This window comes from Clavibacter vidaverae (genome assembly GCF_047529985.1).
Classification (GTDB): Bacteria; Actinomycetota; Actinomycetes; order Actinomycetales; family Microbacteriaceae; genus Clavibacter; species Clavibacter nebraskensis_A.
The window spans coordinates 1697589-2577982 of sequence record NZ_JBLJAM010000001.1; the positions used below are offsets into that span (position 1 = coordinate 1697589).

General features: G+C 73.1%; 898 protein-coding genes, 9 tRNA genes, 6 pseudogenes and 1 riboswitch (2 of these 914 cut by a window edge). Of the genes and pseudogenes, 483 read left to right on the forward strand and 430 right to left on the reverse strand.

Going from position 1 to position 880394, the window contains the following annotated elements; translation table 11 throughout:
* From ACMT9T_RS07885 to ACMT9T_RS07905, 5 genes are all read right to left on the reverse strand, one after another.
* Positions 1-184 carry the start of an alpha-E domain-containing protein gene (locus ACMT9T_RS07885; RefSeq protein WP_116054572.1) on the reverse strand. 746 nt of this gene lie to the left of the window's left edge, so 184 of the gene's 930 nt are visible here — the first part of the coding sequence; the start codon lies at positions 182-184; its stop codon lies off the left edge, out of view.
* Positions 185-189: 5 nt separating this feature from the next.
* A complete protein-coding gene (locus ACMT9T_RS07890) occupies positions 190-1911 on the reverse strand; it encodes a circularly permuted type 2 ATP-grasp protein (protein WP_414745019.1) in 1722 nt (573 codons plus the stop codon).
* 69 nt (positions 1912-1980) lie between these two features.
* A complete protein-coding gene (locus ACMT9T_RS07895; RefSeq protein ID WP_012297729.1) occupies positions 1981-2154 on the reverse strand; it encodes a hypothetical protein in 174 nt (57 codons plus the stop codon).
* A 117-nt stretch (positions 2155-2271) separates the two neighbouring features.
* Positions 2272-3597 carry a nucleotide disphospho-sugar-binding domain-containing protein gene (locus ACMT9T_RS07900; RefSeq protein WP_414745020.1) on the reverse strand — a complete coding sequence of 442 codons (1326 nt, stop codon included), beginning with the start codon at positions 3595-3597 and terminating at the stop codon, positions 2272-2274.
* Positions 3594-5873, reverse strand: a complete 2280-nt coding sequence (locus tag ACMT9T_RS07905) for a glycosyltransferase (protein ID WP_414745021.1) — start codon at positions 5871-5873, stop codon at positions 3594-3596. The genes ACMT9T_RS07900 and ACMT9T_RS07905 overlap by 4 nt, the downstream gene beginning before the upstream one ends.
* Positions 5874-5994: 121 nt before the next feature.
* Between ACMT9T_RS07905 and ACMT9T_RS07910 the strand changes: the two genes are divergently transcribed.
* Both ACMT9T_RS07910 and ACMT9T_RS07915 read left to right on the forward strand, forming a co-directional pair.
* Positions 5995-7089: a Gfo/Idh/MocA family protein gene (locus tag ACMT9T_RS07910; RefSeq protein ID WP_414745022.1), complete on the forward strand. Its 1095-nt coding sequence runs from the start codon at positions 5995-5997 to the stop codon at positions 7087-7089.
* A 39-nt stretch (positions 7090-7128) separates the two neighbouring features.
* Positions 7129-7923, forward strand: a complete 795-nt coding sequence (locus ACMT9T_RS07915) for an SDR family NAD(P)-dependent oxidoreductase (protein WP_414745023.1) — start codon at positions 7129-7131, stop codon at positions 7921-7923.
* 29 nt (positions 7924-7952) lie between these two features.
* On the opposite strand, the gene ACMT9T_RS07920 is transcribed toward ACMT9T_RS07915, so the two are convergent.
* The gene (locus tag ACMT9T_RS07920) at positions 7953-9188 is read right to left on the reverse strand and encodes a kynureninase (RefSeq protein WP_414745024.1); all 1236 of its coding nucleotides are present in this window, start codon (positions 9186-9188) and stop codon (positions 7953-7955) included.
* Positions 9189-9249: 61 nt separating this feature from the next.
* Positions 9250-10470, reverse strand: a complete 1221-nt coding sequence (locus tag ACMT9T_RS07925; protein WP_414745025.1) for a DUF4190 domain-containing protein — start codon at positions 10468-10470, stop codon at positions 9250-9252.
* A 147-nt stretch (positions 10471-10617) separates the two neighbouring features.
* Here ACMT9T_RS07925 and ACMT9T_RS07930 point away from each other — a divergent pair, with 147 nt between their 5' ends.
* A complete protein-coding gene (locus ACMT9T_RS07930) occupies positions 10618-11790 on the forward strand; it encodes a DNA-methyltransferase (protein ID WP_414745026.1) in 1173 nt (390 codons plus the stop codon).
* A gap of 15 nt (positions 11791-11805) precedes the next feature.
* Here ACMT9T_RS07930 and ACMT9T_RS07935 read toward each other — a convergent pair whose 3' ends face one another.
* Together ACMT9T_RS07935 and ACMT9T_RS07940 are read right to left on the reverse strand one after the other, a co-directional pair.
* Positions 11806-13980 carry a RecQ family ATP-dependent DNA helicase gene (locus tag ACMT9T_RS07935; protein ID WP_414745027.1) on the reverse strand — a complete coding sequence of 725 codons (2175 nt, stop codon included), beginning with the start codon at positions 13978-13980 and terminating at the stop codon, positions 11806-11808.
* A gap of 87 nt (positions 13981-14067) precedes the next feature.
* Positions 14068-14487 carry a PLD nuclease N-terminal domain-containing protein gene (locus ACMT9T_RS07940; protein WP_414745028.1) on the reverse strand — a complete coding sequence of 140 codons (420 nt, stop codon included), beginning with the start codon at positions 14485-14487 and terminating at the stop codon, positions 14068-14070.
* Positions 14488-14670: 183 nt separating this feature from the next.
* On the opposite strand from ACMT9T_RS07940, the gene ACMT9T_RS07945 reads away from it, so the two are divergent.
* The gene (locus ACMT9T_RS07945) at positions 14671-14841 is read left to right on the forward strand and encodes a CsbD family protein (RefSeq protein ID WP_116053354.1); all 171 of its coding nucleotides are present in this window, start codon (positions 14671-14673) and stop codon (positions 14839-14841) included.
* 93 nt (positions 14842-14934) lie between these two features.
* Here the strand turns inward: ACMT9T_RS07945 and ACMT9T_RS07950 are convergent, their stop codons facing one another.
* Complete coding sequence (locus tag ACMT9T_RS07950; RefSeq protein WP_414745029.1) at positions 14935-15840, reverse strand: metallophosphoesterase; 906 nt, start codon at positions 15838-15840, stop codon at positions 14935-14937.
* A 129-nt stretch (positions 15841-15969) separates the two neighbouring features.
* On the opposite strand from ACMT9T_RS07950, the gene ACMT9T_RS07955 reads away from it, so the two are divergent.
* Positions 15970-16767: an HAD-IIA family hydrolase gene (locus ACMT9T_RS07955; protein WP_011931704.1), complete on the forward strand. Its 798-nt coding sequence runs from the start codon at positions 15970-15972 to the stop codon at positions 16765-16767.
* On the opposite strand, the gene ACMT9T_RS07960 is transcribed toward ACMT9T_RS07955, so the two are convergent.
* From ACMT9T_RS07960 to ACMT9T_RS07980, 5 genes are all read right to left on the reverse strand, one after another.
* Positions 16768-18033 (reverse strand): MFS transporter, encoded by a 1266-nt coding sequence (locus ACMT9T_RS07960; RefSeq protein WP_414745030.1) that lies wholly within the window; start codon positions 18031-18033, stop codon positions 16768-16770.
* Positions 18034-18168: 135 nt separating this feature from the next.
* Positions 18169-20325: a septum formation family protein gene (locus tag ACMT9T_RS07965; protein ID WP_414745031.1), complete on the reverse strand. Its 2157-nt coding sequence runs from the start codon at positions 20323-20325 to the stop codon at positions 18169-18171.
* The gene (gene pyrE, locus ACMT9T_RS07970) at positions 20325-20879 is read right to left on the reverse strand and encodes an orotate phosphoribosyltransferase (protein ID WP_015489215.1); all 555 of its coding nucleotides are present in this window, start codon (positions 20877-20879) and stop codon (positions 20325-20327) included. Before pyrE ends, ACMT9T_RS07965 begins: the two co-directional genes overlap by 1 nt.
* Before the next feature lie 66 nt (positions 20880-20945).
* On the reverse strand, positions 20946-21869 hold the full coding sequence (locus tag ACMT9T_RS07975; protein WP_414745032.1) for an NAD(P)-dependent oxidoreductase: 924 nt from the start codon (positions 21867-21869) through the stop codon (positions 20946-20948).
* Positions 21870-21984: 115 nt separating this feature from the next.
* Positions 21985-22449, reverse strand: coding sequence for an Asp23/Gls24 family envelope stress response protein (locus ACMT9T_RS07980; RefSeq protein WP_116053360.1), 465 nt, complete (start codon positions 22447-22449; stop codon positions 21985-21987).
* Between the two features lie 122 nt (positions 22450-22571).
* On the opposite strand from ACMT9T_RS07980, the gene ACMT9T_RS07985 reads away from it, so the two are divergent.
* The 6 genes from ACMT9T_RS07985 (at position 22572) to ACMT9T_RS08010 (ending at position 26598) form a co-directional block, all read left to right on the forward strand.
* Positions 22572-23126, forward strand: a complete 555-nt coding sequence (locus ACMT9T_RS07985; RefSeq protein WP_414745033.1) for an RNA polymerase sigma factor — start codon at positions 22572-22574, stop codon at positions 23124-23126.
* Positions 23123-23746, forward strand: coding sequence for an Asp23/Gls24 family envelope stress response protein (locus ACMT9T_RS07990; RefSeq protein WP_414745034.1), 624 nt, complete (start codon positions 23123-23125; stop codon positions 23744-23746). The genes ACMT9T_RS07985 and ACMT9T_RS07990 overlap by 4 nt, the downstream gene beginning before the upstream one ends.
* Positions 23730-24128, forward strand: coding sequence for a hypothetical protein (locus tag ACMT9T_RS07995; RefSeq protein ID WP_414745035.1), 399 nt, complete (start codon positions 23730-23732; stop codon positions 24126-24128). The genes ACMT9T_RS07990 and ACMT9T_RS07995 overlap by 17 nt, the downstream gene beginning before the upstream one ends.
* Positions 24129-24159: 31 nt before the next feature.
* Positions 24160-24996: an exodeoxyribonuclease III gene (locus tag ACMT9T_RS08000; protein WP_414745036.1), complete on the forward strand. Its 837-nt coding sequence runs from the start codon at positions 24160-24162 to the stop codon at positions 24994-24996.
* Between the two features lie 76 nt (positions 24997-25072).
* Positions 25073-25606, forward strand: coding sequence for a DUF6264 family protein (locus tag ACMT9T_RS08005; RefSeq protein WP_414745037.1), 534 nt, complete (start codon positions 25073-25075; stop codon positions 25604-25606).
* Between the two features lie 131 nt (positions 25607-25737).
* On the forward strand, positions 25738-26598 hold the full coding sequence (locus tag ACMT9T_RS08010; RefSeq protein WP_414745038.1) for a response regulator transcription factor: 861 nt from the start codon (positions 25738-25740) through the stop codon (positions 26596-26598).
* A gap of 216 nt (positions 26599-26814) precedes the next feature.
* Here the strand turns inward: ACMT9T_RS08010 and ACMT9T_RS08015 are convergent, their stop codons facing one another.
* Both ACMT9T_RS08015 and ACMT9T_RS08020 read right to left on the reverse strand, forming a co-directional pair.
* Positions 26815-27498, reverse strand: coding sequence for an Hpt domain-containing protein (locus tag ACMT9T_RS08015; protein ID WP_414745039.1), 684 nt, complete (start codon positions 27496-27498; stop codon positions 26815-26817).
* Positions 27499-27770: 272 nt separating this feature from the next.
* The gene (locus ACMT9T_RS08020) at positions 27771-29477 is read right to left on the reverse strand and encodes a sensor histidine kinase (protein ID WP_414745040.1); all 1707 of its coding nucleotides are present in this window, start codon (positions 29475-29477) and stop codon (positions 27771-27773) included.
* Positions 29478-29587: 110 nt separating this feature from the next.
* Here ACMT9T_RS08020 and ACMT9T_RS08025 point away from each other — a divergent pair, with 110 nt between their 5' ends.
* Entirely contained in the window at positions 29588-30154 is a 567-nt protein-coding gene (locus ACMT9T_RS08025; RefSeq protein ID WP_414745041.1) for an MOSC domain-containing protein, read from the forward strand.
* Between the two features lie 31 nt (positions 30155-30185).
* Here ACMT9T_RS08025 and ACMT9T_RS08030 read toward each other — a convergent pair whose 3' ends face one another.
* Positions 30186-31094, reverse strand: coding sequence for an SDR family oxidoreductase (locus tag ACMT9T_RS08030; RefSeq protein ID WP_414745042.1), 909 nt, complete (start codon positions 31092-31094; stop codon positions 30186-30188).
* A 122-nt stretch (positions 31095-31216) separates the two neighbouring features.
* On the opposite strand from ACMT9T_RS08030, the gene ACMT9T_RS08035 reads away from it, so the two are divergent.
* Genes ACMT9T_RS08035 through ACMT9T_RS08045 form a run of 3 tightly spaced genes read left to right on the forward strand, consistent with a single transcriptional unit; the run spans position 31217 to position 33277 of the window.
* Complete coding sequence (locus ACMT9T_RS08035; RefSeq protein WP_414745043.1) at positions 31217-31633, forward strand: ASCH domain-containing protein; 417 nt, start codon at positions 31217-31219, stop codon at positions 31631-31633.
* Between the two features lie 48 nt (positions 31634-31681).
* Positions 31682-32542: an endo alpha-1,4 polygalactosaminidase gene (locus tag ACMT9T_RS08040; RefSeq protein WP_414745044.1), complete on the forward strand. Its 861-nt coding sequence runs from the start codon at positions 31682-31684 to the stop codon at positions 32540-32542.
* A 33-nt stretch (positions 32543-32575) separates the two neighbouring features.
* Positions 32576-33277 carry a hypothetical protein gene (locus ACMT9T_RS08045; protein ID WP_414745045.1) on the forward strand — a complete coding sequence of 234 codons (702 nt, stop codon included), beginning with the start codon at positions 32576-32578 and terminating at the stop codon, positions 33275-33277.
* A gap of 185 nt (positions 33278-33462) precedes the next feature.
* Here the strand turns inward: ACMT9T_RS08045 and ACMT9T_RS08050 are convergent, their stop codons facing one another.
* Positions 33463-33633: a cytidine/deoxycytidylate deaminase family protein gene (locus ACMT9T_RS08050; RefSeq protein ID WP_414745046.1), complete on the reverse strand. Its 171-nt coding sequence runs from the start codon at positions 33631-33633 to the stop codon at positions 33463-33465.
* Positions 33630-34157: a GrpB family protein gene (locus ACMT9T_RS08055; RefSeq protein WP_414745047.1), complete on the reverse strand. Its 528-nt coding sequence runs from the start codon at positions 34155-34157 to the stop codon at positions 33630-33632. The genes ACMT9T_RS08050 and ACMT9T_RS08055 overlap by 4 nt, the downstream gene beginning before the upstream one ends.
* A gap of 49 nt (positions 34158-34206) precedes the next feature.
* Between ACMT9T_RS08055 and ACMT9T_RS08060 the strand changes: the two genes are divergently transcribed.
* Positions 34207-35166: an NAD-dependent epimerase/dehydratase family protein gene (locus ACMT9T_RS08060; protein WP_414745048.1), complete on the forward strand. Its 960-nt coding sequence runs from the start codon at positions 34207-34209 to the stop codon at positions 35164-35166.
* Between the two features lie 138 nt (positions 35167-35304).
* Positions 35305-35463, forward strand: a complete 159-nt coding sequence (locus ACMT9T_RS08065; RefSeq protein WP_199409290.1) for a hypothetical protein — start codon at positions 35305-35307, stop codon at positions 35461-35463.
* Between the two features lie 39 nt (positions 35464-35502).
* On the opposite strand, the gene ACMT9T_RS08070 is transcribed toward ACMT9T_RS08065, so the two are convergent.
* The gene (locus ACMT9T_RS08070) at positions 35503-36432 is read right to left on the reverse strand and encodes an AEC family transporter (protein WP_414745049.1); all 930 of its coding nucleotides are present in this window, start codon (positions 36430-36432) and stop codon (positions 35503-35505) included.
* Positions 36433-36651: 219 nt separating this feature from the next.
* Here ACMT9T_RS08070 and ACMT9T_RS08075 point away from each other — a divergent pair, with 219 nt between their 5' ends.
* On the forward strand, positions 36652-38286 hold the full coding sequence (locus ACMT9T_RS08075) for a histidine-type phosphatase (protein ID WP_414745050.1): 1635 nt from the start codon (positions 36652-36654) through the stop codon (positions 38284-38286).
* An 83-nt stretch (positions 38287-38369) separates the two neighbouring features.
* Here ACMT9T_RS08075 and ACMT9T_RS08080 read toward each other — a convergent pair whose 3' ends face one another.
* From ACMT9T_RS08080 to ACMT9T_RS08100, 5 genes are all read right to left on the reverse strand, one after another.
* Positions 38370-39683, reverse strand: coding sequence for a HipA domain-containing protein (locus ACMT9T_RS08080; protein WP_414745051.1), 1314 nt, complete (start codon positions 39681-39683; stop codon positions 38370-38372).
* A complete protein-coding gene (locus tag ACMT9T_RS08085) occupies positions 39680-40204 on the reverse strand; it encodes a helix-turn-helix transcriptional regulator (protein ID WP_414745052.1) in 525 nt (174 codons plus the stop codon). Before ACMT9T_RS08085 ends, ACMT9T_RS08080 begins: the two co-directional genes overlap by 4 nt.
* A 114-nt stretch (positions 40205-40318) precedes the next feature.
* Positions 40319-40762 (reverse strand): SRPBCC family protein, encoded by a 444-nt coding sequence (locus tag ACMT9T_RS08090; protein ID WP_414745053.1) that lies wholly within the window; start codon positions 40760-40762, stop codon positions 40319-40321.
* 125 nt (positions 40763-40887) lie between these two features.
* On the reverse strand, positions 40888-42588 hold the full coding sequence (locus tag ACMT9T_RS08095; RefSeq protein ID WP_414745054.1) for an MDR family MFS transporter: 1701 nt from the start codon (positions 42586-42588) through the stop codon (positions 40888-40890).
* Entirely contained in the window at positions 42585-43232 is a 648-nt protein-coding gene (locus ACMT9T_RS08100; RefSeq protein ID WP_414745055.1) for a TetR/AcrR family transcriptional regulator, read from the reverse strand. The genes ACMT9T_RS08095 and ACMT9T_RS08100 overlap by 4 nt, the downstream gene beginning before the upstream one ends.
* A 321-nt stretch (positions 43233-43553) precedes the next feature.
* On the opposite strand from ACMT9T_RS08100, the gene ACMT9T_RS08105 reads away from it, so the two are divergent.
* Positions 43554-44345: a hypothetical protein gene (locus ACMT9T_RS08105; protein WP_414745056.1), complete on the forward strand. Its 792-nt coding sequence runs from the start codon at positions 43554-43556 to the stop codon at positions 44343-44345.
* Positions 44346-44357: 12 nt separating this feature from the next.
* Entirely contained in the window at positions 44358-44561 is a 204-nt protein-coding gene (locus tag ACMT9T_RS08110; protein ID WP_414745057.1) for a hypothetical protein, read from the forward strand.
* A 117-nt stretch (positions 44562-44678) separates the two neighbouring features.
* Here ACMT9T_RS08110 and ACMT9T_RS08115 read toward each other — a convergent pair whose 3' ends face one another.
* The 5 genes from ACMT9T_RS08115 to ACMT9T_RS08135 form a co-directional block, all read right to left on the reverse strand.
* A complete protein-coding gene (locus ACMT9T_RS08115; RefSeq protein WP_414745058.1) occupies positions 44679-45248 on the reverse strand; it encodes a TetR/AcrR family transcriptional regulator in 570 nt (189 codons plus the stop codon).
* Entirely contained in the window at positions 45241-46077 is an 837-nt protein-coding gene (locus ACMT9T_RS08120) for an alpha/beta fold hydrolase (protein WP_414745059.1), read from the reverse strand. The genes ACMT9T_RS08115 and ACMT9T_RS08120 overlap by 8 nt, the downstream gene beginning before the upstream one ends.
* A 65-nt stretch (positions 46078-46142) precedes the next feature.
* A complete protein-coding gene (locus ACMT9T_RS08125) occupies positions 46143-46853 on the reverse strand; it encodes a DUF3349 domain-containing protein (RefSeq protein ID WP_414745060.1) in 711 nt (236 codons plus the stop codon).
* Positions 46854-46855: 2 nt separating this feature from the next.
* Complete coding sequence (locus ACMT9T_RS08130; protein ID WP_414745061.1) at positions 46856-47167, reverse strand: hypothetical protein; 312 nt, start codon at positions 47165-47167, stop codon at positions 46856-46858.
* Positions 47168-47178: 11 nt separating this feature from the next.
* The gene (locus ACMT9T_RS08135) at positions 47179-48396 is read right to left on the reverse strand and encodes an inorganic phosphate transporter (RefSeq protein WP_414745062.1); all 1218 of its coding nucleotides are present in this window, start codon (positions 48394-48396) and stop codon (positions 47179-47181) included.
* A 110-nt stretch (positions 48397-48506) separates the two neighbouring features.
* Between ACMT9T_RS08135 and ACMT9T_RS08140 the strand changes: the two genes are divergently transcribed.
* From ACMT9T_RS08140 to ACMT9T_RS08160, 5 genes are all read left to right on the forward strand, one after another.
* Positions 48507-49052: a GNAT family N-acetyltransferase gene (locus ACMT9T_RS08140; protein WP_414745063.1), complete on the forward strand. Its 546-nt coding sequence runs from the start codon at positions 48507-48509 to the stop codon at positions 49050-49052.
* A complete protein-coding gene (locus ACMT9T_RS08145; protein WP_414745064.1) occupies positions 49049-49603 on the forward strand; it encodes a GNAT family N-acetyltransferase in 555 nt (184 codons plus the stop codon). The genes ACMT9T_RS08140 and ACMT9T_RS08145 overlap by 4 nt, the downstream gene beginning before the upstream one ends.
* A 136-nt stretch (positions 49604-49739) precedes the next feature.
* Positions 49740-51161: a DUF6421 family protein gene (locus tag ACMT9T_RS08150; protein WP_414745065.1), complete on the forward strand. Its 1422-nt coding sequence runs from the start codon at positions 49740-49742 to the stop codon at positions 51159-51161.
* A complete protein-coding gene (locus ACMT9T_RS08155) occupies positions 51158-51787 on the forward strand; it encodes an SDR family oxidoreductase (RefSeq protein WP_414745066.1) in 630 nt (209 codons plus the stop codon). Before ACMT9T_RS08150 ends, ACMT9T_RS08155 begins: the two co-directional genes overlap by 4 nt.
* A gap of 91 nt (positions 51788-51878) precedes the next feature.
* Positions 51879-52781 carry a hypothetical protein gene (locus ACMT9T_RS08160; protein WP_414745067.1) on the forward strand — a complete coding sequence of 301 codons (903 nt, stop codon included), beginning with the start codon at positions 51879-51881 and terminating at the stop codon, positions 52779-52781.
* Between the two features lie 120 nt (positions 52782-52901).
* On the opposite strand, the gene ACMT9T_RS08165 is transcribed toward ACMT9T_RS08160, so the two are convergent.
* The 3 genes from ACMT9T_RS08165 to ACMT9T_RS08175 all read right to left on the reverse strand — a co-directional run bounded on the left by ACMT9T_RS08165 (position 52902) and on the right by ACMT9T_RS08175 (position 55849).
* Positions 52902-53897 carry a DUF418 domain-containing protein gene (locus ACMT9T_RS08165; RefSeq protein WP_414745068.1) on the reverse strand — a complete coding sequence of 332 codons (996 nt, stop codon included), beginning with the start codon at positions 53895-53897 and terminating at the stop codon, positions 52902-52904.
* 63 nt (positions 53898-53960) lie between these two features.
* A complete protein-coding gene (locus ACMT9T_RS08170; RefSeq protein ID WP_414745069.1) occupies positions 53961-54692 on the reverse strand; it encodes a response regulator in 732 nt (243 codons plus the stop codon).
* Positions 54689-55849 carry a sensor histidine kinase gene (locus ACMT9T_RS08175; protein ID WP_414745070.1) on the reverse strand — a complete coding sequence of 387 codons (1161 nt, stop codon included), beginning with the start codon at positions 55847-55849 and terminating at the stop codon, positions 54689-54691. The genes ACMT9T_RS08170 and ACMT9T_RS08175 overlap by 4 nt, the downstream gene beginning before the upstream one ends.
* A gap of 106 nt (positions 55850-55955) precedes the next feature.
* On the opposite strand from ACMT9T_RS08175, the gene ACMT9T_RS08180 reads away from it, so the two are divergent.
* From ACMT9T_RS08180 to ACMT9T_RS08190, 3 genes are read left to right on the forward strand one after another with little or no spacing between them, the layout of a single operon-like run.
* A complete protein-coding gene (locus ACMT9T_RS08180; RefSeq protein ID WP_414745071.1) occupies positions 55956-56498 on the forward strand; it encodes an adenylyl-sulfate kinase in 543 nt (180 codons plus the stop codon).
* 22 nt (positions 56499-56520) lie between these two features.
* A complete protein-coding gene (locus tag ACMT9T_RS08185) occupies positions 56521-56826 on the forward strand; it encodes a DUF1905 domain-containing protein (RefSeq protein ID WP_414745072.1) in 306 nt (101 codons plus the stop codon).
* A 39-nt stretch (positions 56827-56865) separates the two neighbouring features.
* A complete protein-coding gene (locus tag ACMT9T_RS08190) occupies positions 56866-57876 on the forward strand; it encodes a hypothetical protein (RefSeq protein ID WP_414745073.1) in 1011 nt (336 codons plus the stop codon).
* Between the two features lie 148 nt (positions 57877-58024).
* On the opposite strand, the gene ACMT9T_RS08195 is transcribed toward ACMT9T_RS08190, so the two are convergent.
* Positions 58025-58384, reverse strand: a complete 360-nt coding sequence (locus ACMT9T_RS08195) for a VOC family protein (RefSeq protein WP_414745074.1) — start codon at positions 58382-58384, stop codon at positions 58025-58027.
* Positions 58385-58550: 166 nt separating this feature from the next.
* On the opposite strand from ACMT9T_RS08195, the gene ACMT9T_RS08200 reads away from it, so the two are divergent.
* Entirely contained in the window at positions 58551-60308 is a 1758-nt protein-coding gene (locus ACMT9T_RS08200; RefSeq protein WP_414745075.1) for an MDR family MFS transporter, read from the forward strand.
* Positions 60305-60904: a MarR family winged helix-turn-helix transcriptional regulator gene (locus tag ACMT9T_RS08205; RefSeq protein WP_414745076.1), complete on the forward strand. Its 600-nt coding sequence runs from the start codon at positions 60305-60307 to the stop codon at positions 60902-60904. The genes ACMT9T_RS08200 and ACMT9T_RS08205 overlap by 4 nt, the downstream gene beginning before the upstream one ends.
* Before the next feature lie 27 nt (positions 60905-60931).
* Here ACMT9T_RS08205 and ACMT9T_RS08210 read toward each other — a convergent pair whose 3' ends face one another.
* Positions 60932-61492, reverse strand: a complete 561-nt coding sequence (locus ACMT9T_RS08210) for a MarR family winged helix-turn-helix transcriptional regulator (RefSeq protein WP_414745077.1) — start codon at positions 61490-61492, stop codon at positions 60932-60934.
* A 62-nt stretch (positions 61493-61554) separates the two neighbouring features.
* Here ACMT9T_RS08210 and ACMT9T_RS08215 point away from each other — a divergent pair, with 62 nt between their 5' ends.
* From ACMT9T_RS08215 to ACMT9T_RS08225, 3 genes are read left to right on the forward strand one after another with little or no spacing between them, the layout of a single operon-like run.
* Positions 61555-62085: a phenolic acid decarboxylase gene (locus tag ACMT9T_RS08215; protein WP_414745078.1), complete on the forward strand. Its 531-nt coding sequence runs from the start codon at positions 61555-61557 to the stop codon at positions 62083-62085.
* Entirely contained in the window at positions 62085-62879 is a 795-nt protein-coding gene (locus ACMT9T_RS08220) for an alpha/beta hydrolase (RefSeq protein ID WP_414745079.1), read from the forward strand. The genes ACMT9T_RS08215 and ACMT9T_RS08220 overlap by 1 nt, the downstream gene beginning before the upstream one ends.
* A 32-nt stretch (positions 62880-62911) precedes the next feature.
* Positions 62912-63433: a GNAT family N-acetyltransferase gene (locus ACMT9T_RS08225; protein ID WP_414745080.1), complete on the forward strand. Its 522-nt coding sequence runs from the start codon at positions 62912-62914 to the stop codon at positions 63431-63433.
* A gap of 5 nt (positions 63434-63438) precedes the next feature.
* Here the strand turns inward: ACMT9T_RS08225 and ACMT9T_RS08230 are convergent, their stop codons facing one another.
* The gene (locus ACMT9T_RS08230) at positions 63439-64101 is read right to left on the reverse strand and encodes a pentapeptide repeat-containing protein (protein WP_414745081.1); all 663 of its coding nucleotides are present in this window, start codon (positions 64099-64101) and stop codon (positions 63439-63441) included.
* Between the two features lie 122 nt (positions 64102-64223).
* On the opposite strand from ACMT9T_RS08230, the gene ACMT9T_RS08235 reads away from it, so the two are divergent.
* Positions 64224-64577 carry a VOC family protein gene (locus tag ACMT9T_RS08235; RefSeq protein WP_414745082.1) on the forward strand — a complete coding sequence of 118 codons (354 nt, stop codon included), beginning with the start codon at positions 64224-64226 and terminating at the stop codon, positions 64575-64577.
* On the opposite strand, the gene ACMT9T_RS08240 is transcribed toward ACMT9T_RS08235, so the two are convergent.
* Positions 64574-65029, reverse strand: coding sequence for a nuclear transport factor 2 family protein (locus ACMT9T_RS08240; RefSeq protein WP_414745083.1), 456 nt, complete (start codon positions 65027-65029; stop codon positions 64574-64576). The two genes, ACMT9T_RS08235 and ACMT9T_RS08240, sit on opposite strands and share 4 nt — an antisense overlap.
* Before the next feature lie 29 nt (positions 65030-65058).
* Positions 65059-67497, reverse strand: coding sequence for a phosphoketolase family protein (locus tag ACMT9T_RS08245; RefSeq protein WP_414745084.1), 2439 nt, complete (start codon positions 67495-67497; stop codon positions 65059-65061).
* Positions 67498-67705: 208 nt separating this feature from the next.
* Between ACMT9T_RS08245 and ACMT9T_RS08250 the strand changes: the two genes are divergently transcribed.
* Positions 67706-68542 carry an alpha/beta hydrolase gene (locus ACMT9T_RS08250; protein WP_414745085.1) on the forward strand — a complete coding sequence of 279 codons (837 nt, stop codon included), beginning with the start codon at positions 67706-67708 and terminating at the stop codon, positions 68540-68542.
* A gap of 61 nt (positions 68543-68603) precedes the next feature.
* On the opposite strand, the gene ACMT9T_RS08255 is transcribed toward ACMT9T_RS08250, so the two are convergent.
* Positions 68604-69791 carry a hypothetical protein gene (locus ACMT9T_RS08255; RefSeq protein WP_414745086.1) on the reverse strand — a complete coding sequence of 396 codons (1188 nt, stop codon included), beginning with the start codon at positions 69789-69791 and terminating at the stop codon, positions 68604-68606.
* A gap of 281 nt (positions 69792-70072) precedes the next feature.
* Positions 70073-71029 (reverse strand): manganese catalase family protein, encoded by a 957-nt coding sequence (locus tag ACMT9T_RS08260; protein ID WP_414745087.1) that lies wholly within the window; start codon positions 71027-71029, stop codon positions 70073-70075.
* A 254-nt stretch (positions 71030-71283) separates the two neighbouring features.
* On the opposite strand from ACMT9T_RS08260, the gene ACMT9T_RS08265 reads away from it, so the two are divergent.
* The 7 genes from ACMT9T_RS08265 to ACMT9T_RS08295 all read left to right on the forward strand — a co-directional run bounded on the left by ACMT9T_RS08265 (position 71284) and on the right by ACMT9T_RS08295 (position 80262).
* Positions 71284-72306, forward strand: a complete 1023-nt coding sequence (locus tag ACMT9T_RS08265) for a LacI family DNA-binding transcriptional regulator (RefSeq protein ID WP_414745088.1) — start codon at positions 71284-71286, stop codon at positions 72304-72306.
* Positions 72307-72430: 124 nt separating this feature from the next.
* Positions 72431-74098 (forward strand): sugar ABC transporter ATP-binding protein, encoded by a 1668-nt coding sequence (locus ACMT9T_RS08270; RefSeq protein ID WP_414745089.1) that lies wholly within the window; start codon positions 72431-72433, stop codon positions 74096-74098.
* Positions 74099-74248: 150 nt separating this feature from the next.
* Entirely contained in the window at positions 74249-75253 is a 1005-nt protein-coding gene (locus ACMT9T_RS08275) for an ABC transporter substrate-binding protein (protein WP_414745090.1), read from the forward strand.
* 94 nt (positions 75254-75347) lie between these two features.
* Positions 75348-76922 (forward strand): sugar ABC transporter ATP-binding protein, encoded by a 1575-nt coding sequence (locus tag ACMT9T_RS08280; RefSeq protein WP_414745091.1) that lies wholly within the window; start codon positions 75348-75350, stop codon positions 76920-76922.
* Positions 76919-78007 carry an ABC transporter permease gene (locus ACMT9T_RS08285; RefSeq protein WP_414745092.1) on the forward strand — a complete coding sequence of 363 codons (1089 nt, stop codon included), beginning with the start codon at positions 76919-76921 and terminating at the stop codon, positions 78005-78007. Before ACMT9T_RS08280 ends, ACMT9T_RS08285 begins: the two co-directional genes overlap by 4 nt.
* Positions 78004-79062, forward strand: coding sequence for an ABC transporter permease (locus ACMT9T_RS08290; protein ID WP_414745093.1), 1059 nt, complete (start codon positions 78004-78006; stop codon positions 79060-79062). The genes ACMT9T_RS08285 and ACMT9T_RS08290 overlap by 4 nt, the downstream gene beginning before the upstream one ends.
* A 69-nt stretch (positions 79063-79131) precedes the next feature.
* A complete protein-coding gene (locus tag ACMT9T_RS08295; RefSeq protein ID WP_414745094.1) occupies positions 79132-80262 on the forward strand; it encodes an epoxide hydrolase family protein in 1131 nt (376 codons plus the stop codon).
* Here the strand turns inward: ACMT9T_RS08295 and ACMT9T_RS08300 are convergent.
* Positions 80259-80687, reverse strand: coding sequence for a VOC family protein (locus tag ACMT9T_RS08300; RefSeq protein ID WP_414745095.1), 429 nt, complete (start codon positions 80685-80687; stop codon positions 80259-80261). The two genes, ACMT9T_RS08295 and ACMT9T_RS08300, sit on opposite strands and share 4 nt — an antisense overlap.
* A 189-nt stretch (positions 80688-80876) precedes the next feature.
* Here ACMT9T_RS08300 and ACMT9T_RS08305 point away from each other — a divergent pair, with 189 nt between their 5' ends.
* The gene (locus ACMT9T_RS08305) at positions 80877-81488 is read left to right on the forward strand and encodes a hypothetical protein (protein ID WP_414745096.1); all 612 of its coding nucleotides are present in this window, start codon (positions 80877-80879) and stop codon (positions 81486-81488) included.
* On the forward strand, positions 81485-82105 hold the full coding sequence (locus ACMT9T_RS08310; protein WP_414745097.1) for an RES family NAD+ phosphorylase: 621 nt from the start codon (positions 81485-81487) through the stop codon (positions 82103-82105). Before ACMT9T_RS08305 ends, ACMT9T_RS08310 begins: the two co-directional genes overlap by 4 nt.
* A 76-nt stretch (positions 82106-82181) precedes the next feature.
* On the opposite strand, the gene ACMT9T_RS08315 is transcribed toward ACMT9T_RS08310, so the two are convergent.
* The 3 genes from ACMT9T_RS08315 to ACMT9T_RS08325 form a co-directional block, all read right to left on the reverse strand.
* Positions 82182-82592, reverse strand: coding sequence for a DoxX family protein (locus tag ACMT9T_RS08315; protein WP_414745098.1), 411 nt, complete (start codon positions 82590-82592; stop codon positions 82182-82184).
* The gene (locus ACMT9T_RS08320; RefSeq protein ID WP_011931635.1) at positions 82592-83014 is read right to left on the reverse strand and encodes an organic hydroperoxide resistance protein; all 423 of its coding nucleotides are present in this window, start codon (positions 83012-83014) and stop codon (positions 82592-82594) included. The genes ACMT9T_RS08315 and ACMT9T_RS08320 overlap by 1 nt, the downstream gene beginning before the upstream one ends.
* 61 nt (positions 83015-83075) lie before the next feature.
* The gene (locus ACMT9T_RS08325) at positions 83076-83609 is read right to left on the reverse strand and encodes a MarR family winged helix-turn-helix transcriptional regulator (protein WP_414745099.1); all 534 of its coding nucleotides are present in this window, start codon (positions 83607-83609) and stop codon (positions 83076-83078) included.
* 88 nt (positions 83610-83697) lie between these two features.
* Between ACMT9T_RS08325 and ACMT9T_RS08330 the strand changes: the two genes are divergently transcribed.
* On the forward strand, positions 83698-84060 hold the full coding sequence (locus tag ACMT9T_RS08330; RefSeq protein ID WP_063070407.1) for a hypothetical protein: 363 nt from the start codon (positions 83698-83700) through the stop codon (positions 84058-84060).
* A gap of 105 nt (positions 84061-84165) precedes the next feature.
* Here ACMT9T_RS08330 and ACMT9T_RS08335 read toward each other — a convergent pair whose 3' ends face one another.
* From ACMT9T_RS08335 to ACMT9T_RS08345, 3 genes are all read right to left on the reverse strand, one after another.
* Positions 84166-84345, reverse strand: a complete 180-nt coding sequence (locus ACMT9T_RS08335) for a hypothetical protein (protein ID WP_414745100.1) — start codon at positions 84343-84345, stop codon at positions 84166-84168.
* 58 nt (positions 84346-84403) lie between these two features.
* A complete protein-coding gene (locus tag ACMT9T_RS08340) occupies positions 84404-84829 on the reverse strand; it encodes a hypothetical protein (RefSeq protein ID WP_414745101.1) in 426 nt (141 codons plus the stop codon).
* Positions 84830-84930: 101 nt separating this feature from the next.
* Complete coding sequence (locus ACMT9T_RS08345) at positions 84931-85350, reverse strand: MerR family transcriptional regulator (RefSeq protein WP_414745102.1); 420 nt, start codon at positions 85348-85350, stop codon at positions 84931-84933.
* A gap of 134 nt (positions 85351-85484) precedes the next feature.
* Between ACMT9T_RS08345 and ACMT9T_RS08350 the strand changes: the two genes are divergently transcribed.
* The gene (locus tag ACMT9T_RS08350) at positions 85485-86198 is read left to right on the forward strand and encodes an SDR family oxidoreductase (RefSeq protein ID WP_414745103.1); all 714 of its coding nucleotides are present in this window, start codon (positions 85485-85487) and stop codon (positions 86196-86198) included.
* A 39-nt stretch (positions 86199-86237) separates the two neighbouring features.
* Here ACMT9T_RS08350 and ACMT9T_RS08355 read toward each other — a convergent pair whose 3' ends face one another.
* Entirely contained in the window at positions 86238-87434 is a 1197-nt protein-coding gene (locus tag ACMT9T_RS08355) for a glycosyltransferase (RefSeq protein WP_414745104.1), read from the reverse strand.
* A gap of 64 nt (positions 87435-87498) precedes the next feature.
* Between ACMT9T_RS08355 and ACMT9T_RS08360 the strand changes: the two genes are divergently transcribed.
* Both ACMT9T_RS08360 and ACMT9T_RS08365 read left to right on the forward strand, forming a co-directional pair.
* Positions 87499-88395 carry a UbiA family prenyltransferase gene (locus tag ACMT9T_RS08360; RefSeq protein ID WP_414745105.1) on the forward strand — a complete coding sequence of 299 codons (897 nt, stop codon included), beginning with the start codon at positions 87499-87501 and terminating at the stop codon, positions 88393-88395.
* Positions 88392-89816: a phytoene desaturase family protein gene (locus ACMT9T_RS08365; RefSeq protein ID WP_414745106.1), complete on the forward strand. Its 1425-nt coding sequence runs from the start codon at positions 88392-88394 to the stop codon at positions 89814-89816. The genes ACMT9T_RS08360 and ACMT9T_RS08365 overlap by 4 nt, the downstream gene beginning before the upstream one ends.
* A 50-nt stretch (positions 89817-89866) precedes the next feature.
* Here ACMT9T_RS08365 and ACMT9T_RS08370 read toward each other — a convergent pair whose 3' ends face one another.
* Positions 89867-90640: a hypothetical protein gene (locus tag ACMT9T_RS08370; RefSeq protein ID WP_414745107.1), complete on the reverse strand. Its 774-nt coding sequence runs from the start codon at positions 90638-90640 to the stop codon at positions 89867-89869.
* Between the two features lie 74 nt (positions 90641-90714).
* On the opposite strand from ACMT9T_RS08370, the gene ACMT9T_RS08375 reads away from it, so the two are divergent.
* Positions 90715-91572, forward strand: coding sequence for an alpha/beta fold hydrolase (locus ACMT9T_RS08375; RefSeq protein ID WP_414745108.1), 858 nt, complete (start codon positions 90715-90717; stop codon positions 91570-91572).
* A 78-nt stretch (positions 91573-91650) separates the two neighbouring features.
* Here the strand turns inward: ACMT9T_RS08375 and ACMT9T_RS08380 are convergent, their stop codons facing one another.
* On the reverse strand, positions 91651-93234 hold the full coding sequence (locus ACMT9T_RS08380; protein ID WP_414745109.1) for an MFS transporter: 1584 nt from the start codon (positions 93232-93234) through the stop codon (positions 91651-91653).
* Between the two features lie 317 nt (positions 93235-93551).
* Between ACMT9T_RS08380 and ACMT9T_RS08385 the strand changes: the two genes are divergently transcribed.
* Complete coding sequence (locus tag ACMT9T_RS08385; RefSeq protein WP_414745110.1) at positions 93552-95006, forward strand: sensor histidine kinase; 1455 nt, start codon at positions 93552-93554, stop codon at positions 95004-95006.
* Complete coding sequence (locus tag ACMT9T_RS08390; protein ID WP_414745111.1) at positions 95003-95728, forward strand: response regulator; 726 nt, start codon at positions 95003-95005, stop codon at positions 95726-95728. Before ACMT9T_RS08385 ends, ACMT9T_RS08390 begins: the two co-directional genes overlap by 4 nt.
* A gap of 20 nt (positions 95729-95748) precedes the next feature.
* On the opposite strand, the gene ACMT9T_RS08395 is transcribed toward ACMT9T_RS08390, so the two are convergent.
* Positions 95749-96414, reverse strand: coding sequence for an SDR family NAD(P)-dependent oxidoreductase (locus tag ACMT9T_RS08395; RefSeq protein WP_414745112.1), 666 nt, complete (start codon positions 96412-96414; stop codon positions 95749-95751).
* Positions 96415-96524: 110 nt separating this feature from the next.
* On the opposite strand from ACMT9T_RS08395, the gene ACMT9T_RS08400 reads away from it, so the two are divergent.
* Both ACMT9T_RS08400 and ACMT9T_RS08405 read left to right on the forward strand, forming a co-directional pair.
* Positions 96525-97094: a TetR/AcrR family transcriptional regulator gene (locus tag ACMT9T_RS08400; RefSeq protein WP_414745113.1), complete on the forward strand. Its 570-nt coding sequence runs from the start codon at positions 96525-96527 to the stop codon at positions 97092-97094.
* 57 nt (positions 97095-97151) lie between these two features.
* Positions 97152-97973 (forward strand): DUF3885 domain-containing protein, encoded by an 822-nt coding sequence (locus ACMT9T_RS08405; RefSeq protein WP_414745114.1) that lies wholly within the window; start codon positions 97152-97154, stop codon positions 97971-97973.
* A gap of 26 nt (positions 97974-97999) precedes the next feature.
* Here ACMT9T_RS08405 and ACMT9T_RS08410 read toward each other — a convergent pair whose 3' ends face one another.
* On the reverse strand, positions 98000-98764 hold the full coding sequence (locus ACMT9T_RS08410) for an SDR family oxidoreductase (protein WP_414745115.1): 765 nt from the start codon (positions 98762-98764) through the stop codon (positions 98000-98002).
* A 62-nt stretch (positions 98765-98826) separates the two neighbouring features.
* Between ACMT9T_RS08410 and ACMT9T_RS08415 the strand changes: the two genes are divergently transcribed.
* Entirely contained in the window at positions 98827-99621 is a 795-nt protein-coding gene (locus ACMT9T_RS08415) for an SDR family NAD(P)-dependent oxidoreductase (RefSeq protein WP_414745116.1), read from the forward strand.
* On the forward strand, positions 99618-100508 hold the full coding sequence (locus tag ACMT9T_RS08420) for an SMP-30/gluconolactonase/LRE family protein (protein ID WP_414745117.1): 891 nt from the start codon (positions 99618-99620) through the stop codon (positions 100506-100508). Before ACMT9T_RS08415 ends, ACMT9T_RS08420 begins: the two co-directional genes overlap by 4 nt.
* Here ACMT9T_RS08420 and ACMT9T_RS08425 read toward each other — a convergent pair.
* Positions 100499-100921 (reverse strand): hypothetical protein, encoded by a 423-nt coding sequence (locus ACMT9T_RS08425; protein WP_414745118.1) that lies wholly within the window; start codon positions 100919-100921, stop codon positions 100499-100501. The two genes, ACMT9T_RS08420 and ACMT9T_RS08425, sit on opposite strands and share 10 nt — an antisense overlap.
* 189 nt (positions 100922-101110) lie before the next feature.
* Here ACMT9T_RS08425 and ACMT9T_RS08430 point away from each other — a divergent pair, with 189 nt between their 5' ends.
* From ACMT9T_RS08430 to ACMT9T_RS08465, 8 genes are all read left to right on the forward strand, one after another.
* Positions 101111-101992, forward strand: a complete 882-nt coding sequence (locus ACMT9T_RS08430; RefSeq protein WP_414745119.1) for an ABC transporter ATP-binding protein — start codon at positions 101111-101113, stop codon at positions 101990-101992.
* A gap of 56 nt (positions 101993-102048) precedes the next feature.
* The gene (locus tag ACMT9T_RS08435; protein ID WP_414745867.1) at positions 102049-103116 is read left to right on the forward strand and encodes an ABC transporter permease; all 1068 of its coding nucleotides are present in this window, start codon (positions 102049-102051) and stop codon (positions 103114-103116) included.
* Complete coding sequence (locus tag ACMT9T_RS08440; RefSeq protein ID WP_414745120.1) at positions 103113-103580, forward strand: hypothetical protein; 468 nt, start codon at positions 103113-103115, stop codon at positions 103578-103580. Before ACMT9T_RS08435 ends, ACMT9T_RS08440 begins: the two co-directional genes overlap by 4 nt.
* Positions 103581-103674: 94 nt before the next feature.
* On the forward strand, positions 103675-104118 hold the full coding sequence (locus tag ACMT9T_RS08445; RefSeq protein ID WP_414745121.1) for a DUF805 domain-containing protein: 444 nt from the start codon (positions 103675-103677) through the stop codon (positions 104116-104118).
* Positions 104119-104205: 87 nt separating this feature from the next.
* Positions 104206-104754, forward strand: a complete 549-nt coding sequence (locus ACMT9T_RS08450; RefSeq protein WP_414745122.1) for a septum formation family protein — start codon at positions 104206-104208, stop codon at positions 104752-104754.
* Positions 104755-104800: 46 nt separating this feature from the next.
* The gene (locus ACMT9T_RS08455; protein WP_414745123.1) at positions 104801-106069 is read left to right on the forward strand and encodes an NAD(P)/FAD-dependent oxidoreductase; all 1269 of its coding nucleotides are present in this window, start codon (positions 104801-104803) and stop codon (positions 106067-106069) included.
* Positions 106070-106142: 73 nt separating this feature from the next.
* Positions 106143-106799, forward strand: coding sequence for an NUDIX domain-containing protein (locus tag ACMT9T_RS08460; RefSeq protein WP_414745124.1), 657 nt, complete (start codon positions 106143-106145; stop codon positions 106797-106799).
* Between the two features lie 36 nt (positions 106800-106835).
* A complete protein-coding gene (locus tag ACMT9T_RS08465; RefSeq protein ID WP_414745125.1) occupies positions 106836-107936 on the forward strand; it encodes a threonine aldolase family protein in 1101 nt (366 codons plus the stop codon).
* A gap of 76 nt (positions 107937-108012) precedes the next feature.
* On the opposite strand, the gene ACMT9T_RS08470 is transcribed toward ACMT9T_RS08465, so the two are convergent.
* From ACMT9T_RS08470 to ACMT9T_RS08495, 6 genes are all read right to left on the reverse strand, one after another.
* Positions 108013-110745: a phosphoenolpyruvate carboxylase gene (locus ACMT9T_RS08470; protein WP_414745126.1), complete on the reverse strand. Its 2733-nt coding sequence runs from the start codon at positions 110743-110745 to the stop codon at positions 108013-108015.
* A gap of 104 nt (positions 110746-110849) precedes the next feature.
* On the reverse strand, positions 110850-112121 hold the full coding sequence (locus ACMT9T_RS08475; protein WP_414745127.1) for an MFS transporter: 1272 nt from the start codon (positions 112119-112121) through the stop codon (positions 110850-110852).
* 55 nt (positions 112122-112176) lie between these two features.
* Positions 112177-112977: an NAD-dependent epimerase/dehydratase family protein gene (locus ACMT9T_RS08480; RefSeq protein ID WP_414745128.1), complete on the reverse strand. Its 801-nt coding sequence runs from the start codon at positions 112975-112977 to the stop codon at positions 112177-112179.
* Between the two features lie 86 nt (positions 112978-113063).
* Positions 113064-114011 (reverse strand): carbohydrate ABC transporter permease, encoded by a 948-nt coding sequence (locus tag ACMT9T_RS08485; RefSeq protein WP_414745129.1) that lies wholly within the window; start codon positions 114009-114011, stop codon positions 113064-113066.
* 1 nt (position 114012) lies between these two features.
* Positions 114013-114957, reverse strand: coding sequence for a carbohydrate ABC transporter permease (locus ACMT9T_RS08490; protein WP_414745130.1), 945 nt, complete (start codon positions 114955-114957; stop codon positions 114013-114015).
* A 6-nt stretch (positions 114958-114963) separates the two neighbouring features.
* Entirely contained in the window at positions 114964-116220 is a 1257-nt protein-coding gene (locus ACMT9T_RS08495) for an ABC transporter substrate-binding protein (protein ID WP_414745131.1), read from the reverse strand.
* Between the two features lie 258 nt (positions 116221-116478).
* Between ACMT9T_RS08495 and ACMT9T_RS08500 the strand changes: the two genes are divergently transcribed.
* Together ACMT9T_RS08500 and ACMT9T_RS08505 are read left to right on the forward strand one after the other, a co-directional pair.
* Positions 116479-117756, forward strand: a complete 1278-nt coding sequence (locus ACMT9T_RS08500) for a Gfo/Idh/MocA family protein (RefSeq protein WP_414745132.1) — start codon at positions 116479-116481, stop codon at positions 117754-117756.
* 53 nt (positions 117757-117809) lie between these two features.
* The gene (locus ACMT9T_RS08505) at positions 117810-118865 is read left to right on the forward strand and encodes a LacI family DNA-binding transcriptional regulator (protein WP_414745133.1); all 1056 of its coding nucleotides are present in this window, start codon (positions 117810-117812) and stop codon (positions 118863-118865) included.
* On the opposite strand, the gene ACMT9T_RS08510 is transcribed toward ACMT9T_RS08505, so the two are convergent.
* The 4 genes from ACMT9T_RS08510 to ACMT9T_RS08525 all read right to left on the reverse strand — a co-directional run bounded on the left by ACMT9T_RS08510 (position 118862) and on the right by ACMT9T_RS08525 (position 128790).
* Positions 118862-119554, reverse strand: coding sequence for a hypothetical protein (locus ACMT9T_RS08510; RefSeq protein ID WP_414745134.1), 693 nt, complete (start codon positions 119552-119554; stop codon positions 118862-118864). The genes ACMT9T_RS08505 and ACMT9T_RS08510 overlap by 4 nt on opposite strands.
* A 60-nt stretch (positions 119555-119614) precedes the next feature.
* Entirely contained in the window at positions 119615-120313 is a 699-nt protein-coding gene (locus ACMT9T_RS08515) for a hypothetical protein (RefSeq protein ID WP_414745135.1), read from the reverse strand.
* Positions 120314-120322: 9 nt separating this feature from the next.
* Positions 120323-127051 (reverse strand): RHS repeat-associated core domain-containing protein, encoded by a 6729-nt coding sequence (locus ACMT9T_RS08520; protein WP_414745136.1) that lies wholly within the window; start codon positions 127049-127051, stop codon positions 120323-120325.
* A gap of 1244 nt (positions 127052-128295) precedes the next feature.
* A complete protein-coding gene (locus ACMT9T_RS08525; RefSeq protein WP_414745868.1) occupies positions 128296-128790 on the reverse strand; it encodes a septum formation family protein in 495 nt (164 codons plus the stop codon).
* Between the two features lie 466 nt (positions 128791-129256).
* Here ACMT9T_RS08525 and ACMT9T_RS08530 point away from each other — a divergent pair.
* Positions 129257-129552, forward strand: a pseudogene (locus ACMT9T_RS08530) (leucine zipper domain-containing protein); the annotation flags it as partial.
* Between the two features lie 89 nt (positions 129553-129641).
* On the opposite strand, the gene ACMT9T_RS08535 reads toward ACMT9T_RS08530, so the two are convergent.
* The 9 genes from ACMT9T_RS08535 to ACMT9T_RS08575 form a co-directional block, all read right to left on the reverse strand.
* Positions 129642-130412 (reverse strand): ABC transporter ATP-binding protein, encoded by a 771-nt coding sequence (locus ACMT9T_RS08535; protein WP_414745137.1) that lies wholly within the window; start codon positions 130410-130412, stop codon positions 129642-129644.
* Positions 130409-131509, reverse strand: a complete 1101-nt coding sequence (locus tag ACMT9T_RS08540; RefSeq protein ID WP_414745869.1) for a FecCD family ABC transporter permease — start codon at positions 131507-131509, stop codon at positions 130409-130411. The genes ACMT9T_RS08535 and ACMT9T_RS08540 overlap by 4 nt, the downstream gene beginning before the upstream one ends.
* On the reverse strand, positions 131482-132537 hold the full coding sequence (locus ACMT9T_RS08545; protein ID WP_414745138.1) for an ABC transporter substrate-binding protein: 1056 nt from the start codon (positions 132535-132537) through the stop codon (positions 131482-131484). The genes ACMT9T_RS08540 and ACMT9T_RS08545 overlap by 28 nt, the downstream gene beginning before the upstream one ends.
* A gap of 187 nt (positions 132538-132724) precedes the next feature.
* Positions 132725-132892: a hypothetical protein gene (locus ACMT9T_RS08550; RefSeq protein WP_414745139.1), complete on the reverse strand. Its 168-nt coding sequence runs from the start codon at positions 132890-132892 to the stop codon at positions 132725-132727.
* 20 nt (positions 132893-132912) lie between these two features.
* Positions 132913-133254, reverse strand: coding sequence for a hypothetical protein (locus ACMT9T_RS08555; protein WP_414745140.1), 342 nt, complete (start codon positions 133252-133254; stop codon positions 132913-132915).
* Between the two features lie 194 nt (positions 133255-133448).
* Positions 133449-134468 carry a LacI family DNA-binding transcriptional regulator gene (locus tag ACMT9T_RS08560; RefSeq protein WP_414745141.1) on the reverse strand — a complete coding sequence of 340 codons (1020 nt, stop codon included), beginning with the start codon at positions 134466-134468 and terminating at the stop codon, positions 133449-133451.
* Positions 134469-134545: 77 nt separating this feature from the next.
* On the reverse strand, positions 134546-135454 hold the full coding sequence (locus tag ACMT9T_RS08565; protein WP_414745142.1) for a carbohydrate ABC transporter permease: 909 nt from the start codon (positions 135452-135454) through the stop codon (positions 134546-134548).
* Positions 135451-136401 (reverse strand): carbohydrate ABC transporter permease, encoded by a 951-nt coding sequence (locus ACMT9T_RS08570; protein ID WP_414745143.1) that lies wholly within the window; start codon positions 136399-136401, stop codon positions 135451-135453. The genes ACMT9T_RS08565 and ACMT9T_RS08570 overlap by 4 nt, the downstream gene beginning before the upstream one ends.
* Positions 136398-137684 (reverse strand): ABC transporter substrate-binding protein, encoded by a 1287-nt coding sequence (locus tag ACMT9T_RS08575; protein WP_414745144.1) that lies wholly within the window; start codon positions 137682-137684, stop codon positions 136398-136400. Before ACMT9T_RS08575 ends, ACMT9T_RS08570 begins: the two co-directional genes overlap by 4 nt.
* A 204-nt stretch (positions 137685-137888) precedes the next feature.
* Here ACMT9T_RS08575 and ACMT9T_RS08580 point away from each other — a divergent pair, with 204 nt between their 5' ends.
* On the forward strand, positions 137889-140237 hold the full coding sequence (locus ACMT9T_RS08580) for a beta-L-arabinofuranosidase domain-containing protein (protein ID WP_414745145.1): 2349 nt from the start codon (positions 137889-137891) through the stop codon (positions 140235-140237).
* Between the two features lie 68 nt (positions 140238-140305).
* On the opposite strand, the gene ACMT9T_RS08585 is transcribed toward ACMT9T_RS08580, so the two are convergent.
* From ACMT9T_RS08585 to ACMT9T_RS08620, 8 genes and pseudogenes are all read right to left on the reverse strand, one after another.
* Positions 140306-140878: an NADPH-dependent FMN reductase gene (locus ACMT9T_RS08585; RefSeq protein WP_414745146.1), complete on the reverse strand. Its 573-nt coding sequence runs from the start codon at positions 140876-140878 to the stop codon at positions 140306-140308.
* A gap of 79 nt (positions 140879-140957) precedes the next feature.
* On the reverse strand, positions 140958-141620 hold the full coding sequence (locus ACMT9T_RS08590; protein WP_414745147.1) for a PDDEXK nuclease domain-containing protein: 663 nt from the start codon (positions 141618-141620) through the stop codon (positions 140958-140960).
* A 25-nt stretch (positions 141621-141645) separates the two neighbouring features.
* Positions 141646-141990: pseudogene (locus ACMT9T_RS08595) on the reverse strand (DUF1016 N-terminal domain-containing protein); the annotation flags it as partial.
* A 68-nt stretch (positions 141991-142058) separates the two neighbouring features.
* On the reverse strand, positions 142059-142841 hold the full coding sequence (locus tag ACMT9T_RS08600; protein WP_414745148.1) for a glucosamine-6-phosphate deaminase: 783 nt from the start codon (positions 142839-142841) through the stop codon (positions 142059-142061).
* Complete coding sequence (locus tag ACMT9T_RS08605) at positions 142838-143689, reverse strand: carbohydrate ABC transporter permease (RefSeq protein ID WP_414745149.1); 852 nt, start codon at positions 143687-143689, stop codon at positions 142838-142840. The genes ACMT9T_RS08600 and ACMT9T_RS08605 overlap by 4 nt, the downstream gene beginning before the upstream one ends.
* The gene (locus ACMT9T_RS08610; RefSeq protein ID WP_414745150.1) at positions 143686-144684 is read right to left on the reverse strand and encodes a carbohydrate ABC transporter permease; all 999 of its coding nucleotides are present in this window, start codon (positions 144682-144684) and stop codon (positions 143686-143688) included. The genes ACMT9T_RS08605 and ACMT9T_RS08610 overlap by 4 nt, the downstream gene beginning before the upstream one ends.
* Positions 144681-145967 (reverse strand): ABC transporter substrate-binding protein, encoded by a 1287-nt coding sequence (locus tag ACMT9T_RS08615; protein ID WP_414745151.1) that lies wholly within the window; start codon positions 145965-145967, stop codon positions 144681-144683. The genes ACMT9T_RS08610 and ACMT9T_RS08615 overlap by 4 nt, the downstream gene beginning before the upstream one ends.
* Positions 145968-146026: 59 nt before the next feature.
* Positions 146027-147034, reverse strand: coding sequence for a carbohydrate kinase family protein (locus ACMT9T_RS08620; RefSeq protein WP_414745152.1), 1008 nt, complete (start codon positions 147032-147034; stop codon positions 146027-146029).
* 205 nt (positions 147035-147239) lie between these two features.
* Here ACMT9T_RS08620 and ACMT9T_RS08625 point away from each other — a divergent pair, with 205 nt between their 5' ends.
* The 3 genes from ACMT9T_RS08625 to ACMT9T_RS08635 all read left to right on the forward strand — a co-directional run bounded on the left by ACMT9T_RS08625 (position 147240) and on the right by ACMT9T_RS08635 (position 152580).
* Complete coding sequence (locus tag ACMT9T_RS08625; protein ID WP_414745153.1) at positions 147240-147986, forward strand: DeoR/GlpR family DNA-binding transcription regulator; 747 nt, start codon at positions 147240-147242, stop codon at positions 147984-147986.
* Positions 147983-149326 (forward strand): 6-phospho-beta-glucosidase, encoded by a 1344-nt coding sequence (locus tag ACMT9T_RS08630; RefSeq protein ID WP_414745154.1) that lies wholly within the window; start codon positions 147983-147985, stop codon positions 149324-149326. The genes ACMT9T_RS08625 and ACMT9T_RS08630 overlap by 4 nt, the downstream gene beginning before the upstream one ends.
* 62 nt (positions 149327-149388) lie before the next feature.
* The gene (locus tag ACMT9T_RS08635) at positions 149389-152580 is read left to right on the forward strand and encodes an alpha-mannosidase (protein ID WP_414745155.1); all 3192 of its coding nucleotides are present in this window, start codon (positions 149389-149391) and stop codon (positions 152578-152580) included.
* Between the two features lie 42 nt (positions 152581-152622).
* Here ACMT9T_RS08635 and nagA read toward each other — a convergent pair whose 3' ends face one another.
* The 4 genes from nagA to ACMT9T_RS08655 form a co-directional block, all read right to left on the reverse strand.
* The gene (gene nagA / locus ACMT9T_RS08640) at positions 152623-153780 is read right to left on the reverse strand and encodes an N-acetylglucosamine-6-phosphate deacetylase (RefSeq protein WP_414745156.1); all 1158 of its coding nucleotides are present in this window, start codon (positions 153778-153780) and stop codon (positions 152623-152625) included.
* Positions 153780-154565 (reverse strand): glucosamine-6-phosphate deaminase, encoded by a 786-nt coding sequence (nagB, locus tag ACMT9T_RS08645; protein ID WP_414745157.1) that lies wholly within the window; start codon positions 154563-154565, stop codon positions 153780-153782. Before nagB ends, nagA begins: the two co-directional genes overlap by 1 nt.
* The gene (locus ACMT9T_RS08650) at positions 154565-156115 is read right to left on the reverse strand and encodes a PTS transporter subunit EIIC (protein ID WP_414745158.1); all 1551 of its coding nucleotides are present in this window, start codon (positions 156113-156115) and stop codon (positions 154565-154567) included. The genes nagB and ACMT9T_RS08650 overlap by 1 nt, the downstream gene beginning before the upstream one ends.
* An 82-nt stretch (positions 156116-156197) precedes the next feature.
* On the reverse strand, positions 156198-156647 hold the full coding sequence (locus ACMT9T_RS08655) for a PTS sugar transporter subunit IIA (protein WP_414745159.1): 450 nt from the start codon (positions 156645-156647) through the stop codon (positions 156198-156200).
* Positions 156648-156812: 165 nt separating this feature from the next.
* Between ACMT9T_RS08655 and ACMT9T_RS08660 the strand changes: the two genes are divergently transcribed.
* Positions 156813-157562, forward strand: coding sequence for a GntR family transcriptional regulator (locus ACMT9T_RS08660; protein ID WP_414745160.1), 750 nt, complete (start codon positions 156813-156815; stop codon positions 157560-157562).
* Positions 157563-157600: 38 nt separating this feature from the next.
* Here the strand turns inward: ACMT9T_RS08660 and ACMT9T_RS08665 are convergent, their stop codons facing one another.
* On the reverse strand, positions 157601-158035 hold the full coding sequence (locus ACMT9T_RS08665; RefSeq protein WP_414745161.1) for a hypothetical protein: 435 nt from the start codon (positions 158033-158035) through the stop codon (positions 157601-157603).
* A 210-nt stretch (positions 158036-158245) separates the two neighbouring features.
* Between ACMT9T_RS08665 and ACMT9T_RS08670 the strand changes: the two genes are divergently transcribed.
* Positions 158246-158788 carry a hypothetical protein gene (locus ACMT9T_RS08670; protein ID WP_414745162.1) on the forward strand — a complete coding sequence of 181 codons (543 nt, stop codon included), beginning with the start codon at positions 158246-158248 and terminating at the stop codon, positions 158786-158788.
* A gap of 63 nt (positions 158789-158851) precedes the next feature.
* Here ACMT9T_RS08670 and ACMT9T_RS08675 read toward each other — a convergent pair whose 3' ends face one another.
* Positions 158852-159580: an SDR family oxidoreductase gene (locus ACMT9T_RS08675; RefSeq protein WP_414745163.1), complete on the reverse strand. Its 729-nt coding sequence runs from the start codon at positions 159578-159580 to the stop codon at positions 158852-158854.
* A gap of 59 nt (positions 159581-159639) precedes the next feature.
* On the opposite strand from ACMT9T_RS08675, the gene ACMT9T_RS08680 reads away from it, so the two are divergent.
* On the forward strand, positions 159640-160194 hold the full coding sequence (locus tag ACMT9T_RS08680) for a TetR/AcrR family transcriptional regulator (protein ID WP_414745164.1): 555 nt from the start codon (positions 159640-159642) through the stop codon (positions 160192-160194).
* An 18-nt stretch (positions 160195-160212) separates the two neighbouring features.
* Here the strand turns inward: ACMT9T_RS08680 and ACMT9T_RS08685 are convergent, their stop codons facing one another.
* Both ACMT9T_RS08685 and ACMT9T_RS08690 read right to left on the reverse strand, forming a co-directional pair.
* Positions 160213-161307: a spore photoproduct lyase family protein gene (locus ACMT9T_RS08685; protein WP_414745165.1), complete on the reverse strand. Its 1095-nt coding sequence runs from the start codon at positions 161305-161307 to the stop codon at positions 160213-160215.
* A gap of 65 nt (positions 161308-161372) precedes the next feature.
* On the reverse strand, positions 161373-162218 hold the full coding sequence (locus ACMT9T_RS08690) for a poly(ethylene terephthalate) hydrolase family protein (protein WP_414745166.1): 846 nt from the start codon (positions 162216-162218) through the stop codon (positions 161373-161375).
* Positions 162219-162425: 207 nt separating this feature from the next.
* Between ACMT9T_RS08690 and ACMT9T_RS08695 the strand changes: the two genes are divergently transcribed.
* The 13 genes from ACMT9T_RS08695 to ACMT9T_RS08755 all read left to right on the forward strand — a co-directional run bounded on the left by ACMT9T_RS08695 (position 162426) and on the right by ACMT9T_RS08755 (position 173524).
* The gene (locus tag ACMT9T_RS08695; protein ID WP_414745167.1) at positions 162426-163004 is read left to right on the forward strand and encodes a TetR/AcrR family transcriptional regulator; all 579 of its coding nucleotides are present in this window, start codon (positions 162426-162428) and stop codon (positions 163002-163004) included.
* Positions 163005-163181: 177 nt separating this feature from the next.
* The gene (locus ACMT9T_RS08700; protein ID WP_414745168.1) at positions 163182-164123 is read left to right on the forward strand and encodes a ferritin-like domain-containing protein; all 942 of its coding nucleotides are present in this window, start codon (positions 163182-163184) and stop codon (positions 164121-164123) included.
* A gap of 164 nt (positions 164124-164287) precedes the next feature.
* Complete coding sequence (locus tag ACMT9T_RS08705) at positions 164288-165394, forward strand: helix-turn-helix transcriptional regulator (protein WP_414745169.1); 1107 nt, start codon at positions 164288-164290, stop codon at positions 165392-165394.
* Between the two features lie 193 nt (positions 165395-165587).
* Positions 165588-166031, forward strand: a complete 444-nt coding sequence (locus ACMT9T_RS08710) for an Asp23/Gls24 family envelope stress response protein (protein WP_414745170.1) — start codon at positions 165588-165590, stop codon at positions 166029-166031.
* Positions 166028-166216, forward strand: coding sequence for a DUF2273 domain-containing protein (locus ACMT9T_RS08715; protein ID WP_043675393.1), 189 nt, complete (start codon positions 166028-166030; stop codon positions 166214-166216). The genes ACMT9T_RS08710 and ACMT9T_RS08715 overlap by 4 nt, the downstream gene beginning before the upstream one ends.
* The gene (locus ACMT9T_RS08720; RefSeq protein ID WP_414745171.1) at positions 166213-166587 is read left to right on the forward strand and encodes a hypothetical protein; all 375 of its coding nucleotides are present in this window, start codon (positions 166213-166215) and stop codon (positions 166585-166587) included. Before ACMT9T_RS08715 ends, ACMT9T_RS08720 begins: the two co-directional genes overlap by 4 nt.
* Positions 166584-167159: an Asp23/Gls24 family envelope stress response protein gene (locus tag ACMT9T_RS08725; protein ID WP_414745172.1), complete on the forward strand. Its 576-nt coding sequence runs from the start codon at positions 166584-166586 to the stop codon at positions 167157-167159. The genes ACMT9T_RS08720 and ACMT9T_RS08725 overlap by 4 nt, the downstream gene beginning before the upstream one ends.
* Positions 167159-167764: a hypothetical protein gene (locus ACMT9T_RS08730; RefSeq protein ID WP_414745173.1), complete on the forward strand. Its 606-nt coding sequence runs from the start codon at positions 167159-167161 to the stop codon at positions 167762-167764. Before ACMT9T_RS08725 ends, ACMT9T_RS08730 begins: the two co-directional genes overlap by 1 nt.
* A gap of 105 nt (positions 167765-167869) precedes the next feature.
* The gene (locus ACMT9T_RS08735; protein WP_414745174.1) at positions 167870-168322 is read left to right on the forward strand and encodes a phage holin family protein; all 453 of its coding nucleotides are present in this window, start codon (positions 167870-167872) and stop codon (positions 168320-168322) included.
* A 212-nt stretch (positions 168323-168534) separates the two neighbouring features.
* Positions 168535-169779: a glycoside hydrolase domain-containing protein gene (locus tag ACMT9T_RS08740; RefSeq protein ID WP_414745175.1), complete on the forward strand. Its 1245-nt coding sequence runs from the start codon at positions 168535-168537 to the stop codon at positions 169777-169779.
* A gap of 147 nt (positions 169780-169926) precedes the next feature.
* Complete coding sequence (locus ACMT9T_RS08745; RefSeq protein WP_414745176.1) at positions 169927-171297, forward strand: serine hydrolase; 1371 nt, start codon at positions 169927-169929, stop codon at positions 171295-171297.
* A gap of 36 nt (positions 171298-171333) precedes the next feature.
* Entirely contained in the window at positions 171334-171744 is a 411-nt protein-coding gene (locus ACMT9T_RS08750; protein WP_414745177.1) for a hypothetical protein, read from the forward strand.
* A complete protein-coding gene (locus ACMT9T_RS08755) occupies positions 171737-173524 on the forward strand; it encodes a DUF2207 family protein (protein ID WP_414745178.1) in 1788 nt (595 codons plus the stop codon). Before ACMT9T_RS08750 ends, ACMT9T_RS08755 begins: the two co-directional genes overlap by 8 nt.
* A gap of 23 nt (positions 173525-173547) precedes the next feature.
* On the opposite strand, the gene ACMT9T_RS08760 is transcribed toward ACMT9T_RS08755, so the two are convergent.
* Genes ACMT9T_RS08760 through ACMT9T_RS08770 form a run of 3 tightly spaced genes read right to left on the reverse strand, consistent with a single transcriptional unit; the run spans position 173548 to position 176578 of the window.
* Positions 173548-174324: a GNAT family N-acetyltransferase gene (locus ACMT9T_RS08760; RefSeq protein WP_414745179.1), complete on the reverse strand. Its 777-nt coding sequence runs from the start codon at positions 174322-174324 to the stop codon at positions 173548-173550.
* A 35-nt stretch (positions 174325-174359) separates the two neighbouring features.
* Entirely contained in the window at positions 174360-175568 is a 1209-nt protein-coding gene (locus ACMT9T_RS08765; RefSeq protein ID WP_414745180.1) for a dipeptidase, read from the reverse strand.
* Between the two features lie 5 nt (positions 175569-175573).
* Positions 175574-176578 carry an aldo/keto reductase gene (locus tag ACMT9T_RS08770; RefSeq protein ID WP_414745181.1) on the reverse strand — a complete coding sequence of 335 codons (1005 nt, stop codon included), beginning with the start codon at positions 176576-176578 and terminating at the stop codon, positions 175574-175576.
* Positions 176579-176686: 108 nt separating this feature from the next.
* Between ACMT9T_RS08770 and ACMT9T_RS08775 the strand changes: the two genes are divergently transcribed.
* Together ACMT9T_RS08775 and ACMT9T_RS08780 are read left to right on the forward strand one after the other, a co-directional pair.
* Entirely contained in the window at positions 176687-177040 is a 354-nt protein-coding gene (locus ACMT9T_RS08775; protein WP_414745182.1) for a hypothetical protein, read from the forward strand.
* 105 nt (positions 177041-177145) lie between these two features.
* A complete protein-coding gene (locus tag ACMT9T_RS08780; RefSeq protein WP_414745183.1) occupies positions 177146-179329 on the forward strand; it encodes an alpha-galactosidase in 2184 nt (727 codons plus the stop codon).
* 69 nt (positions 179330-179398) lie between these two features.
* Here ACMT9T_RS08780 and ACMT9T_RS08785 read toward each other — a convergent pair whose 3' ends face one another.
* From ACMT9T_RS08785 to aztB, 7 genes are all read right to left on the reverse strand, one after another.
* The gene (locus ACMT9T_RS08785; protein ID WP_414745184.1) at positions 179399-181588 is read right to left on the reverse strand and encodes an ATP-dependent Clp protease ATP-binding subunit; all 2190 of its coding nucleotides are present in this window, start codon (positions 181586-181588) and stop codon (positions 179399-179401) included.
* 66 nt (positions 181589-181654) lie between these two features.
* Positions 181655-182680, reverse strand: a complete 1026-nt coding sequence (locus tag ACMT9T_RS08790; RefSeq protein WP_414745185.1) for an NAD(P)/FAD-dependent oxidoreductase — start codon at positions 182678-182680, stop codon at positions 181655-181657.
* 133 nt (positions 182681-182813) lie between these two features.
* On the reverse strand, positions 182814-184007 hold the full coding sequence (locus tag ACMT9T_RS08795; protein ID WP_414745186.1) for a glycosyltransferase: 1194 nt from the start codon (positions 184005-184007) through the stop codon (positions 182814-182816).
* Positions 184008-184243: 236 nt separating this feature from the next.
* Complete coding sequence (aztD, locus tag ACMT9T_RS08800) at positions 184244-185455, reverse strand: zinc metallochaperone AztD (RefSeq protein WP_414745187.1); 1212 nt, start codon at positions 185453-185455, stop codon at positions 184244-184246.
* Positions 185456-185490: 35 nt separating this feature from the next.
* Positions 185491-186417 carry a zinc ABC transporter substrate-binding protein AztC gene (gene aztC, locus ACMT9T_RS08805; protein ID WP_414745188.1) on the reverse strand — a complete coding sequence of 309 codons (927 nt, stop codon included), beginning with the start codon at positions 186415-186417 and terminating at the stop codon, positions 185491-185493.
* A complete protein-coding gene (locus ACMT9T_RS08810) occupies positions 186414-187649 on the reverse strand; it encodes an ABC transporter (RefSeq protein ID WP_414745189.1) in 1236 nt (411 codons plus the stop codon). Before ACMT9T_RS08810 ends, aztC begins: the two co-directional genes overlap by 4 nt.
* Positions 187650-187708: 59 nt before the next feature.
* Complete coding sequence (gene aztB / locus ACMT9T_RS08815) at positions 187709-188656, reverse strand: zinc ABC transporter permease AztB (protein ID WP_414745190.1); 948 nt, start codon at positions 188654-188656, stop codon at positions 187709-187711.
* Between the two features lie 56 nt (positions 188657-188712).
* Between aztB and aztA the strand changes: the two genes are divergently transcribed.
* Positions 188713-189366 carry a zinc ABC transporter ATP-binding protein AztA gene (gene aztA, locus ACMT9T_RS08820; RefSeq protein ID WP_414745191.1) on the forward strand — a complete coding sequence of 218 codons (654 nt, stop codon included), beginning with the start codon at positions 188713-188715 and terminating at the stop codon, positions 189364-189366.
* 12 nt (positions 189367-189378) lie between these two features.
* Here aztA and ACMT9T_RS08825 read toward each other — a convergent pair whose 3' ends face one another.
* The gene (locus ACMT9T_RS08825; RefSeq protein ID WP_414745192.1) at positions 189379-190470 is read right to left on the reverse strand and encodes a CobW C-terminal domain-containing protein; all 1092 of its coding nucleotides are present in this window, start codon (positions 190468-190470) and stop codon (positions 189379-189381) included.
* A gap of 97 nt (positions 190471-190567) precedes the next feature.
* Between ACMT9T_RS08825 and ACMT9T_RS08830 the strand changes: the two genes are divergently transcribed.
* The 3 genes from ACMT9T_RS08830 to ACMT9T_RS08840 all read left to right on the forward strand — a co-directional run bounded on the left by ACMT9T_RS08830 (position 190568) and on the right by ACMT9T_RS08840 (position 192811).
* The gene (locus ACMT9T_RS08830; RefSeq protein WP_414745193.1) at positions 190568-190915 is read left to right on the forward strand and encodes an Lsr2 dimerization domain-containing protein; all 348 of its coding nucleotides are present in this window, start codon (positions 190568-190570) and stop codon (positions 190913-190915) included.
* A 31-nt stretch (positions 190916-190946) separates the two neighbouring features.
* Positions 190947-191537, forward strand: coding sequence for a GNAT family N-acetyltransferase (locus ACMT9T_RS08835; RefSeq protein ID WP_414745194.1), 591 nt, complete (start codon positions 190947-190949; stop codon positions 191535-191537).
* Between the two features lie 170 nt (positions 191538-191707).
* Positions 191708-192811, forward strand: coding sequence for a fatty acid desaturase family protein (locus tag ACMT9T_RS08840; protein WP_414745195.1), 1104 nt, complete (start codon positions 191708-191710; stop codon positions 192809-192811).
* A 101-nt stretch (positions 192812-192912) separates the two neighbouring features.
* On the opposite strand, the gene ACMT9T_RS08845 is transcribed toward ACMT9T_RS08840, so the two are convergent.
* On the reverse strand, positions 192913-193923 hold the full coding sequence (locus tag ACMT9T_RS08845; RefSeq protein WP_414745196.1) for a helix-turn-helix transcriptional regulator: 1011 nt from the start codon (positions 193921-193923) through the stop codon (positions 192913-192915).
* Positions 193924-194021: 98 nt separating this feature from the next.
* On the opposite strand from ACMT9T_RS08845, the gene ACMT9T_RS08850 reads away from it, so the two are divergent.
* Positions 194022-194474, forward strand: a complete 453-nt coding sequence (locus ACMT9T_RS08850) for a VOC family protein (RefSeq protein WP_414745197.1) — start codon at positions 194022-194024, stop codon at positions 194472-194474.
* A 31-nt stretch (positions 194475-194505) separates the two neighbouring features.
* On the opposite strand, the gene ACMT9T_RS08855 is transcribed toward ACMT9T_RS08850, so the two are convergent.
* Both ACMT9T_RS08855 and arfA read right to left on the reverse strand, forming a co-directional pair.
* Positions 194506-195054 (reverse strand): GNAT family N-acetyltransferase, encoded by a 549-nt coding sequence (locus ACMT9T_RS08855; RefSeq protein ID WP_414745198.1) that lies wholly within the window; start codon positions 195052-195054, stop codon positions 194506-194508.
* A gap of 138 nt (positions 195055-195192) precedes the next feature.
* Entirely contained in the window at positions 195193-196716 is a 1524-nt protein-coding gene (arfA, locus tag ACMT9T_RS08860; RefSeq protein WP_414745199.1) for an arabinosylfuranosidase ArfA, read from the reverse strand.
* 174 nt (positions 196717-196890) lie between these two features.
* On the opposite strand from arfA, the gene ACMT9T_RS08865 reads away from it, so the two are divergent.
* Positions 196891-197424 carry a DEAD/DEAH box helicase family protein gene (locus tag ACMT9T_RS08865; RefSeq protein ID WP_414745200.1) on the forward strand — a complete coding sequence of 178 codons (534 nt, stop codon included), beginning with the start codon at positions 196891-196893 and terminating at the stop codon, positions 197422-197424.
* A gap of 4 nt (positions 197425-197428) precedes the next feature.
* Here ACMT9T_RS08865 and ACMT9T_RS08870 read toward each other — a convergent pair whose 3' ends face one another.
* Both ACMT9T_RS08870 and ACMT9T_RS08875 read right to left on the reverse strand, forming a co-directional pair.
* Complete coding sequence (locus ACMT9T_RS08870) at positions 197429-198670, reverse strand: AAA family ATPase (RefSeq protein ID WP_414745201.1); 1242 nt, start codon at positions 198668-198670, stop codon at positions 197429-197431.
* 133 nt (positions 198671-198803) lie between these two features.
* Positions 198804-199262: an Lrp/AsnC family transcriptional regulator gene (locus ACMT9T_RS08875; RefSeq protein ID WP_414745202.1), complete on the reverse strand. Its 459-nt coding sequence runs from the start codon at positions 199260-199262 to the stop codon at positions 198804-198806.
* A 94-nt stretch (positions 199263-199356) separates the two neighbouring features.
* On the opposite strand from ACMT9T_RS08875, the gene ACMT9T_RS08880 reads away from it, so the two are divergent.
* The gene (locus ACMT9T_RS08880) at positions 199357-199776 is read left to right on the forward strand and encodes a rhodanese-like domain-containing protein (RefSeq protein WP_414745203.1); all 420 of its coding nucleotides are present in this window, start codon (positions 199357-199359) and stop codon (positions 199774-199776) included.
* A 9-nt stretch (positions 199777-199785) separates the two neighbouring features.
* Here ACMT9T_RS08880 and ACMT9T_RS08885 read toward each other — a convergent pair whose 3' ends face one another.
* Positions 199786-200679 carry a serine hydrolase domain-containing protein gene (locus tag ACMT9T_RS08885; RefSeq protein WP_414745204.1) on the reverse strand — a complete coding sequence of 298 codons (894 nt, stop codon included), beginning with the start codon at positions 200677-200679 and terminating at the stop codon, positions 199786-199788.
* Between the two features lie 102 nt (positions 200680-200781).
* On the opposite strand from ACMT9T_RS08885, the gene ACMT9T_RS08890 reads away from it, so the two are divergent.
* On the forward strand, positions 200782-201078 hold the full coding sequence (locus ACMT9T_RS08890) for a hypothetical protein (protein WP_414745205.1): 297 nt from the start codon (positions 200782-200784) through the stop codon (positions 201076-201078).
* Here the strand turns inward: ACMT9T_RS08890 and ACMT9T_RS08895 are convergent.
* The 3 genes from ACMT9T_RS08895 to ACMT9T_RS08905 all read right to left on the reverse strand — a co-directional run bounded on the left by ACMT9T_RS08895 (position 201044) and on the right by ACMT9T_RS08905 (position 202803).
* The gene (locus ACMT9T_RS08895; protein WP_414745206.1) at positions 201044-201610 is read right to left on the reverse strand and encodes a GNAT family N-acetyltransferase; all 567 of its coding nucleotides are present in this window, start codon (positions 201608-201610) and stop codon (positions 201044-201046) included. The two genes, ACMT9T_RS08890 and ACMT9T_RS08895, sit on opposite strands and share 35 nt — an antisense overlap.
* A gap of 34 nt (positions 201611-201644) precedes the next feature.
* Complete coding sequence (locus ACMT9T_RS08900) at positions 201645-202043, reverse strand: SRPBCC family protein (RefSeq protein ID WP_414745207.1); 399 nt, start codon at positions 202041-202043, stop codon at positions 201645-201647.
* Positions 202044-202122: 79 nt separating this feature from the next.
* Positions 202123-202803 (reverse strand): SDR family NAD(P)-dependent oxidoreductase, encoded by a 681-nt coding sequence (locus ACMT9T_RS08905; protein ID WP_414745208.1) that lies wholly within the window; start codon positions 202801-202803, stop codon positions 202123-202125.
* A 101-nt stretch (positions 202804-202904) separates the two neighbouring features.
* On the opposite strand from ACMT9T_RS08905, the gene ACMT9T_RS08910 reads away from it, so the two are divergent.
* Positions 202905-203762, forward strand: coding sequence for a helix-turn-helix transcriptional regulator (locus ACMT9T_RS08910; protein ID WP_414745209.1), 858 nt, complete (start codon positions 202905-202907; stop codon positions 203760-203762).
* A gap of 72 nt (positions 203763-203834) precedes the next feature.
* Here ACMT9T_RS08910 and ACMT9T_RS08915 read toward each other — a convergent pair whose 3' ends face one another.
* Genes ACMT9T_RS08915 through ACMT9T_RS08930 form a run of 4 tightly spaced genes read right to left on the reverse strand, consistent with a single transcriptional unit; the run spans position 203835 to position 209419 of the window.
* The gene (locus ACMT9T_RS08915) at positions 203835-206189 is read right to left on the reverse strand and encodes a beta-xylosidase/alpha-l-arabinosidase (RefSeq protein WP_489672270.1); all 2355 of its coding nucleotides are present in this window, start codon (positions 206187-206189) and stop codon (positions 203835-203837) included.
* Positions 206186-207091: a carbohydrate ABC transporter permease gene (locus tag ACMT9T_RS08920; RefSeq protein ID WP_414745210.1), complete on the reverse strand. Its 906-nt coding sequence runs from the start codon at positions 207089-207091 to the stop codon at positions 206186-206188. The genes ACMT9T_RS08915 and ACMT9T_RS08920 overlap by 4 nt, the downstream gene beginning before the upstream one ends.
* The gene (locus ACMT9T_RS08925; RefSeq protein WP_414745211.1) at positions 207088-208116 is read right to left on the reverse strand and encodes a carbohydrate ABC transporter permease; all 1029 of its coding nucleotides are present in this window, start codon (positions 208114-208116) and stop codon (positions 207088-207090) included. Before ACMT9T_RS08925 ends, ACMT9T_RS08920 begins: the two co-directional genes overlap by 4 nt.
* 10 nt (positions 208117-208126) lie before the next feature.
* Positions 208127-209419 (reverse strand): extracellular solute-binding protein, encoded by a 1293-nt coding sequence (locus ACMT9T_RS08930; RefSeq protein ID WP_414745212.1) that lies wholly within the window; start codon positions 209417-209419, stop codon positions 208127-208129.
* 226 nt (positions 209420-209645) lie between these two features.
* On the opposite strand from ACMT9T_RS08930, the gene ACMT9T_RS08935 reads away from it, so the two are divergent.
* Both ACMT9T_RS08935 and ACMT9T_RS08940 read left to right on the forward strand, forming a co-directional pair.
* On the forward strand, positions 209646-210668 hold the full coding sequence (locus tag ACMT9T_RS08935; protein WP_414745213.1) for a LacI family DNA-binding transcriptional regulator: 1023 nt from the start codon (positions 209646-209648) through the stop codon (positions 210666-210668).
* A 20-nt stretch (positions 210669-210688) separates the two neighbouring features.
* Positions 210689-211201 carry a tetratricopeptide repeat protein gene (locus tag ACMT9T_RS08940; protein WP_414745214.1) on the forward strand — a complete coding sequence of 171 codons (513 nt, stop codon included), beginning with the start codon at positions 210689-210691 and terminating at the stop codon, positions 211199-211201.
* Here the strand turns inward: ACMT9T_RS08940 and ACMT9T_RS08945 are convergent.
* The 5 genes from ACMT9T_RS08945 to ACMT9T_RS08965 all read right to left on the reverse strand — a co-directional run bounded on the left by ACMT9T_RS08945 (position 211198) and on the right by ACMT9T_RS08965 (position 215137).
* Positions 211198-212574, reverse strand: coding sequence for an MFS transporter (locus tag ACMT9T_RS08945; RefSeq protein ID WP_414745215.1), 1377 nt, complete (start codon positions 212572-212574; stop codon positions 211198-211200). The genes ACMT9T_RS08940 and ACMT9T_RS08945 overlap by 4 nt on opposite strands.
* Before the next feature lie 94 nt (positions 212575-212668).
* Positions 212669-213235 carry a hypothetical protein gene (locus ACMT9T_RS08950; RefSeq protein ID WP_414745216.1) on the reverse strand — a complete coding sequence of 189 codons (567 nt, stop codon included), beginning with the start codon at positions 213233-213235 and terminating at the stop codon, positions 212669-212671.
* Positions 213235-213810 carry a helix-turn-helix domain-containing protein gene (locus ACMT9T_RS08955; protein WP_414745217.1) on the reverse strand — a complete coding sequence of 192 codons (576 nt, stop codon included), beginning with the start codon at positions 213808-213810 and terminating at the stop codon, positions 213235-213237. The genes ACMT9T_RS08950 and ACMT9T_RS08955 overlap by 1 nt, the downstream gene beginning before the upstream one ends.
* 41 nt (positions 213811-213851) lie before the next feature.
* The gene (locus tag ACMT9T_RS08960) at positions 213852-214634 is read right to left on the reverse strand and encodes an anti-sigma factor family protein (protein ID WP_414745218.1); all 783 of its coding nucleotides are present in this window, start codon (positions 214632-214634) and stop codon (positions 213852-213854) included.
* A complete protein-coding gene (locus ACMT9T_RS08965; RefSeq protein WP_012298279.1) occupies positions 214631-215137 on the reverse strand; it encodes a sigma-70 family RNA polymerase sigma factor in 507 nt (168 codons plus the stop codon). Before ACMT9T_RS08965 ends, ACMT9T_RS08960 begins: the two co-directional genes overlap by 4 nt.
* Before the next feature lie 273 nt (positions 215138-215410).
* On the opposite strand from ACMT9T_RS08965, the gene ACMT9T_RS08970 reads away from it, so the two are divergent.
* The 3 genes from ACMT9T_RS08970 (at position 215411) to ACMT9T_RS08980 (ending at position 225706) form a co-directional block, all read left to right on the forward strand.
* Positions 215411-223615, forward strand: a complete 8205-nt coding sequence (locus tag ACMT9T_RS08970) for a pectinesterase family protein (RefSeq protein ID WP_414745219.1) — start codon at positions 215411-215413, stop codon at positions 223613-223615.
* A gap of 217 nt (positions 223616-223832) precedes the next feature.
* Positions 223833-224525, forward strand: a complete 693-nt coding sequence (locus tag ACMT9T_RS08975) for a YceI family protein (protein ID WP_414745220.1) — start codon at positions 223833-223835, stop codon at positions 224523-224525.
* A gap of 272 nt (positions 224526-224797) precedes the next feature.
* The gene (locus ACMT9T_RS08980) at positions 224798-225706 is read left to right on the forward strand and encodes an alpha/beta hydrolase (RefSeq protein ID WP_414745221.1); all 909 of its coding nucleotides are present in this window, start codon (positions 224798-224800) and stop codon (positions 225704-225706) included.
* Positions 225707-225788: 82 nt separating this feature from the next.
* Here ACMT9T_RS08980 and ACMT9T_RS08985 read toward each other — a convergent pair whose 3' ends face one another.
* The 3 genes from ACMT9T_RS08985 to ACMT9T_RS08995 form a co-directional block, all read right to left on the reverse strand.
* Positions 225789-226151 carry an AraC family transcriptional regulator gene (locus ACMT9T_RS08985; protein WP_414745222.1) on the reverse strand — a complete coding sequence of 121 codons (363 nt, stop codon included), beginning with the start codon at positions 226149-226151 and terminating at the stop codon, positions 225789-225791.
* A gap of 156 nt (positions 226152-226307) precedes the next feature.
* The gene (locus ACMT9T_RS08990) at positions 226308-226682 is read right to left on the reverse strand and encodes a PH domain-containing protein (RefSeq protein ID WP_414745223.1); all 375 of its coding nucleotides are present in this window, start codon (positions 226680-226682) and stop codon (positions 226308-226310) included.
* 151 nt (positions 226683-226833) lie between these two features.
* Positions 226834-227466: a TetR/AcrR family transcriptional regulator gene (locus ACMT9T_RS08995; protein WP_414745224.1), complete on the reverse strand. Its 633-nt coding sequence runs from the start codon at positions 227464-227466 to the stop codon at positions 226834-226836.
* A 33-nt stretch (positions 227467-227499) separates the two neighbouring features.
* Here ACMT9T_RS08995 and ACMT9T_RS09000 point away from each other — a divergent pair, with 33 nt between their 5' ends.
* Together ACMT9T_RS09000 and ACMT9T_RS09005 are read left to right on the forward strand one after the other, a co-directional pair.
* Positions 227500-228489 carry a DMT family transporter gene (locus tag ACMT9T_RS09000; protein WP_414745225.1) on the forward strand — a complete coding sequence of 330 codons (990 nt, stop codon included), beginning with the start codon at positions 227500-227502 and terminating at the stop codon, positions 228487-228489.
* A gap of 17 nt (positions 228490-228506) precedes the next feature.
* Complete coding sequence (locus ACMT9T_RS09005) at positions 228507-229097, forward strand: hypothetical protein (RefSeq protein ID WP_414745226.1); 591 nt, start codon at positions 228507-228509, stop codon at positions 229095-229097.
* Here the strand turns inward: ACMT9T_RS09005 and ACMT9T_RS09010 are convergent.
* A complete protein-coding gene (locus tag ACMT9T_RS09010; protein WP_414745227.1) occupies positions 229040-229654 on the reverse strand; it encodes a P-loop NTPase family protein in 615 nt (204 codons plus the stop codon). The genes ACMT9T_RS09005 and ACMT9T_RS09010 overlap by 58 nt on opposite strands.
* A 158-nt stretch (positions 229655-229812) precedes the next feature.
* On the opposite strand from ACMT9T_RS09010, the gene ACMT9T_RS09015 reads away from it, so the two are divergent.
* The 3 genes from ACMT9T_RS09015 to ACMT9T_RS09025 all read left to right on the forward strand — a co-directional run bounded on the left by ACMT9T_RS09015 (position 229813) and on the right by ACMT9T_RS09025 (position 235065).
* Positions 229813-232194: a glycosyl hydrolase family 95 catalytic domain-containing protein gene (locus tag ACMT9T_RS09015; RefSeq protein WP_414745228.1), complete on the forward strand. Its 2382-nt coding sequence runs from the start codon at positions 229813-229815 to the stop codon at positions 232192-232194.
* 73 nt (positions 232195-232267) lie between these two features.
* On the forward strand, positions 232268-233785 hold the full coding sequence (locus ACMT9T_RS09020) for an alpha-N-arabinofuranosidase (RefSeq protein ID WP_414745229.1): 1518 nt from the start codon (positions 232268-232270) through the stop codon (positions 233783-233785).
* Between the two features lie 29 nt (positions 233786-233814).
* A complete protein-coding gene (locus ACMT9T_RS09025; protein ID WP_414745230.1) occupies positions 233815-235065 on the forward strand; it encodes a glycoside hydrolase family 27 protein in 1251 nt (416 codons plus the stop codon).
* Between the two features lie 103 nt (positions 235066-235168).
* Here ACMT9T_RS09025 and ACMT9T_RS09030 read toward each other — a convergent pair whose 3' ends face one another.
* The 3 genes from ACMT9T_RS09030 to ACMT9T_RS09040 form a co-directional block, all read right to left on the reverse strand.
* A complete protein-coding gene (locus tag ACMT9T_RS09030) occupies positions 235169-236074 on the reverse strand; it encodes a carbohydrate ABC transporter permease (RefSeq protein WP_414745231.1) in 906 nt (301 codons plus the stop codon).
* Entirely contained in the window at positions 236074-237063 is a 990-nt protein-coding gene (locus ACMT9T_RS09035; RefSeq protein WP_414745232.1) for a carbohydrate ABC transporter permease, read from the reverse strand. Before ACMT9T_RS09035 ends, ACMT9T_RS09030 begins: the two co-directional genes overlap by 1 nt.
* Before the next feature lie 68 nt (positions 237064-237131).
* The gene (locus ACMT9T_RS09040) at positions 237132-238403 is read right to left on the reverse strand and encodes an ABC transporter substrate-binding protein (protein WP_414745233.1); all 1272 of its coding nucleotides are present in this window, start codon (positions 238401-238403) and stop codon (positions 237132-237134) included.
* A gap of 230 nt (positions 238404-238633) precedes the next feature.
* Between ACMT9T_RS09040 and ACMT9T_RS09045 the strand changes: the two genes are divergently transcribed.
* Positions 238634-239635 carry a LacI family DNA-binding transcriptional regulator gene (locus tag ACMT9T_RS09045; RefSeq protein ID WP_414745234.1) on the forward strand — a complete coding sequence of 334 codons (1002 nt, stop codon included), beginning with the start codon at positions 238634-238636 and terminating at the stop codon, positions 239633-239635.
* Positions 239636-239703: 68 nt separating this feature from the next.
* Here ACMT9T_RS09045 and ACMT9T_RS09050 read toward each other — a convergent pair whose 3' ends face one another.
* A complete protein-coding gene (locus ACMT9T_RS09050; RefSeq protein ID WP_414745235.1) occupies positions 239704-240744 on the reverse strand; it encodes a LacI family DNA-binding transcriptional regulator in 1041 nt (346 codons plus the stop codon).
* 205 nt (positions 240745-240949) lie between these two features.
* On the opposite strand from ACMT9T_RS09050, the gene ACMT9T_RS09055 reads away from it, so the two are divergent.
* The 5 genes from ACMT9T_RS09055 (at position 240950) to ACMT9T_RS09075 (ending at position 245114) form a co-directional block, all read left to right on the forward strand.
* Positions 240950-242638 (forward strand): hypothetical protein, encoded by a 1689-nt coding sequence (locus tag ACMT9T_RS09055; RefSeq protein ID WP_414745236.1) that lies wholly within the window; start codon positions 240950-240952, stop codon positions 242636-242638.
* A 55-nt stretch (positions 242639-242693) separates the two neighbouring features.
* Positions 242694-243497, forward strand: a complete 804-nt coding sequence (locus ACMT9T_RS09060; RefSeq protein ID WP_414745237.1) for a GNAT family N-acetyltransferase — start codon at positions 242694-242696, stop codon at positions 243495-243497.
* Between the two features lie 44 nt (positions 243498-243541).
* Positions 243542-243991, forward strand: a complete 450-nt coding sequence (locus ACMT9T_RS09065; RefSeq protein WP_116053618.1) for an MSMEG_6728 family protein — start codon at positions 243542-243544, stop codon at positions 243989-243991.
* Between the two features lie 238 nt (positions 243992-244229).
* Complete coding sequence (locus ACMT9T_RS09070; RefSeq protein WP_414745238.1) at positions 244230-244721, forward strand: FBP domain-containing protein; 492 nt, start codon at positions 244230-244232, stop codon at positions 244719-244721.
* A 54-nt stretch (positions 244722-244775) separates the two neighbouring features.
* Positions 244776-245114: a YnfA family protein gene (locus tag ACMT9T_RS09075; RefSeq protein WP_414745239.1), complete on the forward strand. Its 339-nt coding sequence runs from the start codon at positions 244776-244778 to the stop codon at positions 245112-245114.
* Between the two features lie 110 nt (positions 245115-245224).
* Here the strand turns inward: ACMT9T_RS09075 and aroQ are convergent, their stop codons facing one another.
* From aroQ to ACMT9T_RS09100, 5 genes are all read right to left on the reverse strand, one after another.
* Positions 245225-245815, reverse strand: coding sequence for a gamma subclass chorismate mutase AroQ (aroQ, locus tag ACMT9T_RS09080; protein ID WP_414745240.1), 591 nt, complete (start codon positions 245813-245815; stop codon positions 245225-245227).
* Positions 245816-245901: 86 nt separating this feature from the next.
* Positions 245902-246576, reverse strand: coding sequence for a response regulator transcription factor (locus ACMT9T_RS09085; protein WP_414745241.1), 675 nt, complete (start codon positions 246574-246576; stop codon positions 245902-245904).
* Positions 246573-247940 (reverse strand): sensor histidine kinase, encoded by a 1368-nt coding sequence (locus tag ACMT9T_RS09090; protein WP_414745242.1) that lies wholly within the window; start codon positions 247938-247940, stop codon positions 246573-246575. The genes ACMT9T_RS09085 and ACMT9T_RS09090 overlap by 4 nt, the downstream gene beginning before the upstream one ends.
* A gap of 70 nt (positions 247941-248010) precedes the next feature.
* Entirely contained in the window at positions 248011-248844 is an 834-nt protein-coding gene (locus ACMT9T_RS09095; protein WP_414745243.1) for an ABC transporter permease, read from the reverse strand.
* Entirely contained in the window at positions 248841-249788 is a 948-nt protein-coding gene (locus ACMT9T_RS09100) for an ATP-binding cassette domain-containing protein (protein ID WP_414745244.1), read from the reverse strand. Before ACMT9T_RS09100 ends, ACMT9T_RS09095 begins: the two co-directional genes overlap by 4 nt.
* A 186-nt stretch (positions 249789-249974) precedes the next feature.
* Between ACMT9T_RS09100 and ACMT9T_RS09105 the strand changes: the two genes are divergently transcribed.
* The gene (locus ACMT9T_RS09105) at positions 249975-250970 is read left to right on the forward strand and encodes a hypothetical protein (protein ID WP_414745245.1); all 996 of its coding nucleotides are present in this window, start codon (positions 249975-249977) and stop codon (positions 250968-250970) included.
* 55 nt (positions 250971-251025) lie between these two features.
* Here ACMT9T_RS09105 and ACMT9T_RS09110 read toward each other — a convergent pair whose 3' ends face one another.
* The 8 genes from ACMT9T_RS09110 to ACMT9T_RS09145 all read right to left on the reverse strand — a co-directional run bounded on the left by ACMT9T_RS09110 (position 251026) and on the right by ACMT9T_RS09145 (position 258580).
* The gene (locus tag ACMT9T_RS09110; RefSeq protein WP_414745246.1) at positions 251026-251319 is read right to left on the reverse strand and encodes a hypothetical protein; all 294 of its coding nucleotides are present in this window, start codon (positions 251317-251319) and stop codon (positions 251026-251028) included.
* A 72-nt stretch (positions 251320-251391) separates the two neighbouring features.
* A complete protein-coding gene (locus ACMT9T_RS09115) occupies positions 251392-252048 on the reverse strand; it encodes an HAD family hydrolase (protein WP_414745247.1) in 657 nt (218 codons plus the stop codon).
* A complete protein-coding gene (locus ACMT9T_RS09120; RefSeq protein ID WP_414745248.1) occupies positions 252045-253388 on the reverse strand; it encodes an ROK family protein in 1344 nt (447 codons plus the stop codon). Before ACMT9T_RS09120 ends, ACMT9T_RS09115 begins: the two co-directional genes overlap by 4 nt.
* Positions 253389-253408: 20 nt before the next feature.
* Positions 253409-254629, reverse strand: coding sequence for a Gfo/Idh/MocA family protein (locus ACMT9T_RS09125; protein WP_414745249.1), 1221 nt, complete (start codon positions 254627-254629; stop codon positions 253409-253411).
* The gene (locus ACMT9T_RS09130; protein WP_414745250.1) at positions 254626-255396 is read right to left on the reverse strand and encodes a ThuA domain-containing protein; all 771 of its coding nucleotides are present in this window, start codon (positions 255394-255396) and stop codon (positions 254626-254628) included. The genes ACMT9T_RS09125 and ACMT9T_RS09130 overlap by 4 nt, the downstream gene beginning before the upstream one ends.
* Before the next feature lie 79 nt (positions 255397-255475).
* Positions 255476-256357, reverse strand: coding sequence for a carbohydrate ABC transporter permease (locus ACMT9T_RS09135; RefSeq protein ID WP_414745251.1), 882 nt, complete (start codon positions 256355-256357; stop codon positions 255476-255478).
* A complete protein-coding gene (locus ACMT9T_RS09140; RefSeq protein WP_116053632.1) occupies positions 256350-257339 on the reverse strand; it encodes a carbohydrate ABC transporter permease in 990 nt (329 codons plus the stop codon). Before ACMT9T_RS09140 ends, ACMT9T_RS09135 begins: the two co-directional genes overlap by 8 nt.
* Positions 257339-258580: a sugar ABC transporter substrate-binding protein gene (locus ACMT9T_RS09145; protein WP_414745252.1), complete on the reverse strand. Its 1242-nt coding sequence runs from the start codon at positions 258578-258580 to the stop codon at positions 257339-257341. The genes ACMT9T_RS09140 and ACMT9T_RS09145 overlap by 1 nt, the downstream gene beginning before the upstream one ends.
* A gap of 231 nt (positions 258581-258811) precedes the next feature.
* Between ACMT9T_RS09145 and ACMT9T_RS09150 the strand changes: the two genes are divergently transcribed.
* From ACMT9T_RS09150 to ACMT9T_RS09170, 5 genes are all read left to right on the forward strand, one after another.
* Positions 258812-259357 (forward strand): dihydrofolate reductase family protein, encoded by a 546-nt coding sequence (locus ACMT9T_RS09150; protein ID WP_414745253.1) that lies wholly within the window; start codon positions 258812-258814, stop codon positions 259355-259357.
* 8 nt (positions 259358-259365) lie between these two features.
* A complete protein-coding gene (locus ACMT9T_RS09155; RefSeq protein WP_414745254.1) occupies positions 259366-259803 on the forward strand; it encodes a DoxX-related protein in 438 nt (145 codons plus the stop codon).
* A gap of 91 nt (positions 259804-259894) precedes the next feature.
* Positions 259895-261100 carry a sensor histidine kinase gene (locus tag ACMT9T_RS09160; protein ID WP_414745255.1) on the forward strand — a complete coding sequence of 402 codons (1206 nt, stop codon included), beginning with the start codon at positions 259895-259897 and terminating at the stop codon, positions 261098-261100.
* A complete protein-coding gene (locus ACMT9T_RS09165) occupies positions 261088-261750 on the forward strand; it encodes a response regulator (RefSeq protein ID WP_414745256.1) in 663 nt (220 codons plus the stop codon). Before ACMT9T_RS09160 ends, ACMT9T_RS09165 begins: the two co-directional genes overlap by 13 nt.
* Before the next feature lie 57 nt (positions 261751-261807).
* Positions 261808-262647, forward strand: coding sequence for a DUF4097 family beta strand repeat-containing protein (locus ACMT9T_RS09170; RefSeq protein WP_414745257.1), 840 nt, complete (start codon positions 261808-261810; stop codon positions 262645-262647).
* Between the two features lie 28 nt (positions 262648-262675).
* On the opposite strand, the gene ACMT9T_RS09175 is transcribed toward ACMT9T_RS09170, so the two are convergent.
* The 6 genes from ACMT9T_RS09175 to ACMT9T_RS09200 all read right to left on the reverse strand — a co-directional run bounded on the left by ACMT9T_RS09175 (position 262676) and on the right by ACMT9T_RS09200 (position 265739).
* Positions 262676-263260 carry an NUDIX hydrolase gene (locus tag ACMT9T_RS09175; RefSeq protein WP_414745258.1) on the reverse strand — a complete coding sequence of 195 codons (585 nt, stop codon included), beginning with the start codon at positions 263258-263260 and terminating at the stop codon, positions 262676-262678.
* Between the two features lie 9 nt (positions 263261-263269).
* Positions 263270-263902, reverse strand: a complete 633-nt coding sequence (locus tag ACMT9T_RS09180; RefSeq protein ID WP_414745259.1) for a class I SAM-dependent methyltransferase — start codon at positions 263900-263902, stop codon at positions 263270-263272.
* Positions 263899-264345 carry a GNAT family N-acetyltransferase gene (locus ACMT9T_RS09185; protein WP_414745260.1) on the reverse strand — a complete coding sequence of 149 codons (447 nt, stop codon included), beginning with the start codon at positions 264343-264345 and terminating at the stop codon, positions 263899-263901. The genes ACMT9T_RS09180 and ACMT9T_RS09185 overlap by 4 nt, the downstream gene beginning before the upstream one ends.
* A 14-nt stretch (positions 264346-264359) precedes the next feature.
* Positions 264360-264740, reverse strand: coding sequence for a fluoride efflux transporter FluC (locus ACMT9T_RS09190; RefSeq protein ID WP_414745261.1), 381 nt, complete (start codon positions 264738-264740; stop codon positions 264360-264362).
* The gene (locus ACMT9T_RS09195) at positions 264737-265276 is read right to left on the reverse strand and encodes a fluoride efflux transporter FluC (protein WP_414745262.1); all 540 of its coding nucleotides are present in this window, start codon (positions 265274-265276) and stop codon (positions 264737-264739) included. The genes ACMT9T_RS09190 and ACMT9T_RS09195 overlap by 4 nt, the downstream gene beginning before the upstream one ends.
* A gap of 190 nt (positions 265277-265466) precedes the next feature.
* Complete coding sequence (locus ACMT9T_RS09200; RefSeq protein ID WP_414745263.1) at positions 265467-265739, reverse strand: hypothetical protein; 273 nt, start codon at positions 265737-265739, stop codon at positions 265467-265469.
* A 176-nt stretch (positions 265740-265915) separates the two neighbouring features.
* Between ACMT9T_RS09200 and ACMT9T_RS09205 the strand changes: the two genes are divergently transcribed.
* The 5 genes from ACMT9T_RS09205 (at position 265916) to ACMT9T_RS09225 (ending at position 269981) form a co-directional block, all read left to right on the forward strand.
* Positions 265916-266167, forward strand: coding sequence for a DUF4287 domain-containing protein (locus tag ACMT9T_RS09205; protein ID WP_414745264.1), 252 nt, complete (start codon positions 265916-265918; stop codon positions 266165-266167).
* Between the two features lie 41 nt (positions 266168-266208).
* Positions 266209-266814, forward strand: a complete 606-nt coding sequence (locus ACMT9T_RS09210; RefSeq protein ID WP_414745265.1) for a YdcF family protein — start codon at positions 266209-266211, stop codon at positions 266812-266814.
* Between the two features lie 95 nt (positions 266815-266909).
* Positions 266910-268109 (forward strand): glycosyltransferase family 4 protein, encoded by a 1200-nt coding sequence (locus tag ACMT9T_RS09215; RefSeq protein ID WP_414745266.1) that lies wholly within the window; start codon positions 266910-266912, stop codon positions 268107-268109.
* 98 nt (positions 268110-268207) lie between these two features.
* Positions 268208-268915 (forward strand): Pr6Pr family membrane protein, encoded by a 708-nt coding sequence (locus ACMT9T_RS09220; protein WP_414745267.1) that lies wholly within the window; start codon positions 268208-268210, stop codon positions 268913-268915.
* A 52-nt stretch (positions 268916-268967) separates the two neighbouring features.
* Complete coding sequence (locus tag ACMT9T_RS09225; RefSeq protein ID WP_414745268.1) at positions 268968-269981, forward strand: LacI family DNA-binding transcriptional regulator; 1014 nt, start codon at positions 268968-268970, stop codon at positions 269979-269981.
* Positions 269982-270027: 46 nt separating this feature from the next.
* Here the strand turns inward: ACMT9T_RS09225 and ACMT9T_RS09230 are convergent, their stop codons facing one another.
* From ACMT9T_RS09230 to ACMT9T_RS09255, 6 genes are all read right to left on the reverse strand, one after another.
* On the reverse strand, positions 270028-271485 hold the full coding sequence (locus ACMT9T_RS09230) for a PepSY-associated TM helix domain-containing protein (RefSeq protein WP_414745269.1): 1458 nt from the start codon (positions 271483-271485) through the stop codon (positions 270028-270030).
* The gene (locus ACMT9T_RS09235; protein WP_414745270.1) at positions 271482-272204 is read right to left on the reverse strand and encodes a YcnI family protein; all 723 of its coding nucleotides are present in this window, start codon (positions 272202-272204) and stop codon (positions 271482-271484) included. Before ACMT9T_RS09235 ends, ACMT9T_RS09230 begins: the two co-directional genes overlap by 4 nt.
* A gap of 172 nt (positions 272205-272376) precedes the next feature.
* A complete protein-coding gene (locus tag ACMT9T_RS09240) occupies positions 272377-273069 on the reverse strand; it encodes a hypothetical protein (protein ID WP_414745271.1) in 693 nt (230 codons plus the stop codon).
* A gap of 50 nt (positions 273070-273119) precedes the next feature.
* Positions 273120-274334, reverse strand: coding sequence for a Gfo/Idh/MocA family protein (locus ACMT9T_RS09245; RefSeq protein ID WP_414745272.1), 1215 nt, complete (start codon positions 274332-274334; stop codon positions 273120-273122).
* A gap of 196 nt (positions 274335-274530) precedes the next feature.
* Complete coding sequence (locus ACMT9T_RS09250; protein ID WP_414745273.1) at positions 274531-275829, reverse strand: sortase; 1299 nt, start codon at positions 275827-275829, stop codon at positions 274531-274533.
* Between the two features lie 259 nt (positions 275830-276088).
* Positions 276089-276826: a response regulator transcription factor gene (locus tag ACMT9T_RS09255; protein WP_414745274.1), complete on the reverse strand. Its 738-nt coding sequence runs from the start codon at positions 276824-276826 to the stop codon at positions 276089-276091.
* 376 nt (positions 276827-277202) lie between these two features.
* On the opposite strand from ACMT9T_RS09255, the gene ACMT9T_RS09260 reads away from it, so the two are divergent.
* The 7 genes from ACMT9T_RS09260 (at position 277203) to ACMT9T_RS09290 (ending at position 283404) form a co-directional block, all read left to right on the forward strand.
* Positions 277203-277757: an RNA polymerase sigma factor gene (locus ACMT9T_RS09260; RefSeq protein ID WP_414745871.1), complete on the forward strand. Its 555-nt coding sequence runs from the start codon at positions 277203-277205 to the stop codon at positions 277755-277757.
* Positions 277754-278404, forward strand: coding sequence for a methylated-DNA--[protein]-cysteine S-methyltransferase (locus ACMT9T_RS09265; RefSeq protein WP_414745275.1), 651 nt, complete (start codon positions 277754-277756; stop codon positions 278402-278404). Before ACMT9T_RS09260 ends, ACMT9T_RS09265 begins: the two co-directional genes overlap by 4 nt.
* A 237-nt stretch (positions 278405-278641) precedes the next feature.
* Positions 278642-279673 (forward strand): hypothetical protein, encoded by a 1032-nt coding sequence (locus tag ACMT9T_RS09270; RefSeq protein WP_414745276.1) that lies wholly within the window; start codon positions 278642-278644, stop codon positions 279671-279673.
* Between the two features lie 96 nt (positions 279674-279769).
* On the forward strand, positions 279770-282112 hold the full coding sequence (locus ACMT9T_RS09275; RefSeq protein WP_414745277.1) for a glycoside hydrolase domain-containing protein: 2343 nt from the start codon (positions 279770-279772) through the stop codon (positions 282110-282112).
* Entirely contained in the window at positions 282064-282669 is a 606-nt protein-coding gene (locus ACMT9T_RS09280; RefSeq protein WP_414745278.1) for a hypothetical protein, read from the forward strand. The genes ACMT9T_RS09275 and ACMT9T_RS09280 overlap by 49 nt, the downstream gene beginning before the upstream one ends.
* Before the next feature lie 184 nt (positions 282670-282853).
* On the forward strand, positions 282854-283069 hold the full coding sequence (locus ACMT9T_RS09285) for a hypothetical protein (RefSeq protein ID WP_414745279.1): 216 nt from the start codon (positions 282854-282856) through the stop codon (positions 283067-283069).
* Positions 283070-283137: 68 nt separating this feature from the next.
* Entirely contained in the window at positions 283138-283404 is a 267-nt protein-coding gene (locus ACMT9T_RS09290; RefSeq protein WP_414745280.1) for a hypothetical protein, read from the forward strand.
* Here the strand turns inward: ACMT9T_RS09290 and ACMT9T_RS09295 are convergent.
* Both ACMT9T_RS09295 and ACMT9T_RS09300 read right to left on the reverse strand, forming a co-directional pair.
* Positions 283401-283934 (reverse strand): isochorismatase family protein, encoded by a 534-nt coding sequence (locus ACMT9T_RS09295; protein ID WP_414745281.1) that lies wholly within the window; start codon positions 283932-283934, stop codon positions 283401-283403. The two genes, ACMT9T_RS09290 and ACMT9T_RS09295, sit on opposite strands and share 4 nt — an antisense overlap.
* A 20-nt stretch (positions 283935-283954) precedes the next feature.
* Positions 283955-284785 (reverse strand): oxidoreductase, encoded by an 831-nt coding sequence (locus ACMT9T_RS09300; RefSeq protein ID WP_414745282.1) that lies wholly within the window; start codon positions 284783-284785, stop codon positions 283955-283957.
* A 230-nt stretch (positions 284786-285015) separates the two neighbouring features.
* On the opposite strand from ACMT9T_RS09300, the gene ACMT9T_RS09305 reads away from it, so the two are divergent.
* Together ACMT9T_RS09305 and ACMT9T_RS09310 are read left to right on the forward strand one after the other, a co-directional pair.
* The gene (locus tag ACMT9T_RS09305; RefSeq protein WP_414745283.1) at positions 285016-285840 is read left to right on the forward strand and encodes a hypothetical protein; all 825 of its coding nucleotides are present in this window, start codon (positions 285016-285018) and stop codon (positions 285838-285840) included.
* A gap of 4 nt (positions 285841-285844) precedes the next feature.
* The gene (locus tag ACMT9T_RS09310) at positions 285845-286078 is read left to right on the forward strand and encodes a DUF2283 domain-containing protein (RefSeq protein WP_414745284.1); all 234 of its coding nucleotides are present in this window, start codon (positions 285845-285847) and stop codon (positions 286076-286078) included.
* A 141-nt stretch (positions 286079-286219) separates the two neighbouring features.
* Here the strand turns inward: ACMT9T_RS09310 and ACMT9T_RS09315 are convergent, their stop codons facing one another.
* The 3 genes from ACMT9T_RS09315 to ACMT9T_RS09325 are packed head-to-tail and all read right to left on the reverse strand — an operon-like array spanning position 286220 to position 292205.
* A complete protein-coding gene (locus tag ACMT9T_RS09315; protein WP_414745285.1) occupies positions 286220-289600 on the reverse strand; it encodes a DEAD/DEAH box helicase family protein in 3381 nt (1126 codons plus the stop codon).
* On the reverse strand, positions 289597-290748 hold the full coding sequence (locus tag ACMT9T_RS09320) for a restriction endonuclease subunit S (RefSeq protein WP_414745286.1): 1152 nt from the start codon (positions 290746-290748) through the stop codon (positions 289597-289599). The genes ACMT9T_RS09315 and ACMT9T_RS09320 overlap by 4 nt, the downstream gene beginning before the upstream one ends.
* A complete protein-coding gene (locus ACMT9T_RS09325) occupies positions 290745-292205 on the reverse strand; it encodes a type I restriction-modification system subunit M (protein ID WP_414745287.1) in 1461 nt (486 codons plus the stop codon). The genes ACMT9T_RS09320 and ACMT9T_RS09325 overlap by 4 nt, the downstream gene beginning before the upstream one ends.
* A 96-nt stretch (positions 292206-292301) precedes the next feature.
* Between ACMT9T_RS09325 and ACMT9T_RS09330 the strand changes: the two genes are divergently transcribed.
* A complete protein-coding gene (locus tag ACMT9T_RS09330; RefSeq protein WP_414745288.1) occupies positions 292302-293531 on the forward strand; it encodes a multidrug effflux MFS transporter in 1230 nt (409 codons plus the stop codon).
* Between the two features lie 167 nt (positions 293532-293698).
* On the opposite strand, the gene ACMT9T_RS09335 is transcribed toward ACMT9T_RS09330, so the two are convergent.
* Positions 293699-293923 (reverse strand): hypothetical protein, encoded by a 225-nt coding sequence (locus ACMT9T_RS09335; protein WP_414745289.1) that lies wholly within the window; start codon positions 293921-293923, stop codon positions 293699-293701.
* A 397-nt stretch (positions 293924-294320) separates the two neighbouring features.
* On the opposite strand from ACMT9T_RS09335, the gene ACMT9T_RS09340 reads away from it, so the two are divergent.
* From ACMT9T_RS09340 to ACMT9T_RS09350, 3 genes are all read left to right on the forward strand, one after another.
* Positions 294321-296309 (forward strand): APC family permease, encoded by a 1989-nt coding sequence (locus tag ACMT9T_RS09340; RefSeq protein ID WP_414745290.1) that lies wholly within the window; start codon positions 294321-294323, stop codon positions 296307-296309.
* A 128-nt stretch (positions 296310-296437) separates the two neighbouring features.
* Positions 296438-297295, forward strand: coding sequence for a hypothetical protein (locus ACMT9T_RS09345; RefSeq protein WP_414745291.1), 858 nt, complete (start codon positions 296438-296440; stop codon positions 297293-297295).
* Positions 297296-297775: 480 nt separating this feature from the next.
* Positions 297776-298351, forward strand: coding sequence for a hypothetical protein (locus ACMT9T_RS09350; RefSeq protein ID WP_414745292.1), 576 nt, complete (start codon positions 297776-297778; stop codon positions 298349-298351).
* A gap of 25 nt (positions 298352-298376) precedes the next feature.
* On the opposite strand, the gene ACMT9T_RS09355 is transcribed toward ACMT9T_RS09350, so the two are convergent.
* A complete protein-coding gene (locus tag ACMT9T_RS09355; protein WP_414745293.1) occupies positions 298377-299123 on the reverse strand; it encodes a S1 family peptidase in 747 nt (248 codons plus the stop codon).
* Between the two features lie 307 nt (positions 299124-299430).
* Here ACMT9T_RS09355 and ACMT9T_RS09360 point away from each other — a divergent pair, with 307 nt between their 5' ends.
* From ACMT9T_RS09360 to ACMT9T_RS09395, 8 genes are all read left to right on the forward strand, one after another.
* Positions 299431-301068, forward strand: coding sequence for an ABC transporter substrate-binding protein (locus ACMT9T_RS09360; protein ID WP_414745294.1), 1638 nt, complete (start codon positions 299431-299433; stop codon positions 301066-301068).
* Positions 301065-302081 carry an ABC transporter permease gene (locus tag ACMT9T_RS09365; RefSeq protein ID WP_414745295.1) on the forward strand — a complete coding sequence of 339 codons (1017 nt, stop codon included), beginning with the start codon at positions 301065-301067 and terminating at the stop codon, positions 302079-302081. The genes ACMT9T_RS09360 and ACMT9T_RS09365 overlap by 4 nt, the downstream gene beginning before the upstream one ends.
* Positions 302078-302959 carry an ABC transporter permease gene (locus ACMT9T_RS09370; RefSeq protein ID WP_414745296.1) on the forward strand — a complete coding sequence of 294 codons (882 nt, stop codon included), beginning with the start codon at positions 302078-302080 and terminating at the stop codon, positions 302957-302959. The genes ACMT9T_RS09365 and ACMT9T_RS09370 overlap by 4 nt, the downstream gene beginning before the upstream one ends.
* Positions 302956-304731, forward strand: a complete 1776-nt coding sequence (locus ACMT9T_RS09375; protein ID WP_414745297.1) for a dipeptide ABC transporter ATP-binding protein — start codon at positions 302956-302958, stop codon at positions 304729-304731. Before ACMT9T_RS09370 ends, ACMT9T_RS09375 begins: the two co-directional genes overlap by 4 nt.
* Positions 304728-306770, forward strand: coding sequence for a CocE/NonD family hydrolase (locus tag ACMT9T_RS09380; protein WP_414745298.1), 2043 nt, complete (start codon positions 304728-304730; stop codon positions 306768-306770). The genes ACMT9T_RS09375 and ACMT9T_RS09380 overlap by 4 nt, the downstream gene beginning before the upstream one ends.
* On the forward strand, positions 306767-307438 hold the full coding sequence (locus tag ACMT9T_RS09385; protein WP_414745299.1) for a TetR/AcrR family transcriptional regulator: 672 nt from the start codon (positions 306767-306769) through the stop codon (positions 307436-307438). Before ACMT9T_RS09380 ends, ACMT9T_RS09385 begins: the two co-directional genes overlap by 4 nt.
* A gap of 110 nt (positions 307439-307548) precedes the next feature.
* Positions 307549-308508, forward strand: a complete 960-nt coding sequence (locus ACMT9T_RS09390; RefSeq protein ID WP_414745300.1) for an acetylxylan esterase — start codon at positions 307549-307551, stop codon at positions 308506-308508.
* Positions 308509-308618: 110 nt separating this feature from the next.
* Entirely contained in the window at positions 308619-309296 is a 678-nt protein-coding gene (locus tag ACMT9T_RS09395; RefSeq protein ID WP_414745301.1) for a hypothetical protein, read from the forward strand.
* A 51-nt stretch (positions 309297-309347) separates the two neighbouring features.
* Here ACMT9T_RS09395 and ACMT9T_RS09400 read toward each other — a convergent pair whose 3' ends face one another.
* The 3 genes from ACMT9T_RS09400 to ACMT9T_RS09410 form a co-directional block, all read right to left on the reverse strand.
* Complete coding sequence (locus tag ACMT9T_RS09400; protein ID WP_414745302.1) at positions 309348-310493, reverse strand: FAD-dependent oxidoreductase; 1146 nt, start codon at positions 310491-310493, stop codon at positions 309348-309350.
* Between the two features lie 91 nt (positions 310494-310584).
* A complete protein-coding gene (locus ACMT9T_RS09405; protein WP_414745303.1) occupies positions 310585-310779 on the reverse strand; it encodes a hypothetical protein in 195 nt (64 codons plus the stop codon).
* Positions 310772-311017: a hypothetical protein gene (locus ACMT9T_RS09410; protein WP_414745304.1), complete on the reverse strand. Its 246-nt coding sequence runs from the start codon at positions 311015-311017 to the stop codon at positions 310772-310774. The genes ACMT9T_RS09405 and ACMT9T_RS09410 overlap by 8 nt, the downstream gene beginning before the upstream one ends.
* 95 nt (positions 311018-311112) lie before the next feature.
* Between ACMT9T_RS09410 and ACMT9T_RS09415 the strand changes: the two genes are divergently transcribed.
* Genes ACMT9T_RS09415 through ACMT9T_RS09430 form a run of 4 tightly spaced genes read left to right on the forward strand, consistent with a single transcriptional unit; the run spans position 311113 to position 313094 of the window.
* Complete coding sequence (locus ACMT9T_RS09415) at positions 311113-311790, forward strand: HAD-IA family hydrolase (protein WP_414745305.1); 678 nt, start codon at positions 311113-311115, stop codon at positions 311788-311790.
* Positions 311787-312155, forward strand: a complete 369-nt coding sequence (locus tag ACMT9T_RS09420) for a DMT family transporter (protein ID WP_414745306.1) — start codon at positions 311787-311789, stop codon at positions 312153-312155. The genes ACMT9T_RS09415 and ACMT9T_RS09420 overlap by 4 nt, the downstream gene beginning before the upstream one ends.
* Positions 312155-312469, forward strand: a complete 315-nt coding sequence (locus ACMT9T_RS09425; RefSeq protein WP_414745307.1) for a DMT family transporter — start codon at positions 312155-312157, stop codon at positions 312467-312469. The genes ACMT9T_RS09420 and ACMT9T_RS09425 overlap by 1 nt, the downstream gene beginning before the upstream one ends.
* Positions 312470-312509: 40 nt before the next feature.
* Positions 312510-313094 carry a GNAT family N-acetyltransferase gene (locus ACMT9T_RS09430; protein WP_414745308.1) on the forward strand — a complete coding sequence of 195 codons (585 nt, stop codon included), beginning with the start codon at positions 312510-312512 and terminating at the stop codon, positions 313092-313094.
* 12 nt (positions 313095-313106) lie between these two features.
* On the opposite strand, the gene ACMT9T_RS09435 is transcribed toward ACMT9T_RS09430, so the two are convergent.
* Positions 313107-313700, reverse strand: coding sequence for a YdeI/OmpD-associated family protein (locus ACMT9T_RS09435; RefSeq protein ID WP_414745309.1), 594 nt, complete (start codon positions 313698-313700; stop codon positions 313107-313109).
* Positions 313697-314389: a response regulator gene (locus ACMT9T_RS09440; protein WP_414745310.1), complete on the reverse strand. Its 693-nt coding sequence runs from the start codon at positions 314387-314389 to the stop codon at positions 313697-313699. Before ACMT9T_RS09440 ends, ACMT9T_RS09435 begins: the two co-directional genes overlap by 4 nt.
* Before the next feature lie 247 nt (positions 314390-314636).
* On the opposite strand from ACMT9T_RS09440, the gene ACMT9T_RS09445 reads away from it, so the two are divergent.
* The 4 genes from ACMT9T_RS09445 to ACMT9T_RS09460 all read left to right on the forward strand — a co-directional run bounded on the left by ACMT9T_RS09445 (position 314637) and on the right by ACMT9T_RS09460 (position 317280).
* Positions 314637-315830 carry a sensor histidine kinase gene (locus ACMT9T_RS09445; RefSeq protein ID WP_414745311.1) on the forward strand — a complete coding sequence of 398 codons (1194 nt, stop codon included), beginning with the start codon at positions 314637-314639 and terminating at the stop codon, positions 315828-315830.
* A 102-nt stretch (positions 315831-315932) separates the two neighbouring features.
* On the forward strand, positions 315933-316586 hold the full coding sequence (locus ACMT9T_RS09450) for a hypothetical protein (protein ID WP_414745312.1): 654 nt from the start codon (positions 315933-315935) through the stop codon (positions 316584-316586).
* Positions 316583-316966 carry a hypothetical protein gene (locus ACMT9T_RS09455; protein WP_414745313.1) on the forward strand — a complete coding sequence of 128 codons (384 nt, stop codon included), beginning with the start codon at positions 316583-316585 and terminating at the stop codon, positions 316964-316966. The genes ACMT9T_RS09450 and ACMT9T_RS09455 overlap by 4 nt, the downstream gene beginning before the upstream one ends.
* Positions 316967-317043: 77 nt before the next feature.
* Complete coding sequence (locus ACMT9T_RS09460; protein ID WP_414745314.1) at positions 317044-317280, forward strand: hypothetical protein; 237 nt, start codon at positions 317044-317046, stop codon at positions 317278-317280.
* On the opposite strand, the gene ACMT9T_RS09465 is transcribed toward ACMT9T_RS09460, so the two are convergent.
* Positions 317277-318392, reverse strand: a complete 1116-nt coding sequence (locus tag ACMT9T_RS09465; protein WP_414745315.1) for a zinc-binding alcohol dehydrogenase family protein — start codon at positions 318390-318392, stop codon at positions 317277-317279. The two genes, ACMT9T_RS09460 and ACMT9T_RS09465, sit on opposite strands and share 4 nt — an antisense overlap.
* Before the next feature lie 95 nt (positions 318393-318487).
* Here ACMT9T_RS09465 and ACMT9T_RS09470 point away from each other — a divergent pair, with 95 nt between their 5' ends.
* Both ACMT9T_RS09470 and ACMT9T_RS09475 read left to right on the forward strand, forming a co-directional pair.
* On the forward strand, positions 318488-319063 hold the full coding sequence (locus ACMT9T_RS09470; RefSeq protein WP_414745316.1) for a TetR/AcrR family transcriptional regulator: 576 nt from the start codon (positions 318488-318490) through the stop codon (positions 319061-319063).
* Entirely contained in the window at positions 319063-319290 is a 228-nt protein-coding gene (locus ACMT9T_RS09475) for a DUF2283 domain-containing protein (RefSeq protein WP_414745872.1), read from the forward strand. Before ACMT9T_RS09470 ends, ACMT9T_RS09475 begins: the two co-directional genes overlap by 1 nt.
* Here ACMT9T_RS09475 and ACMT9T_RS09480 read toward each other — a convergent pair.
* The gene (locus ACMT9T_RS09480; RefSeq protein WP_414745317.1) at positions 319287-319631 is read right to left on the reverse strand and encodes a DUF2200 domain-containing protein; all 345 of its coding nucleotides are present in this window, start codon (positions 319629-319631) and stop codon (positions 319287-319289) included. The two genes, ACMT9T_RS09475 and ACMT9T_RS09480, sit on opposite strands and share 4 nt — an antisense overlap.
* Positions 319632-319701: 70 nt before the next feature.
* Between ACMT9T_RS09480 and ACMT9T_RS09485 the strand changes: the two genes are divergently transcribed.
* Together ACMT9T_RS09485 and ACMT9T_RS09490 are read left to right on the forward strand one after the other, a co-directional pair.
* A complete protein-coding gene (locus ACMT9T_RS09485) occupies positions 319702-319857 on the forward strand; it encodes a type II toxin-antitoxin system Phd/YefM family antitoxin (RefSeq protein WP_414745318.1) in 156 nt (51 codons plus the stop codon).
* An 80-nt stretch (positions 319858-319937) separates the two neighbouring features.
* The gene (locus tag ACMT9T_RS09490; protein ID WP_414745319.1) at positions 319938-320987 is read left to right on the forward strand and encodes an LLM class flavin-dependent oxidoreductase; all 1050 of its coding nucleotides are present in this window, start codon (positions 319938-319940) and stop codon (positions 320985-320987) included.
* Positions 320988-321002: 15 nt separating this feature from the next.
* Here ACMT9T_RS09490 and arfB read toward each other — a convergent pair whose 3' ends face one another.
* Together arfB and ACMT9T_RS09500 are read right to left on the reverse strand one after the other, a co-directional pair.
* Positions 321003-321425 carry an alternative ribosome rescue aminoacyl-tRNA hydrolase ArfB gene (arfB, locus tag ACMT9T_RS09495; protein ID WP_414745320.1) on the reverse strand — a complete coding sequence of 141 codons (423 nt, stop codon included), beginning with the start codon at positions 321423-321425 and terminating at the stop codon, positions 321003-321005.
* 39 nt (positions 321426-321464) lie between these two features.
* Entirely contained in the window at positions 321465-321704 is a 240-nt protein-coding gene (locus tag ACMT9T_RS09500; RefSeq protein ID WP_414745321.1) for a hypothetical protein, read from the reverse strand.
* Between the two features lie 381 nt (positions 321705-322085).
* Between ACMT9T_RS09500 and ACMT9T_RS09505 the strand changes: the two genes are divergently transcribed.
* Positions 322086-322472, forward strand: a complete 387-nt coding sequence (locus tag ACMT9T_RS09505; protein WP_414745322.1) for a hypothetical protein — start codon at positions 322086-322088, stop codon at positions 322470-322472.
* Between the two features lie 95 nt (positions 322473-322567).
* On the opposite strand, the gene ACMT9T_RS09510 is transcribed toward ACMT9T_RS09505, so the two are convergent.
* Positions 322568-323413, reverse strand: coding sequence for a phosphatase PAP2 family protein (locus ACMT9T_RS09510; protein ID WP_414745323.1), 846 nt, complete (start codon positions 323411-323413; stop codon positions 322568-322570).
* Between the two features lie 202 nt (positions 323414-323615).
* Here ACMT9T_RS09510 and ACMT9T_RS09515 point away from each other — a divergent pair, with 202 nt between their 5' ends.
* The 3 genes from ACMT9T_RS09515 to ACMT9T_RS09525 all read left to right on the forward strand — a co-directional run bounded on the left by ACMT9T_RS09515 (position 323616) and on the right by ACMT9T_RS09525 (position 326071).
* Positions 323616-324473: a 3-hydroxyacyl-CoA dehydrogenase gene (locus ACMT9T_RS09515; protein WP_414745324.1), complete on the forward strand. Its 858-nt coding sequence runs from the start codon at positions 323616-323618 to the stop codon at positions 324471-324473.
* 55 nt (positions 324474-324528) lie between these two features.
* A complete protein-coding gene (locus tag ACMT9T_RS09520) occupies positions 324529-325299 on the forward strand; it encodes a hypothetical protein (protein WP_414745325.1) in 771 nt (256 codons plus the stop codon).
* 133 nt (positions 325300-325432) lie between these two features.
* The gene (locus ACMT9T_RS09525) at positions 325433-326071 is read left to right on the forward strand and encodes a LysE family translocator (protein ID WP_414745326.1); all 639 of its coding nucleotides are present in this window, start codon (positions 325433-325435) and stop codon (positions 326069-326071) included.
* Positions 326072-326097: 26 nt separating this feature from the next.
* Here the strand turns inward: ACMT9T_RS09525 and ACMT9T_RS09530 are convergent, their stop codons facing one another.
* Both ACMT9T_RS09530 and ACMT9T_RS09535 read right to left on the reverse strand, forming a co-directional pair.
* Complete coding sequence (locus tag ACMT9T_RS09530) at positions 326098-327297, reverse strand: MFS transporter (protein WP_414745327.1); 1200 nt, start codon at positions 327295-327297, stop codon at positions 326098-326100.
* A 119-nt stretch (positions 327298-327416) separates the two neighbouring features.
* The gene (locus tag ACMT9T_RS09535) at positions 327417-328349 is read right to left on the reverse strand and encodes a LysR family transcriptional regulator (protein ID WP_414745328.1); all 933 of its coding nucleotides are present in this window, start codon (positions 328347-328349) and stop codon (positions 327417-327419) included.
* A 102-nt stretch (positions 328350-328451) separates the two neighbouring features.
* Here ACMT9T_RS09535 and ACMT9T_RS09540 point away from each other — a divergent pair, with 102 nt between their 5' ends.
* Genes ACMT9T_RS09540 through ACMT9T_RS09550 form a run of 3 tightly spaced genes read left to right on the forward strand, consistent with a single transcriptional unit; the run spans position 328452 to position 331886 of the window.
* Positions 328452-329558 carry a PrpF domain-containing protein gene (locus tag ACMT9T_RS09540; protein WP_414745329.1) on the forward strand — a complete coding sequence of 369 codons (1107 nt, stop codon included), beginning with the start codon at positions 328452-328454 and terminating at the stop codon, positions 329556-329558.
* Between the two features lie 34 nt (positions 329559-329592).
* A complete protein-coding gene (locus ACMT9T_RS09545) occupies positions 329593-330876 on the forward strand; it encodes an SLC13 family permease (protein ID WP_414745330.1) in 1284 nt (427 codons plus the stop codon).
* 50 nt (positions 330877-330926) lie between these two features.
* Entirely contained in the window at positions 330927-331886 is a 960-nt protein-coding gene (locus tag ACMT9T_RS09550; protein WP_414745331.1) for a D-2-hydroxyacid dehydrogenase family protein, read from the forward strand.
* On the opposite strand, the gene ACMT9T_RS09555 is transcribed toward ACMT9T_RS09550, so the two are convergent.
* Positions 331887-332486, reverse strand: coding sequence for a TetR/AcrR family transcriptional regulator (locus ACMT9T_RS09555; RefSeq protein WP_414745332.1), 600 nt, complete (start codon positions 332484-332486; stop codon positions 331887-331889).
* Positions 332487-332553: 67 nt separating this feature from the next.
* Here ACMT9T_RS09555 and ACMT9T_RS09560 point away from each other — a divergent pair, with 67 nt between their 5' ends.
* From ACMT9T_RS09560 to ACMT9T_RS09580, 5 genes are all read left to right on the forward strand, one after another.
* Positions 332554-335223 (forward strand): MMPL family transporter, encoded by a 2670-nt coding sequence (locus ACMT9T_RS09560; protein ID WP_414745333.1) that lies wholly within the window; start codon positions 332554-332556, stop codon positions 335221-335223.
* Positions 335224-335321: 98 nt separating this feature from the next.
* Entirely contained in the window at positions 335322-337160 is a 1839-nt protein-coding gene (locus ACMT9T_RS09565) for a glycoside hydrolase family 2 protein (RefSeq protein WP_414745334.1), read from the forward strand.
* 44 nt (positions 337161-337204) lie between these two features.
* Entirely contained in the window at positions 337205-337663 is a 459-nt protein-coding gene (locus ACMT9T_RS09570; RefSeq protein ID WP_414745335.1) for a prevent-host-death protein, read from the forward strand.
* Between the two features lie 95 nt (positions 337664-337758).
* Complete coding sequence (locus ACMT9T_RS09575; protein WP_414745873.1) at positions 337759-338010, forward strand: hypothetical protein; 252 nt, start codon at positions 337759-337761, stop codon at positions 338008-338010.
* A 155-nt stretch (positions 338011-338165) separates the two neighbouring features.
* Positions 338166-339134, forward strand: a complete 969-nt coding sequence (locus ACMT9T_RS09580; protein WP_414745336.1) for a CPBP family intramembrane glutamic endopeptidase — start codon at positions 338166-338168, stop codon at positions 339132-339134.
* Between the two features lie 102 nt (positions 339135-339236).
* Here the strand turns inward: ACMT9T_RS09580 and ACMT9T_RS09585 are convergent, their stop codons facing one another.
* Genes ACMT9T_RS09585 through ACMT9T_RS09605 form a run of 5 tightly spaced genes read right to left on the reverse strand, consistent with a single transcriptional unit; the run spans position 339237 to position 344407 of the window.
* Positions 339237-340118, reverse strand: coding sequence for a carbohydrate ABC transporter permease (locus ACMT9T_RS09585; RefSeq protein ID WP_116053766.1), 882 nt, complete (start codon positions 340116-340118; stop codon positions 339237-339239).
* A complete protein-coding gene (locus ACMT9T_RS09590; RefSeq protein ID WP_414745337.1) occupies positions 340115-341101 on the reverse strand; it encodes a carbohydrate ABC transporter permease in 987 nt (328 codons plus the stop codon). The genes ACMT9T_RS09585 and ACMT9T_RS09590 overlap by 4 nt, the downstream gene beginning before the upstream one ends.
* 42 nt (positions 341102-341143) lie before the next feature.
* Positions 341144-342466 (reverse strand): extracellular solute-binding protein, encoded by a 1323-nt coding sequence (locus ACMT9T_RS09595; RefSeq protein ID WP_414745338.1) that lies wholly within the window; start codon positions 342464-342466, stop codon positions 341144-341146.
* 58 nt (positions 342467-342524) lie between these two features.
* A complete protein-coding gene (locus ACMT9T_RS09600; protein WP_414745339.1) occupies positions 342525-343343 on the reverse strand; it encodes a hypothetical protein in 819 nt (272 codons plus the stop codon).
* A complete protein-coding gene (locus tag ACMT9T_RS09605) occupies positions 343340-344407 on the reverse strand; it encodes a Gfo/Idh/MocA family protein (RefSeq protein WP_414745340.1) in 1068 nt (355 codons plus the stop codon). Before ACMT9T_RS09605 ends, ACMT9T_RS09600 begins: the two co-directional genes overlap by 4 nt.
* A 259-nt stretch (positions 344408-344666) precedes the next feature.
* Here ACMT9T_RS09605 and ACMT9T_RS09610 point away from each other — a divergent pair, with 259 nt between their 5' ends.
* Positions 344667-345269 (forward strand): TetR/AcrR family transcriptional regulator, encoded by a 603-nt coding sequence (locus ACMT9T_RS09610; protein WP_414745341.1) that lies wholly within the window; start codon positions 344667-344669, stop codon positions 345267-345269.
* A 1-nt stretch (position 345270) separates the two neighbouring features.
* Complete coding sequence (locus tag ACMT9T_RS09615; protein ID WP_414745342.1) at positions 345271-345549, forward strand: hypothetical protein; 279 nt, start codon at positions 345271-345273, stop codon at positions 345547-345549.
* On the opposite strand, the gene ACMT9T_RS09620 is transcribed toward ACMT9T_RS09615, so the two are convergent.
* Positions 345546-347087, reverse strand: a complete 1542-nt coding sequence (locus tag ACMT9T_RS09620; protein ID WP_414745343.1) for a DHA2 family efflux MFS transporter permease subunit — start codon at positions 347085-347087, stop codon at positions 345546-345548. The two genes, ACMT9T_RS09615 and ACMT9T_RS09620, sit on opposite strands and share 4 nt — an antisense overlap.
* An 80-nt stretch (positions 347088-347167) precedes the next feature.
* Between ACMT9T_RS09620 and ACMT9T_RS09625 the strand changes: the two genes are divergently transcribed.
* Positions 347168-347911: a TetR/AcrR family transcriptional regulator gene (locus ACMT9T_RS09625; RefSeq protein ID WP_414745344.1), complete on the forward strand. Its 744-nt coding sequence runs from the start codon at positions 347168-347170 to the stop codon at positions 347909-347911.
* A gap of 61 nt (positions 347912-347972) precedes the next feature.
* Here the strand turns inward: ACMT9T_RS09625 and ACMT9T_RS09630 are convergent, their stop codons facing one another.
* Positions 347973-349157: a cobalamin-independent methionine synthase II family protein gene (locus ACMT9T_RS09630; protein ID WP_414745345.1), complete on the reverse strand. Its 1185-nt coding sequence runs from the start codon at positions 349155-349157 to the stop codon at positions 347973-347975.
* 322 nt (positions 349158-349479) lie between these two features.
* Here ACMT9T_RS09630 and ACMT9T_RS09635 point away from each other — a divergent pair, with 322 nt between their 5' ends.
* Together ACMT9T_RS09635 and ACMT9T_RS09640 are read left to right on the forward strand one after the other, a co-directional pair.
* Complete coding sequence (locus ACMT9T_RS09635; RefSeq protein ID WP_414745346.1) at positions 349480-349653, forward strand: hypothetical protein; 174 nt, start codon at positions 349480-349482, stop codon at positions 349651-349653.
* Between the two features lie 106 nt (positions 349654-349759).
* Positions 349760-351100 carry a glycosyltransferase gene (locus ACMT9T_RS09640; protein WP_414745347.1) on the forward strand — a complete coding sequence of 447 codons (1341 nt, stop codon included), beginning with the start codon at positions 349760-349762 and terminating at the stop codon, positions 351098-351100.
* A gap of 39 nt (positions 351101-351139) precedes the next feature.
* Here ACMT9T_RS09640 and ACMT9T_RS09645 read toward each other — a convergent pair whose 3' ends face one another.
* Positions 351140-351496, reverse strand: coding sequence for a hypothetical protein (locus tag ACMT9T_RS09645; protein ID WP_414745348.1), 357 nt, complete (start codon positions 351494-351496; stop codon positions 351140-351142).
* 83 nt (positions 351497-351579) lie between these two features.
* Positions 351580-352959: an NAD-dependent succinate-semialdehyde dehydrogenase gene (locus ACMT9T_RS09650; RefSeq protein ID WP_414745349.1), complete on the reverse strand. Its 1380-nt coding sequence runs from the start codon at positions 352957-352959 to the stop codon at positions 351580-351582.
* Between the two features lie 115 nt (positions 352960-353074).
* Here ACMT9T_RS09650 and ACMT9T_RS09655 point away from each other — a divergent pair, with 115 nt between their 5' ends.
* The 3 genes from ACMT9T_RS09655 (at position 353075) to ACMT9T_RS09665 (ending at position 355098) form a co-directional block, all read left to right on the forward strand.
* Positions 353075-353266 carry an antitoxin VbhA family protein gene (locus ACMT9T_RS09655; RefSeq protein WP_414745350.1) on the forward strand — a complete coding sequence of 64 codons (192 nt, stop codon included), beginning with the start codon at positions 353075-353077 and terminating at the stop codon, positions 353264-353266.
* A gap of 10 nt (positions 353267-353276) precedes the next feature.
* Positions 353277-353960, forward strand: a complete 684-nt coding sequence (locus tag ACMT9T_RS09660) for a Fic/DOC family protein (protein WP_414745351.1) — start codon at positions 353277-353279, stop codon at positions 353958-353960.
* A 292-nt stretch (positions 353961-354252) separates the two neighbouring features.
* Entirely contained in the window at positions 354253-355098 is an 846-nt protein-coding gene (locus tag ACMT9T_RS09665; RefSeq protein ID WP_414745352.1) for a helix-turn-helix transcriptional regulator, read from the forward strand.
* A gap of 6 nt (positions 355099-355104) precedes the next feature.
* On the opposite strand, the gene ACMT9T_RS09670 is transcribed toward ACMT9T_RS09665, so the two are convergent.
* Entirely contained in the window at positions 355105-355614 is a 510-nt protein-coding gene (locus ACMT9T_RS09670; protein WP_414745353.1) for a hypothetical protein, read from the reverse strand.
* Between the two features lie 145 nt (positions 355615-355759).
* Between ACMT9T_RS09670 and ACMT9T_RS09675 the strand changes: the two genes are divergently transcribed.
* Genes ACMT9T_RS09675 through ACMT9T_RS09685 form a run of 3 tightly spaced genes read left to right on the forward strand, consistent with a single transcriptional unit; the run spans position 355760 to position 357604 of the window.
* Complete coding sequence (locus tag ACMT9T_RS09675; protein ID WP_414745354.1) at positions 355760-355918, forward strand: hypothetical protein; 159 nt, start codon at positions 355760-355762, stop codon at positions 355916-355918.
* A 40-nt stretch (positions 355919-355958) separates the two neighbouring features.
* A complete protein-coding gene (locus tag ACMT9T_RS09680; RefSeq protein ID WP_414745355.1) occupies positions 355959-357044 on the forward strand; it encodes a phosphotransferase family protein in 1086 nt (361 codons plus the stop codon).
* Positions 357045-357091: 47 nt separating this feature from the next.
* Positions 357092-357604: a GNAT family N-acetyltransferase gene (locus ACMT9T_RS09685; RefSeq protein WP_414745356.1), complete on the forward strand. Its 513-nt coding sequence runs from the start codon at positions 357092-357094 to the stop codon at positions 357602-357604.
* Between the two features lie 19 nt (positions 357605-357623).
* Here the strand turns inward: ACMT9T_RS09685 and ACMT9T_RS09690 are convergent, their stop codons facing one another.
* Entirely contained in the window at positions 357624-358007 is a 384-nt protein-coding gene (locus ACMT9T_RS09690; RefSeq protein ID WP_414745357.1) for a cupin domain-containing protein, read from the reverse strand.
* A gap of 98 nt (positions 358008-358105) precedes the next feature.
* Here ACMT9T_RS09690 and ACMT9T_RS09695 point away from each other — a divergent pair, with 98 nt between their 5' ends.
* The 4 genes from ACMT9T_RS09695 (at position 358106) to ACMT9T_RS09710 (ending at position 360193) form a co-directional block, all read left to right on the forward strand.
* Positions 358106-358522 (forward strand): putative immunity protein, encoded by a 417-nt coding sequence (locus ACMT9T_RS09695; protein WP_414745358.1) that lies wholly within the window; start codon positions 358106-358108, stop codon positions 358520-358522.
* Positions 358523-358667: 145 nt separating this feature from the next.
* Positions 358668-359243 (forward strand): GNAT family N-acetyltransferase, encoded by a 576-nt coding sequence (locus tag ACMT9T_RS09700; RefSeq protein WP_414745359.1) that lies wholly within the window; start codon positions 358668-358670, stop codon positions 359241-359243.
* Positions 359244-359315: 72 nt separating this feature from the next.
* A complete protein-coding gene (locus ACMT9T_RS09705; protein ID WP_414745360.1) occupies positions 359316-359813 on the forward strand; it encodes a universal stress protein in 498 nt (165 codons plus the stop codon).
* Positions 359810-360193, forward strand: a complete 384-nt coding sequence (locus tag ACMT9T_RS09710; protein WP_414745361.1) for a hypothetical protein — start codon at positions 359810-359812, stop codon at positions 360191-360193. Before ACMT9T_RS09705 ends, ACMT9T_RS09710 begins: the two co-directional genes overlap by 4 nt.
* A gap of 38 nt (positions 360194-360231) precedes the next feature.
* Here the strand turns inward: ACMT9T_RS09710 and ACMT9T_RS09715 are convergent, their stop codons facing one another.
* The 5 genes from ACMT9T_RS09715 to ACMT9T_RS09735 form a co-directional block, all read right to left on the reverse strand.
* Positions 360232-361008 (reverse strand): universal stress protein, encoded by a 777-nt coding sequence (locus ACMT9T_RS09715; protein WP_414745362.1) that lies wholly within the window; start codon positions 361006-361008, stop codon positions 360232-360234.
* Positions 361009-361113: 105 nt separating this feature from the next.
* Positions 361114-361677, reverse strand: a complete 564-nt coding sequence (locus ACMT9T_RS09720) for a universal stress protein (RefSeq protein ID WP_414745363.1) — start codon at positions 361675-361677, stop codon at positions 361114-361116.
* Positions 361678-361788: 111 nt separating this feature from the next.
* Complete coding sequence (locus ACMT9T_RS09725) at positions 361789-363492, reverse strand: L-lactate permease (protein WP_414745364.1); 1704 nt, start codon at positions 363490-363492, stop codon at positions 361789-361791.
* A 5-nt stretch (positions 363493-363497) separates the two neighbouring features.
* Positions 363498-364451 carry an L-lactate dehydrogenase gene (locus ACMT9T_RS09730; protein WP_414745365.1) on the reverse strand — a complete coding sequence of 318 codons (954 nt, stop codon included), beginning with the start codon at positions 364449-364451 and terminating at the stop codon, positions 363498-363500.
* Positions 364452-364453: 2 nt separating this feature from the next.
* Positions 364454-365335 carry a universal stress protein gene (locus ACMT9T_RS09735; RefSeq protein ID WP_414745366.1) on the reverse strand — a complete coding sequence of 294 codons (882 nt, stop codon included), beginning with the start codon at positions 365333-365335 and terminating at the stop codon, positions 364454-364456.
* A gap of 110 nt (positions 365336-365445) precedes the next feature.
* Here ACMT9T_RS09735 and ACMT9T_RS09740 point away from each other — a divergent pair, with 110 nt between their 5' ends.
* Positions 365446-367146 (forward strand): GAF domain-containing sensor histidine kinase, encoded by a 1701-nt coding sequence (locus tag ACMT9T_RS09740; protein ID WP_414745367.1) that lies wholly within the window; start codon positions 365446-365448, stop codon positions 367144-367146.
* A complete protein-coding gene (locus ACMT9T_RS09745) occupies positions 367143-367781 on the forward strand; it encodes a response regulator transcription factor (RefSeq protein ID WP_414745368.1) in 639 nt (212 codons plus the stop codon). The genes ACMT9T_RS09740 and ACMT9T_RS09745 overlap by 4 nt, the downstream gene beginning before the upstream one ends.
* A 12-nt stretch (positions 367782-367793) precedes the next feature.
* On the opposite strand, the gene ACMT9T_RS09750 is transcribed toward ACMT9T_RS09745, so the two are convergent.
* A complete protein-coding gene (locus ACMT9T_RS09750; RefSeq protein ID WP_414745369.1) occupies positions 367794-368444 on the reverse strand; it encodes an FMN-dependent NADH-azoreductase in 651 nt (216 codons plus the stop codon).
* Positions 368445-368547: 103 nt separating this feature from the next.
* Between ACMT9T_RS09750 and ACMT9T_RS09755 the strand changes: the two genes are divergently transcribed.
* The gene (locus tag ACMT9T_RS09755; RefSeq protein WP_414745370.1) at positions 368548-368988 is read left to right on the forward strand and encodes a winged helix-turn-helix transcriptional regulator; all 441 of its coding nucleotides are present in this window, start codon (positions 368548-368550) and stop codon (positions 368986-368988) included.
* A 321-nt stretch (positions 368989-369309) separates the two neighbouring features.
* Here the strand turns inward: ACMT9T_RS09755 and ACMT9T_RS09760 are convergent, their stop codons facing one another.
* On the reverse strand, positions 369310-369732 hold the full coding sequence (locus tag ACMT9T_RS09760; protein ID WP_414745371.1) for a winged helix-turn-helix transcriptional regulator: 423 nt from the start codon (positions 369730-369732) through the stop codon (positions 369310-369312).
* A gap of 190 nt (positions 369733-369922) precedes the next feature.
* Between ACMT9T_RS09760 and ACMT9T_RS09765 the strand changes: the two are divergent.
* The 3 genes and pseudogenes from ACMT9T_RS09765 (at position 369923) to ACMT9T_RS09775 (ending at position 371489) form a co-directional block, all read left to right on the forward strand.
* Positions 369923-370716: pseudogene (locus tag ACMT9T_RS09765) on the forward strand (oxidoreductase).
* 172 nt (positions 370717-370888) lie between these two features.
* On the forward strand, positions 370889-371122 hold the full coding sequence (locus tag ACMT9T_RS09770; RefSeq protein WP_414745372.1) for a hypothetical protein: 234 nt from the start codon (positions 370889-370891) through the stop codon (positions 371120-371122).
* Between the two features lie 172 nt (positions 371123-371294).
* Complete coding sequence (locus tag ACMT9T_RS09775) at positions 371295-371489, forward strand: hypothetical protein (RefSeq protein ID WP_414745373.1); 195 nt, start codon at positions 371295-371297, stop codon at positions 371487-371489.
* Between the two features lie 113 nt (positions 371490-371602).
* On the opposite strand, the gene ACMT9T_RS09780 is transcribed toward ACMT9T_RS09775, so the two are convergent.
* Positions 371603-371770: a hypothetical protein gene (locus tag ACMT9T_RS09780; RefSeq protein ID WP_414745374.1), complete on the reverse strand. Its 168-nt coding sequence runs from the start codon at positions 371768-371770 to the stop codon at positions 371603-371605.
* 153 nt (positions 371771-371923) lie between these two features.
* Between ACMT9T_RS09780 and ACMT9T_RS09785 the strand changes: the two genes are divergently transcribed.
* A complete protein-coding gene (locus ACMT9T_RS09785) occupies positions 371924-373159 on the forward strand; it encodes an MFS transporter (RefSeq protein ID WP_414745375.1) in 1236 nt (411 codons plus the stop codon).
* 43 nt (positions 373160-373202) lie between these two features.
* Here the strand turns inward: ACMT9T_RS09785 and ACMT9T_RS09790 are convergent, their stop codons facing one another.
* Complete coding sequence (locus ACMT9T_RS09790) at positions 373203-373430, reverse strand: hypothetical protein (RefSeq protein ID WP_414745376.1); 228 nt, start codon at positions 373428-373430, stop codon at positions 373203-373205.
* Positions 373431-373633: 203 nt separating this feature from the next.
* Between ACMT9T_RS09790 and ACMT9T_RS09795 the strand changes: the two genes are divergently transcribed.
* Together ACMT9T_RS09795 and ACMT9T_RS09800 are read left to right on the forward strand one after the other, a co-directional pair.
* Positions 373634-373951, forward strand: coding sequence for a hypothetical protein (locus ACMT9T_RS09795; protein ID WP_414745377.1), 318 nt, complete (start codon positions 373634-373636; stop codon positions 373949-373951).
* A 115-nt stretch (positions 373952-374066) separates the two neighbouring features.
* Complete coding sequence (locus ACMT9T_RS09800; protein ID WP_414745378.1) at positions 374067-374507, forward strand: NUDIX domain-containing protein; 441 nt, start codon at positions 374067-374069, stop codon at positions 374505-374507.
* 40 nt (positions 374508-374547) lie between these two features.
* On the opposite strand, the gene ACMT9T_RS09805 is transcribed toward ACMT9T_RS09800, so the two are convergent.
* Positions 374548-374775, reverse strand: coding sequence for a hypothetical protein (locus tag ACMT9T_RS09805; protein ID WP_414745379.1), 228 nt, complete (start codon positions 374773-374775; stop codon positions 374548-374550).
* Between the two features lie 139 nt (positions 374776-374914).
* Positions 374915-375163: a hypothetical protein gene (locus ACMT9T_RS09810; RefSeq protein WP_414745380.1), complete on the reverse strand. Its 249-nt coding sequence runs from the start codon at positions 375161-375163 to the stop codon at positions 374915-374917.
* Positions 375164-375362: 199 nt separating this feature from the next.
* Between ACMT9T_RS09810 and ACMT9T_RS09815 the strand changes: the two genes are divergently transcribed.
* The 3 genes from ACMT9T_RS09815 (at position 375363) to ACMT9T_RS09825 (ending at position 377292) form a co-directional block, all read left to right on the forward strand.
* Positions 375363-375671, forward strand: coding sequence for a hypothetical protein (locus ACMT9T_RS09815; RefSeq protein ID WP_414745381.1), 309 nt, complete (start codon positions 375363-375365; stop codon positions 375669-375671).
* Positions 375672-376012: 341 nt separating this feature from the next.
* On the forward strand, positions 376013-376642 hold the full coding sequence (locus ACMT9T_RS09820; RefSeq protein ID WP_414745382.1) for a TetR/AcrR family transcriptional regulator: 630 nt from the start codon (positions 376013-376015) through the stop codon (positions 376640-376642).
* Entirely contained in the window at positions 376639-377292 is a 654-nt protein-coding gene (locus ACMT9T_RS09825; protein ID WP_414745383.1) for a CPBP family intramembrane glutamic endopeptidase, read from the forward strand. The genes ACMT9T_RS09820 and ACMT9T_RS09825 overlap by 4 nt, the downstream gene beginning before the upstream one ends.
* A 530-nt stretch (positions 377293-377822) precedes the next feature.
* On the opposite strand, the gene ACMT9T_RS09830 is transcribed toward ACMT9T_RS09825, so the two are convergent.
* From ACMT9T_RS09830 to ACMT9T_RS09855, 6 genes are all read right to left on the reverse strand, one after another.
* Entirely contained in the window at positions 377823-378545 is a 723-nt protein-coding gene (locus tag ACMT9T_RS09830) for a VIT1/CCC1 transporter family protein (protein ID WP_414745384.1), read from the reverse strand.
* Entirely contained in the window at positions 378542-379075 is a 534-nt protein-coding gene (locus tag ACMT9T_RS09835; protein WP_414745385.1) for a universal stress protein, read from the reverse strand. Before ACMT9T_RS09835 ends, ACMT9T_RS09830 begins: the two co-directional genes overlap by 4 nt.
* Before the next feature lie 367 nt (positions 379076-379442).
* Complete coding sequence (locus ACMT9T_RS09840; protein WP_414745386.1) at positions 379443-379862, reverse strand: cupin domain-containing protein; 420 nt, start codon at positions 379860-379862, stop codon at positions 379443-379445.
* Between the two features lie 235 nt (positions 379863-380097).
* Complete coding sequence (locus ACMT9T_RS09845) at positions 380098-380505, reverse strand: pyridoxamine 5'-phosphate oxidase family protein (RefSeq protein ID WP_414745387.1); 408 nt, start codon at positions 380503-380505, stop codon at positions 380098-380100.
* A complete protein-coding gene (locus ACMT9T_RS09850) occupies positions 380502-381434 on the reverse strand; it encodes a universal stress protein (protein WP_414745388.1) in 933 nt (310 codons plus the stop codon). Before ACMT9T_RS09850 ends, ACMT9T_RS09845 begins: the two co-directional genes overlap by 4 nt.
* A gap of 433 nt (positions 381435-381867) precedes the next feature.
* Positions 381868-382467, reverse strand: coding sequence for a DoxX family protein (locus ACMT9T_RS09855; RefSeq protein ID WP_414745389.1), 600 nt, complete (start codon positions 382465-382467; stop codon positions 381868-381870).
* A 167-nt stretch (positions 382468-382634) separates the two neighbouring features.
* Between ACMT9T_RS09855 and ACMT9T_RS09860 the strand changes: the two genes are divergently transcribed.
* On the forward strand, positions 382635-383801 hold the full coding sequence (locus ACMT9T_RS09860) for an acetate/propionate family kinase (protein ID WP_414745390.1): 1167 nt from the start codon (positions 382635-382637) through the stop codon (positions 383799-383801).
* Positions 383802-383814: 13 nt separating this feature from the next.
* Here the strand turns inward: ACMT9T_RS09860 and ACMT9T_RS09865 are convergent, their stop codons facing one another.
* Entirely contained in the window at positions 383815-384000 is a 186-nt protein-coding gene (locus tag ACMT9T_RS09865; protein WP_414745391.1) for a hypothetical protein, read from the reverse strand.
* Positions 384001-384158: 158 nt separating this feature from the next.
* On the opposite strand from ACMT9T_RS09865, the gene ACMT9T_RS09870 reads away from it, so the two are divergent.
* Entirely contained in the window at positions 384159-386678 is a 2520-nt protein-coding gene (locus ACMT9T_RS09870; protein ID WP_414745392.1) for a phosphoketolase family protein, read from the forward strand.
* A gap of 24 nt (positions 386679-386702) precedes the next feature.
* Here the strand turns inward: ACMT9T_RS09870 and ACMT9T_RS09875 are convergent, their stop codons facing one another.
* From ACMT9T_RS09875 to ACMT9T_RS09910, 8 genes are all read right to left on the reverse strand, one after another.
* The gene (locus tag ACMT9T_RS09875; protein ID WP_414745393.1) at positions 386703-386891 is read right to left on the reverse strand and encodes a hypothetical protein; all 189 of its coding nucleotides are present in this window, start codon (positions 386889-386891) and stop codon (positions 386703-386705) included.
* A gap of 26 nt (positions 386892-386917) precedes the next feature.
* Complete coding sequence (locus tag ACMT9T_RS09880; RefSeq protein WP_414745394.1) at positions 386918-387562, reverse strand: uracil-DNA glycosylase; 645 nt, start codon at positions 387560-387562, stop codon at positions 386918-386920.
* Between the two features lie 28 nt (positions 387563-387590).
* On the reverse strand, positions 387591-389732 hold the full coding sequence (locus ACMT9T_RS09885) for an iron ABC transporter permease (protein WP_414745395.1): 2142 nt from the start codon (positions 389730-389732) through the stop codon (positions 387591-387593).
* A 22-nt stretch (positions 389733-389754) separates the two neighbouring features.
* Entirely contained in the window at positions 389755-390744 is a 990-nt protein-coding gene (locus tag ACMT9T_RS09890) for an ABC transporter substrate-binding protein (protein ID WP_414745396.1), read from the reverse strand.
* The gene (locus ACMT9T_RS09895; RefSeq protein ID WP_414745397.1) at positions 390741-391700 is read right to left on the reverse strand and encodes an ABC transporter ATP-binding protein; all 960 of its coding nucleotides are present in this window, start codon (positions 391698-391700) and stop codon (positions 390741-390743) included. Before ACMT9T_RS09895 ends, ACMT9T_RS09890 begins: the two co-directional genes overlap by 4 nt.
* 79 nt (positions 391701-391779) lie before the next feature.
* Entirely contained in the window at positions 391780-392520 is a 741-nt protein-coding gene (locus tag ACMT9T_RS09900; protein WP_414745398.1) for an SGNH/GDSL hydrolase family protein, read from the reverse strand.
* 216 nt (positions 392521-392736) lie between these two features.
* Positions 392737-393759, reverse strand: a complete 1023-nt coding sequence (locus ACMT9T_RS09905; protein ID WP_414745399.1) for a hydrolase — start codon at positions 393757-393759, stop codon at positions 392737-392739.
* Complete coding sequence (locus ACMT9T_RS09910; RefSeq protein WP_414745400.1) at positions 393756-394832, reverse strand: glycosyl hydrolase family 18 protein; 1077 nt, start codon at positions 394830-394832, stop codon at positions 393756-393758. The genes ACMT9T_RS09905 and ACMT9T_RS09910 overlap by 4 nt, the downstream gene beginning before the upstream one ends.
* Before the next feature lie 255 nt (positions 394833-395087).
* On the opposite strand from ACMT9T_RS09910, the gene ACMT9T_RS09915 reads away from it, so the two are divergent.
* From ACMT9T_RS09915 to ACMT9T_RS09945, 7 genes are all read left to right on the forward strand, one after another.
* Entirely contained in the window at positions 395088-395345 is a 258-nt protein-coding gene (locus ACMT9T_RS09915; RefSeq protein ID WP_414745401.1) for a hypothetical protein, read from the forward strand.
* Positions 395346-395463: 118 nt separating this feature from the next.
* Positions 395464-396492, forward strand: coding sequence for a LacI family DNA-binding transcriptional regulator (locus ACMT9T_RS09920; protein WP_414745402.1), 1029 nt, complete (start codon positions 395464-395466; stop codon positions 396490-396492).
* A 159-nt stretch (positions 396493-396651) separates the two neighbouring features.
* Positions 396652-397386, forward strand: a complete 735-nt coding sequence (locus tag ACMT9T_RS09925; RefSeq protein WP_414745403.1) for a heme utilization protein — start codon at positions 396652-396654, stop codon at positions 397384-397386.
* 299 nt (positions 397387-397685) lie between these two features.
* Positions 397686-399206 (forward strand): SulP family inorganic anion transporter, encoded by a 1521-nt coding sequence (locus ACMT9T_RS09930; protein ID WP_414745404.1) that lies wholly within the window; start codon positions 397686-397688, stop codon positions 399204-399206.
* 484 nt (positions 399207-399690) lie between these two features.
* Positions 399691-400110, forward strand: a complete 420-nt coding sequence (locus ACMT9T_RS09935) for a BLUF domain-containing protein (protein WP_414745405.1) — start codon at positions 399691-399693, stop codon at positions 400108-400110.
* A gap of 80 nt (positions 400111-400190) precedes the next feature.
* Positions 400191-400829: a hypothetical protein gene (locus ACMT9T_RS09940; RefSeq protein WP_414745406.1), complete on the forward strand. Its 639-nt coding sequence runs from the start codon at positions 400191-400193 to the stop codon at positions 400827-400829.
* Positions 400829-401071, forward strand: a complete 243-nt coding sequence (locus ACMT9T_RS09945) for a helix-turn-helix domain-containing protein (protein ID WP_043676086.1) — start codon at positions 400829-400831, stop codon at positions 401069-401071. The genes ACMT9T_RS09940 and ACMT9T_RS09945 overlap by 1 nt, the downstream gene beginning before the upstream one ends.
* Here the strand turns inward: ACMT9T_RS09945 and ACMT9T_RS09950 are convergent.
* From ACMT9T_RS09950 to dnaK, 5 genes are all read right to left on the reverse strand, one after another.
* Entirely contained in the window at positions 401068-402303 is a 1236-nt protein-coding gene (locus ACMT9T_RS09950) for a class I SAM-dependent methyltransferase (RefSeq protein ID WP_414745407.1), read from the reverse strand. The two genes, ACMT9T_RS09945 and ACMT9T_RS09950, sit on opposite strands and share 4 nt — an antisense overlap.
* On the reverse strand, positions 402300-402755 hold the full coding sequence (locus ACMT9T_RS09955; protein ID WP_199409332.1) for a heat shock protein transcriptional repressor HspR: 456 nt from the start codon (positions 402753-402755) through the stop codon (positions 402300-402302). The genes ACMT9T_RS09950 and ACMT9T_RS09955 overlap by 4 nt, the downstream gene beginning before the upstream one ends.
* 19 nt (positions 402756-402774) lie before the next feature.
* Positions 402775-403791 (reverse strand): DnaJ C-terminal domain-containing protein, encoded by a 1017-nt coding sequence (locus ACMT9T_RS09960; protein WP_414745408.1) that lies wholly within the window; start codon positions 403789-403791, stop codon positions 402775-402777.
* 120 nt (positions 403792-403911) lie between these two features.
* The gene (locus tag ACMT9T_RS09965; RefSeq protein WP_414745409.1) at positions 403912-404565 is read right to left on the reverse strand and encodes a nucleotide exchange factor GrpE; all 654 of its coding nucleotides are present in this window, start codon (positions 404563-404565) and stop codon (positions 403912-403914) included.
* Positions 404562-406433, reverse strand: coding sequence for a molecular chaperone DnaK (gene dnaK, locus ACMT9T_RS09970; RefSeq protein ID WP_119401795.1), 1872 nt, complete (start codon positions 406431-406433; stop codon positions 404562-404564). The genes ACMT9T_RS09965 and dnaK overlap by 4 nt, the downstream gene beginning before the upstream one ends.
* 411 nt (positions 406434-406844) lie before the next feature.
* On the opposite strand from dnaK, the gene ACMT9T_RS09975 reads away from it, so the two are divergent.
* From ACMT9T_RS09975 to ACMT9T_RS10005, 7 genes are all read left to right on the forward strand, one after another.
* Positions 406845-410246: a DUF7507 domain-containing protein gene (locus ACMT9T_RS09975; protein ID WP_414745410.1), complete on the forward strand. Its 3402-nt coding sequence runs from the start codon at positions 406845-406847 to the stop codon at positions 410244-410246.
* 170 nt (positions 410247-410416) lie between these two features.
* A complete protein-coding gene (locus ACMT9T_RS09980) occupies positions 410417-411115 on the forward strand; it encodes a TasA family protein (RefSeq protein ID WP_414745411.1) in 699 nt (232 codons plus the stop codon).
* Positions 411116-411227: 112 nt separating this feature from the next.
* Positions 411228-411983: a sortase gene (locus tag ACMT9T_RS09985; protein WP_414745412.1), complete on the forward strand. Its 756-nt coding sequence runs from the start codon at positions 411228-411230 to the stop codon at positions 411981-411983.
* Positions 411980-412645 carry a signal peptidase I gene (locus tag ACMT9T_RS09990; protein WP_414745413.1) on the forward strand — a complete coding sequence of 222 codons (666 nt, stop codon included), beginning with the start codon at positions 411980-411982 and terminating at the stop codon, positions 412643-412645. The genes ACMT9T_RS09985 and ACMT9T_RS09990 overlap by 4 nt, the downstream gene beginning before the upstream one ends.
* Entirely contained in the window at positions 412645-413289 is a 645-nt protein-coding gene (locus ACMT9T_RS09995) for a peptidase (RefSeq protein WP_414745414.1), read from the forward strand. The genes ACMT9T_RS09990 and ACMT9T_RS09995 overlap by 1 nt, the downstream gene beginning before the upstream one ends.
* Positions 413290-413417: 128 nt before the next feature.
* Entirely contained in the window at positions 413418-414107 is a 690-nt protein-coding gene (locus ACMT9T_RS10000) for a hypothetical protein (RefSeq protein WP_414745415.1), read from the forward strand.
* A gap of 342 nt (positions 414108-414449) precedes the next feature.
* Positions 414450-415421 (forward strand): nuclear transport factor 2 family protein, encoded by a 972-nt coding sequence (locus tag ACMT9T_RS10005; protein WP_414745416.1) that lies wholly within the window; start codon positions 414450-414452, stop codon positions 415419-415421.
* Between the two features lie 56 nt (positions 415422-415477).
* Here the strand turns inward: ACMT9T_RS10005 and ACMT9T_RS10010 are convergent, their stop codons facing one another.
* The 3 genes from ACMT9T_RS10010 to ACMT9T_RS10020 form a co-directional block, all read right to left on the reverse strand.
* Entirely contained in the window at positions 415478-416374 is an 897-nt protein-coding gene (locus ACMT9T_RS10010) for a LamG domain-containing protein (protein WP_414745417.1), read from the reverse strand.
* Positions 416371-417408 carry a signal peptidase I gene (locus ACMT9T_RS10015; RefSeq protein WP_414745418.1) on the reverse strand — a complete coding sequence of 346 codons (1038 nt, stop codon included), beginning with the start codon at positions 417406-417408 and terminating at the stop codon, positions 416371-416373. The genes ACMT9T_RS10010 and ACMT9T_RS10015 overlap by 4 nt, the downstream gene beginning before the upstream one ends.
* Before the next feature lie 79 nt (positions 417409-417487).
* On the reverse strand, positions 417488-418156 hold the full coding sequence (locus ACMT9T_RS10020; RefSeq protein WP_414745419.1) for a hypothetical protein: 669 nt from the start codon (positions 418154-418156) through the stop codon (positions 417488-417490).
* A 227-nt stretch (positions 418157-418383) separates the two neighbouring features.
* On the opposite strand from ACMT9T_RS10020, the gene ACMT9T_RS10025 reads away from it, so the two are divergent.
* Both ACMT9T_RS10025 and ACMT9T_RS10030 read left to right on the forward strand, forming a co-directional pair.
* On the forward strand, positions 418384-418878 hold the full coding sequence (locus tag ACMT9T_RS10025) for a MarR family transcriptional regulator (RefSeq protein WP_414745420.1): 495 nt from the start codon (positions 418384-418386) through the stop codon (positions 418876-418878).
* Positions 418875-419294: an NUDIX hydrolase gene (locus tag ACMT9T_RS10030; RefSeq protein WP_414745421.1), complete on the forward strand. Its 420-nt coding sequence runs from the start codon at positions 418875-418877 to the stop codon at positions 419292-419294. The genes ACMT9T_RS10025 and ACMT9T_RS10030 overlap by 4 nt, the downstream gene beginning before the upstream one ends.
* 13 nt (positions 419295-419307) lie before the next feature.
* Here ACMT9T_RS10030 and ACMT9T_RS10035 read toward each other — a convergent pair whose 3' ends face one another.
* Positions 419308-420081 (reverse strand): phosphotransferase, encoded by a 774-nt coding sequence (locus ACMT9T_RS10035; RefSeq protein ID WP_414745422.1) that lies wholly within the window; start codon positions 420079-420081, stop codon positions 419308-419310.
* 38 nt (positions 420082-420119) lie between these two features.
* Here ACMT9T_RS10035 and ACMT9T_RS10040 point away from each other — a divergent pair, with 38 nt between their 5' ends.
* Positions 420120-421511, forward strand: coding sequence for an MFS transporter (locus tag ACMT9T_RS10040; RefSeq protein ID WP_414745423.1), 1392 nt, complete (start codon positions 420120-420122; stop codon positions 421509-421511).
* 12 nt (positions 421512-421523) lie between these two features.
* On the opposite strand, the gene pcp is transcribed toward ACMT9T_RS10040, so the two are convergent.
* On the reverse strand, positions 421524-422165 hold the full coding sequence (gene pcp, locus ACMT9T_RS10045; protein ID WP_414745424.1) for a pyroglutamyl-peptidase I: 642 nt from the start codon (positions 422163-422165) through the stop codon (positions 421524-421526).
* 156 nt (positions 422166-422321) lie between these two features.
* Here pcp and ACMT9T_RS10050 point away from each other — a divergent pair, with 156 nt between their 5' ends.
* The 4 genes from ACMT9T_RS10050 (at position 422322) to ACMT9T_RS10065 (ending at position 425625) form a co-directional block, all read left to right on the forward strand.
* The gene (locus ACMT9T_RS10050; protein WP_414745425.1) at positions 422322-423578 is read left to right on the forward strand and encodes a hypothetical protein; all 1257 of its coding nucleotides are present in this window, start codon (positions 422322-422324) and stop codon (positions 423576-423578) included.
* Between the two features lie 126 nt (positions 423579-423704).
* The gene (locus ACMT9T_RS10055; protein WP_414745426.1) at positions 423705-424976 is read left to right on the forward strand and encodes a hypothetical protein; all 1272 of its coding nucleotides are present in this window, start codon (positions 423705-423707) and stop codon (positions 424974-424976) included.
* A gap of 116 nt (positions 424977-425092) precedes the next feature.
* Positions 425093-425356: a hypothetical protein gene (locus tag ACMT9T_RS10060; RefSeq protein ID WP_414745427.1), complete on the forward strand. Its 264-nt coding sequence runs from the start codon at positions 425093-425095 to the stop codon at positions 425354-425356.
* 2 nt (positions 425357-425358) lie between these two features.
* A complete protein-coding gene (locus ACMT9T_RS10065; protein WP_414745428.1) occupies positions 425359-425625 on the forward strand; it encodes a hypothetical protein in 267 nt (88 codons plus the stop codon).
* 17 nt (positions 425626-425642) lie between these two features.
* On the opposite strand, the gene ACMT9T_RS10070 is transcribed toward ACMT9T_RS10065, so the two are convergent.
* Both ACMT9T_RS10070 and ACMT9T_RS10075 read right to left on the reverse strand, forming a co-directional pair.
* A complete protein-coding gene (locus ACMT9T_RS10070) occupies positions 425643-426116 on the reverse strand; it encodes a class F sortase (protein ID WP_414745429.1) in 474 nt (157 codons plus the stop codon).
* Between the two features lie 182 nt (positions 426117-426298).
* On the reverse strand, positions 426299-427009 hold the full coding sequence (locus ACMT9T_RS10075; RefSeq protein WP_414745430.1) for a CHRD domain-containing protein: 711 nt from the start codon (positions 427007-427009) through the stop codon (positions 426299-426301).
* A gap of 263 nt (positions 427010-427272) precedes the next feature.
* On the opposite strand from ACMT9T_RS10075, the gene ACMT9T_RS10080 reads away from it, so the two are divergent.
* From ACMT9T_RS10080 to ACMT9T_RS10090, 3 genes are all read left to right on the forward strand, one after another.
* Positions 427273-427776: a sigma-70 family RNA polymerase sigma factor gene (locus ACMT9T_RS10080; protein ID WP_244961673.1), complete on the forward strand. Its 504-nt coding sequence runs from the start codon at positions 427273-427275 to the stop codon at positions 427774-427776.
* On the forward strand, positions 427773-428582 hold the full coding sequence (locus ACMT9T_RS10085; protein ID WP_414745431.1) for a hypothetical protein: 810 nt from the start codon (positions 427773-427775) through the stop codon (positions 428580-428582). Before ACMT9T_RS10080 ends, ACMT9T_RS10085 begins: the two co-directional genes overlap by 4 nt.
* 487 nt (positions 428583-429069) lie before the next feature.
* Entirely contained in the window at positions 429070-429888 is an 819-nt protein-coding gene (locus ACMT9T_RS10090; protein WP_414745432.1) for a hypothetical protein, read from the forward strand.
* 726 nt (positions 429889-430614) lie between these two features.
* Here the strand turns inward: ACMT9T_RS10090 and budC are convergent.
* The gene (gene budC / locus ACMT9T_RS10095; protein ID WP_414745433.1) at positions 430615-431382 is read right to left on the reverse strand and encodes a meso-2,3-butanediol dehydrogenase; all 768 of its coding nucleotides are present in this window, start codon (positions 431380-431382) and stop codon (positions 430615-430617) included.
* A gap of 227 nt (positions 431383-431609) precedes the next feature.
* Between budC and ACMT9T_RS10100 the strand changes: the two genes are divergently transcribed.
* From ACMT9T_RS10100 to ACMT9T_RS10130, 7 genes are all read left to right on the forward strand, one after another.
* Complete coding sequence (locus ACMT9T_RS10100) at positions 431610-432275, forward strand: 4'-phosphopantetheinyl transferase family protein (RefSeq protein WP_414745434.1); 666 nt, start codon at positions 431610-431612, stop codon at positions 432273-432275.
* A gap of 48 nt (positions 432276-432323) precedes the next feature.
* On the forward strand, positions 432324-435710 hold the full coding sequence (car, locus tag ACMT9T_RS10105) for a carboxylic acid reductase (RefSeq protein ID WP_414745435.1): 3387 nt from the start codon (positions 432324-432326) through the stop codon (positions 435708-435710).
* A 267-nt stretch (positions 435711-435977) separates the two neighbouring features.
* Complete coding sequence (locus tag ACMT9T_RS10110; RefSeq protein ID WP_414745436.1) at positions 435978-437606, forward strand: APC family permease; 1629 nt, start codon at positions 435978-435980, stop codon at positions 437604-437606.
* A complete protein-coding gene (locus ACMT9T_RS10115) occupies positions 437603-438445 on the forward strand; it encodes an urea amidolyase associated protein UAAP1 (RefSeq protein ID WP_414745437.1) in 843 nt (280 codons plus the stop codon). The genes ACMT9T_RS10110 and ACMT9T_RS10115 overlap by 4 nt, the downstream gene beginning before the upstream one ends.
* Entirely contained in the window at positions 438442-439134 is a 693-nt protein-coding gene (locus ACMT9T_RS10120; protein WP_414745438.1) for an urea amidolyase associated protein UAAP2, read from the forward strand. The genes ACMT9T_RS10115 and ACMT9T_RS10120 overlap by 4 nt, the downstream gene beginning before the upstream one ends.
* Positions 439131-442784 (forward strand): urea carboxylase, encoded by a 3654-nt coding sequence (uca, locus tag ACMT9T_RS10125; protein ID WP_414745439.1) that lies wholly within the window; start codon positions 439131-439133, stop codon positions 442782-442784. The genes ACMT9T_RS10120 and uca overlap by 4 nt, the downstream gene beginning before the upstream one ends.
* Positions 442785-442824: 40 nt before the next feature.
* A complete protein-coding gene (locus ACMT9T_RS10130; protein ID WP_414745440.1) occupies positions 442825-443514 on the forward strand; it encodes a TetR/AcrR family transcriptional regulator in 690 nt (229 codons plus the stop codon).
* Between the two features lie 31 nt (positions 443515-443545).
* Here the strand turns inward: ACMT9T_RS10130 and ACMT9T_RS10135 are convergent, their stop codons facing one another.
* From ACMT9T_RS10135 to ACMT9T_RS10155, 5 genes are all read right to left on the reverse strand, one after another.
* Complete coding sequence (locus tag ACMT9T_RS10135; protein ID WP_414745441.1) at positions 443546-444136, reverse strand: dienelactone hydrolase family protein; 591 nt, start codon at positions 444134-444136, stop codon at positions 443546-443548.
* An 88-nt stretch (positions 444137-444224) separates the two neighbouring features.
* A complete protein-coding gene (locus ACMT9T_RS10140) occupies positions 444225-444974 on the reverse strand; it encodes a HEAT repeat domain-containing protein (protein ID WP_414745442.1) in 750 nt (249 codons plus the stop codon).
* Complete coding sequence (locus tag ACMT9T_RS10145; protein WP_414745443.1) at positions 444971-445702, reverse strand: alpha/beta hydrolase; 732 nt, start codon at positions 445700-445702, stop codon at positions 444971-444973. The genes ACMT9T_RS10140 and ACMT9T_RS10145 overlap by 4 nt, the downstream gene beginning before the upstream one ends.
* Positions 445703-445798: 96 nt before the next feature.
* A complete protein-coding gene (locus ACMT9T_RS10150) occupies positions 445799-446908 on the reverse strand; it encodes a Gfo/Idh/MocA family protein (protein ID WP_414745444.1) in 1110 nt (369 codons plus the stop codon).
* The gene (locus ACMT9T_RS10155) at positions 446905-447711 is read right to left on the reverse strand and encodes a sugar phosphate isomerase/epimerase family protein (protein ID WP_414745445.1); all 807 of its coding nucleotides are present in this window, start codon (positions 447709-447711) and stop codon (positions 446905-446907) included. Before ACMT9T_RS10155 ends, ACMT9T_RS10150 begins: the two co-directional genes overlap by 4 nt.
* Before the next feature lie 238 nt (positions 447712-447949).
* Between ACMT9T_RS10155 and ACMT9T_RS10160 the strand changes: the two genes are divergently transcribed.
* Together ACMT9T_RS10160 and ACMT9T_RS10165 are read left to right on the forward strand one after the other, a co-directional pair.
* Complete coding sequence (locus ACMT9T_RS10160) at positions 447950-448327, forward strand: VOC family protein (RefSeq protein ID WP_414745446.1); 378 nt, start codon at positions 447950-447952, stop codon at positions 448325-448327.
* Positions 448328-448698: 371 nt separating this feature from the next.
* Positions 448699-449145 carry a hypothetical protein gene (locus ACMT9T_RS10165; protein ID WP_414745447.1) on the forward strand — a complete coding sequence of 149 codons (447 nt, stop codon included), beginning with the start codon at positions 448699-448701 and terminating at the stop codon, positions 449143-449145.
* 134 nt (positions 449146-449279) lie between these two features.
* On the opposite strand, the gene ACMT9T_RS10170 is transcribed toward ACMT9T_RS10165, so the two are convergent.
* Both ACMT9T_RS10170 and ACMT9T_RS10175 read right to left on the reverse strand, forming a co-directional pair.
* Positions 449280-450599: a hypothetical protein gene (locus tag ACMT9T_RS10170; RefSeq protein WP_414745448.1), complete on the reverse strand. Its 1320-nt coding sequence runs from the start codon at positions 450597-450599 to the stop codon at positions 449280-449282.
* Positions 450596-450958, reverse strand: coding sequence for a PadR family transcriptional regulator (locus tag ACMT9T_RS10175; RefSeq protein ID WP_414745449.1), 363 nt, complete (start codon positions 450956-450958; stop codon positions 450596-450598). Before ACMT9T_RS10175 ends, ACMT9T_RS10170 begins: the two co-directional genes overlap by 4 nt.
* A 123-nt stretch (positions 450959-451081) precedes the next feature.
* On the opposite strand from ACMT9T_RS10175, the gene ACMT9T_RS10180 reads away from it, so the two are divergent.
* Complete coding sequence (locus ACMT9T_RS10180) at positions 451082-452155, forward strand: alpha/beta fold hydrolase (RefSeq protein WP_414745450.1); 1074 nt, start codon at positions 451082-451084, stop codon at positions 452153-452155.
* Here ACMT9T_RS10180 and ACMT9T_RS10185 read toward each other — a convergent pair.
* The 5 genes from ACMT9T_RS10185 to ACMT9T_RS10205 all read right to left on the reverse strand — a co-directional run bounded on the left by ACMT9T_RS10185 (position 452152) and on the right by ACMT9T_RS10205 (position 457117).
* A complete protein-coding gene (locus ACMT9T_RS10185; protein ID WP_414745451.1) occupies positions 452152-452331 on the reverse strand; it encodes a hypothetical protein in 180 nt (59 codons plus the stop codon). The two genes, ACMT9T_RS10180 and ACMT9T_RS10185, sit on opposite strands and share 4 nt — an antisense overlap.
* A gap of 256 nt (positions 452332-452587) precedes the next feature.
* Positions 452588-453553 carry a glutaminase A gene (gene glsA / locus ACMT9T_RS10190; protein ID WP_414745452.1) on the reverse strand — a complete coding sequence of 322 codons (966 nt, stop codon included), beginning with the start codon at positions 453551-453553 and terminating at the stop codon, positions 452588-452590.
* 256 nt (positions 453554-453809) lie between these two features.
* Complete coding sequence (locus ACMT9T_RS10195) at positions 453810-454025, reverse strand: hypothetical protein (RefSeq protein WP_414745453.1); 216 nt, start codon at positions 454023-454025, stop codon at positions 453810-453812.
* 94 nt (positions 454026-454119) lie between these two features.
* Positions 454120-455946, reverse strand: a complete 1827-nt coding sequence (locus ACMT9T_RS10200) for a RecQ family ATP-dependent DNA helicase (protein ID WP_414745454.1) — start codon at positions 455944-455946, stop codon at positions 454120-454122.
* A 100-nt stretch (positions 455947-456046) separates the two neighbouring features.
* Positions 456047-457117 (reverse strand): GTP-binding protein, encoded by a 1071-nt coding sequence (locus tag ACMT9T_RS10205; protein WP_414745455.1) that lies wholly within the window; start codon positions 457115-457117, stop codon positions 456047-456049.
* Between the two features lie 44 nt (positions 457118-457161).
* On the opposite strand from ACMT9T_RS10205, the gene ykgO reads away from it, so the two are divergent.
* A complete protein-coding gene (gene ykgO / locus ACMT9T_RS10210; RefSeq protein ID WP_043667673.1) occupies positions 457162-457284 on the forward strand; it encodes a type B 50S ribosomal protein L36 in 123 nt (40 codons plus the stop codon).
* Between the two features lie 42 nt (positions 457285-457326).
* Here the strand turns inward: ykgO and ACMT9T_RS10215 are convergent, their stop codons facing one another.
* From ACMT9T_RS10215 to ACMT9T_RS10225, 3 genes are read right to left on the reverse strand one after another with little or no spacing between them, the layout of a single operon-like run.
* Positions 457327-458517, reverse strand: coding sequence for a sensor histidine kinase (locus ACMT9T_RS10215; protein WP_414745456.1), 1191 nt, complete (start codon positions 458515-458517; stop codon positions 457327-457329).
* Positions 458518-458521: 4 nt separating this feature from the next.
* On the reverse strand, positions 458522-459211 hold the full coding sequence (locus tag ACMT9T_RS10220; RefSeq protein WP_414745457.1) for a response regulator: 690 nt from the start codon (positions 459209-459211) through the stop codon (positions 458522-458524).
* Positions 459208-461484 (reverse strand): bifunctional lysylphosphatidylglycerol flippase/synthetase MprF, encoded by a 2277-nt coding sequence (locus ACMT9T_RS10225; RefSeq protein ID WP_414745458.1) that lies wholly within the window; start codon positions 461482-461484, stop codon positions 459208-459210. Before ACMT9T_RS10225 ends, ACMT9T_RS10220 begins: the two co-directional genes overlap by 4 nt.
* Positions 461485-461668: 184 nt before the next feature.
* Here ACMT9T_RS10225 and ACMT9T_RS10230 point away from each other — a divergent pair, with 184 nt between their 5' ends.
* Positions 461669-463720, forward strand: coding sequence for an acyltransferase family protein (locus tag ACMT9T_RS10230; RefSeq protein WP_414745459.1), 2052 nt, complete (start codon positions 461669-461671; stop codon positions 463718-463720).
* 61 nt (positions 463721-463781) lie between these two features.
* On the opposite strand, the gene ACMT9T_RS10235 is transcribed toward ACMT9T_RS10230, so the two are convergent.
* Positions 463782-463868: transfer RNA gene (locus ACMT9T_RS10235), tRNA-Leu, on the reverse strand.
* A gap of 197 nt (positions 463869-464065) precedes the next feature.
* Between ACMT9T_RS10235 and ACMT9T_RS10240 the strand changes: the two genes are divergently transcribed.
* From ACMT9T_RS10240 to pknB, 7 genes are all read left to right on the forward strand, one after another.
* Entirely contained in the window at positions 464066-464797 is a 732-nt protein-coding gene (locus tag ACMT9T_RS10240; RefSeq protein WP_414745460.1) for an FHA domain-containing protein, read from the forward strand.
* Complete coding sequence (locus tag ACMT9T_RS10245; RefSeq protein WP_414745461.1) at positions 464794-465378, forward strand: FHA domain-containing protein FhaB/FipA; 585 nt, start codon at positions 464794-464796, stop codon at positions 465376-465378. The genes ACMT9T_RS10240 and ACMT9T_RS10245 overlap by 4 nt, the downstream gene beginning before the upstream one ends.
* Positions 465379-465382: 4 nt before the next feature.
* Complete coding sequence (locus ACMT9T_RS10250; RefSeq protein ID WP_414745462.1) at positions 465383-466645, forward strand: PP2C family protein-serine/threonine phosphatase; 1263 nt, start codon at positions 465383-465385, stop codon at positions 466643-466645.
* Positions 466638-468035: an FtsW/RodA/SpoVE family cell cycle protein gene (locus ACMT9T_RS10255; RefSeq protein ID WP_414745463.1), complete on the forward strand. Its 1398-nt coding sequence runs from the start codon at positions 466638-466640 to the stop codon at positions 468033-468035. The genes ACMT9T_RS10250 and ACMT9T_RS10255 overlap by 8 nt, the downstream gene beginning before the upstream one ends.
* The gene (locus tag ACMT9T_RS10260) at positions 468032-469483 is read left to right on the forward strand and encodes a peptidoglycan D,D-transpeptidase FtsI family protein (protein ID WP_414745464.1); all 1452 of its coding nucleotides are present in this window, start codon (positions 468032-468034) and stop codon (positions 469481-469483) included. The genes ACMT9T_RS10255 and ACMT9T_RS10260 overlap by 4 nt, the downstream gene beginning before the upstream one ends.
* Positions 469480-471396 (forward strand): protein kinase domain-containing protein, encoded by a 1917-nt coding sequence (locus ACMT9T_RS10265; RefSeq protein ID WP_414745465.1) that lies wholly within the window; start codon positions 469480-469482, stop codon positions 471394-471396. The genes ACMT9T_RS10260 and ACMT9T_RS10265 overlap by 4 nt, the downstream gene beginning before the upstream one ends.
* Before the next feature lie 134 nt (positions 471397-471530).
* Positions 471531-473279 carry a Stk1 family PASTA domain-containing Ser/Thr kinase gene (gene pknB, locus ACMT9T_RS10270; RefSeq protein WP_414745466.1) on the forward strand — a complete coding sequence of 583 codons (1749 nt, stop codon included), beginning with the start codon at positions 471531-471533 and terminating at the stop codon, positions 473277-473279.
* A 164-nt stretch (positions 473280-473443) separates the two neighbouring features.
* Here pknB and ACMT9T_RS10275 read toward each other — a convergent pair whose 3' ends face one another.
* Positions 473444-474082 carry an anthranilate synthase component II gene (locus ACMT9T_RS10275; RefSeq protein WP_414745467.1) on the reverse strand — a complete coding sequence of 213 codons (639 nt, stop codon included), beginning with the start codon at positions 474080-474082 and terminating at the stop codon, positions 473444-473446.
* Positions 474083-474239: 157 nt separating this feature from the next.
* Entirely contained in the window at positions 474240-475058 is an 819-nt protein-coding gene (locus tag ACMT9T_RS10280) for a class E sortase (RefSeq protein ID WP_414745468.1), read from the reverse strand.
* Between the two features lie 105 nt (positions 475059-475163).
* Here ACMT9T_RS10280 and ACMT9T_RS10285 point away from each other — a divergent pair, with 105 nt between their 5' ends.
* Positions 475164-475403 (forward strand): cell division protein CrgA, encoded by a 240-nt coding sequence (locus ACMT9T_RS10285; protein WP_015488825.1) that lies wholly within the window; start codon positions 475164-475166, stop codon positions 475401-475403.
* 406 nt (positions 475404-475809) lie between these two features.
* Here ACMT9T_RS10285 and ACMT9T_RS10290 read toward each other — a convergent pair whose 3' ends face one another.
* Both ACMT9T_RS10290 and ACMT9T_RS10295 read right to left on the reverse strand, forming a co-directional pair.
* Positions 475810-476673, reverse strand: coding sequence for a rhomboid family intramembrane serine protease (locus ACMT9T_RS10290; protein WP_414745469.1), 864 nt, complete (start codon positions 476671-476673; stop codon positions 475810-475812).
* Positions 476673-477212 carry a peptidylprolyl isomerase gene (locus ACMT9T_RS10295; RefSeq protein ID WP_414745470.1) on the reverse strand — a complete coding sequence of 180 codons (540 nt, stop codon included), beginning with the start codon at positions 477210-477212 and terminating at the stop codon, positions 476673-476675. Before ACMT9T_RS10295 ends, ACMT9T_RS10290 begins: the two co-directional genes overlap by 1 nt.
* A 121-nt stretch (positions 477213-477333) precedes the next feature.
* On the opposite strand from ACMT9T_RS10295, the gene ACMT9T_RS10300 reads away from it, so the two are divergent.
* Positions 477334-477960 (forward strand): hypothetical protein, encoded by a 627-nt coding sequence (locus ACMT9T_RS10300; protein ID WP_414745471.1) that lies wholly within the window; start codon positions 477334-477336, stop codon positions 477958-477960.
* Positions 477961-478151: 191 nt separating this feature from the next.
* Here the strand turns inward: ACMT9T_RS10300 and ACMT9T_RS10305 are convergent.
* The 10 genes from ACMT9T_RS10305 to dnaA form a co-directional block, all read right to left on the reverse strand.
* Positions 478152-478224: transfer RNA gene (locus tag ACMT9T_RS10305), tRNA-Ala, on the reverse strand.
* A gap of 80 nt (positions 478225-478304) precedes the next feature.
* Positions 478305-478381 (reverse strand) — tRNA-Ile (locus ACMT9T_RS10310).
* Between the two features lie 48 nt (positions 478382-478429).
* Positions 478430-478837 (reverse strand): DUF3566 domain-containing protein, encoded by a 408-nt coding sequence (locus tag ACMT9T_RS10315; RefSeq protein WP_414745472.1) that lies wholly within the window; start codon positions 478835-478837, stop codon positions 478430-478432.
* Complete coding sequence (gene gyrA, locus ACMT9T_RS10320) at positions 478830-481517, reverse strand: DNA gyrase subunit A (RefSeq protein ID WP_414745473.1); 2688 nt, start codon at positions 481515-481517, stop codon at positions 478830-478832. The genes ACMT9T_RS10315 and gyrA overlap by 8 nt, the downstream gene beginning before the upstream one ends.
* Before the next feature lie 82 nt (positions 481518-481599).
* Positions 481600-483645: a DNA topoisomerase (ATP-hydrolyzing) subunit B gene (gene gyrB, locus ACMT9T_RS10325; protein ID WP_414745474.1), complete on the reverse strand. Its 2046-nt coding sequence runs from the start codon at positions 483643-483645 to the stop codon at positions 481600-481602.
* Positions 483646-483833: 188 nt separating this feature from the next.
* Positions 483834-484346 (reverse strand): DciA family protein, encoded by a 513-nt coding sequence (locus ACMT9T_RS10330; RefSeq protein ID WP_063070915.1) that lies wholly within the window; start codon positions 484344-484346, stop codon positions 483834-483836.
* On the reverse strand, positions 484343-485554 hold the full coding sequence (gene recF / locus ACMT9T_RS10335; RefSeq protein ID WP_414745475.1) for a DNA replication/repair protein RecF: 1212 nt from the start codon (positions 485552-485554) through the stop codon (positions 484343-484345). The genes ACMT9T_RS10330 and recF overlap by 4 nt, the downstream gene beginning before the upstream one ends.
* A 7-nt stretch (positions 485555-485561) precedes the next feature.
* Positions 485562-486449: a phosphogluconate dehydrogenase (NAD(+)-dependent, decarboxylating) gene (gnd, locus tag ACMT9T_RS10340; RefSeq protein ID WP_414745476.1), complete on the reverse strand. Its 888-nt coding sequence runs from the start codon at positions 486447-486449 to the stop codon at positions 485562-485564.
* Between the two features lie 20 nt (positions 486450-486469).
* Positions 486470-487621, reverse strand: coding sequence for a DNA polymerase III subunit beta (dnaN, locus tag ACMT9T_RS10345; RefSeq protein ID WP_116053922.1), 1152 nt, complete (start codon positions 487619-487621; stop codon positions 486470-486472).
* A gap of 596 nt (positions 487622-488217) precedes the next feature.
* Positions 488218-489651, reverse strand: coding sequence for a chromosomal replication initiator protein DnaA (dnaA, locus tag ACMT9T_RS10350; RefSeq protein ID WP_053773242.1), 1434 nt, complete (start codon positions 489649-489651; stop codon positions 488218-488220).
* 479 nt (positions 489652-490130) lie between these two features.
* Here dnaA and rpmH point away from each other — a divergent pair, with 479 nt between their 5' ends.
* Genes rpmH through ACMT9T_RS10375 form a run of 5 tightly spaced genes read left to right on the forward strand, consistent with a single transcriptional unit; the run spans position 490131 to position 492439 of the window.
* On the forward strand, positions 490131-490268 hold the full coding sequence (gene rpmH, locus ACMT9T_RS10355) for a 50S ribosomal protein L34 (RefSeq protein ID WP_012039665.1): 138 nt from the start codon (positions 490131-490133) through the stop codon (positions 490266-490268).
* A gap of 3 nt (positions 490269-490271) precedes the next feature.
* Positions 490272-490613, forward strand: a complete 342-nt coding sequence (gene rnpA, locus ACMT9T_RS10360) for a ribonuclease P protein component (protein ID WP_414745477.1) — start codon at positions 490272-490274, stop codon at positions 490611-490613.
* Positions 490610-490921 (forward strand): membrane protein insertion efficiency factor YidD, encoded by a 312-nt coding sequence (yidD, locus tag ACMT9T_RS10365; RefSeq protein WP_116053925.1) that lies wholly within the window; start codon positions 490610-490612, stop codon positions 490919-490921. The genes rnpA and yidD overlap by 4 nt, the downstream gene beginning before the upstream one ends.
* 10 nt (positions 490922-490931) lie before the next feature.
* Positions 490932-491894 (forward strand): membrane protein insertase YidC, encoded by a 963-nt coding sequence (yidC, locus tag ACMT9T_RS10370; protein ID WP_414745478.1) that lies wholly within the window; start codon positions 490932-490934, stop codon positions 491892-491894.
* A complete protein-coding gene (locus ACMT9T_RS10375; protein ID WP_414745479.1) occupies positions 491891-492439 on the forward strand; it encodes a Jag family protein in 549 nt (182 codons plus the stop codon). The genes yidC and ACMT9T_RS10375 overlap by 4 nt, the downstream gene beginning before the upstream one ends.
* A 275-nt stretch (positions 492440-492714) precedes the next feature.
* Here the strand turns inward: ACMT9T_RS10375 and ACMT9T_RS10380 are convergent, their stop codons facing one another.
* A complete protein-coding gene (locus tag ACMT9T_RS10380) occupies positions 492715-492942 on the reverse strand; it encodes a transcriptional repressor (protein WP_414745874.1) in 228 nt (75 codons plus the stop codon).
* A gap of 287 nt (positions 492943-493229) precedes the next feature.
* Here ACMT9T_RS10380 and rsmG point away from each other — a divergent pair, with 287 nt between their 5' ends.
* The 3 genes from rsmG (at position 493230) to ACMT9T_RS10395 (ending at position 495886) form a co-directional block, all read left to right on the forward strand.
* Complete coding sequence (rsmG, locus tag ACMT9T_RS10385) at positions 493230-493865, forward strand: 16S rRNA (guanine(527)-N(7))-methyltransferase RsmG (protein ID WP_414745480.1); 636 nt, start codon at positions 493230-493232, stop codon at positions 493863-493865.
* A gap of 135 nt (positions 493866-494000) precedes the next feature.
* Positions 494001-494882: a ParA family protein gene (locus ACMT9T_RS10390; protein ID WP_414745481.1), complete on the forward strand. Its 882-nt coding sequence runs from the start codon at positions 494001-494003 to the stop codon at positions 494880-494882.
* Positions 494882-495886 carry a ParB/RepB/Spo0J family partition protein gene (locus ACMT9T_RS10395; protein WP_414745482.1) on the forward strand — a complete coding sequence of 335 codons (1005 nt, stop codon included), beginning with the start codon at positions 494882-494884 and terminating at the stop codon, positions 495884-495886. Before ACMT9T_RS10390 ends, ACMT9T_RS10395 begins: the two co-directional genes overlap by 1 nt.
* A gap of 53 nt (positions 495887-495939) precedes the next feature.
* Here the strand turns inward: ACMT9T_RS10395 and ACMT9T_RS10400 are convergent, their stop codons facing one another.
* From ACMT9T_RS10400 to ACMT9T_RS10425, 6 genes are all read right to left on the reverse strand, one after another.
* Positions 495940-496905, reverse strand: coding sequence for a D-alanine--D-alanine ligase family protein (locus tag ACMT9T_RS10400; protein WP_414745483.1), 966 nt, complete (start codon positions 496903-496905; stop codon positions 495940-495942).
* 35 nt (positions 496906-496940) lie between these two features.
* A complete protein-coding gene (locus ACMT9T_RS10405; protein WP_414745484.1) occupies positions 496941-498263 on the reverse strand; it encodes an aminotransferase-like domain-containing protein in 1323 nt (440 codons plus the stop codon).
* A 172-nt stretch (positions 498264-498435) separates the two neighbouring features.
* Positions 498436-498759, reverse strand: a complete 324-nt coding sequence (gene trxA / locus ACMT9T_RS10410) for a thioredoxin (protein WP_043667755.1) — start codon at positions 498757-498759, stop codon at positions 498436-498438.
* A gap of 79 nt (positions 498760-498838) precedes the next feature.
* Complete coding sequence (gene trxB / locus ACMT9T_RS10415) at positions 498839-499876, reverse strand: thioredoxin-disulfide reductase (RefSeq protein ID WP_414745485.1); 1038 nt, start codon at positions 499874-499876, stop codon at positions 498839-498841.
* Positions 499877-500031: 155 nt separating this feature from the next.
* Complete coding sequence (murJ, locus tag ACMT9T_RS10420; RefSeq protein WP_414745486.1) at positions 500032-501660, reverse strand: murein biosynthesis integral membrane protein MurJ; 1629 nt, start codon at positions 501658-501660, stop codon at positions 500032-500034.
* Between the two features lie 36 nt (positions 501661-501696).
* Positions 501697-503991 carry a DUF6049 family protein gene (locus ACMT9T_RS10425; RefSeq protein ID WP_414745487.1) on the reverse strand — a complete coding sequence of 765 codons (2295 nt, stop codon included), beginning with the start codon at positions 503989-503991 and terminating at the stop codon, positions 501697-501699.
* Between the two features lie 92 nt (positions 503992-504083).
* Between ACMT9T_RS10425 and ACMT9T_RS10430 the strand changes: the two genes are divergently transcribed.
* From ACMT9T_RS10430 to dnaB, 6 genes and pseudogenes are all read left to right on the forward strand, one after another.
* Positions 504084-505514, forward strand: coding sequence for a CCA tRNA nucleotidyltransferase (locus ACMT9T_RS10430; protein WP_414745488.1), 1431 nt, complete (start codon positions 504084-504086; stop codon positions 505512-505514).
* 184 nt (positions 505515-505698) lie between these two features.
* Positions 505699-506043 (forward strand): annotated as a pseudogene (gene rpsF, locus ACMT9T_RS10435) (30S ribosomal protein S6); the annotation flags it as partial.
* A gap of 102 nt (positions 506044-506145) precedes the next feature.
* On the forward strand, positions 506146-506700 hold the full coding sequence (locus ACMT9T_RS10440; RefSeq protein ID WP_043583663.1) for a single-stranded DNA-binding protein: 555 nt from the start codon (positions 506146-506148) through the stop codon (positions 506698-506700).
* Between the two features lie 36 nt (positions 506701-506736).
* The gene (gene rpsR / locus ACMT9T_RS10445; protein WP_012039648.1) at positions 506737-507000 is read left to right on the forward strand and encodes a 30S ribosomal protein S18; all 264 of its coding nucleotides are present in this window, start codon (positions 506737-506739) and stop codon (positions 506998-507000) included.
* Between the two features lie 11 nt (positions 507001-507011).
* Positions 507012-507464: a 50S ribosomal protein L9 gene (gene rplI / locus ACMT9T_RS10450; RefSeq protein ID WP_012300302.1), complete on the forward strand. Its 453-nt coding sequence runs from the start codon at positions 507012-507014 to the stop codon at positions 507462-507464.
* A gap of 456 nt (positions 507465-507920) precedes the next feature.
* Complete coding sequence (gene dnaB / locus ACMT9T_RS10455; RefSeq protein ID WP_012039646.1) at positions 507921-509300, forward strand: replicative DNA helicase; 1380 nt, start codon at positions 507921-507923, stop codon at positions 509298-509300.
* 108 nt (positions 509301-509408) lie between these two features.
* On the opposite strand, the gene ACMT9T_RS10460 is transcribed toward dnaB, so the two are convergent.
* The 3 genes from ACMT9T_RS10460 to ACMT9T_RS10470 form a co-directional block, all read right to left on the reverse strand.
* Positions 509409-509801 (reverse strand): CHY zinc finger protein, encoded by a 393-nt coding sequence (locus tag ACMT9T_RS10460; protein ID WP_414745489.1) that lies wholly within the window; start codon positions 509799-509801, stop codon positions 509409-509411.
* 121 nt (positions 509802-509922) lie between these two features.
* The gene (locus ACMT9T_RS10465; RefSeq protein WP_414745490.1) at positions 509923-511548 is read right to left on the reverse strand and encodes a peptide chain release factor 3; all 1626 of its coding nucleotides are present in this window, start codon (positions 511546-511548) and stop codon (positions 509923-509925) included.
* Between the two features lie 64 nt (positions 511549-511612).
* A complete protein-coding gene (locus ACMT9T_RS10470) occupies positions 511613-512002 on the reverse strand; it encodes a MerR family transcriptional regulator (RefSeq protein ID WP_116053947.1) in 390 nt (129 codons plus the stop codon).
* Between the two features lie 318 nt (positions 512003-512320).
* On the opposite strand from ACMT9T_RS10470, the gene ACMT9T_RS10475 reads away from it, so the two are divergent.
* Together ACMT9T_RS10475 and ACMT9T_RS10480 are read left to right on the forward strand one after the other, a co-directional pair.
* Complete coding sequence (locus ACMT9T_RS10475; RefSeq protein ID WP_414745875.1) at positions 512321-513790, forward strand: SulP family inorganic anion transporter; 1470 nt, start codon at positions 512321-512323, stop codon at positions 513788-513790.
* Between the two features lie 26 nt (positions 513791-513816).
* Complete coding sequence (locus tag ACMT9T_RS10480; RefSeq protein WP_414745491.1) at positions 513817-515010, forward strand: glycosyltransferase; 1194 nt, start codon at positions 513817-513819, stop codon at positions 515008-515010.
* 35 nt (positions 515011-515045) lie between these two features.
* Here ACMT9T_RS10480 and ACMT9T_RS10485 read toward each other — a convergent pair whose 3' ends face one another.
* Both ACMT9T_RS10485 and ppgK read right to left on the reverse strand, forming a co-directional pair.
* Positions 515046-516164, reverse strand: a complete 1119-nt coding sequence (locus ACMT9T_RS10485; RefSeq protein WP_414745492.1) for a glycerate kinase — start codon at positions 516162-516164, stop codon at positions 515046-515048.
* Between the two features lie 93 nt (positions 516165-516257).
* The gene (gene ppgK / locus ACMT9T_RS10490; protein ID WP_414745493.1) at positions 516258-517142 is read right to left on the reverse strand and encodes a polyphosphate--glucose phosphotransferase; all 885 of its coding nucleotides are present in this window, start codon (positions 517140-517142) and stop codon (positions 516258-516260) included.
* Positions 517143-517499: 357 nt separating this feature from the next.
* On the opposite strand from ppgK, the gene ACMT9T_RS10495 reads away from it, so the two are divergent.
* Positions 517500-518186, forward strand: coding sequence for an HdeD family acid-resistance protein (locus ACMT9T_RS10495; RefSeq protein ID WP_414745494.1), 687 nt, complete (start codon positions 517500-517502; stop codon positions 518184-518186).
* Entirely contained in the window at positions 518176-518445 is a 270-nt protein-coding gene (locus tag ACMT9T_RS10500) for a hypothetical protein (RefSeq protein ID WP_043668444.1), read from the forward strand. Before ACMT9T_RS10495 ends, ACMT9T_RS10500 begins: the two co-directional genes overlap by 11 nt.
* A gap of 98 nt (positions 518446-518543) precedes the next feature.
* Here the strand turns inward: ACMT9T_RS10500 and purB are convergent, their stop codons facing one another.
* A complete protein-coding gene (purB, locus tag ACMT9T_RS10505) occupies positions 518544-519926 on the reverse strand; it encodes an adenylosuccinate lyase (protein WP_414745495.1) in 1383 nt (460 codons plus the stop codon).
* Positions 519927-519939: 13 nt separating this feature from the next.
* A complete protein-coding gene (locus tag ACMT9T_RS10510; RefSeq protein WP_414745496.1) occupies positions 519940-520467 on the reverse strand; it encodes a low molecular weight protein-tyrosine-phosphatase in 528 nt (175 codons plus the stop codon).
* Between the two features lie 133 nt (positions 520468-520600).
* Here ACMT9T_RS10510 and ACMT9T_RS10515 point away from each other — a divergent pair, with 133 nt between their 5' ends.
* Positions 520601-520921: a hypothetical protein gene (locus ACMT9T_RS10515; protein WP_414745497.1), complete on the forward strand. Its 321-nt coding sequence runs from the start codon at positions 520601-520603 to the stop codon at positions 520919-520921.
* Positions 520900-522282, forward strand: coding sequence for a hypothetical protein (locus tag ACMT9T_RS10520; RefSeq protein WP_414745498.1), 1383 nt, complete (start codon positions 520900-520902; stop codon positions 522280-522282). Before ACMT9T_RS10515 ends, ACMT9T_RS10520 begins: the two co-directional genes overlap by 22 nt.
* A 17-nt stretch (positions 522283-522299) precedes the next feature.
* On the opposite strand, the gene ACMT9T_RS10525 is transcribed toward ACMT9T_RS10520, so the two are convergent.
* Positions 522300-522695, reverse strand: a complete 396-nt coding sequence (locus tag ACMT9T_RS10525; RefSeq protein WP_414745499.1) for a phage holin family protein — start codon at positions 522693-522695, stop codon at positions 522300-522302.
* A gap of 70 nt (positions 522696-522765) precedes the next feature.
* Between ACMT9T_RS10525 and ACMT9T_RS10530 the strand changes: the two genes are divergently transcribed.
* The 13 genes from ACMT9T_RS10530 (at position 522766) to ACMT9T_RS10590 (ending at position 534214) form a co-directional block, all read left to right on the forward strand.
* Positions 522766-523881, forward strand: coding sequence for a pyridoxal phosphate-dependent aminotransferase (locus ACMT9T_RS10530; RefSeq protein ID WP_414745500.1), 1116 nt, complete (start codon positions 522766-522768; stop codon positions 523879-523881).
* A gap of 9 nt (positions 523882-523890) precedes the next feature.
* Positions 523891-525003 carry a thiamine pyrophosphate-dependent dehydrogenase E1 component subunit alpha gene (locus tag ACMT9T_RS10535; RefSeq protein WP_414745501.1) on the forward strand — a complete coding sequence of 371 codons (1113 nt, stop codon included), beginning with the start codon at positions 523891-523893 and terminating at the stop codon, positions 525001-525003.
* A gap of 74 nt (positions 525004-525077) precedes the next feature.
* On the forward strand, positions 525078-526043 hold the full coding sequence (locus ACMT9T_RS10540; RefSeq protein WP_414745876.1) for an alpha-ketoacid dehydrogenase subunit beta: 966 nt from the start codon (positions 525078-525080) through the stop codon (positions 526041-526043).
* 42 nt (positions 526044-526085) lie between these two features.
* The gene (locus ACMT9T_RS10545) at positions 526086-527489 is read left to right on the forward strand and encodes a dihydrolipoamide acetyltransferase family protein (protein ID WP_414745502.1); all 1404 of its coding nucleotides are present in this window, start codon (positions 526086-526088) and stop codon (positions 527487-527489) included.
* Between the two features lie 70 nt (positions 527490-527559).
* Positions 527560-528513, forward strand: a complete 954-nt coding sequence (locus ACMT9T_RS10550) for a metal ABC transporter substrate-binding protein (RefSeq protein WP_414745503.1) — start codon at positions 527560-527562, stop codon at positions 528511-528513.
* Positions 528510-529409 carry a metal ABC transporter ATP-binding protein gene (locus ACMT9T_RS10555; protein WP_414745504.1) on the forward strand — a complete coding sequence of 300 codons (900 nt, stop codon included), beginning with the start codon at positions 528510-528512 and terminating at the stop codon, positions 529407-529409. The genes ACMT9T_RS10550 and ACMT9T_RS10555 overlap by 4 nt, the downstream gene beginning before the upstream one ends.
* On the forward strand, positions 529406-530332 hold the full coding sequence (locus ACMT9T_RS10560; protein ID WP_414745505.1) for a metal ABC transporter permease: 927 nt from the start codon (positions 529406-529408) through the stop codon (positions 530330-530332). Before ACMT9T_RS10555 ends, ACMT9T_RS10560 begins: the two co-directional genes overlap by 4 nt.
* Positions 530329-530775, forward strand: coding sequence for a Fur family transcriptional regulator (locus ACMT9T_RS10565; RefSeq protein WP_414745506.1), 447 nt, complete (start codon positions 530329-530331; stop codon positions 530773-530775). The genes ACMT9T_RS10560 and ACMT9T_RS10565 overlap by 4 nt, the downstream gene beginning before the upstream one ends.
* Positions 530776-530970: 195 nt before the next feature.
* Complete coding sequence (gene rpmB / locus ACMT9T_RS10570) at positions 530971-531207, forward strand: 50S ribosomal protein L28 (RefSeq protein ID WP_015491494.1); 237 nt, start codon at positions 530971-530973, stop codon at positions 531205-531207.
* Entirely contained in the window at positions 531207-531374 is a 168-nt protein-coding gene (rpmG, locus tag ACMT9T_RS10575; RefSeq protein WP_011187086.1) for a 50S ribosomal protein L33, read from the forward strand. The genes rpmB and rpmG overlap by 1 nt, the downstream gene beginning before the upstream one ends.
* Before the next feature lie 2 nt (positions 531375-531376).
* Positions 531377-531682: a 30S ribosomal protein S14 gene (gene rpsN / locus ACMT9T_RS10580; RefSeq protein ID WP_015491493.1), complete on the forward strand. Its 306-nt coding sequence runs from the start codon at positions 531377-531379 to the stop codon at positions 531680-531682.
* 131 nt (positions 531683-531813) lie between these two features.
* A complete protein-coding gene (locus ACMT9T_RS10585; protein WP_012039622.1) occupies positions 531814-532101 on the forward strand; it encodes an HU family DNA-binding protein in 288 nt (95 codons plus the stop codon).
* Positions 532102-532234: 133 nt separating this feature from the next.
* Positions 532235-534214 (forward strand): bifunctional copper resistance protein CopD/cytochrome c oxidase assembly protein, encoded by a 1980-nt coding sequence (locus ACMT9T_RS10590; RefSeq protein ID WP_414745507.1) that lies wholly within the window; start codon positions 532235-532237, stop codon positions 534212-534214.
* Here the strand turns inward: ACMT9T_RS10590 and ACMT9T_RS10595 are convergent.
* The gene (locus ACMT9T_RS10595) at positions 534211-534876 is read right to left on the reverse strand and encodes a DUF998 domain-containing protein (protein ID WP_414745508.1); all 666 of its coding nucleotides are present in this window, start codon (positions 534874-534876) and stop codon (positions 534211-534213) included. The two genes, ACMT9T_RS10590 and ACMT9T_RS10595, sit on opposite strands and share 4 nt — an antisense overlap.
* Positions 534861-535199, reverse strand: coding sequence for a hypothetical protein (locus ACMT9T_RS10600; RefSeq protein WP_414745509.1), 339 nt, complete (start codon positions 535197-535199; stop codon positions 534861-534863). Before ACMT9T_RS10600 ends, ACMT9T_RS10595 begins: the two co-directional genes overlap by 16 nt.
* 405 nt (positions 535200-535604) lie before the next feature.
* On the opposite strand from ACMT9T_RS10600, the gene ACMT9T_RS10605 reads away from it, so the two are divergent.
* Together ACMT9T_RS10605 and ACMT9T_RS10610 are read left to right on the forward strand one after the other, a co-directional pair.
* The gene (locus tag ACMT9T_RS10605) at positions 535605-536288 is read left to right on the forward strand and encodes a hypothetical protein (RefSeq protein ID WP_414745510.1); all 684 of its coding nucleotides are present in this window, start codon (positions 535605-535607) and stop codon (positions 536286-536288) included.
* The gene (locus ACMT9T_RS10610) at positions 536281-536571 is read left to right on the forward strand and encodes a transcriptional regulator (protein ID WP_116053977.1); all 291 of its coding nucleotides are present in this window, start codon (positions 536281-536283) and stop codon (positions 536569-536571) included. Before ACMT9T_RS10605 ends, ACMT9T_RS10610 begins: the two co-directional genes overlap by 8 nt.
* A 64-nt stretch (positions 536572-536635) precedes the next feature.
* Here the strand turns inward: ACMT9T_RS10610 and ACMT9T_RS10615 are convergent, their stop codons facing one another.
* Positions 536636-537640, reverse strand: coding sequence for an iron-siderophore ABC transporter substrate-binding protein (locus ACMT9T_RS10615; protein WP_414745511.1), 1005 nt, complete (start codon positions 537638-537640; stop codon positions 536636-536638).
* A 94-nt stretch (positions 537641-537734) separates the two neighbouring features.
* Between ACMT9T_RS10615 and ACMT9T_RS10620 the strand changes: the two genes are divergently transcribed.
* The 3 genes from ACMT9T_RS10620 to ACMT9T_RS10630 are packed head-to-tail and all read left to right on the forward strand — an operon-like array spanning position 537735 to position 540695.
* Complete coding sequence (locus ACMT9T_RS10620) at positions 537735-538793, forward strand: FecCD family ABC transporter permease (protein WP_414745512.1); 1059 nt, start codon at positions 537735-537737, stop codon at positions 538791-538793.
* Positions 538790-539815 (forward strand): FecCD family ABC transporter permease, encoded by a 1026-nt coding sequence (locus ACMT9T_RS10625; RefSeq protein ID WP_414745513.1) that lies wholly within the window; start codon positions 538790-538792, stop codon positions 539813-539815. The genes ACMT9T_RS10620 and ACMT9T_RS10625 overlap by 4 nt, the downstream gene beginning before the upstream one ends.
* 19 nt (positions 539816-539834) lie before the next feature.
* Positions 539835-540695: an ABC transporter ATP-binding protein gene (locus ACMT9T_RS10630; protein ID WP_414745877.1), complete on the forward strand. Its 861-nt coding sequence runs from the start codon at positions 539835-539837 to the stop codon at positions 540693-540695.
* A gap of 43 nt (positions 540696-540738) precedes the next feature.
* Here ACMT9T_RS10630 and ACMT9T_RS10635 read toward each other — a convergent pair whose 3' ends face one another.
* Positions 540739-541161: a VOC family protein gene (locus ACMT9T_RS10635; RefSeq protein WP_414745514.1), complete on the reverse strand. Its 423-nt coding sequence runs from the start codon at positions 541159-541161 to the stop codon at positions 540739-540741.
* Between the two features lie 112 nt (positions 541162-541273).
* Positions 541274-542293, reverse strand: coding sequence for a hypothetical protein (locus ACMT9T_RS10640; RefSeq protein ID WP_414745515.1), 1020 nt, complete (start codon positions 542291-542293; stop codon positions 541274-541276).
* 130 nt (positions 542294-542423) lie between these two features.
* Here ACMT9T_RS10640 and ACMT9T_RS10645 point away from each other — a divergent pair, with 130 nt between their 5' ends.
* On the forward strand, positions 542424-543725 hold the full coding sequence (locus ACMT9T_RS10645; protein ID WP_116054662.1) for an ATP-dependent DNA helicase: 1302 nt from the start codon (positions 542424-542426) through the stop codon (positions 543723-543725).
* A 31-nt stretch (positions 543726-543756) separates the two neighbouring features.
* Here the strand turns inward: ACMT9T_RS10645 and ACMT9T_RS10650 are convergent, their stop codons facing one another.
* From ACMT9T_RS10650 to ACMT9T_RS10660, 3 genes are all read right to left on the reverse strand, one after another.
* Positions 543757-544452, reverse strand: coding sequence for a hypothetical protein (locus ACMT9T_RS10650; RefSeq protein WP_414745516.1), 696 nt, complete (start codon positions 544450-544452; stop codon positions 543757-543759).
* Positions 544453-544569: 117 nt separating this feature from the next.
* Positions 544570-544989: a DUF4383 domain-containing protein gene (locus tag ACMT9T_RS10655; protein ID WP_414745517.1), complete on the reverse strand. Its 420-nt coding sequence runs from the start codon at positions 544987-544989 to the stop codon at positions 544570-544572.
* 97 nt (positions 544990-545086) lie between these two features.
* On the reverse strand, positions 545087-545740 hold the full coding sequence (locus tag ACMT9T_RS10660; protein ID WP_414745518.1) for a dienelactone hydrolase family protein: 654 nt from the start codon (positions 545738-545740) through the stop codon (positions 545087-545089).
* Positions 545741-545795: 55 nt separating this feature from the next.
* On the opposite strand from ACMT9T_RS10660, the gene ACMT9T_RS10665 reads away from it, so the two are divergent.
* Positions 545796-546512 carry a DUF305 domain-containing protein gene (locus ACMT9T_RS10665; RefSeq protein ID WP_414745519.1) on the forward strand — a complete coding sequence of 239 codons (717 nt, stop codon included), beginning with the start codon at positions 545796-545798 and terminating at the stop codon, positions 546510-546512.
* A gap of 115 nt (positions 546513-546627) precedes the next feature.
* On the opposite strand, the gene ACMT9T_RS10670 is transcribed toward ACMT9T_RS10665, so the two are convergent.
* Positions 546628-547920: a M18 family aminopeptidase gene (locus ACMT9T_RS10670; RefSeq protein ID WP_414745520.1), complete on the reverse strand. Its 1293-nt coding sequence runs from the start codon at positions 547918-547920 to the stop codon at positions 546628-546630.
* Positions 547920-548642 (reverse strand): deoxyribose-phosphate aldolase, encoded by a 723-nt coding sequence (gene deoC / locus ACMT9T_RS10675; RefSeq protein WP_104293187.1) that lies wholly within the window; start codon positions 548640-548642, stop codon positions 547920-547922. Before deoC ends, ACMT9T_RS10670 begins: the two co-directional genes overlap by 1 nt.
* A gap of 142 nt (positions 548643-548784) precedes the next feature.
* On the opposite strand from deoC, the gene ACMT9T_RS10680 reads away from it, so the two are divergent.
* Complete coding sequence (locus ACMT9T_RS10680) at positions 548785-548991, forward strand: hypothetical protein (protein WP_414745521.1); 207 nt, start codon at positions 548785-548787, stop codon at positions 548989-548991.
* A 21-nt stretch (positions 548992-549012) separates the two neighbouring features.
* Here ACMT9T_RS10680 and ACMT9T_RS10685 read toward each other — a convergent pair whose 3' ends face one another.
* The 5 genes from ACMT9T_RS10685 to ACMT9T_RS10705 all read right to left on the reverse strand — a co-directional run bounded on the left by ACMT9T_RS10685 (position 549013) and on the right by ACMT9T_RS10705 (position 552672).
* A complete protein-coding gene (locus tag ACMT9T_RS10685) occupies positions 549013-549216 on the reverse strand; it encodes a hypothetical protein (RefSeq protein ID WP_414745522.1) in 204 nt (67 codons plus the stop codon).
* 92 nt (positions 549217-549308) lie between these two features.
* Complete coding sequence (locus tag ACMT9T_RS10690; protein ID WP_414745523.1) at positions 549309-550202, reverse strand: NAD(P)H-hydrate dehydratase; 894 nt, start codon at positions 550200-550202, stop codon at positions 549309-549311.
* Complete coding sequence (locus tag ACMT9T_RS10695; protein ID WP_414745524.1) at positions 550186-550923, reverse strand: histidine phosphatase family protein; 738 nt, start codon at positions 550921-550923, stop codon at positions 550186-550188. The genes ACMT9T_RS10690 and ACMT9T_RS10695 overlap by 17 nt, the downstream gene beginning before the upstream one ends.
* Positions 550920-551699, reverse strand: coding sequence for an MBL fold metallo-hydrolase (locus tag ACMT9T_RS10700; RefSeq protein ID WP_414745525.1), 780 nt, complete (start codon positions 551697-551699; stop codon positions 550920-550922). The genes ACMT9T_RS10695 and ACMT9T_RS10700 overlap by 4 nt, the downstream gene beginning before the upstream one ends.
* An 88-nt stretch (positions 551700-551787) precedes the next feature.
* Complete coding sequence (locus tag ACMT9T_RS10705; RefSeq protein ID WP_414745526.1) at positions 551788-552672, reverse strand: manganese catalase; 885 nt, start codon at positions 552670-552672, stop codon at positions 551788-551790.
* 344 nt (positions 552673-553016) lie between these two features.
* On the opposite strand from ACMT9T_RS10705, the gene ACMT9T_RS10710 reads away from it, so the two are divergent.
* From ACMT9T_RS10710 to ACMT9T_RS10720, 3 genes are all read left to right on the forward strand, one after another.
* A complete protein-coding gene (locus tag ACMT9T_RS10710; RefSeq protein ID WP_012039605.1) occupies positions 553017-553340 on the forward strand; it encodes a DUF7882 family protein in 324 nt (107 codons plus the stop codon).
* A gap of 155 nt (positions 553341-553495) precedes the next feature.
* On the forward strand, positions 553496-553822 hold the full coding sequence (locus tag ACMT9T_RS10715) for a hypothetical protein (protein WP_414745527.1): 327 nt from the start codon (positions 553496-553498) through the stop codon (positions 553820-553822).
* A 363-nt stretch (positions 553823-554185) separates the two neighbouring features.
* Positions 554186-555361, forward strand: coding sequence for a zinc-dependent alcohol dehydrogenase (locus tag ACMT9T_RS10720; protein ID WP_414745528.1), 1176 nt, complete (start codon positions 554186-554188; stop codon positions 555359-555361).
* An 89-nt stretch (positions 555362-555450) separates the two neighbouring features.
* Here the strand turns inward: ACMT9T_RS10720 and ACMT9T_RS10725 are convergent, their stop codons facing one another.
* Both ACMT9T_RS10725 and ACMT9T_RS10730 read right to left on the reverse strand, forming a co-directional pair.
* On the reverse strand, positions 555451-556002 hold the full coding sequence (locus ACMT9T_RS10725) for an NAD(P)H-dependent oxidoreductase (RefSeq protein ID WP_414745529.1): 552 nt from the start codon (positions 556000-556002) through the stop codon (positions 555451-555453).
* Positions 556003-556129: 127 nt separating this feature from the next.
* Complete coding sequence (locus tag ACMT9T_RS10730) at positions 556130-557140, reverse strand: Gfo/Idh/MocA family protein (RefSeq protein ID WP_414745530.1); 1011 nt, start codon at positions 557138-557140, stop codon at positions 556130-556132.
* A gap of 152 nt (positions 557141-557292) precedes the next feature.
* On the opposite strand from ACMT9T_RS10730, the gene ACMT9T_RS10735 reads away from it, so the two are divergent.
* The 4 genes from ACMT9T_RS10735 (at position 557293) to ACMT9T_RS10750 (ending at position 561815) form a co-directional block, all read left to right on the forward strand.
* Positions 557293-558618 (forward strand): ABC transporter substrate-binding protein, encoded by a 1326-nt coding sequence (locus tag ACMT9T_RS10735; protein ID WP_414745531.1) that lies wholly within the window; start codon positions 557293-557295, stop codon positions 558616-558618.
* A gap of 90 nt (positions 558619-558708) precedes the next feature.
* The gene (locus tag ACMT9T_RS10740) at positions 558709-559842 is read left to right on the forward strand and encodes a carbohydrate ABC transporter permease (protein WP_414745532.1); all 1134 of its coding nucleotides are present in this window, start codon (positions 558709-558711) and stop codon (positions 559840-559842) included.
* Entirely contained in the window at positions 559839-560750 is a 912-nt protein-coding gene (locus ACMT9T_RS10745) for a carbohydrate ABC transporter permease (protein WP_191147692.1), read from the forward strand. The genes ACMT9T_RS10740 and ACMT9T_RS10745 overlap by 4 nt, the downstream gene beginning before the upstream one ends.
* 87 nt (positions 560751-560837) lie before the next feature.
* Positions 560838-561815 carry a LacI family DNA-binding transcriptional regulator gene (locus tag ACMT9T_RS10750; protein WP_191149211.1) on the forward strand — a complete coding sequence of 326 codons (978 nt, stop codon included), beginning with the start codon at positions 560838-560840 and terminating at the stop codon, positions 561813-561815.
* A 25-nt stretch (positions 561816-561840) separates the two neighbouring features.
* On the opposite strand, the gene ACMT9T_RS10755 is transcribed toward ACMT9T_RS10750, so the two are convergent.
* Entirely contained in the window at positions 561841-562602 is a 762-nt protein-coding gene (locus ACMT9T_RS10755) for an SDR family oxidoreductase (RefSeq protein WP_414745533.1), read from the reverse strand.
* Positions 562603-562844: 242 nt separating this feature from the next.
* Here ACMT9T_RS10755 and ACMT9T_RS10760 point away from each other — a divergent pair, with 242 nt between their 5' ends.
* The 4 genes from ACMT9T_RS10760 (at position 562845) to ACMT9T_RS10775 (ending at position 566646) form a co-directional block, all read left to right on the forward strand.
* Complete coding sequence (locus ACMT9T_RS10760) at positions 562845-563528, forward strand: hypothetical protein (RefSeq protein ID WP_414745534.1); 684 nt, start codon at positions 562845-562847, stop codon at positions 563526-563528.
* A 76-nt stretch (positions 563529-563604) separates the two neighbouring features.
* Positions 563605-564681, forward strand: a complete 1077-nt coding sequence (locus ACMT9T_RS10765) for a hypothetical protein (RefSeq protein ID WP_414745535.1) — start codon at positions 563605-563607, stop codon at positions 564679-564681.
* On the forward strand, positions 564681-565763 hold the full coding sequence (locus ACMT9T_RS10770; RefSeq protein ID WP_414745536.1) for a hypothetical protein: 1083 nt from the start codon (positions 564681-564683) through the stop codon (positions 565761-565763). Before ACMT9T_RS10765 ends, ACMT9T_RS10770 begins: the two co-directional genes overlap by 1 nt.
* A gap of 52 nt (positions 565764-565815) precedes the next feature.
* Positions 565816-566646, forward strand: a complete 831-nt coding sequence (locus ACMT9T_RS10775) for a DNA-formamidopyrimidine glycosylase family protein (protein WP_414745537.1) — start codon at positions 565816-565818, stop codon at positions 566644-566646.
* Between the two features lie 75 nt (positions 566647-566721).
* Here ACMT9T_RS10775 and ACMT9T_RS10780 read toward each other — a convergent pair whose 3' ends face one another.
* Positions 566722-567033, reverse strand: a complete 312-nt coding sequence (locus tag ACMT9T_RS10780) for a DUF6355 family natural product biosynthesis protein (protein ID WP_414745878.1) — start codon at positions 567031-567033, stop codon at positions 566722-566724.
* A gap of 14 nt (positions 567034-567047) precedes the next feature.
* A complete protein-coding gene (locus tag ACMT9T_RS10785; protein ID WP_414745538.1) occupies positions 567048-567398 on the reverse strand; it encodes a DUF6355 family natural product biosynthesis protein in 351 nt (116 codons plus the stop codon).
* Between the two features lie 197 nt (positions 567399-567595).
* On the opposite strand from ACMT9T_RS10785, the gene ACMT9T_RS10790 reads away from it, so the two are divergent.
* The gene (locus tag ACMT9T_RS10790; RefSeq protein ID WP_414745539.1) at positions 567596-567832 is read left to right on the forward strand and encodes a hypothetical protein; all 237 of its coding nucleotides are present in this window, start codon (positions 567596-567598) and stop codon (positions 567830-567832) included.
* 55 nt (positions 567833-567887) lie between these two features.
* Positions 567888-568463, forward strand: coding sequence for a pyridoxamine 5'-phosphate oxidase family protein (locus tag ACMT9T_RS10795; protein WP_414745540.1), 576 nt, complete (start codon positions 567888-567890; stop codon positions 568461-568463).
* Here ACMT9T_RS10795 and ACMT9T_RS10800 read toward each other — a convergent pair.
* Together ACMT9T_RS10800 and ACMT9T_RS10805 are read right to left on the reverse strand one after the other, a co-directional pair.
* The gene (locus ACMT9T_RS10800) at positions 568460-569860 is read right to left on the reverse strand and encodes a GntP family permease (protein WP_414745541.1); all 1401 of its coding nucleotides are present in this window, start codon (positions 569858-569860) and stop codon (positions 568460-568462) included. The two genes, ACMT9T_RS10795 and ACMT9T_RS10800, sit on opposite strands and share 4 nt — an antisense overlap.
* A 63-nt stretch (positions 569861-569923) precedes the next feature.
* Entirely contained in the window at positions 569924-570442 is a 519-nt protein-coding gene (locus ACMT9T_RS10805; RefSeq protein WP_414745542.1) for a gluconokinase, read from the reverse strand.
* Between the two features lie 153 nt (positions 570443-570595).
* On the opposite strand from ACMT9T_RS10805, the gene ACMT9T_RS10810 reads away from it, so the two are divergent.
* Together ACMT9T_RS10810 and ACMT9T_RS10815 are read left to right on the forward strand one after the other, a co-directional pair.
* A complete protein-coding gene (locus ACMT9T_RS10810; protein WP_414745543.1) occupies positions 570596-571351 on the forward strand; it encodes a FadR/GntR family transcriptional regulator in 756 nt (251 codons plus the stop codon).
* A gap of 674 nt (positions 571352-572025) precedes the next feature.
* Positions 572026-573111 carry an ImmA/IrrE family metallo-endopeptidase gene (locus tag ACMT9T_RS10815; protein WP_414745544.1) on the forward strand — a complete coding sequence of 362 codons (1086 nt, stop codon included), beginning with the start codon at positions 572026-572028 and terminating at the stop codon, positions 573109-573111.
* On the opposite strand, the gene ACMT9T_RS10820 is transcribed toward ACMT9T_RS10815, so the two are convergent.
* The 3 genes and pseudogenes from ACMT9T_RS10820 to ACMT9T_RS10830 all read right to left on the reverse strand — a co-directional run bounded on the left by ACMT9T_RS10820 (position 573086) and on the right by ACMT9T_RS10830 (position 575736).
* Positions 573086-574213, reverse strand: a complete 1128-nt coding sequence (locus ACMT9T_RS10820; protein ID WP_414745545.1) for an alpha-glutamyl/putrescinyl thymine pyrophosphorylase clade 3 protein — start codon at positions 574211-574213, stop codon at positions 573086-573088. The two genes, ACMT9T_RS10815 and ACMT9T_RS10820, sit on opposite strands and share 26 nt — an antisense overlap.
* Positions 574214-574316: 103 nt before the next feature.
* A pseudogene (locus ACMT9T_RS10825) lies at positions 574317-574823 on the reverse strand (thymidylate synthase); the annotation flags it as partial.
* A gap of 839 nt (positions 574824-575662) precedes the next feature.
* A tRNA-Gly gene (locus ACMT9T_RS10830) sits at positions 575663-575736 on the reverse strand.
* An 81-nt stretch (positions 575737-575817) separates the two neighbouring features.
* On the opposite strand from ACMT9T_RS10830, the gene dcd reads away from it, so the two are divergent.
* Positions 575818-576423: a dCTP deaminase gene (dcd, locus tag ACMT9T_RS10835; RefSeq protein WP_043583745.1), complete on the forward strand. Its 606-nt coding sequence runs from the start codon at positions 575818-575820 to the stop codon at positions 576421-576423.
* Positions 576424-576438: 15 nt separating this feature from the next.
* Here the strand turns inward: dcd and ACMT9T_RS10840 are convergent, their stop codons facing one another.
* Complete coding sequence (locus ACMT9T_RS10840; protein ID WP_414745546.1) at positions 576439-576699, reverse strand: Clp protease/crotonase-like domain-containing protein; 261 nt, start codon at positions 576697-576699, stop codon at positions 576439-576441.
* A 130-nt stretch (positions 576700-576829) separates the two neighbouring features.
* Positions 576830-577324, reverse strand: coding sequence for an Lrp/AsnC family transcriptional regulator (locus ACMT9T_RS10845; RefSeq protein ID WP_414745547.1), 495 nt, complete (start codon positions 577322-577324; stop codon positions 576830-576832).
* A 164-nt stretch (positions 577325-577488) separates the two neighbouring features.
* Here ACMT9T_RS10845 and ald point away from each other — a divergent pair, with 164 nt between their 5' ends.
* Positions 577489-578607, forward strand: coding sequence for an alanine dehydrogenase (gene ald, locus ACMT9T_RS10850; protein ID WP_414745548.1), 1119 nt, complete (start codon positions 577489-577491; stop codon positions 578605-578607).
* A 75-nt stretch (positions 578608-578682) separates the two neighbouring features.
* Positions 578683-579378 carry a DUF4190 domain-containing protein gene (locus ACMT9T_RS10855; protein WP_414745549.1) on the forward strand — a complete coding sequence of 232 codons (696 nt, stop codon included), beginning with the start codon at positions 578683-578685 and terminating at the stop codon, positions 579376-579378.
* A 34-nt stretch (positions 579379-579412) separates the two neighbouring features.
* Here ACMT9T_RS10855 and ACMT9T_RS10860 read toward each other — a convergent pair whose 3' ends face one another.
* The 3 genes from ACMT9T_RS10860 to ACMT9T_RS10870 form a co-directional block, all read right to left on the reverse strand.
* A complete protein-coding gene (locus tag ACMT9T_RS10860; RefSeq protein WP_414745550.1) occupies positions 579413-580048 on the reverse strand; it encodes an isochorismatase family protein in 636 nt (211 codons plus the stop codon).
* Positions 580049-580307: 259 nt separating this feature from the next.
* Positions 580308-580814 carry a DIP1984 family protein gene (locus ACMT9T_RS10865; protein WP_414745551.1) on the reverse strand — a complete coding sequence of 169 codons (507 nt, stop codon included), beginning with the start codon at positions 580812-580814 and terminating at the stop codon, positions 580308-580310.
* Entirely contained in the window at positions 580811-582886 is a 2076-nt protein-coding gene (locus ACMT9T_RS10870) for an MMPL family transporter (RefSeq protein WP_414745552.1), read from the reverse strand. Before ACMT9T_RS10870 ends, ACMT9T_RS10865 begins: the two co-directional genes overlap by 4 nt.
* A gap of 77 nt (positions 582887-582963) precedes the next feature.
* Between ACMT9T_RS10870 and ACMT9T_RS10875 the strand changes: the two genes are divergently transcribed.
* Both ACMT9T_RS10875 and ACMT9T_RS10880 read left to right on the forward strand, forming a co-directional pair.
* Positions 582964-583518, forward strand: a complete 555-nt coding sequence (locus ACMT9T_RS10875; RefSeq protein ID WP_414745553.1) for a MarR family transcriptional regulator — start codon at positions 582964-582966, stop codon at positions 583516-583518.
* Between the two features lie 133 nt (positions 583519-583651).
* Positions 583652-584530, forward strand: coding sequence for a patatin-like phospholipase family protein (locus ACMT9T_RS10880; RefSeq protein ID WP_414745554.1), 879 nt, complete (start codon positions 583652-583654; stop codon positions 584528-584530).
* Between the two features lie 70 nt (positions 584531-584600).
* On the opposite strand, the gene idi is transcribed toward ACMT9T_RS10880, so the two are convergent.
* A complete protein-coding gene (gene idi, locus ACMT9T_RS10885) occupies positions 584601-585173 on the reverse strand; it encodes an isopentenyl-diphosphate Delta-isomerase (RefSeq protein ID WP_414745555.1) in 573 nt (190 codons plus the stop codon).
* A 44-nt stretch (positions 585174-585217) separates the two neighbouring features.
* Between idi and ACMT9T_RS10890 the strand changes: the two genes are divergently transcribed.
* Genes ACMT9T_RS10890 through ACMT9T_RS10910 form a run of 5 tightly spaced genes read left to right on the forward strand, consistent with a single transcriptional unit; the run spans position 585218 to position 590510 of the window.
* Positions 585218-586288: a polyprenyl synthetase family protein gene (locus ACMT9T_RS10890; protein ID WP_414745556.1), complete on the forward strand. Its 1071-nt coding sequence runs from the start codon at positions 585218-585220 to the stop codon at positions 586286-586288.
* A complete protein-coding gene (gene crtI, locus ACMT9T_RS10895; protein ID WP_414745557.1) occupies positions 586285-588912 on the forward strand; it encodes a phytoene desaturase family protein in 2628 nt (875 codons plus the stop codon). The genes ACMT9T_RS10890 and crtI overlap by 4 nt, the downstream gene beginning before the upstream one ends.
* Positions 588912-589256: a lycopene cyclase domain-containing protein gene (locus ACMT9T_RS10900; RefSeq protein WP_414745558.1), complete on the forward strand. Its 345-nt coding sequence runs from the start codon at positions 588912-588914 to the stop codon at positions 589254-589256. Before crtI ends, ACMT9T_RS10900 begins: the two co-directional genes overlap by 1 nt.
* Positions 589253-589621, forward strand: a complete 369-nt coding sequence (locus ACMT9T_RS10905; RefSeq protein ID WP_414745559.1) for a lycopene cyclase domain-containing protein — start codon at positions 589253-589255, stop codon at positions 589619-589621. Before ACMT9T_RS10900 ends, ACMT9T_RS10905 begins: the two co-directional genes overlap by 4 nt.
* Positions 589614-590510 (forward strand): prenyltransferase, encoded by an 897-nt coding sequence (locus ACMT9T_RS10910; RefSeq protein WP_414745560.1) that lies wholly within the window; start codon positions 589614-589616, stop codon positions 590508-590510. The genes ACMT9T_RS10905 and ACMT9T_RS10910 overlap by 8 nt, the downstream gene beginning before the upstream one ends.
* A gap of 34 nt (positions 590511-590544) precedes the next feature.
* Here the strand turns inward: ACMT9T_RS10910 and ACMT9T_RS10915 are convergent, their stop codons facing one another.
* Complete coding sequence (locus tag ACMT9T_RS10915) at positions 590545-590901, reverse strand: hypothetical protein (protein WP_414745561.1); 357 nt, start codon at positions 590899-590901, stop codon at positions 590545-590547.
* A gap of 93 nt (positions 590902-590994) precedes the next feature.
* Here ACMT9T_RS10915 and ACMT9T_RS10920 point away from each other — a divergent pair, with 93 nt between their 5' ends.
* On the forward strand, positions 590995-591726 hold the full coding sequence (locus tag ACMT9T_RS10920; protein WP_414745562.1) for an SGNH/GDSL hydrolase family protein: 732 nt from the start codon (positions 590995-590997) through the stop codon (positions 591724-591726).
* 49 nt (positions 591727-591775) lie between these two features.
* On the opposite strand, the gene ACMT9T_RS10925 is transcribed toward ACMT9T_RS10920, so the two are convergent.
* Complete coding sequence (locus ACMT9T_RS10925) at positions 591776-592798, reverse strand: LysR substrate-binding domain-containing protein (RefSeq protein WP_414745563.1); 1023 nt, start codon at positions 592796-592798, stop codon at positions 591776-591778.
* A 103-nt stretch (positions 592799-592901) separates the two neighbouring features.
* Here ACMT9T_RS10925 and ACMT9T_RS10930 point away from each other — a divergent pair, with 103 nt between their 5' ends.
* Together ACMT9T_RS10930 and ACMT9T_RS10935 are read left to right on the forward strand one after the other, a co-directional pair.
* Positions 592902-593333 (forward strand): DUF5997 family protein, encoded by a 432-nt coding sequence (locus tag ACMT9T_RS10930; protein WP_116054074.1) that lies wholly within the window; start codon positions 592902-592904, stop codon positions 593331-593333.
* An 84-nt stretch (positions 593334-593417) separates the two neighbouring features.
* Positions 593418-594878, forward strand: a complete 1461-nt coding sequence (locus tag ACMT9T_RS10935; RefSeq protein WP_414745564.1) for a DUF2079 domain-containing protein — start codon at positions 593418-593420, stop codon at positions 594876-594878.
* A gap of 82 nt (positions 594879-594960) precedes the next feature.
* On the opposite strand, the gene ACMT9T_RS10940 is transcribed toward ACMT9T_RS10935, so the two are convergent.
* On the reverse strand, positions 594961-596385 hold the full coding sequence (locus ACMT9T_RS10940) for a CitMHS family transporter (protein ID WP_414745879.1): 1425 nt from the start codon (positions 596383-596385) through the stop codon (positions 594961-594963).
* 159 nt (positions 596386-596544) lie between these two features.
* Here ACMT9T_RS10940 and ACMT9T_RS10945 point away from each other — a divergent pair, with 159 nt between their 5' ends.
* From ACMT9T_RS10945 to ACMT9T_RS10960, 4 genes are read left to right on the forward strand one after another with little or no spacing between them, the layout of a single operon-like run.
* Positions 596545-598404, forward strand: coding sequence for a sensor histidine kinase (locus ACMT9T_RS10945; RefSeq protein ID WP_414745565.1), 1860 nt, complete (start codon positions 596545-596547; stop codon positions 598402-598404).
* On the forward strand, positions 598401-599063 hold the full coding sequence (locus tag ACMT9T_RS10950; protein ID WP_414745566.1) for a response regulator transcription factor: 663 nt from the start codon (positions 598401-598403) through the stop codon (positions 599061-599063). The genes ACMT9T_RS10945 and ACMT9T_RS10950 overlap by 4 nt, the downstream gene beginning before the upstream one ends.
* Positions 599064-599091: 28 nt before the next feature.
* Positions 599092-599559: a YybH family protein gene (locus tag ACMT9T_RS10955; protein ID WP_414745567.1), complete on the forward strand. Its 468-nt coding sequence runs from the start codon at positions 599092-599094 to the stop codon at positions 599557-599559.
* 39 nt (positions 599560-599598) lie between these two features.
* Positions 599599-599946 carry an ASCH domain-containing protein gene (locus ACMT9T_RS10960; protein WP_414745568.1) on the forward strand — a complete coding sequence of 116 codons (348 nt, stop codon included), beginning with the start codon at positions 599599-599601 and terminating at the stop codon, positions 599944-599946.
* Positions 599947-599997: 51 nt separating this feature from the next.
* On the opposite strand, the gene ACMT9T_RS10965 is transcribed toward ACMT9T_RS10960, so the two are convergent.
* Together ACMT9T_RS10965 and ectB are read right to left on the reverse strand one after the other, a co-directional pair.
* A complete protein-coding gene (locus ACMT9T_RS10965) occupies positions 599998-601191 on the reverse strand; it encodes a Fic family protein (protein WP_414745569.1) in 1194 nt (397 codons plus the stop codon).
* Between the two features lie 101 nt (positions 601192-601292).
* Positions 601293-602627 carry a diaminobutyrate--2-oxoglutarate transaminase gene (gene ectB / locus ACMT9T_RS10970; RefSeq protein WP_414745570.1) on the reverse strand — a complete coding sequence of 445 codons (1335 nt, stop codon included), beginning with the start codon at positions 602625-602627 and terminating at the stop codon, positions 601293-601295.
* 147 nt (positions 602628-602774) lie between these two features.
* On the opposite strand from ectB, the gene ACMT9T_RS10975 reads away from it, so the two are divergent.
* Positions 602775-603677, forward strand: coding sequence for an alpha/beta fold hydrolase (locus ACMT9T_RS10975; RefSeq protein ID WP_414745571.1), 903 nt, complete (start codon positions 602775-602777; stop codon positions 603675-603677).
* Here the strand turns inward: ACMT9T_RS10975 and ACMT9T_RS10980 are convergent.
* The 8 genes from ACMT9T_RS10980 to ACMT9T_RS11015 form a co-directional block, all read right to left on the reverse strand.
* A complete protein-coding gene (locus ACMT9T_RS10980; RefSeq protein WP_414745572.1) occupies positions 603674-604324 on the reverse strand; it encodes a HEAT repeat domain-containing protein in 651 nt (216 codons plus the stop codon). The two genes, ACMT9T_RS10975 and ACMT9T_RS10980, sit on opposite strands and share 4 nt — an antisense overlap.
* Positions 604325-604386: 62 nt before the next feature.
* Entirely contained in the window at positions 604387-605496 is a 1110-nt protein-coding gene (locus ACMT9T_RS10985) for a VIT1/CCC1 transporter family protein (RefSeq protein ID WP_116054087.1), read from the reverse strand.
* Between the two features lie 261 nt (positions 605497-605757).
* Positions 605758-606615, reverse strand: a complete 858-nt coding sequence (locus tag ACMT9T_RS10990) for a M56 family metallopeptidase (RefSeq protein ID WP_414745573.1) — start codon at positions 606613-606615, stop codon at positions 605758-605760.
* A gap of 78 nt (positions 606616-606693) precedes the next feature.
* Entirely contained in the window at positions 606694-607155 is a 462-nt protein-coding gene (locus ACMT9T_RS10995; RefSeq protein ID WP_414745574.1) for a MarR family winged helix-turn-helix transcriptional regulator, read from the reverse strand.
* A gap of 113 nt (positions 607156-607268) precedes the next feature.
* Positions 607269-607985 carry an HAD family hydrolase gene (locus ACMT9T_RS11000; RefSeq protein ID WP_414745575.1) on the reverse strand — a complete coding sequence of 239 codons (717 nt, stop codon included), beginning with the start codon at positions 607983-607985 and terminating at the stop codon, positions 607269-607271.
* A 55-nt stretch (positions 607986-608040) separates the two neighbouring features.
* On the reverse strand, positions 608041-608736 hold the full coding sequence (nucS, locus tag ACMT9T_RS11005) for an endonuclease NucS (protein WP_414745576.1): 696 nt from the start codon (positions 608734-608736) through the stop codon (positions 608041-608043).
* Positions 608737-608745: 9 nt separating this feature from the next.
* Positions 608746-609660 carry a DMT family transporter gene (locus ACMT9T_RS11010; protein WP_414745880.1) on the reverse strand — a complete coding sequence of 305 codons (915 nt, stop codon included), beginning with the start codon at positions 609658-609660 and terminating at the stop codon, positions 608746-608748.
* 147 nt (positions 609661-609807) lie between these two features.
* The gene (locus ACMT9T_RS11015) at positions 609808-610188 is read right to left on the reverse strand and encodes an HIT family protein (protein WP_414745577.1); all 381 of its coding nucleotides are present in this window, start codon (positions 610186-610188) and stop codon (positions 609808-609810) included.
* 36 nt (positions 610189-610224) lie between these two features.
* Here ACMT9T_RS11015 and ACMT9T_RS11020 point away from each other — a divergent pair, with 36 nt between their 5' ends.
* Positions 610225-610743, forward strand: coding sequence for a GNAT family N-acetyltransferase (locus ACMT9T_RS11020; RefSeq protein WP_414745578.1), 519 nt, complete (start codon positions 610225-610227; stop codon positions 610741-610743).
* On the opposite strand, the gene ACMT9T_RS11025 is transcribed toward ACMT9T_RS11020, so the two are convergent.
* Positions 610740-611300, reverse strand: a complete 561-nt coding sequence (locus ACMT9T_RS11025) for a GNAT family N-acetyltransferase (RefSeq protein ID WP_414745579.1) — start codon at positions 611298-611300, stop codon at positions 610740-610742. The two genes, ACMT9T_RS11020 and ACMT9T_RS11025, sit on opposite strands and share 4 nt — an antisense overlap.
* 127 nt (positions 611301-611427) lie before the next feature.
* On the opposite strand from ACMT9T_RS11025, the gene ACMT9T_RS11030 reads away from it, so the two are divergent.
* From ACMT9T_RS11030 to ACMT9T_RS11045, 4 genes are all read left to right on the forward strand, one after another.
* Positions 611428-612147, forward strand: coding sequence for a class I SAM-dependent methyltransferase (locus tag ACMT9T_RS11030; protein WP_414745580.1), 720 nt, complete (start codon positions 611428-611430; stop codon positions 612145-612147).
* Positions 612148-612188: 41 nt separating this feature from the next.
* Positions 612189-612716 (forward strand): ASCH domain-containing protein, encoded by a 528-nt coding sequence (locus tag ACMT9T_RS11035; RefSeq protein WP_414745581.1) that lies wholly within the window; start codon positions 612189-612191, stop codon positions 612714-612716.
* A gap of 98 nt (positions 612717-612814) precedes the next feature.
* The gene (locus tag ACMT9T_RS11040; RefSeq protein WP_414745582.1) at positions 612815-613255 is read left to right on the forward strand and encodes a hypothetical protein; all 441 of its coding nucleotides are present in this window, start codon (positions 612815-612817) and stop codon (positions 613253-613255) included.
* Between the two features lie 53 nt (positions 613256-613308).
* Complete coding sequence (locus ACMT9T_RS11045; protein WP_414745583.1) at positions 613309-614160, forward strand: aldo/keto reductase; 852 nt, start codon at positions 613309-613311, stop codon at positions 614158-614160.
* Between the two features lie 7 nt (positions 614161-614167).
* Here ACMT9T_RS11045 and ACMT9T_RS11050 read toward each other — a convergent pair whose 3' ends face one another.
* Positions 614168-615535 (reverse strand): MATE family efflux transporter, encoded by a 1368-nt coding sequence (locus ACMT9T_RS11050; protein ID WP_414745881.1) that lies wholly within the window; start codon positions 615533-615535, stop codon positions 614168-614170.
* A gap of 41 nt (positions 615536-615576) precedes the next feature.
* Positions 615577-617379, reverse strand: coding sequence for a MinD/ParA family ATP-binding protein (locus ACMT9T_RS11055; RefSeq protein WP_414745584.1), 1803 nt, complete (start codon positions 617377-617379; stop codon positions 615577-615579).
* Positions 617380-617561: 182 nt separating this feature from the next.
* Between ACMT9T_RS11055 and ACMT9T_RS11060 the strand changes: the two genes are divergently transcribed.
* On the forward strand, positions 617562-618050 hold the full coding sequence (locus tag ACMT9T_RS11060; protein WP_414745585.1) for a MarR family winged helix-turn-helix transcriptional regulator: 489 nt from the start codon (positions 617562-617564) through the stop codon (positions 618048-618050).
* 51 nt (positions 618051-618101) lie between these two features.
* On the opposite strand, the gene ACMT9T_RS11065 is transcribed toward ACMT9T_RS11060, so the two are convergent.
* From ACMT9T_RS11065 to ACMT9T_RS11080, 4 genes are all read right to left on the reverse strand, one after another.
* Positions 618102-618839 (reverse strand): ZIP family metal transporter, encoded by a 738-nt coding sequence (locus ACMT9T_RS11065; RefSeq protein WP_414745586.1) that lies wholly within the window; start codon positions 618837-618839, stop codon positions 618102-618104.
* 55 nt (positions 618840-618894) lie between these two features.
* Positions 618895-619500 (reverse strand): hypothetical protein, encoded by a 606-nt coding sequence (locus ACMT9T_RS11070; RefSeq protein WP_414745587.1) that lies wholly within the window; start codon positions 619498-619500, stop codon positions 618895-618897.
* A gap of 44 nt (positions 619501-619544) precedes the next feature.
* Entirely contained in the window at positions 619545-619898 is a 354-nt protein-coding gene (locus tag ACMT9T_RS11075; protein ID WP_414745588.1) for a biopolymer transporter Tol, read from the reverse strand.
* Positions 619899-620030: 132 nt separating this feature from the next.
* The gene (locus ACMT9T_RS11080; protein ID WP_414745589.1) at positions 620031-622106 is read right to left on the reverse strand and encodes a PhoX family protein; all 2076 of its coding nucleotides are present in this window, start codon (positions 622104-622106) and stop codon (positions 620031-620033) included.
* A gap of 194 nt (positions 622107-622300) precedes the next feature.
* On the opposite strand from ACMT9T_RS11080, the gene ACMT9T_RS11085 reads away from it, so the two are divergent.
* Positions 622301-623053, forward strand: coding sequence for an SDR family NAD(P)-dependent oxidoreductase (locus ACMT9T_RS11085; RefSeq protein ID WP_414745590.1), 753 nt, complete (start codon positions 622301-622303; stop codon positions 623051-623053).
* A gap of 81 nt (positions 623054-623134) precedes the next feature.
* Here the strand turns inward: ACMT9T_RS11085 and ACMT9T_RS11090 are convergent, their stop codons facing one another.
* Genes ACMT9T_RS11090 through ACMT9T_RS11105 form a run of 4 tightly spaced genes read right to left on the reverse strand, consistent with a single transcriptional unit; the run spans position 623135 to position 626359 of the window.
* A complete protein-coding gene (locus ACMT9T_RS11090) occupies positions 623135-623428 on the reverse strand; it encodes a putative quinol monooxygenase (protein ID WP_414745591.1) in 294 nt (97 codons plus the stop codon).
* A complete protein-coding gene (locus ACMT9T_RS11095) occupies positions 623425-624222 on the reverse strand; it encodes an ATP-binding cassette domain-containing protein (RefSeq protein ID WP_116054126.1) in 798 nt (265 codons plus the stop codon). Before ACMT9T_RS11095 ends, ACMT9T_RS11090 begins: the two co-directional genes overlap by 4 nt.
* On the reverse strand, positions 624219-625265 hold the full coding sequence (locus tag ACMT9T_RS11100) for an ABC transporter permease (RefSeq protein WP_043668492.1): 1047 nt from the start codon (positions 625263-625265) through the stop codon (positions 624219-624221). The genes ACMT9T_RS11095 and ACMT9T_RS11100 overlap by 4 nt, the downstream gene beginning before the upstream one ends.
* Before the next feature lie 2 nt (positions 625266-625267).
* The gene (locus ACMT9T_RS11105) at positions 625268-626359 is read right to left on the reverse strand and encodes a substrate-binding domain-containing protein (protein ID WP_414745592.1); all 1092 of its coding nucleotides are present in this window, start codon (positions 626357-626359) and stop codon (positions 625268-625270) included.
* 113 nt (positions 626360-626472) lie between these two features.
* Between ACMT9T_RS11105 and ACMT9T_RS11110 the strand changes: the two genes are divergently transcribed.
* Both ACMT9T_RS11110 and ACMT9T_RS11115 read left to right on the forward strand, forming a co-directional pair.
* Positions 626473-627525: a LacI family DNA-binding transcriptional regulator gene (locus tag ACMT9T_RS11110; RefSeq protein ID WP_414745593.1), complete on the forward strand. Its 1053-nt coding sequence runs from the start codon at positions 626473-626475 to the stop codon at positions 627523-627525.
* A complete protein-coding gene (locus tag ACMT9T_RS11115; RefSeq protein WP_414745594.1) occupies positions 627518-628408 on the forward strand; it encodes a carbohydrate kinase family protein in 891 nt (296 codons plus the stop codon). The genes ACMT9T_RS11110 and ACMT9T_RS11115 overlap by 8 nt, the downstream gene beginning before the upstream one ends.
* Before the next feature lie 49 nt (positions 628409-628457).
* On the opposite strand, the gene ACMT9T_RS11120 is transcribed toward ACMT9T_RS11115, so the two are convergent.
* The 3 genes from ACMT9T_RS11120 to ACMT9T_RS11130 are packed head-to-tail and all read right to left on the reverse strand — an operon-like array spanning position 628458 to position 630177.
* A complete protein-coding gene (locus tag ACMT9T_RS11120) occupies positions 628458-628838 on the reverse strand; it encodes a DUF202 domain-containing protein (RefSeq protein ID WP_414745595.1) in 381 nt (126 codons plus the stop codon).
* Positions 628835-629203 carry a YidH family protein gene (locus ACMT9T_RS11125; protein ID WP_414745596.1) on the reverse strand — a complete coding sequence of 123 codons (369 nt, stop codon included), beginning with the start codon at positions 629201-629203 and terminating at the stop codon, positions 628835-628837. Before ACMT9T_RS11125 ends, ACMT9T_RS11120 begins: the two co-directional genes overlap by 4 nt.
* Positions 629200-630177 (reverse strand): DMT family transporter, encoded by a 978-nt coding sequence (locus tag ACMT9T_RS11130; RefSeq protein ID WP_414745597.1) that lies wholly within the window; start codon positions 630175-630177, stop codon positions 629200-629202. Before ACMT9T_RS11130 ends, ACMT9T_RS11125 begins: the two co-directional genes overlap by 4 nt.
* Positions 630178-630248: 71 nt before the next feature.
* On the opposite strand from ACMT9T_RS11130, the gene ACMT9T_RS11135 reads away from it, so the two are divergent.
* The gene (locus ACMT9T_RS11135) at positions 630249-631190 is read left to right on the forward strand and encodes a LysR family transcriptional regulator (protein WP_414745598.1); all 942 of its coding nucleotides are present in this window, start codon (positions 630249-630251) and stop codon (positions 631188-631190) included.
* 83 nt (positions 631191-631273) lie between these two features.
* Here ACMT9T_RS11135 and ACMT9T_RS11140 read toward each other — a convergent pair whose 3' ends face one another.
* The 3 genes from ACMT9T_RS11140 to ACMT9T_RS11150 all read right to left on the reverse strand — a co-directional run bounded on the left by ACMT9T_RS11140 (position 631274) and on the right by ACMT9T_RS11150 (position 634006).
* Complete coding sequence (locus tag ACMT9T_RS11140) at positions 631274-632140, reverse strand: aldo/keto reductase family oxidoreductase (protein WP_414745599.1); 867 nt, start codon at positions 632138-632140, stop codon at positions 631274-631276.
* Between the two features lie 114 nt (positions 632141-632254).
* Positions 632255-633553: an MFS transporter gene (locus tag ACMT9T_RS11145; protein ID WP_414745600.1), complete on the reverse strand. Its 1299-nt coding sequence runs from the start codon at positions 633551-633553 to the stop codon at positions 632255-632257.
* 51 nt (positions 633554-633604) lie between these two features.
* A complete protein-coding gene (locus tag ACMT9T_RS11150) occupies positions 633605-634006 on the reverse strand; it encodes a winged helix-turn-helix transcriptional regulator (RefSeq protein ID WP_414745882.1) in 402 nt (133 codons plus the stop codon).
* Positions 634007-634118: 112 nt separating this feature from the next.
* On the opposite strand from ACMT9T_RS11150, the gene ACMT9T_RS11155 reads away from it, so the two are divergent.
* A complete protein-coding gene (locus ACMT9T_RS11155) occupies positions 634119-634982 on the forward strand; it encodes an SDR family oxidoreductase (RefSeq protein ID WP_414745601.1) in 864 nt (287 codons plus the stop codon).
* An 89-nt stretch (positions 634983-635071) separates the two neighbouring features.
* Here ACMT9T_RS11155 and mmuM read toward each other — a convergent pair whose 3' ends face one another.
* Positions 635072-635971: a homocysteine S-methyltransferase gene (mmuM, locus tag ACMT9T_RS11160; protein ID WP_414745602.1), complete on the reverse strand. Its 900-nt coding sequence runs from the start codon at positions 635969-635971 to the stop codon at positions 635072-635074.
* A gap of 132 nt (positions 635972-636103) precedes the next feature.
* On the opposite strand from mmuM, the gene ACMT9T_RS11165 reads away from it, so the two are divergent.
* Both ACMT9T_RS11165 and ACMT9T_RS11170 read left to right on the forward strand, forming a co-directional pair.
* Positions 636104-636613, forward strand: a complete 510-nt coding sequence (locus ACMT9T_RS11165; protein ID WP_116054671.1) for a MarR family winged helix-turn-helix transcriptional regulator — start codon at positions 636104-636106, stop codon at positions 636611-636613.
* Positions 636614-636663: 50 nt separating this feature from the next.
* Positions 636664-637362 carry an HAD family hydrolase gene (locus ACMT9T_RS11170; RefSeq protein ID WP_414745603.1) on the forward strand — a complete coding sequence of 233 codons (699 nt, stop codon included), beginning with the start codon at positions 636664-636666 and terminating at the stop codon, positions 637360-637362.
* 4 nt (positions 637363-637366) lie between these two features.
* Here ACMT9T_RS11170 and ACMT9T_RS11175 read toward each other — a convergent pair whose 3' ends face one another.
* Positions 637367-638053: a GntR family transcriptional regulator gene (locus ACMT9T_RS11175; protein ID WP_414745604.1), complete on the reverse strand. Its 687-nt coding sequence runs from the start codon at positions 638051-638053 to the stop codon at positions 637367-637369.
* Between the two features lie 149 nt (positions 638054-638202).
* Between ACMT9T_RS11175 and ACMT9T_RS11180 the strand changes: the two genes are divergently transcribed.
* The 3 genes from ACMT9T_RS11180 to atzF are packed head-to-tail and all read left to right on the forward strand — an operon-like array spanning position 638203 to position 642097.
* A complete protein-coding gene (locus ACMT9T_RS11180; protein WP_414745605.1) occupies positions 638203-639579 on the forward strand; it encodes a purine-cytosine permease family protein in 1377 nt (458 codons plus the stop codon).
* Positions 639576-640331: a biuret amidohydrolase gene (biuH, locus tag ACMT9T_RS11185; protein WP_414745606.1), complete on the forward strand. Its 756-nt coding sequence runs from the start codon at positions 639576-639578 to the stop codon at positions 640329-640331. The genes ACMT9T_RS11180 and biuH overlap by 4 nt, the downstream gene beginning before the upstream one ends.
* Positions 640328-642097, forward strand: a complete 1770-nt coding sequence (gene atzF / locus ACMT9T_RS11190; protein WP_414745607.1) for an allophanate hydrolase — start codon at positions 640328-640330, stop codon at positions 642095-642097. Before biuH ends, atzF begins: the two co-directional genes overlap by 4 nt.
* 25 nt (positions 642098-642122) lie before the next feature.
* Here the strand turns inward: atzF and ACMT9T_RS11195 are convergent, their stop codons facing one another.
* From ACMT9T_RS11195 to ACMT9T_RS11210, 4 genes are all read right to left on the reverse strand, one after another.
* The gene (locus tag ACMT9T_RS11195) at positions 642123-643454 is read right to left on the reverse strand and encodes a glycosyltransferase 87 family protein (protein ID WP_414745608.1); all 1332 of its coding nucleotides are present in this window, start codon (positions 643452-643454) and stop codon (positions 642123-642125) included.
* A 205-nt stretch (positions 643455-643659) separates the two neighbouring features.
* A complete protein-coding gene (locus ACMT9T_RS11200) occupies positions 643660-644943 on the reverse strand; it encodes a uracil-xanthine permease family protein (protein ID WP_414745609.1) in 1284 nt (427 codons plus the stop codon).
* 110 nt (positions 644944-645053) lie between these two features.
* Entirely contained in the window at positions 645054-645455 is a 402-nt protein-coding gene (locus ACMT9T_RS11205; RefSeq protein WP_414745610.1) for a hypothetical protein, read from the reverse strand.
* Positions 645439-645636 carry a helix-turn-helix transcriptional regulator gene (locus ACMT9T_RS11210; protein ID WP_414745611.1) on the reverse strand — a complete coding sequence of 66 codons (198 nt, stop codon included), beginning with the start codon at positions 645634-645636 and terminating at the stop codon, positions 645439-645441. Before ACMT9T_RS11210 ends, ACMT9T_RS11205 begins: the two co-directional genes overlap by 17 nt.
* Before the next feature lie 104 nt (positions 645637-645740).
* On the opposite strand from ACMT9T_RS11210, the gene ACMT9T_RS11215 reads away from it, so the two are divergent.
* From ACMT9T_RS11215 to ACMT9T_RS11235, 5 genes are all read left to right on the forward strand, one after another.
* A complete protein-coding gene (locus ACMT9T_RS11215; protein ID WP_414745612.1) occupies positions 645741-647723 on the forward strand; it encodes a M13 family metallopeptidase in 1983 nt (660 codons plus the stop codon).
* Positions 647724-647868: 145 nt separating this feature from the next.
* Positions 647869-648642: a serine hydrolase gene (locus ACMT9T_RS11220; RefSeq protein ID WP_414745613.1), complete on the forward strand. Its 774-nt coding sequence runs from the start codon at positions 647869-647871 to the stop codon at positions 648640-648642.
* 105 nt (positions 648643-648747) lie between these two features.
* Positions 648748-649491, forward strand: a complete 744-nt coding sequence (locus ACMT9T_RS11225; RefSeq protein ID WP_414745614.1) for a histidine phosphatase family protein — start codon at positions 648748-648750, stop codon at positions 649489-649491.
* Between the two features lie 67 nt (positions 649492-649558).
* Positions 649559-650542 carry a 1,4-dihydroxy-2-naphthoate polyprenyltransferase gene (locus ACMT9T_RS11230; RefSeq protein ID WP_414745615.1) on the forward strand — a complete coding sequence of 328 codons (984 nt, stop codon included), beginning with the start codon at positions 649559-649561 and terminating at the stop codon, positions 650540-650542.
* Between the two features lie 5 nt (positions 650543-650547).
* The gene (locus ACMT9T_RS11235; protein ID WP_414745616.1) at positions 650548-650925 is read left to right on the forward strand and encodes a hypothetical protein; all 378 of its coding nucleotides are present in this window, start codon (positions 650548-650550) and stop codon (positions 650923-650925) included.
* Between the two features lie 29 nt (positions 650926-650954).
* On the opposite strand, the gene ACMT9T_RS11240 is transcribed toward ACMT9T_RS11235, so the two are convergent.
* Positions 650955-651236, reverse strand: a complete 282-nt coding sequence (locus ACMT9T_RS11240; protein ID WP_414745617.1) for a DUF1905 domain-containing protein — start codon at positions 651234-651236, stop codon at positions 650955-650957.
* A gap of 97 nt (positions 651237-651333) precedes the next feature.
* Entirely contained in the window at positions 651334-651708 is a 375-nt protein-coding gene (locus tag ACMT9T_RS11245; protein ID WP_414745618.1) for a DUF4229 domain-containing protein, read from the reverse strand.
* 137 nt (positions 651709-651845) lie between these two features.
* Here ACMT9T_RS11245 and ACMT9T_RS11250 point away from each other — a divergent pair, with 137 nt between their 5' ends.
* From ACMT9T_RS11250 to ACMT9T_RS11260, 3 genes are all read left to right on the forward strand, one after another.
* Positions 651846-652268 (forward strand): PLD nuclease N-terminal domain-containing protein, encoded by a 423-nt coding sequence (locus ACMT9T_RS11250; RefSeq protein ID WP_116054170.1) that lies wholly within the window; start codon positions 651846-651848, stop codon positions 652266-652268.
* 6 nt (positions 652269-652274) lie between these two features.
* A complete protein-coding gene (gene menD / locus ACMT9T_RS11255) occupies positions 652275-654032 on the forward strand; it encodes a 2-succinyl-5-enolpyruvyl-6-hydroxy-3-cyclohexene-1-carboxylic-acid synthase (protein ID WP_414745619.1) in 1758 nt (585 codons plus the stop codon).
* Between the two features lie 68 nt (positions 654033-654100).
* Positions 654101-654955: an EamA family transporter gene (locus ACMT9T_RS11260; protein WP_414745620.1), complete on the forward strand. Its 855-nt coding sequence runs from the start codon at positions 654101-654103 to the stop codon at positions 654953-654955.
* 30 nt (positions 654956-654985) lie between these two features.
* Here the strand turns inward: ACMT9T_RS11260 and ACMT9T_RS11265 are convergent, their stop codons facing one another.
* A complete protein-coding gene (locus ACMT9T_RS11265; RefSeq protein WP_414745621.1) occupies positions 654986-655729 on the reverse strand; it encodes a tyrosine-protein phosphatase in 744 nt (247 codons plus the stop codon).
* A gap of 97 nt (positions 655730-655826) precedes the next feature.
* On the opposite strand from ACMT9T_RS11265, the gene ACMT9T_RS11270 reads away from it, so the two are divergent.
* Positions 655827-656387: an ArsR/SmtB family transcription factor gene (locus ACMT9T_RS11270; protein WP_414745622.1), complete on the forward strand. Its 561-nt coding sequence runs from the start codon at positions 655827-655829 to the stop codon at positions 656385-656387.
* Positions 656384-657709, forward strand: a complete 1326-nt coding sequence (locus tag ACMT9T_RS11275; protein ID WP_414745623.1) for an MFS transporter — start codon at positions 656384-656386, stop codon at positions 657707-657709. The genes ACMT9T_RS11270 and ACMT9T_RS11275 overlap by 4 nt, the downstream gene beginning before the upstream one ends.
* Here ACMT9T_RS11275 and ACMT9T_RS11280 read toward each other — a convergent pair.
* Complete coding sequence (locus tag ACMT9T_RS11280; protein ID WP_414745624.1) at positions 657706-658980, reverse strand: isochorismate synthase; 1275 nt, start codon at positions 658978-658980, stop codon at positions 657706-657708. The two genes, ACMT9T_RS11275 and ACMT9T_RS11280, sit on opposite strands and share 4 nt — an antisense overlap.
* Before the next feature lie 149 nt (positions 658981-659129).
* Here ACMT9T_RS11280 and ubiE point away from each other — a divergent pair, with 149 nt between their 5' ends.
* From ubiE to ACMT9T_RS11305, 5 genes are all read left to right on the forward strand, one after another.
* Entirely contained in the window at positions 659130-659864 is a 735-nt protein-coding gene (gene ubiE / locus ACMT9T_RS11285; RefSeq protein WP_414745883.1) for a bifunctional demethylmenaquinone methyltransferase/2-methoxy-6-polyprenyl-1,4-benzoquinol methylase UbiE, read from the forward strand.
* Positions 659865-659899: 35 nt separating this feature from the next.
* Positions 659900-660973 carry a polyprenyl synthetase family protein gene (locus ACMT9T_RS11290; RefSeq protein ID WP_414745625.1) on the forward strand — a complete coding sequence of 358 codons (1074 nt, stop codon included), beginning with the start codon at positions 659900-659902 and terminating at the stop codon, positions 660971-660973.
* Positions 660974-661063: 90 nt separating this feature from the next.
* On the forward strand, positions 661064-662434 hold the full coding sequence (locus ACMT9T_RS11295; protein WP_414745626.1) for an FAD-dependent oxidoreductase: 1371 nt from the start codon (positions 661064-661066) through the stop codon (positions 662432-662434).
* Between the two features lie 137 nt (positions 662435-662571).
* Positions 662572-663255 (forward strand): prepilin peptidase, encoded by a 684-nt coding sequence (locus ACMT9T_RS11300; RefSeq protein ID WP_414745627.1) that lies wholly within the window; start codon positions 662572-662574, stop codon positions 663253-663255.
* 122 nt (positions 663256-663377) lie between these two features.
* The gene (locus ACMT9T_RS11305) at positions 663378-663872 is read left to right on the forward strand and encodes a MarR family winged helix-turn-helix transcriptional regulator (RefSeq protein WP_414745628.1); all 495 of its coding nucleotides are present in this window, start codon (positions 663378-663380) and stop codon (positions 663870-663872) included.
* A gap of 57 nt (positions 663873-663929) precedes the next feature.
* On the opposite strand, the gene cls is transcribed toward ACMT9T_RS11305, so the two are convergent.
* Together cls and ACMT9T_RS11315 are read right to left on the reverse strand one after the other, a co-directional pair.
* On the reverse strand, positions 663930-665399 hold the full coding sequence (cls, locus tag ACMT9T_RS11310; protein WP_414745629.1) for a cardiolipin synthase: 1470 nt from the start codon (positions 665397-665399) through the stop codon (positions 663930-663932).
* Positions 665400-665492: 93 nt separating this feature from the next.
* Positions 665493-665981 carry a YajQ family cyclic di-GMP-binding protein gene (locus ACMT9T_RS11315; RefSeq protein ID WP_414745630.1) on the reverse strand — a complete coding sequence of 163 codons (489 nt, stop codon included), beginning with the start codon at positions 665979-665981 and terminating at the stop codon, positions 665493-665495.
* 140 nt (positions 665982-666121) lie between these two features.
* Here ACMT9T_RS11315 and ACMT9T_RS11320 point away from each other — a divergent pair.
* From ACMT9T_RS11320 to ACMT9T_RS11345, 6 genes are all read left to right on the forward strand, one after another.
* Positions 666122-666203 (forward strand) — tRNA-Tyr (locus ACMT9T_RS11320).
* Between the two features lie 115 nt (positions 666204-666318).
* Complete coding sequence (locus ACMT9T_RS11325) at positions 666319-667305, forward strand: aldo/keto reductase (RefSeq protein ID WP_414745631.1); 987 nt, start codon at positions 666319-666321, stop codon at positions 667303-667305.
* A gap of 69 nt (positions 667306-667374) precedes the next feature.
* The gene (locus ACMT9T_RS11330; protein WP_414745632.1) at positions 667375-668085 is read left to right on the forward strand and encodes a YoaK family protein; all 711 of its coding nucleotides are present in this window, start codon (positions 667375-667377) and stop codon (positions 668083-668085) included.
* A 61-nt stretch (positions 668086-668146) separates the two neighbouring features.
* Positions 668147-668893: a YoaK family protein gene (locus tag ACMT9T_RS11335; protein ID WP_414745633.1), complete on the forward strand. Its 747-nt coding sequence runs from the start codon at positions 668147-668149 to the stop codon at positions 668891-668893.
* A 45-nt stretch (positions 668894-668938) separates the two neighbouring features.
* Entirely contained in the window at positions 668939-669748 is an 810-nt protein-coding gene (locus tag ACMT9T_RS11340) for an inositol monophosphatase family protein (protein WP_414745634.1), read from the forward strand.
* Positions 669749-669975: 227 nt separating this feature from the next.
* Complete coding sequence (locus ACMT9T_RS11345; RefSeq protein ID WP_414745635.1) at positions 669976-671181, forward strand: peptidoglycan DD-metalloendopeptidase family protein; 1206 nt, start codon at positions 669976-669978, stop codon at positions 671179-671181.
* Between the two features lie 75 nt (positions 671182-671256).
* Here ACMT9T_RS11345 and ACMT9T_RS11350 read toward each other — a convergent pair whose 3' ends face one another.
* Complete coding sequence (locus ACMT9T_RS11350) at positions 671257-672996, reverse strand: glycoside hydrolase family 13 protein (RefSeq protein ID WP_414745636.1); 1740 nt, start codon at positions 672994-672996, stop codon at positions 671257-671259.
* A gap of 127 nt (positions 672997-673123) precedes the next feature.
* Here ACMT9T_RS11350 and ACMT9T_RS11355 point away from each other — a divergent pair, with 127 nt between their 5' ends.
* From ACMT9T_RS11355 to ACMT9T_RS11385, 7 genes are all read left to right on the forward strand, one after another.
* Complete coding sequence (locus tag ACMT9T_RS11355) at positions 673124-674062, forward strand: aldo/keto reductase (protein WP_414745637.1); 939 nt, start codon at positions 673124-673126, stop codon at positions 674060-674062.
* 109 nt (positions 674063-674171) lie between these two features.
* A tRNA-Thr gene (locus ACMT9T_RS11360) sits at positions 674172-674243 on the forward strand.
* Positions 674244-674281: 38 nt separating this feature from the next.
* A tRNA-Met gene (locus ACMT9T_RS11365) sits at positions 674282-674355 on the forward strand.
* Positions 674356-674540: 185 nt separating this feature from the next.
* Positions 674541-674738 carry a hypothetical protein gene (locus tag ACMT9T_RS11370; protein WP_414745638.1) on the forward strand — a complete coding sequence of 66 codons (198 nt, stop codon included), beginning with the start codon at positions 674541-674543 and terminating at the stop codon, positions 674736-674738.
* Positions 674739-675375: 637 nt separating this feature from the next.
* Entirely contained in the window at positions 675376-675825 is a 450-nt protein-coding gene (locus tag ACMT9T_RS11375) for an FAS1-like dehydratase domain-containing protein (protein ID WP_414745639.1), read from the forward strand.
* Positions 675822-676256, forward strand: a complete 435-nt coding sequence (locus tag ACMT9T_RS11380) for a MaoC/PaaZ C-terminal domain-containing protein (protein WP_414745640.1) — start codon at positions 675822-675824, stop codon at positions 676254-676256. Before ACMT9T_RS11375 ends, ACMT9T_RS11380 begins: the two co-directional genes overlap by 4 nt.
* A gap of 7 nt (positions 676257-676263) precedes the next feature.
* Positions 676264-677418 (forward strand): UDP-N-acetylmuramate dehydrogenase, encoded by a 1155-nt coding sequence (locus tag ACMT9T_RS11385; RefSeq protein WP_414745641.1) that lies wholly within the window; start codon positions 676264-676266, stop codon positions 677416-677418.
* Between the two features lie 33 nt (positions 677419-677451).
* Here the strand turns inward: ACMT9T_RS11385 and ACMT9T_RS11390 are convergent, their stop codons facing one another.
* Complete coding sequence (locus tag ACMT9T_RS11390; protein ID WP_414745642.1) at positions 677452-678669, reverse strand: pyridoxal phosphate-dependent aminotransferase; 1218 nt, start codon at positions 678667-678669, stop codon at positions 677452-677454.
* 189 nt (positions 678670-678858) lie between these two features.
* Here ACMT9T_RS11390 and ACMT9T_RS11395 point away from each other — a divergent pair.
* From ACMT9T_RS11395 to ACMT9T_RS11420, 6 genes are all read left to right on the forward strand, one after another.
* Positions 678859-678931, forward strand: a tRNA-Trp gene (locus ACMT9T_RS11395).
* An 86-nt stretch (positions 678932-679017) separates the two neighbouring features.
* Positions 679018-679290, forward strand: coding sequence for a preprotein translocase subunit SecE (gene secE, locus ACMT9T_RS11400; protein WP_053775399.1), 273 nt, complete (start codon positions 679018-679020; stop codon positions 679288-679290).
* 195 nt (positions 679291-679485) lie between these two features.
* Positions 679486-680523, forward strand: coding sequence for a transcription termination/antitermination protein NusG (nusG, locus tag ACMT9T_RS11405; RefSeq protein ID WP_414745643.1), 1038 nt, complete (start codon positions 679486-679488; stop codon positions 680521-680523).
* A 53-nt stretch (positions 680524-680576) separates the two neighbouring features.
* The gene (gene rplK / locus ACMT9T_RS11410) at positions 680577-681008 is read left to right on the forward strand and encodes a 50S ribosomal protein L11 (protein WP_012039476.1); all 432 of its coding nucleotides are present in this window, start codon (positions 680577-680579) and stop codon (positions 681006-681008) included.
* 99 nt (positions 681009-681107) lie between these two features.
* Entirely contained in the window at positions 681108-681794 is a 687-nt protein-coding gene (rplA, locus tag ACMT9T_RS11415) for a 50S ribosomal protein L1 (RefSeq protein WP_012299879.1), read from the forward strand.
* 103 nt (positions 681795-681897) lie between these two features.
* Positions 681898-682485, forward strand: coding sequence for a GNAT family N-acetyltransferase (locus tag ACMT9T_RS11420; protein WP_414745644.1), 588 nt, complete (start codon positions 681898-681900; stop codon positions 682483-682485).
* Positions 682486-682500: 15 nt separating this feature from the next.
* Here ACMT9T_RS11420 and ACMT9T_RS11425 read toward each other — a convergent pair whose 3' ends face one another.
* A complete protein-coding gene (locus ACMT9T_RS11425) occupies positions 682501-683457 on the reverse strand; it encodes an NADP-dependent oxidoreductase (RefSeq protein WP_414745884.1) in 957 nt (318 codons plus the stop codon).
* A 246-nt stretch (positions 683458-683703) separates the two neighbouring features.
* Here ACMT9T_RS11425 and ACMT9T_RS11430 point away from each other — a divergent pair, with 246 nt between their 5' ends.
* Positions 683704-684285 (forward strand): AAA family ATPase, encoded by a 582-nt coding sequence (locus ACMT9T_RS11430; protein WP_414745645.1) that lies wholly within the window; start codon positions 683704-683706, stop codon positions 684283-684285.
* Positions 684286-684315: 30 nt separating this feature from the next.
* Here ACMT9T_RS11430 and ACMT9T_RS11435 read toward each other — a convergent pair whose 3' ends face one another.
* Positions 684316-684978, reverse strand: coding sequence for a YqaJ viral recombinase family protein (locus ACMT9T_RS11435; protein WP_012039466.1), 663 nt, complete (start codon positions 684976-684978; stop codon positions 684316-684318).
* Between the two features lie 172 nt (positions 684979-685150).
* On the opposite strand from ACMT9T_RS11435, the gene ACMT9T_RS11440 reads away from it, so the two are divergent.
* The 17 genes from ACMT9T_RS11440 (at position 685151) to ACMT9T_RS11520 (ending at position 699322) form a co-directional block, all read left to right on the forward strand.
* Positions 685151-685372: a hypothetical protein gene (locus tag ACMT9T_RS11440; protein ID WP_086527481.1), complete on the forward strand. Its 222-nt coding sequence runs from the start codon at positions 685151-685153 to the stop codon at positions 685370-685372.
* A gap of 10 nt (positions 685373-685382) precedes the next feature.
* Positions 685383-686297, forward strand: coding sequence for a TOMM precursor leader peptide-binding protein (locus tag ACMT9T_RS11445; RefSeq protein WP_414745646.1), 915 nt, complete (start codon positions 685383-685385; stop codon positions 686295-686297).
* A complete protein-coding gene (locus ACMT9T_RS11450) occupies positions 686294-687556 on the forward strand; it encodes a YcaO-like family protein (protein ID WP_414745885.1) in 1263 nt (420 codons plus the stop codon). Before ACMT9T_RS11445 ends, ACMT9T_RS11450 begins: the two co-directional genes overlap by 4 nt.
* Positions 687557-687608: 52 nt before the next feature.
* Positions 687609-688580, forward strand: a complete 972-nt coding sequence (locus ACMT9T_RS11455; RefSeq protein ID WP_414745647.1) for a SagB/ThcOx family dehydrogenase — start codon at positions 687609-687611, stop codon at positions 688578-688580.
* Complete coding sequence (locus ACMT9T_RS11460) at positions 688573-689553, forward strand: ABC transporter ATP-binding protein (RefSeq protein ID WP_414745648.1); 981 nt, start codon at positions 688573-688575, stop codon at positions 689551-689553. The genes ACMT9T_RS11455 and ACMT9T_RS11460 overlap by 8 nt, the downstream gene beginning before the upstream one ends.
* Positions 689550-690380, forward strand: coding sequence for an ABC transporter permease (locus ACMT9T_RS11465; RefSeq protein WP_414745649.1), 831 nt, complete (start codon positions 689550-689552; stop codon positions 690378-690380). Before ACMT9T_RS11460 ends, ACMT9T_RS11465 begins: the two co-directional genes overlap by 4 nt.
* Before the next feature lie 101 nt (positions 690381-690481).
* Positions 690482-691549 (forward strand): sugar phosphate isomerase/epimerase family protein, encoded by a 1068-nt coding sequence (locus ACMT9T_RS11470; protein ID WP_414745650.1) that lies wholly within the window; start codon positions 690482-690484, stop codon positions 691547-691549.
* Complete coding sequence (locus tag ACMT9T_RS11475; RefSeq protein ID WP_414745651.1) at positions 691546-692484, forward strand: TolB-like translocation protein; 939 nt, start codon at positions 691546-691548, stop codon at positions 692482-692484. Before ACMT9T_RS11470 ends, ACMT9T_RS11475 begins: the two co-directional genes overlap by 4 nt.
* A 165-nt stretch (positions 692485-692649) precedes the next feature.
* A complete protein-coding gene (locus ACMT9T_RS11480; protein WP_414745652.1) occupies positions 692650-693678 on the forward strand; it encodes a TerC family protein in 1029 nt (342 codons plus the stop codon).
* 133 nt (positions 693679-693811) lie between these two features.
* Positions 693812-694609, forward strand: a complete 798-nt coding sequence (locus tag ACMT9T_RS11485) for a tetratricopeptide repeat protein (protein WP_414745653.1) — start codon at positions 693812-693814, stop codon at positions 694607-694609.
* Between the two features lie 59 nt (positions 694610-694668).
* Positions 694669-695442, forward strand: coding sequence for a response regulator transcription factor (locus ACMT9T_RS11490; RefSeq protein WP_414745654.1), 774 nt, complete (start codon positions 694669-694671; stop codon positions 695440-695442).
* 53 nt (positions 695443-695495) lie between these two features.
* Positions 695496-697070, forward strand: coding sequence for a sensor histidine kinase (locus ACMT9T_RS11495; RefSeq protein WP_414745886.1), 1575 nt, complete (start codon positions 695496-695498; stop codon positions 697068-697070).
* 1 nt (position 697071) lies between these two features.
* Positions 697072-697329, forward strand: coding sequence for a hypothetical protein (locus tag ACMT9T_RS11500; protein WP_414745887.1), 258 nt, complete (start codon positions 697072-697074; stop codon positions 697327-697329).
* 51 nt (positions 697330-697380) lie between these two features.
* On the forward strand, positions 697381-697923 hold the full coding sequence (locus ACMT9T_RS11505) for an amino-acid N-acetyltransferase (RefSeq protein ID WP_414745655.1): 543 nt from the start codon (positions 697381-697383) through the stop codon (positions 697921-697923).
* Positions 697924-697975: 52 nt separating this feature from the next.
* On the forward strand, positions 697976-698644 hold the full coding sequence (locus ACMT9T_RS11510) for a hypothetical protein (protein WP_414745656.1): 669 nt from the start codon (positions 697976-697978) through the stop codon (positions 698642-698644).
* A gap of 105 nt (positions 698645-698749) precedes the next feature.
* A complete protein-coding gene (locus ACMT9T_RS11515; protein WP_043668269.1) occupies positions 698750-698908 on the forward strand; it encodes a hypothetical protein in 159 nt (52 codons plus the stop codon).
* Between the two features lie 99 nt (positions 698909-699007).
* A complete protein-coding gene (locus tag ACMT9T_RS11520; RefSeq protein WP_414745657.1) occupies positions 699008-699322 on the forward strand; it encodes an ArsR/SmtB family transcription factor in 315 nt (104 codons plus the stop codon).
* Positions 699323-699376: 54 nt separating this feature from the next.
* Here the strand turns inward: ACMT9T_RS11520 and radA are convergent, their stop codons facing one another.
* The 11 genes from radA to ACMT9T_RS11575 form a co-directional block, all read right to left on the reverse strand.
* Positions 699377-700738: a DNA repair protein RadA gene (radA, locus tag ACMT9T_RS11525; RefSeq protein ID WP_045529847.1), complete on the reverse strand. Its 1362-nt coding sequence runs from the start codon at positions 700736-700738 to the stop codon at positions 699377-699379.
* Between the two features lie 47 nt (positions 700739-700785).
* On the reverse strand, positions 700786-701622 hold the full coding sequence (locus ACMT9T_RS11530) for an ABC transporter permease subunit (RefSeq protein WP_414745658.1): 837 nt from the start codon (positions 701620-701622) through the stop codon (positions 700786-700788).
* A gap of 167 nt (positions 701623-701789) precedes the next feature.
* Positions 701790-702149 carry a hypothetical protein gene (locus ACMT9T_RS11535; protein ID WP_414745659.1) on the reverse strand — a complete coding sequence of 120 codons (360 nt, stop codon included), beginning with the start codon at positions 702147-702149 and terminating at the stop codon, positions 701790-701792.
* A 41-nt stretch (positions 702150-702190) separates the two neighbouring features.
* Positions 702191-702967, reverse strand: a complete 777-nt coding sequence (locus tag ACMT9T_RS11540; protein ID WP_414745660.1) for an SGNH/GDSL hydrolase family protein — start codon at positions 702965-702967, stop codon at positions 702191-702193.
* A gap of 55 nt (positions 702968-703022) precedes the next feature.
* Positions 703023-703727: a response regulator gene (locus tag ACMT9T_RS11545; protein WP_414745661.1), complete on the reverse strand. Its 705-nt coding sequence runs from the start codon at positions 703725-703727 to the stop codon at positions 703023-703025.
* On the reverse strand, positions 703724-706270 hold the full coding sequence (locus tag ACMT9T_RS11550; protein ID WP_414745662.1) for a DUF4118 domain-containing protein: 2547 nt from the start codon (positions 706268-706270) through the stop codon (positions 703724-703726). The genes ACMT9T_RS11545 and ACMT9T_RS11550 overlap by 4 nt, the downstream gene beginning before the upstream one ends.
* A gap of 32 nt (positions 706271-706302) precedes the next feature.
* Complete coding sequence (gene kdpC / locus ACMT9T_RS11555; protein ID WP_414745663.1) at positions 706303-706911, reverse strand: potassium-transporting ATPase subunit KdpC; 609 nt, start codon at positions 706909-706911, stop codon at positions 706303-706305.
* A gap of 41 nt (positions 706912-706952) precedes the next feature.
* Positions 706953-709121, reverse strand: a complete 2169-nt coding sequence (kdpB, locus tag ACMT9T_RS11560; protein ID WP_414745664.1) for a potassium-transporting ATPase subunit KdpB — start codon at positions 709119-709121, stop codon at positions 706953-706955.
* Positions 709118-710794 (reverse strand): potassium-transporting ATPase subunit KdpA, encoded by a 1677-nt coding sequence (gene kdpA / locus ACMT9T_RS11565; RefSeq protein WP_414745665.1) that lies wholly within the window; start codon positions 710792-710794, stop codon positions 709118-709120. Before kdpA ends, kdpB begins: the two co-directional genes overlap by 4 nt.
* Positions 710794-710898 carry a K(+)-transporting ATPase subunit F gene (gene kdpF / locus ACMT9T_RS11570; protein WP_043668301.1) on the reverse strand — a complete coding sequence of 35 codons (105 nt, stop codon included), beginning with the start codon at positions 710896-710898 and terminating at the stop codon, positions 710794-710796. Before kdpF ends, kdpA begins: the two co-directional genes overlap by 1 nt.
* Positions 710895-711074 carry a hypothetical protein gene (locus tag ACMT9T_RS11575; protein WP_414745666.1) on the reverse strand — a complete coding sequence of 60 codons (180 nt, stop codon included), beginning with the start codon at positions 711072-711074 and terminating at the stop codon, positions 710895-710897. Before ACMT9T_RS11575 ends, kdpF begins: the two co-directional genes overlap by 4 nt.
* Before the next feature lie 301 nt (positions 711075-711375).
* Between ACMT9T_RS11575 and ACMT9T_RS11580 the strand changes: the two genes are divergently transcribed.
* On the forward strand, positions 711376-712128 hold the full coding sequence (locus tag ACMT9T_RS11580; RefSeq protein ID WP_414745667.1) for a hypothetical protein: 753 nt from the start codon (positions 711376-711378) through the stop codon (positions 712126-712128).
* A 243-nt stretch (positions 712129-712371) separates the two neighbouring features.
* A complete protein-coding gene (locus ACMT9T_RS11585; protein ID WP_414745668.1) occupies positions 712372-714105 on the forward strand; it encodes a DUF2326 domain-containing protein in 1734 nt (577 codons plus the stop codon).
* Positions 714106-714216: 111 nt separating this feature from the next.
* Here the strand turns inward: ACMT9T_RS11585 and ACMT9T_RS11590 are convergent, their stop codons facing one another.
* Both ACMT9T_RS11590 and ACMT9T_RS11595 read right to left on the reverse strand, forming a co-directional pair.
* Entirely contained in the window at positions 714217-715014 is a 798-nt protein-coding gene (locus ACMT9T_RS11590; RefSeq protein ID WP_414745669.1) for a sulfite exporter TauE/SafE family protein, read from the reverse strand.
* 10 nt (positions 715015-715024) lie between these two features.
* The gene (locus ACMT9T_RS11595) at positions 715025-715750 is read right to left on the reverse strand and encodes an NADPH-dependent F420 reductase (RefSeq protein WP_414745670.1); all 726 of its coding nucleotides are present in this window, start codon (positions 715748-715750) and stop codon (positions 715025-715027) included.
* Between the two features lie 184 nt (positions 715751-715934).
* On the opposite strand from ACMT9T_RS11595, the gene ACMT9T_RS11600 reads away from it, so the two are divergent.
* Positions 715935-716624, forward strand: a complete 690-nt coding sequence (locus ACMT9T_RS11600; protein WP_414745671.1) for a GAF and ANTAR domain-containing protein — start codon at positions 715935-715937, stop codon at positions 716622-716624.
* Between the two features lie 62 nt (positions 716625-716686).
* A complete protein-coding gene (locus tag ACMT9T_RS11605) occupies positions 716687-717415 on the forward strand; it encodes an ANTAR domain-containing protein (protein WP_414745672.1) in 729 nt (242 codons plus the stop codon).
* Positions 717416-717470: 55 nt separating this feature from the next.
* Here ACMT9T_RS11605 and ACMT9T_RS11610 read toward each other — a convergent pair whose 3' ends face one another.
* Positions 717471-718112, reverse strand: a complete 642-nt coding sequence (locus tag ACMT9T_RS11610) for an HAD family hydrolase (RefSeq protein WP_414745673.1) — start codon at positions 718110-718112, stop codon at positions 717471-717473.
* 169 nt (positions 718113-718281) lie between these two features.
* On the opposite strand from ACMT9T_RS11610, the gene ACMT9T_RS11615 reads away from it, so the two are divergent.
* Positions 718282-718863 (forward strand): hypothetical protein, encoded by a 582-nt coding sequence (locus ACMT9T_RS11615; protein WP_414745674.1) that lies wholly within the window; start codon positions 718282-718284, stop codon positions 718861-718863.
* Between the two features lie 56 nt (positions 718864-718919).
* Positions 718920-719009, forward strand: a tRNA-Ser gene (locus tag ACMT9T_RS11620).
* Between the two features lie 96 nt (positions 719010-719105).
* Here the strand turns inward: ACMT9T_RS11620 and ACMT9T_RS11625 are convergent.
* Both ACMT9T_RS11625 and ACMT9T_RS11630 read right to left on the reverse strand, forming a co-directional pair.
* On the reverse strand, positions 719106-719726 hold the full coding sequence (locus tag ACMT9T_RS11625) for a response regulator (RefSeq protein WP_414745675.1): 621 nt from the start codon (positions 719724-719726) through the stop codon (positions 719106-719108).
* Positions 719723-720904, reverse strand: a complete 1182-nt coding sequence (locus tag ACMT9T_RS11630) for a sensor histidine kinase (RefSeq protein ID WP_414745676.1) — start codon at positions 720902-720904, stop codon at positions 719723-719725. The genes ACMT9T_RS11625 and ACMT9T_RS11630 overlap by 4 nt, the downstream gene beginning before the upstream one ends.
* Before the next feature lie 148 nt (positions 720905-721052).
* Between ACMT9T_RS11630 and ACMT9T_RS11635 the strand changes: the two genes are divergently transcribed.
* From ACMT9T_RS11635 to ACMT9T_RS11660, 6 genes are all read left to right on the forward strand, one after another.
* Complete coding sequence (locus tag ACMT9T_RS11635) at positions 721053-722138, forward strand: ABC transporter permease (RefSeq protein WP_414745677.1); 1086 nt, start codon at positions 721053-721055, stop codon at positions 722136-722138.
* Positions 722135-722854 carry an ABC transporter ATP-binding protein gene (locus ACMT9T_RS11640; RefSeq protein ID WP_414745678.1) on the forward strand — a complete coding sequence of 240 codons (720 nt, stop codon included), beginning with the start codon at positions 722135-722137 and terminating at the stop codon, positions 722852-722854. Before ACMT9T_RS11635 ends, ACMT9T_RS11640 begins: the two co-directional genes overlap by 4 nt.
* Before the next feature lie 72 nt (positions 722855-722926).
* The gene (locus ACMT9T_RS11645; RefSeq protein WP_414745679.1) at positions 722927-723337 is read left to right on the forward strand and encodes a BlaI/MecI/CopY family transcriptional regulator; all 411 of its coding nucleotides are present in this window, start codon (positions 722927-722929) and stop codon (positions 723335-723337) included.
* Between the two features lie 36 nt (positions 723338-723373).
* Positions 723374-724270 carry a M56 family metallopeptidase gene (locus ACMT9T_RS11650; RefSeq protein WP_414745680.1) on the forward strand — a complete coding sequence of 299 codons (897 nt, stop codon included), beginning with the start codon at positions 723374-723376 and terminating at the stop codon, positions 724268-724270.
* A 66-nt stretch (positions 724271-724336) separates the two neighbouring features.
* On the forward strand, positions 724337-725092 hold the full coding sequence (locus tag ACMT9T_RS11655; protein WP_414745681.1) for an ABC transporter ATP-binding protein: 756 nt from the start codon (positions 724337-724339) through the stop codon (positions 725090-725092).
* A gap of 179 nt (positions 725093-725271) precedes the next feature.
* Positions 725272-726597 carry a hypothetical protein gene (locus tag ACMT9T_RS11660; RefSeq protein ID WP_414745682.1) on the forward strand — a complete coding sequence of 442 codons (1326 nt, stop codon included), beginning with the start codon at positions 725272-725274 and terminating at the stop codon, positions 726595-726597.
* 123 nt (positions 726598-726720) lie between these two features.
* On the opposite strand, the gene ACMT9T_RS11665 is transcribed toward ACMT9T_RS11660, so the two are convergent.
* Genes ACMT9T_RS11665 through ACMT9T_RS11680 form a run of 4 tightly spaced genes read right to left on the reverse strand, consistent with a single transcriptional unit; the run spans position 726721 to position 730543 of the window.
* Positions 726721-727536: a class I SAM-dependent methyltransferase gene (locus tag ACMT9T_RS11665; protein ID WP_414745683.1), complete on the reverse strand. Its 816-nt coding sequence runs from the start codon at positions 727534-727536 to the stop codon at positions 726721-726723.
* Positions 727533-728342, reverse strand: coding sequence for an ABC transporter ATP-binding protein (locus ACMT9T_RS11670; protein ID WP_414745684.1), 810 nt, complete (start codon positions 728340-728342; stop codon positions 727533-727535). Before ACMT9T_RS11670 ends, ACMT9T_RS11665 begins: the two co-directional genes overlap by 4 nt.
* A complete protein-coding gene (locus ACMT9T_RS11675) occupies positions 728339-729361 on the reverse strand; it encodes an ABC transporter substrate-binding protein (RefSeq protein WP_414745685.1) in 1023 nt (340 codons plus the stop codon). The genes ACMT9T_RS11670 and ACMT9T_RS11675 overlap by 4 nt, the downstream gene beginning before the upstream one ends.
* A gap of 60 nt (positions 729362-729421) precedes the next feature.
* A complete protein-coding gene (locus tag ACMT9T_RS11680) occupies positions 729422-730543 on the reverse strand; it encodes a FecCD family ABC transporter permease (protein ID WP_414745686.1) in 1122 nt (373 codons plus the stop codon).
* A gap of 223 nt (positions 730544-730766) precedes the next feature.
* Here ACMT9T_RS11680 and ACMT9T_RS11685 point away from each other — a divergent pair, with 223 nt between their 5' ends.
* The 8 genes from ACMT9T_RS11685 (at position 730767) to ACMT9T_RS11720 (ending at position 737412) form a co-directional block, all read left to right on the forward strand.
* Complete coding sequence (locus ACMT9T_RS11685; protein ID WP_414745687.1) at positions 730767-731903, forward strand: AI-2E family transporter; 1137 nt, start codon at positions 730767-730769, stop codon at positions 731901-731903.
* A 61-nt stretch (positions 731904-731964) separates the two neighbouring features.
* Positions 731965-732951 (forward strand): class II fructose-bisphosphatase, encoded by a 987-nt coding sequence (gene glpX, locus ACMT9T_RS11690; protein WP_414745688.1) that lies wholly within the window; start codon positions 731965-731967, stop codon positions 732949-732951.
* 22 nt (positions 732952-732973) lie between these two features.
* Positions 732974-733879 carry an alpha/beta hydrolase fold domain-containing protein gene (locus tag ACMT9T_RS11695; RefSeq protein ID WP_414745689.1) on the forward strand — a complete coding sequence of 302 codons (906 nt, stop codon included), beginning with the start codon at positions 732974-732976 and terminating at the stop codon, positions 733877-733879.
* A gap of 109 nt (positions 733880-733988) precedes the next feature.
* Positions 733989-735347, forward strand: coding sequence for an ABC transporter substrate-binding protein (locus tag ACMT9T_RS11700; RefSeq protein WP_414745690.1), 1359 nt, complete (start codon positions 733989-733991; stop codon positions 735345-735347).
* A 51-nt stretch (positions 735348-735398) separates the two neighbouring features.
* A riboswitch (guanidine-III (ykkC-III) riboswitch) is annotated at positions 735399-735463 on the forward strand.
* A gap of 10 nt (positions 735464-735473) precedes the next feature.
* Positions 735474-735797 (forward strand): DMT family transporter, encoded by a 324-nt coding sequence (locus ACMT9T_RS11705; RefSeq protein ID WP_086515469.1) that lies wholly within the window; start codon positions 735474-735476, stop codon positions 735795-735797.
* Between the two features lie 99 nt (positions 735798-735896).
* Positions 735897-736145, forward strand: coding sequence for a helix-turn-helix domain-containing protein (locus tag ACMT9T_RS11710; protein WP_414745691.1), 249 nt, complete (start codon positions 735897-735899; stop codon positions 736143-736145).
* Positions 736138-736314, forward strand: a complete 177-nt coding sequence (locus tag ACMT9T_RS11715) for a hypothetical protein (protein WP_414745692.1) — start codon at positions 736138-736140, stop codon at positions 736312-736314. The genes ACMT9T_RS11710 and ACMT9T_RS11715 overlap by 8 nt, the downstream gene beginning before the upstream one ends.
* Before the next feature lie 258 nt (positions 736315-736572).
* Positions 736573-737412: a type II toxin-antitoxin system HipA family toxin gene (locus ACMT9T_RS11720; protein WP_414745693.1), complete on the forward strand. Its 840-nt coding sequence runs from the start codon at positions 736573-736575 to the stop codon at positions 737410-737412.
* 1 nt (position 737413) lies between these two features.
* Here ACMT9T_RS11720 and ACMT9T_RS11725 read toward each other — a convergent pair whose 3' ends face one another.
* The 3 genes from ACMT9T_RS11725 to ACMT9T_RS11735 form a co-directional block, all read right to left on the reverse strand.
* Entirely contained in the window at positions 737414-738397 is a 984-nt protein-coding gene (locus ACMT9T_RS11725) for a carbohydrate ABC transporter permease (protein WP_414745694.1), read from the reverse strand.
* The gene (locus tag ACMT9T_RS11730) at positions 738397-739362 is read right to left on the reverse strand and encodes a carbohydrate ABC transporter permease (RefSeq protein WP_414745695.1); all 966 of its coding nucleotides are present in this window, start codon (positions 739360-739362) and stop codon (positions 738397-738399) included. Before ACMT9T_RS11730 ends, ACMT9T_RS11725 begins: the two co-directional genes overlap by 1 nt.
* A 174-nt stretch (positions 739363-739536) precedes the next feature.
* Positions 739537-740646, reverse strand: coding sequence for an ice-binding family protein (locus ACMT9T_RS11735; RefSeq protein ID WP_414745696.1), 1110 nt, complete (start codon positions 740644-740646; stop codon positions 739537-739539).
* A gap of 99 nt (positions 740647-740745) precedes the next feature.
* Here ACMT9T_RS11735 and ACMT9T_RS11740 point away from each other — a divergent pair, with 99 nt between their 5' ends.
* Positions 740746-741168, forward strand: a complete 423-nt coding sequence (locus ACMT9T_RS11740; protein ID WP_414745697.1) for a GNAT family N-acetyltransferase — start codon at positions 740746-740748, stop codon at positions 741166-741168.
* A 6-nt stretch (positions 741169-741174) separates the two neighbouring features.
* On the opposite strand, the gene ACMT9T_RS11745 is transcribed toward ACMT9T_RS11740, so the two are convergent.
* From ACMT9T_RS11745 to ACMT9T_RS11765, 5 genes are all read right to left on the reverse strand, one after another.
* Positions 741175-742746: an ABC-F family ATP-binding cassette domain-containing protein gene (locus tag ACMT9T_RS11745; protein WP_414745698.1), complete on the reverse strand. Its 1572-nt coding sequence runs from the start codon at positions 742744-742746 to the stop codon at positions 741175-741177.
* A gap of 303 nt (positions 742747-743049) precedes the next feature.
* Positions 743050-743688, reverse strand: a complete 639-nt coding sequence (locus ACMT9T_RS11750; protein WP_414745699.1) for a hypothetical protein — start codon at positions 743686-743688, stop codon at positions 743050-743052.
* 3 nt (positions 743689-743691) lie between these two features.
* Positions 743692-744660, reverse strand: coding sequence for a hypothetical protein (locus tag ACMT9T_RS11755; protein ID WP_414745700.1), 969 nt, complete (start codon positions 744658-744660; stop codon positions 743692-743694).
* An 86-nt stretch (positions 744661-744746) separates the two neighbouring features.
* A complete protein-coding gene (locus ACMT9T_RS11760; RefSeq protein ID WP_414745701.1) occupies positions 744747-745550 on the reverse strand; it encodes a nitroreductase family protein in 804 nt (267 codons plus the stop codon).
* Positions 745484-745927 (reverse strand): hypothetical protein, encoded by a 444-nt coding sequence (locus ACMT9T_RS11765; RefSeq protein ID WP_414745702.1) that lies wholly within the window; start codon positions 745925-745927, stop codon positions 745484-745486. Before ACMT9T_RS11765 ends, ACMT9T_RS11760 begins: the two co-directional genes overlap by 67 nt.
* An 88-nt stretch (positions 745928-746015) precedes the next feature.
* Between ACMT9T_RS11765 and ACMT9T_RS11770 the strand changes: the two genes are divergently transcribed.
* Positions 746016-746633, forward strand: a complete 618-nt coding sequence (locus tag ACMT9T_RS11770) for a histidine phosphatase family protein (RefSeq protein ID WP_414745703.1) — start codon at positions 746016-746018, stop codon at positions 746631-746633.
* 25 nt (positions 746634-746658) lie between these two features.
* On the opposite strand, the gene ACMT9T_RS11775 is transcribed toward ACMT9T_RS11770, so the two are convergent.
* The gene (locus ACMT9T_RS11775; protein ID WP_414745704.1) at positions 746659-747027 is read right to left on the reverse strand and encodes a hypothetical protein; all 369 of its coding nucleotides are present in this window, start codon (positions 747025-747027) and stop codon (positions 746659-746661) included.
* Between the two features lie 178 nt (positions 747028-747205).
* Between ACMT9T_RS11775 and opgC the strand changes: the two genes are divergently transcribed.
* The 5 genes from opgC to ACMT9T_RS11800 all read left to right on the forward strand — a co-directional run bounded on the left by opgC (position 747206) and on the right by ACMT9T_RS11800 (position 753411).
* The gene (gene opgC, locus ACMT9T_RS11780) at positions 747206-749740 is read left to right on the forward strand and encodes an OpgC domain-containing protein (protein WP_414745705.1); all 2535 of its coding nucleotides are present in this window, start codon (positions 747206-747208) and stop codon (positions 749738-749740) included.
* A 184-nt stretch (positions 749741-749924) separates the two neighbouring features.
* A complete protein-coding gene (locus tag ACMT9T_RS11785) occupies positions 749925-750260 on the forward strand; it encodes an STAS domain-containing protein (RefSeq protein WP_414745706.1) in 336 nt (111 codons plus the stop codon).
* Positions 750253-750675 carry an ATP-binding protein gene (locus ACMT9T_RS11790; protein WP_414745707.1) on the forward strand — a complete coding sequence of 141 codons (423 nt, stop codon included), beginning with the start codon at positions 750253-750255 and terminating at the stop codon, positions 750673-750675. The genes ACMT9T_RS11785 and ACMT9T_RS11790 overlap by 8 nt, the downstream gene beginning before the upstream one ends.
* Entirely contained in the window at positions 750675-752003 is a 1329-nt protein-coding gene (locus tag ACMT9T_RS11795; protein ID WP_414745708.1) for a PP2C family protein-serine/threonine phosphatase, read from the forward strand. Before ACMT9T_RS11790 ends, ACMT9T_RS11795 begins: the two co-directional genes overlap by 1 nt.
* A gap of 154 nt (positions 752004-752157) precedes the next feature.
* Entirely contained in the window at positions 752158-753411 is a 1254-nt protein-coding gene (locus ACMT9T_RS11800; RefSeq protein ID WP_414745709.1) for a PP2C family protein-serine/threonine phosphatase, read from the forward strand.
* 13 nt (positions 753412-753424) lie between these two features.
* On the opposite strand, the gene ACMT9T_RS11805 is transcribed toward ACMT9T_RS11800, so the two are convergent.
* From ACMT9T_RS11805 to ACMT9T_RS11850, 10 genes are all read right to left on the reverse strand, one after another.
* On the reverse strand, positions 753425-754276 hold the full coding sequence (locus ACMT9T_RS11805) for a hypothetical protein (protein ID WP_414745710.1): 852 nt from the start codon (positions 754274-754276) through the stop codon (positions 753425-753427).
* A complete protein-coding gene (locus ACMT9T_RS11810; RefSeq protein WP_414745711.1) occupies positions 754273-754677 on the reverse strand; it encodes a DUF4913 domain-containing protein in 405 nt (134 codons plus the stop codon). Before ACMT9T_RS11810 ends, ACMT9T_RS11805 begins: the two co-directional genes overlap by 4 nt.
* Positions 754674-756428 (reverse strand): type IV secretory system conjugative DNA transfer family protein, encoded by a 1755-nt coding sequence (locus tag ACMT9T_RS11815; protein ID WP_414745712.1) that lies wholly within the window; start codon positions 756426-756428, stop codon positions 754674-754676. The genes ACMT9T_RS11810 and ACMT9T_RS11815 overlap by 4 nt, the downstream gene beginning before the upstream one ends.
* Positions 756425-758110 carry an ATP/GTP-binding protein gene (locus tag ACMT9T_RS11820; protein WP_414745713.1) on the reverse strand — a complete coding sequence of 562 codons (1686 nt, stop codon included), beginning with the start codon at positions 758108-758110 and terminating at the stop codon, positions 756425-756427. The genes ACMT9T_RS11815 and ACMT9T_RS11820 overlap by 4 nt, the downstream gene beginning before the upstream one ends.
* A gap of 69 nt (positions 758111-758179) precedes the next feature.
* Entirely contained in the window at positions 758180-759688 is a 1509-nt protein-coding gene (locus ACMT9T_RS11825) for an SCO6880 family protein (protein WP_414745714.1), read from the reverse strand.
* Positions 759689-759700: 12 nt separating this feature from the next.
* Positions 759701-761254: a TrbL/VirB6 family protein gene (locus tag ACMT9T_RS11830; protein ID WP_414745715.1), complete on the reverse strand. Its 1554-nt coding sequence runs from the start codon at positions 761252-761254 to the stop codon at positions 759701-759703.
* A 1-nt stretch (position 761255) separates the two neighbouring features.
* Positions 761256-762011: a DUF8175 domain-containg protein gene (locus ACMT9T_RS11835; protein WP_414745716.1), complete on the reverse strand. Its 756-nt coding sequence runs from the start codon at positions 762009-762011 to the stop codon at positions 761256-761258.
* An 81-nt stretch (positions 762012-762092) separates the two neighbouring features.
* A complete protein-coding gene (locus ACMT9T_RS11840) occupies positions 762093-762854 on the reverse strand; it encodes a DUF8175 domain-containg protein (protein ID WP_414745717.1) in 762 nt (253 codons plus the stop codon).
* Between the two features lie 45 nt (positions 762855-762899).
* Positions 762900-763223: a hypothetical protein gene (locus tag ACMT9T_RS11845; RefSeq protein WP_053775336.1), complete on the reverse strand. Its 324-nt coding sequence runs from the start codon at positions 763221-763223 to the stop codon at positions 762900-762902.
* Positions 763224-763249: 26 nt separating this feature from the next.
* Positions 763250-763864: a DUF6668 family protein gene (locus ACMT9T_RS11850; RefSeq protein WP_414745718.1), complete on the reverse strand. Its 615-nt coding sequence runs from the start codon at positions 763862-763864 to the stop codon at positions 763250-763252.
* Between the two features lie 264 nt (positions 763865-764128).
* Here ACMT9T_RS11850 and ACMT9T_RS11855 point away from each other — a divergent pair, with 264 nt between their 5' ends.
* The 8 genes from ACMT9T_RS11855 (at position 764129) to ACMT9T_RS11890 (ending at position 771054) form a co-directional block, all read left to right on the forward strand.
* Positions 764129-765574 carry a MinD/ParA family ATP-binding protein gene (locus ACMT9T_RS11855; RefSeq protein ID WP_414745719.1) on the forward strand — a complete coding sequence of 482 codons (1446 nt, stop codon included), beginning with the start codon at positions 764129-764131 and terminating at the stop codon, positions 765572-765574.
* Positions 765574-766197 carry a hypothetical protein gene (locus ACMT9T_RS11860; RefSeq protein ID WP_414745720.1) on the forward strand — a complete coding sequence of 208 codons (624 nt, stop codon included), beginning with the start codon at positions 765574-765576 and terminating at the stop codon, positions 766195-766197. Before ACMT9T_RS11855 ends, ACMT9T_RS11860 begins: the two co-directional genes overlap by 1 nt.
* Positions 766194-767369, forward strand: a complete 1176-nt coding sequence (locus tag ACMT9T_RS11865; RefSeq protein WP_414745721.1) for a M23 family metallopeptidase — start codon at positions 766194-766196, stop codon at positions 767367-767369. The genes ACMT9T_RS11860 and ACMT9T_RS11865 overlap by 4 nt, the downstream gene beginning before the upstream one ends.
* A gap of 101 nt (positions 767370-767470) precedes the next feature.
* Positions 767471-767917 (forward strand): helix-turn-helix domain-containing protein, encoded by a 447-nt coding sequence (locus ACMT9T_RS11870; RefSeq protein ID WP_414745722.1) that lies wholly within the window; start codon positions 767471-767473, stop codon positions 767915-767917.
* 148 nt (positions 767918-768065) lie between these two features.
* Complete coding sequence (locus ACMT9T_RS11875; protein WP_414745723.1) at positions 768066-768524, forward strand: hypothetical protein; 459 nt, start codon at positions 768066-768068, stop codon at positions 768522-768524.
* A gap of 3 nt (positions 768525-768527) precedes the next feature.
* Positions 768528-769541: a zeta toxin family protein gene (locus ACMT9T_RS11880; protein ID WP_414745724.1), complete on the forward strand. Its 1014-nt coding sequence runs from the start codon at positions 768528-768530 to the stop codon at positions 769539-769541.
* 19 nt (positions 769542-769560) lie between these two features.
* Positions 769561-770016, forward strand: coding sequence for a hypothetical protein (locus tag ACMT9T_RS11885; RefSeq protein WP_414745725.1), 456 nt, complete (start codon positions 769561-769563; stop codon positions 770014-770016).
* A gap of 3 nt (positions 770017-770019) precedes the next feature.
* On the forward strand, positions 770020-771054 hold the full coding sequence (locus tag ACMT9T_RS11890) for a zeta toxin family protein (RefSeq protein WP_414745726.1): 1035 nt from the start codon (positions 770020-770022) through the stop codon (positions 771052-771054).
* On the opposite strand, the gene ACMT9T_RS11895 is transcribed toward ACMT9T_RS11890, so the two are convergent.
* A complete protein-coding gene (locus tag ACMT9T_RS11895) occupies positions 771051-771644 on the reverse strand; it encodes a DUF2087 domain-containing protein (RefSeq protein WP_414745727.1) in 594 nt (197 codons plus the stop codon). The two genes, ACMT9T_RS11890 and ACMT9T_RS11895, sit on opposite strands and share 4 nt — an antisense overlap.
* 104 nt (positions 771645-771748) lie before the next feature.
* Here ACMT9T_RS11895 and ACMT9T_RS11900 point away from each other — a divergent pair, with 104 nt between their 5' ends.
* Both ACMT9T_RS11900 and ACMT9T_RS11905 read left to right on the forward strand, forming a co-directional pair.
* Positions 771749-771925, forward strand: a complete 177-nt coding sequence (locus ACMT9T_RS11900) for an antitoxin (protein WP_414745728.1) — start codon at positions 771749-771751, stop codon at positions 771923-771925.
* Between the two features lie 136 nt (positions 771926-772061).
* Entirely contained in the window at positions 772062-772202 is a 141-nt protein-coding gene (locus ACMT9T_RS11905; protein WP_414745729.1) for a hypothetical protein, read from the forward strand.
* Between the two features lie 160 nt (positions 772203-772362).
* On the opposite strand, the gene ACMT9T_RS11910 is transcribed toward ACMT9T_RS11905, so the two are convergent.
* From ACMT9T_RS11910 to ACMT9T_RS11925, 4 genes are read right to left on the reverse strand one after another with little or no spacing between them, the layout of a single operon-like run.
* Positions 772363-772554 carry a DUF2795 domain-containing protein gene (locus ACMT9T_RS11910; protein WP_086517260.1) on the reverse strand — a complete coding sequence of 64 codons (192 nt, stop codon included), beginning with the start codon at positions 772552-772554 and terminating at the stop codon, positions 772363-772365.
* Positions 772555-772575: 21 nt separating this feature from the next.
* On the reverse strand, positions 772576-773550 hold the full coding sequence (locus ACMT9T_RS11915) for a glycosyltransferase family 2 protein (RefSeq protein ID WP_414745730.1): 975 nt from the start codon (positions 773548-773550) through the stop codon (positions 772576-772578).
* Positions 773547-775133, reverse strand: a complete 1587-nt coding sequence (rfaE2, locus tag ACMT9T_RS11920; protein WP_414745731.1) for a D-glycero-beta-D-manno-heptose 1-phosphate adenylyltransferase — start codon at positions 775131-775133, stop codon at positions 773547-773549. The genes ACMT9T_RS11915 and rfaE2 overlap by 4 nt, the downstream gene beginning before the upstream one ends.
* Positions 775130-776632 carry an aldehyde dehydrogenase family protein gene (locus ACMT9T_RS11925; protein ID WP_414745732.1) on the reverse strand — a complete coding sequence of 501 codons (1503 nt, stop codon included), beginning with the start codon at positions 776630-776632 and terminating at the stop codon, positions 775130-775132. Before ACMT9T_RS11925 ends, rfaE2 begins: the two co-directional genes overlap by 4 nt.
* Positions 776633-776943: 311 nt before the next feature.
* Between ACMT9T_RS11925 and ACMT9T_RS11930 the strand changes: the two genes are divergently transcribed.
* Positions 776944-777114, forward strand: coding sequence for a hypothetical protein (locus ACMT9T_RS11930; RefSeq protein ID WP_414745733.1), 171 nt, complete (start codon positions 776944-776946; stop codon positions 777112-777114).
* On the forward strand, positions 777095-777478 hold the full coding sequence (locus ACMT9T_RS11935; protein ID WP_414745734.1) for a hypothetical protein: 384 nt from the start codon (positions 777095-777097) through the stop codon (positions 777476-777478). Before ACMT9T_RS11930 ends, ACMT9T_RS11935 begins: the two co-directional genes overlap by 20 nt.
* Positions 777479-777496: 18 nt before the next feature.
* On the opposite strand, the gene ACMT9T_RS11940 is transcribed toward ACMT9T_RS11935, so the two are convergent.
* The 4 genes from ACMT9T_RS11940 to ACMT9T_RS11955 form a co-directional block, all read right to left on the reverse strand.
* Positions 777497-779302 (reverse strand): glycoside hydrolase family 35 protein, encoded by a 1806-nt coding sequence (locus tag ACMT9T_RS11940; RefSeq protein ID WP_414745735.1) that lies wholly within the window; start codon positions 779300-779302, stop codon positions 777497-777499.
* An 85-nt stretch (positions 779303-779387) separates the two neighbouring features.
* Positions 779388-780740, reverse strand: coding sequence for an ABC transporter substrate-binding protein (locus ACMT9T_RS11945; protein ID WP_414745736.1), 1353 nt, complete (start codon positions 780738-780740; stop codon positions 779388-779390).
* A gap of 55 nt (positions 780741-780795) precedes the next feature.
* Entirely contained in the window at positions 780796-781746 is a 951-nt protein-coding gene (locus tag ACMT9T_RS11950) for a carbohydrate ABC transporter permease (RefSeq protein WP_414745737.1), read from the reverse strand.
* A 2-nt stretch (positions 781747-781748) separates the two neighbouring features.
* On the reverse strand, positions 781749-782690 hold the full coding sequence (locus tag ACMT9T_RS11955) for a carbohydrate ABC transporter permease (protein WP_414745738.1): 942 nt from the start codon (positions 782688-782690) through the stop codon (positions 781749-781751).
* A 109-nt stretch (positions 782691-782799) separates the two neighbouring features.
* Here ACMT9T_RS11955 and ACMT9T_RS11960 point away from each other — a divergent pair, with 109 nt between their 5' ends.
* Together ACMT9T_RS11960 and ACMT9T_RS11965 are read left to right on the forward strand one after the other, a co-directional pair.
* Positions 782800-783849 carry a LacI family DNA-binding transcriptional regulator gene (locus tag ACMT9T_RS11960; RefSeq protein ID WP_414745739.1) on the forward strand — a complete coding sequence of 350 codons (1050 nt, stop codon included), beginning with the start codon at positions 782800-782802 and terminating at the stop codon, positions 783847-783849.
* 85 nt (positions 783850-783934) lie between these two features.
* Positions 783935-785071 (forward strand): glycosyltransferase family 9 protein, encoded by a 1137-nt coding sequence (locus ACMT9T_RS11965; RefSeq protein WP_414745740.1) that lies wholly within the window; start codon positions 783935-783937, stop codon positions 785069-785071.
* A 107-nt stretch (positions 785072-785178) separates the two neighbouring features.
* Here the strand turns inward: ACMT9T_RS11965 and ACMT9T_RS11970 are convergent, their stop codons facing one another.
* The 5 genes from ACMT9T_RS11970 to ACMT9T_RS11990 form a co-directional block, all read right to left on the reverse strand.
* Positions 785179-786888, reverse strand: a complete 1710-nt coding sequence (locus ACMT9T_RS11970) for an AAA family ATPase (RefSeq protein WP_414745741.1) — start codon at positions 786886-786888, stop codon at positions 785179-785181.
* A gap of 214 nt (positions 786889-787102) precedes the next feature.
* On the reverse strand, positions 787103-788416 hold the full coding sequence (locus tag ACMT9T_RS11975; RefSeq protein WP_414745742.1) for an alpha/beta hydrolase: 1314 nt from the start codon (positions 788414-788416) through the stop codon (positions 787103-787105).
* Positions 788417-788548: 132 nt separating this feature from the next.
* The gene (locus ACMT9T_RS11980) at positions 788549-789973 is read right to left on the reverse strand and encodes a glycoside hydrolase family 26 protein (protein ID WP_414745743.1); all 1425 of its coding nucleotides are present in this window, start codon (positions 789971-789973) and stop codon (positions 788549-788551) included.
* A 111-nt stretch (positions 789974-790084) separates the two neighbouring features.
* Entirely contained in the window at positions 790085-791092 is a 1008-nt protein-coding gene (locus tag ACMT9T_RS11985; RefSeq protein ID WP_414745744.1) for a glycoside hydrolase family 26 protein, read from the reverse strand.
* Positions 791093-791180: 88 nt separating this feature from the next.
* Positions 791181-791678: a luciferase domain-containing protein gene (locus ACMT9T_RS11990; protein WP_414745745.1), complete on the reverse strand. Its 498-nt coding sequence runs from the start codon at positions 791676-791678 to the stop codon at positions 791181-791183.
* A gap of 105 nt (positions 791679-791783) precedes the next feature.
* On the opposite strand from ACMT9T_RS11990, the gene ACMT9T_RS11995 reads away from it, so the two are divergent.
* Complete coding sequence (locus tag ACMT9T_RS11995) at positions 791784-792395, forward strand: hypothetical protein (protein WP_414745746.1); 612 nt, start codon at positions 791784-791786, stop codon at positions 792393-792395.
* Positions 792396-792499: 104 nt separating this feature from the next.
* Complete coding sequence (locus tag ACMT9T_RS12000) at positions 792500-792880, forward strand: hypothetical protein (protein ID WP_414745747.1); 381 nt, start codon at positions 792500-792502, stop codon at positions 792878-792880.
* Positions 792881-792968: 88 nt separating this feature from the next.
* Here ACMT9T_RS12000 and ACMT9T_RS12005 read toward each other — a convergent pair whose 3' ends face one another.
* The 8 genes and pseudogenes from ACMT9T_RS12005 to ACMT9T_RS12040 form a co-directional block, all read right to left on the reverse strand.
* Positions 792969-793673, reverse strand: coding sequence for an SDR family oxidoreductase (locus ACMT9T_RS12005; RefSeq protein ID WP_053775311.1), 705 nt, complete (start codon positions 793671-793673; stop codon positions 792969-792971).
* A gap of 49 nt (positions 793674-793722) precedes the next feature.
* Complete coding sequence (locus ACMT9T_RS12010) at positions 793723-795105, reverse strand: PfkB family carbohydrate kinase (protein ID WP_414745748.1); 1383 nt, start codon at positions 795103-795105, stop codon at positions 793723-793725.
* Positions 795102-797051 (reverse strand): glycosyltransferase, encoded by a 1950-nt coding sequence (locus ACMT9T_RS12015; protein ID WP_414745749.1) that lies wholly within the window; start codon positions 797049-797051, stop codon positions 795102-795104. Before ACMT9T_RS12015 ends, ACMT9T_RS12010 begins: the two co-directional genes overlap by 4 nt.
* On the reverse strand, positions 797048-798100 hold the full coding sequence (locus ACMT9T_RS12020) for a glycosyltransferase (RefSeq protein ID WP_414745750.1): 1053 nt from the start codon (positions 798098-798100) through the stop codon (positions 797048-797050). The genes ACMT9T_RS12015 and ACMT9T_RS12020 overlap by 4 nt, the downstream gene beginning before the upstream one ends.
* Positions 798097-799191 carry a glycosyltransferase family 9 protein gene (locus ACMT9T_RS12025; RefSeq protein WP_414745888.1) on the reverse strand — a complete coding sequence of 365 codons (1095 nt, stop codon included), beginning with the start codon at positions 799189-799191 and terminating at the stop codon, positions 798097-798099. Before ACMT9T_RS12025 ends, ACMT9T_RS12020 begins: the two co-directional genes overlap by 4 nt.
* Positions 799192-799221: 30 nt before the next feature.
* Positions 799222-799710, reverse strand: a pseudogene (locus tag ACMT9T_RS12030) (D-glycero-alpha-D-manno-heptose-1,7-bisphosphate 7-phosphatase); the annotation flags it as partial.
* A 168-nt stretch (positions 799711-799878) separates the two neighbouring features.
* The gene (locus ACMT9T_RS12035; protein WP_414745751.1) at positions 799879-800538 is read right to left on the reverse strand and encodes a DUF2238 domain-containing protein; all 660 of its coding nucleotides are present in this window, start codon (positions 800536-800538) and stop codon (positions 799879-799881) included.
* Positions 800532-801377, reverse strand: a complete 846-nt coding sequence (locus ACMT9T_RS12040; RefSeq protein ID WP_414745752.1) for an endonuclease/exonuclease/phosphatase family protein — start codon at positions 801375-801377, stop codon at positions 800532-800534. The genes ACMT9T_RS12035 and ACMT9T_RS12040 overlap by 7 nt, the downstream gene beginning before the upstream one ends.
* A 380-nt stretch (positions 801378-801757) precedes the next feature.
* On the opposite strand from ACMT9T_RS12040, the gene ACMT9T_RS12045 reads away from it, so the two are divergent.
* Entirely contained in the window at positions 801758-802603 is an 846-nt protein-coding gene (locus ACMT9T_RS12045) for a type II toxin-antitoxin system death-on-curing family toxin (RefSeq protein ID WP_414745753.1), read from the forward strand.
* 70 nt (positions 802604-802673) lie between these two features.
* On the opposite strand, the gene ACMT9T_RS12050 is transcribed toward ACMT9T_RS12045, so the two are convergent.
* Genes ACMT9T_RS12050 through ACMT9T_RS12060 form a run of 3 tightly spaced genes read right to left on the reverse strand, consistent with a single transcriptional unit; the run spans position 802674 to position 804589 of the window.
* Positions 802674-803717 carry a DMT family transporter gene (locus ACMT9T_RS12050; protein ID WP_414745754.1) on the reverse strand — a complete coding sequence of 348 codons (1044 nt, stop codon included), beginning with the start codon at positions 803715-803717 and terminating at the stop codon, positions 802674-802676.
* A complete protein-coding gene (locus ACMT9T_RS12055; RefSeq protein WP_414745755.1) occupies positions 803698-804069 on the reverse strand; it encodes an ArsR/SmtB family transcription factor in 372 nt (123 codons plus the stop codon). The genes ACMT9T_RS12050 and ACMT9T_RS12055 overlap by 20 nt, the downstream gene beginning before the upstream one ends.
* Positions 804070-804118: 49 nt before the next feature.
* A complete protein-coding gene (locus ACMT9T_RS12060; protein ID WP_414745756.1) occupies positions 804119-804589 on the reverse strand; it encodes a MarR family winged helix-turn-helix transcriptional regulator in 471 nt (156 codons plus the stop codon).
* Positions 804590-804634: 45 nt separating this feature from the next.
* Between ACMT9T_RS12060 and ACMT9T_RS12065 the strand changes: the two genes are divergently transcribed.
* Complete coding sequence (locus tag ACMT9T_RS12065) at positions 804635-804871, forward strand: hypothetical protein (RefSeq protein ID WP_414745757.1); 237 nt, start codon at positions 804635-804637, stop codon at positions 804869-804871.
* Between the two features lie 24 nt (positions 804872-804895).
* On the opposite strand, the gene ACMT9T_RS12070 is transcribed toward ACMT9T_RS12065, so the two are convergent.
* Positions 804896-805528 carry a GNAT family N-acetyltransferase gene (locus ACMT9T_RS12070; RefSeq protein WP_414745758.1) on the reverse strand — a complete coding sequence of 211 codons (633 nt, stop codon included), beginning with the start codon at positions 805526-805528 and terminating at the stop codon, positions 804896-804898.
* 65 nt (positions 805529-805593) lie between these two features.
* Here ACMT9T_RS12070 and ACMT9T_RS12075 point away from each other — a divergent pair, with 65 nt between their 5' ends.
* From ACMT9T_RS12075 to ACMT9T_RS12085, 3 genes are all read left to right on the forward strand, one after another.
* Positions 805594-806217, forward strand: a complete 624-nt coding sequence (locus tag ACMT9T_RS12075; protein WP_414745759.1) for a TetR/AcrR family transcriptional regulator — start codon at positions 805594-805596, stop codon at positions 806215-806217.
* A 215-nt stretch (positions 806218-806432) separates the two neighbouring features.
* Positions 806433-807098: a DedA family protein gene (locus tag ACMT9T_RS12080; protein WP_414745760.1), complete on the forward strand. Its 666-nt coding sequence runs from the start codon at positions 806433-806435 to the stop codon at positions 807096-807098.
* 65 nt (positions 807099-807163) lie between these two features.
* A complete protein-coding gene (locus ACMT9T_RS12085; protein WP_414745761.1) occupies positions 807164-808195 on the forward strand; it encodes a glycosyltransferase family 9 protein in 1032 nt (343 codons plus the stop codon).
* Positions 808196-808235: 40 nt separating this feature from the next.
* Here ACMT9T_RS12085 and ACMT9T_RS12090 read toward each other — a convergent pair whose 3' ends face one another.
* Both ACMT9T_RS12090 and ACMT9T_RS12095 read right to left on the reverse strand, forming a co-directional pair.
* Positions 808236-809300, reverse strand: a complete 1065-nt coding sequence (locus ACMT9T_RS12090; RefSeq protein ID WP_414745762.1) for a S66 family peptidase — start codon at positions 809298-809300, stop codon at positions 808236-808238.
* 35 nt (positions 809301-809335) lie between these two features.
* Positions 809336-810004 (reverse strand): response regulator transcription factor, encoded by a 669-nt coding sequence (locus tag ACMT9T_RS12095; protein ID WP_414745763.1) that lies wholly within the window; start codon positions 810002-810004, stop codon positions 809336-809338.
* A 124-nt stretch (positions 810005-810128) separates the two neighbouring features.
* On the opposite strand from ACMT9T_RS12095, the gene ACMT9T_RS12100 reads away from it, so the two are divergent.
* The gene (locus tag ACMT9T_RS12100) at positions 810129-810410 is read left to right on the forward strand and encodes a GlsB/YeaQ/YmgE family stress response membrane protein (protein WP_414745764.1); all 282 of its coding nucleotides are present in this window, start codon (positions 810129-810131) and stop codon (positions 810408-810410) included.
* Positions 810411-810524: 114 nt separating this feature from the next.
* Here ACMT9T_RS12100 and ACMT9T_RS12105 read toward each other — a convergent pair whose 3' ends face one another.
* Positions 810525-811358, reverse strand: coding sequence for a ferritin-like domain-containing protein (locus ACMT9T_RS12105; protein WP_414745765.1), 834 nt, complete (start codon positions 811356-811358; stop codon positions 810525-810527).
* 258 nt (positions 811359-811616) lie between these two features.
* Here ACMT9T_RS12105 and ACMT9T_RS12110 point away from each other — a divergent pair, with 258 nt between their 5' ends.
* Complete coding sequence (locus ACMT9T_RS12110; RefSeq protein ID WP_414745766.1) at positions 811617-813512, forward strand: ABC transporter ATP-binding protein; 1896 nt, start codon at positions 811617-811619, stop codon at positions 813510-813512.
* A gap of 38 nt (positions 813513-813550) precedes the next feature.
* Here ACMT9T_RS12110 and ACMT9T_RS12115 read toward each other — a convergent pair whose 3' ends face one another.
* Positions 813551-814387, reverse strand: a complete 837-nt coding sequence (locus ACMT9T_RS12115; RefSeq protein WP_414745767.1) for a sugar phosphate isomerase/epimerase family protein — start codon at positions 814385-814387, stop codon at positions 813551-813553.
* Between the two features lie 177 nt (positions 814388-814564).
* Here ACMT9T_RS12115 and ACMT9T_RS12120 point away from each other — a divergent pair, with 177 nt between their 5' ends.
* The 6 genes from ACMT9T_RS12120 to ACMT9T_RS12145 all read left to right on the forward strand — a co-directional run bounded on the left by ACMT9T_RS12120 (position 814565) and on the right by ACMT9T_RS12145 (position 822636).
* Positions 814565-815296, forward strand: coding sequence for a ThuA domain-containing protein (locus tag ACMT9T_RS12120; RefSeq protein ID WP_414745768.1), 732 nt, complete (start codon positions 814565-814567; stop codon positions 815294-815296).
* The gene (locus ACMT9T_RS12125; protein WP_414745769.1) at positions 815293-816390 is read left to right on the forward strand and encodes a Gfo/Idh/MocA family protein; all 1098 of its coding nucleotides are present in this window, start codon (positions 815293-815295) and stop codon (positions 816388-816390) included. The genes ACMT9T_RS12120 and ACMT9T_RS12125 overlap by 4 nt, the downstream gene beginning before the upstream one ends.
* 121 nt (positions 816391-816511) lie before the next feature.
* A complete protein-coding gene (locus ACMT9T_RS12130; protein WP_414745770.1) occupies positions 816512-817117 on the forward strand; it encodes a nitroreductase family protein in 606 nt (201 codons plus the stop codon).
* A 193-nt stretch (positions 817118-817310) separates the two neighbouring features.
* A complete protein-coding gene (locus ACMT9T_RS12135) occupies positions 817311-818693 on the forward strand; it encodes a serine hydrolase domain-containing protein (protein WP_414745771.1) in 1383 nt (460 codons plus the stop codon).
* A 70-nt stretch (positions 818694-818763) separates the two neighbouring features.
* A complete protein-coding gene (locus tag ACMT9T_RS12140; protein ID WP_414745772.1) occupies positions 818764-820041 on the forward strand; it encodes an acid phosphatase in 1278 nt (425 codons plus the stop codon).
* 333 nt (positions 820042-820374) lie between these two features.
* A complete protein-coding gene (locus tag ACMT9T_RS12145; protein ID WP_414745773.1) occupies positions 820375-822636 on the forward strand; it encodes a S8 family serine peptidase in 2262 nt (753 codons plus the stop codon).
* A gap of 101 nt (positions 822637-822737) precedes the next feature.
* On the opposite strand, the gene ACMT9T_RS12150 is transcribed toward ACMT9T_RS12145, so the two are convergent.
* From ACMT9T_RS12150 to ACMT9T_RS12160, 3 genes are all read right to left on the reverse strand, one after another.
* The gene (locus tag ACMT9T_RS12150; RefSeq protein ID WP_414745774.1) at positions 822738-824402 is read right to left on the reverse strand and encodes a catalase; all 1665 of its coding nucleotides are present in this window, start codon (positions 824400-824402) and stop codon (positions 822738-822740) included.
* An 81-nt stretch (positions 824403-824483) separates the two neighbouring features.
* Positions 824484-826379 (reverse strand): amidase, encoded by a 1896-nt coding sequence (locus ACMT9T_RS12155; RefSeq protein WP_414745775.1) that lies wholly within the window; start codon positions 826377-826379, stop codon positions 824484-824486.
* A gap of 130 nt (positions 826380-826509) precedes the next feature.
* Positions 826510-826692 carry a PspC domain-containing protein gene (locus tag ACMT9T_RS12160; protein ID WP_414745776.1) on the reverse strand — a complete coding sequence of 61 codons (183 nt, stop codon included), beginning with the start codon at positions 826690-826692 and terminating at the stop codon, positions 826510-826512.
* A 231-nt stretch (positions 826693-826923) separates the two neighbouring features.
* Between ACMT9T_RS12160 and ACMT9T_RS12165 the strand changes: the two genes are divergently transcribed.
* Entirely contained in the window at positions 826924-827526 is a 603-nt protein-coding gene (locus tag ACMT9T_RS12165; RefSeq protein WP_414745777.1) for an ANTAR domain-containing protein, read from the forward strand.
* Between the two features lie 17 nt (positions 827527-827543).
* On the opposite strand, the gene ACMT9T_RS12170 is transcribed toward ACMT9T_RS12165, so the two are convergent.
* Complete coding sequence (locus tag ACMT9T_RS12170; RefSeq protein ID WP_414745778.1) at positions 827544-828578, reverse strand: sigma-70 family RNA polymerase sigma factor; 1035 nt, start codon at positions 828576-828578, stop codon at positions 827544-827546.
* A gap of 253 nt (positions 828579-828831) precedes the next feature.
* Between ACMT9T_RS12170 and ACMT9T_RS12175 the strand changes: the two genes are divergently transcribed.
* Positions 828832-830364 (forward strand): amino acid permease, encoded by a 1533-nt coding sequence (locus ACMT9T_RS12175; RefSeq protein WP_414745779.1) that lies wholly within the window; start codon positions 828832-828834, stop codon positions 830362-830364.
* Positions 830365-830475: 111 nt separating this feature from the next.
* On the opposite strand, the gene ACMT9T_RS12180 is transcribed toward ACMT9T_RS12175, so the two are convergent.
* From ACMT9T_RS12180 to ACMT9T_RS12190, 3 genes are all read right to left on the reverse strand, one after another.
* Positions 830476-831279 carry a DNA-formamidopyrimidine glycosylase family protein gene (locus ACMT9T_RS12180; protein ID WP_414745780.1) on the reverse strand — a complete coding sequence of 268 codons (804 nt, stop codon included), beginning with the start codon at positions 831277-831279 and terminating at the stop codon, positions 830476-830478.
* A 27-nt stretch (positions 831280-831306) separates the two neighbouring features.
* Positions 831307-836109, reverse strand: a complete 4803-nt coding sequence (locus ACMT9T_RS12185) for an Lhr family ATP-dependent helicase (protein ID WP_414745781.1) — start codon at positions 836107-836109, stop codon at positions 831307-831309.
* 69 nt (positions 836110-836178) lie between these two features.
* The gene (locus ACMT9T_RS12190; RefSeq protein ID WP_414745782.1) at positions 836179-836820 is read right to left on the reverse strand and encodes an alpha/beta hydrolase; all 642 of its coding nucleotides are present in this window, start codon (positions 836818-836820) and stop codon (positions 836179-836181) included.
* Positions 836821-836953: 133 nt separating this feature from the next.
* Here ACMT9T_RS12190 and ACMT9T_RS12195 point away from each other — a divergent pair, with 133 nt between their 5' ends.
* Positions 836954-837508 (forward strand): NUDIX hydrolase family protein, encoded by a 555-nt coding sequence (locus tag ACMT9T_RS12195; RefSeq protein WP_012297862.1) that lies wholly within the window; start codon positions 836954-836956, stop codon positions 837506-837508.
* A 47-nt stretch (positions 837509-837555) separates the two neighbouring features.
* Here ACMT9T_RS12195 and ACMT9T_RS12200 read toward each other — a convergent pair whose 3' ends face one another.
* The 4 genes from ACMT9T_RS12200 to ACMT9T_RS12215 form a co-directional block, all read right to left on the reverse strand.
* Entirely contained in the window at positions 837556-838179 is a 624-nt protein-coding gene (locus tag ACMT9T_RS12200; protein ID WP_414745783.1) for a TetR/AcrR family transcriptional regulator, read from the reverse strand.
* Between the two features lie 179 nt (positions 838180-838358).
* Complete coding sequence (locus ACMT9T_RS12205) at positions 838359-839903, reverse strand: DEAD/DEAH box helicase (protein ID WP_414745784.1); 1545 nt, start codon at positions 839901-839903, stop codon at positions 838359-838361.
* 235 nt (positions 839904-840138) lie between these two features.
* A complete protein-coding gene (locus tag ACMT9T_RS12210; RefSeq protein ID WP_414745785.1) occupies positions 840139-840786 on the reverse strand; it encodes a DUF1684 domain-containing protein in 648 nt (215 codons plus the stop codon).
* Positions 840787-840819: 33 nt separating this feature from the next.
* On the reverse strand, positions 840820-841392 hold the full coding sequence (locus ACMT9T_RS12215; RefSeq protein ID WP_414745786.1) for a hypothetical protein: 573 nt from the start codon (positions 841390-841392) through the stop codon (positions 840820-840822).
* A 69-nt stretch (positions 841393-841461) separates the two neighbouring features.
* On the opposite strand from ACMT9T_RS12215, the gene ACMT9T_RS12220 reads away from it, so the two are divergent.
* From ACMT9T_RS12220 to ACMT9T_RS12230, 3 genes are read left to right on the forward strand one after another with little or no spacing between them, the layout of a single operon-like run.
* Positions 841462-841962, forward strand: a complete 501-nt coding sequence (locus tag ACMT9T_RS12220) for an EVE domain-containing protein (protein WP_094127706.1) — start codon at positions 841462-841464, stop codon at positions 841960-841962.
* Complete coding sequence (locus ACMT9T_RS12225) at positions 841946-842536, forward strand: 2-phosphosulfolactate phosphatase (RefSeq protein ID WP_116054395.1); 591 nt, start codon at positions 841946-841948, stop codon at positions 842534-842536. Before ACMT9T_RS12220 ends, ACMT9T_RS12225 begins: the two co-directional genes overlap by 17 nt.
* A gap of 44 nt (positions 842537-842580) precedes the next feature.
* Positions 842581-842973, forward strand: coding sequence for a DUF427 domain-containing protein (locus ACMT9T_RS12230; protein WP_489672273.1), 393 nt, complete (start codon positions 842581-842583; stop codon positions 842971-842973).
* A 28-nt stretch (positions 842974-843001) separates the two neighbouring features.
* On the opposite strand, the gene ACMT9T_RS12235 is transcribed toward ACMT9T_RS12230, so the two are convergent.
* From ACMT9T_RS12235 to ACMT9T_RS12260, 6 genes are read right to left on the reverse strand one after another with little or no spacing between them, the layout of a single operon-like run.
* Positions 843002-843691, reverse strand: coding sequence for a CGNR zinc finger domain-containing protein (locus tag ACMT9T_RS12235; protein ID WP_414745788.1), 690 nt, complete (start codon positions 843689-843691; stop codon positions 843002-843004).
* On the reverse strand, positions 843688-844191 hold the full coding sequence (locus ACMT9T_RS12240; RefSeq protein ID WP_414745789.1) for a SprT-like domain-containing protein: 504 nt from the start codon (positions 844189-844191) through the stop codon (positions 843688-843690). The genes ACMT9T_RS12235 and ACMT9T_RS12240 overlap by 4 nt, the downstream gene beginning before the upstream one ends.
* Positions 844192-844227: 36 nt before the next feature.
* On the reverse strand, positions 844228-844758 hold the full coding sequence (locus ACMT9T_RS12245; RefSeq protein WP_043561078.1) for a hypothetical protein: 531 nt from the start codon (positions 844756-844758) through the stop codon (positions 844228-844230).
* 10 nt (positions 844759-844768) lie between these two features.
* Entirely contained in the window at positions 844769-845953 is a 1185-nt protein-coding gene (locus ACMT9T_RS12250; protein ID WP_414745790.1) for a PQQ-dependent sugar dehydrogenase, read from the reverse strand.
* Between the two features lie 46 nt (positions 845954-845999).
* A complete protein-coding gene (locus ACMT9T_RS12255) occupies positions 846000-846857 on the reverse strand; it encodes a spermidine synthase (protein WP_414745791.1) in 858 nt (285 codons plus the stop codon).
* A 53-nt stretch (positions 846858-846910) separates the two neighbouring features.
* Complete coding sequence (locus ACMT9T_RS12260) at positions 846911-847579, reverse strand: MBL fold metallo-hydrolase (RefSeq protein ID WP_414745792.1); 669 nt, start codon at positions 847577-847579, stop codon at positions 846911-846913.
* A 306-nt stretch (positions 847580-847885) separates the two neighbouring features.
* On the opposite strand from ACMT9T_RS12260, the gene rpoB reads away from it, so the two are divergent.
* The 36 genes from rpoB to map all read left to right on the forward strand — a co-directional run bounded on the left by rpoB (position 847886) and on the right by map (position 878681).
* The gene (rpoB, locus tag ACMT9T_RS12265; RefSeq protein ID WP_414745793.1) at positions 847886-851374 is read left to right on the forward strand and encodes a DNA-directed RNA polymerase subunit beta; all 3489 of its coding nucleotides are present in this window, start codon (positions 847886-847888) and stop codon (positions 851372-851374) included.
* Between the two features lie 48 nt (positions 851375-851422).
* Entirely contained in the window at positions 851423-855322 is a 3900-nt protein-coding gene (locus tag ACMT9T_RS12270) for a DNA-directed RNA polymerase subunit beta' (protein ID WP_414745794.1), read from the forward strand.
* Between the two features lie 143 nt (positions 855323-855465).
* Complete coding sequence (locus ACMT9T_RS12275; protein ID WP_414745889.1) at positions 855466-855945, forward strand: hypothetical protein; 480 nt, start codon at positions 855466-855468, stop codon at positions 855943-855945.
* Positions 855946-856135: 190 nt separating this feature from the next.
* A complete protein-coding gene (locus ACMT9T_RS12280) occupies positions 856136-856984 on the forward strand; it encodes an amino acid ABC transporter substrate-binding protein (protein ID WP_414745890.1) in 849 nt (282 codons plus the stop codon).
* Between the two features lie 44 nt (positions 856985-857028).
* Positions 857029-857694: an amino acid ABC transporter permease gene (locus tag ACMT9T_RS12285; RefSeq protein WP_116054413.1), complete on the forward strand. Its 666-nt coding sequence runs from the start codon at positions 857029-857031 to the stop codon at positions 857692-857694.
* On the forward strand, positions 857681-858526 hold the full coding sequence (locus tag ACMT9T_RS12290; RefSeq protein ID WP_414745795.1) for an amino acid ABC transporter ATP-binding protein: 846 nt from the start codon (positions 857681-857683) through the stop codon (positions 858524-858526). The genes ACMT9T_RS12285 and ACMT9T_RS12290 overlap by 14 nt, the downstream gene beginning before the upstream one ends.
* A 73-nt stretch (positions 858527-858599) precedes the next feature.
* Positions 858600-859592, forward strand: coding sequence for a hypothetical protein (locus ACMT9T_RS12295; protein WP_414745796.1), 993 nt, complete (start codon positions 858600-858602; stop codon positions 859590-859592).
* 19 nt (positions 859593-859611) lie between these two features.
* On the forward strand, positions 859612-860037 hold the full coding sequence (locus ACMT9T_RS12300; protein WP_414745797.1) for a DUF6121 family protein: 426 nt from the start codon (positions 859612-859614) through the stop codon (positions 860035-860037).
* A 265-nt stretch (positions 860038-860302) separates the two neighbouring features.
* Positions 860303-860677 carry a 30S ribosomal protein S12 gene (gene rpsL, locus ACMT9T_RS12305; RefSeq protein ID WP_012039312.1) on the forward strand — a complete coding sequence of 125 codons (375 nt, stop codon included), beginning with the start codon at positions 860303-860305 and terminating at the stop codon, positions 860675-860677.
* Complete coding sequence (gene rpsG / locus ACMT9T_RS12310; RefSeq protein ID WP_012039311.1) at positions 860677-861147, forward strand: 30S ribosomal protein S7; 471 nt, start codon at positions 860677-860679, stop codon at positions 861145-861147. The genes rpsL and rpsG overlap by 1 nt, the downstream gene beginning before the upstream one ends.
* Before the next feature lie 47 nt (positions 861148-861194).
* Positions 861195-863309: an elongation factor G gene (fusA, locus tag ACMT9T_RS12315; RefSeq protein ID WP_414745798.1), complete on the forward strand. Its 2115-nt coding sequence runs from the start codon at positions 861195-861197 to the stop codon at positions 863307-863309.
* Between the two features lie 114 nt (positions 863310-863423).
* The gene (gene tuf / locus ACMT9T_RS12320) at positions 863424-864617 is read left to right on the forward strand and encodes an elongation factor Tu (protein ID WP_012039309.1); all 1194 of its coding nucleotides are present in this window, start codon (positions 863424-863426) and stop codon (positions 864615-864617) included.
* A 158-nt stretch (positions 864618-864775) separates the two neighbouring features.
* Entirely contained in the window at positions 864776-865744 is a 969-nt protein-coding gene (locus ACMT9T_RS12325) for a DNA topoisomerase IB (protein WP_414745799.1), read from the forward strand.
* 438 nt (positions 865745-866182) lie between these two features.
* The gene (gene rpsJ / locus ACMT9T_RS12330; protein ID WP_012039307.1) at positions 866183-866491 is read left to right on the forward strand and encodes a 30S ribosomal protein S10; all 309 of its coding nucleotides are present in this window, start codon (positions 866183-866185) and stop codon (positions 866489-866491) included.
* A gap of 8 nt (positions 866492-866499) precedes the next feature.
* Positions 866500-867153 carry a 50S ribosomal protein L3 gene (gene rplC, locus ACMT9T_RS12335; RefSeq protein WP_116054422.1) on the forward strand — a complete coding sequence of 218 codons (654 nt, stop codon included), beginning with the start codon at positions 866500-866502 and terminating at the stop codon, positions 867151-867153.
* Between the two features lie 2 nt (positions 867154-867155).
* A complete protein-coding gene (rplD, locus tag ACMT9T_RS12340; protein WP_414745800.1) occupies positions 867156-867812 on the forward strand; it encodes a 50S ribosomal protein L4 in 657 nt (218 codons plus the stop codon).
* On the forward strand, positions 867809-868108 hold the full coding sequence (gene rplW / locus ACMT9T_RS12345; RefSeq protein WP_012039304.1) for a 50S ribosomal protein L23: 300 nt from the start codon (positions 867809-867811) through the stop codon (positions 868106-868108). Before rplD ends, rplW begins: the two co-directional genes overlap by 4 nt.
* 22 nt (positions 868109-868130) lie before the next feature.
* Positions 868131-868970, forward strand: coding sequence for a 50S ribosomal protein L2 (gene rplB, locus ACMT9T_RS12350; RefSeq protein WP_307506231.1), 840 nt, complete (start codon positions 868131-868133; stop codon positions 868968-868970).
* A gap of 12 nt (positions 868971-868982) precedes the next feature.
* Positions 868983-869264: a 30S ribosomal protein S19 gene (rpsS, locus tag ACMT9T_RS12355; RefSeq protein WP_043668801.1), complete on the forward strand. Its 282-nt coding sequence runs from the start codon at positions 868983-868985 to the stop codon at positions 869262-869264.
* A gap of 25 nt (positions 869265-869289) precedes the next feature.
* Positions 869290-869682 carry a 50S ribosomal protein L22 gene (gene rplV / locus ACMT9T_RS12360; RefSeq protein ID WP_116054425.1) on the forward strand — a complete coding sequence of 131 codons (393 nt, stop codon included), beginning with the start codon at positions 869290-869292 and terminating at the stop codon, positions 869680-869682.
* Positions 869682-870479, forward strand: a complete 798-nt coding sequence (gene rpsC / locus ACMT9T_RS12365) for a 30S ribosomal protein S3 (RefSeq protein WP_012039300.1) — start codon at positions 869682-869684, stop codon at positions 870477-870479. Before rplV ends, rpsC begins: the two co-directional genes overlap by 1 nt.
* Before the next feature lie 2 nt (positions 870480-870481).
* Positions 870482-870901, forward strand: a complete 420-nt coding sequence (gene rplP / locus ACMT9T_RS12370; RefSeq protein WP_191147459.1) for a 50S ribosomal protein L16 — start codon at positions 870482-870484, stop codon at positions 870899-870901.
* Complete coding sequence (gene rpmC, locus ACMT9T_RS12375) at positions 870901-871227, forward strand: 50S ribosomal protein L29 (protein ID WP_063070794.1); 327 nt, start codon at positions 870901-870903, stop codon at positions 871225-871227. Before rplP ends, rpmC begins: the two co-directional genes overlap by 1 nt.
* Positions 871228-871229: 2 nt before the next feature.
* Positions 871230-871526: a 30S ribosomal protein S17 gene (gene rpsQ / locus ACMT9T_RS12380; RefSeq protein ID WP_012039297.1), complete on the forward strand. Its 297-nt coding sequence runs from the start codon at positions 871230-871232 to the stop codon at positions 871524-871526.
* A gap of 29 nt (positions 871527-871555) precedes the next feature.
* The gene (rplN, locus tag ACMT9T_RS12385) at positions 871556-871924 is read left to right on the forward strand and encodes a 50S ribosomal protein L14 (protein ID WP_012039296.1); all 369 of its coding nucleotides are present in this window, start codon (positions 871556-871558) and stop codon (positions 871922-871924) included.
* A gap of 2 nt (positions 871925-871926) precedes the next feature.
* Positions 871927-872286: a 50S ribosomal protein L24 gene (rplX, locus tag ACMT9T_RS12390; protein WP_063070796.1), complete on the forward strand. Its 360-nt coding sequence runs from the start codon at positions 871927-871929 to the stop codon at positions 872284-872286.
* A 2-nt stretch (positions 872287-872288) separates the two neighbouring features.
* Positions 872289-872885 (forward strand): 50S ribosomal protein L5, encoded by a 597-nt coding sequence (rplE, locus tag ACMT9T_RS12395; protein ID WP_116054427.1) that lies wholly within the window; start codon positions 872289-872291, stop codon positions 872883-872885.
* 138 nt (positions 872886-873023) lie between these two features.
* Positions 873024-873422: a 30S ribosomal protein S8 gene (rpsH, locus tag ACMT9T_RS12400; protein ID WP_116054428.1), complete on the forward strand. Its 399-nt coding sequence runs from the start codon at positions 873024-873026 to the stop codon at positions 873420-873422.
* Between the two features lie 4 nt (positions 873423-873426).
* On the forward strand, positions 873427-873963 hold the full coding sequence (gene rplF, locus ACMT9T_RS12405; RefSeq protein WP_116054430.1) for a 50S ribosomal protein L6: 537 nt from the start codon (positions 873427-873429) through the stop codon (positions 873961-873963).
* Positions 873964-873965: 2 nt separating this feature from the next.
* A complete protein-coding gene (gene rplR, locus ACMT9T_RS12410) occupies positions 873966-874337 on the forward strand; it encodes a 50S ribosomal protein L18 (RefSeq protein ID WP_012039291.1) in 372 nt (123 codons plus the stop codon).
* Positions 874338-874372: 35 nt separating this feature from the next.
* Positions 874373-875038: a 30S ribosomal protein S5 gene (gene rpsE, locus ACMT9T_RS12415; RefSeq protein ID WP_012039290.1), complete on the forward strand. Its 666-nt coding sequence runs from the start codon at positions 874373-874375 to the stop codon at positions 875036-875038.
* Complete coding sequence (gene rpmD / locus ACMT9T_RS12420; RefSeq protein ID WP_012039289.1) at positions 875038-875220, forward strand: 50S ribosomal protein L30; 183 nt, start codon at positions 875038-875040, stop codon at positions 875218-875220. The genes rpsE and rpmD overlap by 1 nt, the downstream gene beginning before the upstream one ends.
* Entirely contained in the window at positions 875220-875795 is a 576-nt protein-coding gene (rplO, locus tag ACMT9T_RS12425; protein WP_414745801.1) for a 50S ribosomal protein L15, read from the forward strand. Before rpmD ends, rplO begins: the two co-directional genes overlap by 1 nt.
* A gap of 124 nt (positions 875796-875919) precedes the next feature.
* On the forward strand, positions 875920-877242 hold the full coding sequence (gene secY, locus ACMT9T_RS12430; RefSeq protein WP_043584314.1) for a preprotein translocase subunit SecY: 1323 nt from the start codon (positions 875920-875922) through the stop codon (positions 877240-877242).
* Positions 877239-877841 carry an adenylate kinase gene (locus tag ACMT9T_RS12435; RefSeq protein ID WP_414745802.1) on the forward strand — a complete coding sequence of 201 codons (603 nt, stop codon included), beginning with the start codon at positions 877239-877241 and terminating at the stop codon, positions 877839-877841. The genes secY and ACMT9T_RS12435 overlap by 4 nt, the downstream gene beginning before the upstream one ends.
* A 3-nt stretch (positions 877842-877844) precedes the next feature.
* Entirely contained in the window at positions 877845-878681 is an 837-nt protein-coding gene (gene map / locus ACMT9T_RS12440) for a type I methionyl aminopeptidase (protein WP_414745803.1), read from the forward strand.
* 40 nt (positions 878682-878721) lie between these two features.
* Here the strand turns inward: map and ACMT9T_RS12445 are convergent, their stop codons facing one another.
* On the reverse strand, positions 878722-880394 hold the 3' portion of the coding sequence (locus tag ACMT9T_RS12445) for a BglG family transcription antiterminator (RefSeq protein WP_414745804.1). It continues 304 nt past the right edge of the window; only the last 1673 of its 1977 coding nucleotides appear in the window; its start codon lies off the right edge, out of view; it ends in the stop codon at positions 878722-878724.

Below are 880394 nucleotides of genomic sequence, written 5' to 3' on the forward strand. Positions count from 1 at the left end.
GCACGTCCTCGGAGGGCACGTCGCTGCCCATCACGCTGAGGAGGGAGCGGCAGGCGGTGTCCTCGTCGATCCACGGGTCCTCGAGCAGGAGCTGGAGGTGCACGTCGAGGATGCGGGCGGTGCCGTCCGACCGCTCGATGTAGCGGCCGATCCAGAACAGCGACTCGGCGATGCGCGACAGCATGGGCATCAGCGGTCCCCCTCGGCGGTGGTGGCGGTGCGGGTGGACGCGGCGGGCTCGGCGGGCGCGGCGGCGGCGCGGGCGGATCCGGCCTGCTGCTGCTGCTCGTGCTGGTCGCGGTTGCGCGGGGCGTCGTGCGGCGACTGGTCGGGCGCCTTGTCGCCATCGACGATCGGGATCGACGTGGTCACCGCGGCCTGGTCGGCGACGAGCGTCTGCACGCTGCGCTCGCGCGTGGCCGCCGGGAAGCCGGCGTCGCCGACGACCCAGGTGTCCTTGGATCCGCCGCCCTGGCTGCTGTTGACCACGAGCTGGCCCTCGGGGAGCGCCACGCGCGTGAGCCCGCCCGGCAGCACCCAGATGTCGCGGCCGTCGTTGACGGCGAACGGTCGGAGGTCGGCGTGGCGGGGCCGCATGCCGTCCTCCACGAGCGTGGGGATGGTGGACAGCTGCACGACGGGCTGCGCGATCCAGCCGCGCGGGTCCTTGAGGAGCCGGGCGCGGAGCTCGGCGAGCTCGCCCGCGCTGGCGGCGGGGCCGACCACGAGGCCCTTGCCGCCGGATCCGTCGACGGGCTTGACGACGAGCTCCGGCAGCCGGTCGAGCACCTCCTCGAGCGAGTCGGGCTCCTCGAGCCGCCAGGTGTCGACGTTCGGGATGATCGCGTCCTCGGCCAGGTAGTAGCGGATGAGGTCGGGCAGGTACGTGTAGACGAGCTTGTCGTCGGCGACCCCGTTGCCGACCGCGTTCGCGATGGTGACGTTGCCGAGGCGCGCGGCGAGCATGAGGCCGGGCGAGCCGAGCATGGAGTCGGCGCGGAACTGCAGCGGATCCAGGAACTCGTCGTCGACGCGGCGGTAGATGACGTCGACGCGCATGGGGCCGCCCGTGGTGCGCATCCAGACGCGGCCGCCGGAGCAGAACAGGTCGCGGCCCTCGACGAGCTCGACGCCCATGAGCCGCGCGAGCAGCGTGTGCTCGAAGTAGGCGCTGTTGTAGACGCCGGGCGTGAGGACGACCACGTTCGGGTCCTCGACGCCGTCGGGCGCGCTCGCGCGGAGGGCCTGCAGGAGCTTGTTCGGGTAGTCGCCGACGGGCCGGACCCGCATCGAGACGAAGAGCTCGGGGAGGGTCTGCGCCATGACGCGGCGGTTGGAGATGACGTAGCTGACGCCGGAGGGGACGCGCACGTTGTCCTCGAGCACGCGCATCTCGCCGGCCTCGTCGCGTACCAGGTCGATGCCGGAGACCTGGATGCGGACGCCGTTGGCCGGGTCGATGCCGGCGGCCTGGCGGTGGAAGTGGCTGGACGAGCTGATGAGACGCGCGGGGATGACGCCGTCGCGGATCGCGCGCTGCGGCCCGTACACGTCGGCGAGGAACGCCTCGAGCGCCCGCACCCGCTGCGCGACGCCCTTCTCGAGCCGGCTCCACTCGGCCTGCTCGATGACGCGCGGCACGGCGTCGAGCGGGAACGGCCGCTCCTCGCCCGCGAAGTCGAAGGTGACGCCCTGCGCGAGGTAGCTGGTGGCGAGCGCGTCGGTGCGGTCCTTCAGCTCCTCCTTGGTCATGCGGGAGAGCGCGGCGTGGATCTCCCGGTAGGCCGCCCGGGTGACGGCGGGCTCCCCGTCGGCCGGCGGATCCCGGAACATCTCGTCGAACGGCATCGCACCGCCTGTGGCACGTCTGGCGGCCGCGAGCGTGCCGTATCCCTCGAACAGATCACCCATGGCCGCAGACTAACGGCGGCGTGTGTCGGGGGTGTTTCCGGGCCGCGGCGGCGCCGCGGGACCCGCGGATCAGGCGTCGGTGCGCTTGAGGATGTGCGCCGGGATCGCGATGGACGCCGAGACGAGCAGGATGCCGGCGAAGAAGCTCAGCAGCTCGAAGCCCTCGATGTAGAACGCGAACGCGAACAGCGCCATGCCGCCCAGGAAGAGGGCGAACGCGATGATGAAAGCGACGATGTTCACGAGGGCACCTGGATCCGTTGACGAGACTGGGGGCGACCGCCGCGCCGGGGCGCGGGACGCGGTCACCTCCGAGTCTACGAGATCGACGGACGGGTGTCGCCCGCGCGGCCGCACGGGTCAGCGCGCGGCCTGCTCCGGGCGGATCCCGCCGGCGAGCGCCTGGAACGCGCGCTGCGGACCGGGCGAGCGGGTGAGCGACGACGCGACGGCGTCGAGCATGGCGCGCTGGCCGCCCGACGGGTTGAGCAGGAGCTTCGCCGCCTGCCGCAGCTCGGTGACGGTCGCGACGTTCGGCGCGAGCGCGAGGCCGAGCCCCGCGTCCTCGAGGGCGGCAGCGCCCGCGAACTGGTCGGTCGAGAGCGGCAGCACGAGCATCGGGACGCCCGCGGTCGCGGCCTCGGTGACGGAGTTGTTGCCGCCGTGCGTGACCGCGAGGTCGGCGTGGCCGAGCAGCGTCACCTGCGGGAGGAACGGGCGCACGAGCCAGTCCGACGGGACGTCGCCGAGCTCCGCCGGGTCAGTGGACCCGGTCGCGAGCGCCACGCGCACGTCGAGGTCGCGGAGGGCCGCCGCGATGCGCGCGAGCACGTCGCCGCGGACCGACAGGAAGCTGCCGAGCGAGACGTAGACGATCGGGTCGCCGCCCTGGTCGATCCAGTCCTGCACGTCGGCGTCGGGGGCCTCGCGGCGCACGGCCGAGCCGATGAAGGCGTGCGGCGGCAGGAGCTCGGAGCGGTCGGGGTCGTGCAGCTCCTCGGGGTAGTTGAGGAGGAGCACGTCGCCGGCCTCCGCGAACGCGTCGCGGCTCGGGCGCATGGACGGCGCGAGGATCGCGAGGGCGTCGTTCCACTGTGCGGTGAAGCGGTCGCGCACGCGCTCGCACAGCGCGCGCAGCTCGTCGAGGTCGTCCTCCTCGGGCTCGAACGCGGCGGGCCACGCGGGCGGGAAACCGTAGACCTCGTCGCCCACGGGGAGGGCGCTGGGGTGGCCGAGCACGACGTCCGCGTGGCGCGTGCCGGAGGCGAGCAGGGCGAGGCGGGCGCTGAAGGCGAGGTGGTCGACGATCACGTGGTCGGGGCGCACCTCGTCGAGGATCCGCTGCACGGCGCGCGCGGTCTCGACCGGCTTCCACAGCAGGTCGTCGCTGCGCGCCTCGGCCTGGAAGCGCAGGGTCTCGACCATGCCGCGGCGCGTGGCGGCGAAGAAGCCGCGGAGGGCGTCGTCCTCGCCCGTCGGCTGCTCCTCGGCCTTGATGGTGCCGGGGTTGGATCCGCGGCCGAGGCGGAGGTCGACCCGCTCGAAGCCGGACGCCTCGACGATGCCGGCGGTCGCGGATCCGGTCGCCACGACCACGCGCTCGCCCGCCTGCTGCCAGGCCGACGCGAGTGTGAGGAGGGGGAAGAGGTGGGACGCGTAGTCCGGGCTGATGACGAGCAGGGTCATGAGGCGCTGAGCTCCCAGAGGGTTCGGTCGTCGGCTGCGGCGACGTCGCGGTAGACGCGGGACAGGGTGCCCGCCATGGCCTGGATGGTGAAGGTGCGGGCGACCATGTCGCGGGCGCGGTCGGCGGCGGCGTCCGCGTCGGGGCCGGCCGCGATGTCGAGGGCGCGGGCGATGCCGGAGCCGAGCGCGGCGGGATCCGTGGTGTCGACGAGGAGGCCCGTCACGCCGTCCTCCACGTAGGTCGCGGGGCCGCCGGACGCGGGCGCGACGACGGGCAGGCCCATCGACATCGCCTCGAGGAGCGCGACGCCGAACTCCTCCTTGATGCTCGCGCACGCGTACGCGCCGCCCGCCGCGGTGAGCCCGGGGCGGCCGTAGCGGACGGCGGCGAGCCAGCGCGTGACGGTGTCGTTGCCGCGGTGGCCGGCGAGGAGCAGGCCGTGGCGCGCGGCCTCCGCGGGGCCGTCCGCGTCGGGCACGGCCTCGAGGATCAGCGCCAGCTGCTCGCGCTCCTCCGGCGTCGGCGCGTCGAGGTCGCCGCCCACGACGAGGAGGTTCGCGCGGGCCCGGAGCGCCGGATCCGCCGCCCAGACGTGCGCGAGCGAGGCCATGCCCTTGACGCGCGCGAGGCGGCCGACGCTGATGACGAGGGGCAGGCCGCGGCGCTCCGCGGGGAGGCCGGCGAGCAGGGCGTCGAGCTCGACGAAGGCGCGGGCCGGGGATCCGTCGGCGTCGGCGCCGAGCATGGCGTCGTCGCGCGAGCGCTCGATGGCGGCCACGTCGATGCCCTCGGCGACGACGCTGTGGCGCTCGGGATGCGCGTCCACGTCGATGCCGACGAGCCGGCGCATGTCGCGCTTCAGCTCCGGCCGCGGGAAGAGGACGGTGTGCGCGGCGTCGGCGGCCAGGCGCTGCACGAGGCGCACGCGGAACCAGTAGTGCTCGCGCGCGTCGACCGCGCCGAAGCCGTCGCGCGTGAGGGCGCCGGAGCGGTCGAGGGCGTCGACGACGCCGTGCGGATCCGGCGCGACCGTGAAGACGACGGGGATCCCGAGCCGGCGCGCGACGCTCGAGGCGGCGAGCGTGCCGACGTCGGCCATGCGGAGGTGCACGGCGTCGACGCGGCCGGCGGCGCGGAGCACGCGGCGGATCCCCCGCTCGGCCTCCACGCGGTGCGGCCACGCCTCGGGCAGCGAGCGCAGGCCGCCGAGCATCGGGATGTGCGCGAAGACGTGGCCGTCGTCGCCGGCGGAGACGCGCGCGAGGGAGGCGAGCGCCTGGTCGGGGGTGCCGCGGGAGAGCGTGACGACGCGGTCGACCGGACGATCGGCGACGGTCGGCGCACCGGCGGTCGGCTCGCCGGGGGTCGCGGCCGTGGGATCCACGAGCGCGTCGCCGAGGCGCACGAGCAGCGTCGCGATGCCGCCGTTGTCGCCCGCGCCCACGTGCGTGAGCCCGGCGTCGATGTCGGCGTGCAGGAAGAGCTGGACGACCGTGAGGCCGGGCCGCTCGGGCCCCGCCGGGTGGTCGCCGTGCTGCCGCGCGATGTCGAGCACGGCCAGGCGCGCGACCGCGGCCACCTCGTCGTCGCCGCGCGCGATGTCGGAGACGATCCCGAGGGTCGCCTCCCCCGCCGGCCGGTCGCCGAGCGCGGCCACGGCGGCGGCCCGGGTGAGCGGGCCCTCGTGCGCGTCCTGCGCGGTGCGGAGGAGTACGCGCTCGGGGATCCGGCCGTGCACGAGCCCGATCGTCTCGACGAGCCGTGAGCGGGCGCCGTCGCCGCGCACCCCGAGGAGCGCGTTCTCGAGCGCGAGGGAGAGGTGGTCGGGCGTCGACGCGGCCCACTGCTCGAGGGTGCGCTGCGCGAGCATGCCGGGGAAGCCGCCCTCGACGACCATCGCGACGAGGCCCGACACCGCGTCGAAGCGCGGCAGGCGGGTGCCGAACGCCCAGGCGGCGTGCTCGCGGATCCACCGGACGTCGTGGTCGAGGAGCGCGACGAGCGCGAGGTCGGCGGCCTCGTCGAAGACCTGGGCGAGCGCGTGGATGGCGGCGACCGCGGTGAGCTGGTCGGCGGGATCCGCGGCGGCGCGGGCGAGGAGCCGCACCGCGCGTCCGCCGCCGTCGCGGCTGGCGGCGACCGTGAGCTCGTCGGCCTCCTGCATCACGTCGAGGATGCGCGCGGCCTGCGCGACCTGGTCGAGGCTCGTCTGGATCCCCATGCTCGTCTCCCCTCGGGTCGCGTACTCCTGCGACGGAGCCGTGTGGCGCCTCACGCGGGAGCGTTCGCTCCCGGGACAGCCTCGCAGCGCTCCCGAGCATTCCCCAACCAGCTGCGAGATCCCCGGCGAACCGTCACGAGCGGACGCATCCGGCCCCGCGCGTACGCTGGCGAGCATGCCCCGCCCCGCGCCGCCCGCCCCGCAGATCCGCTTCGGCATCGTGGGGAGCGGCTGGCGCAGCGCCTTCTTCCTGCGCATCGCGCGGGCCCTCCCGGACCGGTTCGCGGTCACGGGGCTCGTGACCCGCAGCGCCGACACCGGCCGGGCGCTCGAGGAGGAGTGGGGGATCCGCACCTTCCGCACCGCGGCCGAGCTGCTCGCCGCGGAGGCCCCGTCGTTCGTGGTCGTGTCCGTGCCGCGGACGGCCGCGCCCGACGTCATCGCCGACCTCGTCGACCGCGGCGTCGCGGTGCTCACCGAGACGCCGCCCGGGGAGACCGTCGAGGACCTCGAGCGGCTCGACGCGCTCGTGAAGCAGGGCGCGCGGATCGAGGTGGCCGAGCAGTACCCGCTCTCGCCGCTTCTCGCCGCGCAGCTCGCCATCGCCGCCTCGGGCCGGCTCGGGCGGATCAGCCAGGCGACCGTCGCGCAGTGCCACGACTACCACGGAGTCCGCGTGATGCGCCGGGCCCTCGGCATCGGCTTCGAGGACGCGACCATCACGGCGTCGCGGTTCTCGTCGCCGATCGTCGCCGGGCCCGACCGCGACGGCGACCCCGTGCGCGAGGAGGTCGTGACCGCCGAGCAGACCACGGCGCGCTTCGACTTCGGCGACCGCCTCGGCGTCTACGACTTCTCCGACCGGCAGTACTTCTCCTGGATCCGGCGCAACCGGCTCCTCGTCCGCGGCGAGCGCGGCGAGATCGTCGACGAGCACGTGAGCTGGCTGCTCGACGCGACGACGCCCACGTGGGCCGACATCACGCGCGTCGAGACCGGGCAGGGCGGCAACCTCGAGGGGCTGCACCTGCGCGGGCTGCTGCTCGGATCCGAGTGGGTGTTCCAGAACCCGTTCGCGCCCGGCCGGCTCGCGGACGACGAGATCGCGATCGCGCAGTGCCTCGTCGAGATGCACGCGCACGCGGCCGGCGGACCCTCCACGAACTCGCTCGCGGAGGCGTCGCAGGACCACCACCTCGCGCTCCTCATGCACGAGGCCGCGACCACCGGCAAGCCCGTCCGCAGCACGCGGCGGGCCTGGGCCGACTGAGCCGGTCCCGCTCCCCCGCTCCATCAGGAAGGCACTCGAATGCGCATCGACCTCACGGGATCCACCGCCCTCGTCACGGGCTCCACGCAGGGCATCGGCTATGCCATCGCGGAGGGGCTGCTCGACGCGGGCGCCCGCGTGATCGTCAACGGCCGGGGCGAGGAGGGCACGGCCGCCGCGCGCGACCGGCTGCTCGCCGCGCATCCGGGCGCCCAGGTCGAGGCGCTCGCCGCCGACGTCGCGACCGAGGAGGGCGCTGCCCGCGCGGTCGAGGCGTTCCCCGAGGTCGACGTGCTCGTCAACAACCTCGGGATCTTCGGCTCGTCCGATCCCTTCGCCATCACCGACGACGAGTGGCGCCGCTACCTCGAGGTCAACGTGCTCGCGGGCGTGCGCCTCACCCGCGCCTACCTGCCCGGCATGATGGCGCGCGGCTGGGGCCGCGTGCAGTACATCGCGAGCGACTCGGCCGTCGTGACGCCGGCCGAGATGATCCACTACGGGGTCTCGAAGACCGCGCTCCTCGGCGTCTCGCGCGGCTTCGCCAAGGCGGCGGCCGGATCCGGCGTCACGGTCAACTGCGTCATGGCCGGCCCCACGCACACCGGCGGCGTCGAGGCGTTCGCGCGCGAGCTCGTCGGCGACGACCTGCCGTGGGAGGAGGCGCAGCGCGAGTTCATGCGGGAGCACCGGCCGCAGTCGCTCATCCAGCGGCTGATCGAGCCCGAGGAGATCGCCAACATGTGCGTGTACCTCGCCTCGAAGCAGGCGTCCGCGACGACCGGCGGCGCGCTGCGGGTCGACGGCGGGTACGTGGACGCGATCCTGCCGTAGCGGGCTTCGCGGCGGGCGGCCGCTCGGCCTCAGCTCGCCAGGTGCCGCCGGATCGCCTCGACGCCGACCTCGACCTCGCGGAACGAGGTCGTCAGCGGGCTGAGCCCGAGGCGGAGGCCGGACGGCGCGCGGAAGTCGGGGATCACGCCCGCCTCCCACAGCGCGCCCACGATCTCGCGGAAGCGCGGGTGGTCGACGCTCACGTGGCTACCGCGGCGGTCCTCCTCGCGGGGGCTCGCGACGCGCGCGCCGAGCGGCACGAGGTCGCGGTCGACGAGGTCGAGCGCGAAGCCCGTGAGGGCGAGCGACTTGGCGCGGATCGCGTCCATGCCCGCCTCCTCGATGAGCGCGAGCATGTCCTGCATCGCGAGCATGCCGACGATGGGCGGCGTGCCGCTGAGGAAGCGGCGGATCCCGTCGGCCGGCACGTACTCGGGCCCCATCGCGAACACGTCCTGCGCGCCCATCCAGCCCTGGATCGGCTGGCGCAGCTCCCGCTGCAGGTCGCTCCGCACGTAGCCGTGCGCGGGCGCGCCCGGCCCGCCGTCGAGGTACTTGTAGCTGCAGCCGACCGCGAGGTCGACGCCCCATGCGTCGAGCTCGGTGGGCACGACGCCGACCGAGTGGCAGGTGTCCCAGAGCACGAGCGCGCCCGCGTCGTGCACGATGCGCGTGATCCCCGGCACGTCCGCGAGGAACCCGGACCGGTACGCGACCTGGCTGAGCACGACGAGCGCGGTCCGCTCCCCCACCGCGTCGGCCACGAGCTCGGGCGTGACGCCGGCGTCGGGCTGCACGTCGATCCACCGGATCGTCATGCCGCACTCCTCCGCGACGCCCTCGAGCACGAAGCGGTCGGTCGGGAAGTTGTCGGTGTCGATCACGAGCTCGTCGCGGCCGGGGCGCGCGCGGACGGCGGCGCGCACGAGCTTGTAGAGGATCACCGTGGTCGAGTCGCCGACGAACGTCTGGCCGGCCGCGGCCCCGTAGACGACGCGGCCGAGGTCGTCGCCGATGCGCGTCGGCATCTCGAGCCAGTCCTCGTCCCAGCCGCGGATGAGGCGGCCGCCCCACTGATCACGCACGAAGTCGGCGATGCGGTCGACGCTCGCGACGGTCGGCCGCCCGAGCGAGTTGCCGTCGAGGTAGGCGACCACGTCGTCGGCCTGCACGAAGAGCTCGCGGAACCGCGCGAGCGGGTCGCGGGCGTCGAGGTCGGCGGCGGACGGGATCGGGGAGGATGCGGCGGGCGCGTCGGGTGTCACCTCCGCAGCCTACGTTCCGCCCGGCATGGCGGCCCGGTCGGCGGGCGCCGACGGCATCCGGCTAGCCGGCTCGGAAGTAGTACGCTTCCGCGAGGGTGCCCGGCGCGGTCGCCCAGAGGCCGTCCGCGGCACCCTCGATCGGGATCTCGATGACGACGTTCCCGGTCGCGGTGCCCTGCGACTCCAGCAGCTCCTCGTTGTCGGTGAACGCCGGCGCCGGGGCGATCGCGAAGCTGTCGGCGGCCGCGTACTGGGATCCGTCGGCGGCCAGGAACCCGAGCGCGAGCTCGGACAGCGGATCGCCCTCGGTCGCGCCGAGGTACGTCACGGTGACCGGCACGACCGCGTACTGCATGCCCTCGGCGGGCGCCTGGTTGGTCGGATCCGCGGCGAGCACCGCCGCCGTCGCGTCGAGGATCGGCTGGCCGAGCGTGACCTGCCACTCGGGTCCGTCGATCCCGTCGCCCGTGACGGGGGTGCCGATCGGCAGCGGATCGTCGGGGCTCGTGCCCGGAAGCGCGGCCGCGTCGTCGTCCTCGCCGGGGGCCGGCTCGGGGCTCGCGAATCCGGAGTCGACGCCGGAGGACTCGACGGCCTCGGACAGCGACGCCACGAACGCGAACGTGTAGACGATCGCGAGCACGATGCTGAGCACGAAGCCGACCGCGCCGAGGATGAGGCCCGTGAGCGCCAGCGGCTTGCCGTCCATGCGCCGCGCGAGCGAGATGATCCCGAGCACCACGGCGACCAGCGCGGGCACGGCCGTCACGTAGTTCAGGAACGGGATGAAGGAGCCGAGGAACCCGACGATGCCGACGACGAGAGCGGCGATCGCGAGGCCCTTGCCGCCGCGGGGGCGGGAAGGCCCGCCCGAGCCGACGGGCGGCGCGTCGGCGGGAGCGGCGTAGCCGCCGGGAGCGGGCGGTGCGTAGGCGCCGGGAGCTGGCGGCGCGTAGGCGCCGGGAGCTGGCGGCGCGTAGGCGCCGGGAGCTGGCGGCGCGTAGCCGCCGGGCGCGGCGTACGCGGCGGCGGCCGCGGCCGCGGCCGGAGCGGCGTGCGCGGCGGCCGGGCCGGCCGCGCCCTGTCCGTCGGGACCGGCTGCGTCGTACCCTGCCGGCGGCAGGGGCGGAGCGTCCGGAGCACCCTGGGCGTCACCGGCCGTCGCCGCGTCGGCGACGCCGACGGCGTCCTCGCTCGTCCCCGCGTCGGCGTCCGCCGGACCGTAGGGGCTGACGCGTCGCGGCTCGTCGGGATCCGTGCCGGGGTCGCGCTCATCGCTCATGCCTCGTTCCTAGTGCAGGGGACGGCCCGGACGACAGCGATGCGGACGAAGCGCCCCGAAGTGGGGGCCCGCGGGCGGCCGGATCCCCGCGGGGTCCGCGCCCGGCGGCGGCCCTCGCCCGCCCGGCGGGTCCATTAACCTCGGGGCGTGCCCCTGCCCGCGTGGACCCCCGACGGTCCCGACCTCGTGATCCACGCGGAGAACCTCGAGGCGGTGCGCGCCCTCCCGGACGGCGCCTTCCAGCTCATCTACCTGGATCCGCCGTTCAACACCGGCCGCACGCAGGAGCGGCAGAACCTCACGGTGACGCGCACGCTGGATGCGGAACCGGAACCCGCGTCCGAGGCCGCGCCCGCCGACCCGGCCGCCGCTCCCGATGCCGCCGAGCCCGGTGCGGGGGCCGACGCCGCGGCCGTCACCGACGACCCGCCCGCGCCCGCGCCCGCCCTCGCCCCCGCGGGCACCGCCACCCCCGAACCGGTCCGTCCGCCCGGTGCGCGCCTCGGGTTCCACGGCCGCAGCTACGACTCCGTGAAGGGGATGCTCTACGGCTTCGACGACTCGTTCGCCGACTACTGGGACTTCCTCGAGCCGCGCCTCATCGAGGCGTGGCGCCTGCTGGATCCCACCGGCACCCTCTACCTGCACCTCGACTACCGCGAGGTGCACTACGCGAAGGTCGTGCTCGACGCGCTGTTCGGCCGCCGGTCGTTCCTCAACGAGATCGTGTGGGCGTACGACTACGGCGCGAAGTCCCGCCGGCGCTGGCCGGCGAAGCACGACACGATCCTCGTCTACGTGAAGGACCCGCTCCGCTACCGCTTCGACTCCGAGGGCGTCGACCGCGAGCCCTACATGGCGCCCGGCCTCGTGACCCCGGAGAAGCGCGAGCGCGGCAAGCTGCCGACGGACGTCTGGTGGCACACGATCGTCTCCCCCACCGGCCGCGAGAAGACCGGCTACGCGACCCAGAAGCCGCTCGGTGTGCTGCGCCGCATCGTGCAGGCGTCGAGCCGGCCGGGCGACTGGGTGCTCGACTTCTTCGCCGGATCCGGCACCACGGGCGCCGCCGCGCGCGAGCTCGGCCGCCGCTTCGTGCTGGTGGACGAGAACCCGCAGGCCCTCGAGGTGATGCGGGCGCGGCTCGCGGGCGGCGGCACGGTCTTCGCGTCGGCGGACGCGGATCCGACAGGGCCGACGGCCAAGGCCCCCGCGAAGGCGAAGGCGAAGGCGAAGGCGAAGGCCGTCGCGAAGCCGAAGCCAGCCCCGAAGCCCAAGCCCGTCGCGAAGCCGAAGCCCGCTCCCCCGCCCGCCGGCTGACCCGCACCCGCCCCGCTATCCCTGCTGCGCCAGCGCGAACGGCAGCACGCGGGTGGCGCCCGCCTTGCGCAGCAGGCGGCCCGCGACCGTGAGGGTCCACCGGGTGTCGACCAGGTCGTCCACGAGGAGCACCGGACGCGGATCCGCCGCGAGGTCGTCCGCGAGGTGCGCCGGTACCTGGAACCGCGGGTGCACGCGCCCGAGGCGGTAGACGCTGTTGCCGCGCGCGGCGCCGGGCGCCCCCGGATCCACCAGGTCGAGCGACCCGAGGAACGGCAGCCGCCCCACCTCGGCGATGCGCTGGGCGAGGCTGCCGACCAGCTGCGGCCGGCTCGCCGAGGGCACGTGCACGACCGCGCGCGGCCGCTCGGCCCAGCCCCACTCGGCGAGCACGCGGACGCAGGCGGCGACGAGCGCGTCGTCCACCGGCGCGTCCTCGGCGCCGGCCGCGAAGACCGTGCGGAGCCGCCCGCCCCAGCCGAGGTCGGTGAGGCGCGCGAGCGCTCGGCCCTCGTCGACCTGCTCGCCCGCCGCGATGGCGCCGCTCAGCGGCACGCCGACGCTCGACGCGCCCGTGGGCCAGCGCAGCCGCGGCTCGACGGGCAGCCCGACCTTGTCGAGCGCCTGGGACGCGGTGGCCGACGCCTGCTGGTCCAGCGACGCCGGGTACCACGCGCCCGCGCACCGGTCGCAGCGCCCGCAGGGCGCCGCGGTGTCGTCGTCGAGCTGGCGCTGGAGGAACTCCATCCGGCAGCCGAGCGTGGTCTCGTAGTCGAGCATCGCCTGCTGCTCGCGCACGCGCGCCGCGGCGACCTGCTCGTAGCGGGCCCGATCGTAGACCCACGGGACGCCCGTGGCCGACCAGCCCGAGGTGTCGCGCCGGACGGCGCCGTCGACGTCGAGCACCTTGAGCAGGAGGTCGAGCCGGCTGCGCGAGAGGCTGACCCGCGACTCGAGCGCCGGCACCGACAGCGGCCGGTCGCTCTCGCCGAGCGCCTGGATGACGGACGCCGCCTGCTGCTCGTCGGGCATGGACGCCGTGGCGAAGTACTGCCAGATGTCCGGATCCTCGCGGCCGGGCAGGAGCAGCACGTCCGCGTCGGCGGACCCGCGGCCCGCACGCCCGACCTGCTGGTAGTAGGAGACGGGCGACGACGGCGCCCCGAGGTGCACCACGAACCCGAGGTCGGGCTTGTCGAAGCCCATGCCGAGCGCGCTGGTGGCGACGAGGGCCTTGACCTCGTTGCGCTGCAGCTCGCCCTCGGCCTGCTCGCGGTCGGCCGGGTCGTCGCGGCCCGTGTACGCCTTCACCGCGTGGCCGGCGTCGCGCAGCAGCCGCGCGGTGTCCTGCGCGGCGGAGACGGTGAGCGCGTAGATGATGCCGCTGCCGGGCAGCTCGTCGAGGTGGCTGAGGAGCCAGCCGAGCCGGTCGCGGCTGTTCTCGAGCCGGAGCACGCCGAGCCGCAGCGACCGTCGGGCGAGCGGCCCGCGGATGGTGACCACGGGCACGCGGTCGGTCTCGACGCCCCCGCCCCCGGTGGATCCGACGCTCAGCTGCTCCTCCACGTCGGCGACCACGCGCGAGTTCGCGGTGGCGGTGGTGGCGAGCACGGGCACGCGCTCGTCGACGGAGGAGATGAGGTCGCGCAGGCGCCGGTAGTCGGGCCGGAAGTCGTGGCCCCAGTCGGAGATGCAGTGCGCCTCGTCGACCACGAGGAGGCCGAGCCGGGCCCGGAGCGCGGGCAGCTGCTCGTCGCGGAAGCGCGGGTTGTTGAGGCGCTCGGGCGAGACGAGCAGGAGGTCGACCTCATCGGCGTCGAGCGCGCGCAGGAGGTCGTCCCACTCGTGGGCGTTGCTGGAGTTCATGGCGACGGCGCGGACCCCGGCGCGACGGGCGGCGGCGACCTGGTCGCGCATGAGGGCGAGCAGCGGCGAGACGAGGAGCGTGGGCCCGAGGCCCTGCTGGCGGAGGAGCAGGGTGGCGACGAAGTAGACGGCCGACTTGCCCCATCCGGTGCGCTGCACGACGAGGGCGCGCGAGCGGTCCTGGACGAGCGCCTCGATGGCCTCGAACTGCCCGTCGTGGAAGTCGGCGCCCGCGACGCCCACCAGCCGGGAGAGGTGCTCGCGGGCGGCGGACCGGAGGTCGGCGGGCGCGGCGGAGGAGGGCGGAGCGGCGGTGTCGGGCATGGGGCCATGCTCCCATCCGCCCCCGACCCCGCCCGCCCAGGGCGGCCCCGCCGGGGAGTCGACGACGGCGGCCGGCCTGGGGAGGGGCTATCGCTCGCGCGGGGATCCGGGCTCGATGGCGCGCGACGGACGCGCCGGACCCGCGGCGCGCGCGGCCTGCACCGCCTGCTCGGCCTGGAGCTGCCGCATCCGCGCGATCCGCGCGTAGTGCCGCTCCTCCTCCTCGAGGTCGGCGATCTGCTGCTCCGTGCTCCGGACCCGCTGGTCGACCGCCACGGCCGCGCGCTCGTAGGCGGCGCTCCGGTCCGGCGGGCCGACGGGCTCGCGCCGCGCGTCCCAGTCGTGGCCGACGCAGAACCACACGATGCTGCCGATGAGCGGCAGGAAGACGATGAGCAGGATCCAGACGAGCTTCGGCAGGTGCTTCACCTGGTCGTCCGGTCGGGTGATGAGGTCGACGAGCGCGCACACGGCGACGAGGAGGGGGAGCAGCCCGAAGAGGATCACGGTCAGGGAGCCTAGGGGCGGCACGGGGCCGCGCGGAAGGCCCTTGCACGTCCCCGGCCGACGGTGCACGATGCGGCGCTTCGCTCAGAGGACACGCACCCCGCGTCTGCCAGGCACCCAGGAGCCGTCCGTCCTACAGTCCGATCGAGGGCCGCACCCGGCGGCCCCGGTGAGGAGGAGACCATGGGTCTCGACGACAAGATCAAGAACGCCGCCCAGGACATCGCGGGCAAGGCCAAGGAGGCGCTCGGCGACCACAAGGGCGACCAGGACCTCAAGGCCGAGGGCCAGAAGGACCAGACCGCCGCGTCCGCCAAGAAGGCCGGCGAGAACGTCAAGGACGTCTTCAAGTAGGTCCGCGCAGCACGAGGAGAGGCGGCGACCCCCGGGTCGCCGCCTCTCCTCATGTCCGGGCCGTCGGGGCCGTCGCGGCCGCGCGACCCGTGGTCACGGCAGCGCGGGAGCGCCCGCCTCCGCGATGATCCGGTCCACTATCCCCGCGTCGAGCACCGCGACCTCCTCGCCGTCGTGGGGAGCGTGCGCGCGCACCACGACCGAGACCACGCCGCCGATCGGGTCGACGTCGACCACGAGGAACCCGGATCCGCGCACGATGCGCTCCGTGCCCGGCGTCGCCGCGACGTCCGTCTCGTTCGCGACGCCCGGCGCGACCAGCACGGGCACGCCCGCCAGCGACCCCACGATGTGGTGGTGGTAGTGGCCCGAGAGGATCACCCGCACGTCGCTGCCGCGCACGACCTCCGCCAGCCGCTCCGGACCCTGCAGTGCGAGCGACTCGTGCAGCGTCGTGGGCGCGGGCACCGGCGGGTGGTGCAGCACGAGCACGGTGCCGCGCTCGGACGGGGTCGCGAGCAGCTCGCGGAGCGCGTCGAGCTGCTGCTCGCGGAGCGCGCCGTAGCCCTTGCCGGGCACGGAGGTGTCGAGCGTGACGACGCGCCAGCCGTCCACGATGGTCACGCCGTCGATGGGCGGCACCGCCGCGGGATCCCGGCCGTCGTCCGTGCCGGGGCCGCCGTGCCCGTCGCCGAGCACGAGCCGGAAGCCCGAGCGCACGTCGTGGTTGCCGGGGGCGAGCACGACGGCGGCGCCGCGACGGGCGGCCCACGGATCCAGCCGCTCGCGCAGGAGCGCGTACGACTCCGGCGTGCCGTCCTCCGAGAGGTCGCCCGAGCCGACGAGGAGCCGCACATCGGGCACGCGGTCGGCCTCGGCGAGGACGCGGTCGAGGGCGGCGCCCGTGTCGACGACGCCCTGGTGCAGGCCGCCGTCGCGGAGGAGGTGGGTGTCGCTGAGGTGGACGAGGCGCAGGGATCCGGGAGGCAGTGCGTGCATGCGCCGACCCTACGGCGCTCGGCCGACACCGCGGCGGACGGCGGGCGGACATCCGGTGACGCCGCCCCGCGGGCCCTGCTCCCGCGCATCCCCCGGCGGTAGCCTCGTCCCACGACGAGAGGGAACCCCATGGCGACGCGCGACGAGATGGACTGCTGGCTCACCGACATGGACGGCGTGCTGGTGCACGAGAACCAGGCCCTGCCCGGTGCGGCGGCCCTCATCCAGCAGTGGCAGGACCAGGGCAAGCCCTTCCTCGTGCTCACCAACAACAGCATCTTCACGCCGCGCGACCTCTCCGCCCGGCTCCGCGCGTCCGGCCTGCACGTGCCCGAGGAGTCGATCTGGACCTCCGCGCTCGCGACCGCGGCGTTCCTCGAGCAGCAGATGCCCGGCGGATCCGCGTTCGTCATCGGCGAGGCCGGCCTCACCACCGCGCTGCACGAGGCGGGCTTCATCATGACCGACACGAAGCCCGACTTCGTGGTCATCGGCGAGACGCGCAACTACTCGTTCGAGGCGATCACGCGGGCCATCCGCCTCATCAACGGCGGCGCGCGCTACATCGCGACGAACCCCGACGCGACGGGCCCGAGCGCCGAGGGCGTGCTGCCCGCGACGGGCGCGGTGCTCGCGCTCATCTCGAAGGCCACGGGCAAGGAGCCGTACATCGTCGGCAAGCCCAACCCGATGATGTTCCGCTCCGCGCTCAACAAGATCGGCGCCCACTCCGAGAGCACCGGGATGATCGGCGACCGCATGGACACCGACATCATCGCGGGCATCGAGGCGGGCCTGCACACCGTGCTCGTGCTCACGGGTATCAGCGACCGCGCCGAGATCGAGCGCTACCCGTTCCGCCCCGACGAGGTGCTGTCGGGCGTCACCGAGCTGCTGGATCCGGAGCCGGTCGAGTCCGAGCTCTGATCAGCGGAGGGCCGGGTCGCGGGCCGGCGGGGCGAGCAGGGCGCGGATCCCGCGCGAGCGCAGCATCGCGACGCCGACGAGCGCCTCGCCCAGCCCGCCCGCGATGACCACGACGCGCAGCGCGGTCTCCTGGCCGAGCGGATGCAGGGTCGCCGTGAGCGCGCCGCCGAGGAGCACCGCGGGCGGGTAGAGGCCCTGGCCGAGCAGCTTCTTCGCGCCGAGGATCGCGCCCTGGCGCTCGGGCGGCGTGCGCTCCTGCCAGACCGCCGTCAGCGGCGCACCCTGCACCTGGAGCGCCACGTTGCGGACGACGGCCGCGGCGATCCAGACGGCGAGGAGCGCGGTCGTCGCGAGCGCGACGCGGCCCACGAGGCCGAGCACGACGGCCGCGCCCGCGATGGCCGCGAGGCGCGGGATGCGGTCGCCCCGCGCGGCGACGAGGGCGGCGCCCGCGAGGAGCCCGGCGGATCCGGCGATGCTGAACGCGGCGAGGCTCGCGCCGGAGCCGACACCGCCCGCCCCGAGGAGCAGCACGTAGGCGGTCGTGGCCGACGCGCCGATCCCGTTGGCGAGGTTGAGGGCGCCGAAGCCGAGCTGGAGGCGGCGGAGGCCCGGGTGTCGCAGGATCCACGCGATGCCGTCGCGTGCACCCCGGAACGGGTTCGCGACGCGGCGGTCGGGCGGGGCGTCCCAGCGGACGACGAGCAGCGCGGCGACGCAGCCCAGCGAGGTGATGGCGTCGACCAGGAACACGGCCGACGGCGCGACCGCGGTGGAGAGCGCCGCGCCGAGGACGGGGGCGAGGAGGACCGGCCCGTCCTGCAGCAGGGACGTGACGCCGTTGATCCGCGTGAGGTCGGCCTCGGCGCGCATCCGCCGGACGCTCGCCGTGAGGGTGAGCGCGAGGGTCGACGACGCCAGGGCCGAGACGAGCGTCAACGGGTAGACGACCACGAGCAGGCGGCCAGGGCCCGCCGCGGAGACTGCGGCCATGGCGAGGGAGGCGACCGCGAGCACGCCGTTGCTCGCGAGGGCCGCGCGGCGGTGGCCGATCCGGTCGGCGACCCAGCCGGTGATCGGCGCGCAGTAGACGGACGCGACCGTCGCGACGACGGTGAGGGCGGAGAGGGCCAGGGCGCTCCCGGTCTCGCCGTACACCTGCAGCGTGAGCGCGAACGACGCGGCGCTCGCGCCGAGGGACGAGACGGCCTGCGCGCCCCAGAGGAGGAGGAACGCGCGGCTGCCGGGGCGCACGGGTGATGTCATCCGTTCCCCCGCTCGTCGCTCCGCGGCACGGCGGTCGGCGCGCGCGGGATCCCCGAGGGTAGGGCGGGTGCGGCACGCGGCGCGGGTGGGATCCCCAGCCGCGCGGATCCGTCGGGCCGCCGGGTCGCGGGCGCGCTAGGGGACGACGGGCGGCTGCGGGACGCCGATGCTGCCCGTGAAGGTGCCGCCGCCGGCGCGCGAGACGAAGCAGTAGGCGTCGCGGTCGCCCGCGGTCCACTCCTCCTGGGTGATGGGGTACGCGGACTGGTACTGCACGTCGTCGTAGGCGCGGGCGGCCCCGTAGTCGATCACCGTGTCGGCGATGCAGAGCTCGTCGGCGGAGTCGCGCACGGCGTCCTCGCCGGGGAACTCGTCGCCCGTCTGGGGCAGCGCGACGCGCGCGACCATCTGCGCGTGGTGCTCGGTGCCGCAGTCGACGACCGCGAACTCCTCCTCCCACGGCGACGTGTACGGGTCGATGCACTCGCCGCCGAGCAGCGCGTCCCACGCCTGCGTGCCGGCAGCGGCCGGGCCCTGCACGGGATCCGTCGGGGTGGGCGACGGGGTCGGACTGGCCTCGGGGGTCGCGGTCGCGACGGGCGCGGCATCCGGTGCGGCGGAGGATCCCAGGCGCTGGCCCAGGTAGAAGAGGCCGACGAGCAGGAGCACGAGGAGGATCGCGCCGCCGACCCAGAGGCCGGTGCGTCGCGGGCCTCGGGGGTCGCGGGGTCCGCGCGGCGGGGCGGGGACGGCGGCGGGAGCGCTCGGGGAGTCGAGGACGGGCGCGGGCGGACGGGGCGCCGGCGGGGCCGCGTACGGCGGCGGGACCGGGGCCGGGCGTGCGGCCGGATCCGGGCGCCCGGCGGCGGGGACGGCCGCCGTAGGAGCGTCGCGGTCGGGGGACGGCGCGGCGGATGCGGCGGCAGCAGCCCCTGCTGCGGCGGCGGTCGCGGTCGCTGCCGGGAGGACGCGCGTGCGGTCGTCGTCGGGTGCGTCGTCGTCGGGACGCCCGGAGTCGGGGGTCCGGTCGTCCGCGACGTCGCCGAAGAGCAGGTCGATGGCGTCGACCGGCTCGTCGGCGTGCGCGGCATCCGGCGTGGATCCGGCCGCGTCGTCGGCCTCGGGCTCCTCGGCCCGCGCCGGGACGGTGGCCGGCGCGGTCTCGGGATCCGTGGCGGGCTCGGGCGCCGTCGTCGACAGGACCGCGGTCTCGGGCGCGGCCGACGGCTCGTCGATCTCGGCGGACCGGTCCGCGGGCTCGTCCGCGTCCCGCGTCTCGTCGGGCGAGGGCGCAGGCGGAGCGGCAGGCGCAGGCACGGCGGCGGGAGCAGCGGCGACCGACGCGGATCCCGCAGCCCACGCCATGGCCGCCGCACGCGCGGCCGCCGCGGCAGGGGCGAGCGGCGCGGCAGCGGCGTCCTCGTCCGCATCGCCGTCGACCTCGGCGCGGGAGTCGTCGGAGCCGTCGGCGGCGTCGACGTCGTCGGGCACCGCCTCGTCCTCCGCCGGCATCTCCAGCTCGGCGGGGGCGTCGGATTCGGGAGCGTCGGCCGGCGCGACGAGATCGTCCACGACCCCCGCGTCCTCGTCCAGCTCGTCGTCGTGCAGGGGCGTCAGCTGCACCTCGTCCACGGCGGGGACCTCGGGCGCGACCTCCTCGGCCGGCTCCTCGACGAGCTCGGCGTCGACCACGGGTCCGTCGGCGTCCGCGTCCGGCAGGCGCACGTCGTCGTCCACGCCGTCGGCGGGCTCGAGCACCAGCTCGGCGGTCGCGTCGTCCACGGGCTCGGGGTCGGCCTCGACCTCGCCCGTCAGCACCTCGCCGGTCGCCTCGCCGGGCGCGTCGTACGCGGGCGCCGGCACGTGGCCGGGGTCGGGCTCGTCGGCGAACTCCACGTCGCCCGCGTCCACCGGCGCCGCCGCGATCTCGGGCTCGGGCGCCGGGGCGTCCGCGGCGTCCGCGTCACCGGCCTCCGCGTCGGGATCCGCCTGGTCGAGCGGGGCCACGCGGTCCTGGTCCTCGGTCGGGTCGAGCGGGACGATCCCCGCCAGGATGTCGCCGCCGGGGGCGGGCGTCGGGTCGGCGGGTGCGGGATCCACGCCCTCGTCCTCGGGCGCGGCCGGCTCGCCGTCGGCGGGCACGACCTCGCGATCCGCGGCGCGGCCCCAGCCGATGGGCGCGAGCGGCTGGAAGGGGCGCTCGCGGTCGGCGTCGGTCGCGGGTCGGACCGCGAACGGGTCGTCGTCGTCGCGACCGGATCCGGATCCGCCGCCGGGCGCCTGCCCGCTCACTACGCGAGCCCCAGGTCCTCGAGGCCGATCGCGTACAGGTAGCGGTGGCCCGCGGCCTCGATCACCTCGCGGGCGTCGGTCGAGCGGTCGACGACCACGGCGACCGCGGCGATCTCCGCGCCCACCTTCTCGAGCGCCTCGATGGCCTTCAGCGGGGATCCGCCGGTGGTGGAGGTGTCCTCGACGACGATGACGCGCTTGCCCTGGAGGTCGGGCCCCTCGACCTGGCGGCCGCGGCCGTGGTCCTTGGGCTCCTTGCGGACGACGAAGGCGTCGTAGCCGCGGCCGACCGCGGCGCCCTGGTGCAGGATCGCGGCGGCGATGGGATCCGCGCCCATCGTGAGCCCGCCGACCGCGGCGACGTCGGGCACGTCGGCGATGAGGTCGAGCATGACCTGGCCGATGAGCGGCGCGACGCGGTGGTCGAGGCTCACTCGGCGGAGGTCGACGTAGTAGCTGGCCTTCTTGCCGCTCGTCAGCGTGAAGTCGCCGTGGAAGACGGCGTCCCGCTTGATGTGGTCGATGAGCTGCTGGCGCGCGTCGGAGGTCGTCACGCAGCCGATCCTACGGGCGGGGGCCCGCGCCGACCGGTGCGACGGGCGGGCGGGACGCCACGCGGATCAGGCGTCGGATCCGGCGGGCAGGCCGAACACGGTGCCGACCGCGGCCACGTCGTCGCCGCCGTGACCGGCCGCGGACGCCTCCGCGTACGTCTCGCGGAGCGCCTCGAGCATCGCGGTGTCGAAGTCGTGCGCGTCGGCGCCGTCGAGCGCGGCGAGCATGAGCGTCACGTCCTTCAGCAGGCCGTCGAGCGCGAACGAGGGCGCGAGCTCGCCGGCGAGCATCGCGCCGCCCTTGAGGTGCGCGTACGGGGTGTCGGCCGCGCCGCCCGCGATCGCGTCGAGGAAGAGGCGCGGCTCGACGCCGAGCAGCTGCGCGAGGCCGAGCGACTGGCCGGTCGCGGCGGTGATGGACGCGATCCACGCGTTGCAGGCGAGCTTGAGGGCGGATCCGGGACCCGCGGTCGAGCCCGCGACCACGGTGCGCGAGCCGGTCGCCTCGAGGACCGGGCGGGCGGCGGCGAGGTCGGCCTCGGATCCGGAGACGAGGTGCACGAGGAGGCCCTGCTCGGCGGGGCCGCGCGTGCCGAGGACGGGGGCGTCCACGAGGCGGAGGCCGTGCTCGGCGGCGAGCGCGGCGATCCGGCGGGTGCCCTCGACGCCGACGGTGGAGGACTGGAGGACGACGGCGTCGGGGCGGACGGCGGGCGCGACCTCGGCGAGGACCTCGAGGACGGCGTCCGCGTCGAACAGCATCACGACCACGACGTCGGCGTCGCGCACGGCGTCGGCCGCGCCGTCGGCGACCGTCGCGCCGTCGTCGGCGAGGGGCGCGGCCTTCTCGGCGCTGCGGTTCCAGACGGTGAGCGGCAGGCCCGCGCGGAGGATCGAGCGGCTCATGCCGGAGCCCATGACGCCGGTGCCGAGCAGCGCGACACGGGGCGGCGCGTCGGAGGCGGGTGCGGCTGCTGTCTCGTCGGTCATCCCCCGACGGTACGCCCGCGAGGTGCGAGGACCCGGCAGGGGCGCGGTCACGGCGACGGGCCGCCGATCGCGAGGATCGGCGGCCCGTCGGGTCGTGCGGGTGCGGCGGGGCGGATCAGACCGCGGGCGCCTCGGCGGCCGCGTCGTCGTCGGATCCCTCGCCGGGCATGACGATGTCGGCGACCGTCACGTCGACGCGCGTCACCGTGCGGCCGACGAGCTCGGTCACGGCGTCGGAGATGGCGGCGCGCACGTCGGCGGCCACGTCCTGGAGCGGCACGCCGTACTCGGCGACGAGGGTCACCTGGAAGGAGACGCCCTCCTCCTGCGCGTCGACGGCGATGCCCTGCGTGAGGTCGGTCTGGCCGATGCGGTCGCGCAGCTGGCCGATGACGCGGGCCGCGCCGCCGCCGAGCGAGTGCACGCCCGGGATGTCGCGGACGGCGAGGCCCGCGACCTTGGCGATGACGCCGTCGGTGACCGTGGTGTCGCCGTCGGCGAGGACGCCGCCGGTGACGCCGGTGGATGCGGGCGCGACGCGGGTGACGTCGGCGGGGGTGGGGGTGCTCTGGTCGCTCATGCGGTTCCTCCTCGTGGGTGCCCGTCGGCCGGGCGTCTGCTGTGGTACTCATGGAGGGGACGGGTGGACGGCGGTGTCCGTCACGGATCCACCTCGTCTCACAGCGCACACGGAGGTACGGCATGGCCCTCTCCTCCTCCCTGCAGGACGCCGGCGACGGGATCCTCGCCGAGCGCGCCGCCGACGGGGACGCCCGGGCGTTCGAGGTGCTCGTCCGCCGGCACGCCTCCTACATGCGGGCGTTCGCGATCCGGCTCACCGGATCCCGCGCCGACGCCGACGACGCCGTGCAGGAGGCGCTCATCACCGCGTGGGACCGGCTGCCCACCCTCGAGAAGCCGGACCGGGTGAAGAGCTGGCTGCTGCAGATCGTGAGCCGGAAGTCCATCGACCGGATCCGCGCCCGCCGCCCCGTCGACGACATCGACGACCACGAGATCGCCGACCGCCTCACGTCCCCCGAGCGCGACGCCGAGACGTCGTCGCAGATGCGCGCGCTCGCCGTCGTCCTCGACGCCCTGCCGCGCGAGCAGCGCGAGGTGTGGATGCTGCGCGAGGTGGGAGGCTTCTCCTACGAGGAGATCGCCGAGAGGCTGGGCGCGACGCCCTCGACCATCCGCGGCCGGCTGTCCCGGGCGCGCACCACGGTGATGACGAGCATGGAGGCGTGGCGATGAGCGGCACGGGACCGGACGAGGGACCCGCCCTCGACGCCGACGGCGCGCCCCTCGACATGGCCGCCCTCGCCGACTACCTCGACCGCGGGCGCACGCCGCGCATCGCGGCCTACGAGGACGACCCCGAGACCCGCAACGCCCTCCGCGCCCTCGAGCGCATGCGCGACCTCGGCCGCGAGCTCGTGCAGGTCGAGGCGGAGGAGCAGGAGGCGCCGGGCGACGACTTCTTCCGCGGCGTGCTCTCCCACATCAGCCGCGAGTCGCGCGCCGGGCGCGACATCCCGCTCTCCCACCCGGATCCGGCCGTCCGCCTCGCGCTCACCGAGGGCGCCGTGCGCACGCTCGTGCGGCAGGCGGGCGACGAGGTGCCCGGCGTGCTCGTCGGCCGCTGCACGCTCGACGGCGACGTGACCCGCGCCGGCGAGCCCGTGCGGGTGGCGCTCACCATGAGCGTCGTGTGGGGGGATCCGCTGCCCGAGCTCGCGCAGCGCGTGCGCGAGCGGGTCCACGCGGCCCTGCTGCGCCACACCGAGCTGCGCGTCGAGGCGATCGACGTGACCGTGGTGGACGTGCAGGCGCGTCCCGTGCAGGAGGAGGCCGGCGATGACCCTCGACGATGACGCGTCGGCGACGGCGCCCGCCCCGGTGCCCGCCCCGCTCCCCGCGCCCGGCGACCTCTCGCGCGACCTGACCGCCGCCCTCCGCGCCGTCGCGGGCGTGGCCGACGTCTACGCGCCGCGCTCCCCCGTGCTGCTCGTCGCGCAGCAGGTGGTCGAGGGCGTGGTGTCCGGCGGATCCGAGCGGCTCGACCAGCTCGTCGCGGTCGAGACCGGCGAGGGCGCCGTCGTCGTGCAGGCGTCCATCGCGGTGGACGCGTCGAGCCGCGCGAGCGACACCGCGCGCGCCGCCGTGGACGCGATCCGCGCCCGGCTGTCCGACGCGGTCGGCGCCGAGGCCGCCGCGCTCGCCTCCGTCACGGTCCGCGTCGGCAGCATCGGCTGAGGCCCCCGCGCGCTCCCGGTACCGTGGGGGCATGCGCGTCGCCACCTGGAACGTCAACTCCATCCGCACCCGCGTGGGCCGCGTCGTCGACTGGCTCGTGCGCGAGGACGTCGACGTGCTGGCCATGCAGGAGATCAAGTGCAAGCCCGAGCAGTTCCCGATGCAGGCGTTCGAGGAGGCCGGGTACGAGGTCGCCGTGCACGGCCTCAGCCAGTGGAACGGCGTCGCGATCGCGAGCCGCCTGCCGCTCGAGGACGTCGTCACGACGTTCGAGGGGATGCCCCGCTTCGGCAAGCCCGACGCGTCCGGCCAGCCGCCGCTCGAGGCGCGCGCCATGGGCGCGACGGTCGCGGGCATCCGCCTCTGGAGCCTGTACGTGCCCAACGGCCGCGCGCTGGATGACCCGCACTACGCCTACAAGCTCGAGTGGCTCGAGGCCCTCGCGGCCGACACGCGGGCCTGGCTCGCGGCGGATCCGGAGACCCCGCTCGCGCTCATGGGCGATTGGAACGTGGCGCCGCTCGACACCGACGTGTGGGATCCGCGCCTGTTCGAGGGCAAGACGCACACGTCCGAGCCCGAGCGCGCCGCCTTCGCCGCGTTCCTCGACGCGGGCCTCGCCGACGTCGTCCGGCCCTCGATCCCCGACGGGTACACGTACTGGGACTACCAGCAGCTGCGGTTCCCCCGCGACGAGGGCATGCGCATCGACTTCATCCTCGGCAGCGCCCGGTTCGCCGAGCTGGTGGACGCCCCGCGGATCCACCGCGACGAGCGCAAGGGCGACGGCCCGAGCGACCACGTGCCGGTGGCCGTGGACCTCGACGTGGAGACCGAGCTCGACGACGACCGGCCGATGATCTTCTGATCCGCCGTCCGTCCGCGAGACGTCCGGCGCTCCCGCCGATTCCGGTCCCGCGGCACGTGCCCCGTAGTCTCGTGGCGTGACCCCCGACGACGACGCGACCCCCGAGCGCGGACGCCGCGCCGCCCGCGGACGCCGCTCCGCCGCCGCGCCGGCAGCCGCACCCCGCCGCCCGCGCGCCGCCCGCACCCGGGACCGCGACCGCGCCGACGACCGCCCGGAGGATCCCCCGGGCCCCGCCTGGGTGCCGCGCTGGGTCCGCCGGGTCGACCGCCGGATCCTCGTCACCACGCTGGTAGGCATGCTCGTCGCCGCGGTCGTCGGCGGCGCCGTCGCGGCCTTCGGCCTCGGCCTCATCTTCGTCACCGACAGCTGCGACGTGGACGCCTACGTCTGCCGCGACTCGCTCTTCACCATCGGCTACGGGATCGCCGTCGCCGGTCCGCTGGTGCTCACGGGGATCGCGCTGATCGTCGCGCTCGTCGGCATGATCCGCGGCCGCACCCGGCCCTGGCTGGTGCTGCTGATCGGGGTGGGCGCGTCGCTCGCGGCCTACATCCTCGGCGCCGTGCTCGTGCTGGTCGCGGTGCCCGGATCCTCCCCCGTCACCTGATCCCGGTGTTCCGCGGCACGCTCCCGGAGCGGCGGGGGCGGCGACCCGGCGGTCCGCTAGCGTGGGAGGTCCGGCGCGCCTGACGCGGAACCGGGGGACCGGCCGCGCATGCGGCATGCGAGGGGGCGGTAGTGGACAGCGGACGTGTGGCTCTGGTCATCGAGGACGACGGCGACATCCGCCAGCTGCTCGAGGTGGTCCTGCGCCAGGGCGGCTTCGAGGTGCACTCCGCCGCGACCGCGACGGAGGGCGTCCGGCTCGCCGCCGAGATCGCGCCCGACGTCATCACGCTCGACGTGGGCCTGCCCGACTTCGACGGCTTCGAGGCCGCGCGCCGGATCCGCCTGGGGAGCGACGCCTACATCGTCATGCTCACGGCGCAGGGCGAGGAGGTCGACACCCTGCTCGGCCTCGAGGCCGGCGCCGACGACTACATCGTGAAGCCGTTCCGCCCGCGGGAGCTCCGCGCGCGCATCTCCGCGATGATGCGGCGACCGCGCGGCGGCGAGGCGCAGACCGCGCCCGCGACGCCCGCCGCCGGCACCCCGGCACCCGTCGCGGCCGACGCCGAGGAGCCCGTGCAGCCGGCCGCCTTCGCGACCACCACCGTCGTCTCGCCCGCGCTGCCGTCCGAGGCCGCGCCGGCCGACGACGACCGCGACGCCGACGTCCTCCGCCACAACGGCCTCGAGCTCGACGAGGGCACGCGCCACGTCACGGTCGACGGCGAGCCCGTCGACCTCACGCGCACCGAGTTCGACCTGCTCGCGTCGATCCTCGCGAGCGGCGGCCGGGTGCGCACCAAGGGCGACCTCGTGCGCGACATCCGCAGCGGCTCGTACGCCGTCGCGTCCTCCACCGAGCCGGAGGAGCGCGCGGTCGAGGTGCACCTCGGGAACCTGCGTCGGAAGCTGCACGACGACCCGCGCCAGGCGCGGTGGATCCAGACGGTGCGCGGCGTCGGCTACCGGCTCGCGCCGCCGCGCGACTGAGCACCTGAGCACCTGCGCACCTGCGCACCTGCGCACCTGCGCACCTGCGCACCTGCGCACCTGCGGGAGGCTGCCGCGGAGCCCGGAGGCCCCGCGGCAGCTGCGCCGTGGATCGGGGTCCCCTCGGGTGGGATCCCGCTCCGTCCATCCGACCGGCCTGTCGCGGGAGCCGGTCGGGCGTGCGCGTCGGCCGTGGGGCCGGCCGCGCGCACGGGTCTAGTCGGGAGGCGCCCCGGCCTCCGCGCGGATCCAGGAGCGCATCGCGTCCATGCTCCGCTCGCCGACCTCGCGGAGGTCGGACAGGAGGGCGCGCGAGCCGTCCTGGTCGGCGGCGCGGATGGCCCCCTCGAGGTGGCTCGCGATGCCGCTGAGGCGGAGCGCGCCGACCATGGCCGCCGAGCTCTTCACGCTCAGGCAGGCGTCGAGCGCGGCCGCGCGGTCGCCGGCGCGGACCGCCGCGTCCAAGCGTTCCCAGCGGCTCGGCCACAGGTCGACGAAGAAGCGCAGGAAGTCGATGCAGGCGTGCTGCCCGTCCGTGAGGGCGCGGGGGCGCCCGGAGCCGGACGCGGACGGCGACGGGGAGGGGGCGCCGACTGGACGGGGGGATCCGGTCGGCGCCTGGCCGCGCCCGGGTGCGGGGGCACCTCGGGGCGCGAGCCGGTCGTCCGGATGGGGGGATCCGGACGACGGCGTCCCGCGGCGCGGCTCGGGGAGGCCGCGCGGCGGGGTCACGCCGCCCGGCGCGGGGGCACCGGGCGGCGGAGCGGGGGCGTCCGTCGCGGGGACGACGGACAGGCGGGCGGGGCCGGGCTCGTCCGACAGCTCGACCAGCAGCTGCTCCAGGACGCGGACGTCGAGGAGCGGGGGGACCTGCGGGGCGGGGACGGCACGGGCGGTCACGCCCGGCCGCCGGCGAGGGTCGTAGGGCCGGGGAGGCTGCCGTCGGGTACCGGCAGCGCATCCATAGACCCGGTACGGCACCCGGTGCGGGCGGCTCGGGTGCCGCTCGCGGGGTGGTCGTGGGGGGTCATCCGGTCCTTCGATCGCTCGTGTCGGACGGGTCGACCCCGTCGCAGGCCGAGCCTGACACCGCAGCATGCGGGATCGGATCAAGTTGTTGACAAGATCCGCTCAAGTCGGCCCCGCCGTGGCATCGGCGAGTCGGCCGCGGGTCAGGCGCGCGTCGCGGGCCGGGCATCCGGCGCGACGCGGAGCGGCAGCCGCACGCGCATGGTGGTGCCGGTGCCGACCGCGCTCTCCACCTCGATCGTGCCGTCGTGCGCGTCGACGATCGAGCGGGTGATGCTGAGGCCGAGCCCCACGCCCGCGACCGTGCTGGCGCGGGCCGAGCTGGTGCGGAAGAAGCGCGTGAACAGCTGCGCGGTGTCGTCGGGCGACATGCCCACGCCGTCGTCGGAGACGCAGAGGCGGAAGTGGTCGCCGTCCACGTGGACCTCGGTGGTGACCGTGCCGCCCTCGGGCGTGTACTTGACGGCGTTGCTGAGCAGGTTGTCGAGCACCTGGCCGATGCGCACGGCGTCGACCTCCGCCACCAGCTCCTCGTAGTCCGGCTCGACGAGCTCGACGCCGCTGGCATGGGCGTGCGGCCGGATCACGTCGAGCGCGTTCTCGACGATCTCGCCCACGTCGACCAGGTTGCGGTTGACCGCCAGGCGGTGCTGCGCGGCCGTGAGGAGGTCGCCGATGAGGCCGAGGAGGCGCTGCGCGTTGCGCTCCACGATCGCGAGGCGGGCGGCGGTGATCCGGTCGTCGAGGTCGTCCTCCACGAGGTCGTCGGCGATGAGCTCGACGTAGCCGAGGATCGAGGTGAGCGGCGTCTTCAGCTCGTGCGAGACGCTCGCCACGAACTCCTCGCGCTCGGTGACGGCGAGCGCGAGCGCCGTGACGTCGGTGCTGACCACGACCGTGCCGAACGTGCGCCCCGCGGCGTCGACGAGCGGGGAGACCGACACGAGCACGGCCTTCTGCGCGCCGCCGTCGCCCACCCACAGCACCTCGCGGGCCACCTCCTCGCCGGTGCGGGCGCGGGCCACGGGCTGCCGATCCGGCGGGACGACCGTGGTGCGGTCCTCCTCGTAGACGAGGCGGCCGAGGATCGGGTCGTCCGGGTCGACGGGGTCGGCGAGCGCCATGAGGTCGGCGGCCGCGCGGTTGCGCAGCATGATGCGGCCGTGGGCGTCGAGCACGATCACCGTGTCGTCGATGGCGTCGAGCACCCCGTCGATGATCGAGTTGCGCTCCTGCAGGTCGACGAGCGTGCCCGTCAGCTCCTGCTGCATCTCCTCCAGCCGCGCGTGCTGGCGGAACAGCTGCTGCGCGAGCAGGTTCACGGCCACGGCCACCAGCAGCATCACGACGGGCAGCACGACGAGGTGCGACCAGCCGGTCGTGCCCTCCGGCGCCGTCCCGGCGCGGAGGTAGGGCAGCGCCAGCACGGATGCCGTGCCGAGGGCGCCGAGCCACAGCACGTGCAGGGCGAACGCGTACGCCAGCCAGATCACGGGGAAGACGAGGAGGAACGCGGTCGACGGCACCTGGTCGGCGATCGCGTCGTGGCAGAGGGCGAGCGCCGCGAAGTCGAGCATGGGCAGCACGGCCACCCAGTCGGGGTCGATCCGCTGCCAGGGGATGACGGCGGCGGCGATGGTGACGAGCGCGGCGATGACGGTGCCGGCGACGAAGCCGGGCTGCGACACCGCGTCGAGGTCGCCCACGCCCGCGACGACGCCGACCACCGCGAGGCTCACGATGAAGGGCAGCTGCGCGTGCAGCGGCTTCGAGAGCGACATGCTCCGGAGGGCGGCCTGGAGGCGGCCGACCGGATCCCGCCGCAGGGTGGAGGGAGGATGCTCGACCACGTGACCCCCCGGTTGCGGTCATCCCCGTGCCGCTCGTCGATCCTAACCGCGAGTGGAGCATCCGCCCCGGGCTCGCGTACCCCGTGATATGGGACGCGTACGCTTCCGGGGTGACCGACCTCCCCCACGAGCTCCGCGTGGAGATCGCGCATCTCGTCGCGTCGCCCGTGCACCGGCTCGAGGGACGCCCCGCCGACGGGCCGCGCGACGAGCCGGGCGAGCCGCCGTCGCGCGCGTCCGTGCGGGTGCGCGCGCACCTCGGGATCGTCGGCGACCGCTACTTCGGGCAGCGCGCGCACCGCACGGCCGCCGTCACGGTGATGGCCGTCGAGTCGGTGGAGCGCGTGGCGCGCGACCTCGGGCTGGAGGCGGGGCTGGATCCCGTCGACACCCGCCGCAACGTGCTGCTGCGCGGCGTCGACGCCGACCGGCTGCGCGGCATGCGCTTCAGCCTCGACTCGGGCGACGGACCCGTGGAGTTCCAGGGCCACCGCCCGGCGAACCCGTGCGCGTGGATGGACGTGATGCTCGCGCCCGGCGCCTTCCGCGCGCTCCGCGGTCGCGGCGGCGTGCGCTGCGAGCCGCTCGGCGACGGGATCCTCACGGTCGGCCCGGCCGTGCTCCGCACCGAGCGCCCGCTCGACGACGGGGACGACGGCGGGGCGCGCCTGTTCTGACGCGCCCCGCCGCGGATCCGCCGCCACCCGGTCAGTGGACGGGCGTGCCGCCCGTGACCGCGATGGTCTCGCCGCTCGTGAAGCTCGACTCCTGGCTCGCGAGGAACACGTAGGTCGCGGCGATCTCCGCCGGCTGGCCGGGGCGGCCGTAGACCGACTGGGATCCGAACTCCTCGACGTCCGACGCCGACTGGCCCACGGGCTGCAGCACCGTCCAGAACGGGCCGGGCGCGACGGAGTTGACGCGGATCCCCTTCGGCGCGAGCTGCTGCGCGAGCCCCTGCGTGAAGTTGCGGATCGCGCCCTTGGACACCGCGTAGTCGATCTTGTCGGGGCTCGGCTGGTACGCCTGCGAGGAGCTCGTCGTGATGATGCTGCCGCCCTTGGGCAGGTGCGGGATCACGGCCTTGCTCAGCCAGAACAGCGAGTACACGTTGGTCTTCATCGTGCGGTCGAGCTGCTCGGAGTCGAGGTCGAGGATGTCGTCCTCGTTGCGCTGGTAGCCGGCCACCATCACGAGGCAGTCGAGCCCGCCGAGCGCCGCGACGGACGCCTGGACGATGTCCTGGCACGCGGTCTCGTCCGAGATGTCGCCGGGGACGAGCGCGGCCGTCCGGCCGTCGGCCTCGATGGTGGACGCCGTGTCGCGCGCGTCCTCCAGCTCCTCGTCGAGGAAGTTGAGCGCGATGTCGGCGCCCTCGCGCGCGAACGCGATGGCGACGGCCTTGCCGATGCCGGAGTCGGCGCCCGTGATGAGGACCTTGCGGCCCTTCAGGCGGCCGAAGCCGAGGTAGCTGTCCTGGCCGTGGTCGGGCGTCGGCTCGAACTTCTTCTCGTCGCCGGGGCCCGACTGCTCCTGCTGCGGGAACGGAGGGGACGGGTACTGCGCGATCGGGTCCTGGATCTCGTACTGGTTGCCGCCGTTGCGGATCTCGCTCATGCGATGCGCCTTCCTTCGTCGGTCGTGGGGTCCCTTCCAGCCTGGCCCGGCGGGCGCGCGGCGTCCGGGGACGGGAGGGGGTTGACGGGAGGCGTCCGCGTCCGGGCTCCTACGATCGACGCATGACGACGCCCGACGCCGACCTCCCGCCCGTCGAGTTCGCGTTCCAGGGGCCCCTGCGCGACCGGCTCGTGGCGGCGATCGTCGCGGGCGAGAAGACCTCGACGAGCTCGCTGCTGATCCAGTACGCGGCCGACGACGAGGAGCTGCCGGTCGTGGGATCCCGCGGTGCGGTCATCGACTCCGCGGGGCGGCCGGTGCTCGTGGTCGAGACGACGGCCGTGGGGATCGCGCGCCTCGCCGACGTGCCGCTCGCGCACGCGGTCGACGAGGGCGAGGGCTTCACGACGGTCGCCGAGTGGCGCGCGGGGCACGAGGACTTCTGGACCTCGCCCGAGGTGCGGGCGGACCTGCCGGCCGGGTTCCGCCTCGACGACGACACCGAGATCCTGATGGAGCGCTTCCGCGTCGTGCGCTGAACGGGGGCGCGGCCGGCGCCGGGGCGTCGACGCGCCTAGGGTCGGAGCATGCGCTCCCTCCTCGCCGCGGCCCTCGTCGTCGCCACCCTCGCCGTCGCCGGCTGCAGCTCGCCCGCGGATCCGCAGGGCGCCGAGGCCGCCGCGGCTCCGGCCGTCGGCGCGGTGGCCGTCGCCGCGTCGACCGTCGCCCTCCCGCCGACCGGCACGCGCTTCGACTACCAGCTCGGCGGCGCCTCGAAGGTGCCGTCGGGCGTCGGCATCGTCGTCCGCGACAGCACGGACGCTCCCGCGCCCGGCGTCTACGGCGTCTGCTACGTCAACGGGTTCCAGACGCAGCCGGGCGCCGCGTGGCCCGACGCCCTCCTCGTGCGGGGCACCGACGGGAAGCCGATCGTGGATCCGGGCTGGCCCGACGAGCGCATCCTCGACATCTCCACGGCCGCGGCCCGCACCGCGAACGCCGCCCGGATCGCGCCCGTGATCGACGGGTGCGCGGCATCCGGGTACCGCGCCGTGGAGTTCGACAACCTCGACTCGTGGACCCGCTCCGCCGGCGCCCTCGACGAGGACGACGCGCTCGCCTTCGCCACGCTGCTCGTCGCCCGCGCGCACGACCGCGGCCTCGCCGCGGCGCAGAAGAACGCGACCGACCTCGGATCCCGCGGACGCGACGAGGCGCGCTTCGACTTCGCGATCGCCGAGGAGTGCGACCGCTGGAAGGAGTGCGCCGCGTACACGGACGTCTACGGCGCCCGGGTGCTCGACGTCGAGTACACGGACGACCTGCGCGACTCCGCGACCGGCGCGTGCCGCCGCATCCGCGCGCTGGATCCGGCGCCGGCGGCCATCGTGCGCGACCGGGATCTGGTGCCCGCCGGGACGCGGGGGTACGCGTACCGCGCCTGCTGAGCGCGGCCGCCCGCCGCGTGACACGATGCGGGGATGGACGACGACGACCGGCGCGCGGAGGTCGCGGAGCTGCGCCGCCGCGTCTTCGGGCCGGGTGCCGATCCGGCCGATGCGGTCGCGCGGGAGCGGCTGCGGGAGCTGGAGGGGCGCGCTCCGGCGGCAGCGGAGGCGTCGCGCCGCGAGCCCGGTGACGCGCGCGACGGGGACGCCCTCGACGCCGAGCCCGCGGCCGCACCCCGCCGACGCGGCCGTCGCGCTCCCCGGATCCGCCGCCGCGTCGCCGCCGCGTGGGCCGCGTCCGTCCTCGTCGCCGCGATCGCGGGCGCCGGCGCGACCGCCTGGTGGCTCGGCGACGAGCGCGGCACGGTCGCCGTCCTCGCGCTCGAGCCGCCGCCCGTCCCCGACAACGCGACCTACCTCTCGGTCGACACCGGATCCATCGCGCCGGGCTCGCTGTTCGCCGCGTTCCACGGGATCTCGATCGCCCGGATCCCCGTGCCCGACGCCACCACGGGCGTCGAGGAGACGTGCTTGGTCGCCGGGCCCGCGGAGCAGGACGGGTCGGTCGCCGGCCAGCCGGGCTGCGCGACCGGCAGCGTCCCCGCCCGCACCGCCCTCGTCGTCACGGCCGACCAGCCGCAGGAGCTGCGCGACGCCTTCCCCCTCGGCACGACGCTGTCGTTCGAGCTGGAGGAGGGCGGCGAGGCGGTCCGGGTCCGCGTCGTCGGCGGCTGACCCGGCATCCCGGGCCGCGCCCCCGTTCCTGAGGCCGCAGGATCCGCCCGGCCCGATGCGGTATGTTCTCCTCGTTCGGGGAGCGCACCTATCGGGGTGCCTCGTCTGGTTCGATTTCCGGAGCTCTCCACCACTCGCCGCCTCCGCGGCACGTTCGCTCGCCCGCCTCCGGCGACGCCCCTCGACTACGCGTCGGGTCGGGCGTACGAGACCGGCAGCAGGTCGCGGATCGCGACCATCTCCGGCCCGTCGGCACCGGGGACCGCAACGCGGATCCCCGGCTGGAGGTCCAGCATCACCTGCCGGCACCGGCCGCACGGCGGCACGACGCCGCGCCCGCCGTCGCGCGCGCTCACTTGTCCCACACGCGGATCGGCGGCAGCCCGCGGTCCGCGCGCTCGGCGTTCACGAGCTCCTCCACCAGTCCCTGCTTCGCGGCCGTGTAGGCGCGGCCGTCGGCGGCCGTCTCCGCGAGCGCCGCCTTGAGCGCGTCGTAGCGACGTCGCGCGTCCGGATCCCGGAGGAGCCGGTCGCGGAAGAGGCGCTGCGGGCAGGTGTCCCACGCGTCGGCCGCGAACACGTGGAGGATGTGCGTCCGCGCGCCGTCCGCCGACCGCACGTGCACCCCGTGGTTCCGCGGACCCGTGCGGTGCTGCGCGTAGCCCAGCGGCCGGAGCGTCGCGTCGAGCCCGAGCGGGTCGATCCCCGGCGCCGCCCGCGCGGCGAGGTCGAGGATCGGCTTCGCGCGGAGGCCCGGCACGGCGGTGCTGCCGATGTGCTCGACGGTCGTGAGCGCGTCGCCCGCCGCCCGTCGGATCCGTTCGGCCTCGGCACGGAACGCCTCCGCCCACTCGGCTCGGTGCTCCTCGAGGCGGATCATCGCGGCCACCCTACCGAGCCCGCCGCCGCTCCCCCTAGGCTCGACGACCATGCCCTCCTCCTCTGCGCGTCGCGCCCTCGTCCTCGGCGGCACCGGCGCGATCGGCGGGGCGACGGCCGAGCGGCTGGCGCGCGACGGGTGGTCGGTCGACGTGACCGGCCGGGATCCGCGCCTCATGCCCGCCGCCCTCGCGGACCTCGGGGTCCGCTTCCACGCGCTCGACCGGGCCGACGCCCGCGGGATCGAGCGGCTGGTCGGCGACGGCGTCGACCTCCTGGTGGACCTCGTCGCGTTCACGGCGGCCGACGTCGACGCGCTCCTCCCGACGATGCGGGCGAGCGGATCCGTGGTCGTCGCGTCCTCCCGCGCCGTCTACGTCGACGACGCGGGCCGGCACGTCAACGGCGACGAGCCGCCGCGCCTCCCCGTCCCCGTCCCGGAGGAGAACCCGACGCTCCCGCCCGCGGCGCCCGGCACCGACCCGTTCACGCGCGAGGGCTACGCGCCGTCGAAGGTCGCGGTCGAGCGGGCGGCGCTCGACAGCGGGCTGCCCGTCACGGTGATCCGTCCCTCGAAGGTCCACGGCCGCTGGGCCCGGAACGCCCGCACGCGCGGCATCGTCGAGCGGATGCTCGCGGGCGCGGAGAGCATCGAGCTCGCCGACCGCGGCGCCTCCGTCGACCACCTGACCGCGGCGGCGAACGCGGCGGCGCTCGTCGCGCGGGTCGCCGACGTGCCGGGCGCGCGGATCCTCAACGCGGCCGACCCGGATCCGCTCACGGCCGTCGAGATCGTGCGGGCCATCGCCGACGAGCTCGGCTGGACCGGCCGCATCGTGCCGCTCGAGCCGGGCGTCGCGGGCGGCACGCACCCGTGGGCCGCGCAGCACCCGATCGTCCTCGACACGCGCGCGTCCCTCGCGCTCGGGTACGCGCCGGTCCGCCCGGGCGCCGAGCTGCTGCGCGCCGAGGTCGCGTGGATCCGCGACGGGGAGCGCCCGCCCGCCTGACGTCCGCCCCCGCGGACCACCCGCCCCCTCCTGGCCGCCGGGCGCCGCATCCGCCCGGAAGCCGGTCATGCGGCCCCGACCCTGGCAGGGTCGAAGGGCGGGCTCCCACCGGATCCCGCAGAGCACCCGAGGAGCACCATGCCGCTGATCCGTTTCCTGTTCGTCGCCGTCCCCGTCATCCGCCGGTTCCTGCGGAGCCGCCAGGGCAAGGCCGCCATCGCCAAGGGCAAGGCGCAGATGGCCAAGCGCTCGCAGAAGCGCGCCGCCCAGCGCACCGCCGCGACCCGCCGCCGCTAGCCCGCGGGCCTCGGGCCGCGGGCCGCGGGCCACGGGCCGCTAGGTCCCCGGGGCCAGCAGCGCCGCGATCACCAGCAGCACCGGGATCGACGCGACGGTCGTGATCAGCACGGTGTCGCGCGCGAGCACGACGCCGCGCTCGTAGCGCGACGCGAAGTTGAAGATGTTCTGCGCCGTCGGCAGCCCCGCGATCACGGTCGCCGCGAAGGTCTGGTCGGCGTCGAGGTGGAACGCGAAGCGCGCGAGCAGGAACGCGGCGAGCGGCATCACGACCGTCTTGATCACCGAGGCCACCACGATCTCGCCGCGACCGGATCCGGGCGCGAGCGGCTTCCGCCCCACGAGCGACATGCCGAACGCCATCAGCACGATGGGGATCGCCGCGCCGCCGATGAGGCGGAACGGCTCGTAGACCGCGTCCGGGATCCGCAGCCCGGTGATCGCGATGAGGATGCCGAGCATCGACGCGATGATCATCGGGTTCCGCAGCGGCTGGGTGAGGATCCCGACGACCGACGCGGACCCGCGGCTCGAGATGTCGAGCACCGTGAGCGTCGTCGGCGCGAGCACCAGCAGCTGGAGGAGCAGCACGGGCGCGACGAGCTGCGCGTCGCCGAGCACGTAGATCGCGACCGGCAGGCCGATGTTGTTGGCGTTGACGTAGCTCGCCGAGGCCGCGCCGATGGTGGTCTCCGCGACCGGGCGGCGGAACAGGATCCGCGCCACGACCAGGTAGAGCGCCGCCGCCACCGCGACGGCCGCCGCGGACGTGAGCAGGAACGCCGAGAACACGACGTGCAGGTCGGCCTTCGCGAGCACCGTGAACAGCAGCGCGGGCGTCGCGACGAAGAACGCGACCCGGTTGAGCGAGTGCTGGGCGCCGGGACCCGCGATCCCGGACCGGCCGACGGCGTAGCCCACGGCGATGATGAAGCCGATGATGGCGAACCCGGTCAGCACCCCGATCATCCGACTCCCCTCGTCGCCCGTCCTCCCACCCTACGGGCGGCGCCGGGCCCGCCCGGCGCTGAACGGGCGGGGCGCGGCCGGCGCCCCGCCCGCGCCCCGCCCGTTCAGCGCCGGGACACCGCCGCGTCACGCGATCCGCCTAGCGTCGGCCGCGTCGCGCCCGCGACCGACCCGCACCGCCGCGCGCATCCCGCGCCGCGCCCGCTCCGCCAGGAACCCATGCGCCTCCGCACCCGCCGCCGCCTGTCCGCCTCCGTCGCGCTCGCGCTGGCCCTCGGGATCGCCGCCGGTGGATCCGCCCTCCCGGCGCTCGCGGCGACCGGCACCGGCAGCGGCACGGGCACCCCGGCCGGATCCGCCGACCGCCCGTACTACAGCAGCAAGACCCCGTACGCACCGCAGGGCACCCCGGCCGACCTCGCACCCGCGCCCGCCGGCTTCGCGCCGGTCTACACGGAGTCGGTCGCGCGCCACGGGTCCCGCGCCCTGTCGAGCTTCAAGTACGACTCGCTCACCACGCAGGTGTGGGAGCAGGCGCGCTCCGAGGGCGCGCTCACGGCGCTCGGCGAGACGCTCGGCCCGGAGGTCCAGAAGCTCACCGCCGCGAACCGGAAGCTCGGCTACGGCAACCTCACCGGGCAGGGCGCGGACCAGCACCGCGGCATCGGCGCGCGCGTCGTCGAGCGGCTGCCCTCCCTCTTCGCGGGGATCGACGCCGGATCCGACCGGATCGCGCTCGAGAGCTCCGGCGAGGCGCGCGCCACCGCCTCGGGGAAGGCGTTCGCGGAGGGGCTGAGGCGGGCGGATCCGCTCCTCGCCTCGCACCTGCCGACGGACATCCAGAAGGACCCCGACACCCTCTACTTCCACAAGTCCGACGCGAACGCCGACTACCAGGCCTACGAGGACGGCCCCGCGGTGACGGCCGCGGTGGATGCGATCACCGACCAGCCGCGCAGCCACCAGGCCGCGCGCCACCTGCTCGAGCGGCTCTACTCCCCCGCGTTCGTGGATCGCCTCGCCGCGGGGGCGTACCACTTCGTCGACGGGGGCGACGGGAAGACCACGGTCGACGACGAGGTCGACGCCGCGATGATGCTCTACAACCTCTACATCATCGCGCCCGACATGACGGAGGAGGTCCGCGTCGACTTCGACCGGTACCTCCAGGGCGCGGACGCCGAGTGGTTCGCGTACCTGCTCGACGCCGAGGACTTCTACTCGAAGGGCCCGGCGTTCCAGGGCAGCGACATCACGTACCGGATGGCGAGGCCGCTCCTCGACGACTTCCTCGACTCGATGGACGCGCGGCTCGCCGGCTCCTCCACCGCCGCGACCTTCCGCTTCGCGCACGCGGAGACGATCATCCCGTTCGCGGCGCTGATCGGCTTGCCGGGATCGACCCAGCAGGTGACCCCGGAGCAGCCGTACGCGTACGCGACGAACGCCTGGCGCGGCGAGACCGTCACGCCCATGGCGGCGAACGTGCAGTGGGACGTCTACCGCGACGCCAGCGGCCGGGCCATCGTGCGCATGCTCGACGACGAGCGGGCGATCCCGTTCCGCGCGGGCTGCACGCCCATCGCCGCGGGATCCCTCTTCTACGACGCGGGCGAGGTGCGGCGCTGCCTCACGGGAGCGGCCGCGCCGGCGCCCGCCGCCTCCGGCGCTCCCGCCGATCCCGCCTCCGCCTCCGGGCTCGCCCCGGCTGGATCCACCGCGGCACACGGCGCGGAGCTCCCCGCCACCGGCATGTCGGCCGACGAGCTGCCGTTCCTCGCGGTGCTGGCCCTCGCGCTGGCCGCGGCGGGGATCACCGCGGTCGGCATGGTGCGGCGGCCGCGGCAGGACTGATCCGGCGCGCCGCGGGCGCTGGTCGCGCTACGCGCTCGGCGCGACCCGCCCCTCCATCACGTCATCTTCCACTGCTCGTGACCTCAGACGCGGATCTCCCGGTCCAGGATGCGCAGCACCTGCTCGGAGCGGATCTCCAATCGATCGAGCAGCAGCTCCACGGTCGACGTCCGATGCGACTCGCTCAGTCCCTCCGCGACGATGCGGAACACGGCGGGAGCGAGGGCGACGAAGTCCTTCGCCCACCGGATGAACGCGTCGCCCGCGAGGCCCGCCTCTCGCGCGACGGCAGCCCACTCGAAGGCACCCATCGACTCCGCCTCGTACCGCCCGGCGATGGCCATCGACATCCGCGTCGCTCCGAAGGCGCGGAGCAGGTCCTTCCGCTCGTCCCCCCGGGGGCGCACGTAGGGCAGCAGCGACGAGAAGTCGTACATCTCCGTCAGGTCGGATGCGGGCGCAGCGTGCCGGAGCGAGAAGTTCTTGCCGTGGGCGTCGGTGTTCAGCAGGAACCACGACGCGAAGAGCGCCTCGACGAAGCGCGACTTCGCCAGCTCGGCGATCTCGCGATCGGGGATGCGGTCGAGCTGGCCGAGGACGTCGCGATATCCGGGGCCGCCATCCCTCTGGTACTTCTTCAGCCGGGGTGTGCCGGTCGCTTGGACGAGATCCTCTTGATGGAATCGCGTCAGGCCGCCATCCGCCGCGGCTTGTCGATCGAAGCGGGTGACTACGAGGGACCTCTCAACGCCGAAGTCCAGCATCTCGGTCCGGGCAGCGGGAATGCCGAGCAACGGGAGCGCCGTCATCGTCACGTGCTCGATGATCTCCCCATCAGCCAGGCCTACGACCTTGGGCTTGAAGATGTGGGTCGACGGGTGCACGCCGGCCGGCGCGAACCACTTCCCGTCGCGAAGAGCCAGGGCGAACTTGCCTTGCGCGCCGCCCAGAGAGAAGCGTCCGGCCTCGCCGTCCACGAGCGCCGGGTCAGGCAGATCGTCGCGAATGGCCCGGATGCGCTCCGCGATGGATTCATCGCTGAGCGCGTGGAGGCGTCCCGTGGAGCGGGATTCGACTCCTGTCGGGTAGAACTCCAGGGCGCCAGCCACGTCAGCTCCGTGCACGGCGAGGAGCTGGAACGGCTCCGTGTCGTCGAGACCCGCTTCCCTCGCCCATGCATCGCGAACGGGGCCGCTGTCCGGCAGCAGGTTGTCGATGAAGTTGAACACCACCGCCCCTTCATGCCGCCGCTGTTCGACCGGAAGGGACAGGGAGACGGGCGGACCCTCCGCATCGCTCCATTCCTGGGTGTAGTCGAGGACGTAATGACGCGGCCGGGTCTGCTCCACCGTGGCGACGAGCGCGCCATAGAGGTGCACATCCAGGACGCGGGTCACTTCAGATCCTCACGATCTTCCGCCGAGGCGGGCCCAGAACCCGAGGGGAGCTGCCCCCGGGCGCGCATCTGCTGCTGAGAGCGCGAGAGTTGCTCCAGCGCCCCCGCCATCTCGGCCTGCATTGCGGCCAGAACGGATGAGAGTGCCTTCTCGTCAGGCTCCTTCACCCGCGAAGCAGCGCGGGAGAGCTGCTCCAGGGCGGAGAGGAGATGGGACGTGTCCACGCGGATGGGCTTGTAGACGGGAACTGTCACCCGAGGCCGCACGGACGCCGCACGCTCCTCAGGCGTCACATCGAGGTACAGCCTGAGTTCTCGCAGGACGCGCAGCACCTTCGAGAGGGAGGGATCTCCCTTGCCGGTTTCGAAACGAGTCAGCCATTGACGGGTCACCTCCGCCTTGGAGGCCAGCTCCTCCTGCGACCACTCCAGGTCCACGCGTCGTTGACGCGCGATACGACCGAGATCCGCCGGCCATGATCCGCGCATGCCCACCCTCCCCTCGACCTTGATGTAACGCAAGTGTCCCACGAGGTCAATGGAATCTCTATGTGACATCCGCCATACGGAACACGGACGTGTCATCGGTAGGGCGAACGGTGCGAAGCACGCGCGACGGATCGCGAACGGTGCGCGTCACGCGGTCGGCGCCACCAGCCCCTCCATCACGTCGAGGAACGAGCTCCAGCCCTGGATCGTCATCTCGCGCTGCTCGGGCGTGAACTCGCCCGCGACCTGCGTCATGGTCATGCGCGTGGCGCCGCCGGCGACCTCCTCGAGGTCCACCGTGAGCGGCTCGCCCGCGGGCTCGTCGGGCCGGTCCGTCAACGTCATCACGAGGCGCGACGGCCGGTCGATCTGCACGTACTCCCCCGCCCAGTCGATCGCGTTCCCGTCGGGCAGCCGCATCACCGCGCTCCAGGCGCCGCCCTCGCGCACGTCCATGAGGAGCGTGTCGAGCGGCACCTCGATCTCGGCCGTGCCGAACCAGGCGGAGAAGTCGGCCGGCGTGGTCCACGCGTCGAAGACGCGCTCCCGCGGCGCCGCGAACGTGCGGGTGATGACGATGGGCTCGCTCACGGCGACCTCCGGTGGGACGGGGCGGACGGGGAAGGGCCGCCGCCCCCGCGAGGAGACGACGGCCCTCCGGCGATCCCACCAGCCGCGCCCGGCCCTGTCAACGGGTCGGGCGCCGGCCGGTCGGGTCAGCCGCCGGATCCGTCCCGCGCGTCGCTCGACGGCACCGCGATCCGCGACGCGTCGTCGGCTGCGTCCGGTCCGGTCGCCTGCGCCGGGCTCGTGCCGGGGCGGGCGCCGGCACGCTGCTCCGCCTCGAGCCGCTCGGCCTCCTCGCCGCCCACCGCCTCGCCGCGGGCGACGAGCCCGGCGACGTCCGACAGCGGGATCTGCTTGAGCACGAGCGAGAGCACGAACGCGATCGCGATGAACGGCACGAGGTACCAGAACACGGGCGCCAGCGCGTCGGCGTACGCGTCGACGATCCCGTCGCGCACCGCATCCGGCAGCCCGTTCAGCGTCTGCGGGTCGATGCTGCTGGCCGACGCCGCCGCGTCGCCCGGGGCCGCACCGGCACCGGCGAAGACGCCCGTGAGGTTCTCGGTGAGGCGGGTCGTGAACAGCGTGCCGAACACGGCCGTGCCGAGCGCGGCGCCCACCTCGCGGAAGTAGTTGTTCGTGCTGGTCGCGGTGCCGATCTGCGCGGCGGGCACCGCGTTCTGCACCACGAGCACGACCACCTGCATGATGAGGCCGAGCCCCAGCCCGAAGATGAAGAGGAACACGCAGATCAGCCACACGGGCGTCTGCGCGGTGAGCGAGGTCATCAGCACGAGCGCCAGCATCGTGAGGAGCGTCCCGACGATCGGGAAGATCCGGTAGCGACCCGTGCGGGTGATCAGGATGCCCGACGTGATCGACATGCCGATGAGGCCCACCATCATCGGCAGGAGCAGCAGCCCCGAGACCGCCGCCGAGGTGCCGGTGGACATCTGCAGGAACGTGGGCACGAAGCCGATGGCGGCGAACATCCCGATGCCGAGCGCGAGGCCGATGGCCGTGGCGTTCACGAAGACGGGGTTGCGGAAGAGGCTCAGCGGGATCACCGGGTCGTCCGCCCGCGCCTCCGTGAACACGAAGAGCGAGGCAGCGACGACGAGCCCGAGGCCCCAGCCCCACGTGGCGAGCGATCCCCAGCCGTAGGCCTTGTCGCCGCCGAAGTCCGTGAAGAAGATGAGGCACGTCGTCGCGATGGAGAGGAGCACCACGCCCGCCACGTCGATGCGCTTGGTCGCCTTCTTGCTCGGCAGCGTCAGCGTGACGAACGCGATGGCGAACGCCGCGATCCCGACCGGGATGTTGATGTAGAACGCCCACTGCCACGTGAGGTGGTCGACGAAGAAGCCGCCGAGGAGCGGGCCGCCCACGGCGGAGAGGCCGAAGATGCCGCCGAGCGGGCCGAGGTACTTGCCGCGCTGGTTGGCCGGCACGATGTCGGCGATGATCGACTGCGACAGGATCATGAGCCCGCCGCCGCCGAGGCCCTGCGCGGCGCGGAACACCACGAACGACCAGAAGTCGCCCGCGAACGCGCAGCCCACCGAGGCGAGCGTGAAGATCGCGATGGCGGCGAGGAACAGGTTCCGCCGGCCGAGCACGTCGCCGAACTTGCCGTAGATGGGCATGACGATCGTGGTCGCGAGCAGGTAGGCCGTGGTGATCCAGACCTGGTGGTCGACGCCGCCGAGCTCGCCGACGATGGTCGGCATCGCGGTGGAGACGATGGTCTGGTCGAGGCTCGACAGGAGCATGCCGGCGATGAGCGCCGAGAAGATGATCCAGATGCGCCGCTGCGTGAGCAGCAGGGGCGCGGGGGCGGTGGCGGTCATGGGGTCCGTTCGGGGTGGCGGGCGGGGCGGGGGATGAGCGCCTCGCGCAGGGCGTCGAGGCGGCGTCGGAGGAGGAGCTCGATGGGGTCGGCGTTGCCGGGGGCGAGGAACTCGCGGGCGCTCGCGCGGCCGAGCGCGGCCATCGTCTGCACCACGACGGACGCGCGCAGGTCGCCCTCGGCGAGGCCCTCGCGGCGCTCGACCAGCCGCACGTCGCTCGCCTCGTCCTCGACGGACGCGTCGAGCGCGCGCACGAGGAGGCCGGGCTCACGGCGGAAGGCGGCGTGCATGTCCTTCATCGAGGTGCCATCGGTGTCGAGGCGCGACCACCGCCCGAGGCACAGCTCGGCGAGGTCAGCGAGGAGGTCGGGCGAGATGCCCTCGCGGGACGGATCCCCGGCGGCCACGAACGCCTCCTCGAGGTCGGCGGTGTCGAGGCGCGCGGGACGCCCGAACACCGCGTCCTCCTTGGAGGCGAAGTAGTTGAAGAACGTGCGGCGCGCGACGCCGGCCTGCTCGCAGAGCTCCTCGACCGTGAAGCCCGCGAGGCCGTGCTCGGCGGTGAGGCGGCGCGCGAGGGTCGTGAGCGTGGCCGAGGTCTCCGCCCGGCGCCGCTCGCGGAGCCCTGTTGCACCATCCGTCATGGAGTGCATCTTTGCACTCACTGCCCGTTAGTGCAATGCGGCCGACGAGGGCGACAGCTGCTCGCCGCGCGGCGAGCCACGGTCGGGGGCACTGACGTTGACTTCGCCGCCGATCAGGTGGATGGTTCCCAGCACGTCGGCATCGGCTCGTCGCATTCGACACGGGCAGCCATGCAGGGGCGCACCACCGGTCCGACACCAGCGCCGTCCCGACGAGAGGAGTCGCGGCGCACATCCACGGACCGGCTCCGACGGACCTCGTCACCCCGGATGGCTCCAAGCCACCGGAAGGCAGGCCGTCCACGCAGGAAGGCGAGGACGATGACGTCCGATGCACATGCGAGAAGGAACCACACCGGCGGTCTGCTGACCGTCGCCGCCGCGGTCGTCGCGGTGATCATGACCGCGGGCCCGGCCTCCGCGGCCACGGCACCGGCACCCGCCGCACCGGACGCCGGACGGTCCGCCGCCGTGACGGAGTGCGCCGCCGGGACCGGCGACGCCGCCGCTCCGACCACCGGGCCCGAGATGGTCCGGCTCGAGGGGCCGGCATCCGACGACATGGCCGCGACAGCGACCGTGCTGGCCGAGGATGCGGGCGCGACGCAGCACTCCCCGGCCGCATCGCTCGATCGCGAGGGCGTGAAGGTCTACGCCATCGACGTCGAGGGCGCGAAGGCCACGTCCGTGACCTTCCCCCTCACGGGCGACGGACTCGTGCAGCCCAGCAACCTGACCTACGTCGTGGACGAGGGCGGCGAGTTGGCGCAGTACTCCGAGTCGACGGTGATCGAGGGTGAGGACGGAAGCCTGGAGGTGACCACGTATCGCGACGGAGCGCTCGTGCATTCCGCCTCACTGGATGCGGCTGCGCAGCCGACCGGGCTCCTGGCCGACGCATCGGCCAGCGCATCCGCGGCCGACCCCACGACGTGCCTCGCGGCGGTCCTCGGCGTGAGCGCCGTCGTCGCCGGCGTCATCCTGGTCCTCTGCGGCGGCTCGTGCTCCGTCCCGTTCACGCCGCCGACGGCAGTCGTCTGCGCCGCCTGCATCGGGGGGTTCGCCGTCGTGGGCGGCGCCTCGATCGCCGCGGTCATGGGCTGCTTCGACTAGGGCGGCGCCGCGATGAGACGCACGATGGGACGGTTCCTCGCCTCGTTCATCCTCATGGTCGCATCAGGTGCCGCCCTGATCTGGATCATCCCGTCCGCCCTCGGGGAGGACCCCGGGATCGCCAGCTGGATCCCGGTCACCCTCGGTGCCCTGTTCGCCGCGAGCGCCTTCATGGCGTTCCAGGTCCGCCCCAGGGAGGGCCCACGGCTCCGGTGAGAGGAGCAGCGATCAGCCGCCCGTGACGGATCACGACCGGACCCGATGCGCGCCCGCCCACGCTCGTGGGACGGGCGCGCATCCGCGCGCCGGGGTGCACGCACGTGGAGCTGGAGGTCAACCGCGCGGCCACGCCTCCAGCGCCGCCCCGACGCTCGCGACCAGGCGGTCCCAGCTGCGTCCCGTGTCGGCGGGCAGCGCGAACGCCCCGCCGGTCTCGAGAGCGACGAAGCCGTGCAGGGCCGAGCGGAGGAAGCGGGTCGCGTCCACGGCGTCGTCGCCGGCGAGCCCGTAGCCCGCGAGCACGTCGTAGACCACGCCCGCGAGGTCGTCCGCGGCGGCTCGGTCCTCGTCGTCGCCCGGCGCGGGGGCCCGCATCGCGAGCGCGTACCGGGCCGGATGCGCGACCGCCCACGCGCGGTAGGCGTGCGCGAGCCGGGTCACGGCCTCGGCGCCCGCGGATCCGCCGATCGCCTCCCGCAGCGCGTGCGCCATCTCGCCGCGGCCGTGGACCGTGACGTCGCGCGTGAGCCCGGGCATCCCGTCCACGTGCTTGTAGAGCGACGGCACGCGCACGCCCAGGCTCTCGGCGAGCGCCTGGAGCTGCAGCGGCGCGGATCCGGCCTCATCCATCATCCGGGCGGCGCGCTCGACGACCGCCTCCCGGCTGAGCCCCGCCCTAGGCACGGACCCGCCCGACGAACGCGACGATGCCGGCGGCGACCGCGGCGGGCTCCTGCACATGGGGGTAGTGGCCGGCGCCCGGCACCATCTGCACGCGGCCCGCGCCGTCGGGCAGCGCGGCGACGATCGCGCGCGCCTCCGCCTCGGGGTCGACCCAGTCGGGGTCGGCGGATCCCTGCACCACGAGCACGGGGACGCGCACGCGGGCGAGCGCCGGGTCGGACTCGGCCGTGCCGGAGACGCCCATGCGCTTCAGCGCCGTCATGCGGCCGGGCTCGCGAAGCATCGCGTCGATGCGGGCGAGGCGCGCGTCCCATCCGGCGGGGCGGCGGCCGGGCGTCGCGGCCTCGAGGTAGCGGCGCCACGAGCGGCGGCTGCCGAGCACCACGGCGCCGAGGAGGTGGATCGCGCCGCGGCGGTACGAGGCGACGCCGAGGTCGCGGATCCCCACGGACTGCTTGCGCGTGAACGGCGCGACCTCCACGAGCGCGGAGACGAGGCCCGGCTCGCGCGCGGCGGCGATGGTGGCCGCGCCGCCCGCGATCGAGTGGCCGACGAGCACGGCCGGGCCGCCCAGGTGCCGGAGGAGGGCGATCAGGTCGCCCGCGATGTCGCCCTGCCCGTACGCCGGCCACGCCGCGCTCGACTCGCCGCAGCCGCGCAGGTCGACCGCGACCACGCGGTGCCCGGCGGCGACGAGCTCGGGGATCACGGCGTCCCACGCGCGGCGGTCGTCGCCCATGCCGTGCGCGAGGACGACGAGCGGGCCGTCCGACCCGTGGATCTCGTGGGCGAGCGTGCCGCCGTCGACGGCGAGGTGCGTGGTGGTCATCGGAGCCCCTTCGGCTAAGCCAGTTAGCCATAACGCTAACCCACTTAGCCGAAGGAGTCCAGCCGCTAGATGCGGAAGCCCTCCGGCCAGCCGTGCGCCTCGAGGTACGCGCGGACGCGCTCGACGTCCTCGTCGGACGGCATCTCCGAGGTGACGCCCGCGATGGCATCGGCGACGTCGAGGCGGCTGGCGGGCAGCCCGCCCTCGGACGCGAGGCGCGCGCTCACCTCCTGCACCTCCTCGTCGCTGAGCCGGCGGCGCAGCAGCGCGAGGAGCGGCACGAAGTCCTGCTCGGGGAGGCCCGCCGGGTAGCCGGCGCGGAGCCACGTCACGATGCGGGAGACGAGACCCGTGCGCTCGGTCGCGCGCGCGTCGTCCGCGTCGGGCTCGTGCAGGTCGTCGGGGGATCCGAGCGGCCAGCCCGCCGCGGCCAGCCGGGCCGAGACGCGCACGAGGTCCTCGGGGAGCGCGGGGCCGAGGAGCAGCTCCTCGACGCGCTCGCGGAGCTGGCGCCGGCCGATCTCCTCGCCCGCCGCGTCGGCCGCGGTCGCATCGTCGACGAGCTGGTCGACCACCTGCTCGAGCTCCTCGGCGGTGAGGCTGCGGCGGAGGATCCCGAGCAGCGGCACGTAGTCCTGGTCCGGCACGCCGGTGGGGTAGCCGGCGCGGAGCCAGCCCACCACGCGCTGGACGATGCCGCGGTCGGGACGCTCGGGGACGACGACGTCGGTCGGGCCGTCGACGGGCCCGTCGCCCGCGGATGCGCTGCCGGTCACGATCAGCCCTTCGAGGTGAAGGTCGGGATGACGTGCTCGAAGCTCACGGTCTGGCCGAGGCCCGTCGCGATGATGAGCGTGAGCCCCGCGACGACCGCGAGCACCACGACCGCGAAGCAGAGCGCGCCGACCGCCTGGAGGACGGGCGCGGGGAGGCGGACAGCGCCGTCGGACGCGGCGCTGCGGCCGCTCGTGTCGGGGCTGGCGAGCGCGAACGACCGCACGCCGAGCGCGAAGAGGGCGGGCAGGCCCGCACCGAGGACGAGGGCGACGACGGCGACCTGGCCGACGGCGGAGAGGAAGAGGGGCAGCATGGCGGGATCCTTCAGACGTCGGCGGGCTGGGGGGCGGGGCGGGCGGCCGTGTCGTCGGACCACTCGTCGTTCACGTTGTGCGCGCCGACGTCGTCCTTGCGCGAGCGCACGTAGACCGTGATCGAGACGGCCAGGAGCACGACGGTCATCGCGATGCCGCCGGCGGCCCCGCCGATGAGGTGGCCGAGCCACCACATGACCGCGCCGACGAGGGCGGCGGCCGGGAGGGTGATGATCCACGCCACGACCATGCGGAGCGCCACCTTCCAGCGCACCTGCGCGCCGGGGCGACCGAGGCCGGAGCCGAGGATGGATCCGGTGGCCACGTGCGTGGTGGAGAGCGCGAAGCCGAGGTGGCTGGAGGCGAGGATGACCGCGGCCGACGAGCTCTCGGCCGCCATGCCCTGGTGGGTGTCGATCTCGACGAGGCCCTTGCCGACCGTGCGGATGATGCGCCAGCCGCCGATGTAGGTGCCGAGCGAGATGGCGAGCGCGCAGCTGATCTTCACCCAGAACGGCACCGACTCCGTGTCGGTCCAGCCGCCCGCCGCGATGAGCGCGAGCGTGATGACGCCCATCGTCTTCTGGGCGTCGTTGGTGCCGTGCGCGAGCGAGACGAGCGAGGCGCTGCCGATCTGGCCGATGCGGAAGGTGCGGTCGAGCCCGCGTCCGGCGAGGTTCCCGACGATCCGGAACACCAGCCAGGTGCCGACGGCGGCCACCGCCCCCGCGAGGATCGGCGACATGAGCGCCGGGAGGATCACCTTGCCGACGACGCCGTCGAGCTTGGATCCGTCACCCGCCCAGTTCACGCCGTTGACGCCGAGGCCCGCGAGCGTGGATCCGATGAGGCCGCCGAACAGCGCGTGCGACGAGCTCGAGGGGAGGCCGAGCAGCCAGGTGAGGAGGTTCCAGACGATGCCGCCGATGAGGCCGGCCAGCACGATGAGCAGCAGCGCGGATCCGCCGCCCTCGAGCAGCGCCGGGTCGGGCGCGCCCGTCTTGTCCTGGATCTTCACGACCGCGTTCGTGACCGTGAGCGCCACCTCGATGCTGAGGAAGGCGCCCACCAGGTTGAGCACGGCGGAGAGCGTGACCGCGACCTTGGGCTTCAACGCGCCGGTCGCGATGGACGTGGCCATCGCGTTCGCCGTGTCGTGGAAGCCGTTGGTGAAGTCGAAGGCGAGCGCCGTGATGACGACGAGCACGAGGAGAATGAAGGGATCCACGGCGATGATCCTGCGCCCTGCTCGACTGTCCCCTCTACGGGGGACCGCCGGGTTCATCCGCTGTTCACCCCGGCCTGTGGAGAATGACGAGGGCGGGCGACGACGCCCGCGTGACCCCGAGGACCGACGTGATCACCGAGCTGCACCCCTCCTCCGCGCTCTCGCCCGCGGATCGCGCCGCGACCGCGGCGCTCACGGACGAGGCCTTCGCGCCGGCGCCGGACGATCCGGCGGGCGACATGGCCTGGGCCACGTCGGACGAGACGGCGATCGCGCGCGACCCCGCGGGGCGCGTGGCCGCCGTGGTGGGCATCGTCCACCGGGACGGCCTGCTCGACGGCGCGCCCGTGCGGCTGGCCGGCATCGGCGGCGTGGCCACCGCGACCGCGCTCCGACGTCGGGGCTACGCGCGGGCCGCCCTCGACCGGGCGCTCGCCGCGGTCGACGCGCGGGACCCCGACCTCACGGTGCTCATCTGCGACCCGGCGAGGATGCCCTTCTACGCCCGCGTGGGCTTCGCGCCCTTCGCCGGGACCACGTGGATGGAGCAGGGCGGCGAGCGCGTGGTGCTCGACCTGGAGCCGACCATGATCCGGCCCGGCCGGATGCCCGCGCCCGCCGACGGCGACCTCGACCTGTGCGGCACGCCGTGGTGAGCGCCGATCCCGAGGTCCGCCTCGTGCGGGTCGACGTGGACGCCGACGCCGACGCCCTCCGCGCCTTCCTCACGTCGAACGCGTTCCCCTTCCACGTGCGGTCGCAGCCGACCGTCGCGGACGTCGACGCGCGCATCGCCGACGGCGACTTCGCGGGGCCCGAGCACGAGGCGCTGTGGGTGGAGGTCGCCGGATCCGGGCGCGTGGGCCTCGTGGTGCTCGACGACCTCGAGGATCCGGGCGTGCTGTTCGACCTGCGCCTCGCGGAGTCGGCGCGCGGGCGCGGCCTCGGCGTGCCCGTGGTGCGCGCGATGACGGAGCACGTCTTCCGCACGTACCCGCACGTCACGCGGTTCGAGGCGCAGACCCGCGACGACAACCGGCCGATGCGCCGGGTGCTCGTGCGCGCGGGCTTCGTGAAGGAGGCGCACTACCGCGACGGCTGGCCCGTCGTGGGCGGCGAGCCCCGGGCATCCGTCGGCTACGCGGTGCTGCGCCGCGACCACGAGTCGGGCACGACCACGCCCGTACCGGAGGACGACGAGGCGTGACCGCCGGCGCTCGCGCAGGGAAGCTGCGCGGGCACCCGGATCCACGCGCGGATCCCGCTCGCGGGACACGATCTCGCGTCGAACCCGCCGTTACGGTGGAGGCACCGCACGCACCCGCACGATCGGAGGTCGATCCATGTCCAGCGCCGCAGCCCCCGCAGCCGTCATCGGCGAGCCCGAGGTCGTCGAGGACGTCGCCCGCGTCGCCTCCTCCCCCGCCTGGCTCGCGCTCAAGGACGCCGCCGTCGCGCTCCAGCCGATGCAGGTGAAGGACGGGTCGATCCCGGACGCCGCGCACCACGCGGAGGCCGCCCGCCTCATCACGGTGATCCGCGACTCCGTGCGCGCGCTCGCCCCGCTGTTCCCGCACGACGCCGCCTACCTCGCGGCGCTCGACGTGGACTTCGCGCGCTGGGTCGACCAGGGCCTCGGCGTCCCCGACTTCCTCGACGCGCTGACCGCGTTCCAGCCGCAGCGCGACCGCGTCGACGGGATCCGCCACCTCGTCGTCTTCCCGATGACCACGCAGAACGGCAGCGCGAGCCGCCTCGTCGAGGCCGTGCTCATCGAGGTCGTCTGGCCCGAGTTCGTCGCGGAGCTGGAGGCGGGCGACTACGGCAACGCGCTGTTCGTCCCCATCCGCTTCGTGGACTTCACGCCCGGCTACGACACCAACTCGGCCGTGCTGTTCCCCGAGACCGTCGCCATGCGCGAGGTGCCGACCTTCACGTGGGGCGCGATCTTCGCCGACCGTGAGGCCGCGCGCTTCCGCCGCGTGGTGCGCCACGCGGCCGAGGTCACGAAGCTCGAGCTGCCGGAGGACGCGCGCCGCCTGCTGGACGACCAGCGGCTCGCGGAGGAGACCTTCGTGATGTGGGACCTGATCCACGACCGCACGCACATGCGCGGCGACCTGCCGTTCGACCCGTTCATGATCAAGCAGCGGATGCCCTTCTTCCTCTACTCGATCGAGGAGCTGCGCTGCGACCTCACGGCGTTCCGCGAGGCCGTCCGCATCCAGCGCCGCCTCGCCGCGGTGGATCCCGCCGAGCGCACCGCCGCCGACGCCGCCCTGCTGGAGCGCGCCGGCATGGTGCAGCACGCGGTGATCTTCGACCGGATCTTCCGCTTCGCCATCACCGGATCCCGCGTCCGCAACTACGACGGCCTCGGCGGCCAGCTGCTGTTCGCGTGGCTGCACCAGCACCACGTGCTGCACTGGACGGACACGCGCCTCACGATCGACTGGGACGACGTCGCCGACGTGGTCGTCGCGCTCGCCGACCGGGTGAACGACCTCTACTGGCGCTCCATCGACCGGCCGAAGACCGCGCACTGGCTGGCCGCGTACGCGATGGTGACCGAGACGGTCACGCCGCACCCCGCGTCCACGTGGGCGAAGGGGCCGGACGCGCTGCCGCTCGACGGGCCGCCGAAGGGCCTCACCGACCTCGTGCTCGACGACGAGTTCCCGCTCAGCATGTTCTTCGAGGCGCTGGAGAAGAAGATGCGCGACGTCATCGGATCCACGGCCGGGATCACGGGGCAGGCGGCGTGAGCGTGGACGGCCGCGTGGTCGTGGTGGCGGGCGCGTCGAGCGCCGCGGGCCGCGCGGTCTGCTCCGAGCTGACGGCGGCGGGCGCGCGCGTCGTCGCGGTCGGCACGGACGCCGGACGGCTCGACGACGTGGACGCGTCCCGTCGCGAGGTGTGCGACCTCGCCGACCACGCGGCCGTCGGGGAGCTGGCCGCCCGGATCCGCGCGGACCTCGGCGGCGTCGACGGCCTCATCCACCTGGTCGGCGGCTGGCGCGGCGGCAACGGCCTCGCGGGCCAGACCGACGACGACTGGGACTTCCTGCACGAGCGGCTCGTCACGACGCTCCGCAACACCACGCGCGCGTTCGACGCCGACCTGCAGGCGTCGGAGGCGGGCCGCCTCGCGATCGTCTCCTCCACCGCCGTGCAGCGTCCCTACCCCGGCGGCGCGAACTACTCGACCGCGAAGGTCGCCGCGGAGACGTGGGTGCGCGCGGTCGACCGAGGGTTCTCGAAGGCCGGATCCCCCGCCCGCACCACGATCTTCGTGGTCAAGGCGCTCGGCGGGCTCGAGCGGGCGCTCGCGCGCCGGGTCGTGAAGCTGTGGACGGCCGTGCCGCCGGAGCGCGACCTGATCGAGGGCTGACGCAGCAGGTCCCGTAGCACACGGGCGATCGCCCCGGAGAGGGGGCGCTCCCCCCTGTCCCGGGCGCCGACGCGCGGTATACGTTCGCGGGGTGACACCACCCGCCAGGACCGCCGAGCACGACGCCTTCGGTCCGTGGATCGACACGGTCCGCACGATCGACGAGGTGCCCCGGCTCTTCCGCCCGCACGGCGTCGACCCGTTCGCGGCCCGCCTGGTGCTCAAGGTGCCGCGCGACATCCCGCGCCGCGACACGGATCCGAGCATGGACCTGTACGAGCACCTCCTCGTGGTGGGCGACCGCGAGCTGGAGGTGCTGTCGCGCGACGGATCCGGGTACGGGGTCCGGCGCATCCCGTTCGCCGACCTGGTGGCCGTGCGTGACCGCGTCGACCTGCTCGACGGCCTGCTCACGGTGCACGCGGCCGATGGCTCCGAGGTCCGGATCCCGTTCAACGGGGCGTCGGCGGACGTGGTGGTCGAGCTGACCGAGCTGCTGGTCGGGCTCGCGGGCGCGGCCGGCGGGATCCCCGACGGACCACCCGCGCGCGCCGAGCGCGTCGCGCCGCGCGTCGACCTCGGGGCGGATGAGGCCGGCATCGCGTCGGCGTACTTCGACCTCGCCGCCCGGGATCCGCAGCTGCGCTACCTCTCGTCGCGGCCGCGCACGCCGCTCGTGTCGACGGCCACGGGCGCCGCCGGCCTGCTGCGCCGCCTGCGCCCCATGAGCCTGGCCGGCGCCGTCGCCGCGTGCACGCCCCGCGAGCTGCTGATCCTCACCCGCCGCGACGCCGTCCTCCGCCGCCGCACCGCCACGCTCTCGATCGACCGGCTCCGGATCCTCCGCCACGCCATCTCGTCCACCACCGCGGAGCCGCACCCGCGCTGGGTCGGCATGTCGATCGTGACGATCCGCGCCGGCGAGGCCTCCTTCGAGCTCGTCGCGGCCTCCGCGCACGGCCTCGAGGGCGACCTCGTCACGGGCGGCAGCTGAGCCGGCGGGCGCTACGGCTGGGTGCCCGCCTGGGTCCAGGCGGCCATCCTGGTGATCGGCGGCCTGGGGTTCGAGTACCTCGCCGTCACGAACCTCCGCAAGCTGCGCCGCGGCCGCTAGCTAGGCGACGGCGCGCCGCAGCGGCTGCCAGCTCCCCCACGTCGCCGAGCGCCAGAGCCACTCGAGCGGGCCCTGCCGGAAGCGGCGGAGCCAGAGCGCGCTGAGGATCGCCTGCACCACGAGGATCCCGACGCCCGCGCCGAGCAGGAGTCCCCACGAGCGGCTGTGCGGGAGGTCGAGCAGCAGCCCGAGCCCGACCATGACGGGCGTCGCGAGCACGTACCCCGTCAGCGCCATGCGGCCGAGCGGCGAGAACACGGCGTGCAGCAGCGGGGCGGCCGGCGTGCGGAGGGCGAGGAGCAGCCCGGTCACGTAGACCCCGGCGAGGCACAGCCCGGCGACGGCGGACGACGTGGTGAAGCCGGATCCCGTGATGTCCTGCAGCTGCCAGACGAGGGCGGCCGCGCTCGCGAGGGCGAAGAGGGCGAGGAGCACGGCGGGTCCGCGGACGGCCGTCGGGAACCGCGCGACGACCCCGTACCGCACCAGGGCGGATCCGAGGAGGAAGACGCCGGGGATCAGCGTGATGCCGCCGCCCGCGACGACGAGCGCGACGCCGATCAGCACCGCGGCGAGCGCGGCGACCGCCCAGCGGGGCAGGAACGAGGCGGGCAGCAGGATCGCGAGGCCGCAGATCGCGTAGAGCAGGAGCGCCTCCCCCGGGTGCAGGAGCTGGTGCAGGGCTCCGAGCGGCAGCAGCACGAGCAGCCGGCGCGCGAGGAGCAGGCGCGGACGCGGGTGCCGGCGCGCGGCGGAGGCGAGGAAGAGCGAGAAGCCGATGCCGAAGAGCAGCGAGAAGATCGGGAAGAAGCGCTGCTGCACCAGGAGCTGGAGCCAGCCGCTCGCGTCGCCGAGGTTCGCGGGCGGGTGGGGAACCTCGTAGGAGAAGTGCGTGACGGGGCCGATGTTCACGAGGAGGATGCCGCAGAGCGCGACCCCCCGGATCACGTCGAGGGCGTCGATGCGGGCGGGCGGAGGGGCGGGGTTCGCGGTCATGTCCCCACGATCGCGGGGCGGCGTGCGCCGGGCATCGGCCGTTCGGCCGCGGTCAGCGGGCGATCACGGCCGATCGGCCGGATCCGCGGGGCGCGCGGGATCCGCGCCCGCAGCGCCCGCAGCGCCCGCCGGCCCCGCCGCGTCCATGAGCCCGTGCTCCCACATCCACGCGGCGATCTCCACGCGGTTGCGGGCCTCCAGCCGCGCCTGGATCCCCGCGAGGTGCGCCTTCACGGTGCCGAGCGACAGGAACAGCTCCTGCGCGATCTCCGCGTTGGTCGCCCCGCGCGCGACGAGCCGCGAGACGTCGAGCTCGCGTGCCGTGAGCCGCTCCGCCGCCTGGCGGGCCGCATCCCGGCGCGTCGTCCCCGCGCCGCCCGAGGCCGCGAGCTCGGCGAGGAGCCGCACGGTGATCGACGGGCTGATGAGCGACCCGCCGTCGGCCGCGGCGCGCACCGCCTCCACCAGGAGGGCCGGCCCGGCGGTCTTCAGCAGGAAGCCCGCGGCGCCGTGGCGCAGGGCCGCATGCACGTACTCGTCGAGGTCGAAGGTGGTCACGACCACGACCTGCACGGGGTCGGCCGCGAGCGCGCGGGCGACGTCGAGCCCGCTCATGCGCGGCATGCGGATATCGAGGAGCGCGACGTCGGGTCGCAGCCGGCGCACCGCCTCGAGCGCCTCCACGCCGTCGGCCGCCTCCGCGACGACCTCGATGCCGTCCTGCGCGTCGAGGATCATGCGGAAGCCCGCGCGCACCATCGCCTGGTCGTCGGCGATCACCACCCGGATCGTCATGCGCGGCCCGCCGGGAGGTCGGCGCGCACGGCCCAGCCGTCGCCGTCGGGCCCGGCGTCGAGGGTGCCGCCGAGCGCGCGGGCGCGCTCCTCCATGCCCACGATGCCGAAGCCGCCCGAGCCGGGCGCGCGGGGTGCGGGGTCGGATCCGCGCCCGCCGTCGTCGCGGACCTCCACGTGGATCCGGCCGCCGTCGAGCACCACGGCCACGCGCACGGACCGGGCGTCCGGCGCGTGCTTGCGCACGTTCGTCAGGCCCTCCTGCACGATCCGGTAGACGCTCGCCTGCACCTCGTCCGGCACCGCGCGCGCGGCGGGGTCGTCGAGCGCGGGCAGCCGCGCCTCGACCACGGCGGGGGCGGCGTCCTCGAAGCGCGCGACCAGCGCGGGGAGGTCGGCGAGGGTCGCGACGGGGGCGACCGGGGCGGATCCGGCGGCGTCCGTGCGCAGCACCCCCACGAGCTGCTGCATCGCCTCGAGCGCCCGCTCCCCCGCGCCCTCGATCTCCGCGAGCATGCGGGCCGCGCCCGTCGGGTCGAGGGGCACCGCGCGCGCCGCCTGCGCGACCACGACGATGCCGGTCACGTGGTGCGCGACCACGTCGTGCAGCTCGCGCGCGATGGCCTCGCGCTCCCCGCGCCGCGCGACCTCCACGCGCTCGCGGGCCGCGTGGTCGCCGGCGCGCAGGGATCCGCCGACCGCGACGCCGCCGACCACCACGAGCGCGAGGACGATCACGTAGACGGGCGAGTCCGGGCTGAGCACCCGGACCGGCAGCGCGAGCACCGCCAGCGCGACGGCCGCCGCGGCGACCACGCGGGACCGGCCCACCGCCTCACGCACGACCGTGATGAGCAGGATGAGGAGCCCCGCGAGCTCCCCCAGCCCGAACGAGCCGACGCCGAGCGGATGCGCGACCGCCATCGTCGCGGTGAGGAGCAGGGACGCGGCCGCGGGGATCCACGCGGGGAGCCGGTGCCGGTGGGCGAGGACCGCGAGCACGGCGACGGCGGCGTAGGCGGCCGCCCATCCGGGCGTCGACACCAGGAGGTCGAACAGCGCGAGCGCGGCCAGCACGGCGACGCCGGCGAGGTCGGTGGGCGAGAGGCGGGCACGGCCGGGGCGCGCACGGCCGCCGCTCCCCCGTGTGCTCGGCATGCGACCAGTGTCGCACCCGCCTCGGCCGGCCGGCGGCGGGGGGTCGGCGGCGGGCGGGTGGGCGCGGCGCTCGGCCGTCCCGCCCGGCGCTCCCTAGCGTGGGGGCATGGATCCCGTCGCCGCCCGCCCGTCCGCCGACGCCGTGATCCTCACCGGCACGGTCGGCGCCGGCAAGACGACGACGCTGCACGCGCTCGGCGCGCTCCTCGCCGCGCGCGGGGTCCCGCACGCGCTGGTCGACGCGGACGCCGTGCGCCTCCTCCATCCGGCACCGGCCGACGACCCGTTCCAGCAGGAGGTCGAGCTCCGCAACCTCCGCGACCTGTCCCGCAACTACCGCGAGGCGGGCGCGCGGGTGGTGCTCGTGGCGGCCGTGATCGAACGGGCGGCCGACCTGCCGCGCTACGCCGAGGCGCTCGGCTCCCGCGCGCCGCTCCTCGTGCGGCTCTCCGCGGATCCGGCCGCCGTCCTGTCCCGCCTCGACGCCCGCCACGCGGACGACGCCGCCGCGCTCGCGTGGCACCGCGCCCGCGCGCCGGAGCTGGCCGGGATCATCGACGCGGCCGGTCTCGCCGGCCTGTCCGTCGACACCGCGTCCCGCACCCCCGCCGAGGTCGCGGCGCTCGTCGCCGACCGCGCCGGCTGGTGAGCCCGGGCCCTAGGGTCGAAGGGTGACCGACGACCTCCCCCTCGACTTCACCGCGCCGCTTTGGGCGTGGGAGGCGCGGCGCGAGCTCTGGACCTTCGTGTCGCTGCCGGTCGAGCTCACCCCGATGCTGCGGGAGCTCGGCGAGGCCGGCCGCCGCGGGTTCGGATCCGTGCCGGTGCGCGTCCGCGTCGGCACGACGACCTGGCGCACGTCCGTCTTCCCGCAGGGCGACGGCACGTGGGTGCTGCCCGTCAAGCGCGCGATCCGCGACGCCCACGGGCTCGAGGTCGGCGACGACGTGCACGTCGACCTCGAGCCCCTCCCGTGAGACTCACGCGCACACCACCTTTTCAAAGAGGAGCAACATATGCCTGAAGATGGACAGACCACACCTTCCGCGCCGTATTTACCTTATGACCCATCGCCAGACGCTTCGTTCAACTTCAATACTATTGAGATCTGGGAAAAAGAGCCACTCGAAGCTTTATACCACTACACAAGCGCCATGGGCGCGCTAGGCATCCTCAGCAGCAATTCCCTTAGAGCCACTTCGGTCGCCATGCTCAATGACACGGGAGAATTTAGCCACGGCGCAGCCTTCATAGCTTCTCGTTGGGAGCAGGTCAAAGACGACCCCGCCTTCAACGGATGGCAAGATGCCATGAGCGAGTTCTTGCTCTATATCGCCCAGACAACGGTAAGTGTCGGCAACTACTACGTCTGCTGTGCGTCCACCGAGAAAAATAGCCTATCTCAATTCCAGCTGTACGGATCATACGTCCTGCACCTAGACGCGGCGCCGTTCCTTCGCCCCAGACGAGTCGCCGAGGAGTCGCAAATAAAGCACACGAACAGGAGCGAGGTGAGCGATTTAGCGGCCCGTGAACAACTATTCCATTGGCGGCGAGTGCGCTACTCGCAACGTGACCAGACCCACCTCGCCGACATCACCATTCACCGCATTTACAATGTCCTGGAGATGTTTAAGGGGTCGGCCGACGCAGAAGTGGACTTCGCATCATTGCAGCCGACGCCCTTGTCGATGGCACGAGATGCCTATGCGGAGGGTGCGTGCTTCATGAAACATGAGTCTTTCAAGGATGAAAACGAAGCCCGGTACGTTGTCGAGCTCGAGATAACGGATCCGGCAGTGCACATTCGGGACGGTCGATATGGACTTACTCCGTATGTGGAACTCGTTGCCGATTGCGACGCAAACGATGCCAACCACAAGCCGACTGCCATGCTGACAGGCGCCGGATTAGGACCTGGTAACCAAGTTAATGATAGGCGTGCGGCTCGGTTTGGGCTAAAGGCCGTCATCACGCGGTCAGACCTGGACTTTGAAGTCGAAGATGTTGATTACCCGCTCCGATAGCAAATCCTTGGCCTGGAGAGCCCCCGTATAGACGAATGTCGCGGATAAGCTCGGCGACCCAAGTGGCCACCTGTGGTCACGGCGGGTAAGACCGTTGGCGGCCCGGCCTTGGCGAGGCTTACGCGGCGCCAGGGCCGGCCCGGACGGGTCAGCCGCCGACGGGCGGCGTGTACAGCTGCAGGTCGTTGCCCTCGCTGTCCTGGAACGGCAGGATCCGGCCCCAGTCGTGGTCGCTGATCTCGCCCGTGATCTCGGCGCCGCGGGACTTGATCCGCTCCAGCTCGTCCTCGATGGATCCCTCGGGCGTGAACGAGATGACCGCTCCGCCGCCCTTCGAGCCGCCCGCCTCCTCGCGCGCGTTCAGCCCGATCATCAGGCCGTCCGCGTCGATCTCGCTCCAGTCCGCGTCCTCGCTCGTCACCGTGAGACCGAGCGTGTCGCGGTAGAACGCCACCGCGCGCGTCATGTCCTGCACGGGCAGCCAGACCGTCGCCACCGAATCGACCATGGGGTTCCTCCTCGTCTCGAGGCCGGTCGGTCGACCGGCTCTCCCCTCCGGTCTACTCCCGCGACGGCGCGACCTCGGCCGGGTGGAGCGGATCCTCGGGAGCGAGATGGTTGACAACAGTCCACCACCGACATATGGTTGCGGGTAGTCAACTATCCGGAGGAATATGTCCCAGCACCCCCCGGCCGCCGCCGCTCCGGCCAAGGCCCCCCGCCGCACCGTCTCCGCCGACGGATCCATGTCGAAGCGCCAGGTCCTCGAGTCCCTCTCGGGCCTCCTGCTCGGCATGTTCGTCTCGATCCTCGCCGGCACCGTCGTCTCCACCTCGCTGCCGATCATCATCAGCGACCTCAAGGGCGACCAGTCCGGCTACACCTGGGTCGTCACCGCGACGCTGCTCGCGACCACCGTGAGCACGCCGCTCTGGGGCAAGTTCGCCGACCTCTTCAATCGCAAGCTGCTCATCCAGCTCGCCCTCGGCACGTTCGTGCTGGGATCCGCGCTCGCCGGCTTCTCGCAGAACACCGAGACGCTCATCGCCTTCCGCGTGCTCCAGGGCCTCGGCGCCGGCGGCCTCGCGGCGCTGAGCCAGATCATCATGGCCGACATCATCAGCCCGCGTGACCGCGGTCGCTACGCCGGCCTCTTCGGCGCCGTCATGGCCGTCGGCACCGTCGGCGGCCCGCTCCTCGGCGGCGTCGTGACCGACGCGTTCGGCTGGCGCTGGAACTTCTTCATCGCGCTGCCGATCGCCATCATCGCGATCATCCTGCTGCAGGTCACCCTCCACCTGCCCGCGCACCCGAAGCGCAAGGTGCACGTCGACTACCTCGGTGCCGTCTTCATCGCGAGCGGCGTCTCGCTCCTGCTCATCTGGGTCTCGCAGGCCGGCAAGCAGTTCGAGTGGGCCTCGGGCACCTCGTACCTCATGGCGGGCGGCGCGGTCGTGCTGCTGATCGCCGCGGTGATCACCGAGCTCAAGGTCGCCGAGCCGATCATCCCGCTCACCATGTTCCGCAACCGCACCTTCACGCTCTCGGTCGTCGCGAGCCTCGCGGTCGGCATCTCGCTGTTCGGCACCTCGGTGTTCCTCGCGCAGTACATGCAGCTGTCGCGCGGCGCCACGCCCACCCAGTCGGGCCTGCTCACGATCCCGCTCATGGCCGGACTGCTCATCTCCTCGACCGTGTTCGGCAGCCTGATCAGCCGTCACGGCAAGTGGAAGACGATCATGATCTCGGGCGCCGTCCTCATCGTCGCCGGCACGGGCCTGCTGTCCACGCTCCGCTACGACACCGACTTCGTGCTCGTCGGGATCTACATGTTCGTGCTCGGCGCGGGCCTCGGAATGCTCATGCAGAACCTCGTCCTCGTCGTGCAGAACGCCATCGAGGTCAAGAACCTCGGCGTCGCCACCAGCGCGGTCACGTTCTTCCGCAGCCTCGGCGGCACCGTCGGCGTCTCGGTGCTGGGCTCGATCCTCGGCACGATCATCGCGTCGGAGATCACCGCGGGGATCATGAAGCTGGCCCCCGCCGACCAGGCCGTCGCCGCGCAGGCGCTCGGCTCCGGCGTGATCCCGCAGGTCAACTCGCTCACCCCCGCGGTGCGCACCGTGGTCGAGAGCGCCTACGGCGTGGGCATCGGCGACGTGTTCCTCTACAGCGTGCCGCTCGCGATCGTGTCGCTCGTGGCCGTGATCTTCCTGCCCAACGCGCAGCTCGGCAGCAAGAACGCCGTGCAGCTGAAGAGCGACAAGGCCGCCACGGCCGACGCGCGCGAGGTGCACCGCACCGACGCCGAGGACGCGCTCATCGGCGCCTCGGCCGGGGCCGTCGCCCTCACGCCCGCCGGCGAGGCGAACCCGACCGGATCCATCCGCCTCCCCGAGGCCGAGGACGCCGGGGTCGACTCCCGCCGATGACGGACGACGACCGCTCCACCGGGGGCGACGCCGCGGGTGACCCTGCCGGTGTCGCCCCCGGGATCGCCGACGGCGTCGCCGCGGGCATCGCCGAGGTGGAGGAGCAGATGACCGCCCTCGCCGCCAGGATCCGGGCGACGACCCGGGAGGCCGCCGCGGCGATCCACCCGGAGCTCCCGCCCATCGGCTACAAGATGCTCCGCGTGATCCGCCGCTGCGGCAGCGCCCACGCGAGCGCCGTCGCCGACCAGCTCGGGGTGGACCGCAGCGTCGTCAGCCGCCAGCTCCGCCAGCTCCAGGAGCTGGGGCTGGTGGAGGTGCGGACCGACGCGCAGGACGGCCGGGTGCGCGTCGTCGCGCTCACGGCCGCGGGCCGCGACGGGATCGACGCCGACGACGCGCAGGGCAGCCGCCTCGTCCGCGTGCTCGGCCGGTGGGAGCGCGCCGACCTCGAGGCGTTCGCCGGCTACCTCGCGCGGCTCAACGTGGCGGCGGAGACCGATGCCGGGCCCGCGACGGGTGCGGCCGGCTGCGAGGCGGATCCCACGGGCGCCGCCGCCTCCGAGGCGCCGCGCGCACCCGTGCACGCGGCCTGAGGCCGAGCGGGGCGACCGCTCAGACGATCACGACGCGCCGTCGGACGGGGACGAGATCCCCGACCGGCGGCGCGTCGTCGCGTCCGCGGGAGGAGCGGATGCGACGGGCGCTGCTGCAAGCCCCGGCGTGCCGCCGATCGCCGCGTGCAGGGCCTCCAACGCCGGCAGCGCGCGGGCGATGTCGTGGCGCTCGGCCGCCGTGAGTCGGCGGAGGGCGCCCACGAGCACGCCCTCGGCCGAGCGGTCGAAGGTGCGGAGCAGGTCCCGCGCCCGATCGGTGAGCCCCACCTCGCTGCTGCGGCCGTCGCCCTCCACGAGGCGCCGGTCGACGAGCCCGTCGCGCTCCATGGCGAGGACGAGGTTGCTGACGGTGGAGCGCGCGAGTCCGAGCGAGCGGCCGAGACCCGTGGGCGTGGCCCAGCCGATGGACTCGAGCCGGCGGAGGACCTCGACCTGCGCATCGGGGAGGTCGGGCAGGTCGGCCGCGCTCCGCGACGCGTTCATCAGGCGGCGGCGGAACGGCCCGAGCTCCGAGCCCAGGCGCCGGGCGACGGCCCGCAGCTCCTGGTCGGACGCGTCGGCGGGCATGCACCGAGGATACCCAGGAAACTGCGCTTGTGACAAACGCATATCGGTGTCAGGCTCTCCGCATGACAACGATCACCACGAGCGTCGAGCACCCCGTGCCCGCTCAGGACCTCAGCCCCCTCGTCGGACACCGCCTCATCTACACGTACGCCAACGGCTGGCAGTACGAAATGTACGTGAAGAACGCCACGACCATCGACTACCGCATCCACTCGGGCATGGTCGGCGGCCGCTGGGTCAAGGACCAGACGGTCGACCTGGTCGCCCTGGCCGAGGGCGTCTTCAAGGTCTCGTGGAACGAGCCCACCGGCACGAGCGTCGTCGTGAACATCGTCCCGGCGGCCCGCGTGCTGCACGGCACGATCTTCTTCCCGCGCTGGGTGGAGGAGGACGGATCCAAGACCGTGCTCTTCCAGAACGACCACCTCGACCAGATGCGCGCCTACCGCGACGAGGGCCCCACGTACCCCATCTACGTCGTGCCGGAGTTCGCGCACATCACCCTGTACGAGTTCGTGGGCGCCGACGACGAGACCGTCGTCGATACCGCCCCCGCCGACCTCCCGGCCGGGTTCGCCGACCGCCGCAACTGATGGGCGCGGCCCCGGCGCCGCGCGTCGCCCCGCTCGCGCTCGACCACGGCGGGCGCACCATCCGCGGCTGGGAGCACGGGACCGTGCGCCCCGGCGCACCCGCCGCGCTCCTCGTGCACGGGTTCAGCGACTCGGGCACCGGCGGCCACGGCCTGTGGGTCGCCGTCGCCCGGGCCCTGGCCGCCTCGGGCACGGCGGCGCGCGCGTACGACCGGCTCGGGCACGGCGTGAGCGACGGCGACTTCGCCGACGTGCGCCTGCTCGACGAGGTCGACCAGGTGTCCGCGATGATCCGCACCCTCGCGCGGGAAGCGGACGGGCCCGTCCACGTGGTCGCCCACAGCCTCGGCGGCGTCGAGTCGGCGCTGGCCGCGGCCCGCGCGCCGGAGCTCGTGGCGAGCCTCACCCTGTGGTCGCCGGCCGGCGTGGTCGTCGACGACATCACGGCGAACGACCGCGTGATGAGCGTGCCGCTGGCGGCGGCCCGGGATCGCGGCGTCGTCGACGTCGCCGGCATGGGCCTCGGCCTCGGGTTCCCGGACGAGGTGCTCGCGGGCGTGGACGTCTACGGGCCGGTCGCGGCGTACGCCGGCCCCGCCGAGGTGCTGCACGGCACGGCCGACGAGGTCGTGCCGGTCGCCTACGGCGCCAGGTACGGCGAGCTCCTTCCGGGCGCGACCTTCACGGCCGTGGAGGGCGCGGATCACGGCTGGTCGTCGGTGGACCTCCGCCGGATGCTGATCGAGCGGCTGCTCGCGCACGTGGCGCGCGCGTCCGGCTCCGCGTCGGCCTAGCCCGACCGGCGCGCGGCGGGGAGGATGGGGGCGTGCTCGCACCCCTCGTCCTCCCCGTCCCGCTTCCGGCGCGCGTCGATGGCGTGGTCCTCCGCCGCGCGACGTCCGCCGACCTCGATCCGTTGACGGCCCTGCTCGCGGACGATCCCGTGAGCGCCTCGCGCGGCGACCGCGCGGATCCGGCCGACACGGGCCTCTACCGCGACGCGCTCGTGCGGATCCTCGCCGATCCCGCCAACGACCTGCTCGTCTCCACAGACGCGGTCGGCGCCCTCGTCGGCACGCTCCAGCTCACCCTGATCCCCGGCATGGCCCGCCGCGGCAGCTCCCGCCTCCAGGTCGAAGCCGTCCGCGTGCGGAGCGACATGCGCTCCTCCGGCATCGGCGGCGCGATGATGCGCTGGGTCGCGGACGCCGCCGCGCCCGCCCTCGACGCGTCCCTCGTCCAGCTGACGAGCGACGCCGCCCGCGTCGACGCGCACCGCTTCTACGAGCGGCTCGGCTACGCGCGCTCGCACGTGGGCTTCAAGCTGCGGGTCCCGCCGGCCGGCTGATCGCCTCAGTCCTCGACGCGCACGCGGAAGTGCCGCGCGAAGACCGGGCCGAGCGCCATGAGCTGATTCGAGTCGAGCACGGCGCCGCGGAGGCCGTCGGGGGTGTCGAGGTCGTGGATCTCGGCGCCGCGGAGATCCAGGTGCGTGAGGCTCGAGTCGGCCAGGTCGAGCGTGCCGATGGTGGTGCGCGCGAAGGCGACGCGCATGCCGGACGTGCCGCGGAGGTCCAGCTCCTCGATGGCGCAGTCGGTGATGAGCAGGTCGGTGATCTTCGAGCCGCGCAGGTTCACGAACCCGAGGCGGCAGTCGACGATGTGCATGGAGGAGAGGGACGCGTCGTAGAGCTCGGCGGATCCGACCCGCGAGCCCTCGAGACGCACGTCGCGCACCCGGATCCGGGGCGCCTTCAGCACGGGCGCGTCGAGGCGGGACGCGAGCACGTCGACGAGGCTCGCGGCCGTGAGGTCGGCCTCGTGCAGGCGGATCCGCTCCAGCGCGCACTCCTCGAACCCGATGTCGACGAGGTCGGCGTCCGAGAGGTCGGCGTCGGCGAAGCGCAGCCGCTCGAAGGACGCGTGCGCGTCGAGGTCGGACGGGTCGCCGTCGGCGAGGCCGTCGAGCCGCGGGTCGCTGATCCGGGGCGGGAGGATGCGGGTCGATGCGGCCATGCGGAGCCTCCGGGCGGGTCGGTGCGGGTGCGGTCGCCGTCGGCCGGCGGTCCTCACCACGGTACGGGAGACCCCCGCGTCTGCCCCTTGACGCGATTTCCCCACTCGCAGGATCATGGCGCATGGCCGCTGTCGAGCACTTCGAGATCCCCGCCGACGACATGGCGCGCGCGAGCGCGTTCTACTCCGCCGTCTTCGGCTTCCGCTACGAGCCGTGGGGGGAGGACGCGGGCATGATCCTCACCGGCTCGGACGACGGGATCAACGGCGACCTCCACCGGCGCGCGGACGTGCCGCACCCCACCATCGTCGTCACGGTCGACTCCATCGAGGAGACGGTCGCGCAGGTCGAGGCGCACGGCGGATCCGCGATGGGCGGCATCCAGATGCTCAACGACACCGACCGCTGGGCCTACGTGCGCGACAGCGAGGGCAACGCCATCGGTCTGTTCGACCACGGGCCCGGAGCCGACTAGTCCACGATCGGGGCCGCCGCCGCCTCGGCCTTGCCGCTGGCCGCGACCACGGCGAGCGCACGCGTGAGCACCTGGAGGTCCTCGACCGTCTCCACGTCGGTGACCTTGCCCCACCTCACGGTCATGAACTGGAAGAGGGTGTTGCGGTAGACCTCGCCGTTCGGGAGCGGGCCCTGGATGCCGGCGCGCACCGCGACGCGCGTGCGCCAGGGGCCACCGCGGACGATGACCTCGTGGATGGTGAACCGCGCTCCCGGCAGCAGCCGGTGCACCCGCTCCCACCAGCGGATCATCGCATCGCGCGACGTCCGCCGACCGCCGAGCGCGTGGTCGCCGTGGAATAGGTAGGTGAAGCGCTCCCCCAGCCCGTCGACCATCTGCATGTGGTCGCCGGCGTTCAACCGGTCGAACACCGAGCGGACACGGGCCTCGACGATGCGCGCGTGGATCATGGTGCCGTCCTCATCACGTCCGCGAGCCCCTACGCGTTGTCGTCGCCCGTGTCGATCGCCGTCTGCCGGTTCGGGTCCGCGAACGGCAGCCCCTCCGCGCCCGACACGTCGGCCATGTCCTCGCCGAACTGGCGCGTGTGCACCCGGTGCGCGATCCGCTCGTCGTCCATCCGCTGCGACAGTGCCGCGTAGGTGGTCTCGAGGTGCGGCACGCGGCGGATCACGTCCATGACGAGCCGGAACCGGTCGAGGTCGTTGAGCATCAGCATGTCGAACGGGGTGGTCGTGCCGCCCTGCTCGACGAAGCCGCGCACGTGGAAGTTCTCGTGCCCGTTGCGCTTGTAGGTGAGGCGGTGGATCAGCGACGGGTAGCCGTGGAACGCGAAGACCACGGGCTTGTCGCGCGTGAAGAGCGCGTCGAAGGATCCGTCGTCGAGGCCGTGCGGGTGCTGCGTCGCGTCCTGCAGCCGCATCAGGTCGACCACGTTGATGAAGCGCACGCGCAGCTGCGGGATCTCCTCCTTGAGGATCTGCACCGCCGCCATCGCCTCGACGGTGGGGATGTCGCCCGCGCACGCGACGACCACGTCGGGCTCGAGACCCGGCACCTCGGTGCCCGCCCACTCCCACACGCCCACGCCGCGCGCCCCGTGCGCCCGCGCCTCCTCGAGCGACAGCAGGCTCGCGGTCGGCTGCTTGCCCGCGATGACCACGTTGATGAGGTCGGTGCCGCGGAGGCAGTGGTCCATGGTCACGAGCAGCGAGTTCGCGTCGAACGGCAGGTACACGCGCACGATCTCGGCCCGCTTGTTCACGACGTGGTCGAGGAAGCCGGGGTCCTGGTGCGAGAAGCCGTTGTGGTCCTGCCGCCACACGTGCGAGGAGAGGAGGTACGTGAACGACGCGACCGGGCGCCGCCACTCCACCTTCGAGCTCGACTCGAGCCACTTCGCGTACTGGTTGAACATCGAGTCGACCACGTGGATGAACGCCTCGTACGACGTGAAGAGCCCGTGCCGGCCGGTGAGCAGGTACGCCTCGAGCAGCCCCTGCGTGAGGTTCTCGTTGAGGATCTCGATGACCCGGCCCTCGTGCGCCAGGTGCTCGTCGACCGGCGTCACCTCGCCCTGCCAGGCCTTGGCCGTCACCTCGTAGACGTCGTCGAGGCGGTTGCTGGCGGTCTCGTCGGGGCCGAAGATCCGGAAGTCGAGCGGGTTGCGGGCGATCACGTCGCGCAGCCAGCCGCCGAGCACGCGCGTCGGCTCGGCGATGACGCCGCGGCCGTCGCTGAGGTCGACCGCGTTCACCTCGAGCGGCGGCAGCGTCAGGTCGCGGCGCAGGAGGCCGCCGTTCGCGTTCGGGTTGGCGCTCATCCGCCGGGCGCCCTCGGGCCGGTTCGGCTGGAGCGCGGGCGTCGGCCGGCCGTCGCGGTCGAACAGCTCGTGCGGGCGGTAGCTCTCGAGCCACTCCTGCAGCTGACGGAGGTGGTCGTCGTCGTCGCGGACGCCGGAGAGCGGCACCTGGTGCGCGCGCCACGTGCCCTCGACCTGCTTGCCGTCGACCTCGCGCGGTCCCGTCCAGCCCTTCGGCGTGCGGAGGATCAGCATGGGCCAGGCCGGGCGCTCCTCGCTGCCGCCGGTGCGAGCGGCCAGCTGGATCCGGCTGATCTCGTCGAGCGCGTCGGCCAGCGCGAGCGCGAACCGCTCGTGCACGGCGAAGTGGTCCTCGCCGTCGAAGCCGCCCGAGACGATCCGCGGCGAGTAGCCGTAGCCCGTGAACAGGGCGAGCAGCTCCTCCTCGGGGATGCGCGCGAGCACGGTCGGGTTCGCGATCTTCCAGCCGTTGAGGTTGAGGATCGGCAGCACGGCGCCGTCCGACTCGGGGTTGAGGAACTTGTTCAGGTGCCAGCTGGAGGCGAGGGTCGCGGTCTCCGCCTCGCCGTCGCCGATGACGCACGAGACGACCAGGTCGGGGTTGTCGAGCGCCGCGCCGTACGCGTGCACGAGCGAGTAGCCGAGCTCGCCGCCCTCGTTGATGGATCCGGGCGTCTCCGGCGCCGCGTGCGACGGGACGCCGCCCGGGAACGAGAACTGGCGGAAGAGGTGCCGCATCCCGTCGCGGTCGGGCGTCGCCGCCGAGAACAGCTCCGAGTAGGTGCCGTCGAGGTAGGCGTTCGCGACCATGCCGGGGCCGCCGTGGCCGGGGCCGGCGATGTAGATCATGTCGAGGTCGCGCTCGATGATGACCCGGTTGAGGTGCGCGTAGACGAAGTTCAGCAGCGGCGTCGTGCCCCAGTGCCCGAGGAGGCGCGGCTTGATGTCGTCGCGCGTGAGCGGGCGCTCGAGCAGCGGGTCGTCCAGCAGGTAGATCTGCCCGACGGAGAGGTAGTTGGCGGCGCGCCACCAGCCGTCGACGACGTCGAGGTAGAGGGGCGCTGCGGGGTCTCGGGGTGCGGTGTCGGAGGCCATGAGTCAGCCTACGGCGGGGGCTCCGCGGCTGACCCGGGTGGACCGGATCCGATCAGGAGGCTCGCAGGGGCGGGCGGCGATTCTCCCCAGCCCCGGGCACCGCGTGGTCGCTGAGGAGGACCGGCCCGCGCGCCGCCCGTGACCCCCTACGGTCTCCACGATCCGACCGGGATGGACCGCGCGGACGACCGAGATGCCCGGAGGCACCGTGACCCCCCTGCTCCCCCGACGCCGCACCCGCTCCACCGCCCTCACCAGCGCCTTCGTCCTGGCGTTCGCCTGCGCCGCGGCGCTGGCCGGACCCGTCACCGCCCACGCGGACGACGCCGGCGGGGTGGACGAGATCACCGTCCCACGCAACGACGTCTCCGGCTTCGGCGGCGGCACGATCTTCGCCCCGAAGGTGCCCGCCGGCACGAAGCTCGGCGCCGTCATCGTCACCCCCGGCTACAGCGACACCCAGGCCGACATGCGCTGGTACGGCACCGACCTCGCCGCCGCCGGCTTCGTCGTGTTCACCATCGACACGAACGGCACGCAGGATCCGCCGCAGGCCCGGGCCGACGAGATGCTCGCGGCCTCCGACTACCTCACCGGGTCGAGCGCCGCGGCCGGCGAGGTCGACCCCGACCGCGTCGCGGAGCTCGGCTACTCCATGGCCGGCGGCGGCGTGCTGGCGGCGGCCGAGGCGCGGCACACGCTGAAGGCCGTGATCGCCCTGATGCCGTTCGACGTGCGCGTCGACTACCGAGCGGTCACCACGCCGTCGCTCATCATCACCGGCCAGTCCGACCACGTGGCCTTCCCGTTCCTCATGGGCAAGCGCATGTACCGGTCCCTCCCCGGGTCCACGCCGCGGCAGTACCTCGAGCTCCGGGGAGCCGGTCACGGCGCGGGCGAGCGGATCCCGAACGACACCATCCGCTCGACCGTCACGACGTTCCTCGACCGCTACCTGAACGACGACGAGTCGGCCGCCGCGCGCATCTGCCCGGCGCCCGCGGCCACCGGGCCGATCAGCGCGTCGCTGAGCTACTGCGGCTGACGCACGTCTGACGCACGGCGGCGTCGACGCGGTCATCCGTCCGCGTCGGCGCCGTCCGGGGTCAGCGCACGCAGACCGAGTCGGCCGAGAGGCTGAGGCCATCGGCGGTGCCGCGGATGCTCGCCGACGCGACCTGGTCGCCCCGCCCGTCGCCTGCGGTCCAGTAGTCGCGGCCCATCGCCCGACCCGTCGGCAGGAACCCCGCGTCCGTCCACGACCGGGTGATCGCGTCGAACGGGACCTGCGGGTCGTCCACCGCGGTGAAGATCGGGATGAGCACGCTGCCGGTGGCCTGGGTCGCCGCGGAGCCGTCCGCGCACGTCGTGGCATCCGTGGTCACCTCGGCGGGCACGCCGGTGGTCGCGGCGGCGGCCTCGAGGAAGGCGCGCACCGCGGCCTCCTGGTCGGCGACGTCCACGAGGACGGGAGGCGGCGCGGGCGACGGCGGATCGGCCGGGGATGCGGGCGCGGGCAGCTCCGGGAGGTCGCCGGGCGGGGGTGAGCCGAGCGGGAGGCCGAGCCATCCCTCTCGGTCGGCGGCCGCGGCGGCCTCGGGACCCGACGGGTAGGGGGCTCGGACGACGAAGGCCGTCCGCGGCGCGGCGCCCGCGTCCGCCGGATCGTCGGGTGTCGCGGCGATGACCGCGGCCACGCCGGCGGGATCCTCGGCCTCGGCCGCGATCGTCCCGCGCTCCTGCGCCGACCCGAGCGAGACGTGCAGGTACGAGATGTCCGGCCGCGCCTCGAGGAGGTCGACCAGGCCGAGGACGGCGGGAGCGGGTGCGGTGGCCGAGACGTCGACGCTCGTCGTGCCGCGCTGGACGCTCATCGTGCTGGCGCCCAGGGCCGGCCGGAGGAGGTCCGCCTCCGCCGCGAACGTCGCGCCTTCCCGGAGCTCGACGGAGCGTCCACCGCCCCCGAGGCGCACCGCCGCGACACCCGGGATCCGCCGCCACCGCTCCCCGAGGTCCACGACGGTCGGATCCAGCGGGTCGAGCGTCACGGACGCCGTCCCGTCCCCCGCGGGGAGCTCGAGCGCCAGGTCGAGCTCCGCCTGCGTGACCCCGTCGCCCAGGGCGTCCCGCACGTCCGCGGCGACGGTCGCATCGGAGGTGCCGGCGGTGGCGCGCACCTGCGCGGTCCACCCCTCCACGGCGAACCCGGGGCCCCTCGGGCTCAGTCCCGTCGTCACCTCCGCGATCCCGTCGACCGCCGCGAGCCGCACCCGCAGCGCCTCCACGGACGACACCGCGACCTCGGGCGGCGACGGGTAGAGCCACGAGCACCCCCGCTCAGCAGGGTGGCGAGGATCGCGACCGCCGCGAGGGCCGATGCCGCTCGCCATCGTGCCCGGATCCCCATCACCTCACCGTAGGGAGGGCGGTCGGGCGGCGGCGTCCCTCGGAGGGATCACCGGCATGGCCCGAGCGGATGGCGTGCTGACCGGGTCACGCGCGGATGGGCCGCGCACGACGACGGCGCCGCCCCCAGCAAGGAGACGGCGCCGCAGCGTGGAGCGGGTGACGCGGATCAGGCCTTCGCGGTCGGCCCGTAGAACGCCTCGATGTCGGCGAGCTCGCGCTCCGCCGTCTCCTGCACGAGGGCCAGCAGGTCCTTGTCGAGACCCGGCGCGAACTCCTCGAGACGCTCCGGCGCGATGAAGGAGGGGAAGCCCTCGGGCGCCTGCTCCGTCGCGGTGAGATCGGTGCCGTCGTTCGAGGGCGACGCGCCCTGGAAGATCCGGCCGGCCTCGCTCTTGCCGTCGAGGTCGAAGCTGTACTGCTTGCTCTGGAGGCCGAGGTCCACGAGCTTCTTCACCTCGGGGAACTGCTCGGCGTTGGTCTTCGGGATCGGCAGGAGCTTGCCCCAGTCGACGCCGAGCGTCTCGAGCGCCTTCGCGTACGCGTTCTCGTGCGCCTGGTCGCGGACGATGAGGTACGCGATGGTGGCGCGGGCGACGGGGTTGTCGGTCATCTCGTAGATGCGGCACTTCTGCAGGCGGCCGGTCGACTCGAGCATGACGTTGTAGAGGAGGTCGAGCGGGAGGTTGCCCGAGTTGTAGACGTAGCTGCCGCTCCACGGGTTGCCGGCCGAGTCGACGGGCAGCGCGCCCTGGGCGCCCACGAGGTAGTGGTGGATGTTGCTGGTGTCGAGCGCGATGTTGAGGGGCGTCTTGCCGCCCTTGCCCGGGGTGTCCAGCGGGTCGGTGAGCTTGCCGGTGTACTCGGGCGAGCCGTCGAGCAGGCGGGAGATGGTGGTGCCGATGAGCTCGACGTGGCTGATCTCCTCGGTGCCGACGCCCTGGATCAGGTCGCGGTACGGCTTCGCCGACGCCCCGCGGAAGTTCATCGCCTGGAAGAGGTACTGCATCATCGTGCGCATCTCGCCGAACTGGCCGCCGAGGCCCTCCTGCAGCGCGTTCGCGGCGGCGGGGTCGGGCTCGCCGTCGGCGATCTCGTTGATCCAGGTCTGTGCGTGGAAGTACATAGGTGCTCCTATTTCTCCGTGCAGCGAAACCGCCGCTCCTCCACCCTGCTCCGCACGCCGACGAGCGTCCGGGAGCACGGAGGGGGTTGCCAGGGAAGGGTCGATCGCATACGGCGGGGGCCGGCCGGGGTCGCGCCCGGGCTCGCGCGGATCCGCCCCGGTAGGGTGTGCGCAGCCATGGGAGATCCGACCAGCCCGCGTCCCGGCGGGCGCGACGTCCGTCGCCGTCTCGGACGATGCCGGATGGAGTGCGGGTGAGCGTCAGGAGCGGCGGCGAGCGGCTCGGCCTCCGCGAGGTCGCGGAGCGGGCGGGCGTCTCGCACATGACCGTGTCGCGCGTGCTCAACGGGCACCCGCAGGTCAAGGAGTCGACCCGGCAGCGCGTGCTCGAGGTCGTCGCCGAGCTCGACTTCCGGCCAAACAGCGCGGCCCGGCAGCTCGTCACGCAGCAGGCGCTCCGCATCGGCGTGCTCATCGAGAGCGCCGTGGAGTTCGGGCCGTCGAGCATCCTGCGGGCCATCGAGCGGTCGGCGCGCGACGGCGGCTACTCGGTCGCGTCGTTCGCGCTGCGCGACGACGAGGACGCGACGCCCGAGGAGGCCGTGCGGCACCTCACCGGGCAGGGGATCGACGCGCTGTGCGTGGTGGCGCCGCGCTCGTCGTCGGTCGCCGTGCTCCGCACCATCACCACCGGGCTGCCGACGCTCGTGGTGAAGGCCGAGAAGGATCCGGCGTTCCTCACGGTCTCGGTCGACCAGTCCGCGGGCACGCGCCTCGCGGTCGACCACCTCGCGAGCCTCGGCCACCGCGACGTGCTGCACGTCTCCGGCCCGCTCGACTGGCTCGACGCGCGCGCCCGCGAGCGCGCCTTCCACGCGCGCACCCGGGCGTGGGGCATGCGCGAACGGCCCATCGTGATCGGCGACTGGTCGAGCGACTTCGGCTACGACTTCGCGAAGGGGCTCACGGCGGTGCCCGAGTACACGGCCGTGTTCGTCGCGAACGACGAGATGGCGCTCGGCGTCATCCACGGGCTGCACGACCGCGGGATCCGCGTTCCGCACGACCTCAGCGTCGTCGGCTTCGACGACCTGCCCGTCTCGCGCCACTTCCTCCCGCCGCTCACCACGGTGCGGCAGGACTTCCCCGCGCTCGGCTCGCTCGTGGTCGACGTGCTCATCGCGGCGATCGAGGGCCGCGAGATCCCGCAGGCGAGCCGCCTGCCTGCCGAGCTCGTGGTGCGCGCCTCGAGCGCCGCCGCCCGCCGCGTCGACTGAATCCCGCACCCGGGGGATCCGGCGCCGCCGCCCCTCGCCGGGCCGCGCACCGGCCGCTACAGTCGAGCACGTCGGGCACCGCCCGGCTCGCGGCCGCCACGGCCCGGAACCCGAGGAGCACCAGGTGCGTCACGCACGGGGATCGACGACGATCCGCCCGACCGGCCCGACCGCCGCTCCCGCGCGCGCCCCGGCCGCCGACTCCGCCCCGACCGTGCGGATGCGGGGCATCACCGTCGCGTTCCCGAACGGCGTCGCGCTCGACGGCGTGGACCTCGACCTGCACCCCGGCGAGGTGCACGCGCTCCTCGGCGAGAACGGCGCCGGCAAGTCGACGCTCATCAAGGCGCTGCTCGGCGTGCACCGCATCGAGGCGGGCGAGATCCTCGTCGACGGCGAGCCCGTGCGGCTCGGCGGGCCGGCGGACGCGCGCGCCCTCGGGATCCAGGCCGCGTTCCAGGAGTCGCACCTGGTCGAGAACCTCAGCGTCGGCGAGAACGTGATGCTCGGCCACGAGGTGCGCGGCCGCCTCGGCATCTCCTGGCGCGCCACCCACGCGCGCGCCGCCGCCATGCTCGCGGAGCTCGGCCTCGCGGAGCTGGACCCCCGCGACCGCCTCGCCGACCTCTCCCCCGCGAGCCGCCAGCTCGTCTCCATCGCCCGCGCCATGGTCGACCGGCCGCGCGTGCTGGTGCTCGACGAGCCCACCTCCAGCCTCGACGCCGACGACGTGGCGCGGCTCTTCCGGGTGATCCGCGGCTTGCGCGACCAGGGCGTCGCGATCCTGTTCGTCTCCCACTTCCTCGAGCAGGTGCTGGCCCTCAGCGACCGGATGACCGTCCTCCGCGGCGGCGTGAAGGAGGGCGACCACCTGCCCCACGAGCTCGACCGCGCCGAGCTCGTCGCGCGCATGATCGGCCGGGACGTGGCGCACCTCAAGCGCATCGGGTCGGAGCGGCGGGCGCACCGGGTGGATCCGGTCGGGCCGCCGCTCTACCGCGCCGCCGGCGTCGGCCGCCGCGGGATGCTGCGCCCGGTGGACCTCGAGCTGCACCCGGGCGAGGTGGTGGGCATCGCCGGGCTCCGCGGATCCGGCCGCACCGAGCTCGCCCGCCTGCTCGCGGGCGCCGACCGGTCCGACGGCGGCGTGGTGACGCTCGGCGGACGCGACGTGGTGATCGACCGGCCAGCCGACGCGCTGCGGAACCGCGTCGCGCTCTCCGCGGAGGACCGCGGCGCCGAGGGACTCATCGGCGAGCTGAGCGTGCGGGAGAACATCGTGCTCGCGCTGCAGGCGCTGCGCGGCTGGGCGCATCCGCTGTCGCGGGCGGAGCGCGAGGACCTCGTGGAGCGGCACATCGAGCACTTCCGCATCACGCCGGTGGATCCCGCGACGCCCGCGGGGCGGCTCTCCGGCGGCAACCAGCAGAAGGTGCTGCTCGCGCGCTGGCTCGCGATCCGGCCGCGCGTGCTGATCCTCGACGAGCCGACGCGCGGCGTCGACATCCGGGCGAAGGTCGACATCCAGACGCACATCGCGCAGCTCGCGCTCGAGGGCGTCGCCGTCGTGTTCATCTCCAGCGCGTTCGACGAGCTGGTGCGCGTGAGCGACCGGATCGTGGTGCTGAAGGACCGGGAGAAGATCGGCGAGCTGAGCAACGGCCCGGGCGTCACGGTCGACACCATCGTCGAGCTCATCGCAGCACCCGCCGACGAGGACGACGAGGCCGCCTTCCCGCTGCCGGACCTGCCGCTGCCGGAGCTGCCGCAGCCGGAGCTGCCGCAGCCGTAGCGGCCCTCTGGTCGACGCGATCCTTGTGCCGCCGCGACTGTTACCGGTAACATCCCGAGCACGCGGCAGCACCCCGCGCACCGCAGCACGACCCGGTCCCCGAGGACCGGCCTGGGACGGAGCCGTCCCGACATCTCAAGGAGGAGATACATGTCCACGAAGAGGCGCATCGCCACCATCGCCGCGGCCGGGGTCATCGCCCTCGGCCTCACGGCCTGCAACAGCAACTCCGGCACCGGATCCACGGCGGGCGGCGCCGCGGACAGCGGCGGCGAGACGGCCACCGTCGGCTTCGTCGCGGTCGGCCCCGAGGGCGCGTGGCGCCAGGCCAACGAGAAGGACATCCAGGACACCTTCACGAAGGAGGCCGGGTTCGACCTCAAGTACGCGCCCGCCACCAACAACGACCAGAAGTCGCAGATCGACGCGTTCACGTCGTTCGTCGACGAGGGCGTCGACGTGATCCTGCTCTCGGCCACCGAGGGCTCCGGCTGGGAGGACTCGCTCGAGCGCGCCAAGGAGGCCGAGATCCCCGTGGTCCTCATCGACCGCGGCATCGAGCCCGACGACGACTCGCTCTACGCGACCCGCATCGCGCCCGACAACATCGCCGTGAGCGAGTCGGTCGCGAACTGGGCCAAGACCGCGCTGCCCGACGGCGGCAAGTACTTCACGCTCGAGGGCCCCGCGGGCGTCTCCGTCGTCAACGAGCGCAACGAGGGCTGGAACGACGTCATCGGCGCCGAGGGATCCTTCCAGAAGGTCGGCGCGCAGACGGCGAACTGGTCGACCGAGGAGGCCAAGAGCGTCTTCGAGACCGTGCTCAAGTCGAACGGGAACGACGTGCAGATGGTCTTCGCGCAGAACGACGAGATGGGCCTCGGCGCCGTCCAGGCGGTCGAGGAGGCGGGCCTCACGCCCGGCGAGGACGTGAAGATCGCGACGATCGACGGCACCAAGGGCGCGCTCCAGGCCCTGGCCGACGGCAAGCTCAGCTACGTCGCCGAGTACAACCCGCTGTTCGGCGCCACGGCGCTCGAGGCCGTGCAGAAGCTGCTCGACGGCGGCAGCGTCGAGTCGTCGATCGTCGTCCCGTCGGACACCTTCGACTCGCCCGAGAAGGCCGCCACCGCGCTGCCCGACCGGAAGTTCTGACCCGCCCGCACGGACACCCGCGGCGGGGCGGACCATCCGCCCCGCCGCACCACCCGCCCGGCAGCGCTGCCGGCGGAGGAACGGAGCACGCGCCATGCAGGCATCCAGCCCGATCGTCGAGATGCAGGGCATCACCATCTCCTTCCCCGGCGTCAAGGCGCTCGACGGGGTGGACCTCCGCCTGTTCCCCGGCGAGGTCCACACGCTCATGGGCGAGAACGGCGCCGGGAAGTCGACGCTCATCAAGGCGCTCACGGGCGTCTACGGGATCGACTCCGGCCGCGTCGTCGTCGACGGCGCCGAGCGCCGCCTCTCCGGCACCGCCGACGCGCAGGCCGCCGGGATCTCCACGGTCTACCAGGAGGTCAACCTCTGCGGGAACCTCACGATCGGCGAGAACGTCATGCTCGGCCACGAGCGCCGCGGGCGATTCGGCATCGACTGGAAGGGCACGCACGCCGCCGCCTCCGAGGTGCTGGCGCGCGTGGGGCTCGGCCACCTGGATCCGCGCACCCCGCTCTCCTCGCTGAGCCTCGCGCTGCAGCAGCTCGTCGCCATCAGCCGGGCGACCGTCATCGACGCCAAGGTGCTGATCCTCGACGAGCCGACCTCCAGCCTCGACGCCGACGAGGTCGAGGGCCTCTTCCGCGTGATGCGGCGCCTCCGCGACGAGGGCGTCGCCATCCTCTTCGTCTCCCACTTCCTCGACCAGGTCTTCGCGATCAGCGACCGGCTCACCGTGCTGCGGAACGGGAAGCGCGTGAGCGAGCATCTGACGCGCGACATCGATCGCGCCGGCCTCATCGCGGAGATGATCGGCAAGGACCTGCAGAGCCTCCGCTCGCTCGACCGCGAGCGCGCCTCCCGGCAGGTCGCCGACGGCGAGCCCGTCTACCGGGCCACCGGGATCGGCCGGAAGGGCTCGCTCGACGCGACCGACGTGGAGCTCCGCCGCGGCGAGGTCGTCGGCCTCGCCGGGCTCCTCGGCTCCGGCCGCACCGAGCTCGCGCGCCTCCTCTACGGCGTCGACCGGCCCGACACCGGATCCGTGACCATGGACGGCGCACCCGTCGCCATCTCCTCCCCCGCCAAGGCGCTCAAGCACCGCATCGCGTTCTCGAGCGAGAACCGGCGCGACGAGGGGATCATCCGCGACCTCAGCGTGCGGGAGAACCTCGTGCTCGCCGTGCAGGCGAAGCGCGGCTGGGCACGTCCCCTGCCGCGCAAGGAGAAGGACCGGATCGTCGCCAAGTACCTCACCGAGCTCAACGTGCGGCCCGCGGATCCCGACCGGCCCATCCGCAACCTGTCCGGCGGCAACCAGCAGAAGGTGCTGCTCGGGCGGTGGCTCGCGACCGAGCCGGAGCTGCTGATCCTCGACGAGCCGACCCGCGGGATCGACGTGGGCGCCAAGGCCGAGATCCAGGAGCAGGTCGCGGCCCTCGCCGACACGGGCGTGGCCGTCGTGTTCATCTCCTCGGAGCTGGAGGAGGTCGTGCGGCTCAGCGACCGGATCCTCGTGCTCAAGGACCACCGCAAGATCGCCGAGCTCGAGGCCGGGCCCGACGTGACGGCCCAGTCGATCGTCGCCGCCATCGCGGAGGAGGGCGCCTCCGACATCGCGCTCGAGACCGTGCCCGACACCGCGCCCGAGGAGGCCGCACGATGAGCGACACGACCACCGCGAGCCGGCGCCCGAGCGCGCGCGGCCTCGCCGACGTGCTGCACCGGCCCTGGTTCTGGGGCACGGTCGCGATCGTCCTGCTCCTCGCGATCAACGTCGCCAAGGATCCCGGCTACCTCGCCCTCTCGGTGAACCCCGACACCGGGAACCTCGTGGGCAACCTCGTCGACATCCTCCGCGCCGCGGCGCCCGTGCTCATGATCGCCGTGGGCATGTGCCTCGTGGTCGCCACGGGCGGCATCGACCTGAGCGTCGGCTCGATCATGGTGGTCGCCGGCGCCGTCTCGATGGAGTTCCTGAAGGCGGCCGGATCCGACTCGCTGGGCGTCGCGCTCGGCGCCATGGGCCTCGCGCTCCTCATCGCCGGGATCCTCGGCGCGGTCAACGGCATGCTCGTCTCCGTAGTGGGGCTGCAGCCCTTCATCAGCACGCTCGTGATCATGCTGGCCGGCCGCGGACTCGCGAAGGTCATCACGGCGGGCCAGAACACGGCCGCCTCGAACGAGCCGTTCCGCTGGGTCGCGAACGGGTACCTCGTGGGGCTGCCGGTGGTGTTCCTGCTGGCCGTGCTGATCACCGTCGCCGTGGCCGTGCTCGTGCGGCGCAGCGCCCTCGGGCTCATGATCGAGGCGATCGGCATGGACCCGCAGGCCGCGCGCCTCGCGGGCCTCGACCGCCGGGCACTCCTGTTCACGGCGTACATCGCGAGCGGCCTGCTGGCGGGCGTCGCGGGGATCTTCGCGACCGCCAGCGTCATGACGGTCGACGTCTCGCGCACCGGCTACCAGCTGGAGCTCGACGCGATCCTCGCGGTCGTCATCGGCGGCACCTCGCTCGCGGGCGGCAAGTTCCACCTGCTCGGGGCCGCCGTCGGCGCGCTCCTCATCGCGACCCTCGACAAGACGGTCGTGTTCCTCGGAATCTCGTCGTCGGCCACGCCCGCCTTCAAGGCGTTCGTGATCGTGGCGATCGTGCTCCTGCAGTCCCGGCGCGTCCGCGCGCTCTTCACGAGGCGTCGCCCCGCGGCGCCCGCCGCCGTGCCGACCGAGAAGGAGGCCGTGCCCGCATGAGCGCCACGACGATCCAGCCGCCCCTGACCCCGACGCCCGCGCCGGGCCCGGGCACCGCGCCCCGGCCGCCGCGCCGCCGCATGCGCCTCCGCCTCGACTCGCTGCCGACGGTCGCCGCCCTGGTGATCCTGCTCGGCATGCTGGCCTACGGCGAGATCGCGTACGGCCGGATCCTGCAGGCCAACACGCTGTCGAACCTGCTCATCAACAACGCGCACGTCATCGTGCTCGCGGTGGGCCTCACGTTCGTGATCCTCACGGGCGGCATCGACCTGTCCGTCGGCGCCATCGTCGCCGTCAGCAGCGTCGCCGGCGTGCTGCTCGCGAACGCGGGGTGGGATCCGTGGGTGGTGATGGTGCTGATGATCCTCATCGGCACGGCCTCCGGGGTGGTCTCCGGGGTGCTGATCCAGTTCTTCGACGTGCAGCCGTTCATCGCGACGCTCGCGATGATGTTCCTCGGCCGCGGCCTCGCCTCCATCCTCAGCACCGTGCCCGAGCGCCTCGACGACGAGTCGCCGCTGCGCTCGCTCGCCACCAACATGAAGGTGGTCGACGGCCCGAAGGTGAACGACGTCGTGACGACGCCGGGCGTGCTCATCGCGCTCGTGGTCGTGGCGGTCGCGTTCTTCGTGCTGCACCGCACGCGCCTCGGCCGCACCGTATACGCGACGGGCGGATCCGAGCAGTCGGCCGCGCTCATGGGCCTGCCCGTGCGCCGCACGAAGCTCGCCGTCTACGTGATCAGCGGCACGCTCGCCGGCCTCGCCTCGGTGATCTACACGGCCCGCCTCGGCAGCGCGCAGAACATCACCGGCATCGGCTGGGAGCTCGACGCGATCGCCGCGACCGTGATCGGCGGCACCCTCCTCACGGGCGGCGTCGGCTTCGTGCTCGGCTCGGTCGTGGGCGCCCTCGTGCTGGGCCTGATGAACGTGCTCATCACGCGCGACGGCGGGATCCCGCCCGAGGCGACCACCATCATCACGGGCGGGATCCTGCTGGTCTTCGTGCTGCTGCAGCGCGCGGTGATGGCGAGGCGGCGGCGGACGTAGGCGCTTTACTGGCTTCGGTGCGCTTCATCTCGATCGGATGAAGGGAGCAAGCCGGATGACGGGACGACGATGACAGACCAGCTGCGACTCCCCCTGCACGTCACCGACGCCGACCTCGACGACCTGCGCGACCGGATCCGCCGCACCCGCTGGACGCCGGAGTGGCCGGTCGAGCCGTGGGAGGCCGGCACCGACCAGGCCCTGCTGCGGCGCCTCGCCGCGGTCTGGGCCGACGGGTTCGACTGGCGGGCGCGCGAGCGGGAGATCCGCGCGCTGCCGTGGGCGGTCGCCGACCTCGACGGCACGCCGATCTCCTACCTCCGCTTCGAGGCCGAGCGCGCCGGCGGGCTCCCGATCGTCCTCACCAACGGCTGGCCGAGCTCCGCGCTCGAGCTGGTGTCGCTCGCCGAGCGGCTGTCGCAGCCGTCCCGGTTCGGCGGCGACCCGGCCGACGCCGTCACCGTCATCGTGCCCGCCCTGCCCGGCTTCCCGTTCTCGCCGCCGCGGCCACGGATGGACGAGCGGACGCACGAGCTCTGGCACCGGCTGATGACGGAGGAGCTCGGCTTCCCGCGGTACGCGGCGCACGGCGGCGACCTCGGCGCGGGGATCACGTCGCGGCTGGCGGAGGCGCACCCGGAGGCGGTGGCGGGGATCCACCTGATGGCGGTCCAGGCACCACGGGACCTCGACGAGGCGACGCTCACGGAGGAGGAGCGCGCGCACCGGGACGAGGTGCGCGCGTGGGAGTCGGCCGAGGGCGGCTACGAGCACCAGCAGCAGACGCGTCCGCTGACGCTCGCGCCCGCGCTGCAGGACTCGCCCGTCGGGCTGCTGTCGTGGATCCTCGAGAAGCACCGCGCCTGGAGCGACTGCGACGGCGACGTCGCCCGCGTCTTCAGCGACGACCACCTGCTGACGCTCGCGTCGCTCTACTGGTTCACCGGATCCATCGGCACCTCGCTCCGCCCGTACTTCGCCTACGGCTCCGGACGCACCGCGCCGGTGGAGCGCGTGCGCGTCCCGACGGCGGTCGCGGTGTTCCCGCACGACCTCGTGCACCCGCCGCGCAGCTGGGCCGAGCGCACCTACGACGTCGTGCGGTACACGGCCATGCCCCGCGGCGGCCACTTCGCGCCGCATGAGGAGCCGGACCTGCTGGCCGACGACATCCGCGCGCTCCTGCGGATGCTGCGCTAGCGGTCGACCGGCTCCTCCGGCCCACCGCCCGCCGGGATCGGATCCATGTGCCCCAGCTCGAGCACGTTCCCGTCCGGGTCACGCAGCTGCCGCTGGTACATGAAGCCGAGGTCGACGGCCGGACGGGCCTCGGATCCTCCGGCGGCGAGGCCGGCGGTCGCGCGCGCGTCCACGTCCTCGCGGCTGTCGAGCATGACCGCGGTGATCGCCGCGGCGCTCGTGGACGGGTCGCCCACCGGCAGGTCGAGGAACGACTGGAAGAAGTCGCGGGTGAGCAGCATGAAGGCGCTGCGGTCGGCCTCCACGACGAGGCACGCGGCCTTCTCGTCGCTGAAGTCGGGGTTCACGGTGCAGCCGACCGCCTCGTAGAAGGCGATCGCCCGGGGCAGGTCGGTGACGGGCAGGTTGACGAAGATCATGGGCACGGGTCTCTCCTTCGAGACGCAGGGGCCGCGGGTGGTGCGGATGCGCCCATGCTGGCGACGCGTCGGCGAGAGGTCAAGGGCACGGGTGCCGGCGCCCGGGACCCGCGCGAGGATCGTGGGCATCAGGATGGATCCTGGCTGGGGAGACGATCCTGACGGTAGACTCCCGTCGTCAGGATCGGAGCACCCATGTCACACGCTCAGCCGCATCACGAGCACCCGACCGCAGCCCTGGCCGCCCTGAGCGCCGACCAACGCCGGACGCTCGAGGCCTACAGCCGCTCCGTCAGCCCGGGCGCATCGTCCGACTTCGAGCGCTTCATCGCGCGGCAGACCGCCATCTACGCGGAGACCGCCGCCCTCTCCGACACCCTCTCCCGGCAGGCCGAGCAGCTGCCGACCGGCATCGTCAGCAGCCTCAACGACACGGAGCTCTTCTGGCGCTCCATCGAGGCCGAGTTCGGGTTCCTCTCGAGCCTCGACGTGTCGGCGGTGCTGGGCGCACGACCGACTCGCGCCTACGCCAGCGAGCTGCGGACGGCAGGCCGACTGCTGGGGCTGCGGCGCACGAACAGGTACCTCTACCCGGGCTTCCAATTCCACGCGCAGACCATCCGACCGGTCATCCCCGAGCTCATCTCGCTCGGACGCGAGCACGATGTGGAGTCGAGGGACGTCGTGGCCTGGCTCTGCCGTCCGACCACCTACCTCCGCGGGGACGCACGACGGCCGGTGGACCACCTCGACGAGCCCGAGCTGGTCCTCGCCGCTGCCGCGCGAGCCTGGGACGTCGTCTGGTGAGCGTCCCCGCGCCGCCCTCGCCGTTCAGCGCCATCGCCGAGGTCGTCGATGCCGGGTCGCGCATCCACCGCGTCCACTCCTCCCGCTTCGGACCGTCCGAGTTCAACCCGGGCATGGGCGCCCCGACCCGGTTCGCGTTCTTCGGCGACCCGGTCGTCCCGGTCCTGTACGCGGGCGACACCGAGGACGCCGCCATCTGCGAGACCGTCCTCCACGACGTCCCGCTCGCGGGCGGTGTCGTGGGCGGCATGGACGTCACGGGGCGTCGCTGCTCGCGGCTGGTCGTGGGACGCGATCTCCGACTGGCCTCGCTCGTGGGAGGAGGACCTCGGGCGCTGCGCGTGCGCGCGGACTCCGTCTGCGCGACCGACGCGGCCGACTACCCGCAGACCGTCGCCTGGGCCGAGGCCGCACATACGGCGGGCTTCGACGGCCTGGCCTACCCGTCGCGGCAGGTAGCAGGACGACGCGCGATGGTCCTCTTCGGCGACCGCGTGGACGCCGGCGACCTCGAGCCCGACCCGGCGTACCGCTGGTGGTTCGACGACGCCGACGGGTTCGCGAAGCTCTACGAGATGTGTCGGCCCCTCGGCGTCACGGTGCTGCGCCTGACCTGACACCGCTGCGGACGCAGGACGGCGGGACGCCCCTCGATGAGGAGCGTCCCGCCGTCGTCGTGCGAGCCGAATCGGGTCAGCGCTTCCTCAGCGCCCCCGTCGACCAGAGCGCCAGCCCGATCAGCACGGGCTGGAAGAACAGGCGGCGGAACCGCTTGGCGTCGGTGTCGAGGCCGAAGGCGTCGCGCTTGTGCACGTACTGCGCGATGTTGCCCGGGAAGATCGCCGTGAAGAACGCGGCGGCGGCCCAGCCCGCGAGGCCGCGGCGCGAGCGCGCGAACAGCAGGGCCGAGCCGAGCGTGATCTCGACGATGCCGGATCCGACGACGGTCACGTCCTCGGGCACCGGCAGCGACTTCGGGACCTGCGCGCGGAACTCCTCGCGCGCGACCGTCAGGTGCGTGACGCCGGCGAACGCGAGGAACGAGCCGAGCACGACACGTGCGGCGGTGCGCGGGAAGGACGTGCGGTGGGCGAGGCCGGCCATCAGTCGTCCGAGACCGTGACGACGACCTCGATGTTGCCGCGGGTCGCGTTCGAGTACGGGCAGACCTGGTGCGCCTGGTCGGCGAGCTCCTGCGCGAGATCGTGCTCGACCCCGGGGATGACGACCTCGAGGTGCACGGCGAGCTGGTAGCCGCCCTGCCCGTTGGATCCGATGCTCACGCGGCTGCCGACGCTCGAGTCGGCGATCTTCACCTTGCGCGCGCGGGCGACGCCCTGCAGCGCGGAGTGGAAGCACGCGGCGTAGCCGGCGGCGAAGAGCTGCTCGGGGTTCGCGCCCTCGCCGGATCCGCCCATGGCCTTGGGGATGGAGAGGTCGAGCGCGAGGTCGCTGTCGCTGACAGCCACGCGGCCGTCGCGGCCGGCTCCCGTGGCGAGGGCCTCCGCGGTGTAGAGGGCGTCCATGTCGGTTCCTTCCGTTCGTGGCCGCGCGGGGCGGCCGGGTTCCAGTGGTGGGTGGTGCGGATCAGGGGGTGCGGGCCGACGCCTCGGCGGGCCGCGTGCTCGGCTGCGCGAGCGCCTCGGCCGTCGTCTCCTGCATGCCCGCGGTCAGCAGGTGCAGGGTCGCGAGGAGCTGGCGGGCGCGCTCGAGGTCGAGGCCCATGCCGCGGATGATCGCCGCGGGCACGTGCGCGAGCTCGGCCCGCACGGTGCGGCCGCGCTCGGCGAGCGAGACGGTGACGACGCGCTGGTCCGCGGAGATCCGGCGGCGGGCGATGAAGCCGGCCTCCTCCATCCGCGCGAGCAGCGGCGACAGCGTGCCCGAGTCGAGGTCGAGCTGCTGCCCGAGCTCGGTGACGGTTCGGTCGTCGCCCGACCACAGCAGCACCAGCACGAGGTACTGCGGGTAGGTGAGGCCCCACGGCGCGAGGAGCGCGCGGTACGCCTGGGTGGTGGAACGCGACGCCGTGTAGAGCGAGAAGCAGACCAGCTCATCGGCGATGCGCGCGGGCACTGCCTCGAGGTCGTCGGCGGTCGGGCAGGGGTCGCGATCGGGCATGGCTCGACCCTGCCACGGAACAAGATTGTGCGCAATCCATCCCGGGGGATGCTCAGGCGAGGAGCGCCGCCGCGTACCCTGGACCGACATGATCACGAGACGAGAGGCCGCGCTGCGGCTGGGCATCCCGCTGGAGATGGCCACGCGCCACGGCATCCCGGGGCGCGTCCCGGAGTCCGAGATCGCCGCGATGGACCAGGATCCGCCCGCCTGGCTCGCGCAGTCCCGCGCCAACGCGACCGGCAAGCGGCCCGTCTGGGTGCAGCTGACGTGCGAGGTCTGCGGCTTCACCGAGGCCGTGCGCCCGAAGAAGTGGTGGCCGGAGTTCTCCTACCTCTCCTGCGAGCGGCACTCCCCCGACGAGCTGCCCGAGCCGGCGCTGGGTCTCGCGCGCCGCGAGGTCGACGGGATCGGCAGCCGGTTCGTGGGCGTGGTGGACGAGCGGCCGTAGAGGGCGTCCCGAAGCCGGGTGCAGCAGGTCAGGACGACTGTCGGACGCCACACGAAGAAGAGGGACCCAGCCGTTCGGCGGGGTCCCTCTCGTGCAGCGGATCGGCTACGCGCTCTTCGCGAGCTTCTTGATCCAGTCCTCGGTCTTGCGGCCGCGCTTCTTGTCGACGATGATCCGGATCCTGGCGGCCGATGCGCGTTCTGCGTCGCTGATGGGGTCGGCCTCACCAGCCTGGATGCGCTTCTCGAGTGCGCTCGGGCTCGGGTTCCTCTGATCCAGAGTCATGGAAGTACCTCCTGAATACATTGTCGGCCGGTGGTGGATGGCTGTCTACCACGGGCGACTAGGCCCGCGATCCGACGGCCTCGTCGCTCTGACGCTGCTCGTCCAGGCGCGATGAGGACGTCACAGCGTCGATCATCTCCGCCTCGGTCTTCGTAGCGTCCGGCACGAGCACTTCGATGGCGGCGAGACCGACCTCTCGGTCGGCCTCATCCGAGGACATCACCAGGTCGAGAGCCCACTTCGCCCGATCCCACCACTCCTGGCGCTCCGCAGAGCGTCGCGAGACCCGCGCGGCGACCGTCGCGGCACCGTAGGCGAGGCCGGCTCCGATGAGCGCGAAGATCCCGGCGGCAGGAGGCCCCGTCCAGAAGTCCCGCACGAACGACTCGTCCACCAGACCGCGGGTGACGAGCCCGACCACCACCCCCGCCAGGGCACCGCAGACGACGGCCACAGCCGCAACCGCTCCGAGTCGCTTGATCACCGGCACCCCTCCACGCCACGTCCCATCGGCGGTCGAACCGGGGAGAATTTCCCGCAGACCCTAGGCGATCGTCACGTCCACGTCCAGACCGCGCCGCCGGGTCAGGCCGCGACGCCCTCCTCGCGCGCTCCCTCGTACGCCGCCCCGCCCTCACGCAGCGCCGGGCAGTGCTCGGGCGTCGGGTGCAGGCAGATGTCGATGACGCGGGTGAGCTCCTCGCGGGCGCGCTCGAGCTCGGCAATGGCCGCGGTGATCCGGTCCCGCTCGGAGCGCAGGAGCGCGAGGGACTCGGGCGCGGCGACGCCGCTGTCGACGCTCGGCAGCAGCTGGCGGATCGTGCGGCTCGGGAGCCCCGCGGCGAACAGCTGCTGGATCAGCTGCACGCGCTCGACCGCGGCCTCCGGGTAGACGCGCTGGCCGCTCGTGGCGCGCTCGGCCGGCAGCAGGCCCTGCTCCTCGTAGTACCGGAGCGCCCGGGTGCTCACGCCCGCTCGCCCCGCCACGTCGCCGATCCGCAGCATGCCGCCCTCTTCCCTCGTGATCCGTCGGAGACGTCGATCTCGCGGGCGGACTTGCCCTTCACGTCGACGTCAACTCCTAGCGTAGGCCGCGCCGCACCCCGCGAACGACGCGGGCGGCAGGAGGAAGAGCACGCATGGACATCCAGGATCAGGTCGCCCTCGTCACCGGCGCCAACCGCGGCATCGGTCGCACCTTCGTCGAGGAGCTGCTCGCGCGCGGCGCCCGCAAGGTCTACGCGACCGCGCGCCGCCCCGAGGCGATCGACATCCCCGGCGTCGAGGTGCTGCGCCTCGACCTCACCGACGAGGCGTCGGTGGCCGCCGCCGCGGAGGCCGCGCAGGACGTGACGCTCCTCGTCAACAACGCGGGCATCTCGACGGGCGCGACGCTCATCGCAGGCGACATGGCGGAGATCCGCCGCGAGATGGACACCCACTTCTACGGGACGCTCGGCGTGATCCGCGCCTTCGCGCCCGTGCTCGCGGCGAACGGGGGCGGCGGGATCGTCAACATCCTGTCCGCGCTGTCGTGGTTCTCGACCTCCGGCAACGGCGGGTACGCGGCGGCGAAGGCGGCCGAGTGGAACATGACGAACTCGGTGCGGCTGGAGCTCGCCGGGCAGGGGACCCTCGTGCAGGGCGTGCACCTCGGCGCCGCGGACACCGACATCATGGCCGGCTACGACGGGCCCATGATCGCCCCGCGCGACGTGGCGCGCGCGGCGCTCGACGGCGTGGCCGCGGGAGCCGTCGAGGTCGTCGTCGACGACTGGAGCCGCATGGTGAAGGACTCGCTGGCCGGCGACCCCGCCCCGTTCTACGAGAGGATGCGCGCGATCCTCGGCTGACCGACGCCGAGCGGGCGTGGGCCCGCTACCGGGCGCGAGTTAGAGCGACTCGAGCACGTCGAGCGCCTGCCGCACCCCGCGGTCCCGCCGCATGAGCCCGCCCGCCTCGGCCGCCCGCGCGCGCCGGGACAGGGCGTCGGCCATCGCGGGCACGAGGGCGTCGACCGACAGGCGGCGCAGCGGGATCGGGGCGGCGGCCAGCCCCTGCCGGTGCAGCTGGGCGCCCCAGAACGGCTGGTCGGCCATGAAGGGCACGACGACCGCGGGCACGCCCGCCCGGGCGACGGCGTGCGAGGTGCCGGCCCCGCCGTGGTGCACGGCGAGGGCCGCGCCGGGCAGCACCTGGTCGAACGGCGCCGACCGCACGGCCAGCACGTCGGGGCCGCGGCACTCCGCCGGCAGCGCGAGCCCGCCCCACCCGGTGAGGACCAGCACCCGCAGGCCGTGGGCGCGGGCGGCCGTGACGATCGCGCGGCCCCGGGCCGACGCGTCGCCCTTCGCCATGGATCCGAACGAGGCGACGAGGTAGGGCCCGGCAGCGATGAACTCGGCGACGACCGGATCCAGGGACGCCGCCGACCCCTCCTCGTGCCAGGCGCCCGTCTGGTGCACCCGCTCCGGCCAGTCGTCGGGGCGCGGCAGCAGCTGGGGGCTCACGGCCATGAGCGTCGCGACCGACGGCGAACGGAAGGCCGGACGACGACCGCCCGGCAGCTCGGCCGCGGCGCGCGCCACGTCGCCGTCGAAGAGGCGCCCGATGGCGCGCGGCACCGCGTAGGTGGACCGGTTGCGCGCACCGAGGTCGCGGGTGGCCGTGGGACCGCCGGCGGCGGGGAAGCGCGCGCTGGAGGTGGCCACCGGCGCGAACTCCACCACCACGCGGGGCACGTCGAGCGCGTCCGCCACCATGGGCGCGCTGAGGATCAGGGGGTGGTGGACCACCACGTCGGGGGCGAAGGCGACCGTCTCGCGGACCGCCGCGACGATCGTCCGCCGCATCGCGGGCCGGACCTCCGTCCGCAGGTGGTGCGCGAGGGCCCAGGGCGTGCGACCGGCCGGGCTGAGCACCCGCTGCACGTCCACGCCGAGACGCACGGAGTCCACGCCCTCGGGCGCGACCGCGTCGTCGGGCAGGGCCAGCTGCACCTCGTGACCGCGGGATGCGGCGTGTCGCGCCAGGGCCGCGAAGGGCTCCACGTCGCCACGGGTACCGGCGGTGAGCAGCATCAGACGCATCCGCCCAGTCTGGGCCCGGAAGCCGTAAGGCCCACGCCCGCGTCCACCGCGTACGCTCGTGCGAGTGACCGACGGCAGCGAGACGATGTCCCGTGGCGCGACGTCGGAGATCGTCGTGGCCGTGCGCCGCCTCGTGCTCATCTCGCGACCGGTGCTGTGGATCAACACCATCGGGTCCGGTCTCGTCGCCGTGTGGCTCACCGGCGCGCTGTTCGACCTGCGGGCCCTGCCGATCATCCTGTGGCTCACCCTGCCGTTCAACCTGCTCATCTACGGCGTCAACGACATCTACGACCAGGACACGGATGCGGCGAATCCCCGCAAGGGCTCGATCGAGGGCGCCCGGATCCGGCAGTCCGAGGTGCGGCTCATCGCGTGGGCCGTCGCCGTGGTCAACGTGCCGTTCCTGGTCTACTTCCTGCTCGCGCTGCCGCCGCTCGCGAACGCCGCGATCCTGCTCTACGCGGGCGTGTTCGTCTTCTACTCCGCGCCCCCGCTGCGCTTCAAGGCCCGCCCCTTCCTCGACTCGCTGAGCAACGCCGCCTACGCGCTGCCGCTGGTGATCGTGCCGGCGGCCCTCGAGGTGGCGCCGGCCTGGCCCGCCGCCCTCGGGCTGATGGCGTGGAGCGTCGCCAAGCACGCCTTCGACGCGGTGCAGGACATCGTGGAGGACCGCGAGGCGGGCATCACGACCACCGCGGTGCTGCTCGGTCCGCGCGGCACCGCCCTGTGGAGCGGCGCCTGGTGGATCGTCTCCACGGCGCTGTTCGCCGCCGTGAGCGTGCCCGTCGCGGCCGTCAACCTGCTCATCGCCGGGATCCTCGTGGTGCGCCTGCTGCGCGACCCGACGCCGGAGACCGGTCACCGCCTCTACCGCCTGTCGGTCGCCTTCCCGTACATCGCGGGGACGCTGGCCGGGGTGCTGCTCATGGTCGCGATCGTGCTGGTGGGTTACCCGTGAGCCGCGTCGTCGTGGTCGGCGGCGGGATGGGCGGGCTCACCGCCGCCGCGCTGCTCGCGCACGCGGGCCACCGCGTCACCCTGCTCGAGGCGTCCCCCGAGCTCGGCGGCAAGAGCCGTCGGATCCTGCTGGGCGAGGACCGCATCGACACCGGGCCGTCGCTGGTGACGTTCCCGGCGGTGTGGGACGAGCTGCTGCGGCGCCTCGGCGACGGCGACCCTGACCGCACGCGCGATGGAGGACTCGACCTGGTGCGGATGCCCGAGGTCGGCCGCTACTACTACGACGGCGAGGAGACCGCGCTGCCGGTGGCGCCCGACCACCCCTGGTATCCCGCCTGGCGACGGTTCTCCGAGATCCACGCGCCCCTCGCCGACGACGTGACCGAGCTGCTGCTCGCCGACCCCCTCGACCGAACCGCCCTCCCGGCGCTGCGCCGGCTGCTCGACGTCTACGGCTCGCGCCTCACCACGCGCGCCTACCTCGACAGCCTGCCGTGGCTGCCCGACGGGCTGCGCGAGATCATCGCGATCCACACCCTCAACGCGGGCGTCTCGCCGTCGCGCACCCCGGCGCTGTACGCGAGCATGCCGGCGATCATGGCGGAGACCGGCGCCTGGGTCCCGCGCGGCGGCGTGTACGAGATCGTGCTCGCGCTGGGCCGGCTGGCCGAGGCTGCCGGGGTCGAGGTGCGCACCGGCGAGGCCGTCACCCGCATCGAGCGCGGATCGGTCACCACCGCCGTCGGGCGCTACCCCGCCGACCTCGTCGTCAGCGCGCTGGACGCCGACCGGCTGGCCGCGCTGACCGGCCCGTCGCGGATCCCGACGCTCCCCCGCCTACGCCCCCGCACGCTCTCCTGCTCGGCCGTCGCGGTCTACGGCGTGCTGCGCGAGGAGCTGCCGGCCCGGATCGCGACGCACAGCGTGGTGCTGCCGACGAAGCCCGCCGCGCTGCACCGCAGCCTCGAGGCGGGCGACGAGCCGGCGGACACCATGGTGTTCGTCAACCAGTACCGCGCCGGCGAGGTGTACCCGAACCCGCGCAGCACCCTCGGGATCCTGCTCACCGCGCCCGCCGACGGCGGCCGCTACACGGTCGAGCACCCCTTCGTGCGGCGCGAGGTCGACCGCGTCTCGGCGGCGATGGGGCTCGACCGGCCCCTCACCGACCTCCTCGAGGAGCAGACGGTGCTCGACCCGCGGTACTACGGCGAGGGCGGCGAGCCGCACGGTGCGCTGTACGGGGCGGCGCGTCCGCCGTGGCTGAGCGGGCCGTTCCACCGCCCCTCGTACAACGACCCCTGGAAGCCCTGGCTGTGGCGGGTCGGCGCGTCCGTGCACCCGGGCGGCGGCATCCCGGCGGTGGTGGGCGGCGCGATGATCGCGGTGACCCGGCTGCTGAGGTCGAACCCGGCCTGACGCCTAGGCGTCGAGGACGACGCTGCGGCGCGTGGCCCTCGCCTCTCGGCCTAGGTCGGCGGACGCGTCGGCGACGGGACGCGGACGGAGTCGTCGACGCGCACGTGCACGGCGTCGCCGCGGAGGTCGAAGAGCAGGGCCGTGCCCACGGGGTACACCTCGCGCAGCTCCTCGGGCGCGCCGACGTTGACCACGAACTGGGCGGACGCCCCGAACGCGCCCGCCGCGCATCCGCCGCCCTCGGTCGAGCTCAGGGCCGCGCGGGCGGGCTGGATCGCGAGGCACTCCCCCCGGATCCGCGGGGAGGCGGAGCGGTCGCCCTCGAGACGCACGAGCGTGAGGCCGTGGAAGCGGGCGGACCCTGTCTCCGCGCCGCCGAAGTAGTCGCGCATGTACACGGGGAGGTCCTGGTCCGGGTCGAAGCGCACCACGGCGACCTCGCGCCCGGGAGGCGCCGAGACGGCGGACACGACGACCGCGGTGAGCGCGACGGCCCCGACGAGGGAGGCGGCCCAGAGGACGGCGAGGCGGCGGCGCGGGCGGGATGACGCGGGGTCGGGGTGCACCGGGGCCTCGTCGACGTGGTCCACGGCATCAGGGGACGCGGGGTCCACCGGGGCCGGCTCGACCGCGGGCGGCGCCGGCGTGACCGGCCGAGCCGTCGCGCGCCCCTCGAGGACGCGCAGCCGCTTGAGGTCCGCGGGATCCGCGTCGCGTCCGGGCCCGTAGGCCCGCCGGCGCAGCTCGGCGAGCTCCGCCCGGGCCGGATCCACGGAGCCCGCACCCGGGTCCGCGCCCGGGTCCGCGCGCTCGTGGGGGTCCATGTCCCGATCCTGTCACCGCCGCCGCCCGGCGTCCGGGCCTGGTCGCCCGCCGACCGCGCGCCTACGCTCGCCCCATGCTCACCGAGACCGAGACGGACCTGCGGCTCCCCGACGGCCGCACGCTGCACTGCTACGACACGGGATCCGGCGACGGCGCCGACCTCGTGGTCGTCTACCACCACGGCACCCCGAACGTCGGCCCGCCGCCCGCGCCGCTCGTCGAGGCGCCCGAGGGCCGCGGCATCCGGTGGATCTCGTACGACCGGCCGGGCTACGGCGGATCCACCCGGCACCCCGGCCGCTCCGTCGCGACCACCGTCGCCGACGACCTCGCCGTCGCGGACGCGCTCGGCGTCGACCGCTTCGCCGCGTCCGGCCACTCGAGCGGCGCCGTGCTCGCGCTGGCCGCCGCGGCCTCGCTCGGCGACCGCGTGCTCGGCGCCCTGTGCGGAGCGGCGCTCGCACCGCTGACCGCGGAGGGCATCGACTGGTTCGCCGGCATGCACGCGGGCGGCGAGCGCGAGCTGCGCGCCGCCGTCACGGGACGCGAGGCGCTCGAGGCGGAGCTCGCCCGCTCCGCGTTCGACCCCGCGATGTTCACCGACGGCGACCTGCGCGCGCTCGAGACCGACTGGGCGTGGCTGAACGGGGTCGCGTCGCACGGCCTGGACGCGGGCCCCGGCGGCATGGTCGACGACGACCTCGCGCTCGTCGCCGACTGGGGCGTCGACCTCGCGGACGTGACCGCGCCGGTGGTCCTGCTGCACGGCGACGCCGACCGGATCGCACCCGTCGCCCACGCGCGCTGGCTCGCCGACCGGGTGCCGGGCGCCGAGCTCGTGATCCGGCCGGGCGACGGCCACATCTCCGTGCTGCGCGGCGCGGCCGACGCGCTCGCCCGGCTGCGGGAGCGGATCCGCGCCGCCGCATAGAAGAGGTACGCCCCCTCAGACGACTCTCGCCGACCCGGACGGATCCGGATCGGCGAGAGAGAGGTGGAGCGACGCGCGTCAGTGCCCGCGCGACACCCGCCGCGGCAGGGCGAACACGAGCGCGAAGGCGACGACCGCGAAGATCGCGCTGACGCCCATGGCCGAGGCCGAGGCGTCGGTGAACGCCTGCGGCACCATCTGGGGCCCGCGGATCCCGGCGCCGGCCACGCCCGCGAAGAGCACGCTGCCGATGACCGCGATGCCGACGGCCGAGCCGACGCGCTGGACGGTGCCGATGACGCCGGACGCGGCGCCCGCCTCGGCGGGGTCGACCGTCGCGACGATGAACTGCGCGTTCGGGGCGATGAAGAGGCCGTTGCCGATGCCGGCGAGCAGCAGCGGGACGAGGAGCATCCAGCTGTTCAGGTCGGCCGCGGCCGTGTTCAGCAGCACGAGCCAGAGCCAGATGAGGCCGACGCTGACGAGCGCGGTGCCGATCACGAGCACGGTGCGGCCGAGGCGGTTCGTGAGGCGGTTGCTCTGCGAGGAGCCGACGATGCTGCCGATGGCGAACGGGATCGAGACGAGACCCGACGCGAGCGCGGAGTTGCCGAGGCCCGACTGCCAGAGGATCGAGATGGTGAAGAAGATGCTCGTGAAGGCCGCGAAGTAGACCATCGCGAGGATCACGCCGCCCGTGAACGCGGGGTGCGTGAACAGGTGCGGCGGCACGAGGACGCTCTTCGAGCGGCGGGTCTGCAGGACCTCCCACGCGCCGAAGAGCGCGAGGAGCACGACGCCGCCGGCGAGGGAGAGGTAGGTCCAGAGCGGCCAGCCCTGGTCCTGGCCGTCGATGAGCGGCACGAGCAGGGCGACGAGGCCGGCGCTCACGAGGACGATGCCGACGAGGTCGACGCCCGTGGCCGCGGGGGCCTTCGCCTTCGCCGGGGCGCCGGATCCCTGCTGGCCGGACTGCGCGCGCACGTCGCCCGCGACCTGCTCGGCGACCTGGCGGCTGGGGAGCAGGAAGATCGCGGCGATCACGGTGGCGAGGCCGACGGGCAGGTTCACGAAGAAGACCAGGCGCCAGCCCGACTCCTCCCCAGCCGCCTGGATGATCAGGCCGCCCACGATCGGGCCGAGCGCGGACGAGACGCCGATGACGGCGCCCATGATGGCGAACGCCTTGCCGCGCGCCTGCGGCGGGAACAGCAGCTGGATGAAGGCGGTCACCGCGGGCACGAACAGGCCGCCGGCGAGCCCCTGCACCACGCGCGCGATCACGAGCTGGAGGTCGTCCTGAGCCACACCGCACGCGAGGCTGGCGAGCGTGAAGAGCGCGATGCCGGACACGAACACCCACTTGTGCCCGTAGCGGTCGCCGAGGCGGCCCGCGGGGATCAGCGCGAGGCCGAACGCGAGCGCGTAGCCGGAGATGATCCAGCTCAGCGTCGACTCGGAGGCGTCGAGGCTCGTGCGGATGGTCGGCAGCGCCACGTTCACGATGGTCGTATCGAGCAGCGCGATGAACATGCCGGCGAGCAGCACGATGAGCGCCTGCCAGGCGCGGCGGGAGACGACGGGGGCAGCGGAGGATCCGGATGCGCCGGGCGCGCCGGAGCCGCCGGACGCCGGGCGGGCGGATGCGGTGGTGTCGGACATGGGGTCCTTTCGTGCCGGCGGGGTCGTCGGCGGTGGTGCGAGCGGATCCGGCCGGCGAGCGCGGCAGCGGGCGACGAGGGCCGCGGACGGGAGGTCGCGCGGGACTCGTGCTGGCGGGTGGCGCGCACGGAGGAGGATCCGCGACGGTGCGGGAGAGACGGCCGGGCGGATGCGCCCGTCCCGCCAGTCTGGCACCGGTTGACCTATGCGGCCTATCCGGATGTCCGGCCACAGGCTCCCGTCACCCGCGGCCGGTTCCGTTCCGTTCCGTCATCCGGCGGATGCGGCGCGCGCTGCCCCGTCGATACCGTGGGCGCATGACCGCCGCACCCGCCCCCGACAGCGTCGACCGGTTCTGGGTGCGGCCGCGGCCGGATCGCGCGGGCCTGCGATACGACGCGCTGCTGGCCGTGGTCATGCTCGTGCTCACCACGTTCAGCGTCATGCAGTACTACGCGCTGGGCATGTACCCCTCGCGGCCCGCCATCTGGATCATCGGCGCCTGGATCCTGCTGATGTGCGTGCCGCTCGCCTTCCGCCGCCTGCAGCCCGAGGCCGTGACGCTCGTGATCGGCGCGACGTTCATCATCGGCGCGTACCAGTTCGTGCCGGAGCTGATGTTCTCCAACATCGCCATGTTCATCGCCATGTACTCACTCGGCGCCTGGGGCAGGAACCGCCTCAGGGCGAACATCGTGCGGGGCGTCATCGTGGTCGGCATGTTCGCGTGGCTGTTCAGCTCGCTGCTGCAGACCTCGGGGTTCTACTCGCTCTCCGGCTCGACGTTCGAGAACGCACCGGATGACGCCTGGATCCCGGCGCCCGTGGCCGCGGGCCTCATCTCCATCATCACGAACCTCCTCTACTTCGGCGGCGCCTGGTACTTCGGCGACCGCGCGTGGGCATCGGCGCGCGACCGCTGCGCGCTCGAGACGCGCACGGCCGAGCTCGCGACGGAGCGGGAGCGGGTCGCGGAGCAGGCCGTCACGCTCGAGCGCGTGCGCATCGCCCGGGAGCTGCACGACGTCGTCGCGCACCACGTCTCGGTGATGGGCGTGCACGCGGGCGCGGCCCGACGGGTCCTCGGGCGCGACGCCGACAAGGCCGCGACCTCGCTCGGCATCGTCGAGGAGAACGCGCGCAGCGCCATCGAGGAGCTGCACCGCATGCTCGTCGCGCTGCGGCAGGAGGAGGACGGCACGGGCTCCGCGGGCGACGGCGGCGGATCCGACCCCAGCCTCACCGCGTCCACCCGCGGCGTCGACCAGCTGCACGAGCTCGTGGCGGACGCGTGCGGCGCGGGCCTCCAGGTCGGGTTCGACGTCGTCGGCACGGCCCGGCCGCTCACGCCCACGGTCGACCTCATCGTGTACCGGGTCGCGCAGGAGTCGCTCACGAACGTGCGGAAGCACGCGGGCACCGGTGCGCGCGTCGACCTGCGCCTGCGCTACCTGGCCGACCGGGTCGAGGTGGAGGTGAGCGACGGCGGGCCCGCGGGAGCTGCGGCGTCCGCGGCCGCGGGTCCCGTGCGGAACGGCCCCGGCGGCCTCGGCCAGCGCGGCATGCGGGAGCGCGTGGCGGCGGTCGGCGGATCCATCGAGATCGGCCCGAAGGCACGCGGCGGGTACCTCGTGCGGGCGTCGCTGCCGACGGGGCCGACGCCCGTCGTGCCGCCCGTGCCGAGGCCCGTACCCGTCTCCGCTAGCGTCCCCGCTCCCGAGCCCGCGTCCGTCCCCGAGCCCGCTTCCGTCCCCGAGGAGACCCGCGCATGAGCGCCGACCCGACCCGCATCCGCGTCCTGCTCGTCGACGACCAGGCGCTCGTGCGCGCCGGGATCCGCGTGATCCTCGAGAGCGAGGACGGCATCGAGGTGGTCGGCGAGGCCGCCGACGGCGAGGAGGGCGTGCGCCTGGCCGCCGCGCTCGCGCCCGACGTGATCTGCATGGACGTGCAGATGCCGCGCGTCGACGGGCTCGAGGCCACGCGCCGCATCGTCGCCGACCCGGCCCTCACCGCGGGCGTCCTCATGCTCACCACGTTCGACCGCGAGGACTACCTCTTCACCGCGCTCGATGCGGGCGCGAGCGGCTTCGTGCTGAAGAGCGCGTCGCCGGAGTCGCTCGTGGAGGCCGTGCACGTCATCGCCCGCGGGAACGCGCTGCTCTCGCCCGACGTCACGCGGCGGGTCATCGAGCGCTTCGGCCGCGGATCCGGCACGGCCGGCGACGACGCCGACGCCGCACCGGCCGCCGCCGCGACGCCGACGATACCGACCGACCCGCGCGTGCAGACCCTCACCGACCGCGAGCTCGAGGTGCTGCGTCTCCTCGCCGAGGGCCTCGCGAACGCCGAGATCGCCGAGCGCCTCTACCTCGGCGAGGCGACCGTGAAGACCCACGTCTCGCGCCTGCTCCTCAAGCTCGGCGTGCGCGACCGCGTGCAGGCCGTCGTGTTCGCGTACGAGCGCGGGATCGTGGTGCCGGGGGCGAGCTGAGCCGGCGGATCCTCCGGGAGCTACCCGTCGTAGGCGACGTGGTGCAGCTCGGCGTCGGTCCGCTCCGCGTGGAGCCGCGTGTACGCCTGCGCGATGACGCCCGGCTCCGCGTCCGGGTGGCCGCCGCCGATCAGCGCCGTGATCCCCACGTGCGCGACGTAGACGCCCTTCGGCGCGAGCGCGGCGTGCAGGTTCAGCGTCCAGTTGCGGAGGCCCGCGGCCGCGATGTTGACGTTGCCGAGGAACGGCAGGGGCGAGATGGAGCCGCCGCCGGTGGTGACGAGCACGGTCCCGCGCCCGGCCTCGATCATGGCGGGCAGGACGTGGCCGACCGCGGTGAGGGCGCCGCCGAGGTAGAAGTCGATCTGCGGCTGCAGGTTCGCCGGGGTGACCTCGAGGACGTCGACGGACGCGAGGGAGGGGTCGGCCGGCGAGAACTCGAGCACGTCGATCGGCCCGAGGGCGGTGACGACCGCGTCGAGGGCGCCGGTGACGGTCGCGGCGTCGCGGATGTCGGCCGCGAAGCCCTGGGCCGTGATGCCCTCGGAGCCGAGGGTGGCGGCCAGGGCGTCGAGCTTCGCCTGGTCGCGCGAGACGAGCGCGACGTCGAAGCCCTGGCGGCCGAACGCGCGCGCGATCTCGAGGCCGAGTCCGGCACCTGCGCCGATGATCGTGATGAGGGGCATGGGGATCCTTCGTCCGGGCCGGCCGGGGCCGGGATGAGCGGTAAGTTGAGGGCAACCTCAATCACGAGTGTACGCACAACTTGAGGCACACCTCAACAACAAGGAGACTGATGGCCGAGCAGCGGAGCATGCGGCGCGACGCCCGCGCGAACGTCGAGAAGCTGCACGCGGCCGCCCTGGCGACGTTCGCGGAACGCGGTCTCGGCGCTCCCCTGGAGGACATCGCACGCGCGGCCGGGGTCAGCATCGGCACGCTCTACAACCGCGTGGGATCCCGGGAGGCGCTCATCGACGCCGTGATCCCGACCATCGCGGGCGAGAAGCTGCTCGCCCTCAAGGCGTCCGTCGACGCGCAGCCCACCCCGCGCGCACGGCTGGAGCGCTTCGTCCACGGCATGGTGGACCTGCAGCTCGAGGATCGCGCCCTCAACGACGCGATGCTCCGCCGCTTCCCCGAGGCGACCGCCCTCATCAGCACGTGCGACCGCTCCCTCGCGCTCGGGCACCAGCTCGTCGAGGACGCGCACGGCGACGGATCCCTGTCGCCCGACTTCACCTACGACGACCTCATGGCGATCCTGTGGCTGGCCGGCACCGCCAGCCGGGACGCGGCGGCACCGGAGGCCTGGCGCCGGGTCATCGACCGCAGCCTGGCCGCGGCCTGGCGCGACCCGGGCTGACGCGCGGGGCTGGGGTCCGTCCGCGCGCGGGCGAGGCCATGCGTGCCATCCTCCGACGTGCCCGACTCCCCCACCCACGCGCCCGATCCCGATCTCGACCCCGCCCAGGCTCCTGCGGACGTCCCCTTCGCGGTGCCCGAGCCGCGGGTGTCCGACGCCCCGGATGCGCAGCCGGACGCGGCGCGGCTGCTCGGCCTGTGGCGGGAGCGGTGGCCGGAGCCCTACCCGCAGTACAGCGGCTGGAACATGCCGGGCGTCCGCTTCCACACGCTGCCGTGGAGCACCCAGGAGGCCCGCCAGGCTCGGGACCGTCGGAGCGCCCGCCGGCGCTACTCGAGCATCGTCAGCGGCCTCGAGGCACTGTCCGGCTCGCCCGGCACGATGGTCCTGGAGCTGTGGCGCGGGGGCCTCGGCGAGTCCGACACGGTGCTGCCCGACCTCCTGCCGTGGGCGACATTCACGGAGCCGAGCGCGACGGACGAGCAGGACGTCGAGGACTGGACGAGGACGCTGCGCATGCGCGTCGGCCGACCATCGCTCGAGGACCTCTGCGACCTCGGCCACCGAGAGGAGGGCCGGTACCTGCTCATCGCCGAGGACATGACGTGGACCGTCCGCTGCTACGCCGGCGGCATCGACGTGTCGATGCTCGACGCATCCATCGAGCGGCATCTGGCGGAGACGTACCAGCGTTGGCTCCCGCCGGAGTCGTGGGTCGTGGGGCACGACTGGATGCGCCTGGCGACGCCGGGGGATCTGCGCCGCAAGGCCAAGTCCGACCGCCAGCTCGAGATCTGGAACGCCCGCTGGCGGAAGCGGAGGGCGCGCGAGGAGGAGCTCGGACTCGGGGACGACGTCGACGACGACCTCGAGGACTGAGCGGGGCGAGCGCGGGGAGCCGCCCCTCAGAACCCGCCGCGCTGCGACATCGGGGAGATCACCAGCTCGTCGATCCGCACGTGCGGCGGCGAGGCGAGCACGAACATCGCGGCGCGCGCCACGTCGTCGGGCGTGAGCATCGCCGCACGCTCGGCGGCGTCGGGGACGGTCGGCCGGAGCGCGAGGAAGTCGCTGTCGATCGTGCCCGGGCAGAGGTGCGTGGCGCGGATCCCGCTGCCCGCCTCCTGCGCGTTGAGGTCGCGCACGAGCGTCGCGAGGGCGGTCTTCGAGGCGCTGTAGGCGACCCCGGCGCCCGGCGAGTGGGTCCACGCGGCGTACGAGGAGACGAGCACGACGGTGCCGCCGGACGCCCGCAGCAGCGGGAGAGCGGCGGCGACCTGGTGCGCAGGCCCGGTGAGGTTGGTCGCGACGATGCGGTCGAAGTCGGCGAGGTCCTGGTCGGCCCACGAGCGGCGCGGGGCGTTGAGGCCGGCGGCGACCACCACGCCGTCGAGCCGGTCGAGGCCCGCGACGACGGCGGCGAGCGCGGCGTCGTCGGTGACGTCGAGCGGGGCGACGACGGCGGTGGATCCCGCCTCCTCCACGAGCGCGCGGGTCCCCTCGAGCGCCTCCCGGCGGCGGCCGGAGAGCACGACACGCCAGCCGTCGCGGGCGGCGGCCACGGCGGTCGCGCGGCCCACGCCGGATCCCGCGCCGCTCACCCAGAGGGTCCGCGCCCCCTCCCCCGGCAGGTCGCCGTCGTGGTCGTCGTGCGTCCGTGCTCCGGACATGGCGGTCTCCCTCGGTCACCCCTACGTTGAGGGAAACGCTATTCGGACTGTGGGGAACACGCATGCTCATCGACCTCCGCGACAGGGTCGTCGTCGTGTCCGGTGCCGCCCAGGGCATCGGCCGGGCGATCGCCGGGCGCTTCCTCGCGGAGGGGTGCCGGGTCTTCGGCCTCGACCTCCGCTTCCGCGACGCGCTGCCGGAGGGGATCACCGCGATCGTCGCCGACGTCACCGACCCGGCGTCCGTGCAGGCCGCCGTCGCGCGGGTGCTGGAGGAGGCCGGCCGCGTCGACGTGCTCGTGAACAACGCGGGGATCAACGTCGAGGGGTCGGTCGAGACGCTCGAGCCCGCGCGCTTCCAGGCCGCGTTCGACGTGAACGTGGGCGGGGTGTTCCTGCTCTCGCAGGCCGTCATCCCGGCCATGAAGGCGGCGGGAGGCGGGCGGATCATCAACGCGGCGTCGTTCGCGGCCGTCATCCCGAGCGTCGGGGCGGCCGCGTACGGTGCGTCGAAGGCGGCGGTCGTGCAGTTCACGCGCGTGCTCGCGAGCGAGCTCGGGCCCTGGGGCATCACGGTCAACGCCTACGCGCCCGGCATGATCCCCACGGCCATGAACGGCTTCGCCGAGATGCCCGAGCGCGCGCAGGACCGCCTGCTCGACACCCTCAGCATCCGGCGATGGGAGCGGTCCGACGACGTGGCCGACCTGCTGGTCTTCCTCGCGAGCGACCGCGCCGGCTACATCACGGGCACGCTCATCGACGTGAGCGGCGGCAAGCTCGCGACGCAGATGCCACAGCGAGCGTACGAGGGCGAGGGCGCACCGGAGCGCGGCCCGCGGGACGGCATCCGATGAGCGTCACGACGTGGGATGCCGTGCCCCTCGACACCGTCCGCTCCGAGCACGCCGAGGCGCCGCTCTGGGACACCGCGCGCGGCACCCTCCTCTGGGCCGACCAGTACGTCGGCATCGTGCGCGAGGCCACGCTGGATCCGGTCACGCTCGCGGTCGGGCCCGTCACGGAGACGCACGTCGGCGGCCCGGTCGGCGCGGTCGTCCGGCACGCGGACGGCGGACACGTGCTCGCCGCGCGCGACGGCTTCGTCCGCCTCACGGGCGACGGCGAGCTGATCCCGATGGCCGACGTGCTCCCGGCCGACGGCATCCGGCGCCGCATGAACGACGGCGAGGTGGATCCGCGGGGTCGCCTCTGGGCCGGATCCATGGCCTTCGACAAGACGCCCGGCGCCGGCGCGCTGTACCTCCTCGACCGGGGCGTGGCGACGACCGTGCTCGAGGGCGTCACCATCTCCAACGGCACCGCGTTCTCGGCCGACGGTACGCAGATGCTCTACATCGACACCCCCACGCAGCAGGTGCGCCGCTTCCGGGTGACGGAGAGCGGGGGCCTCGCGGATCCCGAGGTGGTGGTCGAGATCGACCCCGCCGACGGCCACCCCGACGGCATGTGCGTCGACGACGCGGGGTTCCTCTGGGTCGCCCTATGGGGCGGCAGCGAGGTGCGGCGGTACTCCCCCGCGGGCGAGCACGTGGGATCCGTGCGCGTCGACGCGCCGCAGGTCTCCAGCTGCGCCTTCGCCGGGCCAGATCGCGACATCCTCGTGATCACGACCTCGCAGGAGGGCTACTCCGCGGAGGACTCGGCCCGGCATCCGCGCGCGGGCATGCTGTTCGCCGTGCGGCCGGGGGTCACGGGCCCGGCGGCGAGCGCCTACGCGTAGGCGGTGATCGAGGCGGAGTCGACGAACCCGGACCCGCGACCCGCGAGACGCGCGGCCCCGCCTGCGAGCGCCGCCGACGCGATGGCGACCACGGTGCCGGCGAGCACGGCCGCCGCCGCGGGTCCCGTGGACGAGTGCGCGAGCACCAGAGCCGCGACGAAGGCGACGACCTGCACGAGCCAGAGCGCGTGGATCCACCACCGCCACGCCCCGCGGCGTGCCGCCACGCGCTCGAGCCCGCGACGCACCTGGACGAGCGCGGCCACCCGGATGAGCACGGACAGCGTCACCAGCGCGAGCCCGCTCAGGGCCAGCGGCGCGGTGCCGATGTCGGTGAGGATCAGCGCGAACAGCACGAACCCCGCGGCGGAGGCGCCGTCGGCGACGGCCTGGACGACGGTGGCGATGCGCATGATCCGACCCTAGGAGGGCCGATCCCGCCGGACCATCCGCGGCGGCGCCCCAGATCAGGGGTCGACGCCCCCCCCCCCCCCCGATCCTCCCGTCCCCCTCCGGGTTCCCCCTCACGGCGGACTCCGCCGCGCACCCCCGCACCTAGCGTGAGCAGCACGGATCACCCACGCCCACCGAGGAGGCCCTCCGTGCTCGAAGTCCACAACGTCACGCGATCGTTCGGGGACCGCCGCGTCCTCGACGACGTGTCCTTCGCCGTCAGGCCGGGGAGGCTGACCGGCTTCGTCGGCGGCAACGGCGCCGGCAAGACCACCACCATGCGGATCATGCTCGGCGTGCTCACGCCCGACTCCGGCACCGTCTCGCTCGACGGCGCCGACCTCGGCACCTCCAGCCGCCGCACGTTCGGCTACATGCCGGAGGAGCGCGGGCTGTACCCGAAGATGAAGCTGCAGGAGCAGATCGTCTACCTCGGCCGCCTGCACGGCATGTCCGCGTCCGACGCGACCACGAGCACCGAGCGCCTGCTCGACCGGCTCGGCCTCGGCGAGCGCCGGAACGACCCCATCGAGTCGCTGTCGCTCGGCAACCAGCAGCGCGCGCAGATCGCCGCGAGCCTCGTGCACGACCCCGAGGTGCTCGTGCTCGACGAGCCGTTCTCGGGCCTCGACCCGATCGCCGTCGAGAACGTGCTCGGCGTCCTCACCGAGCGGGCCGCGCAGGGCGTGCCCGTGCTGTTCTCCTCGCACCAGCTCGACATCGTGGAGCGCCTCTGCGATGACGTGGTCGTCATCGCCGAGGGCCGGATCCGCGCATCGGGCGACCGCGAGCAGCTGCGCGACGAGCACAGCCGCCCCCTCACGGAGCTGCAGATCGACGGCGACGGCGGATGGGTGCGCGACGTGCCCGGCGTCGAGGTCGTCGAGTTCGACGGCGGCTACGTGCTCTTCGAGGCCGACGACGAGGCCCGCCAGCGCGTGCTCGCCGAGGCCGTCTCCCGCGGATGCGTCACGAGCTTCACCCGCCGCCGCCCCACCCTCAGCGAGATCTTCCAGGAGGTCGTCCAGTGAGCACCACCACCGCCGCCAGCCGGCAGAGCACGGCCCCGTCCTTCGCCCAGTCCACGATGCTCGTGACCGGCCGCGAGGTGCGCATGCGCCTGCGCAGCAAGTCGTTCCTCATCAGCACGGCGATCCTGCTGCTCGGGATCCTCGCCTCGATCGTCGTCACCGGCTTCCTCGCCGCGAACGACTCCGGGGACGACCGGACGCGCGTCGCCGTGGTCGGCACGGCTCAGCAGGCCGTCTCCGCCGCCGGGTCGCTCGAGGGCGTGCCCGCGGACAGCGTCGAGGACGCCCGCGCGATGGTGCGCGACGGCGACGTGGACGCGGCGGTCGTCCCCGACGACCAGGCCGCCGCCGAGGGGAGGGTCGTCGTGATCGGCGACGACTCCGCCCCCGACGGCGTCGTCAGCGCCCTCACCGAGACGCCCCGCGTGGAGCTCCTGCAGGAGTCCGCGACCAACCCCGCCATCGCCTACATCGTGGCGCTCGCGTTCGGGCTCGTCTTCTTCATGTCCGCGCTGACGTTCGGCATGATCATCGCCCAGAGCGTGGTGGAGGAGAAGCAGACCCGCGTGGTGGAGCTGCTCATGTCCACGATCCCGGTGCGGGCGCTGCTGGCGGGCAAGGTGCTCGGCAACAGCATCCTGGCGTTCGCGCAGATCGCGCTCATCGCGCTGATGGCGGGCCTCGGCCTCCTGGTGACCGGCCAGACGGAGCTGTTCGCCGTCGTCGGACCCGCGGTGCTCTGGTTCGTCGTGTTCTTCCTGTTCGGCTTCGTGCTGCTGGCCTCGCTCTACGCGGCGACCGCGGCGCTCGTCTCCCGCCAGGAGGACGTGGGCGCGGTGACCGCGCCCGTGACGTACCTCGTGATGATCCCGTACTTCGCGGTCATCTTCTTCAACGACAACCCCGTGGTGCTCGCCGTGATGTCGTACGTGCCGTTCGCCGCTCCCGTGGGCATGCCGATGCGCCTGTTCCTCGGATCCGCCCAGTGGTGGGAGCCCGTCGTCTCGCTCCTCGTCCTCCTCGTGACGACCGCGGCGGTGGTGGCCCTCGGATCCCGCATCTACAGCAACTCGCTGCTCCGCACCGGATCCCGCGTGAAGCTGCGTGAGGCGCTGAAGGGATGATCGACGCGCTGCAGGACTTCACGAACGGCCTGCCGGAGGTGCTCCGGTGGTTCGGGATCATGGTGACCGCGATGATCCCGTTCCTCGAGGTCGAGCTCGCGGCCGTGCTCGGCGTGATCAGCGGCCAGCACGTGGCGATCGCGGTGCTCGCGGCCGTGGTCGGCAACACCGCCGTCGTCGCGCTGATCGTGCTGGTCGCCTCCCGCACGCGCTCGCGGCTCACCCGCGACAGCGCGAAGGAGGAGACGCCGAGGCGGGCCAAGGTCCGCCGCACCTTCGACCGCTACGGCGTGCCGGGCGTCAGCCTCCTCGGCCCGCTGCTGCTGCCGACGCACTTCACGTCGGCCGCGATGGTCTCCTTCGGGGCCCGCGCCCGCTCGGTGCTGCTCTGGGAGACGATCGCGATCGTCGTCTGGGGTGTCGGGTTCGGGGCGCTCGCGGTGCTGGGGCTCGCGGCGGTCTGATGCGCATACGCCGCTCGCTGCCCGCGCCGCGGCCGACCGGCTGGCCGGATCCGCTCCCCCTGCGGATCCGGCCGGGCACCGATACGGTCGACGCATGACCGCCGCGATGACGCCCGGATCCCCGCCGCCGCTTGAGCTGCCCCTCTACGGCGCGTCCTGGGCCGAGGCGATGCGGCGGTTCTTCCTCAAGTACGCGACGTTCCGCGGGCGGGCGAGCCGCAGCGAGTTCTGGTGGTGGGCGCTGACGGCGTTCGTCGCCTTCAACGCGCTCGACGTCCTGAGCGGCCTCGCCACGGGCGGACGCGATCCGATGGACGTCGTCGACCGCTTCGCCGTCGTGGACGTCTGGAGCGGGATCTCCGCCGTGCTCCAGCTGGCCGTGTTCGTCCCGTCGCTCGCCGTCTCGTGGCGCCGGCTGCACGACGTCGACCGCAGCGGCACGTGGACGCTCATCAACTTCATCCCGATCCTCGGGACGATCGTCTACGTGATCATGACCGCGGGTCGGTCGCGTCCCGGCGGCGCGCGCTTCGACTGACGCCGCGCCCCCACCCGCAACTCGCGCGAGCACGCGAGCCGCACCGCTACGGTGAGCGCGTTCCGCTCCCCGAACCCGAGGATCCCCATGGCCGTCGCCGCCCGCCGCATCCTGCCCTCCGCGCTCGCGGCCGTCCTCGTCGTCGCGGCGCTCAGCGCGTGCTCGCTGCAGCAGATCGCCGACCTGCTCCCGCACGACGCTCCGCGCGACGACGAAGGCGCCATCACCGCGAGCGGCAGGACCGGCGTGTTCGACCTGCGCCAGGGCGACTGCATCGAGGACCAGACCCTCGTCGACAGCCTGTCGGGCGAGACCGGGGACGGGGTCTCCCAGGAGGTGACCGCGGTGCGCACGGTCCCGTGCTCCGATCCGCACGACTTCGAGGCGTACCGGGAGGTGACCCTCACGGGCGGCTCCGACTACCCCGGCTCGGATCCGGTCGACGCGCAGGCCGACGACGAGTGCGGCAAGGCCTTCGACTCCTTCATCGACTTCGACTACAAGGACTCGATCTACGAGTACACCTACTACCAGCCGACGGCCGAGGGCTGGATGACCGGCGATCGCACCGTGACATGCCTCATCGGGGATCCCGCGGGCAAGACGGTCGGCTCGCTCGCCGGCATCGGGCGGTAGCGCCGCCGCCCGGCCGTGCGTAACACCCCCGGCCTAGGGTGAGCCCATGACCGCTGCCCCCGGCACGACCCCGCATCACGACGTCCTCGTCATCGGCGGGGGGAACGCGGGGCTCTCGGTCGCGGGTCGCCTCCGGCGGTACGGCGTCGACGACGTCGCGGTCATCGAGCCGCGCGACACGCACTACTACCAGCCGATCTTCTCCCACGTCGCCGGCGGCACCGCGCGGGCGTCGCAGGCCACGCGGCCGCAGGGGTCCGTCACGCCGAAGGGCGTCACGTGGATCCGGGACCGCGTCGCCGGCATCGACCCGGTGGCGAAGACCGTGACGCTCGCCTCGGGACGGAGCGTCGGCTACGGCCAGCTCATCGTGTGCCCGGGCATCCAGAAGGACTGGGACGCGGTGCCCGGCCTCGTCGACGCCATGGCGTCGCCCGTCGGCATCTCGAACTACGAGCACCACTACGCGGCCAAGGCGTCGAAGGTGCTGCGCGACGTGCGCTCCGGCACGGTCGTCTTCACGCAGCCCGACGGCCCCGGCACCTGCTCGGGCGCGTCGCAGAAGCCGATGTACCTCGCGTGCGACCACTGGCGCGCGATCGGCGTGCTCGACGACATCCGCGTCGTCCTCGTCGTGCCGACCCCCACCATGTTCGGCATGCCGCTCATCGACGCCGAGCTCGAGCGCAAGGTCGCCGAGTACGGCATCGAGGTGCGGTACGGGCGGGAGCTCGTGGCGGTGGATCCGGGCGCCCGCACCGTCGAGATCGCCGGCGTCACCCGCTCCCGCGCGCTCCTCGGCCCGGACCACGCGGCGCAGCAAGGCCTCGGCGACGCGGAGCGCGAGACCATCGCCTACGACGTCCTCCACGCCGTCCCGCCGCAGTCCGCGCCCGACTGGCTCGCCGACACCGGCCTCGCGGCGCCGGGCGACGCGAGCGGCTTCGTCGAGGTGGATCCGCTGACCCTCCGCCACCCGCGCTTCCCCGACGTGTGGGCGCTCGGCGATGCCGCGGCCACCACGAACTCGAAGTCCGGCGGCGCGCTCCGCCAGCAGACCACCACGGTCGCGAAGAACCTCGTCGCAGCGCTGAAGGGCAAGCCGCTGCGGCAGACCTACAACGGCTACTCGGTGTGCCCGTTCGTCGTCTCGCGCTCGACCGTCGTGTTCGCCGAGTTCGACGACCGCTACCGCCCGAAGCCCACCATCCCGGGCTGGAAGGGCCTCGCGAAGGAGCGCCGCATGACGTTCCTCGCCGACCGGTACGTGCTGCCGTGGGTGTACTGGAACCTGATCCTGCAGGGGCGCGCCTGATCCACGCCGTCCGCCGCGCGGATCCGCCGTCGGACGGACGCGCCGCCGCCGGGCACCCCGCGAAGATGGCCCCATGACGCGCCCCGGTGAGACCGCCCCTGACTCCCGCGGCCGCACCGGCCTCCACCTCCGCGGGGCGGACCTCGACCGCAACCCCGACGTGGTCGTGAGGCGCGTCGAGGTCACCTCCGACGGCTGGCATGTGCTCCGCCGGACGACGCTCGACCTGCGGCTGCGCGACGGATCCTGGCAGGAGCAGCAGCGTGAGACCTACGACCGGGGCGACGGCGCCACCGTCCTGCTCTACGCGGCCGACACGCACCGGATCCTCCTCACCCGCCAGTTCCGCTACCCCGCCTACGTCAACGGCCACCCCGACGGCATGCTGATCGAGGCGGCGGCCGGCCTCCTCGACGAGGACTCCCCCGAGGACGCGATCCGCCGCGAGGCCCGGGAGGAGCTGGGCGTGGAGATCGTCGCGCTCACGCACCTGTTCGACCTCTTCATGAGCCCCGGATCCGTCACCGAGCGCGTCCACCACTACCTCGCCGCGTACGCGCCGGAGGACGTGGTGAGCGCGGGCGGCGGCGTGGCCGACGAGGGCGAGGACATCGAGCGGATCGAGGTGACGCTCGAGGAGGCCCTCGCGATGGTCGCCGACGGTCGGATCGCCGACGGCAAGACGGTGATCCTGCTCCAGCACGTCGCGCTCCACGGCTTCCCGGCCTAGGCGGGCGGCACCCGTCGGGTAGGCGAGGATGGATCCGTGACCGACGCCACCGCCGCCTCCCCCGTCTCCCCCCTCCAGCTCCACGACACCGCCGCCCGCGGGTTCGCCTCCGACAACTACTCCGGGATCCACCCCGAGGTGCTCGAGGCCATCGCGGCCGCGAACGGCGGGCACCAGGTCGCGTACGGCGGCGACGCCTACACGGCCCGCCTCCAGGAGGTCGTCGGCGAGCACTTCGGCCGCGGCGCTGAGGCGTTCCCCGTCTTCAACGGCACGGGCGCGAACGTCACCGGCCTGCTCTCGATGCTGCCGCGCTGGGGCGCCGTGGTCTGCGCGACCACCGCGCACATCAACACCGACGAGGGCGGCGCCCCCGAGCGCGTCGCCGGCATCAAGCTGCTCCAGGTGCCCACCGAGGACGGCAAGCTCACGCCCGAGCTGATCGACCGCGAGGCGTGGGGCTGGGGCGACGAGCACCGCGCGCAGCCGCTCGCCGTGAGCATCACGCAGACCACCGAGCTCGGCACCGTCTACACGCCGGCCGAGGTGCGGGCGATCGCCGACCACGCGCACGAGCGCGGCATGCGCCTGCACATGGACGGCGCCCGCCTGTCGAACGCGGCCGCGACGCTGGACGCGCCGTTCCGCGCGTTCACGTCGGACGCGGGCGTCGACGTCGTCAGCTTCGGCGGCACCAAGAACGGCCTGCTCTACGGCGAGGCGATCGTCGTGCTCGACCCCGAGGCGTCCGAGGGGCTCACCTACCTCCGCAAGCTCAACATGCAGCTCGCCTCGAAGATGCGGTTCGTGAGCGCGCAGCTGCTGGCGCTGCTCGGATCCGAGGTCGACGGCGTGCCGCTCTACCTCCGCTCCGCGCGCCACGCGAACGGCATGGCCGCGCGACTCCGGTCGGCGCTCGACGGCGTGGACGGCGTCGAGTTCACGCAGGAGACGCAGGCGAACGGCCTGTTCGCGATCCTGCCCGAGGGCGTCGCCGACCGCCTCCGCGGCGAGTTCCGCTTCTACGACTGGGATCCGGCCCGCCGCGAGGTGCGCTGGATGTGCTCCTTCGACACCACCGAGGACGACATCGACCGGTTCGCGGCGGCGATCCGCCGGGAGGTCGGGGCGGCGTAGCGCGCCCACCCCACGACGCACGACGGCGGCCGGCCCCCTCGGGGACCGGCCGCCGTCGCGTCGGTGCGGGCGCGGATCAGCCCGTGTTCTGCAGCCCCGCCGCGATGCCGTTGACCGTGAGCAGCAGGAGCCGGTGGTCCGGATCCGTCGGGTCGGCCTGGCCGGGAGCGCCCTGTCCCGCCGCGTCGGAAGCCGACGTGCGCAGCGCGCGGAGGGCCCGCAGCTGCAGCAGCGAGAGCGCGTCGACGTACGGGCTGCGCAGGCGCACGGCCCGGCGGAGCACCGGCCGGCCCTCGAGGATCTCGCCGCGGCCGGTGGCCTTCCGCACCCACTCGCGCGTGAGCTCCATCTCCTCGGTGACGAGCGCCGCGAGATCCGGCCGGTCGCCGAGCGCGAGGTAGCGCTCCGCGAGGCGGCCGTCGGTCTTGGCGAGCGACATCTCGACGTTGTCGATCATCGACGTGAAGAGCGGCCACTCGTCGTAGGCCTTGCGGAGCACGGCCTCGTCGCCGACGGCGGCCAGCGCGGATCCGAGGCCGAACCAGCCGGTGAGGTTGATGCGCGCCTGCGTCCACGCGAACACCCACGGGATCGCCCGCAGGTCCTCGAGCGACTCGACCGACAGGCCGCGGCGGGCGGGCCGCGAGCCGAGCGCCAGCAGCCCGATCTCCTCCATCGGCGTGACCTGCGCGAACCACGGCGCGAAGCCGGGCGCCTTCACGAGCTCGAAGAAGCGGGCGCGCGAGGCCTCGTCCATCGTGCGGACCATCTCGGCGGACCCCTGCGCGGCCACCGCGTTGCGCTCCTCGTTCGAGGGCGCGGAGGCCAGCAGGGTCGCCGCGGCCATCTGCTCGATGTGCCGGGCGGCGATGCGCTTGTCGCCGTAGTGGGCGAAGATCACCTCGCCCTGCTCGGTGAGCTTGAAGCGGCCGTCGACGGATCCCGGCGGCTGGGCCCGCACGGCGCGGTCGGCCGGCCCGCCGCCCCGGCCCAGAGCGCCGCCGCGGCCGTGGAAGAGCGTCAGCTCGATGTCGTTCTCGCGCGCCCACGCGGCGATGCGCGCCTGCGCGTCGAACAGCGCGAACGTCGCGGAGACGGGCCCGACGTCCTTCGACGAGTCGGAGTAGCCGAGCATGACCTCGAGCTTCCGGCCCGTGGCGGCGAGGCGCGCCGCGACCTGCGGCAGCCGGATCATCGCGTCGAGGATCTCGGTGCTCGCGTCGAGGTCGGCGAACGTCTCGAACAGCGGGATGACGTCGAGGACGGGCGCCTCCTCGGCCGAGCCGAGCGCGAGCGCGGCCAGCTCATGCACCGTGCGGATGTCATCGGCCGACTGCGTGAACGAGACGATGAAGCGCGAGAACGGCGCGACGCCGTGCCGCTCCTGGAGGCGGGCGAGCGTGCGGAACACGTCGAGCACCTCGACCGTCATGGGCGCGAGCTCGGGGCTGGCGTCGCCGGACGCGTCCGCCGAGGCCACGGCGAGCACCTCCCGCAGCGCCTCGCGGTGCACCTGCGAGTGCTGGCGCACCTCCATCTCGGCGAGGTGGAAGCCGAAGGTCTCGGCCTGCCAGATGAGGCCCTGCAGCTCGCCGCTCGCGATGCGGTGCGCGCCCGCGCTGCGGAGCGAGGCCTGCAGCACGCGCAGGTCGGCGAGCAGCTCGGCCGCCGAGGGGTAGGCGATGGGATCGTCGTGGCGCTCGCGCGTGGCGGCGAGGCGGTCGGCGATCACGAGGAGCACGCGGCGGTGCAGCTCGGCGGGCGCGCGCGTGCCGATGCGGGCGGTGAGGTGCGGCGCGAGCGCGTCCTGCGCGGCGGCGAGCTCGCGCAGCTCGGGGCTCGGCGGGGTGTCGGCGTCGCCCAGGGTGAGCGAGCGGCCGACGCGGAGGGCGACGCGCTCGAGGCCCAGCAGGATGTGCTCGCTGGCGATCCCCGCGGCCTCCTCGGTGACCGCCGCGGTCACGTACGGGTTGCCGTCGCGATCCGCGGCGATCCAGTTGCCGAGCCGGAAGAAGGCGGGCGCCACCGCGTCGCGCACGCCAGCCTCCTCGCCGAGCAGCCAGTCGTCGAGCAGGCGGTAGACGCGCGGCACGACCTCGAACAGCGTCTGGTCGAACACGCCCATGGCGGTGCGCACCTCGTCGAGCGGCGTGGGCCGGGTGGTGCGGAGCGGCGACGTGCGCCACAGGCCGTCGATCTCCTCGAGCAGCCGGCGGTCGACGTCCTGCCCGGTGAGCGTGCCGGCCATGGCGCCGTCGCGCTCGGTGAGCAGGTCGCCGATGCGGCGGATCCCCGTGGCCACGGCCCGACGCCGCGCCTCGGTGGGGTGCGCCGTGAGCACCGGGTGGAAGCGCATCTCGCCGAGGCGGCGCATGGCCTCCTCGCGGCCGAGCTCCTCGGTGAGCTTGCCGACGGCATCCGGGATGGAGTCGGGCACGAAGCCGGACGCGGCCTCGCGCTCGCGGAGGACGCGCACGCGGTGGTGCTCCTCGGCGAGGTTCGCGAGGTGGAAGTAGCAGGTGAACGCGCGGGCGACCTGCTCCGCGCGCTCGGGCGTGAAGGTGGCGACGAGGCGCTCGGCGTCGTCGATGGAGGCGTCGCGCGCGCTCTCGTACGCGTCGATCACGAGCTCGCGGAGACGCTCCACGTCGCGGAGCAGATCCTCCCCGCCGGACTCGCGGAGCACCTGGCCGAGCAGGCCGCCCAGGTGGCTGACGTCGGAGCGGAGAGCGGGCTCCACGGCGTCGCGGGTGCCGTCGCGGGTGGAGTCGTGCTCGAGGGGAAGCGGCTTCTTCGGGGGAGTCGTCACGGTGACGAGGATACGGAAGGCAGGGGGTGGATCCTGCGCATGACGTCCGAGGACGACCGCGGCGGCCACCGATCCCGCTGTGGAGGAGGGCCGCCGGAACGGGATCAGGCGGCGGGCGCGGCCGTCCGGTGCTCCCGCGGCATGCGCAGCAGCGCGTATGCGGAGGCGGCGAGCAGCAGCACGGCGCCCGTCGCGAAGGCCACGGGGAACGACACGGCGTCGGCGAGGTAGCCCGCGACGAGCGGCCCGACGATCGCGCCGAGGTCGGAGACCATCGAGAAGACGGCGACGGGACGGCCGCTGCGTCCACCCGCGGCATCGCCCACCGCGGCGCCCGGCGCCGTGCCCATGAACGCGGCGGCGGCGCCGAAGACGCAGAGCAGGATCGTGAGCACGAGCACGTTCGGCGCGAACGGGATCGCGACCATCAGCACGCCGGCGACGGCGAACGACCCGACGATCGCGGGCCGGCGCCCGACCGTGTCGACGAAGCGGGCGGCGGGCGCGAGCGCGAGGGCCTGCACGACGGCGGCGCACGCGAACGCGATGCCGGTGGACGCGGCCGGCGCGCGGATCACCTCGACCACGAGCAACGGGATCAGCGAGCTGCGGACGCCCATCGACGCCCACCCGTTGCCGAGGTTCGCGAGCAGCGCGCCGCGGTAGCGGGTGTCGCGGAGGACCTCGCCGAAGGCGCGCGGCGGCTCGGCCGGCCCGGAGGCGGCGGCCGGGCCCGTGCGCTTCGACAGCAGCAGGAGCCCGATCACGCTCGCGACCGCGAGGGTCGCCGCGTAGAAGAAGAAGGGAGCGGTGAGCGAGACGGTCGCGAGCACGGCGCCGAGCGCGGGCCCCGCCATGCCGCCGATGAGGAAGCCGCCCTGGTAGAAGCCGATAGCGCGGGCGCGGCGGGTGGGATCCGTCGAGCCGAGCAGCAGCGTCATGGCCGCCACCGAGAACATCGCCGAGCCGATGCCGCCCGCGCCGCGGAGGAGCAGGAGCTGCAGGTAGTCCTGCGCGAGGCCCGCGAGCCCGGAGGACAGGGCCACGATCGCGAGGCCGATGGCGAGCACGGTGCGCTCGCCCGTCCAGTCCATGATCCGCGCGACGAACGGGCTCATCACGAGCCGCATGAGCGCGAACGCGGAGATCACCGCGCCGATCTCGAAGCTGCCGACCCCGAAGCTGCGCGCGTAGACGGGCAGCACGGGCACGACCACGCCGAAGCCGACCATCACGAAGAAGGCGATGATCCCGAGGACGAGCACGTCGCGCGGCAGCTTCCCGCGGGCGGCGCGGGCGGGGCCGCGGGTGTCGGGCATCGAGCCGTCGCCGGGCTCGGGGGTGCGTGCGGATCCCGCACGTCGGAAGCTCCGCATGCGTTCAGCGTACGGCCGCCCGGCGGCTCCCCCGACCGCTCGCGGGCCGCCTGCCTCACCCCATGTCGGAGCCCAGCTCCACCTCCGTGAAGATCGACCCGATGCGCACGCCCGCGGGCGGCGAGGTGTCCGCGCCGAGCTCCGGGAAGCGGTGCGCGAACATCTCGGCGTCGTCCTGCGGGGAGTAGCCGATCGCCTCGCCCGCCGCGAGCGACACCCAGCGGCGGGTGTTGCGGGAGACGCCCCACACGATCCGGTGGCCGGGCTCGTCGAGGCGGAGCACGGCCTCCACCAGCCGGGCCGCGTCGCCCGCCGAGAGCCAGGTCGAGATGCTGCGGGCCTGCGACGGCTCGGGCTCGGCCGTCATGATCCGCACGCTCACCACGACGTGCCCGTGCCGGTCGGCGTAGAGGCTGCCGAGCCCCTCCAGCAGCACCTTGCTGAGGCCGTAGAAGGTGTCGGGGCGGGGCGCGGGGACGTCCTCGCGCGCAGCCTCGGTCGCGAGCAGGAAGCCGACGGCGTGGATGGAGCTGGCCGCGAGGATCCGCGGCACCCCCGCCCGCACGACCGCCTCGTGCACGGCGTGCGCGCCGTCGTTGTTGACCCGCTGGATCGCCTCCCACGGCCGCTCGGCCGCGTGCGCCGCGAGGTGCACCACGAGGTCGGATCCGCGGAACGCCTCCGTGCACGCGTCGACGTCGGTCGTGTCGACGATCGCGCTGGTCTCGCCGTCCGCGAGCGGCGTGGGCGGCGCCACCACGTCGAGCAGCCGCAGCTCGTGCCCGGCGGCGAGGAGCAGGGGGCGGATGCTCGTGGCGATGCGCCCGGATCCTCCCGTGATCGTGATCGTGCCCATGCGGATCCCCTCGTCGTCGAAGCGCCGCGCTCCCGCGGCCGTCCTCCCATCCTGGCGGGAGGCCGGCCGCGCGAGGAGGGTCGGAGTCACTTCTCGGCGCCGGCCACCATCCCCTTGATGAAGAACCGCTGCAGGAAGAGGTACGCCACGAGCACGGGCACCACGGCCATGAGCGACGCCGCGGCGGCCGCCCCGAGGTCGCTGCTCTGCTGCCCGAAGAACGCGGCGATCGCGGGCGCGATGGTCCGCACGCCCGGATCCGTGAGCAGGTACCCGGAGAGCGCGAACTCGTTCCAGACGGCGACGCTCGTGAGGATCACCACGGTCGCCGTCACGGGCTTCAGCAGCGGCAGCACCACCTGCAGGAACACCTGCATGGTGGAGGCCCCGTCGAGCGCGGCGGCCTCCTCGAGCGACTCCGGGATCGATCGGATGAAGGCGCTGTAGAGGAAGATCGCGAGCGGCAGCTGCGTGGTGACCATCACGAGGATCACGCCCCAGTACGTGTTCGTCGCCCCGAGCTGCGTGAGGAACGAGTACAGCGGCACGAGGATGCTCAGCGGCGGCACCATGATGAGCGCCACGATGCAGGCGAACACCAGCCGGTTGAGCCGGGTCGCCCGTCGGGCCAGCGGGTAGGCGGCGAGCGCGCCGAGCACGCACGTGATCGCCGTGGCCGCGACGGTCACGATGGCGCTGTTCCCGATGGCGCGGAGGATCCCCCCGTCGAGCGCCGCCGCCCGGAAGTTGTCCGCCGTGAGCCGGGTGAACGGGAGCGCGAACTGGATGGCCGGGTCGCCGGGCGAGCGGAGCGCCGTGGTCACGGCGATCCAGAACGGCAGCAGCTGCACGGCGCACATGAGCGCGAGCGCCGTGCCGAGCGCGATCCGGCCGACGCGCTGGCCGGGCGTCCGCGTGCCGGCGGGACGCGAGCGGTCGAGGTCGCGGGGCGCGTCCGGCGCTCCGCCCGCGCCCGCCTCCTGCTCCCCCGCGTCGACCGCGGCGTCCGGCCGGGTGGTGTCGAGTGCGGTCATGTCATGCCTCCAGTCGGCGGCGGTTGAGGACGGTGTTGAGCACCAGCGTGAACACGACGATGACGACGAACAGGGCGACGCCCATGGCCGACGCGTATCCGGCGCTCTGGTTGTCGAAGTACGCCTTGCCGATGAGGGTCGACACCGAGTTGGTGGAGTAGCCGGGCCCGCCGCCGGTGAGTACCTGGATCACGTCGAAGAGCTTCAGCCCGCCGATGAGGTTGAGCACGATGCTCGTCGCGAACGCGGGCTGCAGCAGCGGCAGCGTGACGTGCACGAACCGCTTCCACCCGCCGGCACCGTCGAGCATCGCGGCCTCGTGGTACATCGCCGGGATCGACTGGAGGCCCGCGAGGTAGATGATCATCGAGATCCCCGCGAACTGCAGCGAGTTGACGAGCACCACCACCGCGATCGAGGTGGTCGCGTCCGCCAGCCAGGCCTGACGCTCGCCGCCGAGGGCGATGACGACGTCGTTCAGGGTGCCCTCGTTGTACTGGAAGAGCAGGTAGTACATCGTGCCCATGATCACGGGCGAGACGAGCACGGGCAGGTAGATGATCGCGCGCATCGCCATGCGCCCGCGGATGGCCTGGTCGAGCGCCAGCGCCAGCCCGAGGCCCAGCACCTGCTGCACGATCGTGGATCCGAATCCGTAGACGAAGGTGTTGAGGAGCGAGCTCCGGAACACGTCGTCGGTGAGGAGCCGGACGTAGTTGTCGAGGCCCGTGAACGTCATGGTCGGCGAGTAGCCGTCCCAGTTCTGGAACGACAGCATGACGCCGCGGACGAGCGGGTAGGCGGTGAAGGCGCCGAGCAGCAGGACCGCGGGGAGGTACAGGACGTTGACGCCCGGCCTCGTGGCAGCCCCGCCGGCGCGGCGCCTGCGCACCTGGCCGGGGGGACGGCGCCGCCCGAGCGGGGGCGCGACGGGGGTGCTGGCCATCGGCCGCTACTTCCCCTGGCCGTGGAGGCTGGTGAAGTCCTGCTCCACCTGCGACACGGCCTTCGCGACGTCGGACTGGCCCGTGATGACGGAGTCGGTCGTGGTCACCAGGGTGTTCCACATGCCGTTCGGCAGGTGCACGCGGTCGAAGTAGGGGACGAGGGGCGTCTTCGCGCCGGTGACCCAGGTGTCGTAGCTGCCCTGGAGCGGGCCGAGGTCGGAGGCGGCGTCGGTGAGCCCGGGCGCGGATCCACCCGCCGCCGCGAGCTTCGCGTCGTTCGCGGGCTCGGCCAGGTACGCGAGGAAGGCCTTCGCCTGGTCGAGGTGCCCGCTGGTCTTCGAGACACCGAACGCGTTCATCTCGCCGCCGATCAGGTACGGGTCGCCCGTGGAGCTCGGCACCGGCATGAAGCCGAGGGACGCATCCGGGCTGGTGGTGAGCGCGTTGTTCGCGACCGAGTTCTGCTGGAAGACGAACGCCGCCTGGCCGGCGCCGAGCGCCTTGGACATGTCGTCCTGCGTGGCGGAGGAGTAGTCGGGATTCACGTAGCCGGCGTCGACCCAGCCGGCGATCCGGTCGAGCACCTTCGCGTACGCGTCCCCGTCGAACGTCCCGGAGGAGAGGGACTCGAGCTGGGCGTCGGTGTACTGGCCGGGCGCGATCCAGTCGACGAGGTTGCCGGCCGGGCCGTTGGCCTTGCCGCTCACCTGCACCACGGTGATGCCCTTCGCGTGGATCTTCGCGGCCGCCGCGTCGAACGCGTCCCACGTCGTGAGCGATGCCGGGTCGACCCCCGCATCGGCCAGCACGTCGGCGTTGTAGAGGACGCCCGCGATGTCGGTGTCGATCGGCAGCGCGTAGATCGCGCCGGACCCGTCGCGCATGGCGGCGTCGAGCTGCGGGTTCACCTTCGCGGCCCACGGCTCGTCCTGCAGCGGCGCGAGGAACTGGGCGTAGCGGTCGCGCGACCAGCCGTGCGTCATCCAGATGTCGGGCACGTCGCGGGAGGCGAGCTTCACCTTGAGGTCCTGCTCGTACTGCGTGCTCGAGGGGATCAGGTCGATCTTCACCTCGGGGTTCGCCTGCTCGTACGCCTCGGTCAGGGTCGTGAGGGTCTTCAGCTGGTCGGTGCCCTGGGCGAAGCCGGTCTGCATCTGGATGGCGCCGTCGGATCCCGCGCCCCCCGCGCATCCGGTGAGCACGGCGGCGGAGGCGACCACCGTGGTGAGGAGTGCGCCGTAGCGCAGGATTCGTGACTTCATCGTCGGCCCTTCGTGGCTGCTGACCGAGGGCGCGAGGGGAGCGGCTCGTCGGTGAGCCGCGGCGTCGCCGGTCGGTGGGCGCGAATCTACACGTGTAGCTATCGGAGGGCAAGGTTTCGCGATCTGCTCTGTCTGCCTCGGTGTCCGGGCCGTCGACCTGGGTTGTCACGAGTAGATCGCGCGTGCCAGACTTCCCGGCACAACGCCGTCGACGATGCCCCGGCTTCGTCGCGACGGCGCTGCCGCACCCGCTGAGCGATGACGCTCACCATCGAAAGGCCTGCCATGTTCTCCCTCGGGATCGTCGGCGCCGGACAGTTCGCCGGCCAGTTCGCCGCCCTCTTCAAGATCCACCCCGACGTCGACCGGGTCCTCGTCACGGACCTGCTCCCCGAGCGCGCGGAGGAGCTCGTCGCCCGCGAGGGGCTCGACGGCGCCGTCGACTCCTTCGACGCGCTCCTCGAGACCGACGTCGACGCGGTCGCGCTCTTCACGCAGCGCTGGACGCACGGGCCGCTCGTCGTCCGCGCCCTCCGCGCCGGCAAGCACGTCTACTCGGCCGTGCCCATGGCGATCTCGGAGGAGGAGATCGCCGCGATCATCGAGGCCGTCCGCGAGACGGGCCTCACCTACATGATGGGCGAGACGAGCTACTACAACCCCGCCACCGTCTTCGCGCGGAAGAAGGTCGCCGAGGGCGCGTTCGGCCGGATCTTCTACGCCGAGGGCGACTACGTCCACGACATGGACCTCGGCTTCTACGCCGCGTACCAGTACAGCGGCGGCGACGACTGGAAGCGCACCGCCAGCTACCCGCCCATGCACTACCCGACGCACTCCATCGGCGGCGTCCTCGGCGCGATCCCCGGCCACGCCGTCAGCGTCAGCTGCATCGGCGTGCGCGACGACCGCGGCGACGGCGTCTTCGACCGCGAGGTCAGCCAGTTCGACAACGACTTCTCGAACGCGACGGCGCTGTTCGAGCTCGACAACGGCGGGGTGATGCGGATCAACGAGATGCGCCGCGTGGGCTACCCGTCGCAGATCCGCGAGTCCCGCTTCCGCTACTTCGGCACGGAGGCGAGCCTCGAGCAGATCGCGACCGTGAGCGTCTGGCAGGACAAGCACGACGTGACCGACATCTCCGAGGAGCTCACGACGCAGCCGAGCATGTCGCTCGACGATCCCTCGCTCGCGCACGTGGCGCCCGAGCTCCGGGAGGCGTTCGTCTCCGGGTACGCGCCCGTGCACGACAAGGACCGGCTGCCGGAGGTGTTCCACGGCGTCCCGAGCGGGCACGAGGGCAGCCACCACTTCCTCGTGGACGACTTCGTCCGCGCGGTCGTCGACGGCACCCTGCCGCCGGTCAACGCGTGGGTCGCGGCCCGGTACACGATGCCCGGCATCGTCGCCCACCGCTCCGCGCTGCAGGGCGGCGAGCGCCTCGACGTGCACGACTTCGGCGACGCCCCCGCCGACCTGCCGATCACGGCCCCGGCCGGCTCCGCGGATAGGATCGCAGCAGGATCCCGCTGACCGGCGCGACGTCGGGTCGCCGGGACCCGGTCGGGCAGGGAGGAGCGAGGCGCATGGCGACCTCCGCCCCCCTCCCGCGAGACGCGGTCCGCCCGCGCGGCCAGGTCACCCGATCCGACGTCGCCCGGTACGCCGGGGTCTCCACCGCGGTCGTCAGCTACGTCGTCAACAGCGGGCCCCGGCCTGTCGCCGAGGCCACGGCCGAGCGCGTGCGCGACGCGATCCGCGTGCTCGGCTACCGCCCGAACGCGAGCGCCCGCGCCCTCCGCACCGGCAGCACGCAGATGCTCGGCCTCGTCGTGCCCGAGATCGGCAACCCGCTGTTCGCCGAGATGGCGATCGCCGTGGAGCAGTGCGCGGCCCGGCGCGGCCACGCGGTGCTGCTCGTGAACAGCGAGAGCGACCCGCAGGTCGAGCGCACCCTGATCCGCTCGCTCACCGCGCGGCAGGTCGACGGGATCATCATCAGCACCGTGCAGCACGGCAGCGCGGTGGTCGACCTGCCGACGCTCGGCGTGCCCGTGGTGCTGCTCAACACCTTCTCCGCGCAGGACGGCGTCGAGACGGTCGGCGTCGACGCCCGGGAGGGCGCGCGGCTCGGGGTCGAGCACCTGATCGGGCACGGCCACCGGCGCATCGGTCTCATCATCGGCGGCGGCGAGGTGGAGGCGCGTGAGCACGGCTGGCAGGACGCCACCCGCGCCGCGGGGCTGCCGGACGGCCCGCTCGCCCGCGAGCCGTTCACGCGCGAGGGCGGCTACCGGGGCGCGCTCCGGCTCTTCGGCGGATCCGATCGGCCGACCGCGCTCTTCGCGAGCTCGGACATGCAGGCGGTCGGCGCCCTCCGCGCGCTCGGGGAGCTCGGCCTTCGGGTGCCCGAGGACGTCGCCGTGCTGTCCTTCGACGGCACCGACGAGGCCGAGTACGCGGCGCCGCGGCTCACGGTCGTGCGGCAGCCGGTGGAGGAGATGGCCGAGGAGGCCGTGGCGCGCCTCATCGCGCCGGATCCCGAGCGGGCACCGCACCACGCGTCGTTCACGCCGACGCTCGTGATCGGCCGGTCGTGCGGGTGCGCGGCGGCGCCCGCCCACGGCTCCCCCACCGCCTAGCGCGCGCTCCTGCCGGTGTCGGCGATGCCGTCGGCTCGGAGTCGGGCGATCGCTGCGAGCTGGGCGTCGAAGTACTTCGACTCGGGGTAAGCGCAGAGCAGGGCGTCTTCGTCGCCGCGCTCCATGAGTGTCGCGATGGAGATGTCGAAGGTGGTCTGCTCGCCACGGAGCCAGGTGATGTCGCGGCCGATGACGTCCTCGAGTCGGACGACGGCGTGGAGCTCGGGGTTGAGGATCATCCTCGATGCTCGGTAGCCGCGGACTTCGAAGTCGCCGCGGGCTCGTGAGATGTCGATGGAGTAGTGCGGGCTGGTGCGGTCGTGTTCCAGCACAGCGGCTCGATAGATGCGGCTGAGTTCGCCGCCGAGCAACAGCGATGGTTCGAGGATCGTGGAGCCGCAATCGCCGGTGAAGGTGACCCGGTCATAGGTGCATCCGGTGAAGAACATCGAGGAGTCGTCCTTGCGGAGTCCGTGCACCGCGACGTCGGTGATGATGCTCGCCTTCGTAGGACTCCATTCCAGTTTGACGTCCGTGAAGGTCAGCCGTTCCAGTCTCGGGCGGAGGGCGAGATCGGCGGATCGTCGTGTGTGGCACTGCCGGAACGTGGTGCGCGTCCACTCGCGGTCGCTGATCACGGTGCCGGGTTCGAGCCAGATGTCCTGGATGACAGTCCGTGGAGAGGGCATGACTCGCATTCATCTAACGAAGACATCCCGCAAGAGCGGGCGCGGCACAGCGGCCGGCGCTCATGCGCGACTGGTGGGTGCGACCGTATCCGCTATGCCCTCCGCGCGAAGACGAGCGATCGCCGCCAGCTGCGCATCGAAGAACTTCGATTTCCTATAGGCGCACAGTAGCGCATCCTCGTAGCCACGCTTCTTCATGTCCGAGATGGTGATATCGAAAGTAGTTTGCAGGCCTTGTAGCCAACTCAGATCCCGCCCAATGGCATCCTCAAGGCGGACAATGGCATGCAGCTCTGGATTGAGAATCATCCTAGATGCTCGGTAGCCGCGGAACCAGAATGCTCCGCTCGCACGAGAGATGTCGATAGAATAATTCGAGCTGACGCGATCATGGGCGAGCACCGCCTGCCGGTAAACCTCATTCAAATCACCACCGATCAACAGCGACGGGTCGAAGACGGTCGAACCGCAGTCCCCGGTGAAGACCACCCGATCATACGTGCAACCCGTGAAGAATTTGGAAGAGTCGTCTTTTCGGATTCCATGCACCGTCACGTCGCTGATAACGCTGGCATTCGCGGGGCTCCACTCAAGTTTGACGTCAGTGAGCTCTAGGCGTTCAAGCCTTGGGCGGAGAGCAAGATCCGCCGAATTTCGCGCTCGACATTGCCGGAATGTCGTTCGCGTCCACTCCCGGTCGGCGATGACCGTACCAGGTTCCAGAGTGATGTTTTCTATGACAGATCGAGGGGTGCCCATGCTTCGATCCTACCCACCAAAGAGTTGCGTCAGGTAGCGTGCGAACTGACGCATGGAGTACGTCGCGATTCGGGTCTCATCCACCTCAGGCCGGGCCAAGTGCCGTGCCAGAGTACTTGGGGTGTCCGTCGTCATCTCGTACCCCAGCCCGTCGGGCTTGCCGACGAAGTCCACGGGTGAGTTCCCACCAACGTGCTCGAAATACGTATTAACATCGTCATCTCTTTGCACTATCCGCTCTAGCGCTTTGCCGATGTTGGGCCTTGCCAGGAATGGTCGCGTCGCCTCCGCCGCCTGCTCATCGGGGGAGATGAGATCACGAAGTGCGTCGGTGTTGTTGCTGAGCCGGTCGGCTTCGCGAGTCACCACGCGCTGCAGGATCTGGGATAGCGTCTCGCAGCCGACGGAGGTGGATACCTGCCCCGGCTCACAGCCCCCGTTGCCTGCCGCGCTAGTGCTCCCACTCGTTGCTGGTGCCTGCGACTGTGCCTGACTGGCGTTCTGGACCACGGTGGTGTTCTGTCGCGCGGCGGGAAGGACCGCCGTGGTGAGGCTGGGAATCGCGGCGGCGGGAGAGCAGGACGTGAGCCCGCTGCTACCGATTCCCGCGCAGCTTCCGTATACAGCTGCCCCTACTGGGACGACGCCGGTGCGCACCCAGGCGGGGGTCCCCATCTCGAGATTCGCTTCGAAGGCGTTGAGCTGCGCTAAGGATTGATTCAGCGCATCCAGCGACTTCTGGAACTGTGACATGGACGCATCGAAACCGGCGAATGTTGCCGCCAACCCCGACAGATCGATGTTGATGTTGATGGGGCCGATCTTGGGGATGTTGAGCGGGCCGATCTTGGGGATGCTGAGCGGGCCGATTCGCGGAAAGCTGCCTGAGTGAACAGCTGAATTCGATGCCGATCGCCAGGAGTCCATATAAGAGTTCGGAACGCTCCCGTGCGTACCCACCGCATGCCCTTGCCCACTATCCGACTGCGCGCCGTATAGGCACTCTTCTGTCGTGGCGCAACGAAGACCCACGCCCAGCAGAAGCCCGCCCACGGCGACACCGAGCACACCGCCGACCACCGTACCGAGGCCCGGTTCGCCGAAAGATCCCATCTCCGCGCCTTCGACTGCTCCCGCGCAGACGATCGCGACAGGGCCGACGCAATTTCCCTCGGGATCCGCATTCGTCGTCGGGTTTCCCGCGCCATAGCTGTAACGCGACTGCTGGTTCAACGGCAGCGCACCGCGGTCGCGGGACAGGAAGGAGCCCGATCCAGCGTCGTACCACCGGGATCCCATATGCGTCAGCCCGTCGGAGGTGACTTGAGACTGGAATCCGAGGGTACTGGCCATGCTGCCGCCACTCGCGATGCGGGCACCGAAGGGGTCGTAGTCGGTGCTCCCGGTCAGGGACGCTCCAGAGAGCTCTGCGGTCAGGTCACCGTGGGCGTTCTGAACCACCTGGGCGCCGTCAACCCGAGTGAGCGTTCCGTCGGCCGAGCGCTGCAACTTGGTCGAGCCGATTGTGGCCGGCTCCGATGTCAGTCCGGCGTACGTGAGACCTTGATCACCGCTCTTCGTCAGACGACCCACGGCATCGTAGGAATAGGAGTTCACGCCGTCACCGCTCAGCTGACCGAAGGGGTCGTAGGTGTAGGTGGTCGTTGACGGGCCGTCACTCACCGAAGCCAGTGATCCGGCGGCGGAGTAGTTGTACGTGCGGCTGCCTGCCGTGAGGAGCTCGCCCTGCTGGTTGTATGTTCTCTTTTCTGCGCCGACCTGCGTCGCCCGCTTCGCTCCATCCCACGTGATCTGCTCCTGTGTCTTCCCGGGAGCCGTCCACGAGCTCAGCTGCTCGTCGGCGTCGTAGGTGTACCCGGTCGTTCCGCTTCCGGCTGCGGTGCTGGGGCTGATCACGGTGGAGGTGAGATTGCCATTCGCGTCCCACGTGTTGACCTGCCCGTACAAGTTCGCTCCGGATGCGTCTTTGACGGTGTCCGCCAGGACATCACCGACCGCATCGTGACTGATGGTGCGTTGCGTGGAGCCGCCCGAGGTGATCGTGCGCACACGGCCGGCATTGTCGTAGACGTAGCTCAGCTTCTCGCTGGCTCCGTCCGTTGCCAGGACCTTCAGCCGCCCAGCCGGGGTGTAGGTGCTGGTGGATCTCCCGGCGGCATCAGTGCGCGAGGTCTCCTTGCCATCAGCGTCGTATTCGAAGGTCGCGTTGCCGTCTGGGCCGTTCGCTGACGTGATGGCGTCGGAGTCGTCGTAGGTGAGGGACTCGAGTCCGCCGCTGGTGCTGAACGTGATCAGCCGGTTCGCGGCGTCGTATCCGAAGGTTCGGGTGGCTGTCGACCCGGCCGCGGTGGCCGTCTGTCCGGTGACGTTTCCGGCCGTGTCGAACGTGTTCGTCACCTTCGAGCCGTCAGGCGCGGTGGCGCTCGTCCTGTGCCCGACCGCGTCATAGGAGTAGGTGCGGGTTCGAAGGGCTGCGTCTTGCTGGCTAGCCGTTGCAGGCGCTGTCAGCGTCGCGAGATCGCCAGCCGGCGTATACGTCGCCGTCGTGCTCGCGCCAGTCGGATCGGTGTATCCGGTCTGTCTCCCTTTCAGATCGTATGTCGCGGTAGCTGCTGCTTGGCCAGGGGCGGTGATGCTCGTGAGATGGCCAGCCGCGTCGACTCCCAGGGCAGTGATATTGCCACGGGGGTCGGTTGCAGATATCTGGTTGCCCGCTGCGTCGTATCGCAACGCCTCCGAGCGCACGACCTTGCCGTCGGCTCCTGACACGGACGATGCGGTGGCTCTTCCACGTGGGTCGTAGCCCACCGTCTGGGTCGTGCCGACGCCATCGATGGTGGTCGTCCTATCACCCAACAGGTCATAGCCGTAACGCGTCGTCACCTTGTCCGGGTCTGAGACGGATACCAGTTGACCGAACGCGTCGTTGAGTTCGGTAGTGGTGCCACCGCCCGGGGTCGTGGTCGTGCGACCGTAGCCGGAGTCGATGTAGTCGAAGCTCGTGGTGCGGTCGTCCGTCCCGAGTGGAACGCGTAGGTGCAGGGTGCTGCTGGTCAGGCGGCGCAGCCCGTCATAGGTGGCGGTGGTGTTCGCGCCCGAAGGGGTCGTGCTGCTGGTGACGTTGCCGGCCGCATCGTAGGAGCTGGTGGATACGCGGCTCGCACCGCCAGCACTCGACGCCGGCGAGGTCGTGCGCACCCGGTTCCCCGCCGAGTCGTAATCGAAATTCGTCGTCGCTCCGTTGGCATCGGTCACGGAGAGGACGTCACCGGCCGCATCGTATGTCGCGTTCGTGGTGGCCGATTTGCCGCCCTTCGAGTGCGACGGATCGGCTTCGGTCACGATGTTGCCGTTCTTGTCGAACGTCACCGTGGTGACCGCGCCCGTCGCGTCTCGGATGGTGTTCTGCCGCCCGAATTCGTCATAACCGAGAGTCGTCACCGCGGTCCCGGCAGAAGTCGGGGGTGCGGTCCGCGTGGTCGGCAGGTCGTCGGCGGCGTACCCGAACCTGGTCGTGTGCGCCGGGTCGCCCGCCTCGGAGCCGTCGGGGTCGGTGACGCTCATGAGGCGTCCTGCAGGGTCGTGCTGGTACCACGTCGTGGTCGCGTCCTTGCTCGACGCGCTGGTCCGTATCGTGTCGCTGGCCATGGCGCCGGCGGGATCGTAGGTGAGCTGCTCAGTGCGGAGTGCCGTGCCGTCTGCGGCGAGATCACTCGCGCTCAACTGGTCCCCGAGCGCGTCGTAGGTGTACCTCGTATCCCGCGTGACCGCGTCGGCTCCACGTGGCTGAGAGGTGTCCTTGATCTCCGTCGGCTCTTGGAACTGGTCGTAGGTGACCGTCACCACGTGCTTCGCATCGTTCGTGGACGCCTGCGTGATCTGGCCGTAGGCGTCATATGCGTACGCGGCGACGGAGAGATCCTCATGAGTCCCGTCACCGGCAGGAACGCCCTTCGCAGTGATCGTGGCGACCAGGGCGTCCGTACGGTACGTGTAGACGTAGGTCTGGCCGCTCGCGTCGGTGCGGGTCGCCAGTTGACCGGAGGGCGCATACGTGTCGGTCTCGAGGGTGCGGGAATTCGTTCCACCGCTGTTGGGCGTCCGGTAATCCACCGCGCTGGTGAGCCGATTGCCTGCTTCGTCGTACGTGTACCGGGTGGTGCTACCGCGGGCGTCGGTGTCGGTGCTGAGGTTGCCCGAGGCGTCGTAGGTGAATGCATGGAGCTTGTCGCCGCTGGGTTCGGATTCTGTGAGCCGACGACCGAATGTGTCGTATGTGTAATTGTGGGTTCGGGCGTCGTTCGATGCTGCGGAATCGGTGCTGCTCAGGACATTGCCGTTGTCATCGTAGGTGTAGAGCCGCGTCACCTGGCGCTTTGCGCCCGAGATGCTGTCGATGGACGAGGAGCCTGTGCTGGACGCGAGTCGCCCATCGGAGCCATAGCTGTAGGCAGTGCCCTGATACGCGCCGCTCCCGTGCGGCATGGCCAAGGTCGTCCTGGTGAGATCACCGAGCGAGTCGTAGGCGAATGCACGTGTCAGACCGCGCACGTCCACTTCCATTGCCAGCTGCCCGTACTTGTCGTACTCGAACGACTCGGTGGTGCCCGCCGCATTCGTGGTGCTGCTGACGAGCCCGGCGGGCACGGATCCGCCGCCGACAGCGCTCTCAGCACCGCTGGTATAGGCGTATGTCGTGGAGCGCTGCGTAGCTCCGCCCGGGCCATTGAGGATGGCGACGACGCGCCCAGCCGAGTCGTACTGATACGACTGAGCGACAGTATCGATGCTGTAGTCACCGCGCACAGAAGCGGTAGCCAGCTTTCCTGCCCCATCACCCGATTTGACGTAGGTGTATTTCTGCGTACCGAGTGAGTCAGAGTGCTGGATCAGATGTCCCGCTACGTCATATACGGCCGCGAGGAACGTGGAGTCGGAATTCATAGCCGTCATGCGACCCGCGATATCGTACGTCCAGTTCGTCGCGGCTCCAAGGCGAGTACGAAGCCCTACAGGCTCGCCGAATATGTTCGTGGTGTACGTCTCGACCGCGCCACTCTGCTTGGTGACGACGATCGTGTCGCCTCGCTCTCCGGGGCTTGCGGAGAACTTGGTCGTCCCCGATGCGTCGGTGATGCCCGTGGTGGCACCGTCGGTATAGCTGATCTGCGTCTGCGGGTTACCGGCGCTGTCGCCCATCGCCCTCAGGAGAGGCGTGCTGTCGGCGGTATAGCCAAAGCTGTGACAGCCTCCATGCGTTCCCGAACGGCACACTTTCGTGAGAGTGGTACCCGAGTAGGTATAGGTCCAAGATGCCGCAGGGGAGGTGATGGGCGGAACGGCCGCAGGTGGTGCTGTGATCGGTGTGGCACTGGTGTATGCGGTCGCTATCTGCGATCCGCTCCACACGAACCCGATTGAGCGACCCGATGTGCGATCTGTCAAGGCGAAGACCTGACCGGATGAGCGCAGGACATCGGTTATCAGTCCCTGTCCGTTGGTCATCGACGTCAGCGTGTTCGAGGTGAAGGAGTATGAGTTCCCCCCGGCGTCCGTGAGCACGAAATTGCCATTCGAACCCGTCAAGGCCATCCCGGCGTTCCGAGAGTCGACGCTGTAGCTGCCGTCGGGGTTCAATCCGAACGCGACTTCGTGTCCGTCGCCCATCCGGACGGTCTCGCCGATGCTGTTGTCGCTTATCAACATGTCCAACACGCTCGACCAGCCGACCCCAAAGGATGACGCGTTGGGGTTGGTGGAACTGTATGTCCTGCTCAGTGCGAGGTTGCCGCCGGCCGACGATGCATTCGCGTCAGTCGACGTGGTGCTGTAGTGGCGGTCGCCGAGGTCGACGCCTGCAACCGCGGTAGCGATAGACGATGAACCGTAGTACGTCCCGGTCGGGAGCGGCACTATTTCACCGAAGGACCAGTTCTGATTTCCTACCTGGTAGACGTACGGGTTGTCGCGGACATTAAGTGACCACACGTAGTTTGCTGATCTGTACAGCACGCCGTCGGGTATCGTGTAGTTGCCGTCGGTCAACCACCCGGAATCAGCAACCTGAAGCCCCTTTTGGCAGGACGTCGCAGAAAGGCATGTGAAGACCTGGAAGTCGTATTGATAAGGGTCGGCGCCTGCCATGGTCGTGTGTCCCGAAAGGGCCGGTGTCAGCGATGTCGTCGTGGATCCGTTGGCCGGGGAACTGAGTTGCGACCAGGCGGAACCTTTACCCGGGTCCTGAAGAGCAGCACCGGTTGCCATGGAATAGGCGACGCTTCCTGATGAGAAGAAGAACGGGTTTGATTCCTCCTTGACGCCTACGGTCCATGTATACGTGGTGTCCGGCGCCAGTTGGCCATCGGGGACCTGCCAACTCGATGCGTCGGTCCAGCCGGAGTCGACGGCCGTCCCGCTTGTGCAGGCAAATCCGTACTGGTTGATCTTATAGGCGGGGCAGATCAGAAACCGGTACTGCGGCTTCTTGAAATCATCTATGCCGGACGCCGAGGCGGTGAGGACCGGTGTGGTTCCGACGTTGACCGCCCCATCGCCGGGCGAAGCCGGGACCGCTTCCGAATTGGTCGGGACCATGTTGGCCTGAGCCGACTCCATCACCGTCTTCGATGAACCCTCCGCATTCACCACCATCGGGGCGTCCGCTATCGCCATGCGCCCATCGCGCTTCTCCGGTGCCGCCATCTTCTGCGTAGACAAGCGTCGAGTCGCGGGGTGGGCGCCTGGGGACGCGTCCGCCGCCACAGGGACGACCCCCTGCTCAGGTGCGGGCAAGTCAACATGCTGCTGCTCTTGCACAGGTGAAGGGGTGAGCTTCGGCCCATGACCTGCCGTGCGGTCCGCAGCGGGAGGAGGGGGTGTCGAAGGTGAGGAAGCCAACGTGGACGCCGACGTCCCGTGCATGGATGCTGCCGCCTCAGTGAGTGCGCTCGGGGTCGGGACGTTCGGCGTGATGGCGGGCAGCTCAGGCGCCGTAGCTGTTGGCAGGCTGGTGCCACTGAGCGAGGCTGGTGCGGCACTGACCTGCGAGGCGGAAAGCAGCTCCCCCTCGTGAGTCGACGCGGAGGCAGGAGCGACGAGGCAGTTCGCGGACAGGGCAACGGCGGTGGCCAGGGCCACGAAGTGCCCGTAGGTGTGACGGCGCATCGGGTCTCTCTCATAGGAACCTCACACGTCCTATGAGGGTGATCTGGAAGCTAACACCCGAGCAGTGTTGCGCTTCGGGCTTCTCCCCACCCTGCTGGCGGGGCCCCTCCCGGCGCCCCATGTCGTCGGATCACTCCTTCAGGTGGGCGACCGCCCTCCTCCTTGCTATGGCCAGTGGGCGCGGTGACGCGGGTCAGACGAGTCGCCCTGCGTGCTGGTGCTCGTGCGGGCGGGATGTTCAGGTCCTGGTTCGACCGAGGAACGTGTTCGCCCTCGACGTGGCGCGGGCCGAGCGCACGCGGCGGGCGCAGGCTGGCCACGTCGAGAGAGTTGGAGTGCGTCAGCAGGTCATATGGATGACATCATGCGCGAGTGGGCCGATCTCCTGCGTCCTCCTCCGTCGAGGTCCATTCGTACGTCTTGGAGGGCCCACGCGAGGGATGTAGATGGCAAGCGCCTCGGGCGCGTCATGAGTGGGACGACGATCACGACGCTTACATTCGCACTTCCTCAGGGCCCAGCCGTCGTGACACGACCGTCTGCCCGATGAGCCGCTTCATCGCGGCCCATCAGCTCAGGACTTCATGCTGAACTCGGCCTGACGATTCCGAGTCGCCGGCGCGGACGTTCTTCGTGCCGCGCGGAGAAGGGTCATATCCTGACGTCGAAGACCATCCGGGACATGAATCGAGTGAGCACTCCAACGGTGGAGGCGGCCGCCCTGGTCGCCAGTGTCACAGAACATTCCACTCTGCGGAGCGACGTGATCACGACGCCGACGAGGAGCCGCTGGGCGACTATGCCCCAGAATCCCGCATGGACTTGGTGAGCGGAGCACTTGCATGGTTGACGAGATAACAGACAGCTTCGTGGTCCCCCAGAGGCCATGCGTCGACCGAGGGATACACGTACGAGTACCCCAGGTCAGAGTCGTCGAATTTTCGGCCGACATAAGGCTCGAATGCATCCAGGCACTTTTGAGACGCGGAAGCCTGTAGGTGGTCGTCGTCGGGTCGAGCAGCATCGTCTCCGAGGGTCATACGCGCGTAGACCTCGTCCTCATGTTCAGAAGAGCAGTCCCGCTGCACGCGGTCGGCCGACGGAACCGCAAGGTCGCTCGTGTCGAAGCAGTCGCCCACCTGGAGCTGGCGGGCAGCGGCCTCCGTGTTGAGTACCGGAATGCTCGGCGCGGGCGCCGGCTCCGGAGTCGGATCAGAGGTGCACCCTGCGAATCCGACGACAGCCGCCAACAGCACTAGCGAGAGAGACGGCCCTGCAGCCCGAACTTGCATGTCCACCCATCGGATCGGAGAAGGCTCGGACGATACCACGTCCCGAGGACTCGCGGGGGGCGCTCTAGGAGGGTGGAGTGGGCACGTCGTCCGGTTCCTGCCCAGGACGCGACACCGGTGCTCATGCGGATCATGCCGGCCCCGATACGGCACGATGACCGCTCATGGCCTTTAGGGCCCGTCTGCTTCGCGCTCAAGCCCCATTGAGCGTCGTCGTCATCTCATCGGCAAGACCTTCTGGCGAAGAAGGGGCACCGGGTCTCCGAGTTGCAACCGGAAGGGGCTGTCCGGAAGAGCTCTCGCCGCCTAGGGCGCGTGAGTCCTGCGCTCGCGAGCCGGTCTGCTGTCCGGAGATGCGGGTTGCAACCCCTTGGGCTATGCGCCCGGAGAAAGGCCACGCATCACCGCGTCGAGATCCGCCTGTCCGCCGCGACTCCGTTCCGATTCTGCAGCTCGTGAGGGCGTGATGGAACTGTCAGATCCGACCATCGCCAGGGGGCCTCGATGTCCCATCGGTGGTGCTCGTCTGACTGTTCTCGGTCGACGTCTGCTCGTTGTGCGCGTCGTGCATGATCGCCGTCCCCTCTCGTACGTCGCGCGGGAGCTCGGTGTCTCGCGTCGGCGCGCGCCTCGATGGGTGCTTCGGTTCGGGGCTGGAGCGGAGTAGGGCTGTCAGATCCGTCGTCGCGGCCCTGGTCAGCCCCGAGGCGTCCGAGGCCGGAGCGGGAACGGAACGTGCTGGAGGCGACGTCCTCGACCCGGGATCCGGGACGACGACGCTGACCTGATCAGCTCGAGCCACGTGCTGATGCCCGCGGCCCTCGGGTCACCGACGTCATGACCCGGTGCAGCTAGAGCGGCGCCGCGTCGAACAGCACGCGCGAGCAGCCGACCGCCTGGTCGTGCGTGACGACGGCGCGCACCCCGTAGACGTCGGCGATGAGCTCGGGCGTGAGCACCTCGCGCGGATGACCGCCCGCCACCACGCGCCCCTCGCGCAGCACCAGCACGCTGTCGCAGAACATCGCCGCGAGGTTGAGGTCGTGCAGCGCGACCACGGTGGTCACGGGCAGGTCGCGCACGAGCGCCAGCAGCTCCAGCTGGTGGCGGATGTCGAGGTGGTTGGTCGGCTCGTCGAGCAGCAGCTCGCGCGGCTCCTGCGCGAGGGCGCGCGCGATGTGGGCCCGCTGCCGCTCGCCGCCGGAGAGCGTGCGCCAGGCGCGGTCGGCCTTCGCCTCGAGCCCGACGTGCGCGATCGCGCGGTCGATGGCCGCCTGGTCCTCCGCGGTGTCGCCGCCGAGGAGCGTCCGGTACGGCGTGCGGCCGAGGCGCACGACGTCGCGCACCACGATGTCGACCTCGGTCTCGCCGTGCTGCGTCACGGTCGCCACGCGCCGAGCGACCTCGCGCCGACGGAGCCCCGCGAGGTCGGCGCCGTCGAGCGTCACGCGGCCGGAGTCCGGCGACGCCGCGCCCTGCAGCAGCTTCAGCAGCGACGACTTGCCCGAGCCGTTCGGCCCGAGCAGCCCCACGGTGGATCCGGGTGCCGGCTCCAGCGTGACGTCGTCCACCACGATCCGCCCGCCCCGCGACCAGCTGACGCCCCGCGCCTCGAGCGTCATGCGCGCCCCCGGTTGCGCATCAGCAGCAGCATGAACACGGGCACGCCGACGAGCGCCGTGCCGACGCCGACCGGCAGCGGCGTGGGCGCGAACGCGAGCCGCGAGAACGCGTCGACCCACACCATGAAGACGGCGCCCAGCACGATGGTGGCGGGCACGACGCGCGAATGGCGCTGGCCGAACAGCAGGCGCGCGGCGTGCGGCAGCACCAGGCCGACGAACCCGATGGCGCCCGCGATGCTCACGAGCGTCGCCGTGAGGAGCGCGGTGACGACCAGGAGGATCGTGCGGGTGCGGCCCACGTGGATCCCGAGCGACGACGCCACCTCCTCGCCGAACGCGAAGGCGTCGAGCGAGCGGGCGTAGGCGAGGCAGACGACCGCGCCCACGGCGACCACGGAGACGCTCAGGCCGACCTCGTCCCAGCGCATGCCCTCGAGGGATCCGAGGAGCCAGAACATGATGCCGCGCGTCTCGTCCGAGTCGGCGAACGCGAAGACGACCAGCGAGGTGAGCGCGGAGAAGAGCTGCGTGCTGGCGACGCCCGCGAGGATCACGCCGGCCGTGCCGCCCGAGGAGAACCGGGCGAGCAGGAGCACGAAGCCGAAGGCCACGAGCGCGCCGATGAAGGCGCCGCCCGACATGCCGAGCGCGCCGCCGCCGAGGCCGAGCACGCCGATGAGCACGGCGCCGGTGGAGGCGCCGGAGGAGACGCCGAGCACGAACGGGTCCGCGAGCGGGTTCCGCAGCAGCGACTGGAGCACGACGCCGCAGATGCCGAGGCCGGCCCCGCAGGCCGCTGCGACGAGCGCGCGCGGCAGGCGCTCCTGCCAGACGATGGCGTCCTCGGAGACGCGCACGGGGATCCGCGTGAGCCCGGCGTGGTTGAGGAGGATGTCGCGCACGTTGACGAGCGACACGTCGGCCGGGCCGAGCGTGACGGCGACGCCCACCGAGAGCGCGACCGCGACGATCCCGAGCGCGACCAGCACCGCGACGCGCACGGCGTGCGGCAGGCCCCTGACCCGCGCGGCGACCGTCGCGAACGGAGCGCGCGGGGCGGCGGCGCTCAGAGCCGGCCCCCGCGCGCGTCCCACCACGCCCGGATCTTCTCGAGCCCGTCCACGAAGCGGATCGACGGGTTCATCTCGGCGCCGTGCAGCGCCACCATCCGGTCCTCCTTCACGGCCGTGAGGTCGCGCGTGAGCGGATCGCTCTTCAGGAAGTCGACCTTGTCCTGCAGCTTGTCGCCGGGGAACCGGTTCCGCTGGAGGTCGCCGAGCACGAGGATGTCCGGATCCCGGTCGACGACGTCCTCCCAGCCCGTGGCGATGAAGTCGTCGCGCACCTCGGGGAACGCGTCCGTGAGGCCGACCTGGCGGGACAGGAGCGCGGTGGCGCCGAATCCCCCGCCCATGTACGGCGTCTTCGTGTCGGCAAACCAGTACATGACCTTCGCCCCGCCGAGGTCCATGCCGTCGGTGGCCGCGGCCGCGCGCTGCTGGAGCGAGGAGACGAGCGCCTCACCGCGGTCCTTCACGTCGAAGACCTCGGCCATCTCGCGGATCTCCTGGTACAGCGCGTCGACCGTGAGCGGCGTGGTGCGCTGGCCGCCGCCGTTGATGCTGACGTCGGAGTCGCAGTCGGTGGGCGACAGGTAGGAGGGGATGCCCGTCTCGGCGAGCCGGTCGCGCGTGACCACGCCGCCCGTGCCGTAGTGACGGCCGAAGGACGCGGTGACGAAGTCGGGATCCGCGCCCATGAGCACCTCGTAGGTGGGCGCGTTGTCGGCGAGGCGCGGCACCTGGCCGTTCGCGTCGGCGAGCGAGTCGAGCACGGGATCCGTCCACGACGCCGTGCCGACCATGCGGTCCTGCAGGCCGAGGGACAGCAGGATCTCGGTGGAGTCCTGGTCGAGCGACACCACGCGCGAGGGCGCCCGGTCGATCGTCACGTCGTGGCCGCAGTTCGACAGCGTCAGCGGGTAGGTCGTGGACCCCTGGCCCGCGTCCGCGACGGACGCGGTCGGCACCTCCTCGGACGCGCCGCATCCGGTGAGGGCGACGAGCACGAGGCCCGTCACGGCGGTGGCGGTGAGGCGGGCGAGGGCGCGAGCGCGGGGCATGGGTCTCCTGGGGTCGAGGCCGGCATCGGCCCGGCGGGGAGCCCGGGCCGCGGGTAAGCATAGCCTTACCTCACTGGGCGGTTCGACCTTCGTCCCCGTCCTTGATCGCGGCGCCCTCGCTACCGCTCGATGGAGGAGGCAAACCGAGGGGTGTCTCGCGGGAGCCGTGACACCCCTGGGTGACGGACTACCTGCTCGCTCTCGAAGACGAAGCCCGATAGATCAACGCGATGCCGAAGACCAGCACGCCGTAGACCACGATCGCCCAGCCTGATGGGATCAGGGAGAAGCAGATCGCGGCGAGGAGGAATGCGACCAGAGCCGCGATCCAGGTTGGAATGTTCTTTCGATCCATCGACGTCATGCGAGACGACATTAGAGGAACGACCCGAGGCAACCGGTCGCACCCGCGGCGAGGTACTTGCGCGCGATGTCCGCCGCGAGCTCCTCGCCGATGCCGTCACCGACGGCGAGACCTGCGATGGTGATCCCCGCGGCAGCGAGGCACTTCAGCTCCGGCTCCGTGATGTTCTGCCCCTGCTCCGCGAGGAACTGGCACGAGTCGAAGTCATGGTCGTAATGGCACTCGGCATAGGCCAAGTCCGATGCCGTGTCCTGAGCATGAGCCGGACCAGCCGGCACGGTCACGAGCGCAGCGCCACTGACCATCGCGCCCGTGAGCGCCAGTCCGAGCAACTTGAATGGCAGCTTCTTCATCGTCTTCCTCTCGGTCGGTTGTCCAGGACTTCGAACCTGGGCACGCACTCGTGGACGCGCGTCAACCAATCCACAAGCGCAAGGAGACGTTCGTCCTAGTTTGCATCGGGTGCCTCCCTGCCAGGTCGGCGGCTGCGGGATGGCTCATCAGCATCGAGGTCGTGCCGAAGCACCCGCGGCGAGCGTGCCCCGGATCAGCGCCCGCGCGCCACCGTCGACCCGCGCACGATGAGCTCGAAGCCCATCGTCTCGGAGCGGAAGGCGCCCGCGTCCGCACCGTGCTCGATCCGCTCGGCCAGCATCTCCACCGCCCGGCGCGCGATGGCGCGGCGGCCGGGCGACACCGTGGTGAGCGGCGGCTGCGCGAAGCGGGAGTCCTCGGTGTCGTCGAGGCCCGCGACCGCCACGTCCTCGGGCACGCGGATGCCGCGCTCCTGGAGCGTCCACTGGGCGCCGAGCGCGAGCGAGTCGTTGAAGCCGAACACGGCGTCGAGCTCGACCCCGTCGTCGAGGAGGCGGGCCATCGCGGCGGCGCCGGCCTCACGGCGCCAGGGGCCGGGATCCACCCGGAGCCGCGGGTCGAGCGGGATGCCGGCGGCGGCGAGCGCCTCCTCGGCGCCGCGCTGCCGGAGCGCCGCGCCCGTCGGCTCGTCCGCCTCCCGCACGCCGACGAGCGCGATGCGGCGCCGGCCGGTCTCGACGAGGTGCGCGACGGCGGCGTGCGCGGCGTCCCGGTCGGCGATGAGCACCTGGTCGGCGAGGCCCTCGAGGAAGCGCTGGCCGATCATCACGAGCGGCACGTTCAGGTCGATGAGGCCCGCGTCCTCCTGGTGCAGGGCGAGCGGCTCGTAGATCACGCCGTCGAGCACCTGCCGGTGGAGGCCCGAGAGCGCGCCGATCTCGCGGTCGCGGCGCCCCGCCGTGGTCTCGACGAGCACGCTGAGGCCGAGCTCGTCGGCCGCGTCGATCACGTCCTGCGCGAGCGGCGCGAGGTACGCGCTGTCGAGCTCGGGGATCACGAGCGCGATCATGCGCGACCGGCCGGAGCGCAGGTTCCGGGCCGACACGTTCATCCGGTAGCCGAGCTCGGCGACGGCCGCCTCGATCCGCGCCCGCGTCCCCTCGCGCATGTACGGGTAGCCGTTGAAGTAGTTGCTGACGGTCTTGATGGAGACGCCCGCGGCGCGCGCGACGTCGCTCATGGTCGCCGCCATGCGCTCCCCCTCGTGTCCGTGCGCGGTCCGGGTCGCCGCGCGCGGCCCCAGCCTCGCACGCGGGTCGGGCGTCGGCCCTACTTCACCGCGCCGCTGATGAGGCCGGCCACGTAGTACCGCTGCAGCAGCAGGTACAGCACGACGCACGGGAGCACCGTCACGGCGACGCCCGTCTGCATCAGCCCCCAGTCGACCGTGTTGTTCTGGCCGGCCGAGAGGATGTTGAGGCTCACCGGCAGCGTGTACAGGCTCTGGTCGGTGATGAGGATGAGCGTCGCGAAGAAGTCGTTCCACGCCGAGAAGAAGGTGAGGAGCGCGGTCGAGACGACGCCGGGGATCGCGATGGGCAGCATCACGCGCCGCATGGCCTGCAGCGGCGTGTTGCCGTCGATGAGCGCGGCCTCCTCCAGACTCGCGGGCACGGCCGCGAACGAGTTCCGCATGAGGAAGATCCCGAACGGCAGGTTGAAGGTGGCGAGCACGAGCGAGAGGCCCACGAGGCTGTTGTCGAGGTCGAGCTCGATGAGCGTCAGGAACAGCGGCGTGATGATCGCCTGGAACGGGATCATGAACGTGATCAGCACGACGAAGAACACGACGTCGCTCCCCCGGAACGGCAGCCGCGCGAACGCGTAGCCCGCCAGCGTCGAGACCACGATCGTGATCGCCGTCACCAGCAGCGACACGAAGACGCTGTTGCGGAGGCTCGTCACGAGGTCGAGCCCGCCCGTGGGCGTCAGCAGCCGCTGCAGGTTGCCGAGCCCGACCGAGCCGTCCTGCGCGGTGAGCGCCGTGCCGAGCATGATCCCGAGCGGGTAGAGGAAGAGGAGCGCGACGCAGCCGCACGCCACGTACCAGGCGAGGCGCGGCATCGAGGCGCGGACGGCGCCGAGTCCGCGGGCGTCGCGGCCGCGGGCATCGCGGTGCGGGGACGCGCCCTCGGCGGGGACGGAGGAGGCGGGGCGGGCGGGGGCGGAGGTGCTCATGAGTTGTCCGAGTTCCGGAGGAGCAGCATCTGGGCTGCGCTGACGAGGCCGAGGACGACCATGAGGATGATGGAGAGCGCGGCCCCGTAGCCGAGGTCGAGCCGGATGAACGAGGAGCGGTAGATCTCGTAGACCGCCGTGATGGTGCCGTTGTCCGGCCCGCCCGCGGTCATGATGTAGAACTGGTCGAACGCCAGCAGCGACCCGGCCACGCTGAACACCAGCACGAGCGCGAGGGTCGGCCGCAGCAGCGGCAGCGTGATGTAGAGGAACCGCTGCCAGCGCGTGGACCCGTCCATCTCGGCCGCCTCGTTCACCTCCTGCGGGATCGACTGGAAGCCCGAGAGCAGGAGCAGCATCTGCAGCCCCGCGGACTTCCACGCGACCATGCTCACGACCACGAGGAACGCGGTCACGGATCCGCCGAACATGTTGGTCGACACGTCCAGCAGCCCGACCCCGGCGAGCGCCTTCATGGTCGGCCCGATCACCGGCTGCCACATGAAGAGGAAGAGGTAGCTCGCGGAGGCGAGGCCCACGACCACCGGCAGGAAGAAGATCGACTGGAAGATCCGGGCGCTGCGCGTGCGGCGCTGGATGAGCAGCACCAGCGCGAACCCGATCACGAGGAGCACCGGGGTCACGACCGCCGTGTAGACGAGCGTGAAGCCGACGGCCTTGAGGAACGCGGCGTCCTGGAACGCCTCGACGTAGTTGGCGAGGCCGGTGAAGGCGCGGTTGCCGAGCAGCGGCCACGTGTACGTCGACATCGCGATGGTGCGCATCAGCGGCCAGATGAAGAAGGTGAGGAGCATCACGAGGGCCGGCAGCACCAGCAGGATCCCGGTGCGGCGCCGCCTCCTCGCCATGCCGCCGCGGTCGCGCACCGCGCTGCGGGCCGGGGACGCGACGGCGCCCTCCAGCCGGGTGATCACGGGTGCGGTCACTTCCCGTCCTCCTCGACGTAGACGACGGAGTCGAGGATGCGCTGCGCCTCGGCCTGGGCCTCGCGCTGCGCGTCCGGGATCCCGCCGCCGAACACGGACTGCGAGATCAGGTTGACCCAGACCCCGTTGTTGTCGTTGAACAGCTCGTTCTCGACCGGGCTGAACGGCACGTGGCCGACCCGGAGGGCGTCCGCGAACACGGCGTAGCGCGGATCCTGGGGCACGTAGACCTCGTCGAGCAGGTCGGTGCGGATGGGCACGACCGACTGCTCGGCGAGGATGGTCTGCGCCTCCTCGCCCGTCGCCCACTCCACGAACTCCCACGCGGCGTCGACGTTCCTCGACCCCTTCAGGATGGTGAGGGTGTCGCCGCCGCCGAAGGACGCGGATCCGCCGTCCTTCCCGGGCAGCGGGGTGACGCCGAAGTCGACCTTCCCTCCGGCGACGAGCGAGCCCATGGTCGCGGTGCCGTCGGCGATCATGCCGACCGTGCCCTGCTGGAACGCGGTCGCGGTGTTCGGGCCGGCGTCGGTGCGGGCGAGCGACGGCATGCTGCCGTCGGTCCACATCCCGCGCAGGAGCTCGAGGCCCTCCGTGACCTCCGGGCTGTCGAGCGTCGCGGTGCGGCCGTCGGCGGAGAGCACGTCGCCGCCGCCGCCCCAGATGAGCGGGGTGAAGCCGAAGATCAGGCAGCCGCCGCACGCGCCGGGGATCGAGTAGCCGTAGGTGCTGCCCCCGAGGCCGCGGATGGCCTTCGCGGCCGCGCGGATCTCGGCGTGCGTCGTCGGCGGGCGCTCGGGATCCAGCCCCGCCTCGGCGAAGAGCGTCTTGTTGTAGAAGAGCACCGACGCGTCGCCCGTGAACGGCACGGCGTAGGTGCGGTCGTCGAACGACGAGACGGACGCGTGCGCGGGGCTGAAGTCGTCGGCGTAGTCGAGCGCGGCGACCCGGTCGGTGATGTCGACCAGCGCGCCGGCCTGCGCGAAGTACGGCGTGAAGACGAGGTCGAGCGCGGCCACGTCCGGCGGGTCGCCGCCCGCGATGGAGGTCGCGAGCTTCTGCACGTAGCTCGGCGACGGCACGAGCGTGATCTCGACCTGCGTCTCGTGCGTGGCGTTGTAGGCCTCGGCGAGCGGCTCGACGAGCGCCTTCTCGTAGTCGCGGATCCAGAGCTTCACCGTGCCGTCGCCCGCGCCGCCGGATCCGGCGGAGCAGCCGCTGAGCGCGAGGCCCGTGATCATGAGGGTCGCCGCGGCGACCAGCCTCGTCGTGGTCCGCTTCATCGCGCTCCTCGTGTCCGTGACGTGTCGGCCCGGTGGGGCTCGGCCGCGTGGCCGCACGCACCGCCCTGGTGCCTTCTACATCGTTGTACTAGATTATGTGCATCGATGTACTGCTCGTCAAGGGCGGGTCGATGCGCCCGGATCGCGTCCGGGAACCGCCCGCGGCACCGTCGCCGCGGCCGCCGCCGACAGCTGAGGATCCCGATGACCGTCGCCCCCGCCACCCCGCCGCGCCCCGCCGCCGACCTCCCGTCCGCCGCCCGCTCGTTCCCGCTCTCCGCCGTGCGGCTCGGCGACGGACCGCTCCGGCACGCGCAGCTGACCGACGTCGAGTACGTGCTGCGCCTGGATCCCGACCGGCTGCTCGCGCCCTTCCTCCGCGAGGCCGGGCTCGACTCCCCCGTGCCGAGCTACGGCAGCTGGGAGGAGATCGGCCTCGACGGGCACATCGGCGGCCACTACCTGTCGGCGCTCGCGCAGCTGCACGCCGCGACGGGCGACCCGCGCCTCCTCCCCCGCCTCGAGCACATGCTCGACGTGCTCGAGCGGTGCCAGGAGGCGGCCGGTGACGGTTGGCTCGGCGGCGTGCCCGACGGGCGGGAGTTCGGCCGCACCATCGCGGAGGGCCGGATCGAGGCTGACACCTTCGACCTCGAGGGCCGGTGGGTGCCGCTCTACAACCTGCACAAGACGCTCGGCGGGCTGCTCGACGCGCACGAGCACACCGGATCCGCCCGGGCCCTGCGCATGGCCGAGGGCATGGCCGGCTGGTGGCTCGGCATCTCCGCGCACCTCGACGACGACGCGTTCGAGGGCATGCTCGCGACCGAGCACGGCGGCATGTGCGACGCCTTCGCGACGCTCGCGGGGATCACCGGCCGGGACGACCTGCTCGCCGAGGCGCGGCGGTTCGCCCAGCGCGCCCTCGTGGATCCGCTCGTCGCCGGCCGCGACGAGCTCGACGGGCTGCACGCCAACACGCAGATCCCCAAGGTCATCGGGATCGAGCGGCTCGGCCGGATGACGGGCGACGCGCGCCTGCTCGCCGCCTCCGACGCGTTCTGGGACTCGGTCGTGCACCGGCGGAGCGTGGTGATCGGCGGCAACAGCGTGCGCGAGCACTTCCACCCGTCGCGCGACTTCGCGCCCATGGTGCTCGACGAGCAGGGGCCCGAGACCTGCAACAGCTACAACATGCTGGAGCTCGCGCGGCTGCGGTTCGAGCGCACGGCCGACCCGGCGATCCTCGACCAGGTCGAGCGCACGACGCTCAACCACATCCTCTCCACCCAGCACCCGGAGCACGGCGGGCTCGTGTACTTCACGCCGCTGCGGCCGGCCCACCCCCGCGTCCACTCCGTCGCCGAGGAGTCGATGTGGTGCTGCGTCGGCACCGGCATGGAGAACCACGCGCGCTACGGCGAGCAGGTGTTCGCGCACGCGGGCGACGCGCTGCTCGTGGACCTGTACGTGCCGGCCGAGCTGGATTGGGCCGAGCGCGGGATCCGGGCGCGCATCGACGGGGACGTGGTGCGCGACGGGCGGGTGACGGTGACCGTCTCGGCGGATGCCCCTGCCGACGTCGAGCTGCGGCTCCGGCGGCCCGGGTGGGCGACGTCGATGGCGGTGCGCGTCGGCGACGCGCCCGCGACCGTGGCCGCGTTGCCCGGTGCCGCCGCCGTGCCGATCCGACGCACCTGGTCGGGCACGACGGTCGTGACCGTGGTGCTCGGGATGGAGGTGCGCGCGGAGCGGCTGCCCGACGGATCCGCGTGGACGTCGTTCACGTACGGCCCGCTGGCGCTCGCCTCGCGCGACGGCCGGGACGGGATCGCGACCTCGCTCGCGGAGGACACGCGCATGGGCCACGTCACGCCCGCGCCGAAGGTGCCGCTCGAGCGGACGCCGGTCGTCACCTCGGCCGACCCCGCCGACGCCGTGACGCTCGTGGACCGGGCCGCGCTCGCGTTCCGGCTCGACGCGTGGCGCGGCGACGAGCTGATGGCGGTCGCGCTCGAGCCGTTCGCGGGGATCCACGACGAGCGGACGACGCTGGTCTGGCCCACCGGCGCCGACCCGGACGCGCGGGCGGCCGAGCTGCGCGCGCTGGACGCCGCGGGCACCGACGGCGACGTGGTCGACGAGGTGGTCGCCGGCGAGCAGCAGCCCGAGGTGGACCACGGCTTCCGCGGCGAGGGCACGCGCGCGGGCGGCGCCGACGGCCGGCACTGGCGGAGCGCGACCGGCTGGTTCTCCTACGAGCTGCGGGATCCCGCGGGCACGGCGATCGTCGTCCGCGTGCTGCTGCGACGCGAGGCGCCGGAGGGCGCGGGCGGTGCCGCTGCCGTCGGCCAGGCGATCCACGTCGGCGGCGTGGAGGCGCGCGCCGCGGATCCGGTCGAGCTCGGCGGCGAGGTGGGCGACGACGCGCTCGACGTGACGATCACCGACGAGATGCGCGCCGGATCCCCCGCCGGCGCCGTGACGGTGTCGGTGCACGCGGTGCCCGGCGGGCGCACGTGGGACGTGCTCGGGATCCAGCTGCGGCGCTGACCCGCCGCGCACGACGAGGGGCCCGGACGATCCGCCCGGGCCCCTCGTCGTGCTTCGCGTCGCGTCCGCTACGCGGAGACGGTCGTGAGGTTCTTCTCGATGTGCGCGCGGAACGCCTGCAGCCAGGTGAGGAGGAACTCCTCGGTGCCGGCGTTCGAGATCGCGCCCTCGGGCGAGATGAGGCCCTCGGTGGTCTGGATGTACGCCTCGGGCTGCGAGAGCTCGGGCGACGCGAGGAACGACAGGATGCTGCGGAGGTGCTGCTGCGCGACGGCCGTGCCGACGGAGCCGATGGACGTGCCGATGACCGCGCTGGGCTTGCCCTGGAACGCGTTCTCGCCGTACGGGCGGCTCGCGAAGTCGAGCGCGTTCTTGAGGACGCCGGGGATCGAGCGGTTGTACTCGGGCGTGACGATCATGATCGCGTCGGCGTCCGCGATGGCGGCCTTGAAGCTGTTCGCGACCTCGGGGTAGTCGCCGTCCATGTCGGCGCTGTAGAAGGGCAGCGGCTGGATCGGGATCTCGGTGAGCTCGAGGCCGGCCTGGGCGCCGAGGCGCTTCAGCGCGAGCGACAGGGCCCGGTTGATGGAGGTGGACGACAGGCTGCCGACGAGGTAGCCGACGCGGTACGTGCTGCTCATGGTGCGTTCCTTCCCGCACGGATCAGTTCCATGCGCGCGCATGGAGCATAGCCCGGGGAGGTGGACGCGGCCCGGACGGTCACGTTCGCCGCGGATCCCGGACGGCCCGGGCCAGCACCTCCTCGGACGGGAGCGCGGCACGCTCCGCGTCCGGCAGCAGGTCGTAGCTCGACACGGCGACCGGGGCGCGCTGCCCGGCCAGCGAATAGCGCACCACCGCATCGGCCTTGCCCGCCACGAGCAGCAGACCGACGGTCTCGGCGTGATGCGGGCGGCGAAGTCGTCCATCGACCAGGGCCACGTAGAACCCCAGCTGGCCGAGCTGCTCGGGGCGGAAGCGGCCCGTCTTCAGCTCGATGACGACGTAGCGGAGCTGCTCGACGTGGAAGAAGAGCAGGTCCACGAAGAAGTCCTCGCCCTCGACGTCGAAATGGACCTGACGGCCGACGAACGCGAAGCCCTCGCCGAGCTCCCGGAGCGTGTCGATGATGCGGTCGACGAGCGCCTGCTCCAGCTCACGCTCCCGGGCATCGCCGTCGACCGCGAGGAAGTCGAGGACGTAGGGGTCCTTGGTGAGCTGCCGGGCGAGATCCGACTGATCGGGCTCCAGTGCCCGGTCGAAGTTCGTCGCCGCGCTCTCCGACCTCTCGTGGAGCCGCGTGCGGATGTGGTGCTCGAGGACGTTCCGGGACCAGCCGTGCGCCAGGCTGCGCGACGTACCAGTCGCGCAGGGCAGCGTCATCGAGGCGCTCGACGAGGGTGACGACGTGGCCCCACGGCAGGAGTGCAACGGTCCGTTGCACTTCCGCCTCCTCGGGCCACGCGCGTGCCAGCGCACGCATGTAGAAGAGGTTCCTGGTCGAGAAGCCCTTGATGTCGGGGAACTCACGACGCAGGTCCTCCGCCATGCGGGTCATCACCGCGCTGCCCCACCGATGCCGCTCCACATGTGCGTTCAGCGTCATCCCGATCCGCCAGTACAGCTGCACGAGCTCCACGTTGACCCGGCGTTGGGCGACGATTCGGGCCCTGCGGACGCTCCCCTTGAGGTCGCGGAGGGCGTCGTCGTAGCCGACGACGGTGAGAGGAGGTCCTGCGTGATGCGCGTCCATGTGCGGAGTGAAGCGGTCACCACCGACATGGCCGGCGAGCGACGAGCGCGCACCCCTCGGGCCGCCGATCAGGCGAGCGCCGCCAGGTCGACGCGGCCGTGGAGGGCGGCGAGCGCGGCGCGATCCGCGACGACGGTGACCCGCCGGTGCCGCTGCAGGACGGAGGCGGGGACGGCCGTCGTCACCGGCCCGGCCATCGCCGCGGCGAGCGCGTCGGCCTTGTGCGCGCCCGAGGCGACCAGCAGGATCCGCGCGGCCGACATGATCGTCGCGATGCCCTGCGTGACCGCGTGCGTCGGCACGCGCGCGGGATCGCCGCCGAAGTACCGCGCGTTGGCGCGCCGGGTGGCGTCCGCGAGCTCGACGACCCGCGTGATGCCGGCGAACGGCGACCCGGGCTCGTTGAAGCCGAGGTGCCCGTTGGCGCCGATGCCCACGATCTGGAGGCCCGCGCCGCCGAGCCGCCGGATCCGCCGCTCGTGCTCGGCCGCCGCGTGGTGCGGATCCGCCGCCGACCCGTCGGGCACGACGACGCGCGCGTCCGGCACCCCGAGCGGCTGTGCGATGCGGTGCCGCACGAAGGAGAGGTACGACTCGGGGTGGCCGGGCGGCAGCCCCACGTACTCGTCGAGCGCGACGAGCGACAGGCCGTCGGTCACGAGCGCGCGCTCCCGGCGCCGCCGGGTGAGCTCGGCGTAGAGCGGCTCGGGGGTGGATCCGGTGGCCACGCCGAGCACGCCCGCCGGATCCTCCCCGAGGAACGTCTGCACGACGTCGGCCGCCGCGGATCCCAGGCCGACCGGGTCGTCGACCGCCCTGACCACGGGCCACCTGGGCGACGGAGCCGTCACTTCAGCGCGCCCTTCGCGATGTCGCCGATGAACTGCTTGGCACCCACGAGGAACACGAGGATGAGCGGGATCACCGCGAGCAGCGCGCCCGCCATGACCATGCCGTAGTCCTTGCCGTGCGCGCTGTTGAGCTGGCTCATCGCGACCTGCAGCGTGAGCGTGCCCGGGTCGTTGAGCACGATGAGCGGCCAGAGGTAGTCGTTCCACGCGGCGATGAAGGTGAAGATCCCGAGGAACCCGAGGCCCGGCCGGATGAGCGGCAGGCACACCGTGAGGTACTGCCGGAAGAACCCGGCGCCGTCGATGCGGGCGGCGTCGATGAGCTCGTCGGGCACGCTCGAGACGATGAACTGCCGCAGCCAGAAGATGCCGAACGCGTTGGCCGCCGCCGGCACGATGAGCGCCTGCAGCTGGCCGACCCAGCCGAGGTGGATCATCGTCACGAACTGCGGGATCACCGACAGCTGCGCGGGCAGCATGAAGGTCACGAGCAGCAGGGCGAACAGCGCGCGGCGGCCGGGGAACTCGTACTTCGCGAACGCGAACGCCGCGATCGAGTCGAAGAACAGCACCATCACCGTCACGGAGACCGCGACGATCACGGTGTTCACGAGCGACCCGCCGAAGTCGATCGTGCGGAACACCGCCTGGATGTTGTCCCACAGGTACGGCCCCGGCACGAGCACGGGCGGCGACTTGTAGATGTCGCTCGTGGTGTTGCTCGCCATCACGACGAGCCAGTAGAGCGGGAACAGGCTCACGATGGATCCGGCGAAGAGGATCCCGTGCAGGATCACCCGGCCGGGCGGCAGCTGCCGGCGACCCGCGGCGTGGACGGTCGTGCTCATGCGCGCTGTCCCTTCCTCGCGCCGGGCGCCCGCGCGGGCTTCTCCTTCCGCTCCGCGCCCAGGCGGAAGCTGATGATGGAGAAGATCACCACGAGCAGGAACACGCCCCACGCGATGGCGGCGCCGTAGCCGAAGCGGTTGTAGTTGAAGGCCTGCTGGTAGAAGTACAGGACGGTCGTGAGGCCGGCCTGGCCCGCACCGCCCGAGTTCGGGTTGGTGATGCTGGAGGAGGCCGTGAGCACCTGCGCCTCGGTGAAGCTCTGCAGCCCGGTGATGGTCGAGACCACGAGCACGAAGAGGATCGTGGGACGCAGGAGCGGCAGCGTGACCGACCAGAAGGTGCGGATGGCGCCCGCGCCGTCGAGCCTCGCGGCCTCGTAGACCTCCGTGCCGATCGACTGCATGCCCGCGAGGAAGATGATCGCGTTGTAGCCGGTCCACTGGTACGTGATGAGGACCGCGATGGTCACCTGGATCGCCCACGGCGTCGAGAGCCACGCCACCCCGTCGAGCCCGATGGCGCGGAGCCCCGAGTTCACGAGCCCGAAGCTGTCGCCGAAGATGGATCCGAAGAGCACCGCCATCGCGACGACGCTCGTGACGTTCGGGACGAAGTAGCTGATCTTGTAGAAGGTGCTGAGGCGCTTGGCCGAGTTGAGCATGGCCGCGACGATCACGGCGATCACCATCATCGGGAACGTCGAGAGCGCGAAGATCACGAGCGTGTTGCGGATCGACAGCCAGAAGGTGGCGTCGGTCGCGAGGGCCTGGAAGTTGGCGAGCCCCACCCACTTCGCCGTGCCGAGGCCGTTCCAGTCCTGGAACGAGAGCACGAGCGAGTAGAGCGCGGGGAACAGGCCGAAGATCGCGAACAGCACGAAGAACGGCGCGATGGCGACGTAGTACGGCCACGTGCGGCGGATCCCGCGGGTGCCCGCGCCCGCCCGGGTCGGCGCGGGCGGACGCCCTCCCGGGCGGACGGCGACGGGGATCACTGCTTCGCGGTCTTCAGCGCGGTCTCGCCGGCGGCGACGGCGTCGCTCCAGGCCTGGTCCGGGTCCTTGCCGAGCGACGTCACGTTCTGCAGCTCGGTGACGAACGCGGCCTGCACCTGGTTGTCGTAGGGGCTCGTGTACGCCGTGGGCATCTTCGACGCGGCGTCGGCGAAGACCCCGACGGTCGACTGCCCGCCGAAGAACGGGTCGCCCTTCTGCAGCTCCGGGGAGTCGTAGGCAGCGGTGGCCGACGGGAAGATGCCCTTGTCGGCGTACGCGGTGACCTGGTCGTCCTCGCTCAGCACGTCCGTGATCACCGCGAACGCGGCCTGGGGGTCCTTCGTGCCGGCGGGGATGGAGAGGAACGAACCGCCGATGTTGGCCGGGCCGCCGGGCATGGGCGCCACGCGCCAGTCGCCCGAGGTGTCGGCCGTCGCGCTCTTGAGGTCGGCCTGGTACCAGGAGGCGCCGAGGAGCGCGGGCAGGGATCCGTTGGAGATGGCCGAGGCCCAGTCGGGGCTGCCGTCGGTGACGTTCGCGGTGAGGCCCTCCTGGTACGCGAGCACCGCGCGATCCCACGCGGCCTTCACCGTGGGGCTGTCGCCCGTGTAGTCACCGTCCTCGTCGACGAAGCGGGTGGTGCCCTGGCCGAGCGACTTGGTGAACACGTCGGACGCGTCCACGAAGATCGCGCCGCCGGTGGCCGCCTTGAGCTTCTTCCCGAAGGCGAGGTAGTCGTCCCACGTCGCCGTGGCCGCGGCGACGTCGGCCGGCTCGCTCGGGAGGCCCGCCTTCTGGAAGACGTCCGCGCGGTAGTAGAGGGCGGTGGGGCCGATGTCGATGGGGAGGCCGATGAGCTGGCCGTCCTTCGTCGTCGCCTCCTTCAGCTTCCACGCCGGGAACCGGTCGGCGATGTCCTTCGCGCCCAGCTGGTCGAGGTCCTCGAACAGGCCGTCCTCGCTGAGGAAGTACGGCATGTCCTCGCCCTTGACGCCCGTGATGGACGGCAGGCCGGAGCGGCCGGTGAACGTGGTGACGAGCTTCTGCTTGAAGTCGCCGCCGATGGTGGAGACGTTCAGCGTCGTGCCCGGCACGTCCTGCGGCACCTCGTCGAGCACCGTCTGGCTGAGGCCGTCCGGCCAGATCCACAGGTCGAGCTGGCCGCCCGCCGATGATCCCGACGACGAGGAGCAGGAGGCGAGCACCGGCGCGAGGAGCGCGAGGGCGGCGACTCCCGTGATGACGCGCCGGGCGCGGGAGCGGCGGGCGGGGTGAGAGGACATGGCGGTTCTCGATTCGGTGGGGAGGGAAGGAGGGAGGGACGGGTCGGGAGCGGGACGGGTCAGGCGAGCAGGTGCGCGGCGTCGGGGCCGGCGAGGGCGTCGACGAGGAAGTCGTAGCGGCCGGGCTCGGCGGCCTCGGGATGCGCGCGCAGCCACGGCACGAGCTCGTCCAGCCGCGGGGCGCCGGACGCGCCGCCGGGGCGCGTGACCGTGATCCCCGCGACCAGGCATGCGAAGTCCACGCGCTCCGTGAGGCTCCACGGCGCCCGGGCGGACGCGGCGAGCGCGGCGCCGAACACGTCGCCGGCGCCCGTGGCGTCGACGGCGCGCACCGCGAGCGGCGGGCGCACGACCTCCTCGCCGCCGGCCGAGTCGACCGCGACGACGCCGCGGGATCCGGACGTGACGACGCTGAGCGGCACGCGCTCCGCGAGCGCCCGGGCCGCCGGGACGGCCGAGTCCGTGCCCGTGTAGGCGGCGGCCTCGAGCTCGTTGGGGACGAACGCGTGGCACTCGTCGAGCTGGTCGAGGATCGCGGGGTCCCAGCGCTCGGACGGGTCCCAGCCGACGTCCGCGTAGACGTCGGTGCCCGCGGCGGCCGCGCGGCCGATCCACGCGCTGCGGTGCGGATCCAGGTGCACGAGCGCCGCGGCGGCCGCCGGCACCTCGCCCGGCACGAGCTCGTCGGAGCCGAGCGGGCAGGGCACGCCGCCGGTGACGAGCGCGCGGTCGTCGTCGTAGCCGAGCGACGCCGTGACGGGCAGCGCCCAGCCGTCGAGGGTCACGAGGTGGTCGAGCGCCACGCCCTCGGCGGCGAGCGCGGCGCGCACGAGGCGGGAGAACGGATCCGTGCCGATGGCCGCCGCGATGGCGGTCGGCACCCCGAGGCGCGCGCCGGCGACGGCGAAGTTCGCGATGCCGCCGGGGCCGTGCCCGAACGACGACGTCCAGATCTCGTGGCCGGGCCGCGGCTCGCTCGGCAGGTCGCCGAACACGACGTCCGCGAACAGCTGGCCGACGACCAGCAGCCCCGCGGGGGCCTGGTCGGGTCGCGATGCAGCGGGCACGTGGACCCCTTCCTCCGGGTGAGCCGCCGCGCCCGACGGGCGACGAGCGGTGCGGGTCCGCCGACGGCGACGCTGCCGGCGGGACGAGGTCGACGGGTGCCCGCCGACCGGTAGTGACGTTTCTAGCCCATGTGAGCACATGGATGGAAGACCTTGTCCATTACGAGATTGTTTCTGCTCGTTCCTGCGCGCTAATGTTCACTTCATGAGAGACGCCCGGGAGTTCGTGATCCTCGACCGGCTGCGCGCCACCCGCAGCGCCACGGTCGCCGAGCTCGCCGAGGCCGCGGGCACGAGCGACGCGACCATCCGCCGTGACCTGGCCCGGCTCGACGAGCAGGGCGTGCTCCGGCGCACCCACGGCGGCGCGGTCCTCGTCGAGGTCGACGCCCCGTTCGCCGAGGTCGAGCAGGTCAACCGCGAGGCCAAGGAGCGCATCGCGCGGGCCGCGGCAGCGCAGATCCAGGACGGCCAGTCGGTCGTGCTCGACATCGGCACGACGACGCTGCACCTCGCCGAGCAGCTGCGCGGCAGGTCCCTGACGGTGATCACGGCGAACGTCGCCGCGTTCGACGTGCTGCGCGACGACCGGGCGGTGCGGCTCATCCTGCTGCCGGGCGACTGGGATCCGGTCTACCGCTCGGTGTCCGGCCCGCTCACCGCCGAGAGCCTGCGCATGCTGCACGCCGACCACGCGTTCGTGGGCGTGAGCGGCATCGCCGACAACGGCGACCTGCGCGACACGACGATGGCCCAGGTGCCCATCAAGCGCGCGATGGCCGAGATGAGCGACCGGGTCACGGTGCTCGCCGACTCCTCCAAGTTCCCGGGCACCGGCGCCGGCCGCGTCGCCCCCACCGCGTCGCTGACGCAGCTGATCACCGAGGCCGCCCCGCACGAGCGGGTGTCGCAAGGCCTCGCGGACAAGGGAGTGTCGGTGACCGTCGCATGAGGCTCACGATCCTGGGCGGGGGCGGGTTCCGCGTCCCGCTCGTCTACTCCGCGCTGCTGCGCGACCACGAGGCCGGCCGGGTCGACCACGTGGCCCTCTACGACACCGACGAGGTGCGCCTCACGGCCGTCGCGCGCGTGCTCGCGGAGCAGGCCGCCGCGTACCCGGACGCGCCCCGGATCACGCTGCACACCGACCTCGACGAGGCGCTCGCGGGCGCCGCGTTCGTGTTCTCGGCGATCCGCGTGGGCGGCATGGCCGGGCGGTCCTGCGACGAGCGGCTCGGCATGGCGCACGGCGTGATCGGCCAGGAGACCGTCGGGTACGGCGGCATCTCGTACGCGCTGCGGACGCTGCCGGTCGTCATGGACCTGGCCGAGCGGATCCGCGTCAAGGCCCCCGAAGCGTGGGTCATCAACTTCACGAACCCCGCCGGCGTCGTCACCGAGGCCATGTCGCGCGTGCTCGGCGACCGCGTCATCGGGATCTGCGACTCCCCCATCGGCCTCGCCCGCCGCGTGCTCGGGGCGCTCGGTGTCCAGGGCGACGACGTGGTCATCGACTACGCGGGCCTCAACCACCTCGGCTGGCTGCGCGGCCTCCGGGTCGACGGCCGCGACGTGCTGCCGGACCTGATGGCCCGCCCCGACCTCATCGGCACGTTCGAGGAGGGCCGGCTCTTCGGCGCCGAGTGGGTCACGGAGCTCGGCGCCGTGCCGAACGAGTACCTGCACTACTACTACTTCCGCCGCGAGGTGCGGCACGCCGACCAGCTGGCCGCCCAGACCCGCGGCGCGTTCCTCGTGGAGCAGCAGGGCCGGTTCTACGAGCAGCTCGAGCACCGGCACGACGTGTCCGCGCTCGCGCTGTGGGAGCGCACGCGCCTCGACCGCGAGACCACCTACATGGCCACGAACCGGCAGTCGGCCGGCATGGGCGACCGCGACGAGGACGACCTCGTCTCGGGCGGCTACGAGGACGTCGCGATCGCGCTCATGCGCGGCATCGCGTACGACCAGAGCGCCCGGCTGATCCTCAACGTGCGGAACCGCGGCACGCTCGCGGCGCTCGACGCCGACGCGGTGGTCGAGGTGCCGTGCGTGGTCGACGCCTCGGGAGCGCATCCGGTCTCCGGCACCGAGCTGCCCGACTTCGGCGTGGGCCTCGTCACGAACGCGAAGTACGTGGAGCGGCAGACCATCGAGGCCGGTCTCGGCGGATCCCGCGCCGCGGCCGTCCGCGCGCTCGCCCACCACCCGCTCGTCGACTCCGTCACGGTCGCGCGCTCCCTGCTGGAGGACGCGATGCACGCGTTCCCGGCGCTCTCCTACCTGCGCTGACGCGCCGCCCCGGCCCTCGTGCCCACCCGCCTGCCTGCATCCCGACCTCCCGGAGGACTCCCATGCACCAGAACCAGAAGCTCGTCCAGGAGCGGATCCTCCGCGCGCTGACCGAGCGGATCACCCCCGCCGTGTACTCCGCGAGGACGCCCGTGAGCCTCCGCGCGTGGATGGCGCCCGACGAGCCCGTGCCCGTCGCCGAGGCGATGCGGCAGGAGTACGCGCCGTTCGCGCTCGGCCAGCCGTGGGGCCGCGCGTGGTCCACGTGGTGGTTCGAGGTGACGGGCGCGGTGCCCGCCGAGTGGGCCGGCCGCACGGTCGAGCTGCTGCTGGATCCCGGGTTCATCGGCGACTGGCCGGGCAACCAGGCCGAGTGCCTCGTGCACACGATGGACGGGGTGCCGGTCAAGGGGATCCACCCGCGCAACACCTACGTGCGCCTCGCCGACGAGGCCGCGGGCGGCGAGCAGGTGCGCTTCCTCGTGGAGGCCGCGGGCAACCCGGACATCCTGGTGGACGAGTTCGTGCCGACCCCCTACGGCGACAAGGCGACCGCGCCCGCCGAGCCCATCTACCGCTTCCGCCAGGCCGAGCTCGCCGTGTTCGAGCCCGAGGTGTGGGCGCTGCGCTTCGACGTCGAGGTGCTGTACCAGCTGCTGATGGAGCTGCCCGAGACCGAGCCGCGCCGCCACGAGGTGCTGCGCGCGATCGAGCGCGCGCTCGACGTGCTCGCCATGGACGACATCGTCGGCACCGCGGCCGCCGCCCGCGCCGAGCTCGCCGACGTGCTCTCCCGACCCGCCGTGCCGAGCGCCCACACGCTGAGCAGCGTCGGCCACGCCCACATCGACAGCGCCTGGCTCTGGCCCATCCGCGAGACCAAGCGGAAGACCGCGCGCACCTTCTCCAACGTGCTGCGGCTCGCCGAGCAGTACCCCGACTTCCGCTTCGCGTGCTCGCAGGCGCAGCAGTACGTCTGGGTGAAGGAGAACTACCCGACCGTGTTCGCGGGGATCAAGCAGGCCATCGCGGACGGCACCTGGTACCCGGTCGGATCCATGTGGATCGAGCCCGACGGCAACCTGCCCGGCGGCGAGGCGATGATCCGCCAGCTCACCCACGGCATGCGCTTCTTCCGGGAGGAGCTCGGCGTCGAGACCCACGGCGTGTGGCTGCCCGACTCGTTCGGCTACACGGCGTCGTTCCCGCAGATCGCCAAGCTCGCGGGCCTCGACTGGTTCCTCACGCAGAAGCTGTCCTGGAACCAGACCAACACGTTCCCGCACCACACCTTCTACTGGGAGGGCATCGACGGGTCGCGGATCTTCACGCACTTCCCGCCCATCGACACCTACAACTCCACGCTCGAGGCGGAGGAGACGCACCACGCCGTGCGGCAGTTCCGCGAGAAGGGCCGGGCCACGATGTCGCTCGCGCCGTTCGGCTACGGCGACGGAGGCGGCGGGCCCACGCGCGACATGATGGAGCGCCAGCGGCGCACGGCCGACCTCGAGGGGTCGCCGAAGGTCGTCGTCGAGCACCCGGACGAGTTCTTCCGCAAGGCCGAGGCCGAGTACCCGGACGCGCCCGTGTGGGTCGGCGAGCTGTACCTCGAGCTCCACCGCGGCACGTTCACGTCGCACGCGCGCGAGAAGCGCGGCAACCGCCAGGCCGAGCACCGGCTCCGCGAGGCCGAGCTGTGGTGGACGATCGCGGCCGTCCGCACGGGCGCCGACTACCCGTACGAGGCGCTCGACCGGCTCTGGAAGCAGACGCTGCTGCAGCAGTTCCACGACATCCTCCCCGGCTCCTCCATCACGTGGGTGCACCGGGAGAACGAGGAGGACTACGCCCGCAGCCTCGCCGAGCTCGACGCGCTCGTGGCCGACGCCATCGCGCGGGTCACGGCGCAGGCGGTCGCGGACGGCGAGGGCGACGGATCCGGCGCGTTCGCGGTGAACTCGACCGGCCACGCGCGCACGGCGCTCGTGGAGGCGCCCGACGGATGCGCGCTCGCGCTCGTCGCGGTCCCCGGCAGCGGCATCGCGCCGCTCGTCGCGGTGGATCCGGCCTCCCCCGTCGTCACGACCCGCGGCGCCGACGGCACCGTGCTCGACAACGGACTGCTCCGCGTGACGCTCGACGCGCGCGGCCTCATCACCTCGATCGTCGACCTGCGGCACGCCGACCGCGAGCTCGTGCCCGCCGGCCGCGCCGCGAACCTGCTGCAGCTGCACGAGGACATCCCCACCGCGTGGGACGCCTGGGACGTCGACGCGCACTACCGGGCGAGCCGCACCGACCTCGTCGACGCCGCGTCCGTCGAGCTCGTCGAGGACTCGCCGCTGCGCGCGACCGTCGAGGTCGTCCGGCAGTTCGGGCGCTCGCGCGTCGTGCAGCGGGTGTCGCTGCACGCCGACGACGCGCGGATCCACGCCACGGCCGACCTCGACTGGCTCGAGGACGAGAAGCTCCTCAAGGTCACCTTCCCGCTGTCGGTCCACGCGCAGCACCACAGCGCGGAGATCCAGTTCGGGCACGTCCGGCGCCCCACGCACACGAACACGTCGTGGGACGAGGCGCGCTTCGAGGTCATGGCGCACCGCTTCGTGCACGTGGAGGAGCCCGGCTACGGCGTCGCCCTCACGAACGCGGGCAGCTACGGGCACGACATCACGCGCTCGGTGGGTGCGACGGGCGAGGTCGAGACCGAGGTGCGGATCAGCCTGGTGCGGGCGGCGCGCTCCCCCGACCCCGTGCAGGACATCGGCCACCACCGGTTCGAGTACGCGCTCGTGCCGGGCGTGGGCATCGAGGGCGCGGTGGACGCGGGGCTCGAGCAGAACCTGCCGGTGCGGGTGGTGCGGCCCAGCGAAGGGTCGGAGGCGGGGCCCGCGGTCGCGCCAGCCGCCGCCGCTCTCGCCGAGGCCGCGGTCGTCCCGTCGTCGCTGCCCACCGCGTCCGGCCTCGTGTCGATCCACGGCGGCACGGTGCGGATCGAGGCGCTGAAGCTCGCGGACGACGGCTCGGGCGACGTGATCGTGCGGCTCTACGAGTCCACCGGCGCGCGCACCGCGACCCGGCTCGAGGCGCACCTCGACGCCGACCGCTTCACCGAGGTGGACGTGCTCGAGCGCCCGCTCGGCGACGGCTTCCCGCGGTCGCTCGCGTTCGAGCCCGAGGAGGACGGCCGCGGGGTGCGGCTCGTGCTGCGGGCGTTCCAGGTGATCACGGTGCGGATCCACCGGGCCTGACCCGACGGGCGACGACACCCGCCCTCCCGCCGGCCGCCCGGCTCAGCCGACGGGAGGGCGGATCGCCTCTCCCGCGATCCACACCGCCGACGGCTGCCACGCGGCGTCCCACCACACCAGGTCGGCGGCCGCTCCCGCGGCGACGTGGCCGATGTCGGCGCGCCCGAGCGAGCGCGCGGCGTTCTCGGTGCACGCGGCGAGGACGCGCGCCGGATCCAGTCCCGCGGCGATCATGCGCCGCACCCCCTCGTCGAGCACCACGCCCGCTCCGGCGATCGTGCCGTCGGGCCGGCGGCCCAGGCCGGAGGCGTCGTTGGCGACGGGCTGACCGCCGAACTCGTGCCACTCCCCGGGCTCCTGCCCTGCGGTCACGATGGCGTCGGTCACCGCGACCATGCGCGAGCCGGCCGCGCTCATCACGAGCGACACGACGCGGGGGTCGAGGTGCTGGCCGTCGATGATCGTCCCGACGAAGAAGCGCTCGTCGGTGAGGACCGCGCCCGGCACGCCGGGTTCCCGGTGCTTCAGGGGGCGCTGGGCGTTGAACACGTGCGTGGTCATCGTCGCGCCGGCGTCGCCGGCCGCGCGCACCTGCGCCGCGGTGGCGTCGCTGTGGCCGACGGAGACGACGCAGCCCTCCGCGACCAGCCGCCTCGTCGCCTCCTCCGCGCCCGGCAGCTCGGGGGCGAGCGTCACCGTCCGCAGCGCTGAGCGAGCCGCCGGATCGGCCAGCAGCGCGTCGAGGTGGGCGGGGGTCGGGAGGAGCATGCACTCCACGCGGTGCGCGCCCTTGCGCGCGGGCGAGATGAACGGCCCCTCGAGGTGGGCGCCGAGGATCCGGGCCACCGGCTCGTCGGCGTACTCGCCCCTGGCCCGTCCGACGCGGGCGAGGGCGCTCGCGATCTCGGGCAGCGGCGCGGTGATCACGGTCGGCTCGACCCCCGTGACGCCACGGGAGGCGAGCCCGGCGAGGAGGGTCCGCCACCCCGCGGTGTCGGCCGACGCGACGTCGACGCCGAACGAGCCGTTGACCTGCAGGTCCAGAAGGCCGGCGCTGAGCGTCCCGTCGACGAGGTCGTGGTCGACGACCTCGGATCCCGTCGCCGGGTGGACGCCCGTGATCCGCCCCGCTGCGACGTCGACGACCACCGGTCCCGTGAACGCGCCGTCGACGAGCGCCCGGGCGGCGCGCAGCCGCATCAGAGGCCCTGCCCGGCCGGCTTGCCCGCGAAGGTCTCGCGGTAGTACGGGACGAACTCGAGCTCGGCCGCGGCCTCCTCGTCGACGACCACCGTGGCGTGCGGGTGCAGCTGCAGCACCGACGCGGGCCAGCGCGCCGACAGCGCGCCCTCGACGGCGGCACGCACCGCCTGCGCCTTGGCCCGGCCGACGCCGAGCATGATCGCGTGCCGGCTGTCGAGGATCGTCGCCAGCCCCTGCGTGAGGCAGTGCGTGGGCACGCGATCGAGGTCGCCGCCGAAGAAGCGCGCGTTGTCCCGCCGTGTCCGGGGCGTGAGGGTCTTGAGGCGCGTGCGGCTGCCGAGGCTCGACATCGGCATGTTGAAGGCCAGGTGCCCATCCGTGCCGATGCCGAGGATCTGCAGGTCGATGCCGCCGGCCTCCCGGATGGCGCGCTCGTAGGCGGGGCCGGCCTCCAGAGGATCGGATGCGACGTCGCCCGGACCGAGGATCGCGTCGGGGGCGAAGTCGACGTGGCGCTCGAGCTCCTCCGCGATGAACGCGCGGTACCGCTCGGGATGCCCGGCGGGCAGCCCCACGTACTCGTCGAGGAGGAAGGCCCGCGCCCGCGCGAAGCTCAGCCCCTCCTCCCGGTGGCGCCGGATGAGCTCCCGGTACAGCGGCAGCGGCGTCGAGCCGGTCGCGAGGCCCAGCACGGCATCCGGCCGGCGCTCGAGCAGCGCGCGGTAGGCGTCGGCGACGAGCCGGGCGGCGTCCTCCGCGGTCGGGACGACGACGACCTCCATCAGAGCACCTCGCGCATCGCGTCCTTCAGCGACTCCGCGCGCGGGCCGAAGACCGCCTGGACGTTGTCGCCCACCTCCATCACCCCGGCGGCGCCCAGCTCCTTGAGGCGCGCGTGGTCGACGAGCGCCCGGTCCGCGACCTCGACGCGCAGGCGCGTGATGCACGCGTCGACGAGGACGAGGTTGTCGCGCCCGCCGAAGGCCTGGATCAGCCGCTCGGCGGTGGGGGCCGACGCGTCGACGACGGGGGCGGAGGCCGGAGCCGCCGGGGCCGCGACCCCCGACTGCGCACCCGCATCCGCGCGGGAGGCCTCGTCGACGGGCGCCGCCACGTCCTCACGGCCGGGCGTGCGCAGGTTCCATCTCGTGATCACGACGCGGAAGAGCAGGTAGTAGACGGCGAAGTAGACGACGCCCATGATCACGAGCAGCCCGATGTTCTCGGCCGCGGGGGCGGTGCCGTAGAGCAGCAGGTCGAACAGGCCCGCCGAGAACGAGAAGCCGAGGTGGATGTCGAGCAGGTTCGCGATGGCGAGCGAGAGCCCGGTGAGCAGGGCGTGGACGACGTACAGCGGGAAGGCCGCGAACATGAACGCGAACTCCAGGGGCTCGGTGACGCCGGTGAGGAAAGCCGTGAGGCCCGCCGCGCCGAGGATGCCGATGGCCGCCTTGCGCTGCGCCGGGTTCGACAGGTGGATCATCGCCAGCGCCGCGGCGGGGAGCCCGAACATGAGCACCGGGTAGAAGCCCGAGGTGAGCGTGCCCGCCGTCGCATCGCCCGCGGCGAAGCGCGTGAGCTCGCCCGTGACGACGCTGCCGTCGGCCTTCGTGTAGGAGCCCTGGAGGAACCACACGTAGGAGTTGAGGATGTGGTGCAGGCCCACGGGGATCAGCATCCGGTTCGTGAAGCCGTAGACGAACGCGCCGAGCGCACCCGTGCCGCCGATGAAGGCGCCGAGACCCGCGAGGCCCAGGTCGAAGACCGGGTACGCGTAGCTCAGCCCGAACCCGATGACGAGGCTCACGAGCGAGACGACGATCGGCACGAACCGGCGGCCGCCGAAGAAGCCCAGGTAGGAGGGCAGCTGGATGGTGTGGTACCGGTCGAACAGCCAGGCGGTGACGAGGCCCACGACGATCCCGCCGAAGACGCTGTAGTCGATTTCCACCTGCGCGCCGGCGACCGTGGTCTGACCGGCGAGCACCACCGGCGACATGGCCGTGAACACGTTCGAGAGCACGAGGTAGCCGACCACGGCCGAGAGCGCGGTCGAACCGTCGGCCTTCTTGGCGAACCCGATCGCGACGCCCACGGCGAAGAGGAGCGCCAGGTTGTCGAACAGCGCGCCGCCGGCGGCGCTCATGGCCTGGAAGAACGGGCCGATGACGGGCAGGTCGATGCGGCCGAGCAGGTCGGGCTGCCCGACCCGGAGCAGGATCCCCGCGGCGGGCAGCACCGCGATGGGGAGCATCAGGCTCTTCCCGAGGCGCTGCATCTGGGCGAAGCCCGGGACGGTGCGGCGGCGACGCGGCGTTGCGGTGGCGGTCATGGGTCCTCTTTCGCGGGGGCTCCGGTGATGGGTGGGACAGCGGATCTTCGGGCCGACCGGGCGGGCGGCCGTCTCGGACGGGTCAGACGGAGAGCAGGGGCGAGCCGGGGAGCAGGGCGGCCCCCTCCTCCACGAGCACGCGGACGTCCTCCGGTGAGCGCTCGAGCACGATGACGGGGACGACGCTGGAGTGGCCGGCGGCGAGGATCGCGGGGACGTCGTAGGCGATGACAGGGGCGCCCGCGGCGACGCGATCCCCCTTGGCGGCGAACGCCGTGAAGCCCGCGCCCGCGAGGTCGACGGTGTCGATGCCGAGATGCACGAGCACGGCCAGGCCGTCGTCGGCCACGACGACGAAGGCATGCGGGAAGACCTGCAGCAGCGTCCCGTCGATGGGCGCGACCACGTCCACGATCTCGGCGGGCGGCGTGATCCCCACCCCGGGCCCCATCGCCCCCGCGGCGAAGAGCGCATCGGGCACGGACAGCAGGGGAACGGCGACCCCCACGAGCGGGGACAGCACATGGACCACGGGGACTCCTCGGCGGGGACGATTCACTGGTATGCACCAGTGCCGTGCATCTAGAGTCGATGCGACGAATATCGCCCACATGACGGGATGCACTGCTCGAACTGGTACGTACCGGTGAAGGTACGTGGCGCCACCCCGTCGTGTCAACGCCGAGAGACGCGCTCCATGCCCCGACCCCACGACGCCGACGCCCGGACCGCCACCTTCGCCCCCGGCCCGGTCCCCAAGCACGCCCAGCTGCGGGCGATCCTCCTCGCCGACATCGGCAGCGCGTGGCCCGCGCACGCCGCCATCCCGTCGGAGCGGGACCTCGCGATGACCCACGACGTGAGCCGCGCGACCGTGCGGCAGGCCGTGCGGCAGCTCGTCGAGGAGCAGCGGCTGTACACGGTGCAGGGCAAGGGGACGTTCGTGGCCGGGGAGCGGATCCAGTCGCAGCTGCACCTCGCCTCCTTCACCGAGGACATGCGGCGGCGCGGGATGGTGGCGACCACCCTGGTGCGGCGTGCCGGGACCGGTGCTCCGCCGCTCGAGGCGCGCGCGGCGCTGGGCCTCGACGAGGGCGAGCGCGCGTGGGCCGTCGAGCGGCTGCGGCTGGCCGACGGCACCCCCATGGCGCTCGAGATCGGCTGGTACTCCGCGCGCGTGGCGGCGGACCTGGGCGACCACGACCTCACCGCCTCGCTCTACGGCGTGCTCGCCGAGCGGTACGGGGTGCACATCGACAGCGCCGAGCAGACGGTGTGGGCCGAGGCCGCGGATCCCGACACCGCCGAGGCGCTGGAGGTGACCGCCGGATCCTCGACCCTGGTGTTCCGCCGCAGCTCCCGCGCCGGGGGCATCCCCGTCGAGTACGTGACGTCGTGGTACCGCGGCGACCGCTACCAGGTGCACATGGCGCTCACCGCCGACTGACCCGTGGCCGTGCGGACGACGAGGACGGGGGGTGTCCGCTAGTTGAGCGGCTTGCCGCCGGTCGTCAGCGGCTCGACCGAGCTGGGGGTGAGCGCGAGGGCGAGGCCCGAGAGGCCGAGTCCGAAGAAGAGGAAGTCGTCGACGATCGTGAAGCCGGTGGGCGTGAGGCCGCCGAGCTCGTTGTCGAGGACGCTGAGGATCCCCATGAGCGTGAACAGGCCGCCGAACGCGGCGAGCGTGGCGCGGATCGCGCCCGGCCCGATCTGCCGCGTGCCGGCGACGAGCAGCGCGATCGCGCTCAGCAGGTAGAGGACGTCGACGAAGAAGTCGACGTTGAGGACCCCGAGCAGGTGCGACCCCTCGATGAAGAGCCCCACGAACCCGTGGCCGCCGAGCACCGCCGCGACCATCACCATCCACGCCTTGCCCATGGCATCCGTCCCCTCGACTCCGGTCCCGCCGTCGTCGGGCACCACGTCCAGCGAACCGGGCCGGAGGGGGAGCGCCAAGGTGTCGACCGGTGACTCCCAGCCTCCGTTGAGGACTCCTGGCCGCCGCCCTCGTCGGGTGGATCCTGGACATCCGCCGACCGCCGACACACTGCTCGATCCCGGGCGTAGCGTCCAGCTCACAGGACACCGGCCGCCTCGCGGGCGGCCACGGACGACGACTCGGAGAAGCACATGTCAGAACGCAACACCGTCATCAGGAGCATGCACGACCTCGGCCTCGCGGCCTGGTTCGGCGGATCCCTCATGGGCGCGGTCGGCCTGAACGGCGCCGCCGCCAAGGCGAAGCAGCCGCAGGAGCGCCTGCGCCTGTCCTCCATCGGCTGGGCCCGCTGGGCGCCCGTGCAGCTCGCCGCCCTCGGCGCGCACGCCGTCGGCGGCCTCGGCCTCATCTACGCCAACAAGGGACGCCTCGCGTCGCAGGGCGAGGCCCGCTCGAACACGAACGTGAAGGCCGTGCTGACCATCGTCGCCGCCGGCACGACGCTGTACTCGGCGCTCGTCGGATCGAAGATGGCCAAGCACGCGGACGAGGGCGCCGAGGGCACCACGGAGCCCGGCGCCGGTGCGTCGAAGGAGCTCGCGGGCGCGCAGAAGCAGCAGAAGGCGCTCCAGTGGGCGATCCCCGCGCTGACCTCGGTGCTCGTGGTCCTCGCCGCCCAGCAGGGCGAGCAGCAGCGCCCGGTCGCCGGCTGGATCGACCGCTTCAAGAGCTAGACCCGATCGACCGCGACGGCGGGGTGCCCTCCCGGGTGCCCCGCCGTCGTGCTGCCCGTCGGCTCAGCGCACGGCGCGGTCGGCGAAGCGCGGTCCGACGACCTCGACGGCGGGTCCGGGCAGCAGCGCGCCCCCGGCGAACGCCCGGCCGAGCCGCCCGGGGATCGGCAGCGGCACCGGCCGCGCGCCGCGGTCGCCGAGCGCGCGCGTCATCTCCCAGAGCGTCATGACGTCCGGTCCGGCGACCTCGACGACCGGCCCGGGACGGATGCCCATCGCGACGTCGGCGACGACCGCCGCCACGGCGTCGAGCGCGACCGGCTGGATCCGCATGCCGGGCACCAGCGCGATGGGCCCGAACCGCATGCGGGCCAGGTTCTGGCGCGCGAACTCGAACCACTGCGTGGACCGGACGATCGTGAGCTCCGCGCCCGTCGTCCGCGCCGCCTCCTCCTGCGCCGTCTTGCCGGCGAAGTAGCCGTATCCCTGCACCTCGGGAAGCGTGCAGCCGACGATGGACAGCAGCACGTGCCGCGCACCCGACGCGTGCGCGGCGCCGCCCACGGCCCGGGTCGATCCCGTGAAGAACCGCGTCGCCCGCCGGGCGCTCGTCGTGAAGAGCCCCGTCGCCTCCACCACCGCGTCCGCCCCGTCGATCGCCGCACGGGCGTCGTCGCGGAGCACGTCGAATCCCGTCGACCGCGACAGCAGCCGCGCCTCGCCGCCCCGCTCCTCCACCGCGCGGACGATCGCCGCCCCGGACATGCCGCCACCGACCACTGCCACCTGCATGCTCGCTCCATCCTCTACGTATGTAGAGGACACTACGCTCGTAGAGGATCGAGGTGGGCATGGGACGACGCGAGGAGCTCGCCGACGCGGGCGTGCGGCTGGTGGCGCGGAGCGGCATGCGGTCGCTGACCCACCGCGCGGTCGACGTCGAGGCCGGCGTGCCCGCGGGATCCACGACCTACTACGCGCGCAGCCGCCGGGAGCTGACCGGGCTCGTCGTCGCGCGGATCACCGAGCAGCTCGAGGAGGACCTGCGCGACCTCGCCGTCCCCGCGGTCCTCGACGATGCGGCCGCCGTGGCGGTCGCGCGCACGATGCTCGACCGGCTCGCCGCGCGCGCCGACGCGCAGGCCGTGCGGCTCGCGCTCCTGTCCGAGCTGCGGGACGATCCCGACCTCCGCGCCCCGCTCACCTCCGCCGCTCCCGTGCGGGCCGCGCTCGTCGACACGGCCACGGGGATCCTCCGGGCGATCGGCGTGCGGCAGCCGGCCACGCACGCGGTGGATCTCGTGGGCCTGGTCGACGCGTTGCTCCTCTACGACGTGGCCGACGCGGCGCCGCTCGACGCGTCGCGTGTGCTCACCGCCTACCTCGCGGGGCTGCCGCGGCGCTGAAGCGGCCGGCGACGGCCCTCAGAACGCGTAGCGGATGCGGCAGTACGGCATGATCCGGCGCACGAGCGCCGTGAACTCCGCCACCGCGTCGCCCTTGAGGCCGCGGCGGTAGCGGACGTTGATCGCGCCGTTCTCGCTGACCTTGCGCTCCTGCATGCCCGGCTGCCAGATGAGCTCCTCGGCCTTCGGGTGCCAGCCCATGTTGACCTCGTGGAGCTGCTCGTTGTGCGTGAGCATGATGACCTCGGCGGCGAGCTGCGCCTTGGTGGCGGGCGCCAGGGTGTCGTCGAGCGTGCGGAGCAGCTGCTCCCACTCTCCGCGCCAGCCCGGCGTGAGGATGACGGGCGAGAAGTTGAGGTGCACCTCGTAGCCGGCCTCCACGAAGTCGTCGATGGCGGCGATGCGCTCCGGGATGGGCGAGGTGCGGATGTCGGTGACGCGCGCGATGGCCTCCGGCATGAGCGAGAAGCGCACGCGGGTGTGGCCCATCGGATCCCACTGGAGCATCTCGCGGTTGACGTGCTTGGTGGCGAAGGACGCCTTGGCCGTGGGCGACATGCGGAACAGCTCGACGAGGTCGCGCACGTTCTCGCTCACGCGCGCGTCGGCCGAGCAGTCGCTGTTCTCGCCGATGTCGTAGACCCACGCCTCCGGGTCGCACTGGTTCGGCTCGACCTTGGGCCCCTGCTTCGCGATGTGCCGGGCGACGTGGCGCTGGATCTGCTCGATGTTGGCGAACACCGTGATGGGGTTGCTGTACCCCTTGCGCCGGGGCACGTAGCAGTAGGCGCACGCCATGGCGCAGCCGTTGGCCGTGGACGGCGCGATGAAGTCGGCCGAGCGCCCGTTGGGCCGCGTGACGAGCGACTTCTTGACGCCCACGACGAGCGCCTCCGTCTTGATGCGCACCCAGCGGGCGACGTTCGCCTCGTCGCCGTGCACCTCCGGGATCTGCCAGTGCGAGGCCACCTCGACGATGGTCGCGTCCGGCCAGGCGCCCACGATCTCCTGCCCGCGCGGCAGCTCGAGGGCGGCCGGCTCCGCGTAGATGCGGGTGATGTCGAGGAGCGCGCGTCGTGGCCGCGGGTCGGCGACGGGGGCGGGGGTGGTCACGGATCCGTTCTACCGGCCACCCCCGACACCGCCGCCCGGCCGACGCCGACCGGGCGGTCGCCGGCTCAGCAAGTGCTGCGGTACTCGCTGATCCGGAGGCTCACCGCGGGCGCCGGGCAGATGAACCGCTCGTACCGGAGGTCGCCGTCGACGTGGCGCTTGAGCCACGCGACGCTGGCGCTCGCGATGGTGGTGTTCGAGATGTTCGGGGCGAAGTGGCTCGCGCCGCGCAGCTCCAGGTAGGCCTTCTCCGACGCCTGCGTCTGCGACTCGTAGAAGGGCTCCGCGTGGCGGGCGACGGGGGCGACGCTGTCGTCCTCCGCGCCGATGACCAGCGTGGGCGCGACGACCTCGGGCCACGTCTTGTCGAGGTTGTACGGCGTCATGGGGATGACCGCGCGGATCGACGGGTCGTCCTTGGCGGCCTGCAGGGATCCGCCTCCGCCCATGGAGTGGCCCATGACCGCGAGCCGCGAGCCGTCGACGCGGCCGCGCACCGGGCTCTCGTCCACGACGTACGCGAGCGCCGCGCGGAGCTGGTCGCCGCGCGAGCTCGGCTGGTCGGAGGTGGTGATCGTGTCGATGGTGAACACGACGAAGCCCTGCGACGCGAGGCGCGGTCCGAGCCAGGCGATGCTCGACTCGCGCGCCGTGTAGCCGGGCGCGATGGCGACCACCCCGAACGTCCCCGCGCTCGTGGTGGTCGGGTAGTGGATCGTGCCGCCGCCGAAGCCGCGGGCCGTCAGCCGCGACACCGACGTCTCCGCGACCGCGAAGGAGCCCCGCGTGGCCTCGATGCTCGCGGTGCTGGGTTCGGGCCCGCGCTCGTACGGGTTGACCGCGGCCGCCTGCGCGGGAACGGCGAGGCCGAGGGCGGCCCCCGCCGCCACCAGCATCGTCGCCGTGGTCATGAGCAGGCCCCTCCGGCCGCTCCTCGTCGTCATGGTCGTCGTCATCGCGTCCCCCCGGACAGCTCATGCGCCCGCCCGATCCCCGGGAACACGCTCCCGGGCCCCGCGGGCGCGTCGTGCCGAGGACGCTACATTTGCTCTACCGGTTGGTCAAGCAAACATCTCGGCGGCGCCCCCGCGACCGCCGGAAGGGGGGGCACGAGCGGCATGGGCGACGACGCGATCGACGGACGGCGGCTGCGGTACGCGCACCGTCGCGGCGAGCTGCTGCGGGCGGCGACGGAGCACGTCCTCGACCACGGCCTCGACGACCTGACCCTCCGCGGCATCGCCGAGGGCGTGGGCGTGAGCCACGCCACCCTCGTGCACCACTTCGCGACCCGCGACGCGCTCATCACCGAGATCGTCGAGATCGTGCTGGCCGAGACCTTCTCGTCGCCCGACCTGGTCGACGGGGCGGACGACCCGCTGCGCGCGCTGTGGGCGCGGGCCACGGATCCCGAGGGCCGCCGGCACGTCCGGCTCTTCGTCGAGATCACGGGCCGCAGCCTCCACGGCGACCCGCCCTTCGCGAGCGCGGTGGCGCGCTCGGTCAGGGATCGCACGGCCCTCATCGCCCGGGCGCTCGAGGCCGCGGGACGCCCGCCCGCGGAGGCGCAGGCCGCGGCCACGGTGATCCTCGGGACGATGCGCGGCCTCATGGTCGACCTGCTCCTCACCGGCGACCGCGAGCGCGTCGAGGCGGCCTTCGCCGCGTTCGCAGCGGGGCAGGCGCGCGCGGGCTGATCCCCGCCGCACCGCCCCCGGACACGGGGGGCCACCCGGATACCGGTAGCCCCAGAACGAATCCCCGTAGGCGCGGGGGTGCGAAGGCATTGTGCACACGAGGACACCAGCGGATCGTGAGCCGAGCGGATGCTCATGGACGAGCCATGCCCACCGCTGAGACCTCCGGAGCGTCACATGTTCGACAGGAAGTTCATCACCCAGGCCATCGACAAGAGCGCGCAGTCGCCGCTCGACCGTCGCCGCTTCTTCAGCGCGGCCGGCGTCGCCGGCCTCGGGGTCGGCGCCGCCGCTCTCATCCCCGCGACGGGCGCCCAGGCGGCCGACGCGCAGGCCGAGGCCGACGCGGGTGCCGTCACCGACGCCGCCGTCCTCAACTTCGCCCTCAACCTCGAGTACCTCGAGGCCGAGTTCTACCTCCGCGCCGTCACCGGCAACGGCCTCGTGCCGAACGACATCTCCGGCGTCGGCACCCCCGGCAACGTCACCGGCGGCCGCGCCGTCCAGTTCCAGGACTACGCGATCCGCCAGTACGCGTACGAGATCGCGCAGGACGAGAAGGCGCACGTGAAGTTCCTGCGCGCAGCTCTCGGCTCGGCGAAGGTCGCGCGTCCCGCGATCGACCTCGACGCCGCGTTCTCCGCCGCCGCCACCGCGGCCGGGCTGATCAAGCCGGGCCAGCGCTTCGACGCGTTCGCCAACCAGGAGAACTTCCTGCTGGCCTCGTTCATCTTCGAGGACGTGGGAGTCACGGCGTACAAGGGCGCCGCGCCCCTCATCACCAACAAGACGTACCTCGAGGCGGCCGCCGGCATCCTCGCGGTCGAGGCGTACCACGCGGGCATCATCCGCTCGCAGCTGTTCGCCCGCGGCCTGGCGGAGCCCGCCAACGCGATCTCCAACGCGCGCGACTCGCTCGACGGCCCGACCGACCTCGACCAGGGCATCACGGTCTCCGGCGGCGCGAACCTCGTGCCGACCGACGCCAACGCGATCGCCTTCAGCCGCACCCCCGGCCAGGTCCTCAACATCGTGTACCTCAACAACAAGGCCGTCACCAAGGGCGGGTTCTACCCGAACGGCGTCAACGGCTCGGTCAACACCAGCGCGGCGAACTAGCGGCGGCCGGTCGGGGCGCCACCCGCGCGCCCCGACCGTCGTGCCCGTCGCGCGCGGCCCGGAGCCGGATCACCGGCCTCGGGCCGCGGCGTGACGAACGCCCCTCCGCGCACGTCCGCTCCATGACACGCGATCGGATCCCGGTCGCGCAGGACGGAGGATCCATGAGCACCGCTCCCGCGCCCGACGCGCGCCGCCGCGACGCGACCCCGCTGCACGCGCTCCCCGCGCTCCCCGCGACCGACGGCGGATCCGCGCCCGGCGATGCCACCGTCGACACGATCGCCCCCGGCGCGACCCCGACGACCGCCCCCGGTGACGCCGCCGCCCCCGCCCTCCGCCGCGGCCACATGGCCGGCACCGACCTCGACGAGGCCGTCGCGCGCTACGCCGCGCTCTACCCGGGTACTGACTTCCACGCCGCCCCGGGCCCCGGCGACTTCTCGTACCGCTACTCCTTCGTGGGCGACGCGAACGTGACGCTCCGCTCCTCCGCCTTCCTGGCCGAGCACTGGGGCCGCATGCCCGCGCTGCCGGACTACGTCGTCGTCTGGTGGCGCGAGGGATCCGGCGCGGTCGACAGCGGGTCGCACGAGGTGCGCTCGAGCGGATCCCGCCCCTTCCTCCTGCCCTCCGGCCGCGCATTCGACTTCCGCTTCCAGGCGGGGGTGCAGAACCTCGTGCAGATCCACGCGGCGTTCCTCGAGGAGACCGCCGCGGAGGCGCACGGCGGCCGCTCCCGCCCGCTCGTGTTCGACCACACCCGCCCGCCGACGCCCGAGCGGTCCTCGGCCTGGCGGCGCGCCGTCGGCGAGGCCAGCCCGGTGCTGCAGGACGCCGCGTCGAGCCCCCTGCTCCGGATGCAGGCGGGCCTCCTCGTCGCGCGCGCCACGCTCGAGCTGTTCCCCTGGCACGACGTGCCCTTCAGCGCCGAGATGCGCGCGCCCCGCATGAGCGCCGTCCGCACCGCCATCGAGTACATGCACCACCACGCCGACCGGCCCATCACGCCGGCGGACGCGGCCCGCGCCGCGGGGATCAGCACGCGCGTGCTCCAGCTCGCCGTCCGCCGCCACGAGGACACGACGCCGAGCGCGCTGCTCCGCGGGATCCGGCTCGACCGCGTCCACGCCGAGCTGCGCGACTCCTCGCCCGCCACGACCACCGTGCGGGCCGTCGCCGAGCAGTGGGGCTTCGGCCACCTCGGGCGCTTCGCCGCGTCCTACGCGGAGCGCTTCGGCGAGCTGCCCAGCGCGACGCTGCGCCGCTGACGCGGCCGGGACCCTGTCCGCTCCCGCCCCGCGTCGTGTCCGACAGGCGAAGGGACGACCGGCCATCCTGGGATTCGCCTGAACGGCGTGCCGAACCGCTCCGCCTATGCGTCTCATGGACGAAGGCGGTTCGGGAGGCACCCTCCGACCCGCACCACGCAGCACCGCCCGTCCATCACGAGAGAGAGATCCCATGTCGAGCATCACCCCCACGTCCGCGTCCACCGGCGTCACCGGCACCAGCACCAGCACCGCGGGCGGCAAGAACACCATCGCCGACGGCGTCATCGAGAAGGTCGCCGGCATCGCGGCCCGCCAGGTCCCCGGCGTCCACGACCTCGGCAACGGCGCCGCGCGTGCCGTCGGCGCGATCCGCAACGTCATCGGCCAGCAGGACCGCGGCCAGGGCATCTCCGTCGAGGTCGGCGAGACCCAGGTCGCCGTCGACGTCACGCTCATCGCGGAGTACCCCGTCGACCTGCAGCAGGTCGCCGACGACGTGCGCCAGGCCATCACCGACGCCATCGACCAGGTCGTCGGCATGGAGGTCACCGAGGTCAACGTCACCATCACCGACGTGAACCTGCCGTCCGAGAAGCCGGCGGACGACGACGCGGCCGAGAAGCGCGTCCAGTGACCCCCACGACCACGGGCCTCCTCGTCGGGGCGGTCCTCGCGCTCTCCGGGCTCGCCTTCGGCTTCGGCGGCTTCCTCCTCGTCCTGATCTTCATGGCGGTCGGGTTCGGCGTCGGCCGCGTGCTCGAGGGCAAGCTGGACATCCGCGGCCTCGCCGACGCCCTCCGCGGGCGTCGGTCGTCGTGACCTCGCAGGTGTCGGCCCCCGGGAGGACCGGGAACGCATCCGGATCCGCCCGGGGCCGCACCACGATCACGTCGCGCGCGGTGCGCCGGGTCGTCTCCGCCGTCACCGCGGACGCCCTCGAGGTGCCCGCGCACGACGTCGCCGTCACGCTGTCCGACGATCACGGGAAGCTGGCCGTCGAGGCGCGCACCCCCATCCGCATCCCCGCGCTCGCGGCACGCCCCGACGCGGGCGGCACGCTCGTGGAGCGGCTCGTCGCCGCGCAGACCGAGGTGCGCGACCGCGTGCTCGACCTCACGGGATCCACCGTGGGCCGGGTCGACCTGCGCATCACGGGCGCGCGCATCCAGGAACGCAGGAGGGTCTCATGAGCACCGAGAGCACGTACCGCCGCCTCGTGCGACGCGAGACGCACTCGTCGCGCTCGGGCATCGCGATCACGCTGGCCGTGATCCTGATCCTGGTGCTCGCCTGGCTCGGCACGGAGGCGGTCCTCGCGGCCGTCGGCGCCGCCCCGCTCCTGGTCGCGCCCGCCGACGCCGTCGCGGCATCGCTCGACGCGGTGTCCGCTCCGGCCGGCTGGCTCGTCGCCGCGGGCGTCGTGACCGCGCTCGTGGGCCTCCTGCTCGTGATCGTGGGCCTCGCGCCCGGCCGTCGCGGCCGCCGAGGTGCCTCCTCCGCACGCACCGCCGCGGTGGTCGACGACCGGGTCATCGCCCGGTCGCTCGCCCGCACCGCGAGCTACGCGGGCGGGGTGTCGCCCGAGCAGGTCGACGTCTCCGTCGCCCACCGCACCGCGCTCGTCCGCCTCACGCCCACCTCGGGCCGCACGACGGACGTCCACGCGGTCGAGGAGGCCGTGCGGGCCGAGCTCGCCGGATACGACTACGCGCCCGCGCTCACCGCCAAGGTGTCGCTCGCCGAGGAAGGGAAGGTCGGCTGATGACCAGCACCAACCGCGCTCTCAACCGCCTGCTCGTGATCCTGGTCGGGCTCGTCCTGCTCGTGGCCGGCGCCGCCGTCGCGATGGGAGCCGCCCTCCCGGACGTGCAGTCCACCGTGTCGGGTGCCGCCTCCGACGCCCGCGGGCCCGCCGATGACGCGCTCTCGGGCGGCCAGCCGTGGATCCTCTGGGTCGTCGCGGCCGCCGCGCTCGTCCTGATCCTGGTGCTGGCGTGGTTCGCGCTCCGCCAGGGCCACGGCCGCACCGGCACGCTGCTGCGCCGCGCACCCGGCGACGGCCAGGACTCGCCCACCGGCGGATCGCTCGTCGTCGACGCGAAGGTCGCCGAGCAGATGCTGGAGGAGGCCCTCGGGCACGACCCCTCCATCGTCTCGATCGACGTCAGCGCGTTCGAGGTCAAGCGCTCCACGGTGCTCCGGATCACGGCGGTCGCCCGCCGCGGCGTCTCGCCGATGCAGGTCCGCCGCACGGTCGACGAGGCCGTGGCGCGCTGGGACGCGGTGCTCGGCACCGAGGTCCCCGTCGTGATCCAGATCACCGGCGGCCTCCGCTCGAGCATGTCGAGCGGCACCCGGCTGGCCTGATCGACCCGACCGCCCGGCCGGATCCCCGCGATCCGGCCGGGCGGTCGTCCGCCCACCCGCTCGACCGCCCACCCGCTCGACCGCCCACGAGAGAAGAGACGCACCATGACCGACGACGACACCTCCTCCCGCGGCAGCTGGTTCGGCGGATCCTTCGCCCAGAAGGCCGTCGACCCCCTGCTCCGCGCGGTGCGCGCCGAGATCGACTCGGCCAAGCGCGAGATCGGCGAGCGCGCCCGGTCCGCCCGCTCGGGCGTGATCCTGCTGGGCGCCGGCGTCGCGCTCGCGCTCGTGTCGCTCGGGCTCCTGGCCGCGCTGATCGTGGCGCTGCTGCTGCTCGCGCTGCCGCTCTGGGCCGCGACGCTCATCACGCTGGCGCTGTTCGGCATCGCGACCGCGGTGGTCGTGCGGATGGGGCTCGCCCGGCTCTCGCGCGGCGTGCCGCCCGTGCCGTCGGACACCCTGCACCACGCCCGCGACCGGATCCGGCCGGGCGAGCGCGGCGCGGACCGCGACGGATCCGCCGGGCCCGCGGGATCCGTCCCCACCGCCGGCTGAGGCCCGCCCGACCCGCGGACGCCCGGCGCCCCTGTGGACGCCCAGCGTCCGCGCACCCAGGTCTCCCCTATGGTGACCGTTCACGCCCGCTCGGCCCGGCGGCACCACGCGTCGCCATCAGGCCCACGGACAACCGCAGACCGCCGTCCCCCGGACGACCGTGCCGCCCTGCGGACCGGTCCGCCCGGATGACCGGCATGGGAGGCACACCGATGAACCTGTCCCGACGCTCCGTCCTGTCCCGACGCTCCGTCCTGGGCGGCGCCCTCGCCGCCGTCCCCGTGGCCCTGGTCGCCGCAGGGCCCGCGCACGCCGACGAGGCCGCGCCCACCGCTCCCCCCGCGACCGGCGCCGCGCTCGCGTCCAACGGCCGCGCCGTCGTCCGCGACATCCAGCAGAAGCTGGCCGCGCGCTACGGCACCCGCGCCGGATTCCCCGCCGTCACCACCGACGGCGTGTGGACCAGCGACTCGCACAAGGCGCTCATCCACGGGCTCCAGCTCGAGATGGGCATCGCCGAGGAGACCGCCAACGGCACCTTCGGCCCGCTCACGCGCTCCACCCTCCAGAAGCAGCCGAGCCTCGTCGTCGGATCCGCCGACACCACCGGCTACCTCGGTCACCTGCTCCAGGCGTCGCTCGTGGTCATGAGCACGTGGGACGGCCCCGTCGACGGCCGCTTCTCCTCCGAGCAGGCCAAGCGCCTCTCGCAGTTCCAGCGCACGGTCGCCCTGCCCGAGACGGGCGTCGGCGACTACCGCACCTGGGCGGCGCTGCTCGCGAGCAACGGCGACCCGACGCGTCCCGGCGCGGCCGTCGACGGCATCACCGTCATCAACGCGGCTCGCGCGAAGACGCTCCGCGACGCCGGCTACACGGTCGTGGGGCGCTACCTCACGAACTCCGACCGGCCGGACGCGCTCGAGAAGCGCATCCAGGACGGCGAGCTGCAGGCCATCTTCGCGGGCGGCCTCAAGGTCTTCCCGATCTTCCAGGAGGGCGGCACCGACACCACGTACTTCTCGTACGACCTCGGGGTGCGCGCCGCCGGTCGCGCGGACGACGCCGCACGTCGCCTCGGCTTCCTGCCGGGCACGCCCATCTACTACGCGATCGACTTCGACGCCACGCCCACCGAGGTCGAGACGTACCTCCAGCCGTACTTCCGCGGCATCCACGCCGAGCTGAAGCGCCGCGGCAGCGCGTACCGGGTGGGCGTCTACGCCGGCCGCCGCATCTGCGCCAACCTCGCGGCGGCGCATCTCACCGAGCTCAGCTACGTGGCCGACATGTCCACGGGCTGGGGCGCCAACCTCGGCGCGAAGATCCCGGAGAACTGGGCCTTCGACCAGATCCTCGAGCACAGCGTGGGCGAGGGCGACCAGGCCTTCGACGTGGACACCAACGTGGTGTCCGGCCGCGACCCGGGCCAGAGCCGGGTCGAGCCGCGCGGCTGATCCCGCCGCTCCACGGCACGCTCGACGGGGCCGCCCGGACGATTCCCCCTCCTGGGGGACGCCCGGGCGGCCCCGTTCCGCTTGTGTGGGGGCATGGCCCCGTCCCCGCACCGAGCGACCCGTCCATCCCGTCCCGCGCGCGCCGCGATGGCCCTCGCGGTCGCCGCCGTGACCGCCCTCGCGGCGGCGTGCTCCGCGTCGCCGGCGGATCCCACGGGGCCCGCCAGCGCACCCGCCGCGGAGCCGGTCGCGCTGCCGTCGTCGCCCGTGGGCCAGCAGGCGCAGTGGCTGCTCGACACGGTGAACGCGAAGGACGCCGTGCCCGTGCAGGAGACCGGCGAGCGCCTGGCGCAGGTGATGCTCGACGCGGCGCCCGCGGAGGACCTCGCGGCCGTCCTGGAGCAGGTGCGCGCCGGCCGCCCGTGGACCGCGACCGCGCACGAGGAGCAGGGCGCGCAGTCGGTGACGACGATCGAGAGCGCGGAGGCCGGCACCTTCGACATGCAGGTCGCCGTCCACGACGCGGGCCTCATCACGGGCCTGTTCTTCGGCGAGCCGGAGGGCGACCGGGAGCCCGCGACCAGCTGGACGGAGCTCGAGGAGCAGGCCGCGGCGCTCGGCGGCGACGTGTCGCTCACGGTCACGCGGGTCCGGGCCGGGGAGCTCGGCGAGCGGGTCCTCGAGGTGCTGCCCGACGGCGTGGCCGCGACCGAGGCGCGGCCCATCGGATCCATCGTGAAGCTCTACGTGCTCGGCGCGCTCGTGCGGGCGGTGGAGGAGGGGCGGATCGGCTGGGACGACCCGCTCACCGTCACCGACGACGTGCGCAGCCTCCCCTCCGGCGAGCTGCAGGACGCCCCGACCGGCACCGTCGTGAGCGTGCGCGAGGCCGCGGGGAAGATGATCTCCATCAGCGACAACACGGCCACCGACATGGTCATCCGCGCGGTCGGGCGGGAGGCCGTCGAGGCGGCGCTCGCGGACCTCGGCCACTCGGATCCGCCGCGCAACGTGCCGCTGGCGACGACGCGCGACCTCTTCCGCGTCGGCTGGCAGGACGACGGCGCCCTCCGCGCCCGGTGGGCCGACGCCGACGCGGGCGAGCGCCGCGCGCTCCTCGACGCGCTGCCGGGCGGCGAGCTCGACCTGCCCGTGTCCGCCGTCTCAGACGTGGTGTGGACGGACGGCGTCGACTGGTTCGCGACGCCCGACGACATCGCCCGCGCGCACGTGCGCCTGGCCGAGCTCGCGGCGACGCCCGCCGGGGAGCCCGTGCGCGGGATCCTGTCGGCGAACCCCGGCCTGCCCGAGCCCGGGCGCTTCGACCACGTCGCGTTCAAGGGCGGCAGCTCGGTGGGCACGCTCGCGCTCGCGTACCTCGTCGAGGACGGGGACGACGCGTGGACCGTCGTGGTGCAGGCGGCGGCGCGCGAGGCCTCCGGGCTCGAGCGGCAGTCGGCGTACGCGGGCCTCGCCGCCGACGCGGCGACGCTGCTGGCGGATCCCCCGCGTGGTTGACTCCGTACGCGACGGGGGTCGCGCGAGGGGAGCACGATGACGAGCGACGCCGCACGCGACGGGGACGACCGGGACGACCAGGACGACCGGCACGACGCCGACGGCCCGGCCGTCGCCGCGGAGGTCCTCGAGGCGCACCTGGAACCCGGGCCGCGTCGGCCCGTGCGGCGCGCGGTGCGGGCGATCGGCAGCATCGCGCTCGCGGTCGTGGGCGGCGACGTGCTCGACCTCGGACGGGAGTCGCAGCTCGTCGTCCGGCGGATCGACACGGGCCGCGAGGTGCTGCGCACGGACGCCGGCGACCTGGCTGAGGCGGACCAGCTGCTCCAGCGCGTGCGGCTCGACCTCGAGACCCGGAGCGTCCGCGAGTTCGTGGCCGACTGGCGGCTCGTCGACGCGGAGCCGGACGCGGGCACGGGCACCGGCGCGGGTGCGACCGATGCGTGAGCGCCCGCGGATCCGCCTGGCCGCCGTCGCCGCCCTGCTCACGGCGCTCGCCATCCCCCTCGGCCTCGCCGCCCCGGCGCACGCCGACGTGGACGACTTCTCCTTCCGCTCCTTCGACGCTGTGTACCGGCTGTCGGCCGACGAGGAGGGCCGCTCGGTCCTCCGCACCACCGAGACGCTCGTGGCCGAGTTCCCCGACCGGGACCAGAACCGCGGGATCCGCCGCGAGCTCGTGGCCGACCACGACGGCCACCCGACGGGCCTCCGCGTGATCTCCGTGACGGACGGCGCGGGCGCGCCGCGCGCGTACGAGTCGGAGTCCGACGACGGCCAGAGGGTCCTCACGATCGCCGACGAGGATGCGTACGTGCGCGGCGAGCAGACCTACGTCATCGAGTACGAGCAGCGCGACGTGACCCGCGCCTACGCGGACACGCAGGCCGACGAGTTCTACTGGGACGCCAACGGGCTCGGCTGGGCGCAGCCGTTCGCGCGCGTCTCGGCGACCGTCGAGATCGCGCCGGATCTCCTCCCCCGGCTCACGGGCGGCGCCGACGCGGCCGCGGGTCCCGACGGTGCGGACGGCCCGGCGGAGATCACCCGCACCGCCACCGGCTTCACGGCGAGCGCGACCGACCTCGGCCCGCACGAGAACCTCAGCATCTCGCTCGGCTTCGAGCCGGGCACCTTCACGCCGCGCGACTCGTCGTTCCTCGCGGCGCCGTGGCCGTCGCTGTCGCTCGCGGGCGCGCTCCTCGCGCTGGCCGCCGCCGCGGGCGCGCTCGTCCTCCGCCGCCGACGCCTCGCGGATGCGCCCGGCCGCGGCACGATCGTCGCGCAGTACGAGCCGCCTGCGGGCGTGGGCGTGCTGGTCTCCGCCGTCATCTCGGGGAACGCCGCGCGCGCGACCACCGCGCTCCTGCTCGACCTCGCGGTGCGCGGCGCCGTGCGGATCCTGGAACGGGACGGCGGCCGGAAGCCCGCCTTCGCGCTCGAGCTGGTGGATCCGTCGCGCGTCACCGACCCGGACGAGCGCCGCTTCGTCGCCGCGGTCTTCGGCGACGCCGCGGGAGCCGGCGCCGTGAAGGAGCTGACGAGCAGCGACGCGAAGGCCGCCACGCGGATCCAGCAGGTCATGGCGGGGGTGCGCAAGCGCACCGTGACGGACGGCCTGCGGAAGCCGCTCCCCGTGGGACCGATCGTGCTGCTGCTCGTGGCGGCGACGCTCGGCATGGCCGCCGCGATCGTGTTCGCGGTGCTGTCGCTCGTGGAGGCGTACGGCGGGCCGATCGTGATCGCCTTCCTCGTGGCGGGCGTGCTCGCGCTGGCCGTGACGATCCTCGCGGTCGTGAAGCACCCGCTCACCGAGCGCGGCGTTGCGCTGCGCGACCACCTGGCGGGGCTCGAGGAGTTCATCCGGCTGGCCGAGGCCGACCGGATCCGCATGCTGCAGTCGCCCGAGGGCGCCGAGCGCCGCGACCTGCCGCTCGACGACCGCGACGCGCTGCGCCTCACCGAGGAGCTGCTGCCGTACGCCGCCATGTCCGGCCAGGAGCGCGAGTGGGGCGACGAGCTCGGCCGCCGCTACGAGCACCAGCGGAGCCGGCCGGGCTGGTACGCCGGGCAGACCCCGTTCGCGCCCGCCGTGTTCGCCAGCGGCCTCGGGTCGGTGTCGTCGAGCATGCACGGCACCTACTCCGGGTCGAGCACGAGCGGCGGATCCACGGGAGGCACGACCTCCGGCGGCGGCGGTGGAGGAGGCGGGGGCGGCGGGGTCTGACGTCCGCGCGACACCTTCGCGCGTCAGGCGTCGGCCGGGCGCGTCCAGTACTCGTAGCGGGACGCGGGCGCGAAGCCGAGGCCCGCGTAGAGCGCGCGGGCGCCGGCGTTCTCCTCGACCACCTGGAGCCAGAGCGCGGTGATCCTGCGCTCGCGCCCGGCGTGGACCGCGGCCGCCATCGCCGCGCGGGACAGCCCGCGGCGCCGCACCTCGGGCCGGGTCGCGACCGCGAACAGGCCGCCCCAGCCATCGACGAGCGCGAGGCGGGCGGTGGCGAGCACGCGGTCGCCGTCGCGGACCGCGGCGTACACGGCGGGGCCGCCCGCGAGGATCCGGCGCGCGACCGCCAGCTCCGCGGATCCGCCCCGGCCGTCGACGCTCCACCACGCGTCGAGCCAGGCGTCGTCGGGCGCGTCGGCGACCGTGACCTCGAGCGCGGGATCCGCGACCCGCGCGTCCCCCAGGCGCCGTGCGACGGCGTCCGCGTCGGCCACCTGCACCAGCGTCCGCGCGTCGGCGACGTAGCCGCGCGCCGCCAGCAGCGCCGCGAGGTCGGCGGGCTCCGACGCCGGCGACACCTGCACGCACGCGGGCATCCCGCGCTCGCGCGCGAAGGCCTCGACCGCGTCGAGCGCGCCCTCGGCATCGTCGACGGGTCCCGCGGGCAGCGCCGAGTTCGCGCGCTTGGTCACTCCGCCGGCCGCGCGCAGGATCCAGCCGCCGTGGCGCTCCCGGTGCTCCGCGGGCCAGCCGCGGTCGGCCAGCCGATCGAGCAGGGCGGCCGCAGCGCGCGGATCCATGCGGAGGACAGCCGCCGAGGACGCGGTGGGCCCGCTCACGCGAGCGCCCCGGCGTCCGCCTCCCCGCGCGACACGTCGTCGTCCGCGTCGGCCGCCCGCAGCACGCGCAGCGCGTTGCCGCCCGCGAGCCCGCGGAGGTCGTCGTCCGACCAGCCGCGCTCGGCGAGCGTGGCGATGAGCGCCGGGTAGCACGACACGTCCTCGAGCCCGTCGGGCGTGCGGTCGACGCCGTCGTAGTCGCCGCCGAGTCCCACGTGCCGGGGGCCGGCGACCTCGCGGATCCGCTCCACGTGCCGCACGACGTCGGCGAGCGTCGCGCGCGGCCGCTCCCCGGGCCGCCGGGCGGCGACGGCCTGCACGCCCTCGTGGTCACGGGGATCCACGCCCTCCGCCACGGCGAGCGCGAGCGTCTCGTCGTGCCACTCGGCCACCGCGGGCGACACGAACTGCGGCACGAAGGTCGCCATGCAGACGCCGTCGTTCGCGGGCAGCGACGCGAGCACGTCGTCGGGCACGTTCCGCGGCACGTCGCACGCGGCGCGCGCCCCGGAGTGGCTGAACAGCACCGGCCGCCGGGCGATCCGCAGCGCGTGCCGCATCACGTCGGCCGACACGTGCGAGAGGTCGACGAGCATGCCGATCCGCTCCATCTCCGCCACGACGCGCTCGCCCGCTGGGCTCAGCCCGTGCAGCACGGGCGCGTCGGTCGCCGAGTCGGCCCAGGCCACGTTCGCGTTGTGGGTGAGCGTCATGTAGCGGACGCCGAGCGCGCGCATCGTCCGGAGCGCGCCGAGGGATCCGCCGATCGAGTGGCCGCCCTCCATGCCGAGCAGCGACGCGACGCGGCCGGACGCGACCACGCGGTCGACGTCGTCGGCGGACACGGCGAGCGCGAGCCGATCGGGGTGCGCGGCGACGATGCGGTGCACGACGTCGATCTGCTCGATGGTCGAGCGCACGGGGTCGATGCCCGGCAGGTCCGGCACCCACACCGACCAGAACTGCGCCGCCACCCGCCCGCGCGCGAGGCGCGGGAGATCCGTGTGCAAGCCCGGCACGGCGTCCTCGGTCGCGAGGCGCGCGATCACGTCGTCGCCGACGGACGCGCTCGGCCCGCCCTCCCGCACCGCGCGCTCGCGGAGCGCCCAGGCGAGGTCGTCGTGGCCGTCGACCACGCCCTGCGCGTCGAGCAGGCGCGCGACGCGGTCGGCGAGGGCGGGAGAGGGGACGGGCGCGCCGGTCACGCGGATCAGCGCCCGGTGCCGTCGACCGCGAGCGGCTCGATCGCGGCGAGCTCGTCGTCGGTCAGCGCCGGGGCGCCGGCCGCGGCCACGTTCTGCTCCAGCTGCTCCACGCTCGACGCGCCGATGAGCGCGCTCGTGATCCCCGGGTGCCGCAGCACCCACGTGAGCGCGAGCTGCGCGAGCGTCTGCCCGCGCCCCTCGGCGACGGCCTGCAGGCCGCGCGCCCGCTCGAGGTACACGGACGAGACCGCGGACTCGTCGAGGAACCCGCTCGTGGCGGCGCGCGAGTCGGCGGGGATGGATCCCGACAGGTACCGGTCGGTGAGCAGGCCCTGCGCGAGCGGCGAGAACACGATGCAGCCGGATCCCGCCTCCTCGAGCACGGGCAGCAGCCCGCCCTCGACGTGCCGGTTGAACATCGAGTAGCTCGGCTGGTGGATGGTCAGCGGCACCTTGTGCTCGGCGAGCGCCGCCACCGCGCGCTCGGTCTGCTCGGGCGAGTAGTTGCTGATGCCGGCGTAGAGCGCCTTGCCCTGGTGCACCGCGGTCGCGAGCGCGCCCATGGTCTCCTCGATGGGCGTCTCCGGATCCGGCCGGTGCGAGTAGAAGACGTCGACGTAATCGAGGCCCATGCGCCCGAGGCTCTGGTCGAGCGACGCGAGCATCGACTTGCGGGAGCCCCACTCGCCGTAGGGGCCGTCCCACATGAGGTAGCCGGCCTTGGAGGAGATGACGATCTCGTCGCGGTACGGGCGGAGGTCCTCGGCGAGGATCCGGCCGAACGCGGTCTCGGCGCTGCCGGGAGGAGGGCCGTAGTTGTTCGCGAGGTCGAAGTGCGTGACGCCGAGGTCGAACGCGCGGCGCACGATGGCGCGCTGGGTGTCGATCGGGCGGCCGGTGCCGAAGTTGTGCCAGAGGCCGAGGGACAGCTCGGGGAGCTTGAGTCCCGAGCGGCCGGAGCGGCGGTACGGCATGGACGAGTAGCGATCGGGATGAGCGACGTAGGTCATCCGCCGAGCGTACCGAGGGCCCGCGCGACGGCCGCCCCTGCCCAGCATGGGAGCACGCCCGAGTCAAGCCCCCTAGGCGACCTCGGTCGGAGGGCATTCACTGGAGGGGTGCACATCATCCACTACGCCGACGGGCGGTACCTGACGGGCGACGAGGTCGCGGCGGCGGTCGTCGAGTACGCCGAGGCGCTCGCGCGCGAGGGGACCGCCGCGGCGACCGTGGTGATCCCGGTGCGTGTCGATGACGGATCCGTGGAGCGCATCGAGCTCCTCATCGGCCCGGCCAGCCAGATCGTCATCGAGGCCGGCGAGCCCTCCGACGACGAGCTGCTGGATCCCGAGCTCGTCGCCCGGATCCGCGCCGCCACCGTGCGCGCCCGCTCCTCGCAGGCCGGCACGCGCGTCTCCGCCGAGCACCAGGACGGCGCGTCCGTGCCGGGCTTCGAGGACCTCGACAGGTAGGCCGCGCCCGGCCCGCGGCAGCGCGCGCCCGTGTCGCGCGCCCGCGGCCGACCGCTCGGCACGGGAGGATGGACCCGTCCCCTTCCGCATCGAAGCAGGAGCAGCATGCCCGACACCGTCGTCCCCTCCGCCCTCCTCCACCTCCGCGCGTCCCGCGTCTCGCTCGTGCTCGACCTCACGGAGGGCCGCCTGCCGGCCGTCGTGCACTGGGGCGCCGACCTCGGCGACACCGTGCCCGCGGACCTCGCGACGCTGGCCCTCGCCGCCGTCGAACCCGTCGCCGGCAGCACCGCCGACCGGCCCGTCCGCCTCGCGATCCTCCCGGAGGCGCACACGTCGTGGACCGGCAAGCCCGGCCTGGAGGGCCACCGCGACGGCGCGGACTGGTCGCCGCTGTTCCGCGTGACCTCCGCGACCGTCGACGGGGATCCGCTCCCCGCAGGCGCCGACGGCCGCCCCGGATCCGCGTCCGCCGGCCCCGCGCTCGTGCACGTCGACGCGGTCGACGAGCACGCCGGCCTCGCCCTCGCCCTGGACGTCGAGCTGCTGCCGTCCGGCCTCGTCCGCACGCGCGCCGAGGTCACGAACCTGGGCGACACGACCTACTCCGTCGGCGGGATCACGCTCGCGCTGCCGCTGCCGGCCGAGGCCCGCGAGATCCTCGACTTCGCCGGACGCTGGGGCCTCGAGCGCACGCCGCAGCGCCGGGAGCTCGTGGTCGGGATCCACGAGCGCGAGGGCCGCAAGGGCCGCACCGGCCCCGACGCCGCGACCCTGCTCTCCGTCGGCACGCCCGGCTTCGGCTTCCGGCACGGCGACGTGCGCGGCGTGCACGTCGCCTTCAGCGGCAACCACCGCCACTACGCCGAGCGCCTGTCCTCCGGCCGCCAGGTGATCGGCGGCGGCGAGCTGCTCCTGCCCGGCGAGGTGCGGCTCGCGCAGGGCGAGGCGTACGCGAGCCCGTGGGTCTACGCCGCGTTCGGCCACGGCCTCGACGACCAGGCCGCCCGCTTCCACCGGTTCCTCCGCGCCCGGGAGTCCCACCCGCGTCGCGAGCGGCCCATGACGATCAACGTGTGGGAGGCCGTGTACTTCGACCACGACCTGGCGCGCCTGACGGACCTCGCCGATCGCGCCGCGGCCCTCGGCGTCGAGCGCTACGTGCTCGACGACGGCTGGTTCCGCCACCGTCGCGACGACCACGCGGGGCTCGGCGACTGGTACGTCGACGAGGACGTCTGGCCCGACGGGCTCGACCCGATCGTCGACCACGTCACGGGCCTCGGCATGGAGTTCGGCCTCTGGTTCGAGCCCGAGATGGTGAACGAGGACTCCGACCTGGCGCGGGCGCACCCCGAGTGGATCATGGCCACCGGCGGCCGCCTCCCCGTGCGCGCCCGCGACCAGCAGGTGCTCGACCTCGCGATCCCCGAGGCGTACGCGTACGTGCTCGAGCGGATGACCGCGATCCTCACCGCCCACGACATCTCCTACATCAAGTGGGACCACAACCGCGACCTCGTCGACGCGGGGATCCACCCGCGCGGCGAGGCGGGCGTGCACCTGCAGACGCTCGCCGCGTACCGCCTCATGGACGAGCTGCGCGCGCGCTTCCCCGGCCTCGAGATCGAGTCGTGCTCGTCGGGCGGATCCCGCGTCGACCTCGGCGTGCTCGAGCGCACCGACCGCGTGTGGGTCTCCGACTGCATCGACCCGCTCGACCGCCAGCAGATGATGCGCTGGACCATGCAGCTCCTCCCGCCGGAGCTCCTCGGCTCCCACATCGCCTCGGGCGTCAGCCACACCACGGGCCGCGCGCACCGCCTCGCGTTCCGCGCGGGCTCGGCGCTCTACGGCCACCTCGGGATCGAGTGGGACCTCGCGCAGGCGACCGACGAGGAGAACGCCGACCTCGCCGCGTGGATCGCCCTCTACAAGGAGGAGCGCGCGCTGATGCACACGGGCACCGTCGTCCGCGCCGACGAGAGCGACCCGACCCTGCTGGTGCACGGCGCCGTCGCCGCCTCCGCGGACTCCGCGCTGTTCTTCCTCGCGTCGATCGGCCGCTCCGAGGTCTCGCCGCGCGGCCGCGTCCTGCTGCCGGGCCTGGATCCCGCGCGCCGCTACCGCGTGGAGCCCGTGCGCGTCGGGACCCCCGAGCCCGGCTTCACGGCGCCGGCCTGGTGGGACGGCGTCGAGCTGACCGGCCAGGCGCTCGCGGCCTCCGGCCTGCAGGCGCCGCTGATGCTGCCCGAGTCGATCGCGATCCTGCGGGTGACGGCGGTCTGATCCGCGCCGGGCACGGCGACGGCCCGCCGCGCGTCCTCGGACGGGAGCGCGCGACGGGCCGGTCGTCGATCAGAGGTCGGCCGCGTCGCCCGGCTCGTCGCTCCACGCGCGGCTGACCGTGAGGCCGTCGCCGTCCGGCGCGAGGTCGACCCGCACCGCATCGCCGTCGCGCACGTCGCCCGCGAGCAGCTCGCGCGCCAGGCGGTCGTCGATCTCGCGCTGCATGAGGCGGCGCAGCGGCCGGGCCCCGTACAGCGGGTCGTGGCCGCGCTCGGCGAGCCAGCGGCGCGCGTCCGGCGTGACGCCGAGCGTGAGCCGGCGGTCCGAGAGCCGCACGCCGAGCCGGTCGATGTACAGCTCCACGATCTGCGCGAGGTCGTCCATCGACAGCGTCTGGAACACGACGATGTCATCGAGCCGGTTCACGAACTCCGGCTTGAACGTCTGGCGCACGAGCTGCTGCACGGCCTGCTCGCGCTGGTCGAGCGGCAGCGTGGCGTCGCTGATGAACTGCGAGCCGAGGTTGCTGGTGAGCACGAGGATCACGTTGCGGAAGTCGACCGTGCGGCCCTGGCCGTCGGTGAGCCGGCCGTCGTCGAGCACCTGGAGCAGCACGTCGAACACCTCGGGGTGCGCCTTCTCGACCTCGTCGAGCAGCACCACCGAGTACGGACGGCGCCGCACGGCCTCGGTGAGCTGGCCGCCCTGCTCGTACCCGACGTAGCCGGGAGGAGCTCCGACGAGACGCGAGACGGCGTGCTTCTCGCCGTACTCGCTCATGTCGATGCGGACCATCGCCTTCTCGTCGTCGAACAGGAACTCGGCGAGCGCCTTCGCGAGCTCCGTCTTGCCGACGCCCGTGGGGCCGAGGAAGAGGAAGGACCCGGTGGGCCGGTCGGGATCCGAGATGCCGGCCCGCGTGCGGCGCACCGCGTCCGCGACGGCCCGCACGGCCTGCTTCTGCCCGATGAGCCGCTTGCCGAGCTCCTGCTCGAGGTGCAGCAGCTTCTCGGTCTCGCCCTGGAGCAGCCGGCCGACGGGGATCCCCGTCCAGGCCGCCACGACCGCCGCGATGTCCTCAGCCGTGACCTGCTCGTTCACGAGCCGCTCCTCGGCCGACGGCACCGACTCGGCGGCCTCGGCCTGCGCGACCTCGCGCTCGATCACGGGGATCTCGCCGTAGAGCAGGCGCGACGCCTTCTCCAGGTTGCCCTCGCGCTGGGCCCGCTCGGCGCGGATCCGCAGCTCGTTCAGCTCGTCCTTCAGCTTGCCGACGCGGTTGACGCTCGCGCGTTCCGCCTCCCACCTCCGCTGGAGCCCGCCGAGGGTCTCCTCGCGGACGGCGATGTCCTCGCGCAGCTTCTCCAGCCGCGCCTTCGACGCCTCGTCCTTCTCGCGCTTGAGGGCGAGCTCCTCGAGGCGCATCCGGTCGACCGCGCGCCGCAGCTCGTCGATCTCGACGGGCGACGAGTCGATCTCCATCCGCAGCCGCGACGCGGCCTCGTCGATGAGGTCGATGGCCTTGTCGGGCAGCTGGCGGGCCGGGATGTAGCGGTTCGAGAGCGACGCGGCCGCGACGAGCGCCGCGTCCGTGATGGGCACCTGGTGGTGCGCCTCGTAGCGGCCCTTGAGCCCACGGAGGATCGCGACGGTGTCCTCGACGCTCGGCTCGCCGACGTAGACCTGCTGGAAGCGGCGCTCGAGCGCGGCGTCCTTCTCGACGTACTGGCGGTACTCGTCGAGCGTGGTGGCGCCGATGAGGCGGAGCTCGCCGCGCGCGAGCATGGGCTTCAGCATGTTGGACGCCGCGACGGATCCCTCGCCGCCGCCCGCGCCCATGAGCGTGTGCAGCTCGTCGACGAACGTGATGACCTCGCCGTCGGCGTCGTCGATCTCCTTGAGCACCGCCTTCAGCCGCTCCTCGAACTCGCCGCGGTACTTGGCACCCGCCACGAGCGCCGCGAGGTCGAGCGAGACGAGCTGCTTGCCCTTGAGCGAGTCGGCCACGTCGCCCGCGACGATGCGCTGGGCGAGGCCCTCGACCACCGCGGTCTTGCCGACGCCGGGCTCGCCGATGAGCACCGGGTTGTTCTTGGTGCGCCGCGTGAGCACCTGGCTGATGCGCCGGATCTCCGCGTCGCGTCCGATGACCGGGTCGAGCTTGCCGCTCTTCGCGATCTCGGTCAGGTTCACCCCGTACTGCTCGAGCGCGGTCTTCGCGTTCTCGTCGGTGGCGGGTGCGCCCTGCATGTTGGCCACTGCGTTCCTCTCTCGGTTCTACTTGAGTCGTGTGGACTCAAGTTTACGCGGGGAACGCGCGGACCGCTACCGGCCGGCGGCGACGGGGGCGGACGCGGCGGCCACCGCGATCGCGACGTCCTCCGTCACCATCCCGGCGTTCGCCATCGCGCCCGCCATGGTGCCCGCGGCCATGGCCACCGGCACGTTCGCGGATCCGCTCGACGCGTTGCCCGCGATGAGGAGGCCCGGGACGCTCGTCTGGCCTATGGGATCCGCCGTCACGAACGGACCCCACGGGGTGTCCTCGGTCGCGGCGCCGAGCGCGCGGGCGAACGCGTCGCGGGGCGCGACGCCCGGCATGGCGAAGAGCGAGTCGAGCGGGAGGATCCGGCCGTCGGCGAGCTCCACGCCCTCCAGCGCGCCGCGCTCGCCGAGCACGCGGACGACCGCCGCCTCCTCCACGCGGATCCCGCGGGCGTCGATCCCGGCGCGCGTCGCGTCGTCGATCGCCAGCGGGGCGCCGTCAGCCGTGCCGCCCGCGACGAGGAACGTGATGTCGGACGACCACTGGCGCAGCATCTGCACGTGGTGGAGGCTGCCGGGTCCGGTGGCGAGCACGCCGATGCGGCGGTCGCGCACCTCGTATCCGTCGCAGTAGGGGCAGACGACGACGCCCGCGCCCCAGTGCGCGGCGAGGCCGGGGACCTCGGGCAGGACGTCGGCGAGGCCGGTCGCGAGGATCACGCGGCGGGCGCGCACCTCGGCGCCGCCGTCGAGGCTCACGCGGAAGCGCGGGCCGGCGGGATCCTCGACCGCCTCGACCGCCTCGACCGCCTCGATCCCCTCGACCCGCCCGTCGAGCACGACGCCGCCGTAGCCCTCGATCTCGCGCCGCCCCTCGGCGACGAGCTGCCGCGGCGGCTTCCCGTCGTGGCCGAGCACACCGTGCATGTGCGCGGCGACCGCGTTGCGCGGCTGGCCCGCATCCACGACGAGCACGCTCCGCCGAGCGCGCGCCAGCATGAGCGCGGCGCTCGATCCCGCGACGCCGCCGCCGATGACGACCGCGTCCCACTCCTGCTGGCCTTCGATGCGCTGTGTGATGTCCATGCGTCGAGTCTCGCGGGCTCTGTCGCGCGGCGCACGGATCCTTGCGGGATCGGCAAGGCGGTCGTGCATGCCGCGCCTGATCGCGGTGCACGCCGCCGGCGCCGTCCCCTCTCCGGAGGCGGCGCTGGCTGCGTCAGCGCACGAGCGCCTCGATCCGCCGCACCACGTCCGCGGGCGACGGCAGGGCGCGCATCTCCTCGGCCACGGCCGCGGCGCCCGCGCGCGGGGACGGATCCGCGAGCACGACCCGGATCCGCGCCGCGATCTCGTCCGACGTCGCCCGCGCGTCGATCATCGTCCCCGCGCCCAGGTCCCGCACCCGCTCGCCGTTGGGCAGCTGATCGGCCCCGAGCGGCAGCACGAGCAGGGGCACGCCGTGCGCGAGGGACTGCGTCATGGTGCCGGATCCGCCGTGCGCCACCACGAGGTCGACCACGTCGAGCACGCCGCCCTGCGGCACGTACGGCTCGAGGCGCACGCGCGGGCCGGGCGCGGGGAACCCGGCCGTGTCGATGTCGGGACCGGTAGTGACGAGGGCGCGCACGGGGAGCGACCCGAGCGCCCGGATGATGCGCGGGAGCAGGTCGCCCGACGCCCGGTTGAAGACGGTGCCGAGCGTCGCGTAGACGCGGTGCTCTTCGCCGCCCGCCGCGAGCCAGGCGACGGCAGGGTGGTCGCGGTCGGGCTGCGGTGCCTCGGACCGCATCCGCGTGACGGGCGCGCGGCGCTCGCGGAGGGCGCGGAACGACGCGGGGAACGGGATCACGGAGAGCTGGCCCTGGATGCCGTGCAGCTCCGGGTCGGGCGCGAGGTCCACCTCGGCCCGGAAGTCCTGCATGGGGGCGCGGATCCGCTCGATCCACGCGTCGGGCGCGGTCGCGAACACCTCGACGACGACGCACGGGATGCCGAGGCGCTCCGCCGCGACCATGGCCCCGAAGTCCTGCCCGTCGCAGACGACGACGTCGGCCGACCACGCCGCGGCGATCCCGAGGACGGCGGCGCGTGCCTCGCGCGCGCTGTCGCCGAGGAAGTACGACGCGACGTTCCGCAGGAGCCCGGACGAGGAGACGGGGGTCAAGACGCCGGTGCCGTCCTCCCGCCAGGTCCGCTGCGCGGTCGACGGCATGGTCGACACCTCGCGCGGGTGGAGGTGGTCGAAGCCGGTCTGGTCGAGCACGACGGACCGCGCTCCGCAGAGGGCCGTCTCGTGGCCCGCCGCCGCAGCCGCGCGGGCGAGGGGCATCAGGGGGTCGAGATGGCCGCGGCCGCGGGCGAACGAGAAGAGGATGCGCGCGGCGCGGGGCGCTCCGGTCACGGTCGTCATGCGGGCGGCGCTCCTCCGGGTCGGCACCGCGGGGGCGGGCGTCGGGGCGGGTGGGGATCCCGGCGGAGGACGGCGACGCGCGCCGCGGAGCAGGAGCCAGGACCTTCCCACGCGACGGCGCCGGCCCGCGGTGGATCCTCCACAGCGGCCGCCGCCGGAGCGCCCGACGGGGGCGGGCGCCACGACGACGCGGGGCGCGGAGCATCCGCCCCGCGCCCCGCGCCTGCCGCTGCGGATCAGCCCGCGGCGACCGCCATCTCGTTCGGCGTGACCTCGAGGGTCGTGCTCGAGAGCACCTCGCCCGTCGTGAGGTCGACCGCGTGGACCTGCTTCGACGCCGGCTCCGTGACGTACCCGACGCCGTCGGCGACGACGATCACGGGGTGCGGGTCTTGCCACTCGACCGGGCTCTCCCACGGCTCGACGACGGGGAAGGAGTCGGTCAGCTCGCCCGTCGCGGGGTCGAGCACGTGGATCGCGCCGTCGGATCCGAGGATGTACGCCTTGTCGTCCGGGCCGCGCGCGACGTCGCGGAAGGTGTAGCCGACGCCCTCGGGCAGGTCGACGACGCGGAGGGTCTTCGCCTCGGTGTCGATCAGCGTGACGGCCTCGAGCAGGTAGCCCTCGGCGTCCGGGTCGGACTTGTAGTCGCCCACGACGATCGGGCTGGTCTCGCTCACGTAGGCGTTGCCCATGCGACCGTACGGCTGGTCGGGCGCGGTGAGCTTGGTGATCTCGCCGTCCGAGTACAGGATCGCGCCGTCCTCGCAGCCGAAGACGACGGCCTCGCCGGCCGCGGTGCCCTCGCCGTGCACGCCGGGGCACTGGTCGCTCTGCGCGACGACCGCGCCGGACGCGTCCTTGACCTCGATGCCGTTGCGGCCGTCCGCGTTGCCGACCGTGGTGAGGAAGGTGCCGTCCTCGAGCACGATCGAGACCCCGTGGTGCGCCTCGACGCCCGGGATCGTCTCGGTCTCGGGCGTGCCCTCCGTGGACGCGAGCTCGGCGGTGTCGAAGACCGTCGTGTCGCTCGTGCCGTCGGCGTAGAGGATCGTCTTGCCCGCGTGGCGGACGACGTGGCCGGGGGTGTCCGCGGGGAACACGGTGTCGGTGAGCTCCGCCTGGTCGGCGCTGCCGGCCGCCGTGTCGAGCACCTGGAAGCCCTCGCTCATCGTGACCATGACGTGCCGGTCGTCACCCGCGGGGTTGAGGCGGGTGAACTCCTCGGAGTCGAGGTCGGCGACCGTGTCGAGCGTCTTCCCGTCGAGGACGAGGATGCCGCCCTCGTACGCGACGGCGACGCGGGATCCGGCTGCCTCGCCGGATCCGGCCTGGCCGTCGGAGGACGGGGAGCCCTCGGGAGCCGGGGTGGAGCAGGCCGCGAGCGTCGCGGCGAGGCCCAGGGTGACGGCGGCGATGCCGGTCCGTCGGAGGCGGGGGGTGCGCATGGTGGTTCCTTCTGTGTGGGATGGATCGCGGGCGCTCAGGGGGAGAGCCCGGTGGCGATGCGCTGCGTGTTGACGCGCATCATGGAGAGGTAGTCGGGGGCGCCGCCCTCGGGCCCGGTGAGGGACTCCGTGAACAGCTCGACCACCTCCACGCGGATGCCGGCCTCGCTCGCGAGCGCCTGCACGAGGCGGTCGGGCGAGGAGGACTCCGCGAAGATCGTGGGGACGCCGGTCTCCTCGACAGCCGACACGAGGTCGGCGAGGTCGCTGGCGGAGGGCGCGGCGAGGGTGGTGCCGCCGGGGATCACGGCGCCGACGACGTCGAAGCCGAAGCGGTCGGCGAGGTACCCGAACACGTGGTGGTTGGTGACGAGGGCGCGGCGCTCGGCGGGGATCGCGGCGAACGCGGCCGTCATCTCGGCGTCGAGCGCCTCCAGCTCGCCGCGGTAGGCGGCCGTGGAGGCGGCGATCGCGGCCGGATCCACGCCGTCGAGGCCCGCGAGCACGGGCTCGAGCGCGTCGACGACGTCGACCATGCGCGCGGGGTCCGTCCAGAGGTGCGAGTCCGGCGAGCCCTCCGCGTCGCCCTCGGCGTAGTCGAGGACCTCGATGGCGTCGCCCGCGACGAACTGCGGCACGTCGTCGGCGGCCGCCGCGTCGAGGTGCTGCTGCAGCCCCTCCTCGAGGCCGAGGCCGTTGGAGACCACGAGGTCCGCCGCGCGGAGTCGTGCGGCCTCCTGCGCGGAGATCTCGAACGAGTGCGGATCCGCGTTGGGCTTCATGAGCGTGACGACCTGCGCCTCGTCGCCCACGAGCTCCTCCACGACGTCGCCGAGGATGTTGGTGGAGACGTACACGGTCGGCCGGTCGTCGCCCGCGGTGGCGCAGCCGGTGAGGGCGAGGGCGGTCGCGGCGGCGGCGACGGCGCCCGCGAACGCGGTGCCGATCCGACGGGCGCTCATCGGCCGGTCTCCGCCGTGAAGGCGGGCTCGGTCGGGGTGTCGAAGGTGCGCGAGACGCGGGCGCCGTCGGCGAAGTCGATCTCGTGCAGCCGGCGCTCGACCGGGCCCGCGAGGTAGGCGCGCTGCTGGTCGGCGACGAGGGTGGGGATCCGGCCGGCGGCGACCGAGTCGGCGACGAGCGGACCGGTGTCGGAGAGCACCGCGCCGTCCTCCGCGGAGAGCACGAGCACGCGGCCGTCGCGGGTGAGCGCGAGCAGGTGCTCGTCGGCGTCGTCGACCGCGGTGACGTGCACGAGCGGCGCGGGCGCCGGGAGCAGCTGCCAGGAGCGCTCGCGGGTGTCGAGCAGCCAGACGCCCTGGTCGCCGGCGAGGGCGGCGACCGTCGGGCGACCCTCGCGGTTGTCGAAGGACGTGGCGGCGGGGGCGGTCGTGCCGTCGGGGTACGGGATCCGCTCCACGCTCAGCTCGTTGCCGTCGAGGGAGGCGAGCAGGGCGCCGTCGCCGCAGCCGATGACCGCGCCGACGCGCGTCGTGATGGTGCCGGCCGGATCCGGGCACGCCTCGACGAGGCCGGTGCGCTCGCCGTCGGCCGTGTAGCCGGCCACCGCCGCGTCGGCGCCCGTGCCCTCGGTCACGAGCGCGAGGGATCCGACGGGCACGACCATGCCGGGCCCGGGCTCGCCGTCGAGGCGGAACCGCTCGGTGATCTCGCCCTTCGAGAGCGCCTCGGTGTCGAGCAGCACGGCCTCGCCCGAGTCGGGGAAGAAGAGGCCCGTGCCGCCCGTGGTGGAGAGGTTGGTGGTCGCGACCGTCGCGGTGCCGCCGCCCTCGATGGCGCCGAGGAGGCGCGGATCCGCCCGGTAGTAGTGGAAGTGGTCGACGTGGTCCCAGGTCCAGACGCCACTGTCGACGACCTCGACGCCCGCGTCGGTCTGCGCGAAGAGGTAGCGGCCGTCGGTGTCCACGGCCGTCGGGGCCCCGATGCGACCGAGGTCGGCGACCGACTCGTCGAGGAGGTCGAGGTGGGAGACGGCGCCGGCCGGGTCGATCGAGGTGAGGCCGAGGCGCGGCTCGGAGAGCTCGGCGGCGCCCGCGACGGCGCCGTGGCCCTCGCCCTGCTCGTCGGAGGCGGCGGGATCCTCGGTCGTCTCGGCCGCGGGGCCGGTGGCGCACGCGGTCAGGGCGAGCGCGAGGCCGGCCAGCAGGGGGATGGCGGGGATGCGGGAGCGCACGGGGTCCTCTCGTCGGGGTGGGGCGGGGGTGGGATCGCGACGGGTGTCCGTCGCGGAGGTCAGGCGGCGGGCACGCCGGATGCGGTGCGGGGGCGGGCGGGCGCGTCGGCGGCGGGGCGCTCGCGGTCGCGCTCGCGGGACGCGTCATCGTCGCGATCCGGCCCCGGCCGTCGCGACCGCAGCGCGGAGAGCCCGGCGTGAGCCGCGCCGGAGAGCACCGCGACCGCGATCGCGGTGGCCGCTACGGACGCGCCCGCCGCGGTCGCCGCGTGCCACGACACGAGGAGCCCGACGAACACGGACGCGATGCCGAGCGCCGCGGCGAGCGCCATCCGGGTCGGGATCCGCGTGGTCCAGTGCCCGGCGGCCACGGCGGGCGCGAGCAGCAGGCCGACGACCAGCAGGGATCCGACGGCCTGGTACGACGCGACGACCGCGAGGGTCACGAGCCCCACGAGCGCGGCCTGCGCCGAGCGGGGGCCGAGGCGCAGCACGGCGGCGATGCGGGGATCCAGTGCGAGCGCCACGAGCGGCCGGTGGAACGCCCACGCGACGCCGAGCCCCACGACGACCGCGCCGGCGAGCAGCGCCACGTCGACGGACGTGATGGCGAGGATGTCGCCGAAGAGGATGGACGTGGCGTCGGTGGCGAAGCTGCCCGAGTGCGAGATCACGACGACGCCGAGCGCGAGCATCGCGACGAAGAGCATGCCGATGCTCGTGTCGTAGGAGAGCCGGCCGCGGCGCTGCAGGGCCGCGATCCCGAGGCTCATCGCGACGGCGCTCAGCGCCCCGCCGACGAGCACGGGCAGCCCGAGCACGGTCGCCAGCGCGACGCCGGGCAGCATGCCGTGGGCGAGCGCCTCGCCGAGGAACGCCATGCCGCGGATGACGACCCAGGTGCCCACGACGCCGCAGAGGATCGCGACGAGCGCCCCGCCGACGAGGGCGCGCTGGAGGAAGTCGAGGGCGAACGGCTCGAGGATCCCGGAGGTGATGGAGGGCACGATCCCCGACCGTAGCCGAGAATGAGAACGCTTATCAAATGCGTAGGATTGGGCTCATGCTCTCTCCGCCGCCCCGTGATCCCGCCGCGGTCCTCCTCGCCGTGCACGTGGCGTTCGGCGACCGACGCGCCCTCGACGGCGTCGACCTGCGCCTGGATCCCGGCACCCTCACGGTGATCGCCGGGCCGAACGGCGCCGGCAAGTCGACGCTCCTGGAGGTCGTCGCGGGCACCCGGATCCCGACCTCCGGCACGCGCACCGCGGTCGCCGACGCGGCCTTCGTGCCGCAGCGCGCCGCCGTGCCCGACCACCTGCCCGTCACCGTGCGCGACGTCGTGACCGTCGGCGCGTGGGGCCGCTCCGGCCGCTGGCGCCGCCTCGACGCGGACGCCCGCGCCGCGGTCGACGACGCCATGGACCGCCTCGGCGTCGCGTCCCTCGCGGCGCAGCCCCTCGGCGCGCTCTCCGGCGGGCAGCGCCAGCGCACGCTCCTCGCGCAGGGACTCGCCCGCGGCGCCCGACTGCTGCTCCTCGACGAGCCGACCACGGGGCTCGACGCGGCCAGCGGCGAGCGGATCCGCGCGATCCTCCGCTCGGAGGCCGACCGCGGCGTGTCCGTCGCGTGCGTCTCGCACGACCCGGCCGTGCTGGCCTGCGCCGACCGCGTCGTCCGGCTCGAGGACGGCCGGGTGGTCCCGGACGCGGCCTGAGCCGCGCCCGCCTCAGTGCCGGTGCTCGGTGTCCCAGGCGGGGAACGGATCCGCGTAGCCGTGCCAGGCGTCCGGTCCCGCCACGAGCTCGCCGGGCTCGAGGAGGCAGGCGCCGAGGATCTCGTCGAGCAGCGACCCGTCGAGCCGCTCCCCCACGAACGCGATCTCCTGGCCGGCCGGCGACTCCGGATCCCAGCTGGCCATGGCCGTCGGGTCGAGCCGCAGCACGTCGCCCGCGGTCGCCCACGAGCCCACCGTCGCCGGCCGGGACGCGAGGCGCGCGAGGCCGCGGGAGCGCACGATCCGGCCGACCGGCCCGGGTACGAGCTCGCGCGCGACGGCCGCGTGCAGCCGCGCCGGGTGGAACGGCCGCGGGTCGCGGAAGACGTGCACGCCCAGCCCCTCCGACGACGCGAGCGACGACACCGACGCGGCCGGCATGACGCCGGCCAGAGCCTGCTGCCAGCCCATCCCCGCGGCGAGGCGCCGGGCGCGCTGCCGGCCGATCCGCAGCGGCGCGGACGCGAGCGACGCCCGGTCCCCGACCGGCACGACGCGCGCGGCCGGGGCGAGGAGCGCGAGCAGGGCGACGACGTGACGCGCGTCCGGCGACGACCAGGCCGGATCCCACCCGTCGAGCACCACGACGCTCGCGCACTCGAGGCGCCCGGCCAGCCGCTCGGCGTCGTCGAGCGACGTGCCGGCGTCGTCGCGCGGCTCGAGCAGCACGTCGCGGATCTCCGCCACGGACGCGACGGCGACCACGTCGAGGATCCCGATGGGCGTCGCCCCGGGGTGCCGCGCCTCGACCACGTGCTCCAGCACCAGCGCGACCTCGAGCGGATCCGCGGCCGGCTCCAGCGCGACGACCGCGAGCCCGGTGCGCCCGTCGTCCGCGTCCGCGATGAGGCCGTCGGCGATGTCCGCGCCGAGGTCGCCGCTGTCGCCGTCCGGCGCCTCGACCACGGCGGGCGGCTCGGCCTCGGAGGCGCCGACGGCGGCGGCCGCGACGCGCGAGGCGGAGCGGAGGTCGCTCGCGGAGACGAGGGTCACGGCCAGCCCGCCGCGGACGACGGGGCGCGGGGCGTTCGCGTGGGGATCCATGCCCCCAGCCTAGAAGAGAACCGTTCTCATCTAGCGCACGAGCGCGTCGGTGGGGCGACCTAGGCTGCCGGAGGGGGACGAGGACGAGGGAGACGGCATGGCCGAGCACGTGGGACCGCGGGACGACGCGACCGAGGCGGTGCGCTTCGGCCTCGACGGGACCATCCACGAGATCGACCTCGACCCCGCGGGAGCCCGGGCCCTGCGCGCCGCGCTCGCGCCCTACGTCGCCGCCGGCCGGCGCACGACCGTGACGATCACGCCGATCCGCGACGAGCCCGCGCGCACCGCCGCCTCCGGTCCCGCCGCCCCCGCCGGTGCCGCCCCGACCGGCGAGCGCGCCGCCGCCCGCGCCTGGCTCGAGGCGAACGGCCACCGGCTCGGCCCCGGCGGCCGCATCTCCGCGACGCTCATGACGCTCTACCGGAGCCGCGACGGCCGCTGACGGCCGCGCGTCACCACGGCACGATGGATCCATGACCGCCGAGCCCCGCCTGTTCCCCGACGTCCCGCACCTCGAGGGCGAGCGCGTGGTCCTCCGCCCCTTCTCCCCGGCGGACGTCGACGCGATGGGGCCGGTGCTCGCCGACCCCGACGTCATCCGCCTCACCGGATCCGCCCACTCCGCCGCCGAGGTCGCCGAGATGTCCGCGCGCCCTGAGCTCGACGACCGCACGCGCACCTGGTACGCGACGCGCGCCGCGCAGACCGACCGCCTCGACCTCGCCCTCGTCGACCGCGCGACCGACGCGTGCGTGGGCGAGGCCGTGATCAACGACTGGAGCCCCGAGGACCGCAGCGCGAACCTCCGCATCCTCATCGGCCCCGCCGGCCGCGACCGCGGCCTCGGCTCGGAGGCCGTCCGCCTGCTCGTCGACCACGCGTTCGCCGTGACCGCCCTCGAGCGGATCTCCCTGGAGGTCATGGACTTCAACCCCCGCGCCCGCCGCGTCTACGAGCGCGCCGGGTTCGTCGAGGAGGGCCGCCTCCGCGGCGCCTTCCGCTTCGACGACGAGCCGGTCGACGTGATCGTCATGGCGCTGCTGCGCGCGGATCCGCGCGGCTGAGCCGCCGGGCGGCGGAGCCGCGTGGCCGACCGGACCTGCACCCCACCTGGGAAGACGGTCGCGCCCCCGCCCTCGACGAGGGCGCGGCGACGAACCGGAGTAGAACTGGACCAGGTGCCCCGGACCCCGGTTCCCCCGACCGACAGCCATCCGAGACGAGCGAGAACGTCATGAGCACCGAGATCCAGACCCCCGCACCCCGCGTGATCCTCACCCGGGCGAGACGCGGCGGCGGGGCGAACCCCACCACCGAGTACTCGGGCCTCCTGCACGCCGTCCGCGACGCCGGGCTGCTCGAGCGCCGGCTCGGCTTCTACGTGGTCGCGTTCGCGGCCATCACGGTCGCGCTGGCCGGCCTCGGCGCGGCGTTCGTGCTCCTCGGCGACAGCTGGTTCCAGCTGCTCATCGCCGCCGGGCTCGGCATCGTCTTCACGCAGTTCGCCTTCCTCGCGCACGAGGCGTCGCACCGCCAGGTGTTCACCTCGGGCAGGGCCAACGACGTCGCGGGCCGCACGCTCGCGAACCTCTTCGTCGGCATCAGCTACTCGTGGTGGATGACGAAGCACTCGCGCCACCACGCGAACCCGAACGTGGTCGCGAAGGACCCCGACATCGCGCCCGGCGTGCTGGTGTTCCGCCCGGAGGACGCGAAGGGCGCCCGCGGGTTCGCCGGCGCGATCATCCGCCGACAGGGCTGGCTCTTCTTCCCCCTGCTGACGCTCGAGGGGCTGAACCTGCACGTCACGTCGATGCGCACGGTCTTCGGCCGGGGCAAGGTCGACAAGCGCTGGCTCGAGATCTCGATGCTCTCCACCCGCATCATCGCCTACCTCGCCGTCGTGTTCTTCTTCCTCCCCCTCGGCATGGCCTTCGCCTTCGTCGGCGTCCAGCTCGCCGTCTTCGGCGTGTACATGGGCGCCTCGTTCGCCCCCAACCACAAGGGCATGCCCGTGCTGCCCAAGGACTCCAAGGTCGACTTCCTCCGCCGCCAGGTCCTCACCAGCCGCAACATCAAGAGCACCTGGCTCACCGACATCTACATGGGCGGCCTCAACTACCAGATCGAGCACCACCTCTTCCCCAACATGCCCCGCCCCGCGCTCAAGAAGGCCCAGGTCATCGCGAAGGAGTACTGCGCGACCCACAACATCCCGTACACCGAGACCACCCTCCTAGCCTCCTACGGCATCGTCGTCGCCTACCTCAACCGCGTCGGCCTCTCCGCCGGCGGCGACCCCTTCGACTGCCCCGCATCCGCCGCCTTCGGACGCTGACACCGAGACGGGCACCGACGAGGAGGACAAGCCGGTCGAGAACCTCTCCGGCTGACCGGGACCGGATCCCGGCACCGTCGACCGACGGGGCCGCCGCGCGATCAGTCGACGCGCGCCGGGCCGCTCTCGCTCGTCCGCGCGAACCGCTCCGCGAGCGTCGCGAACGCGGAGGCGAGCTCGGGAGGATCTACGACCTCCATCGGCACCTCGAACCTCCCGAAGGACGCGGCGAGCGCTCCCCAGGACCACGAGCCCGCCTCCAGCGTGCAGCTGCGCTCGTCCACGGCGGTGACCGTCCCGTCCCCGGCGAAGGGGAGGACGTCGCGGGCGGGGACGTGCAGGAGGACGGTGCCGCGACACGGCCACGCATCGACGTTGGATCCCGTGAAGCGGGCGGAGACGAACGCGGCGACGTCGCCGCCGGGCACGGTGCGCGGGGTGAAGCGCGGGCCGTTGGGCGTGCGCGGTCGGATGCGGTCGATGCGGTGGACGCGCCAGTCCTCGCGATCGAGATCCCATCCCACGAGGTACCACCGCCCGTGGGAGGCGACCAGGTGGTGCGGCTCCACGCGGCGGGGCGGGAGGAGCGGCTGCCCGTCGGCGCCGGCAGCGTCGACGCCGCCATCGCGGGCCGCGTAGTCGAAGCGGAGGGTCTCCCGGTCGCGGATGGCGTTCGCGAGCGTGACGAGAACGTCGAGGGAGACGTCGACCGGCGCGGCGTCACCGGCGCGGCCGATCGCGGTGACCTCGAGGGCGTCGAGCCGGTGCCGCAGCCGCGACGGCATCACCTGGCGGATGGTGCCGAGGGCGCGGGCCGCGGCCTCGTGGATCCCCGCGCCGACGGCGGGGGACGCCTGCAGCGCGACGGCCACGGCGACGGCCTGGTCGTCGTCGAAGAGGAGCGGCGGGAGCTCGCTGCCGGCGTCGAGGCGGTACCCGCCGACCGGGCCCATGGTCGCCTGGATGCTGTAGCCCATCTCCCGCAGGCGGTCGATGTCCCGGCGGACCGTGCGGTCGCTGATCTCCAGACGCGATGCCAGGACCGATCCCGGCCAGTCCCGGCGGGTCTGCAGCAGCGACAGCAGGTCGAGCAGCCGGGAGGTCGTCGTCATGCGCCCAGATTAGATCCGGTCTAGGACAGGAACAGACCTACACGGACGGGAGGGTGGATCCATCGGGCCGATCGGGCCCATCCACCCAAGGAGCGAACATGTCCATCCAGACGACCACCCACCTCAACTTCCGCGGCGACGCGCGCCAGGCGCTCGAGTTCTACGGGTCCGTGTTCGGCGGCCACGCCGTGATCACCACCTACGCGGACCTCGGCATGCCGGCCGACGTCCCCGGCGCCGACAAGGTCGTCTTCGGCCTCGTCGCCGCGGAGGACGGCTTCCGGCTGATGGGCTACGACATCCCCGGCCGGACCGAGAGCTTGATCGCGGGCGGTGGCTCGACGCGTCGCGAGGAGGGCGTCACGATCACCGACCAGGCGCTCTTCGTGTCCATCTCGGCCGCCACCCTCGACGAGCTCCAGGGCCGCTGGGACGCGCTGGCGGTCGACGCCGTGATCGTCGAGCCGCTGGCCGCTTCCGCGTGGAGCGCGGGCTTCGGGATGCTCACCGACCGCTTCGGCGTCACCTGGAGCGTCACCGTCTCCGCCTAGGCGCGCATCCGGGTGTGCGCGGGATCGCGCGTCATCCCGCCCGAGCGGGCGTCGGCATCGCCTTCTCGAACCGGAACATGCGGTCCGGGCCGGGATGGTCGGCCGCGCCGCCGCGCTCGGGGCGATGCCCGGGGTGGAAGAACTCGACGATGTGGAAGCCGCAGCGGTTGACGTAGAAGTGGATGTTGCGCTGCTCGAAGTACGGCGTCTCGGTCTCCCAGGTCGCCGTGTCCGGATAGCGGGCCTCGATGGCACGCCAGGCGGCCACGCCGATCCCGCCGCCGTGGTGGCCGGCGTCGATGAAGAACAGCTCGAGGCCGCGACGGCCCTCCCGCTCGGCGGTGACCGCGGCTCCGCCGATGACGTCGCCGTCGAGCACGACCTGGAGGGCCTCCGTCCCCGGCTCCTCGAGGACCTCCCGCGTGTCCTCGACGCCCGGGATCTCCTCGTCGCCCGGCTGGAGCCCGGCGTCGCGCACGCCCGCGGCGAACGCGGTCCGGAGGCGATCGATCCAGGCGGCGCGATCCCCCTCCTGCAGCTCGACGAGGCGGATGGCGGGGGCGGTCGCGTGCGGGGTCATGCGCCCATCCTCCGACGAGGAGCTGGAGGTCCGGCTCGGCGCGGAGCCGGCCGCTCCCGACCGTCCGGACCGCGCCCCACGCACGACGCCCGCCGGCCGCGGGTGCGGCGCGACGGGCGCGTGGTGGAGCGGGAGCGACTAGCCGAGCGACACGGCCGTCCACGACACGGGCGGCAGCGTGATCGTGAGGGTGCCGTCCGTCAGCGATGCCGAGGCGTTCGGCGTGAGGCCCACGCGCTCGCGGTCCTCGAAGGTGTTCTTCGCGTAGACGTCCTCGTCGTGGATCCCGACCGCCTCCAGCACCTCGGAGACGGCGAGGCCGGCGACGTCGACCTCGATCGTGAGCGCGTCCGACAGGCTGCGGTTCACGAGGAAGACCGCGGCGCGGCCGGTGGCCTCGTCGAAGGTCGCGACGGAGTCGACGAGCGGCGCGGTGCCGTGCACCTCGGTCTCGTACGTGCCCACGTCGATGCGCGGACGCAGCACCTCGCCCTGCGCGAGCCGGCTCGTGACCGAGAACGGGAAGAACGTGGTCTGGCGCCAGGCGCCGCCGCCGGTCTCCGTCATGATCGGCGCGATCACGTTCACGAGCTGCGCGAGGCTGGCCGACGTGACGCGGTCGCTGTGCTTGAGCAGCGTGATCATGAGGTTGCCGAGCACGACCGCGTCGGCGACCGAGTAGACGTCCTCGAGCAGGTGCGGCGCGTAGGGCCAGCCCTCGGTGATGACGCCCGACTCCTGGTGCTCGTCGAGGTACCAGACGTTCCACTCGTCGAACGAGATGTTGACCGTCTTGTCGCTCTTCAGGCGGTGCTTCACGTGGTCGGCCGTGGAGACGACCGTCGCGATGAAGTACTCCATGTCGAGCGACGAGGCGAGGAAGCTGCCGAGGTCGCCCTTGCGCTCCTGGTAGTAGGCGTGGGCGGAGATGAAGTCGACCGAGTCGTAGGTCTTCTCCAGCACGATCCGCTCCCACTCGCCGAACGTGGCCATGCCGGATCCGCTGCTGCCGCACGCGACGAGCTCGAGCGTCGGGTCGACCATCTTCATGGCGCGGGCGGTGCGGCCGGCGAGCGTGCCGTAGTCCTCGGCGGTCATGTTGCCGACCTGCCAGTCGCCGTCCATCTCGTTGCCGAGGCACCACATCTTGACGTTGTGCGGCTCGGGCGATCCGTTGGCGATGCGCAGGTCGGAGAGCGCGGTGCCGGAGGGGTGGTTCGCGTACTCGAGGATGTCGAGGGCCTCGAGCACGCCGCGCGTGCCGAGGTTGACGGCCATCATCAGCTCGCTGCCGGTGAGCTCGCACCAGCGGGCGAACTCGTCGAGGCCCACCTCGTTGGTCTCGAGCGAGTGCCAGGCGAGGTCGAGGCGCTTCGGGCGCTCGGCGCGCGGGCCGACGCCGTCCTCCCAGCGGTAGCCGGAGACGAAGTTGCCGCCGGGGTAGCGGATGGTGCTCGTGCCGAGCTCCTTGACGAGGTCGACGACGTCGCCGCGGAAGCCGTCGGCGTTCGCCGTGGGGTGGCCGGGCTCGTAGATCCCGTCGTAGACGCAGCGGCCGAGGTGCTCGACGAACGAGCCGAAGGTGCGGCGGTTGACGGGGGCGACGACCGAGGTGCGGTCGATGGCGATGCGGGCGTCGGGTGCGGGGCGGGCGTCGGTCATGGAGTGGTCCTTCACTTCATCGGGAGCGGGGCCGATCGACGCCGGGGGTGCCGGGTGGATCCGAGCCGTTACAACGTTGTAAGAGCAACGCGGATCCATTCTCGCGGGGGCGTCGGGGCGGTGTCAACGCGACGCGGGCCCCGCGGCCGCGCACGCGCATGGGACCCTGGCCGGATGGACCCGGGATCCCCCACGCAGGCGCTCTTCCTCGGCGGGCGCTCGGGCGTCGGCAAGTCGACGGTGGCGCTGGAGGCGTCGCGGATCCTCGCGGCGGCGGACGTCGCGCACGCGCTCATCGAGGGCGACGGGCTCGACCAGGCGCACCCGGAGCCGTGGCAGCGGGGGATCCCGCTGGCCGAGCGGAACCTCGCCGCCCTGTGGCGGAACTACCGCGAGGCCGGCTGGACGCGCGTGATCTACACGAACACCGTCAGCGTGCTCGAGCTGCCGGGGCTCACGGCCGCGCTCGGCGGCGAGGTGGATGCGGTCGGCGTGCTGCTCACGGCCGACGACGCGACGGCGGCCTCGCGGCTGGCGGGGCGTGAGATCGGATCCGGGCTGGCGGAGTCGATCGCCCGGAGCGCGGCCGCGGCGCCGCGGCTCGAGGCGGAGGCGGCGGATGCGGTGCACCGCGTGGCGACCGACGGCCGGACCGTCGCGGACGTGGCGGCGGAGGTGGTGGCGCTCAGCGGGTGGTTCCCGGACTGATGTCTCACCCGATCCGCGGCCAGGCGCTGGTGAGGTGCGCCTCGATGGCCCGGTGCCGGAAGCCGTAGGCCGTGCCCCGGTCGATGATGCCGCGCACGGTGTCGAGGCGCTGCGCCGTGGTGCCGACCTCCGCCGCCCTCGACCGGCCCATCTCCTTCGCGATGCGGGTGAGCGTGCGCTCCTCGGCGGGCAGCGCGGCCATCGCCTCGATGAAGGCGCGCTCCCGCGGGGGCAGCCGCTCGAGGATCCGCTCGACGTGCGCGGCCGCCTCGCGCTCCGCCCCGCGCCAGCCCGCGCGCACCTCGTCCCGGGTGATCGTCGGACCGGATCCCGCGTACCACGCGCGCTCCCCCGCCAGTTGGAAGAGGAACGGCTCGCCGCGGCACAGGTCCACGATCGCCGCGGCGGCGTCCTGCTCCATGCGGATCCGACGGGTGCGGCCGGAGCCGTCCGCGACCTCCCAGCCCGGCACGACGAAGTCCTGCAGCGCGGCGCGGATGTCGTCGTCGTCGATCGCGGTCAGGACCGTGGTGCGGAAGCGCCGCGCGAAGGTCGCGCCCTTGTGGGCGCCGGCCCGGTCCTCGAAGTCCGGCAGGCCGGTGAGGTACACGGCGATCGGCAGGGACCGGCGGACACGGGCACCGCCCGGGACGGCGACCTCCTCCTCGTGCGTGATCGCGTCACCGAGCGCGATCAGCAGCTGGGACAGCGTCCGCTCGTCCGTGATGTTCTGGACCTCGTCGATGTGCACCAGGGCGACCCGCTCGTGCCGCATCGCCGCGCGGCCCACCTCGACCAGCAGCGCGGTCAGCGCCGTGTACGGCTCCGGGCCGCTCTGCTCGGACCCCCCGCGCACGGTGAGCGAGAGCCCGGCTGCCGCGACCGTCTCCACCCGCGCGATGGCGTCCTCGATGCGCTTCTCGCGCACCGCGGGCAGACCGGCGGCGCGCGCGAGCTCCAGCACCGCGGCCGCGACGGGCTTCAGCGGATCGGCGCCGAGGGGGATGCGGAGCTGCGGCGTGACCCAGTCCCCCTCCCGCGCGGCGGTCTGCGCGATGCGCCGCACGAGGGAGGACTTGCCGAGCCCCGGTTCGCCGAGCACGGTGCGCCCGCGCTCGGGGAGCCCTCGGAGGAGGCGGGGGCGGACCACGTCGCGCCAGTCGCTGAGCTGCTCGGTGCGGCCGGCCCAGATCTCCGGGACGGTGTCGGAGCCGGGGCTGAAGGGGTTGTCGGTCGCGTCGCGCACGTTGGTAATGTTACCAAGCCCGGAAGGGATTGGTAATGTTACCAAGACCCGTCGCGCTCGACCCGACGTGCCACTCCGGCGCAGGAGCACGAGACCGCGACGGGACGGGGACGTCGGACGCCCGGGGCGTGGATCACGCCGGCCCGACGTGCCGCCCCGGGACCGGGCTCGAGTACACGACGTGGGTCGTGATCCCGCCGAGGGCGGCGAGGCGTCCCGTGATGCGTTCGAGGTCGCGCATCGAGCGGGCGTGCACCTTGACGATGAAGCAGTCGGCGCCCGTCACGTGGTGCGCCTCGACGATCTCCGGCAGCTCGGCGACCAGCGCGTGGAACGGCCGGTAGTCGCCGGACGGGTAGGCCAGCCGGACGAAGGCGGTGACGGCCCAGCCGAGCGCCTCGGGATCCACCGTGATGGAGTACCCCGTGATGATGCCGCCCTCCGTGAGCCGGCGCACCCGCTCGGCGGTCGCGCTGGCGGAGAGGGAGACCGCGCGACCGAGCTGCGCGACGCTCATCCGGCCGTCGCCCTGGAGCTCGGCGATGATCGCGTGATCGGTGGCGTCGAGGGTCAGCGGCGGATTCGTGGGCATGCGGCCGAACCTACCGGGCGATCCGCGGCGCGACGGCCGCGATGCCGCGCGACGGCCCTTCCTCGCAGTCGGGCGTGACCGCTTCGATGGAGGCATGCAGACGAGCCTCTCCGCGACCGACTTCTTCGCCGCCAAGCTGACCTACGAGACCGACCCCGCCGACCTCGCCGCCGACCGCGCGAGCGGCGCCGCGCCCCTCGTGGTCGACGTGCGCTCGGACGCGTCGTGGGCGCAGGGGCGGATCCCCGGAGCCGTCCACATCCCCGGCCCGGAGCTGGCCGCGCGCGCCGCCGACGAGCTGCCCGACCGGGATGCCCGCGTCGTCGTCTACTGCTGGGGACCCGGCTGCAACGGCAGCACGCGCGCCGCACTCACCCTCGCGACGCTCGGCTACACGCGCGTGCAGGAGCTGATCGGCGGGTTCGAGTACTGGGCGCGCGAGGGCTTCGCGGTGGTGAGCGACGCGGGGCGGACGCGCCGGGAGCCGGATCCGCTGGCGGCGCCGGTCGGCTGACGCGGGAGCTCAGGCGAGGGCGGGCACCGCGTCCGCGACCGCCGCCACCGCGAGCTCGGCGAGCCGGTGGTCGCGCTCCTCCTCGTGGGCCGTGATGGTGACGACCGCGTCGCGGGATCCGTCGACCAGCACGTACTGGCCGTAGCGTCCGTCGAGGCGCCAGGCCTCGCCGGGGCCGTCCCAGGTCGCGAGGCCGTAGCGGGCGAAGGGGGACTGAGGGTCGGCGCCGGTGTCGATCCAGCTGCCGTGCATCCGATCGATCCACTCCGCGCTCACGAGCTGGCGGCCCTCCCACGCGCCGCGGTCGCGGAGCAGCCGGCCGATCCGCGCGAGCTCGCCCGTGCGGAGCTCCAGGCCGCTGCCGCCCACGACGAAGCCGAGCGGGCAGCGGTGCCACTGCGGGTTCTCGATGCCGAGCGGCTGGAAGAGGCGCGGGAGGAGCCAGTCGCGCACGTCGCCGACTGCGGCGGCGAGCATCCGCATGACGACGTAGGGGCTGGCGTCGCTGTACTGGAAGACACGGCCGCGGCTCGGCAGGCCGAGCATCGCCTGGGCGAGGTCGGGGCCGGGCACCGGTTCGTCGCCGAACCAGGCGAAGTCGATGCCGCTCGTCATGGTGAGGAGGTGCTCGACGGTGACGGTCTCGACGCCGGGGCCCAGCTCGATGTCGGGCAGCAGCTCGGGGACGCGGCTGTCGAGCGAGAGGATCCCCTCGCCCACGGCGATGCCGACGGCGAGCGCGCACACGCCCTTGGACACCGAGTAGAGGTTCTCGCGGTCGTCGCTGCGCCAGCGGTGCGCGACCTCGTCGTCGCCGATCCGCACGACGGCGCCGTACGCGCCGAGCCGCTCGCGGTCGATGCCCTCGACGAGGCGGGCGAGGGCGTCGACGGCGGTGCTCATGGATCCAGTGTGGCGGCGACGCCGGTTCGCGGGGGCACGGCCCTTCCCCGGGTGGGGGAACCGTGCGAGGGTGGCGGCTCGGCACACGGCAGGGGGGACGGCATGCGGCTCGCGACGCGGATCACCATCGGGGTGCTGGCGGCGGAGCTGGTCGCGATGGCGGTGCTGCTGCTCCTGGCCGACCGGTGGGAGGACATGGGCTGGCCCGCGCCCGGCATGGACCACTGGGTCGTCGGCGTGGGCTTCGCGCTGCCGCCGCTCATCGTGCTGACCGCGGTCGTGCTCGTGCTGCTGGTGGGGACGCGGATCGTCATGGCGGAGGTCGGGGCGTGGCGAGCCCGTCGCGCGCCGGTCGCGGATGGGATCAGTGCATCGTCGCGTTCCGCTGCGCGTCGCTGAGCGCGCGGTCGGCGTAGACGAGACGCATGACGCCGGGATCAGAGTTACCGGGATCCGGACCGCGGTGCACGAGCGCAAGACCCGCCTTCTCCGCCACGGCCGCCGACGCGCGGTTGTGCTCGACGAGGTAGGCCACCACGGGCAGGTCGGGCCGGTGAGCCCGCGCACGCTCGATCGCCTGCAGCGCCACCTCGGTCGCGTATCCGCGCCCCTGCACGGCCGGCGAGAAGCGGTAGCCGAGGTTCCAGAAGGCGTCGTGCGCGATGCCGCAGCCGCCGAATCCGATGACCGCGTCGGCGTCGCGCTCGCGCACGATCCAGGTGCCGAGGCCGTCGCGGTCCCAGCCCTCGGTCCGCGTGCGGAGGAAGCGGTAGGTCCGCGCCGGATCCGTGACGCGGAGCGACGGGTAGTGGGTCCAGACGGCGGGGTCGGAGAGGATCGCGTGCACCTCGTCGGCGTCGTCGGGCGAGGGGCGGTGCAGGTCGAGCCGCGCGGTGCGGTCCTCGGGGACGGCGAGGTGGGCGGGCGGCATGGGTCGACGGTAGCGGGACGGCCGAGCGAGCGGATCAGCCGCGGGCGACCAGATCCGCGAGCCGGTCGAGGTCCGCCGCGACGAGCGCCGCGTCCTCCGCGAAGGTGACGTCGGTCATGCCCGGCCGGCGGAAGAGGGTGAAGACGACCTCGCTGCCGTCGTCGTTGGGCAGGACGCGCAGCGGGTTGCGGACCACGGTGCCGTCGGGGAGCGTCACGTCGTGGTCGAGGATCCCGAGCTCGCGCGGGCCCGTGAACGCGATCTCGATGGCGCCCATCGGCGAGTCCGACAGCCACCGCCCGCCCTCGAGCCGGATCCCTGAACTGACGCCCGCCGCCCACTCGGGCAGCCGCGCCGGATCCCCCGCGACGGCGACGACGGACGCCACGTCGGCGTCGACGGAACGGGTGATGTGCAGCGCGGGCCAGGTCACGCCTCGACGCTACCGGGCAGCGGCGCGACGGCGGGCGCCGAATCCGTCGCGAGCCGAAGCCCGGTCGGTCCGCGCGACCTCAGTACTCGATGCGCCCGTGCCGGCTGTGGAACTCGCCGGTCGGCCCGTCGGGTCCGACGAGCGCCATGGCGACGGTCGCGTCGGTGCCCTCGGTCACGGTCTGGTGGCCGGTGTTGCCGTTGAAGTCGGTCGCCGTGTAGCCGGGGTCGGTCGCGTTGATCCGGAAGCCCGGCAGGTTCTTGGCGTACTGCACGGTCGCAATGATGAGGGCGGCCTTCGAGGTCGCGTAGGGCACGGTCATCACGTGGCTCTCGTCGGTGTCGGCGCCGCGGAGGGCGCGCGGCCAGCCGACGCCCGAGGCGACGTTGACGATCACCGGGGCCGAGGATGCCCGCAGCAGCGGCAGCGCCGCCTGAGTCACGCGCACCACGGCGACCACATTCGTCTGCAGCACCGCCAGCATCGCCTCGGGCGTGAGGTCGTCGACGCCCTGAGACGAGCCGAGGATCCCGGCGTTGTTGACGAGCACGTCGAGCTCCGGCAGCGACGCGATGGCGCGGTCGACGCTCGCCTGGTCGTCGACGTCGAGCTGCACGGGGTGGGCGCCGAGGGCGCGGGCGGCGTCGCCGTCGGCGGTGTCGCGCATGCCGGCGTAGACGGTGTGGCCGGCCTCGAGGAGGCGGCGGGCGGTCTCGAGTCCGAGGCTGCGGTTGGATCCGGTGATCAGTGTGGTGGTCATGGGTCGAGCCTGCGCCCCGCCCGCCGCATCGCCCAGGCACCGGTCGACGGGAGGACCGGCGGTACCAGGCTGATCCGCCTCCCAGCGCGGAGGATGGGGGCATGACCGAATTCGCGAGCGTCCTCCGCTCCTGGCGCGAGCGCGTGCAGCCGGCGGACGTGGGCCTGCCCGCGGGACCGCACCGGCGCACCGCAGGCCTCCGCCGCGAGGAGCTCGCCGCGCTCGCGGGCGTCAGCGTCGACTACGTCGTGCGGCTCGAGCAGGGCCGGTCGGTGAACCCGTCGCCGCAGATGCTCGGCGCGCTCGCCCGCGCGCTCCGCCTCACCGAGGACGAGCGCGACCACCTCCACCGGGTCGCGGGCGTCGCCCCGCCCGGCCGCGGCGAGGTGCCGCGGCACATCACGCCGGGCGTGCACCGGATCGTCGACCGGCTGGGCGACGTGCCCATCGCGGTGTTCACGGCGACCCACGACATGCTGCTGTGGAACCCGCTCTGGGCGGCGCTCAACGGGGATCCGTCGACGCGCACCGGCTGGGACCGCAACCTCGTCTGGACCTACTTCACCCAGGGCCACGGGGGCACCGACTTCGACGCCGTGCACGAGGAGGAGTTCGCGCGCGACCTCGCGGCCGACCTCCGCACAGCCGTCGGGCGCTACCCCGCGGATCGCGCGCTCGCTCGCCTCGTGGCTCGGCTGCGCGCCGAGGTGCCCGAGTTCGAGCGCCGCTGGAGCGAGGCGCGCGTCGCCGAGCACCGGTCGAGCCGCAAGACCGTGACGAGCACGCCCGTCGGCCCCATCACGATCGACTGCGACACCCTCTCGGTGCCGGGCAGCGACCTCCGCATCGTCGTCTACACGGCGGAGCCGGGCAGCACGGACGAGGCGCGGCTGGACCTGCTGCGGGTCACGGGCCTGCAGGCGCTGACGACGGCGCCGGTGGAGGTGGCGGGGGCCTGATCCCGCGCACGACGGAGCCCCGGCCGCCGCGTCTCGAGGACGCGGCGCCGGGGCTCCGTCGTTCGGGCGGGATCAGCTCGGCTCGAGCACCCGCTCCGATGCCGCGACGGCCTCCACGGACGTGCCGACGTACCGCTCGTCCGCGATGGTGACGTGGTGCGCGGATCCGGTGATCTCGATCGCCGCCTCCGTCTCCTTCACGGCGCTCGACGGCCCGACCCACAGCTCGACCGCGCCCGGCTCGACGATGCGGTGGTACCGCAGGTCGGTGAGCGCGAGGCGAGTGGTGGGCACGCGGAACGTGACGCGCGCGGACTCGCCGGCGGCCAGATCCAGCCGCAGGTAGCCGAGCAGCTGCGCGACGGGCCGCGTGACGCTGCCCTGCACGTCGCGCGCGTAGAGCTGCACGACGTCGGTGCCGTCGCGGTCGCCCGTGTTGCGGACCACGACCGTCGCCGTGAACGCCTCCCCCGCCCGCACCTCGGCCGACTCCACGGACAGGTCGCTGCGCGAGAAGGTCGTGTACGACAGGCCGTGCCCGAACGGGAGGACGGGCGTGGGATCCGCGCTCGTCACCTCCGACGGGCCCCCGAGGATCGGGTGCAGGTACGAGAACGGCTGCGCGCCCGCCGACCGCGGGAGCGACACGGGCAGGCGGCCCGACGGCGACACCCGGCCGGAGAGGAGACCTGCGATCGCGGATCCGCCCTCCTCGCCCGGGAAGAACGCCTGGAGCACGGCGGCCGGAGCCGCCTCGCCCTCGAGAGCCCACGCCACCGCGTACGGCCGGCCGGTGAGCAGCACCACGACCACGGGGGTCCCGGTGGCGCGAACGGCCTCGACCAGCTCGCGCTGCACGCCCGGCAGCTCGAGGCTCTCGACGTCGTTGCCCTCGCCGACCGTGCCGCGGCCGAACAGGCCCGCCCGGTCGCCGACGACCACGACCGCGAGGTCGGATCCGCGCGCGGCGTCGAGGGCGGCGTCGAAGCCGGAGCGGTCGTCGCCCTCGACGTCGGCGCCGTGCGCGAGCACGAGCTCGGCGTCGGGCAGCTCCGTGCGGAGCGCCTCGGCGACCGTCGGGATCGCGAACCCGAGCGGCGTGCCCGGGTGGTGCGCGAGCACATGGTTCGCGAACGAGTAGCAGCCCATGAGCGCCTCGGCACTGTCGGCGTTGGGGCCGATGAGCGCGATGCGCGCGGGCGCCGTGCGGTCGCCGCCCGCGAGCGGCAGCGTGCCGTCGTTGGCGAGCAGCACCACGGACTCCTCCGCGAGCCGGCGCGCGACGTCCCGGTGGGCCGGGGTGTCGAGGTCGATCTCGGTGGGCGGCGCGTCGAAGGTCGCGTCGAGGAGCCCCAGCTCCTCCTTCTCGTCGAGCACGCGGAGCACCGCGCGGTCGACGAGCGACTCGTCGGCGAGCCCGGCACGGATCCGCTCGGCCAGCGGCGCGAGGTACGCGTCGCCGGTGGGCAGCTCCACGTCGATGCCGGCGGCGAGCGCGAGCTCGGCCGCCTCGCCGCGGTCGCCCGCGACGGCGTGCATCACCTGGAGGAACGCGACCGAGAAGTAGTCGGAGACCACGACGCCGTCGAAGCCCCAGCGCCCGCGGAGCACGTCGGTGAGGTACTCCGGGGTGGCGCCGACGGGCGCGCCGTCGATCTCCGCGTACGAGTTCATGACCGAGCGCACCCCGCCGTCGAGCACCGCCATCTCGAAGGGCGGCAGCAGCACGTCCTCCACGAAGCGCGGGCCCACGTGCGCGGGCGCGTGGTTGCGGCCGGACTGCGAGACCGAGTAGCCGACGAAGTGCTTGAGCGTGGCGTGGATCCCCGCCGACTGCAGCCCCTTCACGTACGCCGTGCCGATGGTGCCGACCACGTACGGGTCCTCGGCGATGCACTCGTCGACGCGGCCCCAGCGGGCGTCGCGGATCACGTCGAGCACGGGCGCGAGGCCCTGGTGCACGCCGAGCTCCTTCATCGAGCCGCCGATGAGAGCGGCCATCTCCTCCACGAGACCGGGGTCGAACGACGCGCCCCACGCGAGCGGCGTGGGGAAGGTCGCGGCCTGCCACGCGGCGAGCCCGGTGAGGCACTCCTCGTGCACGAGCGCCGGGATCCCGAGCCGCGTCTCCGTCTGGAGCCGCCTCTGCTCGGCCCACAGCCAGGACGCGCGCTCGACGGGATCCACGGGACGCGTGCCGTAGACGCGCGTCAGGTGCCCGAGGCCGTGCTCGGTCGCCTCCTCGTAGCGGCCGGTCGTGGCCATCTCGCCCTGCATGGGCGCGACGACCTCGCCGCCCTGGTCGACCCAGTAGCCGACGATCTGCGCGAGCTTCTCCTCGAGGGTCATCCGCGCGTGCAGCGCGCGGACGCGCTCCGACACCTCGGGCAGCTCCACGGCGCCCGCGGTCGTCTCCGCCCCGGTCACCCCTTCACCGCGCCCGTGAGGCCGCCGACGATGCGGCGCTCGAAGATCGAGAAGAAGATGAGCGCGGGGATCATCGACAGCGACGTGAACGCGAGCACCTTGGCCGTGTCCACCGAGTACTGCGACGAGAACGACTGCACGCCGAGCGGCAGCGTGTAGATCGACGGGTCGCTCAGGAGGAACAGCGGCAGCAGGTAGGAGTTCCAGCTGCCGATGAACGCGAGGATCCCGACGGTGATGACGCCGGGCATCGACAGCCGCACGACCATGCGGAAGAAGAACCCGAGGCGGCTGCACCCGTCGATGAACGCGGCCTCCTGGATCTCGTCCGGGATGGCCCGCAGGAACGGCACCAGGATGATGATCGTCGTCGGGAGCGCGAACGCGATCTGCGGGAGGATGATCCCCGGCAGCGAGTTCGTGAGCCCGAGCGAGCGGATCACGATGTACAGCGGCGTGATCGCCACCGTGATGGGGAACATGAGCCCCGACGCGAAGAGCGCGTAGAGCGCCCCGCGGCCGAAGAACGTGTACCGGGCCAGCACGTAGCTCGCCATGAGGCCCAGCACGACCGCGCCGACCGTGGTGCCGACCGCCGCGATGAGCGAGTTGCCCACCTGCCGCCAGAACATCGAGCCCGTGAGGACGTCGACGTAGTTCTGGATCTGCCACGGCGACGGGAAGCCCGCCGGGTCGGTCGTGATCTGCGCGTTCGTGCGGAACCCGCCGATGATGATGTACGCCACCGGCGTCAGCATCAGGGCGATGAGCACGACCGCGACGAGATAGGGAACAGGGTTGTTGCCCTGGCCGGGCACCTTCGCCCGCTTCGGCTTCGGCGTCTTCGCCGAGTAGGTGGGATCCAGGTCCGCGTTGCGCGGAGCTGCGGTGGCGACGGTCACTTCTTCGCCTTCCTTCCTGCACCCGTGAGGGCGCCGGCGGTGTCGCGGTTGAGCACGAACCGCTGGTAGACGAGCGCGACGACCAGGGAGATGAGGAACAGCACGACGGCGACGGCGTTGCCGTACCCGTAGTTGCCGGATCCCCGCCCGTTCGCCACGAGGTACGTGGCCATGGTCGAGGTGCCCGCGGTGGCCGAGATGTACTGGCCCCAGATGATGTAGACGAGGTCGAACAGCTGCAGCGAGCCGATGATCGACAGGAACGCCCAGATGCGCAGCGTCGGCGCGAGCAGCGGCAGCGTGATGCGGCGCTGGATCTGCCAGTACGACGCGCCGTCGATGGCGGCCGCCTCGCTGAGCTCCTCGGGGATGCCCTGCAGGCCGGCGAGGAAGAGGATCACCGCGAAGCCGATGTACTTCCACGTGATGATCGTCATGAGCGACCAGATCGCGATGTCGGGGTTCGCGAGCCAGTCCTGCTGGAGGTCCGCCAGGCCGACGTTCGCGAGGAAGCCGTTGAGCGCGCCCGAGCCCTGGAGCATGAGGCTCCAGCCGGTGCCGACGACGACCTCGGAGATCACGTACGGCACGAAGATCAGCACGCGGATGATCGACTGGCCGCGCAGCTTCCGGTTGAGCAGGAGCGCCACCATGATCGCGACCGGGCCCTGGAGCACGAGCGAGAGGACCACGATGACGGCGTTGTGCATCAGCGCCTCGTGGAACGTGGGGTCCTGGAGGATCGTGATGTAGTTCCGGAAGCCCACGAAGATCGTGGGCGGGCCGAAGCCCTGCCAGCTGAAGAAGCCGTAGTAGGCCGCCATCACCACGGGGTAGATGACGAAGCCCAGGAAGAAGAGGAGGGCCGGGCCGACGAGGATCAGGACCTCGAGGCGACCGGTCCAGCCGAGGCCGCGGCGTCGCGCACGAACCGCCGAGGGCGGCGTCGTCGCGACGCCGCCCTCGGGGTGTGCAGGATCAGCCGCGGGGCGCTGCTCGTCGAGCGAGCTCTCGCGGATGGCCATGTCGGTGCGCCTAGGCCTTCTTGGCCGCGTCGCCGACGGTCTGGATGAGCTTCTCCGGGCTGCCGTCGCCCGCCATGAGGTCGACCACGCCGACGTTCATCGCGTTGCCGACGTTCAGGCCGTAGACCGTGTCGAGCCACTGGGAGACGTAGGGCGCGTCGTTGTACGCCTTCAGGATCTCCTGCAGGTACGGCTCCGTGACCGCCTCCTGCGACTTCGTGTTCACGGGCGGGGCGTTGAAGGCGACGTAGTACTCCTTCTGCACGTCGGCGGTGCCGATGTAGTTGAGGAAGTCGACGCACGCCTTCGGGGCCTGCGCGGAGCAGGAGTACCCGTCGATGCCGCCCATGATGGAGCCGGGCTCGCCCTTGCCGCCGGAGATCTCCGGGAAGGGGAACCAGGACAGGTCGGCCAGCGGCTTCTGGTCCGGCGTCAGGCCCGCGATGACTCCCGGGTCCCAGGCGCCCATGAGCTCCATGGCCGCCTTCTTGTTGGCGATGAGGCCGGCGGAGCTGCCCGCGCCCTGCTGGGCCGCGGTGGTGAGGAAGCCGTCGTTGAACGGGTTCGTGCCGACGAGGTCCTCGACGTCCTGGCCCGCCTTGACCCAGCAGTCGTCGCTGAAGTCCTTGTCCTTGGCGGCCTTCTCGAGGGTGTCGGAGCCGCACTCGCGGAGCGCGAAGTTGAAGTACCAGTGCGCGGCGGGCCACGCGTCCTTCGCGCCGAGCGCGATGGGGGCGACGCCCGTGGCCTTGAGCTTCTCGACGGCCGAGTCCAGCTCGTCCATCGTCTTCGGCGTCTCGGTGATGCCGGCCGCCGTGAAGAGGTCCTGGCTGTAGAAGATGCCGCTGGGGAGCACGGCGACGGGCATGGCGTAGGCCTTGCCGTCGATCGAGTTCGCGTCGAACGCGCCCTTCGAGATCTCGGACTTCGCGTCGGCGGAGATGCCGTCGGTGATGTCCATGATCTGTCCGGCGGCGACTGTGGCGGCGAGCTTGCCGCCACCGCGCTGCAGGAAGATGTCGGGCGCGTCGCCCGAGTTGAGGGCCGTCTGGAGCTTGCCGTCGAGGTCCTCGTTCTGGACCGACGTGGGCGTGACCGTGACGCCGGGGTTCGCGGCGTTGAAGTCCGCCGTCGTCTTGTCCCAGAACGCCTTGCCGGGGCCGGTGGTGGAGTTGTGCCACAGCGTCATCTCGACGGGGCCGCCGTCGTCGCCGCTGCCGGAGCCGCCGCCGCTGCAGCCGGTGAGGGCGAGAGCCCCCACGAGCAGGGCCGCGGATCCCGTGAGGATCTTCCGTGCCTTCATGTCGTTCTACCTGTCTCTTCTTTGAGCGCACCCTGGTGGGTGTCGGGGGTGGACGTGCACGAACCGCGTGCCTGGTGCTGTGGGGTGCGGCTCTGTCCGGCCCTGCTGTCGCGTCGTCGCGTCGTCGCTCCATCGTGACGGGGGGGCCGGTCGGGCCAGTCTCGGTCGCCCAATCCGCTTCGTCAAACGTTTTCGAAATCCTTTTCCCCGGGCGTAGGGTCAGCCCATGTCCCGCCGCGCCACCATCCACGACGTCGCCGCCGCCGCCGGCGTCTCGGTGTCGACCGTGTCCAAGGCGGTGAACGGGCGCTACGGGATCTCGGCCGAGACCTCGCGCCGCGTGATGGAGGTCGTCGAGCGCCTCGGCTACGAGTCCAGCCTCGTCGCGAGCAGCATGCGCTCCCACCGCACGGGGGTGATCGGCGTGCTCGTGGCGGACTTCGAGCCGTTCAGCGCCGAGATCCTCAAGGGCGTGGGCGCGGCCCTGCGGAAGTCGCGCTACGACCTGCTCGCGTACAGCGGGTCGCGGCAGGTGGACGGCACGGGGTGGGAGCGCCGGTCGCTCAGCCGCCTGAGCGGCACCCTCATCGACGGCGCGATCATGGTCACCCCCACCGTCGTGCACGCGCAGACCGAGATCCCCGTCGTCTCCATCGACCCGCACACCGGGCCCGCCGACCTGCCGAGCGTCGAGTCCGACAGCCTCGGCGGCGCCCTCCAGGCGACCCGGCACCTCCTCGAGCTCGGGCACCGGCGGATCGGGTTCCTCGCCGGCCGCCCGGACCTCCGCTCCGCGAGCCTGCGCGAGGCCGGCTACCGGCGCGCGCTGCAGGACGCGGGCATCGCGTTCGACCCCGCGCTCGTGCGCTCCGGGTTCTTCCTCACGGCGCTCGCCCGGGAGCCGGCGCGCGCGTTGCTGTCGATGTCCGACCGGCCGACCGCGATCTTCGCCGCCAACGACCTCTCCGGCATCGCGATCCTGCAGGTGGCGGCCGAGCTCGGGATCCGCGTGCCCGAGGACCTCTCCGTCATCGGCTTCGACGACATCCCCGAGGCGTCGCAGATGACGCCGCCGCTCACCACCATCCGCCAGCCGATGCAGCGCCTCGGCACGACCGCGGTGGACCTGCTCATGTCGCTGATGGGCGGCACCGAGCCGGAGGCGGAGGCGATGCGCGTGCAGCTGCCGACGCGGCTCGTGCGCCGGGCGACGACGGGGCCGCCGCCGGCGCGGTCGCGGTCGCGCTGAGCGCCTGCCAGGCTGGCGGGATGGACCACGACGACTGGGACGCCCGGGTCGCCGCCTTCTGGGCGACCGCCGACGACGAGCGCGCCGACGAGACGGTCGCCGCGATGCGCGCGCTGGTCGCCGAGCGGCCCGACGGGGATCCGCGCGCCCTCTTCGAGCTGGCCTGTGCGCACGACTTCGTGGGCCGCGAGGCCGAGGCGGTGCCGCTGTACCGGGCCGCGCTCGACGGCGGGTTGGACCCCAAGCACCGGCCGCTCGCGGTGATCCAGCTGGCGAGCTCCCTGCGCAACGTCGGCGAGCCCGCGGAGGCCGTCGCGCTGCTCGAGGCCCTGCCCGACGACGCCGACGCGGCCGGGCGCGACGCGTTCCTCGCGCTCGCGCTGCACGACGCGGGTCGCCCGACGGAGGCGCTGGCCGTCGCGCTCCGCCGTCTCGCGCCGACGCTGCCCGGGTACGGCCGGGCGGTCGCGGCGTACGCCGAGGAGCTCGCCGACCGCGCGCGGGCCGACGCGGCGGATCCCGCGGAGGGCTAGGCGCCGGGCGTCGTGCGCGTCGGGTCGACCGCGGCGGGCGCGGATCCCGTCTCCGGAGCGGCGGCATCCGCGTCCGCATCCACCGCATCCGCCTCCGCCTTCTTCTCGCGGGCGATGCGGATCGCGGCGCGGCCCGACGGGAGCGAGATGGCGACCGCGATCACGACGACCGTGATGATCCCGGCCGCCACGAGCAGCGTCTGCACGCTGAACACGTCGGCGAGCGGGCCGAAGGCGACCGCGCCGATCGGGGTGGCGAGCGCCATCACGATGCTGACGTAGCTGAAGACGCGACCGTGCATCTCGGGCGCGACCGTCTCCTGCACGAGCGTCATGAACGGCGCCGAGAACAGCGGCACGAACAGGCCGATCGCGAACATGAACCCGTAGAAGACCCAGAGGTTGGGGCTGAGGCCGAGGCCCGCGGTGAAGATCGCGAAGCCGAAGCAGCTCACGAGGATCAGCGTCATGCGGTCGGACTTCGCGAACAGCGTCGACACCAGCGCGCCGCCGCCGAGCATGCCGACGCTGAAGGCGATCTCGAGCACCGTCACCATCCACACCTCCGTGCCGTAGGTGCGCGCGACGAGCAGCGGCGTGATGAAGGACGGCGCCACCGTGAGCAGGAAGATGATCGCGAAGACCACGAGCAGCCAGCGCACGACGGGGTTGCCGCCGATGTAGCGGATCCCCTCGACGAGGTCCTCGCGGTACGTCGAGGTCTTGTCGGCGATGGACGCGAGCGTCGGCACGGCGACCGACAGCAGGAACGCGATGCCGATCGCGGCCGTGATCGCGTCCACGAAGAACAGGGGCACGAGGCCGTAGGCGGCGAAGATCGCGCCCGCGGCGGCCGGCGCGAGCAGGGCCATGGCGGACTGGATGGTGCCGAAGATCCCGTTGACGCGCAGCAGCTGCTCGGGCGGCACGATCTGCGGGATCATCGCCTGCACCGCGGGCGTCTGGAACCCCGCGCCGACGGAGCGCACGGCGACCGCGAGCAGGATGATCCAGAGGTCGGTGACCCCGTTCATCATGAGCAGGGCGAGCGCCAGGGTCACGATCGCGATGGTGCTGTCGGAGACGATGACGAGCACCCGGCGGTTCATGCGGTCGGCGAGCGTGCCGCCGAAGATCGAGACGATGCCCTGCGGCAGGAAGGCCGCGACCGCGTAGAGCGCGATCGCGAAGCCCGAGCGGGTCTCGAACGTGACGTACCACATGACCGCGTACTGGACGAGCATCGAGCCGAACAGCGAGACCGTCTGGCCGCTGAGGAACAGGGTCGCGTTGCGCTTCCAGCGGGCGGCGACGACGGCGTGGTCTGCCGCGCTCATCTCGGGCACGTCGGCCGGGATCGCCGGGTCGCTCATCGGGTCCTCGCCTGCTCGCGTTTCCTCGGGTGTGGGACGCCAGGTTACGGCCCAGTGCGGGCGGCGCGCCAGGGGTGGGGCGGGTGATCCGCCGTCAGCCGACCACCGGTGGCGGCGGGGTGTCGGGGCGCTCGGGGAGTCCGACGTCGAGGATCCTCGTGATGAGCTTCTCCGCCTGCGCCGACAGGTCGTCTCCCGGGTAGTAGGCCTCATGCAGGTCCTCCAGCTCGGACAGGGACGAGAGCCCGCATATGACCATGAGGCGGGAGATGTCCCGGCCGTCTCGGCCCGGCCGCCCGGCGTGGAGCTTCATCGCGAGCAGGGCCTCGGCCGAAGCGATCTCGACCACCAGGCCGTCCCCCACGAAGATCTCGATCCACTCCACGTCGCGGCCGTACGCCGGGATGAAGAACGCCCCGTCGTCGTTCAGCCAGTCCGAGCCCCAGCCGCGCCTCTCCGCGATGAGGGCGACGGACTCCTGCACGTCGGCATCGAACCTCAGGCGCGCATCGATGTCGACCGTCGTCCCACGGTCGAAGTGGCACAGCGCGAGTGCCGCGCCCCCGAAGATCTGCATCCGACCGGTGATGCCCCGGAGTCGCAGCGCGGCGACGAGCTCGGACAGCGAGGCCATCAGCGCGTTCCGGTCGAGTGCGTGCATCAGACGCTCGCGAGGGTCGCGGGATCGAGGAGCACCCCATGACGGCGGAACGCCGGGACCGCGCGCTCCGGGTCGACCGGCAGGTCGTAGACGCCGTCTCCGAAGATCCAGCTCCTCCGCAGCCGGCGATCGTCCGAGCTGACCCAGGACGGGAGGGGAAGGCCCTCCTCCTCGAGCCGGTGCTCGACGAGGCCCGCGACAGCCGCGTCCCAGCGCTTCTCGCCCGTTCGGGCCGGCTCCGCGATGGTCAGCGCGAAGCGGACCTCGTGGTGTACAGCAGCCAGGTCGTCCGCGAGCTGGATGAAGTGGCGGACGGCGAGCTCCCGTTCCCCTTCTGCCAGTCGCGAGGCGATCTCCGCCGTCGCGCTGGCTGCCGTGTGCCGCCGGGTCGGGATCGAGATGAGCTGATGACCGGTCGCGAGCAAGAGCCGATCGACGGTCTCGGCACTGGGGCTGCGCCGCCCGGACTCGAGGTCCGACAGCGTCGACTGCGCGACCCCGGAGCGCCCGCTCAACTGGCGCTGCGTGTATCCGCGGCTCCGCCGTGCGGCATGGACCAGATCACCGATCGACATGATGGACCTCCTTGATAGCCAGAATGCTATCAGGAGACGCCTCAGAGGTCCCGGCTCGCCAGCACCACGTCGGAGTCGGACGGCGTGATCTGCACGGAGCGGATCCGCTCGATCGGCATGCTCGAGGTGGCCGCGAGCTGCCGCGACTCCGACTGGCCCGCGCCCCACGTGGCGACGACCGTGCGGGAGCCCGCGTCGTCGATCGCGACGAGGTCGTAGGCACCCTGGCCGACGCCGCCGCCCGCGTAGGCGCAGCTCCAGTCGAAGCGCGTGCCGTACGGCTTGGGGGTGACGGCGAGCTGCGCGGTGACGCCGTCGGAGAGCTCGGAGCGCATGCTCACGGCGTCGGCGGGCAGGCCCTCGGCCAGCGGCGAGGAGGCGGCGGGGGACGGGTCCGCGACCGGCGCGCTCACGCCGGCGCGGAGAGCGGACCCGAGGCCGGCGCCGCCCACGAGGAGCACGACGGCGGCGGCCGCGAGGATCCACCCGCCCGCACGACGGGACAGCGCCGGTCGGCCGGGCACGGACGGCGTGCGGCGACGGCGGCGCGGGACCCGGTGCGCGGCAGCGGGGGCCGGCCGGTCGCGCGGCTCGGGCGCGGGCTGCGGCACGGTGGGGGACTCGGGCTCGTCCATGAGGGCGAGCGCGTCCTCGACGGGCAGCATGCGCAGCACCCCGGGCAGCCCGGAGAGCTCGGCGAGGGAGCGCATGCACGCGTCGCAGCCCTCGAGGTGGGACTCGAAGAGCGCGCGGTCGGTGGCGCTCAGGCTGCCGAGCACGTATGCGGCATCCCACTCGTGGATGTCGTCGGCGCGGTCGTTCATCGGGTGACTCCTCGTTCCTGCAGTGCGAGCCGGAGCGCCTTGAGCGCGTAGTGGAGGCGGGACTTGATGGTGCCGGGCGGGACGCCCTCGCGTTCGGCGGTCTCCGCGACGGAGCGGCCCAGGTGGTAGCAGCTGACGACCGCACGGCGGTGCTCGGCGGAGAGCGAGGCGAGCGCCTCGGCGACGAGCAGGCGGTCGATGATCGCGTCGGACGCGTCGGCGACGGGATCCTCGGGCAGGGTGTCCGTCGGCGTCTCGCGGCCGCGCCAGGCGCTGCGGCGGTCGTCGATCACGAGGTTCCGCACGACGGTGAAGAGCCAGCGGCGGGCCGACTCGTCGTCCTCCGCGAGGATGGCGGGCGAGCGCCAGGCCCGCAGCAGCGCCTCCTGCACGACGTCCTCGGCGAGCGCCGGATCCCCCGTCAGCCGCAGCGCGTACCGCTGCAGCGCGGGTGCGTGCGCATCGTGCAGCGCCCTCATGCGGGCCGTGCTCTCCGTGGTCATCCGTGCCTCCTCCCTCCACGACGAGATGGACGGCCGGAAGGTTCACCGTTCAGGGGAATCATCTCAGGGGGATCCGCACCCCCCGTCCGGGGCCGGGTTTTCGAGAACGGCCTCCCGGCATTGCGGAATGCACATGCGTGTGCATGATTGACCTCGGCCGTCCATTACCCGATCGGCGGCCGTCTCCCGCGCTCACCCCGATCCGAGCTGTGCCACGTCCCCGCGTGCCAGCTCGAGCGTGCGGTCGCGCCTCACCCGAAGGCCCACCACCCGATGCTCCGCTCCTCCTCCGAGCCCTCCCCTGCCCTCCTCACCCCCGGCTCCGACGCCTCCGTCGCGGCCACCCCGTCGCGCGCGCGCCTGCGCATCGCGGCGGTCCTCGTGTCCGGCGCCGTCATCGCCGGCACGGTCCTGCCCGCCGACCCCGCGCTCGCGGCCGACACCAGCGCGCCCTCGACGCCCGGCAGCCTCTCCGCCGAGTACTCGGGCGGCGTCGGCACCGTCGTCGCGTGGGGCAAGGTCTCCGCCTCCGACCTCGCGGGCTACCGCGTGTACCGGAGCGCGACCAAGACCGTGACGGCGGACGCCGCCTCCCGCGTCGCGACCACGACCTCGCTCACGGCGACCGACGCGGCCATCGCGGGCGGATCCACCGGCTACTACGCCGTGACCGCCTACGACAGGACGGGCAACGAGTCGAAGCCGTCGAGCGTGAAGCAGGTCCAGGCGAAGGACACGCGCGCGCCCGACGCCCCGTCGAGCGTGAAGGCGACCGCCTCCGCCTCGGGCGTCGCGCTCGACTGGGCCGACTCGGACGAGGTCGACCTCCGCGGCTACGTCGTCGCGCGCTCGACCTCGTCGAGCGGCACCTACACGACCCTCACCGCCTCCCCCGTCACGGCCTCCGCCTTCACCGACGCGCAGGCGCCCGGCGGCATCGCGTCGTACTACCGGATCACCGCGGTCGACCTCACGGGCAACGCCTCCTCCGCCGCCACCGCGTCGGCGAAGCGTCCCGCGGGCGCGCCCACCGCTCCCGCCGCGCCCGGCTCGCTCACGGCGAAGCTCGGCAGCACGGGCGGCGTCGCCCTCTCCTGGAGCGCCTCGACCGGCGCCACGAGCTACGTGGTCGCGCGCGGCACGAGCGCGTCCGGGCCGTTCACCCGCGTGAACGGCTCCACCCTCACCGCCACCACGTACACGGACGTGCCGCCCGCCGGCGCGACCGCGTACTACCAGGTGACCGCGGTCAACGCGGTCGGATCCTCGGCCGCCGCCACCGCGTCCGTCGCCATCCCCGTCGACAAGACGGCCCCGCGGACGCCGTCGAGCCCGCAGGCCGCCATCGTCCCGAACGCGGGCGGCATGACGATCACGTGGAAGGCCAACACGGAGGCCGACCTCGCCGGGTACGTCGTGCTCAAGCGCGGATCCGACGACGTCTACCGCCAGCTCCTCCCGGCCGCCGGCACCCCCGCGTACACGACCACGCGCTTCACCGATCCCGCGGCGACCGAAGGCAGCACGAGCTACTACCGGATCCGGGCGGTGGACACCGCGGGCAACCTCTCCGCGTACGTCGCCGTCACGGGCAACAACCCGAACGTCGCGCCCGCAGCGCCGTCGAGCCTCACCGTGAAGCCGAGCGCCACCGCGGGCCTCGATCTCGCGTGGGCCGCGCCGAAGGACACCGACGTCGCGGGCTACACCGTCTCGCGCAGCACCACGAGCAGCGGCACCTTCGTGCAGCTGGCGACCATCACGACCGCGGCCGCCGGATCCCCGCCCCGCTTCACCGACACGAGCGCGCCCCAGGGCGTCCCCGTCTTCTACCGCGTGACCGCGCGCGACCTCGTGGGCAACGTCTCCAAGGTCTCGAGCACGGTCTCCGGCACCTCCACGACCGCGCCCGTCGCGATCCCCGTCGAGTACACGGTGCTCACGGTCGGCGCCGGCAAGCAGTTCCCGACCATCGCGGCGGCCGTCGCGTCGATCCCCAAGACCGCGCTCGCGAACCACCGCATCGACATCGACCCGGGCACCTACCGCGAGTCGTTCTCCCTCGACCGCTCGAACGTCATGCTGCACGGCCTCGGCGCCGACCCGTCGAAGGTCGTGATCTCCGCGGCGCAGGCCTCCGGATCCGCCGACCCCGACGAGCCCGAGGAGACCCTCGGCACGGCGGGCAGCGCGGTCATCCGCGTGACCGGCACCGACGTCACGCTCGACAACCTGACCGTCGAGAACGCGTTCGACGAGAAGGCCCACCCCGAGATCACGAGCGCGCAGGCCGTGGCCCTCCGCGTCGAGGGCGACCGGTTCGTCGCCCGCGGCGTCCGCCTCCTCGGCAACCAGGACACGCTGCTCGCCGACACCCCGAAGCCCACGACCCGCATCCGCCAGTACTACGTGGACAGCTACATCGAGGGCGACGTGGACTATCTGTTCGGCGCCGCGACCGCGGTGTTCGACCGGGTGACCTTCCGCTCGCTCGACCGCGGCAAGGCGAACAACGGCTACCTCACGGCGGCCAGCACCGACGAGGGCAGCAAGTACGGCTTCCTCATCACGGGCAGCAAGATCGTGAGCGACGCGGCCGACGGCACCGTCAACCTCGGTCGCCCGTGGCACCCGAGCGCGGATCCGAAGGCCCTCGGCTCGGTCGTCATCAAGGACACCTGGCTCCCCTCCGCCATCGACACGGCCGCTCCGTGGGACGACATGTCCTCCACGAACTCCTCCGGCGTGAAGGTGCCCTTCGCCTGGCAGGACGCGCGCTTCTCCGAGTCGCAGAACATCGGCCCGGGCGCGACCGTCAACGCGAACCGCCCGCAGATGGCCGCGAAGGACGCCGCCAACGCGACGCCCGAGCGGTACCTCGCGGGCAAGGACGGCTGGAACCCGGTCGTCCCCGCGTCCGCCGCCGTGCCGGCCGTGCCCGCGGGCCTGGTCGCCGCCGCCGACTCGAGCGTCGTGCACCTCACCTGGGCCGACGACGCCTCGGCGAGCGTGACCGGCTGGACCGTCTACCGCGCGGACGCCACGGGTGCCTTCGCGAAGGTCGCCTCCACCGACTCGCCCTCCTACAGCGACACCACCGTCGTGAACGGCGCGAGCTACCGCTACGCGATCACGGCCGACTCCCGCACGGGCGTCTCCTCCGCGCCGAGCGACGCCGTCGAGGTGACCGTGCAGGCCGCGGCCATCGTGGTCGACATCACGGTGGATCCGCGGGCCACGGCGAACGGCACCACCGTCTTCCCGACGCTGACCGCCGCCCTCGCCGCCGCGCCCGCCGGCACCGCGACCGACCCCACGGTCATCTCGCTCGCCGCCGGCCGCTACGCCGAGTACGCCACCGTCGCGAAGCCGTACACGATCCTCGTGGGCGCCACCGGCACCGCGCAGGACGTGGTGATCACCGGGAACCGCGCCGCGGGCACGCCCACCGGCACCACGACGGACGGGGTCGCCGACACGTACGGCACCTCGGGCAGCGCGACCCTCGTGATCACGGGGAGCAACGTCTCGCTCCGCGACCTCACGGTCGAGAACGCCTACGTCGAGGGCACCTACGCCAACGGCCAGGCCGTCGCGCTCCGCACCACGGGCGACCGGCTCGTCTACGACGGCGTGCGCCTCCTCGGCAACCAGGACACGCTCTACGCCAACAGCCCGAGCGCCGCCGTCCCGGCGCGCTCCTACTTCCACGACAGCTGGATCGAGGGCGACGTCGACTTCGTCTTCGGCCGCGGCACCGTGGTCATCGACCGCAGCACGCTCAACGCGCTCGACCACGGCACCACCCCGAACGGCGCGGTCACCGCGGCGAGCACCGACCGGAGCAACCCGTACGGCTTCCTCATCACGGGCAGCCGGATCATCGGCACCGCGCCCGACGGCTCGCAGAACCTCGGCCGCCCCTGGCAGCCGGGCAAGAAGCAGGCCGACGGCACCTCCATCGCCGACCCGGACGCCAACGCGCAGGTCGTCGTGCGCGACACCTGGCTCGGCCCGGTCGTGAGCCGCACGGCGTGGACCGACATGGTCAACAGCGGCGTGACGACGAAGTGGCAGTCCGCGCGCTTCGCCGAGCACGCGAACACCGGCCCGGGCGCGAGCACGGGCGCCGACCGCGCGCAGCTGACGGACGCGCAGGCGGCCGCGAGCACCTCGTACGCCTACCTCGCGGGATCCGACGGCTGGAACCCCGTCGCCCCGCTCGCCGAGGACGCCGCCCCCGCGGCCGTCGCCGGCCTCGTCGCGACGTCCGCGGAGAAGCAGGTCGGCCTCTCCTGGTCGACCGGCGCGGAGAGCGACGTCGTGGGGTACCGCGTGTACCGCGCGACCGGATCCGACGCCCTCGTCGCCGACGCCGCGCACCTCGTGGCCGAGGTCGCGAAGCCCGTGCTCCTCGACCGCGGCCTCGCGAACGGTACCGCCTACCGCTACCTCGTGGTGGCGGTCGACCGGGCCGGGAACGCCTCCGCGCCGTCCGACGTCGTGACCGGCACGCCCGCGGTGAAGCCGCTCGTGGCCGACATCACGGTCGCGGCCGACGGATCCGGCGACGTCACCACCCTGCAGGCCGCCCTCCAGGCGATCCCGGCCGGCACCTCCGCGGCGCCGAAGGTGATCCTGGTGAAGCCCGGCACGTACCGCGAGGTCGTGTCGTCGAACAAGGCGAACATCGTCATCGCGGGCACCACCGGCGACCCGCGCGACGTCGTCATCACCTACGACAACGCGAACGGCACCGGCAAGGGCGCCACCACGTGCCCGGCCGTCGTGGCCGCCACGTGCGGCACCGCCGGCAGCGCGACCGCGACCCTGTCCGGATCCGGCATCGAGGTGCGCGACCTCACGATCGAGAACGCGTTCTCGAGCGCAGCGCACCCCGAGATCGGCCCGAACAACACGCAGGCCGTCGCGCTCCGCGCGCTCGGCGACCGCCAGACGTACCGCCATGTGCGCCTCCTCGGCACGCAGGACACGTTGAACGCGGACGCCTCGGGCAACATCACCGCCGACGGCACGGGCTACCCGCGCCAGTACTACGTGGACAGCTACATCGCCGGCAACGTCGACTTCGTCTTCGGACGGGCCGCCGCGGTCTTCGACCGGGTCACGATCCACGCCACCACCCGCAACGGCGGCACCGTCTTCGCCCCGAGCACCGCGTCCAAGAGCCGCGGCTACCTCGTGGTCGACAGCCGCATCACCGCGGACAACGACGCGCCCACCATGGCGCTCGGGCGTCCGTGGCGCGGCTGGGGCGACGGCACGCAGGCCGACACCTCGCGCGGCCAGACCGTGATCCGGGACAGCTGGCTGGACGGCGGCATCGCCGTCGCGCAGCCCTGGACCGACTTCGCCCCGAACGTGTGGACCGACGGCCGCCTGGCCGAGTTCCGCAACACCGGCCCCGCGGCGACGGTCAACGACAAGCGCCCGCAGCTGAGCGCATCCGACGCCCTCGCCCAGACCCCGGCCGCCTACCTCGGCGGCACGGACGGCTGGGACCCGACCGGCGCACCGGCCCAGGACGCGGCTCCCGTCGCGCCCGCCGGCCTCGTCGCCGCGCCGGGTGCCGCGCAGGTCTCGCTCGACTGGTCCGAGAGCACCGAGTCCGACGTGCGCGCCTACCGCGTGTACCGGGACGGGCAGCTCGTCGCCACGACGGCCACCTCCTCGGCCACGATCACGGGCCTCGCCGACGGCACCGCGTACGCCTTCACGGTGCGCGCGGTGGATGCGGCCGGTCAGGAGTCGCCCGCCTCGGCGAGCGCCTCGGCGACGCCGGCCCTCAAGGTCGACGCCACCGTGCACGCGGACGGCAGCGGCGACTACCCGACGCTGCAGAAGGCCGTGGACGCGGCGACCGGGAACGGCGAGTGGGTCGTGAGCGTGGATCCCGGCACCTACGCGGGCACCACGTCGGTCGCGCGATCGAACGTCACGATCGTCGGATCCGGGGCCGCCCCGGCCGACACGGTGCTCACGAACGGCACCGCGACCGCGACGCTGACCGTCTCCGGATCCGCCGTCACCGTGCGGAACCTGTCGATCGCGAACACCACGGCGACGGGCAACGCGCCCGCCGTCGCGATGACGGGCGACAAGGTCCTGCTCGCCGGCACCGCGCTCTCGAGCGCCGCCGGCCGCACGGTCTTCGCCGACACGTCGACCTACACGGTCGCCGCGCGGCAGATGATCACCGGATCCACCATCGCCGGCGGCAACGACGTGCTCCTCGGCCGCGGATCCCTCGTGGTCCACGACACGGCGATCTCCGTCCGCACCAACGGCACCGTCCTCACCCCGAGCACGGCCGAGAACGCCAAGGGCTTCCTGCTCATCGGCAGCCGGGTCGACACGACCGGCGCGACGAACGTGCAGCTCGGCCGCCCGTACCGCGCGTGGGGCGACACGTTCACGCCGCGCTCGGTCGGCCAGGCCGTCGTGCGCGACACGGTGCTCGGATCCGGCGTCAAGGCGAGCCAGCCCTGGGGCACCGGCCCGTCCGGCGAGCCGTGGACCCTCGGCCGCTTCGCCGAGTACGCGAGCACCGGCGCGGGAGCCGCGCAGGACGCGACCCGTCCGCAGCTCTCCCCCGCGGAGTCGCTCGGCGCGACCGTGTCGCAGTGGCTCGGCGCGCCCACGTGGTACCCGGCGGTCGCGGATCCTGCGGCCCCGGCCGACGTGACCGCCCCCGGCGTGCCCGCCGACCTGGTCGTCACGGCCGGCGACGCCTCGGCCTCGCTCGCCTGGACCGCGTCGACGGCCGACGACATCGCCGGCTACCGCGTCTACCGCTCCACCGCGGACAGGGTCGCGATCACGGCGGCGAACCTCGTCGGCACGGTCGGCACCACGCCGGCCTTCGCCGACGCCGGGCTCGCCAACCGCACGACCTACCGGTACGCGGTCGTCGCGGTGGATGCGGCGGGCAACGCCTCCGCACCCGCCACGGCCGAGGCGCGCCCCGTCGACACGGCGCCGCCCGCGGCACCCGTCGGCGTGGTCGCCACCGGCGCCGACGGCAAGGTCCTCCTCTCCTGGACCGCGAACGCCGACGCCGACATCGCCGGCTACGACGTCTACCGCGACGGCGAGAAGCTGACGGGCACCCCGCTCACGGCTCCCGCCTTCACCGACACGGGCCTCGTCAACGACACCGCGTACGCCTACACGGTGACCGCGATCGACGACACCGGCCTCGTCTCGGCGGCGTCCGCGGTCGCCACCGGCACCCCGCGCGCCGGCGACGCCGTGGCCCCGGCTGTGCCCGCGAAGGTCACGACCGAGCTCGGCCGCGGATCCGTCACCGTGCGCTGGACCGCATCGCCCGACGACGACGTGACGCGCTACGACGTGCTCCGCTCCACGGGCGGCGGCGCATCCGGCGTCGTCGGCACCGTCGGACCCGGCGAGGCCCGCTGGACCGACACCGCGGCGGCCATCGGCACGGCGTACGCGTACTCCGTCGTCGCGACCGACGGCTCGGCCAACTCCTCCGCGGCCTCCGCCGTGGCGAAGGCGACGCCGATCAAGGTCGACATCGTGGTGGCAGCCGACGGCTCGGGCGACGCCACGAGCCTCGCGCAGGTGCTCGGATCCACCGACCCCGCCACCGGCTCGCTGTCGAACAACGCCGACTACACGGCGCAGGGCTACCGGACGATCCTCGTGAAGCCCGGCACCTACGCGGGCGGCGTGGTCTCCGGCAACCGCTACGGCGTGAACGTGGTCGGCGCGACCGGCGACCCGGCGGACGTCGTGCTCACCGCACCCGGCGGCGCCGTCGCGACGCTCACCATCTCGGCCCCGCAGTGGACCCTCCGCGACGTGTCCGTGCAGAGCGTCGCGACCGCGGTCGGCGCGCAGGCGACGGCCGTGCAGGTGAAGTCCGGCGACAAGCAGGTGCTCGACCACGTGCGCCTGCTCGGCGACAAGCAGACCCTGCTCGTCTCCACCGCCAACGTCACCACCTACAGCCGGGTGTACGTCACCGGCTCGTACCTCGAGGGCGGCGCCGACCTGATCCTGGGCCGCGCCGTGACCGTGGTCGACCGCAGCACGATCCACGTGCTCGACCGCCCGGGCGCCTCGCTCACCGACTCGTCCATCGCGGCGGGCTCGGCGTACGGGTTCCTCATCGCGGACAGCCGCATCGTGACGGACGGCGCCGCCGGATCCATCGCGCTCGGCCGCCCGTACTCCACGACCGGCAAGGCCCAGGTCGTCGTGCGCGACACCGAGCTCGCCGAGGGGATCAGCACGGCCCAGCCGTGGAAGGACTGGGACGCCGCGACGCCCTGGACCGCCGGCCGCTTCTCCGAGCACCGCAACACCGGTGCCGGGGCCGCGATCGTGGATCCCGCCAAGCGCCCGCAGCTGACGGACGCGGACGCCGCGGCCTTCACCGCGCAGCGCTACCTCGCGGGCGCGGACGGCTGGAACCCCACCGGCCGCTGATCCGCAGCGCACCGCACGCACGACCGGGACCGCCCGCCGACGCTCGTCGGCGGGCGGTCCTGCGCCTGCGGGGGCACCCGTCGATGCCCGGGTCGGGATCGCGAACCTGGCAGACCCCTGAGCGCGTGAACGTTATCCCGGGCTGGCCCGTCGTCCTCCATGTCGGCGCAACATCCCGCGGCGGACGAAGACGCACCACCCGGATCAGGAGACCCCCATGCAGAAGAAGACCAAGATCATCCTCGGCACGAGCGCAGCGGTCGTCGTCGTGCTCGGTGTCAGCGCCGCCGCGTTCGGCCCGGCGTTCTACCGCGACAACATCGTCGGCGCCCCCGCCGCCGCCCCGTCGGTGTCGGCCGCCCCCGCCGACTCCTCGCTCGACACGAGCAACCTGTCGGGCGACTGGAAGATCGGCGCCGGCAGCACCGCCGGCTACCGCGTCGCCGAGGTGCTCAACGGCACCGACGTGACCGTCGTCGGCAAGACCGAGGACGTGTCCGGCACCATCACGGTCGACGGATCCACGCTGAAGGACGCGACCGTCAAGGTCGACGTCGGCTCCATCGCCACCGACCAGGCGGCGCGCGACGACTACTTCCACAGCACCGCCATGGAGGTCTCGAAGTACCCCGACGCCACCTTCCAGCTGACCCAGCCGGTCGACGCGGCCGTGCCCGCGAGCGGCCAGGTCGCGACCGTCCAGGCGACCGGCGAGCTCACCATGCACGGCGTGAAGCAGACCGTCACCGTGCCGCTGCAGGCCGCGCTGACCGCCGACGGCGTGCAGGTGAGCGGATCCATCCCCGTCACCTTCTCGGACTACGGCGTCGAGGCCCCGAGCCTCGGCTTCGTGAGCGTCCAGGACAAGGGCACCGTCGAGTTCCTGGTGAAGGCGACGCCCGCGAAGTAGTCGCGGATCGGCCCTCGGGGCCGCCCCAGACGAAGGGGAGGAGGAGCGCGTTCGGGACGCTCCTCCTCCCCTTCTGCGTGCCCGGGGCGCGTGACGCCAGGCGCCCGCATGCACCTCCGCGGATCCCGCGCGCCGTCTGTCCACGGGTGGCGGCGTCTGGGGACGGCCGGGGGCTTCCCCAGGATCGCCGCCCCTAGGGTCATCGCGGTCCGGCGAGGGTCTTCCCGCCGTGACGTGAATATCACTGCCCATGACAGAGAGATGACACGACCATGTCCGTCACCCGCTCCGCGTTCCGAACCCGCCCCGTGGCCGTCGCCGCGCTCGCGACGCTCGCCCTCCTCGGCGTCCCGACCGCCGCCCAGGCCGCCACTCCTGCTCACGCCGCCGTCGTGGACCACGCGTCCGCGCACCACCACGCTCCGTTCCCCCTCAGCCAGTACACGATCCCCGCCACGGACGGCAGCGGCTTCGGCGACGCCACCCTCTACGCCCCGCAGGACACCGGCAAGAAGACCCTCGGCGCGATCGTCGTCGCCCCGGGCCTCAAGGGCGACCAGTCCGACCTGGCCTGGCTCGCCAAGGACCTCGCTGGCGAGGGCTTCATCGTGCTGAACATGAACACCCTGGGCGGCTACGACCTCCCGCAGCAGCGCTCCTACGAGATGCTCGCCGCGGCCAAGTACCTCGCCACGGCCAGCCCGGTCAAGGACCAGGTGGACCCCGCCGACATCGGCGTGGTCGGCTACTCGCTCGCCGGCGGCGGCGCCCTGAACGCCGCCGTGGAGCAGCACGGCCTCAAGGCCGCCGTCGCGCTCATGCCGTACGACTTCCCGGCCGGCACGACCGACCCGTACAAGCCCACCCAGTCGCCGACGTACCCCAGCATCACCACCCCGACGCTGGTCATCACCGGCCAGACCGACACGACCGCCCCGGCGTCGTTCATGGGCAAGCCCGCCTACGAGTCCATCCCCGCATCCACCCCCAAGCAGTACCTGGAGCTCCGCGGAGCGGACCACCTCGCGTTCCGGAACAAGGAGAACGGCACCGTCCGCGACGCCGTGACCAACTTCCTGAAGACCTACCTCGACGGCAACAGCGCCTACAAGAAGTACGTCTGCCCGGCCCAGCCGGTGTCGGCCGCCATCAGCGACTCCGCCAGCTCCTGCCCCCAGTAGGACCGATCCACGGCCTCCGGGCCCCATGAGAGCGGCGTGCGACCTCGGGTCGCACGCCGCTCTCGGCGTCTGTGCGCGCTGGCTAGCCCGCCGAGCGGATCGGCACGAGGCAGTCGATCTCGCCCGCCCGGCGGTAGTGCTCGATGTGCGGACGGTCCGGATCATGGTCGGCGATGTCGAACAGGGCCTCGAACGCGGGCTCGATGAGCTCGTAGACGCCGGGAGCCTCGCCGCGCAGGCGCAGCCGGAGATAGGCACCGCCCGGGATGACCGTCTCGTCCATGCCGACGGGGGTGGCGCCGTCGCGCTCGAGCCGGACGGATGCCATGCGATACACGCGGTCCGCGGGGCGCACGAGCCCCATCATCCGTCGCCCCTGGAGCGAGTCGAACGCGGCCTCGAAGGCGGGCCAGGCCTCCTGCACCGCCGCGATGTCGAGCGGCACGTCACGACTCAGGGCGGGAGCGTCATCGAGCTCGACGACGTCGATCCGGCCGAGGTCGTGCGTCAGGGGGGGGGTTCGTCATGATCCCTCTCTGGTGGGATGCCGGGCGGACGGGCACGGGACCGGTGATCGGGGCGCCCCTCCTCCGCTGTGCGATCAGTGCGCGTGCAGCACAGCCCACGCGATGAGGCCGTCGATGCGCCGGATGTCGGCGCCCTTGCCGAGCTTCACCTTGATGTGCCCGGCGCGCGTCCAGAGCTCCAGCTCCGCGTTGAGGTCGAACGTGCCCGCGTTCTCCGTCGACCACATGTGGATCGAGCTGTAGGGCAGCGAGTACAGCTCGACCTTCTTGCCGGTGATCCCCTGCGCGTCGCGCACGATCAGCCGCTTGGTCGTGAAGGTGGCCGAGTCGCGGAAGGTGCGGAACGAGGCGACCGCCTGCTCCCCCTCCACGAGCAGCTCGTGCACGTCGGCGGGCACGGGGATCTCGGCGGCGAGGGTCCAGGTCAGGAGGGGTCCGGTGGCGTCCATCCTCCGAGCGTGGCAGCCGGGCGCGCGTCGCGCAGGCCCCCGTCCGGGCCGCTCGTGGACCACCGGATCCGCGCGCGGACGGCGGGTCAGGCGGCGAGCGCGCCGCGCAGGAGCTGCGCGAAGGGCCGTCGCTCGTCCGGCGCCGCGGCGTTCACCGCGCCGTTCCCGTCGGCGCCGGCAGCGACGCCCCGAGCAGCGCGCGGGCCGCGTCGCGCGCATCCGCCAGCGGGCGCGCGAAGGTGCCCATGCCGAGCGTCACGAGACCGCCCTCGTAGAGGAGCATGAGCGCGCGGGAGACGGCGGCCGGATCCGGCGCCCCGGCCTCGCGGCACAGGTCGCGCAGCAGCTCGAGCATCCACGCCTTCTGTCGCATCACCTCGGGGAGCACGTCGTGGCCGTCGTCGTCATCGGCCAGGTCGCCGGCGCCGAGCTCCGCGCGCGCGTTGATCGCGCTGCAGCCCTTGGGCGTGTTCGCCTCCGCCCAGGTGATCGCCGCGTCGAACACCGCGAGCAGGCGGTCGATCCCCGGCTCGGGCGTTCGCGCCAGCCGCGCCGCGAGGTGCTCGCGCCAACGTGCGTCGCGGTGCTGCAGGTACGCGACCACCAGCTGCTCCTTGGAGCCGAAGCGGTCGTAGATCGTCTTCTTGGTGACGCCCGCGGCGGCGGCGATCGCGTCGACGCCGACCACGTGGATCCCCCGCGCGTAGAACAGCGCGGACGCCGCGTCGAGCACGCGGCGGGCACCGGGGGTGAGCGGGGCGAGGTCGGGGACGGCGGTCTTCACACCATGACTATACAGATCTGTATAGTCAGCCCCATGACCAGTAGACAGATCGGTATACCGCGACGGCTCGTGACCGTCGCCGCCGCGGCCGGGTTCGTGCTCGCGTGGAGCTCCGGCTTCCTCATCGCGGCCGTCGGCACGGTCGAGGTGCCCGCCACCACGCTGCTGCTCTGGCGGTTCGCGCCGCTCGCCGTGGTGCTGGTGGCGCTCGTCGTCGCGACGGGCGCGGCGCGCGGGATCGCCCCGCGGACGCTCGGGCGGCAGGCCCTCATCGGCGCGTGCGCGCAGCTCGGCTACTGCGCGTTCGTGTACGCGGCGATCGGCGCGGGCATCGCGACCGGGACGACCGCGCTCATCGACGCGGTGCAGCCGCTCGTGGTCGCGACGCTCGTCGGGCCGCTGCTCGGGCTCCGCGTGCGCGGCGCGCAGTGTGGCGGGCTCGCGCTCGGCGCCGTCGGCGTGGTGCTCGTGGTGCGGTCGCAGGCGGGGGCGGTGGATGCGGATCCGATCGCGTACCTCCTGCCCGCCGCCGCGATGGCGTGCCTGGTCGCGGGCACGTTCCTCGAGCGCCGGTCGACGGGGCGTCCGCCCGTGCTCGTGACGCTGACCGTGCACGTCGTGGTCACCGCCGCCGCGCTGCTGGTGGCCGCGATCGCGACCGGCACGCTCGCGCCGCCCGCGGATCCGGAGTTCTGGATCACCACCGCCCTCGCCGCGCTCGTGCCGACGCTCGGCGCCTACGGGCTCTACTGGTGGCTGCTCGAGCGGGTCGGGATCACGGCGCTCAACGCGCTGCTGTTCCTGGTCGCGCCGACGACCGCGGCGGCGGGTGCGCTCCTGCTCGGGGAGCGGATCACCCTGGTGACGTTCGCGGGCTTCGCGCTGTGCGGGGCGGGGGTCGCGGTGGTGCTGGCGACGGAGGCCCGCCGCGACGCCGCGGCATCCGAGCGCGCGACCGGGCGACCCGCGGACCACCCCAGTCCGGGTGCGGATCGCCGCGAGCCCGCCGGCCGGGCGGCGTGACCCCCTAGCGTCGGGGCATGCGCGCATCGCGGACCAGCCTCGCCCGGGCGGGCCTCTGCGCCGCCGCCCTCCTCACGATGAGCGGGTGCGCGACGCCCGGCGGAGCGGGCGGGCTCGTGCGGGAGGAGCCGCCGATCATCCTGCCGACGTCCTCGCCGACGCCGACGGCCGACCCGGACGCGGGCGGCTTCACGGAGTGCGCGGACGCCTCCCCCGCCGCGGTCGCGGCCGTGAACGCGAGCATCGCCGCCGACCCCGGGCCGTACCCCGGCCTCCAGCTCGACGGGCTCGAGACCGTGTGGGACGCGGACGAGGAGGTCTGGACGCTCGCCGGCATGGTCGGCCCGGTGGGCGAGCCCATGAGCTCCACGTCGGGGCACATGGTGGCGCTGTGGGCGACGGACCAGGACCCGACCCGGGCGGACTTCACGGGCACGCTCTGGTCGGCCGTGAACGGTTCCGAGATGGTCTCCGCCGCCCCGCATCTCGACTCGTTCCAGCCGCTGACGATGGACGGCCCCGACCCGGCCGGGCTCTGGTGCAGCGACCTCTACCCGGAGGCGGAGGCGGAGGCGGAGGCGGAGGCGGACGGCGGCACCGGCGGCTGACCCGCGCACGGCAGCCCCCGCAGCCACAGGTCGACCTCGCGGGTCGACCGCAGGCGCACGATCCTGAGGTGCGGGTGCTCGATGGCCGCGAGCACCACGCGCTTCCGCACCTTCGCGCGCCCCCTCCATCCCCACCGCACGATGTGGTCCGGGTCGGTGAACACGGTGCGCATCGGGGGCTCGCGGTTGTCGTGCCAGAGCGGCTCGCGGCGCCAGCGGCGGAGCACCGTGCGGCGGATCAGGCGCCCCATCTGCACCTGCACGGGCAGGTCGAGCCACACCAGCGTGTCGGCGCGCGACGGCAGGAGCTGCCCGAGCTGCGTCGTGTACTGCCACTCGGTGACCCAGGCGTCGCGCGACGAGAAGGCCTCGACGTCGTCGCGGAAGGTGGGCAGCTCGGTCCAGCCGGGGCCGTGGAAGAGGGAGTCCATCTCGGTGTGCAGCAGGCCCGTGCGGTCCTGGATGCGCCGGGCCAGCGTGGTCTTGCCAGCCCCCGAGGGCGCGCCGATGAGGAGGCGCCGGGCGGGCGGATCCAGGCGCTGGAGGGGTCCGAGCATCCGGCGATCCTAGGGGGAACGCCTGCCACCGCGTCGGGATCCGTCCCGACCTTCCCGACGCGCGCCCCCGCCGGTAGTTTTGGTGCCGCCCGCAACGAATCGACGACGACCGGAAGGGGCCGATCATCCGATCGCTCTCGCGCGACGATGCGCACCACGTGGACTCCCCCCTCCTCGCCACCGCGACCGCGGCGCCGACCTGGGAGGAGGGGCTCGTCGTCGGCAGCGGGCGGATCGGCGCGGTGGCGCACGGCCCAGCGGATGCGATCACCGCCTCCCTCGCGCACGAGCGCTGGTTCCCGCCCGTGAACCCGCGGCCGAAGGCGCCCGACCTGCGGCCCCGCCTCGACGCGATCCGCCGGGCGCTGCTCGCGGGCGACGCGGACGCGGCGAGCGCCGAGCTCGTGGCCGGTGCGCGGGACAGCGGCTACGACGACGGCCTCGTCTGGACCGACCCGCTGGGCATCTGCGCGACGCTCGTGATCCGCACCCCCGGTGGCGTCGCGCGCACGCGGCGGACCATGGACCCGGCGGGCGGCGAGTCGGCGGTCGAGTGGACCGACGAGGCGGGCGGGCGACACGCGCTGCGGCTCCTCGCGCCGCGCGACGGCGCGGCGTGCTGGCTCGCGCTCGAGTCCGACCGGGAGTCCGCGACGACCGTCGAGCTGGGCCTCGGCGCCGGCGACGCGACCTCGTTCGACACGGGCGTGCCCGACGCGTCCGCCGCGGTGCGCGCGTCCGTGGCGGGCGGCGAGCGCGGGATCCTCACGGTCGAGGCCGGCACGGACGGCGACGCGGTGCGGGCCGTCACGGCGGTCGACGCGGGCGGCGCGTGGGAGGTCGACGGCGGATCCGCGCGCACCACCGTGCGCACCGGTCCCGACGCGCCGCGGCTGATCCGGCTCGCGGGCGCGACGGGCCCCGCCGCCGCCGCGCCCGCGCCGTCCGCACCCGCCGATCCCGCACCCGCGTGGGAGGACCTGCGCGCCGCCCAGCGCGCGACCCACGGCCGGCTCGTCGCCGCCTCCGCGCTCGACCTCGACGGCACCGCCGCAGCCGCACACGCCACGACCGAGGACCTCTGGGCGGCGGCCCGCGCGGGCGACCCCGCCGCCCGCCGCCGCGTCGTGGAGGTCGCGTACCTCAGCGGCCGCGCGGCCATCGTCTCCTCCACCGGCGAGCTGCCGCCCACGCTGCAGGGCGTGTGGCAGGGCACCTGGCGCCCGGCCTGGTCGGCCGACTACACGCTCAACGGCAACGTCCAGGACGGCGCCATGGCGGGCATGATCCCGACCGGCACGCCCGAGCTCGCCCTCAGCGTCCTCGCGCTCGTGCTCCCCCACCTCGACGACTTCCGCGACAACGCGCGCCGGGTCTTCGGCGCCGAGGGGATGCTGCTGCCCGCCCGCATGTCGACGCACGGCCGCGCCGACCACCTCTCGGCCAACTACCCGCACCCGTTCTGGATCGGCTGCGGCGGCTGGATCCTGCGCATCGCCGCCGACGCCGTCTCCGCCACCGGCGACCGCGGCATCGTCGACGACCGGCTGTGGGAGCTCGCCGAGGGCGTGCTGCGGTTCGCCGAGACCGCGACCGTGATGGTCGACGGGGTCCGCCGCCTCGTCCCCTCCTACTCGCCCGAGAACACCCCGCGGGGCGAGCGCGTGCCGGCGGCGACCGACGCGACCATGGACGTCGCGATCCTCCGCGACGCCGCCCGCGCCACCGCCCTGCTCGGCCGGGCCCGCGGCGGCTCCTCGCTCGACGCACGCTGGGACGCGGTCGTCCGCGACCTGCCGCCGTACCGGGTGGCGGACGACGGCACGCTCGCCGAGTGGCTGGATCCGCGCTGGCCGGAGGAGGTCGCGCACCGCCACGCGTCGCAGCTGCACCCGGTCGGCACCGGCACCGACCCCGCGTTCCTCGGCGACGGGGAGGAGGCCGTGCGGCTCCGGGCAGCGGCCGCGCGCACGGTGGCGGCGAAGATCGCGTGGCGCGCCGAGGACCCGACCGCGCCGCCCGGGCGCATGGAGATGGCGTTCGGCCTGGTGCAGGTGGGCCGCGCGGCGGCCGCGCTGGGCGACGCGGAGGCCGCCCTCACGTGCGCCGAGTGGCTCGCGGTCGACCACTGGAGCCCGACGCTCACGACCCGCCACGACGCCGGCCGGATCTTCAACCTCGACGCGAGCGGCGGCCTGCCGGGCCTCGTCGCGGCGATGCTGCTCGGATCCGACGAGGGATCGCTCGCGGTGCTGCCCGCGCTGCCCGCGGCCTGGGCGCGCGGATCCGTCACCGGGCTCCGCGCGCGCGGCGGCCTCGTGGTCGACCGGCTCGACTGGGATCCGGAGGGCGCGGCGCTCGTCGTGCGGCGCGTGCCCGGCGCAGGCTGGCTGGCGCCGGCGGGCGGCACGGAGCTGCGGCTGCCGCGGGCGGCGTCCGTGCGCGTGGACGGCCGGGCGCACGCCGCCGACGCGCGCCTCGACATCGGCGGGGAACCCGTGCGCGTCGAGGTCGCGTGGGCTCCGCGGCGCGTACTGTGAGATCGATCTCTCACATCGGGGCCCCGGCCCCCGACCCGCAGCGGCACCGTCGCCGCCCCCAGGAGGAGCACCCGTGACCACCACCATCACCGTCGACCTCGACCGCCCCGGCGCCACCATCAGCCGCCACCTCTATGGGCACTTCGCGGAGCACCTCGGCCGCTGCATCTACGACGGTTTCTTCGTGGGCGAGGACTCGCCCGTGCCGAACGCCGGCGGGATCCGCCTGGACGTGGTCGAGGCACTGCGGGCCCTCGACGTCCCGAACCTCCGCTGGCCCGGCGGCTGCTTCGCGGATCGCTACCACTGGCGCCAGGGCGTCGGCCCGCGCGAGCAGCGGCCGAAGCTCGTCAACACGCACTGGGGCGGCGCGGTCGAGGACAACTCGTTCGGCACGCACGAGTTCATGGCGCTCTGCGAGCTGCTGGGCGCCGACGCCTACGTCTCCGGCAACATCGGCTCGGGCACGGTGCAGGAGATGTCGGACTGGGTCGAGTACCTCACGGGCGCCGGGCAGACCCCCATGGCCGAGCTCCGCCGTGCGAACGGCCGCGACGAGCCGTGGACCGTGCCGTTCTGGGGCCTCGGCAACGAGGCGTGGGGCTGCGGCGGCAACATGCGGTCCGTCACCTACGCCGACCTCGCCCGCCAGTTCGGCACGTTCTGCGAGAGCGGCGGCGACACCCCGCTGCACCGCATCGCGGCCGGCGCCGACACCATGGACACCGAGTGGACCGAGACGCTCATGCGCGTGATCCCGGAGATGGACAAGCACCCGTTCTCGTCCGTGCCGTGGGAGTCGATCTCCGTGCACTACTACACGATCGGCGGCAGCTGGACGGCGAAGGGCAGCGCCACGGACTTCGACCAGGAGGCGTACTGGTCGACCATCGTGGCGGCCCAGGGGATCGAGCCGCTGCTCCGCGCGCACGCCGCCGTGATGGACGTGCACGACCCCGACAAGGTCTACGGCATGGTGCTCGACGAGTGGGGCACCTGGTGGGACGTGGAGCCGGGCACGAACCCGGGCTTCCTGTTCCAGCAGAACACCATCCGCGACGCCATGGTCGCCGCCCTGCACTTCGACGTCTTCCACGCGTTCGCCGACCGGCTGCGGATGGCGAACATCGCGCAGACGGTGAACGTGCTGCAGGCGATGCTGCTCACGGATCCCGACGGCGGCGAGATGGTGCGCACGCCCACGTACCACGTGTTCGAGATGAACCGCGGGCACCACGACGCGACCTCGCTGCCCGCGGTGGTGGCCGGTCCCGCGCGCGCGGTCGACGGCCGGGAGATCCCGCTGGCCTCCGCCTCGGCGAGCGCCAAGGACGGCCGCGTGCTCGTCTCCGTGTCGAACGTGGACCTCGAGGGGCCGCTCGAGATCGAGCTCGCGTTCCGCGGCGGCGCGGTCGACGACGTCGTGGGCCGCATCCTCACGGCCGACCGGCCCGACGCCCACAACCGCCCGGGCGACGCGGACGCCGTGAGCCCCGTCCCGTTCGACGCGTACGAGCGCACCGCGGGCGGCCTCCGCCTCACCCTGCCGCCGCACTCGTTCGCGACGCTCTCGCTGCGGATCGCCGAGTGATCCCCGCGGCCGGGCCCGCTGCCGGAACCGTGCCCGCAGCCCGCCCGCCCATGGGCTGGAACAGCTGGGACTGCTTCGGCGCCTCCGTGACCGAGGAGGAGGTGCTCGCGAACGCGCGGTACCTCGCCGAGCGCCTGCTGCCGCACGGCTGGGACACGGTCGTCGTCGACATCCAGTGGTACGAGCCGGACCCCGGCATGGACGATTACCAGGAGGTGTCCGCGCCCGTGCTCGACGCGTGGGGCCGGCCGCAGCCCGCGGTCGGCCGGTTCCCGTCGTCGGCGGGCGGGCGCGGGTTCACGGACCTGGCCGCGCGGATCCACGAGATGGGCCTCCGCTTCGGCGTGCACCTCATGCGCGGCGTGCCGCGGCGCGCGGCCGAGGAGCGGCTGCCGATCCTCGGATCCGACGCCACGTGCGCCGACATCGCCGACCCCGCGAACCCCTGCCCGTGGAACCCGGACGACTTCGGCGTCGACATGACCCGGCCGGGCGCGCAGGAGTACTACGACTCCGTCCTCGCGATGCTCGCGGGCTGGGGCGTCGACTACGTGAAGCTCGACGACGTGCTGTACCCGCCGATCCAGGCGGCCGAGATCCGGGCGATCTCGCGGGCGATCGCCGCGTCGGGCCGCCCGATGACGCTGAGCCTCTCCCCCGGCAAGCAGCTGTCCCTCGAGAACCTCGACCTGCTGCGGGAGACCGCGCAGGCGTGGCGCATCTCGGACGACTTCTGGGACGACTGGGACCACCTCCGCGAGCAGTTCCAGCGCGCGGCCAGGTGGGCGCCGCACCAGCGCCCGGGCGGCTGGGCCGACGCCGACATGCTGCCGCTCGGCCGCATCGGGATCCGCGCCCACGTCGGCGACGACCGGCAGAGCCGCTTCACCCCGGCCGAGCGGCGCACCCTCGTCTCGCTCTGGTGCCTGCTGCGCTCGCCCCTGATGTTCGGCGGGCACCTGCCCGACACGGACCAGGCGACCCTCGCGCTCCTCACGAACGACGCCGTGCTGGAGCTCCTCGGGAGCGACGCGAGCCGCGAGATCGTGCGCGACGGCGACCTCGTGGTGTGGGCGGCCGAGCGCGGATCCACCCGCTGGCGCGCGGTCTTCCAGCTGGGCGACGCACCCCGAACCGTGACGGCGCACCTCGCCGACCTCGGCTGCCCGGACGCGACGCGGGCCACCGACCTCTGGACCGGCGAGGAGCTGGCCGTGGTCGACGGCGGGATCCCGCTCGAGGTCGAGGCGCACGGCGTGCGGCTCCTCCGCCTCGCCTGAGACGACGCCGCGCCCCGCGCCTCGCGCACGGACGACGCCGGCCGCCCGGATCCCAGGGGGGGGAGGGATCCGGACGGCCGGCGTCGACGCGCGTGCCCGCGCGTCAGCCCTTGAACGCGCCGTCCATGATCCCGGTGATCATCCGCCGTCCGACGAAGAAGAACAGGATCAAGAGTGGCAGCGTCGCCATGAACGACCCGCCCATGGCGAGCGCCACGTCGATCGAGCGGTTGGCCTGCAGCTGCTTCAGCGCGATCTGCACCGTGAACAGCTCCGGCGACTTCAGCACGATGAACGGCCACATGAAGTCGTTCCACACGCCCGTGAAGGTGATGAGGCCGAGCACGAACGCCGCCGGCCGCACCACCGGGAACGCGACGCCCCAGAACAGCTGCCACGAGTTCGCGCCGTCGAGCCGCGCCGCCTGGATGAGCTCGTCGCTCACCGTGGTGGACATGTGCTGCCGCATCCAGAAGATGCCGAACGCGCTCGCGAGGCCCGGCACGATGATCGCCTGGAGCGTGTCGACCCAGCCGAGCTGGCTGATGATCAGGTACTGCGGGATCACGCTGAGCTGCGCGGGCACCGTCATGGTGAGCAGCACGATGAGGAACAGCAGGTTCCGCCCCGGGAACGTGAGCTTCGCGAACGCGAACCCGGCCATCGCGCAGAGCACCGCCGACAGCACCGCGACGGTCGTCGAGACCAGCACGCTGTTGAGCAGCGACAGCATGAACGGCACCGTGTCGAACACCTTCCCCGCCACCGTGAAGAAGTTCGTGCCGGGGAACAGGCGCGGCGGGATCGAGGTGACGGCGGTCGCCCCCACCGAGGCCACGACGAGCATGTAGTAGAGCGGGAACACCGAGACGAGCACGGCGATGCTCAGGAACACGTAGACGATCGGGCTGACCCCGCCGCCCTTGCCCCGGCGCTTCGGCAGGGCCGACCGCTTCGTGACGGGCGCGGCGACGACAGGGGACACGGTCTGGTCGATCACGTCGGACATCAGCTCGCCTTCCTCGTGCGGGTGGACAGGTAGAAGTTGAGGAGCGCGACGACCACGACGATCACGAACAGCACGACGCCGATGGCGGATCCGTAGCCGAACTTGAACTGGCCGAAGCCCTGCTCGTAGAGGAACAGCGCGAGCGTCTGGCACTGCCGGCCGGCGCCGCAGGTGAGGCCCGACTCGGGCGCCGCGAGCAGCGGCTCCGTGAAGATCTGGAGTCCGCCGATGGTCGACATGATCACCGTGAAGATGATGATCGGGCGGAGCGCCGGGATCGTGAGGTGCCGGAACTGCTGCCAGCTGGACGCGCCGTCGACGGCCGCCGCCTCGAACATCTCCCGCGGGAGCGCCTGGAGGCCGGCGAGGTAGAGCAGCGTGTTGTAGCCGAACCAGCGCCACATGACCATGGCCGAGATGAGGATCCACGAGCCGTGGTTGGTCGCCATGAAGTTGATCGACGGCAGCCCGAACAGGCTCAGCACCCAGTTGATGAGGCCGAAGTTCCGGTCGAAGATCTGCGCGAACACGATCGCGGTCGCGGCGACCGAGGTGATGTACGGCACCAGCAGCGCCATGCGGAAGAAGTTCGCCCACTTGAGCCGGGCGTGGTTCAGCAGGTGCGCGAGGAACAGCGCGAACAGCAGCTGCGGGATCGTCGAGATGAGGAAGATCGCGAACGTGTTGACGAGCGCGTTCCAGAACCGATCGTCGGCGAAGAGCTGCTGGAAGTTCGCGAGCCCCACGAAGGTCTGCTTGCCGATGGGGTTCCAGTCGAACAGCGAGACCCAGAACGTGAACACCAGGGGGAACAGGCCGAACACGATGAAGATGATGAAGAAGGGCGCGACGTACGCGTACGGCGCGATGCGCTCGGAGAGCGAGTGCTTGATCTGCCGGGTCGTGGAGACCGTCGGCGCCTTGCCGCGGCGGGGCCGCGAGGGCGGGGGTGGCTCGGTGCTCGTGCGGGGTGATGTCGCCGTCGACATGGGGTACCTCCGTCTGAGGGGCGGCCCGGCGCATCGCGCGCCGGGCCGCCCGGGTGGGTGGGACGGGATCAGCCGCCGATGGCGGTCTTCGCCGAGGCGAGCGCCTGGGACCAGGCCTTGTCGGAGGTGACGTTGCCCGACTCCAGCTCGACGAGCGTGTTGAGGAGGGCCGCGTTGATGGGCGACGTGTCGGGTCCGTTGTAGAAGGACGGGAACTTGGTCACCGACTCGGACATGACCTGGCCGATCTTCGAGTCGCCGTAGAAGTCGTCCTGGTAGGCCAGCACGTCCTCGCTCTCGACTGCGTCCGCCGCGGCCGGGAAGGTGCCGGACCGGGTGAAGTGCTCCCGCTGGGCCTCGCTGGACATCATCGTCTCGATGTACTGCCAGGCCGCCTGCGGGTTCTCGGCGCGCGCCGGGATGGCGATGACGCTGCCGCCCCAGTTGCCGCCTACGCCGGGGACGCTCGCGACGCGCCAGTTCCCCGCGGTGTCGGGGGCGTCCGTCTTGATGCCCTTGAGGATCCACGACGGGGCGACGGTGACGGCGAACGCCCCGTTGGCGCGGCCCGGCGCCCAGCCGGACGAGAACGCGGCGATGCCCGCGCTGATGCCCGCGTCGTGCGTGTCGACCGCGACCTGGAAGGCGTCCTCCACCTGCGGGTTCTTGTCGTAGACGAGCTCACCGTCCGGCGAGTAGTACTTCTCGCTCACCTGGTTGACGGTGGAGAAGAAGACGCTCGTCTCGATGTTGTCGACGAACGGCTTGCCCGTCGCCTTCGTGTACTGCTCGCCCATCGCGATGAACGAGGGCCAGTCCTTCCACATGGCCGCGACCTCGTCGGGCTCGGTGGGGAGGCCGGCCTCGGCGAAGAGGTCCGCGCGGTAGGCGAAGCCGAGGCCGCCGACGTCCGTCGGGATCCCGACGACCGAGCCGTCCTCCGCGGTGGCGGCGGATGCAGCCCACGGCAGGTAGTCGTCCGCGATGTCGTCGCCGCCGAGCGTGCGGAGGTCGAGGAAGTTCGCGCTGTTCTCGACGAACTGGGGCAGGTCGTCGTTCTGGATCATGACGAGATCGGGGACCTTGCCGCCGGCCAGCGCCGCGGTGAGCGCGGTGGCCGTCTCGGTGGTGGAGCCGACCTCGGTCAGCTTGATCTTCGCGTCCGGCTTCTTCTCCTGGTACTCGGCGACGCCGTCCTTGGCGGCGATGCCCGTGAAGGACCAGAAGGACGCCTCCGCGTTCGGGTCGTCCGATGCGCCGCCCCCTCCGCCGGAGGAGCATCCGGTCAGGGCGACGGCGACTGCTGCTGCGGCGGCCACGGCCGTCAAGCTTCTTCTCACGATGTTTCCTCTTCGTCGGGGATCCGTGCGGCGTGATCGGAGCGTCAGCGCTCCGGCCGAGAGAACGATCTCTTGGCGTCACCGTAGCTCGCGTGCCACCATCGTGCAAGCGCCGCTGCTCACCGAGACCGAGCCGTGGGACATCGATCTCCACCTAGGATCAGGAGGGCTTCGCGACCGTGACGACGCCCGCCCGGGAGGGGACCCATGCAGACCAGGGCGAGCGCCCGATGACCCGGCCCACGCTGGTCGACGTCGCCAAGGCCGCGGGCGTCTCCCGCGCCACGGCCGCGCGCGTGCTCTCCGGGGGCACCCGGGTCGACGCGCGCATGGCGGCGGCCGTCGAGCACGCGGCGAAGCAGCTCGGCTACGAGGCGAACAGCGCGGCCCGCATGCTGCGCGGCGGACGCTCCGGCGCGATCGCGCTCATCATCGCCTTCAACGAGCTCGACAGCCTCACGGGCACCTTCTTCACGTCCGTGCTGAAGGGCGCGGCGAAGGGGCTGCACGCGGCGGAGATCCAGCCGGTGCTGCTGCCGGCCGACCAGGACGACGCCGACCGGATCCCCCGCTTCCTCCGCTCGCGCGCGGTCGACGGCGCCGTCGTGATCCTCCAGCACGAGATCACGCACCTCGCCCAGACGCTCGCCGACTCCCCCGTGCCCGTGGCGTGGGTGGGGCGGCCGCGCGGCGACCTCGCGGACGACGCGATCATCGTCGATTCCGACAACCACGGGGGCGGGCGGCTCGCGGCGCGCGCGCTGGCGGACGCCGGGCGACGGACGCTCGGGATCATCGCCGGCCCGCACGACATGGAGCCGGCGCGCGACCGGATCCGCGGCTGGCGCGACGAGCTGACCGCGCAGGGCATCGACCACGGCGCCATCGTGCACGCCGAGTTCACGCTCGAGAGCGGCGCGGCCGCCATGGCCCGGCTGCTCCAGCGGCACCCGGCCATCGACGGCGTGTTCGCCTCCTCCGACCTCATGGCCGCCGGCGCGATCCGCATGCTGCAGGCCTCGGGCCGGCGAGTGCCGACCGACGTCTCGGTCATCGGCTTCGACGACGTGATCATCGCGACCACCTCGGATCCGCCGCTCACCACCATCCGCCAGCCTCTCGAGGAGATGGGGCGCGTGGCCGCCGAGACGGTGATCGCGACCATCGAGGGCCGCGAGGTCGACCGGCAGCCGGTGCTCGCGACGAGCCTCGTGCAGCGCGAGTCGGCGTGAGCGTCTGACGCCCGTCGCTCGTCTCCGACACGCGAGATCGATCTCGCGCGGTGCCGATCCCGGCCGCGTCAGGCGCGCGGCGCCGCCACGGATCCGCGCCGCACGAGCTCGGTCTCGAGCTCCATGCGCGACCCGGCGGGGCCGCCCGCACGCGCCCGGCCGGAGCGGTCCGCCTGCTGCAGCATGTGGAACGCGGTCGCGCCCATCTCGGCGATGGGCTGGCGGACGGTGGTCATGGGCGGCATGGCCCACGCGGACTCCTGCACGCCGTCGAAGCCGACGACGCTGAGGTCGTCCGGGATCCGGAGCCCCGCGTCGTCCGCGGCCTCGTAGACGCCGAGGCCCATCACGTCGGAGCACGCGAAGATCGCGGTGGGCCGGTCGGGTGCGGCGAGCAGGGCGCCGGCGGCCGTGCGGGCACGCTCCCGATCCCAGTCGCAGTACACGACGCGCTCGTCGGGCACGGCGATGCCGGCCGAGCGGAGCGCCGTCCGCAGGCCGTCGATGCGCGCGCTGCCGAACAGGTGCGCCTCCACCCCGCCCATCACGCCGATCCGCGTGTGCCCCTCGGCGATGAGCAGCTCGGCGGCGATGCGCCCGCCGTCCCAGTTCGTGGCCCCGACGCTCGCCACCTCGGCGGGCGGCCGCGTGCTCGGGTCGATGGCGACCACCGGCACGCCGGCCGTCGTGAGCGCGTGCAGGCCGGCGGGGGTCGCGTCGACGAGCACGAGGATCGCGCCGATGGAGGGGCGGCGGAGCAGGCGGCTGATCCACTCCCCGTCGGGCCGGGCGCGCGTGAGCACGAGGTCGACGCCCGCGGCGGACGCCTCCTCCTCGATCGCGCTGAGGACCGGGCCGACCCAGCTGCCCTCGATGTGCCCGACCACGACGTCGACGACGCGGGCGGCGCGCGGATCCCGGTCGGCCGGCCTGGCGCGGGGCCGCCGCCGGTAGTCGAGCGCGTGCGCCGCGGCCATCACGCGCGCGCGGGTCGCCTCGGACACGTCGGTGCCGCCGTTGAGGACCTTCGAGACGGTCGGGACGGTGGTGCCGGCGCGCTCGGCGATCTGGGCCATCGTCGGGCGCGGTGCCGCTCTCGTGCTGTCCATGAGGCGGAGCCTAGTGGAGCGCCGCCACCACGAGTTGCGCAACTCCTGACGCTGTCGTGACCGCATCGAGACCCGCTTCCCCCTTGCCGCCCGCCCGAGCACCGGGGATGATGAGCGGACACCGCGCGCCACTCGCCGACGAGTTGCGCAAGGTCTGTTCGATGGCGAACCGCGGAGCGATCCGCCCGGCACACGGAGGACGACGATGACCCCCACCCCGCTCGTCGAGTCGCGGTCGCGGACCGCACCCTCCGCCGGCGCCGCTCCTGCCACCGGCACCGCCACCGCCGAGGCCCGCGCCGGGGATCGCCGCCGCGCACCCGGTCGCCGCGTCGCGCCCACCGACCGCCCCGTCGCCGGCAGCCGCGCGCGGGCCGGCGCCGACGCCGCCCGCGTCGCCGGGCCGGGTCGGGCGCCCGACGGCCGCCGCGACGAGATCGTGTGGCGGAGCGGCCGCCTGGAGCTGCGCTTCCGCCGCTCCCCCGACCGTCCGGTGATGCTGACGCGCCTCGTCGCCGGATCCGTGGAGACGCACTTCGCGCACCCGGTGCCGCTCGTGGAGGTGCTCGTCGCGGGCGACACGGGAGCGGGCGACCCGGGCGCGGGATCCCCCGGCCGGCTCGCGGGCAGCGTCGTCGGCGCGGAGCTCCGCTACGTCACCCACTCCGTGTCCGCGGACGGCGCGCGCCTCGAGATCGTCGCGGCGACGCCCGACGGGATCCGCGCCGCCGTCACCCTCGAGGGCCGCGACGGCGCGTTCCGGAGCAGCGCGGTCGTCACGAACGGCACCGCGTCGCCCGTGGACGTCGTCGCCGTCTCGAGCTGGGCCGCGCCCCTCGGCGTGCGGCTCGACAAGGGCCAGGCGGCGGATCTGGCGGCCGACTGGGAGCTGCTCGAGGGCCGGGTCGCGGGCGGGCGCGCGGCCGGCTGGTCGGCGCGGGCGCTGCGGGGGCCGGATCTGCTCGCGGAGCCGTCCCGGGGATCCGTGGTGCGCGCGGCCGCCGATGGCCCGGCCGCCGACGGCCCGCTGCCCGTCGCCGCGCTCCGCTCCGACCGGCAGGAGGTCGCGTGGCTGTGGGAGGCGGCGCCCGCGGGAGCCTGGCGCTGGGAGGTCGGCGAGCACGGCGGCGACGGCCACCTGGTGGTGTCCGGATCCTGGGCCGGACCCGCTGCGGCGCCGCTCGCCCCCGGGGCGTCGCGCGCGTCGGCGCCCGCGCTCGTCGCCGTGGGGACCGACCTCGAGGACGCCGCCGCGGCGATGACGCGGGCCCGGCGATCCCTGCGCGCGGCGCACGCCGGCGACGCGTCAGCCGCACCCGCGACCCCGGCGCCCGCCCGCGCCTCCGCGGATCCCGACGCGGACGACCTCCTCCTCCCGCTCGCCGCCGCCACGGCGCCCTTGACCGCGCTCCCCGAGTCCGCCGCCCCCGTCCCGCGTCCGCGGCCGGGTGCCACGCCGGAGCGCGCCGCGTCCGTGCTGGTCGCCGCCCTCGCGGGAGGCGCGGCGCCGGCCGACGACGACCGGCTGGATCCGGCGCAGCGCGACCTCGTCGCCGAGGCCCAGCGCACGGCGGCCGACCTCCGCGACGGCCTCGCCCGCTCGGTGCCGCTCTGGCCGCTCGGCCTGCCCGCGCCCGACGACCGCTGGGTGGCCGTCGCGCACGACGCCGGCGACGCCGTGCGCGTCGCGATCTGGGACCGCGGCGACGACGCCGGCGCCGCGACCCTGTCCCTCCCGTCCCTGCTCGGCCGCCGGCTCGACGTGTCGACCGCCTTCCCGCGCGCCCTCGCCGAGTGGGATGTCCAGTGGGACGCCGGCCGCGGGATCCTCACGGTCGGCTCTACCCCGGGCGGCCCCTCCGCGCGCGTGCTGGAGCTGCGCCGTCGCTCGTGAGCCGCGCGCTCCCCGCGGCGGCCCTCCGCCCGGCCCCATGCGGGAGGATCGCCGGGTGACCCCCGACGCCGCGCCCCCCGCCGCCCGCCTCCTCGCCGCCTACGACGCCCAGCTGCGCACCGACGCCGAGACGACCGACGCGCTCGACGTGCGACGGCTCGGGCCGCTGCTGCTCGCCGCGTTCCCCGGCGGCCGCGGCTTCATCACCTACGCCGACCTCGGCGGGCTGGACGAGGACGCGCTCCGCGAGCTGGTGCCTCAGGCGCTCGCGCGCTTCCGGGACGACCCGGCGATCCACGCGGTCGAGTGGAAGACGCGCGGCCACGACCGGGCGCCCGGGCTCGACGGGATCCTCCGTGCGAACGGCCTCGAGCCCGAGGAGCGCGAGACGATCATGCTCGGCGAGGCGCGCGCCCTCGCCGTCGACGTGCCGCTGCCCGACGGCGTGACGCTCCGCCGCGTGACCGCCGAGGCCGACGTGCGCGCCATGAGCGCCCTCCAGGACGAGGTCTTCGGCGGGCAGGTCTCGGCCGACCACGCCGACGCGATCCTCCGCCGCGTCGAGGTCGACCCCGCGATGGAGCTGTGGATCGCCGAGGCCGCGGGCGTCGTCGTCTCGGCGGGGCGGCTGCAGCCCGTCGCCGGATCCGACTTCGCCGGGATCTGGGGCGGCGCCACCCGCCCGGGCTGGCGCGGCCGGGGCATCTACCGCGCGCTCACCGCGGCCCGCGCCCGCTCGGCCCTGGCGGCCGGTCGCACCCTGATCCACAGCGACTCGACCGACCTCTCCCGCCCGATCCTCGAGCGCTCCGGCCTCGTCGCCTGCTCGACGACCACGCCGTACGCCTGGTCGCGCTGACCCGACGCCGGCCGCCCCCGCTCCCACCGGAGTTGACTGGCCGGATGCAGACGTTCCTCCCCTATCCCGACCTCGCGGAGAGCATGGCCGTGCTCGACGACAAGCGGCTCGGGAAGCAGCGCGTCGAGACGCTGCAGGTGATGAAGGCCGTGACCGTCGCCGGCTACGGCTGGCAGAGCCACCCCGTCACGCGCATGTGGCGCGGCTACCGGCCGGCGCTCATGGAGTACCAGGAGGCGACCTGCGCCGAGTGGATGCGCCGCGGATTCGCCGACACCTGCTTCGAGAAGACGCTCGCGATCATCGCCGAGGTGCCCGAGGACATCGCCGCCTACACGGAGGGCCGCATCACGCGGCCGCCGTGGTGGGGGCGCCCGGAGCTGCACCTCTCCCACCGCTCGAAGCTGCTGGCGAAGGCGCCGGAGCTGTACCGGCCGGCCTTCCCGGAGGATCCCGACGACCTCGACTACGTCTGGCCGGTCGCGAGCGCGTGAGGCGTTCCCCCACCCGGGGTACCGTAGCCCCGTGAGCATCACCAGCAGCGCGACGCCCTCGGGGCGTGGGGAGGTCGTCGGCGGCACGTCCGTCGGCACCAGGTAGTCACCGGATCCGTCGCCGCGTCCCGCGAGGGCCGGCCGCAGCAGGCGTGCCGTCGATCCACGAGGATCCGGCCGCCGACCCCCTGACACCCGTTCCCGCGGCACCGCCGCGACCCCGCACGAAGGGCACACCATGTTCCCCCTGACCGAATCCGCCATCCGCTCCTCGCTCGTCAACGCGTCCCAGCGCGAGGCGCGCGACATCCGCCTCCCCGAGGGCTTCGCCGACCTCCGCTGGGACCGCCTCGACTTCCTCGGCTGGCGCGACCCCAAGTCGCCGCAGCGCGGGATCGTCGTCGTCCCCGCGGGCGACGAGCTGATCGGCGTGCTGCTCCAGCAGGCCGGCGCCGCCCCGCGGTCGCGCGCCCAGTGCACGTGGTGCCAGGACGTGCGGCTGCCCGCGCCCGTCGGCTTCTACGCCGCGCGCCGGGCCGGCGCCGCGGGTCGCAACGGCAACACCATCGGCACGCTCGTCTGCACCGACTTCGAGTGCAGCGCCAACGTGCGGAAGCCGCGCCCGATCCCGTACCTCGGGTTCGACCCCGCGGCGGCGACCGCGCAGCTCATCGAGGACCTGCGGACCCGGGTGGCGGCGTTCGCGGCCGACGTGGCGTCGACGGCCTGACCCGCGGGCACGCGACGCCCTGACCCGCGGGCCCGCGTCGGCCATGCTCGGAGCATGCTGCTGCGCACCGTGATCCTGTTCGCCCTCGCCGCGGTCGCCGAGATCGGCGGCGCGTGGCTCGTCTGGCAGGCGGTGCGCGAGGGCCGGCCGTGGTGGTGGGCCGGGCTCGGCGTGATGGCGCTCGGCGCGTACGGGTTCATCGCGACCCTGCAGCCCGACGCGAGCTTCGGGCGGATACTCGCGGCCTACGGCGGCGTGTTCGTCGCGGGGTCGCTCGCGTGGGGCGCGATCGTCGACGGCTACCGGCCGGACCGGTGGGACGTGGTCGGCGCGGTGATCTGCCTGCTGGGCGTGGCCGTGATCATGGCCGGGCCGCGCGGGCAGGGCGCCTGACGCGGATCCCGCGCACGGGCGCGCGCCGGATCCCCCGCCGGGCCCACCCGCGGGTGGGTCGGCCGGGCCCGCGCATCGGGGCAGCGGACCCGACCGGGTCGGGGGGCCGGTCAGGACTCCGGCGTGCAGACGGTCGCGAGGGCCGTGCGGAAGGCCTTGCGGTGCGCGTCGTCGAGGCCCTGGCCGAGCTCGCCGCGCGCGTCCTTCACGAGGTGGCCGCACGCCTGGTCGTCGAGGGCGTCGTGCGCGGCGCCGATGGCGGGGACGAGCCGGGCGTCGACCGCGTTGATGCGCGGGCGGACGCTCGTGGTGAGGTCGGGCGCGGTGGTGGGCGCCTCGTCGGGGTGCGCGTGCCAGCGGGCGATGAGCGCGTACTGCACCTGCTTGCTCGCCTCGATCTGCGCCCGCATGATGCGCTCGGCCGCGACCGGGTCGGCCCCGTCGGCCTTCGCGGCCGCGATGGTGGCGTCGACGACGGCCTGCTCGCGCGCGGGATCCGCGACGGCCTTGCCCGACAGCCACTTCGACGCGGCCACGTCGTCGGCGATCTCGAGGCGGTCGAGCGCGGCGGACGCGACCGCGGTGACCGCCTGCTGCTCCGCCGGGTCGCGCGGGCACGCCTGCGCGGGCGCGGCGGCACCGAGGAGGGCGGCGAGGGTGACGGCGAACGCGGACGTGGCGACGAGGGCGCGGTGGGGCATGGCGGATCCGTTCGGGGTTCGGGTGGGCGGGTCGCCGTGAGCATAGGCAGGCCGGCCCTGCGGACGGCCCGCCGCCTCCACAGGGCTCATTCCGTCCCGGCGCGCACCAGACCCGTCTCGTAGGCGAGGACGACGGCCTGCACCCGGTCGCGCACGGCGAGCTTGGCGAGGATCCGACCGACGTGCGTCTTCACGGTCGCCTCCGCGAGGAACAGGTCGCCCGCGATCTCGGCGTTCGAGCGGCCCTCCGCGACGCGGCGCAGGACCTCCGTCTCGCGGGGCGTGAGGGCGGCGAGCCGGGGGTGCACGCCCGTGGCGGCGGGCGCGGATCCCACGGGCAGCACGTCGGCGAACATCTCGAGCATCCGCCGCGTCACGCGCGGCGCGACCACCGAGTCGCCGGACGCCACGACCCGCACGGCGGAGGCCAGCTCGGCGGGCGTCGCGTCCTTGAGCAGGAACCCGCTCGCGCCCGCGCGCAGGGCGGCGAAGGCGTGCTCGTCCACGTCGAAGGTCGTGAGGATGAGGACGCGCACCGCCGGGTGCTCGGCCACGATCCGCCGGGTCGCCTCGATGCCGTCGACGCCCGGCATCCGCACGTCCATCAGCACCACGTCCGGGCGGAGCGCGACGACCTGGTCGACCGCGGTGCGCCCGTCGGCCGCCTCGCCGACGACCTCGAGGTCGGGGGCGCTCTCCAGCACGAGCCGGAAGCCCATGCGCACCAGCGACTGGTCGTCCACCAGCAGGATCCGCGTCATCGTCCGTCCTCCTCGTCGTCGTCCCACGGGAGCTCGGCGCGCACGCGCCAGCCCCGGCCGTGCGGCCCGGCGTCCACGGTGCCGCCGAACGCGGCCGCCCGCTCGCGCATGCCGAGCACGCCGCGACCGGATCCGAGGGCCGGCTCCACGGCGACGCCCGCGCCCTGGTCGGTGACGACGACCTCCATCCGGCCGGGGAGCAGGCGGATCGCCACCTCGACCCCGGCCGTGCCCGGCGCGTGCCGCAGCGCGTTCGTCAGCGCCTCCTGCACGATGCGGTGCACCGCGAGCTGGAGCGTGGCGTCCGCCTCCGCGAGGCGCGGGTCGGCGAGGCCGGACGCACGCACGGGCAGCCCGGCGAGGCGGAACCGGTCGAGGAGCGGGTCGAGGTCGTGGATCCCGGGCAGCGGCGCGACCGACGGCTCCGCGGCGACGTCGGCGGGCGCGTCGGCCGGCGGCGCGTCGTGCAGCACCCCGAGGACGCGGCGCATGTCCGCGAGGGCCGTCCGGCCGGTCCCCACCAGCTCGTCGAGGGCGAGGCGGGCGCGATCGGGCGCCCAGTCGAGGGCCATCGACGCACCGCCGCCGAGCGCCACCATCACGGAGATGCTGTGCGCCACGACGTCGTGCATCTCCCGGGCGATGCGCGCGCGCTCGGCCGCCTCCGCGAGCCGGGTGCGCTGCTCCGCCTCGCGGGCCACCGCCTCGGCGGCCTCCACGATCCCGGCCAGGTGCAGCCGCCGGCTACGGACGCTGGCGCCCACGGCCACGGCCAGGAGCGCGAGCACGAGGACGGGGAGGGCGATCGGCTGCCAGCCGCCGAGGAACGGGTCGGGGCCGGTCGGGGAGTCCGGCGAGAGGCCGCTCATCACGGCGCCGACCTGGAGCGGCAGGGGCAGGATCCGCGCGGCGACGAGCATCGCCCCCACCGCGGGGACGCAGACGGCCCAGGTGACGAGGGGCCGGCGGGAGGCGGCGACCGCGTGGAGGGCGAGCGCGAGCCCGAGGTCGAACCCCGAGGACGCGCCGGTCAGCGCCAGCGCCGCGAGGCCGAGGACCGCCATGCCCGCCGTGACGACGACGGGCCTCCTCCGCCGCGCCACGAGGAGCGCGCACCCGGCCGCCGTCAGCACGAGGGATGCGGCCTGCATCCGGAGCAGATGCCCGTCGTTGAAGAAGACGTGCAGCGCGTACATGGAGTCGGCCCCCGCGCCGGTGACGAGCGCCCAGACGGCGAAGCAGCCGATGAGGACGGCGTCCCCGACGGCCGGGCGCCGCGCGAGGAACCGGCCGACGGGGCCGAGGCGCCGCGCCCGCAGCTCGGCGAGGTCGGGGGCGGACGCGGGCGCCGGCCCCGACCTCACGCCCGCTCCTGGATCATCGGTCCCACTCTGGCAGGTCACCACCCCGCCGCGGGGCACGAGCGCCGCGGCATCAGGCATCCCGGCGCCGCAGCAGCACGACCGCGACGGCGAGGACGCCGACGACCCAGACGAGCATCACGCCGTACCCGCCCCACGGCGTGAGCTCCGAGCTGTTCGAGACGGTGATCACCGAGCCGACCGCGTCCGAGCGGAGCAGGCGGCTGCCCGCGCTCGACGGCAGGTGCGCGGCGAGGGACTGCACGGGCGCCCACGGGATCGCGGCGAGCAGGTTCTCGATGACGAGCAGCAGGCCGACCACGATCGAGATGCCGGCCGCGGGGCTGCGCACGAGCATCCCGATCCCGAAGGCGAGCGCCGTCACGGCGCCGAGGTAGAGGGGCGTGCCGAGGACGAGCCGCGCGTCCTCCGCGCGCAGCAGGTCGATCGACATGCCGGTCGGGCCGAACCAGGGCGCGCACGCGGCCCACGCCGCGAGCACCGCCACGGTCGACGCGGCCGCGACGACGAGCACCACCACGAGCAGCTTGGCGAGGAGCGCCCGCACCCGGGTGGGCGTGACGGTGAGCGTGGTGCGGATCTGGCCGGATCCGTACTCGCCCGCCACGACCATCACCCCGAGGACGGCGAAGGCCAGCTGCGCGAGCGCGACGCCGCCCGTGGCGTAGGCCGCGCCGACCATGCCCTCCGACCCCACGGCCTCCGGGACGCGGGCGATGCTGATGACGCGGGAGACCGCGAAGGCCGGCACGACGGCGGTGCCGAGCGCGAGGATCCACCAGGTGGAGCGCAGCGAGCGGAGCTTGATCCACTCGCCGGCGACGAGGCGCCGGAACGTGGCGGGCTGGACGGCCGTGCGGTGCACGGCCGGGGTGGCGGCGGTCATGCGCGTCCTCCGGTGGTGTCGATGCGGGTGTCGGCGGATGCGGCGGAGCGGTGCTCCACCTCCCCGGCGGTCAGCTGCAGGTAGGCCTCCTCGAGGGAGACGTGGACGGGCGCGAGCCCGTGGAGGACGATGCCCGCGGACGCGGCGAGCGCGGCGATCGCCGGGGCGTCGATGCCGGTCGCGTCGAGCACGTCGTGCTCCACGGCCACCGCACCGACGCCGGGCCGCCGGGCGAGCTCCCGCTCGAGCTCGTGCCGCATGGGCGTGCGCACGCGGACGGTGAGGGTCTGCGCGCGCTCGACGACCTCGCGGGTGGGGGCGTCGACGATCACGCGGCCGCGGCCGAGGATCAGCAGGTGGTCGGCCGTGAGGGCCATCTCGCTCATCAGGTGCGACGACAGGAGCACGGTGCGGCCCTCGGCGGCGAGGCCGCGCAGGAGGGTGCGGATCCAGTGCACGCCCTCCGGGTCGAGCCCGTTGACCGGCTCGTCGAGGATCAGGGTGCGCGGGTCGCCGAGCAGCGCGGCGGCGATGCCGAGGCGCTGGCCCATCCCGAGGGAGAAGGTGCCGACGCGGCGGCGGGCGACGCTCGCGAGGCCCGTCATGTCGAGCACCTCGTCGACGCGGCGGGGGTGGATCCCGTGCGTGGCCGCCAGCGAGAGCAGGTGCGCCCGGGCCGACCGGCCGGAGTGGACGGCCTTCGCGTCGAGCAGCGCGCCCACCTCCCCGAGCGGCGCCCGGTGCTCGGCGTACGGCCTCCCGTTCACGGTGACGCGGCCGGACGTGGGCCGGTCGAGGCCCACGATCATGCGCATCGTCGTGGACTTCCCGGCGCCGTTCGGCCCCAGGAAGCCGGTGACGACGCCGGGTCGGACGGTGAAGTCGACGTGGTCGACCGCGCGTCCCCCCGGGTGGTCCTTGGTCAGGCCGGATGCCTCGATCATGTGCCCTCCTCTGTTCGGCACCTCGAGCCTGACGACGGGCTCCGCGCGCCGGGACGACCGGGAGGACCAGATCGGCCCCGCGGGCCCCTACGCCGCAGGGATGACGCGGTGCCCCCGGCGGCGCGGGTGCGGGCCGGCCCGATCGGGGGCGGGCGGGCGGTGCCGACGCGTCGATAGCGTGGACGGATGACGACCTCCGGTCTCGCCGCCGTGCCCGCGCCCGCGTCCTCGCCCGGCGTGATCCCCGGCGTCCGCGGCGCGCTCCTCGCCCTGGCCGCGGGCGTCGTCGCGGCCGTGCTCGGGCTGCTGCCCTGGATCGTGGCGGGCCTCCGGCTGCCGCCGCAGAACCTGTGGGCGGAGGACGTCGCCTCGGCCGCCGACATGCCGATCGCGCTGCTGCCGTTCAACCAGTACACGGCCGGGCTGCTGGCCGCGGTGATCCTGGTGGGCGGCGGCATCGCCGGCGCCGCGGCCCGCGCGCTGCGGTCGCGGCTGCCCCGGCACGGATCCTGGCTGGTGGTCGCCGGGCTGCTCCTCGTGCAGGTCGTCGCGCTCGTCCAGACGTCCGCGGTCACGGCCGACGGGCTCGGCATGGACGACGTCGCGGCGGCGGGGACCCGCACGGGAGCCTCGATCAGCGAAGCGCAGGTGTACCTCGTGGCGTTCGTCGGCGGCACCGCGGCGATGGTGCTGCTCGCGGGCCTCGTCGCGGCGCTGGTGGCCCGCGCGCCCGCGGGCGTCGCCGTCGCGGCGTCGGCCGTCCCGGTCGTGCTGCTCGGCAGCTGGCTCGGCGGGCTCGTGTCCCGCGGCGCGACCGGGATGCTGAGCGAGACGGCGTACGCGATCCTGCCGGTGATCTCGTGGGTGCCGCCCGTCGTGCTGGGCGTCGCGATCGCGCTCACCGGGCTGCGCTCGGTCGGCCGCGTGGTCGGATCCGTCGTGGCGGTGCTGCTGCTCTGGCTCGGGACGGCCGTCGTGGTCGGCGTCACCTACGCCCTCGGCAACCGCACCCTGCTGCGCTACCCGCTCGAGCTCCTCGATGCGGGCGGCATGGTGGGCGGGGCGGTGCTGCGCGGCGAGGGCGGCGTGCTCGGGCAGCTCGCGGTGGCGGTGGCGGTCGGGATCCTCGGCGCGCTCGTGCTGCGGGTGGTGCGTCGGCGCCGCACGGTGGGCGCGGGCTGAACGGTCGCGTGCCGCGAGCGGCACGCTGCGGCTCCCAGCGCGGACCAGGAGGCGCTCACGCGTCCCGCCGCTCCTCCGGGTCCGGGCTGGCGGCCCGGAGCGTGCCGTCGCGGTCGCCCGCCGGATCCGAGCGCCGGACGGCCCGGCGTATGCAGAGCGCCGCGAGCGACGCGCAGACGACGGCCGTCAGGATCGCCCCGGGCCAGCCGAGGCTGGGTCGCGCCCAGCACTCGCCCGGCATGTCCGCGTAGTCGGTGCAGCCGCCCGACCAGACGCCGATCGCGAGCACGGCGAGCGTGAGCAGGAGCGCGGCGGCCGCGGTCCAGACCGGGCGCGGGGTGGAGGTCATGGCCTCGACGCTAGGGGCCCGGGCGTCGCCGCGCGCGCCCCAGCTCGGGGCACCGGGCGGCACCGGGCGCGGTCAGCCCGCGAGCTCGCGCAGCAGCCGCGGCAGGTCGCGCATGTCGTCGAAGACGGTGGCGCCGGCGTCGCGCAGGCGGGCGGCCGGGGTGAGCCCGCCCGCGTAGCCGAGCGCGCGCATGCCCGCGGCCGAGGCGCCCTGCACGCCGTAGGGGCTGTCCTCCACGACGACGCAGCGCGCCGGATCCACGCCCATGCGCGACGCCGCCAGCAGGAACAGGTCGGGCGCGGGCTTGCCGTGCGCGACCTCCGTGGCGCTGGAGATCCGCCCGTCGAAGCGCCCGAGCAGGCCGGTGAGCGCGAGGTTCGCGCGGATCTTCGGGTGCCCGCCGCTGGACGCCACGCACGTCGGCGTCGTGATGCGGTCGAGCGCGTCCGCGATCCCGTCGACCGGCCGCAGGTGCGCCTCGAACGCCTCCCTGTACCAGTGCGCGTAGGGCGCATCCCAGTCGTCGGCGAGCTCGAGGCCGAGGTGCGCGGCGACCTCGGCGGTGAAGGTCGCGTGCGACTTGCCCACGAAGCGCTCGACGACCTCCTCGGTCGTGATCTCCCAGCCGAGCTCGGCCAGGATCCGCCGGTCGACCTCCACGGCGAGCACCTCGCTGTCGACGAGCACGCCGTCGCAGTCGAGGATCACGAGGTCGACGGGCGCGCTCACGCCGTGGTGCACTCCGCGTCGGCGGCCGTCGCGCGGGCGACGCCGGACGGATCCACGAGCACGCCCGCGAAGGCCAGCTCGGCCGCGCCGATCATCAGCCGGTCGGGGCCGAGGGCCGCGCGCCGGATCCGCAGCGCCTCGCGCGCGCCGGGGAGCGCCTGGGCGGTGGCGCGGGCGAGGATCCGGCCGGGATCCGCCGCGTGCAGCGACCCGAGGAACCCGCCGAGCACCACGAGCGACGGGTTGAAGATGTTGACGACGTTCCGCAGCGCGACCGCGAGGTTGTCGATCTGCCGCTCGACCTCGCGCGTGACGCGCGCGTCGCCCGCCGCGAGGGCGGCGGCGAGCACCTCGCCGAGCTCGTCGGCGCGGGCGCGGGGCAGGCCCGTGACCTCGAGCAGCGCGTCCTGGCCGACCGTGGTCTCCAGGCAGCCGACCGCGCCGCAGTGGCAGAGCTCGCCGCCGGAGTCGACGAGCGTGTGGCCGAGCTCGCCGCCGTAGCCCTCCGCGCCGCCGAAGGGGCGCCGGCCGATGAGCACGCCGCCGCCGACGCCCGACGCGCCGCCGTTGAGGTACACGAGGTCGTCGACGTCGCGGCCGGATCCGAAGCGCCCCTCCGCGACGGCCGCGAGGCTCGCGTCGTTGGCGGCGAGCGCCGGCAGTCCGGTCGCCTCGGCGAGGAGCGCCGCGAACGGCTCGTCGACCCAGCCGAGGTGCGGCGCGAGGCGCACGAGCCCGCCGTCGAAGCGGACGAGGCCGGGGACCGCGACGCCGATGCCGAGCACGCGCGCGTCGGGCCGGGTGGCGCGGAGGTCGGCGCGCAGCTCGGCGATGATGCCGCTGGCGAGCTCCGCGGCGACGGCGGCCGTGGGGATCCCGTCGGTGTCACGCCGGACCCGCTCCTGCACGACCCCGTCGAGGCCGACGAGGCCCACGGTGACGGCGTCGATCTCGGGGTTCACGGCGAAGACGACCACGCGCGGATCCGCGGAGACGATGGGGCTCGGCCGGCCCACGCGGTTCGTGCCGGGCGGCTCCGACTCGACCACGAGCCCGAGCTCCTGCAGCTCGCCCACGAGCGCGGCGATGGTGGAGCGGTTGAGGCCCGTCTCGCGCGTCAGCTCGGAGCGGGACGCGGGGCCGGTCTCGTGCACGATCTGCAGCACGGTCGCGAGGTTGGAGCGGCGGACGTGGTCGGGCGTGGTGCCGCGGGAGCGGGCGTCGCCGGCGGGCGGGATCTCGCGGGCCCGGGGATCCGGCGCGAGCGGCACCGCCCGGGTGGGGCCCGCGACCGGCGCGAGGGGCGCGCGCTCGGCGTCGCCCGTCTCCTGCCCGGTCACTGGATCCCCACCCGACGAGGCTACCCGGCGGCGGCCGGGCGGGCGACGGCCGCGACGCCCGCGGACGCCCCCGCGGACGCGGTGCCGACCGGTCCCTGCAGCGCGCGCCGGACGCCGTCGCCGCTCCACGCCGCGAGCCGCTCCCGCACGTCGTCGCGCCGCTCGTCGGCGAGCGCGGTGGCGTGCGCGCGCTCGAGCACGTCGTCGATGGCGACCCGCGCGCCCGTGTCCTTCGACTCGATCGCCGCCTCCACCATCGCGAGGCTCATCACGTTGCCGTGCACCTCGCCGTGCGGCCGCTCGCCGGTGCGGAGCGCGCGCACGAAGGCGCGCAGCGACCCGGCGATCTCCACGCCCACCGACTCCGCGGGCGCGGGCGCGGGCTCCGCGGGCGGACCGTCGGGCGCGTCCGTGATGTCGCTCGTCGGCTCGTGGTCGCCGTCCCAGCGGGCGGTGCCGTGCGCGCCGCTGACCCGCCAGGATCCGTTCCACGAGGTCTCGTCGCCCGGGCTGCACCAGCTGCCCGTGTAGACGTACCGCACGCCGCCCTCGAACGCGAAGACCGCGGTGGCCGCCGCGTCGCCGCGGTACCAGCTCCACTCGGGGTTGTACGACTCGCAGTAGACGCCCACGGGATCCGCGTCGAGCAGGTACCGCACGGCGTCGAACTGGTGCACGGCCATGTCGAGTAGGAGCACGTCGTCCATCTCCTCGCGGAACCCGCCGAAGTGCGGCGCCTTGAAGAACTCGGTGGTGACGATCCCGACGCCGCCGAGGTCGGCCGTCCGCCGCTTGAGCGCCACGAGGTGGTCGTTGTAGCGGCGCGACTGGCTGACCATGAACAGCTCGCCCGTGATCTCGGCGGCCGCCGCGAGCGACAGCCCCTCCGCGACCGTGAGCGCGACGGGCTTCTCGCCGAGCACCGGGATCCCCGCGAAGAGCGCCTGCGTGGTGACGGGGTGGTGCGCGCGCGGGATCGTGACGTCGATCACCGCGTCGGGCCGCACCCGCTCGATCAGCTCGCCGAGGTCGGTGGACGCCTCGGCCGAGGCGCCGTGGGCCGCGGCCCCGGCGCGCGCGGCCTGCTCGTCGAGGTCGACGACGCCCACGAGCTCGACGTCGGGATCCGCCGCGATGGTCGCGAGCCACGCCTGGCCCATGCCGCCCGCGCCGACCTGCACGACCCGGAGGCGCGCGCCGTCGGCCGGCGCGACGATCCGGTGCGCTGGCGTCGCCGTCATCGCTCGAGCGCCCCGGCGTAGTCGGTGCCGTCGTAGTACTCGCCGAGCTCGTAGCGCAGCAGCGTCGGCGTCTCACGCCGGTCGGGCCGCGCCCACTCGCACGCGTTCGCGATCACGCGGCGGACGTCCCGGTGGTGGTACACGGGGAAGTCCTGGTCGCCGGGCGAGAAGAAGAAGATCCGGCCGAAGCCGCGGCGGTACGTCATGCCGCTGCGGAACACCTCGCCGCCCGTGAAGCCCGAGATGAAGACCAGCTCGTCGGGCGTCGGCACGTCGAAGTACTCGCCGTACATCTCCTGCTCGTCGATGACGATGGGGTTCGGCACGCCGCGGGTGATGGGGTGCTGCGGGTTCACGGTCCACACCAGCTCGCGGTCGTGCTCGCTGCGCCAGCGGAGGGTGCACGTGGTGCCCATCAGCTTCGTGAAGATCTTCGACCAGTGCCCCGAGTGCAGCACGATGAGGCCCATCCCGTCGAGCACGTGGCGGTGCACGCGCGCGACGATCTCGTCGTCCACCTCGGCGTGGGCCGCGTGGCCCCACCAGGTGAGGACGTCCGTGCGGGCGAGCAGCTCCTCCGTGAGGCCGTGCTCGGGCTGGTCCATGGTCGCGATCTCGACGTGCGCCTCGGGCAGGTTCTCCTGGATCCCCTCGGCCACGGCGCCGTGCATGCCGGTCGGGTAGCGGTCGCGGACGTGCTGCTCGATCTGCTCGTGGCGGTTCTCGCCCCAGACGGTGACGCGCAGCGGGGTGGGGGTGTCGGTCATGGTCTTCCTCCTGATGGGGTGGTGCGGGTGTCGGGGGCGGCGGGAGGGCCGTCGGGGGCGCGGGCGCGCGGCAGGCGGATCACTTGACCGCGCCGCCGGTCGCGCCCGCCGCGATGAAGCGCTGCGCCGCGAGGAGCAGCACGATCGCGGGCAGCGACGCGAGCACGGCCGTCGCCATCACCGTGCTCCAGTCCGCGGTGTACGTCCCGATGTACTGGTAGATCCCGAGGGTGATGGGGCGCACGTCGTCGGTGGTCGTGAGCGTCAGCGCGAACAGGAAGTCGCTCCAGGTGAAGAGGAACGTGAAGAGCCCGGCCGTGATGACGGCGTTGAGGCTCACCGGCAGGACGATCGAGCGGAAGGCCCGGAAGTTCCCGGCGCCGTCCACCTTCGCGGCCTCGATGATCGACGGCGGGATGTTCGCCATGAACGCCCGCATGATCAGGATCGCGAACGGGATGCCCGCCGTGGAGTCCGCGAGGATCAGGCCGGGGATCGAGTTGAGCAGCCCCACGTCGTTGTACGCGGCGTAGAGCGCGTTCGCGACGACGATGCCGGGGATCATCTGCGAGATGAGGATCCCGAACAGCACGGCGTTGATCCACTTGAACTTGAACTGCGCCAGCGCGTACGCCGCCGGGGTCGCGACGGCGAGGCTGAGCACCACGCTGCCGAGCGCGATCACGAGGCTCGTGCCGAGCGCCTGCCCCTGCTCGCTGAGCGCGGTCGCGTAGCCCTGGAACTGCGCCTCGAACGGGAACCAGGCGGCCTGGATCGCCGGGCCCGCGGGCTGCAGCGAGATGTTGACCATCCAGTAGACGGGGAACAGCATCACGGCGAGGATCGCGATCCCGATGACCGTGGAGATCCAGCTGCGGTCCGCGCGCGGCCGGCGGGATCCGACGGGGCGGGGAATGCGGCGCGGCGCCGGTGCGGCGACGCGGGCGGCGGTGTCAGTCATCGACGGCCTTCCTGTTCGCGCGGAGGTAGACCACCGCGAACACCGCCGAGATGGCGATGAGGATGTTGCTGAGGGCGGCGCCCGACCCGAAGTCGAACTGCTGGAACGAGAGCGTGTACGACTGCGTCGCGATGGTCTGCGTCGAGTTCGCGGGCCCGCCGTTCGTGAGGCCGAGGATGATGTCGAGCACCTTGATCGTGTAGACGACGCCGAGCACGAGCACCACGCCGACCACCGGTCGGAGCAGGGGCCACGTGATGTACCGGAACCCGCGCCAGCCGGTCGCCCCGTCGAGGGAGCCGGCCTCGTACAGCTCCGGCGGGATGTCCTGCAGGCCGCCGTAGAGGATGGTCGTGTTGAACGGGATCCCGATCCACACGTTCACCGCGATCACCGTGATGAGCGCGAACGCCGGGCTCGTGAGCCACGGCACCGGGTCCTGCACCGCGCCCGTGCCCAGCAGGAACTGGTTGAGCACGCCCGAGTCCTGGTCGAGGATCCACTTCCACACCGCGCTCGAGACGATGAGCGGCAGCAGCCACGGCAACAGCAGCAGCGCCCGCAGCAGCCCGTTGAGCGGGAAGGACCGGCGGAAGAACAGCGCCAGCACGAGCCCGATCACGAACTGGCCGAGGATCGACCCCGCGGTGAAGAGGAACGTGTTGAGCAGCGCCGTCGAGAAGATCGACGACGAGATGACGGACGCGTAGTTCGCGAACCCGACCCACGGCGCCTCGCCCGTGTAGAACGTCGTCGTCGTGTACTCCTGGAAGCTCATGACGATGTTCTTCACGACGGGGAAGCCGAAGAAGAGCACGAGGTAGACGACCGCCGGCACCAGGAACATCGCCTGGAAGAAGCGCTCCCACCGGAAGCGGGGGCGGCGGCGCACGGGACCCCGGGCGACGGCCGGATCCGCGGAGCCCCGGGCCCGCCCGGCCGCCTGCGCGGTCGGACGGGCGGGGACGGCGGTCGTCGCCATCAGCCCTGCTCGGCGTTCTTCAGCGCGTCCTCCGGGGAGGCCTGACCGGTGAGCGCCGACTGCACGGCCGTGTAGATCTTCGTGGCGGCCTTCGGCCACCCCTCGCCGAGCTCGCCGGTGCGGGCACGGGCGTCGGCGACGAGGTCGACGAACACCTGCTCCGCGGGCACCTGCTGGCCGAACGCGGTGGCGACGGCGGTCTTCGACGGGATCGTGAAGCGCTTGGTGGCCATCTCCAGCTGGTTCTCGTCGGAGTTGAGGCACTCGACGACCTTCGCGGCGGTCGCCTGCTTCTCCTTGTTCCCCGTCTGCGGCACGGTCCACACCTCGCCGCCGAGCGGGGCGACGGCGGTGCCGCCGGCCTCGGGCGCGGGGAGCTTCGCGATGCCGTAGTCGACGCCCGACTCGGTGAGCGCGGGGATCTGCCACGGGCCGTTGATCATCATCGCCGTCTTGCCGGCCATGAACTGGTCGTTGACGTCGGACTGGGTCCAGTTCACGACGCTCTGCGACGCCGAGCCGTCCTTCACGAGGTCGGTCCAGAGCTGCAGCGCCTCCGCCGTCTCGGGGGTGGCGATGTCCTTCTCGTCGCCGCCGTTCGACCACATGAAGGGCAGGAACTGCCAGGTGCCCTCGTAGGTGGCGTTGGCGTCCATCGCGATGCCGTAGCGGTCGCCGTCCTTGAGCGCGGCGGCCGCGGTCTTCAGCTCGTCCCACGTGGTGGGCGGCTGGATCCCCTTGTCGGCCAGCATCTGCTTGTTGTAGAACAGCGCGATCGTGTTCACGGTGGGCGCGAGGCCGTACGTCTTGCCCTCGTAGGTGCCGGCGTCCACGACGCCCTTGGCGTAGCCGTCGGTGGAGATGCCGAAGTCCTCGAGCGGGGCGAGCGCGCCGGTCGCGGCGATCTGCTGCAGGTCGGGGTTGTCGAGCATGAGCACGTCGGGCAGCGTCTTCGAGGACGCCTGCTGCAGCACCTTCTGGATGAGGCTCGAGCCCGGGATCGACGTGCGCTTGATGGTGACGCCGAGCGACTCGCCGCACTTGGTGAGGGTGTCGCCGATGACGGTGTCGTCGTTGCCCTCGTTGTAGTAGTCGGTGACGGTGACCGTCTTCGGATCCCCGCCGGACGAGGATCCGCCTCCGCCGCCGCCGGAGCAGCCGGCGAGCACGAGGGGGACGGTGGCCGCGAAGGCGGCGGCGCCGATGAGTCGGCGGCGGCGGGCGGTGGATCGAGGGGACATCGCGTGGTCTCTTCCTTGAGGTGGCGGTCGGTCCGGGCCTCGACGACACCGTGATCCGCCAGCTCCGCGGCGATCCGGGAGGCGTCGTCGCGGACCCGATGGCGGCGACGCTAACACCGGATCGGTGGTCGTGTAAAGCGGTTAACCAGAAACGTTTCCGCACCGGACGTAGACGCGCGTCCCCGGGGCGCCGGATCATGGCGAGCACACCCGCAGCTCGAGGAGGAGCCCATGCGCACGCTGACCGCCGGCCTGTTCGCGTCCGTCGACGGCGTCGTGGAGGCGCCGCACCTGTTGCAGCACGACTCGTTCGATCCCGAGCTCGGCGCGGGCCTCGGCCGCATGATCTCGTCGGTCACCACCGCCGTCATGGGCCGTCGCGGCTTCCAGGACTGGTCGGCGCACTGGCCGGCCGCGCCCGCCGACGACCCGTTCGCGGCCTTCGTGAACCCGCTCGAGAAGCTCGTCGCCACCCGCACCCTCGCGGGCGACCTCGGCTGGAACGCCACGCGCATCGAGGGCGACGCGCTCGAGGCGATCGCCCGGCTCAAGGAGACCGAGGGCGGCGAGATCGCCGTGCTGTCGAGCATCTCGCTCACGCGCCAGCTGCTGTTCGCGGGCCTCCTCGACGAGCTGACCCTGATGGTCCACCCGGTCGTCGCGGGCGCCGGCCGCCGCCTGTTCGAACCGGGCGACCCGATGACGCGGCTGGAGCTGCGCCGGTCGGAGGTCACGAGCAGGGGCAACGCCGTGCTGACGTACGCGCGGCGCGGCTGAGGGACGGCGTGATCCCGTTCGCGGCCGCGGTGGTCGTCGCCCTCGCGATGCGGCTCCTCGGCCTGGCGGTGCCGGCGCTCGACGCATGGCCCCCGGCCGTCGCGGTCGGCCTGGCCGCGGGGTTCGCCCTCGCGGCGAGCGCGCACTTCGTGGAGCCCCGGCGCAGCGGGCTGGTCGCGATCGTGCCGCCCCGCCTGCCCCGACCCGACCTCGTCGTGACCGCCTCGGGCGCGCTGGAGGTCGCGGGCGCGATCGGCCTGCTGATCCCGCCGCTCCGCACCGCGGCCGCGATCGGCCTCGCGCTCCTGCTCCTCGCCGTGTTCCCCGCGAACGTGCGCGCGGCACGCGGGGTGCGGCACCCGGCGGCGCCGACGACGCCGCTCCCCCTGCGCGCCGCGATCCAGGCGGGCTTCCTGCTGGGCTGCGCGGTGGTCGTGCTCGGCTGACCGGGCGCACGCGACGGGTGGGGCTATCCCCCACCAGGTCGGGCGGCCACCTCCGTCGCCTGGGGAAATCGATCCCCATACGGTGAGTCACGTGAACATCGTGACCGTCATCTGGACCTCCGCCGTCGACCTGCTGATCGACGCCGTGCTCGGCCTCGCCTGGGTCGTGATCCTCGTCACGCTGCTCTCGACGGGCGTCGGGACCCTGCCCGCCGCCGGCCTCGGCGTCCTCGTGCTCGCCGCCACCGCCGTGCTGATCCGCGGGATCGGCGTGGTCGAGCGGGCCCGGACCGCGGCGGTGCACGACATCGTCATCACCCCGCCCGTGCGGAAGCGCACGACGGTCACGGGCGCCTGGCGCCACCTGGCCCAGCCGCTCCTCGACCTCGTCGACCCGGTGACCTGGCGGCAGCTGCTGCACCACGCGCTGAGCATGGTGCTCGGCCTCGTCTTCCTCACCCTCCTCGCCGCCGTGCCGCAGCTCGCGGCCGCGGTCGGCGCGGGCGATCTGCCGGGCCTCCCCGAGGGCCAGCTGGCGGCGACGATCGTGGCCGTGCTCGTCGCCGCCGTCCTGCTCCTCTACGTGTGGGGCGCCGGATCCCTCGACCGCGCCGTCTCCCCCGCCCTCCTCGGCACCAGCCGCACGGCGGCCCTCGAGAGCCGGGTCGACACGCTCACGGACGCGCGGCAGGGCGCGGTGGACGCCGCGTCGACCGAGCGGCTGCGGATCGAGCGGGATCTGCACGACGGGGTCCAGCCCCGGCTCGTGGCGCTCGCGATGACGCTCGGCATGGCCCGCTCGCGCATGGACTCCGATCCGGCCGCCGCGCGCGAGCTCCTCGACCAGGCGCACCGCGACGCCAAGGACTCCATCACGGAGCTGCGGCAGCTGGCCCGCGGGATCCACCCGGCCGTGCTCACCGACCGCGGCCTCGACGCCGCCCTCTCCGCCGTCGCCTCCCGCAACGCCGTGCCCACGACCGTCCGGGTGGACCTCTCCGCCCGGCCCCGCCCGGAGGTGGAGGCGGTGCTGTACTTCGCGGTCGCCGAGGCCCTCACCAACGTCGCGAAGCACTCGGGCGCCAGGCGCTGCTCGGTGGCGGTCGACGAGGTGCCGGGCGGGATCCGCGCCGTGATCACCGACGACGGCCGCGGCGGGGCGACCCGCGACGGCAACCCCGGCGGCGGCCTCGGCGGCATGCACGACCGGGTGCGCGCCGCCGGCGGCACCCTGACCACCTCGAGCCCCGCTGGCGGCCCGACCGACGTGACCGTGGAGGTCCCGTGCGCATTGTGATCGCCGAGGACTCCGTCCTCCTCCGAGCGGGCCTCGAGCGCCTCCTCACCGACGCGGGGCACGAGATCGTGGCCGCCGTCGCCGACGCGACCGCGCTGCTCGCGGCCGTCGACCGGGAGCGCCCCGACCTCGCCATCGTCGACGTGCGCATGCCGCCGACCTTCACCGACGAGGGGATCCGCGCCGCGGTCCTCATCCGCGCGCAGGACCGCCACGCGGCCGTGCTCGTGCTCTCCCAGTACGTGGAGGAGCGCTACGCCGCGGACCTCATCGCCGCGAACTCCGCGGGCCTCGGCTACCTGCTCAAGGACCGCGTCGCGGAGGTGGACGAGTTCCTCGCCGCCGTGGCCGAGGTCGGGGCGGGCGGCACGGTCTTCGACCCGGAGGTCGTGGCGCAGATCGTGGTGCGCTCCCGCCGCTCGGACGGGGTCGACGCCCTGTCGCCGCGCGAGGCCGAGGTCCTCCAGCTCATGGCGGAAGGGCGCTCGAACAGCGCGATCGCCGCCGCCCTCCACGTCTCGGAGAGCTCGGTCGAGAAGCACGTCTCGGCGATCTTCACGAAGCTCGACCTCCCGCCCGAGAGCACCGGCAACCGCCGCGTGCTCGCCGTCCTGCGGTTCCTGGCGCGCGTCGCCGACCCGCGCGGCTGATCCGCCGCGCTCCGTCCCCTCCTCTTCTCCCCGCTCCTCCTCCGACAGAAGGCCGTCATGACCACCACCGCCCCCGCGGGCACGCCCGCCCCGCCCGCACCCCGCCGCCCGCGTCCGCTCCGCACCGCGCTCCTCGTGATCGGATCCGTCGCGCTCCTCGCCCTCCTGGCGCTCCTCGTGCTGCAGGTCGTCGCGTCCCTCGACCGCGGCGACCGCTCCCGCACCAGCACGGTGTCGGAGCCCTTCGACCGGGTGTCGATCGACGCATCCGCCGGCGACGTGCGGGTCGAGCAGGCGGACGTCGACGCCGCGCGCGTCGTCTTCCGCGCGGGCGACACGGCTCTCCGGGAGACCCACGTCGTGCGCGACGGCCGGCTGCACGTCGAGCTGCGGAACCCCGGCTGGGGCCTCCTCGACGTGCGGGTGGGCCCGTCGTCCGGCGCCGAGCTCGTCATCCAGCTGCCCGCCGCGTCGGCCGGTCCCGACCTCGCCCTCGACGTGTCGTCGGCGGCGGGCGGGATCGACGTGGCCGGGGCGTTCGGCGACGTCGACCTGCGCTCCGGGGCCGGCGAGGTGCGCCTCTCCGGCAGCGTCGCGGACCTCGCGGTCGAGAGCGGCGCGGGCGATCTCACGGCCGACGCACTCGAGGTGACCGGCGAGGTCCGCACGACCAGCGCCGCGGGCGACACGGAGCTGGACCTCGTCACGGCGCCCAGCACCATGCGCGTGGAGACGACGGCGGGCGAGCAGCGGATCCTGCTGCCTGCGGGCTCCTACGCCATCACGACCGAGACGGTGATGGGCGAGGTGTCGAACGCGCTCGGCAGCGATGTGGACGCGCCGCGCCGGTACGTGCTGTCGGCGACCCTGGGCGACATCGCGGTCGCGGAGCGCTGACCGGCGCGGTGGATCCGCACGGCCCGGATCAGCGCGGCGAGACCGGCGGCAGCAGCCCCTGCTCCGCGGCGGCCGCGCGGGCGATCAGCAGGGTCGGGTCCTCGATCCCACCCGCGGCGATGAGCACGTCCAGCTCCGCGACCGGCATGCGGACGAGGCGCACCTGCTCGGACGGATCGCTGCGGTCGGCGGTGCCCGCGGTGGTCGGGGTCGAGCAGGCGAAGACGTGCACGAGCCAGGACGCGCGACCCGGGTTCACGGCGTAGGTGCGCAGGTGCCGGATCTCCGGCGCGACGAGGCCCAGCTCCTCCTCGAGCTCGCGGCGGGCGGCGTCGGCGGGCTCCTCGGAGGCGTCGCCCGCGCCGCCCGGGAGGTCGAGGATCCACCGCTCGAGCGGGTGCCGGTACTGGCGCGACAGCAGCACGGCGTCGCCGTCGATGACCAGGGTCGCGACCGCGAACGGCACGCTCTCGTCGACCTCGTAGCTTGAGGCTGATCCGTCCGGCAGCAGCACGTCGTGCTCGACGAGCACCACGCGCCCGCGGTGCAGGTCACGTCGTCCGCTCGTGGTCCAGAGGCGCTCGGGGTCGGGGTGCGGGTCCGCGCTCGTCATCCGCCGAGCCTAGGGCGCGTCCGCGGCGCGACGGTGCGCGGTGATCGCGAGGTGCGGGCGGTGTCCCGGACCGGTGCGCACGTGCGTCTCGACCACGTCGAAGCCGGCCGCGGTGAGCGCGCCCGCGAGGTCGTCGACGGACCAGCGCCACGCCCGCGTCACGGCGTGGTCGAAGGGCTCGGTGGCGGGACCGGCGAACGCGCCGACGAGGAGGCCGCCGCCCGGCCGGATCCCCCGCGCGAGCTCCGCCAGCGGCACGGCGACCTCGGCCGGCGCGTGGTGGATGAGCGAGTACCAGGCGAGCGCGCCGCCGAGCGCGGCGGTCGGCACGTCGAGCGCGTCGATGCTGCCGGCCGCGAAGGGGATCCCCGGATGCGTGCGCCGGGCGTGGGCGACGAACGCGGGGACGAGGTCGACGCCGCGCGCCTCGACGCCCCGCCCGGCGAGGAACGCCGTCCAGTGGCCGGGACCGCAGCCGGCGTCGAGCACCGGGCCCGTGATCCCGTCGGCCCAGTCCGCCACGAGCGCGCGGTCGGCGGGATGCGTGGCGGCGAGGGTACCGAGGTGCTCCGCGTACTCGGCGGCCCGGGCGTCGTAGGCGTCGCGCACCGCCGACGGGACGGGATCCGACGCGGCCCTCACCCGCCGTCCCCCAGCGCCCGGGACCACGCGACCTCGCGGGCGAGCTGGCCGCTCTCCCGGAACGCGACGACCTGGCGGGCGCCCGGCAGGGCCGCGGCGAGCGCGTCGCGGTCCGCCTCCGCGAAGCCGAGGCCGCGCCAGAACGGGCCGGACCTCCGCGAGAACAGCCACGCGCGCTCCGCCCCGGCCGCGGCCGCCTCGGTGAGGGCGTGCCGGGCGAGGGCCGAGCCGAGCCCGGCCGACCGGAGGGCGGGATCCACCGCCACGCTGCGGACGAGCGCGTGCCGCCCGTCGTCGCTGAGCTCGAAGCCCGTGCTGCCGGTGATGCGGCCGGACGCGTCGCGCCGGATCCACAGCCGCACGGCCGGGTCGTCGAGCCCCGCGACGGTGAGGTCCGCGGCCGCGAGGAACGCGCGCAGGGCCGGGACGTCGCTGTCGCGCACCCGCGACGGGACGCTCACAGCCCCGCGCCCACCACGATCCCGAGGCCCGCCGCCGCGACGCAGACCACGAGCATGCCCACGCCGTTCGCGAGCGCCGCCCCGATCCGGCCCGCCTGCGCGAGCCGCACCGTCTCGAGGCTCGCCGTGCTGAAGGTCGTGTAGCCGCCCATGAGGCCGCCGCCGAGGATGAGCAGGAGGTCGTGCGGGAGACCGGCCTGCGCGGCAGCGCCCGTGAGGAGGCCGAGCCCGAAGGATCCGGTGACGTTGATGACGGTCGTGCCCACGGGGTAGGCCGCGCCGGACCGGCCGCGGATCGCGCCGTCGACGAGGAGGCGGAGGGCGGATCCGACGCCGCCCGCGAGGCAGATGAGCGCGAACACGAGGGGGCCGGTCACGACGCCGCCCCCGTCCCGCGACCGGCGGCCGAACGGCGGTGCAGCGCGGCCCCCGTCGCGATGCCCGCGACGGACGCGGCCGCGCCGACCACGAGCGTGAGCCCGGCGTACGCGAGCGCCGTGCCGAGCGCGGATCCGGTGAGCGACGCCGCGTCGGTCGCGAGCGCGCTGTAGGTGGTGAAGCCGCCGAGCACGCCCGTGCCGACCAGCAGCCGGATCCCGCGGCGCCGCCCCTCGTCGGGCCCGCGGCGGGCGAGCCCCTCGAGCAGCGCGCCGAGCACGAAGGCGCCGACCACGTTGATGAGGAGGATCGTCACCGGCAGGCCGCCGGGCGGCGCGGGCCACGTGAGCGCGAGCGCCTCGCGGGCCGCCGTGCCGAGCGCGCCGCCGAGCGCGACCAGGCCGAGGGACGACCAGCGCAGGTGCACGGGCCGGCCGGGATCGCCGCCCACCCCGGAGCCGGTGTCGCGGGGCGCGGGATCGCGGGGCGCGGGATCGCGGGGCGCGGGATCGAGGGGCGTGCGGTCGTCGGTCATGGGGTCTCCCATCTCGGATGGCATGGCGGTGCCGTGAGACAGGGACCGTCGTCGACGAGCTTGTCGAGGTTCGGGTACGGCGAGCCCCACCGCCGTTCCTCCCGCGGGAGGCCGGACCATTGAACCACGACCCGCGGGATCCGGGCCGGGAGCGTCCGGGGCCGCGCCGCCGTCCGCCCGCCCGTCGCGCTCAGTCGAACGCGTACAGGTCGATGTCCGTGGACAGCGGAGCGTCACCCGGGTCGGCCGGATCCTCCTCCTCGCGCTCGCGCACCTCGAACCGCACCGCCGAGAGGGGCGTGACGAGCACGGACACGTCCAGGTGCCCGCTCGTGGTGAAGTCGACGAACCGGCAGCGGCCCGTCACGGCCTCGACGATGCGCCCCTTGAGACCCGCGACGTCCTCCTCGTCGGCGAGCTGGTAGCGCTGGCCGTCGATGCGGATGCTGGTGGTGGTGTGCATGTGGCCCTCGTGTCGTGCCGCGCGGGGAAGGCCCGGCGTCCTGACGACGCTCCACAGGGGTCCGGGTGGGGACGTCGATGGCCCGACACTATTCCGCGGGCGAGGAACGGTCTGCCCCCTTGACATCCCGCGCCGCCGCCCTGGTCGCGGGCGCGTGCCGCGCGTACGGTCGCAGCATGAACGCGCACGGCATCGTCGCCCCGCCCCCGCCGCCCGAGGGGCAGAAGGCGAAGGGGCCCGCCTCCTACTTCCCGGGCATCGAGAAGGCGTACGGGCAGCCGGTCCAGCGCTGGATCGACCTCGCCGACGCCCGGCTCGACGCGGAGCCGCACATGCAGGTCGTCGCCTGGCTGAAGGCCGAGCACGGCCTCGGGCACGGGCACGCCAACGCGGTCGTCGCCTTCGTGAAAGCCGCCCGCGCCGCGTGAGCGGCACCGCCGCCGCCGGCCGGCGCCCGTAGCCTGGGCGCATGCGCACCCGCCGGATCCTCGTCGTCCCGGCCGCGCTCCTCGCCGCCGGCGCCGCCGTGCTCCTGGTGAGCGAGGGGATCCACCGGCTCGCCAGCACCCGCGGCCTCGGCGACGCCCCCGGCCGCGCCGACGGCAGCCCCGGCCGCGAGGCGGTCGTCGTGCTCGGGTTCGGCAACGCCGCCCCGCGGGCCAACCGGATCAACCGGTACCGCGTGCGCGCCGCCCTCCGCTCGATGGACCCGCGGGCCGCGTCGACCGCGCTCGTGCTCTGCGGCGGATCCGTGATGGGCGACGAGCCCGAGGCCCGGATCCTCGCGCGGTACGCCCGCGAGCTCGGCTACCGGGGCGAGGTGGTCCTCGAGGAGGCCAGCCGCAGCACGCGCGAGAACGTCGCGAACGCGATCCCGCTCGTCGAGGACGCCGACACGATCCGCATCGTCTCCGACCCCGTGCACGCGGAGGAGGCGCGCGGCTACCTGCGCGCCGACCGCCCCGACCTGGCCGCACGGCTCGCGCGCGCCGACGACTACCGCTTCGGCGAGATGACGTGGATGAAGCCCCTCGCGATCGTCGTCGCGGCGCTGCGCCGCGCACGGTCGGGCTAGCCCCTCAGGGCCCGCACCTCCCCGTCCCTGTGCGGTGCGCCCCAGTCTCCCCAGCCCCCAGCGGCGGCGCCCCCGGACCGTTAGCGTCAGCAGGGATGAACACCCGCCACCCCCTCCTCGTGATGGACTACGCCTTCTCCTACCTCGGTGGAGCCCAGACGGCCGTCGTCCAGCAGGCGCTCGCGCTCGCGCGGGCGGGGCACGCGGTGACCATCGCGGCGCCCGACGCCTCCTCCGTCCGCGAGCTGCAGGGCACGGGCGTGGCCCTGCACGACGTGGCTCCCTCCTTCCCCGTCCCGTTCCTCGGCCTGCCGCTCATCCGGGCCGACGCCGCCACCCGGCACGACCTCAACGCGCTCATGGACGCCGCGGGCACCGACCTGGTCCTCACGCACTCCGAGCACGGGCTGGCCGCGACCGCCCTGCGGCTCGGGCGCGAGAGGGGGATCCCGACGCTCCACACCGTCCACACCTTCTTCCTGCGCGGCCCGGCCTGGGGCGGGCTCCTCGCGCCCGTCGTCACCGCCATGCACCGCGCGATGACCGGCCTGCCGGATCCGAGGGTCCGCCTCGCCCCGCGCCGGCTCGACAGCGCGCTGCGCGGCACGACGCTCGCCGCCTGCCGCGAGGCCGACCTCGTCCTCTCCCCGTCCGCGCACCAGGCCGTCGCGCTGCGGCAGGCCGGGCTGCCCGCCGTCGAGGTCCTCTCCAACACGAGCTGCGCGGCGCGCGGCGAGCCCGCCCCCTTCCCGACCGGCGGCCAGCTCCGCCTGGTGTGGGCGGCGCGGTTCGCCCCCGAGAAGCGCCTCGACGTGATGCTCCGGGCGATGGCGCTGGTCGCCGAGCGCTCCGCCCCCGGCGCCGTGCACCTCGACCTCGCGGGCGGCGAGCCGCGCACGCCCGCCCCGCCCGGCGTCACGGTGCACGGGCGCGTGCCCACCGCCGCCGTCACGGCCCTGCTGCGCGGCGCGCACGCGGCGGTCATCACCTCGCACGGCTTCGACAACCAGCCGATGATCGCGATGGAGGCATTTGCGGAGGGCCGCGCGGCGATCGTCAGCGATCCCGTGCTCGCGGCCGAGTTCGACGGCGCCGCGCTGCTCGCGGACGGCACCGACGCGGAGGGGCTGGCCGAGACGATCCTGCGCCTGGCCGTCGACCGCCGTCCCCTCGACGATGCCGCCCGCGTGGCCGAGCGGCTCGCCGCGTCCGTCGCCCCCGAAGCGCACGCGCGGAGCATCGAGGAGGCGTGCGACCGCGTCATCCGCGCGCGCCGCGGATCCGCCGCCGCCTGACCCGCGGCCCGACCCGATCCGCCTGACCCGGCCGGCGCCCGGCTATCCCCTCGTGGACAGTCGGCGACCCCGCGGAGGCGACCGTGACAAGGTCTCCCGTGCCCAGATTCCTCTCCTTCGTCCGCTTCGCCACCGCGGCCGCCGCCGTGGTCGGCGTCACCGCCCAGTACCACGTCAACCTCGCCTACTGGCAGGGGCTCGGCGTCACCGGCATCGCGGGCAAGTCCCTCGACTTCGCGCTGTTCTTCACGGAGGACTCCAACGTCCTCGCCATCATCGTCCTGGTCGTGGGCGGGGTGCGCCTCGCGCGCGGCCGCATCGCGGATCCGGGCGTCGGCTGGGTCACGCTGCGCCTGGCCTCCACGGTGTACCTCGTGATCACGGGCCTCGTGTGGAACCTGCTGCTCCGCGGCCAGCCCGAGCCGCCCGCGCTGCAGCTCGACTGGGCCGACCAGATCGTGCACGTGGCCGTGCCCGCCATCGTGCTCCTCGACTGGCTCATCGCCCCCGACCGCATCCCGCTGCGCATGGGCGCCATCGGCCGCGTCATCCTGTTCCCGCTCACGTGGATCACCGTCACGCTGCTCCGCGGTCCGTTCACCGGCGACCAGGTCACCGGCTCGGCCACCTACTACCCGTACGGCTTCCTCGACCCGGCCTCCTCGCCCGGCGGCTACCTCACGGTCGCCGAGTACGTGGTGGGCCTCACGCTCGCGGTCTGCACGATCACCGCCGGGCTCATCGCGGTGTCGCGCCTGCGCTCCCCCACGGCGCCGCGTTCCGCGGCGATCCCCGCTATACGCTGAGCACGCGTCTGACCGACGCGCCGCCCGACCGCGAGGAGCCGCCATCCCGACCATGCGAGAGGTCGCCGCGCGCGCGGGGGTCTCGATCGCCACGGTCTCCTTCGTCGTCAACGGCACCAAGGCCGTCTCGGAGCCCACGCGGCGCGCGGTCACCGAGGCCATGCGGGAGCTCGGCTACCGCAACAACGTCGTGGCCCGGGCGCTCGCCAGCAAGCGCACGCGGATCATCGCGCTGCTGTTCCCGGGCGACGTGCAGCGCCTCAGCCGCATCGCCCTCGAGATCTTCATGAGCGCCGCGACCCGGGCCGCCGAGCTCGGCTACCACCTCGTGCTCTGGCCCACGGGGGTCGCGCCCGACGAGGTGGCCGACCTCGTGAGCGGCCGGCTCGTCGACGGCGTCATCGTCATGGAGGTGCGCATGGACGACGCGCGCATCCGGGAGCTCGCGGCCCTCGACGTGCCGTTCGTCTCGATCGGCCGCACCGCCGACACCCATGACCTGCCGTTCGTCGACATGGACTTCGAGGGCACGGTCGCGGGCGGCCTCGACCACCTGCAGGGCCTCGGCCACCGCCGGTTCGGGCTCGTGGTCGAGGACCTCGAGGGCGGGCCCCTCCGCGGATACGGACCCACCACGCGCACCGAGCGGGCGTTCCGCGAGGAGACGGCGGCGCGCGGGCCGGCGGGCGCGGTCGTCCGGTGCGCGCCCACGCCCACCGGGGGACGCGCGGCGGCGGGCGAGCTGCTGGCGGCGGATCCGGGGATCACGGCGGTCATGATCCTCAACGACCAGGCGGCGCGCGGGCTCCTCTCGGGCTTGGACGCCGCCGGGCGGAGCGTGCCCGACGACGTCTCGATCCTGTCGCTCGCCTCCTCCACCGAGGTGGGCGCGCTCGTCGAGCCCGCCCTCAGCACCATGGACGCGCCGGGCCCGGAGCTCGGCCGCCTCGCCGTGGAGACCCTGCTCGCCCGGCTCGACGGCACGGCCGCCGAGCTGCCGCACGCGCTCCTGCCGTGCCGGCTGCACGAGGCCGCGTCGACCGGCCCGGCGCCGGCCGCCCGCTGACGCGCGGACGACCGGCGACCCGGCACCCGGCAGGCCGGATCCCGGATCAGCCCGCGGCCGCACCCCCGCGGTGCGTGCGCGCGGCCGTGATCAGCGCGTCGAGCAGCACGAAGCCCACGAGCGGGATCCCGACGAGCGGCAGGAACAGGCCCACCCCGACGCCGACCGCGACGACCGCCGCGATGCCCCACCACGGCGCCCGCACGAGCGCGCCCGACGGGGCCGGACGACCGGGACGCGCGACGCCCGGCCGGCGCTTCCACCACATCAGGTAGCCGAAGACCACCATCGCGGCGATGCCGAGCGCGGTCACCGCCAGGAGGATCTGGTTCGGCAGGCCGAACATCGTCCCCTGGTGCGTGTCGATCCCCCAGCGCGCGAGCTTCGCGGGCAACGGGTAGTCGGCGAAGTCGGTGCGGCCCACCACCTGGAGGGTGCTGCCGTCAACGGCCACCTGGTCGACCTGCGTCGGGAAGCTCCGCTGGATCTCGCTCACGGTCCACGCCGTCCCCGCCTGCTTCGGCGGCGTGATCTCCACCAGGCCCGTGTCGACGTTCACCCCCTGCGCGACGCGGAGGACCTCGTCGAAGGTCGCGGGATCCACGGTGGGCGCGTTCGCGGGCGCGGCGGACGCGTGGTGGCCGGCGTGCGGATCCGCCGCGGATGCCCCCGCGCCGGTGCCCGGCAGCGCGGTCGTGAGGGCGGGCGTCTGCCAGCTGAGCGCTGCGCGCAGGTCGGTCACGTTCTGCCCGCCGAACTGCGACCACGTGATCCCCGTGGCCGACAGGAACAGCGCCCCCGCGGCCAGCCACACGCCGGTCGACGCGTGCCAGGAGAGGATCCGCCGGTACCCGGTCGCCTTCCCGTCGGGCCGCACGAGGTCCCGGCGGCGCGGCGACCGGCGCCAGCGCGCGACCCAGAGGCCGAGGCCCGCCACCGTCACGATGCCGAGCCAGCTGGCCGCGAGCTCGCTGTAGAGGCGGCCGGGGTCGCCGAGGCCGAGCGTGCGGTGGAAGTGGCTGATCGCGGTGCGCAGCGGCAGGGCGCCGCTCGTGCCGTAGACGGGCAGGTCGCCGCGGATGGACGCGTCGGCCGGGTCCACGAAGATCGCGCGGGTCTGGCTCGGGATGAGGCCGTCGCCCGTGAACATGACGCGCGTGGTGTCGCCGGGCGCGGGGGCCGGGCGGACGGCGACCAGGGTGCCGGATCCGCCGACCACCGCCTCGGCCGCCTCCACCTGCGCGGCGAGCGGCACGGTCGTGCCCGTCGCCGGCGCGTGCAGCTCGTCGGCGTAGACGACCTGCTCGACCGACGGCGCGAGCGCGTACGCGGCGCCGCTGAGCGCGGCGACGAGGATGAACGGGCCCACCAGGATCCCCGCGAGGAAGTGCAGGCGGAGCAGCAGCGGGAGGAACCAGCCGCGCTCCGGGCGCGTGACCGTGGCGGCGGGCGCGGACGGCGCGGGCGCCTCCGCCTCCCCGGGCCGGTCGTCGACGGCGGTCATCGGCGGCCGCCCTGCTGCGGGCGGCGCATGCCGATCGTGAGGAGCATGACGGCGACGACGCCCACCACGAGGCTGCCGAGGCCGAGGAGGCGCGCGACCGGATCGACGGGCGCGGCCGCGGGGGTCGCGGCGGCGGCCTCGGTCGTGCCGGCGGCGGATCCGGTGCTCGCGCCGGTGGCCGACGCAGCGTCCGTGAGCGTGATCGCGGGCGCCGGGTGGTCGGGCTCCGTGCCCGCTGCGGGCGTCTCCGCCCAGTCGGTGGATCCCTGGACGCACGTCTGCAGCGTCGGGAACGCGACCACGTCCCCGGCCGCGCCGTCGACGGGCAGGAGCGCCTCGACCTGCACGGTCGCGCGCAGGGCGTCAGGCAGCGGGGTGTCGGCCGTGTAGGTGACGGTCGTGCCGTCGGCGGCCTCCTGCTCGGCGACGGACCAGCCGGGCGCGAGCGTGGGCTTCACGGCCTGCACGTCCGCGGGGAAGCGGATCGCGAGGGCCGTCGTGGCGGATCCCTCGCAGCCGTGCCCGACCGCGAAGGTCAGGACGCTGAGGGAGGCGGGGGCGGTGGTGGAGGCGTCGAGCTCGACGTGCGCGGACGCGGCGAGCGGTGCCGACACGGCGAGCGCGAGGCCGAGGGCGGCGCCGGCGGCGACGCGGATCCGGCGGGCGCGGGCGCGACCTCCGGGGCGGACGGCGGCGGGCAGGCGGGTGGTGCGGGGCATGGTGGTCCTTCGGTGGCGGCACGGGCGTGGCCGTGCGGATGTCCGGGCGTGCGGGTGGCGCGGCGACGCGACGGCGACCGGTCCGGCGGCGCCGAGGCGCGGCGGATCGGGTCGGGCGGGCGACGACGCGGGACCGCACCCGGGCACCCCGAGGGGACGCGGCGGACGCGGATCAGGCGGCGAGCGCGACGAGCGGCGGGCCGCGGCGGCCCTGGATGCGCGCGGACAGCAGCGCGACGAGGCGGCGCGGGCGGGCGTCCGCGGGGATCCGGCGGGGCCGCGGCGCGACGAGGGGCTCGGCGAGCGCGGCGGCCACGGCGACGGCGGCCGCCACGAGCGCGCCCGCGGCACCGGAGATCGCGCCGCCGACGCGCAGCGCGAGAGCCCGCGCGACCCGGCGGGCGGCGTCGGCCCCGACGCGCAGGGAGCAGATGCTGACGAGCCCGGCGATCACGTGCGCGAGCAGCATGGCGCCGTCGTGGTCGGCGGGCATCGCCATCGCGGAGGAGGGGCCGGCGGCGAGGGCGCGGGCGGCGTCGGCCGCGGCGTGCGCGTGGACGTGGGCCGGGGATCCGGCGGTCGGCATCGCCATGCCGGAGCCGCTGGCGCCGACGCCGCTCCCGCCGAACGTGAACGCCGCGTGCAGCACCCCCTGCGTGGCGCCGATGGCGAGGACGAGGTGCGCGAGCGTCACCCGGCGCCCGCCGAGCGCGAAGCACAGCGCGACGCCCGCGACGAGCGCGAGGCCGAGGACGAGCGGATGCGGGATCCCGCCGCCGGCCGCCGCGTGCGCGGTCGCCGTGACGAGCGTGCAGACCAGCGCGGACAGCGTGGCGCGCAGCGTCCGCTCCTGCCGTGCCTGCACCCGTCCGCCTCCCGGTCGTCCCGACCAGGGTACGCGAGCGCCCGCGGGGGTCAGCTCGCGGCGGGATCCACCGTCTTCCACGCGCTGCCGTCGGCCGAACTGCGCTCCACCGCGTCGAGCACGCGCTGCACGCGGAGCCCGTCGGCGAAGGAGGGCTGCGGCTCGCGGCCCTCGGCGATGTCGTGCACGAGGTCGCGCACCTGGTGCGTGAACGCGTGCTCGTAGCCGAGGCCGTGGCCGGTGGGCCACCAGGCCGCCGTGTAGGGGTGCTCGGGCTCGGTGACGAGGATCCGCCGGAAGCCCAGCTTGTCGGCCGGCGCGGTCGCGTCGTACAGCTCGATCTCGTTGAGGCGCTCGAGGTCGAAGGAGATGGCGCCGTCGGATCCGCTGAACTCCAGCCGCAACGCGTTCTTGCGGCCGGTGGCCATGCGGGTCGCCTCGAAGCTGGCGAGCGCACCGCCCGCGAGCTTCCCGGTGAAGTAGGCCGCGTCGTCGACCGTGACCTTCCCGCGCTCGCTCGAGGCGACGCCGCCGAGGCCGCGCGTCTCGGCGAGCAGCGGGCGCTCCTCGACGAAGGTGCGGAGCAGGCCGCTGACCGCGTCGAGCGTCTCGCCCGTGATGAACTGCACCGCGTCGACGATGTGCGCGCCGATGTCGCCGAGCGCGCCGGATCCCGCCGCGTCCTTGTCGAGGCGCCACGTCATGGGGCCCTCGGCGTCGGTCAGCCAGTCCTGCAGGTAGAGCGCCCGCACCTGGCGGAGCTCGCCGATCGCGCCCTGGGCGACGAGGTCGCGGGCGAAGGTGATGGCGGGCACGCGGCGGTAGCTGAAGCCGACCATCGCGCGGATCCCCTTGGCGGCGGCCTTCTCGGCGGCGGCCGCCATGATCTCGGCCTCCTCGACCGTGTTCGCGAGCGGCTTCTCGCACAGCACGTGCTTGCCGGCCTCGAGCGCGGCGACCGCGACCTCCACGTGGGTGCTGCCGGGCGAGCAGATGTCGACGACGTCGATGTCGTCGCGCTCGATCGCGGCGCGCCAGTCGGTCTCCGCGCGCTCCCAGCCCCAGCGGTCCGCGGACTCCTGCGTGCGCGCCTGGTCGCGGCCGACGACCGACACCATGCGCGGCGCGAGCGGAAGGTCGAAGAACGCGGGGGCGACGCGCCAGGCCTGCGAGTGGGCGGCGCCCATGAAGCCGTGGCCGATCATCGCGACGCCGAGGGCGCCTCCGGTCTGCGGGGCGGAGGCTGAGGGCTGCGTGTCGGACATGGGACTCCTTCGTCTCATTCGTGGGGTGGATCGGCGTGCGGGCGGATCCGCGTGCGGGGATTCGTTGCGGCTCGCGTCAAATGTACGGGGCGGCCGCGGCGCGGGACAAGGCGCGCGCCGCGTCCGCACGCGACGACGGCCGGATCCCCTCGGGGATCCGGCCGTCGTCGTGCGTGGTGCGGGTGGTGCCGTGGTGCTACTCCGCGGAGCGCAGGCGACGGCGGGCGACGAGCGCGCCCGCGCCGACGAGCGCGAGCAGCGCGCCCACGCCGCCGAGTCCGAGGGCCGCGGCGCCGTCGGTGCCCGTGACGGGGAGGGTGTCATCGTGGTGCGCGGCCGGCTTGGTGATCGGCTTCGGGGCGGTGCCCGCGGGGTCGATCGAGGGCGCGGTCGGCGCCGGGGTGGGCGTGCCGGGCAGCGTCGGCAGGCCGGGGATGGCCGGTCCGCCCGCGTCGGCCGCGGTCAGCTCGACGGTGCCGCCCTGCGTGAGGCCCGACTCGAGGCCCGCGACGGACACCTGGTAGGTGCCCGGCTGGACGTCGCCGAACAGGATGACGGGCTGCGCGAAGGTGCCGTCGACGTCGGCGCGCACGAGGTCCTTGAGCGACCGCGTGCCGACGCCCACGCCGCCGTTGGCGTCGCTGAGCTGGATCACGCGGCCGTCGGGCGCGGTGACCGTGACCTCGACGGCCTCGTAGCGGAGGTAGCCGGTCGCGGTGACCTTCAGGCCGCCGAGGAGGCTGGTGGCCTCGGTGACGGAGATCGGCGAGATGGTCGAGAACGACGCGTCGGCGCGCACGAACGGGCCGACGGGCGCCTCGGCGAAGCGCACCAGGCCGCGGATCTCGCCCTTGACGGTGAGGTCGAGGCCGACCTGCGTGAGGGTGACGCTCGCGGTCTTGGATCCCTCGAGCAGCTCGGTGAAGCTCGCGGGGAACGCGTACGTGCCGTCCGCGCCGACGATGCCGATGCCGGCGATGGACTTGACGCCCACGGCGTTGAAGTAGCTGGCGGTGACGATGCTGCCCGCGGTGCCGGTGCCGGCGAACGGCACGGCCTCGTTGATCGGGAGGGCGACGCCGCGGTCGGGCGTGGTCCAGGTGAAGGGCAGCTCGACGACGGGCGCGGTCGGCTCGAGCGTCGGGAGGCCCGTGCTCGGCGTGCCGGGGGTCGGGACGGCGGGGGCCGGGGTCTCGACGGGGGCGTCGGCGACGGGGGCCGTCTCCTCGGCGGGCGCGGGCGTCGGGGCCGCGTCCTCGGCGGGGGCCTCGACCGCGGGGGTCGGGGTGGCGACGGGCGCCTCGACGGCGGGGGTCGGCTCCGCTGCGGCGGGCGCCTCGACCGCGACGGGCGCGGAGTCGACGGGGACGGTCTCGGCGTGGGCGGCGGGCGCCATCGCGAGGGGCAGGATCACGAGCGACGCCGAGAGGCAGGCGCCGGCCGCCGCACGGCGGAACGACCTGCCGCGACCTGCGGCGGGGGTGGGACGGGTCATGGCATCTCCAGTGGTGCAGGACCGCCTGCCCGCGCCATTGCTGTGCCGCGGCCGTGCGGTGGAAGGGGACGCGCTCCGGAGTCTCGGGAACGCGGCGGGGAGGATCTGCTCCCCACCGCCGACTGTAGGGACTTCCTTTCCCCACCTGGGGAGAATCTTGGCGCAGTGTGACGCGTGTGACTCATGATCCCCGGAGTTGCGGGGGTGACTCGCCGGACCATCCCCCGGATTGGGGTGCCGGGGGCGGGCGGATCCGGCGTCAGACGACGGGCGCGAGCACGAGGTCGTCGCCCGCGACGCCCACCAGCACGACCTGCTCGCCGCCCGCCCGGCGACCCGTCACGACCGGCAGGTCGAGCAGGGCGCGCGGCGCGATTGCGTCGCCCCCGCCCTCGGCCAGCCGGTGCGCGAGCTCGCAGCGGGAGAGCCGGCGCGTCGGCTCCTCGGCGAGCGCGCGCACCACGGCGAGCTCGGTCGGATCCAGCTCCAGCGGCACGCCCGCGAGCCACGCCTCGCCGGTCGCCGGGTCGAGCACGAGGTCGCCCGCCGTGACCATGGCCGGCGCCAGGCCGCGGCGCCGGAAGAGCTCGCGCAGCGTCTGGACGACCTCCTCGAGGCCGAAGGGCTTCGTCACGTAGTCGTCGGCGCCCGCGCCGAACGCGGCCAGCCGGTCCTCGAGCGAGTCGCGGCCGGTGAGGAAGAGGACGGGGGTGGCGACGCCCGCGCGGCGCAGCTCGGCGACGACCTCCACGCCGGAGATGTCGGGCAGCATCATGTCGAGCAGGATCGCGTCGGGCGCGTCCCCGACGGCGGCCTCGATCGCGGCCCGGCCGGTGTCGACGACGCGCACGTCCCAGCCCTCCATCCGCAGCGCGAGCGACAGCAGCTGCGTGATGGGCGCCTCCTCGTCGACCACGAGGACGCGCAGCGCCCGGGGCGCGGGGCCGGGGCCGGTCGCCTCGTCGTCGCGGGCGGCGGGACAGGCGATGCCGGTCATGGGGATCCTCTTCGGTCGGACGTGCACCGCCGCCGACCCGAGGGGGGGGACGGGCCGGCGGCGGATGCTCCTCGCGGAGCGTGCTCCTCGCGGAGCGTGCTCCTCGCGGAGCGTGCGGCGGGGGTGGGCCGCTCCTCCATCCTCGGGGCCGCGGGGCGCCGGGTCGTCATCCGCGAGGACCGTCACGGGTGGTCCCCACGGACTGCACGGGCGCCGGATCGGCGATGCCGAGGAAGCGCACGGCGCGTCCCAAGGCGGGCGCGTGGCGGGTGGTCCGCGCGGGCGCCCTACCGACCGGGCGGCGGGATCCGCGAGACTGATCCGCACGCCGACCTCACGGATCACCCCGCCCCGGCGTCTACCCGGTGTGGAGATGATGCAGCCGTTCGACAGGGTCGTGACCGAGCACTGCGCCGTGGTGCTCCGCGTGTGCCGGGCGGTGCTCGGCGGGCACGCGGACGCCGAGGACGCCTGGTCGGAGACGTTCCTGTCGGCGCTCGTGGCGTACCCCCGGCTCGGCCCGCGCGCCGACGTGCGGGCGTGGCTCGTCACCATCGCGCACCGCAAGGCCCTCGACGCGATCCGCGCCCGCGGCCGCCGCGCGCTCCCCGTCGACGAGGTGCCCGAGGGCGTCTCCGACCTCGGCGTGCCCGGATCCGACGACCCGGACCTCTGGCGCGCGGTCGCCGCCCTGCCCGAGCGGCAGCGGCTCGCGGTCGCGTACCGGTACCTCGGCGGGCTGCCGTACGCGGAGGTCGCGGAGATCGTGGGCGGCTCCGCGGAGGCGGTGCGGCGCGCGGCGGCGGACGGGGTGGCGAGCCTGCGGCGGTCGATGGGGGCGGATCCGCCGGGCGGGGCCCGCGCGGCCGCCGCCGCTCCCGCACCCGCACCCGCACCCGCACCCGCACCCGCCCGAGGAGGACGACCGTGACCGACCCCGCCGACCCCGCCGACGACGCCACGCACCTCGACGCCCCCTTCCTCGACGCCGACGCCCTCGACCGCGCCGACCCGACCGCCCCCGCCCTCGACGCCCTCCGCCTGCGCCTCGCCGACCGGGCCGAGGCCGACGGCGCGCTCGACGCCGGCTTCACCACGATCGACTCCCCCGTCGGCCCGCTGCTGCTCGTCGCCACCGAGCGCGGGCTGATCCGCGTCGCCTACTCCCGCGAGGACCACGACACCGTGCTCGACGACCTCGCCCGCACGCTCGGCCCGCGGATCCTGCGCGCCCCGAAGCGCCTCGACCAGGCCGCCCGCGAGCTCGACGAGTACTTCGCCGGCCGCCGCCGCTCCTTCGACCTGCCGCTCGACCGCCGTCTCTCCACCGGCTTCCGCGACCGGGTGCAGCGGCTGCTGCCGGAGATCCCGTACGGATCCACCCGCACCTACCGCGAGGTCGCCGAGACCGCGGGCAGCCCGGCCGCCACGCGCGCGGTCGGCACGGCGTGCTCGACGAACCCGTTGCCCGTCGTGATCCCCTGCCACCGCGTCCTCCGCTCCGACGGCACGCTCGGCGGCTACATCGGCGGGCTCGCGGCGAAGACGACGCTGCTGGAGCTGGAGGGGCGGATCTAGCGAGTAGGAGGCCTCCGGGGAAAGAGCGCGATCCCCTGGCGGGCTGCGCCCGAGGGACGCGGCGCCCTGTGGAGCCGATGCACCGAGCACGCCCGGGACAGCTAGCGTCCAGACATTCGCGCATGCCGCGGGTCGGAGCTCCTCGACCTTCGTGAGCGCCCGCGTCCTCTGCTCCGCGCATCACACCCCCGAAGTCGCTCATGCGTTACCACGACGCTCCATGAAGGTCGAGGACCAGTGACCCGAGCCCGTGTCACCCGCAGAAGCCTGCTGCTCGGTTCAGCAGCCGTCATCACCGTCGCATTGGTCGACGATCTCGGCTCTCGCTCCTCCGCCGAGGCGGCGACCGAGCCGTCCGCAGTCGACGTCCAGCTCAGGACATCAGCGAGCACTGTGTTCGGTGAGGACTTCCTGACGGCCATCCCCATCACGAAGCTGCTGGGATTCACGGCCGACGGGTTGAGGAGCGGGTCCCGACCCATCGGCGTCACCGTGGACTACGACACACGATCCCAGAGGTGGACGGGGGGACCCGTCATCTGGAGGGCAGCGGTCGCCAGCGGAGAAGCCGCGGTCCATGCCACGGGCACCGACCCGCGCGGCCGCATGACCTTCGAGTTGCCTGCGGGCGCCGGCTCAGGCGACTCGATCGAAGTCGCACTGCCGCTCGCCGATGTCTGGCTGTACCCGCACGACAACACGGGTGCGTTGGCGACACCCGTGCTGTCGGCATCGACCCACGACGGACTGCCCGCTCTCACCAGGACCGCCCCCCGCGGGCTGTCCGTGGCGCAGGACATCGCGTGGGGTGTGGAGATCGAGGTGGGATGGGGACGGTTGCCCCTCCCCGGCGGAGCAGACGGGGACACGTACGTGTTCCCCCAGGTCGTCCTCGTCCACAGCACAGGGCCCGGTGCTGTGCCGTCGGGCTCCGTCCTGCATCTCGTCGCCGACCACGGGTTGGTGAGCCGGATGGATCTCGACGCCACCCATGAGGACTCGCTCTGCGTCGCTCGTCGCCCGCCGGGCGACGATGACGACGAGACGTCCTGGACCCTGGCCCGCGACCTCGCCCCCGGGAACCGGCTGGCCCTCGTGTTCACAGCACGAGCCGTCACGGGTGCCGGGCTCCGAGACGACATCACCTACGGGCGAGCCTGGCTCACCGCTCCCACTCACGCGCGGGCCGCGCAGCGCGACACCCATCGCGAATCGGCAGTACCGTCCTCCAGCCCCAGGCGACCTGCTGCAGACCAGCTCGCGGACTAGACCACCGGCAGCACGCCCCGGCGACGGGGACCATCTGTTCGCCGTCCGCTCCGCATCCCGCAAGGCTCATGCTCACGCAACGGAAGAGGATCCGCGATGGACAACAACTGGGTGCTGAACTCACAACGCTGGCTCAACGCGCAGTACACGGGCGTCGCTGGCTACTCCCCGATCGAGGAGGACGGGTCGGCCGGCTGGCAGACCATGTACGCGCTCACGAGGGCACTGCAACACGAGCTCGGAATAGCTTCGCTGTCGGACAACTTCGGGTCCGCCACTTCCGCATCCTTCGTCACCAAGTTGGGCTCCGTCTCCGTCCTGACCACCATTCCGAACGTGATCGGGATCGTGCAGTGCGCGATCTGGTGCAAGGGGGTCTTCGGCGACACCCAGTTCGGTAGGTGGTCCGATGCTGTCTCCTTGGCCGTGGTCAAGCTCCGAGATGGACTCGGGTTGCCGTCGACGGCCTCGGTCGACGTCAAGCTCATGCGATGGCTGCTGACCATGGACACCAATGCGCTCACCGCGGGCGGCTCCGGCGCGGTGAGGGCGGGGCAGCAGTGGTTGAACTCCCGGTACTCGAACCGTTCCGGATTCTCCCTGCTCGCGTGCGACGGGCACTACACGCGTGATGTCCAACGCGGTCTGCTCCTCGCGATCCAATACGAGATCCCGATGGACGACGCCACGGCGAACGGCAACTTCGGGCCGGGTACGCAAAGCGGGCTCCGCACGCAGGCGTCATCGGCGTTCGGAGACAAGGACGGAGCCAAGAGCTTCATCTCGCTGTTCCAGCTCGCGCTGGCCTTCAACGGCTACGACATCACACGGAACGGCACGTTCGACTCCGCCACCCGGTCAGCCACGACGGCCTTCCAGCAGTTCCTCGAGATCACGGTCTCCGGTGCCGCGGACTTCGGCACGTGGGCGGCGCTGCTCGTCAGCACCGGCGACCCGTCGAGGCCGACGACCATGATCGACTCCACGACGGAGTTCACCGTCGAGCGCGCCACGTCGTTCCACTCTCAGGGCTATCGCACCGCCGGCAGGTACCTGACCGTCGCCGGCAAGTCCATCGGTCGGGGGGAGATCAGCCTCCTCTTCGACGCGGGATTCTCGATCGTCCCGCTCTTCCAGGAGTACAACAACGGACCGCAGTACTTCACCGGCGCCATAGGGCAGGACCAAGGAACCCGAGCCGCGCTGCGCGCACGCCAGCTCGGCTTCAAGAGCGGAACGGTCATCTTCTTCGCGGTGGACTACGACGCATTCGCGTCGGAGATCGACACGCTCTTGAAGCCGTACTTCGAGGGCGTCAATCGCGGCATCGACACCTCTGTGACGGTGGACTACAAGGTCGGCATCTACTCCACGCGCAATGCCTGCTCGAGGATCTCGGAGATGGATCTCGCTGACGCGGTCTGGGTGAGCGGCATGTCGTCGGGCTACTCGGGGAATCTGGGGTTCCCCATGCCGAAGGGCTGGTGGTACAACCAGATCCAAGAGGTGAAGCCCGTGAACATCGACCGGAACGCGGTCTCCGTCCGCGCACGACCGACCACGCGGGACATGGTGATCCGCACACCTGATGCCACGGTTCGAAGTCGGTCCTTGCACTGGAGCATCGTCAATCAGGAGGTGCTGGCGGAGCGCGCCATGGCGGCGCACATGACCGCCACGCCTCGAGGGGCGAGCACCCTGGTCCTCTTCTACCTCATGAGGACCAAGTACGCGTATGGTCCTTTCCTGAAGTACACGCCGTACTCGGAGTTCCTCGACTACTCGTCACCGACTATGCAGGCCCTCTACGCCGCCGCGCGCTCGGATTACTTCGCCGCTTCGGGTCTCCCGGCGACCATCGTCGGTGACTACGACGGCGACCTCGAGCACCTGGCAGTGGTCGCGCAGGGGGTCAACTACTGGGGCGCGTGCGCCGGGGATGGTGCGATCGGCATCGGAGACCTCGGCGGTTGGGCTCTGGACGTCGTGCAGCTGTGGGCCAACTACAGGAAGTTCGCCGGTGGGCTGTCCATCGGCGACTTCGTCTCCGCGAATCTGGGCGGGAGCGATGGCGAGACTTCGGAGTGGCAGCTACCCGATCTCATCTCGGACGCTGACGGGTGGCTCGTCGGGCGCGATGTCCTGGGCGGCATCTCCATGTCGGAATCGATGGCCCATCGGTTCGGGTCGAGGCCCGACCCCGTCGACAGGATCGCGGACTTCCTCCGCGCCAGATTCGCGCGGCCCGGCGTGGGTCTCGCAGATGCCATCGGCCAGAACATCGAGTCCATATTCGCGGGCGGGTGGCCATGGCCGTCGTACGCGCGCAACGCGTTCGGCGAAGGGCAGGACGATCCCACGAAGGACGAGCTGCCTCTGTTCGTGAACGCATGCACCACAACCCTCTTGTCGCGCGCGCGACTGCCGGCGACATCGTGAGCAGGCTCGGGCGGCTCCTTCTTCCGCATCTCGTGGCGGCGGTCGTCACGGTCACAGCGGTCGCCGGTGCGCTCCTGGCGGGACGAGCGTCCTTCGCCTCCGCGAATGCCCTGCGGGCCGCGGACGCCTCCGGCCTGCTCGCCGCTTCCGCTCAGTACGGCATCATCACCGTCGTCGCGGCATCCGCGTCCGCGATCCTCGCCGCCCTGAGGCACCCGCGGGATGGCCGGAGGCTCTGCGCTGTCTGGGGCCCCGCCCTCGGGTTGGCCTGCCTCGGCTCCATCGCCCTCATCGTGCTCTGGTTCTTCGCACTGGGCGAGGGCCTGGACCATGGCACGGGAGAGGCCCGCCAGCTGGCGGTCATCGTCGTGTTCGCTCTCCCCTCCGTCACCCTGGTGATGATCGCGGCCGCGCTGGTATGGGGGCTCCTCGCGCCGAGGGCGCCGATGGACCTGCGGCGATCCGCTCGCCGGTGCGCTGGCACGGTCGCCGCCTTCGCCACCCCCGGCGCGGCGGTCGCCATCTGGCTCGCGTGCCAGGCGGATCGGCTCTCGTGACATCCGGCGCATTCACGCGCACGACGACCGCGCCGCCCTCCGCCCCTCCGCCACGAGGCGGATGCGATCGCATGTCGGCGTGATCGCGTCGAGGACGACGCTGCTGGAGCTGGAGGGGCGGCTCTGACCGGGCTCCGCCATCCGGCGGACGCGGCGGGCGCGGGCCCGCGCCTAGCGTGAGGGCATGCACGATGCGACGACACCCGGCGAGCGCGGGGCGACGGGCAGCGGCGGCCGACTGCGCGACACCGGGCTCGCCGTGCTCTTCGCGATCGGCGTCGTGATGGCGCTCACGCGCGACGACCTGCGGCCGCTCGGCCTGCTGCTGATGGTCGTGAGCGCCGTCGTGTTCCTGGCGGCCTCGGTCGTCCGGTGGCGTCGGCGGGGCGCGTCGCGCTGACCGTCGCTCGCGCCCGCGTCCCCCACGAGGCGGACGCGCCCGGCCGGCCCGGTGCCTAGCGTGAGGTCATGAGCGAACCGACGACGCCCGCGGATCCCGCCGACCCGCCCGCGGAGGACGACGACGACTCGACGAGCACGAACGCGTCGCTCGGCATCGTGTTCGGGATGCTCGGCCTCGTGCTCATGCTCACGCTCGACGACACCCGCGTCGCCGGGCTGCCGTTCTTGGTCCTCGGCATCACCTTCTTCGTGATGGGGGTCCGCCCCAAGAAGAAGGCGAGCGGCGACGGTCTGCCCGCCGCACCCGCACCTCCTGAGGGCGACCCGCGCTAGAGCTCCACGCGATCGTGCGGCTCCACGGTCGAGACGATCCCCGGGTGGCGGTAGGTCGCGAAGTACAGGTCGGTGTGGGCCACGATCTGCGCCGCGCCGATCGCGATGCCCTCATGCAGCGCGTCCGCCGTCGTGTGGGCGTCGCCGACGAGCGTCACGTCGAACCCCCGTGCCGCGGCGCTCTGCAGGGTGGTGCGCACGCAGTAGTCGGTCTGCGCGCCCGCAACGACGACGCGCGTGGTGCCGAGCCGGGCGAGCACCTCCGCGAGGTCGGTGTCGGCGAAGGAGTCGCGATGCGCCTTCCGCACCAGCGGCTCGTCGGCCGCCCGCGCGAGCGGCGGCACGAGCGCCCAGTCGGGGTCGCCCTCCGCGAAGCCGTGGTGGTCCTGGATCCACACCACCGGCGTCCCGTCCGTGCGGGCGCGTTCGACCAGGGACGCCGTGCGCGCCACCACTCCGCCGGCGTCGAGGCAGCCGGGCAGGACCCCGGCCTGGAGGTCGATCACGAGGAGGGCGGTGGATGAGGGCATGCGGCGATCCTCCGGCATCCTCAGCTCGCGTCGTATCCCGTCGCCCGGCTGCGCTCCGCCCACGCGTCGACGTCGGCGCGCAGGTCGTCGAGCGCGCCCGTGACGATCTCGACGGCGTCGCCGCCGAGCAGCAGGTAGTAGGGAGCACCCTGCTCGACCGCGTCCACGAGCAGCTCCGCGCCGCGGGCCGGGTCGCCCGGCTGCGTGCCGTCGGTGGTGTCGTTCTCCTTGCGGCGCTTGCCGGCGGTCTCGGCGTAGTCGTCGATCACGGTGGCCGACTGCGTGAGCGAGCGGCCCGAGAAGTCGGTGCGGAAGGATCCGGGCGCGACCACCGTCGCGACGATCCCGAGCGGCGCGAGCTCCGTGCGCAGCGCCATGGTCATCTGCTCGATCGCGGCCTTCACGGCGCCGTAGTAGCCGGATCCGGCACCCGTGCGCGCGGCGCCGATGGACGAGAGGTTGACGATGGTGCCGCTGCGGCGCTGGCGCATGCCGGGCAGCACCGCCTTGATCATGCGGACGCTGCCGTGGAACTGGGTGTCGAACAGGCGCACGACGTCGGCCTCGTCACCCTCCTCGACGGCCGCGCGGTAGCCGTAGCCCGCGTTGTTGACGAGCACGTCGACGCCGCCGAAGCGGGCGGTCGCCTCGTCGACGGCGAGCGACACCTGCGCCTGGTCGGTCACGTCGAGGTCGAGCGCGAGGGCGTGCTCGGGGTAGCGGTCGGCGAGGTCCTGCACGTTCGCGGCGTCGCGCGCCGTGACGACGACGTCGTTCCCACGCGCCAGCGCCTCCTCCGCGAACGCGCGCCCCAGCCCCGTGGAGCATCCCGTGATCAGCCAGGTCGTCATGCGCGTTCCTCTTCCTCGTGGATGCGGGTGGGGGCGGCGGTGCGGCGCGCCCCTTGTCGAGGCTAGGCGCATCCCGCCGAGGCGGTCAGGCGCAGCGACGCCATGCCAGAGGTGCATGGCGATCCCGACGGGCAGAAGTAGTTGCGATTGTCAATCATCCGTCTGGCGGAAGCCGAGGCCGACGGCCGACTGCCACGGTGGGATGACTCGATTTCACCAAAGGGGGAACCATGAAGATCGGATACTCAGCACTCGGCATCGTCGCCACAGGCGCTCTCGTACTGGCGGGGGTCGGCCCGGCGAACGCAGCAGAGGACACCACGCTCGACAACATCAGAGGCGCAGTGGAGACGAGGGCAGTGTTGCCGTCGACCGCTACGACCGCCGAGTCCATCGACCTCTCGGACGGGCTCGTCTCGGCTCCAGGATCCGGCGGATCCGACGTGCAGCTTCGCCTCCCCGGCGCACCGCGCGCCGCCGCACAGAGCGACGAGCTGTCGCTGAACGTCACCGGTGGCGCCGACTACACGACCGCGATCCAAGACACGGGTGATGGCACCTTCCGTGCGCTCATGCACATCGAATCGGCAGCGGCGCCCCGCGAGTACAGGTTCGAGCTCGGCGAGGGCGTCGAGCTCGTCCCTCTCGAGGATGGCGGAGTCACGGCGCGCGATGCGGCAGGAGAGATCCTCGGCACATTCGAGCCCGCGTGGGCGCTGGACGCGAACGGCTCGGCCGTTCCCACGTCCTACCGGATCGACGGTTCCGCCCTCGTGCAGTCCGTGACGCTCACCTCGGCGACGGCGTTCCCGGTGGTGGCCGACCCCTTCTGGATCCCGGCGCTGCTGGTCGTGGCCAGGTTCACCGCGCATGCCGCATCTCAGGCAGCCGCGCGGGGTGTCAGCCAGGCTGTGATCAAGCAGGTGGTGCAGAACGGCGTCAAGTCGGCCGGCAACAAGGGCACGTCCGTCTTCACCCAGGGCTCCGGCAAGAACAGGATCCGCGTCATCGTGGACAACAAGTCGGGCAACATCATCACCGTCACGAAGGGTTAGCAGAGTGAAGATCACCTATGACGCAGAGGCCGACGCGGCCTACATCCAAGTCGTCTCCGCCATCGCGCCAGGCCAGGCCGCTGAGCAGGTCCACTCGATAGCCACTCCCGGCGACAAGGGCGAGATCAACTTGGACTTCGACTCGGATGGTCGACTCCTCGGTGTCGAAGTGCTCCACGCGGGAGACGTACTCCCCGCAGAGGTGCTGGCTGCCGCAGAGAGCCCCTCTGGCGCTTAGACCGCTGCCCGACGAGCGCGCCCCATCGGTGACGATGGGGCGCGCTCGTCTTCGCCTTCGATCCACATCGATCGCGGGCGAATGCGCTTGTCGGGCCGAGCCGTATTCCGAGCCGGGGACGGGACTCCGAATCGGCCGGGGTCAGGCCACGTCCTCCGGCCGGACGTGCGCCTTGACGTCGTCCAGGATCTTGACGATGGCGGTCACGTCGGACTCGTCGAACAGGTAGTCGATGCCGCTCGGGGCGCGGTCGGTGTAGGGCGATTCGTAGAGGCGCCCCGCGTCCATCACGCCGTTCGCCGTCAGCTCGTCGGCGATCAGGTGGATGAACCGGATCTGGTCGACCGAGAAGCGCGACCCGTCGAGGAAGCGCGCGAAGGACGCGAGCGCCGCCTCCCGATCCAGGCCGACGAGCGAGCGGATGAACGGCCCGAGCCCCTGCGCCTGCTCGGCCGCCAGGTCGATGTCCGCCTTCGATCCTGCCCCGCTGGCGAGCAGCATCGTCTCGAGCGCGTTCAGGTCGTCCGGCGTCAGCTGCCGGTTGCGCCTCAGGCGTTGAAGCGCCAGGTGGTCCTCGTGCTGCCGCAGGTACACGGTCGCCTTCGCACGGAATCGTTCGATGTCGGTGCCCAGCGTCGGCTGGTGGAGCACGATCTCGGTGATTTCGCCGAGCTCGTCGATGAAGTCCGTGTAGACGCGGGGGCGGGTCACGTTCGGCACGAACCGTACGAGCGCGCGGATGCGGATCCGCACGACCTCGAGCATGGTGAGGGTCACGTCGACCCACCAGTCGTCCCCGGCGATCTCCTCCAGCAGCACGAGCTGTTCCGCGACCGATGGGATCGCCGACTTGGACAGCAGCGCCGTCGCGATCGCCTGCACCTGCTGGCGGATGCGCTCGCAGGCGACCAGGTCGCCGTCGAGCTGCGCGAGCTGTCGCCGCAGGATCAGCAGGTCGAAGCGCTTGGCGTCGACATCGTCGTCGGCGACGCTCGACGGCAGGCCGGCCAGATGCGTGAGCACCTCGGCCGCGTCCTCGAGCGTCAGCTCATCCCAGGCCGACGCCTCGGCGAACCGCTCGACCCAGCGCCGTGCCGGGCGCACGAGGAAGTTGTCGAGGTTCATTCCCGCGACGATCCGGTGGAGGGTGTCGGCGGTCGAAGAACGCAGCTCCCGATCGAGCTGTGCCCGGTCGAGCCCGGTGATCAGCCCGAGGCGGGCCTCGAACAGCCGCTGCGTGAGGGACTTCTGGATGGAGCCCTCGCTCCCGGGCAGATCCTGGTTGAAGAACTCGAGGTTGCCGCAGAAGTCGAAGACGAGGAAGTCCTGCTTGTCCTGGCCGTCGCCGAACAGATCCGGGCGCAGCCGGGTGCCGCGGCCGATCATCTGCCAGAACTTCGACTTGGATCGCACCGGCTTGAAGAACACGAGGTTGACGATCTCGGGCACGTCGATGCCGGTGTCGAGCATGTCGACCGAGATCGCGATGTGCGGGGCACGATCTGCGACCGAGAAGTCGTCGATCAGGCTCTGCGCATACGGCGTGCTGTGGGTGATGGTCCGCGCGAAGTGCCCCGCGTGCTCGGGGTACTGCTCGTCGAAGCGGCGCTGGATGAATTCGGCGTGCGCCTGGTTCTTGGCGAACACGATGGTCTTGCCGAGTCGGTCGCCGCCCGCGACCTTGTACCCGCGCGTCATGAGGGTGGCCAGCGCCTTGTCGACGGTGTCCTCGTTGAAGAGGAACCGGTTCAGCTCGTCTGCCTCGACCGCGGTCGGCGTGCCGTCCTCGCCCCAGTCGAGCGCATCCCAGTCCTCCTTCTCCGCTGGGCTGAGCTCGTCGTACCGGATGCCCTGACGCAGGAATCGGGTGCCGACCGACACCCCGCGTGGCGGCACGAGGAATCCTTCGTCGACCGCTTCGTCGAGCCCGTAGGAGTCGGTCGGCACACCGTCCTCGAGGTGGAACAGCCGATAGGTGTTGTGGTCGACCTCGTCCTTCGGCGTCGCCGTCAACCCGACCAGGAGTGCGTCGAACCACTCGAAGATGGCCCCGTACTTCTGGTAGACCGATCGGTGCGCCTCGTCGATCACGATGAGGTCGAAGGATCCTGGTCCGAATCGACGCGTCGCCCCACCGTCGCCGTCAGAGGTCTCATGGATCAGGTTCATCATCGTGGGATACGTCGACACGTAGACGCGTCCCTCGGTGTTCCGTTCGGTGACCAGGTTCACCGTCGTTGATCCCGGCAGATGTGCTGTGAACGCGTTCGCCGCCTGCTTCACCAGCGCGGTGCGATCGGCGAGGAACAGGATGCGCTTCGCCCAGTTGGCCTTCGTGAGCTGATCGGCCAGCGCGATGACCGTCCGCGTCTTGCCCGACCCGGTCGCCATGACCAGCAGCGCCTGCCGCTGCTTGCGGTCGAACGAGTCCCCCACCGCTCGGATCGCCCGTGCCTGATAGTGACGACCCGCGATGTCACTGCTCACCGCAGCCCCGGAGAGCGGCACGCGGGTCGAGCGGCGCTGGATCATCAGCTCGAGCTCGCCGCGCGTGTAGAACCCGGCGACCTGCCGCGGCGGATAACCCGCCTCGTCGTCCCACAGCCAGTGCTCGTACCCGTTCGTGAAGAACACGACAGGCCGTCGCCCGTAGGTCGCCTCCAGGCTGTCGGCGTAGAGCTTCGCCTGCTGCTGCCCGACCTGCGCGCTCGTGGTCGTGCGCTTCGCCTCGACGACGGCCAGCGGCAGACCGTCATCGCCCCACAGCACGTAGTCGGCAAATCCGATTCCCGGCCCATTCGGCATGCCGGTGACCTGGAACTCGCGATCACGCGCGTCAGTGAGCGGCCAGCCGGCCTCCGCCAGCAGCATGTCGATGAAGCGGTCCCGGGTCTCGGCCTCGGAGTAGTCGTGGTCGTCAGATCCCTGGTTCGACGCCTGAGCCGCTGCGATCTGCTCGCGCAGCTGCTCGATCTCCTCTGCTTGCTCGGCCGCCAACTCGTCGCGGTCGGCGAGAGCCTTGGCATGGGCTTGGTCCTGCGCGGCGAATCTGGCTGCGAGCCGCTGCACGTCGTCCCGGGTCAGCGGCGCCGCACGGGCCGCGAGCTGCGGATCGAACTGCACGCCCGTCGGCACGCCCTCTGGGTGCGCCGAGTGCCGGAACGTCGCCCACACCAGCACGTGGTGCAGCTCCCGCAGCGCCGCGAGCGCGACGTCGGGCCGGATCGGCTGCTGCGCATGCACCGCCTGGTTGCCGAGCTTGCGGATCAGGTTGAGCTTCTGCCCGATCCCCACCCCCGTGACCTGCGCGAAGCCCGCGTCGTTGATGCGCGCGGCGAGGTCGTCCTGGTACGGGACAGGCAGGTCGAGCACGTCGTAGAGGTGACCGACGAGCTGCTCTACCGCGCGGCGGCTGTAGAAGCACGCCGACCGGGGGTCGCTGGAGAGGTAGGACTCTGCGCGGGATGCGTCCTCGAACACGTCCGGCCACGCGGCGCGCGCGAAGGCGAAGTTGGCGGTCACAGCTCGCCTCGAAAGGCTTGGTACTGAAGCGCGGCAAACAGTTCATCACCTGCAGTCATCGCGATTTGGGCATCGTGGCGTCTGAAATTGATTTCTTCCAGCTGTCTCGCAAACTCAATCTGCGTATTTCGCCCCATGACCGGCACTTCAAGACGCCCCAACCGAGCGAGACTGAGGTTCGCGACTGTTGCCGTGACTGAAAAGTTTGCAATTTGCCGGACTGCGTCTGGTGATCGTAGCCAAGCCGCGACCCATGGACCTATTTCTGTATCTTCGAGTCGCACGATGGCAATTGCCTGATTGCAGTTCATCTCCCCGGCATCTTTCGGCACAACTGCGACACGACCTATTGTGCCAGCGATAGTGATAAGTATGTCTCCTCCTCGAACGATGGAGCGCTTCAGTTCCGCATGTGCAGCCGCGTCTATAAACAACGCATCGGAACCGACTTTGACCGTCCCACCCTGTAAGCTTTGTGCACGAAGAAAAGGGACGCCTTCCGGCGCGAGCCCCAGGCCCATTGACGACGGAGTAGTTCCCTTGGTTATTAAGACCGCCAACTCACTCAGAGGGATACGGGCCGTGCTAGCCGAAGGCAAATCAACCTTTTGAGCAAAAAGAGCTTGAGCGAGACTGTCAAGATGAGCAAGTACCCGACGAAGTCTTACTCGAAGCTCGTCGGCGCGTTCGAGGACCGCAGCAATCCGACGCTGCTCGTCGAGCGACGGCAGCGGAACTTGCAAAGTTCCCAATGTGTCTAACGAAATGCTCCGGCGCCGATGAACGGAACCCTTTGCGAGCCGGCCGTACTGAACCAACGCTACTGGGCTCTTAAGGAAGCGAATCAAATATTCGGGCACCACCTGGGTGGTGTCGGCGGCGAAGACTGTATACATTGGACTTATCAGCCCGTCAACAGGTGCGATGCCTACAGAACCCTCGTCGAGGTGAATCGTGGAGTACGCAAAATCCCCTGGCTGAACTCGTTTATATCCGCCGAGCTCGCGGCTATGGACCCGTTTTTTAAAATACTCTTCACTGCGAACAAATCCGGAATGTTTTGTGACGGAAAAGACCGGGTGATTGATATCGACACCCGCCTGACTTCCTGACGGTTTGACAATTTCACTCAGTGGGACTGTGCTCACGTGAGCATCGCCTTCAGCTCTGCCAACCCGTTCGCGATCTCGGCCTCAAGGGCCTCAATGTCGGCGATGATCTCCAGAGGCGGCCGATGCTCGACCTCGTCGTGGACGACCTCCTTGTAGCGGTTGAGCGACAGGTCGTAGCCCTGCGCGACGATGTCCGCCTTGGGCACCGTGAAGGACTGGTCGGTGCGGGCCCTGTCGCGTTCCGTCGTGCATCGGTCTGCCCAGCGAGCGAGCGCATCCGGCAGGTCGTTCGCCTCGATCGGGTTGCGCTTGTCATCGAGGGAGAAGCCGTCGGCACGCACGTCGTAGAACCAGACGTCGTCGGTGCCGCCGGAGTCCGTCTTCGTGAAGAACAGGATCGCGGTCGAGACACCGGCGTACGGGCGGAAGACGCCGGAGGGCAGCTTGACGACCGCGTCGAGCTTCTGGTCCTCCACGAGCATGCGCCGCAGCGCCTTGTGCGCCGTCGACGAACCGAACAGCACGCCGTCCGGCACGATCACGGCCGCGCGGCCGCCCGCCTTCAGCAGCTTCAGGAACAGGGCCATGAAGAGCAGCTCGGTCTTCTTCGTCTTCACGACGCGCTGCAGGTCCTTCGACGTCGACTCGTAGTCGAGCGATCCAGCGAACGGCGGGTTCGCCAGGATCAGGGAGTAGCGCTCCGAGTCGGCACTCACGCCCTCGGAGAGCGAATCGCGGTAGCGGATGTCCGGCGATTCGACACCGTGGAGCAGCATGTTCATGCTGCCGATGCGCAGCATCGTCGAGTCGAAGTCGAACCCGTGGAACATGCTCGAGTGGAAGTGCGAGCGTTGCGCTGCGTTCGTCATCACCCCGGGGTGCTCGCGCCGCACGTACTCCGACGCGGCGACGAGGAATCCGGCCGTGCCGCACGCGGGATCGCAGATCTCATCCTCCGGCTGCGGTGCCGTCATGGCCACCATCAGCTCGATGATGTGCCGGGGCGTGCGGAACTGCCCGTTCACGCCCGCCGAGGCGATCTTCGACAGCAGGTACTCGTACAGGTCGCCGTTGGTATCGCGCTCGGCCATGGGGATGTCGTCGAGCATGTCGACCACCCGCGACAGCAACGCCGGGGTCGGAATCGTGAAGCGGGCGTCGCGCATGTGCTCGCCGTACGTCGAGCCGTCACCGCCGAGGTCCTGGAGGAAGGGGAAGACCTCGTCGCGCACGACTTCGAACATGACCTCGGCGTCGTTGTTCTTGAAGCGGCTCCACCTCAGCTCCCTCTGGCGTGGCAGGTAGATCGGCCGCTCGATGGCATCGCCGGTGGTACGGGCCCTCTTCTCGGCGAGCGTCTGCAGGTCATCGAGCCGCCGCACGAACAGCAGGTAGGTGATCTGCTCGATCACCTCAAGCGGGTTCGAGATCCCCCCTGACCAGAACGCGTCCCAGACCCGGTCGATCTTGCTCTTGAGCTCTCCAGTGATCACGCTCTGACGATATCCGCACCGTGGCCGCTGGACGTGGTGCCGCACGCTGCTGCGACCGACACCTGCCGGGGGGCGACCGGTCTACTGTCGGGCCTGATGAGCGACGACGCCCGACACCCGGACCCCGACCCCGACCCGCGCACGTCGTGGACGGCGCGCCGCGGACCGCTCCTCACCGTCGCCCTCATCGTCGGCATCTCGCCGTTCGCGACCGACCTCTACATCCCCGGCCTGCCGGCCATCGCCACCGACCTCGACGCCTCCACGGCATCGGTGCAGCTGACGTTGACCGCCTTCCTCGTCGCGTTCGCGGTCGGCCAGCTGGTGATCGGGCCGATCAGCGACGGCGTGGGTCGGCGCCGCATCCTCCTCGCCGGGACCGCGCTCTTCACGCTCGCCAGCATCGTCTGCGCGATCGCGCCCGACGTGGGGCTCCTGATCCTGGCCCGCGTCGTGCAGGGCCTGGGCGGTGCGGCCGCCGCGGTCTCGGCCCGCGCCATGGTGGGCGACGCCTCCACCGGCACCCTCCGCAGCCGCCTCTTCGCGACGCTCGCGGTCGTCAACTCCGTCGGCCCGGTCGTCGCCCCGCTCGTCGGCGGCCTCGTGCTGTCGCTCTCGTCGTGGCGCGCCACGTTCGTCGTGCTGGCCGCGCTCGGCCTGGCCCTCACCGTCGCGGCGGCGCGCCTGCTGCCGGAGACGCTCGTCCGCACCGGCGCGGGCGGCACCTCCCCGCGCGCCGTGCTCGGCCGCATGGCGGAGCTGCTGCGGATCCCCCGCTTCCGCTGGTACCTCGTCACCGGCTGCACCGCGACCATCGGGTTCTTCTCCTACATCGCCACCTCGTCCTTCGTGTTCCAGGAGCAGTACGGCTTCGGCGAGGGCCTCTACACGCTGGTGTTCGCCTCCAACGCGTCCTGCATGATCGCGTCGACGCTCGTGTTCCGCCGCCTCATCGGGCGCTTCGACGAGGACCGCCTCTTCACGATCGGCCTCGCCACCTGCGCGATCGGCTCGATCCTCGTGCTCGTCGGAGCGCTCGGCGGGACGGGCCCGGCGCTGGTCTGGCCGGCCCTCGCCCTCGTCACGGCGGGCTGGGGGTGGGTGATCCCCGGATCCATCACCCTCACGCAGGCGCTCGGCCACCGCCACCCCGGCACGGCCTCGGCGCTCGTCGGCGGCCTGCAGTTCGGCCTCGGCGGCCTGGCGACGCCGCTCGCGGGCGCCCTCGGCGGCACCGCGACCGCGATGGGCGCGCTGATGTGCGGCTTCATCGTGGTCGGGCTCGCCGCGCAGCTCTGGGCCTCGCGAGCGCGCGCCGGCGGATGACCCGGGCCGGGCAGGACGACTCCCGGCGGCCTCGCCCGGACGACGGCGGTCTCCGTCCGCGTCGCCGCACGCACGACAGCGGGCTCCGTCGCCCCCTCCGATCGGAGGAGTGACGACGGAGCCCGCTGCTGCTCGGGGATCGGACCCGAGGTGCGGAGCTCCCGCGGCTACCCGTGGCTCCGGCAGATGGGCGGGTTCGGCTGGCCCAGGGGCTCGCCGATGCAGCCGATGTACGGGTCCCTGACGTGCGCCGCCGACGCCGGAGCGGTGGCCGACGCGGCGTGGAAGGCGATGGGACCGGCGACGAGGCCGGCCACGATCGCGGTGAGCGCTCCGAGCGCCAGGGCCGGACGTGCGATCGCGGGTGCGCGACGCGTGGTGCGGTGCTGCATGGTGATCTCCTTCGGTGGATGGCCATCGGACGGTCTCCGGCAGACGACGGACTCCGGCGGCGACGGCCGCGGATGGGGCGTCCGATGGTAGGAGCGGGAGCGGATCCCGCCGCCTGCCCCGTGCACAGCGACGCCGGCAGCCGCGGTCCCGTCGGCGGGCGACGCCGGATCTCCCACGTCCGACCCATCCGCCCAGCACCCGCCGGGCTGACCGCACCCTGCACGCGCACCCCGCTCCCGTCGGGAGGTGGCACGATGGGCCGACGATGATGCCGGGCCCGACCGTCGCATCCGCGAGACGGGGTCCCGGCGCCGCCTCAGGAGGATCACCGGTGCGCTGCCCGACTCACGGCTGCCCGACGTCCGAGCCCCACCCCACCCGACCGGGAGCGTCCACGTGAGCGGCCCCAAGCTCCTGCGCGTGCCCGAGCAGCGGCGCACCCGCGCCGGGATCACCGCCTGGCTCCTCGACGGCCTGCCCGGCGCATCCGGCGCCCACCCCGGCCCGCACGCCGAGACCGTCGGGAAGACGCACTCGTGGTGGCGCGTCATGTGCCTCACCGGCGTCGACTACTTCTCCACGCTCGGCTACCAGCCCGCCATCGCGGCCGTCGCGGCCGGACTGCTGTCGCCGCTCGCGACGCTCGTCCTCATCCTCCTGACGCTCCTCGGCGCCCTGCCCGTCTACCGGCGCGTGGCGCGCGAGAGCCCCCGCGGCGAGGGATCCATCGCCATGCTCGAGCGGCTCCTCCCCTGGTGGGGCGGCAAGCTCTTCGTGCTCGTGCTGCTCGGATTCGCGGCGACGGACTTCCTCATCACCATCACGCTGTCGGCCGCCGACGCGACCGCGCACGCCGTCGAGAACCCGTTCGCGCCGTCCTGGTTCGCGGGCAACGAGGTGCTGCTGACGCTGGTGCTGCTGGCCGCGCTCGCCTTCGTGTTCCTCCGCGGGTTCAAGGAGGCGATCTCCATCGCCGTCGTGCTCGTGGCCGTGTTCCTCACGCTCAACGCCGTCGTGATCGTCGTCTCCCTCTTCCACGTCGCCGGGAACCTGCAGGTCATCGACGACTGGTGGCTCGCGCTCACGGCGCAGCACGGCAACCCGCTCGTGATGGTGGGCATCGCGCTCATCGTCTTCCCGAAGCTCGCGCTCGGCCTCTCCGGCTTCGAGACGGGCGTCGCCGTGATGCCGCAGGTGCGCGGCGAGGACGATGCCGACGGGGTGCCGCGCACGCGGATCCACGGCACGAAGCGGCTGCTCGCGACGGCCGCGCTCATCATGAGCGCGTTCCTCATCACGTCGAGCTTCGTGACCACGCTGCTGATCCCGCAGGCCGAGTTCCAGGAGGGCGGCAAGGCCAGCGGCCGCGCGCTCGCGTACCTCGCGCACCAGTTCCTCGGCGACGGCTTCGGCACGCTCTACGACATCAGCACGATCTGCATCCTCTGGTTCGCGGGCGCCTCCGCGATGGCCGGGCTCCTCAACATCGTGCCGCGCTACCTGCCGCGCTACGGCATGGCGCCGCACTGGGCCGCGGCCGTACGCCCGCTCGTACTCGTCTTCACGGCCATCGCCGTGCTCGTCACGCTCGTGTTCCAGGCCGACGTCGACCAGCAGGCCGGCGCCTACGCGACGGGCGTGCTCGTGCTCATCACCTCGGCCTCGGTCGCGGTGACGCTGTCGGCGAAGAAGGCGGGACAGCGCAAGCGCACCGTCGGCTTCGCGGCCATCGCGACGGTGTTCGCGTACACGACGGTCGTCAACGTGATCGAGCGACCGGACGGCGTGCGCATCGCGGCGCTGTTCATCCTCGGGATCCTGGCGGTGTCGATCGTCAGCCGGATCCAGCGCTCGTTCCAGCTGCGCGCGACCTCGCTCACGATGGACGAGCGGGCGCGCGCCTTCGTCATCGAGGACGCGGAGGACTACGGCGCGGTGAGCATCATCGCCCACGAGCCGGACGAGCCCGACGAGGCCCTGACGGAGGAGGAGCGCATCGCCGAGTACCGCCGCAAGGCGAGCGACGAGCGGCGCGACAGCGGGATCCCGGCCCGGGCCCCCGTGATCTTCCTCGAGGTGACCCCGGGCGACTCCTCCGAGTTCGAGGAGGACCTCGTGGTGCGCGGCATCGTGCGCTGCGGGTTCCGCGTGCTCCAGGTCACGAGCGGCAACGTCCCCAACACGATCGCGGCCGTGCTCCTCGCGGTGCGCGACCTCACGGGCGTGAAGCCCGGCGTCTACTTCGAGTGGACGGAGGGGTCGCCCGTGGGCAACCTGCTCCGCTTCCTCGTGACGGGCACGGGCGAGGTCGCCCCGGTCACCCGCGAGGTGCTGCGGCGGGCCGAGCCCGTGCGGTCGCGGCGGCCGGACGTGCACGTGAGCTGAGGGGGCCTGTGCAGTAGTACCACGCGCGGGGCCGTCGCGGCCTACGGTCAGCGCGACGTCGATCGGCGTCGCGAATCGAACGGGATCCCGTGCGCATACACGCTCGGGGAGCGACGATGCTCCTCGCTTTGGCGGTCACCATCTCCCTCAACGGCCTCATGGCCGGAGCCGCATCCGCCGCAGAGAGCGCGGGCGACATGTCGACACCTGCTCTCGTGGACCGGGCGCTCGTCGCAGTCGGCCAGGGCGACCGCACCGATCTCGGATGGACCGCTCCAGATGATCCGACCGCTCCTCCCGGACTCTCCACGACGTCCGGCACCGTCAGCGTCATGCCTGTCTCGTCGGAGAACTCCCTTGTCCAGGTGAGCGCAGGCGAAGTCCAGGCGGTCACGGTCCTCCGCGACGGAGCCGACACCACGGCCTTCTCCCTCGATCTCCCTGATGGCTTCCAGGCAGTGCCCCGTGGAACCGGCTTCGACATCGTCGCGCTCGCACCGGATGCCGGGAGCATCACAGCCGGGCACATCGACGCTCCGTGGGCCGTCGACGCGCACGGCCGTACGATCCCGACGCGGTTCTCGATCGACGGGCATACGCTCACGCAGACCATCGATCCTCGAGAAGCAGCGTTTCCCGTCGTCGTGGACCCGCTCGTGACCTTCGGGCTCGGCAACGCCGCTCAGGGCATCGGGTTCTACGTGAACCTCCTCGGCTCCCAGATGCGCGCGATCGCCGCAGCGGCTGCGTTCCTCGGCGCGGCAGGAGCAGCGACCCTGTGCGCTGGGTCATCGAAGATCCCCAGCGGGGTGAGGTGGTTCATCATCGCGGGATGCGCAGCGTTCGGCGCTCCGCGACTGGGGGACATCATCAGCTTCGTGAGCCGCGCCTACAAGGCCGGCAGCTACGGCTTCTCCACCTGCCACCAGACTCGCGTAGAAGGCGATAGGCCCTGGGTCCGGACTGATCATGCGAACTGCGAGTAAGTCGAAGATGGCCAGGATGAAGCGCTTCAGGCCTTCGGACATCCTCTATCTGGCGATCTTGGTTGGAGTCGGCACGCTCAGCATCGTGCTCCCACAGGACCGCGCTCTCGTGCAGGGGATCGCGATCGGTGCGACAGCGGTCCTCTTGGTCGTCGGGTTCCTCGAACACCGGGCCCGACGACGACGCGAGTCGCCGCTGGAGGCTTCGCCTGACGGTGGCGGAGATGACCGGGCCGACACACCCCCTGCGACGTGATGGCGCGGCCAGGGTGTCGCCGGTCGACGCCATGCCCAGGTCTCGTCGCAGAGGAGTCAGACCGCGCGAGGTGCTGCGGCGGGCCGAGCCCGTGCGGGCGCGGCGGCCGGACGTGCACGTGAGCTGAGGGGGGGCGCGCGGAGCGGGGCGGCGGCCTTGACCGGGTCCCGCCGGTGACGGGAGGCTCGAGGGACGACCGACCCCGACGGCCCATGAGGAGCACCGTGACCGCTCACCACCACCCGCGCGTTCCCGCGATCGCAGGCGCCGTGGTCGCGGGGCTCCTGGCCCTGTCCGGATGCACCGGCGCCGGGCCCTCGGCCGAGGAGGATCCGACCCCCGCCGAGGAGACGCCGACCGCCACGGCCGCACCGGGGGCCGCGCCGACGGACGCGCAGCGGTTCGCGTCCCTCGAGGACCTCGCCTCGCGGGGCCACCCGTCGTGGCAGCCGACGGGGCGCTTCTCCGGCACGTCCGAGGGGCTCGAGGAGGTGGCGCAGGAGGGGACGGCGCCGGCCGACGTCGCGCCCGGGAGCGCGGGCACGATCGACATCACCCTCCCCGCGCCCCAGGATCCGAGCCTGGACTCGGTCGTGATGACCGCCGACTGCACGGGGACCGAGACCTACTGGATCCGCGTCGTGCAGGAGGACCCGAACCGGGTCGGCGCGACGTGCGGCCCGGACGGCCGGGGCGCCATGAGCGTGCCGCTCGACGACCCGACCGCGCCGACCACGCTGGAGGTCACCATCCCCGACGGCAGCCGGATCTGGCTGTCCACCTCCTACGGGAGGAGGTGACGCGAGAGGCAGAGCGCCCGCTGCCCTACCGACCGTCGCCGCGCACTCCCGTCGTGCTGCGGATCCAGGCCGCGTCCTGCGACAGGAGCGCGTAGGTGGAGGCGGCGTGCGGGTCGTCGTCGGTGTCGCTGAGGCCCTGGGAGCAGAGGCCGCGGACACGGCCCTGGACCAGGAGCGGACCGCCGGAGTCGCCGTGGTTCGCCGCGCCGCTGATGCCCGTGACCTCCTGTGCCGCGCCGTCGAATCCATCGACCTGGGCGCCGGTGAGGCGGACGGTGGCCGCGTAGAGCCGCGTCGCCTGCTTGCCGTGCGCGCGCGAGCCGTAGCCCTCGATGGTGCCCGTGCCGGACGCGGACGCCCCGGACCTCAGGTCGAGGGGCGCGTAGGCCGAGAGGGGCGCGGGAGCGGCGAGGTGCAGCAGCGCGATGTCGCCCTTCGGGGCGACCACCACGCGGTCCACGGGCGTCGGGTCGCCCGAGTGCGTCACGGAGTTCGACTGGTAGATGTCGATGTCGTCGGTGTCCCCCGTGCAGTGCCGCGCGGTGAGCACCCAGGAGGCGTCGACCTGCACGCCCGTGCAGTCCTCCTCCAGCCCCGCGCCGACGGTCCCGCCGGTCTCGACGATCTGGACGGCCCACGGGGTGGCCGGGGCGACGCGGCCGGCGACGATCTTCGACTCCCCCGGTCCGGGATCCGAGGTGGTCGCCGTCGGCGAGCCGCCCGTCAGTCCCACGGCGATGGTCAGGCCGGCCACGAGCAGGTGCGTGAGCATCCGGTGTCTCCTTCTTCCTCGGATCACGCGCGGATCGAGATCCGGCGGACGATGCGCGGGAGCGGAGCCCCGCATCGGATGCGGGGACGCAGGCGTCGTGCGCCGCCCAGGGGCACGAGCCCGTCCATCCGCGAGGACAGGATGGTCGACATCGGCGGGTGCCGCCGGGGGCGTCCACACCCACGGCCATGCGGGAGGCGAGCCCAGGAGACGGTGCCGACGATCGCCTCGCATCCGGTCAGCATTCGCCAGGGGCCCGCATCTCCCCTATCGTTCACCTGAACGATAACGAGGAGGGCCCGTCCCGATGCCATCGATCGTCACCACCCGCACCATGCTCGCCGGCGCGAGCGCGCCCAGGCTGCGCATCGCCGACCGGCCGAGCGCGCCCAGCCGCCGGGCCGTCCTCGCGGGCACCGCCGGGATCGCCGGCCTCGGCCTGCTCGCCCTCACCGGCTGCTCCACCGGCGCCCGCAGCACCACGATCCCCGAGGCCGCCGCCACCGGCACGGCCGTCGCCGGCGGCCGCCTCCGCGTCGCGCGGCCGGCCGCATCCGCCGCCGAGACCCTCGACTCCGCCAGCTCGCTCTCCGCGTACGAGTACCTCGGCGCCCTCTACAACCGGCTCGTGAGGCTCGACGAGAAGGGCGAGACGATCCCGGACCTCGCCGAGGAGTGGACGGCGTCGCCCGACGGCATCACCTGGACCTTCCGCCTCCGCCGCGACGTGCGGTTCCACGACGGCACGCGCTTCACGGCGGCCGACGCGATCGCCTCCATCCAGCACATCCTGGATCCCGCGACGGCCTCCCCGCAGGGCGGCGTGCTCGGCGACATGCTCGACGCGGGCAGCATGTCGGCGCCCGACCCCCACACGCTCGTCTTCCAGCTGAAGAACCCCAACGCCGAGTTCCCGTCGCTGCTCACGGCCTACCAGTGCTACATCGTGCCGGCCGACGCCATCGGCACGATCGGCCGCACCGGCATCGGCACGGGGCCGTTCCGCCTCTCGTCGTTCCAGCCCGCGGGATCCGGCAGCGTCGAGGCGTTCGAGGACCACTTCGCCGGGCGGCCGGTGCTCGACGGCATCGACTTCTCCTCCATCCAGGACACGACGGCGCGCGTGAACGCCCTGCTCGCGGGGCAGATCGACCTCATCTCGCAGACCAACCTCGACTTCGCGACGGCCCGGGTCGTCTCCGCGTCGAGCCGGGCCACGGTCGCGCGCGTGGAGAACGCGCAGTGGTACACGATCCCGATGCTCGCCACGAGCGCCGAGTTCCAGGATCCGCTCGTGCGCCAGGCCATGAAGCTCGCCTACGACCCGGAGCAGATCGTCGCGACCGCGCTCCAGGGCACGGGCACGGCCGCCTGGGACAACCCCGTGCCGCCGTCGCTCGCCGCGTTCGTCGACGTCGACCGCGCGTACGACCCCGACCAGGCGAAGGCGCTGCTCGCGAAGGCGGGCGTGCCCGGGCTCCGGACCACGATCCACACCTCCTCCTACGAGTCGGTGTTCACACCCATGGCGGTGGCGTACCGCGACCAGGTGAAGGCCGCGGGCATCGACCTCACGGTGAAGAACAGCTCGTCCGACTCCTACTACACGGAGATCTGGATGAAGCAGCCGCTCATGGTGAGCTACTGGTTCACCGGCCGGCCCATCGACCAGATGCTGAACCAGATCTTCCGCACCGGCTCCTCCTACAACGAGAGCGCGTGGTCGAACCCGACCTTCGACGCGCTCCTCGACGACGCCCGCGCCACGATGGACGACGACAGGCGGCGGATGCTCTACCAGGACGCCCAGCGCATCGTGGTGGAGGACAGCGCCGACATGACGCCCATGTTCGGCGACCGGCTCGTCGGCATCTCGCGCGACGTCGTGAACTACCGGGAGTACGGCTTCGAGTTCGACCACCTCGCGATCGGATTCCGTCGATGAACGTCACCGTGCACGTCCTCCGCCGCCTCGGCACCGCGCTCCTCACGATCGTGCTCGCGTCGCTGTTCGTGTTCCTCGCGATCCAGCTGCTGCCGGGCGACGTGGCGCAGCAGCTCCTCGGCCAGGACGCCACCCCCGAGGCCGTCGCCACCCTGCGCGACTCGCTCGGGCTCGACCGGAACGTCTGGCTGCGCTACGGCGACTGGCTGCTCGGCGCCGCACACGGCGACTTCGGCACCTCGCTCGTGAGCGGGGATCCGGTCGCGCCGACGCTCCTCGTCGCCTTCCGCAACAGCATGCTCATCGCGGTGCCGGCGATGCTCGTCGGCGTCACCCTGTCGCTCACGCTGGGCGTCATCGCGGGCGTCCGCCGGGGACGCGCGAGCGACTCGATCATCAGCGTCGTGAGCCTCGTCGTGATGAGCGTCCCCGAGTTCATGGTCGCCACCGTGCTCGTGCTGCTCTTCGCCATCACGATCCCGGTGTTCCCCGCCGTGGTCCTCCGCGGCAGCGACGCCACGGTCGCCGAGCTGCTGCCCTCGGTGGCGCTGCCGGTGATCGTGCTGACGCTGGCGATGGCGGCCTACATCGTGCGCACCATGCGCTCGGCGACCATCGACGTGATGGCGTCCGAGTTCGTCACCACGGCCGAGCTCAAGGGCCTCACCACGCGGCAGGTGGTGTGGCGGCACGCGGTGCCGAGCGCGCTGCTGCCGACCCTCAACGTCGTGGCGCTCAACGTCGCGTGGCTGCTGGGCGGCGTCGTCGTGGTCGAGAACGTCTTCAACTACCCGGGCATGGGCAAGCTCATGCTCGAGTCCGTCTTCACGCGCGACCTGCCGACGATCCAGGCCATCGCGCTGCTGAGCGCCGGCGTGTACGTGGTCTGCAACCTGGCGGCCGACCTCGTCGCCCTCGCGCTGGATCCGCGGCTCCGCACCAGGCAGAGCACCCGCCGCACCCGGTCCGCCCGCACCGCCCGACCCACCACCCGACGGAAGGCCCGCGCATGACCGCGACGCCCCTGCCCACCCGCCGAGGCGGCCGCCTGCGCGGGTGGACCAGCCCGCTCCGGGCGTCGACGGCGCTGTCCGTCGGGCTCGCGCTCATCGGGATCCACGTCGTCCTCGCGCTGCTCGCGCCGTGGATCGCCGGGCACGATCCCGTCGCGACCGACTCGGCCGACGTGCTGTCCGGCACGACGTGGACCCACTGGCTCGGCACCGACCAGTACGGCCGCGACGTGCTCTCCCGCACCCTCAACGGCGGCCGCTACGCGCTCGTCGTCACGTTCCTCGCGACCACGATCGCCGTCGCGGTCGGCACGGTCGTCGGCTGCGTCACCGCGTACGCCGAGGGCTGGCTGGACGAGGTCGTGATGCGCGTCGTCGACGCGCTGCTGAGCATCCCGTCGGTGCTCGCCCTGCTCGTGGTGGTGACCGTGTTCGGATCCGGCCTCTGGGTGATCGTGCTCGCCGTGACCGTCGTGTACGCGCCCGCCGTGACGCGGGTGGTGCGCGGGGCGGCGCGGACCGTGATCACGCAGGACTACGTCACCGCGGCGCGCGCCCGGGGCGAGGGGCCGCTGAGCATCGTGTTCCGCGAGATCCTGCCCAACGTGCTCGACGTCGTGCTCGTGGAGTACGCGATGCGGGCCTCGTGGATCGTGCTGCTCATCTCGACGCTCTCGTTCCTCGGCTTCGGCGCGAACCCGCCGACGCCCGACTGGGGGCTCATGGTGCAGGAGAACCGCACCGCCCTGACGGTCGTGCCGCTCGGCACGCTCGCGCCGATCGTGGCGCTCGCGACCCTCGTCGTGGGCCTCAACCTCAGCGGCGACGGGCTCAGCAAGGCGCTCGGCGTCGACCGCGCGCAGAGGGGGATGGCATGATCCCCGGCGGCTTCATGGACACCCTCACCGGTCAGGCGCGGCTCGGCACGGTCGTGCGCGTCGCCGACCTCGCCATCTCGTACGCGGCCGGGCGCACCGACGTGCCCGTGGTCCGCGGCGTCAGCTTCGAGATCCGCGCCGGGCGCGCGCTCGGGCTCGTGGGCGAGTCGGGCAGCGGCAAGTCGACGGTCGCCCGCACGCTCCTCGCGCACCTGCGCCGCGGATCCCGCATCGTGGGCGGATCCGTCGAGGTCGGCGGCGACGACGTGTTCGCCCTCTCGCCCGCGGACACGCGGCAGCTCCGCGGCGGGACGGCCGCGGTCGTCGCGCAGAACGCCGGCCAGGCGCTCACGCCGTCGATGCGCGTGGGCCGCCAGCTCCGCGAGGCCCTCGAGAGCCACGGGCTGCCGAGCGACGACGAGCGGGTGCTGGAGCTGATGCGCCTCGTGCGCCTGCCCGACCCCGCCACCATCGTGCGGCGCTACCCGCACCAGCTCTCGGGCGGGCAGCAGCAGCGCATCGCGATCGCCATGGCCGTCGCCGCGCGCCCCCGCCTGCTCGTGCTCGACGAGCCGACGACGGCGCTCGACGTGGTCACCCAGGCGGCGGTGCTGACCCTGATCCGCGACCTCGCCCGCGAGCTCGGCATGGCCGTGCTGCTCGTCAGCCACGACCTCGGCGTCGTCTCGACGATGGTCGACGAGATCGCCGTGATGCGCGACGGCGTCATCGTGGAGCAGCGGCCGACGGCGGACCTCTTCGCGTCGCCCGAGCACCCGTACACGCGCGAGCTGCTGGCGGCGATCCCGGGCGGCGGCAGCGGCGGGCCCGTGGCCGGCGCGGACGCGGTGGCACCGGCGCCGGCGCCCGGGTCCGACGCCGCACCCGACGCGGCGCCCCCGATGGTCGTCGCCGACGGCCTCGTCGTCCGGTACGCGCGCCACCTGCCGCCCGCGGTCGCGGACGTGTCCTTCACGATCGCGCCGCGCGAGACGCTCGCCGTGGTCGGCGAGTCCGGCAGCGGCAAGACCACCCTCGCGACCGCCCTGGCCGGCCTCGTGCCCACCGAGTCGGGCACCTTCCGCTTCGCCGGCGACGGCGTGACGGGCGACCTGACCTCCGCGGTCGCCGGCCGCTCTCCCGCGCTCCGGCGCGCGGTGCAGCTCGTGTTCCAGAACGCGGACACCTCGCTCAACCCGCGGCGCACCGTCGGCGCTGCCATCGCGCGGCCGCTGAAGCTGTTCACCGGCAGCTCCTCCCCGGAGCGCGTGGGCGAGATCCTCGCCGAGGTGGGGCTGTCGCCGGACTTCGCGGCCCGGCTCCCGAGCCAGCTCTCCGGCGGCCAGCGACAGCGCGTCGGCATCGCCCGCGCGCTCGCGGCCGGACCGCAGCTGGTGATCGCCGACGAGATCACGACCGCCCTCGACGTGCGCGTGCAGGCCGAGATCCTGGCGCTGCTCGCGGACCTCCAGCGCGACAAGGGCCTCAGCTGCCTCTTCATCAGCCACGACCTCGCGGTGGTGCGCGGCGTGGCCGACCGCGTGGCGGTGATGACCGGCGGGCGGATCGTGGAGATCGGCCCGACCGAGCGCGTGTTCCAGGGGCCGAACCACCCCTACACACGACAGCTGCTCGCGGCGACCCTCGAGCCGGGCGCCACCGAGCTGCCCGACGTCGAGGGCGTGACGGCCACGTGGCGCGACGCCGCGGACGGAGGGTGGCGGGAGCTCGGCGACGGGCACCGGATCCGGGACTGGGAGGACGCACGATGACCGACGACGCACGCGAGACGACCGAGGCCGACGCCGCCGTGACGACGCGCGACGTCTGGATCCCGATGCCCGACGGGATCCGCCTGCACGCGCGCATCTGGGCGCCGGCCGGCGACGCGCCCGTCCCCGCGCTCCTCGAGTACCTCCCCTACCGGCTCGACGACTGGACCGGCCCGCGCGACAGCGAGCGGCACCCCTGGTACGCGGCGCACGGCTACGCGTCCATCCGCGTCGACATCCGCGGCACCGGATCCTCCGACGGCCTCTTCGTCGACGAGTACTCCGCGCAGGAGCTCGACGACGGCGTCGCGGTGATCGAGTGGATCGCCGCGCAGGACTGGTGCACGGGCGCCGTCGGCATCTTCGGGATCTCGTGGGGCGGCTTCAACGGCCTGCAGCTCGCGGCCCGCGCGCCGGAGGCCCTGAAGGCCGTCGTGACGGTGTGCTCCACCGACGACCGGTATGACAATGACGTGCACTACATGGGCGGCGCGGTGCTCGGCATCGACATGGCCGCCTGGGGCGCCACGATGTTCGCGTTCAACTCGCGCCCACCGCGGCCCGAGGTCGTGGGCGACGGCTGGGTGGAGCGCTGGCGCGAGCGCCTCGAGGCCAACCGGCCGATGACGCCCACCTGGCTCGCGCACCAGGAGCGCGACGACTACTGGCGGCACGGCAGCGTGTGCGAGGACTACTCGGCCATCGACGCGGCCGTGCTCGCGGTCGGCGGGTGGGCGGATCCGTACCGCGACGCCGTCCTGCGCCTCGTCGAGCACCTGCCCGGCCCGGCCAAGGGCATCGTCGGCCCGTGGTCGCATCAGTACCCGGACCGCGGCCTCGCGCCCGGCCCGTCGATCGGCTTCCTGCAGGAGACCCTGCGCTGGTGGGACCGCTGGCTGAAGGGCGTCGACACCGGCGTGGAGGCGGATCCCGCGCTCCGCGCCTTCCTCAGCGACTCCGAACCGCCCGCCACGAGCTACCCCGTGCGCACCGGCCGCTGGGTCGGCGCCGCGTCGTGGCCGCCGCCGGCATCCGTCGCGGCCTCGCCCGTCCTGCCGCTGACCGTGTTCCACGGGCCGGCCGCCGAGGGCGACGCCGTCGTGGTCCGCTCGCCGCAGCGCACGGGCCTCGACGCCGGCCGCTTCTTCCCCTTCGGCAACGCCACCGACCTCCCGCCCGACCAGCGCGCCGAGGACGGCCTCTCCGTCTGCTTCGACCTGCTGCTCGACGAGCGCCTCGACGTGCTCGGCAACGTGCTCGTCGACCTCGCCGTCACGAGCGACCTGCCCGACGCGAACCTCGTGGTGCGGCTCTGCGACGTGGCGCCCGACGGGTCGTCCACCCTCGTGACGCGCGGCGCGCTCAACCTGAACAAGCGGATCGACCGCGCCCGGATCGACCCGATGGTCCCGGGCGAGGAGTCGCTCGTGCGCGTGCCGCTCGTCGCCACGGGCCACGCGTTCCCGGCCGGGCACCGCCTGCGCATCGCGGTGTCGTCGGCGTACTGGCCGTGGATCTGGCCGCACGCCCGCGAGGCGACCCTCGGCCTCGCGCCCTCCCGCAGCCTCGTGACCCTCCCGGTCTGGACGCGCGACGCGGACGACGGCGTGCGCTTCGAGGAGGCCGTGCGGTCGACGCCGATGGCGATCCAGCGGATCCCCGACGAGTCCGGCCTGCCCGAGCGCAGCGTCTCGCACGACGTGGCCACCGGCGAGTGGACGCTCGACGTCGACCCCGGCTACGGCGGATCCCGCGTCTACCCCGACGGCCTCGTCTTCACCGAGTCGAGCCGCGAGACGTACCGGATCACCGAGGGCGACCCGACGTCGGCCGTCGCCGAGTCGCGCTGGGCCATCGGCCTCGAGCAGCCCGGCTGGCGCGCGCGCCTGGAGACGACCTCGCGCGTGACCGCCGACGCGGACGCCTTCCGCGTCGTCAACACGCTCCGGGCCTGGGCGCGCGACGGCGGACCCGGCACCCCCGAGGTGCTCGTCGCCGACCGCGTATTCGACGACCTCGTGCCGCGGACCTCCGCGTGACCGCGGGCACGACCGCGGGCACGACGGCGCGCACGACCGCGCCCGCCGGCCGTCGCGGAGGCAAGCGCGAGAAGCCCGAGGTGCGGCGCGCGATGATCGTCGAGGCCGCGCGCGCGGTGATCCTCCGCAAGGGCCTCACCGCCACCGGCCTCCGCGACATCGCCGCCGAGGGCGACGTGTCGGTCGGCACGGTGACGTACCACTTCGCGAGCGTGGCCGAGATCCTCGACGAGGTCGTCGTGCTCGAGACCGACCGGTTCTACGCGTCGATCGTGGAGGAGGTGGACGCCGACCCGGATCCCGTGCACGGCGTGCGCCTGCTGGTCGAGCCGCTCTTCACGGGCACCGACGAGGCCGAGGCGCACTGGCGGCTCTGGTCGGACTACTGGACCGCCGTCGGCCGCAAGCCCGCGATCAGCGCCGACCGCCTCGAGCGGATCCGCGTATGGGAGGCGTGCCTCGTCCGCACGATCCACCGCGGCGTCGACGGCGGCGCGTTCCGGGCGGTGGACGCGGCCGAGGTCGCGCTCAAGCTCGCGGCCTACAGCGACGGGATCGCGACGCAGCTCTCCCAGAAGGTGCCGGGCCTCGACCGCACGCGCGCGCTCGACTGGATCTGGACCTTCCTCGACGCCGAGCTCGGCGACGGGACACCGCTCTTCCGCTGACGCGCGGCGTGCGATCCGCCGCGACCGCGAGCATGATGAGCGAGGCGACGCGGCCCACCGGGCTCGCGGGACGCCGACCGCCCATCCACCGCCGAACGCCCGGAGAACCCATGCTCATCGAACCCGTCGACGCCGCCCGCGCACACGTCAGCAGCCACGTCGACCCGGACGACTTCGACGCCTTCTGGGCCGACACGCTCGCCGAGGCCGGGCAGCACGACCTCGACGTGCGGCTCGCACCGGTGGAGACCGACCTCGCGCTGGTCGACGTGCAGGACGTGACCTTCGCCGGATCCGGCGGCACCGACGTGCGCGCCTGGCTCCGCACGCCCGCGGGCGCGACCGGCCCGCTGCCCACCGTGGTCTCGTACGTCGGCTACGGCGGCGGGCGCGGACGCGCCGAGGAGACGCTGATCTACGCGGCCGCCGGCTTCGCGCACCTCCAGATGGACACGCGCGGCCAGGGCTCCTACTGGAGCGCCGGCGCGACCGCCGACCACGGCGAGGCCGGACCCGCGATCCCCGGCTTCACGACGCGCGGCATCGCCTCGCGCGAGTCCTACTACTACCGGCGCCTCTTCACCGACGCGGTGCGCGCGGTCGACGTGGCGCGGTCGCTCGACGTCGTGGATCCGTCGCGCATCGCCGTGCAGGGCGGCAGCCAGGGCGGCGGCATGGCGCTCGCGGTCGCCGGCCTCCGCGACGACCTCGCCGCCGTCTCCGCGTACGTGCCGTTCCTCTGCGACATCGAGCGGGCCACCCACATCACCGACGCCTACCCGTACCACGAGGTCGTCGACTACCTGAAGACGCACCGGGGCCGCGGCGAGGACGTGCACGCCGTGCTGCGCTACTTCGACGGCGTCGCGTTCTCCCGTCGCGCCAGCGCGCCCGCCCGCTTCTCGGTGGGGCTGATGGACGCGACCTGCCCGCCGTCCACCGTCTACGGCGCCTTCAACGCCTACGCGGGCGAGAAGGAGATCGTCGAGTGGGAGTACAACGGCCACGACGGCGGCGGCATCGACGACGAGCTCGGCACGCTCGCGTTCCTGCGGCGGCGGATGGGCTGAGCGCGGGCGCGGATCCGCTCCCGGATGGGGGCGCGACCCGCCCGGACGTCGGCCGTTCCGCGTAGCCTGGGATCACCTCGCCGGTGGAGCGAGCGGAGCGGGAGGACGTCATGCCCCGGCCCCGCATCCGCCCCGAGAAGTCCACCAAGCCCGGGCCTCCGCCGCCCTCCGTGGCCGCCCGAGTCGCGGCGGATCCGGCCCAGCGCGAGGTGCTCGTGGAGGAGGCGCTGCTGCTGGTCGGCGTCGCGCTCCGGCTCCAGATGGAGAACCTGATCATCCTGCGCACGCTGCGGGAGCGGCGTGCATACGACGAGGAGTCGCTCATCGAGGCGCTCCGCGGTGAGCTGGCCGAGCTCATCGGCGAGAAGCGCGGCGAGGCCGAGCGGCTGCGCATGGCCTGCGAGCGCGCGGCGCTGCGCGACGGCAAGGGACGCCGGCCCGACGACTACCGCGAGGGCGACGTGCCGGGCCTCCGCCTGCGCGCCGAGATCGCCGAGGAGATCGTGGAGCGGCTCGGCGCCCTCTCGCGGGATCCGGAGGCGCTCCGCGAGGTGCTCGTGATCGCGCGCGACTCGGCGCTCGAGCAGATCGTGCGCGCCCGGCTCGCGCCGCAGCTGCTCCCGGGCGCGTTCCCCGAGGAGGGGCGCGACGACCGCGTCGACGGGCTGCGCGAGGAGCTCGCGCGCCTGGCCGCGGATCGGGAACGGGCGGCCGAGCGCGCCGAGGCGAAGGCGGCGGGCCGCAGCCGCGTCCGCACCGGTGGGCGGGGCAGCCCGCAGAAGGTCTGAGCGGTCGGCGGATCCGAGCGGTCGCCTGAGCGGTCGCCCGGGCGCGCGACCTCAGGGCGCGAGCGCGAACCGGGGCTCGACGCGCTCGCCCGTCGCCGCATCAGCCGCGAGGCTCCCGATCAGCGGCGCGAACTTGGCGCCGTGGCCGGAGCAGGGCGAGACGAGCGTGATCCCGTCGACCCGGTCGATCACGAAGTCCTCCGTGGGCGTGCTCGTGAACAGGCACGTCGCCTCGGCGTACGGCACCGGCTCGACGCCCGGCAGGTTGCGGCGCACCCAGTCGACGACGCGGGCGCGGTTCGCCGGATCCACGACGCCGTCCTGGTGCGCGGCCGACGGGATCACGCGCCCGCCGTCGAACTCCGCGACCTTGTGGCCGCGGTGGCCCGCGTCGCGCCCGCCGGGCAGCGCGTAGACCTGCATGCGCTCGTCCATGTGGATGGAGGTCGGCACCGGCCGCGACGGCGGCCCGTCCATGTAGGCGAAGTGGAACACCTGCTCCTGCCGCACGCGCAGCGGCGGGATGCGGTCGAGGGCCGCGCGCGGCAGGGGCAGCGCGCCGCCGAGCAGGTCGGGCAGCCAGGCGCCCGCGCCCACCACGACGCTGTCGCCGTCGACGCGGCGGCCGTCGTCGGAGGTCACGGCGAAGCCCGCGCCGACCCGCTCGACGGATGCGGCCGTCCACCCCTCGTGCACCACGGCGCCGTGCGCGACGGCCAGGTCGAGCATCGTGCGCACGGCGGTCTCCGCGTCGATCACGCCGGCCGCCGGGTGGAAGAGCACGTCGGAGTCGAACGCCATCTCCGGCCAGCGCCCCTCGGCCTCGCGCGCGGACATCAGCTCGTGCTCGACGCCGACGCGCTCCAGCACGCGCGCGAGCTCGGCGGGGCGGCGCACGAGGCCGGAGTCGAGGGATCCGGTCGGCGTCACGAGCCGCGCGCCCGTGGTGCGCTCGAGGCGGTCCCAGAGCACGCGCGCGTCGCGCATGAGGCGCACGTAGAAGGGGTCGTCGTAGGCGTAGCGGAGGATGCGGGCGGATCCGTGCGAGCTGCCGAGCATGCTCGCCGGCCGGTCGCGCTCCAGCACCGTGACCGCGTGCCCGCGGCTCGCGAGCTGCCATGCGGTCGCCGCCCCCGCGAGACCTGCGCCGATGACGACGTGGTGCGATGCGCGCCCGCGCCCGGTGGATCCCGCCATGCGTCCAGGCTACGTGGGGGCCGCGGCGGGCGGCCGGGCCCGGCGGGAGCCGTAAGCCGGGCGTCGCGGAGCGGGCGGAGGTCCCGCCGCGTCAGTCGGTGATGATCTGCGCGATCAGCGCGATGATCCCGACCAGGCCGAACACCGCCCCGGTCAGGTACATCGACTTCGGCGCGGGCTCGTTCGTCCGCGATGTGTGGTTCAGGGTCCGGAACGACGAGACGCCCATGCCGATCAGGCAGACGATGATCACGACCTTCAGCACCACGTCCAGCGCGTCACCCACGGGATCGCCGCCGCAGCCGCATCGCCCGCACGGCCGCCCAGCCGAGGCCCGCGAGGCCGAACAGCACGAAGATGCCGACGTACAGCCAGCCGGGCGCGCTCCAGCGGAACCCGCCCTCGGCGGACAGGTCGGGCGCGAGCGCCACGATCAGCAGCCCGAGCATGAGCGTGAAGGCCGCGATGCCGGTCAGCGTTCGCACCTTGCCGCCCTCGACCTCGTCCGTGTCTCCCGCGCCCATGCCGACCCCGCTCTCCCTGGCCGGATCCCCGACATCCCCTCCATCGTGGCCGACCGGCGGGCTGCCGCCTGCCACCCGTCCGGGAGGATGGACGCATGTCCTCCCCCGTCACGCTCACCGCCCGCGCGCTCCTGCTCGACATGGACGGGACGCTCGTCGACTCGACGGCGCTCGTGGAGGAGATCTGGACGATGCTCGCGAAGCGGTTCGGTCACGATCCGGCGGACCTCATCCGACGGATCCACGGCGTGCGCGCCGCCGACAGCATCGCCCGGTTCGCCCCCGTCGGCACCGACGTGCCCGCCCTCCTCGCCGAGCTCGACCGGCTCGAGCTCGACGGCAGCCCCGCGACGGTCGAGATCCCCGGCGCCCGCGACCTCGTGGCCGCGCTGCCCGCCGGATCCCACGCCCTCGTCACGAGCGCCGGCCTCGAGCTCGCGCGCGCCCGGCTCGCCGGCGCCGGGGTCCGCGTGCCGGACGTCGTGGTCACCGCCGAGGACGTCCAGAACGGCAAGCCGCACCCCGACGGCTACCTGCTCGCGGCATCGCGCCTGGGCATCGACCCCGCGGACGCGATCGTCTACGAGGACGCCGAGGCCGGCATCCGCGCGGGTCTCGCCGCGGGCATGCGCGTGGTCGTCGTGGGCGACCACGAGAGCGACGCCACGGTCGACCTCCCCCGCGTGCGCGACCACCGCGGCACGACCGTCGAGGTTCGCGACGGGATCCTCACGCTGACGCTGCCCGGCGCCGCCCCCACGACCGCCCCATGAGGTGGATCCTCCTCGGCGGCGCCATCGCCACCGAGGTGACCGCGTCCCTCGCGCTGCAGGCCGCCGTCCAGGCGCCCGGCTGGTACGCGCTCGTCGTCGCGGGCTACCTCGCCGCGTTCGGGTTCCTCACGCGCGTGCTCAAGGCGGGCATGGCGGTCGGCGTCGCCTACGGGATCTGGGGCGCCACGGGCGTCGCGCTCACCGCCGTGGGCGCCGCCGTGCTGTTCGACCAGCCGCTCACCGGCCCGATGATCGTCGGCCTCGTGCTCATCGTCGCCGGCGTGCTGCTCGTCGAGCTCGGGTCGCAGCGCGCGCACGCCGCCCGCGCGGCCGCCGCCACCGCGGCAGCCGGCGAGGCCCGCTGATGGCCTGGCTGCTGCTGTCCGTCGCGATCGTCACCGAGGTCGCCGCGACCATCTCCCTCAAGCTCGCGACCGACGGTCGGCGCCGCTGGTACGCGGTCGTCGCGGTCGGCTACGTCACCGCGTTCTCGATGCTGGCCGGCGCCCTCGCGCTCGGCCTGCCGATCGGCGTCGCCTACGGCATCTGGGCCGCGACGGGCGTGGCCCTCACCGCGGTCCTCGGCCGCGTGCTCTTCCGCGACCCCCTCACCCGCACGATGCTCGCGGGCATCGTCCTCATCATCGGCGGCGTGCTGCTGATCGAGCTCGGCCACTGACGTCCGACGCGCGCCCGCTCGCGGATGGCACGATGACCGCATGACATGGACGGACGCGGGCGACCCGCAGCGGTACGGGGCGGGCATCCTCCAGGGCGAGCGGATCCGCCTGCGCGCCCTCGAGGACGCCGACCTGCCCGACCTCGTGCGGTGGTGGCGGGATCCGGAGTGGGCGGTGCTGCAGCAACTGACGGTGCGCCCGCGACCCGAGGCCGACGTCGCGGAGCAGTTCCGGAAGTGGAGCGACAACGAACCGGCGGGCTCCGTGGGCTTCAGCGTCGTCGACCGGATCTCCGGCCGCCTCGTCGGCCACGTCACCCTCTACGGCGCCGGGCTCCTGACGCGCGCGGCGACGCTGACGGTGATGATCGGATCCGAGCACGTCGACTCCGGCTACGGCACCGACGCCGTGCGCACGCTCGTCGGCTACGGGTTCCGCGAGATGGGGCTGAACCGGATCCACCTGCGCGTGTTCGCCCACAACGCGCGGGCGCGGGCCACCTACCGGAAGGTCGGCTTCGTGGAGGAGGGCGTCCAGCGGGAGACGGTGTTCCACGACGGCGCGTTCCACGACGAGGTCGTCATGTCGATCCTCGCGCGGGAGTGGTTCGCGTCCGGCACCTGATCGCCGGCCCGCTCACTGCGGGTGCGGCGTCTCCCCGCGCTCGAGCATCGCGACGAGCCTGGCGAGCCGGTTCGCGCGGACGGTCGCGTTCGGCGCGGTCGTGACCCGGTGGATCACGGCGTAGCGGTTGACCTTGGTGAGGGTCGCGAACGTCGCGGCCGCGGCAGGTGACGCGGCGAGCGCGGCCAGCAGGTCCTCGGGCTCGGCGGCGGACGCCTGACCCGCGTACGCGCGCTCCCACCGGCCGTCGGCCTGCGCGCGCTCCACCTCCATCACGCCGCGCGGCCGCATCCGCCCCTCCGCGGTGAGCGTCGCGACGAGGCCGATGTTGCGCTCCGACCACAGCGACGCCTTCCGCCGAGGGGTGAAGCGGCGGCGGAACACGCGCTCGTCGATGCTCGCGGTCTGGCCGTCGATCCACCCGCTGCACAGCGCCTCGTCGAGGGCCTCCGCGTAGGTGAGCGTGGTCGGATCCGTCGTGCCCTTCTTCGCGAGCACCAGCCACACGCCGTCGGAGGCGTCCTCGTTCGCGTCGAGCCAGGCGCGCCACGCGGCGCGGTCGGGGACGGCGAGGAGGTCGTCGGCCTTCCCGCCGGCGGGGGTCATCGCGCGCGGCCCGACGACTCGACCTCGTAGTGGGAGAGGTCGACGACGCCGTGGCGGACGGCGTGGATGAGCACCTGCACGCGGTCCCGCACGTCCCATTTCCCCATCACCCGGCTGAGGTTGGCCTTGATGGTCGGCTCGGAGAGGTGCAGCTCGCGGGCGATCTCCGCGTTCGACATGCCCCGCCCGATGAGGCGGACGATCGTGTACTCGCGCGTCGTCAGCGGCGCGTGGGACGAGGCCTCCGCCTGGCCGGTCTCCGGATCGTCGCGGAGGGAGAGGATCAGGTCGCGCGTGATCCGCGGCGACATGACGGACCGCCCCGCCCGCACCTCGCGGATGGCGTGCAGGATGTCGTCCGGCTCGCTGTCCTTGACGAGGTAGCCGGACGCGCCGGCGCGGAGCGCGGGCACCACGTGGCGCTCCGAGGAGAAGGTGGTGACGGCGAGCACGCGCGTGTCGGGCAGCGCGGCCGTGATCCGCCGGGTCGCCTCCATCCCGCCCATGCGCGGCATCTGCAGGTCCATCAGGACGACGTCCGGCCGCAGCTCCTCGGCCGCGCGCACCGCGAGCACGCCGTCGCCGGCCTCGCCGACGACCGTCATGCCGGGATCCGTCGACACGAAGATGCGGAGCGCGTGGCGCACCAGCGCCTCGTCATCGGCGATGAGGACGCGGATGGGATCCATGTCGCGAGCCTACGGGGCGACCCGCGGGCGATGACCATACGGAAGTCGCGCCGGACGCTACTTCCGTATGCATCGCCGACGGGGTCCGCGCCGGGAGTGTTCTCCCGACGCACCGATCAAGGAGACGAACATGCAGGCACTGCTCACGCTGATGGCGATGGTCCGCCCGACCGGCTTCTGGAACGAGGCGTGCAAGCTCCTCAAGATCTGCAAGTGAGGGGCCACGGCGACCCCTCATGATGGACGGGTGACGAGAGCCGGACGCCTCCGCCGATGGTCTACCGCCCTGCCCGGCGCGTGGCGCGGACGCGACGCCGGCTTCACGGACCTCCCCGGGCGTGCGCGGATCGCGCTCCTGGTGCTGGTCGCGCTCGTGCTGGCCTTCGACATCGTGGGCTTCATCGCGGATCCGGCGTCGTCGTGGCGGGAGCTCGTGGCGCAGGAGGCGCCGACGGCGGCGTTGGCCCTGTTCGCGTGGTCGCCCTCCGCCGCCGCCATCTCCCTGCTCCTCGCGGCCCTGCTGGAGACGGCCGGGGGCGAGGGCGGCGGGCTCTCCGTCTACCTCGTCGTCGCGGTCGGGCTGGTCGTCTACACGAGCCCGCTGTGGTTCACCGCGCTCTACGCGGCGGGGATGACGGCCGTCGTGCTGCTGCACTGGTCGACCGCGGAGGACCTCACGTCGTCGGCGCTGCCCGTCGTGCTCCTCATGGGGGCGCTCGCGGGCCTCGTGGGCTGGAGCCTGCGGTCATCGCTCCGACGCGAGCGGGGGCTCTCGGTCGACCTCCTGGCCCTGGAGCGGGCGCGTGACGCGGAGCTCGAGTCGGAGCGGCAGCGCATCGCCGACGAGCTGCACGACATCATCGCCCACGACGTGACGCTCGTGGCCATGCACGTGCGCGTGCTGGAGCGGGTCGACGATCCCACGCTGCGGGCCCAGTCCATCACCGCGATCCGCGACAGCGCCGACCAGGCGCTCGCGGACATCCGGCGCGTGCTGCGGGTGGTGCGGGACGACCGGAGCGCGACCGTGGGCGACCGGGACGAGGACGGCGACGGGGACACCATCGCCGGCGCCGTCGGCTCGATCCGCCGCGATCTCGAGGCCCTCGGGGCGCACGTCGTCGTGGGGCCGCTGGACGGCGTGGAGGTGTCGAGCGCCATCGAGCGCACCATCGTCCGCCTGCTCCGCGAGGCGGCCACCAACGTCGCGAAGCACGCGGCGTCGCGGCCGGACGTGAGCGTCGACTTCACCCCGGGCCGCGACGACGTGACCGTGACGGTCTCCAGCACCATGCCGCCCGCGTCCGCCGCCAGCCCCATCCCCTCCTCCGGGTACGGGGTGCACCGGATGCGCGAGCGCGTCACCCTCCTGGGCGGCAGCCTCGAGGCGCAGGAGGTCGAGGGATCCTGGGTGCTGAGCGCCCGTCTGCCGCGGCAGTGACGCGGCCGGTGGGATCCGGCGCGCGGCTCGCACGGACGTCCCGGGCCGCTGACCACAATCATTCGCCCACCCGCATGATTCTGGTCACGAGCAGGAGGCGTCATGACGGAGATGAGCGCGGCCGAGTACGCGGACGAACACGGCGTCTCCGCCCGGCGGGTGCAGGCGGCAGCGGCCGCGGGCTCGCTGCCTGCGCGGAAGCTGGCGGGTAGGTGGGTCATCGAGTCGACCGCCGCCCACCATCACGGGCCCGGCAGACCTCTCTCTCCGCGCTCCTCGCACGCACTGCTGGCACGCATCTCGGGACACGAGGACTGGCGCGCCGGCCTGTCCGCGAGCGAGGCCGCCCGGGTGTCCGCGCGACTCTCGAGGCTCCAGGCGGATCCTGATGCGGTGTCGCTGCTCGCCGCGTGGATACGCAGCTCCCGGTCGGTGCCGCGGCCGTATCGCGTCGCGCTCGCCGGCCTGGAGGATCTCCGAGCGGATCCCCGTCTCGTCGCGGGAGGGATCAGCGACCCCCGCTCCGGCATGTCGGATGCGGGGGAGCTCGAGGCGCACGTCACGGCCGAGGATCTCGACCCGCTCGTCCACGAGTACCTGCTCGTCCCGGGCGAGCGCCCGAACGTCCTGCTGCACCCGCACGCCCGGCCCGTCGAACGCCCCCTCCCGCTCGGGGAGCTGATCGCCGATCTCGCCCAGCACCGGGGCCCGCGTGAACGCGCGGCCGCCACGCTCCTCCTCGGAGGCATCGCGTGACCGTCGTCGCACCGCCCCTCCGGCGCGCGCGGGCGGACGCCTGGCATGCGTTGTTCGAGATCCACGACCGCGTCCCGGTGGGCTGCACCCTGGTCGGCGGGCAGATGATCCAGGCGCTCTGCTGGGAACGGGAGGCACCGGCGAACCGGCCGACCGTGGATGCGGACACCGCCCTCGACATCCGTGCGCACCCGCGCATGCTGATGACCTTAACGACCGCCCTCCGCGACATCGGTTTCGCACCGGACGGCACGAGCTTCGAAGGCCACCAGCACCGATGGATCCGAGGACAGGCGAGCATCGACGTGCTGATCCCGCGCTTCCTCGTGGAGGAGCGCGAGGGGATCGTCCGGCGGCCCACTCCGCAGGGGCGATCCTGACCAAGGCCGCGGCTCTGGAGATCCCCGGGGACGACAGCACGCGCCATTTCATCGACATCGCCACCCTCGCCGCGCTCGTGACCCGACGGGACCGGGTCGGCGAGGGCATCAGCGCGATCGAGCGCATGCGCGCCCTGGCGGCGGCGGCGCTCCTCCGGCGCGACCCGACGTACGCGCGTCTCGCAGGGGTGGATCCGTCGGTCGCCGAGCGCCTGCGCCTCGCCTTCACGGCCCCCGCACAGCCCGAGGCCAGCGCCCGACGGGGATCGGGCGCCCGTCGCGACCCCGGCGTCTCCCCGGACCGCGGCCGCTAGAGCGTGACCACGAGCTTCCGCGCCGAGACGCCCTGGCGCAGGCGGTCCATCGCGGGCTGGATCGCCTGGAGCCCGGTGCCGACGACCTCCGCCTCGGGCATCGCGACGTAGCGGCCCTCGGCGAGCGCGGCCGGCAGGAAGCGCTCCCACAGCATCGGGCCGACCTCGTCGTGCATGAGCGCGCTGCCCCAGATGAAGGTCGCGCGGATCCCGCGGACGCGCGCCCGCAGCATCAGCGCCGGGGTGGCAGTGCCCATGCGGAGGCCGAGGCGCACCAGCGGCAGGCCGATGCGGCCGCCGCGCGGGAGGGTGTCGAACGACACGGGCGGGCTCGCCATGCTGACCCGCTTCGCGCCCGTGGCGACGGCTATGTCGACGGCCGGCGCGCCGGATCCGGTGCCGATCGCGAGCACGCCCGCGACCCGGCGCCCGGCCAGGTGCCGCGTGATCTCCTGCACGGCCGCCGCGCTGCGGTAGTCGAACGCCCGGCTCGCGCCGAGGCCGGTCACGAGCTCGTGGTTGCGCGGCGACGCGGTGGTCACGACGTCGTACCCGGCGGCGACCGCGAGCTGGATCGCGTTCATGCCGACGCTCGTGGATCCGCCCCACACCACCACGGTCTCCCCCGTCGGCGGCGTGGTCGCGCCGGGCATGCGCAGGCCGAGCTGGCCGGCGCCGAACAGGCCGGACGCGGCGGTGGAGATGCCGAGCGGGAGGACGGCGGCGTCCGCGAAGCCGAGGGAGTCCGGGATCGGCGCGGCCAGGTCGGTGCGCACGATGACGCGCGACTGGAACCCGCCCTCCGGCGCGTGCCGGCGCCCCTTCTCCATGCCGACCGCGTACGCGACGACCCGGTCGCCGACCGCGAAGCGCGTGACGCCCGGGCCGACCTCCTCCACCTCGCCCGCGACGTCCTCGCCGAGCACCGCGGGGTGCGGCAGCCAGCGGTACATGAGGTCGCCCATGTGCTGCTTCATGGTGTCGAGCGGGTTGATGGCGACGGCGCGCACGCGGATCGCGACCTCGCCGGCCCCGGGTGCGGTGCGGGGCGCCGGGCCCACGGTGAGGTCGGCGGCGGACGAGGCGAGCCAGGCGGCGGATTCGGTGGGCACGGCGGATCTCCGATCTCGGGTCGCGCTGCCCGATGACATCGCGTGTCATCAGTATGCACTGTCATGGCGCGTAGTGTCATCACTAGGATCGACGCATGAGCAGATGGCAGCCGGACACGCGCGAGCGCCTGGCCGCCGCCGCCCTCGAGCTGTTCCAGAGCCAAGGCTTCGCGGAGACGACCGTGCCCGAGATCACCGCCCGCGCCGGCCTCACGACCCGCACGTTCTTCCGCCACTTCGCCGACAAGCGCGAGGTGCTGTTCGCGGAGGAGGACGACCTGCCCGCCCTCGTGACGCGGATCATCCGCGAGGCGTCACCCGACCGCTCGCCGCTCCAGGTGGTCGAGGACGGCTTCCCCGAGGTCGTCGCGTCGCAGTTCACGGAGGGGCGCGACACCCTCCTCGCCCGCAAGCGCATCATCCGCACCGACCCCGGGCTGCAGGAGCGCGAGATGCGCAAGGTCCAGGCGATGCAGGAGGCGGTGCGTGCGGGCTTCGTGGAGCGCGGGTCGGATCCGCTCACCGCCGTGCTCGTGGCCCATGCCACCGCGACCGTGTTCGGCGTCTCCATCGGCCGCTGGCTCTCCGAGGGCGGAGCCGAGACCGACCTCGCCGACGTGCTGCGCGAGACGCTCGACGCGTTCCGCCGGGTGATGGCGGCGGGCGCGTGATGCGGGTCACGTACGACGCGGCCGCAGACGCCGCGTACATCTACCTGGCCGGGACCATCGCGGACGGGGAGTCGGCCACGCAGATCCACTCGATCATGACGCCCGGCGACCGCGGCGAGGTCGCGCTCGACTTCGACGCGGACGGCCGCCTCCTCGGCATCGAGGTGCTGCACGCGAGCGCGGTGCTGCCGGCGGTGGTGCTGGCCGGGGCGGTGCGGATCGGCTAGCTGCCGCGCAGCACCTTCGCCATCGGTCGCCCGCGGGCGATCTCGTCGACGAGCTTGTCGAGGATCCGGATCTCCTTCATCAGCGGGTCCTCGATCTCCTCGATGCGCACGCCGCAGATCACGCCGCAGACCTCGTCGGCGAGGGGGTTCAGGCGCGCCGCCGCGAAGAAGTCCTGGAACGTCGTCTCGGCGTCGAGGTGGTGCTGGAGCTCGGCCTGGTCGAAGCCGGTGAGCCAGGTGATCACCTGGTCGATCTCCGCCTGCGTGCGCCCCTTGCGCTCGACCTTCTTCACGTAGAGCGGGTAGACCGCGGCGAACGGCGTCGTGAAGATGCGGTGCATGACGGGAGCGTAGGCCGATGCGGTCGGGGGCACCAGGTACCGTCGCGACACCCCGCGACGAAAGGCGCCCATGTCCGAGAACGACGAGACCTCCTATCTCCTCCGGAATCCCGCTGGTGCGAAGAGACTGCTGGACGCGCTCGAGCGAGCGCGTCGTGCGGAGTTCGTCGAACGCGAGCTGATCGCGCCGGCGGACGAAGTGGAGCCCCACGCCCCGCGGGAATAGCCGGGCGGGCGCACGTGGTTCACTTCCATGCAGACGCATCCACCCGGATGCCGCCGCCGTCGAGCACCGAGGAGCGCCCCATGGCCACCAAGATCGGCTTCCTGTCGTTCAACCACTGGCAGGACGTGCGCGGGTCCCGCGTGCGCACCGCCCAGGACTCCCTGCTCCAGTCGATCGACCTCGCGGTCGCGGCCGAGGAGATCGGCATCGACGGTGCGTACTTCCGCGTGCACCACTTCGCGCCGCAGCAGGCGTCGCCGTTCCCGCTGCTGGCCGCCATCGCGAGCCGCACCAGCCGCATCGAGATCGGCACCGGCGTCGTCGACATGCGCTACGAGAACCCCCTCTACATGGCGGAGGAGGCGGCCATGACCGACCTCATCTCCAACCGCCGGGTGCAGCTCGGCATCAGCCGCGGTTCGCCCGAGCAGGTCGAGGCCGGTTACGAGTCGTTCGGCTACGTGCCGCGCGACGGCGAGACCGACGCCGACATGGCCCGCCGCCACACCGGCCTCTTCCTCCGCGCGCTCGAGGGCGAGGAGCTCGCGACCGCCGCCCCGCAGCGCGGCATCATCGCCGGCGGCGTCGCCGTCACGCCGCAGTCGCCGGGCCTCCGCGAGCGGATCTGGTGGGGCGCCGGCACACGCGCGACCGGCCAGTGGGCGGCCGAGCAGGGCATGAACCTCATGTCGTCGACGCTCCTCTCGGAGGACACCGGCGTGCCGCTCGACGTGCTCCAGGCGGAGCAGATCCAGCTGTTCCGCGACGGCTGGGCAGCCGCCGGGCACGCGTGGGAGCCGCGCGTGAGCGTCAGCCGCAGCATCATCCCCATCGTCGACGACGAGTCGGAGATGTACTTCGGCGTCCGCTCGCAGATCGAGGGCCAGGACCAGGTCGGCCAGGTCGGCGGCGAGAAGTGGCGCTTCGGCCGCTCCTACATCGGCACCCCGGAGCGCCTCATCGACGAGCTCGGCAAGGACCAGGCGATCGCCGCAGCCGACACCCTCCTCGTCACGATCCCCAACCAGCTCGGGGTCGACTTCAACCTGCGCTCGCTCGCGGCGATCAAGCAGATCGGGGAGGCGTTGGGGTGGGACCGGGCTGACGTCTCCGTGGGGGCGTCCGCCTGATCCGCTGCCCCGTCGTCAGTCGCCGGTCGGCCGCTTGCGCTGCTGCTTCGTCGCGGAGCGTTGCGTCTTGGCCGCGAGGCGGCGGCGCTGCGAGCCCTTCGTGGGGCGCGTCAGTCGACGCGGGGCAGCGTCGGGCGCGAGCGCATCCGCGACGATCTCGCGGAGCGCATCGAGCGCGGCCACCCGGTTCCGCAGCTGCGACCGCTGCTCCGAGACCGTCACCGTGATCGCGCCGCCGACCAGTCGCCGGCCGAGCCGCTCGAGGATCCGCTCCCGCTGCTGGTCAGTGAGCACCAGGGACTCGGCCGGGCTCCACGTGAGCTGCACCCGACTGTCGGACGTGTTGACGTGCTGCCCGCCGGGACCGGACGACCGCGAGAATCTCCACCGCAGCTCGGCCGCGGGGATCGTCAGCGCGGGGCCGACCTCGAGATCCATGCGGCAAGGGTCGCACGGAGCGGCCCTGACGCGTGCGGGCTAGCGGTGCCGGCGGAGGTTGCTGCGGCGGATGACGACCCGGCCGATCAGCATGAGCACCAGCATCACGACCACCATCACGACGATCCGCATGACGAACTCGAGCTCGACGAAGGCCAGGGCGGACGCGGACATGAACGCGGTCACCGCGATCAGCACGAGGATCTGACGAGCCGACGGCTCACCCGTCAGACGCTGGTGTGCCGCGGAGTCGTGCTCGAAGCTGCGCCTGTCGTCCATGGATCCACCGTCCCACATGCCGGTCAGGTCAGCGGACCGACCCCGCCTTCGGCGCATCCGGTCGACGAACCTTCAGGTATAGCCGGTGCGCCGTGATCACCAGCGCGAGCCACGTTCCGTTGAGGAAGAAGGACACGCCGTATGTGGCAAAAATCGCCTTGGTGGTCTTTCTACCAAGGAGAACAAGAAAAATGCGCTCAGAACTGAAACCCGCAAGAAGATGCGCCAGAAAGTTTCCTCCAACAAGAGCTCTTAAATGAGTTGCCGCATTGCAGCCGCTGTTGAGACTCGCGGCCGCGGCGACTTCCAGAAGCGACTGAGCCCGAGCGCACGCACAAGTCCAATACAGTTGACTCGAACGCAGATGCAGAGGGGGACTAGATGAGCAATCTCGGCCTGTACAAGGACATGGTCGTCCTTGCCAAGAAGGTTGGTGGCCCGCTGGCCCTCGGAGGGATCGTAGCCGTCGGTGGCTGGGTCGTTGGGCGCGGGGGCGAAGCAGGCGGCAAGGGCGCGGCCAAGGCCTTCAAGAAGTTGAAGCGCCGCAAGGCAGAGTCCCCAGCGCCAAAGCGGATCTTCGTTGTCGCTACCGCGGCAGAGTACGACGATGGACTTAATTTTCAGCCGGGCGATCGCTTTCGGGTCCTTGAACCTGTCGAGGATGGCTTGCTCATTGAACGCCTGGACGACGATCAGAGCCCGTACGTTGTCACTAAGCAACTCCTAGTCAGCATCTCCGACCTCGAAGACGAAGACTTGCCCGAGTAGCCACACGTAAGCACCAGCAGGGGCCAGCGCAAGCCTCTACGCCGGCAGCGCGAGGGCGGCCAGCGGCGCCCGCAAGAGTCGCCGCGGGGGGGGGGCTAAGACCCCGCGACATCCGGCCGCCGCGCCGTCAGGTACAGCCGATGCGCCGTGATCACCAGCGCCAGCCACGCGCCGCTGAGGAAGAACGCCGCGAGCACGTCCGTGAACCAGTGGTGGCCGAGGTACACGCGGGAGGCGCCGATGGTGACGGCGAAGACCACGGCCACCGTGATCGAGAGCACGCGGGTCGCGCGGCGGTGCTGGCGGAGGAGGAGCAGGTAGGCGAGGATCCCGGCGATCGCGACCGCGTTCAGCGTGTGGCCGCTCGGGAACGACGGCGAGGTCTCGTAGGGCGGCACCGCGTCGGCGAGGTCGGGGCGGGCGCGGCCGATGAGGTCCTTGCCCGCGATGGTGAGCAGCAGGGATCCGCCGCCGGCCGCGAGCACCAGGATGATCGGCGTCCACGAGCGGCGCCGGATGGCCAGGAACAGCATCGTGGCCACCGCGATGATCGGCATGATCACGACGCCCGCGACGTCCGTGTACGCGGTGGCCGCCTCGTTCAGCCATGGCGTGCGGATGCCGACCATGAACGCGAGGAGCGGCTTGTCGAGCCCGGCGACCCCGTCGGCGTCGGTCACGTTGTCGTAGACCTGCGCGGCGATCGCGGAGAGACCCACGGCGAGCACGAGGCCCACCAGCAGAGTGATCACGAGGGCGGCGTGCGGGCCGAGCACCCGCATGATCCGCTGCACGACGCGGGCGAGGATCCGGCCGACCGGCGTCACCCAGCGCGTGAGGTCGCGGTCGCCGAGGAAGCGGTCGCGGCGGAGCTCGCCTTCGACGCCCCGGTCGGCGGGGTCGAGGGGGGCGAGGGGCCTGTGCCCGGGGGTGTCGTTCATCGGGGATCCTCCACACTCGGCGGGGAGTCCCGCCCGTCGAACCTACCGACGCGGATCGGGAGATGACCCGCCGGTGCCGGCACGCGGCTGTCCGCTGGCCGCACGGACCCGACCGCCCGCGGCGCTCGGTGGTTCGCTGGCGATGACGCCCGCGCGGGACCCGCCCGTCGCCCCGACGCGTCCGCCGACGAAGGAGTCCGCCATGCCCGCCATCACCCAGGTCACCGTCCTCGGCGCGGGGGTGCTCGGCGCCCAGATCGCGTTCCAGGCCGCGAACCACGGCAAGACCGTCACGAGCTACGACGTGGACGACGCGGCGCTCGAGGCCGCGCGCGGTCGGCTCGACGCGATCGTCGCGCAGTTCGTGTCCGAGTCGGGCGAGGAGACGCGGGTGTCGGCGACCGCCGCGGCGGCCGGCATCGTGCTCACGAGCGATCTCGCCGCCTCCGTCGCCGACGCCGACCTCGTGATCGAGGCGGTCCCCGAGCGCCTCGATCTCAAGCAGGACGTCTACCGCCGCATCGCCGAGGCCGCCCCCGAGCGCACGGTCTTCGCCACCAACTCGTCGACGCTCCTCCCGAGCGCCATCGCCGACTCCACCGGCCGCCCCGACCGCTTCCTCGCGCTGCACTTCGCGAACCACGTCTGGCGACAGAACACGGCCGAGGTGATGGGCACCGAGCGCACGTCGCCCGAGGTCTACGACCGGGTCGTGGCGTTCGCGGAGGAGATCGGCATGGTCCCGATCCCGCTCAAGAAGGAGCAGCCGGGCTACGTGCTGAACTCGCTCCTCGTACCGCTGCTCGACGCGGCCGCGGGCCTCCTGCTGAAGGGCGTCGCGGATCCGCAGACCATCGACACCACCTGGCGCATCGCCACCGGCGCGCCCCTCGGCCCGTTCCAGATCTACGACGTCGTCGGCCTCCGCACCGTCCACGCCATCGCCGCGGCGAGCGACGACCCGGGCGCGCAGGCGTGGGCGGCGCACCTGAAGAGCGAGTACATCGACCAGGGCAAGCTCGGCGTGGAGTCGGGCGAGGGGTTCTACGCGTATCGGTGACACGGCGAGGCCCTTTCTGGGGGCTGATCGACATGCTGACGAGGAATAGCTTCGGATGATCATGCCCACAGAAACCCACGTCGAATCGCCCGAATCTCATTTCTCGACCGCACTCGTCACGGCGGCCCGTCTGCCCGGTGTCCGCATCGACAGGGCGGCGTACCTCAGGAGCACCCTCAAGCGCGTCTGCTCCGAGGAGCAGATCCTCGCGGCCATCGCCGAGACACCCGCGAAGGCTGGCATCCCGGCCGCAGTGCTCGACAAGGCGGCGAACGACTCGATCCGCTTCGAGACGACGAAGGTCACCGCCCTGTCCGCGGTGAGCGGGATCCCAGGAGGGCTAGCGATGCTCGGCACCGTGCCGGCCGACCTCGCGCAGACCATGGCGCACATGATCCGCATCGCGCAGAAGCTCGCCTATCTCTACGGCTGGCCCGATCTCTTCTCGGACGACGGTGAGGAACCGGACGACGCGACGAAGTCCATGCTGATCCTGTTCATCGGCGTGATGTTCGGGACGGGCGCCGCCGCCGAGGGCGTCAGGAAGGTCGCGGATGCCATGGCGAAGCAAGCGCTGCGCAAGCTCCCGCAGCAGGCGCTCACGAAGGGGATCATCTACCCGATCGTGAAGAGGGTCGCGACGATGGTGGGCGCCAAGATGACCAAGGACGTGTTCGCGAAAGGCGTGGCGAAGTTCGTGCCCGTGGTCGGCGGAGTCGCCTCAGGAAGCCTGACGTTCGCGACGTTCTACCCGATGTCCAAGAAGCTGAAGGCGACCCTCTCGGATTCGCCGCTGGCCGCAGAGGAAGCCGTCGAGATCGCGTGATCTGATTCGCACGATCACGGCCTCGGAAAGCCGCGGCGACGGCTCGCATGCGGCCCCGCCCCGCTCTGCCCATGCGCCAAGCTGGTCCCCACGGCGCGGTCCACCCGCCGGCGACCCGCGAGGAGGACACCGCATGATCACCCTGGCCGCCGCATCCGCCATGGCCCTCGTCGCCCTCGGCATGGTCCTCACGCCGGGCCCGAACATGATGTACCTGGTGTCGCGGAGCATCAGCCAGGGCCGTCGCGCGGGACTGGTCTCGCTGGCCGGCACCGGCGTGGGCTTCGTCGTCTACATGACCATGGCCAACGTCGGGCTCGCCGCGGTCTTCGTCGTGGTGCCGTGGCTCTACACGGGTCTCAAGCTGGCCGGGGCGGCGTACCTGCTGTGGCTCGCCTACTCGACGTTGCGCCCGGGCGGCGCCTCCGTCTTCGACACGCGCGACCTGCCCCGGGACTCCACCGCGAAGCTCTTCCGCATGGGGCTCGTCACGAACCTGCTCAATCCGAAGGCCGCGATCATGTACCTCGCGCTCATCCCGCAGTTCGTCGACCGGGCCGCGGGCGACGTCGTCGCGCAGGGCTTCCAGCTCGGGGCCGTGCAGATCCTGGTGAGCCTCGCGGTGAACGCGGGCATCGTCCTCGCGGCCGGTTCCATCGCCGTGTTCCTGCGCGGCCGACCCCGGTGGATGCGCTGGCAGCGCTGGACCACCGGCGGGCTGCTCGGCGCGGTCGGCGTGAAGCTCGCGGTGGAGGCGCCGGCGCCGGCCTAGGTCGGTTGCGATCGCCCGCGGTCGCCTCAGGCGATCGCCGTCCCACCGCGCCGGGACCGGAACGCGGGCGCCAGCAGCGCCCCCACGAGGAACAGCACGGCGACCGGCCAGAGCGCGGGCAGGATCCCGAACCCCTGGGCCAGCAGGCCGATGAGCGGGGGCCCGACGAAGCCGGCGACGTACCCGACGCTCGCGACGAGGGTCACGCGCGCGGTCGGGTCGTCGCCCTCGGCCGCGGCGGACATCCCGAGCGGGAAGCCCATCGAGACGCCGACGGACCAGAGGACCACGCCGATCACGAGGGGCACCGTGCCGAGGTCGAGGATGAAGAGGACGACGCCCGCGAGGCCGAGGGCGGAGGTCCAGCGGATCATCGCGACGCGGCCGAGGCGGTCGACGAGCGGCCCGGCGGCGACCCGCGCGACCACCTGGGCCGCCGCGTAGATCGCGATGGCCGCGGCGGCGAAGGCCTCGGGACGGCCCATCGCGTCGCGGACGGCGACGCTGATCCAGCCGTTGGCCGCACCCTCGCCGAACTCGGCCCCGAGCATCACGACGCCGATCGCGAGCAGGCGGGCGTCGACGTGCGGCGCCCGCCGGGCACGTGCCTCCCCGCGCCGTCGCCGCGCGCGACGCGTCCCCCGGCTCCCCGACGGCACCGCCCGGACCAGCACCAGCCCGGCGATCGCGATGACCACGGCCTGCGCGATGAGCTGCACCTCGGCCGTGATCCCGAGCGCCGCGCATCCGGCGCCCACGCCCGCCCCGACCACCGCACCCGCGGGCCACGCCGCGTGCATCAGCGGCATGAGCGTGCGCCGCGAGAGCCGCTCGATGACCGCTCCGTCGATGTTGATGAGCACGTCCAGCGCTCCGAGGCCGACACCCGCGATCGCGAAGCCCGCGAGGAGGACGCCGACGCTGCCGACCGCGGCCCCGGCCCCCACCGTCCCGACGCCCGCGGCCATCGCGAGCGCCGCCACGGCCAGCGCCCGGCGCGCGCCTCCCCCCGCGAGCAGCAGGCGGGAGGCGAGGAGCCCCGCGCCGGATCCCGCGGTCGTCGCCAACAGCACGAAGCCGAGCTCCGCGTCGCCGAGCTCGAGGGCCGCACGGATGGAGGGCAGCCGCGCCGCCCAGCTCGACAGCGTGAAGCCGCCGAGGGCGAAGCCGCCGAGGATGGCGAGGAGCCACCGTCGCCGGGCGTGCGCGGGATCGAGCCGATGCATGGTGCCTCCGATTACAACGTTGTAATCAGAGCCTAGGGGCGTCCCCCGACGTGCGCCGCATCGGAGCCGCGAGGAGGGGACGCGCACGCGATGCCCCGCTCCGGCCGCCCGCCCGGCCCCTACCGCGGATCCGCCGCCCCGCTGGCCGCGAACGACCGCGCCGCGCGCGTGACCGCCTCCGACAGCGCGCGCATCGCCGGCGTCTCCACGCGGCGGGCGAGGGTGGCGAGGTAGATGGTGCGAGCGGGGATCCGGTCGGCCGGCCGGAACGACACCGCCCGCACGTCGTCCCGGTGAGACGCCAACGCCAGCCGCGGCGCCATCGCGATGCCGACGCCCGCCGCCACCATCGCCTGCACCTCCTGGTAGTCGTACGCCTCGTACGCGACCTCCGGAGAGATGCCCGCGGCCGTGCAGCTGCGGTAGAGCACGTCGGCCGCCGGGTGCCCGCCGTTGCGCGTGATCCACGACTCCTTCCGCAGCGACTTGAGTGCCACCCCGTCCTGGATCGGGCTGTCGGCCGCGACCAGCAGCATCGTCTCGTCCTCCACCAGCTTCCGCAGCGCGAGGTGCTTCTCGGCCTCCTCGGTCCACGCGTAGCTCCACAGCAGCGCCATCTCGACCTCGCCGGAGCTGAGCTTGTCGATGAGCTCGGGCCGCAGCGCCGACTGCACGCGGATCTCGATGCCCGGCCACGCCGCGTGCGCGTCCTTGAGCGCGTCGGCCAGCAGCGATGCGCTCACGGTGGGGAAGGACCCGAGCCGCACGGTGCCGTGCTCGAGGCCGCGGATCGCCTCGAGCTCGCCCTCGGCGGCCCGCAGCTCGCGACGCACGGCGCGCGCCTTCGTGGCGAGGACCTGCCCCGCCTCGGTGAGCCGCATGCCGCGCGGGAGGCGGTCGAGCACGGGTTGGCCGATGAGCTGCTCGAGCTTCGCGATGCGCTGCGACGCCGCCGAGGTGGTCATCCGGGAGCGGGCCGCGCCGCCCGTCAGCGTGCCGGAGTCGACGACGTCGAGCAGCAGATCCAGCGTCACGAGATCGAAGGAGGCCATGGGCTGACTTTAGCTGAGCTGAACGGGCACGTAGGAGATCGAGCTTCTGCTTGACCCTTCGCGTTCGTAGCGTGAGGACATCGACGACGACCTGGAGGCCTCGTGAGCATCCCCGCCACCCTCATGCGCGGAGGGACCAGCAAGTGCTGGCTCTTCGACCGCGACGCCGTCCCGGCCGACCGGGACGACCTCGCCGAGCTCCTCATCGAGCTGTTCGGCGCCGACGACCCGCGCCAGCTCGACGGCGTCGGCGGCGGCACCTCGGTCACGTCGAAGGCCGTGATCGTCGGCCGGAGCGAGGAGCCCGGCATCGACGTCGACTACCTCTTCGCGCAGGTCGCCATCGGCGCGCACGTCGTGGAGTGGGGCAGCAACTGCGGCAACTGCGCCACGGCCGTCGCGCAGTGGTCGGTCGAGCGCTTCGGGCTCGCAGTCGCGGGCGACGCCCCCACCACCGTGCGGATGCGCAACCTCAACACGTCCGCCGAGGTCGTCGCGCAGGTCGCGGGCGCCCGAGCCGGCGAGGTCTCGGTGCCCGGCGTCCGCGGATCCGGCACCGCCGTCGACCTCGCGTTCGTCGACCCGGCCGGATCCACCACGGGCTCGCTCTTCCCCACCGGATCCGTGCGCGAGGACCTCCTCGTCGACGGCGCCGCCTACGAGGTCACGATGGCGGACGCGGGCGCGCCCGTCGTGCTGCTCGCCGCGGCCGACATCGGGCTGCCCGACGCCGCGACCGAGGTCGAGATCCTCGCCGCCGTGCCGCTGCTGCGCCGGATCCGCGCGCACGCCGCCGTCGCGATGGGCATCGCCCCGAGCGTCGAGGCCGCGGGCGACGCGGTGCCCAAGGTCGGCGTCGTCGGCCCGGCCGTCGACCATGTGACCACTCTCGGCCAGGAGGTGCGCGCGGCCGACCACGACGTCTCCGTGCGCATGCTCTCGATGAACGCCGCCCATCCCACCATCGGCCTCACGAGCGCCGTGGCCCTGGCCCTCGCGGCCCGCGAGCCCGGCACCGTGCTCGAGCGCGTGGGCGTGGATCCGGCCACCGCGCCCCTGCGCCTCGGCACCCTCGGCGGCCCGCTGCGCGCCGGCGTCGAGGTCGACGCCTCCGGCACCCGGGTGCTCCTCCAGCGGGCGGCCCGCCGCCTCGCGGACTCGGAGCTCCTCACCCACCACGAACCCATCCCGCTCGCCCCCACCCGCTGACGCGTCCCGCGTCGGCGATCACCAGGAGAAGACAGTGTCGTCTATCGAGATCATCCCCCTCATCGGCCTCGTCGTGATGTTCGTCATCGCGACGGTGTTCCCGATCAACATCGGCTTCCTCGGCTTCATCGGGGCCTTCCTCGTCGGAGCCATCGCGTTCGGCTACGACGACAAGGAGATCCTCGAGGTCTTCCCGTCGTCGATCGTGCTCACGATCATCGGCGTGACCTACTTCTTCGGCATGGCCAAGCAGAACGGCACCATCGACCTGATGGTGAGCGCCTGCATCCGGGCCGTGCGCGGGAAGCTGTACCTCATCCCGTGGGTCTTCTTCCTGGTGGCCGCGTTCCTCACCTCGCTCGGCACGTTCAGCCCGGCAGCGGTCGCGCTCATCGCCCCGGCGGCGATGAGCTTCGCGGGCCGTACGCGCATGAGCCCGCTCGTGATGGGGATCATGACCATCAACGGCGCGCACGCCGGCGCCTTCTCGCCCATCTCCGTCTCCGGCGTGCTCGTGCGCGACATCGTCGAGGGCAACGGCCTGACGCTCGACCCGTGGCAGCTGTTCTTCTCCAGCTTCGGCATCAACACGCTCCTGTCGGTGCTGACGGTCGCCGCCTACGCCATCACGAGCCGCGTGAAGACGCTCGAGTACACCGCGACCGGCAGCGTCATGACCATCGAGGACGACACCGTCGACGCCGACCACGTGCCGCTCACCCGGGTGCGCATGCTGACGCTCGCGCTCATCGCCGCGATCCTCGTGATCGTGCTCGTCGGGCACCAGCCGATCAGCTTCGTGGCCATCGCCGCGGGCGTGATCCTCTCCTTCACCGACCTCAAGAACACGAGCCGCTCGATCGCCGGCATCAGCTGGCCGACCGTGCTGCTCGTGGGCGGCATGGTCACCTACATCGCGATGCTCGAGGAGCTCGGCACCATCGACGACCTCGCCGACATGGCCCTGCTCATCGGCGCCCCCGTGGTCGTCGCGCTCGTGCTCTGCTACGTGATCGGCGTCTCCTCGGCCTTCGCGTCGTCCACCGCGCTGCTCGCGGCGATCATCCCGCTGTCCCTGCCGCTGCTGCAGCTCGGCGAGCTGCCCGTGGTGGGCGTGGTCGCGGCGCTCTCCATCGCCGCGACGGTCGTCGACGTCTCGCCGTTCTCCACCAACGGCGCGCTGGTGCTCGCCAACGCGCAGGGCATCGACCGGAACGTCTTCTACCGGCAGCTGCTGCTCAACGCGGGAGCGGTGGTCGCCATCGCCCCGCTCATCTGCTGGGTGCTGCTCGTGGTGATCCCGAACGCCTTCGCCTGATCCGACCGCACGCGCCTCCCGCCTGCGCGCGGGAGGAGGGAGAGTGGAGCATGACCGCACCGATCCGCATCGCCGTCCTCGACGACCACCAGGGCGTCTCCGACGGGCTCGCTGACTGGGGATCCATCCCCGGCGCGACCGCCACCGCGTTCCGGGAGCACCTCGGATCCGCCGAGGAGGTGATCGCGGCGCTCCAGCCCTTCGACGTGGTCGTGGCCATGCGCGAGCGCACCCGCTTCGACGAGGCCGTGCTCTCCTCCCTCCCCGCGCTCCGGCTGCTCGTGACCACCGGGCGCGCGAACGCCGCCATCGACCTGGCGGCGGCGGCGCGCGCCGGGATCCTCGTGTCGGGCGGGGCGACCGGCGGTACCTCGGGCGCGGCCGAGATCACCTGGGCGCTCATCCTCGCCGCGCTGCGGCACGTGCCCGAGGAGGACCGCCGCGTGCGCGACGGCCTCTGGCAGGGCACGGTCGGCGGCGACCTCGCCGGCCGGCGGCTCGGGATCGTCGGGCTCGGCGCGATCGGCTCCCGCGTCGCGCGGGTCGCGCTCGCGTTCGACATGGAGGTCGCGGCGTGGAGCCGGCACCTGGATCCGGAGCGGGCGCGCGGCCTCGGCGTGATCCCGGTGGAGAAGGACGAGCTGGTCGCGACCTCGGACGTGCTCAGCGTGCACGCCAAGCTCGACGCCACGTCCCGGGGGCTCATCGGGGAGAGCGACATCGCCGCGATGAAGCCCACGGCGATCCTGGTGAACACCGCGCGCGGACCGCTCGTCGACGAGGCCGCGCTGCTCGCCGCCCTGCACGCCGGTCGGATCCGCGGCGCCGCGCTCGACGTCTTCGACCGCGAGCCCCTGCCGGCCGACTCGCCCTGGCGACAGGCGCCGCGCACGGTGCTCACGCCGCACCTCGGCTACGTGACGGAGGACACCTACCGTCGGTTCTTCGCCGAGGCGCACGAGAGCGTGGCCGCGTGGGTCGCGGGCGCGCCGATCCGGCTGCTCAGCTGATCAGCCCCGGCGGGGCTTCCCCGTCGCGCCGCCGGATCCCAGCACGAACCGCACCAGCCGCGTCACGCTCTCCGCGTGGTCGGCCTTCCGCCCGAGCACGCGCAGCACGATGACGCCGAGGATCGCCTGGCCGAGCTCCTCGACGGGCGCGTCGGCGGGCAGCTGGCCCGCGCGGATCCCCGAGGCGAGCCGCTCGGACAGGTCGCGGTCCACGCCGAGGCTCGAGCCGAGGTGGTCGCCCACGGCCTCGTCCTCGGCGGCGGCCGCCACGAGCGAGCGGACGAGCGGTCCGCCGGCCGGGGCGTCGAGCACGGCCAGCACGTCGGTGAGCCAGCGCTCGATGTCCGCGAGGAGGTCGCCCGTGTCGGGCACGGCGAACTCCACCGGGATCAGGCGCCCCTCGGTCATGCACTCGGCGATGAGGGCGCCGCGCGACGGCCACCACCGGTAGATCGTCTGCTTGCCGACGCCCGCCTCCTTGGCGACGCCCTCGATCGTGAGGTGGTCGTAGCCGACGGCGTGGATGAGGCGCACGGTCGCGCCGAGGATCGCCTCGCGGGCCGCCTCGCTGCGGACCCGCCCGGTTCGGTGCTCGTTCACCTGCACAGGGTAGCCGCAGAAACTAGACGAGACGTAGCGTATCGTCGAAGCGTCTGAGGGAGATGACATGGCGCCAGTGCTGTACCGGCTCGGTTCGATGGCCGCGCGTCGCGCGTGGCTCGTGATCGTCTCGTGGGTGGTGATCCTCGGGATCGGCGTGGGCTCGTTCCTCGCGTTCGCGGGCACCCTCGGCAACAGCTTCGACATCCCCGGCACCGCGTCCGGCGCCGTCACCGACGAGCTCGCCGAGACGCTCCCCGACACCGCGGGCGGCACCGGCACGGTCGTCTACACGACGACGGACGGCTCGCCCTTCACCGATCAGCAGAAGCAGGACATCTCCGCCCTCGCCACGAGCGCGGGCGACCTGCCGGGCGTCGCGCGCGTGGTGGATCCCTTCGCCGTCACCCAGCAGCGCGCCGACCAGGCCGCGCAGCTCACGAGCGGCGACGAGCAGATCACCGCGGGCCGCACGCAGCTCGACCAGGCGCAGCAGCAGCTCGACGCCGGGAAGGCCCAGCTCGACGCGGGCCAGCAGCAGCTGACCGCCGCGCGCCAGCAGGCCGAGGCGGCCGGCGCGCAGGCCGCGCAGCTCGCGCCCCTCGACGCGCAGCAGGCCCAGCTCGACCAGCAGACCCAGGCCCTCCAGCAGCAGCAGGCCACCGTCGACTCCTCGCGCGCACAGCTCGACGCGGGCGCCGAGCAGGCCGAGCTCGGCCGCACGCTCCTCGGCCTCACCGACGGCATCGGCGTCGTCTCGGACGACGGCTCGACGGCCATCGTCAACGTCTCCTTCACGGATCCGCGCCTCGAGCTCTCCGAGGAGACCAAGCAGGAGGCCATCGCCCACTTCCGGGACGCGCCCGTCGACGGCACGAGCGTCGACTTCGCGACCGACCTGGCGCAGGGCGTGCCCGAGATCTTCGGCATCGGCGAGGTCGTCGGCCTCGTGTTCGCGGCCATCGTCCTCATCGTGATGCTCGGCACGCTCATCGCCGCGGCCCTCCCCATCGTCACCGCGGTGGTCGGCGTGGGCGTCGGCGTCACGGCGTCGCTCGCGTTCTCCGGGATCGTCGACATGGCGTCGGTGACCCCGGTGCTCGGCGTGATGCTCGGCCTCGCGGTCGGCATCGACTACTCCCTCTTCATCGTCAACCGGCATCGCAAGCAGATGCTCGCGGGCACCGGCGTGCGCGAGTCGATCGGGCTCGCCAACGGCACCTCGGGCACGGCGGTCGTGTTCGCGGGATCCACCGTGATCGTCGCGCTCCTCGCCCTCAACATCACGGGCGTGCCGTTCCTCGCGCTGATGGGCACGGTCGGCGCGGTCTGCGTGCTCGTGGCCGTGCTGGTCGCGATCACGCTGACGCCCGCAGTCCTCGGCCTCGCCGGAACGCGCGTGCTGCGGAAGCGCGACCGCGCGGCGGCGAGCGCGGCTGGCCGGGCGGCGAGCGCAGCGGGCCAGGCGGCGCACCCGGCCGAGGCCGCGAAGGCGCTGAAGCCCATGTCGACCGTGCGCGCGGTGCTCACGGTGGTGGGCACGGTCGTCGCCCTGCTCGTGGTCGCGATCCCGAGCCTCTCCATGCGCCTCGGCCTGCCGGACGGATCCAGCGAGCCCGCCGGATCCACCAGCCAGAAGGCGTTCTCCACGGTCGCCGCCGAGTTCGGCGAGGGCGCGAACGGCCCGCTGCTCGTGGTCGCCGACGTGCCCGCGGGCCTCGCCGACGACGACCTCCTCGCGACCCAGGTCGACGTCGCGCAGACCCTGCACGACCTCGACGACGTGGTCGCCGTCGCCCCCGTCGCCAACACGGACGACAACACCGTGCTCGCGTTCCAGGTGCTGCCGCAGGAGGGCCCGAACAGCGAGTCGACCGAGAAGCTGGTGCAGGACATCCGCGCGCTCCCCGAGCTCGACGGCGGGATCACGCTCGGCGTCGCCGGCCAGGCCGCCACCAACATCGACATCTCCGAGGCGCTGGCCGCGGTGCTGCCGCTCTACCTGCTCGTGGTGGTGGGGCTGTCGCTGCTGATCCTGATCGTGGTGTTCCGCTCGATCCTCCTGCCCCTCATCGCCACGGGCGGGTTCGTGCTGTCGCTGTTCGCGACCTACGGGCTCATCGTCGCGGTGTTCCAGTTCGGCTGGGGCGCGAGCCTCATCGGGCTGGAGAACAGCGGGCCGATCCTGAGCTTCCTGCCGGTGATCCTCGTCGGGATCCTGTTCGGCCTCGCCATGGACTACCAGCTGTTCCTCGCGAGCGGCATGCGGGAGGCGTACGTGCACGGCGCCGAGGCGCGGCTCGCGGTGGTGCAGGGCTTCCGGGCCGGGCGCGCGGTCGTCACGGCGGCGGCGCTGATCATGGTGTCGGTGTTCGGCGGGTTCGTCTTCTCGGAGTCGACCATCATCCGGTCGATCGGCTTCGGCCTCGCGTTCGGCGTGCTCCTCGACGCCTTCGTGGTGCGGATGCTGCTCATGCCCGCGCTCATGCACCTGCTCGGTCGCTCGGCCTGGTGGCTGCCGCGCTGGCTCGACCGGATCCTCCCGGACGTCGACATCGAGGGCGCCGGTCTCGAGCGCACGCACCCGCACGCGTCGGCTGCTGCGGCCTCCGGCGCGGGCGCGACCCCCGACCTCCCCGCGGGCCTCCCGGCCGACGGCGGCCACGGCGCGCACGCGGCGCCGCCCACGACCTCGACCATCGAGGCCGAGACGGCCGCCGCCCCGCCGCGCGACTGACCCGGCGGGCGCGGCGCCCCTCCCGGGCCCGTCCCACCCGGCTGGGCCACAGTGGGTCGTGAGCACGCTCGCCCGCCGCCGAGACGGAAGGACCCGCCATGTCCGAGGACACCGCCCGCATCCCCAAGCCCGAGCACCCGCGCCCGCAGACCACGCGACCCGACTGGCTGAACCTCAACGGGCCGTGGCGGTTCGAGCGCGACCGCGGCGACTCGGGCCTCGAGCGCGGGCTGCTCGAGCGGGACCTCGCCGAGGAGATCCTCGTGCCGTTCGCGCCGGAGTCCACCGCGTCGGGCATCGGCGACGTCGACTTCCTCACGGCGGTCTGGTACCGCCGCACCGTGCGGATCCCCGCGGGCTGGAGCGGCCGCCGCGTCCTCCTCCACTTCGGCGCGGTCGACCACGACGCGACCGTGTGGGTGGGCGGCGAGGAGGTCGCGCGGCACCGCGGCGGCTTCACGTCGTTCACGGCGGATCTCGGCGTGCGCGCCGACGAGGAGGAGCTCGTGATCACGGTCCGCGCCCGCGACACCCGCGACGAGCCGCAGGCCCGCGGCAAGCAGGCCACCTGGTACGCGAACACCGAGTGCTTCTACACGCGCACCACCGGGATCTGGCAGACGGTCTGGCTGGAGCCCGTGCCGGAGGCGCACATCCGCTCGGTGCACGTCGAACCGCAGCTCGGCGACGCGTCCTTCACGGTCACGCCCGAGCTCGCACCGCGCACGGCGGGCCTGCGATTCGAGGCCGTGCTCCGGGACGCGGCCGGCGAGGTCACGCGCGCCGCCGTGCCCGCGGGCCTCGGCGCCCGGGTCGTCCTGCGGATCCCCGCGGACCGCGTGCGCTTGTGGTCGCCCGAGGATCCGCACCTCTACGACATCACGCTGCGCCTGGTCGACGGCTCGGGCGACGACGCGCGGGTCGTCGACGAGGTCGCGTCCTACGGCGGCCTCCGCTCCATCGCGATCGACGGCCAGGACCTCCTCCTCAACGGCCGCCGGGTCTTCCAGCGCCTCGTGCTCGACCAGGGCTACTGGCCGGACACGCTCATGACCTCGCCCGACGACGCCGCGCTCGTCCGCGACATCGAGCTGTCGATGGCCGCGGGATTCACCGGCGCACGCCTGCACCAGAAGGTGTTCGAGGAGCGCTTCCTCTTCCACGCCGACCGGCTCGGCTACCTCGTGTGGGGCGAGTTCGGCGACTGGGGCGCGGGCGGCGGGCTGGGCAAGGACGCACAGCAGCCGACGGCGTCGTTCATCACCCAGTGGATCGAGGCGGTCACCCGCGACCGCTCGCACCCGTCGATCGTCGGCTGGTGCCCGCTGAACGAGACCTACCAGGCGCTGCACGACCGCATCACGCAGCTCGACGACGTGACCGCCGGCATGTACCGGGCCACGAAGGCCGCGGATCCGAGCCGTCCCGTCCTCGACGCCTCCGGCTACTCCCACCGCGTGCCCGGCGCCGACGTCTACGACTCCCACTCCTACGAGCAGGATCCGGACGCGTTCCGCCGCGAGCAGGCCGGCCTCGCCGGCGGCCGCCCGTTCGTCAACGAGCTGGACGGCCGCGCGATGTCGGTGCCCTACGCGGGCCAGCCGTTCTTCGTCTCCGAGTACGGCGGCATCTGGTGGAACCCAGAGGAGGCCGCGGTCGCGGCTGCCGCCGACGACGCCGACCCCGAGCGCGCCGTCTCCTGGGGCTACGGCGCACGCGTCGCGACCGAGGAGGAGTGGCACGCCCGGTTCCGCAGCCTCACCGAGGTGCTGCTCGAGGATCCGCGCATGTTCGGCTACTGCTACACCCAGCTCACCGACACGTTCCAGGAGCAGAACGGCATCTACGACGCCCACCGCCGGCCCAAGTTCGACATCGCCCGGATCCGGGAGGTGCAAGAGCGGCGGGCGGCGTACGAGGAGCGCGACGACGCCTGATCCGCGACGTGGACTTCCGAACACGTTCCGAATAACATGACCCCATGTCCCTCCTCCACGACGCCCGCACGACGATCCGTCGCTCGTCCGACCTGAGCAAGCACTCGGCGGACGTGTTCGCCGAGGCGGAGGAGCACCCGGTCCAGATCACTCGGCGTGACGGAGAGACCCTGGTGCTGACGTCCCAGAGCGCGACGGACGCGCAGGCGCAGCTCCTCCAGCTCGCGGCCGACCTCATCACCGTCACGCTCGATGACGAGGGCTCCCTGGCCTCGCGCATGGCGCAGCGCTTCCCGTGGATGCTCGCCCTGTCCGCCGCGGACCAGGAGAGCTGCGCGCATGAGCTCGTGGATGCCGCGCGAGCCTCCTTCTCCACCGGCCAGCCCCACCTCGCCATCGCCGAGCTCACCTCCTGGCGCGAGACCGCGACCGCCATCGCCGGCGGCCTCGCCGCCTCGCAGGTCGAGTGGCTCGACCGGCCGACGCAGGTCGAGCGCCCCTGACCGTGGCTAAGGCTCCGCAGGTCCCACGTCCCACGAAGACGTCGGAGTACACGATCCTCTTCGCCTCCGAGGGCGCGCGGAAGGGCTGACAGGACCTGGCGGCGACCATCCGTGGGCCGCTGGCGGACACGTGGGACTTCCTGACCCGGACGCCGACGGAGCGCACGCCGACGAACTACCCGCTCAAAGGCGAGGAACTCGGCATCATCACGCGCGGCGGCACGCGCCACGTGCGCTGGCAGCACAAGCCGACCGCGCGCGGAGACGCCCGCATCTGGTTCTACGTCGAGGGGCAGACGGTCTTCCTCGAGCAGGTCCACACGAAGCACCCGAACCCGACGAAGTAGCGCACCGACCCGGCCGCGTCACGGTCCTGCGAGCGGCCCGGCGAGGCTGCGCGATCCACCAGCGCTCGACGACCTCGCCGATCTCCACCCCGGGCGACGCGCGCCTCCCCCCTCGGGAGGAGGCGCCGGAGCGCGGGCGCCGGGAGGCTGGGTCCATGCCCTCCCACCCCGCGCCGCCGCTGCCCTACCACCGCCTCGCCCACCTGCGCCCGGAGACCGCCCGGTGGTGGAGGCCGCTCGCCGCGCTCGGGACGGTGCTCGGCCTGGCGCTCGCGTCGGGGCTCCTCATCATCGTCGGCATGGTGATCGCCTCATTCGCGCTGCCCGCCTGGCGCATGTCGGACACCCTCGAGGACCCGACGAACCCGGCCGACCTGCTGTTCCTCCTCGGGTCGCTCGCCGTGCTGATCCCCGTGGTCGTGCTCGGCATGCGGTGGGGCGGCGGGATGCGCGGCACCATCCACTCCGTCGTCGGACGCGTGCGCTGGCGCATGATGCTGCGCGCGGCCTCCGTCGTGATCCCCCTCTACGCCCTGGTGATCGGGATCTCGTCGGCGATCGCCCCGCCGGACGACCTCGCGACGCCGCCGCTGGACGCGCGCACCGTGACGGTCTTCGTCGTGATCCTCCTGCTCGTGCCGCTGCAGTGCGCGGCCGAGGAGTACGCATTCCGCGGCCTGCCGCAACAGCTGCTCGGCACCTGGCTGCGGTCTCCCGTGTGGGGCATCGCGCTCCCGGTCCCCCTGTTCATGGTCGGCCACGGCTACGACTGGGCCGGTCAGGTCGACCTGGCGACGTTCGCGCTGTGCGCCGGGTTCCTGGTGTGGAAGAGCGGCGGGCTGGAGCTCGCGATCGTCGTGCACGTGGCGAACAACCTGATCCTGTTCCTGCTCGCCCCCTTCAGCCCGTCGTCGCTGCACCAGGGCGCCACGGATCCCGCGGGCCTCCTGCTGACCCTCCCGCTCACGCTCCTCACGACGTGGGGCCTCACCGCGTGGGTGTCCCGGACGCACGGGCTCCGCCTGCTCGAGCCGGTGCGCTCGGCGGCGCGGCGGCAGGAGGATGCGGCGCCCGCGGCGTCCCCGGCCCCCGAGCGCGCACCCGCGACGGGCACGCGCGCCTGACGAAGACCGCCGCACACGACGAGAGCCCGCCCCCGGATCCACGTGGATCCCGGAGCGGGCTCTCGTGCGGGACGCGGCCTCACCCGCGCCCGGCCGGCCGCATCACCTCCCGGCGAGCGACCCGCCGATCCCGCCGACGCTGAAGTACTTGTTCAGCAGGGCGAAGATCAGCACGGGCGGCAGCATCATGATGACCGCGACCGCCATCACCGATCCCCAGTCGGCCGCGTTCTGCTGGAAGAACGTGTTGAGGCCGATGGGGAGGGTGTACTTCGTGAAGTCCTGCAGGAACAGGAGCGCGATCAGGTAGTCGTTCCAGGCCAGCAGGAACGAGAAGATCGCCGTGGAGAGGATGCCCGGCAGCGAGTTGCGGAGCACGACGCGGACGAACCCGCCGAACACGCTCGCGCCGTCCATCCAGGCCGCCTCCTCGAGGGTGATCGGGATGGAGTCGATGTACGCCGCCATCATCCAGATCGCGACCGACATGGTCGAGCCGATGTAGATGATCGCCACGCCCTGCAGCGTGTTGATGAGGCCCATCGCCGAGAAGGTGATGAACAGCGGGATCGCCGCCGTCACCACCGGCAGGGCCTGCACCACGAACAGCACGAGCGAGTACCCGGAGACGAGCTTCGACCGCGAGCGGCTGAGCACGTACCCGGCGGGCGCCGCGATGACGACCGAGACCAGCACGGTCACCAGCGCGACGACCAGGCTGTTGCCGAGCCAGATCATCACGTCGGTGCCGCCGAGCACGCGCTGGAAGTTCTCCATCGTGAACCCGGTCTCGGTGCTGTTCTGCCCCGGCTGGGTGGAGAGGAACAGCACCGCGAGGATCGGCGTGATCACCACGAGCGTGATGACCGCGATGAGCAGGAAGCGCCACCACTGGCCCTTCTGCTCCCGCGCCTTCGCGGTGGTGCGCTTGACGTCGCCGACGGTCGCCGAGGTGGCGCCGCCGACCGCGAGTGCCTGGCTCATTCGATGTCCGCCTTCTTGATCTGCCGGTACAGCAGGGTCGACACGAGGACGAGCACCGCCGTCATCATGAACGCCACCGCGGTCGCCGGACCGGTCTGCAGGTTCTGGAACGCCTGCTGGTACGCCAGCACGATCAGCGACGTCGTCGCGTTCACGGGACCGCCCTGCGTGAGCAGGAAGATCGTCGGGAAGTCGTTGACGCAGAAGATCGTCATCAGCACCCAGCTGATGTAGGTGGTCCTCGAGATGATCGGGAGCGTCACGCCGCGGAACGCCTGCCAGGCGCTCGCGCCGTCCATCTTCGCCGCCTCGTAGACGTTGGTGTCCACCGACGCGAGCGCCGAGGACATCATCATCAGCATGAACGGGAAGCTGATCCAGACCTTGAAGACGCAGACCACGATCTGCGCGAGCACCGGGTCGCCGAGGAAGTTGGCGTCGGGGAAGCCGAGCGTCTCGAGGATGATCGGCACCGGGCTCTGCGGCGTCGCCACGAGCCAGTTCCACGACGTCGACGAGACGACCACCGGGACGATCCACGGCAGCAGCAGCAGCACCTTGAAGAGCCCGTTGGCCGGGATCCGGGTGCGCAGCAGCAGCGCGAGGGCCAGGCCCACGAGCCACGAGCCGAAGACGCCCACGAGCGTGAACACGATCGTGAACGTCGTCGCGTTGCGGAACGACTCCGACGTGATCACGCTCGCGTAGTTCTCGAACCCGACGAACGGCGTCTCCCACGGCAGCGTCGACGGCGTGCCCTGCTGCAGCGACTGCAGGAACGAGTACACGACCGGGTAGACGTTGAGCAGGATCAGCAGGATCAGCGACGGCAGCGCGAACAGCGCCAGCGTCGCCCCGGCCCGGCCGAGCGGCGTCTTGCCGGATCCCTTGCGCGTCACGCCGGGCGGCCGGCCGGAGCCGGCGACGCCGACCCCGCGCCGGGCCATCCCGATCTTGTCGGTGACGCGCGTGTCCACCGCCATCAGCTCACCCCGTCCACGTCACGGCCTCCGGGTGGACGCGGATCACGCGCCGGCCTCCAGCTCCTTCTGCAGCTTCTCGAGGGCCTCGCGCGCGGTGACCGTGCCGCCGAGCACCGCCTGCGCGAACGAGATGGTCGGCTGCGTGCCGTCGACCTTGGTCACGTTCTGGAAGACCGTGTTCGAGCCCGGGGCGCCCCAGGTCTTCGAGATGGGCTGCCAGTCGGTGAGGATCTTCGTGGTGTTCGCGTCGTCCGCGTACGCCTCGTCGGCGATGGACTTCAGCGGCGGCAGGCCGATGCCGGTCTGCTTCGTCCAGAGCGACTTCATGTTCTGGTAGTAGTACGTGAGGAACGCCTCGCTGTTCTCCTGGCTGGGCGTCGACTTGTACATCATGATGTTGTTCGGGAAGTAGAGCGCGCCCTTCTCGCCGCCGGGGCCCACGAGCGGGTCGCCGACCACCATGTTCGCCGCGGTCTCCGGGCTCACGTTCGCCGGGGCGCCCGCGCCGTCCCAGAGCATGCCGAAGGTGCCGGCGTCCATCTGCTGATACGCGTTGTCGGAGGTGTAGGTGGCGCTGCGGGGATCCACGTAGCCGTTCTTCACCATGCCGAGCACCCACTCGACGGCCTCGATGTTCTTGTCGGTGACGACGTCGGGGTTCTGGTCGGGGTCGAACAGGCCGCCGCCGTTGTTGATCATGTGGGCGACGATCTGGTGGAAGCCGGTGAACGCGCCGGCGCCCGAGCGGGTGCCGTAGCCGTAGACGCCGATCTTCTTGAGCCCGGCGCACGCGGCCTCGTAGGAGTCCCAGTCGGTGGGCGCCTCGACGCCGGCCTTCTCGAGGAGGTCCTTGCGGTACCAGTACATGCGCATGTCGAGGTTGTACGGGACGGCCGCGTAGCCGTTGGCCGTCTTCAGGGTGTCGACGAGGCCCGGGAGGAAGTCGTCGTAGATGCCGTTGCCCTTCCACGTCTCGATGAGGTCGTCGGCGTACGCGATCTTGCCCTGCGACTCGAAGAGGAACGCCGTCGTCCCGCCTCCCGAGCTCACGGCGGGGCCGTTGTTCGCGGCGACCGCGGTGGAGAAGGTCTGCGTGAAGTTGGCCCACTGGACCTGCTGGTAGCTGACCTTGCCCATGCCGCTCGCGGGCTTGTAGGCCGCGGAGATCGCCTTGTCCTCGGTGAGGAAGGCGGGCGCGCCCCAGGGCATGTTCCAGAACTTGAGGGGCGCGCCGGCTCCGCTCGCGGCTCCCCCGCCGCCGCTGCAGGCGGCGAGGAGGCCGACTGCGGCGGCGCCGACGCCGGCGCTGAGGATGGATCGTCGGGTGACTCCGTTGCCGAAGGCGCTGGATGACTGCTGTGGCATTTCGTGCTCCGTTGGTTGTGTGTGGTGCGGGATGTGGTGGAGGGGTTGGGTTCGGGGGTCACGCCCGCTCGTCGGCCAGCACGGGCGCGGCGACGAGGAGGGAGCGGAGGTCGGCGACGTCGTCGGGGACGCATCGGCCGTGGGCGGCGTCGCGGGCGAGGCGCATCGCGGTGCGGTGGCCGGACTCGAAGACGACGGGGAGGTCCTCGCGGCCGGCGGCGTCGGTGACGCTCGCGCGACCGGGCGCCGCGGTGCCGGGCGCCGGGAGCGCGACGTGCGCCGCGCGGTCGCCGACGACGAGCCGGAAGGTCGCGCACGCGTGGCCGTGGGCCGCGACGAGCGCGCTGACGATCACGTGCACGCCCGAGGCGGTGGATCCCGTGAGCATCAGGTGGTCCGGCGTGCGCGCGAGCGCGGCGAGCTCCGTGAGCGGCGAGCCGAGGAGCACCTGCGCCGTGAGCGCGAGGGCGCGGGCCGCGCCGGCGAGGTCGTCGCCGTCCGCGAGCGTGGCGCGCGCCTCGAGCAGGGCGCCGGGGGCGGCGAGGCGGTGGATCCGCGGGGCCACCCGGCGCACGGCCTCGTCGTGCCGCCACGGCACGTCGAGCACCACGGGCGCGCCCGTCGTCGCCAGCGCGGCGAGGTCGTCGTCGGTCGCCAGCCCGGGGTCGAGCACGAGGAGGGCGCGGGCGCCCGCGCGGGCGGCGGCGGTCGCGCGGCCGGCCCAGCCAGGGGCGCCCGCGATGACGACCACGTCGCTCGCGTCGCCCGCGTCGTCCGCGCGGCGGAAGGACTCGGGCAGGGAGGCGAGGGTCGCGACGGCCGCGCCCGCGTGGGTCGGCGACGCCGCGGGGTCGATGCGGAGCGTGAGGGCGGTCATGCCGCGACCTCCGTCCGGTCGGCCACGGCAACGCCCGCCCGGATGAGCGCGGCGCTCTGCTCGGCGATGTCGATGGCGAGCGCGAGGTCGGCGAGCAGCACGGCCAGGGGCGCCGGCTCGGCCGCTCCCGTGACCACGTCGTGCACGTGCTCCCACTCGGCCAGGTAGCCGTTGTCGGGGTACGGGCCCCAGCCCGTGGTGCCGCGGGCGTCCGCGAGGGTGGCGGTGCTGGATCCGGCGTGCACGTAGGAGAGCGAGAAGTCGAGGTGGAGGGAGCGGTCGCGGGCGACGGCGTCGAGCCTCCACTCCGGATCCCACGAGGCGCCGCCGATGCCGTGCACCTCGAGCACGCTCTCGCCGACCATCGCGACGATCTCGTAGCCCCACGGCCGGAGGGCGCGCGCGCTGATCACGCGCGGGCGGGCGTCGGGCAGGAGCCGGCGCGCGAGCGGGAGGTCGTGGATCGCGAGGCCGAGCACGCCGCCGGAGACCGCGAGCGCGCGGGCCTCGACGTCCGGCTCGCCCGCCGCACGGGGTGCCGGGCGGCCGACGATCTCGGTCGCGTAGTCCTCGGAGTCGGGGTTCGGCGGGATGACGGCCGAGATGCGGACGGTGTGCGGCGCGGCGCCCGAGACGTCCCACGCGTCGATCGCGGCGATCCAGGCCGGGTCGAACGCGTGCATCGTGCCGACGACGACGGGCACGCCGTGCTCCGCGGAGGCGCGGGCGATGGCCTCGCCCTCCTCGACCGTGACGGCGAGCGGCTTCTCGCAGAGGACCGCGCGCTTGCCCGCGCGGCACGCGGCGACGACCTGCTCGGCGTGGAAGCGGTTCGGGCTGCCGATGACGACGACGTCGACGGCCGGATCCGCGATGAGCGCGTCCGCGTCGGTCGAGTGCCGGGCACCCACCCGGGCCGCGACCCGCTCGGCGACGTCGGCCTCCACGTCCATCACGTGGACGACCCGGAAGCGGTCGGCCATGCGCGCCAACGTGGGCAGGTGGATGGCCTGCCCTACCGGTCCGGCCCCGATCAGGCCCACACCGAACACCTCTTCGCCCATGAACGCCCTCGTCCGTAGCTGTGGAATCCGCACGACGAAAACTGATGCTCCGTTTACGGTTGAGTCACTGTACGTCCGGGCCCACGCAGGCACAAGGGGGAGGATCGGCATCGTGACCGAGTCGAGGAGCGCCGCCCCGAGGCCCGGGGCATCCCGCGCCCCGGCGGAGGCCCTTCCCCGCGTGCATGCGGATCCGGGAGCACAGGACGCCGGCGGAACCCATGCCGGCTCGCCATCCCGCGGCCCCTACTCGACGGGCGTGCGCCGCCGCGCGGAGATCGTCGCCGCCGCCGTACGCGTGTTCGGCGTCCGCGGCTACGGCGCCGCGACCATCAAGGAGATCGCCGACGAGGTCGGCGTCTCCCCCGCGGCCGTGCTGCGCTACTTCCGCAAGGAGGAGCTGCTCACGGAGGTGCTGCGGGAGTGGGACCGGCAGCAGCCGTTCGTCTCCGAGGCGGCGCCGGGCCTCCCCGCCCTCCGCGCCTTCGTCGACCTCATGCGGTACCACGTGGAGCACCGCGGCTTCCTCGAGCTGTACCTGACCTTCGCGACCGAGACCAGCGATGCGACGCACCCCGCCCACGAGTACATGCGCGGCCGGTACGCGCGCACCATCGCGCAGATCCGCCGCCGCATCGGGGAGGCCGTCGCCCTCGGGCAGATCCCGGAGATGGACGACGCGACGCTCGGCTACGAGGCCGCGTGCTTCCTCGCGATCCTCGACGGCCTCGAGATTCAGTGGATCCACAACCCGCGGATCGACCTGCCCGGCCTCGTGGGCGAGTACGTGGAGCAGGCGATCGCGCGGTGGCGCGGGGGCACGCGGGCGGACGTGCGGCCCGGCTCCGCGTCCTGGGACTGACGTGAGCGACACGCGCCGCCGAGACCCCGAGCGCACCCCGCGGGTGGTCCGCGCCCCCTGGATCGCGGGCTTCGGCATCGGCACCGCGACCCACGTCCTCGACCTCGCGCTCGGCATCGCCGTGATCCTCGCGGACATCGCGGTCAACTGGACGGTCATCACGACCACCGGGGGCATCCCGGTGTGGGGCGCGGTGAACCAGACGCTGTTCGCGATCCTGGTGCTGGCCACCGCGCCCGCGCTGCTCCGGTGGTGGGGCCCGGAGGCCGCGCGGGGCTAGTGCCCCGCCACGCCCTCCGGCAGCGGCTCCGCCGGGCGGCGCACGAAGAACGACGCGACGATCGCGGCGAGCGAGATGAAGCCGCCGATCATGAAGGCCGCCTGCACGCCGGCCGCGGTCGCCGTGACCTCGGACTGGCCGTCGGCGAGGCCGGCGACCGTCGTGGTGGTGAGCACCGTGACGAACAGGGCTGTGCCGGCCGCGCCCGCGAGCTGCTGCATCGTGGAGACGGTGGCGCTGCCGTGCGAGTAGAGGCGCGGCGGCAGGGACCCGAGGGCCGAGGTGAGCAGCGGCGTGAACATGAACGCGAGCCCGGCGTTGAGCACCAGGTGCACCGCGATGACCCAGCCGATGGACGTGCCCTCGTGCAGCATCGTGGTCATGCCCCAGAGGGCGATGCTCACGACGATCGCGCCGGGGATCACGAGCGGGCGCGGGCCGACGCGGTCGAAGAGGCGGCCGACGATGGGCGACAGGATCGCCATGAGCGCGCCGCCGGGGAGCAGCAGCAGGCCGGTCTCGAGCGTGCCGAGCTCCAGCACGTTCTGCAGGTAGAGCGGCAGGACGATGAGGCTGCCGAACAGCGCCATCATGCTGACGCTCACCATGATGATCGCGACCACGAACGGGCGGCTGCGGAAGGTGCGCAGGTCCATGAGGGCCCGGTCCTCGCGCTGCAGCGAGACCTGGCGGGTGATGAACGCGGCGAGCGCGAGCACGCCGACGGTGATCGGGATCCACAGCGGCAGGGGCGCGTCGCCCTCGGCGGACTCGCCCAGGCTCGAGAGGCCGAAGATCAGGCCGCCGAACGCGAGCGTGGAGAGCACGACGGAGAGGATGTCGAACGGCAGCTTCCGCGGCGTCGTGAGGTTGGTGATCTTCCAGAGGCCGAGCGTCAGCGCGACGAGCGCGATGGGCAGCACGATCCAGAACATCCAGCGCCACGAGAGCGAGCTGAGGATGAGGCCGGACACCGTCGGGCCGATCGCCGGGGCGACCGCGATCACGATGGAGATGACGCCCATGAGGCGGCCTCGGCGCGCGGCGGGCACGAGGTTGAGGACGGTCGTGAACAGCAGCGGCATCATGATCGCCGTGCCGCTGGCCTGCACGATGCGGCCGAGGAGCAGCACGCCGAAGCCGGGTGCGATCGCCGCGACGAGCGTGCCGAGCGAGAACAGCGTCATGGCGGCGCCGAAGACCCGGCGCGTGGAGAAGCGCTGCAGGATGAAGCCGGTCGCGGGGATCACGACGGCCATCGTCAGCATGAAGCCGGTCGTGAGCCACTGCGCGGTCGCGGTGGTGATCTGCAGGTCGGCCATGAGGCTCGGCAGGGCGACGCTCATGATCGTCTCGTTGAGGATCACGACGAACGCCGCGACGACGAGCAGGCCGATGACGAGCGGGGCGCCGTGCGGCAGGCGCTCGTCCTCGGGGGCGGCGGCGCGGTCGGACGCGGCGCGGTCGGTGGCGGGGATCGTCGACTCGGCGGGCGGGGTGGCGTCGCGCCGGGTGTCGGCGGAGGGCGGCGTGCTCATGGGGGTTCTCCGGGGAGTGGAAGGCGGGGCGCGCGCGACGGTGCGGGGCCGGGGAGATCCGGATGTCAGACTCGGACCATGTGGCAGTCTATGACACGAACGGCGGATCCGGCAGATCGGATCCGCGGAAGGCGGATGACGGCATGGGCACGGTGAGCGAGACGGCGGAGACGGCGGACCCGGCGAGCGCGGGCGGCGCGACGGGTGGCGCGACCGGCCTCCGCGAGCGGCGCCGCATGGCGACGACCACCGAGATCAGCGAAGCCGCGCTCTCCCTCTTCGAGCAGCGCGGCATGGCGGCCACCACGATCCACGACATCGCGCAGGCCGCGGGCGTCTCCGACCGCACGTGCTTCCGCTACTTCCCGAGCAAGGAGGAGTCGGTCCTCACGCTCCACCCCGTGTTCGACGCGCCGCTCGACGCCTGGCTCGCGGAGGTCGACCGCGGATCCGCGCCGCTCCCCCAGCTCGAGGCCGTCTACGAGCGCGTGCTCGCGACCCTCGACGGCGACCTCTCCGCCATCGCGCACCAGCAGCTCCGCGTGCGCCGCCTCATGGCCGCCGAGCCGCAGCTGCGGTCGACGGCGGTCTCGATCGACGCGACGCGCTCGTGGGAGCTGGCCGAGCGGATCACCACGGCGTTCGGCGGCCGCATCACGGCGCAGGAGGCGCGGCTCGTGACGGAGCTCGCGGGCGTCGCGGTGCGCGCAGCCTTCGACGAGTGGGCGGATGCGCGCGCGGCCGGCCTCGACGCGACCCTCGTCGCCTCGTACGCGGCGGTGCGCCGCCGCCTGCGCGACATCGCGGGCACGGGCGCGGCCTGACCCGACGACCACCGCCACGCGGTCCCATCAGCTCCAGCGGCACTGAAGCTGACGGCGCCCGTCAGCCGAACGCGCGCCGCGACGCGATCTCCGCGCCCTCGACCAGCGCCCGGAGCTTCGCCCACGCCACGTCGGTGGCGACGAACTCGTAGCTCGCGAAGGTCGAGAGGCCGCAGTCGGTGCCGGCGATCACGCGGGTCGGGTCGCCCACGGCGTCGACGACCTCGAGGATCCGGTTGGCGACCACCTGCGGGTGCTCCAGGTAGTTGGTGGTCACGTCCACGACGCCCGGGATGAGCACGGCGCCCTCCGGCAGCGGGTGGGCGCGGAACGCGGGCGCCTCGTGCTGGTGCGCGGGGTTGCCGAGCGGGATGCTGAACGCGCCCACCTTCGCCCGGTACAGGTGCGGGAGCAGCACGTCGACGGGCACGTCGTCCTGGTGCGGGCCCTGCCAGTTGCCCCAGCAGACGTGGAGGCGGACCCTCTCGCGCGGGATGTCGCGGATCGCGTGGTTGAGCGCGTCGACGTGCAGGTCGACGGCCGCGAGGAACTCCTCGAGGGTGGCGTCGCCGAACTGGATCACGCGCTCCATCGCGAGGTCGGGCGCGTCGAGCTGCAGGGTGTGGCCGCGCGCGACGATCGCGTCGTACTCGAGCTTGAGCTGGTCGGCGAGCGCGAAGACGTACGCGCGGTCGTCGCCGTAGTGCGGGTTGGCGGCGTCGAGCAGGAGCGTCGTCGAGACGATCCCGGGGGTCGCCGCGGAGAAGAACGTGCCGGCGGGGCGGAGGCCGTGGTCCGCCTGCGCGGCCAGCTCGCGGTCGAAGCCGTCGAGGTCCTCGGTGATGCCGGCGAGCGTCGGGTCGTACTCCAGCAGGCCCTGCGCGACCGGCGGATCCCAGACGCGCGCGACGTCCGCCCCCTCCACGATCTGCTTCGCCTGGAACGCGGCGTAGTCGGGGAACTTGATCGAGTCGAGCGTGGGCTTCCGGTGCCCGGCGCCGCCGAACCCGTCGATGCGCTCGAGCACGTAGGTCGAGAAGCCGACGCGCGGCACCTCGCCGTCGTTCACGATGTCGAGCCCGGTCTCGAGCTGCCGTCGCACGGTGTCGGCGACGGCGGACGCGGTGACCTCCGCCAGCTCGGCCACGTCGAACGGGCGACCCTGGTCGCGGGCGACGAGCAGGCGGGTCAGCTCCGGCGAGCGCGGCAGGCTGCCGGCGTGCGTGGTCAGGATGCGGTCGGTCATGCGGGGGCTCCTCGGGGGCGGGCGGGACGGGCGGGCGTTCCTGCGTGCGTGCGTGCGTGCGTGCGTGCGTGCGTGCGTGGAGGACGATGCGGTCGGCGGCCCTGCGGGGCATCCGGCCGTCGCGCCGCGTCCAGCCTGGCGGATGCCGCCTCCGGGTGGGCGCGGAACCCCACGGCGACCCGTCACACGGCGACATGCGCGGCCGGATCCCCCGCCCGCGCCTCCCGCGGCCGCGGGTGTGGACGGTCGGGCGCCGATCCCAGCCCGGATCCCTACCCTCCTCGGGACCGCAGCGCTCCCGCCGCGACGAGGGAGATCGAGCATGCGCCGTGCCGCCCATCCGACGGGCCTGCCCCTCACGCTCGGCGCCGTCGCCGTCGGCTCCGCGTGCGTCGCCGCCGGGGTCCTCGGGATCCTCGCGGTCGGCGTGATCCGCTTCCAGCGACTGCTCCTCGCGGATCCGGTCGGGCCGCGGGCCTGCGCCGCGCTCCCCTGACGCGCCCTCTCGGCGGCCGACCGCCAACCGCCCGCACGCCCCACGCCGCGTCCGCCCGTCCGCCCGTCCGTCCGCGCTCCTCGCGCACCCGACCGGAAGCAGCATCGTGTCCTCCTACCTGCTCTGCGCCCCGCCCATCTACGGGCACCTCGCGCCGCTCGTCACCGTCGGCCGGGGGCTGGCCGCGCGCGGACACGCGATCACCGTGCTGACGGGCGCGAAGTACCGCGACCTCGTCACGGGGGCCGGGCTCCGCTTCGCGCCCCTGCCCGCCGAGGTCGACTTCGACGACGCCGACCTCGAGGAGCTGCTCGCGACAGCGTCCGCGGCGCGGGGCGTCGCGGCGATCCGGGAGGGCATGATCGCCCTGTTCGTGCGGGTGATCCCGGCGCAGCACCGCGCGGTGCTCGCGCTCCTCGACGCCGAGCCGTTCGACGCCGTGCTCGCGGAGGGCGCCTTCACGGGCCTCACCCCCTACCTCGCCCTCCCGCCGGCGGAGCGCCTGCCGGTGCTCGGCATCGGCACCACGCCCGTGGTGCTCGCGAGCGTCGACGCGGCGCCGTTCGGGGCGGGCCTTCCTCCCGGCCGCGGATCCCTCGGACGCCTCCGGAACCGGGCGCTCGCGCTCGCCATCCGCCCCGGTCTCACCCGGCCGCTGCGAGAGGCGGCGGATGCCGTGCTCGCCGAGATCGGCTCCCCCGCCTCCCGCGCAGATCCGTTCGACTACGCCTACCGCTGCTTCGACGCGCTCTTCCAGCTGAGCGTCGCCGAGCTCGAGTACCCGCGCCGGGAACTGCCCGGCACCGTCCGCTTCGTCGGGCCGCTGCGAGATGCGGCCGGCCTCGCGGAACAGGCGGCGCTGCCGGACTGGTGGCCCGACCTCGTCGGCGGCCGGCCCGTCGTGCACGTCACCCAGGGCACGATCGACAACGTCGACCTCGGCCGCCTCATCGTCCCGACCCTGCGGGCCCTCGCCGACGAGGACGTCCTCGTCGTCGCGACCACGGGCGGCCGCCCGGTGCAGGACATGGAGCGCGCGCTCGGCGGCCCGCTCCCGGCGAACGCACGCGTGGCGGAGTTCCTCCCCTACGACCTGCTGCTGCCGCTCACCGACGCCGTCGTGACGAACGGCGGATTCGGCGGCGTGCAGCGGGTCATCGCGCACGGCCTGCCGCTGGTGGTCGCGGGATCCACGGAGGACAAGCCCGAGGTGGCGGCCCGCGTGGCCTGGGCCGGATGCGGGCGGAACCTGCGGACGGGGACGCCGCGGCCGGTCGCCGTGCGCCGCGCCGTGCGCGAGGTCCTCACGACGCCGTCGTACCGGCTTCGGAGCTTCGAGGTCGCCACGGCCATCGCCGCCCTCCCGGATCCGCTGGAGGTCATCGCGGCCGGGCTGGACGCCGCCGTGGCGGCGCGCCGGGGTCCGTCGGCGGCGTCGGGCGCCTGAGCCGACGCCCCCGGCCGGCGCGGACGGGGACGGGGGCGTCTAGTACGGGCGGTACTGCGAGAGCGCGAAGAGGATCCCGCCGATCACGAGCACGACGGCCGCGGAGGCGAGCAGCCCGAGGGAGGCCACCGCGATGCCGCCGGCGATGAGGCGCGGCCGCTCCGCCGGGTGCCGCCGCGCGTCCGCGATCCCGCGGCGGACGCCCACGATGCCGATCACGAACGTGGCGATCGACGCGGCGGCGAACAGGATCGCCCCGATGAGGAACTGCGGCTGGGGGATCAGCCGCGCGGCCGCGATCGACGCGACGACGCCCGCCGGCCCGATGAGGCTGAGCCAGCCGAGCCGCCAGGCCCGGGATCGTGGGCGGAGTGCGGTGTCGTGCGGATCCGTCATGGGTGCAGGGTATTCGCGGCCGACGCCTCACGGCCGGTCGCGCGCCCCCGTCGCGGCCCCTGCGCCGATGCCCGGCCGGCGCCTCACGCGATGCGGATCAGCTTCCGGTTCGCGAACTCGTCGACCGCGTGCCGGCCGAGCTCGCGGCCCGAACCCGAGCGCTTCACGCCGCCGAAGGGCAGCTCGGCCGCGTCGCCGAGCACGAGGTTGACCCAGACCATGCCCGCGTCGATGCCGTCGGCCACCCGCAGCGCCTGCTCCGGATCCGTCGTGTAGACGTACGAGCCGAGGCCGAACGGGGTGTCGTTCGCGAGCCGCACCGCCTCCTCTTCGTCGGCCACGCGGTAGAGCGCCGCGACCGGGCCGAAGAACTCCTCGCGGTAGGCGTCCATCTCGGGCGTCACGTCGGCGAGCACCGCGGGCGGGAACATGTTGCCGACCGGGTCGCCGCTCGCGAGGAAGGTCGCGCCCTGGGACACCGCGCGGGACAGCTGCTCCGTGAGGCGCTCGGTCGCGGCGCGCGAGGAGAGCGGGCCGAGCAGGGTGCCGTCGGCCATCGGATCCGCGGGCTGCGCCACCGTGAGCGCCGCCGTGAAGCGCGCGGCGAAGTCGTCGTAGAGGTGGTCGATCACGAGGAAGCGCTTGGCGCCGTTGCAGGACTGGCCGTTGTTGTCGAGGCGGGCGTTCACCGCGTCCTGGACGGCCGCGTCGAGGTCGTCGGTCGACAGGAGGATGAAGGGGTCGGATCCGCCGAGCTCCAGAACGACCTTCTTCAGTTGCCGGCCCGCGATCTCGGCCACGGCGGCCCCCGCCCGCTCGGATCCCGTGACGGAGACGCCCTGCACGCGCGGGTCGGCGATGACGCCCTCGATCTGCGCGTTCGTCGCGAGCACGTTGACGTACACGCCCGGATCGGCGCCCACGTCGGCGGCGGCGTCGCGGAAGATCCGCTCGAGCGCCTCGGCCGACTCCGGGCACTGCGGAGCGTGCTTCAGCAGGATCGTGTTGCCCGTGACGATGGCCGGCGCCGCGAACCGGGCCACCTGGTAGTACGGGAAGTTCCACGGCATGATCCCGAGCAGCACGCCGAGGCCCGAGCGGCGCACGAACGCGGATCCGGTGCCGTCGGCGAGCGCGATCGGCTCGTCGGCGAGGAACTCCTCGGCGTTCCGGGCGTAGTACGCGTGGATGTCGGCGGCGAAGTCGACCTCGCCGAGCGCCTGGTCGAGGGGCTTGCCCATCTCGCGCACGATGATCCGCGCGAGCTCGTCGCGGCGCTCCGTGTGCAGCTCGGCGACGCGGGCGATGAGGGCGGCGCGCTCGGCGATCGAGGTGCGGCGCGACCAGCCGCGGTAGGCGCCCTCGGCGGCGGCGATCGCCTCCTGCAGCTCCGCGTCGGTGATCTCGGGATGCTCGGCGACGGTCTCGCCGGTGGTCGGATCGGTGACGGCGTAGCTGCTCATGGGTGCTCCTCCTCGAACGCCGCGCGGGTGGCGCGGGTGGGGCCCACGATATCGAGCGGGCCCGGTTCCGCCGGGGTCGCGCCAGTACGATCGGGCATCGAGGATCGGAGTGCGGATGCCGGAGGACCGGGATGGCGCCGAGCGCGAGGAGCGCCGCCGCCGCGTGGAGGACGCCGCCCACAGCGGTGAGATGGAAGGGCTGCACCTCACGCCCGGCACCTCGGACGACGCCGGCGAGTACGTCGCTGGGCGCATCGACGCGGCGGAGCTGCGCGAGCGCGTCCGCGCCCGATACGGCATCGGCTGAGTGGCGCGCGATGGGCGGCTTCGTCGATCCGTACCTGGACCCGGCGACGGGGATCCTCCGCAACCGCGTGGGCGCACGCACGCGCGTCGAGCTGGAACGTGCGGAGGGCGACCTCTCCTTCGCCGCGATGATCGAGCTCCTGACCCGACCGCCGCGTCCCACGGGAGACCTCACGGAGCTCCGAGCGATCCACCGTGGCCTGTTCGCCGACGTATACGACTGGGCCGGGGAGATCCGCACCGTCGACATCCGCAAGGACGCGGAGGGGGCGGAGTTCTTCCTCCCTGTCTCGATGATCGACCGGGCGGCCTCCTTCACCGCGGAGGAGCTCCGCGCCGACGACATGCTCCGAGGGCTCGACCGCCCGCGGTTCGTGCGGAGGCTCGCGCATCACTACGACCAGCTCAACTACATCCATCCCTTTCGCGAGGGGAACGGGCGGACGCAACGGCTCTTCTGGGATCGTGTGGCCCGGGATGCCGGATGGGAGCTGGACTGGCGTCGCGTCTCCGGCGCGGAGAACGACCGGGCGTCGCGCATCGCCTCCGAGAGCCGTGACCTGGGTCCCCTGTGCACGATGCTCGAGAGGGCGGTCATCCCCGCCGCTCCCCGGCCTCGGGCCGCAGCCGCCGCTCGGGATCGGAGCAGGCTGGGCGTCCGCGCGCCGCGCCGGGACAGCGACCGGGGACGCTGACCCCAGAGCGCCGGGCACCGGCTCCGCCGGGCGACCCCCGAAACCTCACGCGGCGTCGGCTTTGCACGGACGGCCGGCGCCGTCAATGCCTTGAGCGACGGACCCCCGTCGTGGCACCTTCGTCGTGGGCCGGGGAGAAGCGCCCCGGGGCAGCTCGAGGAGCGGGCGGTCGGATCGGCAGCCGTCATCCGGCGGGACACGATGCGTCCACCGCTCGTATGCCCGGCCAGCACAGGATGGGGGCGCGGTGCGGACGTCCCGGGGGCGCGCACCGCGGACCCGAGGGGAGTCGATGGGCGAGGCACGGGAGACCGACCGCGGCCGGATGCTGCGGCCCGGCCAGCCGCTGGGCCTCGGGCTGGACGCGCGCGTCGACGAGTTCCTCGGGCTGCTGCTGAGCTGCCCGCTCGAGGACGTGCATCCGGCCGGCCGGGACTGGCTGCGCATGCGCTACTCGGAGGTCGTGCCCCTGGTGCTGCCGTACGCCCTCGCGTCGGTCGAGCACGCCCGGCCGCTGCCGACCGCGTGCCTCGACGCCCTCCGGGAGGACGCCGGTCGCAACGCGGCGCGGACCGACGTCGACCTCTCCGTCGCCCTCCGCGCCGCGCTCCCCGCGCTCCGGGTCTTCGCGCTCGTGATGCACGCGGCCACCGCCGACCGGCACGGCGTGCTCATCGTCGCCATGGCCCGCGCGTCGCACGTCGCCCACGAGCTCTGCACGTGCTGGGTGGAGGCGTGGATGGGGCACCGCGCACGCGAGGCGGCATCGCGCCCGGTGGTCGCGGATCCCCCGCGCGCCGACGAGGACGTCGAGCTCGACCTGGTCGCCCGCGCCCCCGACCTCGACCACGTGCAGGAGCGGATGCTCGCGCTCACGGCGCACGGGCTGTCCAACGACGAGATCGCGCGCGCCACCTGCTACAGCCGGCAGGCCGTCGCCTGGCACCTCGGCCGGCTGATGCGCACGTGGAACGCGCCCAACCGCACGGCGCTCGTGTCGGTCGCGTTCGTCCGCGGCGTGATCCGCACGCGTCGCGCCCGCCGGATCCACCGCGCCGAGCCGCCGCTCATGATCGAGGGCGGGACGACGAGCGCCCCGCCATCCCGAGGGGATGACGGGGCGCCGGCCGAGCCGTGACGGGGATCAGCCGCCGTTGATGCTGATGACGTTGCCGTCCTTGACGCTGTTGCCCAGCACGCCCCAGTTCAGGAAGCCGCCGTCGCCGTTGTTCGTGACCTTGCCTGGGCCGTTGAACCAGTAGATGACGTAGCTGCCGCCCTTGATGTTGATCGGCTTCGCGTCGACGATCGCGCCCTCCACGAAGATGTCCTGGTTCTTGTTCACCACGGCGACCGTGAGGCGGTCGGGGTTGCCGGCGTTGTAGTAGCCGACGTCGAGGGCCGCCTGGACGGCGCCGTTGCGGTCGCGCTGGTCGTTCACGGCCACGTTGATGGCGTTGACGATGGCGACCGGGTCGAGCGAGACGCTGCCGGTGATGGGGCTGGCGGCCGCGCTGGTCTTCGGATCGGCGGGGGTCGCCTGCTCCGCGGCCAGGGCGGGGGCCGCCGCGAAGCCGCCGAGCGCGGCGATCATGCCGCCGCCGAGGGCGGCGGTGGCGACGATGCGGGTGGTCGTCGTCGTGGGCTTGCTCATGGTCTGTTCCTCTTCCTGAGTGGGTATCGGATCGATCGATCGAGCGGTGCGTGTCGGTGGTGCCGACGAGGAAGAGGGTGCCGGGCGGGCGGGCGGAGCGCACGGGATCCGGGCGGTCGTTGGACGGTCGTCCAACACCTCACAGGTGGTTGGCTTCTGGGTCTTCGCGGGCAGCATCGGCGAGTCCGTGCCGCCCGTGCGGGTGGCGGCGGCCGGATCCGTGATGTCGTGGGCGGCGCGGTTCGCGGCGGCGTGCCGCTGCCCGCAGGAGGTGCGGGCGTTCGGGGACGATCCGGAGAGCTGAGGGTCAGTCGGATGCGGTGCCGCCTCGCTAGCGTCGGGGGATGGACGACGGACGGGACGCGGGGCTGCGCGACGCCGTCGCCGACCTCGTCGGGCGGCCGGTCGCGGCGCTGGAGGACGTGCGCCGGGAGCCGCTCGAGTACGCCGCGTTCCTCGCGCACCGGGCCGTGGTGCGGATCCACGGCTCGGCGGTGCTCGCGGCGGGCGGCGCGCGGGTGCCGTGGTCGGTCGTCGAGAAGCGGACGGAGGGGCCGGCGCTGGCCGTGCCGTACCTCGTCGCGAACGGCGCGCGCGAGCTGGCCGCCTACCGGTCGGGGCTGCTCGACGCGCTGCCGCCGGGGATCCGGGCGCCGCGCGCGCACGGGACGGCGCGCGACGCGGACGGCGGCGTGACCCTCTGGATCGAGGAGGTGCGGCACCGCGGACCGCGCCCGCTGGATCGGCCCGCGCTGCTCGACGCCGCCGGGGCCCTGGGCGCGCTCGCCGGGCGCTGGCTCGGGCGGCCGCCGGCGGATCCGTGGCTGTTCGACGGCTGGATCGACCGGCACGCGCAGCCCGAGGCGGCCGCGGCGGGTGCGCGCTCTCTCACGGCGCCCGGCCCGCACGCGGCGGCCCTGCTCGGCGACCGGATCCCCGCCGCGGCCTGCCTCCTCGCATCGCAGGATCGCGTGCGCGCCGTGCTCGAGGGGCTGCCGCGCACGCTCTGCCACCACGATGCGACCGGCGCCAACGTCTTCGCGGACGACGCCGGGATCGTGCTGATCGACTGGGAGTCGGTGGGGCCGGGGCCGGTGGGCGCCGACCTCGCGTCGCTGCTGTTCTCGTCCGTGCGGCGTGGTGACGCGTCGGTCGCGGACGTGACCGCCGTGCTCGACGACGCGGTGGCGGGCTACGCCGCGGGGATCCGCGCGACGGGATCCGAGGTGCCGCTCGACGTCGTGCGCCGCGGCCTCGACGCCGCCCTCGCGCTGCGGTGGAAGCTCGCGGCGGACCTCGTCGGGGCGCTCGACGCGGGATCCGCCATGCGTCGCGGCAGCCTGCCGGACGAGGCCGCGGATCACGCGCAGGCGGAGCTGACGGAACTGCTCGACGTGCTGCTCGCGGCGGCCGGGCGCGTGCTGGGCTGACCGCGGCGAGCGCCCCGGGATGGCCCGCGCCTGCGTACGATCGCGGCATGCCCACCCGGATCCGCCCCGCCGTCGCCGCCGACCTCGCCGCGCTGCAGGGGATCGAGGACCGGGCCGACCGGATCCTCGTCGAGCTGCTGCGCCCGGCCGAGTGGTGGCCCGCGCCGACGGGGGCGGAGCGGGCCGCCGAGCCCGGGTTCCTGCTGGTGGCGGAGGACGCGGATGCGGACGACGACGCGCTCGTCGGCTTCGCGCACGTCCTCGAGGTCGACGGCATCGCGCACCTCGAGCAGGTCGCGGTGCCGCCCGAGCACGGGCGCCGCGGGCACGGCGGCGCGCTCGTCGAGGCGGCGGCCGGCGAGGCCCGGCGGCGCGGGCACGGCCGCATCACGCTGCGCACCTTCGCCGACGTGCCGTGGAACGCGCCCGCCTACGCCCGCGCCGGGTTCGTCGAGGAGGAGCCGGCCACGCCGTTCCACCGGGATCTCGTGGCGACCGAGGCGCGGCTCGGACTCGACCTCGTCGGGCGGCGGCTCCAGATGGGGCGCGGGCTGGGCTGACGCCGGACGGCGGCGCGCGTCAGCGGAACCCGCCCACCTGCCGCTCGACCGGGACGGTGCCGGGCACGATCACGTCGCCGGTGTGCGCGGTGGTGACGGTCTCGATCAGGACGATCTCCACCTCCTCGTCCGCGACGGGGTTGTGCTGCACGCCCCGCGGGACCACGTGGAACTGCCCGGGTCCGAGCACGACCTCCTGGTCGTCGGGCAGCTGGATCCGGAGCCGGCCCGAGACGACGAGGAACATCTCGTCCTCCTCCTCGTGCGCGTGCCAGGTCAGCTCGCCGAGCAGCTTCGCGACCTTCACGTACTGGTCGTTCACCCGCCCCACGACCCGCGGGGTCCAGTGGTCGTGCACCTGGCGGAGCTCGGCGGCGAGGTCGGTCACGGGGAGGGACGTCATGGATCCATCCTGCGCCCGCCGCGCCGCGCCCGCGACGCGAGGGGCCGGGATCCGGGCGGACACCGCGGCAAGCGGGGCCCGTGTGGAACGCTGGACGCGTGATCGACGCCGCCGACCTGACGCTCTCCGAGGGCGAGCGTCGGCGGCTCATCGTCTGGGCGGCCGCATGCGGGGCGCGGCTCCTGCCGGTCTTCTCCGCCGAGCGCCCGGACGACGGCCGGCTGGACGACGCCATCGCCGGGGCGGCGGCGTTCGCGGACGGAGCGCTGGGCGTCGGCGCGATGCGCACCCTGGCCTTCGCGGGCCATGCCGCGGCCCGCGACGCCGTGTCCCCGGAGGCGACCGCCGTCGCGCGAGCCGTCGGCCAGGCCGCGGCCGTGGCCCACATGGCCGCCCACGGCCGCGAGATCCCGCGGTACACGCGGAAGGCGCTGACGGGCGAGGCGCTCGTAGCGGAGCTGGCCTGGCAGCGGGAGACGGTGCCCGCGGACTTCGCGTCGTACGTCTTCGGCTGAGCCACGCGGATCCGCAGCAGGCCTTGCGGGGGGATCACCCAGTCCGGCACGGTGGACGCATGTCGTCGAGATGAGCGCCCGCCCCGCTCCCCCTCCACCCGCGCCCGGCCGCTCGGCCCGGCGCGCCTCGACGACAGGACCCCGCATGCCCGCGCACCCCGCGCCCACCATCCGCGCCTACTCCCCCGCCGACGAGCCCGGCTGGATCCGCTGCCGCGCGCTCTCCTTCCTCGGCTCGCAGTACTTCGACGACGTCCTGCCCCGCCGGCCGGAACCCGCCGAGCCGCCCGTCGCGCTCGTCGCCGAGGACACCGACGGCACGATCGTCGGGATCCTCGACGCCGGCGTCGAGGGCGCCCTCGCCACGATCGAAACCGTCGCCGTCCACCCCGACCACCAGGGCCGCGGGATCGCCTCGGCGCTGCTCCGGGCCGCGCTCCCGCTCGTCGCCGCGACCGGCGCGACCGAGCTCGACGCCTGGACCCGCGAGGATCCCGCCGCGAACGCCTGGTACCGCCGGGTCGGCTTCGTCGAGGGCACCCGCTACCTGCACGTCTTCGTGAGCGACGGCGACGACACGACGGGCTTCACGACGCCCGACGGCCTCGGCCGGCCCGTGCTCGCGTTCCTGCACGCGCCGATCGAGCGCGAGGCCGAGATGCGGGCGCGGTTCCGGCGCGTGCACGTGTGCCGGCGGTACGTGATGGCGCTGGGCGGGTGATGCGGGGCCGGCGCGCACCCGTGGGGACCTTCGGCCCTGCCGCGCGCGTCGGCCGCGGGGCTACCGTCGCGCATGACCTCCCCCCTGGACACCACCGCCCCGCGCGACTCGCGCCCCCTCCTCGTCGGCTTCGACGGATCCCCCGCCGCGCTCGTGGCGCTCGACCGCGCCATCGTCATGGCCCGGGCCCTCGACGCCCCGCTGCGGCTCGTCGCCGCGTGGCAGATGCCCGTGCAGTACAGCGGCTTCGGCATCGTCGACTGGTCGCCGGAGGAGTTCGCGCGCGCCATGGTCGCCGACGCCGTCCGCGCCCGCTTCGGCGCCGACGTGCCCGCGTGGTTCACGACCGAGCTGCACGAGGGCGGCGCTGCCAGCGTGCTCATCCGCCTCAGCCGCGAGGCGCAGATGCTCGTCGTGGGCAGCCGGGGGCACGGCGGCTTCGTGGGCCTGCTGCTCGGATCCGTGAGCTCGGCCGTCGCGGAGCACGCCGCCTGCCCGGTGCTGGTGATGCACGACGAGCCCGCCGCCCCGGTCCCGGCGCCGCCCCGCGTCACGGCGGGCATCGCATGAGCGTCGCGGCGGGGGTGGTGCCGGGGGTGGAGGACGCGCCGCCGGTCGTCACCGCGCCGATCACGGGCCTCGGGGACGACCCGACGCCCGTGCCCGCCGACCCGGCCGAGGCGGGGTCCGACGGCGAGCGCGTCGTCGCGCTCTCCTCGAGCCCGCACGCGGCCGACTGGGGTCGCGCCCTGTCGCGGGCGCTGGAGCGCATCACCGTGGAGGTCGCCCTCCGGGACGGCGTCGCGGAGGCGGACGCGCTCATGGGCCGCACGGTGACGCTGCGCGTGGATCCCGCGGGGCACGGCGTGCGCATCGTCGTCGCGCTGGTGCCGGCCGCGGCCGCCGAGGCGGCGGATCCCGAGCCGGAGCTCGACCTCGGGATCGGCTGAGCGGATCCGGGCGGCGCGTCGATCGGCGCGTCGACCCGTCAGGCACCGGCCCACGCGGGCGCGTCCGACGCCCGGCTGCCGTCGCCCAGGGCCTCGGCGCCCGCGCTCACGGGATCCTCGTGCTCCACCCGCGGCGCGTGCATCACGAGCACCGGGCACTCGGCCCGCTCCGCGCACGCGGCGCTGACCGACCCGAGCAGCAGGCCCGCGAATCCGCCGTGCCCGCGGCTGCCGACGACGAGCATCTGCGCGTCGCGGCTCTCGGCGACGAGCACGCGCGCGGGGAGGCCCTCGACGGCCGCTCCGGTGATCCGCGTCGGCGGCTCGGTGCCGGAGCGCGCGGCGAGGGTGCCGTCGAGGAGCCGCCGCGCGTCGGCGCCGGGATCCCCGGAGAGCGGGAACTGCCCGGAGGACACGGGGTGGTGCCAGGCCACGACGACCCGCACGGGCACGCCCAGCGAGCCCGCGATGAGGATCGCGCGATCCAGGGCCGACTCGGACGCGGGCGATCCGTCGAAGCCGACGACGACGCGACGCGTGTCCCGCTGCTCGACCCTCGGGCGCGCCGCCTCCGCCTGCGCCCGCTCCTCGTCGAGCCGGCCGCGCACGCGGTGCACGACGAGGTTCCGCAGGTAGTCGTGGACCGTGATGCCCGGGGCGACGATCGCGTCGTACGACTCGGCGGCGAGCCGCGCCAGGTGCTCGCGGGTGCTCCTCGGGGCGTGGTGCTCGAGGGCGGTCGCCGAGGCCGAGATGACGACGGCGCGCTCGCGGTCGGGGGAGACGCGCGGCGAGGCGGGGGTGCGGGCGGACATGGGGGCTCCTCTGCGGACGGGCCGCCGGTGCGGCGACACGACCAGGCTCGCCCCCGGCGAGCCGTCGGCGTAGAGGCGGAGGTCCCGGCGGATCGGCGGTCGCGGTCACCCGCGCGGATCGCGCGTGCGCGGCACGACGAGGACCGGGCAGCGGGCGTGCCGCACGCAGCGGTCGCTCACCGAGCCGAGCAGCATCCCGGCGAAGCCGCCGAGCCCGCGTGAGCCGACCACGAGCATCCGGGCGTCGTGCGACAGGGCGATGAGCGTCTCGGCGGGCTGGCTGAGCACGCTCCGCAGGTGCACGTCGAGCTCGGGGTGGCGGCGCGCGCTCGACGCGGTGTCGGCCCGCAGCCGCTCCTCGACGGTCTCGCCGATCTCGGCGAACGACGCCGCGAAGCCGTCGTGGAACACGGCCCCGGGCGGCGCCGTGTCGATGGACCACGTCCGCACGACGACCACCGGCGCGGCGAGCGCGGCGGCCAGCTCGAGCGCCTGGTCGAGCGCGGCCTGCGCCGCGGCGGATCCGTCGTGGCCGACGACGACGCTGCCGGCGGGGATCGCGGGCTGCTGCGCGGCGGGCACGGGCTCGGCCGTGGGATCGACGACCGGGCGCACCGGGCGGGGTCCGGGGCGGGGTGCGTCGGCGGGGGACGTGGCGGGCGATGTCATGGCCCCATGCTGGATCCGCGCCCGCCGCCCGGGCAGGGCCCTTGGTCCCGCGGTCGCGGCCGGGCGGACGCGGTCGCCGCCCGCCCGGCGCCGCCCGCCCGCCCGCCCGCCTTAGCCCGGCAGCAGCTGCGAGAGCCCGAAGGTCCAGAGGCTGAGCACCACAAGGATCCCGAGGCTGTAGCCGATGGACGCCCGCAGGATCTCGCCCTCCCGGCCGGACAGGCCCACCGCGCCGGCCGCGATCGCGATCGACTGCGGCGAGATGACCTTCGCCGCCGCGCCGCCCGCGGTGCTCGCGCCGACGAGCAGCGTCGCGTCCACGCCGATCCGCCCGGCCGTCGTGGCCTGCAGCTGCGCGAACAGGGTGTTGGCGTTCACGACCGAACCGGTGAGGAAGACGCCGACCCAGCCGATCACGGGTGCGAGCAGCGGGAACCAGACGCCGGCTCCCGCGAGGGCGCCGCCGATGCCCGCGGATCCGCCCGAGAGGTTCGCGATCTGGGCGAGCACGAGGATCGCGGCGATGAGCACGAGCGCCTTCCACAGGTCGCGCCACGTGCTGCGCAGCTGCGCGAGCACCACGGGGCGGGTGAGCGCGCGGGAGGTGAGGGCGGTGATCACGACGGCCAGGAGGATCGCGGTGCCGGTCGCGCCGAGGGGCGTCCAGCTCCACGCGTTGGCGACGACCGCGCCGCCCGCGGTGGTGATCCGCCCGGTGACGCCGGGCATCGGCACCGTGACGACCGCCCAGGCGAGCGGGCCGCCGGGCGCGGAGAGCGCCTTGAACGCCGGCGTGCTCCACACGAAGACGAGCACGGTGAGCACGTAGAACGGGCTCCACGCGGCGAGCACCTCGCGGGGCGTGTGGCGGACGGGTGCGATTGCGGGCACCGTCGCGACCGGCGCGGTGAGCGTCGCGGTCGCGGTGGATCCCCCGGCCCGGCCGGCGCCTCCCCCGACGGGCGGGCTCGCGGCGACGCGCGGCTCCCCCTCGACGAAGGTGTGCCGCGGCTGCCAGACGAGCCGCAGCGCGGCGAGCGCCACCATCCCGAGGAGCCCCGGCAGGATCGCGGCGAGCTCGGGTCCGAGGAAGAGGAGCACGGCCGCCTGCGTGCCGCTGAAGACGAGGGTCACGACGAGCGTCGCCGGCCAGGTCTCGCGGAGGCCGCGGAACCCGTCGAGGATCACGACGAGCAGGAACGGGATGAGGAGCGTGACCGGCTGGAGGATGAGCGCGAGGTCGCGCGAGAGGTCCATCACGTCGATCCCGCCGACCTGCGCGCCCACGATGACGGGGATGCCGACGGCGCCGTACGCACCCGCCGCGAAGTTGGCGACCAGGCTGATCATGGCCGCGCGCACCGGCCGGAAGCCGAGCGTCACGAGCATGGCCGCGCAGATCGCGATGGGCACGCCGAACCCGGCGACGCCCTCGAGGAACGCGCCGAAGCAGAAGCTGATGAGGAGCACCTGGATCCGCTGGTCGGGCGAGATCGCGGCGATGGACGCGCGGATGACGTCGAACTTCCCGCTCGCGACCGCCAGCCGGTAGAGCCACACGGCCATGAGGATGATGTACGCGATCGGCCAGATCGCGCTGAGGAGGCCGAGGAGGCCCGCGCCCGCGAGCGCCGGGACCGGCATGCCGAACACGGCGAGCGCCACCACCGCCTCGGCCACGAGCGCGATGCCCGCGGCCTGCAGCCCGGTGAGCTTCACCACCACCAGGCAGAAGAGGAACACGAGGATCGGGATCGCGGCGACGAGCGCCGAGAGCCACGGGAGGCCGAACGGATCCGGATCCTGCGTCCACATGGCGTTCAGGCCCCCACGGTCGCGAGCACGGCGGTGAGCGCCTCGGCCGAGACGGCCAGCTTCGCGAGCTCGGCGGCCGAGAACGGCGTGTTCCGGATCGGGGTCGCGCCGTGCGCGCCGACGATCGACGGCACGGACAGCGCGATGCCGTCGATCCCGTGGAAGTCGTCGAGCACGGTGCTCACGGGCAGCACGGCCCGCTGGTCCTGGAGGATCGCCTCCGCGATGCGCGCGCTCGACAGCCCGATGGCGTGGTTCGTCGCGCCCTTGCCGCGGATCACCCGGTAGGCGGCGTCGCGCACGTCGACGGCGATCAGCTCGAGCTCGTCGACCGTCATGCGCGGGTGCCCCTCGGACTCCCACTCGAGGATCGGGACGGTGCCGATCATCGCCTCGTCCCAGAGCGCGAACTCGGTGTCGCCGTGCTCGCCGACGATGTGCGCGTGCACGCTGCTGGTGGAGACGCCGGCGCGGCGCGCGAGCTCCCAGCGGAGCCGCGAGGTGTCGAGCACGGTGCCGGAGGAGAAGACGCGCGAGCGCGGCAGGCCCGAGACGCGGGAGGCGATGACCGTCATGACGTCGCACGGGTTCGTGACGAGGAGGTAGACGGCGTCGGGCGCGACCTCGAGGAGGCCGGGCATCATCGCCTCGACGATCCCCGCGTTGACGCCCGCGAGGTCGGTGCGCGACTGGCCGGGCCGCTGCTTGGCGCCGGCCGTGATGACGACGACGTGGGATCCCTCCGCGACCCGCAGGTCGGATCCGCCGCTGATCTCGCTCGCGCCCGTGAACTGCGTGCCGTGCGCGAGGTCGAGCACCTCGGCCTCGACGCGGTCGGCGGCGATGTCGTAGAGCGCGACGTGCCGGGCGGATCCGCGGATGAGGGCCGCGTACGCGACGCTCGCGCCCACGCTCCCGGCTCCGACGACGGTCAGCTTGCTGTTCTCTCGCGTGCTCATGGTCAGGCCTCTTCGGTCTCGGTCGTGCTCGGGTCGGTCTTCGGGGTCGGGGTGCCCGGCAGGATCATCACGGGCACGTTCGCGTTGAGGAGCACCTCGTGGAGGGTGCCGCCGATGCCGGGCGACGGCGTGCGGCGCGAGCGGCCGATCACGAGGAGCGCGCGGTCGCGGGCCAGGTTGAGGATCGCCTCGGCGGGGCGGCGGGAGGTGAGGTGACGGGTGACCTCGAGGCCGGGATCCACCTCGTGCGCCACCTCGAGCGCCCGGTGCAGCACCTCGTCGCCCAGGTGGCGCGCGTCGGCGCCGCCGTCCTGCGGCACGGCGTGCACGATGCTCACGCGGGAACCGGCGGCGGACGCCTCCGCGGCGCCCGCGCGGGCGAGCGCGTCGGAGGTCGCCGTGCCGTCGAGCGCCACGACGACGCCGTCGCGGAGCCGGAGGTCGGCGGACGGCACGACCACGAGCGGGCCGGGCACGAGGGAGGCGAGCTGCACGCTGCGCACGCCGTAGAGGCGGCCGCGGGCGTAGCCGGTCTTGTCGGATCCGACGACGAGCACGTCCCGCGGGCGCGCGGCCGCGGCGAGCGCGGGGGCGACGGGACCGGTGACGAGGCGCGTGGTGACGGCGAGCCCCGGATGCGCGGCCGCCACGCGGGCGGCCGTCGACGAGAGCAGGGCGCCCAGGTCGTGCGCGCTCTGCTGCGCGTAGGCGGCGCCCATCGCGCCCGCGTCGTCGTCGACGACGCCGACCAGCTGCACCTCGTGGCCCGCGCGGATCGCCCGGGCCACGGCCCAGCCGAGCGCCGTGACGCTCGCGGTGGACCCGTCGAAGCCCACGACGCACCGGCCCCCGGGCATCGTCCGGGCTGTCGTCGTCTCGTCCACCGTGGTCCTCCTCCGCCTAGCGGGTGCTAGGTTTCGAGCGTCGCGCGGCCCGGCCGGGTGACGTAGGGCCGGAGGTCCCGTGGACCGCCGGTCCGGGGAAGAGGATGCACGTGCGCACCGACCCGCCCATGGGCTTCCCCGACCTGCCCCGCTCCGCGCTGGAGAGGTCCATCGCCGACCTCGTCGAGAAGGCGGGCGACGTCCTCCAGTCGCAGGGCCGCCTGCGGAACCTGCTCGCCGCCACGCGCGCCATCGCCGAGGACCTCGACCTCGAGGACGTGCTGCGGCGCATCGCGCAGGCCGCGGTGGACCTCGTCGGCGCGCGCTACGGCGCCCTCGGCGTCATCGGGCCGGACGGGCGGCTCGAGCAGTTCATCCACGTCGGCATCGACACCGACCTCGCCACGCGCATCGGCCACCTGCCGCGCGGGCTCGGCCTGCTCGGCGCGCTCATCGACGACCCGCAGCCGGTGCGCCGCGAGCACCTCGCCGACGACCCGCGCTCCGCCGGCTTCCCCGCGCACCACCCGCCGATGGACTCCTTCCTCGGCGTCCCGATCCGCGTGCGCGACGAGGTCTACGGCAACCTCTACCTCACCGACCGCGCCGACGGCCCGTTCAGCCCGGAGGACGAGGAGCTGCTCATGTCGCTCGCGGCCGCCGCGGGCGTGGCCATCGACAACGCGCGCCTGTTCGGCGAGTCCGAGCGGCGGCAGGGCTGGGCGCTCGCGCAGGCGGAGATCGCGTCGGCGCTGCTCGACGAGGACGGCGACGACCCGCTCGGGCTCATCGCGTCGTCCGTGATCCGCCTGACCGACGCCGCCGTGGTGGCGGTCGTCGCCCGCACGCCGTCCGGCGCGTTCGCGACCGAGGACGCCTGGGGCGAGGACGCGCGTGCCTACGTCGGCCGCGTGTTCAGCGCGGAGGAGACGCCGGCCGCCGGCGTCATCGCGTCGGGCCTGCCGGCGCTCGCGCTGGGGGTCGCGCACCCCGGATCCCCCGACGGCGAGGGCTCCACCGGCAGCGCGATCACCGTGCCGCTCGCCCGGCCCGGCGGCCTCGACGCGGCGCTCCTCGTGGCGCGCGCCCCCGGATCCGCGCGCTTTGTGGACCTCGACCTCGACCTCGTCGCCGACTTCGCCGCCCACGCCAGCGTCGCCCTCGAGCTCCGCGGCGCGCGGGCGGCCCGCGAGCGCGTCGCCCTGCTGGAGGACCGCGGGCGCATCGCCCGCGACCTGCACGACAACGTGATCCAGCGCCTGTTCGCCGCCGGCCTCTCGCTGAACGGCATGGACGTGCACGCGGTCGCGCCCTCGGTGCACGCCCGGATCGAGGCGGTGCAGACGCTGCTCGACGACGCGATCGCCGAGATCCGCACCTCCGTCTTCGCGCTGCGCGCCAGCCAGCCGCGCGTCGCCGGCGCCCGCCACCGGCTGCTCGACGTCGTGAGCGAGGTCGCGGGGTCGTTCCCGACCCCGCCGCGCATCGTGTTCCACGGGCACGTCGACGAGGTGGTCGCGGGCGACCTGCTCGACGACGTGGAGGCCGTGGTGCGCGAGGGCCTCGCCAACGCCGTGCGGCACGCCGACGCGACCTCGGTCGTGGTCGAGGTGGGCTGCGCCGCCGACGCGACGACCGTGCGGATCTCCGACGACGGCCGCGGGCCGGACGGCCGCACGCGCGCCAGCGGCATCGCGAACCTGGAGTCGCGGGCGGTGGCGCTCGGCGGATCCAGCTCGCTCGCCCCGCAGGAGGGCGGCGGCGCCGTGCTCACGTGGAGCGTGCCCGGCGCGGCAGGAGGGATCCGATGACCCGCGTGTTCCTGCTCGACGACCACGAGCTCGTGCGCCGCGGCATCGCCGACGTGATCGAGCGCGAGGCCGACCTCGAGGTGGTCGGCGAGGCCGGCACCGTGCGCGACGCGGTCGCGCGCGTGGCCGCGACCCGGCCCGACGTCGTGGTGCTCGACGTGCGGCTGCCCGACGGATCCGGCGTGGACGCCTGCCGCCGCATCCGCTCGCTCCACCCGGACCTGCCGTGCATCATGCTCACGGCGTTCGACGACGACTCCGCGCTCGAGGCCGCCGTGCTCGCCGGGGCGCAGGGCTGGCTGCTCAAGGACATCCGCGGCGCCGGCCTCGTCGACGCGATCCGCCGGGTCGCCGCGGGCGGCCAGCTCATGGACCGCGAGGTGGTGCGGCGGGCCCGCGCCCGGATCCTCGTGCCCGCCGCCCCCGCCGACGAGCCGCGCCTGACGCTCCGCGAGGGCCAGATCCTCGCGCTCATCACGGAGGGCCTCACCAACCGGCAGATCGGCGAGCGCCTCGGCCTCGCGGAGAAGACCGTGAAGAACTACGTCTCCGGGCTGCTGGAGAAGATCGGCGTCGAGCGGCGCACGCAGGCCGCGGTGTACGGGATGACGCACCCGCGGCGGCCGCCGGCCTGAGCCGGGCTCGCCTCAGCTCGCCATGCGCGTCGCGAGGCTGCGCCCGTGATCCCCGGCGCGCGTCTCGGCGAGCGTCCGGAGCTCGGCGGCGATGTCCGCGAACTGGTCCAGCGCGGGGTTCACCCCGACGAGCGTGAACTCGCGCGTGACGACCTCCACGTCGAGCTGCCAGACGTCCTCGAGGATGCGGCGCATCCAGGCGGTCGCGTGGTCCCAGCCCTCGCGCGGGGTCCCGGCCGCGTAGTTGCCGCCCTGCACGGTGACGAGCACGGCGGGTGTGCCGGCGATGGCGGAGGGCTGGCCGGGAGCCATGCGGGGGTCGGTGAGCACGAGGTCGACGTACGTCTTGAAGTGCTGGGAGACGCCGAAGTTGTAGAGCGGCACGGCGAAGAGCAGGGCGTCGGCCCCGACGAGCTCGTCGGTCAGCGTCGCAGCGAGAGCCGCGGCGGCCTGCTGCTCGGGGGTGCGCGCGTCGGCGGGCGTCATGGATCCGGCGACCGCGTCCGACCAGGACGTGGACGGGATGGGGTCGGAGCCGAGGTGGCGACGCGTGATCTCCGCGTGGGGGTGGCCGGCGCGCCACTCGCGTTCGACGATGTCGCCGAGGGCGCGGCTCGTCGAGCCGTCGATGCGGATGCTGGCGTCGAGACGGAACAGGGTCATGCTTCTCCTTCAGAGGGCTTGGTTACGTTCAGTGACTATGTACGCTGGGATCCCGTTACCTCAAGCGAGCCCCCGTTACCTCGCGGTCACCCAAGGAGCGCCGATGTCCCTCGACGCCCGCGACCGGGCCCTGCACGACAGGCTCGCGGAGTCCATGCCGCAGATGCGCGCGCTCTGCTCGGGGGAGGACCCGGAGCTCTTCCGGTCGCTGCTGTCCCGCATCGGCGACAAGTGGACGCTGCTGGTCATCGGCGTCCTCGGACCGGACCGCAAGCGCTTCACCGAGATCGCCGACATGATCCCGGGGATCTCGCGCCGCATGCTGACCGTCACCCTGCGCGCCCTCGAACGCGACGGCCTGGTGACGCGCACCGTCTACGCCGAGGTGCCGCCACGGGTCGAGTACGAGGTCACCGACCTCGGGCACTCCCTGCAGGGCGTCGCCTCCGTGGTCGGCGACTGGGTGGGCGAGCACCAGCACGTGATCGCCGACCACCGGCGGCGCTTCGACGATGCGGGTGCGCCTGCAGCTGAGTCCGCCTGAGCCTGGCGCCGCTCGTCGGCGATCGGAGGACGCTCCCCACCCCGGACAGCGGACACGGGCCGGTCCGTGCGCCGACGGACCCGCATCCCCGCGCTCGCCGCGGCGCTACGACGATGCGGCGGAGCAGGTGGGACTCCCCACACGGGCACTCGCCGAGTCCGATCGCCCGGCATCGGCCGGTCCCGCGACCCTCCTGTGGGATGAGGGCTTGGGCGACGTCATCCTCCGCCGTCAGGCATGGCTCACGGAGAACGAGGCCGCCCTTCCGGCCGCAGTGCCCGGCTGAGCCGCGTGCGCTGTGCCGTTCCGCATGGGGATCCTCTACCGGACGGTGTCGAACCGATCCTGGTGCGCTGCGACCTCATCGCGGTGCGTCTCGGACCAGAGCTTGAGCTGCCGCACCGTCTGGTGCAGGGAGAGCCCGAGCTCCGTGAGCTCGTACGTCACGGTGACGGGAACCGTCGCGGTCGCGGTGCGCGTGATCAGACCGTCCCGCTCGAGGGACCGCAGCGTCTGCGACAACATCTTCGGACTGACTCCCGCGAGGACCCGGCCGAGCTCGGAGTACCGCATGGGCCGCGGCTCCCCATCGCAGTCGGGACCGCTCCCCAGGGCCGAGAGGACGAGGGTCACCCACTTGCCGGAGACCCGGGCGAGGAGTTGCTGACTCGGGCACGCCGCCAGGAACGCGTTGTACTGCGCCTTCGCGGACGCCTTCTCTTCGGTAGCGGTCATCGTGACCATCACGACCTCCTGGGTATCTACGCACTTTAAGGTGCCTACTTCCGTTCGGATAGTGGCCCCTCCAGGGTGGAGCACGGCACCCCATCCCACAAGCCCTGAAAGGCACCTGATGAGCACCACCACTCCCGAACTGCCCGGCGGCACCTGGACCCTCGGCGACCGCACCGTGACTCGCTTGGGATACGGCGGCATGCAGCTGGCTGGCCCCTGGGTCGTCGGCCCGCCCAAGGATCACGACGCCGCCATCGCCGTCCTGCAGCACGCCGCCGCCAGCGGCATCACCCACATCGACACCGCCGAGACCTACGGGCCGCGAGTCGTCAACGAGCTCATCCGCGAACCGCTCCACCCGTACGCCGACGATCTGCTCATCGCGACCAAGGCCGGGGGGGGCGCCGCGATGCGCAGGGAGGCTGGCCGTCCGCACGGAAGCCCGACGAGCTACGCGCGCAGATCGACGACAACCTCGAGACCCTCGGCATCGACGCCCTCGACCTCGTGCACCTGCGGCTCGGCGACGCGGACGGACCGGTCCCGGAGCGGATTGCCGAAGCGTTCGAGACGCTCGTCGACCTGCAACGTCAGGGCATGATCCGGCACCTCGGCGTCAGCAACGCCACCGCCGACCAGGTCGCCGAGGCACGGTCGATCGCCCCGATCGTGTCGGTGCAGAACATGTACAACCTCGCCCACCGGGGGGACGACGCACTGATCGACCAGCTAGCAGCCGACCGAATCGCGTACATCCCGTTCTTCCCGCTCGTCGGCTTCACCCCCCTGCAGTCCGACGCGCTCTCCGCTGTCGCCACCCGGCTCGACGCGACCCCGATGTCCGTCGCGCTCGCCTGGCTGCTGCAGCGCTCCCCGAACATCCCTCTCATCCCGGGCACCTCCTCCGTGGCACACCTGCGCGAGAACATCACCGGCGCCGCACTCGCGCTCTCTCCTGAGGACGTCGCCGAACTGGACGAGATCGCAGCCTGACCCCCTGAGGGCGTTCGGCGGGCGGATTCGGACCCGCCGCACCCCGCGGAAACCGTCTCACCAGCCGATCCCCTGCCGGACACCCCAGCGAGTGGGGCGGAGCAGGCTGGCGCCTCCGTGCCGACTGCACGATCCCCTAGGTTCGGGTTAGGCGCATCGGAAGGCGGAACTCATGAAGTGGCTGTTGACGACCAACCATTGGAAATCGGCACGGCACGCCATCATCTTCTTCTCCGTTCTGCTGGTGGCCGGCATCGTGGGCATCTTCCTTCCAGGTTCGGACGAGCCGGCGCGGCGAGGGTTCGGCTTGCCAATCTGGGGAGTTGCCGTCTTCTTGGTCGTCCTTGCATCGTTCGCGCTCGTGCTCGCCGTCTTGCAGCGCCGCCGCGAGAAGCGCGGCGAGTAGGTCCGCTACGCGTCGACTGCGGGAAGAGCCGGTAACGCGGCTGCCCACGTTCTCTGTGGTCCGGGCAGGAATTCCCGTCCGGACTCCTCTGACGTCGCCAGGGGCTTCCCCTCGCGGCTCTACTGTTAGCCCCAACGCGAAGTTTTCGTGCCGCAGATCCCGAGGAGAAGACTTGCCCGTCAAGTTCCACGTCCTGTCGAGCTTCATCGGGCTACTAGTCATCACGGCTCTCATCTTCGGAAGCAACGGACGGCTGGTCATCGCCGTTCCAGCCTTCGTCCTCGCAGTCGTCTGCGGCATCATCCTCTTCCGCTGGCGACGGGCCGCCTATCCGTCGTCGGATGCGCGCGACGAAGGCCCGCAATAAGGCCGCTCGCCCCACCCCCGCCTGCTGGTCCGGCGAGCGATCCCCTACCGGACCGCAGCGATGCCCCATCTCGACTGCCGTCGTGTCTTCGCGGCCGGCGATTCCGCAGCGAATCAGCTGAGTGGCGTGCCGTCCCGGCGGCGGCGCGCACGCTCGCGTCGGAACTCGAAGACGAAGGCGGCGACGATCACCACGAGCACCACGGCCCACGTGACCCAGAGCGCGACCGTCTGCTCGCGGATGGCCGTCACGAGCAGGAGCCCGAGAGCTCCGACGCTCATCGACGAGGCGCGTCCGACACGCAGTCCTCGACGGGTGCGTCTCTGCCCTTCGGGCGTTCCGGGGTCCACGGTCATGCACTCATCCTGTCGACCTCGGGCCCGATCCTCCCGTCACGCGCGCGCAGAGGGGGCGGCTCTCGATACGGTGACGACGTGACCGCGTTGCGTCGAGTGCCCGGGTTCCGCTCGTACTGGGCCGCCGCGACGGTGTCCTCGTTCGGCACGGCGGTGAGCGCGGTGGCCGTCCCGGTGCTGGTGGTGACCGTGCTGGACGCTAATCCGTTCGAGGTCGGGCTGGTGAACGCCGCTCAGTTCCTCCCGTACGCGTTGTTCGGTCTGATCGTCGGCGCGTACGTCGACCGCTTCCCGCGCAAGCCGCTGCTGATCTGGTCGAGCGTCGGCCGTGGCGTCTGTCTCGGCGCGATCCCCGTCCTCTGGATGATGGGAGCCTTGAATCTCTGGGTGACGGCGGTGGCGCTGTTCGTGTTCGGCGTCCTGTCCGTCGTCGGCTTCGCCGCGACGCAGTCCCTCCTGCCCCGCATCGTGCCGCGCCCTCTGCTCCTGACGGCGAACGCGCGCTTGGATCAGAGCGACGCTGCCGCCCAGACAGCGGGTCCGGCTCTCGGCGGCGTCCTGGTCAGCATCGTCACCGCGCCGATCGCGATCGCGTTGGACGCGGTGAGCTACTTCGTCGACGCCGTCCTCATCGCGCGGATCCGCGTCGTCGAGCAGACCGCGGCTCGCCCCGCGGGTGCGCGGCTGCGCCGGGAGATCGCCGACGGACTGCGGTGGACGTACGGGCACGTGGCTCTCGCGCCGCTCGCGGTCTCCACGCACCTGTGGTTCCTCGCCAACGCCGCCGGGCTGACGGTGTTCGCGACCCTCGCGCTGCGCACGCTCGCGCTCCCCGCAGCCGTCTACGGAGCGATCGTCGCCGTCGGCGGCGTCGCGATGCTCGTCGGCGCGACGGCCGCGCCGCGCCTCGGCGCTCGGTTCGGTGCTGGCCGGACGATCATCGCCGCACGAGCCGCTTATCCGATCGCCTGGGCGGCGATCGCGGTCGCGACGGTCGGGGTGGATGCCGGTGCGTCGGCAGCGACGGTGGTCACGTTGTTCGTCGCGTTCGCCGTCCAGGGCGTCGCGGCCGGGAGCGAGAACGCCAATGAGATGAGCCTCCGCCAGACCATCACGCCCGACGACCTCCTCGGCCGCATGAACGGCACGATGCGCAGCGCGAACCGCACGCTCGCCGCCGCAGGAGCCGTGGGCGGTGGCGCTCTGATGTCCACCGCGGGAACTGGATCCGCGCTGCTGGCCGTGGTCCTCGGGTTCACCGCCGCGGTCATCGTCGCTGCGTGCTCTCCTCTGCGGACCCTCCCCGTCCGATAGGGGATCCATTCCCGGACGCTGCCTGCCGAGGTGAGTGGCGTACCTACTTCTTCTTCTTGACCTGCGTGACGCCCAGGTAGAGCAACCAGATGCCGCCCAAGAGCGGTGGGATTCCCAAGATCCAGATGGGAATACCAAGCAGGCCGGCGGATCCTTGGGTAGCGACTCGGTCAGACGGCACCAGGAGGATCACGACCGACAAGATAATCAGGACGATGCCAAACGCGATGCCCCCCTCGGGGCTGGTCAGCTGTGTTGCCTTGCGCGCCATCGTGCTCCTTTGATCGATGACGACTCTAGCTGCGCTAGTTTCCCGCATCTGCTGGCGCACCTCGACGCCCGAGACGGCCGCTCGGCCCTGTCCGACAGGGGATCCCTCTCCTGACCGCGCTGGGCGTGACTGCCGCCGGCACGGAGTGGGGGTACGTCAGCGTGGACGCTGCCCGTAGGGTCGAAAGCGACAGGGGAGGTCGCATGGTTGGCACGCGTCGAACGATCGTGAACCCCGGGCCGAGCGATCACCCGCTGCGCAAGTGGGCCGTGGGCGACGACGACGCCTACATGAACCTGAATCTCATCGTGGGGTCAATGCATGCTCTCCCTGCGTTGTCGCGGATACATCGTGACGAGCCGCTGGACGATCGAGATCTCGCGTTGCTGGGGATGATCAACTTCCAGGCGTACCTCATGACCTACGAGCCGATCGTCGCGCTAATGCCCGAAGTGGTTCGGCTTCATCCGGCCGTGGTGCAGCTCGTCCCAGAGGTCGCCCACGGGGCCTCCGGCTCCTAGCGATCAGCATCTTCACCGCCTGACAGGCTGTGTCCGTCCGAAGAGGGATCCCTCCCCGGACGCTCTCGCTGGGCGGATCCGCCCAGGCGGTCGACGCCCCCTCTACGGTGGTGCCATGCCCCGCGAAGTCGACAAGGTCGTCTGCTACGTGATCGAGCACGACCACCTCCTCGTGTTCACCCACGATGCGATCGCCCTCACCATCACGGGTGTCCAGGTGCCTGCCGGCAGCATCGAGGCAGACGAGACGCCCGAGGATGCAGCGCTCCGCGAGCTCGCAGAGGAGACAGGCCGCGATGGCAAGGTGGTGCGTCTGGTCGGCGTCGATCGGTACGACCTCAGACCGACGCGAGACGAGATCGCCGTCCGCCACTTCGTCGAGATGAGGATGCCCCCCGCCGACATCGCGGAGCGCTGGGGAGCTCAAGAGCTCACCCCGGCGCACTGCGGTGATCCCGTGCGCTGGACATGCTGGTGGCTCCCCCTAGACAACGTGCACGTACTGTCAGCCGGGCTCGGATCGATGCTCGGCATCACGACAGGAGCAGTCCGGTAGGGGATGGCTACCCGGACCGCTGCCCGATGTCGGTCAACGCCTAGAAGCGTGAGGCCGAGCCCTTCTTGCCCGAGTGCTTCCTACGAAGCGAGCGCGTGAGAAGAAAGCCACCGATCAGGACGAAGGCTCCGCCCGCGACAAACCGCAGAACCCGCTGGTCCGGGTGCATGGCGCCGTAGACGATGGCCACGATCCCAGCGACGAGGAAGTAGAAGTACTGGGAGCGCATGAACGATCCAGACGCATCTGCGTCCTCGGGCTTACTCATGGCACCAGCCTTGCATGCCGACTGTCCGACGATCGAAGGCAGGTACGCTCCTGCACCCCGTACGACACGGCCGTGCTCTCGCCTGGTGAGACCCCCGGAGTCGCGTCTCACCAAGGGATCCTCCCCGGACGCCGAGGTCTCAGGAGCGGTCTCGCTCCACACGCGAGTTGCGCCGGCGAATGATCGTCGCGCCGACGAGGAACACCAGCAAGAACACGAGCCCGAATAGCCCTAGTCGACCCAGGAGCTCGAAGCTCGAGAACGCCTGGACCCCAGCTGACACGACCACGGCGACTCCCATGAGGGTCATCGACTGATCGGTGGACAAGCGGCCACTTCGGCGCCGCTCATTATCGCCTTCGCGATCGATCTCCAACTCGCCAGGCATGACATGACTTTGACACACCCGGTCCGCTCCCGACAGCCCGTCCGATAGAGGACCGTGTACCGGGCGGTCGAGCGGTCCTCAGCGAAGGACTCGACCACACTGACGCTCCCCCGCGTCGACGAGCCCGCAACCGAGTGACGCAGCCGTCCCCTGGGCCAGCGCTCGCGCTGCACGGCGTCAGCAGACGAGGATGACTGCTGTGACCTTCCAAGACCAGTCCGAGCGCATCGCCGCCCTCGAGTCCGGCATCGGCGCCGCCCTCGACGCTTTGAAGGCGCGCGACGCCACGAAGGATGCGGGCGAGAAGAAGTCCCACATCGCGGAGTACCGCCAGCACCTCTACACCGTGACAGCGATCGTCGATCGGCAAGCCGACGACGATCTCGGTGAGACCTGGTACCTCCTAATCTGGAGCAACAAGAAGCGGCCGAAGGAACTTGCGACGGACCTCGGCAGACACAAGGCTGTGCAGCCGCCGCACTACCGCAAGAGCCAGCTCATGTACTGAACCGCAGCGTGCCCAGCACTCCCCCGCTGCCGAACGTGACGCTACCTGTCTCGCATCCAACCGCCGAGACACTTCTCAGCCCCGGTACCTGCAAGACATGACTGCGAGACGCACACGGCGCCACGACGCCTTCCATGGCGGGCCACGCCGGGCGGTCGCGACGAGACGTCTCGCAACCCATGCGTTACAAGCCGGAGGTGGTCGCGCCAGCATCTCCCCCTCACACTCATCGCGCTACGGGTCTCTCAGGGACGATCGCCTCTGGGACAGGACCACCCCTAGCGAGCAAGCGACCGTATCTACTAGCCTTGCCCGTACGAATGTACGGCGAAGGGGTTGGGATGCCTAAGCGTGTGGACCATGAGGAAAAGCGCGATTCCATCGGACGAGCAGTCTGGGCGGTCCTTAACGATGACGGCCTCTTGGGGCTCAGCGTCCGATCCGTCGCAGAGCGTGCGGGCATTCCCCCGTCGACGCTGCAGTATTTTTTCGCGACGCGGGAAGATCTCATTTCTCACGCTCTGCAGCTGGCGATCAAGGAACAGCAGGTCAGGATCGACACCGAAGGTCCGACAGGCACCCTCGGGGAGCAGGTCGAGGAGGCTCTGTGCAGTGTTCTGCCCTTCGACGATGCCCGACGAGTAGAAGCACACGTCTGGTTCAGCGCGCTGGTGGGCTTGCGGGGTGCACTGCATCGAAAGGTGCTCGACGACGCGGAGGACGGGCTGGACCACCTTGCTCGATGGAGCGTCGAGGTGATCACCGGGCGCGATCGCCCTGGTGAGGCGGTCAGGTTGCGTGCCTTCATCGACGGTCTCGCTCTTAACGCCCTCTCCCGTCCCGTTCTTTTCTCACCCCCTGCCTTACGCGAACACGTGCAGCTGTATCTCCGTGATTTAGGCGCACGGCATCCACTGACGGCTCGAGCCGACAGGTTGGCAGACAACGAGTCCGAGAAAGGTTCATCATGAATGACGCGATCTCACGGCGACGGACCACGCTGCTGGCGGGAGCGGTCATCGGTTCCTTCGTCGTCGGGCTGTCGGCCTGGATCCTTCCCGACCCGGCTCGGTTCGTGGAGTCAATGGGGCAGGCGTCCGCGGTCCCGGCCCTGGGTTGGGTTATAGCGATCCTCGTTGCGATCGTCTATACCGCGTACACGCTGTGGGCAGTTCCGACCGTCCGAAGCATCGCGATCGAACGATCGTGGTTCCGCCTCCTCGCGATTCCGCTTGCACTGCTCTCCGGAGTGCTGGAGGAGATGTTCTTCCGACGGGTCGTCATGGACGCCCTGGCTAGTGAAGGAGCGCCGCTTCTATTGCAGATTGTTCTGTCGGCGGCGCTCTTCGCGGTCGTCCACTGTGTGTGGGTAGTGTTCGCCAGGAGCTGGCGAATCGCGCCGCCCGTTCTTTGCTCCACCTTCGCGCTTGGCGTGCTCCTGTCTCTGGTCTACGTGGCATCAAACCGCGTGATCATCCCCGCCATCCTCACCCACATTGCGATCAACCTCGTGATCGAACCAGGCTTGCTCCACAGCGCCGCTCAAAGAGCTGTGCGACTAACCGGCGCGGGAGAGGATCAGGAGTCGGTTTGCGACAACCCACCGTCCGTAGACCAGTGACATCTAGCAACGCGAAATCGCGGCCATTTACCGATGCGGCTCACACAGCACGGTTCGCTGAGCTCGTGAGACGTCTCGCAACCCAAGGCATGCGTGACGCTGAAGTGCGATTTAGGTTGTAGCCCGCTTGAGCTGATTTACCGCCGACATGACTCGCGGATCCCGTAGGTCATCGCCCGATCATGATGTCATTCAGCACTCGGGCGACGCCCAGGCCGTAGCCTCGGCCTGCTGGCGTTCTCCATAAGAACGGACCCGCCCGGTCAGGGTCACGGTCGTACCGACAGACGTGGACGTGGACGTGGACGTGGACAGCGTCGATCGTGGCGTTGCGAACTAGCGCAGCGCGGATCTGCGCCGACGTGTGAGTGCTGGCGGGGCGCCAGCTGAGCGTGATGTCGTTCACGATTCGTCGTCGAGCTCGACGGGTTTCGAAGCGATGGCGCGACTCCAGCGTTTGTGGTCGCGGACGGCGCTGTCCTGAAGGGCGGTGGATGAAGCCGTTGATCGGCCGCGCTTTGTCCCCTGCGTCACACGATCCCGGAGGACCCGAGCAGCAGCCCGACGCCATAGGTGGCGACAAGGGCGAGGGCGCCGCCGATCACGACGCGGAGGGTGGCGCGGCCGACCGAGCTGCCGCCGATCCGTGCTGAGGCGGCGCCGGTGAGGGCGAGGGCCAGGAGCACGGCGACGAAGGTCACCGGGATCCGCCAGGCCTCGGGCGGCAAGAGGATCGCGAGCATCGGAAGGACAGCGCCCAGGGTGAATGCGGCGGCGGAGGCCGCTGCGGCGTGCCAGGGGCTGACGACGTCGTCCTCGGCGATGTGCAACTCCATGGCGAGGTGCGCGGAGAGGGCGTCGTGCGCGGTGAGCTCGACGGCGACCCGTCGGGCGGTGTCAGGACTCAGGCCCTGTGCGGCGTAGAGGTCGGTGAGCTCGTCGAGCTCTTCGTCTGGCATGTCGGCAAGCTCTCGGCGCTCCTTCTGGATGAGGGCTCGCTCGCTGTCGCTCTGGCTGCTGACGGAGACGTACTCTCCCAGCGCCATGGAGATCGCCCCGCCGACGAGTCCTGCCAGACCGGCGGTGAGGATGGGGCCGGTCGCGGTGGTCGCGCCGGCAACGCCGACGACGATGGCGGCCACTGAGACGATTCCGTCGTTGGCGCCGAGCACGCCGGCGCGCAACCAGTTGAGGCGTTGGGCGACGCCGGTGTGGTGCAGCTCGCCGGGGTGGGCTTGCACCGAAGCGGTCATACGCGGGGGTCGCGGGTGCGGGGTACGACGAGGACGGGGCAACGGGCATGACGGGCGCACCGGTCGCTGACGGACCCGAGGACCATGCCTGCGAAGCCGCCGAGTCCGCGTGTGCCGACGACGAGCATCCGCGCGTCGGCGGAGAGGTCGATGAGCACCTCGGCTGCCTCACCGAGGACGCTGCGGACCTCGCCGTCGACGTCCGAGTAGCGGGAGGTCTGCTCGGCGGTCTCCTCCTGGACCCCGATGCGGACCGTCTCGCCGATCTCGGAGAACGATGCGGCATAGCCGTCATGGAAGACGGCACCACGCGGGGCGGTGTCGAAGGACCAGGTGCGGACGATGACGACGGGAGCGAGCAGGTCCCGTCCGAGCTGGAGCGCGATCTCGAGGGCCGCCTTCGCTCCTGCGGACCCATCGTGTCCGACGACGATGCTGCCGGTGGTCGCGCGGGCGGTGCCGGACGGCAGGCCGATCGGCTGCGCGCGCGGGGAGTCGACGGGGGTCCCGGGGGTGCTGGTGGTGGTCATGACCCATGGTGCGTCCGGGCCTGGTCGTCACGGTAGGGCCGTTGGTCCTCTGACGCGCGCCGTGGATACGAGCGGTGCATTCGGTAGGCATGCTGGCGGCGCGGTCAGATTCGGCTACGCGCAGGACGCCGCGTGCCCGGTCCCGGTGAGGCATGGCGCCATGACGCGTGTCCCTTGCCGGCCGAGGAGCGTGCCGTGTGGGATGCGCGGGCGGCGAGGGGGCCCGAGGCTAGGAGTTCTGCGCGGCGCCCGACTACCTATACCCCGGGGGCTTTGCGGCCGGCGTTGCTCCAGCCCATGCCGAGGGCAAGCCCGTGGGGCTGCCGGGCGTCGGAACCCGCGTCGGTGGGTGCACCGATGCCGTCGGTCACCGGTGCTTCACGACGGTCAGCAGCACCGTGGAGTCCTCGACCGCGGTCAGGGAGTGTGGGGCATCGGGCACGATGATGAGGTCGCCTGTCCAGCCGGACCACGACTCGGCGCCTGCCGTCAGGATGACGCGGCCGTGGAGGACCTGCACGGTGGCCTCCCCGGGGTTCGCGTGCTCGGCGAGCTCCTGCCCTTCTCGCATAGCGATCAGGGTCTGGCGGAGCTGGTGTTCGTGCCCGCCGAACACGGTGCGGGCGCTGCGGCCGCTGGGTGCCTTCTGAGCCGCGTCGAGCTCGGTCCGCGCGAGCGCGGTCAGGGACGTCTTCTGCATGTTCGTTGCCTCCCGGGCGGTGAGCTTGTCGATCTCATTAGTGGTGATGGCTGAGTTCTCTGCTGTACTGGTGTCGTAGGTGCTCATGGTCGATCTGCCTGTGGTGCGGATCAGAGGATGCTGTGACGTTACTTTCCCGCCATGCCGCAGACGGGGCAGGATCGAGGTCCCGCCGGCGCGACCGTCCGTGCGTCATATGCAGCGCAGGGTGCGGTACCCGACGAAGTCATTGGCAAAGTGACCAGCATTTCCGCCCGCACCCGCGTACTGCGCCCCAGACAAAGGACCCTTCTGTCCCTCCCCGGTCGTGCCGGTTCATCCGCTAGATCATCGAGCGAGCGGGAGCCCCGAACAACCTGCCGGTCATGGTGACCGGCACGATCTCCACGCGATGGAAGCGACTGAGGTCGGTGGAGGCGGGGGCGATCCTCGGTGCGGCTGGAGCGCTGTCCGGGACACGGCGGGCCATGCCGCGGACGACGACGCTCCACGTCTCGATGGCGCCCGGATGGTCGACCTCGAAGACGACGTCCTCGGCTGTATCGAACGGGATCTGCTTCGTGCCGCCGGAGTTGCGGATGCGGATGGCGCCGTCGACCACGGCGTAGTCGACGGGGAACAGCTCGATGCGACCATCGGCGACGAAGGCGATGCGGCCGACGTGCTCCTGGCGCAGGAACTCCAGGCACTGCTCTGGCGTGAGGTATTCGGTGAAGCCGCCGCGGGTCATGAGCGCCCCGTTCGGGCCGCGGTGTCGGGGTGGACGACGACGACGGGCAGTGGCGCCATCGCGACGAGCGTCGCGCTGACGGAGCCGAGGAAGCGACGAACGAGCGCACCGTGGCTGTGGCTGCCCACGACGAGCATGCGGGCGCCCGCGCTCTCGCGGATCAGCGTCCGGTAGGGATCGCCGGAGATGGAGCGTTGCTCGACTGGGACGTCGGGTGTCTCGTCGGAGCCCTCCTGGACCGCGTCCTTGAGGAGCTCGTCGTGCTGGTGCGTGACGATGCTGCGGAGTTCGTCCGCGGGGACGTAGATCATGTCCCAGACGGCTGGTGCGACCCAGGCATGCACGGCCGCGACGCCGACCCCGTCGCGTTGCGCCTCCGCTTCACCGAAGCGGAGAGCTGCGCGCGACGACGCGGTGCCGTCGATGCCGACGACGATGCCTCCGGCGTTGCCGGGCTCCCAATCGGGCGGGATCACGGCAATAGCGACGAGGGAGCGGGCGGCGAGGCGCTCTCCGATCGGCTGGCGGCTACGGAGCCGGGAGTGGCTCGGCGGCGAACCCCCGACCACGATCAGCGCGTCGGGGGATGACCACTGGGAAAGGACGTCCTCGGCGGTGCCGCCCTGGACCTCGCCGCGGATGCGGAGGCTCGGGTGGAGCGCAGCGATCTGCGCGGCGCGCTCCTCGACGAGCCGGCGTGCCTTCGACGGCCCTGTGCTCTCGCGCGGGTGACGGTCGTCCTCACGGGCGATGTCCTTCGTGTCGTCCATCGCGGTCACGATGACGATCTGCCCACTGGCCCCGCCGTCTTCCAGCTCTCGTGCAACGGCCCAGTCGAGGGCGGCCTCGGATGCTCGGCTGGCGTTCCAGCCGACGATCCCTACCCGGACATCCGCTCGCTTACGCCGCTTGCAGCAGCAGAGCGGCATACACCCCTGCTCACACGCCTGCGGACGTGGAGAAGTGCTGGTCAGAACACCCTGTCTCAACAGACTGGTCCGGTGACGATTCCGGTGAAGGGGGGCTACGTGAGACACCCTCCGTGTCCTTCCGGCCTCTACAAGAAGAACCGCGGTCGTGACCTGACCTTCGGCGCCGGCTCGAACCTGTGCGGGCGAGCACTCCCCCGGAACCACAACGCTGGTAACAGTTCTTATGTCGCGTGCAGCGCGGGCGTAGACGATGACGCGCTCGGCCGGGATCCACTGGTGGAGCTGGTCGATGGGAGTCCCGCGCGAGCAGGCTCACGTCACCGGCTGGCCTTCCGCCACGCAGACCACGGCCTGCGATGCGAGCGAAGTCACGGACGCGCACGACGAAGGGCCGGGACCCTCGCGGATCCCGGCCCTCCCGTGACGCGGGCTAGATGAGCCAGCGCTGGTCCCGCACGATCGGCAGCCGGCGCCAGGCCCGACCGAGCCCGAAGGTGTCACCGGCCGACAGGAACGCGATCGCGACGAGGGCGAGCGCGTAGACGATGTGGTAGTCGACGAGCGGGTTGGTCGAGGCGGCGTTCGCGGCGAACGGCCACTCCGCGAGGTACATCAGGAGCATCACGCCGGAGCCGACGACGGCGCTGACGCGCAGGCCGATGCCGAGGATCACGGCGAGGCCGATGCCCAGCATCGCGAGCATGAACAGCACGTCGACGACGGGGTTCGCGAGGCCGGCGAAGAAGTCGGTGAGCGGGCCCGAGACGGCCGGGCTCGTGAGGAACCCCTGCGCGGGCTTCCCGCCGTTGATCCACGCGCGCTCCACCGGGGTGGAGAAGCCGAGACCGAACGCCTTGTCGAGGAACGCCCACAGGAAGACGAAGCCGGTCGCGATGCGGAGCACGGCGAGCGCGACGCGGCCGCGCTCCGTGGTGACGCGGGCGCGCTCGTCGACGGCGAGGACGGGTGCGGCGGTGCTCGTGGTCCGTCCCGCCCCGGGTGCGGTGGTGGTGACGGTGTGGGCGGTCATGGTCGTTCCCCTTCGGCTGGTCCGGGCGATGGTGCCCGGTGGATCCAGGCTCGTCGCGGCGGGCTCCCGTCGGCAGGGCCCTAGGTCCCGCGAGGACCGGCAGCCCGGCAGCCTCCGGGGGACGTTCGCCCCTGCCGCGGGCGCCCGCGGATCCGCAGGGTCGAGCCATGCCCTCCGCACCTGCACCCGCTCCCGCACCCGCACCCGCCGCGTCCGTCCTCGTCCTCAACGCCGGGTCCTCCTCGCTCAAGCACCGCCTCGTGGATCCCGTCACCGGCGCCGCGCGCGCGGCCGGCACCGTGGAGCGCATCGGCGAGCCAGGCGGCGACGCGCCCGACCACGAGTCCGCCGTGCGCGTCGCCCTCGACCGCGTCCAGGCCGCGCACCTGCCGCCGCCCGTGGCCGTCGGCCACCGCGTGGTGCACGGCGGATCCCTGTTCGACCGCGCCGTCGTGGTCGACGCCGACGTGGAGCGCGCCATCGACGAGCTCTCCGCCCTCGCGCCGCTGCACAACCCCGCGAACCTCGCCGGGATCCGGGCCGCCCGCGCCGTGCTGCCCGACATGCCGCACGTCGCCGTCTTCGACACGGCGTTCCACCGCACGATCCCCGAGGCCGCCTCCACGTACGCGATCGACGCCGACCTCGCCGCGCGCTTCGGGATCCGCCGCTACGGGTTCCACGGCACGTCGCACCGCTTCGTGTCGCGCGCCGCCGCCGCGTTCCTCGGGAAGCCGCTCGAGGAGACCCGCATGATCGTGCTGCACATCGGCAACGGCGCCTCCGCGTGCGCGATCGACGGCGGCCGCTCGATCGAGACCTCGATGGGCCTGACGCCGCTCGAGGGCCTCGTGATGGGCACGCGCTCGGGCGACATCGACCCGGCCGTGCTCTTCCACCTGCACCGCCAGGCCGGCCTCGGCTTCGACGAGCTGGAGGCGCTGCTCAACCGGGGCAGCGGGCTGCTCGGGCTCACCGGATCCAGCGACATGCGCGACGTGCAGGCCGCCGAGCTCGACGGCGACCCGCGCGCGGCGCTCGCGCTGGAGGTCTACCGGCACCGGATCCGCCGCTACGTCGGCGCGTACACGGCCGAGCTCGGCGGCCTCGACGCCGTCGTCTTCACCGCGGGCGTCGGCGAGCACGACTCCCTGCTGCGCCGCCGCAGCCTCGCCGGCCTCGAGCACCTGGGCATCCGCGTGGATCCCGACCGCAACGAGCTCGCCTCCACCCACGCGCGCCGCATCTCCCCGGAGGGCTCGCCCGTCGCGGTGCTGGTCGTGCCGACGGACGAGGAGTGGGAGATCGCCAGGCAGGCGGCGGAGGTCATCTGAGTCCGCTCGCGCGCTACTCCCCCGCCCGCTCCCGCTGCGCACGCGTCCGATGGGTGTCGTACTCCACGTCGTGCGCCCCCGGCGGGAGCGGGGCGATGAGCTCGCCGCGGCGGGACAGGCGCGCGCGGGTGGTGCGCTTCAGCTGATCCCAGTGGGCGGTGTCCATCGTGTGCGCGGCGTGCATGGTGCGGGCGGTCATGTCGTCCTCTGTCCTCGGTCGTGTCCGGCCAGGCAACCGCGGCCCGGCGCGCGCGGACAGGGCCTTCGGTCCCACGGGCCCCGCCGACCCGACGACGCACCGACCCCGCGGGACCTTCGCCCCTCCCCCGCTTCGCCTCGCCCAGCGAGCCTGGATCCATGACCCTCACGGCACCCCCGACCCCCACCGCGTCCCCGAGCACCGCGCCCACCGCCTTCCCCCACCGCGCGCCCGCGCCCCTCGACGCCGAGGAGCTCGCCCGCCTCGAGATGTGGTGGCGCACCGCGAACTACCTCTCCGTCGGCCAGATCTACCTGCTCGACAACCCGCTGCTGCGCCGCCCGCTCACGCGCGAGGACGTGAAGCCGCGGCTGCTCGGCCACTGGGGCACCACCCCGGGCCTCAACTTCGTCTACGCGCACCTCAACCGCGTGATCCAGCAGCGCGACCTCGACACCGTCTACGTGATCGGCCCGGGCCACGGCGGCCCCGGCATGGTCGCGAACGCGTACCTCGACGGCACGTACACCGAGGTGTACCCGCGGATCACGCAGGACGAGGAGGGCGTGCGCCGCCTGTTCCGCCAGTTCTCGTTCCCCGGCGGGATCCCCAGCCACGTCGCCCCCGAGACGCCCGGCTCCTTCCACGAGGGCGGCGAGCTCGGCTACGCGCTCTCCCACGCCTACGGCGCCGCATTCGACAACCCGGGCCTGCTGGTCGCGGCGGTCGTCGGCGACGGCGAGGCGGAGACCGGCCCGCTCGCCACGAGCTGGCACTCGAACAAGTTCCTCGACCCGCTGCATGACGGCGTCGTGCTGCCGATCCTCCACCTCAACGGCTGGAAGATCGCGAACCCGACCGTGCTCGCCCGCATCCCCGAGTCGGAGCTGCTCGACCTCATGCGCGGCTACGGCCACACGCCCTACATCGTGTCGGGCGGCTTCCACGGCGAGGATCCCGCGGCCGTCCACCGCCGCATGGCGGAGACGATGGACCTCGTGCTCGAGCAGATCGCCGACATCAAGGCGGCCGCTGCCGCCGGCACGCTCGACGGCCGCCCGGCCTGGCCCATGATCATCCTGCGCACCCCCAAGGGCTGGACCTGCCCGGCGGTCATCGACGGCCACCCGGCCGAGGACGACTGGCGCGCCCACCAGGTGCCGCTCGCCAGCGCCCGCGACACCGAGGAGCACCTGCACGTGCTCGAGGACTGGATGCGGTCGTACCGCCCCGAGGAGCTCTTCGACGAGGACGGCGCTCCCGTCGCCCTCGCCACCGCCCTCGCGCCCGCCGGCGAGCGCCGCATGAGCGCCAACCCGGTCGCCAACGGCGGCCTCCTCAAGCGCGACCTCGACCTGCCCGACTTCCGCGACTACGCGGTCGACGTGCCGACGCCCGGCGGATCCGTGCACGAGCCCACCCGCGTGCTCGGCGACTGGCTCACCGACGTCGTCGTCCGCAACCCGCGGAACTTCCGGATCTTCGGGCCCGACGAGACCGCGTCCAACCGGCTCGGCGGCGTGCTGCGCGTCACCGACAAGCAGTTCGCGGGCGAGATCCGCCCCACCGACGAGCACCTCGCGCGCGCCGGCCGCGTGATGGAGATGCTCAGCGAGCACCAGTGCCAGGGCTGGCTGGAGGGCTACCTGCTCACCGGCCGCCACGGCCTCTTCACGAGCTACGAGGCCTTCATCCACATCGTCGACTCGATGCTCAACCAGCACGCCAAGTGGCTGAAGGTCTCCAAGGGGATCCCGTGGCGGCGCCCCATCGCGTCGCTCAACTACCTGCTGTCGTCGCACGTCTGGCGCCAGGACCACAACGGCCTCTCGCACCAGGACCCGGGATTCATCGACCACGTCGTGAACAAGAAGGCCGACGTCGTGCGCGTCTACCTGCCCTTCGACGCGAACACGCTGCTCTCCACCTACGACCACTGCCTGCGCTCCGAGGACTACGTGAACGTGGTCGTCGCCGGCAAGCAGCCCACCTTCGACTGGCTGTCGATGGACGACGCCATCGCGCACATGACCCGCGGCATCGGAATCTTCGACTGGGCCGGCACCGAGGTGGCAGGCTCCGCGCCCGACGTGATCCTGGCCTGCGCGGGCGACGTGCCCACGCTCGAGACGCTGGCCGCGGTGTCGATCCTGCGCGCGGAGATCCCGACGCTGAAGATCCGCGTCGTGAACGTCGTGGACCTCATGCGCCTGCAGTCCGCGGGCGAGCACCCGCACGGCCTGTCGGAGGCGGCGTACGACGCGCTGTTCCCGGCCGGGATCCCCGTGGTCTTCGCGTACCACGGCTACCCGTGGCTCATCCACCGCCTCACCTACCGCCGCGCCAACAACGCGCAGCTGCACGTGCGCGGCTACAAGGAGGAGGGATCCACCACCACGCCGTTCGACATGGTGATGCTCAACGACATGGACCGGTACCACCTGGTGATCGACGCGATCGACCGCACCCCGGGCCTCAGCCGCACGCAGGGCCCGCTCCGCCAGCGGATGGAGGACGCCCGCCTCCGCGCCCGCCAGTACACGCGCGAGCACGGCGAGGACATCCCCGAGGTCGCGGACTGGACCTGGGCCGCGTCGGTCACGGGCAGCGTGCACGCCGCGAACGTGGGCGTCGGGCAGCTGTCGGTCGCGAGCTCCACGGGCGGGGACAACGAGTAGGGCGGACGCTCCGGCGGGTGCGCGCTAGCGCGTGCGCCGCAGGGCGACCGCGAACAGGACCGACATGGTCCCGAAGATCGCGGCGCCCACGAGGAGCGCGACGCCCAGCGCCGTGATCGCGGCGCGGCCGTCGGCGACGGAGACCGCGATCACGCCGATGACGACCTCGGCCACGGCCATGACGGCGGTCACGACGGCCAGGACCCGGGTCATGCGGCGGGACCCGCCCAGGGAGGGCTTCACGAGCGCGCCGCGTCCGCGAGGATCGCGCCGACGCGGGCGTAGGCGGCCACCTGATGCGCCTTCCGCCGCTCCCGCTCGACGGGGTCGGCGTGCACGAGCGCCCGGCGACCGGGGTGGATCGTCGCGACCACGGGGAAGCGCCTGCCGTCGGCCAGCGTCCCGTCCAGCTCGACCGCGTAGCGCCAGATGCGCTCGGCGTCGCGGCCCTGCAGCAGCACGACCTCGAGGTCCGGCAGGAGCGCCACGAGCTCCACGAGCGCCCGGGCTCCCACCCTCGCCTGCGCCGCGTCCGGCGCCGCGTTGATGTACCAGGGGTACGCGTTCCAGGGCAGCACGTCGCGGTCGCGGATCCCGTGCTCGGAGAACAGCGCGGCCTGACGCTCCGCGGTCGGGTCGTCGTTCTCGATGCTGAGGAAGCCGGATCCGACGCCCACCTGCGTCGCCGGCCCGGGATCCCGCAGGACGCTGAGGACGCGCGCATCGATGCCGCCGTGGTGCGGGGCGATGCGGGGGACGAACCCCTCGGGGTCCGGCTCCGAGATCGCGGCGACGAACGCGTTGATCGGCGCCATGTGCGGCGCGGTCTCGGCCGTGTCCTCCTGCGAGGTGCGGAAGGCGCGATCGGCCATGCGTCGGGTCATCCCCTGAACCTACGCGGCCGCCGCCCGCCTACCTCGCCCGGGCCGCCCGCCCCCGCCACAGCAGCCACACGAAGTACGGGGTGCCGACGAGCGCGGTCACGAGGCCCGCGCCGAGCTGGGCCGGGGCGATCACGGTGCGGCCGAGCAGGTCGGCGAGGGTCACGAGGGCGGCGCCCAGCAGGATCGCGACGGGCAGCACGCGCGCGTGCCGCGAGCCGACGAGCGCGCGGGCCGCGTGCGGCGCGACCAGGCCGACGAAGCCGATCACGCCCACCGCCGCGACCGCCGTCGCCGTGAGCACGACCGCGATCGACAGGGCGAGCAGGCGCGAGCGGCCGAGCGAGACGCCGAGGAGGCGCGGGGTGTCGTCGTCGAGGGCGACGAGGTCCAGCATCCGGTGCCGTGGCGCCGCGAGCGCGACGGCGAGCACGAGCGCGACCAGCACGGGCAGGGCGTCGTCGAAGCCGCGGCCGTAGGTGGATCCCGACAGCCACGTGAGCGCCTTCGCCCCGTTGAACGGGTCGGTGAGCACGATGATCATGCTGATCGCCGCGGCCGTGCCCGCCGAGACGCCGACGCCGATGAGCACGAGCCGGTTCTGCGGGAAGCCGCCGCGCGCGGCCAGGCCGAACACGACGCCCGCCGCGGCGAGCGCGCCCACGCCGGCCGCGCCCGCGATGCCCCAGCCGGAGGCGAGCGGCGCGGTGGTCACGAACAGCACCGCGCCGAGGCCCGCGCCGCCGGAGACGCCGAGGATCGCCGGATCCGCGAGCGGGTTCCGGGTCACGGCCTGCACGAGCACGCCCGCGAGCGCGAGCGCGGCCCCCGCGAGCACGGCGGCGAGCACGCGGGGCACGCGGGTGTCGAGCACGTAGCTGACGACGGGGCCGGCGGTGCCGCGGATCCCGTTGACGAGGTCGCCGAGGAGCAGCTTCGCGTCACCGAGGAGCACGGACGCGAGGAGCAGGCCGACGAGCACGACGACCAGCGCGCCGACCACGAGCGCGACGCGGCGGCGGGTGACGACGCCGTGCCGCTCGGTGGGCGCGGGCGTCGCGCTGTCGTGGGCGCGCACGGCGAGCACCACGAGCACGATCGCGCCGATGAGGGAGGTGACGAGGCCGGTCGGCACGGCGACCGACGCCTCGGCGCCGAGCACCGCGCGCAGCAGCACGTCGGCGAGCAGCACCACGGCCGCGCCCATGAGCCCGGCGACGGGGACGAAGACCCACGAGCGGCGGACGCCCGGCACGAGGCGGCGGAGCGGCCGCACGAACGCGGGCGCGTACAGGCCGACGAAGCCGATGGGCCCGGCGACCGTCACGGCCGCGGCGGCGAGCAGCACCGAGGCGAGCACGGCGATCACGCGGGTCGCGCGCACGTCGACGCCGAGGCTGCGGGCGGCGTCGTCGCCGAGCCCGAGCGCGTCGAGGCGCCGCGTGATGACGAGCAGGATCCCGAGCGCGACCACCACGACGGGCGCCATCTGCGCGACGGCGTCGAACCCGTTCTGGCCGATGCCGCCCTGGCCCCAGCGGTAGAGGCCGCTGGTCTGCTGCGGGAAGAGGAGGAGGAGCGCGCTGGTCACGGATCCGAGGCCGAGCGCGAGCGCGCTGCCGGCGAGCACGAGGCGCACGGTGCCGGATCCGAGGCCCGAGACCGCGAGCACGATCGCCGCCGCGACGAGCCCGCCGACGAACGCGACGCCCGCGCCCGCGAGCACCGGCAGCGTGAGCCCGGTGACCGCCGCGACCGCGAGGGCCGCGTACGCGCCGGCGTTCACGGCGAGGGTGTCGGGCGAGGCGAGCACGTTGCGGCTCACCGTCTGGAGCGCGGCGCCGGCGGCACCGAGGGCGAGGCCGACGAGGATCCCCGCGGCCATGCGCGGCAGCCGCGACGCGACCACGACGGACGCGTCGCCGGGCGTCGCGCGCCCGGTCAGCGCCTCCCAGACCTCGCGCGGTCCGACCGCGGCGGTGCCCTGGGTGACGTCGATCACCGCGAGCACCGCCACCACGAGCGCGAGGAGGGCGACGACCGCGATCGCCCGCACCGGGATCCGGCCGGCCCCGTCGGCACGCGCGACGGCGGCGAGCGACGGGACGGCGGCCGGGATCGACGCCGGGGAGGCGTCGGCCGCGGGCGGCGCGGTGCGGACGGGGGCGGTCATCGGATCAGCGGGGCAGGCGGGATCAGCCGGCCAGCAGGTCGGCGAGGTCCTTCGTGTACGCCGTCATCGACGCCGGGCCGCCGAACACCCAGACGCCCTCGGGCATGCGGTGCACCTCGCCGCCCTTCACGAACGGGAGCGACTGCCAGACGGCGTTGCCCGCGAGCGTGGTGGCGAACGGGTCGTCGCCCAGGGCGGCGTTCGCGTTGTAGACGAACTGCACGTCGCCGATGGTGGTGAGGCCCTCGACGTCGGTGGATCCGAGGCCGTAGGCGGGGTCGACCTCGCCCGTCCACGCGTTCTCGAGGCCGAGCTCGGTGGTCACGTCGCCGACGAGCGAGCCCTTCCCGAACGGGCGGATGGTGACCGCGCCGGCGTCCACGTACGCGTCCGCGAACAGGAACCTGGAGCCCGCGAGCCCGGCCGCGTCGAGCTTCGCCTTCGCGTCGGTGACGGCCTGGTCGTAGGCGCTGATGACCTGGGTCGCCTTGTCCTCCGTGCCCGTCGCCTTCGCGATGAGCTCGAGGTTGTCCTCGCTCTGCTGGATCTGCTTGGTGCCGTCCGCCGACTTCACCTGCAGCACGGGCGCGATGGCCTTGAGCTGCTCCACGGCGTCCGCGGGCAGGTCGTCGGTCGCGACGATGAGGTCGGGCGCGAGCGACGCGATGGTCTCCACGCTCGGCTCGCCGCGCGTGCCGATGTCGGCGGGCTCGTTCACGAGCGGCACCGCCGACGACCACGCGCTGTAGCCCGCGACGTCCGCGACGCCGACGGGATCCACGCCCAGCGACACGAGGTTCTCCACGACGTTCCACTCGGTGCCCACGACCTTGGTCGCGGGGCCGTCGAGCGTGACCTCCGCGCCGGTGCCGTCGGTGAGCGTGATCTGCTCCCCGCTCGGGGCGGATCCGGCGCCCGTGGATGCCTCCTCGGTGGTGCCGCATGCGGTCAGCGTGAGCGCTGTCGCGGCGGCGAGGGCGGTCATCGCCAGGGTTCGTCGTCTCGTGATCACGGGTGGAGCCTCTCGTTCCTGTGGTGGTGGCGGGCGACCGCGCGGGTGCGCAGGCTGCCCGTCGTCGGGTCCGCGTGGACCTCGACGGGGATGCCGTAGACCTCGGTGAGGAGGTCGGGGGTCAGCACCTCGGATGGGGTGCCGGTCTTGACGATCCGGCCGTCGCTGAGCAGCGCGACGGTGTCGGCGAGCGCGGCGGCCTGGTCGAGGTCGTGGAGGACGACGCCGACGGCGATCGATGCGTCGTCGGCGAGGTCGCGCACCAGGTCGAGGAGCTCGACCTGGTAGCGGAGGTCGAGGTACGTGGTGGGCTCGTCGAGCAGCAGCACGCCGGTCTCCTGGGCGAGGCAGCTCGCCAGCCAGACGCGCTGGAGCTGGCCGCCGGAGAGCTGGTCGACGCCGCGGTCGGCGAGCGCGACGAGGCCCGTGAGGTCGAGCGCGCGATCCACGGCCGCGCGCCCCTCGGGATCCGCCCCGCCGAAGCGGCCGCGGTGCGGATAGCGGCCGAACTCGACGACGTCGCGGACGCTGAGGCCGCCGGGCGTCGGACGGCCCTGCGTGAGGAGCGCGACGCGGCGGGCGAAGCGGCGGAGGGAGAGGTCGAGGGCGTCGGTCTCCTGACCCTCGCCGTCCGGGCCGTCCTCACGGAGGACGAGGGATCCGGAGCGCGCCGCCTGCAGCCGGGCCATCGTGCGCAGGAGCGTCGACTTGCCGCTGCCGTTCGGGCCGACGAGCACGGTGACGCAGCCCGGCCGGATCTCGAGGCCGGCGCCGTGCACGACCTCCGTGTCGCCGTACGCGACCGTGACGTCGCGGGCCTCGAGGGCGGAGGCGGCGGGCGCGGATGCGGAGGCGGCGGCGGCGGAGGAGGGGCCGGCCGGCTGCGGGGACGTCTGCCGCGGTGCGTCCGGGTCGACGGCGCGCGGGATCGGCGCGGTCGGAGCGGGGGAGGTCACGGTAGGTGAGGCTATCCTAACCTCGGCGGCGGCGACAAGCCGTCGGCCCGCCGCAGCCTTCCGATGCCGCGGCCGGCGCTCAGCCGCGTGCGTCCACGAGCGCCTCCGCGAGGTGCGCGCCCCAGGCCCGGTAGGTCCGCTGGTACCGGCTCTCCTCCGACTCCGGCACCCACAGCGAGCGCGTCAGCTCCTCGGGGAACGGGACCGCGAGCGTGGAGGGCAGGCCCTCGACCACCTCGCGCGTGCGCCGGTTGAGCTCCTGCGCGTGCGCCCCCGCGGCGAGCCGCGCCGGCCCCGAGAGGCTCCCGGCGTTGTCGAGGGGCGGGATGTCGGCCACGAGGATCCAGGCGTCCCGCGGCAGGTGCGCGCGCAGCGCCTCGAGCGCGGTGCGCATCTGCTTCGTCCACGCCCGCGCGGACGTGACGCGCAGCACGTCGGTGATCCCGGCGAGCAGCACCACCGCGTCCGCCCGCACGAGGTCGCACTCGGCGCCTGCGATCACGGCGGGCGCCTCGCGGAGGCGCGAGCCCGGCAGCGCCGCGGTGGTCCAGGCGACGCCGCGTCCGGTGCGCGTCGCGTGGTCCCGGGCGAGGAACGTGGGCAGCGCGATCTGGTGGGTGCGGACGCCGAGGCTGATCATCCCGACCTCGCCGACGACGGCGATGCGGTCGGGGTCCGGCCCCTCGACGGTGCCGTGCGCGGCGTCGTCGGGGTGGAAGTCGCCGGACGCGTCCGACCTCCGGTAGAGGAACTCCGCGACCCGGGCGGCGATGCCGGGGAGGGCGAGGACGGGCAGGAAGAAGGCGAGCAGTCGGCGCATGGTGGTCCTGGAGCATCGGGTGGATCCGCGCCGCCATGCAGGACGCCGACGGCCGACGACCCGCGCGGAGGAGCGGGGAGGGTCTCGGAGAGCGGGCTCTCCGTCGTTCGCGCGGAAGACGGATCCGTGCGGCCCGGGGTCCAGCGGCTGCCCCACCCTAGGCGCGTGCCGGGCCCGACGGCTCGGTCGCGGGCGCCCGCGGCGCGCATCCGTCGCTCAGCGGAGATCCGCCGGGCCCAGCCGGTGCGCCCCGCGCAGCCATGCGACCAGCTGCCCGGCGGTCGCGTCGCGGGCCGCCGGGAGGGGATCCGCGCTCGCCAGCGCATGCGCGATGAGGCCGGGCGCGCTGCCGAGCACCGCGCCGAGCAGAGCATCGCCGCGGAGTCCCGCCTCGCCGAGCAGCTCGACCTCGCGCGCATTCAGCCCCACGGGGAGGTCGCCGTTGCCGAGGTCGGTGCCGTACGCGACGCGACCGCCGAGGGCGATGTGGCGCCTGGCGTTGTCGAGGGCCGTCGCGAGGTCGTCGCCCTCGTGGATCGCCAGGGTCGAGATCCAGAGCACGTCGCGCGCCGCCGACTCCCGCAGCAGCGCGTCGTCCACCCGCTCGGTCCACGGCACGTGCACGAGCGCGTCGGCGCCCGCGCGGATCGCCCGCCCCGCCTGCCCCGCGCCCTCCACGTGCACGACCGCGGGCAGCCCGGCATCGTGCGCGGCGTCGACGAGGGCGGCCAGCACGTCGTCCGCGAGGAGCGGCCCGCCGTCGTGCAGCACGATCTTGACCGCGGCGGATCCCCGCGCCCGCGCCTGGGCGACGGCACCCGCGGCGTCCTCCGCGCGGGCCACCTCGCGCACGGCGCCGGACGGCGCCCACGCGCGGTCCGTGGGGTAACCCCCGACGGCGGTGTGGAACGGACCCGCGTACCGGACGGCCACACCCGCGGGCGGCCGCGCGGCGATGCACGCGATCTCCGCCGGGTCCCACCCGAGGTCGACCACCGCCGTCACGGGCGATCCGGCGAGCGCCGCGTGGTCGACGAGCCCGAGGTGGACGTGCCGGTCGACGACGCCGTCGCTCACGCTCAGGTCGAGCCGCCCGAGCACCTCGTCGGCGGGGTCGGCGAGCACGACGCGGCCCCCGTCGATGCGCACGGCGACCTCCCGGTGGACCCGCTCGAACCGCGCCTCGCGCACGCGCCAGACCCCGCCAGGCGCGGCGCCGGGCACAGCGCCGCCCGTCATCGCGTCAGCGGATCCGACAGCCCGAGCGACCACACGGCCACGCCGCCGAGCCCCAGCTGCCGGGCGAGCGCCACGCGCGCGTCGTAGGAGCGCGCGTCCGACCACCACACGACCGTGCCGTCGCGCAGCGTCGCGTGCCACTCCTGCTGCGGCACGCTCCAGACGGCCTTCCCCTTCTGCGCCGTCACGAGGTCGCGCGCGCCCTGGTCGGAGACCTGCCGCCCCTCGCCCGTGCGCGGCCAGGTGTAGCCGTACCCGGCGATCCCGAGCTGGATCCGCGCGGCCGGCACCGCCTTCCGCACCGGCGCGAGCGCGGCCTTCACCCACGGCATGCCGCCCACGGGCCCCGCGGCGGACCACGTGGGCCCGTGCTGGTCGTACGCCATGAGCACGACGTGGTCGGCGGCGCGGCCGAGCGCCGGCAGGTCGTAGCCGAGCGGGCGGTAGTCGCCCGTGGTCGCCATGAGGCAGACGGAGACGCTGCGCCCGGATCCGAGCGCGGCCTTCAGCCCCGCCACGAGCCGGGTGAGCCCCGCCGGATGCGCGCCGCTGAGGCTCTCGAGGTCGACCGTGACGCCGTCCCAGCCGCGCTTCGCGACCTCGGCGGCGAGCTGCCGGACCACGCGGTCGACGTTCGCGGTGGATCCGAGCAGCGCGTCCGAGATGCCGGGCGAGAAGTCGCCAATGGCCTCGTCGTAGTTGCCCACAAGCAGCTCGACCCGCTCGCCGCGCGCGTGCGCCTGGCCGAGGAGCCGGATGGCCTCGGGCGACGGGGCGCCGACGGCCCGGCCGTCCGTGGTGATGTTGACGCCGTCGACCACGACGGAGGTGAGGGCTGCGGCGCTCGCATCCAGCCGCGACGCCGGGGTGGATCCGCCCTCCGCGTACCCCACGACGTCGAACGGCACGGCTGCCGCGGCGGGCAGCGACCCGACGACGACGGCCAGCACGGCGGCCGTCCCGACGGCGAGCGAGACGAGGCGGCGGGTGCGCCCGCGGCGGCGACCGGGGCCGCCGTCCCGGCTGCCGTCGCGGTGGGGGGAGCGGCGGCGGTCGGGGCGCGGCGAGGTCATGGGCCGAGCGTAGGCCTGGGCGGCGACGGCACCGGCGGGGACGGGCCGTCGGGGCGAGGTCCGTCGCGGACGCGGCTTGTGCAGGACGCGCGCCGCCGGATCCGCCGCGCCCGTAGCCTCGGCCCTTCCCGTCCGCGCCGCCCGCCCCGCACCGTCCCGAGGTCCCATGCCGCACGCACCCGATCCGCGCACGCCGGCCGCCCGGCCCCGCGCGCGCCGCCTCCCGGATCCCCGGGACAGCAGGGGTCGCGGCCCGTGCTGAGCAGCCCGGACCGCGACGACGACCTCCTGCGGGAGCGGCTCCGCGAGCTCCACGACGTGTGGCCGGGCGACCCGGCCGACGACGACCCGCTGCGCGAGGCCCGCCGCACCGCGGGGATGACGGGCGCCGGCGACGAGTCCACCCCGCTCCCCCGCTCGCTGCTCCGGGCGTCGTGCCGCGCGATACTCGACCGCCTCGGCGCGAGCGCGGCCGGCCTGCCGCTGCCGCCCTCCGCGCGCGACCCCCGGTAGCGGTCCGCCCGCACGCCGGCCCTCCGCGTCGCTACCGTGGACCCGTGTCCCCCGCCGCCGCGCCGCCCGCGCCCGCCTCGCCGCCCGCGTCCGCCCCGCCGAGCCCGCGGGTCCGCGCATGAGCCGCCCCGGCGCCGCCCCCACCATCCACGACGTCGCCGCCCGCGCGGGCGTCTCGAAGTCCGTCGTCTCGCGCGCGCTCTCGGGCGCGCCGGGCGTCGCGGCCGCCACGCAGCGCACCGTCCGCGAGGCCGCCGCCGAGCTCGGCTACGTGGCCAACGCCCACGCGCGCGGCATGTCGGCGCACCGGACCCACACGCTCGGGGTGCTCGTGCGCGACGCGTCCACCCCGTTCTACGGCCACCTGCTCACGGCGCTCCAGCAGCGCGCGTCCGAGCGCGGCTACCGGGTCGTCACGGCGACCGGGTTCGGGGCCTTCGACGTCGCGGAGGAGCGCAAGGCCCTCGAGACGCTCGTCTCGCTCCAGGTCGAGGGGCTCATCGTGTGCAGCGGGGCGCTCCCGGTGGGTGACATCCTCCCGTCGGCGCAGCGCATCCCCACGGTCGTCGCGGGCCGACCCGAGGTGGACGCGTCGCTCAGCAGCGTCTACTGCGACGAGACCACGGGCGGCCACGGCCTCGCCGAGCACGTGGCGTCGCTCGGCCACCGCCGCGTCGCCGTCGTCACCCTGAGCCCCGCCCTCTCCCTCACGATCTCCGCCCGTACCTTCGCGATGCTCGACCGCCTGCGCGACCTCGGCCTCGACGTCGTGCACGTGCGCGGCGAGGAGCACGCCGAGGGGCACATCGACGGCGCGGACGACGTCGCGCAGTCGATCGTGGACGCGGGCGGCGTCACGGCGGTCATGGCACCGAGCGACATGTGGGCCCTCGCGATCCTCGACGGCCTCGGCCGCCGCGGCGTGCGCGCACCCGAGGACGTCTCCATCACGGGGTACGACGGCCTCCCGCCCTTCACGAGCGAGCTCCTCGGCTTCACCTCGTGGCGCCAGCCGATCCCCCTCATCGGCGCCCTCGCGGTGGACGCGGTGGTCGACCGCATCGACGGCACGGTCAGCGGCACCCGCCACACCGCGGTCGACGGCGAGCTGATCCGGGGCCGCACGGCCGTCCCGCTCCGCGCCTGACCCGCGGGATCCACCCGGCGCCTCGCCCCGCCCGCCGCCACCGTCCGTCCACCCGTCGTTCACATGCGGGTCGCGCCCGCTCGCCGGCGATGTGCCACGGTGGTCGTCGCATCGTAGGGAACGTTCCCTGCATCCGCCCGACGCCCTGGAGGACACCGCATGGACCACGACGACCCCGCCGCCTACGCCCTGGCCGCCCCCGACACCGCGCCCGCGTCGGCCGGCCGGATCGCCAGCCCCAGCCACCCCTCGGCGCTCCCCCGCGACGACAGCGACCCCTTCCGCTACGGCATCTACCTCCGCCCGGACGCGCGCACCTGCCGCGCCGTCACGGTCGTCACCGACCAGCTCCGCGCCCAGTACGGCATCGTCTCGGCGGGCGCCTTCCCGCCCCACGCGACCCTCATCGGCAGCCAGCCGTTCGGGCGCGACGAGGACCTCGTGATCGACGCGGTCACCGAGCTCCTCGCCGACCGCCCCGCCTTCGCGGTGCACAACGCCGGGGTCCGGGAGCTCGGCCTCGGCTACGTCTACGACGTCGACCGCCGCCCCGACGGGTCGCAGAACGCCGACCTCCTCGCGCTCGCGGCCGACATCGACCGCGTCGTCGCGCCCTTCCGCCGCACCATGCGCTCGCCCGAGCTGCACGAGTTCGACCCCGAGCGGTTCCGCGCGCACCTCTCGCTCGCCTCGCACGACCTGGCCGTGCGCCCCGACCTCCACGACGAGGTCGGCGCCTTCATCCGCGAGCTCGGCGAGCCCGTGCCCACCGGCTTCGTGGGCGACACGGTCGTGATGTACCGCACGGCCAGCCCCGACTGGTCGGGCCGCTGGTGGACCACCCTCACCTGGGAGCACGTGCGCACCTGGACCCTCGGCGGCGGGGCGCGCTGACGCCGGCGCCCCAGCACCCGCATCACCCGCGGCGCGGTCGACCCCGGTCGGCCGCGCCGCTGCCGCGCGCCCGGGATCCGCGGCGGGCGGCTCGCGGCAGCTGGCTGACGGCCCCGGCTGGACACGGACCCTCACGCGACGGTAGGGTCGGCGACGGAGGCACCCTCACGCGACGTGAGGGTCATCCCGAGCCGCTCGGCTCCCCCATCCTTCCCGCGTCCGGCCCGATGCCGCGCGCGTCCGGCGCGCCGTCGCGCCGTCCCACCGCGGGCCCCGCCCGCCCTCTCCCGAGGAGTCCCATGACCCGGACCGCCCCTGCCCCGGCACCCACGCCGGTGCGCACCAGCCCCACCGTCCTCCAGGCGCTGAAGGACCCGCGCCTGCTCACCCGCGAGACGCTCGCCGGCCTCGTCGTCGCCCTCGCGCTCATCCCCGAGGCCATCTCGTTCTCGATCATCGCGGGCGTGGATCCGCAGGTCGGCCTCTTCTCCGCCTTCGTGATGGCGGTGGTCATCTCGATCGTGGGCGGCCGCGCGGCCATGATCACGGGCGCGACGGGCGCCATCGCCCTCGTCATCGCGCCGGTGATGCGCGACCACGGCCTCGACTTCCTCATCGCCACCGTGATCCTCGGCGGCCTCATCCAGCTCGCCCTCGGCGCGCTCGGCGCGGCCAAGCTCATGCGCTTCATCCCCCGCTCGGTGATGGTCGGCTTCGTGAACGCGCTCGCGATCCTCATCTTCGCGGCCCAGCTCCCCCACCTGATCGGGGCGCCGTGGATGGTGTGGCCGATCGTCGCGGTCGGCATCGCGATCATGGCGCTGCTCCCGCGCGTCACCCGCGTGATCCCCGCGCCGCTCGTCGCGATCGTCGCGCTCACCCTCGTCACGGTGCTCGCGGCCGTCGCCGTGCCGACCGTGGGCGACGAGGGCACGCTGCCCGACAGCCTGCCGACCCTCTTCGTGCCGCAGGTGCCGCTCACGCTCGAGACGCTCGGGATCATCGCGCCCTACGCCGTCGCCATGGCCGTCGTCGGCCTGCTGGAGTCGCTCATGACCGCGAAGCTCGTCGACGAGGTCACCGACACGCGCTCCCGGAAGACCCGCGAGGCGCTCGGCCAGGGCATCGCGAACATCGCGTCCGGCTTCGCGGGCGGCATGGGCGGCTGCGCGATGATCGGCCAGACGATGATCAACGTGAAGGCGTCCGGCGCCCGCACCCGCATCTCCACCTTCCTCGCCGGCGTCTTCCTGCTCGTGCTGGTGGTGGGCCTCGGCGACGTCGTGTCGGTGATCCCCATGGCCGCGCTCGTCGCCGTGATGGTGATGGTCGCGGTCGGCACCTTCGACTGGCACAGCGTCCGGCCGTCCACGCTCCGGCGGATGCCCGTCGGCGAGACGGTCGTGATGGTCGCCACCGTCGTGGTGGTCGTCGCGACGGACAACCTGGCGATCGGGGTCCTGGTGGGCGTGATCGCCGCGATGGTGGTCTTCGCGCGCCGCGTCTCCGGCTTCACGAGCGTCACCCGCACGCTGGAGGCGGACGCGGACGGCGAGCGCGCGCTCTACGCGGTCGACGGCGAGCTGTTCTTCGCCTCGAGCGACGACCTCACCACGCGCTTCGACTACGCCGACGACCCGCACCGCGTGGTCATCGACCTGTCGCGCTCCCACGTCTGGGACGCCTCCACGGTCGCCGCGCTCGACGCCATCGAGACGCGGTACCGCGCGCGGGGCACGACGGTGGAGATCCGCGGGATGAACGAGGCGAGCCGCGCGATCCACGGCCGCCTCGCCGGCCGCCTCGGCGACGCGCACTGACGCGGACGCGGGCGCGGGCGCCGACGCCGACGCGCCCTGCGGATGTCCGCGGAGTGACGTGTCAGGAGATCCACCGGATCCGCGTCGACCGACCCCGGATCCGCATGGGCACGCGGCGCTCACCCGCTCCTCACCCACGGATCACCCCGCGTCCCGCACGAGTGGTCCCCCAAAGTGAGGACCGACGCCGTAGAGTCCTGAACAGCACAGCGGATTCCCCCGATGCCGTTGTGCGAATGGATACCCGAGGAGCGACCCGTCGCGTCCCCCCGCTCAGCGGGGCCGCTCATCAGATCCCTCCGCGCGCCGACCCGAACGGACGCGGCAGCAGCAGGGGCCCGGCGCGCACCGTACCCGCGAGCGCGCCGGGCTCTTGCCCTCTCCTGCACGCGCGCCTGTCCGACATCCGGCTTCGCGGGCCCGCCCCCTCCCGAACCGGGCTCCGACCGTCCAGGATGGGAGGACGGCCTGAGGGGGACCCATCATGCGCACGACCGTCTACACGAGCACCGCCACGCGGCACATGACCGACGACGACCTCGCCGAGCTGCTCCGCCAGTGCGTGCGGAACAACGACCGGACCGGGCTCACCGGACTGCTGCTGCACCGCGACGGCCGCTTCATGCAGGTGCTCGAGGGCCCGGACGACGCGGTCCAGGCCGTGTTCGCGGCCATCGCGGCGGACGAGCGCCACACCGACGTGCGCCTGCTGCTCGACGAGCAGATCCCCGCCCGGCAGTTCCCGGGCTGGTCCATGGGCTTCCGCACGGTCGACGACGCGACCGTCCGCGAGCTCCACGGCTACGACGACTTCCTCGACAAGCCGGCCTCCGCGGCCGCCCGCCCCGACGCCCCCTCGCGCGCCCGCTGGCTCCTGGAGTGGTTCCGCACGCACCCGGCGTGATCCGCGCGGCGCTCGACACGGGGCCCGCCCGCGTGCGAACATATCGACATTCGTTGTAACGATGAACGATAGGACGCATCATGAGCACCGCACCCCTCGCCGGAACCAGCGGCTCCGCGCGCGTCACCAGTGGCGTCCTCCGGGCCGCCCTCGCCCTCGCCGCGCTGGTCGCCCTCCTGGTCACCGCGGCTGCCGTGCTCAGCGCCGTCGAGACGATCCGCACGGGCGTCGTGCACACGTCGCTCGAGATGCGCGGGTCCCTCCCCGCCGAGGCCGACGCTGGCCCCGCCGACCTGCGCGCGGGCGCGTACCGCACGGCCGAGGTGGCGGTGGGCGAGCTGCCGGGCGGCATCGTCGTCATGCACGTGATCCGCATCGCGCTCGACGCCGCGGTCGGCGTCGCGCTCGCGGGCACCGTCGCGATCATCGCCCGGCGGCTGCTCCGGCCGGATCCCCTCGCCCGACGCCTCAGCCTCGTGGTCACCCTCGCGGGCGGCACGGTGATGATCGCGGCGCTGCTCTCCCTCGGCGTCCGTACGGGCGTGGCGTGGATGGTCGGCGAGGCGCTCAACGAGCCGACCGCGGGGGTCGACGGCTTCTGGCCGGTGGTGGCGGAGGTCGACCTGTCGACCATCGCGCTCGGCTTCGCCCTGATGATCGTGGGCCTCGTGGTCGAGCACGGCGAGCGCCTGCAGCGCGACACCCGCGGCCTCGTCTGATGGCGGGCGACGACGACGGCCCCACCGGGGTCCACTGCCGGCTCGACGAGCTGCTGGCCGCCCGGGGCATGACGCTCACGCGGCTGAGCGCGATCGTGGGGGTCAGCCAGGTGAACCTGTCGGTGCTGAAGAACGACCGGGCGCGGGCGATCCGCTACTCGACCCTCGTGGCGGTCTGCCGCGCGCTCGAGTGCGAGATCGGCGACCTGCTGGTGCTGGATCCGCCGACGCAGGCGGGCTAGGCCCGGGGGTCCGGCCGCGGATCCGGGTCCGCCTTCGTCGAGACGGCGACCGTGAACTTCGCGTTCCGCCCCGCCTCGCGCGTGGGCCCCACGATGCGCGTCAGCTGCGGCCGGTAGCCGAGCGGGCTGTTGTAGACCGTCCAGAGCTCGCCGCCGGGGCGGAGCATGCGCGCGGCCGCGGCGAACAGGCGCGGCGCGAGGCCCGCGTGCACGGTCGCGCCCGTGTGGAACGGCGGGTTGAGCAGCACGAGGTCGGCGGATCCGTCGGGCACGGTGGATCCCGCGTCGTCGCGCACCACGGTCACCCGCTCCCCGAGGCCGTTCGCCGCCACCGTCGCGCGGGTCGAGTCGACGGCCGCCCACGACTGGTCGGTCGCGATGACCCGGAGGCCCGGCCGGGCGAGCGCGACGGCCGACGCGATGACGCCCGTGCCGCAGCCGAGGTCCACCGCGACGCCAGCGTCGGGGGGCAGGTCGGGCAGGAAGGAGAGGAGGAAGCGCGTGCCGATGTCGACCTTGGATCCGGCGAAGGCGGCGCCGTGCGCGCGCACCTCGAGGCCGAGGTCGGGGTGGGACTCGCGGCGCGGGTACGCGTCGGAGGCTGCGGCGGCCTCGCGCAGGGGGCCGCGCGCCAGGAGGATCCGCGACTTCTGCCGCGCGAGCGTCGCGTGCACGTCCCCGAAGCGGCGGCGCAGCACGTCGGTCATCGCGGGGGTCATGTGCTTCACGCGCCCGCCCGCGAGCACCGTGACGTCGTCGTCCGCGGCGCGCGCGACCACGCCGGCCCACTCGTCGAGCGCGTCCAGGCTGCGCGGGAGGCGGGCCAGCACGACGCGGGCGCCGGCGGCGAGCTGGTCGTCGAGCCCGTGGTGGGCGATCTCCGCCCGCTCGCCGAGGAGCTCGGCGTTGAGGTCGAGCGCGGTCTCGGAGGCGAGGGCGTCCTGGTGCACGCGCAGGCGCAGCGCATCCACCGCCCCGGCCCGACGGAGCGCGGCGGCCGCGCCCAGCGCGAGCGCGCCGTACGAGTCGCCGATGACGACGAGCTCCTCCGGCCGGACGGGAGCGCCCGCGTCGGCGGCGGAGGCGAGCAGCGCCACCAGCTCGTCGAGGAGCAGGCGGTCGGCGGCGTCGACCGCGAAGAGGTTCTCGGCCTCGACGTCGGGCCGGCGGCGGAGCGCGCCCAGGTCGAGGAGGTCGTCGGCGATGGATGCGGTGGCGCGGGCGTCGCTCACCGGGCGCCGCGCCCGCCGCCGTCGGCGTCGCCGTCCGGCATGGTGAGCGCCGCGCGGTACAGCACGACCTCGGTCTGCCGCGACGGCCGCACGCCCGCCCGCAGCGACACCACGTCGCCGTCGCCGCGGGCCGCGAACACACGGCGGCCGGGCCGCGAGAGCAGCTCGTCGGCGAGCGCCGACTCCAGCTGGCGCACGCGCCCGCGGAGCTCGGACACCTGGTTCTCGAGCTCGAGGATCCGCGCGATGCCCTCGAGGCTCACGCCCTCCGCGCCCAGCCGGGCGACCTCCCGCAGCTGCACGATGTCGCGCATCGAGTAGCGGCGGGAGCGCCCGGCCGTGCGGGTGGGCGACACGAGGCCGAGGCGGTCGTACTGCCGGAGCGTCTGCGGGTGCATGCCCGAGAGCTCGGCCGCCACGGAGATCACGAAGACGGGGGCGTCCTCGTCCATCGTGTCGCGGGGATCCACGTCAGCCCCTGGCCCGCTCGATGAGCTCGGAGCGCGGGTCCTCGGCGGGGCCGGAGCTGGCGAACGCGTCGAGCGCCACGCGCTGCGCGTCGGTGAGGCGGGACGGCACCGCGACCTCGATGCGCGCGAGCAGGTCGCCCGTGCCCTTCGGGGTCGTGACGCCGCGGCCCTTCACGCGGAGCACCTTGCCGCTCGACGTGCCGGGCGAGACCTTCAGCCGCACCGGGTCGCCGCCGAGCGTGGGCACCTCGATGGTCGCGCCGAGCGCGGCCTCGGGGAACGTGACGGGCACGTTGACCCGGAGGTTCAGCCCGTCGCGCTCGAACACGGGGTGCGGTCGCACGTGCACGGTGAGGATGATGTCGCCGGACGCGCCGCCGTCGCCCGACGGCTCGCCCTTGCCAGCGAGGCGGATCTTCTGGCCGTCGGAGACCCCGGCCGGCACGCGCACCGTGAGGGGGCGACCGTCGGAGTCCTGCAGGCGCACGACGTCGCCCTGCACGGCGGTGAGGAAGTCGATCGTCGTGGACGCGGTGACGTCGCGGCCCTTGGTGGGCGCGCCGTACCCGCGGTAGCCGCCGGTCGACTGGCCGAAGCCGCCGTTGCCGAACATGCCGCCGAGGATGTCCTCGAACCCGCCCTGGCTGTACTGCGGCTGGCCGGATCCGAACCCGGCCGCGCGACGCCCGCGGCCGCCGGCCTGCTGGCCGAACATGCCGCCGAACACGTCCTCGAACCCGCCCGCCTGGCCGCCGCCGGCACCGGGCGCGGTGAAGCGCGCGCCGGATCCCATGGCCCGCATCTGGTCGTACTCGCGGCGCTGCTCCTTGTCGGACAGCACGGCGTTGGCCTCGCTGATCTCCTTGAAGCGCGCCTCGGCCGACGGATCCGGGTTGCTGTCCGGGTGGTACTGCCGGGCGAGCTTGCGGTAGGCCTTCTTCAGGTCGGCCTCCGAGACGTCCTTGGACACTCCGAGGACCTTGTAGAAGTCCTTGTCGAACCAGTCCTGGCTGGCCATCAGACGCCTCCCTTCTTCTTCTTCTCGTGGTGGGGGCCGCACGACCCGGTCCGGGCGCCCGCGCGTGCGGACGCCCGGACCGGGGTGGGTGCAGCCGGATCGATGCTGCGGTTGATGGCGCTACTCCGGCTTGTCGACGACGACCTTCGCGGCCCGCAGCAGCGTCTCGCCGATGTAGTAGCCACTCTCGACGACGTCCGCCACGGTGTCCACCTGGACCTCGGGGTTCGGCTTCTGGAAGATCGCCTCGTGCACCTGCGGGTCGAAGGCGTCGCCCACGGCGCCCACCTTGACCAGCCCGATGCGCTCCACGTTCGTGCGCAGCTTGGCGACGATCGCGGTGAGCGGTCCGCCCTCCGCGAGGTCGCCGTGCTTCTCGGCGCGGTCGAGGTCGTCGAGCACCGGGAGGATGCCCTTGACCACGTCGCCGACCGCGCGCTGGCGCTCGATCTCGCGGTTGGCCTCGGTGCGCTTGCGGTAGTTGGCGTACTCGGCGGTGACGCGCTTCAGGTCCGCGAGGTGCTCGGAGTCGCCCTCGACGGGCTCGTTCCGGGTCTTCTCGATGAGGTCCTGCAGCTCCTCGTCCATGGGGTCGGTCGTCTCGACGTCGGGGCCCTCGGCCTCGACGAACGCGCCGTCCTCGCCCGGGACCTCAGCCTGGTCCGCCGCCTGGTCCGCCGTGGCGTCGGGCCCGGCCGGGGACGCGGGCGCCGACTGCTCGGCTCCCTCGTCCTCGGGCGTGCGACCCTCGCCGTTCGCGGTGTCCTCGGTCATCGGTCGGTCTTCTTGTCCTCGTCGTCCTCGTCCACGACCTCGGCGTCGACGATGTCCTCGTCGTCCTTCTTCGCCTCGGACGCGCCCTCGGGGGTCTCGCCCGCGGCCTGCTCCTGCTGGCCCTGCGCGTAGATGGCCTCGCCGAGCTTGGTCTGGCTCGCGGAGAGCTTGTCGAACGCGGTCTTGACCGCGGCCTCGTCGTCGCCCGCGAGGGCGCTCTTCAGGCCGTCGACGTCGCCCTGGACCTCGGACTTGACGTCCTCGGGGAGCTTGTCGTCGTTCTCCTTGATGAGCTTGTCGATCGAGTAGGCGAGCTGCTCCGCGTTGTTGCGGACCTCGGCCTGCTCGCGGCGCGTCTTGTCCTCCGCCGCGTGCTCCTCGGCCTCGCGCACCATGCGCTCGATGTCCTCCTTGCCGAGCGAGGATCCGCCCGTGATGGTCATCGACTGCTCCTTGCCGGTGCCCTTGTCCTTGGCGGACACGTGCACGATGCCGTTGGCGTCGATGTCGAAGGTGACCTCGACCTGCGGGATCCCGCGGGGCGCCGGCGCGATGCCGGTGAGCTCGAAGGTGCCGAGGTTCTTGTTGTCGCGGGTGAACTCGCGCTCGCCCTGGAAGACCTGGATGGCCACGGACGGCTGGTTGTCGTCGGCCGTGGTGAAGGTCTCGCTGCGCTTCGTGGGGATGGCCGTGTTGCGCTCGATGAGCTTGGTCATGATGCCGCCCTTGGTCTCGATGCCGAGGCTCAGGGGGGTGACGTCGATGAGAAGGACGTCCTTGCGCTCGCCCTTCAGCACGCCGGCCTGGAGCGCGGCGCCGACGGCGACGACCTCGTCCGGGTTGACGCCCTTGTTGGGCTCCTTGCCGCCCGTGAGCTTCTTCACGAGGTCGACGACGGCGGGCATGCGGGTGGATCCGCCGACGAGGACCACGTGGGCCACGTCGCCGACCGAGACGCCGGCCTCGCGGATGACGTCCTCGAAGGGCTTGCGGGTGCGCTCGAGCAGGTCGTTCGTGAGCTCCTCGAACTTGGCGCGGGTCAGCGTCTCGTCGAGGTTGGCCGGGCCGTTCTCCGTGAGGGAGAGGTAGGGCAGCTGGATGCTCGTGCTGGTGGAGGAGCTGAGCTCCTTCTTCGCCTGCTCCGCGGCCTCCTTGAGGCGCTGCTTGGCGATCTTGTCGTTCGAGACGTCGACGCCCGTCGACTCCTTGAAGCGCTTGACGAGGTGGTCGACGATGCGCTGGTCCCAGTCGTCGCCGCCGAGGCGATTGTCGCCCGCGGTGGAGCGGACCTGGATGGTGCTGAAGTCGTCGTCCTTGCCCACCTCGAGGAGGGAGACGTCGAACGTGCCGCCGCCGAGGTCGAAGACGAGGATGAGCTCGTCCTCCTTGCCCCGGTCGAGGCCGTAGGCGAGGGCCGCCGCGGTGGGCTCGTTGATGATGCGGAGCACGTTGAGGCCCGCGATCTCGCCGGCCTCCTTCGTGGCCTGGCGCTCGGCGTCGTTGAAGTACGCGGGGACGGTGATGACCGCGTCGGTCACCGAGTCGCCCAGGTACTGTTCGGCGTCGCGCTTGAGCTTGCCGAGGATGCGGGCGGACAGCTCCTGCGACGTGTACTTCTTGTCGTCGATGCCGACGGTCCAGTCGGTGCCCATGTGGCGCTTGACCGACGAGATGGTGCGGTCGACGTTGGTGACGTTCTGGCGCTTGGCGGTCTCGCCGACCAGCACCTCGCCGTCCTTGGTGAACGCGACGACGGACGGCGTGGTGCGCGCGCCCTCGGCGTTGGCGATGACGGTGGGCTCCCCGCCCTCCAGGACCGAGACCACCGAGTTGGTGGTACCCAGGTCGATTCCTACTGCACGAGCCATGGGGTGTTCTCCTTCTGTTGCCGCGGCGCCCGGATCACGGGGGTCGCTTCGTGTGGTGACGCGGGTGTCCCGCGGAGTCTCGCTCGCGGTGCCGCTTCGTCAGCGGCGTGCTACTTGAGCCGCGATGACTCAACTCTACTCAGGGCGCGGCGAGCGTCAAGTCGCGGCGGTGGGAGTTGAGCGATGTCGGCTCAACTCACAGGATCCCCGGCGGCGACGAGCCCGCCCTCCCCCGGGTGGGGGGCCGTCCTCCCCCGGCCGGGGGGCCGCGGGGCCGGAACGGGGGCTACTGGTTCACCTAGTTCGCTACTGGCCACCTTCTGTCCGGTCGAGGGCCGACCTAGCGTTGCCGACGCGAGGCCGGGGGGCCTCGGGGCGCTCCGTGAGCGCGATCTCGAGGGGGTGGTCGACGTGGTCTCCGCGCATGCGCGTCACGCCGCCGAGCCGCGACCGGTCGAGGCCGGCGCCCGCTCCCGCCCCGGGATCCGCCGGCTCGCCGCGCTCGTCGTCGCGGCCGTCGGCGCCGCACTCCTCGTGACCCTGCCCGCGCAGACCGCGACCGCCGCGTCGCAGCTCATCGCCGAGTCGTTCACCGGCACGAGCGTCGCAGACCCCGCGTGGAAGCCGCTCGGCAGCGCCTGCCTCACGCGCGCCTCCTCGGCGCCGGGCAGCGGCAGCTCCGCCCTGGGCGTGTGCGGATCCCGGACGCAGGCGCCGCCCGCGAGCGCCACCCCGGGCGCCCTCCAGCTCACCGACAACCGCGCCAGCGCGGTCGGCGGCGTCGTCTACGACAACGCGATCCCGGCGAGCGGCGGACTCGACATCAAGTTCGACCAGTACCAGTACGGCACCTCATCCGGCGGCGCCGACGGCATCGGGTTCTTCCTCACCGACGGATCCGTGCCGCTGACCTCCGCGGGCCCGGCCGGCGGATCCCTCGGGTACGCCCAGACGACGACCTCGCCGGGCGTCGCGGGCGGCTACCTCGGCGTCGGCCTCGACGCCTACGGCAACTTCTCGAGCGGGACGGAGGGTCGCGGCGCCGGCTGCACGACCTCCGGCGTCCTCCCCAGCCCGAACACCATCGCGCTGCGCGGGCCCGGCACGGGCACGACCGGCTACTGCTACCTCACGGGCGGTGTGCCGCCGACGTCCCTCCGCGCGACGACGACGCTGATCACGCCCACCGCCGACCTCGGCCGCACGATCCGCATCACCGTCTCGACCGCGCGCTTCCCCGTGGTCACGGTCTACGCGGGCGCGACCGCCGGGGCGTCGACCGCCTCGCTCAGCCGGGTGCTGCAGTACACGATGACGACGGCCGCCCCCTCCTCCTACAAGCTCGGCTACCTCGCCTCCACGGGCTCCTTCACGGACACGCACCTGATCCGCGAGGTGAGCGTCTCGAGCATCGACGACCTCTCCCCCCTCACCCTCGTGAAGCAGATCGACCGTTCGACCGCGCAGCCGGCGGCCTACGCCGAGGGGCAGACGATCCCGTACCAGTTCGTGGTCACCAACACCGGCGGGCTCACGCTCTCGAACCTGGCCGTGAACGATCCGCAGGCCTCGTCGATCTCCTGCCCCGGCGGCCTGCTCGGGTTGGGCCTCTTCCTCAGCGGCAGGTCGATCACCTGCACGGGGATCCACGTCGTGACGCCCACGGAGGCCGTCTCCAGCACGTTCACCAACAGCGCGAGGGCGAGCGGCATCAACACGCTGCTCGCGGGCGTGACGAGCAACACGAGCGCCGTGACCGTGCCGATCGTCGCGCCCGCCCCCGCTCTCGCGCTCACGAAGACCGGCACGCTCACCGACTCCAACGGCAACGGGCGGGCGGACGTCGGGGAGCGGATCGCGTACTCGTTCGTCGCGCGCAACGCCGGGAACGTGTCGCTGCGGCAGGTGGCGGTCGCGGATCCGCGCGTCACGGGCATCAGCCCCGCATCCGTGACCCTCGCGCCGGGCGTCTCGCAGACCTTCACCTCGACCGCGTACACGGTGACCCAGGCCGACGTGGACGCCGGGACGCCGCTCGTGAACACGGCCACCGTCTCCGGCCAGACCTTCGCCGGGGTGGCCGCCCCGACCGCGACCTCGAGCACCAGCACGCCCGTCAACGGCTCGGCCGCGCTCAGCCTCACGAAGGGCGCGACGCTCTCGGGCGGCACCGGCGCGGGCGCGACCGTGACGTACGCGTTCTCCATCCGGAACACCGGGACCGTGCCGCTCACCGGGGTGGTGATCACGGATCCGCTGCCCGGGCTCTCCGCCATCGCCTACACGTGGCCGGGCACGGCGGGCGCGCTCGCCCCCGGGGCGACCGCCACCGCCACCGCGACCGCGACCGTGCGGCAGGCCGACGTCGACGCCGGGCAGGTCGCGAACACGGCCACCGTGCGCGGCGCGAGCTCCGGCGGCACGCCCGCGCAGGCCTCCGCGAGCGCGACCGTGCCCCTCACCCGCACCTCGACCTTCGCCTTCACCAAGACCGCGACGCCCGGGAACGTGCCGGCCGCGGGCGGCGTCGTGACGTACGCGTTCCGGCTGCAGAACACCGGGACGACGACGCTCACCGGCGTCTCCATCGCGGATCCGCGGGCCGGCGTCTCCGCCCTCGCGTACACGTGGACCGGGACCTCGGGCACGCTCGCGCCCGGCGAGGTCGTCACCGCGACCGCCACGTACACGGTCACGGCCGCCGACGTGCAGGCCGGATCCGTCGTGAACACCGCGACGGCCTCCGCCACCGCGGCGACCGGGGCCATCACGCGCACCGCGACCGCGACCGTGCTGGCCGTGCCGGATCCGCTCGCCGACGCCGCGACCACGCCGCAGGGCGTGCCCGTCGTGATCGACGTGCTCGCGAACGACGGACCCGCCGCGACGGGCGCGACCCTCAGCCGCGCGCAGCTCTCGGCGACGCCCGTGCTCGTGGGCGGCGCCGTGGGCCCCGTGCCCGCGTCGCCCACCTCAGGCAGCGCGACGTGCGTCGCGAGCGGCACCGAGCGGGGGCGCTGCACCTACCGGTCCGCCGCCGGGTTCACGGGCGTCGACGTCTTCGACTACGCGCTGCAGAGCGGCGCCGGCACATGGAACGTGCGGGTCACCGTCACGGTCACGGCCGTCAACCGCACGCCCGTCGCGCGGGCCGACCGCCTGGTCGCGACGGTCGGCGGGCCCGAGGTCATGATCGACCCGCGGGCGAACGACACCGACGTGGACGGCGACGCGATCGCCATCACGGTCGCCACGCCGCCCGCCGGGCTCCCCGGGACGCTCGCCTGCTCGGCCACTCTCTGCACGTACCGGCCGCCGGCCGCCGGGGCGACGGGATCCTCCGTGGTCGCGTACACGATCACCGACCGGCCGGCCGCGCCCGGGTCCGGCAGCTCCGCGTCCTCCACGCTCACGGTGTTCCTGGATCCCGCACCGCTCGCGGCCCGCGGCTTCACGCACCGCGACGACGCGTCGCTCGGCGCGGGCACCGGCACCTGGACCTCGACGACGACCGTCACCGCCGCGACCGCGAGCTGCGTCGCCGGCCGGCCCGTCACCGCCGTCGCCTGGGCCGCGGTCCCCGGCGCCACCGACCTCCTCGTCGAACGCCGGGTCGCGGGCACCACGCCGGGCGCCTGGATCCCGGTCGCCCGCCTCGGCGGATCCGCGACGGGCTTCTCGGACGACCGGCTCGGCGAGTCCCGCTCCTACCAGTGGCGCGTCCGGCCCGACCTGCAGCGCTGGGTCGGCGTCGCGAGCGCCCCCTCCTCCGCGGTCGTCCAGCCGGCCGCCGTCTCCGCGACGGGCTGCTGATGCCCGCCCCTCGACCCCCCGTCCCGCATCCGCCCCCGGATGCGGCCGCCCGCCCCGACCACCACCGCACCAGCAGCACCAGCACCAGCACCGGCACCAGCACCAGCACCAGCACCGACAGCACGACCCGCGCGCACCGCGCATCGCGACACCGATCGAGAGGAACCACCATGAGCACCACCACCGCCACCCCGCGCCGCCGCCCCTGGAAGAAGATCGTCGCCACCGGCGCGGTCCTCGCGGTCGGCACCATCGTCGCCAGCGGCGCGTTCGCCATCTTCTCCGACTCCGACACCGCGGACCTCGCGGTCGACGCCGGCCAGCTGGACATCGAGCTGGCCAGCGGCGACTACACGGTCGCGGACATCGCGCCGGGCGACACCGTCCAGCGGCAGATCCTGCTCTCGCTGCCGAACGCCACCAACGACGGCGACCTGATCCAGTCGGTGAACTTCGCCTACGCCGTCACCGGCCAGACGGTCGGCACGGACGACGCGGCGCTCCCGGGCGCCGGCGAGTCGCTCGTGACGGGCACGGACGGCCTCACCTACAGCCTCCAGACCTGCTCCGGCGCCTGGACGACCGCGGCCGCGGGCGGCGTCGGTCCGTACACGTGCAGCGGCACCACGACCGTCACGGGGACCGGCTCGCTCGCGTCCCTCACGGGCGCGGGCACGGCGTTCACGCCCGCCCAGTTCGGCCTCACGCCGACCGCCGACGGGACCTTCCCGACGGACACGGCCGACGTGGCGCTCGACACCCTCATGGTGCTGCAGCTGCCCGGCACGGCGGACAACGACTACGAGAACGCGAGCGTCGACCTCACGTTCACGGCGTCCGCCATCCAGCGCGCCGGCCTGCAGCGCTGATCGCGTCCGATCGGGTCCCGGCGCGCGCCGGGGCCCGATCGGCCCGCGCTCGACCCACAGTCCCGTACGACCCCCGCACCACCCCGCACCACCCGCCCCGGAGGACCCGACCATGCGCGCACACCGCGGACCCGGCACCGTCGCCGCCGCCGCGCTGTGCCTCGCGCTGGCCGCCGCGGGCCCCGCGACCGCCGCCCCGCGCGGCCCCGCCACGACCGCGGCCGATCCCGGCTCCCTCGAGGTCCGCGAGCTGACGGGCTCGGAGATCCCGCTCGACGACATGGCACCCGGCGACACCGTGGACTGGGCCGCCGAGGTCACCAACGTCTCCGCCGCCGGATCCCCGCTCACCGTGAGCCTCGACTCCATGGTCGACATGGAGCTCACGGGCGATGCGCTGGGCGGCGTCCAGCTCACCGTCCGCCTGTGCGAGGAGGGCTTCGCGACCCTCGCCGCGCCCATGCGCTGCCGCGGCGCCGTCGAGCCCCTCGGATCCGGCCCCGCGGCCACCCTGCGCAGCGTCGTCACGCGCACCCCGCTCGGCGCGGGCGAGACCGTCGGCATCGCCGTGCGGGTGCGCTTCCCCGCCGAGGCCGACAACCGGATGGAGAGGACCGCCGGCCTCCTGCGCGTCGGCTTCGCCCTCGGCGGCGAGGCGGGGACCGGGACGGCCCCCGGCGACGGCCCGGGCAGCGCCCCCGGGACCGCTGGATCCGCGCCCGCCGCCGGATCCGCGCGCGACCTCCTCCCCGTGACGGGCCGCGACATCGCGTCCGCCGTCGTCGGCGCCCTCGTCGCCCTCCTCGGCGGCGCGCTCCTCGTCCGCTCCTCCCGCCGACGCCGCCGCGCAGCCGGGACGGCCTCGTGAGCCGCCGCGCGAGCCGGCGCCCGGTCCGCCGCAGCCCCGTCCGCCGGATCCTCGGCGTGCTGAGCGGCCTGGCCACGGCCGTCGTCGCGGTGGCCGTCGTCGCGGTCGTCGCGCTCTCCGCCCTCGGGATCACCCGCCTCGTCCCCGTGCTGTCGAACTCCATGGCGCCCGGCATGCCGGTGGGCTCGCTCGCGATCACGGCACCCACCGCGCGCACCGACGTGGCGGTCGGCGACGTCGTCGTGTTCACCGCGCCCGTCGGCCCGCGCGTGCGCGTGATCCACCGCGTGACCCGCGTCTTCGGCGCCGAGGACGCCGCCCTCCTCGACGGCTGGTCGCCCGACCGCCTCGCCATGCAGACCAAGGGCGACAACAACCCCGCGGGCGATCCCTGGATCGTCACCATCGGCGACGACGCCGTCTGGGAGCGGACCGCGGTGGTCCCCCTGCTCGGCTGGCCGTTCGTCTGGCTCGGCGACCCGCTCGTCCGCATGATCGCGTTCGGCATCGTCGGTGCGGGCGCCATGGGCTGGGTGCTCGCCCTCATCTGGCGGCGCCCGGAGCAGCCGTCCGCCGCGGCGGGCGACGAGGCGGACACGGACACGGACACCGGGGCAGCCGTGCCCGTCAGCACGATCCCCACCGGCGGAGGATCCCGCTGATGCCGCGCCACCGCGCCGCATCGCCGGCTCCCGTCGCCCCCGCGCCGCACGGCCGCCGCGCCGACCGCCGGGCCGCGCGCCGCGCCCGCCCCCTGCTGATCCCGGCGCTCGCCCTGGTCCTCGCGCTCGCGGGCGCCGGCACCGCCGCCGCCGTGCTCGCCGACCGCTCCACCTCGCGTGCCGCCGTCGGCGCCGGCGCCGTGGAGCTCGACTGGGGCGGCGGCGGGGCCGACCAGCTCGCCGTCCCCGTGACGGGCCTCCGTCCGGGCGATTCCACCGTGCGCCTCGCGGACCTCGCGAACACCGGCACGGTCGCCGCCTCCGAGCTCGTCGTGACGCTGGGCGGCACCGCCGTGGCGAGCACGTCCGACGGCCTCCAGATCGCGCTCGACCGCTGCTCGGTCGCGTGGACGGGCGCGCCCGGCACCGCCGTGTGCCCGGGCACGACCACCCCGGTCGCCGCCGACCGGCCGGCCGCGGGGCGGATCGCGCTGCCCGGATCCCCCGCCCTCGCCGTCGGCGGCCGCGACCGCCTGCGCGTCACCGTGCGGCTCGCCGAGTCCGCGCCCCCGACGGCGCAGGGCGTCACGGGATCGGTGACCCTGCGGATCGATGGCGTCCAGCGGCCGGGCTCGCAGCGCTGATCGCGCGGCCGACGGACTCTCGAGGTCACGAAAGCATCACGGGACCCATCGGCTGGGCGAGGGGTGCCGAAGGACCTTGCGACTCCAACCGGCGACCACGTCGGCCGCCCCGAACTGAAGGAACGATCATGCGCAACCTCACCAAGTCCGTCTTCGGCCTCGCCACCGCCGGCTTCCTCGTCGTCGGCCTCGCCGCGTGCTCCACGCCCGCCGAGTCCCCCTCGTCCTCGTCCGCCGCCCCGTCGGCGTCCGCGACGACCGAGGCGAACCCCACCCCCCTCGCGACCGTCCCGACCCTCACCGGCGTCGACACCAAGGTCACCCTCGACTCCGGCTTCACCGGCGCCCTCACGACCCTGGGCCTGACCCCCGGCGTCATCGGCGGCGCGACCCTCGACGGCGCCACCGGCACCCTCGCGTTCCCCATCACCGGCGGCAACGTGAAGTACTTCGACCCCGAGCAGTCCTACCGCCCCTACGTCCAGGGCGAGATCGACCACGCCGGCTCCGGCATCAGCCTCACCGCCGGCTCCACCGTCGTGAAGCTCACCGACTTCGTCATCGACCCCGGCACCAGCCGCCTCACCGGCTCGGTCCAGGTCGGCGACGGCGAGGTCATGAAGGACGTCTACATCTTCAACCTCGACGGCACGACCCTGAAGCCCCTCGCCATGGAGGGCGACAACGCCGTCCTCGAGGGCACCACCGTCAAGGTCAGCCCCGACGCCGCCGCGCTGCTGAACAGCACCTTCGGCACCGACGCGGTCACCGACCAGCTCGTCGTCGGCATCGCCAAGATCACCGTCAACACCAAGTAGCACCCACCCGGGGCTCGACCCCCGGCGCAGCACGACACGAACGGCCCGGCCCACGACGCCGGGCCGTTCGTCGTGCGCCCGGCGCCCGTCCGCCGGCGCCCGTCCGCCGGCGCCCGTCCGCCGCACGCAGGGAAGCCCCCTCGCATGCGCGGCGAGGGGGCCCCTGCCGGGCGACTCGGGTCCCGGTGCACGGACTTCGGAACGGACCAGGGATCCGGCGGGCGGCTGTCCGCCCACGGTCCGCCCCCGTCGGCGAGGGCCCGTGCGCATAACAGGAGATCCCGATCAGCGGGCCATCCATGCACATCGGAGCTTCCCAGCCACCACCCCCATCGTGGATGCATGAGCATTCAACGAACTCCCGTATCCCTGCTCGCGCGCGGCACCGCCGCGCTCGCCGGCGTCGTCGTCCTCGCCGGCTGCCAGGCCGCCGGATCCACCGCGGCCTCCGCCGACACCCCCGCCGATGCCGCGCCCGTCGTCGCCACCACGTCCGCGGACACCGGTGGAGCCAAGGGCGATCGCGCCGACTCCGCGAAGGAGTCCGCCAACGCGGACGCCGTCTCGAAGCTGATCGCGGACGCCTTCCCCGATCCGACCAGCGAGGCAGCGCAGTCCGCCGTCATCGCGGCCGTCGCCCCCGACGCCACGTCGCACGGCTCGAAGGCCGGCCCCGGCGGCCTGCTCGACGAGTTCACCCAGGCGCACGTCCGCATCCCCGGCGCGAAGGCGGTCGTCAAGCACATCGGCGCCGACGGCGACCTCGTGGCCGTGCACTGGCAGATCACCTCGAACCCCGACGACGAGCGGAGCGGAGAGGCGGCCGTCGACGTCTTCCGCTTCGCGCCGAACGGCCAGGTGGACGAGCACTGGTCGTTCGACCAGCCGGTCGCGCAGGGGACGCCCGCCAGCGGCAACACCAACACGATGTTCAGCGACCTGTACCAGGGCTCGGCTGGCAAGCCGGCGCCCACCGAGCAGCAGGAGGAGGCGAACCGGCAGCTGGCCGTGGGCGCCTACGACACCCTGTTCAAGGACCACGACCCGAGCGTGCTCGACCGCTCGTTCGACCCGGCCTACCTCCAGCACAACACGGTGGCCGCGAACGGCACCGCCGCGCTGAAGGCGTTCTTCTCCGGCGGCGCGCAGTTCCCGGCGCAGCAGGCCGTGGTCTCGATCTCCGACGGCGACCTGGTCTGGATCCTCTCGCAGCCGGTCGGCGCGAAGGCGGACGACCCCTACCTGGCGGCGGACATCTTCCGCGTCGACGGCGGCCTCATCCGCGAGCACTGGGACGTGGTGCCCGCGAGCTGATCCGACGCACGCACGCACGCACGACGGGACGGCCTCCGGGTCGTCCCGTCGTCGCGTCAGCGGCCGGCGTCGTAGTGGTTCTTGACCTGCGTCGCGGTGAGCGCCGTCTTGTACACGGCGGCGAAGCGCATGCTGCCGACGAAGTAGTTCGATCCGGCGTTCGGCCAGCCCGACGTGTTGTCGTACCCGATCCGCCAGTAGCCGCTGTTGCTCTCCGGCGCCGTGAAGCCCGTGTTGCCGGCGACGCGGGCGCCGTCGAGGTAGAGGGTCATGCCCGTGGCGTTCGACATGGTCGCCACCACGTGGTGCCAGGCGCCGTCGGCGACGTTGGCCGAGCTCGTGATCGTCTGGTACCCGTTGCTGTACGTGCCGAAGGCCAGCTGGCCCGTGGTGGAGACGTAGGTGTGGCGGTCGTAGGCCGACGACGAGCCGGACTGCGAGTTGCCGAAGCCGATGAGCTTGCCGCCCTTGACCGTGGTCCTGAACCAGACCTCGGTGCTGAAGGTCGCCGGGCCCTGCGCCTGCAGGGAGTTGGTGACGAAGTCGCTGCCGTCGAGCACGTACGCGCCGCCCGTGTCACGGGGGCAGGCCCGCGTGCTGGTCGTCTCGCTCGTCATGCTGCCGCGGTACGTGCCGGGGTACGAGCCGCTCGCGGCGTCGACGGCGGTCGTGGATCCCGACGCCTCGTTGAGCGGGTAGGCGAACAGCGCGTTGGCCTTGTCGGCTGCGAACGCGCTCGAGCAGGTGAAGAACGCGGCGGAGGAGGCGGCCGTGTTGTTCGTGTTCCTGATGGCCGCCGTGTACGCGCCGCTCGTGCCGGGCGCGAGGAGCAGGACCGCGCCGAGGGCCGCCGCGGAGACGGAGGCGGCGAGGCCGGCGAGGCGCGAGACGCGACGCGGGGCCGCGACGCGCGCACCGGCGAGGCGGCCGAGGATCCGGCGGGCGGCGCTCATGCGCGGCGCTCGTCCCTCTCGGAGGGGAGGCCGACGACGAGCGTGTAGAGGAGGGGGACGGCGCAGAGGCCGAAGAAGAGGATCCAGCCCCAGAGCGGCAGGTCGAGCGTGGAGGACACGTCGTGGAACCGGCCGGCCTCGCCTGCGGGGGCGGTGATGGTGCCGACCTCGCCGGCGGCGAGCGTCGTGTGCGTGCCGCCCTCGGCCGCGATGCGGATGGGGAGCATGCCGGTCGACACGATGGTCGCCTGGACGTCGCTGCCACGGGTCGCCGCGTCGAGCACGACGAGGCCGACGAACGGCTTCAGCAGGAAGACGGTGAAGGCCGCGATCAGCGCGCTGCCGAGCATGCGCATGGAGGCGCGGTGCGTGGGCGACGCGATGAGGCGGGTGAGGATCGTGACGATGACGATGCCGGCGAGGAGCAGCGGCAGGCCCTTCGCGAGCCAGCCGAAGCCGGGGAGGATCGTCGTCGCCTTCCCGATGAGGTGGGCCTGGTCGGTCTTCCACGGATCGGTGGCGCCGTTGATGTCGCCGCGCGTGGTGAGCCCGTCCGCGTCGACGCCGATCACGCGGTGCGTGTAGGTCTCGTCGGGGGTGGTGGAGGGGTGGAAGCTCACGACGTCGCCGACCTGGACGTCCTCGAGGAGGACGGGGGTGGTGAGCAGCAGCGTGCCGACGGGGGCCGTGGTGCCCATCGAGGGGGTCTGGACGACGAACCAGCGGCCGCCGGAGGCCTGGAACAGGAGCGTCGCGGCGACGAGGAGCGTGAGGAGGATCGTGGCCGTCCACATCACCACGGTGCGGCGGCGGAACGAGCGGGAGGTGCGCGCGGCGCGTCGAGCCGCGCCGCGCGCAGGGAGGACGGGGGCGGTCGTGGTGAGGTGCGCGTCCTCCGCGATGACGTCCAGCTCGCGCTCGAGCTCGAGGTCCAGCTCGCGGTCGAGCTCCACCTCCAGGTCGAGGTCCAGCTCGAGGTCGAGCTCGAGCTGCTCGATCGCCGTGGCGGTCGCGCGGTCCTGGATGTCGGTCATGGTGCACCTCCCGGGTCAGGGGCCTTCGTGGGGATGGGTGCGGGGCCGCCGTGCGGCGGCCCCGCGGGTCGAGCGGTGACTAGCTGGCGAAGGACCAGGTGAGGGGCAGCGAGGCGCCGAGGCCCTGGTAGGTGTTGCCGGCGGAGGAGTCGAGCGTGACGGCGAAGGTGAAGTCGGTGCTCGCGGTCGCGGCGAGGGCGGTCAGCGTCTTGGCGGAGGAGCCGGCGAGGGCCGCGGCGGTGCCGGAGTAGACGGGGGTGGCGGAGCCTGCGGCGGTGATGACGACGTTGAGCTTGGAGCAGAAGTCGGTGGCCGAGCCGTTGACGGTGCCGTTCTTGGTCTGCGTGCAGGCGGCGCCCGGGGTCAGCGTGAAGGTCGAGGCCTTCGAGGTGCCGACGTTCTTGATGTTGACGACGCTCGTGACCGTCTGGCCGGGGATCATCGTGGTCGAGCCGCCGAACTTGTTGATGGTGGAGCAGGTGGCGGCGTTGGAGTCGACGCCCGACGTGGCGCTCGTGCTGAGGCAGGTGACGGTGGGGGTGCCGTTGGCGCCGGCCTGCGACTCCTGCATGACGAGCGAGCCGGAGGCCGCCGTGTTGGTGTCGTTGGTGATCGAGGCGACGAAGCCCGACAGCGTGCCGGACATCGAGACGGAGAGGAGGACCGCGGCGGCGACGCCGGTCGCGATGGCGAGGGGGGCGAAGCGGACGCGCTTGGTCCGGGCGGCGGGGGCGAGGTGGTTCGACATGATCTGACTCCGGGTGCGTAGGGGGAGGAAGGGGCTGGGTGAGCCCCGTGGGGAGGAAGCTCGGTGACTCGCTGTGCGAGTAACTCGAATATACAGCTACTTGGATTCCGCGCAATCCCCCCACAGCGGGGGTCAGGCTCCGCGCGCGGCCGACGGGGCGCCCGGGCGCGCGTTACAGTCGCTGGACCGCCCACGGATCCGCCCGATCCCCCGACGCAGGGACACCGATGACCCCGGACAGAACCGCTGCCCGCCGCGACGCCGACGCGGCCGTGGACGCGCTCGCGAACGCGCTGCACATGGTCGAGACGGCCCAGCGGCACCTGCGCACGCGCATCGCCCAGGACATCGGCGTGAACGTCACCGACCTGACCGTGATCAGCGTCGTCGGGGACCTCGGTCGCATGACCCCCAAGATGCTGGCCTCCGAGATATCCATGGGCACGGGCGCGGTGACCGCCGTGATCGACCGGCTCGTCGGCGCGGGCCACCTGGGTCGCGTGCCGAACCCGCGGGATCGCCGCAGCGTCTTCCTCGAGCTCACCGACGCCGGGCGGAGGACGCTCGCGCGCATGACCGAGGACTACCGGGAGGCGGCCGCCGTGGCGCTGCACGCGTCGCCCGCGCTCGGCACCGCGGAGACGGCGGAGGACATCGCGCGCGCCGCCATCGCGATGACCGCGCACACCATCGACGGGCCGGACGCGGCGGGATCCCCGTGAGCGAGGGCGCCGCGCCGGCCGAGGGCTGCCAGGTGGTGCTCGTCGACGCGGCCGGGCGGATCCTGCTGCAGCTGCGCGACGACATCCCGACCATCCCCTTCCCCGGCATGTGGGCGATCCCCGGCGGGATGCTCGAGCCGGGCGAGACGCCGCTCGCGTGCATCGTGCGGGAGGTCGAGGAGGAGCTGGGCGCGCGGATCCCGCCCGCGGAGGTCGCGCACCTCATGACGCGGACGCGCTCCTACGGGATCGAGCACACCTTCACGGCGCGGCTCGACGTGCCGGCGGAGGACATCCGGCTCACCGAGGGGCAGCGCGTGGCGTGGTTCGCGCTCGACGAGGCCGTCGCGATGGAGCTGGCCTACGAGGACGCGGACGTGCTGCGGGAGGTCGCGGGGCGGCTGCCGCGCGGGTGAGGGACGCGGCGCGTCAGCGGGCGCGCTCGGCGTCGAGGATCCCGCGGAGGACGGCGGCGTCGGCCTCGTAGAGCGCGGCCTCGTCGCGGAGGTGCGGCTTCCCGAGCTCGTCGACCTTGGCGAGCGACATGCCGGCGAGGTCGTACCGGCGGAGCATGGCGACGCGGATGACGTCGGTCCAGGTCGCATCGGATCCGTACGCGTCGAGGAGCAGGGCCACGCGACGGTGGGCGTCGTCCATGCCCGGCGCGCCGTCCGGGGTGGACCCCGTGAGCGGCACCGCGCGCGTGGCGAGGTACGCGAGGTCCCAGATGCGCGGGCCGGGCGAGCACATGTCGACGTCGATGACGCCCGCGAGGCGGCCGTCGGCGAAGACGAGGTTGTGCGGCGCGAAGTCGTTGTGGCAGATCACCTCGCTCGGCACCTTGGTGCTCGACTGCCAGACCGCGCCGTCGAGCACGAAGCCGACGCTCGCGTCGTGCAGCTCGCGGAGGCGGCGACCGGCCTGGACGAGCACGTCGTCGGCCCAGATCCAGTCGGGGAGCGGGTACACGGGCACGTCGCCGTGCAGGAACGTGAGGCGCTCGCGGCCGCCCTCGATGCCGAGCGGCTGCGGGATCCCGTCGACGCCCGCGAGCGCGAGGTGCCGCAGGTACCGGTGCACGGTCGGGGTCCACGGGCCGGCGTCGCGCAGGACGGTGCCGCCCTCGCGCTCGACGCGGTTCATGTTGCCGCCTTCGAGGGGTCCGTCCATCGGGCCAGCGTAGGGGCGGACGGGCGCCGGCACGACCCTGCCGCGACACCTCCACGCACTAGGTTGCGAGCATGAGCACCACCGCGCCCGACGCCGTCGCCGAGCCCGACCCGACCGCCCCTCCCCGCCGACGCGTCGCCGCGTGGGCGCTGTGGGACTGGGGATCCGCCGCCTTCAACGCCGTCGTCACCACCTTCGTCTTCAGCACGTACCTCGCCAGCAGCCTCTTCGTGGATCCCGCGATCGTGGCCGCCGCGGGCGACGACGACCGGAACCCGGCGCTCGTCGCCGCGAAGGCCGACACCTCCGGCGTCATCTCGCTCGCGCTCACCATCGCGGGCCTCCTCATCGCGGTGCTCGCGCCCGTGCTCGGGCAGCGCTCCGACGGATCCGGGCGCCGGCGGCTCTGGCTCGGGATCAACACCGGGATCGTCGTGCTCGCGATGCTCGGCATGGTGCTCGTCGAGCCCGTGCCCTCCTACCTGTGGCTCGGCGCCGTGCTGCTCGCCACCGGCAACGTGTTCTTCGAGTTCGCGAGCGTGAACTACAACGCGATGCTCGTGCAGGTGAGCACGCCGCGCACGGTCGGCCGCGTGTCCGGCCTCGGCTGGGGCATGGGCTACGTGGGCGGGATCGTGCTGCTCGCGCTGCTGCTCGTGCTGTTCCTCTTCGACTTCGGCACGGCGGGCGCGTCCGGCCTGCTCGGCCTGCCGTCGGGGGCCGAGGGCGGCGCGCTCGACGTGCGCATCGCGATCCTCGTGGCCGCGATCTGGTTCGCCGTGTTCGCGATCCCCGTACTGGTGGGCGTGCCCGAGATCCCCGCGACCCCGGATCGCGCCCGGCAGGGCATCCTCGCGTCGTACCGCACGCTGTTCCGCCGGATCGCCGAGCTGTGGCGCGAGTCGCCGCGCGTCATCGTGTTCCTCGTCGCGAGCGCGGTGTTCCGCGACGGGCTCGCGGCGGTGTTCACGTTCGGGGCGATCATCGCCGCCCAGGTCTTCGGCTTCTCGACCACCGAGGTGCTGCTGTTCGGCGTCGCGGCCAACGTGGTGGCGGGCATCGGGACGTTCGCGGCCGGCTGGTTCGACGACCGGTTCGGCGCGAAGCCCGTGATCGTGGTCTCGCTCGTCTGCCTCATCGTCGGCGGATCCGCGGTGCTCGCGGTCGGCGACGCCAAGGCCGGCTTCTGGGCGACGGGCCTCTTCCTCTGCCTCTTCGTCGGCCCCGTGCAGTCGTCGAGCCGGACGTTCCTCGCGCGGATCTCGCCGGCCGGCCGCGAGGGCGAGATGTTCGGGCTCTACACGACCACGGGCCGCGCGGTCTCGTTCCTCGCGCCGGGCCTGTTCGGGATCGCGGTGGCGATCACGGGCGACACGCGGTTCGGGATCATCGGGATCGTGATCGTGCTGGCGGCGGGGCTGCTGCTCATGCTGCGGGTGCGCGGGGCGGATGCGCGGGCCTGACCCCGCCGCGGATCAGTCGAGCGACCCGCCGCCCACCTTCACGTCGGTCGCGTTGGCGAGCGTCGCGCGCACCACGGCCGTGAGGGCCGTCGCGATCTGCTCCATGCGCATGTAGGGCCGGTCGGTGCCGATCGCCTCCTCCGTCGAGTACGGGATGTGGACGAAGCCGCCGCGCGTGCCCGGGCGGTCGCGCAGCTCGTGCATCAGCAGGTAGAAGACGTGGTTGCAGGTGTAGGTGCCGGCGGTCTGCGAGACGACCGCGGGGATCCCCTTCGTGCGCACGGCCGCGACCGCCGCCTTGATCGGCAGGGTGCTGAAGTAGGCCGCCGGACCGCCGTCGACGACCGGCTCGTCGATGGGCTGGAAGCCCGTGTTGTCGGGGATGCGGGCGTCGTCGACGTTGATCGCGATGCGCTCCACCTCGAGCGTCTCGATGCCGCCGGCGAGGCCCACGGAGATCACGACGTCCGGATCCACCTCGGCGAGCGCCGCCCGCAGCGCGTCGTCGACCCTCGCGAAGTCGACGGGCAGCTGCCGCACCTGGATCTCCGCGTCGCCGTCCCAGCGGTCGCGCACCTCCTGCACGGCCGTCCACGACGGGTTGCTGGTGTCGCCGTCGAAGGGCTCGAATCCGGTGAGGAGGACGGTGGGCATGCGGGGGCTCCTGACGGTGCGAGGCGGGGGGCGCGGCCTCGAGGGATGCCGCACGCATCACGCTACGCGAGCCCGGACGGGGGTGATGTGCTCAGGCGGGCCGCGGAGAAGGATGCGCCGTGAGGGTCAACGGGGCCCGGGATGGAGCGCACCACCATGATCCGCACCACACGGAGACGACGTCTCCCCTCCACCGCGCTGGGCCTCGTGCTCGTCGCCGGCGCGGTCCTCGCGGGGGCGGTGCCGGCGCAGGCGGCCGATGTCCGCTCGGGCAACGCGATCGCGCCCGCTGCGGCCGCCGCGGCAGCGCGGAACCTGCCCGCGCCGATCGTCTACTTCGAGTCCCTCGGGAAGGGCCCGGAGCCGACCATCAACGTGAACATCAAGAACGCCCCCGGCACGTCCGACACCACGCGGCTGGACTACGAGTACCAGCTCGACGGGGGACCGTGGGTGTACCTGAGCGGTGCGACCACCGACCTGCAGGAGGTCCTCATCGCCGCCCCGGCCGGGGAGCACCTCATCAGCTTCCGCATCGCCGGGAAGGTGGACGGGGTCTTCGTGGCGGGGACGGCGACGAAGCCGCAGGTCACCTCCTCCTACGGCACGACGCTGGCCTACACGCCGCAGATCGTGGTGGACGGACCCCGCGTCACCTTCAGCTGGGATCTCCGCAAGGCCCTGAACGGGCTGCCGGATCCGGTGGTCTACCACGCGGTCGGCGAGGACTACGTCGACGCGGAGCCGGTGGACTCGGTCACCTTCGACGTGGGCTACGACTCCAGCGTCGACTTCCTCCTCGTCTTCGGCACGGGCCTCGACAACTCGCGGTCCTTCCGGAGCCTCACCCGCACGGGCAGCGCCCCGGGGACGCCGGCGCTCACCTCGGTGCCCACCCCGGCCATCGTCGGCCAGGCGAAGCTCGGCACGACGCTCTCGGTGCGCACCGGGCTGTGGCAGCCGGCGCCCGTGACGCTCGACTACCAGTGGTACAGCGACGGCCAGCAGATCTTCGGCGAGACGGGCGCCACGCTCGTGGTGCCCGGGTACGTGGTGGGCACGCGGATCAGCGTGGAGGTGCGCGGGACCCGCGCGGGCTACGCGAGCGCGACGCGCATGTCGGCCGCGACGCCGCGCGTGCCGTCCCCGCTGGTCGTCCCCGGGCAGGTGACGCTCGTGGGCCAGGCGGTCGTCGGCTCCACGCTGAAGGTGTCCTCCGGACCCTGGCGTCCGGCTCCCGTGCGGCTCGAGCACCGGTGGTACCGCAGCGGCGTGGAGATCCCCGGAGCCACCGGGAGCACGTACCGGCTGACCGAGGCCGACCGGGGGAAGGACGTCAGCGTCGCCGTCACCGGGTTCCACGAGCCCTACGCGCCGGGCTACGCCTTCACCCCGCCGCGCCGCGTGTCCTGACGGCGGTCGCGCCCGCCGCGCATCACTCCCCCGTCCGAGCACGACCCGGACGGGGGGATGCGCGGCGGCCGGAGCTCGGAGGAACCTGGGAGGAGGGCCACGGAGGCCCGGATGGAAGGAACGCCGATGATCCGCACCACCGGGGGACGCCGTCTCCCGCTCACCGCCCTCGCCGTCGTGGTCGCCGCCGGCACCGCGTTCGCGGGGGTCGCGCCCGCCCAGGCCGCCGACGCACCCGCCGCCGACTCGACGAACGCCGCCGCCGCGATCCGCATCCCCGCCCCCCAGGTGCGGCCGACCTCGTACGAGTTCGGCTCCGAGCCGGTGTTCCACGGCTTCGTCACCACCGACCTGTCGGCGCTCCCCGACGGCGCCGACCGCAGCCTCCGCTACGAGTACCAGCTCGACGGCACCGGGGCCTGGCGCTCCGCCGGATCGACCAGCGTGTCCGGCCTCGCCGACGACGAGGTGTACCTCCCCGGCTCCGCCGGGACGCACCTGCTCAGCGTGCGCGTCGCCGGGACCGTGGACGGCGTCGCGGTCACCGGCGCCGCGTCCGCGCCGCAGGAGGCGCGGTTCACCGGCGGGACCCTCGAGACCACGCCCGAGGTGATCGTGGACGGGGCCTCCGTCACCTTCCGATGGGACGTCCGCGAGGCCCTCAACGGGTTCACGCCCGAGGAGAGCAGGATCTACTACCAGATCGACGACGGCGCGTTCGTCGAGGTGGGCGGCGTCGGATCCGTCACCGTCACGCCCGGCTTCAGCAAGCGCGTCGGCTTCGACCTCACCTACGGCTCCATCGCCGACACCTACCGCACCGTCCACGTCGACGGCGTCACGGCCGACTCCCCGGGCGCGAAGCGCCTGACCGCCGCGCCCCTGCCGTCGATCGTCGGCTCCGCCGACTTCGGCCAGACGCTCTCGGTGCGCACGGGCGCATGGCAGCCCGCGCCCGTGACGCTCGAGTACCAGTGGTACCGCGACGGGGAGCGGACCGGAGTCCAGACCGCCACCTACGAGGTGCGCGGCGCCGACATCGGCCACCGCATCACGGTCTCCGTGCGCGGATCCCGCGACGGCTACGTCTCGGAGACCCGCACCTCGGGCCCGACGAAGAAGGTGGCCGAGCCCGTCATCACCGCGGGCACGCCGCGCGTCACCGGCAACCCGGTCGTGGGCCGCACGCTCACCGCGCAGCCCGGCGTCTGGAAGCCGTCGACGCTGGAGCTCGGCTACCAGTGGAAGCGCGACGGCAAGGTCATCCCCGGCGCGACCGCGAAGACGTACACGCTGACGGAGGCCGACCGCGGCCACGCCGTCCACGTGGTCGTGAGCGGCGTCATCTACCTGTACGACAACCAGGCGCGCGCCAGCGCGCGCGTGACGGTGCGCTGACCCGCGCACCCACCGCCCGACGGGCCCGGCTCCTCCACGGGGCCGGGCCCGTCGGCGTCCGCCCGGTGCGTGCGCGGATCCCCCGGGGGACCGATCCCGCCCGCTAGCTTCGGGAGATGATCTCCTCCCCCGGCGCCAGCATCGGCGTCGTCCTGTACGTCCTCGCCATCCTGGCGCTCGTGGTGCTGTCGGTCGTCGCCACCGTGGTGCTCATCCGGCTCGCGCTCGCCGCGCGGCGGACGCTCGTCATCACGACCTCGCTGCAGGAGGCGCGGCTCGAGCTCATCCGCGAGCAGACGGCCCGGCTCCAGGCGGACGACGGGGACGTCCCGGACGGGCCCTCCGCGCCGGGTGCCGGTCCCGTCGGACCGGCGGCCTGATCGTGGGCGGCTCGGACGACAGCATCCTGCTGCCGACCGCGTACGACGTGTTCGGATCCGTCGCGGTGCTCGTGACGATCGCGCTCGTGGCGGTCGGCGCCGTGCTGCTCGTCCTGCTGGTGCGGGTGGCGCTGGCCGGCCGGCGCACGCTGGTCGCGACCGCGGCGCTCGACGAGGCCCGGCTCGAGCTGGTGCGCGAGCGCACGGCGCGGTTGCGCGCGGGGCTGCCGGACGTCGGGGGTCCCGGGTCGGAGGATCCGGCCGCCTGACGGGATCGCGCCGCGGATCAGCCGAGCGGCTCCGCGAACACGACGCGGTTGTCCTCGTAGTGGCCGGCGGTGCGGTCGAAGATCCCGCCGCAGGTGATGAGGCGCAGCTGATCCGTGGGCTGGGCGCCGAAGACGCGCGCGGTCGGGAAGTCGGCCTTGGCGAAGTCCGCGACCTCGGTCACGGCGTAGCGCGTGGATCCGCCGCCGACGTCCTGCACGGACACCTCGTCGCCGACGCCGAGCTCGGCGAGCCGGGCGAACGCCGCGGGCCCCACGCGCGAGTCGACGTGCGCGGCGATCACGGTGGGTCCGCGTCCGCCGGGGCGACCGCCGCCCGTGAACCAGCCGACGTCGTCGAAGTCGACGGGCACCTCCATCCGGCCGTCGGGGGCGATGCCGAGGTCGATGAGCGGCTCGTCGAGCTCGATGGCGGGGATGGCGACGCGGGTCGGGACCGCGCCGAGGCCCTGCACGACCGGCGGGTCGGTCATGGGCCGGGCGCTCGGCGCGGCGTCCGGGGGCGCGGACGCCGGAGGGGCCGCCGGAGCCGGTGCCGGATCCGCGGCCGCGCATCCCGCCAGCACGGCCAGCGGGATCAGCGCGCCCGCGAGCACCGCGGCCCGGCGGGCGCGCCGCGCGGGCGATGCGCCAGCCGGGCCGCGGTGCACGGAGATCAGGACTCCTGGGCGCGGTGGCGGCGCATCAGCACGACGCCGGCCGCGGCGAGCGCGATGGCGCCACCGCCCGCGACGAGCGGGAGGGCGGCCGAGGTGGAGGTCGCGGATCCACCGGCGCCCGTGTCGACGCCGCCGACCGGCACCTGGGTCAGCTGGCCGCGCACGGCGCCCGCGGTGAACGACGCGGTGTGGGTGTCGGCCGCGAACGCGGACGGGTCGGCCTCGATCTGCGCGACCGTGAAGCCCTCGCCGGTGTCCTTGCCGTCCGGCGCGACGCCGGTGGTGAAGGGCCCCTGCATGCAGCCGGAGCTGGTGCGGGTGCCGTTCCCGGCGTCCGCCGGGTTCGGGAACGCGATGCGGGGCGGGCCGGCCTTGCCGACGGCGGCCTGGTGGATGTGCGTGGCCGTCTTCGCGGGGCTCTGGTACTCGCCCGTGACGCCCGTGAGGGTGATGTCGTAGCAGATCGTGTTCGACGTCGAGTCGAGGCGGAGGTCGAACCGGCCGGTCGCGCCGGGCTCGCCGGGGGTCGCGACGCCGTCGGCGTTGAGGACCTGATCGGGCGTCGCCATCACGGTGAACGCGCTCGTGAAGCGGTCGGGCCCGGGGACGGTCGTCTCGGCGGACGCGGGCGTCGCGGCGAGGAGGGTGAGGGCGACCGCGGCGGCGCCCCCGATGGTCGTGTTCCGGACGAGTCTCGTGTGCGTCATCGCGTGCAGCCTCTCGTGGTGCGCGGGCCCCGGGCGGGCACCGCTCCTGACAGGGCATACGCACGGGCGGCGGCGGGCGTTCATCGGATGCCGGAATCCGATCGGAGCCGGTCGCGGCTCCTCCCGCCCCCCCCCCCCCGCGATGAACGCCGCACCCTCCCCCGACGTATCCCCCGGTGAGGGCGCGCACCCGCCGCCTAGGCTGGGGGATCACGATGGCGCTCGTCCTGACGCGTCCGGCACCTGCACCCGAGCGGAGCACGATGAGCGCATCCCCGCCCGGCCTCGACGTGCGCCGGGCGTTCGCGGAGCACGGGAGCGCGCTGCTCGGCTTCGCGGTCAACGCCCTGCAGGACCGCCAGCTCGCCGAGGACTGCGTGCAGGAGACGTTCCTCCGCGCCTGGCGCGCCCGCGACTCCTTCGACGGCGAGCGCGGCAGCGCGCGCACCTGGCTGTTCGCGATCGAGCGGCGGGTGATCCTCGACGTGCACCGCGCCCGGGCCCGCACCCCGCGGATCGTCGCCGAGGAGGAGGCGCCCGAGCAGGCGGCGCGGGAGGCGGATCCGCTCGACCGGCTGGGCATCGTCGAGGGCCTCGCGCGCCTCAGCGACGCGCACCGCGAGGCCGTCGTCGCCGTCCACCTCACCGGGCTCAGCTACCAGGAGCTCTCCACGGCCACGGGCGTCCCCGTCGCCACCCTGCGCACGCGCGTCTTCCACGCGCTCCGCGCCCTCCGCACGCATCTCGACGAAGTGGATCCCGCATGACCGACGACCGCACACCCGGATCCGACGCCGCCGGACCGGACGACCGCCGCGGCGAGCTCATCGCCGCCGCCCTCGCCGACGACCTCTCCCCCGCCGAGGCCGCGGAGCTGGAGGCGATGCGCGCCGGAGACCCGACGATCGACGACGAGATCGCGCTGCTCGGCGGGCTGCCGTCCGCGATCCGCGGGGTGGGCGCGTGGCAGGAGGCGGAGCCGAGCGCGGAGCTGGCGCGGCGGATCGGGCTGATCGCGGACGGGCGCGGGGAGGCCGCGACGACGACGTCACCGGCTGCGGCGACGGCGGATGCCGGGCTGCCGGAGATCACGGGACGGCCCGCCGACCTCGACGGGCATCGCGCGCGCCGCGGATCCCGCCCGCGCCGCACCGCGCTGCTCCTCGCCGGCGCCGCCGCGTGCCTCGCGCTCGGCGCGGCCGGCGGCGCCTTCCTCGCGACCCCGCGCGCCGACGTCGCGACCGGTCCGGCCGGCACCCTCGGCGCGCTCGAGGACGTGTCATTCGCGGGCGCGCCCGCGGGCGTCGACGTGGAGGGCGACGTCGTCGCGCACACCTGGGGCACCGAGACCCTGCTGTCGGTCGACGGCCTGCCCGTGGGCGACTCGTTCTCGGTGGTCGTGATCGACGCCGACGGCGACGAGCACGCGTCGGGCACGATGCTCGGCTCCGCCGTCCGCATCGACTGCCGCCTCAACGCCGACGTGATGCGCCGCGACGCGGCCTCCGTCGAGATCCGCGACGCCGCGGGCGAGCGGGTCGCGGTGGCCGAGCTGCCGCCCGTCCCGGCCTGACCCGAAGACTCAGGTATATGTCACCGCTCCTGCCCGCTAGAAACCCTCCCGCAATGCACGAGTTTCAACAGAGACGCGGCAGCCACAACATCCTGCCCCTTGATCCGTTTCCCTAACTTCTGCCCCCCCAGTAAAGGGGTAATTAGGCTGCATTGGCGGCCTTCTCCGCTACGTTCTTGATCAAGTATCGCTTCGGTTCGAGTCGCATGCCATGTCAAGGAGAGCCCCATTGCCCAGGACCAGTCTTACCCTGCGAACTTTGCGCGCACGACCGCGCCGTAAAGAACTTCCAGGAAGCCTAGAGGACGTGAACGGCGCTCATCTCCTATCGCACTTTGGCGCCTTTTTGCATACAAAACACGAAGGTGCTGTAATCGACCAAACTCGAGAGCGCTACCTAAAAATTAAGCGAGCCGAACCTAGAGGTCGGTCAATACTCGTAACAATGGAATCCGGGGTTTTCGGGGAGGTTGGTACCACCTATAACGTGCAGACCCACCAGCCCACGCACGAGAGGACAGCTCTGGAATCCTCTACAACTGAGACACGGATGCTGATCTGGTCTCCACCAGGCACCACCCATATAGTTTCTGCGATTGAACTAAAACAGGGAGCACTTCACGGCGGTGTGCTGATCGAGGCGTTCCGGGAGGAAATGCTTAGGCGGTTCGAAACGTTTTTCTTTCCGACGGAAACCGTCATGGAGCAGTCAGCATGGGCAGCTAGCGGAAACTTAACCGAGGTTGCAGTAGTACAACATCAACAGCATCTTGACATTTCCGTCGACACGGATACCGATCGCTCGAGTGAGTACATCCGCGGAAGTATTATCCACACAGCGGTCCCGCCAAAGGGGATGAGCGCTTGGCCTCAGCAGGTCTGGGAGAAAATCCGCAATCGCCAAGTGTCGGCTGCGGCGTTCGTCGGCCTGCGCCGATACGACGAGGAGAGCACTGATGGCCCTGAGGAGCAAGTATTCGTGACAGTTGAACGCGATGGTAGGCAAAAGAAGTTTGCTCTCGGGACAGATGGTGTCCCGTCCGTTCGTTTGGTATTAAGCGAAGATGGGCAACCGGCACTCAGTCCAAAGAAGTTTATGCAAGCCGGAGATCTTGCCGCAAAAGACTTCTACGCCGACCTGGATTTGGGATGGAAGTCGAGCTGGACACGAGGGGTCACTGCCCAACAGTGGCTCGCACATCGATGGGATACAGATGCGGATGCGGATGCGGACGCGGACGCACATGGTGAAGCGGACACAGACACAGACGCAGACGCAGACGCAGTGGCTTTAGCCGGTGCCTAAATCGTCGCAAATCGTGATTAACGTACTCTTCCCCAAACGTGGAGGCGTGCGACTCGTGTCGTGGCGATATATATTCATGCTTGTGGTAGCCCCTGTGGGGGTGGCCGCCTTTGGCCTTTGGGCATTCACGAGTGGGGCTGTATGTTTAGTGAATGTCGAGGTTGTAGCTAGCAGCTTTGGTGTTTTAGGCGGGTTGCTTTTCGCGCATGCCATATTCGTTTTTCAACTCCGCGTCACCTATGACTCAGCTAACATCGAGCCCGATGAACCCGAGGCCCAGCAGGAGGACCTGCGCGTCCGGCCATTGATTGATGAAATGTTCGCTGGAGTATTGTACTCGTCTTTAGTCGCGTTAGGACTAACGTTGCTTTGTGCCGCGGTCGCCGCCACTCAACCCGACGGCCGTGAAGTGAACGACGTCATTGCAACGCTTATTCTATTGGTCGCCACACACTTGGCCGGTTGCGTATATCACGTCGTTTCACTTACAACAACCGCATATTCAACCCTACAGAACCAGAGTCGATGATACTCATTCGTGCACATGAATATCGGGTTTTCGTGAAATGGTCTCTTCGTTTCGCGGACGTACCAACGAAACGTCACACCAGTGTAGACTGAGCGACAGGCAAGATCGATAGCGTAAACAGCACGCCTCATGTTTTAATTGGCGTTTTATGGCGCTCCCGATGGGCTACCTACTAATTCGCGTGTTTCCTTTATGCGCTACGCCTGCGAGGGCTGACCGTTGCTCGCCGTGGTGCCGCCGTCGACGGGCAGGATCGCGCCCGTGATGAACGACGCGTCGTCGCTCGCGAGGAACGCGATCGCCGCCGCCACCTCGTCGGCCTCGCCGCCGCGGCCGAGCGAGATGCGCTTCGCGAACTCGGCCTTCAGCTCCTCGTCGTCCTCCTTGCCGGCGACCAGCTCCGTCCAGATGAGGCCGGGCGCGACCGCGTTCACGCGCACGCCGTCGACGCCGTGGTCGAGCGCCGTGGCCCGCGTGAGGTTGCTCACGCCGCCCTTGGCCGCGTTGTAGGCGCTCATGTGGTGGTCGGCGGCCATGCCCGACACCGAGGAGACGTTGACGATGGATCCGCGGGTCGCGACGAGGTGCGGGAGCGCCGCGCGCGTGCCGTAGAAGACGCCGGAGAGGTCGGTGTCGATGACGCGGTGCCACTCCTCGTCGGTGATGCCCGAGATCGGGCCGGCCTGGAACGTGCCCGCGTTGTTGACGAGCACGTCGAGCCGGCCATGCGCCTCGAGCGCGGTGGCGACGGCGCGGTCGGCGTCCGCCGAGACGGCGGCGTCGGCGACGAGCGCGGTCGCGGTGCCCTCGGGCAGCGAGTCGGCGACCGCCCGGACCTTGTCCTCGACGCTGTCGGTGATCACGACCTTCGCGCCCTCGGCGACGAAGCGGCGGGCGGTGGCCTCGCCGATGCCGGATCCGGCACCCGTGATGATGACGACCTTGCCGTCGAAGCGTCCAGCCATGGTGATCCTCCTGATGGGTTCGCGGGGACGACGGGCAGCGTCGCCGCGAGGCGCGCGCACCGCCGTCGGGAGCATCCAGCCGACTCCGCGACGCCGCGACCGTCAAGGGACGTGGAGGCGATTCCGAGGAGGGCGGCGAACGCGGAGGCCCGCCCCGACCAGCCCGGCGGAGGAGTGTAGTACGCCGCCGGGGACCCGGGAACCTCGGAGGAAGCGCGCGTTTAGTTGTGTCAGTGCAACTACTGTCGCGGATCCCCTGGGAGGCCCTCCTCCCCGGATCCGTGGTCGTGGCGTCGGCGGAACACGACGTGGACGGGGTCCTCCTCGGCGACGAGCGAGACGCCGTCGTGACGGCGCTCCCGGGCCGTCGCGCGGAGTTCGTGACCGGTCGCGTGCTCGCACGTCGGGCGCTCGCCGCGCTGGGCATCCGACCCGCATCGATCCCCGTCGCCCGGAGCGGAGCGCCGGTGTGGCCGCCCGGGGTCGTCGGCAGCATCACGCACTGCGTCGGGCTCCGCGCGTGCGCCATGGGACGACGCGACCAGCACGCCGGGATCGGCATCGACGCGACACCCGCCCGCCCCCTGCCGGGAGGCGTGCTGGCGCGCGTGGCGGATCTCGGCAGCGCACCCGTCGCCGCGGGCCTCGACGCGCTCCGGGCAGCCGGGGTCGCGTGCCCGGACAGCGTGCTCTTCGCCGCCGCCGAGGCCGTCGCGAAGGCGCGGACCTCGGCGCACGGCGGGTGGTACGGCATCGACGGCGCGGAGATCGCGCTCCGCCCGGACGGCTCCTTCGCCGTCCGGGCGCGACGGGGACCGGCGTTCACCGGGAGCGGGATGTGGGCAGTGGCCGAGGGGATGGCGCTGGCGGGCATCACGCTCGACGAGGACTGAAGCCGGCGCGCAGGCGCGCGCCGGGACGAACGAGGAGAGGACGAACAGATGGGGACCGAGCACATGGGGACCGAGCACAGGGGCGACGAGCACGACGACACGTCGATCGAGGCGATGTTCGAGCAGCACGCCGGCCGCACGGCGCTACGGCAGCGGTCCGGGCCGGACATCACCGACATGAGCTTCCGGGAGCTGTGGGACCGGGCGAGCGCGCTGGCCGCGGCGCTCGGCGAGACCGTGTCCGCCGGGGACCGCATCGCGGTGCTCGGCACGGCGACCGCCGACGCCGTCACCCTCGACCTCGCCACGTGGATCCTCGGCGCGGTGGGCGTCCCCCTGCAGGCGAGCGCGCCCGTCCAGGCCCTGGACGCGATCATCGAGGAGACGGCCCCGGCCTGGATCGCGGCCACCGCCGAGCAGTCCGCGACGGCCCGGGCGGTCGCCGCGGCATCGGGCGACGGCATCCGGACGATGCTGCTCGACTCGGGATCCGGCACCGACGCTGGCACCGACACCGACCTGACGCTCGACGGGCTCGTCGCCCGCGGGGCCGGCCTGCCGCGCGTGAGCCCGTGGCATCCGGCACCCGGCGAGGATCCGCTCGCGCTCCTGCTCTACACGTCGGGCAGCACCGGCACGCCGAAGGGCGCGATGTACACGCGCTCCATGGTCGAGCGGATGTGGCACGCCCTCCGGCCCGACCCGTCCGCGGAGGGTGCAGCCCCGGCCGCCGACGCGGCCGACGGCATCGTCGGATACGCCTACCTCCCGATGAGCCACCTCACCGGCCGCTCCGCCCTGTTCGCCACGCTCGGCCGCGGCGGCACGGTCGCGCTCGCGACCTCGACCGACCTGTCGACGCTCTTCGAGGACCTCCGGGCCTTCCAGCCGACCGAGTTCGTCTTCGTGCCCCGCGTCGCGGAGATGGTCCGGCAGGAGGGCGACCGCGAGGAGCAGCGTCGGCTCGCCGCCGGCGGCACGGACCCGGATGCGGTCCGCGCCGAGGTCCAGGCCGACCTGCGCGTCCGTGCGTTCGGCGGGCGGATCAGCCAGGCGATCTGCACCAGCGCCCCGCTGACGCCCGAGCTCCGCGCGTACATCGAAGAGTGCCTCGGGATCACCCTGCACGACATGTACGGATCGACCGAGGCCGGCGGCGTCCTCCACGACGGGGTCGTCCAGCAGCCTCCCGTCACCGAGCACAAGCTCATCGACGTCCCCGAGCTCGGCTACCTCACCACCGATCTCCCCCACCCGCGCGGCGAGCTGCTCATCAAGAGCACCGCCGTCATCGCCGGGTACTTCCGCCGCCCGGACGTCACCGCCGCGGTGTTCGACGAGGACGGCTTCTACCGGACCGGCGATGTCATGGCCCGGACCGCACCCGACACCTACGAGTACCTCGACCGCCGCAACAACGTGATCAAGCTGTCGCAGGGCGAGTTCGTCGCGGTGGCATCGCTCGAGGCGACGTACGGCGGGACGCCCGAGGTGCGCCAGATCGCGCTGCACGGCGACAGCCGGCACGCGTTCCTCGTCGCGGTCGTCGTACCGGCGGATCCCGGGGCGTCGGAGCGCGACGTCCTCGCCGCCCTCCAGCGCACCGCCCGCGAGCACGGACTCGCTCCCTACGAGGTGCCCCGCGGCGTGATCGTCGAGCCGCAGCCGTTCACGGTCGATGACGGCATGCTCTCCGACGCCGGCAAGCTCCTGCGCCTGCGCCTCACGCAGCGGTACGGCGAGCGCTTCGCCGCGCTCTACGACGCGCTCGAGGAGCAGCAGACCGGCACCCTCGTGGCCGCCCTCCGCGAGCGCGCCGGCGACGAGCCGACGGTCGACACGGTGGTGCGCGCCGCCCTCCAGCTCCTCGGGGCCGAGGTGTCCCCGGCGACCGCCGCCGCGGCCAGGTTCTCGGACCTCGGCGGGGACTCGCTGTCCGCGCTGACGTTCTCCGGGATCCTCGAGGACGTGTTCGACGCCGAGGTGCCCGTCGGCGTCATCACCGACCCGACCAACGACCTCGCCGCCGTCGCCGCGTACGTGGAGCGCTCCGCCTCCGACGACCGTCCGACCGTGGCCCGCGTGCACGGCGCCGGCGCCTCCACCCTCCGCGTGGGCGACCTCCGCCTCGACCGGGTGCTCGGCGGCATCCCGACGCCGGTCCCCCGCGCCTCGGCCGCCCGGCCCGGATCCCGGACCGTCCTGCTCACCGGCGCGAACGGCTACCTCGGCCGGTTCATGGCCATCGACTGGCTCGAGCGCCTCGCCGCGGAGGGCGGCTCGCTGGTGTGCATCGTGCGCGGCGCCGACGACGCCGACGCCCGGCGCCGCCTCGACGCCGCGTTCGCCGCCGACCCCGCGTTCGCCCGGCGCTTCGCCGAGCTCTCGGGGTCGCTCGAGGTGCTGGCCGGCGACGTCAGCGAGCACCGCCTCGGCCTCGACGACGAGCGGTGGATCGACCTGGCCGCCCGGGTCGACCTCGTCGCGCACGCGGCGGCCCTGGTGAACCACGTCCTGCCGTACTCGGCCCTGTTCGGCCCTAACGTCGTCGGCACCGCCGAGGTGATCCGGCTCGCAATCGCCGCCGGCAGCGTGCCCGTCACCTTCGTCTCGAGCGTCGCGGTGGCGGGCGGCGCGCAGCCGAGCGCGGGCGCCGACGCCGAGCCGTCGGCGCCCGGCGCGCTCGACGAGGACGCCGACATCCGCGCCACGATCCCCGAGTGGGCCGTCGGCGACGAGTACGCCGACGGGTACGGCGCCAGCAAGTGGGCGAGCGAGGTCCTGCTCCGCGAGGCGCACGAGCACCACGGCGTCCCCGTGGCCGTGTTCCGCTCCGACATGATCCTGGCGCACCCGCGCTGGCGCGGCCAGGTGAACCTCCCCGACGTCTTCACCCGGCTGATCTGGAGCGTGCTCACCACCGGGCTCGCCCCGGCCTCCTTCGTGCGGCGCGGCCCCGACGGCGAGCGGCAGCGGTCCCACTACGACGGCCTGCCGGCCGACTTCACGGCAGCTGCCATCGACGAGATCGGCGCCGCGGTCACCGAGGGGCACCGCACCTTCAACGTCGTGAACCCCCACGACGACGGCGTCTCGCTCGACACCTTCGTCGACTGGCTCCGCGAGGACGGCCACGAGATCGAGCGCGTGGACGACCACGCGGAGTGGGTCGACCGGTTCCGCGAGGCGCTGGCAGCGCTCCCCGACGCCGACCGCGCCCGATCCGTCCTGCCGCTGATGCACGCGTTCGCCGCACCGGAGGAGCCGCACGCCGGCTCGGCGATCCCCGCCGACGCGTTCGCCGAGGCCGTCCGCTCGGTCCGCCCGCTCGGCGCGTCGGAGATCCCGTCGCTCGACCGCGCGCTCATCGCCAAGGTGGCGGACGACCTCGCGTTCCTGGGACTGCTCTCGCCGGCACGGGCGGCAGCCGTGTGAGAACCGCGCACGCGGAGTGATCCGGAGGGGCCGGCAGCCACGCGCTGCCGGCCCCTCCGCATGCGGCGGCGGCCCGCGTCGGGCCGGCGGCGGCGACCGGATCCGTCGCCCGCGGAGAAGATACACGCCGGAAACACGAGGGAAACGGCCGCGATACCGGGCAGAACCACACTGGATCGAAATACCTATCGCTCGATAGATACTCCGACCGGGCAACCGGATCTCCGGCGCATCCGCAGCACCGCGCCCTCGTGAGAGGCCAGAAGATTGAGCACCCCGCACCTCCCGCCGCACCCGTCGGCCCCCGTCCCCGTCATCCCGCCCGGCCACGCGCAGGACGCCGCGGCCCCCGGTCCCCTCGTCCCGCCCGGCTACGCCCAGGAGCTGCATCGCGGCGTCGGCCCGTTCTCCTCCTTCGCGGCCGGGTTCTCGTTCGTCTCGATCCTCACCACGGTGTTCCAACTCTTCGGCCTCGGCTTCGGGCTGGGCGGCGCGGCCTTCTTCTGGGCCTGGCCGATCGTCTTCGTGGGCCAGCTGCTCGTGGCGCTGAACTTCGCGCAGCTCGCCGCCTCCTGGCCCATCTCGGGCGCCATCTTCCAGTGGTCGAGCAGGCTGGCGGGCACCACGTTCGGCTGGTTCACCGGCTGGACGATGATCGTCGGCCAGATCCTCACGGTCGCCGTCGCGGCCATCGCCGTGCAGGCCGTGCTGCCGTCCATCTGGGCCGGGTTCCAGATCGTGGGCGGGCCGGACGCGGATCCGTCGGTCGCCTCCCCCACGGGATCCGCGAACGCGGTGCTGCTCGGGATCATCATGCTGGCGGTCACGACGGTCGTGAACATCCTCAGCGTGCGGCTCATGGCGCGGGTCACGACCGCGGGCGTCGCCATCGAGATGGTGGGCGTGGTCGCGCTCGTCGCCGTGCTGTTCCTGCTGCCGAAGCGGGGACCCGAGGTGGTGCTCACGACCGCGGGATCCGCGAGCGAGGAGCCGTACGTGTGGGCCTTCCTCGCGTCCTCCCTCATGGCCGCCTACGTGATGGTCGGCTTCGACTCCGCGGGCGAGCTCGCCGAGGAGACGCACAGCCCGCGGAAGACGACGCCGCGCACGATCATCCGCGCGCTCACGGTCTCGGGGCTCGGCGGCGCGCTCCTCATCGTGGGCGCGCTCGTCGCGGCGCCCAGCCTCACCGACGGGAACCTCGCGACGCAGGGCCTCGCCTGGGTGATCACGTCGGTCGCCGGCGAGGTGGGCGGACGCCTCCTCCTCTGCGCGGTCGCGGTGGCGGTGTTCGCGTGCACGCTCGCCGTGCAGACCTCGGGCACCCGCATGATCTACTCGATGGCCCGCGAGAGGGCCCTCCCGTTCCACCGCCAGCTCGCGAAGGTGTCGCCGCGCACGGGCACGCCGGTGCTCACGTCGGTCGTGGTCGGGGTCGGCGCGGTGCTCGCGCTCGCGGTCAACGCCGGCCAGTCCGCGATCTTCACGGCGCTCTCGAGCCTCTGCATCGCGATGCTGTACCTCGCCTACCTAGGAGTGACGGGCCCGCTGCTCGTCGCGCGGATCCGCGGGCGCTTCCCCGCGGGCGGCGTCGACGAGGACGGCAAGCCGCTGTTCACGCTCGGCCGCTGGGGGATCCCGATCAACCTCGTGGCCGTGCTCTTCCAGGCGGCCATGGCCGTGAACCTGATCTGGCCCCGCCCGGAGATCTACGACCTGACCGGCGAGTCGTGGTGGCTGCAGTACAGCGCGCTCCTCTTCATCGGCGCGACCCTGCTCGTGGGCTGGGGCTACCACGCGTGGCGGCACCGCTCCGACGGGCCGATCCGGCTCACGGAGGTGCCGACGACCGCGACGATCCCGGTGGTCGAGCAGGCGGGGGCGGGCATCCGATGAGGGACCTGCACACGACCGACAGCGTCACCGCGTCCCGGGAGGACGCCCGCGCGCAGGCCGACCGCCGGAGCGAGTGGATGCCGTACGTGCCCGCGGCATCGTCCCCCTTCGCGCCCCCGGGCGTCGCGCCGGAGGAGCTCACCTGGGCCGAGACGGTGGCGCCCGGCGGGTACGCGCACCGGGTGCTGGCGCGCGGATCCCACCTCCGCCTCGACGACCCCACGGGCGACGCGTGCGCGCACCTCGTGCTGTTCGACGCGGAGGCGCCGGGCGAGCGGCTCAACGTCGCCGACACCGTGAAGATCCCGTGGCAGGCGTACCTCGGCCCGGGCTCCCCGCTGCTGAGCGGCGACGGCCGGATCCTCGCGAGCGTGGTCGAGGACACCTCGGGCCACCACGACGCGCTCTGCGGCACCTCCACCGACGCGCTCAACGACCGGCGCTACGGCGGATCCGCGCCCGAGGGCCCCACGCCCAGCGGCCGGTCGCTGCTCGTGAAGGCCGCCGCGAAGCACGGGCTCACCCGCCGCGACCTGCCTCCGAGCGTCTCCTTCTTCCAGGGCGTGCGCGTGGACGAGGACGGCGGGCTGCGGCCCACCGGATCCGCGGGGCCCGGCACGCACGTGACGCTCGTCGCCGAGATGCCGCTGCTGGTGCTCCTCGTGAACGTGCCGCACCCGCTGGATCCGCGGCCCGACCACGTCGTCGGCCCGCTCCGGATCCACGCCTGGCGCGGCTCCCCCACCGGCCCCGCCGACGCCCGCTTCCACGCGACCCCCGAGCTGACCCGCGCCTACCTGAACGCCATCGACCACTGCGAAGCGAGAGGAACCCGATGACCGCTCCCGTGGCATCCACCGTCCCGACCGGCGCCGTCCACGCGCCCGACGCCGTGCTCGACTGGGGCGCCCCGCTCGTCGCGGGCCGCATCGTGCTCGACGAGCGCGTCGCGCCGCTCGCCCCGTGGTCGGCCGTCGTGCGCGCGGGCCAGGTGCTGACCATCGTCGACGTGGGCGGCAACCAGTCCGCCGACTTCCTCGTCTACGACGCGGCGGATCCGGACGAGCGCTACAGCGTGCCCGACACGCTCGTCGCACAGGGCAACGCGTACCTCCGCACCGGATCCGTGCTCATGTCGAACGAGGGCCGGCCGCTGATGACGGTGGCGGGCGACGAGGTCGACCGCCAGGACACCCTCGGCGGCGCCTGCTCGAAGGAGTCGAACACGCTCCGCTACGGGCACCACACCGCGTACCAGCACGCGTGCCGCGAGAACTTCCTCACCGAGGGGGCGCGGCACGGGCTGGGGGTGCGCGACATCGTGTCGAACGTCAACTGGTTCATGAACGTGCCGGTGGAGGCCGACGGTTCCCTCGGGATCGTCGACGGCCGGAGCGCGCCGGGCAAGCGCGTGGCCCTGCGCGCCGAGCGGGACGTGCTGGTGATCGTCTCCAACTGCCCGCAGATGAACAACCCGTGCAACGACTTCAGCTGCACGCCCCTGCGGATGATCGTGGTGGAGCCGTGAGCGGCGGCGAGCGCCGGGCGCTCGACCTCGACCTCGACACCGTCCTCGTCGCGAACCGCGGCGAGATCGCGTGCCGCGTGATCCGCACCGCGAAGGCCATGGGGATGCGCACGGTCGCGGTCTTCTCCGACGCCGACCGGGCCGCGCCGCACGTGCGCGAGGCCGACGAGGCCGTGCGGCTGGGGCCGGCCGCGCCCCGCGAGTCGTACCTGCGCATCGACGCGATCGTCGAGGCCGCCCGCGCGACGGGCGCCGGCCTCATCCACCCCGGCTACGGGTTCCTCAGCGAGAACCTGGAGTTCGCGCACGCGTGCGAGGAGGCGGGGATCCGTTTCGTCGGGCCGACCGCCGACCAGATCCTCGCGTTCGGCGCCAAGCACACCGCGCGCGAGCTCGCCGAGGCGGCCGGGGTGCCCCTGCTCGCCGGGACCGGCCTCCTCGCCGACGCCGACGAGGCCGTGCGCGAGGCCGAGCGCATCGGCCTGCCCGTGATGCTCAAGGCCACGGGCGGCGGAGGCGGCATCGGGATGCAGGCCTGCGCGACCCCGGACGAGGTGCGCGAGGCGTTCGGGCGGGTGACGCGGCTCGCGGAGTCGGCGTTCGGATCCACCGGGATCTTCCTCGAGCGGCTCGTGCGCCCGGCCCGGCATGTGGAGGTGCAGCTCGTCGGCGACGGGGAGGGCCGCGTGGCCGTCATCGGCGACCGCGACTGCTCGCTCCAGCGCCGCAACCAGAAGGTGATCGAGGAGGCGCCCGCGCCCGCCCTGCCCGACCGGGTGCGCGCCGAGCTGCACGCCTCGGCCCGCGCGCTCGCGGAGTCGGTCTCCTACCGCAGCGCCGGCACGGTCGAGTTCGTCTACGACCCGGTGCGCGAGGAGGCCGCGTTCCTCGAGGTGAACACGCGCCTGCAGGTCGAGCACCCCGTCACCGAGGAGGTGCACGGCGTCGACCTCGTCGAGCTCATGCTGCGGCTCGCGCGCGACGGCGCCGCCGGCCTCCCCGACGACCTCTTCACCCGCGAGTGGATCCCGGAGGGCCACGCCGTCGAGGCCCGCGTCTACGCGGAGGACCCGGCGAAGGGGTCCCTCCCGTCGAGCGGCCTCGTGACGCAGGCCGTGCTGCCGGCCGGCCCGGGGATCCGCGTCGACGGCTGGATCGAGACCGGCCTCGAGGTCTCCGCCTCCTACGACCCGCTGCTCGCCAAGGTCATCGCGACGGGCGAGACCCGCGACGACGCGCTCGACCTCCTCGGCGAGGCGCTCGACGGCACGCGGATCGACGGCATCGTCACGAACGCCGGCCTCCTGCGCGCGCTCGTCGACGACATCGAGCTGCGCACGGCCACGCACTCCACCTCCACGCTCGACGAGACCGACGACCCGGCGCCGCGCATCGACGTCGTCTCCCCCGGCACCATGACGACGGTGCAGGACCTGCCCGGCCGGCTCGGCCACTGGCAGGTGGGCGTGCCGCCGAGCGGCCCGTTCGATCCGGTGTCGCTCGCGGAGGCGAACCTCGCGGTGGGCAACCCCGAGGGTGCGCCCGGCCTCGAGATCACGGCGGACGGACCCGTGCTGCGCTTCTCGACCGCGTCCGTCGTGGCCGTGACGGGGGCGCCCGCGCCGGTCACGATCGACGGGTCGCCTGTCGCGATGTGGGAGCCGCTCGAGGTCGCCGCCGGGCAGACGCTCGCGATCGGCCGCGCCGACGGGCCCGGGCTCCGGCTGTTCCTGGCCGTGCGCGGCGGGATCGACGTGCCCGCGTACCTCGGGTCCGCGTCCACCTTCACGCTCGGCCGCTTCGGCGGGCACGCGGGCCGGGCGCTGCTCGCGGGCGACGTGCTGCGGCCCGGATCCCCCGACTCGGACGCCGCCCACCCCGCCTTCCCCGCAGGCGCGCGCCTCGGGATCATCGGCGGCCCGACCCCCGCGCAACGCCGGCCCGCGCTCACCTCGACGTGGGAGATCGCGGTGACGGAGGGCCCGCACGCGGCGCCCGACTTCTTCACGCGCGACGACATCGACGTGCTCTACGCCACCGACTACGGCGTGCACCACAACTCGGCGCGCACCGGGATCCGGCTCATCGGCCCCCGGCCCGGCTGGGCGCGCGAGGACGGCGGCGAGGCGGGGCTGCACCCGTCGAACATCCACGACACCCCGTACGCCGTGGGCGCGATCGACTTCACGGGCGACACCCCGATCATCCTCGGCCCCGACGGGCCCTCCCTCGGCGGCTTCGTCTGCCCGGCCGTCGTGGCGAGCGGCGAGCTGTGGAAGCTCGGCCAGCTGCGGCCCGGCGACACCGTGCGGTTCGTGCCCGTGAGGGAGGCGGACGCGGCGGGTCTCGTCGACGCGCGCGCCTCGCTCACGGTGATCCGCACGGGCGGCGACGGCGACGACGGCGTGATCGGGCGGCTCGAGCCCACCGACGCGCGGCCGGGCGTCGCGTACCGGCGCGACGGCGACGACCACGTGCTCGTCGAGTACGGCGACATGACCCTCGACATCGCGCTGCGGATGCGCGTGCACGCGCTCATGACGCGCCTGGAGGAGCACATGCCGCCGGGCGTGCTCGAGGTGACGCCGGGGATCCGCTCGCTGCAGGTGCGCACGGATCCGCGCGTGCTGAAGGCCACGGCCGTCACGCGCCTGCTCCAGGAGCTGGAGGACGAGATCCCGCCGACCGGGCAGCTCGTGGTGCCGTCGCGCAGGGTGCGGCTGCCGCTCTCCTGGGACGACCCGGCGACGCGCCTCGCGATCGAGCGCTACATGGCGGGCGTCCGCGACGACGCGCCCTGGACGCCGTGGAACATCGAGTTCATCCGCCGCATCAACGGCCTCGACTCGGTGGACGACGTGTTCCGCACGGTCTTCGACGCCAGCTACCTCGTGCTCGGCCTCGGCGACGTGTACCTGGGCGCGCCCGTGGCCACGCCGCTGGATCCGCGCCACCGCCTGGTGACCACGAAGTACAACCCGGCGCGCACCTGGACGGCGGAGAACTCCGTCGGCATCGGCGGCGCGTACCTCTGCATCTACGGGATGGAGGGGCCGGGCGGGTACCAGTTCGTCGGCCGCACCGTGCAGATCTGGAACCGCTTCCGCCGCGGCGGCCTCTTCCAGGAGGACCCGTGGGCGCTGCGCTTCTTCGACCGCATCGAGTGGTACCCGGTCGGCGCCGAGGAGCTGCTCGAGCTCCGCGCCGAGACGGACGCGGGACGCGGGCGCTACGAGACGGAGGACGGCGAGTTCTCCATCGCCGACCACCACGCGTTCCTCGCCGCGAACGACGCGTCGATCCGCGACTTCCGCGACACGCAGACGCGCGCGTTCGAGGAGGAGAAGGCGCGCTGGCGCCTGTCGGGCGAGTTCGACGTGCGCGACGAGCCGCCCGTCGTCGAGGCCGCGACCGTGCCGATCCCGCCGGGCGCGGCCGCCGTCACGGCGCCGTTCACCTCCACGGTCTGGCGCGTCGACGTGCGGCCGGGCGACCTCGTCGCCGTCGGCGACCCCGTGCTCGCGGTGGAGGCCATGAAGATGGAGTCCGTCGTGGGGGCGCCGGTCGCGGGGCGCGTGCTCGACGTCCTCGTCCGGCCCGGCGAGCAGGTCGCGCCCGGGCAGGTGCTCGCCGTGATCGAGGCCCCGTGATCCGGGGCGCCTCGTGATCGCCACCTGCGAGGATGGCGGGATGTCCCAGGACGACAAGCCGGCCCGCGTCGGCCGCCCTCGCGCGGTGCCCGACGCCGGGTCCCCGCTGAGCCCGCGTGAGCAGATCCTCGACGCCGCCGCGGCGCTGTTCGCCGAGCACGGGCTGAGCGGGACGTCGACGCGCGCGATCGCCGAGCGGGTCGGGATCCGGCAGGCCTCCCTCTACTACCACTTCGCCGGCAAGGACGACCTGCTCGTCGAGCTGCTGACGCGCTCCGTGCGCCCCAGCCTCGACGTGGTGCGCGGCATCGAGGACCTCGTCCCCGAGCGCGCCTCGGCGGCCGCCGCCCTGCACGCGCTCGTGATGGTGGACTTCCGCACGCTCGCCGACACCCCGCACAACATCGGCACGCTCTACCTGCTGCCCGAGGTGCAGGGCGAGCGCTACGACGGGTTCCGCACCCAGCGACGCGAGCTGCAGGAGGCGTACGGGCGGATCGGCACGGCCGCGGCGAGCGCCGACGTGCGCGCGGGTCTCGGGCCGGAGGCGCTGGGGGCCGTGCTGATCCAGCTGGCCGAGCTCGTGATCCAGCTCCGCCGCCGCGGCGAGCCCGACGACGCCGATCGCGACGCGATCGCGGCCACGTGCCTGCGGGCGTGCGGGCTGGGGACGGCGGATATCGCGGAGGCTCGTCGCGACGCCGAGGCGCTGCTGGCCGTCACGGCCTGAGGCCGGGCGAGCGCACGGCCGCCCCGCCGCCTCAGCCGATGCGCGCCAGCAGCTCGAGCGACCGCTCGAGCACGAGGGCGGTGGCGACGGGATCCGACGACGGCAGCGACGCGTCCGTGAACAGGTGCGCGTCGCCGTCGTAGACGAACACCTCCGCGACCTCCGGGCCCACGAGCTCGACCAGCTCGCGCGCGCCCGCGAGGTCGCCCTCGCCGGCGAAGAACGGATCCCGCGCCATGCCGTGCACCTGCACGGGCACGCCCGCGGGCCAGGGCCCGAACGCCCACTCGGCGGACAGCGACACGAACGACTCGTAGAGCAGCGCACCGCGGGCGCCCGTCCGGGTCTGCGCGAGGCGCTGGGCGATGGATCCGCCCCACGAGACGCCCGCGTAGACCAGCTCGGCGGGCAGCCCCTCGAGCGCGCGCTCGGTGCGCTCGGCGACGACGTGGTCGGCGAGGCCGGCCATCAGCGCGAGGCCCGCCTCGATCGACTCGGGCAGGGCGCCGTCGAACAGGTCGGGCGCGTGCACGACGTGGCCGCCGTCCCGCAGCGCGTCCGCGAACGCGAGGACGCCGGGCGTCCGGCCCTGCACGTGGTGGAACAGCACGATCTCGGCCATGGGCGCGCCTCTCGTCGTCCGCGCGGACGCGGCTCCGTCGGCGCGCGCGGGCGTCGCGGGCCGTCGCTGCCCACGATAGGGAGCGCGGTCAGCGCGGGGAAGGGCGGCGGCCGTCGGTCTCCGCCGCGAGGTGGCCGCCGAAGGACAGGCGGCGCGCGTCGTCCACGGCGTCCTCGAAGCGGAGGGACGGGTCGCGGAGCATCGCGAGGGTGGCGAGCGCGTGGATCCGCACCCGCGCGTCCGCCGCCTGCCGCGACCGCTCGACCACCTGCACCGACGCCTGCCCGAGCGCGACGAACGCGCGCGTGAGGCTGTGCTGCATCTCGGCGGATCCGCGCCCCAGCTGCGAGGCAAGCTCCCGCAGGAGGAACCGGGCGCCCGCCGGGTCGCGGTCGGCGTCGATCAGGCCCGACGCCGTGCGCCACGCGGTGCGCGCCACGTGCTCGTCCCGGTCGCGCAGCAGCTCACGCCCGATGGCCGGCAGCGCCCGCCGGTCGCCGATCTTGGAGAGCGTGTGCAGCGCCTGGCTGCGCGCCTGCGGGATGGGCGAGACGAGCTCCGCGACGAGCGGCGGGATCGTCCGCTCCGGGTCGTGCCGGATCAGCGCCCAGGTGAGCATCTCGCGCACGTTGAGGTCGGGCTCGACGCGGCAGCGGTGGATGAGGCCCTCGACGAGCGCGGGATCCGGCCGGGTGCCCGCGGTGAGCGCGGCCTGCAGCCGGGCGGACGGGTCGGGCGCGCGGAGGGCGGAGGCGAGGCGGGCGGCGATCTCGGCGTCGGCGGGTCGGGCGGGGCGCGCAGGATCCGGCGCGGCATCGTCGCGGGCGGGGTCCGTCACAGCACGTCCTCGACGCCAGCGAGCACCCGGTCGGGGTCCTCGAGCTGCATGTCGTGGTGGATCCCCGGAAGCCGCCGGACGTCCCACCCGGCGCCCTCGAGCTCGACGGCGTACGCATCCGGCAGCACCGAGGTCGCGTCGTCGGAGAGCACGATCGTCGACGGCACGGCGGGCGCGCTCACCGCGAGCGGGTGGAAGGCGACGTCGCGGAAGACGCCGATCGCCATGCCGCGGTCGAAGCGTCCCTGCGCCGCGTCGAGCGAGGCGCGGACGGCGGCCGGGTAGGCCGCGCGCACGCGGGCGGCGGCGCGGGCCCGCGGGATCTGCGCGGCGGCGAGCCCCACGAGCGGCGCCGCCCAGAACAGGCGGGCGCGGATCCCCGTGGTCGGCAGCGCGAGCCGGAACCCGGGGTCGAGGTAGATCGCCCGCACGGGCTGGAGGCGGGCGACCGCGCGCACCAGCACGGATCCCCCGAGCGAGTGCCCGACGACCGCGTCGAGGCCGCGCGGCAGTGACGCGGCGACGTCGTCTGCCATGTCCTCGATGCCGTAGGACGCGGCGCGGTCGCTCTCGCCGTGCCCGCGGAGGTCGACGGTCGTGACGGTGAAGCGGCCGGTCGCGACCAGCCGGTCGACGACGGGCGCCCAGGTCGCGCCGTCCGCGCCGAGGCCGTGCACGAGCCCGACATGGCGCGCGCCGGATCCGGTGGTGACGCGGTGCAGCTGCATGGCTCCAGTCTCCCCCGCGGGCAGCCGCGCGCCGAGCGCACGACGGCCCCGCCTCCGCTACCGGATGCGGGGCCGTCGTGACGACCGGTCGCGGCGCTACAGCGTCGCGGCCGCCGGGTCCCAGTCCTCGGCGAGCGGCGTCGGCTTCTCGACGCTCGACGCGACCTTCACGACCTCGCGGCTGTCGGCCGCGTCGCGGATCGCGAGCAGCACGTCGAGCACGTGCGCCGCGACCTCGCCGGATGCGCGCACCGGGTCGCCGCCGCGGATGCTGCGCGCGAGGTCCAGCACGCCGGAGCCCCGGCCGTACGTGGATCCGGCCGCCGTCAGCGTCTCGGGCTCCTGCTGCCCGAAGCGCCACAGCTGGCTGTCGCCCTCGAAGGTGTTCGGGTCGGGGAGCACGATGGTGCCCTCGCTGCCCGAGATCTCGACGAAGCCCATGCGCGGCAGCGCGTTCTGGAAGCTGAACGTGGACTGCGCCGACTGCCCGCCCGCGAACGAGATGAGCGCCGCGTGGTGCGTGGGCACCTCCACCGGGAAGTCGGTGCCCGCGCGGGGTCCGCTGCCGATGGTGCGCGTGGTGCGCGACGTCGAGGAGACCGCGCTCACCGTCTCGGCCGCGCCGAACGCGTGCACGAGCGTGGTGACGTAGTACGGGCCCATGTCGAACAGGGGTCCGGCGCCCTTCGCGAACAGGAACTCGGGGTTCGGGTGCCAGGCGTCGGGGCCGGGCACGTGGAAGAGCGTCGTCGCCGTGAGCGGCTCGCCGATGTCGCCGCGGGCGATGGCGCGCATGGCCGACTGGATCCCCGCGCCGAGCACGGTGTCGGGCGCGCACGCGACCTGCACGCCGGCCGCGCGGGCCGCCTCGAGCAGGTCCTGGCCGGACGCGTGATCCAGCGCCAGCGGCTTCTCGCTCCACACGTGCTTGCCGGCGGCGACGATGCGTCGGCCGACCTCCGCGTGCGTGGCGGGCAGCGTGAGGTTCACGACGATCTCGATCTCGTCCATGGCGAGGAGCTCCTCGACGGTGCCGTGGTGCGGCACGCCGTGCTCCTCGGCGCGCGAGCGCGCCCGGTCGAGGTCGATGTCGGCGACGAACAGGACCTCGAGGTCCGGCATCGCCGTCATGTTCTCCAGGTAGGTGCCCGAGATGACGCCCGCGCCGATGACGCCGACGCCGACGCGGCCGGTGCCGCCGGTCACTTGTCGTTCTCCGCGAGCCAGGCGAAGGACGCCGCGATGCCGTCGAAGACGTCGCCGGCGTAGTCGTCGAACTCGACGACGCGCAGCGCGTGCGGGGCGGCCGCGAGCACGGCGGCGACGTCGACGTCGCCCTGGCCGGCGGGCTCCTGCATCTTGAAGGCCTGGGCGAGCTCCTCGGGCACGACGAGCGCGGACTCGGCGCTCGGCAGCACGTTCGCGATGGCGTCGGAGATCTTGCCGTCCTTCACGTGCAGGAACTGAACGCGGTCGCCGAGCTGCTGGAGGAGGGCCGGCGTGTCCATGCCGCCGACGGTCGACCAGAAGGTGTCGAGCTCGAGCACGACGTCGGCGTTCAGGCGCTCCACGAAGAGCTCGTAGATGGGGCGGCCGTCGACCTTGTTCGCGAACTCCCACTGGTGGTTGTGGTACCCGAAGGCGAGCCCGCGCGCGGCGGCCTGCACCTGCAGATCGTTGACGCGGTCGGCGATGCGGTGCGCGTCGTCGGCGGTCTGCCAGCGCTCGCTCGGGATGAACGGGTCGATGACGGTCTGGATCCCGAGCTTCGCGGCGGCGTCGAAGGTGCGGGCGGCCTGGTCGTCGTCGCCGTCGATGACGGGCGCGTGGCCGGAGGGCGCGGTGACGCCGGACGCCGCGAAGGCGGCGGCGAACTCGTCGGCGCGCTCGACGAACGCGTACGGCTCGACCTGCGTGTAGCCGATCTCGGCGACGCGGGCGACGGCGCCCTGCAGGTCCGCGGAGACAGCGTCGCGGACCGTGTAGAGCTGGACGGAGGGGGCGGTCATGGTCGCTCCTTTCAGGAGGGTGACTGGTGGCCCGACGGCGCCGCACGCTCCTGCCGTCCGCGTGAGGACGACTGAGCCACGATGCCCGCAGGGTGTTCCGGCGCAGGAGGCGCCGCGTCGTCAAACCTACCGGTGGTCGGGGTCCGGATCCCAGGGGTAGGGCCGGCGGATCCTGGTCGGTCCGCATCCCCGGTGCCAGGCTGGCAGCACCCGCTCGACGAGGAGAGAAGGAACGCCCATGAGGATCCGGCAGACGATCGTGGTGCTCGACGCACCGGACCTGGCCGCGGAGAGCGCGTTCTGGGCCGGGCTCCTCGACGGCGAGGTGCACGAGGGCGGGGACTGGCACTACGTGTCCTTCGACGCCGGCTGGCAGATCGGGATCCAGCCCGCGCCCGACTTCGTGCCGCCCGTGTGGCCGGGCGAGGGGCCGCGCCAGCAGCAGCAGATCCACCTGGACTTCTACGTCGACGACCTCGACGAGGGCCGTGAGCGCGTGCTCGCCCTCGGCGGTCGCCTGCTCCAGCCCGCGGAGGACCCGACGGCGCCCGACCGGTTCGACGTGTACGCGGATCCGGCGGGGCACCCGTTCTGCCTGTGCGTATCTGAGGGCTGAAGCTGTACGCCAAAACCGCCGGATCCTTGCGATCCGATCTAGCCCACCGGGTCCGCACCACCAATATCTGTGATGAATAGTCGATATATAGGAGATATGTGTCAAAGTCAGCCAGCGAGATAAGACTCATGCAGACTCACCGTCTCGAGGCGTTCATATTGCGTGCTCGTCGTATATGCGAACACTCGCTTCTCAGTGATCTGCAAGCCGCGACGATGTACGGGGAGATCACTTGGAAAATGCGCTTAGCGCCAAACGGAGCTCTTCTGTCTCTATCCGCCTCAGTGCCACCCGAAGAGGCATTGGAATCACTGGCTGCCCGTGTCCGACCCCTTCTACTTCAGAAAGAAGAGGTTAGCCTTTACAAAGTAATGAAGACTGTACGATTTTTTGCAGATCAACAGCAGGATGCAGAGGCCTCAGAGCACTTGGATGCCGTGAAGAGTCGATTCGATGGCATCGCGTCTGAAAATGCCGGTCAATACCGCGTCCAGGTATACGACGAAGCAACGGGCGTCGAAGTGGCATGCACGAACCTTGAACTTGCAGAAGCTTGGCTCTACGGCGATGTTGTTCACGCCGACACGGCCAAGCACTTTGCCGCGATGAGTTTCGGCATAGGAGAACGCTATGCGGCAGCGGTCGGTGTTTACATGAATACCGCGCTTATTACAAAGGCCTTGCTCACTGTTGTGCAACAGCTTCAGCAACGCGACCCCTCGATTTGCTCAGTATCATCGATAACGTCGCCCGTGGTCGCAGACATTAAAGACGGACAACTGTACTCAATGGCGTTTTCTGACCCGAAAGCCGAGTGAGGCACGAGCCCTCGTTGCCAAACTAATCGCACGAACCGGCAGCGCCATCGAAACGACCGTCGCCCCGCAAGCGGCCGTTGGCCCGCTGCGCTCGGGCGGTGACTCGGGGTCCTAAGAGGCGCCCGCGCCTCCGACTAGGCGGGCTGCGGCCGTCGGCCCGCGCGCGAGCGACGGGACACGAGGACGGCCGTGACGACGCCGAGCACGGGGGCGACGAACGTGCCGGTGACGGCGACGATCATGCCCGCGAAGGCGGCGATCCCGATGGTGACGCCGACCGTGAGGACCACGCGCACGACCCGACCGCCGGGCAGGACGGGCAGGAGGAGCGACGTCCCCGCCAGCCCGACGAGGACCGCCGCGACCTGCAGGTATCCCTCCGGCGCAGCGTCGACGTCGGGCGCCGAGTAGGAGACCGCGTTCGTGAGGAACGCCGCGCCCAGGCAGACCGCAGCGGGGATGACGACGCGTCCCATTCGCGGCCGGAGCGCGGCCGCGCCGGCGACGACCGGGAGGATCGCGACGACCGAGCCGATCGCGATGCCGACGCGCATGGCATCCGTCGCGTCGCCGACGGCCGGCACCCACACGCTGCCGGCGAGCGCGAAGGCGGCGCACGCGAGCCCGAGGGCGGATCCGACGAGCGCCGTGGTCACGACGGTGCGTCGCCCGGGGGCGGACAGCGGGGCGTGGGCGACGGGTGCCGACGCGGATCCGGCCGCCGTCCGACTGCCATGCCCGCGCGCGCGATGCCGCGCCGACGCGATCAGCGCCGCCAACGCGAGCGCCACCGCGCCGGAGGACAGGGCGACGACGCCGACGAGGAGCGCGCCGGGCAGGGCAACGACGACCGCGACGATCCAGCGGGCGACGGCCGAGCGGATCCCCAGCAGCCCCGCCAGCACGACCGCCAGCGACGCCGCTCCGAGCAGCCAGGCGGCGAGCGCGAGCGCCCCGAAGGCCGACCCGAACGCGCCCTGCGGCACCCCGGCGTCGGCCTCGTCGAACCCGACCGACCACGCCGCCGCCGCGAACCCGCCGAGGATCCACGACGGCACGGCGAGCGCCGCCGCCGCGAGCGCCGACTCGGCCCGCAGCACGCCCGACCTGCCCACCAGCCCGAGCAGCGCGACGGTCGCGAGGAGCGCGGCGGCCCACGGCATCGCGAGGAGCACGGGCGATCCGAGGAGCGCTCCCGTGAGCATCGCGGCCGGCAGCGCCACCGCCAGGACGAGCGCGACGCCCGCGAGCACGAGGATCGCCCGCGGCGTCACCCGCTCGAGCAATCCGTGGGCGCGGAGCGACCACGCCTCGCCGCGCGTCGGCCGCGCGCGGCCCTCGGCGTCGGCGTGCTCCTCGAGGGTGTCGAGCATCACGTCGCCGTCGGCCCGGCGCCACCGCGCGGGGTACCAGCGGAGGAGCCGGGCGTACGCGGCGCGGCGGTCGGCGGTCACGCGCGAGCCGCCCTGGAGGTGGCGCGCGGGGTCGCGACCGGCTGGCGACGGGCGGGCGCGGAGGCGATGCTCGCCCGGGCGGCGGCGGCGCGCGCCTGCAGGCGGTCGGCCTCCGCCTCGAGCTCCCCGCGGCCGACGTCGGTGATCTCGTAGTAGCGGCGAGCGCGGCCGTCGACGACCTCCTCGCCCGCGGTGCGGATCCGGCCCTCGCGCACGAGCCGGTCGAGCGACGCGTAGAGCGTCGTCACCCGCAGCGTCACCTCCCCGTCGCTGAGGCGGGCGACGTCGGCGAGCACGGCGTACCCGTGGCGGCGTCCGGCGGCGAGCGCGGTGAGGATCCAGAAGGCGGTGGCGGTCATGCACGGGACTATACCCACCATGGGAACATCTGCGCCCGGTCGGCGAGCGGATGCGCTCGGCGGTCGTCCGGCGCCCGTGCCCTAGCGTGAGGGCGGCGGACGGACCGCCGCAGGAGGCACCGGATGACGCAGCACGGCCGCCCCGCCACCACGGTCCGCGTCACCCGCCTCGTGCATCGCGGCCTCACCGTGCGGATCAGCACCCTCGGCAGCGCAGGCGACCGCGCCTTCGTGCTCGTCCCCGGCATCGGCGTGAGCTCCGACTACTTCGAGCGCCTCGCGCCGCGCCTCGACGCGTACGGAACCGTGCACGCGCTCGACCTGCCGGGCTTCGCGGGCGTCGCGCACCCCGGCCGCGGGGTCGAGATCCGCGAGTACGCCGACCTCGTGGGGGCCGCGATCGAGGACCTCGGCCTCGACGACCCCGTGCTCGTCGGCCACTCCATGGGCACGCAGGTCGTGGCGGACCTCGCGGCCCGGCGTCCCGGGATCAGCACGGTGGTGCTCATCAGCCCGGTCGTCGACCCGGCCGCGCGCTCCATCCCGCGGGCCGTGACCCGCTTCCTGCGCTCCTCGGTGCGGGAGCCGAGCCGGATCCAGGTGCTCGCCGTCCGCGCGTACCTCGTCTGCGGCGTCCGCTGGTTCCTCCGGGTGCTGCCGCGGATGATGGCGTTCCCGATCGAGGCACGCCTGCCGGAGATCACCGCGAGCACGCTCGTGATCCGCGGCGAGCACGACGCCGTCGCCCCGCGCGCGTGGGTGGAGGAGATGGGACGCCTGCTGCCGCGGGCCAGGCTGTGGGAGATCCCGGGCGCCGCGCACTCGGTGATGCACGACCACGCCGACGAGGTCGCCCGCCTCTGCGTCGCCCACCTCGAGCGGCCGCCCGGCGAGGGCTCCTCCACCGAGGACGCCTCGGCCCAGCTGCGCCGCTTCCCGGAGGGCGAGGAGCGGCCCGACGAGGAGCACGCGGACTTCGCGCCCACGCTCCGCGACTCGATCCGCGCCCTCCGCGCCCAGGTCGCCGAGGGCCTCGCGATCCACCGCGACGACGACGCCGCGATCGGCCGCGCCAAGACCGCGCACGCGGAGGCGATGGCGGACGCGGCGGAGCGGGCGCGGCGGCGGCGCGCGCGGCGGCGGGCGCGCGGACGCGCGGACGCGTCACCCGCGGCTAACCCCCGGTCCGGCCGCTAGCGCGGAGCGTCGTCCGAGCGCGCGCCCGTCGTGCCGGGGCCCGACGTCGACGCGCTGCCCACCGCCCGCTCCAGGGCGGCCAGCCGCGCCTCGATGCGCTCCGTCGCGCGCCGCGTCCGCACGACGGACACCGCGATCACGACGCCGAGCACGACGCAGGCGAGGGGGAGCAACAAGGACACGATGCTGCCGAGCACGAGCCCGGCCATCGGTCCGCCGGGGCCGCCCGGGCCGCCGAACTCCTCCAGCGTGGGGGGTTCGAGGCCGGCGAGGGCGATGAGCGCGAGTGCGGTGAGCGCGAGTGCGGTGATGGGGTCCTCCAGCGGTCGACGGGCGCGTCCGGGCGACGCTACCCGCGCACCCGGGGCGGACGGAAGGGGTCACCGGGATGGCCGCGCCCATGGGAGGGGAGCGAGCGGCCGGAGACCCTCCTCACTCCCCCGCGCCGCCGAACGCGTGCAGCCCCAGCTGGTCCGCGAGCTCCCGCGCGAGCCGGGCGCCGCGCACGCTCGTGCCCTGGTCGTCGAGCGGCGGGCTGAACACGGCGGCGCCCAGCCTGCCGGGCGCGGACAGGACGATGGCGCCGGAGACGCTCGACTTCGCGGGCACGCCGACCTGCCGCATCCACCGGCCGGAGCCGTCGTAGACGCCGCACGTCGCCATCACGGAGACGACGTCGCGCGCGACCTGCGCGGAGACGACGCGTGACCCGGTCAGGGGGTTACGCCCGCCGCACGCGAGCGTCGCGCCCATCGCCGCGAGGATCTCGGGCGTCACGAGCACGGCGCACGCCCGCGCGTAGGCGGCCACCGCGTCGTCGGCCGAGACGTGCAGCGTGCCCTCCGAGCGCATGAGGTGCGCGAGCGCGTGGTTGCGGTCGCCGAGGAGCTGCTCGCACTCGGCGACGTCCTCGTCGACCTCGAGGTCCCGGCCTGCGAACGCGCTGAGGCCCGCGAGGATCCGCTCGGTCCGCTCCTCGAGGGAGGATCCGCGCACGAGGCTCGCCGTGAGGATCGCCCCCGCGTTCACCATCGGGTTCGGCGGCCGGCCGGTGCCGCTCTCGAGCTTGATCGCGTCGAACGCCTCGCCCGTCGGCTCGATGCCGACCGCGTCGAGCGCGGCCCCGTCGGTGTCGGCGAGCGCCAGGGCGAAGAGGAACGGCTTCACGGCCGACTGGATGGAGAAGGGGTGCGCGCTGTCGCCCGCCGTGTGCGTGCGGCCGTCGGGCGTGACGAGCGCGATGCCGGCGAGCGACGGATCCGTCTCCGCGAGCTGCGGGATGCTGTCGTCGACCTGGCCGCCGTCCTCCTCGGCGACGGATGCGAGGAGCCCGTCGAGGTCGAGCGCGTGGGCGGCGTCGTGCGCCGTGTCGTGCGAGGCGGATCCGGGAGGGGTCATGCCTCGAGCCTGCCAGCGCGGGCGGCGGGCGACCCGAGCGGACCGCGGCCGCGGATCCTGCCGTGACCGCGACTCCGCGGAAGGGGGTGTGGCCCGGCCTCCGTGCACGGAGGACCGGGCGGCCAGGCGTTCTCCCCCGAGACGCCGGCGCTGCGCGAGGACTGCCCACCCGAAGGGCTCGTCCCGCTGATTGACAACGTAGGCCAACGGGGACCTCCATGCATCCGCATCGACGCTATGCGGCTAGTCCGACCGGTCAGCCGACGGTGTCGCGGGGATCCGTGCCGGCGTCCCGCGCCTGCCGCGCGTCGCGCGAGACGAGCCGCTGGAACAGGACGAGGAGCACGGCGATCCCGATCGGGATCCACCCCCGCGGGTTCCCGACCACGAGCCCGGCGACGCCCGCGAGCGCGATGGCGATCGCCGTGCCGTAGGTGATCCAGCGGCTGCCGTGGAGGAAGGAGAGGTGCATGGATCCACCCTCGCAGAGACCACGACGGGCACGCAGGGCGGCCGACGCCATCCCCGCACCCGCGATCTCGGCCGAGGACGCGCCAGGAGCGCGATCACACCGGCTGCAGCAGCGCCCCCTCCTCCACGAGCTTCCGCGACAGCACGCGGTACCCCTCCTTCTCGAAGAACACGGTGATCCGGTCGTCCTCCGTGCTCATCACGGTGCCAGGCCCCCACTCCGCGTGGGTGACCTGCGACTGCGCGGGGAACATCTCGTCGGGGGCTCCCGGAGCGGAGTCGGTGTCGGCATCCGCGTCGCCCGCGTCCGCCGTCCCCATGGCCTCCTCGTGCGCGTCGTCCTCGTCGAGCCGGTCGCACACGTCGCAGTTGCCGCAGCGCTCCGGGGAGTCCTCGCCGAAGTAGCCGAGCAGGTACTGGCGGCGGCAGTGCGGCGCCTCCGCATAGCCGCGCATCATCTCGAGCCGCGAGACCTCGATCCGCTCACGCTCCTGGGCGACCTCCTTGGCACGGGCGGCGGCCTCCCGCGGATCCAGCTCCTCCCGCACGAAGGCGCCCTCGCGGTCGGATCCGAGCACGCCCGCGTCCACGAGCAGGTTCAGCACGCCGCCGACGGTGCGCGCGGACATGCCCGCGCGCTCGGCGACCGCGGCCGGACGGACGGGCCCGTCGACGCCGGCGACCGCGACCGCCGCGTACACGTCGCGCAGGCTCGCGGGCTTCGGCGTGCGCGCCGCGAAGAAGCGGCGGAGCCCGAGGTCCTCGTGGCGGTAGTGCAGGATCCCGACGGCCGGCTCCCCGTCGCGCCCCGCGCGCCCGACCTCCTGGTAGTACGCGTCGACCGACTCGGGCGGCGCCGCGTGGATCACGTACCGCACGGTCGGCTTGTCGATGCCCATGCCGAACGCGCTCGTCGCGACCACCACGTCGACGACGTCCTCGTGGAAGGCCTGCTGCACGCGCTCGCGCTCGGCCGCCGGGAGGCCCGCGTGGTACGCCGCGGTGCGCAGCCCCGCCGCCTGGATCTCCTCCGCGTACTGCTCCGCGTCCTTGCGCGTCGCCACGTAGACGAGCCCCGGCTGCGTCTGCTCGACGACGTGGGCCGCGATCGCCCGCCGCTTCTCGGCCTCCTCCGTGTGGCGGCGCACCTCGAGCCGGATGTTCGGCCGGTCGAAGCCGCTGGACAGCACGAACGGGTCGCGGAGGCCGAGGCGCTCCTCGATCTCGACGCGGATGGGCGTGGATCCGGTCGCCGTCATCGCGACGGTCGGCGGGTGCCCGAGCGCGTCGATCACGCCGCCGAGCCCCAGGTAGTCCGGCCGGAAGTCGTGGCCCCACGACGCGACGCAGTGCGCCTCGTCGACCACCACGAGCGAGACCCCGCGCGCCACGAGCCGCTCGACGACCTCGTCGCGCGCCAGCTGCTCGGGCGTGAGGAACACGATCCGGGCTCCCGGCTCCTCCACGGTCGCCCACGCCTCGTCGAGCGCCGCGCCGCGGATGGTGCTGTTGATCACGCGCGCGGGCGGCGCGGCGGGCGCGTCCTCGAGGTTCTGCACCTGGTCGGCCTGCAGCGCGATGAGCGGCGAGACGACCACGGTCAGGCCCTCCATCAGCACGGTCGCCACCTGGTAGATCGCGGACTTGCCGTAGCCCGTGGGCATCACGACGAGCGCGTCGCGGCCGCGGACGAGCGGACCGATGGTGCGCACCTGGCCGTCGTGCAGCTCGTCCCAGCCGAAGGCCTCGCGGGCGACGCGCAGCGCGTCCTCGGGCTCGGGGCCCGGCGCGGGCTCGGGCACGATGGCCGGATCCTCGGCGGCGGGCCGCTCGTCAGGCGTGCGGTCGCGGTCGGCGTCGGCGGTGCGGGTGCTGGTGCGGGTCGTGCGGGTCGTGCCCGCCGCGGTGCGGTTCTGCTTCACCTCCCCACTGAACGCCGGGGGCCGAGCAGTGACCAGGCGCGCGGATCCGCTCTCGGCGGACCGTCACCCTCCCCGGCGTCCGGGCGCGCCGCGCGGGCGCTCAGTCGGCGTCGACCCGCGGGAACGGATCCGCGTACCCCGCCCACGCGGCCGGCCCCGCCGCGAGCTCCTCGCCCGTGAGCACGGCCCGGCCGATCGCGCGCCGCAGCACCGGCGCTCGCAGCCCCACGCCGAAGAACGCGATCTCCGTGCCGCGCGGCGCGTGCTCCTGCCACGGGTCGATCCCGGTGGGCTGCAGCGTCAGCATGGATCCCACGCTCGACCACCCGCCCACCTCGCCCGGACGCGACGCCAGCGACACGAACCCCTTCGAGCGCAGCACCAGCCCCGCGCGGTCGGGCCGCAGCTCCTCCTCCACCGCGCGCGCCAGGCGCTCCGGGTGCAGCGGCCGGGGATCGCTCACGACGACCGAGCCCACGGGCCCGTCGAGCCGGTCGATCTCCGCGGGCCGCGACGCGGATCCCGCCGCCGTGATCTCCCGCATCCACCCCGCCGACGCCGCCAGCCCCTGCACGTCGCCCCACCGCGGCAGCCGCCCGAGCGCGAGCGGACGGCGCGCGTCGAGCACGGTGGCCCGCGGCGCCAGCCGGCGCACGAGCGCGAGCAGGGTGCCGCGCGACTCCACCGGCACCCGCGCCATCCCGGTCAGCACGACCACGGTCGCGTACTCCACGAGGTCGGCGAGCGTCTCGGCCTCCTCGAACGCGTCCTCGACGCGCCCGAACGCGATGGCGTGCAGCCGGTCGGCGGGCACGACGGAGACCACGTGGCGCAGCCCGAAGCCGGATCCCGGCCCGCCGACCGCGCGCTGCAGCTCGTGCTCACGGCGCAGCAGCAGGTCGAGCCCCATGCCGGTCGCCCGGGCGTCGGCGCCCGCGGGGATCCCGACGACGGCCTCCGCGCCCGGCCCGCGCTCCGCTAGGTCGTCGAGGAACCGCGCGATGGGCTCGACGGGATCCGCCTCCTCGGGCGGCAGGACGAGCAGCGTCGCCGCGACGTCCTCGACGGCGTCCCGGAGCACCGCGCGCAGCCCGGATCCCTCGCCCACCACGAGGACGACGCCCGACGGGGGCTGCGGGTACACGGGGAGGGGGACGTCGCGAGCGGGCATGGCGGTAGTCTATTGAGAACTGTTCTCACGAAAGGACCATCCCCATGAAGGTGCGCAACTCGATCAAGGCCCTGAAGAAGCTCCCCGGCGCGCAGGTCGTGCGCCGCCGCGGCCGCGTCTTCGTCATCAACAAGCTGACCCCGCGCAACAAGGCGCGCCAGGGCTGACGACCGCGGGCGCGCTTCCCGCGGCGAGCGCGGCGACCGGAGTCAGAGCGGGAAGCGCAGCCGCAGCAGGTGGGATCCGTCGGGCCGCGTCCCCGCCTCGAGGCTCCCGCCGAGCAGCTGCGCGCGCTCGCGCAGGCCGGTGAGCCCGTGGTGCCCGCTCGGCAGGTCGAGGAGCGGCAGCGTCGCGCGCCCGGCCTCGACCTCGACGACCACGTGCCCCGCCTCCAGCCGGCCGGTGACCCGCACGGCCGCGCCCGTCGCGTGCTTCCGGGCGTTCGTGAGGCCCTCCTGCACCGTGCGGTAGACCGCGCGCTGGGCGGCCGCGGGCAGGTCGTCGGGGAGGTCGACGGCGGTCTCCACGTGGATCCCGCTGGCCGCCACGAGCGCCGGCACGTCGCCGAGCGTGGGCTGCGGCGCGAGCTCGCGCCGCTCCCCGCCGGCGGCCCGCAGCAGCTCGACCATGCCGCGCAGCTCCTCGAGGGTCACCGTGCTGAGGCCGCGGATGGTGCGCGCCGCCTCCCGCGAGCGCTCGTCGGGCGCGCCCATCTGCATCGCGCCCGCCTGCACGGCGATGAGGCTGACCTGGTGCGAGACCACGTCGTGCATCTCGCGCGCGAGCACCGCGCGCTCCCGGGCGAGCGCCACCTGGGCGGCCTGCCGCTGCCCGAGGCTCTGGGCCGCCCGGAGCTCGCGCAGCTGCACGGCCGCCGTCCGTCGCTCTCGGAGGAACGCGCCGAGCAGCGCCGGCCCGACGGTGTACAGGGTCGCCTCCACGAGGGGCTCGACGAGCGACGGCAGGTCCTGCGGCGGCCAGACGGGCGCCAGGTACGCCACGGCGGCCGCGCCGCTGCCCACCGCGACCCGCCAGCGCGCCGAGCGCGACAGGCCGAGGTCGAACAGGGCGACGACCAGGGGCACGTAGGCGATGCCGAAGTAGAAGGCGGGGATCGCGGCGGCGAGGCTCAGCCAGGGCCAGCGCCTGCGGAGCAGCAGTCCGAGGCACGCGACGACGCCCGCGGCCGCGTCCCACGGCGAGGTGGCCGAGGCGATGAACGGGTACGAGGCGGTGACGGCGATCCCGACGAGCAGCAGGTCGACGAGGACCGCCCGGATGCGCTCGGCCGCGAGCCCGCGGCCCGGGCGCTCGGCGGCGGGGTCGTCCTCGCCGTGGGCGTCGCGCTCGCGATCCGCCGGGCGCGCGGCGGCGCTCGCCCGTCGGATCACGCGCATCATCCGGTCACCGTCGCGGCACGAGCCCGGCGCGGTCGGCGACCACGGCCGCCTCGACGCGCGAGCCGACGCCGAGCGCCTGCACGATCGAGCTGACCGTCTCCTTCACCGTGCCGAGCGTGAGCCCGCACTCCGCGCCGATCTCGGCGTTCGACAGCCCGCGCGCCAGCGCCTTCAGCACGGTCACCTCGCGGTCGCCGAGCCGGTCGACGCGCGCCCGCTCGCCGTCGTCCTCGAGGCTGCGGAAGAGGCGGCCCGGCCGCAGCCCCGGCGCGAGCACGATGCCGCCGGACGCGAGCGTGAGCACGTGCCGGGCGAGCTGCTCCGGATCCGTGTCCTTCAGCAGGAAGCCGGACGCGCCGCGGTGCAGCGCCTCGAGCACCTGGTCGTCGGTGTCGAACGTGGTGAGCATCGCGACCGCGGGCGGCCGGGGCTCGGCCATCAGCTCGGCGAGGATCGTGAGGCCGTCGGGCGCGGGCATCCGGATGTCGAGGAGCACCACGTCGGGCGCGTGCTCGCGGACGGTCGCGACGGCCGTGTCGCTGGAGACGGCGGCCCGCACGGCGATGCGCGGGGAGGCGCCGAGCACCATCGCGATGCCGGAGCGCACGAGCGACTCGTCGTCGACCACGACCACGCTCACGACGGGCTCCGTCGGGGCGGACGAGCCGGCGTGCGCGTCGGATCCGGTGCTCACGCGTCGCGCCTCCCGCCGCGGGATCCGCCGTCGGCGCCGTCCGCGCCGCTCCGGTCCCCCGTCTGGCCGAGGCTAGCGCCCCGTGCCGCGCGCGAGGCCGCGCGCGCCGCCCGGCGCACCTCCCGGGAGTGCGCGCGCGCCGCGCGGAGCGCGCCGGCGAGCTGGCGGATCCGCAGCGTCGGGACGTACGCGGCCGTCAGCGCGCGCCCGATCGGCGCGAGGTCGGCCGCCGTGGGGCAGGCGAGCCAGAGCGTCTCGTAGCGCGGGTCGAACTTGGCCTTGAAGCGCAGGAGGGAGGTGAAGCCGTAGGACGGCTCGAGCACGCGGCCGGTCGCGGTCAGCAGGCGCGCGACGAGGCGGTCGACGGCCCCGCGGGGACGCGCGGTGCCGACGCCGGCGAGCGGCGTGCCCGAGAGGCTGAGCGTCTCGAGCCCCTCCTCCTGGAAGGTGCGCGCGGCGGTGGCGATGAGGAACTCCATCACGCCGGGCATGGGGTCGGCGCCGCGGCGCATCACGTCGAGCGTGCGGCCCACGAGGCGGCCGTCCCGGTGGACGGGAAGCCAGCTGGTGACGCCGTGCACGCGGCCGGACGCGTCGACGGCCACGAGCATGCGCACCTCGGGGTCGTCGAGCTCGCGCAGCCCTCCGAGGGTGAAGCCCATCTCGGGCAGGGCCTTGGCGTCGGCCCAGTCGCCGCTCAGCGCGTCGACGGCGGCGCGCAGGCCGTCGGGCAGGCCGCGGTAGGTGCCCCACAGCGCGTCGACGCCGTCGCGGGCCGCGCGGTTGGTCGCGGTGCGGAGGTCCTGTCGGCGCTTGCCCGACGTCGAGAAGCCGGCGAGGTCGATCACGGCCTCCTCGGCGACCGGCGTGACGCTCCAGCCGAGCTCCGCGAAGACCGGCAGGTGGCTCGAGTGGATGCTGTAGAAGGCGGGCACGAGGCCCCGCGCGGAGCAGTGCCGGGCGAAGGCGCGGATCGTCGCGGGCGCGTCGGCGGCGGACGCCATCGGGTCCGAGACGGTGAGGGCCACCCCGTGCGCGGCGCGGTAGGCCACGGCCCCCCGAGCGGACGGGTCGTCGTCGGCCGCGAACCAGTGGCTGCTGCCCGACCACGTGCCCATGAAGCCGAGCGACCCGGCGTCGGACCGCATCAGCTGCGCGAGCACGCGGTCGCGCCCGGCCGGGCGCCCCTCGACGGCCGCGCGCTTCGTGAACGAGCGGCGGCGGGCGACGAGGACCACGAGGGCGGTCGCGGGCAGGAGCCACGTGGTGAGCACCAGCAGGGGCAGCTCGACGTCGATCCAGGAGGCGGTCGTGAACGTGAACCAGTCCTCCGCGAGCGGGATGACCGTGTTGTACCAGGCGAGGAGGCCGGTCACGAGCAGCAGCGCCGTGATCCCCAGCACGAGCCCCAGCCGACGCCCGCGGAGCAGCAGCGCGACGGACACGATGAGCACGCACAGCACGGCGACGGTGCTGCCCGGGTCGAGCAGCGTGCCCATGCTGCTCAGCACGCCGATCGCGTCGCCCGAGACCGCGGCGATCCACCAGCTGAGCGTGACGGTGCCGAGCACGGTGGCGGCGACGACGCGGGCGCTGGATGCGGCGGCGTCCTTCCACGCGGGGAGGGGGGACAGCGGCACGAGGATCCGGCCGAGGCCGAGGCCGATGAGGAGCGCGACGCCGCGCGTGAGGTCGACGCCGTGGCCGCCCGCGAGGAGTCCCGCCAGCACGGCCGCGAGCACGGCGGCGCGGAGGCCGTCGCGGTGCGCGGGCGCGAGGCCCCGGCTGGCGGCGGCCGCGACCGCGACCAGCACGACGGAGGGCGCCCACAGCCGGTCCGCCGCGTCGATCTGCGAGTAGAGGTCGCCGAGCGCGACGCCCGCCGCAAGGAGGAGGGAGGCGACGGCGACGGGTGCCAGCGAGCCGAGGGCCGCGACGAGCGCGGTGCGGAGGACGCCGATCCGGCTCTCCGACCAGGCGAGCACCGTCACGGCGACGGCCACCGCGATGGCCGTGGCGGCGGGATGGGCCAGCTCGCCGAGGCCGGCCATGGCGGCCATCCAGGCGCTGCCGGCGGGGACCGCGAGGACGGCGAGCGGGTGGCGGGCGATCGCGCGGCCGAGGATCCGGAGGGCGCTCGGCGCCGCGGCGGCCGGGGCCGATGCGGCGGACGCGGACGCGGCGGCGGATGCACCCGCCGTCGGCGGCAGGTCGTCGGGGTCGGCGGACGGGCGGGCGGCGGAGGCGGTGGGGGCGAGCGTCGGGTGCGGCACGTCCCCAGTGTGCGGAGCGGGGGTGCGCGGGCGCGTCCGCCTGAGGATCCGAGCGGCCCGCCCTTCGGCTGACCCGCTCCGCCGATCGGCTGACGCCCGCTCCGCCCCCGCCTCGCGTGGTCCGGGCCCGTCCGCCCACGCGGCATACTCGGCGTAGTCGTGGACGGGGGAGGCGATGCGGCCGATGACGGCGGGGCGGATCGGCGCGGGCGGCGACGCTCCCCCGCGCGCGTCCCCGCGACGCGCCGACATCCAGGGCCTCCGCGCCGTGGCGGTCCTCGCCGTGGTCCTGTTCCACGCCGGCCTGCCGCTCCCCGGCGGCTTCCTCGGCGTGGACGTGTTCTTCGTGATCTCCGGCTTCGTCATCACGCGGATGCTCCTGCGCGAGCACGCGGCGACGGGCCGCATCGAGCTCGGCCGGTTCTTCGGCCGGCGCTTCCGGCGGCTCGCGCCCGCCCTCGTGACCGTCCTCCTCGTCACGCTCGTGGCGTCCGACCTCATCCAGTCCCCGCTCATCGGCGAGACGACGACCCGGACGGCGCTGGGCGGGCTGGCGGGGGTCGCGAACGTCGTGATATACCGCACCACCGGCGGGTACTTCGAGCCCGCAGCGGCGTCGAACCCGCTGCTGCACATCTGGTCCCTGTCCGTCGAGGAGCAGTTCTACCTCGTCTTCCCCGTCCTCCTGCTCGCCCTGCTCCTCCTCGCCCGGAGGTCGCGCGCCCGTGCGCTCCCGGCCGCGGTGCTGCTGGGGATCACGGCCGCCTCCGCCCTCGTCGCCATGGCGGCCGCCGCCGGGATCGACCTCCCCGGTCCGCAGTTCCCCACGAGCTTCTACAGCCCGGTGACCCGCGCGTGGGAGTTCGGGGCGGGCGCGCTCGTGGCCATGGTCCCCGCCGCCCGCGTGCCGCGGTCGCCGCGGGTCGTCGTCGCGCTCCACAGCCTGGGGGCGGGGCTCCTCGCGGTCTCGCTCGTCGCGATCGACGCGTCCGTCCGGGGTCCGGGTCCCGCGACCCTCCTCCCCGTCGCCGGCACGGCCCTGCTGCTGCTCGCGGGCGCGGACGCCTCCGGTCCCGTCGCCGCGGTCCTCCGCTCCCGGCCGTCGGTCCGGATCGGCGACATCTCGTACTCGTGGTACCTCTGGCACTGGCCGGCCATCGTCCTCACGTCCGCGCTCGTGCCGGACAGCACGCCGGCGAAGGCCCTCGCGGCCGTCGCCGCCCTCGTCCCCGCCGTCCTCTCGTACCGCTGGATCGAGCAGCCCGTCCGGCAGGCCCCGGCACGCGGGAAGGCGAGGACCCTGCGGCTGGCCGCCGTGCTCCTCGTCCCCGCGGCGCTCGTCACGGGGACCGCGAGCGTCGCCTCCGACCACGGCTGGGGGATCCCGGAGGTGCAGGCGATCCGCGCGCAGCACGCGGGATGGGACACGTGCATGTCCTTCGCGACGCTGGGGGAAGGATCCGCGGCCGACCCCGACCCCGCGCGCTGCACCTGGGACGCGGAGGCGACGGGACGGCCCGTCCTCCTCGTGGGCGACTCGAACGCCAGCCACTTCAGCGAGCCGGTCATCGCGGCGTCCCGCGCGCTCGGCCGGCCCATGACGATGCGGACCGCCGCCGCCTGCCCCTTCATCGACGTGCACCGGCAGGTGGGCACCACGTACGAGGCGCCGGACCGCGCGTGCCGGCAGTACTACGAGACGACGCTCGCCTGGCTGGAGGGCGAGCCGGCCGGGACCGTCGTCATCGCGAGCACGGAGGGGTACTGGTCGGGCGGGGAGGCCGCGATCGGCTCGACGCCGCAGGACGTGAGCAGGGACGTGACGGCGAGGTCGGCCGCCCTCACCGCCGGTCTCACGAGGACGGTGGCGGCGCTGCGGGACGCGGGACACGACGTGGTCCTCGTGCAGTCCGTGCCGCACCCCGCCTTCAGCGGCCACACGGGCGTGCCCGAGAGCTGCTCCGTGCTCGCGCTGGCCACGAGGACGTGCGTGCTGTCGGTCCCGCGGGCGGAGGTCGAGGCCGTGCAGGCGCCGAGCAGGGCGACGATCGCCGAGGTCGCGGCGTCCACGGGGGCCACCGTGCTCGACCTCCGCGAGTCCTTCTGCGACGCGACCTCGTGCTCCCTGAACCGGGACGGCGAGCTGCTCTACCAGGACCCCATGCACCTCACGGTGGGGGCGAGCAGGGCGTTCACGTCGCGGTTCGCGGAGGCGCTGGCGCCGTCAGCCCCCTGACGCGAGAAGGCCCGGTGACGCGAGAAGGCCCCCGGGAGATCCCGGGGGCCTTCTGCTCTGCTGGTGCGCGAGGGGGGACTTGAACCCCCACGTCCTCACGGACACACGGACCTGAACCGTGCGCGTCTACCAATTCCGCCACTCGCGCCAACCGGACGACATTATCACGCCCAGGAGCCGGATCCGCGCGCCGCCGCCCGCTCCGCCCCACCGCGAGCGCCGCCCCGGGCCCGGTCGGCGCCGCTGCCGCACGCGCCGTGGGGCCGGTGTCCAGGGCCTCGACGCGCGAGTTGGCTAACATCGCACTATTCATCCGCGGAAGGACCGCGCGAGGACGGATCACACGTGGGAATCCTGGACAACTTCGAGAAGGGCCTCGAGCGCGCCGTCAACGGCGCCTTCGTGAAGACCTTCAAGTCCGGCCTGCAGCCCGTGGAGATCGTGGCCCAGCTGCGACGCGAGCTCGACACGCACGCCGCCATCGTCGACCGCGACCTCATCCTCGTCCCCAACTCCTTCACGCTCCGCGTCTCCCGCGCCGACCACGAGCGCATGGAGTCCATCGGCTCCACGCTCACCGACGAGCTGCGCCAGGCGGTCGAGCGGCACGCGTCCACGCAGGGCTACCAGTTCGCCGGCGTCGTGCAGGTCTCCTTCCGCCGCGACGACCAGCTGTCCGAGGGCGTGCTCGGGATCGACAGCCGCACGGTCGAGGGCAGCGTCACGTGGATCCCCGTCGTCGACGTCGCCGGCACCCGCCACCCCCTCGCCGTCGGCCGCACGGTCATCGGCCGCGGCAGCGACGCCGACATCACGGTCGACGATCCCGGCACCTCGCGCCGCCACGTGGAGATCGCGTGGGACGGCACCCGCGCCCAGGTCCGCGACCTCGGATCCACCAACGGCTCGGAGCTGAACGGCGCGCCCGTCACGAAGGCCCCGCTCCCGCCGGAGTCCGTCATCCGCATCGGCCGCACCGCCATCACGTTCCGCGTGGTCCCGCAGGCCACCGAGGAGCGCGGCGGCCGCGCTCCCCAGGGCCAGCGCCACGACGACGGGTTCTGGGGAGCCTCATGACCGAGCTGACCCTCCTCGTCCTCCGCCTCGCGTTCCTCGCGGTGCTGTGGCTGTTCATCTTCGGCATCGTCTACGCCCTCCGCTCCGACCTCTTCGGCCAGCGCGTGCGCAAGCTCCGCGAGGAGACGGGCTCGGCCGGCGGATCCCCGTTCCCGCAGTCGCCGTACGCCGCGTCCGCCGCCGCCCCGCCGCGCGCCGCCCAGCCCTCCGTGCAGCCGCCGCCCATCTCGACCATGCCGTCCGGCGCCAACTCGGGCGCCGTCCCGTCCCGCGCGAAGGCCACCACCTCCACGGCCCGCCACCTCGTCATCACCTCGGGCGCCAAGGCCGGCACCGAGATCCCGCTGGGCACCGAGCCGCTCACCATCGGCCGCTCGAGCGAGTCGGGCCTCGTGATCCGCGACGACTACACGTCCACGCACCACGCGCGCCTGCTCCTCTGGAACGACGAGTGGATGATCCAGGACCTCGACTCCACCAACGGCACCTTCCTCGACGGCAAGCGCGTGAGCGTGCCGACGCAGGTGCCGCTCGACACGCCGATCCGCATCGGCGCGACCAGCTTCGAGCTCAGGCGGTAGCGGCGTGGCGACAGTGACGCAGGCCGCTGCCGTCTCCCACGTGGGCAAGGTCCGGTCGAACAACCAGGACTCCGGCTACGCGGGGCGGCACCTCTTCGTCGTCGCCGACGGCATGGGCGGGCACGCGGGCGGCGACGTCGCCTCCGCGGTGGCCCTCACGCGGATCATCGAGGCCGACAAGCCGTACGCCTCCGCGCACGACGCCGAGTTCGCGCTCCAGGCCGGCCTCGTGGCCGCCAACCAGCTGCTCGCCGAGACCGTGTTCGAGCACTCCGAGCTCACCGGCATGGGCACCACGGTCAGCGCCCTCGCCCGCGTCGACCGCCACGTCGCGATCGCCCACATCGGCGACTCGCGCATCTACCTCTTCCGCCGCGGCGAGCTCAGCCAGATCTCCAACGACCACACCTTCGTGCAGCGCCTCGTCGACAGCGGCCGCATCACGCCCGAGGAGGCGCTCGTCCACCCGCGCCGCTCCGTCCTCATGCGCGTGCTCGGCGACGTCGACGCGGCACCCGAGGTCGACACGCAGGTGCTCGACACGCATACGGGCGACCGCTGGCTGCTCTGCTCCGACGGGCTCAGCAGCTACGTGGCCGAGGAGCGGATCACCGAGATCCTCGCCACCGCGGGCACCCCGGAGGCCATCGCCGACGCGCTCGTGAAGGAGTCGCTCGACCACGGCGCCCCCGACAACGTCACGGTGGTCGTCGTCGACGTGCTCGACGAGGACGACCGGGCCGCCGCCGAGCGCCCCGAGCCCGAGCCCGTGCTCGTGGGATCCGCCGCGCAGCCCCTCGCGTTCGGCGACGAGCCCGCGAAGCGCGCCGTCCGCATCCCGTCGCTCCTCCTGCACCCGCTGCGCGCCACCACGGCCGCGCGCGACGCGCAGTTCGAGCCGGAGTCGGACGAGTACCTCGAGGCCCTCATCGCCGAGGACCGCCGCCGCGCGCTCCGCCGCCGCGTCACGTGGCTGGTGGGCGTCGCCCTGATCCTCGTGGGCCTCGTCCTCGCCTGCGTGCTCGGCTACCGGTGGACCCAGTCGCGCTACTACGTGGGCGAGTCCGAGGGCACGGTCGCCGTCTACAACGGCGTGCAGCAGACCATCGGCCCGATCGAGCTCTCCCACGTCTACGCGCGCACCGAGGTGCGGGTGGACGACCTCCAGCCCTTCTACCGCCAGCAGGTCGAGCAGACCATCAACGCCGACTCGCTCGCGGGCGCCGAGGAGATCGTGAACCGACTCCAGGAGGCCACGGGTGGCTAGGGCCGGCGTGGCGGACGCCCCCGCCCGGCCCCGCGAGCGCGCGCCCAAGGTGCCGCGGATCCGCGTGCCCCGGCGCCTCCGGAACCTCGAGCTCGCGCTGGTCGTGCTGGCCTCCGTCATCAACGGCGGCGCGCTCTACCTCGTGCAGCTCGGCGCGCTCGGCGCCTTCGACCAGAGCTTCTTCCTCCCGGCCACGGGCCTCGCCGCCCTCGTGCTCGGCATGCACGTGGCCCTGCGCTGGCTCGCGCCCGACGCGGATCCCTTCATCCTCCCCATCGCCACGGTCCTCAACGGCCTGGGGCTCGCGGCCATCTACCGGCTCGACCTCGCCGGCGGGTACTCCGGCTGGGACAGCGTCGCCGTGCGCCAGATCGTGTGGTCGGGCCTCGCCATCGTGTGCGCCCTCGCGGTCATCGTGCTGCTGAAGAACCACCGCGTCCTGCAGCGCTACCGCTACATCGCCATGTTCGTGGGCCTCATCCTGCTGCTCCTGCCGATGCTCCCGTTCATCGGCCAGAACATCAACGGCGCCCGCGTCTGGATCCACATCGGCGGCTTCTCGTTCCAGCCCGGCGAGATCGCCAAGATCTGCCTCGCCGTCTTCTTCGCCGGCTACCTCGTCACGGCGCGCGACAGCCTCTCGATGGTGGGCGTCAAGGTGCTCGGGATGCGCTTCCCGCGCGTCCGCGACCTCGGCCCGATCCTCCTCGTCTGGGCCGTCTCGATGAGCGTCCTGGTGTTCCAGCGCGACCTCGGCACGTCGCTCCTCTACTTCGGCCTCTTCATCGTCATGACCTACGTGAGCACCGGCCGCATCGGCTGGGTCGTCCTCGGCGCCGTGCTGTTCCTCGGCGGCGCGTTCGGCGCGAGCACGCTCGGCTACGTCGGCGGCCGCGTCGACGCCTGGCTGAACCCGTTCGACCCCGCCGTCTACGACGCGCAGGGCGGCAGCTTCCAGCTGGTCACGGGCCTGTTCGGCATGGCGTCCGGCGGCCTGTTCGGACAGGGGCTCGGCAGCGGCATGCCCAACCTCACGCCGCTCGCCAACAGCGACTTCATCCTCGCGAGCCTCGGCGAGGAGCTCGGCCTCACGGGCGTCTTCGCGATCCTCGCCCTCTACCTCCTGCTCGTCTCGCGCGGCTTCCGCATCGGCTTCGCCGGCCAGGACGACTTCGGCAAGCTGCTCGGCATCGGGCTGTCGTTCGTCATCGCGCTGCAGGTCTTCATCGTCATCGGCGGCGTCACGCGCGTCATCCCGCTCACGGGCCTGACGACGCCGTTCATGGCGGCGGGCGGATCCTCGCTCCTCGCCAACTGGATCATCGCGGCCCTGCTGCTGCGCCTGTCCGACACCGTCCGCAACCAGCCCCGATTGGTGGTCGAGTCGTGAACCGCGAGCTGAAGCGCGTCTCCGTGTTCGTCCTGGCCATGTTCGTGGCCCTGTTCGTCGCGGCCTCGGTCATCCAGGTCGTCTCCGCGCCGACGCTGCAGGCGGATCCGCGGAACAGCCGCACCATCATCGCCAGCTACTCCGCGGAGCGCGGCGCGATCCTCGTCGACGGCACGCCCATCGCCTCCTCGGTCCCGGTCGACGACCGGTACAAGTTCCTCCGCACGTACTCGCAGCCCGACCTCTACAGCGCGGTCACCGGGTACTACACGCTCGGGCAGGGATCCACCGGCCTCGAGGACTCCATGAACGACGTGCTCACCGGCACGAGCGGCACGCAGTTCTTCGACAGCATCACGCGCACCTTCACCGGACAGGACCCGAAGGGCGCCTCGATCGAGCTCACGCTCGATCCGAAGGTGCAGCAGGCGGCGTACGACGCGCTCGGGAAGCTGCAGGGATCGGTCGTCGCGATCGAGCCGAAGACCGGCCGCATCCTCGCGATGGTCTCCAAGCCCGGGTACGACCCGAACGCGCTCGCGTCGCACGACCGCGCGGCCGTCAAGCAGACCTACGCGTCGCTCCTCGCCGACCCGGCGAACCCGCTGGTCGACCGCGCGGTCAAGAGCCTCAACCCGCCCGGATCCACGTTCAAGCTCATCACCGTGGCCGCGGCCCTCGAGTCCGGCCAGTACACGCCCGACTCCCTCCTCCCCAACCCGTCGACCTTCACGCTGCCGGGCACCAGCACGGTCATCACGAACGCCGGCGAGGGCGCGTGCGGACCGGAGCCCGAGGTCTCCATCGCGACCGCGCTCCGCCTCAGCTGCAACATCCCGATGGCGCAGCTCGGCATCGCGCTCGGCTCCGAGCGGATCGCGAAGATGGCCGAGGCGTTCGGCTACGGCAAGTCGATCGACGTGCCCATGTCCAGCGCGAAGAGCGTCTTCTCCCCCGACCTCGACGACGCGCAGACCGCGCAGTCCGCCTTCGGCCAGCTCGACGTGCGCGCCACGCCGCTGCAGACCGCCATGGTCACCGCCGGCATCGCCAACGGCGGCGAGGTCATGAAGCCGAGCGTCGTCGACAGCGTCCTCAACCCCGACCTCAGCGAGCTGTCCGGCTTCTCGCCGAGCAGCTTCGCCGACCCGATCTCGAAGGAGACCGCCGCCACCATGACCCGGATGATGATCGACGACGTCCAGAGCGGCGTCGCGTCGAATGCGAGAATCGGTGGCGTCGACGTGGCCGGCAAGACGGGCACCGCCCAGAACGGCGCCGACGACCCGTACACCCTGTGGTTCACCGGCTTCGCGCCGGCGGATTCGCCGAAGGTGGCGGTCGCGGTCCTGGTCGAGGACGGCGGCGGACGAGGACGATCGGGCTCGGGGAACACCCTCGCCGCCCCCGTGGCGAAGAAAGTGATTGAGGCGGTGCTGGACAGATGAGACCCACGAGCGGACTGACCTTCGGAGGGCGTTACCAGCTGGGCGATCGCATCGCCATCGGCGGCATGGGCGAGGTGTGGGAGGCCACCGACCTCGTCATCGGTCGCAAGGTCGCCATCAAGATCCTCAAGGACGAGTACCTCGGCGACCCCGGGTTCCTCGAGCGCTTCCGCGCCGAGGCCCGTCACGCCGCGCTCGTCAACCACGAGGGCATCGCGAACGTCTTCGACTACGGCGAGGAGGACGGCAGCGCGTTCCTCGTGATGGAGCTGGTGCCCGGCGAGGCGCTCTCCACCATCCTCGAGCGGGAGCGCGTGCTCTCCACCGACAAGGTGCTCGACATCATCGCCCAGACCGCGCTGGCGCTCCACGCCGCGCACCAGGCCGGGCTCGTCCACCGCGACATCAAGCCCGGGAACCTGCTCATCACGCCCGACGGCCGCGTGAAGATCACCGACTTCGGCATCGCGCGCATCGCCGACCAGGTGCCGCTCACCGCCACGGGCCAGGTCATGGGCACGGTCCAGTACCTCTCGCCCGAGCAGGCGAGCGGCCACCCCGCGTCGCCGTCCACGGACGTCTATTCGATGGGCATCGTCGCGTACGAGTGCCTGGCCGGCCGCCGTCCCTTCACGGGCGAGTCGCAGGTCGCCATCGCGATGGCGCAGATCAACGAGCAGCCGCCCGAGCTCCCCGTCACCGTCGCCGAGCCCGTGCGCAACCTCGTCATGGCGTGCATCTCGAAGAAGCCGGCCGACCGACCGCAGAGCGCCGCGCACCTCGCGCGCGCCGCGCAGGCGCTGCGTCGCGGCGACGTCGGCACCGCCACCATCGCGGTCGCGGCCGTCGCCGGGGCTGCCGCGATGGCCGACCCGGGCGCCGCCACCCAGGCCACGCAGCTCATGCCGTCCGGCCGCCGCGCCGACACGGGCGCCACCACGGTGCTCTCCTCGTCCGGCCCGCGCGCCGGTGCCGCGTCCCCCCTCGTCTTCGACGACGACGAGGACGACGAGGAGGCCGAGCAGCCGCGCGCCCGCAAGCGCGCCATCTGGATCTTCGTCGTCGTCGCGCTCCTCGTGATCGGCGCCATCGTCGCCGGGGCCATCGCCCTCACGGGGAAGAACGACTCCGCGGGCCCCGCGCCGACGCCCACCGAGACGAGCGCGTCGGCGAGCCCGAGTCCCAGCCCGACGCCCACTCCCACGCCGACGCCGACCGCGAGCACCGTCGAGGTCAACCGCGACGACTACATCGGCCGCGACCAGAAGACGGTCACGGGCGAGCTCACCACGCTCGGCCTCAAGGTCACGGTCGTCACGGGCAGCGCCGCGCCGTCGGGCGAGGAGGAGGGCCGCGTCACCGCGATCACCCCCACCGGCAGCGTCGCGAAGGGCGCCACCATCCAGATCACCGCCTACGGTCCGCAGACCCTGCCGACCGCGGCCCCGTCGACGCCCACCGTCGAGCCCACGACCGTCCGCGCCGGCCAGGCCGTGGACATCTCGTGGCCCGCGTACTCGTGCCCGGCCGGCCAGACGCTCAACGGCTACCAGATCCAGACCGACTCGGTCTCGGGAGGCGCCACCGGCACGTGGAGCGGGAGCACCAACCCGACCAACGCGCAGACCACGTCCGGCGAGATCAAGGCGGGCACGAGCCCCGGTTCGTTCACCGTCAAGTACCTCGCCATCTGCGGCACCAACGAGTCGCCGTACAGCAGCACGGTCACCGTCGCCGTCGATGCCGCCCCGGGCGGGTCCGGCACAGGTGGCGGCACGAGCGGCGGGACCGGAGGCGGCACCGGCGGCGGGACGGGCGGCGGCAGCGGCGGCACCACGGGCTCGGGACCGACCCCGGCTCCCGGCCGCACGGACGAGCGCTCGCTCGTCTCCAGCTCGCACCGGATCCCCTGACCCAGGCTCCGCGGGAGGCCGCCGACCGCGTGTCGGCGGCCGATCCCGCGCATGCCAGGACCCCGCCCGGACACCCAGCGGAGCCCCGGTAAGCTCATCCCCGTCCGAATCCCGATCCCGACGAGAGGCAGTCCGTGACCGACACGCGTGTGCTGGGCGGCCGCTACGAGGTCGGGGCGCTGCTGGGTCGCGGGGGCATGGCGGACGTGTTCGAGGGCGTGGACGCGCGCCTCGGGCGCCGCGTCGCCGTCAAGGTCCTGCGCCGCGGTCTCGCCGAGGATCCGGCCTTCCGCAGCCGCTTCCGCCAGGAGGCCCAGGCCGCCGCGCGCATGTCGCACCCCACCATCGTGCGGGTCTTCGACGCCGGCGAGGACGTGGTCACCGACCAGGACGGCGCGTCGCACACGGTCCCCTTCATCGTCATGGAGCGCGTCGAGGGCCGCCTGCTGAAGGACGTCATCACCGACGGCCCGCTCGACCCGGACGAGGCCGTCCGCATCATGCGCCAGGTCCTCACGGCCCTCGAGTACTCGCACCGCGCGGGCGTCGTGCACCGCGACATCAAGCCGGGCAACATCATGGTCACGCCCACCGGCCAGGTGAAGGTCATGGACTTCGGCATCGCGCGCGCCGTCTCCGACACCTCCGCCACCATCGCGCAGACCACGGCCATCCTCGGCACCGCACGCTACTTCTCCCCGGAGCAGGCCAAGGGCGAGTCGGTGGATGCGCGCACCGACCTCTACTCCGCCGGCGTCGTCCTCTTCGAGATGCTCACGGGTCAGGCCCCCTTCCGCGCCGACACCGCCGTCGCCGTCGCGTACCAGCACGTCAGCGAGACGCCGGTCGCGCCGAGCTCGGTCCAGGAGCACGTGTCCCCGCAGCTGGATCAGGTCGTCCTGCACGCCATGGCGAAGGACCGCTACGCGCGCTTCCAGACCGCGGGCGACTTCCGCACCGACCTCGACCTCGCCGCCGCGGGCACCCTCGCGCCGCGGGAGGCGCCGAGCCACGACGTGGGCGCCACGCTCTTCGGCGCACCGGCCGGCCCCACCTCCTCCCAGCAGGCGCTCCGCCAGCTCGGCGTTGACGACGACCGCACCGTCCGCACGCAGAGCCGTCCGCCCGTGCCCTGGATCTGGGCGGGCGTCACCGTCGTCGTCGTCATCCTCATCGCCGTGGTCATCTGGGTCACGAACCTCAGCACCATCGGCCCGCCCGACATCAGCCCGACCGTCCCGGACGTCGCGGGCTCCACCTACACCAGCGCAGCTGCCGCCCTCGAGGAGGCGGGCCTCGTCCCCCTCGAGCGGGACGAGCCGAGCACGTCCGTCGCCGAGGGCCTCGTGCTGCGCACCAACCCGGATCCGGGCCAGAACGTCGCCTCCAAGACCGAGGTCGACGTGTTCGTCTCCTCCGGTCCGCCGGAGGTCCAGGTGCCCAACGTCATGAACCTGGACGAGGGCGCGGCCACCGCCAGCCTCCAGGCGGCCGGCCTCACGGTGGGCGAGGTGGTCCGGCAGTCGTCGCCGACCGTGCCGGACGGCGTGGTCATGCAGTCGGAGCCCGCCGCCTCCCAGCAGGTCGACAAGGGGTCCGCGGTCAAGCTCATCCTGTCGAACGGCAAGGTCAGCCTGCCCGACGTCCTGGGACAGCCGCTGTCGGACGCGCAGAAGCTCCTCGAGGAGTCGCAGCTCGTCGTGACCACGCGTCGCGACCCGTCCTGCGGCCGCGCCGATGGATCTCCCGTGATCCAGCAGTCGGTGCCGCCCGGCGACGTCGCCCAGCGCTCCACCGTGGCGCTCACCTACTGCACGGGCGCGGTCCGCGGCACGCCCACGCCGGGCGCCCCGACCTCCACACCGGATCCCGCCCGAGGCTGACGGCACCGCCCGGCGACGCCCGGCGACCCGTGACGCTCTCCGATCTCACACGCAGGCCCGCGGAGCGCAGCCGGTGCCGCGTGCTCCCGGGCGCCGATGCAGGCGGCTGAGGGCCCAGCGGGACCGGCCTCCCCCGATCACCTCGAGGGATCGCGCGTCGGTCCTCAGGCGACCCGGACGAGCGGCGACAGACGCGAGGACGTGTCGCGCGCTCCGGAGAGCCCGGCCCCCTCGAGCCAGTTGCCGAGCATGCGGTAGCCGCCCTCGGTGAGCACGGACTCCGGGTGGAACTGGACGCCGACGATGGGTGCGGCCTCGTGTCGGAGGCCCATGATGACGCCGCCCTCGGTGCGCGAGGTCACAACGAGGTCGGAGGGGACCGTGCCGTCGACGACCGCGAGCGAGTGGTACCGCGTGGCCGTGAACGGCTGCGGGACGCCGAGGTAGAAGTCGCCGTCGTCGTGGGTGACGAGCGAGGTCTTGCCGTGCATGAGCTCCTCGGCGTTGGTGACCGTGGCGCCGAAGGCCTCCGCGATCGCCTGATGCCCGAGGCAGACGCCGAGCAGCGGGGTGCCGGAATCGAGCGCGGCCGTGACCGTGGGGATGGAGACGCCGGCCTCGGACGGCTTGCCCGGACCGGGCGACACCAGGACCGCGTCGTACTCCGAGATCACGCCGGCCATGTCGGCACCGGCGTGGTCGTCGTTGCGCATGACCACGGTCTCCGCGCCCAGCTGCTGCAGGTACCCGTTGAGCGTGTAGACGAAGCTGTCGTAGTTGTCGATGACGAGGACGCGCGTCACTGATGCACCGTGACTTCCTGGGTGTTGACGATGGAGTCGACCCAGGGGAACACCCAGGCGACGAGCGAGAAGAGGATGGCCGCGAGCAGCACCAGGATGATGAGGAGCCTCACCCAGACCGGCCCGGGGAGGATGCGCCAGAACGCCGCGTACACGCTCAGCCCGCCTTCGCGAACGAGGTGCCGGCGAGGGCGGCGGGAGTCGAGGCGTCGGACCGCGGCTGCCAGGACTCGAAGACGCTGTAGGCGACCACCCGCTCGGCTGCGGAGAAGAGCGGGTTGCAGCTCGTCATCGTGAGGATCCGGTCCCCCGGCTGCGCATCGGGCGCCTGGGGCACCGGGTTGAGCACGTCGACTCCGGTGGGCTTCACGTACTCGAGTGTACGGAACCGGTACGTGTACCAGCCGTCCTGCGTCTCGACGACGATGGCGTCCCCCACCCGAAGGTCCGTGATCTGGTTGAACGGCTTCCCGTACGTGGTGCGGTGCGCCGCGACCGCGAAGTTCCCCACCTGCCCGGGCATCTGGGTCTCGCGGTAGTGCCCGATCTTGCCGTGGTTGAGCACGTTCCCGAGGCCGACGCCCGTGGCGACGGGCACGACGTAGTCGGGGCCGAACCGGGGGATGTAGATGTTGCCGAAGTCGGTGGCGTCGGAACCCGGCGCCGCAGTGATCACGGGGTCCCCGGGGACGGCGGGCGTCGCGGCGGGATCCGGCGATGCGGCGGGATCCGGCGCCGTCTCCGGCGCCGGAGCCGCGGTGGCCCAGCTCCTGCTGTTCTCCAGCGCCTGGTCCCGCTGGCCGCTGCTCACCACGATGTCGTTGAACCAGAGCTGCCAGCCCAGGAACAGCATGATGAGCACGCCGGCCGTGAGGAGGAGCTCGCCGAGGACGCCGACCGTGCCGAGCAGCACGTCGTTCCGCCTGCCGCGGCGCCGCGTGGCACGGCGGGAGGGGGCAGGATCCTGTGGGCTCATGTGCCGATTGTAGGTGGCGCGCCTCGGTGCCAGGCCGGGACGGCCGCCCCGTGGACGCGGGCATCGTCCGGGCCCCGTGGAGGAGGGTACGGCTAGGATCTCGGCATGGCCCGCGACAAGACGACGAGACCCTCCCGCCAGGAACGCGTGCGCGACGAGGACGCCCCGAACCCGGTGTGGTTCAAGCCCATCATGTTCGGCTTCATGCTCGTCGGCCTCGCCTGGCTGATCGTCTACTACGTGAGCCTCAACGCCTTCCCCATCCCCGACCTCGGCGTCGGCAACATCCTCATCGGCTTCGGCCTCATCCTCGTCGGCTTCCTGATGACCACCAGGTGGCGCTGACCGCAGCGCATCGAAGAAGAGCCCGCCACCTCCCGGTGGCGGGCTCTTCTGCATCCCCGGCCGGATCCCGATCGAGCCGTTCTCCACAGCGGACCTGTGCACAAGCCTCCACACATGTGGAGAACTCCGCGGCACCCGGCGAGGCACGCGACCTGTCGCGCTGGTTACACGCCGAAGCCCTCAGCGGTCGGGATCCGCTCGACCCGCCGACCCGTGTCCGAGTCCTGCCCACCCGTCCCGCGCACCGCTAATGACACGCGTGTAACTATCCCCACTGTGGACTGGCCTGTGGATAACCCGGCTGTCGCCCGTGGGAGCGCGCATCGGCCGACACCATGCCGCCACGAAGACGACGACGCCCCGCGTGGCTCCGACGGGAGCGACGCGGGGCGGGACGACGTGCGGATCAGATGGCGACGGGGAAGACGGCCGCAGCGACCACGATCGCCGCGGCCAGAGCGCCCAGCGAGCCGATCTGCGCACCGCGCTGCCGCGCGTCCCGGGTGCGCAGGAGCACGAGCGCCACGAGCGCACCGGTGACGAGGCCGCCGACGTGCGCCTGCCAGGAGACGCCCTGCACCACGAAGCCCAGCAGGAGGTTCAGCGCGATGACGCCCAGGAGCGGACCCACGTTGCCGCCGAGCTTGCGCGCGAGCACGAAGTAGCCGCCCATGAGCCCGAAGATCGCGCCCGAGGCGCCGACGACGGCCGTGAGCGAGTCGCCCATGGCCGCGCCGATGACCTCGACGGCGAGCGAACCCCCGAGGGCCGAGATCAGGAAGAGCGCGAGGAAGCGGACGCGGCCGAGCATGGGCTCGAGGACGCGGCCGAAGACGTAGACGGACAGCATGTTGAGCACGATGTGGAAGATGCTGTCCGGGGAGTGCGTGAACGCGCTCGTGAGCATGCGCCACGGCTCGTAGTCACCGGAGGCGACGCTGCCGTAGACCGGCGCGAACCAGAGGGACGTGGTGACGTAGCCGCCCACGATGGGCAGCACCTGCAGGATCCAGACCACGGCGCAGACGGCCATGATCGCGTACGTCACTACGGGCGCGGAGCTCCGCGTCATGCGCGTGACGAACGACGCCCGGGAACGAGGAGCGGTGCGACGCTGCTCCTTCATGTCCTCCGGGCAGATCACCCCGACGGCGGCCGGCGTCTGGCACTCGGGGCAGATGGTCCGCCCGCATCGCTGGCACAGCACGAAGCTCTGCCGATCGGGGTGCCGGTAGCAGCGGTCGGCCGCCGTACGGGGTGAGTCGGTCATCAGACCTTCTCGACGGTGACGCTCTCGATCACGACGTCCTCGCGGGGACGGTCGCGGCCGTCGGTCGGGACGGCGTTGAGCGCGTCGACGACCTTCTTGGACGCGTCGTCGGCGACCTCGCCGAAGATCGTGTGCTTGCCCTGGAGCCACGTGGTGGGCGCCGTGGTGATGAAGAACTGCGAGCCGTTGGTGCCGCGGCCGCCCTGCGTGCCGGCGTTCGCCATGGCGAGGATGTAGGGCTTCGAGAAGTCCAGGTCGCGGCTGATCTCGTCATCGAACTGGTAGCCCGGGCCACCGGTGCCCTGGCCGAGCGGGTCGCCGCCCTGGAGCATGAAGTCCTTGATGATGCGGTGGAAGACGACGCCGTCGTACAGCGGGTCGGTCGACTTCTTGCCGGTCTGGGGGTGGGTCCACTCCTTCCCGCCCGTGGCGAGGCCGACGAAGTTCTCGACGGTCTGGGGCGCGTGGGACCCGAAGAGGTTGAGGACGATGGTGCCGTGGTTGGTCGTCATGGTGGCGACGTGAGTGTGCGCAGACATGGAGCAATGGTCTCACGGCGGAGCTGGGACTCGGGGGACGCACAGGCTCCGCCCTGTTTGCCCTCGGTGGCACCCGTGCCAGACTGGGGATCCTGGCGAAATCACACCGATGGAGGTCCCCTTGGGTCTGTCACGCAAGAACAAGAAGGAGTTGGCGAAGCTCCGCACCCACGCGGCCGCCGTCCTCAAGGAGCAGCGCGAGGTCCTCGACCGGGCCAACGTCGTCGTGGCCGAGGCCGCGCACACCGCCCGCAAGCTCTCCGACCAGCACGTCGTCCCCGCCGTCAAGCGCGGCGTCGACGACCACATCCGTCCGGGCTACGAGGCCGGCGCCGAGCGCGTGCGCACGGCGGCCGACTCGGCCTACAAGGGCTTCACGCACACGGTCCTCCCGGCCGTCGCCGGTGCCGCCGGATCCGCGGTCGCCGCGACCGAGGGCATCCGCAACAGCAAGCAGGTGAAGGACGCCGTCAAGAAGGCGGGCAAGGTCTCCTCGAAGGCGCAGGAGTTCGGCAAGCACTACGTCGAGAACGGCCGCTCGTACGTCGGCCGCTATGTGCCGCAGGCGGCACCCGCGAAGAAGGGCCTCGGCTTCGGCGGAGTCGCCCTCATCGCGCTCGGCGTCGTGGTGGTGGGCGGGGTCGGGTACGCGCTGTACCAGACGTTCCGCGCGGATGACGATCTCTGGATCGCCGACGACGAGCCCGAGGCCGTCGACGCGACCGCGAAGGACCAGCCCTCGAGCTGACCTCCGCACGTCGATCGCGACGCGATCGCGAGAAGGCCCGGACACCGACAGGTGCCCGGGCCTTCGTCGTACGCGGGACGTGGCAGCCCAGCACCACGACGTCGGCGACGAACGAGGACACCGAGGAGCGACCGCGTGCCGGGAGCTCGAGCCGCCGGCGGCGAGCGGGGATGGCCCACGAGGGCCGGATGTGGAGTCACGGGGAATCGAACCCCGGACCTCCTGCTTGCAAAGCAGGCGCTCTACCAATTGAGCTATGACCCCGATCGGCGAGCCTCGGACCGCCTCGCGATCTACCGACTCGTTTCCCGCCATGCCCCCGGATCACACGGATCCGGGGGTGTTGGTGGGGATACCAGGATTTGAACCTGGGACCTCTTCATTATCAGTGAAGCGCTCTAACCAACTGAGCTATATCCCCATCGGGCAGGTACACGTTACCGTACGCCTGCCCGTTTCTCCCAATCGGCTACGCGTTGGTGAAGCCGACGAGCACGCCGCCGGTGATGCGCACGCTGAGGTTGTACAGCAGCGCGGCCACCGCACCGAGCACGGTGCCGACGACGATGTTGAGCACGGCCACCACGATGGCGAAGCCGAGCACCTGACCCAGGCCGAAGACGTCCTGGAGGGAGAAGTCCGTGGATCCGGAGACCTCCTGGAAGAGCTGGTCCACCGTGCCGAACACGTTCGTGGTCTGCAGCACGACGTAGATGAGGAACGTGGCCACGACGGTGATGACGCCGAGCACCACCGAGAAGAGGAACGCGAGCTTCAGCGCCGACCAGAAGTCGACGTACACGAGCTTGAGACGCACCTGCTTGGTGGTGGTCGCTCGCGACGACTTCTTCGCGAGCTTCTCGGCGACACTACTCATCAGGTGTTTCCTTCCCAGCAGCGGTACCGTCGGACGCGTCGGGCGCAGCTTCGGGGACCACCAGGTTGCGTTCGGAGTTCTTGGCCAGTGAGATGATCCTGTCGTCGTCCGCGAATCGGGCGAACACGACACCCATGGTGTCTCTGCCCTTCGCCGGGACCTCGGCCACGGCAGAGCGTACCACCTTGCCGCTGGCGAGCACGACGAGGATCTCGTCCTCCTCGCCCACGATCAGGGCGCCGGCCAGGTCGCCGCGGGCGTCCTGGAGCTTCGCGACCTTGATGCCCATGCCGCCGCGGTTCTGCACGCGGTACTGGTCGGCCGCGGTGCGCTTGGCGAAGCCGCCCTCGGTGACGACGAAGACGAATCCCTGCTCGCCGACGACGGATGCGCTCAGCAGCGTGTCGTCCCCGCGGAAGGTCATGCCCTTCACTCCCGAGGTCGAGCGGCCCATGGGACGCAGCGCCTGGTTGTCGGCGGAGAACCGCAGCGACATGCCCTTGCGTGACACGAGCAGCAGGTCGTCGTCCTCGTCCACGAGCAGCGCCGACACGAGCGCGTCGCCGTCACGGAGATTGATCGCGATGATGCCGCCCGTGCGGTTCGTGTCGTACTCGGTGAGCGCGGTCTTCTTCATCAGGCCGTCGCGGGTGGCGAGCACGAGGTACTGCGCCACCTGGTAGTCGCGGATGTCGAGGACCTGCTGGATCTCCTCGTCCGGCTGCATGGCCAGCAGGTTGGCGACGTGCTGGCCCTTGGCGTCGCGGCCGGCCTCCTGGAGCTCGTACGCCTTCGCGCGGTAGACCCGGCCCTTGTCCGTGAGGAACAGGAGCCAGTGGTGCGTGGTCGTGACGAAGAAGTGCTCCACCACGTCGTCCGCCCGGAGCTGCGCGCCGCGGACGCCCTTGCCGCCGCGGTGCTGGCTGCGGTAGTTGTCGATGCGCGTGCGCTTGATGTACCCGCCGCGCGTGACCGTGACCACCATCTCCTCCTCGGGGATGAGGTCCTCCATGCTCATGTCGCCGTCGAAGCCGAGCATGATCTCCGTGCGCCGGTCGTCGCCGTACTTGTCGGTGATCTCCTGCAGCTCGGTGCTGATGATCTCCCGCTGCACGGACGGCGTCGCGAGGATGTGCTTGTACTCGGCGATGCGCTCCTCGAGCTCGGCCGCCTGGTCCTGGATCTTCTGGCGCTCCAGGGCCGCGAGCCGACGGAGCTGCATCTCGAGGATCGCGTTGGCCTGGAGCTCGTCGATGTCGAGCAGCTTCATCAGGCCGCTGCGCGCCACCTCCACGGTCTCGGACCGGCGGATGAGGGCGATGACGTCGTCGAGCGCGTCGAGCGCCTTGAGGTAGCCGCGCAGGATGTGGGCGCGCGCCTCGGCCTCGTTGAGCCGGTACTGCGTGCGCCGCACGATGACGTCGATCTGGTGGTCGACCCAGGCGGAGATGAAGCCGTCGAGCGCGAGGGTGCGCGGGATCCCGTCGACGATCGCGAGCATGTTCGCGCCGAAGTTCTCCTGCAGCTGCGTGTGCTTGTAGAGGTTGTTCAGCACGACCTTGGCGACCGCGTCGCGCTTCAGCACGATGACGAGGCGCTGGCCGGTGCGGCCCGAGGTCTCGTCGCGGATGTCGGCGACGCCGCCGAGCTTCCCGTCCTTCACGAGCTCGGCGATCTTGATCGCCAGGTTGTCGGGGTTCACCTGGTACGGCAGCTCGGTGACCACCAGGCAGACGCGGCCCTGGATCTCCTCGACCGCGACGACCGCGCGCATCGTGATGGACCCACGACCCGTGCGGTACGCGTCGATGATGCCCTTGGTGCCGAGCACCTGCGCGCCCGTCGGGAAGTCCGGGCCCTTGATCCGCTCGAGGAGCGCCTCGAGCAGCTCCTCCCGGTTCGCGTCGGGGTTGGCGAGCAGCCACTGCGCGCCGGCGGCGACCTCGCGGAGGTTGTGCGGCGGGATGTTGGTGGCCATGCCGACCGCGATGCCCACGGATCCGTTGACCAGCAGGTTGGGGAACCGCGACGGCAGGATCTTCGGCTCGAGCGTGCGGCCGTCGTAGTTGTCCTGGAAGTCGACCGTGTCCTCGGTGATGTCCCGGACCATCTCCATGGCGAGGGGCGCCATCTTGGTCTCGGTGTACCGGGGGGCGGCGGCGCCGTCGTTGCCGGCCGAGCCGAAGTTGCCCTGGCCGAGCGCGAGCGGGTAGCGCAGGCTCCACGGCTGGACGAGGCGCACGAGCGCGTCGTAGATGGAGGAGTCGCCGTGGGGGTGGAACTGGCCCATGACCTCGCCGACCACGCGCGCCGACTTGAAGAAGGAGCGGTCGGGACGGTAGCCGCCGTCGTACATGGCGTAGATCACGCGGCGGTGCACGGGCTTGAGGCCGTCGCGCACCTCGGGGAGCGCGCGCTGGACGATGACGCTCATCGCGTAGTCGAGGAACGACCGCTGCATCTCGAGCTGCAGATCGACCTGCTCGATGCGGTCGTGGGAGACGACGACGGTGGCGTCGGGGTCGATGATGGCGCCCGGCAGCGAGTCCGACGCGGCGGCCGCGGACGACGCCGGCGTCACGCCCTCCTGGGGCAGGGCGTCGTCGGTCGACGACGCCTGCTCGTCGTCCGGGGTCGCCCCCGTGCCCTGCTCGTCGTCCGGAGTGATGTCGTCGGCCATGGAGGTCCCGTTCAGATGTCGATGGAGCGTGGAGTCGGTGCCGGGCGGCGGCCGGGATCGGGCCGGCCGGCCGCCTGGTCGATCAGATGTCGAGGAACCTGACGTCCTTGGCGTTGCGCTGGATGAAGCTGCGGCGGGACTCGACGTCCTCGCCCATCAGCGTCGAGAAGACCTCGTCGGCACCGGCGGCGTCGTCGAGGGTGACCTGCATGAGCGTCCGCGTGGCGGGGTCCATGGTGGTCTCCCACAGCTCCTTGTAGTCCATCTCGCCCAGGCCCTTGTAGCGCTGGATGCCGTTGTCCTTGGGGATCCGCTTGCCGTTCGCCTGCCCGTGCGCGAGCAGCGCGTCGCGCTCGGCGTCCGTGTAGACGTACTGGTGGTCGGCGTTCGACCACTTCAGCCGGTACAGCGGCGGCTGCGCGAGGTACACGTAGCCGAGCTCGATGAGCGGCCGCATGTAGCGGAACAGCAGGGTGAGCAGGAGGGTCGTGATGTGCTGGCCGTCGACGTCCGCGTCGGCCATCAGCACGATCTTGTGGTACCTGACCTTCTCGGCGTTGAAGTCCTCGCCGATGCCCGCGCCGAACGCGGTGATCATCGACTGCACCTCGTTGTTCTGGAGCGCGCGGTCGAGGCGGGCCTTCTCCACGTTGAGGATCTTCCCTCGCAGCGGCAGGATCGCCTGCGTCGTGGGGTTCCGGCCCTGCACCGCGGATCCGCCGGCCGAGTCGCCCTCGACGAGGAAGACCTCGGACAGCGCCGGGTCCTTGCTCTGGCAGTCCTTGAGCTTGCCGGGCATGCCGCCGGACTCGAGCAGGCCCTTGCGCCGGGTCTGCTCGCGCGCCTTGCGGGCGGCGAGGCGAGCCTGCGATGCCTGCATGCCCTTGCGGATGATGTCCTTCGCCTGCGCCGGGTTCTTCTCCAGCCAGTCGCCGAGCTGCTGGCCGACGATGCGCTGCACGTAGGCCTTCGCCTCGGTGTTGCCGAGCTTCGTCTTGGTCTGGCCCTCGAACTGCGGCTCGCCGAGCTTCACGGAGATGACGGCGGTGAGGCCCTCGCGGACGTCGTCGCCCGTGAGGTTCTCGTCCTTCTCGCGGAGCAGCTTGTTCTCGCGCGCGTAGCGGTTCACGAGTGTAGTGAGCGCCGCGCGGAACCCCTCCTCGTGCGTGCCGCCCTCGTGGGTGTTGATGGTGTTCGCGTAGGTGTGGACGCTCTCCGTGTAGGAGGTGGTCCACTGCATCGCGACCTCGAGGCTGATCTTCTTGACCGTGTCCTCGGACTCGAACGCGATGACGTCGGCGTTGACGACCTCGGTCTTCTTCGCCTTGACGAGGTGCTCGACGTAGTCGACGAGGCCGCGCTCGTAGAGGAACTTCTCGGTGCGGTGCTCGGCACCGTCCTCCTCGCGCTCGTCGTGCAGCGTGAGGGCGAGGCCCTTGTTGAGGAACGCCATCTGCTGGAAGCGCGCGCGGAGGGTGTCGTAGTCGAACTCGACGGTCTCGAAGATCTCGCGGCTCGGCCAGAAGGTGATGGTCGTGCCGGTCTCGGTGGATCCCTCGCCCTTCTCCAGGGGCGCGTCCGGCACGCCGATGGTGAAGCTCTGGCGCCAGACGGCGCCCTGACGACGCACCTCGACGTCGAGCCGCTCGGACAGCGCGTTCACCACGGAGCTGCCGACGCCGTGCAGGCCGCCCGACACCGCGTATCCGCCGCCGCCGAACTTGCCGCCGGCGTGCAGCTTGGTGAGCACGAGCTCGACCGTGGAGATGCCCTCGACGGGGTGGATGTCGACCGGGATGCCGCGGCCGTCGTCGACGACGCGGATGCCGCCGTCCTTGCGCATGGTGACCTGGATGTCGCTGGCGTAGCCGGCGAGGGCCTCGTCGACCGAGTTGTCGACGATCTCGCTGACCAGGTGGTGCAGGCCGCGCGGGCCGGTGGACCCGATGTACATGCCGGGCCGCTTGCGCACAGCCTCGAGGCCCTCGAGCACCTGGATTTCGTTGGCGCCGTAGTCGTTGCTCACCTGCTGGCGGGTGATGTGGTCGGAGTCGTTGTGCGTCTCCTCGACCTCCACCTCGTCGGGGGTGGAGTCGTCGGGGAGGTCCTGTGAGGCATCCGATGTCATGAAGTGGTGGCTCCTGCCGCGTCGACGCGCCCCTGCCCGACGGCGGTCGAGCGCCGATCACGAGGTGATCCGCCGACCGTCGTCCCTTGGCTGCGGGCGACCCCTCATTCTATCGCAGGAGTAGGCTCCGCACCGCCTATCCGGCCCGCTGACGCCTTTTCGTGCCGGGGGTGACCTGATTCGCCTCCCTAGCCGTAGGTATCGCGCGGACCCCGCCCTGGGATCGACCTGGGACCCTTTTTCCACGACGGGGCGTTCGGCCCCTGGAAGCGGATCGACCGGATGCCCGCGTCGGGGAAGCGCTCCGCGATGCGCGTCGTGATCTCCACGCGCATCAGCCGGAGCTGCGTCGCCCACGCCGTGGACTCGCACTCGACCGTGAGGAGGCCGTCCTCGATGCCGACGGGAGAGGAGTGCACGGCGGTCTCCTCACCGGCGATCGTCGTCCACGCTGCCATGAGCTCGGCCTGCGACAACGAGGAGGTCCAGCCCATGCGCGATGTGAGCGAGTCCATGACGTTCCCGAGCGAGTCGGGGTCCCGTCCCGGCTGGAACGGCGAGCTGCCCGCCTTCTGCTCCCGGCGCTTCCGTGCGGAGGGCGAGCGCACGGAGGCGTCGCCGAACACCCGGCGGAAGCGGCGGTACACGGCGACCGCCTCGGACTCGGGCAGCGGACCGCCGTCGGCGGCGCGGGGGATCACGCCGCTCCCTCGCCACCGTCGGTCGTCGTCGGCGGAGTCGGCGCCTCGACGATCTCGCCGGCCCGGATGTGCACGGCGTTGGCCGCGAGGTGCTCGGGCACGTCCTCGAACACGGCCGCGGTGATGAGCACCTGCTCGAAGCCCGTGACCGCCTCCGCCAGACGACCGCGACGCGCCTGGTCGAGCTCCGCGAACACGTCGTCGAGGATGAGCACGGGGTCGCCCGTCTGCGAGTCGCGGCGCAGCAGCTCGGCCGAGGCGAGCTTGATCGCGAGGGCGAACGACCACGACTCCCCGTGGCTGGCGTAGCCCTTCGCCGGTAACCCGTTGAGACGGAACAGCACGTCGTCGCGATGCGGGCCCACCAGGGTGAGGCCGCGCTCGAGCTCGCGCGGGCGCATCCGCGCGATGGCGGCGGCGAACACCGGGACGACGTCCTCGGTCCTCGTGAACCGCGCACCGTCGCGCGCGCCGGACTCGTCCGCGACGTCGTCCTCCCCCGGGTCGTCGGCGAGGATGCTCAGCTCGGGACGGGCCGACGGGCCGTGGTCGGATCCCGCCACCGCTAGGTACGCGCGCGCCAGCTCGGGCTGCAGCGCCTCGACGAGCGCACCGCGCGCCGCGATGATCTGCGAGCCGATGGCCACGAGCCGCTCGTCCCAGATGTCGAGCGTGCCGAGCTGGTCGGCCTTCATCCCCCGCGCTCGAGCGGACTTCAGCAGGGTGTTCCGCTGCTTGAGCGCCCGGTCGTAGTCTGACAGCACGCCGGCGAGCCGCGGGGTCCGCAGCACGAGGAGCTGGTCGAGGAGACGGCGCCGACCCGACGGATCCCCCCGGACCAGCGCCAGGTCCTCCGGAGCGAACAGCACGCTCGAGAAGTACCGCGGCAGCTCGCGCGGCTTGGTGGGCGTGCTGTTCACCTGCGCCCGGTTCGCCCCCGAGCGGTTGATCTGCACCTCGACCCGGAGCTCCCGACCCGCATGCTGCAGGAGCGCCCGGATCACGGCGGACTCCGCGCCCTGGCGGATCAGCGCCTGGTCGGTGGAGACGCGGTGCGACCCGAGCGTGCTCAGGAAGCCCAGCGCCTCCACCAGGTTCGTCTTGCCCTGCCCGTTGCTGCCCACGAAGAGGGTGGCACCGGGCAGGAGCTCGACGTCCGCGCGGGTGTAGTTGCGGAAGTCACCCAGGGAGAGGTGACGGACGATCATCCGGTGGTCAGGACTTCTTCTGCACCGAGTGGCCGCCGAACTGGTTGCGCAGCGCCGCGACGGCCTTCATGGCCGGGGAGTCCTCCTGGCGGGAGGAGAAGCGCGCGAAGATCGACGCGCTGATCGCCGGCATGGGCACCGCGTTGTCGAGCGCCTCCTCGATCGTCCAGCGGCCCTCGCCGGAGTCCTGCACGAAGCCCTCGATGTCCGCGAAGCCCGGGTCCTCCTTGAGCGCCTTGACCAGCAGCTCGAGCAGCCAGGAGCGCACGACCGTGCCGCGCTGCCAGGCCTCGAACGTGCCGGTGACGTCCTTGATGATGTCCTTGCGCGCCGCGAGGAGCTCGTAGCCCTCGGCGAACGACTGCATCATCGCGTACTCGATGCCGTTGTGGACCATCTTCGCGTAGTGCCCGGCGCCGGAGTCGCCGACGTGGACGAAGCCCTCCTCGCGGGGGCCCTCGGGGCGGAGCGCGTCGAAGACGGGCATCGCGCGCTGGACCTGCTCCGCGGGTCCGCCGACCATGAGGCCGTATCCGTTCTCGAGTCCCCAGACGCCGCCGGAGACGCCGGCGTCGACGAAGTCGATGCCCTTGTCCTTGAGCAAGCCGGCGTGGGCGAAGTCGTCGGTGAACTTGGAGTTGCCGCCGTCGATCACCAGGTCGCCGGGCTCCAGGATGCGGGCGAGGTCGCCCACGACGTTCTGCGTGACCTTGCCGGCCGGCACCATGACCCAGACGAGGCGGGGCGCGGGCAGCGCCGCGGCGAGGTCCTCGAGCGTGGCCACGTCGGAGACCTCGGGGTTGGTGTCGTAGCCGGTCACCTCGATGCCGTTCTTCTCGAGGCGCGCGCGCATGCGAGCGCCCATCTTGCCGAGTCCGACGAGTCCGATGTGCATGTTCTCTCCTTGATCGCGGTCTAGCGCAGCAGCAGGTTCGGCTGCAGCAGGTACCGGTAGTTGTCTGCTCCAGCCTGGTCCTTGGACGACTGACTCGTGATCAGCACGGGACCGGGCTTGTTCGGGTTGTCCGTCTTCGTGAACGAGAGGCGGACGAACTCGGAGTGGACGGCACCCAGGCCGTCCAGCAGGAACTGCGGCTTGAGCGAGACGACGGTGTCCACGCCGGTGAGGAGGGCGTCGATGCTCTCCGATGCCTGCGCGTGCTCGGAGCCGATGGCCTCCAGGGTGAGGCCGTCGATGGTGAAGGTGAACCGCAGGGCCGCCTCGCGCTCCAGCACCAGCTGGACGCGACGGGTGGCCTCGATCAGGTCGGCGGTGTTGATGACCGCGTAGTTGTCGACCGTCTCGGGGAACAGGCGCTTGACCGGGGGGAAGTTGCCGCGGATGAGCAGCGACGTGACGGTCTTCCTGTCCGCGCTGAACGCGATGAGCTGGCGGTCGTCCGTGTCGGTGATCGCCACGGAGATCGTCCCGCTGTGGCCGAAGGTCTTGCCGATCTCCTGGAGAGTGCGAGCGGGAACGAGCGCCGTGCGGCTGGTGCCGTCGCTCGTGGAGTCACCGCCGTCCCAGTCGATCTCGCGCACGGCGACGCGGTAGCGGTCGGTGGCGATGAGGCCGAGGCTGGTCTCCCCCACCTCGAGCTGCACGCCGGTGATGACGGGGGTCACGTCGTCGCGGGACGCGGCGACCGCGACCTGGGACACGGCGGCGGCGAACTGCTCGGCGGGGAGGAGCCCGGACTGCTCGGAGATCTGCGGCAGCGTCGGGTACTCCTCGACGGGCATGCTCAGCAGCGTGAAGTGCGCGGATCCGCACGACACGGTGATCTTGGACTCCTCGGTCGTGAAGCGCACCGGCGCGTTCGGCAGCCGGTTGGCGATGTCGGCCAGGAGGCGGCCGGAGACCAGCACCCGCCCGGACTCCTCGATGTCCGCCTGGATCTGCGTGCGGGCCGAGACCTCGTAGTCGAACGACGACAGCGTCAGCCCGTCCTCGGTCGCCTCGATGAGCACACCGCTCAGGATCGGGAGGGTCGTGCGCTGCGGCAGGAGCTTGACGGCGAAGGACACCGCCTCGCTGAAGACGTCCCTGTTGACTTGGAACTTCACGTTGTGGACCCCTCGATGAGCGGAAGATTTGTCGGTCAATGCTAGCCGTGCCGGCGGGGGGCCCCGGGACCGTCGATCCCTCCACACCCTGAGGTTCTTGGGCGACATCCAATGAAGGGTTTAAGGATCAATAGTCTTAACCGCTGTGGAATCTGTGGACAACTCCCGGAGTCCCTGCGGTTGAGAGGGAACTACACGTCTGGAACTTGTGGGACGGGTGTGGAGCGGCCTGGGGACTCGGCGGAACGACGTCGTCGCGTCGAGGCCGGTTCCACAGGCGAGCTCCTCGAACCCACATCGCGTCCGGCGGTTCTCCACAGTTATCCACAGTCTGTGCACACTGTGGGGAACGCGGGTTCGAGCCACCGAGGACGTCCTCGAGGGCCGTCAGGGTACCTGCTCGCGCACGTCGAGGCCGTGGGCTCTGCTGCTTGCTCGGTCCGACGACACCGCACGGCACGGACGGGGCGTGCCCTCGGTCGATGCTCGCCCGCGTACGACCTCCCTGGATACGACGGAGGGGCCGGACCATCGGTCCGACCCCTCCTGTTGCTCCGCTGCTGGCGCACGTGCCCCGTGGGCTCGCGCTGTCGGCGTCACATCTTGCCGTAGCGGTGGTTCTGCTTGATCCGGCTCGTCAGCTCCGTGACCTGGTTGTAGATCGAGCGGCGCTCCTTCATGAGCTCGGTGATCTTCTTGTTCGCGTACATGACCGTCGTGTGGTCGCGGTTGCCGAACAGCTGCCCGATCTTGGGCAGCGACAGGTTCGTCAGCTCGCGGCAGAGGTACATGGCGATCTGCCGGGCGGTGGCGACGGCCTGGGACCGCGAGGAGCCGTAGAGGTCGTCGACGGTCAGCTTGAAGTAGGCCGCGGTGTGGTTGATGATGTCGACCGGCGCGATGACGTTGTCCTCGTCCAGCGTGATGAGGTCCTTCAGCACCGTCTGCACGAGTGCCAGGTCGACCGGCGTCTTGTTGAGGCTCGCGAAGGCCGTGACGCGGATGAGCGTGCCCTCGAGCTCCCGGATGTTGGACGTGACCTTCGTGGCCATGTACTCGAGGATGTCGTCCGGCACCTGCAGCTTCTCGCTCTGCGCCTTCTTGCGCAGGATCGCGATGCGGGTCTCCAGGTCGGGCGCCTGGACGTCGGTGATGAGGCCCCACTCGAAGCGCGACCGCATCCGGTCCTCGAAGCCCGTGAGGTGCTTCGGCGGGAGGTCGCTCGTGATGACCACCTGCTTGTTGTGGTCGTGCAGCGTGTTGAAGGTGTGGAAGAAGGCCTCCTGTGTGGAGTCCTTGCCCTGGAGGAACTGGATGTCGTCGATCAGCAGGATGTCGTTGTCGCGGTAGCGGGACTGGAAGAGCGACGAGCGGTTGTTCGCGATCGAGTTGATGAAGTCGTTGGTGAACTCCTCCGAGCTCACGTACCGCACGCGGATGCCGGGGTAGAGGCTGATGGCGTAGTGCCCGATCGCATGCAGCAGGTGGGTCTTGCCCAGACCCGAGTCGCCGTAGATGAAGAGCGGGTTGTACGCCTTGGCCGGCGCCTCGGCGACCGCGACGGCCGCGGCGTGCGCGAATCGGTTGGATCCGCCGATGACGAAGGTGTCGAAGCCGTACTTCGGGTTGAGGCGGGAGTCGCCGCGGGACGGCGACGCCGGCAGCCCGGGGTTGTCGGTCGGCGCGGTGATGGTCGGCGTCTCGATGTACGGCTGCTCCGCTGCGGGCTCGGGGTGCTGGGCGAAGGCGTCCTGCGCGATCTCCGGGTTGACCACGATGGCGAAGTTGCTCACGCCCGCCGCCTCGTCGAGCGAGCCGATGGCGTTGAGGAGGGGCACGCGGATCCGCTGCTCGAGCATCCCGCGAGTGAGGTCGTTCGGCACCTCGAGGTAGAGGGTGCCGGTCATCACGCCCTTCGGCTCGACGAGGCTGATGAAGCCGTGCAGCTGCGGCGTGATGCGGTCGTCCGCGGTGAGGGCGGACAGCACCTTCTGCCAGATCGCGTGCGTCGGGTCGGAGCGGTCGGACATGTTTCCCCATCTGCCGCCACCGGACTCGATCCCGCGGCTGATGCCGGGGCCGCATCACGGTGCGCGGGCTGCTGTCGGCGCCGGGAGGGCGTCGCGGTAGTTCGTGCGGCGTCCGTCCCCGGAGGCTCCGAGGGTGCGGACCATCCGAGCACCACGATGGCGGACAGCATAGTTACTCACAGGGTTATCCACCCTGTGTGCGAACGGGCCGTCATGCACCGCGCGGGCGATCCCCGGCGCGTCGCGGCCACGCCACACGCTAGCCACTGCCGGAGATCAGGACAAATCGACCCTATCGACGGCGGCATGTCAATACCGGCCGATGGGCTCCCCGTGTGGATAATCACGATCCTGCTCCCGGGTTTGACCGGAGGGCCCTCTGCCCGTAGATTTAGGCAGTTGACCCAGCCTGTCGAGGCTGCCCCATCTTCCCAGCCGCACTCGTCGGCCCCGTGGACCAACCTGAGTGGAGACTCACCGTGAGCAAGCGCACCTTCCAGCCGAACAACCGCAAGAAGGCCAAGAAGCACGGCTTCCGCCTCCGCATGCGCACCCGCGCCGGCCGCGCCATCCTCGCCGCCCGCCGTGGCAAGGGACGCACCGAGCTCTCCGCGTAGCCCGTGCTCGCACGGCAGAACCGCGTGACGAGCGGGGCGGACTACCGCACCATCGTCAGGCGGGGACGCCGTTCGACCACCGGGACGGCGATCGTCTCCGCCCTCGCCGGTCCCCCGGACGCACCGACCCGCTTCGGGTTCATCGTCTCGAAGAAGGTGGGCAACGCCGTGACGCGCAACCTCGTCCGGCGCCGCCTCAAGGCCGTGTCGGCGGGTCTCCTGCCCACGGTCCCCCCGGGCACCTCCATCGTGATCCGCGTACTGCCAGGCATGGAGCGGACACCGTGGGCTACCCTGCAGGAGGAGATGGCGTCAGCCGTGACGCGGGCCGTGAGGACGATATGAAGAGGGCACTGACCTCCGTCGTCCTGGCGCCCCGGAACGCGGCCATCGCCGTGATCAGCCTCTACCGTCGCGTGGTCTCCCCTCTCTACGGGGACGTCTGCCGGTACTACCCGTCCTGCTCCGCCTACGGCCTCGAGGCCGTCCAGGAGCACGGCCTGGTCCATGGCGGATTGCTCGCCGCATGGCGCGTGTGCCGGTGCCACCCCTGGGCGGAGGGCGGCATCGACGACGTCCCCGCTCGTCGGGTCCAGCAGTACCGACGCACGAGGCTCGGATTCGTCGTCGCACCCAGCCACGGAAAGGGCTAACGACCACCTCATGGACTTCCTCGGAACGATCCTGTGGCCGATCAAGTGGGTCATCGAACTCATCCTGGTCGGCTTCCACACCCTCTGGACCAGCCTCGGGCTCGACCCGAACAACGGCGCCACCTGGGTGCTGTCCATCGTGGGCCTCGTCCTCGTGGTGCGCGCGGCGCTCATCCCCATCTTCGTCCGGCAGATCAAGAACCAGCGCCGCATGATGGAGGTCGCGCCGCAGCTGAAGAAGATCCAGGACAAGTACAAGGGCAAGCGCGACCAGTTCTCGCGCGAGGCCATGTCTCGCGAGACCATGGCGCTCTACAAGGACACGGGCACCAACCCGCTCAGCAGCTGCCTGCCGCTCCTGCTGCAGATGCCGATCTTCTTCTCCCTTTACTCGGTGCTCCACCGAGCCGCGGTCGAGGAGCTGCCGGGCATCGGACTGCTCAACGCCGAGCTCTCCCGGTCCTTCGGCGAGTCGTCGTTCCTCGGCGCTCCCCTGCAGTCCGCCATCTCCACGGCGAACGGCAACGTCACGGTCATCGTCATCGCGACCACCATGGTCATCCTGATGAGCGCGTCGCAGTTCATCACGCAGCTGCAGATCATGGCCAAGAACATGTCCGAGGAGACCAAGGCCAGCCCGATGTTCAAGCAGCAGCGCATCCTGCTGTACATCCTCCCGCTGGTCTTCGCGGTGTCCGGCATCGCGTTCCCGCTCGGCGTCATGTTCTACTGGCTCGTCTCCAACTTCTGGACCATGGGCCAGCAGTTCCTCGTCATCCGCAACATGCCGACCCCTGGCAGCGAGGCGGCGCGCGCCCGTGAGGCGCGTCTTGCCCGCAAGGGGAAGCTGGTCGTGCCCGAGGCGTCCGGCGAGGCGTCGACCGTCGTCGTCGAGGAGCGCAAGCCGGCCCAGCGACAGCAGCCGGTCGGCAAGAACCGTGCCAAGAAGCAGTCAGGACCCAAGAGCCGATGAGCGACGTGACGAACACGACCGGCCCGGAGATCGCCGAGGGGCCCGGCGATGGGGAGATCTCGACGGAGGACGCCTCCGTACAGGACGGCCCGGATGCCGTAGACGAAGGCGACATCGCCGCCGACTACATCGAGGAGCTCCTCGACATCTGCGACCTCGACGGAGACATCGACATCGACCAGCGCGGAGGACGTGCGTACGTCTCCGTGGATGCCGCCGATTCGCAGGACCTGCGTCTGCTGTCCAACCCGGAGACGGTGACTGCGCTCCAGGAGCTCACGCGTCTCGCGGTGCAGAACAAGACTGGTGTGTTCAGCCGTCTGATCCTGGACGTCGGCGGCTCGCGTGACGCCCGCCAGGCGGAGCTCGCGCAGCTCGTGGATCGCGCCGTGGAGCGCATCTCCGCCGGCTCCGCGAGCGCTTCGCTGCCGCCGATGTCGTCCTATGAGCGGAAGCTCGTCCATGACATCGTGGCCGAGCGCGGATACACCTCCGAGTCCGAGGGCGAAGGGCGTGACCGCCACACGGTGATCACCAAGGCCTGATCCACAGGACTGCAGATCACGAGGCCCGGTCCAGTTGGACCGGGCCTCGTCTGTCTCCAACTCCCTCTGCGTCGCTGAATTAGTACGAATGTGTTAACAAACGTGTCTCCCGGAGGTGCCCCGAATAGCACGCATGGCGCACCGGCTCGATGAGACTGCCCTTCCTGATGGGGCGTCGATGGAGGGGCGACCACGCATCAGGCACGTTACGTGTTACCGCCCTCCTGGTCCGGTGCATGGGTCCGCTCGTCGCGCGTTCCGAAAATGCGTCCGATCTAGATGTCTATGGCATGGGTCGCGGGCGACGCACATGTTTCACGTGAAACGCCCGTTGTCAGCGAGTCCGCGTCGCCCTCCGCCGCGAGATCGTCGAGCGCGCGGTAGACGGTGGCCAGGCCGATGGGGGATCCGGCGTCCTGCGGGTGCGCGTGGAGCCGCTGCGCGCTCACGAAGTCGGAGGACGCGTCCATAGCCTGTCGCTCGCCCTCGCGCTCCCATGTGATTCCGCTTCATGCCCGTAGCGTCTAGCGACTGCAGAACGGGGCCGGTCCGAGAGCGTGTCCGGGAGACGGGCACCAGGACTCCATGTTTCACGTGAAACGACGTCGTGGGACATGTAGCGTCAATGCCTATCGCTGAACCTCGTCGCTGACGCCCACTGTGATCAGATCATGCACCCACGACCGCTAAACTCGCTCGAGTGCCGAACGGCGGTCGTGCTCGTCCGTGACATGCGTCGGTGGTCGACATTCGAGGTGCTCGTCACCGAGGATCACAGGATGGAAGCGCGATGCCCGAGACGATCATGATCGAGTCAGAGCCGACGATCGCGCCGCAGCTGTTCGGTAACCGGATAGAGGTAGTGCGCGAATTCGCCGCACAGCTGGGGAATCGCGGCGAAGAGCTGGGGCTCATCGGTCCGCTCGAGCCACCGCGACTGTGGACTCGACACATCGTCAATTCCGTACTCGTAGCGCCGCTGCTCAGGGCCGGAGTGGTCGGGGACATCGGCACGGGTGCCGGATTGCCTGGACTGGTCCTGGCCATTGCACGGCCCGACGTGGAGTTCGTCCTGATCGAGCCCATGGAGCGCCGCGTCGCATGGCTCGAAGAGCAGAAGGCTCACCTGAGCTTGACCAACGTCGTGGTTCGTCGAGCCCGGGCGGAAGAAGTCGCTCAGGAGTTCACGTTGGATCAGGTCACGGCACGAGCGGTGAGTGCGTTCGCGAAGCTCATCCCCCTCACCGTCCCGCTCGTCAGGACCGGCGGAGAGCTCGTCCTCATGAAGGGGGCGAATGCGGAGCGGGAAGTCGACGCTGCCAGCAAGGCGATTCGCAAGTACCACCTCGAAGACGTAGAGGTCCTCACTCTTGGAGAAGGGCAGGTCGAGGAGGTCACTCGCGTGATCCGGGCACGCGTCGCATGAACGTGTGTAAGGCCGAGGAGTTGTTTTTCCTGATCAAGTGCCGATTTCGAGTCCGTACCGAAACCAGGACGACCATGTTCCACGTGAAACATCGAACTGAGACCACAACACGCGATCCTCGATCTGGAGCTTCCCATGGATGACGACCTCAGTCCCATCGCTCGTGAGCTCTCCGAGACGAGCCGGCGTCGGAAGGCATTGGCGGGCCTGGTGCTGCCGCGTCCTACGAGCACGCGGGTGTTCACCATCGCCAATCAGAAGGGCGGGGTGGGGAAGACCACATCCACGGTCAACCTCGCGGCCGCTCTCGCTAAGTCCGGAGCCCGGACGATGGTCATCGACCTCGATCCGCAGGGCAACGCATCGACCGCCCTCGGCGCGGACCGCTCCGCCGACCTGCCGAGCGTCTACGACGTGCTGGTCGACGACGTGCCCATCTCGGATGCGCTGCAGTCGAGCCCGGAGTTCGACACGCTGTTCTGCGTGCCCGCGACGATCCACCTGGCCGGTGCCGAGATCGAGCTGGTCGCCCTCGAACAGCGCGAGCGCCGCCTGCGTCGCGCGCTGGATGCCTTCCTGGCCTCGGACCGTGGCCGCGAATTCGACTACGTCCTCATCGACTGCCCGCCGTCGTTGGGCTTGCTCACCATCAATGCGTTCAGCGCGGCGAAGGAGGTGCTCATCCCCATCCAGTGCGAGTACTACGCGCTGGAGGGGCTGAGTCAGCTGCTGTCGAACATCGAGCTCATCGCACAGCACCTCAACCCGGATCTGGCGATGTCCACCATCCTCCTGACGATGTACGACGGCAGGACGAACCTCGCGCAGCAGGTGGCGGCCGAGGTCCGGGAGCACTTCCCACAACAGACCCTCACGACTCTCATCCCGCGATCCGTGCGCATCAGCGAGGCGCCCAGCTACGGACAGAGCGTCATCAGCTACGACCCCAACTCTCCCGGCGCGCTCTCCTACCTGGAGGCCGCAGCCGAGATCGCATACCGAGGAGCCCAGAAGTAATGGCAACGAAGAGAACCGGCTTGGGGCGCGGCATCGGCGCCCTCATCCCCACGTCCGACGAGCGCAGCAGGCCCGTCGACGTCTTCTTCCCGGACAGCGTCGGCGCCGGCGCACCCAGCGGGATCCAGGGGGAGGCCCGCACGAAGAAATCCGACGGCAAGCAGGAGCCCGAGCTCGTGGCCGTTCCAGGAGCGCGCCTCGCCAATCTCGATCCCGCGGACATCACGCCCAACGCCCAGCAGCCCCGCACGGACTTCCGTCCGGACGAGCTGCAGGAGCTCGTGGTGTCGATCCGCGAGTACGGGGTGCTGCAGCCGATCGTGGTCCGCCCGCTGGGCGCCGACGCGGACGGCCGCGCGCGCTATGAGCTCGTGATGGGGGAGCGGCGCCTCCGTGCGACCAAGGAGCTCGGTCTGGACACCATCCCGGCCGTCATCAAGGACACGGCCGACGAGTCGATGCTCCGTGACGCGCTCCTGGAGAACCTGCACCGCTCGGAGCTCAACCCCCTGGAGGAAGCGAGCGCGTACCAGCAGCTCCTGGCCGATTTCGCGATCACGCAGGACGAGCTCGCCCAGCGGCTCGGACGCTCGCGGCCGCAGATCACCAACACCATCCGCCTGCTGCGCCTGCCGGAGGACGTGCAGCACCGCGTCGCCGCGGGTGTCCTGTCCGCCGGTCACGCGCGCGCGATCCTCTCGTCCGGCGACGAGGAGGCGATGCGGCACCTCGCGGACAAGATCGTGAACGAGGACCTGTCCGTGCGTGCCGCCGAGGCCGCGGCGCAGCGCGGACAGCGCACCGTCAAGCCGCGGAAGAGCCCGACGTCCGCGCGGAACGCGCACCTGGACGAGTCTGCCCAGCGCATCGGGGATCACCTGAACACGAGCGTGCGGGTGACGATGTCGGCGCAGAAGGGCCAGATCGTCATCGACTTCGCGACGCTCGGCGACCTGACGCGCATCGTGCAGGAGATGGGCGTGCCCGACGCTGACGCCGTCTGACTAAGCGGGGGAGCGGAGCCGGGCTCCTCCCCCAGCCGGCCGTGCGGAGGGCGTCAGCGAGCCCCTGCGTGGGCGAGGGCGGCCTCGGCGAGACGGCGGTACAGCTCGCCGACCTCGATGCCCGCGGCAGCCAGGCCCTGAGGCAGCAACGAGGTCTCCGTGAGACCCGGGATGACGTTCACCTCGAGGAACCACGGCTCCCCGTCGGCGTCGATGATGATGTCGACACGGGAGACCTGACCGATGCCGAGCGCACGGTGGATCCCGACTGCGGCCTCCGCGGCTGCCGAGGCGGCGGCGGCCGTGATGCGGGCCGGCGTGTAGAAGCGGGTGAGACCGGCGTTGTAGCGCGCCTCGTAGCCGTAGACGCCGGATGTCGGGGCGATCTCGGTGGCCGGCAGGGCCGCGGGTCCGTCGCCGGTGTCGAGCACGCCGATCGCCACCTCGGTGCCCTCGACGAGCTGCTCGATGAGGGCCACGTCGCCGTAGGTGTAGGCGTCGACCATGGCGCGGGGGAGCGCGTCGGCGTCGCGCACGATGGTGACGCCCTGCGCGGATCCACCACGAGCCGGCTTGACGGCGTACGGCGCCGGCATGGCCTCGGTGACGAGCCGCAGGACGGCCGCGGCGCCGAGCTCCCGGAACGTGTCCTTCGGGAGGGTCACGGATCGCGGGGTGCGGATGCCGGCCGACTCGGCCAGCGCCTTGGCCGTGGGCTTGTCCCAGGCGAGGCGTGCGCTCCGAGCGGAGGAGCCGACGTACGGGACGCCGGCGAGCTCGAGTAGCCCGAGGAGAGCGCCGTCCTCGCCGCTCGCGCCGTGGAGCACGGGCCAGACGACCGCAGGGGGCGTGTCACGCAGGAAGTCGAGGAGGGTGGCGTCCGGGTCGCGGAGGGAGGACGTCACGCCGACGCCGCGCAGGGCGTCCGCCACCCGCCGACCGCTGCGGAGCGACACGTCGCGCTCGTGGGAGATGCCGCCGGCCAGGACGACGACGGAGAGGGGCTCGTGTGCGGTCATGGTGCTCGATCCGATCGTGGTCGGTGGGGGCGGGGTCAGTCGAGGTCCGGCGGCGGGGCGGCCACGGACGTTGTGGGGCGCGACGCGAGCGGGCCCGTGCCGGAGAACGTGCTGAGGAGATCCAGCTCGTCGTCGATGACGCCGGCCATGCGGCGGACGCCCTCACGGATGCGCTCTGGGGTGGGGTAGCAGAACGACAGGCGGATGGCGTCGCGGCCGCGGCCGTCGGCGTAGAAGGCCGTGCCGGGCGTGTAGGCGACGAGAGCGGTGACGGCACGGGGCAGCATCTGCTTGGAGTCGAGCTGCTCCGGGAGCTTCAGCCAGACGTAGAAGCCGCCGTTGGGGACCGTCCAGGAGAGGCCGGGCAGGTGCTCCTGGAGGGCGGAGAGCGTCGCGTCGCGCCGCTCCCGGTAGACGCCGCGGAAGGTGTCGATCTGGCCCTTCCAGTCCGACGCGTGCAGGTACTCGGAGATGATCAGCTGGCTGAAGGAGCTGGGGGAGAGGACGGCCGACTCCTGGGCGAGGATGAGCTTCTCACGGATGGCGTGCGGCGCGAGCGCCCAGCCGACCCGGAAGCCGGGGGCGAGCGTCTTCGAGAACGAGCCGAGGTAGATGACGCCCTCGTCGTCGAGGCTGCGCATCGCATCCGGCGCGGGACGGTCGAACCAGAGCAGGCCGTAGGGGTTGTCCTCGAGCACGAGGATGTCGTTCGACCGGCAGATCTCGAGGATCTCGGGACGACGGGCGGCGGACATGGTCACACCGGCGGGGTTGTGGAAGTTGGGGACCGTGTACAGGAACTTGATCCTGCGGCCCTCGCCGCGGATCCTGGCAATGGCCTCGCGGAGCGCCTCGGGGACGAGGCCGTCGTCGTCCATCACCACGTGCTCGACCACGGCCTGGTAGCTACGGAAGACGCCGATGGCGCCGACGTAGCTGGGGGCCTCGGCGAGGATCACGTCGCCCGGGTCGATGAAGAGCTTGGTCACGAGGTCGAGCGCCTGCTGCGAGCCCGTGGTGGTGACGATGTCGTCGACGCTGCCGCGGATGCCCTCGAGCGCCATGATCTCGAGGATGTCCTCGCGGAGCTCGGGCGTCCCCTGGCCGCCGCCGTACTGCAGGGCGACCGGTCCGCGCTCGCGCATGACCTTCTCCATCGCCGTGACGATGAGCTCCTGCGGGAGGGCGGAGACGAACGGCATGCCGCCGGCGAGCGAGACCACCTCGGGGCGCGAGGCCACGGCGAAGAGGGCGCGGACCTCGGAGGCGCTGAGGCCCGAGGTCCTCTCCGCGTAGTGGGGGAACCAGGGGTCGAGGTTGGTGCCCGCGGGATCGCGGGGGCTGCCTGCAGGTGTCACGTCACGTCTCTCACATTCCGATTGCCGATCAGCCTAACGGGAGGCCGCGGGTGATCCCCGTGGTCGGCCGCGCGAGGTCGGCGCGCCACCGGTCACGGGGACGACGGAGGGCCCGGCACCTCGTGGTGCCGGGCCCTCCGGATGGTGCACGTCGCGTCGAGGCGCGAGCCGCCTACTTGAGGAAGTCGGCGAACTCCTGCTCGAGGGCCGGCTTCGGCTTCGCGCCGATGACGGTCTTGACGACCTCGCCCTTCTGGAAGACCTTCATGGCCGGGATCGAGGTGATCTTGTACTTCATGGCGACCTCGGGGTTGTCGTCCACGTCGATCTTGACGAGCTCGATGCCGGGGTTCTCGGCGGCGATCTGGTCGAGGACGGGGGAGACCGCCTTGCAGGGGCCGCACCAGGGGGCCCAGAAGTCGACGATGACGGTCTTCTCGGCGTCGAGGACGTCGGCCTGGAAGCTGGCGTCGGTGACGTCGCGGGAGTGGGACATGGGTGCTCCTTCGTGTGGTTCGTGCGGGTCCGGGCGGTTCCCGGCTCGCGAGGTGGTGCGGGCCGCGAGGGCCCGGTCGCTAGGGGCGCTCGGCGCCGACGAGCTCGCCGTCGGGATCCACCGCGCTGCCGGCCGCGGGCGCGCCGTGGCCTGCGGCTCCGTCCGGGCCGTCGGAGGCCGCGTCGAGCAGCGCGTCGGGCAGGGAGGCGAGGAAGTGCTCGGCGTCGAGGGCGGCGATCGTGCCCGACGCCGCGGCCGTGATCGCCTGACGGTAGGTGGGGTCGATCACGTCGCCGGCGGCGAACACGCCCGGCAGGTTGGTGCGAGACGAGCGGCCGTCGACGGCGATGGTGCCCTCGGTGGTGAGCTCGAGCTGCTGGTGGAAGAGGTGCGTGCGGGGATCGTTGCCGATGGCGATGAAGAGGCCGTCGAGCGCGAGCGGACGCTGCTCACCGGTGACGGTGTCCTCGAGCACGACGCCGTCGACCTTCTCGCCGCCCGTGATGTCGACCACCTGCGCGTTCCAGACGAACTCGATCTTGGGGTTCTCGAACGCGCGGTCCTGCATGATCTTCGACGCGCGCAGGCTGTCCTTGCGGTGGATCACGTAGACCTTCTCCGCGAAGCGCGTGAGGAAGGTGGCCTCCTCCATGGCGCTGTCGCCGCCGCCGACCACCGCGATGGTCTTCTGGCGGAAGAAGAAGCCGTCGCACGTGGCGCACCAGGAGACGCCGTGACCGCTGAAGCGGTCCTCCGCGGGGAGGCCGAGCTTGCGGTACGCGGATCCGGTCGCGGCGATGACCGCGAGGCCCTCGTGCACGTCGCCGTTGCCGAGCGTGACGCGCTTGACGTCGCCCTTCAGCTCCACCGACGTGACGTCGTCGAGGACGACCTCGGTGCCGAAGCGCTCGGCCTGCGCCTGCATCGCCATCATAAGGTCGGGGCCCTGGATGCCCTCGGGGAAGCCCGGGTAGTTCTCGACCTCGGTCGTGTTCATGAGCTCGCCGCCGGCCTCGACCGAGCTCGCGATGAGGAGGGGCGTGAGGTTGGCGCGCGCGGCGTAGATGGCGGCCGTGTATCCCGCGGGACCCGAACCGATGATGATGATCTGACGCACGACGGCTTCTCCTCCACTGCTCGGCGGGGCGCCTTCCCGGCGCCCGCTCACCTCTGCAACAGACCCACGGTAGCGGCTATTCCTCCGCCTCCACCGGGCGCGGGGCCGGCTGCGGACAGGCGTGCGCGCGGGCCCGGGCGCAGGCGGCGAGCGGGTCAGCGGCGGCGGATGCGGCGCATCACGGGACCCGTGAGCTGCTGCAGCTCCGAGGAGCGCATGGCGGCCAGGGCGGCGAGGTAGACGGCCGTCATGACGGCGGCCACGGCGATCCCGACGAGGAGCGCCGAGCCCTTCGACGCGACGCCGACGCCCTCGAACGGACCGCCCGAGATGAGCGCCAGGAGACCGATGCCGACGAGCGCGGAGGGGACGGCGGCGACGACGAAGCGGACGGCGCTGCGGAGGATCCGGCGTCCGTCGATGCGGCCGATGCGTCGGCGCAGGAGCACCGCCGCGAGGACGGCCTGCCCGGAGACGGTGACGGTCTGGAGGACGGCGAGCCCGACGCCGATGAGCTCGACCGGCTGCTGCGAGATGACGAGCGCACCGGCGATGAACACGACGACCTGCGCGCACTGGATGAGGAACGGCGTGCGCGTGTCCGACAGGGCGTAGAAGGCGCGCTGCAGCACGAAGAGCGTGCTGAACGCGGGCAGCCCGAGGATGAACGCGATGAGCACCACGCCGTAGCCGCGCACCTCGCCGATGTCGCCCGAGACCATCACGCGCGCCACGGGGCCGGCGAGCACCGCGATGAGCGCCGTCGAGAGCACGGTCATGAGGGCGACCGTGCGGATCGCGGAGGACAGGTCGAGGCGCATGCTGTCGTGGTCGCCCTCGCCGGCGTGCGTGCTCATGCGCGTGAAGTAGGCGGTGGCGATGGAGACCGCGAAGATCGAGTGCGGGAGCATGAAGAACAGCCACGCGTTGAGCAGGATCGTGCTCGAGGGGCTGTCCGAGGTGGCCGCGATGTTCGCCACGTTCGACTGCGCGATGCCGGCGAGCTGCGTGACGACGAGCATGCCGAAGGTCCAGCCGGCGAGGCGGCCCGCGGTGCCGAGGCCGACCCCGCGCCAGGCGAAGTCGAATCGGAAGCGGAGGCCGACGCGGCGCCAGAAGACGAACAGGATGAGCGCCTGGGCGACCACGCCGAGGGTCGCGGATCCCGCCAGCACGATGATCTTGTCGAGGCTCCAGTCGTCGACGGGGCGGCTGCCGGATCCGAACATGGCCTGGAAGAGGAGGAGCCCGGCGATGGCGACCACGTTGTTGAGGACCGGCGCCCACGTGAACGGCCCGAACGACCCCCGCGCGTTCAGCACCTCGCCGAGCACCGCGTAGAGCCCGTAGAAGAGGATCTGCGGCAGGCACCAGTACGCGAACGCGACGACGAGCGCGAAGACGTCCGGCGGCAGCGTGGCGGCGTAGAGGCGCGAGACGACGGGCGCGCCGACGGTCGCGAGGACCGTGACGCCGCCGAGCACGACGATCGCGATGGTGACGAGCTTGTTGATGTAGCCGGCGCCGCCGTCCGCGTGCTTGGCGGCGCGCACCACCTGCGGCACGAGGACCGCGTTGAGGACGCCGCCCGCGATGATCACGTAGATGTTGTTCGGCAGCTGGTTCGCGTTCGAGAACGCGTTCGAGCTGCCGAGGGTCGCGCCGATCGTCTGCAGCAGCACGATGGCCTTGACGAAGCCGAGGATGCGGGAGACGAAGGTGCCCGACGCGAGCAGGGCGGAGGCACGGCCGATGCCGCCGCGGGGGGCGGGGGCCGCGGTCACGCGCGGTCCCGTCCGGGGGCGGGCGGCGCGATCCGGTCAGTCATCGGTCTCCTCGGGCAGGCCGGCGAGCTGCCGGGCACGGGCGCGGCGGCGCTTGCGGATGCTGCGGAACAGGCCGAAGCCGAACAGGAGCGCGACGGCGACCACGAACAGGGTCGTGACGACGGCCTCGAAGCCGGCGCGGATCAGCAGCTCGACGGGTGCGCTCTCGCCGATCTGGACGGAGCCGTCCTCGGTGGTGAGGCGCGCGGTGACCACGACGTCGCCGTTGGAGATGGAGGTGATGGGCGGGCGGGCCGACGCGCTGCCGTGCGCGGGGACGGTGACGACCGCGGAGTCGTCGACGCGGATCCGGCCGCTGCCCGCGATGATCGACATCCGCACGGTGACGGGCTGGTCGAGCTCGTTGCTGACGTTGATGAGCAGGCTCGACGTGTCGCTGATGACCGTGTTCTGGCGGGTGGTGATGGCGACGGAGGACAGCACGGCGTCCGCCTGCGCGACGTAACCGTCCTGGACGGTCACGAGGCCGTCGGGGTCGTCACGCCAGCGGTTCGAGAGCGTCGAGAGCAGGAGCAGGCGCTGCTGGCCGGTGATGAGCTCGGGACGCTCCACCGCCTTCGCGAAGGCGTCCACCTGCGCCTCGAGCGACATGGCGTCGGCGACCCGGCTCACCCGACCGGGGTCCTGCGGGTGGTCGACGACCTGCAGCGGCACGCTCGCGCTGCCGAGCGCCGTGCCCAGCGGCGCGGTGTCGCTGTAGGGGAGGGCCTGGACGGCGTCGAGCAGCTGACCCAGGCGGCCGTTCGAGGCGGCCCAGCCGCGCTCGAGACCGGCGACCACGACGTGCCCGTCGGCCTCGCGGGCGTCGGCCGCGAGGGTGGCCGAGAGCTGCGCGAGGGCGATGCCGAAGGCCTCGTCCGTCTCCGCGGACAGCGCGCGGTCGACGAGGGCCGAGACCTGCGCGTCGGACACGAGCACGCGGGTGTCGCCCACGGTGCCCGTGGCGCCGACGCGCGCGGTGCCGGTGGACTGCACGTCGCCGCTCGCGAGGATCGCCGTGGTGCTGCCGCTCGCGGCCAGGACGCCGAGGTCGTCCGCGGTGACGGTGCCGGCGGCGGGCCAGGAGAACCCGGGCATCGTGTAGTCCCAGGCGGTGAGGTCGGCGACGGTCGGCACGGGGGAGGGGGACGGCGCGGTCGGCGTGGGGCTCGGCTCGGGGCTCGAGGGCGCGGGCGTCTCCGTGGGATCCAGGGACGCCGACGCGGCGCCGCTGCCGCCGGATCCACCGCGCGTGCCGCCTGCTGCGGGCGAGCCGGTGGGCTCGGGCGTCCCGCTCGGGGTGGGGGTGGGAGAGGGCGTCGTGCCGGGAGCGGCGAACCGGCTCGCCTGCACGGCGTAGGTCGTGTCGGTCGGGGCGAGCAGCGTGGTCGCGCCCGCCTGCGCCTGCACCGCGACGTCGGCGTCGGCCCACGCGAGCGCGAAGGTCTCGTTGGCCATCGTGCGGAGCCGCTGCAGCCACTCGACGGCGGACGCGGGGGCCTGGACGCCGAGGATCCGGATGGAGGCGATGATCCGCGGGTCGATCCCGACCGCCACGGGCCGGTCGACCACGGCGTCGAGCTGCCGCGTGAGCGTGCCGCTCGGGGAGGTGTACGTGGCGAGGGCCTCGGCGTCGATGAAGTCGGATCCGCTCGGCGGCACCGTGAGCGGCATGACGGCCGCGACGGGCGTGGGCGCCGGATCCGCCCCTGGGCTCCAGACGACGGCCCCGCGGCCGGTCGCCACGTCCGCGCCGCCCGCCTCGAGCTCCGCCGTGATGCCCCGCGGCCCGAACCCGCCGCGGCTGCCCTGCAGCGCGACCGTCGCGGCCGGGACGGTGAGGGGCAGGTCGACCGTGCCGCCTGCGGGCACCTCGGGGGAGTCGACGCGGCCGACGCGCGGTCCGGTGCGCGCGTTGGCGTCGGTGGACGCGGTGTCGAGCCAGCCGTCGAGCTTCGCGCGCGTGTCGAGCACGGTGCGGTTGAGGTCGAGGTCGATCCGCCCCGCGGGCACCGCGGAGTCGGTCGCGTTCACCACGGAGACGGTCACCGCGAGGTCCTGGCCGGGCGTGAGTATCCCCTCGGCCGCGGGGGTGACGGAGAGCGTCACGCCCTCGGTGGCCGCGTGCGCCGGGGTCGACGGACCCGCGACCGTCCCGGCGGCGAGCGTCCCGGCGGCGACCGTGACGCACACGAGGGTGGAGATCGTGCGTCGAGCGGATCGCCGGATCAGCCGGAGGGCTCTGTCCGTGCGGGTGGGGCCGGCGTCGTGTCGAGGCGCGGCGTGCATCTGGGCATTCTAAAGCGCACGCCCCTCGCGGCCCGTGTGCGCTCGCCGTGGACTCCGGATGTCGGACCCGGCCAGCCGTAGACTGTCCGACCATGCACAGCGTCGCACAGGCCCTCGAGCGTCTCCGCGAGCTGGCCGCATCGCCCCCGGTCGCCGTGCTCGCCCGCGCCTTCCACGAGGCCGGGCACGAGCTCGCCCTCGTCGGCGGTCCCGTGCGCGATGCCTTCCTCGGCCGCGCCGCCACCGACCTCGACCTCACCACGGACGCCCGGCCCGACCGCATCCTCGAGATCGTCAAGCCCGTCGCCGACGCCCACTGGGACATCGGCCGCGCGTTCGGCACCATCGGCGCGCGCGTGCGGGGGGAGCAGGTCGAGATCACGACCTACCGCACCGACCAGTACGACGGCGTCTCCCGCAAGCCCGAGGTCGAGTTCGGCTCCTCGCTCGAGGAGGACCTCGTACGCCGCGACTTCACCGTCAACGCGCTCGCCGTGCGGCTGCCGCAGGTGGTCCTGGTGGATCCGTCGAACGGCATCGACGACCTCCTCTCCCAGGTGCTCCGCACGCCCGTGGCCCCGGAGGTCTCGTTCGGCGACGACCCGCTGCGCATGATGCGCGCCGTCCGCTTCGCCTCCCAGCTCGGCTTCCGCCTCGACGACGCCGCGCTCGCCGCCATCCGGGACATGGCCCCGCGGATCCTCGATATCTCCGTCGAGCGCGTCAGCGACGAGCTCTCCAAGCTCCTGCGCACGCCCGAGCCGCGCGCGGGCCTCGACCTGCTCGTGGAGGGCGGACTCGCCGACCACGTGCTGCCCGAGCTGCCGGCCATGAAGCTCGAGGCCGACGAGCACCACCGCCACAAGGACGTCTACCAGCACTCGCTCCAGGTGCTCGACCAGGCCATCGACCACGAGCGCTCCCGTCACCCGGGCGAGGCGCCGGACCTCGTCCTCCGCCTGGCCGCGCTCCTCCACGACATCGGCAAGCCGTCCACGCGCCGTCTCGAGCCGGGCGGGGTCGTCACCTTCCACCATCACGACGTCGTCGGATCCAAGATGGCCAAGCGCCGCTTGCGCGCCCTCCGCTTCGACAACGACACGATCGCGTCGGTGGCCCGCCTCATCGAGCTGCACCTCCGCTTCTTCGGCTACACGGAGGGCGGCTGGACCGACTCCGCCGTGCGCCGCTACGTGCGCGACGCGGGCCCCGAGCTCGAGCGCCTGCACATGCTCACGCGCGCCGACGTCACCACGCAGAACCGCCGCAAGGCCGACCGCCTCGGATTCGCCTACGACGACCTCGAGGCCCGCATCGCCGAGCTCGCCGAGCAGGAGGAGATGGCGGCGGTCCGCCCCGACCTCGACGGCGAGGCGATCATGCGGATCCTCGACGTGCCGCCGGGCCCGGTCGTCGGCCGCGCGTACCGGTTCCTCCTCGAGCTCCGTCTCGACGAGGGCCCGCTCCCCGCGGAGGAGGCCGAGCGCCGTCTCGTCGCGTGGTGGGCGGCCGAGCAGGGCTGATCCACTCCGTCACGATCTCCGGCCTGGTGCGACTCCTCCCCATCCGGTAGTCTTGCGAGGTTGTCCGCCCGGCAACGGGATTCCCCTGCCCCGCGCGGACAGATGCACATACCCTCCTGTCGCAGATCGTCTGCGACCGTTCAAGTCCGAAGGAGGTGGGTTAGTGACGCATCAGTACGAACTCATGGTGATCCTGGATCCCGAGATCGATGAGCGCACCGTCGCTCCCAGTCTCGACAAGTTCCTCAACGTCATCCGCACGAGCGGTGGCACCGTCGACAACGTCGACGTCTGGGGCCGTCGTCGACTGGCGTACGAGATCAACAAGAAGAACGAGGGCATCTACGCCGTCGTCCAGCTCACCGCCACGAGCGAGGCCACGCAGGAGCTCGACCGCCAGCTGGGTCTGTCCGAGGCCGTCATGCGCACCAAGGTGCTGCGTGCCGAGGAGGCCATGGCCATGGTCGCCTCCGCTGCGAAGCTCGCCGACGAGAAGGCCGCCCGCAAGGCAGCCGCCACGTCCAAGGCCGCAGACGCCGCCCCCCAGGCTCCCGCCACGGACGCCGCTCCGGCGACGCCCGGCAAGCCGGCGGCGCAGGCCGCTTCCAGCGAGAAGACCGGGGAGTAGTCGATGGCCGGCGAAACCATCATCACGGTCGTGGGCAACCTCACCAGTGATCCGGAGCTGCGGTACACGCAGAACGGGCTGGCGGTAGCCAACTTCACCATCGCCTCCACGCCGAGGTCCTTCGACCGCGCGAGCAACGACTGGAAGGACGGCGACGCCCTCTTCCTCCGTGCGAGCGTGTGGCGCGAGTTCGCCGAGCACGTGGCGTCCTCGCTCACCAAGGGCTCGCGTGTCGTCGCGACCGGCCGCCTCAAGCAGCGGTCGTACGAGACGAAGGAGGGCGAGAAGCGCACCTCCATCGAGCTCGAGGTCGACGAGATCGGCCCCTCGCTCCGCTACGCGACCGCTCAGGTCACGCGCGCGGCCGGCGGCGGCGGCAACGGCGGCGGAGGCAACTCCGGCGGCGGTGGCCGTGGCCAGTTCGGCGGCGGACAGCCCCAGCAGCAGCAGGTGGCCGAGGAGCCGTGGGGCACCCCCGCGAGCTCCGGCGGCAACTCCGGCGGTGGCGACGGCGGCTGGTCCAACCCCGGCAACTTCAACGACGAGACGCCCTTCTAGGGCTCGTCGCACTACGTACGAAAGACAGGAAGAATCATGGCTGGAAAGAGCAGCGGCGACCGCCGCAAGCCTCTCCGCGGAGCCAAGGGCGGCAAGAACGCCGCCCCGGCGAAGTCCATCCGCGTCGGCGTCATCGACTACAAGGATGTCGCCACCCTCCGCAAGTTCATCTCCGAGCGGGGAAAGATCCGCGCTCGTCGCATCACCGGTGTCTCGGTGCAGGAGCAGCGCCTCATCGCGCGCGCAGTCAAGAACGCGCGTGAGATGGCACTTCTCCCCTACGCCGGCTCCGGCCGTTAAGGGGTAATGGAATGTCCAAAGTAATCCTGACGACCGAGGTCTCCGGCCTCGGTTCCCCCGGAGACGTCGTCGAGGTCAAGAACGGGTTCTCCCGCAACTACCTCGTGCCCCAGGGCTTCGCGGTCATCTGGAGCCGCGGCGGCGAGAAGCAGATCGAGCAGATCAAGGCAGCGCGTGCCGCTCGCGAGCACGCGACCATCGAGGAGGCGCAGGACCTCAAGAGCCGCCTCGAGGCCAAGATCGTCAAGCTGACCGTCAAGGCCGGCCAGGGCGGGCGCCTCTTCGGCTCCGTCAAGACGTCCGACATCGCCAAGGCGGTCGAGGAGTCCGGCATCGGCCAGGTCGACAAGCGCAAGATCGAGATCCCCAACCCCATCAAGGGCACGGGCAACCACGAGGCCACGATCCGGCTCCGTGACGACATCGTCGCCACGATCAGCCTGCAGGTCGTCGCCGCGAAGTAACGCAGCACGGGAACGATGGCGGTGGGCTCCTGGAGCCCACCGCCATCGGCGGTTAACCAGCCGGTCAGAGGGGTCTGGATCCCCACCCTCATCCACAGGCGAGCCCCTAGCAGACGAACTCTCAAGCCCTGGTGCAGACTAGTTTTCCCACACCGGTAGGGGAGAATTCCAGTCCTGGTCAGATCTGCATTCGGGTCTCAAAAAAGTCAGTAGTGCACAGGTCTGTCCCCAGGTAGTCCACACGATCCCCGGCGTTTCGCCCACTTTGTCCACAGTCTCGTCCACAGGGGCATTTGGTCCTGGCACGACCGGATCCATATCGTGGGGCAGCGCCCGTCGAACGGGTCGCGAGAGGGCCCGTCAGCGGTCCGGCCGACGCCCTCCGAGCGGTGTCGGTGGTCCGAGCTAGAACGGTCGTGCGGGCGCATCCGCCCAGCCGACCGAGGGGAGCCGCACGTGTCCATCGCCCATCTGGGTCTCGCCGGCGAACGCGACGAGCGCGACAAGCGCGCCGGTCACGAGCGCACGCCGCCGCACGACCTCCTCGCCGAGCAGAGCGCCATCGGCGGCATGCTCCTCAGCAAGGACGCCGTGGCCGACGCGGTCGAGCAGGTGCGGGCGATCGACTTCTACATCCCCAAGCACGAGATCATCTTCGACGCGATCCTGTCGCTGTACTCGCACGGCGAGCCCACCGACGTCATCGCCGTCACGGACGAGCTCACGAAGCTCGGCGAGCTCAGCCGGGCCGGCGGCGCCGACTACCTCCACACCCTCACGAGCGTCGTCCCCACGGCCGCCAACGCCGGCTTCTACGCGTCCATCGTCGCCGAGAAGGCGGTGCTGCGGCGCCTGGTCGAGGCGGGCACCCGCATCGTGCAGATGGGCTACGCCAGCGAGGGCGAGGTCGTCGACCTCGTCAACAACGCCCAGGCGGAGATCTACGGCGTCACGGGTGGTGTGGAGGCGGAGGACTACGTGCCGCTCACGGACGCGGTCACGGTCGCCATCGACGAGATCGAGGCCGCCAAGGGCAAGGACGGCCAGATGACCGGCGTGCCCACGGGCTTCGCCGACCTCGACGCTCTCACCAACGGCCTGCACCCCGGCCAGCTCATCATCGTCGCCGCGCGCCCCGCGCTCGGCAAGTCGACGCTGGCGCTCGACTTCGCACGTGCCGCCAGCATCAAGTACGACATGCCCTCCATCTTCTTCAGCCTCGAGATGGGGCGCAGCGAGATCGCGATGCGCCTCCTGTCCGCCGAGGCGTCCGTGCCCCTGCAGAGCATGCGCAAGGGCACCGTGGACGCGCGCGACTGGACGACCATCGCGCAGACGCGCGGCCGCATCAACGACGCGCCCCTCTACATCGACGACAGCCCGAACATGACGCTCGTCGAGATCCGGGCGAAGTGCCGCCGGCTCAAGCAGAAGGTCGGCCTCAAGCTCGTCGTCATCGACTACCTGCAGCTCATGACGAGCGGCAAGAAGGTCGAGTCGCGCCAGCAGGAGGTCTCGGAGTTCTCTCGCGCCCTCAAGCTCATGGCGAAGGAGCTGCAGGTGCCGGTCATCGCGCTGTCGCAGCTGAACCGAGGCCCCGAGCAGCGAGCCGACAAGATGCCGGCCATCTCCGACCTCCGCGAGTCGGGCTCGCTCGAGCAGGACGCCGACATGGTCATCCTGCTGCACCGCGAGAGCGCCTACGAGAAGGACAACCCGCGCGCGGGCGAGGCCGACTTCATCGTCGCCAAGCACCGCAACGGGCCGACGGGCACCATCACGGTCGGCTTCCACGGGCACTTCTCGCGCTTCGCGGACATGCCGGCGGGCGGCTAGCCGAGCGTCGTACCCGGGGCCGCACACCGGCGGTCCGCGCCGTCCCGGGCGTGCGAGCGGCCGCGGGCGTGGATCCGGGAACCCGGCAGAACCGCGGAGGCGCACGTGTCAGGGCGCGAAGTACACGTGCGCGTGGGCTGCGCAGCCGGGGTTGAAGGCCGCGCCGCAGCTCGGGCAGGAGTCCGCCGCGAGGTACTCGGGGACGGACATCGTGGCGCGGCAGACGCCGCAGAGGGCGGCCGGCAGATGGTGCTCGGCGCGGGGGATCACCTGGAGGGGATGATCGGCCACGGCGGCGTGGCAGAGGTGGCACGGGTACCAGGCGTCGCAGCAGGGGGCGCGGAGGGCGACGACGTCGAGTGCGGATCCGTAGTGGATGCAGCGCGTCTCGGCGTCGATCGACGGGCCGCGGACCACCACGTCGTCGATCTCTGCGGCCGGGTCTCGGCCTGCGACACCGTCGTCGGTCGCCGGGGAGCAGGCGGAGGTGACGGTGTCCATCGCCGGACCGCTGGCGGACGTGGCGTGATCGAGAGCATCGTGACCTGCCAGGGGGGTCACGGCCGCATCCCGCTCAGGAACGGGGGCACCGCGGTGACCGGCCGAGGGGGTCACGTGCGCGTCACGCGTCCGGGAGGGCCGTCGCGGCGTCGACGAGGGTGAGCTCGGGGCTGTCGCGCTCGATTGCCTTGAGGCGCCACGGGGTGGTGATGAGGGCGATGTGCGTGCCGTCGGACCGGACCAGCACCTCCACGCCGATGGTCTTGGCGAGGGCCGGCGCCGAGGCCGCGTCCGTGATCCGCGCCACCTGGTACTCGAGCGGCTCCATGCGCAGCGGGGCGCGGAACTCGTTCGTCATGCGCTCGACGACGACCTCGAACTGCATGGGGCCGACCGCGCCGAGGACGGGCGCCTGGTCGCCGCGGAGGTCAGAGCGCATCACCTGGATGACGCCCTCGTGGTCGAGCTGCTCGATGCCCTTGCGGAACTGCTTGTGCGTGCTCGTGTCCTTGGAGCGGACGACGCGGAACAGCTCGGGGGCGAACTGGGGGAGGCGCGGGAAGGTGACGGGGGAGCCGTCGAAGAGCGTGTCGCCCACGCGGATGTTGGACGCGTTGACGAGGCCGACGACGTCGCCCGGGTAGGCGTCGTCGACGGTGGAGCGCTCGCGGCCGAAGAGCTGCTGCGCGTACTTCGTGACGAAGGGGCGGCCGGTCTGGGCGTGCGTGACGGTCATGCCGCGGTGGAAGACGCCCGAGCAGATCCGCATGAAGGCGAGGCGGTCGCGGTGGGCGGTGTTCATGCCCGACTGCACCTTGAAGACGAAGCCGGAGAAGTCGTCCTCGACGGGACGCGTGCGGTCCTTCTCGTCCGGGCGGGGCTGGGCGGCCGGGGCGATGGCGTCGAGCGCGTCGAGGATGTGGGTCACGCCGAAGTTGAGCACGGCGGCCGCGAAGAGCACGGGCGTGGTGCGGCGGGCGAGGAACGACTCCTCGTCGTGGTCCTGGCCCTCCTCGTGCAGGAGCTCGCTCTCCTCGACGGCGTTCGTCCAGGCGGATCCGGCCGCGGCCAGCGCCTCGTCGGGCGACATGCGCGTCTCGGGGGCGATGCTCGCGCCGCCGGCCGTGCGGGTGAAGTGCACGCACTCGCCGGTGGAGCGGTCCACGACGCCGAAGAACGCGCCGGACTCGCCGACCGGCCAGGTGAGCGGGGTGGGGAGGAGGCCCGTGCGCTCCTTGATCTCGTCCATGAGGTCGAGGGGCTCGCGGCCCGGGCGGTCCCACTTGTTGATGACGGTGATGATCGGGATGCGGCGCTGGCGGCACACCTCGAAGAGCTTCATGGTCTGGGTCTCGAGGCCGCGGGAGGCGTCGACGAGCATGATCGCGGCGTCCACCGCGGAGAGGACCCGGTAGGTGTCCTCGGAGAAGTCGGCGTGGCCGGGGGTGTCGACGACGTTCATGACGGTGTCGCGGTGGGTGAACTGGATCGCGGCGGAGCTCACGGAGATGCCGCGTTCCTTCTCCATGTCCATCCAGTCGGAGACCGTGGACTTGCGGCCCTGCTTGCCGTGCACGGCGCCCGCGGAGCCGATGGCGTGCGCGTGCAGCAGGAGCGCCTCGGTGAGCGTGGACTTGCCCGCGTCGGGGTGGGAGATGACGGCGAAGGTGCGACGGCGGGACGCCTCGCGCAGCACGGGGGAGGCGGAGGCCGAGGCGGCTGCGCGGGGAGGGGTGATGGTCGACACCTCCCCATGGTACGAGGCCGTCACGGGAGGGTCGTCGCGGGGAGCGCGCGGGCGGCTCCGTGGATCAGCGCGCGCGGAGGCGGTCGAGGAACTCGTCGGCCATGTCGAGGTGCTCGGCGAGCCGGCGGCGGCGCTCCTCGGCGTCGGCGATGAACGCGGCGAGGGCGGCGCGGAGCGAGGCGGTGTCGTCGTCGGGTCCGGCGGCGTCGAGGGCGTCGGTGACCTCGAGCAGGCGCATCATCTCCTCGAGCGAGAAGCCGAGCGGCTTCATCCGCCGGATGAGGAGGAGCCGCTCCAGGTCCTCGGCCGTGTAGAGGCGGAAGCCGCCGTCGGAGCGGCCGGAGGGGCGGAGCAGGCCGGTCTCGTCGTAGTGGCGGAGCGTGCGGTGCGAGAGGCCGGTGCGCTCGGCGAGCTCGCCGATCTGCATGGTCGCGGGGCCGGCGGGTCGCGTCATGCGGGCCTCCAGGGGGACTCTCCCCTCACGTGAGGGAAGGGTATGATGGGCGCGGCCGGGCGACCGCTCCCGCCCATTCTCCCCGATGGCCGGGGCCTCCCCGTCTGCCCCCGAACGGGGGTGCGCCATCCTGCGGTCGGCCGCATGCCGCGCGAGCGGTGCCGCCGGCGCGTGCGCGTCGCGGAGCGCCCCGTCCGCCCATCGCCCCTGGCCTCATCCGATCGGAGCACCGTGACCGCCCTGCCCCCCGCCGCCGTCGATCCCACCCCGTCGGGCTCCGGATCCGCCGGCACCGCCGCGCCGGCGCCCTCGCCCACCGTGCTCGAGGCGCTGCGCACGCCGCGCCTCCTCACCCGCGAGGCGCTCGCCGGGCTGGTGGTGGCGCTCGCGCTCATCCCCGAGGCGATCTCGTTCTCGATCATCGCGGGCGTGGATCCGCGCGTCGGCCTCTTCTCGTCGTTCGTGATGGCCGTGACGATCGCGTTCCTCGGCGGGCGGCCGGCCATGATCTCGGCGGCCACGGGCGCCGTCGCCCTCGTCATCGCGCCGGTCGCGCGCGAGCACGGCATGGACTACTTCCTCGCCACCGTGATCCTCGCGGGGCTGCTGCAGGTGGTGCTCGCGGTGCTCGGCGTCGCGCGGCTCATGCGGTTCATCCCGCGGTCGGTGATGGTCGGGTTCGTAAACTCGCTCGCGATCCTCATCTTCACGGCGCAGATCCCCAACCTCGTCGACGTGCCGTGGCTCGTGTACCCGCTCGTGGCGGTGGGGATCGCGATCCTCGTGCTGCTGCCCCGGGTCACGCGCGTGGTGCCCGCGCCGCTCGTCGCCATCGCGCTGCTCACGGGCGCGACCGTGCTGGGCGCGCTCGCCGTGCCGACGGTCGGCGACCAGGGCGAGCTGCCGCGGAGCCTGCCGGAGCTGTTCCTGCCGCAGGTGCCGCTCACGCTCGAGACGCTGGGGATCATCGGGCCGTACGCGCTCGCGATGGCGCTCGTCGGGATCCTCGAGTCGCTGATGACCGCGAAGCTCGTCGACGACATCACCGACACGCCCTCGCACAAGACGCGGGAGACGTGGGGCCAGGGCGCCGCGAACGTGCTGTCCGGGCTCTTCGGCGGCATGGGCGGCTGCGCCATGATCGGCCAGACGATGATCAACGTGAAGGTCTCGGGCGCGCGCACGCGCATCTCGACGTTCCTCGCGGGCGTGTTCCTGCTCGTCCTCGTGGTCGTCCTCGGCGACGTCGTGGCCGTGATCCCGATGGCCGCGCTCGTGGCCGTGATGGTGATGGTGTCGGTGGGCACGTTCGACTGGCACAGCATCCGGCCGTCGACGCTCAAGCGCATGCCGCTCGGCGAGACGCTCGTGATGGTGCTGACCGTCGCCGTGGTGGTCGCGACGCACAACCTCGCGATCGGCGTCGTCGTCGGCGTGATCGCCGCGATGGTCGTCTTCGCACGGCGGGTGGCGCGCTTCGCGACCGTCGAGCGCGCGGTCGTCACGGACGCGGACGGCGAGCCGGCGGCGGAGTACCGGGTGGTGGGTGAGCTCTTCTTCGCGTCGAGCAACGACCTCACGACGCAGTTCCGGTACGCGGAGGACCCGGCGCGCGTGCGGATCGACATGAGCGGATCCCACGTGTGGGACGCCTCGACGGTGGCCGCGCTCGACGCCATCACCACCAAGTACGCGCGCCGCGGGACCGCGGTCGACATCCACGGCATGAACGACGCCAGCCTCCGCATGCACGGCCGGCTGGCGGGGCGGCTGGGCGGCGAGGGCTGATCGCGGCCGCTCGTAGGATCGGGCCCATGAGGATCGCGTTCGTCTCGCTGCACACGTCGCCGATCCAGGAGCCCAGCACCGGCGACGCCGGCGGGCTGAACGTCTACCTGCTGGAGCTCGCCCGGAGCCTCGGCCGGCAGGGGCACGAGGTGCGGCTGATCACGCGCGCCACGGATCCCGCGGACCCGCCGATGATGCGCGTCGCGGCCGGCGTCGAGCTGCTCGCGCTGCGGGCGGGGCCGGTCGGGCCGATGCGGAAGGAGGAGCTGCCGGGGATCACGGACGAGTTCGCCGCCGCGCTCGCCGCGCTGCCGCCGGCCGACGTCGTGCACAGCCACTACTGGCTGTCGGCCGTGGCCGCGCTGCCCGTCGCGCGGGCGTGGGGCGTGCCGCACGTGCTGACGCTGCACTCCGTGTCCGCCGGCAAGAACCGCCGGCTCGTGCCGGGTGACACCCCGGAGCCGGCGGCGCGGCTCGCGGACGAGGCGCGGCTCGTGCGCGCGTCCGACCTCGTGGTCGCGTCGGCGGAGTCGGAGCGGCGGCTGCTCGTGGAGGCGTACGGAGCGGATCCCTCGACCGTGCACGTCGTGGCGCCGGGCGTGGAGGAGGCGTTCCTGCGGGAGCCGTCGGGGCGCGACGGCGGCGGGCGCGTGCGGGTCGTGCTGCTCGGCCGGATCCAGCCGCTCAAGGGCCAGGACGTGGCGCTCCGGGCGCTCGCCCTGCTGGATCCCGCGACCCGTCCGCTGCTCGTGATCGCCGGCGGCGTCTCACCCGGGCGCGACGCCTACGCGGCCGGGCTGCACGCGCTCGTGCGGTCGCTCGGGCTGGAGGACGACGTCGTCTTCGCCGGCGCGCTCGACCGTCCGGCGACAGCGCGGACGCTCGCCGCGGCGCACCTGGCGCTCATGCCGTCGGCCGCGGAGACCTACGGGCTCGTGGCGCTCGAGGCGGCCGCGTGCGGGACGCCGGTCGTGGCTTCGCGGACGGAGGGGCTCGTCGACTCCGTGCGCGAGGGCGTGAGCGGGGTGTTCGTGGCGACGCGGGATCCCGCCGACTGGGCCCGCGCGATCCGCGACCTGCTCGCCGACGGGCCCGCGCTCGCGCGGCTGTCGGCGTCGGCGCGGGAGCACGCCGCCCGGCGCACCTGGGACGTCGCGGCGGCGGACGTCGCGGAGGAGTACCGCGTCCTGCGGGAGCGCGCGGGGGATCCGCGGGGCTGAGGCCCTCTGCGCCACCCGCGGCCCGTCGTCCCGGCTCAGCCGCCGTGCGTCGCCGGGTCGCGCGCCACGTCCTCGGCGGCCCGCTCGAGCCACGCGACCGCGTCCGCGCGGGCGGCGTCGGCGGATCCCGCGAGGTCCGTGAGCGAGCGCGCGGCCGCGAAGCCGTCGGTCGGCGCGGCGACGATGCCGGCCACCAGGATCGCGCGGGCGCCGTGCGCGTGGGCCAGGTCGAGGACGCGCGAGGCCACCTTGCCGGTCCGCGACTGCGCGTCGAAGCGGCCCTCGCCCGTGACCACGACGTCGGCGCCCGCGACGAGGCCCGCGAGCCCGATCGCCTCGGCGACGCCCGCGGAGCCCGACGTCGGCTCGGCGCCCCAGGCCATCAGCCCCGCGGCGGTGCCACCGGCCGCGCCGGATCCGGGGGTGGCGGGATCCACCCCGAGGAGGGTCGCGAGGTGCGCGAGGCCGGCGTCGAGCACGCGGACGTCCGCCGGCGTCGCGCCCTTCTGCGGCCCGTAGACGGCCGCGGCGCCCGCGGGACCGGTGAGCGGCGCGCGGACGTCGCCGAGGATGCGCGCGCCGCCGGTCGGGAGCGCGCGGACTCCCGCGAGGTCGAGCGCGGCGATCCCCGCCAGCGCGCCGCCGCCGTCGCCCGCCTGGGATCCGTCGGCGCGGACGGCGCGGGCCCCGAGCTCGCGCAGGGCCCCCACACCGCCGTCGGTCGACGAGCTGCCGCCGAGCGCGAGCAGGAGGCGCGGGACGCCGGCGTCGAGGGCCGCGCGGATCGCCTGGCCCAAGCCGCGGGAGTGCGCGGCGAGGGGCCGCAGCGGATCCAGCAGCGTGATCCCGCTCGTCGACGCCACCTCCACCGCCCCCGTGCCGTCGGGCAGCAGGAGCCAATGCGCGTCGACCGGCCGGTCGACGGGGCCCGTGACGCGGACGGGCACGCGTCGCGCGCCGGGCACCGCGGCGGCGAGGACATCGAGGGTGCCCTGCCCGCCGTCGGCCATGGGCGCGATCACCACGTCGTCCTCGGGACGCGCCCGGAGCCAGCCGCGGCGGAGGGCGCGCGCGGCCTCGACGGCGGTGGCGGATCCGGTGAGCGAGTCGGGCGCCAGGACGACGCGCAGCGGACGGGGAGCGGCGGTGCTCATGCCGCCAGTCTGCCGCGCCGGGAGCTCGGCGGCGCAGCGGCGCAGCGGCCCGGCGGCCCGGCGGCCGCGCGGCCCCGCGGCCGGGCATCGGGCTCAGTCCGGCGCGACGCCCGTCCGGTGCGCCAGCAGGGCGGCCCCCACGAGCCCGGCGTCGTTGCCCCGGCTCGCCGCGATGATCTCGGTGTCGAGGTGCAGGAACCCCGCGAAGCGCGCGAACTCGTGCGCCGCGGCGCCGCCCACCACGATGAGGTCCGGCGACATGATCGACTCGAGGTGCCGGTAGTACCGCTCCAGCCGCGCCGCCCAGACCTCGAACGTCAGCCCCTCGCGCCGCACCGCGGAGAACGCGGCTTGCATCTCGTAGTCGCCGCCGTCGATGTGCACGTGGCCGAGCTCGCTGTTGGGGATGAGCTTCCCGTCGTGCAGCAGCGCGGTGCCGATGCCCGTGCCGAGCGTCGTGAGGATCACGAGGCCGCCGCGGCCCTGCAGCACGCCGTACTCGAGCTCGGCCACCCCGGCGGCGTCGGCGTCGTTCACGGTGAGCACGTCGATCCCGCTGCGCTCGCGGATCGCGGTGCGCGCGTCCATGCCGAGCCAGCGGTCGGAGATGTGGGCGGAGGAGCGGACGATGCCGTCCCGCACGATGCCCGGGACGCCCACGCCGACGGGCAGGTCCTCGTCCGGCGTGAGCTCCAGCACGATCTCGGCGATCACGTCGGCGATGTCCTCCGGCTCGCCGCCGACCGGCTTGCCGACCGTCATGCGCTCGGTGAGCCGGATCCCCGTGGTCACGTCGACGATGCCGGCCTTGAGCGTCGTGCCGCCGATGTCGATGCCGAGGGCCAGCCGGTCGCGGTGGGCCAGGGCCGCGGCGGCGCCCTCGGGCGCGGCGACGACGGCGCGGTCGACGGGGATGAACCCGGCGGTGGCCCGGCCGCCCTCGGAGGCGGGCCGCGGCGCGGTCTCGGGCTGGGGCACGGCGGGGCCTCTCGGTAGCGGACGGGATGCGGCAGCCGCGGATGCTGGTGCGGCGTGCGCGGGTGCTGCGGTGGATCGCGCGCGGACGGACCGGCGGGACGGGCGGACCCGGCCCGCGCCTCCCGAACCGACGACCCCTCGGCCGCCTCGGCTCAGAACGCCCGGTGCGCGTAGACGATCCCGCAGGCCACGCCCACGGCGCAGACGACCGCGAGCCCGACGACCGCACCGGTCGCCGCGGCGACCAGACGGGGGAGGGGACTCGTCACGCACCGAGCCTAGGCCAGCCCCGAGGGGCCGTCAGCGCGGGGCCCGGCCGAGCATCCGCCCAGGAACCCACCGAGTAGGCTGGCCCGGATGGAGAGAGAGGCTGCCGTGTCCGAGGACGAGCTGACGTTCCGGGCGGCGTACTGGCCCGTGCTCCTCCTGCGCGCACTGCCCGCCCTCGCGCTCGCCGCGTTCATCACCTTCTCCAGCGACCACTCCCCGGCCCTCGGCCTCGTGGCGTTCGGCGTCTTCGCGATCCTCTCCGGCCTGGTCACCGCGGGCCTCGGCGCCCGGGCGCTCCGCGGGCCCGGCGCCCGCCTCCGCACCACCGCGCTCGCCCAGGGCGCGCTCACGGTCGTCGCCGGCGTCGCCGCGCTGCTCGCCCGCGACGGCGGCGTCCTCGTGCTCCTCTACGTCGTCAGCGTCTGGGCGGTCGTCACCGGGTTCCTCGAGCTCGTCTCCGGCCTGCGCTCGCGCGGCCGCGTGCCCGGCGCGACCGACGCGATCACCACCGGCGCGCTCACCGTCGTCCTCGCCGTCGCCTTCCTCCTGGTGCCACCGGACCTCCTCGTCCAGTACGGCGGCGTGGAGCAGCGTGAGGGCCAGCTCACGGCTCCCGTCGTGGCCGTCGGCCTGCTGGGCGCCTACGCGGCGATCGTCGGGGTCTTCCTGGTCATCGCCGCCCTGAGCATGAAGTGGGGCACCTCCACGCCCACCGCGACCTCCGCGGCGGACGCCCCCGAACGACCGAGAGCGCGAGCTGACCGTGACATCTGACATCCGCAAGGACCGCATGCGCCCCGCCGAGCTGCTCGGCATCGCGGCGGCGCTCGCCGCGTTCGTCGGCCTGATCGTGGCGCTCAGCACCCGGCCGGGCGACGCGCAGTCGTGGACGGTCGTGGTCGTCTTCACGGGCGTCGCGTTCATCGGCGCCCTCGTGATGCTCGCCATGCTCGCGCTGTCGTTCAAGCCCAACCGCGACGAGCTGCAGGACATGGACGAGCAGGACCACCCGGATCGGCCGACCCGGCACTGAGCCGCTCGGGATCGTCGCGGAATCGCCCGCCCGCCCGGCCGCGGCCGGCCCCGGGGATGCGCCCCGAGGCCCGCCTCCCGCGCGCCCCGCGTACCGCGTCAGAGGATGTGGTCGACCAGCTGCGACGCCAGCCCCGCGTACCCGGCGGGCGTCAGCTCGAGCAGCCGCGCCTTCGCCTGGTCGCCGATGTCGAGCCCGGACACGAACGCCCGCATCTCGTCGCGCCCCACGCGCTTGCCGCGCGTGAGCTCCTTGAGCACCGCGTAGGGGTCGCTGATGGAGCTGCGCCCCGCCACGATCTCCGCGCGGATGACCGTCTGGATGGCCTCGCCGAGGATCTCCCAGTTCGCGTCGAGGTCGCCCGCGAGCAGCGCCCGGTCGACGTCGATCTCGAGGAGACCGCGCCCGATGTTGTCGAGCGCGAGCAGCGAGTGCCCGAGCGCGACGCCGACGTTGCGCTGCGTCGTGGAGTCGGTGAGGTCGCGCTGCAGCCGCGACGTGACGAGCGTGGAGGCGAGCGAGTCGAGCAGCGCATCCGACAGCTCGAGGTTCGCCTCCGCGTTCTCGAACCGGATGGGGTTGATCTTGTGCGGCATGGTCGACGACCCGGTGGCCCCGGCCTGCGGGATCTGCCGGAAGTAGCCCATGGAGATGTAGGTCCACACGTCCGTGCAGAGGTTGTGCAGCACGCGGTTCACGTGCGCGATGCGCGTGTAGAGCTCGGCCTGCCAGTCGTGCGACTCGATCTGCGTGGTGAGCGGGTTCCACACCAGCCCGAGCGAGGTGACGAAGGCGCGCGACTCGGCGGGCCAGTCCACGTCGGCGTCGGCCGCGAGGTGCGCCGCGAACGTGCCCGTGGCGCCGCTGAACTTCCCGAGCACCTCGACGTCCTCCACGTCGGCGCGCAGGCGCTCGAGCCGGTGCACGAACACCGCGAGCTCCTTGCCGAGCGTGGTGGGGGTGGCGGGCTGCCCGTGCGTGCGCGACAGCATCGCGTCGTCGCGGAACAGGAGGGCCCGCTCGCGGAGCGCGCCGATGACGGAGACGAGCTTCGGCAGCCACACCTCGCGCACGGCGCGGTCGATGACGAGCGCGTAGGAGAGGTTGTTGATGTCCTCGCTCGTGCAGGCGAAGTGCGTGAGCTCCGCGACGTGGCCGAGGCCGAGCTCCGCCAGGCGGTCCCGCACGAAGTACTCCACGGCCTTCACATCGTGCCGCGTCACGGCCTCGACGCGGGCGAGCGCGTCGATCTGCTCCTGCCCGAACTCCGCGACGACCCGGCGCAGCGCGTCCTTCTGCTCGTCCGTGAAGGGCGAGGAAGAGAGGAGCGACCGGTCGGTCAGGTGGATGAGCCACTCGATCTCGACGTGGATGCGCGCCCGGTTGAGGCCCGCCTCCGAGAGGTGCTCGCCGAGCTCGGTGACGACGGGGGCGTAGCGGCCGTCGAGGGGGCTCAGCACCTGCGGGGGCAACGGGCTCATGCGGGGTGATCTCCTAGCTGGGGGGACGGATGCCGGGCTCCACCTGCGTGAGGAGGGCCCGGGCGGCTCGATCTATCATCCCAAGAACCCGGTCGAACATCGCCGCGTCGGTGTAGTACGGGTCGGGCACGTCCCGCAGGTGCGCCTGGGGAGGATCGAACGACAGCAGCAGGTGGATCTTCGCCCGGTCCGCCTCCGTCCGGGCCCACTGCCGCAGCGTGCGCTCCTGGCCGCGGTCGAACACGACGACCAGGTCGAGGTCCGGCAGCGTGTCCGGGTCGAACTGCTTGGCGCGGTGGGCGGCTCCCGACAGCCCCTGGCGCTCGAGCGCGGCGAGCGTGCGCGCATCCGCCTGCTCGCCCACGTGCCAGTCACCCGTGCCGGCGCTCGTGACCGAGACGCGGTCGGCGTGGCCGGCGCGCTGCACCAGGTCCCGGAACACGACCTCCGCCATGGGCGATCGGCAGATGTTGCCGGTGCAGACGAAGGCGATCCGGAAGACGGGTGGCGCCGTCGTGGCCGGAGAGTCGGGGGCTCCCATGCGCTCATTCTGTCGGCTGCCGTCCCTCCCCACATCCCCGGATCCGAGCTCGTCCCCCGATGCGCCGCGGCTGGCTGGCGCTCGGCGTCCTCCCCGGCACGATGCGGGTCCACGGACAGGGGAAGGGGACGCGGTGCAGGATCACGCGCACGGGGTCGGCGGGGGTTCGCTCGGGGGCGGTGCCCCGCCGGGGGAGGGCAGCACGCCCGGGCAGCTGCGCGTGGAGGAGCAGACCCGGGAGCACGCCCTGGCAGCCGTCGCGGATGCGGTGGAGGAGACCCGCCGTCGGATCGCGTCGTGCCGGGACGACCCGTCCTGGTCCGGCCGCGCGCACGACGCGTTCACGCGCTCGCTGGACGACCTCGCGGGCCGGGTGGCGCTCGCCGCGACCCTGCTCCACGACGCGCGCCCGGGACCCGGATCCGCGCCCGGATGCCCGGGGGCACGACCGTGACGGGCGCCGACGCCCCGGGCCTCGTCGTCACCACGGGCGGCGCCACGTCCGTCGTCACGGACGACCTCGCGCGCCTCGCCGCCGCCCTCGACGACGCGGGGGAGCGCCTCGACGATCACGCACGGGCGCTCGCCCTGCCGCCGCTCGTCTCCCGGGTCACGGGCGAGCACGACGGGGGCCTCGACGTGCCGCGCGGACTCCTGGCGTCGGCCGCGCACGACGCGCGGGCGCTCGCCGTCGACCTGCGCCGCGCCGCCGCCGAGTACGCCGACGGGGAGCGCGACGTCGACCGCTGCGTGCGATCCGCGTCCGGGGAAAGGGGAGGGGGTCCCGCCGCAGCGGGACCCGGCGGCCTCCTCGACGACGCCGTGCGGCTGCCCGCGGACATCCTGCGGCTCATGGGCCTCGTCGGCATGATCGCGCTGCGGCCGGACGGCCCGGTCCGGCTGGTGGTCCCGGCGGCTGTCGGCGACGCCGTCTCGGACGTCGCCGCCGTGGCCACGCGCTCCGCGCCGGACGCCGCCTCCCGCGATGAGGCGGTGCGGTCGACGACAGCCGGCCTCCTGGCCCTGCTCGGGGGCGTCGGCCTCCTGCGCGACGCCTCCGCATCGGTGCGCGTGCACCCCGACGCCCTGCGACCGGCGCCGTCCAGCCTCGCCGACCTCGCGGCCCGGATCCCCGATCCCGTACCCGGCGCCCCGCAGATGCGCGTCGAGCAGTACCGCGCCCCTGACGGCCGCCGTCGCTTCGTCGCGTACCTCGGCGGCATGGTCACCCTGGATCCGCGCACCGGGCGCGAGGACTTCGGTCCCGCCTCGGCGGCCGCGGCGCTGGCGACGGAGCGCGGTTCGGCCGTGCAGGCGGCTGAGACGGCGCTCCGCGACGCGGGTGCGACCGCGGGCGACGAGGTGTACGTCGTCGGCTACTCGATGGGCGGGATCCTCGCCCGCTCGGCGGGCGACGACCCGGCCTTCCACGTCACCCACGAGCTCACGTTCGGCTCGCCCGTCGGCGAGCTCCCGCTGCGGCAGGGGATCGACGGCGTCGCGGTGGAGCACACGGACGATCTCGTCCCCGCCCTCGGGGGCACGCGCTCGTCGGCCGGCGATGCGGGCGACGACGTCGTGGTGCGCGCCCCGGCGTTCGGCCCTACGGCACCGGCCGGGCCGCTCGACGCACACGAGCTCGACACGTACCGGGCGACGGCGGCCGAGATGGACGCCTCGCGCTCCCCGCTCCTGGTGCGGGCGCGCGACGAGCTCCACGGGTTCCTCGACGGCGCGACGCCGGTCGCCTCCCACCTCTACCGGGCGGAGCGGGTGCCCGGCGCCCCGGCCCACGCGCGGGGAGGCGGGATGTGATCCGCGGGATCCGCGGGTCAGACCCGAGAGGTCACCGGGCGCAGCACCAGCCCCACCAGCCAGCTGAAGAGCGCCATGAGGAGGGCGCCGAGCACGCCCCACCAGAAGCCCTCGACGGTGAGGCCGAAGCCGAGCGCGTCGGAGATCGCGCCGACGAGGAGGAAGAGCAGGCCGTTCACGACGAGCGCGATGAGACCGAGCGTCAGGATGTAGAGCGGGAGCGCGACGATGCGGATGGCCGTGCCGATCACGCCGTTCACCACGCCGAAGATCGCGCCCAGCAGCAGGTACGTGAGCACGGTGGCCGTGGTGTCGCCCGGTTCGTAGGCGGTCACGACCGTGCCGGAGACGATGAGCGTGGTGAGCCAGAGCGCGACGGCGTTGATGACGACGCGGACGAGGAAGCGGGACATGCTGCGATCCTCCCAGACCGCGCTCCGGGCGGCCATGGGCGCGTCGGGGCCCCGCCCCTAGAATCGCCCGGTGACCCCCGAACACGCCCCCATCGACCCCGCGGCCCCCGTCCGGCTCCGCCCCGCGATCGCGGCCATGGTCGCGTACCGCCAGGGCAAGCCCGCCGGCGAGGACGACTTCAAGCTCTCCAGCAACGAGAACCCGTTCGACCCGCTGCCCTCGGTGCTCGCCCGCGTCGACCAGGTGCGCGACGTCAACCGCTACCCGGACGCAGGGGCGACCCTGCTGCGCACCGCGCTCGCCGAGCGCTTCGGCGTCACGGTCGACCACGTGCACGCGGGCGCGGGATCCGTCGCGATCCTCTCCCAGCTCATCACCGCGGCAGCGGGCCCGGGCGACGAGGTCGTCCACGCGTGGCGCTCCTTCGAGGCGTACCCGACGCTCATCACGGTCGCCGGCGCCACGGGCGTCCCGGTGCCGAACCTGCCCGACCACTCGCACGACGTCGACGGCATGATCGCTGCCCTCACCGACCGAACGCGCGTCGTCATCGTCTGCACGCCGAACAACCCCACCGGCACGCTGGTCAGCCGGGAGGACCTCGAGCGCCTGCTCGCGGCCGTCCCCCGCGACGTGCTCGTGCTCCTCGACGAGGCGTACGGCGAGTTCGTCGCGCCAGAGCATGCCCTCGACGGCATGCGCCTGCTCGCCGACCACCCGAACCTCGTCGTCCTCCGCACCTTCTCCAAGGCCTACGGGCTCGCGGGCCTGCGGATCGGCTACGCGGTCGGGCACCCGCGCATCCTCGACGCCGCCCGCTCGGCCGCCATCCCGCTCTCGGTCACGGGCCACGCGCAGCACGCGGCGCTGGCGTCGCTCGAGCACGAGGACGAGCTGCTGGAGCGCGTCGCCGTCCTCGCCCGGGATCGCGACGAGGCCTGGCGGGCCCTCACCGAGCAGGGCTGGGTGGTGCCGCGCCCGCACGGCAACTTCGTCTGGCTGGCCACGGGCACCGCGACCGCGGAGGTCGAGGCGCAGCTGGCCGCCGCGGGGCTCGTGGTGCGCGCCTTCGCCGACGAGGGGATCCGCGTCACCATCGGCGAGCCCGCCTCTGTCCGGAAGCTACTGAACGCGTCGGCGGGAATTGTCCGGGGGCTGCCGGAGGGCCACCCGGCGCGCCGGTAGGTTGGGACGATGCCGGAAAGCGATGTGACGGTCCAGCTCCTGACCCCCGCGGGCGAGCTCGCACCGAGCGACTCCGCCGAGGAGTTCCTCCCGTACTTCGAGCGACTCACGGAGGACGACCACAGCGGCTTCCTCCGCGACATGCGCCTCACGCGGGCGTTCGACCTCGAGGCCACCAATCTGCAGCGCCAGGGCCACCTCGGCCTCTGGGCGCCGAGCACCGGCCAGGAGGCGGCGCAGGTCGGCTCCGGCCGGGCCACCCGCCCCCAGGACCACGTGTTCCCCGCGTACCGCGAGCACGGCGTGGCCCTCATCCGCGGCATCGACCCGGTCGACATCGTCCGGCTCATGCGCGGCGTCACGCACGGCGGCTGGGATCCGGCCGCGGGCAACTTCCACCTCTACACGCTGGTCATCGGCTCGCAGGCGCTGCACGCCACGGGCTACGCGATGGGCGTCGCGTTCGACGGCGACGTGGCGACCGGCGACCCCGACCGCGACACCGCGGTCATCGCCTACTACGGCGACGGCGCCACCAGCCAGGGCGACGTGAGCGAGGCGTTCGTCTTCGCCGCGAGCTTCCAGACCCCGCAGGTGTTCTTCCTGCAGAACAACCACTGGGCGATCTCGGTCCCGGTCACCACGCAGTCGCGCACCCCCCTCTACCTCCGCTCCCGCGGCTTCGGCGTGCCGAGCACGCAGGTCGACGGCAACGACGTCTTCGCGAGCTACGCCGTCACGGCCAAGCACCTCGACGACGCGCGGAACGGGCGCGGGCCGTCCTTCATCGAGGCGCTCACGTACCGCGTCGGCGCGCACACCTCGAGCGACGACCCCACGAAGTACCGCACCGACGAGGAGCTGCAGGGCTGGGTCGCGAAGGACCCCATCGCGCGCCTCGAGGCGTACCTGCGGAAGCAGGGCGCGCCGCAGTCGCTGTTCGACGGCATCGACGAGGAGGCCAAGGACCTCGCCGCCGACGTCCGCCGCCGCACGATCGAGCTGACCGGCCCGCCGCTGTCGGGCATCTTCGACCACGTCTACTCGGATCCGCACACCGTCACCGCCGAGCAGCGCGAGTGGCTCGAGCGCTACGAGGCCTCGCTGGGAGGGACCCGATGACCGACACCATCGACCGCGCGGAGGCGGCAGCAGGAGCGGGCTCCGCCGACGGAGCCCCCGCAGGCATCGAGAGCATGCCCATGGCGAAGGCCCTTAACGCCGGCCTCCGCCGTGCGCTCGAGGAGGACGACAAGGTCCTGCTCATGGGCGAGGACATCGGCCCGCTGGGCGGCGTCTTCCGCATCACCGAGCACCTGCAGCGCGACTTCGGCGACCGCCGCGTCATCGACACCCCGCTCGCCGAGTCCGGCATCGTCGGCACGGCCATCGGCCTCGCGATGCGCGGCTACCGGCCCGTGTGCGAGATCCAGTTCGACGGCTTCATCTACCCGGCCTTCGACCAGATCACGAGCCAGCTCGCCAAGATCACCAACCGGCACGAGGGCGCCATGCGCATGCCCGTCGTGATCCGCGTGCCCTACGGCGGCCACATCGGCGCCATCGAGCACCACCAGGAGAGCCCCGAGGCGTACTTCGCGCACACGCCCGGCCTCCGCGTCGTGAGCCCGAGCACGCCGCACGACGCGTACTGGATGATCCAGGACGCCATCAAGTCGGACGACCCGGTGATGTTCTTCGAGCCCAAGGCCCGCTACCGGCCGAAGGGCGAGGTCGACTTCTCGGCGCCCGGCATCGGCCTGCACGAGAGCCGGGTCGTCCGCTCCGGCACCGACGTCACGCTCGTCGGCCACGGCGCCATGGTGTCGATGCTGCTGCAGGCCGCCGAGCTCGCGGCCGAGGAGGGCACGAGCGTCGAGGTCGTCGACCTGCGCTCGCTGTCTCCCGTCGACTACGGCCCCATCCTGGAGTCGGTGCAGCGCACCGGCCGCCTGGTCGTCGCGCAGGAGGCGCCCGGCCACGTGTCCGTCGGCTCCGAGATCGCGGCCACGGTCACCGAGCGGGCGTTCTACTCGCTCGAGGCGCCGGTGATCCGCGTCTCCGGCTTCGACGCCCCGTTCCCGCCCGCGAAGCTCGAGACGCTGTACCTCCCGGATGCCGACCGCATCCTCGAGGCCGTCGACCGCTCGCTCGCCTACTAAGACGCCCCGCCGCCCCCGCGGCACGGAGAAGAGGACCGCACGATGGCTGATTCCGAGTTCACCCTGCCCGACGTCGGCGAGGGCCTCATCGACGCCGAGATCGTCTCGTGGCGCGTGCAGCCGGGCGACCAGGTGGCGCTGAACCAGGTGATCGTGGAGATCGAGACCGCGAAGTCGCTCGTGGAGCTGCCGAGCCCGTTCGAGGGCACCGTCTCCGGGCTGCTCGTGCAGGAGGGCCAGACGGTCGAGGTGGGCACGCCCATCATCGCGATCGCGCAGGGCTCGCCCGGCGTGTCCGGCCCGGCCGAGACGCCCGCGCAGATGGCGCTCCCGGGCGAGACGGTGATCGAGGACGACACCGCCATCGAGAACCGCGAGCCCGTCGCCCCGCCGGCCCCCGCCGCCGAGGAGACCTCGGGCGCCGTGCTCGTCGGGTACGGCACGGTCGGCAAGGTCGCGAGCCGACGCCGCCGACCCGAGCCGGGCGCGACCGCCCCCGCCCGACCCGCCGCCCGCCCCGGCGCGCAGGCCGGCGCCCCCGCCGCACGCGCACCGCGTCCCGCCTCGGTGCCCGCCGCCTCGGCCGCGCCCATCATCGCGAAGCCCCCCATTCGCAAGCTCGCCAAGGACCTCGAGGTCGACCTCTCCGAGGTCGAGGCCACCGGGCTCGTCGGCGAGATCACGCGCGAGGACGTCATCCGCACCGCCCAGCAGGCGAGCGTCTTCAAGAACATCGAGACGCCCGAGTGGCCGGACGCGCGCGAGGACCGGATCCCCGTCAAGGGCGTCCGCAAGGTCATCGCCGCGGCCATGGTGCAGAGCGCGTTCCAGGCGCCGCACGTGAGCCTGTTCGTCGACGTCGACGCGACCCGCACCATGGAGTTCGTCAAGCGGCTCAAGGCGTCCACCGACTTCGCGGGCGTCAAGGTCTCACCGCTGCTCATCATGGCCAAGGCGATGATCTGGGCGGTGCGCCGGAACCCCACGGTCAACTCCTCGTGGACCGACCAGGAGATCATCGTCCGCCACTACGTGAACCTCGGCGTCGCCGCGGCGACGCCCCGTGGCCTCGTCGTGCCGAACGTCAAGGAGGCGCAGGGCATGTCTCTGCTGGAGCTCGCCCGCGCGCTTGAGCAGCTGACGCTCACGGCCCGCGACGGCAAGACGAGCCCGGCGGACATGAGCCAGGGCACGATCACGCTCACCAACATCGGCGTCTTCGGCATGGACACCGGCACGCCGATCCTCAACCCGGGCGAGGTCGCCATCGTGGCGCTCGGCACGATCAAGCAGAAGCCGTGGGTGGTGGACGGCGAGGTGCGTCCGCGCTTCGTCACGACCATCGGCGCGAGCTTCGACCACCGCGTGGTCGACGGCGACGTCGCGAGCCGCTTCCTGGCCGACGTGGCCAGCATCATCGAGGAGCCGGCGCTGCTCCTGGAGTGACGCTCCGCCGAGTCCACAGCGGCACCCGAGTGGTACTGACAACCGTTATCAGTACCGTATCGTCGGATCCATGAACCGTCGCCCCCTCACCGCCCTCCTCGCCGTCTCGCTCCTCGCCGTCCCGCTCGCGGGCTGCGCCTCCGGATCCGGGTCGCCCTCGGGCGACGCCAGCGCGTCCGCTTCGGGCGGCGGCGCCCTCGAGGTCGTCGCCTCCACCGACGTCTACGGCGACATCGCGAAGCAGATCGGCGGCGACGACGTGAAGGTCACCTCCATCATCGACAGCCCGGACAAGGACCCGCACGAGTACCAGGCCACGTCGCGCGACCAGCTGGCCCTCTCCACGGCCGACGTCGTGATCCAGAACGGCGGCGGCTACGACGACTTCGTCGACACGATGATCCAGGCCCTCCCGGGCGGCAAGAGCCCCGTCCTCCTCAACGCCGCGGACATCTCCGGCTACGACCAGGAGCCCGCCGAGGGCGAGTTCAACGAGCACGTCTGGTACGACGTGCCCACGATGAAGAAGCTCGCCGAGGAGGTCGAGCAGGCGTTCTCGAAGGCCGACAGCGCCGGCGCCGCCACGTTCGAGGCCAACGAGCAGGCCTTCACGGCGAAGCTCGACCAGATCGCCTCGGCCGAGGCCGACGCGAAGGCGGCCGGCACCGGCAAGGGCGTCGCCATCACCGAGCCCGTCCCGCTCTACATGACGAGCGCCATGGGCCTGGAGAACCGCACGCCCGACGAGTTCAGCGAGGCCGTCGAGGAGGGCACCGACGTCCCCGCCGACGTGCTCAAGGAGACGCTCGCGCTCTTCTCCGAGAAGAAGGTCGCCGCGCTCGTCTACAACGCGCAGACCACGGGCGCCACGACCGACCAGGTCGTCGCCGCCGCCAGGGCCGCGGGCGTACCCGTCGTGCCGGTCACCGAGACGCTCCCCGCCGACCTGCCCGCGGGCAGCGGGTACGTTGAGTGGATGACCGAGAACGTCGACGCCGTGGCCTCCGCGATCCGGGGATCGTGACCGGCGCACCCGTCCTGAGCCTCCGGGACGCGACGCTCTCGTTCGGCGCGCGCACCCTCTGGAGCGGACTCGACCTCGACGTGGCGCCCGGCGAGTTCGTCGCGGTGCTCGGCCCGAACGGATCCGGCAAGACCAGCTTCCTGAAGTCCGTCCTCGGCGCCCAGCGCCTCACGTCGGGGGAGATGCGCTTCCTCGACCAGCCGGTGCGCCGCGGTGCTCGGCGCATCGGCTACATCCCGCAGCAGAAGCTCATCACCGCGTCCACGCCCGTGCGCGCCCGCGACCTCGTCGGCTTCGGCGTCACCGGCCACCGCTGGGGGCTGCCGATCAGCCGCCGGGCCGAGCGCGCCCGGATCGACGAGCTGCTCGACGCGGTCGGCGCCACGGCGTACGCGGACGCTCCGGTCGCGACGCTCTCCGGCGGCGAGCAGCAGCGCCTGCGGGTGGCCCAGGCCCTCGCGTCGGATCCGCGGCTCCTGCTCTGCGACGAGCCGCTCCTCAGCCTCGACCTCGGGCACCAGCGGGTGGTCAGCGAGCTCATCGACCGGCACCGCCGCGAGACGGACGCCGCCGTGGTGTTCGTCACGCACGACATCAACCCCGTGCTCGACATGGTCGACCGCGTCCTCTACCTCGTGGGCGGCCGGTTCCGCATCGGGACCCCCGACGAGGTCCTCGACTCCGAGGTGCTGAGCTCGCTCTACGGCACGCCCGTCGACGTCGTGCGCGTCCGCGGCCGCGTCGTCGTGGTGGGCGCGACCGACGACCCGCACGGCCACCACTCGCACGACGACGAGGAGCACGACGCGCACGGCGACCACGGGCCGCACGGCCTCCACGGCGCCGACGCCGGCACGGCCACGCGCGCGGGCTCGTCCGACGGGAGGGCCGCGTGATCCACCTGCTCGCGGACGCGGGCGACGTCTGGTCGCGCCTGTTCGACTTCTCCGACTACGGCGCGCTCGTCGCGCTGCTGCGGAACAGCATCATCGCGGGCGCCGTGCTCGGCGTCGTGGGCGGCCTCATCGGCGTCCTCGTGATGACCCGCGACCTCGCCTTCGCGGTCCACGGCGTGAGCGAGCTCTCGTTCGCGGGCGCCGCGGCGGCCCTGCTGCTCGGCGTGAACGTCGTCGGCGGATCCCTCGTGGGCTCCCTCATCGCCGCGATCGCCATCGGCGTCCTAGGCACGCGCGCGAAGGACCGCAACTCGATCATCGCCGTCATCATGCCGTTCGGCCTGGGCCTCGGGATCCTCTTCCTCGCGCTCTACGACGGCCGCGCGAGCAACAAGTTCGGCCTGCTCACGGGCCAGATCGTCTCGGTCGACAACCCGCAGCTCGGCTACCTCGTGGCCATCGGCGCGGTCGTCATCCTGGGGCTCGCCGTGGTCTGGCGCCCGCTGATGTTCGCGAGCGTCGACCCCGACGTCGCGGCCGCCCGCGGGATCCCCGTGCGCCTGCTCTCCATCGTGTTCATGGTGCTGCTCGGGCTCGGCACGGCGGTCTCCATCCAGATCGTCGGCGCGCTGCTCGTGCTCTCGCTGCTGGTGACGCCGGCGGCGGCGGCCATGCGCGTCTCGTCGACGCCGCGGGTCGTCGTGTCGCTCAGCGTGCTGTTCGCCCTCATGAGCATCGTCGGCGGGATCATGCTCGCGCTCGGCAGCAGCATCCCGATCAGCCCCTACGTCACCACCATCTCGTTCGCCATCTACCTGGTCTGCCGGACCGTCGACGCCGTCCGGGCGCGCACCGGGACGTCGGGCGGGGCGCGTACCCTGTCGGGGCGGGGAGGATCGCCCGCCGGGAGGGCACGGGCATGAAGCGGAACACATGGCAGCGCGAGGCCGTGCGGCAGGCGCTGGACGCGTCCTCCGACTTCGTGAGCGCGCAGCGGCTCCACGCGCGACTGCACGACGCCGGATCCCCCATCGGCCTGGCCACCGTCTACCGTGCGCTCGGCGACCTCGCGGCGGAGGGCGACGCGGACTCGCTGCAGTCGCCCGAGGGCGAGGCGCTCTACCGCACGTGCGACACGGGCGGCCACCATCACCACCTCATCTGCCGCGTCTGCGGCAAGACGGTGGAGATCGCGGCCGACGAGGTCGAGTCGTGGGCGCACGACGTGGCGGCCCGCAACGGCTTCACGGCGCCGAGCCACGTGGTCGACGTCTTCGGCCTCTGCGCGGAGTGCACCCGGCGAGCGGCCGACGCGGCTTCCGCCGAGGCCTCCACGACCGCGTCGGAGACGCCCGCATCCGCATGATCCCGGGCCTCCGGCTTGCGTCCGGGCGTGTCGTCGCGTAGCCTCGATCCTTGGCCGAGCGGCTCATCCGCTCGCATGTGCGCCCGCCGCCCCTCCTGAGGGGCGGATCCCCCTCTCTCGAGAACCGGGGACGGGCGTGCCGACAAGAAATCTTGGGTAGGGCGGTCTCGCCCTACGGTACCTACGGAGGAAACCATGGCAGCAACCTGCCAGGTGACCGGCGCCGTCCCCGGCTTCGGACACAACATCTCGCACTCGCACCGGCGCACCAAGCGCCGCTTCGACCCGAACGTGCAGAAGAAGACGTACTACGTCCCCTCGCTGCGTCGCAACGTCAAGCTCACGCTCTCCGCGAAGGGCATCAAGGTCATCGACGCCCGCGGCATCGAGTCCGTCGTCAAGGACCTCCTCGGTCGTGGGGTGAAGATCTAATGGCCAAGCAGCAGGACGTCCGTCCGATCATCAAGCTCCGCTCGACGGCCGGCACCGGGTACACGTACGTGACCCGCAAGAACCGCCGCAACAACCCCGACCGCCTCGTGCTGAAGAAGTACGACCCGGTCGTCCGCAAGCACGTCGACTTCCGCGAGGAGCGCTAACCATGGCCAAGAAGAGCAAGATCGCCCGCAACGAGCAGCGCAAGGTCATCGTCGAGCGGTACGCCGCGAAGCGCCTCGAGCTGAAGAAGGCCCTCGTGGACCCGAACGGCACCGACGAGAGCCGCGAGGCGGCCCGCGCCGGCATCCAGCGCCTCCCGCGCGACGCCTCGCCCGTCCGCGTCCGCCAGCGCGACGGCATCGACGGTCGCCCCCGCGGCAACCTGTCGAAGTTCGGCATCTCCCGCGTGCGCTTCCGTGACATGGCCCACCGCGGCGAGCTTCCGGGCATCACGAAGTCCAGCTGGTAGGTTCCAAGCGGCCGCACGGCCGAACGGACCGCTGATGGCCTCTTCGGCTCGCACGGTCCGCTGACGTAGACAGACACCATCCACCACACGGCCGCTCGAGATGAACGGCACCAGGTCCGAGGAGGACACCCATGGCTGACAAGTCACTCAACCGCACCGAGCTCGTTGCCGCCGTCGCCGCGGAGTCGGGCCAGAGCCAGGCCGCCGTCAACGGCGTCCTGGACGCGCTCTTCTCCACCGTCGCGACCAACGTCGCCGACGGCGTGAAGGTCACGATCCCGGGCTGGGTCGCGTTCGAGCAGACGGCTCGCGCCGCGCGCACGGGCCGCAACCCGCAGACGGGCGAGCCCCTCGAGATCAAGGCGTCCAAGGGCGTCAAGGTCTCCGCCGGCAGCAAGCTCAAGGCCGCCGTCAAGTAGTCCTCCTCACCACACGCCCAGCGGGGGCGCCGACTCCGGTCGGCGTCCCCGCTGTCGCGTTCCCGGGCGGTCGCGCGGAGGCCCCGCGGTGGCCAGCCGCCCGTCAGGACGGGCGAGCTAGGCTGATCCCCTCATGCCCAGACTCCTCCGCGTCGCGGGGCCCGCCGCCCTCCTCATCGTCGCGTTCCTCTCCCTGCTGGCCGCTCTCGCCATCGGCGGAGGAGCCGCACCCCAGCTCCTCGAGGACGCCGGCCCGGTGGTCCGCTACGGGCTGCCCGCCGCGAAGATGATGGTCAACATCTCGGCGGCCACGGCCATCGGCGCGCTCCTGCTCGCGGCGTTCGCGCTCTCCCGGAAGCGCCCCGAGTACGGCCGGGCGCTCGACATCGCGGCCGCGGGCGCCGCCCTCTGGACGGTCGCCTCCGCGATCACCGCGTTCTTCACCTTCCTCAGCGTCTCGGGCACGCCCTTCTCCTTCAGCTCGGAGTTCGGGACGAGCCTCGGGCTCGTGCTCACCCAGATCTCCGTGGGCCAGGCCTGGCTCGCGACCACGCTGATCGCCGCGACCGTCACGGTGCTGTGCTTCGCGGTGCGCAACCACACCGCCATCGCCTTCGTGCTCGTGATCGCCGTGGGCGGCCTCGTGCCCATGGCCCAGCAGGGCCACGCGGGCGGCACCGAGGGCCACGACGCCGCGGTCAACGCGCTCGGCCTCCACCTCGTCTTCGCGGCCGTGTGGCTGGGCGGGCTCCTCACGATGGTGCTCCTGCGGTCGACGCTCGACGGCGACCGGCTCGTGCCCGTGCTGCGGCGCTACTCGGCCGTGGCGCTCGTGTGCTTCGTGGTCGTGGCGGCGTCCGGGTACGTGAGCGCGGAGATCCGCGTCGGCTCGCTCGACCGGCTGCTCACCGCGTACGGGCTGCTCGTGCTGATCAAGGTCGCGGCGCTGCTCGCGCTCGGGCTCTTCGGCGCCGCGTACCGCCGGGTGCTCATCGGCCGGCTCGAGGAGCGCGGATCCACCGCTCGCGGGCCGTTCTGGTGGCTCGTCACGGCCGAGCTCGCGTTCATGGGCGTCGCGTCCGGCGTCGCCGCGGCCCTCGCCCGCACCGCACCGCCGGTGAGCCAGGTCGTCGCGACCCAGCTGCCGGATCCGACGCCCGCGCAGATCCTCACCGGCGAGCCCCTGCCGCCCGAGCTGACGCCCATGCGCTACCTCACCGAGTGGAACTTCGACCTGCTCTGGATCCTGCTGTGCGCCTTCGGCGTCTTCTTCTACCTCGCCGGCGTGCACCGCCTCCGCAAGCGCGGCGACGCGTGGCCCGTGCACCGCACCATCCTCTGGGTGGCCGGCATGGTGGGGCTCTTCTACATCACCAACGGCGGCGTGAACGTGTACCAGAAGTACCTCTTCAGCTCGCACATGCTGGCGCACATGGTGCTCGCGATGGTCATCCCGCTGCTGCTCGTGCCGGGCGCGCCCGTGACGCTCGCGATGCGGGCCATCCGCAAGCGCCAGGACGGCAGCCGCGGCGGCCGCGAGTGGATCCTCATGGCCGTGCACTCCCGCTTCGCGTCCTTCGTGGGCCACCCGATCATCGCGGCCGTGCTCTTCGCCGGATCGCTCATCGTCTTCTACTACTCGCCGCTGTTCAGCTGGGCCACGACCGACCACATCGGGCACCAGTGGATGATCGTGCACTTCCTCATCGTCGGGTACCTCTTCACGCAGAACCTCATCGGCGTCGATCCGATGAAGGTGCGCCTCGCGTACCCGATGCGCCTGCTGCTCCTGCTCGCGACCATGGCGTTCCATGCGTTCTTCGGCCTGTCGCTGATGACGGGCACCGGACTGCTGCTCGCCGACTGGTTCGGCGCGATGGGGCGGCCGTGGGGCGAGTCGGCGCTGGCCGACCAGCAGGCCGGCGGCGGCATCGCGTGGAGCATCGGCGAGATCCCGACCGTGGTCCTCGCGATCGTCACGGCGATCATGTGGAGCCGGAGCGACACGCGCGACTCCGTGCGGTACGACCGCAAGGCCGACCGCGACGGCGACGCCGAGCTCGAGGCGTACAACCGGAACCTCGAGGCCCTGCAGGGGGTCGAGCGGCGCTAGTCGCGACGGGCGCGACGGGCGCGGCGGGCGGCGACCAGCACCGCGACGCCCGTCAGCAGCTCCCACGCGGTGACCGTGTAGACGGATCCGCGCTCCCAGAGCCCGTCGACGTCGGATCCGCCGAGCGCCTGCAGCACGACGAGCGCGACCAGCCCGACGACGCCCAGCGCGACGCTCGCGGTGCGGAAGGCGCGCGCGGCGCCGACGCGGCCGGATCCGACGCCCGCGACGATCGAGGCGGCGTTGCCCGCGATGATCGCCATGCCGGCGCCGACCACGTGCATCCAGCCGATGCCGCTGGCCGCGCTCGAGGCGCTGCCGTGGACGAGGCCGACCACCGTGATCCCGACGGCGTGCACGACGGCGAGGGCGAGGAAGGCGCGACGCGGGCCGGCGCGGAGGGCGCGGGTCGCGATGACCGCGGCCACCAGGTAGAGGACGCCCTGGAGGACGAAGCCCGCGTTCATCACCGCGTGCAGCGGCGAGTCGATGGCGCGGCCCTGGAACTCGGCGACCTCGGGCACGCCGAGGTCGCTGATGTAGTTGGCGGAGTAGCTGTAACCGGGGAAGGCGGAAGCGGCGATCGCCTCGGTGCCGACGTAGACGACGGCCGCGGCGACCCAGACGATGCCGGCGGCTGCGGGGATCAGCGGGCGTGCCACGTCAGCTCCGCCTCCGCGACGATCGGGTAGTCGCAGGTGCCCTCGGCGGGGAAGGCGCCGCCGCCCTCCTGCAGCATCATGTGCGTGAAGATGCCGGACACGACCGAGTGGTCGTAGATGCCGCCGAGGCGGGAGACGAGTCCGCCCCCGTCCTCCGGCGTCATGTTCCCGAGGGAGAGCACCCGGGCGAAGTCGTCGGGGAGGCATCCCTCGATGGGGACGAAGTCGTCGTCGAGCAGCAGCAGGCTGAGCGAGCCCCTGGCCTCGTCGAATCCGGCGAGCCGGAACTCGACGTCGTCGCCGCCCATGTCCATGACGGTCATGCGACCCGCGGGGCGACCGTCGCCGAAGGGGCGCGTGACGTCCCCGGCCGCGAGCTCGATCCCGTCGCCGGGAAGGGGCGTGGGGGAGGAGGCCGCCGACGGTGTCGGTCGGCTGGCCTGCTGTCGCTCGACCGGAGGCGCGGGATCGCTCGACGGTGCGGATCCCGTGCAAGCGGCCAGCGCGAGCACTAGCGCCGCGGCAGCCGGTGAGGGCAGGAGCCGGCGGAGAGGGGTGGGCATCGGGCTCCTTCGGCCGGGGGTGCTGCGTCGTCGTCTCGATCATGGACGACCCGGGAGGGGAGCGCATCATCCGCGCGGATGCCATTGACAGGGCAAAGCACTTTGCGTTACAAAGTAGCAAGGGCGGGAGCCCGGCGGGCGAGGGTCGTCCGCGAAGAGGCGGAGATGGACACGACGATGCGCACGGACGAGGTCGACGACGACGGGCCCGCGCCCGACCCGCGGGAGATGCACGCGCTCATGGAGGACCAGCGGCGGGTCGCGATCGACGCGCAGACCTCGTTCGTCTGGATCATGGAGGTCGTGTGGGGCGTCGCGTGGATCCTCGGGTACATCGCCCTCTGGCTCATCGACGGGTCCGACGTGGTGCGCCTGCCGCTGCCGGTCGCCGTCGGGATGTTCGCGGGCCTCATCGGCGTCGGCGTGGTCGTGAGCATCGTGCTCGGGATCCGCGGGTCCGCGGGCCTGGAGACCACGGGCGAGGCGCGCTGGCAGGGTCGCGTCTACGGGATCAGCTGGTCGGTGGCGATGACGTCGGTCTACGTGCTCGGCATCGGGCTCGCGTTCAACGACGCCCCGAGCCGCCTGCTCTCGATCTTCTACACGTCCGGCTTCTCGTTCGTCGCCGGCATGATGCTGCTGTCGACCGCGGCGCTCTTCCACTCGCGCACGTCGCTGCTGCTCGGCTCGATCCTCGTGGTCGCCGCGCTCGCCGCCCCCTTCGCGGGCTACCCGGGCAACTACCTGGTGATGGCCGTCGTCGGCGGAGGCGCGTACCTCGTCACGGGGATCACCGTCGCCGTGATGGGCGCCCGCGCGCGCCGCTCGCTGCGAGCCCGCCTTGGCTGACCTCGACCCGGTGATCCACGCGCAGGCCCGGCTGCGGATCGTGGCGGCGCTCGCGACGCTGGACGCGGGGGAGGCGCTGTCCTTCCCGCGGCTGCAGGAGATCCTCGACATGACGGCCGGCAACCTGTCGACGCACCTGCGGAAGCTCGAGGACCCCGGCTACGTCGAGGTGCGGAAGACGCACGAGGGGCGGCAGCCGGCGACGTACCTGGCGCTCACGACGGTCGGACGCCGGGCGTTCGAGGACTACCGCCGGGCGCTCACGGCGATGCTCGACGCGTAGCCGCCCAGGACGACCGAGGCCCGCCGTGCGATGCGCGCGGCGGGCCTCGGTCGTGCGGAGCGGATCAGCTGGTGGCGCCCTCCAGCAGCGGCACGAGCTGGTCGAGCGCGTAGCCCGTGGAGAGCGTCGTGCCGATCGAGTACGCGGAGGACACGTCGCCGTCGAGGACGATCGCGTGGCCGGCCTTCACCGCGGGGATCGCCTGCCACAGCGGGTCGTCCGTGATGACGGACTTGTCGATGAAGATCGGGAACGCCACGATCGCGTCCGCGTCGAGCAGGTCGAGCTGCTCCGAGGAGATGTCGACCGAGAAGCCGCCGGCGTTGACGGGGATCCCCGCGATGGTCGGGCTCTGCGCGAAGCCGAGCTTCTCGAGGAACGCGACGCGCTCGCTGCCCTCGGCGTAGGCGCCCCAGCCCTCGCTGGTCTTGGTGGCGGCGGTGGCCGTCTTGCCCTTCCAGTCCGGGTGCGCGGCCGCGACCTGGTCGAAGCGCTCGTCGACGGCCTCGAGGAGGGCGTCGCCCTGGTCCTCGCGGCCGAGGGCCTCGGCGATCATGTCGACCTGGTCGTCCATGTCGGTGAGGTAGCTGTCGGCGCCCTCGGGCACGCCGATGGTGGGCGCGATCTGCGAGAGGCGGTCGTAGCGCGCCTGGTCGCCCGAGCTCTTGGTGTCGAGGATGAGGTCGGGCTTGAGCGCCGCGATCGCCTCGTAGGAGGGCTCGAGCGTCTCGATGAGCTGCGGCTTCTCGGTGTACATGCCCTGCGCCCACGGGCCGACGCCGTCCGCGTCGGCGCCGAAGCCGAGCCAGTCGGACGCGCCGACGGGCTGCACGCCGAGGGCGAGCGCGGTCTCCGCGTCGCCCCAGCCGAGGGCGACGACGCGCTTCGGCTCGCTGGGGACGGTGACCTCGCCGAACTTCGTGTCGACGGTGGCGGGGAAGGATCCGGTGGCGGAGCCGGACGCCGGCGGGGCGGAGGCGTCCGGGTCGGAGGCGGAGCTGCAACCGGTGAGGGCGAGCGTCGCGACGGTGAGCGCGACGAGCGCGGAGCGGGTGGTGGGGAACCTCATGGTGCGGGGCCTCTCGGGTGCGGGGTGACGGGCCGATGTGGATCCCGCCAGGCAAGGGCAGCCTAACCTAAGGGGACGATAGGCTGACCGGGCCATGTCGCTCCGGGTCCTCGCGCGCGCCTCCGCCACCGACGCCCCCGCGGGCCGGGCGCGGAGCGGCCTCCCGCGCTCGGCGGGACTGCTGCTCGCGCTGGGCGTGCTCGTGCTGGCGTGCCTCGCGAGCATCGCGATCGGATCCCGGGACATCCCGCTCGGCGCCGTCCTCGACGCGCTCGCCGGGCGGCCGCGCGACCCGGCCGAGCTCGTCGTGATCCTCGACCTCCGCGTCCCGCGCACCCTCGTCGGCCTCGCCGCGGGCCTCGCGCTGGGGGTCGCGGGCGCGCTCATCCAGGCCGTCACGCGCAACCCGCTGGCGGATCCCGGCATCCTCGGCGTCACGGCCGGCTCGGCGTTCGCGGTCGCCATCGCGACGGGCGTGCTCGGCGTGACCGCCGTGAGCGGTTACTTCTGGTTCGCCTTCGCGGGCGCGCTCGTGGCGGCCGTCGTCGTCTACGTCGTGGGATCCGCGGGGCGCGGCGGCGGGGATCCGGTGCGCCTCACGCTGGCCGGCGTCGCCCTCGGCGCGGTGCTCGCGGGCATCACCTCGGGGCTCCTGCTCGCCGACCCGCAGGGCTTCAGCGCGATGCGCGCATGGGAGTCGGGCTCGCTCCAGGACCGCGGCTGGGACGCGCTCGGCCCGGTCGCGCCGTTCCTCGCGGTGGGCGTGCTGCTGGCCGCGCTCATCGCCCGGAGCCTCGACGCGGTCGCGCTCGGCGACGACCTCGCGCGGTCGCTCGGCGCGAACGTCGTCGTGGTGCGCGCGGTGGCGGTCGTCGCGGTCACGCTGCTCGCGGGCGGGGCCACCGCGATGGCCGGGCCGATCGCGTTCGTCGGGCTGATGATCCCGCACATCGCGCGCTGGATCGTCGGGCCCGACCAGCGCTGGATCCTCGCGTACACGATCGTGCTGGCGCCCGTGCTGCTGCTCGCCGCCGACATCGTGGGCCGCGTCGTGCTGCGGCCGGCGGAGCTGCCCGCGGGGATCGTGACGGCCGTGCTGGGGGCGCCCGTGCTGATCCTGCTCGTGCGCCGGCAGAGGGCGTCGGCGCTGTGATCCCCGGATCCGTGCGCCTGCCCGTCGTCGGCACCCGGCTGCGGCGTCGCGAGCTGCTCGTGGGCGCCGCGCTCGCCGTCGCGATCGTCGCCCTCGCGCTCGTGGCGCTCGGCAGCGGCGACTTCCCGCTCACGGTGCCCGAGGTGATCCGCGCGATGGTGCTCCCCGACGGCTCCTTCGCGTCGACCATCGTGCTCGAGTGGCGCCTGCCGCGCGTGCTCGCCGCCGTGGCGTTCGGCGCGGCCCTCGGGGTCGCGGGCGCCGTCTTCCAGTCGCTCACGCGCAACCCGCTCGGCTCGCCCGACGTCATCGGGTTCTCGACGGGCTCCTACACGGGCGCGCTCATCGTGACCACGCTGGCGGGCGCGTCCTTCCTCCCCACCGCGGTCGGCGCGCTCGCGGGCGGCCTCGGCACGGCGCTCGTCGTCTACCTGCTCGCGTACCGCGGCGGGGTGCAGGGCTTCCGGCTGATCATCACGGGCATCGCGGTCACGGCCGTCCTGCACGGGGTCAACACGTTCCTGCTGCTGAAGGCCGGCACCGAGGTCGCGATGGCCGCGTCGATCTGGGGCGCCGGATCCCTCGCGCTCGTCGGCTGGGACCGCGCGCTGCCCGCGTTCGTCGCCCTCCTCGTGTTCGCGCCCGCGATCCTGCTGCTCTCCGCGCCGCTCCGGCAGCTCGAGCTCGGCGACGACGCCGCGCGCGCCCACGGCGTGCGGGCCGAGCCCACCCGGCTGGCCCTGCTGATCCTCGGGGTCGCCCTCACGGCGATCGTGACCGCGGCTGCGGGGCCGATCGCGTTCGTCGCGCTCGCGGCCCCGCAGATCGCCCGGCGGCTCACGCGCAGCGCCGGCCTGCCGCTCGTGCCCGCCGGGCTCACGGGCGGCCTCCTGCTGCTCGCCGCCGACTCCACCGCCCAGCACGCGCTGCCCGGGACGGTGCCCGTGGGCATCGTCACGGTCGTCGTGGGCGGGGCCTACCTGATCGCGCTGCTGATCCGCGAGGCGTCCCGCCGTGCCTGACGCCGCCGCCCCCGACCCGATGGGAGACCCACCCGTGGACGACACCGCCGCAGCCGCCCCAGCCGCATCCCCCGCCGCGCCCGCCGCGCCAGCGCCCGTCCGCCTCCGCGCCGAGGGCGTCACGCTCTCCTACGACCGCCGGGTGATCTCCGAGGGGCTCGACGTCGCCGTGCCCGACCGCTCCTTCACCGTGATCGTCGGCCCCAACGCGTGCGGGAAGTCGACCCTGCTCCGCGCCCTGTCGCGCCTGCTCGCGCCCACCGCGGGCGGCGTGCTCCTCGACGACCGGCCGCTCGCGTCCTACCGGGCGAAGGAGGCGGCGCGGATCGTCGGCCTCCTCCCGCAGAGCGCCATCGCGCCCGACGGGATCACGGTGGCCGACCTCGTGGCGCGCGGCCGGTTCCCGCACCAGAACCTCATCCGCCAGTGGACCTCGACCGACGAGGACGCCGTGCAGCAGGCGATGGCCGCGACGGGCGTCGCCGACCTCGCCGCCCGCCACGTCGACGAGCTCTCCGGCGGCCAGCGCCAGCGCGTATGGGTGGCGATGGCGCTCGCGCAGCAGACGCCCGTGCTGCTGCTCGACGAGCCGACGACGTTCCTCGACATCGCCCACCAGATCGAGCTGCTCGACCTCCTCGCCGACCTGCACCGCGACGGCAGCACCATCGTCGCCGTGCTGCACGACCTCGACCACGCCGCGCGCTACGCCGACCACCTCATCGTGATGAAGGACGGCCGCGTCGTCGCCGCGGGCGCCCCGGGCGAGATCGTCACCGCGGAGCTCGTCGAGGAGGTCTTCGGCCTGCCCTGCCTCGTGATCGAGGATCCCGTCTCGGGCACGCCGCTCGTCATCCCGCGCGGCGGCCGTTGGGCCTGAGCGGGCCACGGCGGCCAGGGCGGCCCGGGTCCGGGACGCGCGCTCAGGCCGCGGGCGCCGGCTGCGCGATCGACACCATCCAGTCGATCCCGTACCGGTCCGTGCACATGCCGAACCAGTCGCCCCACGGCGCCATGTCGAGCGGCAGCACGATCGTGCCGTCGGCGGTCAGCGCGTCCCACCAGCCGCGCAGCACCGCCTCCTCGTCGCCGGAGAGCGAGAGCGTGATGGCGGATCCGCTCGGCACGCCCATCGCCGCCGGGGTGTCCGAGGCCATGAGCACGAAGCCCGCGCCGGAGGTCAGCTGGCCGTGCATGACCTTGCCCGCCTCGGCCGGGTCCTGGCTCATGCCGCCCTCGCCGAAGGTGGTGGTCTCGACCTCGCCGCCGAAGATCCCCCGGTAGAAGCCGAGCGCCTCCGCCGCCTGGTCGCGGAAGGACAGGTACGGGTTCATGATCGCGGACATGGGGGCGCTCCTCGGGTGACGGATCCCCGCGGTCGCAGCGACCCTGTTGCGTCCCGATCCTGGCCCGGTCGCCCCGGGGCCGCACCGTCACGCGCGGGGAGGGTGCCCGCGGCTAGAGGCCCTGGATCCGCACGCCCGACGTCTCGTCGACGCTCACGCGCCAGCTCACGCTGAACGGCACGTCCTGGTCGAGGTCCTTCACGCTGCCGTCGTAGAGCGAGCGCACGGGCACCCGTATGTGCGCGGTCCCCACCGTCGACGGCACGACCCAGTCGAGGTCGGCCGGGTCGTCGCTCGCCGGCTGCAGGGCGATCTTCGGCATCGCCGTCATGGTCCACACGGGCGGCGCGGTGATCCGGTCGCGGATCGTCTTTCCGAACGGGCAGCCCGACGGGTACAGCACCGACTGCGTCGTGCACTGCGTGAGGTACGCCTCGACCTCCGACTGCACCGACGCCACGAGGTCGTCCGTGGGCTCGGCGTCCACGCGCGCGGGCACGACGCTGCCCGGCTCCGTGACGGCGACCTCGGCCTCCTCCGCCTCGAGGTACTCGGACGCGTGGTCGAGCGCCAGCGCGCCGGGCGCGAGCACGAGGTACGTGGATCCGGCGCCCTCGGCCGCGGCGCCGCCGGCCGTCGCGGAGACCGCCATCCCGTTGGCCGTGAACGTGGCCGCGTGCCGCAGCTCGAGGTCGACGGCCGCGACGGGGCTCGTCGCGAACTCCCACCGCGCGAACAGGCCGAGCGCCGCGGGCAGCTGGCGCACGCGGAACTCGGTGGATCCGGGGCCCGACGGCAGCGTGTACGAGTACGTGACCGCGCGCTCGCCGTCGCCTGCCGGCTTGTCGGAGACCAGCTCCACGTCGGCGAGGCCGGGCAGCGCGCGGGCGTCGAGGAGCGCTCGGCTGCCCTCGTCGGGCAGCACGACGCCGGGCGTCGCGAGCGCGTCGCGGCTGTCCTCGCGGGCGAGCGCGTCGAGGTAGGAGCGCACGAAGCCGTGCGCGCTGAAGGTGCCCTGGTTGAGCGACGCGACGGTGCCGAGGAACGCCCCGAGCAGGAGGGCCGCGAGCAGCGACCACGCGACGACCGCCCGACGCAGCTCGCCGCGCGCGTCGACGGCGGGGCTCGGCATGCGGATCATCCTACGGGCGGGGGATCGACGCCTCCCCGTCGTGGGGCCGGGGTAGATTCGAGTGCGCATCCGCGCCGCGCCGCCGCCGTCGATCCGCGTCGCATCCACCCCGACCCGCCAGGAGCCCCGCGTGAGCACGGTCCCCCTCTCCCCGGAGCAGGCCGCCGTCTTCCAGGCCATCGAGGGCACGCGCGACCACATCTTCGTCACGGGTCGCGCCGGCACCGGCAAGTCGACCCTCCTCACGCACCTGTCGTGGAACACCGAGAAGCAGATCGTGATCTGCGCGCCCACGGGCGTCGCCGCGCTCAACGTGGGCGGCCAGACCATCCACTCGCTGTTCAAGCTGCCCATCGGGGTCATCGCCGACGAGGAGATCGAGCAGACGGGCGAGCTGCGGAAGCTCCTCAACACCATCGACACGCTCGTCATCGACGAGGTGTCGATGGTCAACGCCGACCTCGTGGACGCCATCGACCGCAGCCTCCGCCAGGCGCGCCACAAGAAGGACGTGCCGTTCGGCGGCGTGCAGGTGGTGCTGTTCGGGGATCCGTACCAGCTGGCCCCCGTGCCGGGCGACGGCGACGAGCGCGCCTACTTCGCCGACCGCTACCGCTCCATGTGGTTCTTCGACGCGAAGGTGTGGGAGGAGGCGCAGCTGCGGATCTACGAGCTCACCGAGATCCACCGGCAGCACGAGGAGGCGTTCAAGGAGATGCTGAACGCCGTGCGGCACGGTCGCGTCACGGCCGAGATCGCGGGCGTGCTCAACGCGGCGGGCGCGCGCCCGGCCCCGACCGACGGCGCCATCACGCTCGCCACCCGCAACGACACCGTCAACCGGATCAACGCCGAGGCCCTCAAGCGCCTGCCCGGCCGCTCGCTCACCGCCACCGCCGACGTCACGGGCGACTTCGGCGGCCGCACCTACCCGGCCGACGAGAAGCTCGACCTCAAGATCGGCGCGCAGGTGATGTTCCTCCGCAACGACGTCGACCAGCGCTGGGTGAACGGATCCGTCGGCGTCGTCACGCGCATCGACACGAACGTGTACGTGGAGCTCGACGGCGTCGTGCACGAGGTCGAGCCGGTCACGTGGGAGAAGCACAAGTACTCGTACTCGCCCACCACCAAGCAGCTGCGGCGCGACGTGGTGGCCGACTTCACGCAGTTCCCGTTGCGGCTGGCGTGGGCGGTCACCATCCACAAGTCGCAGGGCAAGACCTACGACCGGGCGATCGTCGACCTGGGGGCGCGCGTGTTCAGCCCCGGCCAGACGTACGTGGCGCTGAGCCGGATCACCGACATCGGCGGCCTGTACCTCACGCGGCCGCTGCGCCCGGGCGACATCATCGTCGACGAGAACGTGCGGCGGTTCATGAGCGAGGCGACGCGGATCCGCGTGACGCCGGCGGTCGCGCCCGCGGGCTGACCTGCGGGCAGGCGCCCGGAGCGGCGACGGCTCAGTGGCCGGAGTGCCCGCCCTGGATGCCGTCGAGGTCGATGGAGCTGTGCTGGCCGTGCGGCACGGCGAACTCGCCCGCGCGCGTGAGCGACAGGGCGGGCGTGACGAGGCCGGCGACGACGAACGCCCCGACGAGGATGCCCGCGAGGTAGCGGCCGCCCGTGGGCTCCGGCTCGGCGGCAGCGGCGGCGGACGGCGCGGCGGCGGACGGCACGACGGCGGCCGGCGCGACGACGGTCGCGGCGGGCGTCGCGGAGAGCGCGGCGCCGGACCCGACCAGCGCCGCGTCGGCCGGGAACCCCGCCTCGACGGCCGTGCACACGGCCTGCGCGTCGGACTCGGCGCGCGAGCGGAGGTGGCGGCCGACGACCGCGGCGACCACGAGGTCGAGCAGGGTGGCGGCGAGCATGGGGATCGCAGGCAGGTCGCTCGTGATGCCGGGGGCGGACATGACGACCGCGGCCGTCACGAGGAGCGCCCAGCCGGCGACCGGCACGAGAGCGCCGACGACGGCCAGAGCAGGGAGCGGGAGGCGGTCGGATCGGAGGACCGCGACGGCCCACGCGCCCTCGGCGAGGCCGATGACGAGGAGGGCCACCATGGCCGCGGGCGGGGATCCCGCACCGACGGCCAGGTGGATGAGCGCGGCGCCCAGGGCGGCGAGGGCCAGCCAGTGGCGGATGAGCAGTGACACGTGCTGGTCCCTTCGTCGTCCCGGGCGCCGCGGTGGTGCGGTGCTGCGTGCTGTTCGTGCTGACGTGCGGTGATGCGTGACGCGCCCGGTGCAGCGGCGCGGCGGCGGTGCTGCGGGCTAGGCGGCGCGGGCGGCGCGGTTGCGGACGCCCTTCTCGGCGCCGAGGCCCACGATCAGCAGCACGACGGCGCTGCCGAGGTGCAGGAAGTGGTCCGCGGTGTTGAGCGCGAGGATGTTGAAGTCGGTGTTCACGAGGAAGAAGCCGACGATGCCGAGCGCGAGGTACGCGAATCCGACGAAGGAGTTGACGGCCTTGGCCGACGCCACGCTGGAGAGGCCGCCGATGAGGAGGGCCGCGCCGATCAGCAGGTGGGCCACGTTGTGGAACGGGTTCACCATGAAGATCCCGAGCAGCAGGCCGCCCTGGTCGGAGAAGAAGCCGCCGCTGGACGGCGGGAACAGGAAGCCGAGAAGGCCGACGAGGACGTAGACGGCGCCGAAGACGGTGCCGAGCAGGCGGTTCGGGGACGAGCTCATGATGGTGCCTCCACTGGTAGGGAAGAGCCGGGACATTCCCAGGCTCTCTACATTCGTACCGCGTACGCACCCGGTTTGGTGCGGATGCGCTACTGGATCAGGACGCGTTTCCCAGGTGCTCGGCGAGGAACGCCTCGGTGCGCCGGTAGGCGAGGGCCGCGGCGTCCGGATCGAGGCGGTCGCGGAGGCTCGCGTTGGGGAACACGGGGGACGTGCCGGGGTAGGTGTGCGAGGTGACCGGGGTGCCGTGCTCGCGCAGGCGGCCGATGAACGCCTCGGGTCGCTGGTCGTCGATCCACTCGTCGTGCTCGGCGAGGTGGAGGAGCACCGCGCACGGGATCACGCCGTGCTCCTGCGGCCCGAGGCTCGCGCAGTAGGCGACCACGGCGTCGGCGCCGCCGTCCTGCGCCTCGAGGAGGGCGAGCCAGCCGCCGGGCGCGAAGCCGACGAGGCCGACGCGCGCGGATCCGCGGGCCCGCGCCGAGTCGATGCCGTCGCGGATCGTGCCGAGGGCGAACCCCACGTCGAGCTGCGCGGCCAGGCCCTCCGCGAGGCCGTCGTCGAGGGTCGCGCGGCCGTCGTAGAGGTCGGGGACGAGCACGTGGAAGCCGGCGCGGGCGAGCGCGAGCGCGTACTGGTCGAGCCAGGGGAGGCGTCCGTGGTCGTCGTGGACGAGCACGACGACGGGGCTGCCGGGCTCGCCGAACTCGAGCGTGACGCCCGGATGCGGCAGGTCGACGATCTCGGGCATGGGGAGAACCTATCGTCGGGCCGCCGCGCGCCGCGCCGTGGAGGAGGATCGTCGCATGGGATACCGCTACCGGCTCGCCGCCGCCACGACCGCCATCGTCCTCACCGCCGGGCTCGCCGCCTGCTCGACGCCCCCGCGCACGCCCGAAGACGCCGCCAGCCCGAGCGCCGACGCGGCCGCGCCCTCGGAGACCGAGTCGGAGGGCTGGAACCGCGCCGACCTGTCCTTCGCCGAGGAGATGGGCGACCACGCCGCCGGATCCGTGGAGCTCGCCGTGGCCGCGCTGCAGGTGCGGGACCTGCCCCAGGGCGCGGAGGAGCTGGCCGTGCAGATCCGTGACGAGCAGGGCCCGCAGGCGCGCACGCTCGCGGAGCTGGCCGAGGAGTGGGGCGCCGAGGAGGGCGCGTCCGGCGCCAACGGCACCGCGGACCGCGAGGAGGCGGGCGGCGTCGCCGGCGGTGGATCCGAGTCCGGCACGGGATCCGAGGACGGCGCCGCGAGCGGCACCGGATCGCAGACGGACACCGAGCAGATGAGCGACACCGCGTTCGACTCCGAGGTGCAGGCGCTCAAGGCCGCGTCCGGCGCGGACGCCGGCCGGCTCTTCCTGCAGGGGATGATCGCCCGGCACCAGGTCGCGATCGAGCTGGCCGAGGGGGAGTCGCAGCTCGGCACCTCGACCGAGGCGCTCGACATCGCGGGCGCGATGGCGGCCGCGCAGGGCGAGCAGCTGACGAAGATGCGCGCGCTGCTGGCGTCCTTGGGCGGCTGATCCCCCTGCACGTGACGAGGGCCCGACGCGGATCGCGTCGGGCCCTCGTCATGCGCGGCCGGCGTCGCGGGCGGCTGCCGGCTCGCGGGTCGGGCTGTCGGGTCGGGCTGCCTGCTCAGGCGGCCGGGCGGAGGAACGCGGAGGCCGCGGCGGCGAGGTGCCCCGGGTCGTCGGCGCCGCACAGCTCGCGGGCCGAGTGCATCGACAGCAGCGGGATCCCGACGTCGACCGTGCGGATCCCGAGGCGCGTCGCCGTGATGGGGCCGATGGTCGAGCCGCACGGCACCGCGTTGCTGGAGACGAACTCCTGGTACGGGACGCCCGCGCGCTCGCAGGCCAGCGCCCACTCGCGCGCGCCGATGCCGTCCGTCGCGTAGCGCTGGTTCGCGTTGATCTTCAGCAGCGGGCCGCCGTTCGGCACCGGGCGGTTGGCGGGGTCGTGGCGGTCCGGGTAGTTCGGGTGGACGGCATGGCCCGCGTCGGCCGAGAGGCACCAGGAGGACGCGAACGCGCGACGGCGCTCCTCGGATCCGGCGCCGAGGCCCGAGGAGATCCGGCCGAGCACGTCCTCGAGGATGGGGCCGGCGGCGCCCGACGGGGTCGCGGATCCGACCTCCTCGTGGTCGAAGGCGGCGAGCACGGCGATGGGCGCGTCCGCGTCGTCGTCGGCGGCGGCCAGCTCCAGGAGCGCGGCGAGGCCGGCGTGCACGGAGCTGAGGTTGTCCATGCGGCCGGCGGCGAACAGCTCGCCGTCGAGGCCGAGGGATCCGGGCGCCTGCGTGTCGGCGACGCCCACGTCGTAGCCGAGCACGTCGTCCGCGGCGAGACCCGCGAGACCCGCCAGGTGGCCGAGCACGTCGGCGTCCGCGGGGGAGCCGGTGCCGAGGATCGGGGACATGTGGCGCTGCGGATCCAGCCGGAGGCCGTCGGTGTTGACGCCGCGGTCGAGGTGCACGGCGAGCTGCGGGAAGCGCAGCAGCGGGCCCGTGCGGACGAGGTGGCGGGCGCCGTCGCGCGTGACGAGGCGGCCGGCGAGCTCGAGGTCGCGGTCGAGCCAGGAGTTGAGGAGCGGGCCGCCGTAGACCTCGACGCCGGCCTGCACCCAGCCGTCGGATCCGATGGTGGGCTTCGGCTTCAGCTTGAAGCCGGGGGAGTCGGTGTGGGCGCCGAGCACGCGGAAGGGCGTGGTGGCGAGCGCGGCGGCGGGCTGGATCCACGCGAGGAGCGCGCCGTCGCGGACGATGAACCGGCGGCCGGCACCGGTGGGCCAGGCGTCGCGCTCGTCGAGGCGCGTGAAGCCCGCGCCCTCGAGCCGGCGGGCGCCCTCCTCCGCGGCGTGGAACGACGAGGGGGAGGCCTGGATGAAGCGGCCGAGGTCCGCGAGGTGCGCGCGGCGGTCCGCCGGCATCAGTACCCGCTCGATCCGAGCGCGCCGTTCTCCGGCGTCTGCACGGGGCCCGCGAGCACGACCGCGCTGCCCGAGACGCCGAGGCGGGTGGCGCCGGCCTCGATCATCTGCACGGCCGTCTCGTAGGTGCGGATGCCGCCGGACGCCTTGACGCCGGCCTTCCCGTCGACCGTGCGGCTCATCAGCTCGACCGCGTGGACGGTGGCGCCGCCGGTGGGGTGGAAGCCCGTGGACGTCTTGACGAAGTCGGCGCCCGCGGCGACGGCTGCCTGGCACACGGCGACGATCTGGTCGTCGTCGAGCGCGGCGGACTCGATGATCACCTTGAGCACGGCCGGCGCGGGGACGGCCTCGCGCACGGCGCGGATGTCGGCCTCGACGTCGGCGAAGCGGCCCTCGCGGGCGGCGCCCACGTCGATGACCATGTCGACCTCGTCGGCGCCCTGGCGGATCGAGAGCGCGGCCTCGGCGGCCTTGACCTCGCTGTGGTGCTTGCCGCTGGGGAAGCCGCAGACGACGGCGACCTTGAGGTCGGATCCCGCGGGCAGCTCGAGCGGCAGCATCGAGGGCGAGACGCACACCGAGTAGGTGCCGAGCTCGACGGCCTCGGCGACGAGCGCGGCGACCTCGTCGCGCGTGGCCTCGGGCTTCAGGAGCGTGTGGTCGATGATGCGGGCGATCGCGGCGGTGTCGGTCGCGGGCGTGGACGGGCTGGTGCTCATGCGGTATTCCTCACGTCGTGCGGGATCTCGATCCTACGGCGGAGGGACGAGGCGGCCGACGGCCTCGAGGATGCCCGCTCGCCGCCGTCCGCGCCCGAACAGGGGGACGACGGCCGCCTGCTCCGCCGGTAGCGTCCGAGCGGTGGACTCCTTCGACGCGCTCCTCTACACCGCCCTCGCCACCTTGCTGCTCGGCGGAGCGCTGCAGTGCATCGGCGCATGGAAGGGGCTCCGCCAGCACGGCGGGAAGGTCGGGCTGTTCCACCCGACCATCCGGCCGTGGACGCTCGCGTCGCTCGGCGCCATGAGCGTCAGCGTGCTGTGCTGCGTGGCGTTCCTCAACCTGTAGGGAGCGCGACGCCTCCGCGCCTCAGGAGTAGTCGGCGCCCGGGATGCCCGCGGGACGGTACACGTAGCCGTCCGCCTCCGCGTCGAGCTCCCACACGACCTCCTCCTCGCTGAGCGAGGTGGCGCGGACGAAGCTCTTCACGGGCTCGCCGTTGATGAGCTCGACCTCGGTCTCCTCCGTGCCCTCGGGGCCGACGAGCTGTGCGGTGTACGTGGAATCAGTCATGCTCCGACCCTACGACCGTCCGCGCGCGGCGACCGGGCCGGGCCGGGATCCCCAGCGGATGCCCGAGCGCGCCGAGCTGGGGAGGGGACGCGTCACGCCTCCAGCTCGACGAGCACGCGCGGCAGCTCGAGCAGCAGCTCGCTCGCGAGGTAGCCGAGCGGGCCCACCTGCACGGCGAGCCGGTCGCCCGCCGCCGCGTGCGCGTGCGTCGCCCACACGGCCGCCTGCGCGGGATCCGCGCCCCGGGCGCAGAGGCCGGCCACCGCGCCGCCGAGCACGTCACCGGATCCGGACGTGCCGAGGCCGCTGCCGCCCGCGCCGATGGTCCACGCCCGGCCGTCGGGCGCCGCGACCACGCCGCCCATCGAGACCACGGCCGCGTACTCCCGGGCGATCTCACGGGCGTCGGCCACGGCGTCGTCGCCCGCCTCGCGCCCGAGCAGCCGCTCGGCCTCCGACGAGTTGGGCGTGAGCACGAGCCGGCCGGCGAGGTGCGCGGCCGACTCGCGGCACGCGGGCAGGACCCCGAGGGCGAAGGCGTCGAGGATCACGACGGCGTCGTCGGACACGAGCGTCGCGAGCAGGCGCACCAGGCGCTCGGCCTCGTCGGCGTCGTCGAGGCCGGGGCCGGCGAGCACGGCGTCGGCGGAGGTGATGTCGTCCTCGGCCGCGCGGATCCCGGCGCCGCGGACGTGCCCATCCGCGGTCTCCTCGAGCGGCACCACCCCGCTCTCCGGCACGGCGACCGCGACGTGCGTGGCGACGGACGCGCCCACCGCGAGCGTGAGCCGGCCGGCGCCGACGCGGAGGGCGGCGAGCCCGGAGATCATCGCGGCGCCGGGGGAGCGGAGGGCCCCGCCGACGACCACGACCTGGCCGCGGCCGTACTTGGATCCGGTCGCCGCGGGCAGCGCCCAGTCGCGCAGCCCGGCCGGGGTCACGACCTCCGCGGGGGCGTCGGGCCGGGCGTCATCGTCGTCGCTCATCGGGTTCTCCTCCGTGCTCGGTGACGGGGGCGCCGTGCCCGTCGAGGTGCTCCGTGGCCGAGAAGGTCCGGAGGGTCCACGGGCCGCGCGGGGCGGACCGCTCGAGGATCGTGACGGACGCGTTGGCCACGGTGTGCTGCGTCTGGAAGGCGAGCAGCTCCGCCTCGGTGAGCCCGAGGCCGACGTAGAGGAAGAGCATCACGACGGCGTCGTGGGTGGTGATGAGCGCGCGGCCGTCGGCGGCCTCGACCTCGGGGTCCTGCAGGAAGGAGCGGATCCGCAGCGCGACGTCCGCCCACGACTCCCCGCCGGGCGGCCGGTAGGAGAGCTTCCCGAGCCAGCGGCGGCGCGCGTCCTCGTCGGGGTGGCGGGCGGCGACGCCGCGGGAGGTGAGGAGGTCGAGGATCCCGAGCTCGCGGTCGCGCAGGCGCTCGTCGGGCCGCACCTCCGCGGCGATGCCCGCCTCGGCCAGTGCGACCGCAGCCGTGCTCCTGGCCCGCAGGTAGTGCGACGAGAACACGGCCGTCGGCACGTCCGACCGGCTCGCGAACCACCGGCCGAGCGCCCGCGCCTGGGCCTTGCCGGTGTCGGACAGCGGCACGTCCGGATCCCGGTGGTCGACGCGGATCACCTCGTCGCCCTCCCGGTCGGCCCGGCTCGCGGCGACGTTCGCGGTGCTCTCGCCGTGGCGCACGAGCCACAGCTCGGTGAGGCCCGTCACGACGGCCCCACCGCGCGGGCGGCGGCGACGGCGGCCCGGATCCCGTTGGTCCAGGGGGCGCCGTGGCCCGGCAGCACGATGCGCGCGTCCGTCTCCTCCAGGGCGCCGAGCGAGCGCAGGGCCCGGCCGCTGTCGGCCGTGGCGGCGCCCGCGACGATGCGGCAGCCGGTGCGGCCCGTGTACGGGTCGAGCGTGACGAGCGCGTCGCCCGTGATGAGCGCGTCGCGGTCGGGGAGGTGCAGCGCGACGTGGCCGTCGGTGTGGCCCGGCGTGGGGATCGCGACGGGGCGGCCGGGCACGTCCAGCGGACCGGCGGCGATGTCGGTGACGGCCTCCACGCCCTCGACCCGCAGGGCGCCGGCGGCGGCCATGGCGGCGACCACGGGGATCGCGCGACCGTACCGCAGCGGGTAGGCGAACGGCGTCCGCTCGCGGCGGTACGAGTAGGGGTGGCGGGCGAGGTGGGCGTCGCCGGGGTGCACGTGCACCGGTGCGCCGAGCTCGCGGGCGGCGCGGGCGGCGGATCCGACGTGGTCCCAGTGCCCGTGGGTCAGCACGATCGCGCGCACGTCGTCGGGCGTCCGGCCGATGGCGCCGAGGGCCTGCAGCAGGTGCGGCCAGGTGTCGGGGAACGCGGTGTCGACCAGCGTGATCCCGTCGTCGCCCTCGACGAGGTACATGTTCACGTGGGCGTGCGCGAGGAGGTGGACGCCCGGCGCCACGTCGCGTGTGAGCACGGGGGACGCGGGGTGGGGTGGGGTGCCGGTGCGGATCATGCGGTCCTCTCGCTGCGGGGCCCGGTCCGTGCGGACGCGGGCCGGCGGCCGACCCGGGAGGGCCGGCCGCCGGATCAGGCGACGCGGATCACTCGGGGGTGACGGCGTCCTTGACGGCGTCGGCCGCCTTCTTCAGCATGCCCGGCTCCTTCGGCGGGATGGTGCCGTGGAGGAGCGGGTTGCCGACGGGCGGGGGCGGCATCGGCACCGACGAGGTGGGGCCGTCGTGGTACGTGAACGTGCCCTTGCCGTCGGGCGCGGGGCCGGACGCCCACGAGCCCTCGGCCGCGGCGGGCCCGTCCGAGAAGTTGAGGTACTGGTACGAGACGTCCCGGTCCTCGAGCTCGATCGGGAAGTCGCTCGGCACGGGCAGGTTCTCGGTGCCCTCGGCCTGCAGCTCCGCGATCGCCGCCGTCCACTGGTTCTGGTGCATGGTGTCGCGCGCGAGCAGGAAGGAGAGGAGGTCCTTCACGCCCTTGTCGTCGGTCATGTGGTACAGCCGCGCCACCTGGAGCCGGCCCTGCATCTCGGCGTTCGCGTTGGCCGTGAAGTCGGCGAGCAGGTTGCCGCTGCACGTGACGAAGGATCCCTGCCACGGGTTCCCGTTGCTGTCGACGGGGCGCGCGCCCGCGCCCGCGACGATCGCGTGCTGGATGTCGCTGCCGCCGATGACGGCCGCGAGGGTCGGGTCCTTCATCGCCTCCTCGGTCTCCTCGACCGGCGCGGTCTCGAGCAGCTTGGCGATCATGATCGCGAGCATCTCGACGTGGCCGAACTCCTCCGCGCCGATGCCGTAGAGCATGTCGCGGTACTTGCCGGGGAGCTTCGAGTTCCAGGACTGGAAGCCGTACTGCATGGCGACGGAGATCTCGCCGTACTGGCCGCCGAGCACCTCCTGGAGGTGACGGGCGTAGATGGGATCGGGCTTGTCGGGTGTGGCGCTGTGCTGGAGCTCCTGCTTGTGGAAGAACATCGAGGCCCTTTCGTCGTCGTCGCGGTCCGGATCGACCGCGGCTCTCCGTCCACCGTTCGCCGGGCCGCGGGGAGCGCCTACCCCCTTGACAGACGGCGGCGGGTCGCCTCGGGCGCGTCGGACGCCGCGTCCGTGTGCGCGTCGGGGGCGCCGATCCTCGCTCGCCGCTGCCACCTCCCCAGGCGCGGCCCAATACCACATGCGGATCCGCCTTCCGGACGACGCGATCCCGGGCGGCAACGCTGGCATAGTGGGGAGGCACGGCCGAAGCTCAGCGCCGCTCTCAGGCCCCCTCTCCGTCGGCGCGGGGCCCGAGAGCTCACGAGGGGGACACGGGATCGATCATGGGCACGTTCAAGTACGACTCGACGCTGACGGCGGAGTTCGACGACCGTCTGCTGGCGCACCTGCAACTCGTCATCGGCGCCAAGCTGCGTCGCGGGGAGAACTTCTACTTCTCCTGGCGCGACGACGTGGAGGTGGGCGACGGGCGCACCACCATCTGGATGCACAACTCGCTCCCGCTGGTGTTCAAGTACCACGGCAGCCGGGTGCCGCCCATCAACCGCAAGTGGGTGGACGCGCTCATGACCACGGCCAACAGCCCCGGCGGCCTGCTCATCATGCGCGAGCCCCCAGAGGACGAGCCGCGCGACGACGCGCGCTGACCCCTCCCGTACCGCCTCTCCCCGCATCACCCGCCGGTCCGATAGTCCCTGGCGGCGCTCCGAGTCAACCCCTCCTCCCCCATTGGGGCGGGAACCGCGGTGCTGGCATCGTGGTCCCCGGGTCACGCGCGCGCGTCGCCCGGGAGAGGGACGCCATGCACGACACCGGCGCCGACGATCTGGGCGACCTCGTCCAGTCGTCCGCGAGCGAATCGCTCCCCGCTCGCCGCCAGGGTCCCGCCCGCAGCGCCACCGAGCAGGCGCGCTTCGTGGCCGGCTACTTCGGCTGGTCCATCACGGGCGACGCCATCCAGGGCGCCGACGACGCCGTCGCGCTCTACATCGAGGACCTCGCCGCGGCCCTCGCCGAGCTCGGCTGGATCTCCGCCGACGCCATCCACTGGGACCGCCTCCCCTTCGCGGAGCACGAGGCGGCCGAGGCGCTGCGGGTCGTGCAGCGCGCCCACGGGTGGGACGTCTGACCCCCACGCCGTGGATCCGCCGGGAGCGGAGTCACCCCACTGTCGATTTCCCCGGCTGGGGAGGACACTGCAGGCACGAGGCCATCGCGGGCTCGGGCGCTTGAGGGTTGTCGAGAGTCCTCCTATGCAGTCCGGACCGCGGATCGAGGCCCTCCAGATCCGCCCCGGATCGGTCGTGTCGTGGACGACCGGCACCCGGGGCGGATCGTCTGCGCGGCCGCCTGCACGCCCCATCGCGCCGCGCCCGGCCGTCGCCGTTCCCTGGACGCCGCCTGTCCTTCGCTTGGCGGACCGCGCCGGAGGGCGTTGTGTGGAGGAGCGCCTGCCCCACGAGGGCACGGCGCCCGAGAGCGAAGGAGCAGCATGAAGGCACTCACCTGGCAGGGCATCCACGACGTCGAGGTCAAGGACGTGGAGGACCCCCGCATCGAGCACGACACGGACGCGGTCATCCGCATCACGTCGACCGCCATCTGCGGATCCGACCTCCACCTCTACGAGGTCTTCGGCCCGTTCCTCGACAAGGACGACGTGCTCGGCCACGAGAACATGGGCGTCGTCGAGGAGGTCGGCAGCGCCGTCACGAAGCTCAAGGTCGGCGACCGCGTCGTCGTCCCGTTCGTCATCGCCTGTCACGACTGCTTCATGTGCGACCGCGGCCTCTTCACGCAGTGCGAGACCACGCAGGTGAAGTCGCAGGGCAGCGGCGCCGCGCTCTACGGCTTCAGCGAGATGTACGGATCCATCCCCGGCGGCCAGGCCGAGCGCCTCCGCATGCCGCTCGCCGACGTCAACGCGATCGTCGTGAACTCCGAGCTCCCGGACGAGCGCTACCTCTTCCTCAGCGACATCCTCCCCACCGCCTGGCAGGGCGTGCAGTACGCGAACGTGCCCGAGGGCGGCACGCTCGGCGTCATGGGCCTCGGCCCCGTCGGCCAGTTCGCGGCCCGCATCGGCAAGCACCTGGGCTACCGCGTCATCGCGGTGGATCCCGTCCCCGAGCGCCGCGCCATGGCCGAGCGCCACGGCATCGAGACCCTCGACCTCACCGACGACGTGGCCGACAAGCTGCGCGAGATGGTCGACGGCCGCGGGCCGGACGCCATGGTCGAGGCCGTCGGCATGGAGGCGCACGGCAGCCCCGCCGCCTCGTTCGCGCAGAAGGCCGCGGGCCTCCTGCCCGACGGCATCGCCAAGAAGGTCATGGACGTCGCGAGCGTCGACCGCCTCGCGGCCCTGCACACGGCGTTCGACGCGGTCCGCCGCGGCGGCACCGTCTCCATCTCCGGCGTCTACGGCGGCGAGGCCGACCCGCTGCCCATGAAGTCGCTCTTCGACAAGCAGATCGCGATCCGCATGGGCCAGTGCAACGTCCAGTACTGGATCGAGGACCTGCTGCCCCTCGTCGAGGACCCGGCCGACCCGCTCGGCGTCATGGACCTCGTCACCCACACGGTGCCCCTCAGCGAGGCCGCGCACATGTACGAGATCTTCCAGAAGAAGGAGGACGGCTGCATCAAGGTGGTGCTCAAGCCGTAGCCTCCCGGCTCGCATGACGACGGCCGCGTCCCCTCGGGGGCGCGGCCGTCGTCGTGCGCGGGGCACTCGGCCCCGATGTTCGGCTGGGCTCAGGCGGCGGCCGCGGAGGCGTGCACGGCGTCGAGCACCTCGCGGAGCTGCTCCACGACCTCGGCGTCGTCCGTCGGGTGGCGCTCGGCGAAGCGGACGACGGACTCGGGGACGGCCATCCTCACGTCCTCGAGCACGCGCGCGCCGGCGATGCCGAGCGCCTTGCGGGCCTCGTCCTGCGCCCACACGCCGCCGTACTGGCCGAAGGCGCTGCCGATCACGGCGGTCGGCTTGCCCGCGAGGGCGGATGCGCCGAACGGGCGCGAGGCCCAATCGATCGCGTTCTTCAGCACCGCGGGCATGGTGCCGTTGTACTCGGGCGTGACCACGAGGAGCGCGTCGGCGGCGGCGATCGCGTCGCGGAAGGCCACGGCGGCGTCGGGCACGGATCCCTCGACGTCGACGTCCTCGTTGTAGAAGGGCAGGCGGTCGAGGCCGGCGTGGAGGTCGAGCGTGACGCCCTCGGGGGCGTGGCGCACCGCCGCCTCGGCGATCTGCTGGTTGGTGGAGCCTGAGCGCAGGCTCCCGACGAGCACGAGGACGTGCGTCATGGTGTTCTCCTTCGGGTCGTTCCGGGTCGGGTCGTCTCCGTCGACGTGCCGCAGGGGTGGAGGCGCGTGCCTCCTCCGCGACCCTAATCGGCCGTCTCGGACGTCTCCTCGGAGGGCGCCCCGCCCGTCAACGGGCGCCGATGTCCGCGAGGATCCCGTCCATCAAGTCGGCGAGGGCCACCGACTCCGCGTGCGGCATCCGGGCGCACTCGACGGCGCCCGCGCGGATCGCGTCCCGGGCGGCGCGGAACATGGGGACGTAGCCGCGGCCCTCGATCGCATGCTCGCGCCGCTCCGGATCTCCGTCGGCGGGCACGATCGTGAGGCCGGCGGAGGCGAGGAACAGCGGATCCACCTCGATGCGGCCAGCCGTGCCGCTGACCGTCGCGCCCGTGGGCAGCGCCGCGACGAGCGAGCAGGCGAGCGTGGCCTGGCGGCCGTCGGGCCAGCCGAGCAGGATCGCGACCTCCGTGTCGACGCCGCCCTCGACGACCGTGCCGACCGCGGCGACCGACGACGGCGTGCCGAACAGGCCGTGCGCGAACGCGAGCGGGTAGACCCCCATGTCGAGGAGCGTGCCGCCGCCGACCTCCGGGTCCCAGAGGCGCCCCTTCCCCTCCTCGGTGACGAAGCCGAAGGCCACGGAGATGGCGCGCGGATCCCCGATGCGGCCGGCGGCGATCGCCTCCTGCACCGCGAGGTAGCCGGGGGAGAAGACCATCCAGAGCGCCTCGAGGAACAGCAGGCCCTCGGCGCGGGCGATCTCGACGAGCGCGCGCGTGTCGGCGGCCGTGGTGGTCGAGGGCTTCTCGCAGACGACGTGCTTGCCGGCCCGGAGCGCGGCCTCGGCTTGCGCGCGGTGGAGCGTGTGCGGGGTGGCGACGTAGACGGCGTCCACCTCGGGGTCGGCGAGGAGCGCCTCGAGGGTGTCGTGGATCCGCGGGATGCCGCACGCCGCCGCCAGCTCCTCGGAGCTCGACCGGGAGCGCGAGTGGACGGCGACGACCTCGACGCCGGGGACCCCCTGCAGGTCGGGGACGACCGAGGTCGCGATGCCCGCGGCCCCGATCACGCCGAAGCGGAGTGGGCCGGCGTCCGGGTCCTCGTGGGCGGCGGCGGGCGGCGTCATCGTCGACATGCGGCGAGCCTACGGCGTGAGAGCGCTTCCACGGAAGTGCGGCGCAGGGTTGACACGACCGAAAAGCGCCGCATATGGTCTGCCGGACGGCGTGAGAGCGCTCTTACAGCGGGAGCACCGACGCTCGACCAGGCACAAGGGAGTGACCTTCGATGAACACAGCACGAACGCGCACGGCGGCCGGCATCGCCGGAGCCGCGGTGATCGCCCTCCTCGCGGCCGGATGCAGCGCCGGCTCCTCCGGCTCCGGCTCCGGCTCCGGGGGCGAGGACATCACGCTCACCGTCACCACGTTCAACGCCATGGGGTTCGACGACCTCTACGCCGAGTACGAGAAGACGCACCCGGGCGTCACCATCAAGGCCACCAACATCGACACGGGCGGCAACGCCCTCATCGACTGGCAGACCAAGCAGGCGTCCGGGGCGGGGCTCCCCGACGTGCAGGCGGTCGAGGAGGGCTGGCTGAGCAAGGTCATGCAGGTCTCCGACTCCTTCACCGACCTCCGCGACCACGGCATCGAGGACGTCAAGGACAGCTGGGTGCCCTGGAAGTACCAGCAGGCGACGGATCCCGAGGGCCGCGTCATCGGCTACGGCACCGACATCGGACCCGAGGGCCTCTGCTACAACGCGAAGCTGTTCGGCGAGGCGGGGCTCCCCACCGAGCGCACTGAGGTCGCCGCGCTGTTCGGCGGCGAGGACGCCACCTGGGACCAGTACTTCGAGGTCGGCAAGCAGTACCACGAGAAGACCGGCAAGGCCTTCTACGACCAGTCCGGCTTCATCTGGAACGCCATGGTGAACCAGCAGCCCGAGGGCTACTACACGGAGGACGGCAAGCTCAACGTCGAGGGCAACGCCGACCTCGAGGCCCTCTGGGGCAAGGTCGCCGACGGCGCCGAGGCCGGCCTATCCGACGCGCAGACCGCGTGGGACTGGGGCGGCGGCAAGGCCTTCACCGACGGGTCCTTCGCGACGTTCGTCTGCCCCGCGTGGATGCTCGGCGTCGTCAAGGGCCAGACCGAGTCCGCGGGCGGCGACGCCTCCACCGGCTGGGACTTCGCGGACGTCTTCCCCGGCGGCGCGGCGAACTGGGGCGGGTCGTTCCTGACCGTGCCCACCACGTCGAAGCACCCGGCCGAGGCCGCGGAGCTCGCCGCCTGGCTCACCGAGCCGGCGCAGCAGTCCTCCGCGTTCCAGGCGGCCGGGCCCTTCCCGAGCACCGTCGAGGCTCAGACCTCCGAGGGCGTGACCGGCGCGAGCGAGCTGACCGCGTTCTTCAACGAGGCCCCGCTCGGCACGATGCTCGCCGCGCGCGCCGAGGGCGTCGAGGCCCAGTTCAAGGGACCCGACGACTCGGTGATCCAGGAGCAGGTCTTCGGCCCGTCCATCCAGGCGCTCGACGCCGGCAAGGCCGACGGGAAGAAGTCCTGGGCCGACGCCATCACCCTGCTCGGCCAGCTGGTCGAGGAGTAGGAGCCGGGCGGCCCGCGAGGGTCGTCCACCCGGGAGGTGCGGGCGCACGGGTGCCCGCACCTCCTCCCCCGACGCGCGAGAGAAGGATCGATGACGACCACGCTGCGCCCCCCGGCGCCACCCCGAGCCCCGGCGGCCGAGCGCTCCCGGCGCGCCGACCCGCCCACCTGGCGCCAGCGGCTGTCCACCTGGGATTTCCGGTACTCGCCCTACCTCTACGTGGCGCCGTTCTTCATCCTGTTCGGGCTCGTCGGGCTGTTCCCGCTGGCGTACACGTTCGTCGTGTCGCTCAACGACTGGAACCTGCTCACGGGCGCCGGCGACTGGATCGGGTTCGAGAACTACACGGCCGAGCTCGCGGATCCGCTGTTCTGGAACTCCATCGCCAACACCTTCAGCATCTTCGTGCTGTCGACGATCCCGCAGCTCGCGGTGGCCGCGGCCATCGCGGCGATCCTCGACCAGAACCTCCGCGCGAAGACGTTCTGGCGGATGAGCGTGATCCTCCCGTACATCGTCACGCCGGTCGCGGTCGCGATCATCTTCAGCAGCGTGTTCGGCGAGAAGTACGGGCTCGTCAACAACGTGCTCACCGAGATCGGGCTCGACCCGATCATGTGGAAGACGGAGACGCTGCCCTCCCACCTCGCCATCGCGACGATGGTGAACTGGCGCTGGACCGGGTACAACGCGCTCATCCTGCTCGCGGCGATGCAGGCGGTGCCGCGCGACGTGCACGAGTCGGCGGCGCTCGACGGGGCGGGGGCGGTGCGCCGGTTCTTCTCCATCACGGTGCCGAGCATCCGGCCCACGCTGATCTTCGTGATCATCACCGCCACCATCGGCGGCCTGCAGATCTTCACCGAGCCGAAGCTGTTCAACGCCGCGAGCTCGACGCCCGGCGGCCCGCAGCGGCAGTACCAGACGACCGTGCTCTACCTGTGGGACCTCGCGTTCAACCGGCAGGACTTCGGCAAGGCGAGCGCGGTGGCGTGGATCCTGTTCCTCCTCATCGTCCTCATCGGCCTGCTCAACTTCTGGCTCTCGCGGCGCATCGCCGGCGCGGAGGCCCGGGGATCCGAGCGCCGCACCCGCCGGGCGCTCGCCCGGTTCCGAGCGCAGCCGGCGGCGCCGTCGCCGGGCGCGACCACGGCGCCGTCCGCGCCCCCGACCGTCCTTCCCGAGGAGCGGGCCGGCGCCCGCGATGAGGAGTCCGCATCATGACCGCCACCGCCACGCGGCCCCGCGCCGTCGCCGAGCCGCCCGCGTCCGACGGGGGCCGCGCGCCCCGGCGTCGTCCGAGCGGCGGCACCGGGCTCGACCGACGCCCCGGTTTCCTCGCCTACGGGCTGATCCTCGCCGTCTTCGTCGGCGGCGCGTACCCGCTGTGGTGGTCGGTGGTGATGGGGTCGAGCGACAAGTCGGCCCTCACCGACACCTGGCCGTCGCTGCTCCCGGGCGGCCGGTTCTGGATCAACGTCGGCGAGGTCGTCGACACGGTCCCGTTCTGGCTGGCGCTCATGAACAGCGTCATCGTGTCGGTCGTCATCAGCGTCTCCGTCATCACGTTCTCGACGCTCGCCGGGTACGCGTTCGCGAAGCTGCGGTTCCGCGGGCGCGAGGGCCTCATGGTGTTCGTCATCGCGACGCTCGCGGTGCCCACGCAGCTCGGCATCATCCCGCTGTTCATGCTCATGAAGCAGTTCGGCTGGACGGGGACGCTCGGCGCGGTCATCGTGCCGACCCTCGTGACCGCGTTCGGCGTGTTCTTCATGCGGCAGTACCTCGTGGACGTGATCCCGACCGAGCTCATCGAGGCGGCGCGCATGGACGGCGCCTCCATGATCAGCACGTTCTGGCACGTGGGCGTGCCGGCGGCGCGGCCGGCCATGGCGATCCTCGGCCTGTTCACCTTCATGACGGCGTGGACCGACTACCTGTGGCCGCTGCTCGTGGTGCCGCAGAACCCGACGCTGCAGGTGGCGCTCAGCCAGCTGCAGTCGGCGCGGTACGTCGACTACTCGATCGTGCTGGCCGGCGCCGTGCTCGCGACGCTGCCGCTGCTGGTCCTGTTCGTGCTCGCGGGGCGGCAGCTGATATCCGGGATCATGGCCGGGGCGGTGAAGGGGTAGGGGCCCGGCCATACACTCGACCCAGCCGGATCGCAGACTGGAGGGCCCGTGGCCATCAACGCCGAGCAGGGCTCGCCCACCCTCGAGATGGTCGGGAAGCTCGCGGGCGTCAGCCGGGCCACGGTGTCGCGGGTGGTGAACGGATCCGACCGCGTCGCCCCGGAGGTCGTCACCGCCGTCAACGCGGCCATCGCGCAGCTCAACTACGTGCCCAACCGCGCGGCCCGCTCGCTCGCCGGGCGCCGCACCAACGCGCTGGCGCTCGTGATGCCGGAGCAGACCGCCCGGGTGTTCGCGGACCCGTTCTTCGCGTCGCTCATCCAGGGCGCGATGACGTACCTCGCGACCACCGAGTACACCCTCACGCTCCTCATCTCCTCGCCCGCGCAGGCGGAGAAGACCCGGCGGTTCCTGCTCGGCGGCAACGTCGACGGGGTGCTCGTGGTCTCGCACCACTCGGGCGACGCCACGTTCAGCGGCCTTCGCGACCGGCTGCCCGTCGTGTTCGCCGGGCGGCCGCTCCGGCAGGACGACCGCGAGGCGCCCACCGTCGACGTCGACAACGTGGGCGCGGCGCGGGCGGCGACCGAGCACCTCATCCAGCGCGGGCGCACCCGCATCGCGGCGGTGGCGGGTCGGCAGGACATGCCCGCGGGCATCGACCGGCTGCGCGGCTTCCGCGAGGCGATGACCGCCGCGGGGCTGGATCCCACGCTCGTCGCGGTGGGCGACTTCTCGCCCGCGTCCGGCGCCGACGCGATGCGCACGCTGCTGGCGCGCGGCGAGCCCATCGACGGGGTCTTCGCGGCGAGCGACCAGATGGCCGCCGGCGTCTACTCGGAGCTCCGCGAGCACGGCCTGCGCGTGCCGCAGGACGTCGCCGTCGTGGGCTTCGACGACGACTACTTCGCGAAGTCGGCCGTGCCGCCGCTCACGACCGTGCGCCAGCCCAACCAGGAGTTCGGCCGCCGGATGGCGGAGGTGCTGGTGCGGCTCGTGGGCGGGGAGGACGTGGATCCGCTCACGCTCATGCCGACGACGCTGGTGGTGCGGCAGAGCACGTAGCGGCGGGCGGGCTGCCGCGGGCGGGCTACCGTCCGGCGGGCACGCGCCCGCTGAGGAGCGCGAGCATCTCGTCGTGGCGGCCGTCGCGCTCGGCGAAGCGGAGGCCGTGCACGTCCTGCACGAGGATCTCCTCGTCCTCCGGGCGGGCCTGCAGGATCCCCATCACCTCGTCGAGGAAGTCCTCCAGCGGCATCGCGTCGCCCGCCTCCGCCTGCCCGGGCATGAGGGCCGTCTGCACCTTGGGCGGCACCAGCTCGACGACCTCGACCGGCGACCCGGCGAGCTGCTCGCGGAGGCTCTGCGTGTACGAGTGCACGGCCGCCTTCGTGGCGTTGTAGGTGGGCGTGAGGGGGAGCGGCACGAACGCGAGGCCGGAGGAGACGGTCATCAGCGTCGCCTCGTCGCTCGCGAGGAGGCCGGGCAGGAACGCGTCGATCGTGCGGATGGTGCCGAGGAGGTTCGTGGTGACGATGGCCTCGGCCGTGGCCTGGTGCGCGGGGTCGCGGAGGTCCTCGGGCTGCATGATGCCCGCCATCGTGATCACGACGTCGAGGTCGGGGTGGCTCCGGGCGAGCTCGTCGCGCGCGGCGGTGATGGACGCGGGATCGGCGACGTCGAGCACGACCGACGCCATGCCGTCGTGCGCGGCCGTGATCTCGTCGAGCAGCTCCTGGCGGCGGCCCGCGACGACCACGCGGTTGCCCGCGGCGTGGAACCGCTCCGCGAGCCCGCGGCCGATGCCCGAGGTGCTGCCGGTGATGAGGACGGTGCGGCCGGTGATCTTCATGGTGCTCCTTCGCGCGGTGCGCGGCTGGCGGGTTCGGGATCGGTGCGCGCACCGCGCGCGTGGCGCGGGTGCGTGGGTCGAGTGTGGCCCGTCGCGCGGTCGACGGGGGCGGGCGCGCGGGGGAGCGGGGAGGATCCAGCGGACGTTCACGTGGGGAGGGGTGGCGGGGCGCCCGGTGCGTCCCGGTGCGCGCCCCGTCCTGGGGCTGCGGTGCCGGCCGGCGGCGCCGCTAGCGTCGCAGGGTGAGCCTCCTCCGCGACGACGCCGCCCCGCATGACGACGCCGCGCGTCACGCCGCGGGCCCGTCGATCCCCCTCCGCGATCGCCTCGCGCCGGACCTCGCCTGGACCGCCGCGCACGTCCGCCGCCGCGTCGCGGTGATCGTCGCCGTCGTCCTCGGGACGGCCGTCGTGGCCCGCGTGCTCCTCCTCCCGCTGCGCGACCACCTCGAGGGCGGGATCGCCGAGATCCTCGCGCTGGTGGCGCAGGCGGGGTGCACGGGCGGCGCGATCGCGTGCGCGGTCGTCGCGATCCAGCTGCAGATCGCCGCGGCGCCCCTGGTGCACGGCCTGAGCGCGGCGGACCGCACGCGCATCAGCCGCCGGATGCTCGGCGCGCGCGAACCGCTCGATCCCGAGGCCGAGTGGCGGGCGGCGCGCTTCGCGGCGTTCGCGCGCGTCTCGCATCCGTTCGGGCTGGGCGTCATCGGCCTGATGTGGCTCGCCGCGCTCCCCTTCCTCGTGCGGTCCGCCCTCGACGGGGCGGTGCTCGGCATCGCCGGGACCGCCCTGTTCGTCCTCTTCATCCCGCTCCTCGCCTGGGAGCAGCGTCGGCGGATGCGGTACGCCGAGGCCTCGCGGGACCTCGCCTGGTCGAGCGGGCCGGCGACCGACGCGCGTCGCGCGGAGGGCGCGCTCGACGGCTGAGCCGGGCGCGGGGAGGGGCGCCTCCGCCCCGTCCTGGGGAGTCGTCGGCGCGGCCGGCGGCCGATAGCGTCGATCGGTGAGCACACACGGCACGGCCCCGGTCACCCCCTCCACGCCGCTGCCGCCCCGGCGGCGCCGCGGGCTCGTCCTGCTCCTCGCGCTCCTCACCTCGGGCACCGCGGTGCTCCTCGGCGCGGGCTTCTGGAGCAGCGTCGCGGGCGGCGTCGACGATGCCGCGTTCGTCCTGATCGCCGTGCACACGACGGCGGGCCTCCTCGCCCTCAGCCTCGCGCTCTCCCTGGGCCAGCTCGAGGTGCACCGGGCGACTGGTCCGGCCGCGGGACCGCGACCGCGGCCCGTCGCGCTGATCGTCTGGACCTCCATCGCCGGCGCGTTCGCCGTCGTGGCCGCGGCGGGCGCCCTGCTCTCCGGCGTCCCGGCGTGGATCCCGGTCGGCATGCTCGCCGGGCTGGTCGGGATGGGCGGCACCAGCTGGCTGATCGGGCAGAGGACGCGCGCCGGATCCGAGGCCCGGGAGGCTCACGAGCGCGCGTTCGGCGTCGGCCCGACCCCCGACCTCGACTGGACGCCGGCGGTGATCCGGCGCAAGGTGCGGACCATCGTGCTGGCCGGCCTGCTCGGCGCGGTCGCGGGCACCGTCGTGGCGCTCCTGTTCCTCGACGACCTCGGCGGCAGCCTCGCGGAGGTGTGGCCGGCGATCGTGCAGCTGGCCGCCGCGGCCGCCGCGATCACGAGCACGGTGGTCGTCCTCCCGCTGAACGCCGTGACGGCGTCGATCCTGCGCGACCTGAGCGCGGCCGAGCGCAAGCGCGTCGGGCGCCGGACGTCGGGCAAGGGCGAGCCGCTCGCGCCGCGGCTCGAGCACCGGGCGGCGCGCCTCGCCGCGGTCTCCCGCATCTCGCAGCGCTTCCAGCTGGCGTCGTCGGCGCTCATCGTCGTCGTGTCGGTGGTCACCCTCCTCCGGGTCGACCTCGGCGGCGGCTTCGGCATCGTCGCGATCGTCCTCGGCGTCGCCTTCCTCGCGTTCGTCCCCTACATCGTGATCGACGACCGGCGCCGCAGCCGCTACGCCGCCTCCACGCGCGAGCTCGCCCGGTCGGGCGCGGTCGTGACGGCCGATACGGTCGGGTGATGAGCGCGCGCGGCACGGCCCCCGGATCCACCCCGACGACCGATGCGGCGCAGGCAGGCGGCCTCGGCAGCCGCATCGCCCTGCTGGTCGTCCTGGTCGCGCTGATCCTCGGCCTCGGCACGCTCTACGGCTTCGGGCTCTACCAGGCGGCCGTCGTCCCTGACGACGTGGACGCGGCCGCGGTCCTGCCGCAGCTGACCGCGGGTCTGCTCGCGCTCGCGTTCGCGCCGAGCCTCGGCCTGCTGGAGCTGCAGTCGCGGCGGGACCCCGAGCGCGCCGCCGGGACGGGTCGGCGTCCGGTGCGGGTGATCGTGTGGCTCGGGATCACCGCGCTCGCCGTGGTCGTGCACGCCGTCGCGTCGCTGGTCGGCGGCGTCTCGCCGCTCGTGGTGCTGGGGTTCGCGGTGGCCGCGGTCGCCACGGCCGCCGCCAGCTGGATCCTCGTGCTCCGCGCGCAGGCCGCCGCGGTGCGCCGGCTCGGCGCGCGCCTCGCCGCCGACGAGCCGACCCTCTCGATCGACCTCGACTGGACCGAGGACACCGCCCGCCGCAAGTGGCGACTCATCGGCCTGGTGTTCGTGATCGCGCTCGTGGTCAGCCTCGGCGGGACGCTGCTGCTCGACCGGTTCGAGCCGCAGGACACCGTCGACGCCGTCGCCCTCGTGGTCCAGCTCTCCCTGCTCGCGCCGGCGCTCACGTGCCTGTTCGTCTCCATCGGCGCGCAGCTGTCGGGATCCTCGATCACGGCGGGCCTGTCGACGGAGGACCGGAAGGCGGTCTCGCAGCGCGCCGTGGGCAAGGTCGAGGAGCTCGCGCCGGAGCTCGAGTGGCGCGCCGCCCGCCTCGCCGTCTTCAGCCGCACGCTGCAGCCGTTCCAGCTGGGCCAGTCGCTGCTGCTGCTGGTCGCGATCCTCGTCCCCACGCTCCTGCGCGGCGACGCCGCCGGGTGGATGCTCGTCCTCTTCCTCGCCGGCCTCGTCCTGCTCGTCGTCACGGTGCCCTTCGCGGTCGTGCAGCACCGGCGCATGTCGCGGTACGCCGCCACGGCCGGCGACCTCCCGCGCGCGCACGCGCCGGTCTGACCGGAAACGCCCCTCCCAGACCCCTGTCGGTGGTCCGGCCTACCGTCGACCCATGCCCGAGGGTGACTCCGTCTTCGTCCTCGCGGCCCGGCTCCGCGCGCAGGTCGGCGGGGCGCTCATCGCGGATGGCGAGCTGCGGTCCGGCGCGCGGGCGGGCGCTCGGGTCGGCGGCCGGCGCATCACCGGGTTCGACACGCACGGCAAGCACCTGCTCATGCGGCTCGACGACGCGACCACCCTCCACACGCACCTGCGCATGCAGGGCTCCTGGACGGTCACCGGCCCCGGCAAGCGCGTGCCCGAGCGGATCCAGCACCAGGTGCGCGTGCGCCTCCGCCTCGACGACGGCCGCACCCTCTGGGGCATCGACCTGCCGGTGGTCGAGATCATCCCCACGCGCGACGAGCGCGCGGTCATCGGCCACCTCGGCCCGGATCCGCTGCGCGACGACTGGGATCCGGCGCTCGCCGTGTCCCGCCTCGCAGCGCGGCCCGACGAGACCATCCGCGCCGCCCTCCTCGATCAGCGCCCGATGGTCGGCCTCGGCAACCTCTGGGTCAACGAGGTCGGCTTCCTGCGCGGCGTGCACCCGGCGACCCGCGTCCGCGACGTGGACCTCCCGCCGCTCGTCGACCTCGCCGCCCGCTCCCTGCGGCACTCGGCGACGGTGCCGGCGGCCTACCAGATCACGACGGGCGATCCCCGTCGCGGCCGCACGCACTGGGTGGTCGGGCGCGCCGGCCGGCCGTGCCTGCGCTGCGGGACGACGGTGATCGGGCTCGACGATCCCTGGAGTACGAGCGAGCGCGCGCGGCGGGCGTGGTGGTGCCCCAGGTGCCAGCCGGTCGTCCCCGGTGCGTCGCCCGGGGTCACACGAGAATAGGGCCGCGGCGGGATCGACATCCCGCGGCGGCCCTATTTCCTCATGCTGTGGAAATGACGTCCCGATATCCTCGGATCAGCAGTACTTCTTCGTCCAGGACGCACCCACGAGGGCCCCCAGGGAGGGATTCGCGTAGAGCACCGTCTCGCCGGGCGAGACGCAGATGGTGCGATTCGCGTAGTAATAGCGGACGGTGATCTTGGCCGGCTTCGACTTGCAGTTGTTGTAGGTGGCCTTCTCGTAACGGCCGTCCTCCCCGCCGCCGAGGCTGCCGGTGGTGATCGGGTAGAACCCGCACGGCGTGGCGGCCTGCGCGGGCGCCGCGGCGACCAGCGAGCCGCCGACCAGCATGCCGGCGAGCAGGGCCGAGGCCGCGAGCTTCCTCATCGTGCCCACGGCGCTCAGCAGGTCCCGGTCTTGGTGGCGCCGGAGACCTTGCTGCCGTTCTGGGTGAAGCCGAGGCGCGTGTCCCCGGGGGACACGCAGTAGGACTTCTTGCCCGACGCGGTCTTCACCGAGATGCGCTGCTTGCTCTTCGTGCAGTTGCCGTAGTGCGCGACCTGGCGGGTGCCGCCGAAGGGATCCACCGTGCCGACGAACGGCAGGTCGACCGACCAGAGCGACTTGTAGTCCTCGTTCTCGACGCTGTACCCGCACACGTACGCGCTCGCCGGCGCGGCGGTCGTGGTGTGCAGGACGGCCAGCCCCGTGAATGCGAGCGCGGCTGCCGCGGCGCCCGTGAAGAGCCGCATCCCACGGCTCGTCCCATTTTCCTTCATGTTCCCCCGATTCGTGATGGAATGCCGGTGCGAAATCCGCCCCCGCGCATTCCCGTCCATTCATGACCGGCGTCAGCATTCCACGATCGCGGGCGTGGAGTCAAGGCGCGGAAATGGGCGCTAGCATGGTCCGGAACGTCGATGAACTAGGGGATGATCCGATGATCGGAATGGCCACGACCAAGCAGACGTCCGTGACCGCGGTGGCGAGCATCGTGCTCCTCTTCGTGGTCCTCGGCCTCCGCCGACAGGAGATGCTCACCGACTCCGTCGCCGTCGTGCTCGCCCTCGTCCTCGCGCTCGCGTTCGCCATCGCGACGACGCTCACCGGTGTTCGCGCCGCGCGCTCGGCGCGTGAGCGGTCGGCCGCCGAGGCCTCCGGCACGGACGACCGCCGCTCCGTCTGACGGAGGCTCGGCGGACGCCGCCCGGGCATCGGGGCACCCACGCGAGGATGGGCCCATGCCCACCGACGACCTCGCCCGCTGGCTGCGCGCCCAGCCCTCGCTCACCGGATCCGCGCCGCCGCTCGACCTCGACGCGCTGCCGCCCGACCCCGAGGCCCTCTTCCGCACGTGGATCACCGCCGCCGCCGACGCGGGCGTGCCCGAGCCGCACGCCGCGACGCTCGCGACGGTCGACGCGGACGGCCTGCCCGACGCGCGCACCTTGATCCTCAAGGACGTCGGCCCGCGTGGCTGGGCCTTCGCGGGCACGCGCTCCTCGGCGAAGGGCGCGCAGCTCGCGACGGCCCCGGCCGCGGCGCTCGCGTTCTGGTGGCAGCCGATGGTGCGGGCGGTGCGGGTGCGCGGACCCGTGGAGGAGGCCACCGCGGAGGAGAGCGCCGCCGACCTGGCCGCGCGCTCGACCGCGGCCCGCGCCGACGTGGATCCGGGCGACTGGGTCCTCTGGCGCATCCGCCCCGTGCACATGGAGTTCTGGCAGGGATCGCCCGACCGGCGGCACACGCGGATCCTGTTCGACCGGTTCGGCGAGACGTGGACGCGCCGCGGAGCCGACGGCGAGGGTCGCGCCTAGACCAGCGACGCCACCCCGAACACCGCCGCCGCGATCGCGAAGCCCATCACGCCGATGGTGGTCTCCATCACGGTCCAGGTCTTGAAGGTCGTCTTGACGTCCATCTCGAAGAAGCGGCCGACGAGCCAGAAGCCGGAGTCGTTCACGTGGCTGACGACCACGGATCCCGCCGCGACCGCCACCACGAGCGCCGCCACCTGGAACGCGTTGAAGTCGCCCGCGAGGATCGCCGGGGAGACGAGGCCCGCGGCGGTCGTGAGCGCGACAGTCGCAGACCCTTGAGCGATGCGGAGGATCGCCGCGATGAGGAACCCGGCCAGGATGATCGGGATGCCGAGGTCGCCGAGCACGTCGGCGAGGGCGGCGCCGATGCCGCTGGTGCGGAGCACGCCGCCGAACATGCCGCCGGCGCCGGTGATGAGGATCACCGAGCAGACCGGGCCGAGCGCCGACTCGAGCGTCTTCTCGAGGGCGCTCTTGTCGATCCCGCGGCGCCGGCCGAGCACGAACGCCGCGAACAGCAGCGAGATCAGCAGCGCGACGGGCGTCTCGCCGATGGTGCGGAGCACCTGGTACCAGGCCTGGTCGCTCGTGCCCTCGGGGAGGATCCCGCCGGTGGAGGCCGCGTTGAGGCCGGTGTTCATGAAGATGAGGAGCAGCGGGAGCAGCAGCACGGCGAGCACGGTGCCGAACCTCGGCGGGTTCGACTCGGCGTGCTCGTCGGCCTCGCCCAGGAGCGAGGGGATCGGCAGCACGTACTTCTTGCCCACCCACAGGCCGAAGAGGTAAGCCGTGACGTACCAGGTGGGGATCGCGGCGATGAGGCCCACGATAATCACGATGCCGACGTTCGCGCCGAAGAACTCGCTGGCCGCGACGGGGCCGGGGTGCGGCGGCACGAAGATGTGCATGACCGAGAAGGCGCCGGCCGCGGGGAGGCCGTAGCGGAGCACGCCGCCGCCGAGGCGACGGGCCACCGAGAAGACGATGGGCAGCATCACGACGAGCCCGGCGTCGAAGAAGATCGGGAAGCCGAAGATCAGCGATGCCACCCCGAGCGCGAACGGGGCGCGCTTCTCGCCGAAGACGCGGATCAGGGTGTCGGCCAGCGTCTTCGCCCCGCCGCTGGTCTCGACCAGGCGGCCGAGCATCGCGCCGAGGCCCACGAGCAGCGCGACCGTGCCGAGCGTGGAGCCGAAGCTGTCGACGAGCACGGTCACGATCTGCGAGGTCGGGATCCCGGTGGCGAACGCGGTGGCGAGGCTCACGAGGATCAGCGCGACGAACGCGTGGATGCGCAGCGTGATGATCAGGATCAGCAGGACGGCGATGGCGCCCGCGGCGATCAGGAGGAGCGGACCCGCGGTGAGGGTCTGCGTCCAGTCTTCGATGGTCATGTTCTCTCCGTTGATGAACCGTGCATGGGGCTGGTGGTCGGGTGCGCGGCGGCGGCGGCGGCGCTAGCTCGCGACGAGGCCGAGCTCGTCGACGATGCGGGTCGTGACCTCGTCGGGCGTGCCCGTGTTCTCGAGCGCGAAGCCGCGCTCGCCGCTGTCGAGGGGCTCGAGCGTGCTGATCTGCGACGGCAGCAGCGAGGCCGGCATGAAGTGTCCGCTGCGGGTCTGCATCCGCTCGAGGATCAGGCCGGTGTCTGCGGACAGGTGCACGAAGCGCACGTCGCCCTCCGCGCTGTCGAGCAGGTCGCGGTAGGTGCGCTTGAGGGCGGAGCAGGTGACGACGGTGCTGCGGCCGGCGCGGGCCTCGCCGCTCATCCAGTCGCGCATGGCCTCGAGCCACGGCCAGCGGTCGTCGTCGGTGAGGGGCGTGCCGGCCGTCATCTTCGCGATGTTCGCCTCGGGGTGGAACTCGTCCGCCTCGGCGAAGGTCCAGCCGAGCCGCTCGGCGAGGGCGGCGGCGATCGTGGTCTTGCCGGATCCGGAGATCCCCATCACCACGACGTGGCGGGGCTGTGCGGACATGCTGACTCCTTCGTCGACGCGGGCGGTGCCGTCTCGTCGGCTGCCGTCCGGCCAAAGGTAACACCATTGCGGAGCGCGCCGAGGTCGGGAATGCGACCGGCGACCTATGCTCATCGAGGCGGCCGGCCGGCCGACGCGCACCGGGAGAGGACCATGACGACGCGGTCAGCCCCACCCTCGGAGCAGAGGCCGGCGCCCGCCGCCGCAGCCCCGGCCGGCGCGGTCCCCGCCGCCACGGTGATGGCCACGCGGATCATCGAGGATCTCGGCCGCGACATCGTCGACGGGCGGCTCGCCGAGGGCACCCGCCTCACCATCGAGGACCTCCAGCAGCGCTTCGGCGTCTCCCGCACGGTGGTGCGCGACTGCGTGCGCGTGCTGGAGGCGATGGCGCTCCTCGTGCCGAAGCGCCGCGTGGGCCTCGTGGTGCAGGGCCCTAGCCGCTGGAACGTCTACGACCCGCGCATCATCCGCTGGCGCCTCACCGGCCCCGGCCGCTCGGACCAGTTCCGCTCCCTCACCCAGCTGCGCCGCGCGGTCGAGCCGGTCGCGGCGTCACTGGCCGCGCGCAACGCCACCGCTGCTCAGCGCACGCGCATCGCCGAGCTCGCGGTGGATCTCCGCCGCCTCGGCGAGGCCGGCGCCCTCGTCGACTTCCTCACCGCCGACATCGAGTTCCACCACCTGATCCTCGAGGCCAGCGGCAACGACATGTTCTGCGCCCTCCGCGAGGTGATCACGGAGGTCCTCAGCGGTCGCACGCACCAGGGGCTGATGCCGCGGACTCCGCGGCCGCATGCGCTCGACACGCATGAGCAGGTGGCTTTCGCGATCCGGGATGGGGATGCGGCGACTGCGGAGGCGGGGATGGCGTCGCTGTTGGCGGAGGTCAGCAGCGCGATCCGCTGAAGCTCCGCAAAGCGCAGCTTGAACATCGCCTACTTTTTTGAAAAAGAAGCACGCGTCGCATCTGCGCGCATCCGTCCGCGTTTCCACTCCTGAGTAAGCATGCTGCACCCCCTTCGTCTCCCGGTTAGTGAGGGCCGAGGGCGGAAGTCAACGATGGAGGGTGACCCAGCCGGCCGTGAGTCTGTGCCGCACCGTACGATCCTCAAACGACGTCGTCATCATTGGCCGCACTGCCAAAGCGCGGCAAGAGTATGCTGTACCAAATAAGGAGCGCACAGGGGCGAGTGCCCAGATCGCCGACCGTTCCCCGATCACTAGCATGGGTCCAAAGATGATGGTATGGAATTAAGCTTCGAGGGGGACGATCTGAGGCAACGCATACTGAACCCCTCTGCCGGAGACTGGCCCTCCTCGGCCGCACTCGCTGATGTTCAAACCATCATCGCAGACATGCGCGCCGCTGCCACTATCACCGAAGTGCCCGTTGGTGTACCAATATTGGATGACGCTAGCGCTAGCGCTTTGCGGATAACCGTAGGAGATACGGGCGCCTTCGATTGTAGAGTCGATCATGTTACAGTGCGGCGGTTGCCTAATGGTAAACCTGACTGGGATCGCGTAAACAGACTTAAAATCGTGGCATGGGAGGCGAAAGAATTTTGACTTCGCATACAATGAGCAACTCCGAGCCCAAGTGGGCATCGGCCCCGGGCGCGACAATTCTCAAAATACTATCTTCCCGGTCGCTCACAATCGACGATCTCGCTGACGCACTACAAATCGGGGACCCGCAGACACGTCGTTTACTGGATGGTGACATCAGTGTTGATGAGACTCTTGCGATCAGATTGTCAAATTTCCTCGGGTCGACGCCCCGCTTCTGGGCGTCGCGAGAAAGCGACTACCGCACCTCACTAAGTTTGCTTGATGCGGACGCGTTGGCAGAACGTTCGCCAGTTGAGGAGATGATTAATCGCGGATGGATAGGCAATGTCGCTGGATGGGAGGATCGGGCGCAAGCTCTACTCGACTTCTACGGTGTGGCCAGTACTAATGACCTGACCAACCTATGGAAGACACGGTTTGCCGACGCAAGATTCCGAACGTCTAGTGCCTACGCGTCGGACGATCTCGCCGTTACCGCATGGCTTCGTCAAGTTGAAATAGAAGCATGTGATCAAACGATTTCTCAGTGGCGTAAATCGGATTTGCATGCAATGCTGCCAGATCTTCAACGCTTGTCGAGAATTGGTGATCCGGAGAAATTTCTCACTCCTCTGCGCGCCCTGCTAAACGGGGCTGGTGTGGCGCTGGTGGTGCTGCCTGCCACGCAGGGTAATCGACTTAGCGGGGTCGCATTTAAGGCGACTGACGGTCGTCGAATAATAGGCCTAACCGCCCGCCACCTCGCAGAAGACCATTTTTGGTTCACCTTGGTGCATGAGATAGGCCATTTAGTCCTTCATGACGGCGAAAGATCTTTTTTTGACAACTTAGACGTGGCTGACGATCTTTCTGCATCCGAAACAGAAGCAAATGAGTTTGGACAGACTGCGCTGTTACCGCGAGGGGTGGGTGAATTTAGAAGTTCGCGTGTGACCACGCGGTCCGTCATATCATACGCAGCTAGACAGAAAGTATCGCCAGGCGTAGTAGTAGGCCAACTTCATCACTCGCAAGTAATAAGACAGAACCAGTTTCGTTCTTTAATTCGAAGATTTAGATGGGATGGGGCTACGCTGAAAAGCGCACGTAGTTAGTAGGAGTCTTCTGCCAGTTGCAAATGGAATCCTCTATTACGTCGGCCGATACCTCAATGGCTCGTGCAAGTGCTGCTAGCTCGCTCTGCAGCTCCTGCGCGCTTCCCGCTCTAGGATCTCCTCGCAATAACAGCCGAGCTCCGGTAAGCGGCCCAGTGGCACCGACCAGGTACGAATGTGGCGGTCGGGCGTCTAATAGGTTGAGCTTACCAAGCATTGTCGTATAGTCGAATTTTGCGATACGTCCGAACTGAACGACATCACGTAGCGATGCATATACCGCTTGAAAAGTCTCTTCCGGTGTGTGCCCTTGAAGAGATTCAAATCTCTCTTTATGGTCCCCGCCTGCATCTAAAACCCATTTTACGTATGACTCAACTGCCGCGCCCGTGCCGCGGTCGCCAAGCGCGTCTAAGCTGACATATTTTCTATGATTACCAAAGCCCCTTGGACCTGGCGACTGCGCATAATCTTGTTGATGCTCTTCAAGCCAGAAACGAAATGACGTTGGGTCAGCCGCGATACGAGTCCATGTCCACCATCGCGACGGCTCGGAATTGAACGCGCTATAAGTGTCCCGAATGTATCGCCAGCCTGCGACTTTATGCTTTCCAAAATGTACATACAGAAAGACCAACCAGGCGGCTTCGTCCAAATCACCGGAATCGTTGTGGAGAATGGCTGCCTTTAGGGGGTCGAATCCTATAGACGAAGGGTTCGTCGCGCTAGGGTCCAGTCTTCGACTGCGCAACCGCTCTGTATAAAGTACGCGCTGTTCGCTATCGATGATTTGTTGTATGAGCGTATCTCGGAGGTCTGGTGTTGCGAGACCTGGAAGCGGCCCTGTCGTTGCCTCGTACTTCCTAATTGCAGTGTCGAGCCGAGTCCAGTCGGCGACGTAGTTTTTACGCATGTTAAAGTGCTCCCAACGCATAGCATTTCTCGAGCGTGGCTGTTCCATATACTGTCGTTGATAACATTTCATGCAGCTTTCGCAAGGTCTCTTTATCGGAATCTTTGAACGCCCGCCAAGCCCCGAGAACAAACCCGAGATTGCGCCAGTAGGATGACGGATCATCTGGATAAAGGGGTTGAAGGCCATTGCGCATGTTGGATTCCGCGTCTAGTAGTTGTTGAACCATCTCCCATGGGTCTTGTAGGGGCATGGGGGGCATGGGGTAGAGCGGAAAGGAGCCTTCATCTAGATACGCCCTCGCATCAGCTTCCCGTTCCGAGTACACGTGAAGACTGCCAACCATATGTGTGTATGTTCCTAGGTCATACCCCAGCGAACGGGCGACAAGTTCCTGAAGAAATGTGAACGCAAATACGTCCGGCATCAAGCCTAAAATTGCGTCATTCGACCGCATATACGTAATGAGGTCGACCCTGCCATTGCGCACGAAAAATTGCAGTGTGCATGTGCATGGCACATCTCTTGGGTTCCCGTGGACGTCGTCGCGATCGTAAAGCTGAACGACAGCCTTACGAGTAGATGGGCTTGACGTCAACTGAGCTATGACCCCGTGAATTTGTGCATTATTACCTAACCCAAATAGGCGCGGGCCGTAGGAGCCTCCATACTCGCCTACGGCTTCGCCATAACGTGGTAAGTAGTAAAGAATATGAGCGGGATCGCTACTTCCGTCTAAGTACCACGTTAGTTCTCCCAATGCGCTAAATAACCTGCCGCGGTTGGCACTTCTACTCATGCGGGCAAGAGGATTAGTCAATGTGAGCGACACTCCGCGCAGCTCCTTGCTTAGTCCACGGGACGATTCCACCTGGTCGCCGTCGTCCAAAAGCCTGGGAAGACACGCGGCTAAGAGGTCATCAAGGGAGTTTGCGGAATGGGTAAAGCCCACCAGTCATCCTCTTGTTTTGTTCAAAGTTCATCTTTGAAGATTGTTAGTGTAAGCATTCGATACGCCAGTATTCCGTCTCGTGCGGATTACGCGTTTTCTAACTAGCGTGCTTGCACCCTACGGGTAAATGCTGCTGACGCAACGCAGCGTCCCCCGCTTTGGGGGTCTCTTAGTGCGACGCGCCAAGCCGGTACGGTCGCCGAACGTGAAGCCCGTAACTATCATGGCGCCATGATCACTGTGCAGTCGACAACATCCCAGGCTATAGCGTTTCGAAACGACCAGAACGGACACGTATTCGACGCAAGACGAAGTGAGGACCACCGCGAGGAGTACTGGGTAGTGCGTCGACGTAGGGGCTCGCTGCGAGACGTCGACGGCGACGTCTGGGGGCGAGCGGAGCGACGAGGAGATATTTGGTTTGGTTATGCAGGAAACCTGCCTGACACAGAAGGCAGACGTTGCGCATCCCGGGATTCGGCGTTTGAATGGATCACTAACGACGGGTCTCAAGTGCCCGGATAGTGAATCTCCCTGGCAGAGGGTTGGCTTACGTTTCCTCTACAACTGATGCGCGCCGCATAGGTACTGAACCAGGGTCGGGTGCTCGCATTTGGTTGGGACAGAAGGTTGGCTGCCGTCCTGTGAAGTGCATTGAGGCGGTGGCGGTATGCATTGAAACTATCTGGAGCGAGTGACGGGAATCGAACCCGCGCTATCAGCTTGGGAAGCTGAAGTTCTACCATTGAACTACACTCGCGCGACCGGCCTCGGGCCGGGTCGAGACCACAGCCTAGCAAGACTCCGGCCGGGCGCCACTCAGCGCCGGTAGGCTCCTGCCGTGCTCCTCTCTGACCGTGACATCACCGCCGAGCTCGACGCCGGACGAGTGGCCCTCGATCCGTACGACCCCGGGATGCTGCAGCCCGCGAGCATCGACGTGCGCATCGACCGGTTCTTCCGGCTGTTCGACAACCACAAGTACCCCTACATCGACCCCGCCGAGGACCAGCCCGAGCTCACCCGCCTCATCGAGTCGAAGCCGGGGGAGCCGTTCATCCTGCACCCGGGCGAGTTCGTCCTCGGATCCACGTTCGAGCTGGTCACGCTGCCCGACGACGTCGCCGCGCGCCTCGAGGGCAAGAGCTCGCTCGGCCGCCTCGGCCTCCTCACGCACTCCACGGCCGGCTTCATCGACCCCGGGTTCTCCGGCCACGTCACGCTCGAGCTGTCGAACGTCGCGACGCTGCCCATCAAGCTGTGGCCCGGGATGAAGATCGGCCAGCTCTGCTTCTTCCGCCTCTCCTCGCCCGCCGAGAAGCCCTACGGATCCGGCGAGTACGCCTCCCGCTACCAGGGCCAGCGCGGCCCCACGGCCTCCCGCTCGCACCTCAACTTCGTGCACACCGACGTGACGGTGACGGACGCGGGGCAGTCGGGGGAGTAGCCCGACCGCTGCGGGTCAGGCCGGGTCGGTGAACGCGACCGGCTTGCCGGCAGCCCGGGCGTACGCGATCTCGCGACGCGTGGACTCGCCGACGTAGCCGCCCGGGTTCACGACGAGGACCCGATCCGCCAGGTCGATCTTGCGGAGATGGACGGCGTCGAGCGCGGCCTTCTGCGCATCGGTGACCGGCTCCGACCCGTCGCCCGGAGCCACGACGATGACGCCGCTCAGCGTCAGGTCCGCGTTCGCCGCGCGCATCTCGGCGGCGAACCGCATGGATCCGCAGATGCACACGATCTCCGGGCGGTCGGGCGCGGAGGGGTTCCCACTCTCCGGGGGATGCGGCCCGTCGTGGTCTGGTGACATTCGCCCAGTGTCGTGGTGCGAGTGCCCAGCGTCTAGCGCGCTAGTCAGCGGGGTCCGCGACCGCCGGCCCCGAATGGTGGTGGTCGAAGACCACGCTCGTGCGGGTCGACGCCACGGCCGGGTGCGCCGAGAGGTGCTTCAGGACGAAGTCGCGGAGGTGGTCGCTGTCGCGGACGGCGATGTGGACGATGAAGTCCTCGGATCCGCCGAGGAAGAAGAGCTGCACCACGTCCGCCAGCTCGCGCATCTCGGACGCGAACGCGGCCATCTCGTGGCGGGCGCCCGCGCGGATCGCGATGCTGATGAGCGCCTGCAGCCCCACGCCCACCGCGTCGGCGTCGATCGTGGCGGTGAAGCCCGTGATCACGCCGCGCTCCACGAGGCCGCGCACCCGCGTCAGGCACGTGGACGGCGCGATGCCCGCCTGCTCGGCGAGGCGGCTGTTCGGGGTCCGCGCATCGGCCCGGAGGAGGGTGACGAGCTTGCGGTCGACCGCATCGAGCGGCTCGGGCGTCCGCAGTTCCTTCGTCGGCATGATCCGCCCGCCCTCCCGCTCCGCAGGATCGCACCAGATGCACGCCCGCCGCCGAAGATCCTACGGACTTCATCTCCTCGAAATGCACGATGGCCAGCATGGGACCCGCCCTCCCGCATCGCTGCCGCCGGCCGCACCTCGCGGGGAGACGAGACGGAGCGCGCATGAAGGTCGGGATCCCCACCGAGATCAAGAACAACGAGAACCGGGTCGCCGCCACGCCCGCGGGCGTGCACGAGCTCGTGCGCCGCGGCCACGAGGTGCTCGTGCAGGAGGGCGCGGGGCTCGGATCCAGCATCACCGACGCCGACTACGTCGAGGCGGGCGCGACCATCGTCGCCACGGCCGACGAGGTGTGGGCCGCGGCGGATCTGCTGCTCAAGGTCAAGGAGCCCATCGCGGAGGAGTACCCCCGCATGCGCGCCGGCCAGACCCTCTTCACCTACCTGCACCTCGCGGCGTCCCGGCCCTGCACGGACGCGCTCGTCGCCTCCGGCACCACGGCCATCGCCTACGAGACGGTGCAGCTCCCCAACCGCCAGCTGCCGCTCCTCCAGCCGATGAGCGAGGTCGCCGGCCGGCTCTCCACCCAGGTCGGCGCGTACCACCTGATGCGCGCGGCCGGCGGGCGCGGGATCCTCCTCGGCGGCGTGCCCGGCACCCCGAAGGCGCGCGTCGTCGTGATCGGCGGCGGCGTCGCGGGCGAGCACGCGGCGGCGAACGCGCTCGGCATGGGCGCCGACGTCACGATCATCGACCTCTCCATCCCGCGCCTCCGCGAGCTCGAGAACCGCTTCGGCGGGCAGGTGCAGACGCGCGTCTCCTCCGCCTACGAGATCGCGGCGCAGCTTCGCGATGCGGATCTCGTCATCGGCTCGGTCCTCATCCCCGGCGCCCAGGCCCCGAAGCTCGTGACCGACGCGATGGTCGCGACCATGAAGAAGGGCTCCGTGCTCGTCGACATCGCCATCGACCAGGGCGGCTGCTTCGAGGGATCCCGCCCCACCACGCACGACGATCCCACCTTCGCGGTGCACGACAGCGTCTACTACTGCGTGGCCAACATGCCGGGCGCGGTGCCGGAGACCTCGACGCGCGCGCTCACGAACGCGACGCTGCCGTACGTGATCGCGCTCGCGGAGAAGGGGTGGAAGAGGGCCCTCGCGGAGGATCCGGCGTTGGCCCTCGGCCTCAACGTGCACGACGGGCACGTCACCAACTCGCACGTGGCGGCGGCGCTCGAGATGCCGCTGACGCCGGTGGCGGACGCACTCGCGGGCTGAGGCGCGCAGCCGGCCGTCGCGGGATCGTGACCCCGCGGCGGCCGGATCCGCCGGGATGCCTGCCAGGGTCGATGCATGACCTTCCGCTACGCCCCCGAGCCCGAGCCGACCGCGCCCCGTGAGCGGAGGACGTCCAACGGCGTCGGCGTCGCCGCGCTCATCGTGGGCGGGCTGTCGCTCGTCGGGTCGGTCATCCCGCTCCTCAACTACGTGTCGGGGTTCCTCGCGATCGTCGGCATCGTGCTCGGGATCATCGGGCTGCTCCTCAAGGACCGGCCGCGGGGCATGGCGCTCGGCGGCCTCGTGCTGAGCGCGATCGCGCTGGTGCTCTCGATCGTGCTCGCGATCGTCTACACGGCGGGCATCGTCACGGCCATCACGGGCGCGGTGCGGGAGTCCGAGGCGCGGTCGTCGGCGGAGGCGGCCGACGAGGTGCGGGTGACGTACCAGGTGGGCGGCACCGACGGCACGACCACCGCGGGCGTGCTCTGGACCACGACGGTCGGCGGCACGGCGGGATCCGAGCAGGCGTCCGACCAGCCGCTCCCGTTCACCCGCGAGGTCGTCATCCCGGACACCACGGCCTTCGACATGGCGATGTTCTCCGTGAGCGCGGTCGGCCACATCGACCCGGCGGTGGCGGAGACCGGCGACGTGACGTGCCGGATCCTCGTCGGCGCCGTCGTGGTGACCGAGCAGATCGCCACGGGCGACGGCGCCACGGCCACCTGCAGCGCCACCGTCGAGGAGCTGCGCGACGCGGCCGAGTGATCCGCGGGCCCGGGCCGCCGCGCGCCGAGCGGGATCAGCCGGCCGTGCGCGCCGCGCCCGCGGTCGCCGAGCTGCCGAGGTCGTCCTTCGGGAGCGGCTCGCCGGCGGCGACCGCCTCGATCCACGCGTCGGTCGTCGCGACGGCGGCGAAGTTCGAGTGCAGCAGCGCCATGAGGGTGCCGTGCACCGTCGCGGCGTCGACGGATCCGGCCGCGTTCGCGAGGGCGATCGCGCCGGTCGCGTCGGAGAGCACCTCGGCGGCGATGTCGAGTCCCTCGGCCTCCACCGACGACGCGAGGATGCAGTTGTTCGTCATGTAGCCGACCAGCGTGATCGTGTCGACGCCCTCGGCGCGCACCCACTCGACGAGGTCGGTGCCCGCGAAGACCGAGCCCTTCGACTTCGTCACGGCCTTCCACGCGTCCGTGCGGCGCGACTCGATCTCGGGGTGCAGCCGGTAGGCGTCGCTCGTCGGGTCGAAGACCGGCGCGCCGGCGCCGGAGTCGTGCTGCACGACGACGATCGGGATGCCGGCCGCGGTGGCGGCGTCGATGGCCCGGGCGATCACGCGCACGGAGCCCGCCGGATCCGGGTGGCGGATCTCGAGCGGGCCGGCGAAGTACTCCTGCTGGACGTCGACGAGGACGAGGGCGCGGCGGGGTGCGGGCATGGGGGCTCCTGAGGTGGACGGGCGGCGCCGTTCGACGCGCCCCTCGATCATCGCGCGTGGGGGCGAGGTCCCCGAACCCTCCCTCGTCGTCCGACCGGCACGTGGTGGTGAGGTGTACCCGTGCACCGTTCCCGGTGCGAGGTGCGGGGCTGACGTGTGCTCGGCTCTCGCCGGGTGCGCTGCCCTCCGCGCCACAGGGGATCAGGTTGCCCGCTGATCCATCGGGGTGTGCCCGCTCCGGACGACTACCGACTCGCCCCTACGCCTCCTGCCCGCCTGCCTCCTCGACCAGCTCCACCTCCCAGTTCGCCCGCTGGATCCGCGCGTCGAGCTCCCGGAGCTCGCGCGCCGCGTCGTCGGCCCGGTCGCGCACCTCGCGGATGGGCAGCGCCGCGATCTGCCGCAGCTCGCTCCGCATCTGCCGCGGCGCGTAGCCGGCGGACATGCCCCCGCCCGTGCGGCCGGAGGCGGCGTCGGCCGCGGCCGTGAGGATCCCGTGCCGCGTCCGCAGCGCATCGCGTCGGGCGAGCGCCGAGGTGAGCGGCGTGCCGTCGTCGAGCCGGGCGGCCGTGTTGGTGAGGTTGATCCGCGTCACGAGCGCCGCCAGCAGGTCGACCACCTCGACCGCCTCCGCGAGCAGCGCGGCCGCGTCCTCCGCGGGATCCTCGCCCTCCTGGTAGCGCGCGGTCGCCTGGATCCTGCTCCGCAACGACTCGACGCGCCTCTGCAGGTCGGACCGGTCCATCAGCGCCTCGGCGAGTCTCATGCGTCCACCGTCTCACGGTGCCGCGCGCCGCGGTGCGACGGCCACCAGAACCGGTCCCCGAGCAGGAACACGAGCGCCGGCACGAGGAGCGTCCGCACCACGAGCGTGTCGAGCAGCACGCCGATGCAGACGATGACGCCGATCTGCGTGAGCGCCACCACGGGCAGCACGCCGAGCACCGCGAAGACCGCGGCGAGCAGGATGCCCGCGCTCGTGATCACGCCGCCGGTGGACGCCAGCGCGCGCACCATGCCCTCGCGCGTGCCGTGCCGGCGCCGCTCCTCGCGGGCCCGGGTCACGAGGAAGATGTTGTAGTCGACGCCCAGCGCCACCAGGAAGAGGAACGCGAACAGCACGACGTTCGCGTCGAACGCCGGGAACCCGAGCACCTGCTGGAAGAGCACGTTGGCGGCGCCGAGGCTCGCGAAGAACGTGGCCAGCACGCTCGCGATGAGGAGCACCGGCGCCACGAGCGAGCGCAGGAGGAGGCCGAGGATCACGAACACGATGGCCAGGATGATCGGGATGATCAGCCCCTGGTCGCGCTCGGACGACGCAGCGGTGTCGGCGGCCGTGGCGTCGCTGCCGCCCACGAGCGTCTCGGACTCGGCGCCGGGCGCGGCCGCGTAGGCGTCGCGGAGGTCCTGCACCGCGGCGAAGGCCGCGGCGCTCTCGGGCTCGGCGTCGAGCTGGACGTCGATGCGGGTGCGGCCCTCCGCGGACTCGCCCGCGCGGGCGCCCGCGACGCCGGGGACGGACTCGGCCGTGGCGACCGCGTCGGCGGCCGCCGCATCCGGCGCGAGCACCACGGTCTGCGCGGTGAGCCCGGCGGAGAACGACGCGTCGACGACCTCCTGGGCCGCGACGGACTCGGGCTCGCCGAGCAGCTGGTCGGTCTGCGAGAGGCCGACGCGCGCGCCGACGAGGCCGAGCGCGAGCACGCCGACGCCGGCGAGGGCGACGACGGCCACGACCGCCGGGCGGCGCTGGACCCCGAGGCCGAGCCGGCGCCAGACGCCCGGCTTGCCGCCGTGGTCGGCGTCGGTGCCGGCGCGCGGGATGAACGGCCAGAAGAGGCCCCGCCCGCAGACCACGAGCGCGGCGGGCAGCACGAGCAGGGCCGCGGCGATCGCGATCAGCACGCCGATCGCGCACGCGAAGCCGAGCGCGCGGTTGCCGGAGAGCTCGGCGAGCAGCAGCGTGATGAGGCTCAGCGCGACCGTGCCGCCGCTCGCCGCGATGGCGGGCCCCGCGCTCGTCACCGCCGTGAGCATCGCCGCGTGGCGGTCCTCCTGGCGCGTCAGCTCCTCGCGGTAGCGCGCCACGAGCAGCAGCGCGTAGTTCGTCCCGGCGCCGAAGACGAGCACCGAGAGGATCCCGCCGATCGACGCGTCGATGGTGATCCCGAGCGGATCCGCGAGGGCCGTGACGACCACGCGCGCCAGGCCGTCGGCGGCGCCGACCACGACGAGCGGCACGATCCAGAGCACGGGGCTCCGGTACGTGACGATGAGCAGCACCGCGACCACGAGCACCGTCACGAGCAGGAGGCGGAGGTCGGCGCCCGCGAAGGCGTCCGAGATGTCGGCCTGGAAGCCGACGGGGCCGGTGAGCTGCGCGACGAGGCCGTCGGGCAGCCCGTCCGCGGCCGTGGTGCGGAGGGCCTCGGCGGTCCCGGCGACGTCGTCGGCGACCGCGGACGCGTCGAGCGGCACGGCGACGAGCGCCGCCCGCCCGTCCTCGCTGACCTGCGGCACCACGGCTCGCGGGGTGATCGAGTCGGCGGCCAGGGCCTCAGCGCGCTCGGCGACGGCGGCCCGGTCGGCCTCGGTGAGCGCGGCGCCGTCGCGGCTGAAGACGAGGATCCCCACGGTCGTGTCCGCGCTCGGGAACCGCTCGAGGAGCTCGCTCACCTGCCGCGCCTGGCTCGACTCGGGCAGGCCGGAGGGCGGGAAGGCGTCGGCCTCGCCCTTCGGCAGGAAGGCGAACAGGGCGGCCACGGCGGCCGCCGCGATGACGAGCGCCATCCAGGCGGTGCGGCGGGCGCTGACGAAGCGGGCGATGGATCTCACGGGTCCTCCAGGGGTGCGGTGATCGTCAGCCTACTGATGATCAAGCGGCTTAGCTACCGCCGCCGTACCATGAGGGCATGCCGCGCGCCCGTCCCCTCCCCGATCCGGACGCGCCCGCCACCCTCCCGGCACCCGGCACGGGCGTCCCCGCCGAGGCGGGCGAGGCCGGCGAGCTCGGCCGGATCCTCCGCGACGTGCTGGGCCTCGCCGCCCACTTCGAGCGCCGGCTCGGCGGCGTGCTCGAGGTCAACCCCACCGACATGAAGGCGATGGAGCACCTCATCCAGGAGGGATCGCTGTCGCCCACGGAGCTCGCCGGCCGCCTCGGGGTCTCGACCGCCGCCGCGACGCTCGTGGTCGACCGGCTCGTCGAGGTCGGCCACGTCGACCGCCGTCCGCACCCGCACGACCGTCGCCGCGTCGTCGTCGTCCCGCGGCCCGCCTCCGTCGGGCGGGCGATGGCCGAGCTGATGCCCATGATCGGCGGGGTCGCGCGCGCAGCCGACTCCCTGACCGCCGCGGAGCGCGCCGCCGTGACGCGGTTCCTCGGCGAGGTGCGCGAGGTCTACCGGGAGGCGGCCGCGGGTCCCGCGGCATCCGCATCCGCCGTGGAGCCGCCCGCCGCGCGCTGATCCCGGCCCCCGTCCACCGCGCGTGCACCCGACGCTCGGGCGGCGTCCACCGACGTCGGGGATGATGGAGCCGCATCGACCACCACCACCACGACGCGCACGCGGGCCTGGAGGCACGCGGAAGAGGAGGACCATGACCGGCACCGAGCGGGACACGACCACGCCGACGCGAGGGCTGGTCCTCGGCGGCGGCGGCGTCGCCGGCATCGCCTGGGAGACCGGGCTCCTGTCGGGCCTCATCGCCGCGGGCGTCGACCTCGGCGCGGCCGACACGGTCGTCGGCACCTCGGCCGGATCCGTCGTCGCGATCAACCTGCGCGCGGGCGCCATCGACGCCGCCTACGACGAGCACTTCGTCGACGTGGCCGGCATGGCGGAGCCGACCGGCAGCCGCGACCTCGCGCGCACGGTCGAGGTCATCGGCGAGGGCGTCGTGAGCACCGCGGGCGAGATCCCCACCCGCCAGAGGATCGGCGAGTTCGCGCTCGAGGAGTACGACCCCGAGGTGGACGACGCGGCGAGCGTCGAGCGCATCGCCCAGCTGCTGCCCATCCGCGACTGGCCCGAGAAGGACCTCCGCATCACCGCGGTCGACGCGGGCACCGGTCGCTTCACCGTCTTCGACAAGGCCTCCGGCGCCGACCTCGTACGCGCGTCGGCCGCGAGCTGCGCCGTGCCCGGCGTCTTCCCGCCCGTCACCATCGACGGCCGCCCCTACATGGACGGCGGCATGCGCTCCGGCACGAACGCCGACGTCGTCGCCGACCACGAGCGGATCCTCGTCATCGCGTGCGGCCCCGAGGCCCCGCAGAGCGGCATGGGCCCGACGCTGTCCGGCGTCGTGCAGCAGCTGCGCGGCCGGGCCGACGTGCTCGTGATCCAGGCCGACGAGGCCAGCACGGCCGCCTTCGGCGAGAACTCGCTCCTGCTCTCGACCCGGAAGGCCTCCGCGGAGGCGGGTCGCGCGCAGGCGGAGCGCGTCGCCGACGAGGTCCGCGCCTTCTGGGGGTGATCCCGCCCGCACCACGACGAGGGGCCCGGCCGCGCATCGCGGTCGGGCCCCTCGCCGGTGGAGCGTCGGATCAGACGGCGGGCACCGCCGCCGTGTCCGCGAGCCCGACGTGCGCCGCGTGCTCCGGGTACAGCAGCGGCAGCTGCAGCGTGAGCCACGGGCTGAAGGCCCACGGCGTGTGGGCGACCGCGGGGATGAGCTCCTCGGGATCCACCCACTGGTACTCGCCGACCTCCTCGGGTCGCGGATCCACCGGCGTGGCCGCGACGGCGCGGAACACCGGGCAGATCTCGTTCTCGACGATGCCCGCGGCGTCGGTCGCGCGGTAGCGGAAGTCCGGCAGCACGAGCTCGACGGACGCGAGCGTGAGGCCCAGCTCCTGCTCGGCGCGGCGGTGGACCGCCTCGACCATGTCCTCGTCGGGCGCGGGGTGCCCGCAGAACGAGTTCGTCCAGACGCCCGGCCAGGTGAGCTTGCCGATCGCGCGGCGCGTGACGAGGATCTGCCCCTCGGCGTCGAACACGTGGCACGAGAACGCGAGGTGCAGCGCGGTGTCGCGGGTGTGGACCGTCGCCTTGGGCGCCGTCCCGATGGTCTCGCCGTCGTCGTCCAGGAGGACGACGAGCTCGGTGTGCTGTGGCATGCGCTCCCTGCTTTCCGTTACCCCCACGATGTTAGGTTTCATCCGTGGACGCCACCAACCTCGCTGCCGTCTCCACATCGAGGCAGGCCCATGTGAACGGCGTCCTGGACGCGTTCTTCGCGAGGTCCCTCGTCCGGGCCGAGGTGATGGGCTCCGAGTACGTGAAGCTCTGGCAGACGCTCGAGTCGAACACGGCCGGCGGCAAGCGCTTCCGGCCCCGCATGGTCATGGCCGCGTACGACGGCCTCGGCGGCCAGGACGTGCAGGCCGCGGCCCACGTCGGCGCCGCGTTCGAGATGCTCCACACCGCGCTCATCGTCCACGACGACGTCATCGACCGCGACTTCACCCGGCGTGGCGGCCCCAACGTCTCCGGCGCCTACCGCGACATCGCGACCACGCAGGGCCTGCCCCAGCCGCTCGCCGAGCACCGCGGAATGTCGGCCGCCGTCATCGCGGGGGATCTGGCGCTCGTCAACGCGTACCGCCTCATCGACGCGAGCGGCGTGCGCGACCTCACGCGGTCGCACCTCATGGAGATCCTCGACGACGCCGTGTTCGCGTCGGCCGCGGGCGAGCTCATCGACGTGGAGTTCTCGCTCACCGCCGAGGTGCCCAGCGTCGACGAGATCCTCCGCATGGAGCGCCTCAAGACCGCCGTCTACTCGTTCGAGGCGCCGCTGCAGGCGGGCGCCGTGCTCGCGGGCGCGCGGCCCGAGATCGTGGCGGCGCTCGGCGACTTCGGCCGCGACATCGGCATCGCCTACCAGGTGGTCGACGACGTGCTCGGCGTCTTCGGCGACGAGCAGGAGACCGGCAAGACCAACCTCGGCGACCTGCGCGAGGGCAAGCGCACCGTGCTCATCGCCCATGCCGTGCGCTCGTCGGAGTGGGGCGAGATCAGCTCGCTCGTCGGCAAGGACGACCTCTCGCGCGGCGAGGCGGCCCTCGTCCGCTCGGTGCTCGAGAGCTCGGGCGCCCGCGCCTACGCCGAGGGCGTCGCGCGGGACCTCGCGGTCGCCGCGTGCGCGCGCCTCGACGACCCGGTCGTGCCGGAGGCGCTGCGCCGCGAGCTCGCGCCCGTCGCGGAGTCCGTGCTCGGGCGCATCCGATGACCCGCGGCCCCGGTCGACGACGACCCGCCCCCGAGCCCCCCACGGGCCTCGAGAAGTACGACCGCGTGGCGCAGGACACGGCCTCCGTCGTGATCCGCCGCTACTCCACCTCCTTCGGGCTCGCGTCGCGCCTGCTCGGCGCCGACGTCCGCCAGCACATCGAGAACGTGTACGCGCTCGTGCGCATCGCCGACGAGATCGTCGACGGCGCGGCGGCCGGCGCCGGGGTGGATCCCGCGCACGTCGAGGACCTGCTCGACGCGCTGGAGCAGGAGACCGAGGACGCGATGCTCCGCGGCTACAGCACCAACCTCGTCGTGCACGCCTTCGCGATCACCGCCCGCCGGGCCGGCTTCGGCGCCGAGCTCACCGCGCCGTTCTTCGCCTCCATGCGCATGGACCTGCGGCGCATGGAGCACACGCCCGCGTCCTTCACCGAGTACGTCTACGGATCCGCCGAGGTCGTCGGCCTCATGTGCTTGCGCGCGTTCCTCGTCGGCCACGCCACGACGCGCCCCGAGCGGATCCGGTTCGAGGAGGGCGCCAAGCGCCTCGGCGCCGCGTTCCAGAAGGTCAACTTCCTGCGCGACCTCGCGGCCGACCACGAGGCGCTCGGCCGCAGCTACTTCCCCGGCGTCGACGTCGCGAGCTTCTCGGAGGCCGACAAGGAGCGCATCCTCGACGACATCGACCACGACCTCCGCGTGTCCGGCGCCGTGATCCCCGACCTCCCCGCCTCCAGCCGCCGCGCCGTCGCGCTCGCGCAGGGCCTGTTCGCGGAGCTCGCCGTGCGCCTCCGCGACACCCCGGCCGCCGAGCTGGCGCGCACGCGCGTGCGGGTGCCGGATCTCGTCAAGGCCCGCATCGCGCTCGCCGCCGCCACGGGCGCCGAGCCCTCCGGCGTCGACGGCCGCCTCGTGCGCCGATCCCGCGGACCCCGCGCCGTTGGCGTCCGCCCGACCCCGGCCCCCCGTCCCGCCCCCACCGAGCCCGCCCCGTCCGACCCCGAGCAGCAGGAGAGCGCCATGACCGCACCCACCGCCATCGTGATCGGCGGCGGGATCGCCGGCCTCGCCTCCGCGGCGCTCCTCGCCCGCGACGGCTACCGCGTCACCCTCGTCGAGGCCCACGACGAGGTCGGCGGCCGCGCCGGATCCTGGGAGGAGGACGGCTTCCGCTTCGACCTCGGGCCCAGCTGGTACCTCATGCCCGAGGTGTTCGACCACTTCTTCAAGCTGATGGGCACGAGCGCCGCCGAGCAGCTCGACCTCGTGCGCCTGCCCGGCTACCGCGTGCTCTTCGAGGGCGATCCCGAGCCCATCGACATCCGCGACTCCCGCGAGGCGAACCTCGACCTGTTCGAGAGCGTCGAGCCCGGATCCCGCCCCGCGATGGCCCGCTACCTCGACTCCGCGAAGGAGGTCTACGAGATGGCGAAGAAGCGCTTCCTCTACACGACCTTCGCCGACTACCGGCCGCTCCTGAAGCGCGACGTCGTCACCCGCACGGGCACGCTCGGGAAGCTGCTGCTCACGCCGCTGGAGACGCACGTGGCGCGCTACGTGAAGGACCGCCGCCTCCGCCAGATCCTCGGCTACCCGGCGGTGTTCCTCGGCTCCTCGCCCAAGCTCGCGCCGAGCATGTACCACCTGATGAGCCACCTCGACCTCGAGGACGGCGTGCTCTACCCGCAGGGCGGCCTCATCACCGTCATCGACGCGATCGAGCGGGTCGCGCGGGCCGAGGGCGTCGAGATCCGCACGGGGTCGCCCGTCTCCCGCATCGTCACCGAGCCCGCGAAGGCCGGCAAGGCGAAGGCGCGCGGGGTGCAGATCACGACCGACGCCGGCACCGAGACGCTCGAGGCCGACGTGGTCGTCTCCACCGCCGACCTGCACCACACCGAGACCGAGCTCATCCCCGAGGCGTTCCGCACCTACCCGCAGTCGTACTGGGACAAGGCCACGGCCGGCCCCGGCGCGGTGCTCGTCTACCTCGGCGTGACGGGTGAGCTGCCCGAGCTGCACCACCACACGCTGCTGTTCACCGAGGACTGGGACGAGAACTTCTCCCGCATCTTCCCGCCGAAGGGCGGCACGACCTCGGTGCCGGATCCCGCGAGCATCTACGTCTGCAAGCCCAGCGCCACCGACCCCTCGGTCGCGCCCGAGGGCCACGAGAACGTCTTCATCCTCGTGCCGATCCCCGCCGACCCGACCATCGGCCGCGGCGGCGTCGACGGCGCCGGGGACGCGCGGGTCGAGGAGATCGCCGACCGCGCCATCCAGCAGATCAGCGACTGGGCCGGCATCCACGACCTCGCCGACCGCATCGTGCTCCGCCGCACCTCGGGCCCCGGCGACTTCGCCGCCGACCTGCACTCGTGGAAGGGCACCATCCTCGGGCCCGCGCACACGCTCACGCAGTCGGCCATGTTCCGCGCCGGCAACACGAGCAAGAAGGTCGACGGGCTGCACTACGCCGGCGGATCCACCATCCCCGGCATCGGCCTGCCCATGTGCCTGATCAGCGCGGAGATCCTCGTGAAGCGCCTCCGTGGTGACGTGTCGACCGGGCCGGGCGCCGAGCCGCTCGTGCCGACGGTCGGTCGCCCGGTGGTCTGATGGGCCTCGTCTACCTCGTGCTGCTGCTCGTCTCGATCGGATGCATGATGCTCCTCGACCGGCGCTGGCGCCTGTTCTTCTGGCGGGACCGCACGGCCGCGGCGCTCACGACCCTCATCGGCGTCGCGTTCTTCCTCGCGTGGGACGTCGCGGGCATCTCGCAGGGCATCTTCTTCCGCGGCGAGACGGCGTTCATGACGGGGATCCTCGTGGGCCCGGAGCTGCCGCTCGAGGAGGTCTTCTTCCTCACGCTGCTCTGCTACCTCACGATGAACCTCGTCAACGGGTTCAGCCGCCTCGCCGACCACCACGTCGCCCGGGCGAGGGAGCGCGCGAACCGATGAGCTACCTCCTGCTCGACGTGCTGTTCCTGATCCCCGTCGCGATCGTCGGCTTCCTGTTCCGCCGCCTGCTGCTGCGCGAGGCGGCCGCGGTGCCGTACGGATCCAGCCGCTTCGACTACCCCGAGTACTACTGGTACCGGCGGATGCCCGTCGCGATCCTGCTCGTGATGACGCTGATCTTCGACAACATCATGATCAAGGCCGGGCTCGTCGGCTACGACCCGGACAAGCTCGTGGGCCTCATCCTCGGCTACGCGCCCATCGAGGACTTCGCCTACGCGATCGCCGCCCTCGTGCTGCTGCCGGCCGTCTGGTACCTGCTGCGCCGCCGCCGCAGCGTCTCCGGCATCGAAGCGCATGAGTGACGTGCGCGCCCGACCGGGCAGCGCCCGGATGCTGCGCACGATCCTGCTCTCCTCCCGCCCGCTCTCCTGGGTGAACACGGCGTTCCCGTTCGCGGCCGCGTACGTCACGGTCACGGGCGAGGTCGACCTCACGGCGATCCTCGGCACCCTCTACTTCCTCATCCCGTACAACCTCGCGATGTACGGCATCAACGACGTCTTCGACTACGAGTCCGACATGCGCAACCCGCGGAAGGGCGGCGTGGAGGGCGCGGTGCTCGCGCGCGCGATGCACCGGCCGGTGCTCGTCGCGGTGCTGGTCACCAACGTGCCCTTCCTCGCCTACCTGGTGGCCGTGGGATCCGCGGCCAGCGTCGGCGTGCTCGCCGTGAGCGTCTTCGCCGTGGTCGCGTACTCGCTCAAGGGCCTGCGCTTCAAGGAGCGGCCGGTGCTCGACTCGCTCACCTCGAGCACGCACTTCACGTCCCCCGCGGTCTACGGCATCGTGCTCGCGGGCGGCGCGTTCACGCCCGCGCTGGGGGCGATCCTCGCGGCCTTCTTCCTGTGGGGGGTCGCGTCGCACGCGTTCGGCGCCGTGCAGGACATCGTGGCCGACCGCGAGGCCGGCATCTCCTCCATCGCGACCGTGCTCGGCGGGGCCGTCACCGTGCGGATCGCGGTGCTCGCCTACGCCGCGGCCGGGGTCGCGATGCTGTTCACGGGGCTGCCGGGGATCATCGCGGCCGTGCTCGTGATCCCGTACGTCCTCAGCACCGCGCCGTTCTGGTCGATCCGCGATGAGGACGCGGAGGCCGCCAACCGCGGCTGGCGCCGCTTCCTCGGCCTCAACTTCCTCTCCGGCTTCGTCGTGACGATGCTGCTCATCGCGTACTCGCTCACGAGCGCCTGACGCCGCTGCCGCGCGCGCGCCGCCGCGGCGCCCCTCAGTAGTGCGTGGGCATCATCCCCGTCGCGAGCTCGCGGCGACGGCGGGCGTGCTCGCCCGCGAAGGACAGCAGCTCCATGTCGTGCTCGCGCATCCACGCGATCGCGGCCTCCAGCGTGACCGCGGTGGAGACCCACACGCGGCGGCCCGAGTCGTCGACCGCGTCGGCGTAGACCTCGAAGACGGGGGCGGATCCGGCGACGCGTTCGGTGGGCACGACGTAGCCGAGGACGGGCTGTGACGCGACCTGCACGCGCCAGGCGCCCTGGTGGAACCGGGCGTGCGGGTGGTGGACGAGGGGCTCGGGCTGGCGGGTCATCTTCTGCTCCAGGTGGAGGGACGGGGGCGTGAGCACCCGGCCGGGCTCCTGGACGACGATAGGCTCGGCGTCCGACACGGGGGGCGTCGGCGCATGATGGACACCACGCCCTCCCGACCCCAGGAGCCCATGTCCCCGCCGATCCGCATCCTCCACCAGACCGTCCGACCCTTCGTCGCGGCCGGCCTGCGCGGAGGCATCCCCACGCCGCTGACCGCCGCCGTGCCCACCGACGCGCCCGTCGGCGTCGTGCCGGGACCGGACCCCGACCGGATCCTCGCGCTCGGCGGCATCGGCGGATCCGGCGTGGGCCTCCGCACGCACGCGGAGGGCGTCGCGGCGCAGTCGGCCCGGGCGCTCTCCGCGATCACCGGCCGGGGCGTCGAGTGGCGCACCGTCCCGCTCGCGGACCAGCACCTCACGGCCACGCAGGAGGCCGTGCGGCAAATCACCGAGCTGCACCGCTACGACGTCGTGCTCGTGATGCCCGGGGTCGCCGACGCGCTGGAGCTCGCGCGCATCACGCCGTGGGTCCACCGGCTCGAGGACCTGCTCGACCACCTCGTGGAGCAGACCGCCGACAACTCGATGGTGCTCGTCTCGGACGTGCCGCAGGTGTCGCAGTACGTGGAGGCCGGCTCGTTCGTGCGCGGACTCTTCCGCGACCACGCCATGTACCTCTCGCAGCGCAAGGCCGAGGTCTGCGCGCGCTTCTCGCAGGCCATGTCGGTGAAGCTGCCGGACGCGGGACCCGTCGACTTCGAGGGCGGCGAGTTCCGCTACGCGTCGATGTACCGGCGCTGGGGCGAGTACGTGGGCCGGGTCGTCGCCGACCTGCAGGCGGAGCGCGGGATCGCCTGAGCCGTCCCGACGGGTCGCGCGGGTCCGCGCGGATCCGCGCGGTGCCGCCCTAGCGCCCGCGCCGCTGGCCGCGCGGCGGGGGAGTGCGCTTCCCGCCCTTGGGGGTCGGCTTGGCGCCGCCCTTCGCGCCCGCGGCGCCCGGCTTCCCCGCGGCCTTCCGCGCCGTCTTCTGCGCGGCGGTGGGCTTCCGGCGGTCGCGCTCGTCGTCGTCGCGCTGCGATCGCGAGCTCGCCGCGGTGCGCCCGCGGACGATGCCCACGAGCTCCTCGATGTCGGGGGAGGCGTCGCCCTCGCGCCAGGCCACGGCGATCCGCGTCTCCGGCAGGTCGTGCACGGGCACCGCCACGACGTCCTTGCGCGCGTGCAGGCGGCCGAGCGCGTGCGGCACGACCACGAACCCGACGCCCGCGGCGACCAGCTCGACGGCTGCCGTCACGTCGTCGGGCATCGGGACGGGATCCGCGCCCGCCGTGCGCCCCGGCCAGCCCGGCACCTGGTCGGCCGGCTGCAGCAGGAGGTCGTCGGCGAGGTCGGTGATCGCGATCGCGTCGGCCCGGGCGTGCGCGTGCTCCTTGGGCAGGATCGCGACCTGCACCTCGCCGTAGAGCGGCACGATCGTGAGGCCCCGGCCGTCGACGGGGAGGCGGAGGAACGCGACGTCCGCGGATCCGTCGAGGAGGGCGGCCGCGGCGTCCGGCTCGGCGAGGGGCACGACCCGGAGCGGCACGTCGGCGATGCGCTCGTCCCACGCGCGGGTCCACTTGGCGACGGTGACGCCCGGCACGATCACGACGACGAGCCCGCGCGGCGGGGCGGCGGCCTCGGCGGCGAGGCGCGCGTCCTCCGCGGCGATCGCGGCGCGGGCCTCCGCGAGGCGCTCCTCGCCCGCGGGGCTGAGGCGCGTGGGCCCGTCGTCGCGCACGAACAGCTCGACGCGCCAGAGGGCCTCGAGGTCGAGGATCGAGCGGCTCACGGCGATGCGCGACACGTTGAGCGCCTTGGCGGCGCGGGCGAAGTGCAGCTCGTCGGCCACGGCGGCGAAGTGCCGGAGGGCGGTCGGGTCGGCGTCCACGGGAGTCCCCTCGATGGCCCGCGCGGTGGGCGGCGCGGTGAGCGGCGGCGGGTCGATCCAGGCTAGTGCAGGCCGCCCGGGGCCCCGACGGTAGCCTGGGCACATGACGAGCGACGGATCCAGCCAGACGATGAAGGCCGCGACCGCGGCGAAGAAGCTGGGCGTGCACCTGCCGGCGACCCCGGTGGAGTTCCAGGAGTCGACCCCGTCGCGCGCGGAGCTCGCCGAGATGACCGCGAACCCGCCCGAGTGGCTCGCCACCCTGCTGCGCGACGGCCCGCACCCGCGCCAGGTCATCGCCGGCAAGCTCGGCGTCTCCATCGCCGGCCTCGCCCGCGCCGGCGTCGACGAGGCGCTCACCACCGCCCAGATCAAGGAGCTCCTCCAGGCCCCGCCGCAGTGGCTGGTGCAGGAGCGCGCGACGCAGGCCGAGGTGCGCGAGGAGCAGATCCGCGTGAAGAACCGCGACGCCGGCCGCGCCGCCATGGCCGCCGAGCGCGAGCGCCAGGACGGTGCCGGCGGATCCCGCCGCTGAGCCCAGCCGCTCCCGTCCGCGCGGAGCGGATGACGCGGGGATCGCGCCCGCCCGATCCCGGCCCCGCGTGAGACCCTTGCGTCCGTGATCAGTCCGAACGCCGCCTCCCGACGCCGCCACGCCGCCGAGGCCGGGACGGATCCCGCGGGCGTCCTCCCCGCGCCGGTCACCGGATCCCGCGTGCCCGGCACCGTCGGCTCCGTGGTCGTGGCCGCGCTCGTCACGGCCGTCTACGTGGTCTACTCGGCGCTCGAGTGGCGCCGCTTCACCGTGAAGTCGTGGGACACCGGCATCTTCACGCAGCTCGCGCAGGACTACTCGCGCCTCCAGGCGCCGCTCGTCTCCATCAAGGGCGACGGCTTCAACCTCATGGGCGACCACTTCCACCCGATCCTCGTGCTGCTCGGCCCGGTCTACGCTGTGTGGCCGCACGCGTTCGCGCTCCTCGTGGTGCAGGCCGTCCTCATCGGGATCTCGGTGGTCGGCGTCGGCCGCCTGGCCGGCCGCGTCGTGGGCCGGTGGGGTGCGATCGTGGTGGCGGCCGCGTACGGGCTGAGCTGGGGGATCCAGGGCGCCGTCGCGTTCCAGTTCCACGAGATCGCGTTCGCCCTGCCGCTGCTGGCCTTCGCGCTCGACGCGGTGATCGCCCGCCGCGCGATGGCGGCCGCCGCGTGGGCCGTGCCGCTCGTGTTCGTGAAGGAGGACCTCGGCCTCACGGTCGCGGTGCTCGGCGCGATCATCGCCCTCGCGCTCGACCGCCGCGTCGGCATCGCGCTCGCCGGCTGGGGCGTCGCGTGGTTCGTGCTGGCGACCACCGTGATCCTGCCGGCCTTCAACCGCGAGGCCCGCTGGGACTACGCGTCGAAGCTCGACGCCGGCAGCGTCCTCGCGGATCCGCTCGGCACGATCGCCGGGCTCTTCGTCGCGCCGAAGGTCGAGACGGTGGCCTTCCTCCTCCTCGCGGGCGCGCTCATCGCGCTGCGCTCGCCGCTGCTGCTCCTCGTGGTGCCGACGCTCGCGTGGCGGTTCCTGTCGCCGACCGAGTCGTACTGGTCGCCCGGCTACCACTACGACGCGGTGCTCATGCCGATCGTGTTCGCCGCCGCGATCGACGGGGTCGCCCGCGCCCGGGCCGGCCGCCAGAGCTGGCTGCGGTCCGCGTCGCGCCTCGCCGTCCCGGTGATCGCGGTCGCCGCCGTCGTCCTCTTCTTCCGCTCGCCCATGGCCGAGCTCACGAAGCCGGCCATCTGGCAGCCCGCGCCGCGCGCCGCCCAGGCGCAGGCGGCCCTCGACCAGGTGCCCGCGGGCGCCTCCGTCCTCAGCGACATCGGCCTCATGTCGTACCTCGTCGACGACCACGAGGTCTTCTGGCTCGGCAACCCGGGCAACCCGGCGCCGCAGTACGTCGTGATCGACACGGTCGGCGGCGGCCTCGGCCCGGGCGCGCTCAACGCCGACCAGTACGGCGAGGCGACGCAGGCGGGCACGGCGTACGAGATCGTCTACGCCGACGCCGGGTACCAGGTGGCGCGCCGGATCCAGTAAGCCGCACGCACGGAGGCCGGGCGCTCCCCCGAGCCGCCCGGCCTCCGCATGCGCGCTCCTCCAGGAGCGCCCTCCCGACCGATCAGATCGGGATCGCCGCCGTCAGCACGCCCACCGCGAGCATCAGGAGCGAGACCAGCACGGCGCGCCACAGCACCTTGCGGTGGTGGTCGCCGAGGTTCACGTCGGCCAGCGACACGAGCAGCAGGATCGCCGGCACGAGCGGGCTCTGCAGGTGCACGGGCTGCCCGGTGATGGACGCGCGGGCCATCTCGACGGGGTCGATGCCGTAGTTCGCCGCGCTCTCCGCGAGCACCGGGAGCATGCCGTAGTAGAACGCGTCATTGCTCATGAAGAAGGTCATCGGGATGCTGAGCACGCCCGTGATGACCGCGAGGCCCGGGCCGAGCGCGTCCGGGATGATCGTGACGAGCCAGGCCGACATCGCCGACACCATGCCCGTGCCGTTGAGCACGCCGATGAGGACGCCCGCCGCGAGCACCATCGACACCACGCCGACCACGCTGGGCGCGTGCGCCGCGATGCGCTCGCCCTGGTCCTTGAGGACGCGGAAGTTGACGATGAGGGCCACGGCCGCGCCGACCATGAAGACGTAGGCGAGGGGCAGCTGGTCCATGATCAGCAGCGCGAGCACCACGAGGGTGAGCCCGAGGTTGAACCAGATGAGGCGCGGGCGCAGGGTGTCGCGGTCGGGGTCGAGCATCGTCGTCCCGAGCGTGGAGACGGCGGCCGTCTCGGCGCGGACGAGCGACGGGGCCATCGTGATGAGGCCGCCGCGCGGGGTCGCGGGGGCGCCGCGGCCGGCGCGCCACCAGCCGGAGCCGCCCGTGGATCCGCCGGAGCCGCCCGTGCCGCCGGCCGCGTCGAGTCCGCCCTCGGCCCGCGCCTCGCCGAGCGCGGCCAGGCGGCTGCGCTCGCGGAGGCCCATGGTCCAGGCGAAGATCATCACGAGCGCGATGCCCGCGAGGAGCGACGGGATCATCGGCACGAAGATGTCGGTCGGCGAGACCTTGAGCGCCGCGGCCGCGCGGACGGTCGGGCCGCCCCACGGGACGATGTTGAGCGTGCCGTTCGCGAGGCCCGCCGTGCAGGTGAGGACCACCGGGCTCATCCCGAGCTTGCGGTAGATGGGCAGCATGGCCGCCGTCGTGACGATGAAGGTCGTGGATCCGTCGCCGTCGAGGGAGACCGCGGCCGCCAGGATCGCCGTGCCGAGCACGATCTTCGCCGGGTCCCCGCCCGCGACGCGGAGGATGAGGCGCACCAGCGGGTCGAAGAGGCCGACGTCGATCATGATGCCGAAGTAGATGATGGCGAACATCAGCAGCGCGGCCGTCGGGGCCAGGTCGCCGAGCGCCTCGATGACCATGTCGCCGATGCCGAGGCCGGCGCCCGCGAAGAGCCCGAAGATGGTCGGCACGAGGATGAGGGCGACCATGGGCGTCAGCCGCTTGGTCATGATGAGCGCCATGAAGGTGAGGACCATGGCGAAGCCCAGGAATACCAGCACGTGTGACTCCTTCGTCGGTGGGCGGGACGCCCGGCTGAACACCACACGCTAGGTCGGAGTCCGCGTCGCGTCGCGCTTGTGCCGCTTGATCGCGATAGTGCACGTAGACGACGTTCTGCGCATTATGCTCACGGAGTGGATCGGGCGACGGGGCGACGGCGGGCGGGGCTCGACTTCGCGCGGCGCACCCTCGTGCTCCAGCTGCTCGTCGTGCTCGTGGTGGTGGGGATCGCGACGATCGCCTACGGCCTGCTCAGCTCCTCGGAGAACCGCGAGGAGGCGCAGGCGACGGCGCTCGCGATCGCGCGGACGGCCGCCGAGGATCCCGCGCTCCGGGCGGCCGTGACGGCCGAGACCGCGGATCCCGCGACGGCCACCGCCGCCGAGCTCGCCGACGGGCCCGTGCAGCGCACGGCCGAGGCGGTGCGCGAGCGGACAGGCGCGCTGTTCGTCGTCGTTACCGACGACCGGGGGCTGCGCCTCGCGCACCCCGACCCCGCCGAGCTCGGGGAGCGCGTGAGCACGGATCCGACGGTCGCGCTCGCGGGGCGCGAGGAGGTGACGTGGGCGACCGGCACGCTCGGGGAGTCGGCGCGGGCGAAGGTGCCGGTGCGGGCGCTGGACGACGATGCGTCCTCCGGCGCCGCCGCCGCCGCCTCCGCTGATGGCCGGGTCGTCGGCGAGGTCAGCGTCGGCTTCGCGGCGGCGACCGTCCGCGATTCCATCGGCGTCGACGTCGCGGCCATCGCGGTCGTCGCCCTGCTCGCGCTCGGCGTCGGGGCGGTGGCCAGCGGGATCCTCTCCCGCCGCCTCGCGCGCCTCACCCTCGGCCTGCAACCGTCCGAGCTCGCGGGCCTCGTGCAGGACCAGGCGGCCGTGCTGTCGGGCGTCGGCGAGGGCGTCCTCGGCATCGGCACCGACGGCCGGGTGACCGTCTGCAACCCGCGGGCCGCCGAGCTGCTCGGCCTCGAGGATCCGGTCGGCCGCACGCTCGCGGAGCTCGGCGTCGCGCCGGTGCTGCGGGACGCGGTCGTCGACGCGCGGGCCGGTGCGCCGTCCGATCCCGGCGCGGGATCCCCGTCCCTGCGCGCGGTGGTCGACGACCGGCTGCTCTTCGTCGACGTGGCCCGGGTCGACCGCGACGGCCGCGACCTCGGCACGGTGATGGTGCTGCGCGACGAGACCGACATCGAGGCGATGAGCCGCCGCCTCACCGCCGTCACCGCGATGTCCACGGCGCTCCGCGTGCAGCGGCACGAGTTCGCGAACCGCCTCCACGTCGTGCGCGGCCTCGTCGCGACCGGCCGCGTGGACGAGGCCGAGAGCTACCTCGCGGGCGTGCTCGAGCAGGGGCCGGTGGCGTTCCCGACGGTCGACGCCGGGCTCGTCGACGAGCCCTACCTGCAGGCGTTCCTCGGCGCGAAGGCGATGGAGGCGGAGGAGCGGGGCGTGGCGCTCCGGGTCGGGCCCGGCACGCTCGTGCGCGGGATCCTGGTGCGGCCCGAGGAGGTCACGACCGTGCTCGGCAACCTCGTCGACAACGCGATGCACGCGGCCGTCCGCGGATCCCGCGCCGACAGGTGGGTGGAGGTGGAGGCGCTCGACGACGGCGTCGACCTGCACCTCGCGGTATCCGACTCCGGCGACGGGCTCGCGGCATCCGACGCCGGTCGCGTGTTCCAGCGCCGGCCGGACGACGTGGGCGCGGCGGCGGAGGCCGTGGCGTCGGGCGCCGCGACCGGCGACGGCGGCGCGGACGGCCGCGGGGGAGCGGATCCCGCGCACGGCCTCGGCTTCGGCCTGCCGCTCGTGCGCGACATCGCCCGGCGCGACGGCGGCGACGTGTGGGTCGCGGATCCCGGCGGCCCGCCGCCTCGCGCGGAGTCCGGCGCCGTCTTCTGCGCGCGCCTCGCGGGCGTGGTCGAGCCGCCCGACGCGGATCCGCCCGCCTCCGCCGACGACCCCCACCACGACCCCGACGGAGACAGCCCATGACCGACGACCTGACCGTCCTCATCGTCGACGACGACTTCCGCATCGCCCGTCTGCACGAGGGCATCGTGGAGCAGGCGCCCGGCTTCCGCGCCGTCGGCACCGCGGGCAGCGTCCGGGCGGCGCTCGCGGTGCTCGACACGTCCCGCCCCGACCTCGTGCTGCTGGACGCGTACCTGCCCGACGGCAGCGGCGTCGACCTCGTGCGGCGCATCGAGCCCGACGTGATCCTCGTCACCGCCGCCGACGACCCCGCCACCGTCCGCCGTGCCCTCCGCGGCGGCGCGGTCTCCTACCTCGTGAAGCCGTTCGCGCCCGAGCTGCTCACCGCGCGGCTCGCGGCCTACTCGGCCTTCCGCGCCGGGCTCGCGAGCGACCGTCCGCTCGACCAGGCGGGCATCGACCGCGCCATCCACGCGCTGCGGCCCGGCCGGGTCTCCGCGCGCGAACGGCCGGCGACCGAGCAGGCCGTGCTCGACGCGCTGTCCGCGTCCGACGAGGAGCTCAGCGCCCCCGAGATCGCCGAGCGCGTGGGCGTCTCCCGCGCCACCGCGCAGCGCTACCTCGGCGCGCTCGCCCGCGACCGCGTGGTCGACGTGCAGCTCAACTACGGATCCACGGGGCGCCCGGAGCACCGCTACCGGATCCTGCGGCCCCGCTGACGTCGTCGGCCGGCCGTACGCTCTCCCGATGACCTCCCCGCTCGACCGCCCTGGCTGGCACACGCCTCGGTCCGTCCCCCGCGCCGACATCAGCAGGGCCGCCGTGTCCGGCTGGCTCGACGCCTACGTCGCCGCCTGGCGCTCCTACGAGCCCGCCGACATCGCGGCCCTGTGGTCGGAGGACGCGGTGTGGCACTACCCGTTCGAGATCCGCGCGACGGGCCGCGCCGCCATCGTCGCCGAGTGGATGGCCGAGCGCGACGCCTTCGTCGGCGAGCGCTTCGAGGCCGAGTACCACCCGGTGGTCGTCGAGGGGGACACCGCGGTGGCGCACGGGCGCACCGTCTTCCTCGCGTCGGACGGCGACGAGGTCGTCACGGCCTACGACAACGTCTGGATCCTCCGGTTCGACGCCGACGGCCGGTGCGCGGAGTTCCACGAGTGGTACGCCGGCCGCCCCGAGGACGAGCCGGACCGCGCCGTCCCGCGCCGCTGACCGTCCGCGAGCGGGTGACGCGCCCGTAGGCATCGACGGATGCCCGACGCAGGAGCCCAGGTCATCCGCTTCCACCGGAAGCACCACGACGCGATCGTGAGCGGCGAGAAGGTCACCACCGTGCGCTGGGAGGAGGACCTGCGGGTCGGGCCGGCGACGTTCGTCTTCGACGAGCACCCCACCGCCGTCCCCCTGGACGGACGTGTCACCTCCGTGCGGCGGCACCTCCTGGCGGATCTCACGCCGGAGGACGCGCACCAGCCGCCGGGGACAGACATGGCCCTCTTCGCCGCGCAGCTCCGGGACAACTACAACCCGACCATGCCGACGTCGGCGTCCGTCGTGGTCGCGGAGATCGAGCTCGAGGGCGTCGCGACCGTCGGCTGAGCCGGGAGCGCGCTGGGCGACGTACGGCGTCGAGGCTCGTGGCTACGTCCCTCAACCCGCCTCGCGGAGCCGGGTGATGCGGGATCGGATGCGGTCGTCGAGATCCTCGAACTCGTCGAGCACGTCTGTCACGGCGTAGACGCGATCGCGTTTGCGCTCCGTGACCTCGGTGATGATCCGGGACTCCTGGAGCTGCTCGATCGCCCGGTAGGCCGCTCGATCCCCGAGCCCGGCGCGTGCGGCCAGCTGCTCGGCCGTGAACACCGGCAGGCCGACCAGCATGTCGAGCAGCTGATCCGTCGCGCTGCCCGCGCGCATCCCGACTTCCCGCCGCCACGCGTCGGAGTACATGAGGAAGGACCGGGCTGTCCCGCGGGCCTCGCGCGCGGCGATCTCGACGCACAGCGCTACATCGGTGATGATCGCCTCCACGTCACCGGCCCGGTAGGCGGTGAGCAGTCCGAAGTAGTGGACGGTGTCGGCGGCTAGCGCCGACGCGACCGGCAGCACCGTGGTCGGCGTCATGCCCCGCCGACGGAGGACCGCCCCGATGAGGGCGCGGCCGATCCGCCCGTTCCCGTCGGTGAACGGGTGGATGCTCTCGAACTGCGCGTGCACGATCGCGGCCTGGGCGATCGGATCGACGTCGTCTCGGTTCGCGAATGACAGAAGGTCGATGAGGAGCTCCTGCACGAGCTCCGGTGGTGGCGGCACGTAGAGCGCCCCGCGCGGGGTGCGCTGCGATCCGCCGATCCAGTTCTGCACGTCCCGGACTCGCCCGGCGTGCTCGCGCTCACCGGGGTCGTCCCTCATCAGCAGCTCGTGCGCACGGAGGATCGCGTCGAGCTCGATCGCCGTCGTGGACGCGTCGATCAGGGCGGTGATGGCACGGCCGGCGGACACCATCGACATGGCGGACGGGTTCTCCCTCAGGCCGCCTAGCGCGCGGGCGAACGCGGTCGTGCTCGCGTCGACCTGTTCGATGCGCGAGGACGCGACGGACTCCATCCGGATGAGGAAGCCCGCGAGCGGCTGCAGGAGGTCGCCGGCGACCCGCTCGAGCTCCTCCGTCTCGTACCGGGCGCGCAGCAGATCCCGTGGAGGAGTCGACGGGACCGCTACGTCGCGGAGTCGAGGCGGGATCGAGACGGCCACCTCCGAGAAGACGCGATCCTCGCGCGAGCCGCGTCGCCCTGTGCTCTGCCACGGAACCGTGCGGTTCTCGTGCTGAGGCCACTCGGACATCGTCTCGCTCCTGTCAATAAGACGCGAGACACTGACACTTATCGCGTGGAAGTGACACTAGCAGTCGACGTAGCGACAGTGGAGGCGTGATCTAGTGCGAATCAGCTCCCGACGGCCACCGGCAGCGGCACGTCGTCGGCCGCGAGCTCCTCGCTCGTGGATCCGAGCACCTCGCGGACGGACGCGCGGATGATCGCGAGCCCCTCCTCGACCTGCTCGTCGGTGATGGTGAGCGCGGGCAGCACCTTCATGACCGTGCCGCCGGCGCCGCTGGTCTCCATGAGCATGCCGCGCTCGAACGCCGCCCGGCAGACCGCGCCGGCGAGGTCGCCCGAGGGGAACTCGATGCCACGCGCGAGGCCGCGGCCGCGCACCTTGAGCTGCATCCCCGGCGAGGCCTCGGCGGCGATCTCCGTGAAGACCTCGTGGATCCGCTCGCCCTTCCGGAGCGTGGACGCCTCGAGCTCGCCGTCGGCCCAGTACAGGCGGATGGCCTCGGCGCCCGTGAGGAACGCCGGCGCGATGCCGCGGAACGTGCCGTTGTGCTCGCCCGGCTTCCACTGGTCGAGCTCGGGCTTCAGCAGCGTGAGGGCCATGGGCAGGCCGTAGCCGCCGATGGACTTGGAGAGCGTCACGATGTCGGGGACGATGCCCGACTCCTCGAAGCTGAAGAAGCCGCCCGTGCGGCCGCAGCCCATCTGCACGTCGTCGACGATGAGCACGATGCCGTGGCGCGTGCACAGGTCGCGGAGGGCGCGGAGCCACTCGGGCGTCGCGACGTTGATGCCGCCCTCGCCCTGCACGGTCTCGACGATGACGCCGGCCGGCTTGTCGAAGCCCGAGCCGGAGTCGTCGAGCAGCTTCTGGAAGTACGCGAGGCTGTCGGTCTCGCCGCCGAGGTAGCCGTCGAACGGCACCGCGACCGCGTGGTGCAGCGGGTGGCCGGCGCCGCCGCGCTTGAGCGCGTTGCCGGTGACCGCGAGCGCGCCCTCGGTCATGCCGTGGAACGAGTTGGTGAAGTGCACGATCGTGGTGCGGCCGGTGACCTTGCGCGCGAGCTTCAGCGCGGCCTCGACCGCGTTGGCGCCGCCCGGGCCGGGGAACATGATGCGGTAGTCGAGCCCGCGGGGCTCGAGGATGACGTCCTGGAACGTCTGCAGGAAGTCGCGGCGGGCCTCCGTGAACATGTCGAGGGAGTGCGTGACGCCGTCGCGGAGGATGTAGTCGACGAGCTTCTGCTTGAGGGCGGGGTTGTTGTGCCCGTAGTTGAGGGCGCCGGCGCCCGCGAAGAAGTCGAGGTAGCGGTCGCCGTCGGCCGTGAACATCTCGCTGCCCACCGCGCGGTCGAACACGACCGGCCAGCCGCGGCTGTAGCTCCGGACCTCGGACTCCATCTGCTCGAAGATCGTCATGCCGTCTCGCTCCTTGATGCTCATCGGCGACCTCCATGGATCGCCGCACGTCGGGCGGGCTCGTGGCACCGGGCGACGGGGAAGGGGCTGCGATGCGCAGCCCCTCCATCGTCGCACCTCCTCCCGACATCGCAGGAATCCCCCGCGTGAGGATCTCGATAGGGTCGCGACATGGCCGCACCCGGGGACGTCGATCCGCTCGGGGCCCCGGGCACCGCGATGCTCGACGTCGGCGGCCGCGCGGTGCGGCACCGCGTGACGGGCTCCGGGGATCCGCTCCTCCTCCTGCACGGCATCGGCCGCAGCCTCGAGGACTGGGACGAGCAGCACGCGCGCCTGTCCGGCGGGCACGCGCTGCACAGCCTCGACCTGCCGGGCTTCGGCTGGTCGGATCCGGTCGCCGGCGCCACCACGCTCGAGTCGCTCGCGGACTCGCTGCCCGCCTACCTCGACGCGGCGGGCGTCACGGGTCCCGTGACCGTGGTCGGCAACTCGCTCGGCGGCGCGGTGGCGATGACCCTCGCGACCCGGCACCCGGATCGCGTGCGCGCCCTCGTGCTCGCCGACAGCGCGGGCTTCGGCCGGCAGGTCACCGTGGGCCTCCGGATGCTCGCGTTCGACCCGCTCGCGACCCTGCTCATGCGCCCGACGCCCGGCAACTCGCGGCGCTCGACCCGGACGATCTTCCACGACCCCGCGCTCACGACCGACGAGCGGGTGCGGCACGCGCAGCAGCTGTCGTCGCGGCCGACCCACGCGGCGACGATGCTCGACATCGCGCGCGACCTCGGCACGGTCCGCGGCGTGAGCGCCCGCTGGCGCCGCCCGCTCGTGGAGGGCGTGCGGTTGTCCGGCCTGCCGGTGCTCGCCGTGTGGGGCGACCGCGACCGGATCCTGCCGCCCGCGCACCTCGCGGCTGTCGCGCGCGAGCTGCCCGACGCGCGCACGCGGCTCATCCCCGACTGCGGGCACATGCCGCAGATCGAGCGGCCGGACCTGTTCGCCGGCCTCGTCGAGGACTTCCTCGCGTCGCTGCCGGCGGATCCCGCGGCGCGGCCCGAGCCGGAGGGCTAGGAGCGGTCGGCGTCCGCGTCGTCGGCGGAGTCGTCGCCGTCGTCGTCCGCATCCGCGACGGGAGCGCTCGCCTCGGCCGCGGCCTGCGCGTGCCGGCCGGCGGGGGAGAGCACCTGCTCGTGGCGGGCGGCGAGGGCCTCGAGGCCGTCGTGCGCGGCGACGCGGACGGAGGTGTCGGGATCCGTCAGCGCGCGGCGGATGACGTCCTCGTCGGCGGGGGAGCCGACGGCGCCGAGCGCGCGGAGGGCGGCGCCGCGGACGCGGGCGTTCTCGTCGGTGACGAGCACCGTGAGCGCGCGCACCAGCGGCAGCTGCCGGGTCGCGACGACCTTCGCGCACGCCTCGCGCACGCGCCAGGCGCGGTTCGTGAGGTTCTTCTCGACGACCTTCGCGGCCTCGGGGGTCCACGCGTAGAGCAGGGCGCGGGCGCCCCAGGCCTCGGGCCAGTAGAGGGGAGGCGCGCCGTTGAGGATCCCGCGGGCGTGGCGTCCGCCGACCAGCAGCAGGAAGTCGTCGCCCTCGTACAGGCCGTCCAGCAGGCCCATCGCCCGCAGGGCGACCTCCCGCTCGCTCGTGCGCGCCACCGCGTCGCTCATGCGCGTCGCGAGGGAGTCCTCGCGACGGCGGGGGTCATCTCCGTCAGCCATGGGCCCCACCGTATCGGCTGCGGCCGGGCGGTCCCGCCGCCCGGGAGCGGCGGGAGGCCGGATCAGCCGGCCTGCGTGTTGAAGAGCAGCCCCAGCAGGTAGGTGGCCCCGGCCGCGCCGAAGCCGATGAGGAGCTGCCGGCCGGCGCGACGCAGGGGCGGGCCGCCCGAGAGGAGGCCGGTGACCGCGCCCGTGATCGAGAGCGCGATCGCGACGAGCACGCACGCGATGACGAGCGCCGCGAGGCCCTGCAGGCCGAAGAGGTACGGGAGCACGGGGATCACCGCGCCGGACGCGAAGAAGCAGAAGCTCGACAGGGCCGCGCCCCACGCGGTGCCGACGCTCTCGTGCTCGTCGTCGCCCGCGGCGACGCCCGCGATGGTGACGGGGATCGGCCGGGTCTCGGCCGCGAGGTCGCGCAGCACCTCGTCGGCGTGCGCGAGCGCCTCCTCCTCGGTCATGCCGCGGGCGCGGTAGACGAGGGCGAGCTCGTTGGCGTCGACGTCGAGGTGGGGGAGGGCGTCGCGCGTGCCCGGATCCGGGGCCGACGCCTCGAGCAGCTCGCGCTGGGAGCGCACCGACACGAACTCGCCCGCGCCCATGGAGAGCGCGCCGGCGAGGAGGCCCGCGAGGCCCGTGGCGAGGATCACGGCGTTCGGCACGCCCGTGGCCGTGATGCCGAGGACGAGCGCGAGGTTGCTCACGAGCCCGTCGTTGGCGCCGAAGACCGCGGCCCGGAAGGTGCCGGACAGGCGCATGCGCCCGCGGGTGGCGAGGCCGCGCACGACCTCCTCGTGCACGCGCTCATCGGCGGCCATGGCGTCGGTGGCGTCGGCGTCGTCCGCGTACGGCGAGCGGCTCTCGGCGCGCTGCGCGAGGGCCAGCACGAAGACGGAGCCGAAGCGACGGGCGAGCAGGCCGAGGATCCGGGTGCGGATGTCGCCGCGGACGGGCTTGCCGACGCGGTCGCCGAGCAGCTCGATCCAGTGGTCGGCGTGGCGGCCCTCCGCCTCGGCGAGGGCGAGCAGGATCTCGCGCTCCTCGCCCGTGCGGCGGCCGGCGAGGTCGCGGTAGACGGCGGCCTCGGCGCGCTCGTCGGCGAGGTACTGCCGCCAGCGGCGCACCTGGGCGGGCGTCGGATCCGGCGTGCGGGCAGGGGGCATGGCTGTCATGGGTGTCCTCCGGTCGGGCGACGACCGGGACCCGCGGGGTCTCCGGCCGACGCGACGGCGCATCGTGCGCCTGTCGTTCGTCTGGCCGAAGGTCTCGTCCGCCCGCCGCGCGCGCTCCGTGGCGGGTGATGCACCGGGCCCGGGGGCCAGCATGTCGACGCATCGCCGTCCGGCCCGAGGGCCGGGGGGACTACTCCCCTTCGAGAGGAGACCCTAGCGCACGGCCCCGCGCGGCCCGTCGGGGCCCTGCGGCGCCGGCGCTCACGCGGGCGGCAGCAGCACGATGACCAGCGGCAGCACGGGGAGCGCGCACGCGACCGCGCACAGCAGCCGCAGCGCGACGCGATGGCCGCCGCGGGGGTGGCGCATGCGGTCGGCGCGGAGGGCGCTGAGGCCGCCCTCGGGATCCAGCTTGGTGAGGGCCGAGGCGACCGTGGCCGGTCCGGCGACGCGGGCCGCGTGGTCGTCGGCGATGAACTCGATGGCGATGGTCGTGGAGAGCGCGAGGCGCTGGCTCGCGGGCAGCGCCGGGAGGATCGAGCGGGAGACCTGGGCGATGCGCACCGCGAGGGCGTGCCGCTGCTCCAGGTGCGCGGTCTCGTGCTCGAGGACGGCCGCGATCTCGTCGTCGTCGAGCCGGGCGCGCGCCTCCGTGGTGAGGAGGATCACGCCGGTGGCGGGCGAGAGCGCCGCGAGCGGCACGTCGGACTCGACGATCCGCGCATCGCGCCCCGCGACCCGGTACGGCCGGGACGCGAGCAGCAGCGTCGCGACCTCGCCCGCGCGGCGCCGGGCCTCGCGCACCACGCGGCCGCCCTCGTCCACGATGCGGAACAGCAGCACACCGAGCACGCCCGCCGCGACGTACGCGAGCGGGATCGCGGCGACCGCCTCCTCCTCCGGCCGGGCGCCCGCCTGCAGCGCCATGCCCTGGTGGATGAGGAGGCCGAGCCCGGAGCCGAGGCTCAGCACCGCGGTGACGAGGAAGCCGTGCCAGGCCGCGAGCATCGCGACGGGGCGCTGCGCGACGAGCGGCAGGCGCCCGAGGAGCAGCGGCGCGAGGAGCGTGACCGTGACGTAGCACTCCAGGAGGAGCACCGCGCGGACCGTGTCGCTCACTGGTCGCGCTCCGATCGGGGGGTGCGGGGTGCGGGATGCGGGATGCGCTCGGGCGGCGCGGATGGTGCGGGCGACCGGTCAGATGGTCTCGGGCAGCGCCTTCGCGTTCTCGATGACCTGGCTCAGGACGGTCTTGAGGCCCTCGAGCTGCTCCTCCGTCATGGAGAGGCGGTCGCGGATCTGCTGCGGGATGGAGACGGCCTTCTCGCGCAGGGCGCGGCCCTGGTCGGTGAGCCCGATCTCGAGCACGCGCTCGTCGGTGGCGCGGCGCACGCGCCACACGTGCCCCATGGCCTCGAGCCGCTTGAGCAGCGGCGAGAGCGTGGCGCTGTCGAGCTGGAGCTCGTGGCTCAGGTCCTTGACCGAGCGGGGCCCGCGGGCCCAGAGCGCGAGGAGCACGAGGTACTGGGGGTGGGTGAGCCCCAGCGGGTCGAGGATGGGTCGATAGAGGGCGGTCACGCTGCGCGCGGCGACCACCAGCGAGTAGCTGACCTGCCTGTCGAGCGCGAGCGGGTCCTGCAGGTCCTGCGGTGTTGACATGGTTCCTCCGCCGGTCATTCTGTCACTCCGTGTTGCTAACCCTCGGGCTAACGGGGGTCAGCGGCCGGATCTGTGGAAAGGCTCCTGCTTGTGAGGGATTCGGAGCCGCCGGCTCAGGCGGCGGGTCGCGCGGCCTGCGGCACGAGGAGCGCCTCGAGCTCGGGCGCCGTCTCGACCACCGCGATGGTGCCCGCGGCCTCCGCCGGGCTGCCGTACCCCCAGCCCACCATGACCGTCGGGATCCCGTGCGCCGCGGCGCCGAGCACGTCGTGCTCGCGGTCCCCGACCATCACCACGTTGCCCAGGTCGACGCCCGCCTCGCGGAGCCGCCGGAGCGCCTCGTCGATGACGTCCGCCTTCGCGGATCGCACCTCGTCCTCGCTGGCGCCGCAGATCTCGGCGAAGCAGTCGGTGAGGCCGTAGTGGTCGAGCACGCGGCGGGCCTGCGACTCGGGCTTGCTCGTGGCGAGCGAGAGCGGGATGCCGGCCGCGTGGATCGCGCGGAGCACCTCGGGCACGCCGTCGTAGACCGAGCTGTCGAAGACGCCCCCGCCCGCGTAGCCCTCGCGGTAGTGGGCGAGGGCGCGCTGCTGGGCGTCGTCGTCCATGCCCGCGAGGTCGCGGAAGGACTCGAGGATGGGCGGGCCCACGTACTCGAGCAGCTGGGCGGGGCCGGGCACGGGCAGGCCCATGAAGACGAGCGTCCTCGCGAGCTGCGCCGTGATCCCCGGGGCCGAGTCGGTGATGGTGCCGTCGAGGTCGAAGAGGATGCAGCTCCAGGGCGCGGAGCCGGCCGCGTCGGGCGGCGTGGTCGTGTCGGGTGCGGTCACGCTGACACCCTACGAGCCTCGCGCGGATGCCCGCCGGGAGTGCCCCGAGGGCGCGTCAGAACAGGCGGGAGTGCCCGTCGTCCATCCCGCGCATCGCGTCGTAGTCGAGGAGCAGGCAGCGGATGCCGCGGTCCTCGGCGAGCGTGCGGGCCTGGGGCTTGATCTCCTGCGCGGCGTAGACGCCCGTGACCGGCGCGAGGTGCGGATCCCGGTTCATCAGCTCGAGGTAGCGCGTGAGCTGCTCGACGCCGTCGATGTCGCCGCGGCGCTTGAGTTCCACCGCAACGGACTTCCCGTCGGCGTCGCGGGCGAGGATGTCGACCGGCCCGATCGCCGTCATGTACTCGCGGCGCACCAGCTCGTGGCCGTCGCCCAGCAGGTGGATCTGCTCGGCCAGCAGCTTCTGCAGGTGCGCCTCCACGCCGTCCTTGACGAGGCCCGGGTCGACGCCGAGGTCGTGCGCGGAGTCGTGCAGCACCTCGTGGATCGAGACGACGAGCATGTCGGCCGTCTTCGGCTGCACGACGCGCCAGATCTCGCGGACGCCCGCGAGCGCCTGGTCGTCGTCGGGCTCGACCTCGACGATGGAGCAGGGCGGGCTCATCCAGTTGAGGGGCTTGTAGGAGCCGCCGTCCGAGTGGACGAGGAGGCTCCCGTCGGCCTTGACCATGAGGAGGCGGGTGGCGAGAGGGAGATGCGCGCTGAGGCGGCCGGCGTAGTCGACGGAGCAGCGGGCGATGACGAGACGCACCCGGCGAGCCTAGCCGGGCGTCGGAGGGGTGCGCGTCGCGGCGGGTGGGCGCGCGGCGCGGCGGCGGCCCTGCGAGAGGAGGACGCCGAGGAGCACGAGGGCGGCGCCGGCGGGCTCGTTCCAGTGCAGGGTCTCGCCGAGCACGAGGATCCCGAGCGCGACGCCGACGACGGGCGTGATGTAGGTGACGGTCGAGGTGGCCGTGGGGCCCCAGGCGAGGAGCACGTTCATGTTCCAGAGGTACGCGAGGCCCGTGCCGACCACGCCGAGCACCGCCAGGCTGAGCACCACGGGGAGGTCGAGCGCCACGGGTCCGGTCGCGAGGAACGGGGTCGCGAGGATCATCGCGGCGGCGCCCATGCCGATCTGCATGAAGGCCGTCACGACGCCGGGGATCCCGCGGTGGGTGAGGAAGCGGCGGAGGTAGCCGAACGTGATCCCGTAGCAGAGGGCCGCGCCGAGGCACGCGAGCTGACCGGCGAGCTCGAGGAGCGGCTGGCCCGACGCGGCGGCCTCGGCGCTCGGGGTGAGGCGCCACGGGCCGATGATCACGACGACGCCCGCGATGCCGAGCGCGATGCCCGCGAGCTGCCGTCGGCCCAGCTTCTCGACGCGGAAGGCGAGGGTCGCGAGGAGCGCGGTCATGATCGGCGTGGTCGCGTTGTAGATGCTCGCGACGCCCGAGGTGACGTGCTGCTCGGCCCACGCGAACAGCGAGTACGGGATGGCGGATCCGACGACGCCGACGACCGCGAAGTGCAGCCAGACGACGCGCTCCTTGGGCAGCGGCAGGCGGCGCGCGGCGACGATGAGGCCGAGCGCGATCGCGCCGAGCACCAGCCGCGTCCACGACACCTGGCCGAACGAGACGCCCTCGAGCGCGACCTTCATGAAGAGGAAGCTCGCGCCCCACACGGTGCCCATGGCGGCGAACTGCACGGCGATGCGGCGGCCGCCGGGGAGGGCTGGCGGGGAGGCGGGGAGCGCGGATGCGGAGGGCGTCGGGGCGCCGCGGGGTGTCACGTCGTCACTGTATCGGCGGGGTGGGGTGGCGGCGGGATGGGGCGGGGATCAGGCGGCGGACGGGTGGTACCCGCGGCCGGGGATCGGCCCGTGCAGGTCGCCGCCGGGCCGAGGCGAGTCGCCGTGGAAGCGCGGGATGAGGTGCACGTGCAGGTGGAAGACCGTCTGGCCGCCCGCGGCGCCGACGTTGATCCCGATGTTCCAGCCGTCCGGGTGCAGCTCGGCGTCGAGGCCGTCCTTCACCTCGGTGAGGAGCGCCGTGATCGCGGCGTGCTCCTCCGGCGTCGCCTCGAACCAGGTCGCGATCTCGCGGCGCGGGATGACGAGGCTGTGGCCGGGCGTGACCGGGTTGGCGTCGCGGATCGCGAAGGCCAGCTCGTTGGCGGCGACGTGCTCGGCGGCGGGCATGGCGGTGAAGGGACTCGGCATCGGGTCAGTGTGCCCGACGCGTAGGAGGCTCGGGCGATGACGACGACGCCCGCCCCCGTGCTCGTCACGGCGCGGTTCGCGCTCGAGCCGCTGGTGGTCGCGCACGCGCGGGAGATGGTCGAGGTGCTCGCGGATCCGGCGCTCTACCGCTTCACCGGGGGCGAGCCGCCGTCGCCCGCCGCGCTCGAGGTGCGCTTCGCACGGCAGGCCGCGGGGCGCTCGCCGGACGGATCCGCGCGGTGGCTCGTGTGGGTGCTGCGCGAGCGGGCGTCGGGGCGCGCGGCCGGGTTCGTGCAGGCGACCGTGACCGGCGACGCACCCGCGCGCGTGGCCGAGGTGGCGTGGCTGGTCGGGACCGCGGCGCAGGGATCCGGCGCGGCGGCCGAGTGCGCGGCGGCGATGGTGGCATGGCTGCGGGAGGACGGCGTCGGGGTCGTGCGGGCGAACATAAACCCGGATCACGCGGCGTCGGAGGCCGTCGCCCGGCGGCTCGGGCTCGCGCCGACGGACGCCCGCGTCGACGGCGAGGTCCGCTGGGAGCTGCGGGAGGTCTAGGCGTCGGCGGCCGACGGATCCTGGAGGTCGCACGTCATCCACACGGTGTCGCCGTCCTCGGGATCCGGCGTGACCCGGCCGCTGTCCGTGAAGCCGGCCTTCTCCAGCACGCGGGCGGACGCGGAGTTCCACCGGCGGACCGTCGACCACAGCCGGGTGCGGCCCGTCCCGCGGGCGGCCTCGACGACGGCGCACGCCGCCTCCGTCGCGTAGCCCCGCCCGTGCGTCACCCGCAGCAGCTCGAAGGCCATCTCGGGCTCCTCGACGGACGCGCTGCCGACGACGAGGCCGCAGTAGCCGATGACGCCGGGCTCGTCGCGACGCTCGATCGCGAGCAGGCCGATGCCCGTGCGGATCGACTCCTCCGCCTGCACAGTGAGGCGGTCGCGCACCTCGTCGCGCGACGGGTGCCCCTCGTCGTCGACGCGGCGGTGCGCGGGATGGCGCGGATCGCGCTCGGCCCAGAGCCGCTGCACGACGTCGACGTCCGCGGGTCCCAGCGGCCGCAGCCGGAGGCGGGCGGTCTCGAGGAGCGCGGGCAGCGAGGACGTGGTCATGGGCTCACGCTACGGCGCTCGCCGGCCGGAGCGGCGGGACCCGTCGCCGAGCGGATCAGCGGACCGGCTGCCGGATCCGCGTCCGGTACGCGAGCGGCGCCTCGCCCGTGATCGGTAGCGTCGGACCATGCCCGACCTCGATCCCCGCCTCGTCGCGCTCTACGACGGCGACAACCCGGACGGACCCGAGCATGACTTCGACCGGGCGCTCGCCGAGGAGACGGGCGCCCGGAGCATCCTCGACCTCGGCTGCGGCACGGGCATGCTCACCGTCTCGCTCCAGGCGCCCGGGCGTCGTGTCGTGGGCGTGGATCCGTCGGCCGCGATGCTCGACGTCGCCCGGCACCGGCCGGGCGGCGACGCGGTCGAGTGGATCCACGGCGACAGCCGCGCGCTGCCGTCCGGTCCGTTCGACCTCGCGTTCCTGACCGGCAACGTCGTGCAGCACATCCCCGATGCCGAGTGGATCCGCACCCTCGCCGACCTGCGCGGCGCCCTCCGCGCCGGCGGCACGCTCACCTTCGAGAGCCGGAACCCGGCCGACGGCGCGTGGGAGCGGTGGTCCGGCCCGGCGACGACCCGCGACACCGCGCACGGCCCGCTCGAGGAGTGGATGGACGTCGAGGAGACGGGGCCGGGCCGCGTCACGGCCGTCTTCCACAGCCGGTTCGTCGCGACGGGCGAGGTGGTCACCGACGTGCAGGAGTTCGCGTTCCGCGACCGCGCGACCCTCACGGCCCAGCTCGACGCGGCCGGCTTCGACGTGGACGCGGTGCACGGCGACTTCGCGCGCGGCCCGCTCACGGAGGCGTCGCGGGTGATGGTCTTCGTGGCGCGGGCGGTCTGACGGATCTGGCGGCACTCCGGCCGCATGGGAGCATCGGACCCATGAGCGACCCGACCGCGCCCGTCTCCGCGCCCGTCTCCCCGCCCGACCTCGCGGCTGCCGAGCGGATGTGGTCCGCGTACGCCGCCGCCCACCCGCAGGCGGTCGCCGCCGGGCCCGAGCACACGGTGGAGCACTTCGGGGACCACGCGCGTCTCGCCGACGAGCTGCTCGGGATCGTGCTGTCCGGCCGGAAGCGCGCCACCGCGGAGCTGGTCGCCGACTTCCTCGCGCGCGGCGACGAGGTGCCGCGCATTGGCTCGCACTGGATCGCCTGCGACAGCAGCGGGGCGCCGCGCATCGTGATCCGCAGCACCGAGCTCCGCGTGGGCCCGTTCCCGAGCGCCGACGCCGCCTTCGCGCACGACGAGGGCGAGGACGACCTCTCGCTCGAGAGCTGGCGCACGCAGCACCGCCTCTACTGGGAGCGCGTGAGCGCGGCCCGCGGCGCGGCCTGGTCGGAGGACGACGAGATCGTGTTCGAGCGCTTCTCCGTGGTCTGGCCGCCGGAGCACGCGGACCCGCGGTGACGCGCGGCTCCCGCGGCGTCCGGGATGGCGACCAGGGGCGTACGCGCGTGCACCCGCCGGGCGACGCCGGCAGCGGCGGCCGACCGTAGCGTCGGGACATGCGCTCGCTCCGCCTCCTCCTCGCCGCGGCCCTCTCGGTCGGCCTCCTCGCCGGATGCGCCTCCGTCGCCCGCCTCGTGAACGGCGCGCAGACGGTGCGCGAGGAGTCGTGGATCCGCTCCGACGGCACGGAGTGCACGACCGGGTGGACCCTCGGCGTCATCGACGGGTTCGACCAGCGGGACGGCCCCATCGAGCGGTTCGAGGAGGCCCTCCTCGAGGCGGATCCCGGGCCGGACGGCGTCGCGGCGGCGCACAGCCGCCTCGAAGGCGCCCTCCGCGACCGCGGACCGGCTCCATCGCCCGACGGACTGCTGCGCCTGGAGGCGGATGCGCGCGGCACCGCTGTCCTCGACGAGGTGACCGCGCGCCTCCGGTCCGAGGGGCTCGGCGACGACCTCCCGCGGTTCGAGATGCGGCACGCGACCGACTGCGGCTGAGCGCCCGCCGCGCCGCCCTGTCCGTCCGCCGCGGCGGAGCGCAGGATGGAGCAATGGCTGACACCGAGATCCCCACCACCACCTTCCCCGACGGCTGCAGCATGGTCGCCCTCGCGCAGGGCACCTGGAACATGGGCGACGACCGCGCCGCCCGGTCCACCGAGCTCGACGCGCTGCGCGCCGGGATCGACGCGGGCCTCACCGCGATCGACACCGCCGAGATGTACGGCAGCGGACGATCCGAGGAGCTGGTCGGCGAGGCGATCGCCGGCCGCCGCGACGAGGTGTTCCTCATCAGCAAGGTCCTGCCGTCGAACGCGTCCCGCCGCGGCACGGGCGAGGCCGCCCGCCGCAGCCTCCAACGCCTCGGCACCGACCGGCTCGACCTCTACCTGCTGCACTGGCGCGGATCCCACCCGCTCGCCGACACGGTCGCCGCGATGCAGGAGCTCGTCGAGGAGGGGCTGATCCGCGCGTGGGGCGTCAGCAACCTCGACGCCCGTGACCTCGACGAGCTGGCCGCGATCCCCGGTGGCGACGCCGCGCAGACCGACCAGGTGCTCTACAACCTCGCGCAGCGCGGGCCCGAGACCGACGTGATCCCGTGGGCGAGCGCGCGCCGCATGCCCGTCATGGCGTACTCGCCGCTCGACCAGGGTCGACTCGCGACGGATCCGACGCTCGCCGCCCTCGCCGAGCCCCTCGGTGTGAGCGCGGGCCAGCTCGCGCTCGCGTGGGTCCTCCGTCAGGCGCCGCACGTCTTCGCGACCGCCAAGGCCGCGACGCCCGCGCACGTCGCCGAGAACCGCGCGGCGCTCGACCTCGTGATCCCGGACGAGACGCTAGAGGCGCTCGACCGCGCGTTCCCGGCGCCGCGCGGCGGGGCTCCGCTGGCGATGTACTGAGGCCGGATCAGGCCCGCGCGACCCCCGTCACGATCCACCGGTCGCCGCGCGCCCGCAGGCCCAGCGTGAGCGCCCGGGCGCCGATGTAGACGAGGCCGAAGGCCGCCCACAGCGCGAGGAGGGCGGGGGTGCCGGCGACGCGGCCGGTCTCCGTGAGCCAGGCCACGAGGATCAGCGCGGGCGCGTAGATCGCGAGGTTCACGAGTCCCGCGAGGGCCAGGTACCGGGCGTCGCCGGCGCCGATGAGCACGCCGTCGAGAACGAACACGTACCCGGCGACGGGCAGGCCCACCGCGAGCACGAGGGTCACCGCGGTCAGCATGCGGTGGATCCCCGCGTCGCCCGTGAAGACCGGCCCGAGCAGCGGCGAGAGGGCCGCGAGGAGGAGGCCGAGGATCGCGCCGAGGCCCACGCCCCACTGCACGAGCCGGCGGGCGACGGCGCGGACGCGCGGCACGTCGTCGGCCCCGAGGCCGTGGCCGACGAGCGCCTGGCCGGCGATCGCGAGCGCGTCGAGCACGAACGCGACCGTGGAGAACAGGGTGAGCGCGATCTGCAGGGTCGCCAGCCCGGTCACGCCGAGGCCCGCGCCGACCGCGACCGTCGCGAGGATCGCCGCCCGCAGCGACGCCGTGCGCACGAGCAGCCAGCCGCCCGACGCCGCCGAGCGCGCGACGCCGCGGATCCCCGGCCGCAGGGTCGTGCCGGTCTCGCGGGCGGCGCGCACCGCGATCGCGACGAAGACCGCGGCCATGCCCCACTGCGCGATGACGGTGCCCCACGCGGATCCGGCGATGCCCAACCCGAGCCCGTAGATGAGGAACGCGTTGAGGGCCGCGTTCGCCGCGAAGCCGGAGACGGCGACGACGAGCGGGGTGCGCGTGTCCTGCAGCCCGCGGAGCAGGCCGGTCGCGGCGATGACGAGGAGCATCGCGGGCATCCCGGCGAGCGAGATGCCGAGGTACGTGCGGGCGGCGTCGACCACGGCGGTGGTCGCGGCCGGATCCGCGTCGGCGCCGCCCGTGTCCGCGAGGGCGCGCACGAGCGGATCCGCGACCACGAGCCCCACGACCAGCACCACCGCGCCGAGTGCGAGCGCGAGCCACAGGCCGTCGATGCCCGCGCGGATCGCGCCCGGCCGGTCACCCGCGCCGAGCCGCCGCGCGACGGTGGGCGTGGTCGCGTACGCGAGGAAGACGAGGAGGCCGACGATGGTCTGCAGGATCACGCTCGCGATGCCGAGGCCGGCGAGCGGCGCGCTGCCGAGGTGCCCGACGAGCGCGGTGTCGGTGAGCAGGAACAGCGGCTCGGCCACGAGGGCGCCGAGCGCGGGGACGGCCAGCGCGAGGATCTCGCGGTCGAGCGGGCGGCGGATCCGCGGACGGCGCCCGGTGGATCCGCCCGCGGACGCGCCCGTCAGCGGACCGCGTGCGCGAGCCGCTGCACGACGCCCGCGGTCGCGGCCGTGAAGGCGCGCGCGACCTCGGGGTCGAGCGAGGCCAGCGAGATCGGGCCGCGCTCCGCGATGTGCGCGTCGTACGGCACCGTGAAGATCTGCGCCGGGCGCGCGTCGTCGAGGATCCGGTCGATGCGCGCGACGACGGCCGGGTCCTCCGGGCGTCCGTCGTGCAGGCGGATGATGACGGCGTTGTCGGCGAGCATCGCCGCGTGGCCGCCGAGCTCGCGCAGGAAGTCGAGCAGCGCGACCGCCTCGAGCACGGCGTCGCCCGCGTTGAGCACGGGGACGACGAGCACGTCGGTGACCTCGATGGCGCCGCGGAAGGCGGAGGACGACGGCTGGTTGCCGGAGTCCATCACGCGCATCGCGTAGTACTCGTCGATGAGGCGGGAGACGCCGATCACGTCCTCGCCCGTGAGCTCGCGGCGCGGCCCGACCGACGCGACGACGGAGGCGAAGCTCGTCTGCGGCGCCGTGTACCCGGCGAGCTGGCCGGCGCTGTGGATCTCGTCGCGGTCGCGCACGAGCTCGCCGAGCCCGCGCTGCGGCTGGCCCTCGGCGCGGTAGCCGAGCGCTCCGGGATCGTCGGTGACCTCGACCACGGCGACGGATCCGCCGCGGATGGAGCCGAGCACGCCGCCCAGGATGAGGGAGGTGGGCGTCTTGCCGACGCCGCCCTTCCGGTTCGCGACCAGCACGCTGACCGCGCGCGACCAGGTGGCCTGGCGGATGACGCGCTCGTCGCCCTCGCGGCGCGCGACCTCGGCGTTCGCCGCGGCCTCCTCGGCACCCGGGCCGATCTTGAAGACGCCGCCCGTGACCGCGTTGACGAACCCGCGGAAGCCGGTGCGCGCGACGACGGGGCCGCGCGGCGGGCGCTGGCCGGTCTGCTCGGGGAAGAGGGTGAGGGCGCTGGAGGTCGCGTCGGCGCGCGGGGTGCGCATGACGTAGCGCTGCGGATCCGCGTCGGGGAACGCCGTGAGGTCGGTGCCGGGGCGGCGCGCGTCGGCGGGCTCCTCGACGTCGTCGGGCGCCGCGGGGAGCGAGGCGACCGGGGTCGGCTGCGGTGCGGCGGCGGCTGCGGGCTCGGGGAAGGCGGGCGAGGGGAGCGCGGGGGCGGGCGCGTCGTCGACGGGCTGCGCGCCGGCTGCGGCGTCCTCGGCCGGCCGCGCGTCGGCGTCCGTCGACTCCGTGCTGGGGCGCAGCGGCATGCGGAAGGGGTGCGCGTTCACGACGTGCGGCGCGGGCACGGTCCACGCGGATCCGGCCTCGGCGGAGACGACCGCGTCGAACGGGGTCGCGTGGCGGGCGTCGTCGTCCGCATCGTCGGCGGGTGCCGTGGCGTCGTGCGCGTCGTCCGGGACGCGGTCCTCGGGATCCACGTCGTCGTCCTCGGCGTCGTCGAAGAGCTCGTCGAAGGCGTGCGTGCCGACGACCTCGTCCTCGGCGTCGCCCTCGCGATCCGCGTCCTCGGCGTCCGGAGCGGCGGCCTCGTCCTCGGCCTCGTCCTCGGCGTCGGCCTCGGCCGGCACGGGTGCCGGGCTGCCGGGGCGCACGCGGTCGGGCCCGAACAGGCCGCCCTCGGAGGTGCGCGGGACGGCGGGGAACGGATCCACCCACCGGTGCGCGTCGCCCGACGCGTCGGTCGAGCGGTCCTGCTCCATCTCCTGCTGGCGGCGGCGCAGCTCGCGGCGGCTGAGGAGGGGAGGCTCCGACGCCCCACCCTCTCGGTGGCCGGTGTCGTGCGTGTCGTCGGTCATGTGGCTCGCCTTCATCGTCCCCGCCTGCGCGGACGAGGCTACCAGGGGGTGCCGCCGCACCCGGATCCCGCGGTTCGCCGCCCGTCGGGCGCCCCCGCCGCGCGCTCCGCCGTGCCCCCGCGCACTGGCCGGTCGGCATCCGCGTGGCGGGCGCGCGGATCGGGGTCGGTTAGGGTCTCCCCGTGATCCCCGGAACCGCCGACGTGCCCGCGCCCGCCGACGACCGCTCGGCCGCCGTGTCCTCCGTCGCGACCGAGCTCGGCGCTCTCCTCATGTCGATCCGCTCGCTGCGCATCGAGGAAGCGGCCGTCTTCCACCCCGGCCTCCAGCCGGGCGCCTTCGCGGTCGCGCGCTGGATCCGCACCGACGGACCCGCGTCCGCCGGCGCCGTCGCGGCGGGCCTCCTCATGGACAAGAGCTCCGTCAGCCGCCACCTCCGCGTGCTGCGCGAGGCCGGCTACGTGCAGGACGAGCCGGATCCCGAGGACCGCCGCTCCACGATCCTCACGCTCACGCCGCTCGCCGAGGAGCGCCTCGAGCAGGTGCGGGCGGGCACGCGCGAGCGCCTGCAGAACCGCCTCTCCGCCTGGGACACCGCGGAGGTCGAGCAGCTCGCGGGCCTGCTGCACCGCTTCAACGTGTCGCCGCGGGACAAGCCCGCCGACGCCTGATCCGGCGCGGCGGCTTAGCCCGACCCGGCGGCTCAGCCCCACCCCGGCCGCTCAGCCCGCCTGGTGCACCGCGTAGCTCGCCACGAAGCCGAGCACCGTGACGAGGCCCGTGAGCGCCTGCGCCTTGCGGAACGCCTCGGGGATCATGGTGTCGCAGATCATCGCCAGGATCGCGCCGGCCGCGAACGCCATCACGACCGACTGCCCGCTCTCCGGCAGGCCGCCGAGCAGCGCGTAGCCACCGAGGGACGAGAGGGCGCAGACGACGGCGATGGAGATCCAGAGGCCGAAGACGTAGCGGGCGCTCCGGCCCGACTGCTTGAGGTCGGCCGTGCTCGACATGCCCTCCGGGAAGTTCGAGATGACGACGGCGACCAGCACGCCGATGCTCAGCGCCCCGCCGCCCGTGAGGCTGAGGCCCTGCACGGCCGTCTCGGGCACGCCGTCGAGCAGGGCGCCGAGCGCGATCCCCACGCCGGTGCCGCCCCCGCCGCCCGACTTCCCGTGGTGCTTCCTGCGGAAGCCGCCGTGCTCGAGGATCTGGTCGAGCACCACGTAGACCAGCGCGCCCGCGACGAAGCCGCCGAGCGTGGGGACCACGCCACCGCTGGCCGCCGCCTCGTCGACCAGGTCGAACGACAGCGCCGAGATGAGCACCCCGGCGCCGAACGCCATGACGAGCGCCACGACCTCGCGCGGCACCTTCACGAACCAGGCGACGAGGGATCCGACGACGAGCGACAGCCCGGAGAGCAGGCCGGCGAGCCCGGCCAGGAGGAGAGGCGACATGACTCCGAGGATGCTCCCTCCGGCGGCGTCCGTCACCTCGGCTGGGCTCGCGGGATCAGTGCCCGGCCGACACCCCCGCGTCGCGCAGCGCCAGGTCGGCGAGCTGGCGCACCACGCGCGGGTCGCCCGCGCGCCATGCGGCGACCGGATCCGGGTGGGCCTTCAGCAGCGCCGCCGGCTTCCGGGACGAGAGGGCCCGCAGCGCGAGCAGCTCGGTGCCGCCGGGCGTCGCGGCGAGCGAGCGGGCGGCGGCCGCGCGGCGCACGAACGAGACGCGGCGCAGCAGCCAGTGCCGCACGATGAAGGCGATCGGCACGAGCGCCACGAGCAGCCCGAGCACGAGGGCGATGGTCCCGACGAGCGACTGCTGGTCGCGCCCGGCCTGCACGAGTCCGGATCCGATGCCGCTCGCGTCCTCGAACGGCCCGCGCGCGGCGTCGCCCACGAGCGGCAGGCGGCCGAGCGCGTCGGCGGCGTCGGTCATGGATCCGCTGAGCTGGGTGCCCGACCGCTCCATGCTGCGGCCGAGGTCGCCGAGCGGGCGGATGAGCGCGGCCACCGCGATCCCGAGCAGCACCGACACGACGATGCCCGCGAGCGCCGCGGTGTCGGCCGCGATCTGCCGGGCGCGGACGAGGGGGAGCGCGGAGTAGAGCTGCATGGGTCCAGCCTGGCCCGTGGGCGGGCGGGCGGCGGACGCGCGCGTCAGCTCGCGGGGTCGTCCAGCGCGTCCAGCTCCCGCAGCGCCTGGCGCGCCCGCTCGAGGCGCGCGTCCTCCGGCTCGTCCCACCAGCGCGGGCCGCGCTCGCCGAGGCCGTGCTTCGCGAGGCCGACCCGCTGGCGGGCGGAGGCGACCGCGTCGTCGTCGCCCCGGCGCTTCGCCGCGCCCACCCCGGATCGCCCGCGACCGAGGTGCGACTTCAGCGCCTCCACCACATCGTCGGGCAGCGACGGATCCGTGCGCGGCCACCGCCGCCCGCCCACGACGAGCCAGCGCTCGTCGTCGGTCGAGCCGTCGCCGGTGCCCGCGTCGTCGGGATCCGCGGGGTGCTCGCTCATCCCTCGACGCTAGCCCGGCCCGGCCCAGACCGCCCCCGCACGCACGAGGGCCGGGGCGCACGCACGCCCCGGCCCTCCGATCGGCCCCCCGATCAGCTCAGCGGGTCACCCCGCGAGCAGCTTCCCCGCGGATCAGCCGCGGAACACCTGGATCACCGACGGGCGCGGTCCGCGCCAGGCGCCCTTCGGCGGGGTGACGCCGGCGGGCACGTAGTCGGGGAAGAACGAGTGCTGCTCCGCGAACGTGCCGTCCTCGCCCGGGTGCTGCACCGCGACGAAGACCATGCCCTCGGTGTCGTGCACGACCGGGCCGCAGGTCTCCGCCTCGGTGGGCACGGAGAGGAACTGCTGCACGTGGCCGCGCTCGGCGCCCTCGACGGGGACCTTGAACAGGCCGTCGTTGAGGCCGATGGTGCTCGGGGCGCCGTCGGTGGAGATCCAGAGGTTGCCCTCGGAGTCGAACGCGACGTTGTCCGGGCAGCTGATGGGCGAGACCTTGTCCTTCGGGAAGCCCGCGAAGTAGGTGGACTCGTTCTTCGCCGGGTCGCCCGCGACGAGCAGCAGGTTCCAGGAGAACGTCGTGGAGCGGGCGTCGCCGCCGTCCTCGGTGATCTCCACGATGTGGCCGTCGCGGTTGGTCGTCCGCGGGTTCATCTCCGTGGCGCCCTCCTTGCCGGCCTTGCCGCGGTCGGTGTTGTTGGTGCAGGCGACGTAGACCTTGCCCGTGACGGGGCTGGGCTGCACGTCCTCGCAGCGGTCCATCTTCGTGGCGCCCGCGGCGTCGGCGACGAGGCGCGTGTGCACGAGCGCCTGCTCGGTCGTGAAGCCGGGGACCTGGCAGACGCCGTCGACGACCAGCGGGATCCACTGGCCGATGCCGTCGAACTGGCCGTCGGACGGGACCTGGCCGGTGCCGGTGATCTCCGCGACGGGTGAGTCGCCCGTGAAGCGCGCCACGTAGAGCGCGCCGCGCGTGAGGAGCTGCTTGTTCTTGCGGCGGTCCTGGCGCGAGGTGCCGACGACCATCGTGTCGTGCGAGACGAACTTGTAGAGGTAGTCGAAGCGCTCGTCGTCGCCCATGTACGCGGCGACGTGGCCGCTCTTCCCGAGGATGACGTTCGCGCCCTCGTGCTTGAAGCGGCCGAGCGCGGTGTGCTTCACGGGCGCCTCGCCGGGCTCGAACGGGTCGACCTCGACGATCCAGCCGAAGCGGTTCGGCTCGTTCTCGTAGCCCGGGGTGCGGGCGTCGAAGCGCGGGTCGATGGCCTCCCAGCCGCGGGTCGTCGCCTTGTCGGCGAGGCCGTAGCGCTTGTCGGCGGCCGCGGTGCCCGCGGTGCGGAAGTAGCCGTTGAAGTTCTCCTCGCCGGAGAGCACGGTGCCCCACGGGGTGGTGCCGCCGGCGCAGTTGCCGAGCGTGCCGAGGATGCGCGTGCCCTTCGGGTCGTCCTTGGTGCGCAGCGACGCGGATCCGGCGGCCGGGCCCGAGACGGTGAAGGGGGTGTCCGCGGTGATGCGGCGGTTGCGGTGGTGGCCGACCGTGTAGGTCCACGGCTGGCCGACCGTCTTCCGGCGGAGCGCGACGACGGACATGCCGTGCGAGGCCTTGCCGATGCGGCGCTGCTCGTCGAGCTCGGCGGCGTCCGCGGCCGGCGGGAACATGATGTTCTCGTTCGTGTACTCGTGGTTGGCGACGAGGAGCGCCTCCTTGTTCCGCGAGTTGATCGGGATGATGTCGAGGTAGTCGTTGTTGTAGCCGAACTGGCGCGCGGCGAGCTTCGCGGTCTGGTTGTCCGCGTCGAAGTCGTCGGCGTAGCTGAAGAGCGGGTCGCCCCAGCGGATGATCGGCTGCCAGCGGTACCCGGTCGGCACGGTGAACTGGTCGACGGCGGCGTCGACGGGCGTGATCGCCGTGAAGGGCAGGTTCGACGCGGCCTGCGCGGCGGCGGCCTCGGCGCCGGGGGCAGCTGCGTTCTGCGCCACGAGGATCGCGAGGGCACCGGCGCCCGCGCCGCCGAGCAGCGTGCGGCGCGAGAGGGCGCGGCCCGCGATGTCGCGGAAGTAGGAGTTGTCGGTGATGTTGGGGACGGGCTTCGTGCACGCGTCGTCGCACTTGAGGTGGCAGGTGACGGTGCTGCGCTTGCCGCGGGCGTGGGGGTCGCGCGACAGGACCGGCAGCAGCCGGTGGTGGGTCTCACGGGTGAGGGTCATGTGGGGTCTCCATCGATCTCGGGCGTCTGCTCCGGGTACCGGCGGACGCATCACGGTTGAAAGGTATTGGCGCCCCCGTGCGCGCCCCCGACGCCCGGGTGGACGCCGGGTGAACCGCGGATGACCGGATCGCGCGGGCGTACCGTCGAGGAGCGGCGCGGATCCGCGCCGCCTCTCACCCGAGGAGGATCCCCATGGCCAGGTTCGACACGAAGACCGCGCTCGTGACAGGCGGTGGCAGCGGCATCGGCGCCGCGATCTCCCGCGCGCTCGCCGCGGAGGGAGCGTCGGTCGTCGTCACCGACATCCGGCTGGAGGCGGCCGAGGGCGTCGTCGCCGAGATCGCGGCCGCGGGCGGCACGGCCGTCGCGTTCCGCCAGGACACCTCGAGGGCGGAGGAGTCGGAAGCCGCCGTCGCGCACGCGGTCGCGACCTACGGAGCCCTGCACCTCGCCGTGAACAACGCCGGCATCAGCGCGCCCGCGGCCGACATCGGCGAGTACGACGTCGCCACCTGGGACCGCGTCCGCGGCATCGACCTCGACGGCGTCTTCTACGGCCTCCGCTACGAGCTCCCCGCGATCGTGGCGGCGGGCGGCGGCGCGATCGTCAACATGAGCTCCGTGCTCGGATCCGTGGGGATCGCCCAGAACGCCGCCTACGTCGCGAGCAAGCACGCCCTCGTCGGCCTCACCAAGGTCGCGGCGCTCGAGTACACGGCGCGCGGCGTCCGCACGAACGCGGTCGGCCCCGGCTTCATCGACACCCCGCTCGTGCGCTCGTCCCTCTCGGACGACGCGCTCGCGTACCTCGAGAGCCAGCACGCGACCGGCCGCCTCGGCACCGACCGGGAGGTCGCGGCCCTCGTGCTGTTCCTCCTCAGCGACGAGGCGTCCTTCATCTCGGGCAGCTACCACCTGGTGGACGGCGGATATTCGGCGCGCTGATCCGCGGCCGGTCCCACGCACGCGGCACGGCCGCCCGGCGCGTCGAGACGCCGGGCGGCCGCGGGATCGGGGTGGCGCCGGTCAGACGGTCGCGAGGAACGTGAGCTGCGACCCGTCCTCCACGATGAGCGGTCCGAGCGCCGCGTTGAACTCGGCCCCGTACGACGCCCCGATGTGCGCCTGGAACGCGGCCTCGTCCCGGTAGACCTCGTGCACGACGAAGCGCGCCGGATCCTCCACCCGCCGGTACGGCTCGAACACGACGTTGCCCGGCTCGGCCCGCACGAGCTCCGCGAGGTCGGCGATCATCCGCGCGACCCGCTCCTCCTGACCCGGCAGCGCGGTGAACTCCGCGTACAGCACCGTGGCGGTCATGCGGTGGCCGCGCCCGTCATGATCGCGACGGCGTCGGTCATCGAGTGCGACTGCGGCGTGATGGTCGCCGCCTTCTTCCCGAGGCGCTGGATGTGGATCCGGTCGGCGACCTCGAACACCTGCGGCATGTTGTGGCTGATGAGGATCACCGGGATGCCCCGGTCGCGCAGGTTCCGCACCAGCTCCAGCACCTGGTTCGACTCGCGCACGCCGAGCGCCGCGGTGGGCTCGTCGAGCACCACGACCTTGGATCCGAACGCCGCGGCCCGCGCCACGGCGACCGCCTGCCGCTGCCCGCCCGAGAGGTTCTCGACGGGCACGGTCACGTCCTGCAGCGTCGAGATGCCGAGCTCGAGCAGCTCGTCGCGCGCCTCCTTCCGCATGCCGGCCGTGTCGAGCATGCGGAAGACCGACCCGAGGATCCCCTTCTTCCGCTTCTCCCGCCCGAGGTAGAGGTTCGAGGCCACGTCGAGCGCGGGGGAGACGGCGAGGTTCTGGTACACCGTCTCGATGCCCGCGGCCCGCGCGTCCTGCGGTCGCTTGAACGACACCGGCTTGCCGTCGAGGAACAGCTCGCCCTCGTCGGGCGTCTCCGCTCCCGTGAGGCACTTGATGAGGGTCGACTTGCCGGCGCCGTTGTCGCCGATGATGGCGAGCACCTCGCCGGCGTGCAGCTCGAGGCTCACCCCGTCGAGGCCGACGACGCGGCCGAAGGTCTTCACGAGCCGCTTCGCCTCGAGCACGGGCGTGCGGGTCGCGGCGGGACTGCTGCCCGCGGGGTCGGTGAGGGTCACTTGCGCACCTTTCGGATCCACTGGTCGACGGAGACGGCCACGATGATGAGGACGCCCACCGCGAGCGTCTGGTAGAGCACGTCCAGCCCGGCGAGCGAGAGCCCGTTGCGGAACACGCCCACGATGAGCGCGCCGAGGAGCGTGCCCCAGACGGTGCCGCGGCCGCCGAAGAGGCTTGTGCCGCCGATGACCACCGCAGTGATGGAGTCGAGGTTGAGGTCGGCGCCCGCGTTCGGGCTGGCGGCGTTGCTGCGGCCGATCTGGATCCACGCGCCGACGGCGAGGATCGCCCCGGCCGCGAGGTACACGCTCATGAGCACGCGGTTCACGCTGATGCCCGCGAGGCGCGCGGCCTCCTTGTCGTCGCCGACCGCGTACACGTGCCGGCCCCAGGCCGTCTTGCCGAGGATGAACGCGACGACCACGTAGAGCACGAGCATGAGCACCACGCCGAAGCTGATCTTCACGCCCGCGAGGTCGAACGTGCGTCCCGTCCAGGAGAGGGCGGCCGGCATGTCCACGCCGCGGACGGTGGCGCCGTTGGAGTACAGGAGCGTGAGCGCCACGAAGATGTTCAGCGTCCCGAGCGTGACGATGAACGGGGGGAGCCGCAGCCGCGTGACGAGCAGGCCGTTGAAGGCCCCCGCCGCGAGGCCCACGACGAGCCCGGCGACGAGCGCGGCCGGCGCGGGCAGGCCGTTCTGGCTCGCGGTCTGCGCGATGACCATCGACGTGAGCACCATGACCGCGCCCACCGACAGGTCGATGCCCGCGGTGAGGATGATGAGCGTCTGCGCCACCGCGAGCGTGCCGACCACGGCGACCTGCTGCGTCACGAGCGACAGGTTGGCGGGATCGAGGAACCGGTCGTTGAGCAGGCCGAACACGATGATCGCGAGGACCAGCACGACGGCCGGGCTGACGGCGGGGTAGCGGTGGAGCACGCCGCGGATGCGGTCGACGGGCGTGCGGCGGTCGAGGAACTCGTTCGCGAGGTCGAGCGACGAGGTGGGCGGGTTCGGGTCGGCTGTCCGCTGGCTCACGGTCACTCGCCCCAGCACTTCGTCGCGGCGTCGTCGGCCGTGATGCTGTCGAGGCCGTCGACGGGGGTGTCGGTGACGAGCGCGGATCCGGTGTCGAAGAAGTCGAGGCCCTCGCTCGCGGAGGGCTTGGTGCCGTCCTTCGCGAGCTGCGCGATCGCCTCGACGCCGAGCTCGGCCATCTTCACCGGGTACTGCTGGGCCGTGGCGCCGATGACGCCCTCCTTCACGTTCTTGACGCCCGCGCAGCCGCCGTCGACCGAGACGAGGACGACGTCCTTCTCCTTGCCGGCCGCCTGGAGCGCCTGGTACGCGCCGAACGCGGCGGGCTCGTTGATCGTGTAGACGACGTTGATGTCGGGATCCTTCGACAGGAGCGTCTCCATGGCCGTCCGGCCGCCGTCCTCGGCGCCCTGCGTGGCCTCGTTGCCGACGATCTCGTAGTCGCCGCCGCTGTAGTCGCCGGTCTTCGCCTCGTCGCCGTTCTTGGCCTTGTCGGCGACGTCGATGCCCATGCCGGTGAGGAAGCCCTGGTCCCGGTTGTAGTCCACCGACACGGCCTTGTCGTCGTAGAGGTCGAGGAGGGCGATGGTCGCCTTCTTCCCGCCGAGCTGGGCGGCCGCCCACTTGCCGATGGACTCGCCCGCGGCGAAGTTGTCGGTCGCGAACGTGATGTCGACGGAGTCGGCCGGGTCGGGCGCCGTGTCGAGCGCGATGACGAAGAGGCCCGCGTCGCGCGCCTTCTGGATCGCGTCGACCACCGAGGGGCCGTTCGGGGTGATGAGGATGCCCTTGTCGCCCTTCGAGATGGCGTTCTCGATGGCCTGGATCTGGGTGTCCTCGTCGCCGTCCTCCTTGCCGGCCGCGAGGGTCAGCGCGATGCCGTCCTTCGCGGCGGCGTCCTTGGCGCCGTCCTGCATGGCGACGAAGAACGGGTTGGTGGTCGTCTTCACGATGAGCGAGACGCCGACGTCGCCGGAGGAGCCGGCGCCGCCGCCCGAGCTGGAGCTCGAGCAGCCGGTGAGCCCGGCCGCGGCGATGAGGGCCGCCGAGCCGAGGGCGATGGTGCGCACGAGACGCGGGGATCGGTTCGTCATTGAGGGATCCTGTCCTTCGGGTGGGAGCGCACTCCCGACAACGTTGTCAGGGAGAGGTCTATCGGGTGTGACCCGGTATGGTCAACCCATCGCACAGAGAGCGAGACCCATTCGTGACACCGATGTCATCCCCTCCCGACTCGCCCTCCGACGCGCGCCGCCCCACGATGAAGCACGTCGCCCGGCTCGCGGGCGTGGGCATCAAGACCGTGTCGCGCGCGATCAACGGCGAGCCCAACGTGTCCGCCGCGATGACCGAGCGGGTGCGCGCCGCCGTGGCGCAGCTGCAGTACCAGCCGGATCTCCACGCCGGCAACCTGCGCAGATCCGACCGCCGCACCAACACGCTCGGCCTCCTCGTGGGCAGCGTGGCCAACCCGTTCTCGGGCGCGCTGCACCGCGCCGTGGAGGAGGTGGCGAAGGAGCGCCGGGTCGCCGTCTTCGCGTCGAGCCTCGACGACGACCCCGACCGCGAGCGCTCGTCCGTCGACGCGTTCCTCGCCCGCCGGGTCGACGGGCTCATCCTCACGACCATCGCGCCCAGCCAGTCGTACCTCGGGGTCGAGGCCGCCCGCGGCACGCCCGTCGTGTTCGTCGACCGCGTGCCCGTGGGGCTCGCGGCGGACGCGGTGGTCGTCGACAACGCCGCGGGGATCGCGCGCGCCGTGGCGCACCTCGCCGACCGGGGCCACCGGCGCATCGCGTTCCTCGGCGACCGGCCGGAGATCTTCACGGCCCGCGAGCGCGAGCGCGGCTTCCTCGAGGAGATGGCCCGGCGCGGCCTGCCCGTGCTGCCCGGCCACGTGCTCGACGGCGCGTCCGACGAGCGCGTGGCCGACGCGCTCGCCGAGCGCCTGCTCGCCCTGCCCGAGCCGCCGACCGCGATCGTCAGCGGGCAGAACCTCATCACCATCGGCGTGATCACGGCGCTGCGACGGCACGACGCCCACCGCCGCATCGCGCTCGTCGGCTTCGACGACCTGCCGATGGCCGCGCTGCTGGATCCGGCGGTCACCGTCGTCGCGCAGGATCCCTCGGCGATCGGCCACGCCGCCGCCGAGCGCGTCTTCGCCCGGCTCGACGGCGACCGGGGTCCCGCGCAGACCGTCGTCGTCCCCACCACGCTCATCGTCCGAGGCTCCGGAGAGGTCCCCCGCCATGCATGACCAGCCCATCGTCGTCGTCGGCGACGCCCTCATCGACCTGATCCGCGAGGGCGGCGAGGAGACCCCGTTCGTCGGCGGCGCGGCGCTCAACGTCGCCGTCGGCCTCGCGATCCTCGGTCACCGCGTCCAGCTCGTCGCGATGGTCGGCGACGACGCGCACGGCGCGCGCATCCGGGGCGAGCTCGACGCGCACGGGGTCGAGCTCATCGCGACCGTCGGCCCGTCCGGATCCTCCGTGGCGGTGAGCGAGCGCGTCGACGGCGAGCCGCGGTACACGTTCAACGAGGCCGCGTGGAATCGCCGCGTGCGCATCGGAGCGGCGGAGCGGGCGGCGCTGGACGCGGCATCGCTCGTCGTCGTCAGCTGCTTCCCCTACGACGACCACGCGCAGGCCGACGAGCTGCTGGCCGCCGTGCGGGGTCCCCGCGAGCGGCTCCTCGTCGACCCGAACCCGCGCGCCGGGATGCTCCACGACGCGGCCCGCTTCCGGGACGGCTTCGCGCGCGCGGCCGCGGAGTCGCTGCTCGTGAAGATCGGCGACGACGACACCGGGCTGCTCGGCCTGGGCACGCTGGCCGACGCGCGCGCGGCCCTGCACGGCGCGGGCAGCCGCATCGTGCTGGCCACCGAGGGCGCGCGCGGCGCGTCCGTGCAGCTCGAGGGCGGCGAGGTGGTCACGGCGGGCATCGCGCCGGATCCGCGGCCCATCGTCGACACCATGGGCGCCGGGGACGCGTGCCTCGCGGCGGCGGCGGACGCGATCGCCCGACGGGGAGCGCCGCGCACCGCCGAGGAGGGCGAGGCGATGCTGCGCACGTGCATGGCGATCGCCGCGGCCACGTGCCGCGAGCACGGGGCGCTGCTGCGGATGCCGACGGCCTGAGGCGCTGTCGCTGTCGCTGGCGCCGTCGCCCGCGTCGGCGCCCGCGCGGTCAGCGGGTGAGCGCGAGGGCGAGCGCGGCCAGGCCGGCGCACGCCGTGAGCGCCGCCACGAGCGCCGGGAGCGCGCCGCCGGGGAGGGCGGCGGGGCGGTCCGGGTGCGCGGGGCCCGCCGTGAGGATCCGGTGCACCCGGCGGTAGCGGCGGTGCGCGGTCGCGAGCACGGCGAGGGCGGCGACCACGCCGGCTGCGGCGACCACCACGCCGGCTGCGGCGACCACCAGGCCGGCCGTCCCGAGGAGCGCCGGGAGCACGCGCAGGCCGAGCAGGGATCCGACCACGAGCGCCAGCGCCGTGCGCCGCCACGCGAGGGCCGTGCGCTCGGGCTGCAGGCCGGGGTCCGAGGGGCGGTCGGCGGGGACGGGCGCGCTCACGCCGTCAGCACGCCCAGCAGCACGAGCACCCCGGCGGCGACCACGGCGATCCCGAGCGGCAGCGACAGACCGGCCGACGGCAGCGGGCGGTCCCGGCGCAGGGCCCGCTCGGTGCGCATCCAGCCGACCCACGCCTGCGCGGGCGCGGCGATCCCGGTGACTATCAGCACGATCGAGGCCGCGAGCCGGAACCCCGGCTGCAGCCCGAGCGCGAGCGCCTCGAGGGCGACGCCGGCGGCGAGGAGCGCGAGCGAGGTGCGGATCCACGCGAGGAAGGTGCGCTCGTTCGCGAGCGTGAACCGCACGTCGGGCTCGGCGCCCTCGCGGTAGACGCTCCGGGGGAAGCGGCGGTCGGGGGCGGTCATGCGGCGGGGTCCAGGGAGCGGGGGGCCGGGGCGCGCGAGGGCATGCCGCCATTCTGTCCATCCGGGCCGACCGCCGCGGCGATCCGCGCCCGGTGCCGCCGCTCGATCGCCTGGCCCGCGTACGACGCCGCGACGATGAGCGCGGCGCCGGCCGCGCCGATCGGCCCGATCGCCTCCCCGGCCAGCACCACGCCCACCAGCAGCGCCCACACCGGCTCGGTGCCCATGAGGATGCTCGCGCGCGACGCCGACGTCCGCCGCACGGCCCAGAGCTGCACGACGAACGCGAAGAGCGAGCACAGCACCCCGAGGAAGAGGACCCCGCCCCAGCCCCGGGCGTCGAGCGTCGCGGCCGCCGCGGGCAGGTCGGGCCCGGCGAGGGCGGAGAAGAGGGCCGCGCACACCGCCATCTGCACGAGGACCACGCCGAGGGATCCCTCGCTCCGCCCGCGCGTGAGGTGCCCGCTCGCCGTGACGTGCACGGCCCGCACGACCGCCGCGGCGATCACCAGCCCGTCGCCCGCCGTCGGCGCGCGCAGCCCGCCCTCGGAGACGAGCAGCGCGACGCCGACCACGGCCGCGACCGCCGCGACGAAGTACGACCGGGGCAGCCACGAGCGCGACGCGGCGCCCTCGAGCACGGGCGTCATCACGAGGGCCAGGCTGATCAGCAGACCCGCGTTGGTCGCGCTCGTCAGATGCACGCCCCAGGTCTCCAGCCCGATGACCGCGGCCTGCGAGCAGCCGAGCGCCGCCGCGATGAGGAGGCCGCGGCCGCGGGGCAGGCGCTCGCGCCGGGCCAGGCAGACGATCCCGGTCGCGACCGCCGCGACGAGGAAGCGCAGCGCGACGGCCGCGGGCACGCCCGTCTCCGCCGCGAGGTCCTTGGCCGCGAGGAAGCTCGCGCCCCAGACGGCCGCGACGGCCAGGAGCAGCAGGTCGACGACGTATCCGGGACGGGTGGGGGAGGCCATGCCCCCACTGTCCGGCACTCGACCCGGAAGATCGACGGGCATCGTCTTCATCGATGCGTTAGACAGTGCTCATGGATCCCGCCCGCCTCCGCCTCCTCCGCGAGCTCGGCGACCGGGGCAGCGTCGCGGCTGTCGCGGTCGCGATGCATGTGAGCGCGTCCGCCGTCTCGCAGCAGCTCGCCGCGTTGCAGGCCGGCGTCGCCGTGCCGCTGACCGTCAAGCGCGGGCGGCGGCTGGTCCTCACGGAGGCCGGGGAGGCGCTCGCCGCGGCGTCGACGCGCGTGGACGAGGCGCTCGCAGCGGCGCGGGACGCCGTCGGGTCGTTCCTCGCGCACGACGCCCGGGCCGTCCGCGTCTCCGCGTTCCACAGCGCCGGGCTCGCGCTCTTCGGGCCGCTGCTCGAGGAGCTGCGGGAGCTGCGGGAGCTCGACGGCGGCGTCGGCGTCGCGCTCGCCGACGCCGACGTGGCGCAGGGCGACTTCGCGGGCCTCACCGCGGATCACGACCTCGTCGTCGCGCACCGCCTCCCGCACGATGCGCCGTGGCCGACCGCCCGGCTCGTGGTCGTGCCGCTCCTCGTCGAGCCGCTCGACGTCGCGCTGCACGCCGGGCACCCGCTCGCGTCGTCCGCCGGCATCACGCCGGAGGAGCTGCGCGACGAGCGGTGGATCTCCACGCACGCGGGCTTCCCGCTCGCGGGCGTGCTCGACCACCTGGGCGCGCTGATCGGGCAGGCGCCGCGCATCGTCCACCGCGTCAACGAGTTCTCGGTGGCGGCGCGGATCGTGCGGGCCGGCGACGCGATCGCGGTGATGCCCCGCACGACCGGCGCCCCGCTCGCGGTCGACGGGATGGTGCTGCGGCCGGTCGTCGGCCCGCTGCTCGTGCGCCACGTCGACGTGCTCGCCCGGCCGGACGCGCTCGCCCAGGCGCCCGTGCGCGTGGTGCTGGCGGCGCTGCGGCGGGTGGCGGATGCGGCGGCGGTCGCGGCGGAGCGAGCCGCCGCGAGCTGACCCTGCGCGTGCCCGGGTGCGCGCATGCCGCATGCCGCGTGTTGCCGGCCGCCGCGACCGCCGCCGGGCGCCGCCCCTGGCCGTCAGCCGCCGATCCCCTCCAGTTCCGCGAGCGCGTCCTCGGGCAGCCGGATCCGCGCCCCCGCCACGTTCTCCCGCAGGTGCTCCACCGACGACGTGCCCGCGATGACGAGCACGTTCGGCGACCGCTGCAGGAGCCAGGCGAGCGCGACGGGCAGCGGCGCCGAGTCGAGGTCGGCGGCCACGCGCGCCAGCACCTCCGACTGCAGCGGCGAGAACCCGCCGAGCGGGAAGTACGGCACGTACGCGATGCCGTCGGCGGCCAGCTCGTCGATGAGCGCGTCGTCGTCGCGGCGCGCGAGGTTGTAGTGGTTCTGCACGGACACGATCGGCGCGATCGCGCGGGCCTCGGCCACCTGCGCGGCCGTCACGTTGCTCACGCCGAGGTGCCGGATCAGGCCCTCCCGCTGCAGCTCGGCGAGGGCCGTGAACGGCTCCTCGATGGATCCGTCGGTCGGGCTGTCGAAGGCGCCGACGCGGAGGTTCACGACGTCGAGCACGTCGAGCGTCAGGTGCGTGAGGTTGTCGTAGACGGCCTGGCGGAGCTCGGCCGCGGAGAGCGCCTGCGGCCAGCGGCCCTTCGCGTCCCGCAGGGATCCGACCTTGGTCACGATGTGGAGGCGCTCGGGGTACGGGAACAGCGCCTCCTCGATGAGGGCGTTCGTGTGCCCGGGGCCGTAGAAGTCGGCCGTGTCGATGTGCGTGATCCCCAGCGCGACGGCCTCGCGCAGCACGGCGCGGGCGGCGTCCGGATCCGCGGGCGGCCCGAACACGCGCGGCCCCGCGAGCTGCATGGCGCCGTAGCCGAAGCGCGTGACGGTGAGGTCGTGGGCGAGCGGGAAGAGCCCTCCGGGCAGGTCGGTGGACATGGCGATCCTCTCGGGTGGCGCGGCGAGTGGCAGGTGCGCCCCCACTCTCCCGCGGCGGTCGGGCGGCGCGCCCGCACTCGCAGGAGCCCGTGAGCGGATCCGCCTGCGCGCGCCCTAGGGGGAGGAGACGGCCCCCGGCGCCGCCTGCGCCGCCGGGTGCGCCCGCCGCGTCGCGAGCACGCGCGAGAACACCAGCACGAGCAGGCCGGCGGCCGGGATGAAGATCAGGCCGAAGCGCAGCGACGAGGCGTCCGCGATGGCGCCGACCACGGGCGGGGACACGAGGAAGCCGACGCGCAGCAGCCAGCCGACGATCGTGAGGCCCGTGCCGGGCTTGAATCCGGGCAGCTCGTCGGCCGCCTGCATCGCGGCGGGGATGAGGGTCGCGACGCCGAAGCCCGCGACGCCGAAGCCGATGATCGTGCCGACGATGCTCGGGAAGGCGAGCGCCGCGCCCATGCCGACGAGCACGAGCACGCCGCCGAGGCGCGCGATGGCGCGCTGGCCGAAGCGGTCCACCATGCGGTCGCCGAGCATCCGGCCGACGAACTGCATGCCCTGCAGCGAGATGAAGCCGAGGCCCGCGACGAACGCGCTGGCGCCGAGGTCGCCCGAGAGGTAGATGGCGGACCAGGAGCTGCCGGCGTCCTCGACGATGGCGCCGCCCGACGCGATGATCACGAGCGCCAGCAGCACGCCGTACTTGGCCACGAGGCCGAGCGCGCGCGGGGAGGCGGCACTCGTGACGCCGCCCTCGGGATCCGCGGCGGGCTCGTGCGCGTGCGCCGCGCCGCCCTCGCCGGGCTCCGGCTCCGGTCCCTTCAGCAGCCACGCGAGCGAGGCGACGGCCAGCGCGCTGAACAGCGCGGCCGAGACGGAGAGGTGCACGACGAGCGGCAGCCGGATCTGCGCGGCGGCCGCGCCCATGATCCCGCCCGCCACCGCGCCGATGGACCACACCGCGTGGAACGAGTTGATGATCGACCGCCCGTACAGCCGCTGCACCCGCAGCGCGTGCGAGTTCTGGGCGACGTCGGTGATCGAGTCCATGGCACCCGCGAGGAACAGGGCGCCCGCGAGCACGAGCCAGCCGGGCGCGAGGCCGGCCAGCAGGATCCCGACGGAGGCCACCACGGTCGCGGCGACGGCCACGCGCGCCGACCGGTACCGGCGGATGAGCACGCCCGCGGCGAGCCCCGCGATGAGCGCGCCGAGCGGCGACGCGGCGACCGCGGCACCGAACTCGACGTTGGCGAGCCCGAGCTCCGCCTTGATCGACGGGTAGCGCGGCAGCAGGTTCGCGAAGATCGCGCCGTTGGTGAAGAAGAGGACGCCGACGGCGACGCGCGCGCGGCGGACGTCGCGGGTCGGGGCGGGCGTGCGCGACAGCGTCGGCGCGGACGGGGAGGGCATGGGGTGTCGATCTCTCTCTGGCCTCGCCCGGCGGCGATGCAGGTGTCCAGCCTAGGGACGAGCGGCGGCTCCCGGCGACCCGCCCGCGCGCCCGGCCATGTCGGCGTCCGCCATGTCGGCGACGAGGTCCATCAGCGGCAGCAGCCGCGCCGACGCCTCGTGCCCGAGCTCGGTGAGGCGGTAGTCGACGCGCGGCGGGATGGTGGCCTGGGCCTCGCGGATCACGAACCCGTCGTCCGCGAGCGTGCGCAGCGTGGAGGCGAGCATCTTCTCGCTGATGCCCTCGATCTCGCGGCGCAGCTCGCCCCACCGCTTGGAATCCTCGCCGAGCGCGAGCAGGACGAGCACGCCCCACTTGCTCGTGACGTGGTCGAGCAGCGTCCGTGACGGGCAGTTCGCGGGGTAGCGGCCCTCGCTGACGCCGGGACGGTCGCGGGTCACGCGGAAGCTCATGTCTCGCATGGCACCCAACTTACCTGAAAGTGGGTACCTCCCTGTGGGAAGGTACTCGGCGACGGAGTCGTTGACCCCGGCGTACCGCACCTCCCGACTCGAAAGGCATCCCATGACCATCGTCGTCACCGCCGCCACCGGCCGCCTCGGATCGCGCATCGTCGCGTCCCTCCTCGCCCGCGGCTACGCCGCCTCCGACGTGCTCGCCACCGCGCGCCGCCCCGAGGCCCTCGCCGACCTCGCCGCGCAGGGCGTCCGCACCGCGCGCCTCGACTACTCCGACGCCGACAGCGTCACCGCCGCGATCCAGCCCGGCGACACCCTGGTGCTCATCTCCGGCAGCGAGGTCGGCCAGCGCGTGCCGCAGCACACCACCGTCATCGAGGCCGCGAAGGCCGCGGGCGTCGGCCGGATCCTCTACACGAGCGTCCTCCGCGCCAGCACCACCGAGCTCTTCATCGCGGGCGAGCACAAGGCCACCGAGGAGGTCCTCGCCGCCTCCGGCGTCCCCGTCACGCTCCTCCGCAACGGCTGGTACACCGAGAACTACGCCGCCACCGTCGACTCCGTCAAGCGGTCCGGCGCGCTCCTCACGAGCGCGGGCGACGGCCGCGTCGCGAGCGCCACCATCGCCGAGTTCGCCGAGGCCACCGCGGTCGCGGCCCTCGACGACTCGCTCGCCGGGCAGACGCTCGAGCTCGGGGGCGACGAGCGCTGGACGCAGGACGACCTCGCCCAGGCGATCTCCGGCATCCTCGGCCAGCCCGTCCCCGTCTCGCAGGTCTCCGCGGAGGAGCACGCGCGCATCCTCGGCGACGCCGGCCTCGACGAGGGCACGATCGGCTTCCTCGTGGGCCTCGACGCCGCCACGCGCGCCGGCCAGCTCGACGACGAGACGGGCGACCTCGCGCGCCTGCTCGGCCGTCCCACCACGTCGCTCGCCGAGGGCCTCCGCCAGGCGGTCGCGGGCGCCTGATCCGGCCGGATCCGCGCCCGAGGCGGGTCCGCACGCGACGACGGCCCGTCCCCTCCGTGGGGGCGGGCCGTCGTCATGCGCACCGCGGGTCAGGCCAGCGCGTCCCGCATCCGCCGGATCTGGTCGGGGCCCACGCGACAGCAGCCGCCCACGAGCGAGGCGCCCGCCGCGATCCAGGCGTCGACGGACGGCAGCGCCGGGTCGCCGCCCCAGCCGCGCGCGACCGCGTCCCACCGCTCGCCGGAGTTCGGGTAGACGACCACGGGTCGGTCGGTCACGCCGCGGGCGGCGGCGATGGCGGCGGGCACCTCGTCCGGGTGCGCGCAGTTGATCCCCACGGCGACGACCTCGTCGGCCTCCTCCGCGAGCCGGAACCCCTCGGCCATGGGCTCGCCCGAGCGCAGTCGGCCGCCCTGGACCGTGAACGCGAGCCACGCGGACGCGCCCGAGCCGCGCGCGAGATCCACCAGCGCGCGGCCCTCGTCGAGGCTCGGGATGGTCTCGCAGGCGAGGAGGTCGGCGCCCGCGTCGGCGAGCACGGCGAACCGGGGCGCGTGCCAGCGGCGGAGCTCGGCGCGCGTGAGGCCGCTGGATCCCGCGTACTCGGATCCGTCGCCGAGCGTCGCGCCGTAGGGGCCGACGGACGCGGCGATCCAGCGGTCGCGGGGTGCGCCGTCGTCCCGCGCGACCTCGTCCCGCGCCTCGGCCGCGAGCCGCACGCTCGCGCGCAGCAGCTCCTCGGTGTCGGCCGCGCTCAGGCCGCGCGCCGCGAACGCGTCGAAGCCCACCTGGTACGACGCCGTGATCGCCACGTCCGCCCCCGCGCGGAAGTACTCGGCGTGCGCCGCGCGGATCGCCGCGGGCTCGTCGGCGAGCACGCGCGCGCTCCACAGCGGATCCGACAGGTCGTGCCCGCGCGCCTCGAGCAGCGTGCCGAGGCCCCCGTCGAGCACCAGCGGGCGGTCGGGGAGGGGGAGCGGCCGGGTCATGCGGACATCCTGCCGGAGCCGGGCGGCGGATCCCCGGTGCGCGACGCCCCACGACGTCACCCGCCCGCCGTGCACCTCGGGTCGGCGTCGCGCCGCGGCCCGGGTACCGTGGACGCGACGGTGGGAGTCCCGATGAAGGATGACGACGACGTCGACCTGGTGATCGACGCGTGGGGCGCGGCCATGCCCGACGTCGACTTCGCGCCGCTCGACGTGGTGTCGAGGCTCCGGCGCCTGCTGCCGCAGATGCAGCGGATCCGGGAGGGCGCGTTCGCCGCGGAGGGCCTCACGACCAGCGAGTTCGAGTTCCTCTCCATCCTCCGCCAGCAGGGCGACGCGGGCCTCACGCGCGCCGGCCTCGCCGAGCGCCTCGGCACCGACACCGGCAGCCTCGTGCACCGGGTGAACCGCCTGACCGCGCGCTCCTTCATCACGCGCGAGGAGGATCCGGCGGGCGGCCGCAGCCGGCTCGTGGTGCTCACGCCGTTCGGCATCGAGCGCGTCGACCGGGCGATGCGCCGCCTCGTGGCCGACGAGGACGAGGTGCTCGCCGACCTCAGCCGCGAGCAGATCGCGACCCTCATCGACAGCCTCCGCATCATCGCCCGCACGACCGAGCGGATGCGCGCGCGCCGCAGCTGACGGGCCGGCCGTCCGGGCCGCACGGAGGTGCGCCGGAGCACGATGGATCCATGGCCGACACCTCACGCACCCCGCCCGCCGTCCTCTTCGACATCGACGAGACCCTCATCCACACGGGCGGCTCCGGCGCCCGCAGCTGGGCGATGGCGTTCCGCGACCTGCACGACGTGGAGGCCGACATCGGCGAGCACTCGTCGGCGGGGGAGACGGATCCACAGGTCGGCGCCGCGACGTTCCGCGGCGTCATGGGCCGGGATCCCGAGCCCGCCGAGCTCGCGCGCCTCTACGCCTCCTACCTCCGGCACCTCGCCGACGACATCCGCGTCTCCGAGGGCTACCGCGTGCTCGACGGCGCCGAGGCGCTGCTCGACCGGCTCGCCGACGCGGGCGTCGTGCTCGGCGTCGTCTCCGGCGCGATGGAGGGCGCGGCCCGCACGAAGATGGAGCCCGCCCGCCTCGGCCGCTTCTTCGTGTTCGGCGCCTACGGGTCCGACTCGCCCGACCGCGTCGACGTCGTGCGCCGCGCGATCGCGACCGCCGGCACCCTGCGCGGCGCCGAGCCCCGGCGCGACGAGGTGCTCGTCGTCGGCGACACCCCGAACGACATCACCTCCGCGCACGACGCGGGCGCGACCGCGGTGGGCGTCGCGAGCGGCCACTACTCGGCCGACGAGCTGCGCGGCGCGGGTGCCGACCTCGTGCTCGAGTCCCTCGAGGATCCGGCGCTGGAGCGGCTGATCGGGCTCTGACCGCCTAGCCGGCGGCCTCGGTCCCCGCCGCCTCCTCGCGCACGAGCGCCTCGAGCGCCGCGCACGCGTCGACGCGCGTGGCCTCGATGTGCCGGCGCGCGAGATCCGCCGCCCGCTCGCCCTCGCGCCGCTCCACCAGGGCGAGCAGCTCGCGGTGGTCGGCGAGCGAGTCGGGCCGGCGCGCGCTCGCGGCGGGCAGGTAGTGGAAGCGCACGCGCTTCGACATCGACTCCACCACCTGGGCCAGCGTGCTGTTGTGCGCGGCGGCCGCGAGGGCCACGTGGAAGTCGTAGTTGAGGCGGGCGAGGTCGGCCGGATCCGCGGTGCGCTCCTGCAGGCGGATCACCCGCTCGAGCTCGCGCAGGTCGTCGGCCGTGCGGCGCCCGGCGGCGAGCTCCACCGCGCGCGGCTCGACGAGGGCGCGCGCCTCGAACAGGTCGACCAGCTCGGACAGCACGCGCGGCCGCACCGACATGCCCTCGTGCGCGCGGTGGACGACCCAGCCGTCGGCCTCGAGCGCCCGCAGCGCCTCGCGCACCGGGATGTGGCTCGTGCCCATCCGCTGGGCGACCTCGTCGGCCTTCACGCGGGATCCGGGGGCGATGACGCCGCCGAGGATCTCCTCCTCGAGCAGCACCCGCACGCGCTCCGCGGCGCCGAGACGGGTGGGGACGAGGGACGCTGCCGGCATGCCCTGATTATAGGATCCGCCCGCAGGCGTCCACCCAGACGTGTTTCACATCCCGGAAACACAGGGGAAACGCCCGTGTGCGCATCGACTGCTCCTATAGGACGCGTCCGGATCCCCCGCCGGCACCGCTCGAACCCCGAGGAGAACGCATGCCGCACCCCGCCGCCCCTCCCACCGCGCGCCCCGACGCCGCCGCGGTCGCGGATCCCGCCGACCGCGCCGTCTTCTCCGAGTACGAGTCGGAGCCGGTCCCGCCGCACGCGCGCCGCCGCACCTCGTCGGTCGCCGCCGTCTGGCTCGGCTTCCCGATGATCCTCACGTGCGCCGTGTTCGGCGGCCTCGTCGTGCACTCGCTCGGCTTCTGGCCGGGCATGGGCGCCATCGCGGTCGGCACGCTCGTGCTCATGCTCTACGTGGGCGCGCTCAGCTACCTGGCCGGCCGCAGCGGCGAGAGCTTCGCGCTCATGGCCATGCGCACGTTCGGCGCGAAGGGCTACGTGGTGCCGGCGGGGTTCCTCGCCACGGTCGTCATCGGCTGGTTCGCGTTCCAGACCGGGCTCACCGGATCCACCCTGCACGGCAGCCTCGGCTGGGACCAGACGGGCACGACGCTCGTCGCGGGGATCCTGTTCGTCGCGGTCACGCTGCTCGGCATCCGCGCCCTCTCCTGGATCGGCGTGGTCGCCGCTCCCCTCTACCTCGTGCTCGGGGCGGTCGCCATCGTCATCGTCGCCACGCGCCCCGGCGGCGCGGACCTGCAGGCGGCGCCCTCCGCGGGCGCCGGCGCGCTGAGCTTCGGCGCGGCCGTCACGCTCGTCGTCGCGCTGTTCGCCGACTCGGGCACCATGACCGCCGACTTCACGCGCTGGGCGCGCTCGGGCCGGGAGGCCGTGATCGCGTCGTTGGCGGCCTTCCCGGTCGGCAACGCCGTCGCGCTCGTGGTGGGCGGCCTCATCGTCGCGCTCGGCGGCGCGACCGACCCGGGCACCGCGGGCGGCGACTTCCTCGGGATCCTCGTGGCGCAGGGCGGCGCGCTCGTGCCGCTCGCCGTGCTGTTCGTGGTGGTGAACCTCGGATCCGTGTGCGCGCACTGCCTCTACAACGGCGCCGTCGGCTGGAGCCAGCTCACCGGGATGCGCATGCGCAGCATGACGCTCGTGCTCGGCGCGGTCGGCGTGGTGCTCGCGGTGGCCGGCATCTGGTCGTACTTCGAGACGTGGCTCAACCTGCTGGGCGTGATCGTGCCGCCCATCGGGGCCGTGCTCATCGTCGACCAGCTGCTGCTCGCGCCGCGACGTGCGGCCACGTCGGAGCCCGCCGCCCGCGGTCCGTGGCGCGCGCCCGCGTTCGTCGCCTGGGTCGTCGGCGCCGTGGCCGCGCTCGTCGCGCACGCCTACGCCGACTTCCTGTCCACCGCGGTCGTCGGCCTGGTCGTCGCCGCGGTCGCGCTCGTGGTGGTCGACTCGATGGGACGCGTGCGCGCCCCGCTCGGCGCGGCCGTCGAGGCGGGGGAGGTGCGCTCGTGAGCACCGCGTCCGCTCCCGCCCTCGCGTCGGTCGCCGGCACCGCGTCGGGCACCACGCCCGTCGCCGCGGATCCGTATGCCTGGCCCTACGACGGCGCCGTCGACGCCGCCCGCACCGCCGTGGTCTGCATCGACTGGCAGGTCGACTTCTGCGGCGTCGGCGGCTACGTCGACCGCATGGGCTACGACCTCGCCCTCACCCGCGCGGGCCTCGCGCCCACCGCCCGGCTGCTGGAGCGCGTGCGCGCGCTCGGCATGACCGTGATCCACACCCGCGAGGGCCACCGCCCCGACCTCTCCGACCTGCCCGCGAACAAGCGCTGGCGGTCCGAGCGGGCGGGCGCCGAGATCGGCAGCGTCGGGCCGTGCGGGCGGATCCTCGTGCGCGGCGAACCCGGCTGGGAGATCGTCCCCGAGGTGGCCCCGCTCCCCGGCGAGCCCGTCATCGACAAGCCGGGCAAGGGTGCGTTCTACGCGACCGACCTCGACCTGGTGCTGCGGGCGCGCGGCATCGACCGGCTGATCCTCACGGGCATCACGACCGACGTGTGCGTCTCCACGACCATGCGCGAGGCGAACGACCGCGGGTACGAGTGCCTGGTGCTGTCCGACTGCACGGGGGCCACGGATCCGCGGAACCACGACGCCGCACTGCGGATGGTGACGATGCAGGGCGGCGTCTTCGGCGCCGTCGCCACGTCGGACGACGTGCTCGCGGCGCTCGCCGGAGCCGGAGCGGAGGTCCGCGCGTGAGCGCGCCCGCCCTGCCGCCCGTCGGATCCGCGTCCGTCGTCGACCGCGTCGAGGCCGCCTACGCGCGCATCGCCGAGGTCGACCGGCCCGAGGTGTGGATCACCCTGCTCGACCGCGCGGACGCCCTCGCCCGCGCCGCCGAGCTCGACCGGCGCATCGCCGCGGCGCCCGCGGGATCCCTGCCGCTCGCGGGCTGGCTCGTCGCCGTGAAGGACAACATCGACGTCGCCGGGATGCCCACGACCGCCGCCTGCCCGTCCGCCGCCACGTCTCCGGAGGCCGACGCGCCCGCCGTCGCGCGGCTGCGGGAGGCCGGCGCGCTCGTCATCGGCAAGACCAACCTCGACCAGTTCGCCACCGGCCTCGTCGGCACGCGCAGCCCGTACGGCGCCGTCCGGCACGCGACGCGGCCCGACCGCATCTCGGGCGGATCCAGCTCCGGCTCGGCGGTCGCCGTCGCGCTCGGCCTCGTCGACGTGGCGCTCGGCACCGACACCGCCGGATCCGGCCGGGTGCCGGCCGCGCTGCACGGCCTGGTGGGGATCAAGCCCACGCTCGGCCTCGTGCCGACCACGGGCGTCGTGCCCGCGTGCCGGTCCTACGACACCGTGAGCGTGCTCGCGGCCGACCTCACGACGGCGCAGCGCGCGCTCGCCGTGATGGTCGGGCCCGACGCCGCGGATCCCGCGAGCCGCGCCTGGCCGTCGACCACCCGGCTCGCCCCGCGCGGAGTGCCCGTGATCGGCGTGCCCGGCGACCACGACCTCGCGCCCCTCTCGCCCGGCGCCCGCGCGGCCTTCCACGCGGCGGTCGAGCGGATGCGCGACTCGGGCGCCGTCGTCGAGCCCGTCGACCTCGGCCCCTTCCTCCGCGCGGCGCTCCTCCTCTACGAGGGCGCCCTCGTGGCCGAGCGCTGCGAGGCGGCGGGCGCGTCGGTGCTCGCGGACGCGCCGGACCTCGATCCGACCGTCGCCGGCATCGTCCGCGCCGCGCTCGGGATCCCCGCGCACCGCCTGGTCGAGGACCGCGCCCTCCTCGAGCGCCTCCGCGTCAGCGCGTGCGCGGTCTTCGACGCTCCCGGCGACGCCCGCCGCGGGATCGACGCCCTGCTCCTGCCGACGACCACCGAGCACCCCACGCTCGCCGAGGTCGCCGCCGAGCCGGTCGCCGTGAACGCGCGCCTCGGGACGTACACGAACTTCGTGAACCTCTTCGACCTGTGCGCGCTCGCCGTGCCGGCGGGCGAGGCCGACGGATCCCCGTTCGGCGTCAGCCTCGTCGCCCCGGCCTTCGCCGACCAGGTCGTGCTGGATCTCGCGGGCCGCGTCACGGGCGACCCCGCGCGTCCGGCGCTCCTCCCGACCGACGCGGTCGACGTGGTCGTCTTCGGCGCGCACCTCGGCGGCCAGCCCCTGCACCGGCAGCTCCAGGAGCTCGGCGCGCGCTTCTCCCGCGAGGTGAGCACGAGCGCGGCCTACCGGATGGCGCACCTCCGCGGGCAGCCCGCGCGACCCGGCGTCACCCCCGCACCCGAGGGCGACGGCGTCTCCCTCGCGGGCGAGGCGTGGACCCTCACGCGCGCCGGCCTCGCCGCCTTCCTCACCGGCATGGTCCAGCCGATGGCCCTCGGCCCGGTGTCGCTCGACGACGGCACGCAGGCGATCGGCTTCCTCTGCACCGACGTCGCCGGCGCGCCCGACATCAGCGCGCACGGCGGCTGGCTGCGCTACCTCGAGGCGGTCGGCCCGGCGGTCCCCGGGCGCTGATCGGCGGGCGCCGCGCACCACGGGCTCAGCTCGCGCGCCGCGCGGCGACCGCCGTCCGCGGCCGTGCCGGCAGGCGGAGGGCACGCGTCGGCCGGGCCCGCGGGATCCCGTCGACGGCGGATCCCCGCAGCCGGGCGAGCTGCACCACCGCGACGCCCAGCAGCGCGAGCTCGCCGAGGTCGCGCAGCGTGATCACGGCGACCATGACGGGCACCGCGTCGGTCAGCAGCAGGTAGCCGTACGGGTAGACGACCTGCGTGAGCGCCGCCACGACCAGGCCGAGGCGCGCCGCGACGACGGTGCCGCGGGCGCGGCGGTCGTGCACGAGCATCACGACGATCGGCACCGCGAACCACGACACGTACTGCGGCGAGCCCACCTTGTTGGTGACGATGAGCGCGGCCACGAGCGCGAGCGACAGCGGCCCGACGAGGGCGGCGGGCGCGGTGCCGCGGCGGGCGGCGCGGATCCCGAGCGCGGTGACGACGAGGACCGCCGCCACCATCACGGGCGTCATGGCTGCCGCGACCGCGTCGACGCCCGGCCCGGCGACCTGGAACGCGATGATCCGCGGGTCGTCGTACACGCGGTACCGGTCGTCGCCGAGCGCGATCCGCCACAGGTGGTACAGCGCGGCGCTCGACTCCACCTGCAGCCCGCGTCCCGTCTGCTGGCCCACGAAGCCGAGCACGTTCGCGCCGCTGCCGAGGGCGAGGGATCCGGCCGCGACGACGGCAGTGGTGACCGCCGAGGCCGCGACGACGGCGGTGCGCGCGGCCCCGCGGCGGGCGACGAGGGCCGCGAGGAGCAACGCGGCCGGCCACACCTTCACCCACGCGCCGACGGTGAGGAGAGCGGAGGCGAGGGCCGGCCGCGTCGCGAGCAGCAGCAGGCCCGCGAGCGCGAGCGGCACCGTGACCGCGTCGATGCGGCCGAGCGAGATGGGTCCGAGCGCCGCGAGGAAGCCGAGCCACCACCCGGCTGCCGCGAGGCCGCGACCGCGACCGGCGCGCAGGAGCAGCGCGAACGCCGCGGCGTCGAGCAGCGTGATCAGCGCGAGCCAGACCGTGCCGAAGAAGGCCGTGCCGCCGAGGAGCGAGACGAGCATGGGCGCGGCCGCGAGGATCGGGTACACCCACGGCACGTCGATCCCGGCCCAGCCGTGGCCCGCGACGCCCGACTGCATCCATGTGCGGTAGATGCCGGTCACGTCGCCGAGCGCGGAGGTCGGGCCGATGAGGTTCAGCGTGATGAGCCAGAGGTGGCAGAGCGCGAAGGCCAGCCACATGCGCCGGATGCGGTCGCGGGACGGCGGAGCGGCGGCGCGCGTGTCAGGGGCGGCGGCGTCCGCGCTCACCGGCCGGCGTCCTCGCGTCGCGCAGGCGGGTGCATGTCGGGTGGATCTCCTGCGGTCGGGACGGAAGGGGACGCGGCCCGCGGGGGCCGGGGCCCGCCTCGCGGACGCCCGGCGCGCGGGCGGCGCACCCGCGATGGTAGGACACGCGCGCGGCGCCCCGCCGTGAGCGGCGGCGCCACCGGCCCCGCCCGCCCGGCCCCGCGGCCTAGTCGGTGCCGCGCAGCCGCGCGACCGTGTGCATCACGTGGTAGACGACGATGGCCGCGACGGTGCCGAGCGCGATGCCGTTGAACGAGACCGTGCCGAGCGTGAAGGTGAAGGGCGCGATGGCGACGATGAGCGCGGTCGCGGCGGTGAGCTGGTTGACGGGCTTGGAGAAGTCCACCCGGTTGTCCATCCAGATCTTCACGCCGATGATCCCGATGAGGCCGTACAGCGCGGTCGTCACGCCGCCGAGCACGCCGGCCGGGATCGTGTTGATGACGGCGCCGACCTTGGGCGAGAGGCCGAGCAGCACCGCGAACCCGCCGGCCACCCAGTAGGCGGCGGTCGAGTAGACGCGGGTGGCGGCCATCACGCCGATGTTCTCGCCGTAGGTGGTGGTGCCGGATCCGCCGCCGAGGCCCGCGAGCACGGTCGCCAGGCCGTCGGCCAGCAGCGCGCGGCCGGTCAGCTTGTTGACCGATCCGTCGGTCATCTGCGCGACCCCGCGGATGTGGCCCACGTTCTCCGCGACGAGCACCAGCACCACGGGCAGGAACGCGGGCAGCAGCGCCCAGAACTGCGGCGTGATCTCGGGCCCGTGGAACTCGGGCAGGCCGATCCACGCGGCCGACCCGACCGCGTCGAACACGATCTCGCCCCGGATCACGGCGACGACGTACCCCACGACCACGCCGAGCACGATGGAGAGCCGGCCGAGGATCCCGCGGAACAGCACGGTCGAGAGGATCACCGCGGCGAGCGTGATGGTCGCCGTCACGGGCGCCTTCACGAAGTTGTCGCGCGCGGCCGAGGCCAGGTTGAAGCCGATGAGCGCGACGATCGCGCCGGCGACCACGGGCGGCAGCAGCGCGTCGATCCAGCCGGTGCCGGTGAGCTGCACGATGCCGCCGACGACCGCCAGCATCACGCCGACCGCCACGATGCCCGCGAGCGCCGCCCCGATGCCGCCGCCGCCCGACGCCGTGGCCGCGTTGGCCGCGAGGATCGGCGCGATGAACGCGAACGACGAGCCGAGGTAGCTGGGCAGCCGGTTCCTGGTGATCAGGAGGAAGAGGATCGTGCCGATCCCGGAGAAGAACAGCGTGGTCGTGGGCGGGAAGCCCGTGAGCACGGGCACGAGGAAGGTCGCGCCGAACATCGCGACGACGTGCTGCATCCCGAGCCCGATGGTGCGCGGCCAGGTGAGGCGCTCGCCGGGGCCGACGACCGCGGAGGCGTCGACCGCCTTGCCGTCGCCGTGGAGGGTCCAGATCTGTCGGGCCATGCTCGCCTGCTTCCGCGCGGGTGTGTGGGGAGACGCCCCGATCCGCGAGCGTACCGACGCCGTGTTGCGGTGGCGTTTCGCGGTGGCGGATCGGGACGTCGCGCGACGCGTCAGCCCCGGCGGACGGCGATCCGGTTGGCGACGCCCCACACGATGAACAGCACGATCATCTGCACGGCGAGCCACCTGTCGATGCCGTCCACCAGCAGCGAGACGAGGAACGCGCCGAAGGAGAGGACGAGGGCCGCGACGCCCACCGCGGCGAACCCCTTCAGGGCCAGCTGCCGATCGCGCTCGTCGCGGTACTCGAAGCCCTCGATGCGGCTCGCGTCGCTCACCTCGGGCCGTGCCGAGGTGAAGGAGGAGATCAGCCAGACCACGGCGATGACGCCGAGCAGCACCGCTGAGTCCGGGTGCCCGGCCACGAGCGCGACGACGGCGGTCAGCGCGAACACCGCCACGATCGCGCTGTTGATGCGGGAGATCCCGCGGCGTTCAGTCGTCTTCGACATGGAAGACCTCCTCGACGGATCGGTGGAAGTGACGCGCCGTCTTCATGGCGAGGGCGAGCGACGGGTCGTAGCGGCCCGTCTCGATGGCGTTGATCGTCTGGCGGGAGACGCCGAGCGCGTCGGCGAGGGACTGCTGGGAGAGCCCGGCCGCCGTCCGGAGCTCCCTCACCTCGCTGCGCATGGATGACAAGCTAGCTTGACACCTCGGGGGTGTCAAGCGCGCTTGTCACAGCCGGCTGACGAGCTCCCGGCGACACCCGGGCGGAGGCGCCTAGGCTCGACCCCATGAGCGCCGAGACACCTCCGACCGGGATCCGCACCGACGAGCTGGATCAGGGGGTGCGCCCGCAGGACGACCTCTACCTCCACGTGAACGGGCGCTGGCTCGAGTGCACCGAGATCCCCGACGACAAGGCCCGCTGGGGCTCGTTCCACCAGCTCGCGGAGGCGGCCGAGGAGGCCGTGCGGGTGATCATCGAGGAGGCCGTGGACGCCGAGCCCGGCACCGACGAGCGCAAGGCCGGCGACCTCTTCACGAGCTTCATGGACGAGGAGCGCGTGGAGCGCCTCGGCGTCGAGCCCATCCGTGACCAGCTGGACGCGGCCGCCGCCGTCACCGACGTCCCGTCCTTCCTGCGCACGCTCGGCGCCCTCGAGCAGACGAACGTGAGCGGGATCCTCGGCCTCTTCGTCGACAACGACCCGGGCGATCCCGAGCGCTACGTCGTGCAGGTCGAGCAGGGCGGCATCGGCCTCCCCGACGAGAGCTACTACCGCGAGGAGGGCCACGCGGCCGTCCGCGACGCGTACCGCGCCTTCGTCGAGCGCATGCTCGGCCTCGCGCAGCTGGACGACCCCGCGGGCCGCGCCGACCGGATCCTCGACCTCGAGACCCGCATCGCCGCCGCCCACTGGGACAACGTGCGCACCCGCGACAGCCAGGCCACCTACAACCTCGTCACGTGGGCCGACCTCCGCGAGCTGGTCGCGACGGCCGCCGGCGCCGACCTCGACGTGTGGCGCGACGCCCTCGAGGCGCCCGCGGCCGCGCTCGACGAGGTCGTGCTGCGCGAGCCGAGCTTCGCCGAGGGCGTCGGCGCGCTGCTCACCGACGCCGAGGTCCCCGCGCTCCGCGACTGGCTCACCTGGCAGGTCATCCGCTCGAACGCGGCGCTGCTCCCGAAGGCCTTCTCGGAGGCGAGCTTCGACTTCTACGGCCGCACGCTCACGGGCGCGCCCGAGCAGCGCGTGCGCTGGAAGCGCGGCGTCTCGCTCGTCGAGGGATCCATGGGCGAGGCCATCGGCCGCGTCTACGTCGACCGCCACTTCAGCCGCACCGCGAAGGCCGAGATGGACGTGCTCGTCGGCTACCTCGTCCAGGCGTACCGCGACTCCATCTCCGGCCTCGACTGGATGACCGCGGAGACGCGCGGCCGGGCGCTGGAGAAGCTGGAGAAGTTCACCCCCAAGATCGGCTTCCCCGACAAGTGGCGCGACTACTCCGCGCTCGAGATCGACCCGACGGACCTCGTCGGCAACGTCCGCGCGACCGCCCGGTTCGAGACGCGCCGCGAGCTCGCGAAGATCGGCGCCCCGCTGGATCGCGACGAGTGGTTCATGACGCCGCAGACCATCAACGCGTACTACAACCCCGGCTTCAACGAGATCGTGTTCCCGGCCGCGATCCTGCAGTTCCCGTTCTTCGACGAGGCGCGCGACCCGGCCGCGAACTACGGCGCGATCGGCGCGGTCATCGGCCACGAGATCGGCCACGGCTTCGACGACCAGGGCTCGCGCTACGACGGCGACGGCCGCCTCACCGACTGGTGGACCCCGGCCGACCGCGCGGCGTTCGAGGAGCGCACCGCGTCGCTGATCCAGCAGTACGACGCCCTCGTGCCCGCGCAGCTGACGGCCGACGGCGCCCCCCACGTGAACGGCGCGCTCACCATCGGCGAGAACATCGGCGACCTCGGCGGCCTCTCCATCGCGTGGAAGGCGTACCTCCTCTCCCTCGAGGGCGCGGAGCCGCCGGTGGTCGACGGCCTGACGGGCGCGGAGCGCTTCTTCCTCTCCTGGGCGCAGGCCTGGCAGCAGAAGGGCCGCGACGCCGAGGTGATGCGGCTGCTCGCGATCGACCCGCACGCGCCGAACGAGTTCCGCTGCAACCAGATCGTCCGCAACATCGACGCGTTCTACGACACGTTCGACGTGCAGCTGGGCGACGGCCTCTGGCTCGACGAGGAGGCCCGCGTCACCATCTGGTGACGCGCCGCGCGATGGCTCCCGCCGGCGAGGATCCGCGCCGCCGCCCCCGGCACACCGGGGCGGTGCCGCGCGCCACGCAGGGCAGGAGCCGACCGCGTGCTTCCGCTCCGCGTTCCGCGCGCTGGGCGGCCTCGCCCTCGACGGGATGCGGGTCGCCGCTCGCGCGACCGACCTCGACTCCGGCGACGTGGTGCTCTCCGTCGACGACCACGTCGCCCTGCCCGCCGCGGGCCTCGGCCGCGTGCTGCTCCTCGTCGAGCTGTCCGCGCGCATGACCGGCGGCGACCTCTCGCCGCTGCACCTCGTGGATCGCGGCCCCCACGACGAGGGCGGCACCGCGGGCCTCTGGCGCCACCTCGTGGTGCCGTCGCTGCCCGTCACCGACCTCGCCTCGCTCGTGGGCGCCACGGGCGACGCCGCCGCGACCAACGCGCTCCTCGGCCTCGTCGGCCTCGACGCGGTGCGCACGCGCGCCGAGTCGCTCGGCCTCCGCCGCACGGCCCTCCTCGACGTGGCGCGCGGCACCCGCGGGCCGGACGACGCCCCGCAGCTCTCCGTGGGATCCGCCCGCGAGCTCGCGTCGCTCTTCGCCTCCCTCGTGCACGGCGAGGTGGTGGACGAGGAGACGAGCACGCGCGTGGTCGGCTGGCTCGCGCTCAACACCGACCGGTCGATGGTGGCCGCGTCCTTCGGCCTGGACGCGCCCGTCGGCCGCGGCGGCGAGCACGGCATGGCGCTCGTCGACTGCACGGGCGTCGACGCGGGCGTGCGGGCCGAGGCGGGCGTGCTCCGCGGTCCGCGCGGCGCGGTCGCCTACGCCGTCATGGTGCACTTCGACGACGCCGACCTCCGCGCCCGACTCGCCGTCCGCGACGCCCTGGGCGTGGTGGGGCTCGACCTGCTGGAGCACGTGCACTGAGCCCCGGGGATCCGCCGCCCACCGGCCGCGGACCCGCCCGGGAGTAGGGTCGGATGTCGCCCGCCACCCGCCCGGACGACGGAGGAGACCCCCACGATGACCGGCATGAACCCCGCCACCGCCAAGCGCCTCGCCCGCGACGACGTCGCGCCGATGTACGCGGAGGTGGATGCGGCCATCGCGCGCGCGGAGATCCCCGGCACCCCGGAGTGGCAGGAGAAGGTCCGCGGGCGCATCGTCATGGTGCGCCACGGGCAGACCGAGTGGAGCGTCAACGGACGCCACACCGGCACGACCGACATCCCCCTCACCGGGACCGGCGAGGAGCAGGCCCGTGCGGTCGGCGAGGTGCTCGCGGGCACGGAGTTCGGCCTCGTGCTCGCGAGCCCGCGGTCGCGTGCGCAGCGCACCGCGGAGCTCATCGGCTACGGCGACCAGGCCGAGGTCGACGACCGGCTCGTCGAGTTCGACTACGGCGCGTACGAGGGCCGCACCACCGCCGACATCCAGTCCGAGCGCGGCCACTGGGACCTCTGGACCGACGGCGTCCCCGCGGGCGACACCCCCGGCGAGACGTCCCAGCAGGTCCGCGACCGCGTCCTCCAGGTGCTCGAGCACGTGCTGCCCGTGCTCGAGTCCGGCCAGGACGTGCTGCTCGTCGCCCACGCCCACGTGATCCGCGCGCTCGCCGTCGCGTGGGTCGGCCTGCCCGCGGAGGCCGGCGGGATCCTCACGCTCTCCACCTCCACGCTCAGCGAGCTCGGCTTCGAGCACGGCCGCCACGCGATCATGCGCTGGAACTGCCCCGCGGACGGCTGGGCGCCGTCGCCCGTGGGCGGCAGCCGCTAGCGCTGCTGCTGGTGCGGCTGCTCCCGCGCGCGGTCGCGGGGGATGCGCCCGCGTAGGATCGCCCCTCGTGGCACAGAAGAAGAAGCGCACCCGCCCGGCCCCGTCGTCCGCAGCCCGCACCCGCCCGGGATCGCCCGCGAAGGCGCGTTCCGGCGACCCGGCGAAGGCCCCGAAGGCGACCGCGCGCGACTGGATCTCCGGCGCCCGCATCCGCACCCTCCCGCTCGCCGTCGCCCCCGTCGCGATCGGCGCGGGAGCCGCCCGCGCGATGGGCCCCGACGAGGGCGTCTCCCTCGGCCTCGCGCTCCTCTGCCTCGCCGTCGCGGTGCTGCTGCAGATCGGCGTGAACTACGCCAACGACTACTCCGACGGCGTCCGCGGCACCGACGACGTGCGCGTCGGCCCCGCCCGCCTCACCGGATCCGGCGCCGCCAAGCCCCGCACCGTGCTCACCGTGGCGCTCACGTTCTTCGGCCTCGCCGCGGTCGCGGGCCTCGCGATCGTGCTGATCACCGGCCACTGGTGGCTGCTCGCGGTCGGCGCCGTCGCCATCGTGGCGGCCTACTTCTACACGGGCGGCAAGCGCCCCTACGGCTACGCGGGCCTCGGCGACGTGGTCGTCTTCGTGTTCTTCGGCCTGGTCGCGACCGCGGGCACGCAGTTCATCCTCATCGGCATGATCACCGGCGAGGGCTGGCTGGGCGGCGTCGCGGCCGGCGGCTTCGCGTGCGCCGTGCTGATGGTCAACAACATCCGCGACATCGAGCAGGACGGCAAGGTCGGCAAGCGCACGCTCGCGGTGCGGCTCGGCCCGCGCGGCTCCCGCATCGTCTACTGCATCGAGGTCGCGATCGCCTACGGGGTCGTGGTCTTCTTCTTCCTCTTCTACCCGAAGGCGCTGCTGGTGCTGTTCACGCTCGTGCTGGCGCTGCCGGCCGCGATCATCGCGTGCACCGGCCGCACCCCGAAGGAGCTGATCCTCTCGCTGCAGCTCACGAGCATGGCCGCCCTCACGTTCGGCCTGGGCCTCGGGGCGGCGTTCGCGTTCTGAGCCCGGTGGATCCCGCCCTCGTCCAGGCGCTCGCCGCCGACCACGAGACGTGGCCGACCGACGATCCGCGGCTGCTCGCGCTGCGGCAGCGGGCGGGTTCCCGGCGCCGCGCGGTCCTCGTGGTCGACGCGGCGCTCCACGCGTGGTGGGCGGAGCGCTGGGCGGCGGATGCCGAGCGGGCGGCGGCCGCGATCGCCGCCCGGGTCGCGCGGGCGATCGACGAGGCTGGACCGGGGGAGCGGTATCTGCTCCTCGACGGCGGGCGGATCACCCCGTCGACGCGTACCCGGCTTCCCGCGGTGCGCGACACGACGCCGTCGACAGGTGCCCGCTGGGTCGCCTACGTGCCCGTGGAGCGCGACGGACCCCCGGACCCGCGCTGACGCGCGCGGCTCAGCTGCGCACGGAGCGATCAGGTCAGGCGCTCGGTGATCCGGACGTCGACCTGATCGCCCAGGTCCTTGCCCAGCTTCTTCCGGAGCTTCGCGCTGATCGACAGCATGTGCCCGCCGGCGCCGGTGGGCAGTAGGCCCGCCGTGAGCGGCTCGCCGTCGACGGTCGCGACCACCTTCACGGCTTTCCCCGTGCCGAGGAGCTCGACCGAGCCGGGCACCTCCACGCACGCCCACAGGTCGTCCTTGACGGTGACGCCGATGGTCGCCGTGAAGGCGAGGTCGAGGGGTCCGGCGCTCACGCGTGCATCCCCTCCTCGACGTCCGTGCTGATGCGGCACGAGCGTATCGGGGGAGGGGCGGGCGGCTCCAGCCCCCGGCGGGATCCTGACGCCCCGGTCAGCTGCGCTCGGCCTGGCCGTCGGCGCGTGGGGCGGCGGCCGCGGTGTCGGCCGATCCGGCGCCCGGGGCGGCCGCGGCGTCGGCGGCCCCTGCCGCGCGCGCCTGGCGCTCGGCGGCGTCGACCGCGGCGTCCTCGGAGTCGTCGTCCTCCACGGGCTTGCGGCGTCCGGCGGCGACGGCCGCGAGATCCGCCGCCATCGCCTCGCGCTGCTTGTGCAGGAAGATGTACGACCCGCAGAACGACACCACCGCGCCGATGACCGCGGCCAGCGGCCAGAAGTCGGGGCTCACCGCGACCACCAGGCCGAACGGCACGGCGAACAGGAGGATGCGGACGACGGTGTAGACGAGCCAGTAGCGACGGGAACTCACCGGGTCAGCATAGGTCGGGCGGCTGGACGGGGCCCCGACCGTCCACGCCCCGCCGTCCAGCCGGGGTCCGGCCCGCGTCCTCTTCCCGCTCGCTGAGCGCCCGGCGTCCTCCCCGGTTGCGGAGCTACCATCGGGAGATGCCCCGCCTGTTGATCGGTCTCGCCGTCGTGATCGTGTTCTTCACGGTCTTCGTCATCGTGGACACCTCCCTGACGCCGCGGACCCGCATGCGCGGCCTCCCGAAGCCCGCCTGGATCGCGGTGGTCGTCCTGGTGCCCCTCATCGGCGGCATCCTCTGGCTCACGATCGGCAAGGACCGCACCGACCTCGCCCGCGCGTCCGGCCGCCGGCTCGGCCCGGACGACGACCCCGACTTCCTCTCCGGCCTCGGCCGCACGCGCTCGGAGGAGGAGCGGATCCGCCGCCTCGAGCAGGAGCTCGCCGACCTCGACAGCGACGGCACCGGCCCCGACGACCCGCAGGCGCCCGGCACCGCGGGCGGCCCCACGCGGCCGAACCGCGACGACGACGACCGCGCGCCCGGCCGCCGGGACGCCTGACCGCCGGTGACCGCGACCGACTCCCGCCCCGCCCGCCCGTCCTCCACCTCCCCCCGCACCGGCAACCCGTCCACCGACCGCGCCGTCGCGATGCTGCTCGCGTTGGTCGGCGAGGGCGTCACCGACGTGGTGCTCTGCCCCGGATCCCGCTCCCAGGCCCTCGCGCTCGTCGCGGCCGAGCTGGAGCGCGTCGACGGCGTGCGCCTGCACGTCCGCATCGACGAGCGCGCCGCCGCGTTCCTGGCGCTCGGCCTCGGTGTCGAGTCCGGCCGGCCCGCGCCCGTCGTCACCACCTCCGGCACGGCCGTCGCGAACCTGCACCCGGCCGTCCTCGAGGCGTGGCACTCGGGCGTCCCGATGCTGCTCGTCACCGCCGACCGCCCGGCCGAGCTCCGCGGCATCGCCAGCAACCAGACCACCCGGCAGCCCGGGATGTTCGGGGACCGGGTCGTCGGCGTCGACGTGCCCGCGCCCGAGGAGACCGACGACGACCTCGCGCGCGACGCCGCCCTGGCCCGCGACGCGTACCGCCGCGCCCGCGACGAGCGCACGCCCGTGCACGTGAACGTGGCGTTCCGGGATCCGCTCTCCGTCGCCGTGCCCGACCTCGCGGACGCCGCCGCGGAGGCGCGCGCCGCCGCCGATGCCGCCGAGCCCGCGTCCGAGTCCGCGGATCCCGCCGACGTCCTCGACCTCCCGCACGGCCCGCGCACGCTCGTCGTCGCCGGGCACGCCGCGGGCGAGGCCGCCGAGGAGCTCGCGCGCGCCGGGGGCTGGCCGCTCGCCGCCGAGATCTCCAGCGGATCCCACTTCGGCCCGAACCTCGTCGTGTCCTTCCGCGAGCTGCTCGCCCGGCCCGGCTTCGGCGACCGCGTGGAGCGCGTGATCGTGTTCGGCCACCCGACCCTCACCCGCGAGGTGCCGCTGCTCGTGGGGCGCGACGACGTCGAGGCGATCGTCGTCGGATCCACCGGCGGCGAGGACTACGACCCGCGCCACCGCGTCACCGCCCACCCGGCCGCCGTGCGCGTGGTGGGCGAGCCCGCGGATCCGACCGAGGCCCGCCGCTGGCTCGGCACCTGGGTGCAGGAGAGCCGGGCGATCCTCGACGAGGCGACCGCCGCGGAGTCCGCCCCGCTCGTCCCCGCCGGCACCACGCCCGCCGAGCGCCGCGAGTTCGCGCGCGCCGAGCTCGCCGCCGTGCGCGCCGACGTCACGCGCCGCAGCCTCGTCCGCGCCGTCTGGCAGGCCACCTGGCCGCACGACCGCCTCGTGCTCGGGGCGTCGCGCCTCATCCGCGAGGCCGACCGCGCGCTCCCCGGCAAGCGCGTGCGCGTGCACGCCAACCGCGGGCTCGCCGGCATCGACGGCACGATCTCCACCGGCCTCGGCATCGCGCTCGCCTCGCAGGCGGGATCCGGCACCTCGGCCGCGGGCGTCACGCGCGTGCTCGTCGGCGACCTCACGCTCCTGCACGACGTCGGCTCGCTGCTGCTCGGCACGGGGGAGCGCGTGCCCCGGATCCAGGTCATCGTCGGCAACGACGGCGGCGGCACCATCTTCGACGGCCTCGAGGTGTCGCGCACGGCCGCGCCTGACGCCATCGACCGCGTCATGTTCACCCCGCAGCGCGTCGACCTCGCGTCCCTCGCCGCGGCCTACGGCTGGACGCACCTGCGCGCCGCGACCCATGGCGAGCTGGAGGCGGCGCTCACCACCGCGTCCGAGGCGCCGCTGCTCATCGAGGTGCCGCTGGTCCGATAGGGCCGTCCGTCCGGCTCCCGTTCGCTAGCGTCGGAGCGCGGGCCCCGACCCGCGCGATCGGGGGACGGATGCTGGGGATCGCGCTCGCGCTCGGATCCGCCGTCGCGCACACCGGCTGGAACGCGCTCAGCAAGGCGGGCGCGGCCGGCGGCACGGCGTTCGTCTGGCTCTGCACCGCGATCGGCGCGCTCGTCGTGCTCCCGGTGGCCGCCGTCGTCGTGGTCACGCAGGGGCTCGTCCCCACATGGTCGTGGCTCGGCGCGGGGGCGGTCGGCGCGGCTCTGCACGGCGGCTACAGCCTGGTGCTGCAGGCGGGCTACCGGCGCGGGGAGGTGAGCGTCGTCTACCCGGTGTCGCGCGGGCTCGCGCCCGTGCTGGTCGCCCTGCTCGGCGTGATCCTGTTCGGCCAGCGCCTCGGGATCCCCTCGGGCCTCGGCATCGCCCTCATCGCCCTCTCGGTGCTGCTGCTCCTCGGCGACGGATCCGCGGGCGGACGCGGAGGCGGCGTCGGCTGGGGCGCGCTCACGGCCGTCGTCATCGCGGGGTACTCGCTGTGGGACGCCGCCGCCGTGGTCACCTGGGGGATCCCGCCGGTGCCGTACTACGCGGTCGTGGCGGTGCTGCAGCTCGGCATGGTCACCGTCGTGGCGCGTCGCCGGATCGGCGTCGAGATGATCCGCGACCGTCGCCGCGTCCTCCTCGCGCTCGCCGTCGGCCTGCTGATCCCGCTCTCCTACGTGCTCAGCCTGCTGGCGCTCGAGCACGCGCCCGTCGCCGAGGTGTCGGCGCTGCGGAGCACGAGCATCGTCATGTCGGGGCTCGTCGCGTGGGCGGCGCTGGGCGAGCGGATCAGCGTGCGCCGGCTGGCGTCGACCGCGCTGGCGACCGGGGCCGTGCTGCTGATCGCCCTGTCCTCGACGTGAGGCCCGGGCGGTCGACGCCGCGCTCCGCGGCTACGCGACCGCGGCCGGGATCGCTCCGCGCCACGTGCGCAGCGCCTGGCGCTCGGACTCCGTGAGGTCGGCCGCGTCGAAGAGGCGGTCGAGGTCGATGCCCGCCATCGCCTCGCGGAACGCCGCCTCGCTCGTGGTGCCGCGCTCGGCCAGGAACGCCTCGATCGCGGGCTCCATGTCGGGCTGGCCGGAGTTCGCCGACCGCTCCTGCCCGAGGCGGACGCTCTCCAGGTAGTCGTCGACGATCTCGTCCGGCTCGGCGTCCACCGCGAGGAGCAGCAGCAGGGCGACGAGGCCCGTGCGGTCGCGGCCGGCGCCGCAGTGGAAGAGGACGCCGCCCGCGGGGGCGTGGGCGATCGTGCGCAGCGCGGCGCCAGCCCGCTCCGGCAGCTCGGCGAGGTGCGGCAGGTAGTAGAGGGGCGTGCCGACGAGGCCCGTGTCCCAGTAGGGGACCCAGAAGTCCGGGTGGTCGTCGAGGCCGTCGAGGTCGACGTGCGCGTCGTGGATCCAGTCGGGGCGCGGCCGGGTGTCGCGGGCCCGCTCGCCCGGCTGGCGGAGGTCGAGCACGGTGCGGTAGCCGAGCTCGCGGAGCCGCTCCCATCCGGCGTCGGTGATGAGGTCGGCGTCCTCGCTGCGCGCGAGGACGCCCGCCGGGGTGGTGCCGCCGGAGCGGAGGCGGATGCCGCCGAGGTCGCGGGCGTTCACGAGGCCGTCGATCGGGAGGGTGCGGTCGGATGCGGTCATCGCACGAGTCGAGCACGGCGTCCGGATGCGCCGCATCATCCTCGCGACCGTCAAAGAAGCGTTTGACAGTCGGTGCGCTGCCGTGGTCGGATGGCGCGTGCCCGCCGACGAGACCGACCTCCGCGACCTCCGCGTCATCGCCCACCCGCTGCGCCTGCGCCTCCTCTCGCTCTGCACGCGCGGGCCGCTCAGCGCGTCCGAGGCGGCGCGCGAGCTCGGCGAGACGCAGGCGAACGTCAGCTACCACCTGCGCCGGCTGCGCGAGGCGGGGCTCGTCGAGGACGCGGGCGTCGAGCGGATCCGCGGCGGGTCGGCCCGGCGCTACCGCCACGTGCCCGCGAGCGGCCAGCGGCTCGACGCCCTCACCGGCGGCAGCATGCCGACCCTCGCGGCCGCGCTCGCCGCCGAGCTGACGCGCCGCGCCGCCCTGCACGCCGAGGGGACGCGGCCGGTGATCACCGACGCCGAGCTCACGGTCTCCTCCGGCACGTGGATCCGCGTGCAGGAGCTCGCCCGCGAGCTCGGCACCGTGCTCCACGACGACTCCGCGCGCCGCCCGGGCGACGACGACGTGACGGTCAGCGCGACGGTGGCGCTGTTCGCGATCGCGGCGCCAGCGACCGCGACGGCCGCCGCCGCCGATCCGGCGCCCCGATGACCACGGCCCCGTCGCCCGCCCGCACCGGCTACCTCGCCGTGCTCGCGCTCCCCGGCGCGCTCCGGGCGTTCCTCCCGGCGATGCTCGGTCGCCTGTCCTTCGCGATGGTCGCGCTCGGGCTGCTCCTCCTCGTCCAGGCCCGCACCGGGTCGTTCGCGGCCGCCGGCTTCGCGACGGGCGCGTTCGGCCTCGCCAACGTCCTCGCGTCGCCGGCCCGGGCGCGGCTCGTGGACGCGCGCGGCCAGCGTCCCGTGCTCGTGGCGCTCGCGGTCGCCCACGCCCTGGGGCTCCTCGGGGTGCTGGCCGTCGTGCGGATCGGCGCGCCCGTCGGGATCGTCGTCGCGGCGTCGGCGCTCGCCGGCCTCGCGCTGCCCCCGCTCGGCGCCGCGATGCGCGTCGTCTGGGCCGCGCTCGTGCCCGACCCCGGCATGCGGACGCGCGCCTACAGCCTCGACGCCGTGGGCGAGGAGGTCGTCTTCACCGTCGGGCCGCTGATCGTCGCGGCGCTCGTGGCGGTCGCGGATCCCGAGGTCGCGGTGCTCGCCTCGGCCGCCGCGACCATGCTGGGCACGCTCGGCATGACGTCGTCGCCCCTGTCGCGGGCGCAGGGCGCGCGTCCGGTCCCGCCGCCGGGGGCGCGCGCGGCGGGGGGACGTGCGGGCGGCCGGTCCGCGGATCCGCTCCGCCAGCCGCTCGTGATCCCCCTGCTCGTGACGCTGCTCGGCGTGGGCGCGGTGCTCGGGTCCGTCGAGGTCGCCGTCGCGGCCCTGGCCGAGCGCGCGGGCGGGACGGCGCTCGCGGGTCCGCTGCTGGCCGCCTTCGCCGCGGGGAGCGCGGTCGGCGGGCTCGCGTACGGGACGCGCGCGTGGCGGGTGCCCGTGCGGATCCGCCTGGTGGCGCTGGTCGCGGCCATGCTCGTCGCGACGGCGGTCCTCGGTGCGGTCGCCGCGCGGATCCCCGCCGCGCCGGACGCGCTCGCCCTCCTCCTGCTCGGCGCCGCGCTGGTGCCGGTCGGCCTGTTCCTCGCGCCGGCGATGGTGTCGGGCTACCTCCTCGCCGACGAGCGCACCGCCCCGTCCGTGCGCACCGAGGCGTCGGCGTGGGTGAACACCGCGGTCAACACGGGCGTCGCGCTCGCGGCAGCCGCGGTCGGCGCGGTGGTGGACGCGGCGGGCCCGGTCGCGGGCATCGCGGTCGGCGGCGTCGCGGCGCTCGTCGTCGCCGGGATCGCCGCACCCCGCCTGCTGCGGCGGAGCGCGGAGCCCGCGGGGGCGGAACCCGAGCCGGAGGCCGCCGAGCCGGACCGGGCAGCCGGGCTCTAGCCCAGCGCCTCCACGACCGGCCGGAACTTCATCGCCGTCTCGGCGCGCTCGCGCTCGGGGTCGGATCCCGCGACGATGCCGGCGCCCGCGTGCGCGACGATGGCGCCCGACGGATCCACCTGGGCGCCCCGCAGCGCGATGGCCCACTCGCCGTCGCCGTCGGCCGCGACCCAGCCGACCGGCCCGGCGTAGCGTCCGCGGTCGGTGGGCTCCAGCTCGGCGATCAGCTCCAGCGAGACGGCCGTCGGGTGCCCGGCGACCGCGGCGGTCGGGTGCAGCGCGCCCACGAGGTCGAGCGACGAGGATCCGTCGCCCAGCGTGCCCGTGACGTCGCTCGCCAGGTGCCACAGGTTCGGCAGCTTGAGCGTGAAGGGCGCGTCGGTCGTGGAGAGGTCGCGGCTGTGCGGGCGGAGCGCGTCGAGGACGCTGTCGCGCGCGAACGCGTGCTCCTCGTTGTCCTTGGGGGATGCGGCGAGGCCGGCGGCCGCGGCGGCGTCGGCCTGCGCGTCGGTGCCGCGCGAGACCGTGCCGGCGAGCACGCGCGCGCCGACCCGGCCGCCGCCCACGCGCACGAGCGTCTCGGGGCTCGCGCCGATGAGGCCGTCGACCGCGTAGGTCCAGCAGTCGGGGTAGCCGAGCGCGAAGCGGCTGAGGGCGAGGCGGAGGTCGCCGCCGAGGGGGAGGCGGCCCACGAGGTCGCGCGCGAGCACGACCTTCTGCAGGTCGCCGGCCTCGATGGCGGCGACGGCGCGCGCCACGGCCTGCTCGTAGTCGTCGGGACCCATGGATCCGGGGCGCAGGTGCAGCCGGTACTCCGCGCCGGAGCGCTCGGGCACGGGGAGGGAGCCGGCGGTCAGCGCGTCGAGCGGGGAGGCGACGTCGCCGTCCTCCTGGTCGGCCAGGCGGATCCGCGTCACCCACGACACCCCGTCGCGACGCCCGACGACGATGCGCGGCACCACGAGCACGCTCGCGGCCGCGGAGTCGTCCGCGAACGCGAAGGCGCCGAACGCGATGAGGCCCGTGCCGGGGATCCCGAGCGGATCCGTCACGGTCGCGGCCGCGGCGACCTCGCGCCAGGCGGCGGCGGCGTCGCGCACGCGGTCGGGCCCGCGGAACTCGAGCCGGAGGGCCTCGCCGATGCCCCCCATCCCGGATCCGTGCCGCAGCCACACGAGCGGGTGGCGGGCGTCGAGGAGGGGGACGATCCGGGCGATGGAGTCGACGGGGGTGGTGTCGACGAGGAGCGCTCGGACGCGGGTGGCGGTCACGGACGCCAGCCTACCGCCGGGGATCCGGGCCTCCCGGGGAGGTCGGCGGCCCCGCGGATCGCCCCGCCGCCCCCGTCCTCTGATCGGCCCCTGGGCATCCGGCCCCCGCCCACCGCGAGCCCAGCGCGCCCGAATAGACTGACGGCGTGATGCGAGCAGACCTCAGCAAGAAGCCAGGCCAGGTGTCGGCCATGTTCGACGAGGTCTCGAGCGCCTACGACCGCACGAACACCTTCCTCTCGGTCGGGAACGACCAGCTCTGGCGCGTCGCCACCACGCGGGCCGTGGCGCCCGTCGCGGGCGAGCGCATCCTCGACCTGGCCGCCGGCACGGGCACCTCGAGCGCCGCGCTCGCCGCGTCCGGCGCGCACGTGGTCGCCGCCGACTTCTCCGAGGGGATGCTCGAGGTCGGCCGCCGTCGTCACGCCGGCAACCCCCGCATCGAGTTCGTGCACGCCGACGCCACCGACCTCCCCTTCGACGACGACTCCTTCGACGCCGTCACCATCTCCTTCGGCCTCCGGAACGTCGTCGAGCCGAAGAAGGGCCTCGACGAGCTGCTCCGCGTGCTCAAGCCCGGCGGCCGCATCGTCATCTGCGAGTTCAGCACCCCGCCCGTGCCGCTCGTGCGCCGCGGCTACGACCTCTACATGAGGACGGTCGCGCCCGCGCTCACCAAGCTCGTGAGCTCCAACGCCAGCGCCTACGAGTACCTCAACGAGTCGATCCAGGCCTGGCCCGACCAGGCGACGCTGAGCTCCTGGCTCCGCGAGGCCGGGTTCGCGTCGGTCGAGCACCGCGACCTCACCGCTGGGATCGTGGCGCTGCACCGCGGCGTCAAGCCCGTCGGCCGTCACGCCGCTCCCCGTCCCGCCGCGTCCTGACCGCGCCTGAACCCCGACAGACAAGGACGCCGACCATGAGTCCGAGCATCCCGCTCGCCCGCCGCGGCACCTCCGTCGCCTCCCACGCCAGCCTCACCGAGCGCCTCTTCTCGTCCTCGGGCGACCGGCGCATGGCCCGCAGCATCGACGACGGCCTCGCGCTCGTGGAGGAGCAGCTCCTCCGCGAGGTGCGCTTCGCCGACGACGTGGCCGACGTCACCACGCGCTACCTCCTCGACGCGGGCGGCAAGCGCGTGCGCCCGATGCTCGCGCTCCTCATCGCGCAGCTCGGCGAGGGCAACACCCAGCAGGTGGTCGACGCGGCGGTCGCCATCGAGATCACGCACCTCGCGTCGCTGTACCACGACGACGTCATGGACGAGGCGGACATGCGCCGCGGCGTCCCGAGCGCGCAGGCCGTGTGGGGCAACTCCATCGCGATCCTCGCGGGCGACCTCCTCTTCGCCCGCGCCAGCAAGATCGTCGCCGACCTCGGCCCGCGCGCCATCCGCCTCCAGGCCGCCACGTTCGAGCGCCTCGTGCTCGGCCAGCTGCACGAGACCATCGGCCCGCGCGAGGACCAGGACCCCATCGAGCACTACCTCGACGTCCTCGCCGACAAGACCGGCTCCCTCATCGCGTGCGCCGCGCAGATGGGCGTCATCTACTCGGGCGCGGATCCCGAGCTCGAGTCCGCCGTGCTGGCGTTCGGCGAGCGCACGGGCGTGGCCTTCCAGCTCGTCGACGACGTGCTCGACCTCGCCGACCAGCCCGAGGAGACCGGCAAGCTCGCCGGCACCGACCTCCGCGCCGGCGTCTCGACGCTGCCGCTCCTCTACCTGACGCGCCTCGCGGCCACGGACCAGGATGCGGCGACGCTGCTCGCCCGCATCCAGCGCGACGTCGAGCACGACGAGACGCCCGAGTCCGAGGCCGACCTCACCGCCGCCATCGCGGAGCTCCGCGACCACGAGGTCACGGCCCGCACGATCGCCGAGGCCCACCGCTGGGCCGCCGAGGCGGTCGACGCCCTGGCCCCCCTCCCGGAGGGCCCGGTGAAGAAGGCGCTCACGCGCTTCGCCGACACCATCGTCGAGCGCACGCGCTAGCTGCCGCTCGTCCCCGCCGGCTCTCGCGGGGATCCGCACCACCACGCCCCCGACGGCCGGACCGGGGACGACGACGAACCGGAGACACCAGTGACCAAGCTCAGGCTGGCCATCGTGGGCGCAGGGCCCGCGGGCATCTACGCGGCCGACATCATCCTGAAGGCCGAGAAGCAGTTCGACGTCTCCATCGACCTCTTCGAGCGCCTCCCCGCGCCGTACGGCCTCGTCCGCTACGGCGTCGCGCCCGACCACCCGCGCATCAAGGGCATCGTCTCGGCGCTCCGCGACGTGCTCGACCGCGGCGACATCCGCATCTTCGGCAACGTCGACTACGGCCGCGACATCACGCTGGCCGACCTGCAGAAGCACTACAACGCCGTCATCTTCTCCACGGGCGCGATCCGCGACGCCGAGCTCGACATCCCCGGCATCGACCTGCCGGGCTCGTACGGCGCGGCCGACTTCGTCAACTGGTTCGACGGCCACCCCGACTTCCCGCGCGACTGGCCGCTCGACGCCCGCGAGGTCGCCGTCATCGGCAACGGCAACGTGGCGCTCGACGTCGCGCGCATGCTCTCGAAGCACGCGGACGACCTGCTGCCCACCGAGATCCCGGACAACGTCTACGCCGGTCTCAAGCGCTCGCCCGTCACCGACGTGCACGTCTTCGGCCGACGCGGACCCGCGCAGGTGAAGTTCACGCCGCTCGAGCTCCGCGAGCTCGGCGAGGTGCCCGACGTCGACGTGGTCGTCTACGACGAGGACTTCGGCGTGGATCCCGCCGCCGAGGAGGCCGCGAAGACCAACAAGCAGGTCATGGTCATCAGCCGCGTGCTGGAGAAGTGGCGCACGCGCGAGGCCGGCACCGCGTCCCGGCGCCTGCACCTGCACTTCTACTCGCGCCCGGCCGAGGTGCTCGCGTCCGACGACGCCGAGCCCCGCGTCGCGGCCCTGCGCATCGAGCGCACGCGCCCCGACGGCCACGGAGGCGTCGAGGGCACGGGCGAGTTCCGAGACGTTCCCGTCCAGGCGATCTACCGCGCGGTCGGCTACTTCGGCTCGCCCGTCGACGGCATCCCGTTCGACGAGGTCCGCGGCGTGATCCCGAACCACGAGGGCCAGGTGCTCGACCTCGACAACACGCGCATCCCCGGCGTCTACGCCACGGGCTGGATCAAGCGCGGGCCCATCGGCCTCATCGGGCACACCAAGTCCGACGCCATGGAGACCGTCTCGCACGTGCTCAACGACCAGGGCGACTGGTGGACCCCCGAGGCGCCCGAGGAGCAGGCGATCGTCGACCTCCTCACCGAGCGCGGCATCGAGTACACCGACCTCGAGGGCTGGCACGCGCTCGACGAGCATGAGATCGCCCTGGGCCAGCCGCACGGCCGCGCCCGCGTCAAGGTGGTCGAGCGCGACGAGATGCTCGAGGCGTCGCGTCCGCGGCAGTCCGTGTGATCCGCGGGCGCTGACCCGCACCCCCTGATCGACGCCGACGGGCGCCCGCGGTCCTCCCGCGGGCGCCCGTCCGTCGTCCGTCCCCAGGTCGCGGCCCGCGCGCGCGGGTGATGCGGGCGAGCCCCTAGGGTCGCCGCGTGATCCCCGCCGCCGCTGCCGCGCTCCTCGTCGCGGCCGGCATCGCGGGCGCCGCCGTCGGCGCCGCGTCCCCGCGTCTCGTCCGCATCGCCCTCGCCGGCGGACGCCGCGCGGACGGCCTCGACGCCCGCCCGCTGGATCCGCTCCCCGGCCTCGGCCGCACCGCCGCGGTCGTCGCCGCCCTCGTCACGGGGATCCTCGCGGTCGTCGTGCTCGCCGAGACCCCGCCCGCGCGCCTCCCGCCCGCGCTGCTGCTCGTGGTCGTCGGCCCGGTGCTCGTGCTCGCCGACCTGGCCGCCCACCGCCTGCCCGATCGCGCGACGGCTCCCGCGGCGGTGGCGGCGTCGGCCCTCGCGCTGGCCGCGGGCGGATCCGGGCTCCTGCTGCGGGCGGTCGCGTGCGGAGCCGCCGCCGTCGCGGTGCTCGCGCTGCTGCAGGCCGCGACCGCCGGCGGCCTCGGCTCCGGCGACGTGAAGCTCGCGGGCGTCCTCGGCCTCGCGCTCGGGCAGGTCGGACCCGCGCAGGTCGCGCTGGGCCTCGCCGCGGGCACGCTCCTCGGCGGCGTCGCGGCGCTCGCCCTCCTGGTCGGCGGCGGGGCGCGGGCATCGACGGCCGTCCCGTTCGGCCCGTGGCTCGTGCTCGGCGCGCTCGCGGTGGCCGGCGCTCCCACTACGCTCACGTGAGCGTGCGACGACCCCGGCCGATGATCGCCTGTACGTCGATCCCCTCGCGCTCCGAGAGGCGTACGGTGGAGGAAGTGTCCAAGACCCCGGCATCGACGTACTGACGATCCAGAGGAAATGACATGGCACAGAGATCGCTCGCACTCCTGGAAGACGAGACCGGGGTGCTCCTCGCGGCCGCTTCGCGCGCGGTGGTCTCGCTGTACCGGCCGCTCCTGCAGCCGCTCAACCTCACGCATCCGCAGTACCTCGTGCTGCTGGCGCTCGACATGGAGGAGCCGCAGGCCGTCGTCGACCTCGCGGAGAAGCTCCACCTCACGCCCGGCACCCTCTCGCCGCTGCTGAAGCGCCTCGAGGTCTTCGGCTACGTCACGCGCTTCCGCGACACGACCGACGAGCGGCGCCTCTCCGTCGGCCTCACCGACGCCGGGCGCGACATGCTCCCCGTGATCTGGCGGGTCGGCGACCAGGTCCGCCGCGACATCGCGGGCGACGGCGCGGACGGCGCCTCGGGCGACTCGCAGCTGCACGCGCTGCTGCAGGCCGTGCTCGACCGCGCGATCGCGCACGAGCAGGCGGATCCGCGGGCCGACCGCACCGCGGCCGAGGACGACTGACTCGAGCACGACCGGTCCGAGCGCGTCCGACCCCGCGGGTCGCGGCGCTCCTCGCGGCTACTGCACGCCCGAGGTCAGGCGCGCCAGGTTGTCGAGCACGGTGCTGAGGCGCGTCCGCCGGCTCCACTCGTCGATGGTCAGCTCCCGGCTGCGCGCCCGGTAGCCGTCCTCGATGCGGCGCATCTCCCGCACGAACCCGGGCCCGCGCACCATCAGCGACACCTCCATGTTGAGGCTGAACGAGCGCATGTCCATGTTGCTGGATCCGATGACGGCCACGTCGTCGTCGATCGTGAAGTGCTTGCTGTGCAGGATGTAGGGCGCCCGGTACATCCAGATCCGGACGCCCGCGTTCAGCAGCTCCTCGTAGTAGGAGCGCTGCGCGTGGTAGACCACGGGCTGGTCGCCGATCTCGCTCACGAACAGCTCCACCGACAGCCCGCGCTGCACGGCGGTGGTGATCGCGTACCGCATCGAGTCGTCCGGCACGAAGTACGGCGACGTGATGACGATGCGCTCCTGCGCGTAGTAGAGGAGCGCGTTGAACAGCCGCAGGTTGTTCTCGCCGGGGAACCCGGGACCGGACGGCACGACCTGGCAGTCGAGCTCCTCGTCGTCGTCGGACGCCGCGATCTCGATGGGCTCGGTCTCGCGCACGAGCAGCTGGTCGGTCTCCGCGTACCAGTCGGTGATGAAGATCGCGTTGAGGCCGCTGACGATGGGGCCCTCGAGGCGGGTCATGAGGTCCTGCCACTTGAGGCCGCGCTTGCGGTTGACGACCTTGTTGTAGCTGCGGTGCACCATGTTCTGCGAGCCCATGAACCCCACGCGCCCGTCGACCACGAGGACCTTGCGGTGGTTGCGGAGGTCCGGCCGCTGGTAGCGCCCGCGCAGCGGCTGCACCGGGAGCATGAGCTGCCACTGGGCGCCGATCGCCGTGAGCTTGCGCGTGGTCCGCTTGTAGCCGGGCGCGCGCAGCGACGCGATGTGGTCGAGGAGCACGCGCACGGTGACGCCGCGCTGCACGGCGCGCTCGAGCGCGTCGAAGAACGGGGCGCTCGTCACGTCCCACGCGAGGATGTAGAACTCGACGTGCACGTAGCGCGTCGCCTTCTCGACCTCCGCGGTCATGGCCGCGATGGACTCGTCGTAGTGGCTGTAGAGCTTCGCCCGGTTGCCGCCGACGAGGGGCATGGATCCGAGGGTCCGGTTGAGCTCCACCACGGAGTCGAGCCACCCGGGCCACGAGTGCTCGCGCGTGACGCGCTCGATGCCCTCGGTCGACTCGATGATGAACCGGTTGATCTCCTGCTGCTTCTCCCGGCGCCGCTTCGGCAGCCGGGTCGAGCCGATGAGGAGGAACAGGAGGATGCCGAGGTACGGCAGGAAGAACACCGCCATGAGCCAGGCCACCGCGGTGGACGGCCGGCGGTTCCGCGGGATGACCAGCAGGGCCGTCACACGGACGAAGAAGTCGACGACGATCGCCAGACCCGCCAGGATCAGGGTGGTCATCGAGGGATCCATCAGCCGGAGTCTATCCGGCGGCCCGCGGGCGCCGACGGTGCCGTCGGCGGCCCGACGGGACGGGCGACGGGGCGGGCAGGCCGCCCGGCGGGATCAGCGGAAGTTGACGAACTGCAGGTCGAGGTCGACGTCCGCGCCCTTGAGCAGCGCGATGGTCTGCTGGAGGTCGTCGCGGCTCTTGCTCGAGACGCGGAGCTCGTCGCCCTCGACGCGGCTCTTGATGCTCTTCGGGCCCTCGTCGCGGATGATCTTGCCGAGCTTCTTCGCGTTCGCCTGGTCGATGCCCTGCTTGAGGGTGACCTCGATCCGGTACTCCTTGCCCGAGGCGAAGGGCTCGCCCTCCTCGAGGCTCTTCAGGCCGATGCCGCGCTTGATCATCTTCGACTGCAGCACGTCGAGGATCGCCTTCACGCGCTCCTCGCTCGAGGCCTTCATGAGGATGGTGTCGCCGCTCCACTCGATGGAGGCGCCCACGTTCTTGAAGTCGTAGCGCTGCTCCACCTCCTTCTGGGTCTGGTGGACGGCGTTGTCCGCCTCCATGCGGTCGACCTTGCTGACGACGTCGAACGAGGAATCTGCCATGCCGACCATGTTAAGGGACGCGCGGCGGCGGGGGACCGGCGGCGGAGGCGGGCGGATCCGCGCGATTTCGGTTCGCGGGCCGGCGACCGCTATCATCGACGAGCGTCTCCGGTCCGTGATCACACAGGTCGGGTGCGCATGGCGAGTTACCCTAGCGGCCAAAGGGATCTGACTGTAAATCAGACGGCTCAGCCTTCGGGGGTTCGAATCCCTCACTCGCCACCGAACGGAACGGCCCCGCGGATCGCGGGGCCGTTCGTCTGCCCCGACGCATCCGTCGGGGCCCGCCCGTGCCGGCACCGTCGCCCGCGCGCCCGACGACCTGGATCCCCGAGTGATGTTCCCCGCCGCCCCCGGCCCCTCGACGCGCGCCCTCGGCACGTCCGGCGTCGTCGTCTCCACCCTCGGCCTCGGCACGAGCGGCTTCGGCTGGACCGCCGACCGCGAGGAGGCGTGGGCGATCCTCGACGCCTACCGCGAGGCGGGCGGCACGTTCGTCGACACCGCGTCCTCCTACTCGCAGTGGGTCCCCGGCCACGAGGGCGGCGAGTCCGAGGCGATCATCGGCGGCTGGCTGGCGGCGCGCGGCTGCCGCGACGACGTGGTGGTCGGCACGAAGGTCGGCAAGAGCCGTGACGCGCCGGGCACCTCGGCCGCCTCCCTGCGCCACGGGGTCGACGCGTCGCTCCGGCGCCTCGGCACGGACCACGTCGACGTCGTGCACGCCCACCTCGACGACACCCGCACGCCGCTCGAGGAGACGGTCGCCGGGCTGTCCGACCTCGTGAAGCAGGGCAAGGCGCGGCTCGTCGGCGTCTCGGGCTTCTCGCCCGACCGGCTGGAGGAGGCGCTCGCGCTCGCCCACGGATCCGGCGCGGTGCCGGTGGGCGTGGTGCAGGAGGAGTACAGCCTGCTGTCCCGCGAGCGCACCGAGGGGCGGCTGCAGGCGGTCGTCCGGCAGGAGGGCGTCGGCCTCGTCGCGCACAGCGTGCTGGCCAAGGGGTTCCTCACGGGCAAGTACCTGCCGGGCGCTCCCGCGGTGCCGTCGGCGCGCGCGCTCGACGCGGAGCAGTACATGGCGCCCGGTGGCCACGCCACGGTGCGGGCCGCCGAGGAGGTCGCGCGGACGCGCGGCGTCACGGTCGCCGAGGTCGCCATCGCGTGGGTGCTCGGGCGGCCGGGGATCGCGAGCGCGCTGGTCGGCGCGCGGACGGCCCGGCAGATCCGGCAGCTGATGCCCGCGGGGCAGCTCGTGCTCGACGACGACGAGGTCTCCCGGCTCGCGTCGGCGGCCGCGCGCGCGGTGCGGGACGACACCGCCTGATCTCAGGGGCCGCGGAGGGACGCCCCCTAATTTGGGGCGCCGACCGTCCCGACTTCGAGGAGATCTCCCATGCCCCGAGACCGGCCGCAAGGCGCGTACGTCGCCGCCCTGCTCGTCCTCACCGCCGCCACCGGAGCGATCGACGGCGTGAGCTACCTCGCCCTCGACCGCGTGTTCACCGGCAACATGACCGGCAACGTCATCTTCATCGGCTTCGGCCTGGTGGGCGTCGCCGGCGTCCCCGTCCTCAACAACCTCGTCGCGCTGCTCGCCTTCATGGCCGGCGCCGTCCTCGCGGCCCGCATCACGTGCCGCGCCCCCACCGACCTGCGCCTGCCGAGGTCCGCCGTCTGGATCCTCGTCACGGGCACCGTGCTCACCTTCGCGCTCGCGGGCGTCTGGTTCGCGGTCGGCACGCTCGACAAGGGCGTGATGATCGTCGTCACCGGGCTCTTCTCGCTGCTGCTCGGCGCGCAGGCGGCCTCCGTGAAGAGCATCGGCCTGCCCGACCTCTCCACCGTGGTGGTGACGATGACCGCGGTGAGCCTCTCCGCGGACAGCCGCATCGCCGGCGGCTCGGGCGCCGCGTGGGCCCGCCGCTTCGGCGCCATCGCGAGCATGGCGCTCGGCGCGCTGGTCTCCGCGCTCATCACCACGCGCATCGGCGCCCCGTGGGCGCTCCTGGTGGCGGGCACGCTCATGGCGGCCGGGGTCGGCATGCTCGTGAACGCGCGCCGCATCGACCGGGAGCGCGTGCGGGCGGACGCCGCAGTCGCGTGACGTCGGCGGCGGCCGCCTAGGGTGAGGGGATCCGCCGCCCGACCGCCGAGGAGATCCGCCCGTGTCCCGTCCCTGGCCCGAGGGTTCCTACATCGCCGCCCTGCTCGTGATGACCACCGCCACCGGCGCCATCGACGGCGTGAGCTACCTCGCGCTCGACCGCGTCTTCACCGGCAACATGACCGGCAACGTGCTCTTCATCGGCTTCGGCCTGGTGGGCGTCGCCGACATCCCCGTGCTCAACAACCTCGTGGCGCTCGTGGCCTTCATGCTCGGGGCGGTGATCGCGTCGCGCATCACGCGCCGGGCGCCGACCGACGTGCACCTGCCGCGCTCCTCCGTCTGGATCCTCGTCACCGGCACCCTCCTCACCCTCGCGCTCGCCGTGGTCTGGCTCGCGGTCGGCGCGCTCGACACGGGCGTGATGATCGCGATCACCGGCTTTCTCGCGCTGCTCCTCGGCGCGCAGGCGGCGGCCGTGAAGAGCATCGGCCTGCGCGACCTCTCCACCGTGGTCGTGACGATGACGATGGTGAACCTCTCCTCCGACAGCCGCGTGGCCGGCGGGACGGGCGCCGCGTGGGCCCGCCGGATCGGCGCGATCGTCTGCATGGGGCTCGGCGCCCTGATCGCCGCGGTCATCACGACGCACGTCGGCGGGGCCTGGGCGCTGCTCGGGGCCGGCGGCCTCATGGTGCTGGGCGTCGGGCTGCTGTGGAACGCGCGCCGCGTGGAGCGGAACGGCCTGCGCGAGGGCGAGGCGGCGACCCCGGTGGTCGACGAGCGCACGGGCGCGGCCCCCGCCTGAGGCGACCGGCGACGCCGCCCGCCGGGCCTCTGGCAGGGTGGGAGCATGACCTCCCCCGGCGACGCCGCGCTCCTGACCATCGCCCGCGACATCGCCACCCGCGCGGGGGAGCTCGCGCTCCGCCGCCGCCGCGAGGGCGTCGAGGTGGCCGCGTCGAAGTCCAGCCCCGAGGACATCGTCACGCACACCGACCGCGAGACCGAGGACCTCATCCGGCAGGCGCTGCAGGACGTGCGCCCCGACGACGGCTTCCTCGGCGAGGAGTCCGAGGGCACGTCGGGCAGCTCGGGCCTCACCTGGGTCGTCGACCCCATCGACGGCACCGTCAACTTCCTCTACGGCATCCCCGCATGGGCCGTGAGCATCGCCGTGGTCGAGGGCGAGGCGGATCCGCTCACCTGGACCGCGCGCGCCGGCTGCGTCGTGAACCCCACGCTCGGCGAGGTGTACACGGCCACCGCGGGTGGCGGATCCGCGCTGGACGGACGCCCCCTCGCCGTGAACGCGGGCGTGCCGCTCTCCCTCGCGCTCGTCAGCACGGGCTTCTCCTACGGCGCGGCGAAGCGGATGGAGCAGGGCCGCGTCATCACCGACCTGCTCGGCGAGGTGCGCGACATCCGCCGCATCGGCGCCGCGTCGCTCGACCTGTGCAACGTCGCGGCCGGTCGCACGGACGCCTACTTCGAGCGCGGCCTCAAGCCCTGGGACCACGCGGCGGGCGCCCTCGTCGCGGCCGAGGCGGGCGCTCGGGTGACCGGGATCGGCGGCGGCCCCGCGTCCGCCGAGCTCCTCATCGCGGCGGATCCGGAGCTCGCGCGCGCCCTCGAGGACCGCCTGGAGCGCCCGCGCGCATAGCCCCTCCCGTCACGCGGCGCATCCCCCGGGTGGCGCGAATCCCTTCCTCCGGTTAGCCTTTACCGATCCGTTACATCGCGGCCGGGCTGGAACCGGCCGCACGCGCACGCCCCGACCCCCGTCGGCCGGCACCGCGCAGAACCTGTCCCCCGCACGAGGAGTCCTCAGATCCTGTCCGTCCTCCACGCCTCGCGTGCCCCCCAGTCCTCCGTCCGGCGGCCCTCGTGGTGACCCCCGACGAGACCGCAGGGGTCGTCTACCCGACGCGACGCGAGCGACGCGAGGCCGAGCGCCGTGCGGCCGAGGCGACGTCGGGCGGATCCGCGCCCCAGGTGATCGACGAGCAGGCGTCCGCGCACGCGGAGCCCGCCACGGACGCCGTCGAGCAGCCCGCCGCGCAGGACGCTCCGGCCGTGTCGCCCGCCCGGATCGTCTCCGTCGCGGTCGAGGCCCCCGCCGTCCCCACCACGCACCTGCCGGCCTCCGCCGAGCCCGTCGCGACGAACGCCGACGCCGTGCCGCTGTCGACCCGCGCCCGCCGTCTCCGCTCCGCTGCCGCCGCTCCCGACTCGCGCCGCTCGTCCTTCGTGCCCGCGAAGCGCGCCAGCGTCCCGGCCGCCGCCCCGCACGTCCGCGTGCGCGGTCGCCGCGTCCCCGTGTCCGCGCGCCCGCCCCTCGCGGCGCCGTCGCCCGAGGCCGCCGCCGGCCGTCGCCGCTCGAACGCGTCGCGCGGGCTCACGCTCCTCACCATGGCCTTCGTCGCCACCGTCACCATCGCCACCTCGCTGCCGTCCTCCGCGTTCCTCACCGGCCAGGACGTCGCGCAGGCGAACGTGGTCACGGACGCGCCGGCCAGCTCGGTCCCCAGCCAGAGCATCGCGCTCTCCGCCGCCCCCGAGGCCCGGGTCGTCGGCGGCACGGACGACGCCTTCACGGCCACGACGCCGCAGCAGATCATGCTCGCGCAGACGTCGAAGGGCGCGGGCGCCTTCACGAACGACATCAACGGCACGATCCAGTGGCCCTTCGCCGCGGGCGTGCCCATCAGCGGCGTGTTCGGCAAGCGCGTCGCGCCCTGCTCCAACGGCTGCTCGAGCAACCACCAGGGCGTCGACTTCGCGCCGGGCATGGGCGCGCCCATCCAGGCGATCGCCGACGGCGTCGTGCGCGAGGCCGTGAACAGCGACACGGGCCTCGGCGTCCACCTCGTCATCGACCACGTCATCGAGGGGCAGCTCGTCACGAGCGTCTACGGCCACCAGCTGCCGGGATCGCTGCGCGTCAAGGCGGGCGACCCCGTCAAGGTCGGCCAGCAGATCGGCCAGGTCGGCAACACGGGTGCGTCCACCGGCCCGCACCTCCACCTCGAGATCCGCATGGCGGACGGCACCGCGGTGGATCCCTTCGCCTGGCTCCAGGAGCACGCGAACTAGGTCCGCTCGCGCCCCGCACGACGACGCCCCCTCGCCCGAAGGCGAGGGGGCGTCGTCGCGTCCGGCGGGACCCGGCTAGTCGCGGACCATCCACACGGTCGTGTCCGACGGCACGGCGTCGCCGTCGAGCGGGCTGCTCGCGAGCAGCACGCGGCCCTCGGGCAGCGGCACGGACGCGGCGCCGAGGTTCGCGATGACCGTCAGCCCCGCGCTCTCGAACGCGATGACGTCGTCGCCTTCCGCGGTCATCCACGCGAGGTCGCCCAGCGCGAGCCCGTGCTCGCGGCGCAGCAGCAGCGCCTCCGTGTAGAGCGAGAGGGTGGACGCGGGATCCGCCTGCTCGGTGTCGCGCGCGAACCGGTCCCAGTCGTCAGGCTGCGGCAGCCAGCTGGCGTCGCCGTCGCTGAAGCCGTACGACGGCTTCCCGGCCTCCCACGGGATCGGCACGCGGCAGCCGTCGCGCCCGTAGCGCTCGCCCGCGGTGCGGTGGAACGTGGGATCCTGGCGCGCCTCGTCGGGCAGGCGGGTGTCCTCGGGCAGCCCGAGCTCCTCGCCCTGGTAGATGTACGCGCTGCCGGGCAGCGCCAGCATGAGCGCGCTGGCGGCGCGGGCCCGGCGGACGCCGAGCTCCTCGTCCACCGTCACGGTCGACCTCGGCCCGATGCCGACGCCCTGCGGGTTCTCGCCCGAGAGCGCCAGGCGGCTCGCGTGCCGCACGACATCGTGGTTCGAGAGCACCCACGTGCTCGGCGCGCCCACGGAGGAGAACGTCGCGAGCGACGCGTCGATCGTGCGGCGGAGCGCGGCCGCGTCCCACGGCGTCTCGAGGTAGCTGAAGTTGAAGGCCTGGTGCATCTCGTCCGGGCGGACCCAGTCGGCGAGCTTGGCGAGCGGCTCGACCCACGCCTCGGCGACCATGGCGCGGTCGCCGTCGTACGAGTCGAAGATCTCGCGCCACTCGCGGTAGATCTCGTGCACGCCCTCCTGCGCGAAGTACGGCGGCGGGGGAGCGGGCTGGTCGTCCACGCCGCCGGCGCCGCCCATGCTGCCCTGGCCCTCGGGCGGCGTGTAGTCGGGGAGGCCGGGCGCCTTGACCATGCCGTGCGCGACGTCGACGCGGAAGCCGTCGACGCCGCGGTCGAGCCAGAAGCGCAGGATCTCGCGGAAGCGCTCGCGCACCCACGGGTTCGTCCAGTCGAGGTCGGGCTGCGAGGAGTCGAACAGGTGCAGGTACCACTGGCCGGGCGTGCCGTCGGGCTCGGTGAGGCGCGACCAGGCCGGGCCGCCGAAGATCGACTCCCAGTTGTTCGGCGGGAGCTCGCCGTCGGCGCCCTTCCCGTCGCGGAACATGTAGCGGGCGCGCTCCTCGCTGCCGGCGGGGGAGGCGACGGCCTCCTGGAACCAGCGGTGCGCGGAGGACGTGTGGTTGGGGACGATGTCGACGATCACGCGGAGGCCGAGCTCGTGCGCGCGGCGCTGCATCCGGTCGAAGTCGTCGAGGGTGCCGAACAGCGGATCCACGTCGCAGTAGTCGGCGACGTCGTAGCCCGCGTCGTTCTGCGGGGAGAGGAAGAAGGGGGAGAGCCACACGGCGTCGACCCCGAGCTCGCGGAGCGCGGGGAGCCGCTCGGTGATGCCGGGGAGGTCGCCGATGCCGTCGCCGTCCGAGTCGGCGAACGAGCGGGGGTAGATCTGGTAGATCACGGCGGTGCGCCACCACTCGGATCCGGTGCCGTGCGCGTCGTCGCCGTCGGGGCGGGTCAGGATGTCGTCCCGGGCAGCCGGGGCGGGGGCTGTGGGGGATGCCGGAGTCATGCGTCGAGCCTAGGCGACGGGCAGGGAGCGGTCCCGACGCGGGGGAGGGACCGGAATAGGCGGACGCCCGCGGCGGCTTCACCCTGGGGCGGCCACCGCCGTCATCACCGGACGAAGGAGATCACCAATGACGAACCCCGCACGCGTGCCCCTCGGATCCAGCGGCCTGGACGTGTTCCCCCTGTCCTTCGGCGGCAACGTCTTCGGCTGGACCGCCGACGAGGCCACCTCCTTCCAGCTCCTCGACGCGTACGTCGAGGCCGGCGGCAACTTCGTCGACACCGCCGACGTCTACTCCGCGTGGAAGCCCGGCAACTCCGGCGGCGAGTCCGAGGAGATCATCGGCCGCTGGCTCGCCTCGCGCGGGCGCCCCGACGGCCTCGTCATCGCGACCAAGGTCGGCGCGCACGACGCCGCGAAGGGCACGTCGCGCGACAGCGTCCGCCGCGGCGTCGAGGCCAGCCTCCGCCGTCTGGGCGTCGACGCGATCGACCTCTACTACGCGCACGTCGACGACCAGGAGACCCCGATCGAGGAGACCGTCACCGCGCTCGCCGAGCTGGTCGCCGAGGGCAAGGTCCGCGCGATCGGCGCCTCCAACTTCACGGCCGAGCGCCTGCAGGCCGCGCTCGACGTCTCGGCCCGCGAGGGGATCGCCCGCTTCGAGGTGCTCCAGAACCGCTACAACCTCGTGGCGCGCGACGCCTACGAGGGCGAGCTCGCCGACCTGCTGATCCGCGAGGGCATCGCCTCCGCCCCGTACTCGAGCCTCGCCAGCGGCTTCCTCACGGGCAAGTACCGCGGCGCCGAGGTCGACAGCCCCCGCGCCGGAGCGGCCTCGAAGTACTACGACGACCACGGCCGCGCCCTCCTCGACGTCCTCGACCGGGTCGCCGAGGCGCACGGCGTCTCCGTCACGACGGTGTCGCTCGCCTGGCTCCGGGCCCAGCCGTCCGTCACCGCGCCCATCGCGAGCGCGCGCGACCTCACGCAGCTGCCGGACCTCCTCGCCTCCGTGGAGCTCGAGCTCACGGCCGACGAGATCCGCGACCTCTCCGCCGTCTGACCCGCGCCCTCCGGCCGTGCCCCGGTCCGGGGCCGTCACGCGTCTCGCGGGCGGTCCCGGACCTGCTATCGTCGTATGGTTCCAGCGCGTCTCCGACGCGCCCGAGCACGCCCCCATAGCTCATTGGTAGAGCACTTCCTTGGTAAGGAAGAGGTAGTGAGTTCAATCCTCACTGGGGGCTCGATCCCTCAGCTGGCCGCGGCCGGCGTCGAGGGTCATGGCGGGGTAGCTCAGGTGGTTAGAGCACACGGCTCATAATCGTGGTGTCGCGGGTTCAAGTCCCGCTCCCGCTACGGAAGCGCGGATCCTCTCGGGTCCGTCCTCCTCGATAGGCCCCGGACACCTCTCGCCAGGTTCCGGGGCCTTTCCTCTGCCCTCGAGGCCGTGCCCTCTCGGCCCTGCCCCTCGGCCGGCCGCCGCGTGTCCTCCCGCGGCCCGCGCCCTGTCGGCGGCCCCTCCGGCGGCGTAGCCTCCCGGCATGACCCACCACGAGTCCACGGACCCCACCGACCACGACCACGCCTCGGGCGCCGAGCACGACGACGTGCTCTACAAGACCCAGGGCAACCCCGTCCCCGACGCGCACGACGAGGAGCGCCGCGAGGCGCCCGCCGGCGGCGACTACACCGCCAGCGAGTCCGAGGAGGAGAAGGAGGCGCGCGAGGGCGGCGCCTGATCCGCATCCCGCGCACCGAGCGCACGAGGGCCGCCGCGACGCGATCGCGGCGGCCCTCCGCGCGTCCGGAGGGGCCTCGCCCGGCGCCCCGCGCGGCGCGACACGCCCGCCCGTCGCGGGGCCGCGCGACCGGTCCCGCGGCCGGATCCGCATGACGACGCGGAAGGCGCCGCGACACGCCGAAACACTAGATGTAGTGGAATGACAGGTCTGTAGTTCGGGTTATATAGTGGAGAACCTCACCGCCCCACCGGGTGGCCGAGCACACCGGATCCTCGCGAAGACGCGGATCCGGAGGCCATCGGGGCGAGAGCCACGAGACCTGAGGAGCCGCACCGGCGGCTCCCGACACGACACAACGGGAGGCACCCATGGACTACGACAACAACGACACCGTCGGCGGCTACGCGATCCCCGTCGACCCCATGGAGCTCCTGCAGTGCGACTCCTGCCAGTAGGCAGCTGACGCCGCACGAGCGGCATCGCGACCCGGGCCCCGGTCCCCACGAGAAGTGGGGGCCGGGGCTCTCGCGTACCCGGGAGGACCCGCGCCGGGGCTCTCGCGTACCCGGGGGACCCGCGCCGGGGCTCTCGCGTGCCCGGGAGGAGCATCCGGCCCGCCGCGTAGGATCGACCGGTGCCAGTGAATCCAGAGATCCAGGGCCGCGTGCTCCCCGCCGCCGCCCCGTACCTGGTGGGACGCGAGAAGGTGCGCGAGTTCGCCCGCGCCGTCGGCGCCACCCACCCCGTCCACCTCGACCCCGAGGCCGCGCGCGCCGCGGGCCACGCCGACGTGGTCGCGCCGAGCACGTTCCCCGTGGTCGTGCAGGAGGCGACGCTCGCGCAGCTGCTCGCCGAGCCCGACGCCGGCATCGACTTCAGCCGCGTCGTCCACGGCGAGCAGGCCTTCACCTACTCGCGGCCCGTGGTCGCGGGCGACGAGCTCACCGCGACCCTCACCGTCACGAAGGTCGCCTCGCTCGGCGGCAACGCGATGGTGACGGCCGAGTCCGCGATGGTCGACGCGTCCGGCGCGCACGTCGTCACGGCCGTCTCCACCCTCGTGGTCCGCGGGGACGACGCGTGAGCGCCGCACCCGTGCCCGTGCTGGCCGACCTCGCCGTGGGCGACGTCGTCGCCGAGCGCTCCGTGCACCTCACCCGCGACTCCCTCGTCCGCTACGCGGGCGCGTCCGGCGACTTCAACCCCATCCACTACCGCGACGACGTGGCCACGTCGGTCGGGCTGCCGGGCGTGCTCGCCCACGGCATGCTCACCATGGGCCAGGCCGTGCAGCCCGTCGCCGACTGGGCGGGGGATCCGTCGCGCATCGTGTCCTACGGCGTGCGGTTCACGCGGCCCGTGGTCGTGGATCCCGCGGACGGCCAGGACCTCGCGATCGTCGCCAAGGTCGGCGCGATCGACGCGGAGGCCGGCACCGTCCGCATCGACGTCGCCGTGTCCGTCGACGGCAAGACGGTCCTCGGCCGCGCCCAGGCGCAGGTCCGGCTGGCGTAGGGCCCCCGTGACGATCGAGACCCACCGCGACGCCCCGCTCGCCGACCTCACCACGCTGCGCGTCGGCGGTCCGGCCGAGGAGCTCGTGACCGTGAGCGAGCGCGACGAGCTCGTCGACACCCTCCTCGGCCTCTGGGCCGTGGGCGAGGACTGGATGGTCCTGGGCGGCGGATCCAACTCCCTCATCTCCGACGAGGGCGTCGAGGGCACCGTCGTCCGCATCGCGACCCGCGGCGTCGAGGTCGGCGAGGAGCGCCCCGACGGCACCGTGCTCGTGCGCGTGCAGGCGGGCGAGCCGTGGGACGCGCTCGTCGCGCGCACCGTGGTCGACGGGCTTGCGGGGCTGGAGGCGCTGTCGGGAATCCCCGGATCCACCGGCGCCTCGCCCGTGCAGAACATCGGCGCGTACGGCCAGGAGGTCGCCGACGTCCTCGAGGGCGTCGACTTCCTGGACTACGAGACGGGGGCGGTGGAGCGCCTCGGCGCCGCGGACCTCGGCCTCGGCTACCGCACGTCGTCGCTCAAGCGCGGCCGCGTCGGCGTCGTGCTGTCGGTCGACTTCGCGCTCACCCGCGGCGAGGGGCCCGAGGCGCTCGGCCTCCCCGTGGCGTACCCGCAGCTCGCGGGCGCGCTCGGCGTGGAGCTCGGCGACCGCGTGCCGGTGGCCCGCGTGCGCGAGACGGTGCTCGCCCTCCGCGGGTCCAAGGGCATGGTGCTCGACGACGCGGATCCCGACACCTGGAGCGCCGGGTCGTTCTTCACCAACCCCATCGTCAGCGCCGCGTTCGCCCGCACGCTGCCGGCCGACGCCCCGCGCTGGCCGCAGGAGGATCCGCCGCAGGACCTCGTCGTGCCGCTCGGCGACGCGTGGGAGGTCGCCGACGCGATCGAGCGGGAGGCCGCCGCGCGCCGCCGCCGCGAGCCCGCGGGCGTGAAGCTCAGCGCCGCGTGGCTCATCGAGCACTCGGGGGTGCACCGCGGGTTCCGGCTGCCGGGGTCCGGCGCGGCCGTCTCCTCCAAGCACACGCTCGCGCTCACGAACCGCGGCACCGCCACGGCCGAGGACGTCGCCGCCCTCGCGCGCTACGTGCAGGGCCGCGTGATGAGCGAGCACGGCGTGATCCTGCAGCCCGAGCCCGTGCTGGTCGGCCTGTCCCTCTAGGGGCGGGCCGGCCCGCACGGGCCGGGCGGCGGATCAGGCCAGCAGGTCGCGGATCCGGCGCACGCCCTCGAGCAGCGCCTCGTCGCCCAGGGCGTAGCTGAAGCGCAGGAATCCGCTCGGGCCGAACGCCTCGCCGGGGACCGCGGCGATCTCCGCCTTCTCGAGCAGCACGTCGGCGACCTCGAGCGAGGTGGTCGGCGTGACGCCGTCGATGTCGCGGCCGAAGAGCCCGGTCACGTCGGGGTAGACGTAGAACGCGCCCTGCGGCGTGGGCGTGACGAAGCCGGGGATGGCGTCGAGCTCGGCGACGATCGTGCGGCGGCGGCGGTCGAACGCCTCGCGCATCCGGTCGACGGTGTCGCGCGGTCCGCGCAGCGCCGCGATGGCCGCGCGCTGCGAGACGTTGGAGACGTTGGAGGAGAGGTGCGACTGCAGGTTGCCCGCGGCCTTGATGGCGTCGGCCGGGCCGACCATCCATCCCACGCGCCAGCCGGTCATCGCGTACGTCTTGGCGACGCCGTTGACGAGGATCGTGCGGTCGGCCAGCGCCGGCACCACGTCGACGATGCTCGCCGCCTCGGCGCCGTCGTAGACGAGGTCCTGGTAGATCTCGTCGCTGATGACCCAGAGGCCCTTCGAGTCCGCCCACTCGCCGATCTCGCGGGTCTGCTCCCGCGAGTAGACGGCGCCCGTGGGGTTCGAGGGCGAGACGAACAGGAGCACCTTGGTGCGCGGCGTCCACGCGGCCTCGAGCTGCTCGACGGTGACGAGGTAGCCCTGGTCGGCGCCCGCGAAGACGTCGACGGGCACGCCGCCCGCCAGGCGGATGGCCTCGGGGTAGGTGGTCCAGTACGGCGTCGGCACGAGGACCTCGTCGCCCTGGTCGAGCAGCGTCTGGAACGCCTGGTAGACGGCCTGCTTGCCGCCGTTGGTGACGATGATCCGGTCGATCCCCACGTCGAGGCCCGAGGACGTGCGCGTCTTCTCGGCGATCGCCTCGCGGAGGTCGGGGAGGCCGGCGGCCGCGGTGTAGCGGTGGTTGCGGGGATCGCGCGCCGCCTCGACCGCGGCCTCGACCACGTAGTCGGGCGTCGGGAAGTCGGGCTCGCCCGCGGCGAAGCTGATGACGGGGCGTCCGGCGGCCTGCAGGGCCTTGGCCTTGCCGTCGACCTTGAGGGTCGCGGACTCGGCGATGGATCCGATGCGGGTGGAGACGCGGCTGAGGGGGACGGTGCTCTGCGGTTCGGCCATGCCCCGAGCATAGGGATCCGCGCCGGGCGCCACGCGGGTCCGCGGGAGGCGTCCGCGACCGGCCCGACCGGGCGGGCGCGGATGCTGGTACACTCGTCCGGGTCGGTATCTCCGCCATGCTCTTCCGCGCCTTCTTCCGTCCGTGCTCGCACGGTCGTGGGGCGCAGGGGCAGGCGGGCGCCGACGCAGAGGGTGGTGGCTCAATTGGTAGAGCAGCGGTCTCCAAAACCGCAGGTTGCAGGTTCGAGTCCTGTCCGCCCTGCTAGATGGAACGGGTCCCCGGGCGCGTGACATCGCGGCTGGCCCGAGCTCCGGGCGCAGCCGAGCAATGCAGGAAGGGACCCACGCGTGGCGCGGAAGATCGTCGACGAGCCGAGCGAGGAGATCGTCGCGCACGCTCGCGAGCAGCGGGACGCACGACGCAACCCCTTCGCCCGGCTGGTGCTCTTCATCAAGCAGGTCGTGCAGGAGCTCAAGAAGGTGGTCACGCCCACCCGCAAGGAGCTGCTCACGTTCACGGGAGTGGTGCTGGCCTTCGTCATCGTCATGATGGTGATCGTCTCGCTGCTCGACCAGCTGTTCGGGTACCTCGCCATCGTGGTGTTCGGCAACGGCGCCTAGCACCAGGGCCCCCACCGGGGGCGGCACGGGCCGGACGGCGGGCTGCGCACGGGATCCACGGGTCCCGGGCGTCGCGGAGCACGGGCGGCCGAGCGCGGCGGATCCCCACGGGTCCCGCGGCCGCGCCACCCGGGCCCGGGAGCAGCACGGCACGCACACGGCAACGCACGACGAAGAACGAGGGAAGTAGATCCATTGGCTGAGAGCAAGCGCGACGACGTCGACCTCGCCCCCGCGGCGGAGCAGTCCTCCGAGGTGGACGAGGTCCAGGAGGGCCACGCCATCGAGTCCTCCGAGGAGAGCTCGGACGCGGCGGAGCACACCGCCCTGCACGTCGAGGGCGACTCGGTCGAGACCGACCTGACCGCCGCGCTCGACGCGATGGAGTCCGTCGAGGACCCCGAGGCCGACGCCATCGTCGAGGACGCCCTCGACATCGACTCGCCCGACGAGGCCGAGGCCGCCGTCGAGGCGACCGACGACGAGGCCGAGGAGGAGGCAGCCGAGGAGGCGCTCGAGCCCGCCGACGTCGCGCCCGCCAGCGCCGAGGACATCGCCCTCGCCGAGGCCGACCTGGTGCCCGACGAGGACGCGTCCGCCGAGGACGACTCCGACGTCGACCCCTACGAGGACTTCCGCAAGGAGCTCCGCTCCAAGCCGGGCAAGTGGTACGTCATCCACTCCTACGCGGGCTTCGAGCGCCGCGTGAAGAGCAACATCGAGAACCGCATGGTGTCGCTCAACATGGAGGACGACATCTACCAGATCGAGGTCCCGATGGAGGACGTCGTCGAGATCAAGAACGGCCAGCGCAAGATGGTCAACCGCGTGCGCATCCCCGGCTACGTGCTGGTGCGCATGAGCCTCAACGAGGACAGCTGGTCGGTCGTCCGCCACACCCCCGGCGTCACGGGCTTCGTGGGCAACGCCCACAACCCCACGCCCCTCCGCTTCGAGGAGGCCTTCTCCATGCTGAAGAGCCTCGTCGAGATCAAGGAGGTGGCGCAGGTCAAGGGCCAGCCCACCAAGGGCGGCCAGGCGCAGCGCGTCGTCGCCGCCGAGGTCGACTTCGAGATCGGCGAGACCATCACGATCAAGGAGGGCTCGTTCGCGGGCCTCCCCGGCTCCATCAGCGAGATCAAGCCCGAGAGCGGCAAGCTCACGGTCCTCGTCTCCCTGTTCGAGCGCGAGACCCCGGTCGAGCTCAGCTTCGACCAGGTCACCAAGCTCTAGGCGGTCGGGCCGCGCGGCCCGCTCGATCTAGCAATCAAGAAGAAGGAAGAGAAATGGCACCGAAGAAGAAGGTCACGGGTCTGATCAAGCTGCAGATCAAGGCCGGCGCCGCCAACCCCGCACCGCCCATCGGGCCGGCGCTGGGACAGCACGGCGTCAACATCATGGAGTTCTGCAAGGCGTACAACGCCCAGACCGAGGCTCAGCGCGGGAACGTCATCCCCGTCGAGATCACCGTCTACGAGGACCGGACGTTCACGTTCATCCTCAAGACGCCCCCGGCCGCGGAGCTCATCAAGAAGGCCGCCGGAGTCGCCAAGGGCTCGGGCACGCCGCACACGGTCAAGGTCGCGAAGCTCACGATGGACCAGGTCCGCGAGATCGCCGAGCAGAAGCAGGCCGACCTCAACGCCAACGACATCGACGCCGCGGCGAAGATCATCGCCGGCACCGCCCGCTCCATGGGCATCACGGTCGAGGCCTAGCCTCCACCACCCGCGGGTCCCGATCGGGATCCGCTCCAGCATCACGCGGGAGAGCCAGCCAGGCTCACATCCACCGCACTCTCGAAACAGGAGACACGAATGGCGAAGTCAAAGGCCTACCGGGCCGCAGCCGAGAAGATCGACCTGACGAAGGCGTACACCGCCTCGGAGGCCGTCGAGCTCGCGCGCGAGACCGGATCCAGCAAGTTCGACAGCACCGTCGAGGTCGCGCTCAAGCTCGGCGTCGACCCCCGCAAGGCAGACCAGATGGTCCGCGGCACCGTCATCCTTCCTCACGGTACCGGCAAGACCGCCCGCGTCATCGTCTTCGCGACGGGCCCCGCGGCCGAGGCGGCCATCGCCGCCGGAGCCGACGAGGTCGGCGGCGACGAGCTCATCGAGAAGGTGGCGGGCGGCTACACGTCGTTCGATTCCGCCGTCTCGACGCCCGAGCTCATGGGCAAGGTGGGACGCCTCGGAAAGGTCCTCGGACCGCGTGGCCTCATGCCCAACCCCAAGACCGGAACGGTCACCCCGGACGTCGCGCGCGCGGTGTCCGACATCAAGGGCGGCAAGATCGAGTTCCGCGTCGACAAGCACGCCAACGTCCACTTCGTGGTCGGCAAGGCGAGCTTCTCGCCCGAGCAGCTCTCCGAGAACGTCGGCGCCGCGCTCGAGGAGATCGTCCGCCTCAAGCCGTCCTCCTCCAAGGGCCGCTACGTGCAGAAGGCCACGGTCTCCACGACCTTCGGCCCCGGCATCCCGGTGGACGTCAACTCCATCTAGCCCCATCGCGCGGAAGCGCACGCACGACCAGCAGCACAGGAAGGGCCCGCCTCGGCGGGCCCTTCCGTCGTATCCGGGGCGTGCGGCTGCCTAGGCTCGGAGGGTGAGCATCCCGGATCCCGCCGTCGCGTCCTTCCGCGTCGCGACGCCCGCCGACGCCGACGAGGTGGCCGCCCTCGCCGCCCGCACCTTCGCGCTCGCGTGCCCGCCGACCACGACGGCCGAGGCGATCGCGGAGCACATCGACACGGTCCTGTCGCCGGCGCGCTTCCGGGCGCACCTCGCGGATCCCTCCCACCGCGTCGTGATCGCGGAGGTCGACGGGCGCGCGGTCGGCTACACGATGGTCGTCGCGGCGCCGCCGGCGGATCCGGACGTGGCGGGCGCCCTGCGTCTGCGGCCGGTCATCGAGCTGAGCAAGGTGTACGTGGAGGCGGGATCGCACGGCGTCGGGGTCGCGCGGCCGCTCATGGCGGAGACGCTGCGGATCGCGCGCGACCTGGCGGGGGAGCGGGGCCGGGACGCGGACGCGGGGATCTGGCTGGGCGTCAACGAATACAACGCGCGCGCGATCCGGTTCTACGCGCGCAGCGGGTTCCGCATCGTGGGGACGCGGTCGTTCCGGCTCGCGGACGCCGTCGAGACGGACCACGTGATGGAGCGGCCGCTCGCGCCGACCGCGGAGGGCTGAGCGCCCGCCCGTCCGTCAGCCCCGGGCCACGTTGAGCACGACCTTGCCGCGCGCGTGGCCGCTCTCCATGTGGCGGTGCGCCGCGGCCGCGTCCTCCAGGTCGAAGACCTCGTCGACGTAGACCCGGATGTCGCCCGACTCGAGCAGCCGCGAGATCACGGCGAGCGTCTGGCCCTCGGGTGCCACCTCGTAGTGCGTGGCGCGCACGCCCGCGGCGGCGGCATCCTGCACGAGGGTCGGCCAGCCGCGCGTGGGCGAGCTCACCAGGAGGCCGCCCGGGCGGAGCACCTGGAGCGAGCGGGTGCCGGTGTCGTCGGTGCAGTTGCCGACCAGGTCGATCACGACGTCGACGTCGGCGAGCACGTCCTCGAAGCGCGCCTGCGTGCGGTCGATGACCTCGTCGGCGCCGAGCTCCGCGAGCCAGTCGACGTTGCGCGGTGAGCCCGTGGCGATCACGCGGGCCCCGAAGTGCTTGGCGAACTGCACGGCGAAGTGGCCGACGCCGCCCGCCCCCGCGTGCACCAGCACGACCTGGCCCTCGTGGGCCCGGCCGATGTCCACCACCATGCCCCAGGCCGTGAGCGCGCTCACGGGCGTCGCGGCGGCCTCGACGTGCGAGAGCCGGGCGGGCTTGCGCGCGAGGCTGACGCTCGGGACGGCGATGTAGGGGGCGTAGCTGCCGGGCATCCGCGGCACCATGGCGAGGCCGAACACCTCGTCGCCCGGATGCAGCGCGTGGTCCTCGTACGGCGACTCGACGACGACGCCGCTGAAGTCGCGGCCGAGCACCGCGGGCAGGGTCCCGAGGGTCGGCCCGCCGGGATCGCCCGCGCGGAGCCGGAGGTCGATGGGGTTGACGCCCGCGGCGACGACCTTCACGAGCACCTCCGCGTCCTGGCGGCGCGGCACCGGCACGTCCGCCACGTGCAGCACGTCGGGCCCGCCCGTCTCCGTGACCACGACCGCGCGCATGGTCTCCCCGTGCGGCGCGAGCGCGACGGCCGCGGCCGCGCGATCCCGCTGGGCCTCGGCGGCGACGCCGGCTCTGGACTGGATGACCTGGCTCATCGTGCGACCCCTCCTCGGACGCGGTGACGTGGTGGATCCCACCGCGCCCCCGCTCCTCCAGTGAAGTCGGCGCGTGAGTCAGGCGTGTTTCCGCGGTGTTCCCCGGGCGAGAAGAATGCGGCGGGAGCCCGCGGCTGGCAGGCTCGCGGGGTGCTCATCTGGATCAACGGGACGTTCGGCGTCGGCAAGACCCAGGCCGCGGCGTCGCTTCGACGGCGGCTGCCCGGATCGGTCGTGGCGGACCCGGAGCAGGTGGGCTTCGGGATCCACCGGATGCAGCCGCGCGCGCTCCGCGGCGACTTCCAGGACACGCCGTGGTGGGAGCCGACCGTCACGGGGGTCCTGCTCGACGTGCTCGCCCGGCACCCGGGCGACGTGATCGTGCCGATGGCGCTCGTCGACGCGGGGCGGCACGAGCGGATCCTCGGCGCGCTCCGCGAGGCGGGCCACGACGTGCGGCACGTGACGCTGCTCGCGTCCGACGCGACGGTGCTGCGCCGCCTGCGCACGCGGCTCGAGGGGCCCGACGGCTGGGCGGCCGCGCAGCTCCCGCGGACCGCGGCACTGCGGGGGCCGCGCTTCGCCGACCACGTGGACACCGACGGGCTGACGCACGCGCAGGTGGTGGAAGCGGTCGCGCTCGTGGCGGGCGTGCGGATCGGGGCGGATCCGACGGGCCCGTGGCGGCGCGCGGCGGAGCGGATGCGGGTGCGTCTCGCGCACGTGCGCTGACGGACGCGCGGCTGCGACCGGCGGCGCCGCTCAGGCCAGGCCGCGGGCTCCCGCCGGCGCGTTCGCCATGCGCACGATGAGCGCGATGAGGTCGTTCGCACGCGCCACGAGCGCGGCGATCTCGGCCTCGTCCCGGTCGATCCACTTCCACTTCGGGATGTCGTGCACGGGCACGAAGTCGACGTGCTGCTCCCAGACGATGAGCGAGCGCTCGGCGCCGAGCACGTACTGCTGCCACCAGATCTGCCGCAGGTAGTTGCGCGGGATGCTCCGCCACGGCTTCGCGGTGGTCTTGATCTCGGCGAGCTCGAGGCGGCCGTCGGCGCGCAGGCCCACGCCGTCGGGGGTCGCGAGGTGGCGGCGCTGCCCCTCCGCGTGGAAGAGGTGCGCGCTCGGGACGATGCCGTGCTCGGCCTCGACCCAGCGGGCGATCTCGGGCTCGCGCTCCCGCCCGTGGTCGGTGTAGCGGTTGCCGCCGAAGCCGGATCCGTACAGCTTCTCGAGCGCGACGGCCTGCAGCGAGGCGTCGGTCGCGAGCCGGGCCACGTCGGTGGCGGTGATGCCGAAGCTGCGGGCGCGGAGCCAGGCGACCCGGTCCGACGAGTGGGCGACGATGCGCGTGAGGTGCGGCGGGGGAGGAGGCGGCGCGGGGGCCGCGGGGGCGAGGTCGTCCTCCCAGGGGAAGGCCAGCATCTCGTCCGTCACGGGCTCCAGGGTACGCGCCGGATCCGACGCGGGAGGCCGCGACGCGGGCGGATCATGCTGCCCGGGGACCGGCTTGTCAACAGGCAGATCGTCTTCGCCCAGGGCATGGAGGATCGTGCTAGAAAGGCGTCGTCCCACCCACCCAGAGGAAGGAACGGCAATGTCACTGCTCATGGAGACGGCGGCCCCGGCCCCGTCGCGCACCACCGCACCCGGGCTCGCACCCGGAGCCGACGACGCGTCCGACGCGCTGCTGGCGGAGGCCTTCGGCTTCACCATCACGCACCGCGGCGCGGAGGAGGAGCTCGTGATGGGCGACGTCACCCTGTGCTGCAGCACGACGTGCTCGTCGAGCGGCAGCGGCCACCAGCAGCCTCGCTGATCGCCCGCGCATGGACCCGTCGACCACGTACTCGGTGAGTCCCCGCTACGCCCTCGGGGAGGTGGAGGACACCCTCCACCTCCTCGGGGGTCGTGAGCTGGTCTCCCTGCAGCTGCCCTCCGGCGACGCCGTCTCCGCGGTGTCGCAGCTCCTCTCCCGTCCCTTCACCCGCGCCGACGTCGACCGGGCGTTCGCCGCGCACGCCGACGCCGTGGCCCGCCTGGTCGACGAGCTCGTGCTGCGCGACGTCGTGGTCGGCGCGCCGACCGACGGCTCCGCGGGATCCGTGCCCGACGAGCTCGCGCACGTCCTCGACGAGGCGCGGCGCAACGGCGGCGACCGCACCGCGCTCGGGCCCGTCCTCGATCCGGCGACGCCCGCCCGGGTCGCGCTCGTGGGCGACATGATCCCGTCGCTCCTCACGGGCCTCGCGGAGGCCCTGCCCTCGGCCGAGCTCGGCGACGAGGCCGACGCCGACCTGGTCATCGCGGCCGGATCCCGGTCCGTCCTCCGCGACGTGGGCGCGCGCATGCACGCCGCCGGGCGCGCGTGGCTCCCCGTGCACCCGTTCGACGGGCGGTTCCAGCTCGTCGGGCCGGTCGTCGTGCCTGGCGAGGGGCCGTGCCTGGAGTGCGTCGCGCTGCGCTGGGCGTCGACCACGCCGTTCGCCGCGGATCACGCCGCGGCGGCCGACGCGGTCGCCGTCGTGCCGCGCGACCCGAGCCTCGACGCCATCACGGCCGGGTTCGCGGCCCGCTACGCCGCCCGGTGGATCCACGCCCACGACTGGCTCGCCGCCAGCACCGTGCTCGTCGTCGAGCCCAAGGTCATGGAGGCGGAGGCGCACGCCGTGTTCCGGGTCGCCCGCTGCGGCACGTGCGGCCCCCGCCCCTACGCCGGGATCGTCTCGCCGTGGCGCGCATGAGCCGCGGCGGCCCGGGTGTCGTCAGCCCGTACACGGGGCTCGTCGAGCACGCGCACCCCATGGCCTTCACGCCCGACGCCATCCCCGACGCCCTCTACTCGGGCCGCTCGGCGGACACGGAGTTCCTCACCGGCACGGCGTCCGAGCGCTTCAGCATGGGGCCGGGCGGATCCCGGCTGGAGGCCCGCCGCTCCTGCATCGGCGAGGCGGTCGAGCGCATGTCCCTGGCGGGTGCGCCCGGCGGCTTCCGCGCACCGCTCGGCGCCGACGCGCGCCAGGTCGGGCCCGACGCCTTCCAGCGGTTCCACCCGACGCAGCGCGAGGATCCGTCCTTCCACTACGAGCGCGCCGCGCAGGGCGACCTCCTCACGTGGATGCCGGCCCGCTCCCTGCACCGGGGCGCCGCGGTGCACGTGCCCGCGCAGCTCGTGGTGTTCGACGACCCGCATCGCGCGGACGGGCATCAGGAGCCGCACGTCGAGCCCGCGACCTCGTCGGGCGTCGCGGCGGGCCCGCACTTCGGGTTCGCCGCCGGCCGCGCCGTGCTCGAGCTCATCGAGCGCGACGCGTTCCAGCGCACGTGGCTCCGCGGGTCCAGGCCCCCGGCCTTCGACTGGCGCGGCAGCCCGCGGCTGACCGACGCCACGCTCCGCGAGCTCGAGCGCCTCGAGGAGCTGTGCGGGCGGTTCGAGGCGTCGTTCACCGTGCGCGTGCTGGATGCGGCGGCCGATGTCCCCGTGCTGCTCGCGGTCATGCGCAGCGACCGGATCGGGGTCGCGGTGGGCTGCGCGGCCGACTTCCGGCTCGACCGGGCGATCCTCAACGCGCTCCGCGAGGCGCTGCACACGCACAACTGGTGCCTGCGCCTGCTGTCGGAGCCGATGATCGACCCGGAGGACGTGGTCGAGTTCGAGGACCACATCCGGCTGCACTGCCGCCCGTCGGCGCGCCCGCTCACGGCCGCGCTCGACGCCTCGGACGAGCGCGTCACGGCCGTCGGCGGCCCGGCCAGCTGGGCGGAGGTGGTCGCGGGGCTCGACCGCGAGGGGATCGACGTGCTGCTCGCGGACATCACCGCGCCCGAGGTGCGCGCCGCCGGGTACCACGTGGTGCGCGCGCTGAGCCCGGATCTCGTGGCGCTCGACGTGGTGCACGCCGCGCGGTTCCTGGGGCACCCGCGCCTGTACCGGGTCTGGCGCGACGGGCCCGCGCTCGACGGGCCGGACGACCTCGTCCGCACCCCGCACCCGTTCCCATGACGGCCGGCACCGCCCGTCCCGACGCCCGCGCCCGCCGCACCAGGAGGATCCCATGAGCACCATCGAGACCGAGACCGAGACCGCCGCCGACCGGGTGGACGAGCCGAGCGGGCCGCCCGCGCCGACGGATCCCGCCGCCGCGCCCGCCCGCTCCCTCGGCAGCGTGGGGCCGATCTTCAGCGTCGGCGGCGCGGTCGACCGGCCGGCGGGCGACCCCGCGGAGGACTTCCACGAGGCGTCGAAGATCACGCGGATCACGCACCCCGGCTGGACCGACGTGCGGTACGCGCACCAGATGGCGCAGGAGGCGCAGGGCGTCACGGACGCCGGACCGGGCGGCGCCACCTCCGCGCCGCGCCTGCTCCCGGCGCTGCCCCTGCCGCGCGCGCTCCCGCTACGGCACGAGCTGGGCACGACGCTGGCGGCGCGCCGCTCGGCGGAGCCGCGCACGCTCGGACGGCCGGTCGAGCTGGCCGAGCTGGCGACGGTGCTGCGGCTCGCGTACGGGCCGCGCGGCGACGGCACGCCGGGGCGGTACGTGCCCTCGGGCGGCGGGCTCTACCCGCTCGACCTGCACGTGGTCGCGCGGTCGGTGGAGGGGCTCGAGCCGGGGATCCACCAGCTCGACCCGTTGGAGGAGACGCTCGTCGACGTGTCCGGCCTCGAGCGGGCGTCGCGGCTGGCGCGCTTCCGCCGGGCGGCGCCGTCGCTCATGGCGCCGATCCCCGAGACGGCCGCGGTCACGATCGTCATCACGGGCAGCTTCGAGCGCTCGCGCTGCAAGTACGGGATGCGCGGCTACCGGCTCACGCTGCTGGAGGCCGGGCACGTGGGGCAGAACGCGCTCCTGGTCGCGACCGCGCTGGGGCTGCCGGTGCTGGGGTGGGTCGGCTTCGTCGACCACGAGCTCGACGCCGTCCTCGGGCTCGACGGGGTGACGCAGTCGTCGCTCTACGCGATCTCGTTCGGCGGCGCGGATCCGGGCGCCCGCCGGTTCGCCGAGGAGGAGGCGTCGCATGACTGACGCGGTGGAGCTCGACGGGATCACGCGCACCTTCGGCCGCACGCGCGCCCTCGACGCCGCGTCGTTCTCGCTCGCGCCGGGGCTCGTGCACGCGCTGCTCGGGCCGAACGGATCCGGCAAGACCACGGCCATCGACGTGCTCACCGCCACCCGCCGGCCGGATGCGGGTCGGGCGCGCGTGCTCGGCCACGACGTGCGTCGGGGCGGGCCGACGGCGGCGCTGGTCGCGGTGATGCCGCAGGCGCTCGCGTTCCCCGAGTACCTGACGGTGCGCGAGGTGCTGGCGCTCGCGCTGGTGCCGCACGCGGGTGCGATGAGCCCGGCCGTCGCCATCGACCGCTTCGACCTCGACCGGCTCGCGTCGCGCCAGACCGGCGGGCTCAGCGGCGGCGAGCGGCGCCGTGTCGCGCTCGCGTGCGTGGTCGGCGCGGGCACGCCCGTGGTGGTGCTCGACGAGCCCTCCGCGGCCCTCGACATCCCCGGCCGGGCGGCCGTGCGCGACGCCATCGCCGCCGTCCGCGACTCCGGGCGCACCGTCCTCCTCGCCTCGCACGACATGGAGGAGGTCGCGGCGCTCGCCGACACCGTCGTCTGCCTCGACCACGGGCGTGTCGTCGGCCACTGGACGGCGGCCGACTTCCGCGGGCTCGCGGGCGTCCGCCGCGTCGCCTTCGACGCGACCCCGCACGAGGCGCGCGCGTTCCTGTCGTCCGGCGCCCGGCCGGAGCAGGTCGCCGAGCCGCTCCCCGGCGAGCGGGTGCGCTGGATCATCGACACCGAGCGATCCGACGCCGTCGCGGGTCTGGTGCTCGCCGCCGTCGCCGAGCCCGCGCTCACGGTGACGGAGCCCGGCCTCGGCGAGATCGTCGAGCGGGTGCTCGCGGGCAGCGCGGGATCCGCCGCCCCCGATCCGACCCTCCCCGGTCCGACCGGCCCGACCGCCCCCACCGCACCCGAGGAGCCCCGCCGATGACCAGCGCCGCGCAGCACGCCGTCCCGCACCCCGCACCGCACCCCGCACCGCACCCCGCCCCTCCGGCGCCCACCTCGACGCACCGCCGGCTGGCGATCTACCGCGCCCACGTCGTCAGCGAGCTCGCCCAGAACGCGCGCATGCCCGCCTTCGTGCTCCCGCTGCTCGCCTACCCGGTGCTCATCTACGCGGTCGTCGGCCTGCCGCAGGGCGGGTCGCCGAGCGCGCGCCTCAGCGTCCTGCTCGGCTACGTGCTGTTCTCGGTGCTCGGCACGGTGACGTTCCAGTTCGGCGTGGGCGTCGCGTCGGCCCGGGAGTCGCCGTGGGAGCGGTGGCTGTTCACGGCGCCCGTGCCCGCGTGGATCCGGCTGGCCGCCAAGCTCACGGTCGCGTGCGTCTTCGGGGTGGTCTTCGTGATCCCGGTGACCCTCGTCGGCGTCACCGCGGGCGGCGTGCGGGTCGACGGGGTGACGCTCGGCGCCGTCGCGCTCGCCGTGCTGGCCGGCGCCGTGCCGATGGCGCTGCTCGGTCTCGCGATGGGCTACTGGTTCCCCGCCCGCGGCGCGCTCGGCCTGGCCAACCTCGTGTACCTCCCGCTCTCGTTCGCGGGCGGCCTGTTCACGGGCGGCGACACGAGCGGCACCCCGTGGGAGTCGCTCACGGTGCTGTTGCCGACGGGCGCGTGGAGCACGCTCACGGGCGCGGCCGCCCGGCAGGACGCCGCGGTCATGGGCCTCCCGCTCGTGATCCTCGCGGCGTGGGCGGTCCTGCTCGGCGGCATCACGCTGGCGGGCTACCAGCGCACCCAGTCGGCGAACTTTCGCTGACGCCGACTCTCGGGCGGGCGCGGCCCGGTGTGTAGCGTGGATCCCGCGCGCCGTCACCGGGCCGCCGCACCGTCACCCGTCACCGTCGACGAGAGGGAACCATGCCCCAGATCACCAACCCCGTAGCGCTCTTCACCGGCCAGTGGGCCGACCTGCCGCTCGAGGAGGTGGCGCGGCTCGCGAGCGGCTGGGGGTTCGACGCCCTCGAGATCGCCTGCTCCGCCGAGCACCTCGACGTGTGGCGCGCGGCCGAGGATCCGGCGTACCTCCGAGGCCGCCTCGAGATCCTCGAGCGCCACGGCCTGCAGGTGCACGCGCTCTCGCAGCACCTCACCGGCCAGGCCGTGTGCGACGACCCGATCGACTTCCGGCACCAGGCGATCCTCCGCTCCAAGGTGTGGGGCGACGGCCAGGCCGAGGGCGTGCGCCAGCGCGCCGCCGAGGAGCTCAAGCTCACGGCGAAGGCGGCCGCGGGCCTCGGGGTCACGCGCGTGACGGGCTTCACCGGATCCCGCATCTGGCCGTACGTCGCCATGTTCCCGCCTGTGCCCGAGTCGGTCATCGACGCCGGCTACCAGGACTTCGCCGACCGCTGGAACCCGATCATCGACGTGTTCGACGACGAGGGCGTGCGGTACGCGCTCGAGGTGCACCCGAGCGAGATCGCCTACGACTACTGGACCACCCGCCGCACGCTCGAGGCCATCGGGCACCGCCCCGGCTTCGGCCTCAACTGGGACCCGAGCCACATGATGTGGCAGGACATCGACCCCGTGAACTTCCTCCTCGACTTCGCCGACCGGATCTACCACGTGCACGCCAAGGACACGAAGGTCAGCACCTCCGACGGCCGCGGCGGCCGCCTCGGATCCCACCTCGGCTGGGGCAACCCGCGCCGCGGCTGGGACTTCGTCTCGGTCGGCCACGGCGACGTGCCCTTCGAGCGCGCGTTCCGGGCGCTCCGCAGCATCGGCTACGACGGACCCGTGTCGGTCGAGTGGGAGGATGCGGGGATGGACCGACTCCACGGCGCCCCCGACGCCCTCGCGCAGGTGCGCTCCCTCCTCTGGCCGACGCCCGACAACCTGTTCGACTCGGCGTTCGCCAACAACCGCGACGACGCGCCCAGCACCGCGCCCGCCGACGGCACCGCGGGATCCACCGCGTGACGCTGCGCGACGGCCAGCTGGCCCGTCTCCTCGTCGTCGACGTGGAGACGGGCGCCGAGCGTATGGTCGCCGAGTCGGCCGTGCTGCACATCGAGGCGCCGAACTGGACGCCCGACGGCCGCTGGCTCGTCGTGAACGCGGAGGGCGGGCTCTGGCGCCTGCCCGCGCCGTCGGCCGAGGAGCCGGACCCGGACCTCCCCGAGCCGGCTGTCGACTTCCAGGCGGTGGACCTCGGCGGCGTCCCGCCCATCAACAACGACCACGTCATGTCGCCCGACGGCGCGCACGTCTACGTCTCGGGTCGCGACGGCCACCTCTACAGCGTCCTCTGGAACGACGGCGCGGGCGGCGAGGGCCGGCGCATCACGGCCGACCGGGATCCGGCGCTCCGCTTCAAGAACTACCTGCACGGCGTCTCGCCCGACGGCTCGACGCTCAGCGTCATCGGCGGCCAGGTGGACGCGCGCGGCGAGTGGACCACCAACATCCACCTCGTGCCCGTCGACGGCGGCCCCACCACGCAGCTCACCGACGACGGCTTCCCCGACGACGGCGCCGAGTTCTCGCCCGACGGGGAGTGGCTCTACTTCAACTCGGAGCGCGGATCGGACCTGCCGGGCCACGCGCAGCTGTTCACGATGCGCACCGACGGCACCGACACGCACCAGTTCACATCCGACGAGCGCGTCAACTGGTTCCCGCACCCGTCGCCCGACGGCGAGCACATCGTCTACCTGAGCTTCCCGCCCGGCACGCTCGGGCACCCGGCCGACCGCGACGTGATCCTCCGCGTCATCGACCGGCAGAGCCACCGCACGCGCGACCTCGCGGCGTTCCCCGGCGGCCAGGGCACCATCAACGTCACGAGCTGGGCGCCGGACGCGCGCCGGTTCGCGTACGTCGCCTACCCGTTCGAGGCGCCGAGCCTGACCTGATCCGGCGGCCGCCGACGAGCAGCCGACGGCGGGCGGCACGGACGATCCGCGGAGCGTCATCGCAGGCATTTCCCCGGTGTGAGGAGATCCTGCATGGGATCATGGGGGCGTCCGCGCGCCACCTAGCCGTTCCGATTCCCGTCGGCCTCATCACCGGAGACCCCCGTGAACATCACCACGACCACCTGGCTCATCACGATCGCGGTCACCATCGCGTTCTTCGTCTACGAGTTCTTCACCCACGTGCGCAAGCCGCACGAGCCCACGATCGGCGAGTCCGCTCGCTGGTCGGCCTTCTACATCGGCCTCGCCCTGATCTTCGGCGTCGGCATCGGCTTCACCAGCGGCTGGGGCTACGGCGGCGAGTACTTCGCCGGATACCTCACCGAGAAGGCCCTGTCGATCGACAACCTGTTCGTGTTCCTGCTGATCATGACCGGGTTCGCCGTGCCGCGGAAGTACCAGCAGAAGGTGCTGATGATCGGCATCGTCATCGCGCTGATCATGCGCGCCGGCTTCATCGCGCTCGGCGCCGCGCTCATCGAGAACTTCTCCTGGGTCTTCTACATCTTCGGCGCGCTGCTGTTCGTGCTCGCGTACCAGCAGATCAAGGGCGACCACGGCGGCAACGCGGCGGACAACATGTTCGTGCGCATCGCCCGCCGGATCCTCCCCGTCCACGACGACTTCGTCGGCGACCGCTTCACCACCAAGATCGACGGCAAGCGCTTCGTCACCCCGCTGCTGCTCTGCGTCATCGCGATCGGCTTCGTCGACCTGGTGTTCGCGCTCGACTCGATCCCCGCGATCTACGGCCTCACGAACGAGGCCTACATCGTCTTCACCGCGAACGCTTTCGCGCTGATGGGCCTCCGCCAGCTGTACTTCCTCATCGGCGGCCTGCTCGAGCGCCTGGTCTACCTGTCGCAGGGCCTCGCCGTGATCCTCGCGTTCATCGGCCTCAAGCTCGTGCTGCACGCGATGCACGTGAACGAGCTGCCCTTCATCAACGGCGGCGAGCCGATGCTCTGGGCGCCCGAGATCCCGATCTGGTTCTCGCTCCTCTTCATCGGCGCGACCATCACGGTCGCCACGGTCGCGAGCCTCGCGAAGACCCGCGGCGACAAGCAGAAGGAGGACCGCGCGAGCGTCGACGGCGAGACCGTCACGCGCGCGACGGACGAGGGGCACTAGCTCCCGCACCCGCACCCGCACGACACGACGGGCCCGGCGCGCCATGCGCCGGGCCCGTCGTCGTCCGCGGGCGCCCGTGCGCCTCCCGTGCGCTGCTCGCTCGCTGAGCGCGCCGACCTGGCAGCATCACCCGGTGCCCGACGATCCCGACGCCCCGACCCGCGCCCGCCTGCTCTGGGACGACGATCGCCGCACCGACGCGCTCGCCCTCCTCAAGGATCACCTGCGCGAGGACCCCCGCGACGGCGACGCCCGACTCGCCCTCGCCGAGCTGTACCGCGAGCTCATCGCGCCCGACCAGGCCGGCCGGTGGGGCATCGGCGTCCCCGGCTGGACGACGGAGGTCGAGCGCGACCGGCTGGCCCGGATGATCGCGCACTCGGGGATCGGGGATCACGAGATCCCGGCCTTCCTGGCGCTGCCGCCGGATGCCGCGCTGCCGGAGGAACTCGCGGCGCTCGCTCCGGCGATCGCGGATCACCGCGCGCACTTCGCCGACCCCGCCAGGATGACGCGCCGCGAGCGGAAGGCCGCGCGCTACCGGCTGCCGGGGCCCCATCGGCACGTCGTCGAGGACATGGCGCGGGAGCTGTCGGTTGCGGTGGCGGAGGAGGGACTGAAGGCCGTGGGGTGGATCCTCGGGGTCGTCTTCGGCCTGGGCCTCCTGGCGGTGTGGGTGGTCGCGCTGGTGGGCGGACCGGCGGCGGCGCTCGCGCGCTGGACGGGCATCGCCGTGGTCGGGACGCTCGTGGTCATCTGCATCGGGTGCGCCTACGGGGCGCGTGCCGCACGGCGGCTCGAGCGCCGCGTGGACCCGGAGCTCGGCGACGTGGACGTGAGCTCGTGGATCATCGGCGCGATGCTGATCGCACTGGTCCTGTACGCCCTCATCGCGGAGGGCCTGCGCAGCGGGGCGCTGTTCCTGTCCTGATCCGCTACAGCGGAAGCCGGCCCATGGTCGCCTCATGGCTCGTTCATAGGAACATGCGGATGATGGACCCCGTGACCACCGCATCCACCTCCGGCTTCCAGCCCGCCGCCGCCCCGCAGCCCCGCCTCACCCGCGCCGACGGGACGCCCATCCGGGTGCTCGTCGTCGACGACGAGGCGTCCCTCACCGACCTGCTCCAGATGGCGCTGCGCTACGAGGGCTGGCAGATCCGCACGGCCGAGAACGGGCACCAGGCGCTCGCCGCCGCGCGCGAGTTCAAGCCCGACGCCGTGGTGCTCGACATCATGCTCCCCGACCTCGACGGCCTCCAGGTGCTGTCGCGGCTGCGGGCCGACGCCGAGGACATCCCCGTCCTCTTCCTCACGGCCAAGGACTCGCTCGACGACCGGCTCGCCGGCCTCACCGCGGGCGGCGACGACTACGTCACCAAGCCGTTCAGCCTGGAGGAGGTCGTCGCCCGGCTGCGCGGCCTCATCCGCCGGTCGACGCTGGTGGTCAGCGACACCGTCGACCCCGTGATCCGCGTCGGCGACCTCACGCTCGACGAGGACAGCCACGAGGTCTCCCGCGCCGGCTCCCCGATCGAGCTCACCGCCACCGAGTTCGAGCTGCTGCGCTACCTGATGCGGAACCCGCGGCGCGTGCTGAGCAAGCTGCAGATCCTCGACCGGGTGTGGAGCTACGACTTCGGCGGCAAGTCGAGCGTGGTCGAGATCTACATCTCCTACCTGCGGCGCAAGATCGACGCCGGGCGCACCCCGATGATCCACACGGTGCGCGGCAGCGGCTACATGCTCAAGGCCGCGGAGTGACCTCTCCGCTCGGCGCCCGCCTGGCCGCACGTGCTTCCGCGGCCGCGCGCGGGATGACCCTGCGCCGCCGCCTCGTCCTCAGCGTCGTGGGGCTGCTGGCGCTCGCGAGCCTCCTCATCGGGGCGGTCAGCATCCTCGCGCTGCAGGCGTCGCTCATGCGGCAGGTCGACCAGCAGCTCCAGGCCACGGCGGCGCGCTCCGAGAGCTTCGTCGACCGGGATCCGGGCGGCTACGGCAGCTTCCCCGGGGCCCCTCCCGGCGGGCTCGGCGCGTTCGGGCAGCAGGTCGGCACGATCAGCGCGACCATCATCGACGGCGTGGTCTCGGGCGGGTACATCGCCGACCGCGACGCCGCCGAGGGCGAGCCGGGCGGCGCGGGCGCGGTGGAGCTCACCCAGCGGCAGAGCCAGCAGCTGCAGAGCGTGCCGACCGACGGCGTCCCCCGCACGGTCGACCTCGGCGGCGCGCTCGGCAGCTACCGGCTCGTGGCCGGCACCTCGTCCTCGGGCGCGACCATCGTCACGGGCTTGCCGACGAAGCCCGCGGACGACGTGGTCGACCAGCTCGTCGTCGTGATCACGGTGGTCGCCGCGATCACGCTCGCGCTCGCCGCGTTCGTGGGCACGCTCATCGTGCGCCGGGCGCTCCGGCCGCTCGACCGCGTCGTCGACACGGCTACCCACGTGGCCGCCCTGGAGCTGGATCGCGGCGACGTCGCCCTCGAGGCGCGCGTGCCCGCATCCGACACCGACGAGCGCACCGAGGTCGGCCGCGTGGGCGCGGCGCTCAACGGCTTGCTCGGGCACGTCGCGGACGCGCTGTCGTCGCGGCAGGCGAGCGAGGCCAAGGTGCGGCGCTTCGTGTCGGATGCGAGCCACGAGCTGCGGACGCCGCTCGCCTCCATCCGCGGCTACGCCGAGCTGACGCGTCGCGGGCCGCACCAGCTGCCCGAGGACGTGACGCACTCGCTGTCGCGCATCGAGTCGGAGTCGGTGCGGATGACCACGATCGTCGAGGACCTCCTGCTCCTCGCGCGCCTCGACGAGGGGCGCGAGCTGGAGTCGGATCCGGTCGACCTCACGCGCATCCTCCTCGACACGGTCGGCGACGCGAGCGCGGCCGGGCCCGACCACGCCTGGGACCTCGACCTGCCCGACGACTCCGTGACCGTCCCCGGCGACGACGCCCGGCTCCGCCAGGTGGTCGTCAACCTGCTCGCGAACGCCCGCACGCACACGCCGGCCGGCACACGCGTGGTCGCGTCGCTCGCGGTCGAGGGCGCGGGTCCGGAGGCGCACGCCGTCATCCGCGTGACGGACGACGGTCCCGGCATCCCGCCCGCCTTGCAGGAGTCCCTGTTCGAGCGCTTCGTGCGCGGCGACGGATCCCGCGCCCGCTCCACCGGCGGCACGGGCCTCGGCCTCGCCATCGCGCAGGCGATCGTGTCGGCGCACCACGGCGCGGTGTGGGTCGAGTCGGAGCCGGGCCGCACGGTCTTCGGCGTGCGGCTGCCGGTGGTGCGGCGGGCGGCGGAGGCACGGGACGCGGCGGGTGCGGGATCCGACCGCTGGGCTCCGCCCTCGGGCGCGCCCGTCGCAGACCGGCCGGGACCGGACGCGCGTGGCTGACATGGATCCCGTCCGGCGCCTCATGTTCTGGCTGCGCGTGCCGTTCGTCGCGGACGCGGCGCTCGTCGTCATCGGGATCGCGCTGCTCGTCGGCGGCGACGGGGTCGGCTGGTGGGTGCTCGTGTTCGCGGGGCTGCGGGCGGTGGTCGGCGTCGTGGCGATCGTGTGGATCGCGCCGCGGATGATCGCGCGGCTCACGCCGGGAGGCGACGCGGGCGTGCCCGCCCCGCCCCGGTCGCCGGAGACGCCCCGTCGCTAGGCTGGACACCTGATCCGGGCGCCCGAGCCGCGGATCGAGAGGGTCGTCATCGTGAGCGCAGAGCCAGTCGTCGTCGAGTCAGCGGAGCCCGCGGGCGGCGTGACCGTGCGACGCGCGCGCACCGGCGACGTGCCGCGGATCCAGCAGCTCGTCGAGCCGCTCGTGATGGAGGGCATCCTCCTCGGCAAGGACCTCGTGGTGCTCTACGAGAACGTGCAGGAGTTCCGTGTCGCGGTCGACGCGTCCGGCGAGGTCGTCGGCTGCGGCGCGCTGCACGTGATGTGGGAGGACCTCGGCGAGATCCGCACCCTCGCCGCCGCCCCGCACACGCGCGGCACCGGCGTCGGCCACGCGCTGCTCGAGCGCCTCGAGGACGACGCCCGCGAGCTCGGCCTCAGCCGCCTCTTCTGCCTGACCTTCGAGGTCGGCTTCTTCACGCGCCACGGGTACCACGAGGTCGCGGAGTCGATCATCGCGCAGGAGATCTACTACGAGATGCTCCGCTCGCACGACGAGGGCATCGCCGAGTTCCTCGACCTCTCGCGCGTGAAGCCGAACACCCTCGGCAACACGCGCATGCTCAAGGCGCTCTGACCGGCGGGCGCGCCGACCCGGCCCGGCGCGCGGGCGACCGTACCCTGTCGTCATGTCCTCGACCTCGCCCGGAGGCCGCCCGTCCGCGGCCGTGTACCGCCGTCGCCGTCTGCTCGCCCTGCTCGTCGTGGTGGCCGTGATCGCGGTGGTCGTGATCATCGTCGCCAACCTCGGCCGCGGCTCGACCCCGACCGCCGACCCGAGCGCGACCCCGACCGCGGATGCGGCCGCCGACGACGGCTCGGACGACGCCGCGGCCGAGGCGACCCCCGAGCCCACGCCGAGCGCGAGCGCGGGCACCGAGACGAACGCCGACGGATCCTGCGCGGCGGGCCAGCTCACCGTCACGCCCGTCACCGACGCCCCCTCCTACAAGGCGGGCGTGCTCCCGAAGCTCTCCTTCACCGTGACGAACACGGGCATGGAGCCCTGCACCGCGAACCTCGGGACGACCACGCAGGTGTTCACCATCTCGAGCGGATCCGACGTCTACTGGAAGTCGACCGACTGCCAGACGGGCGCCGAGGACGCGCAGGTCGAGCTCGCCGCCCGCACGCCGCAGACGTCGTCCCCGTTCCAGTGGTCGCGCCAGCGCTCGTCGACCACCACGTGCCAGGAGAAGGAGCGCCCGGCCGTCCCGGCGGGCGGCGCGACCTACACGCTGTCGGTCGAGGTGGCCGGCGTGAAGAGCACGCAGTCGAAGTCGTTCCTCCTGTACTGACCCGCGGGGCCGTGCGCACATGACCACGGTTCTCGATTGGATGCATCCATTGCAATCCATGCATGCGTCTGTCATCCTGGTGCTCCACCCGCGGAAGGACGCACCATGACCGACACCACCGAGAAGCACGCCGAGCACACCGTCGCCGAGCACCAGCACGGCGCCGACTGCGGTCACGAGACCGTCACGCACGAGGACCACGTGGACTTCGTCCACGACGGCCACAAGCACGCCGAGCACGGCGACCACTACGACGAGCACTGATCCTGCGCGCGGCGACGCGCGAGGATCGAGACGGGGACCGGCCATGAGGCCCGGTCCCCGTCGTCGTCTCCGGGGATCCGTCGCCATAGGATCGATCAGGTGACGTACCCACCCGCCGGCTTCGAGCAGGCAGCCGACCTCTTCAAGGTGCTGTCGTCGTCGTCGCGTCTGGGGCTCCTGGGCCTGCTGGCCGCGCGGCAGATGACCGTGACCGAGCTCGTCGAGGAGTCGGGGATGACGCAGCCGCTCGTCTCGCAGCACCTGCGCGTCCTGCGGTCGTCGGGGCTCGTGAACGTGGAGCGCACCGGGCGGATCGCCCGCTACGAGGTGGCCGACACGCACGTGACGCACGTGGTGGACGACGCCGTGGCGCACGTGCGGGAGCACGCGGCCGGGCACGTCGACGCGAGCTGATCCCGGCGCTGGCGCTGCCGCTGCCGTTGCCGCTCCTGTTTCAGCGCGGGTCGGTCAGAACGCCTCGTCGAGCTCCTTCTCCCGCTCGCTCTTCGCGAGGGAGAACGCGCGGCCGAGCGCGGAGAAGAGCGGCCCCCACTCGGCGTCGACGATCTGCGTGAAGCCGAGCCGCCGGGCCTCCGCCGCGCGCTGCGGCGCCGACGTGACCCCGCGGATCTCGCCCGCCAGGCTGATCTCACCGAACGCCGCGAGGTCGTGCGGCATGGCCTTGCCGTTGACGGCGGAGACGAGCGCGACGGCGATGGCGAGATCCGCCGCGGGCTCGGTGAGCCGCACGCCGCCGACCGTGGAGACGTACACGTCGCGATCCGAGAGCCGCACGTTGGCGCGCTTCTCGAGCACCGCGAGGAGCATGGCGACGCGTGACGCGTCGACCCCGTTGACGACGCGGCGCGGCTGCGGCGCCTTCGTGTCGACCACGAGCGCCTGCACCTCCACGGGCAGGGCGCGGCGGCCCTCCATCGCGACGGTGACGCACGTGCCGGAGACCGAGTGGACGCCGCGCGAGAGGAACATGCCGCTCGGATCCGGGACCTCGACGATGCCGTCGCCCGCCATCTCGAAGCAGCCGACCTCGTCGGTGGGGCCGAAGCGGTTCTTGAGCGCGCGGATGAAGCGGAGCGAGGTCTGCCGGTCGCCCTCGAACTGGCAGACCACGTCGACCAGGTGCTCGAGCAGCCGCGGGCCCGCGATCGAGCCGTCCTTGGTGACGTGGCCGACGAGCAGGAGCGGCAGGTCGCGCTCCTTGCAGACGCGGATGAGGGTGACGGCGACCTCGCGCACCTGGCCGGGGTGGCCGGGCAGGCCGTCGGACGTGCTGCTGGAGACGGTCTGGACGGAGTCGACGATGAGGAGGTCGGGCGACACCTGCTCGATGTGGCCGAGGATCGTGCCGAGGTCGGTCTCGGCCGCGATCATGAGCGACTCCTGCAGCCCGCCCGTGCGCTCGGCGCGCATGCGCACCTGCGCGACGGACTCCTCGGCCGTGACGTAGAGGACCTTCGCGCCCTTCGCCGCGGCGCGCGCCGCGACCTCGAGCAGCAGCGTGGACTTGCCGACGCCGGGCTCGCCGCTCATGAGGATGGCCGCGCCCGGGACGATGCCGCCGCCGAGCACGCGGTCGAGCTCGCCCACGCCGCTCGGCATGTGGCTGGCGGACGCGGTGCCGACGTGCATGATCGACCGCGCCTGGCTGGATCCGGCGGGCGTGAGCGTGGTGACGCGGCCGGCCGCCGCGGGCGTCTGCGACACCTCGGCGACGGTGTTCCAGCTCTGGCACTCGGCGCACCGGCCGACCCACTTCGGGGTCGTCCACCCGCACTCCGAGCAGCGGTACGTGGAGTGGATGCGGGCCATGCGGGGGACTCTACCGGCGGGCACCGACACCGCCGGACGGGGCCGCCCTACGCGTCGCGGCGGCGGAACAGGAGGGCCGCGACGACCGCCGGGATCACGACCCAGACCGCGACGGCGGCGACCTCGACGAGCGTCGTCGGGGGCGGGGCGATGCCGCCGGTCGTGCCCGTGAGGATCCGGCCGGCGGTCGTGAGGAGCAGGTCGTAGGCGGTGACATCGCCGAGGTCGGGGATCAGGCCGACCAGCTGGGGGAGGACGAGCTGCACGGCGACGAGCGTGGTGATCGCCGCCACGCTGCTGCGCATCAGGGTCGCGAGCGCCAGGCCGAGGAGGGCGACCAGGGTGAGGTAGGCGCCGGATCCGAGCAGCGGGCCGAGCACGCCCCACGACGCGAGGCTGCCGTCGTAGCCGATGTCGGCGCGCGTGCCGATCGTCAGCAGGTAGGCGGCGAGGCCGGGGATCACGCCGAGCCCGAACGCGACCAGCGCGACCGCGAGCGCCTTCGCGGCCAGCGCCTCGAGGCGGTTCGGCACCGCGGCGAGCGTGGAGGCGATCGTGCCGCTCGACTGCTCGGAGCCCATGGCGAGCACCCCGAGCACGCCGACCGCGATCTGGGTGAGCTGCAGGGGCAGCGTGAGCACGGCGGCCGTGCCCGCGTCCGCCATCGACGGCGAGGAGCCGGCGGGCAGCGGGTTGGCCACGAGGGAGACCACCGCGCTCATGGCCACGCTGGCGAGGGCGACCAGCGCGACGGTCCAGCGGGTGGAGCGGAGGGTCGCGAGCTTCAGGAGCTCCGCGTGGGTCGCGCGCGGGAAGGTGACGCCGGTGCGACGGGCCGCGCGGGCGGCGCGCGGGTGGCGGATGGTGCGGGTGGTGGTGCTCATGCACCTGACGCTACGGAGCGGCGATCGGGTGCCGAGTCGGGCGGCGGTGCCGCGAGCGTGAGCCGTCGGTGCCGCGACGGGGTCACGTTCCGGCACGTGGGGATACCGGGGGACCATGCCCCCGCGGATGCGTCACGGTCGGGCGTGGCAGGCGCCGGCCCCGCCGGTCAGCCGCCGGGTGCCGGGTCGGACGCAGGCCTGGCCCGGAGGCGGACCAGCGCCCGGATGTAGAGGAGCAGGGCGGCTGCGAGGGCGACCGCGCCGACCCACGGCGGATCGAAGGTGCCCGTGATGAGGAGGGCGCCGATGATGAGCGTGACCACGAACCAGAGGGTGCCGGTCGGCGGGGGCGCGAGGGCCCGGTCCCGCCCGCGGACGCGCACGTACATGAAGACGGACAGCGCGAAGGCAGCGGCGGAGAGCCACGGCGAGACGCCCGCGCCGGTGACGAGCAGCGCGCCCGAGACGAGCCCGATGACCAGCCAGAGCGTGCCGGTGGGGCGGGCGTCCGGGGTCTCGTCGGCCATGGATCCACCCTAGGGACGCGGTCCCGGCGGACGCGAGCGCGTCAGCGCCCCGACACCTCCAGCGCGCGCACCGTCGCCGGGAGGAAGGGCAGGAACGCGCTCGCCCAGACGCGGTAGCCGCGGTCGTTCGGGTGGAAGAGGTCGCCGGCGGCCTGGGTGATGGCGAGCACCGCGGTCTGGCGACGCGTGATGCGGTGCAGGGGCGCGAGGCGGAGGCCCCGGTCGGTGGCGAGGCGGCGGACGATCTCGTTCGCGACCCGCACCTTCCGCTCGCTCGCGGGGAAGTGGAAGCACGGCAGGTCGGCGACGACGGTGGTCGGCGGGACGGCGTCGAGGATCCGGCCGAGGTCGCGCTCGAAGGCGACCGGCTCGAACGCGGGGATGTCGTTGGCGCCGATGGCGAGGGTCACCACGTCGGGCCGCAGCTTCGCGAGGCGGGGGAGCTGGTACTCGACGAGGTCGGCGACGCGGGCGCCCGAGACGCTGAGGTTGACGGTGCGGACCGAGCGGCCGCTCAAGGCGCGGATCCGGTCGGCGAGGATCCCGACGTAGCCGTTCACCGGACGGCTCGCGCCGATGCCCTGCGCGGTCGAGTCGCCGAGCGCCACGTAGAGGAGGTCGCCCTCGAGCTGCGCGTGCTCGCGCCACCAGGCGGAGTTCACGGGGAGCGTCTCGTTGAGGACCACGGCGCGCTCGCGGCGGCCGGCCTCGAACCGGCGCGGCACCACGAGGGCGGCGGCGGTGAGGCCGCCGAGCGCGGCGGTGACGGAGGCGATGAGGGCGGCGGGACGGGCGGAGCGGGTGGATCTCGTGGGCACCACGGGAGCCTACGCTCGCGGATCCGCACGTCGCCTGGTCGCCGATGCGCCGCGGCTACTCCTCGCCCGGCGCGCGCCCCGCCCCCGCCGGAACGAACCGGTACCCCATGCCGGGATCGGTGAGCAGGTGCCGCGGGTGCGACGGATCCGGCTCGAGCTTCTTGCGCAGCTGCGCCACGTAGAGGCGGAGGTAGCCGCTGTCGTTCACGTGCGTGGGGCCCCAGATCTCGGTGAGGAGGGTCTGGCGGGAGACGAGCCGGTCGGGGTTCCGCACGAGCAGCTCGAGCACCTGCCACTCGGTGGGGGTGAGGCGCACGCGCTGGTCGGCGCGCGTGACGACGCGGGCGGCGAGGTCGACCGTCACGTCGGCGAAGGCGATGACGGCCGAGCGGTCCTCGTCGGCGGCGGCGCGGCGGCCGAGGGCGCGGATCCGGGCGAGCAGCTCGTCGATGGAGAACGGCTTGGTGACGTAGTCGTCGGCGCCCGCGTCGAGCGCCTCCACCTTGTCGGCGGCGCCGGAGCGGCCGGAGACGACGAGGATCGGCGCGGTCGACCAGAGCCGGAGCGCCTGGATCACCTCGACGCCGTCGAGCCGCGGCATGCCGAGGTCGATCATGTAGAGGTCGGGCTTCTCGGCGACGGCCGCGCGGATGGCGGCGGCGCCGTCGTCCGCGGTGACGATGTCGTAGCCGAGGCTCGTGAGGGTGATGCGGAGGGCGCGCAGGATCTGCTGGTCGTCGTCGGCGATGAGGATCTTCACGCGGTCACCTCCGGAGCGGTCGCGGGGACGCCTTCGGGAGCCGGCGGATCCGCGACGGGCTCGGCACCCGCCCGGCACGCCGGCAGCGCGACCACCATCGTGAGCCCGCCGCCCGGGGTGTCCTCGGCGGTGAGCGTGCCGCCCATCCCCTCGGTGAAGCCCTTGGAGAGCGCGAGCCCGAGGCCGAGGCCGGACGCGTTGTCGGTGTCGCCGAGGCGCTGGAACGGCACGAACATGTCGTCGCGGCGCTCGGGCGAGACGCCCGGGCCGTGGTCGACGACGCGGATCTCCACGGTCTCCGCGAACGCGCTCGTGCTGAGCCGCACGGGCACGCCCGCGGGCGCGTGCCGCACGGCGTTGCTCAGCAGGTTGACGACCACGCGCTGCAGGAGGCCGGGATCCGCGACGGCGCCCGGGAGCGCGGGCGCGAGGTCGAGCACGGCGTCGGCGGGGCCGAGGTCGAGCTCGTCGAGGGCGGCGAGCACGACGTCGTCGAGGTCCACGTCCATGAGGCGGACGCCGAGCACGCCGGCCTGCACGCGGCTCACGTCGAGGAGGTCGGTGACGAGGGCGGCGAGCGTGCCGAGGCTCTCCTCGGCGGTCGCGAGCAGCTCCTCGCGGTCGCCGTCGGCCCAGGTCATGCCGGGGGAGCGGAGCGCGGAGACGGCGGCGGTCGCGGCGCTGAGCGGGCGGCGGAGGTCGTGGCTGACGGCCGAGAGGAGGGCCGTGCGCACGCGGTCGGTCTGGGCGAGCGGGCCGACCTCGCGGGCGGTGTCGGAGAGGTCGCGGTGCTCGAGCGCGGCGTCGAGCTGCGCGGCGATGACGCGGAGGAGGCGGCGGCCGGACGCCTCGAGGTCGTCGCCGTAGAGCGTGAGGACGCCGCGGGATCCCACGGCCACGTCGGTCGCGGCGGCGCCCGTGACGACGCCGTCCCACGCGATCGTCTCGCCGCGGTCCACGAGCTTCACGCCCTGCAGGCCGAACGCCTCGCGGGTGCGGCTGACGAGCGCGTGCACGGCGCCCTCGCCGCGGAGCACGGATCCGGAGACGGTCGCCAGCAGCTCCGCCTCGGCGGCCGCGCGGCGGGCGACGCGGGCGCGGCGGGCGGCCTGGTCGACGATCCAGCTGACGAGCAGCGCGATGACCACGTAGAGCACGAGCGCGAGCATGTGCATGGGCTCGTCGACCGTGATCGTGTACAGCGGGTCGATGAAGAAGTAGTCGAGCGTGAAGCCCGAGAGCACGGCCGCGAACAGGGCCGGCCAGATGCCGCCGACGAGCGCGACGAGCACCACGAGCAGCTGGTACGAGAGCACGTCGCTCGTGATGGAGTCATCCGAGCGCGTCGCCGACAGGAACCAGGTGAGCAGCGGGCCGCCGCCGAGCGCGAGCAGCGCGCCGAGGATCCGGCGTCGCATGCTGAGCGCGCCGCCCCGGATCCGCGGGAGCCGGAAGCGCCCGCCCGCGGCCGCGTGCGTGACGATGTGCACGTCGATGTCGCCGGACTCGCGGATCACGGTGGCGCCGATGCCGGGCCCGGTCGCCGCGGCGGCCAGGCGGCTGCGGCGGCTGACGCCGAGCACGAGCTGCGTGGCGTTGGAGGCGCGCGCGAACTCGACGAGCGCGCGCGGGATGTCGTCGCCGACGACCTGGTGGTAGCTGCCGCCGAGCGAGTCGACGAGCGCGCGCTGGCTGGCGAGCGCCTCGGGGCTGCCGGAGCGGAGGCCGTCCTGGCTGGAGACGTGCACCGCGAGGAGCTCGCCGCCGGCCGACCGGGCGGCGATGCGGGCGCCGCGGCGGAGCAGCGTCTCGCCCTCGGGTCCGCCGGTGAGCGCCACGACCACGCGCTCGCGGGCCTCCCACCTCGCGTCGATCCCCTTCTCGTCGCGGTAGGCGGCGAGCGCGGTGTCGACCTCGTCGGCGAGCCACAGGAGCGCGAGCTCGCGGAGCGCGGTGAGGTTGCCGAGCCGGAAGTAGTGGGAGAGGGCCGCGTCGATCCGCTCGGCCGGGTACACGCGTCCGCCGGCGAGCCGGTCGCGCAGAGCCTCGGGCGCCAGGTCGATGACCTCGATCTGGTGCGCCTCGCGGAGCACGCGGTCGGGGATCGTCTCGCGCTGCGGCACCCCGGTGATCTTCTCGACCACGTCGTTGAGGGAGGCGATGTGCTGGATGTTGACGGTGGAGATCACGTCGATGCCGGCGTCGCGGATGAGGTCCACGTCCTGCCAGCGCTTCTCGCTGCGGCCGCCCGGCGCGTTCGTGTGGGCGAGCTCGTCGACCAGCGCGATCGTGGGCCGGCGGGCGATGACGGCGTCCACGTCGAGGTCGGTGATCTCCACCCCGCGGTGCGAGACCTCGCGCCGCGGCAGGATCTCCAGCCCCTCGAGCGTCGCCGCCGTGGCGGTGCGGCCGTGGGTCTCCACGACCGCCACCACCACGTCGGCGCCCTCCTCGCGCAGCCGCTTGCCCTCCTCGAGCATCGCGTAGGTCTTGCCCACGCCGGGCGCCGCTCCCAGCAGCACCCGCAGTCGACCGCGCTTCATGTCTTCTCTTCCTTGCCCGCGTGGTGCGGGCGTCAGCCGCCGAGCCCGGCGAGCGCGATGTTCAGCTGGAGCACGTTCACGGTCGGCTCCCCGAGGTAGCCGAGGTCGCGTCCCTGCACGTGCTGGTCGACGAGGCGCGCGACCTCCTGCTCGGGGATGCCCCTCGCCTCGGCGACGCGGGCCACCTGCTCCCGAGCGTATTCCGGGCTGATGTGAGGATCGAGCCCGGAGGCCGACGCGGTGAGCGCGTCGGCCGGGATGGTGGCCGGATCCACGCCGTCGGACTCCGCGATGGCGGCCTTGCGGTCCTCGATGGAGGACACCAGGGTGTCGTTCTCGGGGCCCAGGTTGCTGCCGCTGGACGCGGACGCGTCGTAGCCGTCGCCCGCGGCCGACGGCCGGGACTGGAACCACTCGGGGAGGGCGGCGCCGTCGGAGTCCTGGAAGGACTGGCCGATGAGTGACGAGCCGACGACCTGGCCGTCGACGGTGGCGAGCGAGCCGTCCGCCTGCGCGGGGAGCGCGAGCTGGCCGATGCCCGTGACGACGGCCGTGTAGCCGACGCCGAGGACGACGGTGAGGACGGCCATCGCGCGGACGGCGACGCCGGCGGTGCGGAGGGACTGGCGGGGGGAGGACATGCGCTTCCTTCTATCGGTGACGTGAGGTGATCGGGGAGGGATCAGAAGCCGGGGATCAGGCTGACGACGAGGTCGACGAGCTTGATGCCGATGAACGGGGCGATGACGCCGCCGACCCCGTAGACGAGCAGGTTCCGGCTGAGCACCTTGGAGGCGCTGAGCGGCCGGTAGGCCACGCCCTTCAGGGCCAGCGGGATGAGCGCCACGATGATCAGCGCGTTGAAGACGATCGCCGAGAGGATCGCGGACGCGGGCGAGTGCAGCTGCATCACGTTGAGCACCGCGAGCTGCGGGAAGACGCCCGTGAACATCGCGGGGATGATCGCGAAGTACTTCGCCACGTCGTTCGCGATGGAGAACGTGGTGAGCGCGCCGCGCGTGATGAGCAGCTGCTTGCCGATCCGCACGATGTCGATGAGCTTCGTGGGATCCGAGTCGAGGTCGACCATGTTGCCGGCCTCCTTCGCGGCCGACGTGCCCGTGTTCATCGCGACGCCGACGTCGGCCTGCGCGAGCGCGGGCGCGTCGTTGGTGCCGTCGCCGGTCATGGCGACCAGGCGGCCGCCCTCCTGCTCCTTGCGAATGAGCGCGAGCTTGTCCTCGGGCGTCGCCTCGGCGAGGTGGTCGTCCACCCCGGCCTCGGCGGCGATGGCGCGGGCGGTGAGCGGGTTGTCGCCCGTGATCATCACCGTCCGGATCCCCATCGCCCGCAGCTCTGCGAAGCGCTCCTTGAGGCCGTCCTTCACGACGTCCTTGAGGTGCACGACGCCGAGCACGCGGCCGGCGCCCGCGGCGTCCTTGGTCGCGACGACGAGCGGGGTGCCGCCGCCGTTCGAGATCGCCTCGACGGCCGTGGTCAGCTCCTCGTGCAGCGTCGACGGGAGCGGACGGCCGCCCTCCTCGAGCCACGCGATGACGGCGGACGACGCGCCCTTGCGGACGACCGTGCCGTCGGGCAGGTCCACGCCCGACATGCGGGTCTGCGCGGTGAACGGCACGTCCACGCCGCGGGGCAGCGTCGAGGTGTCGAGGCCCTGCGCGACCGCGAGGTCGACGACGCTGGATCCCTCCGGCGTCGGGTCCGCGAGCGACGACATGGCCGCGGCGCGGGCGAGCTCCTCGGCGCCGACGCCGTCGACCGCGACCAGCGCGCTGGCGCGGCGGTTGCCGTACGTGATGGTGCCGGTCTTGTCGAGCAGCAGCGTCGTGACGTCGCCCGCGGCCTCGACCGCGCGGCCCGACATCGCGAGCACGTTGCGCTGCACGAGCCGGTCCATGCCGGCGATGCCGATGGCGGAGAGGAGCGCGCCGATGGTGGTCGGGATCAGGCAGACGAGCAGCGCGATGAGCACCGGGACGCTGACGGTCGCCGCGGAGTACGAGGCGATCGGGTTGAGCGTGAGCGCCACGATCACGAACACGATCGTGAGGCTCGCCAGCAGGATGTTCAGCGCGATCTCGTTCGGCGTGCGCTGGCGCGACGCGCCCTCGACGAGGCCGATCATGCGGTCGACGAAGGTCTCGCCGGGCTTCGAGGTGATGCGCACGACGATCCGGTCGCTCAGCACCCGCGTGCCGCCGGTCACCGCGCTGCGGTCGCCGCCGGACTCGCGGACCACCGGGGCGGACTCGCCCGTGATGGCCGACTCGTCGATGGAGGCGATGCCCCACACGACGTCGCCGTCGCCCGGGATCGACTCCCCGGCCACCACGACGACCATGTCGCCGAGCGTGAGGTCGGCGCTCGAGACCTCGCGGAGCTCCGCGCGCTGGGCGCCCGGGTCGCCCGCGGCGTCGTAGGACGCGACGACGTGCGCCATCGTGCTGGTGCGGGTCTTGCGCAGGCTGTCGGCCTGGGCCTTGCCGCGGCCCTCGGCCACCGACTCCGCGAGGTTCGCGAAGACGACGGTGAGCCAGAGCCACAGGGCGATCCCGGCCGTGAAGGTCGCGGGCACGGCGCTGCCGCCGGAGGAGCCGGATCCGCCCGTGAAGGGCTCGGCGATCGCGAGCACGGTGGTGAACGCGGCGCCGACCTCGACGATCAGCATCACGGGGTTCTTCCACATGAGGCGCGGGTCGAGCTTCCGGAACGCGCCGGGGAGCGCCTCGGCCAGCTGCCGGGCGTCGATGGCGCGGGCGCGCGACGGCGTCGGGCCGGATGCGGGCGATGCGGCCTCGCGCGGTTCGGCCTCGGGGGTGATGGGGGTCATGATGCGAGCCCTTCCGCCAGGGGACCCAGCGCGAGAACGGGGAAGTAGGTGAGAGCGGTCACGATGACCGTCACCCCGATGAGGAGGCCGATGAACTGCGGCCGGTGGGTGGGCAGGGTCCCCGCGGTGGTGGGGATGCGGTCCTGCGCCGCGAGGGATCCCGCGAGCGCCAGCACGAGCACGATCGGGAGGAACCGGCCGAGCAGCATCGCGACGCCGAGCGCCGTGTTGAACCACGGCGTCGAGGCGGTGAGGCCGGCGAACGCGGATCCGTTGTTGTTGGCCGCCGAGGTGAACGCGTAGACCACCTCGGACAGCCCGTGCAGCCCGCCGTTGAGGATCGAGGTGCCCTCGACGTCCTCGCGGACGGCGGGGATCGCGAAGCTCAGCGCGGTGCCGACGAGCACGAGGATCGGCGTGACGAGGATGTAGAGGCTCGCGAGCTTGATCTCGCGCGGCCCGATCTTCTTGCCGAGGTACTCGGGCGTGCGGCCGACGAGCAGGCCCGCGACGAACACCGAGATCACGGCGAGCACGAGCATGCCGTAGAGGCCGGATCCGACGCCGCCGGGGGCGACCTCGCCGAGCATCATGTTGATCATCGGCATCATGCCGCCGAGCGCCGTGTACGAGTCGTGCATCGAGTTGACCGCGCCCGTCGAGGTGAGCGTGGACGTGGATCCGAAGAGCGTCGAGGCGATGATGCCGAAGCGCTGCTCCTTGCCCTCCATCGCCGCGCCCGCCGCCATCGGGGCCGTGCCGGCGCCGTTCAGCTCGAAGAGCGTGAGCGCGGTGAAGGAGGCCAGGAAGATCGTCGCCATCACGGCCGCGATCGCGGTGCCCTGGCGGGTGTCGCCCACCATCTTGCCGAAGGTGCGGGGGAGCGAGAACGGGATCACGAGCATCAGCAGCACCTGGAACGCGCTGGTCCACGCGGTCGGGTCCTCGAACGGGTGCGCGGAGTTCGCGTTGAAGAACCCGCCGCCGTTCGTGCCGAGCATCTTGATCGCCTCCTGCGAGGCCACCGGCCCGCCCGGGATGGTCTGCGTGCCGCCCGTGAGGGTCTGGACGTCCTGGAAGCCGGCGAGGTTCTGGATCACGCCGCCGGCGATGAGGACCACCGCGGTGACGAGCGAGAGCGGGAGCAGCAGGCGGAACGACCCGCGGATGAGGTCGACCCACATGTTGCCGATGGTGCCGCTGCGCGTGCGGGCGAAGCCGCGGACGAGCGCGATGGCCACCGCGATGCCGACCGCCGCCGACACGAAGTTCTGCACGGCGAGCCCGGCGAGCTGGACCGTGTAGCCCATGGTCGCCTCGGGCGAATACGACTGCCAGTTCGTGTTGGTGACGAACGAGACGGCCGTGTTGAAGGAGATGCCCTCGAACACGGCGGGGAGGCCGAGCGAGTAGGGGAGGAGGGCCTGGAGGCGCTGCATCCCGTAGACGACGAGGACGCCGACGAGCGAGAAGGCCAGCACCGCGCGGAGGTAGGCGGGCCAGGTCTGCTCGGAGCGGGGATCCACGCCGATGAGGCGGTAGACGCCGCGCTCGACGCGCAGGTCGCGGCGCGACTCGTACATGCGCGCCATGAGGTCGCCCAGCGGGCGGTGGACGAGGACGAGGACCAGGACGACGGACGCGACCTGGAGGATTCCGGCGAGCGTGTCCATCAGAAGCGCTCGGGGCGGATCAGGGCGTACACGAGGTACACCACGGAGGCGATGCCGAGCACGGCGGCGGCGAGGCCGGCGGCGTCGGCGAACGAGGTGATCACAGCTTCTCCACCCCCCGGCCGACGAGGCCGACGAGGGCGAACAGGACGATGGCGCCTGCGATGTACACGAGGTCGAGCACGGGGGATCCTCCATGAGGGGTGCCGCGGCCGGTCGGACGCGGGTGCCCGGCGGGGCACGAGGCACCACTAGACACCTCGCGCGCGGGCGTCCTCACGCATCCATACGGTTCCCTCACGGCGGCGCGGGGAACCTCACGACACTCCTACGCGGGGGCATCTGCTTCCCCTAAGCGCGGTAGTCGCGACGCACAGGGCTGCTGCGACACTGACGCACGCCACACCAGGCCATGACCCTCAAACGCGGGGCAGCAATTAGCCCTCTGGCTATCATCAGGGCGGCTTATAGTAGGGATTGTGCCGATACGGGTATCGTCGCGATATTTCACTCACTCGATCTAGGATGCTCCCATCGCCGCGAGAATCGCCTTAAGTACGGCACAGTTAAAAGTTCTGCTCATGCGCTCCGGGCAGTTTTGCGCTTTCACAAATTGCGGCCAGCGTTTATATGAAGACGCGGTTAATCCGGCTGACGTGGATACCGTGACTTTTGAGATCGCGCACATTGCCGCGGTCAGCCCTGGCGGCGCTCGGTTTGATAAGAAAATGACTGATGCGCAGCGCGCCGATATCACAAACCTGATGCTGTTGTGCGAAAGGCATCACAAAATCGTGGACTCGCAAAGGGAGCGCTACACGGAGGAAGTGCTCATTGCCATGAAGCATGAGCACGAGCGGGAAATCACGCGGGGGCAGCTGTACGCTATGAGCGAGGTTGGTTTCGAAGAGTTGGAAGCAATTTGCGCATCTGTCCGCATGCTTCCATCGGCAAGTCGTGCCCAGATCGATGAACTGGTCTTGCCGCCTGAGGTGACGGTAAAGATGAAAAGCAACGATCTCAGTGATGCGTCCGGACGGATCATAAAAGTCGGCATATCAAAAACCACACAGGTTGCCGCTTACATCAGTTTTACGGAAGGCATCTCTCCGGGCTTTGCCAATCGAGTTCGGCAGTGGTTTCTGATGTCATATGCGCAGGGTGCATTAGGCGGCCTAGCCGGAGATGAGCTGTTCGCCTACTTATGCTCGGTGGCGTCGGAAAATGCGGGAGTAAAGCGAGGGGCTCTCCTGGAAGCCGCCGCTATTGCAGTCGTCGTGCACTTGTTCGAGATCTGCGAACTGTTTGAGGCCCCAGATGCTTCTGCCAAATAAATACATTCTCCCACAGGATTCGCTCTTGGGGCTATCAATGCGGCTCGTGGCAGCGCTACCGATTGTCAGTAATGTAGGAGAGGCCTGGTTCATATTTCGAGACCGCGTGGACGCGCATTCAGACTTTCAACGTTTCACTTTAGTTCTGGACGTACTCTTCATAATGGATCTATTGACGCTCGAAGGTAACTTACTTATCACCAAAGAGCTCGGCGGTAAAGCGATCACCAAGGAAGGGCCCTGATGCTTATCGAGCTTGGCGCAAATAAGCCCTCATTCACGCCAATCCGGTTCACCTCGGGAATGAATGTTGTCTTAGCAGATCGGACAGCGAAGGCCACCCGGACTGATAGCCGCAATGCGCGTGGTAAATCTAGCATCTTGCTGGCTATAAATTACTGTCTAGGTGGCAGTTTTCCCCAGGCATTTAAGCCTTTGGCTGATGATGACTGGAGATTCGACCTCACGATCAAGATTGGTGACTCGATCGTCACGGCGTCAAGGCGCTGCGGTGTGGAGCGTAACTTAATATCAATTGCGCTAAACGATGGGCCGCGACCCGCCTGGTTTTCATTGATGGACGAAGGTGTCTTTCGTCTCGATACTTGGAAGTCGGTGCTCGGGTGGACCTTGTTCGGCTTACCGGAGCTAGCGGCTGATGAGGATCGTGTTTTAAGCGCACGGACCTTGCTGTCTTATGTGGTCAGGACAAATGCGCCCGACGATCCAACAAAAATCATAGCTCAGCAGTCAGCGCGTCTATCAAGAATGCATACTTCGTACCTATTGGGTTTAGATTGGACGGTAAACGATCGCCTGGCGAAACTAAAAGAAGAGGAACAGGCATATAAGGCAGTTGATGCGGCTGTCGCTTCGGAGTACGTGGCTGCGGTAGTGGGAAATGAGGCAGACCTTTTGATGGAGCGACAAGAGGCTGTCATCGAGCGCGACCGGGTAGCCGAACATGCACGAAACTTCGTGCTTCTCGACGATCCAGACGACGTCATAAAGCAAGCCGACGACCTTACGGCGGACGTGAACGGGCTTCGTAACGAGATATACATGACGCGGCAGATGATGTCTCTGCATGAATCTTCCCTCGCCGAGTCGCAGCAGCCATCCGCAAATGAAACTCTTGATCAACTTCGACTAGAGCTTGCAGGAGTCATAAAAAAGAAGGCGCTTCTTCGCTTAGATCAGGTTGAGGAATTTCATGCGCGCATCTATCAAAATCGAGTTGCTTACTTAGGCGTTGAACTTGAAGAGCTGCGAGAGCGCAAGGACGACCTGGAGGGGCGTCTGAAAAAAGTTCTAGCAAAAAGGACCCGTCTTCTCGAGCAGGTGCATGCTGGTGGTGTGCTAGACGAGTTACTTGCTTTGCAGCGCTCTCATATAGAGCTCGCAGCCGTGGTCCGCGACCTCGATTTACAGCTTGACGCACTTCGGAGGTGGGCGCGCGCGAGGGAGGAAGTTAATGTCAGGAAAAGCGAAGTACGCGTTACCGCCGCAGACCTCCTGGCGGAACGCCAGTCAACACTAGATCATTTCGCTACTCGATTCGACGCCGTCATAAGGTCGCTTTATGGCAAAGGCGGGGCCCTTACTGTCAAAGTGGACGAGGATGGGTATAAAGTGGATTTGACTGTGCCTGCGTCAAGCAGCACGGGTGTGAAGAAAATGAAGCTTTTCAGTTATGACTTGACGTTGTTATGGGAAGCGAATAGGGAAGTTCACCCCGGATTCCTTATCCATGACTCTGTTGTATTTGACGGCGTTGACCCAGTGCAAACACAGACGGCTTTGGAGCAAGTGCAGGAAGCGGTGCTTTCGTCGCCGGAAGAAGAGCGCCAATATATTGTGTTACTAAACAGTAACGAGGTCCCTGACGAGCTCGCGGCGTCGGCCTGGTTCCAGACAAGCATTCGACGCCGCATCATCGAAAGTGAAATAGGTGGAGCATTCGGCATCCTATTTTGAGCACGAAGAGTTTTCACGTCGACTCGCCTACGTTGGCTCTGGTGGACTTGCATCAGCCAGTTGTTCGCGGCCCTTTGTCTGCAAACGGCTGAATGCTTTGATGGTACGCAACTACGCCCACTCCGCCACCACGTCCGACCCGACCTTCACGATGAGCACCGCGACCACCACGATGAACGCGATGCGGATGAAGCGGCTGCCGCGGGCGACGGCCATGCGGGATCCCGCGTAGCCGCCGAGCATGTTCGCGACGCCCATGCCGAGGGCGAGCGCCCAGAGCACGTGGCCCTGCGGGATGAAGAAGGCGAGCGCGCCGAGGTTCGTCGCGACGTTCACGATCTTCGCCTTGGCGCTCGCGAGCACGAAGTCGTAGCCGAGCGCGGTGATGAGCGCGATGATCAGGAACGTGCCCGTGCCGGGTCCGATGAGCCCGTCGTAGAAGCCGATCACGAGCCCGAGCAGCGCCGCGATCCCGTGGTGCTTCCGGCCGGTGTGGCGGAGCGCGGCCACGTCGCCGAGCTTCGGGCGGGCGATGGTGACGACGGCCACGATGATCAGCGCGACCACCACGAGCGGCTTGAAGACGGACGACGGCAGGAGCGCCGCGAGGCTCGCGCCGCCGTAGGCGCCGGCCAGCGCGACGGCGGCCATGGGCAGGGCGGTGCGGAGATCCGGGTGCGTGCGTCGGTACCAGGTGACCGCGCTCGTCGACGTGCCGAACAGCGACGCGAGCTTGTTGGTCGCGAGCGCCTCCACCGGCGTGATCCCCGGTACGAGCAGCAGCGCCGGCAGCTGCAGCAGGCCGCCGCCGCCCACGACCGCGTCGATCCAGCCGGCCGCGAGGGCCGCCAGGATCATCAGCAGCGCGACCGTGAGGGTGATCTCGCCGAGGGATCCGCCGATGTCCACCGGGCGCCGGCTACTCGGCGGAGCCGGCGTCGGCGCGCGCGTCCGCCGTCTCCAGCGCGACCAGGCGGCGGATCTCGTCCGCGTCCACGTTCACGCCGAAGAGCGAGCGGCCGGGCTCGAGCACGCGGCCGGCCGCGAGCGGGCCGACGTCGACGGGGTCGAAGCCGAACGCGTCCACGAGGGCCGCGACCGCGGCACGTGCTGTGTCGTCGTCGCCCGCGACCGCGATGCCCTTGCGGCCGGGCTCGCCCGCGGGCCGGGGCCCCTCGTCGAGGTCGTGGTACCCCATGTGGTTGAACGCCTTGACGACGGTGGAGTCCGAGAGGAGGTCCTGCACGAGCTCGCTCGTGGAGGAGGCGGGGTTCGCCAGGTCGTCGCGGTGGCCGTCGACCTCCCACCAGTAGTTCATGGCGTCGACGACGAGCTTGCCGCGGAGCTCGGCGACGGGCACGGAGGCGAGCTTGCCGAGGGGGAGGGCGAGGATCACGACGTCGGCGCGGGCCGCCGCGTCGGCCGAGGTGGTGGCGACGGCGCCCGGCGCGAGCACGTCGACGATGAGGGAGATGCGCGACGGATCCCCGGAGCCGGAGATGAGCACGGGGTGCCCGGCGGCGATCGCGCGGCGGGCGAGGACGGTGCCGACCTTGCCGGCGCCGAGGATCCCCACGGTGACGGATCCCGCCGCCTCCGCCGGGTCGATGTCGGGTCGGGCGGGGGCGTCGTCGTGGTGCGTCATGGGATCCATTCTCCGCCGTCCCCTGCGCCCGCGGCGGCGCGCCCCGCGACGGTAGGGTGGCGCTGCGGTCGGTACCCGGTCCCTGCGCCCCGCGTCCCATCTCGCGGACTCGACGGGCCCCTGGAGGCACTCGTGATCACAGTCATCGCCCCTCGTGCGGCGGAGCGTGCCTAGGCGCGGCCTCGTGGCCGTCGCCGACGCCGCGGAGGCGCTCGAGGACGCGACCACGGCGGGATCCGACCTGTGCGGCCCCCTCGTCGCCGCCCTCGGCGTGAGCGGCGCGGCCGTCTCCACCCTCGGGGATCCGCTCGGCAGCGAGACCGTGTGCGCGTCTGACGACCGCGCGGCGCGGCTCGACGAGATCCAGCTCGACCTCGGCGAGGGCCCGTGCTGGGAGGCGATGACCTCGCGGCGGCCCGTGCTGGAGCGCGACGTGCAGGGATCCGCCGCCACGACCTGGCCGCTCGCCCGCCACGCCATGCACGAGACCGGCCTCGGCGCGGTCTTCGCGTTCCCGCTCGTCGTCGCGGGCCTCAGCCTCGGCGCGGTGGACCTCTACTCCCGCACCGCGCGCGACATCTCCGACCAGGAGGTGGCGGACGCGACCACCCTGTCCCGGATCGTCGCGCGGCAGGTCCTCCGCCGGGCTCTCCTGGCCGCCGAGGAGCCGCAGGAGGAGGATGGGGCATGGACAGGCCGCTACTCCCGACGCGAGGTGCACCAGGCCACCGGCATGGTCGTCGCGCAGACGGGGATCCCCGCGGCGGACGCGCTCCTCGTGCTCCGCGGCCACGCCTTCGCCACGGGTCGCCCCCTGCGGGACGTGGCCGAGGACGTCGTGGCACGCGTCCTCGACTTCACCCCGGACCGCTGACGCGGACCATCTGCTCCTGACCGACCGCCCGACCGCCCGATCGACCCAGAGGAACCACGACGATGCCGGAGACCCGGGAAGAGCTGCTCGTCCACACCTTCGTGAGCCTCGCCGACTCGCTCGTGAGCGGATACGACGTGCTCGACCTGCTGCAGACGCTCGTGGACCAGGCCACCCGGCTGTTCGACGCGAGCGCGTCCGGCATCATCATCGGGCCGGACGACGAGCACCTGGAGGTCGTCGCGTCCACGAGCGAGAAGAGCCGCCTCGTCGGGCTCATGCAGCTCGAGGTGGGCGAGGGCCCGTGCGTCGAGGCCGTGACGACCGGACAGGTCGTGTCCGTCGCGGACGTGCGCGAGATCGCCGACCGCTGGCCGGCCTTCGCCGAGCAGGCCGCGGGTGCCGGGTACGTGTCGGTGCACGCGATCCCGCTCCGGCTGCGTGGCCAGGTCATCGGATCCCTCAACCTGTTCCGCGATCACGAGGGCGCCCTCAACGACGCCGACGCGACGGCCGCGCAGGCGCTCGCCGACGTGGCGACCATCAGCGTGCTGCAGGAGCGGGCCATCCGCGACAGCAGCGTCGTGCACGACCAGCTCCGCCACGCGCTCGACAGCCGCGTGGTCATCGAGCAGGCCAAGGGCGTCATCGCGCACACGCACGGCGTCGACATGGACGAGGCGTTCCGGCTGATCCGCCACGAGGCCCGCAGCACCAGCACGGCGATGCCGGAGATCGCGGCCGCGATCGTCGAGGGGCGCATGACGCTCGCGGCGGCGCAGCGGCCCTAGCCGCGGGGTGCCGCGCGCGGCTGCGACGGCTGCGGCTGCGCTGGCGTCGCCGGCGTCAGGAGAGCGTGCCGTCGAGGATCCGGTCGAGCGTGCCGAGGCCCTCCCAGACGTGCGCGTGGATGCCGGCCTCCCGAGCGGCGTCGACGTTGGCGGGCTTGTCGTCGACGAACAGGATCCGCCCGGCCGGGCTGCCGAGGCGCTCCACGGCGACGGGCCACACGTCGGCGTCGGGCTTCGCCATGCCGAGCCGCGCGCTCGTCATGACGTGGTCGAAGCGCGCGCCCCAGCCGTCGGGGTCCTCGAGCACGTCGGCGAGCTCGTGCGGCGCGTTGCTCAGCACGGCGAGCCGGTAGCCCGTCGCGATAGCGCGGTCGAGGGCGGCGAGGACCTCGTCGTCGGGGGATGCCCAGCGGCGCCGTTCGATCGCGACCAGCTCCGCGAGGCCGTCGTCGTCGGGGACGTCGGCGCCGACGTCCTCCGCGACCGCGGCCCAGAACTCCCGCGCGCTGCCGCCGCGGTCGTACGCCTGGCGGTGCGCGTCGAAGGCCTCGCGCACGCGCGCCTCGGCGTCCTCACCCGTGACGCCCTCGGGATCCAGCGCCCGGGTCAGCGCGCCGATGTCGTCCGGCCGCGTGATGAGCACGCCGCCGATGTCGAAGAGGAGCCAGGGGAGGGCGGGGTCGCGGTTCTCGGGCACGGGTCTCCTTCGGGATGCGGCGGACGGGTCCCCTCGAGCATGCCCGCTCGCGGGTGGCGGTGCGCGCGTCGACCCGCGCCGTGCGGATCCCGTGAGGGTCCAGGCCCCCGGCGCACGGCTTCCGTGAGGGCGGGCTCGCACCGCGGCCCGCGGCGGTAGACCTGCTGCCATGACCCTCACCGCGATCCTCCCGTCGCTCCGCCGCAGCATCCCGGATCCGCTCGCCGCCGCCCTCTGGCCCGCGGGCACCGTCGCCACCACGACCGACCTGCGCGTCGGCGACGTGTCGCTGGTCGCGCTCGCCGCGGAGCGCGGCACGCCCTGCGTCGTCACCGGCCCGACGGTCGAGCGCGGCAGCAGCGGTCGCGCGTCGCGCACGGCGTCGGCCTCGGCGGTCGTGCTCCGGATCCTCGCCGTCGCGCCCGCGACCGACGACGCCCCGCGCGCCCTGCTCCTCGACGCCGACATCGCGGGCCTCGCCTGCACCTGGTCGGAGCTCCGGCTGATCGGCCGCGCGTCCACCGCCGCCGCGCGCCCCGCGGTGGTCGGCGGGGCGTCCGTGCGGCTGCCCGCCGACATCGCGGCCGGCGACCTCCTCGCGGTGCCCGTGCCGGCCGCCGTCGAGGTGCGCGGGATCCGCGTGGTCGACGCGTCGACGCCCCTCGTGGCCCCGCGCGCGGCCCGCATCGCGTCCGTCCCGGTGCGCGTCGACGTGCCCGTGACGGTGCGCGCGCTCGCGTCCGCGCGCTGATCCGCCGCCGCCCAGCCCGTGCGATCCCCGCCCGGGCCTGTACTACACTTGATCCCGGTGGCGTGTCCGAGCGGCCTAAGGAGCACGCCTCGAAAGCGTGTGTGGGGGAGACTCCACCGTGGGTTCAAATCCCACCGCCACCGCCAGATGGATCCGGCGGCTCGCCTCGAGCGAAGCCCCCGATCCGCGTGAAGGGCCCCGGGAGACCGGGGCCCTTCGTCGTTCCCGGCTCCCTGCCTTCGTCAGCGCAGGATCCCCAGCTCCCTGGCCGCCGCGACCGCGGCCGTCCGCGAGCTCACGCCGAGCTTCGAGAAGACGTGCACGAGGTGGGACTTCACGGTCGCGTCGGTGATGTGGAGGCGCGCGCCCACCTCGGTGTTGGAGGCGCCGTCGGCCACGAGCCGGAGCACCTCGATCTCGCGGGCCGACAGGCTCACGCGCGGCGCCCGCATCCGGGCCAGCAGGCGGCTCGCGACCGCGGGCGCGAGGGCGCTCTCGCCGGCCGCCGCCGCGCGCACGGCGGCGAGCAGCTCGGCGGGCGGCGCGTCCTTGAGCAGATAGCCGCTCGCCCCGGCCTCGACCGCGCCGAGGATGTCGCCGTCGCTGTCGTAGTTGGTGAGCACCAGCACGTAGGGCGCCGCCTCCACTGCCCGGATCTGCCGGGTCGCGTCGGCGCCCGTGCGCTCCTGCCCGAACTGGAGGTCCATGAGCACCAGGTCCGGGTCGAGCGACGCGGCGAGCGCGACGGCCTCGTCGGGGGTGGCGGCCTCGCCGACCACCTCGATGTCGTCGGCCACGTCGAGCACGGCGCGGAGGCCCGCGCGGACGACGGGGTGGTCGTCGGCGATGACGATGCGGATCACGACGGCTCGACCTCCAGGATCGCGGTGATGGTGGTGCCCCGGCCGGGCGCGCTGTCGACGTCGAGGCGGCCGCCGAGCTGATCGACCCGCTGGGCCATGGCTCGCAGGCCGAAGGAGTCGGTCGTGCCCGCGTCCTCGCCGACGCGCGCCGGGTCGAAGCCGACGCCGTCGTCGCGCACGGTGAGCGTCGCGTGCGCGGCCGTGACCGCGACGCCGATCTCCACGGTGCGCGCGTCGGCGTGCTGCACGACGTTCGCCACGGCGCCCTGGGCGATGCGCAGGAGGGCGGTCTGCACGGCCATCGGCAGCGGCCGGTCGAGCGGCGGCACGGTCACGTCGATCCGGAGCCCCTCCCGCCGCCACTGCGCGGCCAGGCGCCCGAGCGCGGCGCCGAGCCCGGCGTCGAGCGACGGCGGCGCGAGCTCCCGGATGAAGCGGCGCGCGTCGGCCAGCCCGTCGGCCGCCGTGCTGCGGGCCAGGCGGATGTGGTCGAGGCCCGGCCGGTCGCCGTCGGCCGCCTCGGCGGCGTGCAGCAGCATCTGGATGCTCGTGAGGCCCTGCGCGACCGTGTCGTGGATCTCCCGCGCGAGCCGCGCGCGCTCCGTCAGCACCCCCTGCTCCCGCTCGGTCGCCGCGAGGAGGTCGCGGGTCGCGATGAGCTCCGCGACGAGAGCCTCCCGCTCGGCGGACTCCCGCGCGAGCGCCCGGTAGCCGAGGCCGATCAGCAGCGCGACGCCCGCGCCGACGAGCGGCCCGATCACGCCGCCGACCGTGAACCCGCCGTGCAGCCCCAGCGCCACCACGGCGACGAGGGTCGCGACGACCACCGCGACCGGCCCGACGACGCGCGGCAGCACGTGGAGGTAGAGGAAGAAGAGGGGGAAGACGAGGTAGGCCGCATCCGGCACCAGCACGAGGAGCGCCACCCACGCGGCGGTCAGCGCGGTGATCCACACGGCCCCGGCGGCGGCCCTCCGCGTCGGGCGGGCGGCGGGCACGCGCGCACCGAGGAGGTACAGGATCGCGAAGGCCACCGAGAGCGCGAGCGCCGCCGGCATCCGCGGCCCCTCGACGACGAGCACGCGCACCACCACGAGCGTGAGCAGCGACGCGGACAGCACGTGCAGCCCCGTGCGGAGTCCCACGAAGACGGGGGTGAGGGTGCTGTGGGCGGCCATGGCCCCTGAAGGCTACGGGCGCCGGGCGGGGAGCGGATCAATCGGAAGTTCGATCCGGGGACCGTACTCCTCCCCGATGGATCCGCGGCGCGCCCCGGCGAGGCTGATCCCGGCCGTCGGGAGGGACCCGGCGCCGGAAGGGTCCATCGTGTTCGTCGCGTGGCGTGATCTCCGATTCGCCCGGGGGAGGTTCGTGCTCATCGGCGCGGTCGTCGCCCTCATCACCCTGCTCGTGGGGTTCCTCGCCGGGCTCACCGGCGGGCTCGCGGAGCAGGACGTCTCCGCCGTCCTCGGCCTGCCGGGGGACCGGCTCGTGCTCGCGCAGCCGTCCTCGGGGCAGCCGTCGCTCGCGCAGTCGTCGCTCGACGACGCCACGGTCGCCGCCTGGCGGGGCACCGCGGGCGTCACGGCGGTCACGTCGGTCGGCATCGTCCAGGGTCGGGCCACCGCCGCGGGCGACGCGGCGTCCGCGGTCGCGGTCGCGCTGTTCGGGGTGCCGCACGGCGCCCCGGCGTCGACCGTCACCGACCTCGCGCCCACCGCGGACGACGCGGTCGGCCTGTCCTCGGCCGCCGCGCGCTCGCTGCACGCGACCGTCGGCGACCGGATCACCGTGGCCGGCACCGACTACCGCGTCGCGTCGATCGGCGGCGACGCCTCGTACAGCCACACGCCCGTCGTCGCGCTGACCCCGGACGCGTGGGCGGCGGCCGACCAGCGGCTCGGCGGCGACGGCGAGGCGACCGTCCTGGCCGTCTCCGGATCCCCCGACTGGGACGCCGCCGCGGCCGCCACTGGCACGTCCGCCTCCCCGGCGCTGGCGAGCCTCGGCGCGCTGGAGACCTTCAAGTCGGAGGTCGGGTCGCTCGCGCTGATGATCGCGATGCTGTTCGGCGTCTCCGCGCTCGTGGTCGGCGCCTTCTTCACCGTCTGGACCATGCAGCGGGCCGGCGACATCGCCGTGCTGAAGGCGCTCGGAGCGTCCGACGCGTCCCTCATCCGCGACGCGCTCGGGCAGGCGCTCGTCGTGCTGGTGCTCGGGATCGGCGTGGGGATCGCCGTGGTCGCCGGCCTCGGCGCCCTCGCGAGCGGCACCATCCCGTTCCTGCTCAGCCCGCTCACCACCCTCCTGCCGGCCGCCGTCATGGCCGTCCTCGGGCTCGGCGGCGCCGCCGTCGCGCTCCGCACCGTCACCCACGCCGACCCCCTCACCGCACTCGGGAGCAACCGATGATCCACCTCGACGACGTCACCCTCACCTTCCCCGACGGGGGCGCCCGTCTCACCGCGGTCGACCGCGTCTCGCTCACCGCACCCGCAGGGGTCGTCACCGGGATCACGGGGCCGTCGGGCTCCGGGAAGTCGTCGATCCTCGCGGTCGCGGCCACGCTGATCCGCCCCGACTCCGGCCGCGTGGTGATCGGCGACGTCGACGCCGCGACCCTCAGCAGGCGGGACGCGGCGGCGCTGCGGCGGGAGAGCGTCGGGATCGTGTTCCAGCAGTCGAACCTCGTGCCGTCACTGACCGCGCGCGAGCAGCTGCTCGTGATGGTGGAGCTCGGCGGCGGCGGATCCGCACGGCGGCGCGCCATCCGCGCCCGCGCCGACGAGCTCCTCGACGCCGTGGGCCTCGCCGCCCATGCCGGCAAGCGCCCCGCGCAGCTCTCCGGCGGGCAGCGTCAGCGCGTCGCGATCGCCCGCGCGCTGGTCCACGGTCCGTCCGTGCTCCTCGTGGACGAGCCCACGAGCGCCCTCGACCAGGAGCGCGGCGCGGAGATCATGGACCTCGTCGCCCGCCTCACCCACGAGCAGGGCACGGCGACCCTGCTCGTGACCCACGACCTGGTGCACCGCGCCGCGCTCGACCGGCTCGTGACGGTGGTGGACGGGCGGGTCACGGGCATCGACGCGGGCGCGCCGGCTCAGGACGCGGCGCTCACCTCGCGATGAGCCGCTGGATCTCGCCGCCAGCGCCCACGCTGATCGCGTGCTCCACCCGCACGTCCTGCTACCTTCTGTCGCATGACGTCGTCCGGAGCCCGCGGTCTCGCCGCGAGCTTCGGGCCGCTCGAGTACGAGATCCTCGAGGCGCTCTGGAGGATCGGTGAGTCCAACGTCGCGGAGTGCGTCGACGAGCTCCCGGGCCGACAGGCGTACTCCACGGTGAAGACCGTGATGGAGCGCATGGTCGACAAGGGCCACCTCACGCGCACGAAGAGCGGACGGGCGTTCCGATACTCGACGACAGCCACTCGCGAGGAGATGACGCGCCTGGCCGCGACGAGGTCGAGCCGGGACCTGCTCGCCGGCTTCGGGAGCGTCGCGGTGAGCAGCTTCGTCGATCAGATCGATCCCGCATCGCCGGAGTTCGACGAGCTCGTCGCGAGGTTGCAGGCGGTGGTCGACCGAACCGGTGGAGCGGATCGCTCGTGATCGGGAGCGGGGACTGATCGCCGCATGGAGATCGCGATGATCGGATACCCGGAGGTGGTCCTCGCCCTGTGGGGTCCGCTCCTCGTGCGGGCGGCCTGGCTCGTCTGGCGCAGGACGGGGGCGTCGCGCGCCACGCCGAGGAGCCGGGCGCATGTCGCGACCGCCGTCTCGGTGGCGCCCCTGCTCGCCTTCCTCGTCCCCTTCGATCCGAGCACGCCGCTGCGCGTCCTGGTCCCCTGGCGCATGCCGCTCGCCTACGGGATCTCCGACGCTCCGCCGTCCGACGCGCTGCATTCGCTCGCCGGGTTCCTCCTGATGCTGCTCACCGTGGTGCCCCTCGCCTCCATCGTCGCGTCCTTCGCCATCGGGGCGGTGGAGCTGCTGGTGTCGGAGCGTCGGCTCGCGCGCGCGGTGGTGGGGCGTCGCGGTCGCATCCGCGTCCTGTCCGAGCGGCACGCGACCGGACCGTGCGTCTCGGGGCTCCTGTTCCCCCGCATCCACGCGAGCGTCTCCGTCCTCGATGGTCCCGACGTCGACGTCGTGCTCGCGCATGAGGGATCCCATCAGCGACACCGTCATCCCCTCCTTCGGTTCGTGAGCTCCTGCGCCCTCCGTGCCTGGTGGTGGATCCCCGGAGGCCGCTCGATCCGGGAGGACCTCGTCGCCGCAACCGAGGAATGGGCGGATGCCGACGCGCGGCGGAGCGTCGGCGACCATCGCGTGGCCAGCGCGCTCCTGTCGGCCCTGCGGAGGAGCGGCTCCCCGACGGGTCGCGGCCCGGTCGGCGTGGCCGGGATGGTCGGGAGCGCCGGAGTGCTCGAGAGGCGCATCCAGGCGCTCGCCGATCCTGTCCGGGACGCGTCGGCGCTCCGTCAGCTGGCTGCGGGCATCGGCATCTCCGGCGTCCTCGTGGTGTTCGTGATCCTGTTCTGACCCGGGCAGCTGCTACGTTCTGTAGCAGTTGCGGGCGACCTCCGATCAGCCCGGGAAGGCGGGACCATGTCCGGTGGGATCAGTGCGAGTCAAGACGCGTCGCTCACAGGGCCGCCGCCGGATCTCGTCATCGAGACCCGCGGTCTCTCGCGGCGGTTCGGGAGGTCGACGGTGGTGCAGGGCGTGGGCCTCGCTGTCCGTCCTGGAACCGTCTACGGACTGCTCGGCCCGAACGGCGCGGGCAAGAGCACGACGATCAAGATGATCCTCGGATTGCTGAAGCCCAGCGCCGGCGGCATCGACCTCTTCGGCGAGCCCTGGAGCCGACGGTCGCTGGGACGGCTCGGTGCGAGCGTAGACGGGCCGAGCCTCTTCGAGCACCTCTCGGCCGCGCAGAACCTCCAGGTCCATGCCCACCTGCTGGGACTCGACGGCGGCGGAGTGGACACAGCACTCGACCTGGTCGGGCTGGCCTCCACGGGCCGGAAGGCGGTGCGGAACTTCTCCCTGGGGATGAAGAGCAGGCTCGCCCTCGGCATCTCGTTGTTGGGCGAACCGGAGCTCGTCATCGCCGACGAGCCGCAGAACGGCCTCGACCCCGAGGGCATCGCCGACACGCGACGGCTCCTCCGGTGCATCGCGGACTCCGGTCGGACTGTCGTCCTGTCGAGCCACGTCCTCGCCGAGGTCGCCGCCGTCGCGGACGACGTGGGTGTCATGGTGGGAGGACGGCTCGTGCACCAGGGGCCGCTCCACGAGGTGGCCCCGGATGGCGACCTCGAGCGTCAGTACTTCCGGCTCACCGCCGCCGCGGGACGATGAGCGCCGTGCTCCCGATGGCGCGGGTCCTGCGCGCCGAGAAAGCCCGCTGGCGTCGTGACGTGTCGGCGCGCATCCCGTGGGCCGGGCTCGTCGTGGGGGGAGGGCTAGGCCTTCTGTCGTCCGGAGCGTCCGTCTCCCCGGGGTGGACGGCCGTCCTCGCGTGGCTGAATCCGTGGGCGGTGTTCGTCGGTCCGATGCTGGCCGTGCTCGTGGTGGCCGTCTCCCAGTCCGGAGACCGCGCCTGCCGGGGCGGGGGCACGTGGTGGCGCCCGGTGGCCCGGTGGCAGATGGATGCGGCGAAGTCGGCCGTCTCCGCGCTCTCCATCCTCATGACGACGCTCGGTGCCGTCGTGGGGGTCCTGGCCGTCGGAGCGACGCACGAGGACATCGCCACGATCCCCTGGGTGCGGGTCGCCGCCGTGGCGGCGACCCTGTGGGCGGGCTCGGTGAGCGTCGCGGCGGTCATCGTGCGCGTTGGCCGCCGTCTCGGCCTGCTGGCGTCGCTGGGCATCGGAGCGGTGTGGTGCGTCGTCGGTGCGCTGGCCGCGGAGTCTCCCTTCGCGTTCGCCGTGCCGCCCGCGTGGGCGGTCCGGGCGACGATCCCGCTCTTCGGGACCCATTCCAACGGGATCACGCTGACACCCGGGTCGCCGCTGGCGCAGATCGACCCCGTCCCCTGGTCCCTGGCTTGCCTCGGATTCGCCGTTCTCGTCGTGACCGTCCGCCGCCGTGAGGTCAGCCTCCCGAGGGTGGATCGCCTCGCCGCCCCGGCTGCCGTCGTGCGCGCGGAGGACGAAGCTCCTCGCGTGGCGCCTTCGCTCCGCTCCGACGCCCGGCACCCGCGTCGGGCCGGGCGGGAGCCGTCCTCGCGGAGCGTCACGCGGGCGACCCTCGTCGCCCTGCGACGGACTCCGCTGTGGATCGTGCCGCTGGTCGCCACCGCGTCCATCCTCCTGATGACGCGCTGGCAGCCCCCGGCGCGCGTGCTCCAGGTGGTGCCGCTCGCCGTCGTCCCCGTGGTGGCATCGGTCGCCCCGCTGATCGTGTGGGGTCGGCTGCGACCCGCCTGGCGAGCGATCGCGACGAGGCCCGTCGCCCTCGTCCGGCCGGCGCTGGCCGCGGCCACCCTCATGGTGCTCGTCACCTCCTGCTCGGTCGTCGTGCCGCTCCTGGTCCTCGGCGCCGTCGGGGTCGACCCGGCACGTGTGCGGGTGCTCGTCGTGATGTGCGTCCTGACCGGCGTCACGTGGACATGCGTCCAGCTGGTGCTGACGATCGCCGCGGGGCGCGTCGTGGCGACGGCCGCGGGCATCATCGGGACGTTCGTCTCCCTGTTGATCGGCGGCAGCGTCCTGGCGGACCGCTTCTGGCGGTGGGATCCGTGGTCGTGGGGAGGGCTCACCGACCCATCGCGGATCGCCTTCGCCGTCCCGGTGATGATCGCGACCACGGCCCTGAGCTGCTTCGCGCTCGGTCGCGTGGTCCGGAGGGTGGCGGCGAGGTGATCGATCCGCCGATGGACATCGGGTCGACGACGACGACGGAGGCGGCGTCCTGGTCTTCCGCGCCGGCTGGCGTCGGGCGCGGGTCTCGAGTTCCTGACGGACGCGTGACCCGCGCCTGCGTGCTCAGTCCGTCCCGCGCACCGCGTACAGCACCACGTCGTCGAGGTAGCGCCAGAGCGTGCCCGTCTCCGGAAAGCCCGCGCTGCGGAGCGACTCCAGGTGGAAGCCGAGGGTGACCTTCGGGGGCGCGATGTGGAGCTCCTCGCCCCAGACCTCGTCGCGGCGGGCGAGCGCGTCGGCGTAGCGCGGGGTGTCGGCGACGGCCTGCCACCACGCGTCCCAGGTGTCGACGCCGCCGGGCGCGAAGGCCGCGTCCTGCACCTCGCGGTCGTCGGCGAGGGAGATGTGCGCGAGCGTCGGCTCCTGGTGCGCGTCGTAGGCGAGGTGGTCGCCGTTCAGCACGATGCCGCCGGGCCGCACGAGCGCAGGCAGCCGGCGGTACACGTCGACGAGCGCGGCCGGCTGCAGCCAGTGCAGGGCGGTGGAGGAGACGACCGCGTCGAAGCCGCCCCGGGCGATGAGCGGGTGATCCGCCCAGCCGTCGTGCGCGAGGTCCACCTCCGCGATCTCCAGGCGCGGCTCGCCCAGCGCGAGATCGGCGGCGATGGCGAGCAGCGCCGGGTCCTTGTCGGCGACGACGGCGGTCGCGCCCGGGATCGCGGCGAGGATCTCCAGCGCGAGGGATCCGGTGCCGCCCGCGAGGTCGAGGATCCGCGGCGCGTCGACGCCCGCGGCCACGTGCCGCACGACGCGCGCGATGGTCGCGAACCGCTCGGCCCGGTGGCGGATGTAGCCGGTCTGCTGCGCGTCCCAGCGGGCGGCGAGGGAGCGGGCGTCCGCGAGGGCGGAGTCAGCGGGCGCGGGGATGGTGTCGGTCATGGTCGGTTCCTCTCGAGGGGGATGGTCGCGCCGAGCGGGTCGCCCGGCGCGGGGAGGGCGAAGCGGAGGTGGGGGTGCCCGTCGGCGCCCGGGATCACGGTGGTGCGCACGCCGTAGACCGCGTCGAGCAGCTCGGGGCGGAGCACGTCGCTCGGGCTTCCGGCGCCGGCCACGCGCCCGCGGTCGAGCACGACGATGTGGTCGCAGCAGGCGGCGGCCACCTCGAGGTCGTGCAGCACGACGACCACGGTCGGGGCGATGCGCCGCATCAGCCCCACGACCTCGAGCCGGTGCCGGATGTCGAGGTGGTTCGTGGGCTCGTCGAGCAGCACGTGCCCCGCGCCCTGGGCGAGCGCGCGGGCGAGGGCGACGCGCTGGAGCTCGCCGCCCGAGAGGGTCGCGAGCCGGTCGGCGGCCAGGTGCGCGAGGCCGACGGCGTCGAGGGCGTCGGCGATCCGGGCGTCCCGCGGGGATCCGCCCGCCCGCAGCACGCCGTGCTCAGCGAGGCCGCCGAGCGCGACCTCGTCGGCCACGGTGAGGGACTCGTCGGGATCCTGGCGCTGGCCGACCTCCGCGATCCGGCGGGCGATCCACCGGCGCGAGCGCGTGCGCACGTCCTCGCCGTCGACCGTCACGCGGCCGCCCGCGAGCGGCACCGCGCGCACGAGCGCCCGCAGCAGCGTGGTCTTGCCGCCGCCGTTCGGGCCGACGATGCCGGTCACGGATCCGGTCGGCGCCTCGAACGAGACGTCGTCGAGCAGGACGCGCCCGCCCGCGACCACGCGCACGCGCTCGGCGCGGATCACGGCAGGGCGGCCAGGAGCCCCGCGAGCTCGGCCGGGCCCTTCACGGACAGCATGCTCGGCGGATCCGTGAACGGGAACCGCAGCGCCACCACGCGCCCGTCGCGCACGGCCGAGAGCCCCGAGACGCCGGGCGCCCCGCGGAACGCCGCGATCGCGTCCTCGGGCGAGCCGCTGGAGTAGAGGAGCACGACGGTGCGCGGATCCCGGGCGACGATGTCCTCCACGTTCGCGTCGAACACGCGCTCGTCGGAGTCGGCGTAGACGTTCTGGAGGCCGGCCGCCCGGAAGACCGGCGTCACCATGCTCGGGCCGCCGTAGGGCGAGAGCACGTTGCCGCCGGAGGAGACGTAGAGCGCGGCGGCCGTGCCGGCGTCCGGCGCGGGATCCGCGAGGCCGGCCTCCGCGTCGGCGATCGCCTGCTCCGCACGTTCACCCGCGCCGAGCACCGCGCCGAGTGAGCGCAGCTCGTCCCAGACGCGGTCGAAGGTGGCCGTGGTGCGGAGCTCGGGGGCGGGATCCGCGCAGTACGCGCTCGGCGTGTACAGCGGGATGCCGCTGGCCGCGAGGGCGGCGCGGTCGACGGCCTTCTCCGGCGCGATCACGAGGTCGGGCCGCATGCCGATGAGGCTCTCCTGCGACACCACGGATCCACCGGTCGCGTTCGTCTCGGTCGACAGCACGTCGGCCTTCGCGAGCGTGTCGTAGGTCGCCGGGTCGTAGAGGTCGGGCTGCAGGGAGCCGGTCATCGCGACGACGCGGTCGACCGCGCCGAGCGCCTCCAGGTTCGGGATCTCGTCGGCGTTCACGAGCACGATGCGCTGCGGCGGCGCCGCGAGGGTCACGGGCGAGCCGCAGTTCGTGATCGTGAGGGGGAAGGAGGTGCCGGCGGTCGGATCCTGGTCGCCGGGGGCGCTGGCGGGCGCGGGCGCGCAGGCGGCGAGCCCGGCGAGGAGCGCGGCGGAGGCGAGGGCGGCGAACGGGCGGCGGAGCGGGCGCCGGGGCGCGGGGGATCTGGTCATGGGGCTTCCTGGGTCGGGCGTCGAAGGGGGAGAGGGGTGGATGGAGGACGGATCGGCGGCTCAGGCCGCGCGTATCCCGCCGCGGCGGAGGAGGACGAGGAGGAAGGGCGCGCCGAGGATCCCGGTGACGACGCCGACCGGGATCTCCTGCGGCGCGAGGGCCGTGCGCGCGACCGTGTCGGCGCCGACGAGCAGCATCGCGCCGAGCAGGGCGGCCGCCGGGATCACGAGGCGGTGGCGCCCGCCGACGAGTCGCCGGGCGAGGTGCGGCACCACGAGGCCGACGAACCCGACGCCGCCCACGCCCGCGACGATCACGCCGACCATCGCGGAGACGCCCACCATGAGCCCGATCCGCGCGCGCTCGGGATCGAGGCCGGCGGAGCGCGCGGAGTCGTCGCCCGAGGCCAGCGCGTCCACGAGCGGCGCCACCACGACGAGCGCCGTGAGGCCGACCGCGGCCGCGACGGCCGCGCCCGCGAGGGCGAGCGGCTGCACGCTGGCGAGGGATCCGAGCAGCCAGAACAGCACGGACCGCGCGGCCTCGGGGGAGTCGCTCGAGAACACGAGGAAGCTCGTCGCGGCGTTGAGCGCGTACCCGACGGCGAGCCCGGCGAGCACCAGGCGCAGCGGACCGCGACGGTCGGCGGCGCCCGCGAGCAGGGTCACGAGCAGCACGGCGCCGATCGCGCCCGCGAGCGCCGCGCCGGAGAAGAGGAGCGCGCTGCCGCCGCCGGCCACGAGCACGACGAAGGCGACGCCCGTGGACGCGCCCGAGTTGAGGCCGAGGAGGTACGGATCCGCGAGGGCGTTCCGCACGAGCGCCTGGAGGAGGGCTCCCGCGGCCGCGAGCACGGCGCCCGCGACGACGGCCATCGCGACCCGCGGCGCCCGCGTGCCGACGACGATCTGCGCGGCCGAGTCCGACCAGTCGCCGCGCGGGAGGCCGAGCAGGCGCTCGCCGAGGATCCCCGCGACTGCGGACGGCGGCAGCGGCACGGGTCCGATCGCGAGCGCGGCGACGACGACCAGCGCGAGGAGGAGCGCCAGCACGCCGATCGTCGTGCGGCCCCGGCGGCGCGCCCGGCGGAGGGCGGCGGTGACGGCGTCAGCCGGGGCCGGGGCCGCGGTCGTGGGCGCGGCCGGCGCGGCGGTGTCGGGGCGCTCGACGAGCGGATCCATCGGGCGTCCTCCTGTTGTCGAGAATGATTCTCACATGCCGGGCGCATCCCATCCGACCCCTGGGGACGCCGCCCACGGATCCCCCACAGCGACACGGAGGATCCTCATGCACACGCATCAGGCGACGTCGCCCGCGCCTCCGTCGGGTCCGGCCATGATGGGCGCCGGGCTCACCTCGCATCGAGGGATCGTCCTCCTCGCGCATCGAGATCGGAGCACCGCCATGTCCCACGACGTCGAGCCCTCGCCGGGCACGCCCGCCGCACCCGCCCCGCACGCCGACCGCGCGGCCGCGCGCGGCGTCACCCCCGGGGTCCTGCTCGCGGCCGAGTGGTCGTGGCGCCTGGTCATCATCGGCATCGCGGTGGCCGCCGCGGTGTGGATCCTCGTCTCCCTCAAGGAGGTGGTCATCCCGTTCCTCATCGGCCTCCTCATCTGCGCGCTGCTGCAGCCGCTCGTCGCGGCCCTGCGGAAGCGCGGCTGGCCGGCGTGGGTCGCCATCACGTCCACGCTGCTCGCGACCGCGGTCGTCATCGGCGGGCTCGTGCTGCTGCTCGTCACGCAGATCCACACGGGCATCCCCACGCTGCAGCGCGAGGCCATGGCGCGCTTCGAGGACGTGCGCGACCTCCTCGCGCAGCCGCCCTTCAACGTGGTGCCGGCCGACTACGACGCGCTGCTCGCGTCCTCCGGCAAGGCGCTCGAGAACAGCCGCGAGGCCCTGCTCACCGGCGCGCTCGACGCGGGGCTCGGCGTCGGCCACCTCGTCACGGGCGCCCTGCTCGCGTTCTTCACCATCGTCATCGTGCTCATCGACGGGCGCGGCATCTGGCGCTTCGTCGTCTCCGTCTTCCCGCGGCGCGCGCGTCCGGCCATCGACGGCGCGGGCCGCGCGGGCTGGGGCACGCTCTCCGCGTTCACGCGCGTGCAGATCTTCGTGGCGGCGGGCAACGCCGTCGGCATCGGCATCGCGGCGTGGATCCTCGGGCTCCCGCTCGCGATCCCCATCGCCGTGCTCGTCTTCCTCGCGTCCTTCATCCCGGTCGTGGGCGCCATCGTGTCGGGCGCGTTCGCGGTCGTCATCGCGCTCGTGTTCGTGGGGCCGCTGCAGGCCGTCATCATGCTGGCCGCGGTCATCGGCGTGCACCTGCTCGAGTCGCACGTGCTGCAGCCGCTCGTCATGGGCGGGGCCGTGCACGTGCACCCGCTCGCGGTCGTGCTCGCGGTGGCCGCGGGATCGTACGTGGGCGGCGTCGCCGGCGCCCTGTTCGCGGTGCCCTTCGTCGCCACGCTCAACGTGATGGTGCGGTACATCGCCGGCGGCAGCTGGAAGGCCCGCACCCCCGCCGTAGGATCGTGAGCGACGCACCTGCGGAGTCGACGGAGCCGCCCGCGCACGTCTCTACCGGGAGGACCCCACCATGACCGAGGAGAACTACTCGAATCCGGATCGCAACCTCGGGATGGAGCTCGTCCGAGCCACCGAGGCCGCGGCCATCCGCTCCGCCCCCTTCATCGGCAAGGGCGACAAGAACGCCGCCGACGGCGCCGCGGTCGACGCGATGCGCAAGTTCCTCGGCACCGTCGCCTTCGACGGCCTCGTCGTCATCGGCGAGGGCGAGAAGGACGAGGCGCCGATGCTCTTCAACGGCGAGCACGTCGGCAACGGCTTCGGCCCCGCGTGCGACATCGCGGTGGATCCCATCGACGGCACGAGCCTCACCGCCGCCGGCCGCATGAACGCCCTCTCCGTCATCGCGGTGAGCGACCGCGGCAGCATGTTCGACCCGTCGGCCGTCTTCTACATGGACAAGCTCGTCACGGGCCCCGAGGGCCGCGGCGTCGTCGACCTCGACCGCCCCATCGGCGACAACATCCGCGCGCTGGCCGACGCCAAGGGCCTCGCGGTCGAGGACATGCAGGTCGCCGTGCTCGACCGGCCCCGGCACGCCGACCTCATCGCGCAGATCCGCGCGGCCGGCGCCTCCACCCGCCTCCTGCTCGACGGCGACGTCGCGGGCGGCATCAACGCGGCCCGCCCCGACTCGCGCATCGACATGTGCGTCGGCATCGGCGGCACCCCCGAGGGCATCATCACGGCGTGCGCCATCAAGGCGCTCGGCGGCGTGCTCCTCTCGCGCCTCTCCCCCAAGGACGACGCGGAGAAGCAGCGGGCCATCGACGCGGGCCACGACCTCGACCGGATCCTCGACCAGGACGACCTCGTCACGGGCGACAACGCGTACTTCGTCGCGACCGGCGTCACCGACGGCGCCCTCGTCGCGGGCGTCACGCGCCACCGCGGCATGATCCGCACCTCGAGCATCGTGCTCCGCTCGCACTCGGGCACCATCCGCCGCGTCGAGGCCGACCACCTCGTCTCCAAGTGGTACAGCCCCGTCAGCTGACCGGATCCGCTCCTCCGCCGCCATGACGCGCACCCGCCGCAGCCTCCTCTCCCGCCTCGCCCCGCCGGTGATCGGGCTGCTCGGCGGGCAGGGCGAGTTCGCGTCGCCCGCCCGCACCATGTCGCGCGCCGGGCGGCGGGTGCTCCGCCCGGGCACGTTCGCGCCGCCGCCGTTCCTCCGCGGCGTGCGCGTGACGGCCCGGGTCGAGGGCGGCTGGCACGTCTACGAGGTCGCGCCCGCGGGTCCCGCCACCCGCCGCCGCGCCCTCTACGCGCACGGCGGCGGGTGGACCCACGAGATCTCGCCCTTCCACTGGTGGCTGGTCGCCGGCCTCGCGCGTCGCACCGGCACGCGGTTCACGGTGCCCATCTACCCGCTGGTCCCGAGCGGCACGGCGGCCGACGTCGTCGCCCGCACGGCGGACCTCGCGGAGGCGCTCGTCGCGGAGGTCGGCGCGGAGGACGTGACGCTCATGGGCGACTCGGCGGGCGGCCAGATCGTGCTGTCGGCGGCCATGGCGCTCCGCGACCGCGGCGTGCCCGCGCCGCGCGACGTCGTGCTCCTCTCGCCCGCGCTCGACCTGTCGTTCACGGATCCGCTCATCGCCCGGATCCAGCCGACCGACCCGTGGCTCGCGGTCGACGGCATGCGCGCCGCCGTCGAGTCGTGGCGCGGCGACCTGCCGGTGGAGGATCCGCGCGTGAGCCCGCTGCACGGATCGCTCGCCGGGCTCGGCCGCATCACGGTGTTCACGGGCACGCACGACATCCTCTTCGCCGATGCGCGCGCCCTCGAGCGGAAGGCCGCGGCGGCGGGGCACCCCGTGCGGATCCACGTGGAGCCGAACCTCCTGCACGTGTACGCGCTCATGCCCATCCCCGAGGGCTCCCGCGCGCGCGACGCGATGGTGGGCCTGCTGCTCGCCTGACGCGCGCCGCCGGCGTCGCCGCCCCGCCCCGCGCCCCGGATCGCCGCGGGAGAAGCGGCGTACGTTCGAGGAGCGGGCGACGAGGCCCGGTGCTCTCGGAGGGATCCACATGACCAGGACACACAGGACGCTCGCGGTCGTCGCGGCGGCCGCCACGGCCACGCTGCTGGCGGGATGCGGATCCGGCGGCTCCGGCGCGGCCGACGCCTCCTTCACGACGGAGGCCACGGGCACCCTGAAGGCCTGGGCCTTCGACGGCGCGGACGACGTGGGGAAGGCCCGCCTCCAGCACGCGGCCGACGCGCTCTCCGACGTGGACGTGGAACTCGACTCCACCGCGTTCGACGCGCAGAAGTTCACGACCCGCGTCGCCAGCGGCCAGACCCCCGACGTCGTGCAGATGGACCGCCAGTTCGTGGCGACCTACGCGGCGCAGGACCTGATCCTGCCGCTCGACGAGTGCTACTCCGCGAACGACGTGGATCCCGCGGAGCGCTTCTACGAGTCCGTCACCAACGACATCCGGTACGACGACCACATCTGGGCCGTGCCGCAGTTCTTCCAGCCGCCGGCGATCCTCCTCAACGAGCGCGTGCTCGGCGCGGCCGGCGTCACGGCCGACCAGTTCGACACCTCGAAGCCCGACCAGCTGCTGGATGCGGTCGGCAAGGTCTACCGGGAGTCCGGCGGGGATCCGGCCGTGCTCGGCCTCGACGCCGTGCCCACCAGCCAGGCCGCGCTCTGGATGCTCGGCTTCGGCGGCCAGCTCGTCGACGCCGAGGGGAAGCCCACGCTCGACGACGCCTCCAACCTCTCCGGCCTCGAGTTCCTGAAGCGCCTGTCCGACGCGCAGGGCGGCTACGCCAAGGGCAAGAGCTTCACCGACGCGTTCGACACCTTCGGCGACGGCAACCAGTTCGTGAAGGACCAGGTCGGCGCGCAGATCGACGCGCAGTGGTACCTCAACGTGGTCGCGCCGTACCGGGACGCGATCGACATCTCGGCCGTGCCCTTCCGCGACAGCGCGGGCCAGCCGTTCGCCGTGGCCGGCGGATCCGCGTTCGTGATCCCCGCGGGGGCGAAGAACAAGGACGCCGCGTGCGCGTGGATGCTCGACCTCACCAGCCAGGAGTCGTGGGAGGCCGCGGGCGACGTGCGCGCCGCGACCGTGACCGAGAAGGGCGGCATCAACACGGGCCTCTTCACGGGATCCCCGGCCGCCGACCAGGCCATCCGCGACGCCCACGTGGTGCCGAGCGGCGACGACGGGATCGACCAGGCCATCGCGACGTTCTACGACGTGGTGGCGGAGGGCCGGTCGATCGGCGGGTCGCCGGCGGGGCAGCAGATCCAGAGCGAGCTGCAGAACGCGGTCGCCTCGACGCTCCTCGGCGACAAGACGCCCGAGCAGGCGCTCGCCGACGCGCAGACCGCGGCGATGCGGGCCTACGAGCAGGCGGCGCGCTGATCCGGCGCTGATCTGCACATGCCGTGACCAGGGCGCCCGGGTACGGTGAGGACCGGGCGCCCTCCCGCGCTCCCGGACGAGGGATCAGTACCCGGAACGCGACAAGACTGGCCAGCTGGAGAAGCCATGTCGTGGATCGTCCTCATCGTGTCCGGGGTGCTCGAGGCCGTCTGGGCCACCGCCCTCGGGAAGTCCGCCGGGTTCACCAAGCTCGGGCCGTCGATCGTCTTCGGCGTCGCCGTCGTGCTGAGCATGGTCGGGCTCGCGTACGCGATGCGCGAGATCAGCACGGGCACCGCGTACGCCGTGTGGGTCGGCATCGGCGCGGCGCTCACCGTGACCTACGCGATCGTCACGGGCGAGGAGCCCGCGAGCGTCGTGAAGGTCCTGCTGCTGCTCGGCCTCGTCGGCTGCGTGGTGGGCCTCAAGGTCGTGGACACCGGGAGCTGACGCGCGTCAGGCCGCCGCGTGATGTGGGGATATCCCCACATCGCGTGCATGTGAGTATTTGCTCACATCAACTCCATGTGGGGATATGCTCACATCACCATGCCGAGCCACGAGATCCGCAAGTACTCCGACCTCGGAGAGGCGATCAAGCACGTCCGCCTCGGCCGCGGGATGACCCAGTCGGACCTCGCCGAGAGGCTCGGCTTCGAGCGGTTCTACGTACGAGAGCTGGAGTCGGGCGCACGGCCTCCGCTGTTCGTCACGCGGCTCTTCCGCGTGCTGCGGGTGCTCCGGATCCGGGTCACCGTCAGCTACGAGCTCGACGAGACGGAGCGGGGCGATGGCTGAGGCGCTCGTGGTGCGACTCCACGGTGCGGACCTCGGTCGCGTGGAACGCGGCAGCCGGATCGAGCGGATCCGATTCTTCGTCAGCCCCGAGGGCGCCCCGAAGGATGTCCGTCTGACCGAGGCGTTCGCGACGCTCGCGGGTGCGGAGGTGCGGAGCGATCTGGCCTAGAGCCTCTTCGGCGGCTACACCCCCGAGGGGAACCAGCGTCGGGCGTTGGCGGAGCGGCACTCCTTCGACCCGCGTGACCTCTACGCGACGCTGGAGCAGTTCGGATCGTCCATCGCCGGTGCGGTGACCTTCCACGGGGCAGCCGAACCACGGCCCTCATCTGCGGCTTTCGAGTCCCTGAGTCCGTCTGACCTGGGCAGGTTGCTGCGGAGGGCGGTTGCGGACGGAGATCTCGCCGTGCGTGACGACAGCAGGTCCATGATCCAGGGCTTCCAACCCAAGGTCCTGCTCACCCGGTTCACCGAGGACGGGCCATGGCTGCAGCCGCACGGTGGCGCCCACTCGACGCACATCATCAAGCCGCAGCTCCCCTCCCGACCCAGCGCCATCCACGATGAGCACTACAGCCATCAGCTCACCCGAGAGCCCGGCCTGTCGAGGTTCGACAGCTCCATCGGCATGGCCGGATCCATTCCCTACCTCGCGATCGAGCGCTTCGACCGGCGCGTCTCGGGAGAGGCGATCGAGCTGCTCCATCAGGAGGACATGGCACAGGCGCTCAGCCTCGACTGGGTCGACGACCAGGCGAAGTTCCAGGATCCGCGTGAACCCGCCTCGACTCGGCGTCCGTCAGCTCTGCGCATCGCCGAGGCAGCGGCGAGCCTCGACGAGGACGCGGTCGAGCTGTGGATCCGCCAGCTGACATACCGCATCCTCATCGGCGACAACGACGGTCACGCCAAGAACATCGGCATCATCCATCTCCCCGGCAGGGACACGCTGTCCGACGTCTACGACGCGGTTCCCAACCTGTACCAGCCGGAGCGCGTCGACTGGAACCTGCCGCTCGCGGTCCATGGCCGGTTCGACCATCGGCGCATGAGCGTCGAGCGGATCGTGCGCGAGGCGGACTCGTGGCGGGTGACGAGTCGGCGACGGATAGAGGATGTCGTCCAGGACATGATCGAGCGGTTCGCGCGAGCGCTGGACGCGATCGACGCGTCGCCGGAGACGACGCCGGGCATGCGGGAAGGTCTGGAGTGGAACGTCGCACGCCTTCTCGCAGGCGACGAGATATCGGAGCCCCGTCGAAGCTGATTCAGCCCTTCCGCCCCTGCGTCGCGATGCCCTCCACGAAGTAGCGCTGGCCGAACGCGAACAGCAGCAGCATCGGCAGCGTGACGAGCAGCGCCGCGACCATCACGAGCTGGTAGTCGCCCTGCCCGCCGTTCGTGGGGCTGAACGCGGTCATCGCGTACGAGAGCCCGAGCGGCACCGTGAAGCCCTCGACGCTGCCGGCGTTCAAGTAGATGAGCGACGCCTGCAGGTTGTTCCAGCTGGCCTGGAACTCGAAGATGAAGATGATGACGAACGACGGGATCGACAGCGGCAGCGCGATCCGCCGGAACATCCCGAAGTAGCTCGCCCCGTCGAGCCGCGCCGCCTCGAAGAGCTCCCGCGGCAGGCCGAGGAAGAACTGGCGCTGCAGGAAGATGTAGAAGGCCGAGCCGAACAGGTTCATGCCGAACAGCGGGATCCACGTGCCGATGAGGCCGAGGTTCTTCCAGATGAGGAACTGCGGCACCATCGTGACGGCGCCGGGCAGCATCATCGTCGCGAGCACGAGGCCGAACAGGATCCTCCGCCCCGGGAACCGGAAGTACGCGAAGCCGAACGCCACGAGCGCGCTGGAGATCGACACGAGCGCCGCGGAGATGAGCGCGATCGCGAGGCTGTTCCCCATCCAGCCGAGGAGCGGCAGCTGCTCCCACACCTCGACGTAGTTCTGCGGCGTGAAGGTGCGCGGCCACAGCGCGTTGTCGAAGACCTCGCCGCGCGGCTTGAGGCTCGCGGCGAGCAGCCACGCGAACGGGTAGAGGAACAGGAGCGCGAAGCCGACCAGCAGCACCGTGATGAGGGCGCGGCCGATGCGGGAGCGGACCCGGCGGGTGCGGTCGGGGTCGGCGCCGCGGCGCGACTGATCCCGCGACGGCAGCGGCGTGAGGGCGGCGGCGAGGCGCGGATCCCCGGTGGCGGCGGCGGGCGTCGCCGCCGCGTCCGGCGTGCGGTCGGTGACGGCCATCAGCGGTCCCCCTCGTAGTAGACGAACCGGTTGCTGAGCTTGACCTGGATCAGCGTGATGACCAGCACGATCACGAACAGCAGCCACGCCATCGCGGCCGCGAACCCGAAGTCGAACGACCGGAACGCCTGCTGGAACAGGTAGACGCCGTAGAACAGCGACGAGTCGGGGGAGGCATTCGTCTGGTCGCGCCAGAACAGCAGGTACGCCTGGTCGAAGACCTGCAGCGCGGCGATGGTGAGCACGACGACGTTGAAGAAGATGGCGCCCGAGATCATCGGCACGGTGATGGCGAAGAACTGCCGCACGGGTCCGGCGCCGTCGAGCGCGGAGACCTCGTAGAGCTCCCGCGGCACGTCCTTGAGGGCGGCGAGGAAGATCACCATCGTGCCGCTCACGCCCCACAGCGTCATGAGCACGATCGACGGCTTCACCCAGGCGGGGTCGATGAGCCACTGCGGGCCGTCGATGCCGATCGCCTCGAGCCCCTCGTTGACCGCGCCCGTGTTGCCGTTGAGCAGCAGCAGGAAGACGCTCGCGGTGGCGACCGTCGGGGTCATCTTCGGCAGGTAGTAGAGGGTGCGGAAGATGCCGGCGGCGCGGCCGAGGCGGGCGAGGAGGATCGCGAGCAGGAGCGCGAGGCACACCTCGAACGGCACGGCGAGGATCGCGTAGAAGAGGGTGTTGCCGAGGCTGAGGGCCACGCGCGGATCCGAGAAGAGGCGCTCGTAGTTCTCCGTGCCCACCGGGGTCGCGATGTCGGTGGCGAGGTTGTAGTCGCTGAACGACACCACGAGGCTGTAGACCATCGCGCCGAGCGTGAAGACGAGGAAGCCGATGATCCACGGGCTGATGAAGAGGTAGCCGGCGACGGCCTCGCGGCGGGCCATGCGGGAGCGGCGGGGACGCGGCGGCCGCTCGGCGGTGGCGGAGGCGCTGCGCGGCGGGCGGCTCGTCGTGGTCATTCGGGTCCTCGTCGACTCGGGAGGGAGCGACGTCGCTCCTCGTGCCGACCCTACAACCGCTTCTCCTCGGCGTCCGAGGCGGGATCCGGCGCCTGTCCGGCGGGCGTCCGCGGTGCGTCCGGACGCACGGACGCCCGCGCTCGGGGAGCGCGGGCGTCCGGTCGTGCGGGGGTGTCAGCGGCGTCGGCGGCGGGTGCGGACGGCGATGACCGCGACGACGCCGGCCGCGAGGGCCGCCGCGCCGAGGGCGAGCTCGATGACGAGGCGCGCGCCGTCGCCGCCCGTGCGCGGGAGGTGTCCGCTCGGGGGCGGCACGTCGCCGGGGGGCGTGGTGGACGACGGGACGCCGGAGGTGGGCGTGGGCGACGGGGTGGGCGTGGATCCGCCGGTGCCGCCGCCGGTTCCGCCGCCGGTTCCGCCCCCGGTGCCGCCGCCGGGCGTCGGCGTCGGGGCCGGCGTGGCCGACGGCGCCGGGGTGGGCGTGACCACGGGCGTGGTGCCCGAGCCGATGGGCGACGTGCTGGCGCCGCAGGTGGAGGCGACGAACGCGTCGTCGTCGAGCGTGACGGCGCCGTTGCGGGCGAGCGCGCGGCCGTCGACCGTGGCACCCGTGCCGACGGAGATGGAGGTGAGCGCCAGGATCGTGCCGGCGAAGCCCGAGTTCGTGCCGAGGCTGGCCGAGCTCGAGACCTGCCAGAACACGTTGCAGGCCTGGGCGCCGTTGACGAGCGACACCCGGCTGCTCGAGCCCGTGGTGAGCGTGGAGGGGGCCTGGATCACGAAGACCGCTGCCGGGTCGCCCTGCGCGTCGAGCGTGACCGTGCCCGTGAGGCCGAGCGGGCCGCCAGCCGTGTAGACGCCCGGCGTGAGCGTGGCCCCGACGAGGTCCGCGGGGGCGGCCGCGGTGGTGGGGCGGCCCGCGGCGTCGACGTACGCGGTGGTGAGGTCGGACTGCGCCTGGCCGGCCGCGGCGTCGGCCGCGTGGGTGGCGCCGCCGACGACGCCGGGCGGGAAGCCGCTGACCGCGGCGTTCGGGCTCGTGCCGAGATCCGCCGCGAGGGTGCTGGGGCCGGTGTTGGTGACGCCCTGGCCGGCGAGCACCGAGTACGAGGCGGCGGTGCCGAGGCCGACCGTGGCCGTGGCGGCGAAGGCGCTGGCCGGGGCGAGGAGGGCGGCGCCGAGACCGCCGGTGGCGATGGCGGCGACGGCGAGGGAGGCGACCGCGAGGGAGCCGGATCGGGTCCGGCGGGACGAGGACGTGCGGGCATGGCGCGACTGGTGCATGGACTGCTCTCGTCGGAGGGGAGTGCGGGTGGAACCGCGACCGTATCGAGGGCCGGTCATCGCCCGTGCGCCGCGTGCACAGGCGGTTACGGTGTGGGGGTGACCCTCCTCGCCGACGAGATCCCCGCCCGCGACGAGCTGCTCGACCTCTACGGATCCGTCGGCTGGACCGTCTACACGGACGACCCGGAGCGGCTCGAGCGGGCGCTCGCCGGATCCGCCCTCGTCGCCACGGCGCGCGACGACGACGGATGGCTCGTCGGCCTCGTGCGCGCCGTGGGCGACGGCGCGACGATCTGCTACGTGCAGGACCTCCTCGTGCGCCCCGACCGGCAGCGCGGCGGCGTCGGCCGCGCCCTCCTCGAGCACGTGCGCGCGAGCCAGGCCGACGGCGTCCTGCTCGTGCTCACCACCGACGCGAGCGGCACGGAGGACGGCGACCGCTCGCACCCCTTCTACCGCTCGCTCGGCTTCGCGCCCCATGCGGAGCAGGGGCTCGCGGCGTTCTCGCGGCGGGTCTGACGGCGGTCAGGCGAGCTCGATCCGATCGTCGAGGGCGAGGCGGTCGAGCAGGCTCCCGTCGTGGCTGACGACCACGAGCGCGCCCCGGTAGGCCCGGAGCGCCTCGACGAGGCGGTCGGCGCTCGCCATGTCGAGGTCGTTGGTCGGCTCGTCGAGCACGAGGAGCTGCGGCGGCGGATCCGCCAACAGCAGCCCCGCGAGCGCCACCCGGAAGCGCTCACCGCCGGAGAGCGTCGCGGCCTCCCGGTCGACGGCGTCGCCGCGGATCAGGAAGCGCGCCAGCTTGTTGCGCAGCTCGCGCGGCGGCGCATCGGCGGCGGCCCGGCGCACGTTCTCCAGCACCGTCAGGTCGTCGTCGAGCCCGTCTCGGCCCTGCGGCAGGTAGGCGATCCGGTCCGTGAGCGCCTCGGCGCCGGTGTCGGGCAGCGGGTGCTCGCGTGCGTCGGGCACCCCGACGAGCTGCGCGAGCAGCGTCGACTTGCCCACGCCGTTCGCGCCCGTCACGGCGACGCGCTCCGGTCCCTGCACCACGCGGGTCCGGCCCCGGACCGTGATCTCGGCGACGCGACGGGATGCCGGCAGCCCGGGATCCGCCAGGTCGAGCCGCAGGGGGGTGTCCGAGCGGAGGTGCGCCTCGGCCTCAGCGACCGCGTCCTCGGCCTGCCGCTCCGCGTCGGCGTGCGCCCGGCGGAGGCGCCCCGCCGTGCCCTCCGCCTGCTTCCGACGCTCGTTCGCTGCCATCCGGGGCATCGACTCGCCCGCCCGGGCGCCGGCCTTCGCGCGCCGGGCGATGGACGTCTCCGCCTCGATCCGCTGGCGGCGCTCGGCACGGTGCGCCTGCTCGGCCGTGCGGATCCGCCGCTCGGCCGCGGCCTGCTCGCCGGCCACGCGCTCCTCGTGCGCACGGTAGGTGCCGCCGGTCACGACGATCCGGCCGTCGCGGAGCTCGGCCACCTCGTCCACGTGCTCGAGCAGCTCGCGGTCGTGGCTCACGACGACGAGGGCGCCGCGCCAGCCGTCGACGAGGTCGAGCAGGATCCCGCGCGCCCGGCCGTCGAGGCTGTTGGTCGGCTCGTCGAGGATGGCGACGGGTCGCCCGCGGAGGCGCACGCCGCTGATCGCGACGAGCACGGCCTGCCCGCCGGAGAGCGTGGCGACGGGTCGGTCGAGGTCGTCCTCGGCGAGCCCGACGTCGCGGAGCGCAGCGGCCGCGCGCGCCTCGACGTCCCACTCGTCCCCGAGCGCGTCGAAGTGCGCCGGGTCGGGGTCGCCGTCGAGGATCGCGTGGTACGCGCGGAGCCGGGCGCGCACGCCGAGGAGGTCGGCGACGGTGTCATCGGGGCCCGTGCGGAGGCGCTGCGGCAGGTGGTCGACCGGCCCGCTGGTGACGACGGATCCGGACGCGGGCGCGAGCTCGCCGACGACGAGACGGACGAGCGTGGACTTGCCGGCGCCGTTGCGACCGACGAGGCCGGTCGTGCCGGGGCCGAAGCGCGCGGAGGCGGAGTCGAGCACTACGGAGCCGTCCGGCCAGGCGAAGGTGCAGCGGTCGAGCGTGATGGATGGTGCGGTGGGCATGGGCCCTCCCCGGTGGATCGATGCGGGTGCACGACGACCACGGGATCCGCGGTCGCGGACGGCGCGGCTCGCGACGGCGGGCGGGCGCGAAGGGTCGTCAGTGCGTGAGCAGCTGCTGCGCGACGGGCGCAGTACCGGGGATGAGGCGCATCGATCCGACTTCCATGCGGGGAGCCCCCGTTCCCGCGAGCGGACGGACCGGCCGGTGTGTCGGCCGCACCGGAGGCGTCGGGTCGCGACGGGGTACGCCTGGCAACCTACGCGGTGGGGCGGCGACAGGGCAAGGGGCGTCGCGGCCCCGGGTCAGCGGAGCTGGGCGCGGGCGCGCTGCGGGTCCTCGATCAGCCGGATCGTGTCGGGGATGTCGAGGCGCCCCGGGAAGTTGAGGTGCGTGAAGCGGCCGTCGGGGTCGTAGGACGCCGTGGGCGCCTGGATGCGGGAGCCGCGGACGGCCGCGATGAGGGCCTCGGCGCGTTCGGGCGTGATGGTCGTGGTGGGGCCGATCGCGAGGACGACGCGGAAGCGCCCGCCGCCGGCGAGGTCGAGGCGGAGGGTCACGGGATCGCGGCGGGGTCGCCTGCGGGGCTTGTCGTAGCGGGACGGAGGCGTGTCCACCGCCAGCTCGGCGCGCGCGCCGACCAGGTCGGTGACGGGGCGCTCCCTCCCGCGCACGCGGATCAGGCCGCGAGACGCGTGGACGTCGAGAGCGGGCGTGAGCAGCGTGACGACGAGGAGGACGAGCGCCACGGCGAGGGCGTATCCGAGCGCGACCGTCGCGATGACCGTGATCCACCCGCCGCCGATGCCCTCCTCGAGTCGTCGGCCGAGGGTGCCGAGCGGATTCGACCCCACGTAGACCACGACGACGACCCAGATGCCGCCGATCAGCAGCCGCTGGCGGTACGTGGGCGCCGGGATCCGCACCCAGCCGTCGTCCGCCATGCGTCAGCTGCCGTCGGCGGGGCGGGCGGGCTCGGAGGGCTCGGCGTCCTCTGCGGATCCGTCGCGCTCGGCCTCCGCCCGGGCTGCGTCGGCGGCGGCGCGCTGCTCGGCCGCGCGGCGGGCGTCGCGGCGGATGATGACGATCATGATGACGCCGCCAGCCAGGAAGAAGAGGGCGAGCCCGACCACGGGGGTCTCCGTGCGCCCGAACAGCGCCGTCGGGTGCCGCGCCGCGACCACCGCGAAGAAGACGCCCATCGCGGTCACGAACCCGGCGACGGTGTACTGCGCCCGCATCGAGATCGGGTTCCGGCTGGGCGTGCCCGCGGGGCGGACGTTCCGCGCGCCCGACCCCTGCCCGCGCTGCCCGCGCGCGGCGGTCGGCTCCGCGACACCGCTGCCGTCCACGAGCGCCGTGGTGTCCTCCCGCGTCAGGTGGCCGGGGAACTCGACGTGCGCGAACTTCCCGTGCGGGTCGTCCTTCGAGCGGGGCGGCGCGATGCGGGATCCGGCGACGAGGGCCAGGAGCGCGTCGCGCTGCGCGTCGTCGACGCGCACGCCCTCGCGCGTGGAGACGACGACGCCGCAGCTCTCGCCGCCGGTCGTCGTGAGGCGCAGGATCAGGGTGTCGTCGCCCGGGCCGCCCGCGAGCTCGATGCGCGCGCCGGTGACCTCCGAGAAGCCCCACTCCTTGCGGCCGATGCGGAGGAGCTGGCGCGCGACGTCGATCGCGGGCGGCTGGGTGCGCTCGGCGACGACGAGGTAGGCGATGCCGACCACGGCCGCGACCAGGAGGATCGGCAGGCCCACGGAGATGAGCGGCGACGAGCCGACCGCCCTCTCGACGAGACGGATCACGCCGCCGACGGGCGACCAGAGCAGGATCCCGGCGAGGGCGAGCGACGCCGCGGTGAGGAGCCAGCGCTGCCGCGTGCTCGGGGACGGGATGCGCACCCACGCGCCGCTGGCCATGCTCCGACCCTACGGGCGCGGATCCGCGTCGCCGGTCCGATCGCCGCGCGCCCGCGCCCCCAGAACGAGGCGCGCGAGCGGACGGATCAGCTCGGCGCTGGCCCGTCCCACCCCTCCTGCGGGGTGTCGCACGTGCCGCGGAACACGTACTGCGACGGGCGCTTGCGCTCGCGGCTCGACCAGTCGATCGCGGGGCGGCGAGCCTCCGGCGGCAGGTAGCCGAGCCGGTACACGGCCATGAGCTGCAGCTCCGGCGGCACGCGCAGCAGCTCCTCGACGCGGGACCACTGCTCGTGGATCTCCATGGGGAACGAGATGAACTGGATCCCCATGCCGATGGCCCCCGTGGTCAGCCAGACGTTCTCCATCGCGGCGCCCATCGAGAACGTCGAGTAGAAGGACGCGAGGGACTCGGGCCGCTCCTCGGCGCGGTCGAGCATCACGCCGATGAGCAGCGGGCTGCCCGCGACGAGCTTGCGGTTCTCGCGGCCGAGCGTCTGCGGGACCCGCAGCGCGTTCATGAGGCCCTGCCCGCGCGGCGTGAACGCCTGCTTCGTGAAGGGCCGCAGCGGCGCGGGCAGCTTGTCGAAGAGCATGCCGTCGCGGCGCGCGTCCATCTCCTCCTGCGTGAAGCGGAAGTGGTGCTTGTAGCGCTCGAAGAAGGTGCCGTTCGACATCGTCTCGGTCATGCTCTCGCCGCTGATGTCGGCGATCCGCTCGATGGTGTCGCGCTCCTCGATCAGCACGAAGCGCCACGGCTGGCTGTTGAGCTGCGAGGGCGCGCGGCCGGCGACCTCCATGAGGAGCCGCTGGTGCTCCTCGCTCACGGGATCGGGGAGGAAGGCCCCGTTGGTGGTCTTCCGGGCGCGCAGGACGTCGAGGAACTCCATGGGTCTCTCCAGGTGGCGAGGGTGCCCCAGGCGTACCAGGGCGCGGCGGTCAGGGCGACGGCGGGGTGCCGCCGGGTGCGGGTGCCCGCGGCGGGGAGCGCGGCGAGCGGGATCAGGGCGGGGGCGAGCCGGAGGGCGGCGCGGCGGGCGGTGGCGCGGCCGGGCGCGGGTGCCCACAGCGCGGCGCCCAGGGCGACCGCGGTGAGGGCGCTCGTGAGCACGTACGCGCGGTGGTGGAGGCGGAGCTCGGGGCGGGGCGGCAGGATCCGGGTGGCCGCGCCGATCCCGATGGCGCAGTTCACGAGGTACGCGGCGCTCGCCGCGGCGAAGGCGATGCGCGTCGCGGGCGATCCGGCGCGGGTTCGGCTCCTGCTCATCGCTGTCGACGCTAGTCCGGGGCCCGCCGCCACGGCCGGGCACCGCGGCGGCGCACAGCCGCGGGCAAGATCCCGGTTGGATGGGGGCATGCAGACATCCCCGGCGGCTCCCGCGCGCCTGCTCCTCACCCGGCACGCGCAGACGCCCTGGAACCGGGAGTACCGCTACAACTCGCGCACCGACGTCGACGTGGGCGACGACGCGGCCGAGCAGCTCGCGCCCCTCGCGGCGCGGCTGCGCGGGGAGGGCGTGGAGCGGATCCTCGTGAGCACGCTCGTGCGCGCCCGCAGCACCGCGCGGATCCTCCAGGAGCAGGGCGTCGCGCCGGGCGTCGTGCCGGAGCCGCGCGCGGAGCTGGTGGAGCTCGACTTCGGCGGCTTCGAGGGGATCACGCGCGACGAGCTGCGCGGACCCGTGCACGGCGCGGCGTTCGCGGCCTGGCTCACGGGCGAGGACGGCGAGCCCGCGGCGCCCGGCGGCGGCGAGACGTGGGCGGAGGCGGCGGTGCGGGCGCGGGCGGTGCTCGACGACGTGGAAGCGGATCCGCGCACCACGCTCGTCGTGGCCCACGGCTACCTGCTGCGGGTGCTCTACCTCACGGCGCTCGAGCGCTCGCCCGCGCGCACGCGGTCGCTCGTGTGGGCGAACGGGCAGCTCATCGAGCTGGAGCGCGACGGATCCGGGTGGCGCGAGCGCGGCGCCTGAGGGCGCGGCGCGACGGCGCGTCCGGCTACGCGGCGGGTTCGACCGGATCCGTCGCGGACGCCGGGTAGCGGAGCTCGAACACGACCTCGTCGAGCGCGCCCGTCCAGACCATGTCGTCCCCGCAGAGCGCGAGCGGGCCGTCCGTGAGGTCGATGGAGTCGGCGAGGCCGAGCCCGGCGATCCACGACTCGACGATGTCGCGGCGCAGCTCGGGCGCGTACGCGTCGGCGTCGCCCGAGAAGTGGACGCCCTCCCACGGCCCGCCGAGCCGCCACGCCAGCGGCGGGAGCCCGCGGATGGCGCCCTCGGCGTTCCACGCGATCGCGATCGAGGTCTCGATCGCCTGGCGGGTGATCGGGCGATCCGTCGGCGTGTGCTCGGGTGCGGTCGACACGGTGGTCTCCTCGGCCAGCCGTCGGCCGCCCTGCTCGTGGTGATTCGGTGCTCGGGGAAGAGGATATCGCGGGCGTCGAGCGGCTCGCCACCCGCCGCCGGGCCGGACGCGGCGGGGGCGCGCGCGTAGGCTCGGCCGGACGCGGGGCTCGGGGGAGCGCACGCGTCGGGGGAGCGGGATGCGTGCACGGGACGGCCAGGGCCGCGGACGGGGTGCGCCCCGGATCCGCCGCGTGCTCGCCGCCGCGGGGCTCGTCGCGGCCGCGCTGCTCGCGTCCGCCGCCGCACCCGCGTCCGCCTCGGTCGGACCCGCCGTGCCCGCCGCCGCCGACGCCGCCCCGGCCCGCGACCTCCCCGCCGTCCTCGTCCCCGAGCGCGGCGCGTACCTCGGCGCCACCCTCGACTGGAGCCGCGACAGCGCCGCCGCCCAGGCCGAGCGGCTGGGCGCGCCGGCCGCCGTCTACGCGCACACCGGATCCGTGCCGATGACCGACGACGAGAGCGCCTACCTCCGCCCGTTCGCCCAGCAGGCGGCCGCCGTCGGCGCGATCCCCGTGGTCACCCTCGAGCCCGCCGTGCCCCTCGCCGAGGTCGACGACGACGTGGCCGCCGCGCTCGCCGACGACCTCCGCGCCGTCCTCGGATCCGCCGACGCCCCCGCGTACGTGCGCTTCGCCCCCGACATGAACGTCCCGTGGTCGGCGTGGGGCATGCAGCCGGACGCGTACCGGGCGGCCTTCGCGGCCGTGGCGGGCGCGGTGCACGCCGAGCTGCCCGGATCCGCGATGGTCTGGTCGCCGAGCTGGGGCGGCTCGTACCCGTTCGGGGCGGACCGGCCCGCGTCCGCCGCCGACCTCCGCGCGCTCGACACCTCGGGCGACGGCGCCCTCGACGCCGCCGACGACCCGTACGGCCCGTTCCTCCCGGCCGCGGGCGACGTCGACGCGGTCGGGCTCTCCGTCTTCCACGACGACTCCCCGGCGGGCCGCGTCGCCATGACGCTCCCCGTGGACGGCGAGCTGGCCGCGCGGCTCGGGCCCGCCGACACCCCGCCGGGCGGCGCCGCGCCGGACGACTTCGTCGCCCGCTTCTCCACGCCGGACGCCACGCCCCTCCTCCTCGAGACGGCCGCGCTGACCGTGGCGGACGCGGATCCCGGCGGCCCGGCCGCGCTCGACGTGCAGCGGGCGTGGTGGCGGCAGGTCATGGCGGCCGCCGGCGACGACGCCTACCCGACCCTCGCCGCGGTGCTCTGGGCCGACACGTCCACCACGCGCGACGGCGTGCCGATCCGCTGGGGCGTCAGCGACGAGCCGGACGTCGCCGCGGCCTTCGCCGCCGACCTCGCGGACAGCGCCCTCGTCGCCGGGCCGGTCCTCGATCCCGTCGCCCTGCCCGCGGCGGCGTCGGGGCCGGGCGTCATCCCGGCGGGCTGGAGCGTCGTCGTCGCCGTGCTCGCGCTCCTCGCCGCGGCGGGCCTGTACGTGCTCGCGACCCGGCCGCGGATCCGCGCGCGCCTCGCGTACGACGAGCCCGGCCGCCGCGACCTCCGCATCGACATGATGCGCGGCGTCGCCATCGTGTTCGTCGTCGTCAACCACGTGGGCCTCGTCTCGGCGTTCCAGACGATCACGCAGGAGGGCGTCGGCGTGGTGTCCGGCGCGGAGCTGTTCGTGCTGCTGTCGGGCGTCGTGCTCGGCCTCGTGCACCGGCCGGCGATGGAGGCGGGCGGGATCCGGGAGGTCGCCGGGCGCACGACGCGGCGCGCGGTGAAGCTCTACGTCACCGCGCTCGTCGTGGTCGTCGTCGTGCTCCTCCTCAGCCGGATCCCCGGCGTCGACGGCACGGTCGTCACCACCTTCACGGACGAGGGCACGGGCGCGGCCGGGGCGGGCGCGGCCGGCACCGTCTACGACCTCTACGCCGGCAGCGACCGGCTCCTCACCTACCCGGCGTCCGTCCCCGCGCTGTTCGACCTCCTGCTGCTGAAGGTGGGGCCGTGGCAGTTCAACATCATGGGGCTGTACGTGGTGCTCCTCGCGGTGTCGCCGCTGGTGCTGCTGCTCCTCGTCCGCCGCCTGTGGCCGGTCGCGCTCGGGATCAGCGTCGCGCTGCACGTCGTCGGCGCCCTCGCCCCCGCGCGCCTGCTGCCGTCCCAGTTCGAGGACTCGTTCCCGCTGCTGTCGTGGCAGCTGCTCTTCGTGGTCGGGATGGTCGTCGGCTACCACCGGCGGAGCATCGTGGCGTGGTGGTCGTCGCGCGCGGGCCGCGTCGCCCTGCCGGTGTGCGTGCTGCTCGCCGTGCTCCTCGCGCTCTTCGCCTGGAGCAACCCGTACCTGGCGGATCCGCTCGACGTGCGGCTCGCGCTCCTGCCCGACGCCACCTACCAGCAGGTCTACGACGCGTGGTTCCAGCGCACGCGGATCGAGCCCGGCCGCCTCCTCGACGTGCTGCTCGTGGTGGTCGTGGGCTACGCGGCGCTCACCGCGTTCTGGCGGCCGATCCACCGGGCGCTCGGCTGGTTCCTGGTGCCGCTCGGGCAGGCGACCCTCTACGTCTTCGTCATGCATGTGCTGCTCGCGCTCGTCGTCGCGAACGTCCCGGGCCTCGCATCCGGCGGCGTGGTGGTCGGCACGCTCGCCTACGTCGTGATCCTCGGGCTCCTCTGGGTGATGGTGCGCACGCGGTTCCTCTTCCGCCTCGTGCCCCGGTGATCCACCGGGCGAACGCCCCGACGCGACGCGCGATCGGGGGCTCCCCGGCATTCCCTCGCCATGGGAGACTGAGCGGGAACGGGGTGCGGGGACGCTGGCCCACGCGCGGAGGGGCGCGCGGACGGGCCCTCCCGCCGTCGGCGGCGAACCGGCCGCCCCGTCGCCGACAGGGGGAGAGCACCGGATGGACTTCACGACGACGACATCGGTAGTGGACGACACGACCGTGGTGAGACCGGAGGGCATGCTCAACATGGCCTCCGCGGACGAGCTGCGCGCGGCCGTCGAGCAGGCGATCGTCGAGGGCCCGCCCCGGATCGTCGTCGACCTCGAGGCCGTGCCCTTCATCGACTCCTCCGGCCTCGGCGCCCTCATCGGCTGCCTCAAGACCGCGCGCGACCAGGGCGGCGACCTCCGCATCGCGTCGCCGGGGACGCAGGTGACGATGGTGCTGAAGCTCTCGAACCTCGACCGCGTGCTCCTGTCCTCGCCGAGCGTCGCGGCGGCCTACCGTGACTGAGACGACGCGGACCCTGACCCTCCAGTCCCCGCCCGACGACGTGGACGCGGTCCACGAGCTCGTCGCCGGCCTCTGGTCCGACCGCCCGGACGTGGGCGAGCTCGACCGCATGGCGTTCGAGACCGCCCTGATCGAGCTGGCCTCCAACGTCATCGAGCACGCCGACCAGGGCGAGGGCGTCTCGTGCGTCGTCAGCGTCACCGTCGACGACGGCGTCATGAGCGCGCGCCTGGCCGACGGATCCGAGCCGGGCGACTTCCGCCTCGCGCCGCGGGACATGCCCGGCGCCGACGCGGAGTCGGGCCGCGGCCTCGCCATGGTGCAGATGCTCTGCGACGAGCTGACCTACGAGCGGGTCGGCGCCGAGAACGTGTGGAGCGTGCGCCGGACCCGGATCGAGCCCGAGGCGTCCTGATGAGCTCCGACGCGCGGTCGTCCCGGCTCGCCGCGCCCGCCCTGCCCGAGTGGGTGCTCCGCGCGGCCTGGATCCCCGAGTCCGTCGCCCGCGCGCAGTCCGGCGGCGCGTCCGGCCCCACCCCCATGCTCAAGCAGCTGCCGATGCTGCTGCTCTTCGTCCTCTCGGTGCTCGCGAGCCTCGCGGTGCCGACGCTCGCGATCACCTCGCCGCGCGCGCTCCTCGTCGCCTCGGTGGTCCTCGTCGTCGCGACGGTCCTCTCGGTGCTCGTCTCCCTGCGCCGCGACCTCGTGCGCTTCACCGCCGTCGTGCCCGCGCTCGACTTCGTGGCCGTCGGCGTGCTGCGGATCGCGACGGGCGAGAACACGTCCGTCTTCGGGTCGCTCGTGATCCTCCCCGTCGTCTGGTTCAGCCTCAACCCCGGCCGCTGGAACGTGCTCGTCGCCTTCGTCGGCGTCTACGTGACCCTCGGCCTCCCGCTCCTCCTCGAGCTCGGCGAGCAGAACGCGAACGAGCTGTGGCGCGGCCTCTTCAGCGCGCTGGCCTTCGGGGTCGCGGCGCTCGTCGTCAACGAGCTGTCCCGCCGCACGCGCCTCAGCCTCGAGGCGTCGCGCGCCCGCGAGCGCGTGAGCGAGGACGAGCTGACCCGCGCGTCCGTCGTGCAGCAGGCGCTCCTGCCGAAGACCTCGGCGCCGCTGCCGGGCTACCAGGTCGCGGGCGCGTGCCTGCCGTCCAAGGCCGTGGGCGGCGACTTCTTCGACTGGTACCCGGTGAAGGAGGGCCTCGCCTTCACCCTCGGCGACGTCATGGGCAAGGGCGTGGGCGCGGGGATCATCGCGGCGACCGCGCGCGCCGTCGTCCGCAGCGCCAAGAACATCCCGGATCCGGTCGCCGCCCTCGACCGCACCGCCGACTGCTTCACCGCCGAGCTCAGCGAGGCCGCGTCGTTCGCGACCGTCTTCCATGCGCGCGTGCGGGCCGAGGACCACACCGTCCTCTACGCGGACGCGGGCCACGGCCTCTCCGCGCTGGTGCGCGCGGACGGCACGTCCGAGCGGCTGGAGTCCACGGACCTGCCCGTGGGCGTCCCGGGCGGATCCGGCTGGGGCACCCACGAGGTGGTGCTCGGCCCGGGCGACCTCATCGTCACCTTCAGCGACGGCGTGCTCGACCTCTTCGACGGCACGCTCCGCGCCGTGGACCACGTGGCCGACCTGGCGCGCGCGTCGGCGTCGGCGGACGAGCTGGTGGAGCGGATCACCGCGCTCGCCGCCGACCAGACGAACCCGGACGACGTGACCGTGCTGGTGCTGCGCCGCGAGGCCTGAGCGCGGCCGGTCGGAGGCCCGCCCTATCCGGTGAGCGCTCCGAACACCTCGGCATACACTCGAAGGAGGCGCCGCGATCCGGGGGGATCGCGCGACGGGCGGGTCTCCGCCCGACGCGCACGGCGCCGGATCCACCAGGGGGCAGCACATGGTCATGCAGGAACCCGTCGCGCGACAGGGCGGCTCGGACCCCGCGGGGCGCGCCACCGTCGACGCCACCTCGCTCCGCGGTGCCGCCGAGGAGGCGCGGCTGCGCGCCGTGCACGACCTGCGGCTCGTCGGATCCACCGCGGAGGAGCGCTTCGACCGCGTCACCCGCATCGCGCGCGAGCTGTTCGACGTGCCCATCGCGGAGATCAACCTGGTCGACGACACCGAGCAGTTCACGAAGTCGCCGCAGCCCGCGGGCGTCTCGCTGCTGTCCGACCGCTCGCAGTCGTTCTGCGACATCGCCATCCGCGCTCCCGAGATCCTCGTGGTGCGCGACGCGACCCGGGACGAGCGCTTCGCCCACCGCACCACCGTCACGGGTCCGCGCCACATCCGCTTCTACGCGGGCCGCCCGCTCCTCTCCGGCGGCCAGACCGTCGGCACCCTCTGCCTCGTGGACACCGAGCCGCGCGACCTCGCGCCCGAGCAGGAGCGACTCCTCGACGAGATGGGCGCGTGGGTCGAGCGCGAGCTCCGCGACAGCCAGGACGAGGAGCTCGCGGGCGACGTGCAGCGGCGGCTCCTCCCCGTCGACCGGCCGCTCTGGCCCGACTACGACCTCGCCGGCATCAGCCGCCCGGCCCGCGGCGTGGGCGGCGACTTCTACTCCTGGGGCGAGGACGCCGACGGCCTGCACGTGACCATCGCCGACGTCATGGGCAAGGGCGCGGGCGCGGCGATCCTCGCGTCGGCCGTGCGCTCCGGCTTCCAGGCGCACCGCGGCCCGGACGCCGCGCGCACCGTGACCGCGGTGCAGGCGCAGCTCCAGGGCGACCTCGACGCGACGGAGACGTTCGCGACGTTCCTGCACTGCCGCGTCGACGGATCCACCGGCCGCTTCGCGTACGTCGACGGCGGACACGGGCTCACCGTGCTGCTGCGCGCGGACGGCACGCACGAGACGCTGCCGGCGCTCGGCCTGCCGCTCGGCGTCGTGCCCGGGGCGACCTGGGCGCCCGCGTCCGGCGAGCTGCGCCCGGGCGACCGCCTCCTCGCCTTCACCGACGGCGCGCTCGACCTCTTCGACGGATCCCTCGACTCGGTCGCCCCGCTCGTCGAGCTGGTGCGCACCGCCGGGGACGCCGCGGAGACGGTCGGCCGCATCATCGACGCGGCGGCCGCGGCCGCCGCGCGCGGCGTGCTCGGCGACGACGTGTCCGCGGTGTGCGTCCGCTACGCGGGCGGCGCCACCGCCTGACCGGTCCTGCCGTTCACGCGTCCGGCGCCACCGCCCCCAGCGGCTGCAGGCTCGGGTGGTCGCGCAGCGCGTCGAGGCCCTGCGTGCCGAGCACCGTGAGCACGGCCGCGATGGGGGCGTCGACGCCGCGCAGGCGCAGCGGCTCGACGTCCGGGAACTGGCAGACGAGGGCCCATTCGGCGACCTCGGGGTAGACCGCGGTCATGCCGGCGTACCAGAAGGCGAGCCAGCGCCCGCCGACCTGGCAGAGGAGGCGGCGGTCGGAGATCACGAGCCGGACGGGCTGCAGCTCGCGCCACTGCTCGGCAGCCTGCGCCTCGGCCGCGCTCCGCCGGGACGCGTTGCCGATGGCCGCGACCGCCATCCCGGCGACCACGAAGGCGGGGCTCCCGACGAGGAACCCGCCGGAGCGCTGGTACGTGACGTCCTGCCCGTAGTACCGCTCGTAGTCCGCCTGCACGTCGTAGAGGAACACCTCGCCGGGCTCGGCGACGACGTCCCAGACGGCGATCCCGGGCGGGGCCTCGCCGCGCAGCAGCGACGCCCGCAGGCGGCACGCCTCCGCCCAGCCGGCGGCGCTGCGGACGGCGAGGTCCTCGGCCGCGGCGGCCTCGCGGGCCGGCCGCGCGAGCTCGTGCCGGGCGCCGCGGACCATGCCCGCCAGCACGCGCGCGCCGCGGATCAGGGTCCGCACCGCCGCGACGCAGAGGGCGAGGAGCACGAGCCCCGGGACGATGGTCTCCGGCCGCGTGAACAGCTCGGGGCGCGCGATCAGCGTGAGGAGCCCGAGCAGGCCCATGCCGAGCACGAGCAGCGCCGGCCAGCAGAGCAGGAGGCGGAACCAGCCCGGCACCTCGCGCTTCACGACGCCGCTCCCGCTGACGGGCCGAGCGGATCCGGAGGGCCGCCGGGCAGCGGCGCGCACGGCAGCGGCTCCCCGGCCTCGGTGGTGGCGGAGCTGCGCGCGAACGGACCCGTCGGGCCCATGAGGACGGCGAGGTGGTAGTCGGCGTGATCCCGCCACCACACGCTCATGCCGGTCGCGCCCTCGAGGCGCAGGGCCTCCCACGCGAGCCAGAGCGCCTCGAGCCGGGCGACGGCCTCGGGGTGGCGCCACCACTCCGGATCCCACCGGCTCTCGCCGCGCGGGCTCACCTCCCGGCGGTAGGCGGGCGCGAGGAACCCGCGCACGAACGCGTCGAGGTCGGCGTGGACCGGCTCCGTGGCCGCGACGGGATCCGCGCCCCAGCTGAACCCGTCCGTCATGACGCCGCCCCCGACCCGGAGACGGCGCGCGCGTCGGCCGCGGCGAGGGACGCGCGGATCACGGGCGCCGCGGGGCCGTCCATCCACGGCACGGTCGCGATCATCGAGGCGCGCACCCCGGACGCGAGCAGGACCGCGCGGCCCCGCGGCAGCTCCGCGAGCTCGGAGGTGTCGAGGATCCGCCGCCTGCTGTTCTGCACGCTCGTGGACCGGACGCCGCGCGTCGTCGAGCTCGAGACGCTCTCGTGGTCGTAGTCGCCGATGAGCTCGGACAGCTCCCGCAGCCACTCCGCCTCCTTCACGCCGCCGAGGTACACGACCTCGTTCGCGGCGCTGAAGAGCTTGCGCATGCCCTCGCGGCCGAACACGTCGACGCCCTGCGCGTACGACTGGAAGATCGACATGACCGGGATCCCGCGGGAGCCGAGGTGCGAGTACAGGTCGGGCAGGTCCTTCCACCGGCACACGTTGGCGGCCTCGTCGAGCACGCAGAGGAGCGGCGTGCCGAGGCGCCCGCCCGGCTGGGTGCGCGCGAGGCGCTCGGCGGCCTCGACGATCGCGACGGTGAGCGCCGTGACCAGGGGAGCGGCCGTGCCCTCGCCCTCCATCGACAGCGAGTAGAGGGTGTCGGTGCCGCGCACGAAGGCGTCGGGGTCGAGGCGGGGGCGGGGATCCGCGGCCGCGTCGCCGCCCGCCGGCGTGACCCACCGGTTCACGCGGGAGCTGCGGACGCAGGCCGCCATCTTGCGGGCGGTCGCGTACACGCCGTCCCGCTGCCTCGGCGAGGTGCGCGACGCGCTCTCCACGTCGTCGGCGATGAGCGGATAGCCGCCGCGGCGGAGCACGGCCACCATCTCGCGCTCGTCCGGATCCGTGAGCCAGCGGAGCACGTCCGTGATGGGCCGGCGGTCGAGCGCCGCCGCGAGGAGCAGTCCCGTGAGGAGGTCCTTGCCCGCCGCGTCGAAGAACGCGTCGCCGCGGTCGTCGGGCTCGCGGGATCCGGCGGCGAAGTGGCCGGCGAGCTTCGCGGCGGACTGGTCGTCGACGACGGAGGAGAGCGGATCCCACCACCAGGTCGGCTCCTCGCCCGCGACCTGCTGCGGGTCGAACACCCACGTGGTGCCGACGCCCTGGCGCAGGTCGCGCGTGGCGTGCACGACGTCGGGCTTGTTCGACGTGGTGACGAGCGCGCCGGGCGCCGCGAGGATCGCGGGCACCACGAGCGAGGTGGTCTTGCCGACGCGCGGGCCGGCGATGCCGATGGACACGTCCTCCCACGAGGCGTAGAGCATGCCGCCGCCGCGGAGGTCGCGGCCGAGCGGGACGCCCGGACGGCCTGGCACGCCGAGGCGCGCGGCCGTCGCGAGGGCCGCGCGCTCGCGCAGCCCGCCGAGGTCGGACGCGGAGGCGAGGTAGCGGGCGCTGCGGTCGACGCGCGTGCGCTCGCGGCCGAGGCGGCGGAGGGCGCGGGCGACGACGACCGTCCCGGCCGCGAGCAGCGCGGCGACCGCGACGGCGATCACCACGGCGAGCGGGGTCCACGCGACCTCGCCCTTCTTCAGCGCGATGGCGACGGCGAGCGGATCCCCGGGCAGCGCCGTCCCCGCCCCCGTGAGCGCGTGCGCCGCGGCGAGTCCCGCCCACGCCGATGCGAGGAGCCCGGCGGCGATGCCGATCGCCCAGGTCGCGATGACCGTGCCCGGGTTCGCGCGCCCCGGCTCGGCTCGGCGGTTCGTCTGCTCGGCCCTCATGCGGCGCCCGCCTCCACGGCCTCGAGGGCGTCGTCGACGGCTGCGACCTGCGACTCGGGCGGCCGCGCCGTCGTCTCGTCGGGCTCGGGGAACGACTCGGTCGCGTGCCAGGCCTTGTTCGTGTCGTTGATGTGCCGCTCCTCCTCCGTGAGCTCCACGTGCACCGGGATCCCGGGGTGCCCGCCGACCTTGATGAGGAACCGCCCGCGTCCCGGCGGCTCCTGGTCGGGCGACCAGCCGGGCGGGTTCTGCCACGACATCACGAGGTCCTGCTCCGAGCGCGAGAGGGCGACCGCCTGCGTGAGCATCGACATCTCCGCGCGCGGCAGGCCGCCCGCGACCACCATGCCGGCGCGCTCGACGAAGCCGCGCGCCTTCATCCGGTCCTGCTCGTCGGCGAGCGCGAGGAGGTCGGACATGGTGTGCGTGATCATCGCGAGCCCCACGCCGCGCTGCCGGTTGAGGCGCGTGAGCGAGTCGATGCGGTCGACGATGCCCTTGCCCACGCGGAGGGCGCGCCACAGCTCGTCCATCACGATGAGGTAGTGCCGCCGCGGCTGGAGGCCCGCGTCGGCCAGCGCGGTCGCGACGTTCACGGTGCCGAAGCCCTGCGACCAGCAGGCGAGGAGCACGGCGGCCTGCAGGTCGGTGTCCGACTCGTCGATGGACGACACGTCGTAGACCACGGGCCGGTCGTGCCGCATGGCCACGTCGGTCTGCTGCGCGAAGATCTCGCCGAGCCGGCCACCGCGCGTGAGGCTGATGAGGCTGGCCTCGAGCCCGCGGGTGATCTCCTGGTAGCGCCCGAGGTCGCCGCGATCGACGGCGACGTCGCGCACGGCGGGGTGGGCGTCCTGGATCACGCGCAGCAGGTCGGCGAGCACGGGCACGCCCGGGAACTCGTCGTCGAGCACGCGCAGGGCGGCGTCGATGATCGACTCCTCCACGTCGTCGGGCGCCTGCTTGCGGAGGATCGTGAGCAGCGACGAGACCATCGTGTTGCGGCGCCCGTGGGCGTCGGCGATGAGGCGCTGCCGCTCCTGCTCGAAGCCGGCGGCCCGCAGCTGCTCGGCGGCCTCGATCGCGCCGCCCGGATCCAGCACGTTGAGGTGCCCGCGCCCGCGCCCGAGCGTGATCACCTGGCCGTCGAGCGCGTGCACCATGTCGACGTAGTCGGGCTTGAGGTCGCCGAGCACGAGCGGCAGGTAGCCCATGCCGTCGCCGCCCACGCACATGCGCCGGATGAGGGTGGACTTGCCGAGGCCGGGGAGGCCGAGGGCGAAGATCGACGGGTTCGAGATGATCCCGGACTGGAACCAGGAGATCGGGTCGGCGCACACCGTCGCGCCCGTGTCGAGGTGTAGGCCGAGCGGCACGCCGCTGATGGGGCTGCTGGATCCCACGGCGTACGGCCACAGGCCGCACACCTGCACAGTGGTGCCGCGCCACTCGGGGGCCGGCTGCACGAGCACGGTCTCGCCGCGGGCCCGGCCGAGCCAGCCGCGCGGGGAGGGGCGCCGCTCGGAGCGGGAGGCGGCGCGGAGGGCGCGGCGCTCCTCGCGGGTCGGGCGCGGCGCCGGGGGACGGGCCTCGGCCTCCGATGCCGCGCGGGCCGCGTCGGCGGCCAGCTTCCGGGTGCGGCGGGTGGCGACCTTGCGGGATCCCTGGTCAAGCGCGGGCACGGCGGCTCCTCTCGTGGCGAGTGGCGGCGGGCGACGCGGCCGGGCGGCGGGCGGCGGCCGGACGGCGGATCACAGCTGGTCCCGGATGTCGTGCGGGATGGCGAGGTGCCGCGGCAGCACCAGGCCGAGCGGCAGGCCCGCCGCGAACGCCGAGTCCTGCGAGCCGTGCACGAGGCGCAGCCGGATGCGGGCCTGCGCGGAGAGGCTGTCGACGGCGGCGCGCGCGTCCTCGATGGTGGCCGGATCCTGCACGGTGGCCGTCACGACCATGCCGAAGTTGACGAGCCCCGCGCCGCCCGACTCCTCCGACTCGTTGGCGAAGGCGGCGATGACGTCCTTGCGCGACCGGCCGGTGGGGTTCCGGGTCGACCCGACGAGGAACTCCGCGTCGCGCTTGTCGGCCTCGACGATGGCGGCGGCGCGCGCCGGGTCGATGGGCCGGTAGAGCATGGTCACGCGCTTGCGGGCGATGTGCCGGTGCGGCGCCAGCAGGCGCGACAGGATCGACTCGCCCACGTTCCCGCGCGGCGCCTGCGACATCATCCACGACACCGAGAGCGCGGAGTCGTGCCGGTACGAGTCCCACGCGGCCTGGTGCGCGGTCGGCCCGACCTCCGGCCAGTACAGCTCGGTGGCCTGCCCGGCCGAGTTGGCCTGGTCGATGAGGATCGCGGCGGCCGGGTCGTAGGCGATCCGCACCACCTCGCACAGCTCCTGCGCCGTGAGCGGCCGGGCCGCCCCCGCGCCCGTGGAGGAGAGGCCGGACGTGAGGCCGGGCAGCCGGTACGCGAGCTCGCGGCCGACCTCCTCGGCGCTGCGTCGCGCGGCGCCGGTGCGCGCGGCGCCCGCGAAGGTGATGGCGACGTACGCCTTGATGGTCGCGGCGCCCGCCGGGTAGGTGGCCACGATCTTCCGCAGCACGCTCTTGGAGAAGTCGGACCCGCGGTCGTCGATGCGGCCGAGCACCTCGGAGGCGAGCCGCGTGCCGGTGTCGGGCGCGGTCTCGAGGGTGACGGACGCGGCCACGAGGCCGGGCTCGTCCGCGAGCGCCTCGAGCCAGGAGCCCCACTCGGCCACCCAGATGTCGACCTGCTCCTGGTCGACGAGCGCGGATCCGTCGGGCTCGGCCCCGAGCACGACCGTGAAGTCGTTCGTCGACGGCACCTCGATCAGCGCGAACGGCCGGCCGTAGGAGTCCTTCCACTCGGTGAGGCGGGATCCCGCGGCGAGGCCCGGCAGCTGCGCCGTGCCCCACTCCGCGAAGCCCAGCGGCCCCGAGCGGTAGAGGTGCGCGCCGCGGTTGCGGGCGAACAGCCAGCCCGCGCGGTTCATGATCCGGATCATCCCCGACTCCCCGTGCTTGTCCTTGACCGCGACCGCGGCGAGCACGCCGGCGAACACCGCCGCCGTGATCACCCCGGCGACGAGTCCCTTGTTGGTGGCGACGATGATGACCATCACGGCCCCGGCGAACCCGAACATCGTCGGGAACATGCCGAGCCCGCCGACGCCGCGGGTGCGCGGCTTCCGCCAGTTGCCGTACGTGCGCGCGGTGGCGCGGCCCTCGATGGCGCTCATGGATCCGTGTCCCTACCTGGCCCCCGAGGGGCCCTCTCCCGCGGCGTCCTCGACGGCGCCCTTGGTGGCGTGCGCGGCCTTCTTGGCGCCCTCGGCGAGCTTCGCGACGCCGAGCGCGGCGAGCCCGACGGGTCCGGCGACCGCGGCGCCCGCGGCAGCGGCTCCGCCGGCCGCTCCGCCCGCCGCCGCGCCGCTCGCGCCGGCGCCGGCCTTGGCCCCGGCGGCCGCGCCCTTGGCAGCGGTGCCGCTGCGTGCGCCGGCGCTCGCGTTGGCGGCACCCGAGGGGCCGCCCCCCGCGCCGGCGCCGCCGCCGCCACCGCTGTTCGAGCGGCTCGCCATGGATCCGGCCTGCTTGATCGCCCCGGACGCGGCCTCGCCGGCCCCGCCCATCACGGCGCCCGCCACGGCCGCACCCGACACCCCGCCGGCCGGCGCGACCATCGGCGCGATGAACCGCATGAGCGCGGGCAGCGCGATCAGCGCAATGAGCATGAGCGCGACCCCGGTGAGCACGGCCCAGATGCCCTGCCCGTCCTTGGCGAACAGGTCGGTGCCGATGAGGCGGAACGCGGCGGCGTAGACGAGCGCGGCCGCCGGCTTGTAGAGGATGAACGCGGTGAGCCACCCCAGCGACTTCCGGAACCACTGGTTCCCGGTCGGCGTGTTCGTGAAGCTGGCGGTGAGCGGCAGGATCCCGGCGAGCAGCACCAGCATCGCCGACCGGACGATCATCATGGCGATCTGCACGTAGGAGATGAGGATCGCGATGAGGGCGAGGATCAGGACGCCGATGGTCCCCAGGGGCGACTGCGCGGTGAGCTGCATCATGAGCGCGATGTTGCTGCCGAAGCAGTTCCCGCCGACGTCCGCCACATCGCACTTGGTCGCCGCGTTCAGCACGCCGACCGCGAAGGCGTCACCGAGCCGGACGGCCAGTTGGATCACCGTGAGCCCGATGGTGGAGACCATCACGAGGGTGACCAGGGACCGGAGCAGCTCGCGGACCGGCTCCGCCCGCTGCGTCCACGCCAGCCGGATGCCCGCGAGGATCACCGACCCGACCGCCATCGCGAGGACGACGAACCAGGTGGAGTTCTGCAAGAACCCCACGGCTGTGGTGGATCCGTCCGGAGCCGTCTTCGGAATGACCCAGGCGACCAGCGACGACGCGCTGGTGATGAGGAAGACGCCGCCGAGCACCAGCCCGAGCCGCCCGAGGGCGTCCATTCCGGTCTCGGCCGAGCGGGCGCGCATGTAGAGGATCGCGAAGCCGATGATCGAGAGGACGGCGACGATGAGCCCGATCCACGCGATGTACCCGAGCAGCGTGTCGAAGTCACCCGTGACAGCCGAGTTCGGCTCGTAGCCGACGGTCGAGCCCTCGCCCTTCGTGAACTGCGGCCCCGGGATGTAGACCCACATGGTGCCGAGGGATGCGACGACCTTGCCGAAGGTCTCGAGCGCGGCGTCCATGAGCTGCTCGAGGGTGTTCTTCGCGCCTTGCTCGATGGCCGATGCGATCGCATCGGTCCCGCAGCCCACCAGATCGCCGAACCCGCAGGACATTTCAGGCCCCGGCCCACGGGATGTAGCCGCCCAAGCTCTGGATCTGCGAGGGGTCGAGCGGGAGCGTGCCGTCGTCGGCGAGCTCGATCTTCCAGTCGCCGTCCTCCCACCGCATGACGATCGGGAAGCTGACGAGGGCGCCGCCCTTGCTCGTGATCGCGGTGGCCACGTCGACGGTCGCCTCGGAGCCCGAATACGCCGAGATCTTGAAACCGGCGACCTGGAGACGTCCGTCCGAGGACGAGCTGGGGGAAGCGAGCGACTTGGCTGCTGCCGCTTTGCCAGGACCCTGGGCGGCAAGGTCGGCGATGCGCGTCCTCAGTCGTCCGTCGGTCGACTGCCCCATGTAGTTGACGACCGCGTACAGGGCGCCCTTTGCGGTGTGCGCGTAGCACGTGCGCAGCCCGCCCGAGTCGGTCCGGCCCGGGCCCGCTCCCTCGGGATCGTCCGGCACAGCGACCGTGCCGACGAGCTTCCAGGTCGTCGCGGGCGCGGTGTCCAGCGAGCTCGTCTCCTCGTATCCAGGGAGGCCGCAGACGGAGGCGGCGCCGTCCGGGAGCGCGGATGCGCTTGGCGAGGCCGGCGTCGCCGGCTCGGCGGCGGTCGCGTCGCGCGTCGGTGCCGCGGCGGGAGACCCCCCGCCCGAGAACGCGCCCGTCGCCACCGCGATGCCGCCGCCCACGAGGACGAGCGCGAGGAACGCCGCGATGGCGATCCAGAGCGGGCGCTTGTGAAAGGGCGTGGCGGGGGTGCTCATGAGGATCCTCTCGAGAGGGCGGGATGGGGCTGCTGGACGGTCACGGCGAGGGGCATGTCACTGGTGCGGTCGACCACGGCGTCACACCCCCGCGAACGGGATGTAGCCCCCGAGGCTCGTGAGCGCGGATGGCTTGATGGGCGGGCCGTCCTTGCCGAACACGATCTTCCAGTCGCCGTGCTCCCAGCGGAGGACGACCGGCATGCTGATCAGCTGCGGCTGGTTGCCTGAGTAGGAGAGCGCAAGATCGACAGTGGCTTCATCTGCGGAGTACCGGTCGACCTTGAACCCGGAGACCTGCGCGCCGGAGTCGCCCGACGAGTCCTGCGCCTCCCTGGTCGAGCCGACCGACTGCGCCACGTCCCGGGCATCTCCTTCCGCCAGGAGTTCGTAGAGGCGAGGGAAGTTGCGCGAGTCGGTGCCGACGGCGAGGAAGTTGATGCTCGCGAAGAGGGCGCCGGCCGCCGTGTGTGCGAAGCAGGTGGTGAACCTGCCGTCGTCCTCGACCTTCCCGGGCCCCGTGGTTGTGGCGTCCTGGGGGACCGCGGTGTTGCCGATGATCACCCAATGCGCCTGCGGAGCGGTGGCGAGAGAGCTCGACTCCTCGTATCCCGGGAGGCCGCACACGGAGGCGGTGCCGTCCGGGAGCGCGGTTGCGCTCGTCGAGGTGCCTGCCTCCGTTGCAGCGGCCGCGTCGCCAGTCGGGGCCGCGACCGGCACCCCGCCGCCCGAGAACGCGCCCGTCGCCACCGCGATGCCGCCGCCCACCAGGATCAGCGAGAGGAGCGCGACGATCGCGATCAGGAGCGGGCGCGTGCGTGCGGGCGTGGCGGGGGTGCTCAACGGGATCCTCTCGGGGAGCGGGTGGCGGGGGAGTCGGAGGTCGCGCTACGCGATCACGAAGCTCACGAGCGACGCGGCGCCGAGTCCGAGGAAGAGGCCGAAGCCGATCTTGATGAGGCGCTCCTGGATCTCGCCGCCCTCGTGCCGGTTGTTGCGGAAGAGCATCGCGCCGGTGGCGATGAGCGAGAGCACCGCGAGGGGGAGGAGCACCCACTTGGCGATGCCGATGATGCGGCCGAACTTCTCGGTCCAGTCGGCGGGGGCCTGGGCGTCGCCGTTGGGCACGTCGATGGCGACGGCGTCCATGGCGTGGTGGATGTGCGCGGACGCCTGGTGGACGGCGTCGAGCGCGAGGAGCGTGGGGGACATGCGGGGGACCTCTCGTGGAAGGGGGGCTAGCGGGGGGAGGAGGTGAGCTGCAGGTCGGCGAGGAGCCGCTGGTGCTCGCGGCCCATGTCGGCGGGATCCGCGGGGCCGAGGCGCCACGCGTCGATCCACGGCAGGGTCCACGCGCGGGGGTAGCCGCCGGCGACGAGCTGCTCGAGCTGGCGGAGCTCCTTGGGGCGGCGGCCAGGCGCATCCGCCACGAGCACGAGGCCGACCAGCTCGACGAGACCGGCGACCTGGCCCGAGGCCCACTCGCGGGCGACGCGCTGCGCCGCGAGGAGGCCGGAGTGGTCGGTGCGGGCGACCACGACCACGCGGGAGGCGGCGGATCCGGCGGCGGGCGCGGGCCAGGCGTGATCCGCGGCGCGGGATCCGGCGGCGAGGCGCGCGAGCGTCGTCTCGCCGGCACCGCCGTGGGCGCCGACCCACCACAGCGCGGCGGACGCGGCCTGGGCTCGCACGGGCAGCCGGTCGGAGGTCGCGGGGGCGGCGACGGTGGCGGGCTGCGGGGCGCGGGGGCCGCGGAGGCGCTCGCGTCGCGTGAGCGGCGGGGCCTCGATCGCGGGGGCGGGCTCGGTCGCGGCGGGCGCGCCGATGACCCACGGATTGCCGCTGTCGCTCATGCCTCGCCCATCCCACCCGCCGGGTCTCGTGCTCGCCTCACGCGTGATCCACCGGGTGGGGGATGTCGACAGGACGGTGCAGGGGTGATGCTGTCAAAGTGCTTGCGCGGGCGCAAGTGCTTGCTCCTGCTCGCATTTTCCACGAGACTGTCTCGCCGCCATCGACCCTGGCCGACCCCGCCGCGTCCGCGCGGCTCCTCTCCACATGGGCGGGCGGCGTCCCGCACGCACGATCCGCACGACGCCCCCTCACGAGAGCCGCAGATGACCGACGCCCCGCCCGTCCCCGCGTTCCCCCGCATCGACGCCATCATCACGCCCACCGCCGGCGGCAGGGCCACCGGGGTCCTCACCGTCAACGGCGTCGCGACGCCGTTCGCGGAGGCGGAGGAGGACGAGATCCGGCGCGGCATCCTCCTCAGCGTGCGCGGCACCGCGGAGCAGATGCAGCGGGCGGTCCGGCTGACGACGCGCGACCGCTACGGGTCGCAGGCCCTCGCGGTCGGGCCCGACGGGACGATCGAGGCGCTCAGCGAGCTCGACCGCACGGACGCGATCGCGGAGCCGGCGGGGGAGCCGGCGCCGGTCGGCGCCGCCGTGCCCGCGGGATCCGCCGCCGCTCCGGTGGCCGCGTCGGCGGTCTCCGCGGCGCCGCCCGTCACGGCGTCCGCGTCCGGGCCCGCGTCCGTCGCCCCGGGCGCGCACGCGCTCGCCCCTGCCGCGCCGCCCGCCGCGGGATCCGCCTCCGCGCCCGCTCCCGCCGCCCCCGCGGATCCGCCGCTCACCCGCCGCGCCGCCCGCCAGTCCTTCCTCACGCGCGAGGAGGTGGAGGAGCCGGCCACGCAGGGCATGCGCGGCACCCTCACGCGGCTCGGGATCCGCATGTCGCCGTCCGAGGCCGAGCGCCGCGAGCGCGAGTGGACCCGCCTCGTCAGCCAGCACTGGCCCGGTCCCCGCACCGTCGCGGTCGTCAACGGCAAGGGCGGGGTCGGCAAGACCATGTCCACCATCTGCCTCGCCTCCGTCTTCGCGCGGCACGGCGGTGCGGGCGTCCTCGCCTGGGACAACAACCAGACGCGCGGCACCCTCGGCTGGAGCACGGAGCAGGGGCCGCACGACGCGAGCATCCTCGACCTCCTGCCGCAAGTCGACCGGCTCCTCGGCACGGGCGCGCAGTCCGCCGACCTCGCGCACTTCGTGCACCACCAGACCCGCGACCGCTACGACGTGCTCCGCTCGAAGCCCGAGGTGCTCGCCACCCAGCAGCGCTTCGACGACACCACGGTCGACCTGATCCACGCGGTCGCCGCCAAGTTCTACCGGCTCGTGCTCATCGACTCGGGCAACGACGAGACCGACCCGATGTGGCTGCGCGCCATCGAGCGGGCCGACCAGATCGTGGTGCCCACCATCGGCGAGGCCAAGGCCGCGGAGTCGGCGGCCCTCCTCATCGAGGGGCTCGCCGAGCGCGGCGGGCACTTCGCCGACCTCGCGGAGCGCGCGGTCGTGGTGGTCAGCGCGCACAAGCACGACCTGGCCCCCGCCGAGCTCGCCAAGATCTCCGACGGCTTCGCGCCGCTCGCCCGCGACGTGGTCACGGTGCCCTACGACCCGGCGCTCGGCGCGGACGTCCTCAACTACGGCGCGCTCCGGGCGTCCACGCAGCGGGCCTGGCTCCGCGCGGGGGCGGCCGTGGCGCGGGGCCTCTGATGCGGGCGGGCGTCGCGCGCGGCGTCGCCCGGCGCGTCCCCGCCGCGCGCTCGTCCGCCGTCCGCGGGGCGGGTGCCGTCGCGCTCGCCGCCGCCCTCGCGCTCGGGGCCGCCGGATGCGCGAGCGTCACCGTGCACGACGACGGGAGCGCGTCGGGCGCCGCCGCGGATCCGCTCGCCTCGCCGGGCGTCGCCGGCGCCGCGGGCACGACCGGCGACGACGCGGACTCCGGCACCTCCTCCCCGGGCGCGACGGACGACGGCGCCGCGGCCGAGCCCGAGCCCACCGCCGACGCCGCCGCGCAGGCGTCCGCGCTCGCGGCGGCCGACCGGGTCATGCGCACCTACGCGCAGCCGGGCATCGCCGAGGCCGAGTGGGAGCGGCAGATGACGCCGCTCCTGTCGCAGCAGGGCGCGGTCGCGTTCGTGCCCACCATCCCGTCGCGGCTCACGGCCCACGCGGTCACCGGCACCGGCACCGGCACGGTGATGCCCGCGCCGACCGCCTATGCCCTCATCGTGCGCGTGCCCACCGACGACGGTGACTACGACGTCGCGCTCGTCCGCTCGTCGACCACGGCTCCGTGGCTGGCGGACGAGATCCAGGCCGTCCGCGACAAGTGAACGGCGCCGGCAAGGGGGGCCTGATCCTCATCGGCACGCCCGCCGCGCTGATGGGGATGATCGTCTTCCTGGTGCTCTTCGGCTTCGGCGGCGACGACGCGTCCGCGTGCACGACGCAGGGCGCGGCGTCCTCGTCGACCGGGCCGCGCACGCCCGTCGACGGCTACGCAGGCGACCAGCTCGACAACGCCGCCGCGATCATGGACGCCGCCGCCGGGCTCGGCCTGTCCCGGCAGGCGCAGGTGCTCGGGGTCATGGCGGCGATGGGGGAGTCGTCGCTCCGGGCCATCGACTACGGGGACGGCGCGGTGAACCCCGACGGCTCCATCGCCGACTCGCTCGGCCTCTTCCAGCAGCAGTCGTCATGGGGCTCGGTGCAGGAGCGCATGGATCCGACGTCGAGCGCGAAGCTGTTCCTCGCCCGCCTGCAGACCGTGAAGGGGTGGGATTCGCTCGAGCCGACCCTCGCGATCCACGAGGTGCAGATCAACAAGGACCCGTACCACTACCGGCGGTTCCAGCAGCCGGCCGAGGACGTGGTCGCGCAGCTGGCGGGCACCGCGGCCCCAGCTCCGGCGGCGACCCCTGCCGCGTCCGGCACTCCGGAACCCTCGGCCACGCCCGCGCCCGTCGGCGAGTGCTCCGCCGGCGGCACCGTGCTCCCGCTGAAGGCGCCCTTCGACCAGACCTCCGGCTACGGCCCGCGCGTCAGCCCGACGGCGGGCGCGTCCTCCTGGCACCCGGCGAACGACTACCAGACCCGGGAGAGCGGATCCGCGTCGGGCCGCTCCGGCTACTCCTGCGGCTCGCCCGTGCTCGCCGCGCAGGCCGGCAGCGTGACGACGGCGGGCGGCTACACGGTCTCCATCCGGTCGGCGGCGGGCTACACGATCAGCTACCTGCACATGTACGAGCCGGACATGGAGGTCCACGTCGGGGACGCCGTGACGCCCGGCCAGGAGATCGGCAAGGTCGGGTCGAACGGGCCCTCCACCGGGTGCCACCTCGACATCCGCATCGACGCGCGCGGATCCACCGACGCCCGGGTGAGCGCGCTGCCGCAGTCGCAGACGCAGGGGGCGCCGGTGACCGGGTACGTGGATCCGGAGGCCTTCTTCGGCGTGTTCGGCGTGACGCTCTGCGGCGGGGAGTGCCGGCATGCGACGGGCTGAGCGGATGGGGGTTGCCACTCCCGGGGGACGACCGGCGATAATTGCTCAGGCGGGTAAATTCGAGCATCCCGTCCCCGACGCGACCGGAGCAGCATCCGCCCATGGCAGACGACGACCCCTGGGACGCGCTGCCGGCGACCCTGCGGTCTGCGGACCTGCAGCGGATCCTGCAGATCGGCCAGACGACCGTGAGCCTCTGGTTCGCGAAGGGCATCATCCCCGGCTACCGCATCTCGCACTCGTGGATCGCGTTCCGCTCCGAGGTGCGCGAGTGGCTCGAGTCGACGTCGACCGTGCCGGTGCCGCCGCACGAGCCGTACCCGCATCCGCTCGACGCCTACCCCGACCACCTCACGCACCGCGACCTCATGGAGCTGTTCCAGAAGAGCCGCCCGGCGATCCTCGGTTGGCTGCGCGACGGCGTGATCCCGGCCATGCGGCCCGGCGGCCGCTGGCTGATCGAGAAGGCGGCCGTCCGGCGGCTCCTCGAGGAGACGAGCAACCAGCGCGCGGACTTCGTCCCGAAGGGCGGCCGCGCGGCGAGCTGACGCGCGCGGTGCGACCCGGCGACCGCGGTGTCGCCGGCTGCCCTAGCCTGGCTGCTTCCGGCACCCGGATCCGCTCGACGGCCGCTCGGCCGTGCGCGCGGCCCCTGCCCGACCACGTACCCGTCCACCCGCACGAGGAGGCTGCCGCATGACCGCACGCGATGTTCCCGAGGAGGTCGCGCCGGCGGCGCTGGCGCTGCTCCGTTTCCGTCTGGCCGAGCTGGACTACCTGCGGGAGGTGCGGCGGCTGCTGGATACCGGGCGTCCCGAGGAGGAGCTGGCGCGGGAGCTGCGGGTGTTCCGCCCGGAGGATCTCGCCCGGCTTCGTGGGGCGCGCGACGTGAGCATGCCGCTGGAGGGGTTCTCGGGGGCGCTGCCGTACGAGATCTGCGAGCGCTACGCGGCCGGCATGCTGGATCGGGAGCGGCTGGTGGACGAGCTGGCCCGGTACCCGTACGTGCCGGGTCCGACGCCGGATGCGCTCGACTGGATCGCGATCGAGGCGCCGGGCATCTGGGCGGAGGTGTCGGACGCGAGAAGGCGCGGACTCATCGACGACCAGGTGTACAAGGAGATCTTCGAGCTCACCCGCACGAAGCCGGAGTGACGCGTGGCATCCGCGTCCGATGAGGAGCACCTAGCATCGCTACGAGAGATGTCACGGCCGGGGGGCCCGCTCACGCTCGACTCCGCATCGGCGACGACGCGCAATCCCGAGTGGTGGACCGACGGGCGGCCCGAGTACGACCGCGAGGTGCTCCACGACCGTCTGCTGGCGGAGAAGCGGGCTGCTCGGCCGGGCGTGCGACAGAACCGCAGGGCGATCCTGATGGCTGGCCCGCCGGGAGCGGGCAAGTCGAGGGCACGGGACGAACTGTTGGGCTCCCGGGCGAACGAGTACGTCGTGATCGACCCTGACGAGTTCAAGGTCGATCTCCTCGCCCAGGCGGAGGCGGACGGCACCTACGAGCGGTGGGTGGTCCCCGACGCCGTCCGACGGCGTGAGGCCGAGGGCGAGCGCTTCTTCCCCATGGAGCTGTCGTCGCTGGTGCATGAGGAGTCGGACTACCTCGCCCGACGGCTTGAGCGCCAGTGCCTGGCTGACGGGGACGACGTCATCCTCGACACTGTGCTCTCGTCGGACGCGAAGGCCCGCGACCTCGCTCGGCGGCTGGAGGCGGCCGGGTACGACGTTCAGGTCGTGGACGTGGAGGTGCCGCGGGAGGTGTCGGAGGAGCGGATCCGGACGCGGTGGCGCGAGGGCAACGCGCTCGCGGAGAAGGGCGAGGGCCTCGGGGGTCGGTGGGTGCCGAGCGAGTTCGGGGCGTGGGTGTACGGGGAGCCGGGCGGCGGTTCGCGGCCGGAGGCGAACGCGCGGATGGTGGCGGAGGAGTCGCCGGCGGTGTCGCGGTATCGCGTCTACCGGACGACGGCGGAGCAGGCCGAGGCGGGCACGGGTCCGAGTCTCGAGACGGACATGACGCGGGCGACGCGGGGTGGGCCGTTGGTGCCGACGCGAACGGGGCCAGCGGCGGAGGTGCTGCAGGCGCGGGCGCTGCCGGGGATCCGGCGGGCGGTCGGGCCGTCGAGATCGACTGGTGCGGGCAGAGGGAGAGGGAGATGACGAGGAAGGTGATCGGTTCATGAGTGCAGGGGATGTTCCCGAGGAGGTGGCTCCGGCGGCGTCGGCGCTGCTGCGGTTCCGTCTGGCCGAGCTGGACTACCTGCGGGAGGTGCGGCGGCTGCTGGATGCCGGGCGTTCCGAGGAGGAGCTGGCGCGGGAGCTGCGGGTGTTCCGTCGGGAGGATGTCGCGCGGTTGCGTGCGGCGCGCGAGGTGAGCCTGCCGCTGGAGGGGTTCTCGGGTGCGTTGCCGATGGAGATCTGCGAGCGGTACGCGGTGGGGCTGATCGATCGGGAGCGGCTGGTGGATGAGCTGGCGCGGTATCCGTACGTGCCGCGCGATGCGACGGACCCGGGAGACGACCTCGCCGTCGAGCGGCCGGGTGCTTGGTCGGAAGTATCGCAAGCGCGGTGGGACGGATACATCGACGGGTCTGTCTACAGCGAGGTCCGGTCACGGCGACTCGGGATGAGCTGATCCGTGCTCAGTCAGGCCGAGGAGAACAGGCTGGCAGCCCTCCGAGAGCTCTCCCGTCCGGATGGTCCGCTGAGTCCGACCGGTCCCCATGCGACGATCAGCAACCCGCGGTGGTGGGATGGCGCCGGCCCGACCGAGAGTCGCGACGAGCTGCATGAACGCCTGATCTCCGACGCGCGGGCAGCTGTGCCCGATCTCCGACAAGAACGGCGCGCGATCGTGATGGCCGGACCGCCCGGCGCGGGAAAGACTTACGCGCGACGGCAGATCCTGGGCGACCGGGAGCGGCAGTTCCTCATCATCGATGCCGACGGCTTCAAGGAGGCTCTGCTGGCTGAGGCGATCCGCGATCGGAGCTACGACTCCGACATCGTTCCTCGCGCAGTACGTGATCATCCGCAGATCGGCGCCGCCCACCAACCCCTGGAGCTGGCATCGCTGGTGCATGAGGAGTCGTCGTATCTCGCCGGTCGCGCTCGCTCCGACTCGGTGAAACGTGGTGACAACGTTGTGATCGACACGGTGTTGGGGTCGGCGGACAAGGCGCGGAGCATCTCGGCGCAGTTGGAGGCCGCCGGGTACGACGTGCAGGTGGTCGATGTGGAGGTGCCGTTCGAGGTGTCCGAGGCCCGGATCCGGCAGCGGTGGCTGGACGGCAATGAGGCAGCTCGGCGAGGTGAGGGACTCGGTGGCCGGTGGGTGCCGTCCGACTTCGCGCGCAACGTGTTCGATGGGCCGGATGGTCGGTCGCGTCCGGAGGCGAACGCGCGGATGGTCGCGGAGGAGTCACCGGCGGTGTCGCGGTACCGGGTGTACCGCACGACGGCGGAGCAGGCCGAGGCGAAGGCGCCGCCGGTCCTGGAGACGGACATGTCGCGGGCGTCGCGGGGCGGGCCGCTGGTGCCGACGCGGTCGGGGCCGACGGCGAAGGTGCCGCAGGCGCGGCCGCTGCCGGGCATCACGCGGGCGGGCCGGACGACACCCACGCGGACGACACCGGGCCGGGTCGGCCCGGCGCGCGCGGACCGCGGGCGCTAGGCGGTCGCGCCCGTCGGGCTGGCCGCGTCCGCGTCCGCAGCATTCGCCTCCGCCTCTGCGTTCGCAGCGTCCGCCTCCGCGTCTGCGCCCGCCTCCGCCCGCGCGTACTCCGACCCCGAGCGCGTCCGCAGCACGAGGCCCGCGTCCACCAGGTGGCGGCGGAGCAGGGCGTGGTCGTCGGTGAGGCGCAGGAGGCGCTCGGTGAGGGCCTTCTCGTCGAGGACCTCCTCGGGGTCCAGCACCTGGGCGACGACGTGCCGGAGCAGCGCGTCGAGGTCGGCGGGGCTCGCGGGCCACTGCGCGATGCGGCCGTCGCGGAGGAAGCGCTCGACGCCCTGGGCCGGCGGCGTCGCCGGCTGCTGGGCGAGGATCGCGCGGAAGACGGCGTCGGGCGCGGTCGCGCCGCCGTCGGGGTCGACCGCCACGAGGCCGGAGCCGGTGAGCGCCGCGGACGCCTTCCGCCGGCGCGCGGGCGACAGGTGCGCGAGGGCGTCGTCGAGGGTGGATCCGAGCACGACGCGCGCGTACGCGGCGCGCATCTCGGGGTCGGCGAGGACGGCGGCGAGGCGGCGGGGGTCGATGCGCTCCATGGATCCAGCCTCCCGCATCGCGCGCACCATGACACGCGCGCCGGATCGGAGCAGGGTGGAGGGGCGCCCGGATCGCGGCGCATCCACCGATGGAGGAGGACGACATGGCGGATCTCGCCGACAAGGCCAAGGGCTTCATGGACAGCGACAAGGGCGAGCAGGTGACGGACGGCGCCATCGACAAGGGCCAGGACGCCGCCAGCCAGGCGACCGGCGGCAAGTCCGACGGCGCCGCGGAGAAGGCCGGCGACGTCGCCGACGACAAGCTCGGCGGCCGCTAGGCGCACGCTCGAACGACCCGCGGCCCCGGTCCTCCTCGCGAGGGCCGGGGCCGCGTCGCGCCCGGTCGGTGGGCCCGGCGCCCCCGTCCCGCGTCCGCCCTTCCGGCGCGCGGACCGGCTCGGATACGGTCGGGACATGACCGTCCTCCGCCTCCTCGGCCGCGCCCTCATGCGGATCCTCTACGTGCTCGGCAAGGTCCGGCTCGGCGGCAGCGGGTCGAATCCGTCGAACGACGACCCGATCGGCTTCGACAAGCCGCGGCAGTACCGGCCCTGAGGCCGGCCCGGCCGTGAGACCGGCCCGTCCCTGAGGCTGGCCCGGCCCTGAGGCTGGCCCGGCCCTGAGACCGGCCCGGCCCTGACGCCGGCCCGCCACGCACGACGGCCCCCGTCCTCACCAGGAGGACGGGGGCCGTCGCGCGTCGCGCGGGAGCGGATCAGCTCGCGTCGGAGACCGCGGAGTTGATCGCGGTGGGCGCGTCGTACTCCTTGTCCTCGATCTTCCGGAGCGCGTCGAGCGCGTCGGAGTCGGCGCCCGACTCCTCCGCCTTCTTCACGATCGCGTCCTTCGACGCCGGGTAGTCGAGGCCGCTCAAGTGCTTCTGGAGCTCGATCGGGTTGATGGCCATGGGGTGTCCTCTCGTCGGTGATCAGGAGCGGTCGGCGCGAGGGATCGCGTCGCCCACGGATCGAGTCGACTCCTCGGCGGGCGCGTCGCCTAGGTGCTCTTCCTGGGGATCCGGCGACTCCGGCGACTCCGACGCGAACACCACGTCGAAGGCGTCGACCTCGCGGACGGGCAGCGTGGTCGGCGCTTCCAGGTGCACGGCGCCGCTCGGGACGATCCCCGCGCCGCCGAAGCGCTCCATCACCCGCCACTGCGCGGCGACGTCCTCGCCCGAGTGGTCGGCGGGCAGCCGGTCCCAGAAGTCGAAGCCGCCCGTCTCCACGAGCGCGCGGCGGCGGTAGAGCACGCAGCCGCCGACCCACGCGATCCGGTAGGCGAGCCAGGTGTCGACCTCGAGGTCGAGGTCGGCCGCGATGTGGGCGAGGTTCGCGGCGTTGTGCAGGGGCCAGCGGTCGAAGCCCGGGGTGTCGCGGCGGACGCGCTCCGGCTCGACGGCGTCGCCCCACGGGGTGAAGGCGGTGGACTCGTGCGGCCGCCGGTCGTCGAGGTAGCTGAGGCCCTGGACGGCGGCGCCCACGAAGCCGATGTCGAGCGTCTCGAGGGCGTCGTGCATCCGCCGCAGCATGCCGGGCTCGAGCCAGACGTCGTCGTCGAGGAACAGCACGGCGTCGGCGGTGGCGCGCGCGAGGAGCGACGCCCGGTGCTCGGCGATCCCGCGACGCGGCAGGTGCGACACGACCTCCACCTCGCGGCCCTGCGCCCGGAGCACGCGCACCATGCCCTGGACGCTGGGCTCGGCGGCGGCGCGGGATCCGTCGGACTGGTCGCTGACGATCACGCGGAACGGCGGATCGTCCTGCCCGGCGAGGCCCGACAGCGTCACGGCGAGCTCGGCCGTGCGGCCCGCGGTGGGCACGAGCACGTCGATGGCGGGCGCGTCGGGCGCGCGGCGGGCGCCCCACTCGCCTGACCAGCGGCGGCTGCGGCCGGCGGTCACCGGGGAGCTCCCGGGGCGGGCTCCGGATCCGTCTCGGGGGCGGACGCGGAGGCGTCGGGGCCGGCGGACGGGACGCTCGGCGCGGACGTGGCCGTGCCCGCCGGCCGGGTGAACCCGGGGTCGGGGGCCGAGGCGCGGATCCGGTCCACCATCGAGCTCGTCGACTGCGACGGCACGTACCCGAGGATCGACACCTCGCCGCCGTACCCGCGCACGACCGCGGTCTCGTCGAGCATCTCGGGCGTGTAGTCGCCGCCCTTCGCGTAGACGTCGGGCTGCACCGCCTCGAGCAGCGGGATGGGGGTGTCGGTGTCGAACACGGTGATCACGTCGACGCAGGACAGCTCGGCGAGCACGCCCGCGCGGTCCTCGGCGGTGTTCACCGGCCGGTCGGATCCCTTCAGCCGCCGCACGGAGTCGTCGCTGTTGAGCGCCACCACGAGCACGTCGCCGAGCCGCTTCGCCTGCCGGAGGTAGGTGGTGTGGCCGCGGTGCAGCACGTCGAAGCAGCCGTTCGTGAAGACGATCCGGCGGCCCCTCTCGCGCTCGGTCGCCACCAGCTCGACGAGCTCGGCCTGCGAGACGGTGCGCGAGCGCGTCTCGCCGAGGTGGTCGGCGAGGGTCGCGGCGGAGCACACGGACGTGCCGGGGAGGCGCACGACCACGTCGGCCGCGGCCTGCGCGAAGTCGGCGCTCACGTGGAGCGGGAGGCCGACGGCGCGCGCGAGCGTGAGGGCGGCGACGAACGTGTCGCCCGCGCCGGACGCCTGCTTCTCGGGAACGGGGTGCGCGCGCGTGCGGTACGGCTCGCCCTCGCCGAGCACGACGGTGCCGTCGCGGTCGAGCGTGACGACGGCGGTCGCGGATCCGGATGCGGCGAGCACCGCGTCGGCGAGCCCGGCGACGACCGCGGCCCGGTCCTCGTCGCGCGCGAGCGGCCGCTCGACGAGGCGGCCGGCCTCGCCCGCGTTGGGCGTGATGAGGTCGGGGCGGAGCGGCGCCCAGATGGCGGGGTCGTGCGCGTCCACGACCGTGAGGCCGGGGCGGCGCTCGCGCGCGGCGAGCGACTCGAGCACCACGCCGTGCAGCGTGCCGGTGCCGTAGTCGGAGACGATCTCGGCGTCGACGCCCGCGGTGGCCTCGAGCGCCGCGCGGGCGAGGGCGCGCGCGTCGTCGCGGTGCACGGATCCGCGGTGCACGTCGTCGACGCGCACGATCACCTGGTCGTCGCCCACGATGCGGGTCTTGGTGGTGGTGCGCAGGCGCGGCGAGTGCACGAGGCCGGTGACGTCGACGCCCGCTGCGACGAGCAGGTCGCGCACGCGGTCGCCCGCGGCGTCCTGGCCGACGAGGCCGACCATGCGCACGGTGCCGCCGAGGCTCGCGAGGTTCACGGCGGTGTTCGCGGCGCCGCCGAGCGACTGGATCCGCTCGGTCACGTCCACCACGGGCGCCGGCGCCTCGCGGGTCATCCGGTCGCTGTGGCCGCGCCACCACTCGTCGAGGATGACGTCGCCGATGACCGTGACGGTCGGGCGTCGCTCGGCGAGGAGGCCGATGATCCCGCGCAGCTCGCTCGTCATCGCGCGTCGCCCGCGTCGGTGCTGACGGAGCCGGAGGCGTCCTCGGCCGGGGTGGTGACGGCCGGCGCGTCGCCCGCGTCGAGCACGGGGAGCCCGAGGTGCACGACGGTCGTGGTGCTCATCTCGTCGAGGAGCTCGGGGCCGTAGCCGAAGCCGGATCCGCTGCGGCCGCGGGGCTGCGCGGCGCCGCCGGGCGCGCCGCCGAAGACGCCGTTGACCTTGATCGTGCCGACGGGCAGCTCGGCCGCGGCGCGCTGCGCGTGCTCCATCGACGCGGTGAGCACGCTCGCGGCGAGGCCGTAGCGGTCGTCGGCGGCGCGGGCGAGCGCCTCGTCGAAGTCCTCGACCACGCGCACGGCCGCGACCGGGCCGAACGTCTCGGCCGTCATCACGGTCATGTCGTCGGTGCAGTCGACGAGCACGGTGGCGGGGTAGCGGGATCCGGGCCCGTCCGGCACGTGACCGCCGACGAGCGCGCGGGCGCCCTCGGTGAGCGCCTCGGACACCTGCTCGTGGACGGCGGAGCGCATGCGCTCGTCGACGAGCGGGCCGAGGCCGCCGGAGGAGTTCCAGCGCTCGGCCTCGGCGACGAGCGCGGCGGTGAAGCGGTCGGCGATGTCGCGGTGCACGTAGATCCGCTCGACCGAGGTGCAGATCTGGCCGGCGTTGGCGAAGGAGCCGAGGGCGGCCTGCGCGGCGGCCCACTCGGGGTCGATGCCCGCGTCCACGAGGAGCGGGTCGTTGCCGCCGTTCTCGCGGATGACGTGGGTGGGCGTGCCGGCGGCGCGGCGCGCGATGGCCTCGCCCGCGGCGGTGGATCCGACGTGCGCGACCACGCGCGTGTCCTCGTGCGCGACGAGCTGGTCGCCGACGTCGCCGCCGCCGACCACGGAGACGAGCACGCCCTCGGGCAGGGCCTCGGCGAGGATCCGGCCGAGCAGCTCGCCGGTGTGCGGGCAGCGCTCGCTCGGCTTGTGGATCACGGTGTTGCCCATCACGAGCGCCGCGCCGATGATCCCCGCGGCCACCGCCACCGGGTCGTTCCACGGCGTGAGCGCGACCGTGACGCCGCGGGGCCTGGGCACCGAGAAGTCGACGTTGGGGAGCGTGCCGAGCAGAGAGGTGCCGCGGTGGACCGGCCCGAGCTCGGAGTACTGCAGCAGCGTGTCGACGCCCGCGCCGACGCCGCCGAGCGCGTCGCCGTGCGGCTTGCCAGTCTCGCGCTCGTTGAGCTCCGCGAGCTCCTCCGCGTGCTCGGCGAGCGCGTGCGCGGCGCGGCGCACGGCCTGGCCGCGCTGCGCGGGCGGCATCGCGGCCCAGGCGGCGGACGCAGCGACCGAGCGGCCCACGGCGGCGTCGACCTCCTCGGGGCTCGACGCGTCGATCGCGCCGACGAGCGAGCCGTCGCGCGGATCCGTGATCCGCAGCGTCCCCGGCCCGGCCTCGACCTCCTCGGGGTCGATCAGGTCGTCGATGTCGAGTGCGGTGTCCGTGGTCACAGGTCTCCTCGTGCGGGTCGGCGGCCCGGCGGGAGGCGCGGGCGGGGGCGCTCGCGCGCCACCCGGCCCGTACCCACTTCCCCCGGCTCTCACACGGGGCGTCCGCTCCTCCCCGATGCCGGCTTCACCCCCTGGTCCCCGGATGCGCTGGTCGGCTACATTGGGCGCGCACCCGCCGACATGGTGCGGCCATGACACCGCGATGGGCGCCCTCGTCCGAGAAGCACGGCGTTCCCCATGACGACCAGGTGCACGTGCTCCTCCATCCCACGTACGTCTCTCGTCTCGGCGGGTCGACGACGGAGGGCGGGATGGTGGTCCTGTACATCGGCCACCCGCACGGGCAGACGGAGCGCGAGGTGGAGATCCTCGTCCGGCACTTCCCCGCCGGACGCGAGGCGCTGGTGTTCCACGCCATGCCGCTGGGCCCGAAGTACCGCCGTTACCGAGAGGAGCACCCGGATGACCGACATGAGGGATGACGAGCACGAGGAGCTGGCTCGGCGCCTCACCGACCCGGACGAGCCCATGCCCGAACCGGGCTGGGTGCTGACCGGCGAGGCCGCGGCCGCCTACGGCCGGGCCTTCATGCTCCGCGAGTACGGCTCGATGGAGGCCATCCAGCAGGCGATCGAGGATGCGCGGCGGTACGAGGCGGCGAAGCGCGCGGACGGGGAAGCGGATCCGGACGCGATCCCGGCCTCCGAGCCGGTCGTCCACGCCGTCATCCCCGCCGCCGACTTCGCTGCCTTCCGGGAGCTGGAGCGGCGGAGCGGGCTGGAGCAGGCGGAGCTCGTCCGTCGCGCGGTGCACGAGCTCCTCGTCGCCGAGAAGCTCGTCAGCTGAGCGCCCGCCCGCCCCGCCCTACGACTCCAGGTGCCCCAGCTCCGGCTGCGCCAGGAACGCCACGACGGGATCCGCCGCCGCGCCCGTCTCGAACACCACGAGGTCGTTGCGGCCCGCGCGGAGCTGCGCGCCCGGCACGTAGAGCGTGTGCTGCGGCCCGCGGGTCCAGTAGCGGCCGAGCGCGAAGCCGTTGACGAAGGCGACGCCCTTGCCCCACGAGCGCGTGTCGAGGAACAGGTCGGCGGGCGCGTCCACGTCGAACGACGCGTGCGCGAGCACCGGCCCGTCGAGCACGCTGACGGGCGCGTCCGACCCGGCGGCGTCCGCGGAAGCAGCCAGCGCCGTGACCGCCGCCGCCATCGCCCCGAGGTCGAGCGGCGCGCTCTCCCAGCCGGTCAGCTCCTCGCCGTCGAGCCGCGCCGGCCCGATGAGGCCCTTCGCCTCGCCGATCCGCACGCCGTAGTTCACGCGCCCCTGGTCCTCCACTAGAACCTCGAGGATCCGGCCGGGCGGCACCGCGATCGCCGTCTCGTGCTGGTCGCGCTGGATCACGCCGACGCGCACGCCGTCCACCGACACCACGGCCCGGTCGCGCACCTCGCCGAAGGACAGCACGCGCGTGCGGCCGCCCGCGGGCAGCACGACGCGGTGCAGCGCGAACCCGCGGAAGACGCCGAGCGCGTCCATCGACGGCACGGCCTCCGTCGACCGGGACGCCCCGGCGACGCCGTCCGCCACGAGCTCGGCGAGCGGCACCGCCCGGTCGAACGCCACCTGGAAGGCGGGCGCGTCGCCGCGCTGCGCGGGCACCTCGTCGGGCACCGACCGGTAACCCGAGATCACGTCGCGGAAGGCGAAGAACTTGGCCGTGGGGGATCCGGTCTCGTCCAGCGGGGCGTCGTAGTCGTACGAGGTGACGTGCGACTGGTACGTGCCCTTGTGGTTGGCGCCGTTCGTGAAGCCGAAGTTCGTGCCGCCGTGGAACATGTAGATGTTCACGGACGCGCCCGCGGCGAGCAGCGCGTCGAGCTCGGCGGCCGCGTCCGCGGCGGAGGTCGTGTGGTGGTGCTCGCCCCAGTGGTCGAACCAGCCGTCCCAGAACTCGCTGCACATGAGCGGGCCGGTCGGCTGGTGGCGGCGCAGGGTCGCGAGGCGCTCGGTGGCGCGCGAGCCGAAGGATCCGGTGCGGTGCAGCTCGTCGAGGCTGCCGCGCGAGAGCATCTCGTCGGTGGGCTGGTCGACGGTCGTGAGCGGCACGATGATGCCCGACTCCCGGGTGAGGTCGACCAGGTGGCGGAGGTACTCGGCGTCGTCGCCGTACGCGCCGTACTCGTTCTCGATCTGCACGAGGATCACGGGCCCGCCGGCATCGATCTGCCGCGGCGCCACGATCTCGTACACGCGCCGCAGGAACTCGTCGACGGCCGCGAGGTACAGCGGCTCGCTGCGGCGGACCCCGACGGCCGGATCCTCGAACAGCCAGCCGGGCAGCCCGCCGCCGTCCCACTCCGCGCAGATGTAGGGGCCGGGGCGCACGATCGCGTGCATGCCCTCGGCGTGCACCAGGTCGAGGAAGCGGCCGAGGTCGAGCCCGGCGCTCGTGTCGAACACGCCGCGCTCGGGGGAGTGCGCGTTCCAGGCGACGTACGTCTCGATGGTGTCGAGGCCCATGAGGCGCGCCTTGCGGATCCGGTCGGCCCACTGGTCGGGGTGCACGCGGAAGTAGTGGAGCGCGCCCGCGATGACGCGGTGCGGGCGGCCGTCGAGCTCGAAGTCGTCGGCGCCGATGCGGAAGCGGGTGCTGGTGGCGGGGAGGCCGGGCATGGTCGTGTCCTCAGGGGTACAGGGGGTGGCATGGGAGAGGGGAGGCGCGACTCGCGTCGCACCTCCCCTCGTCGTACGGGTCTCGCTACTTCACGTCGACGGTGAAGCCCTGCTGCTGGCCGTACTCGGCGGCCGCCTTGCCCCACGCCTCGAGGACGGGGTCGAGAGAGGTGCCGTTCGAGTACGCGGCCGAGGCCGAGTCGCTGAAGACGCTGTTCGTGTACACCTGGAACGGCAGGTACTGCCAGTCCGGGACGACCTCCTTCGAGGCCGCGCTGAGCACCTCGTTGATCTTCTGGCCGCCGAAGTACTCGGGCGTCTCGGCGAGGAACTCGGGGCTGTTCAGGTCCGCCGTGGTGGACGGGAAGCCGCCGGCGTCGAACGAGATCTGGCGACCCTGCTCGTCGGCCGTCGTGAACTTCGCGAACTCCGCCGCGACGAGCTTGTTCTCGGACTGCTGCATGACGGCGATGGAGGATCCGCCGCTCTCCGCCGTCGCGGTGTCACCCGCGGTGTACTGCGGCATGGGCGCGACGCGCCACTTGCCCGAGCCCTCGGTCGCCTGCGCGATGAGGTTTCCGGGCATCCAGGCGCCGGTGATCAGGGTCGCGATGGATCCGTCGCCGAGGCCGCGGAACCACTCGTCGGTCCAGCCGGGCGTCTGGGCGAGCGAGCCGTTGGCGACGAGCTGGTTCCACATGGCCGTGTACTTCTTGGCGCCCGCGTCCTGCATGTCGATGGTGACCTTGTCGCCGTCGACCTTGTAGGGGTGGCCGCCGGCCTGCCAGATCATGCTCGTGGTGAAGCCGGCGTCGCCGGAGTCGCTGGTGATGAACTGGTTCGGGTCGGCCGCGTGCATCTTCTCCGCGGCGGCCACGTACTCGTCCCACGTGGTGGGGACGGCGATGCCGTACTTGTCGAAGACGTCCTGGCGGTAGAACATCGCCATGGGGCCCGAGTCCTGCGGCAGCGCGTAGAGCGCGTCGCCCTCGGTGACCGCGTTCCAGGTGGACGCCGTGAACTGGTCCTTCAGATCGGAGTAGCCGTAGCCCGAGAGGTCGGCGAGGGACTTGCCGAGCGCGAACTGCGGGATCGCGAAGTACTCGATCTGCGCCACGTCGGGGGCGCCCTTGCCCGCCTTGATGGCGTTCTGGAGCTTCGTGTACTGGTCGGCGCCGGTGCCGACGTTCTGCACGTCGACCGTGATCTTCGGGTGCTCCTTCTCGAACGCCTCCGCGATCGGCTTGATCGCCGGGGCCCAGCCCCAGACGGTGATGGAGGACTGCGTGTCGAGCGCCTTCGCGAGGTCGTCGGCGGACGCGGAGTCGGCGCTGGCGCCGCCCGACCCGGACGAGCACGCCGCGAGGGAGCCCGCGAGGACGATGCCGAGACCGAGCGCGATGGCGCGCTTCGCCCTGCGGGGGAACGAGAGGGACATGGTGGTGCCTTTCACTTCTTCGTGGTGGTGAGGGGAGGTGCTGTCGTGCGGGGAGCTACGCCTTGACGCCGCCGGCCGAGAGGCCGGACTGCCAGTAGCGCTGGAGGAAGAGGAACGCGATCACGATCGGGATGATCGCGAGGAACGAGCCCGTGATGACGAGGTTGTAGATCGGCTGGCCGCCCACGGTGGTGGACTGCGCGTTCCACTGGTTGAGGCCCACCGTGAGGGGGTACCAGCGGGAGTCGCTCAGCATGATCAGGGGGAGGAAGTAGTTGTTCCACGTCGCGACGATCGAGAACAGCAGCACCGTGATGAGGCCGGGGCTGAGGAGCCGCAGGCTGATCGTGAAGAAGGTGCGGATCTCGCTCGAGCCGTCCATCCGGGCCGCCTCGAGGATCTCGGTCGGCACCGAGTCGACCGCGTAGGTCCAGATGAGGTACAGGCCGAAGGGGCTGATGAGCGACGGCAGGATGATCGCCCACGGGGTGTTCGTGAGGCCCATCTGGCTGAACAGCAGGAAGGTCGGCACCGCGAGGGCCGTGCCGGGGATCGCGACGGCGCCGAGCACCACCGCGAACACGATCTTCTTGCCCGGGAAGTCGAACTTCGCGAGGCCGTAGCCCGCGAGGGTCGCGAGCAGCGTGGCGCCGCCCGCTCCGACGACCACGTAGATCAGCGTGTTGCCGAGCCAGCGGACGAACTCGCCGTTGCCGTACGTCAGGACGCCCTGGATGTTGTCCCACAGCGCGAAGTCGCCCGAGAACCAGAGGCCGAACGAGCTGAAGAGCGCGTCCTGCGTCTTGGTCGAGTTGACCAGCAGCCAGAACAGCGGCAGCACGGAGTAGATGAGCAGCAGCGACATCACGATGGTGAGCACGATGCTGCGGCGCTCGCGCGGGGCGCCGGCGGAGCGGCGGCGCTTCGGCGTGCGCTCGGCGGGCGCGTCGCGGACGGGCGTGCCGGCGTCGGGCGCGGCGAGGGGGGTACCGGTGAGGGTCGACACGGTCAGCTGTCCTTCCGGGTGCCGACGAGCTGCACCACGTAGGCGACCACCATCGTCAGGACGCCCATGATGATCGCGATGGCGGCGGAGTAGTTGAACTGCTGTCCCGCGAAGGACAGGTTGTAGGCGTACATGTTCGGCGTGAAGAACGAGCTGATCCCGTTCGGCGCCAGCGTCTGCAGGATGTTCGGCTCGTTGAAGAGCTGGAAGCTGCCGATGATCGAGAAGATCACGCCGATGACGAGCGCGCCGCGGATGGCGGGCAGTTTGATGCCGGTGACGATGCGGAAGGGGCCGGCGCCGTCGAGCTCGGCGGCCTCGTAGAGGTCGGGCGAGATGACGCGGAGGGCCGCGTAGAACAGCAGCATGTTGTAGCCGACGAACTCCCACGTGACGATGTTGCCGATCGACGCGAGGATCCAGCTCTGCGAGAGCAGGTCGGGCAGGTCCCAGCCGGTGGCCTGCTCGATGTTGCCGACGAGGCCGAAGCGGTTGCCGTAGATGAAGCCCCACATGAGGGCCGCGACGACCGCGGGGACGGCGTAGGGCAGGAAGATCGAGATGCGGAAGAACGCCGTGAAGTGCAGGCGGGCCGAGTCGAGCGCGAGCGCCGCGAACAGCGCGATGGCCAGCATGATCGGCACCTGCACCACGAGGAAGAGCGCGACGCGGCCGAGCGCGTCCCAGAACTTCGGGTCGTTGAGGGCCTGCGTGTAGTTGGCGATGCCGACGAACGAGTTGCCGCCGATCATCCGCTCCTGGAACAGGCTGAGGTAGATCGAGTAGCCGACGGGTGCGATGAGCACGACCAGGAAGACCACGAGGAACGGGGCGACGAAGCCCAGTCCTGTCCAGCGGCGCTTGTCGCGTCGCATCGGGGCGCCGCTCGGGCGGGCCGCGTCGGGCGCCTTCGGCCGGGTGGCCGAGGGTGACATCGTCGTCATGTGCATCCACTTCGTCGGGGGATCTCCGCGCCGTCACCCCCGTCGGGAGGCCCCGCGCCCCCTTCGGGAGGATTGGGTGTTTGCGCAAACATCTGTGATGCTCGCAACCATGACATCTCCACCGTCGGCCGTCAAGTCGGGTGGCCGGCGCACGCCCGGCGGCCGCACCGTGTCGATGGCGGACGTCGCGGCGCACGCCGGGGTGTCCGCCCAGACGGTCTCCCGCGTGTCCAACGGAGCGCAGAACGTGGAGGCCACGACCCGGCAGCGCGTGGTGGACGCGATGGCCGAGCTCGGCTACCGGCCGAACAGCGCGGCCCGGGCGCTGAAGACCGGTCGGTTCCGCAGCATCGGCATCATCATGTTCACGCTCTCGACCCTCGGGAACATGCGCACGCTCGACGCGATCGTGACCGCGGCGTCCGGCGCCGGGTACACGATCACGCTCATGCCGGTGCCGCACCCCACCGAGGGCGAGGTGGCCGGCGCGTTCAGCCGGTTGCAGGAGGAAGCGGTCGACGGCGTCGTCATCATCATCGAGGCGCACATGCTCGACCGGGCCGACGTGATCATCCCCGTGGGCCTGCCCGTCGTGATCATCGACTCCGACGCGGGCGACCCGTTCGTGGTCGTCGACACCGACCAGGAGCAGGGCACCAGGCTCGTCACGCAGCACCTGCTGGATCTCGGGCACACCGCGATCGTGCACGTCGCCGGTCCCTCCACCTCCTACTCGGCGGCCCGGCGCGCGGCCGAGTGGCGCGCGACCATGGCCGACGCGGGGCTCGCGCCGGAGGATCCGGCGCAGGGCGACTGGACCACGGCGTCCGGCTACCGCATCGGGCGGGAGCTCGGGCAGCGGGCCGACATCACCGCGATCGTGGCGGCGAACGACCAGATGGCGCTCGGGATCATGCACGCGCTGCACGAGCTCGGCCGCGACGTGCCGGGCGACATCAGCGTGGTCGGCTTCGACGACACCGAGGAGTCGAGCTCGTTCTGGCCGCCGCTCACCACGGTGCACCAGGACTTCACCGAGATCGGCCGCCGCTCCATGCAGGTGCTGCTCGAGATGCTCGAGGGACGCGAGCCGTCGGGCGACCGCATCGTGCCGACGCGGCTCGTGGTGCGCGAGAGCGCGGCGGCGCCGCGGGCGTAGCGCGCTGATCCGCCGGGGCCGTTTCGACACGGCCGCCGCGGGGAACGGGGTGGGAGACCCGCCCGCCCGAACTGGAGGCCGCCCCGTGCCCGTCGTCGCCCCGCTCCACGAGACCTTCCCCGACGTCCGCTCCATCGCCGTGCTGCGCGGCGGCGGGCTCGGCGACCTGATCTTCGCGCTGCCCGCGATCGCGGCGCTGCGGGCGGCGTACCCGGGGGCGCGGATCACGCTGCTCGGCACGCCGCTGCACCGGGCGCTCCTCGGCGGGCGGCCCGGCGGACCCGACGAGATCGAGGTGCTGCCGGTCGCGCACGGCGTGCGGGACGTGCCCGGAACGGATCCCGACCCCGAGGAGATCGAGGCGTTCGCCGCCAGGATGCGCGAGCGCCGCTTCGACCTCGCCGTGCAGGTGCACGGCGGCGGCCGCAACTCCAACCCGTTCCTGCTGCGGCTCGGCGCCCGGCACACGGTGGGCACCGCGACGGACGACGCCGAGCGGCTCGAGCGCGTGATCCCCTACGTCTACTACCAGCACGAGGTGCTGCGCGGGCTCGAGGTCGCGGGGCTCGCGGGCGCGCCGATCGCCGACCTCGAGCCCGTCGTGCAGGTGACCGACGCCGAGCGGGCCGCGGCGGCCGAGCGCGTGACGGGTGCGCCGGGCGGGCTCGTCGTGATCCACCCGGGCGCCACCGACCCGCGCCGCCGCTGGCCGGTGGAGTCGTTCGCGGAGGTCGCGCGCCGGGCCGCCGCCGACGACGCCCAGGTGGTCGTCGTGGGCGACGCGACGGACGCAGCCGACGCCGACCGCATCGTCGCGCTGGGTCGCGCGGGGCTCCCGGCGGAGCAGGCGGAGCGGATCACCTCGCTCGCCGACTCCCTCACCCTCGGCGAGCTCGCGGGCCTGTTCACCCACGCCGACGTGGTGCTCGGCAACGACTCCGGCCCGCGCCACCTCGCGCAGGCCGTCGGCGCGCGCACGGTGGGGGTGTTCTGGTTCGGCAACGTGATCAACGCGGCGGCGTTCGGGCGCACGCGGCACCGGATCCACCTGGGCTGGACCACGCGCTGCCCCGTCTGCGGCATCGACGTGACGCAGGTCGGCTGGACCGCGGAGCGCTGCGAGCACGACCCGTCGCACGTCGCCGAGGTGCGCGTCGACGACGTCCACGCGGACGTCGACCAGCTGCGGCGGGCGTCGCTCGCGGAGCGCGTGTCGGCCTGAAGGCTGAGGGTCACGCGTCGAGCAAAAACCTCGCGCGCCCTCCCGACGTTTCATGGCCGCAGTATCGCTTTAATTATGTGTTCTGGAGTGGAAAGCGATTGGAGCGCCTAGTAAGCAGTGGAATTAGCTCGGTCAATAAGCGCGATCACCGCGATGACCTTATTCTTTAGGTCATATTGCCAATTACTCTCCCAATTGGACGCGACCCGCTTAGCTATGGCCACTTTGCTGGCTTGAAGTACCCCAATTCTCGACGACGCTAGTGGGTTCCCCCACTTAGATTGAGGGGCGAAGGTCTTAGGCGCACTCCTCGGGTGCGCAAATCTAATGGCCTCATCCAATAAGTCGGATTGTATATAGTTCTCGATGGTGTAACCAGCAGTGACCCAGGACATGCTAGTGTCTTTATCTTCTTCTAAAGCGCTGATGACGCGCTTCTTACTTGAATTGAGCCGCGCCTGACCGGAGCGTTTGTCGGAGTCCATCATTACGAGCATGTATCGATTGAGGCTCCTCAGCGAGATAAACTCCTCGACTTCTTCAGCATCGCGAGTGGACAGATTGCTCAAAAGTGCGCCACCGTAGAACATGATCGAGTAGTGAGTGCCTTCAATGAATCGTCCAGGAGCCAGTGCGTTGATCCAGCACTTCAAGTAGATGCGGTCTGAGGGTCCTTCCACCCAAAGGACCGCATTGGTCTGCACAAGATCTGACGGGCGATATCCCAAATCTGCACATAAGGCAGCTTTGTCCTGGGCGGAGCCAGCAAAGCGTAACTGCGAAGAGCCATCGCGATGAGTCACGTGATAGATAGAACCGATCTTTGAATCGAGCATGTGGGCGGAATGGGTGGCGATGAAATACTGGTTGTCAGTCTGCTCCGACAGGTAGCGAAGCAATTTCCTTTGAAGGATGGGATGCAGGTGAACCTCGGGCTCTTCGATGCACAGGATGGAATCCCTCATCAGCGTGGCGGCGGCGGCGAGGATAACCACTTCGTGGACACCCGTGCCCATGTTTTCGATTGGAAGAGTTTGCCCACGCTGAGAGACGAGGATCGTTGACAAGTCATGAGGAATGTCAATGGACAATGTGATGTCATCCAGGACGGCTCGCACGAAGTCGCGTATGCGATTAAACAGCTCCCTATCATCGAGCTTATCGAGTGCAGGATTCTGCAGTTCAAGCAAGCGTCGTTTAATGCTCCTCCCATCTAGGTTTGGTTCGCTGACGTCGTCGCTAGAGATGCTACGAACACCGGATACGAGGTATGCCTTTGGTGGGGCTGGCCGATAGGCGAGCGTGCGCGTTAAAACGCGGTTTACATCGTCGCCCGGCGAGCCGCCGCCCGTGTGAGTCAATGTCATGGATAGCTCACGTGCGTGATTGCTATCACCGAGCCGCACTGACATCTGCTGTAGGGCTCGGCTGTCTATGGCTGCTTTGTCGCCGATTGCAATCCACACTCCGTCGCCTCCCCAAGCGGTCTGGCGCGAGGCGCGATTAATGATGTCATCCATCGCTTGTTTGTGGTAGTCGGAAAGGCCCATCCTTTGAGTCCAACTAGTAAAGGTGGCTCGATCGAGGTATTCCAAGCGTCGGTATGTGTGTTCTGCGTCCCCCAGCGGCCGATCCAGGTGGGAAGGAGCTTCGGGATTCTCGGCGTAGGTGGCGAGGATTGCGCGTAGAATGTTTGACTTACCTGTATTGTTCTGTCCTGCTATAAGATTGATTTTCCCCAAATTAGCTAGTACGGCTGGTTCTGATGAAGCAAAGCTTCTGTAGCCGTAGAAGGCGAAGCCCTTGATGCCTGTCATGCTTTTACCTTGGCAGACATGTGCGACTATATCTACTTGCAATCCGAGGACCCGTGCACTGCGATGTCGCACTATCGGTTACTAGCTGGCGACCAGTGGCTCGCTATTCATGGCGAGCATCACGCTGCCGGTCGACGACTTGCACGCGGACGTGGAGCAGCTGCGGCGGGCGTCGCTGGGGGAGCGCGTGGGCGTCTGAGCGAGCGGATCCCGCTCAGCCCTGCTCGGTGACGAGCGGCGCCGACGCGTGCGGCGTTGTCGCGATCGACGCGTTGAGCAGGGACTCCGTGCCCGCGTCGAGGTAGCCGTACGTCTTCTCGTGCGCCCGGAACTCGGCGGCGCGCTCGGTCTTGTCGCGGATCGTGGACCAGGCGCGCGAGTCCGGGTCGTCGTTCCACGGGGAGTGCAGGACGGGCGCGTGGCCGGTGACGGGGAGGAGGCCGCGGGCCGGATCGCCGTCCACCTGGATCACGGTGGCGCCGAAGCCGGGGGCGCGCGGATCCTGTCGGGAGAGCCGGCCCCACACCGCCTCGTCGTCGTCCGTCGCCTCGCCCGCGTAGACGTGGCGGGCGTGCAGGTCGCGGGCGTCGTCGATGCCGTCCTCGACGCCGGCCGAGCCGAGCATGACGAAGGAGTAGACGCCGAGGTCGCGGGCGGCGAGGGCGTCGGCGGCCATGGTGGATCCGTACGAGTGCGCGATCACGCTCACCGCCGACAGGTCGCCGCCGCGCCTCGCCGCCTGCAGACCGGCGAGCTCGCTCGCGAACGGCGGGGCGCCGCGCTCCGCGTAGTCGCCGAGGGTCGCGTCGATGCCGGGCGGCGGCGTGCGGTACCCGATCCACGCGACCACCGCGTGCGCGGCCGGAGCGCCGACCGACGCCTGCGCGTCGTAGACGTTCTGCGCCGTCTCCGTCCAGAGCTGCATGTCGTCGGTGTAGGTGCCCATGCCGGGCACCGTGAAGGTGACCTGCCGGGCGGTGTCGAGGTCGCCCACGGCGATGGCGGCGAGCGGCGGATTCCGGTGGCTGAGCGACACGAGCGACCGCCGCGGCTCGGCGCCCGCACCCGCGCGGGGCTTCGGGTGCAGCGCCGCGCGGATCGCGGTGAGCGCGGTGAGGCGGTGGCGCGCGTCCGCGTCGCCGGGGCGGGCGGCGATCGCGGCCTGCTCCGTCCGGATCTCCGCGTGCAGCTGGCGCCGGTTGGCGGCGTCGCGCGACGCGTAGTCCACGCCGTCGAGGTTGCCGATGAGCCCGGGCGAGGTGCGGATGAGCGCGCGCTGGCGCTTGCGGTCCTTGGCGGCCCACCACGTGACGACGCGCTCGGGTGAGGCGTCCATCACCTGCAGCTCGAGCGCGGGATGCGCGGCGATCATCCGGTGCGCCTGCGCCGGGGTGAGGGCGGCGTAGCGGTCGAGCTGGGCGAACCCGCCCTCGACGCCGGAGCCGGGCGGCGCCGGCAGGATCACGAGGCCGACGAGCACGGCGGCGAGGGCGAGCGCGGTCTCGCGCCGCCGGTGGGCTCGGGTCACCGCCGCCTCCTCATGCCGCGCGCCGCCGGTCGGGTCCGGGGCGCATCAGATCGTAGGGCGCGATCCTCGGACGTCGACCGTGCGGGGGCTGGGCGCCGGCCGGGTGCGCGCGTGCGGGCCGTGGGGCGGGGATCAGCCCCGCCGGAGGGCGAGCGCGTCGCGGAGGGCGGTGGCGGAGGCGGCCGTGCTGTCGATCCGCCAGTCCGCCTCCTTCTGGAAGTCGAACCAGACGAAGCCGACCACGTCGGGCTGGGCCTGCAGGTACGCGACGAGGTCGCGGTTCCACGCGGCCTTGGATCCGCCGACCTCGCTCGAGGCCACCTCGCCGACGATGAGCGGCTTGCCGGGCGCGATCGTGCGGAGCCGGTCGATGCCGGGGCCGAAGAGCGCGGCGGGCTCGGTCCACCGCTGGCCGGGCGCGGATCCCCAGTTGTAGCCGTCGAGCGCCACCACGTCGACGGAGTCGGCGCCGGGGTAGAGGGAGGCGAGGTCGGTGGATCCCGGGTACGGCACGTTCGGGCTCCACACCCACTTCACGTTCGTGGCGCCCTGGGCGACGACGAGGTCGTGCACGTGCTTCCACGCCTGGACGTAGGAGCCGGACGCGTTGCCGTTCACGCCGTCCGACCAGGGGTACCAGTTCCCGTTCATCTCGTGGCCGAAGCGGAGGTAGACGGGCTTGCCGTACTTCGCGAGGTCGGCGCCCCACGAGCGGATGTAGGCGTCCTGGTCGCCCGCGATGATGCGCGCGTTCGCGTAGGCGGGCTGGTCGACGCCTGCGCCGCCCTTCCACGGCTCCCAGGTGATGAGGCTGTCGGCGCCGCGTGCGGCCACGCTCGCGATGCCGGAGATCGGCGCCGGGTGCGTGAAGTCGACGTGGCTCATCACGATGGAGGGGCTCTCGCCGAGGATCGCGGATGCCTCGTCGAGCTCCCCGTTGGCGGACGGGCCGCCGGGGGTCGAGAGGCCGAGGCGGAGGCGCGCGGAGCTGATGGCCGGGGCGGACGGGGCCGCCGGGGCGCTCGGCGCGGAGGTCGGGGGCGCCGGGGCGGGCGTCGGGGCCGGGGCCGGGGCCGGGGCGGGCTTCGGAGCCGGGGCCGGCGTGGGGGCGGGCTTCGGCGTCGGCTTCGGGGCGGGCGTGGGCGCCGGGGCGGTCCGCATCTCGCGCATGGCGGTGGCGGGGGTGACGCCGAAGGACGCGACGGCCATCTTCGTGCCGGCGGTCGCGGTGATCCGGATGGTGGAGAGGGAGGTGCGCGGGATCGAGATCGCGGTGGTGAGACGGCCGGTGGCGGTGGTCGTGATGCGCTTCACGGCGGATCCGGCGCTGACGACCGCGGCCTTGCGCGCGGGGAAGCCGGTGCCGGTCACGGTCACCGAGGTGCCGACCGGGCCGGAGGCGACGGAGAGGACGATGGCTGCGGGCGCCGTGGGCGTGGCCTGCACGGCAGCGGCCTGGGCCACGGCCGCGGGCGACGCGAGGACCGTGGCGGTCGCGACGACGGCGGGCGCGACGGCGGTCACGACTGCGCACTTGATGCGACGACGACTGGGCATGGCGATTGGGTCCTTCCCCCGATGGATGTATGCAAGCGTATGTTCTTCGGCGCCCTCCGTCCATCGGATGTCCGTTCAGCGACGGGATCCGACGGAAGGGGGGCGGGTGGGTCAGACGCGACGGGCGGCGAGCGCGTCGCGGAAGGCGGTGACGGACGCGGCGGAGCTGCCGATGCGCCAGTCCGCCTCCTTGTCCATGTCGAACCAGACGAACGCCTGGACGTCGGGCTGGGCCTGCAGGAACGCGACGAGGTCGCGATCCCAGTCGGCCTTGGATCCGCCGATCTCCGACGAGGCCGTCTCCGCGATGACGATGGGCTTCCCCGGCGCGATGGCGCGGAGCCGGTCGATGCCGGGGCCGAACAGGTCGGCCGGCGACACCCAGGCGAAGCCGGCGACGCCGGTGCCCCAGTTGTAGCCGTCGAGCCCGACGACGTCGACGTACGCGTCGCCCGGGTAGAGCCCTGCGAGCGCGGTGGATCCCGGGTACGGCACGTTCGGCGTCCACACCCAGCGCACGTTGGTCGCGCCGGCGCCCACGACGACGTCGTGCACGTGCTTCCACGCCGCGACGTAGGAGCCGGCGGCGTTCCCGTTGACGCCCTCGGCCCACGGGTACCAGTCGCCGTTCATCTCGTGCGCGTAGCGGAGGGAGACCGGTCCGCCCCACGCGGCCAGCTCGGATCCCCACTGGCGGAGGTACGCGTCGTGGCCGCCGGCGACGATGCTCGCGTTCGAGAAGCCCGGCTGGTCCCGTCCGGCCCCGGCGCGCCAGGGCTCCCAGGTGAGGAGGCTCTCGGCGCCCCGGGTCGCGACGGCGTCGAGGGCCTGGATGGGCGGCGCCTGCGTGAAGTCGGCGTAGGACAGCACGATGCTCGGGCTCTCGCCGACCTGCGCGGCGACCTGGTCGAGCTCGCCGCCGGCGGTCGGGCCGCCCGGCGTCGCGACGCCGAAGCGGAGGCGGGCGTCGGAGACGGTCGGTGCGGTTGATCCGGCGGATGTGCCGTCGGCGGCCTGGGCGGCGCTCGCCGGCGAGATGGTGCCGAGCGCTCCGGCGGTGAAGGCGATGCCCAGGAGGAGGGTCGTCGCGAGGCGGATGGGGTGGTGGTCGTGCTGCATGTGGTCCAGTTCCTGCGGATGCCCGCTGGTCCGAGGCTATGCGGCGGCGCTACGCCGGGACCGTCGAAGTCCGCTCAGGGCCGGACGGTCAGGCGATGGTCGGCTGGGGCTCGTGCGCCGGCTGCTCGTCCCCGGGATCGCGCGCGAAGGCGATGGCCTCCTCGACGATGCCGATCACGATGTCGACCTCGGCCGGATCCCGCGGGCCGTAGACGAGGAACTCGGTGCCGTAGTCCTCGTACTGGTGCGGAGTCGCCCAGCCGAGCGCTGTCAGCTCCTCCCCGCGGGCGACGGGCAGGCAGAGGTGCGTGGATGTGTCGTCGACGCCGTGCAGATGCACCGGCTCGAGGCGGCCCTCGGGCGCGAGCGAGGTCCACGGGACGATCGGCATCTCGAGGTCGCGGAGGAACAGGCCGCGCGACGACGCGGGCGACACCTGGCTGTGGCTCTCGCGCACCCCGGGCAGCGCGAAGGCGTCGGCGACGAGCCGGCCCCACAGCTCGGGCGTCGCGCGGTCGGTGAGCTGGCGCTGTGGTCCCTCGTCGGAGAGGGACGGCCGGGGGCCGGGGCGCGGCGTGGAGATCATGCGTCGAACGTAGCCCGGCGCCGCGTCGGGGTCGTCGGCCGCGAGAGGGACGTGCGCCCGCCGCCCGCATGCCACCCTGTGCAGGACCCGACCCGAGGAGCGCGCATGGCCACGTACCCGTACGAGTCGCAGTGGGGCGACCTCGCGTGCAACGCGGCGGTCGTCGAGCGCGGCGAGAGCCCGGCCGGGTCCTTCGACTGGCGCACCGAGGCGTACCCGTCGGAGGCCGAGTACGTGTTCTGGGCGCGGCACGTCTGCGGGCTCGCGGGGCTGCGGTCGGCGCTCAAGGCGTGGATCCCATCGGCCGGCGCCCTGCCGATGCACGAGCTGACCACGCGCGCCGTCGCGCGCGGCGCCCTCACGCGCGACGGCGACGAGGTCGGCGGGCTGTACTACCGGCCGTTCGCGGAGTGGGTGCGCGACGACTTCGGGATCGAGGCGGTCGTGCACCCGCGGATCGACCTGCCCGAGCTGCTCGCCGAGGTGGGCGAGGGGCGGGTGGTGCTCGCGTCGGTGTCGTCCGAGATCCGGTACCCGGAGCGGCCGGCGACGAGGCGCGGCGGGCACCTCGTGCTGGTGCACGCGTTCGACGGGGAGACGGCGACGTTCCACAACCCGTCGGGCATCGGATCCACAGCGGCGGACGCGCGCCTCGGGGTCGAGGAGTTCGCGCGGTTCTCCGCGGAGCGCGGCGTGACGCTGGTGCGGCCGGGCTGAGCCCACCGCGACCGGTCCGCAAGGCCCTTCCGCGCGGGACACGGGCCCGGTACCGTCGCGGACACCCGCCGACGCGCGGGCATCCGCACCTATGGGGGGACACCATGAGCCAGCAGCAGCAGACCACGCAGCGCCCGAGCCTCGCCGGACCCGTGCCGACCCGGCCGCCGTACGACGCCAGGCTCGCCATGATCCTGCTCGTGATCGAGGGGGTGCTCGCGTTCGCGGGGCTCATCGCGATGGTGGTCGCCAGCTGGTTGCCGGACCGCTGCGGCACGCCCGGCTGCGACTTCGTGCTCGGCGAGCTGGCCTCGCGGCTCTGGGTCGTGGGCACGATCGGCGTCCTCGTCCTCTCCATCGTCGCGACGGTCGTCTGCCGCACGCGCCGGGTGAACGCGTGGTGGGCGCCGGCCACGGGCATCGTGCTGATCATCGGGATCAACGTGGCGGCGCAGATCATGACGGGGATCGCGACGACGCACTGACGGACCCCCGACGGACGAGACGAGCCCGGCCCCGCGCGATGCGGGGCCGGGCTCGTCTCATGCGCGCGGGGCGTGGATCAGCCGCGACTCACGGCCAGCTGTCCTCGAGCTCGTGGGTGATGACGAGCTCGCGGATCTCGCAGCCGCGGGGCTGGCCGAGGATGAACATCACCGAGTCGGCGACGGCGGCCGGGTCGTTGAGGTTCGCGTCGGAGCCGGGCTTGTACTTCGGGTCGCGGTCGTCGAAGAAGTGGGTCTTCATGCCGGAGGGGATCAGCGTGGTCACGCCGACCTCGCCCTTCGTCTCGGCGGCCAGCGCGCGCGTGAAGCCGAGCACGCCGAACTTGGAGGCGCAGTAGGCGGTGGCATCGGAGACGGCCTTGATCGCGAGCGACGACGCGACGGTGACGACGCGGCCGTGCGACTCGGTGAGGAACGGCAGCGCCGCGCGGACGACGGCGACCGTGCCCATCAGGTTCACGCCGATCACCTTCTCCCACTCGGTGGGGGCGACGTCGACGAGGCGGCCGCAGCGGTCGATGCCCGCGGCGGTGACGACGGCATCCAGCCCGCCGTGCTTCTGCGCGATCTCGGTGACGAGCGCCTCGGTGGCGCGGGTGTCGGAGACGTCGATGCGGTGCGCCTCCATGCCGGTGACGCTCGAGGTGTCGAGGTCGAGCACGATGGGCTCGCCGCCGGCCGCGAGGACCGCCTGCGCGACCGCGGCGCCGAGCCCGGACGCGCCTCCGGTGATGAGGACGCGGCCGGTGCTGGGGCGGGGGGAGTCGGTCATGGGTGTTCCTTCCGTGGAGCGGTGAATCGGGGAATGAGGTGGTCGCGGATCAGCCGACGCGGGCGAGGGCGCCCGCGAGCTTCGTGGTGGAGCGGCCGGAGTGGTACGGGACGGTCACGGCCTGGCCGCCCCACTCGGCGATGACCGCCGACTCGGGGAGGTCCTCGGCGCGGTAGTCGCCGCCCTTGACCCAGAGGTCGGGCTTGATGGAGCGGAGCGCCTCCTCGGGGGTGTCCTCGGAGAAGAGCACCACCGCGTCGACGACGCCGAGCGACAGCAGGAGGTCCACGCGGTCCTCCTCGGTCATGATCGGGCGCTCGGGTCCCTTGAGGCGGCGCACCGAGTCGTCCGAGTTGAGGAGCACGACGAGGCAGTCACCGAGTGCGCGGGCCGCGGCCAGCGTGCGCGCGTGGCCGGCGTGCACGAGGTCGAAGCAGCCGCCCGTCGCGACGACGGTGCCGCCGGCCGCGCGGGTCGCGCGGACCACCTGGAGGGCGCTCGCCGCGTGGCCGCCGATGGGGCGCGCGGCGGGCGGGCCGACGAGGGTGGCGACGCCGCCCGCGTCCACGTACTCGGCCGCCGAGGCGACGGCGTCGCGCACGGCGTCCTCCACGGGGGTTCCGCCGGCGAGGGCCGCGAGGGCCGTGGCCGCCAGGCGGTCGCCCGCACCGCAGGGGTCGCCGGTCGCGACGAGCGGGGCGGGGACGACGACGGGCATGGATCCGCCGGCCGAGCCCGACGCGGGCGCCGACACGAGCAGCGCGCCGCGCTCGCTCATGGTGACGGCGACCGTGCGCACGCCCCACTTCTCCTGCAGGATCCGGGCGGCGTCGGCGGCCGCGGACACGTCGCGCCCGGCTAGCCCTGAGAACGCGCGCGCCTCGGCGAGGTTCGGGGTGGCGAGCGCGGTGTTCGGGACGGGCGGCTCGCCCGCGGGATGCGGATCCCACACGAGGGGGACCTCGGCGGCGCGCGCGTCGAGGGCGGCGCGGAGGCGCGGGTCGCGCGTGACGCCGCGGCCGTAGTCGGCGACCACGATGGCGTCGGCGGTGGCGATGGCGTCGAGCATCTCGTCGGTCGCGGCGGGCGTGGGCGGCGGCGCGCAGCCCTCGTCGATGCGGGCGATGGCGTGGCCGTCGGCGCGCACGCGGGTCTTGACGGGCGTGGGCGCGCCGGACGGGCCGGCGACCACCTCGATCCGGTCGAGGCACGCGCGCAGCGTCGCGGAGTGGCGGTCGTCGGAGAGCACGGTGACGAGGCGGACCTCGTGGCCGTCGCGCGCGAGCATCGTGGCGACGAGGCCGGCGCCACCGGCACGGGGCAGCGACTCCTCGACCTCGATGACGGGCACGGGCGCGTCGGGGCTCAGGCGGTGGGCGGCGCCTGTCATGTCGACGTCGAGAAGGACGTCGCCGACCACGACGATCCTCACGCGGTCACCTCCGCGGGAGCGGCGGCGGGCGCGGCGGCGTTCGCCGTGACCGGCACGGCGGCGGCGGATCCCGGCGACGCGGGCGCGGCGTCCGCGGTGGCGGAGGTGACGGCCGCGGCCCGGTCGTTGGCCTTAAGGCGGCTCTCGAACGAGCGGCAGATCGCGTGCACGGCGACGAGCTGCGCCTCCTGCACGTTGGCCGACGGGCCGTCGAGGGCGATGTGGTCGTCGCACGCCTCCACGAGCGGGTTGGGGCCGGGGCCCGTCATCGCCCAGGTGGTGGCTCCCGCGGCGCGCGCGGCGGCCGCGGCCTTCAGCAGGTTGACGCTGCGACCGCTCGTGGAGAGCAGCACGACGATGTCGCCGGAGCGCGCGTGCGCGTGCACCTGGCGGGCGAAGACCTCCTCGAAGCCGTAGTCGTTGCCGATCGCGGTCACGGCGGACGACTCGGAGTGCAGCGCGATCGCGGAGAACGGGCGGCGGTCGCCGTCGAAGCGGCCCACCAGCTCGCTCGTGAGGTGCTGGGCCTCGGCCGCGGATCCGCCGTTGCCCGCCGCGATGAGGCGCGCGCCGTGGCTGAGGCGGTCGGCCATCTCGCTGCCCCACGCGGTGAGGCGCGGCGCGTGCGTGCGGAGGGCGTCGAGCACCGGGCCGAGCGCGTCGAGGTGCGCGTCGACCACGGTGGGGTCGTCGGGCAGGTCGTCGGGCGCGGCGTCCTGGATCGCGGCGCGGTACGCCTCGGCGGTGCGCGCGGCGACCGTGGCCCAGGAGTAGCCGTGCTCCATGCGGTCGCGGCCGGCGCGGCCGAGGCGGCGTCGGCGGGCGGGATCCGCAAGCAGCTCCCCGAGCGCGTCCGCGATGGCGGCGGGGTCGCGCGGCGGCACGAGGATCCCCGTCACGCCGTCGACCACGCTGTCGGTGAGGCCGCCCACGGCGGACGCGACGACGGGCACGCCGGAGGCCATCGCCTCGAGCGGCACGATGCCGAACGGCTCGTACCAGGGCGCGCACACCACGACGTCGGCGGTGCGCATCACGGCGGGCATGTCGGCCTGGGAGACGCGGCCGTGCAGGCGCACGCGGTCGGCGACCCCGGCGGCGCGGGCGGCGTCCATGAGGCGACGGGCCTCGGCGTCCTCGGTGGCGCTCGCGGCGTCGCCGGATCCGCCCACGATCACGAGCTCGACGTCGCGCCGGCCGCGGCGGGCGAGGATCCCGAGGGCCTCGATCGCGAGGTCGACGCCCTTGCGCGGCACCAGGCGGCCGACGACCATGACGCGCATCGGGCGGTCGGGGGCGGCGTCCTCGGCCTCGTCGCCCGGCGTGAAGTGCTCGATGTCGACGCCGCACGGGATCACCGTGATGCGCGCCGCGTCGACGCCCGCGCGCACGAGCTCGGCGGCCTCGTCGGAGCAGGTCGCGATGACGGCGTCCGCGCGGCGGCCGACGCCCGGCTCGAGGTGCGTGCGCTCGGCGGGGCTCGTGTCCTCGGCGCCGAGGTGGCGGCGCTTCACGGATCCGAGCGCGTGGAAGGTGTGCAGCACGGGCGGGGCCGCGGCGGCGCCCACGGGCGAGGACGCGAGGCGCGCGGCGGCGTCGAGGGCCGCGATGCCGGACATCCAGAAGTGGCTGTGCACCACGTCGGGACGGGCGGTGCGCCAGTCGGCGAGGAGGCCGTCGGCCAGCTCGCCCATGTGCGGGAGGAGGTCGTCCTTGGGGACGGCGCGGGCGGGTCCGGCGTCGAGGTGCACGACCTCCACGCCGGGCGCGAAGGCGACGCGGGCGGGCAGCGACGCGTCGTCGCGGCGCGTGTAGACGGTGACGGTGTGGCCCTCGTCCGCGAGCGCCGCGGACAGCGCCGCGACGTGCACGTTCTGGCCGCCGGCGTCGACCCCGCCGAGGGTCGCCAGCGGGCTGGCGTGCTCGGAGATCATCGCGATCCTCATCGTGTCGTCCTCTCGTCGAGCGGGTGGTGCGGGGAGCTGGGGGCCGCGGATCCGGCGGGCGCGCGGCGGGAGCGGCGTGCGGCGGCGGCGTCCACGGCGTCGTGCAGCACGGCGTCCATGTCGTGCAGGAAGCGGGGGAGCGCGTACCGGGCGAGCGCGGCCTCGCGGGCGACGCGTCCGCGGCGGGCTGCCTCGTCGGGATCCGCCAGCAGCAGCCGCGCCTCGCGCACCAGGTCGGCCGGGTCGGAGGAGATCGCGCCCGCGTCCGGCGGCACCGCGCGCGACGCCTCGGTCGCGTCGAGCACCAGCACGGGCATCCCCATGTGCATGGCCTCGAGCAGCGACAGGCCGAGCGAGGTCCAGCGGTGCGGGTGGATGTAGGCGCGGAGCTTCGCGAGCTCGGGGTGCATGCGGGAGGTCGGCAGGTCGCCGCGGGCGACGAGCCGCTCGCCGAGCTCCGGGAAGGCGCCCGGCAGGAGATCCGTGCCCATGCCGAACACCTCTACGGGCGCCACCGCCGCGAACGCGGGCAGCAGGTCGGTGCCGGTGATGCGGCCGCGGCGCACGGGCTCGTTGATCACCGCGCCGAACGAGCGCGAGGCGCCCGTGTACAGCGCACCGGGGTCGGGCACGCCGTGCTCGACGACCGTGGTCGGCGCGATCCCGGTGTCCCACATGAGCGCGTTGAAGCGCGTGACGTGGATCACCGGGATGTCGTCGCGGTCGGCGAGCGCGTGCACGGTCTCGGTCGGGGCGCCGCGCGGGGTGTTGTGCTCGAGGAAGACGGCGGGCACGTCGGATCCGAGGCGGCGGCCGAGCAGGCGCTCCGCCTCGTCGATCTCCGCGACGCGCTGGAGCAGCACGAGGTCGACGTCCGCGTCGTGCAGGGACGACGGATCCACCTCGCGCGCGCTCGCGGGCCACGCGCGGCCGCCGCGGCCGAGGCCCCACGCGTCGCGCGCGGGCGTGGTGGGGAACAGGATCTCGTGGGATCCGAGGACGAACGAGTCGGTCCAGCCGCCGTGGACGTGCCACATCAGGATCCTCATGCGGGCACCTCCGAGGTCGATCGCGCGGCCGTGCCGCCCGTGCCGCCGGTGGTCGCGAGCAGGCGCTCGACGGCGTCGGCGACCTCCGCGGGGGAGACGCCGGCGAGGCACGGGTGGCCGGGGACCGGGCAGTCGCGGGCGCGGCTGAGCTTGCAGGCCGCGTCCTGGTCGCCGAGCAGGATCACGGGCACGCGGTAGGGCGCCCAGCGGATCGGCGGCACGACGGGCGAGAACAGGCTGACGACGGGCAGCCCCACGGCGGCGGCGAGGTGCGCCGGGCCGGTGTTGCCGCTCACGAGCACGGCCGCGCGGCGCATGAGCGCGCCCAGCCCGGCGAGGTCGGTGCGGCCGCCGAGGTCGAGGGCGGCGGATCCGGCGACGTGCGCCGTGAGGTCCCGTTCGTCGGGGCCGCCCGTGACGACCACGGGGATCCCGCGCGCGGCCAGGAGCGCGACCGCGTCCCGGTGCTGGTCGGCCGGGTACGAACGCGCGCCGACCGCGGCGCCCGGGTGCACGAGCGCGAACGGGCCGTCCGGGAGGAGGGCTTCCACATCGGACGGCAGCTCGGCCGGGACGACGGCGAGGCGCCCGTCGTCGTCCGCCGGCAGCGCGTGGCCGGCCGCGGCGGCGATCCGGAGGGCGCGCTCGGGCTCGGGCTGGTCCTCGTCGAGGTCCTCGCCGGGCTTCAGGCGCACGTCGAGGAGGGAGCCGGCGTAGTCGACGCTGGCACCGGTGATCCGCCCGACGCCCGCGAGCCGCAGCAGCAGCGCGAGCGGGAGCGGCGACTGGTGGAAGGACGTGAGGATGACGGCCTCGTCCGCGTCGACCTCGGCGAGGATCGCGTGCAGGGCGTTGACCGACGCGGCGTCGGCGGCGGGCGCGGGGGAGGAGATCCAGGGTGCGTCCCACACGTGCACCGCGTGGACGCCGGGCAGCAGCCGGCCGGCGGACGCGCCGCGCGGGCCGCAGAGCAGGTGGACCTCGACGCGGGGGTCGGCGGCGACCGCGCGCACCGCGGGTCCGGAGATGAGCACGTCGCCCACGGAGTCGAGCCGCACGACGAGCACGCGATGGGGCGCGGGGTCGTGGATGAGGAGGTGCACCGCGTCGAGGATCGTCGGGGCCACCAGCTCCGCCTCGGCCACCTCCTCCTCGCGCGTGACGGGCGTGGGCACGAGCACGCCGCGCGCGCCCGCGTTCCGGGCGGCGCCCATGTCGGCCGCGATGTCGCCCACGACCGCGACGGTCGACGGATCCACGCCCCACGTCCGGCAGGCCTCGAGCACCATGCCGGGCTGGGGCTTGCGGCAGTCGCACCCGTCGTCGGATCCGTGCGGGCACAGCAGCACGAGGTCGAACGCGCCGAGCAGCTCCTGCACGCGCGCGTTGACGGCGTCGGCCTGGTCGCGCGTGATGAGGCCGCGCGCGATGCCGGACTGGTTGGTCACCATCCCGATGCGCAGGCCCGCGGCGCGCACGGCGTCGATCGCCTCGCGGGCGCCGGGCATGAGCTCCACGAGGGCGGGATCCCCGTTGTACGGCACGTCGACGACGAGCGTCCCGTCCCGGTCGAACAGGACGGCCTGGAGGTCGTTCCCGGGCGAGCGCATGATCGGCCCGTACCCGACTGCTCCTCCACCCAAACCCGGCCCCGAGCACTTCTCCTCGAGGCGTCACACTTCTCCGCGCGGGCCCGGAGCAGCGCCCCCGGGAGGGGAGCAGCAGCGCCCTCCGACGGGGGCGCGGCGACGGGGGCGCGGGTCGCGCGGGTGCCGGCGTCAGCGTGCGGGCAGGTCCGCGATCCACCGCGACCGCGCCAGCAGCATCGGCATGAGCGGCGCGATCAGCAGTGCGCCCAGCCCGCCGACCGCCATGTCGCCGATCGTGTCCGCGTAGCCCGTGAGGATCTCCGGATCCAGCCACGCCTGCCCCGCCCACTCGCCGAGCTCCCACACCGCCGAGAGCGCGAGGCCCACGGTGAGGCTGAGGATCCCGAGGGGCAGCGGCCGCCGGTCGACCACGACGCCCGCGCGGTCGGCCAGCAGGATCACGAGCGCGGCGAGCGCCGCCGTCGTGACGAGGTGCGCGGGGATGTCCCACCACGGCAGCGTCTCGTAGAGGTCGAGCCGGTTGCTCGCGGCGGAGACGAGCGTCGTGATCCCGATCGCGAGGTCCAGCCCCGGCCGCGCGCCCAGGGAGCGCGGCGCCACGAGGCCGAGCAGCGCGAGCGCGAACATCGCCGACGTCGTGCCCGTCCAGGCGAACACGGAGAAGAGGAACGTGAGCAGCCCGATCACGCGCACGACGTCGGCGAGCACCGCCGTGACCCCGCGCGGCGGCTGCAGGAAGGTGAGCCCGGCCAGCCCGGCGAAGGCCGCGACGTCCTCGGGCGGGGCCGGCGCGTCCGGCGGCGTCGGCGCGGTCGGATCCGTCAGCACCGCACCACCGCCTGCAGCGCCTCGTGGTCGCTCGGCGCGCGGCCGCCGACGCGCGTGGTGTTGATGCCGACGCGCTCGACCTCGATGTCGGGCGTGACGAGCATCCAGTCGATCCGGCGGGTCGTGCGCTTCGGCGCCTTGTAGTTCGACCACGTGCCCCACTCGGGCGTGAGGCGCTCGCGGGCGGCGGGCCAGGCGTCCACGAGCGCGCCTGCCTCCACGAGCAGGCGGTGCGGCTCCGTGTCGACGCCCGCGTTAGTGTCGCCGGAGATGATCGTGGGCACCTGCTCCTCGGCGACGATCTCGAGCATCATGCGCGCGCTCGCCTCGCGCGACCGCCGCGAGAGGTGGTCGAAGTGCGTGTTCACGTGCCGGAGCGGCAGGCCCGTGGCGAGGTCGGTGAAGTCGGCGACCACGGCGATCCGCGGCACCATGTTGCCCCAGCTGCGGGATCCGGCGACCGCGGGAGTGTCCGACAGCGCGACCTGCCGCCAGCTCGTGAGCTCGAGCCGGCGCGTGTCGTAGAAGGTGGGGCAGCCCTCGCCGTGGCCGTCGGCGTTGCGGCCGTGCCCGATCCGCCGATAGTGCCGCCCGAGCGCGCGCGATACGGCGCGGCCCTGCGTGGGCATCGCCTCCTGCGTGCCGAGGAGCGCCGGCTGCTCGCGCTGGAGGAGCTCCGCGATGAGCGGCTCGCGGTCGGCCCAGCGGTCAGGGCTGCCCGGCCGGTAGCGGCGGAACAGGCGCCGGATGTTGTACGTCATCACGTGGAGCCCGGGGGCGTCAACCGGGCCGACGAGCGCCCGCCCGTCCTGCAGGGTGCCGTCGGCGCGGAGGGTCATGGATCCATCGTCCCCCAGCCGCCGCGCGGTGACCGCGGCTGGCGGGGAACCGTCACGTGCGGACGGCCTCTCCCCCGCCCGGAGAAGACGATCGCCCCAGGAGTCCGGCGTGGCCGAATGGTCCTGGGGCGGGCCCGGAGAACGTACCAGCGTGCGGCCCATCCACGGGTGCGGCAGCATCCATGGACCTCCCCACTCCCGTCGACTACCGTGGATGTCATGGGTGTCCGGGAGAGCGAGAAGCAGGTGGTCGGCGTCAGCCAGCCTGACTCCGCGATCGACTCTCCTCGTGATGACCGTGTCGCGTCGGTGGAGGAGACCATGAGGGTCGCTCGCATCCTCGCCAAGCGACACTCAGAGCTGCTCCGCCGCCTGGCCTGATGGTCGTCGCCCTCTCCTTCGAGGCGGTCGTCCAGATCAATGTGGAGTTCGGCGGCCGCGGCGCTGGAGTCCGCGACGCCAATGGTGTCCATGCGGCGGTCGGCCGTGCGTTCAACGGCTTCGGCGGCGTCGACCCGTTCCCGAGCGTCTTCGACAAGGCCGCCGCGCTGATGCATGGATTGGCGACCACGCAGTACTTCCACGACGGGAACAAGCGGACCGCGTTCCTCGCCGCGGTGACGTTCCTGGAGCTGAATGGTGTCGTGCTCGGGGCCGTCGAGCCGGTGGAAGCCGAGGTCTTCACCCTCGCCGTCGCCGCAGGAGCCGTGGAGACGGGGCGCGTCGCCGAGTGGTTCCGCAGCGTCCACGACCGACGCCAGCGCGGGAGCGCTGTGGATCCGCGGATCGAGTACCTCATCCTCGTCGGGCATGTGGAGGAGGGCGACGATGGATTCCTCACGGACTGGTACCGCGTCGGTGTTGCGGGCCGACTGATCGACCCGCGCGTAAACAAGCCGCCGTACATATCACCGGTCTTTGTCTGCGGGAGAATCCACTGGCGCGAGGAGGACATGGACCACGGCCATGTGCTCGCCTTGACTGTCGTTCCTCGTGACCCAAGCTCGATGGATCCGCCGCGGCGAAACAAGGCGCGTTACGACCTCTCTCCGCCGGTGCGGGGTGGCCACGAGCATCACCCCGAAGGTTTGATGCCTGCAGCGTTCACGTTCAATGTGGCCCCGCAGATCGTGGCGCCCGGCGATCTCGTGGTCGAGGTGCGGCTCGATAGCGTGCTCGTGGGCGCCCTTCCCCTGAAGATCACATTCGCGAGCATCTCCGACTGACGACCTCGGTTCTGTCATCGCCGGGGCGCGAGGGTCGACAGGGAAGGCCCACACGCACCCATGCCGCCCGTCAGTGCCCGTGCCGGTGGTGGCTGTCCGGGTAGTGCTCGTGCGTGTGGGTGAGCGGCTCGTGCGTGTGCTCGTGGCGGTGGCGCGTGCCCGCCGCGACCGGCTCGGCGTGGTCGTGCTGGTGGTGCGCGTCGTGGGTGTGCCAGTGGTCGTGGGTCACGGCCTCGTGGGTGTGCTCGTGCTCGTGCCGCTCGGTGAGGTGCAGCCAGATGCCGACGGCCATGAGGATCCCGGCGACGACCAGCGGCCACGTCACGGGCTCGCCGAGCGCGAGCGCGAGGAGCGCGCCGAAGAACGGGGCGATCGAGTAGTAGGCGCCGGCGCGCGCCGTGCCCACGTGGCGGAGGGCGACGATGAACAGCACGAGGCTCACCCCGTAGGCGAGGAAGCCGACGGACATGGCGGCGACGACGTTGCCGAGGGCGGGCAGCTGCGCGCCGAGGAGGGCGGCGAGCGCGAGGTTCACCGGTCCCGCGACACCGCCCTTCACCGCGGCGAGCCAGGTCGCGTCGTTCAGCGCGACCTTCCGCGTGAGGTTGTTGTCGATGCCCCACGACAGGCAGGCGCCGAGGATCGCGAGCGCCGGCCACGGGCTGCCGAGCTCGACGCCCTGCGGCACCGTGATCAGCACGGCGCCCGCGACGATCGCGACCATGCCGAGCACGATCCGCCGGTCGGCGTTCTCCCGGAAGACGCACCACGCGATGAGCGCCGTCGCGACGCCCTCCGCGTTGAGGAGCAGCGAGGCACCCGAAGCGGGCATGCCGGCGAGGCCGACGAGCAGGAGGAGCGGTCCGAGGATCCCGCCGAACAGGATCGCGCCGGCCAGCGGCAGGCGCTCCTCGCGAGCGAGGAGCACGCGCGGGGACCGGCGGACGAGGCGGATGAGCCCGAGCCCGATGCCGGATCCGGTGTACAGGAGGCCGGCGAGGAGCCAGGGGCTGACGGAGTCGAGCAGGAGCTTCGCCGCGGGAGTCCCGGCGCCGAAGAGGACGGCCGAGAGCAGCGCCGCCTGGACCCCGCGGCTAGCGAGCGCCGTCCGCACGCGCGGACTCCTCGTGGTGATGGGCGCCGGATCCGTCGAGCTGGTGCTCCGCCTGGAAGATCGCGTCGGTCACGAGCTGGCGCGCGTGCTCGTCGACCAGTCGGTAGAACACGCGCGTGCCCTCCTGTCGGGTCGCGACGACGCGCGACAGCCGCAGCTTCGCCAGGTGCTGCGAGACCGCGGCCGGCGACTTGCCGACGCGCTCGGCGAGGTCGTTGACGGGCAGCTCGCCGTCGCGGAGCGCGAGCACGATCCGCACGCGCGTGGCGTCGGCGAGCATCGCGAACACCTCGACGGCGAGCTCGACGTGCTGGCTGTCGGGGTGGCGGCCGCATCGCTTGTCTGCATCCATGCGCAGATTCTTGCATACGCGCCCGGAGGTGCGACGTACGCGTCCGGGGCTATGCGCCCGCGGGATCCGGGGCCGCGTCGATGCGCGCGAGGAACGCGTGCAGGTCGTCGCGGATCCGCCCGAGCTCGGCCGGGGTCATGCCGGTGCGCTCGGCGACCCGCACGGGCACCCGCTCGGCCTCACGGCGGAGCGCCCGGCCGGCGTCGGTGAGGGTGACGCGCACGACGCGCTCGTCCTCCTCGCTGCGCGACCGCTCGAGGAGCCCGGCCGCCTGGAGGCGCTTGAGCAGCGGGGTCACGGTCGCGGGCTCCAGCGCGAGCGCGCCGCCGAGGTCGGAGATCGACCGGCCGTCCCGCTCCCAGAGCGCGAGCATCACGAGGTACTGCGGATGCGTGAGCCCGAGCGGCTCGAGGATCGGCCGGTACAGCGCGACCACCGACCGCGCCGCCAGGACCGCCGCGAAGCAGACCTGGCTCTCGAGCGCCAGCGGATCCGTGCGCGTCGCGCCCTCGCGTGCCATGCCTGCTCCTCGTCGCCTGCCGAATTACCGCGTACACTGAATACTATGACACGTGGTAAAACCCCGGCGGACGGCCCGCGCCGCGAGCGCGGGTTCGGAGCGGCCGTCGAGCGGTTCAACCAGCGGCTGCGCCCGTACCTCGGAGCGCCCCCGCTCGGGCCGTACACCGACGACCCGGTGCCCGAGCCGCAGTCGCGCCTCTGCCCCATGTGCGGCAAGCCCATGCCCGACCACGACATCGACCGGTCGGGTGCCCGCACGCAGGTGCGCTGCCCCGTCTGATGCGCGTGCGGTGATCCCGCGCCCTCAGGCCACCGGCGCCTCCACGCGCGCCGTCCGCCACATGGCGACCGGACGTGACCCGGCGAGGCCCGTCAACTCGCCCAGCTCGGCGAAGCCGTTGCGAAGGTAGAGCGCGCGGTTCCGCGTGGTCGACGACTCGAGGTAGGCCGCGGATCCCGCGGCGTCGACGCGGGCGAGGCCGTGGGCGAGGAGCGCGGATCCGACGCCGAGGCCCCGCGCGGCCGCGCCCACGCCGACCTCGGCGAGGCGCCAGTGCGGGAGCCCGGGTCGCGCGCGGTCCAGGGTGCGGAGGCGGACGGCGGCCCGGAGGGCGCCCGCGACGCCGAGGGCGCGGAGGAACGTCGGCGCCTGCCGGAGGGTCCGGTGCGCCGGGATGCCGCCGGGGGCCTCCCAGACGGCCGCGCCGAGGATCCCGCCGCCGGCGTCGACCGCGACGTCGACCGTCCCGTCGGACAGGGGACCGCTGCGCAGGAGCGCGGCGAACAGCAGGGCGAGGCGCGCGAGCTTCCGCGGACCGGCGGGGACGAAGCCCGCCAGCACGGGATCCTCGGCGAAGGCCCCCGCGAGCACGCGGGCCACGTCATCGAGGTCGGCGGCTCGTGCGGTGCGGATGGTGGCGGGGCGTCCGATGCTCATGCCCCGAGGCTAGGCGCAAGATTCGGCCACTCGGCCAAATCGAACGCCCTTGGTAGCTTTCTCCCATGAAGCCCGCCTCCGAGAGCACCCGCGCCTACGGATCGCGGGACGCCCGGCGGGCCGAGCTGCTCGACGCGGCGGTGCGCGTCATGGCCGTCACGGGCGTCGCGGGGGCGAGCACGCGGGCGATCACGGCGGAGGCCGGCCTCGCGCACGGCGCCTTCCACTACTGCTTCGGCGTGCGGGAGGAGCTGCTCGGCGCGCTGCTGCGGCAGGAGGTCGACGCGGTCGTCGCGCAGCTGGAGGCCGCCGAGGATCCCGCGGGCGCGCCGCTCGGCGAGGTCGTCGCCGCGACCCTCCGCGCCGAGCTCGACCGGGTGCGCCGCGAGCCCGCCCGCCAGCGCGTGCTGCTCGACCTGGCGTCCGCCGTGCAGCGGATCCCGGCGCTCGCCGACCTGCCCGCCTGGGAGCACGGCCGCTACGTGGAGGAGACCCGCCGCCGGTTCGCCGCGGCCGGCCTCGACGACGCGCGCGCCGATCGGTGCGCGGCGCTCGCTGTCGCGGGCATGCAGGGGATCATCGGGGCCTGGCTCGCGCGCCGCGACGCGGGAGCCGACCGGGACGCCGAGCAGGCCGTCGCCGACCTGTCCCGGGCGCTCGCGCTGCTGGCGGAGGACGGCGGGCTCTGATCCTGCGGCTCGCGTCACGGCGGCGTGTCTCGGGGCGTCGGTCCGGCGGCGCTCGCCGCTCCCGTCATGGACCTGTTCAGCGGTTGTGGAAATGCGTTCCCTAGGATCACGGGTCGGGGCTCCGCCGTCCGCGCTGCCCCGCACGCCGTCCACGGCTCCGCCGTCCCCGCACCCCGCACCACGACGCCCGACCCCCCGACAGAACGAGAGGCCGCATGAGCGCCATCCAGGCAGTGACCCCCGGCGAGATCCACCCGAGCGAGGGATACGACGGCTTCGTCGGCTGGGTCCTCTCGCTCATCGAGACGCTGGGGGAGGTGGGCGTCGGCCTCGCCGTCCTCATCGAGACGTTCGTGCCGCCGATCCCGTCCGAGGCGATCCTCCCCGTCGCCGGCTTCCTCGCCTACGAGGGCCGGATGAGCGCATGGGGCGCGTGGGCCGCGGCCACCATCGGCGCGCTCGTCGGAGCGCTCATCTGGTACGCGATCGGCGCCGCGCTCGGCCGGGACCGCACGCGCCGGCTCGTCGGCCGGATCCCGCTGCTCGACCACGCCGACTTCGACAAGGCCGAGGCGTTCTTCACGCGCTGGGGCGGCACCGCCGTGCTCCTCGGGCGGTGCGTGCCGCTCGTGCGTTCGTTCATCTCCATCCCGGCGGGCATCGAGCGCATGCCGATCTGGCGGTTCTCCTTCTACACGGTCATCGGATCCGGCGCCTGGAACGCCATCTGGGTGGGCCTCGGCTTCGCGTTCGGCCCGGCGATCCGCCCGGTTCTCGAGGAGTGGAGCGGCCTGATCTCGTACGCGGCCGTCGGCGTCATCGCGCTGCTCGTCGTGTGGTTCATCGTGTCGCGGCTGATCCGGCGGGCGCGGGCGGCCTGAGGCCGGGCGGCCTGACGCGTACGGCGCCCTGACCGCCGCTCCGCTCCTCTGCCAGGCTGGAACCCATGCAGATCCCCGGCGCCAGCGCCGCTCCCGACGCCGTGTCCGCTCCCGACGCCCCCGCCGAGATCCTCGTCCTCCGCGCCATCAAGCTCGGCGACATCCTCGTGGCCGTCCCCGCGCTCCGCGCCATCCGCCGCGCGCACCCCCACGCGCGCATCTCGCTCGCCACCACCGGCTGGCTCGCGCCGGTCGTGAAGCTCCTCGGCATGGTCGACGAGCACCTCCCGCAGCAGGGCTTCGACCACCCCATCGCGCGCGAGCCCGGCACGGTCGACCTCGCGATCAACCTGCACGGAGCGGGCGTCGAGAGCCGCACCCTCCTCCACGAGCTGCGCGCGCACCGCACCCTCGGCCACGCCGCCCCCGAGCTCGACGGGATGCCCGCCGCCGACGGCCCCGCCTGGGAGGACCACGTCCTCGAGCGCTACCGCTGGGCCCGGCTCGTCTCCTGGCACGGCATGCCCGCGGATCCGGACGACGTCGGCATCCTCGTCCCCGCCGAGCCGCCCGTGGCCGAGCACGCCGTGGTGATCCACGTGGGCGCCGCGTACGGCTCCCGCCAGTGGCCCGTCGACCGCTTCGCCGCGGTCGCCCGCGCGCTCGCGGACGAGGGCCGCACGGTCGTCTTCACCGGATCCGACAAGGAGCGCGAGCGCGCCCTCGAGGTCGCCGCGCTTGCCGGCATGCCCACGGAGACCGTGCTCGCGGGCGAGCTCGCCCTCGACACGTTCGCCGGCATCATCGCGGCCGCCGACCTCGTGATCTCCGCCGACACCGGCGCCGCCCACCTCGCGACCGCCTACGGCATCCCCTCGGTCGTGATCTTCGGCCCGGCCCCGCCCGAGGAGTGGGGCCCGCCCGCGTCCGGCCCGCACGTCGTGCTGACCGACGCGTCGCAGCGCCTCGGCGACACGTTCTCCGCGATCCCGGATCCCGCGCTCCTCGCGATCACGCCGTCCCACGTCCTCGAGGCGGTGCGCTCCCTCGACGGCCACCGCGTGATCCGGCCGCTCACGGGCGAGCCGCGCGACTGATCCGGTCGGATCGGCCCGCCGCGACCGGGGCCGCCGCCCGTCAGCTGTAGTCCGCGAACACCGTCTTCGCCGCACCGTCGAGCCGCACCGTGCCGCCGTGCGGCAGGATCCACTGCGGCCGCGTGTGCCCGAACGGCACGCCCACGCACACGACGGCGCGCGGGTTGTAGCGGGCGACCTGCTCGATGACCGTGTCGCGCTGCTCCGCCCGCAGCCGCGCGCGCTCCTCAGGCGACGGGGCCGGCGCGCCCATGACGACGGTCACCGGACGGGCGACGAGCACGCCCGCGACGACGTCGAGGATCCCGCGCTCGCCGAGCCCGCGCACCCACCGGCGCACGCTGTCGGCCGACGGCACCTCCTCGCTCGTCTCGAGCAGCAGGATCCCGCCCTCGAGCTTGGCGACCTCGGGCATGCGCCCGGCCATCGCGATCTGGTCGATCACCTCGATGCAGCCGCCCCACGTCGGCCCCTCCACAATGCGCGCCGGCCCGGCCCACTTCCACGGCTCGGTCGCGTGGCGCTCGCCGAACTCGGTGAGGGCGCGAGGATCCGTCCAGTCGATCCCGAAGTCCTCCGACTCCCCGGGCTCGGTGATCTCGAGCTCCCCGCCCTCGATCAGCGCGGCCCGCAGCGAGCGCAGGTGCACGTCGTCGATGCCGGGGCCGGCGCCGAGGTGCACCTGGGTGGATCCGCCGTAGAAGCTCGGGATGCCGAGCCCCGCGAGCAGGTTGTGCAGGTTCGTGTTGTCGCTGTAGCCGAGGAACGGCTTGGGGTTCCGGGCCAGCTCCTCGATGTCGACGTGCGGGATCACCGTGACCTGGTCGTCCCCGCCGATGGTCGAGACGATCGCGCGGATGGAGTCGTCGGCGAACGCGGCCGTGATGTCGGCGGCGCGATCGCGGGCGCTGGCGCCGAGCCGCCGGGTGGTCGGGTACTCGACGGGGATCAGCCCGGTCGCCTCCTGGAGCCGCCGCATCGCCTGCTCGTGCACCTCCGGCGCCATCCCGGGGGCCGCGAACGCGGGGCTCAGCACCGCCACCCGGTCTCCCGCCTTCGCCTTGGGCACGGACTTGCGGAACCGGGAGGAGGTGGAGGGGATCATGCGCTCATGCAAGCAGGCGCGGCTGGCGTCCCGCCCTACGGCCCGCCCAGCCAGTGGTCGATCCGGTGATGATCCGGGCTGAAGCCGTGCCCCACGCCCCAGATGACCGCCTGGGTGCGGCTCTGCACCTGGATCTTCCGGTAGATCGAGCGGATGTAGCTCTTCACCGTGTTGGGGGAGAGGTACGTGAGCGCCGCGACCTCCTGATTGCTCTTGCCCTGCGTGATGAGCGCGAGGATCTCCGACTCGCGGTCCGTGATCCCCTCGCGCTTGCCCGGCCAGTCGAGCGACGGCGCGCTCGCGGCCCGCAGCGGCGCCTCGTTGAAGAGCTCCTCGCCGGAGTGGATCCGCTCGAGCGCCTCCACCAGCTCCCGCGCCGGCAGCGCCTTGGAGAGGTAGCCGTGCACGCCCTGACGGCGGGCGTCGGCGATCAGCTCGGGCTGGAAGTTCCAGGTGTAGACGACCACGTGGGTCGCGCGCGGGTTCCGCACCAGCTCCGCGATCTCGTGGTGGTCCGACTCCGGCTGCGCGAACGAGTCGTAGAGCACGATGTCGATCTCGTCGGAGAGGGCCGCGTTCGCGTCGATCTCTGCGACGACCACGCGGTCGCGGTAGTCGTCGAACATGTGGGCGAGGCCCTTCAGCACCACGTCGTAGTCGTCGACGAGCGCGATCGTGACGGGGCGGGTGCGGGTGGCGGGCATGGATCCAGGATCCCACCCCCAGGGGTGTGCTCCCACACCCCGGAGGGTGGTTGGTTGAGGTCATCGCCCCGAACGGGCACCACCGCGCGTCTTCCTGACGTGCTCGCACAGAAGAGAGATCACCATGCTCGGACTCATCATCAGCCTCATCGTCGTCGGCCTCATCGCGGGCTTCATCGCCCGCGCGGTCGTGCCCGGCCGCCAGAACCTCGGCATCCTGAAGACGATCCTGCTCGGCATCGTCGGCTCGTTCGTCGGCGGCTTCCTCGGCTTCCTGCTCTTCCAGCGCGACGCGATGGACGGCTTCTTCCAGCCCGCCGGCATCATCGGCTCGATCATCGGCGCCATCATCGTGCTGCTCGTCTACGTGAAGGTCGGCGGCAGCCGCAAGTCCGTGCGCCGCTGAACACGGCCGGGCGAACCGTGGACGCGCTGGCGCGCCCCGGAGGATCGCCGGTAGTGGAGCACGAGGAGGGGCGGGTCGCCGAGGAGGCGGCCCGCCCCTTCGGCGTACGCGGGGTCAGGCGGGGGCGGACCCGTCGGCGGCTTCCGTCGGCCCCAGCAGCGGAGCGCGCGGATCCACCAGCACCGACCTGGCAGCGTCACCGAACCCGTGCATCGCCTGCCGCCAGTACGCCCGCGGCGCGACGCCGCACGCGCGGAGCGCAGCCCGGTGGTCGACGACGACCACCGTCGCCGCGCCCGCCGCGACGACCGTCCATGCGGCACCGATGAGCGCCCGCAGGGGAGCGGGGGTGTCGCGGAAGCCCGTGCGGAGGCGGTCGATCTGGAAGCGGACGTGGTTCCGCTCGTCGTCAGCGATCCGCTGCCCGAGGGCGCGGAGCGCGGGATCCGGCGCGTGGTCGGCGAGGGCGTGGAAGTAGCCCGTGGCTACCGTCTCCGCGATGAGGAACAGGCTGATCTCCGTCCGCAGCCCGGTGAGGTGCCGCAGCCGGGTGAACGCCGCGTCCGTCCAGTGCTCGGGGAGCGCGGGCGCGTCCAGGTGGTCGAGCGCGCGGAGGAAGAGCGCCGCGTGCTTCTGCTCCTCTTGCACGAGGAGCGCGAGCGCGTGCGTGTAGGCGGGATCGCCCGCGGCGGTGGCCATCCGCAGGAGGTGCACGCCGTCGCCGCTCTCGCCCAGCGCGAACCGCTGGAACGAGCGGACGAACGCGCGGCGGGTGCGGGCGTCCATCGGCGAGGGCGCGTCATCGGGGATCAGCTCCTCGGGGCTCAGGTGCCGGTCGGCGTTGGCGTGGAAGTGGGCGATCCAGCCGGCGGCGGTCGCCATGCGGGCCGTCCCGACCGTGCTCGTGCGGGCATCCGGGAGCGTCTCTGTGCGCGTGATCGAGGTCATGTCGTCACGCTAGGAGCGGGTGCCCCGCGGCCTCGCCGGGCGCAGGGGGGACTCCGGGGGTCGCCGCGAGGGATCCCGCGGCGACACCGTGGTCCGCGAGTCGGACGCCGACTACCTCCTCCGCCCGACGGCTCTCCGGCGCGGCGACCGGCCCGCCCCTGTCCCATCCGGATGCGGATCCCGGCCGCGGCGTGGACGGCGCCGTCCGTGGCGCATGATGGGCATGCGCCCGTCTCGGGACGGACGAGAGGAACCACCATGAGCATGGAAGGCGCGGCCTGGAGCTCGCTCTACAAGATCTCGAGCGCGCGGGACGGCAGGAACGGCATCTCCCGGGAGTCCGTGCGGCGGATCCTGACCTTCGCGGTGCCGTACCGGGCGAAGCTGCTGCTCTTCATCGCGCTGTCCGTCGTCGGCGCGTTCCTCGCGGTGGCGACGCCGGTGCTCGCCGGCCGGGTCGTCGACGTCATCGTCGCCCGGGGCGAGGTCGCCACGATCGTCTGGCTCGCCGTCGTCATCGCCCTCGTGGCCGTGGCCGACGCCGCCGTGTCGCTCGTGACGCGCTGGTACTCGGCGCGCATCGGCGAGGACGTGATCCTCGACCTCCGCACCGCCGTGTTCGACCACGTCCAGAAGATGCCGATCGCCTTCTTCACCCGCACGCGCACGGGGGCGCTCGTCAGCCGCCTCAACAACGACGTGATCGGCGCGCAGCAGGCCTTCAGCGGCACGCTCTCCGGCGTGGTCACGAACCTCGTGGCGCTGGTCCTCACCCTGGTCGTCATGCTCAGCACGTCGTGGCTGGTGACGGTGCTCGCGGTGGTCATGCTCCCCGTGTTCCTCATCCCCGCGCGCCGCATGGGCGGCCGCCTCGCCGCGCTCCGCCGCGAGGCCGCCGACCACAACTCCGCCATGAGCACGCAGATGACCGAGCGCTTCTCCGCGCCCGGCGCCACCCTCGTCAAGCTCTTCGGCCGGCCCGACGAGGAGGCCGAGGAGTTCCGCGTGCGGGCCGCCCGCGTCCGCGACATCGGGGTCCGCAGCACGATGCTGCAGTTCGTCTTCTTCACCGCGCTGATGCTCGTCTCCGCGCTCGCCCTCGCCCTCGTCTACGGGCTCGGCGGCGTCCTCGCGCTCGGCGGCCAGCTGGACACCGGCGAGGTCGTCACCCTGGCGCTCCTCCTCACCCGCCTCTACGCGCCGCTGACCAGCCTCGCGAACGCGCGGGTCGAGATCATGAGCGCGGTGGTGAGCTTCGAGCGCGTCTTCGAGGTGCTGGACCTCGAGCCCCTCATCCAGGAGAAGGCCGACGCCGTCTCCGTCCCGTCAGGTCCGGTGGCCGTCGAGTTCGACGACGTGCGCTTCGCCTACCCGTCCGCGGACAAGGTGTCCCTCGCCTCCCTCGAGGAGGTCTCGACGCTCGACACCCGCGGCGGCGAGGAGGTGCTGCACGGGGTGTCCTTCCGGATCGAGCCGGGGCAGACCGTCGCGCTCGTCGGCACGTCCGGCGCCGGCAAGTCCACGATCGCGCAGCTCCTCGCGCGCCTGTACGACGTCGACGCCGGCGCCGTGCGCCTCGCGGGGACGGACGTGCGGGACGTCACCTTCGCGTCCATGCGGCACACCCTCGGCATGGTGACGCAGGACGGCCACCTGTTCCACGAGACGATCCTGTCCAACCTGCGCCTGGCGCGGCCCGAGGCGACCGAGGACGAGGTGTGGGACGCCGTCCGACGCGCGCGGCTCGAGCCGATGATCCGCTCCCTGCCGGACCAGCTCGACACCATGGTGGGGGAGCGTGGCTACCGGCTCTCCGGGGGCGAGCGCCAGCGGATGACCATCGCGCGGCTGCTGCTCGCGCGCCCGCGCGTCGTCATCCTCGACGAGGCGACGGCGGCCCTGGACTCGACGTCGGAGGCCGCGGTGCAGGCCGCGCTCAGCGAGGCGCTCGAGGGGCGGACCGCGCTGGTCATCGCCCACCGCCTCTCCACCATCCGCAGAGCGGACATGATCCTCGTGGTCGAGGACGGCGCCATCGTCGAGCGCGGCACCCACGAGGAGCTGCTGGCCGCGGGTGGTCGGTACGAGGAGCTGCACCGGACGCAGTTCGAGGTGCGGAAGGACGTCGCGGCGGAGGAGGGAGCGCTGGGCTGATCCGGCGCCGAGCCCGGCCCGCGGCCCGCGGGTTCACCTCACCCGAACACCCGCCGCACCACCTCGTGCTCCTGCTCGAGGCCGTCCCACTCGTCGGATCCGTCGGGCCGGGTCGACTCGTTGACCATCGCGAGCGCGCCCGCGAAGCCCGCGTCCTGCAGCACGCGGAGGGAGCGGGCGTAGTCGACGACGTCGAGGCGGCCGTCGTCGTGGCGGTGGGCCTTGGCGTGGCAGGTGACCGCGTGCGGCGCGATGCGGCCGAGCTGCTCGTGCTTGTCCGGCATCGTCCAGTTGCCGAGGTCGATGAGGAGGCGCACGTCGCCTGCGTCGGCCAGCAGGGCGAGCACGGCGTCCGCGTCGGGCATCATCTCGCGCCAGTTCTCGACGACCACCTGGATCCCCTGGTGCCCGTCCGCGAGCCGCGACAGCCGGCGCGCGCTCGCCGCGAGCAGCTCCGGCGTGGGCGCGCTGCGACCGGCGCCGACGCGGGCGTGGTGGGCGCCGAGGGTGACGGCATCGTCGAGCAGGTCGGAGATCCACCGCTCGTGCTGGTCGGCGTCGGTGGGGTGCACGAGGTCGCCGTCGTCGACGAGGAACGCGTCGAGCACGATGCCGGACGACTCGAGCGACGCCCGCAGATCCGCCAGGTAGGAGGCGTCGCGCGTCGGCAGCTGGAAGTGGGCGAGCTGCACGGCCCGGTACCCGCGGCGGGCGAGCTCGGCGGGCAGGTCGAGGAGGTCGAGGGCGCCCGCCGCGCGGGTCATGGATCCGGATCCGTCCGGGCCGGGAACCCGCGGATGCCCGAGCGTCCCGTCGAGCGACCAGGCGTGGACGGCCTTGTCGGTGGGGCGGGTGGTGCCGGTCGGGCCGGTCACCGGATCGCTCCGCGGTCGTCGGCGATGGCGTTCATGCGGCCTCCCGGGTCGCCCGCATCGGCGCGGGGCATGCGTACGATCGTAGGCGCGGGCATGCCGCGTCGTCACGGCCGATCTCGGGCCGGACACGTCCGGAGCGCAGCCCGATCCCCCGATCACCGCCGAGCGAGGAGCGCCATGGACATCGTCGTCTGGAACGAGAACGTGCACGAGAGCCGGGGGGACGCGACCGTCCTGTCGCACTACCCGGACGGGATCCACGCGGTCGTCGCCGACGGCCTCCGCGAGCTGCTCCGCGACGACGCGCACGTGACCACGGCGACGCTCCAGGAGGATCAGCACGGCCTCACGGAGGAGCGCCTCGCCGCCACCGACGTCCTGTACTGGTGGGGCCACGTCGCGCACGGCGAGGTGTCCGACGAGGTCGTCGAGCGCGTGATCCGCCACGTCCACGCCGGCATGGGCCTCGTCGTCCTGCACTCAGGCCACTACTCGAAGGTGTTCACGCGCCTCATGGGCACGACGTGCTCGCTCAAGTGGCGCAACGACGGCGAGCGCGAGCTGGTCTGGACCATCGCGCCGCAGCACCCGATCGCCGCTGGTGTCCCGCACCCCATCGTCATCGACCGGCAGGAGATGTACGGCGAGCAGTTCGACATCCCGCGCCCCGACGAGGAGGTGTTCCTCTCCACCTTCGCGGGCGGCGAGGTCTTCCGCTCGGGCGTCGCGTACCACCGCGGACGCGGCCGCGTCTTCTACTTCTCGCCGGGCGACCAGGAGTACCCCGTGTACCACCACCCCGACATCCGCCGCGTGCTGGCGAACGCCGCCCGCTGGGTCGCGCCCACCGAGGGCCGCGCCGACCTCACGGCCGACGAGCACCCGCGCGACTGGTTCCTCGCCCGATGAGCGCCGCGAAGGCGAAGCCCGCCACGCCCGCCGCATCCGCTGCTTCCGCCTACGACGGCCCCCGCGTCCGCGTGATCCACGTCGGCCTCGGCGGCTGGGGCGGCGACTGGGCGCGCAACGCGGTGCCTGCCGTAGCGGAGATCGAGGTCGCAGGCGTCGTGGATCCGAGCGAGCCCACCCGCGAGAGGGTCTGCGCCCTGCTCGGGCTCCCCGCCGAGGCCGCGTTCGCCTCGCTCGCCGACGCGCTCGCCGCGGTGGAGGCGGACGCCGTCATCATCACGGCGCCCGCCGTCACGCACGCGCAGCTCGCGCTGGAGGCGCTCGAGGCCGGCAAGCACGTGATCGTCGAGAAGCCGTTCGCGAACTCCACCGCGGAGGCCGCCGCCGTGGTGCGCCGCGGTGAGGAGCTGGGCCTCATCGTGCAGGTCAGCCAGAACTACCGCTGGTACCCGGCGCCGCGACGCGTGCGCGAGCTGCTCGCGGCCGACGCGCTCGGTGAGGTCGCGACCATCGAGATCGACTTCCGCCAGTGGGACAACGACGAGCCCGACGACTACCCGCACTACCGGTTCCCGCAGCCGATCATCAACGACATGGCGATCCACCACTTCGACCTGATCCGCATGGTCACCGGCCGCGAGGCCGTGCGCGTGTTCGCCCGCACCAGCCGCCCGTCGTTCAGCCACTACCGCGACCCCGCGGTCGCGAGCATGGTCATCGAGCTGGAGGGCGGCCTCGTCGTCGACTACCGCGGCAGCTGGCTGCACCGCGGACCGGTCACGCCGTGGGCGGGCGAGTGGCGCATCTCCGGCGAGGACGGCGAGCTGACCTTCACGAGCCGCGGCGAGGGCGTGTCCGCCGACCGGGTCGGGATCCGCGACGCCGACGGCTCCGAGCGCGAGCTCGACCTGGAGACCCTGCCGCTCATCGGCCGCGCCGCTGGCCTGCGCGCCTTCGCCCTCTCGATCCTCGGCGGCCCGCCGCCCGAGACGAGCGGCCGGGACAACCTCGGCAGCCTCGCGCTCATGGAGGCGGCGGGCCGCTCCGCGGAGTCGGGCCGCTTCGAGGACCTGCGCGACCCGCTGGCGGACTAGGCCCCGCCCGCGACGCACGATGCGGCCCGGCCCCGAGGAGGAATAGCCGGGCCGCATCCCGCCTTGTGGAACGCGAGGCCCGACGGCGTGCCGACCCCGACCACCCACCGAAGGATCCGACATGACCCTCACCGAGAGCAGCACCCCCGCATCCACCGTCCGCACCGCGGACACCGCCGTGCCGATCGTGCGCGAGCTCCAGGAGCGCTGGAGCCCCCGCTCCTTCGACCCCGCCGCCACCGTCTCCGACCGGCAGCTCGACGCGATCCTCGAGGCCGCGCGCTGGGCCCCCTCCGCGTCCAACACGCAGCCGCGCCGCTTCATCGTCGCCCGCCGCGGCACGCACCACTTCGACACGATCGTCGGCGCGCTCATGGGCTTCAACGCCGCCTGGGCGGGCAACGCCTCCGCCCTCATCGTCGCGATCGCCGAGACCTCCACGGTCGAGGGCGACGTGCGCCCGTACGCCGAGTACGACCTCGGCCAGGCCGTCGCGCACCTCAGCGTGCAGGCGCAGGCCGAGGGCCTGCACACGCACCAGATGGCGGGCGTCGAGTGGGAGAAGATCGGCGCCGCGTTCGACCTCGCCGAGAACCTCAAGCCGATGACGATCACGGCCGTGGGCGTCGTCGACACCGCCGACAAGCTCGTCGAGGCCCTCGCCGAGCGCGAGGTCGCGCAGCGCGACCGCCTGCCGCTCTCCGAGCTGGTGCTCGTCCGCGACTAGTCGCACCTCGCACGGCAGCGGCCGCCGACCTCCGGGTCGGCGGCCGCTCGTGCGCTGAGGGGGGATCCCCGGCCGACCCCGGCGACTCGCGTAGTGTCCGACGGGCGACCCGCGTCCCGGAGGTCGGCGTCCCGCCGCCCGTGCCGTGCGGTCGCGCATCCCGCGACCACCGACACCGAGCCGGAGCCCCGCCATGACCGACATCCTCGACTACGTCCGCACCTGGCTCGACCTCCGCGTCTGGCAGACCCGCGTCCCCGGCGCGCAGGTCGCGATCGCCCGGCACGGCGAGGTCGTGCTGTCGGAGGCGTTCGGCGTCGCGGATCCCACGACCGACGCGCCGCTCACCCCCGCGCACCTGTTCCGCGTCGCCTCGCACTCCAAGACGTTCGCCGCCACCGCGATCCTCCAGCTCGCCGAGCAGGGCGCCCTCCGCCTCGACGACCGGCTCGGCGCCCACGTGCCCGAGCTGGCCGAGGCCGGATCCGAGCTCGCCGACGTCACGATCGCCGCCCTCCTCGAGCACGGCGCGGGCGTGCTCCGCGACGGGTTCGACGGCGACCACTGGCAGCACTCCGGCCCGTTCCCCGACCGGCGGCACCTCCTCGCCATCGCGACGACGCCCGGCGTCGCCAAGGTCGCGCCCGACACCGCGTTCAACTACTCGAACGTCGGCTACGCGCTGCTCGGGCTCGTGGTGGAGGCGGCGTCCGGCCTGTCGTTCGCGGACTACCTCGCCGAGCGGATCACGGGTCCGCTCGGCCTCCGCGACACCACGGCGGAATACGACCCCGCCCGCGCGGACGAGTACGCGGCGGCCTCCACCTCGCTCCGCACCTCGCGCGAGCGCACCGTCCTCCCGCACGTCGACACGCGCGCGATGGCGGCGGCCACCGGCGTCACGAGCACCGCGTCCGAGCTCGTCTCCTTCTTCTCGGCGCTCGTGCTGCCCGACGACGAGCGGCTGCTCGCGGCCGCGTCGAAGCGCACGCAGCAGCGCCCGCGCTACGCCACGAACGCGGATCCCGCCGGCCCCCGCCGCTACGGCTACGGCCTCATCATCGAGCGCGTCGGATCCGGCGCACACGAGGCCACCGTGCTCGGCCACTCCGGCGGGTACCCCGGCCACATCACGCGCACGGCGGTGGATCCCGAGAGCGGCTGGGCCGTCTCCGTGCTCACGAACGCGATCGACGGCCCGGCGGCCGCGCTCAGCACGGGGATCCTCGAGCTGCTCCTCGCCGACTCCGCCGCGACCGACGCCGAGCGCGCCGCGGTCGACGCGCCCTTCACCGGCCGCTTCGGCAACATGTGGGGCCTGCAGGACTTCCAGGTGATCGGCGACCGCTTCCTCCGCGTCGACCCGAGCGCCGAGCACCCGCTCGAGTCGGTGGACGTGCTCGAGGCCACGGGCGACTCGTCCGCGCGCATCGTCGAGGGCGAGGGGTTCGGATCCGTCGGCGAGGAGGTCACGGCCCACCGCGCACCCGACGGCAGCGTGGACCGGATCCGCGGCGGCGGCGGCATGACGCTCGAGCCCGATACCCGCGCGTGGGTCCCGAGGTCGCGCGGCTGACCCGACCCACCGGCCGGGCGCCTCCGCCCGGCCACCTCCGCTCCACCTCTCGGAAGGATCCGCGTCACGCGTGGTCCGTACGGTGCCCGAGGCCGCCCGGCCGCCCGCCCGTCCGACGAGAGGCACGATCATCCCCAGCCCGTCCCGGCGCCCCCGCGCCCGCACCGCCACGCTCCTGTCGACCACCGCGATCCTCGGCCTGCTGCTCGCCGGCACCGGCGTCACCGCCGCGACCGCCGCCGACGCGCCCACGACGACCGCCACCGCCCCCGCCCCGGCCGTCGCCCCCTTCGACCAGGCCACGCTCGACGCGCCCTACCCGTCGAACAGCACCTACGACTTCGTGCCGATGCTCGACTCCTTCACGTCGCTCACGGCGGACCGGCCCGACATCATGAAGCTGAACGACAAGAAGACGATCACGATCAACCAGGCCGCCACGAAGGCGCAGTCGGCCCGGGCGATCATCGACCAGTACGCCGACATGTCGATCACCATGAGCGACGGCCTGGGCAAGCACCTCGGCGAGATCTACCGCACGGCCCGCGAGGCCGGGCAGCTGCCGAAGACGGACGCGCTGCTCGCCAAGGACGGCGGCCTCGTCGGCAAGTACTCCTCCACCAACCCCGTGAAGACGCACTTCGCCAACCCGCGGCCGTACGTCGCGTTCCCGCTGAAGCTGAAGTACCGCGACAAGCCGGGCGGCAACGCGTGGGCCGGCCAGGACGGCTCGTACCCGAGCGGCCACACGTCGCAGGCGTTCTGGCAGGGCACCGCGCTCGCGACGATGCTGCCGGAGCTCGCGCCGCAGATCCTCGCCCGCGCGTCCGACGCCGGCAACAACCGCATCATCATGGGCGCGCACTACCCGCTCGACGTGATGGGCGGCCGCATGATGGGCCAGAAGATCGTCGAGCGCCGCTGGTCCGACCCGGAGTTCCGCACGCTCTTCGAGCAGGCGTCGACCGAGCTGCGCACCGTGCTCGAGGCGAAGTGCGGCGCCGCGCTCGCGGTCTGCATCGCGAAGGACAAGCCGTACCTGAGCACGAAGCAGGCCCTCAAGGTCTACGAGCAGCGCATGAGCTACGGCTTCCCGCGCGTCGGCGACACGGGCCAGCCGATCACGGTCCCGGCCGGCGCCGAGTCGCTCCTCATCACCAGCCACCCCGACCTCACGCCCGAGGAGCGCCGCCAGGTGCTCGCGCTCACCGCGATCGACTCGGGCGAGCCCCTCGACGCGGGCACCGAGGGCAGCTGGCAGCGCATCGACCTCCCGGCGGCGATGGCCGCGAAGGTCGTCGTGACGGCCGACGGCACGGTCTCGCTGGTCAAGCACGGGAAGCACTGACCGGATCCGGATCCGCGCACGCGAGAGGGGCGGGCGGCCGCGTGGCCGCCCGCCCCTCTCGCGTGCCGGAAGCCGTGCGCGGAACTGAGGGCCCGGCCAGGGTCCGGTCACCCCTGGATGGGGTGATGGTGGTCGGAGCGACCGCTGGATAGCGTCTGAGCGACGGGCACCGCCCGTCTGACTATTCAGCATGCGTCCTGCCGACCCGATGGCCGGTCGCTTCGACGCAAGGTCGTACCCATGCCGTCCCTCGTTCCCGCGAGCTTCCCGACATCACCGTCCGCCCCGCTCCGCCGCGGTCCAGGTGCACGGATGCCTCGACTCATCACGGCAGTGACCGCCGTCTCGTCTCTGCTGCTGGTGGGCGTCGTGGCGGCAGGGCCTGCTGTCGCGGAGACCGCTCCTCGCACGCCACCTCCCGCCGCGTCGGCGGCGGCGTCCGAGCCGGGTCGGTACATCGTGCAGCTCTCGGATGGCGTCGAGGCCGACGATCTCTCGGGTGCGCGCATGGCGCCGATCGAGACGCTCCAGGAGTACACGTACGCGTTGAACGGCTTCGCCGCCGAGCTGGACGCCGTTCAGCTCGCGCAGCTGCGCGAGTCCTCGCGCGTCGAGAGCATCGTCCCCGATCAGATCGTGAACGCCGACGCGGAGCGCACGTCCCCTCCGTGGGGCCTCGATCGCATCGACCAGAGGCCGCGAGCCGGTGACGGCGTGTACCGGTACTCGACGACGGGAGCCGGCGTCACGGCCTTCATCATCGACTCCGGGATCCGCACCACCCATGAGGAGTTCGGCGGTCGCGCGGTGAGCGGGTACGACTTCGTCGACTATGACGACGACGCGGACGACTGCGCTGGCCACGGTACGCACGTCGCCGGGACAGTGGGCGGCACGACGCTGGGTGTCGCCAGCGAAGTGCGGCTGATCTCGCTAAGAGTCTTGGGCTGTGACAACCGCGGTTGGTCCAGCGACATCATCGCGGCGATGGACTGGGCGATCGCCAACAAGCCGTCCGGCCCCTCGGTCATCAACATGAGCCTAGGTGGGGCTTTCTACTCCCCGTACGTGGAGGCCGTCGCGCGCGTCACCGCCGCGGGCATCCCGGTGGTGGTTTCCGCAGGGAATGAGACGACCGACGCATGCACGCGCACTCCGGCGGCCGCACCCTCCGCGATCACCGTCGCGGCGACCGCGCAGGACGACTCTCGCGCGTCCTTCTCCGACTACGGTCCCTGCGTTGACGTCTTCGCACCGGGTGCTGGGGTCCTGTCCGCCTATCCGACCTCGGACACGGCCACCACGTACTTGAGCGGCACCTCGATGGCCGCGCCGCACGTCACCGGCGTCGTCGCGCGTCTGCTGCAACAGCAGCCGACGGCGTCGCCCGCCGCCATCGACGCGCTGCTTGCGGCCGATGCCACGCGCGACGCGGTCATCGACCCCGTCGGGTCGGTCAACCGGCTCCTGTACGCGCCTGCCGCAGCCGCTATCACCGCCGTCGCGCCGGTCATCTCCGGCAGTGCCACGGTCGGATCGACGCTCACGGCGGTCCCCGGAGACTGGCAGCCGAGCCCAGTTGAGTTCGCCTACAAGTGGTACTCGAACGGCGTGCCGGTCGACGGCCAGGTGGCATCCACCTACGTGGTGCGCTCCGCCGATGTCGGCAAGAAGATCACCCTCACGGTCACGGGATCGCGCACCGGGTACACGCCGCTGTCCCGGTCGAGCCAGGCGACGGTCACTGTGCCCGTACCCGCGGCAACCCCGCTCCTGCTCACGGCTACCCCGTCGCCCTCCATCAGCGGTCAGGTGGCCGTGGGGTCGACCCTGACGGCCGTGACGGGAGCGTGGGCGCCGGCTCCTGTCACCTTCGCTTACCGCTGGTTCTCCGGTGGTGTCAGCATCTCCGGGGCGACGCTATCGACATACCGGGTGTCGGCAGCAGACGCTGGCAAGAAGATCACCGTGACGGTCACCGGATCCAAGGTCAGCTACGCATCCGTCTCTCGGTCGAGCCCGGCCACGGTGACCGTGCCGGCTGCTGTCGTCACCCGGCCCCTCACTTCGACGCCGACCCCGACCATCCTCGGGACACCGACCGTCGGCCAGAAGCTCACAGCGCGGACCGGGACCTGGCAGCCGTCGCCCGTCGCCCTGTCCTACCAGTGGAATAGGGATGGAGCTGCCATCGCCGGTGCCACCGCCTCCACATACCTGATCACGGCGGCGGACTCGGGTACTCAGCTCAGTCTCTCCGTCACGGGCTCCAAGGCCGGCTACACGGCGGTGACTCGTACTAGCGCACCGCTCGCCAAGGTCGTGTCGAAGGTCGTCATCGGCACTACGCCGGCGATCACGGGATCGGGCGTCGTCGGGCAGAAGTTGACGGCTGTTCCCGGTGCCTGGACCCCCGCACCGGTGGCCTTCCGGTACGTGTGGATGCGCGATGGGGTCGCCATCGCCCGTGCCACCACGAGCGCCTACACCCCGACGGCGGCGGACCGTGGGAGGACTTTGACGGTCAGCGTGACAGGCACGAAGGCCGGGTACGTCCCCTCAACCCGGGTGAGCGCAGGAAAGTTGATCCGATAGCCCGCTCCGCGACCACGCGATGCGAATGTCACGGAAGAGGGGCGGGTGGCCGTGTGGCCCCCGCCCCTCTCGGCGTCCCGGGTGATCCGCGGGGCCGCGACCTACGCCGCGTCCACCAGGTTCCGCCGCGCGTCCGGCACGCAGTGCGTCATCACGAGGCCCGTGACGTCACGCGGCCCGTTGTGCCCGAGGTTCGCGAGGCGCGCCTGCTCCTCCTCGGACAGCGTCTGGGACTGCAGCGGCGGCAGGTCCTTCACCTCGTCCAGCGTGATCCCGAGGCCCTCGCCCACGCGGCGGCCCAGGTCGTCCTCCACGAGGTAGAAGTGCCAGAGCATGCGCTCCTGCACTTCACGCGCGGCCTGCGAGATGAGGTCGGTGAGGTTCGCGACGAGGTCGTCGCGCTCCCAGCCCTCCATGAGCAGGTAGCGCTGGCCAGCCTGCAGGTAGTCGGCGGTCAGCGGGATCCGCTTGCGCGTGAGCCGGCCCGTGATCTCCGGACCCTGGTCGTCGTGCGTCGGGTACTGGCCCTCGCGGAGCCCGCCCGTGATCGACGGCTCGTAGTTGATGTGCGGGTTCTGGCCGCCGTGATCCTGGTGGAACGTCATCTGCCCGTCGCGCTGGTTCGTCGCCACCTTCGCGTGCTGCGGCGCGTTCACCGGCAGCTGCAGGTAGTTCGGGCCCACGCGGTAGCGCTGCGCGTCCGAGTAGGAGAACGTGCGGCCGACGAGCATCTTGTCGTCGGAGAAGTCGAGGCCGTCGACGAGCACGCCGGTGCCGAACGAGAGCTGCTCGTTCTCGGCGAAGTGGTTCGTCACGTTCCGGTCGAGCACCATCTTCCCGACGGCCTTCGGCGGGAAGTCGTTCTCCGGCCACACCTTCGTGTCGTCGAGCGGGTCGAAGTCGAGCTCGGGGTGGTCGCCGTCGTCCATGAGCTGCACGCGGAGCTCCCACTCGGGGAAGTCGCCGCGCTCGATGGCCTCGTAGAGGTCCTTCGACGCGTGGCCGAGGTCGCCGCCCTGCACGACGGCCGCGTCGGCCTCGGTCATGCTGCTGACGCCGGCCTTCGGGATCCAGTGGTACTTCACGAGCTTCGTGCCGCCGTCGGCGTCCACCCACTTGTAGGTGTTGACGCCGAAGCCCTGCATGGTGCGGTAGTTCGCGGGGATGCCGCGCGGGCTGAACAGGTTCATCAGCATGTGCATCGACTCGGGCGTCTGCGACATGAAGTCGAAGATGCGCGCGGGCTCCTGGCGGAAGGTGACGGGGTCGGGCTTCAGCGAGTGGATCACGTCGGGGAACTTGATGGCGTCGCGGATGAAGAAGACGCCGAGGTTGTTGCCGACCATGTCCCAGTTGCCGTCCTCCGTGTAGAACTTCACGGCGAACCCGCGCGGGTCGCGGGCGGCTTCGGAGGAGTCGCGGCCGCCGATCACGGTGGAGAAGCGGATCGCGACGTCGGTGCGCTTGCCCGCCTCCTGGAAGAGCCCGGCGCGCGTGTACTTCGCGATCGGCTCGTCGCCCCACGTGCCGGTGGCCTCGAAGTAGCCGAACGCGACGGCGCCGCGCGCGTGCACGACGCGCTCCGGGATCCGCTCGCGGTCGAAGTGGCTGATCTTCTCGAGGAACTGGTAGTTCTCCAGCGTCGCGGGGCCGCGGGCGCCGACGGTGCGCTGGTTCTGGTTGTCGTAGACGGGGTGGCCCTGGCGGTTCGTGAGGACCTCGCGGTCGTCGCCGTCGGCGGGACCCTGGGAGGAGACGTCGGTCATGGCAGTTCCTTTCGTCGTCGTCCCTCCACCCTGCCTCCGGCGCGGCGACACGCCCAGGGCCGGGCCCCGACTCCCAGAGGATCAGCCGGGGCGCGTCCCCGAGGCCCGGCGACGGCGGAGGAGCGTGACCCCGAGCACGATCAGGCCGGACACCGCGACGGCCGCGGAGATGGCGAGGTTCTCGGCGAGGGAGTTGACCCCCACGCCGGCGGTGCGGGCCGCGCCGAGCGGGTGCGAGACGGGTGCGACGGCGGTGGCGGTGGCGGCGGCGTCGTCGGGCGCGGTCGCCGCGGGATCCGGATCCGCCGCGGCCGCCAGCTCCGGCGTCGTGCCGGGCGCGACCCGGTGCCGCGTCGCCTGCTCGTACGCGTGGGCCATGGCGAGCAGGTCGCCGTCCCGGTCCCGGGGCGCCGCGAGCTCGAGGCCCACGGGCGCGCCGGTCGAGGTGAAGCCGGCGGGGACCGAGATCGTCGGGATCCCGGTGTTCGCGCCGATGTCGCAGAACGTGGTGCCCGCCCAGGTCGGCGTCGCGCTGGTGGCGCTGGTCGGCATGGCGAGGGCGTCGAGGCCGTGCTCGACGAAGAACGCGTCCATCGCGGCCCTGCCCGCGTCCTGCTCCGCGATCGACCGGTCGTACGCGGGGTTCGGGATGTCCTCGTGGCTGAGGAAGTAGGCGATGTCGCCGTCCGTGAGCGCGCTCGGCCGGTCGGCCATCACGTCGGCGAAGGAGAGCACGTCGGCGGGCGCTGTGCGGCCGGCCACGTGCGCCGGCCAGGTGGCCGGGGTCTCGGCGAGGAAGCGGTCGATGGCCGGTCGCATGTCGCGCCAGCCGCCGCTCTGCAGCGTCCCCTCCACGAACTCGCGCGTCAGCGGCGCGTCCACGACCTCGGCGCCCTGGGCCTCGAGGTCGCGCACGGCCTGCTCGACGAGCGCGGTGGTCTCGGCGAGGCCGGGCCGCTCCGGATCCTCGTCGAACGCCCACCGCACCACGCCGACGCGCTTCCCCGCGAGCGCGTCGGGGCGGAGGCCCGCCACGTACGCGTCGGTCGCCTGCGCGTCGGCCGCCGCCGTGAGCGGATCCGCCGGGTCGCGCCCCGCGATCACCTCCGTGAGCAGCGCGGCGTCGGCGACCGTCGTGGTCAGCGGGCCGACGACGTCCTGCCGCGGCGAGAGCGGCACGACCCCGGCCGTGCTCACGAGGCCCATCGTCGGCCGGAACCCCACGAGGCTCTGGTGCGCGGCGGGCCCGAGCACGGATCCGCACGAGTCGGTGCCGAGGCCGGCCGGCGCGTACGCGGCCGCGACCGCCGCCGCCGTCCCGCCGCTGGATCCGCTCGCGCTCCACGACCGGTCGTACGGGTTCGCGGTGCGGCCGCGCGCCGAGCTCAGCGTGTAGGTGCCGTGCCAGGCGAACTCCGACATGTTCGTCTTCGCGAGGATGATCGCGCCGGCCGCCCGCAGCCGCGCGACCGCGGTGGAGTCGGCCGTCGTGCGGTAGTCGCGGAGCGCCGCGCTGCCCGCGGTGGTGGGCATGTCGGCGGTCGCGTGGTTGTCCTTCACCACGATCGGGACGCCGTGCAGCGGCCCGCGGATCGTGCCGGCCGCGCGCTCCGCGTCGAGCGCGGCGGCGGTCGCGAGCGCGTCCGGGTTCGTGGTGATGACGGCCTGGAGGCCCGGCCCGTCGGGGACCCGGTCGTCGTAGGCGTCGATGCGCGCGAGGTAGGCGCGGGTCAGCTCGACGGAGGTGGTGGATCCGGCCTCGAGGAGCGCGATCGCGTCGGCGATGCCGAGGTCGACGACGGCGGGGGCGCTCACGGGCGCGTCCGCCGCGACGCCCGCGGACGCGGACGCGGGGAGGGCGACGGCGCCGACCCCGCCCAGCGCGAGCGCCGCCGTGAGCGCGCCGGTCGCGAGGCCGCGCACGACGGGCCCGGACGCGCCGCGGATCCGCGCGCGGGGACGTCGGCGAGCGGGCATGCGGGTTCCTCCAGATGGGGGAGAGGCGTCTCCCCAGTCTGGGAACGGGGTGTTGCGGCGGCGTTTCGGGCGCGGGACGATCCCGCGTCGCGCGGTGACCGGGTCGCGAGCGGCGAGCGCACCTGCCGGATCAGCGCTGCTTGGGGAACACGAGCCAGAGGATCAGGTACAGCAGCACCTGCGGGCCCGGCAGCACGATCGAGATGACGAAGAGCAGGCGGACGAGGAAGCGGCTGACGCCGAAGCGGTCGGCGAGGGCGGCGCAGACGCCGGCGATGATCTTCCCGCGACGGGGACGCATGAGGGTGGCCATGGGTCGAGCTTGGCAGGCGCGGCTGCGATGCGGCCGGACGCGCGCCCCCGTCCCGCCCGGCGGGAGAATCCCGACGGCTTCCCGGGAGTCTCCCGCCGAGCCTTTGGGCCCTAACTCATGGTGCGATACTCGAACGGACGAGCGGGGGCTCGACGTGTCCTCGCGGAGCCGCGGGCCACGGGCGGCCCGCTCCGCGACGTCGCCGAGGCCCCCTGAGCACGGGAGGAGCCCATGGACCACGACCGATCCGCCTTGCCCGCCGTCGTCGTCGCCGGGATCCACGCCGCGCCCGACCGCACCGCGTGCCTCGACCGCGTGCTCGCCGCCCTCCTCGACGCGACGTCGGCGACGGCCGCGGCGGTCGTCCTGCCCCGCGCGGCGGGCGTCGTGGTCGCGGGGGAGACCGGGCCGGTGCTCGGCGCGCTGCTCGAGGCGGCGGATCCCCGGCCCTCCGGCGAGGCGGCCGCCGGCGTCCTGCGCGTGCCGCTGGGCGGGGACGCGGACGCCGCCGCCGCCGCTGCGCAGCCCGCGGCCGGTGCCGTGGCCCTGCACCGGGCGTCCGGTCCGCTCGACGCCGACGACCGCACCGTCGCCGAGGAGGTGGCCCTGCACGCGCGCGTCGCGCTCGCCGCGTGGGACGCGACCGAGGAGCTCGAGCGCGGGCTCGCGGCGCGGACCCTCATCGGGCAGGCGCAGGGGATCCTCATGGAGCGCTTCTCGCTCGACGCCGACCGCGCGTTCCAGGTGCTCCGCCGCTACTCGCAGGACGGCAACGTGAAGCTCGCCGAGGTCGCGCGCCGCGTGGTGCAGACGGGCGCGCTGCCCGGCGCCTGAGCGGATCCGCGATCGTCTCAGGCCGAGCGGCGGTCGGCCCCGCGGAGCCGGATCGGCGACACCGCCGCGAGCGGCGCCACCTCGGGCAGCGCGTCCTCGTCGCCGCGGGTCAGCTCCGTGCGCAGCTGGCCGAGGATCCGCGCGAGCAGTCGCGACACCTGCATCTGCGTCACGCCCAGCTCGGCCGCGATCTCGCTCTGGCTGCACTCGTCGACGAAGCGCAGGTGCAGGATCCGGCGGTCGCGGTCGCTGAGGATCCCGCGGGCCGCGTCCAGCAGCACGGTGCGTTCGGCGCGCGCGTAGCCGGGGTCGTCGTCGCCGATGGTGTCCGCGAGCGACGTGCCCTCGTCCTCGTGCACGGTGAAGTCGAGCGACGCGGGCCGGAGGCTGGAGTGCGCCGCGAGCGCCTCGGCCACCTCCTCGCGCGTGTGCCCGGTGTGGGCCGCGAGCTCGGCGTCGCTGGGCGTGCGGCCGAGGCGCTGCGTGAGCGCGGGAACGACGGCGAGCAGCGCGTGCCGCAGCTCCTGGACCTGCCGCGGCGGGCGGATCACCCAGCCGTTGTCCCGCAGGTGGCGCTTGATCTCGCCGGAGATGGTGGGGATCGCGAACGACACGAAGGGCGCGCCGAAGCCCGGGTCGTAGCGGCGCGCGGCCTTCACGAGGCCGAGGTAGCCGACCTGGCGGAGGTCGCTCCAGTCGTGGGCGCGGCCGGAGTGCTGGCGCGCGAGCTGGTCGGCGAGCTCGAGGTGGTCGAGCACGATCTGGTCGTGCAGCCGACGTCGCTCGGCGTCGCCCGCGGGATCCTCGGCCGCGGCGGCGGCGCGCACGAAGCGGTCGTGCGTCACCCGGCGCTTCTCGTCGCGGGCCGCGGCGACGCCCGTCGGCGCGGACGACGCGAGCCCGGACGTGAGCGGCAGCGGCGCCTTCGGCGAGGCCGTCGCGACGGCTCCGCGCGGGGCGGTCGACGTGATGGCGCGCCGGGTCGACGGGGCGGATCCGCGCCCGGCGATGGGGGCGGCGGCGAGAGCGCGCGTGCGCAGCGTTCCGGTCACTCAGGACCCTCCGGACGTGTGTCGGACGCGGCACGCTGCTTGACCGCTCCTCCAGAGAAGCACTGCTCCTCCTACCTGCCTAGGTCCTCCGATCACTTCTCCTCGGCGCTTCTCCCGCTTCGCCGGAGGCCGGGCGTGTCGATGCCGCCCCGATCCGCACCAGCACGGAGCAGCGCCCCCGGACGGGGGCTCGGCCCGCCCGCCGGTAGGCTCGATCCCCGTTCCCCGCGCACGCCTACCGAACGGACGCCCCATGAGCCTGTTCCGCACCAAGAGCATCGAGTCGTCGCTCGCCGACGCCGCGGGAGGCGAGAGATCCCTCACCCGGTCGCTCGGCACGTGGGACCTCATGCTGATGGGCGTGGCCGTCGCGGTCGGCGCCGGCATCTTCTCCGTCGGCGCGAAGGCCGCCGGCAACTACGCGGGGCCGTCGGTCACGCTCGCGTTCGTGCTCGCCGCCGTCACGTGCGGCCTCGCGATCATGTGCTACGCCGAGTTCGCCTCCGCCGTGCCCGTCGCGGGCAGCGCGTACACCTTCACCTACGCGACCATGGGCGAGCTGCTCGCCTGGATCATCGGCTGGGACCTCATCCTCGAGATGCTCACGGCCGCCGCCGTCATCGCGAAGTACTGGGGCATCTACCTGGAGTCGGCGCTGAAGCTGGCCGGGCTCGACATCCCCTCCACCATCACGGTCTTCGGCCTCGGCATCAGCTGGGGCGCCGTGCTCATCACCGCGATCTTCACCGTGCTGCTCGTGCTCGGCACCAAGCTCTCCAGCCGCGTCTCGAGCGTCTTCACGGTGCTGAAGGTCGCGGTCGTGCTGTTCGTGATCGTCGTGGGCGCGTTCTACGTGAAGGCCGAGAACTACTCGCCCTTCATCCCGCCGCAGCGTCCGGCCGAGGGCGCGTCCGCCGACGTGTGGACCCAGTCCCTCTTCTCCTGGGCGAGCGGCCAGGAGCCCACGCAGTACGGCCTCTACGGCCTGCTCGCCGGCGCCTCGCTCGTCTTCTTCGCGTTCATCGGCTTCGACGTCGTCGCCACGAGCGCCGAGGAGGTCAAGGACCCGCAGCGCACCCTGCCGCGCGGCATCTTCGCCGGGCTCGCGGTCGTCACCGTGCTCTACGTGCTCGTGACCCTCGTGCTCACCGGCATGGTGCCGTACACGGTGCTCGCTGATGCGGAGGACCCGTCGCTCACGACCGCGTTCACCGCGGTGGGCGCCGGATGGGCGGCGCAGGTCATCTCCATCGGCACCCTGCTCGGCCTCACGACCGTCCTCATGGTGCTGCTCCTCGGCCTCGCGCGCGTCGTCTTCGCGATGAGCCGCGACGGCCTGCTGCCGCGCGGCCTCAGCCGCACGAGCGCCAAGCGCCGCACGCCCGTGCGGGTGCAGATCATCGCGGGCGTCGTGGTCGCGGCCCTCGCCGGGTTCACCGACGTGGGCGTGCTCGAGGAGATGATCAACATCGGCACGCTCTCCGCGTTCGTGCTCGTGAGCATCGGCGTGATCGTGCTGCGGAGGAAGCGCCCGGACATCCGCGCGTCGTTCCGCGTGCCGTTCATGCCGTGGCTGCCGATCCTCTCCGCCGTGCTCTGCGTGTGGCTGATGCTCAACCTCACGACCCTCACCTGGGTGCGCTTCCTCGTCTGGCTCGTGATCGGCTTCGCGATCTACTTCCTCTACGGCCGCCGCCACTCGGTGCTCGGCAAGGAGGAGGCGCGCATCGCGGCGGGCGGCGCGCCCGCCCCGGATCTGCCGTCGGCCTCGACGCCGCGGGACTGACCCCCGCGCCTCCGCCCACGCCGCCCGCCGCGTCCGATCCGGATGCGGCGGGCGTCGTGCGTCCGGGCGCGGCGTCCCGGGTCGCTCGCGCCGTCGTCGACCGGGCGCGCGTCAGGTCTGGCAGCGCGGGCACCAGTAGGTGACCCGGTCCTGCGCGCCCATGCCGGGACGCACGGGGTCGCCGAGCTGGCCCTGCTGGATCCGGGTGCCGCACCGCAGGCACGGCTTGCCCTTGCGCCCGTAGACCCAGTCGGTGCGGCCGCGGCGGAGGTCGCCCGTGGTGGTGCGCTCGATGCGGTCGCGGTTGGCGCGCATGGTGCGGCGGGCGAGTGCGACCATCGCGGGCAGGTCGGCCACCTCGCGCACCGGCCGCGTGGGCAGGACGCCGCGCAGGAAGCAGAGCTCGGCCCGGTAGACGTTGCCGATGCCGGCGGCGTTGCGCTGGTCGAGCAGCGCCAGGCCGATGGCGCGGTCGGGCTGCGCCGCGATGCGGCGCACGACCTCCTCGGCCTGCGCGTCGTCCCAGCCGGGCCCGAGGATGTCCGGCCCCAGGTGCCCGATCACCGTGTGCTCCTGGTCGCGTGGGATCACCTCGAGCACCCCCAGCGAGAACCCCACCGTGACGCGCTCGGCCGTCTCGAGCACGACGCGCGCCTCGAACGCCGGCCGTCGCCACGCGGTGCCGTGCTGGTAGATGTGCCAGGAGCCCTCCATCTTCAGGTGGCTGTGGATCGTGAGGTCGCCGACGCGATGCAGGATGTGCTTCCCGACGCTCACCACCTCGTCGACCTCCTGGCCCGTGAGGTCGAGCGTCGCGTACTTCGGCACGCGGAAGTCGCTGCGCGTGAGCACCTGGCCGCCGATCGCCTCGTGCAGGTGCGCGGCGGTGCGGTAGACGGTGTCGCCCTCAGGCACGCGCGGCTCCCGTCGTCGCGGCGCCGCTCACGAGCGCATCCGCAGCCCGCGCGGCGTCGCCGAGAAGCCGTGCTCCTGCAGCGCCGAGCCGAGCGGCGTGCTGAGGATGAAGGCGCCGTTGACCTTCTCGATCGCGAGCTTGGCCACGCCGCCGCGCCGCACCACGCCGCCGAGCGACTCGGCCGCCGCCCGCAGCACGGCCTCGTCGTCGTCGAACTGCAGCACGGTCTTGCCGCCGCGCTCCACGTAGAGCACGAGCTCGCCGTCGACCAGCACCACGAGCGCGCCCGCCTTGCGGCCGGCGCGGTGGCCCGTGGGTCGCTCGCCGCGTGCGTCGACGCTGCCGGCGAGCGCCACGGTGCCGGTGCTCGCGCCGCCCGTCTCGGCCTCGGCCTCCGTTCCCGAGCCCGCCCCGTCGTCCCCGTCGGCCGACGACCCGTCGAGTCGCGGCCACGGCAGGGCCGCCCCGTACGCGTTCGCCGGATCCGTGGCCGCGAGCGTCAGCGCGTTGAGCGGCCGCTCGCCCGCGTCCGGGTCGCGCGTGAAGCCGCGCAGCCGATCCACCGTGCCGCCGGTGCTGAACTGCGCCGCGCCCAGGGTCTCGATGAAGTAGCCGCGGCGCGCGCGCCCCGTGTCCTCGAAGCCCGCGAGCACCTTGTAGGTGAGCGCGAAGCCGCCGGGCACGCGCTCGGTCATGACGGATCCGCGCGTGACCACGCCGTACCGCTCGAGCAGCAGCTCGGCCGTGCCCGCCGCGCGCACGGTCGCGTCGGTCTCGGCGAGCGGCACGATGGACCAGCGCCCGGCCGCGGTCGACGGGCCGGTGCGGGTGGGCATGTCGGCGCGCGGCATCCGCCCGCCCCGGTACATGCGCCCGCGCGGCGCCCGCTGCGGCGTCTTGTGCGCCGTGGATCCGCCCGCGAGCAGCGCCCGCAGCGGCGACAGCGTGTCGTTGGTGACGAGGCCGGCCCACACGAGGTCCCACAGCGCCGTGACGAGCGCCTTGTCGTCCGTGGATCCCACGGCGTCGCTCAGCTGCCGGAAGAAGTAGCCGCCGCCCGTGCCGAGCGTGGTGAGGACCTCGCGCTGCAGCTCGTCGGTGTCGTGCGCGTCGGGCTCGGGCAGCGTGAGCGCCACCTGGTCGGCGAGGTGCAGGCTGACCCACCCGTCGGCGCCCGCGAGCGTGCCGGCGCCCGACCAGATGACCTCGCCCGTGGACGTGAGCTCGTCGAGGAACGCGGGGCTGTAGTCGCGCACCCGCGCGGGCAGCACGAGCGTCTCCCATGCCGAGGCGGGCACGGGCGCGCCCGCGAGCTGCTCGATGACCTGCAGCACGCCGTCGACGCCGCGGAGCCCGCGCTCGCGATCGGCGCCCGCCACGTGCTGCCAGGCGGGCAGGAAGCGCGCGAAGGCGGCCTGCTCGACCGGCTCGACCTCGCTGCGGAGCGCCGCGAGCGAGCGGCTGCGGAGGCGTCGCAGCACCTCGACGTCGCACCACTCGCTGCCGGAGGCTCCTGGCCGGAACTCGCCCTCGACCACGCGCCGCTGGGCGCCGAGCCGGGCGAGCGTGTCGGCGATGACCGCGGATCCGAGGCCGATGGCGGTGGCCGCGTCCGCGATGGTGAAGGGGCCGTGCGTGCGCGCGTACCGGCCCACGAGGTCGCCGAGCGGATCCGCCACGGGCTCGACGAACGCCAGCGGCGTGCCGATGGGCAGCGGCACCCCGAGGGCGTCGCGGAGGCGGCTCGCGTCCTCGATGGCGGCGACGCGCGCGCGGCCGCCGAACGAGACGCGGAGCGCGCGCTTGCCGGTCACGAGCGCGTCGAGATGGCCGGCGGCGGCGGATGCCTCCTCCGGCTCCAGGCGCGCGGCGACCTCCTCCGCGTCGAGCGGGCCGAGGATCCGCAGCAGGTCGGCCACGCCCTCCAGTCCCTTCGCGCGTCGGTCCGGGGCGGTGCGCTGCAGCTCCAGCTCCGTGCGCGCGATGACCGCCGGATCCAGCAGCTCGCGCAGCTCCGCCCGGCCCAGCAGCTCGGACAGCAGCCCCGCGTCGAGCGAGAGCGCGGCGGCCCGGCGCTCGGCCAGCGGGCTGTCGCCCTCGTACATGAACGCGCCGACGTAGCTGAACAGGAGGCTGCGCGCGAACGGCGACGCGTCCTCCGTGGTGGTCTCGACGATCTTGATGCGCCGCGCCTCGATGTCCTTCGCGAGCGACGTGAGCGCGGGCAGGTCGTAGACGTCCTGCAGCACCTCGCGCACGGTCTCGAGCACGATCGGGAACGCGGGGAACTTCCGCGCCACGTCGAGCAGCTGCGACGCGCGCTGGCGCTGCTGCCAGAGCGGCGAGCGCCGGCCCGGGTTGTAGCGCGGCAGGAGGAGCGCGCGGGCGGCGCACTCCCGGAAGCGCGACGCGAACAGGGCGGATCCGCCGACCTCGCGCGTGACGATGGCGTCGAGCTCGTCGGGCTCGAACACGAAGAGGTCGGCCCCCGGCGGCTCGCCGTCGGTCTCGGGGATGCGCACGACGATGCCGTCGTCGTTGGCCATGGTCGCGCCGTCGATGCCGTACAGCTCGCTGACCCGCGCCCCGACCGCGAGCGCCCACGGCGCGTGCACCTGCATCCCGTAGGGGGAGTGCAGCACCACGCGCCAGTCGCCGAGCTCGTCGCGGAACCGCTCGACCACGAGCGTGCGGTCGTTCGGCACGTGGCCGGTGGCCTTCTTCTGGTCGTCGAGGAAGGCGAGCAGGTTGTTCACGGCGCGGTCGTCGAGGCCCACGCGGCCGGCCCGGGCCCGGGCGTCGTCCGCCGCGGATCCGGAGAGCTCCCGCACGAACGCCCCGATGGCGCGGCCGAGCTCCAGGGGCCGGCCGAGCCCGTCGCCCTTCCAGAACGGCAGCTTCCCGGGCTCGCCGAAGGCCGGCGTCACCAGCACGCGGTCGTGCGTGATCTCCTGGATCCGCCAGCTCGTGGCCCCCAGCGCGAACACGTCGCCGACGCGCGACTCGTAGACCATCTCCTCGTCGAGCTCGCCCACGCGGGACGCCTTCTCGCCGACCATGAACACGCCGAACAGGCCGCGGTCGGGGATGGTGCCGCCGGAGGTGACCGCGAGCCGCTGCGCGCCCGGCCGCCCCTCGATGGTGCCCTCGTCGCGGTCCCACACGATGCGGGGCCGCAGCTCCGCGAACTCGTCGGACGGGTAGCGGCCGCTCAGCAGATCGAGCGTGGCCTCGTACGCGGAGCGCGGCAGGGTCGCGAACGGCGCGCTCCGCCGCACGATGTCGAACCACTCCTCGACGCCCACCGATTCGAGCGCGACGGCCGCGACGGTCTGCTGCGCGAGCACGTCGAGCGGGTTCGCGGGCACGCGCAGCGACTCGATCTGCCCGCTCGCCATGCGCTCGGCGGCGACAGCCGAGTGGATGAGGTCGGCCCGGTGCTTGGGGAAGATGACGCCGCGCGAGACCTCGCCCACCTGGTGCCCGGCGCGGCCCACGCGCTGCAGCCCGCTCGCGACCGACGGCGGCGCCTCGACCTGCACCACCAGATCCACGTCGCCCATGTCGATGCCGAGCTCGAGGCTGGAGGTGGCGACCACGCAGCGCAGGCGTCCGGACTTGAGGTCGTCCTCGATGAGGGCGCGCTGCTCCTTCGAGACGGATCCGTGGTGCGCTTTCGCGAGCACGGGATCCGCCCCCTCGGTGCTCCCGGCCTGCGCCATGACCTCGGCGGGCGGGCGCGCCGGCGCCCGGCGCGTGGCGGAGAACGCGGTGGCGTCGACGGGCCGGTCGGCCGAGGAGACGGCCGCGGCCCCCGCCAGCACGGGCACGGCCGCGTCGGCCTCCGCGGATCCGCTCGCCACCGCGTTCCCCGCGGCGTCGATCCGCCCGTCCTCGATGCGGGCCGTGTAGATCTCGTTGAGCCGGGCCGTGAGCCGCTCCGCCAGCCGCCTGCTGTTCGTGAAGACGATGGACGACGTGTGCCGGAGCACGAGGTCGACGATGCCCTCCTCCACGTGCGGCCAGATGGATCCCTGCTGCGGCGCGTCCCCCTGCGCCGCCGACCCCTCGAGCGGCGCCGTGGTGCCGAGCTCGGTCATGTCGTCGACCGGCACGATGACCCGCAGGTCGAACTCCTTGGTGTTCTTGGGCGACACGATGGAGACGGGCGAGCGCCCGCCGAGGAAGCGCGCCACCTCCTCGGGCGGCCGCACGGTGGCCGACAGCCCGATGCGCTGCGCCGGCTTCTCCAGCAGCGCGTCGAGCCGCTCGAGCGAGAGCGCGAGGTGGCTGCCGCGCTTGGTGGCCGCGACCGCGTGCACCTCGTCGACGATGACCGTCTCGACGCCCGCGAGCGTCTCGCGCGCGGCGGAGGTGAGCATGAGGAACAGCGACTCGGGCGTGGTGATGAGGATGTCCGGCGGCGTCTTCGCGAGCGAGCGCCGGTCGGCCGCCGGGGTGTCGCCGGAGCGCACGCCCACCGTGACCTCGGGCGGCTCGGCCCCCAGCCGCTTCGCCGTCTGCACGATGCCCACGAGCGGCGAGCGCAGGTTGCGCTCCACGTCGACCGCGAGCGCCTTGAGCGGCGAGATGTAGAGGACGCGCGTGCGCCGCATCGGGTCCTCGGGCGCGGGCCGCGAGGCCAGCCGGTCGATGGACCACAGGAACGCCGCGAGCGTCTTGCCGGATCCGGTGGGCGCCACGACGAGCGCGTGCGACCCCTTCTGCACGGCCTCCCACGCGCCGGTCTGCGCCGCGGTGGGGCCGGGGAACGCGCCCTGGAACCACTCCCGGGTGGCCGGGGAGAAGCGCGCGAGGACGGGATCCATCTTCTCATCCTCCTCCGGACCACCGACATCGGGCCGGGCCGGGCGCTCGCCGGATCACCGGCGGCCGCGTCAGCCCGCGTGCTCCCGGATGAACGCCGACACGTCCCGGAGCTCCGGCGCGGAGACGGAGTGCGGCAGGTCCTCGTAGATGCGCTCGGTGAGGTCGGTGTGGCCGCCGATCCACGCGCTCGTCCGTGCGACGGCGGCGTCCGGGATCACCTGGTCGGCCGTGCCGCGGCCCCAGAACACCGGCGTCGGCGCGGCCGCGAGCGCCGCGTCGCCCGCGTGCTCGCCGCGCACGGAGAAGCCGCTGAGCTGCACCGCGTAGGAGAACCGCCCGGGCGCGAGCCGCAGGAGCTGGAGCGCGGTCGCGCCGCCCTGGCTGAAGCCGAGGAGGCCGACGGAGCGCGGCGGCACGGGGAGCGCGTCGAGCCAGTCGAGCACGCCCTGCGCGGCGGCGTCGGCGGCCGCGGGATCCGGGTCGCCGGTGGATCCGGGCACGATCGGGAACCACGCGTGCCCGCCCTGCAGCGCGATCGGCGCCCGCAGCGACGCGACCACCGGCCCGAGCGGCAGGTACGGCGACAGCCCGAACAGGTCGCCCTCGTGCGATCCGTAGCCGTGCAGCAGCACGAGCAGCGGCCGGTCGGCGAGCTCGGCGGTGGAGGCCGACCAGAGGACGGCGTCGGGATCCAGCGGGAGAGCGGTCACGGGGTCCTCTTCGACGGGCCGGGCGGCGGGGATGCGCGGACGCGGGGTCGACCGGCGCGCCCATCCTCGCATCCGCCCTGGACGGGATCGGGTCGGGTGGTCGGCGGGCTCCGGCCGTGGGTCACAATGGACCATGACCGTTCGCACCCCGGACCCGAACATCCCCGACCCGAACTCCGGCTGGCTGTCGGACGTGGAGCTGGCGCAGATCCGGCAGCGGCTGCCCCTCCTCTACGTGGAGGCCGTGCCCGTGCGGGTCGACGGCATGGGCCGGGTGAAGGACATCGGCGTGCTGCTGCGCGCGACGGTAACCGGGCAGATGACGCGCATGCTCGTCTCCGGCCGCGTGATGTACGGCGAGACCCTGCGCGACGCGCTCTTCCGCCACCTCGAGAAGGACCTCGGGCCGATGGCGTTCCCGCAGCTCCCCGCGAGCCCCACGCCGTTCTCGGTCGCCGAGTACTTCCCGTTCCCCGGCGCGAGCCCGTACACCGACGACCGGCAGCACGCCGTCTCGCTCGCGTACGTGGTGCCGGTCACGGGCACGTGCGATCCGCGCCAGGACGCCCTCGAGATCACGTGGATGACGCCCGAGGAGGCGGCGTCCGACGCCGTCTCGGCCGACATGGAGGGCGGCCGCGGCGCGCTCCTGCGCGCGGCCCTCGCCTCGGTGGGCGTGCTGCCCTAGCGGCGGACCCCCGGCCGGGTCGGGGCCCGGGCTCGCGCCCGAGCGGCTCAGACGGCCGCGGCCCGCTCGGCGAACTCGGGCGGCTCGAGGTAGTGGCGGCGGAGGTCCTCGAAGGCCTGGCTCGCGCCCGCCCCGACGCCGTAGCAGCGCTGCACGTGCAGGCCGTCCATGGCGGAGAGGACCACGGCGGCCGCGGCCTCCGGGTCGAGGTGCGGGTCGATGAGGCCGCGGGCCTGGTCGACGATGACGCCCGAGGTGATGCGCTCCAGCTCGCGGGCGCGGCGCTCGCGGAACAGCGCGTGCAGCGGGTGCCCGGCGGCCGACGCCTCCGAGGAGACGACCGCGATGACGCGCGTGAGGCACGCGCTCTGCTCGCCGTCGGCGATGGCCACGGCCGCGTGCTCGGCGACGCTCCGGGGCCGGTGCAGCTCGATGGCCGCGGCGAGGCGCTCCTCGCGGCGCTCCAGCACGGCGAGCAGGAGCTCCTCCTTGCCGCTGAAGTGGTGCAGCAGGCCGGCCGGCGTGATCTCGGCCCGCGACGCGATCTCGCGGAGCGAGCTGCCGCGGTAGCCCTGCTCCGCGAACACCTCGATGGCCGTGCGGATGAGGAGCTCCCTGCGCTCCAGGCCCTTGCGGTACGGGCCACGGGTGGCGAGGGCGGCGCGTGTCATCCGCACAACGTATCCGGATGCGCCTGCGAGCCCGCGCGACCGTCCCCAGGTCGTGCCTCGGCTGTGGACGGTCGGGGCACGGACGCGTCGTCGACCGCTCCCCGCGGGGACGACGGAGGGCCCCCGTCGATGACGAGGGCCCTCCGGATCACGCGGACGCGCGGTGCGCGCCGAGCGGTCTAGCGTCCGCTGGAGACGCGGCGGTGCGTGCGCGCACGACCGCCGGCCGCGGCGCCGCCGGAGGCCGCGGGGCGGTCCTGGCGGGGACGCGAGGGGGCGGCGGACGAGCCGCCGCCGAAGCCCTCGGAGGAGGTGCTGAAGGTGCGGGGCGTGCTGCCGCCGCGCTGTCCGCCCGAGGCGGCGCCGTCGCGACGACCCGACGCGGCGCCCTCGCGGCGGCCGCCGACGGGAGCCCCGTCGCGGGCCGCGCGCTTGCGCTGCGCGTTGGCGCCCTGCGAGCGTCCGCCGCCGTTCGCGCGGCCGCCCTGCGACTGGCGCTGGGTGGTCTCGCGGACCGACTTCGTCTCGCGCGGCGCGGGCTTCACGTACGCCGCGACGGCGCCCGTCAGCTCGGCCACGGCGGGGGAGGACTCGGTGACCTGCTGCGGCGTGACGTGGATGTCGGCCTTGCGCATCAGGAGCTGCACGTCCTTGCGCTGCGCCGGCAGCATGATCGTGACGACGTCGCCCGCGGAGCCCGCGCGCGCCGTGCGGCCCGAGCGGTGCAGGTACGCCTTGTGCTCGGCCGGCGGGTCGACGTGGATCACGAGCTCGATGTCGTCGACGTGCACGCCGCGCGCCGCGACGTCGGTGGCCACGAGGACCTTGACGTCGCCCGCGGAGAACGCGGCCAGGTTGCGGTCGCGGGCGACCTGCGAGAGGTTGCCGTGCAGGTCCACCGACGGGATGCCCGAGTCGGTGAGCTGCTTCGCGAGCTTCTTGGCGTGGTGCTTGGTGCGCATGAAGAGGATGCGGCGGCCGGAGCCGGACGCGAGCTTCTGCACGAGGAGGCGCTTGGCCTCGACGTCGGTCGCCTCGAACACGTGGTGCGTCATGGCCGCGACGGGCGAGTTCGCCTCGTCGACGGAGTGCAGCACCTGGTCGTGCAGGTAGCGGCGGACCAGCTTGTCCACGCCGTTGTCGAGCGTGGCGGAGAACAGCATGCGCTGGCCGGTGTTCGGGGTCTTGTCGAGGATCCGCGTGACGACGGGCAGGAAGCCCAGGTCGGCCATGTGGTCGGCCTCGTCGAGGACGGTGATCTCCACGGCGTCGAGGTTCACGAAGCCCTGCTTCATGAGGTCCTCGAGGCGGCCGGGGCAGGCCACGACCACGTCGACGCCGGCCTTGAGGGCCGCGACCTGGCGCTGCTGCGAGACGCCGCCGAAGATCGTCGTGGTGGTGAGGTTGTACGCCTCGGCCAGCGGCGCCATGGCGGCCGTGATCTGCGTGGCGAGCTCGCGGGTCGGCGCGAGGATGAGGCCGAGCGGGCGGCCCGGACGACGACGGCCGCCGGCGAGCCCGCCGCCGAGGCGCGCGATCATCGGGATGGCGAAGGCCAGCGTCTTGCCGGAGCCGGTCTTGCCGCGGCCCAGGACGTCGCGGCCGTTCAGGGTGTCGGGCAGCGTGTCCACCTGGATGGGGAACGGCGTCGTGATGCCGTTCGCCGTGAGGGCGGAGACGAGGGGTGCGGGCACGCCGAGCGCGCCGAAGGTGTCAGTGGTCATTCGGGGGAGTTGCCTTCCAGGCAGGGGTCCGCCCCGGTGTGCGTTCTCGGGATGTGCGACCACGCACGGAAGCGGAGGATGGCGAAGGCGCCGATGGGCGCATCCGTTCGCCGTAAGAAAGATGTCACTCGGCCCCGTCGGCCTGTGCGGCGATCTGATCGGGACGAGGAGGGAACGCGTTCTCTCGACGCAGGGAGCACGGAGATGTGCTCGCAAGTGCCCCCACCGTAGCAGGTCAGCTCGGGGAGAAGCCCATCTCGCCCACGGGGACCTCGAAGTCGAGCACGTTGCCGGCCGGCGCGAGGGGGCAGGCCCACTCGGGGTCGTAGGCACAGGAGGGGTTGTAGGCGAAGTTGAGGTCGACCACGATCGAGCCCGGCGCGCCCTGCCCGAGGTCGGATCCCTTCACCGTGTCGAGCAGGTAGCGGCCGCCCCCGTAGGTGCCGCCCTCGCGCCGGTGCGACGCGTCCTTGACGGGCAGGTGCAGGCCGCCGCCGTAGCTCGCGAGGCGCCAGACGTCGAGGGTCGCCTCGTCGCGGCCGGATGCTGCGGGCAGGTGCACGGATCCGAGCAGCTCGAACGGGACGACGCCGTCGGTGCCCGTCTCGACCTCGTGGCGCTGCTCGCCGCGGTCGTCGTGGATCTCCAGCTCGAACCGCCAGGCCGGGTCGTACTCCGCCACGTCGAGCCGCTCGAAGTCCGCGCGGTGCTCGGGCAGGAGCGGCGTCGCGGGGTGGCTGCGGAACATGTCGTCGCGGGTGCGGCGCCAGAGCGCGTGCGCGGCGGCGGGATCCGTCTGCGCGACCCAGCGCACCTCCGCGTAGAGCTCGTGGGTGCGGCGGCGCCAGTCGGCGACGTGGAGGGCGGTCTCGGCGGAGGGCATGGGGACACCGTACGCGTCGGGCCGCGCGGGCCGTCAGCGGCCGGTCGGCCCCGCGGCGTCCGCGGCGTCGGCGTCTGCGTCGGCGTCGGCGTCGTCCTCGGCCGCGGGCTCCCAGTCGTACGCCCACGTCGGCGCGAGCTGGCGCAGCCGGAACGCCCGCCACTGCCAGAACGCCCAGAAGGTCGGCCACATCGCGGGGCCGAGGAGCCCGGCCTCGAACTCGAGCTGGTCGCGGAAGAGGGTCTTCACGCGGCCGTCCTCGTCGGGGCCCGCGGGATCCGCGGAGACGGCCATGCTGTGCCGCATGCTCGTGGGGATCGACATGAGCCCGGAGAGCCCGTGCCCGTCGTCGCGCACGATGCGCACGCCCTCGACGCGCGGCTTCATGTCGCGGAGGCGGATGCCCTGGCGCCCCGCCGTGAAGGGCCCGGCCTGCATCGCGGCCACGTGCTCGCGGCCGTCCCAGCTGCTCGGGAAGCCGCCGTCCTCCAGCGGCACGAAGTCGACGAGCGGGCCCGCGACCTCCCGCATGACGGTGGGCGAGTGGAGCGCGCGCCAGGCGGCGTCGGGATCGCAGTCGAGGATGGTCTTCAGCAGCACGCGCATGACCCCAGCATGCTCCGCGCGGCTGGGCGTGCCCGGCGCCCGGCCGCCGTGGGACAGGATGGGACGGACATGATCAGGTACTGGGTGGGCGTCGTCTCGCGCGACCGCGTGCTCGACGGCCTGGACCTCGGCATCGCGCAGGTCAACCGCGGCGCCCGCGAGCCCGTGGAGCGGCTCGGCGAGGCCGACGGCTTCGTCTACTACTCGCCGCGCGAGTCCTACCCCGACGGGCAGCTCCTGCGCTCCTTCACCGCCATCGGCCGGGTCGCCGACGCCGCGCCGTACCAGGGCCGCGTGGGCGAGTGGCGGCCGTGGCGTCGCCGCATGGACTGGGACCTCGGCGCGGTCGACGCGCCCATCCGGCCGCTCGTGCCCGTGCTCGACTTCACGCGCGACTCGCTCGAGTGGGGCCGGAAGCTCGCCCCCGGGCTGCTGGAGATCACGCGCGACGACTTCGAGGTGATCCGCCAGGCCATGCGCCGCGGGGCGCCCGAGCCGTCGCGCCGCGTCATCCGCGGAGGGTCCGGGCCGTGGACGCCCGTAGCATCGGATCGTGACCTCCTCCGCTGACGCCGCGCACCCCGACCCGTCGACGCAGGCCCGCTACCAGGTCCGGCTCGACGGCGGCGTGGCCGGTGCCCGCCGCATCGCGACCGGCGCCGACGTCATCGTCTGGGTCGACGCCCTGCCCTCCGTCCCGCCGCCCACGGCCGCGCGCCGCGACGAGGTCCTCGCGACCATGCCCGCGCGCCCGGCCGTCGTGAGCGCCGGCCTCCGGGACGCGCCCGCCGTCGCCGCGTGGATCCTCGCCCTCCAGGAGGCGCTCGGCCGCCGCGCGTACGTGGCCGTGGTCGCCGCGGGCGCGGTCGAGGCCGACGGATCCTGGCGCGCCTGCGCCGAGGACCAGCTCGCCGCGGGCGCCGTGGTCGACGCGCTCGCCGCGCTCGGGATCGACGCGACGTCGCCCGAGGCCGCCGTGGCGTGCGCCGCCTACCAGCAGCTGCGGCCGGCCGTCGGGCACCTGCTCACGGCGAGCGTCTCGGCCCGCCGGCTCGACGCCGCCGGGCACGACGGGCTGGTCGCCGAGGCGCTCGCCGCCGGGCCCGCCGACGTCGTCGTGCACCGCATCCACCGCGACGCCTGAGGCTGGCGTGACGACCCGCCGACGCACGCGCCGGGCCGTTCCGGATCCGCGCGGAATGGGCGCCCAGGAGCGCGTGTTCCCCTGGGCATCAGGCGCCGCACCGTCACGACGCCACGGAACCGGAAGGTCATCACATGAAGGCAGTCATCAACGGCGTCACCGTCGCCGAGGCCCCGAAGGACGAGCTCATCGAGATCGAGGGCAACTGGTACTTCCCGCCCGCGAGCGTCGACATGTCGCTCCTCGCCGAGACGTCCACGCCGTACCACTGCCCGTGGAAGGGCGACACCCAGTACTTCTCCGTCAAGGACGGCGAGACCGTGCTGCAGGACCGCGCCTGGTCGTACCCGACGCCCATCCCGTCGTCGTTCGACCGCGTCGGGAAGGACTACAGCGGCTACGTCGCGTTCTGGAAGGAGGTCCGCGTCGGCGAGTGACGCGGATCGCCGATCACGGCCCGGGGGCTCAGGCTCCCGGGCCGTCGTCGTCCCCGGCGCCGGGGACGGACGCGGGCGTGGGGCGCACCGGGGCCACGCGCGCCGGGATCCCCGTCCGCCGCTCCCGGAGCTGCCGGGCGCGGTGCGCACGCACCTTCGCGCGGTTGCCGCAGCGCCGCATCGAGCACCAGCGGCGGGTGCCCGAACGGGTCGTGTCGAGGTAGAGCACGGTGCAGTCGTCGGCCGAGCAGCGGTGGATCCGCTCGGATCCCGCCCCGAACACCGCCACCGCGTCGCGCGCGGCGGACGCGAGCGCCTGCGCGGGCCGGGCGAGCGCGCGGCCGGCCTGGCGGGATCCGCCGCCGAGCGCAGGCGGCAGGTCGGGCGTCGCCGCGTAGAGGTTGAGCACGTCGACGTCGCGCGGCTCGGGCTCGCGTCCGTCGGCGAGCGCGGCGGCGATGTCGCCGATCGCCTGCCGGAGCGTGCGCGCGTCCGCGAGGTCGCGCTCGGTCGGCTCGGAGACGGGCGCGAGGTGCTCGCTCAGCCAGCCGCCGAGCGCGGCCGCGTCGGGCAGCGTCTCGCGCGGCTCCGGATCCCCGAGGGCGCCCGTGTAGGCGAGGTCGAGGCTCACGGCGCCCGTGTCGAGGAACCAGCGCAGGCCGTCGGGGTCGTCGATCCACTGGCCGGTCGGCCGCTCGGATCCGGGTGCCCGGCTCACGCGGCCCCCTCGCGACGCCCGGCCGACGACGCGGCGGCGGCACCCGACGGCACCTCGCGCTTCGTCCACGTGATGATGTGGGCGGCGTCGAACCGCTTCGAGCACAACCCGCAGGCGAGCGGCCGGGTCGGCTTCCGGTAGCGGAAGTGCGCGTGGCCGGCCGGGCACGCGCCCACCCACGGCGCGAGGTCCTCGGCGACCTGGCCGGAGTGCAGCCGCGACCCCTCGTAGCCGAGCTCGGCGGCCGTCCGCTTCCACCTCGGGCCGTGGCCCGCGCGGGATCCGGCGAGCGCGTGCGCGACCTCGTGCAGCAGCACCTGGTGGATCTCGTCGTCCTCGAACCGCCCGGCGAGGTGGCGCGAGACCGTGATCCGCCTCTCGCCGTAGTGGCAGGCGCCGGCGCGCGTGCGGGCGTGGTCGAACGCGAACGTCCACGAGGGATCCAGGTGCAGCGCGATGAGGGCCTCGGCCCAGACGCGCACGCGGGCGAGGTCAGCCACGGCCGGCCGCCGCGAGCCGGGGGAGGAGCGAGCCCATCACGCGGGCTGGGCGGCGATGCGCTCCTTGGCGACGTCGATGGCGAGCGCCGAGCTCTCGAGCTGGTCGCTCGGCAGGCCCTCGCGGGTGCGGAGCGTGTAGGCGTCCTCGAAGTCGCTGAGCGCGAGGCGGTAGTCGCCGCGGTCGAAGTGCACCTTGCCGCGGTGCTGCAGCGCGAACGCCTCCAGCGCGTACCACTCGTGGGCGCGGGCCTCGTCGACGCAGCCGCCCAGGTCCTGCAGCGCGATGTCGAGCTTGCCCTGGTACTGCTGCACCTGCGCGCGGCGGATGCGGCACGCGAGCAGCGTCTCCCGGTCGCCCGTGAAGCGCGCCTGGCGCACGGCCGCGTTCGCCATGTCCCACGCCTCGTCGAGCCGGCCGAGCATGCGCAGCAGCGCGACCTTCTCGGTGATGGCGGAGAGGCTGCGCAGGGCCTCGAGCTCGTCCAGGCGCTCGCCGGCCGCCCGCAGGTCCACCTTCTCCCGGAGGGTGTCCCTGTCGTAGCCGATGATGATCGCGGTGCCTGTCACGAGGAAGAGATTATCCCGCCTGGATCGGCATGAGCTCGACCCGGAGCAGCTTGTCGTCGCCCTCGCGCGGTGCGCCGCGGCCGTCGGTGTTGTTCGTGAGCATGCGCAGCGACCCGTCGGGCGCGGCCTGCACGTCGCGGATCCGCCCGAACTCCCGCGTGTAGAACTCGGTGACCCGGTCGTCGGGGATGGGGTCGGTGGGCACGGCGGTCGGCCGGATCACCCAGAGGCGCTGGCCGCCGAGGCCCGCCATGAAGATGGTGTCGCCCGAGATCGCGATGCCGCTCGGGCTCGCGTCGTCGGTCCGCCACTGGCGCACGGGATCGATGTACCCGTCGTCCGCCGCGTCGTCCGTCGCGCCCTCCACGACCGGCCAGCCGTAGTTCCCGCCCGGCTCGATGAGGTTCAGCTCGTCCCAGGTGTCCTGGCCGAACTCCGACGACCAGAGGTTCCCCTCCGCGTCCCACGCGATGCCCTGCGGGTTCCGGTGGCCCATCGAGTAGACGGGCGACCCGGGCGTCGGGTTGTCCGACGGGCCCTGGCCGTCGGGCGTGAGGCGCAGGATCTTGCCGGCGAGCGAGATCGGGTCCTGCGCGGCGTCGCGGAGGTTCGCGTCACCCGTGGTGGCGTAGAGCATCCCGTCGGGCCCGAACGCGATGCGGCCGCCGTTGTGGTTCGCGTCGCGCGGGATCCCCGTCACGACGTCCTCGGCCGGCCCGAGCCCGAGGGATCCCGGCTCGCCCGTCACGTCCATGCGCACGATGCGGTTGTCGACGGCGCTCGTGAGGTACGCGTACAGCTGCGTGCCGCCGTCGGCCTCGCGCAGCGCGATGCCGAGCAGCCCGCCCTCGCCGAGCGGGCCCACGCCCGCGACCGTGCCGGCGACGCGCGTCGCCCCGTCCCCGAGCACCTCCACGATGCGGGCCGTGTCGCGCTCGCTCACGAGGAGGGATCCGGATGCGTGCTCGGCGACCGACCACGGCGACACGAGTCCCGTCGTGATCGCCGTCGGCGTGCCGGACGGCGCGACGCCCGCGGGCGCGGCGTCGGTGCTGGTGGGGGAGGGCGCCGGCGGCTCGGTGGCGCGGACGTCCACCGGGGAGCCGTCGTCGGTGGTGCAGCCCGTGAGCGCCACCAGGGCGGCGAGCCCGAGCGCGGCGAGGCGCGCCGGGCGGGTGCGGGAGCGGCGGTTCATGGGGACTCCGGTGGTTCGGCGGGCCTCGGTGCCCGGGGGAGGCGGGTCAGGGCCTCGTCTGGAAGACGCTGCGGGCGGGGGAGGGCGACGGCACGGCCGTGGCGTCGGTGACGACGGAGGCGCCGGCGATGAAGTGGGCGAGCTCGCGGCCCTCGACGACCTTGGCCGGGTGAGGGCCGCCCGCGAGCAGCCGCGGCACGAAGTCGAGCGGCAGGGGCGTGGCCGACGCGGCGAACACGACGTTGCCGAACCGCCTGCCCTTCAGCACCTGCGTCTCGGCGAGCGCGGCGACGTGCGGCAGGACGTCCTGGATCGTCGCGGCCTGCCCGCGCGCGAACGCGAGGCCGTGGCCGTCGGCGACGTTGACGGTCATGATCCCGCCGGGCGCGAGGAACGCCGCCGCCTCCGCGTGGAACTCGCGGCTCGTGATGTGGGCGGGCGTGCGGGCGCCGCTGAACACGTCCGTGACGACGAGGTCGACGGATCCGCGGAGCCCCTGCGGCAGCCGGCCCATCACCTCGCGCGCGTCGCCGTACCGCACCCGGATGGAGGCCTTGCGCGACCACGGCAGGTGCTCGCGCACGAGCTCCACGAGGTCCTGCTCGAGCTCGAGGACCTGCTGGCGTGATCCGGGCCGGGTCGCCTCGACGTACCGCGGGATGGTGAGCGCGCCGGCGCCGAGGTGCAGCGCGGTGATCGCCTGCCCGGGGTCGCCGAGCAGGTCGATGACGTGGCCCATCCGCTGCACGTACTCGAAGAACAGCTCGCCCGGGTCGTCCATGTTCACGTGCGACTGGGGCGTCCCGTCGACCACGAGCTGGTACGCGCCCGGCACGAACCGGTCGGGCTCGATGACGGCCCGGTGCCCGCTCAGGGACAGGACGGTCGACGGGTGCTCGGGCATCTCCTCAGCCTAGGCGCCCGCTGCGGGCCAGGGCCCGGCCGCCGGGCGACCCGTCACCAGCCGCGCGCCCACCACTCGGCGAGCGATCCGCGCTCGGCGCCGAGCGTCGTCGAGTCGCCGTGGCCGGGGTGCACGTGCGCGTCGTCGGGGAAGCGCGCGAAGAGCCGTTCCTCCACGTCGTCCATCAGCTGCCGGAAGCGGCCCGCGTCGCCCTGCGTGTCGCCCACGCCGCCCGGGAAGAGCGAGTCGCCCGTGAAGAGATGGACGCTCCCGTCGCCCGGCTCGAGGACGAGCGCGACGCTGCCGGGCGTGTGGCCGCGGAGGGCGATGACCTCGAGCGTCACCCCGCCGAAGGTCACCCGGTCGCCGTGCGCGAGCCGTCGGTCGGCGTCGACGGGCAGGTCGCCCGCGTCGTCCGCGCCGACGGCGGCGTCCGCCTCGGTCGCGTCGAGGACGGCCGCGAGGGCGCCGTGGTGGTCGGCGTGCCCGTGGGTGGTGACGACGACGGCGAGGCGGCCGACGGGATCCGGCTCGGCGACGAGGCCGAGGAGGCGGTCGACGTCGGCCGCCGCATCGACCAGCAGGCGCTCGCCGGAGTCGAGGTCGGTGAGGAGGTAGGCGTCGTTGTCCATGGGCCCCACGGAGGCCTTCCGGATCTCGACGTCGCCCGCCCGGTGCACGTGCGAGAGGCCGCCGGGGGACACGTGCCAGGGATCGCTCATGCCCCGACGCTACGCGGGCCGAGCGGTCCGGCGAGAGGGCGACCGGACGTTATACACCGAGACACGCCGAGGATGCAAGATTCCGCTGGACATGGCGCGTCGCGACCCGTATGGTGATCCTTTGCGCTCCCACTCCCTTTTGCCTTCATATTGCGGTCGGTCATCGTGTGCGCTCGGGTCCATCCCGAGCCCCACCCGCGAGGTGTGGCGAGCAACTCCAATCAGGATCGGCACGGGTGACAACCCGGGTCGGTCTCGGCGTATCGACGACATCGGAGCCCGACGGGGCCCACGGAGGTAATTTCCTTGGCTGCTGCGCGCAACGCAACTCCCACTCCCCAGAACGGTCGCGACGCATCGCGGCTCTCGTTCGCGAAGATCACTGACACCCTCACCGTCCCCGACCTGCTCGCCCTGCAGACCGAGAGCTTCGACTGGCTCGTCGGCTCGGACGTGTGGAAGCGGCGCGTCGAGGAGGGCACCAAGCAGGGTCGCACCGACCTCGCGCTCAACTCGGGCCTCGAGGAGATCTTCGAGGAGATCTCCCCCATCGAGGACCTGGGCGAGACCATGCAGCTCGGGTTCACGAACCCGTACCTCGAGGAGCAGAAGTACTCCATCGACGAGTGCAAGGAGCGCGGCAAGACCTACTCCGCCCCCCTGTACGTCGAGGCCGAGTTCATGAACCACCTCACGGGTGAGATCAAGACCCAGACGGTCTTCATGGGCGACTTCCCCCTCATGACGGAGAAGGGCACGTTCATCATCAACGGCACCGAGCGTGTCGTCGTGTCCCAGCTCGTCCGCTCGCCCGGCGTGTACTTCGAGCGCCAGCAGGAGAAGACCTCCGACAAGGACATCTACTCCGCCCGCGTCATCCCGTCCCGCGGCGCCTGGCTCGAGTTCGAGATCGACAAGCGCGACCAGGTCGGCGTGCGCATCGACCGCAAGCGCAAGCAGTCGGTCACCGTGTTCCTGAAGGCCCTCGGCCTCACCAGCGAGCAGATCCTCGAGGAGTTCAAGGGCGTCGCGTCCATCGAGCTCACGCTCGAGAAGGACTCCATCCTCACCAAGGAGGAGGCCCTCAAGGACATCTACCGCAAGCTCCGTCCCGGCGAGCAGGTCGCCGCCGAGGCCGCGCGCGCGCTGCTCGACAACTTCTACTTCAACCCGAAGCGCTACGACCTGGCGAAGGTGGGTCGCTACAAGATCAACCGCAAGCTCGGCATCGACAAGCAGCTGACCGACTCGGTGCTCACGGTCGAGGACATCCTCGCGACCATCAAGTACCTCGTCTCGCTCCACGCGAACGAGACCAAGATGAACGGCACGCGCGACGGCAAGCCCGTCGAGCTGCGCCTCGACGTGGACGACATCGACCACTTCGGCAACCGCCGCATCCGCGCGGTCGGCGAGCTCATCCAGAACCAGGTGCGCACCGGCCTCTCCCGCATGGAGCGCGTCGTCCGCGAGCGCATGACCACGCAGGACATCGAGGCCATCACGCCCCAGACCCTGATCAACGTGCGCCCCGTCGTCGCCGCGATCAAGGAGTTCTTCGGCACGAGCCAGCTGTCGCAGTTCATGGACCAGAACAACCCGCTCGCGGGTCTCACCCACAAGCGCCGCCTCTCGGCGCTCGGCCCGGGTGGTCTGTCCCGTGAGCGCGCCGGCGTCGAGGTCCGCGACGTCCACCCGTCGCACTACGGCCGCATGTGCCCCATCGAGACCCCTGAGGGCCCGAACATCGGCCTGATCGGCTCGCTGGCGTCGTTCGCCCGCATCAACTCGTTCGGCTTCATCGAGACCCCGTACCGTCGCGTCGTCGACGGCGTGGTCACCGAGCAGATCGACTACCTCACGGCCAGCGAGGAGGACGAGTTCCTCGTCGCCCAGGCCAACGCGCCCCTCACGAAGGACTTCCGCTTCGCGGAGGACCGCGTCCTCGTCCGCCCCAAGGGCGGTGAGGTGGAGCTCGTCGCGAAGGAGAACGTCCATTACATGGACGTCTCCCCGCGCCAGATGGTGTCGGTCGCGACCTCGCTCATCCCGTTCCTCGAGCACGACGACGCGAACCGGGCCCTCATGGGCGCGAACATGCAGCGTCAGGCCGTCCCGCTGCTGCGCAGCGAGAGCCCGCTCGTCGGCACCGGCATGGAGGGCTACGCGGCGATCGACGCCGGCGACGTCCTCACGGCCGACGCCTCGGGCGTCGTGCAGGAGGTGTCGGCCGAGGTCGTCACCATCCAGCTCGACGAGGGCGGCACGCAGACCTACTACCTGCGCAAGTTCGACCGCTCCAACCAGGGCACGAGCTACAACCACCGCGTCCTGGTCTCGGCCGGCGACCGCATCGAGGCCGGCGAGGTCATCGCCGACGGCCCCGCCACGGAGAACGGCGAGCTCGCGCTCGGCAAGAACCTGCTCGTCGCGTTCATGCCGTGGGAGGGCCACAACTTCGAGGACGCGATCATCCTGAGCCAGAACCTGGTCAAGGACGACACCCTCTCCTCCATCCACATCGAGGAGTACGAGGTCGACGCGCGCGACACCAAGCTCGGCAAGGAGGAGATCACCCGTGACCTCCCCAACGTCAGCCCGGAGCTGCTCGCCGACCTCGACGAGCGCGGCATCATCCGCATCGGCGCCGAGGTCCGCCCCGGCGACATCCTCGTGGGCAAGGTCACGCCGAAGGGCGAGACCGAGCTCAGCGCCGAGGAGCGCCTGCTGCGCGCGATCTTCAACGAGAAGAGCCGCGAGGTCCGCGACACGTCCCTGAAGGTGCCCCACGGCGAGCAGGGCACGATCATCGGCGTCAAGGTCTTCGACTCGCAGGACGGCGACGACGAGCTCGGCTCGGGCGTCAACCAGCGCGTCGTGGTGTTCATCGCGCAGAAGCGCAAGATCACCGAGGGCGACAAGCTCGCCGGCCGTCACGGCAACAAGGGCGTCATCTCCAAGATCCTGCCGGTCGAGGACATGCCGTTCCTCGCCGACGGGACCCCGGTCGACGTCATCCTCAACCCGCTCGGCATCCCCGGCCGCATGAACTTCGGCCAGGTCCTGGAGACCCACCTCGGGTGGATCGCCAAGCAGGGCTGGGAGGTCGAGGGGAGCCCCAAGTGGGCCGAGCGCCTGCCGGACCACGCGCGCCAGGCCCCGGCCGGCACGAAGGTCGCCACCCCGGTGTTCGACGGAGCGCTCGAGGAGGAGATCGCCGGCCTGCTCGACTCGACGACGGTCACCCGCGACGGCGACCGCCTCATCGGGTCCAGCGGCAAGACGCGCCTGTTCGACGGCCGCTCCGGCGAGCCGTTCCCGGAGCCCGTCTCGGTCGGCTACATGTACATCCTGAAGCTGCACCACCTGGTGGACGACAAGATCCACGCGCGCTCGACGGGTCCCTACTCGATGATCACGCAGCAGCCCCTGGGCGGTAAGGCCCAGTTCGGCGGCCAGCGCTTCGGCGAGATGGAGGTGTGGGCGCTCGAGGCATACGGAGCGGCTTACGCGCTCCAGGAGCTCCTCACCATCAAGTCGGACGACATCCTCGGCCGCGTGAAGGTGTACGAGGCCATCGTCAAGGGCGAGAACATCCAGGAACCGGGTATCCCCGAGTCCTTCAAGGTCCTGATCAAGGAGATGCAGTCCCTCTGCCTGAACGTCGAGGTCCTCTCGGCGGACGGCCAGGCGGTCAGCCTGCGCGACACGGATGACGAGGTCTTCCGCGCGGCGGAGGAGCTCGGCATCAACATCTCCACCCGCTTCGAGTCGTCCAGCATCGACGACATCTAAGCCCGCTCAAGACTTTCGACTCGAAGCTTTCCAAGGAGAGAAGGAAAATTGCTCGACGTAACAACTTTCGATGAGCTGCGGATCGGCCTCGCGACGGCCGACGACATCCGCCGCTGGTCGCACGGTGAGGTCAAGAAGCCCGAGACCATCAACTACCGCACGCTGAAGCCCGAGAAGGACGGCCTCTTCGGAGAGCAGATCTTCGGACCCAGCCGCGACTGGGAGTGCTCCTGCGGCAAGTACAAGCGGGTGCGCTTCAAGGGCATCGTCTGCGAGCGCTGCGGCGTGGAGGTCACCAAGTCCGCGGTCCGCCGCGAGCGCATGGGCCACATCGAGCTCGCCGCGCCCGTCACGCACATCTGGTACTTCAAGGGCGTGCCGTCGCGCCTCGGCTACCTGCTCGACATGGCGCCGAAGGACCTCGAGAAGGTCATCTACTTCGCCGCGTACATGGTGATCAGCGTGGACGAGGACGCCCGTCACGAGGACATGCCGGGCCTCGAGAACGAGCTCCGGCTCGAGATCAAGACCCTGCAGGACCAGCGCGACAGCCAGATCGCCGAGCGTCTCGGGCGTCTCGAGACCGACCTGGCCGCGCTGGAGGCCGAGGGCGCCAAGAGCGACCAGAAGCGCCGCGCGAAGGACGGCGCCGAGAAGGAGATGGGTCAGACGCGCAAGGCGTTCGACGAGGACATCTCCCGTCTCGAGCGCGTCTGGGAGGAGTTCCGCAGCCTCAAGGTCGGCGAGCTCAAGCCCGAGGACGCCGTCTTCCACGAGCTGCAGGACCGCTTCGGCATCTACTTCGAGGCCCACATGGGCGCCGAGGCGATCCAGAAGCGCCTGGAGGCCTTCGACCTCGAGGCCGAGGGGGAGCTGCTCCGCGAGCAGATCGCCACCGGCAAGGGCCAGAAGAAGATCCGCGCCATCAAGCGCCTGCGCGTCGTCAGCTCCTTCCTCGCCACCGGCAACTCGCCGGCCGCGATGGTGCTGCAGGTCGTCCCGGTCATCCCGCCGGAGCTGCGCCCCATGGTGCAGCTCGACGGCGGCCGCTTCGCGACCAGCGACCTGAACGACCTGTACCGCCGCGTCATCAACCGCAACAACCGCCTCCGTCGTCTGCTGGATCTCGGCGCCCCCGAGATCATCGTGAACAACGAGAAGCGCATGCTGCAGGAGGCCGTCGACGCGCTGTTCGACAACGGCCGCCGCGGTCGTCCCGTCACGGGCACCGGCAACCGCGCGCTCAAGTCCCTCAGCGACATGCTGAAGGGCAAGCAGGGCCGGTTCCGCCAGAACCTGCTCGGCAAGCGCGTGGACTACTCGGGCCGCTCGGTCATCATCGTCGGGCCGCAGCTCAAGCTGCACCAGTGCGGTCTGCCCAAGCAGATGGCGCTCGAGCTGTTCAAGCCGTTCGTCATCAAGCGCCTGATCGACCTGAGCCACGCCCAGAACATCAAGGCCGCCAAGCGCATGGTCGAGCGCAGCCGCGGACAGGTCTGGGACGTGCTCGAGGAGATCATCCGCGAGCGCCCCGTGCTGCTCAACCGCGCGCCCACGCTCCACCGTCTCGGCATCCAGGCGTTCGAGCCCCAGCTCGTGGAGGGCAAGGCCATCCAGCTGCACCCGCTCGTCTGCGCCGCGTTCAACGCGGACTTCGACGGCGACCAGATGGCCGTCCACCTGCCCCTGTCGGTCGAGGCCCAGGCCGAGGCGCGCATCCTGATGCTCGCCTCGAACAACATCCTCAAGCCGTCGGACGGACGCCCGGTCACCCTGCCCACGCAGGACATGATCATCGGCCTGCACCACCTGACCACCCTCAAGGAGGGCGTCGCCGGTGAGGGTCGCGCGTTCAGCTCGGTGGCCGAGGCCATCCTGGCGAAGGACCAGCTCTCGCTGGACCTCAACGCCAAGGTGCGCATCCGCCTGCACGACCTCTACTTCGCCGAGGGCGAGACGCCCGAGGGCGTCGAGCTCGACGAGAAGGGCAAGACGGTCGGTCCCGTGCTGCTCGAGACCACCCTCGGTCGCGCGCTGTTCAACGAGACCCTGCCGGTCGACTACCCCTACATCGAGGCCGTCGCCGACAAGGGCAAGCTCTCCGAGATCGTCAACGACCTCGCCGAGCGCTACCCCAAGGTGGAGGTCGCCGCGGCGCTCGACCGGATCAAGGACGCGGGCTTCTACTGGGCCACGCGCTCCGGCGTCACGGTCGCCCTCTCCGACGTGCTGACCCCGCCCACCAAGGCGGCCATCCTGTCGGGCTACGAGAAGCAGGCCGCCAAGGTCCAGGGCCAGTTCGAGAAGGGCCTCACGACGAACGCCGAGCGTCGTCAGGAGCTCATCGAGATCTGGAACAAGGCCACGGCCGAGGTCGCGAAGGCGATGGAGGACAACCTCCCCGCCGACAACAACATCAACCGCATGGTGTCCTCCGGGGCACGAGGCAACTGGATGCAGGTCCGCCAGATCGCCGGCATGCGCGGCCTCGTGTCGAACCCGAAGGGCGAGATCATCCCCCGCCCGATCGTCCACTCGTACCGCGAGGGCCTGACGGTGGCGGAGTACTTCATCTCCACCCACGGCGCTCGCAAGGGACTGGCCGACACCGCGCTGCGCACCGCCGACTCCGGGTACCTCACCCGTCGTCTGGTGGACGTGTCGCAGGACGTCATCATCCGCGAGGACGACTGCGGCACGAGCCGCGGCCTCGACCTGCCCATCGCCACCCAGGCGGCGGACGGCTCGTCGGTCCGCGACTCCAACGTGGAGAACTCCGTGTACGCCCGCTCGCTGGCCGCCGACGCGGTCAACGAGGCCGGCGAGGTCGTCGCCCCCGCGGGCAGCGACGTCGGCGACGTCATGATCGACCACCTGATCACTGCCGGCGTGCACGAGATCAAGGTGCGCTCGGTCCTGACCTGCGAGTCCGCCGTCGGCGTGTGCGCGGCCTGCTACGGCCGCTCGCTCGCCACGGGCAAGCTCGTCGACATCGGCGAGGCCGTCGGCATCATCGCGGCCCAGTCGATCGGCGAGCCCGGCACGCAGCTCACGATGCGCACCTTCCACACCGGTGGTGTGGCATCGGCGGACGACATCACGCAGGGTCTGCCCCGCGTGCAGGAGCTCTTCGAGGCCCGCACCCCCAAGGGTGCGTCGCCCATCGCGGAGGCCGCCGGTCGCATCACGATCGAGGACACGGATCGCAGCCGCAAGGTGATCCTGACCCCGGACAACGGCGACGAGCCGCACGTCTACCCGGTGCTCAAGCGCGCGACCCTCCTCGTCGAGGACGGCCAGCACGTCGAGCTCGGGCAGCAGCTGCACGTCGGCGCCATCGACCCGAAGGAGGTCCTCCGGGTCAAGGGCGTGCGCGAGGTGCAGAAGCACCTCGTGGGCGGTGTCCAGGGCGTCTACCGCTCGCAGGGCGTCCCGATCCACGACAAGCACATCGAGGTCATCGTGCGGCAGATGCTGCGCAAGGTCACGGTCGTCGAGCACGGCGACACGGACCTCCTCCCCGGTGAGCTGGTCGACCGGGCCCGCTACAACGAGGTCAACCGCGCCACGCTGACGGAGGGCAAGAAGACCGCCTCCGCCCGCCAGGAGGTCATGGGCATCACCAAGGCCTCGCTCGCGACCGAGTCGTGGCTGTCGGCCGCGTCCTTCCAGGAGACGACCCGCGTGCTCACGCAGGCCGCCATGGAGGGCAAGTCCGACCCGCTGATGGGCCTCAAGGAGAACGTCATCATCGGCAAGCTGATCCCGGCCGGGACGGGGCTCGCGAAGTACCGCGACGTCACCGTCACCGCGACGGAGGAGGCCAAGGCCGAGCGCTACCCGAACCGCATCTTCACGGATGAGTCGGTGTTCAACGAGTCCGACCTGAGCTTCGTCGACTTCGACAGCTTCAGCTCGGACGACTACACGCCCGGCACCTACAACTAGGACAGCCGGCGCGTGAGCGCACGATGAGAAGGGCCCCGCTCCGGCGGGGCCCTTCCTCGTTCCCGGGCGCCCGTCGGCCCGGCGATACAGTGGGGGCCACCCGGCGGCCCCGCGCCGGGACCCGAGGAGGCGTCGACGTGCGGATGCTGGAGGACGTCGTCCTGGCCTGGCGCGCGCACGCGCTCCGCGACGCGACCGAGTCCGCGACGGCCCCGGGCGGCGGATCCGGTTCCTGCCCCGCCTGCGACGCGTCCTTCTTCACGGGCCACGAGGCGATCCCCCGGGACGCGCCCCACACGGCCATCCACCCGCTGATCGCCGCGCTGGAGACGGCGCGCGCGGAGGCGGCCCTCGACGCCCGCGAGCGGCTCTACCGGGAGACCCGCGGCCCCGTGTACCGCGATCACCCCTTCGGCATGCCCGCGTTCGTCGACTACGGGGAGCGGAGCGCGGAGATCCAGCACGTGGTGGACCAGGCGCTCGCCCGCGAGCTCGTGCCGCTCGCGCCCGTCATCCGCCAGGCCCTCGACCGCTTCGTGAACCTGCGGCTGCTGGAGCTCGAGGGCGAGATCGGGCCCGTGGCGGACGGCGGCGACGGCACGGATCCCGAGCCCCTGTTCTAGCCGGCGGGCGGCGCCCCTCGCGACGGCCGGCGCGTCATCGGGCGACACGGGAATACCGACGTGGCGCAGGCGTTGAGACCATGGCGGTCGGCGCTCCCGCGCATCCGGGCATCCGGCGCCGCATCACCGCACACAGCACCCGCACGAGGCGATCCCGCACCGGGGATCCGCCGTGACCGCAAGGACCCCCATGTCGCTCCGCTCCCGCATCCGTCCGTCCCTCGCCCTCACCGGCCTCGTCGCCGTGGCCGCTCTCGGCCTCGCGGGCTGCGCCTCGGGCGACGCGGGCACGGGCACCGCGGCGGGCACCTCGGGCACCCCCGCCGCCGCGTCGAGCCTCTCCGACGTGCAGGCCGCCGGGAAGCTCGTCATCGGCACCGAGGGCACGTACTCGCCCTTCTCCTTCCACGAGGGATCCGGCTCGGGCGCGCTCACGGGCTACGACGTCGACGTCGCGACCGCCGTCGCCGGGAAGCTCGGCGTGGAGCCGGTCTTCGAGGAGACGCAGTTCGACGGCATCTTCGCGGGCCTCGAGGCCGGCCGCTGGGACGTCATCGCCAACCAGATCTCCATCACGGACGAGCGCAAGACGGTCTACGACTTCTCCGAGCCGTACACCGTCTCGCCCGGCGTGATCATCGTCAAGGGCTCCGACTCGGGCATCTCCTCGTTCGCGGACCTGGCCGGCAAGACCACGGCGCAGTCGCTCACGAGCAACTGGAACGAGCTCGCCACGAAGAGCGGCGCCAGGGTCGAGGCCGTCGAGGGCTTCGCGCAGGCCGTGACGCTCCTCCAGCAGGGCCGCGTCGACGCGACGATCAACGACCGCCTCACCCTGCTCGACTACCAGAAGCAGCAGGGCGACTCCGACCTCGAGGTGGCCGCGCAGACCGACGACCCGTCGCTCAACGCGTTCGTCTTCCGCAAGGGCAGCGACGACCTCGTGACCGCGGTCGACGAGGCGCTCGCCGACCTGAAGGCCGACGGCACGATCGCGTCGATCTCCGAGAAGTACTTCGGCGCGGACGTCTCGCAGTAGTCCGCCGCGTACGCTGACGGTCGAGGACGAGACGAGGGGATCGCATGTCGAGGGAGTGGGACCTGTTCCTGTCGTCCTTCGGGCCGCTCGCGCTCGAGACGATCCGCGGCACCATCCCGCTCGCGCTCGTCACCTTCGCGCTCGGCCTCGCCATCGCGCTGGGTCTCGCGCTCATGCGCCTCTACGGCAACCGGCTCGTCTCCGGGATCGCGCGCTTCTACATCTCGGTCGTGCGGGGCACGCCGCTGCTGGTGCAGCTGTTCGTGATCTTCTACGGCCTGCCGTCCATCGGCGTCGTGCTCCCGCCCTGGCCGAGCGCGGTCATCGCCCTGTCGGTGAACGTCGGCGGGTACGCGGCCGAGATCATCCGGGCGTCGATCCTCTCCGTGCCCCGCGGGCAGTGGGAGGCCGGCCACACGATCGGCATGTCCCGCGCGATGACGCTCCGGCGGATCATCGTGCCGCAAGCCGCGCGCGTGTCCGTGCCGCCGCTGTCGAACACGTTCATCAGCCTGGTGAAGGACACCTCCCTCGCCTCGGTGATCCTCGTGACCGAGCTCTTCAAGCAGGCGCAGCTCATCGCGTCGTCCACGTTCGAGTACATGCTGCTGTACCTCGAGGCGGCGTTGATCTACTGGCTCGTCTGCCTCGTGCTGTCGTTCGCGCAGACCCGCCTCGAGAGGAGGCTCGACCGGTATGTCGCCCACTGATCCCGTCGATCCCGCGCCCGCGCCCGCACCGCACCGGAAGCCCGGCGAGCCCGTCCTCACCGTCCGCGGCCTCCGCAAGTCCTTCGGCGACAACGAGGTGCTGCGCTCCATCGACCTCGAGGTCCGCCGCGGCGGCGTGACCGCGCTCATCGGCCCGAGCGGATCCGGCAAGACCACGGTCCTGCGCTCCCTCAACGGGCTCGAGGTGCCCGAGGAGGGCGTCGTCGAGGTCGCCGCGGCCGACGCCGACTCCCGGTCCCGCACGACCGGCCCGCTCCGCGTCGACTTCGCCGCGAAGCCGCGCACCCGCGAGCTGCTGGCGCTGCGCGACCGGTCGGCGATGGTCTTCCAGCAGTACAACCTCTTCCCGCACAAGACCGTGCTGGAGAACGTCATCGAGGGTCCGGTGCAGGTCCAGCGCCGTCCCGTCGCCGAGGCGACTCGCGAGGCCGAGGAGCTGCTCGCCCGTGTCGGCCTCGCCGACAAGCGCGACCAGCATCCCTTCCAGCTCTCCGGCGGCCAGCAGCAGCGGGTCGGCATCGTGCGCGCGCTGGCGCTGCGGCCGCAGATCCTGCTGTTCGACGAGCCGACGTCGGCCCTCGACCCCGAGCTCGTGGGCGAGGTGCTCAGCGTCATCAAGGAGCTCGCCGACGAGGCGTGGACCATGGTGATCGTCACGCACGAGCTGGCGTTCGCCCGCCAGGTCGCCGACGAGATCGTGTTCATGGACGGCGGCGTGGTGGTGGAGCGCGGGCACCCCTCCCAGGTGCTGCAGCACCCCGCCGAGGAGCGCACGCGCCGGTTCCTGCAGCGCCTCCTCGAGCCGTTCTAGCCGCGCGCCGGGATCTGGCCGCTCCCCGGCACGCCGCCCGGGCGACGGGGGCGCCCCGAGGTAGGTTCGTGCCATGACCGACGACAGGCCCGCCCCGCACCGACAGCCCGACGAGGCCGACCAGCCGCAGGATCCCCGCACCCCCGACGAGCGCGCCGCCGCAGCCTTCGACGACGGTCCCGCCGACCGCACGTCCGACTCCGGCCACTCCGACACCTCGACCTTCGACCAGACGGCCTTCGCCGCCCCCGTCGACGAGGACAACGAGGCCCGCGAGCGCGAGGCCCGGGAGTCCGAGGCCCGCATCGCCGAGGCCCGCGAGCGCGACGCGCGTGAGCGCGAGGCGCGCGAGGCGGAGGCCCGCGAGGTCGAGGCCCGCGAGGCGGAGGCCCGCCAGCGCGACGTCGAGGACCGGGAGCGCCGCGAGCGCGAGGCCCGCGAGGCCGACGCCCGGGAGCGCGAGGAGCGCGACCGCCGCGCCCGCGACGAGGAGACGCAGCGCCAGTCGCAGTCGCAGCCCATCTACGTCCAGGCGCCCGTCCCGCCGCAGAAGCGCGGCAATCGCGGCTTCGGCGTGCTCATCGCCGTCGTCGCCGCCATCCTGTTCGCGCTCCTGTACTCGCTGGGCACGGCCCTGCTCGCCTCGGTGCGGAACCCCGACGCGTTCGGCGACGTCTTCGGCCGGTACCTCATGTCGCCCGTCTTCTACGTGCCCACGATCGCCTTCCTGGTCTTCTTCGTACTCCTCGCGCTCCTCGTCAACCGCGGGAAGTGGTGGGCCTTCGTCCTCGGCGGCCTGCCCGTCGCGATCCTCGTCTACGCCGCGTACGTCGGCACGCGCCTCCTGCAGGGCGGCGTCATGGACCTCGCCCCGTCGGAGCAGGCCCTCCTGCTGCAGCGCACGGTGACGTTCCCCGACGGGATCCTCGCGGGCTTCCTGGCGCGCGAGCTCGTCACCTGGCTCGGCGCCGGCATCAGCGCCCGCGGCCGCCGGGTGAAGGCCAAGAACGTCGAGGCCCGCGCCGAGTACGACCGCAAGCTGGCCGAGCAGCCGGACCACCGCTGACGCGTGTCAGGCTGGGGGAGTGATCCCCCTCCTGGCCGCCGTGCTGCACGTCGCGCTGGTCGTCTGCGTCTTCGGCTTCGTCTCGCTCCTCGGCGGTGACGACGTCATCCCGGAGCGGGACGCCGGCGTCCTCCTCGGCCCGGTCATGGTCGTCAGCGCCACCCTCGTCTTCGCCGGCGGCCTGATCCGCACCACGCGGGAGGCCGACCGCGAGCGGCGGATCCCCGTGCTGCCGGTCATCGGCTGGGGCGCGGCGGCATGGCTGGCCTACGGGATCGTGGGCGCGATCGTCCACCTCGCGGGCGGCGCGGACGTGTTCGCGAGCCTCGCCTTCGCCATCCGGCACCTGGTGGATCCGTTCGGGATCGCCGTGCTCGGCATCTCCGCCCTGCTGGGCCTCGGCGCGGTCGCGCTGGCGGCCCGCGGGCCCTCGTCCACCGTTTGACCGGCGAGTCGCGGAACTGTATCGTGGGGGGGGTGTGCGCTCAGGCGTGCGCTCGTGTCGTGCCATGAAGTCGGGACGATCGAGCGGGCCATCCGCGCACCGATCAGGGTTCGGCCATTCCGGCCGGCCCCCACGGCATACCCGCCGGCGCCTCCCACTCCCGTGGTCGGCGGACGCGCGGGTCCAGTTGAACTCGATCCCGTCCGCGGGCGTCGAATGCTGACCATCAACCCGCTGTCACCGTGCAGCATCGAGGAGTCCCGTAGTGCCAACCATCCAGCAGCTGGTCCGCAAGGGCCGCACGCCCAAGGTCGTCAAGACCAAGGCGCCCGCCCTGAAGGCCAACCCCCAGCAGCGGGGCGTCTGCACCCGCGTCTACACGACCACGCCGAAGAAGCCGAACTCGGCCCTCCGCAAGGTCGCCCGCGTCAAGCTCAGCAACGGCCAGGAGGTCACGGCCTACATCCCCGGTGAGGGCCACAACCTCCAGGAGCACTCCATGGTGCTCGTCCGCGGCGGTCGCGTGAAGGACCTCCCCGGCGTGCGCTACAAGATCGTCCGCGGCGCGCTCGACACCCAGGCCGTGAAGAACCGCAAGCAGGCTCGCAGCCGGTACGGCGCGAAGATGGAGAAGAAGTAATGCCTCGCAAGGGTCCCGCCCCCAAGCGCCCTGTCGTCGCAGATCCCGTCTACGGTGCGCCGATCGTCAGCCAGCTCGTCAACAAGATCCTGCTCGACGGCAAGAAGGGCCTCGCCGAGAAGATCGTCTACGACGCCCTCGCCGGCGTCGCCGCGAAGAACGGCCAGGACGCCGTCGTCACGCTGAAGAAGGCGCTCGACAACGTCCGCCCGGCCCTCGAGGTGCGTTCGCGCCGCGTGGGTGGATCCACCTACCAGGTGCCGATCGAGGTCAAGCCGCACCGCGCGAACACCCTCGCGCTCCGCTGGCTCACGACGTACGCCAAGTCGCGTCGCGAGAAGACCATGACCGAGCGTCTCACCAACGAGATCCTCGACGCATCCAACGGCCTCGGTGCCGCGGTCAAGCGCCGCGAGGACACCCACAAGATGGCCGAGTCGAACAAGGCGTTCGCGCACTACCGCTGGTAGTCGACCACCTCGTTCGACAGCACCACCAACCCCTTTCGGAGGAACCTGTGGCACAGGACGTGCTCACCGACCTGAACAAGGTCCGCAACATCGGCATCATGGCTCACATCGATGCCGGCAAGACCACCACCACCGAGCGCATCCTGTACTACACGGGCATCACTCACAAGATCGGCGAGGTCCACGACGGCGCCGCCACGATGGACTGGATGGCCCAGGAGCAGGAGCGCGGCATCACGATCACGTCCGCCGCGACGACGTGCTTCTGGAACAAGAACCAGATCAACATCATCGACACCCCCGGGCACGTCGACTTCACCGTCGAGGTGGAGCGTTCGCTCCGCGTCCTCGACGGCGCGGTCGCCGTGTTCGACGGCAAGGAGGGCGTCGAGCCCCAGTCCGAGACGGTGTGGCGCCAGGCCGACAAGTACGACGTGCCGCGCATCTGCTTCGTCAACAAGATGGACAAGCTCGGCGCCGACTTCTACTTCACGGTCGACACCATCGTGAACCGCCTCGGCGCGAAGCCGCTGGTCATCCAGCTGCCCATCGGCGCCGAGAGCGGCTTCGAGGGCGTCATCGACCTGGTCGAGATGCGCGCGCTCACGTGGCGCGGCGACTCCAAGGGAGACGTCGAGCTCGGTGCGAAGTACGACATCGAGGAGATCCCCGCGGACCTCAAGGACAAGGCGGACGAGTACCGCGCCAAGCTGCTCGAGACCGTCGCCGAGACCGACGACGCGCTGCTCGAGAAGTACTTCGGCGGCGAGGAGCTGACGGTGGCGGAGATCAAGGCCGCCATCCGCAAGCTCACCGTCAACAGCGAGATCTACCCCGTGCTGTGCGGCTCCGCGTTCAAGAACCGCGGCGTCCAGCCGATGCTCGACGCGGTCATCGACTACCTCCCCAGCCCGCTCGACGTGCCCCCCATGGAGGGCCACGACGTGCGCGATGAGGAGAAGATCATCATCCGCAAGCCCGACTCGACCGAGCCCTTCTCGGCGCTCGCGTTCAAGGTCGCGGTGCACCCGTTCTTCGGTCGCCTCACCTACGTGCGCGTCTACTCGGGTCACATCGCGAGCGGCTCGCAGGTCATCAACTCGACCAAGGGCAAGAAGGAGCGCATCGGGAAGATCTTCCAGATGCACTCCAACAAGGAGAACCCGGTCGACTCGGTCACCGCGGGTCACATCTACGCGGTCATCGGCCTCAAGGACACGACCACGGGCGACACGCTCTGCGACCCGCAGGACCAGATCGTCCTCGAGTCGATGACGTTCCCCGAGCCCGTCATCGAGGTCGCGATCGAGCCGAAGACGAAGGCCGACCAGGAGAAGCTGGGTGTCGCCATCCAGAAGCTCGCTGAGGAGGACCCGACCTTCCGCACCGAGCAGAACCAGGAGACCGGTCAGACGGTCATCAAGGGCATGGGCGAGCTCCACCTCGACATCCTGGTCGACCGCATGAAGCGCGAGTTCAACGTCGAGGCGAACGTCGGCAAGCCGCAGGTCGCGTACCGCGAGACCATCCGCGGCACCGTCGACAAGCACGACTTCACCCACAAGAAGCAGACGGGTGGATCGGGCCAGTTCGCCAAGATCCAGATCAAGATCGAGCCCATGGAGGTGACCGCGGAGAAGACCTACGAGTTCGACAACAAGGTCACCGGCGGTCGCGTCCCGCGGGAGTACATCCCCTCGGTCGACGCGGGCATCCAGGACGCCCTCCAGGTCGGCGTGCTCGCCGGCTACCCCATGGTGGGCGTGAAGGCGACGCTGCTCGACGGCGCCGCGCACGACGTCGACTCCTCGGAGATGGCGTTCAAGATCGCCGGCTCGATGGCGTTCAAGGAGGCCGCGCGCAAGGCGAGGCCCGTGCTGCTCGAGCCGCTCATGGCCGTCGAGGTCCGCACGCCCGAGGAGTACATGGGCGACGTCATCGGCGACCTGAACTCCCGCCGCGGCCAGATCCAGGCCATGGAGGACGCCAGCGGCGTCAAGGTCATCACGGCGAACGTCCCCCTGTCGGAGATGTTCGGCTACGTCGGCGACCTGAGGAGCAAGACCTCGGGCCGCGCGGTGTACTCGATGAGCTTCGGCAGCTACGCCGAGGTCCCGAAGGCTGTCGCCGACGAGATCGTCCAGAAGAACAAGGGCGAGTAGCCCTCCAGTTCGAGCGGCATCCGCCGTTTCAGTAACATAAGCACCATCTCCAATCCGCAGGGCGTCCGAGGAACAACCGGGCGCCCTGCCACCGAGTCCTGAGGAGGACCCACAGTGGGTAAGGCCAAGTTCGAGCGGACCAAGCCGCACGTCAACATCGGAACGATCGGTCACGTCGACCACGGCAAGACGACGCTGACGGCAGCGATCTCCAAGGTCCTGGCGGACAAGTACCCGTCGGCGACCAACGTGCAGCGCGACTTCGCGTCCATCGACTCCGCTCCCGAGGAGCGCCAGCGCGGCATCACGATCAACATCTCGCACGTCGAGTACGAGACGCCCAAGCGTCACTACGCTCACGTCGACGCCCCGGGTCACGCTGACTACATCAAGAACATGATCACGGGCGCCGCCCAGATGGACGGCGCGATCCTCGTGGTCGCCGCCACCGACGGCCCCATGGCGCAGACGCGCGAGCACGTGCTGCTCGCGAAGCAGGTCGGCGTGCCGTACCTGCTCGTCGCGCTCAACAAGTCCGACATGGTCGACGACGAGGAGATCCTCGAGCTCGTCGAGCTCGAGGTCCGCGAGCTGCTCTCCAGCCAGGACTTCGACGGCGACAACGCCCCCGTCGTCCAGGTGTCCGGCCTCAAGGCGCTCGAGGGCGACGAGAAGTGGGTCGAGCAGATCGTCAAGCTCATGGACGCGGTCGACGAGTCCATCCCGGAGCCCGTCCGCGACAAGGACAAGCCGTTCCTCATGCCCGTCGAGGACGTCTTCACGATCACCGGTCGTGGAACCGTCGTCACGGGTCGCGCCGAGCGCGGCACGCTGGCCATCAACTCGGACGTCGAGATCGTGGGCATCCGTCCCACCGTCAAGACCACCGTCACGGGCATCGAGATGTTCCACAAGCAGCTCGACGAGGCCTGGGCCGGCGAGAACTGCGGTCTCCTTCTCCGCGGCACCAAGCGCGAGGACGTCGAGCGCGGCCAGGTCATCGTCAAGCCGGGTTCGGTCACGCCGCACACGGACTTCGAGGGCACCGCGTACATCCTCTCCAAGGAGGAGGGCGGGCGTCACAACCCGTTCTACGCGAACTACCGTCCGCAGTTCTACTTCCGCACCACCGACGTCACCGGCGTCATCACGCTGCCCGAGGGCACCGAGATGGTCATGCCCGGCGACACCACCGACATGAACGTCGCGCTGATCCAGCCGATCGCCATGGAGGAGGGCCTCGGCTTCGCCATCCGCGAGGGTGGCCGCACCGTCGGCGCCGGCACGGTCACGAAGATCGTCAAGTAGCACCCAGCTCCACCAGCACCACCTCCGACAGGGTCGGGCCGTGATGGCCCGGCCCTGTCGGCCGTTAAGGACGCGGCGGACATCACGGGCTCCTGCGGAAGCGGCCAGGCGATGCGTAGTGCGCTAACGAACCCGCCGCGCGCGCGTAGGTTCGAGGGATGGTCAGACTCCGGCGCAGCGACGCCACCGGCAAGGGCTACACGCGGAAGCGCTCGGGGAAGGGCTGGACCTACCTCGACTCCGAGGGGAACCGCGTCACCGACAAGGCCCTGCGCGCGCGCATGGAGCACCTCGGGATCCCGCCCGCCTGGACCGACGTGTGGATCGCGCCCTACGAGAACGGGCACGTGCAGGCCACGGGGATGGACAGCGCCGGACGCCGGCAGTACATCTACCACCCGACCTGGCGCGAGCAGAAGGACCGGATCAAGTTCGACCGCGCGCTGCAGCTGGCCGAGTCCCTGCCGTCCGCGCGCCGGCAGGTCACCATGCACCTCCGTCAGGACGGCTACACGCGCGAGCGCGCGCTGGCCGCAGGGTTCCGCATGCTCGACACCGGCAGCCTCCGGGTGGGCAGCGAGCGCTACACGGAGTCGAACGGCAGCCACGGACTCTCGACGCTGCTGTGCTCGCACGTGACGATCCACGACGACACCGTGCACCTCGAGTTCCCCGCGAAGAGCGGGCAGGAGTGGTCGAGCGACATCCGCGACGCGGACCTGGTCGCCGCCATCGAGGGCCTGCAGCGCCGCGGCCCGAACGCCCGCCTGCTCGCCTACGAGGACGAGGGGGAGTGGCACCCCCTCGGCGCGGCCGACATCAACGACTACGTGCGCGAGCGCACGGGCGGCGAGTTCACCGCCAAGGACTTCCGCACCCTGCACGGGACGGTCGCCGCGGCGATCAGCCTGGCGAAGCACGGGCCCGAGCCGACGAAGGGCAAGCGGCAGCGCGCGCTCGCGCAGGCCTACCGCGACGCGTCCGAGGTCCTCAGCAACACCCCGACCATCGCGAAGAACAGCTACGTGGATCCGCGCCTCGTCGACGAGTACGCGCACGGCCGGACCATCGACCCGCAGCGCCTCGGCTCGGGGGAGACGGAGCTCCGGAACCTGCTCTACCGGTGACCGGCGAGGGGCAGGCGGGGCTGCATCGGCACCCGCTCCGAGCCCCGGAATCACGGGGGAGTGGGCGCGACACGCCCGGGTTGCACGCATGGCCGGACTATGACAAACTCGTCTAGTTCAACATTCCGGTGCACGCCGCCCTGCGCGCGAGACACCGGATCACTGCCAGGCAGTGCATAGCCGCCCGGAGCGCACGTCGCTCCCTGGGCAGGTTAGGCCGCGGGCAGCAGAGCACAAGCACCGACACCCACCGGATGAGCACCGCTCGTCCGCGCCCGCATGCGGGCGGGTGCACGAGCTGCCCGAGGCCGCGTCCCACGATGCGCGCCCGGGTGCACCACGGAGAGGCGCGCCACGAGGCGCGCGGATCCGAGCGAGGGACACACGCGTCCAATACGGTCCGAGGCCGCATGACGCACGAAAGAGAGAGAGTCACACATGGCGGGACAGAAGATCCGCATCCGACTTAAGTCGTACGACCACTCGGTCATCGACTCCTCGGCCCGGAAGATCGTCGACACGGTGACCCGCGCGGGCGCCACGGTCGTCGGCCCGGTGCCGCTGCCCACGGAGAAGAACGTGATCTGCGTGATCCGTTCCCCCCACAAGTACAAGGACAGCCGCGAGCACTTCGAGATGCGCACGCACAAGCGTCTGATCGACATCGTCGACCCGACGCCGAAGGCGGTCGACTCGCTCATGCGACTCGACCTCCCGGCCGACGTCAACATCGAGATCAAGCTCTAAGGGAACCCATGTCTACCGCTAACAGGACTTTCACCGGTCTGCTCGGCACGAAGCTGGGCATGACGCAGGTGTGGGACGAGAACAACAAGCTCATCCCCGTGACCGTCGTGCAGATCACCCCGAACGTCGTCACCCAGGTGCGCACGCCCGAGGTCGACGGCTACGGCGCCATCCAGATCGCCTACGGCCAGATCGACCCCCGCAAGGCCGACAAGCCGAGCACCGGCCACTTCGACAAGGCCGGCGTCACGCCGCGCCGCCACCTCACCGAGGTCCGCACGGCCGACTTCGCCGAGTACTCGCTCGGCCAGGAGATCACGGTCGGCGCCTTCGAGCCCGGCACCAAGGTCGACGTCGTCGGCACCAGCAAGGGCAAGGGCTTCGCCGGCGTCATGAAGCGCCACAACTTCAAGGGCGTCTCCGCTTCGCACGGTTCGCACCGCAACCACCGCAAGCCCGGTTCCATCGGCGCCTCCTCGACCCCCAGCCGTGTCTTCAAGGGCATGCGCATGGCCGGTCGCATGGGCGGCGAGCGCGTCACCGTGCTGAACCTCGTCGTCCACAGCGTGGACGCCGAGAAGGGCCTCCTGCTCGTCAAGGGCGCAGTGCCCGGCGCGCGTGGCCGCATCGTCTTCGTCCGCAACGCAGTGAAGGGGAAGTAGTCATGGCTACCGACACCCAGCTCGACGTCCTCGACGCGACCGGTGCAGTCACCGGCTCCGTCGACCTGCCCGCGTCGCTCTTCGACGTGCAGACCAACGTCCCGCTCATCCACCAGGTCGTCGTCGCCCAGCTCGCCGCGGCGCGCCAGGGAACGCACAAGACCAAGGGCCGCGGCGAGGTCTCCGGCGCCGGCCGCAAGCCGTTCAAGCAGAAGGGAACCGGTCGCGCTCGTCAGGGCTCGATCCGCGCCCCCCAGATGACCGGCGGTGGCATCGTCCACGGACCCACGCCCCGCAACTACTCGCAGCGCACCCCCAAGAAGATGATCGCCGCGGCTCTGCTCGGCGCCCTCTCCGACCGCGCGCGCGGCGCCCGCCTCCACGTCATCGAGAGCCTCTCCGCCGGAGACGTCCCCTCGACGAAGACCGTGGTCGCGCTGCTCGACGGCATCGCCACGAGCAAGCACGTCCTCATCGTCCTGGAGCGCACCGACGAGGTCAGCCTCCGCAGCGTGCGCAACATCCCGACGGTCCACGTGCTGTCCTACGACCAGCTCAACGCGTACGACGTGCTCGTGAGCGACGACATCGTCTTCACGAAGGGCGCGTACGACGCGTTCGTCGAGTCGAAGACGGCCAAGGAAGAGGTTGCCGCATGAGCGCCACCCAGAAGGACCCCCGCGACATCATCATCGCGCCGGTCGTCTCCGAGAAGAGCTACGGCCTGATCGACCAGGGCAAGTACACGTTCATCGTGGACCCCCGCTCGAACAAGACCGAGATCAAGCTCGCGATCGAGAAGATCTTCGGCGTGCAGGTCGCGTCGGTCAACACGCTCAACAAGCAGGGCAAGACCCGCCGGACCAAGTTCGGGATGGGCAAGCGCAAGGACACCAAGCGCGCCATCGTCTCCCTCAAGTCGGGCTCCATCGACATCTTCACGACTGTCGGCTGAGACCGGGACTAGGAAAACACCAATGGCTATTCGCAAGTACAAGCCCACGACCCCGGGTCGTCGCGGTTCGTCCGTCGCCGACTTCGTGGAGATCACGCGCTCGACGCCCGAGAAGTCGCTGCTCCGCCCGCTCTCCAAGACCGGTGGCCGCAACAACCAGGGTCGGATCACGACCCGTCACATCGGTGGTGGCCACAAGCGCCAGTACCGCGTGATCGACTTCAAGCGCAACGACAAGGACGGCGTCATCGCGACCGTCGCCCACATCGAGTACGACCCCAACCGCACGGCGCGCATCGCGCTCCTGCACTTCATCGACGGCACGAAGCGCTACATCCTCGCGCCGAACAAGCTGAAGCAGGGCGACAAGATCGAGTCGGGCGCCACGGCCGACATCAAGCCCGGCAACAACCTGCCGCTGCGCAACATCCCGACGGGTACCGTCATCCACGCCATCGAGCTCCGCCCCGGCGGCGGCGCGAAGATGGCCCGCTCCGCCGGCGCCTCCGTGCGCCTCGTGGCGAAGGACGGCCCCTACGCCCAGCTGCGCCTCCCCTCCGGCGAGATCCGCAACGTCGATGCGCGCTGCCGCGCCACCATCGGCGAGGTCGGCAACGGAGAGCAGTCGAACATCAACTGGGGCAAGGCCGGCCGCATGCGCTGGAAGGGCGTCCGCCCGACCGTCCGCGGTGTCGCCATGAACCCGGTCGACCACCCGCACGGTGGTGGTGAGGGCAAGACCTCCGGTGGTCGCCACCCGGTCAGCCCGTGGGGCCAGAAGGAAGGCCGCACGCGCCACATCAACAAGCCCAGCGACAAGCTCATCGTTCGCCGCCGCAACGCCGGCAAGAAGCGCAAGTAGGAGTTGTAGAAGATGCCACGCAGTCTGAAGAAGGGCCCCTTCGTCGACGACCACCTGCTCCGCAAGGTGATCTCGGCGAACGAGGCCAGCAGCAAGAACGTGATCACGACCTGGTCGCGCCGCTCGATGATCATCCCGGCGATGCTGGGTCACACCATCGCGGTGCACGACGGTCGCAAGCACATCCCCGTGTTCGTCACGGAGTCCATGGTCGGTCACAAGCTCGGCGAGTTCGCGCTCACGCGCACCTTCCGCGGCCACGTGAAGGACGACAAGAAGGGTCGTCGTCGCTAGCGCGGCGACGAGAAGGAGGAGAGAAATGGTGGAGTCGATCGCACGCGTGCGTCACATCCGCGTCACCCCCCAGAAGGCCCGTCGCGTCGTGGACATGATCCGCGGGAAGCAGGCCGAGGAGGCCCTGGCCATCCTGAAGTTCGCGCCGCAGGGCGCGAGCGAGCCGATCTACAAGCTGGTGGCCTCGGCCATGGCGAACGCGCGGGTCAAGGCCGACGCGTCCAACAGCTTCCTCGCGGAGCAGGACCTCTACATCGCCAAGGCGTTCGTGGACGAGGGCACCACCCTCAAGCGGTTCCAGCCGCGCGCACAGGGTCGCGCATTCCGTATCAACAAGCGCACCAGCCACATCACGGTCGTCCTCGCGACGCCGGATGAGGCGGACGTGGCGTCGACCACGAAGAAGGCGAGCAAGTAATGGGACAGAAGGTCAACCCGTACGGGTTCCGTCTCGGGATCACCACCGACCACGTGTCGCGTTGGTTCTCGGACAGCACGAAGAAGGGGCAGCGTTACAGCGACTACGTCGCCGAGGACGTGCGCATCCGCACCATGCTCAAGACGAGCCTCGACCGCGCCGGAGTGGCGCGCATCGAGATCGAGCGCACCCGTGACCGCGTCCGCGTGGACATCTACACGGCGCGTCCCGGCATCGTCATCGGCCGCCGCGGCGTCGAGGCCGAGCGCATCCGCGCCGACCTCGAGAAGCTCACCGGCAAGCAGATCCAGCTGAACATCCTCGAGGTCAAGAACCCCGAGGCCGAGGCGCAGCTGGTCGCCCAGGGCATCGCCGAGCAGCTCGCGGGTCGTGTGGCGTTCCGCCGCGCGATGCGCAAGGGCCTGCAGGGCGCGCAGCGCGCCGGCGCCAAGGGCGTCCGCATCCAGGTGTCGGGCCGCCTCGGCGGCGCCGAGATGAGCCGTTCGGAGTTCTACCGCGAGGGCCGCGTGCCGCTGCACACCCTCCGCGCGAACATCGACTACGGCTTCTACGAGGCCCGCACGTCCTTCGGCCGCATCGGCGTGAAGGTCTGGGTCTACAAGGGCGACATCACCAACAAGGATCTCGCTCGCGAGCAGGCGAACCAGAAGTCGTCGCGCCCCGAGCGCCGTAACGACCGTTCCGACGGTCGAACCGGTGATCGCCGCACCAACGCGCCGCGCACCGCGCCGGCCGCCGAGGCAGCGCCGGTCGCCGCAGCAGGAGTTGAGGCGTAACCATGCTTATCCCCCGTCGAGTCAAGCACCGCAAGCAGCACCACCCCGGCCGTACCGGCCACGCGACCGGTGGCACCACCGTGTCGTTCGGTGAGTACGGCATCCAGGCCCTCACGCCCGCCTACGTCACGAACCGGCAGATCGAGTCCGCTCGAATCGCCATGACGCGTCACGTCAAGCGCGGCGGCAAGGTGTACATCAACATCTTCCCCGACCGTCCGCTCACCAAGAAGCCCGCTGAGACCCGCATGGGTTCCGGCAAGGGCTCGGTCGAGTGGTGGGTCGCGAACGTCAAGCCGGGCCGCGTGCTCTTCGAGCTCTCCGGAGTCGACGAGGTCACGGCGCGCGAGGCGCTCACCCGGGCCATCCACAAGCTGCCCCTCAAGGCACGCATCATCAAGCGCGAGGAAGGCGACGCATAATGGCGATCGGTTCCAAGGAGCTCGCCCCCGTCGAGCTGGACACTTTCGAGGACGAGCGACTCGTCGAAGAGCTGAAGAAGGCCAAGGAGGAGCTGTTCAACCTGCGCTTCCAGTCGGCCACCGGTCAGCTCGACAGCCACGGCCGCCTCCGCGCGGTCAAGCGCGACATCGCTCGGATCTACACGGTCATCCGCGAGCGCGAGCTGGGCATCCGTCCCACGCCCGCCCCCGTCGAGGTCCCCGAGAAGCCCGAGAAGAAGAAGGCGACGAAGAAGGCCGCGAAGGCCGACGACGCCGCCGTCACCGAGAAGGCTGAGGAGGCTTGATCATGGCGAACGCCGAAGAGAAGAACACGGCTGACACCGCGACGGCCGACCGCGGCTACCGCAAGTCCCGCCGTGGCTACGTCACCAGCGACAAGATGGACAAGACCATCGTCGTCGAGGTCGAGGACCGCGTGAAGCACCCCCTGTACGGCAAGGTCATCCGCCGCACCTCCAAGGTGAAGGCGCACGACGAGGCGAACACCGCCGGCATCGGCGACCTGGTCCTGATCAACGAGACCCGTCCCCTGAGCGCCTCCAAGCGCTGGCGCCTGGTCGAGATCCTCGAGAAGGCCAAGTAGCCCCGGCTGCTTGGATAGAAGGAGCAACAGTGATTCAGCAGGAATCCCGCCTCAAGATCGCCGACAACACGGGTGCCAAGGAGATCTTGACCATCCGCGTTCTCGGTGGCTCGGGTCGCCGCTACGCCGGCCTCGGTGACGTCATCGTCGCGACCGTCAAGGACGCGATCCCCGGCGGAAACGTCAAGAAGGGCGAGGTCGTCAAGGCCGTCATCGTCCGCACCAAGAAGGAGACGCGCCGTCCCGACGGCTCGTACATCAAGTTCGACGAGAACGCCGCCGTCATCCTGAACAGCAACGGGGAGCCCCGCGGCACCCGCATCTTCGGACCGGTGGGCCGCGAGCTCCGGGACAAGAAGTTCATGAAGATCATCTCGCTGGCACCGGAGGTCATTTAGTCATGGCGAACATCAAGAAGGGTGACCTCGTGCAGGTCATCACGGGTCGCACGCAGGCCAAGGGCGGCGACCGGGGCAAGCAGGGCAAGGTCCTGTCCGTCCTGGTCGAGCGCAACCGCGTCGTCGTCGAGGGCGTGAACTTCGTCACGAAGCACGTCCGCGTCGGCCAGACGCAGCGCGGCTCCAAGACCGGCGGCATCGAGACCGTCGAGGCGCCCATCCACATCTCCAACGTCGCGCTCGTCGACCCCGAGTCCAAGAAGCCCACGCGCGTCGGCTTCCGGACCGAGACGGTCGAGAAGGACGGGGTCTCCAAGACCGTCCGCGTCCGCTACGCCAAGAAGTCAGGTAAGGACCTCTAGCAATGACCGACACCGCATCCGCTGGCACGGCCGAGAGCACGCAGCTCCCGCGCCTCAAGCAGAAGTACCGCTCCGAGATCGTCAGCCAGCTGACCGCTGATCTCGGCTTCACGAACGTGCACCAGGTGCCCGGGCTCACGAAGATCGTCGTGAACATGGGTGTCGGCGACGCGGCTCGCGACGGCAAGATCATCGACGGCGCGGTCGCCGACCTCACCAAGATCACGGGCCAGAAGCCGCAGGTCACCAAGGCCCGCAAGTCGATCGCCCAGTTCAAGCTGCGTGAGGGCCAGGCCATCGGCACCCACGTGACGCTGCGCGGCGACCGCATGTGGGAGTTCCTCGACCGCCTGCTGTCCCTCGCCCTGCCCCGCATCCGCGACTTCCGCGGGCTCAGCCCGAAGCAGTTCGACGGCAACGGCAACTACACGTTCGGCCTCAACGAGCAGTCCATGTTCCACGAGATCGACCAGGACCGCATCGACCGGGTCCGCGGCATGGACATCACGGTCGTCACGACCGCTCGGACCGACGACGAGGGACGCGCGCTGCTCAAGGCGCTCGGCTTCCCGTTCCAGACGCCCGAGAACACGCCGTAGCACGCACGACCAGCACCACCCGCACGACCAGCACCACCGCACGATCGGCGCCGGGCACCTCCGCCCGGCGCCGCCACCACCACAGGTCGTCATCCGTGTCCGGATGAACGAAACCAGGCGAGAGAGGTACCACCAGTCATGACAATGACCGACCCGGTCGCCGACATGCTGACCCGACTCCGGAACGCGAACTCCGCGCACCACGACACGGTCTCCATGCCGCACTCCAAGCTCAAGTCGCACATCGCCGACATCCTCAAGTCCGAGGGCTTCATCGCCGGCTGGACCGTCGCGGACGCCCGCGTCGGACAGACGCTGACGCTCAGCCTCAAGTTCGGACCGGACCGCGAGCGCTCCATCCGGGGCATCAAGCGCGTGTCCAAGCCCGGTCTCCGCGTCTACGCGAAGTCCGCGGAGATCCCCCAGGTCCTCGGTGGCCTCGGGGTCGCCATCCTGTCCACCTCCTCGGGGCTCCTCACGGACCGCCAGGCTGCGAAGAAGGGCGTGGGTGGGGAAGTCCTCGCCTACGTGTGGTAACGACATGTCCCGCATCGGAAGACTCCCCATCGACGTCCCCGCAGGGGTCGACGTCACCGTGGCCGGCCAGCTCGTCACGGTCAAGGGCCCCAAGGGCGAGCTGAGCCTCACCGTGGCCCAGCCCATCCGCGCCGAGGTCCAGGACGGGCAGGTGCTCGTCACCCGTCCGGACGACGAGCGCGAGTCGCGTTCGCTCCACGGCCTCACGCGCAGCCTCATCGCCAACCAGATCGTCGGCGTCACCACCGGCTACACCAAGGGCCTCGAGATCGTCGGCACGGGTTACCGCGTCGCGCTCAAGGACAAGGGCGTCGAGTTCGCGCTCGGCTTCTCTCACCCCGTGTACGTCGAGGCGCCCGCGGGCATCAGCTTCACCGTCGAGGGCGTCAACAAGATGACCGTCGTCGGCATCGACAAGCAGCTCGTCGGCGAGACGGCCGCCAACATCCGCAAGATTCGCAAGCCCGAGCCCTACAAGGGCAAGGGCGTCCGCTACGCCGGCGAGAACGTTCGCCGCAAGGCCGGAAAGAGTGGTAAGTGATCATGGCTCTCGGAGTTAGAGGAAAAAGCAAGTCCGCCGCCCGCGGTCGCAGGCACGCACGCCTGCGCAAGAAGGTGGAGGGGACCGAGCTGCGTCCGCGCCTCGTCGTCACCCGTTCGGCCCGTCACGTCTTCGTGCAGGTCGTCGATGACAGCCGTGGTCACACCGTCGCGTCCGCGTCGACCCTCGAGGCCGACATGCGCACGTTCGACGGCGACAAGACCGCCAAGTCGCGCAAGGTCGGCGAGCTCGTCGCCGAGCGCGCCAAGGCGGCCGGCGTGGAGAGCGTCGTATTCGATCGTGGTGGCAACCGCTACGCAGGACGCGTCGCGGCCATCGCCGAAGGAGCTCGAGAGGGTGGTCTGAGCCTGTGAGCGCAGCCGAGAACAACAACAAGGAGCCCGAGGTCGTGGCCGTGGCGGAGACGCCCGTCGAGACCGCGGCGTCCACCGCACCCGCGCAGAACGAGGGCCGCGAGGGCCGTCGTGGCGGACGCGACCGGAACCAGGGCGGCCGCGATAGCCGCGGTGGCCGTGATGCCGACAAGAGCCAGTTCCTGGAGCGCGTCGTCACCATCAACCGCGTGTCCAAGGTCGTCAAGGGCGGTCGTCGCTTCAGCTTCACCGCCCTCGTGATCGTCGGAGACGGCAACGGGCTGGTGGGCGTCGGCTACGGCAAGGCCCGCGAGGTCCCGACCGCCATCTCCAAGGGCGTCGAGGAGGCGAAGAAGAACTTCTTCCGCGTCCCCCGCATCGGCCTGACCATCCCGCACGCCGTGCAGGGTGAGGCCTCCGCCGGAGTCGTCCTCCTGCGCCCCGCGTCCGCGGGTACCGGCGTCATCGCCGGTGGCCCCGTCCGCGCGGTGCTCGAGTGCGCCGGCATCCACGACGTCCTGAGCAAGTCGCTCGGCTCGTCGAACACGATCAACATCGTGCACGCCACGGTCGAGGCGCTCAAGCAGCTCGAGGAGCCGCGCGCCGTCGCGGCCCGTCGTGGGCTCGAGCTCGAGCAGGTCGTCCCGGCCCGCATCCTCCGCGCCCAGCGTGCCGAGGCCGACGCGAAGGCAGGTGTCTGATGGCTCAGCTCCGAGTGACGCAGATCAAGTCCAAGATCAGCGAGAAGCAGAACCAGCGCGACACCCTGCGGAGCCTCGGGCTCCGTCGCATCGGTGCCGTGGTGGTCCGAGAGGACAACGCCCAGAACCGCGGCTACGTCAACACCGTCGCGCACCTGGTGAAGGTGGAGGAGATCGACTGATGGCTGAGAAGAACGAGTCGGCCGAGGCGCCCGTGAAGGCGCCCAAGGCCGCACCCAAGAAGACCGCGAAGGCCCCCGCCGCCGCGGCCGCATCCGTCGAGACGACCACGGTCGCCTCGACGGAGACGGTCAAGCGCGAGCAGGTCCTCAAGGTCCACCACCTCCGTCCCGCCGCCGGGGCCAAGAAGGCACGCCAGCGTGTCGGCCGCGGTGAGGGCTCGAAGGGCAAGACCGCGGGTCGTGGCACCAAGGGCACGAAGGCCCGCTACACGGTCCGCGTCGGCTTCGAGGGTGGGCAGATGCCGCTGCACATGCGCACCCCGAAGCTCCGCGGGTTCAAGAACCCGTTCCGCGTCGAGTACCAGGTCGTGAACCTGGAGAAGCTCGCCGCGCTCTACCCCGACGGCGGCGACGTCACCACGAGCGACCTGGTCGCCAAGGGTGCCGTGCGCAAGAACGAGAAGGTCAAGGTCCTCGGCGACGGCGACATCTCGGTTAAGCTGACGGTTGCTGTCGACAAGGTCTCCGGCTCCGCTGCGGAGAAGATCGTCGCAGCAGGCGGCTCCGTCAAGTAGCACTGCAGGACGCACGGGAGGGGCGGTCGGGAAACCGACCGCCCCTCCCGGCACCTGGGGCCGCATCGGGTCGGCCCGACCCCCGCCTCCCGGCGGACCTCCCACAGAAAGCAGGACACCCTCCGTGTTGAGCGCCGTCGTCAGGATCTTCCGCACCCCCGATCTGCGTCGCAAGATCGGGTTCACGCTGGGCATCATCGCCCTCTTCCGGCTGGGGTCCTTCATCCCGGCGCCGTTCGTGGACTTCGCCAACGTGCAGTCGTGCCTCGCGGCGAACCAGGGCACCTCGGGCCTCTACGAGCTCGTCAACCTCTTCAGCGGCGGCGCGCTGCTGAAGCTCTCGATCTTCGCGCTGGGGATCATGCCGTACATCACGGCGTCGATCATCGTCCAGCTGCTCCGCGTGGTCATCCCGCACTTCGACACCCTCTACAAGGAGGGCCAGTCCGGCCAGGCCAAGCTCACGCAGTACACGCGCTACCTCACGATCGCCCTCGCGGTGCTCCAGTCCACGACGCTCATCACGGTCGCGCGCAGCGGTGCGCTGTTCGGCCAGACGAACGTCAGCGCCTGCACGCAGCTCGTCACGAACGACGCCTGGTACGCGATCATGCTCATGGTCATCACGATGACCGCCGGCACCGGCCTCATCATGTGGATGGGCGAGCTCATCACCGAGCGCGGCATCGGCAACGGCATGTCGCTCCTCATCTTCACGTCGGTCGCCGCGGCGTTCCCGACCTCGCTCATCGCGATCCAGCAGAGCCGCGGCTGGGAGGTCTTCCTCCTGGTGATCCTCGTGGGGCTCCTCGTCGTCGCCGCCGTCGTGTACGTCGAGCAGTCGCAGCGCCGCATCCCCGTCCAGTACGCCAAGCGCATGGTCGGGCGCCGCACCTACGGCGGCAACAACACCTACATCCCCATCAAGGTGAACATGGCCGGCGTCGTGCCCGTCATCTTCGCGTCGTCGCTGCTGTACCTGCCCGCCCTGGTCGCGCAGTTCAACCAGCCGCCCGTCGGCCAGCCGCCGGCGCCGTGGGTGCAGTGGATCACCGACAACCTCACCACGGGCGACCACCCGCTCTACATGGCGATGTACTTCCTGCTCATCGTCGGCTTCACGTACTTCTACGTCGCCATCACCTTCAACCCGGAGGAGGTCGCCGACAACATGAAGAAGTACGGCGGCTTCATCCCCGGAATCCGCGCCGGCCGCCCGACGGCCGAGTACCTCGACTACGTGCTGACGCGCATCACGCTGCCGGGCTCGCTGTACCTCGGGCTCATCGCTCTCCTGCCGCTCATCGCCCTGTCGCTCGTCGGCGCGAACCAGAACTTCCCGTTCGGCGGCGCGAGCATCCTCATCGTGGTCGGCGTCGGCCTCGAGACGGTGAAGCAGATCGACTCGCAGCTCCAGCAGCGCCACTACGAGGGGCTGCTCAAGTGACCCGGCTCCTGATCGTCGGCCCGCCCGGCGCGGGCAAGGGCACGCAGGCGAAGCGCATCGCGCAGGAGCTCGGCGTCCCCGACATCTCCACCGGCGACATCTTCCGCCAGAACATCAAGGACGGCACCGCGCTCGGCCAGCAGGTGCAGGCCCTCGTCGATGCGGGGAACTACGTCCCCGACGAGCTCACCAACGAGCTGGTCACCTCGCGGCTCCAGGAGGAGGACGCGCAGGCGGGCTTCCTGCTGGACGGCTACCCGCGCACGCTCGACCAGGTCGCGTACCTGGAGGAGCTCCTGCAGGGCTGGGGCCACCAGCTCGACGCCGTGATCCAGCTCGTCGCGGACGAGGAGGAGGTCGTCTCCCGCCTCCAGCGTCGCGCCGAGGAGCAGGGCCGCGCGGACGACAGCGAGGACGCCATCCGGTACCGCCAGGAGGTGTACCGCCGCGAGACCGCGCCGCTCATCGCCGTGTACCGCGACCGCGGGCTGCTGCTCGAGGTCGACGGGCTGGGCGAGGTCGACGAGGTCGCGGCGCGCATCCGCACCGCCCTCGCGGGCCGCGGCGTCCGTCCCGTCTCCGACGCCGGCCGCGCGTAGCCCGTGGGAGCGCTCCGCCGCACGCCGGGGATCTACAAGACCCCGGACGAGATCCGCCGCATGGTCGCTCCCGGCCTCGCGACCGCCGCGTCGCTCGACGCCGTGCGCGAGCTCATCGCACCGGGCGTCACCACGGGCGAGCTCGACGCCGCCGCCGACGCCGCCATCCGCGCGCTCGGCGGGCACTCCAACTTCCAGCTCGTGCCGGGGTACCGCCACACCGTGTGCGTCTCCGTGAACGACGAGGTCGTGCACGGCATCCCCGGCGACCGCGTGCTGCAGCCGGGCGACATCGTCTCGGTCGACAGCGGCGCGGAGATCGACGGCTGGAACGGCGACTCGGCCATGACCGTCGTCGTGCCGGACCCCGCGCGCCCCGACGTCGTGGAGGCCCGCGAGCTGCTGTCCCGCGTCACCGAGGACTCGCTCTGGGCCGGCATCGCCCGGCTCGCGACCGCGTCGCACCTCAACGAGGTGGGCGAGGCCGTCGAGGAGAGCGTCGAGGCGGCGGGCTCCTTCGGCATCGTCATGGACTACACGGGCCACGGCATCGGCCGGAGCATGCACGAGGATCCGCCGGTGTTCAACTACCGCGTGCGCGGCAAGGGCCCCGCGGTGAAGCCGGGGCTCGTGGTCGCGATCGAGCCGATGATCACCGACGGCGAGGCGGAGACGCGCGTCCTCGACGACGACTGGACCGTCGCGACGGTCGACGGCAGCATGGCGTCGCACTGGGAGCACTCCGTCGCCGTGCACGCGGGCGGCATCTGGGTGCTCACGCTGGCGGACGGCGGCGCCTCGCGCCTCGTGCCGCTGGGCGTCACGCCCGTCGCGCCCTGACGCGCTGAACCGCTGACGCCCGGACCCGGGCGGTCTCCGCTCAGGTGTCCATGACGTGCACGAGCTCCTCGATGAAGGAGCCGTGGGATCCCGACGCCCGCATGATCGCCTGCACGTCGCGGTGGTCGGAGAAGACCTCGACGAACTGGTCGAACACGTGCTGGAAGCTCGTGCGCCCGCTCGCGCTGAAGGCGACCAGCGCGACCACGTGCACGCGGTTGCCGCCCCACCGCATCGCCTCGTCGTTGACGACGATGGCGATGGCCGTGCGGTTCGCCGTCATGGCGAGCGAGTGCGGCACGGCGAGCGTGTCGGTGAAGGCCGTGGACGACAGGCGCTCGCGCTCGATGGCGCCCTCGATGTACTCGGGCTCGATGATGCCCTGCTCGACCATCTTGCCGCCGAGCAGGCGGATCATCGCCTCCTCGTCGGGCGCGTGCAGGTCGCGGAAGAACAGCGACTCGTCGAGGAAGCGCAGCAGGTCGTGCTTCATGGAGCTGCGGCGAGCCTGCCGGCGGATGCGCGCGACGGCCCGGCGGATCGACTCGATGTCGTCGGGGGTCGGCAGCGGCTGCACGACCACCACGGCGTCGCCGGGCGGGCGGGATCCGGTGGCGTCGATCACGAGCTGCACCCCGAGCGCGTCCGCGTCGGCGTCGGTGCGCGTCACGACGGCGTCCACGCTGATGTCCGCGCCGAGCGCCTGCTCGATGCGCGAGCGCATGATCTGGTGCAGGTCGTAGTAGTTCGGGCACACGAGCGCGCACGCGACCCGGTCGTCCCGCCGGGCGACGCGCTCCCGGTGCGACCCCACATGCAGGGCGATGTAGGCGATCTCGTCGTCGTTGATCGCGATGCCGCGCCGCCGCTGCACCTCGCTGGCGATGAAGACGGCGATCTCGTAGGTCATCGGGTACGAGGTCTTGATGGAGCGCGCGAGGGGGTTGCGGGAGAACGACCGGTCGGCGGCGCGGGCGACGAGGTTGCCGAGGTGCAGCGAGAAGCGCACCGTGAAGTCCTCGTCCTCGAGGTCCACCAGGTACTCCTGCTTGACGCGGCGGACGATGGCGCGCACCACGTCGAGGTCGCTCTCGACGACGTGCTCGCGCATCACGGTGGCGAGCGACTGCTCGTTGCCGGGCGTGACGACCCGCGTGCGCACGAGGAGCGCGAGGTAGGCGACGTCGCCCGCGGGGACGGGGACGTCGAAGTGCGCGGCGAGCAGCCGGGCGAGCACGTCGCGGATGGCGAGGGCGGTGGGATCGGAGGCGGGGGAGCCCGCGTCCGCCCCCTGCTCGTGGTCGCCGGCGTCGGCGTCGGCCGGATCGGACGACGGATCCGCGTCGGCCCGCCGCGGCGCCCGCGCGAGCCGGTCGACCGCGATCGCGACGTGCAGCAGCACGTTGTCGACGCCGTACTCGTTGACGAAGAAGCCGCGCTCGGTGAGCTCGCGGATGAGGTCCGTCTTGAAGGTGCGCAGCGAGTCGGAGGCGAACTCGCGCTGCACGCTCTCGAGCGGCAGGAAGCCCTGCGCGCTCTCGTCGCGGAACATGCGCGACAGCAGGCGGCGGAAGTCGCGCTCCGATCCCTCGAGGACGACGGCGGATCCCGTGCGGCGGAGGGCGAGGCCGGCGTCCTCGACGAGCGCGCGCACCTTGCGGAGGTCCGCCTCGACCGTGGACTCGCTCACGTGCAGCTCGTTCGCCAGGTCGT

What these genes read in the sequence shown, in the direction of transcription:
- ACMT9T_RS07890 (WP_414745019.1), bottom strand. Translation starts at nt 1,911, where the DNA reads ATGGGTGATCTGTTCGAGGGATACGGCACGCTCGCGGCCGCCAGACGT.
- ACMT9T_RS07900 (WP_414745020.1), bottom strand. Translation starts at nt 3,597, where the DNA reads ATGACCCTGCTCGTCATCAGCCCGGACTACGCGTCCCACCTCTTCCCC.
- ACMT9T_RS07910 (WP_414745022.1), top strand. Translation starts at nt 5,995, where the DNA reads ATGCCCCGCCCCGCGCCGCCCGCCCCGCAGATCCGCTTCGGCATCGTG.
- ACMT9T_RS07915 (WP_414745023.1), top strand. Translation starts at nt 7,129, where the DNA reads ATGCGCATCGACCTCACGGGATCCACCGCCCTCGTCACGGGCTCCACG.
- ACMT9T_RS07925 (WP_414745025.1), bottom strand. Translation starts at nt 10,470, where the DNA reads ATGAGCGATGAGCGCGACCCCGGCACGGATCCCGACGAGCCGCGACGC.
- ACMT9T_RS07935 (WP_414745027.1), bottom strand. Translation starts at nt 13,980, where the DNA reads ATGCCCGACACCGCCGCTCCGCCCTCCTCCGCCGCGCCCGCCGACCTC.
- ACMT9T_RS07945 (WP_116053354.1), top strand. Translation starts at nt 14,671, where the DNA reads ATGGGTCTCGACGACAAGATCAAGAACGCCGCCCAGGACATCGCGGGC.
- ACMT9T_RS07950 (WP_414745029.1), bottom strand. Translation starts at nt 15,840, where the DNA reads ATGCACGCACTGCCTCCCGGATCCCTGCGCCTCGTCCACCTCAGCGAC.
- ACMT9T_RS07955 (WP_011931704.1), top strand. Translation starts at nt 15,970, where the DNA reads ATGGCGACGCGCGACGAGATGGACTGCTGGCTCACCGACATGGACGGC.
- ACMT9T_RS07960 (WP_414745030.1), bottom strand. Translation starts at nt 18,033, where the DNA reads ATGACATCACCCGTGCGCCCCGGCAGCCGCGCGTTCCTCCTCCTCTGG.
- ACMT9T_RS07975 (WP_414745032.1), bottom strand. Translation starts at nt 21,869, where the DNA reads ATGACCGACGAGACAGCAGCCGCACCCGCCTCCGACGCGCCGCCCCGT.
- ACMT9T_RS07980 (WP_116053360.1), bottom strand. Translation starts at nt 22,449, where the DNA reads ATGAGCGACCAGAGCACCCCCACCCCCGCCGACGTCACCCGCGTCGCG.
- ACMT9T_RS07985 (WP_414745033.1), top strand. Translation starts at nt 22,572, where the DNA reads ATGGCCCTCTCCTCCTCCCTGCAGGACGCCGGCGACGGGATCCTCGCC.
- ACMT9T_RS07990 (WP_414745034.1), top strand. Translation starts at nt 23,123, where the DNA reads ATGAGCGGCACGGGACCGGACGAGGGACCCGCCCTCGACGCCGACGGC.
- ACMT9T_RS07995 (WP_414745035.1), top strand. Translation starts at nt 23,730, where the DNA reads ATGACCCTCGACGATGACGCGTCGGCGACGGCGCCCGCCCCGGTGCCC.
- ACMT9T_RS08000 (WP_414745036.1), top strand. Translation starts at nt 24,160, where the DNA reads ATGCGCGTCGCCACCTGGAACGTCAACTCCATCCGCACCCGCGTGGGC.
- ACMT9T_RS08030 (WP_414745042.1), bottom strand. Translation starts at nt 31,094, where the DNA reads ATGAGCGAGATCCGCAACGGCGGCAACCAGTACGAGATCCAGGACCCG.
- ACMT9T_RS08035 (WP_414745043.1), top strand. Translation starts at nt 31,217, where the DNA reads ATGACGACGCCCGACGCCGACCTCCCGCCCGTCGAGTTCGCGTTCCAG.
- ACMT9T_RS08040 (WP_414745044.1), top strand. Translation starts at nt 31,682, where the DNA reads ATGCGCTCCCTCCTCGCCGCGGCCCTCGTCGTCGCCACCCTCGCCGTC.
- ACMT9T_RS08045 (WP_414745045.1), top strand. Translation starts at nt 32,576, where the DNA reads ATGGACGACGACGACCGGCGCGCGGAGGTCGCGGAGCTGCGCCGCCGC.
- ACMT9T_RS08055 (WP_414745047.1), bottom strand. Translation starts at nt 34,157, where the DNA reads ATGATCCGCCTCGAGGAGCACCGAGCCGAGTGGGCGGAGGCGTTCCGT.
- ACMT9T_RS08060 (WP_414745048.1), top strand. Translation starts at nt 34,207, where the DNA reads ATGCCCTCCTCCTCTGCGCGTCGCGCCCTCGTCCTCGGCGGCACCGGC.
- ACMT9T_RS08065 (WP_199409290.1), top strand. Translation starts at nt 35,305, where the DNA reads ATGCCGCTGATCCGTTTCCTGTTCGTCGCCGTCCCCGTCATCCGCCGG.
- ACMT9T_RS08070 (WP_414745049.1), bottom strand. Translation starts at nt 36,432, where the DNA reads ATGATCGGGGTGCTGACCGGGTTCGCCATCATCGGCTTCATCATCGCC.
- ACMT9T_RS08075 (WP_414745050.1), top strand. Translation starts at nt 36,652, where the DNA reads ATGCGCCTCCGCACCCGCCGCCGCCTGTCCGCCTCCGTCGCGCTCGCG.
- ACMT9T_RS08095 (WP_414745054.1), bottom strand. Translation starts at nt 42,588, where the DNA reads ATGACCGCCACCGCCCCCGCGCCCCTGCTGCTCACGCAGCGGCGCATC.
- ACMT9T_RS08100 (WP_414745055.1), bottom strand. Translation starts at nt 43,232, where the DNA reads ATGACGGATGGTGCAACAGGGCTCCGCGAGCGGCGCCGGGCGGAGACC.
- ACMT9T_RS08105 (WP_414745056.1), top strand. Translation starts at nt 43,554, where the DNA reads ATGACGTCCGATGCACATGCGAGAAGGAACCACACCGGCGGTCTGCTG.
- ACMT9T_RS08110 (WP_414745057.1), top strand. Translation starts at nt 44,358, where the DNA reads ATGAGACGCACGATGGGACGGTTCCTCGCCTCGTTCATCCTCATGGTC.
- ACMT9T_RS08120 (WP_414745059.1), bottom strand. Translation starts at nt 46,077, where the DNA reads ATGACCACCACGCACCTCGCCGTCGACGGCGGCACGCTCGCCCACGAG.
- ACMT9T_RS08130 (WP_414745061.1), bottom strand. Translation starts at nt 47,167, where the DNA reads ATGCTGCCCCTCTTCCTCTCCGCCGTCGGCCAGGTCGCCGTCGTCGCC.
- ACMT9T_RS08150 (WP_414745065.1), top strand. Translation starts at nt 49,740, where the DNA reads ATGTCCAGCGCCGCAGCCCCCGCAGCCGTCATCGGCGAGCCCGAGGTC.
- ACMT9T_RS08165 (WP_414745068.1), bottom strand. Translation starts at nt 53,897, where the DNA reads ATGACCGCGAACCCCGCCCCTCCGCCCGCCCGCATCGACGCCCTCGAC.
- ACMT9T_RS08170 (WP_414745069.1), bottom strand. Translation starts at nt 54,692, where the DNA reads ATGACGATCCGGGTGGTGATCGCCGACGACCAGGCGATGGTGCGCGCG.
- ACMT9T_RS08175 (WP_414745070.1), bottom strand. Translation starts at nt 55,849, where the DNA reads ATGCCGAGCACACGGGGGAGCGGCGGCCGTGCGCGCCCCGGCCGTGCC.
- ACMT9T_RS08180 (WP_414745071.1), top strand. Translation starts at nt 55,956, where the DNA reads ATGGATCCCGTCGCCGCCCGCCCGTCCGCCGACGCCGTGATCCTCACC.
- ACMT9T_RS08190 (WP_414745073.1), top strand. Translation starts at nt 56,866, where the DNA reads ATGCCTGAAGATGGACAGACCACACCTTCCGCGCCGTATTTACCTTAT.
- ACMT9T_RS08195 (WP_414745074.1), bottom strand. Translation starts at nt 58,384, where the DNA reads ATGGTCGATTCGGTGGCGACGGTCTGGCTGCCCGTGCAGGACATGACG.
- ACMT9T_RS08200 (WP_414745075.1), top strand. Translation starts at nt 58,551, where the DNA reads ATGTCCCAGCACCCCCCGGCCGCCGCCGCTCCGGCCAAGGCCCCCCGC.
- ACMT9T_RS08205 (WP_414745076.1), top strand. Translation starts at nt 60,305, where the DNA reads ATGACGGACGACGACCGCTCCACCGGGGGCGACGCCGCGGGTGACCCT.
- ACMT9T_RS08210 (WP_414745077.1), bottom strand. Translation starts at nt 61,492, where the DNA reads ATGCCCGCCGACGCGTCCGACCAGGAGCTGCGGGCCGTCGCCCGGCGC.
- ACMT9T_RS08215 (WP_414745078.1), top strand. Translation starts at nt 61,555, where the DNA reads ATGACAACGATCACCACGAGCGTCGAGCACCCCGTGCCCGCTCAGGAC.
- ACMT9T_RS08220 (WP_414745079.1), top strand. Translation starts at nt 62,085, where the DNA reads ATGGGCGCGGCCCCGGCGCCGCGCGTCGCCCCGCTCGCGCTCGACCAC.
- ACMT9T_RS08230 (WP_414745081.1), bottom strand. Translation starts at nt 64,101, where the DNA reads ATGGCCGCATCGACCCGCATCCTCCCGCCCCGGATCAGCGACCCGCGG.
- ACMT9T_RS08235 (WP_414745082.1), top strand. Translation starts at nt 64,224, where the DNA reads ATGGCCGCTGTCGAGCACTTCGAGATCCCCGCCGACGACATGGCGCGC.
- ACMT9T_RS08240 (WP_414745083.1), bottom strand. Translation starts at nt 65,029, where the DNA reads ATGATCCACGCGCGCATCGTCGAGGCCCGTGTCCGCTCGGTGTTCGAC.
- ACMT9T_RS08245 (WP_414745084.1), bottom strand. Translation starts at nt 67,497, where the DNA reads ATGGCCTCCGACACCGCACCCCGAGACCCCGCAGCGCCCCTCTACCTC.
- ACMT9T_RS08260 (WP_414745087.1), bottom strand. Translation starts at nt 71,029, where the DNA reads ATGTACTTCCACGCACAGACCTGGATCAACGAGATCGCCGACGGCGAG.
- ACMT9T_RS08275 (WP_414745090.1), top strand. Translation starts at nt 74,249, where the DNA reads ATGTCCACGAAGAGGCGCATCGCCACCATCGCCGCGGCCGGGGTCATC.
- ACMT9T_RS08280 (WP_414745091.1), top strand. Translation starts at nt 75,348, where the DNA reads ATGCAGGCATCCAGCCCGATCGTCGAGATGCAGGGCATCACCATCTCC.
- ACMT9T_RS08285 (WP_414745092.1), top strand. Translation starts at nt 76,919, where the DNA reads ATGAGCGACACGACCACCGCGAGCCGGCGCCCGAGCGCGCGCGGCCTC.
- ACMT9T_RS08290 (WP_414745093.1), top strand. Translation starts at nt 78,004, where the DNA reads ATGAGCGCCACGACGATCCAGCCGCCCCTGACCCCGACGCCCGCGCCG.
- ACMT9T_RS08295 (WP_414745094.1), top strand. Translation starts at nt 79,132, where the DNA reads ATGACAGACCAGCTGCGACTCCCCCTGCACGTCACCGACGCCGACCTC.
- ACMT9T_RS08305 (WP_414745096.1), top strand. Translation starts at nt 80,877, where the DNA reads ATGTCACACGCTCAGCCGCATCACGAGCACCCGACCGCAGCCCTGGCC.
- ACMT9T_RS08315 (WP_414745098.1), bottom strand. Translation starts at nt 82,592, where the DNA reads ATGGCCGGCCTCGCCCACCGCACGTCCTTCCCGCGCACCGCCGCACGT.
- ACMT9T_RS08320 (WP_011931635.1), bottom strand. Translation starts at nt 83,014, where the DNA reads ATGGACGCCCTCTACACCGCGGAGGCCCTCGCCACGGGAGCCGGCCGC.
- ACMT9T_RS08325 (WP_414745099.1), bottom strand. Translation starts at nt 83,609, where the DNA reads ATGCCCGATCGCGACCCCTGCCCGACCGCCGACGACCTCGAGGCAGTG.
- ACMT9T_RS08330 (WP_063070407.1), top strand. Translation starts at nt 83,698, where the DNA reads ATGATCACGAGACGAGAGGCCGCGCTGCGGCTGGGCATCCCGCTGGAG.
- ACMT9T_RS08335 (WP_414745100.1), bottom strand. Translation starts at nt 84,345, where the DNA reads ATGACTCTGGATCAGAGGAACCCGAGCCCGAGCGCACTCGAGAAGCGC.
- ACMT9T_RS08345 (WP_414745102.1), bottom strand. Translation starts at nt 85,350, where the DNA reads ATGCTGCGGATCGGCGACGTGGCGGGGCGAGCGGGCGTGAGCACCCGG.
- ACMT9T_RS08350 (WP_414745103.1), top strand. Translation starts at nt 85,485, where the DNA reads ATGGACATCCAGGATCAGGTCGCCCTCGTCACCGGCGCCAACCGCGGC.
- ACMT9T_RS08355 (WP_414745104.1), bottom strand. Translation starts at nt 87,434, where the DNA reads ATGCGTCTGATGCTGCTCACCGCCGGTACCCGTGGCGACGTGGAGCCC.
- ACMT9T_RS08370 (WP_414745107.1), bottom strand. Translation starts at nt 90,640, where the DNA reads ATGGACCCCCACGAGCGCGCGGACCCGGGCGCGGACCCGGGTGCGGGC.
- ACMT9T_RS08375 (WP_414745108.1), top strand. Translation starts at nt 90,715, where the DNA reads ATGCTCACCGAGACCGAGACGGACCTGCGGCTCCCCGACGGCCGCACG.
- ACMT9T_RS08380 (WP_414745109.1), bottom strand. Translation starts at nt 93,234, where the DNA reads ATGTCCGACACCACCGCATCCGCCCGCCCGGCGTCCGGCGGCTCCGGC.
- ACMT9T_RS08385 (WP_414745110.1), top strand. Translation starts at nt 93,552, where the DNA reads ATGACCGCCGCACCCGCCCCCGACAGCGTCGACCGGTTCTGGGTGCGG.
- ACMT9T_RS08390 (WP_414745111.1), top strand. Translation starts at nt 95,003, where the DNA reads ATGAGCGCCGACCCGACCCGCATCCGCGTCCTGCTCGTCGACGACCAG.
- ACMT9T_RS08395 (WP_414745112.1), bottom strand. Translation starts at nt 96,414, where the DNA reads ATGCCCCTCATCACGATCATCGGCGCAGGTGCCGGACTCGGCCTCGAG.
- ACMT9T_RS08400 (WP_414745113.1), top strand. Translation starts at nt 96,525, where the DNA reads ATGGCCGAGCAGCGGAGCATGCGGCGCGACGCCCGCGCGAACGTCGAG.
- ACMT9T_RS08410 (WP_414745115.1), bottom strand. Translation starts at nt 98,764, where the DNA reads ATGTCCGGAGCACGGACGCACGACGACCACGACGGCGACCTGCCGGGG.
- ACMT9T_RS08415 (WP_414745116.1), top strand. Translation starts at nt 98,827, where the DNA reads ATGCTCATCGACCTCCGCGACAGGGTCGTCGTCGTGTCCGGTGCCGCC.
- ACMT9T_RS08420 (WP_414745117.1), top strand. Translation starts at nt 99,618, where the DNA reads ATGAGCGTCACGACGTGGGATGCCGTGCCCCTCGACACCGTCCGCTCC.
- ACMT9T_RS08425 (WP_414745118.1), bottom strand. Translation starts at nt 100,921, where the DNA reads ATGCGCATCGCCACCGTCGTCCAGGCCGTCGCCGACGGCGCCTCCGCC.
- ACMT9T_RS08435 (WP_414745867.1), top strand. Translation starts at nt 102,049, where the DNA reads ATGCTCGTGACCGGCCGCGAGGTGCGCATGCGCCTGCGCAGCAAGTCG.
- ACMT9T_RS08440 (WP_414745120.1), top strand. Translation starts at nt 103,113, where the DNA reads ATGATCGACGCGCTGCAGGACTTCACGAACGGCCTGCCGGAGGTGCTC.
- ACMT9T_RS08445 (WP_414745121.1), top strand. Translation starts at nt 103,675, where the DNA reads ATGACCGCCGCGATGACGCCCGGATCCCCGCCGCCGCTTGAGCTGCCC.
- ACMT9T_RS08450 (WP_414745122.1), top strand. Translation starts at nt 104,206, where the DNA reads ATGGCCGTCGCCGCCCGCCGCATCCTGCCCTCCGCGCTCGCGGCCGTC.
- ACMT9T_RS08455 (WP_414745123.1), top strand. Translation starts at nt 104,801, where the DNA reads ATGACCGCTGCCCCCGGCACGACCCCGCATCACGACGTCCTCGTCATC.
- ACMT9T_RS08460 (WP_414745124.1), top strand. Translation starts at nt 106,143, where the DNA reads ATGACGCGCCCCGGTGAGACCGCCCCTGACTCCCGCGGCCGCACCGGC.
- ACMT9T_RS08475 (WP_414745127.1), bottom strand. Translation starts at nt 112,121, where the DNA reads ATGCGGAGCTTCCGACGTGCGGGATCCGCACGCACCCCCGAGCCCGGC.
- ACMT9T_RS08480 (WP_414745128.1), bottom strand. Translation starts at nt 112,977, where the DNA reads ATGGGCACGATCACGATCACGGGAGGATCCGGGCGCATCGCCACGAGC.
- ACMT9T_RS08485 (WP_414745129.1), bottom strand. Translation starts at nt 114,011, where the DNA reads ATGACCGCACTCGACACCACCCGGCCGGACGCCGCGGTCGACGCGGGG.
- ACMT9T_RS08490 (WP_414745130.1), bottom strand. Translation starts at nt 114,957, where the DNA reads ATGGCCAGCACCCCCGTCGCGCCCCCGCTCGGGCGGCGCCGTCCCCCC.
- ACMT9T_RS08495 (WP_414745131.1), bottom strand. Translation starts at nt 116,220, where the DNA reads ATGAAGTCACGAATCCTGCGCTACGGCGCACTCCTCACCACGGTGGTC.
- ACMT9T_RS08500 (WP_414745132.1), top strand. Translation starts at nt 116,479, where the DNA reads ATGACGCTCACCATCGAAAGGCCTGCCATGTTCTCCCTCGGGATCGTC.
- ACMT9T_RS08505 (WP_414745133.1), top strand. Translation starts at nt 117,810, where the DNA reads ATGGCGACCTCCGCCCCCCTCCCGCGAGACGCGGTCCGCCCGCGCGGC.
- ACMT9T_RS08510 (WP_414745134.1), bottom strand. Translation starts at nt 119,554, where the DNA reads ATGCCCTCTCCACGGACTGTCATCCAGGACATCTGGCTCGAACCCGGC.
- ACMT9T_RS08515 (WP_414745135.1), bottom strand. Translation starts at nt 120,313, where the DNA reads ATGGGCACCCCTCGATCTGTCATAGAAAACATCACTCTGGAACCTGGT.
- ACMT9T_RS08525 (WP_414745868.1), bottom strand. Translation starts at nt 128,790, where the DNA reads ATGCAAGTTCGGGCTGCAGGGCCGTCTCTCTCGCTAGTGCTGTTGGCG.
- ACMT9T_RS08535 (WP_414745137.1), bottom strand. Translation starts at nt 130,412, where the DNA reads ATGACGCTCGAGGCGCGGGGCGTCAGCTGGTCGCGGGGCGGGCGGATC.
- ACMT9T_RS08545 (WP_414745138.1), bottom strand. Translation starts at nt 132,537, where the DNA reads ATGCCCCGCGCTCGCGCCCTCGCCCGCCTCACCGCCACCGCCGTGACG.
- ACMT9T_RS08550 (WP_414745139.1), bottom strand. Translation starts at nt 132,892, where the DNA reads ATGGATCGAAAGAACATTCCAACCTGGATCGCGGCTCTGGTCGCATTC.
- ACMT9T_RS08555 (WP_414745140.1), bottom strand. Translation starts at nt 133,254, where the DNA reads ATGAAGAAGCTGCCATTCAAGTTGCTCGGACTGGCGCTCACGGGCGCG.
- ACMT9T_RS08560 (WP_414745141.1), bottom strand. Translation starts at nt 134,468, where the DNA reads ATGGCGGCGACCATGAGCGACGTCGCGCGCGCCGCGGGCGTCTCCATC.
- ACMT9T_RS08565 (WP_414745142.1), bottom strand. Translation starts at nt 135,454, where the DNA reads ATGAGCACCTCCGCCCCCGCCCGCCCCGCCTCCTCCGTCCCCGCCGAG.
- ACMT9T_RS08575 (WP_414745144.1), bottom strand. Translation starts at nt 137,684, where the DNA reads ATGAAGCGGACCACGACGAGGCTGGTCGCCGCGGCGACCCTCATGATC.
- ACMT9T_RS08580 (WP_414745145.1), top strand. Translation starts at nt 137,889, where the DNA reads ATGACCGTCGCCCCCGCCACCCCGCCGCGCCCCGCCGCCGACCTCCCG.
- ACMT9T_RS08585 (WP_414745146.1), bottom strand. Translation starts at nt 140,878, where the DNA reads ATGAGCAGCACGTACCGCGTCGGCTACCTCGTCGGCAGCCTGTCGTCC.
- ACMT9T_RS08590 (WP_414745147.1), bottom strand. Translation starts at nt 141,620, where the DNA reads ATGACGCTGCCCTGCGCGACTGGTACGTCGCGCAGCCTGGCGCACGGC.
- ACMT9T_RS08605 (WP_414745149.1), bottom strand. Translation starts at nt 143,689, where the DNA reads ATGAGCACGACCGTCCACGCCGCGGGTCGCCGGCAGCTGCCGCCCGGC.
- ACMT9T_RS08615 (WP_414745151.1), bottom strand. Translation starts at nt 145,967, where the DNA reads ATGTCCTCTCACCCCGCCCGCCGCTCCCGCGCCCGGCGCGTCATCACG.
- ACMT9T_RS08625 (WP_414745153.1), top strand. Translation starts at nt 147,240, where the DNA reads ATGAGAGACGCCCGGGAGTTCGTGATCCTCGACCGGCTGCGCGCCACC.
- ACMT9T_RS08630 (WP_414745154.1), top strand. Translation starts at nt 147,983, where the DNA reads ATGAGGCTCACGATCCTGGGCGGGGGCGGGTTCCGCGTCCCGCTCGTC.
- ACMT9T_RS08635 (WP_414745155.1), top strand. Translation starts at nt 149,389, where the DNA reads ATGCACCAGAACCAGAAGCTCGTCCAGGAGCGGATCCTCCGCGCGCTG.
- nagA (WP_414745156.1), bottom strand. Translation starts at nt 153,780, where the DNA reads ATGCGGCTGCGCGCCGCCCGGGCGCTCGTCGACGGCGCGTTCACGGGA.
- nagB (WP_414745157.1), bottom strand. Translation starts at nt 154,565, where the DNA reads ATGGAGGTCGTCGTCGTCCCGACCGCGGAGGACGCCGCCCGGCTCGTC.
- ACMT9T_RS08650 (WP_414745158.1), bottom strand. Translation starts at nt 156,115, where the DNA reads ATGACCGCCACCGCAACGCCGCGTCGCCGCCGCACCGTCCCGGGCTTC.
- ACMT9T_RS08660 (WP_414745160.1), top strand. Translation starts at nt 156,813, where the DNA reads ATGCCCCGACCCCACGACGCCGACGCCCGGACCGCCACCTTCGCCCCC.
- ACMT9T_RS08670 (WP_414745162.1), top strand. Translation starts at nt 158,246, where the DNA reads ATGTCAGAACGCAACACCGTCATCAGGAGCATGCACGACCTCGGCCTC.
- ACMT9T_RS08675 (WP_414745163.1), bottom strand. Translation starts at nt 159,580, where the DNA reads ATGCAGGTGGCAGTGGTCGGTGGCGGCATGTCCGGGGCGGCGATCGTC.
- ACMT9T_RS08680 (WP_414745164.1), top strand. Translation starts at nt 159,640, where the DNA reads ATGGGACGACGCGAGGAGCTCGCCGACGCGGGCGTGCGGCTGGTGGCG.
- ACMT9T_RS08690 (WP_414745166.1), bottom strand. Translation starts at nt 162,218, where the DNA reads ATGACCACGGCGACGATGCTGGTGGCGGCGGGGGCCGCCCTCGGCCTC.
- ACMT9T_RS08695 (WP_414745167.1), top strand. Translation starts at nt 162,426, where the DNA reads ATGGGCGACGACGCGATCGACGGACGGCGGCTGCGGTACGCGCACCGT.
- ACMT9T_RS08700 (WP_414745168.1), top strand. Translation starts at nt 163,182, where the DNA reads ATGTTCGACAGGAAGTTCATCACCCAGGCCATCGACAAGAGCGCGCAG.
- ACMT9T_RS08705 (WP_414745169.1), top strand. Translation starts at nt 164,288, where the DNA reads ATGAGCACCGCTCCCGCGCCCGACGCGCGCCGCCGCGACGCGACCCCG.
- ACMT9T_RS08710 (WP_414745170.1), top strand. Translation starts at nt 165,588, where the DNA reads ATGTCGAGCATCACCCCCACGTCCGCGTCCACCGGCGTCACCGGCACC.
- ACMT9T_RS08725 (WP_414745172.1), top strand. Translation starts at nt 166,584, where the DNA reads ATGAGCACCGAGAGCACGTACCGCCGCCTCGTGCGACGCGAGACGCAC.
- ACMT9T_RS08730 (WP_414745173.1), top strand. Translation starts at nt 167,159, where the DNA reads ATGACCAGCACCAACCGCGCTCTCAACCGCCTGCTCGTGATCCTGGTC.
- ACMT9T_RS08735 (WP_414745174.1), top strand. Translation starts at nt 167,870, where the DNA reads ATGACCGACGACGACACCTCCTCCCGCGGCAGCTGGTTCGGCGGATCC.
- ACMT9T_RS08740 (WP_414745175.1), top strand. Translation starts at nt 168,535, where the DNA reads ATGAACCTGTCCCGACGCTCCGTCCTGTCCCGACGCTCCGTCCTGGGC.
- ACMT9T_RS08745 (WP_414745176.1), top strand. Translation starts at nt 169,927, where the DNA reads ATGGCCCTCGCGGTCGCCGCCGTGACCGCCCTCGCGGCGGCGTGCTCC.
- ACMT9T_RS08750 (WP_414745177.1), top strand. Translation starts at nt 171,334, where the DNA reads ATGACGAGCGACGCCGCACGCGACGGGGACGACCGGGACGACCAGGAC.
- ACMT9T_RS08755 (WP_414745178.1), top strand. Translation starts at nt 171,737, where the DNA reads ATGCGTGAGCGCCCGCGGATCCGCCTGGCCGCCGTCGCCGCCCTGCTC.
- ACMT9T_RS08760 (WP_414745179.1), bottom strand. Translation starts at nt 174,324, where the DNA reads ATGGATCCGCGCGCTGCGGCCGCCCTGCTCGATCGGCTGGCCGACCGC.
- ACMT9T_RS08770 (WP_414745181.1), bottom strand. Translation starts at nt 176,578, where the DNA reads ATGACCTACGTCGCTCATCCCGATCGCTACTCGTCCATGCCGTACCGC.
- ACMT9T_RS08780 (WP_414745183.1), top strand. Translation starts at nt 177,146, where the DNA reads ATGCCCGACACCGTCGTCCCCTCCGCCCTCCTCCACCTCCGCGCGTCC.
- ACMT9T_RS08790 (WP_414745185.1), bottom strand. Translation starts at nt 182,680, where the DNA reads ATGGACATCACACAGCGCATCGAAGGCCAGCAGGAGTGGGACGCGGTC.
- ACMT9T_RS08795 (WP_414745186.1), bottom strand. Translation starts at nt 184,007, where the DNA reads ATGACGACCGTGACCGGAGCGCCCCGCGCCGCGCGCATCCTCTTCTCG.
- aztD (WP_414745187.1), bottom strand. Translation starts at nt 185,455, where the DNA reads ATGCGCACCCCCCGCCTCCGACGGACCGGCATCGCCGCCGTCACCCTG.
- aztC (WP_414745188.1), bottom strand. Translation starts at nt 186,417, where the DNA reads ATGAGCGCCCGTCGGATCGGCACCGCGTTCGCGGGCGCCGTCGCCGCC.
- aztA (WP_414745191.1), top strand. Translation starts at nt 188,713, where the DNA reads ATGCTCTCTCCGCCGCCCCGTGATCCCGCCGCGGTCCTCCTCGCCGTG.
- ACMT9T_RS08825 (WP_414745192.1), bottom strand. Translation starts at nt 190,470, where the DNA reads ATGGATCCCCACGCGAACGCCCCGCGCCCCGTCGTCCGCGGCGGGCTG.
- ACMT9T_RS08830 (WP_414745193.1), top strand. Translation starts at nt 190,568, where the DNA reads ATGGCCGAGCACGTGGGACCGCGGGACGACGCGACCGAGGCGGTGCGC.
- ACMT9T_RS08835 (WP_414745194.1), top strand. Translation starts at nt 190,947, where the DNA reads ATGACCGCCGAGCCCCGCCTGTTCCCCGACGTCCCGCACCTCGAGGGC.
- ACMT9T_RS08840 (WP_414745195.1), top strand. Translation starts at nt 191,708, where the DNA reads ATGAGCACCGAGATCCAGACCCCCGCACCCCGCGTGATCCTCACCCGG.
- ACMT9T_RS08845 (WP_414745196.1), bottom strand. Translation starts at nt 193,923, where the DNA reads ATGACGACGACCTCCCGGCTGCTCGACCTGCTGTCGCTGCTGCAGACC.
- ACMT9T_RS08850 (WP_414745197.1), top strand. Translation starts at nt 194,022, where the DNA reads ATGTCCATCCAGACGACCACCCACCTCAACTTCCGCGGCGACGCGCGC.
- ACMT9T_RS08855 (WP_414745198.1), bottom strand. Translation starts at nt 195,054, where the DNA reads ATGACCCCGCACGCGACCGCCCCCGCCATCCGCCTCGTCGAGCTGCAG.
- arfA (WP_414745199.1), bottom strand. Translation starts at nt 196,716, where the DNA reads ATGACCGACGCCCGCCCCGCACCCGACGCCCGCATCGCCATCGACCGC.
- ACMT9T_RS08865 (WP_414745200.1), top strand. Translation starts at nt 196,891, where the DNA reads ATGGACCCGGGATCCCCCACGCAGGCGCTCTTCCTCGGCGGGCGCTCG.
- ACMT9T_RS08875 (WP_414745202.1), bottom strand. Translation starts at nt 199,262, where the DNA reads ATGCCCACGAATCCGCCGCTGACCCTCGACGCCACCGATCACGCGATC.
- ACMT9T_RS08880 (WP_414745203.1), top strand. Translation starts at nt 199,357, where the DNA reads ATGCAGACGAGCCTCTCCGCGACCGACTTCTTCGCCGCCAAGCTGACC.
- ACMT9T_RS08885 (WP_414745204.1), bottom strand. Translation starts at nt 200,679, where the DNA reads ATGAGCACCGCCGTCGACGCCCTCGCCCGCCTCGTCGAGGGCATCGAC.
- ACMT9T_RS08890 (WP_414745205.1), top strand. Translation starts at nt 200,782, where the DNA reads ATGCGGCTCGCGACGCGGATCACCATCGGGGTGCTGGCGGCGGAGCTG.
- ACMT9T_RS08895 (WP_414745206.1), bottom strand. Translation starts at nt 201,610, where the DNA reads ATGCCGCCCGCCCACCTCGCCGTCCCCGAGGACCGCACCGCGCGGCTC.
- ACMT9T_RS08905 (WP_414745208.1), bottom strand. Translation starts at nt 202,803, where the DNA reads ATGACCACCACACTGATCACCGGATCCAACCGCAGCCTCGGACTCGAG.
- ACMT9T_RS08910 (WP_414745209.1), top strand. Translation starts at nt 202,905, where the DNA reads ATGACCGAATTCGCGAGCGTCCTCCGCTCCTGGCGCGAGCGCGTGCAG.
- ACMT9T_RS08925 (WP_414745211.1), bottom strand. Translation starts at nt 208,116, where the DNA reads ATGGCCATCCGCGAGAGCTCGCTCGACGAGCAGCGCCCCGCGGCTGAT.
- ACMT9T_RS08930 (WP_414745212.1), bottom strand. Translation starts at nt 209,419, where the DNA reads ATGAAGGCACGGAAGATCCTCACGGGATCCGCGGCCCTGCTCGTGGGG.
- ACMT9T_RS08935 (WP_414745213.1), top strand. Translation starts at nt 209,646, where the DNA reads ATGTCCCGCCGCGCCACCATCCACGACGTCGCCGCCGCCGCCGGCGTC.
- ACMT9T_RS08940 (WP_414745214.1), top strand. Translation starts at nt 210,689, where the DNA reads ATGGACCACGACGACTGGGACGCCCGGGTCGCCGCCTTCTGGGCGACC.
- ACMT9T_RS08945 (WP_414745215.1), bottom strand. Translation starts at nt 212,574, where the DNA reads ATGAGCGACCCGGCGATCCCGGCCGACGTGCCCGAGATGAGCGCGGCA.
- ACMT9T_RS08950 (WP_414745216.1), bottom strand. Translation starts at nt 213,235, where the DNA reads ATGCACGCACTCGACCGGAACGCGCTGATGGCCTCGCTGTCCGAGCTC.
- ACMT9T_RS08955 (WP_414745217.1), bottom strand. Translation starts at nt 213,810, where the DNA reads ATGTCGATCGGTGATCTGGTCCATGCCGCACGGCGGAGCCGCGGATAC.
- ACMT9T_RS08960 (WP_414745218.1), bottom strand. Translation starts at nt 214,634, where the DNA reads ATGAACGACCGCGCCGACGACATCCACGAGTGGGATGCCGCATACGTG.
- ACMT9T_RS08965 (WP_012298279.1), bottom strand. Translation starts at nt 215,137, where the DNA reads ATGACCACGGAGAGCACGGCCCGCATGAGGGCGCTGCACGATGCGCAC.
- ACMT9T_RS08970 (WP_414745219.1), top strand. Translation starts at nt 215,411, where the DNA reads ATGCTCCGCTCCTCCTCCGAGCCCTCCCCTGCCCTCCTCACCCCCGGC.
- ACMT9T_RS08975 (WP_414745220.1), top strand. Translation starts at nt 223,833, where the DNA reads ATGCAGAAGAAGACCAAGATCATCCTCGGCACGAGCGCAGCGGTCGTC.
- ACMT9T_RS08980 (WP_414745221.1), top strand. Translation starts at nt 224,798, where the DNA reads ATGTCCGTCACCCGCTCCGCGTTCCGAACCCGCCCCGTGGCCGTCGCC.
- ACMT9T_RS08990 (WP_414745223.1), bottom strand. Translation starts at nt 226,682, where the DNA reads ATGGACGCCACCGGACCCCTCCTGACCTGGACCCTCGCCGCCGAGATC.
- ACMT9T_RS09000 (WP_414745225.1), top strand. Translation starts at nt 227,500, where the DNA reads ATGACCAGTAGACAGATCGGTATACCGCGACGGCTCGTGACCGTCGCC.
- ACMT9T_RS09005 (WP_414745226.1), top strand. Translation starts at nt 228,507, where the DNA reads ATGCGCGCATCGCGGACCAGCCTCGCCCGGGCGGGCCTCTGCGCCGCC.
- ACMT9T_RS09010 (WP_414745227.1), bottom strand. Translation starts at nt 229,654, where the DNA reads ATGCTCGGACCCCTCCAGCGCCTGGATCCGCCCGCCCGGCGCCTCCTC.
- ACMT9T_RS09030 (WP_414745231.1), bottom strand. Translation starts at nt 236,074, where the DNA reads ATGTCCGACGTGATCGACCAGACCGTGTCCCCTGTCGTCGCCGCGCCC.
- ACMT9T_RS09035 (WP_414745232.1), bottom strand. Translation starts at nt 237,063, where the DNA reads ATGTCGACGGCGACATCACCCCGCACGAGCACCGAGCCACCCCCGCCC.
- ACMT9T_RS09045 (WP_414745234.1), top strand. Translation starts at nt 238,634, where the DNA reads ATGACCCGGCCCACGCTGGTCGACGTCGCCAAGGCCGCGGGCGTCTCC.
- ACMT9T_RS09050 (WP_414745235.1), bottom strand. Translation starts at nt 240,744, where the DNA reads ATGGACAGCACGAGAGCGGCACCGCGCCCGACGATGGCCCAGATCGCC.
- ACMT9T_RS09055 (WP_414745236.1), top strand. Translation starts at nt 240,950, where the DNA reads ATGACCCCCACCCCGCTCGTCGAGTCGCGGTCGCGGACCGCACCCTCC.
- ACMT9T_RS09065 (WP_116053618.1), top strand. Translation starts at nt 243,542, where the DNA reads ATGCAGACGTTCCTCCCCTATCCCGACCTCGCGGAGAGCATGGCCGTG.
- ACMT9T_RS09070 (WP_414745238.1), top strand. Translation starts at nt 244,230, where the DNA reads ATGTTCCCCCTGACCGAATCCGCCATCCGCTCCTCGCTCGTCAACGCG.
- ACMT9T_RS09075 (WP_414745239.1), top strand. Translation starts at nt 244,776, where the DNA reads ATGCTGCTGCGCACCGTGATCCTGTTCGCCCTCGCCGCGGTCGCCGAG.
- aroQ (WP_414745240.1), bottom strand. Translation starts at nt 245,815, where the DNA reads ATGCCCCACCGCGCCCTCGTCGCCACGTCCGCGTTCGCCGTCACCCTC.
- ACMT9T_RS09085 (WP_414745241.1), bottom strand. Translation starts at nt 246,576, where the DNA reads ATGACGCGGATCCTGCTGGTGGACGACCAGTCGCTGGTGCGCATGGGC.
- ACMT9T_RS09095 (WP_414745243.1), bottom strand. Translation starts at nt 248,844, where the DNA reads ATGACCGCCGCCACCCCGGCCGTGCACCGCACGGCCGTCCAGCCCGCC.
- ACMT9T_RS09100 (WP_414745244.1), bottom strand. Translation starts at nt 249,788, where the DNA reads ATGATCGAGGCATCCGGCCTGACCAAGGACCACCCGGGGGGACGCGCG.
- ACMT9T_RS09105 (WP_414745245.1), top strand. Translation starts at nt 249,975, where the DNA reads ATGACGACCTCCGGTCTCGCCGCCGTGCCCGCGCCCGCGTCCTCGCCC.
- ACMT9T_RS09110 (WP_414745246.1), bottom strand. Translation starts at nt 251,319, where the DNA reads ATGACCTCCACCCCGCGCCCGGTCTGGACCGCGGCCGCCGCGCTCCTG.
- ACMT9T_RS09125 (WP_414745249.1), bottom strand. Translation starts at nt 254,629, where the DNA reads ATGACGGCGACGCCAGCGCACCGGATCGTCGCGCCGGCCGACGGCGCG.
- ACMT9T_RS09130 (WP_414745250.1), bottom strand. Translation starts at nt 255,396, where the DNA reads ATGACCGACACCCCCACCCCGCTGCGCGTCACCGTCTGGGGCGAGAAC.
- ACMT9T_RS09135 (WP_414745251.1), bottom strand. Translation starts at nt 256,357, where the DNA reads ATGACTGACACCGCCGCCCGCGTCGCCGCACCGGCGCCGCGCCGCATT.
- ACMT9T_RS09140 (WP_116053632.1), bottom strand. Translation starts at nt 257,339, where the DNA reads ATGGCGACGACCGCCGTCCCCGCCCGTCCGACCGCGCAGGCGGCCGGG.
- ACMT9T_RS09145 (WP_414745252.1), bottom strand. Translation starts at nt 258,580, where the DNA reads ATGTCCCCTCGATCCACCGCCCGCCGCCGCCGACTCATCGGCGCCGCC.
- ACMT9T_RS09150 (WP_414745253.1), top strand. Translation starts at nt 258,812, where the DNA reads ATGCGCACGCTGACCGCCGGCCTGTTCGCGTCCGTCGACGGCGTCGTG.
- ACMT9T_RS09170 (WP_414745257.1), top strand. Translation starts at nt 261,808, where the DNA reads ATGACCACCACCGCCCCCGCGGGCACGCCCGCCCCGCCCGCACCCCGC.
- ACMT9T_RS09175 (WP_414745258.1), bottom strand. Translation starts at nt 263,260, where the DNA reads ATGACGAGCGCGGACCCGCACCCCGACCCCGAGCGCCTCTGGACCACG.
- ACMT9T_RS09195 (WP_414745262.1), bottom strand. Translation starts at nt 265,276, where the DNA reads ATGACCGACGACCGCACGCCCCTCGATCCCGCGCCCCGCGATCCCGCG.
- ACMT9T_RS09200 (WP_414745263.1), bottom strand. Translation starts at nt 265,739, where the DNA reads ATGCACACCACCACCAGCATCCGCATCGACGGCCAGCGCTACCAGCTC.
- ACMT9T_RS09205 (WP_414745264.1), top strand. Translation starts at nt 265,916, where the DNA reads ATGAACGCGCACGGCATCGTCGCCCCGCCCCCGCCGCCCGAGGGGCAG.
- ACMT9T_RS09210 (WP_414745265.1), top strand. Translation starts at nt 266,209, where the DNA reads ATGCGCACCCGCCGGATCCTCGTCGTCCCGGCCGCGCTCCTCGCCGCC.
- ACMT9T_RS09215 (WP_414745266.1), top strand. Translation starts at nt 266,910, where the DNA reads ATGAACACCCGCCACCCCCTCCTCGTGATGGACTACGCCTTCTCCTAC.
- ACMT9T_RS09225 (WP_414745268.1), top strand. Translation starts at nt 268,968, where the DNA reads ATGCGAGAGGTCGCCGCGCGCGCGGGGGTCTCGATCGCCACGGTCTCC.
- ACMT9T_RS09230 (WP_414745269.1), bottom strand. Translation starts at nt 271,485, where the DNA reads ATGACCGCCGTCGACGACCGGCCCGGGGAGGCGGAGGCGCCCGCGCCG.
- ACMT9T_RS09235 (WP_414745270.1), bottom strand. Translation starts at nt 272,204, where the DNA reads ATGCCCCGCACCACCCGCCTGCCCGCCGCCGTCCGCCCCGGAGGTCGC.
- ACMT9T_RS09245 (WP_414745272.1), bottom strand. Translation starts at nt 274,334, where the DNA reads ATGTCCGACACGCAGCCCTCAGCCTCCGCCCCGCAGACCGGAGGCGCC.
- ACMT9T_RS09250 (WP_414745273.1), bottom strand. Translation starts at nt 275,829, where the DNA reads ATGACCCGTCCCACCCCCGCCGCAGGTCGCGGCAGGTCGTTCCGCCGT.
- ACMT9T_RS09255 (WP_414745274.1), bottom strand. Translation starts at nt 276,826, where the DNA reads ATGACCGGCATCGCCTGTCCCGCCGCCCGCGACGACGAGGCGACCGGC.
- ACMT9T_RS09260 (WP_414745871.1), top strand. Translation starts at nt 277,203, where the DNA reads ATGCAGCCGTTCGACAGGGTCGTGACCGAGCACTGCGCCGTGGTGCTC.
- ACMT9T_RS09275 (WP_414745277.1), top strand. Translation starts at nt 279,770, where the DNA reads ATGGACAACAACTGGGTGCTGAACTCACAACGCTGGCTCAACGCGCAG.
- ACMT9T_RS09280 (WP_414745278.1), top strand. Translation starts at nt 282,064, where the DNA reads ATGCACCACAACCCTCTTGTCGCGCGCGCGACTGCCGGCGACATCGTG.
- ACMT9T_RS09285 (WP_414745279.1), top strand. Translation starts at nt 282,854, where the DNA reads ATGCACGATGCGACGACACCCGGCGAGCGCGGGGCGACGGGCAGCGGC.
- ACMT9T_RS09290 (WP_414745280.1), top strand. Translation starts at nt 283,138, where the DNA reads ATGAGCGAACCGACGACGCCCGCGGATCCCGCCGACCCGCCCGCGGAG.
- ACMT9T_RS09295 (WP_414745281.1), bottom strand. Translation starts at nt 283,934, where the DNA reads ATGCCCTCATCCACCGCCCTCCTCGTGATCGACCTCCAGGCCGGGGTC.
- ACMT9T_RS09300 (WP_414745282.1), bottom strand. Translation starts at nt 284,785, where the DNA reads ATGACGACCTGGCTGATCACGGGATGCTCCACGGGGCTGGGGCGCGCG.
- ACMT9T_RS09305 (WP_414745283.1), top strand. Translation starts at nt 285,016, where the DNA reads ATGAAGATCGGATACTCAGCACTCGGCATCGTCGCCACAGGCGCTCTC.
- ACMT9T_RS09330 (WP_414745288.1), top strand. Translation starts at nt 292,302, where the DNA reads ATGAGCGACGACGCCCGACACCCGGACCCCGACCCCGACCCGCGCACG.
- ACMT9T_RS09335 (WP_414745289.1), bottom strand. Translation starts at nt 293,923, where the DNA reads ATGCAGCACCGCACCACGCGTCGCGCACCCGCGATCGCACGTCCGGCC.
- ACMT9T_RS09355 (WP_414745293.1), bottom strand. Translation starts at nt 299,123, where the DNA reads ATGCTCACGCACCTGCTCGTGGCCGGCCTGACCATCGCCGTGGGACTG.
- ACMT9T_RS09360 (WP_414745294.1), top strand. Translation starts at nt 299,431, where the DNA reads ATGCCATCGATCGTCACCACCCGCACCATGCTCGCCGGCGCGAGCGCG.
- ACMT9T_RS09365 (WP_414745295.1), top strand. Translation starts at nt 301,065, where the DNA reads ATGAACGTCACCGTGCACGTCCTCCGCCGCCTCGGCACCGCGCTCCTC.
- ACMT9T_RS09370 (WP_414745296.1), top strand. Translation starts at nt 302,078, where the DNA reads ATGACCGCGACGCCCCTGCCCACCCGCCGAGGCGGCCGCCTGCGCGGG.
- ACMT9T_RS09375 (WP_414745297.1), top strand. Translation starts at nt 302,956, where the DNA reads ATGATCCCCGGCGGCTTCATGGACACCCTCACCGGTCAGGCGCGGCTC.
- ACMT9T_RS09380 (WP_414745298.1), top strand. Translation starts at nt 304,728, where the DNA reads ATGACCGACGACGCACGCGAGACGACCGAGGCCGACGCCGCCGTGACG.
- ACMT9T_RS09390 (WP_414745300.1), top strand. Translation starts at nt 307,549, where the DNA reads ATGCTCATCGAACCCGTCGACGCCGCCCGCGCACACGTCAGCAGCCAC.
- ACMT9T_RS09395 (WP_414745301.1), top strand. Translation starts at nt 308,619, where the DNA reads ATGCCCCGGCCCCGCATCCGCCCCGAGAAGTCCACCAAGCCCGGGCCT.
- ACMT9T_RS09400 (WP_414745302.1), bottom strand. Translation starts at nt 310,493, where the DNA reads ATGGCGGGATCCACCGGGCGCGGGCGCGCATCGCACCACGTCGTCATC.
- ACMT9T_RS09410 (WP_414745304.1), bottom strand. Translation starts at nt 311,017, where the DNA reads ATGGGCGCGGGAGACACGGACGAGGTCGAGGGCGGCAAGGTGCGAACG.
- ACMT9T_RS09415 (WP_414745305.1), top strand. Translation starts at nt 311,113, where the DNA reads ATGTCCTCCCCCGTCACGCTCACCGCCCGCGCGCTCCTGCTCGACATG.
- ACMT9T_RS09420 (WP_414745306.1), top strand. Translation starts at nt 311,787, where the DNA reads ATGAGGTGGATCCTCCTCGGCGGCGCCATCGCCACCGAGGTGACCGCG.
- ACMT9T_RS09425 (WP_414745307.1), top strand. Translation starts at nt 312,155, where the DNA reads ATGGCCTGGCTGCTGCTGTCCGTCGCGATCGTCACCGAGGTCGCCGCG.
- ACMT9T_RS09430 (WP_414745308.1), top strand. Translation starts at nt 312,510, where the DNA reads ATGACATGGACGGACGCGGGCGACCCGCAGCGGTACGGGGCGGGCATC.
- ACMT9T_RS09435 (WP_414745309.1), bottom strand. Translation starts at nt 313,700, where the DNA reads ATGACCCCCGCCGGCGGGAAGGCCGACGACCTCCTCGCCGTCCCCGAC.
- ACMT9T_RS09440 (WP_414745310.1), bottom strand. Translation starts at nt 314,389, where the DNA reads ATGGATCCCATCCGCGTCCTCATCGCCGATGACGAGGCGCTGGTGCGC.
- ACMT9T_RS09450 (WP_414745312.1), top strand. Translation starts at nt 315,933, where the DNA reads ATGACGGAGATGAGCGCGGCCGAGTACGCGGACGAACACGGCGTCTCC.
- ACMT9T_RS09470 (WP_414745316.1), top strand. Translation starts at nt 318,488, where the DNA reads ATGAGCAGATGGCAGCCGGACACGCGCGAGCGCCTGGCCGCCGCCGCC.
- ACMT9T_RS09475 (WP_414745872.1), top strand. Translation starts at nt 319,063, where the DNA reads ATGCGGGTCACGTACGACGCGGCCGCAGACGCCGCGTACATCTACCTG.
- ACMT9T_RS09480 (WP_414745317.1), bottom strand. Translation starts at nt 319,631, where the DNA reads ATGCACCGCATCTTCACGACGCCGTTCGCCGCGGTCTACCCGCTCTAC.
- ACMT9T_RS09485 (WP_414745318.1), top strand. Translation starts at nt 319,702, where the DNA reads ATGTCCGAGAACGACGAGACCTCCTATCTCCTCCGGAATCCCGCTGGT.
- ACMT9T_RS09490 (WP_414745319.1), top strand. Translation starts at nt 319,938, where the DNA reads ATGGCCACCAAGATCGGCTTCCTGTCGTTCAACCACTGGCAGGACGTG.
- arfB (WP_414745320.1), bottom strand. Translation starts at nt 321,425, where the DNA reads ATGGATCTCGAGGTCGGCCCCGCGCTGACGATCCCCGCGGCCGAGCTG.
- ACMT9T_RS09500 (WP_414745321.1), bottom strand. Translation starts at nt 321,704, where the DNA reads ATGGACGACAGGCGCAGCTTCGAGCACGACTCCGCGGCACACCAGCGT.
- ACMT9T_RS09505 (WP_414745322.1), top strand. Translation starts at nt 322,086, where the DNA reads ATGAGCAATCTCGGCCTGTACAAGGACATGGTCGTCCTTGCCAAGAAG.
- ACMT9T_RS09510 (WP_414745323.1), bottom strand. Translation starts at nt 323,413, where the DNA reads ATGAACGACACCCCCGGGCACAGGCCCCTCGCCCCCCTCGACCCCGCC.
- ACMT9T_RS09515 (WP_414745324.1), top strand. Translation starts at nt 323,616, where the DNA reads ATGCCCGCCATCACCCAGGTCACCGTCCTCGGCGCGGGGGTGCTCGGC.
- ACMT9T_RS09520 (WP_414745325.1), top strand. Translation starts at nt 324,529, where the DNA reads ATGATCATGCCCACAGAAACCCACGTCGAATCGCCCGAATCTCATTTC.
- ACMT9T_RS09525 (WP_414745326.1), top strand. Translation starts at nt 325,433, where the DNA reads ATGATCACCCTGGCCGCCGCATCCGCCATGGCCCTCGTCGCCCTCGGC.
- ACMT9T_RS09530 (WP_414745327.1), bottom strand. Translation starts at nt 327,297, where the DNA reads ATGCATCGGCTCGATCCCGCGCACGCCCGGCGACGGTGGCTCCTCGCC.
- ACMT9T_RS09535 (WP_414745328.1), bottom strand. Translation starts at nt 328,349, where the DNA reads ATGGCCTCCTTCGATCTCGTGACGCTGGATCTGCTGCTCGACGTCGTC.
- ACMT9T_RS09550 (WP_414745331.1), top strand. Translation starts at nt 330,927, where the DNA reads ATGACCGCACCGATCCGCATCGCCGTCCTCGACGACCACCAGGGCGTC.
- ACMT9T_RS09560 (WP_414745333.1), top strand. Translation starts at nt 332,554, where the DNA reads ATGGCGCCAGTGCTGTACCGGCTCGGTTCGATGGCCGCGCGTCGCGCG.
- ACMT9T_RS09565 (WP_414745334.1), top strand. Translation starts at nt 335,322, where the DNA reads ATGTCCGAGGACACCGCCCGCATCCCCAAGCCCGAGCACCCGCGCCCG.
- ACMT9T_RS09570 (WP_414745335.1), top strand. Translation starts at nt 337,205, where the DNA reads ATGTCCCTCCTCCACGACGCCCGCACGACGATCCGTCGCTCGTCCGAC.
- ACMT9T_RS09580 (WP_414745336.1), top strand. Translation starts at nt 338,166, where the DNA reads ATGCCCTCCCACCCCGCGCCGCCGCTGCCCTACCACCGCCTCGCCCAC.
- ACMT9T_RS09585 (WP_116053766.1), bottom strand. Translation starts at nt 340,118, where the DNA reads ATGAGCCAGGCACTCGCGGTCGGCGGCGCCACCTCGGCGACCGTCGGC.
- ACMT9T_RS09590 (WP_414745337.1), bottom strand. Translation starts at nt 341,101, where the DNA reads ATGGCGGTGGACACGCGCGTCACCGACAAGATCGGGATGGCCCGGCGC.
- ACMT9T_RS09595 (WP_414745338.1), bottom strand. Translation starts at nt 342,466, where the DNA reads ATGCCACAGCAGTCATCCAGCGCCTTCGGCAACGGAGTCACCCGACGA.
- ACMT9T_RS09600 (WP_414745339.1), bottom strand. Translation starts at nt 343,343, where the DNA reads ATGACCGCCCTCACGCTCCGCATCGACCCCGCGGCGTCGCCGACCCAC.
- ACMT9T_RS09605 (WP_414745340.1), bottom strand. Translation starts at nt 344,407, where the DNA reads ATGGGCGAAGAGGTGTTCGGTGTGGGCCTGATCGGGGCCGGACCGGTA.
- ACMT9T_RS09620 (WP_414745343.1), bottom strand. Translation starts at nt 347,087, where the DNA reads ATGAGCACGCCGCCCTCCGCCGACACCCGGCGCGACGCCACCCCGCCC.
- ACMT9T_RS09630 (WP_414745345.1), bottom strand. Translation starts at nt 349,157, where the DNA reads ATGACCGACCGCATCCTGACCACGCACGCCGGCAGCCTGCCGCGCTCG.
- ACMT9T_RS09635 (WP_414745346.1), top strand. Translation starts at nt 349,480, where the DNA reads ATGCGCCGTGCCGCCCATCCGACGGGCCTGCCCCTCACGCTCGGCGCC.
- ACMT9T_RS09645 (WP_414745348.1), bottom strand. Translation starts at nt 351,496, where the DNA reads ATGACGGATCCGCACGACACCGCACTCCGCCCACGATCCCGGGCCTGG.
- ACMT9T_RS09650 (WP_414745349.1), bottom strand. Translation starts at nt 352,959, where the DNA reads ATGAGCAGCTACGCCGTCACCGATCCGACCACCGGCGAGACCGTCGCC.
- ACMT9T_RS09655 (WP_414745350.1), top strand. Translation starts at nt 353,075, where the DNA reads ATGCCGGAGGACCGGGATGGCGCCGAGCGCGAGGAGCGCCGCCGCCGC.
- ACMT9T_RS09660 (WP_414745351.1), top strand. Translation starts at nt 353,277, where the DNA reads ATGGGCGGCTTCGTCGATCCGTACCTGGACCCGGCGACGGGGATCCTC.
- ACMT9T_RS09665 (WP_414745352.1), top strand. Translation starts at nt 354,253, where the DNA reads ATGGGCGAGGCACGGGAGACCGACCGCGGCCGGATGCTGCGGCCCGGC.
- ACMT9T_RS09670 (WP_414745353.1), bottom strand. Translation starts at nt 355,614, where the DNA reads ATGAGCAAGCCCACGACGACGACCACCCGCATCGTCGCCACCGCCGCC.
- ACMT9T_RS09680 (WP_414745355.1), top strand. Translation starts at nt 355,959, where the DNA reads ATGGACGACGGACGGGACGCGGGGCTGCGCGACGCCGTCGCCGACCTC.
- ACMT9T_RS09685 (WP_414745356.1), top strand. Translation starts at nt 357,092, where the DNA reads ATGCCCACCCGGATCCGCCCCGCCGTCGCCGCCGACCTCGCCGCGCTG.
- ACMT9T_RS09690 (WP_414745357.1), bottom strand. Translation starts at nt 358,007, where the DNA reads ATGACGTCCCTCCCCGTGACCGACCTCGCCGCCGAGCTCCGCCAGGTG.
- ACMT9T_RS09700 (WP_414745359.1), top strand. Translation starts at nt 358,668, where the DNA reads ATGCCCGCGCACCCCGCGCCCACCATCCGCGCCTACTCCCCCGCCGAC.
- ACMT9T_RS09705 (WP_414745360.1), top strand. Translation starts at nt 359,316, where the DNA reads ATGACCTCCCCCCTGGACACCACCGCCCCGCGCGACTCGCGCCCCCTC.
- ACMT9T_RS09710 (WP_414745361.1), top strand. Translation starts at nt 359,810, where the DNA reads ATGAGCGTCGCGGCGGGGGTGGTGCCGGGGGTGGAGGACGCGCCGCCG.
- ACMT9T_RS09715 (WP_414745362.1), bottom strand. Translation starts at nt 361,008, where the DNA reads ATGTCCGCCCGCACCCCCGCCTCGCCGCGCGTCTCCCCCGACCGCGAG.
- ACMT9T_RS09720 (WP_414745363.1), bottom strand. Translation starts at nt 361,677, where the DNA reads ATGACATCGCCCGCCACGTCCCCCGCCGACGCACCCCGCCCCGGACCC.
- ACMT9T_RS09725 (WP_414745364.1), bottom strand. Translation starts at nt 363,492, where the DNA reads ATGTGGACGCAGGATCCGGATCCGTTCGGCCTCCCGTGGCTCTCGGCG.
- ACMT9T_RS09730 (WP_414745365.1), bottom strand. Translation starts at nt 364,451, where the DNA reads ATGAGCACGCGAGAGAACAGCAAGCTGACCGTCGTCGGAGCCGGGAGC.
- ACMT9T_RS09745 (WP_414745368.1), top strand. Translation starts at nt 367,143, where the DNA reads ATGACCCGCGTGTTCCTGCTCGACGACCACGAGCTCGTGCGCCGCGGC.
- ACMT9T_RS09750 (WP_414745369.1), bottom strand. Translation starts at nt 368,444, where the DNA reads ATGACCCTGTTCCGTCTCGACGCCAGCATCCGCATCGACGGCTCGACG.
- ACMT9T_RS09755 (WP_414745370.1), top strand. Translation starts at nt 368,548, where the DNA reads ATGTCCCTCGACGCCCGCGACCGGGCCCTGCACGACAGGCTCGCGGAG.
- ACMT9T_RS09760 (WP_414745371.1), bottom strand. Translation starts at nt 369,732, where the DNA reads ATGGTCACGATGACCGCTACCGAAGAGAAGGCGTCCGCGAAGGCGCAG.
- ACMT9T_RS09770 (WP_414745372.1), top strand. Translation starts at nt 370,889, where the DNA reads ATGAAGTGGCTGTTGACGACCAACCATTGGAAATCGGCACGGCACGCC.
- ACMT9T_RS09780 (WP_414745374.1), bottom strand. Translation starts at nt 371,770, where the DNA reads ATGAGCGTCGGAGCTCTCGGGCTCCTGCTCGTGACGGCCATCCGCGAG.
- ACMT9T_RS09790 (WP_414745376.1), bottom strand. Translation starts at nt 373,430, where the DNA reads ATGGCGCGCAAGGCAACACAGCTGACCAGCCCCGAGGGGGGCATCGCG.
- ACMT9T_RS09795 (WP_414745377.1), top strand. Translation starts at nt 373,634, where the DNA reads ATGGTTGGCACGCGTCGAACGATCGTGAACCCCGGGCCGAGCGATCAC.
- ACMT9T_RS09800 (WP_414745378.1), top strand. Translation starts at nt 374,067, where the DNA reads ATGCCCCGCGAAGTCGACAAGGTCGTCTGCTACGTGATCGAGCACGAC.
- ACMT9T_RS09805 (WP_414745379.1), bottom strand. Translation starts at nt 374,775, where the DNA reads ATGAGTAAGCCCGAGGACGCAGATGCGTCTGGATCGTTCATGCGCTCC.
- ACMT9T_RS09810 (WP_414745380.1), bottom strand. Translation starts at nt 375,163, where the DNA reads ATGCCTGGCGAGTTGGAGATCGATCGCGAAGGCGATAATGAGCGGCGC.
- ACMT9T_RS09820 (WP_414745382.1), top strand. Translation starts at nt 376,013, where the DNA reads ATGCCTAAGCGTGTGGACCATGAGGAAAAGCGCGATTCCATCGGACGA.
- ACMT9T_RS09825 (WP_414745383.1), top strand. Translation starts at nt 376,639, where the DNA reads ATGAATGACGCGATCTCACGGCGACGGACCACGCTGCTGGCGGGAGCG.
- ACMT9T_RS09830 (WP_414745384.1), bottom strand. Translation starts at nt 378,545, where the DNA reads ATGACCGCTTCGGTGCAAGCCCACCCCGGCGAGCTGCACCACACCGGC.
- ACMT9T_RS09835 (WP_414745385.1), bottom strand. Translation starts at nt 379,075, where the DNA reads ATGACCACCACCAGCACCCCCGGGACCCCCGTCGACTCCCCGCGCGCG.
- ACMT9T_RS09840 (WP_414745386.1), bottom strand. Translation starts at nt 379,862, where the DNA reads ATGAGCACCTACGACACCAGTACAGCAGAGAACTCAGCCATCACCACT.
- ACMT9T_RS09845 (WP_414745387.1), bottom strand. Translation starts at nt 380,505, where the DNA reads ATGACCCGCGGCGGCTTCACCGAATACCTCACGCCAGAGCAGTGCCTG.
- ACMT9T_RS09850 (WP_414745388.1), bottom strand. Translation starts at nt 381,434, where the DNA reads ATGCCGCTCTGCTGCTGCAAGCGGCGTAAGCGAGCGGATGTCCGGGTA.
- ACMT9T_RS09855 (WP_414745389.1), bottom strand. Translation starts at nt 382,467, where the DNA reads ATGACCGCCCACACCGTCACCACCACCGCACCCGGGGCGGGACGGACC.
- ACMT9T_RS09860 (WP_414745390.1), top strand. Translation starts at nt 382,635, where the DNA reads ATGCCCTCCGCACCTGCACCCGCTCCCGCACCCGCACCCGCCGCGTCC.
- ACMT9T_RS09865 (WP_414745391.1), bottom strand. Translation starts at nt 384,000, where the DNA reads ATGACCGCCCGCACCATGCACGCCGCGCACACGATGGACACCGCCCAC.
- ACMT9T_RS09870 (WP_414745392.1), top strand. Translation starts at nt 384,159, where the DNA reads ATGACCCTCACGGCACCCCCGACCCCCACCGCGTCCCCGAGCACCGCG.
- ACMT9T_RS09875 (WP_414745393.1), bottom strand. Translation starts at nt 386,891, where the DNA reads ATGACCCGGGTCCTGGCCGTCGTGACCGCCGTCATGGCCGTGGCCGAG.
- ACMT9T_RS09880 (WP_414745394.1), bottom strand. Translation starts at nt 387,562, where the DNA reads ATGACCCGACGCATGGCCGATCGCGCCTTCCGCACCTCGCAGGAGGAC.
- ACMT9T_RS09885 (WP_414745395.1), bottom strand. Translation starts at nt 389,732, where the DNA reads ATGACCGCCCCCGTCCGCACCGCGCCGCCCGCGGCCGACGCCTCCCCG.
- ACMT9T_RS09900 (WP_414745398.1), bottom strand. Translation starts at nt 392,520, where the DNA reads ATGCGCCGACTGCTCGCCTTCTTCCTGCCCGTCCTCGCCCTCCCCGGC.
- ACMT9T_RS09905 (WP_414745399.1), bottom strand. Translation starts at nt 393,759, where the DNA reads ATGACGGGCGGCGCTGTGCCCGGCGCCGCGCCTGGCGGGGTCTGGCGC.
- ACMT9T_RS09910 (WP_414745400.1), bottom strand. Translation starts at nt 394,832, where the DNA reads ATGACCTCGCCGCGCCCCGACCGCCGCCGCTCCCCCCACCGCGACGGC.
- ACMT9T_RS09920 (WP_414745402.1), top strand. Translation starts at nt 395,464, where the DNA reads ATGAGCCGCCCCGGCGCCGCCCCCACCATCCACGACGTCGCCGCCCGC.
- ACMT9T_RS09925 (WP_414745403.1), top strand. Translation starts at nt 396,652, where the DNA reads ATGGACCACGACGACCCCGCCGCCTACGCCCTGGCCGCCCCCGACACC.
- ACMT9T_RS09930 (WP_414745404.1), top strand. Translation starts at nt 397,686, where the DNA reads ATGACCCGGACCGCCCCTGCCCCGGCACCCACGCCGGTGCGCACCAGC.
- ACMT9T_RS09935 (WP_414745405.1), top strand. Translation starts at nt 399,691, where the DNA reads ATGCGCACGACCGTCTACACGAGCACCGCCACGCGGCACATGACCGAC.
- ACMT9T_RS09940 (WP_414745406.1), top strand. Translation starts at nt 400,191, where the DNA reads ATGAGCACCGCACCCCTCGCCGGAACCAGCGGCTCCGCGCGCGTCACC.
- ACMT9T_RS09945 (WP_043676086.1), top strand. Translation starts at nt 400,829, where the DNA reads ATGGCGGGCGACGACGACGGCCCCACCGGGGTCCACTGCCGGCTCGAC.
- ACMT9T_RS09955 (WP_199409332.1), bottom strand. Translation starts at nt 402,755, where the DNA reads ATGGACGAGGACGCCCCCGTCTTCGTGATCTCCGTGGCGGCCGAGCTC.
- ACMT9T_RS09960 (WP_414745408.1), bottom strand. Translation starts at nt 403,791, where the DNA reads ATGGCCAGCCAGGACTGGTTCGACAAGGACTTCTACAAGGTCCTCGGA.
- ACMT9T_RS09965 (WP_414745409.1), bottom strand. Translation starts at nt 404,565, where the DNA reads ATGACCGAGGACACCGCGAACGGCGAGGGTCGCACGCCCGAGGACGAG.
- dnaK (WP_119401795.1), bottom strand. Translation starts at nt 406,433, where the DNA reads ATGGCTCGTGCAGTAGGAATCGACCTGGGTACCACCAACTCGGTGGTC.
- ACMT9T_RS09980 (WP_414745411.1), top strand. Translation starts at nt 410,417, where the DNA reads ATGAGCACCACCACCGCCACCCCGCGCCGCCGCCCCTGGAAGAAGATC.
- ACMT9T_RS09985 (WP_414745412.1), top strand. Translation starts at nt 411,228, where the DNA reads ATGCGCGCACACCGCGGACCCGGCACCGTCGCCGCCGCCGCGCTGTGC.
- ACMT9T_RS09995 (WP_414745414.1), top strand. Translation starts at nt 412,645, where the DNA reads ATGCCGCGCCACCGCGCCGCATCGCCGGCTCCCGTCGCCCCCGCGCCG.
- ACMT9T_RS10000 (WP_414745415.1), top strand. Translation starts at nt 413,418, where the DNA reads ATGCGCAACCTCACCAAGTCCGTCTTCGGCCTCGCCACCGCCGGCTTC.
- ACMT9T_RS10005 (WP_414745416.1), top strand. Translation starts at nt 414,450, where the DNA reads ATGAGCATTCAACGAACTCCCGTATCCCTGCTCGCGCGCGGCACCGCC.
- ACMT9T_RS10010 (WP_414745417.1), bottom strand. Translation starts at nt 416,374, where the DNA reads ATGAGCGCCGCCCGCCGGATCCTCGGCCGCCTCGCCGGTGCGCGCGTC.
- ACMT9T_RS10015 (WP_414745418.1), bottom strand. Translation starts at nt 417,408, where the DNA reads ATGACCGACATCCAGGACCGCGCGACCGCCACGGCGATCGAGCAGCTC.
- ACMT9T_RS10020 (WP_414745419.1), bottom strand. Translation starts at nt 418,156, where the DNA reads ATGTCGAACCACCTCGCCCCCGCCGCCCGGACCAAGCGCGTCCGCTTC.
- ACMT9T_RS10025 (WP_414745420.1), top strand. Translation starts at nt 418,384, where the DNA reads ATGACCCCGGACAGAACCGCTGCCCGCCGCGACGCCGACGCGGCCGTG.
- ACMT9T_RS10040 (WP_414745423.1), top strand. Translation starts at nt 420,120, where the DNA reads ATGAGCACCACCGCGCCCGACGCCGTCGCCGAGCCCGACCCGACCGCC.
- pcp (WP_414745424.1), bottom strand. Translation starts at nt 422,165, where the DNA reads ATGCCCACCGTCCTCCTCACCGGATTCGAGCCCTTCGACGGCGACACC.
- ACMT9T_RS10050 (WP_414745425.1), top strand. Translation starts at nt 422,322, where the DNA reads ATGATCCGCACCACACGGAGACGACGTCTCCCCTCCACCGCGCTGGGC.
- ACMT9T_RS10055 (WP_414745426.1), top strand. Translation starts at nt 423,705, where the DNA reads ATGATCCGCACCACCGGGGGACGCCGTCTCCCGCTCACCGCCCTCGCC.
- ACMT9T_RS10060 (WP_414745427.1), top strand. Translation starts at nt 425,093, where the DNA reads ATGATCTCCTCCCCCGGCGCCAGCATCGGCGTCGTCCTGTACGTCCTC.
- ACMT9T_RS10070 (WP_414745429.1), bottom strand. Translation starts at nt 426,116, where the DNA reads ATGACCGACCCGCCGGTCGTGCAGGGCCTCGGCGCGGTCCCGACCCGC.
- ACMT9T_RS10075 (WP_414745430.1), bottom strand. Translation starts at nt 427,009, where the DNA reads ATGACGCACACGAGACTCGTCCGGAACACGACCATCGGGGGCGCCGCC.
- ACMT9T_RS10080 (WP_244961673.1), top strand. Translation starts at nt 427,273, where the DNA reads ATGAGCGCATCCCCGCCCGGCCTCGACGTGCGCCGGGCGTTCGCGGAG.
- ACMT9T_RS10085 (WP_414745431.1), top strand. Translation starts at nt 427,773, where the DNA reads ATGACCGACGACCGCACACCCGGATCCGACGCCGCCGGACCGGACGAC.
- budC (WP_414745433.1), bottom strand. Translation starts at nt 431,382, where the DNA reads ATGGCTGGACGCTTCGACGGCAAGGTCGTCATCATCACGGGTGCCGGA.
- car (WP_414745435.1), top strand. Translation starts at nt 432,324, where the DNA reads ATGGGGACCGAGCACATGGGGACCGAGCACAGGGGCGACGAGCACGAC.
- ACMT9T_RS10115 (WP_414745437.1), top strand. Translation starts at nt 437,603, where the DNA reads ATGAGGGACCTGCACACGACCGACAGCGTCACCGCGTCCCGGGAGGAC.
- ACMT9T_RS10120 (WP_414745438.1), top strand. Translation starts at nt 438,442, where the DNA reads ATGACCGCTCCCGTGGCATCCACCGTCCCGACCGGCGCCGTCCACGCG.
- ACMT9T_RS10130 (WP_414745440.1), top strand. Translation starts at nt 442,825, where the DNA reads ATGTCCCAGGACGACAAGCCGGCCCGCGTCGGCCGCCCTCGCGCGGTG.
- ACMT9T_RS10135 (WP_414745441.1), bottom strand. Translation starts at nt 444,136, where the DNA reads ATGGCCGAGATCGTGCTGTTCCACCACGTGCAGGGCCGGACGCCCGGC.
- ACMT9T_RS10145 (WP_414745443.1), bottom strand. Translation starts at nt 445,702, where the DNA reads ATGCAGCTGCACCGCGTCACCACCGGATCCGGCGCGCGCCATGTCGGG.
- ACMT9T_RS10155 (WP_414745445.1), bottom strand. Translation starts at nt 447,711, where the DNA reads ATGACCGCCCCCTCCGTCCAGCTCTACACGGTCCGCGACGCTGTCTCC.
- ACMT9T_RS10160 (WP_414745446.1), top strand. Translation starts at nt 447,950, where the DNA reads ATGAGGATCCGGCAGACGATCGTGGTGCTCGACGCACCGGACCTGGCC.
- ACMT9T_RS10165 (WP_414745447.1), top strand. Translation starts at nt 448,699, where the DNA reads ATGAAGACTGTACGATTTTTTGCAGATCAACAGCAGGATGCAGAGGCC.
- ACMT9T_RS10175 (WP_414745449.1), bottom strand. Translation starts at nt 450,958, where the DNA reads ATGACCGCCACCGCCTTCTGGATCCTCACCGCGCTCGCCGCCGGACGC.
- ACMT9T_RS10180 (WP_414745450.1), top strand. Translation starts at nt 451,082, where the DNA reads ATGACGCAGCACGGCCGCCCCGCCACCACGGTCCGCGTCACCCGCCTC.
- glsA (WP_414745452.1), bottom strand. Translation starts at nt 453,553, where the DNA reads ATGACCCCTCCCGGATCCGCCTCGCACGACACGGCGCACGACGCCGCC.
- ACMT9T_RS10195 (WP_414745453.1), bottom strand. Translation starts at nt 454,025, where the DNA reads ATGCACCTCTCCTTCCTCCACGGCAGCCGCTGGATCACCTACGGCACG.
- ACMT9T_RS10205 (WP_414745455.1), bottom strand. Translation starts at nt 457,117, where the DNA reads ATGCCCGCTCGCGACGTCCCCCTCCCCGTGTACCCGCAGCCCCCGTCG.
- ykgO (WP_043667673.1), top strand. Translation starts at nt 457,162, where the DNA reads ATGAAGGTGCGCAACTCGATCAAGGCCCTGAAGAAGCTCCCCGGCGCG.
- ACMT9T_RS10215 (WP_414745456.1), bottom strand. Translation starts at nt 458,517, where the DNA reads ATGATGCGCGTGATCCGACGGGCGAGCGCCGCCGCGCGCCCGGCGGAT.
- ACMT9T_RS10230 (WP_414745459.1), top strand. Translation starts at nt 461,669, where the DNA reads ATGACGGCGGGGCGGATCGGCGCGGGCGGCGACGCTCCCCCGCGCGCG.
- ACMT9T_RS10245 (WP_414745461.1), top strand. Translation starts at nt 464,794, where the DNA reads ATGACCGAGCTGACCCTCCTCGTCCTCCGCCTCGCGTTCCTCGCGGTG.
- ACMT9T_RS10265 (WP_414745465.1), top strand. Translation starts at nt 469,480, where the DNA reads ATGAGACCCACGAGCGGACTGACCTTCGGAGGGCGTTACCAGCTGGGC.
- ACMT9T_RS10280 (WP_414745468.1), bottom strand. Translation starts at nt 475,058, where the DNA reads ATGAGCCCACAGGATCCTGCCCCCTCCCGCCGTGCCACGCGGCGCCGC.
- ACMT9T_RS10285 (WP_015488825.1), top strand. Translation starts at nt 475,164, where the DNA reads ATGGCCCGCGACAAGACGACGAGACCCTCCCGCCAGGAACGCGTGCGC.
- ACMT9T_RS10290 (WP_414745469.1), bottom strand. Translation starts at nt 476,673, where the DNA reads ATGACCGACTCACCCCGTACGGCGGCCGACCGCTGCTACCGGCACCCC.
- ACMT9T_RS10295 (WP_414745470.1), bottom strand. Translation starts at nt 477,212, where the DNA reads ATGTCTGCGCACACTCACGTCGCCACCATGACGACCAACCACGGCACC.
- ACMT9T_RS10315 (WP_414745472.1), bottom strand. Translation starts at nt 478,837, where the DNA reads ATGAGTAGTGTCGCCGAGAAGCTCGCGAAGAAGTCGTCGCGAGCGACC.
- gyrA (WP_414745473.1), bottom strand. Translation starts at nt 481,517, where the DNA reads ATGGCCGACGACATCACTCCGGACGACGAGCAGGGCACGGGGGCGACC.
- gyrB (WP_414745474.1), bottom strand. Translation starts at nt 483,645, where the DNA reads ATGACATCGGATGCCTCACAGGACCTCCCCGACGACTCCACCCCCGAC.
- recF (WP_414745475.1), bottom strand. Translation starts at nt 485,554, where the DNA reads ATGATCGTCCGTCACCTCTCCCTGGGTGACTTCCGCAACTACACCCGC.
- gnd (WP_414745476.1), bottom strand. Translation starts at nt 486,449, where the DNA reads ATGCACATCGGACTCGTCGGACTCGGCAAGATGGGCGCTCGCATGCGC.
- dnaA (WP_053773242.1), bottom strand. Translation starts at nt 489,651, where the DNA reads ATGTCCGACCGCTCCGACCCGACGCACGCGATCTGGCAGAAGGTGCTG.
- yidD (WP_116053925.1), top strand. Translation starts at nt 490,610, where the DNA reads ATGAAGAGGGCACTGACCTCCGTCGTCCTGGCGCCCCGGAACGCGGCC.
- yidC (WP_414745478.1), top strand. Translation starts at nt 490,932, where the DNA reads ATGGACTTCCTCGGAACGATCCTGTGGCCGATCAAGTGGGTCATCGAA.
- ACMT9T_RS10375 (WP_414745479.1), top strand. Translation starts at nt 491,891, where the DNA reads ATGAGCGACGTGACGAACACGACCGGCCCGGAGATCGCCGAGGGGCCC.
- rsmG (WP_414745480.1), top strand. Translation starts at nt 493,230, where the DNA reads ATGCCCGAGACGATCATGATCGAGTCAGAGCCGACGATCGCGCCGCAG.
- ACMT9T_RS10390 (WP_414745481.1), top strand. Translation starts at nt 494,001, where the DNA reads ATGGATGACGACCTCAGTCCCATCGCTCGTGAGCTCTCCGAGACGAGC.
- ACMT9T_RS10395 (WP_414745482.1), top strand. Translation starts at nt 494,882, where the DNA reads ATGGCAACGAAGAGAACCGGCTTGGGGCGCGGCATCGGCGCCCTCATC.
- ACMT9T_RS10400 (WP_414745483.1), bottom strand. Translation starts at nt 496,905, where the DNA reads ATGACCGCACACGAGCCCCTCTCCGTCGTCGTCCTGGCCGGCGGCATC.
- trxA (WP_043667755.1), bottom strand. Translation starts at nt 498,759, where the DNA reads ATGTCCCACTCCCGCGACGTCACCGACGCCAGCTTCCAGGCCGACGTC.
- ACMT9T_RS10425 (WP_414745487.1), bottom strand. Translation starts at nt 503,991, where the DNA reads ATGCACGCCGCGCCTCGACACGACGCCGGCCCCACCCGCACGGACAGA.
- ACMT9T_RS10430 (WP_414745488.1), top strand. Translation starts at nt 504,084, where the DNA reads ATGCACAGCGTCGCACAGGCCCTCGAGCGTCTCCGCGAGCTGGCCGCA.
- ACMT9T_RS10440 (WP_043583663.1), top strand. Translation starts at nt 506,146, where the DNA reads ATGGCCGGCGAAACCATCATCACGGTCGTGGGCAACCTCACCAGTGAT.
- rpsR (WP_012039648.1), top strand. Translation starts at nt 506,737, where the DNA reads ATGGCTGGAAAGAGCAGCGGCGACCGCCGCAAGCCTCTCCGCGGAGCC.
- rplI (WP_012300302.1), top strand. Translation starts at nt 507,012, where the DNA reads ATGTCCAAAGTAATCCTGACGACCGAGGTCTCCGGCCTCGGTTCCCCC.
- ACMT9T_RS10460 (WP_414745489.1), bottom strand. Translation starts at nt 509,801, where the DNA reads ATGGACACCGTCACCTCCGCCTGCTCCCCGGCGACCGACGACGGTGTC.
- ACMT9T_RS10470 (WP_116053947.1), bottom strand. Translation starts at nt 512,002, where the DNA reads ATGACGCGACCCGCCGGCCCCGCGACCATGCAGATCGGCGAGCTCGCC.
- ACMT9T_RS10480 (WP_414745491.1), top strand. Translation starts at nt 513,817, where the DNA reads ATGAGGATCGCGTTCGTCTCGCTGCACACGTCGCCGATCCAGGAGCCC.
- ACMT9T_RS10485 (WP_414745492.1), bottom strand. Translation starts at nt 516,164, where the DNA reads ATGAGCACCGCCGCTCCCCGTCCGCTGCGCGTCGTCCTGGCGCCCGAC.
- ACMT9T_RS10495 (WP_414745494.1), top strand. Translation starts at nt 517,500, where the DNA reads ATGGAGAGAGAGGCTGCCGTGTCCGAGGACGAGCTGACGTTCCGGGCG.
- purB (WP_414745495.1), bottom strand. Translation starts at nt 519,926, where the DNA reads ATGAGCCCGTTGCCCCCGCAGGTGCTGAGCCCCCTCGACGGCCGCTAC.
- ACMT9T_RS10510 (WP_414745496.1), bottom strand. Translation starts at nt 520,467, where the DNA reads ATGGGAGCCCCCGACTCTCCGGCCACGACGGCGCCACCCGTCTTCCGG.
- ACMT9T_RS10520 (WP_414745498.1), top strand. Translation starts at nt 520,900, where the DNA reads ATGCCCGGGGGCACGACCGTGACGGGCGCCGACGCCCCGGGCCTCGTC.
- ACMT9T_RS10525 (WP_414745499.1), bottom strand. Translation starts at nt 522,695, where the DNA reads ATGTCCCGCTTCCTCGTCCGCGTCGTCATCAACGCCGTCGCGCTCTGG.
- ACMT9T_RS10535 (WP_414745501.1), top strand. Translation starts at nt 523,891, where the DNA reads ATGCCGGAAAGCGATGTGACGGTCCAGCTCCTGACCCCCGCGGGCGAG.
- ACMT9T_RS10540 (WP_414745876.1), top strand. Translation starts at nt 525,078, where the DNA reads ATGCCCATGGCGAAGGCCCTTAACGCCGGCCTCCGCCGTGCGCTCGAG.
- ACMT9T_RS10545 (WP_414745502.1), top strand. Translation starts at nt 526,086, where the DNA reads ATGGCTGATTCCGAGTTCACCCTGCCCGACGTCGGCGAGGGCCTCATC.
- ACMT9T_RS10550 (WP_414745503.1), top strand. Translation starts at nt 527,560, where the DNA reads ATGAACCGTCGCCCCCTCACCGCCCTCCTCGCCGTCTCGCTCCTCGCC.
- ACMT9T_RS10565 (WP_414745506.1), top strand. Translation starts at nt 530,329, where the DNA reads ATGAAGCGGAACACATGGCAGCGCGAGGCCGTGCGGCAGGCGCTGGAC.
- rpmB (WP_015491494.1), top strand. Translation starts at nt 530,971, where the DNA reads ATGGCAGCAACCTGCCAGGTGACCGGCGCCGTCCCCGGCTTCGGACAC.
- rpmG (WP_011187086.1), top strand. Translation starts at nt 531,207, where the DNA reads ATGGCCAAGCAGCAGGACGTCCGTCCGATCATCAAGCTCCGCTCGACG.
- rpsN (WP_015491493.1), top strand. Translation starts at nt 531,377, where the DNA reads ATGGCCAAGAAGAGCAAGATCGCCCGCAACGAGCAGCGCAAGGTCATC.
- ACMT9T_RS10585 (WP_012039622.1), top strand. Translation starts at nt 531,814, where the DNA reads ATGGCTGACAAGTCACTCAACCGCACCGAGCTCGTTGCCGCCGTCGCC.
- ACMT9T_RS10590 (WP_414745507.1), top strand. Translation starts at nt 532,235, where the DNA reads ATGCCCAGACTCCTCCGCGTCGCGGGGCCCGCCGCCCTCCTCATCGTC.
- ACMT9T_RS10600 (WP_414745509.1), bottom strand. Translation starts at nt 535,199, where the DNA reads ATGACCGTCATGGACATGGGCGGCGACGACGTCGAGTTCCGGCTCGCC.
- ACMT9T_RS10605 (WP_414745510.1), top strand. Translation starts at nt 535,605, where the DNA reads ATGGACACGACGATGCGCACGGACGAGGTCGACGACGACGGGCCCGCG.
- ACMT9T_RS10615 (WP_414745511.1), bottom strand. Translation starts at nt 537,640, where the DNA reads ATGAGGTTCCCCACCACCCGCTCCGCGCTCGTCGCGCTCACCGTCGCG.
- ACMT9T_RS10620 (WP_414745512.1), top strand. Translation starts at nt 537,735, where the DNA reads ATGTCGCTCCGGGTCCTCGCGCGCGCCTCCGCCACCGACGCCCCCGCG.
- ACMT9T_RS10630 (WP_414745877.1), top strand. Translation starts at nt 539,835, where the DNA reads ATGGGAGACCCACCCGTGGACGACACCGCCGCAGCCGCCCCAGCCGCA.
- ACMT9T_RS10635 (WP_414745514.1), bottom strand. Translation starts at nt 541,161, where the DNA reads ATGTCCGCGATCATGAACCCGTACCTGTCCTTCCGCGACCAGGCGGCG.
- ACMT9T_RS10640 (WP_414745515.1), bottom strand. Translation starts at nt 542,293, where the DNA reads ATGCCGAGCCCCGCCGTCGACGCGCGCGGCGAGCTGCGTCGGGCGGTC.
- ACMT9T_RS10655 (WP_414745517.1), bottom strand. Translation starts at nt 544,989, where the DNA reads ATGAGCTCGTCCCCGAACCGCCTGCTCGGCACCGTCTTCGGCGCCGTC.
- ACMT9T_RS10660 (WP_414745518.1), bottom strand. Translation starts at nt 545,740, where the DNA reads ATGCCCGAGATCGTCGACCTGCCGCATCCGGGCGTCACGCTCGAGTTC.
- ACMT9T_RS10665 (WP_414745519.1), top strand. Translation starts at nt 545,796, where the DNA reads ATGGGATACCGCTACCGGCTCGCCGCCGCCACGACCGCCATCGTCCTC.
- ACMT9T_RS10670 (WP_414745520.1), bottom strand. Translation starts at nt 547,920, where the DNA reads ATGCCGGCGGACCGCCGCGCGCACCTCGCGGACCTCGGCCGCTTCATC.
- deoC (WP_104293187.1), bottom strand. Translation starts at nt 548,642, where the DNA reads ATGAGCACCAGCCCGTCCACGCCCGCGACCGACACCGCCGCGATCGCC.
- ACMT9T_RS10685 (WP_414745522.1), bottom strand. Translation starts at nt 549,216, where the DNA reads ATGACTGATTCCACGTACACCGCACAGCTCGTCGGCCCCGAGGGCACG.
- ACMT9T_RS10690 (WP_414745523.1), bottom strand. Translation starts at nt 550,202, where the DNA reads ATGAGCGACGACGATGACGCCCGGCCCGACGCCCCCGCGGAGGTCGTG.
- ACMT9T_RS10700 (WP_414745525.1), bottom strand. Translation starts at nt 551,699, where the DNA reads ATGATCCGCACCGGCACCCCACCCCACCCCGCGTCCCCCGTGCTCACA.
- ACMT9T_RS10705 (WP_414745526.1), bottom strand. Translation starts at nt 552,672, where the DNA reads ATGTTCTTCCACAAGCAGGAGCTCCAGCACAGCGCCACACCCGACAAG.
- ACMT9T_RS10710 (WP_012039605.1), top strand. Translation starts at nt 553,017, where the DNA reads ATGGGCACGTTCAAGTACGACTCGACGCTGACGGCGGAGTTCGACGAC.
- ACMT9T_RS10715 (WP_414745527.1), top strand. Translation starts at nt 553,496, where the DNA reads ATGCACGACACCGGCGCCGACGATCTGGGCGACCTCGTCCAGTCGTCC.
- ACMT9T_RS10720 (WP_414745528.1), top strand. Translation starts at nt 554,186, where the DNA reads ATGAAGGCACTCACCTGGCAGGGCATCCACGACGTCGAGGTCAAGGAC.
- ACMT9T_RS10725 (WP_414745529.1), bottom strand. Translation starts at nt 556,002, where the DNA reads ATGACGCACGTCCTCGTGCTCGTCGGGAGCCTGCGCTCAGGCTCCACC.
- ACMT9T_RS10730 (WP_414745530.1), bottom strand. Translation starts at nt 557,140, where the DNA reads ATGTCGACGATGACGCCGCCCGCCGCCGCCCACGAGGACCCGGACGCC.
- ACMT9T_RS10735 (WP_414745531.1), top strand. Translation starts at nt 557,293, where the DNA reads ATGAACACAGCACGAACGCGCACGGCGGCCGGCATCGCCGGAGCCGCG.
- ACMT9T_RS10740 (WP_414745532.1), top strand. Translation starts at nt 558,709, where the DNA reads ATGACGACCACGCTGCGCCCCCCGGCGCCACCCCGAGCCCCGGCGGCC.
- ACMT9T_RS10745 (WP_191147692.1), top strand. Translation starts at nt 559,839, where the DNA reads ATGACCGCCACCGCCACGCGGCCCCGCGCCGTCGCCGAGCCGCCCGCG.
- ACMT9T_RS10750 (WP_191149211.1), top strand. Translation starts at nt 560,838, where the DNA reads ATGGTCGGGAAGCTCGCGGGCGTCAGCCGGGCCACGGTGTCGCGGGTG.
- ACMT9T_RS10755 (WP_414745533.1), bottom strand. Translation starts at nt 562,602, where the DNA reads ATGAAGATCACCGGCCGCACCGTCCTCATCACCGGCAGCACCTCGGGC.
- ACMT9T_RS10770 (WP_414745536.1), top strand. Translation starts at nt 564,681, where the DNA reads ATGAGCGCGCGCGGCACGGCCCCCGGATCCACCCCGACGACCGATGCG.
- ACMT9T_RS10775 (WP_414745537.1), top strand. Translation starts at nt 565,816, where the DNA reads ATGCCCGAGGGTGACTCCGTCTTCGTCCTCGCGGCCCGGCTCCGCGCG.
- ACMT9T_RS10780 (WP_414745878.1), bottom strand. Translation starts at nt 567,033, where the DNA reads ATGAGGAAGCTCGCGGCCTCGGCCCTGCTCGCCGGCATGCTGGTCGGC.
- ACMT9T_RS10785 (WP_414745538.1), bottom strand. Translation starts at nt 567,398, where the DNA reads ATGCGGCTCTTCACGGGCGCCGCGGCAGCCGCGCTCGCATTCACGGGG.
- ACMT9T_RS10790 (WP_414745539.1), top strand. Translation starts at nt 567,596, where the DNA reads ATGGCCACGACCAAGCAGACGTCCGTGACCGCGGTGGCGAGCATCGTG.
- ACMT9T_RS10795 (WP_414745540.1), top strand. Translation starts at nt 567,888, where the DNA reads ATGCCCACCGACGACCTCGCCCGCTGGCTGCGCGCCCAGCCCTCGCTC.
- ACMT9T_RS10800 (WP_414745541.1), bottom strand. Translation starts at nt 569,860, where the DNA reads ATGACCATCGAAGACTGGACGCAGACCCTCACCGCGGGTCCGCTCCTC.
- ACMT9T_RS10805 (WP_414745542.1), bottom strand. Translation starts at nt 570,442, where the DNA reads ATGTCCGCACAGCCCCGCCACGTCGTGGTGATGGGGATCTCCGGATCC.
- ACMT9T_RS10810 (WP_414745543.1), top strand. Translation starts at nt 570,596, where the DNA reads ATGACGACGCGGTCAGCCCCACCCTCGGAGCAGAGGCCGGCGCCCGCC.
- ACMT9T_RS10815 (WP_414745544.1), top strand. Translation starts at nt 572,026, where the DNA reads ATGAGCAACTCCGAGCCCAAGTGGGCATCGGCCCCGGGCGCGACAATT.
- ACMT9T_RS10820 (WP_414745545.1), bottom strand. Translation starts at nt 574,213, where the DNA reads ATGGCCTTCAACCCCTTTATCCAGATGATCCGTCATCCTACTGGCGCA.
- ACMT9T_RS10840 (WP_414745546.1), bottom strand. Translation starts at nt 576,699, where the DNA reads ATGCGGTTCGCCGCCGAGATGCGCGCGGCGAACGCGGACCTGACGCTG.
- ACMT9T_RS10845 (WP_414745547.1), bottom strand. Translation starts at nt 577,324, where the DNA reads ATGCCGACGAAGGAACTGCGGACGCCCGAGCCGCTCGATGCGGTCGAC.
- ald (WP_414745548.1), top strand. Translation starts at nt 577,489, where the DNA reads ATGAAGGTCGGGATCCCCACCGAGATCAAGAACAACGAGAACCGGGTC.
- ACMT9T_RS10855 (WP_414745549.1), top strand. Translation starts at nt 578,683, where the DNA reads ATGACCTTCCGCTACGCCCCCGAGCCCGAGCCGACCGCGCCCCGTGAG.
- ACMT9T_RS10860 (WP_414745550.1), bottom strand. Translation starts at nt 580,048, where the DNA reads ATGCCCGCACCCCGCCGCGCCCTCGTCCTCGTCGACGTCCAGCAGGAG.
- ACMT9T_RS10865 (WP_414745551.1), bottom strand. Translation starts at nt 580,814, where the DNA reads ATGAGACTCGCCGAGGCGCTGATGGACCGGTCCGACCTGCAGAGGCGC.
- ACMT9T_RS10875 (WP_414745553.1), top strand. Translation starts at nt 582,964, where the DNA reads ATGCCGCGCGCCCGTCCCCTCCCCGATCCGGACGCGCCCGCCACCCTC.
- ACMT9T_RS10880 (WP_414745554.1), top strand. Translation starts at nt 583,652, where the DNA reads ATGACCGGCACCGAGCGGGACACGACCACGCCGACGCGAGGGCTGGTC.
- idi (WP_414745555.1), bottom strand. Translation starts at nt 585,173, where the DNA reads ATGCCACAGCACACCGAGCTCGTCGTCCTCCTGGACGACGACGGCGAG.
- crtI (WP_414745557.1), top strand. Translation starts at nt 586,285, where the DNA reads ATGACCCGCGGCCCCGGTCGACGACGACCCGCCCCCGAGCCCCCCACG.
- ACMT9T_RS10900 (WP_414745558.1), top strand. Translation starts at nt 588,912, where the DNA reads ATGGGCCTCGTCTACCTCGTGCTGCTGCTCGTCTCGATCGGATGCATG.
- ACMT9T_RS10905 (WP_414745559.1), top strand. Translation starts at nt 589,253, where the DNA reads ATGAGCTACCTCCTGCTCGACGTGCTGTTCCTGATCCCCGTCGCGATC.
- ACMT9T_RS10910 (WP_414745560.1), top strand. Translation starts at nt 589,614, where the DNA reads ATGAGTGACGTGCGCGCCCGACCGGGCAGCGCCCGGATGCTGCGCACG.
- ACMT9T_RS10920 (WP_414745562.1), top strand. Translation starts at nt 590,995, where the DNA reads ATGTCCCCGCCGATCCGCATCCTCCACCAGACCGTCCGACCCTTCGTC.
- ACMT9T_RS10930 (WP_116054074.1), top strand. Translation starts at nt 592,902, where the DNA reads ATGACGAGCGACGGATCCAGCCAGACGATGAAGGCCGCGACCGCGGCG.
- ACMT9T_RS10940 (WP_414745879.1), bottom strand. Translation starts at nt 596,385, where the DNA reads ATGGTCCTCACCTTCATGGCGCTCATCATGACCAAGCGGCTGACGCCC.
- ACMT9T_RS10950 (WP_414745566.1), top strand. Translation starts at nt 598,401, where the DNA reads ATGACCGACGACCTGACCGTCCTCATCGTCGACGACGACTTCCGCATC.
- ACMT9T_RS10955 (WP_414745567.1), top strand. Translation starts at nt 599,092, where the DNA reads ATGACCTCCCCGCTCGACCGCCCTGGCTGGCACACGCCTCGGTCCGTC.
- ACMT9T_RS10960 (WP_414745568.1), top strand. Translation starts at nt 599,599, where the DNA reads ATGCCCGACGCAGGAGCCCAGGTCATCCGCTTCCACCGGAAGCACCAC.
- ACMT9T_RS10965 (WP_414745569.1), bottom strand. Translation starts at nt 601,191, where the DNA reads ATGTCCGAGTGGCCTCAGCACGAGAACCGCACGGTTCCGTGGCAGAGC.
- ectB (WP_414745570.1), bottom strand. Translation starts at nt 602,627, where the DNA reads ATGAGCATCAAGGAGCGAGACGGCATGACGATCTTCGAGCAGATGGAG.
- ACMT9T_RS10975 (WP_414745571.1), top strand. Translation starts at nt 602,775, where the DNA reads ATGGCCGCACCCGGGGACGTCGATCCGCTCGGGGCCCCGGGCACCGCG.
- ACMT9T_RS10980 (WP_414745572.1), bottom strand. Translation starts at nt 604,324, where the DNA reads ATGGCTGACGGAGATGACCCCCGCCGTCGCGAGGACTCCCTCGCGACG.
- ACMT9T_RS10985 (WP_116054087.1), bottom strand. Translation starts at nt 605,496, where the DNA reads ATGACAGCCATGCCCCCTGCCCGCACGCCGGATCCGACGCCCGCCCAG.
- ACMT9T_RS10995 (WP_414745574.1), bottom strand. Translation starts at nt 607,155, where the DNA reads ATGTCAACACCGCAGGACCTGCAGGACCCGCTCGCGCTCGACAGGCAG.
- ACMT9T_RS11010 (WP_414745880.1), bottom strand. Translation starts at nt 609,660, where the DNA reads ATGGGCACCGTGTGGGGCGCGAGCTTCCTCTTCATGAAGGTCGCGCTC.
- ACMT9T_RS11015 (WP_414745577.1), bottom strand. Translation starts at nt 610,188, where the DNA reads ATGCCGAGTCCCTTCACCGCCATGCCCGCCGCCGAGCACGTCGCCGCC.
- ACMT9T_RS11020 (WP_414745578.1), top strand. Translation starts at nt 610,225, where the DNA reads ATGACGACGACGCCCGCCCCCGTGCTCGTCACGGCGCGGTTCGCGCTC.
- ACMT9T_RS11025 (WP_414745579.1), bottom strand. Translation starts at nt 611,300, where the DNA reads ATGACCACGTCCTCGCTGCCCGCGCTCCTCGAGACCGCCCGCCTCCGG.
- ACMT9T_RS11030 (WP_414745580.1), top strand. Translation starts at nt 611,428, where the DNA reads ATGCCCGACCTCGATCCCCGCCTCGTCGCGCTCTACGACGGCGACAAC.
- ACMT9T_RS11035 (WP_414745581.1), top strand. Translation starts at nt 612,189, where the DNA reads ATGAGCGACCCGACCGCGCCCGTCTCCGCGCCCGTCTCCCCGCCCGAC.
- ACMT9T_RS11040 (WP_414745582.1), top strand. Translation starts at nt 612,815, where the DNA reads ATGCGCTCGCTCCGCCTCCTCCTCGCCGCGGCCCTCTCGGTCGGCCTC.
- ACMT9T_RS11045 (WP_414745583.1), top strand. Translation starts at nt 613,309, where the DNA reads ATGGCTGACACCGAGATCCCCACCACCACCTTCCCCGACGGCTGCAGC.
- ACMT9T_RS11055 (WP_414745584.1), bottom strand. Translation starts at nt 617,379, where the DNA reads ATGACCGACGACACGCACGACACCGGCCACCGAGAGGGTGGGGCGTCG.
- ACMT9T_RS11065 (WP_414745586.1), bottom strand. Translation starts at nt 618,839, where the DNA reads ATGTCGCCTCTCCTCCTGGCCGGGCTCGCCGGCCTGCTCTCCGGGCTG.
- ACMT9T_RS11070 (WP_414745587.1), bottom strand. Translation starts at nt 619,500, where the DNA reads ATGCAGCTCTACTCCGCGCTCCCCCTCGTCCGCGCCCGGCAGATCGCG.
- ACMT9T_RS11075 (WP_414745588.1), bottom strand. Translation starts at nt 619,898, where the DNA reads ATGAGCGAGCACCCCGCGGATCCCGACGACGCGGGCACCGGCGACGGC.
- ACMT9T_RS11080 (WP_414745589.1), bottom strand. Translation starts at nt 622,106, where the DNA reads ATGACCCTCACCCGTGAGACCCACCACCGGCTGCTGCCGGTCCTGTCG.
- ACMT9T_RS11085 (WP_414745590.1), top strand. Translation starts at nt 622,301, where the DNA reads ATGGCCAGGTTCGACACGAAGACCGCGCTCGTGACAGGCGGTGGCAGC.
- ACMT9T_RS11090 (WP_414745591.1), bottom strand. Translation starts at nt 623,428, where the DNA reads ATGACCGCCACGGTGCTGTACGCGGAGTTCACCGCGCTGCCGGGTCAG.
- ACMT9T_RS11105 (WP_414745592.1), bottom strand. Translation starts at nt 626,359, where the DNA reads ATGACGAACCGATCCCCGCGTCTCGTGCGCACCATCGCCCTCGGCTCG.
- ACMT9T_RS11115 (WP_414745594.1), top strand. Translation starts at nt 627,518, where the DNA reads ATGCATGACCAGCCCATCGTCGTCGTCGGCGACGCCCTCATCGACCTG.
- ACMT9T_RS11125 (WP_414745596.1), bottom strand. Translation starts at nt 629,203, where the DNA reads ATGACCGCCCCCGACCGCCGCTTCCCCCGGAGCGTCTACCGCGAGGGC.
- ACMT9T_RS11130 (WP_414745597.1), bottom strand. Translation starts at nt 630,177, where the DNA reads ATGGCCTCCCCCACCCGTCCCGGATACGTCGTCGACCTGCTGCTCCTG.
- ACMT9T_RS11135 (WP_414745598.1), top strand. Translation starts at nt 630,249, where the DNA reads ATGGATCCCGCCCGCCTCCGCCTCCTCCGCGAGCTCGGCGACCGGGGC.
- ACMT9T_RS11140 (WP_414745599.1), bottom strand. Translation starts at nt 632,140, where the DNA reads ATGTCCACCGACCTGCCCGGAGGGCTCTTCCCGCTCGCCCACGACCTC.
- ACMT9T_RS11145 (WP_414745600.1), bottom strand. Translation starts at nt 633,553, where the DNA reads ATGCCCTCCCCGTCCGCGCCGACGCTGTCGCGCACGCCCGCCCCGACC.
- ACMT9T_RS11150 (WP_414745882.1), bottom strand. Translation starts at nt 634,006, where the DNA reads ATGAGCTTCCGCGTGACCCGCGACCGTCCCGGCGTCAGCGAGGGCCGC.
- ACMT9T_RS11155 (WP_414745601.1), top strand. Translation starts at nt 634,119, where the DNA reads ATGACCATCGTCGTCACCGCCGCCACCGGCCGCCTCGGATCGCGCATC.
- mmuM (WP_414745602.1), bottom strand. Translation starts at nt 635,971, where the DNA reads ATGACCCGGCCGCTCCCCCTCCCCGACCGCCCGCTGGTGCTCGACGGG.
- ACMT9T_RS11165 (WP_116054671.1), top strand. Translation starts at nt 636,104, where the DNA reads ATGAAGGATGACGACGACGTCGACCTGGTGATCGACGCGTGGGGCGCG.
- ACMT9T_RS11170 (WP_414745603.1), top strand. Translation starts at nt 636,664, where the DNA reads ATGGCCGACACCTCACGCACCCCGCCCGCCGTCCTCTTCGACATCGAC.
- ACMT9T_RS11175 (WP_414745604.1), bottom strand. Translation starts at nt 638,053, where the DNA reads ATGCCGGCAGCGTCCCTCGTCCCCACCCGTCTCGGCGCCGCGGAGCGC.
- ACMT9T_RS11180 (WP_414745605.1), top strand. Translation starts at nt 638,203, where the DNA reads ATGCCGCACCCCGCCGCCCCTCCCACCGCGCGCCCCGACGCCGCCGCG.
- ACMT9T_RS11200 (WP_414745609.1), bottom strand. Translation starts at nt 644,943, where the DNA reads ATGGCCCGACAGATCTGGACCCTCCACGGCGACGGCAAGGCGGTCGAC.
- ACMT9T_RS11205 (WP_414745610.1), bottom strand. Translation starts at nt 645,455, where the DNA reads ATGTCGAAGACGACTGAACGCCGCGGGATCTCCCGCATCAACAGCGCG.
- ACMT9T_RS11210 (WP_414745611.1), bottom strand. Translation starts at nt 645,636, where the DNA reads ATGCGCAGCGAGGTGAGGGAGCTCCGGACGGCGGCCGGGCTCTCCCAG.
- ACMT9T_RS11215 (WP_414745612.1), top strand. Translation starts at nt 645,741, where the DNA reads ATGAGCGCCGAGACACCTCCGACCGGGATCCGCACCGACGAGCTGGAT.
- ACMT9T_RS11220 (WP_414745613.1), top strand. Translation starts at nt 647,869, where the DNA reads ATGCGGGTCGCCGCTCGCGCGACCGACCTCGACTCCGGCGACGTGGTG.
- ACMT9T_RS11225 (WP_414745614.1), top strand. Translation starts at nt 648,748, where the DNA reads ATGAACCCCGCCACCGCCAAGCGCCTCGCCCGCGACGACGTCGCGCCG.
- ACMT9T_RS11250 (WP_116054170.1), top strand. Translation starts at nt 651,846, where the DNA reads ATGCCCCGCCTGTTGATCGGTCTCGCCGTCGTGATCGTGTTCTTCACG.
- ACMT9T_RS11260 (WP_414745620.1), top strand. Translation starts at nt 654,101, where the DNA reads ATGCTGGGGATCGCGCTCGCGCTCGGATCCGCCGTCGCGCACACCGGC.
- ACMT9T_RS11265 (WP_414745621.1), bottom strand. Translation starts at nt 655,729, where the DNA reads ATGACCGCATCCGACCGCACCCTCCCGATCGACGGCCTCGTGAACGCC.
- ACMT9T_RS11275 (WP_414745623.1), top strand. Translation starts at nt 656,384, where the DNA reads ATGACCACGGCCCCGTCGCCCGCCCGCACCGGCTACCTCGCCGTGCTC.
- ubiE (WP_414745883.1), top strand. Translation starts at nt 659,130, where the DNA reads ATGCGAGCAGACCTCAGCAAGAAGCCAGGCCAGGTGTCGGCCATGTTC.
- ACMT9T_RS11290 (WP_414745625.1), top strand. Translation starts at nt 659,900, where the DNA reads ATGAGTCCGAGCATCCCGCTCGCCCGCCGCGGCACCTCCGTCGCCTCC.
- ACMT9T_RS11305 (WP_414745628.1), top strand. Translation starts at nt 663,378, where the DNA reads ATGGCACAGAGATCGCTCGCACTCCTGGAAGACGAGACCGGGGTGCTC.
- cls (WP_414745629.1), bottom strand. Translation starts at nt 665,399, where the DNA reads ATGGATCCCTCGATGACCACCCTGATCCTGGCGGGTCTGGCGATCGTC.
- ACMT9T_RS11315 (WP_414745630.1), bottom strand. Translation starts at nt 665,981, where the DNA reads ATGGCAGATTCCTCGTTCGACGTCGTCAGCAAGGTCGACCGCATGGAG.
- ACMT9T_RS11325 (WP_414745631.1), top strand. Translation starts at nt 666,319, where the DNA reads ATGTTCCCCGCCGCCCCCGGCCCCTCGACGCGCGCCCTCGGCACGTCC.
- ACMT9T_RS11330 (WP_414745632.1), top strand. Translation starts at nt 667,375, where the DNA reads ATGCCCCGAGACCGGCCGCAAGGCGCGTACGTCGCCGCCCTGCTCGTC.
- ACMT9T_RS11340 (WP_414745634.1), top strand. Translation starts at nt 668,939, where the DNA reads ATGACCTCCCCCGGCGACGCCGCGCTCCTGACCATCGCCCGCGACATC.
- ACMT9T_RS11350 (WP_414745636.1), bottom strand. Translation starts at nt 672,996, where the DNA reads ATGACTCCGGCATCCCCCACAGCCCCCGCCCCGGCTGCCCGGGACGAC.
- ACMT9T_RS11355 (WP_414745637.1), top strand. Translation starts at nt 673,124, where the DNA reads ATGACGAACCCCGCACGCGTGCCCCTCGGATCCAGCGGCCTGGACGTG.
- ACMT9T_RS11370 (WP_414745638.1), top strand. Translation starts at nt 674,541, where the DNA reads ATGACCCACCACGAGTCCACGGACCCCACCGACCACGACCACGCCTCG.
- ACMT9T_RS11390 (WP_414745642.1), bottom strand. Translation starts at nt 678,669, where the DNA reads ATGGCCGAACCGCAGAGCACCGTCCCCCTCAGCCGCGTCTCCACCCGC.
- rplK (WP_012039476.1), top strand. Translation starts at nt 680,577, where the DNA reads ATGGCACCGAAGAAGAAGGTCACGGGTCTGATCAAGCTGCAGATCAAG.
- rplA (WP_012299879.1), top strand. Translation starts at nt 681,108, where the DNA reads ATGGCGAAGTCAAAGGCCTACCGGGCCGCAGCCGAGAAGATCGACCTG.
- ACMT9T_RS11425 (WP_414745884.1), bottom strand. Translation starts at nt 683,457, where the DNA reads ATGCGCGCGGTCGTGGTCACGGAGACGGGCGGGCCCGACGTGCTGCAC.
- ACMT9T_RS11435 (WP_012039466.1), bottom strand. Translation starts at nt 684,978, where the DNA reads ATGCTGGCCTTCCCCTGGGAGGACGACCTCGCCCCCGCGGCCCCCGCG.
- ACMT9T_RS11440 (WP_086527481.1), top strand. Translation starts at nt 685,151, where the DNA reads ATGTCACTGCTCATGGAGACGGCGGCCCCGGCCCCGTCGCGCACCACC.
- ACMT9T_RS11445 (WP_414745646.1), top strand. Translation starts at nt 685,383, where the DNA reads ATGGACCCGTCGACCACGTACTCGGTGAGTCCCCGCTACGCCCTCGGG.
- ACMT9T_RS11450 (WP_414745885.1), top strand. Translation starts at nt 686,294, where the DNA reads ATGAGCCGCGGCGGCCCGGGTGTCGTCAGCCCGTACACGGGGCTCGTC.
- ACMT9T_RS11455 (WP_414745647.1), top strand. Translation starts at nt 687,609, where the DNA reads ATGAGCACCATCGAGACCGAGACCGAGACCGCCGCCGACCGGGTGGAC.
- ACMT9T_RS11460 (WP_414745648.1), top strand. Translation starts at nt 688,573, where the DNA reads ATGACTGACGCGGTGGAGCTCGACGGGATCACGCGCACCTTCGGCCGC.
- ACMT9T_RS11465 (WP_414745649.1), top strand. Translation starts at nt 689,550, where the DNA reads ATGACCAGCGCCGCGCAGCACGCCGTCCCGCACCCCGCACCGCACCCC.
- ACMT9T_RS11470 (WP_414745650.1), top strand. Translation starts at nt 690,482, where the DNA reads ATGCCCCAGATCACCAACCCCGTAGCGCTCTTCACCGGCCAGTGGGCC.
- ACMT9T_RS11490 (WP_414745654.1), top strand. Translation starts at nt 694,669, where the DNA reads ATGATGGACCCCGTGACCACCGCATCCACCTCCGGCTTCCAGCCCGCC.
- ACMT9T_RS11495 (WP_414745886.1), top strand. Translation starts at nt 695,496, where the DNA reads ATGACCCTGCGCCGCCGCCTCGTCCTCAGCGTCGTGGGGCTGCTGGCG.
- ACMT9T_RS11500 (WP_414745887.1), top strand. Translation starts at nt 697,072, where the DNA reads ATGGATCCCGTCCGGCGCCTCATGTTCTGGCTGCGCGTGCCGTTCGTC.
- ACMT9T_RS11510 (WP_414745656.1), top strand. Translation starts at nt 697,976, where the DNA reads ATGTCCTCGACCTCGCCCGGAGGCCGCCCGTCCGCGGCCGTGTACCGC.
- ACMT9T_RS11515 (WP_043668269.1), top strand. Translation starts at nt 698,750, where the DNA reads ATGACCGACACCACCGAGAAGCACGCCGAGCACACCGTCGCCGAGCAC.
- radA (WP_045529847.1), bottom strand. Translation starts at nt 700,738, where the DNA reads ATGGCCCGCATCCACTCCACGTACCGCTGCTCGGAGTGCGGGTGGACG.
- ACMT9T_RS11530 (WP_414745658.1), bottom strand. Translation starts at nt 701,622, where the DNA reads ATGAGCACCACCACCCGCACCATCCGCCACCCGCGCGCCGCCCGCGCG.
- ACMT9T_RS11535 (WP_414745659.1), bottom strand. Translation starts at nt 702,149, where the DNA reads ATGGCCGACGAGACCCCGGACGCCCGCCCCACCGGCACGCTCTGGCTG.
- ACMT9T_RS11550 (WP_414745662.1), bottom strand. Translation starts at nt 706,270, where the DNA reads ATGAAGCGCGGTCGACTGCGGGTGCTGCTGGGAGCGGCGCCCGGCGTG.
- kdpC (WP_414745663.1), bottom strand. Translation starts at nt 706,911, where the DNA reads ATGTCCTCCCCCCGCCAGTCCCTCCGCACCGCCGGCGTCGCCGTCCGC.
- kdpB (WP_414745664.1), bottom strand. Translation starts at nt 709,121, where the DNA reads ATGACCCCCATCACCCCCGAGGCCGAACCGCGCGAGGCCGCATCGCCC.
- kdpA (WP_414745665.1), bottom strand. Translation starts at nt 710,794, where the DNA reads ATGGACACGCTCGCCGGAATCCTCCAGGTCGCGTCCGTCGTCCTGGTC.
- ACMT9T_RS11580 (WP_414745667.1), top strand. Translation starts at nt 711,376, where the DNA reads ATGCGCTCCGGGCAGTTTTGCGCTTTCACAAATTGCGGCCAGCGTTTA.
- ACMT9T_RS11585 (WP_414745668.1), top strand. Translation starts at nt 712,372, where the DNA reads ATGCTTATCGAGCTTGGCGCAAATAAGCCCTCATTCACGCCAATCCGG.
- ACMT9T_RS11595 (WP_414745670.1), bottom strand. Translation starts at nt 715,750, where the DNA reads ATGACGCACCACGACGACGCCCCCGCCCGACCCGACATCGACCCGGCG.
- ACMT9T_RS11605 (WP_414745672.1), top strand. Translation starts at nt 716,687, where the DNA reads ATGCCGGAGACCCGGGAAGAGCTGCTCGTCCACACCTTCGTGAGCCTC.
- ACMT9T_RS11615 (WP_414745674.1), top strand. Translation starts at nt 718,282, where the DNA reads ATGACCCTCACCGCGATCCTCCCGTCGCTCCGCCGCAGCATCCCGGAT.
- ACMT9T_RS11630 (WP_414745676.1), bottom strand. Translation starts at nt 720,904, where the DNA reads ATGGCCGCCCACAGCACCCTCACCCCCGTCTTCGTGGGACTCCGCACG.
- ACMT9T_RS11640 (WP_414745678.1), top strand. Translation starts at nt 722,135, where the DNA reads ATGATCCACCTCGACGACGTCACCCTCACCTTCCCCGACGGGGGCGCC.
- ACMT9T_RS11645 (WP_414745679.1), top strand. Translation starts at nt 722,927, where the DNA reads ATGACGTCGTCCGGAGCCCGCGGTCTCGCCGCGAGCTTCGGGCCGCTC.
- ACMT9T_RS11650 (WP_414745680.1), top strand. Translation starts at nt 723,374, where the DNA reads ATGATCGGATACCCGGAGGTGGTCCTCGCCCTGTGGGGTCCGCTCCTC.
- ACMT9T_RS11655 (WP_414745681.1), top strand. Translation starts at nt 724,337, where the DNA reads ATGTCCGGTGGGATCAGTGCGAGTCAAGACGCGTCGCTCACAGGGCCG.
- ACMT9T_RS11665 (WP_414745683.1), bottom strand. Translation starts at nt 727,536, where the DNA reads ATGACCGACACCATCCCCGCGCCCGCTGACTCCGCCCTCGCGGACGCC.
- ACMT9T_RS11675 (WP_414745685.1), bottom strand. Translation starts at nt 729,361, where the DNA reads ATGACCAGATCCCCCGCGCCCCGGCGCCCGCTCCGCCGCCCGTTCGCC.
- ACMT9T_RS11680 (WP_414745686.1), bottom strand. Translation starts at nt 730,543, where the DNA reads ATGGATCCGCTCGTCGAGCGCCCCGACACCGCCGCGCCGGCCGCGCCC.
- ACMT9T_RS11685 (WP_414745687.1), top strand. Translation starts at nt 730,767, where the DNA reads ATGTCCCACGACGTCGAGCCCTCGCCGGGCACGCCCGCCGCACCCGCC.
- glpX (WP_414745688.1), top strand. Translation starts at nt 731,965, where the DNA reads ATGACCGAGGAGAACTACTCGAATCCGGATCGCAACCTCGGGATGGAG.
- ACMT9T_RS11695 (WP_414745689.1), top strand. Translation starts at nt 732,974, where the DNA reads ATGACGCGCACCCGCCGCAGCCTCCTCTCCCGCCTCGCCCCGCCGGTG.
- ACMT9T_RS11700 (WP_414745690.1), top strand. Translation starts at nt 733,989, where the DNA reads ATGACCAGGACACACAGGACGCTCGCGGTCGTCGCGGCGGCCGCCACG.
- ACMT9T_RS11705 (WP_086515469.1), top strand. Translation starts at nt 735,474, where the DNA reads ATGTCGTGGATCGTCCTCATCGTGTCCGGGGTGCTCGAGGCCGTCTGG.
- ACMT9T_RS11710 (WP_414745691.1), top strand. Translation starts at nt 735,897, where the DNA reads ATGCCGAGCCACGAGATCCGCAAGTACTCCGACCTCGGAGAGGCGATC.
- ACMT9T_RS11715 (WP_414745692.1), top strand. Translation starts at nt 736,138, where the DNA reads ATGGCTGAGGCGCTCGTGGTGCGACTCCACGGTGCGGACCTCGGTCGC.
- ACMT9T_RS11720 (WP_414745693.1), top strand. Translation starts at nt 736,573, where the DNA reads ATGATCCAGGGCTTCCAACCCAAGGTCCTGCTCACCCGGTTCACCGAG.
- ACMT9T_RS11725 (WP_414745694.1), bottom strand. Translation starts at nt 738,397, where the DNA reads ATGGCCGTCACCGACCGCACGCCGGACGCGGCGGCGACGCCCGCCGCC.
- ACMT9T_RS11730 (WP_414745695.1), bottom strand. Translation starts at nt 739,362, where the DNA reads ATGACCACGACGAGCCGCCCGCCGCGCAGCGCCTCCGCCACCGCCGAG.
- ACMT9T_RS11735 (WP_414745696.1), bottom strand. Translation starts at nt 740,646, where the DNA reads ATGCACCAGTCGCGCCATGCCCGCACGTCCTCGTCCCGCCGGACCCGA.
- ACMT9T_RS11745 (WP_414745698.1), bottom strand. Translation starts at nt 742,746, where the DNA reads ATGCCCACCGCACCATCCATCACGCTCGACCGCTGCACCTTCGCCTGG.
- ACMT9T_RS11750 (WP_414745699.1), bottom strand. Translation starts at nt 743,688, where the DNA reads ATGGCGGACGACGGCTGGGTGCGGATCCCGGCGCCCACGTACCGCCAG.
- ACMT9T_RS11755 (WP_414745700.1), bottom strand. Translation starts at nt 744,660, where the DNA reads ATGGCCAGCGGCGCGTGGGTGCGCATCCCGTCCCCGAGCACGCGGCAG.
- ACMT9T_RS11760 (WP_414745701.1), bottom strand. Translation starts at nt 745,550, where the DNA reads ATGGAGTTCCTCGACGTCCTGCGCGCCCGGAAGACCACCAACGGGGCC.
- ACMT9T_RS11765 (WP_414745702.1), bottom strand. Translation starts at nt 745,927, where the DNA reads ATGAGCAGGAGCCGAACCCGCGCCGGATCGCCCGCGACGCGCATCGCC.
- ACMT9T_RS11770 (WP_414745703.1), top strand. Translation starts at nt 746,016, where the DNA reads ATGCAGACATCCCCGGCGGCTCCCGCGCGCCTGCTCCTCACCCGGCAC.
- opgC (WP_414745705.1), top strand. Translation starts at nt 747,206, where the DNA reads ATGCGTGCACGGGACGGCCAGGGCCGCGGACGGGGTGCGCCCCGGATC.
- ACMT9T_RS11785 (WP_414745706.1), top strand. Translation starts at nt 749,925, where the DNA reads ATGGACTTCACGACGACGACATCGGTAGTGGACGACACGACCGTGGTG.
- ACMT9T_RS11795 (WP_414745708.1), top strand. Translation starts at nt 750,675, where the DNA reads ATGAGCTCCGACGCGCGGTCGTCCCGGCTCGCCGCGCCCGCCCTGCCC.
- ACMT9T_RS11800 (WP_414745709.1), top strand. Translation starts at nt 752,158, where the DNA reads ATGCAGGAACCCGTCGCGCGACAGGGCGGCTCGGACCCCGCGGGGCGC.
- ACMT9T_RS11810 (WP_414745711.1), bottom strand. Translation starts at nt 754,677, where the DNA reads ATGACGGACGGGTTCAGCTGGGGCGCGGATCCCGTCGCGGCCACGGAG.
- ACMT9T_RS11815 (WP_414745712.1), bottom strand. Translation starts at nt 756,428, where the DNA reads ATGAGGGCCGAGCAGACGAACCGCCGAGCCGAGCCGGGGCGCGCGAAC.
- ACMT9T_RS11825 (WP_414745714.1), bottom strand. Translation starts at nt 759,688, where the DNA reads ATGAGCGCCATCGAGGGCCGCGCCACCGCGCGCACGTACGGCAACTGG.
- ACMT9T_RS11830 (WP_414745715.1), bottom strand. Translation starts at nt 761,254, where the DNA reads ATGTCCTGCGGGTTCGGCGATCTGGTGGGCTGCGGGACCGATGCGATC.
- ACMT9T_RS11835 (WP_414745716.1), bottom strand. Translation starts at nt 762,011, where the DNA reads ATGAGCACCCCCGCCACGCCCTTTCACAAGCGCCCGCTCTGGATCGCC.
- ACMT9T_RS11845 (WP_053775336.1), bottom strand. Translation starts at nt 763,223, where the DNA reads ATGTCCCCCACGCTCCTCGCGCTCGACGCCGTCCACCAGGCGTCCGCG.
- ACMT9T_RS11850 (WP_414745718.1), bottom strand. Translation starts at nt 763,864, where the DNA reads ATGAGCGACAGCGGCAATCCGTGGGTCATCGGCGCGCCCGCCGCGACC.
- ACMT9T_RS11855 (WP_414745719.1), top strand. Translation starts at nt 764,129, where the DNA reads ATGACCGACGCCCCGCCCGTCCCCGCGTTCCCCCGCATCGACGCCATC.
- ACMT9T_RS11860 (WP_414745720.1), top strand. Translation starts at nt 765,574, where the DNA reads ATGCGGGCGGGCGTCGCGCGCGGCGTCGCCCGGCGCGTCCCCGCCGCG.
- ACMT9T_RS11870 (WP_414745722.1), top strand. Translation starts at nt 767,471, where the DNA reads ATGGCAGACGACGACCCCTGGGACGCGCTGCCGGCGACCCTGCGGTCT.
- ACMT9T_RS11875 (WP_414745723.1), top strand. Translation starts at nt 768,066, where the DNA reads ATGACCGCACGCGATGTTCCCGAGGAGGTCGCGCCGGCGGCGCTGGCG.
- ACMT9T_RS11885 (WP_414745725.1), top strand. Translation starts at nt 769,561, where the DNA reads ATGAGTGCAGGGGATGTTCCCGAGGAGGTGGCTCCGGCGGCGTCGGCG.
- ACMT9T_RS11895 (WP_414745727.1), bottom strand. Translation starts at nt 771,644, where the DNA reads ATGGAGCGCATCGACCCCCGCCGCCTCGCCGCCGTCCTCGCCGACCCC.
- ACMT9T_RS11900 (WP_414745728.1), top strand. Translation starts at nt 771,749, where the DNA reads ATGGCGGATCTCGCCGACAAGGCCAAGGGCTTCATGGACAGCGACAAG.
- ACMT9T_RS11905 (WP_414745729.1), top strand. Translation starts at nt 772,062, where the DNA reads ATGACCGTCCTCCGCCTCCTCGGCCGCGCCCTCATGCGGATCCTCTAC.
- ACMT9T_RS11910 (WP_086517260.1), bottom strand. Translation starts at nt 772,554, where the DNA reads ATGGCCATCAACCCGATCGAGCTCCAGAAGCACTTGAGCGGCCTCGAC.
- rfaE2 (WP_414745731.1), bottom strand. Translation starts at nt 775,133, where the DNA reads ATGACGAGCGAGCTGCGCGGGATCATCGGCCTCCTCGCCGAGCGACGC.
- ACMT9T_RS11930 (WP_414745733.1), top strand. Translation starts at nt 776,944, where the DNA reads ATGGTGGTCCTGTACATCGGCCACCCGCACGGGCAGACGGAGCGCGAG.
- ACMT9T_RS11935 (WP_414745734.1), top strand. Translation starts at nt 777,095, where the DNA reads ATGACCGACATGAGGGATGACGAGCACGAGGAGCTGGCTCGGCGCCTC.
- ACMT9T_RS11940 (WP_414745735.1), bottom strand. Translation starts at nt 779,302, where the DNA reads ATGCCCGGCCTCCCCGCCACCAGCACCCGCTTCCGCATCGGCGCCGAC.
- ACMT9T_RS11945 (WP_414745736.1), bottom strand. Translation starts at nt 780,740, where the DNA reads ATGTCCCTCTCGTTCCCCCGCAGGGCGAAGCGCGCCATCGCGCTCGGT.
- ACMT9T_RS11955 (WP_414745738.1), bottom strand. Translation starts at nt 782,690, where the DNA reads ATGACGACGATGTCACCCTCGGCCACCCGGCCGAAGGCGCCCGACGCG.
- ACMT9T_RS11960 (WP_414745739.1), top strand. Translation starts at nt 782,800, where the DNA reads ATGACATCTCCACCGTCGGCCGTCAAGTCGGGTGGCCGGCGCACGCCC.
- ACMT9T_RS11970 (WP_414745741.1), bottom strand. Translation starts at nt 786,888, where the DNA reads ATGACAGGCATCAAGGGCTTCGCCTTCTACGGCTACAGAAGCTTTGCT.
- ACMT9T_RS11980 (WP_414745743.1), bottom strand. Translation starts at nt 789,973, where the DNA reads ATGCCCAGTCGTCGTCGCATCAAGTGCGCAGTCGTGACCGCCGTCGCG.
- ACMT9T_RS11985 (WP_414745744.1), bottom strand. Translation starts at nt 791,092, where the DNA reads ATGCAGCACGACCACCACCCCATCCGCCTCGCGACGACCCTCCTCCTG.
- ACMT9T_RS11990 (WP_414745745.1), bottom strand. Translation starts at nt 791,678, where the DNA reads ATGATCTCCACGCCGCGCCCCGGCCCCCGGCCGTCCCTCTCCGACGAG.
- ACMT9T_RS11995 (WP_414745746.1), top strand. Translation starts at nt 791,784, where the DNA reads ATGGCCACGTACCCGTACGAGTCGCAGTGGGGCGACCTCGCGTGCAAC.
- ACMT9T_RS12000 (WP_414745747.1), top strand. Translation starts at nt 792,500, where the DNA reads ATGAGCCAGCAGCAGCAGACCACGCAGCGCCCGAGCCTCGCCGGACCC.
- ACMT9T_RS12005 (WP_053775311.1), bottom strand. Translation starts at nt 793,673, where the DNA reads ATGACCGACTCCCCCCGCCCCAGCACCGGCCGCGTCCTCATCACCGGA.
- ACMT9T_RS12015 (WP_414745749.1), bottom strand. Translation starts at nt 797,051, where the DNA reads ATGAGGATCGCGATGATCTCCGAGCACGCCAGCCCGCTGGCGACCCTC.
- ACMT9T_RS12020 (WP_414745750.1), bottom strand. Translation starts at nt 798,100, where the DNA reads ATGAGGATCCTGATGTGGCACGTCCACGGCGGCTGGACCGACTCGTTC.
- ACMT9T_RS12040 (WP_414745752.1), bottom strand. Translation starts at nt 801,377, where the DNA reads ATGACCCTCCGCGCCGACGGCACCCTGCAGGACGGGCGGGCGCTCGTC.
- ACMT9T_RS12045 (WP_414745753.1), top strand. Translation starts at nt 801,758, where the DNA reads ATGGTCGTCGCCCTCTCCTTCGAGGCGGTCGTCCAGATCAATGTGGAG.
- ACMT9T_RS12055 (WP_414745755.1), bottom strand. Translation starts at nt 804,069, where the DNA reads ATGGATGCAGACAAGCGATGCGGCCGCCACCCCGACAGCCAGCACGTC.
- ACMT9T_RS12060 (WP_414745756.1), bottom strand. Translation starts at nt 804,589, where the DNA reads ATGGCACGCGAGGGCGCGACGCGCACGGATCCGCTGGCGCTCGAGAGC.
- ACMT9T_RS12065 (WP_414745757.1), top strand. Translation starts at nt 804,635, where the DNA reads ATGACACGTGGTAAAACCCCGGCGGACGGCCCGCGCCGCGAGCGCGGG.
- ACMT9T_RS12070 (WP_414745758.1), bottom strand. Translation starts at nt 805,528, where the DNA reads ATGAGCATCGGACGCCCCGCCACCATCCGCACCGCACGAGCCGCCGAC.
- ACMT9T_RS12075 (WP_414745759.1), top strand. Translation starts at nt 805,594, where the DNA reads ATGAAGCCCGCCTCCGAGAGCACCCGCGCCTACGGATCGCGGGACGCC.
- ACMT9T_RS12080 (WP_414745760.1), top strand. Translation starts at nt 806,433, where the DNA reads ATGAGCGCCATCCAGGCAGTGACCCCCGGCGAGATCCACCCGAGCGAG.
- ACMT9T_RS12085 (WP_414745761.1), top strand. Translation starts at nt 807,164, where the DNA reads ATGCAGATCCCCGGCGCCAGCGCCGCTCCCGACGCCGTGTCCGCTCCC.
- ACMT9T_RS12090 (WP_414745762.1), bottom strand. Translation starts at nt 809,300, where the DNA reads ATGATCCCCTCCACCTCCTCCCGGTTCCGCAAGTCCGTGCCCAAGGCG.
- ACMT9T_RS12095 (WP_414745763.1), bottom strand. Translation starts at nt 810,004, where the DNA reads ATGCCCGCCACCCGCACCCGCCCCGTCACGATCGCGCTCGTCGACGAC.
- ACMT9T_RS12100 (WP_414745764.1), top strand. Translation starts at nt 810,129, where the DNA reads ATGCTCGGACTCATCATCAGCCTCATCGTCGTCGGCCTCATCGCGGGC.
- ACMT9T_RS12105 (WP_414745765.1), bottom strand. Translation starts at nt 811,358, where the DNA reads ATGACCTCGATCACGCGCACAGAGACGCTCCCGGATGCCCGCACGAGC.
- ACMT9T_RS12110 (WP_414745766.1), top strand. Translation starts at nt 811,617, where the DNA reads ATGAGCATGGAAGGCGCGGCCTGGAGCTCGCTCTACAAGATCTCGAGC.
- ACMT9T_RS12120 (WP_414745768.1), top strand. Translation starts at nt 814,565, where the DNA reads ATGGACATCGTCGTCTGGAACGAGAACGTGCACGAGAGCCGGGGGGAC.
- ACMT9T_RS12125 (WP_414745769.1), top strand. Translation starts at nt 815,293, where the DNA reads ATGAGCGCCGCGAAGGCGAAGCCCGCCACGCCCGCCGCATCCGCTGCT.
- ACMT9T_RS12130 (WP_414745770.1), top strand. Translation starts at nt 816,512, where the DNA reads ATGACCCTCACCGAGAGCAGCACCCCCGCATCCACCGTCCGCACCGCG.
- ACMT9T_RS12135 (WP_414745771.1), top strand. Translation starts at nt 817,311, where the DNA reads ATGACCGACATCCTCGACTACGTCCGCACCTGGCTCGACCTCCGCGTC.
- ACMT9T_RS12150 (WP_414745774.1), bottom strand. Translation starts at nt 824,402, where the DNA reads ATGACCGACGTCTCCTCCCAGGGTCCCGCCGACGGCGACGACCGCGAG.
- ACMT9T_RS12155 (WP_414745775.1), bottom strand. Translation starts at nt 826,379, where the DNA reads ATGCCCGCTCGCCGACGTCCCCGCGCGCGGATCCGCGGCGCGTCCGGG.
- ACMT9T_RS12160 (WP_414745776.1), bottom strand. Translation starts at nt 826,692, where the DNA reads ATGGCCACCCTCATGCGTCCCCGTCGCGGGAAGATCATCGCCGGCGTC.
- ACMT9T_RS12165 (WP_414745777.1), top strand. Translation starts at nt 826,924, where the DNA reads ATGGACCACGACCGATCCGCCTTGCCCGCCGTCGTCGTCGCCGGGATC.
- ACMT9T_RS12175 (WP_414745779.1), top strand. Translation starts at nt 828,832, where the DNA reads ATGAGCCTGTTCCGCACCAAGAGCATCGAGTCGTCGCTCGCCGACGCC.
- ACMT9T_RS12185 (WP_414745781.1), bottom strand. Translation starts at nt 836,109, where the DNA reads ATGGATCCCGTCCTCGCGCGCTTCTCCCCGGCCACCCGGGAGTGGTTC.
- ACMT9T_RS12195 (WP_012297862.1), top strand. Translation starts at nt 836,954, where the DNA reads ATGACCGTTCGCACCCCGGACCCGAACATCCCCGACCCGAACTCCGGC.
- ACMT9T_RS12200 (WP_414745783.1), bottom strand. Translation starts at nt 838,179, where the DNA reads ATGACACGCGCCGCCCTCGCCACCCGTGGCCCGTACCGCAAGGGCCTG.
- ACMT9T_RS12205 (WP_414745784.1), bottom strand. Translation starts at nt 839,903, where the DNA reads ATGACCACTGACACCTTCGGCGCGCTCGGCGTGCCCGCACCCCTCGTC.
- ACMT9T_RS12210 (WP_414745785.1), bottom strand. Translation starts at nt 840,786, where the DNA reads ATGCCCTCCGCCGAGACCGCCCTCCACGTCGCCGACTGGCGCCGCCGC.
- ACMT9T_RS12215 (WP_414745786.1), bottom strand. Translation starts at nt 841,392, where the DNA reads ATGCGCGTGCTGCTGAAGACCATCCTCGACTGCGATCCCGACGCCGCC.
- ACMT9T_RS12220 (WP_094127706.1), top strand. Translation starts at nt 841,462, where the DNA reads ATGATCAGGTACTGGGTGGGCGTCGTCTCGCGCGACCGCGTGCTCGAC.
- ACMT9T_RS12250 (WP_414745790.1), bottom strand. Translation starts at nt 845,953, where the DNA reads ATGAACCGCCGCTCCCGCACCCGCCCGGCGCGCCTCGCCGCGCTCGGG.
- ACMT9T_RS12255 (WP_414745791.1), bottom strand. Translation starts at nt 846,857, where the DNA reads ATGCCCGAGCACCCGTCGACCGTCCTGTCCCTGAGCGGGCACCGGGCC.
- ACMT9T_RS12260 (WP_414745792.1), bottom strand. Translation starts at nt 847,579, where the DNA reads ATGAGCGATCCCTGGCACGTGTCCCCCGGCGGCCTCTCGCACGTGCAC.
- ACMT9T_RS12275 (WP_414745889.1), top strand. Translation starts at nt 855,466, where the DNA reads ATGCTGGAGGACGTCGTCCTGGCCTGGCGCGCGCACGCGCTCCGCGAC.
- ACMT9T_RS12280 (WP_414745890.1), top strand. Translation starts at nt 856,136, where the DNA reads ATGTCGCTCCGCTCCCGCATCCGTCCGTCCCTCGCCCTCACCGGCCTC.
- ACMT9T_RS12285 (WP_116054413.1), top strand. Translation starts at nt 857,029, where the DNA reads ATGTCGAGGGAGTGGGACCTGTTCCTGTCGTCCTTCGGGCCGCTCGCG.
- ACMT9T_RS12290 (WP_414745795.1), top strand. Translation starts at nt 857,681, where the DNA reads ATGTCGCCCACTGATCCCGTCGATCCCGCGCCCGCGCCCGCACCGCAC.
- ACMT9T_RS12295 (WP_414745796.1), top strand. Translation starts at nt 858,600, where the DNA reads ATGACCGACGACAGGCCCGCCCCGCACCGACAGCCCGACGAGGCCGAC.
- rpsG (WP_012039311.1), top strand. Translation starts at nt 860,677, where the DNA reads ATGCCTCGCAAGGGTCCCGCCCCCAAGCGCCCTGTCGTCGCAGATCCC.
- ACMT9T_RS12325 (WP_414745799.1), top strand. Translation starts at nt 864,776, where the DNA reads ATGGTCAGACTCCGGCGCAGCGACGCCACCGGCAAGGGCTACACGCGG.
- rpsJ (WP_012039307.1), top strand. Translation starts at nt 866,183, where the DNA reads ATGGCGGGACAGAAGATCCGCATCCGACTTAAGTCGTACGACCACTCG.
- rplC (WP_116054422.1), top strand. Translation starts at nt 866,500, where the DNA reads ATGTCTACCGCTAACAGGACTTTCACCGGTCTGCTCGGCACGAAGCTG.
- rplD (WP_414745800.1), top strand. Translation starts at nt 867,156, where the DNA reads ATGGCTACCGACACCCAGCTCGACGTCCTCGACGCGACCGGTGCAGTC.
- rplW (WP_012039304.1), top strand. Translation starts at nt 867,809, where the DNA reads ATGAGCGCCACCCAGAAGGACCCCCGCGACATCATCATCGCGCCGGTC.
- rplB (WP_307506231.1), top strand. Translation starts at nt 868,131, where the DNA reads ATGGCTATTCGCAAGTACAAGCCCACGACCCCGGGTCGTCGCGGTTCG.
- rpsS (WP_043668801.1), top strand. Translation starts at nt 868,983, where the DNA reads ATGCCACGCAGTCTGAAGAAGGGCCCCTTCGTCGACGACCACCTGCTC.
- rplV (WP_116054425.1), top strand. Translation starts at nt 869,290, where the DNA reads ATGGTGGAGTCGATCGCACGCGTGCGTCACATCCGCGTCACCCCCCAG.
- rpsC (WP_012039300.1), top strand. Translation starts at nt 869,682, where the DNA reads ATGGGACAGAAGGTCAACCCGTACGGGTTCCGTCTCGGGATCACCACC.
- rplP (WP_191147459.1), top strand. Translation starts at nt 870,482, where the DNA reads ATGCTTATCCCCCGTCGAGTCAAGCACCGCAAGCAGCACCACCCCGGC.
- rpmC (WP_063070794.1), top strand. Translation starts at nt 870,901, where the DNA reads ATGGCGATCGGTTCCAAGGAGCTCGCCCCCGTCGAGCTGGACACTTTC.
- rpsQ (WP_012039297.1), top strand. Translation starts at nt 871,230, where the DNA reads ATGGCGAACGCCGAAGAGAAGAACACGGCTGACACCGCGACGGCCGAC.
- rplX (WP_063070796.1), top strand. Translation starts at nt 871,927, where the DNA reads ATGGCGAACATCAAGAAGGGTGACCTCGTGCAGGTCATCACGGGTCGC.
- rplE (WP_116054427.1), top strand. Translation starts at nt 872,289, where the DNA reads ATGACCGACACCGCATCCGCTGGCACGGCCGAGAGCACGCAGCTCCCG.
- rpsH (WP_116054428.1), top strand. Translation starts at nt 873,024, where the DNA reads ATGACAATGACCGACCCGGTCGCCGACATGCTGACCCGACTCCGGAAC.
- rplF (WP_116054430.1), top strand. Translation starts at nt 873,427, where the DNA reads ATGTCCCGCATCGGAAGACTCCCCATCGACGTCCCCGCAGGGGTCGAC.
- rplR (WP_012039291.1), top strand. Translation starts at nt 873,966, where the DNA reads ATGGCTCTCGGAGTTAGAGGAAAAAGCAAGTCCGCCGCCCGCGGTCGC.
- rpmD (WP_012039289.1), top strand. Translation starts at nt 875,038, where the DNA reads ATGGCTCAGCTCCGAGTGACGCAGATCAAGTCCAAGATCAGCGAGAAG.
- rplO (WP_414745801.1), top strand. Translation starts at nt 875,220, where the DNA reads ATGGCTGAGAAGAACGAGTCGGCCGAGGCGCCCGTGAAGGCGCCCAAG.